The following is a 922746-nucleotide window of genomic DNA, read 5'->3' as shown; positions in this document are numbered from 1 at the left end:
GGCCGCGAGCCGGAAGTCCAGGGTCGGGACCACGAGTTCGAGGCCGGCCCGGCCACGCAGCGGAGCATTGCCGGACAGCAACCGTCCCATGAACGACAGCGCGGAGCCGCACAGCAGGAGACGCACCGGAGTGTTGGTGTGCTGGGCGGCAGGATCGAGGGCGCGCTGGATGATCGAGGGCAGCGAGGGAGATGCCTTGGCGAGGAAGGGGAACTCGTCGATGACCGCCACGGTGGGGCCGCCCGCGTCGGCGATGCGCATGAGCTCCGTGACCGCCTCGTCCCAGTGCGCGAAACGGAACGGAGTGGGCTGCCCGCGATAACGGGCGAGTGCCTCACCGAACTGCCGCAAGGCGTCGGCCTCGGTGGTCTCGGTGGCGGTGAACATGAAGCCGCCACTGGCACGAGTGACTGCGTCGAGCAGGAAGGTCTTGCCCTGTCGGCGGCGGCCGGAGACCACGCCCAGCGTGGCGCGCGGGCCCGGCAGGGTAGCGAACCGGGTCAGCTCGGCCCATTCGAAGACACGGTCGAACATCTCGGCGGGCTTGTCCACAGCACCAGCTCCCATATATAGATACAGTTATTATAGATGCATCTATTCACCACACGGGCTCCGGATCGCGCGAGGGATCGTGTCGGGTGGTGCCCGGTGGTGCTGCCCGGTGGTGCTGCCTGGTGCTGTTCTGCCTGATCAGAGCGGCTGCGGCGTCCTGATCGGTGATGCCTCGTGCCGCGCCGTCCAAAGGCGTCCGGCCACCGGCTGGCCACCGGGGGCGTCACTGAGCAGGGAAGCGAGGTGTTGGGGTCGAGTTGTAGGTGACCTCCAACAGGCGACTTGCCGGTCTTTCACCAGCCCCGCGCGTGCCGTCCTGAATCGCCGGCCCCACAACCGCGCCGCCATCAGTTCGAGGCGAAGACCTCGATGCCGCATTTCGCGGCACCGCTCCGTTCGATCCTCGCATCACTGGTGATCAGCGTTGCGGCGAGAGCCTCGGCCAAGGCAACGTACTGGGCATCGTAGGCGCTCAGGTTCCCGTGGAGAGCCTGAACCCGATCCCAGAGGATGAGCGTCTCGTGTCGGACGACTGGGAGCTGCCGGTAGGCATCAATAGCCTGGTCCACTTCACGCGCCGTGAGCTTGCCCCCTCTCCTCATACCGAGGAGCGCGGACTGGATCTCGTAGTCGATGAGCGTGGGCACGGCGACGGCATCGGCGGCACCCACCCGGGTGCGGACGGCAAGGCCGAGCGGGTCGCGGTTGGTGAGGAAGTGCACGAGAGCGGAACAGTCCATGACGACCGTCTCACTCACCTCCCGGTCCTGGCCTCGTCGATCGCGGCCAGCACGTCCTCCGTGCTGACACTGGCCGTGGTCTCCCGGTTCAGGCGCGCCACCATCTCCGCCATGGTGGGCTTGGACGTCTCGCGCGCGATGAGATCGAGGAAGTAAGCCTGGAGGGACTGGCCGGCCTGGGCGGCACGAACCTTCAAGGTCTGGATCTGGTCATCCGGGACGTCCCGAATCGTCAGAGCAGTCATGCTTGCAGTATAACGTCAATGCATGCAAAACGCAGATACCGGTGCCGGGCAGCGCAGCTTCCCGGCTCGCACGCTGGAGGAGTCGTTCCAGAGGGGCCGGGGATACGACAGCCGTAGGCAGCGCGTCGACGACACGGCGGACCACAGTGGCGGCCGGCCGCACCTTCACGGATCACCCGCACCATCTGCCTCGGCGCCGAGGCGAGCGTCGGTGCGGTCGGGGTGAACGTGGCCCGGAAGTCCTCACCGCGCAGGGCCAGAGACACCACACGGGGCACCCGCGGATAAACCGACCGTTGCCTACGGCCCGGTGTGAATGTGTGAGGCCCACTGAGTCGGCCTGTAGCCCTCGTTGGTGTCCCGGAGGTTTCGTACTGCGGCGTGGACGGCGCGAGCCGGTTCCGTTCCCTCGACCAGCATCTCCTTGTACACGTCGTCCGCGATCGTGGCAGCGGCCCTGTCGCCCACCGGCCAGAGGGTGGACACGACATGCGGGTATCCGATCATGTGGAACGCCGAGGACATGTGGATGACCTCGTCCGGCAGGTTCACACCGGGGCGACCGGTGCCGCAGGCCGACAGGTAGGCGAGGAACGCGTCCGGGGCCCGGATCGCCGTCAGGTCGGCGACGGACAACGGACCGTCGGCCAGGTGGAGTCGGCTGGCCGACGGCTGATCGAGGTTGCTGGTCGCATGGCATGCGAAGTGGACCCAGTCGCTCTGGGCGAGCATGGTCCGCACGTCGGCGCGGCGCGCGTCGCCCTCACGCAGTTCCCGCAGCCCGGTGAGCCGCGTCCGCAGGCTCGCCACCTCCCACTCCGCCGCCGGCAACTCGGGGGCGTCCGGCAGCCGGGGAACACAGACCGCCAGGGGTTTCACGGGAAATCTGATGGGAGGTCTGCCGGAGCCGGTTCCGATACGTCGACGGGAGTGGACCAGAGCGCGCACGGTGGTGGTGTACGACGGCACCGCGCGATCGAGGAGGGTACGGCGGTCCGCGGCGGTATGGTGGCCCGCGGCGTGCAAGGGCAGCACTCCCAGGGGCCCGGTCGGCATCAGCCACAGCCGGGGCAGCGTCTCTGCTCCGTGCGGTGCGTCGGCAAGGCCGAGGGCTGTCAGCACCGGCTCAGCCACGGTGTCCCACAGCCACCCGAGCGTGCGGTTGACGAAGCGGCCCGCAGCCTGGGCGTCCAGGGGATCGAAGCGGTCGCCGCCGGCCAGGATGTGCAGGGCCGTGAGAAAGGCCTCGGCCCGCTCCTCGACGGCGGTCGTCGTCAGGTCGGGCAGCGGCACCGTCGACACCCCGGCCGTGGTGACCAGCAGCGCGTGGCATCCGTACTCGCTCACGTTCACGGCCACCAGCGGTCCCGACTCCGCGACACGAGGAGGGGCGAGGTCGACGGACACGGGCTCGCGTGCCCCGGGTGAGGGAGAGCGCGCCGACGACGCCGGGCCTGTGCCGTCGTCCAGGGCGCGTGCCAGGAGCACTCCGCGGCCGGCTTCCAGCACTTCGAGCGCCGCGGCGGCGTCGCCGCTGTACCGCAGCTCACTGGCGGCGGCGTTGCTTGCGAAATGCCGATAGCTCCGCAGGTTGAACTCCTGGTCGCCGCGCTCCAGTTCGCTGTCACCGAGCGCCGCGTAGGCCTTGACGGCGGCGCCGTAGGCTTCGGCGGCGGACGCCCAGTCGGCCGCGTCCGCGGCCAGTCGTCCCCAGGACCGGCCCGCGATGGCCCGGATGTGGGCGCTCGCGGTGGAACTCCGGGTTGCCGTGGCGAGGGTCTGAACGGCCCGCGCGCGGTCGGCGGGATCCTTGGTGGCCTCGAAGAGCTCTGCCTGCGCTTGCCCGAGGCTGGTCAGCCGGACAGCCTGCTGGGCTCCGCCCGCAGGCGTGTCGGCCAGAGCCGAACGTGCCAGTCGTACCGCCTCGCGAAGTGGGCTCGGATCGCCGGAGCCGGACGGAAGCACGGGCGGGAGGGTGAAGGTGCCGGTGCGCGCGATCTCGTCGAGCATCTGTTCCCCGAGCCGCGTCGCCTGCCTCTCCTTGCCGGTGACCCGCTGCGACTGCCGCAGCAGCAGACTCAGACCGGTCACCGCCTCGGCCCTTCTCGGGGACTCGACGGGCACCGAGGTGACCACGCCATGCTGGAGTTCGAGGGCCTTGGGCAGATCGGTGCGCTTGCCGCGGCGGGTGCGGGACCGGCACTCCAGCGCCGTCGCCAGGGCGTTGGCCAAGGCGGGACGTACCGGGTGCTCATCGCCTGCGGTCGCCAGCCCGTCGCGCAGTGTCTCGATGCTCTCGTCGAGGGAGTCGAGGTCGCCGTACCGCTCGAAGTACTGGGTCAGCCCGACGCCGAGCGTGCACAGGTATCTGGCGCGGACGGGCTCTGTGCGCGGAGTGTCGCGAACCGCCGACCGCTGCAGCGCGAGCGACTCGCGCAGTTCCCTGCTGTCGTCCGTCAGGTCATACACACCGGCCACCGCCAGCGCCAGGCTGGCTCGTACGTCCGGGTCCGCCGGTGAGACCTCGACAGCCTTGCGAAGCAGCCCGATGGCCCGGCGGAGCGTGTCCTCCCGGACTTCCGCGACACCGCGCTGACGGAGTACGTCGCCGAGCAGCCTCAGCCGGTCGGCGTTGTCGCGGTCTACGGCCAGGGCCTGTTCGGCCAGCGGCTGGGCCCGGTCGAGGTCCTGGGAACGCCCGCACCGCTCGTAGCGCCACGAAAGATTGCGTGCCACCGCCGCCTGGTGTTCGGAGCAGCGCGCGGGCTCTGTGCGCCGGGCCAGTTCCAGGGCCCGTTCCGCGGTGTCGACCGCGTCGTCGATGTCCTGACCGCTGTCGGTCAGCTCTCCCCGCAGGGCAAGGGAGGAAGCGAGCAGCTCGAGCACCTCCAGACGGCCCATCGCCTCCGGGGCTCTCGTCGAGGCCCGCTGTTCCGTGGCGCGCAAGGCGGTGACAGCCCCGTCCAGGTCGGAGAGAGTGCCGTCGTCGCTCGCGTACCGCTGGAGCCAGGCTTGGGCCCGGTAGAAGCCGGTGAGGACCTGGATCTCGGGCCGTTCGTTCGGGATCCGTTCCAGGGCCTCGGTGAGATGGAGCAGGGCGTCCAGGGCCTCGGGTTCGCCGGAGGCCGTCGCCCGTTCGAACAGCCGGGTGAGGAACGGCAGAAGGACCCGGATCCGGAAGGAGTCCGGGGGCGTCACGTTTTCGACCGCTGCCACCAGCAACACGATCGTGTCGTTGAGTCGCCGGGGGCTCACCAGTGCGAGCGCCGCGCCCAGAGCGTTGACTGCCACGTTGTCCAGCGCGCGCGTCCGCCGCACTTCGGCTTCCCGGCGCAGCAGGCCTGCAACGGCGCGGTCGGCGGCCTTCCGATCGTGCCGGTGGACGGCCGCGCGGAGACTTTCGACGAGTGGCGGCCGAGTCATCGGGCCTTGCACCCTTCCCTTCCTTCCCATCCGGCAGTTCTTGTACGAGGTCGTTCCTTGTACGAGGTCGTTCCCTGTGCGTCAGCCCTCGCGGCACTCCAGCACCAGCCGTAGCGCCCGGGGCACCTGGGAGGGGAAGGTGAGCGGCGTGGCCCCGCCCGGTCTCCGGGCTGCCAGGTCCTGCAGCGGGCGGTAGCAGCGCAGCGCACTGGCCAGGTCGTCGGCAGCGGGTTCGCCGGCCATGGCCAGTGCGCCATGACGAAGCCAGTGCAGCGTTCCGCAGACCTGGGCGCCCAGCTCGTCGATCCCGCTGTTCGGTCCGGTCAGCGCCAGTGCCTCCAACAGTGCCTCCCGGTCCAGCACAACCGACAAATCACCGGTCTCCTGCAGCAGGTGGCAGCGTTCGACGATCGCCTTGACCAGGTGGAACCATGCCATGCCGGGCAGTTCGGGCACCTGAGGGGGTTTCTCCAGACGACGCAGCCAGCGCTGCTCGTCCCCGACGGCGCGTCCCCTGCGATAGCGGTTGAAGCGCCGCTGCAACGCGCGACGACTGAACGCACCCCGCGGCGCGGTGGCGCGGACCCGAAGGCCCAGGCCCGACAGCAACGTCTCCGGCGGCACATGGCCGACGGAGGGCTCAACGAACTTCGCCGCCTCGGCGACGGCCGCCGCCGCCCACGTCCACTCCGCGTGGAGCACCCGGGTGAAGGGACCCACGCCCGGCGGCCTCGCGGCGCCCCGGGCGGCAGCCGCATAGTCGAGAGCGAGTGCCATCCAGCAACCCGCGTCGAGGAGTTGCGAAGGCTCACGGCCACCGTAGAGGAATTCGTGGCCGCGTTCGGTGGGTTCACCGGCCGGCCGGCCGAAGACGAACAGACGGGAGTGGCCGCAGGACCCGCACACACCGTGCCACTCGCTGGCTCCGTGCCGTCCGACCGAAACGTCGTCGACACGCTCGGGGTCGAACTCATGGTGACCGCAGACACAGGCGTACAGCATGACGTAGGCCTCGGCCTCGTACCGGGTCCGGGCAATCGGCAGCGCCATGAGTCGACCTTAAGGGCCCGTTACCCCTTTGGTAGGCAATCGCTCATTCCTGACCCTGCCCGCAGGATAGGTTCACCCCATGGTGGAACCTCGCGACGCCGTAGGCGTCCTGTGTGCTCAACTCCCCGTACTGCGCAGGTGCGATCCCGAGAAGGCGGAGCAACTGGCGGCCGACGCACGTGCCGGGCGGGATTTCGGTAGCCAACTCTCCAGGCTGTTGCTGCAGATGGAACTGCCCGGGACCGCCGACACCGAGCGGAGCGGTCTCGGCGGTCCGGCGTTGGTCGGTGGGTTCGGCCGACACTCCGCGCACGAGGTGTTCCGCTGTCCCGGCGACCGGTGCGCCCGAGTACAGGCGCGCCGCCCGGCTGCTCCCGCGCCGGTCTGTCATCTGGAGGACGCCCCGCTGCGACTGACGCGGAGCTGACCATGGACGTGTTCCTGGCCTCGGTCGCCCGCGGTGTGGCAGAGAGGTGGCTGTCCCTGCTGACGCTGCCCGGCCTTCTCTTCCTGGCCACCGCAGCGGTCGGACACACGCTGAGCCACACCGGCTGGGCCGACACGGCCGCTGTCCGGGAGACCGCCCGGCAGCAGGTGTCCGACCTCACCCGCGAGGGCACGCCGACCGTGGTCCTGACCGCTGCCGCCCTTGTTCTGACGGCCACCGCCTGCGGGCTGGCCGCGACGGCCGTCGGTCATGCGGTACGCGCACTGTGGCTGGCCGAAGGCCGGTTCCCGCCCGGTGACTTTCTGACACAGCGACGCCGCGCGCGTTGGAACACCGCCCACGACAGGTATGCGGCGCGCAGGGAGACAGCCGATCTCCACCTCCCGTGCCAACTGCGGGAGGTGGACCGGCTGGCCGAACTACGCAACCGCATCTGCCTGGCCGAACCCTCCCGTCCGACGTGGATCGGAGATCGGCTGGCCGCCACGGATGCCCGCATTCACAGCGCCTACGGCTTGGACGTGGGCACCGCATGGCCCCGGCTGTGGCTGATCGTTTCGGAGGAGACCAGGACCGAGGTGCGGCTGGCCGCCACCGCCTTCGAAGCGGCTGCGGCCCTCGCGGGCTGGGGCGTGCTGTACGTGCTGCTCGGCATCACCTGGTGGCCCGCCGCGATCGCCGGGGCAGCGGTGTTGGTAACGGCGTGGCGGCGCGGGCGGGCCATCGTCGCCACCTACGCCGACCTGGTGGAATCCGTCGTGGACCTCCATGGCCGCTCTCTCGCACAGGCACTGGGCATCACGGACGAGCCCGGTCCGATGACCGAGGATCTGGGCGCGGCGGTCACCTCGTCGGTACGCAAGGGGGCGTGACACGGTCGGCTGCGTTGGCCGTCCGAAGACAATCGTCTCCGTGGGGGTCGATCACGAAGCGCTCGACCATGCGCGGCGAGGACATCACCGCGGAGACGGACGTACTGGACCTGGGCACCGGAAGCGACTTTCTGGCGCTGGAAGCGGCGCCCGTCTCGGCGGACGGTTCACCGCGTTCAACATCTCGTGGCGGACGGTCGCCGCCGCCCGGCTGAACGCCCCGCTGACCGGCCAGACCGTGAGGGTGCGCCACGGCGACCTGACGGCTGCCGTGCCGGGCCCGCCGGTTCGACCTGGTGATCGCGAACCCGAGTTGGTTACCGAGAGCAGGCCGCCGCCTCGGTTCTGCACGGCGACGATCCGGACGCACGTCGAGGCCCTGACCTCGTTCGTCGACGCGGGATTCGACACTGTGTACGTCAACCAGATCGGCAAGGAGCAGCAGGGCTTCTGCGACTTCTACCGCACGGAGATCCTGCCGCGGCTGCGCGCCTGAGCCTCCGCCCGATCACCCCTGGCCCTCTCAGGCGGTGTCACTCGTGGATCAGCCGGGCGAGGGACGACCGTGCGTGTGGTGGACGGGGAGTTCTTCCTTGGCGTGGTTCAGCCAGTGGAGCGCGTTGATCGTGGGATCGTCCGGATGGCACAACCCTGCGGCCCCAAGCACGCCTGTGACCGCACGGCAGATCGGGACCCATTTACACAATCACTGCACGCTTGGCCACCCCATGGCGACCACACCGAAGCCGACAGACCCGAGCCGACCGGCAGCACGGCACAAAAAGCCAGGTCACAGCCCTGGGAACCGAAGCGCCCACTGCCAGTCGATCCCAGACCTACGCATTGCGATGCGTAGACCACAGGTGCCCGATCAGCCCGGATTCCACGGTCACCCGGAACAAGAAACCCCAGGTCAGAGGAGTAACCTGGGGTTCACCACAGAGCCGCCTTCGGGATTCGAACCCTAGACCTACGCATTGCGAGACCGTGAGGGATCGTGTTGCCGGATACCACGTGATGCCGCCGAGTGATGTCGTGCCTGATCAGAGTACTTACGGCAGGTTGCCCCCTGCTACCCCATGCCGCCCCGTCCAAAGGCGTCCGGCCACCGAGCGGCCACCGGATCGGGCACTCCCGAAGCAACGGGTCCCGAATCGTTGAGTTGTCCGAGTCGGACAGGGCCCCCGATCTACTGGACATCCAGGCCACCGCCACCTGCCACTCCAGCCGGCAGGTGTCCGCCGCCCCTGGCGGTCACCCGACGCCACCTGTTGCGTCCGAACACGTACGTGCCCAGCTCACGCCCGCTGCGTCACAGCGCCCGCTCGTGCGGACAGTTCCCGCTGTCGTGTGCGCGCACGCCACGGAAGTCCACCCGTGGGACTGCTCTGTCCGCCTTATCATGACGGCACACGGGAAGGAGCACCGTCCATGAGTGTCGACGCGGTCACGCACACCGAGTTCCCCGCAGGATATGTGGTGTTCTTCGGCGTTGACGGAAAGATCATCATGACCCCGCAGAGCGAAGAGCACTCCAGCACGATCAAGTCGATGCAGTACGACACGATCCTGTCGCTCGGGCGGCACGCGAAGACACCTTCGGACGTCTACATCGACTTCCCTGCCGACGAGAACTCGGCCCCCGACCTCGCCATCCTCCGCGAGGACGCGCGTAAGGAGGGCAAGCGCTACAGCTTCGAGGACGTCCTGCTGATCTCCGAGGTCGTCTCGACCTCTTCCGCACGCGAGGACTACGACGACTGCACCGCCAAGTACGGGCGCTACGGCATCCCGGTCTACCTGATCGTGGATCCCTACGCCGGGGAAGTCGTTCTGCACACCCAGCCCACCGCGAACGGCTACAGCACCGCGCTCAAGCGCGTGTACGGCACGGGCAAACTTCCCGTCCCCCTGGCCGACGGCCGCACCTTCACCCTCGACCTCGACGAACTCCCCCGACCGGAGCCGGAAACCGGCACTCACTGAGAAGGCGCGCGCCCGGCAACCAGGATCCCGCGATTCCTCACGGCTGGTCCTGCCCTCGACGTCGGCAGCGGCTCCGCGGAGTCCTCGTCGGCGACGACCACCGGACGCCGGATCAGGTACGGGTGAGGTCGGACAGGAGCGCGGGCAGGATGCGCTCCTCCATGACCGTGCTGCCCGACGCCTCCATCGCGAGGGCCAGCCGGGGGTCCCAGGGGCTCACTGCGGGCGGTCCCGCGAGCGGTGTGGACTCGCCCTCACCGAGTGCGGCCGTGTAGTCGGCGGCCGTCATCCGCCAGGGGTGGGCGCCGTGGCGGGCCACGGCGTCCGCGGTGATGCGCAGGCCGGCCCAGTCGAAGTCGGCGCGCCAGTGCAGCCGGGCTCCCGCGCGTACGGCGTCGCCGAGCAGTTTGTGGCAGGCGGCGGACGGAACGCCCTCGGTGCACACGAGGGCGGCGCCGGTGTCCTTGAGTTCGCCGGCGGCGGCGCGCAGTACGGCCGGGTTCTCGCAGACGAAGATGGTGCGGGCGGCGGGGACGACGGGGTCGGCGGCGAGTTGGTGGAGGGTGAGCCGGAAGGGAATGCCGAAGCCGGCGGCGTCGCGCAGCCAGTCGCAGACGACGGTGTCGCCCCTGGCGCCGATGTTGAGGACGAGTACCTGGCTGGCGAGGTCGTCCGCGATGGCTCCGGCGCTCTCCCACAGGGCGCGCCTCCCCGCCCGGTCGCGCGGTACGACCGCCCCGTCGACGGTGCTGCCGACGCGCTGGGCGAGGGCGCGCAGGACGAGCTGTTCGAGCGGGGTGCCGGGAACCAGGGCCTTGGTGTCGCCGGTGGCCCATTCGGCGAGGACCGGAAGCGGCAGGACTACGGAAGACCGTTCCTGCGAGCCCGTGCGGCGGTCCCCGTCACCGCAGAGCCGTTCCAGGACACGTGCCGCCGCGTCGAGCAGCGGCGCGTCACCCCGGCGTACCAGACGGGTGAGGGTGCCGTCGGCGGCGATCCGCTCCAGCCAGGCGGCGAACCATCCCTGTCCGGCGAGCCTGCTGGAGCGGACGGATTTCAGGGCCTGGTCGCGGCGCGATTCCTCGTCGGCCCGTTCGGCGGGCCGGTCGCGCAGCGGGCCATGGAGACGGCCGAGAGTCTGGAGGAGACCGGTGCCGTAGCGGTCGTACAGGTACCCGTCCAGGTCGCGCAGAGGTACGGCGAGACGCTGGGCGGTCTCGGGTCGGTAGCGGCCGGTGATCCCGATGACGGTGCGGCGCTCGGCGTCGCTGGGCCTCGTGAGCCCGATGTCGCCGTCGAGCGCGCCGCCGGTGCGCTCCAGCCTGCGGCGGGCGGCGGCAAGCAACCGGGTCCATCCCTCGCCCCGCAACTCGTCGTACCCGTGGTCTTCACGCCGCTCAGTCGACAAGCGTGGCCTCCTCGGGCGTCGGGGCGCGCCGGGTGCCGGGCGAGCCGAGGGCGGTGGTGAGGTCGCCGGTGTCGTCGGCGAGGAGCCGGTGGCCGTCCCAGACGAGCAGCAGCGCGGAGACGGTGTGGTCGACGGCGGTGTGCGCGAGGTCGTAGTGGGCGGCGGCGGACACCGAGGCGTGGGCGGCCCACAGGTCGTAGCCGGTCATGAACAGGTCGAGGTCGAACTGCGCGGCCAGCGACATGAGTTCGCCGCGCCCGGTGTCGTCCACGCCCGCGAAGGCCTCGTCGAGGGCGAGCAGGCGCGGGGCGTGCGGGTGGGCGGAGTTGAGCATGGCGTGCGCGGCGGCGAACAGCGGCAGATGGAGCGACACCGACTGCTCACCGCCCGACAGACGGCTGTGCCGGGCGCGGGTGAGCCTCTCCTCGCTCCTGTCGGGGCGTACGAGCTGGAACGCGAACTGCCGCCAGTGCCGGTAGTCGAGGACCTCGGCGAGCAGTTCGCGGTAGGGCTGGTCGCGGTGGCGGGCGCGGGCGGTCTTGATCTGCGCTGCGAAGTGGACGCGCACCCGGGCCAGCCCGTCCGGGCCCAGACGGGCCGCGTCGGCGTCGAGGAGGGCGCAGACGGCGCGCTGTTCGTCGTCGAGGTGGTCGGCGAGCAGCCAGCTCACACCGACCGTCGTCCCTGACGACATCTGCCGCTTGCGCATGTCGGTGTTCATGCGCCGGATCAGGTCGCGGGCGTCGACGGTGCGGTCGTGGATCTGCTGGGCGAGCCGGGTGAGCAGGGCGTCCTCCAGGATGCGCTGCTCGGACTCGGAGAGCAGTTCGGCCTGGTCACGGCGGTGGGAGGAGATCTTCTGGGCGAAGGCGGCGACGGGCAGCGGACCCTCCTCGTCGGCCACGCGTACGACGATGATCCCGTCGGAGCCGTCCCACTCGGGCCGGTAGTCCTGCCCGGCGGCGGCGAGTTGCGCCTGCAGGTCGTCCAGGGCCTTGGTGAGACGGGTGACGGACTGCTTGAGGCTGGATTCGGTGGGGGTGAGGTCACGGGTCGCGGCGAGGATCGCCTCGTGCACGGCGACCACGGTCGGCGGGAGTGCCTCGCCGGCCCAGTCGGCCTCCTGGGCGGGCCAGGCGAGGCCGGGCGGGCAGCGCAGGATGTCGAGGAGTTCGCGGGCGGCGTACGGGCGCAGGCCGCGGGCGGTGTCCTTCTCCTCCGCCGCGGCGACCGCCCCGGCCTCGGCGGCGGCCGTACGGCGGGCCTCGGCCGAGGCGGTGCCCGCGATCGCGGCGTGCTGGGCCGTGCGGGCCGCCTCGGCCTCCCGGGCCAGGGCGTCGATCCCGTCCTCGGCCTCCTGCACCTGGCGCATCACCTCCTGGGCCTCGGCTCCGACGGCCTCCTGGAGGGCCTGAAGCCCCGCGGCCTCCTCGGTGTGCCGGCGGCGCGCCGCCCGCTCGGTGTCCGCCGCCGCCTCCTCGTCCTCGGCGGCGGCGGTGAGCCGGTCGGCGCCCGCCTGGGCGGCCTCGGTCTGGCGGGCGTGTTCACGACGGCGGGCGGCGAGTTCGCGGACCGCCGCCTCGAACGCGCGGGTGGCGGTCTCCACGGCGTCGACCTGTTCTGGGCGCCCGATCTCGATGCCGTGCTCGGCCGCGGTACGGCGCAGGGCGCGCTCGGCGACCGAAAAGGCGGCCACCGACTCGTCGTACGAGCCCTGGGCGGCCTCGGCGGCGTCGCGGGTGGCGCGCAGCCGCGCCGCGGCCCGGTCGAGTTCGCGCAGGGCCTGCGTGATGGCGGTGGTGCGGGGCAGCGCGGCGCGGGCGGCGGAGTACGCCTCCAGTGCGGCTTCCGTGCGTGCCTGTGTGCGCGCCAGCTCGTCGAGCTGTTCGCGGAGTTCGGACAGCAGCGTCTCGCAGGCGGCGATCCGGGCGGCGCGCCGACGGGCGCGGGCGGTCGCGCCGACGTATTCGGCGTGCTCCTTGGTGTGGGCACCGACCAGGACACCGGCCGCGTACCGGCCGTCTGGGCTGATCTGCGGTGTCCCGGCGGCGAGGTTCCCGGTGACGGCGACGGAGCGCAGTACGGCGGTGATGCGGGCGGCCGGGATCGCGGCGTCGCCGTCGGGGTCCTCGGGCGCCTCGGGCTTCAGGAGGTCCGCGAGGCTCGGTCCGTCCACCGGGGCACCGGCCCGGAGGTAACCCTCGCTGTGCCCGGCCGCCACGGGGGTGTCCTCGGCGGTGACCAGGGCGTCGAGGAGTCCGGATGCCTCCAACGCCGCTTCCAGATCCGCATGTTGACGGTCAGTCAGTTCATTGTCGAAAGCGACGAGTTGCCACAGGGGCACGCCGTCACCGGACGCCCTCTCTGCGGTTCGGCCACGGGCCGGGGGCGGGGCGTCGTCGTGCTCGGCGGCGATCCGGTCTCGTTCGGCCTCCGTCTCGGCGCGGCGGCGCTCGACGTCCGTGCGCTGGGCGCGCAGGGCGGCGAGGGTGTCGCGCAGTTCCTGTACGGCGGGAGCGGTGGCCTCGGTGAAGGCGTCGGCGAGCGTGACCGCGTCGGCCTCGCCGGTGAGTTCGAGGGCCTCGGCGAGTCGGCCGGCGCCCGCCTCCTCGGCCAGCAACGTGCCGTGTGCTTCCGTCCACCGGCCGAGCACGGTGCGGGCCTCTTCGCGGGCGGATTCGAGAGCCTCCTCGGCAACGGCTTCGGCGGCCTCGGCCGCGCCGACGGCCTCCTGCGCACGGTCGAGCGAGCCCCGGGCGAGGTCACGGGTCTGCTCGGCGCCGCGTGCCGCCTGCTGGGCGGCACGCACTGCCCGGACGCCCTCGTGGCGGGCGGCGGCGAGCGCGGCGGAGCGTTCGGCGAGCCGGGCGGGCTCGGCGTCGGCCGGGGTCCAGGGGAGTCCGGCGGTGTGGGCGTGGTCGGCGACGGTGGCGGCATCGCGGGAGACGGCGGCGTCGAGTTCGGCGGCGATCCGGGCGGCGTGTTCGGCCTCGGCGCGGGCGCGGCCGGTGGCTGCCGTACGGCGTTCACGCTCGGCGGTCGCCTGCCGGGCGGTCTGCTCACAGGTACGCACCAGGCGTTCCAGGTCGGCCAGTTGCTCGACGGCGTGGTAGGCGGCGGAGGAGCGCAGTTGGTCCAGGCGGGCGCGCTGGGCGGCGAGCGAGGCGTCGGCCGACTCGGCGCGTGTCTCGGCGGCGGCCTGCTGCTCGCGGGCCGCCGCCAGGTCCGCTGCGGCGGTGCGCAGGGCGGCGGCGCGCTCGGCGGTCTCGGCTCGGCGGGCGGTGAGCCGGTCCGCGGCGGAGCGGGCGTGGACCCGCAGATAGGTGGAGTAGCTCGCGAGGAAGGCGCGGGTGGCGTCGTCGGCGGCGGCCAGGCCCTCCAGGGTGCGCTGCACGGACTCCATGTCGTCGAAGGAACGGGCCGCCTCGGCGATCAGGTCGTCGTCGAGCGGGCGCAGGCCTGCGGTGAGGGTGTCGGAGAGCTTGGCGGGATCGAGGTTCTTGGCGAGCTGCGGGCGGCGCAACGTGAGGATCAGGGTGAGCAGTTGCTCGTACCGCTCCCGGCCGAGGCCGAACAGGCGCTGGTCGACGGCGGCACGGTAGTCGGCCGTGGAGGCGATCAGCTCGCGTCCGAGTTCGGCGGCGAGTTGCTTCCTCGTCATCGGCCGGTCGTCGTGGGTGAGGAGGGAGAAGTCCTCACCCACGCGGCCCTCGGCGACGAAGTGCCACCGGGTGGGTGTGTCGCGGTGCCGCTGGGCGTGCAGCCCGATGCCGCAGGTGACGGCCTCGCCGGTCTGGCGGTGGGTGAACTCGATCCAGACGTAGCCGAGCGCGCTGTCCTGCCCGCGGAAGAGCAGGTTGGACTTCATCGTGCGGTCCTCGGCGGCGAACGGGTTGAGCCGCTTGGGGTCGATGCGCCCGTCGAGGACGAACGGGAACAGCACCTCCAGCGCCTTGGTCTTGCCGGAACCGTTGGGACCGCGCAGCACCAGCCAGCCGCCCGCGAAGGAGAACTCCTCGTCCCGGTAGTCCCACAGGTTGATGATCCCGGCACGGGTGGGGACGTAGCGGGCTTCCGGTGGGGGAGCGGGAGTGCTCACGGAGTCGGGTCCTTGGCGGTTTCGTCGTCGAACAGGGCGGTCTGGGCGGGCGGTTGGGGAGCCGTACGGGTCTTCACCCGGGCGGTGACCCCTCGGTAACGGGCGAGCAGAGGCAGCGCGAGGGCCCCGCCGTCGACCCGGACGATCAGCGACATGGCGGCCAGCAGGCCGAGTGCCTGGTCGAGCAGCCGGTCCGGGTCGCCGCGCAGATCGGCGGCGAAGCCCGCGCCGTACTCGCCGATGATCTCCTTGAGCCTGCCCCGGAGCCAGGAGGCCGTGACGAAGGGGTACCGGGTCTCGCCCGGCTCGTGATCCGCGTCGCCGACCGTCTCGTACGCCGACTCCTCATCGGGCTCGGTGAGTTCGGTGACCGTCCCACGCGACGGCAGCGCGCCGTCGATCCGCCGGGCCCGGGCCGCGAGGCGTTCGGCGGCCGTGGGTGCGGGCAGCAGTTCGAGGGCGTGCCGCCCGGAACGCTGCACGGCAGCGCTGATCCGGGCGGCGAGCAACAGCGCGGCCTGCGCGACCGTACCGCCGCCGGGAAAACGGACGTCGGACAGCCTGCCCGAGGTGTCGACGAGCGCCACGCCCTCCGCCCGCCGCTCCACCGACAGCCCGGTCAGCCGCTCCAGGTCCTCGGCGAGGGCGGGAGCCCGCAGTTGGCCCAGGAGTTCGCTGTCGGCGTCGGCGTAGTACGCGACCGGGTTCTCCAGCACCAGGCGACGCGCGCGGCGGGCCTGGTCGCGGCGCTGGGCGGCACGGCCCGCGGACAGGCCCAGCGCGCCGGAGGAGTCCAGCAGCGCGGTGACCGAGGTCAGATGCTGGAGCACGCGGGTCGGGTGGTGGACGGCGAGGAGGATCTCCCGGTCGATGTCGTACAGCGCCTCGGCCCGCTCGGGATCGCCGGCCCAGGCGGTGGCGGAACCGTCGGCGAGGGTGAGCGCGCCGCGTTCGGTGAGCCAGGTGACGGCGTCGACGAAGGCGTCCCGGTCGGGTTTGCGGGCGGTGTCGAGGCCGAGCCCGTCGATGCGTACGGCGTCGGCGGCGACCGCGTCGGCCAGCTCGCCGAGCGCCACCTGCGCGCCATGGCGGCCCAGGGCCGCGAGGGCGAGGACGAGGTAGGCGTAGCGGCGGCGGTCGAAAGGGCGTCCCGCGCGCGTGAGGGCCGGGCGGGTGGCGTCCAGGCCGTCCTGGGCGCGCTGGAGCCGGACGGTGTCGGCGGTGGTGACGAGCCGGTACCCGAGCACCTCCATCAGGTCGGTGCGCAGCTGATCGGCCCAGCGGCGCACGGTCGCCAGCGCGGCCTTGTCCGGGTACCCGGGCGTGACCAGCGGGTGCCGCAGGACGAGCCGTACCGCCTTCTGGTAGTCGGCGAGTTCGAGCGGGGAGACGCCCTCGGCGGCACGGCTCATACGACGGCCTCGCTCACGACGGCCTCGCTCACGACGACCCGGCTCATACGGTGACCTCCAGGCGCAGCCCGTCGAGATGGAGACGCCCGCGCGCGGTGTCGACGGTGGTGGAGCCCTCGGCGGGGGTGAGGGTGAGCCGTACCCCGTGGGCGGAGCCGGAGGCGGCGGTGACCCGGCGGCTGGCGGGGACACGGGCGGCGAGCGCCACGTCCAGCAGGGCCAGCAGGGCGCGTGTCTCGGGCTCGTCGAGGGTCCGGCCGTACACGCCGTCCGAGGCGAGGGAGTTCGCGGCGTCCCGGCGCTCGGCCTGCTCCTTGAGCTGCTCGGCGCGCAGCAGCGCCCGCCGCTCGTCGTCGCGTTCGATGCGGCCGGGGCCGTGCAGGGCGGGGGTGCGGCCGGACTGGACCAGGGTGCGGGCCAGCTCGACCGGTTCGGCCTCCCACCAGGAGGTACGCCCGGGAATCTGCTCGGGGTCGGCGTACGGGACCGCGATATGGCGGGGCGCGCCGAGCCCGAAGACCGCCTGGAACAGGGCGTGCGCGTCCTCGTCGCTCTCGCAGGAGGTGAACCACTGGGCGAGATGGCGCAGTTGGCTCTCCCGGCTGACCCCGCCCCGGCGCGCCTCGGTGACCCGGCGCAGCAGGGCGAGGACGGAGCGGATCGCGGTGACGGTGGCGTCCTGCAGCCGCTCGGTCTCGCTGTGCTCGCGCTCCGCGAACCAGTGGACGATGCCCTCCCACCGGTGCCGCCAGTCCGCCAGCCTCTCGGCGGGGCTGCGGAAGAGCCGCTCGTCGGCCTCGGCCGCGAACTCGACCATCCGGTCCACACCGGTGGCCGCGGCCTTCTCGACGGCCTCCGCGAGCAGCGGGGCGTAACGCCCGAGCTCCGCGGTGAACTCCCGCATGTGCGCGAGGAGCGCGTCCTTGTGGGCGAGGAACACCTCGGGCCGGGTGTCGTTGGTGCGTGCCAGGTCGCCCAGCATGAGGTAGAAGCGGGCGGCGCGCTGGGCCATCTCGTTCAGCACGGAGTCGAGACGGCCGAGCTTGCGGTACACCTCCTCGCCGTCGCCCGCCGTGTTGGCCTCGGCCAGCGCGCGCAGGTCGCCGAGGATGTCGGGGAAGACGAGACGGGAGAGCTGGGCGTCCTCCAGGCTCGCGCCGAGCACGTCCTCCACCGCCCGGTACGCCCGGTACCCGGCCTGCGTGAACTGGTAGACGTAGTGCCGGTTGCGGTACTCGGCCAGGTTCGCGGCGCGCGTCCCGTCGTACGACCGGTCCAGCACCTGCCACTCCGCGAGCGCGTCGAGCAACGGCTGCACACCGGCCGCCCCTCCGACGACGCCCGCGCCGGGATGGTCGGCGGCGAGCCGCTCCAGCAGTCCCACGGCGTCCGAGGCGTGCAGCAGCACCTGGTAGTTGGCACGTCCGCGGTCGAAGGCCCGCAGCAGCCACAGGTACTCGTGACGCTTCTCGGCGGCGGCGAAGTGGAACAGCCGCAGCCGGTCGTCGAGGGAGAACGCGTCGATACCGAACGCGCCCTCGTCGACGGGGTCCGCGGCATCGGGCTCCGGGACGTCGAACTCGTCACTCACGGAACTGTGGGCTTCCCTTCTTCCCTGCTTCGGCTGCTGCACGTCCGGCCGAACGTGCAGCAGCGGATCCACACCAGTCTGCCGCACCCCGATCGGTGCGTGTGAGCCGCTCCTCGGCCCATGCCACTTGTGCTACCGTGCGCCTGTTTCACGCTCCCTGCCGGGCGGTGGCCCCCGTAGGGACCCGTCCTGCGGCCGGCTCAGCGGCGGATCGCCGAGTACGCCCCGAGCCACCCCGTCCCCAGCCGGTCACCGCCCCTGGTGAAGACGGCCGCGCCGCTGTTGCCGGGCGATTTTTCCGACGGGTCGTCGGGCGGCAGGAGCAATGTGGCCGCCTCGCCGTCGCCGCTGTGCAGGGTGGTCGTCGCCCCGTTCCACAGCCGGACCACCGCTCCCGACGGCGCCGCCACCCGGACCTCGCCGTCGTCCTCCCGAAGGTCCAGACGAACCCCGGTGGCACGCTCCGCGAGCAGCGCGCGGTAGCGGTCCGGGGGCAGGGCGCAGTCGCCCGGCGGTGTCGTCCCGCTCCAGTCGGGGGCGTCGACGTCGCGGGCGCGGGCCGCGCGCCACATCCGGGGAACGAGGTCGGGTGCGAGCGGGGCGGTGGCCATCCGTTCGCACATCCACAGCAGCCGTCCCGCCCCTCGGCCGGGCCCGAGCGTACGCCAACGGATGCGCTGGGCCAGGTCACCGGCGACGACGGCCACCCACGGGTGGACCGTGCCGATCGGGCCCTGCGCGCCGAGCCAGGCCAGGTAGCGCCGGGCCTCCTCCAGGATGCCGGTCATGGAGTCGACGGGGACGCCCAGCACGTAACCAGGACGACCGCGGAAGAGGCCGGGGCGGTCGGCGACTAGGTGGAGGACCGCGCGGGCGAGGTCTCCGGCCACCGGCTTCGGCTCGTCCTGCGCGGACTCCTCGGTCTCCTGCGGCTGCTCTTGCTCCTGCTCCTGCTCCTGCTCCTGCTCCGCCTCGCGCAGTACGCGGCGCAGTGCCGTACGGGCCCGGTCGGTGAACGGCGCCTGTTCCAGCACCGGGAGGCAGATGCTGAGCAGGGCCGCCAGCGACCGCTCGGCGGTGAAGGCGTCTTCAGGCACCGGGGCCTCTCGCACTGCGGTGGCCAGCTCGTCGGCGAGGGCGGCGTCCACCATGAAGCGGCTGGTCAGTCGGCCCAGCGGGCTCGTCTCCCAATGGTCCTCGCCAGCGGGGGCGCGTAGACAGCCCGCCGTCGTGAGGAACGCCGCCGCCTCACGCAGGGGTTCGGCACCGGCGTGTCCCTGGTGCGCGGCCAGCGTCCCCGACCACCACCGCTCCGCCTCCTCGACCGTGGACACCCGTTCCTGGACGACCTCGGCGAGGAGGTGGTCGGGCAGGTGGTCGCCCAGCCGTGACCGCACCGTGTATCCGGCGGCGAGCCGGGCCTGCCAGTGCGCCCGTTCCCCCGAGTCGGCGAGCAGGAACGCCCAGCCCTCGCGCTCCCCGGCGCCGATGCGGCCCGCCCGTCCGAACATCTGCTGGACCATGGACACCTCGGCGCGGTCCAGGCCGATGGTGGTGTCGGCGACGATCACGGCCCGGGCGGGAAGGTTGACGCCCGCGGCAACGGTGGAGGTGGCGACCAGGATGTCCGCCTCGCGGGCTCGGAAGGCCTGCTCGGCGTCCCGCTTGTAGGGCCAGTCCCGGTAGTGGAGCCGCACCCCGGCCTTGGTGCACAGCCGCTCGACGAGTTCGGCGTCGTCCGCGTCCACGCCGGCGGTCGACACGCCACGGTCGGCGGCCAGCGCCAGCGCGGTCGCCCGCACCCGTCGCTTGCTGCCGCAGAACACCAGTACGCTGCCGCCGCCCGCACCGACCCCGCGGGCGATCCGTACGGCGGCCTCGGTGCGGACGGCGGCCCGCGCCGCCCAGTCCGCCTCGTCCACCGTCGGCAGGACCGGCAGCTGCCAGGTCAGCCGGGTAGGCCGCCAGGCCGTGCGGACCAGGCGGGCGCCCAGCCACTCGGCCACCTCGTCCGCGTTGGCGACCGTCGCCGACAGCCCGACGATCCGCGCCCCCGCACCGTCCTCCCGCACCCGCGCGAGCAGCGCCTCCAGTACGGCACCACGCACCGGATCGCCGAGGAGATGGATCTCGTCGACAACCAGACAGCCCACCTCGGCGAGCGCGTCACGCAACGATCCCGCACGGCAGATCGCCTCGAACTTCTCCGTCGTCGCCACCCACACATCGGCCGCCCGGATCAGCCCGGAGTCCACGGCGGCCTCACCGGTCAGCCGTACCACGCGCAGACCTCGGCGCCGCCACAGCTGGAGCTCCCGGTCGAGTTCGTCGGTGAGCGAGCGCTGCGGCACCAGCCAGGCGGCCTTCTCACCCCGGGCGTGCGCGTCCAGCGCCGCGACCATGCCGATCGGGGTCTTGCCCGCACCGGTCGGCGCCACCACCACCAGATGCCCGGTGCCCTCCCGTACGACGGGAACGGCAGCCGCCTGGCCCGGGTTGAACGACGGATGCGGCAGCAGCGCGGCCCACTCGGCGGGCACCAGCCTCTCCACCGGCACATACGCGCTGCCGTCGCCCTCCGGCAACTCCTCCAGCGCGTCCCACTGCGCGGCGAAGGCGTCCCGGGCCGCCACCGCCCAGGGACCCGCGGCCGGGACAGCGCCACCCGCACCGACCGCGACCAGATCCGTATGGCCGCCCAACTCATCGACCGTGCCGACCTGTTCGGCCTCTTCCCAGTGGCGGCTGCCCCTGTGCGGGACGCCGCGCTCCGCGAGCCAGGTGCGCAGCGCGTCGTATCCCGGACCCTCGGGCAGGATCACCCGCACGTCCTCCGCGGCCGCGACCGCCTCCTCGGTGGGGCGCCAGTCCGGATCGGTCACCTTGCACCACAACAGGGCCTGCTTCTCGGTCTGCTCCGGCACGGCCAGGTCGTCCGGCCACGCCGGAGAGTGTCCCCCGCGCATTGCCCCGGGGAGCTGCCCGGGGACGCGGATCGCGGTCACGCCGACCCCGGGACCACTCGGGCAGGGCCCCAGCGGCACAGACACGGCCGCCGAAGACGCGGCCGTGAGCTGGTCGTACGTCTTCACCCCCAGGTCAGCGAGACTGAACGCGGTGGGGCAGCCAGGACAGACCAGCGCGGCATACCGGTACACCCGCCCCTGCGACTCGTACGGCCTGCGCAGCGCGTGCAACTCCCCCTCGCAGACGGGACAACGACGCTCCACCCGTTCCTCGTAGGCCCAGCCGGGCTCGAAGAACCGCGCCGGGAGCACCCCGCCCAGGGCGACACCCCACCGCCGCCGCACCACCTCGGTCACGGACCCCTCCGCGCCCGTCCCCGACCGTGCCGGGACACCCTCGTCCACCACTCCGTCCGCACCGCGCATACCGCGACTGTGGCATGCCGTGATCCACACCCGCAGGCGGTTCCCACGTCTTCCACCACTACGGGTTCGACCACCATGAGCGCGGCGCGCGCCCAACCGGCCAAGGGAGTCACGACCTCGCCAAGGCCGAGGACGCCGGAGCCTCCTCACAGCAGATCGTCGCGCCGGCCAACGACGCGATCCAGTTCGGTTCGCCCTGCTGGGACGGCCGATGGCGAAGCAGCGTGTCGTCGCCCACGCCCCAAGAAAACCCGGCCGGCCGCGCGATTGTCCGGATGGCACAACTCCCATGCGAAAACCGCGAGGCTGACCTAGGAGCCATCTGCACGACCTCCGCACGCCTGGCCACCACATGGCCACCAGCTCGAACCGGACTGGGCCGGGGAGATCGACAGCCATGAACAAATGCCGAGGTCACAGCCCCGCGATCCGCAACCGACACTGGCCGTCAACTCCAGACCTACGCATTGCAATGCCTAGACCGGACATGCCCGATTAGCCCGAATTGCAAGGTCAACCAAAACGAGAAACCCCAGGTCAAAGGCCCGACCTGGGGTTCACCATGGAGCCGCCTTCGGGATTCGAACCCGAGACCTACGCATTACGAGACCGTGAGCGATCGTGTTGCCTGATGCCTCGTCGTGCTGCGTGGTGACGTTTTTCCTGATCAGAGCACATGCGACAGGTTGACCTGGGCCACCCCGTGATGCACGGTCCAAAGGCGTCTGTCCACCGGCTGTCCACCGACGGGGGTTGTCACCGGCCCAGCAGCGAGACCGGAGCTGGGATCCCAACAACGCTGTCGATCAGGCGAAGAGGCGAAGAGGCGAACGGATGTCGCTGTAGGACATATACAAGCACCTCATCGCTGGCGTTCGATCACTGTGGCATTCAGTTCCGGTGCCGGAGACGCCGTGCCCGGCGAGGCCGTTCGCGCCTGCGGGTGCTCAGGGTCGACACAGCCGGCCGGGTCATTTCTCGTCAAGCCGTTCGTCAACGAACTCAGCAGCCCATGCGCGCAACCGTCGGCGCATATCCTCCACCTGGCCGCCGTCGACGCCGTACACCTCGTACTCCCGGTCCGGCCAACGGTCGACCGCCCGTAGCGCTTGGGCGAAGTAGCGCGGATCGAACCCGGCGTCGTGCTCCGACGCCAACTGCAGCAGGCGCCCACCGGAGTACCGCCCGGAGGCGAGCGCGGCATTCACACGTCGAGGTAATCCCGTGGCGCGGCCCGTCCGAAAAGCTGGCCACCTTGTTGGCCACCGCGTCATCGGGGTGCAGTACCGGACCGATCTCCAACACCGCAGGCGGCCGAGCCCGCCAGTCGCACCCGAGTTCCACCTTCGCCCTGTGCCCGCGTTCGTCGGCAACCGCGAACCGGGCGAACACCACGGCGGACTTCTCCACCTCGACGGTCAGGTCGGCCGCACGGTAGGCCGCAGCCACCGCCTCGACAGCCTCGGAGAATGCGACGGGGTCGGCGATGTTTGTGAAGAGGTCGACGTCGTCCGACAGCCGTTCCAGGAACCCGTGCGCCTGAACGGCGTACCCGCCGGCCAGAACGAAGCCGTATCTCGCGGCGGCTTCAAGACCGATACGGGCGAGTCGGGCATGAAACGGATCCATGCGGGTGAATACTACGCAGCCCTGCGGGCCAACTGCGGGAATCGCCCTTCCCACATCAACCGTGCGCGCGGCGGAAGCCACAGCCTCTGCCACACGGTCGAGAGGAGCACCGGGTCCAGGAACTGCCGTAGCTCCTCCACATGCATGGCCTCACGGAGGACCGTCTCATAGAGCATCCGCAGGTCGACGTCGTCCGACAGGTCGTAGACGCGCTTCGGCGTCCAGTCCAGTACGGTCGGCAGAACCACCACCCCCGCAACCGGACCAGCCAGCTCCTCCAAAGTCTCCGGAACCGTGTAGGGCCGGATCTCCGCATACCGCACCCGTGACTCCATGCACCCAGTATGCCCCTGCCCGAGCGTTGTCCGCCGGTCGCTGTGGTGTTCGTCAGCGACGCCTCGATCCGCGGCCAGGCACGGGCGGCCTCGCCGAGGGGGAGGCGAGGCCGCCGGTGCCTGTGGGTGCTCAGGGCCGACCGCAGGGCCACCGTCGTCCCGATCGTCGTGACCGCCCTGAACCGCGGGGCTCGATGGCGCGCCCCGCAGACCCGGGGCGCGTCCGCCCGGCAGTCGAGGCCAAGGCTGTCGGCAAGTGCGTCGTCTCGAAGACCTTCAGGCCCTTGAGACGGAGCTTGCTCATCCACACCGGCTTGTCCCAGTACGTTCGTTCCGGGCGCGATGCGCAACTACCAGGGCTGGTCCTGGGTCGCTTTCAGCAGGCGCTGCAGGTGCGTGCCGGCCTTGCGCAGGTCGGCCTCGGGGACCTGCCACAGCCGTGCGGCGTCGCCGTAGCCGCCTGCGCCGACGCCGCTCCAGTAGCAGGCGGACCGTTCGGCGGCGGCAGCGAGGACCGCTGCCGGGTAACGCTCCCGCAACGCCTGCGGATCGGTCAGCCGCCACCAGGAGGCCAGGGCCCGTGCGGCCAGGTGGGCCCCGTGCCGGGCAGGGGTGTGCTGCCACAGCAGGTGGGCGACCGGGTCCAGTTCGGCACCGGTGCGCGGGAGGCGGGTGGCCGGCTCAGTACCGCCCGAGCGGTAGCGCGCCATCATGGTGCTGGCATTCATCGCGAAGGGAGTCCGGTGAGGCAGGACCTCGACGATCAGCTGGTCGGGCCCGAGGGACCAGCGCAGCAGGTAGTCATGGCGTCCCCGATCGGTGTGGACCTCGCCTCCGGCACTGTCCCAGCCGCGTCTTCCCTCGGCGGGGAAGACCGCGACGCTGCAGGACTCCACCCGCTCCCGGGAGCCGACGCCGATCCCGTACAGCGGCCCGGCCGCGCCGTACAGCCGCAGCAGGGCGGCGGCGGGCGAGTCCGGGGCGCACAGCCGCTCCAGCTTGCGGCGGTCGCCCCCCGCGGCGTGCTCCCAGAAGGTGAAGGCCCGCTTCCGCAGGGTCTGGGGATCGGCTGATCGGCGCTGCGGCGGGGACTGGGCATGGCCGGGTGCGACAGACCGGGCAGAGGCGGCGCGCGCTGCGGACGCCTCAGCGATTCGCCCGGCCTTCGCCTCACCTCTGCTTCGCGGCCCAGCGCCGCCTGTGACCTCGGCGTTTCGTGCAGCCGACGGCCCCGCAGCAGGGGTGGCGCCCGCACGCACCGGCGCCGCCGCGCGTTCCGCGGATACGGCAGTGTGCGTGGCGGCGCCGTCGCGAGGCGGGGGTACGGATTCCGGGGCCGGCCGCGGGGTGGGGCGCTTGGGGGCCAGGCATCGGTCGCAGCCCAGGTGGGTCTTGGCCGCGACCAGCTGCGCACCACTTCGGGCGCAGGCCGGGCAGCGCAGTGGGGCGAACTCCCCGGCAGGCAGCAGCCAGTCCAGATCCAGCGGGTAGCGCCGCTCGCCCCTGCGGACGTCCAGCGCGAGGCGTAGCACCGGCACTCTCAGCAGGTGCAGCCGGTAGGGAGTGAGTGTGTGGCGGGCACGGTACTTTTCGGCGATCTCGGCCAGACGGCGGGCGCGCTCCTCGCGCGTGCTCTCGATACGGGCGCGCAGCAGTGCCGCGCGGTCCTCGGGCGCGGTGGCGGCGCGGCGCTGGAGGGAGTCCACGGCGGCGGCGTAGTACTCCTCGGCGCGGGCGCGCTCCTTGGCGTACGCGTCACCGATCTGTGCTGCCAGCCCGTCACGGCGCAGCACGGCGGCGGCCTCCAGCATCCGGTGGGCCTCGGCGAGGGCCGCCGCCAGGTCCGGCCGGCTCGTGGAGGCGTAGTCCAAGGCAGCGGCGAGCCCGGCGGGCAGCGCGCTCTCGGCACGGGGGTCATGGCCGGTGCGGGCGAGGCGCTCGCTCACACCCGCCGGCATCCGCAGGCGGCTGGGTACGTCGACGAACACCTCGGCCTGCTCCTGGAAGTGGTCCTCCGCGGAGAGCTCGTAGCCCACCAGGGCGCCCACGCGCAGCACCGGCCGCAGGGCCCGCTCGAGGGTGGCGTCGGCGCGCGGGTCCAGGCGGCCGTGGTCGACCGGCAGATGCTCTCGGGCCTTCGACAGCAACGTGGCCGCATCGGGCGGCACGGAGCGCGGCGCGGCCAGGGTGAGGGTGCCGGTGTCGCCCGCGGCCAGCACGCTCTCCGCGGCCTTGGCGACCATCGGGTGCCCCGTCACCAGCAGCAGCGCGCCGTCCTCGCGGGCGACATCGGGGTCGGCGGTGACCGCGGTCTCCTCAGGCAGCTCCAGCTCGCTCGCCAGGACAGCGGGCAGGAGTGCCAGGGCGGTGTCCCCGGCGTCCTCCCAAAGTCCGCCGCGGTGCTCGACCCAGTCCAGCCAGAAGGCCAGCCCGGCCTCCTTCCGGATCACCGGCCTGCCTCCCACTCGTCGCCGCCGACCAGTTGATCGACCGCGCCGCGGCTGTCCAGGTAGTCCGTGCGGGCACTGACCAGCCGCTCACCCAGGCGCTCCAGGCGTTCGGCGAACTCCGCGTCGTCCCCCGCGGTGGCGAAGGCGTCGAAAACGGAGGCCTCGAAGTCGAAGTCCTCGTCCACCCGGCCCAGGATCATGTCGAGCTCGCCGACGACCAGTTCGAACAGATTGATCTTGGATTCGAGGACGTGCAGGATCCGTTGTTCGATGGTGCCCTGGGCGACCAGATTGGTCAGCACCACGTCATGCTCCTGCCCCACCCGGTGCAGCCGACCCAGGCGCTGCTCGATCTGCATGGGGTTCCACGGCAGGTCCACATTGGCCATCACATGGCAGAACTGCAGATTGCGGCCCTCGCCGGCGGACTCCGTGGACAGCAGCACCGGCGCGGAATCGCGGAACGCCGCCACCGCCGCTTCCTTGTCCCGGCGCGAGAGGCTGCCGTGGTAGACCGCCGCAGGCACGCCCTCGCGTTCCAGCCGCGCGGCGAGCGTGTCCAGGGTCTGCCGGAAGGCGGTGAACACCAGCACCTTCTCCCCCTGCCCGTTGTGCCGGCGCAGCCGCTCCAGCAAGAGATCGGCCTTGGTGGATCCCTTGATCTCCCGGGCCAGTGCCGCCAGGTCCGGCCAGCCCGCCTTGGCCAGGGTCGGCGCGGCAGCCTGGGGGCTCGACCCGGCGAGCCGGGTCAGCCCGCGCAGGGTCAGCAGCCGCGCCGAGGACGCGCCCCTGGACTCCGCCCTGATCCTGGCCGCGATGCCCGCGTACAGCTCCGCCTCCTCCTGCGAGGGCGTCACCAGCACCGTCTCGGCCAGCCGTTGCGGCAGCAGCACCTCGACCTCGCTGCGCCGGTGACGCACCATCACCTCACGGGTACGGGCCCGCAACGCGTCCAGGTTGCGCGGCGCCGATGGATCCGTCCCGGCTCCGGCGTGCCGCTGGCGGAACTGCGCGGGGGTACCCAGCAACCCGGGCGCGACCAGGCTCACCAGCTCGTACAGATCCTGCAACCGGTTCTCCACCGGAGTCGCGGTGAGCAGCAGCAGATAGCGGGCACGCAAGGCCCGGGCGAGCTTCCCCGAGGCACTGCGCGGATTGCGCAACCGGTGCGCCTCGTCCGCCACCACCACATCCCACTGCCCCGCGGTCAGCCGGGACTTCAGCGGCTCACGGCGCGCGGCGGCGATCGAGGCGAGCACCACCGGCCGCTCCGCGTCCGCCTCCTCCCAGCCCTGACCCCGGGCGATCACCGTGGGCAGGCCGAACTTGCGCTCCAACTCCTCACGCCACTGCTCCACCAACCCGGCCGGGGTGAGCACCAGCGTCCGATCCGCCAACCCCCGCATCCGCAGCTCGGACAGAATCAGACCCGCCTCGATGGTCTTGCCCAGCCCCACCTCGTCCGCGAGGATCGCCCGGCCACGCATCCGCCGCAGCACCGTCTGAGCGGTCTGCATCTGGTACCCGAACGGCACGAAGGACAGCTGCGGCAGCGACAGGAAGGAGTCGAAACCGGGCCTGCGCCACACCTCCACCGCCGCGTCCACCAGCACCGAGGTGGCCGGATCCACCGGAGCCGCGCCCAAGTGGGCCAACAACACCGTGAACGTGTCAGGCAGTTCTTCGGGCCGCGGAGCCGAGCCCTCGTCTGTGGGAGGGCGAAGGGTGACGGTACTCAAGCGACCTCGCTCGGGGAGCAGCGGAACCGATGGAAACGGGCACGCTCCGTCACCCGCGTGGACCAGCCTACCGACAGCACCGCCGGGCCCGGGACCGTAACCGTGGACGGGCCCGAAGAAGCAATCACATCCAGGTCCTTTGAGATGAGCCGCAGCGCGTGTCGGTAGGCTGCATGGCCGTGAGCGAGTACCAGTACTACGAGTTCCAGGCCATCGACCGACCGTTGGCGAAGGACGAGCTCGAAGGGGTGCGAGCGCTGTCGAGCCGGGCTCGGATCAGCGCGACGCATTTCGTCAACGAGTACCACTACGGCAACTTCCGCGGCGATGAGCGCAAGCTGATGGAGCAGGTGTACGACGCCCATCTGCACTTCGCCAACTGGGGCTCGCGGCGCCTGATGCTGCGCCTGCCCACCGCCCTGCTGCCCGCCCGCGGCGCCGAACCGTACTGCGCGGAAGACGCCTTGAGCTGCTGGACCAGGAAAGGGCACCTGGTACTCGACTTCTCCTACGAGGCCGAGGACGGCGGCGAGTGGGACTTCGAGACCTCCTTCACCCTCGCCTCATTCACCCCCCTGCGTACCGAACTCGCCGCAGGCGACCTGCGCCCCCTCTATCTGGCCTGGCTGTCCGCGCTCACCCGCTGGGAGCTGGAGGAGGACGTCGACGAGGACGAGTACACCTCCATCCTCGAGCCGCCCGTACCCGCAGGCCTTGCCCAACTCACCGGCTCGCAACAGAGCTTGGCGGACTTCCTACACGTCAACCCGCATCTGCTCACCGCGGCTGCCCGCGCCAGTGATGCCGCCCCGTCCCAGGCGATCGACAAGGACGCACTGGCCACCTGGATCCGCGCCCTGCCACCACACGAGAAGGACACCCTGCTGCTGGACGCCGCCCTGGGCACCGCCCCGCAACCGGGCCCCGCGCTCCTGGCCCGCCACCGCGCCGCGTCCCGCGGTACAGCCGTGTCGTCCACTGCTGCCCGGCGCCGCTCAGCCGCAGAACTCCTCGACGCCGCCCACGAGGTGCGCACCGAGCACACCCGGCAGCAGGAACAGGCCCGCGCCCAAGCCCGCCGAGCCGAACAATCGGCCCGCGAGAGCCACCTGGAACGCCTCGCCGGGAACACGGAGCAAGCGTGGCAGGACATCGCCCACCTGATCGGGCAGAGACAGCCCGGCCCCTACGACACCGCCGTCACCCTCCTGAAGGATCTCCGTGAGGTCCACGACCGGGCCGACACCCCCGAGGAGTTCACCCGACGCCTTGACAACCTGCGCGAGCAGCACCGCGGCAAGCCCTCGCTGATGCGGCGCCTCACCGACGCGGGCCTGACAGCCCGCTGAGTCGCGCTCAGATGCGGTTGCGTGGCCCCTCGGCCAGGACGCGGAGCGCCTCGAGGGCGGCCGAGCGGCCTGTGGTGGACAGGGAGATCGGGGCGTCGACGGACCGGTCCCGCTCGTCGAGGTAGCCGAGTTCGCGGCCGGTGTGCCAGAACCTCCACAGCAGCCGCTCGGTGTCCTTCACCTCCACCGCGGTACCGCCATCGTAGGTGAAACCCGCAGCAAGGACCGGATGGACGGCATCGCGCAGGTCCTCGCGGAGCCGGGGCTCGGCCCACAGCGCGCCCAAGGCGCACTCGGCCACCTGCCGCTCCGCCGCGGTGGTGCCGAGCCAGGCCAGCGCGGCCGTATGCTGACGCAGCTGGTGATCCGCCAGCTGGGCGCGCCCGGCCGCCGAGAGCTTGAGCGTGCGATGGCGCTTGGTCACCAGCCGGTGGGTGCGGGCGAGTTCGTGCAGGTCGGCCAGCTGGAACAGGTCCGCCTCCGAGCGCGGTCCCTTGCCGACCGGGTACCAGTGCGAATAGCGGGCGAACGCGGCAGCCACCACCTCCCGTGGCAGGTATCCGGCCTGGGTCAGGGTGACACCGCCGCCGATCTGCTCCAGCAGCCACCGCAGCGGTTCCGCCGTGTCCACGGGTGCCGCGACCGGCTCCTCCAGGGCAGGCAAGACGGCGGCGAGCAGAGCACGGCGCTCGGTCGGGGGCGCCGCGGCCCACAACTCGCGCCGTTCACGCCGCACGGCCTCCAGCGGGGCGCGGCCCTCGAACCCGGGCTGCACGGCGGTGAGCCAGTGCTGGACGAACCGTCGGCGCGCGGCCGGCAACGTACGCACGTCCGGGTCGAGCTCGCCCTCGTCCAGAGCCTGCTCCAGTCGATGTTCGAGGTTGGCACGGGCCAGCGCTTCCTGGATGCCCATGGCCTGCCCCCAGCTCAGCTCGGGTACGTCGGGCGGGTTCGTGGGCGAGGCGGCCATGGCCTTGCGGTAGGCCGCGAAGCCCGCCTCCTCGGAGCACTGCCAGGCCGCCAGCACCTGGGCCGTGGTCGCGCTCGTGCACACCGCGGCGGCCCGAACGCGGCCGACTCGGGTCAGCAGGTCGGCCAGGACGGTGACAACCCGCCGCTGCTCAGGGGGTCCGCGTGCCACTTGCAGGGCAGCTCGTACCAGCAGAAGCGTTCGACCTCGGCCGCCGAGAGCGCGACGAGCGGGTCACCGTCGGGCAGCAGCCAAGCCAGCAGGCGCTGTGCCATCGCCTCGTCCGCCACCAACGCTGCCACCTCCGCGGCACTCCGGCCTACCTTCGGATCCTCCCACGGACGGGGGTCCCGTCCGTGGGCGACGCTGCGGCGGGAACCTCACCCGTGACATCGCCCCTCGGCAGCCAGGGTTCCCTCAGCCTGTCAGAACAGCACAAGCCCTACGCTGCCGCCCACCATTCCCAAGGCACCCGGAAACCCTCAGCTCCCCCAGGGACGGCGAGGCGCTTCTGGCGAGCCCTCACGCACGCTTGTCCACCGACTGTCACGGCAGCTGTAGTTCTTGATCACGGTTGGTCGTGACGGCGGTGTCGGTGATGGTGGCAGGCGGTCGCGACGGCTTGGTGATGGCGCCGCCAGGCGGTCCAGTGCGGGACGTGCTCGCGGTCGCGGACGGGTGGCGGCAGCACGAGGGCTCGCAGGAGCCGGACGAGCTCGGGGCAGCTCAGCGGGACGAGCGCGGGCTCGTCCTCGGCAGCGTCGTGGACGGCGGTGGCCGTGAGGGCAAGGACGGCGGCGGCGATCAGGGAGAACAGTGACCAGCGCATCCAGGAGTTCCAGCAGGTCACCTGGCCCTGGTCGAGTCCGGTGAAGCCCTTGGCGAGTTGGAAGGTTTCCTCGATCCGCCACCTGCGACAGATCACTTCCACCAGCGTGCCGAGCGAGACGTCGCCGGGTGCCCGGCAGCGGAAGTAGGACACCTCGCCGGTGTAGCGGTGCCGCCGCGCGACCAGCACACTCGTCCCGGCCTCCTTCTCGTTCCGGTGCTCGTCGGGAGCGTCGTCGGGGCGGACGTCGAGCCAGGCCCAGTCGTACTCGCGGGTGCCCTTGGTGCCGTGTCCGGTCTGCCGGCGCATCCACTGTCCGGGCCGCACCTTGTTGATCATTTTGCGGGCCTCCCACCGGCGTCCGGTCCCGTCGATGACCTGGTAGGTGGCGGCGATGCCAACGGTGTAGCCGAGCCCCAGCGCCCGTACGCCCCGGCGTAGTTCGCGCCCGCAGTACACCTCGTCGCCTGCGAACCAGCGGGCCTTCAGCCCGGCGGCCAACACGTCGGTGACCATGGCCAGCGCCTGCTGCGGCTTCGTCGCGAAGGCGATTTCCTCCGGCACTCCGGCGACCTCGCGGCGTTCCTCGTCCGCAGCCCAGTCCGCCGGGAGATACAGGGCCCGGTCAATGATCACCTTCGTCGTCGAGGTGACAGCCGCCAGGTGCACCGCCACCTGGCACAGTCCGACACCGCCGATTGCACCGGAGTATTGTCGGCCGGCGCCCACGCAGTCCGTGGACGACTTCGCATCCCCCGTCTCGTCCGCCACCAACACCACGCTCTGACCGGCGAGTTCATCGATCACGAGGCAGGCGATCTCCTGCCGGGCCCGCTCATGGTCGAACCGGGCGCGCGAAAGCAGGTGCTGCAGCCGGTGCGGACCCGGATGCCCCAGAACCTGCGCGAGCGTCCAGCAGTTCCGCGTGTCCACCTCCAGCAGCAGCCCCGCGACCAACTCCGCCGCCGTCGCCCGAGCTTCACGTCGCGCGAAGCAGCCCGCGACCGCCCGCATCGCCCTCCCGAACGCCTCACCCCACGCCCGCTCGGCTATCGTTGCTTCCACGGCCACCGCGTCTTGATACGTCGTCACAAACGTTCATGATCACGGTGGCCGTACTCATGCCCGCACCCGCCCCGGCAGCACGCTGACCAGCGCAGACGCTGGAACTACAGCTGCCGTGACAGTCCCGGAACGTCCGGCGTTTGGTGCGCGACTTCGAGCGGCGCACCAACAGCGCCGAGGGTAAACCCGCCCGGCTGCTACTCGTCCGACCGCAGGCGAGCAGGCGTTTCGCTTTCAACCGCAGTGCCTCCGCCCAGGCGGAAATCTCTCACTCTCCGTAGTGGCGGACGTCGGCCGTGTACTCCTGCGCCCGCTGACGTACGACCTCTGGCAGCGCACCCCGAGAGAGGTCGGCGAGCGTGGTGGTCTCCAGCACCTGGCGCAGGCTGGTGCGCACGGCCCGCCACACGTTCGGGAGCATGGCGGCCGGCCCCGGGTACTCCAGGCCGGTCAGGCTCAGGTCCCGCACCTTGGCCAGCGACCCGTCCACCGCGCGGATCACGTCCGCGAGGCTTATCCGGGCAGCCGTCGTGGCCAACAGGTATCCGCCCCGGGGGCCACGCACGCTATGCACCAGTCCGGCAAGTCTCAGCTCTCCCAGGATACCGAAGAGGAACCGCACCGGAATGTCCTGACGCTGCGACAACTGCTCCGCCGTCAAAGGTGTGTCGCCGGAAGCAGCCAGTTCCGCCATCGCCCGCACCGCGTAATCAGTCCTCGCCGTGATCCGCATCCGACCAATTTCTCACACCCGACGCGCGCCTGACCGAACCCTGCCGTCAGGCGCTCCCCGCGCATGCACGGAGCGTAGGAAAGCCACCCGCGGAATGACGACGAAGAAACGCGCGGTAGCCAACTCAACGTCTCTTGCGGGTAGTTAATCGAAATGGTGAACTACTACGCACTCTGGCAATGCGCACGGGACGGTTCCGGTACGTGTGAACCGCCTTGCAGCGCATCGCCGTAGACGTCCGTCGCATTCGGCGCGGGCGACCGGCGCCCCCGTTTGTGCCGACCCGACCAGGTCCTCTGGTCGAGAGGAGACATCGTATGACTCCAGCATTCCCTCGGAAATCCGTGGCCGTCGTAGGAGCGGGCGCGGCCGGCGCCCTGGTGGCCGTACAGCTCTGCGAAACCGCGGTCCGCCGCCGTGTTCCCCTGGACCTGTTGCTGATCGATCCGGCGCCGGAGGCCGGCCGGGGCACCGCCTACGCCAGTCGCGACCCGCGGCACCTGCTCAACGTGCCTGCCGGGAACATGAGTTGTGATCCGGACGACCCCGGCCACTTCGTTCGTTGGCTGTGCCGCCATGGTGAACCGAACATCACCGCCGCCGACTTCGTCTCTCGCTACCGTTACGGCGCCTATCTCGCCGACACGCTCGGCCGGGCCATCATCGCCGCCCACGGTGTCGTCTCCGTGCGCCGATTACGGGTCCGGGTCACTGACTGTCGCTGGACCCGCGACGTCGCCCGGCTCGAACTGTCCGACGGTACGGCCGTCGAGGCCGACGGCGTAGTGCTGGCCACCGGTCCGGCCCGCCGGTCCTCCGCGGGGCTGCCGGCCGCCCTGCGTGCCAGTGAGCGCTTCGTCGCCGCCCCCTGGGCACCGGGCGCCCTGGACGCCGCGGGCGACGAGCGATGTGGTGACGACGTCCTGCTGATCGGCACCGGGCTGACCGCCGTCGACGTGGCCCTACAACTGGACCGCCCGGGCCGCACAGTGCACGCGGTGTCCCGCAACGGCCGGCTGCCCCAAGCGCACGCCGTGTCTCCGCTGCCGGCCACGCCCTGTGCCGAGCAGTTGCTGGACCTGCCGCTTCCGCGGCTGCGCGCCGAGATCCGCCGGCACATCGGCCGAGTCCTGCGCACCCAGGGCGACTGGCGCCCGGGGCTGGACGGACTGCGCTCGATCACCTCCGAGTTGTGGGCCGCACTGTCCGTCGAGGAGCGCGCCGACTTCCTCGAACGGGACAGCTCGCTGTGGAACGTGCACCGCCACCGCATGCCCCCGGCCACCGCGGAGGCCGTGGCACGCATGCGCCGTACTCGGCGGCTGCGGACGGCCCGAGGAGGGATCACCGGCGCCCGGCAGCTCCCGGACGGCCTGCTCGCGGTCCGCCTCGGCGACGGCCGTGAGCTCCGGGTGGGCCAGGTGGTGGACTGCACGGGCCTAATGGGCCTGGTGCCTGCGGACACCGCCGATCCGCTGTGGCGCAACCTCCTCCGGCGCGGTGACGCCGTGTCGGGCCCGTTGGGCATCGGCGTGTCCACCGAGGATGGGCGGCTGCGCGACCGGGACGGCCGTACGGTCCGCGCGCTGTGGACGCTGGGCGCACCGCGCCAGGGCGAACTGTGGGAGACCACCGCGATTCCGGAGATCCGCGTCCAGGCCGCGGCGGTGGCCGAAGTGGTGCTTGCCCGCCCGGTGGGCCACTCGGCCGAGGCGACGGCCCGGCGCAGGGTACGGCGGCCCACCGACGGCGGCGGACTCGCCCTGAGCACCTACTCCGCCGCGGCTGCCGCCTACCGCTTGGGAGTGGACCGGCTGCTGAAGGTGCGATCCGGGGCACAGGAGGCGTTCCGCCGGGCCACGGCACTCGATCCGGGTTTCGCGTGCGCCCACGCCGCGCTCGCGTTGATCGGCCATGAGTGCGGAGCCGACGTGGACGTATCCCGCGCCTTGGCCGACGCTCGGCGCTGTGCACGCGAGCGGGCCGACGAGCGGGAGCGCTCCTTCGTCGACGTGGTCTCCCGGCGCGTCAGGGGCACGACCGCGGAGGGTGACACGGCTCTTGTCCGGCACCTGGACGCCTATCCGGGCGACCGGTTGGCGTTGGCCGCCGCAGTACCGACCATCGCCTTCTCCGGGCTTTACGACCTGGACGGCAGTGCCGCGCTCCGGCTCGTGGAACGGACCGCTCCGGCCCACCGTGGGCACTGGTTCCACACTTCGCTGCTGGCTTTCGTACGCCAAGAGGAGGGGCGTTACGACGAGGCCAGCGCGCTGGCCGAGCAGGCACTGGCGGCGGAGCCCGCCTCGGGACACGCCATGCATGCCTTGGCCCATGTGCACTACGAGTGCGGCGACCACGACAAGGGCCGCGCACGGCTCGACGCGTGGCTGAGTGGCCATGGCCGCGGCGGCACGCACGGAGCCCACTTCGCGTGGCATGCCGCCCTGCACGAACTGGCCGTCGAGGACGCCGCAGCAGTCCGCCGCAGGTGGGCGACCCATCTGGCGCCCGGGAAGGTCGACGGCATCCGGGCAGTGGTCGACTCCGGCTCCCTGCTGTGGCGGGCCCGGGTGGTCGACGCCTGGCAAGGCCGGCTGCCCATCGACGACGTGCTTCAGTCGGTCGCCGCGGACATCTTTGAGCGCCCGGCCACCGCCTTCATCGCCCTGCACGCTGCGGTCACCCTCACCGCCGCGGGTGACCTGCCGGGGCTACGGCGTTTGCAGGCCCATGCCCTGGACGCCGACCAGGTGCAGCGCGAGGTCGTCGCCCCGCTGTGCGAGGCGTTCTTGCACATCGTGGAAGAGAACTGGGCCGAGGCAGCACAGCGACTGGAACGTGTCCTGCCCTCGCTCCGCACGGTGGGCGGCAGCGCCGCGCAGCGCGAGGTCGTCGAGGAGACCCTGTTGTACGCGCTGGTCTCGGCAGGCCGCTGCGACGCGGCCAGAACGCGTCTACAGGAACGTCTCGACCGCCGTTCCTCCCCCCACGACCGACGCCGGCTCGCCGCCCTCCCGCGCTGAACGCGTCCCACGGGAATACCTCGTGCTTCATACTGCGCCTCCTTGGGCTGATCCGGTGGGTGTTCCAGCTGGTGCTGGTCGTGATCCCGGTGGCCGTCCGATCCTGGGCCGGGCGAGGTCGGGTGGCGGCGGGAAGTAGAAGTACTCGCCCTTGTCGTTGGCGACGCGGCCGGTCAGCAGGCCGTTGTTCCGCCAGATCTGGACGGTGTTCAGGCCGATGCCGAGCCGTCGGGCGATCTCGCGCAGGCTCAACATGCGCTGGTCCGCGAGCCGTTGGGGGTGACTGCGCAGTCCGTACCTGTTCCGGATGTGCCGGACGATCGTGGGCCGGAGGGCGTGTCCGGTGCCGCTGACGTGGCCGCGTTCGGTGAGGATGGCGGCGATCTGGCCGTCGGTGTGGTCGTCGAGGAGTTCGTCGATGGCGGCGACGACCTCGGGCGGGGTCTGCCTGATCTGCCAGGAGGCGAGAGGGACGGGGATGGTCAGAGTGTGTTCCTGGCCGCCGGTCAGCCGGACGTGGACGGTGATCTGGTCGGCCCGGACCAGGGTGACGTCGGCGACCAGTAGTCTGACCAGGCGCTTTCGTTCCCGCATCGGGGTGTCGGGGTCGTTCCAGAAGGTGGGGAAGTCTCCGGCCAGGGCGGTGATCCGGGCCCGCTGGGCGTCGTCGAGGACACCTCCGCCGTCGTTTCTGGCGCTCTCGTACGTTTCGCGGACCTGGGTGAGTTCGCGCAGGGCGGTGTTCCAGTCGGCTTCCAGACTGCCGGCCACGAGCCGGTTGTCGGGATCGACGGCGAGGTAGCGGCGGCGGGCCAAATCGACCTGATACTCGGCTCGTTCGACACCAGCGGCTCGTAGTGTCTCGGCCTCGTCGGCGCGGGCGGCGAGTTCGTCGGCGACCGCGAGGGCGGCGGTGAGCGCGTGCGGAGTCAGCGCCTCGATGAGGAGGCGGCCGACCGCGTTGTCGACGACGGCGCCGTGCACGCGCTGGCAGATCGGGTTTCCGTACTCGATGCCCTTGGCCTGGCAGACGTACTCCGGCTCCAGGCCGTGTTTGCGGTGGTGGTAGCGCACGGTCATCCGGCGTCCGCAGATCCCGCACAGGGTCATGCCCTGGAGCAGGGCCGGGCCCTCGCGGGTAGGTCCGTGGCGGCGGTCCTTGCCATAGGCGACGGCGTTCGAGGTCAACTTGGCCTCATTGGCCTCGTACTTGTCGAAGGAGATGTAGCCGGCGTGGGCGTTGGGGAACAGTGCGATCCACTGCTCGCGTGGCTGCAACGCCGGTGCGCTTTTCCCGCTCGCTGTGGGTTTGTGCTGGTGGCGGCCATAGACGAAGGCCCCGGCATAGCGCGGGTTGTGCAGGATCTGCAGCACCCTGGAGTGCGCGATCGGCCCCCAGACGACCTTGCCCTTGTCCGGGCCGGACTGGATTCGCCGCGGCAGAGTGAGGCGGACGTGGTTGAACGCCTTGACCACGCCGGTGGCCGAGCCGGTGGTGTCGAACAGCGTGAACACGGTGCGGATCGCCTGCTGGATCGCGGTGTCCGGGTCGAGGACGACCTTGCCGGCGCCGTCGTAGACCAGGCCGATCGGCAGCGGCTGGACCAGTTCCCCGCGCCGGGCCTTGGACAGCTGGCCGCCCCGAAGACGCGCTTTGAGCAGGTGCAGTTCCGCCTCGGACATGGTCCCTTTGAGTCCGAGCAGCAGGCGGTCGTTGAAGTCGCAGGGGTTGTAGAGGCCGTCTTCGTCCAGGATCAGTGTCCCGGACATCGCGCAGATCTCCAGCAGCCGGTGCCAGTCGGCGCTGTTGCGTGCCAGGCGGGAGACTTCCAGGCCGAGGACGATCCCGGCGTGTCCCATGCCGACCTCGGTGACCAGCCGCTGGAAGCCCTCACGGTCCGCGGCCGTGGCGCCGGACTGGCCCTGGTCGGTGTCGATGACGTGGACCCGGTCGGCCGGCCACCCCAGAGTGATCGCCCGTTCCTTCAGCCCGTACTGACGCACCGTCGACTCGGTGTTGTTGAGGACCTGTTTGAGCGAACTCTGCCGGATAGAGAGGTAGGCGTCTCTGGCGAGGTGGGCGGCCGTCACCTTGGCGGCCGGACCGAACAGCTGGTCATTCATCGACGTTGCCGTGCCTTCTCATGTCGCCGTGGATCAGGGGGAGTTGGCGTGGGCCCAGACCATCCGGGACCACACCCGGATGACCTCCGCGTCCAGCGTGGTGGCCACCGCACCGGCGGCCGACGGGCCCGGGCTCCCCGTCCTGGGCGCTGCCGCGGCGGCCAGTGAGGCGGCCACCTTCAGATACGCGGCCATGCCGCGGGCGACGAGCACACCCAGCCCGCCTCGGCGCCCGCCTCGGCCCGCGCTCTCGCGCAGCCGCTCGTACTCGGTGACGCCCGCCGTGACGTCACCGCCCGGGGCAGCAGCGGGATATGGGCTCGTCCTCACCGGCGGTTTCCGGCTCGCGCCGCCGGGACAGCGCGCGCTCGACGGACCGTGGGTGGACGGTGAAGCCGAACTCCCCAGCGACCTTCTCTGCGATCTCCTTCGAGGTCAGCGCGATGTCGGCGGCCAGCCAGGCGTCGATGTGGTCCATGACCGGTGCGGTCAGCTTGACCGGCCCCTTCGGGCCCGGCTTGCCGGAGACCAGGGCACCCGGACCGCCCAGGTCCAGGGCGGCGGCGATCTCATAGAACGCCTGACGGCAGTAGCCGAAGGCGCGGGCCGCCCGGGCCACGGGCACCTTGTCGACGCGGACGCGCCGCACCATCTCGTACTTGACCTGCACGACGTCGCGCGGATCGCAGAACGGCGAGGCCAGGAACACCTCGTCGGTCACCTTCTCCGGATGCGGGTTGAGTGATCTCGACGCGGCCAGCACGGCCACCTTCGGGTCCTTCGCCGTCACCGCCATCGCGTCCGCCTCCCCTGTCACCAGCCGTGTCACCAGGTTCGCGCCGACACCCGGTTCGGCCAAGACCACGAGGCAGGCGCGCGGAGGCAAACCAGCAGATCAGAAGTGCTCCGGCCAGCCACCTCCGCGCGCCCTCAATCACCCCGGCTGTCCGGCCGGGCGTGGATCAGGCGACGGTCCCGGCATCATCCTCCCGACGCCCGTACGCGGAGAGCGTCGATCAGTCCGGCGACGGCCAGGAGGTCCTCCACTCGGAACGGGCACCGGCCCGCGGCCATCGTGATGAACGGATCGACCGGGTCGATATCCGTCCAGGCCGCCGGCAGTGACGCCAGCTGCCCGTCCTCGTCCTGGAAGGCGACCCGGTCCTCTGGAAGGCGACCCGGTCCTCGTCCCAGGTCCGGCGCCGGTCAACGAAGGTGAACTCCCGCCCGGACCAGGGATGGAACGGGTGCGTCACCCTCACAACTCCGGGCTGACTGTTCTGATCGGGTGCAGTGGACGACTCGTGACAAGCCCCGTGGGGAAGGGGCCTTCGCGCGCTTTGGCCCGGTGATGGACCGCCACTCCGGGATCCTTTGGGCGTCCCCGTCCACAGCCGTCCCGCACGGCGACACCTTCACCTTCGGCCGGCTCGGCACGTCCCAGAGCATCGCCAGGGTGGTCGAGGTAAGGGCGTCGCCGGGCTCGTCCCGAGTCTTCGCGGCCCGGTCCGGCCACCTTTGACGGTCCCCGAGCCCTGGGTTGACGACCTGGTCGGTGCCGCCAACTCGATCCTCTTGCGGACCCGCTGCTACGACCGGAGCCGCCTCCTCGTCCTCACTTTCTCCGTTCGCTTGTCATTCATCCGAGATTCAGGGGCGGCGACGAGTCCCGAGGTTTCGTTTTCGAATGGTCAGAATGACCTGAAGCCGCACGCCCCCGACACGGTGACGGCCGTGCGCCGCCGTCCGCCAGCCCGGTCCAGGCAGGGCGTCGTTTGATGGCCGCCGTCCAACTCTTTTTCGCGTGCACGCAGTACGCGGCTGTCACGATGACCGCAGCGATTCGGGCGGGACTCTTCGGGCCGCGGTCGGAGCACCGGCGCAGCCTCGTTGTCAGCGATCCGGCCCCGGTGCCCGAGATCAGCACGCCACTCGATCGGATGCCTGGGTTTGCGGCGCTGCGACCGGAGTTTGACGAGGTGCGCTCCTGGAACGAGTTCATTCGGCCCTTCCACCCCGCGGACTGGTCCCCGAGGGAGCAGGACATGCTGCTGTGGCAGCGGGCACTGCGGCGGGCGTGGGACCTCGGCACTGAGAACGTTGACATCGCCTGCGAGTCGATTCACGGCCGCCCGTCCAACACCGTGGTGCGGATCTTCGGCGACAGCCCCGTCCATGTGTACGCCGACGGTCTGATGACGTACGGGCCGACGCCGGGCCCGTTGGATCCGCTGGTGGGAACGCGGATCGAGCGCCTGCTTCACGTGGATCTCGTGCCTGGGCTCCGGCCCCTTTTGCTCACGGAGTTCGGGGTCGAGTCGGAAGTCGTTCCCACCGAGGCGTTCACCGGGGTATTGCGTGAACTCTCCGACCTCGTGGGAGGTCTCCGGCAGACGGCAGCCTAGCCGCCCGCACTGTTGCTCGGCCAGTACCTGTCCGCGATCGATGTCCTGTCCGTCGAGGAGGAGCAGCGACTGCACCTAAGGATGCTCCGCGGCGTAGCGCGACTCGGCCACCGGCACGTCGTGTCAAGCCCACCCCTCGGCTCCGCCCGGCTGGTCCCGGGCCCTGGAGGACGAAGCGGGGCGCCTGAGCGTCGAGTTCCGGGTACTGGCCGATCCGGTCCTCGCGGAGGTGGTCTACCAGCGAATGCGGCCGGCCCTCGTGATCGGCTGCTTTTCCACGGCCCTGCTCACCGCATCACGTTTCTTCGGCCTCCCCGTGGCTCGTACGGGAACAGAGCTGCTGCTGGATCGGCTACAGCCCTACGCCGACAGCAACCAGGTTCCTGTGACGCTCGTGGACGCGCTCTTGCCGAACCTGGAGGACGCCTCCGCCGTGGCCTCATGGTCGCTCACCCGGAGCCAGGAGACGCACGGAGAGCTGGCCGATCTCATCTCGACCGTCGGGTACACGATGCAGCCGGACAGCCAGGCCCGATTGAGGCCTACGGCGGAGCGTTATCTTTCGCGACACCTGGACAGCCGCATTTCGCGCTACTTCAAGCCACGGCGGCTCACCCGGCTCGGACTCCCCGGCAGCGAGCCGACGAGGCTCGCTTTCATTCCCCGGACGCCGACCGTTCGGCGGCTCGCGCGAGGCGCCCGTTCCTTCAAGCGAGGTGTGTCCGGTTGAGGCTGAGATGCGACGCGCCTACAAGTCCCTTTCATCGTGGCCCGAGCCGAGGTCTCGATGCCCCGCGATCCACCCCCGGGCGAAACGGAGAGGTCAGGCGCACCATCGTGGTCGGCCACGTAGCCTGGTCACTCGTCGAGCACAGTCGCGGCCGCGTCGTCCAGGATCGACATGGCCCAGGTGTCCAGGTCCTGCTCCGCGCTCGACGCGGCCTGCGCCCAGTACTGCCTGCGGTCCTTGGGCACGCTCATCTGGATGCTCATCCTGGCGATGGTCTTGTCCTTCGCCTCCTCCCCCTGCCGTGCGCCTTTGAGCCGGTTGCGCAGGAAGTTCCTGGACCAGCCGAGCCTCTCCGCCCGTTCGAGCCAGTAATCCTGCTCCCGCTCCTGCAGGCTCGCCACTTCCGCGTGGTGCTGGAAACTCAGCGCGGCGCGTCGTCGGGCTGGGGAAAACCGGCGAGCGATCCAGGCGTAGTTACGCAGCGTCTGATAATCGAGAGATGTCTCCTCGATCGCGCGCCGGTAGCGGTCGGGGTAGGCGGACTGACCGTAAATGAGCCAGTCGCCCAGCCACCACGCGGACGAGTCCGCGACAACGAAGATCTGCTTTCCTATCCGCCGCCATTCGTCGAGTGGAATGGAAGGCGGAAGGTCAAGACTCGTCTGCCGCGTGGCTTTCGCCCCGATCGGCGAGCGGCGTCCCGCATCGTCCTGGCCGAAGGCATGACTGCTCAATTCTCCCATGTGGCTTCCCCCTGAGATTCTCATGGGCACTTCTCGCGGACTGCTCGAAGTTTACTTCGGCGCCGCGAGGGGTTGTCCACCGTATTCGCGCGCCCGGCGGGCCGTCAGCGTCCGTGCCCGCCGGGTGAACGGGCCCTTCAGGCGGTACGGAAAGGCGGCAGGCCCTCGGGGCCGAACAGGTCAGGCCGGGTCCAGCCGTCGATGTCGTACTCCGCCATGCACTGGTCGGCAAAGCCTTTGAGCGCGTTGGCCTGACCGTTCGCCTGGTAGGCCGCAAGCGTCTGCACCCGGACTCCCTCGTGATCCCCGCCGTAGTTCCGTTCGTAGAGTTCGTGTCGGCCTGCGAATTCGGTGCCCACCGCGTCCCACAGCAGTTTCAGCAGCTTGACCCGGTCAACGGCCTCTATTCCGTTCGAACCACGCAGATAGCGGTCGAGATATGGCCGAACGTCGGGATTCTTCCAATCTCCGGCGTGCGAGTTGAGATAGATCAGCCCGCTGCCGAGGGTCTGCTGAATGATCTCCCGGATCCGGGGGTACCCGACGCCCATGAACGTGCGGTACGCCAGACCGAAGTTCAGGTTCGGCTGCACTGCGCCACCGTGCCAGGCCGTCGGCGACTTGGCCATCGCGTCGGACAAACCCCAGAACATGTCACGCCAGTTGAGTACTTCGCCGATCTGCGCCTGCACGCCGCGGAAGCCCGAGGTGCCGGTCACCTCGACGGCCTTCAGCAGGCACCCGGCAATGAAGTCTAGCTTGACGGCCAACCGGGTGCAGCCGTGGAAGGTGAAGCGCTCGAGGAACCCCGACTTGCCCATGAACGTGTTGGCCATCCTCGCGTCGTACATGAACACGTTCTCCCACGGAACGAGCACGCGGTCGAACACCATGATGGAGTCGTTCTCGTCGAACCGGCTCGACAGCGGGTAGTCGAAGGGGCTTCCAAGAACCGATGCCTGCATCTCGTAGGAGGTGCGGCAGATGAGCTTCAGGCCCGGAGAGCTCATCGGAACGGTGAACACGACACCGAACCGCTTGTCTCGGAGCGGGAGCCCGAGGTGGGCGATGAGATTGGCGTTGGTGAGTGCCGAGTTGGTGGCGACGACCTTGGCACCGGAGACGACCAGGCCGGCGTCGGTCTCCTTTTCCACATGCACGCACACGTCGGCCGTGCGGTCGGCCGGCCGATCTCGGTCGACCGGCGGGTGGACGATCGCGTGGTTGAAGTACAGCACGCGCTCCTGCGCCCGCTTGTACCAGCTCAGCGCGTTGTCGCGGAAGGGGCCGTAGAAGTCCGCGTTGGCGCCCAGGGTGCCGAAGAACGCCGCCTTGTAGTCCGGCGTTCGACCCATCCAGCCGTACACCAACCGCTGCCAGGCGACGATCGCGTCGCGGGAGGTGACGAGATCCTCTGCGCTGCGGGCCGTCCGGAAGAACGGATGGGTGAAGCCGCCGTTCCCCGTATCCGTGGGCACGCTCAGCACACCCTCGGCCTCGGGTTCGTGCAGCGCGTCGTAGAGTCGTGCCACAGAGCGGGCGCTGTTGCGGAATGCGGGATGGGTGGTGACGTCCCGGACGCGTTCGCCGTGGAGGTAGACCTCCCGGCCGTCCCGCAGGGACTCGATGTATTCCTCTCCGCTCATGGGGCGAACATCGTTGAGTTCGCCTGTCTTCGTGTACGACGTGTCCATCGTCAACTCAGCCTTCTTTCGCAGAGGACGTTCGGCCTGATCACTCGCGTCACTTGCCGCGGAATGAAGGGCATGCGGAAGCCAGCTCATTGTGCGGAATCCACAGGCGACCTGGAACATGTCAGATCAGAAGAACGTGCCGTCTCGCCGGCGGGACACTCTCCTGCCATCGGCCTTCTTCTGGCCGGTGCGCGAGAGACGAAAGTATCGAGCGGCACAACCAAGGTACCGGCCGTCTCTTTCCGGCCTGGAGTGCGTATTTCCTGCCGGTAGAGTCGCCGTCGTGTCTGGAACCGAGACCGCACCCAAGTCCCGTCGCCGCCTGCGGGATTGGGCCGTGGACGTCGCATTATTCCTTTCCGCAGTGGCCTATGGTGTGGCGGCCGCGCATACCCGGCTGGAGGCCTCCTCGCACTCCTCGCCCGGCTGGTTCTTCGACGTGGACCAGGCCGTGGGAGCGATGGGCTGCGCCCTGCTGTGGATACGCCGCCGACGGCCCGTGGTGCTGGCCCTGGTGCTGGTCGCCCTGTCGGCGGCATTCGAATTCGTCTCCGGCGCGATGCTGGTCTCGCTCTTCACCGTCGCCGTGCACGAGCGACCCCGCAAGACCATTGAGGTCTTCCTGGCGAGCGTGGCCGCAGCCTTCGCCTTCACCCTGCTCCACCCCGAGCCAGGTCTGTCCAGCGTCCTGCTCTTCCTCTTCGGCGTCGTTATCCAGGGCAGTGCTGTCAGCTGGGGCATGTTGGTGCACCACCAGCGCCAACTGGTCCGCAACGCCGCAGCCGAGGCCAACCTCCTTGCCGAGCAGGCCCAGTTGCGGGCGCGGGAGGCGGTGGCGAGGGAGATGCACGACGTGCTCGGGCACCGCCTGTCGCTGCTCAGCGTGTATGCCGGAGCTCTGGAGTTCCGGCCCGACGCCGCACGCGAGGACATAGCCCGCATGGCCGCCGTGATCCGGGAGAGCGCTCACCAGGCGCTGCAGGACCTGCGCGAGGTGATCGGAGTGCTGCGCGCCCCCGAGGGTGAACTTCCACAGCCCACACTGGCCGACGTGCACCGGCTCGTCTCCGAGTCGTGCCGTGCGGGTATGCGGGTGGAACTGCTCGGGGAAACTCTGGACACGGCACCCGAATCGGCCGGGCGCTGCGCCTACCGCGTCGTTCAGGAGGCGCTCACCAACGTGCGCAAGCACGCCTTCGGGGCGGGGGTGTCGGTCCGCTTGAACGGCAAGGCCGGCCAAGGAATCACCGTCCTGGTGGTCAACTCGGCCCCCGGCGCCAGCGCCGTTGCCGTCCCCCCACCGGCTCCCGACGCGCCGCCCGGCCAGGGGCTGGTCGGCCTGGCCGAGCGGGTCGCGCTCTGCGGGGGCCAGCTGGAGTACGGGTCCACGGACGACGGCGGCTGGAAGGTCAAGGCATATCTCCCGTGGCCATAGGAGAGTCTTTCCGAGCGCGCATGCCCTGGCCTCAGAAATACCGTCTGATCAAGAAAATGAGTGATTTTTGATGTCGAAACAGCAGAATTCACGGACTGACGTGCCCGTGGTGGTCGCCGAGCCGGCCTGGGCGTTCGTCCTCATAGGCGGCGTCTTCGCGTTAGTCGGAGCAGGCATCGGCCTGGGGATCAAGTTTCTTGCGAAGTGGTTCGTGACCCTGCCCTGGGCCCCGATGCAGGGACCGGCCGAGCTCCTCACCTCGATTCCCGAGCCCGGCCTCAGCATCGGTCTTGCCGCCCTCGGCGCCGTGCTGGGCCTGGTGGCAGGTGCCCTGGCCCGACACGATGCGCTGTCTGTCAGCGTCTCACCCGCCCAGGTCGTACTCGAACGCAAGGGAAAGTCCCGCGAGTTCGAGCGCGAAACAGTGGCCCTGGTCTTCCGGGACGGCAAGCAGTTGATCCTACTCGGCCGACGTAGCGAGGAACTCGTCCGGGAGGGTTGCGACTTGAACGCGCAGGCACTCGCCGACGCGTTCACCTCGCGCGGCTACACCTGGGCGGACAGTGACCCGTATCAGAACGAGTACCGCCGCTGGGTCCCCGACACCCCAGGGCTGCCGGAGGGCGCCAACGCCGTGCTGAAGGCCCGCTCGCAGGCGCTTGCCAAGAAGGGCGGTTCCGAGGAGGCCCAGGAGTTGCGCGAGGAGCTGTCCCGGCTCGGCGTCGTCGTGCGGGACAACGACAAGCGGCAGTTCTGGCGTCTGGTTCAGCGGTAGCGGGCCGCCCAGGAGGTTACTGGCGGTGGTGTTCCTGCACCAGCTTCTCCAGGTCTGCGACGAAGGCGTTGGCATGCGGGACGGAGAGCATCTCCTCCCGCAGCCGGCGCGCCCGGTCCCTGAAGGTCTGCTCCTCCAGAAGCCGGAGCAGGTTCTCCCGGACGGTGCTCCCGGTGGCCTTCGTCGAGTGGGTCGTCAGGCCGGCCCCGTGGTCGGCCAGGCGACCCGACAGCACCGGCTGGTCGACGTCCCACGGCAGGGCCAGTTGGGGCACCCCGTACAGTGCCGCCGTGGTGAGCGTGCCCACGCCAGCGTGGTGGATGACCGCCGAGCATGTGGGCAGCAGTGCCTGGAGCGGCACGTACGGGACCAACCGGGCGTTGGCCGGGATCCGCTCGAGTGTCTGCCGGGCCTCGTCACTGATGGTCGCCACCAGCTCGATTTCCAGGTCCGCCACGGCGTCGAGGATCTCCTGGACGCCGATGGGGTAGCCGACGCCGTGGTCGGTCACCGTGAGCCCCAGCGTCAGGGCCACGCGGGGCCGGGTGGGCGGCTCCCACAGCCACTTGGGTACGACCGCGGGCCCGCCGTAGGGCGTGTACCGCAGCGAGTGGTAGTCGAGGCCCGGGGCATGGATCTGCAGGGACGGCGGCAGAACGTCCAGGGAAAACTGTCCGGTGACCATATCCTCGGAGAATGCGCCGCCGTACGCGCGGGCGTACGAGCCGAGCCAGTCCGCGAGCGGGTCCGTCCGGTGTTCCTCCGGCTGCTCTGCATTGAGCCGGACGTAGTGCTGACGGGTGACGCCGTAGACATCGGCACCGATCAGCAGTCGGGCGTGGGCTGCCCCGGTGGCCTTGGCCGCGATGCCGCCCGCAAAAGTCAGCGGTTCCCAGATGATCAGGTCCGGCTGCCAGCGCCGGGCGAACTCCACCAGGGGCGCCGTCAGCGGCACATTGGTCATCTTGTGCCAGCTCTCGATCTGGACCTCGTAGCCGGCGCGCAGTGACTCCAGCGTGATGTCCTCTGGCCGCCGCTCGATGGCGTCGTACGGCTCAGGCAGGCCGGGCACCAGCTTCGAGCCGGTCTTCTTGACCCGGCCGACGATCTGCCAGAGGTCCCGGTTGCTGCCGACGGGCACGGCGGTGAGCCCGGCCTGGGTGATGACGTCGGTGAACTTGGGCTGGGACGCGATGCGGACGTCATGGCCCGCGGTGCGCAGCGCCCATGCCATGGGCGCCATGAGCAGGAAGTGCGTCCGCTCGGGATAGCAAGTGAACAAAATTCGCATGGCCAGTTTCCTCAGTCGGCTTCCTCGGTCGGGTTTCGCGGTGTCACCTCAGGCGGTGGCAGGCGGTGAGCTCTTCCAGTCGGGGGACGAACTGGTTGGGCGTGGGAAGGGCGTCGATCTCGTCGCGGAGGTCGGATGCGCGGAGGGCGAAGGCGGGCTCTTCCAGTAACCGCACGACTTGGTCACGGACGGCTTGCCCGGTAGCCACGCCGGTGTGCAAGTCCAGCCCGGCACCGTGCTCGGTCAGCTTGCGGGCGAAGAGCGGCTGGTCGAAGTGGTAGTGCAGGGACAGGTGCGGCACGCCGTAGCGCGCGACGGTGGCCAACGTGCCCGGCCCGGCGTGGTGGATGACAGCCGAACAGGTGGGGGCGAGGGCGTGCAGGGGGACGAAGGGGAGCAGCCGGGCGTTGTCGGGGATGCGGTGCAGTTTCTCCTTCTCGCTGTCGGCGATGGTGGCAACGACCTCGATGTCGAGGTCGGCCAGTGAGTCGAGGACGTCCTGCGTGTTGATCGTGTAGCCGTCGAAAGCACGGGTGGCGCTGAAGCCCATGGTGAGGGCGACGCGGGGCCTGTCCGGTGTCTGCCAGAGCCACTTGGGGACGGTGGCGGACCCGTTGTAGGGGATGTACTGCATGCGTTCGTAATCGAGGCCGACTGCTTCGAGCTGCAGGCTGCGGGGGAACTGGTCGACGGTGAAGTGGCCGGTGACCATGTCCTCGGTGAACTCCCCGCCGTACTTGCGGGCGTAGGCACCGAGCCAGTCGGCTAGGGGGTCGGCCTGCCGGTCGGCGGGCTGCTGGGCCTTGAGGCGGAGGAAGTGTTCGCGTGCCACGCCGAAGACGTCGATTCCCCACATGATGCGGGCGTGGGCGGCGCCGCATGCCTTCGCGGCGATGGCACCGGCGCAGGAGAAGGGTTCCCAGATCACCAGGTCCGGCTCCCAGTGCCGGGCGAACTCCACCAGCCCTGCGACGATCGGAAAGTTCTCCTCCTGGAAGGTCGCCGTCGCCAGGCCGTAGCCCTCCAGCAGGTGGTCCCATGTCGCCTTCTCGGGGTCCTCGGCGGCGTCCCAGGGGGCAGGCATGCCTTGGCGTGCCTCAGCGATCAGGCTGGGGTCGGCCATCCGCAGCAGCCGGAAAGGGTCCCGGTCGCGCCCCAGCGGTACGGCGGTGAGGCCGGCCTGGGTGATGACGTCCGCGAATCCGGGCTGGCTCGCGACGCGCACCTCGTGGCCTGCGGTGCGCAGGGCCCATGCCAGCGGCACCATGTAGGGGAAGAAACTCTTCTCCGGGTTGATCGTGAAAAGTACGCGCATGATCCTGTCCTTGTGTTGTCAGACGCGGGTGCGGTGACGGGCGGTGAGTTCCTCAAGTCGGCCGACCAGCTGGTTCGGGGTGGGAAGGTCGTCGATCTCGTCGCGCAGAGCGGCTGCCCCGGCCCGGAACGCCGGGTCGTTCAGCAACCGCAGCACTGCCTCCCGAATAGCCCGTCCGGTGGGTTCCCCATGGGCCATGTCCAGCCCGGCACCGCGCTCGGCAAGTTTGCGAGCGAAGATGGGCTCGTCGAAGCTGTAGGGGATGGACACCTGTGGCACGCCGTAGCGCGCGACGGTGGCCAACGTGCCCGGCCCGGCGTGGTGGATGACAGCCGAACAGGTGGGGGCGAGGGCGTGCAGGGGGACGAAGGGGAGCAGCCGGGCGTTGTCGGGGATGCGGTGCAGTTTCTCCTTCTCGCTGTCGGCGATGGTGGCAACGACCTCGATGTCGAGGTCGGCCAGTGAGTCGAGGACGTCCTGCGTGTTGATCGTGTAGCCGTCGAAGATGTCGGTCGCCGTCAGCCCCATGGTGAGGGCGACGCGGGGCCTGTCCGGTGTCTGCCAGAGCCACTTGGGGACGGTGGCGGACCCGTTGTAGGGGATGTACTGCATGCGTTCGTAATCGAGGCCGACTGCTTCGAGCTGCAGGCTGCGGGGGAACTGGTCGACGGTGAAGTGGCCGGTGACCATGTCCTCGGTGAACTCCCCGCCGTACTTGCGGGCGTAGGCACCGAGCCAGTCGGCTAGGGGGTCGGCCTGCCGGTCGGCGGGCTGCTGGGCCTTGAGGCGGAGGAAGTGTTCGCGTGCCACGCCGAAGACGTCGATTCCCCACATGATGCGGGCGTGGGCGGCGCCGCATGCCTTCGCGGCGATGGCACCGGCGCAGGAGAAGGGTTCCCAGATCACCAGGTCCGGCTCCCAGTGCCGGGCGAACTCCACCAGCCCTGCGACGATCGGGAAGTTCTCCGGCTTCTCCACCTCCTCCACGGTGCGCGCGTACCCCTCCAGCAGGTGGTCCCAGGTGGCGTCCGCGGGGGCGTTGACGACGTCCCAGGGCGCGGGCAGGTCGGCCCTCGCCTCCTCGAACATGTCCTTGCCCGCCCACTCGAGGACCCGCGAGAGGTCGAAGTCCCGGCCGACGGGGGTGGCGGTGAGTCCGGCCTGGGTGATCTCGTCGGAGAACGCCGGCCGGCTGGCGAAGCGGACCTCGTGCCCGGCGGTGCGCAGGGCCCAGGCCAGCGGCACCATGGACAGGAAGATGCTCTTCCCCGGGTTGACGGTGAACAGAATGCGCATGATCGCTTCCTTCCGGGCCGAGGTCAGTCGGCGACGCGGTGCCGCAGGGAGAGAGCTTCGAGCCTCGGTACGAGTTCGTTGGGACTGGGCATCGCGTGGATCTCGTCGCGCAACGCGGCCGCCCGGCTCCGGAACTCCGGGTCGTCCAGCAACCGCAGCACGGCCTCCCGCACCACCGCACCGGCCGCCCGGTCGGCCTGGAGCACCAGGGAACCGCCCTGCTCGGCAGCGCGCCGGGCCAGCGTGGGACCGTCGAAGTCCCACGGCATGACGAGCTGGGGCACCGGTTCACGCGCCATGGTGAGGAAGGTGCCGTAGCCACCGTGGTGGATCACCAGGCTGCAGGTCGGTGCCAGCGCGTGCAGGGGAACGTAGGACACCAGGCGGGCGTTGGCGGGCACCCGGACGAGTTTGTCCTGTTCGGACTCCGCGATCGTGGCGACGACCTCGACGTCGAGGTCGGCCAGTGAGTCGAGGATCTCCTGCACGCCGACCTCGTATCCCGCGTCGTGGTCGGTCGCGCTGAGCCCCATGGTGAGCGCGACCCGGGGCCGCTCAGGCCGGGTCCACAGCCACTTCGGCACCACCGCCGGGCCCCCGTAGGGCACAAACCGCATCGGCAGCGTGGGCAGGGCACTCTCCAGCCGCACGGAGGCCGGCATCTGATCCACGGTGAACTGGCCGGTGACCATGTCCTCGGTGAACTCCCCGCCGTACATGCGCGCATAGCCGCCCAGCCACTCCCCCAGCGGATCGGTGCGTTCGCCGGGCGACTGCTGCGCCCGCAGCCGCAGGAAGTTCTCGCGGGTCACCCCGAAGACGTCGAGGCTCCACAGCAGGCGGCCATGCGCCGCGCCGCAGGCCTTGGCAGCGATCGGCCCCGCCATGGCCAGTGGCTCCCACAGCACGAGGTCGGGCTTCCAATGGCGGGCGAAGTCGGCAAGCGCCGCGATCATCGGGAAGCTCGCCGGCTTGTGCCACAGGTGCACGATGTCGGCGTATCCCTTGCTCAGGTACGCCCAGTCGGCGCGGTCCGGGTCGTGCGCGACGTCGTACGGTGTGGGCAGGCCGAACTCCGGCCGGTACGTCCAGCCCGGCATACTGCGGTGGAGCAGCTTCCACAGGTCGTAGTCCCTGCCGACCGGTACGGCGGTCAGGCCGGCCTGGGTGATCACATCGGCGAACCAGGGAGTGCCGGCGACACGCACCTCGTGACCCGCGGTGCGCAGCGCCCAGGCCAGTGGCAGCATCGCCAGGACGTGGGCCTTCTCCGGATTCGCGACGAACAGCACGCGCATGCCCGTCACCCCCTCTCCACGGACGGACGGGCCGAGCGGGCCCGGTGGTCGGCCACCAACTGTTCCAGCGTGGCAACCAGATCGTTGGGTGCGGGTGTGGCGAGCATCTCGGCGCGCAGCTTCTGCGCACCCGCACGGAACTCCGGTTCCGACAGCAGCCGGAGCACACCGTTGCGGATGTCGGCACCGGTCGTCTCCCTGGGGTTCAGCACCAGGGCGGCGCCGATCGCGGCGGCCCCGGCCGCCAGAGCCGGACCGTCGTTGTCCCAGGGCAGGATCAGCTGGGGCACCCCGCGCAGCGCCGTGGTGGCGAGCGTGCCGAACCCGCCGTGGTTGATGACCGCGCTGCACGTTGCGGCGAGCGCGTCCAGCGGCGCGTAGGACACCAGCCGGGTGTTCGTGGGGACGCGGGTGAGCTTGCGCTGCTCGGCCTCGGCGATCGTGGCGACCAGCTCGATGTCCAGGTACGCGAGGGCGTCGAGGAGCTTCTGGAGGCCGACGGCGTACTCACCGCCGTGGTCCATAGCGCTCAGCCCGAGGGTAAGGGCAACGCGTGGCTTGTCGGGCTTCTTCCACAGCCACTTGGGGACGCTCGCGGGCCCACCGTAGGGGACGTAGCGGAGAGGCAGATAGCGTCTTTCGGCCCTGCGCTGGAGGCTGGGCGGGACGACGTCGATGGTGACCTGCCCGGTGATCATGTCTTCGTCGAACTCGTGGCCGTGCGCTCGGGCGTAGCTGCCCAGCCACTCCGCCATGGGGTCGGACCGGTCCACGGGCGGCTGCTCCTCCTTCAGGCGCAGGAAATGGTCCCGGGTCTTCGCGTACATGTCGATGCCGAAGACGAATCGCGCGTGGGCGGCGCCAGTTGCCTTGGCGGCGATGCCGCCGGCGTAGGTGAGGGGCTCCCAGATGATCAGGTCGGGCTGCCACTGCCGGGCCAGCTCCACCAGGTCGGACACGAGCGGAACGTTGCTGACTTTGTGCCAGCGATTGACTCGGCCGGCATAGCCGTCCCTGAGGTACTCCCAGGTGATCTCGTCGGTCGGCCGGTCGGCCGCGTCGTACGGCATGGGCATGCCGCCGGACACGCTCTCGCCCAGCCAGCTGGGGTCTCTTGCGACGATCTGCCACAGGTCCCGGCCGCCGCCCACGGGGATGGCGGTGAGCCCGGCCTGGGTGATCTCGTCGGTGAACTGGGGCTGGCTAGCGAAGCGGACCTCGTGGCCCGCGGTGCGCAGGGCCCAGGCCAGCGGCGCCATGCTCAGAAAGTGCGTCCGCTCCGGGTAGGTGGTGAACAGGACACGCATGGTTTCTGCCTTCCGGCCTGCTTCAGGTGGTGGGGGTGCGGTGGTGGGCGGTGAGTTCTTCGAGTCGGGGGACGAGTTGGTTGGGGGTGGGCAGTGCGTGGATCTCGTCGCGGAGGTCGGCTGCCCGGTGGGTGAAGGCGGGTTCGTGCAGGAGTCGTTGGATGCTGTCGCGGACGGCCTGTCCGGTGGCCCGGCTGGTGTGGAGGTCGAGTCCGGCGCCGTGTTCGGTGAGTTTGCGGGCGAGGATGGGCTGGTCGTAGTGGTAGTGGAGGGAGAGGTGGGGGACGGGGTGGCGTGCGGCGGTGGCGAGGGTGGCGGCTCCGGCGTGGTGGACGATGACGGAGCAGGTGGGGGCGAGAGCGTGCAGGGGGACGTAGGGCACGAGGCGCGCGTTGTCGGGGATGGACCTGAGTTTCGCCTTCTCGTTGTCGGCGATGGTGGCGACGAGTTCGATGTCCAGGTCGGCGAGGGAGTCGAGGACTTCCTGGGTGTTGATGGTGTAGCCGGAGTACAGGTCCGTGGCGCTGAGGCCCATGGTGAGGGCGACCCGGGGCTTTCGGGGTTGTTCCCACAGCCATGGAGGAAGGACCGCGGGGCCTCCGTAGGGGATGTACTGCATGCGTTCGTAGTGCAGTGAGGGTGCTTGGGTCTGGAGGCTGCGGGGGAACTGGTCGATGGTGAAGTGGCCGGTGGCCATGTCCTCGGTGAACTCCCCGCCGTACTTGCGGGCGTAGGCACCGAGCCAGTCGGCGAGTGGATCGCTCTGTTCCCGGGCGGGCTGTTGCTCCTTGAGACGGAGGTAGAGATCGCGCACGCCGCCGAAGACGTCGATGCCGAACAGGAGTCGGGCATGGGCGGCGCCGGATGCCTTGGCGGCGATCGCGCCGGCGTAGGTCAGTGGGTCCCACACCACCAGGTCCGGCCGCCACTGCCGGGCGAACTCGACCAGATCGGCGATGACGGGGAAGTTCTGCATCCGGTGCCGGTCTTCCACAGCCGTGGCCATGCCGGGCGCGAGGTACTCCCAGGTCGCCTTCGCCGGATCGGTGAACGCGTCGTAGGGTGCCTCGATTCCGGCGCGTCCCGCGTCCCCGTTACCGGCGATCCGTGCGGCCCACAGCTTCTCGTGGTCCCGGCCGACGGGTACGGCGGTGAGCCCGGCCTGGGTGATGGTCTTCGCGAACGCCGGCTGGCTGGCGAAGCGGACCTCGTGGCCCGCGGTGCGCAGGGCCCAGGCCAGCGGCACCATGTACTGGAAGATGCTCTTGTGCGGGTTGGCCGCGAAGAGGACGCGCATGGTTCCTTCCCTGCCCGTGTCAGACGGTGGCGGTGCGGTACTTGGCGGTGAGTTCTTCGAGTCGCGGTACGAACTCGTTGGGTGTGGGCAGCGCAAGGAATTGGTCGCGCAGGCCCGTGGCGTTCCGCTTGAACTGCGGTTCGTTCAGGATCCGCAGCAGGCTCTCCCGGACGGCCGCGCCCGTGGCCAGGTCGGCAGGGATGGTGATCACGGAGCCCTGGGCAGCGGCCCGCCGCGCGAGCTCGGGCTCGTCGAAGTCCCAGGGCACGGCGACCTGGGGAATCGGATTGAGCGTCGTCGTGAGGAACGTGCCGGGGCCCGCGTGGTTGATCACCGCGCTGCAGGTCGACAGCAGGGGCTGCAGCGGCACATAGGACACGACCCTCGTGTTGGCGGGGACCCTGGTGAGTTTGTGCTGCTGGGACTCCGCGATGGTGGCGACGATCTCGATGTCGAGGTCCGCCAGCGACTCGAGGATGTCCCCGACATCGGCGATGTAACCGGCGAAGCGGTTGGTCGCGGCGATGCCCAGGGTGAGGGCGACCCGTGGTCGCCGGGGCTGCGTCCACAGCCATGTGGGGACGACGGCGGGCCCTCCGTAGGGGACGTATCTCATGGACTCGTAGTGCATGTCGCCCGCCATCCGGAGGGAGGCCGGGAACTGGTCGATGGTGAAGTGGCCGGTGGCCAGGTCCTCGCTGTACTCGCTCCCGAACTTGCGGGCGTAGCCGCTGAGCCAGTCGGCGAGCGGGTCGGCCTGCTGGTCGGCGGGCTGCTGGGCCTTCAGGCGGAGGAAGCGGCTCCGGGTCAATCCCAGTACGTCGATGCTCCACAACAGTCGGGCGTGGGCGGCGCCGGTGGCCTTGGCGGCGATGCCGCCGGCGTAGGTGAGGGGCTCCCAGATGATTAGGTCGGGCCGCCAGGACCGGGCGAAGGCGACGAGGTCCGCGATCATCGGAAAGTTGTCGATCTTGTGCCAGCGGGCGACAGCCTCTTCGTACCCGGCCCTCATCGACTCCCAGCTGGTCTCCGTCGGATCCTGCTCAGCGGCGTCGTACGGAGCGGGAAGACCCTTGCGCTGCTCCTCGGTCCGCTCCGGATCCAGCTGGGCGAGCCTCCAGATGGCACGCTCGTTCCCCACGGGGATGGCGGTGAGCCCGGCCTGGGTGATCATCTCGGTGGCGGAGGGCTGGCTGGCGATTCGCACCTCGTGGCCCGCGGTGCGCAGGGCCCAGGCCAGCGGCACCATCTGCTGGAAGAGGCTCTTTTCCGGAGTGGTGGTGAACAGGACACGCATGGTTTCTGCCTTCCGGCCTGCTTCAGGTGGTGGGGGTGCGGTGGTGGGCGGTGAGTTCTTCGAGTCGGGGGACGAGTTGGTTGGGGGTGGGCAGTGCGTGGATCTCGTCGCGGAGGTCGGCTGCCCGGTGGGTGAAGGCGGGTTCGTGCAGGAGTCGTTGGATGCTGTCGCGGACGGCCTGTCCGGTGGCCCGGCTGGTGTGGAGGTCGAGTCCGGCGCCGTGTTCGGTGAGTTTGCGGGCGAGGATGGGCTGGTCGTAGTGGTAGTGGAGGGAGAGGTGGGGGACGGGGTGGCGTGCGGCGGTGGCGAGGGTGGCGGCTCCGGCGTGGTGGACGATGACGGAGCAGGTGGGGGCGAGAGCGTGCAGGGGGACGTAGGGCACGAGGCGCGCGTTGTCGGGGATGGACCTGAGTTTCGCCTTCTCGTTTTCGGCGATGGTGGCGACGAGTTCGATGTCCAGGTCGGCGAGGGAGTCGAGGACTTCCTGGGTGTTGATGGTGTAGCCGGAGTACAGGTCCGTGGCGCTGAGGCCCATGGTGAGGGCGACCCGGGGCTTTCGGGGTTGTTCCCACAGCCATGGAGGAAGGACCGCGGGGCCTCCGTAGGGGATGTACTGCATGCGTTCGTAGTGCAGTGAGGGTGCTTGGGTCTGGAGGCTGCGGGGGAACTGGTCGATGGTGAAGTGGCCGGTGGCCATGTCCTCGGTGAACTCCCCGCCGTACTTGCGGGCGTAGGCACCGAGCCAGTCGGCGAGTGGATCGCTCTGTTCCCGGGCGGGCTGTTGCTCCTTGAGACGGAGGTAGAGATCGCGCACGCCGCCGAAGACGTCGATGCCGAACAGGAGTCGGGCATGGGCGGCGCCGGATGCCTTGGCGGCGATCGCGCCGGCGTAGGTCAGTGGGTCCCACACCACCAGGTCCGGCCGCCACTGCCGGGCGAACTCGACCAGATCGGCGATGACGGGGAAGCTGGTGAGGCGGTGCCGACCGCAGACTGCCGTGGCCATGCCGGGCGCGAGGTACTCCCAGGTCGCCTTCGCCGGATCGGTGAACGCGTCGTAGGGAGCCGCGATCCCGGCGCGCTGGGCGGCCAGGGCTTCCGGACGGTGTGCCGTCAGCCGCTGGTGGCTCCGGTCGTCGCCCAAGGAAACCGCGGTGAGCCCTGCCCCCGTGATCATGCCGGTGGCAGTGGGCGGGCCGCCGAACCGCACCTCGTGACCCGCGGTACGCAGCGCCCAGGCCAGCGGCACCATGTACTGCAGGATGGTCTTCGTCTCCGGGTTCGACACGAACAGAACGCGCACGTCTCCGCTCCCCGCTACCGCGAGACCTGTACGGCGACCGTCTCCCGCGCGACGGCGGCGGCGAGTCGGTCGACGCCTTCCCGCACCGGCACAAGTGGCCGCCATCCCGTCGCCTCGCGGAAGGCGGACGACTTGAGGACGAAGTCGAGCCGGTCGGTCGGCATCGAGTACTCCGCGGGCGGCGTCGACACCACAGGCACGGGCGGGCGGCCCGTGCGGGCCGCGACGGCCTCGGCGATCATCGCGAACAGGTCGGCGACGCTGGTCTGTTCGCCCGTGCCTATCTCCCAGTGGTGGCCCGCGACCGCGTCGATGGAGTCGAGGGCGGCGGTGAAAGCACGGGCTGTGTCGTCGACGCTGAGCAGATCGCGCTTGGCCGTTCCCTCGTGCCACATCGTCAGCGGCTGGCCAGCCACGGCGCGCCGCGTCATCGTCGCGACGACACCGCGGTCCAGGTCGGGGGCGTCCGTACCCAGGCTGTAGAGGGTTGCGAGGCGCAGGGTGCTGCCGCGTACCACCTCTTCGGCCGTGGCGGCCGCGATCGCCTGCTCGGCGGCCAGCTTCTGCCGGTCGTACGCGGTCGGCGGCTGGTCCGCCGCGCCGACGGTCCCGTCCGAGGGCACCCGGGCGGCCTGGGATATGGAGCCGGCGAACAGCAGGGCCGGTGGCCGGGCGCGGCGTTGGGCGCGGATCGCCTCGATGACGTCGTGCACGAGTCCCAGGTTGACCCGCTCCGCCAGCGTGTCGCCCGCCGCGACCCGCCAGGTGCCGGGGCCCGCGGTGTGCGCCACCAGGTGGATCACCGCGTCGGCGTCGGCCACCGCGTCGGCGACGGCGCCGGGCTCGGCGAGGTCGGTCGTGCGTACCTCGACGGACGCAGCCGGGTGTGCGGGAACAGCGGTGGGACGGCGCCCGACCAGTCGCAGGCGCATGGGCCGTGCCGCCAGCTCCCGGCTGACGGCAGTGCCCAGCAGGCCGGACGCTCCGAGCACGGTGATCAGCGGTCGCGTTCCCTGACCTGTCACTGGTTCTCCTTATGTTGGGGGGCGTTTGGTAATTCGATTCCGTCCCGGACCGGGGCCAGGGCGAGCGGGGCGGGAACGGTCAGGAACTCCCGGCCGGCCGGGCCGGTGCCGCGCGCCAGCTCTCGCCCGGTCCGAGGACGTCATCGAGGTCGGCGTCCACGAACTTCTCCCACTCCGACCGCTCGATCTCGAATCCGTACAGATCCCAGTGACGGCCGCGGAAGTACAGGAAATCCCGGAGAATTCCCTTTGCCTTACTGTTCTGCGGGTTGAGGCCGACGGATCCGAAAGTAGCCTCCGTGGTCTGGGCGAGCACCTTGTCGATATCGAACATCGCGAACGCGTAATTGATCGACAGGTAAATGGCCTCGGAGCCCACGCCCAGCCGGGCCCGCTCGGGATCCAGGTAGACGCCGGCCCGTATGTGCCCGGCAGGATCGAGTCCGTGAAGTGTACCGAATCCCAGTATGTCACCGCTGCTTCGATGCGTGACAAGAAATGCGGCATTGCGCTGATTCGGGGTGCCCGTCGGCGGGCGGACCGAGGGCCGGATGCTCTCGATTCCGGTCCGCAGAATGGCGCGCTGGAACTCCGTCTGGTCGGTGTTGGATGCGGGACTGAAGCGAAGCCGGCGCGAGATGGTGTGCGGAAACAGCACGGTGGATCGTCCAATCAGTGTCGCGGTGCGTGGGTGAGACGGTGCCGCAACGTCCTATGCGGGACCGCTCGAGACGGAGCGGGTGGCATCGTCGTGCGCGCTGTCGGCCCGGACGCCGTCCCAGTGCATCTCGCCCATCGCGTTCGGCAGACTGTCCAGGTCCCGCAGGTCCTCGTCGGAGAGCCGCAGACAGGCTGCCGCCACGTTCTCCTCGAGCCAGTGGAGGTGGCGGGTGCCCGGGATGGGCACGACCCCCGGCCCCTGTGCCAACGCCCAGGCGATGGCCACCTGGGACGGCGTGGCGCCGCTGTGCCGGGCGCAGACGGCACGCAGCCCTTCGACAATGGCCTCGTTGCTGCGCATGGCCTCCTCGGCGAAGCGCGGGTCCCTCATGCGGGAGTCGCCGCTCTGCAGGCTCTTGTGGGCCAGCCTGCCGGACAGGTAGCCGCGGCCGATCGGGGCGAAGGCGAGGAAGCCAACCTTGTTGCTCCGGCACCACGGCAGGATGTCCCGCCGGTTCTGCGGTGCCCAGACCGACAGCTCGTACTGCACCGTCGTGAGCGGGAAGACGGCGTGGATTTCCTTGAGTTCCTCCAGGGTGGCGTGCGATATGCCCAGGCCACGGACCTTGCCTTCGGTGACCAGTTCACCGAGGGCGCCCCAGGTCTCCGCGAGGGGAACTTCCGGATCGACGCGATGCAGCTGGTACAGGTCGATGACATCGGTCCGCAGCCGCCGCAGCGATCCCTCACACGCCTGCCGCAGGTACTCGGGACGGCCGTTGCGGCTGAACTTGCTGTCCGGCCGGACCACCAGCCCGCACTTCGTCGCGATTTTCACTTCGTGTCGGCGGCGTCCGAGTGCGCGGCCGAGCAGCTCTTCATTGACGTAGGGGCCATAGACGTCAGCCGTGTCAAAAAGAGTGACGCCGAGTTCGACGGCGCGCCGAATGACACGTATGGATTCATCGTTGTCCCGCTGTTCCGGCCCGTATCCATGAGACATGGAACTGCAGCCAAGGCCGAGCACGCTCACGGAAAACCCGTCGGCCAGTTCGGTCTCCCACATCTGCCTTTACTCCCAGTTGATTCGCGTCGGAGGCTCGAGGGCACGTCGAAACTGCCGGTGCACGTCGTTTCCGGCAGGAGGTGAAGTGTGCGACATCGTCACCCCGTCGGCTCGAGAAATTCACCGATCAGCTCGGGGGTGGCTTCATTGGCGAACGTCATAAACTGGTCCGCACTGAGATCGGGAGCATCGTAGAACCGCTCGCCCGCCGCCGTCGACACTCCCACGGTAAACAGACCCAGCCATTTCTGGACCAGGGACTGACGGACTTTCAGCCCCAGAACTGCCTCACGCCGCAGAGCCGTGGTCCGCAGACGTGACAGACCGCAGCGCATGACGATGTACCCCTTGACGACTGTGTGACCCAGCGCGCGGTACGCGATCACGGCCAGGACGGCCATCGCGGGGAACGCCCACAGGGGAACCACCCACAGCCCTCTGGGAACTGCGCCGGTCGCCCCGAGCCACTCCAGCAGACCGGCGAGAACGACCGCTGTGCACACCGCCCGTATGAGCCGGCGGTACAGCGCGGCACGCGGATGCGCCCTGAGCGGCGCCTCCAGCGGCCTCGCCCCGTCGGGCAGGACCCGGGCCGCCACGCGGCGGGCCTCGCCTACGGGACAGCGCGGCAGAATGCTGCTGGCGACCTCACCGCTGAGCGACCAGCTGGCGAGCCCGGTGGAGATCACAGTCGTCTCGGTGAGCCCCGCCCAGCGCCAGAACAGCGGCTGGCTGAGGTTGATCCCGCGCAGGCGACCGTCGTCGCGGTGGATCTCCCGGGTCGACAGCAGGCCCTGCCGGGTCACCAGCGAAGTCCCGTCGTCCCTGATCGTACGGATCAGCCGGAAATCCCAGTTGTCCTTGACGAATCCACTGGACAGGGCCACCAGGCCGAGCAGGAAGACCACGCCGGCCCACAGGGCCGAGGACCATACTGGGTCCGGTGCCAGGCGGTCGATGGCACGGTCGAGCGTGCCGATGAGGTCGACGTCGATCAGGTTGAGCATCGAATCCAAGCTCCACAACAGGAAGCCACCGACGAGCAAACCCCAAATGTTGACGACGTTGTAGAAGATCCACGACCAGCGAAGCCGCGCGATGACGGTTTCCCGGGCCTTCAGCGCATCCGACTCCTTCTCCGCCTCGCCTGCCGGCGAGTTGCGCATCAACTCTCGGCGCAGCTCCTCCGCCATCGTCTTGGTGACGGCATCGAGCCTGAGCGAGGGCCGGGACCTGCCCGAGCTGACGAAGACGACGCGCAGCCCCGCCAGCCGGTGTCGCAGTCTGGCCTTGACGTCGACGGCGCGGATCCGATCCCTGGGAATCTGCCGGTAGACGCGCTGGATCCGGCCTGTGCGAATCTCGACGAGCTCCTCGGTGATGCGGTAGCGGGTCCTGAGCCAGCGCACGATGTCGGCGATGCTGAGGAACACGCCCACCGTGGTCGCGATCACGGCCGGCCACAGGTCGAGGAGGCGGGTGCCCCCGCCGAAGAACAGGATCGACAGCCCGGTCGGCAGCAGAGAGAGCAGGAGCCTGACCGCGTTGACTAAGATCAGCCGGCCGTGCAGGCGCTGCCAGGGGGTGTTGTCCTCGGGCGGCCGTTGCAGAGACCCCTTCTCCAGGTGCCCGGGCTCGGTGGTTGTCACGTCGCGTCCCCCGGCGTGGCCTGAGTGATCTCGACGAGGTCTGCGGCGGCCTGCGCGGCGATCTCGGCGTCGAGACCGACGATCTTTATCTGACCCTCCGGCGATGCGGTGATCACCCGGAGGGTGGCCAGCCGGAACGCTTGCTGGAGCGGGCCCCGCACGACGTCGACGCTCTGGATGCGGGAGATCGGGACGATCCGCCACTCCCGCTCCAGCCAGCCCTTGAGTTCGTAGACCGCGAGATCGGTGCATTCCCATCGGTGGACGTGGTAGCGCCATGTCGGCATGACCGCCGCGGTCACGGCGTGGACGATCGTGAGGCCGACGAACACCGGCCCGACCCAGGTGCGGGACGCCTCCCACAGCCAGTACGTGATGGCGAGCCCACCGAGCACTGTGACCATGGACAGCAGAACCCGCGCGGTCCACCACCAGACCGCCCGCTTCTCGACCCGGTTGCGCGGTGGGCGGAGGCGAATGTTCTTTCCGATGGAGGGTGCTGCTGTATTCACTGTAGACATGCCGTCATGGTGCATCAAATTGACTAGCGGCACGGAGAATCAGTTCGCTTTGCAATCCGCTCGTCAGGGTGCGTCGAGCGCAGATGTCGCGGCTTTGTCGAGGGCAATTCTGATCCATTCCAGAAGGTCTTTGTCGGAACGCTGGGCCGCCTCTTGCCAGCGTCTTCTCTGGCTGTCATCCGGGGTCATCCTGAGGTGCACGACCCGTTCCCCGGACGTGATTTCGCGGCTGGCCCGGACCTGGCGGCGCAGCTCGTTCCGTGACCAGCCGTGTTCCACCGCCCTGGACAGCCAGGGGTCCCGCTCCTCCTCCGGAAGGCCGGCCACCTCGGCGTGGTGCTGGAAGCTGAGCGCGGCCCGGCGCCGAGAGGGGGCGAACCGCCGGGCCACCCAGGCGTAGTTGCGCAGCGTCTGATAGTCGAGCGAGGTCTGTGCGATCGCGTGCTTGTAGCGGTCGGGGTACTCCGCCTGCCCGTAGAGGAGCCAGTCGCCGAGCCACCACGCCGACGAGTTGGAGATGGCACAGATCTGCTGTCCCAGGTTCCGCCATGCCTCTATGGGTAACCCGCGCGAAATGCTCAGCGTGGTCCGCCTCGTCACCGCGTGGCCGCGTTCGGCGGCCGATGCGCCGGGTCGTCCGGACGCCCGCGTCGAGGTCGATACGGCCGCTTTCCTCTGACTGTGAGCCTGATCAAGCATTGCTTGCCGCCTTACCAAGTGACTTTTCGCTTCGAGGCCGGAGGCTGTCACGCGCAACTTGATGCAACCTACAAGGAATCCAAACAGGCAGGTGAAGAGCGTGGTGCCGGGGTGACCGGTGAGCCCTGCGCTGCCCCCTCCGTCCCTGTCCCGCTGGCGGGACAGGGACGGAGGGGGACGGGCACCGGCTCGGGCCGACGTACTACTGAGCACGAGGTGGCCGAGGACGGGTCGGCTGCAAGCTCGGACACCCCGCACGACGACACCAGTTGGCTGCCTGCCGAAATGACTTCAGAGTCAAGCCGTGAACGGGGCTATTCAAGACGGGCTCAACGCCGTGGAACTAGGCGCAGAAAGGCCATTTCGGTCAGGCTCGGCAGTTGCCAAGGCGGGCCATAGCGGACCTGCTAGGATCCTGAAAATCCTGTGTCACTGGATTCACGTCGCTGTCACGTGTCACACACAAGGGTCAGGACTGATGGCGCAGGCACACATCGTGTGTCACACCCTTTAAGTCCGAATAGGGTAAGTGTAGTGCCGAAACGGGGGCTTCAAATTGGCGCAATCCTCATTATCCACCATACTTCTCGGCCGCATCCGCGCTTGTCGTGACGGGCAGGAAATCCACCTCGGCCCCTCAATGCAGCGAACCGTCTTCGCCGTGCTCGCGGCGCATGGAAATCGCGTGGTGAGCCGGGACGAATTGGTCAGCTCCGTCTGGGGAACCGGTGCCCCGGCGACGGTCATGAACAGTGTCTACACCTACGTCGCACGGCTCAGGAACAGCCTGGAGCCGACTCGGTCGCGGCGCGGCCAGTCCGATGTGCTCATCTCGGACAGCCTGGGATACATGCTGCGCATACCGCCCGACAGTGTGGACAGCCAACGGTTCGAATCCGCGCTCTCCACCGCGCGGAAGCTACGCGCGAAGAACGACATACCGGGCGCGGTCGCCGAACTCGAAGGGGGGCTGACCTTATGGAGCGGCATACCCTATGAGGGGGCAGTCGGTCCCTTTGTCGAGGGGGAACGGCTTAGGCTGGACGAACTGCGACTGGTGGCGGTCGAGGAGTGTGTCGAAATGCTCCTCGGACTCCGCAATCCGGAGAGCATGCTGGGGGAGTTGGCTGAACTCGTCCGCCGCTACCCGCTGCGCGAGCGCCTGCGATACCTGCTGATGCGCAGTTATGCGGACCTCGGGCACCGTGCCGAGGCCATCATGGAATACCACTCCCTGCGCGCCATGCTCGCCGAAGCGCAAGGCATCGAGCCCGGCGAGCGGCTGCGTCGGCTCTACGAGGGCATCCTCTCCAGCGACCGGCCGCGCGTACGGCCCGCCAGGACGGAAGCGGTCTCGGTCGCGGCGAGTGGCGGGGTACGGGCCGCAACGGTGCGGCAACTCGCCCGCGATGTACCGGACTTCACTGGGCGAACGGCGGAACTGGATTGCCTGACCGAGCTCGTGGAGAGGTCCGGGGAAGCGGGAGAGTCTGGACTCCTGCTGGTCACCGGCGGCCCGGGCGTCGGCAAGACCGCACTCGCCATGCGCCTCGCGCATGCGCTCTCTCCTCGTTTCCCGGACGGTCAGTTGCACGTCGACCTCCGGGGTTTCTCCGGCGAGGCGGGACCCAGATCGTCGGCTGATGCGCTGCGGAACCTTGCCGCGGCAATGGGGCAGTCCATGCCCATGAGCACGAGTCTCGACACACAGGCCGCGTTCCGGAGTCTGGTCGCGGGCCAGCGGCTGCTTCTGGTCCTGGACAATGCGGCATCCGCCGAGCAGGTCAGGCCGATGCTGCCCGGCACGTCGTCCTGTCTGGTGATCGTCACGAGCCGGAACGGACTGGCCGGGCTGATCGCGCGGGACGGGGGACGGCGCATCGTACTGGACGGGATGCCCCACGAGGACGCCGTACGGCTGTTCGGCAGGATGGTCGGTGAGTCGTTCGTCGCACGGAACCGCGAGGCGGTGAACCGGCTCATCACCGCGTGCGACGGTCTTCCGCTGGCCATGCGCATCGCCGCGACGCGGATCAACGTCGCCATCAGCCCTGACCACGTCATGGCGCAGTTGGGCAGCGGCGATCCGACCGATGTGCTGCGGGTGCCGGGAGACGAGGCCTCCTCGCTGGACTCCGTGTTCGGCTGGTCCTATGCCGGGCTGCCGGCCGGTGTGGCGCACGTCTTCCGGGCGCTCGGTCGGCACGACGAGCCGGAGATGGGCCTGGCCACGGTGGCGAGGCTGAGCGGAGAGAGGCCGAGGGACTGTCGGCAAGCGATGGACACGCTGATCGACGCGAATCTCGTGCGGGAAGTGGCGCCCGACTGCTACCGGTTGAACCCTCTCATCCACTCCTATGCGCGGCGGCTCACAAGAACGTACGACAGGGCGTCTCATCAAGCAGGCCAGATCGATCAGTTCGAGGCCGGTATCCGGCCCGCCGCGACCACGATGATCGCGCCAAGCACCGACAATGACAGGTTGGAGATGACTTCGTAGCCATCGAGGAAGGAGACGTGCGGGATGACGTAGCGGTTGAAGGCGTTGAGGACCAGGCTCAAGATCGGCTGGTTGGCCAGATGATCAACCGTACCGCTGATGCCCCCGATGACCAGGTAGATACCGAGGAGCTGGAACATCTTCTGCATGATTCGACGCTAAGCCCACGGGCCCTCGCCGCGGATCGGACGACAGTATGCTCCTCTGCCGACCAACGTAGCCCCGACGGGCCGTCGCGGCCGACCAAAGTATCTGTCACCGCCTACTTCGGTATCGGGGCCCGGTTCACGTCTGTCGCCTGCCGCCCCATCCTTTACCCACCCGGAGACACCCATGCCCCCTGGCTCTTCCGACCCCCTCACCGCATCCGGGAACTCCGTGGTGGATGTGCTGATCGTCGACGACGACCCGCTGGTCCGCGCCGGATTGACGATGATGCTGGGCGGTGCGCCGACCATCCGGATCGTGGCCGTGGCCGGAGACGGGGCCGAAGCACTGGAGCTGGTTCGGAGCCGCCGGCCGGACGTGGTGCTGATGGACATTCGGATGCCGGGCCTGGACGGGCTGGCGGCGACGGAGGCCCTGCGTGCGGATCCCGGTGCGCCCGAGGTCATCGTGCTGACCACGTTCGACGCCGAGGAACACGTCCTGCGGGCCCTGCGCGCCGGAGCGGCGGGTTTCTTACTCAAGGACACCCCGCCGGCGGAGATCGTGGCCGCCATCAAACTCGTGGCGGAGGGCCGCCCGGTACTGTCGCCCACGGTCATGCGGCGGTTGATCGGCCGTGTCGTCGGGTCGGACACCGACGAACGGCGCACCAGGGCCGGCACCCAGCTGGCACTGCTGAACGACCGGGAGCGCGCGGTGGCCCTTGCCGTGGGGCAGGGCAAGTCCAACGCGGAGATCGGCGCCACGCTGTACCTCGGCGTCCCCACGGTCAAGACATATGTCTCCAACGTCCTCACCAAGCTGGGCCTGAACAACCGCGTCCAGATCGCACTGCTGGTTCACGACGCGGGTGTCCTCGAGTGACGTAGGTGTCCCCGGATGGTCCGGATGCCACCTGCGCCGGAAGCCCTCACCGCACCATGCACCACTCCAGAACCGCCATGGCGCTGTGGAGCTTGTTCCGCGCCTGCTCGAAGGCGATGCTCGCCGGTCCGTCCAACACCCCGGCCGTGACCTCCTCGCCACGGTGCGCCGGAAGGTCGTGCAGGAACCGCGCACCCGAGCACCTCTCCATCACCTCCTCGTTCACCTGGAACGGTGCGAAGACCCGCCGCCAGTCGGGGTCGGGCTTGGAGGTGCCGGTGGTCTGCCAGCGCGTCGTATAGACCACGTCGGCGTTCCGCGGCAGGTCCGCCATGTCGTGCCGCTCGACGACGGTGCTGCCTGAGCGCCTGGCCAGGTGTTTCGCCTGGGCGAGCGTCTCGTCCGGGACGCCGTACCCCGGCGGGGTGCGCAACTCCAGCGTCGTGTCCGCGAACCGGGCGAGGCCCAGGGCGAGCGCCGCCGCGGTGTTGTTCCCCTCGCCCACGTACAGGACCCTCAGACCCTTGATCCCGCCGAAGAGCGCGGCCAACGTCGTGAGGTCGGCGAGGGCCTGGGTGGGGTGCTCGTCGGCGCTCATGGCGTTCACGACGGGCATGCCCGGGGCGGCGAACGCTCGTATCTCCCGCGGGTCGCCCGCTATGCGGATCACCATGCCGTCCAACATCCCCGCCAGAACCCGGGCGGTGTCCTCCACCGTTTCGCCGGTGTTGAGCTGGAGATCGCCGGGCCCGTACGCGATGACCTCGGCGCCGAGACGCAGTGCGCCCACGGTGAACGCCGTACGAGTGCGGGTGGAGGTCTTGCTGAAGTACACCCCGAGGACCTTCCCTGCCAGCAAGGTGTCGGGGCGGTCGGTCGCGGCGGCGAATTCCGTGCCACGTCGCACGATCCAGTCGATGTCGGCGTTGCTCAAGTCCCGTAGCGAAATCAGGTGGCGGGGCTCGTTCCGGTTCAACTCTCTGCTCACTCCTCGGTGTTGTCGATGATGACGGCCAGTCTGGCGGCCAACTCCTCTACGTACGGCGGACGCAGCACGCTCCAGTGACCGCCGGCCACGCGGTGGGTGCCCAGCCCGCCGTCCGCAAGCCCGCGCCACCAGTCCACGTAGCCGTCCAGGCGCATGCCCTCGATCGCTTCGTGGTCACCGGCCACGAGGTCGTCGGTCATGACCAGCTCCACGCGTCCCGGATAGCGCGGGAACCGGTAGGCCAGGCGTGCCTCCAACAGTTCCCGCCAGGAGCGGAGCCGGTCGGGCCACTCGCCATCGAGGTCGAACTCCTTGAGCCGGGCCTCGCCGTTGTCGACCACCCGGCCCACCGAGGCCAGGAGCTCTTCGCGGATCTCCCGGGCCTCGGGCCGCTCGCGCAAGGCCCCCAGCTGCCGCTCGGCCCTGCGGAAGAACTCCAGCCGTCCGGTCAGATGCTCCGTGTCGTGCGCCGTTGCGTCGACGACGGGATCGAGGAGCACCAGCCGCGGCCGTTCCCCTTCCGTGTGCAGGCGCCGGGCCATCTCCCAGGCGATGCCGCTGGACGCGCACCAGCCGAGGATCGTGTAGGGGCCGCGCGGCCGCTCCGCACGCAACTGCGCGAGGTAGGTCGTCGCAGCCTGCGCCACGCTCCCCGCGGCCTCGTGGTCGCCGGACAGGCCGGGCCACTCGAAAGCCCCCAAGGGTCGCTCCGGAGCGAGTACGTCGGCGAGGTCCCGGTACCAATGCGCGCTGCCTCCGCCAGGGTGCACACAGAACAGCGGTTCCCGCGTGCCGGTACCGCTGAGCCACAGGGACGCCGCGGAGGCCGGGCCGGACGCGCCCTCGGTGACCGCCGCCAGTTCGCGTACCGTGCGGTGCCGCAGGAACTCCCTGACCGTCACGTCCAGGCCGTGCTCCCTCCGCAGCCGGGCCACGATCCGTGTCGTGAGCAGCGAGTGACCGCCGAGCCCGAAGAAGTCGTCGTCCCTGCCTACCCGTTCCCGGCCGAGTTCGGCCCCCCACACCCGTGCGATCGCCTGCTCCACGGGCCCCTGCGGGGTGGTGGAAGCCGTTCTCACCGCGGGGAGCGCCGGGTCGGGGGCGGGCAGCGCCGACCGGTCGACCTTGCCGTTCGCCAGGAGGGGGAAGGACTCCGTCACCACGAAGTGGGTCGGCACCATGTACGCCGGGAGGACGCGGCCGACGTGCTGGCGCAGGGCAGCGACGTCGGTCCTTTCGCCGAGCGGGATCACGTAGGCGGCGAGCTGCTTCTCGTGGTGCGGGCCCGGCACCGCCCGCACCACGGCGGCCCGTACCTCGGGGTGCGCGCTGAGCGTCTTCTCGATCTCGCCCAGTTCGATGCGGAAGCCGCGGATCTTCACCTGGAGGTCCTCGCGGCCGAGGACCTCCACCCGTCCGTGCCGGTCCCTCCTGCCGATGTCACCTGTCGCGTAGATCCGCCCTCCGGGGAATGGAGAGTGGGGATCGGGCAGGAACACCTCCGCGGTTCTCCCCGGCTGCCCGAGATAGCCGCGGGCCAGACCGTCACCGGCGACGAAGATCTGCCCCGGTACTCCGGCGGGAACCGGCTCGAGCCGGTCGTCGAGGAGGTGTATCCGGGTGTTGGCCGCCGGCGCCCAGGACTGCGGGCTGCCGTCGGCGGCGAGACGGGTGCCGAAGCAGAAGACCGTTGCCTCCGTCGGGCCGTACATGTCCCAGACCTGGGCCTCGGTGGCGCACAGCAGTCTCGTCAGCCCGGCGTCCATCGCCTCGCCGCCGCAGAGCACCCGGAAGCCCGGGGGCGGGGTCCACTCGGATTCGGTCAGCATCCGCCAGGTGGTGGGCGAAGCCTGGAGGAACGTGGCGCCGCGGTCTTCGAGCAGCTCGCCCAGCGACTGCGGGTCCCGCGCCAGGTCGCCGTCGGCGAGCACCAGCCGCCCGCCGTTGGCCAGTGCGGAGAAGACGGCCATCTGTGCCACGTCCGTGGTGAGCGGAAGCACGAGCATCACCACGTCCCGATCGGTCAGAGCGGTGTTGGTACCCATCGTGCGGACCCGGTCGGCGAAGGCGCCGTGCCGGGCCATGACTCCCTTGGGACGGCCCGTCGAGCCGGAGGTATGGACCACGTAGACCAGGCTCTCGTCCCGTGTGTCGGCGACCTCCTGCTCGCCCGGTTCATCCCTGACCTGCTGCGGTACGACGACGGGTGTGGTCCCGGCCGGCAGGCGTGCCGCCAGGCCGGGGTCGGCGATGACGACGGCGACGCCGGCGTCCTCCAGCAGGCCGGTGATGCGGTCGATCGGGTGCTCCGGGTCGACCGGGACGTACGCCGCGCCGACGGTCAGGACGCCGAGCATCGCGGCGACGGCGTCCGGTTCGCGCGGCAGGCAGAGGCCGACGAGGTCCTCGGCGCGCACGCCGGCGCCGCGCAGCAGCGCCGCCCACGCGTTCGCGCGCTGCAGCAGCTCGCCGTAGGTCAGCCGGCCGTTCGCCGACTCCACCGCCACCGCCTGCGGCGTCCGCTCCGCGTGGGCGGCGACGCTCTGCTGCACGTGCCGGTCGGGCTTCGGCGCCCACGTGTCGTTCCCCTCGGCCAGCAGCCGCTCGCGGTCCGCCGCGGGCAGCAGTGAGGCCGTCGTGTCGCCTTCGGGGTCGGCGGCCATCGCCTCCAGCGCGGCGCGGTACATACGGGCGAGCAGCTCGGCGTGCCGACGGCCGACCCAGGCGGACTTGGCCGTGATCGTCATCCTGCCGCGGTGGGTGAGCGCGCACAGCGGGAACTCGTTCGGGCTGACGTCGGTGCTGGCGGAGGTGTCCACCATCTCCCGGTCCAGCACGTGGAAGTCGAGGTAGTTGAAGGCCACCTCCAGCAGCCGTCCTCTTCCCGCGAACTCCCGCTGGATCTCCGGCAGCGGGTACCGGCGGTGCGGCCACAGCTCCACCTCCTCGGCAAACACGGCTGCGACCAGCTCGCGCCATGTCGCGGCCTGTGCGGGGGCGCGGAACGGCACCGGGTTGAGAAACATGCCGCGGACCAGGTCGCCGCCCGACACCTCGGTACGGCCGTTCGCCACCACGCCCGAGTAGAAGGGCTTGTCTCCCCCGACGATGCGCCAGACGCTGATGTGGGCGGCGAGCAGCACACTCTTGAGTGACGCTCCGGCCCGCTCGGCAAGGCGGCGCAGGCCGTCTTCGATGTCGTGGAACGGCACCTCGACGGCATAGGTCTCGGGCCCGTCCGGGTCTGCCCACGCTGCCGGGATCGCCAGCCGGTCGGCGCTGCCGAGTCGGTCCCGCCAGAACGCGCGGTCGGCAGTGCCCGCCAAGCTGCGCTGCTCCTGGGCGATGAAGTCGGCGTAGCGGACGGGACCGCTGCCGATGTCCGGCTGGGGCAGGCCGTCGCGGATCGCTCGGTAGCGGTCCAGCAGCTCCGTGACGATGGAGTTGTGGCTCCAGCCGTCCAGGATCGCGTGGTTCTCGGTGAGCGAGAGATACCAGCGGTTGTCCGCCACATGGTGGGCGTGAAGGCGGATCAGCGGCGCCCGGGAGATATCGAGGACCCGGGCCCGCTCCTCGTCGCGAAACCGCGCCAGCAGGGCGGCCTGCCGCTCGGCAGGCTCCCCGCGCAGGTCCTCGTGGCCGAAGGGGACGGTCACCTCGGCATGCACCAGCTGCATCGGCTCGGAGAAGCTGGCCAGATCGAACGATGTGCGCAGGATCTCGTGCGCCGCGACCAGCGCGTCGGCTGCCGCGGCCAGCGCCGACACGTCGAACGCTCCGGTGTCGCGGATCAGGTAGCTGGTGACGTTGTGATAGAGGTTTCGGCTCGTGTCGGCGAGCAGTTCGTAGGCCATGCCGGCCTGCACGCGTGCCATCGGGTAGGCGTCCACGACCCCGTCCGGCACCTTTGCCCGGTCCTCCGCGCCGACGAGTGCGAACGGGGCGATGCCGGCCTCCTCGGCCTCGGCCGGTCCGGCGGGGCCCCGCCGGAGCAGCTCGGCGACGGTCTGGTGCCGGAAGAGGTCCTGCACCGAGTACCTGTGGCCGCCCTCCAGCAGTGCGCCGACCAGCCGCACGGCGCGGATCGAGTCCCCGCCGACGGCGAAGAAGTTGTCGTGCAGGCCGATCCGCTCGGTGCCGAGAACCCCGGCCCAGATCGCTGCCACGGCCCGTTCCTCGTCGGTGCGAGGGGCGACGTACGCCTCCGTGTCGCCCTGAGCGGTGCCCTCGGGCGCGGGCAGCGCCCCATGATCGGTCTTGCCGCTCACCGTCAGCGGCAGCTGCTCCAGGAGCACGAAGAACGCCGGGACCATGTAGCCGGGCAGCCGCTCGGCGACGTACGCACGGAGCTCTGGCACGCCCACGGCGGCACCCTCGGCGGGCACGGCGTAGGCGACGAGGTGCCGTTCGCCCTCGGCGGTCTCGTGCACGGTGACGAGCGCGGAGGCCAGTCGGGGGTGGCCGGACAGGCAGGCGCGTACCTCGCCGAGCTCGATACGGAAGCCGCGGATCTTCACTTGCTCGTCGGCCCGGCCAACGAAGGCGAGTTCGCCGTCGGCCAGGACCCGGGCCTTGTCCCCGGAGCGGTAGAGCCGAGCGCCCGGCGGACCGAACGGATCGGGCACGAAGCGTTCCGCCGTGAGCCGGGGCCGGCCGAGGTAGCCGCGGGTGACCCCGGCGCCGCCGACGTGGAGTTCGCCGGGGACACCGACGGGCACAGGGGCCATCCGCTCGTCGAGGACGTACGTCGCGAGGTCGGGGATCGGCTGCCCGATCGGGCTGCGGTCGCCGGCCAGGTCGGCGGGGCCCACCGGCCGGTAGGTGACGTGGACGGTCGTCTCTGTGATCCCGTACATGTTGACCAGCTGTGGCCGGGTGCCACCGAACCGGTCCCACCACGGCGCCAGAGCGGCCACGTCGAGCGCTTCGCCGCCGAAGACGACCAGGCGCAGCCGAAGCCCGTCGAGCACGCTGTCGCCGCGGGCGGCCAGCTCGGTCAGCGACCGGAACGCCGACGGCGTCTGGTTGAGCACCGTCACGCCCTCGTCGGCGAGCAGCCGTGAGAGGTCCCACGGCGAGCGGGACACCTCGTAGGGGACGACGACGAGTCGGCCGCCGTACAGCAGTGCGCCCCACATCTCCCAGACGGAGAAGTCGAAGGCGTACGAGTGGAACAGCGCCCACACGTCGTCGGGCCCGAACCGGAAGTCCCGGTCGGTCGCGGTGAACAGCCGAACGACGTTGGCGTGGGTGACCTGGACGCCCTTGGGGGTGCCGGTCGACCCGGAGGTGTAGATGGCGTAGGCCAGATCGTCGGGGTGCGCATCGATCTTCGGTGCCTCGGCCGGCAGCGCGGCGAGCGCGGCGGCTTCGCCGGGGGCGTCGAGGACCAGCAGCCGGTCGGCCTCGCCCGCCCCGGCGACCCTGCCGGAGAACGCCGACCGAGTGATCACCACACGGGCGGAGGCGTCGCGGACCAGGAAGTCGATGCGCTCGGCCGGCTGGTCGGGGTCGAGCGGAAGGTAGGCGGCACCCGCTCTGAGCACCGCGAGCAGCGCGACCACCATGTCGGCGCTCCTGGGGAGGCAGATGCCGACCAGGTCGCCGCGGCCGACGCCGCGCGCGCGCAGCCGGTGGGCCAGCCGACTGGTCCGGGTGTCCAGTTCGGCGTAGGTCAGGTGCTCGCCCGCCCACGTCACCGCGACCGTGTCGGGCCGCTCCCGGGCCACGGCGGCGAACCGCTCGTGCAGGCAGACGTCGGCCGGGGCGGAGACGGCCGGCGGGCGCGCCAGCTGGGCCAGCTCCTCTCGGTCCAGCAGCGGGAGTTCGCCCACCCGTCGGCCGGGATCGGCCACAGCGCCACCGAGCAGGCGGACGTAGCGCGCGGTCATGCGGCGCACCGTCTCGGTGTCGAGCAGTGCGTGAGGGAAGGTGGCCTCGCCGGACACCGAGCCGTCCGGGTGCTCCTCCAGCGTCCAGCTGAGGTCGAACTTCGCCTGGTGGGCGGCGAGTCCGATCGGCTCGCCGATCACCGCTCCGGCCTCGAAACGCATCCGCTCGTTGTTCTGCAGGGTCAGGTTGACGCCGGCCAGGGGGTGCTTCGACAGGTCGCGGTCGACACCGAGCGCGTCGACGATCCGCTCGAAGGGCGTGTCCTGGTGGGTGTACGCGTCGAGCGAGGTGCTGCGGGCGCGCTCGAGCAGTTCCGCGAAGGTCGGGTCACCCGAGACGTCGGCGCGCAGCACCAGCAGGTTGACGAAGATGCCGAGCAGGTCGTGGGTCTCGGGGCGGGTGCGGCCCGCGATCGGGGTGGCGACGGGGAAGTCGGTCTGCCCCGTGTAACGGTGCAGCAGCGTCCACAGCGCCGCCAGGTAGACCATGAAAGGGGTCGCCTGGTGCCGCTTGGCCAGCAACGCGACCTGGGTGCCGACCGCGGCCGGGATGTCGAAGCGCACTGTCGTGCCCGCGGGCTGCCAGGTGGCCGGCCGCGGCCGGTCGAGGGGCAGCTCCAGCGTCGGCAGGTCGCGCAGCCGCTGGGTCCAGTGGGCGAGGTCCCCTGCCAGCCGTTCGCCGGAGAAGTGGTCGCGCTGCCACGTGGCGAAATCGGCGTACTGCAGGGCGGGGGCGGGCAGTTCCCGGCCTGTGCACAGCGCGGTGAGCTCGCGCAGCATCACGCTGCCGGACCAGCCATCGACCGCGATGTGGTGCACCAGGATCACCAGCATGTGCTCCTCGGGTGCCAGTCTGATCAGCCGTACGCGCAGCACCGGGCCGGCCGCCAGGTCGAGCGGGTGGGTGGTCTCCTTCTCCAGTAGAGAGTCCAGCTCGCCCGGGTCGGCGCCAACGAGGTCGGTGAAGGCGACGGCGACCTCGCACGCCGCGTCGACGACCTGGACGGGTTCGCCGTCGGGGTTGGTGACGTACCGGGTCCGCAGGATCTCGTGCCGACGCACGAGTTCTCCGACGGCACCCGGCAGGTCGACGGTGGAGAGGTCGCCGCGCAGCCGGAGCGTGAGCGGGACGAGGTAGTCGGTGCCGCCCGGACGGAGCTGGTCGAGCACCCACAGGCGTTGCTGCGCGAAGGAGAGCGGTAGTGAACGATCACGCGGGATCGGTGAGATGGCCTGCTCGCGCGACGGTGGCTGAGCGGCACGCTGCCGCAGGCGCTCGCGGAGCAGCCGTGCGCCCGTGCCCGGTACCTGCTTCGGCTCGTCAGTGTTCATCGTCATGTCCTTCTGGTCCGATCGGGGCGTTCGGGCCGGCGGCTGCGTCCTCCTCGGCCTCGGCCAGCCTTTCCAAGGCCAGCGCCTGTTCGCTGACGGTCCTGGCCTCGAACAGCAGGCGCAGCGGTACGTCGATGCCGAAGAGGTCGCGCAGCCTGGCCATCAGGCGGGTGGCCAGCAGCGAGTGGCCGCCCACCCGGAAGAAGTCGTACTGGGTGCCGACCGTCTCCAGGCCGAGGACGTCGGCCCACGCTCCGGCGATCGCCTCTTCCACCTCGTCCGCCGGAGCGACCGGCGCGTCGAGGGCCAGGCCGGAGTCGGGCTCCGGCACCGGCAGTGCCTTGCGGTTCACCTTCTGGCTCACGTTCACCGGCAGTTCGGCGAGCGTCATCCACAGGTCCGGCACCATGTACTCCGGGACCCGGTCGGCCACGAAGTCCCGCAGTTCCGTGGGTGACGGGGCCTGGCCGGTCCGGGGCACCACGTAGCCGACCAGCCGACGGTCGCCGGGAGCGACCTCCTGGACCGCCGCCGCGGCAGCGCGGAGCGCGGGGTGGGAGGCCAGCGCTGCCTCGACCTCGCCGAGCTCGATCCGGAAGCCGCGCAGCTTGACCTGGGTGTCGATGCGGCCGAGGAACTCGATCACGCCGTCGGACCGGAAGCGCGCCTGGTCGCCGGTGCGGTACAGACGCCCTCCGGCTTCGTCCCCGAAGGGGTCGGGTACGAACCGCTCCGCAGTCGTCCGGGGCTGCCGGAAGTAACCGCGGCTGACCCGGACACCACCGACGTAGAGCTCCCCGGCGACCCCGACGGGCACCGGCCGGAACGCCTCGTCGAGCACGTACGCCCGGGTGCCCGGCAGCGGACGGCCGATCGGCACGGCGGTCTCCGGTGGTGCCTCGGTCAGTTCGGCGTCGGACACCGTGTGCGTCAGACAGGCCACGGTGGTCTCGGTGGGGCCGTACACGCACAGCAGGTGCGCCGGCAGCCCGCTCTCCCGCCACATCCGGATGTCGTGGTGGGTGACCACCTCGCCGCCCACGGCCACCACGCGCAGCCCGGCGAGCCGGGGGTCGCGGTGCCCGACGGTCGCCATCATGTCGCGGAAGTACGAGGCGGGCAGCGCCGTGTGCGTCACGCCGGTTGCCGCGAGCAGGTCCGGCAGGTCCGGCGGTGCCACGACGCCGCCCGGCCCGGCCACCACCGTGGCGCCGACCAGCAGAGGCGCGGCCATCTGCGCGATGGACGGGTCGAAGGTGAGTGCGGCGAGCAGCAGCACACGGTCACCCGGGCGCATGTCGTGCCTCGCGCCGTGCACGCGGCTGTGATGCACGCACGCGTCGTGCGGGACCATGACGGCCTTGGGAACGCCGGTCGATCCCGAGGTGTAGATCATGTAGGCGAGGCGGGACGGCTCGCCGGGCACCGTCTCCACAGCGGGGTCCGCGGCGTCCGCGTCCGAGTCGTCCACCAGCACGACGGGCGTCGCCGCGTCGCTGAGCCCCGCTTCGAGCCAGCGTTCCGTCAGCACGGCGGCCGGCTGCAGGTCCTCGAGCATCAGCGTCAGGCGCTGCCGCGGTTGGGTGACGTCCAGCGGTACGTAGACCCCGCCCGCCCGGGCAACGGCGAGCAGTGCCACCACCGCGGACGGCGAGCGCTCCAGGCAGACCGCCACCGGCGTCTCGGGCCGCACGCCGACCGCGCGCAGCCGGGCCGCCAGGGTGGTGGCCCGCCCGGCCAGTTCCGCGTACGTGAGCCGTTCACCGGGCCCCTCCACGGCGGCTGCGTCGGGGGTCCGGGCGGCCTGGGCGGCAAAGGCCTCGTACAGGCTCTCCCGCTGCGCACCGGCCGGGACGTCGTTCCATTCCCGCAGCAGCTGGTGACGCTCTGCGTCGTCCAGCACCGCCAGCTCGCTGATCCGTCGGCCGGAGTCGCTCGCCGCGGAAGCGGCCAGGCGGCGGAAGTGGCCCGCCAGCCGTCGTATCGTCTCCTCGTCGAAGAGCGCGGTGTCGTACTCCAGCTCCAGCTCGTAGCCGCCGCCGGTCACGGCGGCGACACCCAGGATGAGGTCGAACTTGGCCGTCGACCGGTCGACGCCGACGCGCTCGACGCCGAGCCCCGCCAGCCGGGGCGCCACCGCGGGCGTCTCGCGCAGACCGAACATGATGTCGGTCAGCGGCGACCGGGACAGCTCGCGGTGCGGTGCCAGTTCCTCGACCAGCCGGTCGAACGGCAGCTCGTCGTGAGCGAAGGAGTCGAGGGTGCGGTCCCGCACGCGGTCGATCAGGGCGGCCACCGAGGGGTCGTCGCCGACGTCCACACGGAGCAAGACCGTGTTCACGAAGAATCCGGCCACGTCCTCCAGCTCCGGCCGGCCCCGGCCGGCGACGGCCGTGCCGATCGTCAGGTCGGTGGCGCCGGTGTAGCGGTGGAGCAGCGCGTAGAAGACGCTCAGGAACGTCATGTACGCGGTTGCCCCATGCCGTCGGCCCAGGGCGAGGAGCGGGCCGGTGATCTCGTCGCCGAGGGGGACGCGCAGGGTGGCGCCGAAGCCGGTTCGCACGCCCGGCCGGGGCCGGTCGGTACGCAGTTCCAGTGACTCGAACCCGGCGAGCCGCTCCCGCCAGTACGCAAGCTCCGCGTCCGCCGACCCGTCCGCGAGCGCCGCTCGCTGCCAGGCCGCGTAGTCGGCGTACTGCAGGGGCCGCGGCCCGGGCGTCGGCACCAGTCCGGCCAACCTGGCCTCGTAGCAGCCCGACAGCTCGCGAACGAGGATGCCCTCGGTCCAGGCGTCGGTGACCAGGTGGTGCATGACGAGCAGGAAGACATGGTCCTCGGCGCCCAGCCGGATCAGGTACGGACGGACGGGCACCTCCTCGGCCAGGGCGAACGGCCGTTCCGCGAACGAGCGCAGCAGCGCGGGCAGTTCGTTCTCGTCGGCGAGCTCGCCCAGCTCGGTGACCGGCAACCGCACCGGAAGGGCCGGATCCACGACCTGGACCGCCTCGCCGTGCTCCCCGGTCACGTAGCGGGTCCGCAGAATGTCATGACGGACCGTCAGGTCGCCGAGCGCTCCGGACAGAGAACCGATGTCCAGCGGGCCGGTGAGCCGCAGCGCGAGCGTGACGTGGTACTGGACGCTGCCGGGTGCCAGCTGGTCGAGGAACCACAGCCGCTGTTGCGCGAACGACAGCGGTGCCGGGCCGGTGCGGGTCACGGCCGTGGGCACGGTGGTCTCCTCCACCGCGTCCCCGGACGCCACACGCGCGGCCAGCGCGGCCACGGTGCGGTCCTCGAACACCGCCCGCACGCCGACGGCCACGCCGAAGGCGGCACGCACTCGCCCGGCGACCCGCACCGCGAGCAGTGAGTGGCCCCCCAGCTCGAAGAAGTCGTCGTCGATCCCGACGGCGTCGAGCCCGAGCACCTCGGCCACGATCTCGGCGACCACCTTCTCCTGTGGAGTGCGGGGTGGCGACAGGACGGCGTCCCGGGTGTCCGGCAGGTCCCCGTGGTCCGGCAGCGCGGCGCGATCCGCCTTGCCGCTGGTGGTGAGTGGCATCCGGTCGAGGGGGACGAAGACCGAGGGCACGTAGGACTCCGGCAGCCGCGCGGAGACGTGGGCGCGCAGCTCCCGGTGCGGGGGCAACTCCGTGCGCGGTACGGCGTAGGCCACGAGCCGGAGCAGTCCGTCCGGTCCGGGCCGCGCGGCCACGACGCAGTCGACGAGTTCGGGATGCGCGGCCAGTACGGCCTCGACCTCACCCGGCTCGACGCGCACGCCCCGGATCTTGACCTGGTGGTCGGTGCGGCCGAGGAACTCCAGCACGCCGTCCGCCCGGCGCCGCACCACGTCCCCGGTCCGGTAGGCGCGGGCGCCCGGCGGTCCGTAGGGGTCCGGTGCGAAGAGTTCGGCTGTCAGCCTGGGCCGGTGGAGATAGCCCCTGGCCAGTCCTTCGCCCGCGATGTACAACTCACCGGGGACGCCGACCGGGGCCATGCCGCCACCGGGCGCGCAGACCACCGTACGGGTGTTGTCGAGCGCGCGGCCGATCGGTACGACCCCAATGCCGTCCGGTGCGGGGGTCTCCGGCCGGAATGTCCATGCGGTGACGTCGATCGAGCTCTCCGTCGGCCCGTAGGTGTTCACCAGGACCGCGCCCAGCCTCGCGCAGAGTCGGCTCGCGAGGTCGTTCGGCAGCGGTTCGCCCGCGGAGAAGAGCAGCCGGAGCGAGGTGCAGCGTTCGAGACCGGTCTCGTCCGCGAGCGCGCGGTAGAACGACGGCACGCCCTGCAGCACGGTGACCCGGTGCCGCACCACTTCCTCGATCAGCGCCGCCGGGTCCCGCTCGACGCCTTCCGGGGGCAGCACGACCGTGCCGCCGGAGACCAGCGGGCCGAAGAACTCCCAGACCGAGGCGTCGAACGTGAGCGCCGTCTTCTGCAGCAGCCGGTCGTCGGCGCACAGCCCGTGGTGGTCGACCGCCCACAGCACGCGGTTGCGGATTCCGCGGTGCGGTACCGCCACGCCCTTGGGCCGGCCGGTGGAACCGGAGGTGTAGATGACGTACGCGGTCGCGTCCGGATCGCTGGCCACCGGAGCCCCGTCACCCGTCCGGGCTTCGATGACGGTGCCTTCCGCCACGAGGTCCAGCACGGGCGTGCCGAGCCCGGCCGCCGGGGACGACGCGTCCGCCACGATCACCAAGCGGGCCCGCGCGTCCTCGACCATCCAGGCCAGCCGCTCCTGCGGGTGGTTCCCATCGAGGGGGAGGTACGCCGCCCCGGCCCTGTGGACACCCAGCAGGGCTACGGCCAGTTCCGGCTGCCGAGGCAGGCACACGGCCACCACGTCGTCGCGGCCGATGCCGACGGCACGCAGGTGCCGGGCCAGCCGATTCGCCCGCTGGTCGAGTTCTCGATAGGTGAGCCGACCGGTTGCGCACACGACCGCCGTGGCCTCCGGCGTGCGTGCGGCCTGCTCGGCAACGAGTTCCGGGAGGCCTGCGTCCGGCCGGGGCCGCAACGCGCCCGCCGCCCCGTGCGTGAGTGCGTGCCGCTCGCCGGAGTCGAGCATCTCCAGTCGGCTCACCGGGGTGTCCGGCGCCGCCACCGCCTGCTCCAACAGGTTCACGTAGTGCCGGGCCAGCCGCGCGACGGTCGCCTCGTCGAACAGCGCGGTGGCGTACTCGATCTCTCCGGTGAAGCCTCCGCCGCCATCGCGAGTGAGTTCGAGGGTGAGGTCAAACTTGGCGGTGCGCGAGGGAACCGGCTCCGCGGCGACCTCCAGTCCTGGCAGCCGGAAATGGCGCGTGATGCCGTCCCGATAGGTGAACAGCACCTGGAAGAGCGGGTTGCGGGACAGGTCGCGCTGCGGCGCCAGTTCCTCGACCAGCCGCTCGAACGGCAGCTCGTCGTGCAGGAAGGCGTCCCCGACGGTCTCGCGGACCCGGGCCAGCAGTTCGCCGAAGGAGGGGTCGTCCGCCAAGTCGGCACGCAGCACCAGTGTGTTGGAGAAGAACCCGATGAGGTCCTCCAGCTGCTCTTCGCCGCGGCCGGAGACCGGGACGCCCACGGCGAGGTCCGTGCGACCGCTGTAGCGGGCGAGCAGCACCAAGAATGATGTGAGGCCGACCATGAACGGCGTGGCTCCGGCGCGGCCGGCCAGTTCACCGAGGGCCGCCGCCGTCGCCGACGGCACGGTGAAGCGGAGCACCGCGCCCTGCGGGTCGCGGACGGCGGGCCGGGGCCGGTCGGCGGGCAGCTCGGTCGGGTCCAGGCCCGCCAGTTGCCCGCGCCAGTACCGCAGGAGCTCGTCCATGGGCTCGTCCGACAGGCGCTCGTGCTGCCACACGGCGAAGTCGGCGTACTGCACGGTCGGTTCAGACGACGGCTCGCCGCGGTACCCGGCCTCCAGCTCGGCGGCCACGACGTCCATGGACCAGGCGTCGACGGCGATGTGGTGGATCACGAGCACCAGCACGTGTTCCTCGGCCGAGACCCGCACCAGACGGGCCCGCAGCACGGGCCCGGTCGCCAGGTCGACCGGTGTGTCCAGTTCCTCGCGCAGCACCGTGCCGGCGTCCGCGTGCTCCGCCGCGAGCCGGATCACCGGAGGCTCGTCGACGATCTGGACGGGGTCATGCCCGGCCTCGGCGACGTACCGCGTGCGCAGCACCTCATGCCGCCTCACCAGGGCGGTCAGCGCCGCGGACAGCGCGTCGGTGTCGATCCGGCCGCGCAGCCGCAGCACGGTCGCGACCAGGTACTCCGTACTGCCGGGACTCAGTTGGTCCAGAAGCCACAGGCGGCGCTGTGCGAAGGACAGCGGCACCGGCCGGGAGCGGTCGGCAAGGGGGATGGACGGCCCCAGGGGGATCACTGACGCCGGGGTGGTCACGGGGGTGACGGACTCCTCCTGCGGTGCGACGCCGAACACCTCGGTGACCTGGGCCAGCGCGCGCCGGGCGAGGAGCTCGGCGAGCCCGGCGACGGTCTGCGCGGAGAACACGTCGCGGACCGAGACCGGTACGGGAAGCCGATCCCGCAGCCGCGCCGCGACCCGGATCGCGAGCAGGGACTGCCCGCCGAGGTCGAGGAAGCGGTCGTCGCGGCCGACCCGCTCGACACCGAGCACGTCGGCCCACACCTCGGCGACCAGCCGCTCCGCCGGAGTGACCGGGGCGACGTGGGCCTCCCGCACGGCCGTCGGCGCGCTCAACGCGGGCAGCGCCCGGCGGTCGACCTTGCCGTTGCGCAACAGCGGCAGCTCATGGCGCAGTTCCCACAGATCCGGCACGAGGTGCGCGGCCAGCCTCTCGGTGAGGTGTGCCCGAAGGTCCGCCACCGTCACCTGTGACGGGTCGGCGACGACATGGGCGGCGAGCCGGGTGTTGCCCGAGTCCGTCAGGTCGGCCACCACCACGGCGGCCCGGACGGCCGGGTGTGTGCGCAGAACGCCCTCGACCTCGCCCGGCTCGACCCGGAAGCCCCGGATCTTCACCTGGTGGTCCCGCCGACCGAGGAAGAGCAGGGTGCCGTCAGGCAGTCGGCGGGCGAGGTCGCCCGTGCGGTACAGGCGTGCTCCCGGCTCGGTCGCGTAGGGATCCGGCACGAAGGAACGGGCGGTGAGGCCGGGGCGGTTCAGGTAGCCGAGGCCGACGCCCAGGCCGCCCACGTGGATCTCGCCGACCGCTCCGGCCGGCACTTCCCGCAGAACCTCGTCGAGCAGGCGCACGTACATGCCAGGGATCGGCCGGCCGATGGGCACGGGCCCCGGGGTGGCCTCACCCGCCTGGAGGACGTGCACGCAGCAGGCGACGGACGTCTCGCTCGGGCCGTAGCTGTTGACGACGCGGGTCGTCGGCGTGGTGGAGCTCCAGCCGGCGAGCTGCTCCCCGCGCAACTGCTCACCGGCTACGACGAGGCTGCGCGCGCTGCCCGCGAACACCTCGGCAGGCAGTACCTCGTGCAGCATCTCCAGGTGGGTCGGCGTCAGTTTGACCACGCCGTACGGGCTCGTGGAGCGTGCCCGGGCCAGCGCCGTGGCCAGCGGCTCGACTCCACCAGCGGAGGTGTCGAGCAACTCCACCGGGGCACCGGCGACCAGCGCGGGGTAGAGCGAGGTCAGAGCGAGGTCGTAGGCGAGCGAGGTGTGCACCGGCGAGCCGGCGTCCGCGTCGAGGGGCAGCTCTCCGGCCGCCCAGCGCAGGTAGTTGGCCAGGCCCCCGTGGGTGACCACGGCGGCCTTGGGGCGTCCGGTGGAGCCCGAGGTGTAGACCGCGTAGGCCGGGTCGCCCGGGTCCGGGCCGTCGTCGGGTGTCGTCGTCGGCAGGGCCGCGAGGCGGGCCTGCTCTGCCGGATCGTCCGGCGTGAGCAGCCTGGTGCCGGGCGGTGGCGCGGGCAGCGAGCCCGTGAGGGCGACGACGACGGGCGCGTTCGTGTCCGCCAGCGCGTCGGTCAGCCGCTGAACCGGGTGCCCGGGATCGAGCGGGATGTAGGCCGCGCCCGACTTGAGCACCGCGAGCAGCGCGACGACGAGGTCGACGGTCTGGGGCAGCCGGACGACCACGAACGAGCCCCGCCGGGCGCCGAGTTCGCGCAGCCGGTGGGCCAGCCGGTTGGCTGCGGCGTCCAGCTCGGCGAAGTCGAGGGTACGACCGTGCCCGGTGACGGTGGTGCCGGGTGCGGCCGCCGCACGGGAGGCGAACAGTTCGGGCAGTGTCGCGCGCTCTTCGCCGCTCGCCGGTACGGCGGGTGCCGCGGGAGCCTCGGGGGTGGTGAGCGCCGCGAGATCCGTCACCGCCACGTCTGGTTCGGCGGCCACCGCGACGAGCAGCCGCCGGAGGTGCTCGGCGAACCGAGTGACGGTGGAGCGGTCGAAGAGGGACGTCGCGTACTCGATCCTGCCGTCCAGCCCGCCGTCAGGGCGCGCGGTCAGGTGACAGCCGAGGTCGAACTTGGCGCCGGGTGGGTCCGGACACATCAGCCGGTCCGGACCGCCGTCCTCGTGCACTGCGAACAGGATGCCGACCAGCGGGTTCCGGGACAGGTCCCGCTCCGGTGCCACGTGCTCGACCACGAGTTCGAAGGGCACGTCGGCGTGGGCGTATGTCTCGACGGCGGCGTCCCGTACGGCGGCCACCATGTCCGTGAACGACCGTCGGCCCGCCAGATCGGTCCGCATGACCACGGTGTTGACGAACAGGCCGACGAGGTTCTCGGTCTCCGGCCGGTCGCGCTCGGCGACGGGCATGCCGATGGCGAGGTCCGACCGGCCGGTGTAGCGGCCCAGCGCCGCGAGGAAACCCGTGAGCAGCGTGATGAACGGAGTCGCGTGGCGCTGTCGGCCGGTCTCCTCCAGACTCCGGACGACCGATGCCGGAACGGCGAACCGAACGGTGCCGCCCCGGGATACGCGGACGGCGGGCCGCACCCGGTCGGTTTCGAGCTCGGTCGGCTCCAGCCCGGCGAGCCGACGGCGCCAGAACTCCAGTCCGCGCTCCAGCCGCGCGCCGGTCATCCGGCTGCGCTGCCAGAGGGCGTAGTCGGAGTAGCGCACCGGCAACGACGGCAGGGGCTGCTTCCCATAGACCGCCAGCAGGTCTGCGGTGAGCACCTCGTGGGACCGATCGTCGGTCACGATGTGGTGCGCGATGAGCAGCACGACGTGCGCCCCGTCAGGCGCACGCACGACCCGGACCCGGACGGGCGGGCCTGCGGACAGGTCGAACGGCCGCGTCAGTTCCTCGGCGAGGATCGCCTGGGGGTCGCCGTCCTCGACGACCGGCCGGATCGCCGCGGCCGGTTCCACCGTCTGGAGCGGCTCTCCGGAGTCGTCCGTCACGTACCGCGTGCGCAGGATCTCGTGCCGCTCGAACAGCGCGGTCAGCGCACGCTCCAGGCGGCCGGCGTCGAAGGGCTCCGGCAACCGGACCGCGAGCGGCTCGAGATAGGCGGTGTCGTCCGGGCCGAACTGGTGCAGCAGCCACATCTGGCGCTGCGCGAACGACAGCGTCCGCGGGCCTGTGCCCGTGGCGGGGATCAGCGGCGCCGCCTCGTCGTCGTCGGCGGCGGTCAGCCGAGCGGTGATGCCGGCGATGGTCCGGGCCTCGAACAGCCCGGAGACGCCAAGGCCGACCCCGAACAGGGCGCGCAGCCGGCCGACGGCGCGTGCGGCGAGCAGCGAGTCGCCGCCGAGGGCGAAGAAGTCGTCGTCCGGGTCCGTCAACGGGCGATCGAGCAGCTCCGCCAGTACGTCCGCGACGGCCTGCTCCCTGCGGCTCAGTGTGCTGCCACGCGGCGGAGCGGAGGCGGGCAGCGCGGAGGGGGCGGGCAGCGCGGCGCGGTCGATCTTGCCGTTGGGGGTCGTGGGGAAGGCGCTCAGCGGCACGAACCGCGACGGGATCATGTACGGCGGCAGCAGTGCCGCGCAGTGCCGCGCGAGCTCGTCGGCGGGGGGCGGTGCGCCGTCGTCGCCGACGACGTAACCCACCAGTCGGGCCTCGCCGTTCCGGTCGTCGACGGTGCGGACCACGGCGTCCCGTACGGCGGAATGGGCAGCCAGGACGCTCTCGACCTCGCCGGGTTCGACCCGAAAACCGTGGATCTTGATCTGGTGGTCGGTCCGGCCGAGGATCTCGATGCGGCCGTCGGCGTGGCGGCGAGCCACGTCGCCGGTGCGGTACAGCCTGGCGCCGGACCCGTCATAGGGGTTGGGCACGAACCGTTCGGCGGTCAGCGCGGGACGGCGCAGATAGCCCGCTGCCAGTCCGGCTCCGCCGATGTACAACTCGCCGCGGCCGCCGACGGGAACCGGCCGCAGCCGTTCGTCGAGGACGTGGAGGGTGGTGTTCGCCACTGCGGCGAAGTCACGCACCACGCCGTCCTCGATGGCGGCCACCGACGACCACACCGTGGTCTCGGTGGGGCCGTAGAGGTCCCACAGCCGTACGCCTCTCGCACACAGCCGCCGGGCGAGCCCCTCAGGCAGCTTCTCGCCGCCGCACAGGGCGGTGAAGTCCGCCGACGGCGTCCAACCCGAGTCGAGCAGCAGGCGCCAGGTCAGCGGTGTGGCCTGCATCACCCGCGCGTCTACGCGGTCGAGCAGGGTCGCGAGCCGCTCAGGGTCCCGCGCCTCGGCCTGCGAGGCGACGACCACGCGGCCACCCACCAGCAGCGGCAGGAAAAGCTCGAGGACGGCGATGTCGAAGGAGACGGTTGTGACTGCGGGGAAGACCGCGCCGGGCGCCAGACCCGGCCGCTCCCGCATCGACCACAGGAAGTTGACCAGAGCGCGGTGGGTCACCACCACGCCCTTGGGCCGGCCCGTCGAGCCGGAGGTGTAGATCACGTAAGCCGTGTCGTCCAAGTCCGCGGTGACATGGAGCTCCCGGTCGGGGCCGTCCACCTCGACGTCCTCGAACAGCACCGTGGTGGCCGATGTCGCGGGCAGCCCGTCGCGCACCGCGGCGGAGGTGACCAGGAAGCGGGCCCGGGAGTCGTCGAGCACGAAGGAAAGCCGGTCGGCGGGGTGCCCGGGGTCGAGCGGCACGTACGCCGCGCCGGCGCGCTGCACGCCGAGCAGTGCCGCGACGAGTTCCACTCCGCGCGGCAGTGCGATGCCCACCAGGTCGCCGGGACCGGCGCCGAGCGCGCACAGCCGGCGGGCCAGTGCATCGCTGAGCGCCATGAGCCCGGCGTAGGTCAATGAGCAGTCGGCGTCCTCCACCGCGACAGCGTCCGGCGTCGCCGCCGCCTGCGCCGCGATCAGCTCGTACGCCGGCGTCTGGGGCACCGGGACGGCAGTGGCCCGTGGCAAGGGCAGGGCGGCTGTTCTCCGGGCCGGCGGAAGGATCTCCAGATCACCGATGGCGCACAGCGGGTTCCGTACGGCGGAGCGGCACAGCTCCGCGAGCCCCTCGGCCAGTCGCTCGGCGGCTTCGACGCTGAACAAGGATGTGGGGTACTCGAGTTCACCGACGAGCTGACCGTCCGTGTCTCGCAGTAGTCGCACCACGAGGTCGTGGCGGGTGTTCACGGTGCGCGGCCGTACCGGGTCGGCAGTGTGTGTCCCGAGGGTGGCGGAAACTCCGTCGGCGATCTCGACGAGCACGCCGAACATCGGGTTGCGGGACAGATCGGTCCCGGACGAAAGGAGACCGGCGAGGAATCCCCCGTCGGCGCCGTGCGCCGCTGCGACCGTGTCGGAGGCCTCTCGCACTGCGTCGTCGAAGGGCGAGCCCGGCGGCAGGTTCAGGGGTACGGGGACGGTCCGGCCGTCCTCGCGCAGGCCGACGACACCGGTCCACTGGCCACTGTGGCGGGCCAGCAGCGTGTGGACCGCGACGAGGAGGACTGCGGAGAGTCGGCGACCGGTGGACGCGGGAAGGTCCGCCGGCAGGGCGACGGGCACTCTCGCGCCGGCCGGTCGCCGGACGTGGGCGCGTGGCCGATCGGCCGGAGCCTCGGCCGCGGGGGTGGACGTCAGCAGGTCGAGCCACGCCTCGTCCGGCCGGTCGGCCGGAGCGGGGGCTGCGTCCGCGGCGTGGCCACCGTCCGGTGCGGCCACGCCGTAGCGGGCGCCGATCTCGGTGATGAGCCCGGCGGCGTTGATCCCGCGGACCGTCTCGTGCAGGACCAGGAGCAGGACGTGGTCGTCGGGCCCGAGCGCGATCAGCGCCGCGGCGAACGAGCGCGGCTTGAGGGAGGCTGTCAGCGTGGGCAGGAACTCCTCACAGGCGCGCGCCGTCTCGGTCGTGTGGATGTCGGCGCGCGCCAGGTCGTCCTGCTCCGAGCGCGGGTTGGTGAGGAGCACGGGTACGCCGTCCCCGTCGGCCCACCGGGTGCTGATCTCCGGGTGATGTCGCAGCGTGTCGGCCACCGCGGTCGCGAGCACCGACTCGTCGAGCGTCCCGCGCAGCCGGGTGGCCGCAGAGGTGACGTGCGTGCCCGGGGCCGGGTCGAGCCGCTCCGGAGACCACTTCGGGCGCTGGAGGGCGTCCGGTGTGACGGAACCGGCACCGTCTGCTGCCGAGTCGGTCATGTTCGGTGTGGGACCGCTCATCGCCCACCTGACTCGGCAACGCGCTCGTCGGCCATGCGCCGGCGCAGGCTCAGGGGGCGCATGTCTGTCCAGACGCGCTCGATGTGGTCGAGGCAGGCCTCCCGGGTCCCCGAGGTGCCCTCGGCGCGCCAGCCGGCCGGCATCTCCCGGTCGGCTGCCCAGATGGAGTACTGCTCCTCGTGGTTCATCACGACCAGATACGTCTCGTCGGACGACATGTGCTCTCCTCCAGCTGACAGTGCGGATGTGCGGTGCGGCGGCCTCGGCGTCAGGCGCCGGTGCCGCTGCGGTCGGTTGTGAAGTCCCGCAGCTCGATGCCCATGCCGAGAGCCTCGGCCGTGTCGACCACGTGGGCGGCCAACGCGGCGTCGAGGGCCCCCAGGCCGAACGGTGAGAAGACGGTGACGCCGTCGGGGTCGTGCGGTGCCGTCGCCGCCCCGGCCAGCACGTCGCCGATCTCCGCGGCGATGAACTGTCGATCGCCGACCATCTGTTCGGCCAGGTCGAGCGAGGTGGAGGCGCGGCAGACATGGTCGGCGTCGTCGACGACGTTGGTGGCGGTGAGGAGGGATGCGGGAGTCAGGTCGCGCAACGACAGGTGCAGGACGACCGTGCCCGGACGGCAGGCGTCCGTTGTGATGTGCGGCGTGCTCGCGGTGGTGGCCAGGGAGACGATCCGGTGCGCGGCGAACGCGGCGTCGATGCTGTCGGCGGTCTCGACCGTCAGCCCGGGCCAGGTCGCCCGCACCGTGGCCCCGAAGGCCCGTGTCCGCTCCGCGTCGAGGTCGAAGAGCGTGACCCGGTTCAGCTCCGGCAACTGCACCCGGAGGAAGCTCAGCACCTCGTGGTTGATCACTCCGCAGCCGATGAGGGAGACACCTGTGCGGGCGGCTGATCCTGCCGCCTCGGTGAGCGTCGCGGCGGCCAGTGCGGCGCCGGCCGCCGTACGGCGGGCGGAGATGACCGAGCCCTCGACCAGGGCCACCGGCTGCCCGTCCGTCATCGAGTTGAGCAGGATGGCCGCGGAGGCACGCTCTGCCCCCCGTGCGACGTTGCCGGGGAACGACGCGATCCACTTGACGCCGGCGACCGGGCGCTCGCCGCCGACGTAGGCGGGCAGCGCGATGATCCGGTTCCGTGCGTCGTCGGGGAACCGCAGGAAGACCGACTGTGGCACCGACGTCTGCTTCCGTGCGTGGGCGACGTAGGCGTCCCGGACGGTTCGGATCACGTCCTCGTGCGATCGGTCCAAGATGGAGGTGACGTCGCTGCGGCGGAGAATCAGCACTCTGCCTGCTCCTTCCAGAGATATCGGATGTCACCGAAGTGCGCTTCGACCCACGCGTCGGAGTAGATGGTGTCCAGGTAGCGCTCGCCCCGGTCCGGCAGCACCAGCACGCAGTTGGCGCCGTCCGGTAGTTCATCGGCGAGCCGGGCGGCCGCGCTGACAAGCGCCCCGGACGAGCCCCCGGCCAGGATCGCCTCGACTCCCGCCAGTCGCCGGCAGCCGACCACACAGTCCTGGTCGGTCATACGCATGACGGAATGGGCGATTCCGTCGTAGTGCAGTCCCGGCCTGATCGCCGCGCCGTGGCCGGGGACGAGCCGGGAGCAGCCCGGCTGCCCGAAGATGGCACTGCCCTCGGCGTCCACCGCCACGACGCGGGTCGCTAGCCCGTGCTCGGTGATGTACTGCACGCAGCCATTGATCGTCCCGCAGCTGCCCGTCGCCACGAGGAGGTGGTCGACGGAGCCGTCCAGTTGCTCGGTGATCTCCTGCATGACCCGCGTCTGGGCCTTCGCGTTGAGCTCGTTCGCGTACTGGTCGGGCCAGAACGAGTGCGGGATGTCGTGCAGCAACTCGCGCACCCGTCGGATGCGCGCGGAGAGGAAGTCCCCCTGGGCGTTGTCCGGCGTGGTGACGACGTCGACCTCGGCGCCGTAGGCGCGGAGGATGCTGATGTTCTGTGCGGTCGTCTTCGGGTCGACCACACAAACGAACCGGATGCCATACAGTCTGCACACCTGTGCGAGTCCGATGCCGAGATTTCCCGAACTCGACTCGATCACCGTCGACTTGCCGGGTACGAGCCGGCCGATCTCCATGGCACCCACCACCATGCCGGTGGCCGCCCGGTCCTTGCCGCTGCCGCCGGGATTCAGTCCCTCCAGCTTGGCGTGGAAGCGGGCGGGAGAGTCCGGGAAGAGACGGCTCAGCCGTACCAGCGGAGTACCGCCGACGGCAGAAAGGATTCCCTCAGTGGTGCTCAAGTGCGGCATCCGCGCCCTTGTCGTCCCAGACGCGGTCCACGGACTTCGTGAAATCGGGCAGGATCTCCTTCCGGTCCGCGATGTCGACGATGTACTCGGATATCTCCCGGAAGGTCTTCCCTCGGAAGCCTTCGAGCTCCTCCAGGAGCTTCACGTCGAGCTCGTTCTCCAGGTCGAGCAGCACCTGCACCACAGAGAAGGAATCGAGATCGCTCAGATCCTGCGGCTCGGGGACATCAGGCTGCTCGGCACAGATGGCAATGGCCGTCTGGCGAATGACCTCCGTCATTCTGTCGACCAGTATCGGGTCGATGGCCGTAGCGGCTTCTTCATCCGACATGATTTCTCCCAAACGTTCCTGTTGATCGACCGGCCGGGCCTTCCCGGCAGAGTCGGTCATGAATTGCACCACTGAATTCTTCCACCGGGGCGGAAGGACCGTAACCACGGCTTCGGTTGCCGGTCAACAGAGTTGGGGGTCGTTCCGCACGGTGTCCCGCCGGCGAGACAGTCCACCTTTCCTGAACCGCGGATTTTCCGGGCGGCGCTTGACTGCCCGTTGTCCGCGTCACTAACTTCTGCCCGGATCTAATGATTTTGTCGACTCCATTCCCACCGCATCGGAATTACGGGCCGCTCCGCTGTGGCCGCCGTGCGACGAAAAACTCACAGCGAAACGAGGACGGTGTTCCATGCTGTTCCCCCATACCGGGTCCAGGCAGGTCGAGCTGCGCCCGGCAGGTGCGACGGACGCGACGCAGGCGTACGAGATCCTGTTCCGGCTCGGTGCCGCCGGGCTACCCGTGATCGACTCCTATGTGCGCTCATTCGGTGAAGGCCTGTCGGCATGCTTCCTGGTCCACCACAAGGGCACAGGCGAGGTCGTCGGGCTCAGCACTCTTTCCAGCCCGACGTCGGCCGGTCACCTGCGGATGGAGGTCCATCTGTCCACGGAGTCGGCCGAAGAGCTCACCCGTGACGTGCACGCGCTGACCGCCAACTTCGCCTTCGCGATGTGGCGCACGCGCAAGGTGTATCTTCACCGCAGCTCCCCGGACGTCGCCGCCATCGGCTTCGATGACGAGTTCGCGCCCCTCGTCCGCGCCGAGGCCGTGCTTCCCGATCACACCTATTTCCACGGCCGGCTGTGGGACGTCCATGTCTTCGCGATCCACCGCGAGGACTGGGACATCCAGGGTGTCGATCTCCTGAAGCAGATCGTCTGACCCGGTTGGGGCCGCCCATTCTTCATGGCCTACTTCATGATTCCTGACGGCGATTCAGTGGAGGTGACGTGCCGATATGACCCAGCACGTGTGGGGTTATCTGCCAGAGTACGAGAAGGAGCGCGCGGACATCATCGACGCCGTGGAAACGGTGTTCAGCTCCGGGCAGTTGGTGCTCGGTGAGAGTGTCCGCTCCTTCGAGCGGGAGTTCGCCGCCTATCACGGCGCCGCGCATTGCGTCGGTGTCGACAATGGCACGAATGCCATCGTGCTCGGCCTGCGTGCCCTGGGTATCGGCCCGGGCGACGAGGTGATCACGGTCTCGAACACGGCGGCGCCCACCGTCGTGGCGATCAACGCCGTCGGCGCGACGCCGGTGTTCGTCGATGTCGACCCGGCGACCTACCTCATGGAGGTCGACCAGGTGGCCGCCGCGATCACCCCGCGGACCCGCTGCCTGCTACCGGTCCACCTCTACGGCCAGTGCGTGGACATGGCGCCGCTGGAGGCCCTGGCGGCCAAGCACGACCTGGTCATTCTCGAGGACTGCGCCCAGGCGCACGGCGCTCGCCACCACGGCCGCATCGCCGGCTCGATGGGCAAGGCGGCGGCATTCTCGTTCTACCCGACCAAGGTACTGGGAGCCTTCGGTGACGCCGGTGCCACGGTGACCAGCGACGCCGGGATCGACGCGAACCTGCGCCGGCTGCGCTTCTACGGCATGGAGGAGCGGTACTTCGTCATCGAGACGCCGAGCTACAACAGCCGGCTCGACGAGGTGCAGGCCGAGATCCTCCGCCGCAAACTGACGCGGCTCGACGACTACGTCGGGCGACGGCGGGCCATCGCCGCACGGTACGCGGAGGCTTTCGCGGGTACCGACCTCGTCACGCCGGCCACGGCGCCCGGCAACGAGCACGTGTACTACGTCTACGTGGTGCGCCACCCCCGGCGGAACCAGATCATCGAAGCGCTCAAGGCCCACGACATCGTGCTGAACATCAGCTATCCGTGGCCGGTGCACACGCAGAAGGGCTTCGCGTACCTCGGCTATCCGGAGGGTTCCCTTCCGGTGACCAGCCGGGTGGCCGACGAGATCTTCTCCCTGCCCATGTACCCGTCACTGACGGACGGTGAGCAGGATCGTGTCATCGACAAGGTGCGCGACGTCCTGGCAAAACTTTGACGAAGGCGAGCCGTTCATGAAGCGAGTCGCGGAGCCCGATCCGCATGGAGGAGACCTCCGCGGATCGGTCGGCGGCCAGGGTCGCATGTCCACCGGCGAGTTCCACCGGTGGTGGGCCGACCGGCGCGAGGCCGGCGGGTTCTCGGTGAAGCGGATCCCCTTCGCGCGTCTGGACTCCTGGGCTTTCGAGCCGGGCACCGGCAACCTCGGGCACGCCAGCGGACGGTTCTTCACGATCGAGGGACTGCGGGTCCGCGAGAACGGTGCGGAGACCTGGTCACAGCCGGTCATCAACCAGCCGGAGATCGGGATCCTCGGCATCGTCGTCAAGGAGTTCGACGGCGTCCTGCACTGCCTCATGCAGGCGAAGATGGAACCCGGGAACGTCAACACCATCCAGCTGTCTCCGACGGTGCAGGCGACGCGCAGCAACTACACCCAGGTGCACCGCGGAGCCGGCACCCGGTACCTGGAGTACTTCGTCGGGCCGGGCCGCTGTCAGGTGCTCGTCGATGTGCTCCAGTCGGAGCAGGGCGCCTGGTTCTGGCGCAAACGCAACCGCAACATGGTCGTCCTGGCCACCGGCGACGTCCCTCTGCACGAGGACTTCTGCTGGCTGACCCTGGCCCAGATCCGCGAGCTGACCCATGAGGACAACATGGTCAACATGGACGCCCGCACGGTGCTGTCCTGCATGCCTTTCGCCCTGCCCGACGAGGCGGAGGCCGAGAGCGGTGATGCCTTCCGGGACGCCCTCGTCCGCTCGTACCAGTACCAGGACGCCGGTCGGCGCGCGCTGCACACGGCGAGCGAGATCCTGAGCTGGTTCACCGAGGCGAAGACCCGGTGCGAGTGGACCGCCCGGCTGGTGCCGATGACCGACGTACCCGGCTGGTCGCGGGACGAGTGGCAGATCACGGACGACGAGGAGCGGCACTTCCGCATCGTCGCGGTCGAGGTCGCCGCCGGGACCCGGGAGGTCACCCGCTGGACGCAGCCCCTGCTGTACCCGCGTGGTGAGGGCCGGGCGGTGTTCGTCGTCCGGCCCATCAACGGAGTGATCCACCTGCTGGTCCGGGCGCAGCCCGAGTACGGACTGATGGATCTCGTGGAGATGGCGCCCACCGTGCACCTGCACCCCGGCTCGGACATGTCCGACGTCCGGGAGTCCTTCCTGCGCGAGTCCCTGGCCCCCGGCGGCGGCGCGCGAATGCGGTACGACCACCTGTTGTCGGAGGAGGGCGGCCGCTTCCACCACGCGCTCACCCGGTACCAGATAGCCGAGGTGGGGGAGGACTTCCCTCTCGATGTGCCCCCCGGCTTCTGCTGGATGACGGTGCGTCAGCTGACTGACCTGCTCCGCCACGGTCACTACCTCAATGTCGAGGCCCGGTCCCTTCTGACATGCCTGCACAGCCTGTGCTGAGCGGCGGCGGTTCCCTCGGCCGGGCCAACCCAAGCCACAACCCTTCGGAGACTGGTCGGATATGTTTCGTGCGGCGGAAATCACCGAAATGTCGATCCGGGATGCGTACCGGATCGTGCCGGACAAGAAGCTGGACCGCCGTGGCCACTTCTTCGAAGCGTTCCGCGCCGAGGTCCTGACCGACGTCATCGGGTATCCGTTCGTCGTCGGCCAAGCCAACTACTCCGCCAGCTGCCGCGGCACAATGCGCGGCATCCACAGCACCGCGCTGCCGCCCGGACAGGCCAAGCTGGTCACGTGCGTGCGGGGTGCGGTGCTGGACGTCGCGGTGGATCTGCGGATCGGATCCCCCACGTTCGGAATGTTCGACACCACGCCCCAGGACGAGGAGTCCGGCACCGCGGTCTACCTGGCCGACGGCATCGGCCATGCGTTCCTCTCGCTCACCGACGACGCGTGCATGAACTACCTGTGCTCGGAGGCCTACGTCCCGGGAACGATGATCGAGGTCAATCCGCTGGACCCCGACATCGGCATCCCCTGGGGCCTCACCGAGCCACCCATCATGTCGGAGAAGGACGCCGCGGCGCCCACTCTGACCGAGGCGGTCGCCCGGGGGATGCTCCCCACCTACGAGCAATGCCTTGACCACTACGAGGTGCTGAGGAAGCGCCCGTCCTGGGGCTGACCCCACCGGGGCCGGCGCAGGTGACCGATCGCCTTCTCTCTCATCTCTTGCCGAGCGGAGTTTTCACATGTTCGATAATATGAACGGCCGGTTGCGCATGGGGGTCATGGGTTGCGCCGACATCGCCTGGCGGCGGACCCTCCCGGCGATGGCCGGGAACTCCGCCGTGGAGGTCGTCGCCATCGCCAGCCGGAGCCAGCAGAGCGCGGAAGCCTTCACCGAGCGGTTCGGCGGCGTCCCGCTCGAGGGGTACGACGCGCTGCTCGAGCTTGACGAGCTCGATGCCGTCTACATCCCGCTGCCCGGCCTGCTGCACGCCGAGTGGGTCGAGCGGGCCCTCGAGGCCGGCAAGCACGTGCTGGTCGAGAAGCCGATGACCAGCAGCTACCGCGAGACGAGCAGGCTGCTTGAGGCGGCCAGGTCGCGCGGGGTCGTGTTGCTGGAGAACTACATGTTCCTCTACCACTCCCAGCACGAGGCCGTGCGCAAGGTACTGGCCGAGGGCGCGATCGGTGAGCTGCGCGGCTTCGCCAGTGCCTTCACCATCCCGCCCAAGCCCGAAGGGGACATCCGCTACCGGCCTTCGGTCGGCGGTGGAGCGTTCCTCGACTTCGGCGGCTACCCGGTCCGGGTGGCCCAGTACTTCCTCGGCGGTGACCTCGAGGTTGTCGGAGCCGTGTTCCGGCACGACCGGCACCACGACGTGGTGATGTCGGGCAGCGTGCTGCTGTGCACGCCCGACGGCGTACCGGCCCAGCTGGCGTTCGGTATGGAGCACTCGTACCGCAACGACTACAGCCTCGCCGGCAGCACCGGACGCCTCATGCTGGACCGGGTCTTCACCCCGCCGGAGACGCACCGTCCCGTGGTGCGGATCGAGCGGCAGGACCACCTGGAGGAGCGGGTGTTGGCGACCGATCACCAGTTCGCGAACGTCATTGAAACATTCGTGGAAGCGGTCCTCGGCGGCCGTGACATCCGGCCCCAGCAGGACGGCACACTGCGGCAGGCGGCGCTGATCGAGAAGATCGGGCAGGCCGCGATCTCGCGGCCTGCCTGAGAGACTCCGGTACGGAAAGAACTGTGGCGGGGATGCCGACCGGCGTCCCCGCCACAGTGCTCGCCGGACGTCTCACCAGCCCGGCAGGTGCTCGGTGCAGGACCGGATCGCCTCCATCACCGGGTCCCGGTTGGAACGGAAATCGTCGAAGGTCGGCGGGACGTAAAGGTCCGGGGCGATTGCGGTGCGCGAGTCCATCGGGAACGAGCTCTGCCAGTACAGGTCCGAGATGTTGACCCGCAGCCGGCTGTGGGGCAGGAGGAAGGGTGCCGTCTCCCCTGTGAAGTTCGGGCGCGACCCGGTCGGCTCGCCCACCACCACGGCATCGGTGTACCGCTCGATCAGCGTCGCTGTGTTCTGGGCCGCTGAGAAGGTCCGCCGCCCGACGACCAGGAAGAGCGAGCCTCGGCGGCCGAGCTTGGCGCACGACAGCAGCCGACGCAGCAGGCCGGTCGCCAGGAACGTGTTGCCCCCGCCGTTCCAGCGCAGGTCGATGACGAGCCGGTCGACCGGGTACTCCTCGATGAAGGAGAAGAGCCGGTCGGTGAAGTCCGCCAACGGCTCGTCCGGATCGTTCATGATGTTGTTCAGCTGCAAGTACACCAGCCGGTCCGCCGGCAGGTACTCGAACCAATAGCAGCAGCCCGCGTTGCGCAGGGAGAGCGGCACCGGCTCGCTGAGCGTATCCGGCAAGAAGCGCCAGCCCGGCGGTGCCGGGAAGCCGTCCACCGCGCCCGCGGCCGCGGGCAGGGACACCTCCCTGCGCTCGCCGTCGGCGGCCGTCACCGTCAGAGTCGCCTTCGCGGAGTCGCCCGTCACCCCGAGCGCGTGCAGCACCGCCGTGCGCCGCAGCCAGGTGGGCAGGTTGTGCCTGGGCCCGTAGTCGTTGTCCCGCGTGATGACCGGCTCTACCACCGTCATGACCTCTTCGGTCGCCGTGCCGTCGAACGCGCGCACCTGCGCGCCGAGGAGCGCCTCGTACCCGGGGGCGGCAGCGGTGACGAACAGGCCCTCCTCGAAGAGATAGAACTGCACGGGCAGCAGGTGGTTGAGCTCGTGATCCGGATCAGGGACCAGCACGCGCGCGTGTCCGTCTTCGAGGGGCCGCAGCAGCCGCCACAGCTCGACGAACACCTGGGCGTCCGTGAGCTGCGGGATCCGCTCGCCCAGCAGGGCGACCTGCGCGTCGAACCGCTCCTCGGCCTCCCTCGTCCTCGCCGGCGGTCTACGGCGCTTCGCCTCGCGGGCGAGGAGGGCCAAGTCGCCGCGCCACCCCTCCTCGCGCCCATCACCCCCGGCCGCGGGGCCGCCGAGCAGTTCCGCCAGCCGGGGATCGCCGCGCAGCGCCGCGAGGTGCTCGTCGCCGCGGACGCGTTGGACGTCGCGGAAGCCGGCCGCCAGCGCGGCCCGTACCGCGTCCAGTGCGCCGTCCACGTCGCCGAGCCGGGCACGGCAGCGCGCGATCTGGTACGGGACGGCCCCGGGTCGTGAGGTCTCCCGGTCCGGGGACACACCGAGCGCCAGGACACGTTCGTACGCCGGCAGGGCAGCGCGGTACTCACCGAGTCCGAACCGCGCCTCGGCGAGCCGGTCCCAGTGCTCGCCATTGACCGGGTTCGCCGTGACCACCTCGTCCCACAGCGGCGCGGCCTCGGCCCAGGCCCGCCGCGCCGACCGGGCCCGGGCCCGGGCCAGCGTCCGCAGGCGGCCGGCGACGTCGTTCATGTGCGGTCCTTGTCGCATCCGTGCCTACTCGTACCCGTACTGCTCGAGCAGGTCGCCGAACACCTCGTTGAACTTGGCGAGGTTGCGCTCGGTGAACCGCTCCCGCCAGCCCCCGCTGCGTCCCTGGTGGAAGCTCCAGGAGTTGGGGTTGTAGATCTTGTCGGCGACCGCCTCGGGGTCCCGGTCGCTGCCGTAGTGCGCCAGCACCCGGCCCACGGTCTCGATCTGCTTCTCCCGGGTCCCGCCGCCCCGGGGGCCGACGAGGTCCTCGTAGCGGACCTTGCAGACCTTCGGGTGGTTGAGCAGCCACATCCCCCTGGTGAACTGGTTCCTGGCGAGGAACGAGGGGTCGCTCAGCGCGTAGTCGATCTTCTCTTCCCAGGTCGGCTTGCTCGCCAGGATGGCGCTGCAGATGTCCGCCTCATAGAAGTTGCCGTAGCCCTCGCGGGTACGACCTTCCAGAAAGTTGATCATCGAGACGATGGTGTCGCGTGGGTCGCGGTAGTTGTAGACCAGCGGTGGGCTGTCCGTCTCCACCCACTCGCTCAGGAAGCTGCCGTCCACGCGTTCGAGGTCGAGTTCGTGGAAGATCCAGCACAGGTCGGCGGGCGTGTCCGCGAACCAGGAGTACGGCAGGTGCGGATTCGTGATGATCTCGTCGGCGCGGTCGAGGCGGGTCTGCCCGTAGCGGTTGACCACGTGCTGGCCGAGACGGCGCTGCCAGTGCCAGACGAGCGCGGACCAGGTGTCCGCGGTGCGCTCCTCGAACAGCGCGGTACCGCGCAGCTGTTCCAGCTTCTCGTAGTCGGTCTTGGAAAGCACCAGCGCCGAGATGGCCAGGCGCTGCTCCTCGTCGAAGCGGGGCACGGTGTTCGGCCCTGGTCGGGGAACACCGACCATCTTGTAACCGAGTTCGAGCATCAGCTCCTGCATCAGGTGGGTGCCGGACTTCTGCAGCGAGATGACCATCGCACGGGGTACACGGTTCATGGGATCGGCTCCTCTAGTTATGCTTCGCGGCAACGGATCCGGCGGTACAGGACGCCGCTGCCCCAGATCGTGTCGATCTCGTTCTGGCGCATGGCGGACACCGCGTCGGGAAAGAGCCCGCTGTCGGGCTGGCCGGCGTCGGCACAGCAGAGCACCGGGACGCCGCTCCACTTCTGGTACTCACTCAGCATCGCGGTGAGCACCTGGTCGTCGTCGGCCTCCACCGTCTGCACGGCGACGCCGTGGTCCGCTGCGATCGCCGGGAGGCGCTCGGCCCACTCCGGGCGAACCCGGTGCTCGTAGGACCGGTACGGGTCAGGGATCCCCGGCTCGAAGACTTCAGCGACGTGTTCGGTGAGGCACAGGGCGGCCGGCACGTCCCGCGCGTCGTTGCCACGGGTGAGCTTGCCGAGCACGGCACGCGCCTCGACGTCGACGGCGGGCACGAGGACACTGCGGCTGCCCAACGAAGTCGGGCCCGTCTTCCTCCGCCCGTTGAGGAAGATCACCGGCTTGCCGGTGAGGTGCAACAGCCGGCCCAGTTCCTCCGGCCGACAGGGCGAGACGGACCAGCCCTCCGGCAGGTGAGGGTTGCGGCCCACCTCGGGGCCGGAGCGGACCCCCCAGTCGAGGGCGCGCAGGCCGGTCTCCCGGCCGAGGTGCAGTGCCGCGGCTCCGATCGCCGCTCCCGACGCGTCGGGAAACGGCGGCACCCACAGTTCGCGTACCGCCGGATGGGCGCGCAGAGAGGAATTCGCCTGGATGTCGAGCGCGTGGTCACCGCCGAAGCACAGGTTCACCGGCTCCTCGCCCCGCCAGTCGCGCACCGCCCGAGCGATCTGCTCCAGCGGGTCGCCATCGGCGGTCATCACCTCGCCGCCCGCCTCAATCCGGCCGTCGGCACCGACGTGGAAGAGGAGGGGAGCACGGTCGCCGTCCCACACCAGGACCACGGACGGCTCCGAGCGGCGGGCGAAGGGGCTCGTGCAGTACGCCCCTGCGGCAAGGCTGCCTGCGCGCGGGTAGGCGGTGTACGAAGCGGTGAGGCCGCCATCGAACTCGCCGGTGACCGCGGGGAAGACGGTGCTGGACGGTTGCCCGGCCTCCTCGTGCCCGCCGTCGACCGCCCAGGCGTCAATCTCGTCGACGTCGTACCCCTCGGCGGCAAGCAACTTCGGTATGGTTTCGAGTCCTTCCCACCGGCTGCGCCACGGATCGCTGTTCAGGTCCGCGATTCCGACGGCGAACTCGAGCCTGCCGTCACGGATCAGGGCGATTCCGCCGCCCTGGGACAGCCTGAGCCCGGCAATGATCATTGATTTCCCTCCTTGGGACGAGGCCGCGAGGGCTGCGACTACTCGCGGAGTCGCCGAATTTCCGGCAGGGTTGACATGCCGGTCGATATATGTGGGGAACCGGATTGACGCTAGCGACTGGACCGGTCACAGTCAATCGACGTCCGTTGCTCGCATCAATTCACGGATGCGCGGAAACTGGTTCTGCCGCTTGTCCCGCCAGCGAGACAGGAAAGCGAATAGACGGACTTCCGTCGGGACGCTCGGCGGAGCAGACTCATCGACACCCGCTTCGGACGTGGCTCAAGTGACCGTGCCGAGGTGTTCGGTATCTCAACAAACCGCAGTCGCTTTGGTTTCGCAGGAGCGTGTATGTCAAACAAGTCCCCATGCCGCGTATGCGGTGGCACGGTGCAGGAGTTTTTCAACTTCGGTCGCCAGCCGCTGTCCGATGCATTCCTTCCGCAGGATGCGGACTTCGAGCAGGAGTTCTTCTTCCGGCTCGCCGTCGGTCTCTGCGCGGACTGCACGATGGTGCAGCTGATGGAGGAGGTCCCGCGCGACCGCATGTTCCACGAGACGTACCCGTACTTCTCCTCGGGCTCGGCCTTCATGCGGGACCACTTCGAGGACCTGGCCAAGCGCCTGCTCGCCACCGAGCTCACCGCTGAGGACCCGTTCATCGTCGAACTGGGCTGCAACGATGGCGTGATGCTCAAGGCGCTGGCCGAGTCCGGCGTCCGCCACCTGGGTGTCGAGCCCTCGGGCAGCGTCGCGGACCTCGCGGCAGCCAAGGGGATCCGGGTCCGGAAGTCCTTCTTCGAGGACTCGACGGCCAAGGAGATCCTGGCCGTCGACGGTCCGGCCGACGTCATCTACGCGGCCAACACCCTCTGCCACATCCCCTATATGGAATCGGTCCTGGCCGGCGTCCGGGCTCTGCTGAAGCCGACAGGTGTCTTCGTCTTCGAGGACCCCTATCTCGGCGACATCGTCGAGCGCACCTCGTTCGATCAGATCTACGACGAGCATTTCTTCTTCTTCACCGCGCGTTCGGTCCAGGAGATGGCCGCGCGGAACGGACTGGAGCTGGTGGATGTCGAGCGCATCCCCGTGCACGGCGGCGAGGTCCGTTACACCCTCGCACCGGCCAGCCAGCGGAATCCGTCCGGTGCCGTGGCCGCCCTTCTCGCGGAGGAGAAGGAAAACAAGCTGGCCGAAATCGCCACATTGCACAGATTTGGCGAGAACGTACTGAAGATCCGTGACGACCTGACGTCATTGCTGCGGAAACTCCGCACCGATGGCAAAACGGTGGTCGGCTACGGCGCTACGGCCAAGAGCGCCACGGTGGCGAACCTCTGCGGTATTGGCCCCGACCTTGTTTCGTTCGTCTGCGACACCACTCCGGTGAAGCAGGGAAAGCTCACTCCGGGCACCCATATCCCGGTCAATCCGCCGTCCGCCTTTTCGGATTCCTACCCCGACTACGCCCTGCTGTTCGCGTGGAATCACGCCGAAGAGATCATGGCGAAGGAAGCGGCGTTCCGGGACGCCGGAGGCAAGTGGATCCTCTACGTACCCGAGGTGCGCGTCGTCTGAGCCCCGGCCCGCCCGTTACGCGCCCGGCACAGCCGGCGCGCGCCCCGTCGGGCCTCGCCGCCGGTAATCCCCCCGCCGGCGGTGACTGGGCCCGCCGCACCGGTCGGCTGCGGTCGTGCCTGACGTTCCATCAAAGCTACTGAGGAGTCTGGAAATGATCCGATCCGTAGTCGTCGTCGGTGGCGGCACGGCCGGCTGGATGACGGCGAGTTACTTGAAAGCGGCGTTCGCCGACCGGGTCGATGTCACGGTGGTGGAGTCCGCCCAGGTCTCGCGTATCGGCGTCGGCGAGGCGACCTTCAGCACCGTGCGGCACTTCTTCGACTACCTGGGCCTCGACGAGGCCGACTGGCTGCCCAAGTGCGCCGGCGGGTACAAGCTGGGCATCCGCTTCGAGGACTGGTCTGCGCCGGGGGAGTACTTCTACCACCCCTTCGAGCGCCTCAGCGTCGTCGACGGCTTCTCCATGGCCGACTGGTGGCTGCAACTCGGCGATCGCAGCGAGCCGTTCGACCGCTCCTGCTTCATCACCACGGCGCTGTGCGAGGCCAAACGCTCACCCCGGATGCTGGACGGGTCGCTCTTTGCTTCCGGTCTCGACAACGACCTCGGCAAGTCCACCCTGGACGAGCAGCGGGCTCAGTTCCCCTATGCGTACCACTTCGACGCCGACGCGGTCGCCGCCTACCTGGCGGAGTACGGCCGGCAGCGTGGCGTCAAGCACGTCATCGACGATGTCGTGGACGTCGCGCAGGACGAGCGGGGCTGGATCAGCCATGTCACGACCGCGTCCCGCGGCGACCTGGCCGGCGACCTGTTCATCGACTGCACGGGCTTCCGCGGACTGCTGATCAACCAGACGCTCGGCGAGAAGTTCGAGTCCTTCGAGGACGTGCTTCCCAACAACCGGGCGGTCGCGCTGCGGGTCCCGCGCGAGGAGTCGACGGACATGGCACCGTACACCACGGCGACGGCCATGAACGCCGGCTGGATGTGGACCATCCCGCTCTTCCGCCGCAACGGCAACGGCTACGTCTACTCGGACCGGTTCATCAGCCCCGAGGAGGCCGAGGCCGAGCTGCGTGCGAAGGTGGCACCCGAGCGGGACGATCTCCAGGCCAATCACATCCGCATGCGCATCGGCCGCAACCGTGACTCGTGGGTCAAGAACTGCGTGGCCATCGGTCTCTCCAGCGCCTTCGTGGAGCCGCTGGAGTCGACCGGCATCTTCTTCATCCAGCACGCCGTGGAACAACTCGTCAAGCACTTCCCGGACGAGCGGTTCGATCCCCGGATGACGGCCGCGTACAACACGCGCGTCGCCCGCGCCGTCGACGGGGTCAAGGAGTTCCTCGTTCTGCACTACAAGGCCGCCCGGCGCGAGGACACGCCGTACTGGAAGGAGGCCAAGCTCCGCCCGGCACCCGACGGACTGGTGGAGAAGCTCGACCTCGCCCGGGCGAAGCTGTTCTGCGAGGAGACGATCTACCCGTACTACCACGGGTTCGAGAGCTACTCCTGGAACGCCATGACTCTCGGCCTCGGCCACCTCCCCGATGCTCCGCACCCGGCGCTGCGGCACCTCGAACCGGCCAACGCCGTCGCGGAGTTCGCCCGGCTCAAGGCCGAGGGCGAGGCACTCGTGAGGGCGCTGCCCAGCTGCTACGAGTACCTGGCGAGCATCAACGACTGATCTCAGGTCCAGGTCCTCGGCTCCATATCCTCGCGTGACAGAAGGGATTCGTCTTGGAAACCAGCGCGCAGGGCATCCCAGATGCCTTTCGTTGCTTCATGAGCTCCTACTTCACCGGGGTCACCGTCGTCACCGCCATCGACGGGAACGGGCGCCCGCACGGGATGACGTGCAGCTCTCTGACGAGTGTGACGCTCACGCCCCCCACGCTCCAGGTCTGCCTCGACGTACGCAGTGGCACGCTCGCCGCACTGCGCGAGCAGGGCACGTTCGCCGTGAACCTGCTGCACGAGGGCAGCCGTGAGGCTGCCGAGACCTTCGCCTCGGCCCGGCCGGACCGCTTCGAGCTGGTGACCTGGCGCCCTTCGAAGCGGCATGGGCTGCCGTGGCTGTGCGACGACTCGTACGCGATGGCCGAGTGCCGCGTCGTCGACACGCTGACGGTCGGCGACCACGTGGCCGTCTTCGGACGGCCGGTGGGCGTCGAGAACGGTGTCGGCCGGCCCTTGCTGTACGGCAGGCGTGGCTTCACCGGCGTGCCGGCGGATGCGATCGCGTCGTGACGCCCGACTCGCTCCCCCGGTTCCTCGTCGCCGTGGCGGTGATCCTGCTCGTCAGCCACCTGTTCGGCGCGGTCCTGCGTCGGCTGGGGCAGCCTTCCGTGCTGGGAGAGATACTCGGCGGGCTGGTACTGGGCCCGTCCCTCCTGGGCCTGTGCTGGCCCACCGCCACCCACTGGCTCTTCCCCTCGGAGGTGCTGAACAGCCTCGACAAGGTGGCCCAGCTGGGGCTCATCCTGTTCATGTTCCTGATCGGCTGTGAGGTCCGCACCGGCCACGGTAAGCGCCAGGGCCCGCTGGGCGCCGTGTTGGTCGGGGGCATGGGGCTGCCCTTCGTCTGCGGCGTCGGCTTCGCGCTCGCGGCCGGCTCGACGCTGGCGGGGGCCGGTGTGCAGGCGACGGAGTACGCGCTGTTCATGGGGCTCGCCTTCGCCGTCACCGCGGTGCCGGTACTCGCCCGGATCCTCGTCGACCTCGGGCTCGACCGTACCCGCGCCGGTGGCCTGTCGATGACCTGCGCGGCAGTCGGGGACGGGCTGGCCTGGCTGGTACTGACGCTGATCCTGGCCAGTACACAGGCCGGGGGCCCGGGGCAGATCACGCGCACCGTGGTCCTCGTCGTCGCGCTGGTCGCCCTCACGTTCTTCGGGGTCCGGCAGCTGTTGGCGGTGCTGACGGCCCGTATGAGGTCCGAGGAGCTGCTGACCGCGGTCCTGGTCGTGGGCGCGATCGGCTACGCGGTGCTGACCGATCTGCTGCACCTGCACCCCGTCGTCGGCGCGTTCCTCTTCGGCACCGTCGTGCCCCGCGGCTCACCGGTCATCGAACGGATCGGCCGACGGCTGCAGAGCTTCACGCTGCTCATCCTGTTGCCTCTGTTCTTCGCCGGGGTCGGCCTCAAGACCTCGGTGGGCATGTTCGGCACCGCCCCGACCACCTGGCTCGTCTTCGTCGCGGCCCTGTTCATCACCCAGGCCACCAAGGTGGTGGGCGCTGGCGGCGCTGCCAAGCTGGCCGGGCTGCCCGGCCGCGAGGCGCTGCAGATCGGTGTCCTGATGAACTGCCGCGGTGTCACGGAGCTGGTCATCGCCACGATCGGCTTCCAGGCAGGACTCATCAACGAGCTGTGCTTCACGATGCTCGTGCTGATCGCGGTCATCACCACCGCCGTCACCGGTGTCGTCCTGCCCCGCCTGGCACCCGGGGACGGTCCCCGGGATTCCGGGCACGCGCCCCCGGGCGGCGCCGTGGTCGCCCGGTCCGACGGGTCTCACTCAAGCTGAGAGACATGTGCTGATGCCTGGAACAAGAGCATTCCGGTCGCGGAGTCGCCGTGGTCGGCGCGGGCGCCATCGCCGGGACGACCGCGATTCGCCTGCTGAAGAGGGACCGCGACCACGGCGGGCTGCTGAAGGTCGTACCGGTCCGCCCCGGTGGGGGGACATGGGCAGGAACGTCGCCTACGGCCGACGACCAGCACCGCTGAACGACGCAGGCGGACGCCCGTCGGGAGAATGGGGAGTTCGCGCCCTGCTCGTGCTTCGGCCGCTCGTGGCCGACCTCATGGCCGGGGACGCTGTGTCGCTCCCCTGCGGCGCGGCTGGCGCGCGTCCGTTTCCGTGTGGTCTCTCCCCGGCCGGTGACACCGGGGTCGTGCGCCTCGTCGACGGCTCCGCCGTGCAGGCCGGCGTGGCCGTCCCGGCGATCGGGCCCGTGCCTGAAGCCGCGTGAGCCCCCGCGCCCTGCGGGCGGTGCTGTGCGTCAGGCCGAGGTGGCGATGACCGAGGCCGTCGCCACGGACTCGCGCGCCCCGCTGCGGCAAGTGGAGGCGGCCGACCCGGACTCGGCATCGCCGGCGCGGTGACGGTCCGAGCCGAACCGGCGGCGGTTCGAAACATCGCTGAACCGAACCAGGTCTCGGGCGCCGGGCACGGACGGTCCCGCCCTCGTCCCGCCGGCGGGACCTGCTCACCACCAGATTCACCGGCTGATTTCGGCGGACTCGGACAGGAAGTCGGCCGCCAAAATGAGGGGCCACCATTCGGTGACCCGGAAACACTTGGCATGAGGTCCTGGGCCTGACTATCTTTTCGTTCGGCCCCGGATTGAATTCCAGCCCGGTCGCACGCATTTCGTCGGCCACAACAAATTGGGGGATAGATGAAGGGAATCGTTCTCGCCGGCGGCAGTGGCACCCGGATGCACCCTTCCACCCTGGCAACGTCCAAGCAGTTGCTCGCGGTCTACGACAAGCCCATGGTTTACCACCCGCTGTCGGTCCTGATGCTCACGGGAATCCGCGAGATTCTGATCATCTCGACGCCGAGTAGCCTTCCCGCGCTACGGACGCTGCTCGGCGACGGGTCGTCTCTGGGGCTTGAGATCAGCTACGCGGAGCAAGCGGAGCCCAAGGGTATTGCGGAAGCATTCATCATCGGCGCGGACTATATCGGCAACGAAAGTTCGGCCTTGATCCTCGGCGACAACGTCTTTCACGGCGCCGGATTCCCGAAGTTGCTGTGCACCGCTCGGGAGAACCTCGACGGCTGTACTCTCTTTGGCTATCCGGTTTCGGATCCGGAGCGTTACGGAATCGGTGAGACGGATGCCGATGGCCGTCTCGTCTCGATCGAGGAGAAGCCGCTGAAACCGCGTTCGGACAACGCGATCACAGGGCTTTATTTCTACGATCCCGATGTGGTGGAGATCGCCCGCCAGCTGACCCCGTCATTCCGTGGCGAGCTGGAGATCACCGATGTCAACCAGGCGTACCTCAAGCAGGGACGCGCCCAGCTCATCCGGCTGGGACGCGGCTACACCTGGCTGGACGCCGGCACGCACGACTCGCTGCTCGCGGCGAGCCAGTACGTCCAGGTCATCGAGAAGCGCCAGGGCGTCCGGGTGGCCTGCCTGGAGGAGATCGCCCTGCGCATGGGCTACATCGACGCCGAGCACTGCCACAACCTCGGGGCCGGGATGAAGAACTCCGAGTACGGCAGGTACCTCATGCAGGTCGCCCAGTCGGTGGCCTGACGGCCGCCCCGTCGCCGGGACATGGAAAAAAGGAGAGTACGCGTGGGGTATGAGCAGATGAGCGCTGCGACGCTTCTGTCGTTGGGGTTCGGCACACCGGAGGTCACCGGCACGGCATGGTGCGTTCGCTGGGACGACGTCACGGACGGGGAGGAACTGGTCCGCAAGGCCCTGCCGAATGTCCTCGACTTCCATACTTCCGGCAGCACCGGTCCCAGTCGCTGCTGGCGTCGCACTCGTGAGGACGCCTGGCTCGAGGCCGGGATGCTCGCGGACCTCGTCCGGCAGGACGCACCGGGCGCGGTCGTCGCCTTCGCCCCTCCGGTCCACGTCTACGGCGCCCTTGCTTCCCTGCTGATGCCGGCGAGACTGGGCCTCCCGGTGTGGTATCGCTCGACCTACGTCGGAGCGATGCCGGATGTGGAGCACGGCCGGATCGTCGTGGTGGCCACCCCGTGGATCTTCTCCCTGCTTCTCCAGCACATGGACTGGGTGCGCCGCTTCGAGCACATCACCGTCCTGTACAGCAGCGCGATGCTTCCGGCGGACGCAGGCGTGTTCCTCGAGAAGGCCGGCCGTGACCGGGCGGTGCTCGTCGAGCTCCTGGGTTCCACGGAGACCGGTGGCATCGCGACCCGCCGCTGGCGGGCCGACGAGCCGCCGGCATGGACCCTTTTCCCTGACGTCTCCTTCGCCGACCCCGGCACCGACACCGAAGCCGGCACCGAGCCCGACGCGGCGGTGCCACTGGTGATCCGCAGCCCCCGGATCGGCTTCAGGCCCGGCGAGCCCAGGCCTGAGGAGTGGCGCACCGGTGACCTCGTAGAACGGCTCGACGAGCGCACCTTCCGGCTGGCCGGCCGGATCGGCCGCCTGGTCAAGGTGAACGGGCGCCGGATCAACCTCGACGAGGCGGAGCACACGCTGCGCGCCGAAATCGACTGCGAGGACCTCGCCCTTGTCACGGTCGACGACCGCATGATCGGCGAGCACATCGACCTGTTCGTCGTGGCGCGGACCGGGACCGAAGAGGCCGGCACCGATCTCGCACCGGTGCTCACCCATCTTGGCGTGCGCCCCCGGAAGGTGCACGTGGTGCCCCGTATCGACCGGTCCGAGATGGGCAAACTGCGGCAGCTTCCGACCTCACCCTCACCGACCCAGAGGTAGCAACGTGACATCGACTTCCGAAACATTCGGCAACGCGACGACGGACTTGGGCGACCTGGCGGAGATCACCCGCGCCGCCTCCTGGACCGCGAAGCTGGGCCCGCTCACCGACGCGGACATCGCCAGGATGGCGACGAGCGCCCGGACCATCGACGACCACCTGGTGACCGGCAAGCCCATATACGGGCTCACGCAGGGATTCGGCCCGCTGGTCACCTTCGCCGCGAAGTCCGAGGCGGAGCAGGGCAACTCACTGATCTCGCACCTCGGCACCGGCCAGGGCCGCCCCCTCCCGCCCGAGGTGGCGCGGCTCGTCGTCTGGCTGCGACTGAACAGCATGCGCAAGGGCTTCTCAGCCGTCTCGCCCGACTTCTGGCAGCGCCTCGCCGACCTCTGGAACGAGGGCTTCACCCCGGCGATCCCCCGCGACGGCACGGTCAGCGCGAGCGGCGACCTCCAGCCGCTGGCCCACGCCGCCCTTGCCTTTGCCGGCTACGGCGAAGCGTGGGTCCGCGACAACGCCGGCGGGTGGACCCTCACTCCGGCGAAGGACGCGCTGGCCGCGCTCGGCGCCGAGCCGCTCGACTGGCCCGTCCGGGAGGCACTCGCCTTCGTCAACGGCACCGGGGTCGGCCTTGCGGTCGCGATCCTGAACCAGCAGTCGGCGGTCCGGCTCGTTCGTGCCGTGGCGGAGCTGACCGCGCGGCTGACCGTCCTGCTGGGCGGCAACACCGAGCACTACGACGAGGGCATCGGCCGCGCCCGCAACCAGGTCGGCCAGTTGCGTGTGGCGAACTGGATCAGGCAGTCGCTTCCCGAGAACCTCGAGCGGGACGAGGACAGGCCGCTGCAGGAGCCGTACAGCCTCCGGTGCGCGCCGCAGGCCCTAGGCGCGGTGCTCGACCAGCTCACCATGGCCGGCGAGGTTCTGCTCCGCGAGGCCAACGGCGTCACCGACAACCCCGTCACCTACGAAGGCCGGGTCCTGCACGGCGGCAACTTCCACGCCATGCCTGTTGGCTTCGCCTCGGAGCAGACCGGGCTGGCCATGCACATGGCCGCGTACATGGCCGAGCGGCAGCTCGGACTCGTGACCAACCCCACGACCAACGGCGGCCTGCCCCCGATGCTCACACCGCGGGCCGGCCGCGGCTGTGGCCTCGCCGGCGTACAGATCAGCGCAACATCCTTCGTCTCCCGCATCCGACAGCTGGTGACCCCGGCGTCGCTGACGACCCTGCCGACGAACGGCTGGAACCAGGACCACGTGCCGATGGCACTCAATGGCGCCAATGGAGTCGCCGAGGCACTGGAACTGGGCTGGCTGGTGGTCGGCTCGCTCGCGCTCGGCGCCGCCCAGCTCGCCGTGATGACCGGCAAGGACACCGGGACCACCGGCGTCTGGGCCGAACTGGCCCGGATCTCCCCGCCCCTGGAGGCCGACCGGCCGATGGCGGCAGAGGTGCGCGCAGCCGCAGACCTGTTCGTCCGGCAAGCGGAGGCCGTGCTGGCGGCGCAGGCCGAGGCCGAACGCCCCTGTCTGGACGTCAAGCGGTATGAATGACCGCGGACGGGGCGGTGTAGCACGGTCGATCACGGATGAGAGTCCGCAGGACGCTGACACGGTGGCGTGCGAGGGTGAGCGCCGCCTGTCTGTCTTGCTTTCCCTCCGCCCTCCAGCGGTCGTGAAGCCGCCGTGAGCCGTGGTCGGACCGAATGATCAGGAGTGCGGAGGTGCCGCGGACTCTCTGCCGACGCCGAGTGCCTGCACTGGCCATCGCGGCCAGTGTCTGACAGCTCGTCAGCGACGCCGGAGGCCCGTGATGCCGAAGCCGAGGCGCGTTCCGGAGCGGGAGACATGCTGTGGAGCAGCACATTCAGCAGGTTGGCGGTGCGGATGTGGTCCCCGACGAGGCCGACGCGGCAGCCGGTCGGGAAGCCGTGGCTCAATGGCAGCCTCGTCGCCGGGGCGGTCGGTTTCCCCAGACGGTCTCCGCCGTAGTGGGCCGCACTCCCCCACGTGGCCGCCGGCCCGTCCTGGGGAGCCCGGCCGGGCGTCGGAGCCACACCCGGCTCCTGTGAGTGCCCCGACCCCACGAACGGGAGGACCAACCCGCTCGAGAAGGCTGAACCGCCCGACGGCCTTCACACCTGCTGCCCCCGCGTCCGGTACGAACGGCCGCCGATCCGTTCCCGGAACCGCCGAGTGAGAACCGGAGACCATGCGATGACCCGCTGGGGAATCACCCTGCCGCTGCCCGGTGTCCCCCTGCCTGCGCACCGCGAGCTCGTCGAGCGGTTGCCCGAGCTCGGTTACACCGACGTGTGGACAGCCGAGACGTCGGGGACCGACGCGTTCTCGCCGCTGCTACTGGCCTCGCAGTGGTCGTCCCGCTTGCGACTGGGCACGGCCGTCGTGCCGGTCTTCACCCGCGGTCCTGGCCTGCTGGCGATGAGCACGGCGGCCCTCGCCGAATGCGCACCGGGCCTGGTCGCGCTCGGCATCGGTGCCTCGTCGCCCGTCGTCGTCGAGCAGTGGAACGCGACGGCCCACACACAGCCGTTCGGTCGCACCCGCGACACCCTGCGCTTCCTGCGCGAGGCCCTCGCCGGCAAGACGGTGAGCGCCACGTACCCGACATTCACAGTCGACCGGTTCCGGCTCGAACGCCCGCCCGCTGCGCCTGTGCCCATCCTGCTCGCAGCGCTGCGGCCGGGAATGCTGCGGCTCGCCGCCGCCGAGGCGGACGGTGCGATCACCAACTGGCTGGCACCCACCGACGTGCCAAGAATCCGGGCGCAGATCGGCGACGAACTCGAACTCGTCGCCCCGGTCTTCACCTGTGTCACGGAGGACGCCCGCGAGGCCCGGCGCATCGGCCGAATGCTCATCAGCAGCTACCTCACCGCACCCGCCTACCGAGGCTTCCACGACTGGCTCGGCCGTGGCGAGGCACTCGCCGCCATGCACAGGGCCTGGGACACCGACGACCACTGGCGGGCCATCGCCGCCGTTCCGGACGAGGTGGTCGACGAACTGATCGTGCATGGCGGTGCCGACGAGTGCCGGGCCAGGATCCGGCAGTACGTCGACAACGGACTGAGTACTCCCCTGATCGCGCTCCTGCCCACCGGCGGCGACCCCGTCGAGCAGGTCGAACTGCTCGCGCCGTGTCGGGACTAAGCGGAGAGGACACGGTGCTCTCGCGGATCGTCCCGGCCGGTATCGCGGTGGCGGAGTCCTTCGGGGACGACCCGGAAGCCGTCCTGCTCCCCGAGGAAGAGGAACACGCCACCGCGATGAGCGATGCGCGCCGGGACGAGTTCGCCACCGGGCGGCACCAGGCCCGTCGCGCGGCGCTCTGCCTCGGCATACCCCCCGCCCCTCTCTTGCCGGGGGCGAAGGGTGCCCCCGTGTGGCCGGACGGCGTCATCGGGAGCATCACGCACTGCCGCGGCTACCGTGCGGCCGCAGTCGGCCTGAGCCAACGGACGCGTGCACTCGGCATCGACGCCGAACCCGACCTGCCCATGACCGACGGAATGCTGGAGGCCATCGCCCTCCCCGAGGAGCGGGAACAGAACGGCGCGCTCAGGCGTCTGCACGCCGGTGTCTCCTGGGACCGTCTGCTGTTCTGTGCCAAGGAGGTGGTCTACAAGGTCTGGTCTCCACTGACCGGCACCTGGCTCGGCTTCGACGAAGCGGTGATCACCATCGCCCCCGGCGGGACCTTCCGGGCCCGCATCCTCAAAGCAGCGCCCGAGGGTGACGTGCCGACAACCCTCGATGGACGTTGGACCGCCGACCGAGGTCTGCTGCTCGCCGCGACGCACGTACCGCAGGACTGGCGCATGGCGCACAGATGACCCACTCCCCCGCAACCCCCAGCCCACCAGCCAGTGCCGGCTGATCACAACAAGGTGCAGATCTCTTCATGACGACCCGAATTCTCGTGACCGGCGGGGCCGGCTTCATCGGCTCCCACTACGTCCGCAAGCTGCTCGGCCCCGACGGACCCGGCGACATCTCCGTCACCGTGCTCGACAAGCTCACCTATGCGGGCAACCTGGCCAACCTGGACGAGGTTCGCGATCACCCGGGCCTCGCCTTCGTCCAGGGTGACATCTGCGATCCGGAAGTGGTCGGCAAGCTGATGGCCGAACACGACCAGGTGGTGCACTTCGCCGCCGAGTCGCACGTCGACCGCTCGATCGACGGCGGCGCGGAGTTCGTCCGTACCAACGTCGTCGGCACGCACACCCTGGTCGACGCCGCCCACCGGGCCGGCATCGCGAGGTTCGTACACATCTCCACCGACGAGGTCTACGGCTCCATCGACGAGGGATCCTGGCCGGAGACCCATCCGCCGCAGCCCAACTCGCCCTACTCCGCTACCAAGGCCGCCTCCGACCTCATAGCCCTGGCATACCACCGCACTCACGGCGTGGACGTGCGGGTGACCCGCTGCTCCAACAACTACGGGCACCACCACTTCCCGGAAAAGGTCATCCCCCTCTTCGTCACCAACCTCCTGGACAGCAGGAAGGTGCCGCTGTACGGCGACGGTGCCAACGTCCGCGACTGGCTGCACATCGACGACCACGTGCAGGGCATCGAATTGGTGCGCACCAGGGGCCGGGCGGGCGAGATCTACAACATCGGCGGCGGCACAGAGCTGTCCAACGCGGAACTCACCGAACTGCTGCTGCGGGAGTGCGGCGCCGACTGGCGGACCAGTGTCGAACACGTCACCGACCGCAAGGGCCACGACCGGCGCTACTCCGTCGACTGCACCAAGATGCGCGACGAGCTCGGCTACGCGCCTCGCGTCGGCTTCGAACAGGGGCTGGCCGAGACAGTCCAGTGGTACGCCGACAACCGTGCCTGGTGGGAGCCGTTGAAGAAGCGGGCCGCGCTGTGACGGCGACCGGTGCAGGTACGTGGCTCGTGACCGGAGCGGGCGGCATGCTGGCCCGGGACGTCCTCGGCCGGATGGCGGCGGAGGGCATCCCCACGGTGGCCACCCACCGCGCGGATCTCGACGTCACTGATCCCGCGTCCGTGCGCGCCGCCTTTGCCGTCCATCGTCCCGCCGTGGTGGTCAACTGCGCCGCGTGGACCGCGGTCGACGACGCGGAGGCCCATGAGCCGGAAGCCCTCGCGGTCAACGGCACCGGCCCGCGTCTCCTCGCCGAGGCGTGCCGGACGCTGGGGACCGTTCTGTTGCATGTGTCCACGGACTACGTCTTCGACGGCAGCGCCCGCACGCCGTACCCCGAGGACGCGCCGACCGGCCCCCGGAGCGCGTACGGCCGGACCAAGCTGGTCGGCGAGCAGGCCGTCCTGCGGATCCTTCCGGACACCGGCTATGTGGTGCGGACCGCCTGGCTCTATGGGGCGGGCGGCACCCATTTCGTCCGCACCATGAGCGAGCTGGAGGGCACGAGGGACACCGTGGAAGTGGTCGCCGACCAGCAGGGCCAGCCGACCTGGACAACGGACCTCGCCGACCGCCTGGTCCTGCTCGGGCGTGCCGCACTCGGCGGCACCGCCCCGGCAGGCGTCTACCACGGCACCAGCGGCGGTCACACCAGCTGGTTCGAACTCGCCCGCGAGGTGTTCCGCATGCTGGGCGCCGATCCCGGGCGAGTGCGCCCCACCACGAGCGACGCCTTCGTGCGCCCGGCGCCCCGACCTGCCCACAGTGTCCTCGGGCACGACCGCTGGCGGGTGGCGGGCATCGAACCCATCAGGGACTGGCGCGAGGCGTTGACCGAGGCTTTCCCCTCGGTTTCGCGCGGGAGATAGATGCCGCATGCGACCGCTGTCCATTGAGGGCGCCTGGATCCATGAGCCGAAGGTCTTTCCCGACGACCGGGGAGCCTTCCACGAGTGGTTTCAGGCGCCTGGTTTCGCCGTCGCCACGGGTGAGGAATTCACCCTGGCCCAGGCCAACTACTCCGTCTCCCGCCGGGGCGCACTGCGAGGGATTCACTTCGCGGACGTGCCGCCGGGCCAAGCGAAGTACATCAAGTGCGTGCGTGGTGCCGTCATGGATGTCGTCGTCGACGTACGGACCGGCTCCCCGACCTTCAGGCAGTGGGAAGCGATCCGCCTCGACGACGAGAGCCACCGCGCGGTGTACCTCTCCGAGGGCCTGGGACACGGTTTTCTCGCACTGAGCGATGACGCCACGGTCGTCTACTTGTGTTCCGAGGGATACGCCCCCGACCGGGAGCACGGGATCCACCCTCTTGACCCGGACCTCGCCATTGGCTGGCCCCGCGACATGGCTCTGCTGATGTCCCCCAAGGACGAACAGGCTCCCTCCCTGGCGGAGGCAGAGCGTCGGCGCCTGCTGCCCTCGTACGCCGATTGCACGACCTTCCGCCGTCGGCTGCGCCACGGGTGAAGTAGGCGACGTGGATGGTTCCTGCTCGCGCTCCGTCCGCGGCCCGCGCAATCAGCAGGACCAGGTCGCGGTCGCAAGAAGGCCGCCTCGACGGCCTCGAACCCGGAGAGGCTTCGAGTCGTGCCATGGCCGGTGCCGTGCAGGCGGTGGTGCCATGGCCGGTCGTCATCAGAACCGGGTCGGCGCACCGCCTCCCGGCTGAAGCCCCAAGAGCTCGCAGATCATCAACACGTGGACTTGGTGTTGTGCCTGGGGTCGTTGCGCAGGGAGCTGACCCGGCCTGGAGGTGTGCGAGGGCGGTGAGGGAGCGGTCGCCGGCGGCACGGTGATGCCGTGGGTCTCAAGCACGTCCTGACCTTCAAACGTATGCGGTACATGGCGGTGCGACTGCTGCCGAACAGCGCGGCGAGGAGATCCGCGGCCAGAGCGGCCCTCAGACGGAGCACGGTGGCCAGGACCTATGGTCCGACGGCACAGCCTCGTCCCACTCCGCCATGATCTTCGCTGACCTGGTGAGACCGGTGCGCCGGATCGTGCCCCTCCGGCACCGCCCCGTAGTCGTTCTCCTCACGCACAATCCCTTTGCCCATTCGCTGTCTCGGGCACCGGTCGTCACACCGGGGCGGAGGGGCCTTCATGAGTCGGATCTCGTTTTCTTCCGCCGGTTCCTTCTCCGGACACCCCGCTTCCGTCCGTGGAGCACATGCGTCCCGCCGGGACGAACGCGACGGGACGCATGGGGGGTGACATATTCGGTCGGGCTTCCGTACGGTGCCTCCGAGCGCCGTACCCCAGTTCAGTCGGCCTTGATGGCCATGAGCATGTTCATCCTGGCCGCCCGGCGGGCTGGCCAGAGCGCGGCGAGCATGCCGACCACCGCGGCCAGCAGCAGGAAGAGAGCCAGGCGCCCCCAGGGCAAAGCCAGTTCGTACGTGGGCATGCCGGTGCTGATCAGTTCACCTGCGGCCCAGCCGAAGAACACTCCGAGTGCGACACCGAGCAGTCCGCCGAAGAGCGAAATGATCATCGACTCCAGGCGGACCATCCGCTGGACGGACGAGCTGCCGAGCCCGATCGCGCGCAGCATACCGATCTCCCGCTGGCGTTCGGAGACGGACATCGCAAGGGTGTTGACGACACCGAGCACCGCGATGATCACCGCCATGGCGAGCAGTCCGTAAAGGATGTTCAGCATCAAGCCGATGAGCTTGGCGACCTCACGAGAGATGTCGGCCTTGCTCTGGATCTGGATGGCCGGGTTGTCACCGAGGGCCTTGCGCAGTCGCTCCTCGGTGGCCGCACTGCCACCGGAGGCGGTCTTCACCAGTACCTGCCGGTCGTTGACCTCGGTCAGATGGGGGGTGACGGTGGCGTTGTCCACCATGATCCCCTGGACCATCTGGGTGCCCTCGTAGACGCCCGAGACCGTCAGGCTGTCCCGCCGCCCGTCCTCGTACGTGACGGTGAAAGAGGAGTTGATCTTCCAGCCATGGCTCTTCGCGGTCTCCTCGTCGACGACGACCTTCTTTCCGGACAGCCCGGCGAACGAACCGTCCGTGAAGTCGGCCTTGACGAGTCGGCCGATGGTCGCGCCATCGACGCCGGTCAGTGACTCGCCCTTGTCACCGATGAAAACCGGGGCCGGCCGCATCGGGCTGGAGACGGTGACGTCTGCGGTGGCGGCGAGCTTCTCGGCAATGTCGGGAGAGAGATCGTGCATGCTCGCCATCACGACCACGTAGTCGGCCTTCAGAGAGTCCGCGGCCATCTTGTCGATGGCCTGCTGCACGCTGCTGGCGATCACGGTCAGACCGGTGATCAGGGTGAGGCCGATCATCAGCGCGGAGGCCGTGGCGGCGGTGCGACGCGGGTTGCGGACCGCGTTTTGCCGCGCGAGCTTGCCCGGCATCCCGAAGGCACTCAGGAGGGGGGCGACGGCGGCGATCACGGGTCGGGACAGCAGGGGGGTGAGCACGAAGACGCCGATGACCAGCAACATGGCGCCCAGGCCCATGACGCTCTCGTCCTTGGCGAGGACACTGGTCACAACACCGACGGCGGCGAGGATTCCACCGATGGCGTTACGGACCGCTAAGGAGCGTGCGGTCGCGACGGCGTGGACGCTGTTCATGGCGGCGATCGGCGGAATCTTCGCGGCGCGGCGACCGGGCAGCCAGGCGGCGAGCATGGTGACGACGGTGCCGACCACCAGCGAGGCGATGACGGCGGACGACGGAATGACGAGCGGGCCGTCGGGGATCTCCGTGCCGGAGCTGCCCATCACAGAGCGCAGCAGGGCACCCATACCGATGCCCACCAGCAGACCGGCTACTGCCGCTACCGTGCCCACGAGCAGCGCCTCGATGAGCACCGAGCGGGTGACCTGGCGGCGGGTGGCACCCACGGCGCGCAGCAGGGCGAGTTCCTTGGTGCGCTGGGCCACCAGCATGGTGAAGGTGTTGGCGATGATGAAGATGCTGACGAAAAGGGCGACGCCTGCGAAGACCAGCATGCCGGTCGTCATGCCGTCCATGGACTCGGCGATGTCCTTGGCCTGATCGTCGGCGAGCTTCCTGCCGGTGGTCGCCTCGGCGTCCTCGGGCAGGATTCTGCCCAGGTCGGCCTTCAGGGCGTTCTGGGAGGTGTTCTCGGCCGCCTTCACATCGATCTGGTCGAACTGTCCGGGCTCGGCGTAGAGCTTCTGCGCGGTTGCGGTGTCGAAGAGGGCAAGGCTGCCGCCGGCGGAGACGTTGCCGTCATCGGTGGTGAAGATGCCGGTGAGTTTCTGTTGGAGCACCGGGCCGTCGACGGAGATCCGGACGATGTCGCCGACCCTGTAGCCGGCCCGTTCGGCGGTCTTGGAGTCGAGGGCCAGATCGCCGGCGCGCGCGGGGGCCTGGCCCGACTTCATGGGGTAGCGGGCGTCCTTGCCGTCAGCACCGGGGTAGTAGTTGGCACCGCCGGAGGAGCCGCCCTTGCTGACGAGCCCGCCGTGCTTGTCCGCGACCGCTGCGAAGCCGCTCACGGAGCCGGTGACCGATGCGACGCCGGGCGCCGCGGCCACCTGGTCGAGCAGGCGCTGGGTGAGCCGGGGGGTCTCGCCGGGGTTGCTCCTGTCGTTGTCGCTCTTGTGGGGCTGGATGGCGACATCGACGTTGCCCAAGCCCTTCTGGGAGCTGTTCTTGTAGGCGTCAGTGACGGTCGAGGTGAAGACGAGGGTGCCGGAGACGAAGGCCACGCCGAGCGTCACGGCGAGGACGGTCATCAGCAGCCGGGCCTTGTGCGCGAGCACGCTGCGCAGAGCGGTACGGAACATGATGTGGATGTGTCAGTCCTGGAGATCGTGTCCGGCGATGGTCAGCTCGTGCGGCCCTTGGCGTCGAAACGCTTCATGCGGTCGAGGACGGCGTCGGCGGTGGGGCTGTGCATGTCGTCGACGATGTGACCGTCGGCGAGAAAGACGACACGATCGGAGTAGGAGGCGGCGACGGGGTCGTGGGTCACCATGACGACGGTCTGGCCGAGTTCTCGGACAGAGGTGCGGAGAAAGCCGAGGACTTCCGCGCCGGACCGGGAGTCGAGGTTTCCGGTGGGCTCGTCGGCGAACATGATCTCGGGGCGGCCGGCGAGGGCGCGGGCGACGGCGACACGTTGTTGCTGGCCCCCGGAGAGCTGGTTGGGGCGGTGCTTGAGGCGGCCGGCGAGGCCGACGGTGCTGACGACCGTGTCGAGCCACTGCTGGTCGGGTTTGCGGCCCGCGATGTCCATGGGGAGGGTGATGTTCTCCAGAGCGGTCAGCGTGGGGAGCAGGTTGAAGGCCTGGAAGATGAAGCCGACCTTGTCACGGCGCAGTCGGGTGAGCTTCTTGTCGTTGAGGGTCGTGACCTCGGTGTCGCCGATGCGGGCGGATCCGCTGGTAATCGTGTCGAGGCCCGCCATGCAGTGCATGAGGGTCGACTTGCCGGAGCCAGAGGGGCCCATGATGGCGGTGAATTCGGCAGGCTGGAATTCCACGTTGACGGCGTCAAGGGCGACCACTTGGGTCTCGTCCTGCCCATACACCTTGGTCAGCTCCGTGGCACGGGCGGCGGCAGCAGTGATGCGGTCGGTGGTCGGGGCGTCTAAGTGGGGGGTGGTCATGGTGGGGGCACTCCTCGGGACGATGGGATGGGCACTGCGGACCATCGTCCCAGGCGTTTTCCGCTCCAAGATCAGACTCAGCGCCCGTTCTCGGGACAGCCTCGGGACCGACGGACCGGGGCGCCACTCATCCTTGCGGAGGATGCCGACCCCTCGTCAAATCTCGCGAACCACTCATTCTGGATGTAACCAATCCGGATGGGCTCGCTCCGCTCCCGGTGCCGCAGCGGCCGCGCCGACGGACCTGCCCGCAGCAACGCCGACCCCGCCGCCCGGCCCAGGCACCTCCTCGCGCAGCGGAAGTCTGCCTCCCGGCGGCGATGATCTTCCGGCATCTCGGCAGGCATGTACGCATCGCACTTGGCCCGGCCACATCGCCAAAGCACTTGCAGCTCCATCAGCGTGGATCTCGGCCGGAGCCTTCCGCGGCGCCCGCCCCTCAGTCTCGGCTGAGTATCGCTCGGTTGAGAGACCGGGCTCGTCGCACGACGCGCCGTACACCTGAGTTGCGCGAAATGAATGCGAGCCGTGCGGGCGCCGAGCCGGGAAGCCCGAGACGGGTGAGTCGGGGACGGCTGAAATAGCGCCACGTGTGACCGTTCAAGTGGCGGGAGAGATAGCCCTCGGCCACAGGGCGCAAGCTGGGGTAGATACTCGGCTGCATTGAGAAGCCGACGGCTGAAACCAGATCCGTCAACGCTTCTTGCGTCTGACAGGCTTTGGAGAACGACCACGACTTGACGGCTGGCAAATCTTCCAGATCGGGCAGAAGCGCGTCTGCAATCGTTACTGGCACTCGGTTGCTGTTCTGGTAAGGGGCCAGCCGACCAAGCAGGACGTCGGTTCCGCACCGGGCCACCGGAAGTCCGTAGAGCGTGGAGGCAGTGAGTAACGCCGTGGAGAAGCAGCCGACGACAAGGGCCGGACGTAACCGCTGGTAGTGCACCTCAGCCAGGACAGGGCTGTCCAGTACACGGAAGTCGACGTCGAGTCGATCCGCTTCCACTTCCAACGCCCGGGACCAGCTGAGCGGAGCCGAGGGATGGGGCTTGAAGTTGATGTACCTGTGTCCGAGCCGGGCGGCGCCCTGGAGCATTCTTATGTGCAGCTGTTGTTCCTCGTCGGCAGTCAGAACGTCGATTGCGGACAGGTACTGCCCGAGCAAAAGCGCGGGGAAACCCTCCGAGGAATGCCCGGAGTCTTCAGCCGCGTCGGAGAGTTCGGCTAGGACCTGGGCGAACGTCGCGGTTGGTACAATCTCCGTATCGACGCCGAACTCGGTCAGCAGCAATGGCCGAAGCCCTGGCACAAGATCCAGATACAGCAGTCGTTCGATGCGAGTACCGAGCTGCGGGTCGATCTTGTTGCGTGTCGGCCCGTAACTCATCAGGCCATCGGCGTAAACGTGAACGGGGCTGTCTGTGAAGATCTTCACGACGGCCTTGGACGGATTGCCCTGAATGGACTCGCAGGCGATCTCGACCGGTCCGCGACCGAGATTCCACGCGCGCCTCAGCGCTCGCTCCCACAACAGCGTGTCCTGCTCCCGCGGGGACCAGTCCGCCGGATGAAAGGGCTGGATGAAGTCGTTCCACGAGCATATGTCGTCGAATTCCGGTCGCAGGGCCTCGAATCCGGGCATGCGGTCGAGGGGCGTGCCAATCTCCGGAAGGGTGGACCGGTCGGTGGCGACGAGAATGCGCCGGTGCTCGGAGCGCGGCCCGAAGAGCCCCGCCCGAATAGCCGCAGTGACCGTAGCGGCTGCGTACTGCGAGCAGGCGAAGAAGAGTTGTGTGGTACTCATCAGGCGGTGCTTCCCCCAGCTTGATCGAGAGGCGTGGACTGACCTTATGCCAGGGCGGTTGCAAGTTCCGGGATCGCGTAGATCGTCCGCGCCCAGCGGGAGTTGACGTGGCAACAGCACAGGCACAAGACCGGTGATCATCAGGGTGTCTACGCCAGATGATCACATCGAGGTCCCGTGCCTGCCGCTCCATCCTCCCCGGTCCCTGCCGTACTGGCGAAACTGGGTCCCCTCCACCAGCACGACACCGGCCGCCTGCGCGCCCACCTCCAGCGCGCACCCGACCCGCGTTCACGTCGCGGACGGCCCCTGGCCGGCTTGCTGCTGATCTGCGCCTGCGCAGTCGTCTCCGGCGCCCGGACCATCACCGAGATCACCGAGTGGGGACAGCGCGCCACCACCACGGTGCTGGAACTGCTCGGCATCCGCCGCCACCTGCTCGGACGTCGCCGCGCCCCGTCCCATGCCACCCTCACCCGGCTCCTGGCCGCCCTCGACGGCGATGCCCTGGACGCCGTGATCGGCGTCTACCTGGCCGAACGCGACCACACCGACGCCGGCACCACCGGCTTCGCGCCGCGGTCGGCGATCGCGGTGGACGGCAAGGCGCTGTCCGGCTCCGCGCACCGACAGCAGCGCCACCGGCACCTGCTGTCCGCCGTCACCCACACCCCCACCGTCACCCTGGCCCAGCGGGAGGTGGGGGCCAAGACCAACGAGACGGCCGCCTTCCGTTCGCTGCTGGAACCCCTCGATCTGACCGGCACTGTGGTCGCCTTCGACGACCTGCACAGCGTCAAGGACCAGGTGCGCTGGCTGGTGCAGGAGAAGAAGGCCCACTACATCGCGGTGATCAAGGGAAACCAGCCGACCGCGTCGGCCCAGATCAAGGCCATGCCGTGGGAGCAGGGGCCCGTAGCGCACACCGTCTCCGGACCGGGCACGGGCGACGGGAGTCCCGCTCGGTCAAGACCATGCCATCGCGGCGAACCTGGGCGGGATCGCCTTCCCGGAAGCCCGGCTGGCCCTGCGCATCCACCGGCGCCGCCAGGAGAGCGGCAAGCGGCAGACCAGGGAGACGGTCTACGCCGTCACCAGCCTCGATACCCACCAGGCCAGCCCCGCTGATCTGGGCGGATACGTGCGCGGGCACTTGGGAATCGAAAATTCCAGCCACCATGTCAGAGATGTGAGGTTCCCCCGCAGTACGGGAGTGGCTGACTAGCTCCGTACTTCGCGGGTCACTCGTTCAGGTCTCTGGCCAGCGGGGACGTGTGGGTTCCAGGCCGAGGAGGTCGAGCAGATGGAGTTGCACGCCCTGGCTGACGACGATGGTGGGCGGGTCGGTGGCGTTGCCAACCCGCAAACGGAGGCCGGAGAGGTGGTAGAGGATCATCCGTCCGGTCGGTCGGATGGCCTGGTTGCCCGGGTAGATGCCGCGCATCTTCTGCTCGGGGCCCAGGGACCGGCGGACCTGGCGCTCGATGAGGCAGAACAGCAGCAGTGCCAGGCAGATCACTGTGACCAGGGCGGCGAGACGCTTGTTGTCCTGCACGAAGACCGGCGTGACGGCCAGGGGGCCCTTGAAGTCGCTGTAGCGGCGCTCGACGGCGCCCTGGCCCTTGTAGCGTCGCAGGACTTCGGCGGGATCGGCCTGTTCGGGGGTGAGGGTGGTCAGCAACGCGTACCAGCCGTCGACGGCTTGCTCGGCCTGGAGTTCTTCCTCGTCGAAGTGCCAGGCCAGGGCGGGGCGGCCGGTGTCATCGACGGTGATCTCGGTGCGCAGGCAGGCGGTGACACGGCGGGTCTTGGTGATCACGCCGATGCGGGCGGCGACTTTCGCGGCGGTGTTGTAGTAGCGGCCGCCCGCCCCGCGCTGGAGCTTGTCCAGCTCCTCGCGGGCCTTGGCCAGGCGTTTCTCGCGGGCCCGGGCCTGTCCTCGGGCGTTGCCGGTGGAGTGCGCCAGGATCCGGCGCACCGTGAGTTGAGGGTCGCGCTTGCGCGGCCCGGACAGGACATGGACGTCCTCAAGGACCCGGTAGGTCTCGCGGTTGGGGGCCGGGGTGTTCTCGTCCCGGACCGGGACGTAGTCCACAACAGTGGCCTTGGCCAGGTCGAGTGCGGCGTGGACGGCATCGTCGACCTTGGAGGCGGGAGCCGGAGCGATGAAGCCGGTTCCCGCGGTGATCAGGGCGCTCACGTTGGCATAGGAGACGAGTTTGGAGTCGGCGACCAGCAGGAAGTCCTTCGCTCCGGCCATGGTGCGCAGGGAGTTCATGGTGGCGGTGATCTGCGAGATCTCCGCGGCGCCTCCGTCGATGACCCTCGACAGCAGGGGAATCCCGCCGTCACCGGCGACCGCGAGACCGGTCTGGATCTGTTTGAGATCGAACCTGCGGTCCTTGGGATGCCCGTGCTTGACCTGCGGATACTCCTCGTCCTGATCGTCGGCGGGGTAGGCGCCGTGCAAGGACATCGACGTCATGTCCCAGTGCATGGTCGCCACGTCGATACCGAACTCGCCGATCGCACGGGCACCGATGCTGTCGCTGATTTCCTGCAGGTGCGGGGCGATGGCATCCAGGGCCCGGCCAAGGCGGTCGTCGTTGAGCAACTCCGGCTCGATACCGAAGACGTCCTCCACGGCCCATTCCCGTGCCCAGTCATCCACCCGCCACAACGGTGCGGGCGCGGTCAGCCGGTTGGCCACCAGTACCTCGATGACCTGGCCGTGCGTTACGTGAGCGGTCTCCCGCCCCGGGCACAAACGGTCGATGATCCCGGCCACATCCAGCCGACGCGAGAAGTCGGCAGCGACGGGCAGAGCGCCCAGACGCTTCTCCACCACGGCACTGACCACGTATTCCATACGCGGCCGCTGCGTCCGTGGCCGCGGAGACCGGGAAGATTTCGTCACACCCGGTCAACGCGGCCACCCCCACTACGGACACCGGCCAGCACGCGAAACGACCTGAATCAACGACCCGCGAAGTACGGAACTAGCTGGTCAGAACGGGTTGACGTGGTTTCAGGTTCACTTGTTCGATTGCTGCCTGGTCGGTCACGGCAGCTGTAGTTCTTGATCACGGTTGGTCGTGACGGCGGTGTCGGTGATGGTGGCAGGCGGTCGCGACGGCTTGGTGATGGCGCCGCCAGGCGGTCCAGTGCGGGACGTGCTCGCGGTCGCGGACGGGTGGCGGCAGCACGAGGGCTCGCAGGAGCCGGACGAGCTCGGGGCAGCTCAGCGGGACGAGCGCGGGCTCGTCCTCGGCAGCGTCGTGGACGGCGGTGGCCGTGAGGGCAAGGACGGCGGCGGCGATCAGGGAGAACAGTGACCAGCGCATCCAGGAGTTCCAGCAGGTCACCTGGCCCTGGTCGAGTCCGGTGAAGCCCTTGGCGAGTTGGAAGGTTTCCTCGATCCGCCACCTGCGACAGATCACTTCCACCAGCGTGCCGAGCGAGACGTCGCCGGGTGCCCGGCAGCGGAAGTAGGACACCTCGCCGGTGTAGCGGTGCCGCCGCGCGACCAGCACACTCGTCCCGGCCTCCTTCTCGTTCCGGTGCTCGTCGGGAGCGTCGTCGGGGCGGACGTCGAGCCAGGCCCAGTCGTACTCGCGGGTGCCCTTGGTGCCGTGTCCGGTCTGCCGGCGCATCCACTGTCCGGGCCGCACCTTGTTGATCATTTTGCGGGCCTCCCACCGGCGTCCGGTCCCGTCGATGACCTGGTAGGTGGCGGCGATGCCAACGGTGTAGCCGAGCCCCAGCGCCCGTACGCCCCGGCGTAGTTCGCGCCCGCAGTACACCTCGTCGCCTGCGAACCAGCGGGCCTTCAGCCCGGCGGCCAACACGTCGGTGACCATGGCCAGCGCCTGCTGCGGCTTCGTCGCGAAGGCGATTTCCTCCGGCACTCCGGCGACCTCGCGGCGTTCCTCGTCCGCAGCCCAGTCCGCCGGGAGATACAGGGCCCGGTCAATGATCACCTTCGTCGTCGAGGTGACAGCCGCCAGGTGCACCGCCACCTGGCACAGTCCGACACCGCCGATTGCACCGGAGTATTGTCGGCCGGCGCCCACGCAGTCCGTGGACGACTTCGCATCCCCCGTCTCGTCCGCCACCAACACCACGCTCTGACCGGCGAGTTCATCGATCACGAGGCATGCGATCTCCTGCCGGGCCCGCTCATGGTCGAACCGGGCGCGCGAAAGCAGGTGCTGCAGCCGGTGCGGACCCGGATGCCCCAGAACCTGCGCGAGCGTCCAGCAGTTCCGCGTGTCCACCTCCAGCAGCAGCCCCGCGACCAACTCCGCCGCCGTCGCCCGAGCTTCACGTCGCGCGAAGCAGCCCGCGACCGCCCGCATCGCCCTCCCGAACGCCTCACCCCACGCCCGCTCGGCTATCGTTGCTTCCACGGCCACCGCGTCTTGATACGTCGTCACAAACGTTCATGATCACGGTGGCCGTACTCATGCCCGCACCCGCCCCGGCAGCACGCTGACCAGCGCAGACGCTGGAACTACAGCTGCCGTGTCGGTAGTGCTTCTCCTCGTACTCGATCGGGCTGAGGTAGCCGAGCCGTTTCTGGATGCGGCGGGGGTTATAGAAGCCGTCGATGTACTCGAAGAGCGCGAGGTTCGCTTCGGCCCTGGCGGCGAAGACGCGGCCACGGATGCATTCAGTCTTGATGATCATCCACAGGTTCTCCGCCAGGGCATTGTCGAACGAGTCGCCGACCGAGCCCATGGACGCCTGGATACCGGCCCTGACCAGGCGTGTTGTGAGCTTCACGGACGTGTATTGACAGCCGTGGTCGGCGTAGTGAATGAGCTCGCGGGGGGCGACTTCGCGGCTGGCCAGGGCATACTCCAGCGAGGTGAGGACCAGGTCCGCGTCCGCGCGGGCGGAGGTCTCCCAGGCCACGACGCGGCGGGAGAACGCGTCGCGGATCGCGGACAGCCACCGCGGCCCCTCCTCGGTGGGGATCATGGTCAGGTCGGTGACCCACAACCGGTTCGGCCCGTTCGCGGTAAAGTCACGTTGCACCAGGTCAGGGCCCAGATCGGCGTCCGGGTTACCGCGAGTGAAGCCTTTGCCCCGGCGGGGGCTGATCCCGGCCAGGCCGGCCTGGCGCATGAGCCGCTCGACGCGATTGCGGCCGACGTGGACACCCTCACGCTTGAGGACGGCGTGCACGCGGTGAGCCGTAGATCCCGCCGGACTCGTCGTGGACCTGCCGGATCCTGCCCGTCAGCTCGGCGTCCGCGGCGGATCACGGGCTTCGGCTCGGAAGCGCGGTACATCCGCACCACAAGCTCACGCAACTCCAGCGGGTACTTCCTCGGGGCAGGCATCGTCAGAGCTCCTCTCGTGAGCCCCATCTGATCTGCTGTCACCTCTCCCCCGCATCTGGGGGGAACCTCATGTCTTGTTCGCCGAGGATGCTTCCACCGTCCACACCGGCAGCGCACCGCGCGCGACGGCTGCCTTGCGGAACCTGGCCATCGGCAGGCTACGGCTGCTGGGAGCCGACAACATCGCCAAGACCACCCGAGCGATCCGGGACGCACCCGAACACGCTGTCTGCATCTGGGGCATCACCGACAGCCCGCTCCTACCGAGAACTTGAAGCCGCCCTGGCCAGCCAGGCCGGTCACCGTCCAAAGCAATGATGGGACGGCCGATAGTGCAACAGCGCGTCGCCGCCCACGCCCGAGAAGGACCCGGCCGACCGCGCGATTATCTGGATGGCACAAGTCTCATATGGAAACCGCGCGGCTGACCAGGGAGCCATCTGCACGACCTCTGCACGCCTGGCCACCAAATGGCCACCAGCTCGAACCGGACGGGGCCGGGGAGATCGGCAGCCATGAATAAACGCCGAGGTCACAGGCCCGCGATCCGCAGCGGCCACTGACCGTCAACTCCAGACCTACGCATTGCAATGCATAGGCCTTCAGTGTCCGATTAGCCCGAATCCCAAGGTCAACAAAACGAAGAAACCCCAGGTCAAATCCTTGACCTGGGGGCTTACCATGGAGCCGCCTTCGGGATTCGAACCCGAGACCTTACGCATTACGAGACCGTGAGCGTTCGTGTTACATCGTGCCTGGTGATGCTGCTCAGTGACGTTCTACCTGATCAGAGCCGACGCGGCTGGTTGGTCTGTGCTACCTCGTATTACGTCGTCCAAAGGCGTCCGGCCACCGGCTGGCCACCGAGACGGGTGCCGCGGGCAGCAAGGAACCGGATCACCCGGGTTGTCGGCCTCCCCCAGACCCTCCTGCCGGCGTCACCGAGACAGCCTCATCGTCGTGCGATGGTACTGATAGCCGCAAGGAGAACATCACGCCTCAAGCGGGGCGCCGATGTCAGCATGCGCTGGTGGCGCTGCTACGACGAGGACTTACATGACCCTGTCGCCGAGACGGTCAACACCCCTGCGTTCGAAGCCACCTGCTCCTTGATCTCGTCCGGCACGGGGGCCACACCGGCGGTGACGGACCACTCCCCCAGATTGAGGAAGGCGGCGAACGCAGGACTCATCTCCATCAGATCGCCATCAAGGTGGGTCTTCGAACTTGAGCGGTGTGCCCTTCGCGTGCGCTGACTGACAGTCACTGCACGTGATGGGGAGAACTGTTGGTGGGCCCTGGACGCAGGACGCCCGTGGTCCTGGGTGATCATTTCTGTTCTCTACGCAGAATGATCGTCTGGGAGCCACGGGCTTGGTCAACGATACGACGTTGCTGCTGGACCTCGACGGAGTGTCCGTCATGCGGGTCGAGCGGCTTCAGTGCGGTGGGCGCCGGGTTCACCTGGCCACGGCGGACGCCTCGGCCCGGGCCTGTCCGGCCTGCGGGGTCTTCGCAACCCGGGTGAAGGGCTGGGCGACCACCCGGCCTCGTGATCTGCCCTACGGGGAGAGCGGGCTGGAGTTCGTCTGGCACAAGCGGCGCTGGTGGTGCCGTGAGACGGCCTGTCCACGACGGTCGTTCACCGAGCAGATCGAGCAGATACCGGCCGGGGCCCGGATCACCGGGCGGCTGCGGGCCGCGTCCGGGCGGCGCGTGAGGGATGCCGGTTCCACGGTCATCCAGACGGCCCGCGATCTGCACCTGTCCTGGCCGACCGTGATGAACGCCTTCCGCACCGCCGCCCGCGAGGTCGTCGGGGCTCCGCTGCCCGAGGTCGAAGTGCTGGGCATCGATGAGACCCGGCGCGGACGGACCCGGTGGGAACAGGATCCGGACACCGGGAAGTGGAAGATGACCAGGGACCGCTGGCACACCGGGTTCGTCGACGCCCTCGGATCCGGCGGACTGCTCGGGCAGGTCGAGGGCCGCACCGTCGCCGACGTGCTGGCCTGGCTTTCCACCACGCCCCTGACCTGGAGGAAGGCCATCCGATACGTCGCCATCGACATGTCGGCCGTCTACCGCTCCGCGATCCGCACCGGCCTGCCCGAGGCCACCGTCGTGGTCGATCACTTTCATGTGGTGCAGCTCGCGAACAAGATGCTCTCCCTGGTCCGGCGCCGCACGACCGCCGAGATCCGCGGCCGGCGCGGACGCGCCGGTGACCCCGAGTGGAAAGCCCGACGCCGCCTGCTCCGCAACCGCGAAGACCTTGACCACGAGCAGTTCGAGCGCATGTGGAACCCGCTGCTGGACGAAGGGAAGATCGGACAGACGCTGCTGACGGCGTGGATCGCCAAAGAAAGCCTGCGCACCCTCCTCGCCCTGGCCCGCACCGACGCCGGCCGGAACCAAGTCGGCCATGCCCGCTGGAAGTTCCTCACCTGGTGCGCGGACGCCGACATCCCCGAAGTCCGCACCCTCGCGGCCACCGTCGACCGCTGGTGGCCCGAAATCCAGGCGTTCATCGACACCGGACACAGCAACGCCAAGAGCGAAGGGATCAACCGCGTGATCAAGCTCGTCGCCCGCCACGCGTTCGGCTTCCGCAACGCCGACAACCAGCGACTACGCACACGTTGCGTCACCACGCGGCGAGCCCGTGGGCACCTCCGCACCGCTTAACTTCGAAGACCCATCAAGGTGCCAACCCCGTTCCTCCAGAAGACGGACACCTCGCAGCAGTTCCTCTTTGCCCGGGATCTTTCGGCTGAGTGCCATGCCATTCACCACGCAGTCGCGCCCAAGAGGGTCCTTCGCGACAACAAAGCCTTCACCAACGTCTCCGAAGGCGTACCGAAGATCCCCCACCACCCGAGCCCGGGTCTTCTCTGTGGTCTCGGAGGTCGAGGAGTGCGACGCCTTCGCTCGCGTCGGCTCGGACGACGGAGCCGACGCCTCTTGACTTCCTCCGCAGCCAACCTCCAACAACCCCACCATGATCGCACCGGCAACCGCACAGCCGGCATTCCTACCCATTTGCCCCCACCTCGATCAGGGCTACCCATTGCAGCCCGCCCAGACTTGTCATCGACATTCTCAACAACGCCTTGGAGGCATTGATGAGTCACCGAGGCAAGTGCGCCACGTAGCCATCCGAGCATTGCACGAGGAGGCGAACGTCGTCGCAGGGGGACGAGCAGTCCGCATGAGCGCGAGACGGCACCGGGATTCCACGGCTACGCGCATATCCGGCGTCACGGAAGACGTCTACGCCCGTGTCCGACTCCACATCAAACGCCAAATCCTGGCCGCAGCCATCGTCCGCTGGCTTTGGCTTCAAATGTCCGGGGCCTCACCAGAATCCATTCCGGTGAGGCCCTCTGTAGTCGCGGAAACACCAAGGGCGGACTGTCGGTAGAACTCGCCAGCCCTTCTCGGCTATTCGGTCCTGGCCCGTATGAGAGCGTCGGCGGCCCTCCGGAGGGCTGTCTTCAGTCTCTCTCGCTCGTCGCGCACCTGGTCAATTTTCTTGCCGGACGCCTGGTAGGCCGTTTCGAACGCGCCCCACGCCTCGAAAGCCCCAAGTAGCGCCTCAGAAGAGGCCCGTCCTCTCTCATACTGTTCCCGAAATCCCAGGGGCGGCTCATGACTCCCCATCCACAGTTCGAGACGGGCATGTTCGGCCATGTATTGCGCGGCCAGCTCGACCACGTCGTTACCGACAATGTTGCTGCCGATCACCTGCACACCGAGGTTGAGTGCAGGCGATGCCGTCGGGGTGCGCAACTGCTCAGGCACCTCGCTGGACGGCTGCGGACCTTTCAACCAGTCCCAGTCTCCCGCCATCACAACTTCCTTCGTTCAAAGCTCGTTTCCAGGAGCCAGCTTGCGACTTCCATAGATCTCGAGACTGGCATTTCGTATCCCCCGGCCTTGAGGATTGTCGCACAGAACGTTACACAGTTGTTTGTGTCTCTGTCATGCGGCCCAAGGTTGCTGTCATCCAGGAAATACTCCTGCGCCTGCTGCGCTCGCCTTGCATTCGGTAGAGGCACTCGGATCACGTCGGTCCCGGGAGAATGTGAACCATTCCGCAATCCGACAACGGAGTCCTGTCCGACTTGAGAACCCGCCTCAGTGTGAATCGTTCTGCCGTTGTGCGTCACCGAGACCGATGCATGCCCCTGTTCCATATCCAGGTACACATCCGCATAGCCCGCATCACTACAGTTATGAACCAGCACCGGCGCCGACCCTGCCAGCACATAGTACGTATGGATCTCGGTGATCGTGAGGTCGTGTGTGCGCTGTCGGCGCTCGAAGTATCGGACGTCCTCGACCGTGGCTGTGGCGCCGGAGGCCGTGCGCAGGGTCATGCCCGGGTTGAGTTCGCCGGCCTGGAGCCAGCGGTTCTCCGAGACCACCCAGAAGGGGTGCGTGGTTGTCGCGGTCAATGACTTCGAGTTGATCGTCATGTCGACGAAGTGCTTGTCGTCCTCCGTGACAATCGTGCCCGCGACCTCGCGGACGACGGTGCGACCGGTCTTCGGGTCCGTGACCGTGACCTTGTCACCCGGTCTAAGGTCCTTGATTTTCTTGCGCTTACCATCGGCCAGAAGGACTTCGGTGTCGGGCAGGAAGCTGTGGCACTTGGGCTTCCCACCACCAACTGCGCTCTTGATCCTGTCGACGGCGACGAGGGCCTTCTCCCGCGCCTTGGCCAAGTTGGCCCGTGCCTGGTTGAGCCGCTCGGATGCCTTCGACATGTCCTTCAGGCCGCCGAAGAGATCCTTCAGCAAGCCGGTGACACGCTTGGCCAGTGCGATGCCCTTGTGCATGTTCCAGGGCATGCCGTACTTCGCCAGGAGCTTGCCGGCGATGCCCCCCGCGAAACTGCCTGCGATGGTCAGCATCGTCTCGCCGCAGGCGGCCAGATCCCCGCTGGAAAAGCAGTCCAGCGCGGCGCTGACGCCGAGGATGTCCATGACGATCTTGACGAGTTGCTTGCCCGCCGACTTGAACCGCTGCTGGGCCCGTGCCTGCTGGCCCTCCGCGGCGGCGACCTCGTTGGACGCCTTATCCACAGCACCGCCGTTGCAGGCGGGGACCACGAGGCTGGGGCAAGGGTTGACCTGCTGGTTGCCCTTCTTGTCACAGTTGAGGGCCACGCCGTTGTTGCAGTCGTACAGGCCCGTCGGGTCCGAGAGCGTCACTGGGGTGTTGCTCGCGTAGGCGTAGCCGTTCATCTGCTGGGGCCGAGTGAAATCGATGATCGGGTCGGGCGAGATGAACTTGCCCAGATCCGGGTCGTATTCGCGGGCGCCGATATGGACCAGGCCGGTCGAGGCATCGATCGTGCCTCCGACAAAGCCCTTCTCACCCGGCCAGGTGCCCGTCTCCGGTGACAGCTTGCCGCGGGCGGCGCCGTACGGGTCGGTACGCCGTTGGGTGACGGCGCCGCTGACCGCGTCGACGGCGAGGTCGCCGGTGCCGTGGTGGTCGGAGGCGAGGAAAGAGACCTTGTTGTCCGAGGTACGGATCGCGATCGTCTGACCGGCGTACGAGTAGTGGCGCGTCGCTGTGACGGCGGTGGAGCCCTTCTTCAGCTCCAGTTCCATGCCCGGCAGGTAGAGCGTGGTCGCATCGGCGGTGGTGCGTTTGATCCGCGCCCCGCCGGCGTCGTACAGGAACGAGGTCTCGGTGCCGTCGGCCTCAGTGGCCTTGGTCAGCTTGCCGGTCGCGTCCCAGTCGAGGCTCTGGGTGTCGCCGTCGATGGTTCGCTTGTGGGTGTTGCCCGAGAGGTCGTACTGGTACGTCTGCTGCCGGTCTCCGGTCGGGGTCGTCTCGGCGATCTTGGTCACCTGGTGCGGGCCGCCGTCGCCGGTCTCTCCCGGCGTGCCGTCCTGGTCGCCGTCCTGGTAGGTGAAGGTCCGGGTGGTGTTCTTGGCGGCGTTCAGGGACGGGTCGTGGCGGATCTCCTGGGTGCGGTTGCCGATGTCGTCGACCGACCAGCTCGTCCAGTAAGGGGACGGTCCGCCCAGCGGGTTGGTGCCCGGGGCGGCGTCACAGGTGGTGGGTTTCTTGCCGGCGTAGTCGGCGGTCCCGCCGATCGTGCCCTCGCCCTCGGCCGTGGTGGCGGTGGCCGCCGGGGTCCAGGCGTCGACGAGGCGGGCTTGGCCGTCGTAAGCGAAGCACTGCACATCGAGGGTCGAACTGCTCGCCGGGGCGGCGGTGTCGGTGATGGACAGGACGTTGCCGGCCTGGTCGTAGGAGTAGTGCTGGTCCTTGGCAACCGTGGCGGTGGAGCCGACCTTCATCGTGGCCCGGGTGAGGCGGTCGGTGCCCTTCTCGTAGTAGAAGTTCTTCTCCGTGCGAGGGCCGCCGGTGCTCAGGGAGAGCTGGAGCAGCTGGCTGGTGTTGGACCAGACCGTGCCGGTGACGTACGTCGATGTGGCGCTGGCCATGGTGAGCGGGCGCTGGAGTTCGTCGTACGTGTACTTCAGGCTCTCGGTGGGCAGTCCGCCAGCCGCAGGCACACCGGTGGAGGCGACCGTGCCGTCCCGGTTGTAGGCGGTGGTGAAGGGGTAGGTGCCCGCGAGCTTCCCCTCCGAGGCCGGGACCGTGTAGTTGGTCGTCAGCGGCCGGTAGAAGGTGTCGAAGGTGGCGACGACCGTGGAGTACGCCTCGCCGTTGGGCAGGTAGCGGTAGCTGGCGTGGGAGTAGCCGAGTGAGCCGGAGCGGTCGTACCTGGTCTCCGTCAGCTTGGTGCCTTCGTTCACCGCCCCTTCCCAAGTCGCCTTGGGCCGGCCCAGGCTGTCGTACTCGGTGGACAAGACTCGCTGCCGGGCATCCTTCGTGGACGTCAGGCGGTCATACTCGTCGTAGGTGAGGAGCGTCTCGCCGGCGTCCGGGTCGACCTTGCGAACCATGCGGCCGCGCTGGTCGTACTCCTGGCGCCAGACATTGCCCTTGGAGTCGGTGACTGTGGCCAGTTCACCGGCCGCGGTGTGGGTGTACTTGGTGACGGTGCGCTGGGAGGCCGGGCCGGTCGGGACGGGTGTGTGGCCGTCGTAGTGCCAGAGTTCCTTGACCTTGCCCTCGGCGTCGGTGACCGTCGTGGTCGCCACACCGCCGGGAGGCGGGTCGCTGTGCGTCATGTTGCCGTCGTACGAGGTGGTGCTTCGCCACTGTTCATATCCGGCGATGGTGAAGATCTCGGCGGTGGTACGGCCGAGGCCGTCGTACTCGTAGCGCGTCTGGTCGGCGACGTCTCCGTTGGCCACGGGGAACAGTTCGTCGGAGGCGGCACCGGCCGCGTAGTAGGTCTCGTTGGCCCGCTTCACCGCGCCCGTGGAGCCGTAGAACGAGTCAGCCACCATCCGGCCGCCGCTCGGGCCCTCGGTCTGCTTCTGACGCGGGCGCAGCAGACCGTCGTAGAGCTGCCACTCGGTGCCGTAGGTGCCGTCCTGTTCGATCTTCTCGGTCTTGACGGCGACCGGCTTGTTCTGGCGAACGAGGTACGAGTACTTGATGCTCGGCGTCTGGTTGCTGCGCCGGTCCGGGAGCCAGACGGAGGTGAGCCGACCGAGCGCGTCGCGGGCGAGGTCGGTGCGCTTGGTGTTGGGGTCGGTCTGGCCCGTGGACTGGCCGCGCAGCCGGTCGTAGGAGGTGGTGGTGATGTGGCCGAGGTCGTTGGTGACCTTGGTCGAGGAGATCAGGCCGTTGACATCCGTGTACGCGGTCGTCGTCAACGCCCCGGCCACGTCTTTTTGGCTGGTGGGGCGGCCGAAGCCGTCGTAGTCGGTGGTGCCGGTGGTCTGGTACGTGCCCTTGGTGCCGTCGTGCGAGACGAGGCGTTCGGTGGCGGTGGCCAGGCCCTTGGTGGGCGCGGCGCTGTAGGCACCCTTGTCGTACAGGGTGCGCTCGTCGGTGACGATGTCGCCGGGGGTCTTGCCGTCGGTCTTACGGTTCGGCGTGGCGTCACAGCCGACCGAGACGGTCTCGATCTGCTTGGGCAGGGAGTAGATGTGCTCGGCGGCGCTGTCGGCGTACGACGTACGCGTACAAGTGTTGTCGGAGGCCGTCGAGGTGTCACCGCGGTTGTCGATCTTCAGAACGCGGCCGTACTCGGAGTCGAACTCGGTCGTCGACAGCGTCTCCACCCAGCCGCCCGAGGACTTGGCGGAATACCCGCGCACCTCGGTCGTCTCGGTGATGGTGGCCTTGGTGGTGCCCCAGCTCCTGGTCTGGGTGGCCGTGTCGTGCTTCCACGGCTTACTGATCACCTTGGAGACGACCTTGCCCTTGTCGTAGGCGGCCTTCTCCACCGCGTAGCCGGTGAACTCCTTGTGCCCGGTGAAGTCGGAGCCGTCAGACGTGGTGATCTTCTCGGTACGGGTTCCGCCGCCGGGCGCCTTGTCGCCGTCCATGCCCTGGAGGTAGGTGTGGTCGACGCGGGTGCTGTGCTCACTGTCGCCGCTGGTGACGGAGACCTTGCCGTAGCCCTGCCACTGACTCCAGGTCAGGAACTTCTCGTCGGTGATGCCGTCCGGTTCGGCGTGCCGCCATGCCGCGTCGCCCTGGTAGTCGTAGCGGGTGACCATCACGTCGTTGACGTCGCCGCCGGTGCGGTCGCGTTGGCTGACGGTGTCGACGACGTACTTGTGGAACCAGTCGGTGATCGGCTCCAGTTGGCCCGAGGGCGCCCACATCACCGGGTAGCAGCGCTTGACCGACTCACCGGGCTTGGGCAGGGCGTCCGCCGAGCAGTCGGCTGCTTTGTAGGCGATGTCGAGCTGGGCGCCGCTCTCACTGACCACCGTGGCCAGCCGGAAGCGGTTCAGGGGCGCGATGTTGTCGCCGATCTTGTCGACGCGGTTCTCCAGCTTGGTGCCGATCAGCGTCACCGGCGGCAGTTCGATGTCCGCGCCGTCACCAGCCTTGCCGGTGTGGACGATCTCCGACAGCCACAGGGTGTTGGAGTCGTCACCGTTGTCGGTGAAGCGGTGCCTCAGCGACCAGGAGTCGACATCGGTGTACGGGGCGGCGCTGTCGCCGGTGTACGCCTGGGTGGTGATCGACGTCAGCCGTTTGCGGGTCCAGAACGACGGGGAGGCCTGGGTGGCTGTGCACTTGGTGTCCGCCTTGCAGTAGCGGTCCCAGGGGGTGTCCGGCCACTTGCCGGCGTTGGCCGAGGTCCACTTGTCGGTTGCGCAGTCGAACGTGTCGGTGGCGAGGCAGCGTTCGGCGGTGTCGAAGACCACTCGGGCCGGTGCGGACTGCGTGTACAGCGTGGACTCGCGCTGACCATACTCGATGCGCTTTAGGTAGCCGCCACGGACGTAGGAGGTGCCGTTGGTGTCGGTCTTGCCGTTCAGGGCGTAGTGGTTGGTCTCCTGTCCGTAGTGGTAGGTCATGACGTTGCCCTGGCTGTCCTTGACGTAGTCGAGGTTCCAGCGCCATGCCTGCTTGCACCATGCGTCGGCGAACGTCGCCTTGTAGCAGGGCTCCTTCTCGTCGTCGCCGAAGACGGGTGTGGTCCACGCGGAGTCGGTCTCCGTTTTGCCGCTGCTCCAGCCGGGAAGTCGGTTGAGGCCGAACCAGTACTCGGTCCCGTCGGTGGTGGTGACCTTCCAGTGCTCGCCGTCGTCGTCTCCGTTGGCGGCGTCGGTCAGCTTCTCGACCTTGGAGCCGTCCTCACCCGAGACATGCCACTCGCCGGACTCGTCGTCCTTGACCAGCTGTGCCGCCGAGCCGTTGAGCATCAGCGTCGCGTTGTCGAACGCCCAGCACTGTTCGCCGGAGGAGGAGTGTCCGTCGTCGGCGCAGGCCTTGTACGAGCGCTCGACGTAGCCGGGTTCGTAGGAGAAGCCTTCGCCCACCCAGGAGCCCTGGTTGTTGGTGGTCGCGGTACGGCCGTCCGCCGACTGGGAGGAGTACGACAGGCCCACCGACGGGGTCAGTCCGCCGGGGGTCGGCACGACCGAGATCGGATACGACCAGGAGAAGCCGCCCGAGGACGGCGCCACGTTCCACTCGGCCGAGGGAGACAGCGGAGTCGCCTTGTAGTCGCCCTGTGCGGAGGCCTCGGCGGCGGCGAGGGCCACCACGGTGCCCGCGGAGGTTGCCGACAGTGGCGCGGAGACGGTCTCGGCCTTCGCGTCGTTGACCGAGGCCAGCGGCTTCGGGCTGCCCTTGCACTGCTTGCCGCCGAGCTTCTCCTCCAACGCGCAGGCGGGCACCTCGTACAGAGCGAGGCGGGAGCCGTAACTACCTCCGTACGCCTCGGCGAAGCTGCCGTAGTCGACGCTGAGCCGTACCTTGGCCCGCCGGGTGTCCGGATTCTTCACCCGCAGCAGGACACCGGCACCCGCGGCGGCGGCGCGGGCGTGCGGAAGGACTTCGACGCTGACGTTCTCAGGGAGTGCGGGAGCTGTCTTCGCCCCCTTCGTCGCCCGCGTCGGTTCTGTCTGCTCGACCGCCGACACTCCGACCGGCAGCCCTCCGAGATTCTCCGGTGTGTCCCGGTCTTCTGACGCCGAGACCGGCACACTGCGACGGACCGCGTCGGGCCAAGTCGGCCTGTCGAGGCTGCGGATGGCCGCCTTGCGCGTCGGGTCTGCGGGGATCTTGCGCGGCGCCTTGGCGTCCTTGCCCTCGACCGGGTCACCGAGTGCCTGGACTGCGGGACCGGAGGTGTCCTCCCGCTCGGGGAACGCCACGGCCTGGATCGTGCCGATCGTCAGAGCGAGGGAGGTCACGGCGGCCACGACCGCGGCCCGGCCGCGGAGGCGGCGGCCGATGAGAAGGGATCTGGCAGCAGGCATACAGGAACTCCGCAGGGTGAGGAGCGAAGGCGAGGAGTACGTCACAGACGTGGAAGGGTTCGGAGAGGGCGGCCGTGGTTCCGGCCGGGCGCGTGTGCCCGGCCGGAACTGCACGTCACAGGTCCGGCTGTGCCAGCCTTTCGGCCATCCAGCCGACCGCGACCGCGTCGGCGGCCCCGGTGTAGATCCGGATGTCGTCGACCTCGCCGCTGAGGTGGTCGGCCCAACCGGTACCGGACTTGGCACGGCCGATCTGGAGCCCGCCGCCTGCCGCCCAGTAACCGATCTTGTGCTTGGAAGCGTTGTCGGCGTCGGCGAGCTGTCCGTCGACGTAGAGGCGAAGTCGCTTGGTGAGGCCGTCATAGACCACGGCGATGTGCTGGCCGCCGTCCAGCGTCGGGTCTCCCGCCTGGTCGTCGGGGATGGTCAGTGCCGTGGCCGCCGTGTTGTCGCTGCCTGGCACCACCAGTTCCCAGTGCCCGTACGGGTTGTCCGCGGTGTACTTCGTGTAGCGGACCAGGAAGCGGTTGGTCTTGGTTCCCGTGAGCGCGAACAGGGTCTGGTCGGTGGTGTCCGACTCCGCGGCCACCCGGACCCGGGCGGCGACGGTGAAACTGCCGTCCGCGCTGACAGGTGCCGATGACGTGGCCGCGTATCCGTTGTCGGCGAGCACCAGGTCGCCGCCCGGCACCGCGCCCTGCTCCCCCATGGAGGTGACCAGCGGATACGGTCCCTCGACCACCTCTTCCGGCTTCTGCTGGAAGAGCGTGGCGCCACCGCCCAGAGTCAGGGCACGGCCTCCCACGAGGTCCGGGCTTGTGCCGGAGGCGACCGTGTCGAGGGGCCAGTAGCCCTTGCGGGCCGGCTTCACCGTGAGCATCGACTTGATCTCGGCGGCCGGGGTGAGCCGGTCGTAGGCGCGGACCTCCGCGATGTCGCCGGTGAAGTTGCGGCTGTAGCCGTACTTGGCCACCGACCGGCCGATCTGCAGGGCTCCGCGTGCCGACCAAGTGGACTGGCGAGCGACCGTCTTCTTCAGCTCGCCGTTGACGTACAGCTGAAGCTGCCCGTTCGCCGGATCGTAAGTCCCGGTCAGGTGGACCCACTCGTTCGGGCAGACCGGCTTGGTGGTGCTGTCCTTGCAGGTGGCGCTCGTCGTCACAGTGGCCCGCCATTCGCCGAGGGACTCGACGTCGTTGGCCGGGACGCCGAACGACCAGTTCTTGGCCACGGCGTCATAGCCAAGAGTGAAGCCGGGTTCGCCGGCACCGTCCTGGCTGACCACCACTCCGTCCTTGTCGAGCGCGGTGGGCCGCACCCAGGCGCTGACCGAGAAGCCCTTCGCGGTGTCCACGACGGGAGAGTCCGTACTCAGGTAGGCGCCGGCTGTGCCGTCCAGGTGGGCCGCGCGGTCCGCCGTACCGCCAGGTCCGTCCTTGGTAGTGAAACTGACACCGGCACCCACGGTCGCGGCACGGCTGTTGTCACTCTCGTCCTTGACGTGCCGGCCCTCCGCCGAGGGCAGGGGGTCGTCGCCGAGATTCCACTGGCCGGCGACGCTCTTTCCCTCCTTGACCACGAAGGAGTAGACGGCCGGGGCACTGGGGTTGTTGGCCGCGTCGTACGACGTGACTTCCAGTACCACCGTGCCGATCGCGGGCGGTGTGAACTGCACCGAGACCGGGGCCGTCGGGGAGGACGGCGTGATGTTCTTCGGGGCGGCGGTGTCCTTGGTGAAGTCGTAGGAGTAGCGGCTCACATCGTTGTCGAACTTGTCGCCGAGGTTGGGCGAGAAGGTGAAGGTGCCCGTCTCACCGACGCCGAGTTCACCGGACTTGTCCTCGGGAAACTCCTTGGAGTCGACGTCCGGCTTGCCCGGCACGTTGCGGTCCATGACGAACTCGCAGCGCACGGCGGAGTCGCCCTCCCAGCTCCACGGCCCCCAGGTGGCCTTGTCGTAGACCGCGGCCGACCAGTAGACCTTGCCGTTCTCCGGGATCGCGGGCTTGCCCTTCGGCACCTTGATCTTGTGCTCGAACGTGGCGCCGGTCGGGGACGAGTAGGAAGTGTCCTTCTCGTACTGCTGCTCCTTGCCGTTCTTGTCGGTCCACTCCACCCGGAAGCGCACCTTGACGGGTTCAGCCTCGTCCCTGGAATGGTCGGGGTCGTGCGGGATGACCAGCAGCTTGGGCAGTTCGTCGACGTGCTGACTGCGGACCGCACCGGTGGAGGTGGCACACACACCGCCGGGACTGGTCCACATCTCCTTCATGGAGACCTTCGCGGGAGGCCGGTTGTAAGTGACCTCCAGGACGGCGTTTCCACACATCCGCTTCCACTCGTGCAGATCACCCTCGCCCGCGGCCCGCAGCCCGAACGTCATCTGCGTCCAGGACCCGGTGGCCGCGGCCTGCAGCTCCTGGGTAAGCGCGCCGCTCTTGCCGGACTCGAAACGCAGGTTGGGAGCACTGGAACAGGACACCGGCGAGACCGCCTTGTCCACGGTCATGATGTGGCTGTCCCACAGGGTGTCCGTGTTCCCCCAGTCCGTGGACGAGGAGATACCGAAGTTCTTACCGCCGACGCGGTACAGGCGTACGGGCTCGTCCTCCGGGGTCGCGTTGTAGATGTGGGCGACGCGCACCGCGAACGTGGCCTCCAGGATGTCCTTCCCCTTGTAGAAGGAGGTGGGCATCGTGTACATGAGTCGGCGCACGTCGACGCCGTTGCAGGCGATCGGCTGGTAGTCGATGGGGCACTTGCCCATGCCCGCCGAACCGCTGAACTTCCAGTCCTGCTCGTTCGGCATGCCCTTCATCACGACGTACGGCTGGTGGTCTTCTCGATCGGATCGATCACCACCGGAAAGCTGGTGCCGGGGTCGGTCAGCAGGTCCTGGGACGGGATCAGCGTCAACTTGTCCTGCGCGACCTCCATCTCGACCGGCGCGGTAGCGGCGTCCGGAGGCGGTTCGAGGCCACCGGCGGCACTCACGGACGCGGTACCGAAAGCCGCAGCCCGGGCGGTCGTCGTGGAGGGGTCGCCCCCGTCGCCCGCGTCCCACATGACAGGGGAACCAGCCTCCAGGACCACACCCTGGGAACTGCTGTCCAGCGCGCGCAGCGCACCGGAGGCCGTCTCCTGGAGGGTCAGCGCCTTGGTGTCCACGCCGATTTCGAAGCGGGCGAGATCCGGGTTCTGCGCGGCCTCAGGTGTGTTGACCACGACAAGGTGACCGAAGCCGTCCGGCTCTGCCTGGACGACCAGGTCCACATCGGGCAACACGTTCTCGTACGTCGCCGAGTCGCCGTCGATCACCGGCTTCGGCAAATCTCCGCCCGGCCAGGACAGGGCAAGTTCGCGCCCAGCGACACGTATCCGAGCGAACGGCCCTTCGCCACCGGCGGAGAAGGTGACATCGGCCGTGGTGGCCTTCGGCGCCCAGGCGCCGTCTGCGCGCCGGACGAGCGACTCGTCGATGTCCGCCCACTGGCCGCCCTGCCAGGTGCGTACCGGCTCGGCGAACTCCTTGGCAGTGAAAGTGCCGTCGCTGTTCGCCACGACGGTACGACGCTCCTGCCGGAGACCGGTCACCTCGACACTCTGACCCGACTTCTGGGCGGCTGCCCGCGCCTCCGTCTCGGTGGACACACCCTCGGCGACGGCCGCCTTCAGCGCGGCGGAGGTGGCGGCCACCGGCGCGACCTGGGACGGTGCGTCCCCGGAGTCCGTGGGCAGACCCGTCATTACGGTCGCTACGAGCCCGGCCGTCGCAAGCGCCAGAACCGTCGGCGTCCCAACTCGACGCCGCACCTTCTGCTTTCGGCTCCTCTCCCCGTTCATCATCATCGGATCACCGCTCCGAATGCCGTCACGTCGTCTGCGGGGATGCCGCCCTCGCCCGGCCGCCAGCTCTGCACCGTGCCCGCAGTGCCGCCGGGCGCGACGTTGCCCCAAGGCAGTGCGTACACGGCCCGGTCAGCGGCAGGGCCATAGGGGACGCCGAGATACAGCGAGGCGCTCGTCGCACCGAGGGCGGTGCCGAAGTACTCCTGCGGGCCGACATCCCCGCCCGTCCCGGCGGTTCCCTGCTCGATGAACAAGTCACCGTCGCCTGGCGCGCCGACCAACGGGAACGTCTGCACAGCGCCGGCGTCACGGTCATCGCCGAGGTCCTCGCCGGGGGCACCGACCGCGAGGAGCACGGTGGAGGCGGTGGAGGTAGCAGTCGGAGCGGTGTTGACGGCAGCGAGCCGCTCACCAAACAGGTCACCTGGTTCCGTGCTGCCCTCGATGTCGGCGACGTCCTGATGAATGCGCTGGCGCTCGCTGACAGCGCCCGCCGCGGTCACCTTGAAGACGTGCACCATGCCGCCGTCGGCATCGGCGGGGTGGTCCTCACCTGGCACCCCGACGACCAACAGTGACTCGGTGGGCGTGCCCGTGCCCGTGCCCGAGGTCCGGAAGGGCACCATCGCCATGGACTTGCCGAAACTGTCGCTGGACTCGGCCTCGCCGAAGACGTTGGTGCCATCGCTCAAAGCACCGTCCTGGTCCAGGCCGAGGAGCGCGGTGGGCACACCGTCGGTGAAGGTGTGATTGAACAGCGAGACACCGCCCGCAAAGGTGTCGGTTCCGATGGCCTCGCCCGGCGCCGAGACCGCGAAGTGGGTTGCGGTAGCGACGACCTGGGCTCCGAACCGGTCATCCTTCTCCACCACGCCGGGGACGCCGGCCGAGTCCTGGCTGAAGTCGGTGATCGCGCTGCCCCTTACATGGACCGCCACGCCCGCGTCCACCAGGGAGGGCGAGCCGATGTCCTCACCGGGAGCACCGATGAGCAGGAAGGGCGTACCGCCACTTGTACCGGCGGCGACGGAGTACCCGAACCAGTCACCTGTCTCGGCAACGCCGGGAACGGCTTCCAGACCCTGGTCGTAGCCCACGGACGCCGCGCCCTGGCCGAGACCGTCCGGCGAACCATAGAGCACGGCGACGCCTCCGGAGTCGGCTGCGGTGCCGATCGCCTCGTGTGGAATGCCGACCGCCAAGTCGTCACAGCCGTCCTCGTTCACGTCGAACGTCGCCAGGCTGAATCCGAACTGGTCACCCGCCTCCGCCACTCCAGGCACTTCGGCAAGATCCTGATCCAGCCGCTTGGTGCCCTTGCCGCCGCCGTACACGACATCGATGCGGCCGGCGCGGGCCTTGCCCGCCACCGTGGCATCGGGATCGGCTATCGCGATGTCGCGGATGCCGTCACCGTTGTAGTCCGGGTTGACCCCGCCGGTGCACACCGCCGCAACCGCGGTCGGCACCCCGGCGGATCCCGCTCCAGCCGGCCCCGCCACCGCGAGCCCCAGGGACACCATGCCCACGAGCACCGCCCTTACGGCAGCACCCTTCCCCCGTCGCACTTTCACTGCCCCCACCCCGACCACGCACAGAGATCACAAAAGTGGCCTGAGTTAACGGTGAGCGGACTTGAAGCGTCAAGAATTTATAAAGTCCACTCAGGGGCAGTTTGGCGTGATCACGCCCGTTCGAGAGGACGGTCGCCCTACAGTGCAGCGATCTCCCTGCACGGCCACACGGCGAGCATGTCCACGCCAGCGACTCACAGGCATCGCAAACCTGCACCCGGGAAGGAAGCCCTCACCTGCGCGCAAAGTTGGCCGTTTCCCACTCACGAGCAACATCAGCACTGACCGGTCAGGGCACCGCCCGATCGACTTGCCCGGGTCGCGTCCCCCGTGGTGGCGTAGCCGATCACGTTCTGTCGCCGCCGCTTCGGAGTCGTCCGATACCTGCCGCTGCGGGCCGTCGCGCGATCACCACTCATCCCGGCTCTGCGGTTCCCAACAGAGCCTCCAGCAAGGCAATTCAGGCCGCGACCTGCAGATTCCGCAGCCTGATCGACTACACGACGACAGGGGACGCCCCCGTGATTGTCGGGTGGGCACAACAACTGTTCCCTTCCCAACCTCCAGTTGCGCGGCCAAACAGGAGCCAATCTGCACGATGGCTGCACGCTTGGCCACCAAATGGCCACCACGTCATTCCGAACAGGCCGAGGCGGACCGACAGCAAGCGGCAAAAGGCCAGTTCACAGCCTTGCAGAGCAGAATCACCACCGAGCGTCAACCTGGGACCTACGCATTACGATGCATAGCCCTCGAGTGTCCGATCCGTCCGAATTCCAAGGTCAACAAAACGAAGAAACCCCAGGTCAAAAGCTTGACCTGGGGTTCACCACAGAGCCGCCTTCGGGATTCGAACCCGAGACCTACGCATTACGAGAACACTAGTGATCGTGATACGGGGTGCTGCCCTGTGCCGCCGGTTCCAGTTTTGGCTGATCAGAACACACGCTGCATTTTCGCCCATGCTGTCGCGTCCATCTGGTCCAAAGGCGTCCGGCCTCCCCCTGGCCTCCCATCGCCGTCACCTGCGCAATCAGCGACCGCCTGGTGGAGCCGGAGCGCAGTTCCCGGCCGAGCAAGGTCGAATTGTAGGCAGTCAACACAGCGTGACTCGGAACTTCAACTCCTACAGGCGCGGAGGGCTGAGGCAACGTTCCTCTACGTCGAACGTACTCCCCGGCGGCCTCTCCCGTACACCCGGGAGGTGAGCGTCTCCTGCAGTTGTGTCGGGCTGTGTCAGGAGGCGGAGACAGCGCGGGTCAGGGGCTCCACGTCTCCGTACAGTGCGGCGTGCAGCGCGGCGGCGAGCTCGCGAGCCCGGTCCTCGCTCTTCACGCCGTTCAGCGTGTAGTGCACCGGCCCCAGCCCGGAGCCGGGGCGAATCTCACCGCTGCGGGCCAGGCGGAGGGTGGCAGCCCGGATCGCGTCGTGCGTGGTGTCGTCAACAGCGTGCTGCGGGGCGGCGGTGAGCGCGTCGGCTTTCACGGTCCATAGTTGGCCGCGGCGCTCGATGCCGACGTACACAGCGCACGCTGTCTTGGCCGCCTGGTAGGCGGCGTTGAACGGCTTCAGGCCCGTGGCGTTGGGGATGAGGTCGGCAGGGCAGGGGGTGGGCAGGGGCTGCATGAAGAGCATCGTGCCAGGAAACCGGCCGTAGTCGGCCCCGGCGGGCGGTACTCCTGCCGAAATCCGGTGTTCAGCCCATGGGGTGGGGCCACAAGTCGTCACGTCAACGCGCTCCAGAAACAGGCGTGGGCACTGACGGAGCTGTGCGACGACCTGGTGGGCGAGGAGCGCAAGTAACCCCTCTACCCCATTCAACACAGGATGTGCCGACCGTAGCGGACCAGAGGCTCAGCGAGCGGGCGGTGGCAGACCTCGCAGACCGGCGTACCCGCAGGCACGGCCGCCGGCCGCGGGGGCGGCGGGGCGGGTTCGTACCTGTAACGGGGTTGCCTGGGTGCAGCCTCCCGCCGCCGCTCGGCCTGTTCGTGCTGGTGCCGGGCCTCGCTGGCGTCCCGTTGTACGCGGGCGGCCTGTTCGGCCAGGCGTTCGTTCATCGCGGGCGGGAAGGTCACACCGTCGGGGTCCAGGCCGAGCTCGGTGAGCGGGAAGCGTTCGCGGACAACCGGGTCGCCGGGGCACGGGGGATGGTGCAGCCCGAACAGGCGCAGGTCCTTCGTCCACCACTGCGGGCCCCGCGCGTGGGGCTCTCCGAGGCGGGCTTCGGCCTCGCCCTCACGGTGATAGAGCGTCCAGGCGGGGATGCCCTCAGCAAACAAGACATGCGGGACGCGGGTATCTGGGCGCATGAACCATACGTCCCGCACGCCAGCGGCGGCGTAGTCGCGGTGCCGGGCCTGCCACAACTCGTCGGTGATCAGCTCACGTTGGGCTTCCAGCGCCAGGCGGGCGCCGTCGTCGAGGACGACGTGGACGTCGGCACGTCGGTCGCGATCCTCGGTCCACTGCTCCATCCGGACCTGCATGACGTTGGGCCGGGTACGGGCCCAGCGGGCGAGCCGGTGCTTGGCGTTGATGTGCCAGACCGTCTCGCGACCGTGCCCGCCCGGCGGTGCGGTTCCGGCCGGGTGCGCGAAGTGCGGTCGCACCAAGCCACCGATCCTCCCGCGGGCCACCAATGGCACTTTCGTGCCCGCAGGCGCGTCGATACCGCGCCAGCAGTAGAAGCACACCACCGTCTCCCGCCGCCCGTAGCCGAGTGCCCGCCACTGCTCCAGAGGCCGGTCGCCGATGTGGACCTCGCTCTGCGTGTCCAGGTCGAACCCCACCACCAGCAGATCGTCAAGCACCCAATACTCCTCTCAGCTCACCCGAATCGTGCGCGCAGAGCATCGCAACGGGCACTGACAGTCGCCTCCCCTAAGTCCGCACAACAGAACCGCATTCGGGCAGATACTCGATCGCGGCTCGGCCGCAGCTGCCGCAGCAAATGCCACAAGATGCCCGAGCACCAACCAACCCTCCTTGGCCGAGGAGCAGATCACGGCCCGTTCATGCCAACCGCCGCCTATCATTGGGCAGATGCGAGGTACAGCTGGTTCGGGGGGAGCATGGATCCGCAGTTGACGGTGATGGCGCAGACCGCGAGCGCCACTGTCGTGGCCCTGATGGCGACCGATGTCTGGCAGCACACGCGCGACGGCGTCGTTGCACTGTGGCAACGGGTACGCCCTGGTCAGGCCGACGAGGTCGGCAATGAGCTGGACGTAACCCGAGCGGAGATCCTGGCCGCTCGGCAGGAGGGCGACACACTTGGCGAGCAGGCTCTCGCCGGCGAGTGGCAGGGACGGCTGCGCCGCCTGCTGATCGCCGATCCGGAGATTGCGCAGGAGTTGCTCCGTGTCCTGGAAGAGTCCCGTGCTCTGCTCCCCGCAGAGCAGGAGGTTCGGGCCCCCGTGGTCAACATGCGTGCCGAGGTCTCCGGCAGTGGCCGCGTCTATCAGGCCGGTCGTGACCAGCACATCACCGAGCGGTGACCGAGGGCGTGGAACCTCACCAGTCCGAGGTGTCGGCACCGCGCACCGCCGTGAGCGATCACGGCCGACTGTTCCGTGCGGAGCGTGACCAGCACATCACCGAGTACCACACCCACATTGCCGCGACCCTCGGCGCCCTGGGGGATCAGCAGTGGGCGGGGCCGGATTCGGTGCGCGTGCCTCTGGCCGCCCGGATGCACTCGCCGATTCGGGACCGGCGCGATCTGCGGCGCGCGCTCTTGGCCGCGGTCCTGGGCAACGAGCCGGAGCCGAAGGGCATCCACATCGTGCACGGCATGCCGGGCTGCGGAAAGACCGCGGTGGCACTGACCGTGTTCGATGAGGCGGTCGGCGGGCACGGTCTCACCGGGCTGTGGGTCAACGCATCCAGCGCCACCTCGTTCCGCGCCGGCATGCTCGCCGTGGCCACCGACCGGGGCGCTTCCCAGGACGAGGTCGACGCCGCCCGGGCGGGCAGGCGCCCGGCCGCAGACCTGGTCTGGCACTACCTCGGCCGCTCGGACGAACGCTGGCTCCTCGTTCTCGACAACGCCGACGAGCCCTCCATCTTTCAGGAGCCCGGGTGGCTGCGCCCAAGCCCGCGCGGGACCGTACTGGTCACCACCCGGCATGGCGCCGCCCCGCTGTGGCACGGTGCCGCATCGCACCCACTCGGCGTACTGGAGGTGTCGGACGCCGTAGATGTGCTGCTGGACTTCCAGGTCGGCGACGCAGACCTGGCCGTGCTGGAGCAACTGGCGCACAGCCTGGGCTGCCATCCGCTCGCCCTGATGCTGGCTGGCACCTATCTGGGCCAGCAGGTCCTGGAACCAGTGACCGTGCACGACTACCTCCAGCGCCTGCGGCACGATCCGAGCACCGTCCTGGACCTCGGCGCCGAGCCCGGTGAACGCGATCTGCGCCGATTGATCAGCAGCACCTGGCAGTTGTCCCTGGACGCCCTGCACCGGCAGGGTCTTCCTGAGGCGACCACAGTGCTGCGGATCCTGTCGTGCTACGCCCCCGATCCTCTGCCGGTCGGCCTGCTCGCCCCGCCCCGGCTGGATGCCACGGCCCTCGCGCAGGCTGATCCTCCCCTGACCGGTGGCCGGGCCAACAGCGCCGTCATGGGGCTGAAATCGCAGTCGCTCGTCTCCCTCCACCATGTCCCCGGAGACTCCGGCCGACCTGCCGTACGGACCGTGCAGGCCCATGCCCTTCTCCTGGACACCGTCGCGGCCCGGATCCCGCTCGACCAGCGCGACATCGTGCTAACCGCCGCGGCCGAACTCCTCTCGCAGCTCCTGGCCACGAACGACGGCCAGTACATCGACAGCCAGAGCCTTCGCCTGTTTGCTCCGCACGCGACGGCACTGCTGCGGCGCTGCGCCGACATGAGCGGCTCGGCCCTGGAGCCCGCGCTGTCCGTCGTCCGCGGGCTGCGCCTCCAGAGCTACGCACGTGGCGACTACGCGACCGCCCATTCCCTCGGTGAAGCGGCTGCCGCCGCCACACGGGGTCAGACGACCCCCGACGCGCTGACCGACCGGCACGAGCTCGCCCGAGCACTCACCGGAACCGGCCGGTTCGCCGAAGCCGCCGACCTCCACCAGGAAACCCTGGACGCCCGCGAAACCCTGCTTGGCGCCGACCATCCCGACACCCTGGCCAGCGCCCACGCGCTCGGTCTCGCGCTGTACGGGCTCGGCAGATTCACCGAGGACGAGCAGCACATGCGGCGTGCGGCAGACGGTCGCCACCGTGTCCTGGGGCCGGAGCACCCCGACACACTGGAGAGCCGGGCCTGTCTCTCGGACGCCATCGGCGAACAGGGGCGCTGGGCAGAAGCCGAGGCCCTCGCCCGGCCCAACCTCGCACTCAGCGAACGCGCCCTGGGCGTAGAGCATCCGCACACCCTGCAGAGCAGAATCGCCCTGGCCTGGGTGCTCTCCAGAAACGACCAGCTGGACGAGGCAGAGGCCCTCGCCCGGGCCACGGTCAGCGGCGGTGAACGCGTCCTGGGCCCAGAGCACCCGCGGACCCTGAACGCTCAGGATCTCCTGGCCGGCATCCTGCTCCGCCAGGGCAATTGGCCCGAAGCGGAGCACATCGCCAGGACCGTGGCGGAAGCCCGCGAGCGCGTCGTCGGGCCGGAACACCCCCACACCCTGGCCATCCAGACCCGGCTCGCCCGCATCCTCATCGGCGCTGGGAACCACCGGCAGGCGCGAGATCTCGTGGCGCACACCCTCGCGGCCAGCACACGCGTACTGGGCCCCGAACATCCCGGCACCCTCAACTGCCGCGAGGTGTATGAGTTGGCCACGACCGAAGAGAACGCATGAACGATTCCGTCACCCGGCAAGGACAGGCAGCCTTGAACGAAACGATCACCCGCGTCTGGCGCAAGAGCAGCTACAGCGGCAACGAGAACGCCTGCCTGGAAATACTTACCCCCCCCCCACCGGGCCAGGCCCCTGTCCGGGACTCCAAAGAGCCTGACGACTCAATGATCGTTTTCAAAGCGGAGGTATGGCTGAACTTCATAGCCGCAGTCCGGCGAGGAGAGTTTCCGATCTAGGTACCAGCCTGCTCGACGCAGGCCTACAGGTGTGAACCGATCGTGGCGTGCCGGTGGGCGGAACGCGCCACTCGTCCCTCGGCGGAGCACCGAGGGAGTTCGACGATCTTCGACGCCTGGGCTACTCCGACGGCTTCATCGATGACGTTCAGTCCCAGGCGAGTTGGCCGGTAGTCGCATTCCGTCGTGGTGCCGGCACGGTCGGCTGAACGGTGGTGATGCGGTGGGTCAGGGCGGTGTTGCGCCTGAGGGTGCGATTGTTGGCAATCGCTCGCTCCACTGCCTCGGCATGTCCGATAATCATGACTCCTTGGCGGGCACGAGTGACAGCGGTGTACAGCAGGTTCCGCTGGAGGAGCAGATCGCCGGTCTCTCTGAGGACCGGGACGATCACGTACGGGTACTCGCTGCCTTGTGAGCGGTGGACAGTCAGCGCGTAAGCGTGGATGAGTTCGTCGAGTTCCGCGAACGGGTAGGCGGCCTGTTCGGCATCGTGGAACGTGACGGTGAGCTGGTGGGCTTCCAGGTCGAGAGCGGTGACAGTGCCGCTGCTGCCGTTGAAGATGCCCGTCTCCCCGCGGTGGGGGTTGTTGCGGATCTGCTGGACGCGGTCGCCGAGACGGAACGCGATGCCGTCGTGGTAGTGCTGGGGTTTGTCGTCGGACGGCGGGTTGAGCCGGAGTTGTAGGCGCAGGTTGAGGTCGGTCATTCCGGCGATGTTCTTCTTGCCGGGGCACAGGACCTGGATGTCCGTGGGAAGCACGCCGAAGTGACGGGGCATGAGGTCGGCCACCAAGTCCACTACGCGCTGGGCGACTTCATCCGGGTCGGGAACGTGCCTGTTCCAGAAAGCCTTCCGGTCGTCCTCGGGCAGAGCGCCGCGGAGGATTCGGTGGGCGTTGTGGACGATCGCGGCGCTGTCATCGTGCTGGCGGAAGACTCGGGTCAGCCGCGTGCGAGGGACGTCCTCCACGTCGAGCAGGTCGCGCAGTACCCGCCCGGGGCCGACGCTGGGCAGTTGGTCGACATCGCCGACCAGCAGCAGGTGGCAGCCGTCGCGGATGGCGGCGGTGAGCTTGCGGGCGAGGGCGGTATCCAGCATGGATGCTTCGTCGATAACGATGAGATCGGCGGAGTCGAGAGGGCTGGAGTGGTCGAAGAGAGTGTGGCCGTCCGGGGGGCGGATGAGGCGGTGGACGGTCATCGCGTCCCGGCCGGTGGTTTCTTCCAGTCGCTTCGCGGCCTTTCCCGTGGGCGCCGCGAGCGCCACGAGCGCGTGGGCTTCGTCGGCGATCTCGACAAGGGTGCGCAGGGTGTGGGTCTTCCCGCAGCCTGGGCCACCAGTGAGGATTGAGACAGGGCTGGTGAGGGCGGTGAGGATCGCGTGGTGTTGTTCCTCAGTCAGCCCGGACGTCTCGGTGGTGGTCAACCCAGCCAACCGATCGTCCCAGGGGGCGACTTCGGCGAGCAGGGACCGGGCGCTGAGCAGGCGCCGTACGTGGTGAGCGAGCTGGGTCTCGTCGCGGTGCAGGCGTGGGAGTACAGCGATCTCCGTGTCCACCAGAGTGCCGCTGCCGTCCCTCGCGGGCAGCGGCAGGGTTTCGATGATCGCCTCGTTGTGGTCGCACAGTGCTTTCAAGGCGTGGCGCAACACCACGTCGTCAAGGATCTCGGCGGTCGCCGGGTCGTCGTCCTTCAGCAGCGTGCGGGTCCGGAAAAGCAGAACCCGTACGGGCAGGTGACAGTGTCCTGCCTGGCCGGCAGCGAGGTTGAGTTCGTGCGTGAGCGCGGCCTGCAGACGCTCGTCGCTGTGCTTCGGAACGCCCAAGGCAAGGGCGATCTTGTCGGCTTTGTCGAAGCCGATGCCCCGCACATCGCGGCACAGCCGGTAGGGAGTGTGCCGGACGATGTGCATGGGGTCGTCGTCGGTATCGGCGTATGCGGTGTAGATCTTTACCGCGAGCGCGGGAGTGAGATTCAGCCCCTGCAGGAACACCATGATCTCGGCGATGGACTTTTGTTCTTGCCACGCTGCGGTGATCCGCGCCAGCCGGATGTCGCCGATGTTGTGGACTTCCAGCAAGCGCTGCGCTTCGGCGTCAATGATCTTTAGCGTCTGGTCACGGAACCGGTCCACGATCGCTCCAGCGAGCGTCGGCCCGATACCCCGGATCATGCCCGAGGCGAGATACATCCGGATGGCCCGTTCGTCGGCGGGCATCCTGCGATCGCAGCGCTCGGCGATGAATTGACGGCCATAGCGGAGATGTTGTGTCCATCTGCCGCTCACGCGCACGCTCTCCCCTGGCCGCACGCCGAAGAGCGCCTTTCCGACCACAGTGATGCTCGGATCGTCGTCCGCCGTACTGGTCAACCGCAGCACCGTGCGCTCGTCGTAGCTGACATGCAATAGGTGCTCGACTACTCCCTCCACCGCATCGGAAAGGTTCGAGTCCAGTTCATCGGACACGGGTTCTGCCTCCGGAAGTGCGCGCGGTGAGTGTTACGGAACACTGTGCTTTTCAGGATGGATCAGCGCCGGGATCTTGATGCCAGATGTCCCCTGACTTGGCGATTCTCCTCAGCAGGCCGCCTCCCCAACCAGACATCTGCTTGCTGGTACGGCAGATCCGCTTCTCGTGCGTAGCTGGACCTCTCCAGCCGGAAGGTGGCTAGAACGGGATGCTGCCGCCCGTGATGTCTTGATCACCGACCGCCGACTCCTCTTCGGTGGAGAGCGCTTGGGCCTCTGATGCCCTGGCCTGCCACTTGGCATGGACGGCGCGTCGGCGTTTGGCTCGCCTCTCGCACTGCCAACACAGCCAGCTCTTTTCGACAGCGACAACCGTGCTGTTGTGGCAATCCTCCGTGGCGCAGCATTGCCGTTTCGCCGTGCCCGGGGAAAGTTCCCACCCTGGGACGGGCGAGGCCCGGTAACCTGCGGGGCGTTCGCTGATGAGAAAGTCGCCGTGCCTGTATGGGTCGAAGGTGACCAGTTCCATGGGTGACGCATCGGGATAGGACCCGTATTTCCCGTGGTCGTGGCAGCGTTGACGCAGCCATCGCAGTGCATGCTGGAAGTCGATGATGTCGATACTCCACACCCACGCCCGACCACGGAGGTCGAGCAAGGTCATCTGCCCCGCGCGGCCGGGCAAATGGGGAGCCTCGATCTGTTCCCAGTACCCCTCGCCCTCGTCGAGGACCAACCCCTCGCACCGGCCCTCGGCGGTCGCAGCCACGCAGGCCAGCTCGTCAAGAGGGCCGGGGCAGATGCGGAGGAAGCCACTGTATTTGATGACGTGACGAGTACCGCCACGCTCTTCCGCAGTGGCCGGATCGGGTTCCTGCACCTCGGCCTCTCCACGCGGCCCGACCGGCGCCGGCACGAACGAGCCCTCGGCGATCGCCTTCTGCATGCGGATGGCTAGGGCGCGCACGAAGGGCTGCATGGCGGGATCAAGGTCGTTGTGTTCGACGGCTGGACAGACCGAGGAGTGCTTGACGCGGCAGTAGCCATAATCTCGCGGGTTGGCTCCCAAGTAGGCGGTACCGTTCGACAGGTGCCAGCGGTACCGGGGAGGCACCGTCCGGATGGGAAACTCCCGCGGGATGATCGGGACACGAGTTCCCTCAAAAGTGTCATGCCACTCGACGGAGTTCCCACACCAAGTGCAATGCTCGACACAGTTCTTGACTGGCGTCTTGGACTGACTGCTGTGCCAGATCCGCATCCATGAACTCACGGCGGCTCCCGAAAGACAGGGCAAAGGCTGGACTTCACCAACGGCCACTTCATCCAACGCGAATTGATATCTCCGGTTTTAGGCTGTTCGGGTGATTTACGGTTCCAGATTGGCGCGCCGAAGACTTACCCTCTGCGCTCAAACGGATACTTTCAGGGAGACGTGGATGAGCGGCGAACCGCCCTCGGGGGAGCGAAAGACGCAGTCAGCCCGGCCCGACGACGACCAGATGGCGCTGTTCACACCAGCTTCCGAGATGCCGCCGGTCCAGGTCCGCTCCGCGGCGCTCCACCCTCAGACCGAACTGCGCCGTCTCGTCGGCGAACTGACGCGGCGCCTGGGCTTGCCTTACCCAGAGATCAACAACCGCATCAACCGCGAAATCGGCGTACGCAGCCGGGTGGGCGCCAATCTGGACGTCACCCAGCAGGCAGCAGCCTTCGCGCGTAGCTGGCTGGAGCAACTGCGGGCTACCACTGCGGGCGAGTCCGAACGCACGGCACCGCCGACCTCACCTGACTCGCAGAGGAGTCATCTCGATCGGCCGACCTCCGCTCCCATCCCGCCGTCCTCCGGCTTCGCGCCAAGTATTCAGAACAGGCCGGGCCGCGAACGACGTCTCCCGGTACCCCGCCATCGCCCTGCTCCGACAGGGGAGCAGGTACTACAGCCGTGACTCGTTCCCGTGTCCGGTCCGTGTGTGACGCGTTGTCCGGTTCGTGGATACGGAACGGGCGGTGCTGGTCTGGGCGGGCTGGTTCGATGACTTCTTCGCCTCTTTGGCGGGGGTCTTCGGGCGGGTCGAGCCGCGCCGGATGGCGATGTCGTATGTGAAGGCGTTGATCGCGCCGGTCGAGCGGAAAAACGGCTGGCAGATCGCTGAGCATGTCGGGCACGCGACGCCGGACCGGGTGCAGTGGTTCCTGGCGCGTTCGACCTGGTGCGCGGATCAACTCCGCGACGCTCTGCGGTTGTTCGTCGTGCAGTTCCTGGCCCGCCCGGACGGGGTGCTGGTGCTGGACGAGACAGCGTTCTTGAAGAAGGGCCGGATGTCGGCCGGGGTGGCCCCGCAGTACGCCGGGATCACCGGGCAGATCGAGAACTGCCAGGTCGCGGTGTTCTGTGCCTACGCCACCGACACCGGCAGGGCGTTGATCGACCGCGAGCTGTACCTACCGGCCGCATGGTGCGAGGACGCCGGTCGCTGCCAGCTCCAGCGCATCCCCCGCCCCCGCGCGAAGGCCGTGGTCACCAAGCCCGAACTGGGGCGGCGCATGGTCGAACGGTGCCGCCGGGCCAGGGTCCCGTTCGGATGGGTGGCCGCCGACAGTGCCTACGGCCAGGACCGCAAGCTCCGTGCCGCCCTCGAACGCCGCCGCATCCCCTACGTCATGGCCGTCCCGGTCGACGAGACCGTGCACACCCGCGGCACCGGAAACCTGCGCGTGGATGCGTTCGCCGCCGCCGTCCCGCTCCTGTTCGAGCGCCGCTCGTGCGGAGCCGGCGCCAAGGGGCCGCGCTCCTACGACTGGGCACTGGCCGAGGTCACCTGGCCCGGCGGCGCCGAGGGCGGCCCCCGCCGCGGCTACGTCCATCTCCTGCTGGTGCGGCGCTCGGTCACCGACCCCACCCGGATCGCCTACTTCGCCGTCCACGCCAGGGCCGGCACCCCGATCGGCGAGATCGTGCGCGTGATGGGCCTGCGCTGGAGTATCGAGGACTGCTTCGAGACCGCGAAGTCCGACTGCGGCCTGGACCACTACGAAGTCCGCACCTGGGACGCCTGGCACCGCCACATCACCCTGTCCATGGCCGCCCTCGCCTTCCTGACCATCACCGACACCCGCACCCGCCACCTCCCAGAACCCGACAGCACTGCCGACCTGCCCACGCCGACCGATCCGGCCAGGACCTCCGAAAAGGGGGAACACCGAGGGCTGTTGAAAAGCTGATCCGCTACACCGCCGAAGAGATCCGCCGCCTGCTCAACCGGCTCCTCTGGGCCACCGCACCCCCACCGCCGGCAACCGTGATCAAGCAGTCACGCTGGCGCCGCACCCACCAGACCCGCGCACAACGCTGCCACTACACCACCCGCGACAGACGAGATCACGAGTCACGGCTGTAGTACAGGAGGCAGCCCTCGCCGCATTCCGTTCAGGCCAGAACCTCGTACTGCAGGCTGGTGCTGGCACAGGAAAGACCACCACCCTCGTGATGCTGGCCCGAAGCAACCGCCGACGGGGCCGGTACATGGCGTACAACACGTCAATCGCCATGGACGCCCGCGGCAAGTTCCCGGCCAACGTGAATTGCAGGACCGCACATTCCCTTGCCTTCGCGGCTGTCGGCAGCCGCTACGTCGAGCGGCTCAACGCCCCTCGCTGGCCTAGTTGGAAGACGGGCGAGGCTCTAGGCATCGCCGTCAACATGTCCGTGCGGATCGGTGACCGCAAGGTGACCAACAAGGCGCTCTCATACACCGTGCTGCGCACCGTGAAGCGGTTCTGCTATTCGGTCGACACGGACTTCCGCCCTTACCACGTCCCTGTGCTCCGCGGCCTGGAGGATCAGCACTTTCACTTCCAGCTGGCTAACATCGTCCTCCCTTACGCCCGCCAGGCCTGGGAGGACCTGCAGAATCCCGACAAAGGCGTGGTCCGCTTCGAGCACGACCACTACCTGAAAATGTGGGCCCTGGCCAAGCCGAAGATCCATGCCGACTACCTGCTCCTGGACGAAGCGCAGGACACCAACCCGGTGATCGAGGAGGTCTTCACCAACCAGCGCATGCACGCCCAGCTGGTCATGGTCGGCGACTCCGCCCAGGCCATCTACGGCTGGCGGGGAGCACGCGACGTGATGACCGACTTCGACGGCGACCAGCTCTCCCTCTCGCAGTCCTTCCGGTTCGGCCCAGCCTTGGCGGAGGAAGCCAACCGCTGGCTGGCGATCGTGGAAGCACCGATCCGTTTGCAGGGCACCCCAGACATCGACACTCTCATCGGGCCGGTCGAGAACCCCGACGCGATCCTGTGCCGCACCAACGTCGGCGCCATGATGGAGATCCTCGATCTGCTCGACAACAACCGCCGGGTCGCTCTGGTAGGAGGCGGCGATGCCCTGGCGGCCCTGGCCAACGCTGCGGCTGATCTCAAAGCCGGGCGCCGCACAACCCACCCCGAACTTGTGCTCTTCCAAACCTGGGGCGAGTTGCAGGAGTACGCCACCTATGATCCGTCCGGACAGGACTTGCTGCCCCTCGTCGACGTAATCGACGAGCACGGCGTCGAAGTCATCCTGGACGCCGTACATCGCCTCAGCCCGGAAGCCCAGGCGGAAATCATCGTCTCCACCGCCCACAAGGCCAAAGGCCGCGAATGGCCATCCGTACGGATCGCGCCAGACTTCGAGCCTGCCCCCAGCAACGAGTTCGACGAAGAGGGCAACCCCCTGCCCAAGGAACTCAACCTGGAAGAGGCCCGCCTGGCTTACGTCGCTGTCACCCGAGCTCGCCGCCAACTCGACCCAGGCGGTCTCGGCTGGATCAACGATCACCCCGACGGCGGCCTGGGTAACGGTCCCGCCCCAAACGCGCCTTCTTCACCATGGGAAAAGCTCGGGCCCGTACCTCCAGCCGGAGCGGCCCGCTCCCCTCTATAACACTCGCGATCCGCGCCCATCACGCGACCGAGGGGACCTGACCGGATGAGCCCTGCGTCAAGGCCAGCCTCGGGAAATCGGGTTCGGGCCCAAGCAAGCGGGCAATTGCCCAGGTCAGAGGCCCGAATGAAGATCCTGCGCAGAGCTGGCCGAGTCCTTCTTGTCTTTCTGGGGACTGCGCATGGCATTCGCGATCGCTGCCGCTGTCTCCTCGACGAGGTCAGCGGGAAGGGACGCATGGAGACCGTCCTTGACGGCCTGCATGACCCGGTTCACCGTGTCACGTTTACCTCGGCCGCGAGCTTCGCCGACGGCAATGCGTGTCTCGTCGCTGATCCCAGCAGTCCACGCTGTCTCCATCACATGGCCAAGGCACTCCGCGAGTTTCAGGGCGTCGGCCGTCGCATGCATGAAAGTGGATTCAGCTGGGTGTCTGTCGTCCGCGCCTGGAGCCCTCAGCGAGAGCACACGCTCGACCTCTCCTGTCGCCGGGCGCTGGTCAAGAGGCGCGCCGCCACCGAGCAACGCCCGCCACGCCGCATTGATCAACCCGTATCGGATGGCGGAGGCGACATGTGCCAACTCAGCGATGTAGTCGAGAAGCTCCGCTCGGGTGGTGCAATCGCCACCAACACGAAGGAGCTCTTCGCCGGCCCGCCGGACAGCTTCGCTCTGCTCCATGCTTGGTTCGCTTCCGTTCTGGCCGGCGAGGGTCTCATTCATCTCTGGCTTCTCCTTGGTGGTGCTGCGTAGCAAGGCCACCAGGTAGAACGAGCCGGAGGACCGGAAAGCGACGTCACCCTTGTCAGGCGTCGTCTTCGTCGTCGGAGTCCGCCTCTGGGATGCCGAGGAGGAGGCCGCTGAGTCTGCCGAAGATCCACTCACCGTTGGTGAGCGAGCTGTCTTTGAGCGTCACCGGGTGGACGAGCATAGCCGTGGCGCCGAGCACAGCCAGGGCTGCCTGTCTCGTACCGATGGTGGGGGCGAGCCGTTCATAGAGGCGGTGCAGCTGTGCCGCTCCGCGGGCCAGGATCTTGCCCTCGAAGTGCCATTCCGGGGTCTCCTCCCGCTTCTCCTTGAGGATGCTGAGCGCAGCGGGGACATCCTCGGGATTCCAGCTGTTGGGGTAGGCATCGAGCCACTCAATCGTGATGGTCAGCTGATCGTCGTCCGACGGAGCGGAGGGCTTCTCTGCGGTCGACGGGATGGGAGGGGGTAGAGCTTCTTTGATCTGAGGGAGGCTAGTGTCGATCGGGCTGCTGTCGAGGACGTTGTAGAAGAGCGCCCGGGTCATAGCCGCCGGGCCGTGGCCTGGAATCTCGTTGAACGGCTTGATTTCCCAGTCTGGGTCTGCGACCGCGCGGTGGGCATGGGTTTCGAACTGGTTGGTGGCATGAGTGCTCATGTGGGGGCGCGGAGCCCGAGGGTTCTTCTGCGCGGCTTCGGCTGCTGCCCGGGTCGCCCGCCAGACAAGGTTGTACATCTCGCCGAGCGTTCGGTGCTCGGCGAGCTTGTAGGCCGCCTCGCTGAGACGGGCGGAGTGGTTCTCCGGGACAGCGGGGAGATGGATTTCTGCCAGCCGGTTCGAGAAGTAGCGCAGGGCTTCCTCAGCGATGAGCTCCTGGGCAACGGCCAAGAGGTCGTCGTGGTGCCCTGCGGTCATGCCGGCCGGGTCCAGAGCGGAGGCCAGGTGGGAGTCGAGTGTCTCCACGGCCTTCCCAGGGCTTGTGCCGTAGGGCGCGTAATACCGGGCCGTCAGCGGATAGAAGTTGCTGGTGAGCTCTGGCGTGGCAACCGCGCACAGATCACCTTCAGCCTCACTTAGGGCATCCTTGAATGTCTCCGGCACCCAGACGAAGGCTGTGACGGGGCTGGAGGGGTGAATCTTCAGCAGGCCCGCTCGCACCAGCGCCCCCAGGAGTGAGCCGATCTTGCTGGTGTCCGGGTGCAGCGGGTCCGGCCATGCGCTGATCTCGGAGATGGGCGACGTGGAGGGCGCGTAGCGCAGCAGCGCAAGGGCGCCGATCATGTCCCGAACTCCAACAACGGGCAGTGTGGTGTGCTCCGACGGGAAGACGGCCGCGTACTGCTTCGCGACGGTCTCCTGTTGGACCTGCTGCCACCTGGCGCGGGCCTCGTCGACGGCTTGCTGTGCCTGTGCCTTGGCCTTGGCCGCTTCCCGCTTGGCCTTGCGTGCAGGATCAAGGACGGCACGTACCGCGAGGAGGAGCGATTCGGTGCACTCCACGCAGGCGGGGTCGTTGCCGTCGCAGACCTGCTGGAAAGCGGTCCGGGAAGCGAGACTGAGCGGCCCTCCGCATTCGGGACACTTCCGTCCGGGGACAACGGCCCGTACGCCGGCCGCCGCGACGACGTAAATCTGGTGACCCCAACCGGCGGTGTCGATGTCCTTGGTCTTCTCGCACCACACGGGTGTGCCGTAATCCGGGGCGAAGCCGGCCAAGGCCCAATAGCGCTCACCGATGGTCACCAGTTCGGGATCGGCCTCGTCGTCTGGGATGACTGCCGGGATGAGGTTGGAGAGGTCATCGACGGTCGGCTGCGGTTCGGGAAGGTCGGTCACGTCACCCACTGTAAAAGCCCCCGCTGACATTGCTGATCGGTGCTTGCCTGGCCGCTCACCGGTGGAAAGGGGCCTCATACGAGGATCGCCGCTTGCCGTTGCGCGCACGGTGGCGCAGGGCCCTGTTGCTTACGAGGCTGGCTGAACCAGTGACGCCGTAACAGCGCGTGGAGGTGTGCCCGTGGCCGACGGGCACACCTTGATGTGGCGTCTCAGTTCGCAGAGGGCCCCAATGTGTCCCAGGGCGAGGGGGGTTCGGGGTCCTGACGTGGAGGTGTCCCGCCGGGGTTGCCGTCGGGGTGCTGGTTGATCCAGCCCAGACCGCCGATGTCGAGTCGGTGGCGGGCTCGGGTGACAGCGACGTAGGCGAGGCGGGCTTCGGCGTCGTCGATGTCGCCAGGCAGAGGGTCGCCGTTCTCGTCCGTCTCTTCCTGATCCATCGGCTCGGTGAAGTCCTCGCCGATGCGGACGGAAGCCCATTCGCGGCCCTTGGCCTTGTGGGCGGTGGAGACCACGATCTCAGCGCCCCGTTCGACGGAGAGTTTGTCCACCGCGTCGAGGATGACGTCGACGCCGTGTTCGTCGACGAGGTCGACCAACGGCAGCAGGTCACGGCCGGACGGGTCGTATTCGGCGTATTCCTGGAGCTCGCCCCAGGACTCGAAGAGGATCAGCTCGGGGTGGGTGCTGCGCTTGCCGGCTTTGAGGTCGCGGGCCGCTCTGGCAAGGGCGCGAAGAGCCTCGCCGCCGCCGACGAGGGCGACGCGACGGCCTTCCTCCAGCAGGCGCATGACTTCGAGCATCGCGCCGACGTTGGTCCGACACAGGATCGCGTCCGGTTCCTGGACGCGTTCCAGGCGGGTGTTGATCGCCGAGGTGCCGGTCAGCCGGATCGGGGATTCGACGATGTGCAGCCACCGGTTGGCCTCCTCGGCGAGCGCGGAGCCGAAGCGGAAGGACTGGGACAGGGCAAGCTGGGTGCCATCGAAGGCACTCATCACGTCCCGGGCACCGCGCCAGCCGTAGATCGCCTGGGCCGAGTCGCCGACCATCACCAGCTGGGTGTGGTTGCGCTGGGCATTGAAGATCTTTTCGACAACGGGGTTGGTGTCCTGGGCCTCGTCGAGCAGCAGGAAGTCCGCTTGGATCCTCGGTTCGGTCAGGGCCCAGATCTTCAGGTAGTGGTCGTGGTCGAAGCGGACGACGCCTTCCTGGGGGTTTTGGACGTCCTTCCACGCCTGGTTGGCGTACGGCAGCACGACGTCTACGAGCTGGGCGTGCAGGTGTTCGGCTTCGATGCCGCGCAGGCGCGGGACATGGTGGCGCTGGATGGCACTGTCCGCAGACTGACAGAAGCGGGTGACGGTCCGCAGGACGGTGTACGAGAGCGCCTTGTTGGTGACGTTCCGCTCGCCGATGCGGATACGCATGTTGACGGCGATGCCCAGGGAGGCGCCGGTCTTCCAGCCAGGCACCCTGGGCGCATCCATCCGGGACGCGTACTTGTGGCCCACGGCGCCGAAGGCGAGCGAGTGCGCGGTCTTGCACCGCACGTTGCTGGGGAACTTGCGGGCCGCGTCGCTCGCGATCGACTTGTTGAACGCGATGTACCGGCCGGATTTGGTCGTACTGGCCGCAAGCATCGCCAGCGTCGTCGTCTTCCCGGTTCCAGCGCCGGCCTGCAGGACCAGGTGGTCCCCGCGCCGGAAGGTATCGACGGCCGTGCTCTGTTCGTGGGTGGGTGTGGGCATCGTGCTCCTCAAAGGGTGGGTGCGGCTTCACAGCGCAATCGCACGGTGACACACAGAGATGGTTCGCGTCCGGCGATCACAGAATCCGCTGCCCCTTCGAATGACGGCCCGCGCCCGGCTGGGTCAGCACAGGTGCATTTGTTCGTAGTCGGGCAAGTCGAAGTGGACGACATTGGCAGCGTCCACGCCCTGCTCGATGACGAGCTCCGCTTCACGCGCGTTCCGGACGAAGACGCGTGTCGATCGGTGAAAGGACCATCGGGGCACGGAGGCGGGATAAGGGCGCACGACACCGTAAAGCCTGCCGGCCGCGTACAACGGAACACCGTAGGCGTATTCCACGACAGTCTGGTTGTCGCGAGGCGCCGCTCTGGCAGACTTCTCCTTGAGCGACAGCGCGGCCACTGCGTCGACCAGTTCCCGCCATTGCTCGACGGACAGCTCCGCCCACCACCGCGCAGCGGCCTCTCGTTCCTGACGTTCTCTCTCCAGCCGTTCCTGCTCGGCCTGCCGGGCCTGCTCTTCTTTCTCCCGCCGCTCAGCTTCCCGACGCTTGCGCTCGGCTTCCAGCTCAATCATCAACAGCCGATGCCGCTCGCGCGCCTCGGCCTGGGCGGCTTCCTGCTCAATCTTGCGACGGCGTTCTTCTTCCTGCCGCCGGGCTTCCTCCTCCTGCCGTTTGCGCTCTTCCGCTTCCTCCTCCCGCTGCTGCTGTTCCCGCTTCCATGCTTCTTGCCGCTGCCGCTTCTTCTCGTGCCGGGCCTCGGCGGCGGTGGAGCGTGCCGTCGTCCAGATCATCCCGCGACGGGCCATGGCGCCGCCGCGTGTGAGGTAGATACGGCGATACCGCGCCAGGATTGGGTGAGGCGATAGCTGCTCGTTGAGCACCCAGCGGGTGAAGACGCCAAGTTCGGTCCCATCCACCCGGATCCAGGCCCCGCGGTCTTCGTCGAACTGCGCGATGCCGTCGGCTACCGTCCACGCAGCGACGCCCTGCGGGGGTGGGGTGACACGCACGGCCGGCACCGCGCCCAGCCATGGCACGCCCTCGTCGCGCGGTGAAACCCAGCACACCCCGATGCCCGCGTCGGTGTACCGGCCGGTCCGCTCCCGCAGGTCGTCAAGGGTGATCGGGGAGAGCTGGGCTTCCCAAGCCATGCGGCGGCCTCCGTCGGGTGCGGAGGCCATGACGTCGGCCCGCCAAGAACCGTCGGGGGCGCGCACTTCGAGCTCCGCATGCCAGCCGGAGGCTCGTACCACCGTGGCCAGTTCCAGCTTCAGCAGGTGGTGCTCGACGGACTCGTTCGACAGCTGGCAGTCCGGTGGCCTGCCGGGGTTGTGGGCGAAGTATCGTGCCCGGCGCGGAGAGCGCTTGGCGTGGACGTCCCAGCCGCACTCGGGGCATGTCAGTGAGACGCGGGGCCGGACACGGTAGACCTGCGACCAGTCCAGCCCGCAGCCCAGATCGCTGCGGGTCGCATCAAGCCGTCCGTGCTCTGGATGGATGGCGGTGAACGCCATACGTCTCCCTTCGGCAAGGGTCTTGTGTGCGGCCTCCGGTGTGCTGCACCCGGACGGGCTCCTCACGCTCAGGCTGTGGGTTCGCTCGCTGGCCATCGGGGTCGGCTCCGCGCCGGCAGGCGCAGGGTCCGTTGCAGGGAGGCCCCGTCCTCGGCCCATTGACGCAGGCGGTCCCGGTCGATCCAGTAGACGCGGTGGCGGTCTCCCCAGGCGCGTGCGTCGCGGGTGAACGTCCCGTTGGTGACCACGACGGCGATGTCAGCTCCGTGGGCGGGGCCAGCCGTACCGTTCACCTCATACATCACGCGGGAGGTGACCCGGCCGCCGCTGGTGGTGTGTTTGCACTGGGCGACGAACGTGCGCCCTATGGTGTCCTTGCCGATCACGTCGGCAGCCTGGTCACCCTGCTGCCCAACGTGCCGGGCGGCGATGCCGTCGCGGGCCATCAAGTCGCGCACCGCGAGTTCGAAATCGGTCGGATCCAGCGCGTCGAGTTCTTCAAGCGTCAACCGCAGGCTCGCCAGCCGGACGGCACGGGCCCGCTCAGTTGCCGCCCGCCGCTGCCACCGCACCACGAGCGTCACACCAACGCCGACGGCCATCGGGGGCAGCACGTACCAGGCGCGCAGGAGGGCCCCGGCGATCGGAGAGCCGAACTGCACGAGAGCGAGGACCACCACGGCCAGGATCACCCCGGCCGCGATCCACTCGGCGCGGTCCCGTGGCATGCGCGGACGGGGAACGCCAGGCCAGGGAATCAGGCGGCTCACCGGTTCACAGACGAGGAGGCGGCAGGCTTGGGCGAGGAGTCGTCCTTGGAGTCCCCGTTGATGCAACCGTTCAGCCACCCGTACAGCAGGACCACGACCACGGCCGCTGCGATCCACGCACCGCTCTTCTTCTTCGGCGTCGGGTTCTTCACCCAGCCCCCGCGCCGGTAGTGCATCCCCGGCCTGCCCTTGGACGCCATACGGACCCCCTCCACACCAGCGGACTGCCTTCGTACAGCCCGTCCTTTACTGATGTAGCAGGCACCACTGACAGGAGATGACGGATCATCAAGTCAACCTCATACAGAGCCCATTGCCGCTGTCCGGATCCGATCGCGCAGGTGTCCGATCCCCTAGCGCGACTCCCGTCGGGGCCGGGACAGCGGTGGCCAGCCCCCTACTTCCACAGTGTCCGGAATACGCGCCTGCCCGGAATCGATTGTTCCGTGCGAGGCCATCGAGGCGGACGGGGGAAGCCAGTGAACGATCTGAAGCTGTTCCGCATACGGGACGGCCAGGCGGCCGAGATCCCGGGAGCGGCGGTGGCGCTGGAGCGGCACCTGCAGACGCTGATCGAGCGGAACATGGAAGCGATGCTCGGCATACGGTTCCTGGCATCCGAGTACGGCACGGGTGCGCGGCACCGGGGGCGGATCGACTCACTGGGACTGGACGAGTGCGGTAACCCGGTGATCATTGAGTACAAGCGTTCGAATGGCAAGGCGGTGATCACTCAGGCGCTGTCGTACCTGTCGTGGCTGAGGGATCACCGACACGAGTTCGAGAGCCTGGTGAAGGAGCGGCTGGGCGACGAGGCGGCTGGCTCGGTCGACTGGAGCAACCCGCGCCTGGTGTGCATCGCCGGAGACTTCACGTCGCACGACACGAACGCGCTGGAGGAGATCGGCCGCCGGATCGACCTCGTGAGCTACCGGGACTTCGGCGGGGGCCTGCTGGCTCTGCAACTGGTCACCTCCGTGACGGGCTCCGCAACACCGTCCCGGACTCCGGGCACGCCCACGAACACGAGTGCATCCTCGGCGAGTCCTGGGGGTGCCGGCTCCACGGTCAAGTCGGTCCGGCAGTTCTACGACGAGTCGCCTCAGTCGCTGCGGGACCTGTACGCCGACCTCGACGCGATGCTGATCTCCCATGTCGATGTGCAGAAGGAGTTCCAGCTGCATTACATCGCCTACCGACGGATCAAGAACGTCGCGACCGTCCGCTTCCAGCCACGCAGCCACACCCTCGTGGTCCGGCTTGCGGTCGATCCCGACACGGTCGAACTGGTCGAGGGCTTCGCCCGCGACGTACGCAAGATCGGTTGTCTGGGGACTGGCCCTCTGGAGCTGCGGATCCGGTCACACGAGGACCTGTCGAGAGCCGGCGACCTCGTCCGGCGAAGCATCGAAGGCCGCTGACCCAGATCGCGGGGGCCGGTGTGCATCGGAGTTCCGATGCACACCGGCCCCGTCTTGCATGCCTTCAGGGGCGGCGGTCTGGCGTGGTCCGGTCTCATTCTTCGGGGCCTGCCAGTTCGAAGTCGTCCTGGGTCAGCGCGCGCAACAGTCGCTGTTCGGCGATGTCTGCATAGTGGTCGGACAGTTCGATCCCGACGAACTGCCGCCCCTCCCTCAGCGCGGCGACCCCCGTGGAGCCGGATCCGGTGAAGGGGTCCAGGACGGTCCCGCCTGGCGGGCAGATCTTTACCAGCTCCTGCATCACCTCGACCGGCTTCTGGGTGATGTGCACCCGGTCCTTCCTCGGCTGGCTCGCGGTGTAGAGGCCCGGCAGGTAGACGGGGTTTCGGTCGGCGTCGACCGGGCCCTTGGTGCCCCACACGATGTACTCGCAGGACTGCTTCAGACGGCCCCGCTGCGGGCGGGAGACTGGCTTATGCCAGGAGGCGATGCCGCGCCAGGTCCAGCCGGCAGCCTGAAGGGCGTCCGTCGTCGTCGGCAGCTGCCGCCAGTCAGTGAAGACAAGCGCGGCGCCGGATTCGATGGTGGCCCGGTACGCCTCGGTGAGCAGCAGGCTCAGCCAGAAGCCGTACGAGCGCTGGTCGCGGTTCTCGCCGGGGAAGTTCGCCAGCTGATGCTCGGCGTCGGCGGAGGTGTACTTCGAGCGCGCCGTGCGGCTGGTGCGCTCAGAGCTGGTGCGTCCGCCGCTGTTGTACGGCGGGTCGGTGATCACGGCATCGACGCTGTCGTCGCCGAGGCCGGCGAGTACGGTCAGTGCGTCGCCTCGGTGGAGGGTGTACGGCATCCGGGAGTTCTCGCTTTCCGGGGATTCAGTCGTGGGGCGCGCTTTCCTTCGGGAGTCGCGCAATGGTGGCTCCGGGCGGCACAAGAGCAGCCATTCGGGGCGGTTGATGGGCCGGAGGTTAGCGGCTAATTCCGGCCGCACCCAACGAGGCCAGAGCCCGTCAATCGCACGTAGAACGGGCCGGATCGAGAGGTCGTTTGGTGCGGCCGGAAATCGTGTCTACTGTCTCGCCGTGTTCGCAGGAAGGAGCCCGCCTCCACTCCTACTGACCTGTGTTGTTCTGTGCTGTCCCGTCCAACGCGGCAGTCCCCGCATCACAGTTGAGGCGTGTTATCGACGAGCGAGGGGACACATTTCCGATGTGCTGCCTGAGATTACGAGCGCGGCTGGCTGCCGCGCCCCAATGACATCACCCGCTTCCGGGAGTTAGCAGCCCTGGATACCTGATTCCTCACGCCCCTTCGGGGGTTCGGATTCACACCGGCGCGGCGCCGGTGACCTTTTCCACGAGAGATCGGCGCCGCGCCACCACAGTAAGGAGCTGTAAATGCAGCATGCTCAGAGCCTCGTATTGCGGCGGTGGCCGTGAAGACGACCGGCGCTATGGTGGGCCTGGTCGCCACCGGTCCCCTGCTACTGGCCGCCCCGCTCGTTGTCGTAGCCGCCAAGGATGCGGCGGCATGTACGGCCAGCAGTACACAGGCTGTGGACAGCGCGGCCGTAGCGCGGCAGGTGGAGTCGATTCTGAACGGCGGTAGGGGCGATTCGGTCTCGATCGTGGGCCTGAGCAATCCGGCCGAGCAGATACCGAACGCGAAGACCATCGTCGCCACGGGCGTCGCGCTCAAGGTGCCAACGCGCGGGCAGGTGGCCGCCCTGGCGACCGCACTGCAGGAGTCCGGTCTGCGGAACTTGTCGTACGGGGACCGAGATTCACTCGGGTTGTTCCAGCAGCGTCCATCGCAGGGCTGGGGCACCGCCGAGCAAATCCAGGATCCCGTGTACGCGGCAACGCAGTTCTATACACATCTGTTGAAGGTCGACGGGTGGCAGCAGCTGACCATCGCGCAGGCCGCGCAGGAGGTCCAGCGCTCCGGCTACCCGGACGCGTACGCCAAGTGGGAAGACCTCGCCACCGCCCTGCAGTCGGCGATCGCGAAGGCCCTGGGCTCCGCGGATGACTCTGGTGAATCGACCGACACGGCGACTGCCGCCACCGGTTCCTCTGGTTGCGCGGCCGAGGGTGGGGAGGACGGCGCCAGCTTCGGCACGATTCCCGCCGGGGCGCTGCCGGACGGTTACGAGATTCCCGCCCACGCGCCTGCCAAGGTACGGACCGCGATCCGTTGGACGCTCGGCCAGCTCGGCACCCCGTACCAGTGGGGTGGCTCGTGCACGGACTCGCACGGCCTGAACCCGATGGCGCGCTGTGACTGCTCGTCGCTGATGCAGCGCTCGTACGCCGCCGCCAGCGTGACGCTCTCCCGTACGACCTACACCCAGGTCAAGGAGGGCAAAGCCGTCTCCCTGGGGGCGGTGAAGCCGGGAGATCTGCTGTTCACCGAGGGCACCGCCGCAGACCCCGATCACGTGGGGATGTACATCGGCTCCGGGCTGATCGTGCACGCGCCGCGCACCGGTGACGTCGTCCGGATCACGACACTCGCGGCCTGGAAGTCCCAGGTACTGGCCGTGCGTCGCATCGTCGCCTGAGCGCACGGCCCCCGGCCGCCCCTTTCTTGTCCCCTAGCGCTCCGCCGTGACTCCGGGGCTGTAGCCCCCGGTTCCGAGGCCGTCGCCTCGCCTTCCCCCTCCCTCCGCTCCGCCCTGCCAGGGCATCTCCGCATACCCATTTTCGAACTGGAGTTCACATGAACTTTGCCGACCACGTCCGTTATTTGGCTTACGACCCGGGTGTGACGCCGAAGGAAGGCGGCTTGCCTGGCCTGTCTGTCCTGAAGGACGTCATCTCCTCGATCAACCTGTTCGGCATCATCGCCGTCGTCGGCGCCCTGGCAGTCTCCGCCGTGGTGTGGGCCTGGGGCCACCACTCCGGCTCGCACCAGGCCGAGGCCAACGGCAAGAAGGGCGCCACGGTCGCCGCCGGCTGCGCGCTGCTGCTCGGCGCCGCGAACGGGATCGTCACGTTCTTCTCAGCTCTCGGCTCGCAGGTCCACTGATGCCAGCGAATCGATCCGCCACGCACGCACGCCCGAGCAGCGCATCAGGAGTACGCGGCCGGGTACTGGCCGGGCTCGCGGTCCTGGCCGTCCTCACGGCGGTCGCCGGGCTGATCGCATACCTCGCCCGCGATGGCCGCACGACGGCCCGGCCCTCCGCCCCGAGCGCGACCGGCTCAGCGGCAGCAACGACCAGCGCTGCTCCGTCCCCGTCAGCCTCCGTGCCCGTCGGCAAGGGCTCGGTGGCCGAGCCGCCGAAGACAACCGACCCGGTGGTCTTCGGCAAGGCGTTCGCCAAGGCCCTGTGGTCCTACGACACCCGCACACTGTCACAGCCGCAGCAGCTGGCCGGGCTGAAGGCGTGGATGACCAGTAAAAAGAAGTACGCCGACTGGTCCTCAGTCACCGTCCAGTTGCCCACGAAGGATCTGTGGAAGCAGCTGCGGACGAACGGCCAGTACGCCACCGCCCGCATCAGTGAGGGTCACATCCCGACCGCGTTCACGGCCGCGCTCAACGAGAACCCGGGAGCGATCACGACCGCGTACGTCTACGCGGTCACCGTCACCGGCACCCAGTCCATCGCCTGGGACGGCGGCGGAGCTGGTGCCGAATCCCGCTCGATCACGCTTGCCGTTCAGTGCCGTCCCGACGAGCGCTGCGCGCTGTCCGGCATCGCTCCGGGCGTCAGCCCCTGACCCTGCACGAGAAAGAAGGGAGGCATCTGCCATGGCCGTGAACGTCTGTGTACTGCCGCTGATGTCCAGCGTCTGCGACAGCGTCACCAGCGGGGTCGGCGACGCCATCACCGATGGCATCGGCGCCTGGATCGCCAAGTCGACCGGTGAGCTCGCTGCTTCGGCGGCCGACCTCGCCGCCGAGGGCATCAACGCCACCACCACGGTGAATCTGAACGCGTCCTGGTTCCGCGACAACTACGAGCTGCTGCTGCCGATCGGGCTGATCCTCACCATCGGCACTTTCTGCCTGGCCCTGATCCGGGCCGCCTGGCGCCGCGACAGCGAGTCGCTGTTCGACGCGCTGAAGGGCACGATCGTGGGCGTCTTCTTCGCCTTCACCGCGATCGCCTTCACCACCGTCGCTCTGACCGTCGTCGATGCCCTGTCGGACGGCCTGTTCACCCTCGCCAAGAGCAGCATCTCCGACGCGGTCCGTCGCGTGGTCTTTGTCAGCCAGTTCGGGCAACTGGGAGGACTGGGCTGGCTGGTCCAGGCAACGGTCGCCCTCGGCGCCGCCATCGGCGCGTTCATGTACTGGGGAGTGATGGTCTTCCGCAAGGTCGGCATCCTGATCCTGGTCACCTTGGCGGTCTTCGCCGGGGCCGGAGGCGGCTGGGAGGTGGCGAAGCGCTGGCGGCGCGGCTGGATCGAGGCCACCGCCACGCTCGTCGTTTCGAAGCTGCTGATGACGATCGTGTTCCTGACCGGCGTCTCGGCCATGGGCAAGGCGGATGCGAAGGACGGGCTGTCCGCCCTGTCGGACGCGATGGCCGGCATCGTCGTACTCGCCCTGGTGATGCTCACCCCGTACGCCACATACAAGTTCGTGCACTGGGCCGCCGACGGCGCAGGCGGTGAGGACCTGCACCGCTCCGGGGCTTCCGGCGTCGTCACCGCCGCCCGCGGGGCCAAGACCGCCGGGCAGCTCGCGGTCCAAGCCGGCACCGGCACTCCCGCTCCGCAGGGTCCGGCGAGTGTGCCGGGCATGGGCTCGGGCGGGGTCGCCTCCGGAATCGACCCCACCGGCGGCAACAGCAGCACCGGTACGCCGAAGCAGGTCCGGTTCCGCTACGGCGAGGACCCCAACGCCACCGGCGACAAGGGCACTCCGCTCATCAAGCGCCCGCCGACCGACGGAGACCGGGGCCAGCCGCTGATCCAGCGCCCCGGCCAGCAGACCGTGGCGAACGCCCCGGCGGCGTCGGGCTCCGCGGCAGCCGAGGCCACCACGGGCCCGCAACCCCAGGGTTCTCCGACTCCGCTACGGCCTCCGGCCGCATCTGGAGGAGCGGCCTCGTCCGGCACCGGTCCCTCTCCGCAGGGCTCGGCGACACCGCAGCAATGGGTCTACCCCAACCCGCCGGGCGGATCGCGCTCCTAGCCCTTGGGCTCACACGGGGTGGGCCGCCTCGATGGCGGCGGCCCGCCCCCTTCCTTCTGTCTCTGCATCTCGCTTCAAGGACGGCTTCGCCATGCTTTCCGACACTTCACCGGCCGAGGCCCCGGCCACGGTCAAGTTCCCGCACCGCTCCCGGCGCGGCGTGCTGCTCGGCCTGACCGCCGCCCAGCTCGTCGTCGTGGCCGCCACCGGTCTACTGCTTCTCGCGGTGCTGCTCACCGCCGGCGTCACCGGGGCCCTCAAGCTGCTACCGGTGTGGGCGGTGATCGCGGTCGCGGTCTTCGCCCGGCACCACGGCCGCTCACTCGCCGACTGGTCCCCCATCGTGCTCCGGTACGCCCTGCGCCGTGCCCGCGGCCAGCTGCTCTGGCTCGCCCGGCCCTCCACCCGGCCGCGCCGCGAGGGCCTGCTGCACCTGCCCGGCACCGCCGCCTCCCTGCGCGTGGTCGCATCCCCCGACCGCCGCGTCGGCGCCGTCCACGACCCGCATCAGCAGACCCTGACCGCCGTCGTGAAGATCTCCAGCCGGGCCTTCGCCCTCCTCGACCCGGCCACCCAGAACGCCAACGTCGCCGGATGGGGCCGAGCCCTCGCCGCCCTGGCCCGCACCGGGCACATCGCCCGAATCCAGGTTCTGGAGCGCACCGTCCCGGACTCCGGCGACGCGCTCAACCGCTACTGGGAGGACCACGGCCGCCCCGACACCCACCTCGCCGGCCCCGTCTACGCCGATCTGCTGGCCGCCGCCGGTCCCGCCGCCGCGCCGCACGAGGCGTACGTCGCCCTGGCCCTGGACCTCAAGGCAGCGCGACGGCTGATCAACCAGGCCGGAGGAGGACTCACCGGTGCCTTCGCGGTCCTGTCCCAACTGACGGCAACCTTCGACCAGGCGGCCCGCAACGCCGGACTCACCCCCGCCGGCTGGCTCACCGGCAACGAGATCGCCGCCGTGGTGCGCACCGCGTACGACCCCGAGGCGTCCGCCGCGCTCGACCGCTGGTCGGCCTCCGGGCGCCCGCAGGCCGACCCTGCCGCCGCCGGACCCGTGGTCCTGGTGGAGAAGGCCGACCAGATCCAGACCGACACCGCGCACCACGCGGTGTTCTGGATCGAGAACTGGCCCCGGATCGAGACCAGCCCCGGGTTCCTGCACCAGCTGCTGTTCGCGTCCGGCGTGCGCCGCTCCCTTTCACTGACCTACGCGCCGAAGGGCCTCGATGCCGCGTTGAAGGACGTCCAGCGCAAGAAGGCCACCGTGATCGCGGACGCCGCCGAGCGGCAGCGCAAGGGCCAGGTCGACTCCGAGGAGGACTCGGTCGAGTACGCGGACATCAAGGCGCGCGAGCGGCAGCTGATCGCAGGCCACGCCGATGTCGCCCTGACCGGTCTGCTCACGGTCTCCGCCGAGAGCGACGAACAGCTCAACGCCGCCTGCGCCGCCGTCGAGACCGCCGCCGTCGCCGCGCTGGTCGATCTGCGTCGCTTGACCTGGCAGCAGGCCGAAGCCTTCACCAACGCGGCCCTGCCTCTGGCCCGTCCGTAGCGCTCCGTCCTCTCACCCGCACCTTGCCGAAGGGCATCGCCATGCTGACCCCGCAGCCGCCGCTGCCCGACCTCGCCCCGGATTTCGTACCGTTCGCCACCGCCGCGCTCGACTTCCACCGCAGCATCAACATCCCCGCCGCAACGGTCGCGGCCAGCCGCACCGAGCTGGACTCCCTGCACGCCCATCTGATCTCCCTGCACGGCCTGTTCGACGCCCACACCACGCGCACGGCTGTCGTCGCCGAGGCCGAGGGCGACCACCTGCGCGCCGTACGGACCCGGCTGTGGCAGGCCGCCGAGCACCTCCACGCTGCGTACCACGCTGCACCCCACCCCGACTCCGGCCAACCGCGCAGCCCGGAGGCGTGTCGCGCCGGTCTTCCCGAGGGTGCTCCGGAGCTGTCGATCTGTCAGCGGCATCTCGCCACCGCCGCCCGGGTCCGTCGCCAGACAACCCCGGCCGAGCTGCACGACCCGTTCACCGGCCTCATCCGCCACTGACCACCGCCCGAGGAGTTCTCGCCCATGGCGATCCGTACGCGCGCCAGCGCCAGCCCCCTGTTCACCCCGCGCAAGGCCAGCCGCGCCACCGCCCGCGCCGCGCGGGAGGAGTTCGCCGCCGCCCGCCACACCGCCCGCCACGCGGCCCGGCCCGAGACCCGCCCCACCGCTCCCGGTGCCGATCCGGACCTGCGGGCCACCTACGCCACCTCGGGAAGGCCCGGCCCCGCCTCCGCCCGAGGCGGACTCCTCAAACTGCCCGCACACCGGATGACGACCGCCACCGCCAGCGGCGCGTACCCCTTCCTCGCCGAGGGCGGACTCGGCGCACAGGGCATCTACATCGGCCGCGATGTCCACGCCGAAGCCGCGTTCACCTACGACCCGTTCGCGTTGTACGGGCGTCTGGAGGGCTTCACCAATCCGAACATCCTGCTGGCCGGGATCATCGGCATGGGCAAGTCCGCCCTCGCCAAGTCCCTCGCGGTACGCGCCGTCGCCTTCGGCTACCGCATCTACGTCCCCTGCGATCCCAAGGGCGAGTGGACAGCCATCGCCCAAGCCATCGGCGGCAGCACCATCGCCCTCGGCCCCGGCCTCCCGGGACGGCTCAACCCGCTCGACGCCCCTGCTAAGCCATACGGCATCAGCGAACAGGACTGGAAGAGCGAGGTCCGCAAGCGACGCCTGCTGCTGCTCGGCTCCCTCGCCCGGACCGTCCTGCGCCGCGACTTGCACCCGATGGAGCACACCGCGCTCGACATCGCCCTCGACCAGGTCGTCGCTGCCGCCGAGGCCACCGGCGCTACCCCGCTGCTCGGCGACATTGCCCACGTTCTGGGCACACCGGCGCGGCTCGACGCGGCCACCGGCGAGCTGTCCGGGCGGTTGGGCCAGGCCGCTGAAGACCTCGCGCACGCCCTGCGCCGTCTCGTCCACGGTGACCTGGCGGGGATGTTCGACGCCCCCTCCACAGTCACCTTCGACCCGGCCGCGCCAATGCTGTCCATCGACCTGTCCCGGCTCGGCGGCGCCGGCGACGACACCGCCCTCGTCCTCGCCATGACCTGCGCCTCAGCGTGGATGGAGGCCGCCCTCGCCGATCCCACCGGCGGTAGGCGCTGGGTGATCTACGACGAAGCCTGGCGCGTCATGCGGCACGTCGCCCTGCTGGAGCGCATGCAGTCGCAGTGGAAGCTGTCCCGAGGACTCGGCATCGCCAACCTGATGGTGATCCACCGACTCTCCGACCTGCTGACCGCGGGCGACGCCGGATCACGGGGCCGTGCACTCGCCGAGGGCCTGCTGACCGACTGCTCCACACGGATCATCTATCGCCAGGAAGCAGACCAACTCGCCACCGCCGCTACCCTCCTGGGCCTGACCGGCGTCGAGACCCAAGCCGTCTCCGCCCTCACCAAGGGACGCGGCCTGTGGAAGGTCGCGGGTCGATCTTTCATCACGCAGCACCTCCTCCATCCGCGCGAACTCGAACTCTTCGACACGGACGCCCGGATGCATGCAAAAAGCGCCGAGTTCACTGCAGCTGAAGGTTTCTCAGCCACGTCCGCGCCCCGCGCCCGCTGAGCGCCGCTCTACCGCATTTTCCCGGCTTCGCCAAACGCCTACACGGCCGGATCCTCGGCCACACCCCTTCACGCCACGCATCTGCGCCGAACCGCCCGCCACGCCACAGAAGGCCAACACATGCCCGAGCCCACCCCCACCATCCATATCGCCCGCCATCCCACCAGCGGCGTCACCGCAGAAGGCAGTGACGCATTCGCCGCCACGCTCCTGGAACGGGCCGGATTCATCCCCCAGTCCTCGATCCGCCAGTCCTGGTACCGGCTCCCCTACGACATGGGCGAGGACTACGAGAACGAAAAGGCCACCTTCGCCTACGAGATGCTCACCGCCGCCCGCTACCCGGTGGTCATCGACCCATCACTGCGCCTGCGCAATCCCGGCACCGCCACGCCGCCCCTCGTGGTCACGCACGACGCCTACAACCAGACCCTGAGCGCGTTGATCGACGAGATCGTCCACGCCGACGAAGCCGTCGAGGTCGCTGTCCTCCTCTACGGCCTCGCCGACGAGAAGATCGGCATGTTGCCAGCACTCCGCGAAGTGGTGGAGAAGGCTGGCTTCTGGGTCGACGGACTCGGCGCCCCGCCACTGGCGGAGCGGCTACGCGCGGCCAATCGCGCGCTGCTCGACGCCACCGTCGGCATCCATCACACCGCCGACGCGCTGCTCGCCCTCCCCGACGACCGCCAGCGTCGTCCCGTACCCCAGTGGCTCCTGCGCATTCAGGCCGCCCAGGCGCGGACGTCCACGGGCCCTGCCCCATCCAGCCCCGGCTCCGATGAGGCCGAGCCCTCGCCTCCGGCAGCCCCGCAGGCACCGCGCCGTGTGCGCTGAAATGCCGCCCCTCCCTGACCGAACGGCCTACCTGCAACACGTAGCCGAGCCATCCACCACCGTCCTGGCGGTCTCCGCCCCGCCGGCAGCCGCACCGACCCAGCCGCGCCGCCGCTGACCTTCCCGATGCCAGAAGAGACACCCTCATGGACGACCCGCACATAGTCATCGGCCACCACCCGGACCTGGGGATCGTGGCCTCCAACCGGCACAACACCCCAGTCATCGACCACGTCCTGCGGCGCGTCGGCTTCGAGCCCGTTCCCGGACGCCGCCAGCTGTACGCACTGACCGAGCCCGAACGGGACGGGATCCGCCGCACCCGCCAGGCCGTACAGAGCCTGCGCATCGTGCGCTACCAAGTGGCCGTCGACGCTGCTTTCGAGCCCGCCCCGCAGCCACCCCGTCCCACCCAGAACCACCACCGCGATCCCGCCAAGTCTCTGTCCGGGCCGTACGCACACGCTCGCGCCCTCGCCTCCGACATCGCCTCCAGCCGCCTGGTCCTCCTCGACCAACTGCGAGATCCGGAAGGCACCTTGCGCGCCGTAGGCACCTACCCGGCGACGGGCGAGGGCGTCCTCCTCTACGGCGAGGGCGACCTGCGGTACGTGGAGAGTCGGCACGCGGATACCGACCGTGCACTCGCGACCTTCGCCTACGTCCGCAGCAATGGCCGCCCGGTGCCGCCAACGGAGCCGCGAGCACGGGCAGCCACCGCTGTCTCTCCCGCGCGCTCAGTCCTGCACCACCCGGTCTGCACGGCGGCCGACACCCCGGGCAGCCGCCCTCTGGCCGCGCCACCGGCTGCCGGACTACGGGCTCCAGGGCACCGCTCCCGCTGATCAGCATCCCCGTTCCCAGAACCCCAGGAGCACACTGCGATGGCAAACGAGCCTGACGTCGCCTTCGGTCTTCACCCCACCCTCGGAACCGTGGCGGCCGTCTCCGACGGACTGCCGCAAGCCGAAGCCGCGCTGCACGCCGCAGGATTCGACCACCACAAGGAGCTGGACATCTTCGTCCTCCCTCAAGGTGCCGACCGCCGCGCGATAGTTCAGCTCATCCGCGACCTGCAAGCCATCGGGTACAGCGTCGCCGCCGACCCCCATCTGCAGGAGCCGCTGCCCGTCTCCAGCATCCGTGCGCTGACGTCCCGGATCGTTCAGGCGCAGCATCCGACAGACATCGCCGATGTCTTCGACGACCTCCTGGACGATCGGGTCGGCGCCCTCCCGGAGTTGCACCAGCTGCTGGAGAGCACCGCCGAGTGGTGCGAACGGCGCCTCGGCGACGAGGGCGCAGACCTCGCCCGCGTCTGCCGGCACCTTGGTCACAAAATCACCGAGCTGAGCGTAGATCTCGGCTTCACCGGCGCCGACTTCCTCGACCTCGACAGCCCGCTGCCACCGCGGTCGACGGCCACGGCGCCCTCTCCGCAGAACAGCCGGGCTCGCGCCGCCGCCACCGCCTCTCCCGCGCGCTCCGCCACTTCCAAGCCTGCGACAACCAACAGTCCCGCGCCGTACCGCTCGCCCCAGTCTCCCTGTGCCTCGCCCACCCTCAGCCGATAACAGCCCGACATATATAAGGAGCGCGTTTCGTGCACCTCGAACCCCACATTTCCTTCGGCCCTCATCCCGACCTCGGTGTCGTCGCCGAAGTCGCCGTCGGCAACCCTCATACCGAGCAGGTCCTGCGCAAGTATCACTTCCGCCAGCACCCGGAATCGGGGCTGTACTTCCTGCCAAGGGACGCCCCGTACAACCGGGTCCTGCGTGCGGCGACCGGTGCCGCACGCGTTCTGCAGGACGCGGGTCTGTCGGTGGCAACCGACCCGCGCCTCATGGTGCCCCCGCCCGTTCCGCAGTCTCCCGGCACGCCCGCGCGGCACGCTGTCCCTGCGCAGTCTCTGACCGCGCTGACCGCCGAGCTGCACGCGGTCGACCGTGCGATGGATGCTGCCGAGATCCTGCAAGAACTGCTGGACGAAGACTTCGGTGCCATGGGCGAGCTGGAGCAGCTCATCAGCGCCACGGCCACGTGGTGCGAGCGCCTGGACACCGACGCCGGGCGCGAACTCGGCTCCCGGCTGCACACCATCGCCAACCATGTGGCCTTCCTCGGCTACCGGATCGCCGACGTCGAAGGCGACCTGGCGGTCATGCCGGAGGTGATCCCCGCCGACGCCCCACCGCTGGCCGCGACTCCCGCCCGACCGTACGAAGACTTCCTGCCCAGGTACGGGGCTCGTGCCCAGGCGGCCGTGGCCGCCTCCCCGCACCGACCGGGCCACTCACCTATCCCGCCGTCCCCGGTAGCTGCCCCACCGCCACCCGGTCCCGCTCGTACGCGCTGACCGACCCCCGCCCGTTCACCACCTCGCGAAGGAGTACATCCCCATGGCCGTCAAGACGAAGTGGACCATCGAGCACGCGTGCGGTCACACCAAGATCGTCGATCTGTCTGACCGTCCAGCCGACCGCCGCGCCGGCTACGCCCGTTGGCTGGCCGGCCGCGCGTGCTCCGACTGCTGGATGGCCAGTCGCGACAACGACGCCGAGGAGAAGGCCACGTGGCTGAAGAACAAGCGTGCCGAGGAGCAGGCCGCGGCCGACGCCTGGGCCGAGCAGTACCGCATGCCACCACTCGACGGAACCGACCGCGCAGTGGCTTGGGCCAGCCGATGCCGTCACCAGCTGATGTCCGCCGCCTACACCGCTCTCGTGCTGGAAGGCGACGCGACGGAGCCCGAGTGGGAGGCCGTCGAAGACGCTGCCCGCACCGTAACAAGGGCTGGGTGGTGGATCGATCAGACGGAGGCCGAGCCCGCTGACCTGCCCGAACTTCTGCAGGCCGCCACCAACGACGACCGGCCCACCGAGAACCCGTACGCGTAGCGCCCGGCGCCGGGCTCACTACCACCCCGATCCGGCCGGGCCAAGCACCCGTTTCCCCGGATCCTCCACTCTCTGGCCGCGTTACGCCCTTCGACCGAAAGCAGCTGTCATGCCCGAACCCCTGATCACCATCGCCATCGAGCCCAGCGGCCGGGTCAGCGCCCGCGGCGCCGACACCCTGGCCGCCACCCTGCTGCGCCGGGCCGGATTCACCGAGATCAACGACTGGCACGGCCTGCGCCACCGGATGCCGTTGGCCAGCTCGACCGACGAACGAAAGGCCGTCGCCGGGTACGCGGCGCAGATGCTTCGGGCGGCCCGCTACCGAGTCGACGTCGACCCACAGCTGGACCCGGATCCGCCGCAGGGGCCCACCCCCACCGATCCCCTCGGGCGCTACACCGTCGGCCGTGCGGTGCTCGACCTGACCGACCAGCTCAACGCTGCCACCACCGCCGGACAGGCGGCCGACGCCCTGGACCAGGTCCTCGATCCTGCCGACGGCGTCCTGATCCGCCTTCAGGAGGCCATGGAAGCGGCAGCCGAGAAGTGCAACGACTTCGACGAAGAGGGCAACAGCTTCGAACTGAGCGACCGTTTCACCGCCGCATCCGAGCAACTCACTCAGATTGGCCACGATCTCGACAGCGCCGCCTTCGACTTCCGCGCCCTGGAACCGACCTCATCGACCCAGCAACCCCAGGAGCGGAACTGGCAGGCCCAGGTCGCCGCTTACAGCGGAACAGCTGTCGCCAGCGCCGCCCGCGCCATCTCACCTGCCACCCGCGACACTCCCGCTGGCGGTGGGCAAGGTGCTGTCGCAGGCAGCACCGCTGCGCAGCCCGGGTCCCAGCCCACCCGTCGCGCCCGCTGACTTCCCCGGCCCCTTTCGTGCAGCCCCGATGCTGCCCCTTCCACCCCAGCCGCCGACCGCGCCCCGATCCGCCGAGGAGCCCTCGATGACTGCCAGAAGAACTCACCTCCTGCCATCTTCCCTCCGTTGTCATCGTCCCCGGAGTCTCTTGTGCCATCCGCGCCTTCACGCACGCCCTCGACCACCACCGGAACAGAGGCCCTCCTCTATCTCCTGCTCGTCATCGCCGGACTCGGCTTCGTCGGCGGTTCACTGGCCTGGCTGTCCGGCAATCTCGCCGCTGTCGTCACGAGTTCGGGCCGATGGTCCGTCTACGAACCCGCGACCGCGCTTTTCCATCCCGAGCAACTCTGGCCCCGCCTTCCCCACCCGACAGTCGTCACCGCTTGTTACGTGCTGCCCGCCCTGGTGCTCCTGCTCACCGCCACCGGCGGCGCAAAGCTCTGGTTGCGGCTGCGCGGCAACCCCAAGGGTCTGGCGGACCAACGTGATCTCTCCGGGCTGCTGCCCAAAGAGATCAGCGCGAAAGCCAAGGACCTCCGGCCCAGCCTGAAAGACACGAACGCCAAGCAGATCGCACCCGACGACCGGGGCATCCTGCTCGGCACCCTGAATCCCGGCAACAAGGAGATACGTTCCTCCTGGGAGGACGTCCTCCTGGCGATCATGGCGCCTCGCTCCGGCAAGACCTCCGGACTCGCGATCCCGGCCATCCTCCGCGCCCCCGGCCCGGTCCTATTGACCTCGAACAAGGCCGCCCGCGACGCCTATACCGCCACCCTCGACGCCCGCGCCGAAGTCGGCACCGTGTGGACGCTGGACCCGCAGCAGATCGCGCACGCCCCGCGCGAAGTGTGGTGGGACATCCTCGCCGACGCCCATGACCTCGCCGGCGCCCGGCGTCTGGCCGGACACTTCGTCACCGCGAGCGTGGACGAGTCCTCCCAGGGGGACTTCTGGTCGACGGCCGCCGCCAACACCCTGACGGCGCTGTTCCTGGCCTCCGCCCGCGACCGGCGGCCCATCACCGATGTTCTCGCCTGGCTCGCATCTCCAGCCGACCGCACGCCCATCGACATCCTGGTCGACGCTGGGCTCGACGCGGTCGCCGCGCAACTGCAGGGCACCGTCGCCGGCGCGGTCGAGACCCGCGACGGCATCTTCGAAACGGCCCGCCAGTACGCCGCCTGTCTCCTCGACCCCGCCATCGCCGCCTGGGTCACCCCCGCACCGGACTTGCCCGAGTTCAAGCCGGAGGCGTTCGCCACCAGTCGCGACACGCTGTTCCTGCTGTCCAAGGACGGTGGCGGTTCCGCCTCGGCGATCATCGCCGCAGCCGCCGACGCCGTGATGCGCGCCGCCGTCATCCAGGCCGAGCGCGACGGTGGACGCCTCGACCCGCCCCTGCTGGCGATCCTCGACGAGGCCGCCAACGTCTGCAAGATCCAGGACCTGCCCGACCTGTACTCCCACCTCGGCTCCCGTGGCGTCATCCCCGTCACCATCCTGCAGTCCTATCGCCAGGGCGTACGGGTGTGGGGCGAGGCCGGGATGGATGCCCTGTGGTCGGCGGCGACCGTCAAGCTCATCGGCTCGGGCATCGACGACGCCGACTTCGCGGACAAGCTCTCGCGCTTGGTGGGCGACCACGATGTGCAGACCGTCTCCGTCTCGCACAGCGAGTCCGGTAAGTCCAGGTCGGTTTCGATGCGGCAGGAGCGGATCCTTCCGGCCGACGCGATCCGGGCCCTGCCCAAGGGCACCGCACTGCTCCTGGCTACCGGCATCCGACCGGCGCTGCTGAATCTCAAGCCCTGGTACAAGGAGCCGAACGCCGGTCCCCTGGGCGCTGCCTCTGCCCGCGCCACCAAGGCGATAACCGAACGCGCCCTGTCGAAGTCCCTGGGTCGTGACGACTTCGGGACCGTGGCATGAGCGTCTGGAGCAAGCCCGCCGCCGAGCGTGTGGCCTCCCTGCGCGAGCAGTACGCCTCCGCCGACGTGCCGGTCGCCGATCTGTCGGACCTGGAACTGCTCAACGCTGCGTACGAGTCGGTGCTGCGCGAGCAGATCGACACCCGCGACCGCTACATGGGCCTGCTCACGGAGTTGCGCAAGCATGACGACGCCGTTCGGAAGGCGGCAACCCGGGCCCTCAGCGACCACGCCGAGCGCTACGCCCACCGCGCGGTGAACGAGTACATGCGCCCGTTCAACGCGGTCCTCTACCGCATCGAGAACCTTCCCGACCGGCCCGGACCGCGGCAGGTGGAAGGACTGCGCCAGGCCGCCGACCGCGTCCAGTTCCAGCTGCGTAACGCCCCGAACCATCCCGCGGAACTCAACGATCCCGAAAGTGCCCGGCAGACGCTGCGCGCCATCCACCGCGTTGTCGGCGTCCTGGACGGCCGGCAGGGACTGAACGGCGACGACGTGCTCCGGCTGGTCAAGAACGCGCTCAACGACGAAGCCCCGACCGACCTGTTCGCGGTGGCCGACCGGGGCACCCCCAAGCCGACTCCGCCGACACCGAACCCGCCGTTTGCCGGACCGGGCTGGGCCGACCTCGGGGGCTTCTGGGCCTACCAGCCCGGCAGTTCGGGCGCCCATGTGAAGGCGTACCCGGTCGGCGAGGACTGGTACCTGGACCTGTGGTCGGACGGCGGACAGCTGCTCGCTTTCGGCTCCGTTCCCGAGACGGAGGTCGGCGCCCTCGCCCCGGCCCTCGTCGCCCGCGCCGACGACTGGGCCCGCGACCGATCCGAGTATGCCTGGCGCCGCTTCGCTGACACCGCCCAAGCCGCCCGCACCACCGGCCCCGGGACAGGCATCGAACTCGCGCCGGCACCCGGTCGGGCACAGGCGCCCAGCAACTCCCGGCTCCATGCGGCCACCGCGACATCTCCCGCCCGGCCGCCCAGCGCCACCGCGGCCAGCCCTGCGCGGGCGTCAACCGGGGCTCGCCCTGCGTCGGCCGCCGCGCCCCGCCGCAGCCGGTAACCCTCCGCCGCCGCTTTCTCTCCCATCCCTCCCTGCTCCCTCCATCCCTCCCTGCGCTCAGAAGGACTTCCGCATGCCTCCTTCCATCCCGGACACCGCTCAACGCCACAATCCCGCCAAGCGCTCAAGGGGCACCGCTTCCGAGCCCAACAGCGGCTCCAGGCCGAGCCGTTCCGGCACCACCGGCTCGCCGACGCTGAGGGTGCTCTCGCTCGGCGCCGGGGTCCAATCGAGCAGCCTGTTGATCCTGGCCGCCGAGGGCCGCCTGCCGAAGCTCGACTTCGCGGTCTTCGCCGACACGGGCTGGGAGCCGCGCGCCGTCTACGAACATCTCGACCGGATCGAGCGGGAGATCGCGCGCCCCGCCGGGATCCCGATACTTCGGGTGTCCTCCGGCAACATCAGGAACGACGCGCTCGACCCGAACCACCGGTTCGCCAGCATGCCCCTGCACATCCTCAACCCGGACGGCGGGGCCGGGATGTCACGTAGGCAGTGCACGGGGGAGTACAAGGTCAAGCCGATCAAGAAACAGATCCGCGCGCTACTCGGCTACCCCTACCCCAAGCGGATACCCAAGGGCGTCTTCGTCGAGCAGTGGATCGGCATCAGTGTCGATGAGTTCCACCGGGCGAAGGACGCCGACGTCGCGTACATGCGCAACGTCTTCCCACTGCTCGATCTCGGCCTGACCAGGGCGGATTGCATGCGACTGCTGCGCGCCCGGGGTTTTGGATCAACGCCGAAGTCGAGTTGTCTGGGGTGCCCGTACCACGGCAACGCGCAGTGGCGAGCCCTGCGCGACGGCTCGCCGGAGGAGTGGCGGGACGTGGTGGAGTTCGATGCTGCGATCCGGGCTGGCAACGCCCGCGCGAATGCCGACGGAAAGCGACTCCTCGGCCAGGCATTCCTTCACCGTTCCCGGATGCCGCTGAACGAGGCCCCGATCGATCACGTCACCGCCCGCGAATGGGCCGAGCGCCAAGCCGACCTCGACGAAGCGACGACCGACGTGGCGTTCGCGCTCGAACAAGGCTCGCCGGAGGGCTGCTCGCCGTGGTCCTGCCGCTCCGGCGCCCCAGTGGCCGACGACTTCGACGTCGCCGCATAGCCCACCGCCTCTTCCTCTGCTCTTCCTCCCCTCCTTCGTCAGGGAGCGTTATGTCTCCGCGTACCCCCGCGCTTTCCTCCTTCCGTACCACCGAGCGCCTGGCCGGTACCCCGGCCGTGCGGCGCGGCGGTCACTGGTGGCTGGTTGCCTCTACCGGCTCGCTGCTCGCCAGTGACCCGGCCTTCACCGGCGAACTGGACCGGCTCGCCGCCGATTTGGCCGCAGCCGACCAGGCGGTCGCCGCGGTCGTCGCCTCACGCACAGCCCAGCACGGGGCTCGGCGATGAGGCCGCTGCTCCAGGCCGAGCAGGCGGTCCTCGGCGCCGTGCTGCTCGATCCCGGCCAGCTGCCCCGCCTCTCGGGGTGGCTGCGGCCCGATCACTTCTACCGCCCGCACCATGCCGCGCTGTACGCCGCGCTGCTGAAACTCCACTCCGACGGACACCCCGGTGCCGTCCCACAGCCCATCGTGCCTGCCACGGAGAACCGCAAGGGAGGCGCGTGGCCCACCGCTCCTACGGCGGGCAGTGACGAGCGGCTGGCATGGATGGATGACGCCATCGCCGAGGCGAAGTCCAAGGTACGGGGTCTGACCGCGGTCTATCTGCACACGCTGATCGCGGCCTGCCCGCGCCCGGCGCACGCCCCGGTCTACGGGCGGATGGTGTTGGAGGGCGCCATCCACCGCACCGTCGCCAAACACGCCACCCGTCTGCACCAGATGGCCCGCGCCGACACTGTACGCGGCAGCGCCGAGGACACTTTGCACTACGCCCGAGTCCTCACCGACGTCCTGAGCGATCTCGCCCGGCGCTGGGGCACCGACCCCCGCCCCATGGCCCCGTCCACGCCGCTGCCCCAGCCTGCCGCCGCGAACCAGCCGACGGTCTCCGAGGAGCTGCTCGCCGACGAGGAGTACCTGCTGGCCGTACTCACCGCGCACCCGGACGCGCTCGGCGAACTGGTGGGCTGGCTACGGCCGGAGGACTTCGCCGACCCGGGACACGGCCGGATCTACCGCTGTCTGGGCGCTCTGCACCACCGGGGCGAGCCGGTCGACGAGGTCACCGTCTTGTGGGAGGCCCAGCGGCGCGGTGCCCTCGGAGACGGCACGCTCACCGCCGAGGACGTCCTGCGCCTGTGCGACTCCCGCTCTCCGGGCGGCATCGCCGACCATCTCGGCGAGCAGGTCGTCCGGGCCGCCCTCGTCCGTACCGCCGCCGACGCGGCCCGGCAGGTGCGGGCGCTCGCCGACGACGAGTCCCTCGCTCCGGGCCGCCTCATCGGCTACGCCCTCCACGCTCTAAGCCCGCTGGAGGACATCCGCCGCCGCTGGCGGGCCGCCTCCGGTGCACCCGAAGCAGCTTCCGCCCCGCCCCCTTCGCCGCAGCCGACGGGCCGCGTTCCCTCATCCCGTACCGATGCCGCCCTCGCCCGCAGTCGGCCACACCCACCCCCGTCACCCAACACCCGCACCAGTGCTCCCACTCCTGCTTCCCCCGCCCGTTCGTCCCGCCGGAGCCCCTCGTGACCCCGATCGTCCCGACCCCGCCCATCCCGACCGCGGCTGACGCCCGCACGATGTCCGCCCTGGCCAAGGAGTTCACCGCCGCCCGTCGGCGCCTCGACCAGTCACGGCAGACAAGTGACGGCCTGCCCAGTCTCACGGCCACCGCCAACCAGCTTCAGTCTCTCGGCCTCCTCATCAACTACCTCACCGACGAGGTGTTGTTCCGTATCGCCGAACCGGGCCCCCGCAATCCTCAGCAGCGACGGGCTGTCGGCATTCTGGCGACCGTCACTACCCCGGCCGCGCGGGCTGTGGAGTATCTCGCCGAGGCACACGGCCAGTTGGGGTTCCTCCATCAGTACGCGGAAGGACCGGCCACGCCCATCCGGATCGAACTGCGGAACTCGGCAGTCGATGTGATCCACGATCGCCTCGACGAGGCCAGGGCCGCGCTTCAAGACGCCTCCGACGCGCTGAACTCTGAGGCCGACCGATCCGGCGCTCTGATGTCCCGGGCGGCTGCCGCCCGTGGCCGGACCACCGTGCACAACGCTCCCACCGCCAGCTCCGTGCTATCCCCGGAAGCTGCACCACCCCCGCCGAGTGCCGGGCCTGCGCACGTGAACGGGCGCTGAGGTGCCCGTTCCCACAACTCCACTGATCGGCAGCCTGTGTTCCGGCTACGGCGGCCTGGACCTCGGTGTCCAGGCCGCCCTCGGCGGCACCCTCGCCTGGCACGCCGAGATCAACCCCGATGCCGCCCGCGTCCTAGCCCGGCACTGGCCCGGCGTGCCGAACCTCGGCGACATCACCGCCGTCGACTGGGGCACCGTGCCCCGGGTGTGCGTGCTGACGGCGGGCTTCCCCTGTCAAAGACGTCTCGGTCGCCGGCCGCCGCGCCGGACTCGCCGAAGGCACCCGCTCCGGGCTGTGGCACCACATCGCCCGCGCCATCTCCGTCCTCAACCCATGCCTGGTGGTGATCGAAAACGTCCGCGGACTCCTCTCCGCCTCCGCCGGTCCCCCTGGCGACCTGGAACCCTGCCCGTGGTGTCTGGGAAACACCCCAGGTCAGCCTGTTGTGCGGGCACTCGGTGCCGTACTCGGATCCCTGGCCGACCTCGGGTTCGATGCGCGCTGGCGCGTGCTGCGTGCCTCCGATGTCGGTGCACCTCACCGCCGCGAAAGGGTCTTCCTCACCGCCTGGCCCGCCCGGCGAACGCCCCCTGCTGAAGACCCCGACGAGCAATCTGGGCTCGAACGGCGGCTCCCAGCACCCGGACAAGCGCAAACAGGGCGGGCACGGCCCGAACCTGGCCGACGAGGTGGAGCATCTGCTCCTGCCGACTCCGAAGGCGTCGGACGGGATCAAGGGATCGCCGAACCAGCGGCACGGCAACGGCGATCTCACTCTCCCCTCGGCGGCGGCCTCGTTGCTGCCGGCTCGGAGGCCGAACCGCACCGGTATGTCCAGCCGGGGCGTACGGAGTTCCTCGTCAGCGGAAGTTCTGCCGCTGTGGAGCGAACAGGAGGCGCAGCCGCCGACGTCTGGTGGGGACCGTACGCCGCCGCCATCGCCCGCTGGGAGACGCTCACCCGCCCGGCGCCCCGTCCCACCGATGACCTGGGCCGCTTGAACCCGGCGTTCGTCGAGTGGATGCAAGGGCTCCGTGCTGGCTGGGTCACCGCCACCCCCGGCCTGGGACGTCCCGCCCAGCTCACCGCACTCGGCAACGGCGTCGTCCCTCAACAGGCGGCCTGGGCCCTGGAGTTGCTCGCACCGCCGTTTCCTCGCTGCGCGCGCTGCCGCAGGCGGTGATGCGCTCTACCGCACTTTCTCGGCCGCGCCGAATCCACGTTCGTGCGGATTCTCAACCCCAGCAACCACACCACATCCGAAAAGGAGCCGCATGCCACCCCGCAGACCTGCCGCCTTCCCGCGCCACGGGTCCGGCCCTCCGCCGGCCTCCCCCACCGCCCTCCCCTCCACATCCGACCCACCGCCGAAGGGACGCCCTCCATGAGCGACCTCGCAGCCGACAACGCCGACGAGCCCATACGCATACCCGACCACGATCTCGACGACCTCGCCGCATCCCTCGAACGGCTACTCAAGAAAACGGAAGCCCAGGGCCGGATGCTGGAGCGGCTCAAGAGTGAGAGCTCCGATACCCACCCCGCTCCCGCTGATACGGAAGACGGCAGTCCTGAGCAGGGGGACGACGAACTCCAGAGCGAGCCGGACTCGCCGCAGGAGGCGTCAGGCGACGTGGGGAAACCCGCCTCGGTGTTCATCATGGCGCTGGGCAACGACGCGTACGGCATCGAACTCGACGCCCTGGCCGGCTGGGTCAACCACCTGCTGCTGCCCGTCTACGGGCGGGAGATCACCACTAGCCGCCCGTGGTGCCACCAGTGGCACGGCCACCCCGAAGCCGTCGCCCGGCTCCACGCCCTATGGCTCGCCTGGCAGCAGTTCACCGACGCCGAGGCCGGACTCGCCGGCCCCTCCATCTGGCACCGCGACCACCTCGATCCCGCCTGGCTGCAACTGCGCGCTCCGGACGGGCCGTTCGCCGCCTGCACCACCAACCCCAACCGGCCCCACCACCGGCTCCTCCCCACCCCCGCGCCCGAATCGGCCGAACTGGAACTGGCGGCATGAGCACGTCCCACACCCCCAACTTCCTTCTCGACGGCCTCACTCCGGCCGACGAGCCCTCTGCCAAGGCCGAAAGCGATATCGCGCTGTGGGACGACCTCTTCAGCTCATTGACTGAGCACCACACGCCCGACGGGAAGCAGAGCTTCCTCGTCATCCACGACGGCTCAGCCACCTGGGGCATCCCCGGTGCACCCCAGCTCATAGCCCTGCACATCACCCGCGACCTCACCGCCCGCACCTTCCGGATCGAGCAAGCCGACCACCCCACCATGCCGTTCGCCCAGCTGTGGCTGGTAAGCCGCGGCTGCCCGCCGGACGCCATCCAGCTCCCGGAAGACCAACACATCGAGCCCGCCGATGCCCTCACCATCCGCATCGAGGACCAGATCCGCCACTCGGGCACCCGGTACGAGATCAAAGACCACTACACCCACGACTCCGTCCCATACGAGACATGGGTCATGGTCCGCGACAGCGACCCCAGCGCCGCCGACCTGCCGGTGAGGATCTTCCTGGAAGAGACGGACTTCGACGCCTTCACGTACACCGTGCGCGAGGGCGCCTTCCGCGACGGCACCAGCGCCAACCAGTGGCTGTTCGACCGCGACACCCCGCTGCCCGAGCCACCCGAGCACCTGGTCTCGGCCGACCGACGCACTCGGGCTGCGCTTGCCCGCTCCACCACAGGCCAGTCGGCGACCGCGGCCTCCGTGCACGCGCCTGCTGCTGGTTCGGCACCGTCGCCCGGTGCTCCGTCGCACCGTCGAGGGGGCCGCTCGTGAGCCGGGCCAGGTTCGGATTCGCTGCGCATCCCGAAGCCCTCGCCGACCTGCGCGAAGTACCGGACCACATCCGCGACCTGGCGCTGTTGGAACTCCAACACCTCGTCCACGGCAACGAGCGCGGTGCACCTCTGGTCGGCCGCCTCGCCGGGTGCCACAAGGTCTACATCGATCCGAAGGCCGAATGGCGCCTGGTGATCCAGTTCCGCGACGCCCCTGCGGGCAGCCGCCACAACCGGGAGATCTACCTCATCGCGGCCGGGGAGCGCGAGGCGGGAGCCGTCTACCGGGCCGCCGCTCAGCGCCTGAACCGAAGTGCCGAGACCACGCCCGAAGCCGCTCCGCTCCGCCGCCAGGCCGAGGCCGCCCGCGCCCGTTCCCCGCATCTGCGCAGCGTTCCCGCCACCAGCACCTCGGCGTCCCTGAGCGACGCTCCTCGCCCGCGCACCACCGCGGAATCCCCCGCCGTACGAAAGGCCCACGCATGACCGCCACCCGCGATGCCCTGGCCGATCTGCTCACCGAGGCCGCGCAGCAGGTGGGCTCCGTGCTCACCGCGCAGGGGCCCGCCGTCGGCACGTCCGCCCGCCCCTACCTGGCTCCGTTCCTCGGCCCGCTGGCCACGGCCACTCCCGTCCTTCACTCCCTATCCGAGCAGCTCGACGCCTACTTCAGCGACCCGCTGCCCAAGACTCCGGCCGGGCTGTTCACTCTCGCCTGCCTGGCAGCCGCCAATGGCCAGCTCAATGAAGCGACGGCGGAGTTCATCACCGCCATCGAGGCGGTGTGCGACCGCGCCGGCATCAGCCCCGATCCCGGCGCACAGCGTCTCGCGACCACGAACACGGACAGCGCCGTGGACGCGGAGATCGCGTTCACCGCAACCGAGTGGGACGCCATCCAGAAGGCCGCCCGCATCGCCGACCTGGACCCGAGCGAGTTCGTCGCGGTGTCCGCCTCAGCGGTAGCCGCCTCGCTGCTGTTCACGGACCTGTGCCGCGAGATCTTCGAAGGGCTGCTCGCCGATGCCGAGTACGTCCGCACCGGCCCTGACACCGACGCCGCGCTCGGTACCAATGCCGAGAGCCTGCCCACGATCGTCCAGCATCTGCTCGATACCCCCGGCGCTGCCGCATGACCAGCCATCCCACCAGCGCCGAAGCCACCCTGGGTACCCGCATACTTGTCGATGCACTCGGCATCGGCAATCCCGTTGCCCTGATCGACCGGCACCCGGAAGACACCATCCCGGGCGTCCTCGCTCCCCTGGTGGCTCATGCCGCCCTGTTGGTCGACCAGCTTGACCAGCGACTGGCGGAAGCCGCCGCGACCACCATCGAAGACCTGCGCCACATCGTGGACGGCCAGGAGCGTCACGGCACCGTCGGCAACGGGGTCCTCAGCGCCACCGGCCCAGCGCTCGATGTCCTCGCCGCGAGGCGCCGACAGGAAATCGGTCATCTGGAGCGACTTCTCAACGTCTACCAATGTCACCTGAGCAGTTCCGACGGACATACCCCCGCGCCCAAGCACGCCGACGCGCTGACATCCCAGCAGACGACCCGCCCGGCCTCCGGAGCGATCCGCGTGTCGCCCGCCCAGGTCAAGGCGTTGGAGGCAGTCGCCCGAGGCGGCGTCATGCTCCGTGAAAGCAGCCTGGCCCGCGGGATGTTCGTCACCGCTCCGAACGGTGCCCGGATCTCCCGCGCCACCGTGGACGCGCTGCTCGCCAAGAAGCTGGCGGACCGGGACTCCAGCACATCCCTGTACCAGGGGCAGCGGCTGAGCCTGACCGCTCAGGGCGAAACGTTTCTGGCCGAATGGCACCGCCGAGTCTCCCCGCGCGCCGAGGCCGCCCGCGCCCGCACCACCGTGCCGGCCACGCCCACCGCTGTCGCCGATTCGGAACCGGCAGCCCAGCCCACCGCCGCACCCGCGCACCGCCGCACCCGCTGATCGCCCGATTCCTGTCCCGCTCGAAAGGCCCCGTGCAATGACGGACCCCACCACCCTGGACTCTTCACGCCGCCTCATCGAGCGGCAGTACGGACGGCCGCTCCACCAGTTGACGTACGACACCATCCCCCGGCCCGGTCGGGACCACGACCCCGTGCTCTCCGCCGCCCTGAACCTCTACGACGGATTGCGTGAGACATCGGCCCGGCTCACCGAAGCCCGGCAAAAGGTGCGTCAGCTGCTCGACGAAGGCCACGACAGCACCGTCGACGGCACCACCCGCCTGCTCAATCTCGCGCAGGACATCCACGCCCTCACCACCCGGCACGTCACCGAAACACGGGCCCTTGGTGACCTCCTCGGCGCCCACCGGCCATCGCTGCCGCTGCCCTGCGCGGCGCCGACCAGCCTCTATGCGGCTGACGACCTCGAAACACTCCTGCCGCTCGCCCGGCGGATCGCCGCCGGCTCCCCGCACCTGTCACGCGCCATGCTCGGCCCCGCTCTGCGCGCCCACGGCATCCGCGTCAGCAACCAGCGCCTCGGCGCGCTCCTGAATCGCCTGCGCACCGAGACCTTCCTCGGCGCCGCTGCCTAGTCCCCCGCCCTGATCACGGAGTCACGACATGACGTTCTGGCCGACCGACGCCGACCCCGGCCACCTGGAGCAGACCCTCGCCCGTCTTTCCCCGCGCTGGACCACCTGGACGTTGCTCACTCTCCAGCGCCACGATCACCTGCGCCTGTCCGAGCTGGGACGCGCTCTCCCATGGATATCGGGCACGGCACTGAGTCAGCAGATGCCCCGCCTGCAGCATCACGGCCTCGTCGACCGGACCGGGCGCGGCCAGTACCAGGTCACCGACACCGCCCGGCAGTTGGCGCCGGTCTACCAAGCCCTCAGCGCCTGGGAGAGCACCCGCTTCCCCACGGACCAGCCGACCGCCAAGGCCGAGCGGATCGAGACCGCCCTCGCCCGGCTCCGTCCACGGGACACCACCACCGTGCTGCACTTCCTGGCCCAGCACCCGAGGACATCGTTCACCGAGTTGCAGCAACGCATTGGCCGCCCCGGGTCGGCCTACGCCCGCCTCCAGCGGATGCAGACCGACGCACTCCTGACCCGCACGGGGCACGGCCAGTACGAGCTGACCGAGACCGGTGCCGCTCTCGGACCCGTTTACGAGGCACTGAACACCTGGTCTGCCAACCGCACCACCGCCGCGGCTCCGGTGCACATCACCGCCCCGATCGTTCAGGAGACGGTCAGCGCCCGTGCCACAGCAGCCCTTCGCCGTACGACGACTGCTGCCCAGGGGCTGTTCTCTCACGCTCCGACACCCGAATCGGCCGTCCCCGCTGCGTGGACCAGCGCCTCCCGCCCCCTGCGCACCCGGTGAACCGCTCTATGCCGCCGCACAGAGTCCCGTCGGTTCCGCCCATCCACAGCCCTCGCGCCCCTGTCCTGGCAGGGGCGCCTCCTCGCCCGCCTCCGAAGGACGCTCGCCCATGACCTCCACGCCTCACCAGCTGCCCGCCGAAGACGACGACCTCCTCGTCGGCCCCGTCTACCTCGCCGGCCCCGGGAACCCGGCCCTGGTCACCGGCCACCTGCGGGCCGCGCCTGGGTGGGCCGAGAGCCAAACCCCCTACGGCCGGGTGTTCTCCAGCCCCTGCCTTCGCGCGCAGATCGCCGAGCTGCCTTCGTCCCGTTACGGCGGCTGGAAGATCTCCTGGTCACGCGAGCCTCTCGCCGTCCCGGCATGGATCGCGACCTTCACGCGCAACACTCCTGCCGAAATCGTCTCCGCTTTCACCACGACCCTCATGCGCGGAGTGGACGACGACCACAAGGATTTCCTCCCCGGCGGCCCTCACTACACCCCCATCGCACCCGGCGACGTCCTTATCGCCCGCGGTTGGAAGGACGAGGCCAACGCCCTCTACCAGTACCAGTACTCACCAGACCGCCACGCCTACCTCAGCCTCCGCAAGTACGACACCGACTTCCACGACGAGTTGGAAGGCTGCGTCTCCGCCGAACGATCCATGTACGCCTGCGTCAACGCCGCCAATGGGCCTCGCTGGTATGCGGACTTCACCTCTGACACCCCGCTGCACTTGATCACCGCCGCAGCCGACGCCCTCTCCAGCCCGGCACCGGTCGCCCGCAACCGACGCGAACTGCCCGAGCGCAACCTCCCGTACCTCACCAGCCGGCCCGCCGCGTCCTCACGCGTCACTGCCGCACGTGCCCGCACGACTGCTCGTCTCCTGGTCGCAGGCTCATCGGCGGCACCAGCCGCAGCGGCAGCGACACATCCGGGTGTCGCCAATCCTCGGCGCTCTCGCCGCTGATCTCGCCAGCCCTCGCATTCACGGAGCCACCCATGCTGACCCCCGAGGACGACGCCTACTGGCGGGAGTACCACGTCACGCCCCGGTACCTCGCCGGATCGCTCGGCGTCGACGAAGATCCCAGCCTGCGGCCGTTCGTCAACCTGAACTGGTCGCACCACCAGGTCGACGACGACCTGGGCAAGACCGTCTTCGTCTCCCCTGACGGGCGTCTGCGGATCGGGTTCTTCGGCGACGACTACATCCTGTGGAACGTCGCCGCCTACGAAGATCCCTTCGGCCCGCGTCGCTGGGCCGCGACCTTCAACCAGAACACGCCGCCGGAGATCGTCGCTGCCTTCACCACGGCCCTGGCCCACGACTACGAAGAAGGCAATGACCACTTCCTGGCACGCCCCGCGGTGCGCTGGGACGAGCAGACGCAGCCCCTGACCGAGGCGGGCTGGGCCCGAGATCCGAGCGCTAAGACCGGCACCGTAGAGATCATCGCCCCGGACAAGCTGGCCGGCATCTTCCTCGACATCCGCTGTCAGGACCCCGAGGACGAGCAATGCCTGCTGTGGTCCGGCCCTCCAGGCTGGGGAACCCGCGCGGAGGCCACCTTCACCACCCACACCCCGGCCCACCTCATCGCCGCCACCGCCGCCGCCATGGCCGATCCCGCGCCCCTGGTCCGCTACGAGCGCAGCATCCCTCAAGAGCTCCGCGACCTCGTCCAACTCACCCCGGTCGAACCACCGCCTCCCCCAAAACCCACACCACTCGACGTACGCCGCACCGCCGTCTCGTTGGCCGTCGAACGCGCCTTCCGCAGTTCGCCAACCGACCCTCGGGCCGTGGCCGCCCTGGCCCGCACGACGTTGCCGAGCCCAACGCGTTCGGCTGGCTCTCCAGCGCCACAAGCCTCACCGCCTGGCGCTCACCTCAGCCCAACTCGACCTGGCCCGCGCCGGTAGCCCGCCTCCCTGCGCCGAACGCTCCAAATCACCCAGCCACGTGGGCTCCGCAACCACATACAAAGCGGCCATCGCATCACGTACGGCCGCCACGGTGCCGCAGTTGAACCCGGTCCACATCCCGTCGGACCAGACCAGCCGAACCGCTCCTCGCGCGAGCCGCTGACGCCGTTCGACCTTGCCCTTCCCCATCTCCCCCGCCTCGTCCAGGAGCCCTTCCATGCCCCGCCCCACCACCACGTCCGGACTGCCCTCGGGCTGGCTGACCCGCTGCTACCTGCTTCGGGCCGCCGACGGCGTGGCCGGCACCACCGTCATGTACGCCGTGCCCCTGATCATCCTCACCACCACCGGCTCGGTGGCCCTGACGGGTCTGGCGTTCTTGCTGGAATGGCTGCCCCGGTTGCTGACCATGGTCGGCGCCGGACCGCTCGTCGACCGGCACCGCCCGGAACGGGTATTCGCGTACGTCTGCGCCCTGCGCACCTTGGCGGCCGTGGCCACCGGCATCGCCCTGCTCCTGGGGGACGGCAACGCGGCGAGCCCAGTCGTGATGGGGTTCGGCGTACTGTCCGGCATGCTGACCGAGGTCTCGTTCCTCACCATGGAGTCGCTCGGCGCGCATGCCAGCCGACACGCCGCCGCCCGCGCACATGGGGTTCAGACAGTGCTGGTCGGCATCGACCAGTCCGCTCTGCTGGCCGGACCCCTCCTCGGCGGTGTCCTGTTGCTCGCCGGCCCCACGGTCCTGCTCACTGTGCTCGCCGCGCTGTCCCTGCTCGCCGCCGTCGGCGCCCGTGGCCTGCCAGCCACTCTGCGGGCGGCAGGCAGCCTGCCGAAGCGGTCGTCCACACCCTGGGCCGGACTGGCTACTGGCTGCCGAGTGATCGCTGCCCGGCCCGCCCTGGCCTGGCTGGTGGCATCCATGACCACCTGCGGCTTGATCTCCGGCGTGCTGCACGTCAGCGCTCCGATCACGCTCACCACCCGCTTCGAGGTCTCCACAGCGACTGCGGGCACCGTGTGGAGCACCGCCACCGTCCCGTCGCTGCTCGCGATCGCCGCGGCCCACAAGGCCATCGACCGATACGGCCTGTGGGCCACCGGCCTTGCCGGTGCCGCTTCTCTATCGGTCGCGGCGCTCACCGCCGCCCTGGCCCCTTCCGCGCTGCTCTACGGCGTCGCGCTGGCGGTACTGCTGTGTGGCGAGGGTGTGCTGAGCGTGGTGCTGCGCACCGCCCGCGCTCGGCTCATCCCGCCTGCTGTGTTCGCCTCCACCTTGGCCGTCACCCTGCTGGCGATCCTCGCCCCGTTCCCGCTCGCCGGAGCCATCATCGCGGTCCTGCCACCGGACCAGATCCCGAGGTTGGTGCTGACCTGCGTTCTGCTGCAGGTCGCGGTGACCGCCCTCGGATTCCGCGGACTGTGGCACCACCGCTCCGCCTACGCTGATGCCAACACCTTTCCGAGCCCTACCCGGTCCGCGGAGACGCCGCTCCGCGACGCAGCCTGAACGGCCCCAGCGCAGCCGCCCTCCCGGCACACATGTAGCGATGCGGGCCGGGCGCTCGGGCCCGCGACCCCAACCGTGACCGGGCTACTCCGTCGGTCTGATCCCCGGCTCAGGCGCCACCAGTTCGCCCACGGCAGACGCGAACCACGCGCAACCCGCTTGAGACCACGACGCGGTCCAAGGGAACGTACGACGGCTCGGAAAAGCCCCAGGTCAACGAAGGGATCCACGCCGTGCTCCACGCCCCGACCGCGCACGCACCCACCAGCCTCAACCCTGCCGAATGGCCGCTGTACCGCGTCGCCCCGCGCTACCTCGCCGGTCCCGGCGAAGACAGCGCGGGCACCATCATCCAGACCCTGACCGACGCCGGTTGGACCGACGCAACGTGGATGGACAACACCCGCGTGTTCGATCCGAGCCAGCGCCTGGCCCTCGAATTCCTCCCCGAGGCGCAGCCCGTACCGCGCCTCGAAGGCCAGCGCGTGCTCTGGCGGCTGTGGGCCCGCCGCGACGCCGCCAGCCCTCTGGCCTGGACCGCACTGTTCACCGACGAAACGCCCGAGGAGGTCCTCCTGCCGGTGATCGGCGCACTGGCTGCCGCCCCGGACACGGCCCTTGAGCAGTCGCTGCGATGCCCCGCTCGGACCGAAGCCGATGACGCGGCGGTCGTCGCCCCTCTCGCCGCTGCCGGATGGTCTCCTGAACCGACCGAGCAGCCCCGTACCTATCACGCGCCGCGACTTCAGGCCCGCTTCACCCACCAAGTACCTGGCTACGACGGTCACTCGGACCACGCGCCCGCCCGCTGGCTGGCCACCGCCCGTCTCGACGACGACGCCCCGGCGCAGTGGGCGGCCTCCTTCGACGACACCACACCGACCGGCATCCTCGCCGCCTTCACCACCGCGCTCGCCGACCCGAACCCGGTCGACCGCTACGAACTGCCCCGAGGCGCCGAGGCGTATCTCATCCTCACCCCCGCCTGATCCACACCACGTCATCTGGTAGGCCCGGACGCCTCTGGGCCGACCGCTTCATCCCCCATGCCCTCTCCACAAGGAGAAGCTGTCTTGGCCCACCACCGCGCACCCCTGATCTCCCATCACAAGGACGGCTCGGAGTGCCCGCCGTCCCACAAGCACACGACGTCCGGCAAGCCCCTCCACCCCGATTGTCCCGGCCGCCACCACTTCGAGTCGGTCTGCACGTGCGGTGCCTGGAAGCTCTCCGGGGGCGTCAAGACCCACGTCAACGACGAGCGCAAGCGACACCTCGCCACCCACCGCGCCACCGAGCTCGCCGAGGGCCCTGTCATGCTGCGCGGGCTCCTGCGCCTCGACGCCAGTTGAGCCTCACGCCGTTCTCTCCCGCCCGCCCGTTTCCTGTAGGAGGTCTTCCATGTCCCGGCTGCCGACCGTCGGCCAGCTCATCCACCAGCTCCAGACTCTCGACCCCGACCGCCCGGCACTCCTCGCGATCAATCCCGATTGGCCATTCGCCCATGTCATCGGCCGAATCGTCGAAGGCGAGGGCGACAGTGGCCCGACCGTGTACATCGCCGAGAACGGACAGCACGGCTACCTCCCGCGATCCGTCGGCGACACCTTGGGGTGGCACGAGGAAAACTGGGACCCCGGCCTCCATCCCGCCGCCGGTGGTGACGACCAGGAGCCGTGGTACCTCGACGGGCAGGACGCCGCGTACGTCGTGACCGAGCTCCTCCACCACCGCCCAGGCTGGACCGCGTACGACACTGATGTCGAGGGCGTATACACCGCCCCCGGCAACCATCTGACGGTCCGCTGCGCCGACAGCGGCTGGTCCTTCGAAGCCCGCCGTACCCCCGGCGGCGAGGAGGTCTGGCACGCCGACTTCGACGCCGCCGTCCCGGCCACCGCCATCAAGGCGTTCGCCACGGCGCTCCTCGGCCCGGATCCCACTGTCTGATGTCATCTCATCCCTCGTTCCGGGCGGGCTTCTCAGTCCGCCCGGAACGGGGTCGCCTTCCGGGTCAATCTGCTGCTGGAGGAACCCATTTCCACGTACGTTTCCGCCCGATCGCCCCTCACCGCTCTGTCGTCCCTGACCACTCGCCCGATGCCCGACGGCGTACGCGGCGCCCTCGTCCACCACGTATCCGCCACCCCCGACGGCCCTTTCCAGACCTGCTGGATGGCCGCTGATCACCCCAGCCGCGTACCGCCGGGCAGGATCCTGCTGAGCTGGAACCCCGCGCCCGACAGCGGCATGCACGTCACGGCCCACCTCGGCCTGCCCGGCGCCGAGGTCCTGCTGGCCACCTGGCCCCAGCTGGCCGGCGACTGGAGCCGCACAGTCCATCCCACCGTCGTCGAGGTCATGGGCCTGCACTCCGCTCTCACCCTCGCCACCACCGTCCTGGAACTCTTCACAGACCACGGCTAGCCCAATGAAGTGGGTCGGCTCTGATCACTTGAAGTCTGATTCTGCGGCTAGGTCAGGCGACGATTCGGCGGCGGGAGAGTCTCCGGTTGGATGTAGACAGCGGTTCAGGACCATCCGCCCGTCGCCCTCCTCCGCATCGATGAACCCCAACTCGTCGCATTGTCCGCACTGGGCGATCCGGCGGCGATCCCGGACTCGGGCGACGATGGCGTGCAGGTCACGGCCTGGCGCGAGAGCAGGCAGTGGCAGGTGCCAAGGGCGGTTGTCGTACTCCGGTACGGGCTGTCGGCGCTCGATCGCGTCGAAGATCTTCCCTTCCAAGATGGTGACGGCAGCGGAGGACGCCTCGCCCGGACCGAGGCCCTTGCGCTCCTTCCAGGAAGACGCGGAGTCGGCAGCACGCCAAGCGAGGCAGACCATCTGGCCGGCCGTGAAGCCTTGCTCGAAACCCCGTTCGACGAACGTCGCGAGGTCGTGTATGCGCGCTGGGGGAACCTCCGGGTAGCGATACTCCGCCACCAACTGCTCGTTGAAATAGGCCACCATGTCGGCCACCTCCATGCGCCTGACCAGCGCGCCCAGGGCCCGCCGGGCCGTTGCAGCAACCTCGCCGGGCGCCAGTTGCAGGTACTCCCTGGCCTTATCGACGAAGTCCTGTGCGTGCGTGGTCCCGCCCACCAGCCGCCAGCTCGCCAGCCACACCGCGTAATAAACGCCACCGTCCCGATCCCGTCTGGCACCGCCGGCCGGGGCGCTGGGGTGTACGGCGAGGAGACCACGGGCGTACAGCTCTGTGACGGCAGTCAGGTCCTCCTCAGGGAAGCCCGTCCAAGTACCTGGGCTAAGTTGCTCGAAACTGGGAATCGGTCCCATGGGGTTGGCATAGGCGTGCTGGAGCATCGCGGTGAGCACGACAACAGCTGCAGCGCCGATGTCCTTCACCTGCGGGTCGGGGTCGGGCTCCCGTTCGTCCTCCTCTCGCCGAAAGTCGGCAATCTGCTGTGCCAGTAGCCGCTGCTCGTGCTCTGCTTGCTGCTGGGCTTCCTCTTGCTCGATACGGAGAGCCTCGTTTTGTCGCTTTAGTTCCTCGGCCTGGACTTTCCGGCACGGCGGGCAGCGGAAGCCAGCCGGATTGCGGTCGAGTTGCGGCCCCGCGAGGAGGCGCGCCTCCCGCCGCGTAGTTACCTGGGTAGGCTCCCCGCACACCGAGCAGACGTGGGCGAGCAGAAGGACGTGCGAGACCTTAGCGACTGCGGTCTCGACCCGGGTGGCGTCACCGAGTTCGCCGATATGGTGCGCCCAGCGCCCATCCTCGTTCAGTGCCCAGTACCGCTGGCACAGCTCACGGACCTTCGCCGACGACGCTTGCTTCAGCGCGAGACGCAACCGGGGGCGGGAGCTGTCGGGGAGGTCTGCGAAAACAAGTTGCGGCGCCTTCACGCGTTTCCCGCCAGCTGCTTCTCGCTCCCGGCGGCGCCCGCGTTTGCCCATGGTGGTGATCTCCAGACTTGAGACTCGGCTGGCCCCGATAGTGCGCCGAGGCAAGCGCCGGACGATCTGCGCCATATGGACAGAAAGGGCGGGAATAGTTGAGCAGAAAGGAATCTTCATCCTCCTCCGATCGGATGATTCTGCGGCAGGGCCCGGGTTTGACGCGTTGACTTGGCCGCCGGTTTTCTCCGGCGGACAGCCCTGAGTGGAGGCGGAGGTCCAGCCAGCAGGTGCCGGATTGGTGGGTTGCGCGCCGGAACAGTGGGGATTGCAGGCATTTGCAGGGCATGGGATGACTTCACGCGCACGGTCAGCCGCTCATAGGCACCGGGCGCAGGCCGTGGAGCGGTGATCCGGCCGCCGTCATCGAGGGGGAGGAGCCTCGAACTTCTCGGAAGTGCCGATCCAGATACCAGCCCCGCTTGATGATGCGTTCGCCATGCCTTGTTGACCTGCGGTAGTTCCGCGCAGGACCTGCTCAGAATGCCGCTGAAGGACGTTGGCTCCCCGCAGCGGCGGGGGCTGGTGGTTGCCGCGGGCACGTTGGCCCAGTGCACTCTTTCCGGTGATCTTCGCGAGCGGCCGGAACCGTTCCCCCGGGAGCACGCAGGACCGAACGCCGCTGGCTGCGCGATACCGCCCCGTCGCTGTCGATCTCCAGACGAGCACCAGCCATCGTTACACAGGCGCGCGGAGCACCACCCCATGCGTCATGGTTGCCGGGTGGATGCGGAACAAGACTCTTCGTATCGGATTCCCCCGCGTCGTCCCCCGCTGATGGCCGAGCTGCACCGGAAACTGCCCAGCGTGGACGACCGGATCAACTGGCTTTCCGTGCCTGCGGACCCGACCGAGTACGAACAGGTCGCTGACAGCCTGCACTCCTTGTTCGTCACGGCGCGGAACCTGGCTCCCGACCGCAACGTCACGGGATGCACGCGTCACCCCAATGGTCCGGTGGACACCGAGGCCCCCGAGGGCTGGGGACGCTGCCTGTTGTGCAACAGCAACCGACGCATCGGTCACCCCGGCGTCAAGGCCGCTCCGGAGATCCAGCGAGGCATGTGGGCTATCCCCGAACCCCCTTACAGTCACCGTGCGTTGACAGAAACCATGAAGAAGCTCAACGAGGCCGTGATGGAGCTTGGTCTCCAGTCTCCCGACCGGGACTTCGAGCACGTTGCCGATCTCGCTCACTCCGCTTTTTTCATCGCCCGTGAGCTCTCCCGGCCGCGCAGCCGCTCCGGCTGTCCGCGGCATCCGGGCGCCCCCATCGACAGCGACGCGCCCGGAGGGCCTCAGTGCCTGTTCTGCCTCGGTCGGCAGCGGCTTGCTCTCCAGGGCGAACCGAAAGTGAACATCCGCCCCAGCCGTCCGGCTCCCTCCATCCGGCGGCCACGCAACTGGCCCGCCCGTCCCGCAGACGACGCCTGATCGAGCGCCCGCCGCTCAGCCCCATCCGGCGACACAGCGGCGTTCCAGGGGATCGTGCCCGCTGAAGGCGCGGCTCGAGAAAGGTCCAGCCCCATGTCCGACACATAACCTGGGCTCGGTAAGGAGTGCATCGAGGGGAGTCCGAGGTCACCGCCACAGGGACGGCCCCCCTTCGGCTGTAGGCCAAGAGAGCCTCCGGCTCGCCGGAGAATGGACACGGCATCCCCGCTACGCCCGCCAGTTCGCAGCCCGCCGGCGCGAGCGCCCTGCCTGCCGGAGTCCGCGCCGTCCGCTGGGTTTGAGTCGACTGCGGCTCGTCAGCCTGGCGACTCAGGCTCGCGATCCTTCTCGTCGAGCAGGGCTCCGTGTTTCCTGGCGCGGCTTTCGCGAGTGCGCGAAAGCATCAGGCTCGAGTGATCGTTTGGGTGCGCCGGGGGGTATCCAGTGATCAGGTATGAGTACCCGTGAGCCAGAAGCGAGGTCACGCAGGTCCGGCGGCACGTTATCGTCTGGCGAGGTCACGCAGGGGATAGTGGGGAGGAAACGTGCGCGGTGCAGGGCGGCTGCCGTTGCCGATAGCGGCGGGCAGCGGGCGCTGGGTGAGTGTGGCGGCGGAGCGGACCGTTCTCGGGGTGGTCCACAACATCACATCCGCGACACGGCTACTCGACCTGCTCACCGTGTTCGAGGGCGACCGACGTGTCCAGACGGTGTTCACCTGTACTGAATCGTCGGCTTTGGACGAGGGGACCATTGAATTCTTCACTTCCCGGGGAATGCTACACATACCATGGGAAGAAGCAACTGTTCGCAAATTCGACCTGGCGATTGCTACGAGCCGTGGTGGCGACCTTCACAATTTGCGGACTCCATTGATCGGCGCACCGCATGGCGCCGGTTATAGTAAGCTATTGAAGCGGGAAGCGGGAAGCGGGAAGCGGGAAGCGGGAAGCGGGAAGCGGGAAGCGGGAAGCGGGAAGCGGGAAGCGGGAAGCGGGAAGCGGGAAGCGGGAAGCGGGAAGCGGGAAGCCTTTGGCTTGTCGCCGGAATGGTTGACGCATGAAGGGCGGGTTGTTCCGTCGGCGATCATTCTCTCTCATGATGAGCAACGTGAGCGGCTCGCTGTTAGTTGCCCCGAAGCTGTTCCCGTGAGCGTGGTGGCGGGAGACCCTTGCTTCGATCAGCTACAGGTGAGCGCTCCATTCCGAGAGAACTACCGGCAGGCTCTAGGTATCCGTCCGGACCAGAAGCTCATTGTGGTCTCGTCGACGTGGGGGCGCGGGTCAATTCTGGCATCGGACGAAACTGATACGGATTTACTTCGCCGTGTCCTGGCGGAGCTACCAGCCGATGAATACCGCGTTCTGGCGGCCGTCCATTGTAATGCCTGGTACGGCCATGGCGCCTGGCAGCTGCAGAACTGGTTGGCACCGCTTACGGAACATGGGCTACTACTTCCGGTGCCGGACACGGAAACCTGGAAAGCCGCACTTCTGGCAGCGGATGGAATTCTTGGCGACCATGGCTCTTTGACGATGTACGGAATCGCATTGGGAATCCCCGTCATTTTGGGCTCTTTCGCGGAATCAAAGGTGGCCCCTCAATCCCCCATGGCTCGCCTCGGCAAGATACTTCCCCGGTTTTCTGCTCACCGGCCTTTCCTGCCGCAGATCGAGGAAGCAGCCGCAGTCCAGCGGGACAGCGCCGAACTGCACCAGCTGCGTGCGACTGTAACGTCACAGCCCGGGGAATCGGCCGTCCTGCTGCGGCGCCTGTTCTATCAATGGCTTGAACTTCCCGAGCCCGTGACACCCGCCAGGTCGCGATTGGTGCCGGTTCCCTCCACCGTGCCAGTGGGGTACTTCTCCCCCGTCCAGCGGCCGGTGTACGTGTCCGTCGCCTCCGAAGAGGGATGGGCTACGATACGACGCTATCCCGCGCCCCTGCAGCGCCGCACCATGGAACGGCATCTGTCGGGAGCCCATCTGGTGGCCGACATCGACGATCCGGACGCCGGCTGGCCCCGCTCCGCGGACGTACTGATTCTGCCGCTCGGCCGACCGCGTTACGTCGTCGGGATGGTGAGCTGGGAGGACATCGCCGCCCTCTACCCGGGGTGCGCCCTGCTCGCCCTCGAAGAACCCGAGGGCGGCTGCCTGGCATTGCCGCGGGACGGCGTGCGCCTGCGCGCCCGCTGGGATGGCAGGCGCCCCTCGTGGGCGTCGGCCGCCATCGCGGCCTCGGTGATCCACGACCACGCGATGTCCACCGTGGGCAGCCACGGCCCCTCGTGCGTTCAGGTGGCGATCGGGGCATCGGCCGAGACCGGCCTACTCGTCGTCGACGCCCTGTGAGCCGTCCTCGTCACCTGCCCCCGAGGCATCCGCGAGGCGCTGGTCCGCCTCCTGTGCCCGAAGGCTGTTCGCCTTGCGGAACAGATCGCCCGCTGTGACCCAGTCCAGCGTCGCCCGTGCGTGGTCGCCCTGCTCACTCAGCAGATCGCCCCTGAGCAGGAGGATGCCGGCCCGCTGGTAGGGCGGGCCGTTCACGGTCATGATCTCGATCGCGTCGTCGAGCGCCCGCACAGCTTCGCCCGGCTGCTCGGCAGCGCGCCGGTCCTCTGCGTATCGGGTCAGGGCACGAGCCTCGTTGTAGGGGTCGGGCACCGGCAGGTTCGCGAACTGTTCGCGGGCGGAGCGCAGTTCCCGGGCCGCTTCGTCATGACGTCGCAGATCGGTGCAGGCCACTCCCCGGTGGAGGGCGAACAGGGCTCGGCCACGCTTGTGGTCGATGCCGTTCAGTGCGTCCAGCCCCAAGGCGTAGTACTCCAGGGCAACGGCAGGATTGCCCAGCTTGCGTTCCAGCAGGCCGAGGCCCTCCAGCGCGCTGGACTCCGTTCGCCGCTGACCTTCGGTGGCGTTGCCGTCGGCCGGGCGTACGAGTTCAAGCGCGCGCTCGAAGTGCTCGCGGGCGGTCTGCGGGTCACCCTGGCGTGTGCTCCACCGCTCAAGATGAGCGAAGCCGAGTTCGAAGTGCATGCGGGCGATGGCCATCTGGTCACGGCATTCGTGGGCCGATTTGAGTGCCAGTTCGTGCGTGGTGATCCAGGGACTGTGCAGGCCGCATTTGAGGTAGAACGTGTGCAGCCCCTGGGTCAGCCGCCAGGTCTGGTCATGCCGGCCTTTCTCGTGAGCCCGGCGTACCACGTTCTCCAGGCTCTCCCGGCGTCGCTCCAGACTCGCGATCACCCCTGGTGCGTCAACGCTCCCCGTGGGTACGTACGCCGCGTATGTGCCCGCCGGGTCATGCCGGTAGCGGGAGGACAGAGCCGCCTCCGCGCGTTCGACGAACTCCAGGTAGTGCGCGACGATCCGGTCCAGCACCGCTTCACGGGCGTCGGCCGGTTCGTCGGCGAGAGCGCACGCGAGCGCGTGGTCGTGGATGAGGTGGTGACGCACCCGGTAGCAGCCGTCCTCGGCCGGCTCTATCAGGTTCGCGGCGGTGAGCTGTCGAAGGGCCTTGTTCCGGGCGGCGGTGTCCATGTCCGGGAGCATGGCCCGTACGACGTCCGCCTCGAAGGTTCCTGCGGGGTGGAGGCCGATACAACGGTAGAGACGCGCGGCCTCCGGGGCGAGACCGCGATAACCAGGGTCCAGAGCGGCGGAGATCTCGTCATCCACGTTGAGCGCTTCCAGTCTGGTCGTGCGGTCGGACAGTTCTGCCGCCAGCTCACGCACCCTGCCAGCATGGCCGAGTGCCAGCTGCGCTCCGGCGATACACAGAGCGAGGGGAAGATCGCCACACCCATCGGCGATCAGATCCAGTTCCTTCTCGTACGCCGTCGCGTCGCCTCTGATCCTGCCGACGTTGACGAGCAGCTTCCGGCTGTGCACCCGGCCCAGCGGCTTCATCTCGAAGGGCTCCGCGCCGACTCTGCGGACCAGTTGGGGCAGGCGGGAGTGGCTGGTAATGAGAGCCACGCTGCCCGGAGTGCCTGGCAACAGCGGTTCGACCTGAGAAGCGACCGCGACATCCTCGAGCAGCACGACGATCGGACCACGCGCAGCAATCCTGCGGAAGTACTGCGACCGTTCTCCGGGGTCAGCAGGCACGTCTCCCGCCGGGATCCCCAGCTCACGGAACCAGCGCTCCAGGATCGCCGAGGGCTCCGGCAGGTTTCCCCAGGGATCTCTGCCCAGCGACCCTTCGAGTTGAGGTCCCGTCAGTTCGTCCCGGTGTATGCGCAGCCACTCACGCGCAACGGCAGACGTCCCACTACCCGGCACGCCCTGCATATACATCGTGGCGGCAACCCCGGTGGCCTGGCCTGTTGCCCACACGGCGTCCATTCGCCGTAGCAGGCTGGCATTGTTCTCGTAGTGGTCCATCGGCCACAGAGCGATTCGGGGCAACGGCGCCGACGTGCTGGGAAGGGCCTGTCGTGGGGCCGCCGGGCTCCCGTCGTAGTAGTGGTTGTACACATTCGACACGTGCGTATGACCGCCCACCACCAAGGTGCCGTTGGTGACAACGTTCCTCACCTCGGTGTGCAGGTCCCTCAACTCGCCCGCCAGAGACGGCTGCTCCTCCAGCAGCTGGCGCAGTTCGCTGCGCAGCAGCTCCTCGATCTCCGGCACCAGTTCCGCCACGCGGGCCTCGTCGCCCCTGTCACGCGCCAGGGTCAGATCGTTACGCCGCTCCTCCAGTTCGCTGAGGAAGGAGTCCTCCCGTTCCTGCCGACTCCGCCTGAAGAGTGCCCCCATCCGAGCCTTGAAGGCGGTATATGCATCGGTACCGATCGTCCCTGCCACTGTCGTCGCAACGGACGCGGCCAGCCGCACCAACTCCGCTTCCACTCAGCCCCCTTGAACGGCCCGAATCCGGCTCGCTCTACACTATCGGCTTCCGATCAGCGTGCAGCAGAGGTTGCCCGGTCAACCGCACACCGCTTCAGCGAACGAGCAGCCCGAGGACCTGCGCCGACTACCCACGGCACAATCGCTCAAGGCGTTCACGGCACGGTTCAGACCCAGTAGGCGCCGCGCAGCTCCCCTCCGAACCCCGCAGCCTGAATGGCTGTCTGCGGGCTGTCGTACACCTCGCCGCCGGGGCCGGCCATCGCCTCGAAGTCGGCTCGGCCCAACTCGCGCTCGACCCACTGGTGGGCGCAGCGGCAGCGGATACTGACCTGGTTACGGTCGCAGATGAGCAGCCAGTCGCGGCGGGCTCCGCAGGCCGGGCACATCTGGATGATGCCGGTGATCGTCAGCTCTCCGGGGTGGGTGGTGCACTGCACCCGGAATTCGCCGTCGTGCGGTTGCGTCTCCTGCTGGAGCCGCAGGATCGGGTCGTCGGCGGGTGCCGGCGTCGGCGTCAGCGCGTTGGTTCTCGTACGTACAGCGTCGTCGTGCAGCACCGGCATCAGCTCCCTCATCATCCTCTCCAGCCATAACAGCGCAGCCTGCCCGTGTCCAGCGTGTTGAGGTGCGGCTCAGCGCCTCGGCCTGCGCGAGCGAGGGTCCGCCGACGCAACGTGACCAGGGCTCGTGTCGGTCGGCGCAGGGGTGGTACGTGCCCCGGTGAGGCTGGCCGTGCTGGTCTTGGTGTCCTTGGCGGTGCTCGTAGAGCGTCGGCGCGGGGCGTCAGCGGTGGCGGACAGTTTGCCCAGACGGCGAATTCGCCAGACGAGTACGTCGGTGACGCTGTCGGCGGTGTCCAACTCCCGCCACTCGACGGCCTCCTTCAACAGCGCGGCCGGATCGTGTCCGGCGCGTTCAGCCTGATCGAGGGTGGCAGCCAGTGCGTCCCAGCCGGGCTCGCCGCCGAGTTGGTGGTTGGGCAGGACGGCGTTGATGGTGTCGGCATGGCGCTGGCGGACCGGCTGCGGGAGACGGCGGCCCTGCTCGCGCATCGCGCGTATCGGGGTGCCGGCGGCTGCGCGGTAGGCGACGCGCAGGTGGTGGGCGGCCTCGGCGGAGGCGGCAGCCTGTTGGGCATGGCCTCGGGCGGAGTGCCAGCGGGCAGCGGCGATGGCGAGCAGGACGAGGGTGGACAGAACCATGGCGGTGGCTCCGCCGTCTTCGCCTCGGCCGAGGGCGTCTCCGGCGCGGATGATGCCTCGGGCTGCGGCACGTACGACGCGGTTGTCGGCGCGTTCGGCTCGGATGTGGGAACGCGTGGCGCGTTCGAAGGCGCGGGCCGCCTCGCGGAGTTCACTGCGGGTGGCGGCGGGTGATGTCTGGGCGAGGGCGTCGAGGAGTTCGCCGGCGCCGACGAGCTGGGCGGCAGCTTCTTCGTCGTCGTCCTGTCCGAGGGCGGTGGTGGCGCGTTCGGCAACAAGTGCGGCTCGGCGACGGGCCTGTGAGGGCTGCAACAGGCTGAAGGACGGCGTTTCCAGGTGGGCGGAGCGCGGTTCGCCGTCGGGCTCGCGGTCTTGGTCGACGGGTCCGGCGGCAAGACGCTTGCGGATCTTGGGGAGGGAGAGGTCCGGAGCGAGCTTGGAGCCGGGGAACCAGATGGGTTGGCCGTCGCGGTTGCGGTCGCCGGGCAGGGCGACGGTGTAGCCGAGGGTGTCGCCGGACGGGGCGAAGCGCTTGTCGACGCGTAGTCCGGCTTCGGTCAGGCGGGTGAAGAACTCCGCCTCGTCGGCGGCTCCGGCAACCGCCTGACGGACCGTCTCGCGCAGGATCTCGCGCGGGGTGCGGTCGTGGCCGGTGCGCTCAGCCTTGAAGCGTTCTGCGCTGGTGGGGTTCGGGGCGGCAGTGCCGTCTCCGGCCTTGAGTTCGCGCAGGCCCCATTCCTTCTCTATGCGGCGGCACTCGGCTTGGGAACGCTTCTGGTCGTACGCGTTGCGAGGCTGGCGCAGGTCGCCCCGCACGATGGTGGCGAGGATGTGGATGTGGTCGTCGGCATGGCGTACGGCCACCCACCGGCATCCGTCCGGATCTCCCTCCTCCGCGATGCCGGTGGCGTGGACGACCCGGCGGGCGACCTCGCCCCATTCGGCGTCGGTGAGGTAACGGTCACCTGGGTCGGTGCGTACTGAGCAGTGCCATACGTGTTGCTTGGGACCACGGTCGCCGAGTTGATTAACCCGCAGGTCCAGGACGCGGGTCAGGTCGGTGAGGGTGGCGTCGGGGTCGCGGCCCGGGTCGGGGGCGAAGCCGTCGAAGGAGGCGACCTGGTGCGGGTCGATGTGCTCGTCGCGTTTGCCGGGGCCGTAGAGATAGGCGAGCAGCCCGTACGTGCGTGCGCCCCGGCTGATGTCCGGGACCATCTACACGCGCTTCCGTACGAGTTCGTGCGCGGCGGTGTCGACTACGGCGAGGGTGCGGACCAATGTCTTGAGGGCGTGGTCGAGTTGGCCGGGGCGGGGTTGGCCACCGCTGTTGTAGATGTAGGCGATCTGGTTGATGTTGTTGCCGACGCGGGAGATCTGGGCGCGGAGGGTGGCTAGCTCGTCGATGGCGGCGTCGAGTTGCTCGTTGGAGTCGAGCGGGGCGGCGGAACCGCGGGCAGCGGTCAGCCCGGCGGTGCCGAGGAAGCCGGAGGGGTAGACACGCCTGCGGGCTGCGGCAGCGATGATCTCGGCTTTCTCTTCGGCGGTGAAGCGGACGGCGATCACGTCTTCGCGGTGCGTGGGCTGGTACGCGCGGCGGCGTGGACGGCGCTCGGGGAGCGCGGCATCGCTTGTGCTTGGGACAGCGTCAGCGGCGTGCTCTTCGGCTTCCCCTTCTTCCTGCGGCGCCCCCTGGTGCCGCAGGTCCGGTTGGTTCCCGTGCGCCCCCGCTCGGGAACCAACCGGATCTCCCTCGCCCTCCTGGGCGAGGGCATGCGCCGTGGATATCCCTTTGGGATATCCACGGCAACAGCTTGCTCGGCCGGTGGCCGTCGGAGCCTCCGGCTCCACTGAGGAGGTGGTGCCCGCCGAGTCGGCGGTCGTCATCGGCTCGACTCCGAGCTGTGGCGGCGGACATCGCGCAGGATGTCGGCGACGTAGTCCATCGCCAGGACTGGATGGTGCAGGGTCCACGGTCGCGAATCGGGCGTACGGTGCACGATCCAGTCCCCGTCGGGCCTGCCTTCGACGCGGTGCAGGTGCCCTCGGCGGTGCAGAACGGTCAGCCAAGCGTCGGCTTCGGCAGCGGTGACGGGCGTGGTGCGCATGAGCGGCTTCTCCGGGTGCGGAAGGAAGTCTGGGTGTGGGCGCGGGGCGGGTGATCTGGCCGAGGAGCCGGTCAGACCGCCCACCCCGCGCAGAGGGCCAGTCAGGCGGCGCGGTCGTCGGCAGGCTGTCCGGGGTCGTCCCGGAGAGTGCGCATCAGCTCGGTCAGCCGGTCGTTGGACAGCGGGAGACCCTGTCCCCGGATGGCCTCGGCGACCACCGCGCGGGTGGTCCGGCCGGTCTCGGTGACCGCCTTCCGAGCGATGGGGAGCAGCTGGTCGGTAACTGGATCGGTCACCCGGTCGCCTCCGGCCAGAGGCTTCGGACGACTAACCGGGTTGGTGCCCGTGGTCGCGGACACCGGCCGGTCACCATGCGAGCGGGCATCCCCGGCCGCTCTGGCACCGAGGTGTCCGCCCTGGTCACCGGTCCGGAGAGGTGTCCGGGTGACCCGGGCAGGTGCGCCGGTCACCGGCTCGTTGACAAGGTCGATCGCATCTCCGATCAGCTGACCAGAGGTGCCCTGACCGGCTGTTGTCCGGGCGTCCTGACCGGGCGTGTGCGAGGTGACCGCCTCGCGGTCGTTGTCCTGCCCGGGTGTCCCGGTCAGGGCGGCGGGCTGGTGACCGGGGGTGACCTGACCGGCGCTTGCGGCCTTGGGCTGTCCGGTGGCCGCCGGTCGCTCACCCTCAATCGGGTCAGCCGAGTGACCGGCGGATGCCGGGTGTCCGAGGCGAGCGGGGACAGTCTCCTCGGTGACCCGGCGGGCGATGAGGATGTACAGGTGGACGGCTCCGGCAAGGGCGAGTGGGGCGAGGGTGGACAGGACACCGACCGTGGTATCGCCGAGCCGGAGCCTTCCGGTGGTCGTGTGCTGCGCGTTGAGGCGGACGGCGTGCAGGGCGTTGGCCCAGATGCTGGCAGCGGTCGCGGTGCCGAAGAGCGTCCATACGTACGCGCGGGCACCGATCGGTGCGGCGCGCAGCACTACCAAGGCACGTACTCCGTAAGCGATGAAACCGTCTATCACCAGCGGGAAGAGGTATGTGAGAGGACCGCGGACGTGGATGGCGACGGCCATCTGCTGGAGGGCGTCGTACGACAGCGCGCTGCCTGCCGCGCCCAGGGCCACGATGGCGGCGCGGTCCCAGCCGGTCATGCGGGCTCGCATTGGTGCGGCGGTGGTCATGCCGCCGCCCGGAGGTCGTCGCGGGACACCGTGGTCTTCTTCTTCGGCCGCCCGCGCTTCTTGGGCTTCGCCGTGGCGGTGTTGCGGTTTTCGAGTCGGCGGCGGGTGCGTCGATAGAGCTTGCCGGCGTGTTCCTCGGTGATTTTCAGCAACCAGGCGAGGCGGCTGGCGGGGATGCCGTCGCGGAAGGCGGCCAGGGCGGCGGCCTCGCGTTCCCGGGTGGTGAGGTGGATGTCTTGTCCGGCGAGTACGGCGTTGACACGGGCGTAGTCGAGGCGATGCGGCAGCTTCTTGTGCAGGGGCTCGCGTTCCTCCTCGGTGAGGCCGCCCCGGATGCCCTCGCGGTCCCGGTTCTCCAGGGCTACGTCCAGGCAGGTGCGGCGGACCGGGCACTGGGCGCACAGTGCCTTGGCAGCGGCGATCTTGTCGAGGTCGTCCGGCTCGGGGAAGAACAGCTCGGGGTCGACTGGGTGGTGCTCGGTGGAGCGGCAGGCGGCGCGGTTCTGCCAGGTGTGGTCGCCCAGCGTCCGGAAGTGGGCAGGGGTCATCGAGGTCTTGGGCATGCGCGGGGTGTCTCCGATCGCCCTCCGCGCGCCCGGCGGGGCGTCGGCGGAGGATGGTGCGTGGTCGGGGAGTGATGGGGAGCGAGGAGCCGGTGGGATGGCCTCGTGGCGGTCAGGTGGCGGGGCCTCGTCTGCGGTCGGTGCCGGTCAGCACGATGCGCTCGGTCATCTCCGCCAGCCGGGAGGCGACCCGGTCGCCGACGGCCTGGCGCAGGTCACGGATGGCGAGGTTGGTGGTGATCAGCGTCGGCAGCATCTGGTTGTAGCGGTGGTTGACCAGCCGATACGTGATCTCCTCGGTCCACTCCGAGGTCTTGGACGCGCCGAGGTCGTCCAGGAGCAGCAGCGGGCAGCGGAACAGCGCGAGCAGCTCCCGCTCCGTGTCGACACCTGCCCGGGGGCGCAGGCTCGCGTACATGTCGGCGGCGGTGGTGGCGTGCCAGCGCACGCCGATCTCGGCACCCACGAGGCTGCGGATGGCGCCGTACGCCAGGTGCGTCTTGCCGGTGCCGGTGGTGCCGACGAGCAGGAGCGACGGGCCGGTGCGCACTTGTCGGCGGGCGCCCTTGCTGGGAGCGACGGCCTCCGAGGCGACGTTGCGGACCCACGCCTCGATCTGCGGGTGGTCGCCGATCGCGCTGCGGTAGCGCAGCGGGATCCGAGCCTCGGCCGCCTCCAGCGCGGCGATCGGCTCGGGGGTGTCGTGCACCACGGCGGTGGCGGGGTCGACGCCCCGGGCCGCCAGGATCCGGGCGATGCGGGCCATGGTGCCCTCGCCGCCGAGCCGCTGAGGTTCGCGGTTGTGGTCGCGCATCACAGCTCCTCGGCGTAGGCGGCGGCAGCGTCGACCGGGTTGGTCCACGCCGTGTGACCGGGCACGGTAGGCCGGTTTTCCGGCCGCACCAAACGACCGCCTCCGGCGTTCATCGCCTCGTTCACCAGGCTCGGCAGCGTCGAGGGGTGCATCGGCTTGGCCCGGAAGCGCTCCAGCCCCGCCCGGACGTGCTGCGGGTCGATGCCCTCGTCGAGCAGTTCGCGGACCTTCCGCCCGAGGTGTCCGAGCACGTCGTTCGGCGGACGTTCGGCACAGGCGGCGGCGTACTCGCCGATCAGGGCTCGCGCCGATGGTGATGGTGCGGGCGCTGTGCGCCCCGAAGGGTTAGAAGATCCAGGATCCAAGATCCTAGATCCAGGCGCCGAAGGCTCCCGGAGGGTTCGGGGAAGGTTCGGGGAAGCCTCAGAGAATGCCGTCTGACCTGCCGTTTCACCATTTCCGTGAGCAGTGGTGGCGCTGGCTTCGTCCGGGGTGCCCCGCTGGCCGTTGCCGTACTTGACACCGTGGTCAGGCCGCGCTGGAGCGGACGGCGCGGAGGCGGGGGCGGGCCCATCGAGGGTTCGGGGAGTATTCGGCGAGGCTTCGGGACTCGGCGAGACCTCGCCGGGCTTGGCCGAGCCACCGGTGCAGACGGCCTTGCAGGCCCCGCACCGATCGGCGGCATGATGAACCGGGCAAGAGGGCAGCCGGGACTGCGACGCCTTGTCGATCTTCTGGTGCTCGCTCCACGTGACCGCGTGCAGGTACCGGCGACCGTCGCATCCGGTGTACCGGCAGATCAGCCCGGCGTCGGCGAGCTGCTGGAGGTCGTCCTCGGCGTGGACGGCGGTGTGCTCGGCGCGCAGCGGCCACAGCAGACCGTTGATGATTGCCGGGTTGTCGCGGAAGCGACCCTGGTCGTCGGCCTGGGTAAGCAGGCCGAAGAAGGTCCGCTCGGCGTTCACGCTCACCTCGGCGAGCGACTCGGAGAAGAACGCCTCCGGCTTGATGGTGCGGATCCGCGCCATGCTCAGCGACTCCGTCCTGCCGTGACCACGACGGCGCGGCGGAGGCGGGCGGTGGTGAGGTCGAAGTCGTACACATCGCCCCAGGTGGCTTCCGGGTACATCCGGATGATCCAGCGGGCGGCGGTGATCGCCTGGGTGCGATTCAGGGTGATCGGCTTCCCCGCCGTGTTGTAGGCGCGGGCGTGGGGGTGCGGCCACGCCTGGGTCGGGTCGTGCAGCGTCACCCGGAAGGTGGCGGCTCCGGGGATCATGTCGGCCAGTAGGTCGGCCAGGCGACGGTGCCGGTCGTCAGGCTCCGTGACGCTCCGGCTTCCGCTCCGGTGCTCGGGCATGCGAGTATCCTTCGCTGGTAGTGAGCGACCCGGCTGTCTCTCGTGGAAAAGGTCCAGCCGAGTCGTTTGGTAGTGAATCCGGGCCCCTCTTGGGGGGCCGGCCTCGGCGCCTGGGAGTTCCCGCTCCTGGGCGCCGGTGCAGTTTTCCGGGCTTACCCGGCCCGGTCGGTCTGCCCGTCTCGTATACGTGCCTCCTTCTTGCCGTCCCTCCCCAGGCGGGCTGCCCGGCGAGCGACGACGAACATATGCACAGGTCGCGCCAAGATCCAGACCTATCTCGGTGAGGCTGTGGCCGGACCCTTGTCCGCAGCCGGAGACATGCGACATTCCTCTCGGGTGACTGCTTCGCCAGCGCCGCGCCAAGGGCACCGAGGAGCCGTTCAGATGATCTCTGCACCCGCCGTCGAAGCGGGCGATGCGCTGTCCGGCGCCCGAGGGGTGCGAATCCTCGGGCGCCGATTGCTTCGGGATCGCTCCGCACCTGAGACAGCGCAGGCTCCCCCGCGGCCTCTCTCCGATCCCGGAGGCATCACAGAGAGGCCGAAGGCGAAGATCGAGTAAGCGTGCGAAGCTCCCCGCCTTTCGCTAGGCTGAAGCTATTCCGACTCAACGAAAAAGTCAACGCGCCGATATTCCTTCGGTTTGACGAAAAATGAGGGTGAGATGTCTGCTCGTCACTTCGACCGACACCGTGTGCGCACGGTGCGGCGAGCTGCCGAGATCTCGCAGGCCGAGGTGGCCGCGGCCGTCGGCGTGGCCGACTCGACGATCGCCGGCTGGGAATCGGGAGACACGGTCCCTGACGCGGAGAAACTGCCCGCGCTGGCCCGCGCCCTCAAGCGAGGGCTGGACGACCTGTTCCCGCGTACCGGGCTGCCCGATCTGACGGACCTGCGGTGCGATGCCGGCTACTACCAGTACGAGACGGCAGCGCTGATCGGAACCAAGAGCGCCGGACCAGTGGCGGGAGCCGAGCGCGGGGAGCGGCGGCTCAAGGACAAGTACGTCCCGGACCTGGCGGCGGCGTACCGGGTGAGTGAGGAAGAGCTGCGGCGGGCCGAGGACCGTTCGATCGCCAAGGCCCAGGAGACACAAGGAGGCCAATCCGCCGAGGATGCGGGGATCGTCCCGGCCTCCTCTGGGCCGCCCGGCACGCTGGGCGAGAAGATCACTCTGATCCTGGAGCGCTCGTACCCCGGGCAGCAAGGGCCGCCGACTGACGTGGAGATCGCCGACGCCGTCAATGCTCATGCCGGGGCGAAGGTCATCACCTGGGAGGGTGTCCGGGATCTCCGGACCGGTGTCGCGGAAACGGCTTCGCCCGTCGTTCTTGAGGGCCTGGCCGCCTTCTTCGGTGTGTCCCCGATGTACTTCCAGCCGGACGATGCCGTGGCCCGTCAGGTCTACGAGGGCCTCCGGCTCCTGTCAGCGTCAAGGAGCGGGGCCGTGGGCCGGGTCAGGGGTCGGGGGATGGGCTCTCAGGGTTTGCCGGCGAACGTCATGGAGTTCGTCAACGACCTGGTCACGGAGATGGAGCAGAGAGAACCGGAGGCGAACGAGTAGCGCTCTGTCCGGGACTCTGAACAGCCCCGGACATGCTGGCCTCTACTGCTGTGCGGTCGTCTCGCGCGGCTCGTGCCGCCGGCCTGCGGCCACCACCGTCCGGACCGCCTTCAACGCGGTGAGGTCCTCAAGGGGGTCTCCGTCGATCACCAGCAGGTCCGCCCGGAACTCGGGAGCGATTCGCCCCGTCGTTTCGCCCAGCCCCAGCGCGCCGGCCGCGTCGGTGGTCGCCATATCGAGGATCTTGCTGTTCGGCAGGCCCAGGTGCGCGTAGAACGACAGGGCGGGCACCAGGCCGTCGAACCCCGCCCGCTGGACCCCGGCGTCGGTTCCGGCGATGAGCTTGGCGCCGGCCTCGGCCATCTGTCGCACGAGATCGAACATGACCGCGGCCCGTTCCTCGCCGAAGAACCGGGGGAGCATCTGCCAGTGGGGGCTGACGGCCGGGCAGACGGCGACGCCCTGGTCGATGATCCGCTTCAGGACGTCCTGCCGGAGGTCGAAGCCGTCGCTGGTCATCCACGTGCAGTGCTCGATCGTGTCCACGCCCGCTTCCACGGCCGCGGTGATGCCCTCCGTACCGTGGGCGTGGGCGGCCACTGGTACGCCGGCCTGGTGGGCTTCGTCTACCAGGGAAGTGAGTTCCTCCGGGGTGAACTGGCTCTGCCAGCTCTTGGGCCCATCCTTGGTCAGACCGCCTCCGGTCACCATCGCCTTGATCACGGTGGCACCGGCCGTGATGTTGCGCCGCACGAGGTCGCGGACCTCCTCCACGCCGGAGACTTCACCGCCGAGGAAGTGGCAGTGGCCTCCGGGCGGGGTCGCGGGGGTGCCCGCGGACACGATCCGAGGGCCTGCCGCGCTGCCGTCGGCGATCTCCGCGTCCAGGCGGAGGGCGAGGCCACTGCGGTCGCCCAGGTCGCGCACGGTCGTCACGCCACTGTGGAGGAGTTGCTCTGCACGGCGGCGCATGTCCTGAAGGAGGGTCTCGTCGCTTGATTCGTGGAGCGTGGCCACGGGGTCCGCGCCACCGTCGAAAGCAAGATGGACGTGGGCGTCGATGAGGCCAGGCACGACCGTGCCCTCGGGGAACGCCAGGTGCATCACGTCCGAACCGGCCCGCTCCGCGATCTGCGCGCGTGGCCCCACCGCGGTGATCGAGTCGCCCTCGATAAGGACCGCGCCGTCGTCCAGGTATGTCCCGGAGCCGACCAGGACTCGGCCAGCGGTGATCAGCATTTCGTCTCCTTGGTCTTCGGTGTTTACGCGGACAGCCGCAGTGCGTCCGACACCGCGATCAGCTGGCGGACATCGGCTTCCCGGTCGTCTTCCTGGGGAATGGCCAGCGGGACCGCCTGACGTGGCGAGAGGGCACCCTTTCCGATCGTGGTTACTGCCCGGCGGAGGCGCTCGGCCAGTTCGGCAGGGGCGAGGTCGAGGACTTCGGTGTCCTCGGCCGTGTAGCCGAGGTAAGGGCTGATGTCGACCAGTCCGTCTCGACATTCCACTATCCGTCGGTGATAGCGCCGGTGCACGCCGCGGGCCCGCCACCGGTCTCGGAGTGTCGGAGAAGTGGGCCGCAGCACGTTCTCGGGGTATGCCTCCGCGAGCAGCAGCCACAGCGGGGTGAGTCGACGATGATCACGTCGGTGGCGGGGCCAGAGCATCAGGGACGTGATCCTGGCGCGGGCCCCGGGGTAGGTGACGCCCACGACGAAGAGCAGGATGGACACCACCAGCAGGAACGCCACACCGGTCATGAGCGGCTGCGGTACGGTCCCGCCGCTCCACCGGATGGCGACGATGACCGCGCGGACGGCGCAGGCCACGGCCATCGCGGTGAGACCGATCGCGGCCATCCACAGGCCCGTGGCGTGCGGGCGCCGTGACATCCGGGCGTACCGGCGAGTCCACCGACCGGCGGCGCCCAGGGCGTACATGAGGTACAGGCCGGCGCCGCCGTAGAAGAAGGCGATCTGCGGAATCGTCATGTCCGCCGTGCTGAATGAGCCGGCGAAGACCTCGTGCGGAACGGATTCGGCGGCCACGGTGATCGATACCGCTACGAGCGCGACGACGGCGGCTTCCCGCCTGGCCCTGCGGCGGGCGGCCTGCCCGTCCGCCGAGTACAGGTAGAAGCACATCAGGAAGTAGACCGTCAGCAGGAGCAGCACGTTCTGAATCAGCTTCGCGGTGCCGTGCCCGGCCACAGTGTCGACGCCCGAGGCACCGCCGGGCATGGCCACGGGGTAGGAGAGCGCGGCGCTCAGCAGACACAACGTGACGGAACGCAGAGGAGCGTCATGGGGGGCGCGCGACCACTGGTACAGCTTCCAGATCACGGCAGCCGCGATGCCCACAAGGAGTAGCTCGGTCATGGGTTACAGCCACCCTCGCCGGTCACCGAGGGCAGACTGGACCCGCCGAAGCGCAGGGTCGTCGGACAGCGGGGTGGCACGGTCGAGCACCGACGACCACTCCAGGATGATCGTGGCCGCGAGCTCGACCTCACATTCCTCGCCGTCGTCGTACGAGCAGCGCCGGGCCACCCGGCGGACCAGATCGGGATCCAGCACCGGAATCAGGGTCGCCCAGCCCTCGACGAAATCGTCCGGAGTCTCCTGCTCCTCGTCGGCCTGCTCGTCCTCGGACACGAGGATGTGGCCCACTTCGTGCAGGATGATGTGCTCTTGGTGCAGGCGCGTCGTCTCCTGCTGGTAGAGGATCACGTCCATCTGAGGCATATCGACCCACAGCCCTGACGGTCCGGGCTTCTCCAGAGGGAACGGTCGAAGGACGATCGGGCGCCCGCGCCTGTCGCCCAGCGCCCGGCACAGCTCCTCCACATCCAGCGGAGGCTTTATGCCGAGGTCCTGAAGTTCTCGCCGGAGCCAGCGGTGCAGGTCCCTCCCGGCCGTCCGTTTCTCAGTGGTACGCCACCGTCCCAACCACCGGCGGCTCACCTTGCCCTGCCCAGGCCCCTCGGATTCTGCCGCGCCGCCGGCACGTCTTCCCGACCACATGAGAAATCCCCTTCGTACGGACCGTTGACGGCTCTCACGGGAGCCGGGCGACAGCCGCGCCCGAGCCAATAGCGTTCAGTTCCCGGACGGCACAGCGACGAAAACGATCACCGGCGAAGGACAACGCCTCGGTGGATACCGCTGAACAGCGGCAAGTGAGCCGCACACACATGCGCCCACACCTCCCCAATACGCCATGATCACGTAAGCAAATCAGCAACCGCAATGCGGTCGAGCGACCCCGACGGAGCCTTCGGGAACCCCATGGACATTACGTGAAACCTGAAGGGGCGAATGGCCTGAATTCGACACTCGCAAGCCGTCGCTAGATGCGCGCCAAATCGTGGCAAATTAGCCGCACCGGCAGTGGATCATGTCCCTGAGCTGGCACTTCAAAATCTGACGCGCGCGCGTCAATCGCCCCACTCTGGCATATGTCGAAGTTATCAATCTGAGACCTTTAGGTCGCAGACAACTGGGACATGTGCTTAATAATCTGGCGAATCAACTCCCGCCGTCGCGCGCGAAGACGAGTGTGGCCGTGGTCACTTCGGGGCAGTTCGGGCATCGCTCACTATTACGCTTCCAGCCATGTCAACCGAGATACGCAACCAAGGCGATGGCTACGTGGAGTTCTGGCGGGAGTACCACTTGTGCACGCTGACCACGGTGCGCCCCGATGGCAGCCCTCACGTTGTGCCCGTCGGAGTCACCGTTGACGCCGACGCCGGCATCGCTCGGGTTATCACCCGCAAATCCAGCAAGAAAGTCGCCAACATCCTTGCCGCGCAACCCGGTCCGGCCCGCGTAGCCGTCTGCCAAGTCGACGGAGGGCGCTGGGCCACCCTGGAGGGCACAGCCGAAGTCCGCACGCACCCGGAAGTCGTGAACGATGCCGTAGCGCGCTATGGCAACCGATACGGTCGGACGCCGGCTCCGGACCCCGAGCGGGTGGTCATCGAGATCACGATCGAGCGAGCCATGGGGCAGGTAGACACACCCAAGCCAAGAGCCGTGAACGTCGCTGAATAGGCGTTCTGCCCACGGAGGTTGATGACAGCGCGCGTACAGTCGTTCTCATCGCAGGGGCGGACGTTGCTCCGCCCAGCCGCGACACAAGGGATGACGGCCTGCCCGGACGGCTTGGCGCTGCCGGTTGACCCACTGCTCCAGGTCGTCGGCGGACTTCTCAGGGCCACGGTTAGTGGTGTTGATGAGATGGATCTGCCAGCGGGGGTCCTCGGCGGTCCAGGACGTCCAGCGGTGCCACGCCATCATGGGTGCGCTGCTGGCGGTGATGACGTCCGGACGATGCCGGGGGTCGGCGGCGTGACCGCGGTGCCAAGCCGCCCAGTTGTTGAAACGGTCTACGTCGGACTCCGACCAGCGGCCTGGGTCGCGCTGGCGGAGCCGGCGGCCACGGTCCTCGTCGTCGACGTCGATGAGGCAGAGTGCGATGCCGTCCAGCAGAGACGCCGAGGGGGCGGCCAGAACCTCGCCGAGCGGTGCCTGGCCTGTCAACAGGAGGTCGATACCGTGAGCTTGGTAGTCAAGCGCGCGGCGAATCCACTCCTCCGTGTTGTGATTCCGCCAGTGCGAGGGTGGGTTGCGCGGAACTCCGCTCTCGTCGGTGTCATGGACGGCGATGTGATCAATCCGGTCGGCAACAGCGAATGCGAGGGTGGACTTCCCGGAGCAGCTCGATCCGGTCAGTATCAGCAGCATACGGGGAGAGTGGCAGACACCCCGGCGAGCATCACCAACAATTTCGTGTCCGTCTCAATCACTCGTGGCTGCTGAGCCGACCGGAGCTTGGCCTCCCCGAACACCGATGGCGCGTGTGGTGCACGTCGCACTCAATGCCGACACCTCGCACGCCATCAAGGACGGAGTCGACGTACCAGAACGACGCTCCGCTGCGCAGTCGGGAGATACGCTCCCTGCCATGGCTGTTGTCGTCGGGTAGGCATGCGAACTTGCGGAGTCCTTACTCTCTGAGCCCCTGCCGTGTCGTTGCAGGTTCCGCGCAATCATGCGCACTAAATCCTACAGAAACGGCGGTATACGGCCCCATATGGCCTTAACGCCCTGCGCTGGCCCGTTTCCGGCTTGAGTTGGTTCCATCGTGCGGGGCGTACGGGAGCGTTCGAGGGTTGCCCCTGCCAGAACCCAAGTCGCCTTGGTGGGGCCGCTGAACGCCGCCCTAGCCACCTGCCTGCCGACCACCGTCCCTGCCGCCCTCGAACGCTGGAACCCAACTGCTGAACAACTCCAGGAAAGACGCGCCATGACCGGATCCGCACCACAACCTGACCGAACCTGCCTCCGACGCCACGATCGACACGGCCTGCCGGATCCTGCGACTGCCGACGATGCGGGCTCAGTTCCCCGACCTGGTCTCCCGCGAAACGAGAGCACCTGTCCTACCGGGGCTTTCTCGCCGAACTGCTCATGGCGGAGCACGAAGACCGCGACCAGCGGCTCGGAACGGCGCATCCCAGCCGCCGGCTTTCCCCCCAGAAGTGGCTGTCGGATTTCGACTACAGCTCCAACACGAACGAACCGCGCAATCTCTGCCGATCATCGCACTCGACAACCGACCACGACCTGCGCGAGCGCCCACCGCCTCACTCACACCAGTCCCATGACCAACAACGTCAGAGCAAAGCGGGCTCCTCGGGCCGACGCACGTCAGGTGCGTCGGCCCGAGGAGCCGACTTCGACGGCGCTATTGCTGCTCTCTGTTCCGTCGGTCCAGTAGTTCAGCCACAGCGTCTCCGAGTTCGAGCTCGGCATAAGTGTCGAGCCATGCGTTCAACTCGTCTGCGATGGTCTTGTCGGTGATCTTTCCCTGGAACCAGCGGGCAGTTGGCAGCAGAGCGGTTATTGCTACGAGTTCCGATGCCCCATCCACACAGACGGCGCGAAGGAATTCTTCCTCCTCCAGGCCTGCGGTGAGCGCATCCAAGTATCGGCTGCGCCGCGTCTCGGCCACGTCCACGGCCTGCTGGCGTGTGAAGGTGAACCGCTGCAGCATGCTCGCTACCACGGCATCGGCGTGCAGCGAGGGAGGAACCTGGAGGGCGCCGTCTTCGATCGCTTTACGTGCCACCTTCATATACGCGCGGCTGATGACGATCGGATCGGGAAGATCCAGTTCCTGCTCGACGAACTCCAGCAGCCTCGAGGCAAACAGGAGGCGGGCCTCGAGACCGATACCGGGCTCCTGGTTGACGGGGTAGTAGTCCGTACAGGAAATGTCGAGGAGTGCGAGTATCCACTGCCCGGGAGCCTTCGGCGGGGCCTTCTCCTTGAGAGCTTGCGTGAGCTCGTTTGACTCGGCCCTGATGAGAACGCGATAGGCGACCATCGGATTACTCATGAATGATCACCAGCCGAATGGTTTGATTGCTTCATCGGGCACGTGTATTCCCGCATTCCGGAAGGCGTCAACACCCACCTTGAGGAATGATTCCACGTTGTCCTCGAGCCAGGGGTAGTAGTGGCCGCTCTGGTCGTCGATGAACGTGACTGCCCCATTGCTGATCTGCACGCTTCCTGCTCCCTGTACGGGCTCCCCGTTAAACAGTACTGCGTGTTTAATCTTGCCGGACACGTTGGGGATGATGCGGAGCTGGCCGTTGGCTCCGACGGCCCACAGGTATTCGCCTCCCTTTGTCACGGCCTCGTCGAAGGCTTGGGTGCCTGCAGGGATGGGGGCGACACCGGCTGCGGATGCGTCGGCCAATTCCCGGGCGAGGACGGCGGGGTCGTCGTAGTGGTTGGGGAAGGTGCGCGGTCCGCCGTTGGTGTGTGCGGAGACCGTGATGCGTGGCATGAAGAGCCGGTTCTTGAGCCAGCTGAAGGCTGGTCCGAGAAGGCTGCTGCTGCCACCGCCAGCTGCCCCGGCGATCAGGTCCCAGGGACCTGTGGGGCGGCAGTGGACTTCGTTGACGCCCCAGGAGAAGGCCGCTCCTACGCCTGCGTTGACGACCGTTGAGGTGGCGAGGGCGCGTCCGCCGGCGAAGCCCAGGCCGCGGGCGACTGCGTTGCCGGCGCCGGGCATGAGGGCTCCCGCGACGGCACCAGTGAGGGCTCCCTTACCGGTTGCTTTGGCGAGGCCACCCCAGGTGAAGCCGTCGTTGCGGTGTTGCCAGGTGTAGATGCCACCTTCGAGTACGGCCCCGAAGGCTGCGCCGATCCCTGCGCTGATGCACAGCGGGCAGAGACCCGAGGCGTCGGCCAGGTTGGCGGGGTCGTTGTTGGCGTAGGCGTACGGGGAAAGGTTGGCGCTGCGGACGTCGGCGGGTACGGGGTCGGTGGTACTGAAGCGGGCAGTCGTGGGGTCGTAGCTGCGGGCCCTCAGGGCGAGGCGGCCGGTGAGGTAAGGGTCCTTGTATTGGCCGGTGTAGCCGAAGGCACTGGTTTGTCCGTTGGTGGTGCTGGCCTTGCCGGTGGTTTCGCCCCAGGGCGTGTAGGTGTAGGTGTAGGTCTCTTTGCCGGTGGAGTCGTGGACAGCGCGCACGGATTCCTGGCGGTCGTGCAGGAGGTAGAAGACGCCCGTGGTTTGGTTGACGGCCTGGGGGATGCCGGCGGGATTGTAGTTGTAGTCGGCAATGAGGCCGCCGGTGGCGTTGGTTTCAGTGGCTATCTGGGGCAGCGGGTTGTTGACGTCCCAGCGTGTGGTGCGGTCGAGTTTGCCGTTCTTGTTGGCGGTGGTGCGGTTGCCGTCGGCGTCATAGCCGAAGGTGAAAGAGTCGGCTCCGATGGTGGCGGACTTGACGCGGCCGGTGGAGTCGTAGGTGTAGGTGCCGACGGCGTCCTTGGTGAGGTTGCCGTCGGTGTCGTAGCCGAAGTTCGTGGTGGCCGTGCCGGCTACGCGTTTGATCAGTTGGTCGGCAGCGTCGTAGTCGTTGGTGACGACGGTGGTGCCGGTCTTGGAGGTGGTGAGGTTGCCGACCTTGTCGTAGCTGTACGTTGTGCCGTTGGGGCCGTCGAGGCATGGGTCGGCTGCTGAGGTGTCGGTGCATGTCCGGGTCAGGCGGCCGACGCCGTCGTAGGCGTAGCGGCTGGCGAGCCCGGTGGTGGCGGAGTCCTTGAACTGATCTGTGATGACGCGTCCGTCGGCGTCGCGGGTGAGGTGCCGGGCGCCGGTTCCTTGGGAGATGGAGGCGAGACGACCAGCCCGGTCGTAGGTTCGGGTCTCGGCCAGGGCCGTAGTGGTGGGCAGTTGGGTGGAGAGGAGGTTGCCGGCCTCGTCCCATCCGTAGGTGATGGTCTTGCCTGCTGTGGTCTGTGACTTGATGCGGCCGTCGGTGTCGTAGGCGTAGCTGATGGCGTAGCCGTCGGGGTAGGTGCGGCTCTTGATGGTGCCGTCGTTGTTGTAGGTGTACTTGAACGGGTTGGTGGCACCGGGCGATGTGATGGTCAACGGCCGGTTCTCGGCGTCATAGGTCAGGCTCCGGGTACCGGTTCCGTCGGTGACCGTTGCGATCCGTCCGGCATTGTCGTAGGTGTAGCTGACGGACGGGGTGGCGTCCGAGTAGGTGATCGAGGTCAGCTGGTTGCGGGCGTTGTAGGCGCTGGTCTGCTTCTGCCCGCGGGCGTTGGTGATGAGGGTCCGGTTGCCATCGGCGTCGTAGCCGAAAGAGGTGGCTCTCTTCAGGGGGTCGGTGATCTTGGTGAGGCGGCCGGTCTTGTCGTACTCGTAGGCGGTGACGTGTTGGTTGGCGTCGGTGCGGGTCTTGAGGTTGCCCAGCTCGTCGTAGGAGAGAGCTGTTCTGCCCTGGTCTGGAGCCTGAACCCTGGTGAGGCGGTTGGCCTTGTCGTACTCGTATTCGGTGGCATTCTTACGGCCGTCGCCGCTGCGGATGAGGTTGTTGACGCTGTCGTAGGTGCGGCTGGTCGCGTTGCCGAGCGGATCGGTGGTGCCGGTGATGTTGCCCGCCGCGTCGTAGGAAGTGTGCCAGGTGTACTGGGCTGGATCGGCCCCGGCGATGTTGCCGCGGGGCTCCACGGTGTCGGTGAGCCGACCGTCGGCGTTGTAGGCGTAGGTGGTCTTGTTGCCCAGTGGCGAGGTCTCGGTCTTGAGGCGGCCAGCCTCGTCGTAGGTGTAGGCGGTGGTGTTGCCGGCGCGGTCCCTGACCGTGGCGAGCTGGTTGTAGTCGTTGTAGGTGTTGATGGTCGTCCGGCTCAGGGCGTCCGTGCTGCGCAGGATGTTGCCCATGTCGTCGTACGTGTACTTCTGGGTGTTGCCCAGCGGATCGGTGACGGTGGCAGGGCGGTAGTCGGCCGTGTAGGCGGTGGCGGTGGTGTTGCCGAGGGGGTCGGTGACGGTCAGCTGGTTGCCAGCCCTGTCGTAGCCGTACCTCCAGGTGTAGTCGGCTGGATCGGCTCCGGTGACGTTGCCGCGCGGCGTGGTCATGGTCTCCACCCGGCCGGCCTTGTCGTACGTGTAGGTCGTCCGCGCGCCGGTGGCATCCGTGCTGGAGATGACCCTGCCCGTGGAGTCGTAGTCCAGCGCGGCAACACGGATGGTGCCGCGCATGGTGTCCTTGAGGCGGTTGGCCGCGTCGTAGGTGTAGGTGGTCGTACCGCCCTCGGCGTCCTTTAGCTGGGTCAGATTCCCGGCCGCGTCGTAGTCTCGGTCGGTCGTGTTGCCCCTGGCGTCGGTCGTTGTGTCGAGGCGTCCGGCCGCGTCGTAGGTGTAGGTGGTGGTGAACTTCTGCGGGTCGGCGTCGGCGGCGTTGCCGCGCGGGTCGGTGGTGCTGGTCACCTGGCCTGACGCGTCGTAGGCATAGGTGGTGGTGGCTCCGCTGGGTGCCCTGACAGATGTGACGTTGCCGGCGGCGTCGTAGCCGTAGCTGGTGGTGTTCTTCAGCGGGTCGGTCTGTGAGGCGAGCTGTCCGGTGGCGGTATAGGTGAAGGTCGTGATATTTCCGGCGGCGTCCTTGGCAGTGTCGAGAAGGCCGTCCGACCGGTAGGTGTACGTGGTCGGGTTCGCTTCGGCGTCCGTGACTTTGGTCAGGTTTCCGTTGGTGTAGGCAAAGCGCCAGACTGCGCCGACAGCCGAAGTCTCGGATGTGGCAAATCCGTTGGCTCCATAGCTGTAGCGGGTGGCGTTGCCCAGCGCATCGGTGACTCTGGTGACGTTCGCCGTGTTGTCGTAGTTGTAGAACGTCCGGTTACCGAAGGGGTCGTACTGGACGAGAAGGTAGTTGTGGGCGTAGACGTCGGTCCACACCCCGCCGTCCGGGGCGGTGGTGTCGGTCTCCCCGTTCCGGTAGGTGTAGGTCGTTTCCTTCCCGAGGGCGTCTTTCTGAGTGATCACGCGCCCTTGTGCGTCATAGGTGTTGCGAACGGGGTAGTGCTTGGCTGCGTCCTGGATCGACTCGAGCCGACCGCCGCCGTCGTAGCCGTACGTGACCTGCTTACCGTCGGTTCCGGTGACGCTCGTCAGCTGGCCTCCGGTGTAGCCGTAGTCAACGCTCAGCCCGTCGGCCAGTTGCATGCTTGTCAGCGCGCCGCCGGAATAGGTGGCCGTCGACACCCGGCCCGCAGCGTCGGTCACGGTGTCGAGGTGACCGCCCGTATAGCGGTAGGTCACGCCCTGACCGGAGCGGTTCTTGTCGGACGTGAGGCGCCCGTCGGCGTCAAAGGTCAGCTTTCGCTTGTCGGGGGTGGCCAGGGTGTAGGTGCCATCGGCCAAAGATTTCAAGGCCGATCTGCTGGTCACGGGAGACGCGTATGTGCCGTCGGACTTCTTGGTGTACGGGTGCTTGGCCCCGCTCTCCGAGGTGTAGGTGACGTTCCCGCCTGCATCCTTGACCAGCTTGGCGTCCCAGGGGAGGGTCCATCCCTTGCCCAGGGAACCATTGCCTGTGTTGTCGGAGGAGTAGCGGCGGGTGAGGTCGAGGCCGCCTCCGACGGATGGTTGCTGGGCGTCCGTGAAGACGCCTGAGAACGCGCCGGTGGCCGTGTTCACCGATGCGCCGCGCTGGGCTTGAGGCTGTGGGAAGGCAGTACTCAGAGACGCGCATTCTGTCGCGCATCCGTAGGTCTGTTCATCAGGTATCCCCGGTGTTACCGACATGCCGGTGACAACGGCGCCAGTGCGGCCTGTCGCGACGTCCACAACGGTGGCGAGCGCCATGACAGAGAAGTTCCCTTGGTTGGGGACAACGTCGGCGCACTGCTCGGGATCGACTGGCGTCTCAAGAGTCACGACCGGGCCACTGAGAGAGTGAACCAGCGAGTAGGCATGGGAATGGGCCGTTACGACCTGACCCAAGTCGTACTCGACGGTATTGGGGCCGCATGAGACTTCCCAGGTCACCTTGACCTGGTGGAGGACGTCAATGAGCTTGTTGTCCCCGTCGTGGGCGTAGTCGGAGTGGATGATCTCCGCGCTCGCGAGGAGGGTCTCGCCCTCGAAGACCTGCCCTACGAGTGGGTCGGTGCCACCGGGACTCGCACCCACCAGTGACCGGTAAGAGCCCTCCGGGCCAACCACGGCGATGTAGGTCGGGCCCCCGGCGGGGTTCTCAACTTCGCCTTCTGCTGCGCTAATCCCTCTTGCCGCGCCCTCAGACGCCGCGAGGGACTGAGCCCGAGCAGCGGATCTCTCTGCTTCGGCTATGGCCTCTGCTTCAGTCTTCTGCTTGGGTTTTTCTTTTACAATCGGTGCCTTGAACCGGCCGTTCTGCACCTGTCTTTGACGCTGCTTCAGCGTCATTGGTCTCTGAGCCTTCGCCGTCTTCGGCGGGTGCGCCTCGGCCGCACGCGACGACGCTGATTGAGGTTGCTCCGCTGGCAAAGCGACCGTCGCGCTAGACATAAGCATGGCCCAAACGGCTGTGGCACTCACAACTGCTCGCGCGTAAAAGGAACTCGCCATTTTCACAGCCCTCCCCCTCCCTGCGCGCCTCGACGCCAGGGCTACTCGCTGTGTTCGCAAAGTGACAGAAGGGGAGAGTAATGTTCTAGGTCATGAACATGACCGATCCAGGAAGGTGTATGGCTGAGAGTCGTGGCTCATTGTCTGGAAGACAGAGCTACTTCGGTGCGGAGTCACTACGCGGATGAGTGCTTGCACGGTGGGGAGCTTGAGGTCGGGGAGGGGCCGGAAGGTGAGTTGCCCAGCCTGTGAAAGCAGGGCTGTGCGGTGGCCGCGTACGGTCACTCCCGCGCCGGTGGCGATGTGGTCGCAGAACTCGGCGGTCGGGGAGAGGCGGTCCCAGCCCCACCCGGCCTGGTGTCCGAACTCGACCGCTCGCAGCTTTCCTTAGACGAGCCCCTCTGCCGTTGTGATGATCACGGGCGGGGCCGCCCACGACGGCGAGCAAGATGGAGCCTGGGTGTTGCCCTGTTGGAGGGGTGGCTGAAGCCGTCCGTAAGGGGAACGGTGAAGACGCTGATCACGGTGTGCGTGTCGCGGTCCCAGGCTGTCTCGTCGACGCAGAGTCCCGTGGTCTGGCGGAGCGTTGTCTGTGCTGCTTCGATCGCACGTTCATCCGGCTGAACGCGGCGGCCGGGCAATGTCCACAGCCCTTGCGTTTCGGCAGAGCGCACGGCGATTGCAGGCAGGGCATGGGGTAGGCCGGGGAGCCTTTCCCGTACGGCCTCGTCTTCGCTCATCTTCGGGCTTTCGTGCTGGTGGTGCGGGTTTTCAGAACAACGCGGGCTGGTCTGCTGGGACGGCCTCGCTGGAGGTGGCGGGGGCGGGGATGGGGCCAGTGCGGGTGTTCTGCAGGTCCCACAGTTCGCGGAACAAGCCGGTGCTGTCGGCGAGGAGTTCGGTGAACGTGCCGTCCTGGATGACGCGCCCCTTGTTCAGGACGACGATGCGGTCGGCGATCGCGACGTTGGTGAGCCGGTGGGTGACCAGGACGACGGCGCGGTCGGCGGCGAGTTGACGCAGGCCGGTGAAAATGCGGTGTTCGGCGCGCGGGTCGAGGGCGGCGGTCGGCTCGTCCAGGACGAGGAGGCCTGCGGGGCGGTGGAAGGCGCGGGCGATGGCGACGCGCTGCCACTGTCCGCCGGACAGTTCCTGGCCTCCCCACCATTCTTTGGCGAGCAGGGTGTTCAGGCCGTTGCGCAGTTGGTCGATAACCTCGTCGGCTCCGGCTGCCTGTGCTGCGGCGGCTACGGCGGCGTCTCCGTGTTCGGTGGGTTGGCCGAGGTTGATGTTCTCCCGTGCTGACAGGGGCCAGTTCGCGTAGGACTGGGGTACGACGGCGGTTTGGGCCCAGACGGCGTGCGCGTCCATGTGCCGTGTGTCGGAGCCGTCCCAGGTGATCGCTCCGTGGTCGGGCAGATAGAGCGCGGAGAGGAGCTTGGACAGGGTGGTCTTGCCGGAGCCGTTCTCGCCGACCAGGGCGACGACTTCGCCCCGGCGTACTTCCAGACAGACGTCGCTGAGGGCGGGACGGTCGGCGCTGGGGTACGAGAAGGTGATGTTCTCGGCCCGTACGACGGTGGGCCCGGCTGGTTTCTCGGAGCCTCGGGCGATGCGGTGGCCGCCGGCCTCGTCGATGAAGTCGGCCCAGTCATCGAGGTACATGCCAGTGCGGAAGAGCCGGGCGCCGTTGCCGACGATGCCGTCCAGTCCGGCGCTGACGCGGCCCAGGGCCAGGAAGGCGGTGCCAAGGGCGGCAACGGAGATCTGCCCGGCGGAAACCAGCAGTGCCAGGGCGACCCACACCGCGGCATGGGCGAGACCTCCCGCAGCTCCCCCGACCAGGGAGATCCGGGCGGCACGCCAGGTGGCCTGGTCGGTGGTCTTGTCGATGCGGGTGCCGGCCGCGCGGTATTTGCCGAGCAGGAACGTGGCCATGGTGCCGGAGCGGACCTGGTCTGCGATCTGTTTGTCGATCATGTACCAGCGGAGCATCCCCAGCAGCCGGCGGTCCTTAGACGTCGCGAGCGAGGCGATGTAGTTGAGGCGGGCCGCGCGCACGCCGGCCAGGCCCTTCGGCAGCGCCGCGAGGATGAGGAGCGGCAGGAGTACCGGGTGCACCGTGGTCAGGACGAATGCCGAGGCGATCAGCGAGGCCGAGGAGGCCAGGATGTACTGGGCCTCGGTCAGCAGATCCCGGGAGACCTCCGCTCCTCGGTCAGCCGCGTGTCGGGTAGGTGCGGCGCATTGCTGCGCCGCACCCCCCTCAGAACCGGACGTGCGGCTTGTCACCGCATCCGGCTCAAGCAGGCCCTGAAGGCTCACGAGGCCCCCGGAGTCGCCGGGCCCCTGCCGCCGCGTCGACGGTGACAATGGGTGTGGATCATTTGGAATGCGACGTGATCGTCGGACTGGTCTCCGTCCGGGGTGACGGTGAGTGCATTGCTCCGCACCGCCATCCGGGTCACCCGCAGCCACTGCTCCCATTCCTGGGGGCTTTGCGGCTGCCGGTCGGCGTGCAGAAGGAGGTCCCCGCAGAGGGAACACCGTCCGTGCTGCGCCTGGAGCAGGCGTAGTCCGTACGGACTCAGCGGCGGTTTGTTCCTGTGGCGCCGGGAGGCCCAGTAGTCGGCCAGCGCGGGATCGTCCACAGACGCGCCCTTGGCGACCAGCTGATGTCTGACGATCTTCGTCCAGGAGAACTTGGTGAGATAGCGGCCGGAGGCCCGGTCGCCGAAGACCCACCGGTCCTGCCTGGAGCGGTTGAACCGGCCGAAGTACTGAGCGGCGACCCAGCCCCTCGACTTGTTCGGGTGGGTGTGCCTGGCCCACTTGTAGACCAGTTTCCACACGTGGTTGTCCAGCGCGGTGAAGATCTCGCTGGACACCACGCCCCGGTAGTAGGCAGCCCAGCCCCGGATGATGGGGTTGAGCTTGGCGATCACCGCCGTCGCGTTCTGGCCCCGAAGAGCCCGCACTTCGGCGGTGAGCCGTGCCCGGATCCGTCGCACGGCCGCCTTGCTCGGCTTGATCAGCAGCACGCCGTGGTAACGGCGGATGGTGAATCCCAGGAAGTCACAGCCCTCGTCGAGGTGCACGATGCGTGTCTTGTCCTCGTTGAAGGCAAGGCCCCTGGGCGCCAGCCACCCGGCAAGCCGTTCCTTGACCTGCTCGGCCTCGCCACGGCTGTGGCAGAGCGTCACAAGATCATCGGCGTACCTGACCAGACTCGGCGAGCCCTCTTTCAGCTCCCCGGCACCAACACCGGTGAGCTGGTAGCGGACTCCGGCGGCCGCTTCCATTCCGTGCAGGGCCACGTTCATCAGCACAGGAGAAATGATCCCGCCTTGCGGGACCCCTTCCTCGGTCGGGGACAGCCGCCCGCGATCGAGCACACCCGCCTTCATCCACTGCTTGACCAGTCCCCGGGCGGGGAAGTGGCCGAGAGCGGCCAGGAGGCGGTCATGGTCGATGCGGTCGAATGCCGCCGCCAGATCCGCGTCAAGGATCCACTGCCGTCTCGGGTTCTTGCCCTTGACGACGAGGAAGATCACTCCGATCGCGTCATGGCAGCCACGGCCGGGCCGAAATCCATAGGACCTCGGCTCGAACCGTGCCTCCCACTCGGGCTCCAGCGCGTTCACCGCCACGGCTTGAAGACACCGGTCAATGATCACGGGGATCCCGAGTCCGCGCTGACGGCCGCCTGCCTTCGGCACGAACACCCGCTTGACGGGCCGGGGCTTCCAGAGTGTCGCCCGATGCTGCATCCAGTCGGCCAGCTCGGCCTTGCCCTGGGGCAGCAGGACGACCCTCCCGTCGACCCCGGCCGTCTTGCGGCCAGCGTTGATCTCCGTCACCCGCCGCACGCTCAGCAGCGTGTTGGAGCGGGAACGGAGCATCAGTTTCTGGAGATTGCGGACCTTCTTGAGGTCCCCTGCCTGTGATGCCGTGAAGATCCTCTGCCTCAGCCGCCGTACTTCCTCCTCCGCCTTGTGCCAGTCGATCGACTGCCAGTCGGTGGGGCCGCCCTCCGGTCCGTTCACCGCGCCGCTGTCGCCCAGGACGGCATGCGCCCGGGAGGTTCCAGTCGTCATGGCGTCCAACTTGTCCTTCGGTTCCGGTGCTGATGATCATCGGTTCTCCACAGGCCCACCTGACCCACGTCAGCACCCTTTCGGGTCCGGGCAGAGCGCCCGTATCCGGCCGGTTATCCAGGGCGACCAACGGAGGCGCTGGCCATGTGCTCCGGTTTCCCGCTGCCTTTCGGCCACCGGCATTGGCTTCTTGGGTCATCCTGTTCCCGCTGGGGAGTTGAGCCTTCCTTACGGTCGGCTGACCGGCGTCTTCCGGCGCCGGACCCCAACGGGGTTTCCACGTTCCACACGAGTGAGATACGACCGGGGTGGGTGCCCCCTAAACTCCGGGACGGCGGTGCTCTCCCGGCTGACGATGGGTGTTCAGCCGGCGCCTGCCGCTTCTCAGCGGCCAGTCCTGCACCCCGCTGGACCATCCCATCGGCGGGGCCCAACGATCACGAAGCATCATCAGGGGTTCACTCGCGTTCACCCGTCCGGTCTTCCCCTTGCCGGTAACTCCCGGATGGAACGGGAGTCCTTGGGCGTCTCCTCCGGGCTTCACACCCCGCCGTTACCAGCGGCGCATGCCGGAGTGGGGACGGGCCCTGAGCACTGGCCCGGAACTATCCTGTCGACAACAACTGCCGCCCTCCTTCAGGTAGTTCACTCATACTCGTGCGACTTCGTGTCGCACCCCACCGGTCGTTGTACCCAGGGTTGTCGTAGGCGGCCAGCTCCGCCTGGGTCGCGGCGTCGAGCAGCTTGAGCTCCGCCTCCCGGGAGATGCGGGGAGAAAGCCGCGCCGACAGCGCGGTGGAGGCGATGCCCAGCAGTGCGCGTGCGCCGATGGCCCCGGTCAGGAGAGCCAACGACGGGGCGGCGGCGAGGATTTCTTCTCTGCTGATGTGCTCGGAGGCGATCAGCGGTTTGATCGCTCCCGTGGTGGCCATCAGCCCGAACGCCTCCAGCACGCCCGACAGGACCTGGACCGCCATCAGCGCGATCACCGCGGTGCGGTCGACCTGCCAGCCCAAGGCGAGGGCCCGGCGGATCAGCTGTGGCAGGCGGCGGGCCATGGCGCGGCTGGTGATGGCGTTGGCCGCCGCGATCCGGCGGTCACCAGGGATGCTGAACTTCAGTTCCTCGTCCGCGCCCGCTTCCTGCGCTTCGGCGGACGGGCTGGTCAGGGAATCGGTTTTCGGTGTGGTCGTCACCGGCGCTTCCATCCCCTTGTCGTCCGGTTTGCCGTGTTGTGTTCGGCGTCGGCCAGCACGGAGTACGGTCCTCCTCCCTTGGGTGGCAAGTTCGGTCCGTTCATGGAGAGATCCCCCTTTGGTCGGTCTGACAGGTGCGGCCGGTCCGGACCGCTCCTCGGCACGATGTGCAGGTGTTGTCGGTCAGAAGCCGCGTGCGGGTCCTGCGTCTGGAAGGAGGTCGGCGAAGGCGTCCTCAATATCCGGGAGACTGTTCAGCAGGCGGCGGATGGTCGTCTGCTTCTCGCTCCAGTACCGCTTCAGGTCCGTCTCTGCTTCGGGGTGCAGGTCGTACTCGCTGGTCGTGGCGCCGTAGAAGCTGAAGAGCGTGTACAGCAGCGCGGCCCGCGCGCAGGCGCGCACATCCGCAGACGGAAGACTTGGGTTTTCGGCGTGGTAGGCGCTCACCATCGCCAACGCGCAGGCGTCCCATTGCGGGCTCGTGGCTACGGTGCGCGGGTCGAATGCGGCCCGGCCCAGCTCCCAGGCCGGCATGCCGCTCGCGCCCCGGAAGTCGATAACACCCGTGACGGCGTCGGCGAGGACGACCAGGTTGGTGCGGGTGAAATCCGCATGTAGTGCCTGTTCCACCAGCTCGCTGGGCAGGTGGTCGCGCAGCCGGTGGACATGCTCGTGCAGGTCCTCCCGACGCTGGTCGAGGTCGGCACGGAGACGCTCGGGATTCTCGTGCCCCTGCCACAGGGCCTTGGTCAGGACCCGGTCGGCCTGGGCGAGAGCATCGTCCACCGTGCCGGTACGCCAGCGGGACTGCTGCACCCTTCTCGGCATCGGGTAGGCGGCGAGCACTCGGTGCATGCGTCCCATCACCGTGCCGATGTGCTCGGCGAGTTCCACCGTCATCGCCGACGTGGTCACGCGTCCGGGCGCCTCGTCGACCACCGCCCAGGCACTGCCCTCCGCGATCGTGATGAGGTTGCCGTTCAGGTCGGGCCAGATCCTTGGAACGGGGAGCCGGGCTGCCCGGCAGTACTCGGACATGTCCCACGCGGTGCGGGCCGCTTCCACGTCCGCATCCGAGTGGTACTCCTTGACGAAGAGCCGGGCTCCGTCCTCGGTCAGGACTCGTCGATTGATCGTGTCGGTGCCCATGTGCACGGGCTCGACCACCTGTACGACGATTCCGTACCGCTCCCCCAGCACGTCTGCCGTCAATGCTTCGTCCTCGTCGGCTTCGCTCATGCCGGCCACCGGGACGCCGAGGAGAGCCGACGGGCGACGAGGACGCGTGAGCCGAAAAAGTCAGTCCTGGGCATGGTGTTCATGAAACTCGCCCGCCCCACAGGCGCGTTGCCTTCTCCCGGCGCAGGTTGTCCAGCGTCAGGTGCGCCTCGTCGACGAGCCCGAAGTCGTGGTGCTTGATCCCCCAGCACAGGGCGTCCAGCGCATCCACGGCCGCGTACGACCGGCACGTGGCGAATTCCTCCTCTGCGGGCCGACTGGCGGCGGGCCGAAGCTCGGCCCTTTGGGAGTCGATGACCCGCAGCCGCTGCTAGCTCTCGTCCCACATCCAGTTCTTGGGCATGTAGTCGCCGTGTTGGGATACCTGGGGCAGGCTCGGAGGAGCTTCCTCGGCGAGCGTGCGCACCATCGCGAGGTCGTGCTCCGGCGCCTATGCCGCCGTACGGTCCAGCAGTTGGGCGACCGCCTCGTCCCACGCCTCCTCCGTCGCTGCTGGCATCAGCTCGTCGGCCTGCTCGTAGGCAGCCCGTTCCTGCTCGGCCGGCAGGCGCAGCATGTCGAGACCGCGTCCCGGGCACGGCGGTGATCAGGACAGTGCTCGTCTGCGTGTCTGCGGCAACCAGCTCGGGTGCACGGCTGGCGCCCACGGCCACGGTCCACTTCTGGTACGCGGTCACCTCGCGGGGGTGGAACTTCGGGCCCACGTGGAGCTTCCCGAACCACCTCTCGCAGTCAGGCCCGTTGATTTCCCAGACGGAAGGCCGGATGTCGCCGGGCCTAGGGTGCTCGGCAACCACCGTGTACGTATCGGTCACCGACTCCACCAGGTGGTGGAGTGCGCTGGGCATGTCGGTCACAGTGCGCCCTTCCGCTCGCCGAGCCCTCCAACCACACCACGATGGGTGACGGTTCGGATGCATTCGGTGTCCTGTCGTGGGTGGGTAGTCTGCCGGGGGCCACTGACAATGTCCCCTGAACTGGTCATACGGAGGCGGCAGCACGTAGGACCGTGCCGGAGGCCATCTCGACGAGAGACTCGTCGAGGACGCCGTATGTCCAGCCGAGCGTCACGAGGTGCGGGTCGTTGTCCGCCCTGACGCGCTCGCGCAGCGCTTTGATCCGCCGCAAGGCTTCGGCGCGGCTGATGCGGGCGCGATCGGCGTAGCTCTGCGGGGTTGCGCCTACGGCGACGGCCCGCCAGGTCTCGATCTCCTCCGGTGAGAATGCGCCGGGCGAGGAGGTTTTCTCGGGGCGTGTGAGTTTCCCCGTCACGTAGCAGGCGTGGACGACGGCGGGCCGACCGCTGACTCCGAGCTTCTGACCGCAGTGCCTCACCTGTATACGGATCGTGCCTTGGGTGATGGCCAAGTCGGAGGCGATCGCTTCGGTGGACTTGCCCTCCGCGATCTTCTTGGCGATCCGCACCTGGGCGGGCGCCAGATCGAGAAGTGTCGTCGACGGGCGTGCCGATCGTGCACTCACGGGGTTGTACGTCCCTTCTTTTCTCGGTGAAGTAGTTGTCGTGATCAGGCGCGGGTCAGCCATCGCCGCCGCTCGGCATCGGTGACCGTCCGCTGGTCGTGGTCGAGTTCCAGGCGGGCGAGCCGGGCGCGATGCTCTATGACGTCATCGCCGAACGCCGTGCGCGCGAAGGCACTGTTCTCGAAGGACGACAGGGCATCGGTGAGGGTGGTGGGCAGAGGGGCGCCGCCTGCGCGGTAGGCGTTGCCCATCTCTTCGGCTTCGAGGGGCAGCCGGTGTTCGATGCCGTGATCCATGGCCGCCAGGACCGCGGCCAGGGCCAGGTACGGGTTGGCGTCGGCGCCCGGTACCCGGATCTCCAGATGGAGTCCTTCACCACGGCCGACGACGCGGACGGCACACGTACGGTTGTCCCGTCCCCAGCTGACAGTGGTCGGGGCGAACGAGCCAGGTGTGAACCGCTTGTAGGAGTTGACGTTCGGCGCGTAGAACGGGCCCAGCTCCGGCAGGCCGGCGAGCAGGCCGGCAATCGCGTACCTTCCGGTCGGGGAAGGCTCGAACTCATCCTCGGGGGCGTGGAGTTGGCTGAGGTTTTTCGACCACAGCGACACATGCAGATGCATGCCGTTGGCCCGGCCGGTCTCCGGGGCTGCCATGAACGTCGGTGTCAGTCCGGCCCGTTGGCCCAGGGTTCGTACGGCGTGCTTGAACAGCAGGTGCTGGTCGCAGGCGGCCAGTGCGGGCCCGTAGGGGAAGGTCACCTCGACCTGGCCGGGGCCCGCCTCGGTTTTGATCGCCTCGACGGGCATGCCGGCCCCGGCGAGCGCACGGTGCAGGCGGCGGAAGAACCGGTCGGAGACTGGATCGTGGTCGAGGGAGTAGTCCAAATTCTCCGTCGACAGGGGCTGCAGGGCCCGGTATCCGGCCTGCTCAGCATCCGTGTAGGTCCCCTTGTAGAGGACGAACTCGGTCTCGATCCCCGTCTTGGCGTGCAGGCCGTGCCGGGCCAACCGAGCCAGCTGATGCTGCAGGATCTGGCGGGGCGCGATCCCGATGGGGGTGCCGCACTCGTGTACGGCGTGGCCGAGCACGACGACGGTACGCGGCATCCACGGCACGATACGCAGGGTCGCCAGGTCCGGCCGCACCGTCAGGTCCTGATAGCCGGTCTCCCACGAGGTCAGTTCAAAGCCGTCCGCCGTGCTCATGTCGACGTCGGTAGCCAGGATGTAGGCACACACCTCCGCGCCGTGATGCGCGACGCGCTGGAGGAAGTGACCGGCGTCGTACCGCTTGCCCTTCAGCCTTCCCTGCAGATCGGGAAGGGCCAGCAGCACCGTGTCGACCGTGCCCGCCTTAACGAGACTGCGCAGGTCGGACAGCGAGAACCCATTCTCTGAGCGGCTGCCCTCGGCCGAGACCGCTGCAACACGGTGCGCCCCCAGGCCGTCTGTGAGGGTCCCCGTCATCACACGACATCCTTTTCGTATGCAGCCGCCGAGCCATCGAAGTTCTGAACCGGGACCTCGTAAGAGTCACCCTGCTTCCGCCACCACCCCCAGGCGAGGGCCAGGACAACGAGCAGAGCGATCGGCGCATAGTTGAAGGTCTCCACGGACACCAGGCCGCCGCCGGCGGGCCGTGTCTGCGGCAGACAGAACAGCACCGTCACGAACACAACCCAGACAACGGCGATTGTGCCGACAGCCACGCCCCAGTTGCCGAGGTTCCAAGGGCCGGGCCGGAAGCGGTCCCGGTTCTTGATACGCAGGTAGATCGGGATCGCGTACGCCGGGGTGATGCCGACCACGTTGATACTGGTGATCGCCGCGTACGCGACCGGGCTGTACAGGCTCGGCAGGGCCAGCACGGCGGCGCACACGACCGCCAGCAGCACGGCCAGGCGCGGAGTACCAGTGCGACGGTCGACCTGCCGCCAGAGATGCGAGCCCGGCAGCGCCCCGTCACGAGAGAACGCGAACACCATCCGGCTGGCCGCGGCGGTCTCGGCGCTGCCACAGCACAACTGCGCGATGATCACCACCAGGAGCAGCGCCTTCGCCCCCGCCACGCCCAGGGCATCCAGGAAGATCTGCGCCGGCGGCACCCCCGTCGCCGTGCCCACGGTGCCCGCGTAGTCCTGGATCGCGAACGTGAGCCCGGCCAGCAGGACGAACCCGGCCAGCCACGACCAACCGATCGCGTGGACAATCCCGCGGGATGCGGACATCTGGGCGTCGGTCGTCTCCTCCGACAGGTGCGCGGAGGCGTCGTAACCGCAGAACGTGTACTGGGCCAACAGCAGACCGAGCACCGCCACGTACAAGGGGCTGGACCAGCCGGTGTTGTTGACGAACTCACCGAACACAAAGTCGGTGGACTGGTGGTGGGACGGCACGATCGCCAGTGCTCCGACGATCACCGTGACACCGCCGAGGTGCCACCAGACACTGATGCTGTTGAGGATGCTCACCAGCCGGACCCCGAACAAGTTCAGGGCGAGGTGCAGGGCGAGGATGCACAGGAAGATCACCATGATCTTGCCGGGTGTCGGCTCGAAGCCCCACTGCAGGTTGAGGAAGGCGCCCGTGAACAGCGCGGCCCCGTAATCGATGCCGGCGATCGCGCCGAGCAGACCCAGCAGGTTCAGCCAGCCTGTGTACCAGCCCCATTTTCGCCCGCCGAGTTGCTCTGCCTGGTAGTACAGGGCCCCGGAGGTCGGATAGGCGGAGGTCACCTCGGCGAGTGCGGCGCCGATGAACATCACCATAGCGCCGACGACCAGCCAGCCCCACAGCATCACCGAGGGCCCGCCGGTGTTCAGGCCGAAGCCATACAGGGTCATGCAGCCGGACAGGACGCTGATGACGCTGAAGGAGATCGCGAAGTTCCCGAATGGCCCCATGCGCCGGGCCAGCACGGGTTCGTAGCCCAGCTCCCGCAGGTACGCGTCGTCGGACTTCCGGGACATGGCACGGTGGTTTGGACTTAAGCGAGACACGGGTCAGCCTCCAAAACTCAGGGATATGGACAGGTTCATGCCAATAGGCTTTGTTGGGAGCGGATGCCGATCAGGGGTGCGGCCCGGCGCGCGGCCTACGGGTACGGGCGTATGAGAGGGACTCGGCACGCGCTCGCAGGAGCAGCGCCTCGCCGGGGTCAGGCCCTGCAGCCCCGTCGTGCACCGACGCCCACGGCTCGCGGGCGGCATACGGGCCCGTCGCCTCGAACACCTCGGCGGCCTCCAGGTACTGGTGGCCTGCCCACAACGCATAAGCAAGGAGGTTCAGATCGGCAACCGAGAGCTGCACGGCGGGCGCCTTGCGGAACCAGTCGTGAAAGGCGATCAGTGTGTAGTCGAGCGTCGACTCCTGCGCCCACTGCCGCCGCCACAGCGGATCGGCCCGCGACTGCCGACGCTGCTCGATCTGCGCGTACGCAGGCAGAAGCAGCAACGGCGATCCGACGGGCCGCTGTGAGGCCACGGATCGGGCGAAGTCGAAGACCGCGGCCAAGGAAGCGCCCCGCGGCCCCTCAAGGGCGAGCATGAACTGCAGCACGCGGTGGTAAGCCTCGCGGTTGTACGGATCACGCCGGTTGACCTCGTACAGCAACCCCCACGGACCACTGGGCAGCATGGGCTCCTCGGGCCTCACTCGGTGTTCCTGACGCAGCTGGCGCGTGTCGATCTGTGCCAGCGCCACGAGACACACCCATGGCACGGGATCATGTGGCGCACGACGAGCTGCCAGCAGCACCGCACGTCGCGCCCTCGCCTCGAACTCCAAGGTCCGAGGGTGTTGTTGACGGTGACCGCGCAGCGCCCTTTCGACGGCGACACGAACACCCATCAGCTGCGCGTCGTAGCTGCCCGGCTCCTCGGCGAGCCAGACATCGACCACGTCCGATCTGGCGGCTGCCACGGCCATCAACTGGGTGCGTGATGTTCGCAGTGCCCAGTGTGTGCTCGTCTTCCGCAGCAGATCCCGCGCCGGCTTCCAACGCCCCGCCTGCAGTTCGACGAGGGCCACGCGCAGGTCGTCGTCATGGCCGGCCGGGTGATAGACGAGACCCATCAGAGCCCCTCGGCGCGGACGAGGCGCCGCTGAAGAGCGGGATCGGATCCGTTCGTCCGATGCGTGCGGACTGTGCGAGGTGACGTGCGTTCCGAGCTGGACGTGAATGTCATCGGGGGGCCTCAGGCAGATTGGGGGGAAGGGGCCGCGAAGTGATTGGGGCGGACCGTCGGCCGAGCAGGAAAAGGGAACTCGGAAGCCGAGTCAGGTTCCCTAGAAGCGAATCTTGCCGATCATGTCGGCGACACCGGTCATGGCCCGGTTGATGCTCGGGGCCATGGACGTGCTCGACAGGAAGAACCCGAAGAGCACGCAGACGATCGCGGGTCCGGGCTTCACGGTTTTGCTGCGTATGAGAACGACCACGACGATGCCGAGCAACAACACGAAGGAGATACTCAGAGCCATCAGGAGGCCGCTTCCTCCGCAGGCCCTCGCCGCTCCCGGCGAGCCTGGCTCAGCGCGCGGCGCAGAGCATCGGGCCGCGTCAGCGATCGCGGGCCTTGAGGGAAGACGTGCCAGTACATCCCCGGAGGCGTCGTGCTCTCCGCGGACGGCACGACGACGTGACATTTCTGTCCCAGCGCGACGGTCCCCGGCTCCTCCCAGCGGGCCGCGGTACCCACGGGAACCAGGAAGTAGAGGCGGGGTTCCGGCCCTCCGTGATCGAGAATCACGGGGCCGACCGGTTCGTCCCCCTCGTCGAGGATCTCGATCGCGCGCCGGCCCACGGCCTCCACGGCGCGGACGGCGTCCCACCACTCCCCCGCCGAGCACAGCTCGGGCTCCTCGCCGATGGGCATCCAGCGCGGCGGGATCGCGCGAGCTGCGGGATTGTCGTCGGACATGGAAATGGCCTCCTCACCACTGTGTGTGAAGAGACCATTCCATTCAGCAAGGTGTCCTGCGCGGACAGTCTGTCCGTGGGCTCCGCTCACCAAAGCCCTTGACACAACCTCAGGTTGTGCTAATGCCTGTCCAACTACCAAAGGCCGAGAGCTCGTTGGACGGGTGCGCGTCCATCCTGAGCAGCGCAGCGGTGGTCTCGCGAACGGACGGATGAAACCGCGTGTGGTTGGGCGCGACCTTCCGAGCACGCTTGAGATCCGCGAAGGCACCGTCCCGGTCACCCGAGGCGAGCTTCGCGGAGGCTACGTCGATGAAGTGGTGGCTTGACCGCTCGCCGACGGTCGTACTGGGCGGCGACCACTCGCCACCGGAGACCGGCGACCATTCGGTGAGGCGGGCGAGGGCCTGCTCGGTGTCGCCCATATCGATCATCGCGTGCACCTCATGGATGCGGATGTTTGTCGGCCCGAACGACATCTCGTACGCCAGGGAGTCCCGGTTTCCCGCCATGCGCGCGACCTGCTCCGCCTCCCGCAGGTACGCGTCGGCACGGTCGGAGCTGTTCTCACGTGCTTCGAGGACGGCCAGCTTCAGCAGCAGCGCACCGTCGACCGCCAGCGCGTCCTCCGTGAAGGAGCGTTCCGGCTGGAGCCGCTCCAGCTCGGTCCGCAGCGCGAGGAGCTTGCGACGGGCCGGCGAGTACGCGCCCTGGCGGAGCATCGCTCCCGCGACGAGGTAGCCGGCCGTGAACTGCATCAGGGGGTCGCCGGAGTGGTCGGCCGCCCAGCGGACGCGCTCCAGCGCCGTGTTCGAGAGGTCATGGTGACCCATCTTGTGGGCCAAGGAGTTCACGGCACGGTAGGCGCGCGCCAGATGCCAGAACGCCTTACTACGGTCACCGTTGCCGCCGCCGAGGGCCACATGCGTCAGCTCGGTGATGATCGGCGGCAGCAGGGGGCCCATCGGCGCGTACCGGGCGTCGCGGCGCAGGGCGGCCACCTGGTCGACCTCCGACGCGAGTACCGGAAGCGCACGGGGAGCGATGTCGAGGTCGTCGGGGCTGTCGTAGCAAAGCAGGAGGCGACGCAGCTCGGGGATGACAGCGTGCACACCGTCCTCGGCCTCCGGCTCGCCGTAGTACGGCTGGCCGGTCAGGACCTCAGGACCGAAGCGCAGTGCCTTCGCGAGCGCCAGGACCAGCGAGGGTGAGGCCTTGCGCGCGCCCGACTCCAGCTTCTGCACGTAACTCGGGGAGACCGCCACCTTCTGTGCCAGTTGGGCGGCAGACAGCTTCCGTGTCCTGCGAGCTATACGGAGACGGTCTCCCAGCGTCAGGTTTTCACTCATCGGTGGATCATCCCTTCGCGATGGAGCACTCGGATCAGGGTACGGAAAAGGCCTTGGACCGCGACCGCAGTCGCCAAGTGTTAACAGAGCCGGAAGCGCCGCGATCAGCGGGCGAAGCCTGCTGGTACGACATCCAGGACCTCGGCAAAGCCTCCTGGTCCGGAGCGAATGCGGGCAATACGCGATAATCCGGCCAGAATCTGGATCCCATTGAAACTCTGCCGTCAAGAGCTCACAAAGAAGAACCTATGGACAAACTGTCCGCGCCGCTTCCCGCCCGCGATGACATCTCGGGCCACCAGGCGGGTTGCTCGCCACTCTCCCATGCACCTGCGCCCTCCAAGGCCACACCCACGGATACACCTCTTCCTGAGCGACGAACCAGCAGCAGTAAGCGCCGAGTCAATACCACAACTCAGCTTTGGATAAGCGGAGTTCACCAAAAATTCCTGCGGACAACCTGTCCGCGCAGCGCCAGCACGGAGCTGGAAGTCTCTCCTCATAGCCACCGCCCCGAGCGGTCCGGTTCGCGCCACAACTCCCGTACGTCGCACGCGAGTTCGACTGGTTCGGGAGCGCCGTGACGTCCAGTCACAAGATCTAGACTCAGGGTCCGCGCACGAGGCACCGAGTGACCGCTGTACGGCGGTCACACGCCCGTGTGCCATGACCTCGGGCGCTGCGAGTTCACGCCCGGTTCCAACGAGTTGAAGAGGGTGTTCCCATGCCTGAGAAGGTCACCAAGGACAAGGTTCTCTGCTACGTCGTACGCGACGGCAAGCTGTTGGTGTTCCGTCACACGGACTACAGCTACGAGGAAGTCGGCATCCAGGTTCCGGCCGGCAGCATCCGTGAGGGCGAGACGCCGGAAGCGGCGGCCCTGCGCGAGGCCCGCGAGGAGACCGGCCTGAAGGACTTCAAGATCGTACGGAAGCTCGGCGAGACCGAGTACGACATCAGTCCGTACCGGTTCGAGATCCAGCGCCGCCACGTCTTCCACCTGGAGCTGACCGAGCCGACGCCGGAACGGTGGGCCAGCCAGGAGGACCACGACGGCGAACAGGAGCCCACGCACTTCGAGTGCTTCTGGGTCCCGCTCGAGGCCGCCCACATCCTCCAGTCGGGCCAGGGGGCCCTGCTGGGACGCCTGTCCGACTGATCCCTTCCGGTCTCGGCCACCCAGGAGGCAGCCGATGCGCCACACCACCGAACAGCACGACCCGATCGCCCAGCTGTACCGAGGACTCGACACCGAGGACACCGCCAGCGCCGTATCGGTGATCCTGAAGTTACGCGGTGACACCTGCGACATCGACTGTCTGTACTGCTACGAGAAACGCAAGGAAGCCCCTGGAGGAGCCCGGATCGACGCCGATCAGGTGCACCGGCTCGCCATGCTCTTCCGGGGGCGCCCCCTCGCAGTCGAACTGCACGGCGGGGAGCCATTGACCGCCGGCCGCGACCACATCGCCAACGTCCTCCGTGAACTGGCCGCACAGCCCAACGTCGTCCGCGTCTCGCTACAGACCAACGGCGTGCTGCTGGACGAGAAGTGGCTGGACCTCTTCGACTCGCTCTACCCGCGCCTGCAGATCGGCATCTCCCTGGACGGCGACGCCCGGGGCAACGCCTGGCGGGTCGGCTACGACGGCAAGCCCGTCTACCCGCGCGTCACCGACGCCCTGCGACTGCTGGGAAGTCGCGGGCGGAAGGTGGGGGTGATCGCGGCGGTAACTCCCGCCGTACTCGGCCGCGCTGAGGCCGTCCTCGACCACCTCGTTGGCTTCGAGGCGGTGAACGCGGTCAGTTTCGTTCCCTGCTTCGACACCACGGTCCGGCGCCCGACAGCCGTCACGGGCCGCCGCGTACCGGCGAGCCGTCTGCTCCAGCAGGCTGCCGTGGCCAACGCTGATGGTCCTGGCTGGGCCATCAGGCCGCACGACTACGCGGAGTTCGTACTCGCCGTGACAGCCCACTGGATCAGCGCCGGTCACTTCGGCCGTGTGAAGCTGGAACCGGCAGTCTCGACCATCCGGCGGCTGCGCGGGCTGGGCACCGGCTTCTGCCACTTCTCCGACATGAAGTGCGACCACGTCTTCACTCTGTATCCCGACGGCCGGCTCGGCAGTTGCGACGAACTTCCGTGGCCGCAGGCCCGACTCACCCTTCTCGACGAGAACTCGGTGGAATCCGACGTCGTCAAGGCCCAGCAGGGCTCGAACTTGCTGAACCAGGGCAAGGCCCTGATGGAGAAGTGCGTCACCTGCGACTACCGGTCAACGTGCGGGGGCGGCTGTGTCGCCACGCGGTGGCGCTACGACCTGTCCGGGGATCAGGACGCCTACTGCGACTACCGAATGCGGATGATCGACGGCATCGCAGCACTCCTCGCCCAACCCGCTCATCCGGCAGGTGCCTGGTGCCGCACAGCGCGCTGGCGCCCTCGGACGCCGAACAGCATGTGCGACGTCAGCGCCTTCCTCACCAGCTGGAACCAGGCCGACTCGTTCAGGCCCCCGGTACGCGTCCACACAAGCGCACACGGCAACATCAACACCGTCGGTCTGCCGGGAATCCACGAGGCTGACGACTTGGACCCAGCCCATCCCCAGTGGCACGAGGCGATCGAGCCCGGGGTCCGGCCCCTGGTCGATGCCATCACCCGGGACTGGCAGCTGGTCACGTACGACAGCTGCCAGGGGCACTCATACACCGGCCTAGAACTGCGGCCCGCCGAGCGCCGGGTCGGCGTTCTCCCCCGCACCCCGGCCGAGTACGCCGCGACCGCCGCCGCTCTGTGCCGGGCGGTCACCGTGGTTGCCGCTGTTCTACCGCCGTCGGTGCGCGTGGTCATCGGGCGCGCCGAACTGGAGTGCGAGACCACGGGCCGGACGACCCCCGTGTTGGACCTGGCGCTGCTGCCAACTCCCGGCCACGGCTGGTCGGCGTACTTCGACACCGTGGACGCGGCCACCGCGGTCGTCGCGGAGGCATTGCGCGGCGAGCGGCCCACAGCACAGGGCGGATGCTCCTGCCCGGTACCGCAAGCCGACGCAGACGCTGTCGAGGAGGTGTTGGCGTGATCAGCGCCGCGGACACGCAGACCGTTCACCAGTTACTGGGGCGGATCGTGTACTTCCACGCCCTGTTCATCGAGCCCGCACTCCAGCCGGGTCCGCCGCCGGAGCCAGGGCCGGCGTGCTGCAACCACGGCGTCGCGGCGCTCAGGCTCCGCCACACCGTCGACGAGCTGATGCCCGACTCGGCCTGGGCCGCCCTCGGTGACGTCGCCGCCACGCTCCCGGATCACCACCGGCCTTGTCCCGGCGCTACCGGGACATGCTGCGCCACCTGCTACATCGCCTCGGCGTCCGCGGCCGTGGCAGCCGGATGGGCTCAGAGCGAGTGGCATGGATACCGGCAAACAGACGCCGCTGAAACGCTCCCACGCGTCTGTGGGGACGCGGCGGCCATCAGACTCGGGCGGGTCTTCGCCGCTCAGCACGACGCCCCGTGCCCCGCGCTGGATGGGCTCGCCGAGGTCCTGGTCATGCGGGAGGCGTTGCCTGGTCCGGAGCAGCTGCCGCTGACAGGCGAGCTCCTGGCCCTATGGGCCGACCCGACCGTGACCACCCACCAGCCCGTGGTCAGTTGGCTCAACCACTGCACCGGCCTGGACGACGTCCGCCGTGTGCTCGACACGAGGAGGAGCGGCACGTGATCCACATAGCCGAGACTGTCACGGTCGGCAGCGTCGAGGGGTTCCTCGACGCCGACGAGCGAGCCCGACTCGCCACCGTGATGAGCGGCTTCCTCGCAGACAAGGGGCCGGCCCACTTCGACACAGGGCGGACGACCTCCATCCACGAGATCCCCGGCCACTCCACGGAGCAGGCGATGGCCGTGTACGAGCCGGCCGGACGGGTGGAGGTCCGCCAGATACCCGGCGAGGCCGAGGAGCTGCTGCAGCACGCCTTCGACCGCGCTCGCCCGGCGTTGTCGCGTGTCATGCCGTCGATCACCACCTGCCGTCCTTGGACGTACGTCGAGTACGGTCCCGGCCAGCACATCACCGGCCACCTCGACGGCATCGCCCCCGACCCGCTTGCCTGGCCACGGCAGATCGCCGGGATCAGTGTCGTGATCAGCGAGGCGGAGGCCGGCGGAGCGTTCTACGTCGAGAGCTGCTCCAGCGACCGCCTCTGGAGCGCACGCCTGGAGGGCGGGAAAGACGGCTACGCGGACGGCATGTGGCTGGCCCACGACGGAGCGGACCACTCCGCCGACTGGTTCACGGCGATGCCTCGCACCCGGTGGAACGTGAGCCCCGCGCCGGGTGCTGCGCTGCTCTACGGCTCCCAGCTCACGCACGGAACCGAGCCGGTGACCGGAGGCCGGGTCTCGAAGTTCATCAGCTGGCTGATCGCTGAGAAGCCCGAGGAGTGAGCCTCGTGTTACTCGCCCTGGAAGGCATCGCCGGAGCGGGGAAGAGCACGTTGCGTGACCGGCTCCTGGCCTCGGCCGCGGCCGAGGGCATCCAGGTCGGCCATATCGGCCAGTTCTCGTGGCTGTCGCTGGAGTCGACCCGGACCATCATCGGGCTGCGCGCCGGTCGCCCGGCGCAGGACAGCGACCGTGCGGTGGCCGCCGTCCGCCGCGATCTGGAGCTCCATGCGCGCCACAATCTCGTCCCGGCCAGGTCCGTCGGGCCGCTGATCGCCGACAGACTCACCTTGTCGACGGCGTGCCTGCTCGCTGTCCTGCACGATCGGCCTGTCGCCGACTGCGTACGGGAGCTGGCCGAAGTGAGGGCGGCCCGGGCCGAGCTAACCGTGCTGCTGACCACCCCACCTGAGCTCTGCCGTGCCCGGCTGTCACGCCGGTCCACGCCGCGCCGGTTCGGCGAGGACCGGCCGACCGCGGCCCGGCTCGCCGAGCTGTACGAGGTGGCCGCCACCTCGTGGTCCGAAGCGACAGGTCTGCCCGTGCTGCGGCATTCGTGTGCCACCGAGTCCGACCTCGACCTACTGGCCGCCGCCTGCATGGACCGGCTGCGTGCAGCCGTCCCGCAAGCGACCCGAACGTGAGGAGCCGTCCCATGCGACTTCATCCGCTGCATCCCGCTTCCTGGGTTCTCGACCAGGTCCGTTCCGACGGGTGGGAGGTGCACGACCTGCTCTCGTTCACCCGAGCCAGCACCTTGGTGCTCGTCAGCCACGGCAGTGCGGCTCCGATGGTCCTCAAGGCCGGCTTCGGCGGCAATCACGTCTTGGCCGAACTCGACGAGGACGACCGCAGAGCTGCCTATGGGTTCTACTGGTACGCGGCAATGACCGAGGCCGAACGGGCTCTGACCCGGGAGGACTTCCGCCACGAGATCGACACCGCCCGGGCCGCCACGAATGCCGACCACGTCGTGCCAATGCTGGAGGAGGGCAGCACCGACCGGTTCGACTGGTACACGATGCCCTACTGCGCCGACGGCAACTTCCAGCCCAGACTCGCAGCCGCCACCGCTGGCCACGGCGAGAACGTGGCCGTCGGCCTGGGCATCCTGGCCGACGTCGCCGAAGGACTGCGGACCCTTCACGAACGCGGGATCGTGCACCGCGACGTCTACCAGGAGAACGTACTCGTACACGACGGCCAAGGACTGATCACCGATCTCGGAGCCTCCCGTCGCGTCGACACTCCGCGCGGGCCGGCCAGGCGCGGCCCGGAGGTCCACTGGCCGCCGGAGTACTCGGCCTCCTACGACCACGCCACCCCCGCCGCCGACGTCTTCAGCCTCGGGGTCCTGGTCTACCGCTTTGTGTGTGCTGACATCCCTCGGCACGGCCACTCCCAGCTCGACACCGCCCCCACCACCCTCCAACCAGTGATCGCCGCGGCGCTCGCCCACGCACCGGAGGACCGGCCGACGATGAGCGAGCTGCGCGACGCCCTCCGGCGGACGGCCATCCCAGCCATCGCGCTGGCCCAGCGCGGTCACTGACCCACTCCGCTCGAAGGAGACCGCGGTGCCCACCGCCCGTTCGCCGCCGCACCACACGGTGCCACCCAATGCACGGCCCCAACATCTCCGTCTGGAAAGGACGAGCACTCTCATGGAGAACGACCGGATCAGCTCCTTCCTCGCCGCCGTGGACGACCTGCGCGGTGAGGACAAGACCGTCCGCACCACCGCTCACACCTCCAGCGTCTCCGCCGAGGGATGGCCGACCACCGAGGCCACCACGGGCTCCGACGCGGCCTGAGCTCCACGCACCACACCGGCAGCAGAGCACCGGTGAGCACTGCCTGGGGCCGGACCACCACTTGGTCCGGCCCCAGGCCCAACCCCGTCGGAAGGACCCGCCTCGTGGACGCGCCCACCATCGACTTCTCGTTCGCGCCGATCCGGACCCTGCACCGCGACCGAGCCCGCCAGATCCGCACCCTCATGCAGTCCGCCACTCAGCATCCGACCGAGACGGAGGTGCCGTCGGCGGTGGCCGTCGACTACTGCCTGGCCCACCACGTCCTCGAAGGTGCCGAAGCCGCCGCCCGAGCCCGCGACGCCGCTGTCTTCGACTGGTATGGCACACACCCGGACGCGGGCACCCCGGCACTGTCCACACACACCCTCGTCGGCCCGCGCGTCGTGGTCGCCCCCGACTTGGAACACCTGCCTCGCTCGGGGATCTCGGAGACCCCCTACTACGTGCTGGGCCCCGACACCACCGCCGCCCCGCCAGCCCTACGAGAACTGGTCGCCACCGCGTGCGCCACCGGCGCCCGGAGCGGATTCGCCTCCCTGCTGGCAGACCACGCCGCCGTCGTCTGTCTGCTGCGCCGCAAGAGGCTCGGCGACACCCTCGACAGTTGGACCATCACTCGTCTGCCCGGCACCATCTTCTGCGACCACGTCGGCAACCCCGTCGTCCTCGCCCGCGATCTCATCCACGAGGCGGGCCACAACTGGCTCAACGACGCCCTGTCCGCGACCGCCTGCAAGATCAGCGACGAGACGCGCTTCCACTCCCCATGGAAGAAGACAATGCGCCCGGCCTTCGGCTTCCTGCACGCCTGCTGGGCCTTCCCCCTGACCATGATCTACACCGCCCGTCTCCTGGAGGAGACCACCGGAGACCTTCACCGCTTCCTGGCCGCCTACCTGGACCAGCAACGCGGACTCCTTTCCACGACCGCCGACGACCACGCCGACGCGCTCTCCCTCATCTCCGACCCCGGCCTGCGGCAACGTCTGCACGCCGTCCACCAAGAGGCCCTCAGCCTGTGAACAACTCCCCCTCCCTGACAGCCTCCGCAGCCATCGAGCCCGCAGACGGAACACCGGAACCTGGTCTCATCCTGCGCATCCACCCAGCCGACGAACCGGCGATGCAGGCGCACGCCGGAGCAGCCAGTCTCGAACTGGACACACTCATCACGGAGAAAACCGCCTTCAACGCCGGCTCCGTCGCCAAGCAGATCACCGCGTACCTCTGTGTGCGCGCCGCCCGTGACGGGCTCCTCCAGCTCGACCGCGCCGTGGACAGCTTCCTGCCCCGCTTCCGAGTCCCCGGCGTGACCGTCGCCGAACTCATCCAGCACCACGGCGGCATCCGCGACGCCGAGTCTCTGCTCTCCCTCGCCGGCTTCCGTGACCTCGACCACTACACAGCCGACGACCTGCTGCAACTGGCCTACCGCCAGCACGACCGAGCCGTGGAACCGAGCCGGTTCCTCTACAGCAACACCGGTTATCTCCTCCTGGCGGAAATCCTCACGCACGTCCACGACGCTCCGCTACAGGAGATCGCCGAGCAACAGGTCTTCACCCCGCTCGGTATGTCCTCCGCACGCTTCAAGAGCGATCCGCGCGAGGTCATCACCGGCGCGGCGTCCAGCTACCAGCCCACCGCCACCGGCTGGTCCCACCAGCAACGCCCCGTCACCCTGCCCGGCCCAGGCTCGCTGTGGTGCACCGTCACTGATCTGGACCGCTGGCTCGGCCACCTTTGGCACGAATGGCAGACGGCGCCTGGCAACCAGCTCCCGTTGGAGCAACACCTCAGCTATCGGCCCAGCGACCACCCCCCATTCACGTACGGAGCTGGGCTGTACGCCGATCCACGCCCGGGCCGCACCGCCGTCTTTCACTACGGCCACGAACAGGGCTTCTCCGCTGCCACCGTTCTCACCAGCACCGGGCTCCGGATCGTCTGCCTGTCCAACCACTCCGACATCGCCGCCGACCACGTCGCCGCATCGGTCATGGCCGACCTCGCCCGCGACTCTGGCACCAACCCCGGTCAGCTCCTGTCCCGTGCCCTTCGCGCTCAGCCCTCGTCGAGGGCTATGGCGGCGGACGACCGAAGCAGCGACGAGGAGATGCCACATGCGCCGATCGGTACCTACGCCTGCGGAGAGGTACCAGGCACGGTACGCCTCACCCGCAGTGGGGACTCCCTCTACCTGTGGCGGCGTGGCACCCGAGACCTTCTCACAGCCACCGGCCCCACGACGTACACGGCGGACGGCTACACGCTGACGCTGCCGACGAAGCCGACGGGCCGCATCGAGGCGCATTTCGAGGGTTTCGTCCTCGACCTCGATCGCGCCCCGGGGCTGCACTACCACAGGTGCCCAGACTGACTCCCTCATCCAGGGAAGGCACGTCAACTGTGGGAAGACAGCTCGCCTCACCGCACGAAAGCCGCTCGGTGGCGGCGAGGCGCGCCCAGCTGTGGCGTTGTCCGAGCGGGCCGCGGGGGTCGGCCACTTCGGCAAACGGCCTCAAGCGGCTTGGTGCTGCTTCCCCATCACCGGCGGACCGAAGGACGACCGCGAGTCGGTGGACGAGGCCATGCGGGCCTGGCCTTCGGTACGCCGCACAACGGGCCCACAAGCGGGAGGGGAGGGCGGCGCACCCGCGGAGTCGCTGCCCCTGCCCTCGGTCGACGGCTCCGACGCGATCTCGAACCACGTCGTCTTGCCCGTCGGTTCCGGTTGTGTCCCCCAGGCATCCGCCAAGGCGTTCACGAGCAGGAGGCCCCGACCGCTCTCGTCGTCCGGTCCGGCCTCAACAGTGCTCGGCAACGATGCGTCTGTGTCCGTGACTTCGACACGAAGACATTCACCGGACCGTGTCACAGAGACGTCGCACGGAGCATCCGTGTACAGGACAGCGTTGGCGATCACCTCGCTGGCCAGCAACTCGACGGTCTCCAGTGTCTGCTCCGATATCGGAAGGCCCAGATCCTGGGCCAGCGAGACAACTTGGCGGCGTGCGGCCGGGACAGCGTCGACGACAGGCGCAACCGTGAATCCGTACGTCGGACGTTCGGAACTGTGACGCGCCATGACGACAACCTCACCTTGGTAGTGGCCTCAGTGAAAAGGAAGCCTTCCACCCGACAAGGTCTGTGTGAGGACAGTCTGTCTGTAGGCACACCCGGCAAGACGCATTGCCACTGCGGCGGGTTGTGGTACGGGTCTGCTTCCGTTGAGGCGCGGATACACCGGGAGGCACACGCCGAATAGACCGTACCCCTCCGCACCTCACATCAGACCTCCCCGCTGGCGGCGGGACTGGTGGTGTGTGCCTTACGGACATGGCATGCCGCTTGGATCTCGTGGTTCAGGACGCCCAGTGTCCCAGCTCCGCGCAGCTCCGAGTCGGCTGCGGCAATGACGGCCGCGTACAGGTTGGCAGGGCCGTCAGGGCCCGCCATGGTGGAGTCGCGCATGGCACCGGTGAAGACGACCGGCTGGTCGTGACCATGGTGGAGGCCGAGGATGATTCACCCCGCTCCAGGAGCGGCCTTGAGGTGGGTGGTGAGGTGTTGGAGCGCGGTCCATGCGTCGGCGTCGGTTCCGTCACCCAGGATGTAGTGCAGGGCAGGGTGCGCGGGCGTGCCGAGTTGTCGCGGGCGCAGGGCGACGGGTGGTCGTCGGGCGTGGGTGAGGCCGATGGCGTTGACGTCTCGGGTGCCGAGGGTGAAGGACACCGGGATGGGCGGGGCCTCCAGACGCGGGGTCAGCGTCAGGTCTGCGCGAGCTGCTCGGAGCGTGGTGAGCATCGTCACCAGGCCATGCTCATCGACCAGCGCGGCGGCGAGGGATTCGACGGCGTCCAGGGGGACATTCACAGCGGACGTGTAGCCGAGTGTGAGCGTGATGTCCTGAGCGACGCCGGCCTTCGTACGCGCTGTGCGGAGTGTCGCGATGGACGGATGGTCCGGAGCGCCGATCGCGACCAGGTGGGTCGGCGCTGGTGACCGGTCGCGGGCCAGGTCCGTCAGCTGGCGTGGTGACCAGGGCAGGTTGACCGGCTCCGACGTGCTCCAGCCCACCGGCGCCGCGCCCGTCAGGTGGCGCCAGGCGGTCTCCAGACCGCGGCCGAGGACCAGGTCGGCGGTGGGAGCGTGGATCGTGCGGAACGTGACGGTCAGCTGGCGTTCCGGAGTGGGCCCGGTCTGCGGGGTGAAAGCGTCGGCGACCGTGGTGCTGGTCGGGATGAACGTGCCCTGCTGCCAGGCGAGGGGGACCCCGGACAGGCCGTCGTAGTAACCGCCGACCGGGTCCTGGACCACCCACCGATTGGGGGCACCTCGCAGCGCCATGCGCAGGGGGAGCGTGAGCCGGGCATGGGGTGGCGTGACCAGGTGCAGGGCGCGGTTGGTGGCGCTCGCGGTGCGCAGGACGTCGGAGAGCCAGATGGTGAAGGCAAGGATGGGACGGTCGGAGATGACGACGGCGGTGGACTCGGTCAGGACATCGACCGAGGGAACGTCGGGAGCGGACGGAGCGACGACGTCCTGTGCGTCACCGGCCGGCTGCTCCTGAGGGATGGCCACCACGCCTGTCGTACCCGCGGCGCGCGGCCACACCGTCCCGCCGAGCAGCGTGGTCAGGCGCCCACACACCGAGCCCGCGAGGGGTTCTGCCTCGGGTACGGCGGTCGAGGCGCGGGCCTCTGTCCACCAGTAGGGCGGCGAGGGTGCGGACACATCACCGCCGAGGAGGCGTTCCGCTTCGCCGGGTATGTGGATCAGGAGCGGTGCCTCGACGGAGACCAGGGGACGGCCGACGCGGGTGCACAGTTGGAGGACGCCGCCGTCCCCGGTGGAGGTCAGCCCCAGGTCGGGGCCGCCGGCGAAGAGGCCGGCGAGCAGGGTGCGGGTGTCCGGCAACTTCGGGGTGAGAGCGATGACGTCTTTGGTCATGTTTCGAACTCGCCGACCCAAGAGCGCTCCAGGAGCTCCTTGGGGAGGTACTCGGACTCGACTTCGATCGGGAATCCGGCGTCGTAGGCGAGACAGGCGATGGCAAGCGGGCCGAGAGCAATGACCCCGTTGAGGTCGGCGACCCGTTCCGCGGTGGCGGTCCAGTACGTCTTATGGAGTTCCAATGCCTCGACCAGCGCGGCGTTGAAACCTTCGTGATCTTTACGCAGGAAGTGAGAGAAGAGATTGATGGGTTGATACAGGACGTTCTGAAGAAGATCTCGTGGCGCGATGGTGGCAATCTCGGGGTAGGAGGCAGTGATCGCCGCCTGCATTTTCTCGACCAGTCCGGGATGTTCAAGCCAGTACGTTTGAAGCGCGTCAACCCAGTGATAGACGTACTCGTCGCCGTGTGCTCCAGACGCCCTGAGCAACTCGACAGGGACTTGGCACATGGCATCCATGCGCTCCTGGTCCCGGCAGATGATGACAAACCAAAGAGTCGCCAGCCAGTTACCCGCATTCGCATAGAACTGCGGCCCTGTCGCCGCAATGGTGCGAACTTCATCCATGATCCGGCACTCAACGACACCATCCGTTGCCTGTGCCGCCATGAAAGCAGCTGTTCCGACCTGCATTGCGGAAACGGCTGCTTCCCACGTTTCCAGCTCCGCCGCATCCGGATCGAGCACAGCACGGGCCTGAAATAGGGTCAGCGTCTCATCCATGGCCAGACCGAAGCCGGAGGGCGACTGGCCGAGGTCGTCGACACTGCCTTCCAGGTCCTCCGCCAGGTCCTTCAGGGCAGCCTTGTCCAGTGCCCTCGGCCTGGCGTGTCGCGCTACACGCGCCGTCACGTAGTGCTCCCGTCAGCTGATATCGAATGTCCACTTCGCGTAGCCAGCATACTCGCCGGAGGCAGTCGACTTTGCCTTGACCAGGACATATTCAACATTGCCCTGCCTGAGGGATTTCCTCAGTTCGCGGTAGAGGAGCATCTCGTTGGTGTCACCGTCAAGCCCTCGCTCGCGCATTTTCCTCAGGATATCCTGGAAGTACTCTTTCGAACCCTGGCGGGCATCGAATCCGTTGGGGAGTTCTCGTTTTCCGAGATCCAGGCCGCTGCTCCCCTTGGCCTCAATGACAACGAACTTCTTGACCCCATTCGTGTCAGTGTGACTCCACAGCTGATCAAACTGATCATTCCCATTCTTCGGACCTGAGAGCTTTTCCCATTGATAACCCTGATAATGTTCGGGGATCACATGATGCCGGGCAACAGCCTCACCGAACGCCTCACTGTCCACACTCATCTTTTCATGGAACGGGGCATGTCCTGCCTTCACCTCCTCGTAAGCGCGAAGGTTATCGGGGGTCGGCGCGGCTTCATATGTCCCCTTTGCCGCGCGCACCGGTTCATGCCACGCGTTATCCGCCTGGACTGATATGTGCCGCTGGTGAGCAGCGTCCTTGATGGTGTCGAGCCCCCTGTCGGTGGGCACGGTATCCGGCGCCCGGGCAACCTTTGAGCCGGGAACATACTTCTCGGGAAACGGGGGCGGCTTGTCGGTCGCCGCGATCCATGAACCGGGATGGTTCGGATCCTTCTTCAGATGAGGCGGCGGATAACCACTCTCATCTGCAACGGCCACGCGAAGCCTGCGCCCATTCTCGCGATAGTATTTCTCAAAATATCCTGGCTCATGGTTCGCGCGGTAGACCTGCACATCCTTGATCTGATGAGGCTCGAGCTGGTCGTACCAATCCTTGCCCACCGGATGAGGTTCATCACCGGCACCCGCCTGCCATCCGTCCGAACCCGGCCCATGATCTCCACGAGGGCCGGGCACATTGCCGCCTCCACCCGCATATGCATCGGAATACCCGGATTCGTTGCCGCCACGGGCGTGCTCAGCTCGGGCACCGACTTCGGCCAAGTCGCGTGGGCGGTCCGCATGGGCGGGTCTGTTCAGCTCCGTGTGGTCGTTCGCGGAGAGTTCGTGCGGGGCCTCGTCCGCGTACTGGCGGATGCTGCCGTCGGCGTTGAGGACGTCGCCCGTCTTGGTGTCGAGGTAGACGCGTTTGCCCGCCTGGTCGACGTACTCGGCGGCGTGCTCAGGGATGGCGGCGGCACGTTCGGCGAGTGGGGTCGACTGGTCGGGCAGGGTGTATCTGCCGCCGTTGCCTGCCATGTCCAGGTAGGCGCCGGGTTTCAGGTTCTTCAGCGCGGTGAAGGCGTCGCCGACCTTGACGTAGGCGAACTTGCCCGCCTTGCCGACGTACGTGAACGGGTCGACGGCCCGGCCCACCTTGCCCACCACCGACACCGCGCGGGCCGCCGCCCCGGTCCGGCCGGCGCTTGTCGCTGCCGCGCCCGCGCCCTCGGTGCCCAGGAGACCGAGCACGTTGAAGCTGACGGTGCCGGCCGCACGGGCTGGGTTGGTCTGCCAGGTGTCCCAGGCGACGAACCCCTTGACGGTCTGCTTGTACGTGGTGCGCGAATCACGCAGCCAGGAGGGGAGTTTGTCGTCCGGGACGAGCCACCAGGTGCCCAGGGTGGCGCTGGTCAGGAACGAGGCGGTGCCGAGCTTGGCCAGGCCCTTCCACGCCTCGCCCGCCGCGTCCGAGCCGTCCGCGCCGAACAGGGTGCCCACGCCGTGGACGGTGCCCATCACCCCGTCGGTCCAGAAGCCGTCCCAGACCTGCCCGGCCGTGTGCGTGAACCAGTCCCAGCCCTCGTACTCCTGCTCAACCGCCGCACCCCACGGGGTCTCCCCGGCGTGATCGAGGTCTTCGGCGCGGTAGCCGTACATGTTCTCGCCGTGCGAACCGTCATCGACCGAGAGCTTCGTACCGCCGACCAGAGCGGTGATCTTGTTGTGGCAGGCGCGTTCGGCGGCCTGGAAGGCGGCGACCGTCTTGTTGACGTCGTGCCATAAGCCGTTGTTGGTCTCGACCTTGTCCTTGTCCTTGCGCCAGTCGTCGTCCCCAGCAACCGAGTCCACGAACACCTGAGCGTCGGTCTTGAGGGTCGCCAACTTCTCGACCAGCGGCCTGACTTCAACGCCGTACTCGTCCAGCGCAGCGGCGACCTTCTCCAGATCGTCCGCGAACGCGTCCGTCTTCGTCTTCACCGGCTGGGTGGACGAAACCAGGTCGTGGGCCTCCGGGGCCTGGTAGACGGCGGACAGACCTTGGAAGGCGGTGTGTAGATCAGCGCCCGACGCCCGGAACTGGCCCGCGTTGGCGTACAGCAGCATCACGTCGATGCCCAGCGTGGACAGATCGCCGAGGAACTGCGGTATCCCGGACGGATCGATCAGATTCGCTTCGTCCGCCATCACTGCCCCTGTCCGGGCAGGTCGACCTTCGGCTCCTTCGCCGCCTCACGCTGGGCGTTCGCCGCCAGGGTCAGGTCGCCCTCGACGTAGTGCCCGGTGGCCTCGGCGGCCCCGCTCAGCGACTTGGACGTGCGCTTGGCGACATAGAGCAGGTCATGGCTCCACTGCTGCAGGAACTCCCCCAGCGCCGCGCCGACCACCCCGACCGTGCTGGTGTAGGGACCGTACTGGCTGGTGATCATCCCAGCCGCCGAGGCGGCCTCCTCCAGATTCCCCTGCGCCGCCGAACCAGCCCCCGACAGGTTCTCCGCATGCGCACCCGACGTCTCCAGAACACCGCGCACCCCGGCCGGGTCTATGTCCCACCCCGTCACAACGCTCCCCTAACCCCCGTATGTACTGCTCGACGCGCATGGAGGGTGGATTCCGCTGCCGTCCGCCGCTGGATGCCCGACGGCACGTACACCCTGTCGATCACCGAACATGATCTCGCGTTGGCCTTGCGGGCACAACGGCTCACCTCGGCAAGGTGGCTGGATGCAGTCGCCATCGCGGTAGTGGGCTGGTGGCATGCCGAATGCATCCAGGACGCTGCCAGTTGGCCGTCTACGGGGAGAAGTGAAACGTTCTGTTCCCTTCAAGAAGTGGATCAGAACCGTTGCTGGCGGCCAGTAACGCCCGCCGCCGTCGACACTGCCTTCCTGCTCCGGAGCATTAACGGCTCGGGCCCTCCGCGCTTCGGGAATCCCCCTGCGGAGGGCCAGCCCGCCGTCCCATGTGGCATCGGCTTGGTGTCCTTACTCGGCCTTGGGAGGCTCCAGGAACTGGCTGGGCCGCCCCGACCAAGTGATCGACAGCTGCTCACGGGCGCGCGTTGCGGAGACGAAGAGCAGTGACTGCTCGCGGCGCAGGTCGGCGGCGTACTGCAGGCGGTCTTCGGCCTCCGGCGTGAGGGCGGTGGGCAACGGCATGTGCTGGGCGCCGGCTCCAACGATGGCAACGGCGCGGTATTCGAGTCCCTTGATGCGGTGCATGGTCATGACCTGCACGCCTTCGTCGGGATCAGGGACACGGGAGTCCTCGACCTTCACAGCGTCGAGTTTGGCGTCACGCAGACCCTCGACAGCCGCGTTGGCCAGCGAGTGGGTCCGGGCCACCACTGCAATCTCGTGTGGCTTAACGCCTTCCTTCTGCCACCCTTCGACCCGCTGCGCTAGCGCAGTCATCTCTTCAGCGGCCGTGCGGTAACCCTGCGTCTCGGGGCTGGCTCCGGATAGGACGGAGCGGTATCCGTATCCGCGCAGTCGCTCCGGGTTCCCGTCGAGGTCGTCGAACTCGACCTTCCCAAGCAGGTTCAGGGAGGCCACGAGGATTTGCCGGGTGGTCCGGTAGTTGAGGGTCAGTCGCTTGGAACGACCGCGGATGTTGATGCCGTGGGCGCTGAGGGATGTCCGGTTGTCGTAGATCCTCTGGTGCGCGTCGCCGACAATGAACAGGTCGTCGTCGCCTTCGGGGACGAGGGCGCGCAGCAGCTTCCAGTGAGCGGCATGCAGATCTTGTGCCTCGTCCACGACGATGTGCCGGTAAGGCCGCTCCTCGTCGGACCAGCCGGAGGCGATCCGGGCTGCCTGGGCGGCGAGCTGGATGACGCTCGCAGCCTTCTCGCGGTCGAGACGGCGCTCAAACTCCTCGATGAGGGACCAGACTTGAGCGCGTTCAGGGCGGTTGAGCCGTCGGCCACGACCTGCGCGCTTGGCGACGAAGTACTCGTCGCGGCTGCGGATGTCCTGGGCGAGGACGACCTGCTTCCACTCGGTGTCGAGGAAGCGGCCGTCGAAGTGGTGTCCGGGCTGTTCCTGAGCGAGTTCGATCCAGCGGTTGAGGATTTCGCTGTCCTTGAGCCTGCTCGGTGCCTCGGGCCCGAAGCTCTCCTTCACCGTGCCATAGGCGACCTTGTCGATGTTGCGGACGTCGACCTTGGCCAGCAGCTGAGCCCCGCCGAGGTCCTTGAGGTGGGACTTGAGCAGATTGGCGAGGTTGGTGGTGAAGGTGGTCAGCAATATGGCCTGGCCAGGCGGCAGGCGATCGGCGAGGGCCTTGACGCGGTGGAGTGCCACCACGGTCTTGCCGGTGCCAGGGCCTCCGGTGACGCGTGCGGGGCCTCTGTACGGGGTCTTCCGTTCGGCCAGGGCCCGCTGAGCGGGGTGGAGGAAGATCCGCCAGGCGGAGAGCGGTTCGGTCAGGATGCGTCCGAACTCGGCGATGTCGCCGGTGACCACGAAGGCTTCCTTGGTGGCTGGGCGCTCGATGGCAGCCTCGTAGTCCTCGGTGTCGATCTCGTCTTCGGTGGCCGCGACGGAGCTGACCTGCTCCCAGACCTGCTCGACGGACATGCCGTCAGCGAGGCACAGGATGACGTCGCGGGCCAGTTTCGGAAGTGTCTCGACGATCCCCAGGACGGCGTCCTCGCTGTGGATCTCGCGGAGCGCCGGGACGATGGAGGAATGGACGCCGAGGCGTTCGAAGTCGGCGTCGGAGACGCCAGCGAACAGTGATGGCTTCTTCGTGTTCGCGGTGCCGTCCGCGCTCTTCGACTGCCCGCTCAGGGTTCCGTACAGGCTGCCAAGGTTGATCAGCTCGATGCCGCCGGTGACCTTATTGATGTCGAAGAGGATGTTGGCGGCGAAATCGTAGGCGTCGTCGTGCGGCAGGACGGCGACCAGGTAGTAGATGCGGTCGGCGTAGTGCATGAGCACGGCACGGTAGTTGTCGGTGACGCGTGCGGTGCGGACTCTCTTGTCTTTGGCGCCCTTCGGGGGCTTGAGATTGAGGCCGTTGGAGTCCGGGTCGCGCTGCATCTTCATGATGAACTGCAGCACCAGCGGTTGGACGGAGCCGTCCAGCGCGTCATAGGACTTTCCGAAGACGTCCGCCATGATCACCTTGGCGCCGGACATCAGTTCCCCTCCAACTTCTTGATGAGTTCAGACACGTTCACGACGTCAGCCTGTGCCACGTACCAGCCCTCACGCTCGAAAGCGGCGTCTCGTTCCTCGTCCGCGTCGATGAAAATCGCCACCTTCTCGTCTTCCCAGGCCAGTTCAGCCAGCAGCGCCTGGTCTCCGTACTCGAAGCCGACCTCGGGCACGTCGATGCGGCCCCCGCGGGCTTCCTCGACGAGCGCGAGCAGGACATCCTCGACCTTGCTCGAAGCCCATTCGACAGCCTCGGCCCACCTGGGCGGTAGAGGCGGCGGGGCCCCTCCTTCCGTGGGCAGCGCGCTGGTCAGCAAGGCCACCGCGTGCGGGTCCACCTGATCGCTGGTGGATACCGCGACCTGGTGGAAGGAACAGGGCAGTTCGTCGCTGGCGGTGGACTGGAGGAACTGCAGGAGGTTGGACCAGCGCAACCAGTCCGCCCAACGGTTCCTGTGATCCTCGTCCACGACAGCGTCCGGCCGGTCGTCGAGTACGGCCAGAGCTGACCAGGCCCGCATGGCTGGCTGCCCGGTTCGCGGTTCGGGTCGGCGGTCCAGGAGGCCGGTGATCCGCGCCTGACCGGGGGTTCGGGAGTCGAAGGCGACCGCCTCGGTGGCCTGGGGCACGGTGGGCAGGGCTGCGCCGCGCAGAATGTCGGGGAGGGCTCGTCCGATCTCCTCGCGATCCACCGGCTGCGGGCGTGCCACTGCCCCGAAGCCGCCAAGCAGTCCGGCTGCTCGCCGCGCCCATTTGGCCCGTTGGGGGTCGGCGAGGAACTCCAGCAGGGTCTCCACCGGATTACGCAGGGCCGGGTCGAGAGTGTCATCGGGCCGAGCCTCGCCGACCAGGCTCTGGTGTATCTGCCGGGCGAGCCCTAGCGCCCCCTCCGTGTGCAGGGGTGACACAGACGTGCGAACCTTCTGCCCCTGAACCGCGCCACTGACGGCCGCCGCCCATCTCGTGACGTCGTCCCAGGTCAGCTGCCAGACCAGGGTGCCTTCGGCTCTAAGGGCGGCCCGCTTGGCCGCGTCGTCGGCGATGCGATTGACGCGTTCGCTGGCATGGAAAGCGAAACCGTCGAGGAAGACAGCGACGCGCTCGGTGGGGCCGTCGGTGCGTTCCAGGAGGAAGTCGGGCTCAGAGGGCACGGCGGTGTTCATCCGCACGTGGTCCTGCATACGCCAGCGTGTGGTGGTCTCACCGCAGGTGAAGCGCAGTTCATGCTCGATGCCGCGCTGGCCGGCCTTGGCGGTGACCGATCCGTCCTCCTCTTCGCGGCGGCCCCAGGTGACCAGCGTGCGGACGAACCGATCCTCCAGCTCGCTCTCGACAAGCTGGTCAATGCGGACCCCGGAGAGCGTGTCGACCTTCTCGACGTCCCAGTCCTTGAGGATCTCGTCCAGGAGCTCCTTCGCGATGCGCAGCGAGACGTGCGGAAGCTCGCTGCTGGTGACGTGAGGCAACAGACAGCGGTGGCAGGGGGTGCGCTGATCCTCCTTCTGGCATGGACACTCCCGAAGCGCCGTCTGGGCGAGACTCAGGACGCGGTGCAGCACCTGGGCGTCCGCGAGGTGTTCGAGGTAGCCGGTACCGCCGGGCATGGAGTCATGCAGGACGAGGAAGCGCCTGCGTAGCTCCGGGCTGTCGCCAGGCATGCTGTCGGTGACCACGCGGATGTGGTCGGGGGCTCCGCCGAAGTGCTTGGTGATGCCCAGGAGCAGGGCCGCTTTGAATGAGACCAAGCGCTCGGCGAGGTCCATCGTGGAGACGGGCAGCAGGATGCGCAGGGCCTGCGTGGTCAGCTCATGAGCCAGGAGCAGCTTCTCCGCCGGCTCATGGTTCACGCCGTCGTCGCGATGCGTGCACCAGTACGCATGGCGGGTGCCGACACGCTGAGCCGAAGGGTCCCATGCCTGCGGGTGCACGCCACGGACCGAGCCGCACTCCAGGCAGGTCTCGAAGCCAGGGACCTGCATCTCGTCGCCGCGGATCACATGAGTCGAGCCCGGGGCGGCCGACGGCCCCAGGTTGATGGTGCGAATCGTGGCCACTCGGGCAAACTCGACCCCGAAAGGCGGAACCTTCTCCTCCTTCTTCTTGCTGATGCGGCGCCAGGCCCTCAGCCCCTGGGGCTGGTCCTTGTCGATGTCGACCAGAGCGATCGCATCGAACTGCCTGCGCTCCCGCTCATCCCTCTCGTCGGTAAGGCGTGCGTCCTCGCGCCGCTCACGTGCCACCACCCGCTCGGGCACCAGCACCTTGTGGACGGCTCCCGGGTCGGCGATCTGCGGGGCTTTGCAGCGTGGGCAGGCAGTGATGTCGAGGCCAGTCTCCTCCGTGGCCACGAATCCGCACTCGGGGCAGAACCTCCACAGGGCGTACGGGTCCTCGCCGCCGCCGACGCCGGTGCCAAGGTCCACGCCGTTGACGATGAACTTATAGCCGTCGGTGTGGAAGATGTTGCCGGGCGCCAGTTCGGTCAGCGCGAGGCGTGAGCCACGCCCGTAGTCGGTAGCGCTCTCGTCGAACTCGCCGTCGCTGTTCCGCCACCACAAGGTGGCATCCAGCACGGTCGCGTCATCGTGGAGGGTGTAGTTGGGCAGGAGGCCCAACCGCACCAGAGCATTGATCGAGTTCTCCGAGACGAGGTCGTCCCGGCGTTTGCGTACGGTGCGTTGCTCGGCGAAGAGCTGACGCCGCTCCTTGTCACGTTCTGGGTCTCCGGAGACGGACGCCAGGGCGTCGAAGGCTCGGCCGATCTGCCGCATCCTCGCGCGTAGCGCCGCCACTCGCTTGTTCCAAGCGCTCGCGGCGGCCCCGACGGTCTCCTCCAGCTCCTGTTCCGCGAAAGCCTGTACGCCCTGACGGGCCTCCTCGCTCATCGCGGGGAAGAGTTTGATGAACGCGGCAGACAGCTGGACATGGCGGGCGGTCGCGACGTCGAGGAAACGGCGGAACCACCCGTCTTCGGCCAGCCCCGGCCCGAAGAGCTCACCAATACGCGGTGGCATGGGGCGCTCGGGGATCGCCGTGCCTTCCCACAGGGTGCGGTCGGCGGCGCGGTCGAAGAGGAAGGCCAGGTACTGGCGGCGCAGGATCTCGGAGGCCTCCAGGTAGCAGTCCGGCGGGATGATCCGGCCGGCCAGCATGTGCTCGGGGGTGTGCAGGTAGTAGTGGTTGCGGTTGCCTCGCGGGACGAAGGTCACTGCCAGGGAGTTGCCAGTGCTGCGTCCCGCTCGGCCGATCCGCTGGGCGTAGTTGGCGGGTCCAGGCGGCATGGAGGCCAGCAACACGGCCGACAAGTCGCCGATGTCGATGCCGAGTTCGAGAGTGGGTGTGCAGGTGAGTACGTTCGGGTCGAACGCCGAGGCCCGATTCTTGAACGCGGCCTCGACCTGCTCACGCCGCTCCCGGCTCAGCGCACCCGTATGTTCGGCGGTCAGCACATCGCCCGGCCGGTCGACGGTGTACAGACGCCGGTAGTAGTCGGCCGTGTAGTCGCGGTCGTCCTCGACGAAGTGGCCCGAGCATCGGAACCGCAGGCACGCGGTGCCCAGCCACTGCTCACGCCGTCCCGGCGGAACAGTCTGCCGCCACGTGCATGTGTTGCAGCGCACGCCACACCCATTGACACCGTTCTCGTCAGGTGAGGCAGCGTCGTCGATGCGGTAGACGAGGACGTTGCGAGGCTTGAGGCCGTAAACAAGCGCACCGCCCTCGGCGTGGTAGGTGGCCAATAGATCGTGCTGAGCAAGCAGCTTCATGGCCAGCTCGGTCACCGCGCGCGCCTCGCGCCGATCGCAGCCCAGTGTGCGGTGACCCCAGTCCGCGAACCAGGTGTTGTCCCGGGTGAGAGAGTCGAAGCCGGTTGTACGGATGCCACCGGACACCGGGAACGCGGGCGCGGCGAGGCCGCGCGGGAAGGCCGGCATGCCAGTGGGACGGCCACCCCAGATCGGCCAGCGCCGCGCGCCGGCCTGGCGGATGTACTCCAGCAGCCACGGGTGGAACAACGCTCCGCGCAACCGCAGCCGTTCGACCAGGCCCCGCAGGAAGACCTCGTACGCCATGTCATCGGTCGGCAAGGAGATCTGCCCGGGGAGACGCTGATGCCGATCCCTCAACTCCGCACACAGCTGAGGCAGTTCCTTGAGATCGACCTCGACAGCCGCCGTACGGGTCAGCTCCAACGTGCGACCCAGGCGCGAGCGCAGGCCGAACTCCAGCAGGGTCTGGAACACCAGGCGGCTGTGGAGCATTTCCGCGCCGGCGTCGCTGAAGCCGTTCGACTCATCCAACAAGGTCTGGATGTCGGGGTTCTCTCGCAGGTCTGGGGGAACGATCGAGGCGAGTTCCTCGCGCTTTCCGCCACCGGCGGCCATAACAACGGCCTCGGCGGCATCGGCCGCGAGATGGTGCACCGCGATCGGCTGTCCAGGAGGGAGGTGCTTGGCGAGGAGACCTCGAAGCGTGAAGCCGAAGCTGCGGTTGGCGATAAACGCAGCCCGATGGGTCGCGTCCTGCACCGCGTCGGTGAACACCAACAGCTTCCGCTCGCTCTTCGCCAGTCCCCGCTCCGAGAACATCTGCGTGGTGGCCACCGATGCGAGGGTCGCCGTGCCGGCGCCGAGGAAGCGCATGCCATCGCCCAGCCCGCATGAGGGGCACTCGTCATCGTTGTCGGCGGGCAGCGGCCCCTGCGGGGTGACGACCGCGACGGTGTCCTGCGCCGGGTTGGTCGACAACCGTTCGTTCTCCGCGTGCAGGTGCAGCACCGGGTACTCGTCCGGCCTGGCCCGCAGCATCCAACGCACGGGCCGCCTCTTCTGCGCGGCAGCCTTGTAGATCTCCAGCGTATTCGTCTTCAGCTGCTGCCACTCCAGTTCAGTGGACAGCGCGGCCCAGCCCGACCGCCCGCAGTGACGGCAGTAGACCGCCGGAAGGTGACGCCGGTACGGCGGCCCCACGGGGCGACGCGACGCGTCCTCCCGATCGCCGATCTCGCCGACGCTGTCGACCTCCGTCGGCTGGTAGATGGCGAGGTTGGCCGGGTTCGGGCGTGAGTCACCCGTCGGACCGTCATCGTCGTACCAGCGGAAGTGCGGCTCGGCGGTCGCCGCCCGAATGACGCGCCGGACCTCTCGCACCCACAGCTGCGCCTCAACACGCAGGAACGGAACGGGCTTTCCCGTGACGGGATGCGGACTGCGAGCATGCGAAATCAGCGCGAGGATCCGCGCAAAGGCGAGTTCCAGCACACCCGGGTCGCTTCGGGCCGCTTCGTCCCAAGCCGGACCGCCACCGCGCTGCGCGAACTCCCTAGCGATCTCCGGGACGGTCACCGGTGTACTGCCAGCGACGTCAAGGATCGCCTTGACCAGGATGTGCTGCTTCAGCTTGGCCCCGACCTGCAACGGATCGGTGATCGGCTGGCCGAGCATGAGCCGCGCCAACTCCACAAGGGCTGACTCATCGTCCAGCGGATCAGGCAACGCGGCCAAGGCAGCGGGAGCCGGGCTGGGAAGCAGGAAGTCCGGTTCATCCACCACTTCCTTGGGCAGCAGCCGGTCCTCACCGACGAGCGCGACATCCGGGAACGGTGTGCCGAAGACCTTCTCCGCGAACTCCAGCAGCAGTTCACGGTCCGACCGCTCGGGCCCCTCCACGACCGGCCCCTCGGGCACGCTCCCACCCAGTGTCGCCGACGTCGCCACCGGCGTGATGTCACCGAGCGGACACCCCTCACGTGCCGCCCCCGTCGCCGCCCCGAGGCGGCGCAGCAGCATGGCCACGTCAGTGCCCTGGGCGCCGTCGTAAGTGTGGAACTCATCGAGGACCACGTACGCCAAAGAATCGGACTGCCACAGCGGAGCATCCGGAATCCGCTGCAGCAGCAGATCGAGCATCTTGTAGTTCGTGAGCAGGATGTCCGGTGGGTCGGCTCGGATCGCCTCCCGGTCGGTGATCAGCTTCTTGACCGTCGGGTCGCCGGCGAGGGACGTCGATCCGGTGTCACGGCCGTACGAGCCGGGCTCGTTCTCATCCTCGTCCGAGGCTAGTCGGGGCCCGGATGCACCGCCGATGTAGATGCCGGCCGTGACATCCCTCAGCGCTTCCTCGGTAGCGAGGAAGTCATCAATGCGACGCGCCTGGTCGTCGGCCAGGGCGTTCATCGGGTACAGCAGCAGGGCCTTCACACCCCGCTGCCCTGCGGCCCGAGCCCTCGCGCAGTGATCCAGGATCGGCACCAGGAACGACTCGGTCTTACCCGACCCGGTACCCGTCGTGACGATGGTGGGCTCCGGCTGCCGCCCTCCCTTCGACGACAGCCGTTGCCAGGCTACGGCCTGGTGGGTGTACGGCGTGAGCTCGTCTGGGTGCCAGTCGAGTGCCGCCTCCCATCCCTTCTTGGCTTCGCGGAAGGGCGTCCGGACACGTAGGTACGGCCCACGGAACAGTCGGCTCTCCGGGCGCTCCAGGAATGCGTCAAGTTCCTCGCGCACGTCATCGTCGGCGAGCGCGAAGCTCGTCGTCAGGTAGGTGGCCAGGGCTCGACGCAGGTCCTCGGCAACCAAAGAGGGCAGCATGACGACGACTTACCTGCTTTCTACCGGAACGCGGGAAGGAGCCTGCTCGGTATCGGCCCCGCCGAGGAGGTTTCCGTGATCCCCCTGCTCGGCGGCATACGCGGCGTAGTCCCCGTACTCGCCAGCGAGCAGCCGGGCCGTGAAGTCCGCATGGGCCCGGGTCATCTCAGCCTCGCGGTCGGGCTTCACCCAGCCCTCGGGCATCTCGGGGGTCGGATCACCGGCTCGGGCGGCCTTCGCCCACGCCTTGACGAAGGCAGTCTCCTCGGGGGTCTGCCGGATACCCACGTTGTGGGTCGCCGCACCAATCTTGTGTCCGTCCGCGGCGAAGAACATCTCCCACTCGTACTTGCGCAGCACCGCGAACTGAGAGCGGTACATGGCACAGAGCTGCTCGGCAGACAGGCCAAGCATCACGGCGACGATCGCGTCGATCTCGACGAGTGCCATCCGGCGGTCGTACTCCGCGCGCAGCGGCGTCGTCATGGACCAGGTCGGCTCGACGTCCTGGAGGTTGGGGCGGGGTGACTCGGGGTCTGTCCAGCGGTCCGAGAGCCAGGCGGGCTTGAACAGCTCCTCCCACAAAGGTGCGTAATCCCGGGTCAAGCAGTTTAGAGAGAGTGTCCTAAGGAGGAGCGGGGTGGTGAGGGGATGCTCAAAGGGCGCAGGGAAACTACGGGCAAGCTCGATGTTGACCTTGGAAGCGCCGGACACCTTGACCAGGTAATCCAATGGCAGAGAGGCCCACAGTCCTGCAACCGTAGCCGTTTCCTGATTCGTTTCGAGCGCCAAAGTGTGCACCGCGTCGACGTGCGTCGGCCCCGGCGGAAGCAAGGCCGCCTGAAGCGATCGTTCAGTGTTGGAGGTGATCATACGCCGCCAAGCAACCCGAAAGAATTCCACAGCGCGCCTATCACCCCATTTCCGCTGCGCATCCAAAAATTCCTGTTCCGAGCACGACCGGCGATAGTTGACCCTCGGTACAACAACTTCAGGAAGGACCTCGATATCCCAATTCGAATAGTCCTTGTTGGAACGGCATCCAGGGTTGGGCTGTTTCGCGAACGGCGTCGCCACCGAAAAGTGCGGCCCTTGAAGGATCGCCTCATCCCAATGCTCAGGAATGCTGGTACGCCTTTCGATCACTCCCTGTTCTCTGGCAGTCGTCTCATTGAGTGCCGACGACCACCAGAAGTGAGCCCCACTCAGCCTCTCAGGGAATCCCGAGAGGGTAACAAGGGCGGCATTATCGGCAGCAGTGATGGGCCTCAGAGAACGAGCCTCTGCCGATGGTGTCCCCGGAGAGTCCACCAGGGCAGCCCAACTCGTCAGCACAGCCTCATTCACGGTTGTGATGCGCCCAAGGTGCGGACGCAGATCCCATCCACCTTCCGGGAACTGGATCCCCGGCAAATCCCCACGACCGTCATGCTCAAAGGAACCATCCACAACGGAAGGATGGACAACGCGAGCGATTTGAGAGAATTCAATCTCCTTCGGCGCCCCGTAAACACTAATCCCGAAGTTCTTATTGTTGTCAACATCTTCAAACAGGAGAATGTTGTTGCCGAACTGGAAGTGTCGGCGGAGGCGCGAGTATGTCGCACTCCGGAACCGCCCTCCCGATGGGGCAGAGAAGTGATTCTCTTCATGAATGAGAGCAGAGATACCGCACGACTTCAAGCCCATCCAGGTTCGCTCGATGAAACTCATATAGAGGTTCGTTCGCATTCCTGACAGGATCGGATGAAGGATCTCCGCGCCGAGGCTTGCGTTGATGCCGGTCCAAGATCCGAGGTCGACTAGGTACCCCTGCCGTCGATTCAGATCCGACAAGACAGCAGCTCGCCTACTGCGCCGCTCCTCCTCCGTTGCCGATGCCGTCAGCCCAAACCATGCATCAAACTCTGCCAATGCAAGGTCATCATCCCATTCGAAGTTGACCCACGGAGGATTCCCCACCTGCAGGTCAAACCCGCCCCGCTCGAAGACATGAGCGAACTCCAGCTCCCAGTGGAAGAACCCTTCCCGTCGAGCGATCGCGTCCACTTCGCTGAGCCACGGGAAGCGCAGCGTCACCACCGGCATGGCTGCGCACCGGCTCATAGTGCGGTCCAGTTCGTCATCGATAGCGAGCTGCTCGAAGGCCCCGGTGTCGCCGAATAGCCCAAGACGGTCATCGAGGCCTGCCCTATTGGCACCACGCTTCAAGTCCTCGGCCTTCACCCGGGCCGGAGGCACGCCGAGTACGGCCTCGCAGAAGTCCAGCCACTCGTCGAATGTAGGCGGTTCCGGGGTGTTCGGCTGCCCCAGGGGCCAGAACCAGAGCGCGCACCACGCGTCCATCACCAGCTTCAGGCGTGCGCGCGGGGCGTCCGGCTGCTGAAGTGCATGCTCGACCTGCTCACGCGAGACGGCGCCCGAGGACCTTGGCAGAGGCCGCTTCTCATCGACTTCCCAGACGTCGATATCCCGACGGACCTCAGCCTCCGATACAACGAGGCGCCGCTTGGTCAGCTCCCACAGTCTCTCGACGCGAGTCGCGAGCGCCAGCAGCCGCTTTGTCTGGGCCGCAGACGGAGTGGCCGCGGCCTTCTTGCGCCACTCCGCGAGTCGATCACGCTCCTCCCGTACAAGTTCCTTGGCCTGCTTGGCATCCGCGCCCGCGCCCCAGCCCTTTGCCGGTAGCAGAAAGTGGTGGATTTCCTTGTCGGCACAGAAGGCACCGTCTTCGGCGTCCATCCAAAGAGGCCGGTCGGTTGGCACCTTGGTTAGCCATGCCTTGCGCTTCAGCGCCTCTTTCTCGTACACCGCTCGCCGGGCGCCGATGAGGGAATTGCCACGTCGCAGGTGCAGGCCGAACCACGGGGCCTTCAGGCCCTCGTGCATGGCGTTGAGCCACAGCGACACCTCAGCCAGCTCGACGGCGGTCTGGTTGAGGTCCACGCCGTAGGAGTTGTGGAGGGCGAGATAGGCCTTGACCTTCTGCAACTCTGCCTCGTACTGGTCCGGCGGCAGCTGCACCTCCTGGCCGCGCTCGGCGGACAGCTCGGCCATGCGGCGCTTGAGGTACTCGGCTGCGAGCTGGTTGATGGCTTCGTTGAGGAAGGCGCCCGAACCGAGGGCCGGCTCGCACACGGTCAGGTCGAGGATGTCCCTGGCTGCGGTGGTCTCACCGTCCTGGTCGAGGAGTTCGGCCAGGGCGTGCTTGACCGTGCTGCGGGTGAGCACCTCGGGGGTGTAGTACGAGGCGGAGCGCTGGCGCTCGCGACCCGAGAGGCGATAGACGAACGAGCCCTTCTTGTGCTCGACGCGCCGCCACGCGCCCGTGATGTGGTTGCGGCGTTTAACAAAGACCTCGTCGTCGTAGTTGTCGGCTTCGCTCTGGGGGACGACCCAGGTTCCGGCCAGTGCGTCCGCGTCGGGTTTGGCTACCTCGTATAGGTCCTCGGCCGCGAAGAAACCGGTGTACGACATGAGCCCCTCATATACCGCGCCCAGCTGGTTGATGCCGAGCTGGGCGTAGGAGATGAAGCCCTTGCCGTTCTTGCCGCGGCTGAGCATGAGCAGGTTCAGCACCTGCCAGAGCACCTTGTTGCGCAGCCGGGTGTCGATCTTTTCCCCGTCGATGCGCACCGTGCCGATCAGCGGGGTGGCGTCGGCCTTGAACAGGTCGCTGCGCAGCGACTCGAAGCGGATGCCGTCCGCATCGAGCTTTTCGCGGTCGCCCCTCTCACGGTCCTCCAGAGTGCGGTGACCTTGGTCGACGAGGCGGAAGAGCAGGTCCAGTGACTCGTAGAAGTGGAACCCGTCCTGGGATTCCTCGGGGAGGTCGTAGGAGACCAACTCACCAAGCCGGGCGAGGCCGTAGCCCTCCTGATATGCCTCGTCCTTGGTGGGCAAAATGCCAAGTTCCGGACGGGCTTCGGCGTACAGGAGGAACAGGATCCGATAGAGGTAGCGTAGCGACTCGCGAGTGAGGCGGGTGGCCAGTTCGGTGCTGTCGCCGAGTTCGGCTGGATCGGCGGGGTGGGCGTGGATCCGATTTAGGATCTCCTTGGCGATCAGCTCGACGGACTCGCGCAGCCCCTCGCGCAGTTCCTTGGACACGCCGACCGCGTGCTTGCGGCCCTTGTCGACCAGGTCGTCGAGATACCCGGCAGCACCGCCCTGTGTCAGTAGGGACTCGGCGCCGAACAGGGCGGACACGGCTTCGAGTTCGCCACCATCGCCGGCCAGGTTGCGGTCGAGCGCGGCGTCGATGCTGACGCCGAGGAACCGGCCCTCGTGCCATGCGGTGCGGTCGGCGAGCAGCACGGCACCGCCGGCGAGGAGCAGTACGAACCGCGGCGTGTAGGCGTCGTCACAGCCGAAGAGGAAGGTGACGGCGTCCGCCGCGCTGGTGATCCGGTGTTTGCCGTCCAGCGCGATAGGGGTGAGGAGTTCGGATCCGTCGTCCTCTACATCGGAGACGACAAGGTCGGCATTGGTGTTCCAGGTGACGTCCAGGGCAACGAGTTCAACGCCACTGGGCCCTTTCACGGCGAGGGCAACCGGCACTTCGCGGACCTTGTCGGCGTGCATGACCTCGAAGACGCCGCGCTGGATCCTGGTATGGGTGTCGTCGTCGCGCTGTGACTGCTCACCGTCGGGGCGGGTGTAAGCGAGCGCAGCGAGCAGGGCGTCGTTGAGCCTGCGCAGGTCGGAACCGTCGAAGTCGCCCTTCTCGGTGATGCGAACCTTGGCCTTGAAGTAGTCGCGGCCCAGATTCCTCATGCCCGCGCGTGAGGTGGGCTGTCCTGACCGGTCAACCGCCGTCCAGCGCTTGCGCAGGTCGACGAGGTCCTTGGAGAAGACCTCGGCAAGGTAGTGGGCGGAGATGTACTCATTGCGGTTGACGATCGCTTCGAATGCCACGACAGTCACGCGCCCTTCTTCTCGCCGATGCCGGTGGACGGGACGAGGACCCCGATCACCCGGACCATGGCCTCGCCCTGCGTGGCCAGGTCCATGAGCAGTTGCTCCACCTCTATGGCGGTGTTCTCCACACGCTGTTCTGCGTCCTCGCGCCGGACGCCCAGGGTGAGCTGTTCAAAGGCCGTTTCGCTCGCCTTGCGCCAGGCCTGCAGGCGCTTTTCGTACTCCACCAGCCTCTCGATGAGGGGTTCTTCCTGGATGGCGCGCAGCTTGTCCAGGTGCCGGCGGGTGGCCTCGACCGCGTCCGGCACCAAAGCACGCAGAGCATCGAGGTCCCCGGTAAAGGGGCGGTTGAGCATGCCCGGCTCCACTCCGGCACGGTTCAGCACCTTGACCAGGTCGTCATCGAATATGGGGGCTCCGTGCTCCAGCCCGCTCACGCACGACCAGGCAAGGACCGTCGGGTGGCCCTTGGCATTGGAGTACATGCCCTGCGTCAGGAATTTGGGCCCGTCGACATCGGCGGTGATGACCGGTGCGGTGTTCCGGGTGAGCCGGACTAGGACCTTGTCCGTGAGCCACTCCACCAGCGGATGCTGGTCGGTCACGTAGCTGACATCAGGCCACCCAGATGTCTCATGCCGCGTCTGCTTGTTGATGGCGCCCTTGGGGCGTTCACCACTCCGTTCCCGGGCACGGTCCAGACGCTGCTGGGCGAACGCCGGGTCGAACGTGACCCGCAACTCATCGAGCACCCCGCGTTCGTCCAGGTAGGTCTGTGGGAGGGCGAGGAGCCTCCGCTGCAACTCACGATCGGGGGCGAACGAGAGCATCTCGGGATGGTCCTCGCCCCACTGCTTGCCGATCTTCGCCTGGGGATTGTTGTCGTATACCTCGTCCAGTGCCTCCTCCACGAAGGCACGCGTCGAGGCGAACAGTTGGGGGACGCGGTAGTGCTCCCCCGATCCGTCGACCGTGTGGTGGGCCATGAAGAGGTTGAAGGGGTCGACGGGCTGCGCTGGGACGATCGCGTCGAACGCCTTCCCGTCCGCGAGCCCGGTCTTGATCGCGGTCTCCTCCGCGTCTTCATCACGCAGGCCGAGGATGGAGGCGGCCTCGCCCAGAGTGCGGTGGACCTCGTCCTCGCGCTCCAGCAGACGGCGGGAAACCAGCCGGTCAGCAGAAGGGACATCCGGGTCTTCGTCCTGGCGGACCAGCAGCAGGGCACGGATCTCCGGGGGCGTCTGCTGACCGTAGCGGTCAATACGACCGTTACGCTGCTCGATCGTGATCAGCGACCAGGGCAGGTCGTAGTGAATCATCTGGTGGCACTGGCGGTGCAGGTTGACACCCTCGGAGGCGATGTCACCCGTGAGCAGGACCCGCAGCTCGCTGTCGGCCAGGCTGAACTCCTTGACGATGCGCTGCTGTTCGTCATCAGGCAGACCGCCGTGAAGCTGCCGGATCGCGCCGTACCGGTTGTCCGTGTTTACCTCAAAACCGAGCGCACCGGGCAGGGCCTCGTGGAGCATCTTCAAGGTTTTCCGGCGCTCGGAGAAGATGACGACGCGTTTGTCGGCCCCCGGGCCGACCCCGATGGCTTTCAGCTCGTCGACCAGGCGGCGGAACTTGGCAGCCTCCTGGACGGTAGCCTCGGCAGCTAGTTCGCCGAGCCGTACGAGTGCCGCCCGCTCAGGGGCACGTCGTTCCTTGCTCTCCGGGTGTTCCTCGGCGTCCTTGTCGATGGCCTTGATCCGGTTGGCCACTGTCTCGGCCAACGCCTCGTGCGAGGAGAGGAACGCCTTCAGAAGCGTGTACGGGAACAGACGGGCTCCCTTGCCGCTCACCGGAGCCGACCGTCCCTCCCCAGGGCTGATCCAGACGTCGTACAGCTCCTCGAAGATCCTTTGCTCGGCAGCGCTCGCGGGGCAGTCGAAGGCCACGGGCTTCTTGCGGGTGGCCCACTTGTGGCCGATCTCCGCGGACACGTCGGGGGACATCTTGTGCCGCCGGACGTACAAGTGATCGAGCTGAGTCTCGTCGTAGTCGCTGGTGTCGGGGATGGCTGTCGGGTCCAGCAGGCTCAGCAGCTCGCCGAACGACTCCCGTTCACCGTTGTGCGGTGTGGCACTGGCCAGAATCAGAGCGTCGGTCCGAGGGGCGAGAAGTCCTGCGAGCCGGTTGTTCTTCGTGCCCTTGTTGATCAGTTTGTGGGACTCGTCGATGACGACGGCATCCCAGTTGACCTGCATGAGGTGGCTGCGCCAGCGGTCGGAGCGCAGGGTGTCGATAGAGATGATCGCGCGCTTGTAGTACGAGAAGGGGTTCCGGCCGGCCGGGATGTTCCGTCGGATGCGCTCGATTCCGCTTGAGTCGAGACGTACGAGAGGGATGGCGAACCGTGTCCACAGCTCGTGCTGGAACTGTTCCAGGATGGCCTTGGGCGTCACCACGAGGATGCGTTCGCCCCGGCCCCGCCGGATGAGCTCCGAAAGCAGCAAGCCGACTTCCAGCGTCTTACCCAGGCCGACCGCGTCGGCGATGAGCAACCTCGGCTGCAGGCCGCGCAGTGCTGCCCGGGCCGGCTCCCTCTGATAGGCGAGGTCATCGACGAGATGAGTGCCGACGGTGGCGAGCCTCTGTTCAGACAGCGGCAGAGGGGTTTTGCGGATCAGGGCGTCGATGAACAGACGAGAGCGCCGGCACTCCGGAGAGGTGTCGACAACGAGGTCGGTGTCCTCGGGGCGCAGAGGCGTGACCTTGTCCAGCGACGGGTGAGCGAAGAAGACGGCCCGCTGGTCGCGCACGAGCGGAGAAATCCCGCGGACATCCAGTCGCGTACCGTCCTGCGCCGTCTCGGACGCCTCGACGACCAGCCAGTCCTCGTCCCGCGCGCGGACCTGCATGCCCGCGGCGAACTTGGCGGTGCCTGAGTCACTGGTCACCAGGCTCTCTCCTTCACTCACTACTGAACTGCCTCATCGTGCTCACGTGCGGGTCGACGGCGTCACCCACCGAAGTCGGACCGGCGGTCTCGGATCTTCCCGCGCCAGCGGTCAGCCCACGGCTCGCCGCCACCGCTGGACGCCCCTGCAACAGCCGGCTCTGGAGGCGGTACCGGAGCTTCCGGCTCCTCCACAACCGCCTCGGGAACCTGCTCCACCACCGGTGGCGGCGGCGCGGGAGGCGCCCCATTAGCCACCTGCAGCACATCTGTGAGGAACGCGCCGGGCAGCGGCGGATACATGCCCCCATTCACCGGTACTGCCTGCTCCAGGAGCCGGTCCATGGCCGCCTCCAGCACGGTGTGGGCCGTGGGCCGGTCTTCAGGAGAGTAGGCCAGGCCACTGACAACGAGATCCCGCAGACTCTCGGGTAAGCCCGAAAGGTCCGGTTGGACATTCTGCAGTGTCCGCTGAGCCGGCAGGTGGGCATAAAAGGGAGGGTGCCCCGTCGCCGCATGCACCAGAGTCGCGGCCAGACTGAACACGTCCGCAGCCTCGCTCGCCTTCCGAGAGTCCATGGCCTGCTCCGGAGCCATGTACGCAAGCGTGCCGAGCGGCGAGTCGCCGGAAGTGAGGCCAGTCGCGCCGCCGACATGGCTGACCCCGAAATCGATCACCCGCGTGCCCTGCGTGGTGACCAGCACATTGCTCGGTTTGAGATCACGGTGCAGCAGCCGGACTGAGTGAATGTGGATGAGGGCCTCGGACAGGCTCGCGGCCAGCCACCATGCGCCGAGCTCACTCACCGGCCCGTGCTGATTCAGCAGCGCATCGAGTGACGGCGCATGGATGTACTCGGTCGCGATCCACGGCCGCTCGGCACCTGGGTCAGCGGCCACAAGCGCGGCGGTGTGAAATCCCCCGACACGCCGGATCGCTTCCAGCTCCTGAGCGAAGCGTTGACGGAAGTACGGATCGTCGGCCAACGCCGGCTTCACGACCTTGATTGCCACCGGCCGGGGACTGCGGTAGCCGAGGTAGACGACGCCCATGGCCCCCTGACCGAGCCGCCCCGCCAAGCGGAAGCCAGCGATCTCATGGGGGTCACTGTCCTTCAGCGGCTCGAACACCCTCGCCCCCGTTCCGCGTCCGAGCGTGCTGAGACGAGACGCACGGGACGCGAAGTACCCACGTCAACAAAGGTGAGGTTATCAGCGGTGCGGGCTGGTGTTCGTGCCCCATCGGGATCTCTGCCGAGGGTCCTCGGCAGAGATCCCGCGTGGTATCGCGTCGAACCTCTGAGCGGCACACTCAAGAAGATCCACATCGACCTGGCGGTTCCCCCTCAGAGACCCCGCCACGCTACTGGTCCCTGGGCGTGCCCACTCAACCAGGGCGCCGGCGTCTAGGTCAGCAGGGCCGACTGATCATGGCCTCGACCGCCCTCACGGCTCGGCAACTACGCGCAGAGCTCACTGCGTTCGGTCACCTCAGCCGGGTTTACGCCGAGGAGCTGATGCAGTTCCGCGGTGACCACACGGTAGGCGTTGCCCAGACGGAGGACTCGGCACGGGTACTGACCGCGTTTGGCCAAGGCATATCCGGTACTGCGCCCTATGGACAGGGCCCGGTTAGCAGTGTCGAGGTCGACCGCTACGGGCAGCGCCAGCAGCTCTGCCCGAGTCAAGCCCTGCACCCCACGGGCACTCTCAGATGTCGCCACGACGTACTCCGATCCTGCAGGGGTCCTCCGACAGCAGAATGTGTACCACGGATGTTGCAGCAGCATTTTCCTGTGCCGTAAGTTGCAACCATGACAACAGACGGCTGGGGTGCCCAGCTCACCACCCGCGTGGCGGAGCAGATCCGCCGCCATCGCAAGGCTGCCGGCCTCACCGTGGCGGAAACGGCAGACGCCTGCACGGCCCGCGGCCTCCCCGTGCCAAAGACGACGATCACCAACCTGGAGACCGGACGCCGCAGCTCTGTCGACCTCGCCGAGTTCCTCGTCCTGGCCGACGTCTTTGGAGTGCCGCCGATCACCTTGCTCTTTCCCCTCGATACCGCGCCCACGGTGGATGTGCTCCCGGGGCAGCCGGTCTCGACCTGGAACGGCCTCGCATGGTTCACCGGCGAGACTGCCTCCACAGAGGCCGCTCCCAAAGGCAGTCCGCGCGAGCTGCTGGACCTCTTCCGCGCTCACGGCGACGCGGTGGCCGCCGCTCGGGCCTCAACGTCCCTGGCCAAAGAACGACGCCGGATGGCCAACACCACACTCGACCCTGCTCGCCGGACCGAGCTGCTGGACGCCGCCACCGGTTACGAGCAGTTCGCCTTCGACGACTGCAGAGCGCTCGGAGCGTTCCGCGACTCGATGCGCGAGCGCGGGCTCGTTCCCCCCGAGCTGCCCGCCGATCTCGCCTTCGTGGACCAGTCCAAAGCCAGTACCAAGGACACTGAGTGAACGGAACAATCACCCGGCGCTGCTCGTGCCGCGACCCGCAGACGGGCAAGAACTACGGGAAGTCATGCCCGAAATTCTCTAACAAACGCCACGGTACGTGGGTCGTTGTGCAGGAGCTGCTCCCCCGGCAGGACGGCACCCGCCGCCGGTTCCGTCGGTACGGGCTGGAGAGCGCCACCAAGGCCACGGAGGAGCTGAACAAAGCCCGCGCGCTGCTGGCGCTGCCCGATGAGGATGATCCGATCGGCCAGATGGCCATCAGTGACCTCCTGGAAGCCTGCGCGAAGAACAAGGAGCCACTTCCCGACTACGACGAGACTCGCCGCCGATTCGCGACCGGCCAGAGCCTCAACTCCAAGATGACCGTCGGTGAATGGCTCGACCTCTGGCTCGCCGGACGCAAGCGGCTGCGCGTCACCGGCCTCAAGCGCTACGAGTGCGACATCCGCGTTCATCTCAAGCCACACCTGGGCGACGTCCGTCTCGACAAGCTGCGTGTTCATCATCTGGACAAGATGTTCGACGCGATCAACGAGGCCAACATCGAGATCGTTGAGCAGAATGCCCAGCGGCGAGCCGCGCTCGATCTGCTCAAGACGATCCCGTGGAAGGGCGCGGAGAACCGAGACCGCCGTAAGGCGGTGCAGGAGTCGATCGACGCCATGCCGCCGTTCCGACGCGTTACTGGCGCCAGCACTCAGCAGCACATCAAGGCAACCTTGCGCGCGGCGCTGAACGTCGCGATCGCTCAGCAGGTCATGTCCAACTTCAACCCGGCGGAGCATGTCGAGTTGGAGCCCGGGGTGAAGCCCAAGGCGCTTGTGTGGACTGACGAGCGGGTAGCCCACTGGGAAGCCACCGGTGAGAAGCCGTCTCCGGTGATGGTCTGGACGCCGGAGCAGACTGGGCGCTTCCTGGACTTCATCGCCGAGGACCGGCTGTACGGCCTGTGGCATCTGATCGCGTTCCGGGGACTGCGGCGCGGTGAAGCCTGCGGCCTGCGGTGGATGGACCTCGACCTCGCAGGCGAATCACTCGCCGTCGCCACCCAGCTCGTCCAGGACGGCTGGGAGATCATCGAGGGCGCTCCGAAGACCGACAGCGGCATCCGGCTCATCGCTCTGGACGGCGAGTCTGTCGAGTATCTACGCGACCACAAGCGCCAGCAGGACAAGGAGCGGAGGGAGTGGGGAACCGCCTGGAAACTGACCGGGCGGATCTTCACTCAAGAAGACGGTTCCTGGCTCCACCCCGGCAAGGTGAGCGATCTCTTCGAGCGGCTGGTCACGGCCGCCGGCCTGCCACCCGTCCGACTGCACGATCTCCGTCACGGCGCGGCCACGCTCATGCTGGCGGCCGGGATCGACATCAAGGTGGTGTCCGACACGCTCGGACACAGCGATACCCGGATCACGCGAGACATCTATCAGGCAGTCCTCGACGATCTCGCACGCGCTGCGGCAGAGGCGGTCGTCAAGCTGGTGCCTCGCGCCCGACGCCGCCGAAGCAAGGGCGCCTCCGACGAGCGCACGGCATAGCGCCGCCTCATTTCGAGTCCCCCGGTCAGCGGGTATCTGACCGGGGCCCGTCCCTGCTTCGGAAAATGTCCTGTACTTGGTTGCTCGGCAATCGCGGTTGATCACAACCTACGGCTGGAGCGCATGCCACCAGTGGTCTGACGGGGCGAAGTGATCTTGATGTCAGTGGGCCCGGCCACTCCAGGCCGTGGCATTACTCGGCAAAGGAAAGTGCGCGGCGATGCAGCCGACGTAATCGCCGCGCTCGGCCTGCTGGTCGGCCTTCATCGCCCTGTTCACCCAGACCGATACTGAGACCGATCGCGATGTCAGCTCGCGGCGAGGTCGAGTACGGCGAGGCAGAGCGGACCCTCATGGTTGGTGAAGGGGTTGTGCACGACGGTGTCCGGTGACACGGATTCGAGGACGCGGGTGGCCTTTTCCCCCTCTGGCTGCGGCAGGGCACCCGCTTGTCGCAGTACCACGGCGAAAAGGTACAGACGTTGCAACGGTTGCACATCCGTGTATTCGTCGGCAATCGGGTCCCACGTGTCCGCCAGTATTGGGCTGTCCTCACGAATATCCATTGGATCGCTTAGGGCGGCCTTGAACACCTCGATGGCGTCTGCGTCCACTCGTAGCCGCCGCATCAGCGGCTTAGTAAACATGGGCAGATACAAGTCCGACATCCCCATACGGATTCGGGTGTGAGCGCGGGTCGCAATGGCTGGAAGATCTTGCGGTATGGCTGCACCGAATGCGATGGCCAGCGTATCCTTCCAGTCACGGCGCCTGCGACTTGCGGAGTCATTTTTGAACCACGTTTCGAGATCTCGGAAGGTAGCGTTGGACAAGCTGTCCGACGGAAACAGTTGCGTGTAGGCAGCTAGATTCTCTCTCGCGTAAATGCGACCTGACCGGGTACCTGTAGCGTCTTCGGTGAGGATGGCCTTGAACACGTCATCGGGCACATTCCAGCTGTCTCGGTCCAGAATCGAGTCAAGAATCTGGTCCTGCCGACGGTCCTCCATATCACCGAGCTTTGCCACGACCGCACGAAGGGCTCCTTCGTCGCCCTTGTTCTCTTCTTTGGCCCACAAGAGGAAGTGTCGATCTTGGCGGAGCCTGGCGTCCCTGTCGCCCTCATAGCGGAGCATCTCGGCGATGGTGGGGTACCGGGAAGCGACTGTTGCGAGCGCGGACATAACGTGGTGACGTTGCTCGCTAGCCGTTCGACGGTGGCTGCCGAACTTCCCGTTCAACCGCTCGAAGATGTCGACACCGAAATGAGTGCACAACCCTTCCCAGTTCTCGGCTACGAGGTCTACAAGAATCTGATCGACGTCACCGCCGTAGAGGACATCGAGTTTGACGCCGGGCGCACCTGGGTCGCCGATGGTTTCCTCGATACCGTCAATCAGCGCGAAGTCACCGAGCATGAGCATGCCGATCCATGCGAGTTGCCGACGCTCTTCGAAGTCAGGGCCGTAGGCGCACAGGTCATCTTTGATCTCACCGCGTAGCCATTCCATCTCGGACGTAAGTGTGTCGGAGCCCAGTAGGTCGTTGTGGGTCTGCTGGTGGCGCTTGATTGCCTGGATAATCCCGATGAAGGCGTTCCGCCGAATCTCGGTGTCCGGTTCGTTCTTCCATTCTCCCATGACGTCGATGAGGTCGCCTGCGGGAAGTGAGATGTTCGCGAGTTCGAATGCCAGGACTTCGCGCAGCTCTGGTTCGATATGCTTGAGCAAGTTGAGAGTCTTGCCTAGGATCCGGACGGAGGGTTCGTCAGTCCTGCCGCAGTAGGCCCTGAGGATAGCGGCTGGAATGGTGTCCGGAATTCCTGATGTGATGGGTCTAGGGTCGTGGACAAGCGTGTCGGCCAACTCCTGGATGGCTGGCTGCCCCGGCCATGCGTTGATGACCCCTGGGACGTGCCACATCAAGGGGTGAGGGCTCACCGCCGCGCACAGAGATGCCAGTTCGGCTGGGTCATAGCTGGCCAGCACCTCCCGCGCGGCTTCTGCTTCAACATCTGCTTCCCGGACTGCGTCCTCGAACCGCTTCCAGCCAGCGGCTACAGCCTCGGCAACGACAACGTGCCCCTCGCTCCGACCGTGTGCGGCGGGCTGGCGCAGAAGAGACACCAGGACGGCGAAGCCCTCCTGCGGACCGAGCACGTCGATGGCTACGCCGGCCATCGGCGCGGCTTGGGCGAAGTCGCCGTGAAGCCGACTGGCAAGGACAGTACGCACGTGCTCGTCGTCTGCGTACTGCTCAACCAGCGTGCGGGCCGCAATGTACGGCCGGTGCGCGTCCAAGCCGCGCAACAGCACAGCCTGGGCGTCGGCGGGTGTCAGCGCAGTAGCGAGACCGGCTACGCGGTAGGGCAGCACATTCCGCAATCCGGCGTCCACATAGGGGTGGAGAGCCTGAGCGAATGCCGGATCGTCACGCCACTGCTGGGGAATCATGCTGACGTCGTACAAGATCAGGCCGCGTTCCTCCGGCTCTGCGAGCTCTGCGGCCACCCATGCCTTGAAGCGGCTGTCGCCGGCGAAGGCGTTGCAGGCCAGGACCCATGCAAGACTGCGGTCGCCGCCATTGCGTCCGTTCGTCTTCAAGGTCTCCAGTGCGAACTCGGCCGCTTGTGTATCCCCGGTGGCGGCGATGTTGACGAGGTCTGCAGCAGGCCATGGCCCAGAGAAGTGGTCCTCTCGACGTAGCAAGGACAGCAGCCAGTCACGTTCCTCCAGCCGGTACAGTGCGGCATCTCCTGACGTAGTGCCGCGCTGCAGTATGTGCAGGCCAACCAGCCGGAGCGGGCTGGATGGCTGACGTCGCGCCCAGTCGACCAGCCGTCTGGTTTCGGGTGCGTCAGGCCAGCCGTTGCCGAGGGCGAGAATGGCAGCGGCCTGGGTTGCTGAGGACGGCCCAGTCTCGGTGAACGCCATCAGCCGGCCGAGCAGGTGCGACTTGCCACCGAATCGGCGTGCGATGGCCATTGCTGAGTTGACCTTCACGTTGTCCTCTGGGTGCCGAATGCCCCAGAGCAGGTACTCGGCCGCGACGTCGTCGGGAATGTCGAGATCGCGCAGCGCCCACATGGTCGGCGAAGGATCGGGGCGAGGCGCCGTGAGCCACCGTTTCATGATCGGCAGCAATTGGGTGCGCGCAGCATGGCCCGCGAGCGCGCCTGTGAGCGCGGTGATGAGGTTCGCCCGATGACGTAGCGATGGATGGGTCTCCACCCGTTCGACGAGCCGGTTGATGTAATTGGTCTGCGATCTCGGGGTGAGCTTTACACCGGCGGCGAGCGCCTCGGCGAGCAGCTCGTATCCGTCGATGTCTGCCCATCGTTGGCTGCCCGTGTCGAAAGCCGCGGTAAGCAGCGGCGTGGTTGCGTGAGAGCTGACCTGCGCGGTCAGTAGAGCCAGGAGCACATCGTGCCAGGCCGGATCATGCACGAACCGCTGTACTGCCACGATCTGATCTTCGGTGGGCAGCGTGGCGAGATACTGGCCAGCCAGGTGGTCGAGTACCACGCGGTGCAGGAAGCCGAAGGAACCTGCGCCATGCGACACGATCAGTCCAAACTCGTCTTCTGCCATGGTGAGGACCGAATCGGCGATTCTGCGGGCATCGGCTTGCTGATAGCCGAGGACTTCGTCGTCGGTCATCGACTCAACGATGAGCGTGCGCATCTCCGGCTTGGTGACGGTGCCGGCGGGGTCCTTGACACGGAGGCGGTAGGCCACGGCGGCAAACAGGGCGGTTACCTCGGCAGGTGTTAGCAGTGCCCCTCGCGCGTGTGAGGCGCGCTGCCGCATCTGGGGATGCTTTTCGACGAGCAGTTCAACGAGCCGAGCGTAGATCTTGAACCGTTGACGTGGCAGGGGCTCGCCTTGCCATGTTGCGGCGAGCAGCGTCAGAAAGAGCGGGGACCTGGAGAGCTCGGCAAGTTCCGGGGTGGCCTCAAGTTGGTCGAGAAACGAATCGACGCCGAGGCTCCACGCCAATGGAAAGGCCGTTGCAGCGTCCGGCTGCGTGGCTGGTTGGAGGATCCCGGTTGCGATCGTCCGGCGCTGCTGGTTGGTCAGCGGCGTGATCTCGGCTTGCACCCACGGGCGCCTCCAATTGAGCCGGTCGACCGCGTATGGGCGCGTGGAGAGGATTGCTGACGCCTTGGTACGGCCAAGGAACGCCTCCAGGGTCCCGAGGGCCCGTTCGGCTGCTCCGACATCGCTCCACTCGTCGACGCCGTCAACGAGCAGCAACAAGCGGTCATCCCTCAGTGCGCACTGGACCAGCGGCCAGAGATGAGTGGCGCTCTGCGACTTCAACCAGGCTTCGACGGCCGAGACGAGCGAGTTCTCCGTCGATGCTTCAAGGTGGCGGCACAGGAACCCGAACGGCAGCCAGATCGGCAAGTCGGTGGCGTGTTCCCGCTGCAGCGTGATCGACTGCGGTTGGGACGATAGTAGGTCCGTTGCCATGAACCGCAGGAGACTGGACTTTCCCGCTCCCGGACGGCCGATGAGCAGCCGGTACTTACCGCCGGCCAGCCACTCGTCGGCCGCAACGGTGCCGACGGCGGCCAGCGCGGCCTGACTTCTGCGTCTGAGTAGGTGACGGGCAGATCTGAACGACTGCCGACGGGCGCCCAGCCGCGAGGCGATGTAGGTATGCCCGTCGACCGAGACTTCCGCAGGGCGTTCGTCGAAGGCCGGCTCGGGCTGTTCGGCGTCGTTGCTGTCGGCCCGGTCACGGTTGGGATCCACGTCAAGGATGACGAACTCGCTATTGAGCTCTGCGCTCTCGACCGGGTGAACTCCGCCTTGTGCGGAGAAGACGGCGTGGTAGAGATCGCGCAACCCTGCGCGCAGGTCTCTGCTGTCCTGGTGGAGCAGGTTGTTCGCGAGGGCCTGTGCTGCGTCCGGGCCGCAGAAGCGCTCTACCCAGGTTCGGCCGAAGAAGTCATCGACGATGAGGGGATGGTCTTTCAGCAGGCGGGAGACCTCCTGTACACCCCACGGAACGAAGGTGATCTCAAATTTGGCCAGCCGTGCGGTCTGCTGACGGATCGCAAGGTCCAGCTTGGTGTCCTGCAGATCGAACGAGGTGGCGAAGTGGAACGATGCCGTCTTGTCCGCCCATTCGCCCTTCAGCAGGTCGTCGACGGCCTTCTTGATCTTGGCTGCAGTCAGCGTTTTGACCCGTCGAGATTGCAGCGTGATGTAGTCCCGGCCTCCGGAGTCGCCGCCCATCAGATCGAGCGGCAGCCGAGCGTAGGCGTCGATCCCAGCTTGGGCTTGGCCTGGAACACCGAAGAGCTTGGCGTATTGAACCGGCCGGACAGTGTGCAGCAGCCTGAGGAACAGGCGCTCGGCGTCGGACCATTCCAGTTCGCCGATGGGCAGCACCTGCGCCCTAGTGTCGATCGGCGGTCCCGGCAGCCGCCCCGTGGGGGCTGACCACAGAAACGCTTCGGTGCGGTCTCGGCCACCCGCCTCGTCCGTGAGCGCCATCATCGTCATTTCGCTGCTTCCCGCCTCGGCTTCGGCTGCCAAACTAAGACCAGTGTCCTATGCGGGAAGGCGGATGAGCCGCTTTCTACTGCAGGGGACTGCGGCGAGACCGAGGAGGGCCAGGCAGTTGCGAGGACTACGCTCATAGCCGGGACAGAGCCGTTGGTAGCCGGGCAACTGTGCCCGCTTGCGAGAGACCCTCATGGTGTCGCGTGCCCCTACTAGATCCCGAGGGGTCCTCACCACTGGGGCGGTGCATTCGTCCCGTGACCGCCTGCCCGCGCCTGGGCAGCTTGGTGGCGTGTTCCGGGTGAGCGGCGGTGATGTAGCGCATGGCGGCGCCGTCGCTAGCCCGAGCCGGACAGCGGTAGGCGCCGGATAATGGCCCGGGCAGGCGTGGAGGGCGACTAGAGCGATGAAGGACCACTCCTACGGGCCGCAGACGGAAACTCGTCGTCGTGTGGACGGCAACTGCACCCCCACCTGGCTCCACCCACGATCGCTCGGGCAGAACACGATGGCGACAATGCCCGCCGCGCCGATGAACCCGTACCCCGGCACCGATATCCCTCCGCTGATATCAGCGAGATCAGCTTCCCAAGGCTACTGGTCTGCCTTGGCCTGCAGTTCTCGGGCGATCGCGGCATCCTGGCTCATGGCAACCACGACGCGGCGGTCCACTTCATCCTGCTGGTGTGGCTCTCCGCACGGACAGATGCTCCACTCACCAGCATCGACGCGGCCGACCACACGCTCGACAAGGTCAGCAAGTTCGTCAAGCACTCCCCCCGGCACTTCGACGAGTTCGCCGCCCCTCGCCGACACGGTGGCGAAACCGAGTTCGGTCACCAGGTCCATCGCGTGAGCGGCCACCCGGCCGTCGCGGTTGGCCGCCGCGTACTTTCCGGCCTGCGCCCCGGCCATCACCAGGCGCCCCAGGGCCATGGTGGGCACGTCCACAGTGCGCGTGTCCAGACGGACCGGGCGCACGGCGTGGACAGCGGAGGCGTCCTCGTTGGAGTTGTCCACCGCAGTCGCGATCGCGTCCGCGACCATCTCCGGCGAGACCAGATGGACTGCTTCCTCGGGGTCCAGCCTGACCTTCTCTGCGGCCGTGTTGACCACGTAGGCCACCACATCTCGAACCGCTACCGGTTCGACCTCAAGGCCGCGCGTCAGCAGCACTGCCGTGGTCTGCGCCACCAGGGCCTTGAACCCCGTGCCACTCTTGATGTCCGCCATGAGGACCAGCGTAGAGGGGCGCTTTGTTGGATTGCGACAAAGCCGTCCAAGCAAGGGCAGTAACCATCGCGCTCCGTGCGCCGTCCCGCGAAGCTGTCATCAAACCGTCGGCCGATCACCGCTGCACCGTCGTTGCGCCAATGGCCTCCCCTTGGCCTCCCCTCGCCGTAACCGGACGAAAGCAGCTCTCACAGCCTCCGACCCACAAGGTCAAGGACAAGCAAAAGGCCCAGGTCAGCGGGTATCCGCCCTGGGCCTTTCAAAGAGCCGCCTTCGGGATTCGAACCCGAGACCTACGCATTACGAGGGCCTGAAGGTTCATGATGGAGGGTGCTGGGCGGTGCCTTCGGATCCTATTTTCCCTGGTCAGAGACGTGCGACTGGGCGGCACGTGACGCCCCGGTCCAGCTTGTGCTACCCCGTCCGCTCACGCAGCGCTCACGCATTCGGCAACGTGCACCACTGCGCATCCACGCCCGAGCCGCAGGCCACACCCATGATCGTAGGCCCCAGAACGGCGTCTCACAGGCGGGCACTTGCGGCTGAGCCCTACGCGAAGAAAGCAACTGTTCATACTTTTTGCCAGCTTCGCCGCGACTAGGCATATTCGCCCACGGCAGACACCAAAACATCCACCTGGACTGGAACCGCCGCGCCAACCATGGCAACGTACTGGTCTTGGTAAAAGGCCAGGTGGGGGGCATGGTCGCAGTGATGCTCGACAACCTCTCACCAGGCGCCCTCGGAGAAAGGTGTGGGAGCTGAGATCCGCGAGCGGTCCTGTGAAATCCTCGCAAGGCAAGACACGCGCTGTGCGCCAGCGGAAGCACGGCAAGATGGGAAAGGGGCCCTCGGTGCTCGAAGCCGGAGTGGTGACAGTCGCCAGGGCGAATCGCGCGCAGCGCGGCTTCTTGGCAGCCCGCGACACGGCTGACCTTTCGGCGAAGGCACTGGCCGTGCTCGCGGCTGTTCCGCACTGGTGGCGACGTCGCGCCGCTGAGGCAGAGGTGACCTCCTCCCAGACGCTGGGGTTTGAGGATGAGATGGCGCTTCCGCCAGGGTTCGATTGGCAGGGACTGGGCTCCGTTTCCCCCCGCGAGGATCTCTTCGACGCCTCTGCGGAGCAGTTCGCCGATGCTTACGTTGTCGCACTCGACGGAGCAGTTCGGTCGGCAGAGGGTCGCCACTACACGCCAGCCCTGCTGGCTGAGGCGCTCTACGCGCACGCAACGGAGGCCCTTGGCCGCCGGGTCAACGGACTTGTCTGGGATCCGGCCTGCGGTGCGGGCATGTTGCTGTTGCCGGCCCTGCGATCATGGGTGGCAGAGCAGGCAGATACCCAGCCTGAAGTGGCGTTGGCTGCAGTTCGATCGGCCATTGGCGGTCGTGACCTCGACGCAGCTGCAGTACAGCTGGGGAACGTCCTCCTGGCGGCCGAGCTCCTGCCGATCTGGGCCAGGGTGCCCCTGTCCAGGCGTCGTCCTCTCCCCGCTCTTCTGGAGGTGGGAGACGGTCTGACGCCGCCTCCCTCTCCTCCTGCGATTGCCGTCCTGAATCCGCCGTACGGCCGGGTCCGGCTCTCGGAAGCTGAACGTGAGCGCTGGCAGCACGTGGTGTTCGGGCACGCGAACCGCTACGGACTCTTCATGGCCTCTGTCGCAGAACACCTCGCCGATGGCGGAGTTGCGGCTGCCTTGGTACCAGCCGGATGGCTCGGGGGCTCTTACTTTCAGCGGCTCCGCTCCTACCTGGCAGATGCGACCCCGTTGACGCGGCTTGCGCATGTGACTGACCGTTCTGGGGTGTTCTCCACGGGAGTCCTTCAGGAAACGGTGCTCGCCACCTTCCGCAAGGGCCGTGCCCCACAGGCCGTGGCGTGTGAGCGTCTGACCATAAATGGCCAGCTAACCCGCGAGGAGACTGGCAAGGGCCGCCTGCCGGCGTCACCGGATCGCCCATGGCTCCTCCCCCGCCAGCCGGAAGATCTCCCCTTGGTCAGGGCTTCGCGGAAGATGCCGAAGCGTCTCGCCGACTACGGCTGGTCCGTTTCGACCGGTCCGTTGGTGTGGAACCGACGCAAGGAGCAGCTGTCTGCCAAACCCTCACACGTGTCGGTAAAGATCATTTGGGCTGGTGACCTGGATGGCGGGCAATTGCATCAGGACCCCAATCGGGACAAGCTCCGCTACCTGCACCTTTCTGAGGGCGATGAGCGCGTTCTCGTGCTGGCCCGGCCTGCCGTCCTCGTGCAGCGAACCACTGCACCGGAGCAGCCTCGACGCCTTCTGGCTGCGGCGCTGGATTCGCCGACGCTGGCGCGCTGGGGCGGTCGGGTGTCTGTTGAGAATCACGTCAACGTCCTGACCAACCCCGAGTCGGACGGGCTCCTCACCCCTCGGCTCCTGACGGCCTTGCTGGACTCGGATGCTCTTGATCGCCTGTACCGCTGCCTCACCGGCTCCGTTGCAGTCTCGGCGTACGAACTTGCGGCCCTGCCCCTTCCAGGCCCCAAGACGCTTCGGTCCTGGGCAAGTCTGGCGGATGACGAACTTCCAGCGGCGATCAACGCCGTATATGGTCTGGAGGCGTGACGCAAACAGACTCAAACGATTCGCCACATCTGCCCACCCTCCTGGCAGATCGCGATGAGTACCAAGCGCGGCTGGCAGTCATTTTGCCTCCCGCCGTTACAGGGACCACAGATTCAGCCAATCCCGGAGCTGGCGCGCTGGCCTTCACCATGATGTACGTCGGCGCAATTGGTGACGTAAATCCGATTCGGCCGTCCACCGCTTACTGGATGGGCGAATCGCTCGCCACGCACCGAGAGGACTCCGTCAGAGCTGGATACTATTCCGCCGCATTGCGTAGCGAAAAAGCGGTCTTGAAATTCTGCCAGAGTATGGGATTTGAACGCGGCGAAACCTGGTACGCACAGCATACGCGAGAGCCTCTCCGTGACCAGACGCTGCGATCCTGGAGTGATCACGGCGTGCTCCGCGTCGACGAAAGCGTGAAAACCACTTCTCCGAGACCCCGCTACACCTTGGATCCGGAGTTCGCGAAACTCCTCGACCCCGCACTGGTAGGCGAGGAGCTGAGCGAGGCCATCAAGGCGTGGCAAGACAAGGCTTTTGATCCGGTAGCACTCTCCCGAGTCGATGAGGTGCGCAGAAAGGCCAAGGGCGAGGTAGGGGTATCAGTCCACCTTCCGGACGGAACGGAAAGGCAGCTTTCGACAGGCGAGAGCAGTTGGATACTGAAGGGCGTAATTGAGAAATTTTGCCCCCGCGTAATGCTGGAACCAAGGGTTCTCTTCATCTCTCAGTCCGAAGAAAAGGCACGGCCCGAGGACATCGCTTTCCTGAAGAAGATCAAGATGCCGCTTGATGCAGCTAAATTGCTTCCCGATTGTCTCATCGTGGATCTGGCCGAAGAGCGCGGACATTTCTGGTTCGTTGAGGCTGTGGCGACTGACGGCCCTATCACAGAATCGCGCAAGAAAGAATTTGTCGAATGGGCGTCGAAGGGTGGCCTCTCGGCCGAGAAGTGCCGATTTCTCACGGCGTTCGAGGGCAGAGGGTACGGGCCTGCAAAGGTAGCGCTGCCGAAGCTCGCCAGCCACTCCTATTCGTGGTATCTCGATGAGCCCGACATGGTGCTGACCTGGGACGGTTTGCCTGATGGTCCCGGGCCGGCCTCTGGGTGAGCTCACCGGCGCGCATTAGGGTGCGGGATGTGCAGCCGCCTCTGGTTCTCTTCGACCTCGACAACACCCTCGTGGACCGGCGGGGAACGCTCGCCGGCTGGGCCGCAGAGTTCACCGCCCAGCACGGCCTTGAGGACGAAGATCAGACGAACGTCCTAGGCATGGTGGCCGAGCGGGCCTATCCATCCACTTTTGAGGCGATCCGCACCCGGTACCGACTGCCCGTGTCGACTGCGGAGTTGTGGCGCGCGTACTGCACCGACATCGCGGCCTTGGTGTCGTGCCAGGCCGGGGTCCTCAAGGGCTTGGAGGAGCTGCGTGCGGCCGGCTGGCGGGTGGGGGTGGCGACCAACGGTGCGGCGGATATCCAGCGCGCCAAGCTGCGGGCCACCGGTATCTCCGAGTGCGTGGACGGCGTCTTCGTCTCCGAGGAGGCTGACGCGCGCAAGCCGCAGACCCGGCACTTCGCCCTGGCGGCGGCCCGCTGCGGCACCGTGCTGCGCGACGGTGGCTGGATGGTCGGGGACAACCCGGTCAACGACATCGGCGGCGGACGCTCCGCAGGACTGCGCACCATCTGGATCGGCGACGGCCGTTCCTGGCCGCCGGACGATCCCGGGCCGGACCACGTGGTGCCGCATGCACGCGCCGCCATCGACCTGCTGCTTTTGCACTCCGTCGATCACACAAGGACTGCGGCATGACGAGCACCATTGGGCTGTTGCACCCCGGCAGTATGGGCTCCGCCTTCGGCGCCCAGCTGCGCGCGAGAGGCCACATCGTGCTGTGGTGCCCCGACGGACGCAGCGACACAACCCGCCGCCGGGCCGAGCGCGCGGGCCTCGAAGCCGCGGCGCTGCCTGAGCTTGTCTCCCGCTCCGATGTACTGCTCTCCCTATGCCCGCCCGCCGCAGCGGAGGAGACCGCCGGCCAGGTAGCCGAGCTCGGCGTGTCCGAAGCGGGCACGATCTATGTCGACGCGAACGCCGTCTCGCCGTCGCGCGTGGTGAATATCGCCGACCGCCTGGCCCCGACGCCGGTCATCGATGCAGCGGTGGTCGGGTCCCCTCCGGTGGGCGGCAAGTCCCCGACGCTCTACCTTTCCGGCGCCGTCGAGCAGGCCGACCGGATCGCCGAACTTTTCGCCGGCACCGATGTGCGGACCCACATCCTGGGCGACAGCATCGGCAAAGCCTCCGCACTCAAGCTCGCGTACTCCAGCTACCAGAAGGTGTCCCGGGTGCTGGCTGCCGTGGCCTACGGGGCGGCGGACACGTACGGTGTCGCGGACGAACTGCTGGTGATCGCGGCCAAGCGCACCCGCAGCTACCTCGTGGAGACCGACTACATCCCCAAGACCGCTGCCCGCGCCTGGCGTTGGGGCCCAGAGCTTGAGGACGCGGCGGCCCTTCTCGCCGACGCCGGGCTGCCGGACTCCCTTATGCACGCGGTTGCCGCGACGCTTGCCCGGTGGGACGGGAACAGAGACGATCAGCTCGATATCGCTGAGGCCCTGGAAGCTCTGCGCCTTGAGCGGGACCCGGACAACCCGAGTTGAGCAGGTCGCATCCGCTGGGGCGCTGACGTCCTGGCGTCATGAGCGAGGTGGCGTGGTGCGGACGATGTCGTCGATCCTCTGTGCGGTTTCATGGGGTGCCGTGGCGTCCGTGTCCACGCGCAGTTCCCACTGGGCCCGTGGATGAGCCGCAAGATCGGCCTGAGTGGCGTCCCAGGCGGCCAGCCGGGCCGCCGTGTCGGTGTCACCGCGCTGTGGTGAGCGGCGAGCGGTGGTCTCCTTGGAGCACCACAGAAGAACGCGCACCCAGCGCGCCGGGTAGAGGGCGGTCACCTGCTCCATCCCCGCCATCTGGCCGAGGTGGACGACGGGGGTCTTGCCGCCCTCCATGGCATGGTCGAGGCCGGGGCGGTCGACGACGTAGCTGTTGCCGTACCGGTCGTTGCGGTAGATGACATCGCCGCGTGCCTCTAGGGCGGTCAGCTGCTCTGGCGTACCCATCCGGTAGCCCTTGGTCTTCCCGGCCCCGATCTTCAGCCGGGTGAACAGTACGTACCGCTCGTCGAGTTCGGTGAGCGCCGCCGTGATCGTGTCCTTGCCCGCCGCCGGCGGCCCGTACAGCAGGATGCCCTGCCTCACTGGAACACCGTCCCGAAGACCTGGCGCACCTGGTCTGTGAGCGATATCGCGGAGCCGAGCCGGTTATCGACAACCAAGTGTGGCACGACGGGCCGCAGCTCAAGATCGATCCCGGCGGCGTACGTGTCCCAGTTCTGGAGTTTCCAGCTGTCCCGGGCTGCGGACCGGAAGCTGATGTACTCGTGCATCGTGTCGAGGTCGCACTGAATCCAGACGACAGCGACGGTGACGCCACGGGCTTCGCAGCGGTTGATCAGGCGCCGCATCCACCGAGGGTCTGTGGTCTCGGCGATGAAGGGCGCGGAGAGGACGGTGCTGATCGCGCAGTCGACGTTCGCGTACGCGGTCTCCAGCAGGCACTGGTACTCCAGCGGGCGGACCTTCTCCCGGTAGAGGTCGGTGTGCCGGTCGTTGGGCTCGCTGCCCATTTCCACAAGGAGGCGCTCGACGAGCGGGCGCGTGATCGGGTCCTTGTCGAGGACGGGCCATCCAGTGAGTTGCGATACGAAGCGGGCGAACTCCGACTTCCCGCTGCCCGCGTAGCCTCCGACCATCATCAGCGTCGGCCGGTTCGGATCACCGCCGGTGTGACGCCGCTTCCAAGCGTCGAGGATTCGCTGCTGGACGCCCAAGCCGTCGGCGTCCTCCGCGCTCGGCGCCAGCTGGTGCAACGCCCGTTCCACGGCCAGGACGTGGGCGCCGTTCTGCGGTTCGCTCGACGCGGTGAACTTGAGCTTCGTGGCCTCGTCGGGCAGAGCGTTACGGAAGCCGAGCTCGGGCTCGGTCGCGCGGTACAGAAGGCAGTACGCGCGACGGTAGTGCGGTCCGGGATAGACCTCTCCCTGCTCGTGCTGCCACAGCGTCTGAAAGTTGGCCGCCGGCACCGTGAGCCCCGCGGCCCGGGCCACCTCGCGCAGCTGCTCGCCCGCGCCTTCGAGCGTCAGGCCGTGAGCTTCGCGTTGTTGTCTCAACTTGTCCGGGCGCCACCCCGGGCGACTCTTACCCACCGCGCCTACCGCCTGCCCATCCCTGGTCATGATCCGGAGCCTAAGTCTGCCTGTCATGAACCCGTGTGTAAGCGGATGTTGAAAAGTCAGGTCGGCCAGCCATGAGCTGCTGATGAGCAGCTTCAGGAACGGCTTGTGATACTCCGCACAGCTCCGAGCCGCTGTCATGGTCACACCGACGCGGTCGTCCCAGTACCCGCCTCGGTCTCCACTATTCGTCCGAGATCGAAGGGGGCTCCGCGGTGGCTGTCGATGTTGCTGTCCTGCTGCTCCTCGGCATCGTGATCGTCTTCTTGTGCCGCGGAGGTGGGCTCAAGGCGGGTCACGCCGTTGTGTGCTCGGTTTTCGGTCTGTATCTCGCCGGGACCCACACCGTCGGCCCGTTCGTGAAGGACGTCACGGCGTCGGTCGCCGGCTTGCTGTCAGGGCTACGGCTGTGAGCGCGCCGACGGCATCGCCGGGCCCTGGCGACCCAGCGTGGCCTCGACCTGGTGGCAGTCAAGTCCTCCTTCCTCGTCTGTCGGACGCCCGAGAAGGCGTCATCTGGCCGCAGCCCAGCCAGCCGGAGAGTTCGGTTCTGCACGAGATCACCGATCTACCGATGGAGCCTCACCATGCGCTATCCGCCGACGGGCACCTCCATGTCGACGAGCCTGTCCGCGCCCGCCACACATCCAGTGGGTGACGTACTGCTTGGCCCTTCACCGCAGCGGAGTTCTGCTGCTCCGGCTCCACACCCGACCGCAGTGATACTCGATCTATTCGGCACGCTCGTCGCAGCCCCGAGTGTGGTCGAGCGGAGGGCTGCCGCTGCCCAGTTCGCCGCGATACTGCGCGTGTCCCCGGCGGTCGCCGAGTCGGTGCTGTCCGACAGTTGGCAGGCGAGGCACGACGGGCAGATGGCGTCCACCACCGAGGTGGCGGTTCACCTCGTCGCCCGCTGCGACGCCTCTGCGGCCTGTGTGAATGAGCTGGAAGTGCTCCTGACCCGGCTCGCCCATGTCCGTCTCCAGGCCGATGCCTCTCTCCTGCGGGCGCTGGAGCAGCTTCGGCGCGGTGGCACCAGGCTGGCCGTCCTCAGCGACGCCTCCCCGGACATCGCCGAAGCGTGGAGCGCAAGCGACCTCGCGCCGCACTTCGACGCTGTCGTGTTCAGCTGCCGGGCGGGTGCGGTGAAGCCCGACCGTCTGCTCTTCCGCGCGGTCCTCCGAGACCTCGGTGTCGCCCCGCAGCAGGCCCTCTACTGCGGCGATGGCGGCGGTGACGAGCTTGCCGGCGCAGAGCGGGCCGGCATGCGTGCCGTGCGCGTGGAGCGTCGGGGCGGGCCGAGTGGCCTCGCGTTCGGCGAGACCGCCTGGTCCGGCGGGGCGATACCCAATGTGGAAGCTCTCCCCACCTTGCTGGACAGATGGGGGCAGCGATGACCGGCCCGTACGCGTGGGCAGTTGAGAACGGAGTCCTCAGCCGACTCCCCGCTCCGGTCGCCATGTCCTCGGCACCCGACACGACGCTCATCGAGACACGCTTCACGGGATTGTGCGGAAGCGACGTCGCGAAGCTCAATCACCCTTGGCAAGGACAGTTGCCGGAACCGTGGTACCTCGGGCACGAGATCGTCGGTGTCGACACGGAGACAGGTGACTGGGTCGCAATCGACCCGCTGGTCTCCTGCCGCTCGTGCCACTACTGCGACCGCGGCCATGTCCACCTCTGCCCACGACTCCAGCGCATCGGGTGGGATCTTCCCGGAGGTCTCGCCGCCTGCGTACGGGCGCCCCGCGACAGCATCGTCCCGCTTCGCCACCTGCACGATCCCGCGCACGGAGTCCTCGCCGATCCGATGGCGGTGGCCCTGCACGGAGTCCGCTGCGGGCTACGTGTGCCCGTGGGGCGGCTCGGCATCATCGGGGGCGGCGTCCTTGCGGTGTGTACGGCCATCTGCGCGGCGGAGGCGGGGTGGGACGTGCACATGCTGGTCAGGGAACCCTCGCGATCGCATCAACTGCGCTACGTCCTCGACCGGCACATCACTCTCCACTCTGCCGAGCTGCCGGCGTGCGACGCCGTCGTGGACGCCGCGTCCGGTCACAGCGACGCCCCCATACGCCAAGCGCTGAAGGCTGTTCGTGACGGGGGAACGGTTCTCGTCCAGAACGCCTACGCGCCCCGCGTCGTTCTCTCGGTCCCCCTGCGGGATGTCTTCCGTCGCTCGATCACCCTGCGCGGCTCCTTCTCGTACTGCCGCGCGGACGGCCATGACGACTTCCGAGACGCCATCGACGTCATCGCCAAGGGCGGCGACTGGGCCGCCCTCATGACCCGAGACCGATTTCCCCTCGGCGAACTGCCGCAGGGACTGGCGGCCCTGAACAACGAAGCCCGCCATCGCCCCTTCAAGGTCCTGCTCACATCCGACACGTGACGGAAGGAGCCCACGCCATGGCGGTCACAACGCCATTGCTGGCCCACAAGATCAACTCACCTGCCGACATTCCACCCCAGGACGTCCACGACGGGATCACGCGCATCCTCGCCTTACCGGAGGGCCACACGCGCGACGTGATGCTGGGAAGCGTCCTGACGGGACTGCTCCTGCGGGGGCCACGGTTGGAGGAGGTCGAGGCCGCTGTCCAGGCCGCGACATCCCTGGACCGAAGCAACTGGGACTTCCACCAGCCGCCGGAGGGCATGCGGTTCGTCGGCTACACGGGCAGCGGGAAGAAGACCTTCAAGACGATCAACCTCAGTACCGCCGCCGCGCTGGTGGCGGCCACCGGGGGAGCACACGTCGCCAAGCTCGGATCGCGCAGTGCGTCGTCGAAGACCGGGTCCCGCGACTTCATCGACCTCGTGGGCGCGACGAGCGACATGGTGCCGCACCAGGAGATGGTCGACATCACGGCGGAGACCGGCTTCGGGTTCTTCTCCATCGAGAACCGCGTGCCCGAGTTCGACCGTCGCTACGGCGGCAGGTTCCAGGCCGTGCACGCCCTCAGCCTGGCGTTCCCCGCCCTCCTCAGCCCGGTCACCTGTTCCGCCTACGTGTACGGCCTTTCGCACCCTGCGGTCGGCGCTTCCGCCCGGCTGCTCTCCAGACTCGGCCTGCCCGACGTGACGGTCATCAACTCCAGCCTTGGCAAGGCGGTCCAGGTCGACGAACTGATCCCCGGAAGCACCGTGCGAGCCTGCCGCATCAACGCCGGTGACGAGGACCTGACCTTCAACGACGAAGTACGCAAGGGCGCGTCCTCGATGCCGCAGGACCTGATGTCCGTCACCCAGCACGAGGACCCTCGGGAGAACGTCGCCGCCGCGATACGCGTACTGGCAGGCCATGACACCAGTCAGGCGCGGAACGCGGTCGCCCTCAACGCGGCTTTGCTCATGGTGATGTCCGAGGCGGTGCCCACCGTCCAATCCGGCATCGACACGGCACTCACGATCATCGACGCCGGCGCGGGTCTGGACACGCTGCAGCAGTTCGTACGCCTCACCGGCGGTGCCCCGGACAAGCTCCGCTCGCTCCTTCGGCACGTCACCCCGACAGCCCTCCTGGTCAGCCCTGGCAACAAGGAGAAGGCCCCATGCTGACGCACGACGAACTCGCGATCGTTCACCTGGTCCTCAACACCGACTGCAACGCCTGGGACCTGGCACCGACCAGCGCCTCACCGGGTGTGTGCCGGTTCTGCTACCGGGAGCGCAACCGGGTCAAGACGGACCCGGACACCGTCCGGAGGGTCATCGACCAGGTCCGCACCGAGTCCGAAGCCCACCGGGTCGTGTTCACCGGCGGCGACCCCGTGATGCCCTACGACAACCACCTGGAGGTCGCCCTCCGGCACGCACGGGAAGCCGGATTCGAAACCAATCTCCACACCAACGGGCTGCTCCTGAGCGACCGTTACGCGGGGGTGCGCGACCACGTGACCCTCTACTCCCTGGCCATCGACGGTCCGGAGGCGGACTCGGCCGACTGGTTCCGCGGGCAGGGCTACTTCGAACGGTTCCGGTCCAACGTCGAGTTCCTCGTCGCCGACCGGCGCCGACTCGCTTTCAACACGTTCACCACGGCCGCGTCCGTGCGGGAGCTGCCGCGGCTCGCGGAGTTCGTCACCGGCATCGCTGACCGCACGGAGGTCGAGTACTGGCTGATCTCCCAGTACAGGCCCATCGGCCGTGCCAGCGCGGGCAAGGCGGAGCTCTACGGCTTCGAGCGTGATGACTTCGTCCGGGCCGTGGACGGGGTGCGCGACGCCGTCGCCCCGGTGGAGATCTTCGCCCAGCCCACACGGGCGCCCGAGGACCCGTACCCGTTCCGCGTCTGGGTCCTCGCCGACGGAACGGTCACCGCGGACCTCGGCAGCGTCGCCGCACCTCGCAACGCCGTGATCGGGGACCTGCTGGCCGACGGCTTCGAGCCGCTGGTCCGCCGGGCCTTCGCCCTACGAGAGCAGCCTCAGTTGGAGGGGATCGCATGAAGTTCGACACCGCGTACTACGAGAGCGTCATCGACCAGCACCAGTACGAGCACCTTGGCCTCGGCACCATCGACTTCGCCCTCGCGGGGATGAGCCCCGGCGACCTGCACACAAAGTGGGTGTGCCACACCGGTGCGCGGGAGTTCGCGGACGCCGTCTCTGGGGGTCAGCCGGCGATCGTGACCACTGGCGTCGGACTCGGTGGCCCGCCGCACGCCGGCACCCTCTTCCAACTACTGCGCGCGGTCAAGCTCCAGCAGTGCGGACTCGACGTGCAGATCGTGCTCGGCGACCTCGACTCCTACAACGCGCGTCGCACGCCGCTGGACGCGGTGCGCCGCCTGGCCGACCAGTACGAGGAGTTCGCGCTTGGGCTCGGCTTCGACCCGGGGCGCGGTGTACTGCGTCGGCAGGAGGGCGAGACCGATGTCATGGCCACCGCGTTCCTGCTCTCGCGCCATCTGGACGACGACGACTTCCAGTGGGCTGAGGAGGACCTCGCCGGGCTCTACCGCAACCACGGCGTCTTCGACCACCTCAACTACGGCATGAAGCAGGCCACGTTGTTGATGGCCGCTGACTTCGTGCACTTGCTGCGCGAAGGACGGCACGTGCTGGTGTCCCTGGGCGTCGACGAGCACAAGTACGTCGCCCTCGCCCGGCGCGGGGCGGAGCGCTGGGGTCTGCCCGCAGACCGGCTGGCCGGCATCTACACCAAGATGATCCCGGGCCTCGGGGGCCTGCCGAAGATGAGTAAGAGCATCCCCGGCTCCGGAATCGACGGCTCCATGCCCGCCGAGGACATCAGGGCCCTGCTGGCGGCGGACACCGACTCGGCACCCTCCGACGACGGGTCGGCCCTGCTCCAGATGTACGCGTGTCTGCCCGAGGTCGGCCAGGCGGAGTACGACCTTGCCTCCGCCGCGCGACGCGCCGGAGACCGGGAGTGGCGTGTGATCCGCGAGGAGCTCGTCGAGCGGCTGATCACGCTGTTCTCCCGCTGGCCGAAGTAGCAGGCCCCCCTCCGAGGGAGCGCCGAACCCGCGGCCGTAGCAGGCCGTGTGCCCTCTGCCGCACCACACACCCGAGCAAGCAAGGAGTCTGACTGTGCACGCGGACACCACGACCACATCACAGCCCCTGACCGGCCCCGATGCCCCGCTGCCCCCGGCCCTCTCCGAGTCCTCGCAGCCGATAGGCGGCCCCGAGTCCTTCTTCATTCGCTGCGGCTATCGCAGCCGGAGCGAGGTCGAGTACTTCCTTGACGAGACGGACGACACCGTCACCTGGCAGCCCGACGTGTACCCCTACGCCGCCGAACGGGCCAAGGAGCTCGGCCGTGACGTCGTGATCGACATCGGCTGCGGGCAGGCTGGCAAGTTGGCCTCGCTCGCCGCCGAGCACCCCGACTGGACTTTCGTCGGCGTGGACTTCGGGGACAACCTGCGCTGGTGCCACGACAACCACCCCTTCGGACAGTGGGTGGAGGCGGACCTCGAATCGGCAGAGCGGCTGCCGCTCGACCCGGACCTCGTCCGCCGGTCGGTGGTGATCTGCTCCGACGTGATCGAGCACCTGGTGGACCCGGCCCCGGCTCTGTCCCTCATCCTGGGCCTGCTGCGGGAGGGCAGCGCCGCTGCCGTCCTGTCCACACCGGCCCGTGAGTGCCGCAGCGGCTACGACACCCCTGGACCGCCGCGCAACCCCAGCCATGTGCGGGAGTGGGCAAGCGACGAGTTCCAGGCGCTGCTGCGGGCCTCCGGATTCGAGATCCACGACGCGGGCCTCACCCGAAGCGACGACGCCTCCAACGGTCTGTCCACCCAGCTGCTCCTCGTCGGCGTGGGAGGGACGGAGGTGGGAGAACAGTGACGGCGGTTCCCCGGCCCAGGGGCCTGCGTGTCGTTCACCTGCCGGCGCGTACCCCATACGCGTGGAAGCTCCAGAGCCCTGACTTCCACATCCTGAACGGGACAGAGATTCCCACGGGCGAGACTGTGCCAGAGGCGGTCAGCGCCGCATGGCTCCTCGAACACGGCCCTCTCACGTGGCTCGACGTCCTGCACCTGCACCACATCGACTTCGAGGACATCTCCACCCTGGAGCGCCTGCTCGACGCCTGCCTGGGCTACGGGGTCAACGTGGTCTTCACCGCCCATGACACCCGGCCCATGGTCGGCAACGCCCAAGGCTTCGTGGAGCGGCTGCGGCTGCTCCGGTCTGCCGAGGTCAGCTGGGTCTGTCTCACTGAGGGATCCGTCACGAAGCTGACGGAGGTCCTCGGGGAGCGTGTCACTGCAACGGCGGTCATCCCCCACGGATACGTCGCTGCCCCGGAGTCGCTGGCCGACCTGGAGCGCGAGGCGAGGGGCCCGGGGGCCAGGTACCTCATGTTCGGTGCCTCCCGGGCCAGCCGGGACCAGTTGTCCACCATGGCCAACTGGAGCCTGGGGATCACGGATCCCCACAGCACGCTTCACGTCCTCCTGCGCGCGTTCAGCCCTGCGGACTTCGCTGACGCCGGCCGTGCCCCGCTGCTTCTGGAGACGGCACGGCACGATCCCCGTATCCGCCTCACCATGCGCCCGTATCCCACGGACGACGAAGTGGTCAGAGCCGGGCTGGCTTCGGACTCCCTGCTGCTGCCGTACCTCTGGGGGAGCCACTCCGGGCAGCTGGAACTGGCCTTCGACCTGAACCTGCTTCCGGTCTGCTCCCTCACGGGGCACTTGCCCGAGCAGTACGAGCGGCACAAGGGATTTGTCGAGGAACCCGAATGGTTCGATTGGTCGCAGGGGCATCCCAACCTCTTCGGAGAGAAGTTCCTGACCGCGCTGGAGAAAGCGGCAGCACGGCTCGGCTCCAAGCCCCGCCGCCTCGACCGCGAGTTCCTCGACTACAGGGCCCAGGAACACAGGACGATCCTGGACGACTACGCCCGCGTGTACGGGGGTGACCGGTGAGCGCCCCTCCGCGTATTTCGTGCGTGATCCTGTGCCACAACTACGGCCGATATCTCGACCAGGCCATAACAAGCTGTCTGGAACAGGAGCCCGGAAACTTCGTCCTTCACGAAATCATCGTCATCGACGACGGATCCAACGACGAAACTGAGGAGGTATGCCGTCGCCACGAAAAGAACGTCAAGGTCATCCGGAGGAGCCAGCAGGGTTTCGGCCAAACCTTGACCGACGCTTTTCTCCTCAGCACAGGCGACTGGGTGGCTCCGCTCGACGCCGATGACTGGTTCCACCCATCGAAGCTCCGTACGTGCGCCGAGGCGATGACGGGTGAAACGCTGTTCCTCGAGCACTGGGAAAACGTCGTCGACTCAAACGGAAACCCCAAGCTGAAAGATCCGCACCCGGGCGGAAACACAAGCACGTTGGTGGTCCATCGCGAGGCTGCCCTCAGCCTCCTGCCGGTGACCAACGAGATCTTCTTCCACGCGCTGCGCGAGGCCGGCCGCGGTGCCGCCTTCACGGACCCGTTGACCTACTATCGGGTCCACTCGCACAGCATGACCGACCGAAGTACGCCCGGCCTGTCGCAGGATTATCGGGCCGAGGTGTGTCTGGGGCTCTCGGATCGGCTCCGCATGATGTACGGGAACCCTCCCACCTGGGCGACCTCTCGCCAGCTCAGGGTGATCTCCCAGCATTTCCGCGTACTCGCTTCCGGGCACAGAGTGGAATCCGCCCTGCAGCGAAAGAAGCACCTCCCCGCCATGATCTTCCTTCCGGGGATGCTCATCGCCACGCTCCGAGCCCGAGACCCAATAGCCCCGTGGCTCCGCTCCCTCTCCAGTACGATCGTGGGCCGGCCGCTGGTACAGCTCTCGACGACCCAGGGAGAGCGGGCTGAACCGTGATCATTTCGGTGATGCGACGGGGGTGGCGATGATAAAATCGCCGCTTCCAATCCCTACTGGTCAGGCCAGTTGTCCGACCCAGGAGCGTATAAGCGCCATGAGCCGTTTGAGCGAGTCTGTCACCCGTGTCATGCACATCCTCGATGGGGCGGACCTGGGCGCGGACTATACGGCCGCGCAGCTGCTCAGCGAGACAACAGCACGGCGCTCCCTGGACCTCTCCGACCTCTCCCCCGAGGAGCAGGCCGCACTGGTCGAGGGGCGTGCGAACCACCTGATCCCCTCGGCCGCGGTGCTCGCCGAGAAGATCGAAGCCGCGCGGGCCGCCGGACGCCCGTTCGTCGTCAAGTACGGCATCGACCCGACCTCGCCCGACGTCCACCTCGGCCACGCGGTACCGATCATCATTGCCAGCCGGTTCCAGCGGATGGGCCACCACGTCGTCTTCATCATCGGTGACGTCACGGCCAAGATCGGTGACCCGTCGGGACGGTCCTCGGACCGACCGCCGCTCACCGACGAGGACATCGCCCGCAACCTGAGCGGTTACCAGCAGCAGGTCACGCCGTTCATCGACTTCGAGCGTGCCGACCTGCGCTTCAACGGCGAGTGGCTGAACAAGGTCACCCTGCCGGAGCTCGTCGGGGTTCTTGCCCGGGTGCCGGTCTCCATGTCGCTCCAGCGCGAGGACTTCCGCACCCGGCTCGCCGATGGCCATGGGCTGTCCGTCGCCGAGTTCGTCTACTCCGTCGTCATGGCCTGGGACTCCGTGGCCATCGACGCCGATGTCGAACTCGGCGGTGTGGACCAGCTGCTGAACCTCCAGATGTGCCGCAAGGTCATGGAGATCTCGGAGCAGGACCCCGAGGTCGTCATCACCACCCCGCTCATCGAAGGCACCGACGGCACGGGCACCAAGATGAGCAAGAGCAAGGGCAACTACGTGGGCCTGACGGCGTCGCCCGATGACGTCTACGGCCGCCTGATGTCCATCCCCGACCACCTGACCGAGCCGTACCTCCAGCTGCTCACCGAGTGGACGGACGACGAGATCCGCGTGATCACCAAGCGCCTGGAGGAGGGAACCGCGCACCCGATGGCGATCAAGCGCATCCTCGCCGGCGAGGTGGTGGCCGCCCTCCACGGCCTGGACGCTGCTGCCGCCGCTCGCGCGGAGTTCACGGCGCGCTTCTCCAAGCGCTCTTTCGCGGACACCCAGAACCTCCCCGTCATCTCCCTGAAGGACCACGCCGAGGACACGCTCGGGGCGCTGATCAGCCGCACGCTGGACTTCGCTCCCAGCATCTCCGCGGTGCGCCGCGTGGCTCAGCAGAAGGGCCTCCGTCTGATCCTTGAGGCGGACGGAGAGCAGGCACCTACGCCGCTCACCGCGGCGTCCGTGCAGCAGACGCTCGGTGAGGTCGTGAGCGAGGTTGGGGCACTCGAAGGTGCCGAGCTGTACCTCAAGGTCGGCCGTAAGGTCGCCCGCATCGACGTCTGAGATCAGGCGCGGCGCCGACTCACCATCGTGAGTCGGCGCCGTTCTGCTTGCGCTCGATGCGACCCGCCAGCCGCGCGATCAGGCCACGGGGCAGGGGTTCTGACTCACCTTCTGCTTCTGTGCTTCGCGGCGCCAGCAATAAGAACGGGTTCGCCGCAGGACAAGGGCCGTGGTTGTCAGTGGCAAATAGTAGGTTCCCGGGCGGGTAGGACTACGGGCCAGGAGAGGCGCTGATGGCGGGCGATGCCGTGGAGGAGTGTTGCTTTCTAGGGTGTGGGCGGCCAGGCCACGCCCGGAGAGACGGTGTGCTGTTATGCAAGACGCACTATGAGCAGGCACGTACAGGCCGCCCGCTGAAGCCGATCAAGGCGAAGGCGAAGGCGGGCCAATATACGGGGTGCCGGTTCGACGATCCGCAGTGCGACCGCCCGCATTCCTCTGATGGGTACTGCTCCACCCACTACCAGCAGAAGAACGATGGTAAGCCGCTCACCCGGATTCGTGGCTGGAGGTCTCAGGCAGAGTGGGGGCCACTATGCCGGTATGAGGCTTGCAGGAGCGACCCCTATTCGCGGGGGTTGTGCATCGTGCACTATGGGCGAGGGATATCGCAGTTCGCCCGAGATGCGATCCTCTCGCTGCAGAACGGGCGCTGCCTGTGCGGGGTGGTCGATCCGGGGCCGGAAGGCTGGGAACTCGACCATGCCCATGACTGCTCGGCAGGCCACCGGCCAACGAACTACTGCGTGGCCTGTGTACGCGGCCTGCTGTGTGCGCCGTGCAACCGGCGGGCGATCGCCTGGTACGAGGGCTCATGGATGAGGCAGGAAGGCAACGAGCCGATCCCGGTTCTTGAGGAGTGGGTCACGCGACGAATCCGCTTCCACGGCGAGCCGGACTCGGCGGATGTGAAGGTGAGCTACATGCCGCCAGCACCAGTCCGGGAGCGAACCCCAGAGCTGGCTCTGTACACGGCCGAGAACGGATAGCACCCTCATCGTCGGCCCCGAGCGAGATCATCGATGCCATGCCTGGACCGCTCGAACGGATCACGAAGCCCAACCGTGGCTCAGGGGAAGCTGGCCGGCCTGGTGCGCGTCGCGCTGCTCGGTGATCCACTGCGCGACCAGGTCTACGGATTCCGTCACTGGCTGGTCGGTGGTGTCGAGCAACTGAGTGCGCCATCGGGGGTCATCGGCGTGCCAGTTGGTCCAGCGGTTCCAGGCCATCTCGGGCCAGCTGTTGTCGATGATGACGTCGGGCCGGTGGCGGAGGTCGAGGGCGTGCTGTCGGTGCCATGCGGCCCAGCCGAGGAAGGCGTCGACCGCCGGAGAATCCCATCTGCCGGGGTCGCGCTCGGCGAGTCGAGTGCACCGGACCTCGTCGGCGACATCAACCAGGCACACGGCGATGCCGTCCAGTAGCGGCGCGGAGGGCACAGCGAGGACTTCACCCAAGGGCGACTGCCCGCTGAGCAGAAGGTCAATGCCGCGATCCTGGTACTCCAGCGCGCGTTGCACCCACATCTCGGTCATCCGATGTCGCCAGTGCAGATCTGCGCCCTCCGGCACCCCGAGCTCATCGGAGTCGTGCACGACGATCTGCCGGAGGCTGCCGGCCGCGGCGTTGGCGAGCGTCGTCTTGCCCGAGCAACTGGACCCGGTGAGCTTGAACAACATCGCTCCAGAGTGCCAGCGCCTCAGCACCTCTCTCGACCCGTTTCTTCGCGCTACCCGCCTCCGCCGATTGCTGAGTGAGGCATTGACTGCGCCGACTAACTTCGTTGGCAGAGCGCCCCGTAGCGCCGGGCGCGCCAGCGCCGTCTCAGATGCCTGATTGGAGTTGCTTCTTCTTTCGGTCGCGGGCAAATCCGATGAAGCTGACGATCAGGAATTTAACACCAAGCGAAGGAATGATAATTCCGGCCACGATCCAAGTTGTTCCCCACCAACCGCGATCCCCGTCGGGATCCATTATCGGTAGCCAGAGGAAGTTGCTCGCAATTAGAGACAGCCACGACCCTGTTTCTCTGGGGACTCGCCCGGCCCTGAACTCGAAAAATATGGTCAGGGCCATGAGAAGCATGAAGGAGTAGAGGCTCATCACCCATGGGACCGGATTGATGTCCATAGACCCCTCAACGAAGCGGATTTGACGGGGCCACTCCCACAGCATGATTAAGACCAAAATTTGCACAGGGATGGACCGTCGCACGTCTCTTAAGATGACATGGAGGCGCTCCTCATGCTTAAGCGTGAAGTCCGCTATGCTCTCGAACAAGGGGTTGGGTGCTGTCTCAGGGTCGAGTCCGTTTCTGGCGCGTACGGCTTCAGCCAGTGCCTCTTCTTGACTCCCCGCACGAATACGCATCCTGGCATCGCCGGCGTAGGCCGAAACTTCGGCGCAAAACTCGTGAACCGTTTCCACGTTGAGTCGTGAGACGTTTGCTACCTGCACCCAGCCAGGGCTCTCGTCCACGGATCGTAACTGTTCGGTGAGGTTCACCCAGAACAGTTCCTTCTTTTTCATGTCGTAGACGACGCCAACAATGGGGATGCGACTCTGCCGCCAATCCTCGAAGTGGTCCTCTACCGGAATTGCATACCCGTTGGCCCGCTTATACTTCTTACCGCTTTTTACCTGAATGGCAATCCAGTAGCCCGTTCGCTTACCGCCACGAGTGAAGTTAACGATCATGTCCTCGCCGTGATCGTTCCCTCCGTCGATCTCCTGAACGATGTGATCGTGTTCCTCAAGGAGTGCACGCAGGGCGTTGACGCCCGCCCTCTCAATCCGGCGGCTAGAACGAACAGTTGACACTGTCCCCCCTCGAAATCAGTGGCCGCCAGGATACTGGCAGGCACTGAGCCCTTTCCAACCTCCGGCGTCAGCTGGGCAGTTGGCCTGACAGACGGGTGAAGCCCCTGGTAGATGGGTTTTCGACCAAGAGAACCGTCTCCACCAGAGGCTTCGCATGCTTGTCTACTCGTCCGGCGTCGACGTGTCCAGCTCTGCCCTCCGCTTCCTCGCCGCCCGCCTGAGGGAACGTCGGCGCACTCTTGGCACCCGATGGCGGCGCCTGAGTGCGGGCCGGCAGGCCCTGCTCACGCTCGCCCACCTGCGCAACGGCCAGCCCTATGCCCAGCTCGCGGCCGGTTTCGGGGTCGGCACCACAACCGTCTACCGGTACGTCAACGAGGCCGTCGAGCTCCTGGCCGCCCTCGCCCCCACGCTCGCCGAAGCAGTACGGGCCGCGTCGATGAAGGCGTTTGTGATCCTGGACGGGACGCTTCTGCCGATCGACCGGATCGCCGCCGACCGTCCCTTCTACTCGGGCAAACACAAGAAGCACGGCATGAATGTGCAGGTCATAGCGGACCCGAAGGGTCGTCTCCTGTGGGCTTCACCGGCCCTGGCCGGTGCCGTCCATGACGTTCGGGCCGCCCGCGAGCACGGCATCATCGACGCCCTCGCCGAGGCCGGCATCAACTGCTGGGCGGACAAGGGGTACCAGGGTGCAGGCGGCACGGTCCGTCTCCCTTACCGCGGCCAGTGGGACAGCCTTTCCGCTGGTCAGCAGGCCGTCAATCGGTCCCATGCGAAGGTCCGGGCACTGGTCGAGCAAGCCATCGCTACCCTCAAGTCCTGGCGGCTCCTCCGTAAGCTCCGCTGCTCGACGACCCGGATCACGAGCCTCGTCCAGGCCGTCCTCACCCTCCATCTGGCCAGCTCAGACTGAGGATGGAAAAGGCTCACTGACAATCCACGCTGGTCCTGGCGAGGGGCCGCCCCCATGGCATGTCTGATGGGCCAGGGATCCAGGGGGCGACATGGAACCGATGCGGCGATGCAGTCCGGTGCCGACAGAGGCGCGCTGAACAGCGGGTCAGCTGGTTCCTGCCGCCTCCGCCGTGAGGCGGGCCCGCTTCTCGGCGCGCGGTTCGGCTTTCCAGCCGGGCAGGAACGCCGACAGAACTGGGTCGCTTTCGATCTTCTGCTGGGTAGACCGCATGCCTTCGTCGATCAGCGCGTCCCACTTCTCCGTAGCGAACTCGACGCGGCAGGGCAAGTCCTTGATGATCTTCTCGTCCAGGGTCAGGTAGTTCGACGCACGCCCCCTGGCACCACGGGCCGTAGGCACGTACGCGTCGGCCCCGGCCTGGTCGGGAAGCAGGGAGATGAGGACCGCGTCTCCGTCCTCGGCGATCCTTCGGGCCGCCTTGTTGGCTGCCGAGATCTCTGCCTTGGAGGGATCCCTTTCCAGCATCTCGATCAGGGTGCTGCGGATGCTCACCGTCTTCCGGCTGGCCAGCGCAGTCTGCAGGGCCTGGCGGAAGGTCTGCATCATCGATGTCATAGCGGCGATTGTTGCGAATGGCTGTCCCGAGGCCGCGCGCTTGAGGGCGGCGCTCGGTGTGTTTTCCCCCGTACGGCAGATACACACGGGGCATGGCCCCAGCGTGCTCACCCCTCACAATTAGGTTCGCTGTCACAAAAGCAGAAACGGCTGGGTTCGCTGTCAGACGCGTCGATTGAATGGCACTGTAGGATTTCTCGGCCAGTTGCAGAGGCCATCGCGGTGACCCGATCCGGCGATCGATCAGTCTCGGTCACGCACGGCACCACCTATCCGTGTCATGCCCAAACCTTGTGCTCATCAGTGAAGTACGGCCATGGCTGCCAGCCTGCAACGCCTCTCTGAAGGAGACGATCTATTCCTCGTGCCCACGTGCCAAGGTCGGTGAGTTCCAGCAGTAGACGCTCGATTTCCGCACGGGCCATCACAACGCGGCGGCCATGTCCGTAGATCGCCACGACGGGCTGGAGGGGCGCCATGTCGGCTCCTTCGGCCAGGACCCACTCGGCATTCAGGCCGGCTTTATACAGCTCCTCGATGAAGTTGTCGGAAGACATCGTCACCGTGAACACCAGAACGTCGGCGATCAGGCCGGCGCACTCCGCGGGCTGCAAGGGATAGATGCCCCATGGCGGGGCCAACGTGTTGCGGGCGGTGTTATCACCGCTGCCGAAGGCGATTTGCTGTCCGGTCAGCCGGGTGCGGCGCAGCAATGCCGCGTACGCGGTGTGGAACTGCCGCGTGGCTTCCTGTAGGCCCCAACGGTTGCCGGCCGCCGGGATGTCGAGCGCGAGCAGTGCGCGTTGCCCAGGCACGCGCATCGTCTTCAGTCCCTCTCGGTGGGCATAGGTGAAAGCGTCGCGGAGTGCCGACAGGTGGCTGGCGTACGGTATGCCGGTATCGATGAGACGGGCTTTGTCGGGGCCCGGCAGCGGCCCGTTCACGTCCAGTGCCTCGGCCGCCATGCGGGTCCGCGTGAGCTGGGCGCCCTCCCGCCGTTTCGGGTTTGTCTTGAGCTCATGCAGGTAGATGGCCTGCAGGTTGTTCTCGTCGGGGGTGTCGAAGACCGTCGCGTCGCCGATACGCAGACAGTTCGTCAGGTCATGCAACATCGCGAAGCGCCGGTGCTCGCTCCACTGCTCCTGCATGAACTGAACCTCGTGGACGGTGCCTTCCTTAGCGAGGGTCATCGGACCGGGCGCTTCGTTCCGTCGCAGGGTGAGGATGTAGCGGCGGTCGTAGCCAAAGGCCCGCCACGCCATGGCATCCCCTACGGACCGCAGTTGTCGGCCTATGCGCTCAAGGACATCCGACTCCAGCCGCCAGTCGTCCACGTCGTAGCGGTTACCCGCTACCAGTTCGGGCGCGTCTGCGGGGAGTTTCTCTCTTTTCTTGAGCCGCTTGATCACTCGACTCCGCGCGGCACGGGCATGGCTCGCTTCGAGCGTGGCCTTCAGAAGGTCATGCTGAAAGGCCACGAAGTCCTCAGGACCGTGACACTCCCGCAGATCGCGTATGAACCCGATCAGCCGCTCGGCGTTCTCCCGGTGGAAGGGATGCTTGATCAGCGCATCCAGCCGGTCAGGCGGCATATCGGTCAACTTTGCAGGCACCGGACTATTATCCCGGTTAAGGTCCTTATCCCACCAGCGGTTTTGGTCGACTCTGCCCACCCGAATCAAGGTGCTTGCCCAGCCGTCTTCGAGCCGGTCCCCGCGAGTCCGAACCCCTACGACTATGGCCAATCGGACAGGTCCAAGTGCCGACCCGGGTGGAGGCCACTCTCCGCCAAGTGCAGCCGTCGGATGAGCTCTTCTACCGCGCGCCTGAGTGATTCTTTGTCTTGCGCGGACAGTGTCTGTGAGGCCGCGGAAACCTTCCGCTCGTCGCTTCTTGCACCCGACTGACTGACCTTGTTGAAGTAGCTCGAGGACACGTTGAGTCGCTCGGGTGCAGTCTGATCCCCATCGGTCGCCCACTTCTTCAGGTGGGTTGAGAGCCAGTACGCGGCGTCAGCAATTGGTCGGGTCCCGTTCCGGAGGGGGCGCAGGCACATCGTCCGCGCCGCCTTGGTTACTTCTGTGTCCCGCCACGACCAGTCCGGCTGCGGAGGGGCATCGCGCTGAATGACGACGGTCGCGTCGAACGCCTCGGCCGACGCAGTCGCAAAGTCCGCGCTGGCGACTGTTCCCTTCGTGTCAGTGGCACCCGGCTCCACGTCTGCGCCGAGATAGTAGAGCATCACGACAAGGCGCTGATCGACTTCAAGTTCGGCCGACCATGTGTCCAGTAGCGGCATGACGGCCGAGCGGGCCTTGTCCTCGGTCATCGGCGCGGCCGGTGCGGCGGCGAGCTTCGTTTCGGTGAGTGTCAGCTTCCAGCCTTCCACTTCGTATGAGGCGGGGAAGGCCCCTTCGAGCCAGGTCACAGGGTGTTGATCAACCCATTCGACCGCAAAGCGCAGTGTGCGAACCTGTCCGCTTTCCACGGCGTCAGTATCTCGCTGCCGCAGTGGCTGTTCCACTGGGCCTGGGCCATCCGCTCTCTCCTGGCATATACGGCACGTCTCAGCAGCAAGTGGACTGGGTTGACCATCCAGTCTCAGATCCGTGGCCGATCGGCTACCGCTTGGCCATCCGCTGTGAGTTTCGACCACTAAATTTGGGCCCCTCCAGGCACGGGGAGAGCAAGTTCGCCGGGGGCAGACAGGAAAGATCCCGCAAGCGCTGGTGTGCTGCTGCAAACCATGCCAACGTACAACGCCCCGACGAAATCCTTCCCCCCGATCCCACGGAGGCGCCCCTGCACCCGCACCACCCCAGCGAACCCTCCCATCCCGACTCGCCAGACCCCGTGTACTGGGTCACCCCGCGCCATCTGGCGGGTGACGACGGGGCCCTCGCCGAACGGATCGGCGACATCCTGGCTGGCCTCGGCTGGCGCATGTGGCCTACCTCCCGCCACACCCTGCTGTACGTCAGCCCAGATGAGCTGCGCGGTGCCGAATGGACCCTCGCGGCCTACCCGTTCGAACTGGGCAGCCTCCCGGTTGCCTGGCAGCTGAGCGCCCGCCCGGATGCCACCTCCGTGGTGCCTGCGTGGAACGCGTACTTCACGGCCGGCGTCCCGTACGAAGCGCTCGCCGATCTCCTCGTGGCGATCGACACCCGCGAGGCGCCCGACGTCGGCTCCGAGGCGCCGGGAACGGTCCTCAACGCACTGAGTGCCCAAGGCTGGATCCGCGACGTGGACCGCCCCCGCACCACCGCCACGGACCCCGGATTCTCCTGCAGCGTCTCGTTGGAGATGCTGCCGCCACTCATCCAGGACGCCGACCCGCGCCCTGACCTGGTGGGCTGGCAGGCATGGGCGGAACCCGTCGTCAGCGCCCCCTATTTGTGGTGTGCCAGCTTCAGCACCAGCGTCCCCCATGAGCTGGTGGCGGCATTCGCCTCCTCGCTCGCCTCACCGGTCCCGGTGCCCCGCCGAACCGTCCCTGCGAGCGCCGAAGGGCGGCTCACCGTCCTCCGCCGCAACTGACGGCTGCCGCCCAGAGGAGCCGCTGTCGTAAACGGCTCGTCGCCGATCTCCCGAGTGGCAACAAGTCAGACGAGGCGCGTCACCGCGCCCGCCAGATGACAGAGAAGGAGTGTGCCTTGTTCTTGTTCCGACGCGCTCGCGAGGACCGCACGTTCCGTGAAGCCCAGCGTGCGGGCCACGCGCTGCTCCTGCGGCTGCAGGCCACGCAGCCGTGGCCCAACTTCCCCGAGCCGACCTCACAAGCCCCCACCGCAGAAGAAGGGGTTGTGCCCGACTTCCTGCCGCCGGAGCTGCGGGTACCGTCGCGCCAGGACGTGGCCGGGGTGATGATGCGCTGGCTGCAGCCGCTCGTCGTCGACGGCGAGGTCCGTACGTGCCCCGAGTGCGGCGCGTACCGGGACTGGATCGTCTTCTGCATGCGGGACGACTCGATATGGCTGCGCTGCCGGGCGGGCCACGAGACGAAGGAGCCCGGCCTGGATGCGGTCTGGTTCAACCGCCACTCCGGTCCCGTCGACCAGTTCCACCCCACTCTCGAAGAGGGCCTGCGCCACCTCGGCCATTGACCTCCCGAAACCCCCACTCCCCTTCGCACCGCCGGCGCCCGGAGGGCCGGCCTGGTCAGACCGTCCGCTACGCAGGCCGCAACAGGCCAAAAAGGGTTTCCGATGCGCCTTCACGCCACGACCGTCCTCAGCCTCAGCGCCCTCGCTATCTTGGCCCTGGCGGGCTGTTCCGATGGCAGCGCCGCCGCCTCCGGTCCGATGTCCTCCCCGACCGTCCCGGTGCACCCGGACGGCGAGAGTGCCCCGGCGCTCGCCTCGCTGTCCTCGACCGCGCTGGCCAAACTCCTCTTGGACGAGAGCGACCTCGGCGGGGGCTACACCCGCACGCCACAGCGCCCCGCGGCGCACGACGATGTGGCTGTGGTGGGCTGCCCGGCCATGGAGAAACTCGGCGGCGACACCGCGACCGGCACAAGCCTCGCCTTCCCCCGCAAGGCGAAGGCGTCCTTCACCTATGCCGGCGGCAGCAACTCCGAGCTGGCCGAGGAGCTGTACAGCGACACCGCGGCGAAGCTGTCCAAGGGCATTGGGGAGATCTTCGATGCGATGGTCTCCTGCCCCACGTACCAGGTGGTGTCGGGCAACACCGTCGTCACGGTGGGCACGCAGGTGACGCCCGCCCCCGACCTGGGCAACGAGCAGTGGAGCCAGCTGCTCACCTACTCGACCGGTGGGCAGCGCAGCGTCGTCAAGCAGACGGCGATCCGAATCGGCAACGTCCTTGTGCTCGTCTCGGGCGCGCCAGGACTTGTGGACGCCAACCTGGAGAAGGCGCTCGACAAGGCGCAGGCAGCCTTGTGACCTCCCTGTCGGCGTCGTTCGGCGCCGGCGCGCATGACTTTGTCGCCGTGTTCGGCGACTCCCCCAGTTCCAGTGCACCGGTGCTGCGCCGGGTGCTGTCGGAGGGCACATTCGACCAACTCCTGGACGCTCCAGCAGTTCCAGGGCCTCCCACGCGGTGAAGCCGGGCCTCCCAGTTGGGGGAGCCCGGCTTCGTGCTGCGGTGCCTTGTTCTGGCGTCTCCCAGCGCGTCACCGCACGCAGCTGAGATCGAGATCAGCGCCGTCGTGCTTGTGACGGCTGCGGGGCCGGGGCGGCTGCTGCCGTGTGCTCTGGAGCGTCGGGGCGCCGTGCTGCGCTGTCGGCCCAGGCTGGGCTGTGGGCTTGTGCTGAACGGGCTTGTGCGCTGAGTGCCGGCCTTTCACTGAGGCGTTGGATGCGCCAGGCCAGAACTCGTGCGGGGCGCCGGGCGTCGTTCAGGGCACGCTCGTTTGCGACCTGCTGGAGGAGCCGTTCCGGGTCGTGCCCGGCTGCTTCTGCCTCGGCGAGGGCGGCGGTGAGAGCCGCGAAAGCGGGGTCTTCGATGATCTGCTCCGCGTGCTCGGGCACGGCCTGGCGTAGGCGGCGGATCTGCCGTTCCACGGCCTGCTGGGGTGGCTGGCGCTGCGCGAGGGCGGCCAGGGGTGCGGCGGCTGCTTGGTCGTAGGCGGCCTGGAGGTGGAGCAGGGTCTGGTGGGCGGCGGCGACCTGCTGGTCGTGGTGGCGGAGCTGGTGCCAGCGGGCAGCGGCAACGACCACGAGGATCGCCGCGTCCAGGAACATCGCCAGGACGGCGCCGTCCTTGGGGGCGGGCTCGCGGAGCATGGCGCGTACGGCGCCGCGCAGCGCGCGGGCGTGGTGGTGTTCGGCCCGGATGCGGGAGCGGGTGGCACGCTCGAACGCGGTCGCCGCCTCTCGGAGTTGGGGGCGCAGGGTCTGAGGTGCGAGGAGGGGGAGGGCGTCGAGGGCCTCGCCGAAGGCGGCGACGTGGGCCTGGGAGGCTTCGTCGTCCGTCTGGTCGAGGTGGTGTGGGATGCGTTCGGCGGCGTCGGTGGCCTGGTGCCAGGGGCTGGGCCTGCGCCGGCCTGGCTTCTCAGCGGACTGTGGGTCGATGCTCTCCAGGCGCTTTTGGATCTTGGGGAAGGAGAGGTCCGGGGCGAGTTCGGAGCCGGAGAACCAGACGGGCTCGTTGTCGGCGGTGGTGGTGTCTTCGCTGGCGACCTTGTAGCCGCGCACGTCACCCGAGGGGAAGTGGACGACCTCGACGAGCACGCCGTCGAGGTGGTTGAGCAGGTGGACGAACTCCTCCACGCTGGTGGCGGCGGCTACGGCGGTGCGCACGGTGGCGCGCAGCCGTTCGCGGGCGGGCTTCTCCTGGCCGGCGCGGCGGGCCTTCTCCTGCTCGGCACGGGTGGTCCGCTTCGCAGCGGTGCGGTCTCCGCGGACCACTTGGAACAGGCCGTATTCCTTCTCGATGGCGGCGAGTTCACGGTCGGCGGTGAGGTAGTCGTTCCAGTGGCGGGCGGTGCGCAGATCCGCCCGGACCTTGGTGGCGGCGATGTGGATGTGGTCGGGGGCATGGCGGACGGCGGCCCAGCGGCATCCGTCCGAATCGCCTTCCGGTGCTATGCCAGTGGCCGCCACAACGCGGCGGGCGATGTCGGCCCACTCCTCGTCGCTGAGGACGCGGTCACTCTCGGCGGCGCGGATCGAGCAGTGCCACACGTGCTTCTCGGGAGCGCGGCCCAGCCTCCGAGCCTGCTTGACGTGCAGGTCCAGGTCGGCCACGAGGAGCTTCCTGGTGGCGTCGAAGTCGTCGGCGCGGCCGGGGTCGGGGGCGAAGCCGTCCCAGGAGGCGACCAGATGGGGGTCGATGTGGTCCTTGGCCTTCTTCGTGTCGAACAGGTACCGGATCAATCCGGCGGTTTCCTTGCCGCTGCGGATCTTCGCGATCACCGGGCCGCCTTCTTGGCGACGGCCTGGTTCGCGGCTGTGGCGATGTGGCGGACGGTGGCGCCGACCGCGGTCAGGGTGCGTTCGCCCTGGGCCAGGACGGCGGTATCCCCAGGCTGTGGACGGCCGCCGGAGTTCAGCTTCTTGGCGATCTGGTTGATGTTGTGGCCGATCTTGGCGACCTCGCCACGCAGGGCGGTCAGTTCGTCGATGTAGTCGTCGAGCGGGGTGCGCTGGCCGGGCAGGGCGAGGTCGCCCTGGACGTGGGCCATGACGACGGCGCCGACGTAGTGGGCGCCGGCGATGTTCAGCGACCGCGCCATGGCGAGGATCTCGGTTTTCTCGTCGACGCTGTAGCGGGCATCGACACGCTGCTTACGCTGGCCGTTCGGGTCGGGCTTGCGACGTCGGGCGACACGGTGCAGCGCGGCAGCTTCGGCGGCGCGCGGCAGCTGGGCGGCGACGGTGTCGGCGATCTGTTCCTCCTCGGGTGCCCCCTGGCGCCCGAGGTCCTCCGCCACCCCCGGGGCGGAGACTTCCCCGTTGCGGCCGTCCTTGGACGGTCCAGCGGGATACCTTGCTGGCGTTGTGGCTGGGGTGGTGGTCATCTCCTGCTGGTGCGATGTGGGTTCGTGGTGCTGGTTGCGCATGAGGTGGTTCTCCATAAGGTGTTGATGGTCAGTCAGTGACCGGTCGACCTCGTCCCATACCTGTCAGGGCAAGGACGGATGGAGCGGCGGTGTCGGGTTGACTCGTTGCTGCGGTCGCTCGTCCCCGCGGACCTGCGCGGGGACGAGCGATGCGAGTTGCGCCGGAGCGATGGGAGCGCGGGGCTCAGGGAGCGCCAGCGGGGGTCATGCCGAGGTCGTCCCGCCGCTGAGAGGTGGCCTCATCGAGTTCGGCTTGCAGGACGTCCTTGAGCTTTTCCGCGTCGGCCCTGCCGATCGGGAGGCCCTTGCCGCGGATCGTCGCTTCGATGTGGCGGCGCGAGGCACGGTCTCCGCGTCCCAGTGGCGCGGTACGGGCGATCGCAAGGTAGTCGTCGGACACAGCGCTGGGCTTCTGGTCTTCCGGTTCGGCGGAAGACTGCGGGGTTTCCGTCATAGTGGCGGCGCCCTGCGCCACCTCGGCAGCACCCCGAGCCACGTCGGCCTGACCGTCCGCCACGTCGAGACCGGCTGGCTGCGGGAGACCGTTGTGGCGTTCGGTGGCGTCGGGTGGGTCGGCGACGAGCTGGTGGATCTGCCGCATCAGGACGCCGAAGGCCAGCAGCGCGGCTGTCGGGGGAACCGCGGCGACCACGTAGTCGAGGAGCGGCACGGCGCTGGTGTTGCCCGTGCCGTTGACCCCGGCCACGTTGAGGGCGATGGAACCGATCGATCCGGTGGCGGTGAGGACGATGGCCCAGCCGTCGGCGACGCGGCGCAGACCCGCGCGGAGCATGAGGAGTTCACCCGCGACGATGAAGGCGTCCAGGGTCGCGGGCCAGGCCCACTGGCGGACTGGGGAGTTCTTGAGGCCGTGCTGTCCGGCGACCTCTGCGAGGTGCGCGTACGACAGCCAGAATCCGCCGGCGGTGAGCGCCACGATGACAACGCCCGCCGCGACGAGCGCGTACCGCTCAGCAGCCTGCTTGCTCGTCATCGGCCGTCCTACGCCGGGGCGATGGTCCCGGTGGGTGGGTGTGGAGAGGGTGGTCAAGCGGGGTTCTCCTGGGGTGGTGGCGTGGTCCGTCTTTGCCGTCCCGGCCGTTGCAAGCGCAGGTCAGGGCCGGTACGGCAGGGGGGCCGGTGTTCCGTCTTGGCGGCGCTGGCGCGTCCTGTGGGCACGCACGGGCGGCGGGTGCTGCGGTTCGGTGGCCGTGGATGGATCGCATCCGTCTTGCCGTCCCGGCCGCATGTGCTGTGACCTGCGGTGATACGGCGGGGACGTCCGGGACGGCACAAGACGGATGTGGGCGGCGTCCCGGCGGGCAGCAACCTCGGTCATGATCGTGTTGCCGTCCTGGCCCCGGTTGCCGTCTTGCCTGCATGCCGTTTGACCTGCGGGATTACGGCAGGGACGGCAAGGACGGCAACCGGGGACCGGGGGGTCTCAGCCCTCGCTGCGCGCGGGGCCTGTGCCGACCGGGTGGACGGTCGGGCAGTAGCGCCGCCATGCGTCGAGGAACTTGTTGCGCGTGTAGCCCTTGCGCTGGGTTCCGTCGGCGAGGCGGACGTTGCCGGGCCTGATGTCGAAGGCGCGCAGCAGCGAGCCGAGCTCACGCGGGTCCAGCCCCTTGCGACCCCACTCCGCCCACGGGCCTTCCAGGTCCTGGCGCAGGTGGTGCAGGAGTTCGTCCGTGGAGAGGCTGTCGACCTCCCGCTGGGCTACGAAGACCCGGCGGATGTCGGCCAGGATCCGCGCTGAGCTGGGGTGGTCCTCCTCGGCCTCCGCTTCGGCCGTCACCATCTGCGCGCACGCCGCGCGGGCGAGGCGTGGCCAGGGCCCGGCGGCCAGGTCGGCGACGATCACCAGGGGTTCCCAGGTATCGGCGGCTCGGTCCTCCACCGGCATTACCGGTTCCATGTCGGCGGCCTCGTCCAGCAGCGGCCGGGCCCAGGCGGCGAGGCGGTCGCGCAGGTCGTGCAGGGCCGGGGTGTCGCGGCGGGAGCGGAAGGGCTTGACGCTCTCGCCCTCGGCCCGGCGGCGCATACGAATCACCACCGACCGGTCCATGATCGTGTCGGGCAGGTCGCCGATGCCCGCGAGCGCGGCCATGGCGAAGGTGGCGAACCGGTGCGGGGTGTGGTCGTTGCCTACGACGCGGGTGACGTACCGGTTGCGCTGGTGGCCGGCGTTGAGCAGACCACGCATCTCCTCATTCTTCTCCGCCTGCTTCGGCGTGCCGAAGATTGTGTCCGCCTCGTCCACCAGCAGGGTGGGCGGCTCGTCGGTGATGGACCGGAAGATGGCCGCGGGCGTGGTGTTGATGGTGAGCATCGGCTCGTGGACCGTCTCGGTCAGCACGTCCAGGAGCCGTGACTTGCCGCACCGCTTCGCCGGCCCGACCACCGCCAGGCGCGGTGCGTGCTGCCACGCGGGCTGCAGGTGCGTCGCCGCCACCCACAGCGTGACGGCGTGTAGCGCCTGCTGGGAGGGCAGGATCACGAACTGGGCTATCTGGGAACGCAGTTCACTCAGCAGCTCGGAGCCGTACGTCGGCTCGGGCTCCGGCACCGCCTCCTCGGCGGGCTGATCCACCGGAACCGTATCCGGTGCCCCGCCATCGGCCGCCGGGGCGGCTTCGGGCGCGTGGCCGGGCCGGCCAGGCACGGCGACCGTCGGCCATACCGCTTTGCCGGGTGCGGAATAGGGCTCGGGTGTCGTAGGTTGCACAGGGCAGCTCCTTTTCCGGTGACGTCGGGCATGCAGGCCCGACTCACGCAGGTCGTTCGTTGGTATGCGGGCAGTGGAGTGTGCGGAGCCTCCGGCGTTGGCGCGCCGGGGGCTTTCTCGCTTCCCTGACCGGGGCGAGGGAACACGGACAGTACGTCCACGCCCCGACACAGTCCAGCGTTTCTGTGTCAGCTCAGCGCAGAAGCGTCTGCTATGGGCTCGGGCGGTCATGCGGCCAGGCCGAGCAGGCTCAACAGGTCGGCTGTCACGACGCGGTACGCCTTGCCCAGCCGCAGGACCTTGCAGGGGTACTGACCCCGCTTGGCCAACTCGTAGCCCTTGCTCCGCCCCAGACCCAGCGCCCGGTTACCGGTGTCCAGGTCAACGGCGGCAGGCAGGGCCAACAACTCCGCCCGCGTCATACCCTTGGGCCGCTCCGCGATCTCGTTTTCGCGCATACATGCTCCGTCCATGAGTGAGCCCTCGGCGAACGCGGCATCACGTCCGGCTCCAGGCGATCACTAACCATCATCGGGAAGCTAATGTGTCTCCATGACACAACGCGGTTTTGATCCTAGAGATGACGAGGACGACGTCCCCGAGTGGGTGGATCAGGTGATGGCCACGGTGGCCGCCGAGGTCCGCAGACGAAGGAAGGAGTTGCGCATGAGCGCCCAGGACCTGGCCGACCGCTGCGCGGAGATCGGCCATCCGATCCCGCGCAACGTGATCGCCAACATGGAATCCGGCCGCCGCGCCAACCTGCCCATGGTCGACGTCCTCGTCCTCGCCGAAGCCTTGCGGACCTACCCGATCTGCCTGCTCTACCCCGTCGGCTACGTCGACCGAGTCCAGCGCCTTCCCCTGCAGCACTCCGACCCGACATGGGACGCCATGCGCTGGTTCACCGGCGACATCGAGGACTTCGGCATGGAAGACGACATGCTCCGCTCCTTCCGCGCCCACATCCGCCACCAGCGCGCCGCCCTGGCCGCCCTGAAAGGCGAGAAGCACGAGCGCTGGAAGGCCGAGACAGCGCCCAACCAGGCCGAACGCGAGGAAGCGGTACTCGCCCAAGCCGACTACGCCGAAAGGGTGTTGGAAGCCAAGTACCGGCTCCGCAGCGCCCGCGCCTTCATCCGCGAAGACGGCGGCACACCACCGCACCTGCCACCAGAACTCGCCGACGTCGACCCACCCGTCGGCAACACCGATGAGGAGAATGATCTTTGAAGGGTTCCACCCACCGCCGCTGCTACTGCCGCGACGCCCAAACCGGGAAGCCGCTCGGCAAGCAGTGCCCGAAGCTCTCCAGCCGCAAGCACGGCTCGTACTCCATACGCCAGGAACTCCCGCCCCGCGAAGACGGCACCCGCCGCTCCTTCAGCCGCGCCGGCTACGACTCCCTCAAGGCCGCCCAGGCCGACCTCGACCACATACGCGCCCTGCTCGGCCTCGCCGACACCGACGACCCCGAGGGCATGGCGCTGATCGCCGCCATGCTGGAGGAGGTCGGCGACGAGAAGTCGCCACTGCCGGATGTCGAGGAGACCCGCCGGCGCCTGAAGTCCGGTCAGGACCTGATCGGTCGCCTGACCGTCGGCGAGTGGCTCGATCGGTGGCTCGACGGCAAGCGCATCCGCAAGTCGGGACTCAGCCGCTACGAGACCGATATCCGCTTCCACTTGAAGCCTCGGATCGGCCACCACCGCCTCGACCGCCTGCGCGTGAGCCATCTCAGCGACATGTTCACGGCCATATCCGACGGCAATGCCGAGATCCTGGAGCAGAACGCCCAGCGCCGGGCCGCGGTCGAGGAGTTGGCCACCGTGCCGTGGAAGGGCCTGGACAACCGCGCCCGCCGCAAGGTGATGAAGACGGCGATCGATGCCATGCCGCCGTTCCGGCGTGTGACCGGCCCGGCCACCCGGCTGCGTATCAAGGCCACGCTGCGGTCTGCGTTGAACGACGCGATCGGCCAGCAGATCCTCACCTTCAACCCGGCGGCCCACGTCGAGCTCGACCCCGTACGCAAGCCGAAGGCCCTGGTGTGGACGGACGCGCGGGTCGCCAGGTGGGAGCAGACGGGCGAGAAGCCCTCCCCCGTCATGGTCTGGACGCCCGAACAGACCGGCGCGTTCCTCGACTTCCTCGCGGAGGACCGGCTGTACGCGATGTGGCACCTGATCGCCTTCCGCGGCCTGCGGCGGGGCGAGGCATGCGCGCAGCCCTGGTCGGAGACCAACCTCGATGACCACTCCCTGACCGTCTCCGCCCAACTCGTCCAGGACGGGTGGGAGGTCGAGACCTCGGAGCCCAAGACGGACAGCGGCTTCCGCGTGGTCGCCCTCGACGACGACACCGTCAACGTCCTGAAGCGGCACCGCGAACAGCAGGACGCGGACCGCGAGGAGTGGGCAACGGCCTGGGTCGAGACCGGCATGGTCTTCACCCAGGAAGACGGCTCCTGGCTCCACCCCGGGAAGGTGACCGACCTCTTCGAGCGCCTCGTCGCCGCCTCCGGGCTACCGCCGATCCGGCTGCACGACCTCCGGCACGGGGCGGCCACGCTCATGCTCGCCGCCGGCATCGACGTGAAGATCGTGTCGGACACGCTCGGGCACAGCGACACCCGCATTACGCGGGACATATACCAGAGCGTCCTGCCGCAGGTCGGCAAGAACGCGGCCGAGGCCACCGCCAAGCTGGTCCCGCTTCAGCGGAAGACCGAGGCGGAGGAGGCCGCCCGTAAGGCCGCCAAGAAGGCGGCGGCCAAGGCGAAAGCCGAGGCCAGGGCCAAGAGGAAGGGCAAGCGGAAGAAGCCCAAGAAGTAGGGCATCGGACCGCTCCGCTCACGCATCGCTCACGCAAGCCATCTCGCGGCACCCCGACCGCCTGACGCGCCATGCCCCGAGCAGCAGAAAACCCCAGGTCAGCGACTATCTGTCCTGGGGTTTTGCGGAGCCGCCTTCGGGATTCGAACCCGAGACCTACGCATTACGAGTGCGTTGCTCTGGCCATCTGAGCTAAGGCGGCGCGCTGTCTGCACTATGGTGCGATCAGCAACGTCGGTAAGTCTACACAGTTTCCGGGGTGCTCCGAACCAGTGGTCGGGGCACCCCGGCGCCGGGCCGGACCCGGTCGGGCGGCACCCGGCGATCAAGACGCTGAGCAGCGTTTTCCGTCGGTCGGGGGTGTGCCGCGCAGGAGGTAGGCGTTGATCGCGGAGTCGACGCACGCGCTGCCGCGGCCGTACGCGGTGTGGCCGTCGCCGTCGTACGTGAGGAGGCGGGCGGAGGAGAGCTGGGAGGCGAGGGCCTGGGCCCAGCGGTACGGGGTGGCGGGATCGCGGGTGGTGCCGACGACGACGATCGGGGCGGCGCCCTTCGCCTCGATCCGGTGCGGCCCACCCGTCGGCCGCACCGGCCAGTACGCGCAGTTCAGCGAGGCCCACGCGAGGGCCCGGCCGAAGACCGGGGACGCCTTCTCGAACGCGGGGAGGGCCCGTTCGACCTCCTCGGGGGTGTCGTAGGCGGCCGGGAGATCGAGGCAGTTCACGGCGGCGTTGGCGTACATCAGGTTGGAGTACGTGCCGTCGGGGGCGCGTTCGAAGTAGCTGTCGGAGAGGGCGAGCAGCCCGGCGCCGTCGTCCTTCTCCACCGCCTCGGTGAGCGCCTGGCGCAGCCGCGGCCAGGCCCCCTCGTCGTACATCGCCGCGATCACCCCCGTCGTGGCCAGGGACTCCCCCAGCCGCCGGCCGTCGGCGTCACCGGTCGGGAGCGAGCGCGCGTCCAGCCGCTCGAACAGCCCGCGCATGTTCTCGGCGACCTGCGCGGGCGTACGCCCCAGCGCACAGTCCTTCCGCCCCACACAGTCCTTCGCGAAGGCCCGGAAGGCCGTCTCGAAGCCCGCCGTCTGCTCCTGGTTCAGCCGGTGGGCGGGCAGCGACGGGTCCATCGCGCCGTCGAGCACCAGCCGGCCGACGCGCTCGGGGAACAGCCCCGCGTACGTCGCCCCGAGGAACGTGCCGTACGAGGCCCCGACGTACGTCAGCTTCCGGTCGCCCAGCACGGCCCGCAGGATGTCCATGTCCCGGGCCGCCTCAACCGTGGAGACATGGCGCAGCACCTTCGGCGCCCGCTCCCCACACCCTTCCGCGAACCGCTTGTACGCGGCGACCAGCCCGGTGGTCTCCTCCGTGTCGTCCGGGGTGAGGTCGGTCTGCGTGTACGTGTCCATCTGGCGCCCGGTGAGACATTCGATCGGCTCGCTGCCGGCCACGCCCCGCGGGTCGACGGCGACCATGTCGTACCGCGCCCGCACCTCGGCCGGGTAGCCGATGCCCGCGTACCCCTGCACGTATCCGACCGCCGATCCGCCCGGTCCACCCGGATTGACCAGCAGCGAGCCGAGCCGCTCGCCGGGCCCGGTCGCCTTCCTCCGCGAGACGGCCAGCCTGATGTCCCCTTCGCCGGGCTTCGCGTAGTCGAGGGGCGCCTTCATCGTGGCGCACTGGAATCCGGGGATCTCGCAGTCGCGCCAGCGCAGCTTCTGCCCGTAGTACGGGGCCAGCACCGAGGGGGTCGCACGGGGCAGCGCGCCGAGGGCGGGCCCTCCGTCCACCGCCGTGGCCGCCGTGGCCGCCCTGGTGGAACCGCCGGAGGAGCAGCCCGCGACGAGCAGCGCGGCGGCAGCGAGCAACGCGCCGCCGGCCCGCAGGGGCCGATGCGGCCGGGAAGTACGCCTGGTGTGCATCTCGCGAGCGTAACCAGAACCACTCAATTCATCACGAACAGCGACGAACGCTCCTCGTACGAGTGAAACGGTCAATCAAACGCGCCACACTCACCCGACCTCGCCCGACCCTCACCCCACCCTCACCCGGCACGCAAGGCCATCGTCATCGCCTCCACGGCCAGCAGGGGCGCCACATTTCTCTCCAACGCCTCCCGGCAGGCCGCGATCGCGTCGATCCGCCGCAGGGTCGCCTCCGGTGTGCCGCCCCGGGCCATCCGCTCCAGGCTGTCCCGCACCTCGACATTGGCGAGCGCGACCCGCGACCCCAGCTGCAGCGCCAGAACATCCCGGTAGAACCCGGTGAGTTCGGTCAGCGCGAGATCCAGGCTGTCCCGCTGCGCCCGCGTACGCCGCCGCTTCTGCTTGTCCTCCAGGTCCTTCATCACCCCGGCCGTACCGCGCGGCATCCGCCCGCCCTGCACCGCGCCCAGCGCCGCCTTCAGCTCCTCGGTCTCCTTGGTGTCGACCTCTTCGGCCAGTTGCTTCGACTCCTCCGAAGCGGCGTCCACCAGCTCCTGCGCGGCCTTGAGACACCCCCCGATGTCCTCCACCCGCAGCGGCAGCTTCAGCACGGCGGCCCGCCGCTCCCGGGCCCGCGGGTCGGTGGCCAGCCGCCGGGCCCGCTCGATGTGCCCCTGGGTCGCCCGCGCGGCCACGGCCGCCGCCTCCGGCTCGATGCCCTCCCGCCGTACGAGCATGTCCGCGACCGCGTCCACCGACGGCGTGAGCAGCCCGACGTGCCGGCACCGCGACCGGATCGTCGGCAGCACGTCCTCCAGCGAGGGCGCGCACAGCAGCCAGACCGTCCGGGGGGCGGGCTCCTCCACGGCCTTCAGCACGGCGTTCGCCGATTTCTCGTTCAGCCGCTCCGCGTCCTCGACGAGGATCACCTGCCATCGCCCGTTGGCCGGCGACGTGAACGACTTCCGCACCGTGTCCCGCATGTCGTCCGCGAGGATCTGCGTGCCCACCGCCGCCACGGTGCTGACGTCCGCGTGCGTCCCCACCAGCGCCGTATGGCATCCGTCGCAGAACCCGCATCCCGGGCTCCCGCCGAGCGCCCGGTCCGGACTCACGCACTGCAACGCCGCCGCGAACGCCCGCGCCGCCGTCGCCCGCCCCGACCCCGGCGGCCCCGTGAACAGCCACGCGTGCGTCATCTTCGACGCCTCCGGAGGCGCGGTCCCCGTCACCGCCGCCGTGACGATCGCGTCCGCGTCCCGGGCAGCCGCGCCGAGTTGCCCGCTCAACCGCTCCTGCCCCACCAGGTCGTCCCACACAGCCATGCGCCACCGCCCTCCGTCCCACACGAACCCACTCCGCGCCCCATTGTGCGCGACCCCACTGACAACGCCGCCGACACAACTCCCGAACGACGGACAGCCGCAGGACGCCCGGACAGCCACCCCGAACGGCGGGTGGGCCGCAAAGTGACGCGAGGGGCCGTGCCGGTGCGTAGCAGCCCGTCGCTCACAGCGGCCCGGAGAACGGCTCCCTACTCACCCCGAGCAGTAGGGCAACCCGCGACGGGCTCTACGCACCGGCACGGCCCCGTCCCACCCACCGCTCGCCCGCCCGCCCGCGCCCAAGGCGACCGGACAGGCGGCAGACAGGCGCACCACTCACCACTCACCACTCACCACTCACCACTCACCACTCACCACTCACCACTCACCACTCACCACTGACTCAGCGACGCCGCCCCCAACGCCCCCGCCCCTCGTCCGAGTCGTCCTCGCCATCCCGCAGCCCCAACAACTCGTCCGCCAACGTAGGCAGATCGTCCAACGGCGTCTCCTCGGCCCAGTCCGACCGAGGCCGCCGCCGAGGCACCCCTTCCTCGTCGACCTGCGGAAGCTCCCGCGTCCGCCCCTCCGCCCCATCGGGCGCGGGCCGCTCGTCGCGGAAGTACCCCGGCGGCACCCGGTCCTCCCGCACCGGCGGCAGCACGGCCGTCTCATCGGCCGCCCCCGAAGGCACCTGCGGCAGCACCGCGGTCTCGTCCTCCGCCGCCCCCGAGGACGGCACCGGCGGCTTCGGCAACTTCGCCGTCGTCTCGGAATCCGCCCCACCGGAACCCGACGAGCGCGTCGGCTTCACCACCGGCGAAGGCACGGTGATCGCGTCGTCACCCCCGGAACCCCCAGCAGAACCCCCACGCCCAACCGCAGCCCCCCGCTCAGCCGCATCCGAACCCGAAGCGGCACCCGCACCCGCACCCACGTCCGAAGCAGCCCCCGCGGCCGACCCCGAAGCCACATCCGCGGCAGCCGCCCGCTCAGCAGCCACCCGCTCGGCCTCAGCCCTCTCCGCCTCGGCCCGCTCAGCCGCAGCCCGCTCCGCCGCGCCCCTCTCCGCCGCGACCCGAGCCGCCCGCTCGGCCTCCGCCGCCGCGGCCACCCTCCGTGCCTCCTCGGCCCGCAGCAGCGCCTCCTCGGCCTTCCGCTGCTTCTCCAGGCGGAGCGCCTCCGCCTCGGCCCGCAGCCGCTGCTCCTCCGCGGCCTGCTTGCGCCGCCGTTCCTCCTCGACCCGCCGCCGCTCTTCCTCCTCGGCGCGGGCCTTCTCCTCCGCGAGGAGCCGTGCCTGCTCCTCCTCGGCGCGGCGGCGCGCCTCCTCGGCCCGCTGCCGGGCCTCCTCCGCCTGCCGTTCCGCCTCGCGCCGCTGAGCCTCCTCCAGCTCGCGCCGCTCGCGCTCCTCCTCCTCGGCCCGCAGTCGCGCCAGTTCCTCCTGGCGCTCCCGCTCCAGCCGCTCCTCCTCGGCCTTCCGCGCGGCCTCTTCCTCGGCCTTGCGCCGCGCCTCCTCCTCGGCCTTGCGGCGGGCCTCCTCCTGCGCCTTCACCTCGGCCTCGGAGAGCGGCAGCATCACATCGAGCCGATGCCGGACGACCGTCGTGACGGCCTCGGGATCCTGCGCGGCGTCGACCACGAGATAGCGCCCGGCGTCCGCGGCGGCCAGCGTCAGGAACCCGGCCCGCACCCGCTCGTGGAACTCGGCCGGCTCCGACTCCAGCCGGTCCGGCGCCTCGGTGAACCGCTCCCTCGCCGCCTCCGGCGACACATCCAGCAGCACGGTCAGATGCGGCACGAGCCCATCGGTCGCCCACCGCGAGATCCGCGCGATCTCCGTCGGCGAGAGATCCCTCCCGGCCCCCTGGTACGCCACGGACGAATCGATGTACCGGTCCGAGACAACGATCGCCCCCCGCTCCAACGCGGGCCGCACCACGGTGTCCACATGCTCGGCACGATCCGCCGCGTAGAGCAGCGCCTCGGCCCGATGCGACAGCCCGGCGCTCGACACGTCCAGCAGGATCGACCGCAGCCGCTTCCCCACCGGAGTCGCCCCCGGCTCGCGCGTGACCACGACCTCGTGCCCCTTGGCCCGGATCCACTCGGCGAGCGCCTCGACCTGGGTGGACTTCCCGGCGCCGTCCCCACCCTCCAGGGCGATGAAGAACCCTGAGGCGGCGGGCGCCTGAACCGGATCGTCGCCCTTCAGCAGCGCGTCCCGCAGGTCCTGCCGGAGCGGCACTCCGGACCGGTCGTCGACCTTGGCCAGCACCAGCGCGGCCACCGGCAGCAGCAACGCCCCCACCAGCATCAGCGTGAACGCCGCACCGCCGTGCGCGAACACGAACTTGCCGCTCTCCAGCCGGTGCGGCCCGATGACGGCGGCGACCAGCGGTGCGACGAGCGCCGCCAACGCCACGAACACCCGTACGACGGCGTGCAGATGCTCGGTGGTCCGTGGCCGCCGGAAGTCCTCGGCCTCCTGGTCGAGCAGGGTGTGCCCGGTGTTCGCGGCGATGCCCGCGCCGACACCGGCCAGTCCCAGGATCAGCACCACACTCGTGACGTCCGGGGTCAGCCCGGCGGCGAGCAGCGCGACACCGGTGAAGGCGACCGCGAGGGCCAGCAGCCGACGCCGGGAGAGCGAGGGCAGCACGGCGGACGCGCGACGGATCCCGATGACCACACCACCGGTCAGCGCGCCGACGAACAGCCCGTACATCACCGGCCCGCCACCCAGGTCCTTGGCGTGCAGCACGGCGACGGCGACCACGGCGGCGATCGCACCGGCCACCGCGCCGCAGGCGGGCACCAGCAGCGGGATCGCGCCCGTGCGCCCCTTGTCGACCCCGGTGCCGGTCCTGGGCCGACGCAGCCCCTCCAGCGGCGACCGCGCGCGCGGAGTGCGGGTCTTGGGCAGTTCGAGGAAGGTCACCAGCGACAGCGAGGCGGCGAACAGCCCGGCGGCGACGTACGAGGCGAGCGCGGCCTGGTGCTGTCCGAACCAGTCGATGCCCGCGCCCAGCAGATTGTTGAGCAGCGAGGCGACGACGAGGACGGCGGCGGCGAGGGGCACGGCGACGAATCCCGTACGCAGGGCCAGGCGCCGCAGCGCGTCCATGTGGTCCGGCAGCGGCCGTACGGTCGCGCCCTCCGGCGGCGGCGCGGGCAGCAGCGCGGGGGCCGCGCTCTCCCGGCAGACCGTCCAGAACCGCTCGGCGACACCGACCACGAACACGGTGACCAGCAGCACCGCGAGCGCGTTGTCCGGCGTCCAGTCGATCCACAGGGGCGCGACGATCAGCAGCAGGACCCGTACGCCGTCGGCGCCGACCATGGTCCAGCGGCGGTCGAGCGGCCCCTCCTGCGCGGTCAGCGAGGTGAGCGGTCCGAGGAGTACGGCCCCGAAGAGCAGCGTCGCGAGCACGCGCGTACCGAACACGGCCGCCACGGTGAGCGCGACGCCCCGGTACCCGCCCCCGAAGGAGCCCTCGGCGATCGCCGTCTGGAAGGCGAGGAGCACCAGGACGAACAGTGCGAGCAGATCGCCCACACCGCCCACGAGTTGGGCCCCCCACAACCGTTTCAGCTGGGGCCGACGCAGCAGCGCCCGTACGGCGCGCTCCCTGGAGTCGGCCGCCAGGGCGTCGTCGGAGGCCGGTTCGTGGGCCGTCGGCTGCTCGGCTCGCATCATGCTTTCAGCCTATCGGCACCCACCGACACCCAGAAGCAGCGCCCGAACGCACACACGCCGCATCACCAAGCCGCACGAAACGCACACATTCGACAAAACGCAGACGGAACCTTCCAGCCACCGCCCGACACGAACGCGCACTCAGGGGCGCGGGGCTGTGACATATGCGGCTCCGCCGCGTGGGCGCGACCAGCCACAACCAACCCGCAGCCGCACAAACACCCGCACCCCCGAGCTACTAGGCGCCGTCCCCACTCGCCGTCGCCTTCTTCGCAGCCACCTTCTTGGCAGGCGCGGCCTTCTTCGCGGCGGCAGTCTTCGAAGTCGCCGTCTTCTTCGCGGCGGTCTTCTTCGCCGGCGCCGCCTTCTTCGCGGCGGTCTTGGTCGCCGTCTTCTTCGCGGGCGCCTTCTTGGCCGTCTTCTTGGCGGGAGCCTTCGCCCGCTTCTCCGCGAGCAGCTCGAACCCGCGCTCGGGCGTGATGGTCTCCACGCTGTCCCCGGACCGCAGCGTCGCGTTGGTCTCGCCGTCGGTGACGTACGGCCCGAAGCGGCCGTCCTTCACCACGACCGGCTTCGCGCTGACCGGGTCCTCGCCCAGCTCCTTCAGCGGCGGCTTGGCGGCGGCCCGCCCGCGCTGCTTGGGCTGGGCGTAGATCGCCAGCGCCTCTTCGAGGGTGATCGTGAAGAGCTGGTCCTCGGTCTGCAGCGACCGCGAGTCCGTGCCCTTCTTCAGGTAGGGCCCGTACCGCCCGTTCTGCGCGGTGATCTCCTGGCCCTCGGCGTCCGCGCCGACGACGCGCGGCAGCGACATCAGCTTCAGCGCGTCGGCCAGCGTCACCGTGTCCAGCGACATCGACTTGAACAGCGAGGCCGTACGGGGCTTGACCGCGTTCTTGCCGGTCTTCGGGGTGCCCTCGGGGAGCACCTCGGTGACGTACGGGCCGTAGCGGCCGTCCCGGGCGATGATCTGGTGGCCCGAGTCCGGGTCGGCGCCGAGTTCGAAGTCGCCGCTCGGCTTGGCGAGCAGTTCCTCGGCGAGTTCGACGCTCAGCTCGTCCGGCGCCAGGTCCTCGGGCACGTCCGCCCGCTGGTGCCCCTCGGCGTCCTTCTCGCCCCGCTCGATGTACGGGCCGTAGCGCCCGACGCGCAGCACGATGTCGTTGCCGACGGGGAAGGAGGAGACCTCGCGGGCGTCGATCGCGCCCAGGTCGGTCACCAACTCCTTCAGGCCACCGAGGTGGTCGCCGTCGCCGTTGCCGGCCTCGGCCGCCGCCGTGCCGTTCGCGCCCGCGCCCTCGCCGAAGTAGAACCGCTTCAGCCACGGCACCGCCTGGGCCTCACCGGTCGCGATGCGGTCGAGGTCGTCCTCCATCTTGGCGGTGAAGTCGTAGTCGACGAGCCGCCCGAAGTGCTTCTCCAGCAGGTTGACCACGGCGAAGGACAGGAAGGACGGCACCAGGGCCGTGCCCTTCTTGAACACATAGCCCCGGTCGAGGATCGTGCCGATGATCGACGCGTACGTCGACGGGCGGCCGATCTCGCGCTCTTCCAGCTCCTTGACCAGCGACGCCTCGGTGTAGCGGGCCGGGGGCTTGGTGGCGTGCCCGTCGACCGTGATCTCCTCGGCGGAGAGCGGGTCGCCCTCGTTGACCTGCGGCAGCCTGCGCTCGCGGTCGTCCAGCTCGGCGTTCGGGTCGTCGGCGCCCTCGACATAGGCCTTGAGGAAGCCGTGGAAGGTGATCGTCTTGCCGGAGGCGCTGAACTCGGCGTCCCGGCCGTCGGAGGCGGTGCCGCCGATCTTCACCGTGACGCTGTTGCCCGTCGCGTCCTTCATCTGGGAGGCGACGGTCCGCTTCCAGATCAGCTCGTACAGCTTGAACTGGTCGCCGGTCAGTCCGGTCTCGGCGGGCGTGCGGAAACGATCACCCGAGGGTCGGATCGCCTCGTGCGCCTCCTGCGCGTTCTTGACCTTCCCGGCGTACGTCCGCGGCTGCGCCGGCAGGTAGTCGGCGCCGTACAGCTGCGTGACCTGGGCGCGGGCGGCGGACACGGCGGTGTCGCTGAGCGTCGTGGAGTCCGTACGCATGTAGGTGATGAAGCCGTTCTCGTACAGCTTCTGCGCCACCTGCATCGTCGCCTTGGCCCCGAAGCCGAGCTTGCGCGAGGCCTCCTGCTGGAGCGTCGTCGTCCGGAAGGGGGCGTACGGCGAGCGGCGGTACGGCTTGGATTCGACGGAGCGGACCGAGAACCGGGTGTTCTCCAGGGCGGCGGCCAGCGCACGGGCGTTCGCCTCGTCCAGGTGCAGGACGTTCGCGCCCTTGAGCTGCCCGACCGAGTCGAAGTCGCGGCCCTGGGCGACGCGGCGGCCGTCCACCGACTGGAGCCGTGCGACCAGCGCCGACGGGTCGGAGGCGTCACCGGCGCGGCCGGTGGCGAAGGTGCCGGTCAGGTCCCAGTACTCGGCCGAGCGGAACGCGATGCGCTCCCGCTCCCGCTCCACGACGAGCCGGGTCGCGACGGACTGGACGCGGCCCGCCGACAGACGCGGCATGACCTTCTTCCACAGGACCGGCGAGACCTCGTAGCCGTAGAGGCGGTCGAGGATGCGGCGGGTCTCCTGGGCGTCGACCAGCTTCTGGTTCAGCTCGCGGGGGTTGGCGACGGCGGCCTGGATCGCGGCCTTGGTGATCTCGTGGAAGACCATCCGCTTGACCGGGACCTTGGGCTTCAGCACCTCCTGGAGGTGCCAGGCGATGGCCTCGCCCTCGCGGTCCTCATCGGTGGCGAGGAAGAGTTCGTCGGACTCCTTCAGCAGGTCCTTGAGCTTCCTGACCTGCGCCTTCTTGTCCGCGTTGACGACATAGATGGGCGCGAAGTCGTGCTCGACGTCCACGCCGAGCCGGCGCACCTCGCCGGTGTACTGCTCGGGCACCTCCGCGGCGCCGTTGGGAAGGTCGCGGATGTGCCCCACGCTCGCCTCGACGATGTAGCCGGGGCCGAGATAGCCCTTGATCGTCTTCGCCTTGGCAGGCGACTCGACGATGACGAGTCGGCGGCCGCCCTTCGCGGTCTCGCTGGTCGGGGACAACTTCGCTCTTCTCTCCGGTCGACGCTGGGTCTCCCCAGGCTTGCGTCCCGGGGCGGGCGCCCCCTGCGGCCGGTGCCTGGCACGGGGCTCGGCGGTCGGCCCGGGGGTCGGGTCATGCTGACGCTGCGGAGTGTGACGGTACATCCCGCCCCCGTGTCAAACGGGAAAAGCCCGCAACGGCCACTCGAACGGTAACCCGACTACCGCCATTCCTGCCGCCCGGCGTGTTCAGCGATCCGCCCGGGGCCTATGCGGAGGGTCACATCCCGGTTACCCCGGCCGCCCATCGGCCCCGGCTTCCCGGGCGCTCTCAGAGGCGGGTGAGGCACCACGCGCCGAGCGCGAGGGCGGTGACCGCCGTGACGCTCGCGAGCGTCGCCGACATCACCGGACGCACCCCCTGGGCGACCGGCTCGCCCAGGCGCAGCCGCCTCGCGGTCCACAGCAGCAGCCCGCCCCCGAACAGGGCGAACACCACTCCCACGAAGATCGCCGGTCCGCTCTCCATGTCCCGTCCTCCCGCCCCTCGACCGCCCCGGGACGGGAGGCTGGCACGGACGGGAAGCGGGCGCGCGAACCCGAGGTGAACGCGAGGCGTCCCCGGCTCTCGGACCGCGCTCAGACCGAGCCGGGCGTGGGTATCTTCCCGGTCGTCTTCGACGCGTCGGCGTTGCGCACCGTGCACACCACCTTGTTGAAGCCCTTCTCCCATTCCTTCTCTTCGGACACCCATCCCGACACGATCAGGTCGGCGCCGGGCGCCCAACTCGACTCGAACCTGTTGGTGCACAGCTTCCCGCCCTCGGCGAGGGCGCCGTCGAAGGTCATGTTGGAGGGTGCCTGGACCGATCCGACGACCTGGTCGGTGTGCGGTTCGGCACAGTCGGTCAGCGGGGCGTCGTACCCCTCGTCCTCCCGGGTGGTGTAGTCCCAGCAGTCGCCGACGGCCATCTGCGTGGGCCACAGGTTCATGCCCACGTCACGGAGTCGGCCGACCTCGCCGCCTATCGCGACGTGCTTGCCGAGTACGAGACATGCCGTACCGCCCTTGGCCGCGGTGAAGCCCGCCTTCGTCGGGACGAGCGCGTAGACGTCCGCGTCGGGCAGGGCCTCGGCCATCGGGTCGGCCTGGCTGGCGCAGCGCTGGGCGCCGCTGGCCGCGGCGTCCGTGTGGTCGGAGGCCGTCTCTATCGCCACGACCTGGCCGTCGGGCCAGTCCTCGTCGCAGTCGACCACGCCGAGGTCGGGCACCGAGGCGAACGCCGTCCCCGTCCAGACCGCCTTCACGCAGTCGCCCACCTCCAGCGCCTTCTTGAGCGCGGCCTGCTTGCCGTACGGGTACTCCGACCCCGGTGGCGACGCCAGCGCCTCCGGGCTGTCGGAGGGCTTGGGTTCCGGGTCGCTCGCGAAGTTGACCGCGGCCCAGGTCCCGCCGCCCGCCACCAGCAGCACGGCGACCACGATCGCGACAATCGCCGCCGCGGGTGTCTTCCGCTTCGGCCCGCCGGGCGGCGGCGGACCCCCGGCCGTGATGGTCGGATACCCGGCGTTCCCCGGCGGCCGGACCCCGCCTCCCCCGTACGGCGTCGACGGGTTGGCCGCGTACGGCAGCGACTGATTGCCCACGGTGCCGCCGTAGCCCGGCGCCTGACCGCCGGCTCCGGCGCCGTACGGGGTGCCGGGGGTGCCCCCGTACGGCGTGGCCCCGCCGCCCGCCGGGCTCCCGTAGGGCGTGGCCCGGCCGCCCCCGTAGGGGTTGTAGCCGTCGTAGGGGCTCCGCGGCTGCTGTCCCTGCTGCGGCTGCTGCCACGGGTCGTACGGCGAGGGGCCGCCCGGCGCTCCGCCCGGTGTGTGCGGACCGCCGGCCGGGGTGTTCGGGGTGTTCGGCCCCGCAGGTCCGCCGGGTGTGTGCGGGGCCCCTGGGGTCTGTGGTGTGTACGGCGTGTGGGGTGCGCCCGGGGTGTTCGGGGTGCCGCCGAGGCCGTGCTGCCCGGCGGCGACATAGCCGGGCGGCGCGCTCGCCACGTACCCCGGGGGCGCACCGGTGGTCGGGTGGCCGCCGGGCGTGCCCGGTGTGGCGGGCGTGCCCGGTGTGGCGGGCGTGCCCGGTGCCGGTCCGAAGGCGCCGGGCGCCGACGCGGGGGTGGCTCCCCAGCCCGGCGGGGTCGAGGCGCCGCCCGCGCCGGTCACCCGCTCCAGGCCCCGGGCCACCGCCTCCGGCGACAGCCGGCGCACCGGGTCCTTGATGAGCAACCCGTGCAGGACGGGGGCCAGTTCACCGGCGAGGACGGGCGGTGTCGGCTCCTCGCCGAGCAGGGCCGTGAGGGTGGCGTACTCACCGTGCCGGTCGAAGGGGCCGCGGCCCTCGACCGCGGCGTACAGCGTGGCGCCGAGCGAGAACAGGTCGGCGGCCGGTGTGGGCGGCTCGCCCCGCGCGCGCTCCGGCGCCAGATAGCCGGGGGTGCCGAGGATGCCGGCGGTGGCGGTGAGCCGGGGTTCGCGGGACTCCGGCTGGAGCGCGATGCCGTAGTCGGTGAGCAGCACCCGCGCGTAGGGGTCGCCGGAGGCGTCGGCCGCGAGCAGGATGTTGGCCGGTTTCACATCCCGGTGGAGTATGCCGATCCGGTGCCCCGCCGTGAGCGCGTCGAGGACGGCGAGCCCGATCCGGGCGACCTGCTCGGGCGCGAGCGGCCCCCGCTGCCGTACGACCGCCTGGAGATCGATCGCGTCCGGCACGTACTCCATGACGATCCACGGCAGGCCCTCGTGGAGCACCACGTCGTGGACGGTCGCCACATGCGGATGGCCGCGCAGCCGCGCGGCGTGCCTGGCCTCGCTGCGGGCTCGGGCGATGCGCTGGGCGCGCTCGGTCGCGTCCCTCGGGACATCGGGCAGGGAGATCTCCTTCATGGAGACCTCGCAGGCCAACTCCTCGTCGTACGCGAGCCAGACCCGCCCCATGCCGCCCGCGCCCAGGGTGCGCAGCAGGCGGTACCGGTCGTTGATGATCCTGTCCCGGCCGTCCGCCGGCATCGCCCCCGCCATCGCGACCCCCCGATCCCCCAGAGACAGCGCGTGCCTCCCCCGAGGACACGTCGCATCCGTCTCTTGAAAATAGCTTCGCACGCACCACTGACAGGAGCCCTTTTACGGACCAATCCAGACAGAGGAGGCACATGTGTCCCAGGGGTGCCAACCCGCCCCGTACGTCACGGGATCGGGCGCCGCGCGGGGTACCGGTACCGTCATCGGACAGTACGGAAATCGTCACCGGGCACGAGGGGCGACCGGACAGGGCCGGGCGGGGTCCCGGTGGCTCACGGCGCCGGTTCGAGGAACCCCTGCTCCACAAGCAGCCGGATCTGGACGGGAGTACGGTCGCGCAGCGCCACGGGGTCCTCGCCGACCAGCTGGGCGATGGCGTCCAGAATCCGCCCCGCGCTGAGCGTGCCGTCGCACACACCGGCGAATCCCGCGCCGACCGTGTCCACCTTCGCGGCCCGGCGCATGCCCCGGTTCTGACGCAGCACCACATGCTCGGGGTCCTCGGCGCCGGGCGGCCCGACCTGTTCCTGGACGACCTCGGTGGTGAGCCGGAAGTGCGCGGCGAGGAGCGCCGCGTCGTCGTTCGCCCGCAGGTAGTCGACGCGCGCGAAGTGCTGCCGCACGGTCTCGCCGAGCGGTTGTTCGACCGGATGCGGCCATTCCTCGACGGTGATCGAGGGCGCGGAGTCCGCGGCGGCCGACTTCCGCAGCGTGATCCAGCCGAACCCGACGCCCTTCACCTTCCGCGCCTCGAACTCGTCGAGCCACGCGTCGTAGCGCGCCTGGTACTCGGCCACGTCACCGCGGTGGTCGCCCGCGTCCCGCAGCCACAACTCGGCGTACTGCGTGACGTCCTGGACCTCCCGCTGCACGATCCACGCGTCGCAGCCGCGCGGCACCCAGGACCGGAGCCGCTCCTGCCAGTCCTCCCCCTCCACGTGCTGCCAGTTGGCGAGGAACTGCGCGAACCCGCCCTCGTTCAGCCGCTCCCCCGCCTGTTGAACAAGCGTTTGGCAGAGTTCGTCCCCGCCCATCCCGCCGTCGCGGTACGTCAGCCGGGCGCCGGGCGAGATCACGAACGGCGGGTTCGACACGATGAGGTCGTACGTCTCGTCCGCCCCGACCGGCTCGAACAGCGAGCCCTCCCGCAGATCGGCCGCCGGGGCGCCGGAGAGCGCCAGCGTGAGCGCCGTGATGTGCAGCGCTCGCGGGTTGAGATCGGTCGCGGTCACGCGCGTGGCGTGCTGGACGGCGTGCAGCGCCTGGATCCCGGAGCCGGTGCCGAGGTCGAGGGCGGTGGCGACGGGCGTGCGCACGGTGATCCCGGCCAGGGTCGTGGAGGCCCCGCCGACGCCCAGCACGACACCCTCGTCCCGGCTCCCGATCCCCCCGGCCCCGCCGACCGCGCATCCCAGGTCGGACACGATGAACCAGTCCTCGCCTGCGGGCCCGCCGTACGGCCGCACATCGACGGCGGCGGTGATCTCGTCCCCGTCCTCGCCGACGCGGACGAGCCAGCCGCTCTCGACGCACTCGTCGACGGGCAGCACGGCGTCCACGCGCGCGCGTACGACCGGTTTCTGCAACAGGAACAGCCGCACGAGCGCCTCCAGCGCCGTGTCGCCCCGGGTCGCTCTCAGCGCCGGTACGACCTCGCTGCGGGCCAGCGCCGCGTACGCGGACGCCCCGAGCAGTTCGAGCAGCCCGTCGGCGGTGAAGTCGGCACCGAGCAACGCCTCCCGAAGCCGCACAGCGACATCGGACCGGTCGGCAGAGGGCAACGAAGACAGCCTGAAGTCACTCACACGACCCAGCGTAGCCGCGCACCCCGACCCCGGCCCCAGCCACAGCCGCGCGTGCGCTCCTCAGCCACCCCGACCGCGGCCAATCGTGCCGCTGGGGCGGCGCGGCCCGGCTCACCCCACGGCCGGAGACAACCCCGCTCAGCTCACGAAGCGGAAGCCGGCGCCGAAACCCCTCCGGAGGACGTCGCCGACTTGCAGCTCTCCTGCTCGGCCATCGCCTGCCCGACCTCCCCCTTCTCCAGCTCCTTCAGCGCGTCGCTCCCGGTCTTGCTCAGCTTCTCCAGCTCGGTCGCGACCCCTTCGAGCCCGTCCGCGAACTTCGCCTGGTCCTTCGTGTTGAGCGCGTCCGACTTCTTCTTCAGCTCCCCGTACGCCGTGGACAGCTGGTTCAGCTCGGCGACCGCCGCCTTCTGCTTCTTCGCGCCGTCCTCGACATCCGGCGCCCCGGCCCGCTGAATGGCCGTCGCCATCGCCTTGTAGGCGTCGGAGATGTCCTGGAAGCCCTGGGAGTCGGCCTTCTGCACGTCCGCCGGTGCGCTGTCGTCCGAGGTCTCCTTCTGGATCGAGGCGTTGGCCGCCGCGATCTTCTTGATCTGCGGCTGTACGGAGTCGCAGACCTCCTTGGCCCAGGAGTTCAGCTTGTCGTTCGTCTCGTCGTCGCCGCCGCAGCCGGACAGCGCCAGTACCAGTACCGCACCGCCGGACAGTGCGGCCGCGAGCTTCTTGTTCACCGGATCGGTCCCTTCCATGGCTCTCGGCCCCGGAACATACACGCCGAATGGGAGCCACCTGTGTGCTGAGCACCCCCGGTGCGCCCTTTTGTAACCGTTTGAACCAAGAGAGAGAAGGCTCACGGAGAGCGCCGGCACAGACAAGGGCGGGCGGCCGACGCGTCAACACGCGCCGCCCGCCCGCCCCTTGAGCAGGACCCTCGTAGGCCCGGCCGGAGGACCGTCTACGAAACCACCGCTGGATCCGCCGACTTGGCCACCCGCTCGGAGTTGCCTTCGTCACCCACGGCGATACCGCGCCGCTTGGACACGTACACCGCCCCGACGATCACGGCGATCGAGGCCACCGCGATGGTGACCCGCAGCGCGACGCTCTTGTCCTCGCCGTAGCTGAACTGGACGACCGCGGGCGCGATGAGCAGCGCGACGAGGTTCATCACCTTCAGCAGCGGGTTGATGGCCGGTCCCGCCGTGTCCTTGAACGGGTCGCCCACAGTGTCGCCGATGACGGTCGCGGCATGGGCCTCGCTGCCCTTGCCACCGTGATGACCGTCCTCGACGAGCTTCTTCGCGTTGTCCCACGCGCCACCGGAGTTGGCGAGGAACACCGCCATCAGCGTGCCGGTCCCGATGGCACCTGCGAGATAGGCGCCGAGCGCGCCGACCCCGAGCGAGAACCCGATCGCGATCGGCGCCATGACGGCGAGCAGACCGGGCGTGGCCAACTCCCGCAGGGCGTCCTTGGTGCAGATGTCGACGACCCGGCCGTACTCCGGCTGCTCGGTGTAGTCCATGATCCCGGGCCGCTCGCGGAACTGCCGCCGCACCTCGTAGACCACCGAACCGGCCGACCGCGCGACCGCGTTGATCGCCAGCCCCGAGAAGAGGAAGACGACCGCGGCGCCCGCGATGAGCCCGACCAGGTTGTTGGGCTGCGAGATGTCCATCATCAGGTTCATGGGCGCGCCCTCGCCGGAGACCCTCTCCCCGACGTCGTTCGCGGCCGTGAGGATCGCGTCGCGGTACGAGCCGAAGAGCGCGGCGGCGGCGAGCACGGCCGTGGCGATGGCGATGCCCTTGGTGATGGCCTTGGTGGTGTTGCCGACGGCGTCCAGGTCGGTGAGCACCTGCGCGCCCGCGCCCTCGACGTCACCGGACATCTCGGCGATGCCCTGCGCGTTGTCGGAGACCGGCCCGAAGGTGTCCATGGCGACGATGACACCGACCGTGGTGAGCAGACCGGTACCGGCCAGCGCCACCGCGAACAGCGCGAGCATGATCGACGTACCGCCGAGCAGGAACGCCCCGTACACGCCGAGACCGATCAACAGGGCGGTGTAGACGGCCGATTCGAGTCCGATGGAGATTCCGGCGAGGACGACGGTGGCCGCGCCGGTCAGCGAACTCTTGCCGATGTCCTTCACGGGACGCCGGGTGGTCTCGGTGAAGTAGCCGGTCAGTTGCTGGATCAGCGCCGCCAGCAGGATGCCGATGGCCACCGCGACGACCGCGAGGACCCGCGGATCGCCGGCGTGGCCCTGGATCGCCGTGTCCGTGACGCCTTCGAGGTCGGCGTACGACGACGGCAGGTAGGCGTAGACGGCGATGGCGACGAGCACCAGCGAGATCACCGCGGAGATGAAGAAGCCGCGGTTGATGGCGGACATACCGCTGCGGTCGGTGCGGCGGGGGGCCACCGCGAAGATGCCGATCATCGCGGTGAGTACGCCGATCGCGGGCACGATGAGCGGGAACGCGAGCCCGGCGTCGCCGAACGCCGCCTTGCCGAGGATCAGCGCGGCGACGAGCGTCACGGCGTACGACTCGAAGAGGTCGGCCGCCATGCCGGCGCAGTCGCCGACGTTGTCGCCCACATTGTCGGCGATGGTCGCGGCATTGCGCGGGTCGTCCTCCGGAATGCCCTGCTCGACCTTGCCGACCAGGTCCGCGCCGACGTCGGCGGCCTTGGTGAAGATGCCGCCGCCGACCCGCATGAACATGGCGATGAGCGCGGCCCCGAGGCCGAAGCCCTCCAGCACCTTCGGCGCGTCGGCCGCGTACACGAGGACCACACAGGACGCGCCGAGGAGGCCGAGCCCCACCGTGAACATGCCGACGACGCCGCCGGTGCGAAATGCGATCTTCATCGCCTTGTGCGAGACGGCGGTGAGATCCTTTTCCGGCTCGCCCTCCGCCGGTGTCGCTTCCCGGGCCGCCGCGGCGACGCGCACATTGCTGCGTACGGCGAGCCACATACCGATATAACCGGTGGCCGCCGAGAACGCCGCGCCGATCAAGAAGAACACCGATCGACCGGCGCGCTGATTCCAGTCGTCGGCCGGAAGCAGCATGAGCAGGAAGAACACGACGACGGCGAATACGCCGAGCGTGCGCAACTGCCGTGCCAGATAGGCGTTCGCGCCTTCCTGGATCGCCGTCGCGATCTTCTTCATGCTGTCGGTGCCCTCGCCCGCCGCGAGCACCTGGCGCACCAGGACCCCGGCGACGGCGAGCGCGGCCAGGGCCACGACGCCGATCAACATGACGATGATCCGGTTTTCGTCGGTCAGTACCGCGGCTGCGAAGTTCGCGGTGTGGTCAAACCTTTGAGGGGTAGAAAGCCCCGCCATTCGTCCTCCTTGACGCTGGGGCTGAGCTCAAGATGTGGACGGATTGTAGGGAGGTGCACCTGACCAAAACAGTGCGCGGGAAACGGAATTGGCCTTCACATGCCCTTCAGCAAATGATCCGCACCCGCCCACGCTACTCGAAAGAAGTAACGCCTCAAAGGCATTGACACTTGATCAATTATCACGTGAATGATCGTGAATTACTTCACGAATTCCGGTGTTCCGATGAACGGTGATCGGAATAACTGCCGGGAAAACGTGAAGGGCCCTGCTCAGCAGGGCCCTCTCGGTACTACGTGAACTCGGTACTACGTGAAGGGGAGAAGATCAGGGCAGGACCGCGATCGACGGTGTCGTCGGCCAGGTCATACGGATCAACCCGCCGTTCTCCCCGGCCGAGACCTCGACGTCGTCGACGAGGCCGCTGATGACCGCGAGGCCCATGTCGTCCTCCTCGATCTCGGCGTCCCCGTCGCCGGCGCCCGATGACCGGTCACCGGGGACGGCGTGCGGCGCCTCGTCGCCGACCTCGATGGAGAACTGCTTCTCCTCCTCGATCAGCAACACCCGCACCGGCGCCGAGATACCGCTGCTCTGATGCAGTCCGACGGCACGGGTGCACGCCTCGCCGACGGCCAACCTGACCTCGTCGAGGACGGCCTCGTCCACTCCGGACCTGCGCGCCACCGCTGCCGCCACCAGTCGGGCGGTCCGGACGTGCTCGGGCAGCGCGCTGAAGCGGAGTTCAACGGTGGCCATGCATCCCCCTCGGAACTACGGGCGTGCTGTCGAAGGGCCGGGCCCTCGGGCCCGGTCCCCCCTCACTTGTCTCTTGCCGTACCGGGCGCTGGGCCCGGGTGGGCACGATCAGTCGGTGGCAGCCACCGCTTCGTCGACCGAGGTGTGAATCGGGAACACCTTGGTCAGACCGGTGATGCGGAAGATCTTCAAAATCCGCTCCTGGTTGCACACCAGACGCAGCGAGCCCTCATGGGCCCGTACGCGCTTCAGGCCGCCCACCAACACGCCGAGCCCGGTGGAGTCGAGGAAGTCGACGCCCTCCATGTCGACGACGAGGTGGAAACTCCCGTCGTTGACCAGCTCGACCAGCTGCTCACGCAGCTTGGGCGCGGTATATACGTCGATTTCGCCACCGACCTCGACGACCGTACGATCGCCGACGGTACGGGTCGACAGGGACAGGTCCACGGATCCTCCAGCACCTTGCTATCGAGCGTTCGCCCCTCGGGACACCTCGGCTTGAAAGCCCCCGGGACGGTTCGCCAGCCGCGATGGCATTCAATCACTTACCGGCAGGCGTGCACGACGCCTTGGCTCCATTGTCCGTCACGCCGGTGACACACTCGATGCCGATGGCCAAGAATCACCGACCCGATCGATCCCCGACGGACACCGCCTCCAGCCCCTCGCCGGGCACGGTCCTGGACCGGCTCGCCTCGGGCCCGAGCCGGGCTTCGCGCATCACTCATACGGAGCATGTGCCCCCGCGCGCGGGTCGCCATGCCGTCTGGCCCGACCGGATCCGAGCGGAGGTCATCGCCGCCGTACAGGCCGCCGGAATCGAACATCCCTGGGCCCACCAGGCACTCGTCGCCGAGCACGCGCTGGACGGCGACTCGGTCGTCGTCGCCACGGGCACCGCCTCCGGCAAGTCGCTGGCCTACCTCGTCCCGGTCCTCTCCCGCCTCCTGGACGGCTCCGAGGCCCCCAACGGCCGTGGCGCGACCACCCTCTACCTGGCCCCCACCAAGGCCCTGGCGGCGGATCAGCGCCGATCGGTGAAGGAACTTTCACAACCGCTGGGAAACGCCGTGCGCCCGGCCGTGTACGACGGCGACACCCCCGTCGAGGAACGCGAATGGGTCCGCCAGTACGCCAACTACGTCCTCACCAACCCCGACATGCTCCACCGCGGGATCCTCCCCTCCCACCCTCGCTGGTCCTCCTTCCTGCGCGCCCTCAAGTACGTCGTCATCGACGAGTGCCACACCTATCGCGGCGTCTTCGGCTCCCACGTGGCCCAGGTGCTGCGCCGCCTGCGCCGCCTCTGCGCCCGCTACGGCGCCGACCCCGTCTTCCTCCTCGCCTCCGCCACCTCCGCCGAGCCCTCGGTCGCCGCCCGCCGCCTCACCGGCGTCCCGGTCATCGAGGTCGCGGACGACGCCTCACCCCGTGGTGAACTGGTGTTCGCCCTCTGGGAACCCCCGCTCACCGAGCTGCACGGCGAGAAGGGCGCGCCCGTACGGCGTACGGCCATCGCCGAGACGGCCGACCTGCTCACCGACCTGACCGTCCAGGGCGTCCGCTCGGTCGCCTTCGTACGCTCCCGGCGCGGCGCCGAACTGATCTCCGTGATCGCCCAGGAGCGCCTGGCCGAGGTCGACCGCTCCCTCGCCCGCCGCGTCGCCGCCTACCGCGGCGGCTACCTCCCCGAGGAACGCCGGGCCCTCGAACGCGCCCTCCACTCCGGCGAACTCCTCGGCCTCGCCGCCACCACCGCCCTCGAACTCGGCATCGACATCTCCGGCCTGGACGCCGTCCTCATCGCCGGCTACCCGGGCACCCGCGCCTCCCTCTGGCAGCAGGCCGGACGCGCCGGACGCGCCGGGCAGGGCGCGCTCGCCGTCCTCGTCGCCCGCGACGACCCGCTGGACACCTTCCTGGTCCACCACCCGGAGGCCCTGTTCGACCGACCGGTGGAATCGACCGTCCTCGACCCCGACAACCCGTACGTCCTCGCCCCCCACCTCTGCGCCGCCGCCGCGGAACTCCCCCTGACGGACGAGGACCTCGCCCTGTTCGGCCCCGCCTGCGAGGACCTGCTCCCGCAGCTGGAGGCCGCGAAACTGCTCCGCCGCCGCGCCAAGGCCTGGCACTGGACCCGCCGCGAACGCGCCGCCGACCTCGCCGACATCCGGGGCCAGGGCGGTCGCCCCGTCCAGGTCGTCGAGACCGGCACGGGCCGCCTCCTCGGCACGGTCGACGCCGGCGCCGCCCACACCACCGTCCACGAGGGCGCGGTCCATCTGCACCAGGGCCGTACGTACCTGGTGCGCGATCTGGACCTGGAGGACTCCGTCGCCCTCGTCGAACAGGCCGACCCGCCCTATTCGACGGTCGCCCGCGACACCACCGCCATCTCCGTCCTGGAGACCGACACCGAAGTCCCCTGGGGCGACGGCCGCTTGTGCTACGGCTCCGTCGAAGTCACCAACCAGGTCGTCTCCTTCCTCCGTCGCCGCCTCATCACCGGCGAGGTCCTCGGCGAGTCCAAACTCGACCTCCCTCCGCGTACGCTGCGCACCCGTGCCGTCTGGTGGACCGTCACCGAGGACCAACTCGACGCGGCCCGGATCAATCCCGAGATCCTCGGCGGCGCCCTGCACGCCGCCGAGCACGCCTCGATCGGCATGCTGCCCCTCTTCGCGACCTGCGACCGCTGGGACATCGGCGGCGTCTCGGTCCCGCTCCACCCGGACACCCTGCTCCCGACGGTCTTCGTCTACGACGGCCACCCCGGCGGCGCGGGCTTCGCCGAGCGCGCCTTCCACACGGCCCGCGCCTGGCTCACCGCCACCCGCGAGGCCATCTCATCCTGCGAGTGCGACGCCGGCTGCCCGTCCTGCATCCAGTCCCCCAAGTGCGGCAACGGCAACGACCCGTTGCACAAGCGGGGGGCCGTGCGGCTGCTGACCGAACTCCTCCGGTCGGCACCCGACGCTCCAGCGGAGGACCGGGGACCCTGAGGCCCGGGAGCGCGCCCCTCATCCCCCCTTCCCCTGCCCCTGCCGGGGCCACCGGTCCCGGTGGTCCGGCCCGTGCCCTGACCTCGGCGGTGAACGGGCCCGTCCCCGAGGCCGCCGTGACGTCCGAGATCTCTCCCTCGACCTCGCAGCGCACTAGTCGGGCGCCCTGGGCCCCTGCCACCCGTGCCGCCGTCGCACAGGCTCCCTCGGCGCCCTTCATCCAGTGGTCGGAGGCGGCGAGGGCCGCGAGATCTGCCGCCGCCTCCGCCTGATGCCGGATCACCACGGCCTGCCCCAGGGCGATCACCGCACCGAACACGGCACACAGCACGGTGATCGCACCGACGGCCCACACGGTCGCGGAACCTCTGTCCGACCGCCTCCATCGGAACGGCCGGAACAGCCGGAACAGCCGGGCCGACCGGGGCGACCGGAGCGACCGGACCGCGCAGGCCACCCGCAGCCGCCCGCACAACCTGGACCAAGACCACGACCACCCGCTCACCCGGCCCCCACCCCCTCCCCCGCAGCCGCCCCGACCGTCTCCTCCGCCAGCGCCACGGCCGCGTGGCTGAGATCGACGCCCAGATCGCCCGGCCCCGGTGCCGGGGCCGAGACCACGACCCGTACGAAGTCGCCCTCCCGGCCCACGCTCACCTCGGCCCCGTCCGGCGCCAGCTCCCGGGCCACCGCCACGACCTCGGCAGACGGGTCCTGCCGGGCCGCCGCCCGAGCCCCGGCCCGAGCGGCGTCCACGACCTGGATCTGCGCGCAGGCGGCGAACAGGCCCCACACGAGTGCCGTCGCGATGAGCACCATCGCGGGCAGGGCCAGGGCCGCCTCGGCCGTCACGAACCCCTGATCGCCTCCCAGGGCCCTGCGGCGCCGACGCGGCTCACCCGCCGCCATTGAGGGCCCGCCCTACGATCTGCTGCAGCTCCGCCTGGACCTGCCCGCTGGTCACCACCTTGTAGAGCACCGCGGCGAAGGCCACCGCCGCGATGATCCCCACCGCGTACTCGGAGGTCACCATCCCCGCGTCCCTCCGCGCCGCCCGCACCCGGCACAGCACGGCACCCGCCACCCGAACCCGCACCGCTTCCCGCACGGCCCGCACCGCCGTCGCCGCCTTCGTCACCGCCGCTGCCGTCCTTGCCTTCACGACCTTCACGGCCTCTGCTGCCTTTGCTGCCTTTGCTGCCTGGTACATCCCAACCCCCGTGAGGCTCAGTTCCCTTGACCGTTGCTGACTGCTCTCGACTCCTGCCGACCATTGCCGACCACTGATCACAGGTCGCCGCCCGTCATCACCCACCCCCTCCCAACAACCCGTCCGCCAGCCCGATCACGACCGGCAGCACACCCATCGCGATGAAGGCGGGCAGGAAGCACAGCCCCACCGGGGCGGTGACCAGCACGGCGGCCCGGCGCGCCCGCTCCGTCGCCGAACGACCCCACTCCGCGCGGGCGTCGGCGGCGAGGCGGGCGACGGGGGAGGCGGCCGGTACGCCGGACTCGTCGGCGCGTTCCAGCAGCCGTGCCAGCGCCCCGGCGCCGGGGAGGGCGGCCAACGAGCGCCAGGCCTCGGCCGGTTCGCCCCCGAGCCGCGCCTGTGCCGCGCCTCTGGCCAGCCGCTCGCCCACCGGGCCTCCCAGGGCCTCTCCCACGGCCTGGGCGGCCGTCACGGGGCTCGCTCCCGCCGTGATGCAGGCGGCCAGCAGATCGGCGGCCAGAGGCAGCTGACGGGCGGCTTCCGCGGCGCCGTACGCCTCCACGGGATCGCCGCCCGCGCGCCGGGCCCGCCGCAGCCACAGCCAGGCCCCGGCTCCGGCGGCCGGCCCCACCAGCAGCCCCGGCAGGCCGCCGACCAGTACCCACCCGGCGCAGACCGCCCCGGCGACCGGCAGCCATCGCCGGACCGCACCCCGTGACACGAGGCTCCGCCCGGACGGCTCGGCCGCGACGGCGAGCACCGCGACCAGCCGGGCACGCAGCCTGCGTTCGCGGCGCGCGGTGACGAGCGACCGGGCCGGCCACCACAGTCCCGCGAGCACGCACACCGTCACCCCCAGCCTGTGGACAACTTCGCCGCTCACGCCGCCTCGGCTCCCCGCACGATCCGCAGCGCCCACCACAGGCCCGCGCCTTCCAGCACCCCGCCGACGAGCAGACAGCCCAGCCCGGCCGTGGTGTGCAGCACCACGTGCAGGGGGTCGGCGCCGAGCGCGGTGCCGAGCAGGAGGCCGAGGACCGGGAGCCCGGCGAGCATCACCGCCGTGGACCGGGCACCGGCCAACTGGGCGCGCAGGTCGGCTCGCTGGTCCCGCTCGGCGCGCAGGGCGCCCTCCAGCCGGTCGAGCCCGGCGGCGAGGCCCGCGCCCCGGTCGACGGCCACCCGCCAGCACGCGGCGAGCCCCAGCAGCCCCTCGGCGCCCGGCTGCCGTGCCGCGTCCGCCAGGGCACCCGGCACGTCCCCGCCGAACCGCGCCGCCGCCAGCACCACGGCCTCGGCCTCCCCGAGCCCTCCGGAGTCCCGGGCGGCCCGCGACAGCGCCTCACCCGGCTGCCGCCCGGCCCGCACCTCCCCGGCGAGCGCCGAGCACAGCGCGACCACGACACCGCTCCGCCGCTCCCGGACCCGGCGTTCCTCGGCCGCCCGCCGCACCCGCCTCAGCAGCGGCACCGCCGCCGCCCCCGCGAGCACCGGCAGCACCGAGGCCCCCAGCACCCCGATCACCACCCCGGCCACCGCCGCCCACCACTCGGCCCCCAGCGCCCGCACCCGGCCCGTCACCCGTTCGAGGAGCGGCGGCCCCACGGCCCCGCCTCCCGGCAGCAACGACCGCGCCCGCCGCAACCCGGCGCCCCGGCCCTCGTCCGACATCCAGGCCGCCGCCCCGGCGCACATCACGGCCACCATCCCCGAGATCTCCCCGACCCCCGTCATCACCACCCACTCCCTTCCGGCGGGCCCTCGGCCCGCGCTCGTGCCCCGTCCGGGAACCCGCCGTCCCGGCCGTGCGGCCCGCCCCGCAGCAGCTCCCTCAACCGCTCCCACCCCCGCTCGTACACGAACGCCTCCTCGCCCCAGCGGAGCGCCGGCACGGTCCTCACCAGCCCCGAGCCGTCCCGCTCCAGCACATGCGCCTCGGCGATCCGCCGTCGCCCGTCCCGGTCCCGTACGAGGTGCAGGACCACGGACAGCGCGGCCGACAGCTGGCTGTGCAGCGCGGCCCGGTCGAGCCCGGCGGCCGTGCCGAGGGCCTCCAGCCGGGCCGGCACCTGTCCCGCCGCGTTGGCGTGGAGAGTCCCGCAGCCGCCCTCATGGCCCGTGTTGAGGGCGGCCAGCAGGGAGACGACCTCGGGTCCGCGTACCTCGCCGACCACCAGCCGGTCCGGGCGCATCCGCAGCGCCTGCCGCACGAGGTCCTGAAGCTCGACGAGGCCGACGCCCTCCTGGTTGGCCGGTCTGCCCTCCAGCCGCACCACATGCGGATGGTCGGGCCGCAGCTCCGCCGAGTCCTCGGCCAGCACGATCCGCTCGCCGGGGTCGACCAGGCCGAGCAGCGCGCTCAGGAGCGTGGTCTTGCCGGTCCCGGTCCCGCCGCTGATGACGTACGACAGCCGGGAGCGGATCAGCGCCCGCAGGACGCGGTCGCCGCCGGGCGGAACCGTGCCCGCCGCGACCAGTTCGGCGAGGGTGAAGGCGCGGGGCCGGACGACCCGCAGGGACAGACAGGTGGAGCCGACGGCCACCGGTGGCAGCACCGCGTGGAGCCGGGTGCCGTCCGGGAGCCGGGCGTCCACCCAGGGCCGGGCGTCGTCCAGCCGGCGTCCGGCGACGGCCGCCAGGCGCTGCGCGAGCCGTCGTACGGCCGCCGCGTCCGGGAAGGAGACCCCGGTCAGTTCCAGGCCGCCGCCCCGGTCCACCCACACCCGGTCCGGCGCCGACACCAGCACGTCGGTGACGGACGGGTCGGCGAGCAGCGGCTCCAGGGGCCCGCTCCCCACCAGCTCGGACCGCAGGCGCTCGGCCGCCCCGAGCACCTCGGCGTCCCCGAGCACCCTGCCCCGCTCCCGCAGCGCCTGCGCCACCCGCGCGGGCGTCGGTTCGGCCCCGCTCTCGACGAGCCACTGCCGAACACCGTCCAGCAGGCCGTCGTCGGGCATCCGGTTCACGTCGCCTCACCCCTGACCGCCACCCGCTCCCAGAAGCCCTCGCAGAACCGTGCGAGCGGTCCGCGTGGGACGCCTCCCGGTGGTTTCCCGCCGTCCGGTGGCGCGGCCTCGGTGGGCACTTCGCCCGCCAGGGGCAGCCCCAGCAGTCGGGCCACCTCCTGGTCGTCCAGGCCGGGGGCGTACGGCCCGCGGACCGCGACGCGGAGGTCGCGCAGGACCATGCCGAAGGCGGAGGCGACACGAGAGGCGGCGGCGACCGCGCGCAGCTCGGCGGGGACGACCAGGAGTCCGAGGTCGAGCTGGGCGAGGGCCTCGGCGACGCCTTCGTCGATGCGGCGTGGCAGGTCGACGACAACTGCCCCGCCTCGCCGCCGGCCCGCGGCGAGGACCGCCCGTACGGCCTGGGGCGGGACGGCGACGGCGTCGCCGCGGTCCCAGCTGAGGACGCGCAGGGAGTGCAGCTCGGGCAGCGACTCCTCCAGGGCGCCGCCGCCGACCCGGCCCCGCGAGGCGGCGAAGGCCGGCCAGCGCAGACCGTCGGCGCTCTCACCGCCGAGGAGGACGTCCAGGCCGCCGCCCAGCGGATCGGCGTCCACGAGGAGGGTGCGGGTGCCCTGCCGCGCGGAGGTGACGGCGAGCGCGCAGGCCAGTGTGGAGGCGCCGGCGCCGCCCCGGCCACCGATCACGCCGACGGTGAGCGCGGGCCTGCCGACGCCCTCCGCCACGTCGGCGATGCGGTCGACGAGCCACTGTTCGCCGTCCGGCAGCATCAGGACGTGGTCGGCGCCGATCTCGACGGCCCGCTGCCAGACCCCGGAGTCGTCCTGGTTTTTGCCGACGAGGACCACTCCTCGTCTGCGCGCGGCCCCGCGCAGCCGCCGTGCCGCGTCGTCCCCGACGAGCACGAGCGGCGCCGCCTCCCACCGGCCCCGGCCCTGCGGCACTCCGTGGTGGACCTCCGGCCGGGCGCCCGCCGCAGCGCACAGGCGCAGCAGGTCGTCCAGCAGCTCCACGTCCTCGGTGACGATCAACGGCCTGCCCTGCCGCCCCTCGGCGGCGGACGGACGGTCATGGGTGATGGCTCCCGCCACGATTCCCAGCCCCCTTCGCTCGCGGCCACGCGGCGCCCGGTGTTCCGGGCGCCCGTGTCCAAGTCCTGTGTGAGGACCGGCGATCGGCCGCCATACGGGCGGCCGGCCGAATCCGGCCCCGCGCATCCGGGAAACGGAACCGGCCATGAACTCGCCGCCGTCGGGACGCGCTGGAATCACGGTGCGACGAACCCGGAAATCGTGTGGATCTTGGTCGAAAACTGTGGACAACGCGGCGCTTGTGAATATCGCCATCACCCGAACAGGCGACTCCCGCACAGCTTCCCCAGCGCATCCCGACGGATACGCACGGTGACGAATCCTGTGCGGGAGCAGAAGAAAGCCCACGAGGGCTGGAAGGCGCCTCGCGGGCTGGAGGAAGAGGGGAAAACGCACCCGGACATGCGACGACCCCCACCGGGGGGGAGAGTGGGGGTCGTCTCCACGGCCGACTCGGGGGGGAGGAGCCGGGCCGCGTTAGCACGGTCGCGAACGATCCGTGACTTCCATGGTGTACCCGAGAGGCCTCTCAGGCAAACCCACGCGCCCCACACTAGCCCGAATGGCGGGCGCATATGCTCGGCCTCGTGGAAAACCACTCCTTGCCCCGCACAGCCGCCTTCTTTGACCTGGACAAGACGGTCATTGCGAAGTCGAGCACGCTCACGTTCAGCAAGTCGTTCTACCAAGGCGGCCTGATCAACCGCAGGGCCGCGCTGCGGACGGCGTACACCCAGTTCGTGTTCCTCGCGGGCGGCGCCGACCACGATCAGATGGAGCGGATGCGGAAGTATCTGTCCGCGCTGTGCCGGGGCTGGAACGTCCAGCAGGTGAAGGACATCGTCGCCGAGACCCTGCACGATCTGATCGACCCGATCATCTACGACGAGGCCGCCTCCCTCATCGAGGAGCACCACATCGCCGGCCGGGACGTCGTCATCGTCTCCACGTCCGGCGCCGAGGTGGTCGAGCCGATCGGTGAACTCCTCGGCGCGGACCGGGTGGTGGCGACCCGGATGGTCGTCGGCGACGACGGCTGCTTCACCGGCGAGGTGGAGTACTACGCCTACGGTCCGACCAAGGCGGAGGCGATCCGGGAACTGGCCGAGTCCGAGGAGTACGACCTCGCGCACTGCTACGCGTACAGCGACTCGGCGACCGACCTGCCGATGCTGGAGGCCGTGGGGCACCCGCACGCGGTGAACCCGGACCGGACACTGCGCAAGGAGGCCCTCGCGCGCGGGTGGCCCATTCTCGACTTCCACCGCCCGGTGCGCCTCAAGCAGCGCCTGGCCGTACCGCCGCGGCCCGCCCTGCTCGCGGCCGCCGCCATAGGCGCCGCGGCGGCCACCGCGGGGCTCGTCTGGTACGCGAGCCGGCGCCGGGTGGCGACCGCCTGAGCCGCGACCGACCCTTCGGCTGCCGAATCACCCTCTTTGAACCCAAAAGTAAAGAAGCACAGCCAGGGGTTCCGCTTACCCCGGTCCTGGAGTAGAAAGGATTCAAGGCCCGCGAGACCAAAGGACATCCGAGAGGATCACCTTTAATACTCATTTTGGCCCCACGGACCTAGCATGAACACTGGGCACCCACGCGACGTCGACCCGTCGATTACGGGCCAGCCGCACCAGGTCACGGGCCATAGTTCCCGGCCTGATGGGCATATTTCGAGGACGCTTGGTAACCGGGTGGACATGCCAGCGGCGGTACGAATTCTCGTACCGCCGCAACCCTTTTCCGGGGTTCCCCGCCGCCCGCCTCGGCGACTTCAGTGACTTCCCAGGCCTTTACGCCGCCCCGCGCTGCAGCGCCTCGCACACGGCGGTCGACTCCCGCGCGCCCAGTTCGATCGCCCTGCCGCAGTGGGTGATCCAGGCGGCCATGCCCTCCGGGGTGCCGGAGACATAGCCGTCGAGGGCGGCCAGATAGGCGGCGCGGCCGAGTTCCGCGTGGCCGACCTCCGCCGGGCAGACCGACTTGGGGTCGAGTCCGCTGCCGATCAGGACGATCCGTTCGGCCGCGCGCGCGACGAGGCCGTTGTGGAAGCCGAAGGGCCGCAGAGCGAGCAGTTCGCCGTGGACGACGGCGGCGGTCACCAGGGCGGGGGCCGAACTGCCCTTGATGATCAGCTCGGAGAGGCCGTCGAGCCGGCCGGCGACCTCGGCGGCGCCGGGCAGCGGCAGCTCGACGAGGGGCTCGTCGACGGGCTCGCCGTCCTGCCGCGGACGGCCCACGCGCGCGTCGTCGCTGCCGGCCGCCACCAGATGCAGCCGGGCCAGCACCCGCAGGGGCGACTGCCGCCAGATGGACAGCAGCTGGCCCGCCTCGGCGGTCAGCCGCAGTGCGGCTCCCATGGCGCGGGCCTCGGCGTCGCCGTCCTGGCCGCTGAAGTCGCTGCGACGGCGTACCTCTTCGAGGGCCCAGTCGGCACCGGCGAGCGCCGCCGAGCCGCGCGCGCCGCGCAGGGCCGCCTCGGAGGTGACCGCGTTGCTGCGGCGCCGCATGACGCGGTGGCCGTAGACCCGGTCCACGGACTTGCGCACGGACTCCACGGACTCGGCCACGCCCGGAAGCTCTCCCAGGGCCGCGAGCGGATCGGCGGCCGCACCTGTCGTACTCATGAGTACGACCCTACGCGCACCGGTCCCGTCCCCCTCGAAGGAGTGGTCTTCCGTCGCCGCGAGGCCGCCTCCGGCACTCGCCCCACTACCGTTACTGAACATGAAAATTGCTTTCGTCGGGAAGGGCGGGAGTGGCAAGACCACGCTGTCCTCCCTGTTCATCCGCCATCTCGCCGTCTCCGGAGCGCCGGTAGTCGCCATCGACGCCGACATCAACCAGCATCTGGGGGCCGCTCTCGGCCTCGACGAGACGGAGGCCGCCGAACTGCCCGCGATGGGCGACCGGCTGGCGCTGATCAAGAACCATCTGCGCGGTTCCAACCCGCGGATCGCCTCCGCAGAGACGATGATCAAGACCACCCCGCCCGGTGAGGGTTCACGCCTGGTGCGGGTCCGCGAGCCCAACGCGATCTACGACGCCTGCGCCCGCCCGGTGGAACTCGACGGCGGGGCCGTCCGTTTGATGGTCACCGGCCCCTTCACCGACGCCGACCTGGGGGTCGCCTGCTACCACTCCAAGACGGGAGCGGTGGAGCTGTTCCTGAACCACCTGGTGGACGGCCGCGACGAGTACGTGGTGGTCGACATGACGGCCGGTTCGGACTCCTTCGCCTCCGGCATGTTCACCCGCTTCGACATGACGTTCCTCGTCGCCGAGCCGACCCGGAGGGGGGTCTCCGTCTACCGCCAGTACAAGGAGTACGCCGCCGACTACGGCGTCGCCCTGAAGGTCGTCGGCAACAAGGTGCACGGCCCGGAGGATCTCGACTTCCTCCACTCCGAGGTCGGGGACGATCTGCTGGTCGCCTTCGGCCAGTCGGACTGGGTGCGCGCCCTGGAGAAGGGCCGCCCGCCCCGCTTCGAGCATCTGGAGGAGAGCAACCACCGGTCCCTGCGCACCCTTCACGACGCCGCCGACGCGATGTACGAGCTGCGTGACTGGGAGCGCTACACCCGTCAGACGGAGCACTTCCACCTGAAGAACGCGGCCAGTTGGGGCAACGAGAGGACCGGGGTCGATCTGGCCGCCCAGATCGACCCCGAGTTCGTGCTCGGCGAAGAGGTCGCCGCCGCCGTGTGAGCGCGGTCGCTCCATGAGGGCGGTCGCGCTGTGAGGGCGGCTAACGCTTGGCCGCCGGAGCCCCGGGAACCCCCTTCGGGGCCGGCGCCGGTCCGGCGGACAGGAAGTTCTTCCACCCCTTCTTCGGGGACTGGCCGACCCCAAGCGTGCGCAGCCTGTCCAGGACCTTCGGGTCCTGGGCGTCGAGCCAGTCGGCGAGTTGCCGGAAGGAGACGCAGCGCACCTCGGCCTTGCCGCAGACGGCCTCGATGGTCTCCTCGACGGCGCGCATGTAGACGCCGCCGTTCCAGGACTCGAAGTGGTTGCCGATGATCAGGGGCGCGCGGTTGCCCTCGTAGGCGCGCTCGAAGCCCGCGAGCAGACCGTCACGGAACTGGTCGCCCCAGTGCTCCCGTCTGCCCTCGGCCCCCGCACGGGCGCCGGACTGGTTGACGTAGAAGTTGTAGTCCATGGTCAGCGTCTCGAAGTCCCGCCCCGGGACGGGGACCAGCTGCATCGACAGGTCCCACAGTCCGTCGTCCTTCTCGGGCCAGACCTGGTCCTTGACTCCGCTGGTGTCATAGCGGAAACCCAGTTCACGGGCGGCCTGCTTGAAGTTCGTCTGCCCTTCCAGGCAGGGGGTGCGGGCGCCGATCAGCTCCTTGTCGTAGTCGAAGGGCAGCGGCTCGGCCCGCCCCGAACCGGTGTTGGTCTTCCATGCCTTGACGAACGACTTGGCCTGGGCGATCTCGCTCTTCCACTCCTTGACCGACCACTCGCCGACCCCGCCGCCGGGGCCGCAGAAGTGGCCGTTGAAGTGCGTGCCGATCTCGTTGCCCTCCAGCCAGGCGCCGCGCAGCTGGTCCACGGTGTCCTTGATTCCACGGACGTCGTTGAAGCCGATGTCCGAACGGCCCGGTGAGTGCTGGGGCGGGCGGTAGAGGTCCCGCTTCTCCTCCGGCAGCATGTACACACCGCTGAGGAAGTACGTCATGGTGGCGTCGTTGTCCCGGGCCACCTTGCGGAAGTGCGAGAAGAGCCGCTGGCCGTCCTCGCCCGCGCCGTCCCAGGAGAACACCACGAACTGCGGGGGCTTCTGACCGGGCTTCAGCCGCTCGGCCCTGGGCAGGTGCGGCTGCGCGCCCGTGTACGCGGTGGAGCCGTCGCCGATCAGCCGGACCGCGGCCTTCGGCGGCGCGGGGACGCCCTCCTTCTCCGCTTTCTTCGCGCCGGGTGGGCCGACGGTGCCCGTCGGTTCACCGATCCCGCATCCGGCGAGCGCCGCGGCACATGTCGCGGCGAGCGTGACACCGACGGCGATCCTCTGGGTGACGGCCATCATCCGCCCACCTTCTTCCTTCGCTCGGAGGCAGAGCGGCCAAGGTCACACAGAGTTCCGATCAGCATTAATACGACAAGCCGATGAAATACCTGATTCACCCCTGAGGGTGATCTAATAACCCATTTGAGGCTAATGTTCTTGCGCAGCCTTTACTCTGCATTACGATTCGTTTACTGAGTGTTGAGAAAATCCCGCCGCTGAACGGAGACGGGAGAACATGTCCGCCTGTGTCCCCACCCACGCCACCGACCCGGACCCGAGCCGGACGGAGCGTGATCACCAACCGCACAGCCCCCCACAAGGACCACGTCGCCGGTTCCGTGTCTCGGCCGCCGACCTGTCCGCCTCCATCGCGGTCTTCCTGATCGCCCTTCCCCTGTCCCTGGGCATCGCCCTCGCCACCGACGCCCCGCTCCAGGCCGGCCTGGTCGCCGCCGCCGTCGGCGGTCTCGTCGCCGGACGCCTGGGCGGCTCCCCCCTCCAGGTCAGCGGCCCCGCGGCCGGTCTCACCGTCGTCACCGCCGACCTCATCCACCAGTACGGCTGGCGCACCACCTGCGCCATCACCGTTTTCGCCGGCCTCTCCCAACTGGGCCTGGCCCACCTGCGCGTGGCCCGCTCGGCGCTCGCCGTCAGCCCCGCGATCGTGCACGGCATGCTCGCCGGCATCGGCGTCACCATCGCCGTCGCCCAGCTCCACATCGTCCTCGGCGGCACCCCGCAGAGTTCGGTCAGCGCCAACATCGGCGCCCTGCCCGCCCAGTTGGCCCATCTGCACCCCGCCGCGGTCTCCGTGAGCGCCCTCACCCTCGTCCTGCTGCTCGCCTGGCCCCGGCTCCCCGGCCGCCTCGGCCGCCAGTTGCGCACGATCCCGGCCGCCCTGGTCGCCGTGGCGGGCGCCACGGCGACGGCCGCGCTCGCCGCCCTGAGCCTGCCCAAGGTCGACCTGCCGTCCTGGCGGAGCCACGCCCTGGCCGGGGTACCCGACGGACCGGTGCTCGGCCTCGCCGCCGCCGTCCTCACCACCACCCTGGTGTGCAGCGTGCAGTCGCTCCTCGGCGCCGTCGCCATGGACAAGCTGGCGGCGGGGCGGACCGACGTACGGCGCTCGGACCTCGACCGCGAGCTGCGCGGCCAGGGCGCGGCCAACGTCGTCTCCGGCGTCCTCGGCGGCCTACCCATCGCCGGTGTCGCCGTCCGCAGCACGGCCAATGTCCGCGCCGGCGCCACCAGCCGGCACTCCACGATGCTGCACGGCGTCTGGGTGGTGGCGGCAGCGCTGCTCCTCGTCCCCTGCCTGGAGCTGATCCCCCTCGCCTCGCTCGCCGCCCTGGTGATGGCCGTCGGGGTGCAGATGGTCTCCCTGCACCACATCCGTACGGTCACCCGCCACCGCGAGGTGCTGGTCTACGCCGTCACCACCCTCGGTGTCGTCGTCTTCGGCGTCCTGGAGGGTGTCGCGCTCGGCATCGCCGTGGCCGTCGGCGTCGCCCTGCACCGCCTCACCCGCACCCGTATCACCCACGACGAGCGGGAAGGGGTCCATCACGTCCATGTACGCGGCCAGTTGACGTTCCTCGCCGTGCCCCGCCTCAGCCGCGCCCTGCACCAGGTGCCCCAGGGGGCCACCGTCGTCGTGGAGTTGGACGGGTCGTTCATGGACCACGCGGCGTACGAGTCGCTGCAGGACTGGCAGCACGCGCACCACGCGCGCGGCGGCTCCGTGGAGATCACCGGCCGCACCGGCACCCGTATCGCCGAACCCGCGGGTGCCTCGGCGGCCGGCTGCCGCTGCCGGCCCTGGACGCCCTGGCGCAACCACCAGTGCGAGGCCCCGGCCACCCCGACCGCCGGCACACCCGAGGAGGAGGCCGCCGAGGGGCCGAACGGCCATCAGCTGGCGCGCGGCCTCAGCGCCTTCCAGCGCAACACCGCCCCGCTGGTGCGCGGTGAGCTGGCCCGCCTCGCGCGCGAGGGACAGCAGCCCTCGCAGCTCTTCCTGACCTGCGCCGACTCCCGGCTCGTCACCTCGATGATCACATCGAGCGGCCCCGGCGACCTCTTCGTCGTCCGCAATGTCGGCAACCTCGTCCCGCGGCCCGGTGAGGAGAGCGGCGACGACTCGGTGGCGGCGGCGATCGAGTACGCGGTGGAGGTGCTGAACGTACGGTCCATCACGGTCTGCGGGCACTCCGGCTGCGGTGCGATGCAGGCCCTGCTCAAGGCCGATCCGCACGGCGCGCAGACCCCTCTCAAGCGCTGGCTGCGGCACGGCCGTCCGAGTCTGGACCGGGCGACCGACAAGAACCGCCCCTGGGCACGCCTCGCCGGCCGCGAACCGGCCGACGCCGTCGAACAGCTCTGCCTGACCAACGTCATCCAGCAGCTGGAGCATCTGAGAGCCCACGAGTCCGTCACCCGGGCCCTGCGCGCGGGAGCGCTCGAACTGCACGGGATGTACTTCCATGTGGGCGAGGCCCAGGCGTATCTGCTCACAGAAGGGACACCCGAAAGCGGAGTCTTCGACCGGGTCTCCGGGGCGACCAGGGCAGCCGGGACGAGCGTGACGACGGGTCCGGCCGATCCGACCGGGACGGTCCTGCACGGCACGCGCGCGTGAACCGATTTCCCTCCCGGTCCGTGGGAACGGGTGGCGTCCTGGCCACAGGCCACCCGTCCACAGGTCTAAACCAATCTAGACGAAGCCCCTTGTCATCGGGGGTCGCGGTCTGATGAGCTGTGGCCTGGGACACAACAGTCGCCCCGGCAAAGCACCGCAAGGGAGATGTCGTGAGCAACGAAAGCCTGGCCAACCTCTTGAAGGAGGAGCGACGCTTCGCGCCGCCCGCTGACCTGGCCGAGAACGCCAACGTCACGGCCGAGGCGTACGAGCGGGCCAGGGCTGACAGGCTCGGCTTCTGGGCGGCTCAGGCCCGGCGGCTGACCTGGGCCAAGGAGCCGACCGAGACGCTGGACTGGTCGAACCCGCCGTTCGCCAAGTGGTTCGCCGACGGCGAGCTGAACGTCGCGTACAACTGCGTGGACCGGCATGTCGAGGCCGGGAACGGCGACCGGGTCGCCATCCACTTCGAGGGCGAGCCCGGGGACGATCGGACCGTCACCTACGCCGAACTCAAGGACGAGGTGAGCAAGGCCGCCAACGCCCTGCTGGAGCTGGGTGTCCAGGCGGGCGACCGGGTCGCGGTCTATATGCCGATGATCCCGGAGACGGCCGTGGCGATGCTCGCCTGCGCCCGGATCGGCGCCGCGCACTCCGTCGTGTTCGGCGGCTTCTCCGCGGACGCGCTCGCGACCCGTATCCAGGACGCCGACGCCAAGGTGGTCATCACCTCCGACGGCGGCTACCGGCGCGGCAAGCCGTCCGCGCTCAAGCCGGCCGTGGACGAGGCGGTCGCCAAGGCGGGCAATGTCGAGCATGTCCTCGTCGTCCGCCGCACCGGCCAGGACGTCGCGTGGGACGACTCCCGTGACGTGTGGTGGCACGAGATCGTCGACCGGCAGAGCAGCGAACACACCCCGCAGCCGTTCGGGGCCGAGCACCCGCTGTTCATCCTGTACACGTCCGGCACCACGGGGAAGCCCAAGGGCATCCTGCACACCTCCGGCGGCTACCTCACACAGACGTCGTACACCCACCACTCCGTCTTCGACCTGAAGCCGGAGACGGACGTGTACTGGTGCACGGCCGACGTCGGCTGGGTCACCGGCCACTCGTACATCGTCTACGGGCCGCTGGCGAACGGCGCGACACAGGTCATGTACGAGGGCACGCCCGACACCCCGCACCAGGGGCGGTTCTGGGAGATCGTGCAGAAGTACGGGGTGACGATCCTCTACACGGCGCCCACGGCCATCCGTACGTTCATGAAGTGGGGCGACGACATCCCCGCGAAGTTCGACCTGTCCTCCCTGCGTGTCCTCGGGTCCGTCGGTGAGCCGATCAACCCCGAGGCGTGGATCTGGTACCGCAAGCACATCGGCGGCGACGCGACCCCGATCGTGGACACCTGGTGGCAGACCGAGACCGGCGCGATGATGATCTCGCCGCTGCCGGGGGTGACCTCCACCAAGCCGGGTTCGGCGCAGACACCGCTGCCGGGCATCTCCGCCACGGTCGTCGACGACGAGGCCAACGAGGTGCCCCACGGCGGCGGTGGCTATCTCGTCCTCACCGAGCCGTGGCCGTCGATGCTGCGCACCATCTGGGGCGACGACCAGCGGTTCCTCGACACCTACTGGTCGCGGTTCGAGGGCAAGTACTTCGCCGGTGACGGGGCGAAGAAGGACGAGGACGGGGACATCTGGCTCCTCGGGCGGGTCGACGACGTGATGCTCGTGTCGGGCCACAACATCTCGACCACCGAGGTGGAGTCCGCGCTCGTCTCGCACCCGTCCGTGGCCGAGGCGGCCGTGGTCGGCGCTGCGGACGAGACCACCGGCCAGGCGATCGTGGCGTTCGTGATCCTGCGCGGCACGGCGAACGCCGAGGACGAGGGCCTCGTCGCCGACCTCCGCAACCACGTCGGCGCCACCCTCGGCCCGATCGCCAAGCCGAAGCGGATCCTGCCGGTGCAGGAGCTGCCGAAGACCCGCTCCGGGAAGATCATGCGGCGACTGCTGCGGGACGTGGCGGAGAACCGGCAGCTCGGTGACGTCACGACGCTCACCGACTCCACGGTGATGGACCTGATCCAGGCAAAGCTGCCGGCGGCGCCCAGCGAGGACTGACCCACCACGAACGACCCCCAAGGGGCACCCGGCGTCGAGCACACCGGGTGCCCCTTGGCTAAAGTGACAAAAGGTGCGCCGGGAAGTCTGGTCGGCAAGCGATCCATGCTGTCCACCGACCGGAGGTCCCCACCGTGACCGCGTCCCGCTCCACCCCCACCCGCAAGGTCCTCAACCGGCTCTCGCTGCCCGAGCGGACCTTCGTGGCGGACGCGCTGCGCACGGAGACCCTCGGCGGTGTACTGCTGCTCCTGGCCGCGATCACCGCACTGGTCTGGGTCAACGTCCCCGCGCTGCACGACAGCTACGAGAGCGTCAGCGACTTCCACTTCGGCCCGGAAACGCTCGGCCTGAACCTGTCCGTGGCGCACTGGGCTGCCGACGGGCTCCTCGCGGTCTTCTTCTTCGTCGCCGGCATCGAACTCAAGCGCGAACTGGTCGCCGGTGACCTCAAGGACCGCAGGACGGCCGCGCTGCCCGTGGTCGCCGCGCTGTGCGGCATGGCCGTACCGGCGCTCGTCTACACGCTCACCAACCTCACCGGTGGCGGCGATCTGACCGGCTGGGCAGTGCCCACGGCGACCGACATCGCCTTCGCGCTGGCCGTGCTCGCCGTCATCGGCACCTCCCTGCCGAACGCGCTGCGGGCCTTTCTGCTCACCCTCGCCGTCGTCGACGACCTGTGCGCGATCCTGATCATCGCGGTGTTCTTCACCGACGATCTCGACTTCGCCGCGCTCGGCGGCGCGTTCGCCGCGCTCGCCGTCTTCTGGCTCCTGCTCAGGAAGGGCGTGCGCGGGTGGTACGTGTACCTTCCGCTCGCGCTCGTCGTCTGGGCGCTGATGTACAACAGCGGGGTGCACGCCACCGTCGCCGGTGTCGCGATGGGGCTCATGCTGCGCTGCACCCGGCGCGAAGGCGAGGAGCGCTCCCCCGGTGAGCACATCGAGCACCTCGTGCGCCCCCTGTCGGCCGGTCTCGCCGTGCCGCTGTTCGCCCTGTTCAGCGCGGGGGTCGCGGTGTCGGGCAGTGCGCTGGGGAGGGTGTTCACCGAGCCGGAGACGCTCGGGGTGGTGCTCGGGCTGGTCGTGGGCAAGGCGATCGGAATCTTCGGCGGGACCTGGCTGACCGCCCGCTTCACCCGGGCCACGCTCTCCGAGGACCTGGTCTGGCCGGACGTCTTCGCGGTCGCCTCGCTCGCCGGTATCGGCTTCACCGTGTCGCTGCTCATCGGTGAACTGGCCTTCGAGGGCGACCCGGTGCTCACCGACGGCGTCAAGGCGGCCGTCCTCACCGGTTCGCTCGTCGCGGCGGTCCTGGCTACCGTCCTGTTGAAGCTGCGCAACGCCAAGTACCAGGCCCTGTGGGCCGCCGAGGAGCGCGACGACGACCTCGACGGCATCCCCGACATCTACGAACAGGACGACCCGGCTTATCACCTGCGCATGGCCGAGATCTACGAACGCAAGGCCGCCGAGCATCGCAGGCTTGCCGAAGTGGCGGGCGGGGCAGGCGACGGCGACGACAGTCCGGCATGATCTGACAGGACCGTAGACAGGACCGTACAAACGCATATGAGGGAGACCCCGATGAGCGCACCCGACGGCAGCCCGGTCGGAGCCGAACGCAGTGTCGGCCAGTTGTTCGCCTCGGCGACGGCCGAGATGTCCGCGCTGGTGCACGACGAGATCGCGCTGGCCAAGGCCCAGCTGCGGCAGGACGTCAAGCGAGGCGTGATCGGCGGCGGGGCGTTCACCGCGGCCGTCGCGGTGCTGATCTTCTCCCTGCCGATGCTGAGCTTCGCCCTGGCGTACGGCATCCGCACCTGGAGCGACTGGAACCTGGCGATCTGCTTCCTGCTGTCGTTCGCGGCGAACGTCCTGGTCGCCCTCGTGCTGACGCTCATCGGCGTGGTCTTCTCGAAGAAGGCCAAGAAGGGGCAGGGCCCGCAGAAGGTCGCCGCGTCCATGAAGGAGACGGCGGGCGTGCTGCAGAACGCCAAGCCGCACCCCCGTCGGCCCGCCCCGGCCGACGACGCCGTCGAGGCTGTGGCACGCTCGACGTCATGACCGACCCCGTGACCGCCCCGGCCGCCCCCTCGAATCAGCCCGCGTCTCCCGTACGGCTCGACGTGCCCGGCGCCAAGGAGCTGATCCACCGGGACGTGGCCGCCAACGGCGCGCGCTTCCACATCGCCGAGGTCGGCGACGGACCGCTGGTGCTGCTGCTGCACGGCTTCCCGCAGTTCTGGTGGACCTGGCGGCACCAGTTGGTCGCCCTCGCCGACGCGGGCTTCCGGGCCGTGGCCATGGACCTGCGCGGGGTCGGCGGCAGCGACCGCACCCCCCGGGGCTACGACCCGGCGAACCTCGCCCTCGACATCACCGGGGTCGTACGCTCCCTCGGCGAGCCCGACGCCGCGCTGGTCGGCCATGACCTGGGCGGCTATCTGGCGTGGACGGCGGCCGTGATGCGCCCCAAGCTCGTACGGCGGCTCGTGGTCTCCTCGATGCCGCACCCGAGGCGCTGGCGCTCGGCGATGCTCTCCGACGTCAAGCAGACCTCGGCGGGCTCCTACATCTGGGGATTCCAGCGGCCCTGGATCCCCGAGCGGCAACTCACCGCCGACGACGGCGCCCTGGTCGGCCGGCTCGTCCGGGACTGGTCGGGGCCGAAGCTGCCCGACGACGAGGCAGTGGAGGCGTACCAGCGGGCCATGTGCATCCCGTCGACGGCGCACTGCTCGATCGAGCCGTACCGGTGGATGGTCCGGTCGATGGCCCGCCCGGACGGCATCCAGTTCAACCGCCGGATGAAGCGGCCGGTGCGGGTGCCCACCCTCCATCTGCACGGTTCGCTCGACCCGGTGATGCGCACCCGGAGCGCGGCCGGGTCCGGGGAGTACGTCGAAGCGCCGTACCGTTGGCGGCTGTTCGACGGTCTGGGACACTTCCCGCACGAGGAGGACCCGGTGGCGTTCTCGGCCGAACTCATCAACTGGCTGAAGGACCCCGAGCCCGACCGGTGAGCCCGGTCGTCGAGGCCGACCGGTGAGTCCGGCCGGGTCGCCCGCTATCCGGACGTGAACGCCTGTTCCTCGAACAGCCACTTGCCCGGCGCATAGGCCAATTGGGGGGCGTGGGGGCGGTTATCGACCTTGGGGCGGGGGCACACGTCGGGGTATGGGCTGGACGCACGACTACAGTGACGCAGCACGCAACCGCCGCTCGGCCGCGGGCCCGAGCTCCCATCAGCGGGGCGCCCCGCAGCTGCAGGGCACGGATCCCCGGCTGGGCATTCCGCGCATCCTGCGCCGCCGGGCCCGCTGGGTCTCGGCCCGGCTGCGCCATCCCCGCCCCTGACCTGCCCGGGGCAGCCTCCCCAGAACCTCACCGCACCGGCCCCGCCCGGCCTCAGAGCGCGCAGCTGTCGCTGTCCACCTGCTGGTTGGCCGTACGGCCCTTGACGATGTCCTCCTCGACCTCGTCCGCGGTGAGGGCGTACCCCGTGTCCGGGTCGTCGAGGGACTTCGCGAAGACCACGCCGTAGACCTTGCCCTCGGGTGTGAGCAGCGGGCCGCCGGAGTTGCCCTGGCGGACGGTCGCGTAGAGCGAGTAGACGTCGCGGTGGACGGTGCCGCGCTTGTAGATGTCGGCGCCGTTGGCCGTGATGCGCCCGCGCACGCGCGCGGGGCGGACGTCGTACGCGCCGTTCTCCGGGAAGCCCGCGACGATCGCGTCGTCGCTGCCGGCGGCGTCCTTGGTGGTGAACTCCAGCACGGGTGCCTTCAGGCCCGGCACGTCCAGGACGGCGATGTCGCGCTCCCAGTCGTAGAGGACGACCTTGGCGTCGTACTTGCGGCCCTCGCCGCCGATCTGGACGGTGGGTTCGTCGACTCCGCCGACCACGTGCGCGTTGGTCATGACCCGGCGCTCGCCGAAGACGAAGCCGGTGCCTTCGAGGACCTTGCCGCAACTCTGGGCGGTGCCCATGACCTTGACGATGGATCGCTTGGCGCGCTGGGCGACCGGGCTGCTCGCCAGCGCCGGGTCGGGGGGCTGGACCTCGGTGATCGGCTCGTTCGAGAACGGGCTGAAGACCTGGGGGAAGCCGTTCTGGGTGAGGACCGAGGAGAAGTCCGCGAACCAGGTGTCCGCCTGGTTGGGCAGGGCCGTCGCCACGCCCTGGAGCACCCGGGAGTTGCGGACCTCCTTGCCGAGCGTCGGCAGAGTCGTTCCGGCGAGTGCGGAACCGATCAGCCAGGCGACCAGGAGCATCGCGACGACATTGACGAGGGCGCCGCCGGTGGCGTCCAGGGCACGGGCCGGGGACCAGGTGATGTACCGGCGCAGTTTGTTGCCGAGGTGGGTGGTCAGGGCCTGGCCGACCGATGCGCAGACGATCACGATGACCACCGCGACGACGGCGGCGGCCGTGCTGACCTCGGAGTTGTCGGTCATCCAGTCCCAGATGACGGGCAGGACGTAGACCGCGACGAGTCCGCCGCCGAGGAAGCCGATCACCGAGAGGATGCCGACGACGAAGCCCTGTCGGTAGCCCACGATCGCGAACCAGACGGCGGCTACCAGCAACAGGATGTCCAGCACGTTCACCGCTTCAAGCCTCGCCTCGTCACTTCGCGATCACTACAGGCCGGCCCGGGGGTCCGGTCCGCCGCGCGGCGGCGGGAGACACAACAAGCCCCAAAAGACGCAGCACGGCAGACACCCTGTCATGAGCGCCAGTCGAGCGGGACCTGCTTCTCACGGTCCCAGGGGCGCTCCCAGCCCGCGTAGTGCAGCAGACGGTCGATCACTCCGGCCGTGAAGCCCCACACCAGGGCCGATTCGACCAGAAATGCCGGTCCTGCGTAGCCCCGGGGGTGAATGGCGGTGGCTCTGTTGGCCGGATCCGTGAGATCCGCCACGGGGACGGTGAAGACGCGGGCCGTCTCGTTCGGATCCACCACCCGGACCGGCGTCGGCCGCCGCCACCAGCCGAGGACGGGGGTCACGACGAAGCCGCTGACCGGGATGTACAGCTTGGGCAGCACGCTGAAGAGCTGGACTCCGGCGGGGTCGAGGCCGGTCTCCTCCTCGGCCTCGCGCAGGGCGGCGCGCAGCGGGCCGTCGGTCCCCGGGTCGCCGTCCTCGGGGTCGAGGGCGCCGCCGGGGAACGACGGCTGCCCCGCGTGCGATCGGAGCGAGCCGGCGCGCTCCATGAGCAGCAGCTCGGGCCCGTCCGTGCCGTCGCCGAACAGGATCAGGACCGCCGACTGCCGTCCCGAGCCGTTCTCCGGCGGCAGGAAGCGGCTCAGTTGCAGCGGCTCGATCGTCTCGGCGGCGCGCACCACCGGGTCCAGCCAGGTGGGCAGGCCCGCCTTGTCCAGGACCACCTGCCCGCCTCGTGCGCGGTGCCCGCTGTCGGTGTCCGTGTCGCCGTCCGTCCGGCTCGCGCCTGTCATAGCCACCCCCGTCGTTCTCTCGGTCCCAACGCCCGGGGGACCGCTGATCGTTCCGCTCGGGCCGCGCGTCCCTCGTGCGGGTGGCGGGAACCGGGGTGGAGCGGGTGCGCGCGGGAGCGGGCGCGCGCGGTGGCGTACGTGCCGGGTCGGTTCGCGCGGTCCGTCATCCGGCGGCCCCCAGGGGCCGGGCCGGAATGCCGCCCGCGTCGAGGTAGGACTGCGGGGGGTTGAGGCGCTGGCCGGGGAAGCCGCCCTTCTCGTACTTCAGGAGCTTCGCGGCCTTCTCCGGATCGGTCTCGCCCTCGCCGAACGCCGGGCAGAGCGGGGCGATGGGGCAGGCGCCGCAGGCCGGTTTCCGGGCGTGGCAGATACGGCGGCCGTGGAAGATCACGTGGTGCGACAGCATCGTCCACTCGCTCTTCGGGAAAAGCGCGCCGACGGCCGTCTCGATCTTGTCGGGGTCGGTCGCCTCGGTCCACTTCCAGCGTCGTACGAGCCGCTGGAAGTGGGTGTCCACGGTGATGCCGGGCCGACCGAAGGCGTTGCCGAGCACGACGAAGGCGGTCTTGCGACCGACGCCGGGCAGCTTGACGAGGTCTTCGAGACGGCCGGGGACCTCACCGCCGTGGTTCTCCACCAGGGCCTTCGACAGCCCTATCACCGACTTCGTCTTGGCCCGGAAGAATCCGCAGGGCCGCAGGATCTCCTCGACCACCTCGGGGTCGGCCCCGGCCAGGTCCTCGGGGGTGGGGTACTTCGCGAAGAGCGTCGGTGTCGTCTGGTTGACCCGCAGGTCCGTCGTCTGCGCGGACAGGACCGTCGCCACGATCAGCTGGAAGGAGTTCTCGAAGTCCAACTCCGGGTGCGCGTACGGGTACACCTCGGCGAGTTCGCGGTTGATACGGCGGGCTCGACGGACCAGGGCGGTGTGGGACTCGGTCGCGGGAGCGGGCGCGGTCGTGGCGACCGGCTTCCGCGCGGAGGTCGGCTTCCGCGCGGAGGCCGTCTTCTTCGCCGCCGTCTTCCGGGCCGGGGAGGCCTTTCTCACCGATGCGGCCTTCTTCGCCGGGTTCGTGGTCTTCTGGGCGGGTTTCTCCGCCGCTGCTGGATCGGACACCTTCGTCGCCTTTGCCGTTTTGTTCGCTCCCGTGGGGCGCTGTTCGCCCACAGCGGAATCACGCCGTACCGCCACGCGCCCAGCCCCCTCGGCCTGTGCTCTCACCGGCGATTTGGACACCCGGCCAGCCTAGAGCCCGGCACCGACATCCGCCCCGGGCCCAGAAGATCGGCCCCCAATTGGACCCCTGACGCTTACCCCGGGACATGTGTGCGGCATCCTTGTGACAGATCACACTGTTTGGACCGTCCGGCAAGATGGGGAACACGGTCCCCTGGTAGTACGGGGAGCAAGATCCCCTGAGCAGGTCGACAAGGAGAGAACTCGTGGACGACGTTCTGCGGCGCGCCCCGCTCTTCGCGGCGCTCGATGACGAGCAGGCCGCGGAGCTCCGCGCCTCCATGAGTGAGGTGACTCTCGCGCGCGGTGACGCTCTCTTCCACGAGGGCGACCCAGGTGACCGCCTCTATGTGGTGACCGAAGGCAAGGTCAAGCTGCACCGCGCGTCGCCCGACGGCCGCGAGAACATGCTGGCCGTGCTCGGCCCCGGTGAGCTGATCGGCGAACTGTCGCTGTTCGACCCGGGTCCGCGGACGGCGACCGCCACCGCGCTGACCGAGGTCAAGCTGCTCGGCCTCGGCCACGGCGACCTCCAGCCCTGGCTGAACGCGCGCCCCGAGGTGGCCGCGGCGCTGCTGCGCGCGGTCGCGCGGCGGCTGCGGAAGACCAACGACCAGATGTCCGACCTCGTGTTCTCAGACGTTCCCGGGCGGGTCGCCCGTGCGCTGCTGGACCTCTCGCGGCGATTCGGTGTGCAGTCGGAGGAAGGCATCCACGTGGTGCACGACCTCACGCAGGAGGAGCTGGCCCAGCTGGTCGGGGCGTCGCGGGAGACCGTGAACAAGGCCCTGGCGGACTTCGCGCAGCGGGGATGGCTGCGGCTGGAGGCCCGTGCGGTGATTCTGCTGGACGTGGAGCGGCTGGCGAAGCGGTCGCGCTGACGCGGGGACGGTCGTACGGCGGTTGAGCCCGTACGCCGGTTCGGGCCCTGGTTCTGGTGGCCCTTCGCAGTGGTACGTCAGTACGCCGATGGGGTTCGTCCCGGTCTCGGGGCGGGCCCCTTCGGGTTTTCGCCTCGCCTGCGTGCGGTGTGTGCGCCGCGCCCTCACGGGGCTTCGCCCCGGACCCAGCCAAGCGGCTCATGGGCCCGAAATTAATCACGTGCCCCCGCTCCGCCCTCCCGGCACAGTGATCGCATGGTGGGAAGCGGGCGTTCAAGAGGGCTGGACCGGCAGGGGTTCATCGAGAGGGAAGGCGCGCTCGGGCGGGTCAGTGAGGGCTTTCGGCCGGTGGTCGCGGCGGCTCGGGAGCGGGTTTTGAACGTGTTCGGGCCGCAATTGCACAGTGCGTACCTCTATGGATCGATCCCCCGGGGTACGGCTCGTCCCGGGCGGAGCGATCTCGATCTTCTGGTGGCGTTGCGCGGGGAGCCCACGGAGGCGGACCGGGCGGCGGCGCGGGCGCTGGACGAGGCCTTGGACAAGGAGTTCCCCCAGATCGACGGGGGCGGGACGCTGCTGGTCGGCCGGGCTCAGGTGCTCAGCGACCTGGAGCGGTACGACCTGGGCTGGTTCGTGGCCTGTCTGTGCACTCCCCTGCTGGGCGAGGACCTGGCGGAGGAGCTGCCCCGCTACCGGCCGACGTCCCTCCTCGCGCGCGAGACCAACGGCGACCTCGCGCTGGCCCTGCCGCGCTGGCGGCAGCGGGTCGCGGAGGCCACCGACGACAATGCCCTGCGGACGCTCGTGCGCGGCTGCTCCCGGCGACTCGTCCGCACCGGGTTCACCCTGGTCATGCCCCGCTGGAACGGCTGGACGAGCGATCTGCACGAGATGGCGGAGGTATTCGGCGAGTACTACCCCGAGCGCGCCGCGCAGCTGCGCGATGCCGCCGTGGCCGGGTACGAGCCGGGTCCCCGTGCCGACTTGCTGCGGTCCTACCTGGACGACCTCGCCCCCTGGCTGGCCGAGGAGTACGCGCGCGTGCACGGCGTCAAAGCGCCACGTCCGGGAGAACAGTGAGGGAAACGGCCTCTGGAAATCCCCTGGAGGGGGTTCTCTGAGGGTTGGGAGGCCTCTGAGGCCCGGGAGACCGTTCGGACTGCCGTGACCCCGGAGGCGGCCGTCCAGAGGGTCTCGGCCGGCGATCGACGGGTGACCGGCAGAGACCCGGGTCGGATCGGGTCGTCAGATCAGGCCGTGCTCGGTCAGGTACTCCAACTGCGCGCGTACCGAGAGTTCCGCGGCGGGCCACAGGGAGCGGTCGACGTCCGCGTAGACGTGGGCGACGACCTGGTCGGGGGCGCGGTGGCCGTTCTCGACCGCCGTCTCCACCTGGGCGAGCCGGTGGGCGCGGTGGGCGAGGTAGAACTCGACGGCGCCCTGGGCGTCGTCCAGGACGGGGCCGTGACCGGGGAGGACGGTGTGGACGCCGTCGTCGACCGTGAGGGACCTGAGGCGGCGCAGGGAGTCGAGATAGTCGCCGAGGCGGCCGTCGGGGTGGGCCACGACCGTCGTACCGCGTCCGAGGACGGTGTCGCCCGTCAGGACGGCCCGGTCGGCCGGGAGGTGGAAGCAGAGCGAGTCGGCGGTGTGGCCGGGGGTGGGGACGACGCGGAGTTCCAGGCCGCCGAGCGCGATGACGTCTCCGGCGCCCAGTCCTTCGTCGCCGAGCCGCAGCGCAGGGTCGAGGGCCCGTACGTTCGTCCCGGTCAGCTCGGCGAAGCGGGCGGCGCCCTCCGCGTGGTCCGGGTGTCCGTGCGTGAGCAGGGTCAGGGCGACCCGCTTGCCGGCCTCCTCCGCCGTGGCGACGACGTCGCGCAGGTGGACGTCGTCCAGCGGGCCGGGGTCGATCACGACCGCGAGGTCGGAGTCCGGCTCGGACACGATCCAGGTGTTGGTCCCGTCCAGCGTCATCACGGAGGCGTTCGGCGCGAGCACGTTGACCGCGCGCGCGGTGGCGGGCCCCGACAGGACGCCGCCCCTGGGCTGGCCGGGGAGGGCTGCTGCGTCGGTCATGCGGGGGTGCCTTCCAGCGGGTCGGGCGGGGTGTCGGAGGGGCGCGGGGCGGCGCGGAGGGCCCGTGACGGGGTGCGGGGCGCACGACAGGGTGGGGCCCCGGTCCTCCGGCACCCCACGGGGCCCGTCACGGGGTGCCCCCGGCGGCCGATATGCGCTTGGTGAACTCCTCGTGGCCGGGCCAGGAGAGGACCACGTCGTCGCCCTCCAGGCGGGCCTCGGCGAGGACGGGGGTCAGGTCGCGGGCGGGTGCGGCGGCCAGCGCGTCGGCGGCCGTGCCGTACTCCGCGAGGCGGCGCAGCGTCGCGATGGTGGGCGGCATCATCAGCAGTTCGCCCTTGTCGTAGCCGTCCGCCGCCTCCCCGGGGCGGATCCACACCGTGCGGTCGGCCTCCGTGGAGGCGTTGCGGGTGCGCTGGCCCTGCGGGAGGGCGGCCACGAAGAACCAGGTGTCGTAGCGGCGGGACTCGAACTCGGGGGTGATCCAGCGGGCCCAGGCGCCCAGCAGGTCCGATCGCAGGACCAGGCCTCTGCGGTCCAGGAACTCCGCGAAGGACAGCTCCCGGGCGGCCACCGCCGCGCGGTCCGCCTCCCAGTCGTCGCCCGTGGTGTCGCCGACCACCGTGTCGGCGCCGGGCCCGGCGAGCAGGACACCGGCCTCCTCGTACGTCTCCCGCACGGCCGCGCAGACGATCGCCTGGGCGTCGGTCTCGTCGACGCCGAGCCGGGACGCCCACCACGCGCGCGTGGGGCCCGCCCAGCGGATCTGCCGGTCGTCGTCGCGCGGGTCCACGCCGCCGCCCGGATAGGCGTACGCGCCCCCGGCGAAAGCCATGGAGGCGCGTCTGCGCAGCATGTGCACGACCGGGGTGTCGGCCGTGTCCTTGAGCAGCATGACGGTGGCGGCCCGCCTGGGGGTCACCGGTGTCAGCGTGCCGGCCGCGAGTGCGCGGATGCGGTCCGGCCACTCGGCTGGGTACCACTGCCCGTTTGCCATGGGCGGAGGCTAACTCGTCACGGGCGGATGTTCGAGTGAGCCTCCGCGATCTTGGCGGGCCTACGCGGTGGTCAGCTCCACCTGGAGCTCCACCTCTACGGGCGCGTCCAGCGGCAGGACCGCCACGCCGACCGCGCTGCGCGCGTGGACGCCCTTGTCGCCGAAGACGGCGCCCAGGAGTTCGCTCGCGCCGTTCAGCACGGCGGGCTGGCCCGTGAAGTCGGAGGCGGAGGCGACGAAGCCGACGACCTTCACCACGCGCGCGACGCGGTCCAGGTCGCCCGCCACGGACTTGACGGCCGCGAGGGCGTTCAGCGCGCAGGTGCGGGCGAGTTCCCTGGCCTCCTCGGGGGTGACCTCGGCGCCCACCTTGCCGGTGACGGGCAGCTTGCCGTCCACCATGGGCAGCTGCCCGGCGGTGTACACGTACACACCGCTCTGGACGGCGGGCTGGTACGCGGCGAGCGGCGGGACCACCTCGGGCAGCCTCAGTCCGAGTTCCGCGAGCTTCGCCTCGACGGCGCTCACGGCTTGGGCCGCTTCAGGTAGGCCACCAGCTGCTCGGGGTTGTTCGGCCCGGGAACGACCTGGACGAGCTCCCAGCCGTCCTCGCCCCAGGTGTCCAGAATCTGCTTCGTGGCGTGGACGAGCAGCGGCACGGTTGAGTATTCCCACTTGGTCATGCGGCCGACTTTATCCGCTGCCCGGCCGCCGCCGTCCGGCACGGTTCCGCACAAGTTGTCCACAGCCTCCCGCGTATGCCGCGCGCGGACTGGTTAGGCTCGAATACGTGAGCAGGCTCCAGGTCGTCAGCGGCAAGGGCGGGACCGGAAAGACCACGGTCGCCGCCGCACTCGCGCTCGCCCTCGCGACCGAGGGGAAGCGCACCCTCCTGGTCGAGGTCGAGGGCAGACAAGGCATCGCACAGCTCTTCGAGGCGGAGGCACTGCCGTACGAGGAGCGGAAGATCGCGGTGGCTCCCGGGGGCGGGGAGGTGTACGCGCTGGCCATCGACCCCGAACTGGCCCTGTTGGACTACCTCCAGATGTTCTACAAGCTCGGCAGCGCGGGCCGGGCCCTGAAGAAGCTCGGCGCCATCGACTTCGCGACCACCATCGCGCCGGGTCTGCGGGACGTGCTGCTGACCGGCAAGGCCTGCGAGGCGGTGCGCCGCAAGGAGAAGAGCGGGCGGTTCACGTACGACTACGTGGTGATGGACGCGCCGCCCACCGGGCGCATCACCCGCTTCCTGAACGTCAACGACGAGGTGGCGGGCCTCGCCAAGATCGGCCCGATACACAATCAGGCCCAGGCCGTCATGCGGGTCCTGAAGTCCCCGGAGACGGCCGTGCATCTGGTGACGCTGCTGGAGGAGATGCCCGTCCAGGAGACAGCGGACGGCATCGCCGAGCTGCGGGCCGCGAAGCTGCCGGTGGGACGGATCATCGTCAACATGGTGCGGCCCGAGCTGCTGGACGCCGACGAGCTGGAGTTCGCGCGCGCGGTGCCGCGTACGGCCGTCGCCAAGTCCCTGTCCGCGGCGGGTCTGGGCGGCGCGCGGCGCGGCGGCACCGCCGAGCGCCTGGTGGATCCGCTCCTCGCGCAGGCCGAGGAGTACGCCGAGCGGTACACGCTGGAGCACGAACAGCGGGGCGTGCTGGGCGAGCAGGGCCTGCCGTTGCACGAACTGCCGCTGCTCGCCGAGGGAATGGACCTGGCGGGCCTGTACGAACTGGCCAAGGAACTGCGTCAGCAAGGGATCTCATGACTCCGGACCCGGCCGCCACGCACGATTCGGCCTCCTCCCCCGACGGACACCGCGCGATGAGCGCGCCCGGACTGCTCGCGGTGGATCCGCTGCTCGACGACCCGGGCACGCGCATCGTGGTGTGCTGCGGTGCCGGCGGTGTGGGCAAGACGACCACGGCGGCGGCGCTCGGGGTGCGGGCCGCCGAGCGCGGTCGCAAGGTGGTCGTGCTCACCATCGACCCGGCCCGGCGGCTCGCCCAGTCCATGGGCATCGACTCGCTGGACAACACCCCGCGCCGGGTGAAGGGCATCGACGGGGACGGCGAACTGCACGCCATGATGCTCGACATGAAGCGCACGTTCGACGAGATCGTCGAGGCGCACGCGGACCCCGAACGGGCCTCCGCGATCCTGGGCAACCCCTTCTACCAGTCGCTCTCGGCGGGCTTCGCGGGCACGCAGGAGTACATGGCGATGGAGAAGCTGGGCCAGCTGCGGGCCCGGGACGAGTGGGACCTGATCATCGTCGACACCCCGCCGTCCCGCTCGGCGCTGGACTTCCTGGACGCCCCGAAGCGGCTCGGTTCGTTCCTCGACGGCAAGCTGATCCGGGTGCTGCTGGCTCCGGCGAAGGTCGGCGGGCGGGCCGGTATGAAGTTCCTGAACGTCGGCATGTCGATGATGACGGGCGCCCTGGGGAAGCTGCTCGGCGGTCAACTGCTGAAGGACGTGCAGACGTTCGTGGCCGCCATGGACTCCATGTTCGGCGGCTTCCGTACGCGCGCGGACGCCACGTACAAGCTGCTCCAGGCGCCCGGTACGGCCTTCCTGGTGGTGGCCGCGCCGGAGCGGGACGCGCTGCGTGAGGCGGCGTACTTCGTGGAGCGGCTGGCGGCCGAGGACATGCCGCTGGCCGGGCTGGTGCTGAACCGCGTCCATGGCAGCGGCGCGGCCCAGCTGTCCGCCGAGCGCGCGCTCGCCGCCGCGGAAAATCTTGACGAGCCCCGCATTGTGGATCAGGGGGACGGGAAAGCAGTTCGTAACTCTCCCGACACGTACGGCAGTTCAGACAGCCAAGGCAGTCCAGACAGTCAAGGAAGTCCAGGCAGTCCAGACGGCCCAGAATCTCCCGCAACGACCGGTACCCAGGACGGCTCCCCTGCCCCGGACCGGACGGTGGAACAGCTGACGGCAGGCCTGCTCCGGCTGCACGCCGAGCGGATGCGGCTGCTCTCCCGCGAGCAGCGCACGCGTGACCGCTTCACCGCGCTGCATCCCGAGGTGGCCGTGGCCGAAGTGGCCGCGCTGCCCGGCGATGTCCACGACCTGGCGGGTCTGCGGGACATCGGGGAACGACTCGCGGCCATAAGGCCGGAACTGCCCACCTCCGACAACGACTGACGGACGACTGAAACGACTGGCATACGACTGAACCGGCAGACGACTGGCATACGACCGACCACCGCTACCGATCCACGCCTCGGGGCACCCGAGAGCCGGCACACCTGCCCGACGCGCCGACACCTCAAGGGCGCCCTCGACCGACGTGACCCGGAAGGGGCCTCGCCTCAGCTCACCGCCGCGTAGTTCTCGTACATCTCGTCATCGTCGAGCGGCAGAATGCCCGCGCCACGCTCGTACTCCGTGCGCGCGGTCTCCAGCAGCCTGCGCCACGACGTGACGGTCGGTCGCCTGCGCAGCAGTGCGCGGCGCTCGCGCTCCGTCATTCCTCCCCACACGCCGAACTCGACGCGGTTGTCCAACGCGTCCGCCAGGCACTCCGTGCGTACCGGGCATCCGGTGCACACCGCCTTGGCCCTGTTCTGCGCTGCTCCTTGAACGAACAGTTCATCCGGATCGGTAGTGCGGCAGGCAGCCTGCGCACTCCAGTCGGTTACCCAGCCCATACCGGCGCCGTCCTCTCCCGAATCGAGGCTCCCCCACGGCGGCAGCGGCATATTCACCGCCGCCAGTTGAGGACGTTACGGAAGGTGGGCACAGCGCAACACCCCCTTCGGGCCCAATCTTGAATGGCCCGAACGGACTATGCGTAAGCGGCAGATCACCCGCGGGAGTGACCTGAGGACATACGTGACTATCCCGTCAGAACGGGACAGTTGACATGCGTCACAACGGACACCGAATGACACACAAGGCGTATTCGGGCACGGCACCGGAAAAAAATCGGAAGAACGTCAGAACGATTCGGGCTCGCTGGACGTACTTGATACAAGGGCCTACGGCTGTGACAGTTGAGAGCAGCTTAGGCCAACGCCTGTGCGCGTGTCCGGCGAATGGGAACGTAGACAACCGTTCATGTTCGTTCATGTCTCCGCGCCGTCCACCTCCTGGACCAGCCCATGGGCGAGCGAGGACACGATCACGGATGTCACGATCCGGCACCCGTACCCCTCTGGACCCACCCGCTCCTTCGGAACGGTCAGGACTACGGATTAGGCTGCCCTCATGCCAAACAAGCGCTCGGGTGGTGGTCTGTCCCCCACACAGCAGGCCGCCAAGTTCCTAGGTGTCAGCGTCCTCGCCGGTGCCGTCATGGCGGGCATCGCGCTGCCCGCGGTCGGCGCCCTGGGGCTGGCGGCCAAGGGGTCGGTCGAGGGGTTCGACGAACTCCCCGCCAACCTCAAGCAGCCACCGCTGAGCCAGCGCACCACGATCCTGGACAGCAAGGGCGACTCGATCGCCACGGTGTACAGCCGTGACCGTACGGTGGTCGATCTCAAGGAGATCTCGCCGTACATGCAGCAGGCGATCATCGCCATCGAGGACGCCCGTTTCTACCAGCACGGCGCGGTCGACCTGAAGGGCGTACTGCGCGCGGTCAACCGGAACGCGCAGGAGGGCGGCGTCGCCCAGGGCGCGTCCACGCTGACGCAGCAGCTGGTGAAGAACGTCGCGGTGGAGGAGGCCGGGGACGACCCGACCAAGGTCCAGCAGGCCACCCAGCAGACCCTCGGCCGGAAGATCCGCGAGCTGAAGTACGCGATCCAGCTCGAAGAGGAACTGGGCAAGAAGAAGATCCTCGAGAACTACCTGAACATCACGTTCTTCGGTCAGCAGGCCTACGGCGTCGAGGCCGCCTCCCAGCGCTACTTCTCCAAGTCCGCCAAGGACCTGGACGTCGAGGAGGCCGCCCTCCTCGCAGGCATCGTGCAGTCGCCCAGCCGGTACGACCCGCTGAACGACCCGCAGGAGGCCACCAAGCGGCGCAACATCGTGCTGCAGCGCATGGCCGAGGTCGGTGACATCTCGCAGGCGGAGGCCGACAAGGCCAAGGACAAGCCCCTCGGCCTGGACATCAGCAAGCCGAAGAACGGCTGCATCACGGCCGTCAAGAACGCGGGCTTCTTCTGCGACTACGTCCGCGAGGTCTTCCTGAACGACCCGATCTTCGGCAAGACCAAGGAGGACCGGGCCAAGATCTGGAACCAGGGCGGTCTGACGATCCGGACGACGATGGACCCGAAGGCCCAGAAGTCGGTCCAGGCCTCCATCAAGGACCACGTCAACCAGAAGGACGAGGTCGCCACCGCCGCCACCATCGTGGAGCCCGGCACCGGCAAGATCCTCGCCATGGGCCAGTCGCGGCCCTACGGTCTCGACATAAAGAAGAACGAGACGACGATCAACCTGTCGGTCGACGAGTCCATGGGCGGCGGCGCGGGCTACCAGCCCGGTTCGACGTTCAAGCCGATCGTCGCCGCAGCCGCCCTGGAAGACGGCATGGCCCCGACGAAGTCGTACTCGGCGCCGTACAAGATGGAGTACCCGAGCCCGATCTCGGTCTGCGGCGGCAAGAACTGGGTGAACACCGACGGCACGACGCTCACCAACGAGAACGAGGCCGAGGTCGGCCCGTACTCGATGAAGAAGGCGACCGCGCTCTCGGTCAACACCTACTTCGTGCAGATGATCGCGGACATCGGTATCTGCCCGGTGACCGAGATGGCCGAGAAGATGGGTGTCGAGCGGGCCGACGGCGCCAAGATGGGCCAGAACCCGTCGATCGCCCTGGGCACCCAGGAGATGTCACCGCTGACCATGGCGAACGCGTACGCGACCTTCGCCTCGCGCGGGATGTACTGCACGCCGGTCGCCATCGAGTCCATCACCCAGCGGGTCGGCGAGACGTCGAAGTCGCTGGAGGTCCCGAAGTCGACCTGCTCGCGCGCCATGTCCGAGAACACCGCTGACACCATCAACGCCCTGCTCAGGGGTGTGGTCGAGGACGGTACGGGCACGGAGGCCGGCCTCGGCAGCGGCCGTCCCAGCGCCGGTAAGACCGGTACGACGGACTTCCGTTACGCGGCCTGGTTCGTGGGCTACACCCCGAACATGGCCGGTGCCGTGTGGGTCGGCGACCCGGCGCACAAGCGCCGCATGGTCAACATCACCATCGGCGGGGTGCCGTACGCCAAGGTCTTCGGCGGCAAGGTCCCCGGCCCGATCTGGCGCGACATGATGTCCGGCGCGCTGGAGGGCAAGCCCAACCCCGACTTCAACCGCGTCTACATCCCCGAGGACCGGCCGGACCGCGGCCGAGGGGACGACGACAACGACAACGGGAACGGGAACGGCAACGGGGGTGGGAACGACGACAACGGCAATGGTGACGACGGCGACAACGACGACGGCTTCATCGGCGGCGCCGACGGCGACACCACCTTCCCCACGCCGGAGTTCAGCATCCCGGAGAACTGGATCCAGGGTCAGACGAACGGCGGGAACAACGGGAACGGCAATGGGGGCGGCTTCGGGTGAGCCGACCCCGGGTGGGCTGCCCCTGGGTGGGCTGACCGAGCCGGCTCCGATGAGTCGCTGATCCGCGTGGATACGGCGGTGGGGGCGTCCCTGGAAAGGGGCGCCCCCACCGCCGTTCTGCTGTGACGCGCGTCAGTCGGTCGCGCGGTCCGGTCAGCTGCCCGTCAGCTGCCGCTTGACGAGGGCGGCGACCCGGCCTCCCTCGGCGAGGCCGGCCACCTTCGGATTGACGATCTTCATGACCTGGCCCATCGCGCGCGGGCCCTCGGCACCGGCGGCCTTGGCCTCCTCGACGGCCTGCACGACGATCTGGTTCAGCTCCTCGTCGGACAGCTGCTTGGGCAGGTACTCGGCGAGCAGTTCGCCCTCCGCCTTCTCCCGCTCGGCCGACTCCGTACGACCGCCCTGGGCGAAGGCGTCCGCGGCCTCGCGGCGCTTCTTCGCCTCCTTGGTGATCACCTTGAGCACCTCGTCGTCGGAGAGCTCGCGCTTCTCCTTGCCCGCGACCTCTTCCTTGGTGATCGCGGTGAGGGTCAGCCGGAGCGTCGAGGAGCGGAGCTCGTCGCGCTCCTTGATGGCGGCGTTGAGGTCTGCCTGCAGCTTCGACTTGAGCGTGGTCATGGGGTCGATTGTCGCAGGTGTGGTGCGGGCGGCGCGCCCTGATTTCGCTGGCGTGTGCGGATGTGGGGACAAAGGCGGAGTGGGTTGTCCACAGGGGGAGTTGGCGAGCGGTGACGTTCGGCGGTGGTGGTCGGCGGTTATCCACAGGCCGACGTTCGGATCCGGCGGGGTCTGACACGATGGACACATGCGAGCGCGATACGGAGTACCTCTGGGGATCGCGGCGGTCGGTGCCGCCGGTGTGGTGTACGCGGCGGGTTTCGAGGCCCGCTCCTTCCGACTGCGGCGGGTGACGGTACCGGTGCTGCCACCGGGCATGCGGCCACTGCGGATACTTCAGGTCTCCGACATCCACATGGTGAGCGGGCAGCGCAAGAAGCAGCGCTGGCTGCGTTCCCTGGCCGGGCTGCGCCCCGATTTCGTGCTCAACACCGGGGACAACCTCTCCGACCCCGAGGGCGTCCCCGAGGTGCTGGACGCGCTGGGCCCGCTGATGGAGTTCCCGGGCGCGTACGTCTTCGGCTCGAACGACTACTACGGCCCCAAGCTGCGCAACCCCGCCCGTTACCTCCTGGAAAAGGCCCAGGGCCGCCACGGTCTGAACGGCAACAAGCCGGTGGTCGGCGCCATCCACAACCCGTGGGAGGACCTGCGCGACGGCTTCGACGGGGCGGGCTGGCTCAACCTCACCAACACCCGCGGCACGCTGAAGGTCGAGGGCATGTCGGTCGAGCTGACCGGTCTCGACGACCCGCACATCAAGCGGGACCGCTACGCCCGGGTGGCCGGCGGCCCGTCCGACTACGCCGATCTCTCCCTGGGCGTGGTCCACGCCCCGTACCTCCGCACCCTCGACGCCTTCACCGCCGACGGCTACCCCCTGATCCTGGCCGGCCACACACACGGCGGGCAGCTCTGCATCCCCTTCTACGGCGCCCTCGTCACCAACTGCGACCTCGACACGGAGCGAGTGAAGGGCCTCTCCACGCACACGGCCGACGGCCGCACCGCGTACATGCACGTCTCGGCCGGCTGCGGCACGAACCGCTACACCCCGGTGCGGTTCGCCTGCCCGCCGGAGGCTTCGTTGCTGACGTTGGTCGGGCGGGAGGACTCGGCTGGGTGAGGCGCGGGCCGGGCGGGAGGGGGCGGCGGGGAGGTCGCCTCCACGGAGGGGGCATGCACGGACGGGGCATGCACGGAGGGGCATGCACGGAGGGCCTTCGGGGGCTGCCGGGGAAGGGGGGCGGTGGCGAGAGTGCCGCCAATGGCGCCGCCCTCACCGGCCGCACCCGGCACCCGGCACCCGGCACCCGGCACCCGGCACCCGGCACCCGGCACCCGGGAATGTTGACCCGTACGGATCGCCCCGAATAGCCCGTTTCATCGGGGCGTCCTAGCGTGAGCCGCATGACCGCACCGATACCGAGGGACATCCCCGACCTGCCCGCGATCTCGGGCATTCCCGCACCGGTGACATCCGTCGTGCCCGCGACGGCGGTGGTGGCACCGGCCCGACGCCCACTGGCGGCGGTGTGCCGCGCCCTGGTCGCGCTGGCGGCGGCCGGGGCCGTGGTGACCGAGATGGTGCTGGGCAGCCCGCTGCGCGCCTTCAGCCATTTCTCGGTCCAGAGCACGGCCCTGGTGGCGCTGGTCTTCGCCGTCTCGGCCCGCCGCGCGTGGTCGGCCAGCCGCCCCCTGCCGTCCTGGGTGACCGGCGGCACGGTTCTCTACGCCGTGATCGCGGCGCTGGTGTACCACCTGATCCTGATGCGGGACCCGGCGACGTTCTCCATGACGACGACGCCGACGGGCGCCCCGGTCGACCCCACCGGCTGGCTCGCGGTGACGAACGCGGCCTTCCACACGGCGATCCCCCTCGCGGTGGTGGCGGACTGGCTGCTGCTGACCCGCCCGTCGCCGCCACGCCTGAGCCATGCGGCGGCGTGGCTGATCTACCCGCTGGCGTACCTGGTGTTCACACTCGGCCGGGCCGCGCTGGTGACCCCCGACTGGCCGGCCCCGTACCTCTACCCGTTCCTGGACGTCGACCAGCACGGCTACAAGAGCACCCTCGGCAACGCCCTCCTCCTGGGCCTCGCCTCCTACGCCCTCGCGCTCCTCCTCATCGTCGTCGACCACCTCCGCCCCGACCTCGTACACCCCCGCCGGGGGCGCCCCAGCCGCCACGACCGACGCCCCGAAAACCGGATTTCGTCTCCGGCCAACGGTGGGCTAAAGTAAACGACGTCGCCGCGACGAGCAGCGACAATCGGGGTGTAGCGCAGCTTGGCAGCGCGCTTCGTTCGGGACGAAGAGGTCGTGGGTTCAAATCCCGCCACCCCGACAGCTGAAATACCAGGTCAGGGGCCTGATCCGCTTAGCGGGTCGGGCCCCTGAGTCGTTCCTGGAGATGGCTTGGGAGAAATCTGGGAGAAGATCTTGGTCCGGGTCTCCCAGCGAGCAGCAGCCGCACCCACCTGACCACCACATCCCTACACCCCTCTCATGTGCGCGTTCGTGAACTGGGCGCCATGCGCTCGGGAGTCGTGCTTCTGATTCGTCTCGGCAATCCGGCTGAACACCAGACGACCTCCCTGGACAACCGCCCGCCGCCTCGCGACGTCTTGACCGGGCGCATCCAACGCCTCAGTGCCAGTCCGGCATCGGCGCATATTGCGCGGATACGCGCCTCCATGCGCCCTCGCATGCACCCTCCTTGCGCCCCGCGCTCCCCTCCTACGGTCATGGAACAGCGAGGGCCGGAATGAAGTCCGACCCCGACGGGAGCAAGGTGCGGCAGATAGCCGCACCGACCTGACGTCGGCCGGATCTGCCCGCCTTGGGGGATGGGGCGGTATGAGTGCCCGACGCAGGATCCATGACAGCTTCGAACAGGCAGTCCAGGCCGCTGTGTCCGCGTTTGGAGCGGAGGTCACGCCGAAGCTGAGAGGCAGCGGGTGGCAGGAGGACCAGCTCCGGGGACCGCTGGAGAACATGATCCGGTCTGTATGCCGTGGCCTCGGTCTGGGCGTCACCCTCATCGGCGAGGTACCGCTCGTCGACATGGGAGCCCGCCCTGACTATGCGGTTGAGGTCGGCGGCGCTCTCGTCGGTTACATCGAGCTCAAGAAGCCGGGCACCCAGGCCGACCCGTCCGTCTACACAGGCCGCAACGCCGGGCAGTGGGCGAAACTACGGCTGCTCAACAACGTACTGCTCTGTGACGGCAACGAGTTTTCTGTCCACCAGCAGGGCCAACAGGTTGGAGAAGTGGCCTACCTGCGCGGCTCGGTCCTCACCTCCGGCGCCCGGCTTGCTCCCGCCGACGGGGCGCTTGCGCGGGTGTTGTACGACTTCCTGACCTGGGAGCCGCAGACGCCCCGCACCACGAGCCAGCTCATCCGAGCAGTCGCAGGACTGTGCCAACTGCTGTCGGAAGAGGTCGGTGAGGCGATCGCGCAGGAAAAGAGCCGACGCCGTCTGCCAGCCTTTACAAAGCTGGCCAAGGACTGGCGACACTTGCTGTTCCCGGAGGCGACCGACGCCGAATTCATCGAACAGTACGGTCAAGCCGTCGTGTTCGCGCTTCTGCTCGCTCGGGTGGAGGAGATCACCTTCGAGGGCGAGACCATGCACAGTATCGCCACGAAGCTGGGCAAGAAGCACTCACTTATGGGCCAGGCGCTGGATGTCCTCGCCGGAGACTCGGTCGCGGGACTCTCCACCACGCTCAACACACTGCTCCGTGTCATCGGGGCGGTCAGATGGGACGTGCTGGACGACGGAACAGGCGATGCCTACTTCCTGCTCTACGAACACTTCCTTCAGATTTACGACCCTGAGCTGCGGATACGTACAGGCTCGTACTACACACCACATGGCGTCGTCTCGGCCATGGCCCGGCTGGTCGAGGACGTCCTGAGGCGGGAGGGCTTCCATATTCCTTCCGGCTTCGCCTCCCCTGATGTGGTCCTTGTCGATCCGGCCATGGGCACCGGCACCTTCCTGCTGTCGGCACTGGAGCTCGCTGCCGAGACCATCGCTGAAGAAGAGGGACCAGGCGCGGTGGGCCCTCGCCTGCGAGAGATGGTGGGGCGTCGACTGGTCGGTTTCGAGATGCAGGTCGGCCCGTTCGCCGTCGCAGAACTGCGCATGCACGCCATGCTCAAGAAGTACGGGTCCGCGGCCCCCGCCCAGGGACTCAGGCTGTTGGTGGCCGATGCCCTGGACAGCCCGACAGCTGAGTTCAACTGGATCCCCCACACCTACCGAGCACTCGCAGAATCCCGCCGCCAGGCCAACCAGGTAAAGAGAGACGAGCGTGTCATGGTCGTCATGGGCAACCCGCCCCACGACGCCGTGAAACGGGGTGCGGGCAAGTGGGTGGAGCGAGGGGAACCCGAGGCGGACATCCCTGCCCCGCTGGGGGCCTTCCGGCAACCCGGTAACGGCAGGTACGAGTCGAAGATCGCCAACCTCTACGTCTACTTCTGGCGCTGGGCCACCTGGAAGGTCTTCGACGCACACGACGACGTACCTTTCGGCGTGGTCGCGCTGATCACTCCTAAGGCATGGCTCAAAGGGCGGGCGTTCGCCGGAATGCGGCGCTATCTGCGTGAAACCGCCGACGAGGGCTGGATCATCGACCTGTCGCCGGAGGGCCACCGAGCTGATGTCGCGACCCGCATATTCCCCGAGGTCGCGCAGGAGCTGTGCATCGCGATCTTCGTACGATGGCGGAACAGCCCCAGGCCGCGGACAGCGCAGCAGACCGCAAAAGTAAGGCACCTCAAGGTCGCCGGGCGCCGCGACGAGAAGATCGAACGTCTGGCGGCCCTCAGGCTCGACGACTCCGAATGGCGCGAGTGCGCCACGGGCAAGACGGATGCTTTCCTGCCGCCCGGCAGCGACCTGTGGGAGTCCTGCCCGCAGCTGAGAGATCTGATGCCGTGGTCGTCACGTGGCGTCACTCCGGGGCGCATGTGGGTCTATGCGCCGGACGAGGACACGCTCCATGAACGGTGGCGGCGCTTCGTCGCTGCGGACACCGAGAGGCGCGCCAAGATGCTCGGAGACTCGGGAGAGCGAACGCCCGATGACAGTGTCCCGCCCCTGCCTGGGGTGGAATCGCATGGACGGACAACGCTCGCCACCGAGCACAGGACAAACACTCAAACGGTGCGCATAGGATTCCGGTCGTTCGACCGGCAGTACGTCCTGCCGGACAGCCGATTGATGGAACGCGGCAGAGCAGACCTCTGGCGAGTCCGGAGCGACCGACAGGTCTACACCATCGAGCAGAATGCCCACCCGCTGGTCAACGGGCCGGCGCTGGTCTTCAGTGCCCTCATTCCCGACATGCACTACTTCAACAACCGCAGCGGTTGCGCCCGTCCTCTCTACCGCAACGCCGCCGGCACGCTGCCCAACGTCACGCCCGGTCTACTCCCCCTGCTCGCCAGGCGGTTCGGAGTACCGGTCGTCGCTGAAGACCTCCTGGCCTACATTGCCGCACTCGCGTCCCATCCGGAGTACACGGCCCGATTCCAGGAAGACCTCGAAGTCCCTGGCCCGCGCATACCCCTCACCGCTGACCTCTGTCTGTGGGAGCAGGCGGTTGCCATCGGCCAGCGGGTCCTGTGGCTGCACACCTACGGCGAGCGGTATGCCGACGAGACAGCCGGGAGGCCGTACGGCAGGGTATTGCTGCCACGCGACCGCCCCCGATGCGTCGCGGAGATTCCGGACGATACGGAAGCCATGCCGGAGAAGTTGGCGTACGACCCCGTGACACAGGACCTGTGGGTCGGCAGTGGACGGATCAGTCCGGTGCCTCTCGCGGTCCGGGAATACGAAGTGTCCGGGATGAACGTTCTCGACAAGTGGTTTGGCTACCGCCGAAGGAACCCCGCCGGCAAGCGACGCCTCGAACTGGACCATGAGTTCGCTCGGCGCTGGCTTCCCTCATGGACCACGGAACTGCTGGAGCTGCTGAACGTCCTCGGCCTGCTCGTGCAGGGGGGGCCGGCACAGGCCGACCTCTTCAATGAGGTGTGCGCGGGCCAACTGATCACGGTGGCAGATCTGACCACGGCGGGCGTCCTTCCCGTGCCCACAGAGGCGACCAAGGCACTGAAGGCGACATCGGACGCGGGCGACGCACTATTCGACCTGTGAGCGAAACAGCAGCTCGTTTCTACTGTCGGGCCCGTCGCTCCGGCAGAACCAGCCTGCGTAAGGAGCCTCAGGAAGCGGGACAACTCACTGCGCCGCCCCCTCTGGCTCATCAGCCGCGGACGGATGGACGTACCTTCCCTCGTTGAACGGAGTGAACCACGCCTTGAACGCCATCGGCGCGACACCAAGAGCCGCTCCGACGGCGCTCTCGTCGATGCCGTCCATGGAGTCGTCATAGAGCCACTCGTGGTCCATGTCCTCGTAGACGTTGTCGGCGAACGAGTCGAGCGCGGCCGAGACACCGTCGTCGAGCAGCCCGAAAGTCTCCAGGCTCACGTTCGTCTCGTTCAACAACAGCTTCAGCGCGAGCTCCTCGGCGACGCAGCTCAGCTGCTGGAAGCTGCCATCCGTGAAGCGGGTGGTCATGGCGATCACCGTCACAAGGAAGCGGCGGGCGAAACGGGCGTCGTACTGGAGGGCGTACCGCTCGGGAAGGTCCTCGAAGTGCCACAGGGGACCGTCGCATTCCGCAGCGGTGGTGTCCTCCTCCGTCAGAGTCTGCACGTCTTGGAACAGCTCGTCCACCAGGATGTCCGTCGCGTACACCAAGGCACCGGCAGCGAGTTTGGCGTCCTCCGGCGAGACAGCGAACTCGGTGTCGCCGTCTTCCTCCTCGTCGTCTTCGTCGTCCAGGACGCCGAATATCACGGGCGAGAAGGAACGTAGTTCATCTGCCAGTGCCAGCATCTGGCCGCGTACCGCCTCAGCTTTCGCCTCGGCGTCGTAGCCCTCGCTGTCGTCCTCGGCCGTGAGGCGCTCGGTATGCCGAGCCTTACGGTCTGCCACATCATCGGGCGGGGCATCGGGACCGTCGGCGGCGGCGAGACTCTCCTGGGCGAGCTCCGGGTGCAGTTCGACCTCACATCGCTCGATCTGCCAGTCAGCCAACAGCTCGGACCGTTCCAGCAGTTCACCCACGACCGAGCGCACGGCCTCCTCGGCGAACTCCAGAGCCGGAGCATCCACGAAAACCTTCAGAAGCGCTCCGCCCGGGTAGACGGCCACGATGCTGTCGAGGAGATCGACTTCCATGCCGTCGGGTCCCTCGATAGCCCCGACCGAGTCGAATCCGTCCTCGATGAGCGCCACGGCGCCAGTGCGCTGAAGTGGGTCCATCTCCGGAGTGCCCTCCGGGATGTGGGCGTCCACAGTCACTACGTATGTCACGCGTCCGATCCTGGCAGGGATATGCCGCACGACGGGGAGGAATCCGCTCAATCACGAGTACTACGCATTGAGCCAGGCAGTCGGCCCGGCTGATGTCGGCAACGAAGCCGACGTACAGGCCGTACTCCGGCTTCGCCTCCCGCGACGATCGAAAACACAGATCACCGCTTACACCGTCCGCTACAAACGAACGGCCCGCGCCTACCGGTGGCGCTATGACGCCGACGCCGAACACGCCCGCTACCTCGAACGCCACACTCAACACCCGTGCCGCCCCGACGCCTTCGACCGAGCCGTATGACTCTCACCCACCGTCACAGGCAACCGCCGAAGAACCTGCGACGCGCTGCGCCAGCCCCTGCGACTCAGGCGGTCCCAGAAGCTGAGCGTGTCGCCGTTGCCGTCAATGTCGCCATAGTGCGGACACCACACACTAAGTGACGCTATGTTGCACACGCGCAAGCACCATCAGCGACGAAAGGTCCACTGCCATGTCTCGCCTCAACCTCGACCACCTGGCCCTCGCTGCCGCCCGGATCCACGCCGCCGACGAAGTCCGTCGTGACCCGGCCGTTGTCAAGGCGGCCAAGCGGTTCGCGGAGGACAGCGCCCAGGCTCTTCGCTCCGGTGGTGCGCTAGCACGTGAGGCTCAGTCCTCCTGGCGTCGCCACAGCCCGCTGGCCAAAGGGACCGGAACCGATGAATGACTTCAGCGCAGAGGCGATGGGTCTCGTGATCCGCGAGCACCGCCAGGCCCAGAGTCCCTCTATGACCCAGGAAGAGTTGGCTGAGCGGGCCGATTACGGGAAGGGTGGCGCGGTCTCGATCTCCCGGATCGAGCGTGGGCTCGTAAGCCCCGGGGAGCACCGTCTGGCCGCCATCGCCCTCGCGTTCCAACTGACACCCGAGCAACTCAAGCAGGAGGCGGAGGACCGAACCAGGTCTCTCGCTCGGCAGCGGGGCCAGCGGCCGGTGAAGTTGCGCGACCAAGTCGCAGAGACGAAAAGACGTCACGCCGAGATCAACGAGAAGGCGGCCCAGCGGTCGAAGATCACCCAAGAACACGGGGAAGCCTTCAACCATGTCCATGATGTTGCCCGTGACGAGTTTTTCCTCAGGTTTGTGGAGCTGGCCGAAAGCATCGGCGGGGCGCCCGAGCCAGAGAGGCCGAGTGAGGAGGAGATCGAGCGCACGGGCGAGATGCCTACCGCGATACGCATCGAGGCCATGTCCGTCGGGATCGCCAACGCGATCCGCGGTGCCGCCGCTGGAGGTGCGGCCGGGGTAGCAGCCGGCGGCGCCGCGGCCTACGGTGCGTTCACTGCCGCCGCGTTGTTCGGGACCGCCTCCACTGGAGCAGCTATTTCGACGCTGTCCGGGGTCGCCGCGACCAACGCGACTCTGGCCCTCCTGGGAGGAGGCACGCTGGCTGCAGGCGGTGCGGGCATGGCTGGTGGAACTCTGCTGCTCACAGGCATGGTCGCCGCCCCGGCGGCAGCCCTGGCGGCCGCTGGCTTCTACGTCTTGAGGCAACGCCGGAACAAGAAGGAGGAGGAGCGTCTCCGAACTGAGGTAGAGGCTGCGGAGGCGGCTCTGGATCAGTCACAGCAAGGCTTCGACGCGATGATCGACGTACTTGATCGTGCCCCGGCCATCATGGAGTACGTCAGCGTCCACGGCACCCACGCCCTTGAGAAATGGAGGGTAAGTCTGCCGCCGGAGCCCCGGGACTGGGAATCGCTCGGGCATGAGGGGCAGGAACGGTACAAGGAGTTCCTGACCGTGGCGGGATGTCTCCTCGCCGTGAGCAGCATCAACGTCAGCGCTCTCCTCACTGCAGAGCCCGACGCTTTGCCCGAGATGGACAAGGCCATCGACGAGACGCTGCGGTACGCGGACAAAACCATCAAGTCGCTCGTCTGAGTCCCGAAGTCATTGCCACGCGCAGACCTGGCGCTACAGCGCGCCGCAAGTCCCTTCCAGCTGGCGGTGACGGTGGGTGAGGGGCATGCGGCCTGGTCGAACCATTGGGGCTCCTCCACGTCTTGGCCACCGCCGCCCTCATCCACCTCGCCGACTACACCAGGTGGCTGAATCACACGATCCCGACCAGCAGTTAACCTGCGACGCGCTGCACTAGCCCCTGGATAGAAGCCGCTGCCCCGGTCCGGGGGTACACCGTCCCTGACCAGGGCTGCTACCTCGGCAGCGGGAATCCGGGTTCCTTCGATGACCGGCTCACCGCCACGCACCATTCGAGGTAACCGGATGCCGTCTCCCGACCATCAGGCCATCGTCGTGGCGCGAGCGCGCAGCAGCCGATCGAGTACGGCGACCGGTGAGCGCGGATGCAGGCCCCGCCGGGCATCGAGCGCTGCCTCCCACTGCTCAGTCAGGCCGACCTTGAGACGCTCGCGCATGCCGGGGGTCACGTGGGCGTAGCGGGCCGAGACCGAGCCGTCGATGTGGCCCATACGCTCGTCCATCAGCACCTTCTCGGTGCCGAGATCCTCCATGTGCGTGCGGTGGGAGTGGCGCAGGCCGTGCGGGGTGAGCCCTCTGGCAACCGGCAGCCAGCAGGCGTCGGCCCGGCCTTGGGCGTTGCGGCCGCGGACCGGGACACCGGGCCACGGCTCGCCGAGCACCGGGACCGGGCGGGCCTCCTGAGGTGCCTTCTTCGGGTACCACCCGGAGGTGGCCGGCGCGAACAGCCAGGTGGCGAAGCCGTTGCGGCGCCAGTGGGCGGCGTTCTCCGTCGGGACGCCGCCTCGGACGAACTTCAGCTCGGCTATGGCGCGTTCAACACGTACGCGGGTGTCCTCCCGTACCCGCTCGGGGTGGTTGAGGAAATTGGACACGGTACCGCTGGAAACTTCCGCGCGGCGAGCGACGTCCACGAGCTTTGCGCCCGCGTGCCCACCGGTGCGAGCGGTGCCCTGGCCACGGAACACGTACCTCTTGCCGTGGCAGGCGCACGGCGTCGGCTTCGTACGGGCGATGTGGTGGGCGACCAGGGCCGACAGCCAGTCCGTCGCGTCGATGGTGCGGTAGCTGTCGTCCTTGGGCGGGCAGCGGATCAGCTCGCCCGAGTCCAGTTCGTACAGCTGATACTCCACCCGTACGGCGTACGGTCGCGCGAACTCTGTTTCCAGGCCGACGATTTCGCCCCACCGCATGCCCGTGTATCCCTTGAGGATCACGGCGACGAACTCGTCGTCGCGCCCAGACAGCAGGGCCGCGCGTTCGGCGATGAGCAGCAGACCGAGCGGATCGGTGATCACCTTCTCAGGTCCCCGGTCACGGGAACGGCCGGCGCGCTTACCGCGTCCGCGTCGTTTGGTGGCCGGGTTGGCGGCGATTAGGCCCTCGTCCACGGCGTCGGCCAGGATGAGGTGGAGCGTCGAGCGCCAGGTCTTGACGCTGGATGCGGCGTAGACGGACTTCTCCCGCTTCTCCCAGGTGTCCACGTCTGTGCGGAGGATGCCAGCGAGGGCCTTGTCCTGGAACTCGGGGAGCAGGTGCTCCTCGATGTGGCGCCGGTAGTTCTGCATGGTGGATGCGGCCAGGTCCTGGGCGTCGTACCAGCGGCTGGCGTACTCGCCGAAGGTCTCCTGTCCGGCGGCAGGGTCGCGCCAGGTGCCGCGCCGGACCCTGGCCTCTTCCTCGTCTGCGGCCTGCTTCGCCTCGCGCTTCGTGGCGAACTTGACCACCACACCCGTCGGGTCGGCGACGGTGCCGTACTTGCCTTCGCTGACCTTGTACCTGCCGCGCCAGTAACTGCCGCGTTTCTCGGCGAATCCCATGCCTCGTGCTCCCTCCTTCCTGTGGTCTGCTGTGTCGTGCTAGGCCGCAGTGCCGTACTGGGACCTGCGGGGCGGTCGGGCCTGGAGGCGTTGCGCGGAGGGCATCGGGGGCTGGGGCAGTCGCCCCGTACGCGATGACGTAGTTGTCGGCGCAGGCTGAGGTGTCCGGGGATGGGTGCGCTGCGCGGACCACGTGGCCGGCTCTTCGTGGATGCGGATGATCTCGGCGAGGTGTCCGGCGGTGAAGCGGTATGCGCGACCGACCCGCGTGTGCGGTATCAGGCGCCTGCGCGCCCGGTCCTTGACCCACCAGACAGAGCAGCCGAGCGTCTCGGCGATCTCCTCGGGGCGGTAGAGGCGGGGCAAGGCTGCTTTGCCCTCGGTGCGGGGAAGCGGGCGTGTGAGAGCAGGGGGTGTTGCGGTGTGGCGCAAGAGGGGTGGGTTCCTAACTCTGTGGTGGGCGTACTCGGTCAGCGGCGCTGAACGAAACTCGTCACGGGGCCCTCGGCCTCCTGCAGCAGCACGAGGGGCGAGACAAGGAGGGCTTGGGCGAGGGCGACGAGGTCGTCGATGTCGCAGCGGCGTTGGGCGCGTTCGATGCGGGACAGCATCGTGTTGGTCATCGGACGGCCGAGGGCGCTGACGCGGGCGGCGAGCTCGCGCTGGGCGAGGCCGCGTTCGGTGCGGAGGATTTCGATAGTGCGGGCGGTCCGTATTCCGGCCGGTCCGATTTCCAGGGATCGTGCTGCCATGACTCCATTTGTAGCTTCCATTCGCCGGTTTGGTTAACCGGCGATCGTCGGCTATGTTGCGCCCGGCGAACGGCTGGGGCTTACCTCTCGGCTGGGTTCCGAGTGTCCGGTCGGCCGTGTCTTCGCCAGCTCGAAGGCATGCTCTGACGTGGGGTGTTGTGTTGTAGCTTGCGCTCGCAGCGGAGTCAATGGGTTCTCGACGTGATGCTTCTGGCTTCATCTAACGGTGCACTATTTCCGCAACGGCCGATTCGGGTTTATGGTTTTGGTGATGCCGCGCAGCATCCGTTCGCCGTCGGCTGTCTGATTTCCTGACGGAATGCTGGACTTGTGCGGCATGGATGTGGCTGTCTTGGCTATACGACGCCACCACCCCTCCCCCGTGCATCGCCCGACAAGGGCTCACTGCACCTCCACGCCCTGACCTAGGAGCCGCCGCCCGATGAGCTACGACGCCCGTGAATGGGTGTGGGACCACAGCCACAGCAAGGGCACCGCCCGCATGGTCCTCGCCCTGATCGCCGACCGGTGCCGCGACCGGCACTGCGTCGCGTATGCGTCCGTGCCCACCCTGATGAAACGCGCCAACGCCTCCCGCACCGCCGTGCGCGACGCCCTGGCGAAACTGATCGCCGACGGTGAACTGGTGCAGTTCCCCGACCGCAAGGGACCACGCGGAGAGACCTACTACTGCCTCCCGATCGCCGCCCTCTACCTTGCCGAACAAGCCAGGGAGGGGGATCGGAATCCGCCCCTCCCAGGGGATCAGATTTCGACCCCCTGGGGGCCAGAATCCGACCCTGCTAACCCCTTTGAAGAGGGGCCGGATTCCGGCCCCGGGGAACGGCATCCGGCCCTCAGGGAGTACGGATTCCGACCCGAAGGGGGTGCAGATTCCGACCCCCAGAACAGAAGAGAACCGAAGGTGAACGGTAAGAGCAGCAGCTCTGCCCCACTCATCTCCGCCATCGAGTGGCAGATCGACGACAACGCCCGTGCCTGGCTGCAGCAGCACGGCCACCTCGACCGACTCGGCGAAAACGCCCTGCACACCGCCGACGAGAAGTGGCGCACCTACCGGAGCTCGTGGGCGCCCCGCACCGCCGACGCGTGGGCCGCCGACTGGCGCGCGTGGATCGCCCGGGAACACACCCCCGCCCCTGGTCGCCCGAACCTCTACGCCCTGCCCGGCGGTACCCCCGCCCCGACCACCGGCATGACGCGATCCGAGGCGCACATGGCCGCCCTGCTCGCCGCCCTCGACGAGCCGACTGGAACGGAGTAACCCGTCTTTGGACCGACGCGAAGTCGCCGCCGTCCTCGCCTACATCGGGCACCTCGACCCCCGCACCGTCCGCACCGGCACGGGCGACGCACGTGACCAGATCGCCCAGTGGCAGGATCTGCTCGCTGACGTGCCCTTCGCCACCGACCACGGCTGGGACGTCCGCCAGGCGATACGGTCGCACGTCCTCGACTCCCCGTACCCGATCCTGCCCGTGGACGTCGCCCGCAGATGGCGTGCCCACCGACGCGACCGCCTCGACCGGCACACCGACCCCACCCCGGCCGCCGACCCCGACGATCCGACTGCCTGGCGTGCCGAGCTGCTCCGGTCCCGGAACGCGGTCGCCGCCGGCATTGCCGCCCCTTCGACACACCACCAGATCACCAGCGGTGGCCAGCCTCGCGACGTCGAGGAGCGGCTGCGCGAGATCGGGTCGTGCATCCCGCCGGCCGTACGCACCGAGCTGGCCCGCTACCGCCCGACCCGCGCCGCGCGCGAGGCAGCCGTAGCCGACGGTGTCCCCGATACGCTCGGTGTCCGCTGCGACTGGTGCCACGCGCCTGTGGGCTCCCCGTGCCGTCAGCGGAGGGCGAGCCCTGACGGAGCTGCCCGGGGCAATGTCGTACGTGCGACTCCCCACCCGTCGCGCGTCGACCTCGCCGCTGCCCGGATGGACCGACACCGAGTTGCGTGACACAGCTCGGCGTCACTCCTCGCGGCAGCTGCGTGGGGCTACGACCGTCGGTCCCGAACCGGTCATACAACGGTCCCGATGAGCACCTCGGGGACCGCGTCCCGGGGACCGTGCCGACGATTTCCGGGGACCGGTCCCCTTTGAAACCGCAGCTCAGAGGGCCTTTCATGCCGGTCCCCAGAACGGCCACAGCAACGGGGACCGTCCCCACAGCAGCCAGTTCGGTCCCCTTGGGGACAGGACCATGCAGTGAAAGGGGGACGGTCCCCGTGACGGCGTGTCAGGGGGACCGTCCCCGATGAGCCTCGTGTCCCGGTCCCCAAGCGTCTGGGGACCGTGCACCGCAGCGCTTTGGGGACCGGTCCCCCTTGCTCTCCTCGCAACGACAGCCCCGCCCTGACTGCGGCTACCGCAACTCCCACGACCGTCGAATCGCCCCGACCGCTGGCCTCATCTGCCATCGCTCGGCGCCTCATCCCCCTACCGACCACACCCCCGGAGAGCCGCACGTGCACGACCGACACCACGAACACACCAACTGGCAGGAGACACCCATCGCCCCAGACAACCGCACAGCAAGTTGGAGGTTCGGACACTCCCCCGCAGGGGGAGCGCCCGAGCCCGACCCCGCCCCGGGGGTGGCGGGGTCCGTCCGGCGCCAGGGGGCGCCGGACGGGAAGGCTGCGACCGAGGGCGGATCGCAGCCAGGGAAGGCCGGCCGCAAGCGCCGGACCAAGATCAGAGGGAAGGCGCGTCCGCGCGACAAGAAGCAGCGTCCCGCCCAGAGTGTCCGCCTCAGCGATCGAGAGCACGCCATCATCCAGGCCGGCGCCGATGCCGTCGGCATGAGTCTGGCCGGCTTCCTCGCCCACTCCGCGCTGGCTGCCGCCCGTGACCAGTCCCGCACCGCCGCCACCATTGCCACCGAACGCGATGTGCTCACCGAGCTGTTCGCCATGCGCCGTCAGCTCGGCTGGGCCGGCAGTAACCTCAACCAGGTGGCCAAGACCCTCAACTCCGGCAGCGATGTACCCCACCTCAAGGAGGTACTCGCCGACATCCACCGCGCGGCCAACGCCGTCAAGAAGGCCGCCGACCGTGTCACCCACCGCCAGGAGCAAGAAGGTGAGGCGGCTTGATCCCCAGCATCCACAAACAGGGCAGCCGCACCCTCGGCCTGCTCCGCTACCTCTACGGCAAGGGCACGCACGAGGAGCACATCGACCCCCACCTGGTCGCCTCCTTCGACCACATGGCGCCCGACCCCGGCCGCGACCCCTCGGCCACGATGGAGGACCTCAAGCAGCTCCTCGACCAGCCCCTCCATCTGCTCGACGCCGACCAGCGACCCGAGAAGCACGTGTGGCACTGTTCGGTGCGCGCCGCTCCCGACGACCCGATCCTGACCGACGAACAGTGGGCCGACATCGCCCGCCGCATCGTCGCGGCCACCGGCATCGACCCCGGCGACGGTGCGGGCTGCCGCTGGGCTGCCGTCCGCCACGCGGACGACCACATCCACATCGTCGCCACCCTCGTACGCGAAGACGGCCGCCGCCCCGACCATCACCGTTCCGGCAAACGCGCCCAGGCCGAAGCGCGCCTCATCGAAGCCGACTACGGCCTCCACCGCGTCGCCCCCGGCGACGGCACTGCCGCCAAGTGCACCACCAGCGCCGAGCGGCACAAGGCCGAACGTCTGGGCAAGGAGCGTGCCTCCCGCGAGGAACTGCGTGAGACCGTCCGCCGCGCGGTGGCCGGTGCCGCTTCCACGGATGAGTTCCTCGGCCGCCTCAAGGACGCCGGGCTTCTCGTCCGCGTCAAGGTCATGCCCTCCGGTGACCTGAAGGGCTACAAGGTCGCCTTGCCCGACGACCGTAACGAGGACAAGGAGCCGATCTACTACGCCGGATCCACCCTCGCCCCCGACCTGTCGCTGCCCCGTATCCAGAAACGCTTCACCACCGACTCCGTCCCAGCGGAGGCCGCCGACAGCGAGCGGCCGGAACGCCCTACCGCGCCCTCGGCACCCGCTGCGGCTCGGCGCACCACCGCCCACGCGGCCTGGGCGGCACTGCTCGTCCTCGACCACAGTGGCGACGACGGCGCGGCTGCCGCCCAGATCGCCGCCACCGGCGAGGTCCTCGACGCCCTCGCCAAGACCTCCGCCCTCCACACCCGCAACGAACTGCGCCAAGCGGCCTGGGAGTTCGAGCGGGCCTCCCGCTCCCACACCCGAGCCGAGTTCCGCCACGCGCAGGACCTGCGTCGCGCGGCACGCGACCTTGTCTACGGCGGGCCCGCGTTCGGCCGGGGCGAGGACGGGGCCGGCACCGCGATGGTCCTGGACACGCTGATCTTCCTCGCCATCGCCGCCTCCCACTGGCACGCCCAGCGTCAGCACGCCCAGCAGGCCGAGGCCGCCCGCCGGGCCGCCGAGCACCTGCGGGCCGCCTACCAGCAGGCAGCCGCCGAACCCCTCACGGTGCTGCGCGAACGTGGCCGCCGTATCGCCCCGTCCCTGCGCCACCACCACGCCACCACCGTGCGCGCCGCCCTGCCCGAGCTCGCCGAGACCGTCCTGGCCGAGCCCGGCTGGGACGCCCTGGCTGCCACCCTCGCCGACGCCACAAAGGCAGGCCACAACCCGCAGGCCCTACTCGCCGAGGCCGCCGCCCGCAGGGAACTGGGCACCGCCGATTCCATCAGCGACGTCCTGGTCTGGCGCCTGCGTCACCTGGCTGGCCTTCCCGCCTACGCGCCGTCGACCCCGGAACCCACCCAGGCCAGCCGCCTCCCGGCCGGCCAGGCCGCGACTCCGCACATCGCAGCGCCTTCGGCACCACGCGCACCGCGCCGCTGATCCCGGCACGGGTCCGTAGCCGACCACGCCGCTGACGACACCGGCTGCGCGTTGCACGACGGGCCCGACCGGTTCTCCCGGTCGGGCCCGTCGTCATGCACCTACACCAGCGTCGACCGCTCAGGCACGCATATGCCTTGCAACACCCCCCGAGTCCCAGCCCCGCTCTCGGCGGCAGCGACATCCATCACTCGGCGCGTGACCGACGTCACATCGAAATCTCGGCAGCATCGCGAGCCTACTCTCGCCGCCTTGTCTGCTCGCGCTCAAATGCTGTGTGCCCATCTGACGGCCTCTCTGATGCCCAGAGGCCAAAAACGACCCCTGGATGCCGAGAGGTTCCCGGTTAGTACGCGCATAAGTACTGCCGATATTGCGCGACGGGCCAAGCAGCGCCCAAGTCACCGCACGGGGTAGCCAGTTAGGGAGCTAAGCTCATGGCGCTGCTCATCTCCCTCCGCGATGTCCCGGCCGACAGCCGGGTCGGTCGGAGCTCCCCAACATGGGGTGCCCTGGGAAGAGAGGGGCAGCAATGAGGGATCGATCGTTCAGGAAGGCCGGGAAGCGCTGGCCTGGCCCGGACCGCTGGCAGGTAATCCTGTCGGCACTCAGCCTTCTCGTGGCGGTCGTTGCTCTCGTGGAGCAAGTAACGCGGTGAGTCCGGCCGTGAACTAGACGGCCGGACTCGACCGCCGCTCCGCGGGCAATGGTCCGGTCTGGGTACGACCAGGCCGGACCGTGTCCGGGAGCCGTCTTCGCGAGATGCGCCGCTCGGATCACAGATTCAAGTTGAACTACAAGTTGGCCTACAACTTGTGGCACACCCAAGCTACACGGGGTTAGGTGCAGCGCACGTCACCGCTGGTAGTTCGCGGCATTCCGTGAAACGGGTACCAAGGCGACAGCGTCACAGTGGGCGGGCGTTCAGCGGCCGAAGTGACGCAGGCTCTCTTCGAGGGTGGAGTGGAACCGGTCGACCGGACCGGAGTTGCGGGTGTATCAGGCGGCGTCCAGGCCGGGGTCCTTCGTCTCGTGGCCGCACCGGCAGCGCAGCCACACCGAGTCGTCGCGCAGGCCGAGACGATCCAGTCCCGGTGCCCACCGCTGCATGGACGCGTACGAACTTCGCCGTCGACGACGAGCGGCTGCTGCCAGCGCATCATGAACCCCGCCGCCTGGCGCGACGGTATCCGCAACTCCGGTGGCAGGAAGGTGTGCGCTACCCCATCCGGCACCGGCGGAGCCGGATGGTCGGAGTGGGAGCATCTGGCCACGGCTGCGTGGCCCGCAGCTTCTGGAGCAACTCGTTGCCCGCGCGCTGGACTTCACGAATGCACGTTTCTCGCCAACGCTTCGGAACAAGAACAAGACCTTCTCCCTCTCTTGCTATTGATGGGCGCGAGGAGCGCTCCTCAGGTATCCGGCCCGCTGCCGCTCGGGGAGAACGGCGGCAAGCCGCTCCACAGAGGCTCCTCGGGAGAAGTCGTCAGCCACGGCGGATGACGGTCACCCGACCCTCGGCGCTCTCGGGCACCGTGCGGCGGGATACCGGAACCGGTGAGGCGAGCGATGTGGCGAACGCCGCGACCAGATCATGAGGAAAACTGGCGCTGAAGCTGGCGCACCACAGGTACGCGGCGCCAGGGAGGGGTTCCGCCCACGCTTGCCAGCCCAGTAGGTCAGGGCGAGGATCGGCGTCCTGGATGAGCGGCGGCAGCATCTCCAGGGACACGCTGGCGGAGAACCCGGGATCCATGGCGGTGGTCCAAGGCCGGTCCACGTCGCGCACCCAGCCTTGGGCGCTGAGCCCGTCGACGACCCTCTCCGGCCCGTCCAGGCCGACGTCGGGCGTCTCACGTGCGTCGATCGCCAGGAGGAGGTCGGCGAGCACCTCGTAGGGGACGCCGGTGGTGAAGTACGCGTTCCACTCCGTCATCGCGGACGTGGCATGCGGGCGGGCACTCAGCTGCCAGGCAACGGGCAGTCCGCCCAGCTCGAACGGGTAGGCCGCGAGGATCCACTCGGCGCCGCGCAGCCCGTCCGGGCTCACGTACAGCAGGGTGTGGCGGGCCGTGGGCCACATGCGCCAGCCGAGGCCGGCCAGGATGTCGCCGATCCGCTCGGCGAGAGCGCCGTCGTCACCGGCGAGGTGACGCGGGGTGACCCAGTACACCGGGTCCGTCGGGGAGGGGAGGGAAGGGTCGGTGGGGTGGTGCGGGTGCAGGGGCGCCTCCATGGGCTCAGGGCAGATCTTCCAGCGGAGCGTTGTACGTTGACATGCCGTGGCGCGGTATGACAGTCATCGCGGGATGTTTCCTGTCTGCCCTCGGCGAACCAATGCGGTGGCCCCCTGGCGACAGGGCAGGCGACAGGAACAGAGCACCTGGGCGCCATCGATGGCGCGGGCGCAAAACCCCGTGCGCGGTGCGCACAAGGTGCCGATAGTTGAGGCATGGACGCGATTGACTCCGCATGCGCCGTTGTCGAGGAACACCATCCTGACGCCCGGGCGGCGTTCCTGGGAGGCAGCGTCGTGACGGGCCGCCGCACAGCGATGTCCGACCTCGACATCGTCGTGCTGCTCAATGGAGCCCCAGCCCCGTACCGGGCGAGCATCCGGCACGGCGACTGGCCGGTGGAGCTGTTCGTGCACACCGAGACGACCTGGCACGCGTATGTCGAGCGGGAAGTACGCAAGCGCCGGTCACCGCTGCTCTGGATGTGCGCCGACGGGCTGCTGCTCTTCGACACCGACGGAGTCGGTGCGCGTGTCGCCGCCGAAGCCCGGAAGCTGACCGCCGCGGGACCACCCAGTGTGTCAGCCGAGGAAATCGATGACCGTCGCTACGCGATCACCGACCTCCTCGATGATCTTTCGGGAAGCACCGACCAGGGCGAGCGGCTGTTCATCGCCACTGAACTGGCGCGGAGAACGGGCGAGTTGGCACTGGCCATCGGCGGGTCCTGGAACGGAGGCGGGAAGTGGCTGGCACGCCGCCTCGATACCACGGCACCAGGGCTCAGCATGCGCCTGCACCAGGCGGTCCGTGAGGTGCTGGAGGGCCAGGTCGAGCCCCTCATCGGTGTGGTGGACGAGGTACTCGGGCAAGCCGGCGGCCGGTTGTGGGTTGGCTACACGCGCGGGGGCAGAATGCCATGAGCAGGCCCGGCAACCGGAGCCGATCAGCAAGCGTGACCGCGACCGGGCTGGAGATGCCTGGAGCAGGCGGCAGCTCCGGTGCACAGGCTCACATCGCCCTCCATACAGTCGGATCTGGATGTGGCTGACGGCTACCGCCCGTGCCTCGGCGCCGGGCACCTCCCGCCGCACCACTGCTACGGTCGCCTCCATGGCTCTCTCCGTCTCCATGGGTCAGGCTGTTGATCTACGGGTGCAGCAGGTTGACGAGGTTCTTGATCGTGTCGAGCGGTCTCTGCAGGTGCGCTTGCTCCCGGACACCGTGGTGCGCAAACGCCGATCTGTGGGAGCCAGGACGATCCGCGACACCTGGGTGCGGATCGAGCGGCGCTCGCTCGAAAAGATCCCCGATCAGGGATGGAACGGCACCGAAAGTGCCGCGCGCCTGGAGGGCATCGCCCAGCCTGAGTGGCGCGGATGTGTGGTCTGGCGGGACACAGACGAGCCGGTGATGTGGCGGGCCGACGAAACCGGGCTCCTGCCGGGGGCTCCCGTCGGAAGCGCCATCTTGAGTGAGGCCCCGGAGATGACGGACGCCTGGTGGGAGGCGTTGAACGCCTCATTGGACGCTCTGGCGGCACAGGACACCGGGCGGATCGCCACACCGGACACCGTCACCATCACCCAGGCCCTCGTCACCGAGTCCATCCGCGGTGTCTTCTCGGGTGACTTCGATACGACCGTGGAGCGGTGGGTGCCGGCCCACGCGGACCTGAACTGGGCGAACATGACGGCTCCGACGTTCAGCCTCTTCGACTGGGAGGACTGGGGTAGCGCGCCGCTGGGGCTGGATTCGTCCTCCCTGTGGGCGAGTTCCATTGCGGTCCCGGCTCTGGCCGATCGCGTAAGGCTCGAGCGCCGGTCGGACTTCGAGAGCCGGGACGGCAAGTTGATGACGTTGTTCGCCTGTTCGAAGATCCTCGGACCGTACGCGCACCCGGAGGACCCTCGGCTGGAACCCGCCCGGCGCATGGCTGAGCGGGTCATCGAGCAGCTTCAAGCGGGCTGAGCGCGCGAGCGGTCTCGGAGGAGACTCCGATATTCCTGGACGGTCCGCTCGTCGACCCCGCCCGCCAGGGTTCCGACGAGTTCGCCGAGATGGGCGGGCTCATCGGTGCCCACGGCGACGGTGCCGACCCGCGGGAGGTGATAGGCGACTCTGAACGCCGCCTGTACGCAGGAGAGTTGGCTGCCGTCCCGGAGGAAGACGCGTGGATCGATCCTGTCCCACACAGGAGTGCTGGTACTGCCCCCGAAAGGGCTCATCCCCCACACCTTGGCGCCCTCCAGACCCCACGCCTTGGTGATGGCATCCGCGGCATCCAGCGTTCTGGCTCCGACCAGCAAACCGGCGCGGACCATGAGGACCGTCGGCTTCGGTACGGTCATGTCGATGAGGCTCAGCAGCGGTAACGGGTCCCAGGACGCGACGCCCCAGGCGGCGCAGAGTCCCTTCGCTACGGCCGCGTCGAGAGTGGCGCACGCCTGTATCAGCGCGTCCTGGTTGTGAGGGGCGGCTTCACGGAGCGAATGCTCCGGGTTGTGCAGGAACACCAGGTCCGGCTCCCGCCCGAGGTCCTGGGCGGCCTGTTCCACGGCCGCGTGCAGACGTACGGGGTCCAGGGAATGCTCCGCCCCGTCCGGCCCCGGGAAATAGCCGACCTTGGTGGAGACCGTGAACTTCGGCAGCAGGTCACCTGCTGTCCGCGCCAGGACCTCATGCGAGCGGAAGCCGAGATAGTTGCTGCTGGTGTCGAGTGCGGTGACACCGAGGTCCAACGCACCGGTCAGGAGACGGCGTTCGTGACGAGATCGGTGTAGCCCAAGGACAACTCGGGGGTGAGCACCGCGCACAGTTCCTCCTCCACCAGGATCTCGGCGACCTCAGTCACTTCGGCTCCGACGACGGCCGCGGATCGCTCCAGCGCGACCGGCTGGCCGCTGAGCAGCAGACGCAGTGCGGGTAGGGCCTTGGCCGTGAGGGTGAGCTTCTTCCCGGAGGCCACGACGTGGACGGTCTCCCCGCTTTCCTCGATGCGGGGCGGGAAGTGGGTGGTGCACACCACGGCGGCGAGCGGCCCGAATATGTCGAGGAAGGGCACGTGCCGAGGCAGCGTCGTCTCTTGCTCGTACGCGGCGAGGAAGTCGGCCGGGGAGCGTTCACCGACAAGCTGGGCGGCAGCCGCGCTCAGTGCCTCGCCGCCGGTTCCGTGCCAGCGGTCGAGGTCGTGGCGGAAGATCTCATGCTCGCGGCACCAGTCGGCCAGCCATGCGAGCCAGCTTGCTCCCGTGCGCTTGGTGATGCCGAAGGTGACGTGCAGGCTCTTGCCGGAGCCGCTGCCGGTCCGTGTCGCCTGGTGCCAGTGGCCCCGGGGGATGTGCATGACGTCACCGGTCCGCATGGTGCCGGACCAGATGATCTCGTCGCTCGGGGTGTTGTTGGGGTCGGCGTCCCGGTACATGGGGACTGCGCGGGAGGTCGCGCGGACCTCCCACTCCTTCTCGCCGGCGAGTTGGACGATGACGACATCGTGGTCGTCCCAGTGCAAGGGGAAGCCGGAGGCGTCGTTCGTCGTCAGGTACGCGTTGACCTGGACTCGCTCGTGGGACCACCACTGCAGGGCCCGGCAGGCGACCTCCATCGTCGGATCGAAGACGTTGGCCTGGTCCATGATCACCGTCGCGCCTTGTCCCAGGATCTTGCCCAGGCTGCGCATGTTGGCCATGGGGATGCTCTGGCCCCGAGGGCTGACGCTGTCGGTGTAGTAGATGGCCGGATGGACCTCCTCGCCCTTCTGGAAGCACCGGAACTGCGGGCGGTTCAGGCTCCTGCGCATCGCGATGTCGAGCAGACGGTTCGGGGTCATGATGCGGGAGACGAGTGCGGGGTCGTCCATGCTCCCGCATACGAAGTCCTTGCCCAGCTCCTCCGCCCCGTTCCATCCGAGCGCAGTCTCGATGGCGCTGATCAACCGATGTTCCATCGTTACGTCCTCCATGGGGTCGACCACGTGATTCGGACGCGGTGGGGGCCGACACGGCCGAGCGCGCCGGCCCCCACCGCTTGGTGCCTACTCGCTGTCGTGCAGGTTGCCGTCGCCACCCGGCCACGGCGCGTCGCCGGAACTTCCCTGGTTGTCCGACCGGAGGCTGTCGTACCGGTCGTGGACGGCGGTCAGCTCTTGCACCGCCACCAGGAGGCCGCTACGGGCCGGAGGCGGTGTCGTGGGCTCTGCCACCTCGTACTCCTTCCTCTTCGGTTCTCCCGCCAGGGCTCCGGCGGGAGGTCGGTGGCCGCCCCACAGCATTGAGAGAAGGGGTTGCCGTGGAGCGGCGGTCATTGAGGGTCGCGAAGAGCCGCGGTCCTACACCAGCGACCGGGCAGGTCCGCGATTCATCGGCAGCACGCCTACGTCCTGGCGCATGCTGGTCTCCAGAACGCGCTGGTCCAGCTCATACAGACACGCACGGCAGGCGTAGAGGGCCGCGTGTATGCCGCTCGACCGGACGGGTCCGATCCACGTCACCTCGACGTCGTCACGTCCACACCACAGCCAGCACTCGCCGCGCGCCTGCCATTCGTGGCGATCCCACAGCGCGTACTCAGTGGGCTCCCTGGTGACGGGGTCGATATCGCGGCGAGTAGGACGGAAGACGACATCAGGGTCAGGAAGCGGAGTCGTACGCAGTGCGTGCCGTCCCATCACGCGACCGTCAGGGTGAGGGACTCAGGCTCAACTACGCTCCCGAGCTTCGGCCGTAGTGCGAATAATCTGCGCAGAACAGCGGCTCGGATGGCGGGCGCCACCGTGGGAAGCGCGACCTCCGCCCATACGCGCTTCCCACGACCGGCGGGTTCCCAGGCACACCGCGAAGCGAGGAACTCGACCATTGCCAGGCCGCGCCCGCTCTCGTCGTCGGCCTGGGCACAACTCATCTGTGGAGCTGCGGGATTGTCGTCGAGGACGTCGATCACGAGGCGGCCGGGCCGGTGGTACAGCGTGACGGTGACGGGCCCCTCCCCATGAACCACGGCGTTGCTGATGAGCTCGGAGGCGACAAGACGGATGGCGTCAGCCGTGTCGTCGTCCAACGGCACGCCCCACGAACGCACCTTGTCGACGACCGTGCGCCGGGCGAGGGAAACTTCCCTTTCCTCACCCGCGAGGACGAACCGTTGGACGAGCATGGGCATGACTGACGCCTCCGAAGGGTTGGAGAGCGGCTCCGTCCCCGAGGGGGAAACAAGGGCGGAGCCGCCGATCTGAGGAACCGTTCCGGGAGCGGTCGCCCTGCGCGGGCTCCGTGGATGGCTGATACTCAGTCAACGGCCCGAGCGAGCAAGGCGGAACGTTTCTAGGGGGTTCCTCATGGGGACGCCCTCCCCGTACGCGGCCACGCGAAGTAACCTCCCCACTACGCCTTGAGGGGATGACGGGAGTGATGACATGCCTGGTGAGCCGTTGGCGGTCCACCCGCTGAGCTTCCTCCGCCAGACACACGGCTGGGGGAAGGCCGAGTTCGCCCGGCTCATGCAGGCGCACGGGCGGTCGCTCGGAATCCCGCTCGCGACCAACCGGACCACCGTATGGAAGTGGGAGCAGGGGCAGGAGCCGGACGCGGACGCCCAGCGCGTACTCGCCGACCTGCTGCGCGTCCCGTACGAGCAGGCCCGGAGGGAAGGTTGGCCCCGGTGGCTGCCGGTCTGGGAGGTCACGGGACTCACCGCCCCGTGGACCGAGGCCGGTACCGTTGAGGCGTTGTCCGAACTCGTGGGGAGTGGCCGCATGGATCGCCGGGGCTTTCTCACCATCACCGGCGCCGCCTTGACGGGCCTCGCGGCGAGCTGGGTGGACGCGCCGTCCGCCTTCGCCTCGGCTCTGGGCGGGGATCAGGTCACGGACACGATGGTCTCGACGATCGAGCAGCGCATCAGCACGCTCCGTACCCTCGACGACCAACTCGGCGGCGCCACACTCCTGGAGCAGGCACGCGGCGATCTCGCCCTCGTTACCGGACTCCTCAGCACCGGCAGGTACACGGAGAGCATCCGAACCCGCCTCTACGCCCTGGCCGCCCGGGTGTCGCACCTGACCGGCTGGATGGCCTACGACGCCGGTCTGCGGTCCGTCGGCCAGCGCTACTACGTCGGCGCCCTGCGCAGCGCCCGTACCGCCGGAGACGACGCGTTCGGCGCCTTCATCCTCGCGGAGATGGGCGTTCACGTCTCCGAGGCCGGACGGACCGCCGAGCGCGTCGCTCTCATCTCCACTGCCATCGACAACGCCCCTCGAACGCTGTCGCCTTACACCCAGTCCTTCCTCTACCTGCACAAGGCCGAGGCGCTGTCCCGCGACGGCGACCATGCGAATGCCGGTACAGCGCTCAACCGCGCATTGTCCCACTGGGAGCACCACACGACGGAGGAAAACCCGGACTGGCTCAACTGGTTCGGCGAGGCGCAGCTGAAGTCAACCGAGGGCAAGGTCCTGCTGCGGTCCGGGCAGGTGGAGCGCGCGACCGGTTCCCTGGAGACTTCGGTGAAGAGCGCGGCTCCTCGGGATAAGGCCGTACGCTCCAGCCGCTTGGCCGAAGCCCGGCTCGCCGGCGGCGACCTGGACGGGGCGCTTGACGCCGCGAACTACGGCACCGAACTCCTGGAGAGCAGTGTCAGCTCCGTAAGGGCTCTGGACCGCCTGAAGGAGTTCTCCGCACACCTCGAACCGCGCAAGTCCGTCCCCGCTGTCCGTGAGTTCCGCGAGCGGCTTCAGGCCGTGCCCGTCGCGGCGTGACCGTCACCTCTCGGGTTGAGAGGCCGAGCCCGCACCCTCAGAGCAGGCTGTCGTAATGCCAGGATGGACGGCATGACGACGATCTACGGTGAGGTCGCGGCTGGGTTCGAACCGGTGCGTGAGGCGTTCGCGGCGAACTTCGCCCAGCACGGGGACATCGGCGCGGCGGTGTGCGTCTACCAGTACGGCCGACCGGTAGTGGACCTGTGGGGCGGTGTCGCCGACCCCGAGACCGATCGTTCGTGGACACGAGACACGCTGCAACTCGTCTACTCGGCGACCAAGGGGGCGACCGCGACCGCGGCACACATGCTGGCCGAGCGCGGTGCGCTGGGCCTGGACGCGCCGGTGGCAAAGTACTGGCCAGAGTTCGCCGCGAACGGCAAGGCGGACATCCCGGTGCGCTGGCTGCTGTCCCACCAGGCTGGCCTGATCACACTGGACCAACCCGTCCCGCTGAACGAGGCGTTGGCCTGGCACCCGATGGCAGCCGCGCTTGCCGCTCAGCGTCCCCAGTGGACTCCGGGCACGGCGCACGGCTACCACGGCCGGACCTGGGGCTGGCTCGTCGGCGAAGTGATCCGCCGGGTATCCGGCCGGACACCGGGCCGCTTCTTCGCCGACGAGATCGCCGCCCCCCTCGGGCTCGACTTCTTCATCGGACTCCCAGCGGATCAACGCGACCGGGTCAGCCGCATGGTGTACCAGCGACCGGCCATCGACCTCACCACCGTGCCCGCCGAGTCGGTTCCCGAAGAACTCCGCGAACAGGTCGCCGCCTGGCGGGATCCGGAGTCACTCAGCAACCGGGCGTACGCGGTCACCGACCCCGCCGCGATCGACTTCGACTCGCCCGAGGTGCAGGCCGCGGAACTCCCGGCCTCCAACGGCATCGGCACCGCACACGCACTGGCGCGCATGTACGCCGCGCTGATCGGCGAGGTGGACGGCGTGCGCCTGCTGACCTCGGAGACCCTGGCCTCGGCGGCCAAGGAGCAGGCCAGTGGGAAGGACCAGGTGATGCTGATCCCGAGCCGGTTCAGCTCCGGGTACATGCTGCCTACCGAGACCAACCCCATGATCGGGCCGAACTCTTTCGGTCACACAGGCAGAGGCGGCTCACTTGGTTTCGCCGACCCGGAGCAGGGCATCGCCTTCGGCTATGCGATGAACAACATCATCGGGGGCCTCGACGACCTGCGTGCGACGTCACTGGTCGACGCGGTGCGAAAGTCGCTGGCGTAACAGCTGGCATCGCTGTGGCCCCGAGATCCGGAACGGCTCGCCAGCCACGTCGGTGTACGTCGTTACGGTGCGCGGCGGCTACGCCGCCAACCGCCGAGTCCCAGTCGAGGTGGTGGCGGACGGAGTGGAGGCGATGCCGATGACCTCGACCTGGACGCCCCATGTTTCGAGCGTCCTCGCCGTCTGCACCAAAGTGACCTGCGAGAACGGGAACAGGGTGTCCGCGGTGAGGTCGGTGCCATCCTTCAGCAGGATCGCGAAGACGACCTTCGAAGGCCGGAAGTCTTCCGGCAGACCGTGCCCTTGCCGGGCCGCCGCCACCTTCTCGGCGAACCGTTCCCTGCCCTCCGGGGAGTTCCGTAGCGTCTGTACGGCGACGAGCGCCTGACTGAAGAGATGGCTCAGGGCGTCGGAGCCCTTGGCTCGCTTCACCATGACCAGGACATCGTCCGGGCTCAGCAGGTCGCAGATCTCCACGCCGTTCCCGCGGTGCATCGAGGTCTGTACGTTGTCGCGGTCGAAGCAGACGTACCCGGGCCGCTGGTCCGGCACGGACGCGTTGTAGGTGCGTTCCTTTTCCCCGAGGACCCATGGAGGCAAGTCGAGGGACGGGGTGTCGGTGATCAGCCGCTCGGCGTGCGAGCGGATCGCCTTCAGATACTCCTGGTCGATCTCGTACCAGTGCTCGTCCATCAGGAAGAACCGGCGGGAGTCGAGAAACACCTCCGCCTCGATCCACCGGAGCGCGCTGGACGTCCAGATTTCGTCGGCCCGGTCGGCGCGGCCATGCCGATAGAGGGTGACGGTTCCCTCCCGGAGCGCGGCCACGCGGCGGCCCGCACGCTGGATGCGCGCTCGGCAGAGGACGTACTCAAGGTCGAAGTCGTCGGTCGACCGGCCGGCCACGTCGCTGTTGATCCTGGCCCTGAACGCTCTGGCGGCCATGTAGTCGTCCCAACGGTCGGCGGGGACAGCGACGCTGATTCTCCCGTCGGGCTCCTGTCCCAGAAGGTCGTCGAGGACGGCCTCCAGACGGGCGACAAGGCTGAGATCGTCGACGGGCACGACGTGTTCGACGAACTCCAGCTCCGGACTCGGCTTCTCTTCGCGCAACACGCGGGCGATCGCACGGATGTCGGCGATCAGGTCGACGCCCTCCACGCCGAGCCGCATACGCAGGCCGGTGCCGCCCTCGGCACTGGAGATCTTTCCCGGGTTGTCCCGGGAGATGGTGAGCGGGATGTTGTCCAGGTGGCCGCCGAGGCGGCGTACGATCTGCGCGTGCTCGACGATGCCCAGGCTCCACACCGAGGCCCCGCTCGGGATCAGGGTGATGTCGGTGCGCCCTCCGCCCGGGGTGTGCGACACCAGGTCCCGGATCTTCGCGGGGTCCACCCGGCGGGACGCGAAACTCAGCCCGAAGCGATGGTCCTTCAGACGGTCGGGCACCAGGCGGAAGCCCTGGTCGTAGCCGATCGCGTACACCTCACCGTCGACGGCCAGCATCAGCAGGCCGGCCGAGCGGTTGACGGGACGTGACACCTCGATACCCGTCGTACGGAAGATCTCGTCGCACCAGCTCGCCACGGGCTGCTCGAAACTGCCGGTGACCAGGACCGCCGGTACACCGAGGTTCTCGGGGACGTCGAAGTCCGCGTGGACCCTTTCCAACTGGTCCGCGTCCAGGGCGTCGAACATCGCGTCGGCAGTGGGAGGCACACCCCTGAGTCGGTACAGGGTTCGCTTGGACGTACGGGCCGTCATGGTGCTGTTCCTCGTTCCGCTCTTTGTGGACGGCGGCGATAACCGCCCTCGTGGTTTCGTTCTCATGCGTGTCTCCTCCCGGCAGTGCCTCTCCTGGGGCCAATGCGGATCAGTGGGCCAACAGGGCGACGAGCGCCGCGACTTCGGTGTGCCACGCGCGGACCTGGTCCTCCGTGGGACCGATCTCGTACTGGTGGTAGTGGCATCCCAGGCAGAGCTGGCTCCACACGGCCTTCGCGCGGCGGGCCGCTCCTGCTTCGGCGCAACCGCGGAGCCAGAGGAACGCGGCCCGCTGGGTGCCCTCCCGGATCGCGCGAGGCGCCCGGTGGGCGGTGAGGCGGTCGGCGACCGCGCTCTCCAGCGCGACCCGGAGGGCGAAGGCTGCACCTCGACACCGGCTCGCCGTGGCGGCAGTGGACGTGGCGGGCTCGTCGGTGTCCGTGAGCAGCAGGTCAGCGGTGTCGAGCAGCTGGCGAATCGTCTGGTTCACGGCCCCTCCTCGGGCTTGCGTACCGTCAGGGCGACGGCCTTGACGTCGTCCACGAACCGCTGGGGGTCCGGCATCGAGGTGCCCGACGGGTGGGCGCCCTCCTGGCACTGCCGGACAACGTCCACCGCCTTGGAGCCGCACCGCCTGCGCAGCTCGCAGTAGACGTCACTGGCCCTCTTCGTCGGGTCTCCGAAGAGCCCCAGGGCGGCGATGTCCATCAGCGTGACGGCCCCCGCGACGGCCTTCTCCGCCTCGTGTTCGGCCACCCCCGCCCGGTGCAGCCGCAGCCACGCGGCCTCGGAGAAGGCCCGTTCCAGGACGGCGCGGCAGAGGCTGGGCAGCACATGGGTCATCGCGACCGGCGGGAGGTTTCGCGTGCGGATGAGAGCGCGTGCGTCGGCCAGTGCCTGACCGACCGGATCGGTCACCCGGTTCACGGACACCACGGACCTGCCCGCCCGCTCCACCTCCAGTACGGTCACCGGGAGTTCCTGGTTGGTGAAGGCCCGCTGGAGTCGCGTGTCGTGAGTGAAGACCACGACCTGCCGGGTCTCCCCGAGGTCGTGCAGCACCTTCGCGAGGCCGTGGACCTTGGCGGGATCCATGGACTGCACCGGGTCGTCGATGACGACGAACCCGAAGGGACTGTCCGGCGCGGCGGCACGCGGCAGGAAGAGCGAGAGCGCGAGGGAGTGCAGTTCGCCCTGGCTCATCACGCCGAGGGCCGCCGCCTCGGTGCCGTCGACGGACACGTCCATCACCAGCTTGCGCACGGTGGCCTTCTCACTGCCGGTCAGGCGCACGGAACGCAGGTCCACGTAGCTCTGCTGGCGCAGCTCCTCCCAGATCCGCTGCGAGTGGTCCTCGAACGGCCGCAGCCGCTCCTCGCGCAGCTCGGCACGCGCCTCCTTCAGCCACTTACGGGCCGCCCTGACCTGGCACAGCCGGGGCCTGCCGGCGTACGCGGGCCGGGCCCGGTCGAGCCAGCCAGCGAGGCGGGTGACACAGGAACGCCACTCCTCATCGAGCTTCTCCAGCTCCCGCAGCGCCTCCTCGCGCAGCGCGGCGCAGGCGTCGGCGAGGACGAGCGCGGCAGTCTCGGCGCGGGCGGCGAGCCGCTCGGCGTCGTCGATCGCCCGGCACGCCTGCCACTCCTCCCACGGGTCCACAAGCGGGGCGGGCAGCCACGCAGGGACCGGCGTGACGAGGTAGCGGACAGCGTCCACCGCGTCCCGCAGCCCGGTGCGGGCCTCCCGCGCGGTCGCGGCCTCCCGTCGCAGGGTCGCCACCTGCTCGGCTGCCCGCTCGGCCCACGCCTCGTCGAGCGCCCGGTCGGACCCGCACACCGGGCAGGTGTCCTCGCCCTCGTACCGACGGCTGTGCTCCAGGGCCTTGGCCAGCAGTTCCGCGCGCTGGTGGGCGTCCTCGGCGCCCGAGGCGCGTACGTCGTCGAGTACGGCGACGGCCTCGCGCAGCCGGTCCACGGCCGCGCCGACCACGCCGAGGTCCGGTCCGGCCAGGGCGGCGGTCGTCCGCAGTTCCCGGAGACGACCCTCGTCCGCGTCGGGCAGCGAGGTCACGAGGGCATCGAGCTCGACGAAGTCGGGGTCGCCCGCCTTGCCGACGACCGCGAGCGCGCGTACCGCCCGCGGGTCGTCCAGCACGGACAACGCCTCGGCGAGTACGGGCCGTTCAGCCTCGGCCTGCTTCAGCGCGGAGTCGAGCGCCTTCTCGATGCCCTGGAGCCGCTCGTCCGCGTCGGTCAGTTCGCGGAGTCCGAGGATGGCGGCGACCGAGTCGTACTGTTCGCTGGGCCTGCCGTTGAGGACCTTGTCGAGATCCGCGTACGACAGAAAGGGGCTGTAGTCGTTCAGAGCCCGCTCCCAACCGACGCCGACGAAGGGCCGACGGCCATGGCCCGGCCGTCTGAACTCGACCTCGGGGGCGGTGACATCGTCGCCGGGCCAGGTGCACGTCAGAGTGGACAGCCGGGGGTCACCCGCGATGGCGAGGCGGACCTCGACCTTCGGGTCGGCACCGTCGTGCAGGTTGCGCCAGTGCCGGCGCCACACCTCGCCCCGCTGCTTGTCCAGGCGGGCGGTCCGGCCCGTGAGCGCCGTCTCGGCGCCCTCGGCGAAGCTGGACTTCCCCGAGCCGTTACGTCCCACGACGAGGGTGACGCCGGGCTTCGCGGTCAGCGGCAGACGCGCCTTGCGGCCGATGCCGCGAAAGCCGTTGACGCTGATGGAGTCGAGGAACACCCGCTGGTCCGGGTGCGGAGCGGCGGGGGTGCCGGAGGACTCCGTCGCGGTGGCGCTCAGTGCCTCTCGCAGGAGTTCCCGGGGTGCCTCGGCGAGCGCCGAGCTTTCGAGGCGGGCGGTCAGGCGGGAGAGCGTCGAGGAGGAGCCTCGGCGGTGATCGACCTGATGATCGGATGCGTTCGGCTCGTTCTGTGCGGGGTGTTCCGTCATGGTGCTCTCCGCCCTCCGTGGTCGGTTCCGGGGCCGGGCTCGTGCGGTGGGCGAGAGGAGTGAGTCTCTCGCTTTGCGCGAGCCCGGTGTGACAGAACCGACGGTAGAGGCGGAGAAGTTATTGAATCCAAGATTTCAGTGATAACCCTGGTTATCGAGAATTCCGCTCAAAAATGAGCCACGCGCTGCCGGGACTGCCAAGCCAAAGACCGACTCACTGCGGCTGACTGAGCTGATGACTGGGTGTGCGGTCCACCTGCAGGTGGGAGGCTTGATGTGGCACGATGCGAAATCCGGTGCCAAGAGGAGGTGGGGCATGGTCGACAGGTTCAACGACGGGCTGCTGACGCCCGCAGAGACCGCCTCCTACCTTGAGATTCCGCAGTCGACCATGACCTCGTGGCTGAAGGGAAAGGCCGCCGGAGCGCCACTGGTCCACCAGGTCGAGCCGGTACGGAGGGGGCAGCCTTCGGTGCCGTTCATCGCGGTGGCCGAGGCACACGTCCTTCGTTCTCTGCGTTCCCTTGGGCTTCGCATGAGCGAGATCAGGGAGGCCGCCGCCGCCGTACGGGACGCCTTCGACACCCCCTATGGCCTCGTGTCGAAGCGGATCGCCACGGACGGCGTGGACATCTTCATCGAGCACGGTTGGGGAGACCTCCGCAGAGCCCGCGACGGCCAGGTCCCCATCCACGAAGTGGTCTCCGACTATCTCCGATACCTCACCTGGGAGCCGGGCGACGACTTCCCCTCCAGCCTGCGGCTGAGGCAGTACCCGGACTCCGTCCCCGTCGTGATCGATCCGAGGTTCGGCCACGGTCTCCCCGTGGTGGCCGCCAACCGCGTCACGGTCCAGGCCATCACCGACCTGTGGGAGGCCGGGGAGACCGTCGAGGACATCGCGTACGACTACGACATGACGCCTGCACAGGTGGACGCGCTCTGCCGGGCCGTGGTGCACCTTGCCGCCTGAGTTCTTCCTCGACCGGAACCTCGGTCGCCGTGTCGCGGAAGGACTGAGAGCCTGCGGGTGGACGGTTCACCGCATCGGGGACGTCTTTCCTGACGACGGGCAGGACGTTCCGGACGAGGAGTGGATCACTTACGGTCTCGACCGGTCCTGGGTCCCGCTGTCGAAGGACGGGCGGATCAAGACCCGGGATCTTGAGATCCAGCCCGTCCTGGAGCGCGAGGCGGTGCTGTTCTACCTGGACAACCAGCAGCTTCGAAGCCCTGAGATGGTCGAGCGTCTCGTCGCACGTCGTGACGCCATCCACCGGGCCGTCGAGAAGGGCGGCCCGGCGGCCTACGCCGTGCGGCACGACCGGGTTGAGCGCACGTGGCCGTGACCGGGCAGGCGCCCCTGGTGGCGCCCTCCCGCATGCGTTGCTACTTCGCAGCGGGCGCCCACAGGGCGGCCACGATCTCCATCTGCTTGAGGACCAGGTCGATCGCCTCGCGCTCCTCTTCCGGCGGATAGTCGAACATCGCCAGCACGCGGCGGATGCGGGTACGGAGCTTCGCACGGACGGGCTCACGGGAGAGCCAGTCGACGGAGAGGTTCTTCTGGATGTCCTTGACTAGGGCACGGGCGATCTTGGCGAGGGTGTCATCGCCGCCTTCCACCACCTCGGCCATGTCACGGTGCGCTACGGCGTCGTAGAAAGCCAGCTCGGCGTGGGTCAGCGGCGGGTCGAACCGCTCGCCGCGGCGGGCCTCCGCCGACACCTCCCGCGCCAGGGCGGCGAGTTCGGCGATGACCTGGGCGCTGGTGAGCTGCTGGAGCATGTACCGCTTCATCAGGTCGTTCAGGCGCTCGGTGAAGCTCTCGTTGCGGACGACGTTGTGCTTGGTCACCTCGCGCATCTTCTGCTGGATCATGCGGCGCAGGGCCTCGGTGACCAGGTGCGGGGTCTCCGAGTTCTCCAGATTGCGCAGTTGCGCCTCGTTGAGGCGGGTGATGTCCAGCCGGCCGATTCCGGCCTCCGCATACAGGTCGGTGATCTCGTCGGCGTCGACGACCGAGGCCGCGAGGGCCTGCAGGTAACGCTGGACCTCGGCGCTGAGCGGCTCCCCGCTCGCCTCGCGCTGGGCGGCGTCGAGCTTGATCATCCAGGCCCGGACCTCGCTGAAGAACGAGATGTCCCGACGCCAGTCGTCCAGGTCCTCGCAGCGCTCGGCGATCTCCTTGCTCATCGCACAGACACGGTAGAAACGGTCCAGCCGGGCCGCGCTGTCCTTGAAGCGGACGGAGAGTGGCTTGGCGGGGGGCTCGACCTTGTTGCCCGGGTTCTTCGGGTCGCGCAGGAAGTCGGCGGTCAGGCGCAGCGCGCGCTTGCGGGTGTCGGGCCGGCTCGTGTCGGCAAGCCATTCCTTCCAACGGCTCCCGGCCAGCAGCCCCTTGATGGTGGCCAGCTCGTTCTTGACCTCGGTGACGGCCCGTTCGATGTCCGCGCCGAGGGTCTGGTCCTCGCGGTCCTGGTCTGAGTACTCGCGCAGGGCCTTGGTGAGGTTGTCGGTGAGCGGCGCGTAGCCGACGAGCAGGCCGTCCTGCTTGCCGCGGAAACGGCGGTTGACGCGGGCGAGCGCCTGCATCAGGTTGGCACCCTGCATCGGGCGGTCCATGTACAGGGTGTGGATGGGCGGGGCGTCGTAGCCGGTGAGCAGCATGGAATGGACGATGAGCAGTTCCAGCTCGTCGTCGGGGTCCTTGGCGCGCTTCTGGACGACCTTCTGCTGGGACTTGCGCAGCGAGTGCTTGCGCATGTGCTCGGGGTCGGAGCGGTCGCCGTGGAAGACGATCTTCATGACGCCCTTGTCGACCTCGTCGCTGACCCAGCCGGGCCGCCGCTCGGCCAGCGCGTCGAAGACCCGTACGCAGATCTCGCGGGTCGCGCACACGATCATCGCCTTGCCGGGGGCGCCGATGTCGGGCTTGACCAGCTCGCGGCGCTGCTCCCAGTGGGCGATCAGGTCGTCGGCGAGCTTCGCTATGCGGTCCTCGGAGCCGTAGATGGTGTTCATCGTCGTGGCGTACTGGATGGCGCGGCGGCGTTCGGCGTCGTCCATGCCCTCGGTGAGCGTGTTGGCCTGCTCGTCGAGAGTGTTCGGGTCGACACCCTTGGGCAGGTCGACCTTGATGACACGCGGCTCGTGGAAGACGCGGACCGTGGCCCCGTCGTCTACGGCGCGCTTCAGGTCGTAGATGTCGATGTACTCGCCGAAGACGGCACGGGTGTCAGCCTCGGCCTTCGAGATCGGCGTACCGGTGAAGGCGAGCAGGGTGGCGTACGGCAGGGCGTCGCGCAGGTGACGGGCGTAGCCGTCGAGGCTGTCGTAGTGCGAGCGGTGGGCCTCGTCGACGATCACCAGGATGTTGCGGCGCTCGGAGAGGAGGGGGTGGGACTTGCCGGCGTCCTTCTCCTCCTTGCTCAGGCCGAACTTCTGGAGGGTGGTGAAGACGATCCCGCCGACGTTGCGCCGCGTCAGCTCGGTGCGCAGCTCTTCCCGCGTGTCGATCTGGTGAGCCTTCTGCCCGAGCAGGGTCTCGCTGTCGAGGAAGGTGTCGTAGAGCTGGTCGTCGAGGTCGTTGCGGTCGGTGATGACGACGATGGTGGGGTTGTTGAGGGCCGGGTGGCGGGCGACGAGCGCCGCCGTCTCCACCATCTCCTCCGACTTTCCCGCGCCTTGCGTGTGCCAGACGACGCCGGCTTGGCCGTTCGTCCGCGACGCCTCGACCACAGCGTCCACCGCCTTGTTCACCGCGAAGTACTGGTGCGGCTTCGCGATGCGCTTGCCGGAGAGGGGCTCGCCCGGCTTGGGCGGGGGGAAGTTGACGAAGTTGCGGGTGAGAGAGAGAAACCGGTCCTGCGTGAACAGGCCGTGCAGGGCCAGGTTCAGTGCGTCGAGGCCGTCGTAGCCGGGCTCGTTGGTGTCGACGCGCTCGCCCTCGTGGTCGACGTTCCAGGGGGCGAAGTGCTCGTACGGCGTGAACGCTGTGCCGTACTTGGCGGTTATGCCGTCCGAGACCAGACAGAGGACGTTGTAGCGGAACGCGATCGGGAACTCCGAGACGTACGTCTGGAGTTGGGCGTGAGCCGACTTGAGGGTCGCGTTCTCGTCGGAGGCGCTCTTCAGCTCGATGACGGCGAGGGGCAGGCCGTTGACGTACAGGACGATGTCGAAGCGGCGGTGACTGCCGTCGGTGTCCCTGACGGTGACCTGGTTGACGGTGAGGTAGCTGTTCGCGTCGGGGTCCGTGAAGTCGACGAGGCGGACGGTGGGGGTCTGCTCAGCGCCGAACTCGTCGGTGTAGGTGAGGCGAATGCCGGTGGTCAGGAACTCGTGGGCCTGCTTGTTCTCCGGGTACGCCTCGCGGGAGGCAGGGTCGGTGGCGATTCGGAGGGCTTCGTGGACGGCGGTTGAGGTCAGCTCCGGGTTCAGCTTCTCGATGGCTGCCTGGAGCTCGTCATGGAGGATCAGGTCGTCCCAGTCTCGGCGGTGGCCGGTGCCGGGGGCCAGGTCCTTGCCAGGCTTGGTTTCCCAGGCGAGTTGGGCGAGTTCGTCGAGGGCGAGGTGCTCCCAGGTGGACTCGGTCATTTTGGCGTCGAGGTGGGCGGGGATGTGAGTTGACTCGCTGCCGCTTTCCGTGGTCATACGGCGTCCTCCACGATCTTCTCGGCGTCGCGAACTCGGAGCTTGCCGGACATCAGTTGGGGGAGGAGGGTGTCGCGGAGGGTGGCCAGGGTGCGCGATTCGGCCGCGGCTTGAGCAGCCCTGCGATGCAGCGGTGAAACAGCCCGCGCAAACTCGGCAATGTTCTGATCACTCGCCAGGCGGATCGGCATGGCCTTAAAATTCTTGCGACTCAGCTCAAGGAAGGTCGACCCGTTAGCCAGGCTGATCATTTCTTCCACGCGCGAGCGCATTTCATGAAACAGCCACCATCGCAGCTCCTCGGTTGGCGGCAGCACAACGATGAATCCCTGGTTTACCGCAGCAGGCATCTGCGGCAGAGCAAAAGCCCCAATGGTTGCCCGAGAAGTCATGAGGATGGACTGCGCTGGATAAAGCTGTGATGCACAGTTCTCCAGCCCCTTGGCCGTGATGGTCCTGCCGGTTTCAAAGAGATACGGCGCAGTCAGAGCGGTTACGTCTGTTGGAGTGCTCCAAGCGATCTCCCCACCCCAGTAACCCTCTACCTTCGTACTGGGCGTCCCTCCGCCGGCAACGGTCGCTGTCGAAGCGAACGTCTCGGGCCCGAAATCCAACTCTCGGACGGCACGAGCATAATGAGCGTCTGCAAGCTCAATAGCCACAGTCGCGATGCGCTCATTGCCCACGATCTTGTCATCTAGCGCCCCGAGCGCTTCAGCGATGGCCTTCTGTTCGTAGAGTGGCGGACAGGAAATTACCACCTGGCGAAGTTGAGTCAGGTTGAACCCTGGCACCGAGCTACCAATAGCCACTCCCTGCACTTGAGCCACAGCCTCTGGAGACGATAGGGCATAGTACAGAAAAAGCGAATCAGTGTGTTTTGGATCCGGAGTAAGCTTCATCTGTTTGTTAGAGACGATGTAGCGGTCGAACCGGGCACGGCTGTCCACCAGCCCAATTTGGCCAACAGTGCCCCAGCATGTAAATACCAGATCTCCTTGGCGGGCCACGCTACGCGAGAATTCGTCAGCCTTGGATTCATCCACGAAGACGATCTCATCGTCAAGCAGTCGGTCTCCCACCTTGAGACTCAGATTGCTCCCTCGAATGACAGGAACACCCTCTTCTCGGAAGAATCGGGAACCAATCGCTGATCCAAAGGGACCTGTAGCCAGAGAGTTCTTACCAGGGGCAGCGAGATCCTCGATCTTGACGCTACGCCAGTCAGCCACCGATCCTCCCCAACTGCTCCCGCACTACCGCGTCCAACCCGGCCGACTCATCCAATTGCTCGAACAGTTCTTTGGTCAGCCGAGCGATCCTCTCCTCCATCGGCTCAGCGTCCGGGTCCTCCTCGACCTCCGCAGCCCCCACATACCGCCCCGGAGTCAGCACGTAACCGTGCTTCTCGATCTCCTCGATCGTCGCGCTGTAGCAGTAGCCCGGAACGTCGTCGTATGTAAGGCCCTTGTCCCTCGCCGATCTCGTGCCCCGCCATGCGTGATACGTGTCAGAGATCTTCTCCAGGTCGTCCTCCGTGAGGACGCGCTCCGTGCGATCGATCATCGTGCCCATCGAGCGCGCGTCGATGAACAGGACCCGGCTCCGCCGGTCCTCTAGCGCCTTCGCGCCCTGCGGAGACTTGTCCTTCGTCAGGAACCACAGGCACGCCGGGATCGCCGTCGTGCGGAACAGATTGCCCGGAAGCGCGATCATGCAGGACACCAGGTCCGCCTCGACCATCGCTGCGCGGATCTCTCCCTCGCCCGACTGCTTCGACGACATCGACCCGTTGGCCAGGACGATACCCGCGCTGCCCCTGTCCCCCAGCTTGGAGACAATGTGCTGGAGCCACGCGTAGTTGGCGTTCGACTGAGGCGGAGTGCCGTACCGCCACCGCCGGTCATCCGACTTCCTCGCCCAGTCCGACATGTTGAAGGGCGGGTTGGCCATCACGAAGTCAGCCTTCAAATCAGGCAACTTGTCGTCCGCGAACGTGTCCGCCCAGCGATCGCCGACGCCCTTCGGGTCCATGCCGTGGATGGCGAGGTTCATCTTGGCAAGGCGCCACGTGCGCTCGTTGGCCTCCTGGCCGTACACGGCGATGTCGTGCGTGTGGTCCTTGCCGCGCCGCCGCGCCACGAACTTGCCGCTCTGCACGAACATGCCGCCCGAGCCGCACGCCGGGTCGTACACCCGCCCCTCGTACGGCTCCAGCACCTCGACGATCAGGCGGACCACGCTCGCCGGCGTGTAAAACTCGCCTGCCCGCTTGCCCTCGGCACGGGCGAACTTCTCCAGGAAGTACTCGTACGTCTCGCCCAGGACGTCCTGCGCGGGACGGTCGCCATGCCCCGTGAAACGTGCGTCGCTGATGAGGTCGACGAGTTCCTTCAGACGCTTTTGGTCTACGTTGTCGCGGTTGAAGATCTTCGGAAGGACGCCGGTGAGGGTCTTGTTGGCCTTCATCACCTCGTCCATGGCCTCGTCGAGGAGCTTGCCGACGCCGCCCTCCGCGCTGGCCGCGTTCTCGGAGATGTGGTCCCAGCGCGCCGTCGGGGGCACCCAGAAGACGTTCTTCTCCGTGTACTCGTCCTTCTCCTCAAGGAAGGCCGCCCGCCGGTGCTCGGGGATCTGAGCCAGCTCGGGATCGGCGGCCAACTCCTCGCGGCGTTCGGTGAAGGCGTCGGAGACGTACTTCAGGAAGACCAGGCCGAGTACGAACTCCTTGTACTGGGCGGCGTCCATGGAGCCGCGGAGCTTGTCCGCGGCCTTCCACAGGATGTCCTGGATCTCCTTGGTGCTGGAGACACTGAGCAGTTCGCCCTGTCCGGCGGCTGCCGCGGCTCGCTTGCGGGGAGGCATCGTTCCTTCTTCCGACTTGTCGGTGGGTGGGTCACATACGGTGGATTCGGCTACGTACGGTTGTTGGTTCGGGCTTCACCGAGGGTGAGGGTGCCGTCGGCCAGGCCCGCGATCGTAAGGCGGCGGGCCTCGGCGAGGGCGTCGCCCTGGGCTCGCAGCAGGCGTTCCCTGCGTTCGGTCTCGGCCAGCAGGGCGTCGAAGCGTAGGACCTCGTCCGGGTCGAGGTCGGGGAGCTGGTAGTCCTCGATACGGCGGGAAGGGCGTACCGCGCTGGGGCTGCGGGCGGTGCCACGGGCCGCGCCGAGCAGGGCCGCGAGGACCCGGGGGGTGAGCGGCCGGGTGGCGTCGGCGTTGACGCGGAGCACGCGGGCCGGGAACGCGACGACCGAGAAGCCGTCGTGGTCGACGTACACGCCGAGACGGGGCGCGAGGGTGTAGACGACGTCACCGGGCTCGGTGAGCGCCGCCCGTTCGTACGCTGTCGCCAGCAGCAGGCGGTCGATGCGGCGATCGCCCGCAGGTCGTTCGCCGGTGATTTCCTCGGGGCCCAGGACGGTGTGGTGGCCCTCCAGGGTGAGGTGCTTCTCGTCGATACGGTGGCCGGGGAGCCGTGTCACCCTGCGTGCGGTGATCAGCTTGCCGAGGGTGGTGCGCTTGGGCAGGCGACCGACCCTGCGCATTACGGCCCCTCGGTAAGGGCCTCGCTCGTCCTCGTACATGCGGGTGTCCGCCGTCGCGCGCTCCAGGCGGGCCTCGGCCTCGGCGATCAGGGCGGGGCGTTCGGTGACCTTGTCGGACCAGATGGCGGAGGCGGGCGGCGCGGGCGGGGTTAGGGGACCGCCGAAGGCCCGGTCTAGGTCGGCGATGGGGACCACACGGCCGTAGCGCGGGTCGTGACCGTCGAGTCCTCGGAAGCCTTCCGCCCGCCAGAGGAGGACGTCCTCGGCGAGCCGCATGCGCACACCCGGCGTGAGCTGTTCCGAGCTGATGTCGGCCAGTAAGACCAAGCCCTCCGCCTCCCGGACGGGACCGCGTTTGAGCGTCCACAGCGCGGGACGGTAGCCGGGGCGGAAGGGAAGGACCCCGCCGGGAAGCGCGATGACCGACTCGACGAAGTTCTCGCGGAGGAGGGCCGAGCGGAGCTGGGCGGCCTCGGTGCTCTTCAGTTCATCGACGAGCGCGTCGGCCGGTCCGAGGACGAGTGCCGTGCAGCCGGGGCGGAGGAGGTAGGCGACGCGTTCGAGCTCCGTCAGGGCGGCGAGTACCGAGCGGTCCTCGCCCGGGCGGTATGGGAGCTGGGTGACGACGATGTCCGGGTCCGCGAAGCGTTCCTCCAGGTCGGAGCCGGTTTGCACGTCCAGGTCGAGTTCGCTTACGCCCGCCAGCAGGAAGCGGCGGCGGGTGATGCGGGTGAGCCGGTCGTCGAGGTCGGCGGCGAGGACGGTGACGCGATCGCGGTCCTCCGTGTCGTCGAGGAGCGCGGCGAGCAGGTCGCCGGCGCGGGCGTGCGGGTCGGCGAGGGTGAGGGACTCGCCTCGCTCAAGACGGACACGGAGGTCGGTGAGCTGGGTGAGCAGACTCCGCAGCTCCGGGGCGACCGCGTCGGCAGCGAGGGAGTCCAGTCCGAGCCGGGAGCGGGCGGCGAGCAGCCACTCGTACGCGCCGCGCTCGTCGTAGGCGGATTCGACCAGGTCCTCGGCGAGGCGGGCGAGCGGGGCCGCCGTGGCGTCGATCGAGCGAAGCTCGCGGAGTACGAAATCGTCCTCGGCGTCGATCCGTTCGGCTCGGCGCAGCAGCGCGGACCAGAGGGCCTCGTCCGCTTCGGCGTCGGGCGGGGAGATTGGGGAGGCGTTCGCGCCGTCGTCGGCCAGTGGCCGGCCGCCGAGCCGGCGTAGGCACAGGAGGCTGCCCAGCGTCTCGACCAGCTGCCACGGCGTGAAGCGGTCCCGCAGCGCGATGATGCCGAAAAGGGCCAGCTCGGATCGGAGCTCCTGCGGGGCGGCGTTGCCCAGGCCGGAGGCGATCAGCCAGCCCGTCACCTGTGCGCCGTCGAACAGGGGGCGTCCCGAGTTCTCGGACACCGCTGCTGGGAAGTCCGGGTGGCGTCGGCGCCAGGTGGACACGACAGGGCGCTTCACTCGGGCGAACGTCGCGATATCGGACATCGATACCAGGAGAGGTAGCGGCCTGGGGGAGCGGAGTGCCGGGTCCGGCAGACCAGTGATCACGGTGCGCATCCCTCCCCCGCTCATCTATCGTCACATCAGCTGCTTCGGCCCTCAGGCCGGGCCTTGTCTTGCGTCACGGTTCCGCTTGCAGCGGATTCTCGCCGACGCCACAAGACGATACGCCGACCCCGGTCACGCGAGTGCGCCTTCATTTGATAATGATGGTTATCAGACATGGATGCATATTCACCCCATCGGGCTGTCTCATCCGGCTAGGCGATTCACATCCGAAGTACCGCTGCCTCCCGAGAGATGCGCCAGAATGACGGATCAGTTTCCCGGCTGGGTAGCGCTAAGGGGGTGGCAGCGGGAGATGGCCGAGGGCATGGTCACCGTCAGCGGCAAGGGGCAGACACCGGACCTCGTGGACGGACCCGGCTGGAGCCGCCCCGGACTGGACGTCGCCGCGGGCCGTTATCCACTCTCGGTGGAGCGGCATGTGGGGCGCATGGTCGATCACCTGGCGCCAGGGGTGACCACGTTGACCCCGCACGCGCGTTACTACGCTCTGCACGGGCTGGTCGCGGCGCAAGCCGATGCGGAAGACCTGACGGTCCCGGCCGCCCAGACTCTGCTGCGCCGCGCGGAAGTGGCGTTGGCCGCCGTGTCGTTCGCGCACCATCCGCAGGCTCTGGAGTGGCTGCCGCGTGCTCATGGGGTCGATGCCCTTGCCCGGCGGCTGCACTCCGGGACGGTCACCATGTCCGAAGCCGAGGCCCCGGGCAAGAACGGGTACGTGGGCAACTCGTGGGGGTTCTGGGCACCGTACGCCGGATCCGAGGTCGCGCTCGGCATCCTCGGTGCAGGGCCCATGCCGGTTCCCGGACCGCGGCTTGAGACCGCAGCACTACGAGCCGGACTGGGCGGGTTGCTCGATCTGGCTGCCGAGGACACGCTGAACGTGGATGATCTCGCCCCTTTCGGGGACCGGCTCTGCGTGTGCGTGGGCGGGGAGCATCCTGACGGGGCGTGGCTGGCGAACCTCATGTGCGAGCCCGGTGCACCGGCCGAAGCAGGCTCCCGCTCGGCAACACGGCGACAGACGATTCAGCTTCTGACTCGTGTGGTCGCCACACATCCCGTCCGATATTTCACCCGCGACATCGGCCATGTGCTCGCTTTCGGTGACTTCCTGACCACCGATCCCGTGACCAGCGGCATCGACGCGGCCGGGGCCTGGCGCGGAGTGGTGCTGCGGAACTACTCCGTCGGAGCGTGGCGCCGCCTGTGGTCCTGGCTCGTGGAGCAGGTCGACGGGCTGGTGCCGATCGAGGAAGTGGCCGACCGCTTCGCCGCGGAGCTTCCCGACATGACGGTGGACGCCTTCCTGTCCTCCCTTCCCGCGACGCAGAGCACGACCGGAGCGCCGTTGCCCGCCGAGCACGACCTGCGGTCGGCGGGTGATCCCTTGCCTGTCGCCGAGTTGCGAGTGCTCGCCGCCAGTGCCCGTCGGGTGGACGAACTCACCGGTCGGGCCCGGGACGCGTTCCTCGGCCAACGCGGTGTCGAACTCGGCCCGGAATGGGTCCAGCGGCGGCTTGACGAAGCCCGGCCCATGAAACTGCGCGATGTCGCCCGCCGACTCACCTATGACCTGGTAGCGCGGTCGCAGAGGATCGCGCTGGCCAAGGCCCGCCGACGTGCTGACGGCACGCTGTGGTTACCAACCCGGCTGCACGAACGGGGCGGGCTGCTGTACCGGACGAGCCAGGAGGGGCGCGGTGATGTCGGGCTACGGCTGGACCAGCTCGGGACCGTCCTGGCCACCTGTGGGGTACTGCGCTACCACGACCAGCACTGGTCGGTGACCAGTAGCGGGAGGGCTCTCGTTGACTGAGACCGCACCGGCATCGGGAGTGGTGGAGCCACCGACCGCGTTCGCCTCGCCTCTGACTCTCATCCTCGACGAGGAGCGCACGGGCGGGCGGGGTCTGGAAGAAGCGCTCTTCCTCAGCTTCACCGCCGATCTCGGCTTCTTCGAGGAGGTCGCCCTCGGCGTCACTCAGGCCACCGGCGCACGCGTCACGATGGCGGGAGACGTCTCCATGACCCGCAACGATCCCCGATCCGTCCGGCGGGCTGGCCGCAGCTACCTCGCCGGTCTGGCCTACGCCCAGGGTGCAGCGTTCCATCCCAAGCTGATGGTCCTCGCCGGACCGGAGCACGCCACCATCGCCCTCGGCTCCGGCAACACCACGCTGGCCGGCTGGCAGGCCAACGCCGAACTGTGGACGGTTCTGCGGGTGGACGGCGAGCAGAGTCCCACCGCAGTTTCGGAGCTGTCGGCATGGCTGCGCGGCCTCCCGGAAAAGGTGAGGTTCTCCGCCGGAGTGCCACAGGCGCTGGGTCGGGTCGCAGCACTGCTGGACCGGCTCCACCGCGACAGGACGCCCACGGCGCCACGGGTCCGCGTCGTCAGCAGTCTGCGTTCCCCGATCATCGATCAGCTGCCGCAGGGGCCTGTCGACGAACTGGCCGTGTCCGCGCCCTTCTACGACCGGCGCTCGATGGCACTGCGGCGGCTGCTCGAACGCTTCCGTCCGAGCCAGTTCACCCTCGCCTACCAGCCCGGACTCAGCGATCTCGACGGTCCGTCGGTCGCCGCCCTGGTGAAGGAGTACGACGGACGCGTCATCAGCGACAACGACCAGCGGTACCGCCACGGGAAACTCGTCGAGTGGGCCTCCGAGGGGCAGCGGTGGGCCCTGACCGGCAGCCCGAACCTCTCCGCTGCGGCCCTGCTGCTTTCCCAGAGCGACGGCGGCAACTGCGAACTCGGCATCATCGCCCCCATCACGGCCACCCTCCTTCCGGACGGCACCGACGAGCCCGCCGCCCGGCTGCACACAGTGCCGCCCCTTCCCCGCCCCATCGCTGGCAGTGGGCCGCTGCTGCTCGGGGCCCTACGCGTACCGGACGGCCTGGAGATCAGCGTGGCCCGGCCTCTCACCGACACCGCTCACCTGGAGTTGTCTCAGGCCGCAGCGCCGCCGGAGGCGTGGGAGCGCATCGCCGACATCCCGCCCGGACAGGCCACGCTGACGGTGACGGCTCCGGCCGATGCGGGCAGCCGTGTGCGCCTGGTCGTAGTCGACAGCGACGGCGTACCGAGCTTCGGCAACATCGTGTTCGTCGTCGACCCTGACCGTGCCCTGCGCCGAATGACCCCGGCCCAGTCCCAGGCCCCCACGACACGGCCTCCCGACCTGTTCGCGGATCCCCGGCTCGCCGAACGATTCCTGGGCGACCTGGAAACCCTCCGTACGGGACTGACCCCCACCCCAGCGGGCGTATCCGCAAGCAGCAGCACTGGCGGTGCGGTCACGACGGCCCCGCTGGACGGCGACGAGGACGGCTGGGAGCGCTATCTGGACGAATGCGCCGGACGCGTCGGACATCCGCTCACGCGCTTCGCGCTGGGGCTCCCCCTGCCCACCGACATCAGCACGCCCTTTCAGGACCTGCTGCCCGTTTCCTGGGACGAGCGGTTCATCGATGACATCGAAGCCGCCCTCGACGATGACGATGCCGAGGCCGTGGCAGCAGAGCACGACCCCGAGGCAGCCGGTGCCGAAGCGAGCGGCACCGCCACCCTGCCCGACCTCCGGCAGGCCGACCAGGAAGTCCGCCGTAGATACCGGCGCTGGGTGGAGCGCCTCGTCGCCCTCGCTCCCCACCTGGGTCCTCCCGAGCGCATGCTCGTCGTCCGGCTGACCCTGTGGACCGTCGCGGCTGGCGCTTGGCCTCCGGCACACACCGACTGGCTCCCGCTGCTCTCCCGGGCCGTCCGCGCACTGAACCGAAACGATCTTCCCGAGCGGATCGAGCCCCAGGTCGGTAGCCTCGCCGCAGTCGCCCTCGCCGTGCTCCGCAGCCACGCTCCGCGCTACGAGATCACACCGGAGACCATCGCCTTCAACGAAGCCTCCCAGGCAGTCGGCCACCTGCTTCCCGCAGTGGACTCTGCGTACGTCGCGGAGTACACGGCGCTGCTCGACACAGCCTTCGGCCCGGCCGTCGACCAAGCCGCCGTGCTCGATGTCGCGTCGGACGTCGTCCAGGACGATCCCCTCGCCGATGCCGTATGGTCCCTCGCCGAGAAAGGGCGCGACGTACATCGCAACGGACGACTCCTGCTCCATGTCACCGGCCGCTTCAGCAACCCCGCGCTGGTGGCACTCGAAGCAGTCGGCGCCGCCGAGGATGCGCCCCTCGTCGGGGCCTGGGCCGACTCGGGCTCCGGCAGAGGAGCCTGGGCGCTGGTCGTCTGGCGTCGGCCCGACCTCATCGTGGTCGATGCCCGCCGGCCGATTCCCCTCTGGCGGCATTACCGGCTCACCGGACTGGTAGGCCCCAGAGCCCTCGCCGCACAGCGCGGCTTCGAATCCGCCACCTCCGTACCCCACGGCCCCCGCAACCAGCCCTTTGAACTGGCTCACCAAGTCCTGTCGGATCTCGGCCTGGTCGGACCCCGTCCACCACAATGTGAGCCATAGGCTGGGGAGTTTCTACATGTCCATCGCGGAAGATCCGCGTCACGGACACCCGATCACCGCGCACTCACGATCAGTCGAGACCAAGGTGCAAGCGGCATCGACAGCAGTATGCATGTCGGTGCCGCGTCTCAGCGGCGACACCGCCCGCGTTCAGATCCCGGCGTGCAGGTGGGCCGCCCAGAGGTAGGGGGCCTTGGGATAGCGATCACGGACCTTGCGCACAGTGTGGTGCAAAGCACGGGCCGCCACGTCCGTGTCGAGGCCACCATGCTGGTCGGTGACCCCGCCGAGCTCAGCATAGAAGTCAGCTGCCATGTGCGAGGCAACCTCGTCGTTTATCTCCCAGAGGGTGCCGATGACGTGGGGAAAACCCGCGAGCTGAAAGGCAGATGTGAGATGGATGGCCTCGTCGATCAGCTCCACGGATTCCATGAACGCTGTTCGGCACGCTGACAGGTAGGCCAGTTGGGCCGAGTCCATCTTCATTCCTGCAAGGCTCGCCACCGTGAGCGGATCACGTTCGTGGTCGTGCAGAAGCAACAGGCTCTGGGACGGGTCGTCGGGGTCGTGGGCACCGTGGCACGCGAAATGAACGATCCCGGAATCGGAGAGGGCCTTCAGGACCCGAGCCTTGGTCGGTCGTGTCTCCGGCCCGGGGACGGTCATGCCGTCAGCTTCTGCCCCCGGCGCCATGAGGAGCGTCGGCTCGGGCAGCAGGCCGCACAGCAGTGCGGCTTCTTCCGAGACGTGGTCCAGGCGACCTTGAACGCCCGGAGTTGTGGGCATGGCCACGATCAGTGACCGGCTCACGGACGGCGCGGAGGTGTGACGACGGCGCGCGTGGTGCAGTGCGCGGATCGTGGTGGTGTACGAGGAGACGACACGGTCCATGACTGTCGGCGGTTCCCCGTCTCTCAAGTCCGCCCGGAGCGACTCGGAGTGATGGCCGGCAGCGTGCAGAGGTAGCAGCGAGAGGAGCCCGCCAGGCGCCCACCAGACGCGGGGCCACGACTGTCCGGGAGAGGGCTCACCAGTGAAACCAAGGCTGCGCAAGACCGGTTCGGCCGCCGCGTCCCACAGCCACTCCAAGACAGCGTGAAGCGTCGCTTGCGCCTCCTTTCGCGTGAGGGGCGACATGCGCGGATCCGCAACGGTTTCCAGGGCCCTATGGAAGGTCTGTATCTGCTCGATGACGAGGTCGTACGTGAGGTCGGGCAGGTTCAGGGACTCGATGCCATCGGACGTCAACAGCAGTGCGTCGCTGCGGTAGCGGCTGACGTTGAAGCTCACCACCGGGCCGGAGGTGGCTTGTGCCAGGAGCTCACTGACGGCGGGGGGACGAGCGAAGCTGGCGAATCCGTCCTGCGCTCGGATATTGCCCAGCGTGGCCTGAAGTTGGTCGGCGCGGCTGCGTCGTTGCTCCTCGGCATCGACCGCACGTACGGCGGCGCTGACTTGTCCGTCGGGTTCCGTGAGGGAAGCCAATTCCATCGGCCGGTCCAGCTCGTCACGAAGTACCTCGAAGCGATGGGCCAGGTCGGGATGGCGCTCGCGAAGCTCTGCGAGGTCGCTCCGCATGTCCAGCGCCTGGCTGTGGAGGACGCCGCGGCCCACCTCGATCAGCTGCAGTGCTCGCGCTGCTCGATCAGCGGGTGTGCCTTCGCGAGAAGCAAGAGCCAGTGCCGCCGCATCTCCGGCCAGCCCGGACCACTTGCCCATGGCGTGCTGCTGGTCACCACGGCTCAGGCGGCGGTCTGCCACTTCGGGCAGCAAGTGTACGGCGCTGGCCAAGAGATCGGCTGCGAGATCAGGATCCGACCGTCCGGTCATTGAGGCCGCTGCCTGAGCGGCCCGAATACGAATCGAGGGCCTGGCCCCGTCGGCTCGCGCGCCTTCCATATGGGCGGCCAGTGCGCGATCAAAGTCGTGCCGCGTGTGAGTCCGCTGATACCGGCGATACAGGGCTGCCCCGAGCTGGAACAGGTAGTCGGCGCGCTCCGGATGTTCCGCGGACGAGATGTCGAGCGCGGCCTGGCACGCAACCACCGCGTCATCCAGATCCGCTATGGACCCGGTCCTCTCGAACCTGACGGTCAGCACACCTCCCAGCAAGGACAAGTACCTGGGGCGCTCAGGGTGGTGGGACGGAACGGTGGCGGTCGCGTCATGTCCCGCTGCGACCGCGCCGTCCAGGTCCTCAAAGCCTCCAGTGCACTGGAAACGGGTGTGCAGGGCGGTGCACAGATTCGCGAGAAAGCGAGGACGGTCAGGACTGCTTGCATCCGTAATGTCGAGAACCTCGCGGTTTCTTCGGACCACCTCGTCGATGTCTTGAGGGTCCCCGTTCCGCTCGTAACGTTGCAACAACACTGTGCCGAGATTGGACAGCATCGCCGCCAAGGCGGAGTGTTCACGGGGTGCCGTCTTCACGGCTCCGTGCGCGAACTCGATCGCGGCGTTCAAGTCCGACAACGCCCCGGTGTGCTTGAACCGAGTCCACAGCATCAGACCGACGTTGGACAGACGGGTCGGCCGGTCGACGTGACCGTCCGCGGTGGTCTGAGCGGAAGCACGACTGGCACTGATCGCCTCGTCCAGGTCGTCCATGTCACCAGTGCATTCGAAACGCTGCCCGAGGGAGATGGCCAGGTTGTTGAGAACCGCGTTGAACTCGGTCTGATGCGGGGTAATTTCCCGGGAGGCAGCGCGGTTCATCTCGATCGCCGTATCGAGATCGGACCTGTCGCCGCCGATGCGGTATCGCGCCAGGAGAGCCTGCCCCAGGCCGGAGAGACGAAGCCCACGAGCCCGGTGCCCCGACGGGAGTATCTCCAGAGCTTCCCGGAACGCAATAACGGATCGGCCCAAATAGGCTGTTTCACCAGTGCGTTGGAATCGAGTCAGCGTGACGGTGCCGAGCCCAGACAGGAACATGGAGCGCGCAGGATGTTCCTCGGGAGCCGCCTCGACTGCGGCCTGGCAGAACTCGATCGCGTTGTCGAGATCCGCCAGCGCGCCGGTGCTTTCATATCGGCCGTGCCAGGCGGTCCCCAGATTGTGAAGAACTCCCGCCTTCTCGTGGTCCTCGGTACAGAGGGCTGAGGCTTCCTGGAAGGCTTCGATCGCCGCGTCCACGTCCGACAGGATGCCGCTCTCGGTGAACCTGGTCTTCAGCGCGGTACCCAGGTTGTTGAGCCCGCCAGCACTGCCGACAGCGGAGCCCACAGAAGCTTGGACTGCCAATCGGCCGGTCTCGATCGCACCGTCCAGGTCCGCCGCGGCACCTGTATGAGTGAAGCGCGACATCAGCACACCTGACAAGTTGGACAGCATGCCCGGCTGTTTCGGATGCCCTGTTGCCGTGCTTTCCACTGCGCCCAGGGCCGCGTCGATAGCCGCGTCCAGATCCGCCAGTTCGCCACCCGCGTCAAAGTGGGAACTCAGGATGACGGAAAGATTGGACAGCGTTTCCGCGTACTCGCTTTTTCCACGGGGGATAGCGGCCGCGATACGGCGCAGGAGATCGGTCACTCTTGCGCGCAAAGCCGGGCTCGGCGAAGCACTCATCCCTTGCTGGATCCTCCAGACGAAGCCGAGCGCGCGCTGGGCCACATCTGGAAGGAGTTCGTCCGGCAGATCCTCCTCATCTGCGCCGAACACGAAGCAGGGCGTGAACTTCGCGACGGCTTCCTCTCTGTCCCGCTGCCCAGCCCCTTCGGGAAGTGCCTTGTACCTGGAGACATGCAACCAACCGAGGAGGTAGTAACCTTCCAGGTCGGACTCGTCATCGTGGAGTATCGAGGCAAGCTGACGGGCTTCGACCAGTGCTTCCGGCTCCAGCACCACCCGAGGATCTTGTTCGCGGGCGAGCCGGGCCAGCCGTAACTCCACTACGCCAATGCGCTTCTCCACTTCGCTTTTCCTTGCGAAATCCTGCTCACGCTCCTGCATAAACCGTCCTGTCACTTCCCCATCTCCGTCTCCGGTAGATCTGATTGCCGCACCGCCCAGGACTGCCGAGGCGAGCCTCTGAATTCGACGGAGCTCACGAAGCCGGTTCCGCCGCAGGCACCGGGCTGCTCAGCCGTCGCATGACCGCGCCACCGAGCAGAGGACCCATCGGCTGTTCCTCGATGCGCAGCTTGTCGGCCAGGTCCGCCAGGTGAAGGCGCACAGATGCCTCCAGCAATGTGGCGTAGGTGTCCGACGCAGCACGGAGGCGACGTGCCGAGACGACCACCATCGTGGCGGCCAGCGGCGCTGCAGGCCACCACCACCAGGCCAGAGGCAGATAGAGCAGGGCCCATCCACCGAGGACGGCAGCTCGCGCCAACGCGGCGCGGGACCTGCTGATCTCGCCACGTATCTCTTCCGGCAGCACTAGCCAAAGGTGTGGCCAGAGGATGAGGAGATTGATATGTGCATCTCGGTCCAGCCGAACCGCCGTGGCGTGGATCCGGTCACCACTCCAAGTCGGCCGTTCAGGCCGCTCCACGGAGATACGTTCATACCTGCGGGCAGCGCGGTGACGCTCCCGGGGCCTGGGACGGTCAGCCGGTCGCGGAGCGCGTTCCAGAAGCCTTAGAGCTTCGTACTCCGCCCGTGCCGCGTCCCAGCAACGCTGCCGGCGTGCCACGTACCGCTCAGCCAACTCACCGAACAACCACGGCCATGCACCCCAGCCGGCAGCCAGGGTCACACGCTCGACAACGGAGCCGAGGGACTGGGCAGCAAGACCAGCGGCGGCCGCACCGGCCAAGATGGCAGCAAGCAGCACGACCTGGCCGCCTACCGCAGTCGCCACGGGAGCCCGGGCAGCGTCCGAGATCGCGTGAGTAAGCCGCCCCACGTCGAGCGCAGCGCTCTGCCCGAGAGTGTGTCCGGCTGCGGCGACCGCCAAATAGAGCGCGCCTGGGAGTACGAGGAGAGTCAGCCACCGCTCGGCGAGCTTCTTGCTGAGTTCACTGAGCAGCCCTCCCACTACGGGAGCCTCTCCCGGATCAGTGCCGTCGCGCCGGGGGCGAACTGGCAGCGTGGCACGTCGCCGTCCACTTCCTGACCGGATCGACCGATACACAGCTGCAAGGGACACCGGTACACGACGTCCAAACCAGCAACACCGGCCGACATCACGCTGCGGCCCATTCCCCCATACACCCCCGATGGATCGCCTGCGCATCGAACTGCTGCGTGCAAGGCGTCCAGAAGGGTAGTGAGCGAGACGTCTGCGGGCGGCCTGCCGACTGCGGCTTCGACAGCACGCAAGGCGGCGTCGTCCTCGTCAAGCAGCGCGGCGAGTTCGTCCCGATGCCCACACACGTACGACAGCGCCTTGGCGATCCTCAGGCCGCCTACTTCCACCTGGCTCGTCATACAGAACTTCGCCCCCTGCGCCTTGTTGATCTACCAGGCCGCCATTCTTGCTCCAAACGTGCAGGTGCACCCGCGGGTTCGGCCAACTCCCTCAGCCAGAGCAGAGAGACGTCGAGGTACTTGAAAGGACGGTTCAACCGATCCTCTGCGCGAGCAATGCATAGACGGTGGCACGCCATGCGCCGTGCTGCAGCTGACGGCGTACCGCAGCATGCAAATTCGCCTTCGTAACGCGACATCCTGAAGCAACTGTCACGCTGTCACCCCACCGCTTGGGAGAAATCTGGGAGAAGATCTTCTCCCAGAGCCCTCGCGACACCACCCGAGACCAACGGCCACCAACAGCCTGACCTGGGCATACATCCTTCGCAGCTGGTGGGCAACATGATCGGACCTAATTCGGGACGAAGAGGTCGTGGGTTCAAATCCCGCCACCCCGACAGCTGTATCACCAGGTCAGGGGCCTGATCCGCTTAGCGGGTCGGGTCCCTGAGTGGTTTTCTGGTCTTCTTGGGGGCCGGGTTCGGGAGTCGGCTGCCAACGCATCCCTCTCACCGAAAGCAGCGGGTCCATCGCGCTGAGGCGGTCGATCACACGCGGGGCTGTTGGTGCGGTACAGCGCGAGGCGGCTGCTCAATCGAAGGCCCCGTACAGGCGCCCTTGCGTCTCCTGCCACCGTCCTCGGGTGCAACCTGTAGGCCCTGAGGCTCACGAGGCGTCGCGGAGGGCGCGCGGCACAGGCGACGGACGCGCGCATTCGGCCATGCCGCGGGCGTCGAGGGCGCGCTTGGTCCTCTTGCCGGTGGACGGCGGACCGGCCCACGATCGCCCGGGAGAACGCGTCACGGCGAAAGCGCCGCCGGTGTGCCTTCGTGTCGCGCACCGATCGCGCTGGGCGTGCGGTTCATGGCGGCGTAGCAGGTGCGTGGCTGACAAAGCATCACCGGCGACTCGTCGCGCCTGTCTCCCGTGCGTGAGGAGTTCGCCTACTCGGCGATCCGCACCAGCAGGGCGGTCGGACCGTCTATACGACGCGTATCCCGCTCGCCGACCCCTCGGTCGTCCTCACCATCCCTGACCCGGCGAAGCCGGACCCGGACAACCGCAAGGTGGACATCAACCACGCCAAGGGATTCGGCCAGTACCTCACCTCGGCCGCGAACGAGGACTTCGAGCCGAACGCCTCCGCCCCCATCATGCGTCAGCAGAACGTTGTGCACCTGACCAAGGTCATCACGGAGTGGTACAAGAAGGCTCCGGATGCCAGGCCTCCGCGATCTCCGGGTACGGCGCCGCACCGTTACGGGTCGCCCTGGAACCAGCGGCGGGAGAACGCGTCGGTACGATCACGGGCCATGGATTGGCTGGAGCGCGCCACGAGTCTGAGGCAGTGGAGCCGGGACGGGGTACGGGCACCGCACAAACCGCTGCTGCTGTTGTACGCGCTGGGTCGTTTCCAGGCCGACGCCGAGGACGAGTTGCGCTACAGCTCGGTGGAGGCCGATCTGAAGCGGCTGCTGGCGGAGTACGGCCCCGCTCGCGTGACCACCCCCGCCTATCCTTTCCACCACCTGGCCAACGACGAGGTGTGGGAGGTACGCACCGACCGCGGCCCCGGTAGCCCCGGCACGGCCGTCACGACACTGCGGGCCAGCGGCGCCACGGGACGTCTGGCCCCCGATCTGCGCGCGGCACTGCGCCGCGAACCCTCCCTCCTCGGCCGCATGGCAAGGGTCCTGCTGGACCTGCATTTCCCGCCCTCGCTCCACCCGGACCTGTGCGAGGCGGTCGGCCTGGAACTGGAACTGGCGGAGACCGGCGCCCATCCCGTCCCCGAACGACGTCTACGTGACCGTCGTATGCGGGAGTTGGTACTGACGGCCTACGAGTATCAGTGCGCGTTCTGCGGCTACGACGGCATGATCGGCACCACGCCTGTCGCGCTGGAGGCCGCACACGTGCGCTGGTGGGCCTACGACGGCCCGGACGACGTCGACAACGGGCTGTGCCTGTGCTCCTTGCACCACAAGCTTTTCGACAAGGGCGTCCTCGGCATGGGCGACGGCCACGTCGTCATGGTCTCCCAGCTCTTCATCGGCCGCAGCCCCGCCGCCCGCGACCACGTCACCGCACTCGCCGGCCGCCGCGTCATCGGTCCTCAGCCCGGTATCCGCCCCGTCGCGGCGACCCACCGCACCTGGCACACCAGCCAGGTCTTCAAGGGCTCCCCACGTCCCGGCGCCGCGTGACGTCGTTGTGCCCGCCCGTCGGCAAGCTGATCCCGTCGTACGGCTTCGGCCGCCAGTCCCTGAAGCAGCGCCAGAGCCCGTCGGCGAAGAGCGGGCGGCGTCACCAACCGTCCCTCGTCATCCCTCGTCGTCCCTCGTCGTCCCTCGTCGTCCCTCGTCGTCCCTCGTCGTCCCTCGTTGTCCCTTTCAACGCTGTCACGACCGGAGGCGGAGGAGGCGTGCTGCCCCGGGCATCTGTCCGGTCAGAGGGTGAGGGGTAGGGAGGTGAGGCCGCGTAACAGGCGGGTGTGGCGCCAGGGGAGGGGTTCGGTCGGGGCCGCCAGGCGGGCGTCGGGGTAGCGGGTGATCAGGGCGTGGAGGGCGAGTTCGGCTTCGGCTCGGGCCAGGGGGGCTCCCAGGCAGCGGTGGATGCCGTGGCCGAAGGCCAGATGCCCGGATGCGTTGCGGGTGAGGTCGAGGCGGTCGGGATCGGGGAACCGCTCGGGGTCGCGGTTGGCGGCGCCGGGTGCGATCAGGACCGGGACGCCCTCGGGGATCTCGGTGCCGCCGAGCGTCAACGCCTCGGTGCTGTAGCGGAACGTGGCGATCCCGACCGGTGAGTCGAAGCGCAGCAACTCGTCCAGCGCGCCGCCGAGCAGCCGAGGCTCGGCCCGCAGCCGCGCGAGCGACTCCGGGTGCCGCAGCAGGGCCAGGGCCGCGTTGCCGATGAGGTTGGTGGTGGTCTCGTGGCCGGCCACGAGCAGGAGGACGGCGAGCGAGACGAGTTCGTCCTCGGTCAGACGGTCCTGGCCGTCCCGTACGGCGATGAGGTCGTCCAGCAGGCTGTCGCCGGGCGCGGCGCGCTTGGCGGCGACGAGGTCGGTCATGTACTCGCCGACGGCGTGCGAGGCGGCGTCGATCCGCCGGGGGTCCCCGGCATCGAACAGGTCGCTCGACCAGGTGCGTACGGCTCCGCGGTCGGACTCGGGCACCCCGAGCATCTCGCAGATGACGGTGACGGGCAGCGGGATCGCGAGGTCCGCGACGAGGTCGACCGTGCCGTGGTCCGGCCAGGCGTCGAGCAACTCGTCGACCAGGGTGGAGATGTAGGGGCGCAGCCGCGCGACGGCCCCGGTGGTGAACGCCCTGGTCGCCAGGGCCCGTAGCCGTGCGTGCTGCGGGGGGTCGGTGGCGAGCATGTTCCGGGAGACGGCCGGATGGAGATCGCGCCGCGAGGGCCGGCCGGCGAAGAACCGCGTGGTGTCCTTCGAGAGCCGGGGGTCGGCGAACGCCTCCCGGGCCTCCGCGTAGCCCGTGACCAGGTAGCTGGGGCGGGCTCCTGAACCGGCGGGCACCTCGCGTACCGGTGCCGCGTCCCGCAGCCGGGCGTATGTGGGGTAGGGGTCCGCGAAGAATTTCGGGTCCCGCAGCGGGTCGGCCGACGCGGCAGAGGTGGCGGAAGTAGGCGGGGCGGCAGAGGTGGTCGGGGCCGCCGGGGTGGTCGGGTGGGGCGTGGCGGTCGGGGTGGTCGGGTGGGGCGTGGCGGTCGGGTCGGGTGTGGCGGTCGGGTGGGGCGTGGCTGTCGGGTCGGTCACGCGTGCGGGTCCGTTCCGGAGGGTGTCAGTTCGTCGAGGGCTGGTTCGTCGGGGGCCGAGGGGATGGGGGCCGAGGGGATGGGGTCGGTCGGCGCGTGGGCGATCCCGTTCTGCGCGTAGGCCTCGGCGACGAGGAGCAGCCACTCGGTCTCGGCCCGGAGGTCACCCGCTCGGGAGGCTGTCCTGGAGGCCGGTGGTGCGGCCTGCGTCCTCGGTTCGCTCCCGCTCATCTTCGCGTGGACGGCCGCTCGCAGGATCGCGGCCTCCACGATCGCGTCGCCTTCCGGGGTCCCTGCCAGGCCGCGTGCGGCAACGGCCCGCGCGGCGCTGCCCTGGACGCGCGCGGAACGGTGGGGGCGAAGCGCGAGCACGCCGTCGTTGATCTCGATCACCCGGCGGTGGAGAACGAAGTCGGAGTCCTCAGCGGGTTGTTCCTCGGAGTACGCGGCGGAGCCGTGCGGTCCCGGTGAGGTCAGGACGACTTCCGGGGTCGCGTCGGTGATGTCCTTCCACAGGATGGCGAGCGCGGTGAACGACCGCGCCTCCCATCTGCGGCGCAGGAACTGGCTGAACGGCCAGACGACCGCCGGCAGCGTGAGCCCCAGGGTGATGAGGAGGACCGCCAGCGCCGGTGCCGTCACGCTGAACACGCAGCGGACGGGACTGACCGGCGTCGAGCAACGGACGCCGTGCGGCAGGAGGTTCAGTTCGAGCCCGATGGAGATCAGGCCGAACACCTTGTACGCGGCGTACAGCAGGGCGAAGGCGCAGCCGACGGCGGTGACGCGCAGTCCGACGCGCTGGCTTCTGCGCCGTGAGTGGCCGGCCTGTTTCCAGGTCTGTCTGCCGAAGTCCTTCGCCGTGACACCGAGATAGGTGATGTAGATCAGTACATAGAGCGCGTACAGCTGCGGTGAGTCGTCGTTGAGCCGACTGGCCGTGAAGAGAACCGTCATGGCGGCGACGGAGACACCGAGGAAGAGCACGCGGCGGCGGATGCGCCGGGCGGCCTCGGCCGGTTCCAGATCGAGCTGGAGCATGAACGCCAGCACGGAGGTCGCGGCGGCCAGCGTGAACGAATTGCTGAGCAGGCGCCCGACCTCGGGGACGACGCTCTCGACGGCGTTCTCCACGACGGAGACGTACGAGCCGAAGGCGAGAGCGAACGACACGAGCAGCCCGGCCATGGCCCAGGTGCCGGTGGGCCGGTGGCCGCCGCGTCCGCGGACCCAGTATCCGGCGGCCAGGAGCAGCACGACGGCCACGCCCGCGAACAAGAGGTCGATCATCGGCGCCGACGGCCCTTCCTGATGGGTTTGGCGAACAGGGCCTCCCAGCGCTCGGCGCCCTTCTCGGGCTCACGGGGAGGCAGTTCACGTCCTCGGTAGATGTGCTGGCGGATGACGGTGGCCATCATCTCGGCCTCGCGCTCGTCGTCCGTGGAATAGCTCGTACGTCCGTTCATCCGCTGGACCAGCGTGGGGTTGAAGCCGAGGGCGTGGAAGGCGTCGGCGTCCAGCTCCAGGGTGCCGGGATGGTCGCAGATGATGTGGCTGACCTCGTGCGCCAGGATGTGGTTCTGGTGCAGGGCCGATGTCCCCTCCTCGTAGAAGAGGAGGTCGGCGTCGGGGGTCTCCAGGCGGATTCCGCAGGGTGCGTCGATCGCGCCGAGTGTGCTCAGAGGTCTGAGGACGATGGGACGGCCGCGCATCTGCGCCACGGCGTCGCAGAGGTCACGGGTGTTGAAGCGGTGGGGGAGCCGAAGGGCGTCCACGCGTGCCTCGCACGCGCGGCGTAACCGCTCAAGGTCCATGCCCGGTCCTGACGTTGCTCGGGTCTGACCGCCGAAGGCTTGGCGTGACCCCGTAAGGCCGGAGTGCGATCCGGAATCCCCGGCACCGAATCGCTCGAAAGCTTAGGCGAATCCCCAGGCCGGTCCAAGAGAATCTCTGTCCTCTGGCCGAATGGCCGAATATCGAGAGTTGCCGATCATCGGTCGGCGGTCGGCGATCTGCGGTCGGCGATCATCGGTCGGCGATCTGCGATCGGCGCGGCAGCCGGACCTCCTGTCGTCAGACGTCAGACGTCAGTCGTCAGTCGTCAGTCGTCAGACGTCAGTCGTCCAGGTTGAGGTCGTGGGACGGGGGCTCGCCGGGGAGGCCCTCCAGGATGCGGGCCTGTTCGATCACCGCTGTCACCATCTGGAGGGTCTCCGCGCTCAGGCCGTTGGCGCGCAGGGCGACGGTACGGACGTTCTGGTCCCGCATCGCGGCGAGTACGGCGATCTCCGCCCGGGTGCGCCGGGCGGCCTCCTCGTCGACGAAGTAGCCGGCGGGCACGCCGAAGAAATCGGCGAGAGCCTTGATGGTGTGCCTCGTGGGGTTCTTCTTGGCGCCCGTACGCAGTTGCTGGATGGCGCTCGCGGTGAGCCCCTTGCCCTCGTCCCCCGAGGCGGCTCGGATGCCCTCGGCGACCTCGGCGTACGTGTAGGGCCCGCGACCTGCCGGGTGGACCTCTTGGAAGAGGTGGTCCAGCAACTGCGCGAAGGTGCGCGGCTCGTCGTCTGTCACGGTCGGTACGTCCTTGTCATGATCGCCGCTGCGTCCACTCTGGTGCGTGAGAGCACGGAAATCGGTGGCTTACGCACAACTCTAGTTGACGGTCGCCCACAACTACGGTGTACGTTCTGCGGAGGGTTCCGCACACCAGAGTGTTCCACGACTCTGACCGGCCGCCTTCGACACCCGGGGCCACGACGGACAACCCGATCGGATGGGTGGCCGGGTTCCACGGGGGTGGGCCCGGCCACGCCACTACGCGGCCACGCGAGCCGACAGGCGTGCGGGCGTGCGGGCGTGCGGGCGAATCGATCACGAATTCCTGACCACGGCGGGCGCGGATCCACGCCCGCCGACCACGTACCGGACCCCGCTTCGTCCGGCACCGGTCCCTCCCCACGTGGGGACCGGTGCCGAACGTCGCGGGGGTGTCGATCCGTGTCAGGGGGACAGGGATCGAGGTCTGTGTGGAGGTGCGTGGGGGTGGGGGCGTCGCGGGGGCCCGCCGGGGGTGTGCGGCATGATGGGGCGGATTTGCGGGCGCTACGCCGGTGGCCTGTGCACCGGTGTGGGGCGGCCTGGGCCCGATCCTGCCAGTCGGGGGGTGACGGGAAGGAGGGTCCGGTCGCCCGGTGACGGCGTTTCCGCAGGTCAGGCATATAAGGTGAGTTTTCCGGTCCGGATGTCCAGGTAGCGGGGGAAGGTAAGGGGTGGATGCCTTGAGTCACGGCTCAGGGGCACGCACGGCCTTCGCGGAACGTCTCGCGTTGCTGTACAAGGAAGCGGGCAATCCACCTCTCAAGAGTGTTTCCGAGTCGGTCGTCCGGCTCCAGCGGACCGATGAACGCGGGCGGCCCGTGCGGGTGTCCGCCCAGCGGATCAGTGACTGGCGGCGGGCCAGGAACGTGCCCGCGCAGTTCGCCGCCCTCGCCGCCGTACTGCATGTGCTGATCCCCGAGGCCCGGCGGGCGCGGCCCGTGCCGGTGTCCAAGGGGCTGTACGACATGGCCCAGTGGCAGCGGCTGTGGGAGCGGGCCCTCGCCGATCCCGTCGGGGAGCGCCCGGCGGACACGGATTCCGCTTCCGGCACGGCCACGGGCGCGGCCACCGGCGCCGAGTCCCAGGGCGGCGAGCAGCCTCCCGGCGAGGGCTCGCCCCTGCCCGGCGGGGTCTGCCCCTATCGGGGGCTGGCCTCGTACCGGCAGCAGGACGCCCGCTGGTTCTTCGGGCGGGAGCGGAGCACCGGCGCGCTCGTCGAGCTGTTGCGCGCGGCGGGGCGCACGGGCGGGCTCGTGATGCTGGTGGGCGCCTCGGGCGCCGGGAAGTCCTCCCTTTTGCACGCGGGCCTGGTGCCGGCGGTGCGCGGCGGCGCACTGGACGGCGACGACGACAGCCCCCCGGGGACAGGGCCCGCAGGCCCGGGGCACGTGGGTACGGGGCACGCAGGCCCGGGACTCGTGGGTACGGGGCCCGCGGGCGGGCGGCGGGCCGGGCAGGTGCTGCGACTCGTACCGGGTGCCGATCCGGTCGGGGAGCTGACCCGGCGGATACCGGAGTTGGGGCGGGTCGTGTCCGCCGCCGATGAGCCCGGAACGCCGATGTTCGCCGAGGCGGTACGGGAGGCCGTGGCGGCATGGGCGCGGCGGTGCGAGAGCGCCGACGACGACGGCGACGCCACCTCCGCCACCCCCAAGGGCACGCCCTCATCCAAGGGCGCCCCCTCCCCCGACAGCCCCGGCGCATCCGGCGTGCCCGGCGCCAGCACCCCCCACACCCCCACCCGCCCCGTCCTGATCGTCGACCAGTTCGAAGAAGCGTTCACCCTCTCCTCCGACGAAGCCGACCGGCGGACCTTCGTGCAGTTGCTCAGTGCGGCGTGCACCCCCGGGGCGGAGGGCGGGGCGGCGCCCGTGGTCGTGGTGCTCGGGGTGCGGGCGGACTTCTACGAACAGTGCCTCGGGCATCCGGAGCTGGCGGACGCGTTGCAGCACCGGCACATGGTGCTGGGCCCGTTGACGACGGCGGAGCTGCGGGAGGCGGTGACCGGTCCCGCCAAGGCCGTGGGCCTGGAGCTGGAACCGGGGCTCGCGGAGCTGATCGTGCGGGAGGTGAGCGCGGACGGTCCGCGCGGGGCGCACGACGCGGGCGTGCTCCCCCTGCTGTCGCACGCCCTGCTGGTGACCTGGCAGCGGCGCAAGGCGGGGCGGCTGACGGTGGCCGGCTATCGGGCGGCGGGCGGTATCCAGGGCGCGGTGGCGGCGACCGCCGAGCGGGCCTGGTCGGGGCTGGACCCGGCGGCCCGTACCGCCGCGCGCCTGGTGCTGCTGCGGCTGGTCCGGCTGAACGAGGACACCCAGGCCACCCGGCGCCGGGGCACCCGCCGGCAGCTCGCGGACGGGTCGGCGGACCCGGTGAAGACCGAGGAGTCGCTGGAGGCGATGGCCCGCGCCCGGCTGCTGACGCTCGACGCGGAGACCGTGGAGATCACCCATGAGGCGCTGCTGCACGCCTGGCCCCGGCTGCGGGGATGGATCGACGAGGGCCGCAACGACCACCTCCTCCGCCAGCGCCTGGAGGAGGACGGCCGCGCCTGGGAGGACTCCGAACGCGACTCCTCGCTCCTCTACCGGGGCTCGCGGCTCGAACAGGCACACGGCTGGGCGAAGGCCACCAAGGACGCCGGGGACACCTTCCTGACCCGGAGCGCGGTGGAGTTCCTGGCCGCCTCGGTGCGCCTGCGCCGGCGTACGGTCCGGATCAGGCGGAGCGCGGTGGCGGCGCTGGTGGCGTTCGCGCTGGTGGCCGTGGGTTCGGCGGTGGTGGCCTGGCAGCAGCGCAACGACGCGGTCTTCGAACAGGTGGTCGCGCAGGCGGATCGCGTGCAGTACTCGGATCCCTCGCTCTCCGCCCAACTCGACCTGGTGGCGCACGATCTGCGGCCCGACGACGAGGGCACCGACAACCGGCTCGTCTCGATCGTCAACGCGCCCCTGGCCACCCCGGCGCTCGGCCACGGCGGCGCCGTCTACCTCACCTCGTTCAGCCCCGACGGGAAGTATCTGGCCACCGCCAGCTACGACCGGACCGTACGGCTGTGGGACGTGGCGGACCCGTCCCGGCCCGAGGTCCTGGGCAAACCCCTCACCGGGCACGGCAGTTGGGTGAGCAGCGCGGTCTTCGCACCGGACGGCCGCACGCTCGCCAGCGCCGGCGACGACGGCACGATCCGGCTGTGGGACGTCCGCGATCCGCGCGCGCCCCGGAAGCTGGGCACGCCGCTGACCGGGCACGACGGGACCATCTTCCTGATCGCCTTCAGCCCCGACGGGAAGACGCTGGTGTCCGTGGGCGAGGACCGGACCGTACGGCTGTGGGACATGAGCGAACCGGCGCACGCGACGGCGCTCGGCGCTCCGCTCACCGGGCACAGCGCCCCCGTGCGCGCCGTCGCGTTCAGCCCGGACGGGAGGACGCTGGCCACCGGGGGCGACGACAACACCATCAGGCTGTGGGACGTTGCCGATCCACGCGATCCCGCACCCCTCGGCACCGTGCTCAAGGGCCATACGAGCCTGGTCCACTCGCTGGCCTTCAGCCCGGACGGGAGGACGCTGGCCAGCGGCAGTTCGGACAACACGGTCCGGCTCTGGGACGTGGCCGAGCCACGGCGGGCGAGCGCGCTGGGGGCGCCGCTCACCGGGCACACCGGCCCCATCTGGTCCGTGGCGTTCAGCCCCGACGGGAAGCTGCTCGCCGCCGCCAGCGCGGACAGCACGGCGAGTCTGTGGAACGTCGACGACCCGGCGTATCCGTCGCAGGTCGGTGAGCCTCTCTCCGGGGCCAGCGGGGAGATGTTCGCCCTGGGTTTCAGCCCGGACGGCCGGAACCTCGCCACCGGGAGCGGGGACAGCAAGGTCCGGCTGTGGTCGGTGCCGACCTCGGACATGGTCGGCAGGAACGGCGTGTTCCGGCCGGACGGGCGGGTGCTGGCCACGGCCGGGCGCGACGGCCGGATCCGGCTGTGGAACGTGGCGGAGCCCGGCCGTCCGGTGCTGCTGGGCAAGGCGTTCACGCTCATGGACGGCGGCAATCGCTCCCTGTCGTTCTCACCCGACGGCCGCACGCTCTCGATCGTGGCCGGAAACCGGGCGCTGTACATGTGGGACGTCAGCGACCCGGCCCGCCCGGTCCTGCGGGGATCGCCCCTGGCGCTGCGGATCCGATACACCGACGCGCAGGCCTACAGCCCCGACGGGCGGGTCCTCGCCACCTCCTACGGCGACCACGACGTCCAGCTGTGGGACGTCCGCGACCCGTCCCGCGTCGTCCCGCTCGGCAAGCGCCTCACCGGCCACAAGGGCTACATCCTCGCCCTGGCGTTCGGTCCCGACGGCCGTACGCTCGCCAGCGGCAGCGCGGACGGCACGATCCGGCTGTGGAACGTGGCCGACCCGGCCCGGTCCACCCGGCTCGGCAAGCCCCTCACCGCGCACCGGGGCGCGGTCAGCGACCTCGTCTACAGCCCCGACGGCGAGACCCTGGCCAGCGGGGGCGGCGACGACACCGTACGGCTCTGGGACGTCTCCGACCCCGGCGCGGCGACCCGGCTGGGCTCCCCGCTCGTCGGCCACACCGAGGCGGTCGTGTCGCTGACCTTCAGCCCGGACGGCCGGACCCTGGCCAGCGGCGGCAACGACAGCACCGTCCACCTCTGGGACGTCGCCCGCCCCGCCGACGCCTCCCCCATCGGCCAGGCGATGAGCCCCAACGCCAAGACCGGCCAGTTCCTGTCCTTCAGCCCCGACAGCCACATGCTCGGGGTGTCCAGCGGCGCCGACACCGTACGGCTGTGGAATCTGGACGTGGACGACGCCGTACGGCGGATCTGCTCGACGACACGCGGGGTTCTCACCCGGGACAAGTGGGAGGAGTACCTGCCTCGGCTGTCGTACGAGCCGCCGTGCGCGGGGGGCTGACCTGACAAACGTTTGGGCGGCGCCTAACAAACGTTTGGGTCGCCTAACTAACGTTTGGGCTGCCTAACTAACGTTTGGGCTGCCTGACAAACGTTTGGGCGGCGCCTGACAAACGTTTGGACGTGACCTAACAAACGTTTGGACGCCATCTAACAAACGTTTGGGCGATCGCCCACCCCACGTGATCCCGATCACAACTCGTCAACGCAGTCGAGCAGTCGGCTCCCGTCCTGCCAGCAGCCTTGTTAGCCTTGGCCATAGCCCGGTCGCTGGTGCATCCCCCGTCGCCAGCGACCGGGCCCTTTCATGCCTGCGACGCCCCCGCCCGGTCACCGCCCGCCACCGTGAGCCAGTGGGCGATCCTGCGGACCGCCGTCTCGTCGAGTCCGTCCACGACGGCCTGGACGGCGGCGAGATCGTCCGGCGCCAGGTCGTAGAGCCCCGCCTTGCCCAGGCCGGCCATCAGCACCTGTTGTCGGCGGTCGGTCAGCCGCTCCTCGAACCTGCTGGGTGCACCGCCGGGCGCCCCGGCCTCCCCGGCCGGTGGAGGCGGCGGGGTCGGCGGGGCGGCGGCCGGCGGATCGTGGCGCTCCCACTCCCCGCCCTTGGGACCCCACAGTGTGACGACCGGATCGGCGTCGCGGGCCCGCAGGGTCTGGGTCATCTCCCCCATCGCGTAGGCCACGGGGAAGCGGTACGGCGACTCCGCGCCCACCCGCCAGGAGGCCGAGGCGGGTTCGTAGAACATCGCGACCCAGCGCGGGACGCCGGGCGGCTGCGGGCTCTCGGGACGTGTCTGCACGGGGCTCATCGCTCATCCCTTCGGACCTCGGGGCTTTCGGACTCCGGACCTTCGGACTCCGGACCTTCGAACTCCGGACCTTCGGGCCTCGGACCCCGGATACGGCTGTGCGGCGACCATAACTGACGGACCGTCAGCTATCCAGGGCGGATGCGTGCTCAGCCGTTCCAGGCCTCGTCGTACGGATCCTGGGGGGCCTTGACCGGCCTGGTGGTGGTGACGTGGAGGTAGGGGACGGCGGTGCCGTTGAGGGGGTCCTTCGTCCGCTTGGGGGTGTAGGTGCCGGTGACCTCGATCCAGGTGTCGGGCTGGAGGACGGCCGGGAGTTCGCCGGTGAGGGCGATCTTCACGGGCTGGGCGTCGGCGGCACAGCAGTTGAGGGCCATGCGGACGAGGTACGGGGTGCCGGAGCCGTCGAACGCGAGGAACCCGGTGACCTTGAGTTGGCGTCCGGCGAGGGCGCGGCCCTTGTCGTAGACCGCGCGGCCGGCGTAGTCGGCGACGCTCAGCCGGAGCGGGCCGTCGGCGGGGAGGGTCGGGTAGCCCCAGGGCTGTTCCTGGAGTGCCGTGCCGGTGCGCATCGCGGTGTAGGAACCGGCGGCGGGCGGGGCGACCAGGACGAGGGCGAGGAGGGGGAGGACGAGGAGCCAGGAGACCCGAGGTTCGTGATGGGTCTGCGGCTCGTCGTCCCGGGGCTCTTGGCGTCGTGCCCGGCGTTCGTACCAGAGTGTGGCGACGGCGGCGGCTATGAGGACGAGGCCCGCGCCGATGAGGAGGGGGCGCAGGCCCGCCTTGACGTAGCGGAGGTAGAGGTCGGTGAAGCCCGCGTGCAGGAGGGCGCCGCCGGTGAGGAAGAGGATGACGGTCTGGGCCTGGCGGTTCACAGGAGCACCGCCCCGACCAGGGCCGACACCAGGATCGCCAGGGCGAAGGTGGTGGGGGCGAAGCGGAGGGCGAAGGCGCGGCCGAAGGTGGCGGTCTGCATGGCGAAGAGTTTCAGGTCGATCATCGGGCCGACGACCAGGAAGGCCAGCCGGGAGGTCAGGGAGAACTGGGTGAGCGAGGCGGCCACGAACGCGTCCGCCTCCGAGCAGATCGACAGGAGCACGGCCAGGACGGCGAGGGCGAGGACGGCGATGACGGGGTTGTCGGCGGCGGCGTTCAGCCAGGTGGCCGGGACGACCGCCTTGAGCGTGGCCGCCGCCATCGCGCCGACGACCAGGAAGCCGCCCGCGTGCATCACGTCGTGCCGCACCGAGCCCCAGAAGGCGGCGCCCTTGCCCTGACCCTCGTAGGAGGGGCGCTCGGGAGGGCGCATCCACTCGCCGCGCCCCAGTCCCTGCCAGAGCCAGCCCATCGCGCAGGCCACGAGCAGGCTGGCCACGAGGCGGGCCAGCACCATTTCGGGGTTTCCGGGGAAGGCCACGGCGGTCGCCGTCAGGACGATCGGGTTGATCGCGGGGGCGGAGAGCAGGAAGGCGAGCGCCGCCGCGGGGTTCACGCCCCGGCGTACGAGGGCGCCCGCGACCGGCACCGAGGCGCACTCGCAGCCCGGCAGCACCACCCCGGCCATGCCCGCCGCCGGTACCGCCAGCGCGGGCCGCTTCGGCAGGGCGCGGGCGAACAACGACGCCGGCACGAACACCGCGATCGCCGCCGACAGCAGCACCCCGATGACCAGGAAGGGCAGGGCCTGGACGACCACGGCCACGAACACCGTCATCCAGCTCTGCGTCACGGGCGCGGACAGCAGACCGCGCAGAGGCGCCTGTGCCACGACCGCCAGGACGAGCAGCATGGTGAGGATGAGGGGCGGGTCGAGGTGCCGACCGCGCTGCTGGGGCGCTTCTTCCTTGGTTGTGGCCACGGGGGACGGTACCTCCGTCGGAAACGGCTGTGCTGAGCGGGCCCGTTCGACCCTTTCCTCCCATACGGCGCGCGTGGCGGGGTTGCTCACGGCCACCGAGAAGCTCTTTTAGTAATGGGATCCATTTTCATGTAGCGTCCGGTCCATCAGTCCGGTCCCGCACCCGTGGACCGGTGGAGGAGGACCCCATGGCCGTACCCAAGCGGAAGATGTCCCGCAGCAACACCCGTCACCGTCGCGCCCAGTGGAAGGCGAGCACGCCGCAGCTGGTGCCGTTCACGGTGGACGGCACCATGTATCTCGTACCGCAGCGGCTGCTCAAGGCGTACGAGCGCGGGCTGCTCCACCCCGAGGGCTGAGGCGTGACCACGGCGTACGAACGGCTGCCCGTCACCGTCCTGTCCGGGTTCCTCGGCGCGGGCAAGACCACCCTGCTCAACCATGTCCTCGCGGGCCGCGAGGGGTTGCGGGTGGCGGTGATCGTCAACGACATGAGCGAGATCAACATCGACGCCGCGCTCGTGCGGGGCGGTGAGGCGGCGCTGTCGCGCACCGAGGAACGGCTCGTCGAGATGACCAACGGGTGCATCTGCTGCACCCTGCGCGACGATCTGCTGGAGGAGGTGGACCGGCTGGCGAGGGAGGGCCGTTTCGACTATCTGCTGATCGAGAGCTCCGGGATCTCCGAACCCATGCCGGTCGCCGCGACCTTCGCGTTCGCGCGGGACGACGGGGCCACGCTCGGGGATCTCGCGCGGCTCGACACCATGGTGACGGTGGTCGACGCGGTGAACTTCCTGCCGGAGCTGGCGGGCGGGGACGAGCTGGCGGCGCGGGGCCTCGACCAGTACGAGGACGACGAGCGCACGGTCAGCGATCTGCTGATGGACCAGGTGGAGTTCGCCGATGTGATCGTGCTGAACAAGCTCGACCTGGTGGACACGGCGACCGCCGAGCGACTCGCGGCGGCGCTGGCGCGGCTCAATCCGGCGGCGCGGATCGTGCCGGTGAGCCATGGGCGGGTGCCGGTGGCCGAGGTGCTCGGCACGGGGGCGTTCGATCTCGAACGGGCCCAGGGGGCGCCGGGGTGGGTGCGGGAGCTGAACGGGGAGCATGTGCCGGAGACCGAGGAGTACGGCATCTCGTCGACGGTCTTCCGGGCGGAACTGCCTTTCCATCCCGAGCGGTTGTGGACCTTTGTGACCGAGGCGCTCGACAGCGGCGCCTTCGGGCAGGTGCTGCGGTCCAAGGGGTTCTTCACGCTCGCCGGCCGGCCGGGGGTCGTGGGGCTGTGGTCGCAGGCGGGGGCGGTCGCGCGGTTCGAGCCGGCCGGGGTGGGTGCGGAAGAGGGGGCGTACGCGCAGGAGTTGGTGTTCATCGGGACGGGGTTGCGGGGGGACGCGTTGCGGGCGGCGCTGGTGGGGTGTCTGGTGAGGGAGGGGGAGGTTGACTCTCCGGCGGCCCTTGAGGATCGGGATCCGTTTCCGGCGTGGGACGCGCACGGGGTCGTCTGCGGGTGAGTGGGGCTGGCCGGGCCGTGGTCTTTCAGGGGCGCGGGGAACTGCGCGAGAAGCCCCACGCGCCCGCACCCGCGCCCGCACCCGCACCCGCACCCGCACCCGCACCCGAGCGACGGCCCGAAACCTACGCCCCCACCCGCCGCCCCAACAGCTCCGCCAGCCCCCGCCTCGTCGCGGCCAGCACCACACGGTCCTCGGCGCGGAGCACATACGTCGGCGGGAGGTCCCAGACGAGGCCGGACGGCGGGCCCGGCTCCCCGGGGACGGCCGTGTCGAGGGCCAGCACCCGCCAGGCCCCGGGACGGAAGGCCTCGGCGAGCGTGCGCCCCTCCAGACGGGGGTGGCCGCGCACCTCGACGGCGGCGAAGAGCAGAACGCGGCGTTCGACGGGGATCGCGCCCAGGATCTGGCGGCCCATCATCGCTCCGGCGAACGCGGGCGCGGCGAGATGGGTGACGCTGCGGCTGCGGGTCAGCGCACCGGGGTGCGCGGCGCGCAGGGTGCGGTAGACGGCGGTGGCGAAGTCGTCGTCGTACAGGCGGAAGACGACGCGCAGGTCGGGGTGTACGGAACGGGCGTACAGGCCGGCTTCGAGGTTGGTCGTGTCGGAGCTGGTGACGGCGAGGAGGGCGTGGGCGCGGTGGATCTTGGCGGCCTCCAGGACGCCCTCCTGGGTCACGTCGCCGAGGATGACCGGCACCCGCAGCCGACGGGCCTCGGCGAGTCCGCGCGCCTCGGGGTCCTCCTCGACGCAGACGACGGGGATGTGGAGTTCGCGCAGCCGGGCCAGCACCCGGGTCCCGATCTTGCCGAGGCCGAGGAGGACGACGTGCCCGGACAGGCCGCGCGGCGGCCTGCGCAGGGCGGTGCCGCCGCGGAACGTGCCGAGGGCCTCCAGCACGGCGGCCAGGAGCACCGGCAGCAGGAGTAAGCCCATGAGACCCGACAGGAGTTGGAGGATCTGGCGGGAGTCGCTCTGGTCGGTGGCCGGGTCGGCGATCCCGAAGAGGTCCAGGAGGGTCGCGTACGTCGCCTGGAGCGGGTGCTCCCCGGTGATCACCATCTGGGCGACGGCGAGGGCGAACACGCATCCGATCATCCCCGCGAGGGACCATCGCAGCCGCCGTGACAGCAGCGACCCGTACGCCCCGAAGGCGCCGAGCGATCCGCCGCCCGTCCGGCCGGGCGGCAGCGCGGGTCCGGCGTAGCGCACGGTGTCGAGGACGACGGTGCCGCGTCCGGTGGCCTCGGCCACCGCCCGTTCGTCGGGCAGGAGTTGGGGGCCGCGCTCCCCGCTGCCCTCGGAACCCTCGGTCCCGGCGGGGTCGTTGGTGGTGGCCGACAGGAGCGCGAGCGTGCACAGGCCGCCACCCGGGCTCTGGCCGCCCTGGTTCTGGCCGCCGCGACCCGGCGGGCGTTCCACGGCCCGCAGCATCAGCCCGTCGGTCTGCACGACCTTGGTGGTGCCGGCGACGGCGGTCGCGGCCAGCGCGGGCGCGGCCGTGTCGGCGTCGGACAGGACGGTCGTGGAGGCGCCGAACCCGTCGACCCCGTCGGTGGCGGTGCCGCCCGTCGCCAACGCCGAGGCCTGGTCGAGCAGTTCCTCGATGTGCTGGCCCAACCGGCGGTTGTAGAGCCGCAGGACGAGCCGCAGGCGGGGGTTGAGGCGGCGGGCGGTGAGGGCCGCGCGGATGTTGGTCTCGTCGTCGTCGTAGACGAGTGCCAGCGCGGCGGCGCGTTCCACGCCGGCCTCGGCGAGTACGGCCTCGGTGGCCTCGCCCGCCTCCAGGACCCGTTCGCCGCGTTCACCCCCGTCGCGGGTGTTCGGCTCGCCGGTCGTGGGGTCGCCGTTGCCCGCGGCCCGGTTGACCACCGCCGTCACCCGGTCGAGGAGCGCGGCGGCGGTCCGGGCCCGTCCGACGACCGGCCGTTGCGCGATCCGTGCCGTGGGCGGCACGACGAGGGTCACCCGCTCCCGGTACACGGTCCGCAGTTCGGCGGCGAGCCGGTGCGCCAGCCCGTCGTCCCCGCAGACGACCATGTGCGCGCCGGAGTCGGCGTCCGGTCTGCTCCGCCCGGCCGGGGCGGGCTGCCGGGCGGCGGACGGGCCGGACGGGTCGGGCGGACCCGCCTGTCGGCCCGGTCCGATACGGCTGTTGTGCTGCGACGGGGTCCCCACAAAGCAGAAGACTGCCCCATCGACGGGACCGGTTCCTTCGTGATCCGGATCACAGTCGGCGGTGTGAGTGCGACGCCGGGTGGAAATCCGTACTCAAAGGGGACGGGGTGACGGCGGTGTCCGGATGCGAGGATGGGGCGCCATGACCACAGGGTGGGGTTCGCGCACGACACGCGCCGCGATGTTCGCGGCCGTCTGTGTGCTGCTCGCCGCCCTGGGCCACGTGATGATGTCCGGTCGGCATGTCCCCTGGTGGGCGATGGCCGCCGGGGGTGTCGCGGTCGGCGCGGTCGGCTGGTGCCTGGCCGGGCGTGAGCGCGGCGTCCCGCTGATCACATCCGTCGTGGTGGCCGCCCAGACCGCCCTGCACTCGGGCTTCGAACTGGCACAGTCGACGACCCACACGGCCCACAACAGCCTTATGGGCGCCATGAGTTCGCCGGACTCGGCGGACTCGGCGGGACTCATGGACATGGGTTCCGCCCACATGGTTCACACGGTCCCCACGGCTGGGGCCGGTCCCATGGACCATGTGGACCACACCGGGTACCTCCTGGACGGCTCGTCCGCGTCCTCCTCGTCGCTCCTGTCCTCGCTCGCGTCGATGTACGCGTCCTCGTCGGGCATGTTCGCCGCGCATCTGCTGGCCGCGCTGCTGTGCGGTCTGTGGCTGGCGTACGGCGAGCGCGCCGCCTTCGGGCTGTTGCGGGCCGTGGCCGGCTGGCTGGCCGCACCGCTGCGGCTGTCGCTCGCGCTGCCCGTCGCGGCGGAGCGGCCCCGCCCCCGGGTGCGCCGCGGCCGTTCGGACCGTTCGCCGCGCCGGCTCCTTCTCGTCCATGCGATCACCTCTCGGGGTCCCCCCGCCGGGACCGCTGTCATCTGACGACAGCCGGTGACCCGGGGCAGCCACCACCGCTCGCGCCCCGGGCTCGGCCGTACGCCGCCCCCGCGCGTGCCGTACGGCCGGCCTCCCTTCCTCACCGGACCGCCGTACGCGTCCCCGCGTACGGACGCCCGCGCACACCCACCTCCCCGTACGACCGGTACGGCGGTGCCGTGGCACTGTGTGCGTCCGTCGCCCGGGGGCCCGTGTCGGTGCTCCGGATCCCGGATGACCCGAGAAGGACACCAAGTGATCACTCCTCCTCCCCTGCCCGCGTCGATCCCGCAGACCCGGTCCATGACCGACGAGTCCATAACCGCCTGGGCGCTCGCCGCCCGCGGTGGGGACCCCGAGGCCGTCGAACGGTTCGTCGGCGCGCTGCACCGTGACGTCCAGCGGTTCGTCGCCCACCTCGGCGCGGATCCACAGACGGTGGACGACCTCGCCCAGGACACGTTCCTGCGGGCGCTGGGCAGCCTGCACCGGTTCGAGGGGCGCTGCTCGGCCCGTACGTGGCTGCTGTCCATCGCCCGGCGGGCGGTGACCGACAGCTTCCGGTACGCGGCGGCCCGGCCCCGGCTGTCCGACGTACCGGACTGGCGGCTGGCCGTCGAGCACGCGCAGCCGCGCGGGCTGCCCGGCTTCGACGACGGTGTCGCGCTCGCCGATCTGCTGGGCGCGCTGCCCGGGGAACGGCGTGAGGCGTTCGTGCTCACGCAGCTGCGCGGGCTGTCCTACGAGGACGTGGCGGAACTGACGGGGTGCCCCGTCGGAACCGTGCGGTCGCGTGTGGCTCGGGCTCGGGGCACGCTCGTGCGGTTGCTGGCCGCGGCGGAGGAGGGGGTTCGGGAGGGTGAGGTGTTGGCTGCCGCGTGAGGGGGTGGCTTTTCTCGCCCCCGCCGCCCCTACCCGTCCCATCCCCCAGGGGCTCCGCCCCTTCGACCCCCTTTCGCGCTCCGCGCGGGGGTGGATGGGCATGCGCGGGTTCGGTGGGGGCTGGGCGCGCAGTTCCCCGCGCCCCTTGGGAGGCCTGCGGCCTTCCCGGAGAAGGTTCCCCGCGCCCCTGTTCCAGGGGCGCGGGGTGTCATGTCAGGTCGTCGGTCGGCTCAGGTGGCGCTCCGCGAAGTCCAGTTCCAGGCGGAGTTGTTTGATGCGTTCGTCGACGACCAGGGAGCCGTGGCCGGCGTCGTAGCGGTAGACCTCGTGGACGGCGGAGCGGGTGGCGAGGCGGTCGACGTAGTTGTCGATCTGGCGGATGGGGCAGCGGGGGTCGTTGACGCCCGCGGAGATGTAGACGGGGGCCTTCACCGCGTCGACGTAGGTCAGCGGCGACGAGGCCTCGAAGCGCTCGGGGACCTCCTCGGGCGTGCCGCCGAGGAGGGTGCGGTCCATCGCCTTCAGCGCCTCCATCTCGTCGTGGTACGCGGTGACGTAGTCGGCGACGGGCACCGCGGCGATACCGAGCGTCCACGCGTCCGGATCGGTGCCGAGGCCGAGGAGGGTGAGGTACCCGCCCCAGGAGCCGCCGGTCAGGATCAGCCGCCCGGGGTCGGCGAAACCGGAGGTCACGGCCCACTCCCGGACCGCCGCGATGTCCTCCAGCTCGATCAGACCGACCCGGTGCTTGAGCGCGTCGGTCCAGGCGCGGCCGTACCCGGTGGAGCCCCGGTAGTTGATGCGGATCACCGCGTACCCGTGGTCCAGCCAGGCGGCCGGGCCCGCCGCGAAGGCGTCGCTGTCGTGCCAGGTCGGGCCGCCGTGGATGTCGAAGACGGTGGGGTACGGCCCGCTGACGCCCGCCGGGCGCTGGACGAGGGCGTGGACGCGGCCACCGGGGGTGTCCACCCAGACGTCCTCCACCGGCACCGAGCCGGGCGACTTCAGACCCGGCGGGTCGAGGACCACCTCGCCCGTGGTGGAGCGGACGACCGGCGGCTCGGCGGCGGAGGACCACAGGTACTCGATGCTGCCGTCGGGGCGGGCCGTGGCCCCGGAGACGGTGCCCCGCGGGGTGTCGACGCGCTCCAGGCCGCGGGTCGCCAGGTCGTAGCGGAACAGCTCGCTGCGGGCCTCGAAGCTGTGGGCGACGAGCAGCGCCGAGCCGTCCGGATACCACTCGGCGCTCAGATCGCCCTCCAGCCGCCCGGCGAGCCCGAGGTCGGTCTCCTCGCCGGAGGCCACGTCCCAGACGAGCGGCTCCCAACGGCCGCCCCGCTGGTGGCCGATGAGCAGCCGGGTGTCGCCGTCGACGGGCGCGAAGCCCAGCACCTCCAGGCCCAGCTCGATCGTGCCGCCCTTGGTGTCGTCCAGCTCGGCGACCGTCGTGCCGTCCGGCCGGACCACGCGCAGCGCCGAGTGCATCGCGTCGCCGTGCTCGGTGTGCTCGATCGCGATCAGCGAGCCGTCGTGCGCGAGATCGCCGACGCCGGCCGACTCACGATGGCGGTAGATCTCGACGGGGGCCTCGCCCTGCCGGGACAGATGGATGGTCGAGCCGTCCTCGTCGGTGGAACGGCCCACGATCGCCGTACGGCCGTCACGGCCGATGGCCAGGCCCGCCGGGTACGACGGGTCGAGGCCCGGGGCCGCCTCCGTGTCCGGGCCGCCGTGGAACGACTGGCGGCGCCAGACGCCGAACTCGTCGCCGTCCTTGTCGTCGAACCACCAGATCCACTCGCCGTCGGGCGAGAGCACACCGTCCGTGGTGCCGTTGGCCCGGTTCGTGGCCTGGCGCTGCTCGCCGGTGGCACGGTCCCACGCGTACAACTCGTAGGTGCCCGTGGCGTTGGAGACGAACAGCGAGCGGTGCGGCGCGTCCTCCGCCCAGTCCGGCAGGGACACCCTCGGCGCCCGGAACCTCTTCTCCCAGTCGGGCATGGACCCGCTCTGCTCCTGCGGGGTGGACCCGTTGCTCTCAGTCATGGCCCCATACTGCCCCGCCCGCACGACAATGTGCCGCCGAGGTCCCCAGCCTGTGGACAACTTCGCCCGCGGCGGGTTCCGTCCGGGCCGTTGTCAGTGGTCGGGTGCAGACTCGCTCCATGACCTCAACGACCTCTGGGACCGATCTGCGCAAGACCGTCGAGAGTTTGCGCAAGACCGTCGAGAGCTTCTGGGCCGCCGCCGAGGGCCGGGACTGGGCCGCGTTCGCCGAGACCCTCGCGGCGGACGTCGTGTACGAGTTGCCGCAGACCCGGGAGCGGATCCGCGGCCGGGAGCGGTATGTGGAGTTCAACCGGGAGTATCCGGGCGACTGGCACGCCCGGATCGAGCGGATCGTCGCCGAGCCGGGGCAGGGAGGGGAGTCCGGGCAGCCGGGGCAGGTGGTCACCTGGACACACGTCACCGTGGGGCTGGAGGAGATGTACGCGATCTCCTTCTTCACAGGGGACGGGGACGGCCGGATAGCCGGGGTCGTGGACTTCTGGCCGGAGCCGTACGAGCCGCCGGCCGGGCGGGAGCACCTCGTCGAGCGGTACTGAACCGAGCGGTGCCGAGCGGTGCCGACCGGTGGCGGGCGGTGCCCGGCGGTGGGCCGGCGGGGCCGTGGGGACCGACCCCGCGACCGGGCGCCCGGCGCGGGCACCGTACGGTGGACGGCGTGTACCGGTTTCTGCTGACGCCCCGATGGTGGGGGATCAACGTCTTCGTGCTGCTCGCCATCCCCTTCTGTGTGTTCATGGGGTCCTGGCAGCTGAGCCGGTTCGAGGACCGGATGCAGGACCATCGCGCGGCGACCGAGCGGATCGACCCGGCGGACCGGTCCCCGGCGCGCCCGCTGGCCGAGCTGCTGCCGGTGGACAAGGAGACCTCGGGCGAACCGGCCACGGCGACCGGACGGTACGGCGAGCAACTCCTCGTGCCCAACCGCGAGGTGGACGGCAGGAACGGCTTCTACGTACTGACGCTGCTGCGCACCGACGGGGGCAAGTCCCTGCCGGTCGTACGGGGCTGGGTGCCCGGCGCGGCGGACGCCGACCGTGCCCCGGCGGCGCCCTCCGGCGAGGTCACCGTGACCGGTTCGCTCCAGGCGTCCGAGACCCCGGGGTCGAACGGCGTGCCCGTCCAGGGCGGGCTGCCGGCCGGGCAGACCTCGGCGATCAGTGCGGCGGCGCTGGTGAATCTGGTGCCGGACGATCTGTACGACGCCTGGATCACGCTCGACAAGGCCGACTCGGGCATGAAGGCCGTGCCCGCGACCACCCCGCAGGACACCGGGCTCGACCTCAAGGCCTTCCAGAACCTCGGCTACACCGGCGAGTGGTTCGTCTTCGCCGGCTTCGTCGTCTTCATGTGGTTCCGGCTCGTCCGCCGCGAGGTGGAGTTCATCCGCGACACGGAGCTGGGCATCGTCCCGGACGAGAACCTCCCGGACAGGAGTCTTCCGGCCGAGGACCACCCGGCGGATCACTCCGCCGAGCCCCACTCCCGGGAAGCCGAGCCGGCCCAGTAGGACCGGCGGTGCCCCCCGGTTGGTTGGGTGGGTGCAGGACCGGCGGTGCTCCCCGGTCGGTGGTCGGTCGGTCAGGCGCCCGCCATCAGGCCCGTGCGGTAGACGACACCCGCGCAGGCGTTGCTGACGGCCGTCGTGAAGGTGGCGACGCCGCCCTCGGTGGTGTGGGAGACGAGGACACCGCCGTCGACGACGCCGTCCTCGGTGAAGAGCTGGGTGGAGACGGAGTTGGAGCCGTCGGTGGTGGTGCCGGGGGTCGCCTCCCCCGTCGGCGTCGGGTCCGGTGACGGGTCCGTGCCACCGGTGCCGCCGTCGGTCGTACCGCCGCTGGTGGTGGGGCAGGGCTCCGACGGCACCCAGGCGAACTGCACCTCGTACGCCGCCCCCGGCACCAGCATCAGCTGGGTCAGGGACAGCGACGGATCGGGCAGCCCGGCCGCCACGTCGCCCGCGACATGGTTCACCACGCTGATCTTCGACCCGTCCGCGGCACCCTGCGGGGTGATGCTGACCCCGCCCGCGCCGGTGACCGTACAGCTCGTGCCGGAGATGTTGGAGACGCGGAACGTGCCGTAGACGGCGCCGCTGGAGTCCGGTGCGCCCACACTGCCGCCGCCGCCGAGCTGGGACGCCGTGCACAGGGCGGAGGCCGCGGTCGTGGGCGTCGCCTGGGCGCCGCCCGTGGAGCCGTTGCTCTCGCCCTTGCCCTTGTCGTCCTTGTCCTTGCCGGTGTCCTTGCCGGACTCCTTGGAGCCGCCGGTGGAGCCGCCCGAGGAACCGTCCCCGCCGGTCTGCCCCTTGGACTCGCCGGCGGACCCCTGCGTGTGGGAGCCGTTGCCCATGATGGAGGGGTTGACGTCGGAGCCGGTGGAGTTGGAGACGTGGACGAGGGCCGGGATCGCCGTGCCGATGAAGAGCGCGGCGGCGGCCATACCGACGACGGCCTGCCGCTTGCGGGCCCGCCGTGCCGGTACCGCCCGCCGCAGATGCTCCAGCGTGCCGTCCCTGGGCTCGATGTCCGAGACCGCCTGTTGCAGCAGATTGCGCAGCACCAGCTCGTCCGACCCGAAGCCGCCGATGCCGTCCGCCCCGGAACCACCGGCGCCGGGCCCCGAGCCGTTCGAACCCGAGCCGTTCGGTCGCGATCCGTTCGAACCCGAGCCGTTCGAGCGCGACCCGTTCGAACCCGAGCCGTTCGAGCGCGACCCGTTGAGACCTGCCGACGTCAGCGCGCCGAGACGCGGGCCCTCGCCGACCGGCTCGGCCGCACTCGCGGGGCCCTCACCGGCGTCGTCCGCCCCGGCATCGTCCACACCGGCGTCATCCGAACCGGTGTCGTCCGTACCCGGGTCAGCCGAATTCAGGTCGGCGGATCGCGCGTCGTCGCCGTCCGCATCCGAGGCGTCCGGTCGGGAGTCGTCCGGGGCGCGGCCTTCGAGATCCTGGCCCTGGGGGTGGGGGCCTTGTTCTTCGGGGCCGTGATTCACAGTTCCGTTCCCAGCGTGCGATGGCGTTTCTTCGTGCTCTTCGGGCCCGCGCCCCCCGGCGTTCCCGTCCTGCCCATGCTGTTCTTGCTGTTCTTGCTGTTCCTGCTGTTCCTGCTGTTCTTGCTGTTCCTGCTGTTCCTGCTGTTTCTGCTGTTTCTGCTGTTCCTGCTGTTCCTGCTGCTCGTCGTCGTCCCGGCGTCCCCAGGAGGCACGCCTCCGGGCGCCGAGTCCGTCCCTGTCGTGCCTGCTCATGCCGGCGCCTCCATGGCGACCCGCAGTGCCGCGATGCCCCGGGAGCCGTACGCCTTCACCGAACCCAGCGATATCCCGAGCGTCTCGGCGACCTGGGCCTCGGTCATGTCGGCGAAGTAGCGCAGCACGAGGACCTCGCGCTGGCGGCGCTGGAGCCCCTTCATCGCCTTGATGAGGGAGTCGCGTTCCAGCTGGTCGTAGGCGCCCTCCTCCGCGCTCGCCATGTCGGGCATCGGCTTCGAGAGCAGCTTCAGACCGAGGATGCGGCGGCGCAGGGCCGAGCGCGAGAGATTCACGACCGTCTGGCGCAGATAGGCGAGCGTCTTCTCCGGGTCCCGGACGCGCTTGCGTGCCGAGTGCACGCGGATGAACGCCTCCTGGACGACGTCCTCGCAGGAGGCGGTGTCGTCGAGGAGGAGTGCCGCGAGGCCTAGCAGCGAGCGGTAGTGGGCGCGGTAGGTCTCGGTGAGATGGTCGACCGTCGTACCGGAGGCCGGCACCGTCGACGTGTCGTCCGCGCCGTCGCGCTGGTTGGGTATGCGGGTCGGCCGCGCCGCGGGCATCGGCGCGATCACCGGCATGCCGCCGGCCGAACCGGGCAAGCGGGGACGGCGGGGTGGACGAAGGGCGGTGCCCCTCGTCTGTACCGCGGTGAAATCGAGTACCTCTGCCACGCCTGTTGGACCCGCGTCCCCCCGTCGGGGTTGTACGCGACAGGCAACTGTTTTGCGTCAGATCGCACGCGTGTCCGGATGACACATCCGCCGGCCGGTGCGGCAGCCGCGCCCGACGGCACGCTGCGTACAGCTGTCGGTACGGCCCGCCGAACACCGGACAGCGCGTCGAACGCCCTCATGCGTACCAGCTCTTCCCCTATGCCCCAAGTGTTGGCGCCCAGCCCCGCCGAAGGGCGCCCGTGAAAGACGCTCCCCGTCCGCGCGCGGTTGCGGTGGACGGGGAGGAAAAATCCTCGATCACCGGGAGGCCTGAATCAACCCGGGGATCCGGCGGCGGCACGGACGGAAATCCTCCGTCCGCCGAACCGCCGACTCGAAGAACTTACACGCCGACGCCGACAGGGGCCCACGCATGGGAGCTCGGGGGTGCCTGCGCGTCGGCGGGTACGGCCCGGTGGGGGCTTCTCGCGCGGTTCCCCGCGCGCCTGAAAAGCAGGGGCGCGGGGAACCGCGCGAGCGGCCACGACGGACCCGCACCCGCCGACGAACCAGAACCCCAGGCGATCAGGCGCCCGCCACCACCAGTTCCGCGATCTGCGCCGCATTCAACGCGGCCCCCTTGCGAAGGTTGTCCCCGCACACGAACAGCTCCAGCGCCGTCGGATCGTCCAGCGCCCGCCGCACCCGCCCCACCCAGGTCGGATCGGTACCCACCACGTCCGCGGGCGTGGGGAACTCCCCCGCACCCGGGTCGTCGAAGAGCACGACACCCGGCGCGGTCGCGATGATCTCGCGCGCCTTGGCGACCGTGACCTCGCCCTCGAAGCGGGCGTGCAGCGTGAGGGAGTGCGCGGTGACCACCGGCACCCGTACGCAGGTCACGGCGACCGGCAGCTTCGGCAGCCCGAGGATCTTGCGGGTCTCGTCGCGGACCTTCATCTCCTCCGAGGACCAGCCGTCCGCGCGGAGCGACCCGGCCCACGGCACCACGTTCAGCGCCACCGGCTCCGGGAACGGCCCGGTGTTGTCGCCCACGGCCCGCCGTACGTCACCGGGGGTGGTCCCCAGCTCCGTACCGGCGACCAGCGCGATCTGCTGCCGCAGGGTCTCCACGCCGGCCCGTCCCGCGCCGCTGACCGCCTGGTACGAGGAGGCCACCAGCTCGCGCAGCCCGAACTCGGCGTGCAGCGCGCCGAGCGCGACGATCATGGAGAGGGTCGTGCAGTTGGGGTTGGCGACGATCCCGCGCGGCCGGTTCCGGGCGGCGTGCGGATTGACCTCGGGGACGACGAGGGGCACCTCCGGGTCCATCCGGAAGGCGCCCGAGTTGTCCACCACGACCGCGCCCTTGGCCGCGGCGACCGGTGCCCAGCGCTCCGCGACCTCGTCCGGTACGTCGAACATGGCGACGTCGACCCCGTCGAAGGATTCCTCCGACAGGGCCGTGACCTCGACCTGTTCCCCGCGCACGGCCAGCTTGCGGCCGGCCGAGCGCGGGGAGGCGAGCAGACGGATCTCGCCCCAGATGTCCGCCCGGTGGGACAGGATCTGGAGCATGACCGTGCCGACGGCACCGGTGGCGCCCACGACCGCGAGCGTCGGCCTGCCGGTGCGCCCGGCGTCGACGGCCATCAGCGGCCGTCGCCTTCGTGCCTGACGGCCATGTGCCCGACGGCCACGGCCATGTGCCTGACGGCCATCAGCGACCGTCACCTCCGTCGTCGTACGGACCGTACGAGCGGAGGATCATCGACCGGTACCCCCGTAGACGACGGCCTCGTCGCTGTCGGAGTCGAGTCCGAAGGCGGAGTGCACGGCACGCACGGCCTCGGGGACGTCGTCGGCGCGGGTGACGACCGAGATTCGGATCTCGGAGGTCGAGATCAGCTCGATGTTCACGCCCGCGTCGGACAGGGCCTCGAAGAAGGAGGCGGTGACGCCCGGGTTGGTCTTCATCCCCGCGCCGACCAGGGAGATCTTGCCGATCTGGTCGTCGTAGCGCAGGGAGTCGAAGCCGATGCCGGCCTTGTTCTTCTCCAGGGCGTCGATGGCCTTGCGGCCCTCGGTCTTGGGGAGGGTGAAGGAGATGTCCGTCAGCCCGGTCGTCACGGCGGAGACGTTCTGCACCACCATGTCGATGTTGACCTCGGCGTCCGCGATGGCGCGGAAGATCGCGGCGGCCTCGCCCGGCTTGTCCGGGACGCCGACGACCGTGACCTTGGCCTCGGAGACGTCGTGGGCGACTCCGGAGATGATGGCGTGCTCCACCTTGTGGTCCCCTTGCGACTCGGGCTTCTCGTTGCTGACCCAGGTGCCCGGCAGTCCGGAGAAGGACGAGCGGACGTGGATCGGGATGTCGTAGCGGCGGGCGTACTCCACACAGCGGTGGAGCAGCACCTTCGAACCGGACGCGGCCAGTTCGAGCATGTCCTCGGAGGAGATCCAGTCGATCTTCCGGGCCTTCTTCACGACCCGCGGGTCGGCGGTGAAGACTCCGTCGACGTCGGTGTAGATCTCACAGACCTCGGCCTCCAGCGCGGCGGCCAGCGCGACGGCGGTCGTGTCCGACCCGCCGCGCCCGAGGGTGGTGATGTCCTTCTTGTCCGCGCTGACACCCTGGAAACCGGCGACGATGGCGATGTTGCCCTCGTCCAGCGCGGTCCGGATGCGGCCGGGTGTGACGTCGATGATCCGGGCTTTGTTGTGGACCGAGTCGGTGATGACGCCTGCCTGGCTGCCGGTGAACGACTGGGCCTCGTGGCCCAGGTTCTTGATCGCCATGGCCAGCAGCGCCATGGAGATCCGCTCTCCGGCGGTCAGCAGCATGTCGAACTCACGCCCGGCAGGCATCGGTGACACCTGCTCGGCGAGATCGATCAGCTCGTCCGTCGTGTCGCCCATCGCGGAAACGACGACGACCACTTGGTGGCCGTTCTTCTTCGCTTCCACGATCCGCTTGGCGACGCGCTTGATGCCCTCGGCATCGGCTACGGAGGAGCCTCCGTACTTCTGCACGACAAGGCCCACGTGCGCTCCTCGCTCCGTTTCAGTCCCTTATCCGCTCATACACACACACTCGGGCGTGCCGCGGCGGTCGGCTCAGTCTAACGAGCGGCCGAATATCCCTTCCCTGGTATCGCATGGTGAGATGTCCCGCTCACCCTTTGATCGCCTGGGTTTTCTGCGGACGTACCACCGGTTTCACCCGGCTTCTCGCCCGGACCTTCGACCGCTCCGGGAACGTCTCTGCCCAGGCCGTCGCCGAACAGTCGGCGAGCACCCGGAAAAGTGCCCGGCGTCACACCTGGGCCCCCCAGGACGCCCCGCGGCGGCGGAACGCCAACTTTCAAGCACTAGGGTCATGGCGTGCGCGTACTTCTGGTGGAAGACGACGAGCCGGTCGCCGAGTCCCTGCGACGAGGACTCCTGCGATACGGCTTCGAGGTGGAGTGGGTCAACACGGGCGGGGCGGCACTGTCGTACGACGGCCCGTACGATGTCGTCCTCCTCGATCTGGGCCTGCCCGACACCGACGGTCTCGACGTGTGCAAGGCGCTGAGGGGCCGCAGCCAGGTGCCGATCATCGTGATCAGCGCCCGCAGCGACGAGACGGACCGCGTGGTCGGGCTGGAGCTGGGCGCGGACGACTACGTCTCCAAGCCGTTCGGTGTGCGTGAGGTCATCGCCCGGATAAGGGCGGTGATGCGCCGCGTGCAGCCGCCCGCCGCCGACGCGCCACCGGCCGGCCCCGACCGCTACGGCCCCCGCCTCACCGTCGACCGCAAGGCCGCGCGCGTGCGGCTGGACGGCGTGGAGGTGGCCCTCGCGCCGAAGGAGTACGACCTGCTCGCCTTCCTCACCGAGGAGCCGGGCGCGCTGATGTCGCGCGAACAGATCATGGAGGCGGTCTGGGACGCGAACTGGTTCGGCCCGACGAAGACGCTCGACGTCCATGTGGCGGCCCTGCGGCGCAAACTCGCCGGGGCGATCACCATCGAGGCGGTGCGGGGGGTCGGGTTCCGGCTGATGGTGAACGAGGGCGAGGCCACCGAGGGCAGTGAAGGCTCCGGCACCTCATGATCCGCCAACTGCTCCGCAGTTACGTCCTGCTCGTCGCCGTCGCGATCGCCTTGTTCACCGTGCCGGTGGCCTTCACCCTCACCGCGCAGTTGCGGGGCGACACCATCGGCTCCGTCGAGCGCGAGGCCCAGACCATGGCACGGCTCCTGGGCAACGGCGACAACGCCTCCTGCGAGGCGCTGCAACGGCTGGCGAAGGCGTACGAGCCCACCGAGGTCAGGGTCCAGGTGGCCTCCACCAACGGGTGCCTGCCGAAGGGCCTGGCCGCGCCCACCCGCGACACCGCGCTGACCAGCGCGTTGCGGCACGGCAGGACCACCGAGGACTGGGGTTCGGACTTCATCTGGGGCAAGAACCTGGTGGTCACCGCCCCCGCGCGCGACGCCGGCACGGACGAGGTCGTCGGCGCCGTACGCATCGTGTTCTCCACCGACCACCTCACGTCCCGCCTCTGGCAGATCTGGGGATTCCGGGCGGGGCTGGCCGTGCTGGTCCTGGTGGCCGCGGCGATCATCGGTGTCTTCGTGGCCCGCCGGCTGACCCGGCCCCTGCTCCAGCTCAACGAGATGGCGAGCAAGCTCAGCGACGGCGATCTGACCGCGCGCTCCCCCGTCACCGGCCCGCAGGAGACCCAGACCCTGGCGCGCACGCTGAACCAGGCGGGCGAACGCCTGGACACGCTGATCGCCTCGCAGCGGATCTTCGTCGCCGACGCCTCCCACCAACTCCGCACGCCCCTCACGGCGTTGCGGCTGTCCCTGGACAACATCGCGGACGGCACGGACGACGAGTTCGTACGGGAGGACGTGGAGCAGGCCACCGCCGAGGTGGTCCGGATGAGCCGCCTGGTCAACGGCCTGCTGGTGCTGGCGCGGGCCGAGGCGAAGGTGACGGCGGCGGAACCGCTGTCCCTGCGGGAGGTCATCGGGGAACGTCTCGACGTGTGGAGACCGGCCGCCGACGAGCGCGGAGTCACCATCACGCTCAGGGGGAGTGCCGACGGCCGGCCGCTTGTGCTGGCCAGTCCCGGTCATCTGGAACAGGTCCTGGACAACGTGCTGTCGAACGCCCTGGAGGTCTCACCGGACGGTGCGACGATCACGGTCTCGATGGAGACCCGGGGCGACGAGGTGGTGCTGTCGGTGCTGGACGAGGGGCCCGGGATGTCGGACGCCGAGAAGTCCCGCGCCTTCGACCGCTTCTGGCGCGGTCAGGGCCTCACCGGGAGGTCCGGTTCGGGCCTCGGTCTCGCCGTCGTCAAGCAACTCGTCACCGACGACAACGGGACCGTGGCCCTCAAGGACGCGCCCGGGGGCGGGTTGTGCGTCGCGCTCACGTTGCGTGCGGCGCGACAGGGGGGTGGCTGAGCCGGGGGGTGTGGCTCAGCCACGATCTGGGGGTTCAGCCCTCGGGCATCGCCGACGAGTGGTGGTTCACGATCTTCCACACGCCGTTCCGCTTCTCGTACTCGTAGGTGTAGCGGGCGTCGACCCGCTTCTTCTCGCCGGTCTTCGGGTCGGTGAGGATGAAGTAGTACGAGCCGGCGTCGATGGCGGAGTTGCTGTCCAGGACGTTGATGATCGTCTTGGTCTTCTTGCCGACCGGCTTGTTCTCCAGGAAGTGGCCGAAGTAGTCGACGATGCCGGCGCGGTCGGTGCGGATCTTGTTGGAGACGGTCGGCAGGAGCACCGCGTCCTTCGCGTAGCGGTCCGCCACCTTCTTCGAACTGCCGGTCTGCAGCGTCTTGTTCCAGCCGTCGAAGAGGGCCGCGATCTCCTTCTTGGAGGGCTTCTTCGGCGCGGCCTCGGCCCCGGCCGTGCTGACACCGGCGGTGACCGTACCTGCGGTGACGACTGCGGCGGCCGTGACGATGGCGGCGCGTATGCGGTTCTTCCTGGTCATCGCGATCTCCCGTGCGGCGTGGGGGTGTCACTCCCTCCGCGTCCTGTGCGGTGGAAGTGACTCAAGATTCGCGTGACGCCGGTTAGGGGCTGTGCAGGGGACGTACAGCGGGGAGGCAGGGGTCGTACAAATACGCTGAGCAAGGGCTCGATCACGCTGGGAAGCCGGATATCAGGTCCACCAACTCGTCGAACATGAGGGTGATTCGACCGAGCAGGCCACGATCGTCCGGTTCCTGAACGAAATGCCCTTTGAAGTCGGCAACGATCTGAGGTAGCAGCTCACGGGCACGGGCGATGTCGCCCGTCTGCGCCACCAGGCTGAGATGTATCACCCGGAAGGACAGTGTCCGCAGATCGGCGGCTCCGAGGACCGCTCCGCAACGCCGAGCGGCCATCTCCGCCAGCGCTGCCGCTCGGCCCGGTTCTCCCGCACCGGCCAACGCGACGACAAGTTCGTACCGCAGCTCTGTGCTCACAATGTGGTCCGCACCGAACAGCCGGGTCGCCCTCTTGAGCAGGGTCTCAAGGGCGGGCACATCCAATCGTTGCTCGGTGATGTCTCGAAGAGTCGACTCGGCCTTGAACGTGAGCAGGTGATCCGGCCCCAGGGCGCCGGTCGCGGTCTCGACCGCCTGCTCGGCCACGCTCCGAGCGCGTTCGGAGCCGGCGTACCGCACGACCTTCGCGAGCGAGATGAGCGCCTCGATCGTCTTCGGGTGCCCCTCACCCAGCGTCGCCTTCCTCAAGCCCAGCTGGTACTCGGCCAGAGGGACCGCTCGGCTCGGTTCACCATTGAGGGTGTAGACGGGGAGCAGAGTACGGCGCACCAGGTCCCCGGCCTCCCATTCCGGATGGCTCGCGACGGCTCGCCCGAACCGGTCGGCCAGCGCGACGCTCCTCCGGGAGTATCCGTGCGCGAGAAGCGCTGCCGCCTGGGCGAAGAGCGACGTGAGGGCTTCGGTGTCGGACTCCTCTTCTACACACTCGCCGAGGGCTTCGACATGGATCGCCCACAGCCGTCCCTCGTCGATGTCGACGAGGGCATCCGGTTGGTGTCGGACCAGCATCGCCACGGCATGGTCCCGGCGGGCGATCACCTCCTGAGGCTCCCCCGCCCGGCTCACGGCCTGCACCAGCCGATGCACCGACAGCAGCTCCCCGCGCACCGTGATCATGCTGTGCGCCGCCAGCCGCCGTACGGCCTCGGTCACCTCCAACTCGCCGCCGATCCCCGTCAGATACGCCCTGGGGATGTCGTCCGGGGACGTGCGGTGGGGTGTGGTCGGGGAACCCGGCCGGGAGCCGGTCGTCCTGCTGCACGGCACGCCCTTCTCGTCGTACGTCTGGCGGGGCGTGGCGCGCGGGCTGGCCGGGACCGGCCGGTACCGGGTGTTCGTGTGGGACATGCCCGGGTACGGGGCGTCGGAGAAGGCAGCCGGGCAGGACGTGTCCCTGGCCGCGCAGGGGCGGGTCTTCACCGAGCTGCTGGCGCACTGGGGGCTGGACGAGCCGCTGGTGGTGGCCCATGACTTCGGTGGAGCCGTGTCGCTGCGGGCGCGTCTGCTGCACGGGGCCCGCTACCGCGCCCTCGCCCTCGTCGACCCCGTGGCACTCGCCCCCTGGGGCTCCCCTTCCTTCCGGCTGCTCGGCCGCCACGCCGAGGTCTTCGAACAGCTGCCGCCCGCGCTGCACCGGGCCCTGGCGAGGGAGTACGTGAGTTCCGCGAGTGGTCCCGGTCTGCACCCGGCCGTTCTCGACCGGCTCGTGGAGCCATGGCTCGGCGAGGACGGTCAGCCCGCCTTCTACCGGCAGATCGCCCAGGCGGACCAGGCCCACACGGACGAGATCCAGGAACGCTACGGGGAGATCGGCATTCCGGTGCTGGTGTGCTGGGGCGAGGCGGACGGCTGGATCCCGATCGCCAAGGGGCGGGAGCTGGCCGACCGGATTCCGGGGGCGCGGTTCGTCCCGATCGCCGGGGCGGGACACCTCGTCCAGGAGGACGCGCCCGCCGAACTGACGGGCGCCCTGCTGGAGTTCCTCGGCGGCGTCGCCTAGAGCGTCCCCAGCGCCGGGGCGAACGCGATCAGCAGCGGGAGGAGGGCCAGGAGCGCGGCGGCGGTCGTGGTGGCCGCGCGGTGGGTGCGGTCCAGGCGGGGCGGCGGTTCCAGCAGCCGTTCCACCCGGTCGCCCAGCAGACGGCGGGTGTTGGAGCAGCTCAGCACGCCCCGGTGCTGATTGAGCTCGATGAGGGCGAGCGCCGTGGTGAGGTGGCCGCAGCGGCGCGAGGCCGTGTCGTCGGCGGCGAGTTCGACCAGGCGGTGGGTCTGGTCGGCGAAGTGGGCGAAGAGGGGGATGCGCGGGAAACCCGTGGCGAGGGCGGTGGAGAGGTGGAGCAGCCAGTCGTGGCGGGCACGGGCGTGGCCAAGTTCATGGGCGAGCACGGCATCCAGCTGACGGTCACTCAGCTTGCCCAACGCGCCCGTGGTGACGACCAGTCGGGGCGGAGCGCCCGGCATCAGCCACGCGTCGGGGTACTCGTCCTCCAGCACCAGCAGCGGCCCCTTCGCCTGCGGCAGGCCCGCCGGGAGGTCGGGGGCGCGCTCCCGCAGATGCGCACGGCGCAGCTGCCGCCGGCGCCGCGCCTCGACCAGTTCCCGGGCCAGCATCGCCCCGCTCCACGCCGCCCCCAGGGCCAGCGCCAGCGTCAGTACGGCCGTCCAGGGCGGCGCGGCCGTGAGGTCGTACGCGGCGGTCACGGCCGGGGGCGCGGGCGCGAAGGCGTGCGTACGCACCGTCTCGAACACCGCCGCCGCGCCCAGCACCAGCGCCGCGAGACAGCTCAGCAGCGCCGCCGCCACCAGGCACTGCCACACCCACAGCGCGACCACGGGTTCCCGCTCGGGCCACACCGCCTTCAGCAGCGCACGGGGGCCCAGCACCGCGGCGGTCAGCGCCACGGCGACGAGAAGGAGCAGGAGAACGGTCACGTCACTGGGTCCGGTTCCTGGTCGGGGGCGGGGGCGGGGGCGGGCAGAGCGTTGCGTGTGACTGACGTGCGTATGTGTTTGCGGCCGCGTCCGAGCAGCCGCGAGGACACGCTACCCGGGAACAGGGCGGATGCCAGCAGCGAAGGCGATCCGTGAGGGAGGCATCACTGATCCGGTGTGCGGAGCAGCTCACTCAATCAGTCGTCGGCGAACATCTGGTTCATGCGCAGGGCTTGCCGGAGATCCCCGGTGAGGAGATGGAGCCCCACCAAGTGCAAGGCCAGGAGCTGAGCGGGGCTGTACTCGTAGGATTCACCGCCTTTCCCGCTTCTCGGGGTCTCGTTCGGCGACGACATCTTGTCGTTGGCTCGGGCGCTCAGCACCGCCGCCGCGCTTTCGCGGCGCCAGCGCTTCGGGTCGCCTGTGCGGATCCGCCGGATCCGCTGTTCTCGCCACCGCCTGCACCAGTCGGTGCACCGAGATCTCGTCCCCGCGCAGCGTGATCATGCTGTACGCGGCCAGTCGGCGTATCGCCTCGGTCACTTCCGGTGGGCTGCCGAGCGGCTCCAGGTACGACCGGTGGATTCCGTCGGACGCCCACCAGGCGATCACGCGGAAGATCTCCCCCGCGAGCGGTGTGCCGGCCAGCCGGTCCAGGGTCACCCGCCACACCTTCGCGAGGGCGCGTCCGCCCTCCGACGCCTGGGTCGGATACTGCGCGGGGTGGGAGGCGAGTTGCTCCCGATACCGCCCTGGAGTGATGCCCGCCTCCCGGCAGTACGCCGCCGCCTGGCGCACGGCCGGCGGAAGACATCCCAGTTCGCGGCAGAGTGCGTCGGTCTCGGCCGCCGATCCGCTGTCGGCGGGGTCGCCATGGACGCTCTCGAAGATCTCCACCGCTTCCGGGAGGTCCGGCACGTCCAGCGGGACCGTCTCCCCGGCTTCCTCCCATCCGGCTGCCTGGCGGGTCGTGATCAGGAACCGGCCGCCCGGGACGCGGCCGAGAAGCGCCTTCACGGGAGCCGGGTCGGAGACGTTGTCCAGGACGAGGAGCCAGCGCTCGTGCGTGGACAACCACCGTACGGCCAGGTCACGCAGCGCCTTCCGGGACAGCAGGTCGCCCAGCGCGGGCTGGAGCGCGACCGTCAGGTCGGCCAGGCCCGTGTCCAGGTCCGCTTCGGTCTCCGCCGTGATCCACCAGACGGGGTTGTACGCGTCCGCCCGCTCCGCGGCCCAGTGGGCGGCCAGGGCCGACCAACCGACGGCACCCAAGCCGTGCACCGTCCGGACGACCGCTCCTTCGCCGTTCGTGAACGTGGCGTCCAGAGCGGCGAGTTCACGCTCTCTGCCCACGAACGGCCGTACCCTCTCCGGGAGGTTGACCGTCCGGGCCGGGCGCTCGGGCAGCTCGTACGCCTCCGCGGGCAGCGGGGGCGTGACCCGGACGGCGAACCTCGGAGCCGCGTGGTCCCCGGTGAAGGCCATGCCGGTCGACCCGCCCGCCGCGATCGACCTCTCACCCGACGCCCTTGCCCCGTCTCCCCCTCCGGCTCGGCCTCCATCAGACATCAGATTCCCGTGGACGCCGAGCCGATGTCACCGCCCGCCGCGATGGAGCCGGGTCCGGAGGCGCTCACGTTCGCGTTCGGGCCGGGGGCGACGGGCGGGGTGGTGGCGGGCGGGGTCGGCGAGGGCGCGGGCGCGGGCGGTGGTGTCGTACCCCCGGTCGAGGCCGAGCCGATGTTGCCGCCGGCCGCGATCGCGCCGGTGCCGGACGCGTCGACATTCGGGGGCGTGGCCGGGGCCGGGGTCGGGGCCGACGCCGGGGTCGGGGCCGGAGGGGCCGGAGGGGCGGACGATCCGCCGAACTGCGCGATCGCGGCAAGAACAAGCCCGATGACCCCTGCGGATCCGCCCACCACACTGGCCATCTGATCCGCCGAGCCCAGATCGACGAAGGCGAACCCGACCAACGTGGCCGTGCCCACCCCGGCGGTCGCGAGACCGGCCCACGCCCATGGCTTCAGTGTCATGAGGACATTGTGGCGGTCGCGCAGGCTCACGTGGAGAGTTTCGTCCGATAAGAGCCGATCACTGACGTACGGTCAACTCTCTTCCGATGTACGGGTGTCGGCGGTCCCGTCCGTCTCATCCGCCCCGCCCGTCGCCGTACCGGCCGTGTCCGTCGCCGTACCGGCCCCGCCCGCCACTCTCAGCATGCCGACCGCCGCTTCGGCGAAGCTGACGACGTCCCACTTGCCGGAGGCGAGGCTCTCGCGCACCGAACCGTACAGATCGCCCAGCCGGGCCAGGGTCTCGGGGTCCCGCCCGCGCTCGGCCCCGGAGCCCTGGTGAAGCTCCTCGCGCTCCGCTCCTCCGGCGCCCGGATCGTCGGCCTCGCCGCTGTCCACCAGGCCCTCGGACAGGACCGCGTCGACGATGCTTCTGATGGCGTTCACACCGGTGACGAAGACGTCGTCCCCGCCGAACACCTGGGTGGCGTCCGACACCAGTTGCTCCAGAACCGCGGAGACCCGGCCGACGTCCCTGGTGGAGGCGTACGCCTGGACCAGGGACATCCTCGCGGTCAGGGTCTTCGGATGGTCGCTGCCGTACACCCGCTCGTGGGTGGCGACGTACTCCTTGGCGGCCCGCACGTCCCCCTCCGATCCCAGCGCCGTCTTGAGCCCCTGAAGTCCGGTGGACCGGGTCACCGAGTCGAATCGGCTCATCAGATCGGCGAAGTCGAGGCCGGGGTCGGTCAGCGAGGCGGACACCAGCGCCTCGCCCAGCGGCCCTTCCAGCATGCGCGATCCCGGCGACATCACCAGGAGGTCGCCCTGGATCGACAGCGTGACCGGATGTTCCGCGCCCAGGTACTCGACGCAGTCGTCGTACACCTGTTGCAGCCTCGGGCGGACCGACACGAGGTCGCCGTGGTCCCGGAACTCCATGGCGAGAAAGCCCCGTGCCTCCAGGGTCCGGGGATGCCGGTCTCCGAATTCCGATCTCCGGCCCGCGACCACCTCCTCCAGGAGTTCCTTGGCACGCCCGGAGTCCCCCCTGAAACCGACCGACTTGGCCAGCCGCATGAGCGCCGTCAGCGTCACGGGGTGTCGCTCGCCCAACACCCGCACGCAGTCGGCCAGCACCGCCTCCGCGCGAGGAACGGACTGTTCGAGGTCGCCGGACCGTTTCCGGGCATGGACGAGGTCGATCCGTGTCTCCAGCGTCCGAGAAGCCTCGGCACCGGCACTTCGCGTGTGTATCTCCTCCGCCCGCTCCAGCAACACGACTGCCCGCGCCGCCGCACGGGTGCCGGAGAACGCCAGCTGACGGGCGGTGTCGACGTACAGATCGGCCTCCGCACCGGTCCCGGCCGTCTCCGTACCGCTCCCGGCCGTCCCCGCACCGGCTCCCGGCAGCCCGTGCCCGGCCAGGGCCTCGACGTGCGGCAGCACCGCCCGTACGGCCCGCCAGGCCTCCGGAGCATCGGCGTCCTGGGGGATCAGCCCCGCCAGTGCCGCGATCGCGTCCCCCCGCGCCGCCGTGATCGCGTCGGCATGACGGTGACGATCGTCCTGCCCCGGCGTACGCGAGACGGCCTGCACCAGCCGGTGCACGGAAACGGTGTCGTCGTGCAGCGTGATCATGCTGTGTGCCGCGAGGCGGCGCAGGGCCCGGCGTACGGCCGGGGGTGTCCCGAGCGCGGCGAGCAGGGAGCGGGGAATCCCCTCGGACGCGTACCAGGCGAGCATCAACAGGATCCGTACCGCGAGCGGGTCGTCCGCGAGGCGGTCCAGGGTGATGTGCCAGACACGGGCCACGGCGCGCTGATGGTCACCGCCCTCGTCCGTGGCCTCGTACATCTCGGCCGGATAGGCGGCGAGGTCGTCCAGGTACTCGCGTACGGCGCAGCCGGTTTCCACGCAGTAAGCCGCCGCCTGGGCGACCGCCAGCGGGAGATGTCCCAGTTCCTCGCAGAGTGCGGCCGTGTCCGGATCCATGCCCCTGATCCGGGTGAAGAGGTCGACCGCCTCCTCTTCGGACAGCACATCGAGCGGCACCTCCCGCGCCATGCTCCGCCAGCCGGTCGACCGTCGGCTCGTGATCAGGAACCGGCCCGAGGTCGCACGGGCGAGGAGGTGCTCGACATCGGCCGGATCGGAGACGTTGTCGAGGACGATCAGCCAGCCGGTGTGGGAAGCCAGCCACTGCCGGGCCCACTCGCCGAGTTGTTCCTGCGGGAGCAGTGTGACCAGCGTGGGCTGGAGCGCCGCGGCCAGGGCCGCCAGGCCCGCGTCGAGCGCGGCACGGCTGTCCGCGGTGATCCACCAGACCGGCGCGTACTCCGCCCCGCGAAGGGTCGCCCAGCGGGCGGCGAGCATCGACTTGCCGATACCGCCGAGGCCGTGCACCGCATGCACCACCGCCTCCCCGGGATTGACCAACGCCTGGTCCAGGAGGCCGAGTTCGTGGTCCCTGCCGACGAAGAGAGGCGCGCGGGACGGAAGGTTGCCGAGACCCTGCGGGCAGTGGACGGAAGCCGCGGCGGGAAAGCTCTCCGCCGACAGCAGCGTGGCGTTGTCGATGTGCACACCGAACGACCCCGCCCCGGTCTGCGCGAGGCCGACGTCCCCGCGCGCCGCGACGGACCCCGCTCCGGAGGCCGTGACGGACGGGTCGTCGACTGGGCGGCGGTCGAACGTATCGCTCATACGTCACATGATGACCGCCCGTGGCGGAAATCGTCATGCGTACGGCGGGAGTTGGGCACCGTACTCATGTCGGGCCCGGCTCCCGCCGCGGGACCTGCTCCCTCGCCGGAGGGTGGCCGGCTACTTGACCTTCCTGCCGAGCCCCAGCGGGCCCGCGATCTCCTCCGCCATGACCTGGCCCGCCTCGAACTCCAGGGTTTCGTCGCCCATGAGTTCCTGGTCGGTGTCGAGGCCGTCCAGTTCGGCGAGGGGCTGGTTGAGGCGGACGTGCGCGACCAGGGACTGGAGGGCGCGGAGGGTGGCGGAGGCCGTGGAGCCCCAGTTGGAGAAGTAGGAGAACTGCCACCACCACAGGGCCTCGGTGGTGCGGCCCGCGCGGTAGTGGGCCATGCCGTGGCGGAGGTCGGCGATGACGTCGGCGAGGTCGTCGGAGATCCGGGCCGGGACCGGCGCCTTGCGGGGCTCGTAGGGGTCGAAGACCTCGGAGTAGACGTCGACCGGTTCGAGCATCAGGGCCAGGCGTTCGCGCAGCTCGTCGACGTCCGGCTCGGGGCCGGGGTCGGGCTCGTAGCGCTCGTCCGGCACGATGTCCTCGTGCGCGCCGAGGCGCCCGCCGGCCAGGAGCAGCTGGGACACCTCCAGGAGGAGGAAGGGCACGGCCGAGTCCGGCTCGTCGCCCTTGGCCACCTCGGTGACGGCGACCAGGAAGCTCTCGATCTGATCCGCGATCTGGACCGCGAAGTCGTCCGGGTTCAGGTCCGTCGCGTGCAGTGTGGCGTCAGACATCCAGCAATCGTCTCCCCTCGAAGGCGCGCCCGAGGGTCACCTCGTCCGCGTATTCCAGGTCGCCACCCACCGGGAGGCCGCTGGCCAGGCGGGTGACCTTGAGGCCCATGGGTTTGATCATGCGGGCGAGGTACGTGGCCGTGGCCTCGCCTTCCAGATTGGGGTCCGTGGCGAGGATCAGCTCGGTGACCGTGCCGTCGGCCAGGCGGGTCAGCAGTTCCCGTATGCGCAGGTCGTCCGGGCCGACGCCCTCGATCGGGCTGATCGCGCCGCCGAGCACGTGGTACTTGCCCCGGAATTCGCGCGTGCGTTCGATCGCGACGACGTCCTTCGGCTCCTCCACCACACAGATGACCGTGGGGTCGCGGCGCGGGTCACGGCAGATACCGCACAGCTCCTCCTGCGCGACATTGCCGCAGGTGGCGCAGAAACGGACCTTCGCCTTCACTTCGAGGAGGGCGTGCGCGAGGCGCCGTACGTCCGTCGGCTCCGCCTGCAGGATGTGGAAGGCGATCCGCTGCGCGCTCTTGGGACCGACGCCGGGCAGCCGCCCCAACTCGTCGATGAGGTCCTGGACCACGCCTTCGTACACGGACTGCCGTCCTTCCTGGTGTCTTTCCGTACGTACCGTAGTCGGCCGCCGCCGCTCCGAGGAAGGCGGTACGGGGCACGGATGGGGTCGAAAGAGGGGTCGCCCGGTCGCTCAGAAGGGCAGACCGGGAATGCCCGCGCCGCCACCGAGACCCTGGGCGAGGGGGCCCAGCTTCTGCTGCTGGAGTGCCTGGGCGTTCTCGTTGGCCGCCTGGACGGCCGCGACGATCAGGTCGGCGAGGGTCTCGGTGTCCTCCGGGTCCACCGCCTTGGGGTCGATCTTCAGGCCGCGCAGTTCGCCGGAGCCGTTGACGGTGGCCTTCACCAGACCGCCGCCCGCCTGACCGTCGACCTCCGTCCGCGCGAGCTCCTCCTGCGCCCTGGCCAGGTCCTGCTGCATCTTCTGGGCCTGCTGGAGCAGCTGCTGCATGTTGGGCTGGCCACCACCGGGGATCACGTTCAGCTCCCTCTCACGAGTACGTCACGAGTACGTGCGGACGCCCGTGGGGACGGTTCTGTGGACGCCCCCTGGACGTTTTGCGGTCGCCACGAGCCTACGTGGTCGGCCCCGCCTGTGCCGGGCCACTCTTTCGAGTGAGTCGGCCGGGGATTCGTATACCTGATCAAGGGCATCTTCCAGGGGAAAAGCGGTGAAAACACCATCTTCGCCACCCATTGGGCGGTAGGAAGGGTCCGGCCGCGTCAGGGTGGTGCGTGAGCGCCGTACGTACGTAGGGAGTGCCGGGTGAGCCAGCCGGAGATGCAGCCCGAGGGGGGACCCCAGGACGGGCGGGGTGAGGGGTCCGGGCTGTGGGCGGAGCCCTGGTCGTCGAGGACCGGGCCTTGGGTGGGGGATCCGGCCGGGCGGCCGTTTCCGCAGGGGGACTGGGGGGCGCCGGCCGAACGGCTGGAGGAGCTGTACCACTGGGTCGAGCGGGCGGCCCTGGAGACCGCCGCGTGGTATCTCGCGGACCGGGTGTGGAAACGGACGGTGGCGCGGGTGCTGCGGATCGGGGCGGCGGCGGGGGCGATCGCCGGGGCGGCGCTGCCGTTGCTCGATCTCACCGGGGCGGTGGGCGATGTGGCGCCCTGGGGGTATCTGGCGCTGCTGTCCTGTGTGGCGTGCGTCGCGGTGGATCGGTTCTTCGGGATCACGTCCGGGTGGATGCGGGACGTGGCCACGGCGCAGGCGGTGCAGCGGCGGCTTCAGGTGCTGCGGTTCGACTGGGCGTCCGAGAGCGCGCGGGAGGTGTTGGGGCCGGCGGAGGGGACGGCCGGGGAGGCGGCCGAGCGGTGTCTCGGGGTGCTGCGGAGGTTCTCCGAGGACGTGACGGAGCTGGTGCGGGCGGAGACGGCCGACTGGATGGTGGAGTTCCGGACGGGGGCCGCGCCGGTGGGGCTGCATGCGGGGGGTGGGGGCGCTCGGCCCGAGGTGGGGGCGAACGGGCGGATGGCACTCCCTCCGGGGGCTCGGCCGAACATGCCCCGACAGCGACCGCCGGAGGCTCGGTAGGCGGGGGGCCGTGGGGGTGGGTGCGGGTTCGTGAGGGTGGGTGCGGGTTCGGTGGGGGCTGGTCGCGCAGTTCCCCGCGCCCCTGAAAAGCCAAGGCCGTGAAGTTAGGGCTTTGGGAGCGTTGGCAAGTGCGCTCTGGTTCTATGGCTTCTTGGAACGTGGGAAGCGGAGCCCCGGTAGAACTGGCAGTCGACCAAGACAGCCGTTCACAGGACCGGAGGCTCCGCTGTCCGATCAGTGTGTCATCACGCGGGAAATCACGGTAGCCAAGGGCGTGTTCGCCCCGGGGCATCTGGGGGAACTCACCCGGATCATCCCGTTCGAGATGGTCGATGCGGTCCTTGCCGAGACCGGTGCTGTCCAGCAACGGCTGCGGAAGATTCCCGCCCGGGTGGTGGTCTACCTGCTGCTGGCCGCGGCCCTGTTCGAGGACTGCGGCTACCTGGCCGTCTGGCGCAGGCTCACCGCCGCGCTGGAGACGATACCGGTCGTGAAGATCACCGGCGCGGGGCTCTGGGACGCCCGCAGGCGTCTGGGCGTGCGGCCCATGCGGGCCCTGTTCGATCTGCTGCGCGGGCCGGCCACGGTGATCCGCACCCGCGGCGCCCGCTTCAAGGGCCTGCTGGCCGTTGCGATCGACGGCACCTACCTCGACGTTCCCGACAGCCCGCCGCACCGGGCCCGTCTGGGCAAGGGGTCCAACCGGTTCGGAACTGCCGGCTACCCGCAGATCTGCCTGACCGCGCTGGTGGCCTGTGGCACCCGGGCGATCCTGGATGCCGCCTTCGGACCGCGCTCCCAGGGAGAGACCGGACACGGCAGGCGGCTCATGCGCTCCCTGCACGCCGGAATGATCGTCCTGCTGGACCGGGGCTTTTCGGGCAACGCGTTCCTGACAGCCGTCGCCGCCACCGAAGCCTCCTTCCTCGCACGCATCACTGCCACCCGCAAACCTCCCGTCCTGGCCCGCTTCGGCGACGGCTCCCACCTCTCCCGCTTCGGCGCCCTCGAGGTCCGCATCATCGAATGCGAGATCACCGTCACCACCAGCCAGGGCCGCCGCACCGGGCTCTACCGGCTGGCCACCAACCTCCTGGACCACCACCGCTACCCGGCATCCGACCTGGTCAGTCTGTATCACGAGCGGTGGGAAGTGGAGTCCGCCTACTTCGCGATCAAGAAAACGATGCTGGGCCGGCGGGTCCTGCGCTCCACCACTCCGCCCGGCATCGCCCAGGAGGTCTACGCCCTGCTGAGCGCCTACCAGGCCCTGCGGATCGCTATCGCCGACGCCACCGGGGCCACACCCGGAACAGACCCGGACCGGGCCAGCTTCAGCGTTGCCCTGCGATGCGCCCGCGACCAGATCGTCCAGGCCGCGGGCATCATCGCCGGCACCACGATCGACCTCGTCGGGACGATCGGCCGAACCGTCCTGGAACACCTCATGCCCGCCCGCCGCCTCCGCATCAGCCCCCGCGCAGTGAAACGACCCCTGTCCCGATACGCCTACAAAAGCCTCAATATCGACCGACGCACCTACACAGCCACCCTCAGCATCAACATCTTGACGCCGACGATCAGCCCATAACTTCACGGCCTTGCCTGAAAAGCAGGGGCCGCGCCCCATGTTTTTCAGGCCCGCAGGGGCCTGAATCCTTTAGGGGCGCTTTCAGAATGCTGGGTGTTTGCGGGCGAGGGTCACGTCATGATCACACCCCACAAAACACGGGATCACGTACACATCCACCGTGCCACAACACGATCTTTCTGCAAGGACCCCTTAAGGGCGCGGGAGGCGCCCCCAGCGCCTCGGCACCCGGCGCTCGTACCAGACCATCACCGCCGACGCCACGACACCGGCCACGGCGGTCGCCACCGCCACCACGTTCTCCGCGCTCAGCCACTCCTGCATCCGAGCCACTCCCCCGAGCCTCACGCTCCGCAGTCAAGCGGGACACGGTACGGCGCGGGCGGCGGGCGACGCGTGGACATTCCGGGTGCGGCGCCGGAAGTTCAACGGAAGTTCGCCGCGCGGCTCGGCGCCCCGGCTCGGCGCCCCGGCTCGGCGGTCGGCCCGGTGATCGGCTCAGCCGGACTTCGAGTACGTCACCGACTTCCCCGCCGTGTCGACGCGCCTCAGTTGTCCGTCGGGCAGGAGGGTGACGGTGGTGGCGGCACCCGGGGAACAGGACGTCGCGGGCTCGCCTGTGGTGACGGTCGAGGGGCCGATCTCCAGAGGGCCGCCGTCGGCCGGTCCCTCCGCCAACTCCGCCTCGAACACACAGTGGTACGTGCCGCCGCCTTCGAGCGGGCCGTCCGCCGTGAGGGAGAGCACGGTGTCGCCCACCTCGCCCTGCTGGATGACGAGTTGACGGGTGTCCGAGCCGCTCGAGCCGTCCAGGGTGGCGTTCCAGGTGCCCAGGAAGTCCGCCGGGATCGTACCGGCGTCGGGCGACTCGGTGGTGGGGTCCGGCGAGGTGGCCGGGTCCGTCGGCTCCCCGGTCGTCGGCTCCAGGGTCCGCGGCGCGCTCGTCGACGTCCCGCCCTTCGCGTCGTCCTCGTCACCCCCGTCGTCCCCCTTCTTCATCAACGCGTACACCGAGCCGCCCGCGCCGAGCGCGACCACCAGCGCGACGACGACGAGCAGCACGGAGGACCGCCGGTTCCCACGCGCGGGTTCGGGGCCCGCCCCGGGGCCGGGTCCGTAGTGGGGATCGGTTCCGTAGTGGGGATCGGTTCCGTACACGGGTTCGGGCCCGTACGGCGGCGTCGCGCCCTGCCCGTACGCCCCCTGCGCCCCGTACGACGGCTGCGGTGCGCTCTGCGGGTAGCCGTAGCCGGGGGCGGTGCCGCCGGAGTACGACGGGTAGGGGGTGGGAGCGGTGCCGGGCTGCTGCCCGTACCCACCGGCGGGCTGCTGGGTGCGCGGCTGGGGGAAGCCGTACCCGGCGGGCGGGGGTCCCGGTGGGGCGGTCGGCGGAGGCGGCTGGGCCCCCTCCGCACCCATGATCCGCGTCGGCGTCCGGTCCGGCGACTCGCCCCCGGGTGCCCCCTCGGGCGTGGCGGCCGGGTGCTCGGGCGGCGACGCGGGCCCACCGGCAGAGGCAGCCGCCCCAGCCGGTTGAGGAGACCCGGGAGCACCGGCCGGAGCCCCCGAACCACCGTACGGAGAGTGCGGATCCCCCAACGGATACACGGGCGGAGCCGACGGTGGTGGTGGTGGTGGTGGTGACGGCGGTGGTGACGACGGTGGTGACGACGGTGGTGACACTGACGACGGGGTGCCGGGGGCGGATCCGGCGGGGTTCCCGGGGACCGAAGGCGCGGCGGACGGTGCCGCCGGGGCGGCCGGTGCCGTCGCGGGCGTCTGCCCGCCGAGACCCGAAGCCACCGCCCCACCAAGACCACCGGCGGCCCCCGACCCACCCGCGGCCCCCACCCCCGGCCCTCCCGGCCGCCCCGACTCCCCGGACTCCCCGGACTCCGCAACCTCCTCCGGATCCTCCCTCTCCAGCAACTGCACGGCGTGCCGCCCCAGTTGGGCCACCAGGGCGCTCGGCAGCCAGGGGTCCCGCGACCGGCCCGCGAAGACCGTGTCCTCGGCGCCGGTGCGCTGGAGGATCTGGGCGAGCGTGGGACGCGCGGCGGGGTCCTTGCGCAGACAGTCGCGGACGATGTCGTACAGCCCCTCCGGCAGCCCCTCCAGATCCGGTTCCTCCTCGGCGATGCGGAACATCAGGGCGTGGACACCGGAGTTGGCGGCGCCGAAGGGGAGGTTGCCGGTGGCGGCGTAGGAGAGGACCGAGCCGAGGCAGAAGACGTCGCAGGCGGGGGTGATCCGGTCGCCGCGCACCTGCTCGGGGGCCATGAAGCCCGGCGAACCGACGAGCGCGCCGGTGCGGGTGAGCCCGCCGTCCGTGACGGTCTCCAGCGCCCGCGCGATCCCGAAGTCGATGACGCGCGGCCCGTCGAGGGTCACCAGCACATTGGACGGCTTGAGGTCCCGGTGGATGAGTCCGGCCGCGTGGATGTCCTCCAGCGCGTGCGCGAGGCCCGCCGCGAGGATCCGTACGGACCGCTCGGGCAGCGCCCCGTGGTCCCGGCCGACGACGGCCTGGAGGGAGGGTCCTGCGACATACCCGGTGGCGACCCAGGGGATCACCGCCCCGGTGTCCGCGTCCAGCACCGGCGCGGTCCAGTACCCGCCCACCTGCCGCGCGGCCCGCACCTCCTGCCGGAACCGGGCCCGGAACTCCTCCTTCTCCGCCAGCTCCTGCCGGACCAGCTTCACGGCGACGGTACGGCCGCGCTCGGAGCGGGCCAGATACACGTTCCCCATCCCGCCGGCCCCCAGCCGTGCGAGCAGCCGGTACGCCCCGATCCTCTGCGGATCCCCGGCCCCGAGTTTCTCCATGGCCACCGCCCCCGTCTTCCCCCGTGCCGTCCCCTGCGAATGCGCACGCCCACATACGCCTACATACGACCGCCCACGTCATACGTACGGGTACGTCGCGTACGTGCGCAACGGACCGATCGTAGTGCGGCCCCCGGGGGAGTCGGATGGACCGGTGTCTACGGTTCCGTAACAGCGGCGGCCTCCTCGTCGGCCCCCGACGCCGCCGCGAGGCCGTCCAGGGCCTCCGACAGCCGTTCGAGCACCCGTACGGTCTCGGCGAACCCCTCCTCCCCCAGCGCCTCCGCGAGACCGGCGGCCAGAGTGGCGTGACCGGGCTCGATCCGCGCGATCGCGGCGCGGCCGGCGGAGGTCGGGGCGAGAAGCTTGGCCCGGCGGTGGGCCGGGTTCGGCACATACTCGGCGAGCCCCTTGCCGACGAGGAGATCCGCGACCCGCTGGACGCTCTGCCGGGTGATGCCCATGACCCGGGCGACCCCGGCGACGGGCAGCGGCTCGGGCAGCACCGCGCCCAGCACCTGCCACCAGGCGGCGGTCAGTCCCGCCGGACGCGCCAACTCGTCGGCCACGGACAGGAACTGCCCGTTCAGCCGGAACACCCCGAGCGCGGCACGGCTGAGGAGATCCTGCCGCTCTGTCTGCTCCATCTGCCCCATCTGCTCTGTCCGCTCCGCCCGCTCCGCCCGCTCCCGGCTCACCGTCCCGCCGCCTCCAGTACGGCGTACGCCTCCGCGTCCGAGTCGTGGAAGAGCCGGTACCAGGCGTCGAGGACCTCCCCCTCGTACACACCGAGCAGCCGGAAGACCTCCCGGGCGAAGGCGACGGGTTCGGTGGGTCCGGCGGTGACGAGCAGCCCGGAGCCGTCGGTGACGGCGTCCGCGTCCATGTACCGCTCACCGCCCGCGTATCCGATGGCCGCGAGAGAGAAGGGGGCGGCGCCGGTGTGCTCCCGGTCGTCCAGCAGCCCTTCCCTGGCGAGCCCGGCGGTCGCCCCGCAGATCGCGGCGACGGGCACGCCGGCGTCGAGGAACTCCCGTGCCTTCCGGGCGAACGGCGCGAGGTCGTCACCGGTGTCCCACAGGTCCGCCCCGGTGAGGACGAGCAGGGAGCTGTCCTCCGGTCGCAGCGCCTCCAGGTCCTCGTCCGGCTGGATCCGCACCCCGGCGACGGTCCGTACGGTCCCCGGTCCGGCCCCGACCGTGCGGATCTCGTAGCCGCCCCTGGCCAGCCACGCGGTGGTGTGGCCCGTCTCCCAGTCGGCGTAGGTGTCGTACACGGCGAGATGCACAGGCTTGTGATCGCTCATGACAGCAGACTGTCATTTAGGCAGCTTGCTGTCAATAGGGGGCCCATGCCTTCGGGGGCGACACACTGTCGCGCCCGAGCAGCCGCACACTTACAAACCGCCGATGTCCACCCCCCGCCCCCCACCCCTAACCTCACCCCATGACCCCTCCCGCGCCCCCGCACTCCAGCCCCCTCCCCGGCCCCACCGTGAAGGCGACCGACCGCGCCCACGTCTTCCACTCCTGGTCCGCGCAGGACCTCATCGACCCCCTCCCCGTCGCCGGCGCGGAGGGTTCCTACTTCTGGGACTACGACGGCAACCGCTACCTCGACTTCACCAGCGGCCTCGTCTACACGAACATCGGCTACCAGCACCCGAAGGTCGTCGCCGCCATCCAGCAGCAGGCCGCCACGCTGACGACGTTCGCCCCGGCGTTCGCGATCGAGGCCCGCTCGGAAGCCGCCCGCCTCATCGCCGAACGCACCCCCGGCGACCTGGACAAGATCTTCTTCACCAACGGCGGCGCCGACGCCGTCGAGCACGCCACCCGCATGGCCCGCCTGCACACCGGCCGCCCCAAGGTCCTCGCCGCGTACCGCTCGTACCACGGCGGCACCCAGCAGGCCGTGAACCTCACGGGCGACCCGCGCCGCTGGGCCTCCGACACCGGCACGGCGGGGGTCGTGCACTTCTGGGCGCCGTTCCTCTACCGCACCCGCTTCCACGCGGAGACGGAGGAGCAGGAGTGCGCCCGCGCGCTGGAGCACCTGGAGACGACGATCGTCTTCGAGGGTCCGTCGACGATCGCCGCGATCATCCTGGAGACCGTCCCGGGCACCGCCGGGATCATGGTCCCGCCGCCGGGCTATCTGGCCGGGGTCCGGGAGCTGTGCGACAAGTACGGGATCGTGTTCGTCCTGGACGAGGTGATGGCGGGCTTCGGCCGGACGGGCACCTGGTTCGCCGCCGACCTCTTCGACGTCGTACCGGACCTGATGACCTTCGCCAAGGGCGTGAACTCCGGCTATGTCCCCCTCGGCGGCGTCGCCATCTCCGCCGCGATCGCGGAGACCTTCGCCCGCCGCCCCTACCCCGGCGGTCTCACCTACTCCGGCCACCCCCTGGCCTGCGCCGCCGCCGTCGCGACGATCGACGTGATGGCGGAGGAGGGGGTCGTCACCAACGCCGCCACGCTCGGCGCCACCCTGATCGGCCCGGCGCTGCGCGAACTCGCCGACCGCCACCCCTCGGTGGGCGAGGTGCGCGGCACCGGCATGTTCTGGGCGCTGGAGCTGGTGCGGAACAAGGAGACCCGCGAACCCCTCGTCCCCTACAACGCGACCGGCGAGGCCAACGCCCCCATGCTCGCCTTCGGCGCCGCCGCCAAGGCGGGCGGTCTGTGGCCCTTCATCAACATGAACCGCACCCATGTCGTCCCGCCGTGCAACATCACCGAGGCCGAGGCCAAGGAGGGCCTCGCCGCCCTGGACGCGGCCCTGTCCGTGGCGGACGAACACACCGACGCGCACACGGTGTGACGCGCTCCTTCGCCCCGCTCCGCGAGACCTGATTCGCGAGGAGGGCGAAAACTCCTCCCCGGAACCCGAACGCGTAAGGTGACGTGCTCGTAAGAGAACTCAGAGAGCACGCACAGGATGCGTACGCGTTACGCGGATGGGGGACCCAGACCACGATGCCCGGCACCGGCGGCGGCAATGGCGCCGTGACCCGTAGCACCCTGCGGCAGCAGCTCGCGGACGCGCTCCGTGACGAGGTGCTGGCCGGCCGGCTGAAGCCGGGGCAGGAGTTCACGGTCAAGGAGATCGCCGAGCAGTACGGCGTCTCGGCGACACCCGTGCGCGAGGCCCTGGTGGACCTGTCCGCGCAGGGGCTGCTGGACGCCGTGCAGCACCGGGGTTTCGAGGTCCACGCGTACTCGGTGGCCGACTACCGGAACATGGTCGAGGCCCGCATCCTGGTCACCGACGGCATGTTCCGGCGGCTCGGCGACCGCAAGGTCGATCCGCGTACGGCCGCCGCGCTCGCCGGGGTGCGGCGGCGCGGCGAGGAGGCGCGGCGGGCCGCGACCGCCGGGGACCTGGACATCCTGATCGGCTACGACCTGCGGTTCTGGCGCGAGCTGAGCGCCCTGTTCGGCAATCCGTATCTCACCGACTTCCTGCACCGGCTGCGCGTCCAGGCCTGGGTGTGCGCGGTGCAGCATCTGCGGCAGGGCGAGGACTGGACGGCCGGGGCGACCGCGACGACGGGGGCGGACGATCTCAAGGGACGGCTGTGGGCCGACCACACCGACCTCGTCGACGCGCTCACCCGCCGGGACGCGCAGACCGCGCAGGAGATCATCGCCGGGTACGACGAGCAGTCCCTGACCCTGGTGGAACGCCTGGCGGACGGATGAGCACGACCGCGACCACGGTCCCCAAGGCGGCCGGCGGGCACCTGAGCGTCGATCTCTCCGTCGTGGTGCCCGCGTACAACGAGGAGGCCCGCCTCGCCCCCTCGCTGGACGCGATCATCGCCCACCTCACGGCGACCGAGGCCGCCGCCCGCTGGGAGATCATCGTCGTCGACGACGGGTCGACGGACGGCACGGCCGAGGTCGTGGCCGCCGTCACCGCCCGCGACGCCCGCGTCCAGCTCGTCTCCGGCGGGCCCCGCAACCGGGGCAAGGGCCACGCCCTGCGGCTCGGTGTCCTCGCCTCGCACGGCCGCCGGGTGCTGCTCACGGACGCCGATCTCTCCGCGCCCATCGACGAGTTGGAGCGTCTCGACAAGGCGCTCTCCGACGGGCACACGGCCGCGATCGGCTCCCGCGAGGCGCCCGGCGCGAGCATCGAACGCCATCAGCACCGGCTGCGCGAGACGCTGGGCCGGGTCGGGAACCTGCTGATACGCGGGGTCGCGGTGCCCGGCATCCGCGACACCCAGTGCGGTTTCAAGCTGTTCGACGGCGACCGCGCCCGTGAGGCCTTCGCCGCCTCCCGGCTCGACGGGTTCGGTATCGACGTGGAGATCCTGCGGTTCTTCCGCCGCAGCGGCTGGCCCGTCGTCGAGGTCCCCGTCCGCTGGTCCCACCAGCCCGGTTCGAAGATCCGGCCCCGCGACTACGCCCGGGTCCTCGGTGAACTCGCCGTCCTGCGGGCCCGTTCGGTCCGCCGCGCCGACGTCCTCGCGGTCCTGGGCTTCCTCCTGATGGCGGTGACCCTGTACATCGGCCGCTGGCTCGATCCGAACGGCCGCTATCTCCCGGACTCGCTCCAGGACCAGAACCAGTGGGAGTGGTTCTTCGCGGTCACGGCCGACAACCTCGTCCACTTCCGCAACCCGCTCTTCACCACCTTCCAGGGCTTTCCCGACGGCGTGAACCTGATGGCCAACACGGTCATGCTGGGCCTGTCCGTCCCCTTCGCCCCGGTCACGCTCCTCCTGGGCCCGGCCGTCACCCTCGCCCTGGTGATGACCCTCGGCCTCGCCGCCACGGCCGCCGCCTGGTACTGGCTGATCGTCAAACACGTCGTACGGCACCGGGGCGCGGCCTTCGCCGGAGCGGCCCTCGCCGCCTTCGCGCCACCGATGGTCAGCCACGCCAACGCGCACCCGAACTTCGTCGTCCTGTTCATGATCCCGCCGATCGTGGACCGTGCGCTGCGCCTGTGCACGGGCGCCCGCACCCGCCGGGACGGCATCGTCCTCGGCCTGATGGCGACCTACCAGATCTTCCTCGGCGAGGAACCCCTCCTCCTCGCCGCGATGGGCATGCTGCTGTTCGCCGCCGCGTACGGCGTCGTCCGCCCGGACGTGGCCCGCGAGACCTGGCGCCCGCTCCTCAAAGGCCTCGGCATCGCGGTCCTCGTCGTCCTCCCTCTCGTCACCTTCCCCCTCACCTGGCAGTTCTTCGGCCCGCAGAGCTACGGCAACATCGCGCACGGCTCCAACTCCGGCAACAGCCCGCTCGCCCTGCTCTCCTTCGCCGAACGCTCCCTCCTCGCGGGCGACCGCGCCCGCGCGGACGCCCTCTCCCTCAACATCACCGAACAGAACGCCTTCTACGGCTGGCCCCTGGTCCTCCTGGCCCTCGGCATCGTCGTACGCCTGTGGGAACACGCCCTGGTGAAGGCGCTGGCCTTCACGGCCGTCGCGGCGGCCGTCCTCTCCCTCGGCCCCGAGTTCCGCCTCCCGCGGACGGACCTCGTGCTGCCCGGCCCGTGGGCGCTGCTCGCCGAGAAACCGCTGTTCGAGTCCGTCATCGAGGGCCGGGTGGCGATGATCTGCGCCCCGGTCCTCGGCATGCTGCTGGCGATCGCCTGCGCCCGCCTCGCGGCGGCCCCCGGCCTCGGCACCCGCTACCTCGGCTTCATGGCGATCACCCTCGCCCTCCTCCCCGTCGTCCCGGCCCCGCTGAGGTCCGTGGAGCGCGCGGAGGTCCCGGCGTTCATCGCGGACGGCACCTGGAAGTCGTACGTCGACACCGGGGCCGGCGAGACCCTGGTGCCGGTGCCGCTGCCGGACCCGGGCAACGCGGAGGCCCTGCGCTGGCAGTCCACGGCGGACTTCGGGTTCAGGATGCCCGGCGGCTATTTCAACGGCCCGTTCGGCGAGGACCGCGTCGGCATCTACGGCGCCGTCCCCCGCCACACCTCCAACCTGCTGCGTGACGTCCGCTACACCGGCAAGGTCCCCGTGATCGGCGTGAACTGGCAGACGCAGGCGCAGAAGGACTTCGCGTACTGGCACGCGGGCGCCCTGGTCCTGCGCCCGCAGCCGTACGAGGAGCAGCTGCGGGAGGCCGTGGAGAAGCTGGTCGGGCGACCCGGTAAATGGGTGGGCGGTGTGTGGGTATGGGATCTGCACGAAGGGGGCTGAAGGCGCGTTCAGCGACTACGCTTCCCTGACCACTGTGTGCCGTACGCGAACGTAACCCTACCGTCCGTGTGCGTGCCGGATGACCGAGGAGTTCTCCTTTGGCCTGTGACCTCTGGCTGGTCCCGCTCGTCGACGTGCTGTGCCACACGCCCGACAACCCCTTCGCCGACGAACTCGCGCTCTACAACAAGCTGCTGGGTGAGGCCGGACTGCCACCGGTCCCGGTGTACCAGTACATGCCGGGTCTGACCGGCGAGGTCGCCCCGGTCGCGGGCTTCGACTACGACGCGCTGCACTTCCTGCGCCGGGCCTATCTGCTCCAGGTCTGCGGCCTCGCGGTGACCCCCGTGGACGCGCTCGGCGGGGACTACGAGCAGCTGCTGGAGATGTTCGAGGGCACGGCCCAGCAGTCGCATCTGGTCTGGCACTACGACCACGCGGGCGCCTATGTCCCCGTCGACTTCCCGCAGCCGCTGTCCAGCGACGAACTCCTCGCCGGGGGCGGCCCGCTGGGCTCCTCCCAGGGCCTGCTGAGGGAACTGGAGTTCGTGGCGGCGGCCATCGGCATCGATCCGGCGAACCCTCCGTCGCCTCCCGAAGCGCCGCTCGCGCCCACGGAGTTGGAGGAGCCGGCCGTCCCGCCGCCCTACGACCCCAGCCCGTTCGCCCGCGAACGGCACGTCTGGCTGGGCCTGCACGCGGCGGCGACCCGCAGCCTGGCCCAGGGATCGATGATCGTCTTCAGCTGAGACCGGGACACCGGACAGCGCCCGATACTCAGCGCCCCAGTGCGGCGAGGCCCTTCTGCATGTCCTCCGGGTTCATGACCGGGGTGTACGTGACATCCGCGCCCAGTTCGAGGAAGAACGGCTCGGCGATCGCCGGCATCTGGGAGCTGTCCTGCATGTCGAAGACCATGAAGCAGGTGCGGTGTCCCTCGTCGGCGGTGAAGTAGGCCGCCTCCGGCTTGACCTGCTCCATGGAGGCCTGCATCAGCTTCCCCAGCGTGCCGTTGCGAATGGCCTCGTTCGACTTCTCCGTGTCGAGACGCGCCCTGAGCATCACACGCATCGCACTCACTTCCTCCGGTCGCCCGATATGCGCAAGTTCGCGCACTTTCCAGCATAGGCCCGGCCGGACACGCCTGCGCGTGCCCGGCCGGTGTGAGGAGGCGGGGTGAAGCCGGACGAGGTCCTAGATGAACGAGTTGATCTCGATCGTCTCATCGCGGCCGGGGCCACGACGATGGATTCCAGGGGCCTGTGAAGGCGGAAGGGACAGGAGGTCAGACACCCGGATCGGGATCGAGTGTGATCTGCCAGATGGAGACGAGTTCCGAGCGTGGCGTGATCATGTAGACGAAGAAGCCTCCGTTCACGAACGCGTGCTTCGCCCCCTCGTCCGTGTCCTGGTACCCGGCCCCGTGCAGATACAGGGCTTCGGCGGCCCTGACGAGTTCGTCGGCCTTCTTCTCGACCTCCGCAAGGAACATGGGTGGCGCACCGGCCGCCACCGTGTCCTCGTCCGGGACGTACTCCCACTGCCAGCTCACGCGCCGCGCACCGCCTCGGCCGCATCACGGTAGATACCGCTCGCGGTAGCGAGATGGTTGCGCGCCTCGCCCGGCGTGGTAGCGATCCGGGCGAGGTACTCCGCGCGACGGTATGCCTTCGCGGTTTCGGGATACCGCTCGATCTCGATCAGGGCAGCCCAATGCGCGAGGTAGGCGTGGACAGGCTTCACCGAGTCGTGCTCCAGCGCTACGGCGAGGGCCTGGTCCTTGGCCTGGTCGTAGGCGGGGAGGAGGTGAGAGGCGACAATGGCGCACGCCGCACGCAAGGCCGCCGGAGTACGCTCCGGGCGCGGAATCACGGGGGCGTCGCCAGATTCGGCGTACTGGGCACTCACACTGCCATCTCCTTGTGTCCGGCGGCTCGGATGACCTCGGTGGTGAGAGGTCGGCAAGGCGTAAGTGGACTGTAACGCGCGCAAGCCTCTGCCTTCTGTTCGGTTCCGACTGTTCACCCAGGAACGGCATCGACCCCCTGGACATGTCACACCTCATACCTGTGCTGCCCCGGGAGCCGATGCCAGCGCACCTCAGGCGCACATCAGCGGCGTCGTTTCGTCCGGGCACTCTTCCGGCAGTCGGGAAGGCTGGATTCCGGGACGATCACGGCGACGGCCTCGTCGTCGAGCGCGTAGCAGAGCTGGGCGTGCAGCACTTCGGCCTCGGCAGCTGTGAGACGCAGCGCCACGTCGGAGTCGAAGGCCCCGTCACGGCGCAACCAGAGGTCGATGGAGATGGCCCCGTCGTCCTCCTTCCGCACGGGCTTGCCGGGTACTCGGCTGACCTGGACCCGGGCGTTCGGCTGGGCGCTTCGTGCCGTGCTCATCAGACAGCCACCCCCGCCAGGGCGCCCACCGGGGTGCCGATGTGGTGGCCGTGGATCACCCAGGGCCCTACGTCGATGCCGTCGAGCGCGAGCACGAGCGCGGCCCGGCGTTCCTGCTGCCGCTGATGCTGTTCATGGACGATGAGGTAGGGGCGTACGAGGGGGCTGGTGTCGTCGAGGAGAGGGTGGGAGCCGGCCCGGGGCCTGGAGGCAGTAAGGAGTTCGGGCGGGGCAGCACGCCGGATGAGCAGCCTCAGGCCGGAGAAAGTGCGCGGGGACACAGGGGCGACTCTCGGAAGACCGCGCCGACGACGGCTGCCGCTGGCCGGAATGAGGAGGGAGAGGATGAGGACAAGCGTTCGTTGCAGTGCAAGCCGGATAGGCTTGAGCATGCTGGCGCTCCTTTGCAGCGTTGGCCATGCCCCGGGGTGGTCGCACACCGCCGGGGTTTCTGATGTCTCTGCAACCGTCGAGTCACGGTGCGTAGCTGAGACTCTAGCTACAAAATACGCGACATCTCAATATTGAGGCTTCCTCAATGCGAAACTTGGCATATGCCGAACAACGGCAGGCCCCACCAGAGCCAGGTGGGGCCTGCCGACCGAGAAGCGCCTACACCAAGCGGTCCGCCGCGCCCGCCTTGATGTCGGCCAGGAACACGCGGAGCCCGTCCGAGGCTGTCGTCACGACCGTGCCCGGCTCGTCGCTCTCACGTATCAGCACGCCATCGCCACTCAGGCCAACTTCAATGCAGTTGCCATCGGAGTCCTCGGAGAACGAGGACTTACGCCACTGGACGCCCACTCTTCTCACGCCTTCAGAGTTGCTGTGCGACTTCACGGATGAACTCCCGCGAACGGTCGACGTTTAGGGACCGCTCCTCCATACGGTCCAAAACCATGCGGTAGTTCGAGAGGTGCGTCTCAGCATGGAGGAACCTTGAACCCTGACGCGTATCCGACTGCACCGTATCGAGTTGTGCGACAGGGCCGTAGGTGTACATGGTCGAGCTTCCAGCGCTGGGGAATCCACCAGCCGCGAACGGGAGGATCCGCACAGTCACGTTCTCCCGGTCGGCCTGCTCCAGCAGGTACGCCAGTTGGCGCTTGGCCACCCGCGCTCCACCGAACAACATGCGCAACGCGGCCTCGTGAATGAGGAACGTGCACAAAGGCGGCTCCTCCAGGTCAAATACAGCGCTTCGCCTGATACGGAACTCGACCTTACGGTCAAAGTCCTCAGGAGCGAGCTCAGGGACAGCCTCTCCGATGACTGCACGTACGTAGTCCTCGTGCTGGAGGAGCCCCGGCATGTGTGTGAGCTGCGCGGTGCGGAGCGCGACCGCATGGCGCTCCAACTCTGCCAGATCCAGAAGAACCGCCGGAACCAGGCCACGGTACGCGTCCCACCAGTTCGCACCGCGCTCCCGGGCCATCTCGGCGAGCGCGTCGACATACTTGTGATCCGGGCAGGAGTAGTTGGCAGCCCATACCCGTACGCGGTCCGAACTCACGCCATACCGGGCAGACTCCGTGTTGCTGAGCGTGGCCTTGTCGACACGATGCAGTTCAGCGGCCTCGGTCAGTGACAGCCCGACGTGCTCACGCATCTTGCGCAGCTCCGCGCCCAACCGCTGCTGCCGCTCAGTCGGAGGCTTCCTGGCCGCCATCAGGCTTCCCCTCTCCGCCGTTCACTCTTGGACCGTTCCCTCCGAGACACTGTTCAATGACGCGGTCAGCCGGTGAGGACATCTCTCAACGCCCTCCTGATCAGCCGTAGCTTCGCGACCTGGCGGTGCCGTACGGCCACCTTTTCCTGCAGTTCCGCCAATCCGCGACCGAGTTCCTCCTGCTCCGTGAGCCCCGGCAGCTCCATCTCCACATCGAGCAGACGACCGGCGTTGAGGACCGTGACGCCGCGCAGCAACGACCGGCCCACGTCGTACAGCCGGCCCTGGGCGTGAGGCAATCGCAACCATGCGGTCAGATAGTGGGGGGACAACAGATTCGCGCGGGGCCGAAGGCAGATGACAAGTGACCCGAACATGGCGCGCGCCAGTTGCCCCTGCCACACCGCGGCGCGAAAGACCTTGTCCGCAGCCGGCGCGGAGAGCAGGACGTCTCCTTCTTCCAGCAGTGCACCGACGCTCGCCCCGGCGTCGCGGCGCTGGATCCGGGACGGGTCGAGATCGAGCCCCGCCACCGTCAGATTGGCCGGACGAATCACCGGGATTCCGTCGGCGCTCCCGCCGGCACGTGGCGGCAGCCCCGTTCGCGCCGATACCAGGACGTCACGCAGAGGCAGCCGTTTCACTCGGCCTTCTCCCGCCGCTCCAGGTCCCAGCAACGCCAGCGTTGCGGCCAGTCCGTCGAACTCCAGCTTGGCCAGTTCCGCTTCCGCCTTCTTCTCGGCGTCGATCAGCTCGTGGACGGCGGTGACGAGCTGCTGCTGGCCGGAGGCGGTCCGCAGACTGTCCGCCGTGAAGTCCCAAGCCCGCCCCTGGGACCAGGGGTTGTTCCGCGCCATGCCCGCAGACGTGCCGTAGAGCTGCTGCTCTATCTCGCGGAAGGAGAGCCGGTACTTCTCCTCCCACCGCTCGTACACCTGGACCAGTTCGCGCCGTCTTCCGACGACCAGGCGCTCCAGTCCGGTCGCCAGTTCGTTCCGCAGAACGTCGAGCACGAGAACCCGCTCCCCCGCTGCCTCGGCAAGGGCGCCACGCGCCCGTTCCAGCCGAGCCGGGAAGCCCTGGTCCAGGAGCTTGATCGTTCTCTGGAGCGTGGTCCGTCGCCGCTTGAGCGAACGCAGCTCGTCCTCGGCGGCGTCCACTGCGGCCTGTGGGGAATCCGACCGGCCGGATGCGGCGCCCTGCTCTGCGGCTTCCGCCGCCGCTTCGGCGTCCGCTTGCGCCTGTGCCAGTGCCGCGCGGGCCTTCCGCGACTCCGCTTCCAGTTCGGCGGCCGAGTCCGTCGCGGACGTCAGCTCGTCCAGGAAGTCCGGGAGCATGGCCGCGACAGCCTTGTGTCCATAGGCGGACGCCCGCCGCTCCGCCGTCGGTCCCTGTGCCCCGCGCGCCGACAGGGCGGGGTCCGGGGCGAGCCCCGCGCCGACGTCCGTCACCCAGCCGTCCACGACCCCGCCGAAACCGAGGATCGACAGAGGCTGGAGGTCGCTCGCCGCCTCATGCCACCAGTGGGACACGGCGCCGGCCAGCGCGTGCCGGGGCAGCAGGCCGACAGTGAGCAGCCGGTCAAGGAACGAGTCGGTCAGATCAGCACGACAGCGGGCGAGTCGGACCCTGCGTTCACGCTCCGTGCCGCCGCCACTCGCACGCGGTTCCAGTTCCACGATCCGGTCCGCCTGGGATGCCCACCAGTCCTCGAAGACGGCCCACAGCTCCGCCTCCTGCCCGTCCATACGCTCAGTGAGTCCGGCTCCGCCCGCCCGTTCGCTCCGCGGCGGGAAGTCGACGTAGGCGTGGTCGTCGGTCCTTACGGCGAAGAGGTCACCCACTTCGAGGGCGTACGCGCCCAGCAGGGAACCGGCCGCCTCGATCTCCGCAACCGGCACACCACCCTGCAGATAGGCCCGGATGTCCTGCGGCTCGGGCGAGGGTGTGTTGTCCACATAATTACGGATGTTGAGGTTGTGGCCGTTCGCCTCCAACTCCTCGTGGCTCACGACGCGCGAGAAGGACTCGATCTCGGAGAAGTCGTGGAAGACCGAAACGATCTTCTCGATGTGTTCCGGCAACAGCACGTTCTGCGCACGCTCGGGGTGGAACTCACGGTCCGCGTTGATGAAGAGAACCCTGCCGCACCGTGCCGGCTCCTTTCTGCCCGGTGCGCGAAGCACCAGCACACATGCCGGGATTCCGGTGCCGTGGAAGAGGTTCGGCGGCAGGCCGATCACCGCTTCCAGCAGGTCGGCCTCGATCAGCCGGGCCCGGATCCTGCCCTCCTCACCTCCTCGGAACAGCACACCGTGCGGCATGACGGTGAAGACCGAACCGCCCTGTCGTGCCGCCATGTACAGCATGTGCTGGAGGAACATGAGGTCGGCCTTGCCCCTCTCGGGCGTCCGGCCGTACGGCATACGCGCTTCGAGGTCCCTGATGTCCGCGGCCCTGTAGTCCATCGAGAACGGCGGGTTGCTCAGCACCAGGTCGTACGACTTGTCCAGGTGAAGCGGCGTCGTGAGCGTGTCGCCGATCTCCAGGTCGAACGCGTCGACGCCGTGGAACAGCATGTTGGTCGTGGCCATGACCCACGAGCCGTGGTTGGCGTCCTGACCGGACAGGGTGAGGCTCTCGGCGTTGCCGCCGTGCTCCTCGACGTACCTCTTGGCGTGGATCAGCATTCCGCCGGTGCCCACGCACGGGTCGTACACGCTCTGCCCCTCCTGAGGGCGTGCGAGCTCCACCATCATGCGCGCCACCGTGCGCGGTGTGTAGAACTCGCCGCCCTTGGCACCCGCCGAGTCGGCGAACGCCTTCGCGAGGTACTCGTACGCGGCACCGACGGCGTCGGGGAATTCGAGGTCCTCGGCGCTCAGTTCCAGACTGCCGAAGTGGTCGATGAGCGCGGAGAGCCGCTTGTCGGCCGCCTTGCCAGCCAAGGGGCCGTGACCACCGACCCGGCCGAAGTCGATGTGCTCGAACAGGCCGCGCAGCCGCTCGTTCCCCTCCTGGGTCTCCACAGCGCGCAGCGCGGACCGCAGACGGTCACCCGCCACAGCGTCGACAGCTCCGGCCAACCGCTCCCAGCGAGCCGCCTCGGGCACGTACACGACCCCGCGGTCGAGGTATCGGGCGGGCGCGTCGGCCTCCTTCTCGGCTTCCCCACGTGTGGCGCCGGACGCGAGCCGCTCGTCGAGGATCCGCTCACGCGTCGCCTCGAACTCGTCGTTCGCCCACTTCAGGAAGAGCAGCGCCGACAGGAGGTCGCGGTACTCGGCGACGTCCATGGCGCCGCGCAGGATGTCCGCCGCGGCGAAGAGGTGGCGCTCCAGTTGGGCGAGCGTGAGTCTGGCCACGGAAGAACTCCTCGGTGGGTGATCCGATGCTGACGACTGGGGCGGGAGGGACCGCGCGCGCTAGTAGCCGCCGAGGAGCAGTCCCTGCTCCACGAGGCACCAGACATTCGTGTAGGGGTCCCAGGCGTTGGGGTTGCGCGAGGAGTGATACTCGTTGATCTTCTTCGCGTATTTCCTGGCCGACTCGTAGCGGTGGCCGTCCTCGCTCAGCACCTGGTCCTCACGCAGATGCTTGGACTCCTGCTCCGAGACACGTTGGACACCCGGCCCGTACGTCGCCGCGAAGCCGGGACGCGATCGCAGGCGGCTGTTGGCATCGCCGCAGACCCCGCCGAACGTACTGGTGTAGTTGGTGTAGTGCAGGAGCCGCCACAGCTCGAAGCAGGGGTGGGAGTAGGCGACGTGGATCCCCTCGTCGTCTGCGAGGCTCATCGCCTCGGGGATGCTCAGGTGATCGTCCCGGTCGAAGACCACCCATACCTGCGGCCAGTTCCAGTCCCCCTCCTCGGTCCCGTCCGGAAGAACCTCGTACGGCCTCAGGCCCGCGCTCCTGGCCTCTCGTTCGGCCTTGATCCGCGTACGGACCGCTTCCTGCACCATCCGGTACGGCTTGCGGTACTTGCTTTCCGCGTTCTCGTTCGAGATGTGGTGCTGGACCTTGCGATCGGGCCTCCCCCAGACGCCCTTCCTGACGATGATGTCGATGTACTCGGGCTCGGTGACCTCGCCCTCGGTGTAGATGTACACCTGGCGGTCCCGAGTGGCTCGGCCCCTCGCACCGCCCTTCTTGGGGGTGATTCTGTCCCCGCCCCTCGACCTGGCCATCAGGCCCCCTCCGCCCCCGTCCGCTCCGCCTGTGCCGTCCTGTCCGCGCGCAGCAGCCGTCGTCCGACCTGTCCCTCGGAGACCTTGGGCACCGCGCCGAAGGACCCCGCCAGATAAGCGGCCATGAGGTCCTCTTCCGCCGTCGGTTCCCATTCGGCGACGGACGACAGTTCGGTGGCGCCCCGCTCGTCCTTCTCCGTGAGCCAGATCTGCCCCGGGTGCAGCAGCCTGCCGCCACTCGGTGTCTGCAGCAGGGAGGGATCGTGCCCGGTGAACACCAGCTGCGCACCCTTCGGATTCACCCAGGGGGCCTGGAAGAGGCGTACGACCTCCGCCGCGAACCGGGAGTGCAGGCTGGCGTCGAGTTCGTCGATCAGCAGGACCGCCCCGGTGTCCAGGGCCAGCAGGAGCGGGCCGATCAGCGCGAACCACGAGCGGGTTCCCCACGACTCCGAAGCCCACTCCAGGGTCGATCGCTCACCGCTGCCCATGTGCACGAGACGTACCGTCGGCCGCCCGGACGACGACTGCTCGACCTCGACCCCGGTGATGCCGAGATCGGCGACACGCAGCAGTTCCTCGGTCCGCCGTCGGAAGTCCTCGCTCTCCAGCAGCCGCGTCGCCGTGTAGTCCTCGCGCTGGGCACGTTCGGTCTCGGGGGTCACGTCCCAGAGATTGCTCTTGAACCAGTCGAAGACAGGGGTGAGCTGTTCATGTCCGTCATTGGCGGCACGGGTGAGCAGCAGGGCGTCCCGTCGGGTGGTGCGGGCCAGGTGCGCACGGTCCTGCAATCGGTCGGCCGGGAACTCGAATTCCTTCTCCCGTGTGGCGTCACGCTCGAACCACACCTGGCGTCGGCCCTTGGGATAGCCGTAGAGCCACTCCGCCTCGACCTGTTGAGGTCCCAGCTCGAAACCGTAGGTCCAACGGACGTTGCGGTCGAGCAGAAAGTCCGCCTCGTACAGCGTGGTCTCGGCCGCCGCCTTCGGGTCCAGGGCGAACTGGTCACGGGGGATGCCGTCGTGGGCGATCCACTCGGCGTAGGAACGCAGTACCGCGTCGCGCATGTTCTTCAACGCGGTGATGACATTGGATTTGCCGGACGCGTTGGCGCCGAAGACGCCGAGGACGGTATGGACCGGCAGGTGCCGGCCGTCGGAGAGCGTCACCTCACGTGCCGCTGCGTGGTCCCCTTCGGATCCCTCCGGTGCGACGAAGGACAGTTCCTGCTCGTCACGTAGGGATCTGACATTCGCCACCCTGAATCTCAGCAGCATCCCGTCTCCTTCATGGCGGACAGACTAGTCAGACCATCCGGCCGCCGTCCCGGGTACGCGGCGACGGCCGACACCGTCACCGGGTCGGCCGCCTCGCGCGGGGGCGCGGACTAGATGAACGAGTTGATCTCGATCGTCTCGTCGCGGCCGGGGCCCACGCCGATCGCGGAGATCGGGGCGCCGGACATCTCCTCCAGCGCCTTGACGTACGCCTGGGCGTTCTTCGGCAGGTCGGAGAAGGACTTCGCCGAGGTGATGTCCTCGGACCAGCCCGGCAGGGTCTCGTAGACCGGCTTCGCGTGGTGGAAGTCGGACTGCGAGTACGGGAGTTCCTCGACGCGCCTGCCGTCGATCTCGTACGCCACGCAGACGGGGATCTGCTCCCAGCCGGTGAGGACGTCGAGCTTGGTGAGGAAGAAGTCCGTCAGGCCGTTGACGCGGGTCGCGTACCGGGCGATGACCGCGTCGAACCAGCCGCAGCGGCGGTCACGGCCGGTGGTGACACCCCGCTCGCCGCCGATGCGGCGCAGCGCCTCGCCGTCCTCGTCGAACAGCTCCGTCGGGAACGGACCGGCGCCGACACGTGTCGTGTAGGCCTTGAGGATGCCGATGACCCGGCTGATCTTCGTCGGCCCGACGCCCGCGCCCGTGCAGGCACCGCCCGCGGTGGGGTTGGAGGAGGTGACGAAGGGATAGGTGCCGTGGTCGATGTCGAGGAGCGTGCCCTGACCGCCCTCGAAGAGGACCACCTTGCCGTCGTCGAGGGCCTGGTTGAGGACCAGGATCGTGTCGGTGACATAGGGCGCGAGCTTGTCGGCGTAGACGAGGAGTTCCTCGACGACCTGGTCGACGGCGATCGCGCGGCGGTTGTAGAGCTTGGTGAGGAGCTGGTTCTTGACGTCGAGGGCGGCCTCGACCTTCTGCGTCAGGATCGACTCGTCGTACAGGTCCTGGACACGGATGCCCACACGGTTGATCTTGTCCGCGTAGGTCGGGCCGATGCCCCGCCCCGTCGTCCCGATCTTCCGCTTGCCGAGGAAACGTTCCGTGACCTTGTCCACGGTGACGTTGTACGGCGTGATGATGTGAGCGTTTCCGCTGATCAGGAGCTTGGACGTGTCGACGCCGCGCTCGTTCAGACCGCTCAGCTCGGAGAGCAGGACCGACGGGTCGACGACGACACCGTTACCGATGACCGGAGTGCACTCCGGAGTGAGGATCCCGGAAGGGAGAAGGTGGAGGGCGTACTTCTGATCACCCACGACTACCGTGTGGCCGGCGTTGTTGCCGCCCTGGTAGCGCACCACATAGTCGACGGAACCGCCCAGCAGGTCCGTCGCCTTTCCCTTGCCTTCGTCACCCCACTGAGCACCGAGCAGCACAAGTGCGGGCACGCGCGTACACCCCTTCCGGGCGGGGCATGTCCAAGGTCGGGGGCGTACGCGGTGGCTCATTACCGCCGCGTGCACCGCGACCGCCGTTGGTCGCACCTGAAGGACCCGGATGCCCCGGAATAGACGAAGCCCCTGGCGCAATAGCGCAAGGGGCTCTTGCACAAAGATGCTACCCGAGGAAGCGAGGCAGGACCGAGGTGGCGACTGACGACCAGCTCCTCGTGGTCATCGACCCCCTCGCCCGTCGCACGGACGGCGAGGCCGTACGGATCGCGAAAGACGTGCTCAGCGCGGGTGCGGCGAGCACGAAGGTGTGTCTTCCGGAGGGGCCCGAGGAATTCGCGCGGGCACTCGCACGACGTGGTTCTCGGCGCCCGGTGGTGGTCGGCGACGACCGCGCGCTGCTGCGGACGGTGGCTCTTCTGCATCGGCGGCGGGAGCTGGAGGCGTGCGCCCTCTCCCTGGTCCCCGTGGGCGCCGCCCTGGGCCTCGCCCACTCCCTCGGCGTGCCCACGGGCGCGGTCGCGGCGGCCCGCGCCGCCCTCGACGGCGTCGAGCGCCGGCTCGATCTGCTCGTCGACGACAGCGACGGGGTGGTGCTGGGCACCCTCCGCATCCCGGTCCTGCCGGGCACACCCCCACCGGACGGCTCGGGCAGGGGAGCGGGCCCGGGGACGGCCCACGGCACGGGTCCGGGACGGGCCGGGGGCCCCTCGGACGGCCACGGCCCGCCGCCCGGCCACCACTCCTGGCTGCGCGCCTGGCCGCAGTCCCTCGCCCGTACGCTGTCGACGCGGCCGGTGCGGCCCGCCCGGATGTCCCGTCCGCTGCGACCCTCGCGCATACGGGTCTCCGCCGGGGGCGGTGCCGGGCCCGCGCGGCTGCGGGTGGAGGTGGACGGGGTGACGCTCGTCGACCTCGACCAGCCCGTGGAGGCGGTGTCGATCGCGCCCGGTGCCGACGGTGGCGCCGACGTCGAGATCCGGCCGGTGTCGATGGGCACCGAGACGGCCTCGCTGCGCGCCACCGGCCACCGGGTCACCGTCTCCGGCGCGGATTTCCGCTACCGGGCGGACTCCCTGGTCGCCGGACCCGTACGCACCCGGACGTGGACGGTACGGGAGAGCGCCTGGGGACTGACGCTGCCGGTGTGAGGGCTGAAAAAAATGCCGAGGAATATAGCCGCGGGGGAACCCGGGAAGCGCGCGACACGCCGCCGCCGATCACTCGTCGGCACGGAATTCACACCACGGCACGCATTCTTCATTCATCGCGCCCTGAGGCTTCTTGAGGAGTCGTCAGGTGCGCGCTTCGCGGGGCGACCTGACGGACTCTCAGAGCCGGGGTCGCTCGCGGCACGTCCAACAGGGTGACGACGCGTCAGCGAGTTCCGAACAGACGCTCTCCGCACATCAAAATACCAGCTCACTGCCATATTTTGAGGAGGCGTCAGGCGCGCCGATCGTCACTCTCCGGGGCGACGGATCATGCGACCGTTCAGCCCAGTTTTCACACTTCTCCGGCCCTTCTCGAAATGACAGCGGAAACGGCCGTCATTACGTTCGTTCTCGTCGGCAGGTCCTGTCGACGAGAACGAAGAGAAGGGGAAGTGCATTGCGCACTCGTAAAGTCACAGTGATCGCCGCCTCCGTCGGCGTGGCAGTCGCGGCCGCCACCGGTGTCACCTACGCCAGCTCCGCCCTGGAGTCCGCTCCCCGGTCCACCTCGATCGTCCAGGACGCCGCCCCCGCCCCGGCTCCGCGCGGCGGCAACGGCACCGGCACCGAGGCCGGCTCGAACGCCGCGTCCGACTCCGGGGGGAAGGAGAACTGGAACGGCAAGCGCGGCGAGGGCCGTGGCGACCGGGGTGACAACCGGGACGAGGGCCGGATCTACATCAACGAGCGGTCGTACTCCGCCGACCCGGGTTCCTGCATCGCCGTGGTCAACCTGAACAGCGTCATCGACCAGTTCGACACCACCAGCTTCAACATCCGGAACGAGAGCGAGCGGACCGTCGAGTTCTACAACGGGCTCACCTGTGACAACGGCGCTCCCGTCGCCACGGTCGGCCCGCGCAGCTCCAGCCACGCGGTCGCCGGCGACCAGGAGCTCGAAGACCTGGTTGTCGTGGGCAGCTTCCGTGTGATCAACAACGGACACCACTGATCCGACCACCGAGGCCTGAAGGCCTCGTCGCACCATCGGAAACCCCGGCTCGCCGTAATCGAGCCGGGGTTCCGGCACGAAGGTATCCCTTCGGGATGCCCCGAGCTCGCCATTCCCCCACCCGTGCCGCCGACCGAGACAGGCCCTACGCGTCGGAGGTGCCGTCCACGACGGCCGGGGCACGGGCGGCGAGCGCCTTGAGGGGCTCGCCACTGAGGCGGCACACCCTCCATTCGTCGAGGAACTCGACGTCCAGCGACCGGTAGAAGTCGATCGTCGGCTCGTTCCAGGCCAGCACCCACCATTCGAAGCGCTCGTAGCCACTCCGTGCACAGAGCGCGGCGAGGGCCGCGAGCAGGGCCTTGCCGTGTCCCCCGCCCCGGGCGTCCGGACGTACGTAGAGGTCCTCCAGGTGCATCCCGCGCGTACCGGTCCAGGTCGAGAAGAGCGGGAACCACAGGGCGTAGCCCACGGGTTCACCCGTGTCGTCGTCCTGCGCGATCAGCGCGTACGCCGCCGGGTGCTCACCGAACAGCGCCTCGCGGAGCTGCTCCTCGGTGGCTCGGGCCTGCTCGACCGCCCTTTCGTAGGCGGCCAGTTCGCGGATCATCGCGATGATCTCCGCGACGTCGTGCACGGTGGCGGTACGGATCATGCGGGGATCATCGGCCACCACGTCGAGCCGTGTCCACCGACCAAGTCCACGCGCCGTAAGTCCGTTGAGACTTCGGGGAGGGTCGGGGAGGCTGCGGGGCATGGAGTTCTTCTGCTTCCACCGTGACCGGGCCGGCACTCTCGACCTCCGCGAGGAGCTGGTGGAGGCGCACTGGTCGTACATGGACGGGTACGCGAAGGAGCTGATCGCCCGGGGTCCGACCTTCGCGGAGGACGGGGAGACGCCCTCCGGGAGTGTGCACATCGTCGACCTGCCGGACGCCGCGGCGGCACGGGCGTTCGCCTTCGACGAGCCCGACCAGCAGGCCGGTGTGTTCCGGGACGTGCTGCTGCGCCGCTGGCGGAATCTGCTGGGCCGCACGATGTGGGAGTTCCCGGGCGGGCGCGGCGGCGGCCGTCGCCACCTGGTGCTCGGCCTCGGACCGGACCTCGGCTCCGGCGCGGGCTCCGGCCCGGGGGACGCCGTCGAACTCGCCGTTCCGGCCGCGTGGCGGGACGAGTTGATCGCGTACGGGCCGCTGCTGTCGGACGACGGCACGGCCTGGCTGGGGACGGCGGCGCTGGTCCGCGCCCCGGACGGGGACGCGGCGCGCGCCGTACTGGACGGGGAACGGTACGCCGAGGCCGAGGTGCGGGAGTGGGAGTTCGGCGGACGCCGGTGAGAGGGACCGTCCGGGAGAAGCCGCCGGCTGGGCATGACCCGCTGGAAATAGTTCGCTGGAAATAGTTCGTTGACAACAAAGTGTTTGCGCCTCACGATGGGCGCATGACTTCGTCCAGCGAGCCGCCCTCCGATCCGCCCACCGATCCCTTCACGCCCCCGAGCGCGGACGAGGCGCGCGCCCAGCGTGTGTACAAGTCCTTGTTCCGTATCGCCGAGCGGCACGCGGACACGGCCGAGCGGCGGAATCGCCAGGTCCACCCGCATGTCCTCGGTCCGCACGAGGCGATCCGGCTGGTCTCGTACCTGCTCAGCGGCGCCGCCCTCCTCGACGACGGCGAGGCGGAGATCGACCGCGCCGACATCACCGCCGCCCTGACCCTGATCCCCCTCGCCCGTGGCGAGATGGACGAACTGGAGGTCGGCCTCCTCGACATGGCCCGGGGCCGTGGCATGACCTGGCCGGAGATCGCGTTCGGCCTCGGCCTCCAGACCCCCCAGGCGGCACGACAGCGCCACGAACGCCTGACGAACCGCACGGAGAAGACGGACACTTAGCCCCCGCCGGCGAGTACCGACCGTCCGCCAGTCCCGGCCGTCTGCCTGGTTCCGGCCGTCTGTCCGGTCCCGGCCGTCTGTCCAGTCCCGGCCGTCTGCCTGGTTCCGGCCGTCTGTCCAGTCCCGGCCGCCTGCCTAGTCCCGGCCGAACATCTCGTCGCGGCGTACGCGCCAGCGGCCCATCATCTCCTCGACCTCGGTCTCGACGAACTCGAAGAAGGCGAGGGTCTCGGAGAGCCGGCGGCCCGCCGGGCTGTCGGCGCCCAGGCTGGTGACGCCCTCGCGCAGCGCCTCCTCCCAGCGCTTGATGATGGCCTCGCGGTTGGTGAGGGCCTCGTACCACTGGTCGCTGTGGACGCGGTAGCGCTCGCGTCGCGAACCCGGTTCGCGCTCGCGTGACACCAGGTGCACCTGGGCGAGATAGCGGACCGCGCCGGAGACGGCGGCGGGGCTGATCTTCAGCTGCTCGCCCTGGTCGGCCCGGTCTTCGACGACTCCCTCGGCGCCCTGGCCGCCTGGCGCGTCGGCGTCTACGCCGGTCTCCTCGCCGCCGTCATGAGCCTCCTCGTCGTCATCCGCCACACCCGCGACGAGGAGGAGAGCGGACGCCAGGAACTGATCGCCTCGGGCATGGTCGGGCGCCGGGCGCCCCTGACCGCCGCCCTGCTCGCGGCGGCCGTCGCCAACGGCGGGCTGGCGCTCCTCGTCACTCTCGGGCTGGCCGGGCAGGGCGCGGCGGGCGCGCTGGCCTTCGGGCTGGGGATCGCGGGCGTCGGGATGGTGTTCGCGACGATGGCGGCGGTGGTGGCGCAGCTGACGGAGAGCGCACGGCTGGCGCGGGGGCTGACGGCGGGGGTGCTGGGCGCGGCGTTCGCGCTGCGAGCGGCCGGCGACGCTTCCGAGAACGAAGGTTCGTCTTTCTTCACGTGGGTGTCGCCGCTGGGGTGGCTCGAAAACGAGCGTTCGTTCGCGGATGAGCGCTGGTGGGTGCTGCTGCTGTTCGTGGCCGCGACGGCGATCCAGGGCGCGGTGGCGTACGCGCTCGCCGGGCGCCGGGACGTCGGCATGAGCTTCCTGCCGACCCGGCCGGGACCGGCCGCCGGACGGCTGGGTACGGCCGGCGCGCTGGCCTGGCGGCTCCAGCGCGGCAATGTCCTCGGCTGGAGCATCGGCTTCTTCCTCACCGGCGTCGTCTACGGCGGGCTGACCGAGGGCACGGCCGACTTCGTCGGCGACAACGAGGGCGCCCGCGAGATCTTCGAACGCATGGGCGGCCAGTCCGGTCTGACCAACGCCTTCCTCGCCGCGACGATCGGCATGCTCGGTCTGATCGCCGCGCTCTACATCGTCGGCTCCGTGCTGCGTCCGCACGGCGAGGAGACCTCGGGGCGCGCCGAACCGCTGCTCGCGGGCGCGGTGGGCCGGCTGCGCTGGGCCGCCGGGCATCTGTCCGTCGCCTTCGGCGGCACCGTGTGGATCATGTTCCTCGCCGGTCTCGGCTTCGTCCTCGGCTACGGCAAGGAGGCCGGCCCGATCCTGGGCGCCTGCCTCGTCCAGGTCGCCGGGGTCTGGGTGGTCGGCGGCGCGGCCGTGCTGCTGCACGGGCTCACTCCCCGCGCGGCACCGGCGGCCTGGGGCATCGCCGGAGCTGTCCTCCTCATCGGCTGGATCGGCCCCGTGCTCGACGCCCCTCAGTTCGTCCTCGACCTCTCCCCCTTCGGCCACCTTCCGAAGCTGCCGGGCGGCGAGACGCACTGGACCCCGGTCCTGACACTGACCGCGCTCGCGGCGGCGCTGGTGGCGGGGGGCTAGTACTGCAACCGCATCTGGCGTGACGGATGGTCGGCGGTCTCGTTGGTATGACTGTGTGCTGATGCGCTGACGGTTGAGCAGGTCGAGTCGTGGTCCGAGGGGGTGGCCGGGCTCCATGCCCGGTTCGCCCACCGTTTCGGCAGGTCGGAGCCCCGCGAGCGGGCGCTGGACTACCTGAACGGACTCGTCGCGCCGCTGGAGAAGAAGAACGGGTGGACGCTGTCCGAGCAGGTCGGGCAGCTCCGCCCGGACGGCGTCCAGCGCCTGCTCAACCACTCCGACTGGGACGAGAACGCGGTCCGCGACGATGTGCGCGACTTCGTCGTGGAGACCATCGGAGCCAAGAACGCGGTCCTGATCTGCGACGACACCGGTTTCCTGAAGAAGGGCACCAAGTCCGCCGGAGTCCAGCGGCAGTACACAGGTACCGCCGGCCGCACGGAGAACTGCCAGATCGGGACCTTCCTGGCCTACGCCTCCGCCAGGGGGCGGGCATTGATCGACCGTGAGCTCTACATCCCCGTTTCCTGGACGGATGACCGTGAGCGCTGCCGCGCAGCCGGGATCGACGACGAGATCCCCTTCGCGACCAAGAATGAGCACTGCAAGTGGATGCTGCAACGTGCCGTCGACGCAGGCATCCCGTTCGCGTGGGTCACCGCTGACGAGGCATACGGGCAGGTCAAGCACCTGCGGGTATGGCTGGAGGAACGCAGGATCGCGCACGTACTGGCCACCAAGGTCAACGACACCGTGACCACGGCGGACGGCGGCGACGCCAGGGTGGACCAGTTGGTCGCCGCCCTGCCCAGGCAAGCGTGGAAGCGGGTTTCCGGGGGCCAGGGCGCGCACGGCGAACGGATCTACGACTGGGCCCGCGTCGCCATCCGCCCGTACTGGGAGAACGGCTTCGGGCACTGGGTTCTGGCCCGCCGCAGCATCAGCGACCCCACCGAGATCGCCTACTACGTCTGCTACGGATCGGTGGCCTCCCGGCTGAAAGACCTGGTCAAGGTAGCCGCCGCGAGGTGGGCGGTGGAGGAGTGCTTCCAGACCGCCAAGGGCGAGTGCGGCCTGGACCACTACCAGGTGAGGCTCTACCGGGCCTGGTACCGCCACATCACCCTGGCCATGGCCGCCCTCGCCTACCTGACCGCCGTCCGCGCCGCAGAAGCCGCAAAAGGGGCGGAGCGGACGACGAGCAAGACCTCATACCCCTCAGCGTCCCGGAGATCCGCCGACTGATCGGCCACATCATCGTCACGCCCCGCCACCACAGCAACGACCATCATCTGCACTGGTCACGCTTCCGACGACGCAGCCAGGCCCGTGCCCGCCGCTCCCACTACAAACGCCGAGGCCACAACCCGCAGATGCGGTTGCAGTACTAGGCCGGGCTGCGACGGCGGGATCTGAGCAGCTGAGGACGAGTGCGCCGAGGCCGGGTGCCGAGGCCGGGGCCCGAAAGAACCGCCGCCCGGCACCACGCGTCCCTCCGGTCATGGACCGACGAGGCGCAGACGACCGGGACAGGGACCGGGACCGGGACTTGGCGAGCTTAGGGGCGGAGGGCCGAGGGGGAGAGGGTCAGGGGTCAGAAGGCCGGGGGGCAGAGGGTCGGGGGGCAGAGGGTCGGCGGCCGGAGCGGCAGAGTGTGTGGGGGTGTGGTGGGTGCGCGCTGTCGGCGGTGGGGGCGTTGACCGCGACGCTCGCCTGGAGTACCTCGGACCGCACACGACGCCATCTCCGGGGCGGCTTCGAGGGCGAGGACATGGACTACACCGTCCTCGCCACGGAGCTTCCGTTCGTCGTCCTCGCCGGGGCCGCCCTCCCGGCCGCCGTCTGCCTGGCGATCGCGCTGGTACTGGCCCGGCGAAGGGGGCGGGGAGCGGGCGGTGGGGGCTCCTCAGACCTCGACGGATAGGCCGTCCAGGCCCCGGATCACGAAGTTCGGCTTGCGGGTCGGGTCCGTGGCGAGCGCGAGGGTCGGGGCCTTCTCCAGGAGGGCCGTCATCGAGGCCGCCAGTTCGATCCGGGCGAGCGGGGCGCCGATGCAGTAGTGGATGCCCGCGCTGAACGAGATGTGCGGGTTCTCCTTGCGGGTGAGGTCCAGCTTCCCGGGCTCGGCGAACACCGCCGGGTCATGGTTGGCCGAGCCGAACAGCATCGCGATCTCCGCGCCCCGGGGCACCGTCGTCCCGTCGATCTCGATGTCGTCCAGCACCCACCGCTCGAACAGCTGGAGCGGGGTGTCGTACCGCATCAGCTCCTCCACCGCCGCCGGCACCAGCGAGTGGTCCGCGCGCAGGGCCGCCAACTGCTCCGGGTTACGGAACAGCGCCCACCAGCCGTTCACCGTCGCGTTCACCGTCGCCTCGTGGCCCGCGTTCAGCAGCAGCACACAGGTCGAGATCATCTCCTGCTCGGTGAGCCGCTCGCCCTCGTCGTACGCGGCGATCAGCCCCGAGACCAGGTCCTCGCCGGGCTCCGCCCGCCGGTGCGCGATCAGCTCCCGGAGATACTCCGAGAACTCCACCGACGCCCGCACCGCCCGCTTCGCCGTCTCCTCCGAGGGGCTCAGCTCGTACATCCCGCAGATGTCCGCCGACCAGGGCCGCAGCTGCGCCCGGTCCGACTCCGGGATCCCGAGCATCTCCGCGATCACCGCCACCGGCAGCGGCTCCGCCACATCCGTCAGCAGGTCGCCCCCGCCGGCCGCCACCAGCCCGGCCACCAGCTCACCGGCCAGCTCCTCCACATACGGCTTCAGCCGCTCCACCGTGCGCGGGGTGAACGCCTTCGACACCAGCCGCCTGATCCGCGTGTGGTCCGGCGGCTCCAGGTCGAGCATCCCGTGGTCGTTCAGCGTGTGGAACGGCTCGTGCTCCGCCGGCGGCGCCGTCCGCCCGAAGTCCTCGTGCGTGAACCGGTGCTGATACGTCCGCCCGAGCCGCCGGTCCCGCAGCAGTGCCGAGACATCGGCGTGATGCGGGACGAGCCACTGGTTCGTGGGCTCGAAGTACCGCACCCTGCCCCTTGCCCGCAGCTCCGCGTACGCCGGGTACGGGTCGGCCACGAAGTCGGGGTCCCACGGGTCGAAAGCGAGGTCGGAAGCAGCTGCCATGCGGCGACGCTAGCCCGGTTCCCCCTTTCTGACCAGGGGTGTCCGGCCGGCCTGGGGTCCCTCAGGCGGGCGTGACCAGTCTCGCCTCGTACGCGAACACCGCCGCCTGGGTGCGGTCCCGCAGGCCCAGCTTGACCAGGATCCGGCTCACATGGGTCTTGATCGTGGACTCGGCGACCACCAGCCGCTCGGCTATCTCCGAGTTGGACAGTCCCTGGGCGATCAGCACCAGGACCTCGGTCTCACGGTCGGTGAGTTCGCCGTACGCCAGCTGGGTGGCCGCCGACGGGCGGGGGGCCTGCGCCAGCTTGGAGAACTCCGTGATCAGACGCTTGGTGACGGACGGCGCGAGCAGTGCCTCACCGGCGGCCACCACCCGTACCCCGTCGGCCAGTTGCCGCGCGGAGGCGTCCTTCAGGAGAAAGCCGGACGCTCCCGCGCGCAGCGCCTGGTACACGTACTCGTCCAGGTCGAACGTGGTCAGCACCAGCACCTTCGCCCCGCCGCCCGACGCCACGATCTCCCGGGTGGCCTCGATGCCGTTCAGCTCGGGCATCCGGATGTCCATCAGGACGACATCCGGCGACAGCTCCCGGACCCGGTCGACCGCGTCCCGGCCGTTCACCGCCTCGCCGACCACCTCGATGTCCGGCATCGCGCCGAGCAGCACGGAGAAGCCCTCGCGGACCATCATCTGGTCGTCGGCGATCAGTACACGGATCGTCATGCGTCGCCCTCGCTCGCGCCGACCACCGGCAGGAACACCGTCACCTCATAGCCTCCGTCCTCCGTGTCGCCCGTCGTCATCTCGCCGTTCAGCATGGTGACCCGCTCGCGCATCCCGGTGAGGCCGTGGCCCGTGCCATGGGTGGACTTCACCAGCCTCACCTCCGGCGACGGGTCGTTGACTATGCGCAGGCCCAGCCCGCCCAGGACGTAGCCGATCTCCACACGGGCCGTCGCGCCGGGTGCGTGCCGCAGGGTGTTGCTGAGGGCCTCCTGCACTATCCGGTACGCCGACAGCTCCACGCCCTGCGGGAGTTCACGGACGGCGCCGGTGACCACCTTGTCGACCGTGAGGCCGGCCTCGCGCACATTGGCGAGCAGGCCGTCGAGGTCGGCGAGGGTGGGCTGCGGGGCGTCCGGGGCCTCGTAGTCCTCGGCGCGGACCACCCCGAGGACGCGGCGCAGCTCGGTGAGCGCGGCCACCGCGTTCTCCCGGATCGTGGCGAAGGCCTGCTCCAGCTCCGGCGGCGGGTTCTCCACGCGGTAGGGCGCGGCCTCGGCCTGGATGGCGACCACCGACATGTGGTGGGCGACCACGTCGTGCAGCTCGCGGGCGATCGTGGTGCGCTCCTCCAGCAGGGTCCGCTTGGAACGCTCGTGCTCGGTCACCGTCTGCTGAGCGGTCACCTCGCGCTGCGCGGTGCGGCGTATGGTCAGCGCGGAGGCGGCCAGCAGGGACATCGCGGAGACGACCAGCAGCGGGCCCGTGTTCGACGCGTAGTGCCCGGCGCCGAGGATGCCCTCGACGACGATGCCGTAGGCCGCGGTCAGTGCCCACATCCAGGCGGCTATGCGCGGCCGGGTCCGCAGCGCGACGACCGTCATCACCACGAGCTGGGCCGCGAAGCTGCCGGGCGCCCACGGCCAGTCGCTCCACATGTCACTGAACGCGGCGGTGAACGGGGTCGCCGCCATGGAGACCCAGAAGGCCCCCACGGGCCGGATCAGCGTCAGCAGGATCGGGCAGAGGGCGAGGAGGGCCACCAGCAGCCCACCCAGGTCACCGGCGCCCTCGCTGGACGAGGCCGCGATGGCCGCCGCGAACAGGCCGGCCGCGACGACGGTCGCGTGCGGGGTCCAGGCGACGTACTCGCGGAGGCGGCCGGAGAGGCGGCCGGTGAACATGCCGTCCATCCTCAAGGGCGGCAGCGGTCGGTAGGCGAACGCGTCGTGGAACAGGTCCTGCCGCAGCCTGCGCCACGCGTCCATCGCCACTTGGAACTCCGGGCTGCTCGGCCTGCCCCCGCCGCGCGAGGGCATCGTCTGCGTCTGGGTCGTCTCGGTCACAGGGAAAACGGTAGGCGGCGGGCCGGGTCGGCGTCGTCACCAGTGAGGAGGGTCTGTCCGGGTCCGTCTCAGGTACTACGGGTACGGGAAGGGAAGCGGACACGGGTGCGCGGACGGCCCTTCATCAGTAGCCCGTGGGGCGGACCAGGCCCGACTCGTAGGCGAAGACGGCCGCCTGGGTGCGGTCGCGCAGGCCCAGTTTGACCAGGATGCGGCCCACATGGGTCTTCACGGTCTGCTCGGCGACGACGAGGCGCTGGGCGATCTCGGCGTTGGACAGGCCCTGCGCGATCAGGCTGAGCACCTCCGTCTCCCGCTCGGTCAGATCGCCGACGCGGGCCTTGAGAGGGGCGCGGGGTGTGGTGCCGAGGCGGGAGAACTCGGCGATGAGGCGGCGGGTGATCCCGGGTGCGAGCAGGGCGTCGCCCGCCGCGACGACCCGTACCGCCTCGGCGAGCTGGTCGGCGGAGGCGTCCTTCAGGAGGAAACCGGACGCTCCCGCGCGCAGCGCCTCGTAGACGTACTCGTCGAGGTCGAAGGTGGTGAGGACGAGGACTCTGATGTGGGGGTGCTCGGTGGTGATCCGCCGGGTGGCCTCGATGCCGCCCAGTTCGGGCATGCGGATGTCCATCAGGACGACGTCCGGGGCGAGTGCGCCGACCTTGTCGATCGCGTCGAGGCCGTGCACCGCCTGGCCGACGACGTCGATGTCGGGCTGGGTGTTGAGCAGCACCGAGAAGCCCTGCCGGACCATCTGCTGGTCGTCGGCGATCAGTACGCGGATGGCGCTGCTGGTCATGGACTCGTTTCTCCTGTCGTGTCCGGTGCGGGCCCCGAGGGGTCGTCGCCGGGGTCGCCGTCGCGGGGGAGGAAGGCCACGACGGCGAAGCCGCCGTGGGAGGTCTCGGTCGCCATGAGGGTGCCACCGAGCATCGCGGCCCGCTCACGCATCCCGAGGAGCCCGTGGCCGGTGCCGGGCGAGGGCGGGGCCCTGCGGGCGGGACGGGAGTTGATCACCCGTACCTGCAGACCGCGTGGGAAGTGGGTCAGCTCCACCCGGACGGTGGCCCCGGGCGCATGCCGCAGCGCGTTGCTCAGCGCCTCCTGCACTATCCGGTACGCCGACAGCTCCACACCCGGCGACAGCGGGCTCACCTCCCCGTGGATCTCGGCGACGACCTCCAGACCGGCCGCGCGGGTGTTGTCGATGAGCGCGTCGAGCCGGTCCAGGGTGGGCTGCGGGGCGTGCGGGGCGGTGCCCTCGGCGGCGGGCGCCATGCCGTGCCGGTCGTCGGGGCCGGCGTCCGACGGGTTCTCGGAGCGCAGTACGCCAAGGACACGGCGGAGTTCGGTGAGGGCGTCCAGCGCGTTCTGCCGGATGCCGTGCAGGTTCTCCCGCAGTTCCTCGGAGGGGTTCTCCACCAGGTGCGGGGCGACCTGGGCCTGGATCGAGATCACCGACATGTGGTGCGCGACCACGTCGTGCAGCTCGCGCGCGATACGGCTGCGCTCCTCCAGCAGGGTGCGGCGGGCGCGCTCCTCGGCGGTGATGCTCGCCTGCGCGACGAGCTGGGTACGGGCCTCCCGACGGCCGCGCATGGCACTGCCGAGAAGGACGGCACCGACGAACAGGGCCAGGGCCAGCGGGCTCGTCGACGCGTACTCGTGGGAGCCGGCGAGGCTCTGGAGGGCGAACGTGCCCAGCGTGGTCAGCACCAGCACCTCGATCACCACGCGGTTGGGCAGGCGCAGCGCGAGGAGGAACAGGATGATCGCGTGGGCCACCAGCCCCATCGGGCTCCATGGCCACGGCACGTCGTTGTCGATCGTGCCGTGCGGCAGCGGGCTGCCGAGGCCCGCGGTGACGCCGGTGCCGTCCGGGCCCTGGGGGCGGGAGCCGGTGTCGGTCTGCTCGGTGAAGAGCCGGGCCCGGACGCCGAGGGCCACCACGGTGGTGACGACCATGGAGGCCCACCACGCCGGTACCGGCCACCAGAGGGCGAGCGCCACGGCCGCCGCCTGCGCCAGCGAGCACAACAGCGTGTACTCCCCGCCCAGTTGATAGCGGTCGTCCATCTGGTCGATGTTGCCGAGCATCGTGATGAACGCGAGGACGACGACCAGGCCGTGCGGAAGTCTGCGCAGCCGTGCGGAGGGTGGCAGCGGGTGGGCCTTGGCGCTCCACAGGTCCTCGCGCAGCAGCCGTAGCCTTCTGGTCAGCCGCTCCTCCACCGCACTCATTCGCAACACCCTAGGCATGGCGCACCGCTTGGGCCGACGAGTTGGGCGGTTGGGGGGAGGTTCGGGGCCGTGGCTCCCGGGAGGCTCCGCGCGGACGGCGGTTCTCGTAGCCGTGGAACGCGGACCGGCAGAGCAGGAGCGCGAGGGTGAAGACCGGCAGCCAGCCGACGCGGGCCGCCACCCAGGCCGGACTGTCGGGGAGGGTGTGCAGACCGGGGAGGCGGCCCGCCGCCAGGCCGGTGGCGGTCGTCGCCATCATCGCCGTCTGGTGCCACAGGAAGACGGTCATCGCCGACAGGTTGACCAACGCCACCGCCGCCCAGGCCATCGGCCGGCGGCGCAGCGCACGGCGGAGGGGGCCCCGCAGGAGGAGGGCAAGGCCGCACTGGGCCAGGCCGAAGGTGACGGCGGCCAGGGTGGGTGGGTTCAGGTTGGAGATCCGCGCGCCGGGGACGCCGACCATCGACGCCGGGTAGCCGACCCAGAGAATCAGGGCCGCCGTCGCCACCGTGCCCGACACCAGCAGGGTCCAGCCCGCGCGGAGGCGTTCCAGCTCGCCTCGGGTCCAGGCCGCGCCCAGGGTGTACGGGACCAGCCAGCCCGCGGCCACGTTGATCCAGCCGAGGGCCTGGGGGCCGCCCAGGCCGAAGCGGATGAGGTCCAGATGGAGGACGACGGCCAGGGGCCAGAGCGGGTTGAGGCGGGTCAGGAGAGGGGTTGCCGCGGTCAGCGCCGCGAAGACCAGGAGGAACCACAGCGGGGACAGGGCCAGCTTCAGAAGGGTGTGGACCGTCTCCATGCGGGTGCCCGTGGCCAGGAGGGTGAGCGTGATCGCCGTCCACAGGGTCAGGAGGGCGGCGACCGGGAGGAACAGGCGGGTCAGGCGGGTGCGGAGCCAGTGGGTGTACGGGGTGCCCTGGGCCTGGGCCGAGGTGTGGCTCTTCGTGGCCACGTGGCCGCCGACCAGGAAGAACACGGCGAGGGTCTGGAACAGCCAGGAGATGGGGGCGAGTCGGGGCAGGTGCTGGAGGGGGCTGGTGGTGTGGAGGGTGGTGCCGTCGGCGACCAGGGCGGTGACCAGCCAGTGGCCCAGGATTATGCCGAGTATCGCGAGGGCGCGGAGGGCGTCCACGGCGCGGTCTCGGTGGGGTGGGGTGGCGGTGTTGATGTGGTGGACGGCTCGGTGGACGGCTCGGCGGATGGGTGTGAGGGGGGATCGGGGGCGGGGCGGTTGTGGGGTCGGTGCGGGTGCGTCGGGGTACGTCCGGTCTTCGGCCGGATTCGTTTTCCCACCCGCACCACCCGTGCGGGAAGCGTTGTCGGGTGCGAGTGGCCCCCGTGGGGGTCGACCGCCGTCGGCGACCGCGGCTCCGTCGCCCGTCGGGGCGTGGTGGTCAGGCATCGGAGGGCTCCGGAGGGGTGCCTCGGGCTATGCGGGCGAGGTTCTTGAGGGCGGTCGAGTCGGGGGTGAAGTAGTCGCTGTGGCCGGCGGGGCCCGCGGGGAAGACATGGGCGCCGAAGGAGGGGGACGTGGGGTCGGGGCCGAAGCCGACGGTGGTGCCGAAGAGGTCGGCTCGGGTGTGGGGGACCATGCCGATCCAGTCCTCCGTGCCCCGGGCCGCCCAGACGCGGGCGGAGGTGTGCAGGGCCGCCGCGCTGTCCGCGCCCGTGCCGGGGCTGCCGATCAGGACCAGGTCGTCGATGTCGTCGAGACCGGTGGCCGCGCGGGCGCAGACGACCGAGCCGTAGGAGTGGCAGAGGAGGGTGACGCCGGTCGAGTCGCCCACCAGGCCCCGTAGTTCACGGACGAACGCGCGCAGATGGGGCGCCGCCCCGTCCGCTCGGGTGGGCGTGAGGACCGTCGTGCTGATGGTGCCGGGCGTTTCGTAGCCGAGCCAGGCGATCACCACCGTGTCCGGGCCCGTCCGGTCGTGCAGGGCAGCCGCGGCCTCGTGGAAACGGTCGTAGGTGTCCAGGCTGGTGTCCGAGCCCGGGACCAGGATCGCTATGTGGTCGGCCGTCAGCAGATCGCCCAGGACCTCCACGGTGCGGCCGGGGCCCCGGCCGTCGAACGTCAGGAGCTGTCGGGCGGGTGCCGCCAGCCACCGGTCCGTCGCGGCTCGGCTCCGGTCCCCGTGGGCGTCGGCCATACGGGACGCCTCCGCGGCGTTCGCGCGGTTGGCCTCGTACGTCGACCGGAGTGTCGTCGGGGTCGGCGGGGCGAGCGATGCCGGGGGCGGGGCCGGGATCCGGGGGCGGGCCGCGGCGGAGACCGGGACGATCACGGCCGTCGCCACGAGGAGCGCGAGGAACGTGCGGCGCAGGCGGGCCGACCAGGAGGTTCGGAACGAAGGAGTGAGGAATGGAGGAGTGAGGAGCGGAGGAGTGAGGAACGGCGGGGTGAAGAACGGAAGGGTGAGGAGCGGAGGGGTGAAGAACGGCGGGGTGAGAAACAGACCGGTTCGAGGTGGTGCCGAAGGGCTCGGTTCCCTGGGTGGGTGGAGGTTCGCCTCCGGGCATGTCGCGGCCCCCATGTCATCCGCCCCTTCCCGTCCCCGCCGCCCGTCCGTCGGGCCGCTCTGGGAAGGAAGTTATGGATCAGGAGGCATCGTCTGCGTCCCGCCAGGGAGCTCACCTGGGAGGTAGCTCTCAGGTACTACGGGTATCGGTGGGGAGGAGCGGGACGAGGGTGGGGTTAGGCGCGGGGACGCGGGTGGGGGCAGGCGCGAGGAGCGCCGTTCACCAGGCCAGTTGCGCGATTTCCTCCAGCACCACCGCGCACGCGTCCGCCGCCGGGTCGATGAGGGGGAAGTGGCCCACGTCCTCCAGCAGGGTCAGGCCCACGACCTCGCCCGCCTTGGCCGCGGCGTCGGCGTACGCCTCGGCGACGGCCTGGGGGACGACGATGTCGGAGCGGCCCTGTACGAGGGTGGTGGCGATGCCGGTCGGGAGGAGCAGCGCCGGGTCGGCGTAGGGGCGGCGGTCGGTGAACTTGTCCTGGCCGCCCAGGAGTTGGACGGCCGCACCGTCGCAGACGCCCAGCTTCCCGGCCATGGCGAAGTCGGCGATGGGGGCCAGGGCGACGACGCCTCGGAGGGGCGCGGGGCCGGAGGTGCGCCACGGGGAGTCGGGCGGGAGGACGTGGCGGGCCGCGGCCCACAGGGCGAGGTGGCCGCCCGCGGAGTGGCCGGTGAGGACCGTACGGCGGGGGTCCGCCTGGGGCAGTGCCCGGCGTACGAGGTCCGGCAGGGCGTCGAGGGCGGCGGCGATGTCGTCGAACGTCTCCGGCCAGCGGCCCGCGAGCGGGGCGGGGGTGCCGGCGGGGCCGGGCTGGGCGGGGAGGGAACTGCCGCGCCGGTACTCGATGTTGGCCACCGCGAAACCGTGGCGGGCGAGGAAGTCGGCGAAGGGGGTGATGTGGTGGCGGTCGTAGGAGGCGCGCCAGGCTCCGCCGTGCACGATCGCGACGACGGGGGCGGTGCCTGTTGCCGTGTCCCCGGCCGTGTCGGGGGTGCGCGGGGCGTAGAAGTCGATCACCTGGTCGGGGTGATCGCCGTAGGTGACCGTGGTGTCGGGGGTGACCGGTGGGTGGGAGAAGGCGGATGCCTCTTCGGCGGCATCGCGGAGTGCGGCGTCGTCGTCGGGCATGCGCCAACCTCTCGGGTGAAACGGATTTGGAAGGGTTTGGGTGGGCGGGTGCCGGGGAAAGGGGCGCCTGCCGTTGGCGGGGACGGTATCAGGCCCGTGACGTGCGCTGACACCGGGATGTGACGGCGGGTCAGGGAGGGTGGTGGGGTTGGTGGCGGGGAGCGGGGTCGGGGTGGGCCGGGGTGGGAGCGACGCCCTCCGCCCGGGTTGGGCGGAGGGCGGTTTCGCTCACCGGCGCTTGCCGGGTGCCGCTGCGCCCACCCGTGCCGCCCCTGGCGGCACGATTGCCCGCGGTCAAAGCGGACCGGGCGGGCAGCCATGACGGACCGGCCGCCCGCAGTGGAAGCGGACCAGGACGGCCGTTGAGGCGGACCAGGACGGCAGTTGAGGCGGACCGGGGCGGGCCGGGGCCGCTACCCCATCGACTTCAGTGTCTCGCCCAGTACCCGGGCCGCTCGTTCCGCGTCCGTGAAGGTGACGTAGAGCGGGGTGAAGCCGAAGCGGAGGACGTCGGGGTGGCGGAAGTCGCCGATGACGCCCTGGTGGATGAGGGCCTTCATGACGTCGCCGGCGTCGTCGCAGCGGAGCGCGACCTGGCTGCCGCGTTCCGCGTGGGCGGTCGGGGTCAGGGACTCGACCCGGCCCTCGGGGACGTACGCCGCCACACAGCGCAGGAAGAAGTCCGTCAGGGCGAGGGACTTGGCGCGTACCGACTCGATCGTCACCGCGGTCCCGTCGGCGGAGCCGCCCCCGGGCCCCCCGGGCCCCCCAGGACCCCCGGGACCGCCGTCCCGGCCCCCGTACCAGACGTCGAGTGCCGCCTCCAGGGCCAGCATCGAAAGGATGTCCGGCGTGCCGACCCGGCCCCGCGCCGCGCCCGGTGCGGGGGCGTACGCCGGGGCCATGGCGAACGGGTCGGTGTGGGAGGTCCAGCCCGGGAGGGGCGAGTCGAAACGGGGCTGGAGGTCGCGGCGGACGTAGAGGTACGCCGGGGAACCGGGGCCGCCGTTGAGGTACTTGTAGGTGCAGCCGACCGCCAGGTCGACCCCGTGGGCGTCGAGGCCGACGGGGAGCGCGCCCGCGCTGTGGCAGAGGTCCCAGACGGCGTACGCCCCCGCCTCGTGGATCGCCGCCGTCAGTCCGGGGAGGTCGTGGAGGCGGCCCGTGCGGTAGTCGACGTGGTTGAGGAGGACGGCGGCCGTACGGTCGCTCAGGGCGGCCGGGACCTCGGACGGGGTCACGGGGCGCAGGGTGCGGCCGGTCATGCGGGCCGCGGACTCGGCGATGTAGCCGTCCGTCGGGAACGTCGTCGCGTCGACCAGGATCTCGTCACGGCGGCCCTCGCCCCGCTCCTGCCCCTCCTGCCCCTCCTCCGCCATCCGGACCGCCGCCACGACCGCCTTGAAGACGTTGACGCTCGTGGAGTCGCCGACCACGATCTGGCCGGGTGCCGCGCCCACCAGCGGGGCGATACGGTCGCCGATCCGCTCGGGCGCCGTCCACCAGCCGCTCTCGTCCCAGGAACGGATGCGCAGTTCGCCCCACTCGCGGTACACGACGTCGGTGAGCCGTCCGGGGACGGACACCGGCAGGGCGCCGAGCGAGTTGCCGTCGAGGTACACGGCGTCGTCGAGGACGAAGCGGGCGCGCAGGCCGGACAGTTCGTCGGCCGCGTCCAACTCCCTTGCCAGGGAGGCCAGTGCGGTGCCCATCAAGGTGGGGTTCGAGGTGAGGTTCGAGGTGAGGTTCGAGGTGAGGTTCGAGGTGAGGTTCGAGGTGGGATCAGACATGGGAGCGCGCCGTCCACAGCTCGGGGAAGACGTTCTTCCGGGCCCGCTTCTCCAGCCAGGCGACACCGGCGGAGCCGCCCGTGCCGGCCTTGGCGCCCATCGCGCGGCGGGTGGCGACCAGATGGTCGTTGCGCCAGCGCCAGACGAGTTCGGCGACATCGGTCAACGCCTCGCCGAGACGGGCGAGTTCATGGTCCGGGTCGCCGGAGTACAGCTCGGTCCACGCCTCCTCGACCTCGGGGGACGGCTCGTAGCGCTGGGAGACGTCACGGCGTACGACGGAGTCGGGGATCGCGTGGCCGCGGCGGGCCAGGAGCCGCAGGACCTCGTCGTAGAGGCTCGGCTCGTGCAGCGCCTTCTCCAGTTCGGCGTGGACGCGCGGGGCGCCCCGGTGCGGGACGAGCATGGAGGCGGACTTCTCGCCTAGCAGGAACTCCATCCGGCGGTACATCGCGGACTGGAAGCCGGAGCCCTCGCCGAGGGCGGCACGGTAGGCGTTGAACTGGCCGGGGGTGAGCTGGCCGAGGGGCTTCCAGGAGGCGTTCAGGGCCTCCAGCTCGCGGACGGAACGCTTCAGCGCGTCCTTCGCCCTCGCCACGTCGTCATTGCGGATCGCGGTGGTCGCGGTCTCCCACTCGTGGACGATGACGGTGAACCACAGCTCCATGACCTGGGTCGTCACCAGGAAGACCATCTCTCCGGGGTCGTCGGAGAGGGGGTGCTGGAGGTGGGTGAGGACGTCCGCCTGGACGTAGTCCTCGTACGGGGTCGTTCCCTGGAAGTCGAGATGCGGGGTCTCGGGCTCCGAAGCCTCGTGGGGCTGAGCCGGAAGGGACATCGCTGTCTCCTGTTGTGTACTCCGGGTAGCGGTCCGCCCCTGCCGAATTCCGACACGGGGGCCCCGGTCCCCACACGCATGTTCGGTCATACCCCCCGGTACCGCAAGGTCCGCCTGGTCACACCAGGCGGACCCGCACGAACATCCCTCCGGTCAGCCGAGCGTCTGCGCCGCCGTCGGGGAGGAGTCCTTCAGGAACTGGGAGCAGCGCGCGTACTCCTCCTGCTCGCCGATGTCACCGGCGGCACGGGCGAGGGCGTGCAGGGCGCGCAGGAAGCCGCGGTTCGGCTCGTGCTCCCAGGGGACGGGGCCGTGGCCCTTCCAGCCGTTGCGGCGCAGCGAGTCGAGGCCGCGGTGGTAGCCCGTACGGGCGTAGGCGTACGACTCCACGACGCTGCCCCGCTCGTACGCCTCGTCGGCGAGCTGGGCCCAGGCGAGGGAGGAGGTGGGGTACTTGGCGGCGACGTCGGCGGGGGCGGTGCCGTTCGCGAGGAGTTCGCGGGGTTCCGGGTCGTCGGGGAGGTGCGTCGGGGGCGGGCCCCCGAGGAGGTTCTCGTGAATCGTCATGGGTTCCAGTCTGGCGCATGGGCGGGGGCCGGGGGTGCGTGGGCAGGCGCGGGCCCGGTGAGGCTCCTCGCGCGGTTCCCCGCGCCCCTGGAAAGCACGGGGTGAGCCCGGGTCCAAGGGGCGCGGGGAACCGCGCGACCAGCCCCCACACACCCGCACCCGACTACGCACCCCACCTACGCCACCCCACCTACGCCACCCCACTACGCCACCCGCCTACGCACCACGCCTACGCACCCCGAGGCCGCTCCCCCTCCAGCGGCGGAGCCGTCACGCAGCCGTGGGTGCGGCATTCGGGGTGGCTGCAGTCGGGCGCGGGGCGGCGGACGGTGGCGTAGGCGAGGGCGGAGGCGGTGAGGAGGGCGATCGCGCAGGCCACCATGGCCGTGTCGAAGGCGCTGTCGAACTGGGTGGGCGAGCGGTACGTCTCCGGGCCCATGCCCGCGATCAGCGGCAGCGCGGCCACCGCCAGGAGGCCCGCCGCTCGGGCGGCGGCGTTGTTGATGCCGCTGGCGAGACCCGCGTGGTCGGTGGTGACCGAGGCGAGGACCGTGGCGGTCAGCGGCGCCACGAGGGAGACCATGCCGAGGCCCATCACCAGGAGGGCGGGCAGGACGTCCCGCACGTACGAGGCGTCGGGGCCCACCCGCAGCATCAGCAGGACGCCCGCCGTGCACAGCAGCGGGCCGATCGTGAGGGGGATACGGGGGCCGACGCGTTCGCCGAGGGCGCCCGCGCGGGCGGAGAGCAGCAGCATCAGGACGGTGATGGGGAGCAGGGCCGTACCGGCGCCGAGGGCCGAGTAGCCGGAGACCACCTGGAGCTGGAGCGCGGCGAGGAAGAAGAAGCCGCCGAAGGCCGCGTACACGAACAGGGTGACGATGTTGACCGCCGTGAACTGGCGGGACGCGAAGATCTCCGGCGGCATCATGGGGTCGGGGCGGCGGCGCTCGACCTGGACGAACGCCACCGCCGTCGCCACTCCGGCGAGCGCGGTGACCGCGACCGCGAGGGTGCCCGCTCTGGCCTCGATCAGCGCGTACGTGATGAACGCGAGAGACGCGGCGCCGAGTACGGCGCCCAGGATGTCGAAACCCCTGTCGTGGCTACGACCTCCCCCAGCCGACTCCGGTACGTGGCGGAGGGCGACGGGGACGCAGAGGAGGGCCAGGGGGACGTTCAGGAGGAAGACCCAGCGCCAGCCGGGGCCGTCCACCAGCCAGCCGCCCAGGAACGGACCGACGGCCGCGCCTATGCCGCCGAAGCCGGACCACAGGCCCACCGCCTTCGCCCGGTCGTCGGGGTGGAAGGACGCCTGGATGAGGGCGAGGGAGCCGGGGGTGAGGAGGGCGCCGCCGACGCCCTGCAGGGCTCGGGCGGCGATCAGTACGCCGCCGCCCGGGGCGATGCCGCAGAGGAGGGAGGCGGCGGCGAACCAGACCACGCCCACGACGAACACCTTGCGGCGGCCGAAGCGGTCGCCGAGGGCGCCGCCGAGGAGGATGAGGCCGGCGAGGGTGAGTGTGTAGGCGTTGACGATCCACTGGAGGCTGGCGAGGTCGGCGTCCAGGTCGAGGCCGATGCGAGGGAGGGCGACGTTGACGACCGTCGAGTCCAGCATGGCCATGCTGGAGCCGAGCACGGTGGTCAGGAGGATCCACCTGCCCTGGGGGGAGGCGAGGCGTATGTCGGCGGCCATGGACGGATCATCCCGCGTGGGGGGCCGTCGGGCCAGGTGTGCGGGTGGGTGTGCCCCGGGGCCGAGCGGTGTGTGCCCCGGGCTGTGGGGCTGAGCGGGGCGGATGCCGGCCGGGCGGGGGCGCGCCCCGGCGCTCACGGGGTGCCGCCTGCGCCCACCTCCACCCTCGGCTTCGCTCGATCGAGCGGGAGGTGCCCCCATCGCCCCCAGCGGCACGGCTGCCCGCAGTGGGGGGGGGACGGCAGCCGGGGCGGCCTCCCCGAACACGGCTGCCCGCCGCTGACCGGTAAAGGGCAGCGGCGGGCAGTCGCGGTGGAGACGGCCGGCCGGGCGGCCGGGGCGGCCGGGGCGGTTACTTGATCTTCGTGCCCGCCGAGCGCAGGTTGCCGCAGGCCTCGACGACTCGGGCGGCCATGGAGGCCTCCGCGAGCTTGCCCCAGGTGCGGGGGTCGTAGGTCTTCTTGTTGCCGACCTCGCCGTCGACCTTGAGCACGCCGTCGTAGTTCTGGAACATGTGGGCCGCGACGGGGCGCGTGAAGGCGTACTGGGTGTCGGTGTCGATGTTCATCTTGACGACGCCGTTCTCCAGGGCCGTACGGATCTCGTCCTCCGTCGAGCCGGAGCCGCCGTGGAAGACGAAGTCGAACGGGGACTCCTTGCCGAAGCGGGAGGCCACGCCGTCGTTGAGCTGCTTGAGGAGGTCGGGGCGCAGGACGACGTTGCCCGGCTTGTAGACGCCGTGGACGTTGCCGAAGGACGCGGCGAGCAGGTAGCGGCCCTTCTCGCCCAGGCCCAGCGCCTCGGCCGTACGGATCGCGTCGTCGACCGTCGTGTAGAGGGAGTCGTTGATCTCGTGCGAGACGCCGTCCTCCTCGCCACCGGTCGGGGTGATCTCGACCTCAAGGATGATCTTCGCGGCGGCGGCGCGGGCGAGCAGTTCCTGCGCGATGGAGAGGTTGTCGGCGAGGGTCTCGGCCGAGCCGTCCCACATGTGGGACTGGAACAGCGGGTTGCGGCCGGCCTTGACCCGCTCCTCCGACACCGCGATCAGCGGACGTACGTAGCCGTCCAGCTTGTCCTTCGGGCAGTGGTCGGTGTGCAGCGCGACCGTGACGGGGTACTTCTCGGCCACGATGTGCGCGAACTCGGCCAGGGCGACGGAGCCCGTCACCATGTCCTTGCTGTACTGACCGCCCAGGAACTCGGCACCGCCGGTCGAGATCTGGACGATGCCGTCGCTCTCCGCCTCCGCGAAGCCCCGCAGCGCGGCGTGCAGCGTCTGGGTCGAGGTCACGTTGATGGCCGGGTAGGCGAACTTGCCTGCCTTCGCCCGGTCGAGCATCTCGTTGTAGACCTCGGGGGTTGCGATGGGCATGGTCCGCTCCTTGTATGTGCGGGTGGCGTTGTGCTTACGAGCCCTGACCTAGGGTTGCGACATCATCGTCGGCCCCATCCTTCCAGACGGGACCGGATGCTCCGGCCAGGGTGTCCAGAACTGTTCGGTAACCCCTGACCTTGGTGTTTCCGTCCGGCGAGCCGACCTCAGTCGAGGCCCAGTTCGTCCTTCGAGAACGCGAACCGGTACGGGACCCCGGCGCCCTGCTCGATCTTCTCGGCGGCGCCGGTCGCGCGGTCGACGATGGTGGCGACGGCGACGACCTCGGCCCCGGCCGCGCGCACGGCCTCGACGGCGGTCAGCGGGGAGCCGCCGGTGGTGGAGGTGTCCTCGACGACGACGACCCGGCGGCCGGCGATGTCCGGTCCCTCCACCTGACGCTGCATACCGTGCGCCTTGGCCGCCTTACGGACGACGAACGCGTCCAGCCGCTTGCCCCGCGCGGCAGCCGCGTGCAGCATCGAGGCGGCGACCGGGTCGGCGCCCATCGTGAGACCGCCGACCGCGTCGAAGTCGAGGTCGGCGGTCAGGTCGAGCAGCACCTGCCCGACCAGCGGGGCGGCCTCCCCGTCGAGGGTGACGCGGCGCAGGTCGACGTAGTAGTCCGCCTCCAGACCCGACGACAGGGTCACCTTGCCGTGCACCACGGCCTTGTCCTTGATCTGCCGCAGCAGAGATCCACGTACGTCCACGTCAGTCATGGCAGCCAGCTTAAAGGGCCCCTATAAGCCCCCATACCCGGCCTACAGGCGGCGCCAGCTCCAGGTCGTGGTCGCCTCCAGCGGGTCGATGGGGGTGACGAGGCGGGGGTGCGTGTTCAGGCCGTTGGGCGGCCCGGTCTGCGGCTCGACGCAGACGGCCTCCGCCTGCTCGTCGTAGACGACGACCCACTCCTCCCGGGAGGCGACCTTCAACTCCAGGCGTTCCGGCCAGGTGAGGGTGACGTCGACGCCGTCGGGCATGCCGAAGCAGTCGTCCCAGGGGCCGGGCTCGGGGTCGACGCGGTTGCCGGTGGGCAGGTGGTCGGCGCCGCGCTCCTCCTGCCAGGCGGGCGTGAAGTCGATCCTCACGTCCGCGTCCGCGTCGGCGTCCGCGCCGCCGCCGTCCAGATTGCGGTTGAACCAGGGGTGCCAGCCGATCTGGGCCGGGAAGGACGAGTCGTACGCCTCCACGGACATGGTGAGGGTGAGGCTGTCCGGGGTGAGGGTGAACGCCTGGGTGACACGGCCGGGGTAGGGCCAGGGGTCGACCAGGTCGTAGGTGAGGACGGCCTCGGTGGCGCCGTGGCTCGCGACGCGCCAGGCGGCCTCGCGGGTGGTGCCGTGGATGGCGTGGGGCGGGGCGTTGAGGGGCATCTGCCGGACGCTGCCGCCGTCGCGGAACCGGCCGTCCCGGACGCGTCCGCACCACGGCACCATCGGGAAGCAGCCGAACCGCTCGCCCTGGCGCAGCAGTTCGACGCCGCCGACCCGGAGCCCCGCCACCCGGCCGCCGTTCCCCGGCGCCAGCCCCACCTCCGCGTCACCCGCGGCCAACATGATCAGTTCGCTACTCACCCCTCGACCCTACTGGCCCACCCCAGGGGGGAGTTGCCGAAACCACGCCGCCTGTGGCCGGCCGATGGTGGTGGGCGGCGTTGGGGCGGCGGCGGACGGCCACGGGCTGCGATCAGCGGACGGCGGTGGTCGGCCACGGGCGTCGGTCAGCGAGCGGCGGCGGTCAGAGGACGGCGGCGGGCGGCAGCGGTTAGCAGCCAGCGGTTAGCGGCCAGCGGCAGACGGCGGCAGTCAGCGGACGGCCACGGGGTGCGGTCAGCGGCGGTCAGCCGTCAGCGGATGGCGGCGGGCGGCAGACGGCGGCAGTCAGCGGACGGCCACGGGGTGCGGTCAGCGGCGGTCAGCCGTCAGCGGACGGCCACGGGGTGCGGTCAGCGGCGGTCAGCCGTCAGCGGACGGCGGCGGGCGGCAGTCGGCGGCGGTTGCCTCAACGGCCTCCTCAGCGACCTCCTCGACGGCTTGCTCAACGACTTCCTCAGCGGCGCTTGCGCAAGGCTCGGGTCACGATGATGGCTGAGGCGACGGCTAGGGCGGCGGCGGGGGCCGCCCAGCGGAGGGTGGCGGTCGCGGAGCCGGTCTCGGGGGCCGGGACCGGGGCGTACCGGCCGCGCGGCGGGGCGTGGTCGACCTCCTCCGCGCTGCGGCCGATCATCGTCCGCCGTGCGTGCGCGGCCTCCGCGGGCGGCTCGCTCCCGGCGACGAAGTCCCCGTCGGCGTAGGGGTCCAGCGCCGACGGCGGAACGTCGGCCTCGAAGAGGGAGCCCGAGGACTCGTCCCCCGCGCTCTCCTCGGCCGCCTGCCCCGCCTCCGCCGACTCGTCAACGGCTCCACCGCTCTCCACCTCACCCTCGCTCTCCCGCTCGGCCTCGGCCTGAGGCGTCCGCTCCGGCTCCGGTGGTGTCGCCAGATTCTCCGCGAACCTTCCCAGCAGTCGGGTCAGGGCCGAGGCGACCGAGTCGGAGGGGAGTTCGGTGATACGGCCGTCGGCGGTGGCGGTGCCGGTGTACGTGAGGGTGGTGCCCTCGGGCGCCGGAGCGAGGCGGAGGGTGAGGGCGAGTTTCACGGTGCCGGTGCCCCGGACCTCGGCGGCGTCGCCCTCCACGGCGTACGAACCGTCGTCCTGGTCGGTGACGCGGAGGGCGCCGCGATAGGTGATGGTGTGGCCCGCGACCCGTACCTTCAGGCGCCCGGCGACGGGTGGGGTGCCCGCCTCCTGCTGGAGCCCGGGGACCGCTCGGGCCACCCGCTCGGGGTCGGACAGCGCCTCCCGGAGGCGGCCGACGGGAACCGGAACGAACACCTCATGCTCCATGGGAGCCGAGCCTACCCAGGTGGCACCGCCCCGCACCCGTACATACGCGTACTCGCGCATTCCCGCTCTTATTTCCGCTACGGCCCCGCACGGCCCCGCACGGCCCCGGGGCCCCCACGGCTCAGTCGGCGTACCTCGGGTGGACGAGGGTCGACGGGGGCAGGTCGCGTACGCCGTCGGTGGCGGTGAGGCGCGCGGCGCCGGAGCCGAGGTCCGGCGCGGCGGGGTGGCCCGCCCCGGGCCGGGTCGCCAGGACGAAGCCCCAGTCGTGGGGCGCGCGGGAGGTGTGGGCCGTACGGTCGGGGCCGGTGACGAAGCCGGGGTCGGCGGAGACGACCCGGTACGGCGTGGTGCGCAGCCCCGTGGCCCGGACGGTGGCGTCGACCGTCCAGAACACCTGCCGCCGGGACGACACGGGCCCCGCGTGCACGACCATGCGACCGTCCGGGGCCAGCACCTCACGGGCCAGGCCGTAGAACTCCTGCGAGTAGAGCTTCGTGCTCGCCGTGATCCCGGGGTCGGGCAGATCGGAGATCACGACGTCGTACGGCAGCGTCGGGCGGGCGACGCGCAGCCAGGCGAAGGAGTCCTCCGTGTGGACGCGGACCCGGTCGTCGTCGTAGGCGTGGCCGTTGAGCGCGGAGAGCGCGGGGTCGGTGCGGGCCAGTCGCACCACGCCCGGGTCGATCTCGACGACGTCCACCCGGCGTACGCCGTCGTGGCGGAGCACCTCGCGGGCGGCGAGGCCGTCACCGCCGCCGAGGACGAGGACGCGGGCGTGCGGGCCGGCGTCGACGGCGGGGTGGACGAGGGCCCGGTGGTAGCGGTGTTCGTCGCGTCCGCTGATGCGCAGCCGCCCGTCGAGGAAGAGGGAGAGCGGGCGCCCGTCCCGGCCGCCGGTGAGGACGACCTCCTGGTGGCCGGTCTGCAGCGCGACCCGGACGTCCTTGCCGTACACCGCGCGCCGGGCGGCGCGTTCGAAGTCGTCGACGTGTACGGCGGCGGTGGCGAGGAGGCCGAGGACGGCGAGGTTGGTGGTCAGCAGCAGCCAGCGGTCGCGGCGGCTGAGGTCGTGGCGGAACAGTCCGAGGACGAGGGCGCCGCCGACGAGGGCGTTGACCGTGCCGGTGAGCAGGGCGCCGGTCAGCTGGCCGAGCCAGGGCAGGAGGAGGAAGGGGAAGGCGAGGCCGCCGACGAGGGCGCCCACATAGTCGGCGGCGAACAGGTCGGCGACCGCGCCGCCCGCGTCCTGGCGGCGGATGCGCTGGATCAGCTCCATCAGCAGGGGGACCTCGGCGCCGATGAGCAGCCCGATGGCCAGGGAGAACGCGACCAGGAGATAGCGGGAGCCGCTGGCCCACATGCCGCCCCAGTCGCCGGTCCAGGCGAACGCCGCGTACAGCGCGAGGGCGCTGCAGCCGCCGACCAGGGCGAGGGCGGCCTCGATGGCGCCGAAGCCGAGGGCCGCGCGGGGGCGGAGGCGTTTGGCGAGGAGGGAGCCGATGCCCATGGCGAAGACCATGACGGAGAGGACGACCGAGGCCTGGGTGACGGAGTCGCCGATCAAGTACGAGGCGAGGGCGACGAGTTCGAGTTCGTACACGAGTCCGCAGGCGGCGCAGACGAAGACGCCGGCGAGGACGAGGAAGCGGCCGATTCCGGGGCGGACGGGCAGCCACGCCTGGGTACCCGGGCCGCCGTGGCCCCGCCAGGGGGGAGGGGCGCCGGGGGGTGCGGGGGCGTGCGGCTCGATCACTCCTCGCACGCTACCGTCACGGTCACGCTCCGTTGGGTCACCCACACGGGTGGTCTGCGACGCTGCGCCGGGAGCGGGGTGCCTAATAGCTCGGGGGTTCGGGTGCGTCGGCGGGTGCGGGTCCGGTGGGGGCTGGCCGCGCAGTTCCCCGCGCCCCTGAAAGACCAGGCCCCCTCGGCCCTGAGAGGCGGTCTGCGGCGGGTTGAAAAGCAAGGGGCGCAGCCCCTGCTTTTCAGGGGCGCGGGGAACCGCGCGAGAAACCCCCACTCACCCGCACCCGCCGACGCACCCGAACCCCCGAGCTACTAGGCACCCCTCACAACGTCACCGCCACCCTCACCCCCACCCTCGTTCTCGTGGCGACCAGTTGTCCGTCCTGGGGGTACGCGTGCCAGGTGCGCCAGTGCACCTGCCCCTCGTGCCGCTGCGCGAGCATCGCCGTGAAGGCGTGCGGGCTGCCGGGGAAGACGCCGGCCAGACCATGGGGGTGGTCGGAGACGAGGGCCAGCAGTTCCTGGGCGCGGCCGGCGAAGGACCCGGGGGACAGGACCTCGACGCGAGCGGCGAATTCGTACTCCCAGTCGCCCACGCGTTTGGCGACGCCGAGCGGCAGGGGCGTGCTGGACCCGGGGATGCAGGCGACCGTCTCCGAACAGTGGCTGCCCTGCTCCTCCTCCAGGAGTACCTGGTGGGACGCGCCGAGCAGTCTCAACTGCAGCTTCGCACCCGTGAGTTCGAGGTCGAGCGTGGCGAGCGCGGGCAGCGGTTCACGCCCCAGGGCCCAGGCGAGGTCTGCCGCGCGCGTGTCGGTGTAGGCGGTGTTCAGGGTCGTGAGCATGGGTCGGCTCCGCAGCGACGCAAAGAGAAGAGGAGTGGGTCCGGCGCACCCCGGTCGGCACCGGGAGATGGGGCCCGGTCAGCCAGGTCGGGTGAGGACGACGTCCCAGTCGGTCCGGTCAGCCGTGTCAGGCCTGCCGGGAGGGACGTCCGGGGGCTGCGTTGGCGATTTATAGGGAATCATGAACTGTGGCGCCACCACAGCGTTTTTACCCAACTTGACGTGCTTTCCATCCCCCCGAGGGCAGCCCAGCTCAACTGTTCAACCGGGCGTACGCCCCGTCGGGCGACACACTCCCCACGCGCCCGTCGAACCAGGCGCGCGGACTCCGGGGAGCGCTCACCGGACAACCGGGCCTACCCGGCGTACTCAGGCGTGAACAGAAGCCACACCTGTGCGCCTGCCCGATCCGAGGAGCAGTACACACGCGAGCGCCCGCCGGGAAGTCGGGCTTCCCGGCGGGCGCTCGTGTCGTGAAGCTCAGCTGCCCCGTGTCAGCTGCCTCCACCGCATCCGCCCCCGCCGCCTCCGCAGGAGGACCCGCCCCCGCAGGACGAACCACTGCTGCTGCCGCACGACGAGGAGCCGCCGCTGCCGCAGGACGAGCCGCCGCCCCCGGACGACGGACCCCGGTCGTCGTTCGACGAGGAGGACGAGCCGCTGTCCCCGATCCCGGCCGTCGCCCCGAGCGCCCACCAGCTGCTTTCGGAACCGCTGTTGTCGGAGGCGCTGCTGCCCCGGTTGCTCCGGTGCGCGCTGCCGCCGCTGCCGCGGCCTCCCGACGAGCGGCGGCGTGCGGCCGTCCGCACCGCGTTCCTCCTGTGGTTGCTGATGACACCGACCACCGTCGTGAGACCGACGACCGCCACCAGGATGATGCCGATCAACACGGGTACGTTCATGGCGCCACCCTCCCCTCTTTCTCCGAGTCCCCCGAAGCGACCCCCCGTGGGCGCCTCGCTCACCTACGTGTCGCGGGGATGCCCCCGCCGCGGACCGCTCAAAGCCGATTCGAGCAAGTCCGGAACCTGCCTGTCGCGCATGCGCTCGCCGATGCGGAGTGCCCTGCCACCGGTGCGCGGAGCGCCACGGCGGACGGTCAGCTCCCGCCGCCGCAGCCACCACCACCACAGGAGGATCCGCCGCCGCACGACGACCCGCTCCCGCACGATCCGCCGGCCCCGGACGAACCTCCGCCGCCCGCCCACCAGCTGCCCCGCCGTCCCCGACGCCGGGAGTTCCTGACGACCGCGGCGACGATGACCAGTCCGACAACGACGAGCACCCCGATGACGACGATCTCTGTCATGGCCCGCCTCCCCTCTTCTCTTCCGCGCCTGTGTCCCCCGAAGCGCCCCCCGTGGGTGCCTCGCTCACTGCGTGTCGCGGGGATGCCCCCGCCGCGGACCGCTCAAAGCAGAATTGAGCAAGTCCAGAGCCTGCGTCTCGCGCGGTCAGCTTCCGCCGCCGCACCCGCCCCCGCCGCCGCCCCCGCCGCCGCCTCCGCCGCCTCCTCCGCAGGAGGAACCGCCGCCACAGGACGAGCCCCCGCCGCAGGACCACCATCCGCCGCTCCGGTGCGACGACCCGCTCTCCGCCCACCAGCTGTGCGAGCGCCTGCGGCCCCGCCGCGAGCCGCGGCCGAGCCCCCAGACGATGCTGATCAGGGCGACCGCACCCATCAGGATGAAGAAGAACTCCATGGCGGCACCTGCCTCTCGTTCCCCCGTGCAGACCCCCCGTGGGCCGTGCGTGACGTGGTGATCCCCTGCCGTCTCACCGCTCAAAGCGGAGTTGAGGAAGTCCAGAGGTTCGGCGCAGGATGACGGCCATGACCTCCAGCGCAAGCCCCGCCCAGCCCCCTCGGACCCCGCGTCCTCCGCTCAACCGGCGGCTCGCCGAGTTCGGGACGACGATCTTCGCCGAGATGTCGGCGCTCGCCCTGAAGACCGGATCGATCAACCTGGGCCAGGGCTTCCCCGACACCGACGGCCCCGAGGAGATCCGCGAGGCCGCCGTACGGGCGCTGCGGGACGGCCGGGGCAACCAGTACCCGCCGGGTCCTGGCGTCCCCGAGCTGCGCGCCGCGATCGTCGAGCACCAGCGACGGCGGTACGGGCTGACGTTCGACCCGGACACGGAGGTACTGGTCACGGCGGGCGCCACGGAGGCCATCGCGGCGGCCCTGCTCGGTCTGCTGGAGCCCGGCGACGAGGTGGTCGCCCTGGAGCCGTACTACGACTCGTACGCGGCCTGCATCGCCATGGCGGGCGGGACGCGCGTACCGGTGACGCTGCGGCCGTCCGAGGAGACCGGCGAGGGAGTCACGGACCGGCGTTTCCGGCTGGACCTCGACGAGCTGCGGGACGCGGTCACCGACCGGACGCGGCTGCTGCTGATCAACACCCCGCACAACCCCACCGGCACGGTCCTCACCCGTGCGGAGCTGACGGCGATCGCCGAGCTGGCGGTGGAGCGGGATCTGCTGGTGGTGACGGACGAGGTGTACGAGCACCTGGTCTTCGACGACGCCGAGCATCTGCCGCTGGCGGCCTTCCCCGGGATGCGGGAGCGGACCGTGACCATCGGGTCGGCGGGCAAGACGTTCTCGTTCACCGGGTGGAAGGTGGGCTGGGTTACCGGAACCGCGGAACTGGTGACCGCCGTCCGTTCCGCCAAGCAGTTCCTGACGTACGTGTCATCGGGGCCGTTCCAGTACGCCGTCGCCGAGGCGCTCGCGCTGCCGGACACGTACTTCGAGGAGTTCCGCGCGGGTATGCGGGCGAAGCGGGATCTGCTCGCCACCGGGCTCACGGAGGCGGGCTTCGAGGTGTTCCGGTCGGCGGGCACGTACTTCATCACCACCGATATCCGCCCCCTCGGAGAGAGCGACGGCTTCGCCTTCTGCCGTTCGCTGCCCGAGCGCGCGGGCGTCGTCGCCATCCCGAACGCGGTCTTCTACGACCACCGCGAGGCCGGCGCCCCGTTCGTGCGGTTCGCGTTCTGCAAGCGCACCGAGGTGCTGACAGACGCGGCGGAACGGCTCCGCAAGGCATTCGCGCACTGACCGCCCCCCCTGCGGGACTTGTCGACGCGACGGCCGCGCCTCGCCCGGTCGGCGCTTTCGCGCCGCGGGCCGTCATTTCGGCGCTTGCCGCACCGACAGGGACGGACGTACAATTTTCTGTACGTGAAAGGAGGGTCGACTGTGAAGACCATGACGTATTCGGAGTCGCGTGCGCGGTACGCCGAGGTGCTCAACTCCGTCACCGACGACCGCGAAGAGGTCGTCATCACCCGGGCCGGACATGAGCCGGTCGTCATCGTCTCCCTTGAGGACTACGAGTCCCTGAAGGAGACGGCGTATCTGCTGCGCAGTCCGGCCAACGCCCGGCGCCTGCTCGCGTCCATCGACGAGCTGGAAAGCGGCGGCGGCACCGTGCGTGAGCTGGCGACCGACGAATAGGTGCCGCGAGTTGAAGATCACCTTCTCTTCCCGCGCCTGGGAGGACTACCTGTGGTGGCAGCTTCAGGACCGGAAGATCCTTAAGCGCATCAACACGCTCATCGCGGACATCACGCGGAACGGCAACGAGGGCATCGGCAAACCGGAACCGCTCAAGCACGGCTTCCAGGGCTACTGGTCGCGCCGCATCAACGACGAGCACCGGCTGATCTACAAGGCAACCGAGGACGGCGTCCTGATCGCACAGTGCCGCTACCACTACGAAAGCTGACGGGCCTCGGGGGTCGGGCACAGCACCCTTCTCGCAACCTGACCCGCGCAGCACACGAACAGGTGCGTGAACACGGAGTGGCCTGGGTTACAGCGGCCCCGAAGCTGGTGGCCACCGTCCGCTCGGCCAAGCAGTTCCTGACGTATGTCGCCTCCGGGCCCTTCCAGTACGCCGTGGCCGAGGCCCTGCGTTTGCCCGACTCGTACTTCGACGAGTTCCGAGCCGACATGCGCGCCAAGCGCGACCTGCTGGCGGCGGCCCTCGCGGACGCGGGCTTCGAGGTCTTCCGCCCCGCCGGCACGTACTTCATCACCACCGATATCCGCCCCCTCGGAGAGAGCGACGGCTTCGCCTTCTGCCGCGCCCTGCCCGAGCGCGCGGGCGTGGTGGCCATCCCGAACGCGGTCTTCTACGACCACCGCGAGGCGGGCGCGCCGTTCGTACGGTTCGCGTTCTGCAAGCGCGCGGAGGTGCTGGAGGAGGCGGCGAAGCGCCTGAAGTCGGCGTTCTGACACCGCTCGGCGTGGCCACCGGGGGCGGATGACCGCCGGTGGCCACGGAGGCGGTGCGAGGGTGCCGGGGGGGTACGGGGGCGGCTACTCGTCGCCCTTGGCACCCGTACCCGTGGTGCCTTCGTCGCCCTCGTCGCCCTTGTCGTCCTTGGGCTTCTCGGCCTCGTCGACGTCCTCGGCCAGGCCGAGCTGCTCGACGAGCCACTTGTCGAACTCGATGGCGGCGCGCACCCAGCTGACCGTCGACGAGACGAAGTGCTCCAGGCTGACGCCGGTGCCGATCAGCAGCTGGGCCTCACCGATGAGACGGACCGTGCCGTCGTCGTGGGTGTGGCTGTAGACCTTGGGCCACAGGGTGCGGCGGTTCCAGTCGTCGATGGTCTCCAGCAGGGCCGACTTCTCGTCGATCTGGTGCGGACGGTCGTAGAACGTGCGCACCGAGAAGACCTGCTGGTCACCCTCGCCACGGAACATGAAGTACGTACGGAATTCCTCCCACGGCGCCGCGAGGTCACCCTCGTCGTCGACGACGTACTTCAGCTCCATCTGGTCCAGGAGCTGCTTCACGAGGTCCTGATCCGGGACGACGGGGCCCGCCGGCCCTTGGGGCTGCGGCTCGGGCTGGCCCCCGAAGTTCGGAATCGAGGACGGGTCGATGCTCACCGTGATTTTCCCTTCGTACGGATTCCGCCATCCTCCCCCATGCGGGGCGGGGGGTGGCAACCCCGGCCCCGCGCGGTTCGTCGCCCTTGGCCGGATCCTCCGGGGGATTCAGCTACGAGCGTGGGCGGGAACCTTTCGGGTACCCCCGATCCCGGCGTACATCGGTGACCGCGGGAGAATTCGGGGCCCCCTGAAAGTGCCGCAGGCCCTGCTTCTCAGGGGCGCGGGGAACGGCGCGAGAAGCCCCACCGGACCCCCGCGGCCGACATCAGAGCGTCTTGCCGGAGGCCCGCGGTACCGGCCCCACGATCAACCCCTCCCCCTCCCCGAACGCGTCCACGCGGACCGTGTCGCCGTCCTTGACCTCGCCGGAGAGGATCTCCTTGGCGAGGCGGTCGCCGATGGCGGTCTGGACGAGGCGGCGCAGGGGGCGGGCGCCGTAGGCCGGATCGTTGCCCTCGTCGGCGAGCCAGGTGAGGGCCTCGGGGGTGATCTCCAGCGTGAGGCGGCGCTCGGCGAGCCGCTTGGCGAGCCGGTCGATCTGGAGCCCCGCGATCCGCCGCAGCTCCGCCTTGTCCAGGGCGGAGAAGACCACCAGGTCGTCCAGGCGGTTCACGAACTCCGGCTTGAAGGAGGCCCGCACCACGTCCAGGACCTGCCGCTTCTTCTCCTCCGCGCTCGTGACCGGGTCGACCAGATACTGGCTGCCCAGGTTCGAGGTGAGGATCAGGATCGTGTTGCGGAAGTCGACCGTACGGCCCTGTCCGTCCGTGAGCCGGCCGTCGTCGAGGACCTGGAGGAGGATGTCGAAGACCTCGGGGTGCGCCTTCTCCACCTCGTCCAGCAGCACGACGGAGTAGGGACGGCGCCGGACGGACTCCGTCAGCTGGCCGCCCTCCTCGTAGCCGATGTAGCCGGGGGGCGCGCCGACCAGTCGGGCCACGCTGTGCTTCTCGCTGTACTCCGACATGTCGATGCGGATCATGGCCCGCTCGTCGTCGAAGAGGAAGTCGGCCAGGGCCTTCGCCAGCTCCGTCTTGCCGACGCCCGTGGGGCCCAGGAAGAGGAAGGAACCGGTGGGGCGGTCCGGGTCGGCGATACCCGCGCGGGACCGTCGTACGGCGTCCGACACGGCGCGTACGGCCTCGGACTGGCCGATCAGGCGGCGGCCCAGCTCGTCCTCCATGCGGAGCAGCTTCTGGGTCTCGCCCTCCAGGAGGCGGCCCGCGGGGATGCCGGTCCAGGAGGCGACGACATCGGCGATGTCGTCGGCGCCGACCTCGTCCTTGACCATGGTGTTCTTGGAGTGCTTGGACGCGGCGGCCTCCTCCTCGGCCTCGGATGCCTCCTCCAACGCCCTTTCCAGGGTGGGGATCTCGCCATAGAGGAGCTTGGAGGCGGTGTCGAAGTCGCCGTCGCGCTGGGCGCGTTCGGCCTGGCCGCGCAACTCGTCGAGTTTTTCCTTCAGTTCACCGACGGCGTTGAGGGACTGCTTCTCCTTCTCCCAGCGGGCGGTGAGGTTGCGCAGGTCCTCCTCCTTGTTGGCGAGGTCGCGGCGCAGCCTCTCCAGACGCTCGCGGGAGGCGGCGTCGGTCTCCTTGTCGAGGGCCATCTCCTCCATGCGGAGCCGGTCCACGGACCGCTGGAGCTCGTCGATCTCGACGGGCGAGGAGTCGATCTCCATACGGAGCCGGGAGGCCGACTCGTCGACGAGGTCGATGGCCTTGTCGGGCAGGAAGCGGGAGGTGATGTACCGGTCGGAGAGGGTGGCGGCGGCGACCAGCGCCGCGTCCGCGATCACCACCTTGTGGTGGGCCTCGTACCGGCCCTTGAGCCCGCGCAGGATCGCGATGGTGTCCTCGACGGTCGGTTCCGCCACCAGGACCTGCTGGAAGCGGCGCTCCAGCGCCGGGTCCTTCTCGATCCGCTCCCGGTACTCGTCGAGCGTCGTGGCGCCGACCATGCGCAGCTCGCCGCGGGCCAGCATCGGCTTCAGCATGTTGCCGGCGTCCATCGCGGAGTCCCCGCCCGCGCCCGCGCCGACGACCGTGTGCAGCTCGTCGATGAAGGTGATGATCCGGCCGTCGGAGTCCTTGATCTCGGCGAGGACCGTCTTCAGCCGCTCCTCGAACTCGCCCCGGTACTTCGCCCCGGCGACCATCGCGCCGAGGTCGAGCGAGACGAGCCGCTTGTTCTTCAGCGACTCGGGCACATCGCCCTTCACGATCCGCTGGGCGAGCCCCTCGACGACGGCGGTCTTGCCGACGCCGGGCTCACCGATGAGGACGGGGTTGTTCTTGGTCCGGCGGCTGAGCACCTGCACCACGCGCCGGATCTCCTGGTCCCGGCCGATGACGGGATCGAGCTTCCCCTCCCGCGCGGCGGCGGTGAAGTCGGTCCCGAACTTCTCCAGGGCCTTGTACTGCCCCTCCGGATCGGCTGTGGTCACCCGGCGTCCTCCCCTTGCCTGCTGGAACGCCTCCTGCAACTTCCTGGCGTTCGCCCCCTGCCGGGAGAGTACGTCCCCGGCCTGGCCGCCCTTCTCGGCGATACCGATCAGGAGGTGCTCGGTGGAGACGTACTCGTCGCCCAGTTCCTTCGCCTTGGCCTGGGCGGCGGCGACCACGCTCAGCAGTTCGCGGTTGGGCTGCGGCGGCGACACGGTGGCGCCGGTCACGCTGGGCAGGCCGGACAGGACCTTCTCCGCGCCGGCGCGTACGGCCGCCTGGTCGGCGTCGACGGCCACGAGCAGATCGGTGATGTTCTCCGGTGTCTGTTGGCCTCGGCCCTGCAGCAGAGCCAGCAGCAGGTGGGCGGGGGTGAAGTCGGCGTGCCCCTCGGACACGGCACGGTTGCTGGCCGCGTTGATCGCGTCCCGGCTCCTGTTGGTCAGCTCGGCGTCCACGTTCGCGTTTCCCTCCTTGCGTCAGCCGTCGCCTCGGCCGTCGGTAACAGTGACTTGGGCAACGTGCACAAAGTTGAGTCTATTCCACTCAAGGTGGAGCGGGGAGCGTTCCCGCTAGATTCCAGGACCGTGAGCATCTATCGAGTGGACCCCGGTGAGCCCGACGACGCGTATCTCGCCTTCTGGCGGGAGCGCCACCTCTGCACCCTGACCACCCTCCGCGCGGACGGCAGCCCGCATGTCGTACCCGTCGGTGTCACATACGATCCCGAAGCCCGGCTCGCTCGGGTGATCACCCGCACAGGGAGCGCGAAGGCCCGCCATGTGCGCCTCGCGGGCGACGCGGGCGCCCGGGTCGCGGTCTGCCAGGTGGCGGGCGGGCGCTGGGCCACGCTGGAGGGGCTCGCCCGGGTCCACGAGGACCGGGAACGGGTCGCGGACGCGGAGCGGCGGTACGCGGAACGGTACGGCAGACAACCGCAGCCCAACCCGCTCCGCGTCGTGATCGAGATCGAGCTGACGGGGGCGCTGGGGCGCGGCTGACGGAGGTGACGGGGGTGACGACGGGGGTGACGGTGGGGCAGTCGCGGTGGCGGTGGCGGCGCGGGGCGGCCGACGACCGCCGACGGTGACGGTGACGGTGAGCGCCGACGGTGACCGTCCGCTTCCGGTTGGCTATTTTTCAGACAGATGTCGTACAGACGAGCGAGCCCGGGGGCCGGTTCCGATACCGGCGGACATCGTGAAATGTCCCCACAAGCCTGCAGCGGCGTCACCGTGTTCAGGTCACGGTGACGCCGCTGCTGGGGGGAAGCGCCTGAGCGATTTGAAACGACGGGGGAATCGCTTCAGGCACTGCGGGGGGTGGCTGAGACGGCCGCGGAGGCCGGGGTCTCCGGCTCGGCGAGCCGGTGGTCGCGCTGGTCGAGATTGACGAAGACCATCCCGTACCGAACGGCACACCGCACTGGCTGCGGCGCGCCGCGCGGACGCCGCAGACACCGGTACGCCCGGATGTCCTCGTCCTCGTCCCGGGTCACCACCACCGGTTCGCCGAACACGGTCACCATCAACGAGTCACCGCTGTGGGGGATGGCGGTGGCCAGGTCGATGAAGTGCCAACCGGAGCGGTAGGCGGTGGCCATTTCACGGCGGAAGGAACGGTCGTCGGGAGGAGTCGTCATATCAGGCCCACACGCTGTCTGCCGGCGTGACGGTCGTGGTCGTCAGGGCATCACCCGCGACCGTTCCCGTCTCGGTCTCCGGCTGCACGATCGGCCACACGCTGTCCGCCTTGACGACACCCTTCGCATCGGAGAGGCCACTCAGTGCTCCGAAGGCCACAACGGCGGAGAAGGCGGCAGCAAGTACCGAGCGAAGCATTCTCTTACCCATAGTCGGCTTCGTCCTCACTTGAAGGTCCCCTCTTCCCCCGTCGGATACGACGATGGCTCATTCGGGCACGTCATGGCCACACAATCGGTGCATCATGTTCCTGCATGTTCAGGACCCTGGGGGGTGGAGATTTGGTGATGGATCGGGCTAAAGCGACACATCCCCATGCGGTGACCGAGATGTGTGAGGAGGGTGCACGCCTGTACGCGAATGCTCTCCGTACGGGACGCATCGCCCGCGCCGAGGTGGACCCCGCGCCCTGTCTGATGGAGTTCGCCCTCCTGCATCCGGATCCGGACGATGCGGGCTGGCTACGTCCGGTACCGCCGTCGATCGCCCTTTCCCAGCGACTCAACCCGCTGGAGCGCGAGATCACCGAGCGCAGACGTTTCTCCATCGAACTGGCCGAAGCTTTCGAGCCATTCATGACCCTCAGCGCCCTGACGACACCGACCACGCACTCGATCACGGTGCTGGAGGGCAGCGCCCGGATCAACGCGGCCCTCGACCTTGCCACCAGCCAATGCCAGACGGAGATGCTCACGGTCCAGCCGAGCGGCCCCAGGCCCGAGCGCAGCCTCCATCAGGGGCTGGAACGAGACAGACCGCTCATCGACCGCGGTGTCCGGATACGGACCCTCTACCAGCACACCGCCCGCTACAGCCCGGAGAAGCTGGCCTATGTCTCCCACTTCACCGACGGCAAGGTGGAGTACCGCACCATCGACGAGTTGGTCGAGCGGCTGATCATCTGCGACGAGACCGTCGCCTTCATCCCCACCCGGGACGACCGGCAGGTCGCCCTGGAGCTGCGCCACGCCGGGGTCGTCCGCTATCTGATCAAGGTCTTCGAGTTCATGTGGGACCGCGCGGTCCCGCTGAGCACCGGCGCCCCCTACGAGACGGCCCCCGACGGCATCACCCGCATCCAGCACTCCATCGCCAAGCTCCTCGTCGAAGGCCACGTCGACGAGGCCATCGCCCGCCGCCTCGGCATGAACGTCCGTACCTGCCGAGCCCACATCGCGAAGCTCGCCACGGCGCTGGGCAGCGGCAGCAGGGCCCAACTCGGCTATCTCATAGCCCAGTCGGGGATGCTGGAGCAGGAAGCCGAGTGATGCGGGAAGCGAGCCACGTGTGACCGCCGAGGCCCACCGGCACCCGGCCGACGAGCTGTGCGAGGCCGGCGCCGATCTCTACGCACGGGCGCTGCGGGAAGGTGGTGTGGGCACCGAGGAGGCAGCCGCCGCGCCATGTCTGATCGACGTCGGTCTGCTGCACCCGGTCGTCGGGGCCCCGCACCGGCTGGCGCCCGCCTCCCCCGCGTCCGCCCTGCACCGGCTGCTGCGCGGCATCGAGGACCGGGTCGCCGAGGAGCGGCGCCGGGAGGAACGGCTGGCGGTGGCCTTCGAGCCGTTGCTGCGGATCGCGGAGGGGCGTGCGGTGAGGGACGACACCGGTACCCCTGCGGTCACCCTGCTCAGCGGCGTCGACCAGATCAATGTCGCCATCGCCGAGGCCATGGCCAAGGCGACCCGGGAACTTCTCTGCATCCAGCCGCACACCCACCAACACGGCCAGCGCGGGCAGAGAGGCCAGGCCGCCGCCCTCGGCCGCGACCAAGCCGTGCTGACCCGGGGCGCCCGCATCCGTACGCTCTACCCGCACACCCTTCGGCACTCCCCCCTCATCGTGGCCCGCTACGAGCAACTGCGCGGCGACGCCGAGGCACGCACCCTGGACGAGGTCACCGACCGCCTCATCCTCGTCGACCGCACGGTGGCCTTCATCCCGGCGGACACCGAGCGGACCATGGCCCTGGAGATCCGCCATCCCACGCTGATCTCCTACTTCGCCACGACCTTCGACCGTCTCTGGCGCCTGGCGACGCCCATGTATCCCCAGGCGGTCCAGCTCCCCGTGGTCAACGGCGTCACCCCTCGTCAACACGCCATCGCCCGCCTTCTGGTGGAAGGCCATACCGACGCCGCCATCGCCGACCGCCTAGGCCTCAACATCCGCACCGCCCGCGTCCACATCGCCAAACTCGCCGCGCTGCTCGGCAGTGAGAGCAGGGCTCAGCTCGGGTTTCTCATCGGGCGGTCGGGGATTCTGGAGCGGGAAGCGGGAGGGTAGGGGAGGGCAGGGCGGGGAGGTCGTCCGGTGGGGTGGTGCGGGGCGGTCCTTCGAGGCCGGCCTCGGCGATGCGGACGCCGAGTTGCGTACGGCTGGCCGCGCCGAGCCGTTCGGAGAGGCGGGCGATATGGGCCCGGCAGGTGCGGACGCTGATCCCGAGGCGTTCGGCGACGACCGCGTCCTGATGCCCCTCCGCGAGCAGCGCCGCGATGGACCGCTCCCGGTGGGTGATGCCCGCGACCCCGGTCGAGGGGAGCGACGCGGCCAGGGGGACGGCGAGGCGCCAGAGGCGTTCGAAGACCGTGACCAGGTACTCCACCAGCGCCGGATGGCGGATCTCCAGGGCCATCGTGCGGTCGGTGTTCGCCGGGATGAAGGCGACCGTGCGGTCGAAGACGATGAGGCGTTCCACGACCTCGTCCAGGGTGCGGGCCTCCGCCGACTCCCCCATCAGCTCCATGTAGTTGTGCAGGCCCTGCCCGTGCCGGGCCACATGTGTGTACAGGTCCCGCATCCGCACGCCCCGGCGGCACATCGCCAGCGCCCGGTGCAGCCCCTCGCGCAGCTCGTCCTCGCGCCGGATGCCGCCCGGCTGCACGGTCAGCACCTCGGTCGTACAGCGGTCCGTGGCCTCGTCGATCGCCGCGCGGATCCGGGCCAGCCCGTCGAGCACCCGGATCGCCGTGCTCTCCCCCGGCTGCCGGGCCCGGGAGCTGCCGAGGCCCGCGTACCACTCGACGGCGTCCACCGCCGCGCCCATCCGGGCCTGGCTCGCGCTGACCTCCGCGTGGACGCCGCGCAGCAGCCGGGTCATGACCTCCTGCGGGGAGGTGGGCACCAGCCAGCCCATGTCGTCGGGGTCGGGGTGCAGCAGGGCGAGTTCCAGCAGGCAGGGCACGGCGTCGGCGTCCGCGCGCGGGACGCGGCCCCGCCGTACCGCTCTGGAGTACACGCGGTCCCCGGCCGCGCAGAGCCGGTCGGCACCGTGCGGATGCTCCTCGGACGCGTGCCCGGCCATCACCCAACTCACCCCCGGTTCCAGCCTCTTCGCAGCGCAACTATGCGCGGCCCGCACCGGCACCGCAACACGACGAAGGGAAGGTTTCATCCCTTTATCGGGCATGGTGCACCTGTTTCTCTACCCCTCAGGCAGTGCGCTCTGCAACAAGCTGAAGATGGCGATGAGATGCCCCTGCCGTGCAAGGTGAGTGAGCCCGCAGAGCCGTCGCGGGTCCTACGGGGGAGGGCCCGCGACGGCCATGGGGCCGCCGGAAGACCGACCGGACGACGCCGTTTCCGTCCGCGTGGCGCGTGCCGTGCGGCCCCTGTGCCGACACGCCGCCCGGCCGGGCGCGGAACCCTCGGCTCCCCCGCCCGGCCGTACTTCAAACCCTCCGTTTCCGCAGGTCGCGATCGCCCCCGCAAGGTGTCGGAAACGCGTCGGTGATCGGGGTGTTACGGAGCGCACTTACCGTCGGGCCATGGCGGACATATTTGACGCGTACGCGCCTGCCGACGCGTGGGACGAGATGTTTGAGCGGCCGGGTGAGGTCAGGACCGCCTATGAGCCGGTGCTGGCCGCGCTGCAGCCCGTCGAGCCGGCCGAACTGCGGTTCAGGGCGGACCAGATGGCCCGCGCGTTCACCGACCGGGGCGTGACGTACGCCTTCGCGGGCGAGGAGAGACCCTGGCCGCTGGACCTGGTGCCGCGCATCCTGGACGCCCTGGAGTGGGATCTCATCCAGCGTGGAGTGGCGCAGCGCGTACGGGCGTTGGAGGCGTATCTCGCGGACGCGTACGGGCCGTGCCGGGCCTTCGAGGACGGGGTCGTGCCCTGGCGGCTGCTCCTCAACTCGCCCCACTTCCACCGGGCCGCGCACGGTGTGGAGCCGCCGGGCGGGGTCCGTATCCATGTCGCCGGGATCGATCTCGTACGGGACGAGGCGGGCGACTTCCGGGTGCTGGAGGACAACGTCCGGGTGCCGTCCGGGGTGTCGTACGTCATCGAGAACCGGCGCGCGATGACCCGGGTCTTCCCGTCCCTCTTCGCCGAGCAGCACGTCGTACCGGTGGACGGCTACGCGCAGAGGCTGCTGGCCGCGCTCCGGGCCGCCGCGCCCGGCGGCATCGGCGACCCCCGCGTGGTCGTCCTCACCCCCGGCCCCAACAACGCCGCCTACTTCGAACACGCCCTGCTGGCCCGGCTGATGGGAGTGCAGCTGGTCGAGGGGCACGATCTCGTCTGCCGGGGCAACCGGGTGTGGATGCGGACGACACGCGGGGAGATGCCCGTCCATGTCGTATACCGGCGGCTCGACGACGACTTCCTCGACCCGCTCCACTTCCGGCCCGACTCGGTGATCGGCTGCCCGGGGATCATGGGCGCGGCGATGGCGGGGAACGTGACGCTCGCCAACGCGGTGGGCAATGGCGTGGCGGACGACAAGCTCCTGTACACCTACGTCCCGGACCTCATCCGCTACTACCTCTCCGAGGAACCGATTCTGCCGAATGTCGAGTCCTTCCGGCCCGACGAACCGGGGCAGTTGGAGGCGGTCCTCGACCAGATCGACCAGCTGGTGATCAAGCCGGTCGACGGGGCGGGCGGGCAGGGCATCGTCATCGGGCCGAAGGCGGACCGGGAGACGCTGGAGCGCACCCGCCAGGCCGTCGCCGCCGATCCGCGCGGCTGGATCGCGCAGCGGCCGGTTGCGCTGTCCACCTCCCCCACGCTGGCCGGCGAACGCATGGCGCCACGCCACATCGACCTGCGGCCGTTCGCCGTGAACGACGGCAGCGAGGTGTGGGTGCTGCCCGGCGGACTGACCCGGGTCGCCCTCCAGGAGGGCAACCTGATCGTCAACTCCAGCCAGGGCGGCGGCTCCAAGGACACCTGGGTGCTCGCCGAGGGACCCGCCGAGCGGCCGTACGAGGAGGCCGGCGGCCCGCTGCCGGAGAAGGCGCCGCGTCAGCTCGGCCCCGACGGCACCCGCGCGGTCGTACAGGAAGGGGCGCAGCAGTGAACGACGTGATCCTCTCCCGGATAGCCGAGGCCCTGACCTGGACGGGACGGTACGTGGAGCGGGCCGACGCGACGGGCCGCATCCTCGACGCCTACCTCCACCGGCTCCTCGAAGACCCCTGGCGCGACGAGGACACGGCCTGCCGCTCGCTGTACGCGATCCTCGGCGTCGACGCGCCCGGCCGGCAGCACCACTGCGACATGCAGCAGGTACTGGACCAGCTGGCCTTCGACGCCCGCTCCACGGGGTCCATCGAGGGCGCGCTCGGGGCGGCCCGGCTGAACGCCCGCAGCGCCCGGGAGGCGGTGTCGTCGGAGATGTGGGAGTGCCTCAACTCCACCTGGCACGCGCTCGCCGACCAGCGCACGGCCGCGCGCCGCACGGGCGGCCCGTACGCCTATCTGGAACTCGTACGCCGGCGCGCGGCGCTCTTCTTCGGGCTCGCGGACTCCACGATGAGCCGGGACGACAGCTGGCGCTTCGTGGTGCTGGGCCGCAGCCTGGAGCGGGTGGACATGACCGTACGGCTGCTGTCGGTACGGGTGCTGGACGCGGCGCACGCGCCGGACTGGCCGACCCTGCTGAGCGCGAGCGGCGCGGACGAGGCGTACGCGCGGGTGCACGGCGGCTTCGGCGAGGGCCCCAAGGTCGCCGAGTTCCTGCTCCTGGACCGGGACTTCCCGCGCTCGGCGCTGCACGCGCTGACCACGGCGGAGGAGTGCCTGGCCGCGCTCGGCCGCCCCCGCCAGGACCCGGCGCGCCGCCCGATCGGCGCGCTGCGCACTCATCTCGAATACCTCGACTCCGAGTCCCTGGAAGCCGGACTGCCCACGCTGCTGCGGGACTTGCAGCAGGCGTGCATGGCGTCGGCGGAGGCGGTGGCCGAGAAGTTCTTCCCGTACCAGGGGCCCGTCGAGTGGGCCCAGGAAGGCGCGTGAGCGCGATGAACCTGCCTGTGGCGAGCCCGGTTCCGAGGGCGACCCGGCGGCTGCGTATCCGGCACACCACCCGTGTCGCGTACGCGCAGCCCGCGGCCTCCTCCCACAACGAGGTCCGGATGACCCCGCTGACGCTCCCGGGCCAGACCACCCTGGACGCCCGGGTCCTGGTCAACCCCTCCACGCCCACCTGGTCGTACTGGGACTACTGGGGCACCCAGGTCACCGGCTTCGACCTGATCGAGCCGCACTCCGACCTGACGATCACCGCGACCAGCCTGGTGGAGACGGCTCCGCCGGAGCCGCCGCCGGCCGCGCCGGAGTGGGCGGAGGTCCACCGCGCGACCGCCGGCTCCCGCCTCCTCGAATACCTGACGGCGACCGGCCGTACGACACTGCCCGCCGCGCTGCTGGACCGGGCCCGGGAGGCGGCGGACGGTCTCGATGTGCACGGGACGGCGGTCGCGGTGTCGTCGATGGTCGCCGACCACGTGTCGTACGTGCCGGGCGCGACCGGGGTGCACACCAGCGCGGCCGAGGCGTGGGAGCAGGGGGCCGGGGTCTGCCAGGACATCGCCCACCTCACCCTCGGCATGCTCCGCGCCCTCGGCCTGCCCGCCCGCTATGTCTCCGGCTACCTGCACCCCGAACGCGAGGCCGAACTCCACCGCCCCGTCGCCGGCCAGAGCCACGCCTGGATCGAGTACTGGTCCGGCGACTGGACCGGCTACGACCCCACCAACCGCGTCCCCGCAGACGAGTCCCACGTCGTCGTCGGCCGAGGCCGCGACTACGACGACGTGACCCCCCACAAGGGCGTCTACCGGGGCGTGGCCGGGGGGCCGCCGGAGGTGACGATCGAGTTCACTCGGGTGGGTTGAGGGGCGCGGCGACGAACCGCGTGGGGCGGGACCTGGTCCCCGGCGCGCCGCGCGCCGGGGACGGTCCCGGGCAGAAGGACGCGGGGTCAGTCCAGGTCGGCCGCGGAGCAGGCGGACTTGAAGTCCGAGGTGCAGATCTGCTTGACGGTGTAGATGCCGTCGGCGACGACCGTGTCCTTGATGTTGGACTTGGTCAGCGCGACCGGGGGCACCAGCTGGGCCGGGATCTTCTTGGTGGTCGGGGAGTCGACGCTGTCCTTGGCGAGGGCGTCGAACTCGATCGAGCGGCCCTGCACCTTGGCGACGGCCATCTCGGCGGCGGCGCTCGCCTGCGTCGGGAAGGACTTGTAGACGGTCATGTACTGGTCGCCCGTGAGGATGCGCTGCACGGCGTCCAGGTCGGCGTCCTGCCCGGTGACCGGCGGCACCTTGGAGACACCGGCGGTCTTCAGCACGTCGATGACGGCCCCGGCGATCCCGTCGTTCGCGGCGTAGACGGCGTCGATGTTGTCGACGCCCAGCTTGGCGACGGCCTTCTCCATGTTCGCCTTGGCGACGACCGGGTCCCAGTCCTGGGTGTCGAACGTCTCGGAGATCGTCACCTTGTCCTGGAGCTCGGAGAGCGCGCCCTCCTTGAACATCGCGGCGTTCGGGTCGGCGGGCGACCCGTTCATCATGACGATCTTGTTGGCGGCGCTGTCGCCCAGGTCCTCCACCAGCGAGCGGCCCTGTACCTGGCCGACCAGCTCGTTGTCGAAGGAGACATAGCCGTCGATCGGGCCCTCGGCCAGCCGGTCGTAGGCGATGACGGGGACGCCCGCGTCGTCGGCCGTCCGCACGGCGGACGCGATCTTCTTGGAGTCCACGGCATCGACGATGATGATGTCGACCCTGTCGGCCACCATCTGTTCCAGCTGGGTGTTCTGGGTCTCCGGGTCCTTCTCCGCGTTGGCGTACTTGGTGACGCCCTTGTTGTCCGTGAGCTCGGCGATCTTCTTCTTGATGTTCGGGTAGTCGAACTGCTCGTACCGCTTGGTCTCCTTGTCGGGGAACAGCACGCCCACCGTGATGTCGTCGCCCTTCGTGGGGCTCGCCTCCGCGCTGCCGCCGACGTCCACGACCCCGCAGGAGGCGAGGGAGACGGCCGCGGCCGAGGCGGCGAGGGCGGTGGCGGTGCGACGCAGAGCGGTGGTACGACGACGTATACGAGTGCTGGGGGTGGTGCGGGTGGTACGGGCGTTCACATCAAGGGCCTTCCGGGCGTGGGTGCAGCAACTGCGACCCAGGTGGCTGAAAGCCAACGCGGTGATCACCTCAGCGTCAAGGACTAATCACTTAACGAGATGACAACAGCCTTGTGTGGTCTCGGTGTGAAGAGGGTAAAGCAAAGGGCCCCCGCTGTCGCCGCGCGGCCTTCACCTGACACGAGCCAACGACTGCCGCCGGCTCCGCCCTTTCGCCAAGGGCCGCCGTACGGGCGGGAGTTGGGGGAGAAAGGGGTGCGGGGCATGACCAGGGCGAGGACCGGGCTCGACGGCCCCCGGGATCAGCACCGTCCCCGCCGTGTCGGTCCGCTTCTCCGCCCGACGGGACGCACGGCGCCGGGTGGCGGACCTCACGTGGGAGGGGCATGGGCCTCACGTGGGAGGGGTGGACCTCACGTGGGCGCCCGGTCTTCGACGCGCGAGTCGTTCGGGTGAGGCCCGCCACGACCTCGCGGGCGAGCCCGGCGTACCGGTCGCGGGCCTCGGCGATCCGCTCCCGGTCGGCCGAGCGCAGCCGCTCACGCTTCCTGCCCAGCCGCCCCTGCGCGGCACGCGCCGCCTCGTACGCCGCGGTCTCCTCGTGCGACCGGTCGGGCGGCCGGTCGGGCGCATGGTCGGGCGGCCGGTCGGGCGCATGGTCGGGCGGCTCCGGGTCGTGGGTCACCGGGTCGCGGGTCACCGGGTCGTGGGTCACCGGGACACCGCCGTTGTGTGCCGCGCCGACCGCGGCTCCCCGTGGAGCGCGCGCATCGCGGAGGGGCGCGCCACGGCTCACCGGCGGCTCAGCCCTCGGCCGCCCACGTCCGCAGCAGGGCCTCCCGCCGCTCACGTCGTGGGGTGCCCTCGGCGGCGTGGGCACGGCCCCAGCGCGCGAGGGTGTCGACGTCCGCCGCACCGGACACGATGCGGTCCAGCAGGGCGAGGGAGAGGTCGTACTCGGACCGGACGTAGCCGCCGAGGGCCGCGGCCGACATCGTGTTCAGCTCGACGGTGCTCTCGGCGGTCACCAGGTGTACCTCGAACGCGGCAGCGGCCTCACCGCCGCCCGCGACCAGGTCGACGGCCGTGGAGGCGAGCAGCCTGGCGCCGGAACGGACCCGTACGTACCGCACGGCGACCGACCGGATCTCCGACCAGCCCCACACCGCGCTCTGTCCGGTCCCGAGCCCCTCCACCCAGTCCCGCGTCAGCCGCACCCCGCACCCGTACCCCTCCGGCCGCGCCCCGAGGTACACCTGACCGTCCTCGGCGATCCAGAACAGCCCGACCATGGCCATGAGTGCCTCCCCGGCGGCGACTTACGCGTTTCCCCTGGTGAGACGTTATCCCGGGCCCCTTGGTTCAGCGGCCGGGAGCCGTGCGCAAGGTCACGCCGCACTCCCGAACGCGGACCCCTCGGAGGCGGTTCGTTCCCCCGGCCGTCGCTCCGCCACGGCACGTCCACCCACCCGCCGGTCCGGCCTCAGCGCACCGGGCGCAGAACGACGTTCCAGGAGATGGCGTTGGGGTGGTTGATACCGGTGACCTCCCATGTCTCATCCCCCAGCGGGAACGACTCGCCCATGGTCAGCTTCTCCAGCCGCCTGTCACCACCGGTGGGTGTGACGGACAAATGCACCACGGCCGCCCGCTCGGCGGTCCGCGGCAGGCTTCCGGTTCCGCCGATCCTTCCCGCACCCACATGAGCGACGGTGCCGCCCAAGAGCGTCAATTCCTCGGGTGCCATGGGCACCCCGCATATCCCCTCTCACGCACCGACGGAAGCCGAAGCCGCCGGCACCGCCACGACCACCCACTGGCCGGCGCCCAGATACCGGACGTCCGCGAGGCGCCGGATCGCGCCGTCCACCGCGACGGTGTCGTTCAGCCGGAGTTCCTCGTCCCACTCGGTGCCGTCCGCGTCGAGAATGGTCAACAACGCCTCGGCACGGGCCGCCTGTGGCATGGAGGCTCGCCTGCCGGGCCGGCCTGCCATTCCAGTGGCCCGGCACCGACCGCCGAACCTCGGCAAGCCATGACCACGTCACGCGTCCGGGACCTCCGGAGAAGTGGCGTCCTCGGGCACGGTGTTCGAGACGGCGTCTGCGGGAACCGCCACGGCCGTCCACCTGCCGCTGGCGGAGTGCGTGACGTCCACCAGGCGCCAGGTCTCCGAGCCCACGCGGAAGGTGTCGTTCAGCTCCAGGCGTTCCTTGCGTTCCGTGCCGTCCGCGTCGACGACGGCCAGCTTCACGCGCGCCGGTCTCGACTCGGTGGCCGACGTGCTGCTCACACCGCCGACCTTTCCCTCCACGGTCCTCGTGAGCTGCCCGGAGCGGATCACCAGCTTGTCCCGCGTCATACGAATCTCCTCTCCACATACCCCGAGTGGGAATGATTTCTCGGTTGTTCGAATGCCCTAGGCGAGCGTGCCGTAGAGCCCCCACCCTTGGTCACTGAAGTTCTTGATGAACTCCTCGGTCGACATCTTCTCCGGATCGTCGACGCCCCAAGGATTGCGCAGATGGACCATGCCGTCCTGCGCCCCGACCACCTCGTACACATGGTTCGGCACCAGCTCGTAGGGCAGTTCCTCTTCGTCGGCGTCCTCGTTGAGCATGCGCGTCGCGGCCAGGACCGGTTTGCTCTCGGCGAGTTGCTGCCGCAGGTGCCCCTCCAGCGCGGGGCCGGCACCCTCGCCCTGCGGGAATGGAAGGACGATACTGTCGCTGCCCGTGAGCTGGGTGAGCATTTCGGTCTGTTCCCACACGGTGGAGCCCTGGTTGAGCCGTTCGTAGCCGACCGGCGTGGGACCGTCGGGGGCGTCCGCGTCCGCCTTCCACTCCGCGTCCCAGTCGTTCGTGCGCTTGTCCTCCCACGTCTGGTCCACTGCGGCCATCGCCTTCTCCAGCACCGCGGGCCAGGCCGCCCCTTCCATCTGCGCGAAGACCGGCATGCCGGGATCGTCCTCGACAACGGGAAGGCCCGGCTCGACGACGAACTCGATCCGTGGGCCGGTGGCCCTGCAGACGTCGTCCGCACCGCGTTCCGTGTCGTAGAAGGTCACCGTGTAGGTGCCGTCGGAGTTCTCCTGGACGGCGTTCTCGATGGCCTCGGGGCGATGCCCCGCGACAGCTGCGAGCGACGCGATGACACCGCAGTCGTTGAGACTGCCCTGTGCGATCTGCTCCCGCGTGGGCGACCCGTCGAAGAGCGGCACCTTGCCCTCCGGGCCCTCGTTGATCGGGTCGCCGTAGGTCAGCCCTTCGATCTCCTCCCCGTCATCGAAGTACATGTTCTCGATGGACGGACGATCGACCGTCTTCTGGATCTTGTCGCCCGCGTCGCTGGGCTCGCCCGTTTCGGTGTCCGGCTCCTCGGCCTCCACAGGGTGCGCAGACGCCTCCGGCTCGACCGGCTCCGTCGGCCCCTCGGGCTCCTCCGCCGTCTGAGGAGGGCTGTCCGTGTCGCCCACCGCGCTCCAGTACGACGGCTCCTCGGGTTCGCCCTCGCTCCACACCCCGGCCGAGTCCACCGACCCCTCCGGCTCCAACGGCTCGGCGGGTTCCGTCGGTTCCACGGGCTCGCTCGGCTCCAGAAACCCCTCGCCGGACCAGCTGTCCTTCACCGCGGTGGAGGAATCGGCGGCTCCCGGCTCCACGGGGGCACCGGTCTCCCCCGATTCCCACGGTCCGGAGACTTCGAGTTCCGGCGCGGGGGGACGATCGGTCCCCTGAAGCTCGCTCACGTACGGTCCTTCTCAGCCATCATGGCGCCGCTGTTCCTCCTGTCGATCCCCGCTCGTCCTTCGCCCTCCGAGGTACCCGGTCAAAGCTCGCGAGAGCCTGGGCGAACTGGCCGGACCAGCGCTCCGACGGATCCGCGCACCCGACGATCCGCTCCAGCACGGACGGCGAGGACCGCCCGTGGTAGTACTCCCGCGTCCTCGTTCCCGGCCGGGCCTTCCACCGCGGCTCCGCCGCCGGACACGGATCCCGTCCGTCGAGTTGGGCGCGCATCATCGCGGCCACGTGCTCGGCCAGTGCCTCCGGCGCCGCGGGCGCGCCGACGCGGCTGTGTACGGCGCGGTCGACGGCCTGGCCGATCGCGCAGTCCAGGAGACGCCCCCGGTGCGGCTCCAGGTCCCGCCGCATCGCCTCGCCCGGCAGCGGCGTGGTCCAGCCCAGCAGATGCGCCGCGACCGCCATCTCCGCCCACAACGCGATCCGGAGTTCGGGCTGGTCCATCAGCCGCTGCGCCCTGCGCAGGTCGCGGAGGGTGCACGGCTCCGGTGTGCGGCAGGGGCCGCAGGCGCGGCTGCGCTCACCTGTCAGCGCGACCGCCGACGCCGGCCGGATCGCCCCCGCGTCCTCGCGGTCCGTCCCGTCCCGCATCCGGACCAGGAGGGGATAGTCCATGCCGTCCGTGAAGACGGCCGCCTCGCCCGGCCGCAGGGTGACCAGGTACTCGGACTGGGCCGCCGTGATGTTCATGGTCGCGCCGACCGCCTCGCGGTCGTCCTGGGCGGGGAGGCGGTGGACCACCTTCGCCGCCGTGTTCTTGATGACGTCCGGGAGGAGCTTGGAGGGAATCTGGTCGGCGATGACCAGGCCCTCGCCGTACGCGCGGATCTCGGCCAGCAGACCGGCGAACATCTCCACCGCGTGGGCGCTCGCGCCGCCCTCCTCCGCGCGGCGCAGCAGCCGGTGCGCCTCCTCGAAGACGCTCAAGTGCCGCAAGGGGAAGGACAGTCGGCGGGTCACGCGCTGTTCCATGCGCAGGTACTCGACGAGCCGGACGAGGATCGTGCCCATCAGGAACGCCTTGTCCTTGTCGTCGCCGACGTCCTCGATCTCGAAGACGACGTTGCGGCGCAGGAGTTCACCGAAGTCGAGGGGACGGCCGCCCTCCAGGAAACGGCCCGTGGTGCCGAGCCGCAGACTGGCCAGGCGGATCTTGATGAAGCCCTGGACGTTGTCGGCGACCTCCTTGCCGTAGCCGATGTCCGTCACGACCTTGAGGGCCGTGTGCTCCAGGTCCTCCAGGGTGGGGTAGCGGGGCTCGGTGCCGGGGACGAGCGGTTCGCCGAGGGTGAGGTCCCAGCCCAGGTCCTCGTAGCAGCGGGTGAGCGCGGCACTCAGGACCTGGGGGAACGGCTCCTGCGGGTCGAAGGAGGCCAGGAACAGGGCCCGCACCATGTCGAGATGCGTCTGGAGCGGGAAGCGCTCGCCGTTCGCGTACGCGGAGGGCTCCAGGGGGTTCAGGCCGGCCGGGAGCGCGTCGGGGTCGCCGGGTTTGATGACGACGACCTCGCTGGTGTCGCCGAGCCGCGCCGACATGAACCGGTACTCGGCCTTCGCCGGTTCCACCACCAGCCACGGGATGCCCTCATGCGTCGCCGCCTCCAACAGACCGCGCACGGTCTGGGACTTGCCGCCGCCGGTCGCCCCGCACACGAAGGTGTGCCGGTTGAGGGTGGAGCGGGTCAGCTCCAGGTCGCCCACGGGGCTGCGGTTGCGGTCGAGCACCGAGCCGAGCCGGACCGGCGCCGGGGCGTCGGGGGCAGCCGGTCGCCCGGTGGTCTCGGGGGTGACGTCGAACTCCGGCCGCAGCGCGAACCGTACGCCGGGTATCTCCTGGGCGGGCGGCCGGGCCAGTGTCGCGAGCAGGTCGGAACCGGCGTGGAAGGGGTACCGCTCGGGGGCGGGGAGGACTCCGCCGAGGGCCGAGGCCAGGTCCGCGACCCGTCCGGTCGGCCGGAGCGCGTACGGCAGCCCCTCCGTGTCCGCCGACGCGCAGACCAGCGCGGCGACCCGGGTCGCCTCCTCAGCCGTACGTCCTCCCGCCAGCAGCCGGATGCTCCACAGTCCGGTGGTCGATGCCTTGGCCAACTCCTGGTGTCGCCGTTCCAACCGGGCCGCCGCGATGGCGTACTCGGGCGAACCGTCCGCCTTGGACTGGGCCCTGCGCTGTTCGTCGGCGACGTCACCGGTGAGTTCATGGAGTTCGGCGGCGGCCACCGGTTCGGCGAACACCAGCCAGGCGAAGGGTTCCTGCCACACCGCGAGGAGACAGTCCTCCAGGGTGGGCCGCAGCCGGGCGGCGCCCGGTCCCGCGGCGTTGGCCGCGTCGTCGACGAGAAGCCCGTCGGTCACACCCTCGACAGCGCTCCAGTGAGGGAACTCCGCGAGCAGGGAGGCCGCCGTTCCCGTCGGCTGGACGAGTCCGCGCGCTCCGGCGGGGAGTCTCAGGAGAGTCGTACCGCCGCCGTCCGCGTCCGCTCGGCCGCCGAGCAGCGCGGTCCCCCCGATCAGGACGTCGATCGGCCGGTCCGCCGCCCGACGTGCCCAACCGACGAACACCGCGCCGCCCGACGGGTCGTACGACCGTCGTGCGTGATGGGCGGAGATCAGCGCGGCGAGCCTCTGAGCGTGCAGGTCGTCGCCGGGGCCGGGGGCCCGGTCCTCGGTGGACCGCCCGCGAGGGACCTCGCGCAACAGACAGGTCTCCATGCCGGCGAAACGCTGCCACGTACCGCCGGAAGCCGTGTCGTCCATGGGATCAGACCGCTCCCGCCTGCTGTCCGGCGCTCGCAGGGCGTCGCGTCTCAGGCACCACGTCCGACGGCGCGAGGTACAGCACCTCGCCTGCCGCGGCGGCCGGTTCCATCGCCGGGTCGGTGTCGATGCGCCGGATGTGCGCCAACCCCTCCACCCAGCCGCCCGATTCGCTCCGGTAAACAGGCAAACCATCCCAGATGCCGGAGATGTCCGGCAGGGTGCGGAATATTATGGCATCCGTGAGTTGGGCATACTCGTGCGCGAGCAGCGTTGTTGGCAACTTCTCCCCCGTTGTCGATCTCGCGCCTACACCATAGAGTCGGGCGCGCCGAGGGCCAAGCCTTGCAACTGTGACGTCGCTCCGGATACCTCTCGCTGGACTGTGAACGTGGTTTCGTGCAGCATGTCTCGGCTGTGGATCATCAGCTGACTCTCCGCTTCGGCGGCACGGAGGCGAGTTCAATCGACAGAGGCGCATCTTCACCCGTGCCGGCGCGGCTCTTCATGAGCGTCCCGAAGTCCGTGTCCCGCACCGCCCTCTTCCTCGCCCGAGAACTCTCTCTCCCGGTCACGGCGTTCCCGCCCGCGATCGCTCTCCGCGAGGGTGTCCTGGCCGGGCCCCTGTCCACCCATCCGCTGTTCCACCGGCGCGTACGCGCCATCGAGACCTTTGTCGCCTGACCGGCCGGGAGCCCCGTCATGACTGTCGTAAGCACCGAGGCCGGGCAACTCGGCCGTTATGAGCGACTCTTCGATCCCGGCCAGCGCCTCGGCTGGATCCACCGCGACCCCGAGTCGTTGCGTCAGCCCTTCGTCGAGCCCGAGCCCGAGCGTGTCGAGTTGCCGGCCGAGTACGACAACCGGGTGGAGGCCGCTCGGCGCAGTCGCAAGGACCGCCTGCGCACCGCGCTCGGTTTCGGTGTCATCGCCGCGGTGGTGTGCTATCTGCTGAGCCTCCTCCTCGGCCCCCTCGTGAACGCGATCAGCGCGACGGTGATCGCGTTCGGGATCGCACACCTGGCTCACGCCTCATGGCGGTTCCGCTCCGCCACTCGCGCCCGCGCGGCCCAGAAGATCACGCTGGAACAGCGATTCGAGCACGAATGGCAGTCCTGGCACCAGCGTCGGCAGTTCCACGAGAGCCATCAGCGGCAGTGGATCGGCGGCCTGGACGCCTGGGGCGCGCTCCCCTACGGCACCGACACCCGGCGGCTGGACATCTTCGGCGGCAGCCAGCGCGGTCGAGAGGGCTTCCTCACGGTCTTCGGCGCCTCGACGCTGCGGGAGCGGCCGTTGATCGTGCTGGACCTGACACAGGCCCTGATCTGCCGTGAGCTGTCCGTGCTCGCCGAAGCCATCCATCTCCCCGTGGATGTGCAGCTGGTACCCAGCCGTATGGCGGAGAGCGGCATCGTCAGCGCTCTCGCACCGCACGAGTTGGTGCAGGCCCTTGTCGAGGCCATGAACGGTGACAACGCCGAGTCCAGCCGGGCCGAGCGGGCCGTCCACACCCGGATCCTCACACAGGTGTGCGGCGCGCTGGGCACCGACGTGTCCCTGGCACGGCTGGGCGCCGGACTGCGTGTGCTGGTCGGAGAGAGCGACGACACCAGGTTGCTGAGCAGGGACGAGCGCAACTTCATCTCGGACGACCTGTTCAGCGACAAGAACAAGGACCAGATACGGGACAGCCTGTTCCGGCTGATGTCCTTCGTGGATCCGCTGGTGGAACTGGGCACGGCCCGCGGGGATCGCGGTCCGGGTTATCTGACGTGCGTCGCTCTCGACCTCGGGGCAGGTTCGGCGAGCACGGAACTGCTGGCCGACCTGGCCGTGCAGAGCGTGATGCGGCGACTGTCCTCCCTGCAGGAGAACGCCCCGTCCGTCGTCGTGGCTCTCGGTGAGCAGGGCCTGCAACGGCGCCATCTCGAACAGCTGGCCCAGGTCTGCGAACGGCGCGGCGCTCAACTCACGTTTGTGCACGCACACCTGAGGGAGGCGGGCGAGGACCTGATCGGCGGCGGCACGGTCGGTTTCATGAGGCTCGGAAACCATCAGGAGGCCATGGTCGCCGCCGACTTCATGGGTCGTCACCACTCCTTCGTCCTGCACACCCTGACGGACACGGAAGGCCGGACCGTCAACACGTCGATCGCCGAGACGATCGGCTCCTCCATGAGCAGGGGCACGACCCACAGCGGTTCCACCACCCGGGGCCGGAACAGCTCCACCACCTATCAGGGGGCCTTCAACCCGCTCTCGACAGCCCAGTCCACCAACTCCGGCCGCAGTCACAGCGAGACGACCGGCGTCTCCACCAGCGTCACGCACGGCACCAACGAGTCCACGACCCGCACGACAGGTGAGAGCGACAGCACCAGCCTGGCCTCGGGGCGACAACGCGTCTACGAGTACGCCCTCGAACCCACGCAGCTCCAGGCACTCGCCGAGTTCAGTCTGCTGGTGGTGGAGCGACAGCCCGGCGGGGCCGTGCGGGTGCACGCCGGAGACTGCAACCCGAACGTCGTTCTGCTCGACCGGGTCAGCACCCAGCCACTGCCCGGTTTCGACACGCCTCCACAGCAGCACAGTCCCGCCCCCGCCCTCACCGAACGGGCCCCCGCCCCGCAGCAACAGGCCCACGCGCCCATCCAGCCCGCCGGAACGCCTCAGCAGCCGTACGCGCCCGCGCCCCACCAGCCCGCGTGGCCGTCCCAGCCACAGCAGCCGCAGCCCCCGGCCGGCTGGACCCCGGGCACTCCGCCGAACCAGCCCGGACAACAGCAGGGCGGCTTCCGGTGACGGACATCGAGCGCAAACCCGACGAAACGATTTTCCGTACAACCTGACCCCCACCTCGGCGTGGACCCACGCGGCCGGAGACTTCCCAGGACGCGGGCCGCTCACCGCGGCCGTCACGTCCGCGTCCGCTGGTCCGTGACCCGCGACTTCGGCTCCGGCGCTGCGTGCCCTCGACCGTGCCGGGAACGAGTCGAAGGGCACCGCCGAGCAGCCCGTCACCACCGTCGACCGGGTCGCGCCCGGCGTTCCCCAGGGGGTGGGCGTCACCGACGCCTCCGAGGACGGCGGGATCCGTGCCGGCTGGCCGGACCGGCTCTCGTACCGGGACGCCTCCGCCGAGCAGGGCGTCACCCATCACTACCGGGTGAGCGCCGTCGACGCGGCGGGCTGGCGAGTCCGCGCGGTCCGCCGCGGTCGACGGCCGGCGCCGGGACGACACACCGCCCTCCGCGGTCACCGGGCTGACCCCCACCCGACCGACCACGGCTTCGCACTGAACCGGGACCCGAACCCGACGCCCGATCCGAGAGCCGAGCGGGACGGTCAGGGGCCCGGAGGTTCGTCCGAACCTCCGGGCCCCTGGCCGTACTTGACGAACCGTCGGCCGACGACGTCAGTCCGCGGACGCCTGGCGTCCCTTCGGCCGCCACACCACCAACGCGCTGCTCTGCTGCACTTCCTGATACGGCACCAGGTCGCGCCGGTAGGAGGCGTGGACCGCGGCCTCGCGCTGGCGCATGGCCGCGGCGGCGCCGTCGAGCGCGGCCTCCATCTCGGCGACCCTCGACTGGAGGGCGGCGACCTGGTTCTCCAGCTCGATGATGCGCTTGATGCCGGCCAGGTTGATGCCCTCGTCCTGCGACAACTGCTGGACCGTACGCAGCAGTTCGATGTCACGGGCCGAGTAGCGACGGCCGCGCCCGGCGGTGCGGTCCGGGGAGACCAGCCCCAGCCGGTCGTACTGACGCAGGGTCTGCGGGTGCAGACCGGAGAGCTGGGCGGCCACCGAGATGACGTACACCGGTGTCTCTTCCGTCAGCTCGTAAGGGTTTCGTCGGCGGCCGTCCATCACATTCATGCTCCCTTCGCGGCCTGGAACAGCTCCGCTCGCGGGTCCTCGCCCGCGGTCGCCTCGCGATACGCCTCCAGCGCGTCACGAGCCTTCCCCGACAGGTCGTTCGGAACACTCACCTCGACCGTGATCAGCAGGTCCCCGCGGGTGCCGTCCTTGCGGAAGGCGCCCTTGCCCCGGGCCCGCATCGTACGGCCGTTGGGGGTGCCCGGAGGCAGTTTCAGGGTGACCGGCGGTCCGCCCAGGGTCGGGACCCGGACCTCGCCACCGAGGGCCGCCTCGGTGAACGTCACCGGGACGGTCACCGTGAGGTTGTCCTCCTTGCGACCGAACACCGGGTGCGGATCGACATGCACGACGACGTACAGGTCGCCCGCCGGGCCGCCCCGTTCACCGGGCGCTCCCTTGCCGCGCAACCGGATCCGCTGGCCGTCGGAGACGCCCGCCGGGATCCTGACCTGCATGGTCCGGGACGACTTGGCGCGGCCCGAACCCTTGCAGATGTCGCAGGGGTCCTCGGCGATCAGGCCCCGGCCCTTGCAGTCCGGGCAGGGGTCGGTCAGCGAGAAACCGCCGCCGGAGCCCCGCGCGACCTGGCCGGTACCGACGCACGTCGGGCACACCCGGGGGGTGCCGTTGGCGTCGCCGGTGCCCGAACAGGCCTTGCAGGGCGACTGCGAGGACATCCGCAGCGGTACGGTCGCGCCCTCGATGGCCTCGGTGAAGCTCAGCGTGACCTCGGACTCGATGTCCTGGCCGCGCCGGGGCTGCACCCGGGTGGTGCCGGAGCTGCCGCGGTTGAACAGTCCGCCGAAGACATCGCCGATGCCCCCGCCGAAGCCGCCCGCGCCCTGGCCGCCGCCGCCCTGGGCGCCGCCTCCGAAGAGGTCGCCCAGGTCGAAGTTGAACGAGCCGCCGCCGGCGCCGGGTCCGGGGCGGAAGCCGCCGTTGCCGAAGAGGGCGCGGGCCTCGTCGTACTCCTTGCGTTTCTTGGGGTCACCGAGGATGTCGTTGGCCTCGGAGATCTCCTTGAAGCGCTCCTCGGCCTTGGTGTTCCCCTTGTTGGCGTCCGGGTGGAACTCACGGGCGAGCTTGCGGTACGCCTTCTTGATCTCGGCCTCGGTGGCGTCCCTGGGGACGCCGAGGACCTTGTAGTAGTCCTTCTCGATGAAGTCCTTGGTACTCATCCGCGACGTCCCTCCTTCCACTCACCCTGCACACCGTCCCGGCCCCTGGCGTCAGCCCTCGTCCGGGCCACCGCTCTCCTTGTCGTCGGCACCGGAGGCACCGGCCGCCTGCTCGTCGGAGCCCTCGGCCTTGACGGCCTGCGCCCCCGGCTGGGGCTCGGCCACGGCCACCCGCGCGGGGCGGATGGTGCGTTCGCCGATGCGATACCCCGGCTGGAGAATCGCCACGCACGTCGTCTCGGTGACGTCGGGCGCGTAGCTGTGCATCAGGGCCTCGTGGATCGTCGGGTCGAAGGGCTCGCCCTCCTTGCCGAACTGCTGCAGGCCCATCTTCGCCGCGACGGTCTCCAGCGACTCCGCGACGGACTTGAAGCCGCCGACGAGTTCGCTGTGCTCCCGCGCGCGGCCGATGTCGTCGAGCACCGGCAGGAGTTCGGTCAGGAGGTTCGCGATGGCGATCTCCTTGACCGTGATCCGGTCGCGCTCGACCCGGCGACGGTAGTTCTGGTACTCGGCCTGGAGCCGCTGGAGGTCCGTGGTGCGCTCACCGAGCGCCGTACGCACCTGGTCCAGCTCTGCCGTCAGACCGGCCACCCGGTCCGCCGCTGCCGCGTCCCCGGCCGGGGCCGCCCCCTCCTGGGGGGCGGCCTTCGGCTCGGCGTCGTTCGAGCCGGAGGGGACGTCGGGCTGTTGCGGCTGACCTTGCGGCTGCTGCTCGTCGAAGCCCGGGGTCTCCTCCGTCACGCGGCACCGTCCTTGCGCTCACGGTCCTCGTCGACGATCTCGGCGTCCACGACGTCGTCGTCGGCCTTGGTGTCACCGGCGGCGGGGCCGGCCTCGCCGCCCGCGGCCTGCGCGGCCTGGGCGTCCGCGTACAGCGCCTGGCCGAGCTTCTGCGAGACGGCCGCGACCTTCTCGGTGGCCGTGCGGATCTCGGCGGTGTCCTCGCCCTTCAGCGTGGCCTTCAGCTCCTCGACCGCGGCCTCGACCTCGGTCTTGATGTCACCGGGGACCTTGTCCTCGTTGTCCTTGAGGAACTTCTCGGTCTGGTAGACGAGCTGCTCGCCCTGGTTACGGCTCTCGGCGGCCTCGCGGCGGGCGTGGTCCTCCTCCGCGTACTTCTCGGCCTCCTGGCGCATCCGGTCGACCTCGTCCTTCGGCAGCGAGGAGCCGCCGGTGACGGTCATCTTCTGCTCCTTGCCCGTGCCCAGGTCCTTCGCGGTCACGTGCATGATGCCGTTGGCGTCGATGTCGAAGGCGACCTCGATCTGCGGGACACCGCGCGGGGCGGGCGGCAGACCGGTCAGCTCGAACATCCCGAGCTTCTTGTTGTACGCCGCGATCTCGCGCTCGCCCTGGTAGACCTGGATCTGCACGGACGGCTGGTTGTCCTCGGCGGTGGTGAAGATCTCGGACCGCTTGGTCGGGATCGTCGTGTTCCGCTCGATGAGCTTGGTCATGATGCCGCCCTTGGTCTCGATACCGAGGGACAGCGGGGTGACGTCGAGGAGCAGGACGTCCTTGACCTCGCCCTTGAGGACACCGGCCTGGAGGGCGGCGCCGATGGCGACGACCTCGTCCGGGTTCACACCCTTGTTGGCCTCGTTGCCGCCGGTCAGCTCCTTGACCAGCTCGGCGACGGCCGGCATACGGGTGGAGCCGCCGACGAGAACGACGTGGTCGATCTCGCTCAGGGCGATCCCGGCGTCCTTGATGACGTTGTGGAACGGCGTCTTGCAGCGCTCCAGCAGGTCGGCCGTCAGCTGCTGGAACTGGGCCCGGGTGAGCTTCTCGTCCAGGTGCAGCGGGCCCTCGGCGGAGGCCGTGATGTAGGGGAGGTTGATCGAGGTCTCGGTGGACGAGGACAGCTCGATCTTCGCCTTCTCGGCGGCCTCGCGCAGACGCTGCAGCGCCATCTTGTCCTTGGCGAGGTCCACACCGTGGCCGGCGCGGAACTGCTGCACCAGGTAGTCGACGACACGCTGGTCCCAGTCGTCACCACCGAGGTGGTTGTCGCCGTTGGTGGCCTTCACCTCGACGACGCCGTCACCGATCTCCAGGAGCGACACGTCGAAGGTGCCGCCACCGAGGTCGAAGACGAGGATCGTCTGGTCGTCCTTGTCCAGGCCGTACGCGAGGGCGGCGGCGGTGGGCTCGTTGACGATGCGCAGGACGTTGAGGCCCGCGATCTCACCGGCCTCCTTGGTGGCCTGCCGCTCCGAGTCGTTGAAGTACGCCGGGACGGTGATGACCGCGTCCGCGACCTTCTCGCCCAGGTACGCCTCGGCGTCGCGCTTCAGCTTCTGCAGGATGAACGCGCTCATCTGCTGCGGGTTGAAGTGCTTCCCGTCGAGCTCGATCTTCCAGTCCGTACCCATGTGACGCTTGACGGACCGGATGGTCCGGTCCACGTTCGTGACCGCCTGGCGCTTGGCGACCTCGCCGACGAGCACCTCGCCGTTCTTGGCGAAGGCGACGACGGACGGCGTGGTCCTGGCGCCCTCTGCGTTGGTGATGACGGTGGGCTCGCCGCCTTCAAGAACGCTGACGACGGAGTTAGTCGTGCCCAGGTCGATGCCGACCGCACGTGCCATTTCAATTCCTCCAGCAATGACTTGAGTGGAACGGACTCAAGTGTGCATGACGGCCCCCGATGGGTCAACAGAGCTGAGTCGAGGAGGCTCAACTCTTATGTTTTGCTTACAGGCAAGTGCGGCCTGAACTGGGGAAATACGGGCACGAGGGAGGGCATCGCCCTACCTCGCCCTACCCCGCCCACCCCCGCCGCCCCAGCTCCGCGGCCTCCTGCTCACGCAGTCGCCGGGGTCGGGACGGCGGCCCGGGGGCACGTCCGCCCGGGATGGGCCGGGGGCGGTGGACCCCCGTGGGGACGGGCCGCGCGGCGGCGGGCGCGGGCCGGGGCGGACCCACCGGCACGAAGACCATCGCCAGGACCACCACCGCGGTCGCCCCCGCCACCCACCACGCGAAGCGCGGTTCCGTCCACAGCATGTGGACGGCCAGGCCGACCCCCGTGGAGCCCGCCGCGCAGACCCCCAGCACGACCACCACCCCCGGCGGTGTGAGCCCGATCCGCCGCAGCCGGTGCGCGAGATGGTCGGGCCCGCCCCGCCACAGCTCCCGCCCCGCGCGCCTGCGCGAGACCAGGGCGAGGACGACATCGGCGGTCGCCACGGCGGTGAGGGCGAAGGGCGCCCCGACCCCGGCGCCGTACCCGACGGCGTACACATGGAGCACACCGCCCGCGAGCACGAACCCCACGAACAGCGCCCCGCAGGTGCCGAGCACGATCCGCGCGGGCGGCCAGTTGTGCATCAGGAACCCGGTGAGCGCGGCGGCCAGCACGCTGAACAGCGTGGCCAGGCCGTCCATGACCTCGGCCGCCGCACACCCGCTCAGCGCGAACGCGGTGACCGCACCGACCACCCCGAGCACCCCGTCCGAACGGGCCATCCCCTTGAACCCGTGCACCACGAGGGCGATCCAGAAGACGCCCGCCACCCCGCCCAGGACACCCAGATCGCGGTACGGCACGACCAGCGCGGCGGCAACCACCACCCCCGCGGCCCCCACGACCGCCGGCAGCCGCCACACATCACCGACCAGCCCGAGCACCCCGAGCCCGGCCCCCACGACGATCAGCCGTCCGGCCTCCTCCCCCAGCGGGGCGACACCGCTCCACTCCCCCACCCAGGCCACGGCACCCACCCCGGCCAGCACCGCGACTCCGCCGAGCGACGGCACCCGTCGCCCCCGGCGCCGCTCGGCGATCCCCAGCCGCAGCGCGGGCACACGGACGGTCGCCGAGAGCACGGCGGTCAGCAACAGGGCGGAGGCGGCGGCGAGGATTCCGTACAGCACGGATCCAAGTTAGGCGCGAATGTCACAATTTCTGATGAATAACACGATCGTTTTGAAACAGCACCTTCACCCCGCCCCGACACGGTCGCGGTCAGGCAACCCTCAGCGACGCAGATCACCGACGCCCTGGCTACAGTGCGGCAACAGATGCGGGTACGCTCAAAGAACGGCATAAGTTACCGATTAGTAATTTGATCAGACCCCTCGCAGGCCCGAGGAGCCCCGAAATGCAACTCGCCGCGATCATCGTGTCGCTGGTCCTGACCGTGGTCGGCGTAGCGCTGATCTCGCGGGCCGTGGCGCAGATCTACCGGTTCGTGAAGCTCGGTCAGCCGGTGCCGGCGGGCAGCCGCACCGACGATCCGAAGGCGCGCACGATCACCCTGGTCAAGGAGTTCCTCGGCCACACCCGGATGAACCGGTGGGGGATCGTCGGTTTCGCACACTGGTTCGTCGCGATCGGCTTCCTGACGCTGCCGCCGACGCTCGCCCAGGCGTACGGCCAGCTGTTCCAGGCGGACTGGACGCTGCCGGTGATCGGCGGCTTCCTGCCGTTCGAGATGTACATCGAGTTCATCGGCGTGATGACGATCCTCGGCATCCTCGTGCTGATCGCCATCCGGCTGCTCAACCTTCCCTCCCGGGCGGGCCGCAAGTCGCGTTTCGCGGGCTCCAAGGCCTGGCAGGCGTACTTCGTCGAGTACGTCATCCTCACCATCGGCCTCGCGATCTACACGCTGCGCGGTCTTGAGGGCGCGATCCACCACGTGGACCACTACGAGGCCGGGTACTTCGCCTCGTACCCGCTGGTCGTGGCCTTCCGGGACCTGGACCCGAGCACCCTGCAGACGCTGGTGTACTTCACCGCGATGATCAAGATCGGTGTGTCGCTGATCTGGATGATCACGGTGTCCCTGAACACCAACATGGGTGTCGCCTGGCACCGTTTCCTCGGCTTCCCGAACATCTGGTTCAAGCGGAACGCGGACGGCGCCACCGCGCTGGGCGGCCTCCAGCCCATGACGTCCGGCGGGAAGGCGATCGACTTCACCGACCCCGGTGACGACGACGTCTTCGGTGTCTCCCAGGTCGAGCAGTTCTCCTGGAAGGGCATCCTCGACTTCTCCACCTGCACCGAGTGCGGTCGCTGCCAGTCGCAGTGCCCGGCCTGGAACACCGGCAAGCCGCTCTCCCCGAAGCTGCTGATCATGTCGCTGCGCGACCACGCGCACGCCAAGGCCCCCTACCTGCTGGCGGGCGGCGGCAAGTCGATGGAGGGCGAGGAGAAGGCCTCCGAGGAGCAGCTCGCCTCAGTGCCCGCTTCCGCCCTCGCCGAGGCCGAGCGCCCGCTGATCGGGACGGTCGAGGAGAACGGCGTCATCGACCCGGACGTCCTGTGGTCCTGCACCACCTGCGGCGCCTGTGTCGAGCAGTGCCCGGTCGACATCGAGCACGTCGACCACATCGTCGACATGCGCCGCTACCAGGTGATGATCGAGTCCGCGTTCCCGTCCGAGGCGGGCACGATGCTCAAGAACCTGGAGAAGAAGGGCAACCCCTGGGGCCTGGCGAAGAAGCAGCGCCTGGAGTGGCTCAAGGAGGTCGAGTTCGAGGTCCCGGTCGTCGGCAAGGACATCGAGGACCTCACCGAGGTCGAGTACCTGTACTGGGTCGGCTGCGCCGGCGCCCTGGAGGACCGCGCCAAGAAGACCACCAAGGCCTTCGCGGAGCTGCTCCACATGGCGGGCGTCACGTTCGCCATCATGGGCGGCGACGAGAAGTGCACCGGTGACTCCGCCCGCCGCCTCGGCAACGAGCCCCTGTTCCAGGAGCTCGGCATGGAGAACGTCGCCGCGCTGAACATGGCGTTCGGCGAGGACGACGAGGACGAGAGCACCAAGAAGCCGAAGTCGGCCAAGAAGATCGTCGCCACCTGCCCGCACTGCCTCAACACCCTCGGCAACGAGTACCCGCAGCTCGGCGGCGACTACGAGGTCATCCACCACACCCAGCTGCTCCAGCACCTCATCGACGAGGGCAAGCTGATCCCGGTGACCCCCGTCGAGGGCCTCATCACCTACCACGACCCCTGCTACCTGGGCCGCCACAACAAGATCTACACGCCCCCGCGCGAGATCATGTCCGCCGTCCCGGGCCTGCGCCAGCAGGAGATGCACCGCCACAAGGAACGCGGCTTCTGCTGCGGCGCCGGCGGCGCGCGGATGTGGATGGAGGAGCGCATCGGCAAGCGCATCAACAACGAGCGCGTCGACGAGGCGCTCTCGCTGAACCCGGACATCGTCTCCACCGCCTGCCCGTTCTGCCTGGTCATGCTCACGGACTCCGTGAACGGCAAGAAGAACGACGGCAAGGCCAAGGAGTCCATCACGGTCGTCGACGTCGCCCAGCTGCTGCTGGAGTCCGTCAAGACGCCCGTGCCGGACGAGGGGGAGCCCCCGGCCGGCACGGCGGAGGCGGAGAGCGAGCCGGAGACCCAGCCGGTGAAGTGACCCCGGCCCGGCACAACGGCCGTTCGACGCCCCTGGTCCCCTCCGGACCGGGGGCGTCGCCGTGTCAGCGCTCCCCGGCCGGGATCAGCTTCTCGACCTCCGGCGGCAGGTCGCCGTCCATGCGCACCATGAAGAACGGCTCCTCGTCGGCGTAGAGACGGATCGCGATGGCGTCGGCCGGGTCCAGCCCCTTGACCGCGTACGCCGGGAAGGTGGCCGGCTCAGCCGTCGCGTCGGCCTCGCCGGGCCAGGGCGCTCCGTGCACGGGTACCGCTCATCGTCGTGTCTCCTCGAACTCGTCCATCGATGTCTCGCACCGCAGACGCACGGCCCCCGGAGAACGTTCGAACAGTCGCTGTCCGACGAGCGAACCCCGCCCCACCCGTCTCACCCGCCTCACCCGCCTCACCCGCCCCAGAAATTCTTCGAACTCACGTACAACCCTCCCGCCACCTCGTCGGTCTCCTGTTAGCCAACGCCGCCCCACGCCCTGGAGAACTCCGGGCGAACGGGGCGGGACGGGCACCCCATCGACGCGGACGTCTGCCAGGCGTCCCGCATGCAGCAGGAGATTCCCGCATGCACAAGCACCTGCGACTCGCCCTCGCGACGGCCTCCGCGGTCGCGCTGACCGGCGGTCTGCTCACCTTCTCGGCCGTGACGGCGACGGCGGCCGACTCGGTCCACCAGCCGGTGGCCGACTTCAACGGCGACGGCTTCGGCGACGTCGCGTACTCGGCGGGCAACGCCACCGTGGGCGGCAAGAGCGGCGCCGGTCAGATCGTCGCCCTGTACGGCTCGGCGAGCGGAGTGACCTCGTCGAAGCGCACCACCATCAGCCAGAACACCACCGGCGTACCCGGCAGCGCGGAGAAGAACGACGCCTTCGGCTGGGTCAGCGCGTACGGCGACTACAACGACGACGGCTTCGACGACCTGGCCGTGTCCGCGCAGGCCGAGGACGTCGACGGCGACACCGACGGCGGCACGGTCCTCATCGTCTGGGGCTCGGCGAAGGGCCTGTCCGGCGCCACCACCGTCAAGGACCCGGCGGTCTCCTCGCACGACTACTGGGGCACCGCGCTGGCCTCCGGCGACTTCGACGGCGACGGCAAGGAGGACCTCGCGGTCGGCTCCTCGTCGAACCGGGTGTACGTCTTCGAGGGCGGCATCGGCAAGTCGGGTACGGCCGCGGGCCGCTACAGCTTCACCACCGACATCCTCTCCGGCAACGGCACCGGCACGCTGGTGCTCTCCGCGGGCGACGTCAACGGCGACACCCGCACCGACATCGTCGTCAACGGCTACGAGACCGACGGCAGTTACCACTACAACACCAACTGGTACGTGCCCGGCACCGCCTCCGGTCTGAGCGCGTCCGGGGCCCAGGAGCTGAAGCGCGGCATCATCACCGGCATCGGCGACATCAACGGCGACGGCTTCGGCGACATCGTCACCGGCCAGGACTGGGACCCGTCGAAGGACGGCAGCCAGCCCTCCGTGCCCGAGTCGTCCACCGGCGGCAAGGTGCACGTCGTCCACGGCACCGCCGACGGGCCGGGCAGCACGGTCGCGGTGACGCAGAACAGCGGCAACGTGCCGGGTTCCTCCGAGCGCGGCGACTGGTTCGGCAGCGAGCTGTCCCTCGGCGACATCAACGGCGACGGAATGACCGACCTGGTGGCCGGCGCCCCCGGCGAGAACCTCGGCGGTGTCGTCAACGCGGGCGCCCTGACCATCCTGTACGGCACCGAGTCGGGCCTGAACACCACTTCCGGCTACCAGTACTTCGCGCAGTCCACGGCCGGTGTCCCCGGCTCGGACGAGAAGGACGACCTCTTCGGCAGCGACGTCAAGCTCACCGACGTCACCGGCGACGGCAAGGCCGACCTGACGGCCGGGGCGTACGGCGAGAACGACTTCAACGGCTCCGTGGTCTATCTGCCCTCCAACGGCACGAAGATCACCACGACCGGCTCGCGCTCCCTCGCCCCGTCCGCGGTCGGCGTCTCCACGTCCGGCCAGCCGGTGTTCGGCGCGAACGCGGCCAACTGAGCACGGACCGACGTACTCCACAGCCTGTGGAGGGGGCCCGCAGCCGACAAGCTGCGGGCCCCGTCCGCGCGCCACGCGCCCCCTCCTCCCTCTCCTCGTTTCTGGAGTCCGCCTTGCGCACTCGCTCCCTCCTCCTGACCGCCGCCCTCACCACCGGCCTGCTCACCGCGCTCCCGGCCACCGCCGTGGCGGCGCCCTCCGGTCTCTCCGGCGACTTCAACGGCGACGGCCACCGCGATCTCGCGATCGCCGCTCCCATCGCCAAGGTCTCCGGCAAGAAGGGGGCCGGTTATGTCGCGGTCGTCTACGGCACCGCGAAGGGCCTCGGCACGGCCAAGCGCCAGATCATCAGCCAGGCCACGGCCGGTGTGCCCGGCTCCCCGCAGTCGTCCGGCTACTTCGGCGACCGGCTGACCACGGGCGACCTCGACGGCGACGGCTACACGGACCTGATCGTGGGCGCGCACGGCCGCAGCCTCGGCTCGTCCGGCGATTCGGGCGCCCTGACCGTCCTGTGGGGCGGCGCGAGCGGTATCAAGACGGCGACCGACATCACCTCGCCCCTCCCCGAGAACCGCAACGAGCTGGGCTGGTCCGTGGCCACCGGTGACTTCGACGGCGACGGCGACACCGACCTGGCCGCCGCCAACCTCGCGTTCCCCGGGCTGAACATCTTCAAGGGCCCGATCTCCCGCACCGGCAAGGCGACGGGACTCGTCGGCATCGACACGTACGAGCAGACCGGCATCAACACCGACAAGATCGTCGCGGGCGACGTCACCGGCGACGGTACGACGGATCTGCTGGTCATGGGCCAGCAGGAGATCAAGAACGGCTACCGCACGCGCAGCGTCCTCTACAAGGGCTCCGCCTCCGGCCTCAAGGCGGGCCCCAAGGTCGCCGGCGGCTACGACGCCGTCATCGCCGATGTGAACAAGGACGGCCGGGGCGACATCGTCACCGGCAACTTCATGGAGAAGTCGACCGACGAGCCGAACGGCGGCCTCGGCGGCGCGATCACGGTCACCTACGGCAGCGCCACCGGCATCAGCTCCCGCACCCCGGTCCGGATCGGCCAGAACACCGCGGGCGTGCCCGGCACCGCGACGCGGAACGACAGGTTCGGCTGGAGCCTGTCCGCGGGAGACGTCAACCGCGACGGGTACACCGACATCGCGGTCGGCGTCCCCCAGAAGACCGTCGGCGGGAAGCAGCACGCCGGTGCCGTCGTCGTCCTGCGCGGTGCGAAGTCCGGCCTCACCGGCAGCGGCGCCAAGTCCTACTCGCAGAACACCTCGGGCGTCCCCGGCGCGGCGGAGTCGTACGACTACTTCGGCGCGGCCGTCCGCCTCACCGACAGCAACGGCGACGGCTACGCGGAACTGGTCGCGGGCGCCTACGCCGAGAACTCCGCCGACGGTGCCGTCTGGACCCTGAAGTCCGGCAGGTCCGGTGTCACGGGCACCGGCGCGAAGTCCTTCAACGGCACGACCGTGGGCGGCCCTTCGGGCGACGCGTACTTCGGGGACGTACTCGCGGGCTGACACGCCGACGTACGCCTCCTCCCCCTCACCCCCTCCCTGGAGCCGCTTTGCGCACTCGCCCCCTCCTCCTGGCCGCAGGCCTCCTCGCCTCCGGCCTGACCCCGCTCGCCCTGGCCACGCCCGCCGCCGCCGCGCCCGCCAAGTACGCGGACGACTTCAACGGCGACGGTCACCGCGACTACGCGGTCTACTCCTACGGCCCGGAGGACGCCAGCAAGGGCGGCGGCATCCTGGTCACCTTCGGCACGGCGAACGGCCCTGGTACGAAGACGCAGTTCATCGACCAGGCGAGCGCGGGCGTCCCCGGCGCCGACGAGGCGAACGACTTCTTCGGTGAGGTGCGCACGGCCGCGGACTTCGACAAGGACGGGTACGGCGACCTCGCCGTCTCCGCCAACGGCGAGAACGTCGGCACATACAAGGACAAGGGCACGGTCACCGTCCTCTGGGGCTCGGCGAAGGGCCTGTCGGGCGGCACGACCGTCCCGTTCAAGGGCCCGAAGGGCGTCTCCGGCCGCGCCGCCGACCTCGCCACCGGCGACTTCAACGGCGACGGCCACCAGGACCTGGCCCTCGTCCGCGACAGCAAGGCGTACGTCTACCGAGGCGCGATCACGAAGTCGGGGGTGAAGGGCTCGGTCACCGTCCTGGACAAGGAGAACGCGTCCTTCTGGGCCACCGCCCTGATCGCCGGCAAGGTCGACAAGGACGGCAAGACCGACCTCGTGGTCATCGCCGACGTCGTCAGCGACACGTACATCGCCTCCGACGCCTGGTTCGTCAAGGGCGGCAAGGCCAAGCTGTACCCGGGCAAGACGCTGCGCCTGGAGCGCCAGAACGGCAACGGCGGCCAGGCCGTACGCGGCGGCGACGGCGTCATCGCCGACTTCGACAAGGACGGCTACGGCGACATCGCCATCGGCACCGAGATCCACGACCGGGGCAAGGGCCGCGTGTCGGTGTGGTACGGCGGCTCGTCCGGCCCGTCGACGAGCGCCCGCTTCACCCAGAACTCCGCCGGGGTCGCGGGCGGCGCGGAGCGGGACGACTGGTTCGGCGCGTCGGTCTCCGCCGGTGACGTGAACGGCGACGGCTACCGCGACCTTGCGGTCGGCGCGTACGGCGAGAAGATCGGCACGCAGGAGTACGCCGGCGGCGTCCACGTCCTCTACGGCACCAAGTCGGGCCTCACGGGCAAGGGTTCCCAGTGGTTCGCCCGCAACAGCCCCGGCGTCCCCGGCCCCTTGGCCGACGAATCCCTCGGCCACACGGTCCGCCTCCGCGACACCGACCGCGACGGCCACGCGGACCTGTACGTCGCGGGGTACAACGGCTCGCTGCTGCTGCGGGGTTCGTCGAAGGGCGCGACGACGACGGGCACGGAGTCGGTGAACGGGGACATCATCGGGGGGATGCTTCAGTAACGCGGCGTGCGTGTCTCACGTATCGCACGTATGAGGGCGGCGAGCCCGGCGGGGGTGGAGCGCACCACCCGGCCGGGCTCTTCGCTTTCGCGGAGGTGGAGGACTTCGCGATGGGCGGCGATCTCAAGGCAGTTGGCCGCATCACCGCCGCTGGAGAACGAGGACTTCCGCCACACCATGCCGTCCGCCATGCCCTGACCCCTCAGCATTCTCGTACGAGTCGGTGGATCAACTCCCGGGACTCTACGACCTCCAACGCCGCCGCCTCCACCTTGCGCAGCACCTCCCGGTATCGCACGAGCTGAGCCTCCGCGTCCAGGAAAGCACTGCCGTGCTGGCTGTCCACCATGGCGGTGTCGAGCAGCGGAACCGGACCGCCCGCGTACACCACCGGATCGACCACCCCGGCGAAGCCGTCCACGTCGAACGGCACGACACGCACCACGACTTCGCTCTCCAACAGATACGACAGCTGCTCCCTGGCCACCTTCCGGTCGGCCACCCTGATCCGCAGCGCCGCCTCATGCACCAACGCCAGGTACCGGACACCCTCCAGAGCCCGCTGCCGACGCAACCTGAACTCCACCCGAGTCTCCAGCCCCTCCTCCGAAAGCCTCGGCACCGAGCCCTCGAAGATCGCCCGCACCTGCCCCTCGGTCTGGAGCAGCCCGGGAATGTGCACGCACTCGAAGTTGGTCAGGTGAGCGGCGTGGTGTTCCAGCTCCGCCAGATCGAGATACCCCGACGGCACACGCCCCCGGTACTCCTCCCACCAGCCCCGCCCGCGCTCGGTCGCCATGGCCACCAAGGCCTCGACGAGGGCGGCGTCGTCACAGGCGTACTGCCCGGCCAGGTACCGCACGCGCTCGGCACTCACTCCGACATTGCCCGACTCCATCATGGAGATCTTGCTCTGCGCGATCCCCATGGCATCCGACGCCTCCCGGATCGACTGGCCCCTCCGTTCCCGCAGCTTGCGCAGCTCGGCGCCCAGCCGCGCCTGGCGTGCGGTGACGATGCTCCTGGCCGGCATGTGGCCCTTCCCTCCCGACAGTTGGAGGCACCAGTATCCCAGTCCCGCTTGACCGGGGTGAGTATTCACCCCTACATTCAGTGACGCGACGCACACGCTGCGGAACTCCGGGACCCCGGAAGCGCACCGCCCCGCCCTGCCACGGCGGCGGCGACAGAGCCACCGCCCGCCACCCCAGCGCCCCCACCCCTCCGTACGCCTCACCGGGAGCCCCCCATGCCCGACGCCTGGGAGTACACCCTCTACATCCCCCACGACCCCCGAGCCGTGGCCATCAGCCGCCGCACGCTCCGCGACATCCTCACCACCCACACCCTCCCCGCCCTCCTCGAACCGGCGGAGCTGCTGGCCTCCGAACTCCTCACCAACGCCCTCCTCCACACCACCGGCCCGGCGGCCCTGAAGCTCCGCCAGTCCGGCCACTCCTTCCGCCTCGGCGCCTGGGACACGGACCCGACACCCCCGAAGGCCACCACCCCCACCGAGACGGGCACCTCCGGCCGAGGCCTCCACCTCGTCGAGGCCTACGCGGACGACTGGGGGTGGTTCACGGTGAACGGGACGGACGGCAAGTACATCTGGTGTGAACTGGGTACGGAGACGAAACCGGACTGACGACCGAGCAACACGGGGGTGGGGATGACGGGAGTACGCAAGGTGCTCCGAATCCTGGGCGGCGCAGGGCTGTTGCTCTCGTTCGGCGTGGCGACGAACCAGGTGCTGAACGACGGCAGACTCAGCTGGACCTGGATGTACGCCGCCTTCGGCTTCGGCGTCCTGAGCCTGCTGCTCTCGGAGGCGGCCCTCCCCGCCGCCACGGGCGACGCCACCCCACACGGCGGTCGCCGGGTCTACCTCCGCCAACTCCACGCCAGCGTCCGGGACATGGAGACGGTCGGCATCGCGACGCAGAGCGAGTTCGTGTTCCGGATGCGCCAGGTGTACGTGGACGTCAGCGTCGCACCCCAGCCCCTGCACAACGCCACGCGGGAGCCGTATCTGGGTTCGGTGTCCGGCGGGGAACGCCGAAGCCTGGAGTCGGTGCTCCGGGACGCCGAACGCGATGCGGCGTCCCGGGTGCTGGCGGTGATCGGCGGCCCGGGCTCCGGCAAGACGACGCTGGCCCGCAACACGGCCCTTGGGCTGTGCGAACACCGCTGGCGGCCGCGGAGGCGCCGACTGCCGGTGCTGCTGTACCTCCGCGACCACGCCGCCACTCTGCTGGCCGACGAGCCTCCCACGCTCGGCACGGTGGCGGTCTCGGCCGGCTGGATCGAGGGCAAGGTCTCGGCACGCTGGCTGGACCGACGACTCGACCGCGGCGGCTGTGTCGTACTCCTGGACGGACTGGACGAGGTCGCCGACCGGGCGGACCGCGACCGGGTCGTGGCCTGGGTCGCCCGCCAGATCCAGCGCCATCCCGACAACGTCTACGTGGTGACGTCCCGCCCGCACGGCTACGAGACGAATCCGCTGCCGGGAGCGGAGGTGCTCCAGGTACGGCGCTTCACCTGGCGGCAGATCGAACTCTTCCTGCGGCAGTGGTCGTTCGCGACGGAGAGCCGGGCCCGGCAGGGCACGGAACGGGAGATACGCGCCATCGCGGACAGGAACGCCGCCGACCTGCTGACCCGGCTGCGCGGTCAACCGGCGCTGTACGACCTGGCGGCCAACCCGCTGTTGCTGACCATGACCGCGAACGTCCATCGCTACCGTGGCCAACTACCGGGCAGTCGAGCCGAGTTGTACGCGGAGATGTGCGACGTACTGCTCCACCGCCGCGCCGAGGCCCGCGGCCTGACCGACGCCACCGGCCTCGGCGGCACCCACAAGCAGCATGTCGCGCAGCACCTGGCGCTGGCCATGATGAGGGCCCGGGTCCGGGACTGGCCGGTGCGTGACGCGGCCACGGCGATCCGCCGACCGCTGCGCCAGGTCCCCGGCACGGTGACCGCGGAGGTGTTCCTGACCGAGGCACGCAAGAGCGGCCTGCTCGTCGAACGCGAACACGGCGTGTACGGCTTCGCCCACCTGACCCTGCAGGAGTACCTGGCGGCGGCCCAGCTCAGCGGCTCGCGGACCGACGCCACCGCACTGACGACCCATGTCGACGACCCCTGGTGGCGCGAGACCATCCTCCTCTGGTCTGCCTCCAACGACGCCACCGCTGTCATCACCGCCTGCCTGGACCGCAACACCGTTCCCGCCCTGGCGCTGGCCTTCGACTGCGTCGACCAGGCCAGGACTGTCGACCCGGACGTCCGAGAACGCGTCGACGAGATCGCGACCGCGCAGGCGGACGACCCCACAGACCCCACGGACGCCGCCCGGCGGCGCCTTCTCGTCGGAGTTCTGGCCACCAGAAGCCTGAGAGAGACGATCCGGATCAACGACACCACGGCCCTGTGCGCACGGCCCGTTCCCCAAGGTGTGTACCGGCAGTTTGTCCGGGAGGAGAGGGCGGACGGACGCCACCATGACAACCGCATTGCCACAGACGCGCTCCAGGCCGACAACCGGTCCGTGGTGGGCATGCAGGCGGGCGACGCCGAACGCTTCGTCGCCTGGCTCAACACCGTCACCGGGGACACCGGCTACCGGCTGCCCACACCGGAAGAACTACACGGCCCCGCCACGGCCACGTCCGTCGCCCTGGCCCGCCACACCTTCTGGGCCCGGCACGCCGAGCGCACCGTCCTCCACCAGCCTGACAGAGCCCCTTGGCCCTACCGTGCCAGCCCTGAGTCACCTCGCTTGCTCCCGGTCGCCGACCGCCAGAGCCTCATGCCCTTCATCCGGCTCCTGGCGATCCCGGCCGGGCAGCGCACCCACATCGAAACCTGGACCAGGGTCCTCCTCACCGGGATCACCCATGCCGAGGACATCCCCGGCTCCCCCGACCTGGCACCGCTGGAGCTTCCTCTCCTGCTCACCCTCGCCCTGGCCCTGGACCACGCCCGAGCCCACCTGAGCGTCCGGGGCGACTCCCTCCCGGCTCTCCGCGGGCCCAGCCCTCTGGACATCCACAAAGCACTCGCCCAGGCTCTCAATCTGATCCACGCCGTCGAACCCGCCTTCGCCGTCGCTCCAGACCTCGCCAACGCGGTGGCCCGGGGGGTCAGCTCCGGCCCCACCATCCACGCCCAGAGGGGCGCGCTCACCATCGCCCTCGCCCAGGCCTACGACGACGCCCTGGCTCGCGCCCTGGAACTCGACCCGGGCCTCAGCCGCGGCCCCAACGGCACCTTCGTACCGCACCTCGACCTCCCCCTGGCGGTCGAGGCCGCGTTCCCCCTCGCCGTCAATCTCGACGGCGCCCTCGATCTCGGGCTGAACAACATCCCGCCCCTCCACCGCGTCTTCTCCGACGTCGACGATCCCTTCAGCCTCTCCTCCACCCTCGACCTGACGTTCAGCCTCGACGACGACCCCGCCACCGGGGAGCTGAGCCTCGCATCCATCGCGTTCTCCGCTCTGGCCGACGCCTGGTGGTACCGCCGCTCCGAACAGGATCGCGTCCCCGGACGGGATCGCGTCCCCGGACGGGACTGGGGCCTCGCGAGTCTCGACGACTTCCTCACAGCCATGGCGACCGATGCCCCCGCGATGCCGTCGCCGAATCCACCGGAGGATCCGGCCACCTACCTCCGCGCACTCGGCTTGCGCCTGCGGGCGACTCAGTACAGCAGCGACCGGCCCGCTTCGGCGCTGGTCATTCTGGACAGGGCGGTCGCACTTCTCACCTCGATGCGTGACCGGAGGTCTCCCTCAGGCCGTCGGACGCTGGCCTGCGTCCGCTCAGCCCTGCTCGCCACCATCGCCTTCCTGCGAGCACGCCGCACCGACGAGGAAGCCGTGCAAGCCCTGCGGCTCGCATGGCAGAGCCTGGCCGCGCTCGACCCCCACGCCGTGGGCCAACCGACCTCCAACCAGCTCCTCCTCCTGGCCCGCACCCAGCCCTGACCTCGCCCTGGCCAGCCTGCGAAGCACCCCAACCGGGACGATAATCGAACAAAAGGAAGATTACTTACAGAACCCGGAAAGGCCGGCGATCCCCATGACCGAACACCCGAACGCAGCGCTCGTCCGCAAGGGCTACGAAGCCTTCTCCCGGGGCGACATGGACACCCTCCGCGGCCTGATGGCCTCGGACTGCACCCACCACGTCCCCGGCAGCCACCTCCTGTCCGGCGACTACAAGGGCCAGGACTCGATCATCGGCCTCTACCAGCGGCTCTTCGAGGAGACCGGCGGAACCTTCAGCGTCGACCTCAGCCACATCTGCGTGGACGGCCGGGGCCACGCGGTCTCCGTGCACCGGTACACCGCCGAGCGGGGCGGCAGGCGGATCGAGCAGAACGGCTGCCTCGTCTTCCGGATCGTCGGCGACAGGATGACGGACATCGACGAGTGCCAGGAGGACCTGGACAAGGAGAGCGAGTTCTGGTCGTAGCCCTCGGCTCTCGGTCCCGACCCCGGTCCCGGTCCCCGACCCCGCCCGCACAACCCCACGAGGCCTCCAGGTGTCACACAGGTGAACCAGCCAGCACCCACCCCGATATCCGGCCATCACCTGGAGCCCCCCGTGCACAGACGGACGTACGCCCTGGCCGCCACCACCGCGGCCACGGCAGCACTCGCGCTGGCCCTCGTCCCGCACCCGGCGACCGCCCGGCCCGCCGCCGACACCACCCCCCTGACCAGCGACTTCAACGGCGACGGCTACGCGGACCTGGCCGTCGGCGTCCCCGACGGGACCGTGAGCGGCAAGGCGAAGGCCGGCTATGTGAACCTCGTCTGGGGCGGGGCCAAGGGCCTCGGCCGGTACGGGAGCATCCGCGTCAGCCAGGCCACCGCCGAGGTCCCCGGCAGCCCGGAGGCGGGCGACCGCTTCGGCGCGTCCGTCCTGCTGCGGGACCTGAGCGGCGACGGACTCGCGGAGCTGATCGTCGGCGCGCCCGGCGAGGACGTCGACGGCCGCGGCGCGGACGCGGGCGCGGTGGTCGTCGTAGGCGGCGCGAAGCACGGCACCGGCCCGGGATCCAACGCCCTGCTCGGCCCCTCGGCGAGGTCGGCGTACGGCTGGTCGGTCGCGGCGGCCGACCTGACCGGCGACGGCGGCCGGGACCTCGTGATCGGCGGCCGGGACAAGGTCGTCATGCGCGCGGCCGTGGACAACGGCGAGAACCTCGTCGTCACCACCGTCCTCGCCACCCCGATGGGCGGCCGGGCCCCGCTCCTGGCCACCGGCGACTTCACCGCCGACGGCACGGACGACCTCGCCCTCGCCTACCACACGATCAACGCCCCCTCCACCCAGTCGCACGTACGGCTGTGGACGTGGGACGAGGCCGAACGCCGGATGGCCAACACCTGGAACTCCGACAACGGCGCCGCCTCCGCGCTCGCCGTCGGCGACTTCGACGGCGACGGCCTGGACGACCTGGCCCTCGGTGAGTGCCGGGAGATCGCCGACGAGAACATCGACGACCCGTGCGGCCCGGAGTCGTACGCCAAGGGCGGCGGCATCCACATCGAGTACGGCGACGCGAAGGGCTCCTTCGGTCTGCGCTCCCAGACCCTCAACCAGGACACGGTCGGCGTGTACGGCGTCGCCGAGGACGGCGACCGCTTCGGCGCCTCCCTCGCCGTACTGGACTGGAACCGCGACGGCCGTGACGACCTGGTCGCGGGCGCCCCCGGCGAGGCCATCGGCACCCGCAGGGCGGCGGGCGCGGCCACGTTGCTGCTGGGACACGCCGGCGGCCTCGTCGACAAGTACGGCGAGGCGACCTCCGTCCCCTACCACCAGGACCGCCCCCGCGTCCCCGGTGTCGCGGAGACGAACGACGCCTTCGGCACGGCCGTCGCCACCGGCGACTACGACAAGGACGGCACCCCGGACACGGCCGTCGGCGCCCCGGGCGAGAACGCGAAGTCGGGCGGCGTCTGGGTCTTCCCGAAGACCTCCGTCACCGGCTCCGTCGCCCTCACCCCGAAGAAGCTGGGCCTGCCGTCCCCGTCGTCGGCACTGTCGTACGGCAGGTACCTGAGCAGTCACTGAGCAGCCGCCGAGCAGCCACTGAGCAGCCACTGAGCAGCCACTGAGCAGCCACTGTGCCTCACGCCGAGACCCGTGCGGGCCTGCGGGAACGCGTCCCCCGGTGGACCCCTCGGCCGCCCCTCACCCGCCCCTGACGATCCCTTAGGGGATGTCACAGCTCGGCCGCAAAGCCGGGCCGGTTGCCCCCGGCCCGGCACGCGGTCGCCCGGGACCAGGTACGTTCGATGACGTGGCTGGATTCAGGATCGGACGCGGCCGGGACAACGGCGCTCCTCAAGCGCGACCGCACAACCCTCCGTACGGACAGCAGGCCCCGCAGGCCGGCGGCCCGTCGTACGGCTACCCCCAGACGCCCCCCGGGCCGCCGTACGGCGGTGCCCGGGGCGGCGGTCAGGGCGGCTGGCCGCAGACGCACGGCGGCGGGCACCGCGGCGGTTACGGGGGCCAGGGCGACCACGGCGAGCCGGAGTACTTCGGCGACGACGGCGGGCAACCGCACGGCGGCGTGGACCCGTACGCGGCCAACAACCCGGGGCACACGCAGATGTTCGCCGTCGGCGAGGACCCGTACCAGCAGGGCGACACCTACCGCGCGGGCAACGCCCCGGCGGCCCCGATCGGCCCGCGGCTGCCCTGGAAGGCGCTCCTCAAGGGCATCGTCACCAGCCCGAACCAGACGTTCCTGGTGATGCGCGACCACTCGGTGTGGGGCCCGGCCCTGATCGTGTCGTTCCTGTACGGCCTGCTGGCCGTCTTCGGGTTCGACGGCGCCCGCGAGGACGCGATCAACGCGACGCTCTCGAACGCCGTGCCGATCGTCCTGGTCACGGCCGTGACGATGGTGGTGAGCACCTTCGTCCTCGGCGTGGTCACCCACACCCTGGCCCGCCAGCTCGGCGGCGACGGCGCCTGGCAGCCCACGGTCGGCCTCTCCATGCTGATCATGGCCCTGACGGACGCGCCGCGCCTGGTGGTCGCGATGTTCGCGGGCGGCGACGCCTCGTTCGTCCAGATCCTCGGCTGGATCACCTGGGTCGCCGCGGGCGCCCTGCTGACCCTGATGGTCTCCAAGTCCCACGACCTCCCCTGGCCGAAGGCGCTGGGCGCCTCGGCGATCCAGCTGGTGGCGATCCTTTCGCTGATCAAGCTGGGCACGTTCTAGGGGAGCCTCTCGTAGGGCAGGGCCCCGGCGCAGTCGCTGCGCCGGGGCCCTGCCGTATGCCCGCAAATGAACTAAATACACGATTTCGCAATGAATCATCATCATTTATTCACATACCGTCAGATAACGTGACCGAGTCCTGAACCCTGAACACCTCCACAAGGAGTGCGTGTGAAAGCTCGCTTTGGCATCCGCCGGGGAACGGTGCTCCTGGCCACACTGCTCGTCGCCCTGTCCACCGCGATCCTCCCCGGCAGCGCGTCGGCCGACGGCCACGGGGACGAGAACGGCCAACAGTCCCGCCCCTCGGACCACTGGGGTGTGATCACCCGCAACACGATCGGCTCGCCCGTGGCCGAGTTGCGCAACGGCCCGTTCGGCTCGTTCGACGCGCCGAGCGCGGCGCAGCGCCCGCCGTACGGCCGGGGCAGCCTGGGTATCGCGGTGGCGGACAAGTCCACCACCCTGGCCACCCCCAGCGAGAAGGTCGACTTCGGCAACGAGATCGACTTCTACGGCAAGTCGGTGGCGGGCCTGCAAGAGGTCGGCTTCCACGTGTTCCAGACGGGCGAGAACGTCGGCTACGGCGGGGGCCAGCCGAACATGCCGAACATCAGGTTCGAGATCGACCCGAACCTGGCCGCCCCGAACGACGGCATCAACTACTCCACGCTGGTGTGGGTGCCGCCTGCCTCCCCGGTGACGAACCGCTGGAGCCCGTACCTCGACGCCGCCACGAGCGGCTACTGGTACCTCACGAACGCGGCGGCGGCCACCGCGACCGGCTGCACCCAGGCAGCTCAGTGCACCTTCGCCGCGGTGAAGACAGCACTGCAGGACGGCGGCGCCCCGGCGACCCTCTACAGCGCCGCCGTCGGCAAGGGCCGGGACTTCATGTGGATCGGTGCCATCGACGGCTTCCGTGTCAACGAGACCATCTACGACTTCGAGCGGTGGGGCGTCCGGGCCCTCCCGGCCGACTGACCACTGCTCACGTGCCGGCCACGGTCCACGGACCGCCCATGGAGCCGATTCCGGCTGTGTGATGATGCACAGACAAATGACCGGCCCCCGGGGAGGGGCCGGTCGCACGAGAGGGGCGGGGGCCGGTCGTGGGCAACGGCAAGGGTGGGGAGTCCATACCGGACGAGGAATGGGAGCGCTTCCTTCGCGAATCCGAAGCGGGGACCACGAACGCACCCGAGGAACCGTCGGCGCGGGCCCGCATGGTGGCGGGGCGGCTACGGGAGGAGACCGCGCGACCGGAGCCGTGGCGCGGCTCCCCGCCACCGGCCCGGCGGCGGGGAGGCAAGGGCTGGTACGCGATCGGTCTGCTGGTCGCGGTCGCCCTGCTGGTCGTGGCGGTGGCGCCGGGGCGGGTGGTCGGCTGGTTCGGCGGCGGGGACGGCGGGGGCGCGCCGCTCGCCGTGGAGTCGGAACGTCCTGATCAGCCGCCGGCGGCGGACGGGGCGGCCCAACTCCCGACCGTGGACGAGCCGTTCAGGGGGTCGCCCGCGGTGCGGTGGGGTGACGGGACGGCGGGCATCGGACTGCCCGAGGCACGGGCGACCGGCTGGATGAGCAAGGCGCAGGTCGCGCGGGCGCTCCAGGAGAGCCGGGACTTCCTCACCGCGTCCAGTCTGGATCCCGGGGTGCTGCGCGGGGAGCGCCCGAGAAGGGCGATCGCGTCGATCAATCCTCATCAGCAGGACGTCCAGGATTTCCTGGCGACGGCGTTCCGTGCGCCCAGCCGTGACAACGATCCGCTGCTGCTGTTCAGCCGCTTCGAGAACACGGAGGTCCGGCTCGTCGGGGACGTGGTCAAGACCCGGGGGCGGATCACGTACCGGGAGGGTGAGCGCGGCGCGGTCGAGGTGACCACCGATGTCACGTACGTCTATCCGGTGGTGCGGGCGGCGGAGGGAAGCGACGAGGTCGCGCGCACCATCGTGCGCCGCGAGGTCGTGATGAGCTGGGACGACCCGGCGAAGATCATCATCGAGCCGGGCACGTTCTCCCTCGTCTCCTACAAGGTCGACACCACCAACGGCGGCTGCGACACCTTCACCGGCTACCTCACCCCCGGCTTCAGCGCGGACCGCGCCACGTCGGACCCGGCGGAGGGCCCGGAGGTCGACCCGTACGACCGGAGCACATCGATGGACGCCCGCCTGCGGGAGACCGACGACGCCGCCTGCGGCACGGCCTCACGGACGTGATCAGAGGGCTTCCCTGTTCGCCTTGGACGCCTCCCCCGACCGGTGCACGGGAGGCAGCACACTCCACGGGAAGTTGATCCACTCGTCGGTCCGCTTCCACACGTACTCGCACTTCACGAGGGAGTGGGACTTCTCATAGATCACGGCGGACCGGACCTCGGCCACGGCGTCGAGGCAAAAGTCGTGGACGAGCTTGAGCGTCTTGCCCGTGTCGGCGACATCGTCCGTGATCAGGACCTTCTTGTCGGAGAAGTCGATCGCGTTCGGGACGGGGGCGAGCATGACGGGCATGTCGAGGGTCGTGCCGACGCCGGTGTAGAACTCGACGTTCACGAGGTGGATGTTCTTGCAGTCCAGGGCGTAGGCGAGCCCGCCGGCCACGAAGACGCCGCCGCGGGCGATGGAGAGCACGATGTCGGGCTCGTACCCGTCGTCGGCGATGGTCTGGGCGAGTTCGCGTACGGCGGTGCCGAAGGCCTCGTAGCTGAGGTTCTCGCGGACGACCTGGGACATGCTCACACCTGCGTCCGGTGGAAGTTGAGGAAGGACCGGGAGGCGGTGGGCCCGCGCTGCCCCTGGTAGCGGGAGCCGTACCGCTCGCTGCCGTACGGGAACTCGGCCGGCGAGCTGAGCCGGAACAGACACAGCTGCCCGATCTTCATGCCCGGCCAGAGCTTGATGGGGAGCGTGGCGAGATTCGACAGCTCAAGGGTCACGTGCCCGGAGAACCCGGGGTCGATGAACCCGGCGGTGGAGTGGGTGACGAGCCCGAGACGGCCCAGCGAACTCTTGCCCTCCAGCCGCGAGGCGAGATCGTCGGGGAGCGTGATGACCTCGTACGTACTCGCGAGCACGAACTCACCGGGGTGCAGGATGAAGGGCTCGTCCCCCTCGGGTTCGACGAGCCGCGTGAGATCGGACTGCTCCACGGAGGGGTCGATGTGCGGGTAGCGGTGGTTCTCGAACACCCGGAAGAAGCGGTCGAGACGCACGTCGACACTCGACGGCTGCACCATGGATTCGTCGTACGGATCGATCCGCACCCGTCCGGCGTCGATCTCGGCCCGGATGTCCTTGTCTGAGAGAAGCACGCCCCGAGGATACGCAAGACGCGCGGACCGTCCCTAACCAGCCGGACGAACCGCGCGCCTGAGTCGCTACGACTGCTGCTGCCGCTCCTGCCGTTACCGCTTCTGCCGTTACCGCTTTTCCAGAGCCACGGGTACGACACTGCGCAACCGGGCGCAGCGTGGGCAGCGCATGAGCCGACCGGGGCCGAGGCGTTCGGCCTGCTGCATCGGGAACGAAGCGGTGCTGAACACGTGCCCATCGGCACAACGGACGACGGTGCGCTCCATCAAGTCCAAGAGTCCCTTCCCCAAGAGCCGCGTCTGACGGTCGACCTTCGCCGACCTGACGAGGAACCGCCACATTACGGGATGATTGGGACGGCCCTCCAGGCGGCACTCCGATCCCGCCGAAGGCCCACCCGGGCCCTCTTCCGCACCTCCACGGTACGCCCCAACTCCCGCGCCCCGCAGCCCCGTCCCCACCCCGGAAACACCACCGGGCCCCATGCGTTCAGCACGCGGGGCCCGACATGAGGTAAAGTAACGACGCGTTCCGACACCGGCACGAACCGGCGTCTTACGCGGGTGTAGTTTAATGGTAGAACATCAGCTTCCCAAGCTGAGAGCGCGAGTTCGATTCTCGTCACCCGCTCCATGATGAAACCCCAGGTCAGCGGCCTGGGGTTTGTTTGTTGTCTAGACCATTTTTAGGGGTGCGTGCCCTCCGCGTGCCCTAAGTGGCCCAAGTGGGCCACCGAGATGGGCATCGAAGGTGAATCCTGACGGCCCATCAGCCAATGATCTCGAATACTGAGACGCATTTCATGTGACCTGCGCCACTTATCAGCGCCGGGGTGGGGAAGTCGCATACGCAAAGCTCCAGTTCGCGCTGGTGTACGGAGTGACACCCTGCTGCATCGTTGAGGCCCGCCGGGCCAGGCCCGTGATGCGGCTACGGGAGAGAGGAGCTGGCAGTCGGCGAGGCCGTGGAAGACTCTCGCCAGTGCCTCGCCGTGAACGGAGAGCGCACACCGGAGCAGAGGGCTGGTGGCTGCGTGCCGTCAGTCAGGGTCCGGTGGGTGTGTCCTGCGCACGCCCGTCGACGCGCAGACTGATCGGAATGAGCCGGACGGGTCGACCATCGCCAGCGGCACACTCCCGCCCCACAGCGGCCCGGCTGTTCACTCAGGAAACGGGAGCGGCGTTCACTCAGTGAACGGAGTTCTGTTCACTGAGTGAACGCACCTGACTGCTTGTTCAGAGACTGAACGGAGGACCCGCTCAGAGACTGAGCAGAGGCCCGCTCAGAGCTTGAACGGTATCGCGATGTTTGGGCAGCAAGCAGGGGCGCCCGGCGGTCGCTGCGCCGTACGGCGGTGATGGCATGGGCGAAGAAGCTCAGCGACGAGGACTGGCGCGGTATGACCGCGCTGTTCTGGTCCAACGTCAACCCGTACGGCACCTTCCTGGACATGGACGCCCGGATCGACCTGGGGCCGGTTGCCCTCGCGCTCCGCCCTATGCGTCTGCTGGCGCCGCCGACCGATCACAAGCGCAGACCCGAGGGCTGCCGGGCTTCATCGACCGAGCCTCGCTCGTCTCACTCAAGCCTGGCGGCAGCACGAACCGGACGCGCTGCTCATCACCCAGTGGTGACCCCACGCTGCCCCCGGCCGTGCCGTCAGGCGTCGGCCAGTTCGGCGGCGCCGAAGGAGACGTCGAAGCGGTCGCACCAGATGCTGACACTGCTGTAGTGGGACAGGTCGACGTTCTCGGGCACGGCGTAATTCTGGCTGCCTTTGTTGCCCTTGAGCTTGCCGAGGCTGACGTATGCGCCGTCGTCGAAGACGTGCCAGCCGGCCCGCCCCTCCTTCACCGGTGCGTCAGTCAGCCACACGCGCAGATCGGGGCCGTTGCTGGTGTCGAGGTTCTCCAGTCGGACCACATGCGCGCCGTCGGCCAGCCGTACGAGCTTCACGCTGCCCGAGGTCGTGTGCTCGTGGCTGATCAGATCACCACTCGCCAGCGTCACGGGTCCGGAGACCGGTGTCGAGGGGGAGGGTGACGACGCCGTGTCGGCGGCCGCGTCCGGTGTTCCGGTGGGCTCCGCGACGGCGGGCAGGGACTCCGTCACTGTCTCGTCCTGCCAGAGCTTCCACGGCTGGAACCAGTACAGGCCCACGCCCACCCCCGCGACCACAGCCACCAACACCCCTACGACCAAAGGCCCCAACCGCCCGCGCCCCATCTCATCCCTCTTCCCGTTCCGTGAGCCTGCGTCGTCCCCGTCCATTCAACGCAAAGGGCGGCCCTTCGGGTGGGGACGGCCGATGACGAAATCCTTACGTCCGGCTCGGTCTCGCACACTCTTACGGAAGCGTGACGTGCCGGGCGTGGGCGCGGGATGCCGGTCCGGTGCGCCCTAGCGTGGCCGTATGCGTGTACTGGTCACCGGCGGTGCCGGATTCATCGGGTCCCATGTCGTGGATGTGCTGTCGGAGGGCGGGCACGAGCCCGTCGTGTTCGACGTGGCCGTGGACGCGGGCTCGGACGTACGGGACCGGCGGGCGGTCGATGCGGCGTTGGACGGGGTGGACGCCGTGTGCCATCAGGCCGCGATGGTGGGCCTGGGGACCGGCTTCGCGGACGCGCCAGAGTACGTCTCCCGCAACGACCTGGGTACGGCGGTGCTGCTGGCCGCCATGGCCGACGCGGGGGTGCGGCGGCTGGTGCTGGCGGGGTCGATGGTCGTGTACGGGGAGGGACGATACGAGTGCGGGCGGCACGGTGTGGTGCGGCCCGGGCCCCGCTCGCTCGACGATCTCGCGGCGGGCCGCTTCGAACCGCTGTGCCCGGTGTGCGCAGACCCGTTGGCACCGGGGCTGGTGGGGGAGGACGCGCCGGTCGACCCGCGCAACGTGTACGCCACGACCAAGCTCGCCCAGGAGCATCTCGCGGCGGCGTGGGCGCGGACGACGGGCGGTACGGCGGTGTCGTTGCGCTACCACAACGTCTACGGGCCCCGGATGCCCCGCGACACCCCCTACGCCGGGGTGGCCTCCTTCTTCCGCTCGGCCCTGGCGCACGGCCGGGCTCCCCGGGTGTTCGAGGACGGTCGGCAACGGCGGGACTTCGTGCACGTCCGGGACGTCGCCGGCGCCAACGTCATGGCTCTGAAGGCCGATGTGCGGGCCGGGGCGCTCACGGCGTACAACACCGGCAGCGGTGAGCCGCGCACGGTCGGGGAGATGGCGGCGGCGCTGGCCGACGCGTACGGCGGTCCGGAGCCCGTCGTGACCGGGGAGTACCGGCTCGGGGACGTACGGCACATCACCGCGGACTCGTCGCGGCTGCGCTCGGAGCTGGGGTGGAAGCCGGAGGTCGGGTTCACGGAGGGCATGCGGGAGTTCGCTCAGGCCGGAATGCGGGACGCGTAGGCCGGGGTGTTGGGGCGCGTGGGCCGGCGCTGACAGCGCGTCCGCGCGCCCTCAGGTACCGGTGGTGCTGTCCGTGTTCAAGAAGCGGCCGCGGGCAGCACCACCTCGAATCGGCAGCCGCCGGGGATGTTGCGGACCGTGGTGCGACCCTGGTGGGCCTCGACGATCCCGCGCACGATGGCGAGGCCGAGCCCCGCGCCCGCCGGGGGCGTACGGGCGTGGGTGCCGCGCCAGCCGGTGTCGAAGACGCGGGGCAGGTCCTCCTCGGGGATGCCTCCGCAGCCGTCCGACACGGACACCACCACGCCGTCGGGAGACCGCTCGGCGGCCACCATGACGGTGCCGTCGGCGGGGGTCCGGCGGATCGCGTTGACCAGGAGGTTGCCGAGAACCCTGCTCATCTCCCTGCCGTCCACCTCCACGGGCAGGGGCTCGACGCGCTCGCCGACGAGACGCACCCCGTGCTCGTGAGCCAGCGGGTACACCCCGGCGAGGGCGTCGCCGACCAGGTCGTAGACGGACATCCGGGACGGGGTGAGGGCGAGGGCTCCGGCGTGGATGCGGGAGAGTTCGAAGAGGTCGCCGACCATGCCGTTGAGGCGTTCGACCTCCGTGCGGATCTGGGTGAGATAGCGGGCGGGATCGGCGGCGACGCCGTCCTCCAGAGCCTCGGCCATCGCGCGCAACCCGGCGAGCGGGGTGCGCAGGTCGTGGGAGATCCAGGCGACGAGTTCGCGCCGCGAGGATTCCAGGGCGCGCTCCCGCTGTCGGGACTCGGCGAGCTTCGCGCTCGTCGCCGCCAACTCGGCGCTCAAGGAGGCGAGTTCCGCGGTGGCAGGGCCGGCGGGCGCGGTGAAGGAGCCGCCGTCGCCGAAGGAGCGGGCGGCGAGCTGGAGGGCGCGGCTGCGGGCGACGACCCAGCGGCCGAGCAGCAGCGCGGTGGCCAGCGAGACGACCGCCGCCATCGCGACGACCGTGGTGACGACCCACAGGTCATGCGAGGAGAGGAACATCGCCCACGCCACCGCCAGGGTGCCGGCGAGCATCGCGGTCACCGCGACGGCGGCCACCACGGTGAGAGACGCGATGAGCGAGCGGCGTCGCAGCAGCCACAGCGCCACCGCGCCCAACAGACCGGCCGCAACGGCGCCGACCAACGCGAACAGGGCGATGAGCAAGGTGTCACGCATACTCACGCCTCCCCGTTCCGGCGGTGGGCGGGCGGTTCGTCCCCGACGACCGGGGTTGGGGTGAGGCCGCCGTCGGCCTGGATGCCGGTGCGGCCGCCGTCGGTCGAGGTGGCTCGGGCGTCGAAGCGGTAGCCGACTCCCCAGACCGTCTGGATCAGGCAAGGCTGCGCCGGGTCGTCCTCGACCTTGCCGCGCAGTCGGCGCACGTGAACGGTGACCGTGGACAGGTCGCCGAAGTCCCAGCCCCACACCTCGCGCATCAGGTCCTCGCGGCTGTGGGCACGGCCGGGGTTGCGCAGGAAGAAAGCGAGAAGGTCGAACTCGCGCAGGGTCAGGGCGAGTTCGACTCCGTCCTTGGTGGCGCGGCGAGCGGCCGGGTCCACGGTCAGGCCCGCAGAGCGCAGCGGGGCCAGAGGGGCCGCTCCGGACGCGGGCCGAGCGCGGCGTAGTACGGACTCGACGCGCAGGACCAGTTCGCGGGGGCTGAAGGGCTTGGTCACGTAGTCGTCGGCGCCCACTTCCAGGCCGAGGATGCGGTCGTCCTCGTCACCGCGCGCGGTGAGCATGATGACCGGTACGGGGGCGTGGGCCCGCATGCGGCGGCACACCTCCAGGCCGTCCATGCCGGGCAGCATCAGGTCCAGCACGACCAGGTCCGGCCAGTGCTCGGCGGCGTGGGCCAGTGCGGTCGGTCCGTCCCCCGCACGGTCGACGGTGTGTCCGGCGCGGTCGAGGTATCCGGCGACGACCTCGGCGACCGTGGGGTCGTCGTCGACCACCAGGACGCGTGCCGCCGTCCGTCGCCCCGGCTCGTGTGGCTGCTGTTCCATGCGGCCCAGCGTCGCACCCAGCCCGGCCCCCGCGCCGCCCAGCGGACACCCCCTGCTCCTGACGTCCACGTTCCGTAAGGACACTCTGACCGATTCGCGAACTTCATCCTCGTAGGGTGAAAGCCGTGACGACCTCTCCTCCACCATTGGACATCGATGCGGTGCGTCCCCGCCCCTCCGTCGACGTCGTGCTCCCCTGCCTGAACGAGGCCGACGCCCTGCCCTGGGTTCTGGCGCGTATCCCGGCCGACTGGCGTGCCCTGGTCGTGGACAACGGTTCCACCGACGGCTCGGCCGGCATCGCCCGCGCACTGGGCGCGACCGTGGTCCACGAACAGCGCCGCGGCTTCGGCGCCGCCTGCCACGCGGGACTGACAGCCGCCACGGCCGACGTCGTGTGCTTCTGCGACTGCGACGCCTCACTCGATCCCTCGCTCCTCGTCCCCTTCGTCGGCGAAGTGACGGACGGGCGAGCCGATCTGGTGCTCGGCAGGCGCCGCCCGCAGGGGCGGGGCGCGTGGCCCGCGCACGCCAGGGCCGGCAATCTCGCGCTGGCCCGCATGCTGCGCCGCCGCACGGGCCTGAGCCTGCACGACCTCGGCCCGCTGCGGGCGGCCCGCCGTGAGTCGCTGCTCGCCCTCGGGCTGACCGACCGACGCAGCGGCTATCCGTTGCAGATGGTGGTGCGCGCGGCCGACGCGGGCTGGCGCATCACGGAGCACGACGTGCCGTATCTGCCGCGCACCGGCGCCTCCAAGGTCACCGGCACCTGGCGGGGCACCTGGCAGGCGGTGCGGGACATGAGCCGCGTCCTGCACGAACCAGCGGCACGGCAGGACGACACGGCGGGAGGGGTACGTCGATGACCACGCTCCTCGTCATCGCCAAGGAGCCGAGGCCGGGCCGGGTGAAGACCCGGCTCACCCCGCCCTTCACCCCGGCGGGGGCGGCGGCGCTCGCCGAAGCGGCTCTCGCGGACACCCTGCGGACGGTGGCCGCGACGCCTGCCCTCCGGCGCGTCCTCGTGCTGGACGGCCGGCCCGGCCCCTGGCTGCCGCCCGGCTTCGATGTCGTACCGCAGGTTGCGGGCGGCCTCGACGAGCGGCTGGCCGCCGCCTTCGCCGGATGCGACGGGCCGACCCTGCTCATCGGCATGGACACCCCGCAGGTGACCCCCGAGCTGCTGACCGTGGACCTCACGGAGTGGGACGCGTGCTTCGGTCCGGCCGAGGACGGCGGCTTCTGGGCCCTCGGACTCGCCGAGCCGGACCCGGCGCTGCTGCGCGGAGTGCCGATGTCGACGCCCGTCACCGGAGCCGTCCAGCGCGCCCGGTTGGTGGCCGCCGGACTGCGGGTCCGCGACCTGCCCCGTCTGAGGGACGTCGACACCGCCGCCGACGCCGAGGCCGTCGCCGCGCTCGCGCCCCAGACCCGGTTCGCGGCGGAACTGGCACGGCTGCGAGCGGTCAGTGGCCGATGAGCGGAACGGGAGAGAGGACCGCGCCGGTGAGGTACGCACGGGGAAAGGGGCCTGCCGATGGACGGTCCAGTACAGGAAGCCGGCCGATGAACGGGCCTGTGGCAGAGGACCGGCCGACGAGCGGCACGCTGCACAGCCCCGTGCGGCGAACCTGGTCCGGTGATCCGTACGCCGACGCCCTGCGTACTGGGCGCGGTCCGCTCTATCTGCGCCGCGACGACGGCTGGTTGCTGCCGCTGGAGGTGGAGCGCTGGTGTGCCAGCGCCGACGCCGTCGATCTGGAGGCCCTGGGGAGGTGCGAGGGCGCCGTCCTCGACGTGGGGTGCGGGCCGGGGCGGCTGGTCGCGGAACTCGCCGCCCGGGGGCGGCCGGTGCTCGGTGTCGACGTCAGCCGGGCCGCCGTCTCCCACACCCTGCGGCTCGGCGGCCAGGCGCTGCGGCGGTCCGTGTTCGAACCGCTGCCCGGCGAGGGCCGCTGGAACAGCGTCCTGCTCCTCGACGGCAACCTCGGCATCGGCGGCGCCCCACACGCCCTCCTCGCCCGAGTCGGCGAACTGCTGTGTCCCGGCGGCCTCCTGATCGCCGAGACCGTCCCCGTGGACGTGGACGAGCGTGTCGAGGTCCGCCTCGTGTGCGGCGCCGAGGCCGGAGGCGGGGACGAGGGCGTGTTCCCTTGGGCCCGGCTCGGTACTCCGGCGCTGTTGCGGCACGCCCGCCGGCTCGGCTGGCGTGCCGTCGATCAGTGGACGGCGGGCGGGCGCTCTTTCGTCGCGTTGCGCAGCCGCGCCCGCCGCCGCACCCGCAGCGCCAGCAACAGCGCCGAACCGCCGAACAGCACGGCTGTGATCAGCCACCAGCGGGCGGCGAAGCCGTCCGCCGAGAGCCCGGTGGCGGACTCGTAACGGTCCGCCACCCGGCCGCTGATCAGCGGGAACCACACCAACAGCAGCAGCCCGGACAGGACGGCGGGCACGCGGACGTACGCCACCGCCTCACGGTGACCGACCCTGCCCGACGTCCGGACGAACGCCCGGTCGGCGGTCGCGTACAGCGGCAGCAGCACGAGGTCGTGCACCACCGCCGCGCCCACGAACCACAGCGCGACCGCGAACCAGTCGTCGGAGAGCAGCCGCACACCCGCGTATCCGGCCAGCGCGAACGAGCAGGCCAGGAGCAGCAGTGGGAACGGACTGCCGACCCGCGCTCGAAGCCTTGTCGTCCCAGGTGCTCTCATCACAGGTCTCCGAACGTCATCCGGGCCACCCACTTGGTATTGAGCACACCGGGCGCGGCGGGCACGATGATCCGCGCCGGGTGGCCGTGGTCGGGGGTCAGTGGCTCGCCGTTGACGTCCAGGGCGAGCAGGGAACGCTCGTCGCGTACCTGGTTCTCGCGCAGCGCGGCCCGGCGGAACGCGCCGCGCCGCTGCAGGGATTCCACCAGGACGTCGGGCGCCGAGGTCGGCTCGTACCCGACGAGCGCGGCGAGGTCGCGCAGCCGTACGCCCCGCCACCACTGGTCGGAGGTCGACCAGCCCTCGACACACGCGATCGGCAGCGCCGCGCTGTGCAGCGGCAGTTCCAGCAGCTGGGCCCGGCTCAGCCGGACGGTCCCTGACGGCCCGGTGACGGTCAGCCGCCACGCGTCCTCGCTCGTCTCCGCCGGGTCGATCCCCCGGGACGCGGCGGTCTTGTTGATCTGGAAGCCGCCCGGGCCGCTGCCCGGTTCGGCACCGCCGTGCGGGGCCAGCAGGGCGGTGCGCCGCAGCGGCCCGTCGAAGTTCTGCCCCGCGCTCGTGGCGAGGAGCAGCAGCGAGCCGCCCCCGACCAGCCATACGGCACCGCGCCGCGACACGGTGGGCTCGGCGGGGTCGGGCGCGACGAGCGAGGGTTCCGCTGCGGACACCGGTGGCGGAACGGCTTCCGTGGCCGCCGGCCGCGAGCCCGCTTCCGCGTCCTCGCCCCGCTCCCCCTCCCCGCTCCCCCGCATCCGGCGCAGGTTGCGGACGGCCGTAGGCGCCCGCAGCACCACATGGACCCCGAACGCCGCGAAGAACACCCACGCCCCATAGAAGTGCAGCGGGTAGAAGGAGCCGGGGAAGACGTAGTCGAGCTGGATGTTCAGCAGACCCGTCACGAACTCGAACAGCACACCGCCGACCAGCAGGAGCAGCGAGATCCGCTCCAGGGCGTGGGTAAGCGAGCGCGCCGGGGGCAGCTGGAACAACCTCGGCACCACCGACCACAGCTTGGCCAGCACCACGGGGACCAGGGCGATCCCGAGCGTGACGTGGACGCCCTGGGTGAGCCGGTACAGCCAGTGCGGATGTGTCGGCCAGGCGAAGAGGTAGAAGCCGAGGATCCCCTTGTCCCCGGTCTTGTCGTTCACCGGTGACAGGTTCGGGTTGTAGGCGGCGTACGACAGCAGCCCCGTCACGAAGAGCACCGTGATCCCGGCGAGCAGCGCCACGCCGAGGAGGGAGGTGAACCAGGGGCCGCGCAGCGGGCTGCGCCAGAAGGCGGGAGAGGAGGGAGACCGTGCCATGCCCCGACGCTAGGCCCGGAGCACCCGGGCTGAGGGTGCGCGACTCATGACGAAAGGCTGACGTCCGCGCCTGTCGGGAGTCCACGGGCCACCGCCCGGCCTAACGTCTCCGAGCGTGAACCGTGATCTTCGCCGCGACCTCTACGCCGTCACGGCCGCCGCACTGCTCGTGGTGGTGACCGCGTTGGTCGGGGTCGCCATCAAGCGCGCCGACGACGTCCTGCACGTCGGCTGGCCGCCCCTGTACGCCAACTGGCTGCCCCACGTCGGCCCCGGCACGCCCGCCGCGATCAGCGTCGCCGTCACCGTCGTGGCATACGGCCCCCCGCTGGCCGCCAGGCTGCCCTGGCGTTTGCTGCTGTGGAGCGCGTGGGCCACCGCCCTGGCATGGACCTTCTCCCTCGCACTCGTCGACGGCTGGCACCGCGGCATCGCCCGCCGACTGACGACCAGGTACGAGTACCTCCAGGTCATCGACCGCTTCGACGACATCCCCGCCGCCCTGCGGAGCTTCACCGACCACATCCTGCTGGGCTCCCCCGACCACTGGCCCCCGCACGTCGCCGGTCACCCGCCGGGCGCCACCCTCACCTTCGTCCTTCTCGACCGGATCGGCCTGGGGGGCGGGGGGTGGGCTGGTGTCTTCGTCATCGCGGTGGGGGCGAGCGCCGCGGTCGCGGTCCTCGTCACCATACGGACGCTGGCGAGCGATGCCCTGGCCCGCCGCGCGGCCCCTTTCCTGGTCCTCGCCCCTGCGGCTGTCTGGATGGGCACATCGGCGGACGGGTACTTCGCGGCGGTCGCCGCGTGGGCCACGGCCCTCCTCGCGCTCGCGGTGACGGGCCACCGCCCGACGGCCGCCGCGCTCGCCGCCGGACTCCTCTTCGGCCTCACCGTCTACCTGTCGTACGGCCTCACGCTCTTCGCCGCGATGGCCACCACGGTGTTGCTGCTCGGCTCCCGACGGCTGCAGGTCCTCCCCTACGCGGTCGCCGGACTCCTCGTCGTCCCGGTGGCCTTCACCATGGCAGGCTTCAACTGGTGGGAGGCGTACCACCTCCTCGTCGAGCGCTACCACCAGGGCGCCGGCGGCTTCCGCCCGTACGGCTACTGGCTGTTCGCCAACCTCGCCTGCACGGTCCTCGTCGTGGGACCGGCCACGGTGGCGGGGCTGCGCAGGGCCGGCGCCCGCCTCGCCCGGTGGCACGCGACGCCCGTCGCCGAGCGCAGACTGGGGCTCCTGGTCTGCGCAGCCCTGACAATGCTGCTCGCCGCCGACCTGTCCGGGATGAGCAAGGCGGAAACGGAACGGATCTGGCTGCCGTTCGCGCTCTGGCTGCTCACCGCCGGCGCGTTCCTGGACCGTCCCCGCGCCTGGCTGACCTTCCAGGCGGTCCTAGCCCTCCTCCTCAACCACCTGTTGCTGACCGGCTGGTGACCCGGCGGCCGAGACGAACGTGTGGGGTGACTGCTGTGGGCTGAGTACGGTTCACCGATGTTGAGTCAGCCCTCCGCTTGGGGGGGCGTGTCGTGCCTGCGGATGAGACCGGCTCGCCCCCGGACCGTCTCTTGCCGAGCCGGGCGTGAGACAGGTCCCCACGGGCCATGCCACCCGACTGGGAAGCCGTCGGCCAAGTCCCCCTGTCACGCCTCCGTGGTCCGCCCAGGTACCGCATCCGGCTTGCGTAGCTGCTGCCGCACCTCAAGGTCGATGCGCTGCGCCAACTTTCGCTGATGCTTCGCCGTCGAGTGCTGGTAGATCAGCTGGGCCCGCTCCGAGGACTGGCCGGCGCGGACCATGAGGTCCTTCAGCTTGGCGCCGGTGTCGGCTGCCAGGGTGTTGCCGGTGTGGCGCAGGTCGTAGAATCGGAAGTTCTCCGGCATGCCGACCTTGGTCCTCGCCTTGCGCCACTTGCGACCGAAGGTCGAGCGACGGAAGGGTGCGCCCTTCTCTCCGACGAAGAGGAGGCCGTCGGGCCCCTTCTCCGCGAACCACTGCAGGTGGCGGCGCAGCTCGGGGAGCAGGAAGTCGGGGAGGTAGACGGTGCGCTTGCCCGCCCTGGTCTTGGGATCGCCGGTGACGCGCCTGCCGTTGGTCAGCTCGGGGGAGGCGAGCGTGACGCGCAGGGAGCATTCGTCCAGGTCGACACTGTGACGGCGTAGTTCCGCCAGTTCCTCCGGACGGAGGGAGGCGAACGCGCCGAGCAGGACCATCAGGCGCCAGCGCGGGCCCATGGCGTCGGCGAGGTCGAAGACCTGCTCGATCGTCGCGGTGGGGCGTTCGTCGGCCTCCTCCCTGCCGGCGCCCTTGATGCGGCACGGGTTGTTGCGGAGGAGCTCATCGTCGACCGCCGTCTGCAGGATCGCCTTCAGCAGGCGGTACGACTTGGCGACCGTGGTGGCGCCGGTCGCCTTGAGACGCTCGGCCCGCCATGTGCGGACGGAGGGCGGGGTGATCGCGTCCAGGTTCCTGCCGCCAAAGGTGGGCAGGATGTGGAGGCGGAGCAGTCCGTCGTAGCGGTCGACGGTGGTGGGAGCCAGGCCGCGTTCCTCCACCCAACGGAGTGCGTGCTTCTCGAAGTTGACCGCGCCGGCGTCCGGGGCGCGCCATACGTCGCGCTCGATGTCGGCGCGAACGAGGTTGAGCCAGTCCTGGGCGTCGGACTTGGTCTCGAACGTTTCCGGTGCGGTGTGCCGCTGCCCGTCCGGGCCGATGTAGCGGGCCTGCCACCGCCCGGAAGGGAGCTTGCGAGTCGTGCCGAACTCGCGCCGCCGTTGCGGCTTGCGCCCCGCCATCAGGCGGCCCGCCCGAAGCGGGCACGGCCACGACGGACTGGCTCGACGGTGCGTGCCTCGACGTACTCGGTGATCGCGCTCTCGGGGATGCGGACCGGGCGGCCGAGCTTCACGTAGCGGATGCGGCGCTCGGCGATCAGGCGGCGGACGAAGCGCTCGCCCGTGCCGAGCATGTCGCCGGCCTCGGCCACGGTCAGGAGGCGATCAGCCATTCGCGGTCACCTCCTGCGCGGTGTGGGCGGTGCGCTGGGAGCGGGGAAGGGCAGGGGGTATTGCGGGTCGGCGCAAGGGTGTTGGGTCCTTTGCTCGGGGGTGGTTCGGCGTGGCAGGCCGTTCGGTGGGCGTCGCCTGGGACTACGCGGCGCGGATCCCGTGGAGGAGGGCCAGGGGCGGGACCCGGAGAGCTTGGGCGAGGGCGACGAGGTCGTCGATGTCGCAGCGGCGTTGGGCGCGTTCGATGCGGGACAGCATCGTGTTGGTCATCGGTCGGCCGAGGGCGGTGACGCGGGCGGCGAGTTCGCGCTGGGCGAGGCCGCGTTCGGTGCGGAGAATTTCGATGGTGCGAGCGGTCCGTATTCCGGCCGGTCCGATTTCCAGGGATCGTGCTGCCATGGCTCCATTTGTAGCTTCCATTCGCCGGTTTGGTTAACCGGCGATCGTCGGCTATGTTGCGCCCGGCGAACGGGCGGGGCTTACCTCTGGGCTGGGTTCCGAGTATCCGATTGGCGGTGTCTTCGCCAGCCCGAGGGCATGCTCTGACGTGGGGTGTTGTGTTGTAGCTTGCACTCTCAGCGGGAGTCAACGGGTTCCCGATGTGATGCTTCTGGCTTCACCTGACGGTGCATTATTTCGGCAACCGGCGATTTGGGTTTATGGTTTTGTTCCTGCCTCGCAGCACACGTTCGCCGTCAGCTGTCTGATTTCCCGGCGGAATGCTGGACTTGTGCGGCAGGGGTGTGGCTGTCTTGGCTATACGACGCCACCAGCCCCCCTTCGGGCCGGGGCTGTGTGCAACCCCCTCCCTATGCACCGCCCGACGAGGGCCGATCGCACCTCTCCGTCCTGACCTAGGAGCCGCCGCCCGATGAGCTACGACGCCCGCGAGTGGGTGTGGGACCACAGCCGCAGCAAGGGCACCGCCCGCATGGTCCTGGCCCTGATCGCCGACCGGTGCCGTGACCGGCACTGCGTCGCATACGCGTCCGTGCCCACCCTCATGAAGCGCGCCAACGCCTCCCGCACCGCCGTGCGCGACGCCCTGGCGAAACTGATCGCCAGCGGCGAGCTGGTGCAGCTCCCCGACCGCAAAGGGCCACGGGGAGAGACGTACTACCTCCTCCCGGTCGCCGCCCGGTTCCTCGCGGACCAGCCCCGGGAAGGGGACCGGAATCCGGTCCCCCCATCGGGGCGGAATCCGACCCTCGGGGGACCGGAATCCGACCCTGCCGAGCACTTCGAGAGGGAGTCAGAATCCGACCCCGGGGAACGGAATCCGGCCCCCGGGGGGTACGGATTCCGACCCGATGGGGGTGCAGATTCCGGCCCCCAGAACAGAAGAGAACCGAAGGTGAACGGTAAGAGCAGCAGCTCTGCCCCGCTCATCTCCGCCACCGAGTGGCAGATCGACGACGACACCCGTGCCTGGCTGCAGCACCACGGCCACCTCGACCGACTCGGCGAGCACACCCTGCGCGCCGCCGACGAGAAGTGGCGCACCTACCGGGCTCCATGGGCGCCCCGCACTGCCGACGCGTGGGCCGCCGACTGGCGCGCGTGGATCGCTCGGGAGCACACCCCCACCCCTGGCCGCCCCAACCTCTACGCCTTGCCCGGCGGCACCCCCACCGCAGCCACTGGCATGACGCGCTCCGAGGCGCACATGGCCGCCTTGCTCGCCGCCCTCGACGAACCGACCGGAACGGAGTAACCCGCCTTTGGACCGACGCGAAGTCGCCGCCGTCCTCGCCTACATCGGGCGCCTCGACCCCCGCACCATCCGCACCGGCACGGGCGAGGCCCGTGACCAGATCGCCCACTGGCAGGAGCTGCTCGACGACGTGCCCTTCGCCACCGACCACGGCTGGGACGTCCGCGAAGCGATACGGTCCCACATCCTCGACTCGCCGTACCCGATCCTGCCCGTGGACGTCGCCCGCAGATGGCGTGCCCACCGACGCGACCGCCTCGACCGGCACACCGACCCCACTCCAACTGCCGACCCCGACGATCCGGCCGCCTGGCGTGCCGAGCTGCTCCGTGCCCGGAACGCTGTCGCCGCCGGCATGGCGGCCCCGTCGACGCATCGGCAGATCACCAGCGATGGCCTGCCTCGGGACGTCGAGGAGCGCCTGCGCGAGATCGGGTCGTGCATCCCGCCGACCGTTCGTGCCGAGCTGGCCCGCTACCGTCCGACCCGCGCCGCGCGCGAAGCCGCCGTCGCCGAGGGCGTCCCCGATGCGCTCGGTGCCCGGTGCGACTGGTGCCACGCACCCGTGGGCTCCCCATGCCGTCAACGCAGGGCGAGCCCTGACGGAGCCGCCCGGGGCAATGCCGTGCGTGCAACTCCCCACCCGTCGCGCGTCGACCTCGCCGCTGCCCGGATGGACCGACACCGAGCTGCGTGACACGGTCCGGCTTCGCTCCTCACGCAGCTTCGTGGGGCTACGAACGTCGGTCCCGAACCGGTCGTACACGGTCCCCTCGGGGACCGCGTCCCGGGGACCGTACCGACGGCTGCCGGGGACCGGTCCCCTCTGAAACCGCAGCTCAAAGGGACTTTCATTGCGGTCCCCGGAGCGTCCCCAGCAACGGGGACCGTCCCCGGAACAGCCCCTTCGGTCCCTGCCGGGACCGGGACCGTGCAGTGAAATGGGGACGGTCCCCGTGACGACGTGTCAGGGGGACCGTCCCCGATGAGCGTCGCGTCCCCGTCCCCAATTGTCTGGGGACCGTGCACCGCAGCGCTTTGGGGACCGGTCCCCGTTGCGCTCCTCGCAACTACAGCCCTGCCCCTGACGGCACCTACCGCAGCTCCCACGACCGTCGAATCGCTCCGGCCACTGGCCTCATCTGCCATCGCTCGGCGCTTCGGCGGCTCAGCTCCTCTACCGACCACACCCCCGGAGAACCACACGTGCACGACCGACACCACGACGACACCAACCGGCAGGAGACGCCCATCACCCCGGACAACCGCGCAGCAAGTTGTCCGGTAAGGAGTCCTTACCCGGCCCCCGCCCCGGGGGAGGCGGAGGCAGCCGGCGCAGGGGCGCCGGAGTCGGTCGGCCCGGGGGAGCCGACCGGGACAGGGGGTAGCGAGTCGTCGTCGAACGTGCCGCAGCACTCCGCGCCGCGTCGCCGCCTGCGTGACAAGCAACTGCGCAAGCGCCGCGTCCATCCCCGCTACAACGATGCCGAGATCGCCCTCGTGAAGTACGCCGCCGCTCTCAGCCGCATGAACCCCGGCGGTTACGTGGCCGAATGCGCGCTCGCCGCTGCCCGCGCCGACGATCCCACCGCAGCCGTCGCCGACTACCGCGCTCTGGTGAAGGCGCTGATGGCCGCCAACGGGCAGCTCGGCATGGTCGGCAACAATCTCAACCAGCTCACCCGGCACCTCAACATGGACGGCGCCCTGCCCCACCCCGACACCGTCCAACGGCTCCTTGACCGCGTCGAGGCGTCCATCGCCGAGTTGGACACCGCCGTCGCCCGCATCACAGACGGGCGGTGAATCGTTGATCCCGAAGATCATTCTCGGCAAGGGGCCACAGGCCACGCGCCGCACGATCGGCTACCTCTTCGGCAAGGGCCGGGCCAACGAGCACATCGACCCGCACCTGGTGGCCTCCTGGAACGACTTCGCCCCCGACCCCGGCCGCAGCCCGCACCGCGAACCCAAGGAGGTGGAGGCACAGCTCGCCGCACAGCTCGACCAGCCCGTGAAGATGCTGGGCGACAAGGCACCCAAGCACACGGTGTGGCACTGCCCTGTCCGTGCCGCGCCCGAGGACCCGATCCTCACCGACGCCCAGTGGGCGGACATCGCCCGCCGGATCGTGGCCGCCGCTGGCATCGCCCCCACCGGAGACACGGAAGCCTGCCGCTGGGTAGCCGTGCGCCACGCCGACGACCACATCCACATCGCCGCCACCCTCGTCCGCCAGGACGGTCGCCGCCCCCGGCGGGACCACGACATCCGCGCCGTGCAGAGGGAAGCCCGCCAGATCGAAGTCGACTACGGGCTCAGGCGGTTGAAGCCGGGCGACGGCACCGCAGCCAAGCACCCCACCAGCAAGGAAGTCTTCAAGGCCAAGCGCCTGGGCCAGGACGCCACCTCCCGCGAGATCCTGCGCCTGCGGGTCCGCCGCGCGATGGGCGCCGCCTCTACCGAGGCCGAGTTCTTCGCCCTGCTGGAGGCGACCGGGGTGACCGTGCGCCTCAAACTCGGCCCGTCCGGCGACGCGCTCGGCTGCACCTTCGCTCTCCCCGGTGACACCAACGACAAGGGCGAGCCCGTGTTCTATGCAGGGTCCACCCTCGCCGGCGACCTCTCCCTGCCCAAGATCCGCCAACGCCTCGCCACCACCGGCCCCGAACCGGTGGCCGTCCGGCCGGGCAACCCTTGGCACCAGGCCACCGACGCCACCGAACGCATCCCCCACCACCTGGCCCTCAGCGACGACGCGGTGGCCCAGGGCCAGCTGGCCGCGCTCGGCGGAGCACTCGACCTGCTCCCGCTCACCGCCCCCGCCGCAGCGCGGGCAGAACTCGAACGCGCCGCCGTCGCCTTCGAACGCGCCACCCGCTCCCGCGTCGCCGCCGACCACGCGAGCGCCCGTGTCCTGCGCCGCAGCGTCCAAGCGATCTGGAAGGACCCCGCACCGCATGGCGACGGTGCCGGGCTGGCGATGCTGCTGGACGTCGCGCTCACCGCCGTCGTCTACGCGATGCACTGGCACCGCACCCGCCAGCACGCCCAACAACAGGCGGCAGCCGAGCAGACCCTCATCCACCTGCAGACCGCGTACGCGCAGGTCACCGGACCGGTCCTGGCCGGCCTCGCCAGCCGGGCACCCAGCACGCAGACCAAACGCCGCTACGCCCACCACCTCCGAGAAGCGGTCCCCCAGCACGCCGAACGCATCCTGGCCGACCCGGCCTGGGATGCCCTGGCCACCGTGCTCGCCGAGGCGGAAGCCGCCGGACACAACCCGACCGCGCTCCTCGACCGGGCCCTCAACCAGCGCCGCACGCTCGACGACGCCCACAGCCCCGCACGCGCACTGACCTGGCGCATCCGCCGCCTCGGCGAACGCCACGCGCCCGGCCCCCGCGCCCAGGCAGCCAACACCGGCCACGCCGCAGCACACCCCACCGCTCCGCGCCCGCAGGAACCCCAGACACGGCGGCGCTGAACACCCCTACTCCCGGCTGCCGCCATCACCGGCGCCGACCGCCACAACAACACCACACAAGGAACCGCCCATGCCCCAGCCCTCTGTCCGCGCCGACATCGTCGTCCTCCTCACCGAAGTGGACAGCACCAGCGGCGACGACCCGTCGCTCCTGTATCGCCGCAACGGGACCGCGTTCACCACGGCCGAGCACGACCTGATCTGCACCGCCACCCCGGCAGAGATGACCGCCGCGAAGTCGCAGCGGCGGCTTGAGAGCGAGTGGGTGCGTGAAACCCAAGAGATGCAGAAGGCCCTCGTCGACCTGTACACGAAGTACGTCGACCAGCTCCCCGACGGCTCCCTGTGCAGCAACATCTACGCCACCATGACGGACGAGGACTACGCGGAATACGAGCGTCTGGCCAAGATCGTCGCCGCACGAACCGGCCTCGAATTCCGCACCGAGCACGAAGGCAACTGACCTGACGCACACCAACGGCGGCCCACCCGGTGGGCCGCCGTTTCGGCAGGACTGACGTGGCTACCGATTCATCCCGCGGCGAAGGTCAGTCACCCAGCGGGCACGGGTGTGTGCCTCCGCTCGGACAGCAGCCGTCAGCTTCAGTGGACAAGGGCGAGACGGCCCTCGGCGCTCTCGGGCATGGTGCGGCGGGGCACCGGAACCGGCCAGGCGAGCGAGGAGGCGCGCACGGCAACCAGGCCGTGGGGAACGCTGGCGCTGAAGCTGGCGCACCACAGATACCGTGCGCCAAGAACGGGCTCCGCCCACGCCTGCCAGCCCACCAGGTCAGGACGCGGGTCGGCGTCCTCGATGAGGGCCGGCACCACATCGGTCAGGGCTTGTACTCGGGGTGCGGGATCGCGGCGGACCACAGCAGGTCCCGTAGGCGTACGCACTCGGCCACGGTGTCCGGGTCCTCGATCAGTTCCGACCCGAGTACTCTGCCGTCGGGGTCGAAGTGGCCCACGGCGAGGAGACAATCGTCGTACAGCCACCAGTCGTTGCCGCCGACGGGGAAGTCCGTGCCTTCCGGCAGACGGTGCCGCGGGAGCCATCGGATGTCCTCGCCGGCCTCCTGGTTGAGGTGCGTCAACGAGTGCTCCCAGCCGACGTACTGGGAGTGGGGCTCGGTGATCACACGGACGCGCCTGACGGTCTTCCCCTCGCCGGAGACGCGCTTCATCAGCGTCATCCAGGAGTCGAGCCACGTGTAGTCGTCGGGCTCGCCCCGCTGCCAGCGCGCGTAGGGCGTGTCCTCGATAGGAGACCCGTAGTCGTCCCTCAGTTCCAGGTGGAAGGCGTCGCTTTCGAAGCTGTTGAACAGTTTGTCACGCTGGGCCGGGGTGATCAGGTCCATGGTTCTCCTCCAGCGGGGCCGTGAACGAGGACGTGGAGACCTCAATACAGATGAGAAGTCAGATCGGCACCGATCCCCTGATCTTCTGCACTGCCAACCAGCTGCCTGCCTTGCAGGGGGTCTTGGGAACGGTGCGCCTCTCGTTCGGATGCAAGATGGATCGCCAGGGCCGTCGGTCCGATCGCGCTCAACGCCCAGAGGCTGCTGGCCCGCCGAGAGCTATGCCAGAGGCGCTCGTCGGAGTTCGCGGGCGGGTGGAATGGCACAACGGGGATGCTGTGGGCCACGAACGGCCGAAGGTCGAGGTAGCGCAGGCCGCCGGTACCGCACAGGTAGTGAGTGCTGCTCGTGGTCGCTGCAAGGTCTACCAGACGCTCGGAGCGACCTTGGCGGGTCTGGATGGTGCTGCTGTCCAGCACTTCACCACTCCAGCCGATTGCGGTCAGCAGGGCGATCGTCGATGTTCGCGCGATGTCCGCGACGCGGTCCGTGGCCTCGAACCGGTCGAGGACCACGTCCAACACCTCGCTCACTACCGGCCAGTGACGGCTGCGGCCGTAGAACTGGCGGATGAGCAGGCTGACTGTACGCCGGGAGCGGCGAGGTTCGGCCAGGAGCGCCTGGTTGATCAGGGTCGGGCGCCCGTGAGGCAGGTGGGTGGGGAGAGTGAGCCACTGCTGCCGTCCGGGGTCGTCCAGCGCGGCCAGCCGGGCACGGTGCTGGTAGTCGCGCCGTGCGAACTGGACGTCGTCGAGGACGATCCACCGGTCGGCGGCATACAGCTTGGCCAGCGTTGACAAGCGCGGGAAGAAGTTCGGCTGATGGATCGCGCACACACCACCTCCCGGCCCACCGTGTGTCGTGTCAGCTGCCGATGAGGCGGCTGTCGAAGCCGGCGCCCAGGAGGCGCTCGTAGGCGTCATGTACATCCCCCGGTACGTCCTGCTCGACGGCGAAGCCGAGTCTCGGGTACTCGATCACGCGCTGCAGGTCGCCGACGAGCATGTCGACGACGAGTCGCTCGTCGCCGATGGATTTGATGTAGTCGTCCAGTTCCAGCGGCTCGGAGGCGCACACGACCTCCGCCTCGGGCCACAGCTTGCGGCACGTTGCGTACGAGCGGCGCTCCATGTACGGCTTGGAGATCAGCAGCAGCGACTCCACCTCCACACCGGCCTCGGCCAGCAGTTCCCGGGAGAGGGTGATGTTGTGGCCTGTGTTGGCCGCCTTCGGCTCGACGAGGATCGCCTCGTCCGGGACGCCCAGGCTCAGGGCGTGCTCGCGGTAGTGGACGGCCTCGCCGCGCGGGAAGCGGGCGCGGGTGGTGGGGCTGTTGCCGCCGCTGAACACCACGACGGGGAAGAGGTCGGCACGGTAGAGGTCGGCCGCCGTCGTGGCGACCCCGAGGTCGTGGCTGCCCAGGCCGATCGCCGCCGAGCAGGGGCGCACCTGGTGTCCCATCTGGTGGTAGTCCCAGATCAGCGTCGCGTCGTGGAACTGCTCGTCGGTGATCTGGCGCTGCTGGTGCTCCGGCACTGGCACTCCCTGCCTCATCGCTGCTGGCCCTTTCGGATGCCCTCGATGCTGCGCAGCTGGTGACTGAGGCCGTACTGCCGAGCCATCTGTGCCGCCTGATCGAGGACGGACAGCCCATCATTCCGGGTCGCCGCATCCGACAGAAGAATGTGCCCGTAGGCGGTGTCCAGCCTCACCCGCTGCATCGGGGAGTCGACCGTGCCGGTGGTGCGCGCGATGCCGATGTTGTGCAGGGCCTCCTTCAGGTCGCCGGCACCCCGGTGGGCAAGGGCCAGCTTCTGGTGGGCGACCGACCAGTCCTCCGGCTCGCCCAGTTCTTCGAAGGCGTGGGTGGCGGCCTTCATCGCATGGGTGGCGTGTGCGTTGTTGCCCTCCTTGCTCAGCGCCGTGCCCACCCAGAGACGGGCCCTGGCACGGTCGCGGGGACTCAGGCGCTCGTCCGCAGAGAGCAGTTCGTACTGGCGGGCGGAAGCTTCGAGCCGACCCGACATCTCCTGCACGACCGCGAGGGACAGGTCGATCTGCGCGACCCGGCGCGGGATGCCGAGTTCGGTGAACATGCCGTGGGCGGTCCGGTACGAGTGAACGGCTGACAGCGGGCCGAGGATCGCCCCCTGGTCACGCTGGAGGTCACCGAGGAGAACGAGGGAGCGGCCATACAGGTAGAGGCCCTTGTCGTCCAGGTCGTGCGGGTCGTGGGTGCCGAGCCAGCGGTTCAGCAGGGTCGAGGCGAAGGGGAAGTCCTGGCGGCTGACACAGACGATTGCGCGCTCGATGTCCTCGGTCCAGGTTTCGTAGTCCGCCGGCCGCGTGGTGGTCCGCTCCGGGAAGAGCAGCTTCTCGAACCGGGCCTGTGCGGCGGAGTCGGCACGGGCGAGCGCGGTGTCGAGGATGGCCTGGGTATCGGGCCGGGGTTGGGTTTCGGTACCGAGGCTCTCCCACTTGGCCACCGTGCGCAGGGCCACGCCGAGGTGTTCGGCGAAGGCGCGCATGCTCATCCGAAGGGCAGCGCGCAGAGCGCTCGCCTCCCGGCCCGTCCACTGCTGCACGCTGACCACGAACAACCTCCTTCCGTCCCGTATGGAAGCACTCGCGGTGACGAGGCGGGTGTGAAGTGCAACGGAAGTACAACATGAGGTCATTTCAAGGCCGTTCGCAACAGCCGAGGCTGTGGCCATGGACGACGCACTCATCACGGAACGCCGCCCGGTCACCGGCCCCCAGGTCTTCGGCTACGTACGCCACGTCACCGGTGGCCTCGCCCGCCACGCGGCACTCATCGACTGCCTCGCCGACTACTGCCGTCGGCACGAACTGACCCTGTGCGGCGTCTTCACCGACCGCGACGCGACCCTCGCCGTCCGCTCCCCCGCCTTCGTCGGCCTTCTCGACGCCCTCGAACTCCCCGACACTTACGGCGCCGTGATCCCCGCACTCGGCCATCTCGGCCCCAAACGGATTGCCGCGAAGAGGAAGCGCCAGATAGCCGCGACCAACACCCGCTTGGTCGTCATCCGCTCCCCCAGACCCGCAACAGGCCGCGCCCATTCCCTCAGCGCCGGCCACGACCTCCAGCAACTGGGAGGCACGTAATGTCCGTTCGTGACGCGCTGCGCAGCGCCCCGATGGCCACCGATGTACCCGGACTGCGCCTGCTTCAAGTCGGCGACCACTGGGACTTCGTCCGGACCCCTGCGGACCTCGGGTTTCTAGCCTTGGCCCACCTCCGCACGACCGGCGTGCCGATCGGCCCCGTGTTGTACGACGGGCCCAACGAGCGTCTCTACTACGCGATCAGGACCGGCACCACCGGCCACTGGAACGACCGGTCTGTACGGCTTATCTCCAACAACTCATGGCTGGTGGCCCCTGGTCTGGAGTTGATGGATGACTGGTTCGGCGGCTGGTGCGAACTGCCCGACGACGAAACCCTCACGGACACCGACGCCCTCCTGGATGCGCTGCAACACCCGTACATCGCGGTCAGCCGGCCATCGTCCTCCGTCCTCTTCCGCTAGAGCAGAGAGACATCCGTGAAGATCCAACTCGCCACGCCGAATCCCGCTTCAGGTGATACGGCCGCCCCGACTACACGCCCCCGCGCCGTGGTCTGCCACAAGGAGTGGACCCTCCAGCCGGACCGGGAGCCGGACGCCGAGCCCATCACCTACGCCATGCAGTGCGCGGTCTGCAACGAGACATCACCGGCCAGCACCGACTTCACCGAACCGCAGAACTGGGTGCTCGCGCACGGCGGCCACAACCCCTCCCACCACACGTACCGGGAGATCATCACGCGGCCGTGGCGGGCTTGGTGGAAACCGTGACGAGCCGTACGACGCCCTCTAGAACTCCCGCTTCGGGCGGATCCATCGCCCTTACCCCTAGGACAGGTCGAGCGCCGTCCGGAGCGGGTCACCCCAGAAGTCCCCAACCTCAAGGAGGAGCAGTGACCATGTCGAACCCCGCCAACACGGCGGACGAGACGACCATCACGACGTCCGGGCTGGTGAAGGCCCGCCGTCGGATCCAGGCCGCCCGCGAGCGGGGCGTCACCCCGTCCGACGGCGGCAGCACCGGCCGCACCGACGGCAACGACTGATCCGGGAGGAGACGCGTTGTCGCCGCTGAACCTGGCGGCCCACCTGGGCCAGGACGAGTTCCTGGCCCAGGTGCTCCACCGCCGCTACCGCCACATCCCCTCCACCGTCCCGAACCCGGCCGACCTGGTCACCTGGGACGACATCAACACCATCCTCGCCACACACCGCCTGGAACCGCCCCGCCTACGCCTCTCCATAGACGGCGAGATGCTGCCCGCCCACCGCTACACCGCCCCGGTCACCACCCGCCGGCACACCGTCTGGCAGCGCCTGCACCCCACCGAACTCCACGCCCGGCTCGCCGAGGGCGCCTCCCTGGTCATCGACGCCGTCGACGAACTCCACCCACCGATCGGCGACGCAGCCATGGAACTGGAGCAGTGGCTGCGCACCGGCGTCCAGACCAACCTGTACGCCTCCTTCACCCCTCGCGAGGGCTTCGGCGTGCACTGGGACGACCACGACGTCGTCGTCATCCAGATCGACGGCGCGAAACGGTGGAAGCTGTACGGCCCCACCCGCACCGCCCCCATGTACAAGGACACCGACGAGCCCGAACCGCCGCCCGAGAAACCGGTCGCGGAACTGGTCCTGCACCCAGGCGACATGCTGTATCTCCCGCGTGGTTTGTGGCACTCGGTGGCTGCATCCGAGGGCGAGCACTCCCTCCACCTCACCTTCGGCATCCAAACCACCACCGGAGCCCAACTCCTGTCCTGGCTCGCAGACGATCTGCGCCGCCACGACGTTCTGCGCGAAGACCTGCCCGTACACGCAACGCCTGCGCAGCAGGCCACGTACCTGGAGCGGCTGCGCAAGGAAGTCACCGCCGCCCTGAAAGACCCCGGGTTGCTCGACCAGTACACGGCGATGCGCGACGGCACCGACCTCTCCCGCCTACGCCCGAGCCTCCCCCACATCACCGGACTCCCCGCAGAACCGGACCTCCGCATCCGACTGACCACCACCCGCGCGCACATAAGCCCTGCTCCCGACGGGGTCGGGGTACTCCTCCGAGCCTGCGACAACGAATGGGAGCTGGCCAAGGAGGCGCTACCGCTGCTTCAGCGCCTGATGGCCGCCGCTCCCGGCTCCGTCTCGCTCGGCGAACTGGTCGCCGCAACCGGTATTCCCATCGCGGACGTTGCGGCGGTCGCCTCCGATCTGTTGAACGGCCAAGCGGTCACCGTCCTCGAAGGAGGCCGGCAATGACGAGCGCGTCTCTCGGGTTGGGCACCTACCGCATCCACCCGTCGGCACTGTCCGACGCCGTCCTCTGTGCTGCCGCAGACCCGACCAGCACCTGGATCGACACGGCCCCCAACTACCTGAACGGGCAAGCCCAGTCGCTACTCGCCCCGGCTCTCGCTCAGCACCGCATCCCGGTCTCCACCAAGATCGGCTTCGTCACAGGCCGAGCCGCCAGGCACGCCGTCGCAGACGGAGCCCTCACCAACGGTGCCGCCGAACACGGACACAGTCTGAGCGCCCCATACGTCCACTGGCAATGCGCTCGCAACCGCACCGAACTCGGCCGCGACCGCCTCGACCTCGTCTTCGCCCACAACCCCGAACAGACCGACGGGGACCCGTACGAAGCTCTGCGCGATGCCTTCACCGCTCTCGAAGCAGAAGCGGCAGCCGGCACCCTGAGCGCTTATGGCGTCGCCACCTGGGACGGCTTCGACAACGGCACCCTGAGCATCCCCGCCCTGCACCAACTGGCCGCCGAAGCCGTCGGCACGGAGCACCACCACCTGCGGGCCATCCAACTGCCCGTGTCCCTCGTCACCGCCACCGCGTTCACCCAGGCCCTGGACGGAGGAGGCCCAATCGCTCAGGCAGCCGAACTCGGATGGCATGTATACGCCTCAGCGCCCCTGTTCGGCGGCCAACTCCCCCACCTGGCCACCCCCGAACTCGCCACACTCATCAGCCCCGACCTCACCATCCCCCAGGCATGCCTCCTCGCCGCGGCCTCATGCCCAGGAGTGACACGGATTCTGCTCTCCGCCTCCACCCCGGCACACTGGGCCGAGGCTCAACGGGCCCTGCGCTGCCCCGCCATCCCCGTCCCCACGCTGCGAAAGGTGCTGGATGTACTCGCCGCCGGCTAAGCCCACCGACCGACAGCGCATGCACCGGGCCTTCGCACAGGCGGCTCAGAAACTGAACACCACCGTCGCCGGTCCGGAGGTCTGGGGCTGGCGCGGCCGCACCCTCAGTTGCCGCGCCCACCACCCCGACCACGGCGACTGCTGGCTGAGACTGCTCTCCGCGCCCGAGGACAAGGCGGCCGGAAAAATCTGGGACGGAAACGGCCAGGCCGCCGCCCTGTTCGACGGACACGTCCGCAAACCACCTCTGTACGACACCTCGACCGCCGTTGGCGACGGCCACGCCTACCGCGCCGAAGTCCACCAGTACGTCAACGAACCCGCCGTCTCCCCCAGCCCAGTCCTGCACTCAGACCCCGAACCGGCAGCCACATGGTGGGATGCCCTGCGCACCGACCTGGACTACCTGAGCGGTGTCCCCACGGACCGCGTGGCCGTGCGCCAGGAATGGGCAGACCGCGCTGTCCCCCGCTTCCTCGGCATCCCGGCCCCCCACATCACGGACTGGACGACAGCACACGGGGACCTCCACACCGCCAACCTCACCAGCACCACCCCCTACCTGCTCGACTGGGAAGGTTTCGGCCGGGCACCCGCCGGCTACGACGCCGCCATGCTCCTGGCCTACTCGCTGCTCGTACCCGCATTCGCCCAGCGCGTCCGGCACGCCTTCCCTGTACTCAAGACAGAACCCGGGCGCATCGCACAGATCATCGTCATCACCGAACTGCTGCAGTCAGCCTCACGCGGAGACCACCCCGAACTCGTCCCGGCGCTCCGGTACCTGGCCACAGACCTGGCCTGATCAGGGAGAAGGTGACCAAAAGAGTCTCCCTGACCCCGGTTGTCCCCGACGATCAACTCGGGAAAAGCATGAGCACCTCAGGAGCGGCTGGCTTTGTGCCTTCCTCGGATGCGTCCAGGGAAAGGCGCGGCCTCGTCATCGTCGCCGTGGCGTAGACCTCGTTCGCAAGCTCGAAGGGCAGGCCCGAGCGGGCGACAAGGTCGTCGAACGACACACCCGTCTCTTCACAAAGGCGGACCGCCTTTTCGAGCAGGAGGGGTGCTTCGCGGGGGCCGAGGTCGCAAGGCTCAGGGTCGCCGTGCTGAGAGAGCATCATCATGGCGCGCTTGTACGTCGTCTCCCGGAAGGCGCCGAGGGCGTGGGCACGGTAGACGAGGGCCTTGAGCGATGCGCCCCAGCGTCGCTTCAGTGCGTAAAGCGCCTCCCAGTCCAGCCTCTTCGGAAGCTCCGCAAGGATCTCGGCGCTCGGCATCAGAAATTCAGCCGCGAAGTCGTGCGCCTGGTTCTCGACGATCCTGCTGCCGGGCTCAGCGTCGAGGTGCATGACCAGGTGCCCGGCCTCGTGCGCGGCGTCGAAGCGAGATCGAGCCTTGTCGTTCTTGGCGGGGTTCCGGAAGACCAGCGGCCTGCTCCCGTACCAATGCGAGAAGGCGTCTACCCGCTTGGACATCGCAGGAAGCTCCAGGACCACGGCGCCATGGGCTTCGAGCAGTCGTGTCACATGCGGGATCGGGCCGCTGGGTACCCCCATGGCCTCGCGAGCATCGCGGGCCACAGCCGCGATGTCCGCCCTGCTCGGCTCAGCCGGCAGAGCCAGGCGCGGCAGTGCCGCAGGGGGGAGTTCCACGTAGTGCTCGACCGTCGTCACCAGCCGCCAGACGATCTTGCCGAACGCGACCGCCTGATCCCGTTGAAGTTGCGTCGTCGCCCGGAGGCTTCGGAAGTGGGCGGCGCTGGGCACCGTTGGATGCGGGTGCCCTGTGGCGAAGAAGGTGGCGGGCACTCCCAGCGCCATGGCCAACTGCGCAACCACTGTGCTTGAAGGCCGACTCTGGCCCAGCTCGTACTGACTGACCGCTGCCGGCGTGAGCCCGACCTGCTTGGCAAGCTCGTTCTTGCGGAGCCCTCGAAGCTGACGAGCCGTGGTCAGAGCTTCGGGTTCGAAGGAACGGGAGGCGAGCTCAGCGCCTCTCGATCCTCGCGGCGGTGTCGGCATTGATTTCTCAGTCTGTGTTCTCGCGCTCTTCGCGCGTGTCTTCGGTGCGCCGGCGAAGCGGCAGATCGTTCTCCTTGAGGTCAGTGTGATCAGGCGCCTTGGGGGCCTCCTCTTCAACGGTACGGTCCTCGTCGGAATCCGTTTCAGACGCCGGGTGGTCTTGATCTGCGAGGCTCTCGTCGGGCAGCTCGCCGTGCACGACAAGTTCGTCCACGGTCGATCGCGGAGCCGGAAGGCCCGGCTGGAGATCATTGTGGATCTCGACCGTCCCATCAAGCCAGGGCGAACCGCCCTCTCGGTTGTCCCGCGGAAGACCCACCTCAATGACGCAGTTACCCGTCTCCGGATCACCCGTGTGCACGATCCGAACATGCCCCTGACGAACAGCTTCCGCGAAGCTGTCGGCCCAGTCGGGGTCCTGGTCGAACGCCATCTGGTCCTGAGCCACGCTGTTCTGCACTGCTCCCCGAAGTCGAGCGGCGCTGCCGTCCCAGCTCAGCTGTTCGAGCTTGTCCCGCACCTTTTCAGGGGCGGTGAGCGGGAATTTGTAGACCCTCACGACCCACGGCTGGGAGATGACCTCGATCGCCCCGCCCGCGACCTTTCGGACCGGAATCCCTGCCTGGTGAAGCTTCTGGAAGGAGAGGTTGGCGATGTTCCGCCAGACCAACTGAGCAAAAGTGCCGTTGTCGTCCCCGTGAGACGGGTCATGACGGTCGGCGTTGGTCGCGTACACATCGCGCGCGACGTCCCGGATGATCTCCAGCACCCGCCGGAGATCACTCACAGCCTGCTGCAGAGTGATTTCCACGCCGCGACGATACCAGAAGGCTCCAAATACTGCGCGAGAATAAAGTAAATGGACGCGTTGGCGGCGCGCACCTCAAGTGCCTAAGGGGGCCCATGCTGCAGGCGCCCACGAGACGGCAGACGGCCGGGGCGCGTTGGTTCACTGCTCGGCAACGCCTTCCGCCTACCGGGGCCCGGCGTATCGACGACGTGTACGGGATCGGTGTCTCGAACGGCTCCACGAGTGGGACGTGACCGCATCGGCGTAGCGAAATCGGAACGGAGGCCGGGGCCACAAGCGCGCTCCTCGTCGGCCCGCAGCCGGTGGCCACGTTGCCGACTGTCGTGCTGGTGCCGGGCACCACCACCAACAGTGCCGTCTGCCGCCACCTGGCAGGAGCATTCGCGACCCGTCGGCCGACCGTCGTGCTCGACGTGCCTGGACAGCCCGGTCTGAGCGCTGACGGCCGCCCGCGTCCGGGTCGGTTCGCGTGGTGCGGGCGATGGCTGACCGAGGCACCGGAGCAGGCGGTGCCTCTGACCGGCCCTGCTCATCGGGCACTCGTCCGGCGAACATCTTGACGCACTCTTAGCGGGAACCGGCATGGAGGACCGAGTGAAGATTGCCGGAAGCCAGCAATGCGCGTCAAGTGTTCCCCAGGCAGGATTGGTCGGGAGGGAAGCGCACGGATCGGCCTCGGTGCCGGGCACCGGCAGGTGACCGGCACCAGGGCCTGGAGTGTGCGCTGAGGCCGTCACAGACGGGGACGATCGGGGGGATCGGGATGCGGACGTTCTTCGAGGCCGCCACTACTTACCCGGTTTTCCCCTTCACCGTCGCCCTGATCGTGGTCGTGTGCTTCTGGCTGCTGGTCGCGGTGGGCGCTGCCCACTCCGGCAGCTTCGACAACGACGCGGACGCCGAAGTCTGGGGACTGGGCGGGGTGCCGGTATCCGTCGGGTTCTCGCTGGTGACGGGTGCGGCCTGGCTCGGCAGCCTCTGCGCGACCGTTCTCCTGGATCCGCTTGTCCTCTCGGGTCCGGTGCGCGCGCTGACCGGGATCGCCGTGCTGATCGCCGCACCGCTGTTCGCCTGGCGGGTGGCACGCGTGCTCGTACGGCCGTTGCACCGCCTCTTCCCCGATGAACCCGGGCCGTCCGTGCCGGGCGACGCGATCGGACTGCGAGACGCCGACAGCCAAGACCCGCGCCGGCGGACGTCACACGACATCGCGCTTCATCCGCGGGACCGCGCCGCCTGACCCGCAACACCACCTGACCCGCAACGCCGCCGGATCTCGCCCCGGCTCTTCTTCTTCACGCTGCAACTCCCTTACGCCTCAAGGACGTATGCCATGGTCACCATGATCGTGGGCATCGGCGCGCTCGTCGCCGTCTGCCTGCTCGCCGTACTCGTCGTCGCCCGCCTGTTCCGCAAGGTGGAGCAGGGCAAGGCACTGATCGTCTCCAAGATGCGCAAGGTCGATGTGACCTTCACCGGGCAGGTCGTGCTGCCCGTGCTGCACAAGGCCGAGGTGATGGACATCTCGGTGAAGACCATCGAGATCACGCGGGCCGGCCGTGAGGGACTGATCTGCCGGGACAACATCCGGGCGGACATCCGGATCTCGTTCTTCGTGAAGGTCAACAAGACCGTCGAGGACGTCATCAAGGTGGCCCAGGCCGTCGGGACGGCGCGGGCGAGTGACCGGGACACGTTGCAGGAGCTGTTCCACGCGAAGTTCTCCGAGGCGCTGAAGACCGTCGGCAAGCAGCTGGACTTCACCGACCTCTACACCAAGCGCGAGGAACTGCGGTACCGGATCATCGAGGTCATCGGTGTCGACCTCAACGGCTACCACCTGGAGGACGCGGCGATCGACTACCTGGAGCAGACGCCGCTGACCCAGCTCGACCCGGCCAACGTCCTCGACTCGCAGGGCATCCGGAAGATCACCGAGCTGACGGCCGTGGAGCACGTACGCACCAACGAGGCGCAGCGCCATGAGGAGAAGGAGATCACCCGGCAGAACGTCGACGCCCGCGAGGCGATCCTGGAGCTGGAGCGTCGCCAGGCGGACGCGGAGATCAAGCAGCGCAGGGAGATCGAGACGGTACGGGCCCGTGAGGAGGCCGAGACGGCGCGGGTGATGGAGGAGGAGCGGCTCCGGTCGCAGGGCGCGTTCCTGCGGACCGAGGAGCAGTTGGGTGTGCAGCGGGAGAACCAAGCCCGTGAGGTCGCGGTCGCCGCGAAGAACCGTGAGCGGGTCATCGCCATCGAGACCGAGCGGATCGAGAAGGACCGTCTCCTCGAAGTCATCGCGCGGGAGCGGGAGACGGAGCTGACGCGGATCGCCGCGTCGAAGGAGGTCGAGGCGGAGAAGCGAGAGATCGCCGAGGTCATCCGCGAGCGCGTCGCCGTGGACCGTACGGTCGCCGAGCAGGAGGAGTCCATCAAGAAGCTGCGGGCCGTGGAGGAGGCGGAGCGGGAGCGGGAGACCGTGATCATCGCCGCCGAGGCTCAGGCGCAGGAGAAGCTGGTCAAGGACATCAAGGCCGCCGAGGCCGCCGAGCAGGCCGCCACGCACCGGGCCGCCGAGGAACTGACCCTGGCCGAGGCCCGGTTGCAGACTGCCGACCTCGACGCGCGGGCCAAGCTGCGCCTCGCCGAGGGAGTCCAGGCCGAATCCGCCGCCGAGGGCCTCGCGGCCGTCCAGGTCCGCGACAAGGAGGCGGAGGTCATCGAGAAGGCCGGCCGCGCGGAGGCCGAGGCGACCCAGGCCCGGCTGCGCGCCGAGGCCGACGGTGCGCGGGCCAAGGCGCTGGCCGAGGCCGAGGGCATCAGCGGGAAGCTGAAGGCCGAGGCCGCCGGTCTCACCGACAAGGCCGCCGCCATGGCCGCCCTGGACGACGCCTCCCGCGGCCACGAGGAGTACCGGCTGCGGCTGGAGGCGGAGAAGGACATCCGGCTGGCCGGGCTGGACGTGCAGCGGCAGGTCGCCGAGGCGCAGGCCACGGTGCTGGCCACCGGGCTGGAGAACGCCGACATCAACATCGTCGGCGGGGAGTCGGTCTTCCTCGACCGGCTGGTGTCCTCGATCGCGCTCGGCAAGGGCGTCGACGGCTTCGTCCAGCACTCCGAGACCGCCCAGGCGCTGGCGAAGCCCTGGCTGGACGGCACCTCCAGCTTCACCGACGACCTCGGCCGCGTCCTCGGCTCCGTATCGACGGCTGATGTGCGGGAACTGACCGTCTCCGCGCTGCTGATGAAGCTCATGAAGACGGGCGGGGCCGACTCGGCCGCGCTGCGGCAGCTGCTCGACAAGGCCGGCGAGCTGGGACTCGCGGACGCCTCGCTCACCGCCCTGAACGGCAGCGTCGCCAAGGTCTGACCGGCGGCCCATGATTTGCGGTCCGGAGCTGCCGCACAGGGGACGGCGGCTCCGGACCGTGCTCCACCGACTTCCTGAGAGGGATTCCATGACCACCGGCCCGGACACCGGTAGGCAGGACGCGCCGGCCACCGCCTTCGACGCGGGCACGTACGAGGTGCTGCGCGACCGGCTGGCCGCCCAGGCCGCCGAACTCGCCCGGCGCGCCGAGGCACTCGACGTCCGCCGCACCGAGGAGTTCGGCTCCACCCGGCTGGAGCTGAGCGGCACCGAGCGGCTGCGCACCGAGCACACCTGCGTGCCCCGCGACATCGTCACCGTCGGTGACGTGCTGCTGTTCGGCCACAACGTCTTCCTCGATCTGAAACCGGAGACGACCGTCGGCGACGTCTTCGCCCTGCACGACAGGGGCCTGAACCGGCTACCCGACCACGCCGTGCCGGGCCTGCTCGACGACCCCGCCTTCGTACGGGAGTTCGCGGCTCTGCACCGCTACTACCGCCAGGCGCACCTCCTCCGGCTCCGCCGCGTCGACGGCAAGGTGCTCGCCGTCTTCCAGACCGGTGAGAAGGCCGGCGACATCCGCGTCCTGCGCTGGGCGGTGACCGACGACGGCCGGGCGGCCTTCCTGGACGCACGCGGCGAACGCGACCACGTCTTCCCGCCCTCCCACGACTTCGCGTGGACGGAGTCGACCCGCGAGGACCACGTCCTGGGCCGTCACCCGCACGTCTCCATCGAGGGCGAGGTCTTCGTCGAGACGGTCGGCGGGACGCTGACGGTCAAGGTCGAGGACGACACCGAGACGGGCGAGGGCATTCACAGCGAGCCCGTCGCCGAGCCTCTGCAGTCCCTCGCCGACGCCGACATCGCGTACGCGCGCGTAGGCGCCCTCATCCTGCTGGACGTGCTCCCTTACAAGGAGGACGTCCACCGCTACCTGGTCTTCAACACGCTCACCAGGACCGTCGTCCGCCTCGACGGCATCGGGCAGGCGTGCCGCCGTCTGCCCGAGGACCAGGGGATCGTCTTCCCCGGCGGGTACTGCCTGGCGACGGGGGCGTACAAGACGTTCGACGGCGTCGACACCGGCGGGCTGGAATTCGAGCGGGCGGTCCGCTCGCCCAACGGCGAGGACGTCCTCTTCGCGTTCCACGCGCGCGTGGAGGGCCGCAGCCTGCTGCTGCCGTACAACGTGATCCGCAAGGAGGTCGCGACCCCGCTGTCCTGTCACGGCTGGGCCCTGTTCGACGACGGCACGCTGATGGTGCTGCGCGCGGACGCTGCGGGAACCGACGCCGAGCCGCAACGCGTTCACCCGCTCCAGCTCTGGAACTCCCCGTACGTCTCCGACGACCACGACGCCGCCCGGCCCGTCGGCACCGGCCCGCTGGCCCGCGTGGGCAACGCCGATCTCGTCCGCGGCATCTCCGACTGCCTGTCCATCGCGGGCGCCGTCGCCGAGACGACCCCGACGAGCGCGGTGTACGAGGGCCTGGCCGGGGCCTGCGTCCGTGCCGCCGACTCCTACCACTGGTTGCGCGATCCCGAACTCGGCGATCTGCACGAGCCGCTCACACAGGTGCGGGCCACCGCTCAGCAGGTACTGGCCGAGTTCGAGACCCTCCAGGCACTCACGCGACAGGCCGCCGACGCGCTCGACGAGGCGGCGGCCCGCATCGCCACGGTGGTACGCCGTCTGCGCGGCGAGGTCCCCCAGGGCGCCGCCGCCTGGGTGGCGGGCCTGACCGAACTCCGGCAGGCGCAAGGTCACCTGCTCACGCTCAAGGACATGCGGTACGCCGATGCCGCGCGCATCGACGAACTCGCCTCCGCCGCTCAGGCCGACCTCGTCGCCTTCGGGCAGCGGGCCGTCGCCCACCTCGCCCGCGAGGACGCCTTCGCCGACCACCGGGCCGATATCGAGCGACTCGCCACTGCTACGGAGGCCATCGCCACCGTCGCCGAGGCCGCACCCCTCGCCGCCCGCCTTGAGGTCCTCACCGACCAACTGCGCACGGTGACCGAGGTCGTCACCGGCCTCGACATCGGCGACGCCACCGTCCGTACGTCCGTCCTGGCGCGGATCGCGGAGGTGCTGGGCGGCGTCAACCGCGCCCGCGCCCGCCTCGACGGCCGCCGCCGCGAACTCCAGGAGCACGAGGGGCGAGCCGAGTTCGCGGCCGAGTCCGCGTTGCTCGGGCAGGCCGTCAACGGTGCCTTCGCCGCCGCCGACAGCCCCGAGGCGTGCGACGAGCAGCTGGCCCGCCTGCTCGTGCAGGTGGAGAACCTGGAGGCGCGGTTCTCGGAGTTTGCCGAGTTCGACGACTTCCTCGGCGAACTGGCGGACAGACGTGACGAGATCCACGAGACGTTCTCCGCCCGCAAGCAGACCCTCGCCGACACCCGGGCCCGCCGCGCCGAACGCCTCACCGACTCGGCGCACCGCGTTCTGAAGACGATCACCCGCCGCGCCGCCACGCTCGCCGACGCGGACGCCGTCGCCACGTACTTCACCTCCGACCCGATGCCCGCCAAGGTCCGCCGCATCGCCGCCGAACTGCGCGGCCTCGGCGACCAGGGCAGGGCGGAGGAGCTGGGCGGCCGCCTGAATTCCGCCCGCCAGGAGGCGCTGCGAGCCCTGCGCGACCGCACCGACCTCTACGCCGACGACGGCCGAACCCTCCGCCTGGGCACCCACCGCTTCGCCGTCAACACCCAACCCCTCGACCTCACCCTCGTCCCGCACGGCGAGGGCCTGGCCTTCGCGCTGACCGGCACCGACTACCGCTCCCCGGTCACGGACCCCGACTTCGCGGCCACCCGTCCGTTCTGGGACCGCCCGCTGCCCTCGGAGTCACCCGAGGTCTACCGGGCCGAACACCTGGCCGCCCGTCTCCTCGACGAACACGGCCCGGCCGCCCTCGCGGAGGCCGACGACCTGCCCGCGCTGGTCCGGCAGACGGCCGAGGTGGCCTACGACGAGGGCTACGAGCGCGGTGTCCACGACCACGACGCGGCCCTGATCCTCACCGCACTCCTGCGCCTGCACGAGAGCGCCGGACTCCTGCGTCACGAGCCGGCCGCCCGCGCCGCCGCACACCTCTTCTGGGCGCACGACACGACGGCCGACGAGCGCGACAACTGGACCCGGCGTGCGGTGTCCCTGGCCCGCGCCCGTGACACGTTCGGTCTCGCGCCCGCCATCGACGACCTCGTGGCCGAACTCGCGCGGGAGATCGGCACACGAGCGGCGGCCGCCTACCTCTTCGAGGAGCTGACGACCGGCCCCGACGGCTTCGTCATCAGCGCCGACAGCCGCACCCTGCTCGACAAGTTCCGCCGCACGGTGGGCACGTCGGCCTACGACGACGACCTCGCCGCCCTCGCCGACCCGGCCGCCCGCCGGCAACTCGTCGAGGCATGGCTGACGTCGTACACCACCGCCACCGGAACGGACACCGCCCCCGGCGATCTGGCCGAGGCGGTGGCCGCGGAGCTCTGCCCGGACCTGCCGCGCTACGAGTCCGACGCACCCGTGACCGAGACCGTCGAGGGCCTGCTCGGCACCCACCCGCGTATCACCGGACGCACGCTCACCCTCCACGTCGACGAATTCCTGGCCCGCACCAGTGACTTCCGCGCCCATGAAGTGCCCGCGCACCGCGCGTACCAGCGCCTGCGTACGGCGCTGGTGGCCGCCGAGCGCACCCGCCTCCGCCTCGACGAGTACCGCCCGCGGATCATGTCCGTGTTCGTCCGCAACCGGCTCATCGACGAGGTCTACCTCCCGCTCATCGGCGACAGCCTCGCCAAGCAACTCGGCACCACCGGCGAGTCCAAGCGCACCGACACAGGCGGCCTGCTGCTGCTCATCTCCCCGCCCGGCTACGGCAAGACGACCCTCATGGAGTACGTCGCCGACCGGCTCGGGATGATCCTCGTCAAGGTCAACGGCCCCGCCCTCGGCCACGCCGTGACGTCTCTCGACCCGGCCGAGGCCCCGAACGCCACCGCCCGCCAGGAAGTCGAGAAGATCAACTTCGCACTGGAGGCGGGCACCAACACCCTCCTGTACCTGGACGACATCCAGCACACCTCGCCCGAACTGCTGCAGAAGTTCATTCCGCTCTGCGATACCACCCGCCGCATCGAGGGCGTGAAGGACGGCGAACCGCGCACCTACGACCTGCGCGGCAAGCGCTTCGCGGTCTGCATGGCAGGCAACCCCTACACCGAGTCCGGCAGCCGCTTCCGCATCCCCGACATGCTCACCAACCGCGCCGACGTCTGGAACCTCGGCGACGTCCTGACCGGCAAGGAGGACACCTTCGCACTCAGCTTCATCGAGAACGCCCTCACCGCCAACCCGGTCCTCGCCCCGCTCGCCGCACGCGACCGCGCCGACCTCGACCTGCTCGTCCGCCTCGCCCAGGGCGACTCAACGGCCCACGCCGACCGCCTCACCCACACGTACCAACCCGCCGAACTGGAGCGCGTCCTGGCCGTCCTGCGCCACCTGCTCACGGCTCGCGCGACGGTCCTCGCGGTGAACGCCGCGTACATCGCCTCCGCCGCGCAGGCCGACGCCACCCGCGTCGAGCCGCCCTTCCAACTCCAGGGCTCCTACCGCAACATGAACAAGATCGCCCAGCGCGTCCAGCCCGTCATGAACCACACCGAACTGGCGGCGCTGATCGACGACCACTACACCGCCGAGGCCCAGACCCTCACCACCGGCGCCGAGGCCAACCTGCTCCGACTCGCCGAACTGCGCGGCACACTCACGCCCGAACAGGACGCCCGCTGGACCGAGTTGCAGACCGCCTACGTCCGTACGCAGGCGCTCAGTGGCCCTGATGACGACCATCCCCCAGCCTTCAGCCGACGGGACCCCCATCTCGCTACGCTCGCCCGCGCGGTCGGCGCCCTGGGCCTGGTCGCCGACCGGATCGCCGCCGTCGAGTCGGCGATCAACCGAGCCGCCGACCCACGCCACCTCATCGCCAACCCCACTGCCCGCCACGCGGCCCGCCCGGTCCCGGAGAAGGAGTGAGCTGACGCGTACTGTCCGGTCGATCCGCGCCGGCGCGCGGGAGCGGTTACTTCGAGTTGCCCACCGCTGTCGGCGTCGGACCCACCCCTCTCTCGTGGACTTGGCCATCGTGTTTCTATCTGAGGTGGCTATAATGCGCCACAGGTGAGCCGGGAAGCCTGGTCGGCATTGACTGCCCCCTTCCCTGGAGCCGCCACATGTCCAGACCCTTCACGGGGCGCGCCCTCGTAGGTGTGCTCACGGTCGTCGGCGCGTTGCTCACTCTCTGCGGTGCGGTGATGTGGGTGCTGCCGGGGCCCGGACTTCCGGTTCTGCTGTTCGGCATCCTGAGCCTGGCGGCGGCTGGGATCGCGCTGCTGACCGGCCGGTGGAATCGAGGCGGTCCGTGACACATCCTGCGGCGATGCCCGCGGAAGTCGCTGTTTACCTCAGCCGCGAAGTATGGGCTCCCCTCACGATTCCGCCGTCTTCTCCCTACCAAAACGGCTAGGAGAGCGCTTGTGACTGACCCTTCGGTCGAGATGACCACCTCGGGTCGCTGCCTGGTAGCGAGGGTCAGCGGCGACATGGACTATGGGACCGACTTGGTGTTCCGCGCACAGTTCAGGGAGCTGTTGGGGCGGGGCGATCGCTTCATCGTCCTGGACCTGTCGGACGTCTCGTTCTGCGACTCGGCCGGACTGAGTGTGCTGCTTGGAGCGTGGCGGCAGGCGGCGGCGAGCGGCGCCGTGCTCGTACTGGCGAGTGTCCCCGATTCCCTGCAGCGGGTCCTTCAGATGACGGGGGCTGATCAGGTCCTTCGGGTACATGACACCGTCGTCGATGCGGAAACCGGTTTCGGTGTCTGAGCTGCCGCGTCTTTGCGGTCGGCTTTTCGGTAGGGGTTGCCGTTACCGGGGCTCAACGGCGGCTCGGGCTGATGCGCCGCAGGCGTCGGTGTGCGAAGCCGCGCAGCCGTTCGGGCCGAGACAGCGGTCCGCCGCACCACCCGCTGCGCGGAGGCAGAGCCGTCATGCGGAACTGGCGATCCACTCTCCGCCTCGCAGCCCCCACCTGCGGCATCTGTTCCGTAGGCATGGAAGCAGCTGCCGAACTGCGGCAAAGTGATCTTCCATGTCTTCCCTCCCGCGCCAGATGCCTCCCCGCAGCGGGCACATGATCGTCTGTGGTGATGACGGGCTGGCTCACCGGCTGTCCGACGAACTGCGCGACGTCTACCGCGAGCAGGTCACGCTCGTCGCTCCCGCCCAGGGCGGTGTCACGCCGGGCACGTCGCCCACCGGCCGGGACCGGGCGACGGCACTCTTCGGACGGGTGTCCTCGGTGATGACGAGGGCCGCGGGCAGCGCACCGGACGCCGCCGACAACGGGCATGTGCTGGAGGCGTCGGAGCTCACCGACGAGGTGTTGGCCGCGGCCGGTGTGGCTCGGGCCACGGCGGTCGCCCTGGTGCATGAGGACGACGAGGTGAACATCCGCGCCGCGTTGATCGCCCGGCGCCTCAACCCGCAGGTGCGGCTGGTGATCCGGCTGTACAACCGCAAGCTCGGCCAGCAGTTGGAGGAGTTGCTGGACCAAGCCGCCGTAGTCGCCTCACCGGGGCTGGACCCGGTGGCTCTGGACACCTCCACGACCGTCCTGTCCGACGCGGACACCGCCGCTCCGGCGCTGGCCGCCACGGCCGTCGCGGGCACCAGCAAGGTGGTTCAGGCGGATGGGCTGCTGCTGCGAGCGGTCGAACGCACCCCGCCGCGTCGCGGTGAAGCTTTCGACCCTGGCCTGTGCACGCTGGCACTGCTGTCGGCGACGGCGAACGATCCTGCGGGGCCGAGGGTTCGGACCGCAGCGGGGCGGAGGCGCCCCGACTCCTGCCCAGCGAGGAGGCGGTGACCGCTGCGACCGGACACGGCACGGTGGTACTGGAGGCCGTCTCGTACAGCGGGCCGCTCCTGCCCAGTGGGCGGCTGGCCAACCGAGGCTCGCTCGGGCAATTGTTCTCGCGTCGGCTGCGCTGGTCGTTGTTCGGCCTGCTCGCGCGTCTTCGGCCTCGCCGTCGCCTCCTGGCTGACCACCGACGACAGCCTGGTGCACGCCACGTACCTCACTCTGCTCGACCTGTTCGCCATCGACGACCCGGCGCTCGGCGAGCCGCTGAGCCGTCAGATCATGCAACTCCTCTCCGGGCTGGCCGGGTTGCTGCTGCTGCCGGTGATGACGGCGGCCGTGCTGGAGGGCCTGGGCACATTCCGCAGCGCTTCCGCCCTGCGCCGTCCTCCGCGCGGCCTGTCCGGGCATGTCGTCCTCCTCGGCCTCGGCAAGATCGGGACCCGCGTGCTGGCCCGGCTGAAGGAGCTCGACATCCCCGTGGTCTGTGTGGAGTCGGACCCCGGGGCGCGAGGCATCCCTCTGGCCCGTCGTCTGCGCATCCCCACCGTCATCGGGGACGTCACCGAGGAGGGCGTCCTGGAGTCCGCCAAGATCCACCGCGCGCACGCCCTGCTCGCCCTGACCAGCTCCGACACCACCAACCTCGAAGCCGCCCTGTACGCACGCTCCGTCAAGCCCGACCTGCGTGTCGCGCTGCGGCTGTACGACGACGACTTCGCCACCGCCGTCTACCGCACCCTGCGAGCCGCCCACCCGCAGGCCCTCACCCGCAGCCGCAGCGTCTCCAGCCTTGCGGCCCCCGCGTTCGCCGGCGCGATGATGGGCCGCCAGATCCTCGGTGCGATCCCCGTCGAACGCAAGGTCCTCCTCGTCGCGGCCCTCGTCGTCGCAGGTCACCCGCAACTGGAGGGCCGCACGGTCGCCGAAGCCTTCCGCCCCGGGTCCTGGCGCGTTCTGGCCCTGGACGCCGCCGCGCCAGCCGACCGGCGCCCCGATCTCGCCGCGGCCCATCCGGCCGATGGCGACGACCGGCCCCCCGGGCTGCTCTGGGAACTGCACCCCGGATACGTCCTGCGCCCCGAGGACCGGGTCGTGCTGGCGACGACCCGGCAGGGACTCGCCGAACTCCTCGGCCGCCATCCCAGGCCGGCCGACCCCGCCATGCCGTAGACCTGGCTCCGTGGCGCTTCCCGACCCGATCGGCGCGGCTCTCGGCTGCTCGGCTGAACAGGGGCGGTAGTACGCGAGCAACTGGTCTGGACACGGCTGTCCTTCGGAACTGCCGTCGGCCAGGTTCCCACCGCACTCCGGCCAGGCTGCGGGGAGGACGCCATCAAGAGAGCGTAAAGATTGCCGGAACCAGGCAGTGTTTTCGGCGGGATCTACGTGTGAGTATGGCGGTCACCAGCGGGGTGACTGTGGGAGAGGGGCGGTGAACGCGGATGACCTGGTTTCTGGGTCTCGGCATCGCAGGAGTCGTACTCCTCGCTCTGTCCCTCGTCTTCGACGGTGTCCTTGAGGGCCTCTTCGGCGGCGTCGACGCGCTCGACGGCCTTTTCGACGGGTGGCTGTCGCTTCCGGTCATCGCCGGGTTCGTGTCCATGCTCGGCTTCTCCGGAGCGATCGTCCTGGGCACCACCGGGCTCGGCGCGGTGGGCGCCACCGCGGTCGGCGTGCCCGCAGGAGCTGCCACGGGCTGGCTCGCCTACCACCTCAGCCGGGCCCTGTTGAACGACCGGTCAAGCGCTGCCCCGCGCGGCGACGATCTGATCGGCGCCGCGGGTTCCGTGGTGACGGCCATTCCGGTCGGCGGCTACGGCGAGGTGCTGGTCCACCTGGCCGGACAACCGGTCAAGCTCGCGGCGAAGAGTCCGAGCCCGGTGCCGCGAGGCGCCGAGATCTGGGTGGAGGAGGCGCTGTCGCAGACAGCGGTCTCCGTACGCCCGGTGGAACGCTGACCCGCGGCCCCGTTCTTCACATCGGGCGCCGTTGCACCGGCCCCGCCCTTTCATCCACTTGAACCGTATCGATCTGCCGTCCCCTGGGAGGGCTGAGGGGAAAGACATCATGAGTCCAGTCGTCTTCGCCGTGATAGGAGTCGTCGTACTCCTTGTCCTGCTCGGCCTCGTCGTGGTCACCCGCTACAAGGTGGCGGGTCCGAGTGAGGCGTTCATCGTCACCGGCCGGCGCGGCAAGCAGGCCACCGACCCGGAGACCGGGCGGGTGTTCACCGACAACAGCGGGCAGAAGGTCGTGGTCGGCGGCGGGGTGTTCGTCGTGCCGTTCGTGCAGCAGAAGTTCACCCTGGACCTGTCCTCGCGGCACATCCCCATCGCGGTACGCGGCGCGGTCACCTTGCGCGGTGTCAAGGCGAACCTCGAAGGCGTCGCCATCGTCAAGGTCGGCGGCACCGAGGACTCGATCCGCGCTGCGGCCCAGCGGTTCCTGATGCAGCAGGACGGCATCGTCGGCTTCACCCAGGAAGTTCTCTCCGGCGCACTGCGCGCGATCGTCGGCCGGATGTCCGTGGAGGACATCATTCGTGACCGGGCCGCCTTCGCCAGTCAGGTCGCCGAGGAGGCCGAGGCCAGCCTCTCCGGGCAGGGCCTGGTGCTGGACGCCTTCCAGATCCAGGACATCACCACCGAGGGCTCCTACCTGGAGGACCTCGGCCGCCCCGAGGCCGCCCGCGCCAAGCAGGAGGCCGACATCGCCGAGGCCGTCGCCCGGCGCGCCGCCGAGCAGGCCCGGCTGAAGGCCGAGGAGGAAATCGCCATCGCCCAGCGGACCTTCGCGCTGAAGCAGGCCGAGATCAAGGCCGAGACCGACGAGGCCGCAGCCCGCGCCGCCGCGGCCGGACCGCTCGCCGAGGCAGCCCGGCAGCAGGAAGTGCTCAGCGAGCAGGAGAAGGTCGCCGAACGCCAGGCCGCGCTGACCGACCGGGAGCTGGACACCAAGGTCCGCAAGCCCGCCGACGCCGCCCGCTACCAGGCCGAGCAGGAGGCCGAGGCCCGCCGTATCGCGCTGGTCAAGGAGGCCGAGGCAACCGCCGAGCGGGCGAGGCTGACCGGTGAGGGTGAGAAGGCGCAGCGCGCCGCGCTCGCCGACGCCGTCCGCCTCGAGGGTGAGGCGGAGGCCGCCGCCATCGGCGCCAAGGGCGCCGCCGAGGCTGACGCCATGCAGAAGAAGGCCGACGCCTTCGCCCAGTACGGCGACGCAGCTGTCCTGCAGATGCTGGTGGAGGTGCTGCCGCAGGTCGTCGCCAAGGCGTCCGAGCCGCTCAGCGCGATCGACAAGATGACGGTCATCTCCACCGACGGCGCCAGTCAGCTCTCGCGCACGGTCGCCGACAACGTCGCACAGGGCCTGGAACTGCTCGGTTCCACCACCGGAGTCGACCTCGCCGAGCTGCTGAAGGGCATCACCGGCCGGGTCGGCGGCGCGCAGCCCGCGACGACAGCACCCGCCGGGGCCAACGGGAAGGTCGAGATCACCGGCTGACGCCGGCATCGACCGGAGAAGCGAGCCCGGGCGGTCCTGGAACCGCCCGGGCTCGTACGCGAGGAGGTACGAGGGGTGTTGCTGTGGTTCTGGCTGGTCGGCTGGTCGGCCTTCGCGCTGCCCGTGGCCATCGCCTCGCTGCGAGGGTGGGCGCCGAAACGCACCCGCAGCCGTACGACCCCGTGGGCCATCCGCGTCCGGGGCGTCGCCCTGCTGGTGATCTGGCTCGGCGGGCTGACCGGCCCGCTCCTGCGGTGGAGCGATCTGGACACCGAGGACGCCAGTTTTTTCGCTTCCGTGGTGCAGGGTGGGCTGCTGATGTTCGCTGGAGGGCTCGTGGCCGGATCGCAGCTGGGCGAGCGGTTCTACCGGCGAGCAATGCGAGCACAGACTGTCGATCAGGCACAGGGCATCAGCGGTCGGCCGTGATGGGGCCCTGGCCCTTGATCCTTTCCGACCGGATGGGAGTCGGCCTTCGTCGCCCCTGGGTCTCGCTGATCAACTGGCCCGGTCAGCCGGCCTTCCTCCCCCACCGCGTGTCGATCCGCTCCCACTCCACGGCCCACTGCTCCAAACGCCGCTGGCTCAGGTACATGCGTATAACGGAGACCGCGGCCAGGGCGATGCCGCCCGCACCTGCCGCGACCAGCAACCCTGCGGCAGCCGCATGGGATCGTGCCTGCCCTTCGGTCAGGGGCTCCGCAGTGAGGTGACCGTCCTTGTCGATCCAGATCGTGACCCGGTTGCCGACGGGGCTCGTGGCCGACACCCGGGCCTCGCCGGTGCGTGTCGAACCGTCCGGCGCGGTCCAGCGGACCGTCGCCCACACCCGCGGATCGCCCGCTGCCCTGGCGGGCACCTTGCCCTTGGCGTCCTCGACGAGTACAGCCGACACCGTGCGGCGCTCCACCCGCTGCCGGTCCGCGGACCGCTCGACCGCGTCTGCCGCCGCCAGCCCCACGAACAGACCGCCCACCAGGGCCAGCACCCATCCAGCGAGGATGACCCAGGCTTCGATGACGTCGCTGCGCCGCAGCAGCGGATTATGCCGCCACCGCCACCACCACACCCTGGCACACCGCGCCGTCGCCATCGGCCGACACCCCTTCGTGAGCACCGGCAACTTGCTTCCAGCCTGCTGGGGCAAGAAGGGCCCGCTGCCCAGCCCATCTCCCCATCCTTCATGGTGCACGCACAGCCATACCGGTTGCACTGCCAGGTTCCGGCAGTGTTCACTACGGTCCGCCTGCCGGTTGCTGTCAGGAATTGGCCGACGTCTCGGCCACGAGACGTGATGACGTGCCCCCGGCTGCGCTGAGACGCCCTTTCAGTAGGCGTGCAGCAGGCGGCGCCAGGTACGCCGGAGCCATCCCATGAGGTGGGGACAGAGCGGGCCGCCGTGGGGCAGGCTCAGTGTGGTTTCCCGTGTCATCGCCGCGAAGAAGGCCCGCCCCGGGCGGCTCTGCAGGGTGGTGTTCCACCGGTAGCCGCGACGGTGGGCGAACAGGGAACGCACGAGTCCGCGCCCCAGTCCCTGCCGTTGCCACATATCGCAGACCCAGAGGTCCAGGATGCGCCCAGTACGGCACTCATGGCAGGCACGGAAACGAAGTCGGCCGATGACACGGCCGCACGGATCGCGCAGGATGAACTCGGCCGTACCACCCGGAGCAGCGGTGGAGACGTAGGTCAGTCGTACCGGCTGACCGTCAGGGGCGTCGGCGTTCCAGAATCCGGTCATCGAGAGTGGACCTCCTGCTGTCTCCGCCGGGTGAGCAGGTCTGGTCAGGCTCCGGCGTCACACCCGTGACGCCTCCGTGCCGGGTCTCCCGGCTCCTTCAGCGCCGGTCCGCGCCCCAACTCCCGGTACGGCGGCTCCACGAGTGGCCGACACGACCGCGTTCACGCGCGCGCATCTGCGGTGGTCTCCTTGGACGGCGTGTCGGCGTCCTTGCGTCCGGCCGGGATTCCGGCGAGGTCGTCAACGTGGAAGAGACGGGCGATCGGCACGTCGGTGGAGCTGTGCGCGACGATCGAGAAGGCGATGCACAGGGCGATGAGGGTGAACGCCTCCTCGCCCTGCGGGATACCGGCCTGCAGTACGAGCAGCCCGTACACCACGGACGCGAAGCCCTTCGGCCCGAACCAGGCCGCGACCAGCTTCTCCTGGCGGGTGAAACGGGTACCGAGCAGGGAGAGCAGCAGGGAGGCCGGCCGGATCAGCACGATGGCGAGGACCACGGCGACGTACCCGCCGAAGGACAGGTCACCGAAGAGCGACGGCGTCAGCAGTGCGCCGAACACCAGCAGGGCCGCGAACTTGGCCAGCTCCGCCAGCGCCTCCCCGAGCGGCTCGAACGCCTCCTTCGCCTCCAGCGACCGGGCGGTGAGCACGGCACCCGCGGCGAACGCGGCGAGATAGGGGTTGGCGTGCGTGAGGTGGCAGAGCGCGTACAGGATCACGCCGATCGCCAGCGGGAGCAGCGGCTGAAGCTTCGGCTCGGCGCCCAGCAGCCGGAAGCGTACGAGCTCGATCACCACGAACGGCAGGACGACACCGAAGACCAGTCCCAGGACAAGCTCCAGCGCGATCGTCCCCAAGGACGCTTCAGCCTGCCCGGAGGTCGGTCCGGCCGCGGCGATCAGGATGAGCACGACGGGCAGGGCGAGGCCGTCGTTGATGCCGCTCTCGACGTTCAGCAACTGCCGCAGCTTGGAGGGGACTTCCTTGCGGCCGACGATCGCGGAGGCGAACACCGGGTCCGTGGGCGCCAGCACGGCACCGACGAGGAAGGACGTCGTCCAGTCCAGGCCCACCAGGTAGTGCGTGATCAGCGCCATGCCGACGAACGCCAGGGGCATGCCGAGGCCGAGAGCGCGGGCCGGGTTGCGCCAGTTCTCGCGCAGCTTGGGGAAGGAGACGTGCATGCCGTCGGTGAACAGCACCGCGAACAGCGCCAGATCGGCCGTCACGGACACGATCTCGCTGTCCGGAGTGATGTGGATCCAGCCCAGGAAACCGTCGCTGACGAGCGCGCCGCCGACCAGGAAGAGAAGCGAGGTCGACAGCACGGTCCGGGCCGCGAGACCTGACAGCAGCACCGCGATGAGCAGGGCCACCCCGAAGACCACGACGAGCAGCATGACCACGACCCCCGATCGGCGAAGAGAGTTCTCCCACAACCGCCGACCAGACTTCCCGGCACACCGCGGGGAACCCTACACGTTCCTTACGTCGTGCTGACAGGCTCTTTCCGCGCACTGACGGCCGTCCGACCTTGCCGCGATCCGGCATGGTGCGCTGCACGGGACACGCTTCAGCGGGTTCCCGTTTCCCAGTGCGTCAGGACGTAGGTCAGGCCGATCTGCCGCATGGCTGTCCGCGCCTGGTCGCTGGGATGCGTGATGATCAGCCGTGTGCCGCGTGCCCGCGCGGCTCGGACGGCGGCAAAGAACGCCGCGCAGCCGGCCGGGCTGAGGTGGTGCAACTCGGTGAGGTCCACCTCCAGGACATCCGGTCCTGTTTCGATCACCCGCAGGAGGCGCCGGCCCGTCCGCGCAGCACTGCGGGCGTCGAGGTCGCCGCGCAGTCGGACCACCTCAAGGCCCGATGGTGGGACCGAAGCGGGGCGGCGGCGGTGGCGGAAGAGGGGCATCAGAGCCTCCGGGCAGACGGATGTGTCCGCCGACCAGACTTCCCGGCACACCTAGGAGCAGCGTACGGGGGATGACCATCGCCCGCCCGTTACGTTGCTCCATGCGCTGACCAGACGGCGTCCCTGCCCCTCCGTACGGCAGTGACACCTTGCCCGTAGTCGGCATGTCCCCACCTGCAAAAAGTGCCGGAGACAGGCAATGACCTGACTCGTACCGGGTGATGTTCGCGGCCATGCGCTAGAAAGACGTCAACAACGCATCAAACGTCGGGGGGACCCACATGGCGGGGCGGGACGTGTCCGAGGACTACGAGGAGTACCTGGAGGGGTACGCCCGCATCCTCGCGGACGCCTCGGCGACCGGTCGCCGTCTGACCCGGGACGAACTCGAGTCCCGCCGTGCGCTGGGCGAGCAGGCAGCAGAGGCCGGCATCGGACTGCGCGCCCTGGTCGGCGCCCACATGGCAGCCACCCGGGCGCACTGGCCGACCGGCGAGAGCATGTCCGTGGACGACGCGCTGGGGGCTGCGGCGCAGGCCGTGGACGCGTTCGCCGAAGGCTATGAGAGGGCGCAGCGGCTCGCCGTACGCCAGGAGGAAGCCGCTCGTCGCGAGTTCATCGACGACCTGCTGTACGGCCGCAGCGACCTGGGCCGACTGGCCCAGCGCGCCGAACGCTACGGGCTGCGGCTGTCGTACGAGCACGCGGTCGCGGTGGCACGCGGCACGGGCGCGTACGAAGAGGGAGACACCGTGCTCCGGGAGGTGGAGCACGCACTGATCGGCCGGTTCGGCGACCGAAGCATCCTGCTCACCACCAAGGACGGCCGGCTGGTGTGCATCGCCCCGGGTGACCAGAGCGAGGTACTCGCCCACTTCGCCAAGCAGGCGTTCGCCGCCACCGGCGGCGGCCAGGTGGGAATCGGCCGCCCGCAGCCGGGCGCGGCCGGCGTCGTCCAGTCCTACGAGGAGGCCCTCAACGCCCTCGACCTGGGCGAGCGCCTCGAACTCGACGAACCCGTGCTGCACGCCGCCGACCTTCTTGTCTACCCCGTCCTCACCCGCGACCGGCAGGCCATGGCCGACCTGGTCGAAAGTGCGCTCGGCCCGCTGCGCGGAGCCCGGGGCGGCCCTCAGCCGCTCCTCGACACCCTCACCGCCTACTTCGACTCCGGCTGTGTGTCCGCGGAGGCGGCCCGGCGGCTGTCACTGAGTGTGCGCGCCTTCACCTACCGCCTGGAACGCATCCACAAGCTCACCGGTGCCGACCCGTCCGAACCGGTGCACCGCTACACGCTCCAGACCGCCGTGATCGGCGCCCGCTTGTTGGACTGGCCGTCGAAGCCGTCTCAGGTTCGCAAATAGGCCATGGCTCTGCTCGCCGCACGCTGCGGGGCAGCGATCTCCGTTCCGCTGCCGTGACGACCATCACAGCAGGTCTCTGTAGGCCGTCGCGCCCAGGGCGCATACACGTGGCGGCCCCGGTTAGTGTGTAAAGAACGCGTCAATCGACGCGCGGTGTGCCGGGAAGTCTGGTCGGCGTCGCAGGGCGCGTGTGCCCACACTCCGATGCTGTGGAGGTTCTCCCGGATGCGTGACGGCCGGCGTGAGCGTTCTGTGTTTCTCGGCTTGCTGCCCTGGCCGGAGCGGGTGCGGGTGGCTCGCGCCCTGCGCACGGAGACGGTCGGCGGGCTGGTGCTGCTGGCGGCGGCCGTGGTGGCGCTGGTCTGGGCGAACACCCCGTGGAGCGGCACGTATGAGCACGTACGCGACTTCCATTTCGGGATACCCGCGCTCGGCCTGGACCTGTCCGTCGGGCACTGGACGGCGGACGGGCTGCTGACCATCTTCTTCCTGGTCGCCGGAATCGAGCTGAAACGCGAACTGGTCGTCGGCGAGCTGCGGACCCCTGCCACGGCAGCCCTGCCCGTGGTCGCCGCCCTGTGCGGCATGGCGGTCCCCGCCGCCGTCTACCTGGCCACCGTCGGACTCGGCGGTGGCAGCGCACAGGGGTGGGCGGTACCCATGGCCACCGACATCGCCTTCGCGCTCGCCGTCCTCGCGGTCCTCTCCACGCACCTGCCCTCCGCGCTGCGGGCCTTCCTGCTGACCCTGGCGGTGGTCGACGACCTCGGCGCGATCCTGGTGATCGCCGTCTTCTTCACCAGCGACCTGAACCCCGCCGCCCTCGCCGGAGCCGTGGCCGGACTGGTCGTGTTCTACCTGTTGCAGCGGTTCCGGGTGCGCGGCTGGTGGTGGTACGTGCCGCTGGGGGTGGTGATCTGGGCGCTGATGTACAACGGCGGCGTGCACGCCACGGTCGCCGGTGTGGCGATGGGCCTGATCCTGCGGACCGTGCGCGACGAGGGCGAGGACACCTCCCCGGGGGAGCGGACCGAGCATCTGCTCAGGCCGGTGTCGGCCGGTGTGGCGGTGCCCCTGTTCGCGCTGTTCGCCGCCGGGGTGAGCGTGTCGGTCGGAGGGCTGGGAGAGGTGTTCACGCGCCCGGAGCCCCTGGGAGTGGTGCTGGGTCTGGTCGTGGGCAAGACGGTGGGAATCTTCGCAGGCACCTATCTGGCGGCCCGCTTCACCCGGGCCCGCCTCAACCCGGACCTGGCGTGGGCGGACGTGTTCGCTCTGGCGGTCCTGGCCGGGATCGGCTTCACCGTCGCCCTGCTGATCGGTGAACTCGCCTTCACCGACCCGGCCGACGTCGAGCACATCAAGGCCGCCGTCCTGCTCGGCTCGCTGCTCGCCGCAGCCGTCGCGGCACTGCTGATCAAACGCCGCAACGGCATCTACCGCCGCCTGTGGGAGGCCGAAACCCGGGACGAGGACGCCGACGGTATCCCCGACATCTACCAGCGCACCGCCTCCGGCCGCGACGGTGTCGAGGGCCCGAGTTGAACGGTGCCTACCTCTCACTCGCCGACACCACCGAGCCATCCCATCGCGCTGTCGACCGCACCGCCCCGACCGGATCACGCGTGTCCGACGGCATCTTGATCGCTGATGGTCTCGTGCGCGCTCGCTGTCAGTGGTGTGGTGTCGTCGGGTTTCGCGGCGAGCTGTGCGCGGCGATGCCTGAGCAGGCGTGTGGCCAGTGGTTCGGTGTAGCGGGCGGTGAGGGGTCCGAGGAGGACGAGGATCAGGACGTAGGCCGTGGCCAGCGGGCCGAGAGAGGGTTCGACGCCGGCTGCGACGGCGAGTCCGGCGATCACGATGGAGAACTCGCCGCGCGCGACGAGGGCGCCGCCGGCTCGCCAGCGGCCCTTGGCGGCGATGCCGGCCCGCTTGGCAGCCCAGTAGCCGGTGGCGATCTTCGTGCAGGCGGTGACGGCGGCCAGGGCGAGGGCGGACAGGAGGACGGGAGGGATGCTGGCGGGGTCGGTGTTCAGGCCGAAGAAGACGAAGAACACGGCGGCGAACAGGTCCCGCAACGGGGCAAGAAGGCTGTGCGCGCCGTCGGCGACCTCGCCGGACAGCGCGATACCGACGAGGAAGGCACCCACGGCGGCGGACACATGCAGCTGCTGGGCGAGCCCGGCGATCAGCAGGGTCAGGCCCAGGACCACGAGGAGGAGTTTCTCGGGGTCGTCGCTGGAGACGAAGCGGGAGATGTGGCGGCCGTAGCGGACCGCGAGGACCAGGACGAGGGCGGCTGCGCCGAGGGCGATGGCGAGGGTGACGCTGCCTGACGCCAGGCCGGTCCCGGCCAGCAGGGCCGTGAGGATCGGCAGGTAGACCGCCATGGAGAGGTCTTCGAGGACGAGGATGCTCAGGACGGTCGGGGTTTCGCGGTTGCCCAGGCGGCCCAGGTCGCCGAGGACCTTGGCGATGACACCGGAGGAGGAGACCCAGGTGACGCCGGCCAGGACGACGGCGGCGACCGGGCCCCACCCCAGCAGCAGCGCGAGTGCCGCGCCGGGCAGGGCGTTGAGCAGGGCGTCGACGAGACCGGCGGGGTAGTGGGTCTTGAGGTTGGTGACCAGGTCGCTGGCGGTGTACTCCAGGCCCAGCATGAGCAGCAGCAGGATGACGCCGATCTCGGCGCCTATGGCCACGAACTCCTCGCTGGAACCCAGCGGCAGCAGCCCACCGTTGCCGAAGGCGAGTCCGGCCAGCAGGTACAGCGGAATCGGGGAGAACCGGAAGCGCCCGGCGAACCGGCCGAGCAGCCCGAGAACCAGGATGATGCAGCCGAACTCGATCAGGAAGACTGCGGAGGAGTGCATGACGGGTTACTCCCGCCCGAGTATCGCGGCGGCGGTCTCCACGCCCTCGCGGGTGCCGATGACGATGAGGGTGTCACCGCCGGCGAGCCGGAAGTCGGGGGTGGGGGAGGGAATGGCCTCGGCTCGGCGCAGCACGGCCACGATCGAGGCGCCGGTCTCCGTGCGCATCCGGGTCTCGCCCAGCAGGCGCCCGTTCCAGCGCGATGCGGCGGTCAGTTCGATGCGTTCGGCCACGAGCCCCAGGCCGGTGGTGGACAGCAGGTTGGGGTTGTGGTGGGCGGGCATCAACGCGTCGATGAGGGTGGCCGCCTCCTCGGCGGTCAGCCGTACGGACATGGCGCACGCGTCGGGGTCGTCCTCCCGGTACGCACTGATCGTGCGCGGCCCGTCCCGATGGGCGATCACGGAGAGACGGCGGTGCTCCCGTGTTGTCAGGTCGTAGCGGACACCGATTCCCGGCAACGGTGTGCTGCTCAGGCGGGGCGCGCCCATGGCTGTCCCCCTCCTCTGTCGGCGTGAGCGTTGGCTGCTGTGGCTCTCGTGCGGGGGCCGCCCTGACGAGCGCTCAGATCAGATCAGATCCGGATTGTGAGGCTCATCTTATGATCCGCAGACGGACGGCGCCCCGGAGCGGCTGGAGCTGCCGCAGCTGCTGAGCCATCAGCGATGGCCGCAGCGGACCTGGCTCCTTTGCCGTTCCGTGTGTTCTCACGTTCAGCGAGACCGTGCGCTGAACGTGGCGGATCCGGTGGCGGCCCGGCTGCCCAGTCCTCAGCCACGGGTCTGGGCACCGGTGTCCGGGTGGGCCGACGGTCCGCCGAACGGCCATCTCCATCCTGTGAGCCAAGCTCGTCCAGCTTCTCGACCACGTTCCGTGGGGGCGGGCCGACGAACTGATGACAAGGATGGCGAGTGGTGGGGGTGATAGCCGAGCCCTGCTCGTTCCGATCGGTTACGGGGTCCGAACCGGCGCGGCGGTCCGCGGGAGGCGCCGGCGCAGTGTGGCCGCGAACTCCTCCGCCCGGGCCAGCTGGGTGCGCAGATCGGCCACGCGCTGTTGCGCGGCCTCTTCGAAGCCCCGCAGCCGGTCCAGGAGCTCTTCGCGCTCTTTGGGCGGCAGTTCCTTGACGGAGTCGAGGCGGTCGGTGGCCTCCAGCAAGGCACGCATCTCGTCGAGGGTGAAGCCGAGGGGCTTCATGCGGCGGATGACCATCAGGCGGGCGACGTCGGCCTCGGTGTAGAGACGGAAGCCGCCCTGGGAGCGGGCCGAGGGGGCGACGAGGCCGGTCTCCTCGTAGTGCCGGATGGTGCGCAGGGACAGCTCGGTTCGCGCGGCGACCTCACCGATCTGCATGTGCTTGCCGTCCACGTCCCCGACCTGGCCTTTCTCGTTGTCGACAGCGCTGCGTCCCATCCAGCCGCCGATCTCTACTCTAACGTTAGGGTAGAGTCTCGTCGGAGGGTCGGCCTGAGCGCCGTCACTTCCTCGTCTGCGGTGTGGGTTCCCAGCCCGGCCGTCTCCGTGTCGGGGCCGATGCCGCCCCCGGCGAAGAATCCGAGTCTTGCAGGAGAGACGCGTGCGCGAGTCCGTGGTGCCTGGCGCCGCCGCCTGTCCGCCGTGACCCTTCGCCCCTGACCAGAGCCTGACGCACACGCGATCGCGCCGTCGGCTCTCCCCGACTTCCGGCCCGAAAGCGGGCCGCCGCGGAATGCCGGCCCCGGCCTTCCTCGCCGTCTTCTGCGCGCCCCTTCCTGCCCCAGGGGTGTGCCCGAGCACGACAGGTAGCTGCTTCGTTGTCTTCTCCCGTACTGTCTCCCGCCGCGCGGCTGAGCGCTCTCAAACCGGACTGGCTGCGTGATCCGAAGGTCTGGCGTACCGAGGTACTGGCCGGCCTGGTGGTCGCGCTCGCGCTGATCCCCGAGGCGATCTCCTTTTCCATCATCGCCGGTGTCGACCCGGCCATCGGCCTGTTCGCCTCCTTCACCATGGCCGTCACCATCGCCGTCGTCGGCGGGCGCCGGGCCATGATCTCCGCCGCCACCGGCGCCGTCGCCCTCGTGATCGCACCTCTGAACCGCGAGCACGGCCTGGGCTACCTCGTCGCCGCGGTCATCCTCGCCGGGGTCTTCCAGGTGATCCTCGGGGCACTCGGGGTGGCCAAACTGATGCGGTTCATCCCCCGCAGCGTGATGGTCGGGTTCGTCAACTCCCTCGCCATCCTGATCTTCATGGCCCAGGTCCCGGAGATGACGAGCGTGCCGTGGCCGGTCTACCCGCTGATCGCGGCCGGCCTGGCACTGATGGTGTTCTTTCCGAAGGTCACCACGGTCATCCCGGCACCACTGGTCTCCATCGTCATCCTGACCGTGATCACCGTCGGCGCGGCCATCGCGGTGCCGACCGTCGGCGACAAGGGCGCCCTGCCGTCCTCCCTGCCGGTCCCTGGCCTGCCCGACGTGCCCTTCACCCTGGACACGCTGACCACCATCGCCCCGTACGCCTTCGCGATGGCGCTGGTCGGCCTGATGGAGTCGCTGATGACGGCCAAACTGGTCGACGACATCACCGACACCCACTCCAGCAAGACGCGCGAGTCGATCGGCCAGGGCATCGCCAACATCGTCACCGGCTTCTTCGGTGGTATGGGCGGCTGCGCGATGATCGGCCAGACGATGATCAACGTGAAGGTGTCCGGCGCCCGCACCCGCCTGTCCACGTTCCTGGCCGGGGCGTTCCTGATGGTGCTGTGCGTCGTCTTCGGCCCGGTCGTCTCGGACATCCCCATGGCCGCCCTGGTCGCGGTCATGGTCATGGTGTCGTTCGCAACGTTCGACTGGCACTCCATCGCCCCGAAGACGCTTCGCCGGATGCCGGCCGGGGAGATCACCGTCATGGTGATCACCGTCGCGTGCGTGGTCGCCACCCACAACCTCGCCATCGGCGTCGTGGTCGGCTCGGTCACCGCCATGGTCGTCTTCGCCAAGCGCGTCGCGCATCTCGCCGAGGTCACCTCCGTCATCGACCCGGACGGCAGCGCGGTCGTCTACCGGGTCACCGGCGAGCTGTTCTTCGCCTCCTCCAACGACCTCGTCGGCCAGTTCAACTACGCCACAGACCCGAAGAGGGTCGTCATCGACCTGTCCTCGGCCCACGTCTGGGACGCCTCCTCGGTCGCCGCCCTGGACGCCATCGAGGCCAAGTACGCCCAGCGCGGCAAGCAGGTCGAGATCACCGGCCTGAACGAACCCAGCGCCCACCTGCACGGCAAGCTCAGCGGCGAGCTGTCAGCCAGCCATTGACGCACTCGTCGGCACAGCCGCTCCATGGCGTGCTTCGGCCGGAGTCGGCCGTATCGACCCAGCTGGAGCGCGGCCGGGGGTCGGCAAGCGGAGCATCAGACGCGTACCGGGCCGACCGCTGTGCAGTCCGCTGCCGCGCCGCCGACACGCAACCGGTGTACCTCTCGCCTCGTGGAGGAGGGAGTCATGGCCGCAGAAGCGTCTGGGCGGGAGGGAGTCGCCGCGGGTAGCGGCTTTTGCCGCGATCGCCACTGCGTCGGCGGGCGTCGCGCATGATCGCCAGGCGGACCAGGCCGGGGGTGAGCGGGTATGCGGGGCCACGGCCCACACCGTTCCGTGCAGGGCTGTTTGGGAGCGCCGGCAGCAGATAGAGTGCAAAGTACACGTCAAGGGACGTGGGGTGTGCCGGGAAGTCTGGTCGGCGTGCAGGGGCCTTGTGCCCGTCGCCACTGCCCGGAGGTATGCCGCCATGGCCGCAGGCCCACGATTCCGCTCGCCATTCACCAGGGTGTTCCCTCTCCTGCGTGGCAGGCCGTCGCTCACGCTCCGCGGGCAGAAGCGGTCGACGGCCCGGTGGGTGCCGTGATGACGGGCCGACCTGACGGGGCGTCCAGCTGATGGCCGCGGACGCCTCGCTGCTGGCCCCAGCAATCCTCCTCGCCGCTTTGATGGTCAGAACGGCACTCGGTGAGTTCCGGCAGCAAGGAACCGCCCGTGAGCAGTGGGCGTTTGCCACCGACCGTCGCGCTGTAGCCGCCGGAGTGACAACAGCAGGGGCGACCATTCTGCTGGGCTGGCCCCAGGCAGGGCCCGCAGCTGTGGCCTGGGCCCTGCTCATCGGTGCGCTCACCGCCCACCTCGTCCACCGGGGCGAGGACCGGCCGTGATCGGTCGTCATCAGGCACATCCGGATCGACCTGGCGGCCACGCGCTCCGTCGGCCTACGCCTGTCGGGCCCGCTCCACCCGTGCCCAACGCACCCAGGCGGAAGCAGCCGACCGCCGAGCCGACGCGGCGGCAGTAGCCCAGTGCCTCCGTCGGGCCCGTCTCTCACCACCCAGGAGTCCTCGCACGCATGATCTGGCACTGGATCGGCCTCGTCTTCTTCTCCCTCACCCTGCTCCCAGCCGGGCTGGCCCTGGTCAGCGGCCGGATACCGCGCCGACTGAGGCACCGGCTCGCGCCCATGCGCCCCGGGGCCTGGCCCTGCTCGCTCTCTACGCCGTCGCGCCCCTCAACACGGTGCCGCGCCTGGCCGAGGCGCCGCCCGTGATCACCCTGGCGGCTACGGCCACCGCGGTCATCGTGGCCGCAGTGGGCTGCGTGTACGCCGCCCTTGCGCCACGCAGAGTCAGAAAGGCCACCCCGTGACCAGTCGACGGCACGTACGGCGCCTCGCGGTTTCCCTCACCGTCTGGTGGGCGCTGATCGCTCTCGTGCTCTGGCTGGTGGGCAAGGCGCTCGGCCAGCCCGCCACGCTCGCCCAGTGCATCGCCTCGGCCGCGTTCCTCGCCGCGATCGGGGAAACCGGCGACTGGCTGCGGCGACGCCGAAGGGCCGACCGGCTCACCAAGCGGCGCAAGCCGGCACCGGCACGACACCAACCGCCCGGCGGCCAGCTGCCGGACACCTGCCGGTGCCCGGCATCCAGACCTCCCTCGAGTCCTCCTCCACCTTGACTCCTTTGTTGCCTGCGTCCGTGTCGCACCGCCCTGCCGGATCGGGCAGCCTTCACCAGCTCGCCCATGCCTGTGTCCGGGCCAGGAGGGACGTCAGGAGAGCGTCAGCGGCGTCAGGCCGCTCAAAATCTCGAGCCGCTCCTGCTCGACGTAGCGGACGCGGCGGCGCGAACCGACTCGCACAACCACTCGGGAAAGGGGCTCGGGAGGCGGTGCTCGTCGAGAAGTGGACTCAGTCGTCGGACGTCCGCGTGCGGCGCGGCATCTGAGGCGACTTGGCGGCCTCGGCCTCCGCCTTGGCGTCGCTCACCGCTGCGGCGGCCTGCTTTCCTGCCTCGTCCGCAGCCGCGGCGGCGTCGAGGGAAACCGTCGAGCCCGCCTCCAGCTGCGGAACCCGGCTTCCGTCCGACGTGTCGTGATCGTCGGCAGTGGCTGCTTCCTCGGGTTGTCCGGGCGTGGGAGGGCTCTCCGACGCCTGATCACCGAAGGCTCGGGTGACGGTCCGGACTGCCTCGGTCAGCTCTCCCGGGATCACCCAGAAGGTGTTGTTGCCGCTGCTCGCCAGGTGCGGGAGCGTCTCCAGGTACTTGTAGGCGAGGACCTTCGGGTCGGCGTTGTTGCGATGGACGGCCTGGAAGACGAGCTCGACCGCCTTGGCCTCACCGTCCGCCCGCAGGATCATGGCCTGTTGCGCACCCTGTGCCTCCAGGATGTCCTTCTGCTTCGTGCCCTCGGCGGTGAGGATCTTGGCCTGCCGCTCCCCCTCGGCGTGCAGGATGGCCGCCCGCTTGTCACGCTCGGCCCGCATCTGCTTCTCCATCGCCTCCTTGATGGTGGCCGGCGGATCGATGGCCTTGATCTCGACGCGGTTGACCCGGATGCCCCACTTGCCGGTGGCGTCGTCGAGGACGGCGCGGAGCCGGGAGTTGATCTCCTCGCGCGAGGTGAGCGTCTCCTCCAGGTCCATGCTGCCGATGACGTTGCGGAGCGTGGTCACGGTGAGCTGGTCGATCGCCTGGAGGTAGTCGGCGACCTCGTAGGCCGCCGCCCGCGGATCGGTGATCTGGTAGTAGAGCACGGTGTCGATGTTCACCACGAGGTTGTCCTCGGTGATCACCGGCCTGGGGTCGGACGAATAGACCTGCTCGCGCACGTCGAGCTTGGTGTTGATGCGGTCCGCCACCGGCACGACCAGGTTCAGTCCGGGTTGGAGCGTCCGCCGGTACCGGCCGAACCGCTCGACGTTGTAGCGGCGCGCCTGCGGGACGATCCGCACGGTGGAGGCCACGAGGAAGACGACGACGATGGCCGCGACGAGGAGGGGGATGACGACGGGATCCACAGTGCCTCCGTTGCTGTGTGTTCAGCCGTACACGGAAGGAGTTCGCGGGGATTCGACTCAGGGAAGGAGTTCGCGGGGGTAGACGATGGCCGTGGCGCCTTCGATCTCCATGACGTCCACCCACGCACCCACCGGGATCACGAGACCCTCGTCGAGGGCGCGGGCCGACCATTCCTCGCCGGAGAGCTTGATCAGGCCGCGGGTCGCGGTGACCTCCTGCATGACCTCGGCACGCTTGCCGATCAGGGCGTCACTGCCGTCTCGGGTCAGTGGCTGCTGTTCCATGTGCCGCAGCGCGACGGGCCGGACAAGGACGACGCCCGCTGCCGCCGCCAGCGCAAAGGCCACGAGCTGGCCGAGAAGGCCGATGCCCACGCCGGCGACCACGGCGGCCACCAACGCGGCGCCCGCCAACAATCCGAATACAAGTGTCAGAGCGAAGAACTCCGCGGCACCCAGCGCCGCGGCAGCGAGCAGCCACAAGAACCACGGCATGGCATCGCCCTCCTTCAGGGGGCCTTCACCCCCAAGCTACCTCCCGGAACACCGGGCAGACAGACGCGGCGACTGTGGCTCTCGCGGTTCCGGTAGCCATCGAGGCGGGCCAGGGCGGTAGCCGCCGCGCTGCTGATCTCCCGACTTCCGAGAGGGGGCAATGCAACGCCAGGCGGACACCCCGTCGCCCCCTCGCGCCTCACCCGTACGCGCACGGACCGGATGCCCCACCGCACGACATGGCGTGGTCATCACCGCCCTCGATGCCCCGGGAGGCGATCCGGCCCGTGGCCTGCCGACCCGGTTCTCGCTGGCTCATTCTTGGCGCGGGGCAGGGGGCGAGCGGGAGCGTCCGTGACGCACATCACACCATCCAATGCAATTTTTACCCTGCGCAATGATTCTTCGACGGCTGCCCTCCGTACCCCCTGGCGACCGATGTCCGCTCCCCTGCGGATCCCGCGTGCTCGCGCCAGCCGGGGCCCCGCATCCGCACGCCAGGAGGAACCATGCGCATCCCCCGTACCGCAGGAGCCATCTTCATGAGCGGCGGCCTGCTGATGACCGTCGCCGCACTCGCCTATCCCGCCATGCTGGGCATCGAGAACACGGCCTCGTCGCCGGAGCGCATCATCGCCAACACGCAGTTCGGTCCGCTGACGGAGGCCGACCGGGACTTCGTGATCAAGGTGCGCTCGGCGGGACTGTGGGAGTACCCGCTGGGCGAGATGGCCATGGAACGCGGTACGACCCCGGAGATGAAGGAGGCAGGCGAGCATCTGGTCGTCGGGCACGCCGGTCTCGACGATTTGTGCCGCAAGATCGCCCCGGAGCTGGGCATCACGCTCAACAACCAGGCGAGTCCGCAACAGCAGCAGTTCGTGGCCACCGTGGACGCGGCCAAGGGCAAGGAGTTCGACTCGACCGCGGTGCAGATCATGCGCGTCACGCACGGCCAGATCTTCCCGGCCATCGCCAAGATCCGCGCCAGCACCCGGAACACCTTGGTGCGTCAGCTGGCCGACCTCGCCAACGACACCGTGCTCGACCACATCACCGTGCTGGAGAAGACCGGCCTGGTCAACCACGAGAACGTCAACTACCAGCAGACCAACCCCCCGAAACTACCCAAGGACCAGGCCACCCCGCCCGTGCCCCAGCCCGGCGCCCCCATGGTCGTCCTGACCCCGCGACCGGACCTGGACGTCAACACCGCCGCGCCGACGGCTCCTCCGAGTCCCTCACCGTCGGCTTCCGCCGACGCGGAATGACACCGGAGCCCACCGTGCCGGGTCGCCTCGGCCCCGCGCCCGGCACCGAACAGGCGGGCGACCGGGGCCGAGCGACACCCAGCCAGGAGGCTCGCGTTCGACGAAGGGCCCCTCAAGCCTCAGGAGCCTCAAGAAGGCGGATCAAGTCGGTAGGACCGTATGACGGCAAGCGCGCACCCGGCGACGAGCGCGAGCGCCACCGCCGCCACCCCCAGCAGCGGGCCACGGTCGGTACCCGGTGCCACACCTCGTGGCGGCACCGCCCCCCTCGGGTCGAACACGACTGTCAGGGCATCCCCCGGCCTGGTCGAGCCTTCACATCCTCGCCAGATCCGTGTCGAGAGGGGCGCCCCGGCCCGGCCGGCCACGGAGCACAGGTACCGTCCCCCCTCGATGCCGGTTCCGGGCCCGCCCTCGACAAGGGTCACCACCGCGGGCCGCACCTCACCCCGCTGGGTCAGCACCACCCAGCCGGCCACCTGGGGCATGAGCAGCGCCAGGCACAGCCCGAGCACGGCGGCCGTGCCGACAAGCGCGCGGCCCGCGCCGGTGATCAGAAGGTAGAGGGTGAGCGCGGCGGCGATCACCAGTCCGCCCTCTCCTGCCGCCAACGCCGGATGGCCGGTCCAGACCCCCGCGATCCCGACTCCGATGATGGCGGTCGCCGACAGGACCCCGACGAGGATCCCTTCGGCGAACAGCCACCTCGGCGGCAGACCGACGAACTCCGCGGGTCCCCACACAAAGGCCGTCGCATGGGCCACCAAACCCGTACGGCTGTCCGCCCGCGGTCGAGGTGGTCGACGCACCCGCCGCTCCTCCCCGGTCGTCGCCCGATGTCCGGAGCCGCACCGCCGGTGTGACGATCCAGGCCGTCACGGCACCCCCACAGCTCGCTTGCATTATGCAAAAGAATCAGGGGGAAGAACAGGCCGATCACGCCGCCCGAGGGTCGGAACCGACCGAACGCCCCGAGCCGTGGCCGTGGGTGCGGTCAGGCACCCCTGGGCACAACGGAGTCCACCCAACCCAGGGGAAACGGCTCCGTGTCGCCCCCCGCAGCCGGGGCGAGCGGCTCACCGCCGGCCTCGTTGAAGGCGGTGAGCGCGTCCACGAGGGCGGACCGCTGGCCCGGTGACAGGCGCTCGACGATCCCGGCGATCTCCGTCCTGCGGCGGCCGGTGACGTCCTCGACGGTGCGTCGCCCCTCCTCCGTGAGCTGGAGCACGGTCTCCCGGCGGTTGCCGGGATTGGTCTGCCGGTCCGCGAGCCCGGCGGCGATGAGCCGGTCGACCATGCGCATGGCGGTGGACGGCGCGACCTGAAGGAGGTCGGCGAGGGTGACCAGCTTGGTGGCCCCGTGCGTGGAGAGCACCACGAGCATGCGGAACTGGGGCAGCGTCACCCGCTCCTCCACCTCGGCGAGCGACCGGGCGGAGACGGCGACCAAGAGTCTCGACGCGGTGAGCACCGCACGGGTCACCACGTCGACATCGTCCATGCCCCCGGTCGGGGCCTCACTTTGCACCATGCGACCTTTCTACCGTGCCGCACCCACCGCCCGCTCAGCCCATAGGAACAGATTTTCCCTTCCCATGACCCTTACATGGTTCGCCTAAAGTACCCGCGTTCCCGGGACGCTCCCATGACCGTGATAGCGGAGCAGCAGCATGGCGGCGTCGTCGTGGGGCGGTCCCGCGGAGTGGTCTTGTACATCGCGACGCAGCGCGTCGAGCGCGGCATGCGCGTCGGAGTCCTTGAGCAGAGCAGCTCGTTCGGCAAGCGGATAGAAGTGCCCGTCCCCGTCCCGCGCCTCGGTGACACCGTCGGTGTACAGCAGTAGCTGCTCGCCCGGGGCGAACCCCACGCGGTAGGGCCGCGGCCCGGCATGGCCGTGCGCACCCAGTCCCAGGGGCAGCGCGGAGGAGGGTGGCTCAGGGAAGTCCGCGGTGCCGTCGTCCCGTATCAGCATCGGGGCCGGATGGCCGTAATTGAGCAGGACCGCCTCGTGGTCGGAGCCGATCTCGGCGAGGATCGCGGTGACGAACTTCTCACCCTCCAACTCCCGTTCCACGCTCCGCTCCAGCCGTTCCCCCAGCCCCACCAGGTCCGGCTCGTCGTGCGCCGCCTCACGGAACGCGCCGAGCACCACCGCGGCCGTCTCCACGGCGGCGAGCCCCTTGCCCTGCACGTCCCCCACGATCACCCGGATCCCGTGCGGCGAGGCGACCACCTCGTACAGATCGCCCCCGATCCGTGCCTCCGCCACGGCAGAGGTGTACGACACCGCCGCCTGCAGCGGTCCGGCCGTCAGCGGCACCGGCCGCAGCAGCACGCGCTGCGCCACCTCCGCGATCGAGCGCACACCGGCCAGTTCCGCTTCCCGCCGGGAGCGCATCACGGCCGCCGCGATCCCCGCGCCGGTGACACCCACGACCGACCCCAGCGCGGCGAATCCCCGGCGTTCCTCGAACAGCCCGTCGTAGATTCCGAGCCCGACGCACAGTACGAGCGCCGCCACACCCGTCAGCGCGGTGCGGCGCCAGCCGCCGACCAGTCCGGCGAAAGCGGGCCCCAGCGACACCAACGGCAACAGTCCGACCCCCGGTCCGACCACGACGTCCACGACGGTCACCACCGCCATGACCCCGCCCGGCATCCACGACAGCAACGTGGCGCTCTGTGGCGGCTTCTTCCCGGTCATGGCGTACTCCAGCGGTGTGGCGAACCCCGGAGAGCCGCTCGATCCGGCACCCCCTAATCTTTAGATTATGCAAGGGTCTGGTCGTGGACCGGCCCTCACCACGAGCCTTTACCCAATCGAGGCCCGGACCCGACACCGGAACCGACCGGGACCGACGGAGAACGCCGATGACGACACACCAAGGCTCCGCCCCGCGCCGCCCCCGCCGGCCTGCAGGATGGCGGCGGGTGCCGCTGCGCCTGCCCGTCCTTCTCTTCAAGGCGGGGCTCGCTCCCCTCTTCGGCAAGCGGCTGCTCCTGCTGCACCACACCGGCCGGGTCAGCGGGCTCGACCGCCGCACGGTCCTGGAGGTGGTGGCATACGACAGCGAATGCGGCAGCTGGACCGTCGCGGCCGGGTTCGGCCCCGCGTCGGACTGGTACCAGAACCTCCGCCGACGGCCGCACACCGTCGTCCAGTTCGGCAACCGCCACCACACCGTCACCGCGCACTTCCTCCCGGCGGAGACCGGGGCGGAGATCATGGCGGACTACTCCCGCCGGCATCCACGGACGGCCCGCCGGCTGTGCGCGTTCATGGGCCTGCCCTCCGACGGAAGCGAGACCGCCTTCCTGACGGCCGGCAGCACCATCCCGTTCGTACGTCTCGATGCCTCGGACGGCTACCGCCAAGTTCCTGTCCCCTGAGGCGAGAAGCCACCGCACGCCGGTGACGGCGGGGCGGACCGGCCGTCGACCACCGCGCGGTCCGGCCGGCCGGCGCCCCCGGAGCCGTTCCGGGAGCGCCGCCCACCGCGGTGGCCGCTTTCCCTACACCGCGGTGATGCCCTCCATGCCGGACTCGGCGAAGGCGGGCAGTCCGGTGGCGGTGGTGACCTTGGTGAGTGAGCCGTTCCGGCCGATACGGAAGCCGTCGACCGTGCCGGAGACGGCGTTCTGGACGTACAGGAACCTCTCGTCCTCGGTCACCGCCAGATCGATCACCCCCTGGGACCTGGGCGAGGGCGGCGTGGCGATGCCGACGTCATTGGTGAGGGCGAGACGGCCCTGGCGGTCCATGCGGTAGCCGGTGACGGTGGAGTTGCCGGTGTTGCCCCCGTAGAAGAAGTCGCCCGCGCGCTCCAGCCAGCACAACGTGTCCTGGCCGTTCGGCAGCGGCTTCTGCACCAGTTCGAGGCGGCCGTCGGAGCGCACCTTGTACGCGCTGACCGTCGACTTCGCGGCCTCGGCCACCAGCATCCGCCCGGCCCTGTCGAAGGTGACTGCGAACGGCACCTCCCCGGCAGACCGGTTGACGACAGCCCGCTCGGCCGGGCGCCCGTCACGCCGCATCGGGAACACCTCGATGGTGTTCGCGGACTTGGTGGTGACGACGAGTTCACGGCCGCCGGGAGTGAACGCGACCTGCCCCGGCGAGCTGCTGAACAACGGCACCGTGTCGTTGTCCAGCCCCAGCGAACGCTGCGAGCCGCGCAGGGGCTTGAGTCCCCCGGCGGTGATCCGGAAGCCCTGGACGCTGCCCTCACCGCCGGCGTTCATGACGTAGGCCACCGATCCGTGCACCGCGATGGAGGCCGGGAAGTCGCCGCCCGAGTCGACCACGCGGCGGTCCGTCAGCTTCTGCCCCCGGACGCGGAACGAGGTCACCGTGCCGCTGCCCGCGTTGACCGCCAGCAGCAGCCCGGAGGCGTCGTCATAGACGAGGGAGCCCTGGGAGGCGAGGGAGTCGGTGGGCGCGTCGACCTGGTCGCCGCCCTTGCCGCCGGTGGCGTAACGGCCGGCCGCGGTCAGCTTGCCGTCGCCGCCGCGCTTGAAGGCGTGAATGGTGTTGCCGGCGAGTTCGTTGCCCTGAACGAACACCGCGTGGTCTGCCCCGGCCGACGCCGGTGAACCCGTGTACCGGCGCCCGGTCTCCCCCGCCGCCGCGACGGTCACGGTGGCCACGGCCGCGACGGTGGCGAGGACACCGGCTCCGGCGACCGTCAGTCGAACCTGTAACGAGGACCTGCGCCTGGTGTGCCTGCTCATCTCTGTGCTCCTCCTGCCCATCCGCCACCCCGGAACGGTGGCGGGCGAAGCCAGAGTTACCGACGGGACAGGGGGGGCTGAAGGGGTTCGGCTTCCACGTCAGGGTCTTGTAAGAACCACCGGTGGCGATCTCATTTTGTACTATGCAATGATCGAGCGGGGGCCGTCCGGCAGCCGGCTGCCACCCGGCACCAGGAGTGACGACGGCAGAAACCCGGTGGGGGGTCAGCGCGTCGGCAGCCGGACGCCCCCGCCAGCGGATCCGCCGTCGGGCCGGCACAGCCGAAGAACGGGAAGTGGGACAGTGGCCGCTCAACCGCCTTGCGGCGGCGGGACACCGGACGGGGAAGACCGCACGCCGCCCGTTCCCGACGAGGTGTGGCAGCGGTTCCTCACCGACAGCGAACCCGCGATACGGCGGACCGCGCCCAGGGAGCTCTCCGCGCGGGAGCGCACGGCTCCAGCGCGGCCCCGGCACTTCCTCGACCCGCGCGAGTGGCCGGGGCACAAGGCGGAACCATCCCCCGTCCACGGCGCATCGATCTCGTCGTACGAGGCCGATGCAGTGGGGGAACTCTGGCAGGCGGCAGACCCGTGGCCCGGCCCGCCCTGGCGCGACCTCGACGGCCGGGCGAGGCGCCACCGTGCGGGTCGCGTGCTCGGCACGGCCGCCGCGATCACCGTGGTCCTCGGCCTCTTCGCCCTCCTGACGGCCCCAGGCAGCTCGTACGACGAGCAGGGCGACTCCATCTCCCAGCAGTCCGAGCAGGCCCCCACCGGGTGGCCCACCACTGCCGCGACTCCCAACGCCACGATCACGCCTCCCGGATGACACCTCGACTCTCCGCCGCCCGGTCCGGCCTCGGGGTGAACAGGAGGGCCCCACAGCGCCGTACTGGTCACATACGGCCCAGGCCGATCGCCGGGGAAGGAGGCATGGGTGTGGCAGGCGAGGCCGTGCCGCCGCCCGGCGAGCATCGCCCTTCTCCGTATCGGGCGGATCGGATGGATCTGACGGATCGGGCGGATCGGGCGGGTACCTGCGTGCGAGCCGCGGTGTTCGCCGTGGTCGGCAGCGTGCTGGCGGTGTCGGGTCACTACGCCGTGGCCGACGGAGTCACTCCATGGCGGCCGACCGCACTGCTCGTCCTCGCGCAGTTCGCCGTCGCCTGGCCCGCCGCCCGGCGCCGTTTCGCCCCTGTGGCGACGCTCGGCTGCACGCTCGGGGTCCAGGCGCTGCTGCATGTGTCCCCGGCGCCGGCGGACAGCCCGGCCGGACCGGGTCATCTCGCTCAGGGCGCCCATCGGCACGCCGTGGTCACCCCGGAGAGCGCATCCGGCTGGCATCAGGTGTCCGCCACCATGACGGCCGCCCATGTGCTCGCCGCGCTGTCGGTGGCCTGGTTGCTGCACCGGGCCGACGCCACTCTCGCGATCGCCGTACGGTTCGCGCGAGCTGTGCGTGGCGTCGCGGGCTCCCTCGGCTCCCGGCTGTCGGCCGGCCTGGCCGGCATCGGGCCGCGCCCTCTCCCCCACCTCGAACCGATCGAGCACCTCGCCCTTGTCGAGGCTCCACGGACACGGACTCTGGAACACCCGCTGGTGCGCAGAGGACCGCCGGGACACACGGCTGTCCCGGTTCGTCCCTCTCCCGGGCCGAGGCTTCGGCCTGCCCGGCCCCACCCGCAAGGAGCCTCCCCTGTCCCCGCACCGACCCGTCCGTACGGCACACCGCCCCGCCCTGGCCGTTGCCGCCGCGCTGACCACCGCCCTCATATCGCCCACTCCCGCGTCCGCCCACGCGGAGGTCGAGTCGGAACCCGCTCGGGCCCTGGCCGAGAACGTCACCCTTTCCTTCACCTCCGAGGCCGAGTCCGACACCTCGGGTTTCGCCCACCTGCGTGTCGTCCTCCCGGCCGGCATCGCACCCGGTGACATCACGCTCGCCGACGCGCCCGAGGGGTGGAAGCTCAAGCGCGTCGCTGACGGCTACACCGTCGCGGGGCCCGCCCTGGACACCGGCGTCGACGCCGAACACAGCGTCAGCGTCCGTCGGCTGCCCGATGCCGAACAGCTCGTGTTCAAGACCGTCGAGACCTACGACGACGGCAGGATCTCCCGCTGGGTCGAACTCCCGGGCGGCGACGTGGAGCCGGAACAACCCGCCCCCGTACTGGACTTGCGGCCGGCCTCCTCGGACACGTCATCCTCCGCCTCCGGCCCGTCCGCCGGCGCCGTGCCCGAGCTTACGTCCACGGCCTCGGCAGGCGCCGCGTCCGCCGGGACGGAGGGGACGGCCGCTGAACAGGAAGACTTGCGGCCCGTCGGCCTCATCGTCGGCTCCGCTGTCGCCGTCCTGCTCGCCCTGGGTGGTGGCGCATGGTGGTTGGTCACACGCCGGAGGCCCTGCGACGCGGGCCGAGCCGGCCAGGAGGCGTGACGTGGAACGACGACTGCCGGAACGACGGCTGACGCAGGGCGGGCGTGGGGGCAGGGCGCTGCTGCTGGTGGTCGCCGTACTCGCCGGTGTCCTGCTGGTCAGCGCCGCGCCCGCCTCGGCGCACGCGGTGCTGACCGACAGCGATCCGCGCGAGGGCGCGGTGCTGAAGACGGCGCCCGAACAGGTCACGGTCTCCGTCAACGAATCCGTCGCCCTCACAGAGGACTCCGTCCGCGTCCTCGACCCCGACAGCCGCCCGGTGACCGCGGGTGATCCCGAGCACGCGGACGGCGGGGCGAACACCGCGCGTGTGGCGCTGACCGACGGGCTGGAGGAGGGCACGTACACGGTCTCCTGGCGGGTGCTCTCCGAGGACGGCCACGCCATCTCCGGTGCCTTCACCTTCGCCGTCGGCGCACCCTCGCAGACACGCGCCGAGACCTCTGCGGAGACGGCTGTCGACCCGTCCGTCGAGGTGCTGTACGGCATCGGCCGGTACGTCGCCTATAGCGGCCTGGCCCTGCTGATCGGCACCGCCGTGTTCGTCCTCGTCTGCCGGCCCGGAGCCACGGCCGCGCGGGTCGTGCGTGGGCCGTTTCTGGCCGGATGGTGGGCGCTGGCGCTGTCGACGGCCGCGCTGCTGGTCCTGCGCGGACCGTACGGGAGCGGGGACGGACCGGCCGCTGTGTTCGACCCCCGGCTGCTGTGGAGCACTGCGGGCAGCCGCCCCGGCGTCGCGCTGCTGGTCCGCCTGGCCTTGCTGCTCCTGGTGGCCCTGCTCCTGACACGCGGCCGGTCCGAGTGGCGGGCCGACCGCCGTACGGCCGTCGTGGGCACCACCCTCTCCGTCGCTCTGGCCGCGACCTGGGCGGCGGCGGAGCACGCCTCCACGGGGATCCAGGTGCCGGTGGCGATGACCTCCTCCGTGCTGCACCTGCTCGCCATGAGCGTATGGCTCGGCGGGCTGGCCGCGCTGCTGCTCACTCTCTACCGCACGCCCGCCCGCGACTCGCTCCCGTCCGCCGCCGTAGGCCGGTTCTCGCGGCTCGCACTCGGTGCGGTGGCCGTGCTGGCGGCCACCGGCGTCTACCAGTCCTGGCGCGGGCTCGGCTCGTGGGAGGCGTTCACCACGCCCTACGGCAGGACGCTCGCCCTGAAGACCGGCGCCGTGATCCTCATGGTGCTGGCGGCGTCGTACTCCCGGAGCTGGACCGAGCGGCTGACGCGGCTGCCCCGGCGGGAACCGGTGCCGGTCGCGGTGGGTGGCGACGACCGGGCCCCGCTGTCGGTGCCGGCGACCGGGGTGGACCCCGGACCCGGCGTCGGTCCCGGACCGGACGACGCCACCGGAACCGACGAGACCGGCGCCGACCCTGAGTCCCGGCGGCGCGGCCTCCGCAGGTCCGTGCTCGCGGAGGTGGTGATCGGCGTCGTCGTACTCGCTCTCACGACCGTGCTGACGGGCAGCCGGCCGGGGCGGGCCGCCACCGAGGCCGCCGCTGCCTCCGGGCAGCCAGTGGTGAACCTGAGCGTGGTCCCGTTCGACACCGGGGCTCCCGCCGGACGCGGCCGGGTGCAGATCACCCTGGAGCCGGGCCGGGTCGGCCGGAACGTCGTCGAGGCCGTGGTCTTCGGTGCCGACGGCGGTCTGATCGCCATCCCCGAACTGCGCCTCACCTTCACCCAGTCCGCGCGGCACGTCGGCCCGCTCGACGCCGAACTCGTCGACCAGAGCGGCTACTGGGGCAGCGACACCCTCGCGCTCCCGTTCCCCGGGACCTGGACGATGCGAGCCACCGTCCGTGTCTCCGACATCGACCAGGTCACCGTCGAGAAGAAGGTGACCATCGCCCCGTGAGACCGGGCGGGGGCCACCGGACCGGAGCGCGGTCCCCGAAACGCACCCCCACCTGAACGCTCGCGTCCGGCGGCCCGTAAGAGACGGGAAGCCAGCCAGCACCAAGGAGTTGCCCGATGTCCCGGATGCACCACCTCGGCGGTGGAGCGGGTCGGGAGTGCCGCGTGACGCGCGGCGTCGAAGGAAGCGTCGGCGTCCTGCGCCCGGTAAAGGCAGCCGTGTTCGCGGCCGTGTGCGTCGTGGCCACCGCACTCGGGCATGCGCTGATCTCCGGCGACACTCTGCCCTGGTGGGCGATGGGTGTCGCGTTCACCGGAACCGCCTCGGGCGCGTGGTGGCTGACCGGCCGGGAACGCGGTGCCACGACGGTCGTGGGCGCCACGGTCGTGGCGCAGGGCCTGCTGCACCTGCTGTTCAGCCTGTCCCCCAAGCTCACACCGACGTCGAACGCGGCGGTGGGTGGACCGGGAAAGGTGGGCGTCCGCTCCGGCACGAGCCACGGAGTGGACCTCTCCCACTCCGGCATGGCCATGCACCACGCCGGAGCGCATTCCGAGGCGATGGGGACGCCCGCGGACGAGTCGCTGTGGTCCGCCGCGACGCATGGCGGCTCCCTCGGGATGCTGCTGGCGCATCTGGTGGCCGCCGTCGCGTGCGGAGTATGGCTGTGGCGGGGTGAGGCCGCCGTCCATCGGATCGCCCGGGCTCTGGCCGCCGTCGTGTTCGCGCCGCTGCGCCGGATCTGCCGGGTGCTCCTCCGTACGGCGGCCCGGCACGAGGTTCCGTCTCGCGGGGCCCTCGTCGGCGACGAGGAGAGCCGTCGGCCCGTCACCGCCGCGCTGAGACACGCCGTCGTCCGCAGGGGACCACCGCGGGAACGCATGCCATTGAGCCGCCCGTCTCCCGCCCCACCACTCGCCGCAGGGCCCTGAAACGCCCGATCCGGTGACATTCGGTCGTGGCCGGAGACAGGCGAGCGGTCGGCGTGCCCCTACGCGCGTCGGCCCGTCCTGTCCACGCACCGCAACCGGGAGTTCACCCCATGAGCCACCGCACAACGCCCTCAGCCGCTACACGCCGCCGTCCACGCACCCGTCTCGCCGTCGCCTGCCTCACCGTCACCTCCACTGCCGCCCTGCTGTCGGGTTGCGGCGGCGAATCCTCCGAGAAGACAACGAACACCGCAGCCGGCGCGACGACGTCCGCGTCCCCGTCCAAGAGCACGGACGAGATGTCCGGCATGGATGGCATGAAGGACATGGCGATGGGTGACCCGTCGGCCACCCCCGCCGACAAGATCCCCGACGCCGACGTGGTGAAGGGCGCCTTCGAACTGCTCGACACCCGCCCGCCGGGCATGGACGACGTCAAGGGCTCCGCGTGGCTGGCGCAGGGCCCGAAGGGCACCACGGTCACGGTGTCCCTGAGCGGTCTGAAGCCGGGGGGCACCTACATGTCGCACCTGCACGCCCAGTCGTGCTCGGCGAAGAACGGCGGCGACCACTTCCAGTTCGAGAAGGGCGGTGCGACGACGCCACCGAACGAGGTGCACCTGATGTTCACCGCCGACAAGTCGGGCATGGGAATGACGACGGTGAACAACGACAGGAAGACGGGCGAGGACGCCAAGGCGATCGTCGTCCACCCCTCCGAGGCACAGGACAACCGGATCGCATGCGCGGACTTCGAGTTCTGAGGGCGACGACGGTCCTGTCGGGCTGCCTGGGCGTGCTGCTGTTCCTCGGCGGCACGCCCGCCCGCGCCCACACCGCGCTGGAGGAGGCGTCACCTGGGCCGGGGGACACGGTCGGCCCTGGTGCCGAGGTCGTCTCGCTGACCTTCGGCCGGCTGAAGTCCGGCACCACACCGAAGATCGGACTGGTCGGCCCCGACGGCACCACCGTGCCCGTCGGCAAGCCGGTCGTGGCCGACGGCTCCGTCACCTGCGCAGCGGTCACGGGCCTGCCCACCGGCGTCAACACCCTCACGTACACCATCACCTCCGCCGACGGAGACACCCAGAGCAGCGCCTTCCAGTTCGAGGTCGCGAAGGGCGCCGCGACAGCCAAGGCCGCGACAGCCTGCCAACAGCTGAGCCTTCAGCCACCCGACACGGGTTCGGACACGGGCACGGGTACGGACACCGTCGAGGACGACGCGTTCCTCGGACTCGGCCGCACCACGGCCCTGGCCCTCCTCGCGGGGGCGGTCGTCGTGATCGCGGGCGCGGGCTTCCTGGCCGTGCGCACACGGCGCGGAACGTGAACCACAACCACCGGACAGGGCCAGGACAGACGTAGGGACCGGACCGAATGCGAGGCGTGCCGCAGACTGTCGCGGCACGTCTCGCCCGCCATCCAAGCCCCTACCCGAGCATCGATCCGAGCATCGATCCGAGCGGGAACGACGTCGCGCCCCAGCCAACTCCCACCAGGACCGCGAAGATCCCCACCAGCCGGAAGGTCCCGACAGTGGCGCGTCCAGGACTCATGAGATCGGCGAAGAAGGCATGGAGGCGACCGGCAGCACGCCCGAAGTCCCCGATGAGGCATACACCGAGGACGATCAAAAGGCTTCCGAAGATCAGCCCGAGCAGCTCCGTACCTCCCTCGATGTCACCGGTCAACCCATGCGCCACTCCACTCCACGCCCTGCTCACGTCGGCCCAGCCGAAGGTCATCCGAACCGCCTCGACTCCCGTGGGCGGCAACCCGACCAGGCATGGCCGTCAGGTCGGCATCACATCTAACGTCGCTTTCTCGTGCGCGTGCGCACCCTGCATCCTCAGGATGCCGATTTCGGGCGGACCTCTGAGTTCGGACGGTTGAAGAGGATGACGCAGCCCGCGGTGACGAGGAATCCCACCGCCGTCCCGAATGAAAGAAAAGTGAAGGTTTCCATGAAGAAACCGGCGACCGCAGGATTGCACCATGCGCGGCACCGCTAGGACGCCAGACCGCTCACGAATGACCAAGTCGAAACGACACCTATGAGTGCCCCGACGACCCTGATGACGAGCGGGCTGAAGCCTGGACCGGGGGCGAAGGGCCCGCGATTGGTGAAGAAATCGTAGATTCTATAGGCGGCGTCGCGAATGTTGAGGGCGAGACAGAAGCCGAGAACGCCCAGAATTCCCTTCCACGCCAAATAAAGGAAGCCCAAAGCCCCCTCGGGGCCAGCTGCGAATATCATGCTTCCCGGCATTGCCTCTCCAGCGGTGCGAAGTGAGTAAATGTGCTGAGACTGCCGCGCCGCAGTCTACAACAGCGGCGCGGCAGCGAGTTCTTACCAGAACTTCAGGAAATCCCCCACTTCCCCGAATACCGTTCCCGCGCTGGCGATCCTCGTGTTTCCGGCACCGAAATTGCCGCCGAGGCCACCGAAAGCGCCGGCGGATGTCGTCACACTGTGGACGATGTCACCGCGACTGTTCCTGGTTCCGAAAGTTCCGCGGTGGCTCAGCGAGAAGGGGCCGGCGCTTCCGCCGATACCTGCCGACTCACCTCTGACCTGATCGATCGAGTCCGCATTGCTCCAGACCAGACCGGCGGTGACACCGATGGAGGCTTCCCCACCCGACTGGTCCTCCTCCACCCAGGCGAAAGCGTATTCGTCACCCACCCGCATGAAGCACCCGGAGTATTCCACGCCCGCGCCGAACATCGCGCTGCCGCTCACGCACAGGCCGGATGTACTGCTGTACGACATGACGTAGTCGTAGCCGTCCTTGACGTCCTCCCAGGAGGGCAGCCAGCCGGTTGCCTTCTCGAACCAGTTCTTGTTGGCCTCGGCCTTCGGCTTGGGGCCGGGGTTGGGCGGAGGTACGACCTTGAGCCAGCCCGTGGGAGGCGGTGTCGACGGCAGGGTGATGTTGCGGCGGCCCGGGATGCCGCCGAGTCCGGTGGGCTTCATGCCCTTGACGAGTGTGGGCCGTCCTCCGCAGCGGCAGGCCCGGACGGGGCCCTCACCACCGCTGCCGGTGGTCTTCTTCTTGCCGCTACTGACCGGAATGCCGCCCCGGCACGTGATGCCGTACTTCTGCGGCTCCCTGCACTCGGGCACGCCGAGACCGGACGGGTCGGCGAGGGTCGACGGATTCTGGACGGCGTAGCTGTAGCCGTTGAGGGTCTGCCCCACACCGGTCTGCAGAAGCGGGTCGACGCTGATGAACTGGCCGAGCTCGGGGTCGTACTGGCGGGCGTCGACATGGGTGAGACCGGTGCCGGTATCGGTGGTCTTGCCGAGGAACCCCTTGTCGTCGGGCCAGGCGGCCCCGGTGGTGTCGCCTCTCGGTGCGCCGAAGGGGGTCGTGTAGCGCCGGGAGAACTCCTGGTTCGTGGCGTCGATGGCGAGGGTGGCCGTGCCGTGCTGGTCGGTGACGAGGTAGCTGAGTTCGTCGGCGCCGCTCTCGTTGGAGCGGACGGCGACGGTCAGGCTGCCCGAGCCGTAGTGGCGCTGGGCCCACGTGCTGCCGTCCGCTCGCAGGTGCAGTTCGGTGGCCCCCACGTACAGGACGCGCTCGCCGCCCTCCGTGGAACGGATCAGGAGCGTGCCGTCGGCCCCGTACAGGTAGTCGGTCGTCTTGCCGCTCTCGGTCAGGGTCGCCAGCCTGCCCTCGTCGGACCAGTCGAGGTCCTGGGTGGCGGTGCCGTCCGGCCGGCTGGTGGTGTTGCCGGTGCTGTCGAACTCGTAGGACCGGTCGGGGGCGGTGCAGTCGGCCTTCGTGCTGGTGCCGGTCAGGGCGTGGGGCTGGTCCGCCTTCTCGTAGCAGTAGGTCGTGGTGGTGTCGCCGGTGGAGGTGTGTTCGGTCTCCTTGGTGCGCTGACCGGCGTCGTTGTAGCCGTAGCTGGTCCAGTACGCGGACCGGCCGCCCAGGCTGCTCGCGCTGCGGGCGTCGGAGCACTTCTGCGAGGCGGGTGTCCATGCCTCGGTCAGGCGCCGGTGCCCGTCGTGGGCGAAGCACTGGGTCTCCGCCGGTGCGGTGCCGCCCAGCGTGCTGGTGTCGGCGACGGAGGTGACGTTGCCCGCCTGATCGTAGGTGTAGGCGAGGTTCTGCAGCTTGTACGGGTGGGTCTGGTCCGTGACATGGCTGCCCAGGAGCCGCCCGGTCCCCTCCTCCCAGGTGTTGGTGACGTACGCCTTCTTGTGTTCCTCGGTGTTCGCGGTGCCGATCACGAGCTGCCGGGCCTGTCCGAGGGCGGAGTAGTCGGCGTGCAGGAGGTAGCCGGTGCTGCCTCCTATGGAGCTGACCTGGCCGGTGCCGGTGTAGCCGTAGTCGACGATCTCGGAGGGCAGTCCGCCGAGCGCGGGCTCCTTGCTGTTCTGCAGCGTGCCGTCGATGTTGTAGTTGTTCTCGAATTCGAGGGTGGCCGGTGCGCCCGCCGCGACGAGCGGGTCGGAGCCCGGCAGGGACAGCTCGGTGGCGGTGGGCCGGGACAGGCTGTCGTAGGCGGTGACGGTCCTCGTGTACGCCTTGCCGGTCTTGCCGCCGACGTAGCGGGTGCTCGCGTCGGGCAGGCCCTTGAGCAAGGAGTCGTAAGTAAGGGCGGTCAGTTGGTTCGCGTCGGTCTTCGAACCGGTCCAGGTGCCGGTGACCCGGCCGATCGCGTCGTATCCGGAGAGGACGGCGCGGCCGAAGGAGTCGGTGGTGCTGATGAGCCGGTCGAGACTGTCGTACTCCAGCTCGGTCAGACCCTTGTCCGGGTCGTCGGCGCTGGTCTTGCGGCCGAACAGGTCGTAGCCGTACGACCATGTGGCGCCGTCGGGGCCGGTGACCTGGGACTGTTGGTCGTCGAGTGTGTACTGGAACGTGGTGGAGGTGTACGAGGCGGTGCCCGAGCCGCCGCCGAACTGCGGGTCGGCCGGGCTGGCGCCCGCGTACTCGCGGGTCTCGACGGTCCGTTCGCGGGCGTCGACGATGGTGCGGGTCGCCGAGCCGCCCTGGACGGCGGTGGTGGCGGTGGAGTCACCGGTGTAACTGGTGGTGGTCGACCGCTTCTTCACCCCGTACGAGTGGAGGGTGCTGGTCGTGATCCGCTCCGCGCCGTCGTAGGCCGTCTCGATCTGCCGGGGTGCCTCGCCGTACTCCTCGCGCGTGTAGGTGCCGTCGGGGGTCGTGGTGCTGTCGAAGATGTCCTCGTACGTCTCATGGGCCAGGCCGCGGGTGTCGTAGCGGGTGTCGGTGAGCACCCGGCCGCCGAGCGGGGTGGGGGTCTGGGTCTGCAGCGGGCGCATCATCGAGTCGTACAGCTCGTAGCCCGTGTTGTACGTCTCGCCGTCCTTCTTCAGCTTCGAAGTGGACACCCAGGACGGTTCACTGCTGCTGATCCGGTACTTGAACGTGGTGTTCGCGCTGTAGCCGGCGGCCTTGTTGCGATTGGGTTCCCAGACCGCCGTCAGTCGGCCGAGGGCGTCGTAGGTGGTCTCGGTCTTCTTCAGGTTTGCGTCGTACACCCGCAGAGGCTGGCCGTGCCGGTGGTCCAGGAAGCTGGTGACCTTGTGGGTCATGGGATTGGTGACGATCGTCTTCGTCAGAGGGCCCGCGGAGACCGGGGTGTAGGCGGTGTTGGTGGTCTCGCCGGCGGCGTCGGTGACGCCGACGGGGCGGCCGAGAGTGTCGTACGTGGTGGCCGTGATCCTCTGCCAGCCCGAGGCCGCGCGCAGCCCGTCCGTACTCGCCGTGGTTCCGTATCCCGTGGCGCGGCCGGTCCAGGTCGCCGCCCCCTTGGTGGGAGTCTGGGTGGCAGACCATGCGGTGGCCGAGGGGTTGTCGTAGACGGTGGCGGTGTCGGACAGCACGTCGCCGCGTGTCTTGGAGTTCGCCGGCAGGTTCAGGCTCGTGTCCGCCACCGAGCAGGACTGGCCGATGGTACGGCTGCGGGAGACCAGCTCGCTGATGCCGGCTTCGGCGTTGCGGGCGTACCAGGTGCGGGTGCAGGTCTGGTCGCCGCCCTTGCCGACCTCACCGGAGTCGTCGACGGTCACCGGCATGCCGTGGTCGTCGTAGGTGGTGGTGAGCGCGCGGGCGCGCCAGGTCTTCGTCGCGGTCAGATACGCGTGGGTGGTGGACTTCTCCGTACGGACGAAGCGGGCCACGTGGTCGGCGGCGTCGGAGGGGGCGCTCTGGCGCGCGGTCTCCTTCGACCAGGGGTCGTTGACCTCGACGGTTATGGGGGTCGAGCCGTCGTAGGTGACGTGTTCGCGCCGCATGCCGGAGTACTGGTCGCTGTCGGTGACGCTCGCCACCCCGATCGACGGGGAGGACAGCGGGGCGAGGGAGACGGAGCGGGTGGTGCCGTCCTTCTTCTTGTCGCCGTGCATGCCCTGGAAGTAGAGCGAGACCGTCTTGGAGCGGGTCGTCTCCACGGCGCCTGTGTGGACGGTGACCTGGCGGTAGCCGCGCCAGCCGGACCAGGTGCGCTCTGCCTTGGGGGTGAAGGGGTCGTCGGTGTGGTGCCAGGCGGCACCGCTGTAGTCGTAGGCGTACTCGACGGCGTCGTTGTGGCCCGCCGGGTCCGATACGACGACGGCCTCGACCCGGTACTTGTGGAACCAGTCCACCGACGGCTCACTGGCGCCGTTGATGTTCCAGTACTTCGGGTAGCAGGAGCGGGTGTTGGTGTCCTCAGCCGCGCCCAGGACCTCACTGCGCACGCACTCCGGTGAGGACAGCGTGACGGTGGTGATCGAGCCGGTCTCCGAGGTGACGGTGGAGATCCGGGGCCGGGTCAGGGGCAGGATGTCGTCGGTGCCGTCGACCCGGTTCTCCCGCCACTGGTAGGTGAACGAGATCGGGTTGAGGGCGATGGCCGTGTCGCCGGCCTTGCCGGTCCGCTTGATGGACTTCAGGGTCAGGACGTGGTCGGAGGTGTCGCCGATGTCGCCGCCGTCGAGGTACTCCTGCGTGAAGTCCCAGGAGTCCACCGGGTCGTAGGCGCTGGTCGCGGCGTTCCACGAGAAGGTGTCGACGCCGGTGAGACGCTTGCGAGAGAAGAACGAGGGCCCGTTGGCCAGACAGTCGTCGTCGCCGTCGGTGCAGAGGGCGTCGAAGGGGACGTCGGGCCAGTTCTTGGCGGTGTCCTTGGTCAGCGAGGAGCAGTCCGAGGCGGTGCACCGCTCGGCGTGGGAGAAGGTGACCTTGGCGTCGGCGTCGTCGGTGAACAGCGCGCCCTTGCGCAGGCCGTACTTGATCTCCTTGAGGTAACCGCCGCGCGTGTAGGAGGCGTTGGCGGTGGTGGCCTTGTTCTTCTTGTAGTGGTTGGTCTCCTTGGCATACCAGTACGTGGAGGCGTTGCCGTGGGTGTCCTCAACGTAGTCCAGGTTCCAGCGCCACGCCTGGGTGACGGCGCGGTCGGCGAAGGCGTCGCCGTTGCCGTAGCCGGGGTCGCCGGAGTCGTCGCCGAAGACGGGCACGGTCCAAGTGGAGTTGGTGCGCTGATCGGCGGCGCCGACGAGCTTGTTCATGCCGAAGACGTACTTGGTGCCGTCGCCGGTGATGACGGTCCAGTGCTCGCCGTTGTCGTCGCCGTTGTCCGCGTCGATGGACCGGGTCACGATCGAGGCGTCGTCGTTCTCCAGGCGCCAGGTGCTCTCCCAGGTGCCGGACACCTTCACCAGCCGTGTGGACCTGCCGTTGAGGACCAGTTGGGCGTTGTCGTACTTCCAGCAGTGGTCGACGACGTCCTCGTGGCCGTCGTCGTCGCAGGAGCCGTAGCCGCGCTCGATGTAGGACTCGCTCAGACCGAAGCCCTCACCTACCGCGCTGCCCTGGTTGTTGGTGGTGGCGATACGGCCGTCGACGCTGCCCGAGTCGTACGACAGGGACAGCTCCGGCTCCGGGCCGACCGCCGCGGACGGCACGTTGAAGTCGTAATTCCAGCTGAAAGAACCGGAGTTGTCGCCCGCCGTCCAGGAGGAGGACTCCGAGAGTTCCGTGGCCGAGTAGTCACCGGCGCCCGAGGGGGACTCGCCCGCACCAGGGTCGGCCGCGGTCAACGCGAACACCGTGGCGTCGGCGGCCGTCGCGGCAGTGGCCAGTTGCGTCGAGAGGCCCTCGTCGGTGGCGGTCAGCGGGACAGAGGCGGTGACGGTGCGGTCCGCGACGTCGTTGTCGGACGCGAGGGGGGTGGCGGTGCGGCACGCCGCCTTCTCGGGTGTGTCGAGCACACAGGCGGGCAGGCGTACGAGGCGCAGTCTGGAGGACCAGCCGCCGCCGACGGCCGAGGCGAAGCCGCTGTAGTCGACGGCGATCTCGGCCCGTCCGACGTGGTCGGCCTCGGCGGTCAGCAGGACGCCGGTGATCCCTGCCTGCTGGGCTGCCTTCTGGCCGAGCACGGTGATCCGGGCCGTGGTCCCGTCCTCGACGCCCTGCTTGCCGTCCGCCAGTGCGACGGTGACGGGGAGGCCGCCCGGCTTCGCCTGTGCGCTCTTGCCGGTGTCCAGGTCGAGGACCGCGTCACCCTGCCGCGGCCAGGCGGACTGCTGTTCCGTGCGGGCCTGCCGGGCGCGTTCGGCGTCGGCCTTCTTCTCCTTGGCGACCTTCGCGCGGGCCTTCCTGGCGCCGGGCCCGTCGACCTGCCTGACCTTGCTCACCCGTTGCTCGGGGACATCCGGCCGGCCGAGTCCCTTGCCGGCGGCCTGCGCCACCGGGGTGAGGCCGGTCGGAACGACGAGCGAGAGGGCCAGGGTCGCGACGATCGCTCCGACGCGACGTCTCGGCCCGCCCCGCGCTCCTTCTGATGTGCCTATGCCAAAAGCCATGGTTGTTGGACCACCCCGTTGTTCCGAGCCGTGATAGCTGACAAGTGACATGCCGGTGACCGGTGCCGCACCGGTGACAGGTCATGTGCTGGCCGGGTGGTGCGACGCCGTTGTTGCGGCGCCGCACCACTCCTTGCGCGCGGATCGGTCCGCACGTATCGGTCGGTCCGCATGGATCGGTTCACACGGACCGGATCACGCGGATCAGATCAGTCGCCCACGCGGACTTCGACCTGCTCCGGGCTCGCCATCGCCCCCGCCCACAGGCGGACTTCGGAGACGCGAGCGGGTAGGTAGTGCTTCCAGGCTCCGCCTGTGAAACCCTTGCCGATGGCGAAGTCCCCGCTGCCCAGCTGGACGGTGAACGCCTTCGCGTCACCGTTCTGCCCATAGCCCAGATAGAGGCTGATCGTGCCGTACACCGAGTCGTAGATGCCGGTCAGCCGTACCGGACTGTCCAGGGCGGCCACTTCGTCGGAGACCACGGAGGAGAAGGTGCCGTCCGCGTTCAGGCGACCGAAGTGCCAGACGCCGACCGGCTTCGTGACCTCCTCCAGTGTCTCCTCGTCGAGCACGGTGTCCTTGCCGGTCAGCTCGTACCAGAGGCCCCACGCCGAGCCGTCCGCCGTCCGCTGGCCCAGGACCTGGCCGGTGTATCCGACGTCCTTGCTCACCAGTTTCGCGGAGTCCAGCTCGACGAGCGTGGACACGGTGAAGGGGGCGTGGTCGTACACCAGCGGACCCGGAGCGGTGGCCGCGTCGTCCACTCCGTCCAGGACGATGGCCTCATCGCTGATGGCGGCGCCGCCGGCCAAGGTCAGGCTCCTGCCGTAGCCGGACGTGGTGTCCGCCACGGTCGTTCCGCTCCCCCTCGCCGCGTTCCAGTCGGCCACCAACTCGACGCCGGCGAAGTTCTCCGAGATCAACAGCTTCGTCTCGTCCGCGACCTCCTCGTGGGTCAGGACCCGCTGCCAGACGGCGACTTCGTCGATCGAGCCGGGGAAATGGTAGGTGGAGTTGCCGCTGGGGAACTTGTAACGGCCGAACTGCAGCCCTCCGGTGGACTCCCAGGAACCCGCGCCGGTCGCCAGGGGCTGACTCTGCCGACGGCCGTCGACGTAGAAGATCAGCTCCTCCGTGGCCGGGTCGTAGCTGCCGGCCAGATGGGTCCACACGCCCGTCTGGGCGGCGTAGACGGAGTACTTCCCGCGAAGGGTGGAGCCGTCCTGGTCGAGCACACCGAAGAACCACTGCTTCACATCAGCGAGGTACCACAGGACGAACGTGTTGCCCTGTCCCCCCGGCTGTGCGAGCACGGAGGCGTTCTTGCCGCCCTCGTCCAGTCGCGCCCAGGCCGAGACCGTGTAGGCAGAGCGGGTCTCCAGCACCGGCGCGCTGGTCTCGGCGTAGGCGGTGGTCCCGTTCAGCGACAGTCCCTTGTCCGTGACGGCCTCCTCCAGCGGCTGCCCCTCGCTGTCGTGCGTGACCAGCCCGCGCCGACCGCGGTCGTCACGCACCGCGCCTCCGGCCAGCGTCGCGTTGTCGGCGCCGTCGGCGGTGGCGGAGTCCACCGCGGTGCCGTCCGGCTCGTCGAAGTGCCAGCGGCCCACCGGCCCTTCACCGGCGGCGACGAGGAAGTCCACCACGTACTGCGCGCCCCAGCGGCCCACGCTGTCCTTCGCTCGCACATACACGCTGTACGTGCCGGAGCTGTTGGGCGTGATGTCCTTCGACACCGTCGATCCGTTGACGGGCGTCGACCAGGCGTCCGCGGTGGACAGCTTGTACTGGTAGGCGACGTTGGAGTCACCGGTGGCCGGACCGAAGGTGAAGGTGGCCTTCTGGCCGGGACCACCACCGGCCGGGCATGCCGTGTCGGTGCAGACGGAATAGGGGCTGCCGACAGTGATCTTCGGGGCCTTGGGCGCCGTCGGGTCGACCTTGAAGTAGCACCAGCCGCTCGTCGAGGCGTTCGACGGCCCCGCGAGATAGCTGCCACCGCTGTTGTAGTACGAGCGCACCCAGGCCCGGTACCGGTAGAGCTTCCCCTCGCTCAACGTGGACCAGGACTTGGTCAGTTTCACACCGTCGCCGACGTACCCGCTCGACGGGGCGAGGTCGCCGTTGCCCGCCGTGGTGTCCGACCAGGTGCCGTCGCTGTTCTTGTGATCCATGTCGAGGGCGACACGCAACTGGGCGTCCTTCTCACCGCCGGACGCGGTCTGCGCCGTCGCCGTCAGGGCCGGGGTGGGATCGGAGACGACCGCCGGGTCCGACTCGGCCGTCTCGCACACCGTGCCCGATCCGGTCACCAGACCGATGCCGGTGGGCTTGGCGGGCAGACCGACGAAGTCGACCGCCAGCACGGCGTCGTTCTTGAACCGCTTCCAGGCCGCCGTGTCCGTCTCGTCCTTGGCCTTGAGCATCAGCGTGAGCCGCGAGAACTTGCCCGCCGCGAAGCTCCGTACCGTCGAGGTGAGGTTCTCGTCCGTCTCCTCGGGGTTGTCGTTGAACTCGATCGGCGCGTCCGGCGAGTCCGGGTCGCACAGCGATCCCCGGCCGGCCGACACGTGCCGGTCGCCCATCAGGTCCAGGTGCTTGGGCCGCGAGGACCAGGTGGTCGACGAGGAGATGTTGTTCGTGCGGACCAGGTCCACCCAGCGCGGGTCGCACTGGAACGCCCACGGCTCGGTCACCCGGAACGTGGCGTCCAGGACGTGCTTGCCCTTCAGACTCGCCGGCGAGAACTCGAAGTACAACCGCTGCACATATCCCGGGCCGCAGTAGTACCCGCCCCACGTCCCGCACTCGCCGACACCTTTGCCGAGACCGTCGTCACCGTTGCCCCAGCCGTACGACTCGTAACCGTCGCTGCGCAGCAGCGTGCGCTCCGACTCGCCCCAGGTCACCGTGGGGTCGATGAACAGCGGGAAGGCCGAATCCTTGGTGCCGGTGAGCATGCCGCTGTCCGGGATCACCGACAGCGTGTCGTCGGTGAGCTTCACATCCATCGTGGCGACCTTGTCGCCGGCCCGGGGTTCGGAGTCTTCGGTGGGCGAGGCACCGGGCTCGGCCTGATCCGATTCCTGCGATGTCTCGGAGCCCGCGATGTCCGTGGAGCGCGCGGCCTTGTCGCTCTCCTCGGTGTCCAGGGCCACCGTCCGCACGGACATCGGCCGACTTCCCGATACGGCGTCGGCGGAATCCGCCCCGGCCGAGTCCCACATCTGCGCGCGTGGCGCGCGGAACACCCGGTTGCCGTCGTCGTCGACCGCGGTGAGGTTGCCGGTCTTGCCCTTCACGACGTCCAGACCGGTCGTCTTCAGCGCGTAGTCGATCCGCTTGAGGTCATCCGAAGTGGCGGCCTCGGGCGACTTGACCACCAGGACGTGCCGGAAGCCCTCCGTAGTCGCGGTGACTCGCAAGTCGACGCCCGGCAGCACCTCCGGGTACAGCGCGTCGGCACCGTCCAACTCGGGTTCGGGAAGCTTGCCAGGCCAGCTGAGCCCCAGAGACCGGCCTCGGTCAGAGATCTTCACCAGTGGGTCGGAGGTCCCGCCTCCGGAGAACTCCATTTCTACCGCGGCTGCTTTCGGCGCCACAGTCCCGTCGCCGCGGACCTCCAGCGTGGCGTCGGGCGTGATCCAACCCCCACCAGGCGCGGACACCCGCACCGGAACCGCGGACTCCTCCAACGTGAAGCTGAAACCATCGGGGTTGGCGTAGACGGTCGTACGTTCCGTCCGCTCGCCGACGACCTCGACACGCTCGCCCGACTCCTTGGCCTCGGCGAGGGCCTTCTGTCCCTCCGACAAGGCGGGTTCCGCCGCCGCATCGGCCGCCGCCGTTCCCGGCAACGGACCCATCGTTGCGAGCAGCGCGAGCATCACCGCCCCGGTCACACCCGGAGCCAGCCCCCGTGTCCGTCTTCCCCGTCTTCCAGGCACGCCTCTGACATGTATCCCCCGTCTCACAGCCACATCCCGCCCCGGCTTCCGCCGCTCGAAGTTGACTATTCGATGGATCAACCTTTGCCTAGTGCCACGCTTCGGAAACTCCCGTGATGAAGATGTGACTTACGGTGTGCCAGTGGCATGTGGAGCGCTCAGCGTGCCGGAGCACGCAGGACGACGACAGGCGGGTTGTACGGCAGGGGGAAGGGCAGCGGAGCGGCTGCCGGCCGTGGCCGTGCTGTCACACATGCCTGGCACACTGCGGGCACCATGACCTCACGTGATCGATTTCGCACCACGGCCCCCCGAACCCTGCGCCACCCCGACGCACTGAGTGCCCGGCTGCTCGCCGTCAGGACGGAGCCCGCGGTACGCCCCTTGAACGACTGGGTGGAGAGACTGCGCGGGCGGCTCGGCGACGGCGAGTCCGTGCCGTGGTTCGACCCCGCTTCCGGCGGCACCGAGGCCCGGAGCCTCTTTCTCCTTGAGGCACCGGGCCAGAAGTCCATGGGAGCCGAAGCGACCCTGAGACGCACCGGCAGCGGCATCATCTCCGTCGACAACGACGACCCGACGGCGCAGAACTGCTGGACGCTACGCACCGAGGCGGGTCTGCCGTACCAGGAGTCCCTGCACTGGAACATCGTGCCCTGGTATCTGGGCACCGCGGACCGCATCGCCGCCCCCGGACGGACGGAGATACAACGCGCGGCACCCTTCCTGCACGAGGTGATCTCCATGCTGCCCAAGCTGGAGGTGGTCGTGCCGATGGGCCGCAAGGCGCAGGCCGGCTGGGCGGCTTACCAGGAGCGATACGCGCCGACGGTCCACACTCTGACGACCTGGCACCCGAGCCCCCGGGTGTTCGCTTCCCGTCCCGCGGCCCGCCAGGAGATCCTGGACGTCCTACGCCGAGCGGCAGACCTGCTCGACATCGACGGCCGACCCACCGACGGCGGCTGACGGCTGTCCTGCCCCGGTGCCGGCACAACGACTCCGACGCGGACGGTGGCGGATCTCCCGTCACTGCCCGGATCTTCCTGCCGTCGGTGACAAGGTGCGCTCGACGGTCTATACGGGCCATCCGATTCCGAGGGGGGATTGTGCGGCGTAAAGCAGCACTTCAGCAATGGGCGGAGAAGAATCCCAAACGAGCCTTGGCGCTGTGGGCATCGGTGGTCACCATCGCCGTGCTCGGCTCCATCGGTTACGCCTCCGACGAAACCGGTTCCGACACTCCGACGGACCGCGAGGAGTGCGAGCAGGCGTACAGCCAGGTCGGTGACGGAACCGTCGACTGGAGTGGCGTCTGCGCCTACGAGCACCCATGAACCGCTGCTCCACGGCGCGGATGCAGCAGCCCTCGCGCGACAGAGCCATGTGAGATGCCGGGTTTGCTGGAGGACTGGTCGACGACCTGGAGGGAAGTACGGCATGAGGGGAAGCCGACGCGCGTTACGCCTGCTGGAAGCAGTGTGCGCGGTCGTCGCGGTGCTCTACGCGACGCTCTTGGTGGTGGCCACCAACCACGACGCCTTGCTGATCACCTACAAGAACGGCGACCTCACCCCGACGATCGCGGTCTTCACTGCGGCGTGCGCCGTTTGGTGGGGGCTACACCTGGTGCGCTCCCCGCGACGGCTGCCCGCACTGCTCGTCGGCGGTGCCTGCGCCGTCGGTCTGGTGGCCGTACTGTGGTCGACAAACCACCCCACAGCGGATGAAAAGCATGTCACACCTGTTCCGAGCACCGGAGGCGCGACGTCGCAGCCCTCCGCCGACGCTCCGGGCACGGCTCCCCTCCCAGCATCGCCGACCGCTGGGCCGTGACCATCCCGCTCTGAAGCCCGCGACCGCCGCACCAGTGGCCGAGGGCTTCGCCATGACGATCGTGACGACGGCGGGCTCGTCCCGCACAGCCTTGTCGACACCCGCACACCGCTGTCGCGCCAAGATGTGTCCGCGTCTCGGCGGAAGGCGTGCACGGCGTCGCGGCGAGGGCTGGACACCGTAGCCGACGGTCGGCGAGGTTTCCCGGCAGAGGTTGAAGGCGCGGACCAGGAGCGCGGGGCAGGCCCACGGCGGCGCGCGCGTCGCTGTTGCCCGCCGACTGAAGTCGAACGGCACGCCGGACAGGACTCGACGAGACAGAGCGGGCCACCGTCGGGCAGGGCGGGCGGCGATCACCGGGCGGAGACGCCTCTGAGCGACGGACCGGATCCGGGAGCGGCCCTCCCGGCCCGCCGTGGCAGTCGCGCGGGCCAGACCGGAGCGACAAACACCCTCAGGTGACCCACACTCGAAAGTGGTCTTCCGGTCGATCGCGCAGAGGGGGCGGATCCGTGCATGACGTGCCGTTCTGGCTATGGATCGTGTTCGCCGTCACCGTGCTGGTGTCGTTGGCGGTGGACCTGCTCGCGCACCGGGAGGCGCACGTCATCGGCTTCCGTGAGGCCACCGCGTGGAGCGGGGTCTGGGTGGGCCTGGCGATCCTGTTCGGCGCTGTCGTCTTCCTCGTGGTCGGCACGACCGCCGGTGTCGAGTACACGACCGCGTGGCTGCTGGAGAAGAGCCTGTCGGTCGACAACCTCTTCGTCTTCGCGCTGATCTTCGGCTACTTCAAAGTGCCGCGCGCCTACCAGCACCGAGTGCTGTTCCTCGGAGTGCTCGGCGCGCTGGTCTTCCGGGGGATCTTTCTCGCGGCCGGTGTCGCTGTGGTCAGCCGCTTCACCGCCGTTCTGTTCGTGTTCGCCGCCGTCCTCTTCTACAGCACGTACAAAATCCTCAGAGAGGAGGAGGACAGCTTCGACCCCGGCCGAAGCCTCGCCGTCCGTCTCCTGCGCAAGGTCGTCCCCGTCCGGGACGACTACGCGGGCAACCGGTTCTTCGTCAGGGAGGCAGGACGACGAGTAGCCACCCCGCTGCTCGCCGTCGTCGCCGCGATCGAGGCGGCCGACCTCGTCTTCGCCGTCGACAGCGTCCCCGCCGTGCTGGCCGTCAGCAGCGACGTCTTCATCGTCTACACCAGCAACGCCTTCGCCATCCTCGGTCTGCGTGCCCTCTACTTCATGCTCGCGGGCCTGCTCGACCGGTTCCACTACCTCAGCAAGGGCCTCGCGCTCATCCTCGCGTTCATCGGCGTCAAGCTGGTCCTCCAGGCGTCCCACGAGACGATCAGCACCGCCGTCCCCGAGGTCCCCTCCTTGCTCAGTCTGGCCGTGATCGCCACCGTCCTGGCCACTTCCGTGGCGCTCAGTGTGCTGCGGCCTCCGTCGACACCCTCCGCGAAGCCCGAACACCAAGAAAATCCCAAAGAGAACTAAATGTGTCGTAAAATATTACTATGGGAAGCGAAAGGCAGCGTGAATCCACGCCAGCACCCGGACCACCGAAGCGGCTCTGCCCCGCGTGCGAACACCCCGTGCACTCCGAGGTGAAGCGACACAAGACCATGGGCATCTACGTCCCCGTATGGGCGGAGGGCCCGTGTCGCAACCCGCTCTGCGAGCGATACGTACGCCCGCCGGCCGGAACAGCGCACCGAGCCACCGACGACACCGGCCCCTGAGCGGCTCCTGGGCCCGGGTTCGACCGCGCGCATGCTGATCCGCGCGGCAGAGCGCGCCGAACCGCCGCCGCAGCGGGGATGCGGACGGTTCGCGCCGTGATGCGCGACTGTCAGGTCTCCGACGCGGAGGGCGGGCTCTCCGCGCCGTAGCAGATACCGCACACCAGCCTGCGCGCCGAGGGCTCATGGGTGGCCTTCCCCACGCCGACCAACTGCCGGATCTCCCTGTGCTCCGCGCGCACATGCTCCCTGCACAGGGCAGCACCGCAGGAAGCGCACACCGCCACCGCGGTCGTCACCTGATCGTCAGCGAGGCAGTCGTAGCACTGCATGATCACTCCCTGGTTATGCCGCCCCCCGTCGAGGGACGGGTCCCCCACCGAACTGTTGGTGAACCCACGCCGTCGCCGGGGGGTGACGCTCACGTCACACGCACTCTGCGGCCGGTGCACCTGTTCCCGGACGTCAGGGGCCCGCCGCCCGGAGAACCAGAGCGGTGGTGGATTCCGGCGCGATGCAGGGGAAACCGTGGGGTCCTGGCACCGTCACCGAGCGGCCGTCCGGTGCCTGTCGTGCCGCTTCCTCGATCCAGCCGGGCGCGCGGGCCGACTGCCGGGCGCGGTATGGCCGGCGGTGACCGCTGTGGCGTTCCGGCCCTGGCCGTACGAGCGCCTGCCAGGCCGCCCGCTGCCGCGGGCCACTGCGGGCGGCGCCGTTGAGCGTTCCCTCGTTCCTCTTGCCCTGCCGGTGCTCGGTTCGGCCCGGGAGCAGCGGCCGGCGCCCGAACGGCACGCCCAGCTTCTGCCGCGTCCGCCGGTGGCCGGGGCCGAGCTGCTGGCCGTCCGGCTGCCGGTCGCCGGGACACTCCACGGGTCGGGGCACTGGTGGAGGGTGCCGGATCCGGGCTCGCCGATCACCACGGTGGCAGAGCGGTGCCGCTGACGTCGGCGTCCTTCCCCCAGGCGTGCATCCATCTCTGCTCTCCGTCATCTCCGCATGTGAGACAAAGCCGTCAAGTTGACACACCCGCGCTTCCGTAGGTGGCGTGAGGTTCGCCTTCGGGGCTGCCTTTGAAGGCCAGGCCCAGGCCAGCCACCTTCGCCTTGACCTCGTCGATGGACTTCGCACCGAAGTTGCGGATGTCGTGGAGGTCGGCCTCGGACAGGGCGACGAGCTCTTCCACGAGGTGGATGCCCTCGCGCTTGAGACAGTTGTACGACCGAACGGTGAGCCCCAGCTCCTCGATCGGCAGCACCGGGTCGGCGTCGAGGGCGGCGTCCGTGGGGGACGGACCCATGTCGATGCCCTCGGCGTCGATGTTCAGCTCACGGGCCAGACCGAACAGCTCGACCAGGGTCTTGCCTGCGGAGGCCATGGCGTCACGGGGACGCATCGCCTGCTTGGTCTCGACGTCGACGATCAGCTTGTCGAAGTCGGTGCGCCGCTCGACACGCGTGGCCTCGACCTTGTATGTGACCTTCAGAACCGGCGAGTAGATCGAATCGACCGGGATACGGCCGATCTCCTGGCCCACCTGCTTGTTCTGCACGGCGGAGACGTAACCGCGACCGCGCTCGACCGTCAGCTCCATCTCCAGCTTGCCCTTGCCGTTGAGCGTGGCGAGGACCAGGTCGGGGTTGTGCACCTCGACGCTGCCCCGCAGGGCGATGTCGGCGGCGGTGACCAGACCCGGACCCTGCTTGCGCAGGTACATCACGACCGGCTCGTCGTCCTCCGAGGAGAAGACCAGCTGCTTGATGTTGAGGGTCAGGTCGGTGACGTCCTCCCTGACGCCGGGCACGGTGGTGAACTCATGCAGAACGCCGTCGATGCGGATGGACGTGACCGCCGCACCCGGAACGGACGACAAGAGGGTACGGCGGAGGGAATTGCCGAGGGCGTGACCGAAGCCCGGTTCCAGCGGCTCGATCACGAACCGGGAGCGGAACTCCTCGACGACCTCTTCGGTCAACGAGGGACGCTGGGCAATCAGCATGAGGTGAAGCCTCCGGCTATTCGGTGCCCACTGGCGGGCGTCATGGACATCAGAGCGTCGACAATCTCTGGGTCTCCCTGAGGCTCATCGAGACCCCCGGTTGAAACGCGACCCGTGTCATACGCGCGACCCGAGCCGAGGCCGGATGCGGGCACCGTCCGGACACTCACGCCGAGAGAAGCGATGATCCCGCCGCCGTTGTCGGCGAGTAGACGGCCGGCAGCCGGCCCAGCTCTCTCGGAGAGGGAGGAGGAAACGGGCATTTCGAGAGGGAGGGGCTGGCGGGGGCTTGGAGTCGATGCTCGATCCCGCCACCCATTCAGGGACTGGCGAACCGTATGCATGGTCGGCCCCCTTTGGCTCCCGGCACCCCTACTCCCTCTCACGTCAAGAGCTTTGCATGATGCAAAATAGCATGGCGGCGGCAAGCGCCACCTGGGCGCGCAGATGCGGCGGGAGCCCTGTGAACGCTGCGGTGCAGATCCGGTCGGGCCGGGGCACACGGGAAAGGCGGCAGCCCGTCCAGCGAGCCGTTCCGGAAGGCGCGTGACGTGGAGGGCAATGATCGGCGCCGTCGGCGTCCGTCTCCCACGAGGCCATCGCGCTCCCCAGGACGACGCCGGTCAGCGGCTCGACCCGTCTGCGGGACGGTGACGAGGAGCTGCCGACGGGCGGGGACACCGAGCACCGCGGCGGCCAGTTCACCACCGGGTGACCGCGGCTCCGGCCGAGGACGCGAGGCGGGCCGAGCACTCCAGCAGTGGGACGTGCACGAGCGCCTGCGGGAGGTTCCCACACAGCTGGGGCGCTGTGTGACGTCGCGCCCCTCGGCGAACAGACCGGCCGGGCCGCACGCCGAGCACGTCCTCTCGAACCAGCGCACCGCCCTGGCCTCCTGGCCTCCACCTGGGTGGCCAAGGCCATCGACGGACAGACGTCCGCTGCGGGAAGAGCGTCCCGCCCGCGGGCAGTCGACGGACCGTTCGCGTTGGTCTCGACCAGCGCATCGAGCTTCCCTCGCGAGCCGACCGGATGGCCCCTGGTTTCCGCTCCGAAACGAGTCACACGATCGAACGGGGCGACCGATCCACGCGCCGCCGCGACGTTGAGTGATCATTTGATCGCACTCCCCCATGGGCCTTTCCGCAGGGCTCGGTCACATGGGTACCGATCATCCACCGATCGCCAGACCGGCACTTGGTGGAAGTCTGAGGCTTCTCTGAGGAGGGTTACTGACTTCGGCTCGTCAGGGTGACACTGGTTCGTCGAGGGCCAGGCCGGTGCCCGCCATGAAGCGCACACCGCCACCGCGGTCGTCGCGTGATCGCCAACGAGGCAGTCGTAGCACTGCGTGATCACTCCCCGACTCCGCCGTCCACCTCTCGGGACACGGGTCCCCCACCGACCGATCGGTGAACCGTCGATCGGACCCCTTGCGACAGGCGACCGGCCTTCCTCTCGCCACGAGCACGGCCTTCTTCCTCTCGGCCCCCGACAGCTCTCACGCCATTGCCAGGCCGACGACGTCGACCAGAGCGGTGGTGGCATTCGGTGCGGCACGGGAGAAGAACCGTGGACTCCTGGCGGGTCGCCAAGCGGCCGTCCGGCACCTATAGGCCACCTGTTCGATACGGTCGGGCGGACAGCTCCCTCCCCACCACCGTGCCGAAGCCGCCATGGACGAGGTGACCGGCGTCGACGTGCCGGCCACGACGCGTCCGATCCGTCAGATGCATCCGATCCGTCAGACGCAGTCGCGCACGGTGGAGGCCGGCTCACGGCACATGGTGCTCATCGCCTCCGGCGCGCGGTCCGTCACACCCGGGCGAGCTCCGCGGCGCCGAACGAGACGTCGAACCGGTCGCACCAGATGCTGACGCTGCTGAACCGGGCCGGGTCGACATCCGCAGGAAGGGGGTAGTTCTGACTGCCTTTGTTGCCCTTCAGCCTGCCGAGGCTGACGTACTCCCCGTCGTCGAAGACATGCCACCCCGCACGGCCCTCCTTCACCGGCGCGTCGGTCAGCCAGACACGGAGGTCCGGCCCGTTGCTGGTGTCGAGGTTCTCCAGCCGTACGACATGAGAGCCGTCGGCGAGCCGCACGAGTTTCACCGCGCCGGAAGTGGTGTGCTCATGGCTGATCAGCTCACCACCGGCCAACGTCTCCGGCCCGGCGGGCGCCGACGCGGACGGTGTCGGTGAACCCGTCGGCGAGGTCGCTCCGGGCCCACCCTTCTCAGGCGCCGCAGAGGGTTCCACGGCACCCGGCAGAGCCTCCGTGACCGTCCGGTCCTGCCACAGCTTCCACGGCTGGAACCAGTACGACCCCAAGCCGACGGCCACGACCGCTACCACCAAGACCCCGACCGCCCATGGCCTGGCCAACACGGCCCGTACCCGCCCCATCGCGTTCCTCCTTCGGAGAGTCTCTCGCCCCACCACGCCATTCAACGCAACGGCCGACGGTCTCGGGCCCTTGTGCAGATGACAGAACGCTTACGGTTCGCGTCTGCCAGGGTGTTCCCGATCCGGCCTCCTGCCGGCGCGCCGCATGCCACCGCCGCCACGACGACACACCCGGGGTTCGCTCATATGTACGCCGACACAGGGGAGTTGTACGCTGCAAAGGTGCAGGGGGACAAGCATCGCTTCGGGGAATACGAGCTGGACACAGCTCGGCACCAGCTCCACCGGGCCGGTGAACCGGTCCATGTCGAACCTCGGGCCCTGGATCTGCTGTGTCACCTCGTCGTCCACCGGGACCGTGTGGTCCCGAAGACCGAGCTGCTCGACGAGGTGTGGGGTGACCGCTTCGTCAGCGAGGCCGCCCTCACCACGGCGCTACGGACCGCTCGGCTGGCCGTGGAGGACACGGGCAGCCGACAACAGGTGATCCGCACGGTGCACCGGCGGGGCTACCAGTTCGTGGCCGCGACAACGGTCGTCGACGGCGGCCCGTCCAGGGGCTCCGGCCAGGAGGCCGACGCACGGCCGGCACCGGCCGACGGACCGAGCGGCGCCGACCGCCAGACCATCCGGTTCTGCCGGGCCGGTGACGGCACCCGCATCGCCTATGCCGCCGTCGGCTCGGGCCCGCCCCTGCTCAAGGCGGCCAACTGGATGTCCCATCTCGATCTGGAGTGGACGACCCCGGTGTGGTCGCACTGGCTGAAGGGGCTCGCCCGCCACCACCGGCTGATCCGCTACGACGAGCGCGGGTGCGGCCTCTCCGACTGGGTGGTGCCGGGCTTCACGTTCGAGGACTGGGTCGACGACCTGGAGACCGTGGTCGAGGCCGCGGGGCTCGACAGGTTCCCGCTGCTCGGGGTGTCGCAGGGCGGTGCGGTGGCGGTCGCCTATGCCGTACGGCATCCGGAGCGGGTCAGCCAGCTGATCCTCGCCGGGGCCTACGCCCGAGGACGGCAGGTCCGGTCCCGAAGCGAGACCGAGAACGCCGAGGCGGCCCTCGACCTGGATGTCGCCCGGGTGGGATGGATCCACCAGGACCCCAGATTCTGCGGGTCTTCGCCTCCCAGTTCCTGCCCGACGGCACACCGGAGGACTGGGACGAGTTCACCGCCTTCCAGCGGCGGACGACCTCGCCCGCCAACGGGGTCCGTTTCCTTGAGGAGTTCGCCAGGATCGACGTGTCCGACATCGCCCACCAAGTGGCCTGTCCGACGCTGATCCTCCACTCCCGCGACGACGAGCGCGTGCCGGTGTCCCAGGCCAATGAGCTGGCCGCTCTCATTCCCGACAGTCGGCTGGTCCTGCTCAAGAGCCGCAGCCACCTGCTCACCGCGTTCGAACCGGCCTGGGACGAGTTCCTGTCGCACATCGACGCCTTCCTGGCCGAGTGAGCCGCGTGGCCTGAGCATCCGGCGGCCGTGGAGTCGCCAGGCTGGGCACGCGCTCCTTCCGCGGGCCGATGGGGCGACGGACAGCCGCCAGGACCCCGACGCCAGAGACCGCGTCATCAGAGACTCGGGCCGACGCGGTCCGTCTGGCGGCCTGGCGCACCGGGGCGCGGAAGTCGCAGAAGTCAGCGGCCGCGATCTTCCCTGGTGACGATGGCATCCGAGTCTCCCCGCGCCGTGCCCGGGCTGCCGGAGGTCACTCAGCCTCGGCAGCCGGGCAGGCCCACGCCGACCTGCGGACGGGCTCGACGCCAAGCGTCGACCCGCCCGTGCAGCAGGTGCTGTGAGCTGTGACGGGCTGGTCGACGGTGAGGGTGAGTGATCAACTCGCGCCGTGGGCAGATTGCGGCGATCTCCGGTTGTCTGCTCGCCGGGGTTCGGTGTCGCGGCCCGCAGCGCGCACAGGGGACATTTCCCGTGGCCTCGCACACTCCGTTCGCCTCCAATTCGCCGGACCTGGTGCTCACGCACGCCTCATCAACCCGGCTCGCCGACTGAGGGAAACGCCCTCAGCCCGTCCTCAGACATGCCCTCAGACGAGCCTCAGACCTCCACCAAGCCTTGGCCCGCCGACGGGCCGGATGCTTGAGCGGTGCCGGGCCGAGGAGCGGTCGTGAGGACATCTCCCCCAGCCCGGCACGCACTTCCGACACGGGGCACACACGAGAGAGAAGGACAGAAGATGCGACTCGACACCACCAGGACGTCCGGCAAGGCCCGGAGTCACCGGGGGCTGGCGCTGCTGATCGCGACGGGTGCCGGGCTGGGCTCCCTGCTGCTGGGAACGGTTCCCGCGCACGCCAACGCCACCACCAAGCACGTCGCCGCGGACGGCATGTCGGTCCAGTTCAAGACGAGCGACAGCAGCAAGGACGTGCGGGGCGACATCACGTTCACCGTGAACGCGGACGGCAACTGGAGGATCGACGCCGACGCGACCAACCCGCGGCCCGCGGGCCGCAACGTCCACTGGGTCTGTGACCTGTCGTGGGACGCGGCCGACGTCCGGCACTCGACCGGCACGAAGTGGGTGCCCCGCAAGTCGACGCGCTCCCTGACCGCGGCGGCGTACGACCCCTTCATCCAGGCGGACTTCGCCACCATCGCCGCCCGCGGGACGGCCGACTGCGACATCGTCATCGGCTAGTCGCACACCGTTCGCGCAGGCCGGCCCGACAAGCACACCGGCGTCCGTGAAGTCGTCCGCGACTTCACGGACGCCATGTCAGAGGCGCCATGGGGAACCCAACGTAACCCGTGACGAGCGCGCTCACCATGGTTGCGGCGATCGCAGTGATCAGTTCGCCGTCTGTGGATGGGGAGGGCCGGCCGCCCGCGGGGAGTCGCAGGTGTGCCGCCGACCGAGACGCGGCTGCGGGTCCGGCGGGTGGTGGTCTCAGGGAGGAACGGAGCTCTACAAGCGAGTAGCGCGAGCTCGCGACAGAGGGGTGGGCGGCTCTGCTGTCGGCAGAAAGTCCCGAGCTCGCAGAGAGCTACACGCCAGCTTGCCGTAGCGGTACGAGAACAGGGCTGGGACTGTCAGTTGCCCCTGGCACGATGGCTGGCATGAGCCCGACACCAGAGCTGACGCAGAGAACCCTGTCCGTACGCGGCTTCTGCGGCTTCGTGCCGTTCCGGGAGCTGCCCAGCAGCAACGTTCCCACCGGGCACGGAATCTACGTGGTGATCCGCACGGACACCTCACCCCCGTCGTTTCTACCCGCGAGCCCTGCCGGACATCTCAAAGGCCGCGACCCATCCGTGACGGCTGACAAGCTCGGCGATGCCTGGGTGGACGGAGCAACGGTCGTGTACATCGGCAAGGCCGCAGGCCAGGACGGACTGAATCAGAGGCTTGCCGACTACCGCCGCCACGGCACCGGCCTGCTGGCCGGCCACTGGGGCGGACGCTACATCTGGCAGCTGGCCGACTCGGACGCACTGCTCGTTGCCTGGCGGCCGATGACTGAGGACGACGCGGGTGAGGCCGAGCAGGATCTGATCGACGAGTTCAAAGAGCTCCACGGAGGAGCTCTGCCCTTCGCCAACCTCCGGAACAACGCGCGAAGGACGCCGGAGGCGGACACCACCATCGACTGAGTCCGGTCACCCTGTACCGCCCAGGGGCCACGCGTCGATGCCGGCCGCGGCTCCTGGACGTTCAGGAAGACGAGCGCGACCCCCATCGAGCTGCCCTGCTGGTTCATCAAGATCATCTCGTGGCGGCTTTGGGGCCCCTTGGCCGACATACCCGAGAGCCTCGGGTGCTTGCCCTGGACGGCGACGGCGTGAGCGACCGCCACGCTTACCGGAGTGCGGACCGACATCCGCACTCAGTCGCCGAAACAGCCGATACAACCGAGCACCGCGCCCTGCGGGGCCCTCCCGTCGTCGTGAGCGTCCCATGAGCCGGACTACTCGGAGAGGAAGTTGTAGAGATGGGTGAGGAAGGTCAGCCAGACCGGGTCGTCCGCGGTGAACAGGTGGTTACGGCTGTCGAGCAGGACCAGTCGGCTGTCGGGGATGAGCGTGGCCAGTTCCAGGGCCTGTGCGACAGGAACGCGCGGGTCGTCACGTGAGTGGATGATCAGCGTCGGGCAGGTCACGTCGTGAGCGATGCCGGAGACGTCGATGCGGGTGAACTCCTCCAGGAAGCGCAGGCCGTTGGCGACCGAAGTCGTCTGCCGCTGGTAGGCGGCGAACGCGTCCCACTCCGCGGGAGTGGCGTCGGCGAGGAACTGGGAGGCGAAGTAGCGCAGGAAGCTGCTGCTGTCCTGCGAACGCCATCCGGCGCGGGCGATGTCGAGGTCGACCTCGGCAGCGTCGCGCTCGGCGGCACTGCCCGCACGGATCTGCTGCCCACGGGCATAGGCGGAGGTGAGGATCAGGTGGCTGACCCGCTCGGGGCGAAGCGCGGCGTAGGCGACCGCCACCGCGCCGCCCTGGGACACCCCGAGCAGGGGGAAGCGGTCGAGGCCGGCGGCATCGGCCACGGAGTCGAGGTCGGCGACCAGGTCGTCGAGCGTGAAGCTGCCCATGTCCCATGAGGAGAGGCCGCAACCCCGCTCGTCGTAGCGGACGAGTTGCCGACCGCGGGTGAGGCCGTCGAACCAGTGCGCCCACATCGGATTGGTCCGGTCGAGGTCGAGGTGGGTCAGCCAGTTGGCGGTCTTCACCAGCGGCGGCCCCTCCCCGGTGAGCGCGTAGGCGATACGGGTGCCGTCGGCGGACCGGCAGAACCGGATGACCTCGTGATCCGCCTCGACCACCGCCGGAACGCCGGGGGCCGAGGACGTGGCGGCCGGAGCGGCGGAAGCCACCGTCGTCCGCGCGACGAACCGATGGCCGCGCGGGAGCATGGTGCGGATCAACTGCTGTCGTGTGTCGCTGTCACCGATCGCGAGACGGGCCGAGCGCAGCGATGCGGCGAGTGCGGCGCCGCTGACCTCGCCGGCCTTCTGTCCGCGCCCCATCCTGTCGCGCAGTTCCTCTTCCGGCACGACGCGGCCACGGTGCTCGACCAAGTAGCACAGGAGTTCCAGGGCTTGGGGCTCGACCTCGACCCGTCGTCCGTCATGGCTGAGTCGACGGCGGCCCGCGTCCAGCGCGTACTGCCCGAATCGGTAAACCGCGCTGTCCACACGGAAACTTTACAACGTCTTTTCATCTCATGGGAGTTGGGTGCGCGCCCCAAGTCCGACCCGAGCGCCGGGCCCGCGTGCAGGGGCTCCGTTCAGGAACCCGCCGGCTCCCGTTCCCGCAGTCGGCGCCGCAGGATCTTCCCCGAGGCCGCCTTCGGTACGGCCTCGATGAACTCGACCCGGCGGATCCTCTTGTACGGGGCGACCTGGCCCTCGACGTGGGCCATCACCTCGGCGGCGGATATCGGCACCCCGGTCATGGGCACCACGAACGCCTTCGGTATCTCGTTGCCCTCCTCGTCGTCGACTCCGATCACGGCCGCGTCGGCGATACCGGGATGCTGCACCAGGATGGCTTCGAGCTCGGCCGGCGCCACCTGGTACCCCTTGTACTTGATGAGTTCCTTGACCCGGTCGACGATGAACCAGTTCCCGTCCTCGTCGACCCGGCCGATGTCACCGGTGTGCAGCCAGCCGTCGGCGTCGACGGTCGCGTCGGTGTCCTCCGGGCGCCCGAAGTAGCCCTTCATGACCTGCGGCCCGCGGATCCATACCTCACCCGGCTCGCCCTCCGCCGCGTCCTGACCGGTGTCGGGATCGACCAGACGTGCCTGCGTCGACGGGAGCAGATGCCCCACGCACGCGACGGGCTCGTCCTGGTTGCCGTCGGCGTGGATGTGCGAGGCGGGGGACAGCTCGGTCATGCCGTACGCCTGCCCGACCTCCACCCCCAGCCGGTCGGCCACCGCAGCCTGCACACCGGCGTCGAGCGGCGCCGCCGCGCAGATGACGCGCCGCAGGTGCGACAGGTCCAGTTTCCCGACCGCGGGGTGCTTGGCCAGCGCGAGCATCACCGGCGGGGCGACGTAGGCGTGGGTGATGCGGTCGCGCTCCAGGCTGGTCAGGAACGCGTCGAGATCGAACCGGGCGTGGACGTACACGGTCGCGCCACGGCGCAGCGCGTTGTTGACCAGCGCGGTCAGACCGAAGATGTGGAAGAAGGGCAGAATCGCGATGACACGGTCGTTCTCGTCGACCCGATGCAGCCCGTTCAACTGTTCGAGATTGGTGCACAGGTTGCGGTGGGTCAGCATCACGCCCTTGGGTACGCCCGTGGTTCCACTCGAATAGGGCAGCACGGCGACGTCCACGGCCGGATCGGTCGAGAACGCGGGCACGACGCCGTCGTTCAGCAACCCGAGCACCGATCGATACCCGTCCGCCTTGTCACAGACCAGGATCTCCATGTCCCGGCCCGTCTGCCGCCGGACCAGCTCGACCGCGGTCCGCGCCGTCTCGACCAGCGGCGACACGCTCACCATCAGCCGCGCTTCGGCATCGATCAGCTGCTTGGCGATCTCGGCGGGCGTGGCCAGCGGCGACAGTGTGGTCACCGTCCCGCCCGCGGCGGTGACCGCGTAGAGGACCACGGGGAACAGGACGGTGTTCGGCGAGTGCAGAGCGACCACGTCACCCTTGCCGATGCCCTCGGCGGCGAGGCCCGCCGCGAGCCCACGGACCAGCGCGGCCAGTTCGGCGTACGTCACCGTTCGTCCACTGGACACGTCCACCAAGGCCGGCCGGGTTCCACGCCCCGAGGCTTCACCGAGCACCCACTCGTGGAGGGGGCGATCGGTGACGGCGACATCCGGGTACTTGCTCCTGAAGATCATGACGACTCCGTATCTCCGTATCTCGGTGTCTCTGTTTGCTACGCCGATCGGAACAGCCGGTGGCACTGAGCGGAGCGACAACGCTCTGATGTCGGCACCGGACCTGCCGACGCGTGTCGCTCCAACTCGGCCCCAGGGGCCGGACGGACCGGGACCGCTCGATCGTCGCGCCCGCCTCCGCATCGCGGCTTGGTGGAACTCTGAGGCTTTTCTGAGGAGAAGCCGAGGGCGGACTCAACAGCCCCGCGGTCACCGCGGTGAACATCGGTCACCTCGCCTGCAGTCCCTCCAAGTGAGGCGGGCCGCAACCGGCTTGAAGGGTCCGTGTTACACAGTCCGGGCCGGAGTCCGCGCCGTCTGACCGGGTGTCTTGTCGGTGGAGGCTTGGCATGATGCGCGGTCATGGGAACGAGAGACGACAGTGACGAGGCGTATGTGGTCGGCCTGTGCGAGCGGATCCTCGGTGAGCCGGCACTGACCCAGCACCGGTTCGACTGGCTGTTGGGGGACCCCGGCGCGAGCGGGCGGCGAGCCAGACTGCCGGTCGACGCGTACTGCCCCGGACACCGGCTCGTCGTCGAATACCGGGAACTGCAGCACGACCAGCCGATGCCTCACTTCGACAAGCCGGACAAGCTCACCGTCAGCGGCGTACATCGGGGCGAACAACGGGCGCTGTACGACACGCGCCGTGACACCGAGATCCCCGCACAGGGTCTTCGGCTGGTCGTGATCCGCAAGGCCACGCCGGCCAACGGTCTGAACCCCTCCTCCGCAGCCGTGTGCACTCGCAATGAGACTGCTTGAGCGGTAGCGGACCGCTCCACACCAGAGGCGACTACCAGCTTGCTGCCGCGATATCCCGCTGCTCCACGATGTCGTGCCCATAGCGTGCCCGTACGGGCGGGCAATCACGGTCAACAGCGGTGCGATCCGACCAGAACTGCCACTGCGGAAAAGGGCATCTCAGCAGGTCAGAGCCACATGCGCCACCCAAGCGCCGTCGCTTCCCAAGCTGAGAGCGCGAGTTCGATTCTCGTCACCCGCTCCATGATGAAACCCCAGGTCGGCGACCTGGGGTTTGTTTGTTGTTCAGTTCGATTCGGGGGTGGCGTGCCCTTCGCGAAGGGGCAGTTGGGCCCAGCGTGGTTCGCGTCAGCCGACGGCGACTGTCCGCCGGCGGTTCGGGGCCGTGGCGCGGGCGAGGGGCAGGCCGCGGAATCGGTGGCGCGAAGGACCAAGAACTTCCCGTGTTCCCCCTCCGCGATCCGGCGGTCGACATCGCGCCGTGTCGGGTCGCTGACGCGGTCGCGCGGTCGGGGCGATGTTCTTGTTGAAGCGGATGAGGTTGTCCGGGTCCCAGGTGGCCTTGACCGCCTGCAGCCGCCGGTACTTGGCCTCGCTGCCGTGGACTCCGCGGCGCCATGCCTTGCCCAGGTCGTCGGTGAGGTTGGTGTAGCCGGCGGCGAGCGAGTGGGGCCGCATCGCTTCCGTGATGTGTTTCGCCGACTCCTCGTACCGCGGGTCGTGCTCAGCGGCGTCCCACATGCTCACGGCCTCCCAAAGCCATGCGGCTCCCTCGCGGGAGAAGCAGGCGGCTCCCTCGCGGGAGAAGGCGGTGGCTTCCTCTGCGACGTCCTCGGAGATCGCGCCGCCCATGCACCACAGGTTGACGACGTTGGCCGCGCCAGGGTTCTGCGGTGCGGTGGCGGCGTGGCGCAGCAGGGTGTCGACGGCTTCGGCGGACAAGGCCGGGAGGTACCCGCCGCGCAGGTTCATGCGCTTGCCGTACGGCGCTACGGCGTCGAGCATGCTGTTCGCCCGCAGCCACGGTGTCTGCGTGACCAGGTCGGCGACCGGCCGGCCGAGGGCGGCGAGCGGTTCGATGACCTCGTCGGCGGTCGCGGGATCCCCGGTGAGGACGGGGAGGAGGACGAGCACCGGCCTGCCGTGCGCCTCCGGCGGCAGCATCGGCGGGGCGGGGGCGGGCGCGATCGCGGCCAGCGGGCCCAGCTCGCGGGGCGCGGCGGCCATGTGTGCGGGGAGCCTGGCCAGCACGTCGGCGGCCTGGTCGAACGGGAAGATCAGCTGTCCGGCGACGACGTCGGGGCCGAGCGGGTGCGCGCGGTATCTACCTGATCCACCGCGTCTACGTCGGCGGTCCCTCGCTCCCCCTCGACGAACAGGTGCGCATCGTCTGGCGAATCCCCGAACCCGAACTCACGCCTACCCAGGAGACCTTGCACGGTGAGGTCCCGGCCAACCCATGAGAGTCACGTCCCCACCGTTCGGATTCACACATCTGCGCACAGAGCGCCACCGCGCCGTCCTGACCGCCAGACGAACAGCGCTTTGCGTTCGATTCGTGTCACCCGCTCCATGCGGAACCCCCAGGCCAGTGGCCTGGGGGTTCTTTGTTGTCCGGACCGGAGCCTCGTACGGTGCGGGTGGTCCGCTAGGGGGCGTCGCGTACCGTGCCGGTGAACTGCGGGCCCTCGACCGCCTCCCCGTCTGGGGCGTAGGTCCAGAGGCGGAGTCGTAGGGACTCCGGGGCCTCGGGTCGTTGGTCGGTGACGGTGGGTACGGGCAGGTCGATGCTCAGGGCGCCCGCGGGTACTTCGGACATGAGCAGTGTGCCGTCCGGGAGGACCGCGGACAGGGGGCGTTCGGGGTCCGGTGAGGCGCCGAAGTGCTCGTCCAGCCAGGTCGCGGGGACGTCCGTGGTGGAGAGTTCGGGGCCGGTGCCGGTGGGTACGGGGAGCACCTCCAGGTCCGTCCATGTGGCCACGTCGGCGGCGGCGGAGAGGGCGATCCGCCAGACCAGCGGTTGCCCCTCGGTGACCTGGTCCGCGACCGGTGTCATGGTCACCGTGGGCTGGGGGTCGTCGTTCTGCGCGGTGACGCCGCCCAGGTAGGAGCCGACCACCGCGCCGCGTACCGCCTTGACGGCCACCCGGTGGTCCGCGTCGGCGCCGTAGCGGGTGTTGCCCTCGACCGTCACCGGTACGTCGACGCGCGTGCCCGCTCGCACCTTCACCGTGCGTACGACGGGGAAGTCACCGCCCGGCTCGTCCACGAACAGCCGGACCTCGCCGCTGCCCGACCCCGACACCCGTACCGGCACCTGGTAGGTGCGCGAGCCGGAGTCGCCCTCCTCGACGGTCAGACGGCCGACGTCCACGCGTGCCGGCTTCGCGGGCTCGACGGCGGGGGTGCCGGGGCGCCAGCCGTAGGCGTCCATCAGCCATGCCGTGCCGGAGTCGGTGCGCGGGGTGAGGTGGAGGGTTTTGACGTGGGCCAGGTCGATGCGCTCCCGGGTGGCGTCGGACAGGGGTACGCGGACCTCGCGTGCCCAGTAGGAGGAGGTGCGGGAGGTGCCCGGCACGCCGTCGACGCGGACCCGGCCGAGGTCCGCCCGCTTGCCGGAGGTGTCGGTGAGGGCGACGTCCAGCTCGGTGCCGGTGGTGTTCGGCGGCACGATCACGCGCAGGCTCAGCGAGGTCGCGCCGGGCAGGGAGACCGGGCGGGCGGGGCTCAGATCCGTGGCGGTGCCGGGGCGGCTCCAGGTCATGGCCAGCGCGTACCGGTCCGGTTCCTTGCCGGGGACCGCCCTCCGCCACTGGGTGAAGTGCGGGGAGGCGGTGGTGAGGGAGGGGTCCAGGCAGGAGACGTTCGGGTCCGGGTCCACCTGGGCGCACAGCCTGCCGCCGGTGATCGTGGCGGAGGAGGTGGGCAGGAACGCGCCCGCGCGGGCGGCGCCGACGGCGTGGGTGAGGACGCGGGCCGGGCCTGCGGAGGCGGCGCGTACCGGGGAGCCGTCGAGCAGCGGGCGGGTCCGGTCGTCGCCGGCGACGAACAGCCGGGCCGCGGCGGCTATGTACGTCGAGCCCGCCTTCTGCTGCTGCTCGGCCGTGAGCCGGGTGGCGGTGTCGGGTGAGCAGAGGGGGTCGTGCTCGTCGCCGCCGTACAGGAAGTCGTCGTTGGCCGGTGCCGTGGCCTGACCGGGGGTCCACTCGCTGTTGAAGTAGTTGTGGTTGGCGCCCGTCATGTAGACCGCGCTGTGCAGGGCCTTGCCGCGGCTGACGCCACGGGTGCCGTCGACGTAGTACTCGCCCTGGAGGTCGATGACGTCTCCGTCGCAGCCCGGCAGGATGGTCACCGACGGCACGTCGGGGGCGGGGTTCTGGCCGAAGATCGTGGGGCCTATGAGGACGGTCCCGCGTATCGTCCAGCGGGTCTTGCCGTGGTAGCCGTCCTGGTCGGCGGGCGGCGGGGTGAGGCTGTCCAGCGCGGCCCTGTCGGCGCCCTCGCCGCCACGGGAGTGGCCCACCAGCAGCACCCGGCCGAGGTCGGCGCGGGGTGCCCGGCGTACGACATCGGGGGCCGTGGACGGGTCGGCGGCCCAGTCCGCCCAGTGGGCCAGGTGCAGCCGTATCAACGAGGAGCGGGCCTGGGCGCCGGCGTCGTCGGCCTGCCAGTCCTGGGCGTTGACGGAGTTGGCCGATATCGAGACCGTCACATAGCCCTGGGAGGCCAGGAGTTGCTGGTCGTGCAGGTATCCGCGGTAGCTCGGCACCGGCTCGTAGCCGGCCGGGCAGGGCCATTCGAGGGTCACGTCGTCGCCCTGGAAGCAGGTGACGTGGCGCCCGTGGAGGAACAGCGCCAGTGGCCGGTCGCCCTTGGCGCCCTCCGGTGCGACCACCACGGCCTTCATCTCCACCTCGGTGTCGTAGCCGGGCAGTTGGACCGGAGGCAGGGAGTACTCACCGCTGGTCGTACGGAACGAGCCGGCCGCACCGGGGTCGACCTTGGCCACGGTCGTGGCCCGGGGCAGGCGCGACGGACTCGACGGGCTCGATGAGTCGTCGAGTCGGCGGCGCTCACGGGCCGCGGCGTTCGCTCCGGCCGCGTCCAGACGGCGCCCCGCGGCCTCGACCCGCAGATCGTCCGTCCTTCCGAGGCGTACCCCGTCGAGCGGCAGCCGGAAGGTGTGCCCGTCGGCGGCGGGTCTGGGAATGCCCAACAGGCGTTCCCCGCTGCGGAATTCGACCTGGGCATCGCCCACCGGCACCTGCTCGGGCGAGCGCCACACCAGCTCTGCCGACTTCCCGGACCCGGTGGTCCGCCAGCCCTCGGGAAGCCGCGTGGACGCGGGAGCGGATGCCGGAGCGGATGCCGGAGCGGACAGCGGCCCGGGGTCCGGTTCCGGTGCCGACCGGGCCGCCCCCGGCGACGCCAGCGCCAGCGCGAGGGCCGCTGCCAGAGCGGCCGTCACGCGCGAGACACGGATCACTTCTGTTCCTCCTCATGGTCAGTGCCCCGGGAACCCCACGGGTCCCGGGCTCCCCCGACACACCAGATGCAACACATCCGGTCACCCTGTCACCTCCTCGCACAGCATTCGCACAACTTCGGCCCCTTTCGCACAACAAAACCCGTGAGAGCAGGGGCAGTTGGCCCGTCTGCGAGCCAACGCCCTCGCACAGGGAGGGGGTTCGCCGACCCATCCGGGCTGATCGGCCGCCCGTTAGTGGCGTTTCGTCCCAGACGGAACGTCTCTCGTCACATCTCTCGTCACATCTCTCGCCACATCTCTCGCCACATCTCTCGTCCCGGAACGCGCCCCGCCTTCCCGGTGGGCGACGGGGCCAGCAGCGCCGCGGAGACCAGCGTCGATGAAGAAAGCAGGCCCACGAGCGCGAAGCGTTCACCCGAGCCGAACATGCTCAGGTGCTGCACGTGGTAGAGCGAATGGAAGACGCAGAAGACGAGCCAACCCGCACCGACCGTGATGACGTACCGGTCGCTGTCGGCAAAGCGCCAGGCCGCGGCTGTCACGGCCAAAAGGGCCATGTACAACGCGGACATGTCCTTGACCAGGTGCTCGTTGTACGGACCGAGGCGAGGCTGCCAGGGCCGGCCGATGTGAGGAGAAGTCTCGTACCAGAGTTCGGGCGCGAAATACGCCCACACATGACCCAGGCATGCGAGAACCAGAACACCGAGAAGTACCCGTCGGGTCACGATCTTTCCCATGGCCATGGGACCGTGACCTGCCATCACATGTGACACGCGATCAGGTATGACCGTCGCCACACTACTGCGTACGCCTCAGGAACACGGCGAAGGGCGTTGCCGTGGCCGCGCGGCCCTCGGCGATTCCCTGTCCATGGCCGACCGACGACGGCGGGTCCGCTGGTCGCGGGCGAAGTCGGTGGCCAGGCCAGCGCCGCTACGAGGGCACGGTCAAGCCCGGCCGGCCCCGCTCGTGCGCGGGTGCGGGTGCGGGTGCGTGTGCGTGTGTGCGGAAGAATGTGCCCATGGCTGAGAGTGGGGATTTTCGGGACGGCCTCGCGGATCGTTCGGCGGTCTTCGATCGGGTGTCGGTTGCGGAAGCCGCACGCCGGGCCGAGGAGGAGCGGCTCCGGGTGGTGAGGGAATTCCCGCTGGAGAGCTGGGCCGAACTGGCCCTGGAGCGATACGCCTTGGGGCCGGCGGCCCATCGGAGCCCGGCGTACTCCTTCTGCCGTCTGCTGGAGTACGGCACCGACACCATAGGCAGCATCCGCGGTGGCAGCGCGGCGAAGCACATCGTGTACCAGCACCGGACGGGCGAGTGGCGGGTGGTGCCCAGCGCGCTGCGGGGACTCCGGGTGCACGAGGCGTGGACGAGAGTGCGCGCCGAGTTCGTGGCTGCCTTCCACGCGGCGGCCGACGGCGAGTACGACCGTATCGACGAGCTGGAGTTGCTGTCGTACGGCCAGGCGCTGACCACGAAGGCGCTGGCGGTCTATTTCCCCGGCGTCTTTCTGCCGATCTTCTCCGCGGCGCACGTCCGGCACTTCACGGCGCTGCTGGGTGGCCGACCGCACCAGCTCTCCTCGGGCACACGAACCTGGCGGGCCAACCGTGAACTGCTCGCGCTCGTCCGGAAGGTGCCGGAGTTCGACGGGTGGCTTCCGCATGAAGTGATGGAGTTCCTGTACACCTTCCATGATCCACGGCCCAAGGACCGGGTGATCTGGAAGATCGCGCCGGGCGAGCGTGCCAGTCTCTGGGACGACTGTCTCGCGAACCGTCGCATCCGGATCGGCTGGGACGAGGTCGGCAGCCTCGGCCAGTTCGAGAGCGACCAGGAACTCAAGGAAGCACTGAACAAGTACTGGCCCGGCAGCGCGGGTGGGAACCTGCGGCTCGCCCGCCAGATGCTCGCTTTCCGCGACCTCGAACCCGGCGATGTGATCGTCGCCAATCGGGGCAAGTCCGAGGTGCTGGCCGTGGGCCGGATCGCCGAGGGCTACTCCTACGACTCGGGCGCGGAGAAGCACCGGCACACCGCGGGAGTGGACTGGGACACGTCATACGCCCAGCTCTTCGACTCGCCGCGGCACGCCTGGCAGCAAACCCTCGCCAAGGTTCCCGCGGCACTGTGGAGGGAGATCCGGAACGGGCGTGGCGCGGCGCCGGCCGAGTCCGTACGGCCGGAGGTCGCACCGGACACCGAACTTCCCGACGCCGTACGCAGGGTCCGGGACCTGCTCGACCACAAGGGACAGGTCGTCCTCCAGGGCCCGCCGGGCACCGGCAAGACACGGCTCGCTCTCAGCGTGGCCCTCGCGCTGGCGGGCCGCGGTGATCTGATCGACGCGCCTTCGCGGGAACGGGCGTCGGCACTGGCCGAGTTGTCGCATGTGCCCGAGGAGAAGGAACCGAAGTCGCCGGATGGGCCCGGGGGCAAGGAATCGAAGGCCGCGCGCCTCACCATGGTGACCTTCCATCCGTCCTACGGGTACGAGGACTTCGTCGAGGGGTTCAAGCCGGACCTGGCGAAGGCCGGGGCAGGGCTCAACCTGACGCTGACGGACGGGTTGTTCCGCCGGGTCTGCGCGGCGGCCGAGAAGGCGCCCGACGAGACGTTCCTGATCGTCGTGGACGAGATCAACCGAGGTGATCTGCCCCGCATCCTCGGCGAGTTGATCACCCTGCTGGAACTCGACAAGCGAGGTTCCGTCTCCATCACCCTGCCCACCAGCGGCCGGCAACAGACCGTGCCGCGGAACGTCCGCATCATCGGCACCATGAACTCCGCCGACCGCAGTGTGGGACACATCGACGCGGCGATCCGCCGCAGGTTCGCCTTCGTCGACGTACCGCCGGATCTCGATGTGCTGGACGGCGAAGTGGAGGGACTCGGTCTCGCCGACCTCCTGGAGGGCCTGAACACCAAGCTCGATGCCTGCTTCGGGCCGGATCACCTGCTCGGGCAGGCGTATCTGCTGGCCGACGACCGGCCGCTGGCCACCGCCGAACAACTCTCCCATGCCTTCCACCACGAGATCGTGCCCCTCGTGGCGGACTACTGCCTGGGCCAGCCCGACCTCCTGAGGGAGGTGCTCGGCAAGCTGGTGGACGAGCGCACGGGTCGGGTCGCGCAGAGCAACCCACAGGACCTGCCGGGCATGCTGGCCGACGAGTTCGCGGGGACCGGGTCCGCGGGCGAGGGACCTCCGGACGACGTCGAGGCCACCGGCTGGGACGGAGAGTAGCGGGGTGGCCCGGACGACCGCCCGGCACGAGGTGATCCTCAGCGAGCACGAGTCCGTCACCGTTCCCCGCTCCCGGCTCTACGGAGACGACCTCGACAGACTCCGTTCGGTCAAGGCCGTCGGAGTCGTCGAGGTCGGCAACGGCTACGTACTCAAGGCGCGGGCGACGACGGGAGTGCTCCAGCTCGAACGGATACGGCTCGTCCTGCGCCCCAAGTTCCCGATCCCCGGCAAACAGCTGATCAACTGGCTCTGCTACGCCAACGGCCGACGCGAACCCGACGAGACCCTGCGCAACTGGCCCCTCGGTAAGGACGGATACGCCGGGCTGGTGCCCGCCGCCCTGCTGCACGAGTGCCGTCTGCTGTTGCGCCGCGGCCTGCGCAGGGACTACGTACGCCGCCCGCGGGTCGCCACGGTCCTGCGGGGCCGGCTCGATGTCGAGGCGCAGGCGACCCGGTGCTACGGCGCGGTCGATCGGCTGCATCTTCAGACCTTCGAGTACGAGGACGGGGGCTGGGAGAACCTGGTGTGCGGCGCCGCACTCACGGTCGCCGCCCAGCGGTCCACCGACCCGGTACAGACCCGGTGGCTGCTCGACACCGCGGCCCGGTTCCCTTCCCCGCGCCGGCCCCTGGACGCGACGGCCATGCTGACGCAAGGGCAGTACACGCGCCTGAACACGCACTACAGAGCCGCTCACGCCTGGGCACGGCTGGTTCTCGGCGGGGGTGGTGTGACGGATCTGCTGGATCCCTACGGCTTCGGAGCGAAGAGTCTGCTGCTGAATCTGAACGTCCTGTGGGAGAACGTCGTCCGCCGGATGGCGGTCGACGCGGCCACGGCTCTGGGTGGGCGGGGCGCGCGACCGGGAGAAGGGGTCATCCGCACCCACGGAGGGCTGAAGGACAACACCCCGCCGTTCAACCCCGATGTGCTGCTGGTCTTCCCCCCTCGGGGCGAGGGGTCGGCCGATTCCCGCTTCCTCGCCGTGGACGCGAAGTACAAGAGCTATGTGACGAAGAACGTCTCCTCCGCCGACCGGCACCAACTCCTCACCTATATCGCCGGGTACACGGACCCGGCGGACGCGCTCGCGCTCGTGGTCCATCCCGCTCCCGGCGGTTCACCCACCCAGCGCGACCTGCGGGTCGAGGGACCGCGAGGCCGACTCGGCATCATCAGGGTGCTGGGCCTCGACACCCTCGGCACGCCGGCGAACGCCGCCGGCCCCCTACGGAAGGCGATCGCCGACTTCGCCACCGCACCGGAGGGGTCAGGTCCGTCCCTGCCGTAGGGGGCGGGAGGCCGCGAGGCAGGAGGACAGCCGTGTCGCTTCCTCGCGGTTGACGACCAGGTCGGCAACAGTGATCATCGCGTCCGTCGGGCAGTCGGGCCGTCGGGCCGTCGGGCCGGTTTTCTCGCCGCGCCGCTGGGCGAACACGGGTTCCTCTCCATACCTGTTCATGAAGTATCCGACGTAGTCCTTGGCGGTGATCCCACGGGAGGGGCGTGCGAGGATGACCGGCGTGAGTGGATCGTCGTTCCCGCCTGATTCCGCGCCCGAATCCGCGCCTGATTCCGCGCCTGATTCCGCGCCCGATTCCGTGCCTGAATCCGCACCGGACTCCGCATCTGCATCCGCATCTGCATCCGCATCTGCATCCGCATCCGCATCCGCGAGCGAGTCGCGGGTGCGCGGGCTGGGGGCTCGGGGTGCTGGTGTGTTGGTGTTCGGGGCGTCGGCCGCGGTGTTGGTGGTCGAGATTGTGGCTCTGCGGCTGTTGGCTCCGTATTTGGGGCTCACGCTGGAGACCAGCACGATGGTGATCGGGATCGCGCTCACGGCGATCGCCGTGGGGTCGTGGCTCGGTGGTCGGGTCGCCGACCAGGTCGATCCTCGGCGGCTTCTGGGCCCCTCGCTCGGGGTGTCGGGGGCGGTGGTGGCGCTCACCCCCGCCGTGCTGCGCACCAGCGCGGAGTGGGCGCCGGCGTTGCTGCTGCTGATCGCGTCGCTGACCATTCTCGTGCCGGGCGCGCTGCTCTCCGCGGTGACGCCGATCGTGACGAAGCTACGGCTCACCAGCCTCGCCGAGACCGGGACGGTGGTCGGCCGGCTGTCCGGTGTCGGCACCGCCGGCGCCATCGTCGGCACCGTCCTCACCGGCTTCGTCCTGGTGTCGCGACTGCCGGTCAGCGGCATCCTGATCGGCCTCGGCGCACTGCTGGTGGCCGGCTCGGCGCTGGTCGAGTGGCGCACCCGGGGCTGGCGCGGCACCCCCGCCCTGGCCCTGGTCGTCGTCGCCGGGGGCCTCGGCACCGTGGTCGCGCCCGGCGCCTGTGACGCGGAGACCAGGTACCACTGCGCACGGATCGTCACCGACCCCGACCGGAAGAGCGGCCGTACGCTCGTCCTGGACGGCCTGTGGCACTCCTACGTCGACCTCGACGACCCGACGTTCCTGGAGTTCACGTACATACGCGCCATCGCCTCGGTGGTCGACACCGCCTTCCCCGAAGGCGAATCCCTCGACGCCCACCATGTGGGCGGCGGCGGACTCACCCTCCCCCGCTATCTCGCCGCCACCCGGCCCGGGACACGGAGCCTCGTGTCCGAGATCGACGGCGGGGTCGTACGCATCGACCGTGAGCGGCTCGGTCTGACCTCGGAGGCCGGGATCGACGTACGCGTCGAGGACGGCAGGCTCGGACTGCGGCGGCTGGACGACGACAGCCGGGACCTCGTCGTCGGCGACGCCTTCGGGGGCGTCAGCGTGCCATGGCACCTCACCACCGCGGAGGCGATGACGGACGTACGGCGGGTGCTCGACGAGGACGGGGTGTACGTCGCCAACCTCATCGACCACGGTGGGCTGGACTTCGCCCGTGCCGAAGTGGCCACCCTCGGCGAGACGTTCGAGCATGTCGCCCTCGTCGGCGCGCCCGTCGACCTCGGCCTCGGCCCCGATCCGGACGCCACCCCGGTGGGCGGCAATCTGGTGGTGATCGCCTCCGACCGGGCCGTCGACCCGCGCGCTGCGCAGGAGGCGCTGGACGCCCGGCACACCGGCTGGCGGATTGCCACCGGTGACGACCTGACCTCGTGGATCGGTGACGCGCGACCGCTCACCGACGACTACGCGCCCGTCGACCAGCTCCTCCAGCCGTCCACCACGCGACGGTGACCGGGCGGCGCCGTCGGACGCGCGGGGCCCGGTAGCCCGTCGCGATCAGGATGAACTGGGCGTAGGAGTCGGCGTTCATCAGGGCGCGCCGTCCCATGGCGTACCAGTCCGGCTGACGGTTGGAGCCGTCGTTCGCGCCGCTGTACGTGGCGGGGTCCCGCAGGGCGCGCTTGCCGAGCATGGTCGCCTCGCGCTCCGCCGCCCCCTCGGGCACCAGGGCGTCCGTCGCGGCGTTGCCGTCCTCCTCCTGCAACTCCATGTCGCGCGCGCTGTACGGGTAGTCCAGCGTGCCCGCGAAGCGGTGGGTCGCCTCGTGGATGATGTACCAGGCGTTCTGGCCCTCGTCGGTGAGATTGATCGGTCCGCTCCGGCCCGCGTCCATGGTCGGAAGGCCCCTGCTCTTCCGCTGGTTGGGGTGGAAGACGCGGTTGTACAGGTCGCTCGCGCTGGGGGCGACCCAGCCGGCGACCCCGGGGTCGGCACCGCCGTCGCCCACCAGGGTGATCTCGGCGCCCTCGGCGCCCTCGGCGTTCAGGCCGGACTGGACGCGCCGTACGACCTCGATGATCCGCGGCAGGAACGTGGCGATCTGCGCGGGCGTCGCGGCCCGGAACGCGGGGAAGCCCGACTGGAAACCGGTCAGCAGTTGGCCGCCGGGGGCGTTGCCCGCCGGGGGCGTTGTCCGCCGCCGCCAGCTGGGTGAGCAGCGTCGCGAGGGCCTGCTTGGCCTCGACCAGGGCCTTGCGGGTCTGGTTCTCGCGCTGCGGGTACCTGTGGTCCGGGATGGAACCCTTCAGAGGGGAGGGGCCGCGAGATGCCGGGAGGGAGGGCCGGGAGGAGGCCGAGGGGAGGCCGAGGGGAGAGCGCGCGGCTGGAGGTGACAGCGCGTGACCTGGGGGCGCGTGCTGCTTGGGGGCGTGCGCCCCGGCGCACTGCTATGGCTCTTCCCATTCGGGTGATTTATGTCAAGTAAGTCACTTCATGGGACCTACCATCCCCTCTCGTGACAGACAGTCAGAGCAGGAGGGCAACCGATGTCGTCGTTCTCGGTGCCGGACCGGCGGGGCTCGTGCTCGGCAATCTTCTTCAGAACAGGGGGGTCGACTGCGTCGTCCTGGAGCGCGCCGAGCGCGCGCACATCCAGACGCGGGCGCGCGCCGGGTTCCTGGCGGCCAACACCGTACGGATCCTGGAGCGGCACGGGCTGGCCGAGGGGCTGCGGCGGCACGGACAGGCGCACAGCACCTGCGAGTTCCGCAGCGCGGACGGCCGGTTCCGGCTCGACTACGGCGGGCTCGGGCGGGGTGAGCGGCACACCGTCTACCCCCAACAGCTGCTGGTCACCGACCTGTTGACACGTTTCCTGGCCGTCGGCGGCCGGGTCGAGTTCGGCACCGAGGCGGTCGCCGTCCTCGACGCCGACACCGACCGTCCCTCGGTGACCGTGCGCGAGGCGGACGGTCGGCCCGGCCGTTGGGGCGCGCGGTACGTCGCCGGGTGCGACGGGCGGCACGGCGCCGCCCGGCGTTCGCTGCCGACCGGGACGGTGCGCCGGCACCACTGCGACCACGGCGTGACCTGGCTCGGGCTGCTCGCCGAGGCGCCGCCCAGTATGGACGCCGTCGGATACGCGGTGCACGAACGGGGATTCGCCGGGCACATGGCGCGTACGAGCGAGATCACCCGCTACTACGTGCAGTGCGCGCGCGGTACGGCGGCCGACTCCTGGTCCGAGCAACGGATCTGGGACGAGCTGGACCTGCGGATGCGGGGAGCGGAGTACGGCCCCCTGCACCGGGGGCGTGTCGTGCAACGCGCCGTCGTCGACCTGGAGTCCGACGTCCTCGAACCCCTGCGCCACGGCTCGCTGTTCCTCGCCGGGGACGCCGCCGGCCTCGTCAGCCCCTCCGCCGCCAAGGGCGCCAATCTCGCGGTCCTGGAGGCGGAGATCCTCGCCGACGCCCTGGCCGACGACCTCGTCCACCGCGACTCCAAGGGGCTCGACGCCTACTCCGCGCGGTGTCTGCCGTACATCTGGCGCGCGCAGGAGTTCTCGCACTGGATGATCCGGTTGCTGCACGGCGGGCCTGGCGGGCACGGCGGGCACGGCTCGTCGGAGGGCTGGTCGGACGGCTCGGCCGGCGGCGCCTCTCCGTTCCATGACTCCCTGCGGCGTTCCCGCATCGACTCGCTGCGGACTTCGCGCAGCCACCAGGACTGGTTCGCCGAGCACTACGTCGGTGTCTAAGTCCCCTTCCACCCCGCACTTCCGCCTGTACCGAATGAGGGTTCCCGTAATGATCACGACGCCGTCGGGCGACACGTCCCGTCTGCTCGCGACGGTCGACTTCGTCAAGCAGCAGGACACCGCCGCCCTGTTGCCGCTCCTGTTCCCCGGGCTCGACGGTCCGGAGCTGCGGACTCTCGTGGAGCACTGTCGTTTCTCACATGCCGCGCTGCTCGTCTTCCCCTCGGACGAGGCGGAGTTGCGCGCCATGCTCGGCGACTGCGGGCTCGACGCGGCCCTGCCGCCGCGGCCGAGTGTCGTCGTACGCGAGCGACTGGCCGTACGGCATCGACGGCCGGCCGCCGAGCTGGACGTCGGCATCCTGCGCCCGGCGGTGGCCGGCGTGGACGGGGCGCACCGTACGGTCGAGGTGTTCGCGCTGACCGTGCCGCCGGGGTCGGGGCTGGACGAGATCGCCGCGCACGAGCGTAAACAGGCGCACGAGACGCATGTCGCCTTCGATGTCGCGTCGCCGAATCCGCTGGTGCTGCGTGGCCTGTGCGCGACCTTCGCGCGCTACGGAGCCACCCCGGACGGCGGTGGCTACAACCCGCACGAGAACGGCACGGTCTTCTACTTCGGGGCGCCCGCCGAGGCGAAGGTCGGTTGTCGGCGTGTGGAGTTGTACGTCCCCGGCGACCACCGTGACGTGCTCGCCGCCCACCTCGCCGAGCATCGCGCCCGACAGCCTGCCGAAACGCTCCTGCGCCTGCTGACCGGGGCCTGGACGACACAGGCGCTGGCCGTGTTCGCCCAACTCCGGGTGCCCGACGCCATGGACGGCGAACGCGGGGTGGGTGTGGAGGAGCTGGCGCGGGAGGTCGGTGCGGAGCCGCGGAACCTGGCGACGCTGCTGCGCTATGTCGCGATGCTGGGCGCGGTGACGGAGGGCCGCGACGGCTTCCGGCTCACGGAGACGGGCGCGCTGCTGCGGGACGGTGCGCCGGGGTCGATGCGGGCGCTGGCGCTGATGTACGGCGGGCCGTTCTACGAGTCCTTCGGCGGGCTCGGGCACACCGTGCGCACGGGGCAGGTCGCCTTCGAGCATCTCTTCGGCGAGAACCACTTCGACCACTTCGCCCGCGACCCCGAACTCGCCGAACTCTTCGACCGGTCGATGGCCGCCGGGGCCGCCATGTTCGACCCGGTGCCCACGCATCCGGTGCTGACCGCCGCGGCCGGGGCGCCCGCCGGGGCCACGGTGGTCGATGTCGCGGGCGGCAACGGGGAGTTGCTCGGCCGGATCCTCGCCGCGCACCCGGGGCTGAACGGGGTGCTGCTGGAGCGGGCGCACGCCGTCGAGGCCGCCCGGCTGCGGCTGGAGCAGGCCGGCCTCGGCGCGCGCTGCGCCTTTGTGACCGGTGACTTCGCGGACGTACCCACGGGTGGTGACGTCTACGTCCTGTCCCGTGTCCTGCACGACTGGGACGACGAGCGCTGCCGCGAGATCCTGCGCCACTGCGCCCGCGCGATGCCCGAGCACGCGGATCTGCTCGTCGTCGAACGCGTGCTCCCCTCCGACGGCTCGGTCTCGCTGGCGACCGCCTGGGATCTCCACATGATGTGCAACGTCGGCGGACGCGAGCGGCGGGCCGGCCACTACGGGCGCCTCTTCGCGGACGCGGGCCTGACCCTGGTGGGCCGGTCACCGCTGCCGCTGGACGGGCATGTGCTGCATGTCAGGAAGGCGGGGGCCGCGTTCACGGGGTGAACGGGGTGTCCACCAACCGCCGTTCCCAGCAGCCGCGTTGTGTCACCGCTCTGCAACAGCGGTGTCCTGAAGGGGGGACGGGCGTGACCAACGGGCTCCGCGCCCCCTCCTACCCGGTGTCCTGCTCGACGCAGGACCGGGAAGCCGACGGAACCGCCGCCGGATCTCCCCCCGCCCCGCCCCCGGAAGGAACCACCCCCGTGATCAACCGCCACCTCCGCAAGGCCGTCGTCGTCACCGCCGCGATCACCGCCGGACTGCTGATGACCGCATGCCAGAACGGCGCCGACGCCGACTCGTCCGGTTCGTCCGGCGCGGGCGGATCGGACAAGGCCTCGGTCGCGGAGAAGGCGTCGAACGCCAAGGGTGCCAAGGGCGTCAGCGGCTCGTTCGACAACGGCCAGGTCAGCTATCTGGCCCCGGGCAAGTACATCGTGTCCGTGTCCGGCAAGGACGACCAGCTGTTCTGGGTCGCCGACGACACCGAGGTCTACGGCACCGGCACCATCTGCGGGGAGGCGGGGTCCAAGGTGGACGCGCCGTGCACGCTGGACCAGTTGGAGGCCGCCACCAAGAAGGCCGCCGTGAACGCCGACGTGAAGATGAAGGACGGCGTCGCGACCCTGGTGACGGAGCGGCGCGCGGCCCAGCAGGGCTCCGGCAGTGGCAGTGGCAGCGGCAGCGGTTCCGGTGGTGGTTCCGGTTCCGGTTCCGGGTCCGACTCCGGCTCTGACTCCGACTCCCGTGACACCGCCGTCGAAGGCATCGACAAGGGCGAGGGCGTCAGCGGCACCTGGTTCGGGAACGTCTCCTACCTCGCGCCCGGCAAGTACACGGTCTCCGACTCCAAGGGCACCGAGCAGCAGTTCTTCGTCTCCGAGGACACCGAGATCATCGGCTACGACGACATCTGCGACGCCGTGAACACCGGCCCCGGCGGCGAGGGCGGCAAGGAGTGCACCGAGGCCGAGCTGGAGGCCGCCGCCAAGAAGGGTTTCTCCGCGGAGGTCGTGATCAGCAACGGCATCGCGACCAGCATCCGCGACGACAACTGACCCGTACCCTCGCCCCGGCGGCGTCGTTACCATCGGTCCATGACGTCGGAGCAGGTGGATGCCGCGTAGGGCGCCGCGCACGGTGCGGGCCTCCGGGGCCGCCGGGCAGGGCGAGGGCGCGGTGAGCACCTTGCTCGTCGGCGCGTGTCCTGGGCCTCCGGTGTGCACCGGCGTCCACACCTACCTCTTCGTCGACGGCCTCGACATGATCACGCGCGGCGACAGCGGCATGGTCGGCCTCGGTCCGGAGCGGCTGCTCCGGCCGGGCGGGCCGCTCTGTCCGACGGACATGCCGCGCACGGTGGAGGTGGCGACCCGGGCACGGCCGGAGCCGGGGCCCACGCCCGAGTCGGACACGCTGACCGTCCGCATCCGGCTGCGCGGCGGGACGGTCATCTGGTCCGGCCTGGCGTACCCGGGCCCCGACGGCGGGCCCGTCGAGGAGGCCCGCTTCGATCTGGCGCAGTACCTGGGCGAGATCGGGCGGGCGTACGCGGCGCTGGTGGGCCGGCCGTGATCGCCGGGCGTGGGCGGGCAGGGCCTGGTCACGTCACACGGCCGCGGCCGTCGTCGGCCTCCCGGTGCATACCCACGCAGAGCGCCCAGACGATGAAGAGGTTGACGGCCACCAACGACAGGGCCCACAGCGGGTAGTACGGCACCCACAGGAAGTTGGCGAGCGCGCCGAGCCCGGCCACGGCCACGCCGAAGAAGCGCGCCCACAGGGCTCCGCCGAGCACGGCGCACCCCGCGAGGACGAGGACGGTTCCCAGGACGAGGTGGACCCAGCCCCAGCCCGTCAGGCTGAACTCGAAAACGTAGTCGCGTGTGGCGAGGAACAGGTCGTCCTCGGCGATCGCCGTGATCCCCTCGAAGATCGCCATCGCCCCGCCGAAGATCATCAGCACTGCCGCGAGGACGGTGGTACCGGATGTGGGCCCGTGCCATGGGCGTGGGTCGACGTCGGCCGATCCGGTTCGGGTGGCGCCACTGGCCATGTCGGCCTCCTCGGGTCGGAGAGCCGTCCGGTCGGACACCCCGGACCGACTCGTTCCCTCGTCCCAGCGTGACACCACGCCACCCCCTCGGCATTCCGAAGCCGGGGGGCGGCAGGTGCCGGGGGCCGGGCGGGCGGCACAGCTCCCCCGCTCCGCACTCCCCCCTCACCACGAGCCGTGCTCGCCTTGCCCTGTCGCCCGGAGCGGTCGGGTCGGGAAGTCAACAGCCCCCGGATGTACGGTAGTTGGCGTACCGGTGTGGCCGGGGCGACGAATGAGGCCGGAGTGGGTGGAGGGGTCTCCCGGGGCCTCGCGCGTGCGTTGCGGGTGCCGGTCGAGGCGACCCTCGGCGTACGGACTGGCGGGCGCGGGACTGCTCAACGCCGACCAGTTCCGGCTGAACCGGCTGATGGGCAACGCGGGCGGCGCGGGCGGTTCGGCCGACGCGGCGGCGAACGCCTCCGGCACGACGCCGCCGCACAAACCCGAACCGGAGTCCGTCCTCGTCCAGTTCACCCTGGACGTACGGGTGGTCGCCCAGGTCACCAACCGGGTGCGCGCCTCCCGTACCGGAACCGCCGCGCGGGAACTGACCCTGCGCCGCCCGGTGGTGATCCGCGTGCCCGCCCCGGCCGTCCGCCGCATGCTGGCGACCCAGGGCACCCGGCTCCAGGACCCGGACGACCACCTCGGCCTGAGAGCGACGACGAGGGCGGTACCGCCGCCCAGCTTCTGAGCGGCGGGGTGGGGCGTGAACCCGGGGGCCATGGCCTGCGGGGGGCCGTGGCCCCCGGGTGCGGCCCCGCTGTGGCTGGGACAGACTGGACGGAGGCATGACCTCGTCAGGGGCACGTGAGGAGGGTCCGGCGTGGGCTACGACCGGCTGCCGCTCAAGTGGCTCTTCACGGGCGCCGAGGACACGCTGCTGTCCGCCGTCGCGGACGCGCCCGGCGAGGTGGTGGAACAGGCCCACGAGTACGGGATCCTGCGCCGCCTCCTGGACGGTACGCCCGCCGCGGTGGCGGTCCTGGACCACCGGCTGCGCTACCGCTACGTCAACGCCGCGATGGCCCGGATGAGCGGGGTGCCCCCTTCGGCCTTCCGCAGCCGGACCATGGCCGAGGTACTGCCGGGCGTCCACCGCTCGGAGGAGATCCTGCGCATGGTCCTCGAAGACGGCCGCCCCCGCGAGCTGTCCGTCACGGGCAGGACGCACGCCAGCTCGCCGTTTCCGAACCGCCAGTGGAGCGCGGTCTACCACCGGTTGGAGGAGAACGGACGGGTCACCGGACTGTGCGGCATCGCGATCGAGGTCAGCGGGCTGCGACAGTCCATGGACGACCTGGAGCGGACGCAGCAACGCCTCGCCCTGCTCGACACCGCCACCACCCGCATCGGTACGACGCTCGGTGTGCGGGAGACCTGCGCCGAGCTGGCCGACTTCGTGGTGCCGATCCTGGCCGACCGGGCGAGCGTCAGCACGCTGGAGGAGGAGTCCTGTGACGCCCCGCCCCCGGCTCCCGGTGTCGTACGGCTGCGCGTCGTCGCCGTCGCCGGAGGCCCGGACGGCGTCAGCAGCCTGGGAGCGATCAGGAACATCGGGGAGTACCTCGACGCCCGCCGTGGCTCACAGCCCAGGATGTGCCTGGACACCGGCCGACCCTGGGTGGGAAACCTCGTCACGGACGACGTACTGCTCGACATGCATGTGCCGCCGTCCAAGTTGAGGTCGATGCGCGCGGCGGAGATCCACTCCCTCCTGTGCGTACCCCTGCCGACCAAGGGACATCCGGTCGGCCTCCTCGCCCTGTTCAGGGGCGGCGACTCCGCCCCCTTCACCGACGAGGACGTCATCGTCGCGCAGGATCTCGCCGGTCGGGCCGCCGTCGCCATCGACAACGCGCGGCAGTACTCCTTCGAGCACGACATGGCCCTGGAGTTGCAGCGCGCGCTGCTGTCGGAGCCCGGTGTCCCGCACCCGGACGTCGAGGTCGCCTCCCGCTATCTGCCGGCGGGGCGGCACGCGCTGGTCGGCGGGGACTGGTGCGACTCGATCGCGCTGCCCTCGGGGCAGACCCTCCAGGTCGTGGGGGATGTGATGGGCCACGGGTTCACCGCGGCCGTCGCCATGAGCCACTACCGCTCGCTGCTGCGCACCCTCGCCGTGTCCGGCGCCCCGGTCGAACGCGTCCTGGACGAGGCCGACCACCGGGTCGCGAGCATCGGCGTCGACCGGGTCGCCACCTGTCTGCTGGCACTCGTCGACCCCGGCTCCGGCACCTGCGCGATCTCCAGCGCGGGCCATCCCCCGCCGGTGCTGCTGCGCCGCCAGGGCCGTACGGATCTGGTGCCGGTCCCGGCGGGGCCGCCCCTCGGGACCGACCTCGGCGGGCACGAGGCGTCGACCGTGCCGCTGCCGCCCGGGGACGTGCTCCTGCTGTACACCGACGGGCTGATCGAACAGCGCCGTGTGGACATCGACGCCTCACTGCGCCGTCTGACGGGGCTCGGTCTCCGTGTGGACGGCCCGCTGGAGGGGGTCCTCGACACCCTGCTCGCGCGCCTGGTCCACGGGCCCGCCGAGGACGACGTCACCCTGCTCGCCGCCCGCCGGAAAGCCGCCTGAGACAGGCGGGCGCCGTCGGCCGTCCAGCCACAGCACCGCCGCCGCGTAGAGCGCGACGAGGGGCACGTCGACGGCGAGCATCGTCCAGTCCATGTCGGCGGCCGTCTGCTCGATGCCGAGGCCGTCGACGGTGGCCGACAGGACGCCCAGGGGGAGCAGGTTGTTGAGGACGTGCAGGGCGATCGCCGCTTCGAGACCGCCCGTACGGATGGTCAGCAGGCCCGTGACCAGGCCGAACACCACCAGGTCGGCGAAGCCCCAGGGCGTTCCCCAGCCGTGCGCGGCGGCGAAGAGCACGGCCTGCGGTACGACCGCGATCCACGGCGAGCGGCACCAGGCCCCGACCGCCTGCGTCAGCCAGCCACGGAACACGTACTCCTCGGCCGCCGCCTGGAACGGCACGAGCAGACAGACCATGGCGAGGCCGAGCAGGAACGGGGTCAGGCCGGCCCATGTCCAGTCCGGCCCGCCACCGCCGCCGCCACCGCCGCCGCCGTCGGCTCCGGGGAGGAGCAGGGAGAGGCCGAGGGTCGCGGCGGCCACGGGCAGGGCCACCGCGAGGCACCGTCCGAGGCGGCGCCACCGCAGTCCGCCCGCGACCGACGCGACGGTGCCGGCCGGGCGGCGCTGCGTCCAGCGCGCGGCCAGCAGCACCACCGGGATGCACAGGCCGAGGGAGAGCAGCATCAGGGCGGTCTCGGCGATCGTGCCCCAGACGATGTCGCCGTCGGCGTCACGGGGGCGGTCGAGGATCGCGCCGGCGATCTCACCGCCCACGAGCACCAGCAGCGTGACGACCACCGCGCCGAGCACCACCACCCCGGTCCCCACCAGCGGCCTCCACCACCGGTGCCGCCCGGTCACGAGAGCGAGCCGGTGGTACGGGAGGGGTGGGAGCGTCGGAAGGGGTGGTGGGGGCGGCAGCGGCGGGGGCGGCGGGGCGGCGGTGTGCGGCGTCGTCATGGGCATCAGCTTCCCGGTGTACGGACGGTCGTGGCGTCGGCCGTACGTACGACCGGTGTCTCCAACCGGGGATAGGGACGGCCGCCGCAGCGGGCCGAAAGTATGATCGGCGCCATCATGGAGCGCATACGGAACTGGCTGCTGCCCGCGCTGTTGGCGGTCGTTCAGCTGTCCGTCTGGCCGGGGTACGCGCTGCTGCGCGGCGAGACGGTGGAGGCGCCCCGGCTCGTCGTGGGCCTGGCCGTGACCGTGGCGGCCACCGCCGTGCTGGGGACGCGCCGGCGTTTCCCGGTCGCCTCGGCGCTCGTCATCGATGCCCTGACGCTGACCGGCCAGTTCGTCGTACCGGACGAGGGACTGGGGGCCGCCGCCGTGGCGGGCGTGGTCGCGCTGTACTCGGTGGCGGTCCTGCGGCCGGGCCGGACGGCGGTCCTCGTCGCGGCCGTGATGATCGGCTCGGCGGTGCTCGGGTCCCTGACGGCGTACGACTCGGCCGTCGACATCGGCGGGGAGGCGCTGGCGAGCCTCACCGTGTTCGCGGGCACCGTGGGCGCGGGCCGCAGCCGCCGCCAGTGGCTCGCCGGACGGCGGGCCGCCGAACGGGAACTGGCGCGCGCCGAGGCCGTACGGGGCCGCGCGGCCACCACGGAACGGGACCGTCTCGCGCGGGAGTTGCACGATGTCAGCGCGCACCACCTCACCTCCGTCGTGGTCACCGCCGAGGCCGCCCGGCGGCTCGGTGACCGCAGGCCCGAACTGACCGCCGACGCGCTGCGGTCGGCGGCGGAGGGCGGGCGCGCGACCGTGGAGGCGCTGCACCGGCTCGTGACGGTGATGCGGACCTCGGCGGCCGACGAGGAGAGCCCCCTGGAGGAGCGCGTCACCGAACTCGCCGCCGGATTCGTCCGCCTGGGCCAGCGCGTGAGCCTCGACATCGCCCCCGGCCCGGCCGCCCTGACGGGCCCGGTGGCCGAGGCGGCCTTCGCCCTCGTCCGCGAGTCCCTCACCAACGCCCTGCGCTACGCCCCCGGTACCGCCGTACACGTCGTGCTCCGGGACGGCGGCGAAGCCCTGGACCTCGTGGTGCGGGACGACGGAACGCCCGGTCCGCCACCGGACGCGGCGACGGCTTCCGTAGGCGCGGCACCCGCCCCGGCCGTGTCTGCCGTCCCGGCCGTGCGGCAGGGGCTCGGGGCCGGGCGGGGGACCTCGGGGATGCGGGAGCGGGCGGTCGGGCTCGGCGGGAGCTTCGCGGCGGGGCCCCGACCGGACGGGCCCGGCTGGGTCGTACGGGCCCGGCTGCCGTACCCCTCGGCGGCGGGGCGCCGCAACTCGGCGCTCCCGCGCGTGAGTTCGGCGGACACGGCGACCGTGCTCGCGGTCGCCGCGCTGCCCGTCGTCGCCGTACTGATCGAGCGGCCCGCCGCCACCGCGACGGCCTGTCTGCCCGCCGTACTGCACGCCCTGCCGCTGCTGTGGCGGCGCCAGGCCCCCTGGACCGCGCTCCTGCTGGTGCTGGCGACCGCCTGGATCCCCCCGGTGGCCCTGGCCCACGGGCTGCTGCCCTCGGACGTGGCCTGGGCGCTGACCCTGACGGGGGCGTGCGCGGAGTGCGTGGCCCTGCGCGCGGTGGCGGCCTACGCCGGGCCTCCCGGCCGCACCTGGCCGGCGATCCTCCTGGTGGCGGGCGGTCTCGCGGCGGCGACGGTCACCCTGGACGTGCTGAGCGGCGGCCCTCTCACGCCCGACGGCGGGGACGGGGGTCTCGGCACGGTCGGTTTCCTCGGTTTCCTCGGTGTCCTCGGCTTCGTCGCCGTGATCGTCGCCGGGTTCCTGGCCTTCCTGATGGCCGGGGTCTGGGGCCTGGGCGTCTTCGTCCGCCGGCGCCGCGAGCGGGTCACCCGGCGTGAGGACAGCGCGCTTTCGGCGGCGGTGTGGTCCGCGGTCGTCGAGGCGTACGAGGAACGGCAGCGCATCGCCGCCGAGTTGCGCCAGGCGGTGCTGCGGCACGCCGACGAGGTGGTGGCCCACGCCGAACGCGCCGACCTCGACGGCGCCGCCGACCAGGCCAGGGCCGCCCTCACCGCCATGCGCGGACTGCTGGCCGTGCTGAGACAGGGCGCGGCGACCGACACCGGGACAGAGCACGAGGAGATGCCCCCATCGAAACCCCAGCCCCCGTCCCAGCCCCGGGACAAGACCCAGCCTCAACCTCAGTCTCATTCTCAGCCTCAGCCTCAGCCGAAGACCCTTCGGACCTCGTCCGGGTGATGGTGGTGGACGACCAGGCCGTGGTCCGGGCCGGGTTCGCCGCCATCGTCGACGCGGAGCCCGATCTCACCGTCGTCGCGGAGGCCGGCGACGGCGCCCACGCCGTCGAACTGGCGCGCCGGACCGCCCCCGACGTCGTCCTGATGGACATCCGGATGCCCGGCATGGACGGGCTGACCGCCACCCGGCTGCTCACCGCGTGGGACGACGCCCCGCGCGTCCTCGTCCTGACCACCTTCGACCAGGACACGTACGTCCACGACGCGCTGCGCGCCGGAGCCTCCGGGTTCCTCCTCAAGGACGCCCGGCCCGAGGAACTCCTCGGCGGCATCCGGGCCGTGGCCTCCGGCGACGGCATCCTCGCCCCGGCCGTCACCCGCCGGCTGATCGAGGCCTTCGCGCACTCCGCGCCCGCGCCCGACCCCGCTCCCCTGGCCACCCTCACCCCGCGTGAGCGCGAGATCCTGACACTGGTGGCGGCGGGACTCGCCAACGCCGAGATCGCCGACACCCTCGGCGTCACCACGGGCACCGTGAAGTCCCATGTCAACGCGCTGCTGCGCAAGTTGGGCCTGCGCGACCGGGTCCAGGCCACGATCTTCGCGTACGACACCGGACTGACCCGGCCGCGCGGGGCGTGAGGCACCGCCCAAACGCGCGACCCGGGGCCGGTGGTGGCTACGGCTGCTTGAGGTCCTCGGGGGTGTAGAGGTCGCTCACGGCAAGCACGGACTCGTAGTTCTTCTTGTCGACGCTGATCGGCTGCAACAGATAGGCGGGGACGGCCTTGACGCCGTTCTTGTAGGACCGCCGGTTGTTCAGCTCCGGCGTCTCGCCGTTGAGGATGTCGTCGGCCATGTTCGAGGCCATCTCGGCGAGTTGGCGGAGATCCTTGAACACGGTCTGCGACTGCTCGCCCGCGATGATCGACTTCACCGAGGCCAGTTCGGCGTCCTGGCCGGTGACGATCGGGAGGGGCTTGCCCGCGGCGCCGTAGCCGTCCGCCTTCACCGCGTTCAGGACGCCGATGGAGATCCCGTCGTACGGCGAAAGGACCGCGTCGAGCCGCTCGTTGCCGTACGACTCGGCGAGGACCCGCTTCATCCGCTTCTCCGCGGTGGGCCCGTCCCAGCGCAGGGTGGTGATCTGGTCCATCTCGGTCTCGCCGGACGGGACGACCAGCTGCTTGTTGTCCAGGTACGGCTGCAGCAGGTGCATCGCGCCGTCGTAGAAGAACTTGGTGTTGTTGTCGTCGGGGGAGCCGGCGAACAGTTCGATGGTGAACGGGCCCTTGCCGTCCTCCAGTCCGAGCTTCTCGATGATGTGGCGGGCCTGGAGGCGGCCGACCTGCTCGTTGTCGAAGGAGACGTAGTAGTCGACGTTCTTGGTGCCGAGGATGAGCCGGTCGTAGGAGATCACCGGGATGTCCGCGGCGGCGGCCTTCCGGAGCGCGCCGTTCAGGGACTTGTTGTCGATGGCCGCGATGATCAGCGCGTCCACACCCTGTGCGATCAGCTTCTCTATCTGGGCGACCTGGGCCTTCGGATCGTCGTCGCCGTACACCAGCCTGGTCTTGTACCCCTTGCCCTCCAGGTCCTCGACGACGCTCTTGCCGTCGGTGAGCCAGCGCTCGGAGGCCCGGGTGGGCATGGCTACGCCGATGGTGCCGCGCTCGGTGCTGCCCCCGGTGGTCTCGCCGCCGCAGGCGGAGACGGTGAGGGCGAGACAGGCCACTCCGGCGAAGGTGCCGAGTGCGGTTCTTCGGTTGGGCATGCTGATCGATCCGGTGCGCACTTGAACCCCGTTGTTCGAAATCTCGTCGCTTGGTCGCAAGGTGGGCGAGACATTAGGAGGGGACGTGTCGGAGTGTCAACGGAACGAACACAAACGGTTCCAGAAAGCATTCACGCTCGCTCACGGTCGCTCAAGGCCGCCGGAGGTAGCGCGCGGGTGAGGGGGCAGGTGGGGGCGCGCGCGAGGGCGGGGGCCGGGCGGGCACGGCGGGAGGGCCGGGCGGGGGCGGGCGGGAGGGCCGGGCGGGAGCGGGCGGGAGGGCCGGGCGGGAGCGGGCGGGAGCGGGCGGGAGCGGGCGAAGGCCGAGGGGCGAGGGCGGGAGCGGACGGGCACGGAGCGGACGGGCACGGAGCGGACGAGGGCGGGGGCAGGCGACGGCTCGGGCAGGCGACGACAGGGGCAGGCGACGGCAGGGGCAGGCGACGGCTCGGGCGGGGCTGACTCGGGGCGGCGAGGATGATGGGTCGTATGCGCATCCGCATCGACGCCGTCGACCTGCCCGGCCTCACCCGCCCCGACTCCGCCGCCTCCGCCGCCTCCTCCTCCGCCGACTCCGCCACCGCCTCCGCCGCCGCCGACGGTGGTGGTGGCACCGAGGTGCCCGCGTCCGGGGTTCTCCATGTCGCCGTCCAGCGCCGTGACCGGCCGGCCGAGCTTCTGGAGCCGCGGCCGGGCGACGCTTCGTCCGCGACCTGGACCTTGGAGTGCACCGCGAGCACCTCGTCGGCCGGTACCGACATCAAGGGCCCCTATGTGCAGGACCGGCTGGGCAGGCGGTTCGTCTATCTGTCGTGGGGCACGGTCGACGAGTCGGGGACCTTCACGATGTTCCGCCGCGCCAAGCTGATGTTGGACGTCGTCCCCGCCGACGTACTCGCCGCCGCCGCGCGCGACGGCCTGCTGGTCGGCCGTCTCGGTCTCACCGACGCGCGGGGCGGCCCGCTGTGCGGACGGGTCGAGCCCCCGCACATCACCTGGACCGCGCCGCCACCGATGTGAGATGTGACGTTCGTCGCCGTCACGGGACTCCGGGGCCTTCACCACCACCCCGCGCACCCGCGTCGCGAGCGTCCGCGAGGCCCATCGAAGGAGGTCACGGCGCCACGGCCGGCGACACCCGGCCGGAACACCACATCCACGCGAACCAATATCTGTATTCGCGAGAGGAGAAATAGGTCGGGGGCGCCACGAGTATTCCTCGATCTCCCCTCGTTCTCCCCTCGATCTTCCGACGGATCAAAAACATCGATCACCCAGGGGCGATGGCATCATGCTAATGTCGATGCCAGTTGCAGGTGTGGTTACCAGAAGGTTCATTTTTCCGACGGGTTAATCAGCACGGCGACAAAACGGAATCCGCACAGGGTGAATTCCGTAAATCGTCTCCGAAGGAGAAATGACATGGCCACCGGTACCGTGAAGTGGTTCAACGCGGAAAAGGGCTTCGGCTTCATCGAGCAGGACGGCGGCGGCCCCGACGTCTTCGCCCACTACTCGAACATCGCCACCCAGGGCTTCCGCGAGCTGCAGGAGGGCCAGAAGGTGTCCTTCGACATCGCGCAGGGCCAGAAGGGCCCGACGGCCGAGAACATCGTTCCCGCCTGACGCCTGCGGCAACGCATTCTTCGCAGCTGGGGCCCGCACCTTGGGGTGCGGGCCCCAGCTCGCCGCGTTTCTGGACGCGCGCCCCCAGTCCCCGGCTCGTTCTCGCGATTCTCTGCGCCGTTCCTTCCTGCTGCGGAAATTCCTTGTTACGTGCCCACGTGTCACATAGAGGAAGGTTCCGCTTGAACCGCGTACGCACCGCACGCACCGCACGCACCGCAAGGACCGAACGCACGACCCGCTCCACCCGCTCCACCCGCTCCTTCGACCGCTCGCGGTCGTCCGACGCCAAGCGCTCGGACGCCCCTCGGCGCCACAAGGGCTCCGACCGCCGGCGCACCACCCTCCAGGGCGAGTTCGCGCCGCCGGAGACGGTCACACCCGCGCTGCCCGCCGTCGAGGCGTTCGCCGACCTCGCCCTGCCCGCGCCGCTGCTGGCCGCGCTCGGCCAGGAGGGCGTGACGGTGCCGTTCCCCATCCAGGGCGCGACCCTGCCGAACTCCCTCGCCGGACGTGACGTCCTCGGCCGCGGTCGCACCGGATCGGGCAAGACCCTCGCCTTCGGCCTCGCGCTGCTGGCCCGTACGGCGGGCCGGCGCGCGGAGTCACGCCAGCCGCTCGCCCTCGTCCTCGTCCCCACCCGCGAACTCGCGCAGCAGGTGACCGACGCGCTCACCCCGTACGCCCGCTCCGTGCGGCTGCGGCTGGCGACCGTGGTCGGCGGGATGTCGATCGGCAGGCAGTCGGGGGCGCTGCGGACCGGCGCGGAGGTCGTCGTCGCGACGCCGGGCCGCCTCAAGGACCTCATCGACCGCGGCGACTGCCGGCTGGACCAGGTCGACATCACCGTCCTCGACGAGGCCGACCAGATGGCCGACATGGGCTTCATGCCGCAGGTCACCGCCCTGCTCGACCAGGTGCGGCCCGGCGGACAGCGGATGCTGTTCTCGGCCACCCTGGACCGCAACGTCGACCTGCTCGTCCGCCGCTATCTGAGCGACCCGGTGGTCCACTCCGTCGACCCCTCGGCGGGCGCGGTCACCACCATGGAGCATCACGTGCTCCATGTCCCCGAGGCGGACAAGCACCGGACGACCACCGAGATCGCGGCCCGCGACGGCCGGGTGATCATGTTCCTGGACACCAAGCACGCCGTGGACCGGCTGACCACGCATCTGCTGAAGAGCGGCGTCCGCGCCGCGGCGCTGCACGGCGGCAAGTCGCAGCCCCAGCGCACCCGGACCCTCGCCCAGTTCAAGACCGGCCATGTGACGGTGCTGGTGGCGACCAACGTCGCGGCCCGCGGCATCCATGTGGACAACCTCGACCTGGTCGTCAACGTGGATCCGCCGAGCGACCACAAGGACTACCTCCACCGGGGCGGCCGTACCGCGCGCGCCGGCGAGTCCGGCACCGTCGTCACCCTGGTGACCCCCGGCCAGCGGCGCGGCATGAGCCGGCTGATGAGCGCGGCGGGCATCGCCCCGCGGATCACCTCCGTACGGTCCGGGGAGGAGGAGCTGAGCCGAATCACCGGCGCCCGCCCCCCGTCCGGGGTGCCGGTCGTCATCACCGCACCGGCCCCGGCCCGCCCCGCACGCCGTGCCGCGTCGTCCACGCCCCGCTCGTCCCGGGGCCGCCGCGACGGCACCGGACAGAGCCGTACGTCCGGTCAGAGCCGTACGTCCGCTCAGAGCCGTACGTCCGGTCAGAGCCGTACGTCCGGTCAGAGCCGTACGTCCGCTCAGAACCGTACGACCGGTCAGGCGGCCCGGCGGCGCGGCCCGCGACGGCCCGCCGTGGACCAGGCGGCCTAGCCGAGCGACCCGGCCAGACCGCCCGGCGAGACCGCCGGCGAGGCGGAGAACCGCAGTGATCCCGGAAGGGCCCTGCCGACACACGTCGGCGGGGCCCTTCCGTCGTCCCACCCGGCCGCGATCCCCGCACCCCGACAGATGGTGTTGAATTTCCCCGGGGCCCCGGCGCCATACGGCGCCGGGGCCCCTCTACGCGTTGCACAACGAGGTGACATGACAGCAGACAACCCGCTCAGTGATCGTCTGGACGACGACGACTACCCCGCCTACACGATGGGGCGGGCCGCCGAGATGCTCGGCACCACCCCCGCGTTCCTGCGAGCCATCGGCGAGGCCCGGCTGATCACTCCGCTGCGCTCGGAGGGCGGACACCGCCGGTACTCCCGCTACCAGCTGAGGATCGCCGCGCGCGCCCGCGAGCTGGTCGACCGGGGCACCCCGATCGACGCCGCCTGCCGCATCGTCATCCTTGAGGACCAGCTGGAGGAGGCCCAGCGCATCAACGCCGAGTACCGCCGCCGCGCCGGACACGACACCCCCGACAACACCGATCCCGGCTCCGGCTCCGGCTCCGGCTCCGGCTCCGGCTCCGGCTGATCAGGAGTCCCGCGCCCCTTGCCTTCTTCCTCCTCCTTCCTCCTCCTTCCTTGCTTCTTCCTTGCTTCTTCCTTCCTTCTTCTCTCCCGGTCACGGCCGGTACGCGGCACGGTTGTGGTACGTCACCTTCCCGCTCGGCAGCTTCGTCGGGGCGAAGAGCTGGTCGACGGTCACGAAGTGGAAGCCGCGCGCCTTGAGGGCCTTGATGATGCCCGGCACCGCGTCGACCGTCGTCTTGTGGATGTCGTGCATGAGGACGATGTCCCCGGGCCTGGTCTGCGCGTTGACGTACTTCACGAGCCGGGCGGTGTCGCGGTACTTCCAGTCGAGGGTGTCGACGCTCCAGTGCACCAGCGGCCGTCCGGCGGCCGAGCGGACGGCCGCGTTGTGGGCGCCGTAGGGGGCGCGGACGGTGGTGGGCTTCTTGCCCGTCGCCTGCTGGATCACGGTGTCCGTGCGGGAGAACTGCGACTTGATCTTCGCGGCGCTGAGCTTGGTCAGATCGGCGTGGTCCCAGCTGTGGTTGCCTATCTGGTGCCCGGCCGTCGCCGCGGCCTTCACCGTCGCCGGGTTCTTCTGCACGTTCGTGCCGACGGCGTAGAACGTCGCTCTGGTGTCGCCGCCGGCCTTCAGGAGGTTCAGCAGCCGCTGCGTGTCCTTGACCGGCCCGTCGTCGAAGGTGAGCGCCACGCACTTCACCTTGCGGCAGTCGACGGCCTTGGGGGCGGCGGAGGCGGACGAGGCGGTACCGACGAGGGTGCCGGCGCAGAGCGCGGCGATGGTGGTGGCCGAAATGACGAGGCGTCGTTGCATCAGGTCCTCCGGAGACGGTGAACTTCCCTTACGAGCAGCGGACTTGCCTGTAAGACGCACACGACACGGCCTTGGATGTACGCGATGGGCGGAGCATTTCGCTCCAGTTGGGATTGTTCTGTCCGCGCTCAGCGCAGCGGCCGGCAGTACAGCGCGTCGGGGGTGCGCGACGAGCCCACGCGGCCCGTCCAGGCGATCCCGGCGGCGTACTCGCCGTCCGCGCACTGGCCCTTGTAGTGGCCCTGGGCGAAGTCGCCGCCCTTGGGCGCGGGGCCCCGGTCGTCGCCGCGGTCGAACCAGACGGTGCGTCCGCCCGTGCCGGTGAGCGAGCCGGGCGGGGCGGGCACGCACAGCGCGGCGGAGACGGCGGCCCCGCGCACGCCGTAGCCGGTCAGGAAGTGGCCCTCGGGGCACTGGAGTTTGGTGTAGCCGCTCGCCCAGTCCCGGCCCGGCACGACATACCGCTCGTCGACGACCACCTCCGTGGCGGCCTCGGTGGCCCCGGCGGGCTCCCGCGCGAGCACGCCCGAGACCACGCCCGAGACCGCGTCCGAGACCGCGACCGCCGGGGCGGGTGCCAGCGGTGGCAGCAGGAACACGGCGGCCAGCGCGGCCCTGACGAGGGTTCCTCGCACGATTCCCCTCCACCACCCTCCATGAGATCCACCCACCACCAATGTCATGGCGGCGTCATCATCGCGGGCGGTGCGTGATTGGTCCAGACCGACAACTCCCCTTGTTTACAGGGATGTTGGCAGGGGATGAAAGCCCCGGGGCTGGCAGGGGCAGGGGCAGGGGCAGGGGCAGGGGCAGGGGCAGGGGCAGGGGCAGGGGCAGGGGCAGGGGCAGGGGCAGGGGCAGGGGCAGGGGCAGGGGCAGGGGCAGGGGCAGGGGCAGGGGCAGGGGCAGGGGCAGGGGCAGGGGCAGGGGCAGGGGGAGGGGCAGGGGGAGGGCGTATGAAGTGGCGTCGGCGGCCCAGGTCGGGCGCGACGGGTGGGGACGACGGCGCCGATCTCAAGCGGCGGGTCGGCGAGTTGTTCACCGAGGCGCAGGTGCTGATGCTCGGCGGGCGGCCCGCCGAGGGCGTGGCCTTGCAGCAGGAGGCCCGGGGGATGATGGACGTCCTGATCGAGCGGGACCCGGCCGACCGCGCGGCCAGGGAGATGCTCGGCAACCTGCTGTACGGCCTGGGCTCCACGCTGACCAGCGCGGGCGAACCGGGCCGGGCCGTCGACGCGCTCACGGAGTGCGCGGCCGTCTACCAGGAACTCGCGGGACCCGGCGGGGAGGCCGCGTCCGCCATGGTGCCGCTCCTCGCGGACGTCCACGCCCGCAAGGCGCAGGCGCTGAGCGCCCTGGGACACGGGGTGTCCGCCCTCGTCGAGTCGGACGAGGCCGTCATCGGCCATCTGGAACTCGACGCCGGTGACGCCGCCAGCCCCTATCTTCTCGACTTCGCCCGGGTGCTGAGCATGAACGCGGGTGTGCTCTACGACTACGGCGACCGGGACCTCGCCGTCTGCTCGGCGGACTGGGCCGTCCGCTACTACCTGTCCAAGGGCGAGGAGATCAACAGCGGTCCCCTCGCCGTGTCCGTCATGCACGGCCGGTATCTGCGGCAGGCCGCCGGCATCGCGGCCCGGGTCCACACCGAGCAGGGCAGGTCCGAGATCGCCCTCGCCGCCGGCGGGACCGAGCTGCACACCGCGCGGGTCATGGCCCGGTCGGACAGCCCCGGCGACCTCGCCGACCTGGTCTCCACGCTCACCCGGCACGGGCTGAACCTGCGCGTCGCGGGCCGTACGACCGAGGGCAACGACCTCGTCCGGGAGGCCCGAGGCATCGATCCGGCGGCCGAGGCCGACGCCACTCGGGAATGGCAGTCCCTCACCGGGCGCGGCCCGCAGGGCGGCGGCGGGCGCCCGGTCGTGTCCTACTCGGCCGCGATCACCGCCGCGACCCGCGCGCTCGGCGACGACAAGGTGCCGTCGGTCCTGCGTGACCTCGTCTTCGACCCGTCGGACGGGGCCACGGCCGTGACCCCGTCCCTGCGCTGCGAACCGGAGACCGCGCCCGCCCTGGCGACCCTGCTCGCCGAGGTCGCCGTCGGCCTGCTGCGCCACCCCGGCCCGGACCATCTCACCGCGGCCGGTGTCCTGGGAATCCAGGCGCACTGCCTGTTCGCCTCGGCCTCCCGGGCCCAGGTGACGGCCATGCGGTTCCGGTTCCACGAGTTCGGGGGCACCTGGGCGCGGCTGCTCCTCGCCCTGATCGCCGCGTCCGGGAGCGGCCCGGCGGACGGGGCGATCGGCGAGGATCTCACGGGCCGGCTGAGCGACGTCGCCACCCGGCTCCAGCCGTTCAGCACGCTCGACGGCGCGACCCGCCACCTGGTCGAGGAGTGCGAGGCCGTCATCGCCCGCCGACACCCCTGACCGCCCGCCCCGCACATACGTGCAGGACACACCCTTGCCGCAACACTTAGGCAAGCCTTACTATGTCCAATCGCACCACCACACCGCACCACCACACCGCACCACACCGCACCACCACACCGCACCACTCAGGGCCCCACGTCCCACCGGACACGGGTCGCCCGCGGCGAGCGCTCCAGCGACGCAGCCTGGCCGTTCCTCCCACAGGCCCCAGGGCCTGGGAGGCACCCCCCAGCCGGAACCCGCTGCCTCAGGACCCGCCACGTGACTCACACCCCCCAAGGTCTCTACGACCCCGCCCTCGACCACAGCGACTGCGGCGTCGGCTTCCTCACCCGCCTCGACGGGACGCCGAGCCATGACGTGATCCGCAAGGGCGACGAGGCGCTCCGCGCGATCCCGCACCGCGGCGGCAAGTCCGCCGAGGGGGTCGGCGACGGCGCGGGCGTGAGCATCGACCTGTCCGTGGAGTTCTTCGGCGCGCTCACCGGCGAGCGGCTGCGCGCCGGGCACTTCGGTGTCGCGAACTGCTTCGTGCCGACCGACGCCGGCCGCCGCGACGGCGCCATGGACCTCGTGGCCCGCAGCATCGCCGAGCAGGGCTTCGAACTGCTCCTCGTCCGTGATGTGCCCGTCGACCATACCGTCGCCCCGCCCGCCGCCGAGCAGTACCAACTGCCCATCGTGCAGTGGGTGTTCCGGGCACCGGAGGACTGGGAGCGCACGGAGGTCGACTCGGCCGCCAACCGTGCCCTGCTCGCCGTCGAGGCCGTCGCCTACGCCGACACCGACACGTACGCCGGTCTGTACCCGCTCTCCCTCAGCGCGCGCACCCAGGTGCTGAAGGGCCGGCTCAACTCCGGTGAGATCGTCGGGTACTTCCTCGACCTGACCGACCCCCGGCACTCGGTCCGCTCGCTCTACTTCCACACCCGGTTCTCCACGAACACCGAGCCGCATCCGACCATGGCCCAGCCGTTCCGGCTCATGGCGCACAACGGCGAGCTGAACACGGACCGGAAGAACCGGCTGAGCGACGAGGCGCTGGCGCGTGCCCGGACCCGGAGCATCGTGCGCCCGCCGGGCCAGTCCGACTCCAGCCGCCTCGACCAGACCCTCCAGAGCCGGGTGTTCGACGACGGTCTCGACCTCGTCGAGGCGGTCGTGTCGCTGATGCCGCCCGCCTGGGAGAACGACCGCACCCTGCCCGACGACGTCCGCGACATGCTGGAGTACTTCTCCCTCTACGAGGAGAAGAACGACGGCCCCGCCGCGCTCATCTTCAGCGACGGCGACGTGGTCGGCGCCCGTCTCGACCGGCTGGGGCTGCGCCCGCTGCGGACCGTCGAGACCGCCGAGTACCTGATGGTGGCCTCGGAGGCCGGGCAGGTCACGTTCCCCGACGACGAGGTCGTGCACCGGGGCCGTATCGAGGCCGGCGGCATGCTCGTCGTCGACCACCGCACCGGAAGCGTGATGCGCACCCGGGACGTCCTCGACTCCCTCGCCGCGCGCCGCCCGTACAGCGAGCTGCTCGACGCGGCCCGGGTGCACCTCGACGACCTGCCCGCCCCCGACTACTACCGGGGCACGACGACCCTCGGCTACGACGGCGACCTCACCCTCGCCGGCCGGTACGTGGCGTACGCGCTGAACCAGGAGAGCTTCCGGTTCATGCTCGACCCGATGCTCGCCACCGGCTCGGAGCGGATCTCCGCGATGGGCTACGGCAACGCCATCAACGCGCTCAGCGACACCGAGGGCGGTATGGCGAAGTACTTCTCGCAGCGCTTCGCCCAGGTCACCAACCCGCCGCTGGACAGCATCCGCGAGGCCGACGGCATGAGCATGCGGGTCGCCCTCGGCCAGAAGCCCGACGGGACCGGCAGCACCAACGCCCGCCAGCTCGTCGTCTCCTCGCCCGTGCTCGGGCATCTCGACATGGTCCGGCTGCGGGACCAGCGGATCGTGCCGCTGGAGCGGTTCGCCATGCTCTACGACCCGGTGGCCGGGGACGAGACCGCGAACGCCGACGCGCTGCGGACGGCCCTGCACCGGCTCTGCGACGACGTCGAGCGGTTCGCCGCCGAGCAGGGCGGCATCGCGATGCTCACCGACCGGAACGTGTCCTCCACCCACGCGCCGCTGCCGGTGATCCTCGCCGTCGCGGCCGTCAACCAGCGGCTCATCGAGACCGGGCTGCGGCTGCGCGTCTCGCTCGTCGCCGAGAGCGGCCAGCTGGCGTCCTCCCACCATGTCGCGACCGCGCTCGGCTTCGGCGCCTCCGCCGTCTACAGCCTGAGCGCCCGGCTGCGCGCCGAGGAGAAGTTCCCGAGCGCGCCCGCCCCCGCCGGGGAGATCACCGAGACGGACCGGGCGCTCGCCAAGTTCCGCAAGGCCGCCGAGAAGTCCCTCGCCAAGACCATGGGCCGGGTCGGACTGTGCACCGCCGAGAGCTACATCGGCGGCGAGTTCTTCGAGCCGAACTACCTCGACACCCGCGACGACGTGTTCGCGCGGACCTTCCCGCACATGGAGGCCCCGGTCGGCGGTGTCGGCTTCGCCCGTATCGCGCAGGCCGCCACGGACTGGCACGAGCGGGCCCGGACCGTGGAGACCGAGGGGCAGGTCCCGCTGCTCGGCCTGTTCAAGGAGCGCTCGGACGGCGCCGGGCACTCGTTCGGTGTCACGGCCGTACGCGGCTTCGGCGACATGGTCGAGGAGCGGGCCGGGTTCGGCCGCCCCGAGGACCCGGACGCGCTCCGCCTGCTCACCCTCGGCCAGCTCGACGACGCGTTCGGCATCACCGACGCCGCGTACCGGAACACCGGGTACGACGCGCTCAGCGAGGCCGAGATCGACGCGTTCCGGATCACCCCGGGCTACCGCGCCTTCCTGCGGACCACGCACGAGGAGCGCTCACGCCGCCCGGCCGCGCTGCGGGACGTGCTCGCGCTGCCCGCCGATGTGACGGGGCTGCGTACGGCCGGGGACTTCGCCCGTGAGCTGGGCCGGTTCTCGACCGACGGCAACGCGAGCGTCACCGTGCGCGGGGTGGCCGTCACGGTCACGGAGGAAGGCGTACGGCTGCGGCTCACCGCCCCCGGCCCCGACGCGGCCGAGCGCCACGCGGCCCTCGCCGAAGGACTCGCGCTCATCCACCCCGGCGACGTCGAAACCCTCCGGGCGGACGCCGAAGGGACCGTCGTCTCCGCCACCGGCCCCGCCGCCCGTCTCCTCGCCCTCCTCGACACCGCCCCCGACAGCGTCCCGCTCGACGAGGTGCAGCCCGCGCACGAGATCACCCGCTCGCTGGCCTCCGGCGCGATGAGTCACGGCGCGCTCGTGGCGACCGCGCACGAGGCCGTCGCGCACGGCACCAACATGGTCGGCGCGATGTCGAACAGCGGCGAGGGCGGCGAGCACCACACCCGGTACGGCACCATCCGGGGCTCCCGGATCAAGCAGTTCGCGTCCGGCCGGTTCGGGATCTGGGCCGGCTATCTCGCCGACCCGATGCTGGAGGAGCTGGAGATCAAGATCGGGCAGGGCGCGAAGCCGGGTGAGGGCGGCCAGCTGCCCGCGCCGAAGGTGACGGTGGACATCGCCGCCGCCCGTGGCGGCACCCCCGGCATCGAGCTGATCTCGCCCCCGCCCCACCACGACACGTACTCCATCGAGGACCTCGCCCAGCTCATCCACGACTGCAAGGCCGCCCGGGTCCGCGTCATCGTCAAGCTGGTGTCCTCCGAGGGCATCGGCACCATCGCGGTCGGGGTCGCCAAGGCCGGCGCGGACGTCATCAACGTCGCCGGGAACACCGGCGGCACGGGCGCGGCGGCCGTCACCAGCCTCAAGTACGCCGGACGCTCGGCGGAGATCGGCGTCGCCGAGGTCCATCAGGCGCTCGTCGCCAACGGCCTGCGCCAGAAGGTCGTCCTGCGCTGCTCCGGCGCCCACCAGACCGGCGGCGACGTCGTCACCTCGGCCCTCCTCGGCGGCGACAGCTTCGAGTTCGGCACGACCGCGCTGATGATGCTCGGCTGTGTCATGGCGAAGAACTGCAACGTGAAGTGTCCGGCCGGGCTCACCACCAACCCGGAGGTCTTCGAGGGCGACCCGCGCGCCCTCGCCCAGTACCTCCTCAACATCGCGCACGACGTCCGCCAGATCCTCGCCCGCCTCGGCCTGCGCTCGCTGCGCGAGGCCCGGGGCCGCACCGACCTGCTCCAGCTGCTCGACCACCCGGCGAGCGTCGGCCGCCTCGACGTCCGCCGCCTCCTCGCACGCGTGCCCGAGAAGATCGTCGAGGACCCGGAGTACCTGGAGAAGGACTTCACCACCGACGACGCCCTCATCGAGCGTGTCCGCGCGGCCCTGATCGACCGCCGCGAGCCGTCCCTGCTGGTCGAGGGCGTCCGCCTCGGCAACAGCGACAAGTCGGTGGGCGGCCAGCTCGGCATCGACGTGGAGCGGCTCCTCAACCACGAGTTCGACGGTGGGGTCCCGGCCGTCCCCTCCATCACCACCGACGACCGTGGCCGCCGCCGTCTGGTCGACGACGCCGTGACCGTCCGCACCACCGGGTCGGCCGGACAGTCGTACGGCGTCTTCTGCAACGACGGCGTCACCCTCGAACACACCGGCACCGCCAACGACGGCGTCGGCAAGAGCCAGAGCGGCGGCCGGATCGTCGTGCGCGCCCCCGGCGGCGGCAGCACCGAACGCGGCGGCAACGTCCTCGTCGGCAACTTCGCGCTGTTCGGCGCGACCGGCGGCCGTACCTTCGTGCAGGGCGAGGCGGGCGACCGGTTCGCCGTACGGAACTCCGGCGCGACGGCGGTCGTCGAGGGCGTCGGCGACTTCGGCTGCGAGTACATGACCGGCGGTACGGTCCTCAACCTCGGCGGGTTCGGCAAGGGCCTCGGCAACGGCATGAGCGGCGGCTTCCTCTACCAGTACGACCCCTCGGGCGAGCTGGCGGGCCGGGTGAGCGCCGACTCGCTGCTCGTCTTCCCGGTGACGGACACCGCGCACGGCGCCTTCCACGAGGAGGCCGTACGGCTGCTGCTGACCTGGCACGTGGAGGCCACGGGGTCGCCGTTCGCGGCCCGCCTCCTGGAGAACTGGTCCGCCGAACGCGACCACGTGTACTGCGGGATGCCCCGCGCGCTGCTCCTCTACCAGGACGCGGGGGAGATCCTCGCCGCGGCCACCCGCTCCGAACTCCTTGACGAGCTGGCGACCTCCGTCGCGACGGACAAGCTCCGGGCGTTCAAGGTCGACTACCGCGACCGCCGTACCGTCCTCGGCGGCCGGGCCCCGGCCTTCGGCGACCAGGGCAGCGACGACATGTTCTCGCTGCTGTCGTCGTACACGGTCCTCGGTGTCGCGCAGGATCTCGCGCTCCAGCGGGTGCCGGGCGCGACCGGCCCGGACGACCCGAAGGTCACGGCGGCCGTCCGCAACCTGATCCTCACCGAGGACTTCTTCGTGAAGCAGCGGGTCGTGAAGTATCTGCGCGGCACGCTGGACCGCTTCGACGACGGCGAACTCGCCACCCTCATCGCGATCAAGCGCCTCGACGACTACAAGCGCGCCCTGAAGCAGCGCAACAACCTGAGCGTGGACGCCCCCGGCACCTACGGCTGGATCGTCCACCAGACCATCAAGAACGCCGGCCGCGTCCGCGCCGCCCGGTTCGACGAACTGCTCGCGAACGCGGCACTCGACGACATCGCCGCACGCCTCGCCCCGCAGGCCCCGACCGAGACGGTGACCGCATGACCTTCCCTCCCACCACCTCGGCCATGCCCTCGCACCTGCCCCCGACCGGGACCCTGATCCCGGCCGACGCGCCCTTCTCCGCCCAGCAGGAGTCCTGGCTCGCCGGGTTCCTCGCCGGTGTCGCCGCCGCCGGACGCCGGGAGGGCGCAGGCTCCGACGCGCCCGCCGCGACGATCGACGTCCTCATCGGCACCCAGACCGGCAACGCCGAGCTGGTGGCCGAGGACATCGTCGCCGGTGCCCGCGCCCGCGGCCTCGGCGGCCGGACCGCCGCGCTCGACGACGTCACCCCGGACGCGCTCGCCGCGATGTCCCACGTCATCGTCGTCACTTCGACGTACGGCGAGGGCGAGATGCCCGACAACGCCGGGCTCTTCTGGGAGGCCCTGCAGTCCGACACGGCCCCCCGCCTGGAGGGCGTGCGCTACTCGGTCCTCGGGCTCGGCGACCGGGGCTACGACGACTTCTGCCAGGCGGCGAAGCTCATCGACACCCGGCTGGAGCAGCTGGGGGCGACCCGGGTGCACGACCGCGTCGACTGCGACGTGGACTACGAGGAACCGGCGACCGAGTGGACGGCGGCGGTCCTGGACCTGGTCGCCGCGGAGACGGGCGCGACGGCCACCGCCGCGCCCGCGCCCAAGGCGCCCGCGCGCCCCCGTTCCGCCTGGAACAAGCGCACCCCGTACCCCTCCCGGCTGACCACGAACCGGCTGCTCTCCTCCCCCCACAGCGCGAAGGAGATCCGCCACTACGAGTTCGACCTCGCCGACAGCGGCATCACCTACGAGGCGGGCGACGCGCTGGCCGTCGTACCGCTGAACGACGAGCAGCTGGTGACCGACCTCCTGACGCATCTCGGCGAGAGCGGCGACCAGCCGGAGCTGACCCAACTCCTGCGCACGGAACGGGAGATCCGCACCCCGTCCAAGGAACTGATCGCGGACCTGGTCGAGCGGGCCCCGGAGAGCGAGCTGGCCTCGGTCGTCGCGCACGGCGACCGCTCGGACCTGGACTCCTGGCTCTGGGGCAGGGACGTACTGGACCTGCTGCGGGACGCGGGCCCCAAGGCCCCCGCCCTCCCCGAACTCCTGCCCCTCCTCCGCCCGTTGCAGGCCCGCCAGTACTCGATCTCGTCGAGCCCGCTGGCCCACCCGGGCAGCGTCCACCTCACGGTCGCGTCCGTGCGGTACGACCGGTACGAGGGCGTGGCATCGACCTACCTGGCGGACCGGGTCGGTGCGGACTCGACCGTGGGCATCTACCTCCAGCCGAACGCCTCCTTCAGCGTCCCGGCGGACGACTCCTCTCCCATGATCATGATCGGCCCCGGCACGGGCATCGCCCCCTTCCGCGGCTTCCTGCACGAGCGGGCCGCGCGGGGCGCCTCCGGCCGCAACTGGCTGTTCTTCGGCGACCGCCACCGCGAGACGGACTTCGTCTACGAGGACGAACTGACCCTGCTGCGGGACCAGGGCGTCCTCACCGAGCTCGACCTCGCCTTCTCCCGCGACCAGGCCGAGAAGATCTACGTCCAGACCCGGATGCGGGAGCGGTCGCGCGAGCTGTACGCGTGGCTGGAGGACGGCGCGCACGTCTACGTCTGCGGCGACGCCTCCCGCATGGCGAAGGACGTCGAGACGGCCCTGCTGGGCGTCATCGCCGAGCAGCGCGGACGCGGGGACGACGACGCGGCGGAGTACCTGGCCACGCTCCGCCGGGCCAAGCGCTACGTACGGGACGTGTACTGACCATGACCGACCACCACGGCTGCGGCTTCGAGGCATGCTGCGGCCGAGGCCGAGACGGAGGCCGGCGCAACGGCACGGCACGCCTGATCGACCCCCGTATGCCGGAGCTGGCGCGCAGCCTGACGCTCTTCCGGTACGTCCACGCCGTCACCGGCGGTCCGGTGGCCCGCCTGGACCAGGCCGGCAGCTACGCGGTGCCGACCCTGCGCGGCGAGGCGTTCACCGTCCACCCGGGCTCGATCACCCTGCGCCTGGACGCGGACGGGGTGGACACGGCGGTGGTCGCCCGGGACACGGAGGACGCGGTCGTCGTCCGCCTCCTCTCCCCGTCCGGCCGAACCGTGCACGAGGGCCGGCTCCTGTCGGAGGGGGACCGCCTGCTGGCGGGCCTGACGGGGACGGTCGAGGCGGGAGTGGGGGCCGCCGGAGTACGCGAACGCCCCGAGGCCCCCTCCTGGGAGAACGGCGACCAACTCGCCCAACTCGACGCGATCCTGGCGGACGGCGGGGCGGCCCGCCGCGCGGCGCTCACCCGCCACGGCGCCGCACACCGTGCCGTGGACGTGGCCGTCCTCCCCTCCCTCCTCGACCACGTCTGCTCGGTGGGCCTGCCCATCGGGGTGGCGGTCTTCGCCCCGTCGACGATGCAGGCCTGCGCGGGCCCGGTCCACGTCACCGACCGCACGGTCGGAGGACGCGTCTACGCGGCGATCGCGAACGCCTCCCTGGAGCTGGACCTCCCCGCCGTCCACTCCTGCCACCTGACCCGCTCCCCCGCCGCCCACGGCCCCACGTCCTCCCTGGAACTCGACGACGAGAACGGCGACTGCGTCGCGCTCATCACCCAGTTCGGCATCGTGGGCGAGCAGGTGCACGGGGCGTGGGAGCACCTGACGGCATCACTGCCGGACGCGTAGGAGTCCGGCACGGGGCCGCCCTTCCGCACCCCCTGGCGGAAGGACGGCCCCGGCGTTGTCCGGTTCCGATGGCAGCCCGGTCAGTACGACTTGCCGATACGACTTGCCCGTACGACTTGTCAGTACAGCTTGTTGACGGCCGTGGTGGTGGTCTTCTTGAAGGCGGCCACGGGAGCGCCGGTGAAGTCGCCCATCTGCTGCCACTGCACGACGGTGACGGTGTTGCCGTCCCGTCCCACCGACATCAGGGCGACATCGGTGGAGCCCCCCGACGTCTCGGTGTTCACGCCACGGACGTGGGCGCCCTCCTCGACCGGCAGGGTGCCGTAGTCCCGGCCCTCGGCGTCGATGTCGGGCGAGCCGGCCTCCAGGCGGTCGGCGCAGGTGCGGAACAGGTCGTCGTAGTGCTTCGCCAGACCCTTGGCCAGAGCGGGCGTGGTCGCCACGACGGTCAGCTGCACGGCGCCGGTGTCCAGGTCGGTCCGGAACTCCCGGTGCCGGTACTCGTAGTCGATCACGTTCTCCGTGTGGAAGCAGAGGTCGAGCGACGCCGGAACCCCCTCGGCGACCGGCCCGGCCGTCCAGGACGACGTCGGGTGCGGCGGCAGCTGCGACGCCGACAGGAACTTGGGCGCGGCGGCCTTCGACGCGGCGCCGGCGGCGGGTGCCGCCACGACCGAGCCCGCCGCGAGGGCGGCGACGGCGAGTGCGGTGAGAGCGCTCATTCGCATGCGCATGGACATGGGTGTTCCCCCGTATGGATGAGTGGTTGGACATCGAATGCCCCGACGAGCCCGGCTGGTCGGCCCGGACCTGCTCGGTGCGACACCAAAAGCATCACCGCCCCCACCGACCAACCGCAACAGCCCACGCCGGACCAGACACGCTGGAACCATCCCACCCCTGCTGACCTGCGCATACGCGGGTGCCTGGGATACGGTCCCGGGCCGGGTGTCGTCGTACGAGGACGTGGCGAGGACAGGGCTCTCTCCGGTGGGGAAATATCAGCCCCTGCCGCGAACGCGATGCGAGGCCCACGCCTTCGCCGCCGTGTGCACGCGGTGTGTCCAGGCGTCGGGGCTCTGCTCGGCGATCGCGGACCAGACGCTCTCGTTGGCGGCGGCGAAGGCGGTCAACGCGTCCTCGGGAGCATCACGGAACGCGGGAACCCGGGAAGCCCACGCCTCCGCGCCGACCGGAAGGTGCCCGCCCTCGGCGATGAGCCACACGACCCAGTACGCGGCGTCGAGCCATGCCGCTCCCCGGGTGGCCCATGCCCAGTCGACGAGCCACGCCCGCCCCTGCCCCACCATCACGTTGCCCGGGTTCGGATCGGTGTGACAGAGGGCGTCCCCGGAGAAGAGCGCGAGCGCGGCGGCGGGAGCATGGTCACGCAACCGGTGCCCGGCCCCCTTCAGCTCGACCCCGTCCGGCGCGCGCAGCACCGACAGCCGTTCCCACGTCACGGCGACGAGGGGGAGATCCGCGGATCCCGGCGCGTAGTCGGCGTGCCGGCCGTCGAGGACATCGAAGGCGACCAAGTCCCACCCACCGACCCGAAGATGCCACCGGACACGCGGAGAGATCCCACGCACGTACGCTCCCACCACCGCCTCCCGGGCCTGCGTCCACACACGGGGGTGCTCGACCGGCAGACCCTTGACGTACGTCTCCCCGTGCTCGGTGGTGAGGCGCACGGCGACCGCCGAGTTGAGGCCACTCGCCACGGTCTCGGCCTTCACGAGGGGCCCGATACGGGTGAGCACGGCGACCTTGACGTCATCGGGCAGCTCGCTGAAGTCGATGCGCTCGGTGGGCATGGCGGCACCTTTCCAGAAAGGAGGACGGCGTCCACGGTCAGCTCCTCGACGGGCTCGGCCCTCCTGGACCGGGCGGTGATCTCGACAGTGACAGTGGTCATGCCGGTACTGCTGTGTTCGACGAAACCCAGTCGCAGCAGGGGTCACCATGCGGGACTCCGCCTCGCGCTGCACCTCTCAACCGACCAGCGCAAGTCCTGGGAGAAAACCACACGACCCGGCACCGCGCTCAGCCCGACCCGCGCCCGGCGAGACCCTCACCGAGTGCATGACGCTCCTGAAGAGCGAGGAGGGTTTACGCGGCTGCTCGCCTCAGAAAGCTGGCCGAACACGGTCGCCACTATCCCTGCTTGGCGTACTCCACGAATGCCGTCCAGGGGGTTCGCTGGACGGCTATGAGCCCCCGGTCGCGGGCCTTCGTGTCCCGAACCATCACGTGCTGCGCGTCGTTGTCGGCCACTTCAACGCAGTTCTCCGTCCCGGTGTAGGAGCTGGTACGCCAGTTCGGGGCCACGGGCTGCATGGTGTCTCCTAGTCGCTCGGCATCTGATCGAAGTGGTGGATCGCAGTGAGGATCAGGTCTCGGACTGCGGCACCGTAGACCGCTGACTGCTGCAAGAGGGCGAACGCCTTGGTGTACAGCTCGATTTCACGGGGCTGGGTGACGGAGAACTCCGCCGAGTAGGTCTCGACGAGGACGAGTTTGTCGTCGAACATCGAGAAGGAGTTGCCGGGCCAGATGCCCAGGGGCGCGGATCGGGGGATGATGCCCAGGCTCAGCCGGGGGAGCCGCATCACCGCAAGCAGGCGGTCGAGCTGCCCCTTCATCACCTCGGGGCCACCGAAGTTGGTGTAGAGCGCCTGCTCGCCGAGGACCACGTTGAAGATCCGGTTGCCCCGGTACAGGTACTGCTGCCGTTCGAGTCGCTTGGCGGTGGCCGCTTCCGCGTCGTCGGGGATCTCGTAGTAGTCGACGACCTGTCTGAACGTCTCGGCCGCGTAGTCCGCCGTCTGGATCGTTCCCCACACCAGCGTCGGGTGCCAGATGCGGAAGACCCTGGTCTTGGCGTAGACCGGCAGGGCCTTGCGCTGGCGTCGTTCCGCCCCAGTCTGCAGCTGCCGACGCCACTCGAGCCACAGCTCGTCGATGTGGCGCACCGTGGCTATCAGGTCATCAACGAGCTCTTGCCTGTTGGTCTTGACGCACCAGACCCGGATGTCGTCTTCGCTGGGGTTCTGCTTGCCGTTCTCCAGCCGGGACACCTTGGACTCGGCCCACCCCGTGGCCACGGCGAATGCCCGGCCGCTCGCGAATCCGGCGTCCTTCCGGAATCCGCGCAGCCGGGCACCCAGTGCCTCTCGTGCTTCTTGAGCTTGGTTATTCACGGATGGGTCAGGGCTTGTACTCGGCGTGCGGGATGGCGGCGGCCCAGAGGAGGTCACGCACGCGGACGCACTCGGCCACGGTGTCCGGGTCCTCGATGATTTCCGACCCCAGCACTCGGCCTTCGGGGTCGAAGTGGCCGACGGCGAGGAGACGGTCGTCGTACAGCCACCAGTCGTTGCCGCCGACGGGCAAGTCGATGCCTTCCGGCAGACGGTGCCGCGGAAGCCATCGGATGTCCTCGCCGGCCTCCTGGTTGAGGTGGGTCAACGAGTGCTCCCAGCCGACGTACTGGGAGTGCGGCTCGGTGATGACCCGGACGCGTCTGACGGTCTTGCCTTCGCCCGTGACGCGCTTCATCAGCGTCATCCAGGGGGTGAGCCACGCGTAGTCGTCGGGCTCACCCCTCTGCCAGCGTGCGTAGGGCGTGTCCTCGATGGGAGACCCGTAGTCGTCCCTCAGCTCCAGGTGGAAGGCATCGCGTTCGAAGCTGTTGAACAGCTCGTCACGCTGGGCCGAGGTGATCAGGTCCACTGTTCTCCTCCAGTAGGGCCGTGATCGAGGACTTGGGGACCTCGATGCAGGTCTCATAGTCGGGCATCCGCATCTGACTCAACGCCTCGGGATCGGTCATCTCCGGGCCTTGCAGGATGCACGTGTCCTGTTCCGTGACGAGCATGATCGGGGCGGTGAAGCTCTTGATCTCGCCGGTCGTGTGTCCGTCCTTCGTCAGGTGCTCGAACAGCTCCGGCGGAACCTCGATCACCGTCTGACCTTCGGGCACGTCGAGCCGCATGAGCAAGTCGTTCGCGAACACCTTCCAGCCTTGGATGACGTAGCTGTCCTGGTCACTGGCGTACAGGGTGGGGCTGTCTCCGGGGGTGGAGTTCTTACCAAGGAACCGTAGCTTCACGGCTGCTCTCCCGTCCGCTGTCTTGCGCTGGTTTGCGCGACATGGCGATGGTCCGCGAGGTACTCAGCCCAGTCAATCGACTTGCTGCAAACTCGCGCAATCTTCTTGGGGGTTGAGAGACGGCCGTCCTACGGTCGTCTCCAAACCCGAGCAACCAAGGGAAGTCGGCGGACGCGCCTGAGGTGTGGCGCCGAGAGCAACCTTCCTGCCCGTGACGTGCGGAGGACAGCGATGGCTCTTGCCTTGCAGAGTGCGACCGCTCCCGAGGCGACGCGCGGCAGATTACGGAACGCTTCCGGCGGCATAGCCAGTGCTGTTCCGCCGCAGGGAAGGGTTCCGCAGGTACACGGTCCGGGGAGAGACATGGACCAGCCAGTTCGCTTCGTCGTCTCCTGCACCCGCACCCCGCAGCGAGTAGGCAATTGCGCCGGATCAGTGCCGCTCACCTTCGGCTGTGGGGGATCGGCTCCTGCATCGACACAGCCAACCTGCTGATCAGCGAGTTGGTCACCAACGCCGTCCGGTACGGCGAGACGGAGGACGTCAGCGTCTCCGTCTCGTACTGGCGGGGCGAGGTCCGCATCGAGGTGGCTGACGGAACTCCGGGCTGGCCTCAGGTGAAGAGACCGGCCGCCGACGAGGAGAGCGGTCGCGGCATGCTGATCGTCGAAGCCCTCGCCGAGGACTGGGGGACGAGCGCGGACGGCACCCTTACGTGGTGCACCATCGCCGTACCGGAACCGGTGGTGCCCAAGTCGGGGTTCTGGTGCGAGTGGCGCCAGGAGGACGGCAGGCAGCTCGCGCTCGCGGCCGTTCCCACGCCGGACCGTGCGATTCGCTGGGCTCGCATCCAGATGCGCGTCATCGCCTCGGCTGTCGACGCGTCGGTGGTCGGCTACGTCTGGGACTGGCTGTCCGACGGATGGCGCGAACCCGCCGAAGCGCTGAAGAACGGCGAGGAGTTCACGCTCCCCCTCTCGGCCGGACGCTACAGGTTCATCTGGCATGCCCGTCCGGTGCGCTTCGTGCCCGTGGTCGGCGGAACCCCTCTGCCCCACCTCGCGGAGGAGGAACCGGAATGGGACTGAGGCCCGCCGAGCTGTGGAGCCGGTTCGACTGGCAAGGCGGGACCTGCTTCAAGTGCGAGCGGACCGGACTTCCCGTGACGGGGATCGGCGATATCACCGTGGCAGGCGAGACCTTCGCCCTCCAAGCCTGCCAGTGGTGCGTGTTCAGGCTCGAACAGCTCCACTACACGATGAGCGAGCGAGCCGTACGTCGGCAGCGCCCCCGGACAGCCGCGCCCGCACCGCCTCGCCCCATCACCCAGTGGCCCACCAGCGCGCCACTCGACAGACCGCCCGCCCATGTCGCGTAGCTGGGCAGCCGCGCCACGGGCGGGCTTTCGCCCCCGCTCCCGCCGTTCGAACTGGAGGGCTCCCCCGAGACCTCAGAAGGACAGGTCTCGGCAGGGAGCAGGGCCAAACCGCCGATTCTGTGGCTCCTAGCGCGCCCGAACGCGGTGTCCGCGCAGCCAGCTGCACGCAAGCCCGTGGCAGCCGGGTGCGGGGGTCCCGCACTCCCCCGTCCACGCTTCCCGTGGACGGCCAACACTCCTTCGGAGGTACTGGAATGGCAACCGCGACGACCGAGACGGCACCCATCACGGGCGACGACTGGCAGCTCACCATCGCGATCACGGACGCGCCGGTGCCGGTGGCCGAGGACTGCGACACCAGCGACGGGTGCGAGTCCACCTGCGCCTCCTCCTGCACGAGCTGACCAACACACCGAACCAGTGCGGGCCGGACCCACTCCGGCCCGCACCGGCCCAGCCGAACGGGAACCCGATGACGCAGACCAGACAGCTCCAACGCGGTGACGCGCTCCTGCTGCGGGCCGCCGTGCTCCCGCTCACGGCCCAGCACACCCAGTGGCCCGACCCCGACGATCCGGCCGACTGCTGCCGCTGGCTCGCTGACGCATGGGCCCTCCCACCCTTCGCTGCCGCAGTGCGAGTGGCATCCCCACAACTCGCCCGTGCGGTCGACCACATCCTTGAAGAGGGCAGTGTCCAGCCGAAGCAGATGCGGAAGGCAACGACTGCGATCGCCCGGTACCTCCTACGCGCGGCCGGACGTCCCACGCCGTTCGGCCTGTTCGCCGGTGTGGCCACCGCGGAATGCGGTCCGGCCGAAGGCCGAGTGGGCACCAGCCACCGCGTCATCGCCCGCCCGGACACGCTCTGGCTCGACCACGTCCGTCGTGACCTCCAGCGGCGGTCGGACGTCCTGTCCCACCTGACCGTTCAGGTCAACGACCTGGCGGCGCAGTACGGCGACGTACTGGTGCGCCCTCTCGCGGGTGGACGCACCGCGAGCGCCACGATCACCCGGCCTCTCGCTACGATCCTCGCGCTGGCCGCACGCCCTGTTCCGTGCCAGGAGATCATCGATCGGCTGACGGCGCTGGGCGGCACGGCCGAGCAGGTCCAGCGGCTCCTCTCGGACACGTTGGAGGCGGGCTTCCTGACCAGTGACGTGTTGGCACCCCTGACGGAACCCGACCCCCTGGGCCACATGCTGAGAGTCCTGCGTCCCCTCGCAGACCGCCTGAAGCCCGAAACGGTCAGTCTGCTCGGCGACTTGGAAGACGTATGTCGTCTGCTCACCGAGCATGACGTGGCAGGCGATCCGGCCTCCGCGCAGGCACTGCGCGGTACGGCCGAGAAGAGCATGAGCAGCGTCAGCGACCGCGGCCGAGTGCGGCTCAGCATCGACCTGCGACTCGACGCAACGGTCCGTTTCCCGACACCGGTGCTGGAGGAGGCCGAGGGCGCTGCGAACGCGTTGCTCCGGCGGGCTCTGCCGTCCCTCCGTTCCCGCTTCGCCACCCATGTGGCCAAGCACCCGCTACCCGATAACGCCGGGCTCCTGACCGGTGCCGACGGGATTCTCCTCGCGCTCCACACCCTCAACCCCACCCGCCCCGTTGCCACGGGGTGGGAGACCTGCCTCCTCCTCAACTGAAAGAGCCATGGTGAACAGCACCCCCACCCTCGACGACCTGCGCAACCGACTCGTGGACGAGATCGCTGCCAAGCACCCGCTGCCCGCACGGATCGAGCAGGCCATGCGCACCGTCCGCCGTGACCTCCACCTGCCGGGTCTCGACCCGGCCGACGCCTACACCAACCGGGCCGTCACCATCAAGGACAACCCCAACGGCCCGCTCGCCCTGTCCTGCGCCTCCGTGCCGTCCACCGTCGCGATGATGCTCGCCCAACTCGACCCGCAGCCCGGCGACCACATCCTGGAGATCGGCGCCGGCACCGGCTACAACGCCGCCCTCCTCGCCGAACTCGTCGGCCCCGACGGCCAGATCACCACCATCGACATCGACCCCGGCGTCGCCCTGCACGCCCGCGAGGCCCTCAACCGCACCGGCTACGACCACGTCAGGGTCATGGAACGCGACGGCCTGAAGGGAGCACCCGAGCACGCCCCCTACACCCGAATGATCGCCACCGTCGGCCTCTGGGACGTCCCCGCCACCTGGTGGGAGCAACTCGCCGACGGCGGCCGACTCGTCCTCCCGCTCCGCTGGCGCGGCCAGACCCGCTCCGTCGCCCTCACCCGCCACGGCGACACCCTCGTCTCCGACGACATGGAACTGTGCGGCTTCGTCCCCATCATCGGCCAGCACGGCGAACGCACCACCGGGCTGGCCAACGGCACCGTCCGCCTCCACCACGACCAGGACCAGCCCGTCGGCCCCGACCAACTCGCCGAGGTCTTCTCCACCCCGCTCACCGAGCTGTGGTCACGAGCCCGGGTCGGCAACGAGGAAACCTTCGATGGCATCTGGCTGCGCGCCACCGCCTCCGACGACACGGTCTGCCGCGTCGAAGTCACCAAGCAGGCCCTGGAGAACGGTGTACGACGTCCCGCAATCCCCGGCCGCAGCCCCGCCCTCGTATCGGATAGCTCCGTCGCCTACCTGATCGCCGAACGCGACAACACAGATCTCGAACGACCGTCACGACTTGGCGCCGCCGGCTACGGACCCGACGCAATCGCATTGGCCAGGGACCTCGTCGTTCACATCACCGACTGGAGCACCGACCGCGCAGCTGTACCAGGCATGACCATCCATCCGGCCGGCGCTCCCGACAATGCCCTCCCGAAGGGGCACGTCGTCGACAAGGGGGACAGCCGCACCGTGTTGTTCTTCACCGGGACCAACGCGTAGCGGCGTGTGCTGTTCGCCGCCCGAGAGCGCGGCTGAATGCTCCCGTGCGCTCGGGCGGTCAGAACCACGTCCGGTACACCGTCGTCACAGTTCTTCAGTCGGTGGCCGTGTCCTCACCAGAGGCATCGAGTGACGACTGCTCGGCACGGACGAACGTCCCCTTGATGGGGACCGTGATGACAAGGCCCTGATCACGAAGGTCCCGAACAGCCCGTCGGACGGTGTTGACCGCCACGCCGTACTGCTCGGCGAGATCGCGCTCAGCAGGGAGCCGCGCGCCCACGGGCAGACGCCCCGTTCGAATCTGCTCGGCAATGTGGTGCACAACCTGGAGATACACGTAGACGTGGCTCGCCGGGTCAGGCCTCCAGTCGTGGTCATCAGCCATGGGTGCACGCTAAGGCGCCTCGTAGCGACTCACCACATGAGGGAACATCAGCATGCAACCTTATGCTTCCTATTGCTACCTAACGCATCCAGATGCAACACTGTCGCGGAACGCCCAAAAACCCCGGCGAGGTGGCTAGACCTCCCGGGGCGCGGCCGATCTGAACCGACTTGACCTGGAGCAGACCGACATGACGAAGCTTATCCGCCGTGCCGCCCACCGACTGAGCCTCCTGTTCGCCCCCGGTACCGGCACCCGCCGGGCCGGCGCCCGGCAACCCTCGACACCCCGCCCCACCGCCGTACGACAACCCCCCACTCGCTGCACGCGCCCCACCCTCCCCCCGCACCGCTCCCCCTACTGCCGCCACCTCCCCCTCGACGGCACCGAGAACCGGCTCGTCCGCCCCTACCTCACCGCCCATGAGCACGCCCCCTCGCACAATCACGCGCACGAGCATGACCGGCAGGCGCACCGCCGTCTCGCCCTCGTGCTCGCCGCCGACTTCGGGATCGACCTCGACCAGCACCTCGTCGGCGCGGGCAAGGCGGCTGTCTGATGGAGCCCCAGCCCCCGACCTCCACCACTCTCCGCCTACTGCCCTGGCTGTCGCCCGAAGGCAAACCGTGCTTTCTCTCCGCGAGCGGCCGGGACGGATACATGTCACGACTGGCGGATACGACGGAGACCCGGCAACTGACCGAGGGCGCCGACGTACTCACCCGCGCCCGCCGCCTCCTGGCCGATCCGGTGTCACCGAACGCCGAGGTGCGCTACACCGCGATCCGCCTCACCGAATGCCTGGCCGACGCCTTGCGCGTGGCCGAGTCGCGCGGCATGCGACTGCCCGAGCCGGACAGGGATACGGACCCGCCCTCGGCAAGGTAGGAGCACGCCCCACCGCCGAGACCAGCGCCCCCTGACCGCCGTCAGCGCGTAGTACGAACCGGTTCCGGGCCGATGGCCTCGGCGGTCACAGACTCCGCCGCGTCCGCGATGTTCCGCGCCATCCCCCCGAAGACAGCGGCATGGAAGGGAGCCACGCCCCACCCATACGCATGCCCGGCCGGCCCCGGCAGCCGCATCTCCGCGCGGAGCCGGAGCAACCGGCAGCGCCCGATCTCCGCCTGTGGAGCGGACGAGCCCGTGGAGAGGGCCTTCGTCAGGTGCCCTGACTGGGCTATTCGGTGTCCTTCGGGTGTCGCGGAGAGGCGTACACCAGGATCACGGTCGAGGTGTCCGGGCTGACCAGGTAGCGGACCCGGCCGCCGCTGGTGATCTCGTACTCCCACTGTTCCAGTTCGGCACCCTTCCATTCCCTGGTGGCGTGCCTGCCGCGGAGCTGATGCTGACGGTTCCAGTTGGCGCGCGACAGCGGGTCGGTGCGAAGGACCTCCAGGCAGCGATGCGCGTTCGGCAGTGCCACCCGGCAAAGCTCCTCCCAACCGGTGGCAGCTTCCGTGGTCCCGTGGATGACATTCCAGCCGTTCAGCGGGGGAACACTGACCCGGTCACCCTTCTTCGGGCTCACTCGTGCACCTCGACCGGGCCGAGGTCGACGCCGCTCAGTGGACGGACCGCTTCCCTGAGTTGGTCAGGGTCGGCGTTGACGCGGGCGGTTGCGCGCCACGAGACGATCGCTCGGTGCACCGCCTCCCTGGCCCCGAGTTCAGCGGCGTCGGACAGCGCTTCCAAGAGCTCGACCGTGAATTCCCGGACTTCTTCTTCGTTCAGGTGTCGCACCCACGGAAAGACCTCGGGGAGCGCAAGCAGAAGTGACTTGGCGCCGTCGTCTCGCTTCATCAGGGCAAGGAACAGCCGAGAGGCGGTGGTCAGGTTCTCTTCGGTGCGCTCCGCGTGTATGGCTGTGGTCAGCACCATGTCAGGCGCGTCCCGGTGCGTGACGCGCAGGCACCCCAGGGCGGCAGCCCTGGCGGCGACAGCCTTCGGATTCCGGGACAGATCGGTGAACGAGACAGATTCCGATTCGGATGCCATGTGCGCGATTCCCATACTCAGACCGTACTCTGATTGCACTCTGATTTCTATTGGCGAGCGAGCTGCACACCTCACGCCCGAGCCCATCGCCCCTGACCGCCCGTCAGCGCGTGGTACTACGAACCGGTTCCGGGCCGATGGCCTCGGCGGTCACAGACTCCGCCGCGTCCGCGATGTTCCGTGCCATCCCCCCGAAGACAGCGGCATGGAAGGGAGCCACGCCCCACCAGTACGCATGCCCGGCGAGGCCGTGGGGGTGGAAGAGGGCGCGCTGACGGTAGACCGTGCGGCCCTCCCCGTCCCGGCCCACGGTCATCTCCAGCCAGGCCAGCCCCGGCAGCCGCATCTCCGCGCGGAGGCGGAGGAGCCGGCCGGGCTCGATCTCCTCCACCCGCCAGAAGTCGAGGCTGTCGCCGATCCGCAGCCGGGTGGCGTCGCGGCGGCCCCGGCGCAGCCCGACGCCGCCGACCAGCCGGTCGAGCCAGCCGCGCAGGGACCAGGCCAGGGGCGCGGAGTACCAGCCGTTCTCGCCGCCGATCGCCTCCACCACCCGCCACAGCGCGCGCGGCGACGCCGCGACCGTGCGTTCGCGGTGGTCGGAGTAGAGGCTGCCGCCCGCCCAGTCGGGGTCGGTGGGCAGCGGGTCGCTGGGGGCGCGCGGCGTGGAGGCCGAGGACCAGCGGGTGGCGACGTCCGCGTCCCGCACCCGCCGCAGGGCCAGCGCGATCGCCCGGTCGAGCCCGACGGGCCCCTCCGGCGGGTCCGGCACGTACCGGACGATGTCCCGCTCGCCGCACACCACCTCGTGCTTCAGCGACTCGACGAGCGGACGGGCGAGGGCTCCCGGCACCGGCGTGACCAGCCCGACCCACAGGCTCGACAACCGGGGCGTGAGCGGCGGCACCGGCACGATCACCCGTTTCGGCAGCTCCGCGACGGCCGCGTACCGCCGCATCATCTCCTCGTACGTGACGACGTCGGGCCCGCCGATGTCGAACGTACGGTTCACCTCGTCCGGCAGCCCCGCGCAGCCCACGAGGAGGCGGAGCACATCGCGGACGGCGATCGGCTGGATACGGGTGCGCACCCAGCTCGGGGTCACCATCACGGGCAGCCGCTCGGTCAGATGGCGCAGCATCTCGAACGACGCCGAGCCCGAACCGATGATCACAGCGGCCCGGAGTACGGCGGTGGGGACGCCCGAGGCCAGCAGCACCCGGCCCACCTCGGCGCGGGACCGCAGATGCGGCGAGAGCTCGTGTTCGGGCACCCCGGCCGGGGTCAGTCCGCCGAGGTAGACGATCCGCCGTACGCCCGCCGCACGCGCCCGCTCCCCGAAGATCCGGGCCGCGCGCCGGTCGGTCTCCTCGAACCCGCGCCCGGTACCCAGCGCGTGCACCAGGTAGTACGCGACGTCCACACCCTCCATGGCCGCGCCCACGGACTCCGCGTCGGTCACATCCCCACCCACCACCTCCACCCGCCCGACCCACGGATGATCCCGCAACTTCCCCGGCGACCGCGCCAGACACCGCACCCCGTACCCGGCCTCCAGCAACTCCGGCACCAGCCGCCCACCGAGATAACCGGTGGCACCGGTCACCAGACAGCGGAGGGGGCGGTCGTCGTCGGTCCTTTTGGTGGCACTCGTCGCACGGTTCGCATTCATACCGACACCGGCCTCCGTCGCGGCTCCCCCGGCCCATGCTCAGCGCCTCGCCCGGCCCCCGCAACCCGCGACCTCGCCCGGACCGCCCCCGACCGGCCCCCGTCAGCGCGCGTGGTTCAGCACATTGCCGTTCGCGCAGTGGTTCGTCGTGTTGCCGGTCCACTCGCCGCCGACCGGGACGACGGCGAGTTCCTGGAAGCAGACGGCCGCGGCGCTGAAGTTCCAGTTGTTCGCGGCGTTCACGCCGGGGCCGAAGTTGCTGTCGTGGTCGGCGGAGGCGTCGGCCTGGGCGGGGGAGGCGAGGGCGAGGGCGGCGGCGGGCAGAAGGGCCAGCGTCATGATCTTCTTCATGCCCGCCCCAACGAACCCCCGCCCCTCGGGGACACGGAACGCCCTCCGGCGACACGGAACGCCCTGTCGCGAGCCCGCTCCTTTCCCTCCTCTCCCTCCTCTTGACTACGCTGGAGGAGAGGCGTCCATAACGGTGCAAGAGTGAGTAAGATCGGGCAATTTTTCTAAGGAACCGACCATGGGTCTCGGCGTCGGCCACGCGGCCGTGAAACGTAGGTCCCTCAGCCGGGCGGGCGCGGCGTTCGCGGTCGCCGCCGGTCTGGTCCTGACCGGTGCATGTGGCGGGGGCGGGGGCGGGAGCGAGGGCGGGGGCAGCGGAAGCGGGGGCGAAAGCCTCACCGTGGGCGTACTGCTCCCGGGCGGCGGAGCCTCCCGCTTCGGACAGTTCGACAGACCCCTGATCGAGAAGCGGCTCAAGGAGCTGTGCCCGGACTGCCCGGCGGCCACCGTCGCCGCCACCGCCGAACCCGCGGTCCAGCGCCAGCAGCTCGACGCCATGATCACCCGGGGCGTGGACGTCCTGATCGTCGCCGCCATCGACCCCAAGGCACTGCGCTCCTCGGTCGAGGCCGCCGAACGGGCCGGCATCCCGGTCGTCGCCTACGACCGGCTCGCCCAGGGCCCCATCTCCGGTTACGTCACCTTCGACGGCGAGATCGTCGGCAGACTCCAGGCCGAGGCGCTCCTGAAGGCCATGGGCGACAAGGCGGACGGCGGCCAGATCGTCATGATGAACGGCGCCACGACCGACCCCAACGCCGGCTGGTACAAACGCGGCGCGCTCTCCGTCCTGGAGGGCAAGGTGCGGATCGGCAAGTCGTACGACACCGTCGGCTGGCGCCCCGAGAACGGCTACGTGAACATGAGCGGCGCCATCTCCGCCCTCGGCGCGAACAACATCGACGGTGTCCTCGCCGCCAACGACAGCCTCGCCGGCGCCGTGGTCTCCGCCCTCAACGCCAGCGCCGTACGGCCGCTGCCGCCGGTCACCGGGCAGGACGCCGACCTCGCCGCCGTTCAGCGCATCGTGCGGGGCAGCCAGTACATGACCATCTACAAGCCGTTCGAGCCCGCCGCCGACGCGGCCGTCGAGATGGCGGTCGCGCTCGGCCGGGACGAGCCGGTCGACTCCATCGCCACCGGCACCGTCGACAGCCCCACCGACAAGGACATCCCGGCCGTCCTCCTCCCGTCGGTCTCGGTGACCGTCGACAACATCAAGGACACTCTGGTGAAGGACGGTATGTACACCATCGACCAGATATGCACCCCGAAGCTCCGGCCCGCCTGCGACAGAGCGGGACTCACCCCATGACCCCCATCCAGGAGGTGGCCCGGTGGTTCAGCCCTTGCTGGCGTTGCGCGGCGTCTCCAAGCGCTTCGCCGCCGTCCAGGCGCTGGTGGACGTCGAGCTGGAGATCAGGGCCGGTGAGGTGGTCGCGCTGGTCGGCGACAACGCCGCCGGGAAGTCCACCCTGGTCAAGGTGATCTCGGGGGTCGGCCCCGCCGACAAGGGCGTGATCGAGTGGGAGGGCCGGGCCGTCCAGATCCGACGCCCCCAGGACGCCCAGCTCCTCGGCATCGCGGCCGTCTACCAGGACCTCGCCATGTGCGGGAACCTCGACGTCGTGGGCAACCTCTTCCTCGGCCGGGAGATCCACCGGTTCGGCGTCCTCGACGAGGTGGAGATGGAGCGCCGGACCCGTGAGCTGCTGCGCACGCTCTCCATCCGCATCCCCGACGTACGCGTCCCGCTCGCCACGCTCTCCGGCGGGCAGCGGCAGGTCGTCGCGATCACCCGCTCCTTCGTCACCGCGCCCCGGCTGCTCCTGCTGGACGAGCCCACGGCCTCCCTCGGCCTCGAACAGACCAATCAGCTCCTCGACCTCATCGAGGAACTGCGCGACCGGGGCACCGGAGTGCTCCTCATCAGCCACAACATGGGGGACATCAAGGCCGTCGCCGACCGGATCGCCGTACTGCGCCTCGGCCGCAACAACGGCGTGTTCGACGTCAGCACGACCTCCCAGGAACAGATCATCTCCTCCATCACCGGCGCGGTGGACAACACCGCGGGCCACCGCCCGACCGACCCGGAGGAGACATGGCCGTGAGGGGGAGCGGAGCGGAGGGCCCTCGGGACCACGGGGGCCCGCAGGACCACGCGCACCCATCGCACGACAGGCACCGGTGGTACGGCGAGCGCCCCCGCGCGTACGCCCACGCCGTGCGCCGCCGGGTGCGCGAGGGCGAGCTGGGCCCGGCGCCCGCCCTGCTCGCGCTCGCCGTGACCTGGATCGTCTTCCAGAGCCTCAACGAGAACTTCCTCTCCCCGCGCAATCTGTCCGTCCTCAGCGTGGAGATCGTGGGCACCGGCATGGTCGCCGTCGGCGTCGTCTTCGTCCTGCTGATCGGCGAGATCGATCTCTCGGTGGGCTCGCTGGCGGGCCTCTCCGGCGCCATGTTCGCGGCGCTGAACGTCAACCAGGGCATGCCGGAGGGCCTCGCCGTGCTCGTCGCGGTGTCCTGCGGCGCGGCGGCCGGGGCGCTCCACGGGTTCGTGTTCACCAAGATCGGCGTACCCGCGTTCGTCGTCACCCTCGCGGGCCTGCTGGCCTGGAACGGCCTGATGCTCTATCTCCTCGGCCCGGAGAGCTCCATCAGCTTCAGCGACGACGGCATGGTGGCGGACCTGACCAGTCTCTCCTTCAGCTCCCCCGCCGTCACCTACGGCCTGGCCGCGCTCGGCCCGGTCGTCTACCTCCTCCTCTGCCACCGCGACCGCGCCCGCCGCGCCGCCGCCGGGATGCCGTGCCGGGCACGGGGCGAGATCTGGGTGCGCGCGGCGCTGCTCGCGCTGGTGTCGTTCGCCACGGTCGCCGTGCTGGGCCGGTTCGAAGGCCTGCCGCTGGCGCTGCTGATCTTCCTCGTGGTCATCGTCGCCTCCGACCTCTTCCTGCGCCGTACGGTCCACGGCCGCCGGGTCCTCGCGCTGGGCAGCGGGGTGGAGGCGGCCCAGCGGTCCGGCGTGGACGTGTCGCGCGTACGGATCTGGGTGTTCGTCGTGTCGGGGACGCTGGCGGCGGTCGGCGGACTGTTCGTCGCCTCGCGGCTCACCTCGGCGACGCAGGTCCCGGGCTCCGGGATGCTGCTGATCAACGCCATCGCCGCCGCCGTCATCGGCGGCACCAGCCTCTTCGGCGGCCGGGGCTCGACCTGGTCCGCGCTGCTGGGCGTCCTCATCATCCAGTCGATCGCCTCGGGCATGGCGCTGCTCGGGGTCCAGCCCGCCGTCCAGTTCATGATCACGGGTGGCGTGCTGCTCGTCGCGGTGGTCTTCGACTCCCTGGCCCGCCGCGCGGCGGAGTCACGGGGGCGGGCGTGAGCCACCCGGCCCATCGATCACCAGGCCACCCGGCCCCGGCTAGTCGGTCGCCCGGTCGTCCATCCGCAGGACCAGCCGCAGCGTCTCCGTCAGTACGGCGGTGGGCACGCCCGGGTCGGCGACGCGCTGGACGCCCAGCCCTATCCCCAGGCTGAGCAGGGTCATCGCGGCCCGGTCGGCGGGCATGGCCGGGGTGACACCCAGCTCCAGGGCGAGCGCGTCGAGCAGCTGGGCCAGGGCCTCACGGATCACCGCGACCCGTACGGCGATCTCGGCCCGCAGCTCCTCGTCGTGCCGCGCGCTGGTGAGGAACTCGACCTCCAGCGTGGTCCACGCCTCGTCGCCGATGTGCGCCTCGGCCCACGCGGCGAACGCCGTCAGCCGGTCCTCGATCCCGGCCTCGCCCATGACGGCGTCCGTGAGCAGCCCCAGCTGCTCGGCCCGGATGTCGTCCAGCGCGGCCAGGCACAGATGGTCCTTGCTGCGGAAGTTGGAGTAGACGGCGCCCTTGGAGTAGCCGGCCGTCTCCGCGACATCGCTGAGCGAGGTGGCGGCGTAGCCATGGGCGAGGAACAGCTGCCGCGCGGTGGCGACGAGCCGCTCGCGCGTACGTCCCTGACTCTCGACGCGGCTGAGACGGGCCATGTCGCGCTTCCTCTCCTTCTTTCCCCCTCCGGCTTCCTCTCCGGCGGCTCTCGAAAAGGCTCCCGGATCCTATCTCCGGCCCCGTCTCCCCCAGGGGCTGTCCAGGGCTGTCCAGGGGCTGGGTCCAGGGGCTGTCCATGCATTTCGGATACCACTAGTATCCGGATCTCATTGGTATCTGGATCTCCTGAGTACCTGGATGTGGACGCGGTGAACGCTTCGAGCACGCGCACAACCCCCTCTCACCCCTCTCACCCCTCCCGAGGCCTCGTCCTCGGCTGCGGCGGCACGCTCGGCGCGGCCTGGACGATCGCCGCCCTGCACTCGCTGCAACAAGCCACGGGCTGGGACCCGCGCGAGGCGGAGGTCCTGGTGGGCACCTCCGCCGGGGCCGAGGTGGCGGCCCTGCTGGGCGCGGGCGTCGGCGTCGACGACCTGCTGGCTGCGCAGCTGGGCCGCCGGGACGCCCGCCCCGAGCTTCTCCGGCACTTCGCCTCCGCCCCCCGGGCGCTGCCGCCCCGGCCCGCCGCCTTCCTCGGCTCCCCCGGGCTGGCCCGCCGCGCCCTGCGCCGTACCGCCCCCACCCTGGCCGGACTCTCCGGCCTCCTCCCCCAGGGCCGCGGAGACGCCCGGTGGCTGGCGGCCCTCGCGGACTCCCTCGCCCCCGCCGGGCAGTGGGTCCCGCATCCGGCGACCTGGCTGGTGGCGACCGACTTCGACACGGGCCGCCGTACCGTCTTCGGCCATCCCGACACCCGCCCGACGGCCCTGCGGGACGCGCTCCGGGCGTCCTGGGCGGTGCCGGGCTGGTTCCCGCCCGTACGCGTCGCGGGCCGCCGTTACGCCGACGGCGGCATCCTCTCCACCGCCTCCGCCGACCTCCTGGTCCCGAGCGGGCTCGACGAGGTGTACGTGATCGCGCCGATGAGCTCCCGTTCCCCCGGACCGCGCCGGGGCCTCGGCCGGGCGGAGGCGCTGCTGCGCCGCGTCATGACCCGCGCCCTCGACGCGGAGTGCGCCGCGCTGCGGGCGACGGGCACCCGCGTCGTCCGCGTCGAGCCCACCGCCGCCGACCTGGCCGTGATGGGCGGCAACTTCATGGACCCCCGCCGCCGCCTCACCGTCCTGGAAACCGCCCTACGCACCACCCGCACCCACGTCCGCGAGGCCGTACGCGAAGCCGCCCCCGACGCCGGCCGCGAGGCCGCCTCAACCGCCGACGCCCGAACAGGAGCCTGAACGATGCCGCAGCCCGAAAACCCCGAGGGCCAGGAGCACCCCGACCCACCCGACCTACCGGACCTCCCCCGCGCCACCGGCGGCCCCCACCACCCACCCGCGACCATCACCCACGAAACCCACCACACCGACGCCCTGATCATCGGCAGCGGCCTCTCCGGCATAGGCGCGGCGATCAAGCTGCGCGAGGCGGGGGTGGACGATCTGGTGGTCGTCGAGAAGGCGGCCGACCTGGGCGGCACCTGGCGGGACAACACGTACCCGGGCTGTGCCTGTGACGTGCCCTCCGCCCTGTACTCGTACTCGTTCGCGCCCAACCCGGAGTGGACGCGGGCCTTCGCCGGCCAGCCGGAGATCCGGTCGTACCTCCGGAACACGGCCGCCGCGTACGGCATCACGCCCCTCATCCGCTACGGCACCGAGGTCACCCGGGCGCAGTGGAAGCCGGCCGACGCCCGCTGGCACGTCGAGACGAGCCGCGGCACCTACTCCGCCCGCTTCCTGATCTCGGCGGCCGGCCCCTGGCACGAGCCGCTGCTCCCCGACATCCCGGGCCTCGCCGACTTCCCCGGCGAGGTCTTCCACTCCTCGCGCTGGCGCCACGACCACGACCTCACCGGCGCCCGGGTGGCCGTCGTCGGCAGCGGCGCCTCGGCGGTGCAGTTCGTGCCCGCGATCCAGCCGCGCGTGGGCCGGCTGCATCTGTTCCAGCGCACCGCGCAGTGGGTGCTGCCCAAGCCCGACCACCCGGTGCCGCACGCCGAACGCCGGCTGCTGCGGACCGTCCCCGGCGCCCAACGGGCCCTGCGCGCGGCGGAGTACGCGGCCCTGGAGGCCCTCGGCGTCGGCTTCCGCCACCCGGCGCTGCTGCGGGCCGTGCAGAAGATCGGCACGCTGCACCTCCGGGCCACCGTCAAGGACCGGGCCCTGCGGCGGGCGCTCACCCCCGACTACACCCTGGGCTGCAAGCGGCTCCTGCTCTCCAACACCTACTATCCGGCCCTGACCAGGCCCAACGTCACCGTCCACGCGACGGCGGTGAAGGCCGTCGAGGGCGGCCGGATCATCGGCGCCGACGGCAGCCGCGCCGACGTCGACACGATCGTCCTGGGCACCGGCTTCCACATCCTCGACATGCCCATCGGCGGCCGGGTGTTCGACGCCGACGGCACCAGCCTGGACGACCACTGGAAGGGCAGCCCGGACGCCTACCTCGGCACCACCGTCAGCGGCTTCCCGAACGCGTTCGTCCTCCTCGGCCCGCATCTCGGCACCGGCCACTCCTCCGCGTACGCCGTCCTCGAAGCCCAACTGGCCTACGTGGCGGGCGCGATACGCCACTTCCGCAGCGCGGGCTGGACCAGCATGGACGTACGCCCCGAAGTCCAGGCCGCGTTCCACGCGGAGGTCCAGCAGGCACTCCCCTCCACCGTCTACAACGCGGGCGGCTGCTCCAGCTACTACCTCGACGTCAACGGCGTCAACAGCTTCAGCTGGCCCTGGTCGACGGGCCGTATGCGCCGCCGCCTGGCCCGCTTCGACCCGGAGGCCTACGACGCCCGCTGAACTCCTACGACGCCGGTGGTCACGCCAGGCAAGCTCGACGACTTAGAGCGTCACAGACGACGGATGCCTCCCAGAGGCGTTCTCCGACGACGCCGTAGAGCGATCCTTCCCTCCCTCCGCCACAGCGGCGACCTCGGACCACGCGTACTCCAGCTGAACAGGAAGAGGAACCATGCACCTAGGAGAAAGAAGCAGGCCGCGCTCGCGACGGCTACGAGGTCGACGGATCCTCTGCCCATCCCCTCCTCGGCGAACAGCCAGAAGGAGTATCCGATCCATCCCCATCCGGCGACCCTGAACACGCTCAGCCCATAGAAGCGGCCAAACCTCCTGTCTCCCAGGAGCGACCAGAGGAGGAGCCCGAGTCCCGCCCAGGCGAGGCCGATTCTCCAGGCGAAATCCACGCCCATGGGCGCCAATTCAAACACTTCTTCCCCGACAGCGATCTCGATCACGCGACCGTGCCAAGTCTTGAGAGCCGCCGCGCTGCCCTCCTGGGCCGCGCTGTAGACCTCGCCGTCGACCTCGAATGCCTCAAAGCTCCCCGAGGCTCGCTCGACCACCAACTTGTAGACGGTCTTCTTCTGGTCCTTGCTGCCCTCTTCGTAGGCATCCTTCTGCGCGACTCTCCCGGTCTCCTGACTGATGCAGTCCGCGGTCGTCGCATCCTCGACGGTTGTCACGCACGGCTGTGCTCGCTGGTATGCGCGAAGATCCTGGTACGGCGCCAGGGACAGGTACAGGCCCGCCACCAGGGCAGTCGCGGCAAGCAGGAAACCGATCAGCCTCCATACGGTGAAGTAAGGGGGCTTCCTATATAAAGTGCCCGTAGTCCCCGTGGAGGGTGAGTACGTTCGTCCCCCAGAACCACGGCCGTCACGCTGTCCCGCGCCTGCGCCCCTGTCTCCGTTTCCCTCGGCCCGGCCGGCCATGACAGCCGTCAGCGCGGGTTCACGCTCATGCCTCGCGGGCTCGGCCTCCTCGATGAGGCGTGCCACCTGGCCCTGGAGCACCCTGATCTCGGCCTCCAGGTGACCGGTGGTGCGGGCCATCTCCTCACGCTGCTGTTCACTTCCCCGCAGCCGGTGTTCGAGGTCGCGCACAAACGCGGAGGCCGCTTCCAACTGCCGCTGCTGCCACTCGTTCCGCCGGCGCAGGTCCTGCGTCCCGGCCTCCCGGGCGGTCTCCAGTTGCCGGTGGAGACCGGCCACAGTGGTGTCGAGTTCGACCTGCTGTCTGCGCGCGTCTGCCAGTTCGGTCTCCAGGACCTGCTGTCTGTCCCTGGCCACCTCCAACTTCCGCTCCAGGTCGTAGCGGGTCCATCGCTGTTGGTACGGCTTCTTGCCTGCGGGCCGCCTCGCGGCCTCATCCTCAAACTCCTTCAGCGCGTCCATGTAGAGGCCGAAGGCGTACGCCTTCCTCGACGGCTCGACCGGCACTCCTGCCTCACGCTCACGGGCTTCGTGGAGTCCCGTCAGCCACTCCTTCGGCGGCATGAACTTACCTGCCAGAATCCGGGACAGTTCGGACTTCTCCGTGGCCAGCGCCCGTGCCGCGTCCTGACGCGACGGCCACGACTCCCCAACCGCGTCGCGCGCGTACGTCGCCCAGAGCCGTACGGCCGGGCCGAGATCGGGATCGAGTTCCTTCAGCGGACGCCCTCGGCGTCGCCCCGGCGCGCTCCCTTGCGGAGCCGATGTCATGGACAGTCCCTCAAAATTCCTGCTCACAACAGTAGTTGCAGCTTTCGCACAAATTCTCGGCGTGCTCATGCTGTCAGTTGTCCGCACCCGGACGCGGCCGAACCACGAAACCCCACCTGTGCCCAGGGCCACGGTGGTCCGCGCACCTCAAGGAGCAGAGCAATGAGCAAGACCCCCCGCTGCGAGCGCCGCCGCACGCCGAGACTGTCCCGGACCGCGCTCAACGGGCTGATCGCCGGCGCCACCACGGCCCTCGGTGCCTCCGCCTGCGGCTGGCTCCTGTCCTGGCTCCATGACCGCTTCTGACTCCGCGTCACGAGAGACAGCAGAGCGCAGGGCGGACAGGCGCGAACCGCACACAGCGCGGCGCCCCCAACATGGCCTCGGAGCTCGGCCAGTTGGGGGCGAGAGATCGATCCGGACAGCTATCGGGTGCGGCGTGAGCGCTTACCCTGGTGCCCGGGTGCTCTGCGCGTCCTTCTCTCTGTACGGGTTGCCCTCTGCCGGAGTCACGGCCCAGAACGTCTCTGCTCTGGCCGTGAATCGCCGGTGATCAGGGTTGAGTCCTGTGTGCTTGAGAGCCCAGACCTCGACGGGCAGCCGGTCGTTGTCCTCGGCCGCCGATGCCGCACCGCAGGACAGACACACCACGGAATGGACGACTTCCGGGATGTCATCTCCAGCGTCCGATCCCAGTGTCCATTCAGCCGCCGTAATGAGCGAGCGAGTCACCACGTCTCCTCGTCGGTCCTATGCACGTGGACAGGCTCGGCCTCACCTTCATCGCGGCAGTCCGGCGCGGACGGAGGCGCCGGGTGTCCGTCGAGGGCGCGACACAGGGCGGCGTGCAGGTGCTCGGCGTCGGTCAGGGAGAGCAGAAGTTCGGTGTCCGTCGCATGCTGTCCGCTGCGGGACAGTCGTAGGGGAACGACCACTCGGCCATCGTCAATACGGTGCACACGACTACCCGGAGTCCGTTCAATGTCCCAGCTCATGGCGTCCTCCCGATGCGCACCAGACGGTACGCCCCCCACAGTTCCCGTCCGGTCTCGCAGCCGTCCTGCGCCTTGGGCCTGCCCTTGCAGTCGGCGCACCTCTTCGTGTGCTCGAACCACAGGCGGTAGGCGCGGAGCATGGGCAGTTCGGTGTTCCGCGCGCGGGACTCGCCCGTTCGACCGGTCATCGGCTCACCCCCGTGAGTTCATCTACGCGCAAGATATTTTGGCGTTTTTCAGGCGGGAGGACGCATGTCCGCGCTAGGGGGTGTCCGACGTCCAGTGAGGCGGGGCCACCTCCAGCCCGACACGAGCATGTAAACGCGGGGACCGGGGCGCATCTGCCCGGCGATGGCTGCACCGCATACACGCGCGCCTTGGCGGGATGGTCGTGGCGGGAGTGCGGGCCTGATTTCCGAGGCTCGAACAGTAGGGCTCTCACCCGTTCGAATGCCTGTGATACGAATCGCATGTTGGCGCTCCTTCGCAGCGTCGGCCACGCCCCGGGACCGTCGTCAGCGGTCGCCGGGGTCTTCGTGGTCTTCGACCCTAGGCGCGGTGAGAAGGAAGTAGGGGCACAGATTGTGCCCCTACCATCAGGCAGCCAAGAGCCCGATCTTCACAGCGAGTTGAGACGCGCGGCGGCGACGTGCCTGATCTTTGGATTCGGCTTCTTCGAGGACGATGCGCTTCGCGTATCCGTTGTACTTGATCGTCTCCGGTGCCGCCTCGTGTGCCTTCTCCAGCGCGGCGAGAGCGACATCGGGTTGGGCGTCGAGCTGGTAGCCGCGAGCTTCCTCGATGCGGTGCCGGGCCCGTCGCGGCCTCGATCTGATCGTGACCGCGTCCGCAGCCGCGGCCTGCCGTACGGATTCGCCACCCTGGCGTAGTTCCACAGCGACGGTGACCGCGTGCGCCCCCATGATGGCGCGGGAGAACGACGTCACGGGGTGGTAGTAGTCCTCCGGAAGCGTCTTCGCCATCGCGCGCGCACGGTCCCAGTATCGCCAGGCAGTACCGGTCTCCGCCCGTCGGGCCGCCGTGTAGCCGGCCTCGAAGGTGAGGGCGCCCGTGATGGCGAGGACATCGTCCGAGGCATCGGGAAGGAGAGGTTCGAGGTAGGCCAGGGTCGCCAGATTGACCGCGTCGGCAGTGTCGAAGTGCGCTGGTCCCGAGTCTCGGTGCGCCTGCGCCGCCAGCCAGGCGGCCACCCCGATGGTGTGCGGGTCCTCAGACTCCTGCGCGGCGACGAGTCCCCGGTCGACGACGCGCCACAGCAGGGCGGCGTCCGGCTGAAAGGCCACGAAGAACTGGCACAGCGAGTAGACCTCGGCCAACACGGACTGCGCCGCCCTGCGATCCGGCGCGATCTCGGCCTGTCGCACGGCGAGTTGGGCGTCCCGGATCAGGTCCGGCAGCAACGCGCCGATCACCTCACGGTGGTTGGGCGCCTCGTGCCGGGCCTTCCAGGCGCGGGCGAGCCGCGCCCGAAGGTGCACGGCCGGGGGCGCCTCCCGCTGTGTCGTGAGAGGGAAGGCATCGACCGCTGCCTTGACCGCGGCGAGTCGGGGGTGACCGGGGCCAGCGAACAGGGCGACGCGTACGGACTGATCGCCGGTGAGGTCCGACAGATCACGGACGCGCAGCAACTCGGCGATACGGAGGACTATCTCCAGCTTGGGCGTCTTCAGACGCCCGGTCTCGATGCCCTTGACCCAGGACCCGGTCTTGCCGAGCAGCCCGCCCAGCTGGTCGCGTGTCATCCCCCGGCGGGTACGCAGGATCTGCAGGCGTTGGCCGAAGACCAGCGGATCGGCATACGGATCCGGAGTAGCAGCTTCAGACGACACAGCCTCGCCCCTCTCTGAACGCCCCGACCTTGTCAGGGTATGGGGCAGGACCGCTCTCGTGTGAGGATCCCGCTGCACACCCCACGCCCTCTCCGGACGCGCACCTCTGCACGAGGTCCAACCGGCGCCGCCACCCGTCGGCCTACAACGCGAGCCGCCTGGTGAGCCGAGGCCCCATCGCCGCGATCAGGAACGAGACCCCCGTGGTCGCCGCGACGCTCCCCAGCATCACCATCGTGACGCCGATGACGAACAGGCCGCTGGCGTCGTCCGACCAGTCGTAGAAGGAGGCGGCGGTCAGGCCGATCGTGGTGCCGGCGACCGCGCCGAGGATGTGCCGCCGGGAAGCGGCCCAGTACAGCGGCAGCAGCAGCGTCAGCACCAGACCGACGACCTGCCACGCTTCGTACGGGCCGGTCGACGAACCGTCAGGACGCAGATCACGCCGCTGGTCCCAGCCCAGCCAGACGGCCCAGAGGGTGAGCGAGGCCACGGCCGTCACCAGGGCCGGGAGCAGCCGGGAGACGGTTTTCGGAAGTCGTCGGTTCATGAACCCAGCTTCCCGGCCCGCCGCTTCCCCACCCAGAGCGCAGGTACTCAGCCGCACCCGAGTACCTGAGCGGTCGGCCCCGTGAATCCGCCCCGTGAGTCGGCCCCTAAGCGGGTGAAGCCCGGTCCCGGAATCCCGGTGCGGGGCATGGATGAAGCCCCCGGCCCTACCCGACCGAGTCGGCGGACACGACGCGCTGGAGTTGAGCGATGAACGCGAGGAAACCGATGCAGCAGAACCCTGATCGGACCGACCCCACCGGCACCCCCACCCACCACGTCCCGGTCCTCATCGTCGGCGGGTCCCTCGTCGGCCTGTCGACCTCGGTGTTCCTGGGCCGGCTGGGCGTGCCGCACACCCTGGTCGAGCGGCACACCGGCACCTCCATCCATCCACGCGGCCGGGGCAACAACGTCCGCACGATGGAGCTGTTCCGTACGGCGGGAGTCGAGCCCGGTATCCGCGAGGCCGCCGCCACCCTCGCCGACAACCACGGCATCCTGCAGACGCCCACCCTGGTCGGCGACGCGGGCGAGTGGCTCTTCAAGCAGATCGACGCGGGCGGCGGCCTCGCCCGGTTCAGCCCCAGCTCCTGGTGCCTGTGCAGCCAGAACGACCTGGAGCCGGTGCTGCTGGAGCACGCCGAGCGGCTCGGCGGCGATCTGCGCTACGGCACCGAACTGCTGTCGTTCGAGAGCGACCCCACCGGTGTCACGGCGATCGTCAAGAGCCGGGAGACGGGCGAGCACACCACGATCCGCGCCGACCACCTCGTCGCCGCCGACGGCCCCCGCTCCCCGATCCGCGAACAGCTCGGCATCGGCCAGAGCGGCCCCGGCGACCTGTTCCACAACGTCAGCGTCACCTTCCGCTCCCGCGCCCTCGCCGGTGTCGTGGGCGACCGCCGGTTCATCGTCTGCTATCTGACGAACCCGGACGCCGACGGGGCGCTGCTGCCCGTGGACAACGAGGAGAACTGGGTCTTCCACGCCCCCTGGCACCCCGAACAGGGCGAAACCCTGGAGGAGTTCACCGAGGAGCGGTGCGTCGCGCACATCCGCCGCGCGGTCGGCGTGGACGACCTCGACGTCGAGATCACCGGCAAGGCCCCGTGGCACGCGGCCCAGCGGGTCGCCCGCGGCTACCGGTCGGGGCGGGTCTTCCTGGCCGGCGACTCGGCCCACGAGATGTCCCCGACCGGCGCGTTCGGCTCCAACACCGGTATCCAGGACGCCCACAACCTCGCCTGGAAGCTGGCGGCCGTGCTCGGCGGCTGGGCGGGTGAGGGCCTGCTCGACTCGTACGACGCCGAGCGCCGCCCGGTGGCGGAGGCGACCAGCGCCCGTGCCGCCGCCCGCTCGGTCGAGCACAGCCACCCCGGGTTCGCCCCGGCCCCCGGTGTCGGCGGGGGCGGCGGCCCGCAGCGCGGCATCCTCGACGTGGCCCTCGGCTACCGCTACCCGCGCGGCGCCGTCCTCGGCACCGACCCGGCCACCCCGGTCGTCCCCGAACGCCTCGACCTCTCCGGCGAACCCGGCAGCAGGGCACCCCACCTGGCGGTACGTCACCGAGGGGAGTCCGTGTCCACGCTGGACCTCTACGAGCGCTCGCTCGTGCTGCTCAGCGACGCGGCCGGAGACCCGGACGCGTCCGGCGGCTGGCACGCCGCCGCCCGCCGTCTCGCGGAGGCGATGTCCGTGCCGCTGGTCTCGTACCGCTTCGGCGCGGGCCCCGACGCCGAGCTGACGCCCGAGGGCGACGCCGACTGGGCGGCCGTCCACGGGACGACGGCCGGCGGTGCCGTGCTCGTGCGGCCCGACGGGTTCGTGGCCTGGCGCTCGCCCGGCCCGGTCCCGGACGCCGAGGCGGCCCTGCGCGAGGTCCTGACCACGCTGCTGGCGAGGGGCTGACCCCGTCCCGTCGAGGACGCGCCCGCCGCGCACGTCGTGAACTCGCCTGCCGGGGCGGGCGGGTTCACCCGAGTGATCGTCTTGAGTGGTGACGGGGAGTCGGCTGGCTGACGGTGGATCACGTCGGGGGCGGGACACCCCAGCTGACGAGACGTCGGCAGCCCGCCCGTCGACGGAAGGATCGTCAGATGCGCTCTGCCCGCACGCTCATGGCCACCGCGGCGGCCTCGGCCGTCCTCGTACTCGGCGCACCCGGCGCGTACGCGTCCGGCGGCTGGGACGAGGCCGACTCCTCCTACAGCAAGGAGCAGGACAAGGGGCCGGACAACGGCACCGACGGCCCCGCCCGGCAGGACGACAGCGCCGGCGCCGTGAAGCAGGACCCGGCCGCCGGCACCGCGAAGCAGGAGGAGAACTCCTGGAGCGGCAAGCAGGACACCGGCTCCGGGACCGCCAAGCAGGAGGAGACCTCCGGGACCGCCAAGCAGGACGCGGGCTCCTGGAGCGAGAAGCAGGACAAGGGGTCCTGGGGCGGCGGGCACGAGAAGCCCAGCGGTGGCGTGCACACCGGGGGCGGCGGGCTCGCCGCGCCGGCCGTGACCGCGGGCGGCCTGGCCGTCCTCGCCGTCGCCGGCACCGGGCTGTACGCGGCGCGCCGCAAGAAGGCCGCCGGAAGCGTGGCCTGACCCGTGCCGGGCGCGATAGCCGCCGTGACCGGCCGGGCCGCGTGCCGGCCCGGCCGGTCACCCCACGCGGCCCGGCCGGTCACCCGCGCGGTGCACCGGTCACCCGCGCAGTGCATACGAGTCGCGCGCCGGAGGGGGCGGGCTCAGGATCGAGGCACGCCGACGTGATGTCGCGCCGCCCCGGCCGACGTCCCGTCCGTCTCTGCCCCCCACCGAGGAGATGTGCGCAGGATGACCACCACGTCCGAACGGCTTTCCCAGACACTGAAGCGACAGGTCTCGCAGCGTGTCTCCCAGTCCGTCTTCGACGGCTCCCGGCTCCGGGTCGTCCTCCTCGTGGACGTCTACGACGGGGCCCAGCAGCAGTTCCTGGAGGCGTACGAGCAGCTGTGCAACCAGGTCGCGTCCGTCCCCGGGCATGTCAGCGACCAGCTGTGCCAGTCGATCGAGAACCCCTCCCAATGGCTGATCACCAGCGAGTGGGAGAGCGCCCCGCCGTTCCTCACCTGGGTGAACAGCGAGGAGCACGTGCAGATGGTGCGCCCGCTGCACGACTGCGTCCGGGACACCCGTTCGCTGCGCTTCCACATCGTCCGCGAGACCGGCGGCCCGGCCGTCCGGGCGGACGCGGGCGAGCGCCGGCTGCAGACCTCGCCCCGGATCGGCGACGGTCTGATCCGGCACGCGCTCACCTTCACCGTGAAGCCGGGCAGCGAGGAGAAGGTCGCGAGGATCCTCGCCGACTACGCCTCGCCGGAGGCGAGGGTCGACGACACCACCCGGCTGTGCCGCACCTCCCTGTTCATGCACGGCAACCGGGTGGTCCGGGCCGTCGAGGTGCGGGGCGACCTGCTCGCCGCGCTGCGGCACGTGGCCCGGCAGCCCGAGGTACGGGCCGTCGAGGAGGCCCTCAACCCCTATCTGGAGCAGGACCGGGACCTCGACGACCCCGACTCGGCCCGGGTCTTCTTCACCCGTGCGGCGCTGCCCGCCGTACACCATGTGACGGCCGGCCAGGAGAGCCCGGACGCCGTACGGCACGCGCTGTACTACCCGGCCCGTGAGGGCTGCGGGCTGCGGCTGGCCGAGCTGCTGGCCCGGCAGGACGAGGCGGCGGCGGACGACCCGCAGGGCCCGGTGCTGCGCAGCACGATCTTCCAGCGCGACGACATCGTGGTGCGGCTGGTCGACGTACGCGGCGGCATCGACAACGACCCCGGCCCCGTCCTCGGTCTCACCGACCGGGCCCGCGCGGCCGAGCTGACCGATCTCCTCGACGGCGGCGCCCTCGGCGCGAACGGCTCGCCGAAGGACGGCGCCCCCGCCCGGCTGCTCACGGTCGCCCGCATGGAACTCGTCACCGACCGCCGGGCGCCCGACGCCTGACCTTGGCCCAGCGCCCCTCCCCGTACATGTCCGAAGCAGCTCACGTTCGGAGGAACGTCGTGATCAAACGCCATCCCGGAGTCGTGGATGTCAGCGAGGTCGAGCCCAACACCCGGCGCGGCGGCGATCTGCGCGCCATGCTCACCCCCACCACCGTCGGCTCCACCAGCGGTTTCATGGGCGTGGCCATCGTGGCGCCCGGCGACCGCATCGCCGAGCACTACCACCCGTACTCCGAGGAGTTCATCTACGTCATCTGCGGGCAGCTGGAGGTGGACCTCGACGGCGAGGCCCATGAACTCCGGCCCGAGCAGGGGCTGTTGATCCCCGCCCATATGCGGCACCGGTTCCGCAACGTCGGCAACGTGGAGGCCCGGATGGTCTTCCACCTCGGCCCGCTGGCCCCGAGCCCACCGCTCGGCCATGTCGACACCGAGGACGCGAACGGCGTACCGATCCCGGTGGAGGCGGCACCCGCCGGACGGACGGCCGAGCGACCTCAGGTCCGCTCATGACCAGGCGCGTGGCGGTCACCGGCATAGGCATCGTCGCCCCGGGCGGCATCGGTGTCCCGGCGTTCTGGGACCTCCTGGCCGACGGTCGTACGGCGACACGTGGCATCACCTTCTTCGACCCGTCCGGGCTGCGTTCGCGGATCGCCGCCGAGTGCGACTTCGACCCGGCGGCCCACGGACTGGACGCGGAACAGGTCGCGCGCTGCGACCGGTACATCCAGTTCGCCCTGGTGGCCGGCGAGGAGGCGATCGCGGACTCCGGTCTCGACCTCGCCGCGGAGAACCCCTGGCGGGTCGGCGTCTCCCTGGGCACCGCGGTCGGCGGCACCACCCGGCTGGAGAACGACTACGTCCTGGTCAGCCATGGCGGGCAGCGCTGGGACGTGGACCACCGGGAGGCCGGGCGGCATCTGCACCGGGCGTTCGCGCCCAGCACCCTCGCCTCCACGGTCGCGGAACGCTTCGAGGCGCGCGGGCCGGTGCAGACCGTCTCCACCGGCTGCACCTCGGGCCTGGACGCCGTCGGGTACGCCTTCCACACGATCGAGGAGGGCCGGGCCGACATCTGCATAGCCGGAGCGTCGGACTCGCCGATCTCCCCGATCACCATGGCCTGCTTCGACGCCATCAAGGCCACCTCCCCCGACAACGACGACCCGGCGCACGCCTCCCGGCCCTTCGACGCCGACCGCAACGGGTTCGTCATGGGCGAGGGCGGCGCCGTACTCGTCCTGGAGGAGCTGGAGCACGCACGGGCCCGCGGCGCGCATGTGTACTGCGAGGTCAGCGGGTACGCCACCTTCGGCAACGCCTACCACATGACCGGGCTGACCACCGAGGGCCTGGAGATGGCGCGGGCCATCGAGGACGCCCTCGACCACGCCCGGCTCGACCGGACGGCCGTCGACTACGTCAACGCGCACGGCTCGGGCACCAAGCAGAACGACCGGCACGAGACGGCCGCCGTGAAGCGGACGCTCGGCGCGCACGCCTACGACACGCCCATGAGTTCCATCAAGTCGATGGTGGGTCACTCGCTGGGCGCGATCGGCGCCATCGAGGTCGTCGCCTGCGCGCTGGCCCTGGCCCACCAGGTCGTCCCGCCCACCGCGAACTACGAGACCCCGGACCCCGAGTGCGACCTGGACTACGTGCCGCGCGTCGCCCGGGAGCGGCGGCTGAACACCGTGCTCTCGGTGGGCAGCGGGTTCGGCGGGTTCCAGTCCGCGGTGGTCCTGAACCTGCCGAGGGAGAGGACACGATGACCGCTACGACGAGGAGGGGGCGCGGCGAACGGCGTCCCCGGCGCGCGGCCGTCACCGGCATCGGCGTGGTCGCGCCCAACGGGACCAGCACCGAGACGTTCTGGAAGTCCACCCGGGAGGGCATCAGCGTCCTGGACCGGGTCACCCGCGAGGGCTGCGAGCAGCTGCCGCTCAAGGTGGCCGGCGAGGTCCGGAACTTCGACCCGCCGTCGGCGGTCGAGGAGCGCTATCTCGTCCAGACGGACCGGTTCACGCACTTCGCGATGGCCGCCGCCGACCAGGCGCTCGACGACGCCCGGCTCGACCGGCCCGAGACCGACGCGGCCCCGTTCTCGGTGGGCGTGGTCACCGCGGCCGGCTCCGGCGGCGGCGAGTTCGGCCAGCGGGAACTGCAGCGGCTGTGGTCCAAGGGCAGCCGCTTCGTGGGCCCGTACCAGTCGATCGCCTGGTTCTACGCGGCGAGCACCGGCCAGATCTCCATCCGCCGGGGCTTCAAGGGCCCCTGCGGGGTGATCGCCTCCGACGAGGCCGGCGGTCTGGACGCGCTGGCGCACGCGGCGCGGGCCGTGCGGCGCGGTACGGACGTGATGGTGGCCGGCGCGACCGAGGCACCGCTCGCGCCCTACTCGGTGGTCTGCCAGCTCGGCTACGAGGAGTTGAGCACGGTCGACGACCCGGACCGCGCGTACCGCCCGTTCACCACCGCGGCCTGCGGTTTCGTGCCCGCCGAGGGCGGCGCGATGCTGGTCGTGGAGGCCGAGGAGACGGCCGCGCGCCGGGGCGCCCCCGTCCGGGCCGTCCTCGCGGGCCACGCGGCGACCTTCACCGGCGCCTCCCGCTGGGAGGAGTCCCGCGCCGGGCTGGCCGAGGCGATCCGGGTCGCCCTGGCCGAGGCGGGCTGCGCCCCGGAGGAGATCGACGTGGTCTTCGCCGACGCCCTCGGCACCCCGGCGGCGGACCGCGCCGAGGCCCTGGCGATCGTGGACGCCCTCGGCGCGCACGGCACCCGGGTCCCGGTCACGGCGCCGAAGACCGCCGTCGGCCGGGGCAACGGCGCGGCGGCCGTCCTGGACGTCGCCGCGGCCGTGCTCGCGATGGAGCACGGCGTCATCCCGCCCACCCCGAACGTCTACGACGTCTGCCACGACCTCGACCTCGTCACCACCGCCGCCCGCGCCGCCGAGCCGCGCACGGCGCTGGTCCTCAGCCGAGGGCTCATGGGGTCGAACTCGGCGCTGGTGCTGCGGCTCGGCACCGGCGACGACACCACCTGACCACCCCCGCACCACCCCGCACCACCCCTCACCCTCCGCACCGAACCGCACACCAAGGAGAGAAAGCGCATGAGCGACCGCATCACCGTGGAAGAGCTGTCCGAACTGATGAAGAAGGCCGCCGGGGTCACCGTCACCCCGGCGGAACTACAGGAGCGGTTCGAGTCCGGCTTCGACGTCATCGGCATCGACTCGCTCGGGCTGCTCGGCATCGTGGGCGAGCTGGAGAACCGGTACGGCACCCCGATGCCGCCGGACGCGGAGAAGAGCCGCAGCCCCCGGGAGTTCCTCGACCAGGTCAACAGCGCGCTTCTGGCGGGTGCCTGAGATGGCCGGGCACACGCAGAACGAGATCACCATCGCCGCGCCGGTCGACCTGGTCTGGGACATGACCAACGACGTCGCCAACTGGCCCCGGCTGTTCAGCGAGTACGCCTCCGCCGAGATCCTCTCCCAGGAGGGCGACCGGGTGACGTTCCGGCTGACCATGCACCCGGACGAGAACGGCAAGGTGTGGAGCTGGGTCTCGGAGCGCGAGGCGGACCGGGAGACGCTCAGCGTGGAGGCCCGCCGCGTCGAGACCGGGCCCTTCGCCTACATGAACATCCTCTGGGAGTACGAGAAGGTCCCGGGCGGCACTCGGATGATGTGGACCCAGGACTTCTCGATGAAGCCGGACGCGCCGGTCGACGACGACTGGATGACCGACAACATCAACCGGAACTCCAAGGTCCAGATGGCCCTGATCCGGGACCGCATCGAGAAGGCCGCCGCCGAACAGGGCGCCGCGCCGGGCCTGACCGACTGAGACGGCCCAGATGACGGTCGAACCGACCCCGCATTCGGACGGAGAACGACACCCATGCACCAATCCCTGATCGTCGCCCGGATGGCCCCGGGCGCCGCACCGGACATCGCCAAGATCTTCGAGGAGTCCGACCGGGGCGAGCTGCCCCACCTCATCGGGGTCTCCCGGCGCTCCCTCTTCCAGTTCGACGACGTGTACATGCACCTCGTCGAGTCCGAGCGGGACCCCACACCCGCCATCACCAAGCTCGCCGGGCACCCCGAGTTCCGGGGCATCAGCGAGCGGCTGTCGGCGTACGTCAGCGCGTACGACCCGGCGACCTGGCGTTCGCCGAAGGACGCGATGGCGAACTGCTTCTACCGGTGGGAGCGGGACGGCAGCCGCTCCTGACCGCACCCCGACAGGCCGCAGGACCCGCCGCGTGGCGGGTCCTGCGGCCTGTGCGATCACCGTCGTGTCAACCGGGCACGTGGCAGTCGAACGCGTGGAGGTACGCGTTGACCGGCCGTACGTCGTCGATGACCAGGCCCGCCGCGGTCAGCCGGGCGGTCATGCTCTCCGTGGTGTGCTTGGCACCGCCGACGTTGAGGAGCAGCAGCAGGTCCATGGCCGTGCTGAACCGCATCGACGGCGAGTCGTCGACGAGGTTCTCGATGACCACGACCCGGGTGCCGGGGCCGCCCGCCCCGATGACGTTGCGCAGCAGCCGGGCGGTGCTGTCGTCGTCCCACTCCAGGATGTTCTTGATGACGTAGGTGTCGGCCCGGACCGGGACGGCCTCGCGGCAGTCGCCGGGGACGACGGTCGTCCGGTCCGCGAGCGCGCCGCCCGGCCGCAGCCGCGGGTCCGCGTTCGCCACCACGCGCGGCAGGTCGAGCAGGGTGCCGTGCAGCGCCGGGTGCTTCTCCAGCAGGCTCGCCACCACATGGCCCTGACCACCGCCGATGTCGGCGACGGACGCGCTCCCCGACAGGTCGAGGAACTCGGCGACGTCCCGCGCGGACTGCGTGCTGGAGGTCGTCATCGCCCGGTTGAAGACGTCGGCCGACTCCGGGGCGTCCTCGTTGAGGTAGACGAAGAACTCCTTGCCGTACAGATCCTCGACGACGTTGCGGCCGGAGCGCACCGCCTCGTCCAGCAGCGGCCAGGCGTCCCAGGTCCACGGTTCGGTGCACCACAGGGCGATGGCGCGCAGGCTGTGCGGGTCGTCCTCGCGCAGCAGCCGGGACATGTCGGTGTGCGCGAACGTCCCGTCCGGCCGTTCGGTGAACACACCGTGGCAGGACAGGGCCCGCAACAGCCGCCGCAGCGGCTTCGGTTCGGCCTTCACCGCCGCCGCGAGCTCCTCCGCGGCCAGCGGGGTGTCGCCGAGGGCGTCGGCGACCCCCAGCCGGGCGGCGGCGCGGAGGGCGGCGGCCACGGCCGCCCCGAACACGAGTTCCCTGAACCGCATGGGGGGCGGCGGGGAGGCCGGGGCTTCCCCGTCCGTCCGTACGGGTGGGGTCTGTGTGGTCGTCATGCGACGCCTTGCCTTTCCCTCTTCGAGTTCATGAGCGACTTCCGCCGGTGGGCTCGGCCGGTCAGCACAGTCCCGCGGGCCTGGACGCCCGGCAGGTGTTGCCCGTGAAGGTGTTGCCCTTGCCGACGGTGTCCGTGTTGATCAGGTCCGCCGGGGCGTTGTCCTCCAGCACGTTGCCGGTGATCCGGTTCCGCTCGCTGGTGGTGCCCACGAAGCTCTTCCAGACGACGATGCCGCCCGACAGCGGGGAGGCGCCGGCGTTCCCGGTGATCCGGTTCCGGGTCACCAGGGTGTCCTCGGCGCCGGTCAGCACGATGCCGGTGCCCTGGAGCGCGTCCAGCCGCGCGGTCTTCGGGCAGGACTTGTTGTTGCGGTCGATGAGGTTGTCGCGCACGGTCAGCGCGCCGGCCCTCGGCATGTTCTCGTCGCCGACGACGAAGATCCCGGCGCAGTTGCCGGTGAGGTGGTTGTCCGCGACGGTGAGGTTGCGCAGCCGCCGGACGGTCAGACCGATCCGGTTGCCCTCCAGCCGGTTGTGCGCGACCACCGCGCCGCCGGTGTCCGTGGCGCCCTGCTCGGCCTTGATGGTGTTGGCGAGGAACAGGCCGGCGTCGCCGTTGTCGCGAGCGGTGTTCTTGCGGAACACCCCGCGCACCGAACGCTCCTGGGCGATGCCCCACACCCCGTTCTTCACGGCGGTCACATGGCGCACGGTCAGCCGGTCGGTGTCCAGGGCGTACACCCCGGACCCGGTGAAGCCGGTCACGGTCAGGTTGGCGACGGTGACGTCCTCGACCTTGCGGTCCTTCGTCCCGATCACACAGACACCGTTGCCGGCGCCGCCGCAGTCGTCGGCGGCCTTCGTCACGGCCGGATCGACGACCGCCGCTCCGGCCGCCGCCGCTCCGGCCGCCGCTCCGGCCGCCGCGGGTTCGGCGGCCACCGCTTCGGCAGCCGCCGGTTCGACGACGGTACGGGGGCCCATGCCCCGCAGGGTGATGCCGGGGGTGCTGATCCTGACGCTCTCGCGGTACGTGCCGGAGGCCACCAGCACGGTGGACCCCGGCTGAGCGGCGTCCACCGCCTGCTGGATCGACTCCCCAGGAAAGACCACATGGGTCGGATGGGTCGGATGGGTCGGATGGGCCGAACGGGTCTGCTGGGCCGGACGGTCGGCGACGGCCTGCGGGGCGGCCCCGAGCCCCACCCCGACGACCGCCGCGATACACGCCACATGGGCAATATGCCATTTCGTCATATTCCGCACGTTATGACCAGATGCTCTACGAACGGGCGGATAGACCATCCGGTGGCGTGTCCCCCGCCCGACCCCGTGCCGGCCCGCTAGCGCGGGGGCGCCGGACGGTCGTAGACGTTCTCCGGGGTGACGATCTCCGTGATGGCGCGGGCGAACAGCGTGGACGGCTCCTGGCCCTCGTGGGTGATGTCGGTGTTGAGCATCAGCACCAGCGTGGCCTCGCGCGACGGCAGATACACCGTGACGCTCTGGTAGCCCGGGATGGAGCCGTTGTGCCCGATCCAGCCGCCGGAGTCGAAGATGCCGAGGCCGTAGCTGGTACCGGGGAAGCCGGTCGGCAGCATCGTCAGCCGCTCCTCCTGCGTCTCCGGGCCGAGCAGGGTGCCGGTGGCGACGATCCTGGCCCAGCGGCGCAGATCGCGCAGGTCCGAGATCATCGCCCCGGCCGCCCAGGCCCAGCTGGGGTTCCAGTCCGTGGAGTCCTCGACCTCGCCGCTCAGCGTCTGGTCGGTGTAGCCGCGCGCGTGCGGCCCGGGGAACTCACGGCCCTTGGGGAACAGAGTGTGGCGCAGCCGGGCGGGCCGGAGCACCCGCTCGTGGACGAAGTCGGCGAGCGGCTTCCCGGAGATCTTCTCGACGACCAGACCGAGCAGGACGAGATTGGTGTTGGAGTACTGGAACTCCGTGCCCGGGTCGAAGGTGTTCGCGTGCCGGAAGCCGTACGCGAGCAGCTGGCGCGGCGTGAACGAGCGGGTCGGGTCGCTCAGCAGGGTCCGCGCGAAGTCCTGGTCGGCGCTGTACGGGAACAGTCCGCTGCGCATCTCGGCGAGATGACGCAACGTGATCAGGCGGCCGTTCGGTACGCCGCGTACGTAACGGGAGATCGGGTCGTCCAGCCGGATCCGGCCGTCGTCGACGAGTTCGAGCAGCGCGGTGACCGTGAAGGTCTTGGTCTCGCTGCCGATCCGCATGTACTGGCCGGTGGTCATCGGCCTGCGGGTGACGGTGTCGGCGAGCCCGGTCGCCCGGACGTAGCAGCCCCGGCCCGGCATCCACAGTCCGACGACGACACCGGGGACACCGGTCTCCCGGCGGACGCCCGCGACGGCCGCGTCCAGCCGCTCGGTCACCTCCGCCCCGAAGCCGCCCGAGGAGCACTTGCCCTCGCCGTGCGGGCCCTTGTCGTACGGGCCCTTGTCGTGCCGGGCGGTGGCCGTGGTGGGAGTCGCGTGGGTGGCGGCGGCGGGTGCCGGCGTCATCGGGGCCAGGACCGACGCCACCAGCAGCGCGGCGGCGAGGAGTCGGCGGGAGGGGGGTCGTCGCATACGGGGGCGCCTCTTCCGGATCGGGGGCAGAGGGGCCCACGTCACCATCCGGGCGCCGGGCCGGGTCACTCGTCCGGGACGCGTCGGGGCACGGTCCACCCGTTCGGAGCCGGGCGGGCCGGGCACACCGTCACAATTTCATCAGCCATCCACTGCGGTTCGCTCCTCGCGGAAATCCCTGCGGATCGCTATTCTCCCGAATGCCCAAAATCAGGGATCGGCCCCCCTCACGCCGGTCGGAAAAGCGGATCCCGAATGGACAGGATTCAGAATGCGAACCGATTATGATTCGGTAGACCAATACCCTGACGGGTTTCAGCCGTTCGAGACGCAGCCGATCTGGCTCCCTGGTCCGAGAGCCTCGTCGGGCGTGTGGGATCCGAACGACGAGCTGATCCACATGCCCCACATGCCCTACACGGCACACAGCGTGGACCCCGTCCCGCCACTGCCGGAGGTGCGCGAGACCCCGCGCCGCCCGGTCAACCGGCGGCGGCCACGCCCCGGGGCCCACATCTTTTCCGGAAACCCGAGAATCGTCCCCGTCGTCTTCTTAATTACGACAATCGCCGTGTGCGCGCTGACGATGCTCTATTGGTCGGTCTCCTATTCATACGGTCAACTGCGCGGTATCGCGCTGCTGGTCGTCTCGGAGCATTTGGCGCGCTGGTGGCCGCTGACCGTGTACGGGCCGTGGCTGCTGGCGGGGCTGTCGATTCTGCGGGCGTCCGTGCAGCAGCGCACCGCCCGGCGGTCCTGGGCGGTGATGCTGATCTGCTCCGGCACGGCGGTGGCCCTGTGCATCGGCCAGTCACCGGGTTCGCTGCTGGCCATGGTGATCGTCGGGATTCCGCCGATCACCGCGCTGGTCTGCTTCCGTGAACTCGTCGGCCAGTTCTCCTCCGGACCCGGCCCCCGGCACGCGGCCGACTCCCTCAACGGCCCCAAGCAGCCGGGCAGGCCCTAGGGCCGGTCACGTCACGTCGGATCAGGTCAGGTCAGGTCAGGTCAGGTCAGGTCATCCGAGGGTCTGTTCCGTCCAGATCGTCTTGCCCGTGGGGGTGGGGCGGGTGCCCCAGCGCTGGGTCAGCTGGGCGACCAGGAGCAGGCCCCGGCCGCCCTCGTCGAAGGAGCGGGCGCGACGCATATGGGGTGCCGTGCTGCTGGCGTCCGAGACCTCGCAGATCAGGCTCCGGTCGTGGATCAGCCGCAGCCGGACGGGCGGTTCGGCGTGCCGGATGGCGTTGGTGACCAGTTCGCTGACCACCAGTTCGGTGACGAAGGCCGCGTCGTTCAGGCCCCAACTCTCCAGTCGGCACAGGGCGTTCTTACGGGCCTCGGCGACGGCGGAGGGGTCGGGGGCCACATCCCAGGTGGCGACCCGCTCGGGGTCGAGCGCGCGCGGGCGGGCGACGAGCAGGGCGACGTCGTCGGTGGGCCGCTCGGGCAGGACGGCACCCAGCACCCCGTCGCACAGCGCGTCCAGGGAGGCGGCGGGAACGGCGAGGGCCCGCCGGAGCCGGGTGATGCCGTCGTCGAGGTCACCGGCGCCGAGGTCACCGACGGCGTCCGCACCCGCACCCACGCCCGCACCCGCGCCGGTACGCGTACCCGCACCCGCACCCGCACCCGTGCCGGTGCCGGTGCCGGTGCCCGTGCCCGTGCCGGTGTTCTCGCCGTTCCGTGACTCGATCAGGCCGTCGGTGTAGAGAGCGAGCAGGCCGCCTTCCGGCAGTTCGGTCTCCAGGGACTCGAAGGGCAGTCCGCCCAGGCCCAGCGGGGGTCCCGCCGGGAGGTCGAGCAGTTCGGCCGTGCCGTCCGGGCCCACCACGACCGGCAGCGGATGCCCCGCCCGGCAGAGCGTGCACCGGCGCGAGACGGGGTCGTACACGGCGTAGAGACAGGTCGCTCCGACGACTCCCGCGATGCCCGCGACGCCCTCCGCCTCCGTGGCGAGACGGGCCACCAGGTCGTCGAGGTGGGTGAGGAGTTCGTCGGGCGGCAGATCGATGTCGGCGAGGGTGCGGACGGCGGTGCGCAGCCGGCCCATGGTCGCGGAGGCGTGGATGCCGTGGCCCACGACATCGCCCACGACCAGTGCCACGCGGGCCCCGGAGAGCGGGATCACGTCGAACCAGTCGCCGCCCACCCCGGCGCGGGCCCCGGCCGGGAGGTAGCGGGAGGCGACCTCGACCGCGGTCTGCTCGGGCATGCTCTGCGGCAGCAGACTGCGCTGGAGGGTGACGGCGGTGCCGCGTTCGCGGGTATAGCGCAGGGCGTTGTCGATGCTGACCGCCGCGCGGGCCGCCAGTTCCTCGGCCAGGACCAGATCGTCCTGCTGGAAGGGGTCGGGGTGCCGGTGGCGGGCGAAGACGGCGACGCCCAGGGTCGTGCCGCGCGCGGAGAGGGGCACGGTCATCGCCGAGTGGAACCCGAAGTCCCGGATGCGGGAGGTCCGTACGGGGTCCTGGGCCACCCAGTCGGCGATCGCGGGCTCACTCACCCGGTACAGCACGGAACGCCCCGTGCGCAGGCTCTCCACCGGGGGCGAGCCGTCCGGGTAGTCGTCCACCTCGCCCGGTGCGACGACCGCCTCGGGGGTCCCCGGAAGCACCGACTGGTGGGCGACGCGGCGCAGCGCGAGGGGGCGGCCGGCGGCCGGGGCCCGAGGGAGCGGTCCGTACTCCCCCGCCGCCCCGAGGACGTCGGCGGTGCCCCCGTCGTCGAGGGAGGCCAGCAGGTCGACGCTGATGAAGTCGGCGAGGTCCGGGACGGCGATGTCCGCCAGCTCCTGTGCCGTCCGGGTCACGTCGAGGGTGCTGCCGATGCGCCGCCCGGCCTCGGCGATCAGCTGGAGGCGTTTGCGGGCCCAGTACTGCTCCGTCGTGTCGTGGCCGGTGGTGGCCACGCCGAGGACACGGCCGTGGTGGTCCTCCAGCCGGTAGATGTGGACCGACCAGGCGTGTTCCCGGGTCGCGCCGGGCGCGTGCGCGTGGTTCTCCACGTACTGCGGCTCGCCGGTCTCCAGGGCCCGCCGCATCAGCCGCTCGACCTCGCCGACGGAGGGGTCGTCGACCGCCTCCGTCATCCGCAGCCCGCGCAGATCGTCGTCGCTCAGGCCCAGCACGCCGCGCGAGCCCCGGTTGGACCGGCGGAAGCGCAGGTCCCTGTCGTGCACGGAGGTCGCGCAGAACGGGGAGTCGAGGAAGCCGTGCAGCGCGAGCGCGTCGTCACCGGGGCGGGGCCGGGTGCCCGTCGGCGCCGAGACCAGGAACCAGTCGCGGGTGCCGCAGTACGACGTACGGTGATGCGCCAGGACCTTGACCTCCAGGCGGCGGCCGTCGCGGTGCCGCAGCACGAGGGTGCCGTGCCATCTGGGGAGGTCGGCGAAGGCCGGGAGGGTGTCCGCCGGGGGCGGCTCGGCGAGCAGGGAGGCGGCCGGGCGGCCCAGGATCCGGGTGGGGGTGTACCCGAGGAGGCGTTCGGCGCCGGCGCTCCAGCCGGTCACGGTGCCGTGCTCGTCGACGGTGGCGCGTGCGGTGAGGGCCTCACCGGCCGCGTCCGGGCCCGGGGCCGCTCCCGGTCCGTCGCCGACATGCCGCTCCATGGCCTCTCATCTCGCTCTCACCGTTACCTTCGATATGTCCCGCCACATCCTTTTCACACTATTTCGCGACCGCCGACTGGGCATCACGGTCCCCACTCGGCCGCACTCGGCCGCCACACACGGACTGTCGTAAGCACCCAAACGATCTGTCGCCCCACACGCGTCACTCCGCTGCCAGGCAGACGTGTCGGGGCAAGCGCGGGGCAGATCGTTTGAGCCGAAACCAAAACCCTTCCCTTCCGCCCGCCAGGTGAACCATGTCCACAAGTGCGTCCAGAACGCGCCACGCGGCCGGTGACGGCTACGCGTCCACCGGCTCCCTCAAACAGAACGCGCTCGGCGTCCTGGGCATCCTCTTCTTCGTGCTCTCCGCGCAGGCACCGCTGACCGGGGTCGCCGGGGCGGCACCGGTGGCGATCGCCATCGGCAACGGCCCCGGAGTCCCGGCAATGTATGTCGTGGCCGGTGCGGTGGTCCTGCTCTTCTCCGTCGGCTACGTCGCGATGGGCCGCCATGTGGTCGACGCGGGCGCCTTCTACTCGTACGTCGGCAAGGGCCTCGGCGGTACGGCCGCCGCGGGCAGCGCGGGCGTGGCGCTACTCGCGTACCACGGCATCCAGGCCGCGGTGTACGGCCTGTTCGGGGCCGTGATGAACGGGCTGGCGCTGCAGTACCTGAAGACGGACGTGCCTGGTGGCTGATCGCGCTCGGCACGATGGTGATCGTCCAGCTGCTCGGCGCGCTGGGCGTCGACCTGGGCGCCAAGGTGCTGGCGGTGTTCGTGCTGGCCGAGATCAGCCTGCTGCTGGTCTTCGGCGTGGTGATGCTCCTCAAGGGCGGCGGCCCCGAGGGGCTGGCCCCGCGTTACAGGCCCGCAGGCCCGTGCTGTTTCAGGCCCGCAGGGCCGTGGTGTTTCAGGGCCGCAGGGCCGTGGTGTTTCAGGGCCGTGGTGTTTCAGGGCCGCAGGCTCCGTGGTGTTTGCGGCTGCGGGGCCTGCGATCTTTTGGGGGCGCGGGGAACTGCGCGAGGAGCCCCACCGGGCCCGCGGTCGACAACGCGCCCAACCCCCGGAGGGAACCGCGCCGGTCAGGTGGCCGCGCGCTGCTGCCAGCCCGTGAAGGTCTGGAGGGGGTCGCCGTTCTCCAGGGCCCAGGGGTACCCCGTGACCGCGCCACCGATCGCCCGGAACACCTCGCCCGCCTCACTCGCCCGCTTCGCCTGCACCAGCGCGTACGCCAGCAGGTTGAGGTCGGCGACGGCCGCCGCGTGGGTCAGATACCCGGGCCGGGGCCAGTCGGCCAGCGCCCGGTTGAGCGCCGCCACCGCGCCTGGCCGGCTCCACAGACGGACCGCGGTGAGCGCTTCGAGCCCGCCCTGGTCGAGGGTGCCCTGGTAGAGGTCGATGAGGGCGGCGATCTCCAGTCCCGCCGTCGGGGCCGTGGGCGCCGCCCCCGCGCGTACCCGGTCCAGGAAGTCGACGGTCTGCGCGTGCGAGCCGCACTCCCACGGCGACAGATAGCCCAGCATCTGGAAATGGGCCTCGCGATGCCAGGGGTCGCGGCGGACGATCTCGTCCCAGAGCGGGAAGACCTCCGCGGCCGGCCGCCGCCACAGCCGCAGCAGTCCGAGCCGCACCACCCAGGGCGTCGGGTCCTCGGGCCGCAGCGCGGCGGCGTGTTCGCAGGCGTCGAGCGCCTCCCGGGTCTCCCCCGGCACCGGCTGCTCCTCGTACCGCGCGCGCAGCAGGACACCCCAGGCGAACAGCAGCTGGGCGTCCGGCTCCTGGGACTGTTCCTCGGCCCAGGAACGCTGGAGCGCCGGTGACGCCGACTCCGCGAGGACACCGATCCGGTGGGCCCGGCGGTCCCAGTCCCGGCCGGTGTCGCGCAGCAACTGCTCGATCATGGCCACCGCGAGACTGCGGCCACCGGAACCACCCCTCTCCACAAGACGCTTGCGCACCTTCCCGAGGTCGGTGTCGTCGAGTTCGGGGGCGAGTCTGGTGCTGCTGCGCCGGCGACCGAGGAGAGCCATGGCCGGAGAGTAACGATTTTTGGTCGCACAGTGATGGTTTGAGATGGACGTATGTCGATCCGATATCCCGACCGGCGTACGAAGCGGAGCTGCGGTGATCGTGGGCGGTGACATTTTCGCGCGGCGTGTCCGGTGTCTCACACCGCTCGCCCCGAGGCTGTGCTACCTTGCCATGAAGTGGCAGTTTTGGTTACCAGAGGCTTCTGAGTGCTCTTCGACCTTCCGTCGACGAGCACTCTTTGTTGTTTCCGGGGCTTTCCGGGACTTTTCAGATCTTCCCGTCGGGTCGAACCGTGCTGCGACACCGGGTCCGCAAAGTGTGGGCTCCGGGCACTGCATCAAGGGAGTTTCAGCATGGCATCCGGCACCGTGAAGTGGTTCAACTCGGAAAAGGGCTTCGGCTTCATCGAGCAGGAGGGTGGCGGCCCCGACGTCTTCGCCCACTACTCGAACATCGCCACCTCCGGCTTCCGTGAGCTTCAGGAAGGCCAGAAGGTGACCTTCGACGTCACGCAGGGCCAGAAGGGCCCCCAGGCCGAGAACATCGTTCCCGCCTGACGCTGACGCGTACGCATGAGCCGGGGCCCGCGCCCGAGAAGGGTGCGGGCCCCGGCTCGTGTGCGACAGGCGCCGCCGCATCGAGGAAGGTCCCCATGAACCGCACGGCTCGTACGAACAACAGCAACTCCTCCCGCTCCCGCACGGAGCAGGGCTCGGCCGCGCGCACGGACAAGGGCTCCACCGGTGCGGGCGCGGCCCGGGGCAACCGCGTCCGCTCCCAGGGGACGAGCGCGGGGACCGGCACGGGCGCGGGCAATCAGGGTGCTCCTTCGCGTGCGGCGAGGAACGGCACGGCGAAGACCGGGGCCGCCAAGAACGGGACGCCCAAGGCCGGCGCCGCGAAGAACGGCTCGCCCAAGAACGGGCGGAGCCGCCGCGGCGGACGGACCACCGTGGCCGTCACCGGGGGCGAGTTCGCCCTCCCCGTCACCGTCACTCCCGCGCTGCCCGCGGTCGAGGCGTTCGGTGACCTGGAACTGCCCGCACGGCTGCTGGAGACACTCCACGCCGAAGGGGTGACCGAGCCGTTCCCCATCCAGGCGGCCACACTGCCGAACTCCCTGGCCGGACGTGACGTCCTCGGCCGCGGGCGCACCGGATCGGGCAAGACGCTCGCCTTCGGTCTCGCCCTGCTGGCCCGTACGTCCGGACAGCGCGCCGAACCCCGCCAGCCGCTGGCCCTCGTCCTCGTGCCCACCCGGGAACTGGCCCAGCAGGTCACCGACGCCCTCACCCCGTACGCCCGCGCGCTGCGGCTGCGGCTCGCGACGGTGGTCGGCGGGATGTCCATCGGACGGCAGGCCAGCGCGCTGCGCGGCGGTGCCGAGGTGGTCGTCGCGACACCCGGACGGCTCAAGGACCTCATAGACCGCGACGACTGCCGGCTCGACCAGGTCGCCATCACCGTCCTCGACGAGGCCGACCAGATGGCCGACATGGGCTTCATGCCGCAGGTCACCGCGCTCCTCGACCAGGTGCGGCCCGACGGTCAGCGGCTGCTGTTCTCGGCCACCCTGGACCGCAACGTCGACCGGCTGGTCCGCGACTACCTGCACGACCCCGTCGTCCACTCCGTCGACCCGTCCGCGGGCGCGGTCACCACGATGGACCACCACGTGCTGCACATCGAGGACGACGACAAGCACGCCACCACGACCGAGATCGCCGCCCGCGACGGCCGGGTGATCATGTTCCTGGACAGCAAGCACGCGACGGACCGGCTGGTCAAGAAGCTGCTGGCGGTCGGGGTACGGGCCGCCGCGCTGCACGGCGGGAAGTCCCAGTCGCAGCGCAACCGGGCCCTGAGCCAGTTCAAGGACGGTGATGTGACGGCCCTGGTCGCCACGAACGTCGCCGCGCGCGGCATCCATGTCGACGACCTCGACCTCGTCGTCAACGTCGACCCGCCGGGCGACCACAAGGACTACCTCCACCGGGGCGGCCGTACGGCCCGCGCCGGTGAGTCCGGCACCGTCGTCACGCTCGTCCTGCCGCACCAGCGCCGGGACGTCACCCGGCTGATGGCCGTCGCCGGGATCACCCCGACGACCACCCGGGTGCGCTCCGGCGGCGCCGACCTCAACCGCATCACCGGCGCCCAGGCCCCCTCGGGCGTCCCGGTCGTCCTCGCCCCGCCGGTCACCGAGCAGCCGCCCGCCCGCCCCTCGGCGTCGCGGGGCCGCCGGAGCCGCCCCGGCCAGAGCCGCCGGCGCGCTCCCGCGAAGGGCAACGGCCGCTGAGACCGGTTCCGGGCTTCCCCGGCGGACGGCACCGGACGACTCCTGGGTGCGCCATGGAACTCCGAAGGGGGTGACGGGCGTTCACAGGAAGACGTGCGGAACGCACGCGGACGACCGGAACGACCGGCACGACACGGGCTGAAGCCGAGGTGGCACGCATGGCGATGTGGGATCGGATCAAGGACCAGGCCAAGGGTCTGCAACAGCAGGCGCAGGGAGCGCGGGGCGGCAGCGGCAGCAGCAGCGGCAGCAGCACCGGACACGGGCGGCCGGGTGCGGGGCCTCTGGGGGCCATGGGCTCCGGCGGGTCCTCGGGGTCCGGGCGGTCCGGCGGTGGGTCGAAGGCCCAGCTGGTGAGCGCGCTCAAGTCCCAGCTCACCTCCCTCAAGACGGAGCTGAAGAGCGGCGCCTACCGGGACGCCAGCATGGCCATCTGTGCCCTGGTCGCCGCCGCCGACGGGCATGTGGACCCGGCCGAGCAGCAGCATGTGGAGTCGCTGATCCTGAACAACGACGTCCTGCAGAACTTCCCCGCCGACCAGCTCCGGCAGCGCTTCCACAAGCACGTCGAGCAGCTGTCCCGCAACTTCCAGCAGGGCAAGGCCGAGGCCATGCAGGAGATCGCCAAGGCCGCGAAGAAGCCGACGGAGGCGCGGGCGGTCATCCAGACCGGCTTCGTGGTGGCGGGCGCGGACGGGTACATCGCCCAGACCGAGGAGCAGGTGCTGCGCGAGGCGTGCGCGGTCCTCAATCTGTCGCCGCAGGAGTTCGGCCTCTGACAGCAGGGGGCCGCCGGTTCCGGTTCGGCGTGCCCCGCCCGAAGAACCAGGACATCGAGGACCTCGCCGCCGAGACCAGCGCCGAGAACATCGACCAGGCCGACGCCGACACCGGCCCCGCACCGCGCATCAGCGCCGTGCCCGAGCCGTGAGCGGCAGGTCGCCGGCATCGGCGGTGGTACGTGGACGGGCCGGGCCTCCTCACGAGACCCGGCCCGTCGGGCGTCGCCCCACACGACGCCGTCCTTGGCGCGCCAGGGCCTGTCTCAGGCGCGCAGCCGCTTCAGCAACGCCTCGGCGGCGGTGAGGAGTTCGTCCGTCGTGTCGGTGGTCTGCTGGAGGTCGACGAGGACCTCGTCGGCGCCCGCGTCGGCCGTGCTGAGCAGATAGTCGGCGACCTGGCCGACCGTGCCGACGTGCGGGACGAGGTCCAACGGGGCTTCCTCTCCGGTGAGTCGGAGATTGACGCGGACGACCATGCGCAGCGCCTGCGAGTCCCGCCCGGCCGCGTCCGCCGCCAGCCGGATCGCGCCCCACATCGCGGAGAGCGCGGGCAGCGGCAGCCCCGCCGACAGCCAGCCGTCGCCGCGCCGGCCGATGCGTTCCAGGGCGCCGTGCGAGAAGCCGCCGAAGAGGATCGGCGGGCGCGGGGACTGCACGGGCTTGGGCTGGATGCCGGAGGCCGGGATCGTCCACCGTTCACCGTCGTGCCGTACGGTCTCGCGCGTCCACACGGCCTCGGCGACGTCCAGCCACTCCTCCAGCCGGGCCCCGCGCCCCTCCCAGGGCACCCCGACCGCCGTGTACTCGTCCCGCAGCCAGCCGAGGCCGAGCCCGACGTCGAGCCGGCCGCGGCTGAGCACGTCGAGGGAGGTGAGGGTACGGGCGAGCAGGACGGGCGGGTGCCACAGAGCGTTCAGCGTGCTCGTCCCGAGCCGGACCCGCCCGGTCACGGACCCGGCCAGCGTCAGTACGGTGAGCGGGTCGAGGAAGGTCCGGAACTGCTCCGGCATCGTCCCGTCGCCGCCGGGGTAGGGGTCGCTCGGCTCGCGCGGGGTGAGGATGCGGTCCGCCGCCCACAGACTGTCGTAGCCCATCTCCTCGGCGGCGCGCGCGACTTCGACGATCGCTTCGGGCGTGGCGAACGCGCCGTACTGGGGCACGGCGAGACCGATGCGCATGTGCGGAGACTCCTTCGCGTGACGGGGGCCGACGGGCCCGGTCACCGGACCCGCGAGACCCTGACCGGCCCTCGGGCGGCTCACGCCAGGCGGCACTTGTGCACGATATGTGGGCGGCGCGGGAGCGGACGTACACCGTCACGTGGGCGTCGCCGTGCCCACGGACGCCGGCCGTCCCCACTGCCGGCGTCCGTGAGTTCTGGGGGTGCGGCGCGCTACACCCAGCAGCCGTTGACGGTGGCGGCCAGGCCGTCGAGGGCGTCCTTGATGTCGGACGGGCCGGCGGTGGAGTCGTTCTCGATGAAGGAGAAGACCTTCCAGCGGCCGTCCTGCGCCTTGGTCAGACCGCTCAGGGCGACGGCGCCGGTGAGGGTGCCGGTCTTGGCCTTGACCTGGCCGACCGCGCAGCTGGAGTCGGCGGTGTCGAAGCGCCCGAACTCCGGGCCCAGCGTGGCGCCGGCCTCGCCGGAGACGGGCAGCCCGTCGATGATGTACTTCAGCGTCTGCGCGTGCCGGGGGTCGGCGGCCAGGTCGACGATGTCGGCGATGGTCCTCGCCGGGATCCGGGTCGTGCGGGACAGCCCGCTGCCGTCGTACATCGCGAAGTCGTCGAGCGAGATGCCGTACCGGGTGAGGACGTCGCGGACGACGGCGGTGCCGTCCTCGAAGGTGGCGGAGCGGCCGGCGCCGAGCGCGGTGAGGCGCAGCAGGGACTCGGCGATGTCGTTGTCGCTGACCTTGAGCATCTGCTTGACGATCGTGGACAGCTTGTCGGAGGTGTGCGTGGCGACGGGCACGTCGCCCTTGCCGACGACCCCGCGCGTGACGGTCCCGTCGACCGTGACCCCGCGCTCGGCGAGCAGCTTCGCGAAGACGTCGCCCGCGTCGAGGGAGGTGTCGTCGACGTTGTGGGAGTCGACGACGAGCGCGCGTACGGGGGCGACGGAGTCGGGGTAGTAGCCGGTGTTCCAGCCGGTGGCGAGACTCGGCTCGGGGAAGAGGCTGTCGTCGATGCGGACCTTCACCGAGGTGAGCCCGGCGTTCTTCAGCCCGGCGACGGCGGTCTTGGCGAGCGCGTCGAGGTCGTCGGTGGTCAGGGTGCGGTCGCCGCCGCCGACGAGGGTGAGCGTGCCGTCGCCGTAGACGACCTTCGTGGTGAGCCGGTGGTCCGGGCCGAGCACGGTCAGCGCGGCGGTGGAGGTGGCGAGCTTGGTGTTGGAGGCGGCCATCAGCGCGGTGTCCGCGTCGTGTCCCCACACCACCTTGTCGGACTTGGCGTCGATGACGACCCCGCTGAGGGTGCTGCCGAGACGGGTGTCCTGGCTGCGGGTGTTCAGGTTGTCCGCGATCTTCTGCTCGGCGGCGTCGAGTTCGGTGACACCGGCCTTCGTCGTGGTCCCGCCGGTCGCCTTGTCGGTCGTCTTGTCGGCGGCGAAGGCGGAGGTGCCGGTCAGGATCGTCCCGGCGACGGGGGCGACGACGGCGAGCACGGCGGCGCGTCGCAGTGCGGGGTTGGGGGCCTTGGCCTTGCGGTGCCGGCCGCTCGCGCGGAGGGAGGAGGTGGGGCTGGGCATGAGAGGGCCTCGGTGGGGGTGAGGAAATCTTGAAAGCGAAAGTAACAGCCCCGATTCCCCTTACCGATGGGTACTTTGTGAAGACTTGACGCACTGTCTTCCTTTTGTGACGGAGGCCACTCCCTCTCCGGCGGGCGCCGGGCCGGTCAGTGGAAGAGGGCCGTGAGGAGGTCGTCGCCGAGGCGGCGTACGCGCTCCAGGTGGAGCTGGTAGTAGGCGCGGCGGCCGTCGCGCTCGACCGTGACGAGGCCGGCCTCGCGCAGCCGGGCGAGGTGCCGGGAGACCTGGGGCAGGGACATTCCGCTCCGCGTGGCCAGCTCGGACGGGGTGAGCGGTTCACGGGCGATGGCACGGGCGATGCGCTGCCGCCCGGGGTCCCGCAGCACCTCCAGCCGCCGGTGCACGGTCGCGTAGCCGGGCTGGTCGTCGTTCTCCGGCAGCAGCGTTTACTGCACGACCGCCGCGAACCCCGGCTCGTGCCTGCTCACGGTCCGCCCGAAGCTGGCCTCGCAGATAGCGAACACGGACCTGGAGCCGACGAAGATCTGACCACCCCCGAGGCTCCCCGGCCACCGCGCTCCCGGCATGCCGTTGTCAGTGCCGGGGGCTAGTCTCCGGACAACCGACCGTATTCCCGTTTGTCCGTTTTCAGGGAGGCTCTCGTGACCGCGCGGCTCAACCCCTACCTCAACTTCGACGGCGACGCCCGGCAGGCGATGGAGTTCTACCGGGAGGTCTTCGGCGGCGACCTGACGCTGAACACCTTCGGTGAGTTCGGCCAGGCCGACACCCCGCAGTCCGACAAGATCATGCACGCCGCACTGGAGACCCCGAGCGGCTTCATGCTCATGGGCGCCGACACCCCGCCCGGCATGCCCTACACCCCCGGCAGCAATTTCTCCGTCTGTCTCAACGGCGACGACGAGGCCGCGCTGCGCGGCTACTGGGAGAAGCTCTCCGCCGGCGCCTCGGTCGCCGTCCCCCTCGACAAGCAGATGTGGGGCGATGTCTTCGGCATGTGCACGGACCGCTTCGGCGTCCCGTGGATGGTGAACATCGGCGAGACGCAGGGCTGATCACCGAGGGTCGCCTGGCCGAGCCGGGCCCGGCGCGCGCACAACCCACGGGTGCGACGCCTCGTTGAGGTCCATGGCACCACCGGACGGTGGCGGCCACCGACCCCGGCGGACGAGGAGACCCACCATGCCCTGGGCCAAGGCGAACGGCGTCGAGCTGTTCTACAAGACGGCCGGGCCCAGCTCCGGTGACCCGCTGGTCCTGGTGCACGGCTCCTGGGGCGACCACCACAACTGGATCCAGGTCCTCCCCGCCCTCACCGAACGCTTCCGCGTCCTGGTCTACGACCGTCGCGGCCACAGCCGCAGCGAACGCCCACCGGGACAGGGCACCCGCCGTGAGGACGAGGAGGACCTCGCCGCGCTGATGGAGACCCTCGGCTTCGCCCCGGCATACGTCGCGGGCAACTCCTTCGGCGCCTCCACCACGCTGGGCCTCGCGACCCACCGCCCCGATCTGTTCCTGGGCCTGGTCGCCCACGATCCCCCGCTGACGGGCATCGTGGGCGACGGGCCGGCGGCCACGGGCGCCGGGGTCGACGTCTCCGCCGCCCCCGACCCACACGCGGATGCGGATGCCCGTCCGCATCCACTCCTGACGGACATCGCCGAGAAGTTCGACTCCGTCCTCGCCCACCTCCGCGCGGACGACTTCCCGGCGGCGGCCCGCCAGTTCACGGACGAGATCGCCCTCGGCCCCGGCACCTGGGACCGGCTGCCGCCCCCGGTCCAGCAGACCTTCCTGGCCAACGCCCCCACGTTCCTCGACGAACACGACGACCCGCACTGGGCCGACCTGGACCTCCCCCGCCTCGCCGCCTACACGGGCCCGGCCCTCCTCACCAACGGCACGGCCGGGCTCCCGTGGTTCGCCCCGATCACCCACCGCCTCGTCGAGGCCCTCCCCCAGGCGGCGACCCATTCCTTCGAGGGCGCGGGCCACATCCCGCACGTGACCCACCCGGAGGCGTACGCACGGGTCGTGACGGCCTTTGTCGAGGAGACCGGGGGGACCGGCACGGCACGCGGGCGCGTCAGCCGAAGCTGACGTTCAGCTTGCCGTCACTGGCGAAGGACCAGTTCAGACCGCCGGAGTACGCGGAGCAGCGGGACCCGTTCGTCCCGGACCAGAACTGGTTGGAGCTGTCGGAGCTGCCGATGATCCGGTCGTTCGTACCGCTGCCGCCACGGCATGACGTGTTGTCGCGGAACACCGACGTACCGCCGTCGAAGTTGAAGTTCCGCTCGGTGTTGTCGATGCTCACATTGCCCGAGACGGCCATCGTGCCCGGGTTGCTGTTCCACGTGAAACCATGCTTGCCGTTGTCGTAGGCGATGCTGCGCCGCACGATGTGGTTGACGGCGATGTCGTCGCCGCCGAGCTTGTAGCCGTTGCGGTCGCCGTTGCCGGCCTGGGAGCCGTCGCTGAGGGTGCCGTTCTCGTAGGAGAGCGAGTCCTCGATGGTCACGGGTCCGATGGGACCGGTGTCCGGCTTGGTGTAGAGGTCCCAGCCGTCGTCGATGTTGTTGTGGGCCACGGCGTACCGGAAGACGTTGCCGGTCCCGGTGGTGAGCTTCGCCGCGAAGCCGTCGGCGTCCTCCCCGTCGGAGTCGGCGTTGTCGTGCGACTCGGCGCTGAGGATCAGGTTGTTGGCGGGCCACTCGCTGCTGGGCGAGGTGGAGGAGATCCGGCCGAGTTGGAGCCCCGTGTCACGGTTGAAGCGGGTGACGGTGCGCTCGATGACGTTGTTGCTGCCGCCCACATAGATGCCGTTGTCCCCGGCCCGCTCGACGACGAGGCCCTTGACATGCCAGTACGAGGCGTTGAGCTGGAGCCCGCGGTTCGACGAACTCTCGCTCTGTGCCGAGAAGTTGAGGGCCGGGGTCTCGCCCGGGTAGGCGGTCAGGGTGGTCCGGGCGGCGGCGGTGGCGGAGCTGCCGACCGGGACGGTGACGGTGGAGGCGTGGGCGTAGGTCCCGCCGCGCAGATAGATCGTCCCGCCGGCGGTGATCCGGCTGATGGCCGAGGTGAGGGTGGTGGGGGCGGAGATCGTGCCGGCCGCGGAGTCGGTCCCGGTCGGGGAGACGTACAGCGCGGAACTCGACGGCGGCGGTGTGGTGGAGCCGTCGGGGACGTTCGCGTCGAGATAGTCGATGTTGGGCAGCCCGGTGGCGACCGTGGGGTTGATCCGGATGACGTTGCTGCCGGCGGTGACGGGGACCGTCAGCGTCTTCGTCGTCCACGCCGTCCAGGTGCCGGTGGTCTCGAAGGACGTGGTCGCGGCGGTCGTCCCGTTCACGGTGACGGTGGCGGCGCGTGCGGCGGTCGTGCCGTTGGCGAAGCGGACGGACAGGGTCGCCGTGCCCGATGCGGGTGCGGTCACGGTGAACTGGACGTACGCGCCTGCGGCGTTGGTGCCGTTGCAGAATCCGCTGCCCGAGTAGCCGGTCCAGTCGGAGTCGATCGTGCCGGTGCAGACGGCGGGCGCCGCCTCGGCCTCGTAGCGGGTGGTAGCGGCCTGCGCGGCCGTTCCCGTCCACGCGACCAGCAGGCCCGCGAGCAGCGCCGCGCCGGCCGCGGCGATGGTGGGTCTCGATCTCACATGGGTCGATTGCACATGGGTCGATTGCATCGTCGGTCTCCAGGGATGGGGGTCCAGTCGAGAACGATCCGTTGGAGAAAGCGCTTTCCCTGTGGGCGAGTGTCGGGGGGTGACTTGCGCACGTCAATAGACCGAGCACAGATTTTGTTCACGTGGGTGAACGGCAGGCGAGGGAGCTTGAGGCGGCCAGGGTGCAATCACCCCGTTTGGAACAGTGATCGAAGGAGCGCCGGAGGGGCGAGAAGCGAACGTGTCTTCGATCTTGATCTGCCAGATAAAGATCATCCATGGATGTGAACATTCGAGCTCGACCGGCGAACCCGGCCACGGCCGCTTCCCACACCTTGCGGTCGTTGCGGTTGCCGGGCAGCGGGCGGCCGACGGTGACGACGAAACGGGTGTCGACGTCGATGACAGCCTGGTGATCGGTCGAGCAGCGGTAGTTCGCGGTATTTGGCGCTAGTTCTTCGACTACCGCGATGCGGGGATCGACGTGCCGAACTGCCGCGTACTCAGCCGAGTGAATGGGGCCGGCCACGACGACTCCGACGCCGTAATCACAGCAGCCACGGCAAGGATGATCCCCGCGAAGATCTCTGGTGACGGAGATCAGTCGATCACTAGCCCGTCGAGGCGGTGGACGGAACGTGGCGTAGCCATCTCGTCGGCCATGGCCACCAGGTTCGCACGGTATTGGCGGGTGATGGGCAGAGCGTCCTCGTAGATCCACGAGCACATGGTGTCGAACGCCAAAGCCTCCTCACCATGTGTCAGAAGATGGCGCACATCCGTGATGACCGCCTCCGAGGTCGGTGGCGAATCCTCAAGCAGTGCCGCCACTCGCGCTCGATACGACACATTCAAGAACTGCCCCCATGCCATGGACGAAGGGATCGACCACCCGACATCCCGCGCTGCGCGGCGGATGACTGTCGACTCTCCTGATCAGACGCGCGCCTCGACCGGCCATGCCTGCATGCGCCCCCTGCGCGCTGATGTCATATGCCGTGCGCTGAGTCAGCATATGGCCGCGCGGCATGGGCTTCGTGATCCTGGAACGTCGCACCCACCCCTCTCCTCACGAGCCGGGCCGAGCCACTGCACAGCACCGACCTGGGCCACGCTCTTCCAAGGGGGACGGCATGTCGACAGAAGAGAACGATCCAAGCCAAGGCGCCCTGGCGGAATACGCGTCTCTGAGAGGAGAAATAGCGACGAGAATAAATCTGCAACACCAGGTGATCGCATTGCACATGACGGCCGTAAGCGTGGTCTTCTCTGTGACGCTCACCTCCCAGGACCGCTGGCCGATGCTTCTGGTCATTCCTTTCATCTCCTATGTTTCAAGCGAAAGCATGGCAACCCTGTTCCGTACAGTGGACGCCATCGCGACATACATAAACGACGAGCTGAGCCCGAAAGTGAACGGGGGGCTCGGATGGGAATCCTGGCTGAAACAGAATCGGCCGGACAGCGAAGCGAAGAAGCTTACGCACCCCTACTACTTACTCTTCCCTGGAACCTCGATCGTTGCCTTGGTCGCAACAGCATCGCTCGCAGCGGCGAGCATCGAAGGAGTCAAGGACATCGACGCATCGTCCTGGGTGGTCGCGGCTTCTTGGCCGTTGGCCGCCACGGCGACTTGGCTTTCGTACAAGGCAATTCGAGAACTACGGGCGCCTTTTTGAGGTTTGTCCCGCAACACCGACACGATCCCTGTCGAAGGGACGCGCCCGCCGCCTCCGTGCCAGGCAGACCAGCAGAGCGGTCCGGCCGCCTCTCCACTTGGTGAGGAAGCCGTCGGTCCTCTCCGTCGGTCCTCGCCATCGGTCCTCTCCGTCGGTCCTCGCCGGCCGTCCGGGGCAAACGAATGGCAAGGAGGTAGACCTCTCCTTGCCTGTCTCAACGTATAGCGCACCCGGGGGCTTGCGGCAAGGCCCCCGTCGTGGCGCAGAATCCTCGGCCTGAGCCTGAATCGGCTCTGATTCGGCTTGCATCGATGGAGACCGGGGGCGCTGGATGCGTGTGCTGTTGGCGAACTACGACTCGCGCGGGGGCGTCGAGCCGCTGGTCGGACTCGCGGTCCGGCTGCGTGGACTCGGCGCGGAGGTGCGGGTGTGCGCGCCGCCGGACGAGGAGTTCGCGCGGCGGCTGGCCGATGTGGACGTACCGCTGGTGCCGTTCGGCCGGCCGGTGCGCGCGCTGATGACCGGGGCGACACCGCCGGGTCCGAGCGGTGTGCCCCGGCGCGCGGCCGAACTGCTCGCCGAGTTCGACACGGTCGCGGAGGCGGCGGAGGGCTGCGACGTGCTGGTGGCGACCGGCCTGCTCCCGGCCGCGGCCTGCGTGCGGTCCGTGGCGGAGAAGCTGGACATCCCGTATGTGTACGCGAGCTTCCAGTCCGTGTCCCTGCCGTCGCCGCGCCATCCGCCGATGCCACGGCCGGGGCGGCCGTTGCCGGCGGACGTGACCGACAACCGCGCGCTGTGGGAGTTCGACGCGTGGAGCGCGGACGATCTGTTCGGCGAGGTGTACGCCGAGCACCGCGCGAGGGTCGGGCTGCCGCCGGTGGCCCGTCTGCGCGATCACGTGTTCACCCAGCGGCCGTGGTTGGCCACGGATCCGGTGCTGGATCCGTGGTGGGGGTTGTTGTCGGATCGGGGACCCTCCGATTCCGATTCCGATTCCGATTCCGACTCCGGGTCCGGGTCCGGGTCCGGGTCCGGGTCCGACATCGGCATCGGCATCGGCATCGGCATCGGCATCGGCATCGGCATCGACGTCGTACAGACCGGTACGTGGATCGTGCCGGACGAGCGCCCGCTGCCCGCCGGGCTGACGGCGTTCCTGGACGCCGGGGCGCCGCCCGTGTACGTCGGCTTCGGCAGCATCGCGATCGGCGGCTCGGCGGACGTCGCGCGGGCGTGCGTCGAGGCCATCCGCGCGCAGGGCCGCCGGGCGGTCGTCTCCCGGGGCTGGGCCGAGCTGGGGGTGGCCGACGACCGCGACGACTGCTTCGTCGTCGGCGAGGCCAACCATCACGCCCTGTTCCGCCGGGTCGCCGCCGTCGTCCACCACGGCGGCGCCGGTACGACGACCACGGCGACCTGGGCGGGCGCGCCCCAGGTGGTGGTGCCCCAGGGCGCGGACCAGCCGTACTTCGCGAACCGGGTCGCCGAACTCGGCATCGGTGTGGCCCACGACGGCCCGACCCCGACGTTCGAGTCCCTGTCGGCGGCGCTGAAGGTGGCGTTGGCCCCGGGCACGCGGGAGCGGGCGGCGGAGGTGGCGGGGCTCGTCCTGCCGGACGGGGCACTGAGGGCGGCGCGACGGCTGTTCGACGAGTACGGCGGGAAGGGCGGGAAGGGTGGGAAGGGTGGGGCGGGGCGGGCGCGGTCGGCGTGAGGGTGACCGTTGCGAGGCCGTGCCCGGCGCACCCCACAGCAACCGGAAGTATGCGGACCTACAGAAAACGACGTTCGGAGCCCCCGACATGAACCCCCCGGCCACCGACCCCACCCACCCCACCCACCCCAATCACCCCAATCACCCCAATCACCCCGCCACGGCCTTCGCCCTCCCCGACCGCCTCACCGCCAAGGCCTCCCCGGCCCTGATCGCCGCCGACGAGCGGTACTTCGCGGATCTCGCGCGGTGTCTCGAAGAGTCGATCGCCGAGGTGTCCGCCCAACTGGACGCCGCTCGCAGGGCCCCCGGCGGTCTGGGCCGGCACGCGATGGACCGGGACACGGAGATCCACCGTCTGACCGCCCGTCTGCGCACCCTGCGCCGCTTCGGCCTGGACCTCTGCCTCGGCCGCATGGTCACCACGGACGACCCGGAACACCCCGTCCACATCGGCCGCCTCGGCCTCACCGACGGCACGACGGGCCGCCGTCTCCTCGTCGACTGGCGCTCCCCGGCCGCCGAACCCTTCTTCGGCGCGACCCACGCCAACCCCATGGGCCTCACCAGCCGCCGCCGCTACCGCTGGACCAACGGCCGTATCAGCGACTACTGGGACGAGGTCTTCTCCCGCGACGATCTGGACGACCTCACCGACCACCACCACACCGCCGCGCTCGACGACCAGTCCGCGTTCATCGCCAGCCTGGGAACCAACAGGTCGGAGCGGATGCGGGACGTCCTCGGCACCATCCAGGCCGACCAGGACGCGATCATCCGGGCGAGTTCCCGGGGCGCCCTGGTCGTGGACGGCGGCCCCGGCACCGGCAAGACGGTCGTGGCCCTGCACCGTTCCGCCTATCTCCTGCACGCCGACCCCCGCCTGGGCCACCGCCGGGGCGGCGTCCTCTTCGTCGGCCCGCACCGCCCGTACCTCTCCTACGTCGCCGATGTCCTCCCCAGCCTCGGCGAGGACGGCGTACAGACGTGCATCCTGCGCGACCTGGTCGAGGAGGGCGCGGCGGCCGGTACGGAGTCCGACCCGGAGGTGGCGCGCCTGAAGTCGTCGGCGGCGCTGGTGGCCGGGATCGAGAAGGCCGTCCGCTTCTACGAGGAGCCGCCGGCCAAGGGCATGAGGGTCACCACCCCGTGGACCGACATCCCGCTGAGCCCCGTCGACTGGATCGCGGCCTTCGAGGCGGCGGAACCCGGCACCCCCCACAACGAGGCCCGCCACCAGGTCTGGGAGGAACTCCTCACGATCCTGACGGACAGGCACGAGCACCTGCACGAGGCGGGCGGCGCCGCCGACTCCGACTCCGGCGCGGACCCCGACGCCGATACGGCCGTACCCCCGGCCCTGCTCCGCAAGGCCCTCCTCCAGAACAGGGACCTGGTCGCGACGTTCAACCGGGCGTGGCCCCTCCTGGAGGCGGCGGACCTGGTCGGGGACCTGTGGACGGTACCGGCGTATCTGCGGCTGTGCGCCCCCTGGCTGACCCGGGACGAGGTCCGGCTCCTCCAGCGCGACGAGCCGCAGGCCTGGACGACGTCCGATCTGCCCCTCCTCGACGCGGCCCGCCAGCGCCTCGGGGACCCGGAGACGGCCCGCCGCAAACGCCGTCACGCGGCCACCCTCGCCGCGCAGCGCGAGCGTATGACCCACGTCGTGGACAACCTGATCGAGGCGGTCTCCAACTCGGGCGCCGACGCGGACGACGGCGAGGGCCTGGTGACGATGCTCCGCGGCGAGGACGCCCAGGTCAGCCTGGTGGACAACTCCGAACTGCCCGTCCTTCCCCCGGACCTCCTGGCCGGCCCCTTCGCGCACATCGTCGTCGACGAGGCACAGGAACTGACGGACGCGGAATGGCAGATGCTCCTGCTCCGCTGCCCGTCCCGCAGCTTCACGATCGTCGGCGACCGGGCCCAGGCGAGGCACGGCTTCACGGAGTCCTGGCAGGACCGTCTGAAGCGGGTGGGTCTGGACCGCGTGACCCTGTCCTCCCTCACCATCAACTACCGCACCCCGGAGGAGATCATGACGGAGGCGGAGCCGGTGATCCGGGCCGCCCTCCCGGACGCGAACGTCCCGACGTCGATCCGCAGCAACGGCGTCCCGGTCACCTACGGCCCGGTGTCGGACCTGAAGGGGACCCTGGACACGTGGCGGTCCGCCAACCCCGACGGAATCGCCTGCGTGATCGCCGCCCCGGGCTCCGCGCCCCGCCTCCCCACGACCCCCCGCGTCCGCACCCTCACCCCCGAACTCTCCAAGGGCCTCGAATTCGACCTCGTCGTCCTCATCGACCCGGAGACGTACGGCGAGGGCGTCGAGGGGGCGGTGGACCACTATGTGGCGATGACGAGGGCGACACAGCGGCTGGTCATCCTGGGGGCGACTTCCTGACGGCCGATGTCGGCGGGGGGCGGCCATGGGCTGTCGGCCTTCCCCCTGGTCAGCCGCGGCGAGCCGCCCCGTCCGGCCACACCACGTCCACGGGGACACCGGCCGCGCGCGCTTCGAGGACGGCGTCGGCGGTGCCGCCTCCCCTGCCGGTGGGCGGTGCGCCGTCCCATACGGCGACGAGCCGGTCGGCCCGCTCGACCAGTACGGCGTTGGCGGCCTCGTACGCCTGCCGGTCGGACGTCTCGTGGGGAAGCAGGACGACCTCCTCGGCGGCCTCGACGAGGAGGTCGTACGAGGCACGCTGCTCGGGCCCGACCACGTTCCGCCGATAGTCCCTCGCGGGTACGACGACGACCAGCCGCCCGCCGGCAGCGAGCACGGCCTCGGCGAAGAGCGTGTCGGCGCCCTCGGCGATACAGGACACCCCGACGAGCGGGCCGCCGTCGCCGGCGTACGGCCTGAGCAGGTCGTTCAACGCCGTACGCACCAGCGCCACGCTCCCCTCGGTCAGGTCCAGATGCCCGGTCACCGCGATGGTCGTCATGACGTGGCGTTCCTCCCCCGTTGCGGGCTGCTCAGAGTCTCAGCCGCTCAGCTGGTCAGCCGCTCAGCTGGTCAGCTGGTCAGCCGCTCAGCTGGTCAGCTGGTCTCGGTCTCGGATCGGCTTTTGGCTTCGGATCGGCTTTTGGCTAGTAGCTGTCGAGCGGGACCCAGGCCCGCTCGCCCGCGTCGTTCGTGCCGTACCAGTAGTGCGGCAGGCCCTTGATGCTGGTGGTGTGGAACGGGCGGCCGTCGTCGTCGACGCGGATCGTGCCGGTGCGGCCCTGGGAGGACCATTCCAGTTCGAGGTACCAGCGGGCGTCGTACGTCTGTGTCGTCGCGTCGACCAGCAGCACTTCCGGGTCCTCGGCGGAGACGCGGTACGGGAACCGCACGGCCGGGAGGGTGCGTTGGCCGTCGGCGCCGTCCTTCGGGCGGGCGACGGGGCGGTCCACATCGAGGTTCACCGCGAAGCGGCGGGGCGTGAGATCGCTGCCGCAGCCCTGGCCCATGGCGTACGCGTTCCCGACGCCCGGAGTGCCGCGGCTGACGACACGGACGCGGAGCGCCTTCAGGACCACGGCCGTGGAGGACCGCCCCTGCACGGAGATCTGCACCTTCGTCTGCCGCCCGTGCACCGCGCCCTGCGTCGCCGCCCACACCCCGCCGTCCTGCTCGAAGGGCGGTGGCGGCACCTGCGTGGGTGGCTTGCCGATGACGTAGTCGTGGTCGCACCCCTTGTCCCAGACCAGGGAGTCGACGCTCCAGGTGAGCGGCGGGGCGGTGGTCGGCTTCGTACTCGTGTCCGACGGTTCCGCCGAGCGGCCGGGCGCGCCGGCGGCGGTTGTCCGGGGGCTCGTGGGGTGCGAGGCGTCCGCCTCGGAGGAACGGTCGTCCGACAGGAGGGTGGATGTGCTGCCTACGGTGGCGAGCAGGACGCAGCCGATGGCAGTGGCGACGGTAGCGGATACGGCTACGGCTACGGCAGTTGCTCGTCGGATGCGGTACCGGGGGCGGGGAGGAGTGGGGGTGGGGGTGGGGGTGGGGGTGGGGGTGGGGGTGGGGGTGGGGGTGGGGGTGGGGAGGGAAGTTGAGGGGGAGCGCTCGTTCGGGGCGGGTGCCGGGGGCGTCTTCGCCGGTGAATCGGTCGTACGCACCCGCTGTCGCGCCGCCACCGCGGACAGCCACAGCCGGTGCAGTTCGAGCCGCTCCTGCGCTGTCGCGCCGCAGAACGTCGCGAGCCGCTCGACGGGCGCGAAGTCCTGCGGGACCGCCTCGCCCGCGCAGTACCGGTGCAGCGTGGAGGTGTTCATGTGGACGCGACGGGCCAGGGAACCGTAGCTCCGGTCGGTGCGGTCCTTGAGCCGACGCAGCAACGCCGCGAACTCCTCGGCATCGTCCGAAATCGGCATCGCTCCCCTGTCGTTCGTGCGCCTTCGTGCGCCTTCGTCCGTCTTCGTGCGTCTTCGTGCGTCTTCGTGCGTCTTCGTGCGTCTTCGTGCGTCTTCGTGCGTCGATCGTCCGTCGCTCGTGCGTCGCTCGTGCGTCGCTCGTGCGTCGCTCGTGCGTCGTTCCCCCGTCGCCGGCCGCGGTTCCGCATCCCAGGCTCTGCTATCACTGCACGTCGGATGGGCGGGGATGGTTCCACCGGGGCCGCCGGACAGGCTTCTTCGCCGACGCCGACGCCGACGCCGACGCCGATGTCCGATACGCGCGCCCCCACGATTGCGTTCACGGCCGCCGTGCCCTCGGCCGTGCCGCTGCTGTGCCGAACGGGCCGGTGCCCAGCCCCGGCTGGCCCCGCCTCGTCCGGACGAGGCGGGGCGAGGCGGGGCCAGCAGGGGCCAGCAGGGCGTGCTCGGCCGTCAGCCGGCGGTCGTGGTCTGGATCTCGGATATCCGGTTGTACCGCTCCACCAGCACGAACAGCTTGACCTTCTGCGTCGTCTCCCCGCTGCCGTAGGTCAGGGTGACGATGACCTCGCGGCCCATCCCCACGGCGCCGTTGTCGGTCACCGTCCACCGCGCCGGAACGTTCTGGGCGCGCAGGACGCCGTCCGCCCCGTTCTTCTTCTCCCAGGCCGCGAGCCGCTTGGCGAAGTCGGGCGTCAGGTAGTGCTTGCGGAGGGCCTTGGCCAGCGTGACGTCCGGGTCCGTGTAGTCGCCCTTGGCGTCGATGTACGCGCCGTAGAAGTCGGCGACCCGGGTCACGGCCTGCCCGGGAGTACCGGTGACCGACTTGGCCGTAGCAGCGGTAACCGACTTGGACGCGGCGGTGAGCGCCTTCGTGGGTGCCTGGATGGACGCCTGCGCCGGCACCTGCGCCACCACCCCGAGTCCGACAGCGAGCACGAGTCCGGCAGCGGCGGCACGAAGACCCGGCCGACGGCGTACGAGGGACTTCCTGTTGCGGTGCGTGTTCATTTCCGTGTTCATGTCCGTGTTCATGTCCGTGTTCATGTGCGCGTTCATGAGCGTGTTCCTTCTCTGGGCTCAGGGCTGTCCCGGTACACGAGTGCCGGGCGGGAGTCGTCACTCCACCTCTGCCGGGGCGGTTCGTGGCTCCCCGGCCGGGGCGACACCCAGAGCTTCGAGGACGCCGGGGATCACCCACAACGGCCACCGGCCCATCCCCGACGCCGGAACGAACCCATCCCTGTTGACCTGCGGAGACGGGGGTTGCTGGGATGCGTTGGGACGCCGCGTGGAGCACGGCGGAGCACGGCGGAGCACGGCGGAGCACGGCGGACTCCAGACGGCTCCAGACGGCTCCAGACGGCTCGGGGGCTCAGCCCGTCGTCGAGGGGTTCCCCGAGCGGGTCCGCGTGATGGCGTAACCGAAGGCCGTCGCCAGGACGTACATGAGGACCGAGTAGACGGCGCTGGGAATGGCCACCTCGGTGCTGTCGAGGATGCTCAGCGCGATGGTGAGGGCCACGGTGGTGTTGTGGATCCCGACCTCCATGGCGCTGGCGACGGCCTGCGGCTCGCTGAGGCGAAGGAGTCGGGCACCGCCGTAGCCGATGCTGAGGCTCGCGAGGCAGAAGAGGCCGGTGACCAGGCCGACTTGGCGAAGGTAGTCGGCGAGGTTCTCCCGCTCGCCGAGCAGCGCCGCCAGGGACACGGCGACGAGTACGGCGATGGAGAACACACGGACCGGGCGGTCCGCTCGGGCGGCGAATTCCGCGGAGCGTTTGCGGACGAGCATGCCGATCCCGACCGGGATGAGCACGATGGCGATCACCTGCAACACCTTGCCGAATTGCAGTCCCAGATCACCCTCGGCGTCGAAGTAACCGATGGCCAGATTGGTGATGAGGGGAATGGTGACGGCCGCCAGCACCGAATTGATCGCGGTGAGCGTGATGTTGAACGCCACGTCCCCGCGGAACAGATGACTGAACAGATTGGCGGTGGTCCCGCCCGGGGACGCGGCCAGCAGCATCACACCCACCGCGAGGAGCGGGTCCATGTCGAAGACCGTGACCAGTCCGAAGGCGACCAGCGGCAGCACCACGATCTGCACGGTCAGCGCGAACGCGACCGCCTTCGGCGAACGGGCCACCCGCCTGAAGTCGTCGGTGGTGAGCGAGAGCCCGAGACCGAACATGATCACGGCAAGCGCGACAGGCAAACCGATCGTGATCAGCGCTGAATCCTTCATGCCTCACGCTTCCTCGATGACCGCATGACAGCAGCGGAGCTGCGAGACCGCCGCACGGCCCGTAGGTCGCCACAGTGAAGCAGCAGCCGGGGACTGTTACAAGGTTTTTGCTGGTCAGCGTGATGGAAGTTCTGAAGTCCTTATGTTCTGTGGGGCGTTGTGCGGCGTTGTGCGGCGCGTATTGCATGACATTTGGTGCTTCAAGGCACGGCAAGAGCCATTACGCCGGTCGGTCACGTGCCCTTCTTGTTGAACCATCCGGAACTATGGGCGACAAGCGCGCCGAGACCGATGATGCTGGTAGGAAGGAACTTGTACCAGGTGGGATCGGCATCCATGGCCAGGAGCAGGAGGACGGTGCCGATGGCCAGGGCCGCGAGCAGGAGCATGCCCAGAACGACACGAGTCTTGGAAACCAACGGAGCACTCTCCAATGTTCGGTTGGGCCCTATCAACCGGACAGCGCACACTGCCCGTTGAACCGCCGGCGGCGGTCACCCAGTAGGAAGACAGCAAGCTCCCCGGCGCGACACCACGCCTCCGCCAGGAAGCCCATGCGGCGAGTCTCGCAACGCCGCCTTCCCATGGCGCCAGTAGGACTACGTAATCCCATACGTAGCTTCACGGGCCAGCGCTGGGCGGGCAGGGCAGGCTGGGCGGGCAGGGCGGGGCGGGCCCGGGGACGGGGACTACGCCGCCGAAGCCGTCCCTCAAGCTGCGCGCCCTCGTCAGCCTCATCAGCGCAGGGCGAGGACCATGACGTCGTACAACGGCGAGTCGGGAAACGGCAGCTTCTCCCCCACCTGCTCATACCCCCACCCCTCATACATGGCCCGCAACCCCGGCCGCTCCCGCCGCACAAGCAACTCAGCCCGTGCCTCCGTCCGCCGCCCCACCAACTCACCATGCATGACCTGCGAAATCCCCCGCTTACGCCACTTCTCGCGCAGCATGTTCTCGCACAACTTGAACGTCATCGCGTCATCCCGAGCCGTGAACCCATAGGTGAACCCGCCCACTTCACCCCCGACCTCGGCGACGACACACCCCCACCCACCGGCCGCGACATGCCCCTCCAACCGCTCCTCGAACCGCTCGATCGAGAAGAACGGATCGTCAGGGCGCGGGTCGCTCGATCGGAAACTCGTAGGCGATCTCCCAACGCACGTCGGGCACGGTGATGTCCGCCGTCTCGACAGGACGACCGTCACTGTCGTGGTACGTGCGCTCGATACGGGTCAGCAGCTCCCCGACGCTGATACCCAGCAGATTGGCCTCGTCCTGGGTGGCCCGACCCGGACGCGGAACCTCCACGGCCGTCTCGATGACGACCCCGATGGAACGCATCCGCTCCACGACCCCCATGCCGGCCAGCGGCCCCATCTCGGGGAGGACGATGGGCGTGCCATCGGTGATGGCCATCGGCTCCCATGACTCCGACAGCTGAACGGACTGGCCGTCGGCGAGGAACTCGTACCGGGTGACGACGCAGGGGTCACCCGGATCGACGGCCAGACGCTCGGCGACGCGCTCCGGCGCGGGAACCCGGGCCTGGCTGTGCGACTCCCAAGTACCGCGCCGCCCCTGCTCCTTCATATCGGCACGGAACGGCGAGCCACCCCGATGCTCACGATGCCGGGACCGGATCATCCGCAACCGCTCACGGGGCGCGCGAACGTACGTCCCGGAACCGGCCCGCCCCTCAAGAATGCCTTCGATGATCAGGCGCTCCATCGCACGTTGCGTGACATTGCGCCCCACCCCGTACTCCTCGGCGAGCTGCGCTCGCGACGGCAGGCGCTCGCCGACGGCCCACTCGCCCGCCCTTACCCGGCGGCGCAGGTCGTCCGCGACTTCGAGGTACGGGGCCTCACGCGGCATACGGCTCTCCGTGCTGCCCTGAACGCACAGGGCTGGTGGTGCGGTTGACGACGACATTGACAAGCTACTGCATCAGGTAGAAGCTACTGAAGTAGAAGTGCTCCATGTAATCGCATGCTTACTTGGGAGATCCGTGCGTCCGAAGGCCGAAAGCATTGCCGCACGACTGGCCGACGCCACTGGGGCCAAGGTGCGCAGCGAAGAGGACCCCATCGGCGTCCGGCTGGAAGTGGACCTGCCGCGGGAGCTGAGCGAGACCGCACGCAGAGCCGTCCTGGTCGCCATCGCCGACGCCGACTCGTACGGGCATCGACGCACCGGCGAGGGCGACTGCCTCTGGGCGCTCGTCATCAACAAGGCCGAGCAAAACCCCGGCGACCGCTGACACGGCCCCGGGGCATGGCCGACCCAACCAGGAGATCGACAATGCACCTTGTATCACGGGCACTTGCCTGGGTCAGGGCAGTGCTCTTCGGCCTGCCCGAACCCGAAGTCCATAGCCGGCCATCACGCACCTGCCTCGGCCCGACTCCGATGCCAAGCCCTCCCCCGCGCTCCCCCTCACCTGAGATGTGGGCCGCGTTCCTCGCGAGCGCCCGTCGCCGCAGAACCCCCCACCCGCAACCTCGCGCGGAACTGCCGACCATCACCCCCGACGACATCAACAGCACTCTCGTAGGCGCCTACCTCCTCACCCCCGAGGTACGCCAACAAATCCGCCACGCCCGCCGACTCGCGGAGGTGAGCTGATGCCCAACAACCAGAACTCAATCGCCGTGCCTCGCCCCGAGATCCCCATGCTCCGCGCCTACCGCCTCTGTTTCGAGCACACCCGCACATGCGCCACCGGCTGCAAGGGCACCCCCAAGGCCCAGGACGGCTGCGAGGACGGCCGCCAGCTCTGGGGCACCTACCGCCTCGCCCGCATCGGAAAGACGACGACGCCATGACCTGGACCATCGAACGCCCACCAGACCGCCCCGTACACCGCACCGACGACAACCAACTCGCCGTACCCCTACGCCTGTCCCTCACCGACGGCCACGCGACAGACACCGAACTGACCCTCACCCTGGCCGAAGCCGAGCATCTGCACGCCGCACTGTGCCGCGCACTCGACGGCGAGCCCGTACCGCCGACCGCGCCAGACTGTCGGCAGTCGGTTCAGACTTCACCCGGTATGGCACACGTCGTGGGGCGAGCGTAAGACTCGGCGGCACGGCCAAGCCCAACGCCCCTGGCGGTCCTCCTCAAAGGCCCTGCCAGGGGCGCGGCACAGAAAGAGGGGAGTCCATTCAGGCTGGTGGTGTGGTGGAGTTGTTCGGCTCGGCGGTCGGCAGGCCAGGCCACGTGGTTGTGGCTGTGGCCGGGGTCGTGGTCCGAGCGTCGGCACGGTCGGTGGGGTAGGAGGCTTCGGGCCCTTGGCGGCCCGGTCCTGGGCTACGCGTACAGCTGGATCACGTCGGCTCGGTTGTCGGATTCGCCCAGTTGGGACTCGTAGTAGGCGCCCGGCCCGCCGAAGATCCACTGCAGTTGGCTGCCGCTACCCGTGCTGACCCAGTCCTTGCCGACCATCCAGGCGCCTCCGGTCTGGTTGTTGAAGAAGGAGCTGACCTTGTCCCGCCAGCTGGAGCCGTCGGACACGGTGTAGTTGCCCAGGTCGTAGGTGCCGTAGTAGTAGAAGTCCAGGCGGTAGCCGGTGAAGCCGCTGTACTGCCACACACAGGCGTAACCGGCCCGGCAGTCGCTCATGCCGGCCGCCGCGCGTGTGGAGGACGGCAGGACGGTCATCTCCACGCCCGGCTCCAGCCGTACCCGGTCCTTGGCCACCCGCTCGGCGCCCTCGTTGTGTCGCAGCAGGCCCTCGATCTGCTGCTCCATCCGGGCATCCGCTGCCCGCGCGGACGAGGTGGTGTGCGCCGGCGCGGCGATCGACGGCGAGGCCAGGGCCGTCGTGAACACGGACGCGGCCACCAGTCCGAGTGCGAGTGAGGCACAGCGCATACTCAACGGCTTCAACGGCTTCAGCGGGTTCAGTGGACTCATCCGTCTCTCCCTTGGTGTGGTCGCAACCGTCGTTCCTGCGACTCCCTCATGTCCCTCATGGTCAGTGGCACCTCTCGACCCGCACCAGGCGTTTCGAGCACGGTCGAATACCGCTGGTCACTGAGGTTCCGGGGCGATGGCGCCCAGTTCCCGGCCGTCCTCGGCCGTCAGCGTGAGGTTGTCGGGGCCTACTTCGTACGCGAGCTTCTTCTGGAGCAGTTCCTTCAGGGCTCGTTCCGTCTTCATCACCTCGCCGGAGCACGTCCGTCGGGTGGAGCCGAGGCGGGTGAGGGTGAGGTGCCCGTCCCCCACCGTCGCGCGCGCGGTGACGCGGTTGCAGCCGAGGGTGCCGGTGAAGCTGCTGGTCCGCTTGTCGATCGTGAACCACACCTTGCCCAGGGTGCCGGACGGCAGCGACGTGGCCGTGTTGTCGTCGACGAGGGCATCCACCGTCCAGGTGACGCCGAGCAGTTGCGCTTGCTTCGCCTTGCCGAGCCTCACCGTGTCGCCGCCCTCGGTGGTCAGGGTCAGCTCGCCGCCGTCCACCCGGGGTTTCAGCCGGCCCTCGGTGAGGGTGTCACGCAGTGAGTCCTCGAAGGCCATGACGTCCTTCGCGCAGGCCATCTCGGTCAGGCCCCAGTCGGTGAACTCCAGCGTGCCCGGGGTCATTTCCGCGGTGGCGTGGAAGTCGTTGCAGCCCAGGGTGCCGTTGACCTCGCCGTCCTCAGCGATCTCCAGGAGCGCTTCGTCGGGCGCCACCGAGTGCTCGCCGGCGACGGTGAGACTGTCGACGGACCAGCGGACACCGGTGACGGAGGCCGCGAGGACCGTAGGGGCCTCGGAGGCCTTCGAGGCGCTCGGGCCGGCGGATCCGCTGGTCGTCCCGCTGCCGCACGCCGCCACCAGCGGAAGCAGGAGCAGGAGCAGGGAGACGAGAGTCATTCGCTGTGGGCGCATGCCACGGGGACGGCCGAGGCGGGTGGAACGTTCACCGGATACGCGGGTACCCGGATACGAGGAAGCCCCGGGCCGGGGCGAATTCCCGGGGCCCGGGGCTTCCTTCTGGGACGGAAGCTTCCGTTACGACGACGTCGTCGTCGGCGTCACATCCGTCAGCTTCCAGCGCTGGTTGTAGCCCGAGTTCGGGGTCCAGACCCCGACGCCCGCGCCGTCGTTCGTGGACTGGCCGTAGACGTCGGGGAGTTGGCCGGTGGCGGCGTTGACCAGGGTCCAGGTGGTGTCGCCGGTGGTGGAGAGGATCCACTGGGCGGCGGTGTCGCGGGTGCCCGTGTCGGGCTCGGCCACCAGGGAGCCGTTGCGGATGGCGAGGCGCTTGCCGGAGACCTTCTCCGTCAGGGCGTAGCGGGCGCGGTTGTCGGGCTCGGAGTTGCCGATGCGGTCCACCGTCCACCGCTGGCCCGAACCGGTCGTCGTGCTCGGCGTCTTGATGTTGATGCTCTTGCCGTCCGCCGCGATGGCCAGGTTCTTGCTGCTCTGGACGCCGGTGAGGGTGTAGGCGTGGTCGTCCTGGAGTTCGGCCTTGGACGCCTCGACGCCGTCCACGCCCTTGATCAGGAACGAGGTCACCGACTGGGCGGGGACCGTGATCGTGGCCCGCTTGTCGGCGACCTTCACGGCCTGCCCGCGGATCAGCTTGCCGGCGGCGTCCGTGACGACCGGGGTCACCGTCGCGTGCTTGGAGACGTCACCGAACTTGGAGAGGTCGACCGTCACGGCGCGGTCGGCCGTGGTCTCGTTGACGTGGACGATCGTCGCCCTGTTGCCGTGCTTGGAGACGGCGGCCGTGCTGTTCTCGTCGTTGGTCTTGACCAGGTAGTCGCCCGGCTTGATGTAGTGCGTGAAGTTACGGGCGGTGTCGAACTTGGTGTTCGTGTAGATGGGGCACGTTTCGAGCGTGTCCGACTGGGTGCAGGCGAACGAGAGCTGGATGGAGCCCCAGTTGCCGCCCTTCGCGGACTCGCCGCCCGGCTTCATGTTGTCGTAGTCCTCGACCGGCTGCCAGAACACCCAGGCCTCGGGCTCCAGTTCGCGCAGGTCGTCGACCATGCGCTTGGCCAGGCCCAGGCCGGGGCGCATGTCGGTGAAGCTCTGGCCGTCGCCCCAGTCGCCCTCGACCTCGCTCATCCACAGCGGCTTGTCGGCGCCCTTGGCGAGGTCGCGGACCGTGGTGCGCTGGCTGGTGCCGTAGGTGTGGACGTTCATCTGGGCGACGCGGTCGCGGACGTCCTGGGGGTAGGAGTTCCAGTTCGTGGCGAAGGTGCCGGGGTTCGTCTCGTCCATCGCGGAGATCTCCGCGCGGGTGCGGGAGTCGTCCAGGACCGGGCCGAGCGCCTTGATGACCTTCTGCTGCAGCTGGGGGCCTATGTGGGCGCCCTCCTGGCGGCCTCCCGTCGGCTTGCCGTCCGCGCCGAGCTTGGTGCCCCAGTAGTTGGTGTTGGGCTCGTTGAAGGGGTCGAGGGTGTCGACCTTGATGCCGTGCGCCTTCTCCAGGCGCTCGGTGGCGCCGACCAGGTACTTGGCGAAGTCCTCGACCGACTCCTCCTTCAGCTGGTCCTTGGAGGCGTCGAAGCCGCCGGAGACGTAGCCGCTCTCCGTCATGAACCACGGCGGGGAGTTGCTGAAGGTCTCCCAGTGGGTGATGTCCTTCTTGATGCGGTCGACCCACCAGCGCTGGGTGGCGTCGGCGTCCTTGTTCCAGTCGGCCTCGTCGTCCGCGCTCCACCAGTCGACGTCCTCGCGGGTGGTGCCCGCCGGGGCCTTCCACCAGCCCTCGACCGCGCCGCCGGCGCGCAGGTAGTCCTGGACGTCGGGGGCGTTGCCGCCGCCGATGTTGTAGCGGGCGATGTTGAGGTTGAGGCCGTCCTCGCCGAAGAGGAGGTTCGCGAGCTTCTCGCGGATCGGCTGCGGGTAGTCGCCGGTGGCGTTGGCGAACCAGACCAGGCTGGTGCCCCAGCCCTCGAACGCCTCGCCCTGGTAGGAGGGGTCGGGGCTGACCGTCACCGCGCTCGCCGCCGCGGCCGTCGTGTCGGCGTGTGCCATCGGCAGGGAGGTCGTGGCCATGGCCGTGCCGGTGGCCAGGGCCGTGATGCCGATGGCCCCGAGGAGCCGTCTCGTACGACTGCGGTGCGTACGGGGGCGGTGTGCCATGCGAGTACTCCAACTCTTCCGTGTGCCGCGTCCCGGCGGACGTACACGGAGATCGGGGCCGATCGGGGCCGACGTTCAGCGCGGTGCGGTGGGCGCCGTATTAGCCGTATTACTGGGGTTCGTTGCGCTCTCGTATGGTTTGACTCAGTGAATGTTTACGTAAACATTCACTGAGCCGGATGTCTACACTGTCCGAATCGCGGCGGTCAAGGACTCGTCGGAGATCGGCGAAGAGTCAGCCAAGCGATCAGCGAAGAGTCAGCGGAGCGATCAGCGAAGAGAGCGGCACGCTGTTCCGGGCTAGGCGGAAGAGTCGGGGGAACCCAGGTGGACGTGACCGGCGGGCGTACGGCGAGGCGGCGTGGCGCCCGGCCCCGGCAAGGGCCCTCCATGGGGGACGTCGCGCGGCTCGCCGGGGTCTCGGCGCAGACCGTCTCCCGCGTCTCCAACGGGTTCGCCGGGGTCAACGAGGACACCCGGCAGCAGGTCCTCGACGCGATGCGGGAGCTGGGCTACCGGCCCAACAGCGCGGCGCGGGCGCTGCGGCGCGGGGAGTTCCGGACGCTCGGCGTGATCACCTTCTCCCTCTCCACCCTCGGGAACATCCGTACGCTCGACGCGATCGCCACGTCCGCCGCGCGGGAGGGGTACGCCGTCACGCTGCTGCCCGTCGCCGTGCCGACGCAGGACGAGGTGAACGGGGCGTTCTCGCGGCTCGGGGAGCTGGCCGTGGACGCGGTGATCGTGATCATGGAGGTCCATCTGCTGGACGCGGCGACCGTGTCCGTGCCGCCCGGGGTGCAGGTCGTGGTCGCCGACTCCGACGCCGGGGACCGGTACACCGTCGTCGACACCGACCAGGCCGGGGGCGCGCGGGACGCCGTACGGCATCTGCTGGAGCTGGGGCACGAGACGGTGTGGCATCTGGCCGGGCCGGAGGACTCGTTCGCGGCGCAGCGGCGGGCGAACGCGTGGCGGGACACGCTCGCCGAGGCGGGTGTCCCGCAGGCGCCGCCCCTCGTGCGCGGGGACTGGTCGGCTGCGTCCGGGTACCGGGCCGGGCTGCGGATCGCCGAGGAGGCGGACTGTACGGCCGTGTTCGTCGCGAACGACCAGATGGCGCTGGGGCTGTTGCGGGCCCTGAACGAGCGGGGGCGCCGCGTCCCCGAGGACGTCAGTGTCGTCGGCTTCGACGACATCCCCGAGGCCGCGTCCTTCCTGCCGCCCCTCACCACCGTCCACCAGGACTTCGCGGAGGTGGGGCGGCTGTGTGTGGAGGGGGTGCTTCGCAAGATGCGGGAAGGGGAGGGGGAGGGGGAGGGAGTGGATGCCGGGACGAGTGCGGGTGCGGTCGGCGTCGAAGGTGCGGATGGGGGGTCGGCGGGGCCGGAACCGGAGGGGCGTGGGACGACGCTCGTGCCCACGCGGCTCGTACGGCGGTTGAGCACGGCCGCGCCGCCGACGGCTACCGACGTGCGCTGAGCGGTGCGGGGCGGGCGTCCGTCGGCGTCCCGCTGGTCAGCGTACGGAGTCGCTCCGGGCCGACTCCAGGGCGTTGTGGAGGCGGCGGAGTTCCCACAGGAGGTAGGCGCTGGCTCCGGCGAACGGGAGCCAGGTGCCCAGGTGGAAGACCAGGACCGGCATGTACAGCAGGCCTACCACCACGATGAACTTGAGCAGGACGGCTGTGTACGGCTCGTTCCTCATGGCTGCCCCCTCGGTCTCGGCCCCTGGACCGCCATCATGCCCCCGGGCCGACGGCTCCGCGAGGGTCGGCGAGCGCTGCGCCCCGATTCTTCACAAACGCTCAGTTCTTGCTCTTCGGGGCCGTCTGGCGGAGCTGTGCCATGTGGGTGTGGCGGCGGCCTGCGTAGCGGGCTACGGCCTGGTCCAGGGCTTCCGGGGTGGTGTCGATCCGGAAGTCCTGGAGGGTGAGCAGGCGCAGGCCGCCGTGACGCTTCTGGGTGGGGAGCCACAACGCCCGGGGAATAACGGCGCCATGGCGAGGCCATAGGACCAGGGCGTGTTCCTCAGGTTCGGGGCGGACGACGATACCGATGCGGTCGACGTCGCCCCAGGGGATGTGGAGCCGACGGCTGCCGAAGGCCCGGAGGGTCAGACCGGCGGGGCCCACATGGACATGGACGTGATGGCGGCCGGTGAGGAAGTACCCGGCGAGGCCGAAGACGAAGAGAGGGAGCAGCAGCAGCCCGTCCAGGACGGGTACCCAGGCCGGGGCATGCTCCCATTCGGCCACCCGCCCGTTGACCACCAAGGGGGCGAGCAGTGCCGAGCCCACGACTGCGGAGACCTGCGCGGGCTGACGGCCCCGGAAGGTGACACCGGCCCCGGCCGGCGCGGGTCTCCCGGGGGACGTCCGCAGCCAGGCCTCGCCCTGCACGGCGAGTTGTCCTTCGTCAGCGAATCGCGCGAGCGCGGCCTCCAGAAGCCTCCGGTCATGGGTGACTTCCAGGAGCGGACACAGGGTCAGGGCACCCGGCACCAGTTTGGGCAGGAGCATGTTCGTACGGTCGATGCCGCCCGTGACGCTCTCGGTCGGCCGAACCACCAACAGCCCGAAGTAGCGGGCTCCGCGTGGCCAGTTGACGATGCCGATGCGCTCGATCTCCGACCAGGCGTACGCGATCTCCAGTTGTCCCCGGGTCAGGGTCAGTCCCGCGGCACCGACCACCAGCCGTGCGGGTCGGACGAAGCGCGACGCGGCGAACCAAGCCGCGCCCAGGAACAGCGTGCAGTTGATCAGCGGCATGAGCGCGGACAAGATCTCCATGGGGCGGACGAGCACGTCGAGCGGAACGGCGTCCACTCCCAGGACCGCGCACACCACCGCCACGACCGCGAGAACGCGGCGGTCGGCGGTGAAGACCCGCTCCCCACCGGCGGCCGGGGCCCGTTCGGCGGCGATGCCGGGGCTCGGGGTCCATGCCGCGCCGCCGTACAGGGCGAGCGCTGCCTCGACGGCCTCCGGGGTCGTCCGCAGCCTGTGCAGGTCCGCGAAGCGGAGGGTGCCCCCGGTGTCGTCCTGGCGGGGGCCCGGCGCACCACGGCTCGCCGTGTGCGAGAAGACGCCGGGCATCGGGCGGACCATGAGGTCGTAGCGCGGGCCGCGCAGTCGACTCGGTGGTCGCTGCCGTACCCAGGCCCGGCTGATCCTGTGCCACGGGTAGGAGAAGTGCTCGGAATCCCCGTACTGCACCTCGACGCCGTCGGAGCTCACCACCAGCGAATAGCCGCCCGGGTTTCGTTTCCCGAGGGCCGCGATGACGAACAGGATGCCCACGAGCGCGACGATCGCCGCCGAGTGGCGCCAGTTGGCCGGATCGATGTCCTTGCCCTCTTCCGGCAGCAACGGGCCGGCCACGAGCAGCAGGCCCACGGACAGCGGCAGCCCGATGCCCCAGTTTCGAATCCGATGGAAGACGAGGCTAGGTGCGAACCGGACCTCTCCGTTCGGGGGACGGTCGTCAGCCGTCACCTCCCTCTTCTCCGCGGCCTCCACCCCTGCCGGCACCGCCCCCCGATTCCGCACCAACCCCAACCGCGCGTGCCCGTCCGAGCTCTGCTGGCGTGGGGACGGGTAGCCGCGGTGGATCAGGGCGTCGGCGAGGGGGGTGTAGAGGGTGCTGAGGGGGAGGATGTCGGGGCCGTTCGGGAGGCCGTCGCGGAGGAGGCGGATGAACTCGCCGGTGAAGGCGGTGTAGCGCTCGCCGACGGGGGCGTAGGAGGGGGCGTTCGCGGAGGACGTGAGGATGTGGGTGCCGCGGACGGTGAGGGCCTCGGCCGGGACCGGGCCGTCGCCCATGAGCGTGTCCAGGACCCGGCCGCTGTTGCAGCAGTCCAGGATCAGGATCTTGTTGGGGCAGGGTGACGCTTCGAGGATCTCCCGGATCGCCTCGAACGGGATCGACGTCCACCGCAGATCGCTCTCGTCCGTGCCCGTCAGCGCCAGATGGAGCTTCAGGTCGTCGTTGAGGACGCCGTGCCCGGAGAAGTAGACCAGCAGGGTGTCGGTGGCGGTCATGGCCGCCTCCCGGATCGTCGCGCAGACCGCGCGCGGGTCCGGCACGTCCTGGACCACCTCACAGCGCTCGCGCGGGAAGCCGCCGAACGCGTCGGACGTCAGCAACTCCTGAAGGACCTCCAGGTTGTTGCGCACGGCGAGGAGGTCGGGCAGGTCGCTGTCGTAGCGGGAGGTGCCGACGAGGACCGCGCGGGAACCCCGGGGGTCCGGCAGTCTCGGTGTCACGGCTGCCGGTGGTCGCGCAGCGCCGCGTCGAGGAGGGTGTGGGCGTCGTCGGCGGAGTCGGCGGTGACCTTCACCGTGCGGCCGTCGGGCAGCGTCAGCTCCACCGTGGCCGCCGCCCGCCGGGCCTTGAGCAGCGCGGGGAGCGAGCGGACGAGGGCGGTGACGGCGCCGCTGCCGCCGATGGCTATCGCCAGCAGTTCGATGCCGGACCCCATCTGCCCTTCCTCCGGCGCCCCGGTCACCAGGCGGACCCGGCCGCGCAGTTCGGGTTCGGCGACGAGGCCCCGGCGGAGTACGGACAGGTCGTCCTCCTGGATCGCGGTGACGGTGATGCCGTCGGCGGCGGCATCGGCGGCGGCATCGGCGGCGAGCAGCCTCAGCGTTATGTCCAGCGTGCCGTTCGTTCCGTTTGAGTCGTTTATGACGCCCGTGACTGTCATGTCGTCCCCCGCCCGTTGTGCCTCGATCTCGTGCAGGACAGTGTGCAGTACGGGGTGGGGTACGGCCCAGACCCGTGTGCGAGGTGATGGCGACTCAGGGGCGATTCCCTGGAGGGGAGTTGGGGCAGTCAGGCCGTTACGGTGGCTGCTCGTGAAGGGCATACGGGGAGTTCGGGGAGTACGGGGAGTACAGGGAGTCCGCGGGGCGCGGGGGCTTGCCGACGGGTATCCGTGGGTGGTGGATGTCGGGGTCGCTCTGTTGGTGCAGGGGGCCATGACGATGCCGTTCGTGGTGCCTCGGGCGGCCGGGCTGGCGCCGGCGACCTGGGCGGCGTACGGGCTGACGACGCTCACCGTGGTGCCGCTGGTGTGGCGGCGGCGGGCGCCGTTCGCCGTGCTGCTGGCGGTCCTGGTGACCAGCATGGTGTACAAGCTGGCGCTGGACGGGCCGGGGCAGCCGTTGCCGTACAACGGGCTCGTCGTCGTCTACACGATCGCCGTGCTGTCGCCGCCTCGGACGCGGCTCGTCAGCGGCTTGCTGGTGAGTGTCGCGGTGCCCGTCGGGGTGTGGCTCAACACCCGGTCGGTGCGTGAACTCACCTTCTCCGCCTTCGTGTTCGCCGCCGCCTATGTCTTCGGGCGGCACACCGACGCCCGTCAGCGCGCCCACCGCGTCGAGGCCGAGCGGGCCGCCGCGCGTGAACGGGCCCGGATCGCTCGGGAGATGCACGACATCCTCTCCCACGCCGTCAGCCTGATGATCGTGCAGGCGGAGGCCGGGCCCGTCGCCGTGCGCACGGCTCCGGAGCGCGCCGAGGCCGCCTTCGACGCGATCTCCGAGACCGGGCGGGACGCCATGCTCCAGCTGCGCCGGATGCTCGGCGTTCTGCGGGAGGACGGGGAGCAGAGGGAGGAGAGGGAGGGGGAGGAGGGGTATGGGGCCGGGTTCTCGCCTCTTGAACCTCTGGCGGGGGTGCGGGAGTTGCCCTCGCTGCTCGATCGGGTGCGGGGCAGTGGGCTTGAGGTCGGGTACGAAGTGGAGGGGTCCGAGCGGGAGTTGCCGGGCGGGGTCGGGGCGACCGTGTTCCGGATCGTCCAGGAGGCGCTGACGAACACCGTCAGGCATGCGGGTGCCCGTACGGTCTCCGTACAACTCATTTATGAGGAGAAGGACTTGGTGGTGCGGGTGGTCGACGACGGGCGGGGGCCCCGGGCCGGGTACGGCGGTGGGCCCGGATGGCACGGGCACGGGCACGGGCCTCGACATGGGCATGGGCTCGTCGGGGTGCGGGAGCGGGCCGCCGCGCACGGGGGTACGGCCGAGATGGGGGCGGGGCCGGGCGGGCGCGGGTTCGAGGTGCGGGTGCGGATACCCGTACCGGTACCCAGGGCGGCCGTGGGGCCCGCGGCGGAGGTCGGGCGGTGATCCGGGTGGTCGTGGCCGATGACCAGGAGCTGGTGCGCAGTGGGTTCGCGCTGATTCTCGACGTCCAGCCGGACATCGAGGTCGTCGCGGAGGTGGGGGACGGCGCCGAGGCCGTGGCGGCGGTGCGGGAGCATCGCGCGGATGTGGCGCTGCTCGACATCCGGATGCCCCGGATGGACGGGATAGCCGCCTGCCGGGCCATCGGGGCGGACGGCACCGGCGATGCAAGCCGTGCGGGACATGCGAGCGGTGTGGGCGGTGCGGGACGTGCGGGACATGCGAGCGGTGTGGGCGGTGCGGGACGTGCGGGCGGTGCGGGACGTGCGGGACGTGCGGGCGGCGGGTGCCGGGTCGTGATGCTCACGACCTTCGACTCCGACGAGTACGTGTACGAGGCGCTGCACGCGGGGGCCAGCGGGTTCCTGCTCAAGGATGTGCGGCGGGACGATCTCGTGCACGCCGTACGGGTGGTCGCGCGGGGCGACTCGCTGCTGGCGCCCTCCGTGGCCCGGCGGCTGGTGGAGCAGTACACGCGGCCCGCGCCCGCCCCGGCCCGGCTGCCCGACCCACGGCTCGACGTACTGACCGGGCGCGAGCGGGAGACCCTGCTGTTGCTCGCGCGCGGGCTGTCGAACGCCGAGATCGCCGCCGAACTGGTCGTCAGCGACCACACGGTGAAGACCCATGTCGGCAACGTGCTCGCCAAACTCGGGCTGCGGGACCGTATCCAGGCGGTGATCTGCGCGTACGAGACGGGGCTGATCGCGGCGGGGGACCCGTCCCCAGAGGTCGCGGGTCCCCCGGTCGGCCCCACGCCTCCCCCGTCCGGGGGAGCCCTCCGGCCCTGGTCCTCCCCCGCGCGGGCGAGGGGCTGACCTCCGCCGGCCTCCCCGACACCGCCTGTGCGGGCGATCCGTGCGAAGCCGCCGGTCAGAAGGATGGAGCCGACCACAACACCGGCTCTCATCAACGGAGTTGACCGTGCCGCCGACCATGAAGAGCACCACGCGTACGCTGCTCGCCGCCGCCCTCGTCCTCGGGGTGGCCGCGGGGTCCACGACCCTGCCGGCCACCGCCTCCGCCTCGCCCCGTACGGTCGCCTCGGCCTCGCCCCACTCGGTCTCCGGGGCGGCGGTCCGGTCGGGGATCGACCCCGACGTGGCCGCCGCCCTGGAGACCGCCTTCGCCGGGCTGCCGTCCGCCGACGCGACCGCCGCGCTCGTCCGGGTCGGGGGGAGCGAGGGGGTGTGGCGGGGCAGCGCGGGGGTGCGTGACCTCGCGAGCGGGCGCGCTGCCGATCCGAAGGGCCGCTTCCGCGCCGGGTCCGTGACCAAGGTGTTCACGGCGGCCGTGGTGCTGCTGCTGGCCGCCGAGGGGAAGGTCGACCTCGACCGCAGCGCCCGTTCGTATCTGCCGGAGCTGATTCCGGCGTCGTACGGCGGTGTCACCGTCCGGCAGTTGCTCGATCACACGCACGGCATCCCGGCGCCGGACTTCCCGTGGTCGACCGTCGAGGGGGCGTACGCGAACCGCTTCCGGATCCATGACCCGGCGGAGATGGTGCGCTCGGCGACGGCGAAGGAGCCGGAGTTCGCACCGGGCGAGGCGCAGCACTACCTCAACATCGGGTACACGGTCGCCGGGCTGCTGATCGAGCGGGTGACCGGGGAGTCGTACGAACAGCAGGTCACCCGGCGGGTGTTGAGGCCGCTCGGGCTGCGGGACACGTATCTGCCGGGGACCGACGCGCGGATCGTCGGACCGCACAACCACGGCTACCAGCGGATGACGCTCGACGACGGGACGACCGGGCTGCGGGACGTCACCGTGTGGGGTGTGACGGACGGGTGGGCGGCCGGGGATCTCATCTCGACCACGGCCGATCTGGAACGGTTCACGAAGGCGCTGTTCGGGGGGCGGGTCGTGCCGCGCGGGCCGCTGCTGGAGGAGATGTTCACGGTGCCGGAGGTGGCCGACCATCTCACCGGCAAGCCCGCCGAGTACGCCGTCGGCCTCGCCAGGAAGGTGCTCGGCGGGCGGGAGGTCTGGGGCAAGACGGGCGGGCGCTGGGGCTACAACGCGGCCATCGCCTCCACCCGCGACGGCACCCGCACCCTCGTCTACGGCGTCAACTCCACCGACGCCAAGGGGAAGGACATGAACAAGGTGGCGACGGGGGTGATGGTGGCGGCTTTCGGGATGCCGTCGTAGCGGCGGCCACTCGACCGACCGCGAGGACCCCACTCGACCGACCGCGGCAGCGACGACGGCAGAGGCAGACGCGGCTCTCAACTTTCTTACTGTTCAGACATGTTGAGGCCGGTGGATCACAACCACCGTTAGCATCGGCCCATGCGAATACGTCGGCGGCGTCATGACAGCAGCCTGGTCCGTGATCCGCGCGCCGACGAGTACCCGATGCCGAGCGTGCCCCACGGGTGGTACGCGGTGCTGCGGAGCCGGGAGTTGCGGGCGGGGAAGGTCGTCGCCCTGCACTACTTCGGGCGGGCGCTGATCGCCTTTCGCGGGGCGGACGGGCGGGCTGCCGTGCGGGACGCGCACTGTCCGCACTACGGCGCCCATCTGGGCGTCGGCGGGAAGGTCGTGGACGGGACGGTGGAGTGCCCGTTCCACGGCTGGCGGTTCGGGACGGACGGGCGCTGTGTGGAGGCGCCGTTCGCCGTCCGGACGCCCAAGGTGTCGATCGGCGGGTTCCCGGTGCGCGAGCACAGCGGGCTGGTGTTCGTGTACGCCGGACCGGGCGAACCCGCGTGGGAGGTGCCGGAGATCGAGGAGACGGGGTCACGGCGGTTCTCCTCCCCCGTCGACGACACGTGCCGGGCGCGGATCCACATCCAGGAGATGCGCGAGAACATCGTCGACGAGTCCCACTTCCACTACATCCACGGCCAGAGCGAACCGCCGGTCCAGGAGTGGCGGGAGGACGGGCCGTTCGCCGAGGCGCGCGGGACGATCAGCCGGCGCGTCCTCGGGTGGGACATCCACAACACGTTCGACGCGTTCATGTACGGGCCGGGGGTGATGGTCGTCCGGGCCCACGGGCCGGTGCTGTCGGTGACCGCCGTCGCGCTCAGCACCCCCGTCGACGACCGCACCAGCGAGCTGCGGATGCTGTACTACCTGCGCAAGCCCGCCCGACTGCCCTTCCTCACCCCCCTGTTGAAGCTCGTCTTCCGGGCCGAGGCGCTGGGGGAGGTGCGCGAGGAGGTACGGATCTGGGACCACAAGATCCATCAGGCCCGGCCGGTACTGCTTCCGCACGAGAAGGGGATCCGGGCGTTGCGGCGGTGGTACGCGCAGTTCTATCCGGGGGCGGAGAGCGGGGGCGGAGCGGGGGCGGGCGCGGCGGCTCCGCTGGAGGAAGTGGGCCGGGGCTCCTGAGAACGGTGAAGACGGTCGGCCAGGCGTGGGCACCCTGACTTTCGGCAGTGTGCGGCGGCTTCCGGTCCTCGTAGGGTCGCGGGTGTGAGGCGACGAGAGCGGCCGGCAGGGGCAGGGGTTCGTGGTGCGGGGGTGCCGTTGCTCGTGGCCGTGGCGGGGGTCGCGGGGCTGAGCGTGGTGAGTCCGTGGTGGGTCGTGGCCACCGGGGTGCTCGCCTGTGCGGCGGGGCGGCGGCCGGGGTCCGCCCGCGCGGCGGCGACCGTGCTGGCGGTCGTGGTGGGGGCCGGTGTGATCGCGGTGGCGGTGGTTCCGGCGTGGATCACGTTCGGGGACCGTTTCGTGACGGTGTTGGTCGGGGCTGCCGTACTGCCGTGGTTCGGGGGCCGGTTCTGGCGTCAGTACCGTGCCTTGGAGCGGGCAGGGTGGGAGCACGCGGAGCAACTGTCGCGCGAGCGGGGCCTCGTCGCCGAGCAGGCCCGGCTTCGCGAACGTGCCCGTATCGCCCAGGACACGCACGACCTCCTCGGCCACGACCTCAGCCTGATCGCCCTCTCCGCGGGCGCCCTGAAGCTCTCCCCCGGCCTCTCCGAAGCGCACCGGGAAGCGGCGGGGGACATCCGCGCGCGGGCCGCCACGGCGGTGGACCGGCTCGGCGAGATCATCGGGGTGCTGGGCGAACGGGGAGACCGGGCGCGGCGGCAGGGGCGTCCGGGGGACGGCGGAGGCGACGCGGTCGTGGCGCCGTCCCGGGTCGGGGATCTGGTGGAGGGCGCGTCCGGTGCCGGGCTCTCCGTCACCTTGGACACCGAGGGCGAACCGGACGCGCTGTCACCGATCGCCGAACTCGCCGTACGGCGGGTCGTCCAGGAGTCCCTGACCAACGCGGTCAGACACGCGCCCGGCGCGACGGTGACGGTACGGATCCGGTACATGGCCGACGCGAACGACGGGGTCTGCGTACGGGTGGTGAACGGGCCCGGGGCCGGAGTCGGAGTCGGGGTCGGGGCCGGGGTCGGGGCCGGGGCCGGAGTCGGGGCCGGGGCCGGAGTCGGGGCCGGAGTCGGAGCCGGGGCCGGAGTCGGGGCCGGAGTCGGAGCCGGGGCCGGAGTCGGGGCCGGAGTCGGAGTCGGGGCCGGAGTCGGGGCCGGAGTCGGGGCCGGAGTCGGGGCCGGGGCCGGAGTCGGAGTCGGGGCCGGAGTCGGGGCCGGAGTCGGGGCCGGAGTCGGGGCCGGAGTCGGAGTCGGGGCCGGGGCCGGAGTCGGAGTCGGGGCCGGAGTCGGAGTCGGGGCCGGAGTCGGGGCCGGGGCCGGGGCCGGAGTCGGGGCCGGAGTCGGGGCCGGAGTCGGGGCCGGGGCCGGGGCCGGAGTCGGGGCCGGGGCCGGTGGGGGGCGTGGGCTGATCGGGCTGGACGAGCGTGTCCGGCTCACCGGGGGCTCTCTGGCGTACGGCCCGTGCAAGGGCGGATTCGCGGTGGTCGCGTGGATTCCCCGCGAACCCGGCGCCTCGGCGACCGCACCGACCGCCGCGAGGGGCAGGGCGAGGGCCGCGAGGCGCGGACGCAGCAGCGACAGGCCCACGGCGAGCCCCGTGGCGAGCGTGGCGTGGTTACTCGGGAACGACCAGTCCCCCGCTTCCGGGCACGCGCCGATCACCTCCGCCCCCGGCACCGCGCGGCAGGGCCGCTCCTCGTCCACCACCAGCTTCAACGCCTCACTGACCCCGTAGGCAACCACCGTGCCGACGAGGACCAGGGCCACTCCGGCGACCGTACGGGCGTCACGTCGGCGCACGCCCGAACGCAGCAGCAGAAGCAGCAGCGGAAGCAGTCCGAGGACGATCAGCAGTCCCTCGGCCGCCGCGCTCGCCCACGCCCCCGCACCCGAAGGCCCGTCCGCCATCAGCCCGTTCACCCTCCGGAACAGCGACGCGGATACGCCGTCGGTCACCCGCACCGGCCCCGCGTCCCCCAACCCACCCGGAAACAGCAGGCCGACCGCCACCGCACCCGCGCCCAACACCACCGAACTCCCGAGCAACCGACGCCCGAAGCCACCGCCGCCACGCGCACCGGCCCCGCCGTCTCCACCACGATCTCCACCGCCATCGCCGTAAGACTTCGTTCTCATACGGCTTGACGCTAGGAACCGCGGCTCCCGAACACCCGCCCCGAACGGCCCTGTCCGACCCCCGACGATCGTCATGCTCGACAGCGCGGGCGAGGCGGCCGGGGCGGGAAGCCTAAGCTCCCTCCATGGAGCGAGCCGAGATCATGCAGCGAGTCGTCGGGATTCTGACCGAGGCGGTCGAGGTGCGGCGGCAGGCGCGTGAGAACCCCGGTGTCGAGGTGGCGTTGACGGGGGCGGTCTCGGCGCTGCTCGTGGAGACCCTGCCCAAGATCGAGCTGCCCGCCGACGCCTCCGCCCAGGAGACCACGCATCTCATCACGGAGGCCCTGGCACCGGCGATCGTCACCCTGGCCAACTGCTTCGCCTACGCCTTCGTGCACCTCGCCGAGGTGCACGACGAGGGGCGGAGCGACACGACCACGGCCGAAGTCCTGCGCTCCCTCTCCCTCCAGTTCGCGCGGAGGGACGGGGCGTAGGACCTTCGACCACCTGACCGGAACCGCCCAGCCCAGCATGCCCACCTGGTAGTCGCCGGCCGACTGCCGCACGATCACGTTCAGCCGGTTGAAGGTGTTGATGAGGGCGAGGAGTGCCACCAGGGCGAGGAGCTGGTCCTCGTCGTAGTGCTTGGCCGCGTTCTTCCAGACCGCGTCCGGGACGCCGCCGGCCGCGTCGGCGATGCGGGTGCCCTGTTCGGTCGGTCCAGGGCGGCGCCCTCGGCCCCGGTGAAGACCTTGGCCTCCCACAGATCCGGACTCGCTGACACCACTGCCCCTTTTGCGACGCTTCATGAACGGAGCGAGGCAAGGGCAGCGGTGACGGCGGCGGCGAGGGTGAGCACGGCGCCGAAGGTGATGACGGCCTGCCTGACGGCGGCGGGATAGTCGGCACCCTCCCACCGGGCCGGCTTGGCCGCTCCCGCGGCGGCCAGCGGCGCGAACATGACGACCAGGCCGATGGTGAGCAGAACGACAACGACGTGCGGCACGGCGGGCTCCTTGCGTGGGTTCCGGAAATCGACTTGGTCGAAGGTCGCGAAACGAGAGCGCGCCAGGGTGCGGCCGGACAAAGATGAACACCGGCGTACACACCGGGTGTCGGGGGCGAAGAGGTGCGGGACGAACAGCAGGTGGCGCTCCACGAGTTGCGTCGCAGACTGAATGACGGGCTGGCCGTGTCACAGCTGGACAAGACACAACTCGCGGGCGGACGCGGCTGAGCCGTACGACCGTGCAGCTGGCCTTCCAGGAAGACGCACCCGCCCCGTCCGCGAAGACGGTGTCGGCGCTGGCCGGTGGGCTGAGTCTGCCGGAGGAGGAGTTGCTGCGGCTGCGGCGGTCCGCAGCCGCAGAGGACAGCCCCTCGGGAGGGACCGAGGCCGGGCCGGGCAGGCCGATCGAACAGTGGGACCCTCATGACCTCGAGGTCCACCCCGCCGCATCAGCCCCGGGCGGACGGAACTCGAGCGCGATGGAGGAGCGGAGACTGCCTGGCTATGTCCTCCGGGCACACGACCACGTGCTCGCGGAATCGGTGCGCGCCGCCGCCGAGGGCAGCAGCCGGACGGTCGTCCTCGTCGGTACGTCGTCGACCGGAAAGACCCGCGCCTGCTGGGAGGCCGTCCTGCCGCTCGGCGAGCGGGGATGGCGGCTCTGGCATCCCTTCGACCCGAGCAGGGCCCAGGCCGCTCTCGAAGACCTGCACCGGGTTCAGCCGCACACCGTGGTCTGGATGAACGAGGCACACCACTACCTCGGCGTTCCCGGGGTCGGCGAACAGATCGCGGCCGTCCTCCACGGCTTGCTCATCCGCCCCGACCGTCAACCCGTACTGGTGCTGGGCACCCTCTGGCCGGAGTTCGCCGACGAGTACACCTCGCTGCCCGCCCCGGCAGTCCGGACCCGCACAGCCGGGTCAACCCCAAGCGGGTCTCCTTCACCGACCGCACCGGCGCCGAGGCCACCACCCCCACCACGGCCACCACCGTCGTGAAGTCCCGCAAGGGTGTCCGGCTCAGCCACTCCCCCGGCCGGATCGACCCCACCAGCGACGCCTGGGGCAGCAGCCGCAAGCCACTGGTCGGCGAGTTCGAGTTCCGCGGTGAGCAGGTCTTCGTCATCGCCAACCACTTCGGCTCCAAGGGCGGCGACCAGCCCCTGCACGTGCGGATCGATGTGGGCAGGTGCCGCCGGAACTGATCCTCCTCCCCCGCCGCTCCAGCATGGCGAACCCCCAATCCCTGTACGGGACTTGGGGGTTCGTCGTCGTCGCGGGTCCGGTCAGCCGAGCATGCCCACCTGGTAGTCGCCCGCCGGCTGCTGCACGATCACGTTCAGCCGGTTGAAGGTGTTGATGAGGGCGATGAGGGCCACCAGGGCGAGGAGCTGGTCCTCGTCGTAGTGCTTGGCCGCGTTCTCCCAGACCGCGTCCGGGACACCGCCGGCCGCGTCGGCGATACGGGTGCCCTGCTCGGTCAGTTCCAGGGCGGCGCGCTCGGCCTCGGTGAAGACCTTGGCCTCCCGCCAGGTGGCGACCAGGTGCAGCCGCTGGGCGGTCTCCCCGGCGTGTTCGGCCTCCTTGGTGTGCATGTCGAGGCAGTAGCCGCAGCCGTTGATCTGGCTGGCCCGGATGCGCACCAACTCCTGGGTGGTGAGCGGCAGTCCCGCCTCCCCGACCACCTTGCTGGCGCCGACGAGGTGCTTGACGAGCTTGCCGGTGAGGGGGTTGGCGAGCAGGTTCAGACGGGCTTCCATGACGGGCTCCTTGTGTCGTCGTATGTGCCGGTCATCGTGATGTGCCGGTCATCGTGATGTGCCGGTCTTCGTGATGTGCCGGTCTTCGTGATGTGCCGGTCTTCGTACGCGGTGACAACACAGGGACGGATGCCGCCGGGTCGGATGTGACATGGGTGGATGTGACCCCCGTCACTCTCTCCGGCGGTGCCGGTCACGGCAGTTCGGGGCTCTTGATCGTGCGGGTCGTGCCGTCGGTGAGGGTGAGGGTGACCGTGCCGGTGAGGAGGCCGTAGCGGTCGCCGCGGGGCCACCAGGCGGTCCAGCGGCCGTTCTCGACGGTCGCCCGCACGGTGTGGCCGCTGTCGCGGACGGTGACCTTCTCGACGTCCGAACCGACCGACCCGACCGCGTAGTTGAGGAGGCCGTCGTCCTCGCCCCGGGAGCCGTAGGTGTCCAGTTCGATGCCGTCGGCGGGGAGGTCGAGCACCGGGGAGATGCCCATCGTGGTCCCGCCGCCGTCCGCACCGGCCAGGCAGTACACCGCGTCGCCGCCCCGGCTGACCACCATCGAGGCCACGTTACCCCGGATGTCCGCGTTGCTGACGACGGCGGGTCCCGAGCCGTAGTCCTCCGTCGCGTCCAGGCACTCCTTCTCGGCGGCCGAGCCCTCGGCGCCGGCCGAGTCCAGGCTGCTGGGCGTGCCGGTCCAGCTCGCCAACTCGGCTGAGGACAGGGGGCCTTGGGAGCCCATACCAGGGAGGCCGGAGAGGCCGCCGGTGGCGGTCAGTACGGCGAGTCCCGCCGCGAGGGCGCCCGCCAGGGTGAAGGAGACACGGCGGACGAGGGGCGCGCGGGTGGCGGGGCGGACCGAGGTGCGGGCAGGCTCGGTGTCGGCGAGGATCGTACGCAGCAGGGTCTCCTCGCGGTCGATCTCGGTGGCGGTCGGCTCGGTGCGGGGCGCGGCGTCGAGGGGGGCGAGGCGGGACAGCAGGGGGTCGGGGGTGGCCTGGTCGCCGTGCCGGGCGGTGTTCGTGTTCATGTCTCGGGGCTCCTGTTCGGCGGGGTCAGAACGTCGTGGCGAGGGCGGGCGCGGTGGCGGCGGCCCGGTCGATCCGGGCGGCGAGGCGGCGCTTGGCGCGGGTCAGGCGCATGGCGTACGCGGCGCGGGTGCAGCCGAGGACCTTCGCGGCGTCCTTGGCGGAGAGCTGCTCCCACACATGCAGGGCCAGGACCTCCTGGTCGGCCGGGGCGAGTGCCTGCCAGGCGGCGGCGAGGTCCGTCCGGCCGTCCACCAGCGCGGCCGGGTCGGCGGCCAGGGTGCGACCGCCGGTCTCGGCGGCCTGCTGGACACGGACGGCGAGCGCGGTGTGCCGGCGCATGCCCCGGCTGTCGTTGAGCATCACCTTGCGGGCGGTGCCGAACAGCCAGGGCCGGGGGTCGTCGGGGAGTTCACGGCGCCTGCGCCACGCCGCGAGGAACGTCTCGCCGACGATGTCGTCGACGTTCATGGGATGGGCGCGACGGCGTACGAACCTCAGCACGTCCTCGTAGTGGGCCCGGTACACGTCCGTGAACTCGGCCTCGGTGTCGATGGGCATGGCTTCCTTCCGTAGCTTCTGCCCCTACGTGTCCACGACGGCCACAGGTGCAACAGGAGAGTTTTCCCAGAGGATGTTGCCCCTCGGTCGTCGGACGGTCGCCCCGGACGCGCACACGAAGAGCCGGGCCCCGCTGCGGAGCGGAATTCCCTCGGCCGCAGAGCGGTATGGTCCGGGCGATGCTGCTTCTGGAGGACGCGGGTCAGGAAGCCGAACCGTCGAGGTCGAGGCGGATCACGGCGAGCGCCTCGGCGATCTCGACGGTCATCTCGTCCTCCGGGCCGAACACCATGCACATGTCCTGGTGGAGCGGTTCGAGGATGTGCCGGGCTTCGGCGGCCCGGCCCTGGGCGAGCAGCAGCATCCCGATGTTGTGCCGCAGCTCCACGGCTTCCTCGCTCACGTCGCTGTCGACGGCCCGCACGACGTTCAGCACGCCCTGGAGCGCGGCCAGCGCGTCGGTGACCTGGCCGAGTTCGGCGCGGCAGCGGGCCGCCTGGGCGCGGCAGGCGCGGGCCTGCTCGCCGGTGGGCCCGGCGATACGGGCGTAGGCGTCGGCGAGGGCGTCGAACTCGGGCAGGGCGGTCCGGTAGTCGCCGCCGAGGAGGCGGATCGCCGCTCGCTGGCGGCGCAGCGCCAGGACCTGCTTGCTCTCGGAACCGAGGGCGAGGGCCGCGGGTGCGATGACCTCGCCGAGCACCTCGGCGGCCTGCGCGAACCGCTCCTCCTCCAGCAGGGCGTCGGAGTGGGCGTACGCCTCCTTGATGTCCTCGCGCAACTGGGCTGGGACGGGCAGCGGTTGGGCCGCCGGGAGGACGGTCGTGGGCGGCAGACCACCGGGTGCGGGCGCCTGGGCACGGGCGCGGGGCGCGAAGGGGTGACGAAACACGCCCGTCGGGTCGGGCGCGCCGGTCGGCCCGGCATCGGCCGTGCCGGGCTCCTGGCCCGGCGGCGGCAGGAACGGCAGCAGCCGCGCGTACACCTCCTGCGTGTCGGCGGGCCGCGCCTCGGGCGCCTTGCGCAGCAGATGCAGGACCAGCTCCTCCAGCGCCTCGGGGACGTCGGGCCGCAGCTGTCGCAACGGGGTGGGGGCGGCGTTGACGTGCTGGTACATCAGCAGGTACTCGCTCTCCGCCTCGAACACGAGGCGGCCACTGAGGAGTTCGTGCAGCACACAGCCGAGCGCGTACAGATCGGTCTGCGGGGTGATGCGTCCGCCGCGGACCTGCTCGGGCGACATGTACTGGTGGGTGCCGATGGGGCTGCCGGTGGCGGTCAGCTTGGTGACGTCGGTCCGCAGGATCGCCGCGATACCGAAGTCGAGGACCTTCACGGTGCCGTCGCGGGCGACGAGGATGTTGCCCGGCTTGAGGTCCCGGTGGATCACCGGCACGTCGTGCGCGTACGACAGCACGGTCGCGACCTGCGCGGCGACGGCCGCCGCCCAGCTGACCGGCAGCGGCTGGCCGGGATCCAGGTAGGCCGACAGCGGTACGCCGTCGACAAGCTCCATCACCAGGAACAGCCGCTCGTACGACGCGTCGAGCACCGCGTCGTACACCTGCGGCACACCGGGGTGCTGGATACGCGCGGTGATGCGGGCCTCGCGACGGAAGCGCTTGGCGAACTCCTCGGCCAGCTGCGGAGAGGTGACCGACGCCTGCCGGATGAGCTTCACGGCGACGGGCCGGTCGAGCACGGCGTCGTAGCCGCGCCACACGTCGCCCATGCCGCCGTGGCTCAGCTCCTCCAGGAGTTCGTAACGGTCGGAGATCGCCTCCTGCGGCACCTTGCCCCCGGTGTGCGTGATGAACGGTCACGGTCAGGGGTCAAGTGTGACCGCTGCGTCAGGATGCCGTCCAGCGGTCGCGGTGCGACAGGGCTCCGGTGCGGTGGTGGACGACGGGCGGGAGGGGGCGGCGGCCGGTCGGCATCCCGCCGACCGGACCGTCTGAGCCGTATCTTCACCACCGCCGTTGGGCCGGAGTCGCGCGGGCGGCTGGGCCCTCACGTCTTTCACGGTCAGCCGCGACAGAAAAACGCCCCCGCTCCGAAGAGCCGGGGGCCACCTGCCGGGGTCAGATCCAGGTGACCTGGAGGACGTAGCCGCACTCGAACCGGGGGACGATCAGGAAGACGAACATGCCTCCGGGGACATCCACGGTTTCGCTCTTCGGCCCCATGCCTTCGTACCTCGTGCCGTCGAGGTAGAGCTTCAGCGGCGCGGATCAACTCGTCGGCTTTCTTCTCGACCTCGGCGATGAAGGCCGGCGGAGCTCCGCCCGCCACGTACTCCTCGCCAGGGTCGTACTCCCATCTCCAGGTCACTCGGACACCGCCTTGTACGCGGCGCGGATGATGTCGCCGGAGATCCTTACGTAGCGGCGGCTTTCTTCAAGAGTCTCGGCGGCGTTGGCCATGTACTCGGCGCGGCGCAGCTCACGCACCGCCTCGGGAAACCGCTCGATCTCGATGTTGGCGGCCCACGCGATCATGAAGAGCTGGAGGGGCTTGATGCTGCTCTGCTCGATGGCGGCGGCGACGGCCTTGCGCTGATCGGCGTCCATTTCCGGCAGCCGCTCCGGCGCGATGGCGGCAAGGGCGGCCCGGAGGGCCTCGGGGGTCCGCGCGGGGCGCGGGATCAGCTCTGTGCCGTGGTCGCGCTGTGTGCTCACGATGTCCTCCAAGGGATGCCCCGGCCAGCATATCCAGCCGGGGCACACGCATCAGATGTCGTAGGCCAGCCCCTCCTCGCGGCGGATCATCCGCCAGGTCGCCGTGGGGGACGATCTGCGCGAGGAAGCCGTACTTCCTGACCTAGTCGTTGAGGTCGGCGCGGAAGCCCTCCGCCGTCTCCTGGTCTCCGCCGGGTCGGAGGGCTCACCCGCGACGGGGAGCCCCCACGAACACCTCGACAAGGCCCGGCAGGCGCACGAGCATTCGCTGGGCATCGGCTTCAACGTGAGCGCAACGTCCGTCGTACCGCACTGATGAGGTGTTGCGCGTCGGCGCCGTATACGGCGGACTCCCGGAGCGTCTTCCAGGTGCGCAGATACGTGTCCACGCTCGCTACGTCGTCGATCCACAACTCGGCGTGCCAGTTCTCCACGATCACCTGGCGGTCGTCGTAGACCCAGAAGGCGGTGGCCGGGGGGATCTTGAGAGAGGCGGACAGCGGGATGATCCCCAGCTCTACCGTGTCGAGGCCGACGGCTCCTGCGAGTCGGTCGAGCTGGGCTGCGAGTACCGAAGGCGGACAGACCGAGGCGTGAAGGGCGGCCTCCCACAGGAGGAGGTGGAAACGCTTCGAGGAGTCGTACAGAGCCTCTTGACGCTTCATGCGGGACCGAACTGCCTCCTCCGTGTCGCGCGGCGATCGCTGTAGCTCCGCGTACCTCGTGAAGATCGACCGGGCATAGTCCGGCGTCTGGAGAATCCCGAAGATCATGGAGGACTCCCAACCACGGAACACGGAGGCGTCGGCATGAGCGCTCAGGTGCGTGTCCTGGACTGCCTTGTGTCCCGAGGCCAGCTGCCGCCGCCATGACCGGATGTGCGACTCGAAGCCCCGGAGGCGGGCCAGCAACTCGTCGTACGCCTCGGGCTGACCGGTCGCCTCGGCCCACTTGCGCAGGTCGTCGGGTGTTGGAGTCTGCCTGCCGTTCTCCAGCCTGCTGACCTTGGACTTGTTCCACCCGTGCTGCTCGGCGAGTTTCGTACCGGTGAGCGGGCGTCCAGGGGCGGAGAGCCGGAGTTCGCGCAGTCGTACCCCGAGAGCTGCTCGTGCCTGCTGATAGTCCGTGCTCACCGGTCCGCACCTGCTTTCAGTCCTCCTTCGCGGTCAGTCGTGCCGCGAACTTCTCGGACGGGATGGCGTGGTGCATCGCCGCATCACGCGTCATGGCGTACCGCAGGACCGCCACGGGCTCTGTGACCAGGTCGACGTCGACCAGGTTGTCCGCGTCGTCGAAATTGAGCAGTGCGACCAGTCGGGAGTCGCCATCACAATGCCTGGCGTGCCTTGGTAATTACCTGCTGGGCGTCGGCACCGTACACGGCGGACTCTCGGAGCGTGTTCCAGACCCGCGTGTAGAGGGCGATGTTGTCCGCGTCGTCCAGCCATATTTCTGCGTGCCAGTCCTCCGCGACGACGAGGCGGTCGTCGAGGACCCAGAAACCGTTGGCGGGCACGATCTTGACCGGGGTCGCGAATGGCACGATCCCCAACTCGACCGTGTCCATCCCGATCAAACCTCCCAGCCGGTCCAGCTGCGCGGCATGTGCGGAAGGAGGGCAGATCAGTGAACGGAGCGCGGCTTCCCACATCAGGACGTGCAGCTTGCGGCCGGGCTGATACAGCCATTCCTGACGCTTCATTCTGGCCAGGACTGCTTCTTCGATGTCGCTGGCCGGGGCCAGTAGCTCGGAGTACCGCTTGATGACATGGCGTGCGTATTCGGGTGTCTGCACCATTCCGGGGATCACCGACTCTTCCCATATCCACAGTTCCCTGGTGCGTTCGATCTCTCCGCTCAGGCTTTCGTGGACGGGCTTGAATCCGTTTGCCAGGGCTCGACGCCATGACCTGATGTGGGACTCGAATCCCGCGAGGCGGGAGGCGAGTTCGGGATAGACATCGGGCCGGCCGACGGCCTCGGCCCATGCCTGCAGGTCCTCGGGAGTGGCCGTCTGCCTGCCGTTCTCCAACTTGCTGACCTTGGAGCCTGGCCAGCCGAGCTGCTGTGCCAACTGCTGGCCGGTGAGGCGACCATCAGGGCATGAGAAGCGCAGTTCGCGAAGACGCGCGCCCAGAGCTTCCCGCGCTTGCTGATAGTCAGTGCTCACCGGTCTCTGGCGCTACTCGACCGTGGCCGCCTGCGCGGCGAACTGCTCGTATGGGACGGCGTGGTGCATGGCCGCGTCACGCATCGTGGAGTACCGCACGATGAGGGCGGGCTCAGTGATCAGTTCGATGCCGAGCAGGGTGTCGGCATCGTCGAAGTGAAGCAGGGCGACGATCCGCGAGTCGAAGATCCAGAAGTCCTCTGCGGGCAGGCCGATCCGTTCGGCGTCCTTCCGCCAGAGGTAGCGCATGTCCTCGCCGACGTACGCGTTGTGCCTGGCGTAGTCGAGCAGGAACAACTGCTCCTGCGTGGGCGGGTCGTCGGTAACGCGGACCCGGCCGATCCTCTTGCCGACGGCCGTCTGGTTGCGGACGTTCACGAACCACGGTTCGCTGAAGTCGCACGGCGCACTGCCCGTCTCCAGAAAGGCCCGGTAGTCGGGGTCTTCCCGGTCGGACGCGTACCCACGCCGCGTCTCCAGCCGCCAAGCGGTGTACTCGAAGGTCTCGAAGAGGCGACGGAAGGTATCCCGGTCGACCAGCTCCGGTTCCCGTTCCATCTCCTTCGGCCCCCAGTTCACCAGCAGTTCGCGCGGTACGACGACAGCGGCTTCCCCCGCACCGAAGTGCCGCAACTGGGCAAGGTCATCGGGGTCGGTGAGCGGCGTGCCCTGCACGACCACTTCGCCGCTCTCGATGTCGGTATGCAGGGCGGGGCAGCCGTCGACCTTGCTGTCTGTGCCGGTGAAGCGTAGCTGACGGGCCATGGCGGTCTCCTTCTCACAGGGGGCAATCCCTCTGATCAGCATTGCCCGGCCGTCTGCCACCGAACTACACCACGCCGCCACCTTCGTGAGAAAACTCCAGCAAGGTACTCAACTACGCGAGAAAAACCTAGAAAACCGCATGGCGCCCCCAACGCTCCTTCCTTAGCGTCCTGTTCGTCCACCACCGGCAAGTCGACAGCACCAGGCGACAGCGTCTACGCGTACGACGTGAGCGACCGTCGCCGATGCCGTCACCCGACGGCGTAGAACTCCCCTCCCGCTCGGATGACCGGACAGCCCAGGCGGGCAGGACGCACCACGCACGTTTCGACGCAACGCCGAATCAAGGAGGCGAAGACCGTGACCGTAGTACAGGAACGATCCGCGACCGACGCGCGGACGCTGATCGGCGATGACCTCAGGAAAACCCTCGCGGCCAATATCCGGGCCAGGTTTCCGGACATGACCGAGGGCCAGGCGCAGCGGGGCATCGGACAGATGCTCGCCTTCCTCGTCGCCGGTGCCCGCAGCGACGCGCCGCTCAGCCCTTCGCCCCTGGTCGATGACTTCTGGCATGCCTTCTTGCTGCACACCAAGGCGTACCAGGAGTTCTGTGCCGGGACGCTCGGGAAGTTCGTCCACCACCAGCCAGGCTTCCTCGACAAGGAGGAACACGGCGGCGGCAAGGCCCTGCGCGCCCGTACCGTCGACGCCATCACTGCGGCCGGGTACCTCGTCGACATGGAGTTCTGGCCCGAACTGGACATCGCCGACTGCTCGCAGTGCCACGCCAACTGCCACAACAGCCCCAGGCACGCCTGACACACCCCTGCGGCCGGTCCCCGTCCTGTGCCACCCTGTGGTCGAGCCGGGGACCGGCTGCCGTCGCGTACGAGGAGGGCGCGGGTGGATCGCACCGCATGGCAGGAACTCCCTTCCGCGGCCCGGGAGGCCGTGGAGAAACACACCGGGCCCGTAGGCCACGCGGAGACAGCCGATACCGGTGTGATGTCCCGCCTCGCCTGCACGCTGCACACCGCGTCCGGACGCGTCTTCGTCAAGGGCACCCGTCTCGACGATGACGCGGCATGGACGTACGACTACGAGGCACGGGTCACTCGGTGCGCGCCGTGTGCGCCCGGCGTGCTCTGGGAGGTGGAGGCGGGCGGGTGGCTGCTCATCGGGTACGAGTTCATCGTCGGCCACCACCCCGGCCTGGCCCCCGGCTCGGCCGATCTCGCTCCGCTGGCCGACACGCTCACCGCCATGTCGGCCACCCCGTGGCCCGGGGTGGTCCGCAAGAAGCCACTGCACGTGCGGTGGAGTGGCTTATTCCCCACCGACCGTACGTCCGACCTCGAAGGTACGGCGCTCGTCCACACGGACGTGTCCCCGCTGAACATGCTCGTGACCGCCGACGGCATCCGTCTGCTGGACTGGGCCCTGGCCTGCCCCGGCCCGGACTGGGCCGACACCGCGTTCGCGGTCGTGCGACTCGTCCACGCCGGCCACACCCCCGGGCAGGCGGAAGAGATCGCCCGGACGGTCCCGGCCTACCGCGCCGCTCCCACCACGGTCGTCACGACCTTCGCCGACGCCCTCTGCGCGGTCTGGGAGAACCGGCAGAAGACGGACCCACTTCCGCACCGTGCCCCCTTGATCGCCGCCGCGCGGTCGTGGGCCGCGCATCGTGGTCTCATCCGGGAGTGAGACGGGTGACCGGACCTGCGGCGCAGCGGTGGAGGCGGGCCAGCGGCACCCGGGACGAACCCCGGCACCGCTGATCCACCGGTCCCACGACGGAATGCCCTACGCCGTCACTCCCTGTCCCTGTCGGCCGCCATGATGCCGACGCATTCTTCGAGGGCGGCGTGCAACGGCTTTACGAAGGCGGCGAGTTCGGCGTCCGACGCCTTCCCCGCCTCCAGTACGGCGCCGACGACCATCACCAGGACGGCGGCGGCCTTCAGGGCGTGCACGTCGGCCAACTTCTCAAGACGGCCGCCGGGGCGCGTGACCGCCAGGGCCTCCTTGCCGGTGGCCGGGTCGAGGCCGAGGCTGCGCAGACGCGGCGTACTCGTGCTCATACGGCGACCTCCCACGGAACCGGAACGTAGTCCTGCCCCAGCGTCGCCAGGACCGCCGCCCGACGCCGCTCGCGCTGAAGGCGGCGCCGGTCATGGTCGTCCCGCTCACGTTCCCATTCGACGACGTACGGACGGACCAGGGGCATGGCGTCGACGGTGATGGCGTCCGCCGGGTGCGAGCACGTGATCACGGGCGAGGGCACCGGAGCGGGCGGACAGGAGGCGAGGGGTGGTGGTGGGGGTGCTGCGGCGCGGTGGGTTCCGCGGGCGGGCAGGAAGAGGCTCAGAATCGCGGCCAGTAGGCTGCGCATAGGTCGACTCCCAATCAGTCGGCTCAGCCCCGGCATGGAAGCTCTGAACCTTCCTGCCGGGGCGTCTTTGTTCCCTCCGAACCCTACTCTCATGAGAGTAGTGGTGGGTAGTGGTTGGTAGTAGTACTAGGTAATGCGTAGTGGAGAGTGGCGCTCTACGGTCAAAACGTGGACACGATCAGCCCTGACTCGCCGCAGTACGTGTACGAGCAACTGGCCGCGATCATTGAACGGAAGATCCGTTCCGGTGAGTACGCGCCCGGCACCCGACTGCCGGGAGAACTGACGATGACGCACGACTACAAAGTCGGTCCGGGTACCGTCCGCCGTGCTCTGGACATTCTTCGGGACCGAGGGCTGGTGGTGACTGTGCGCGCCCGGGGTTCGTTCGTGGCCGACCCGCTGCCGCCCTTCCCCGAAACCCCCGAGCCCTCCGCGTAGCTGAAGCCGCGGTCCCCTTACAGGCCGCCGTGCCGTACGCGGACGAGTACCTCGGCCGCCTGACCGGAGGGCTCACCCGCTACAGGACGCCCCCACGAACTGAGTCGGCGGGGGCGGATCCGCTTCAGCGTTGCTACTTCACATCTTTTGCCAGGACGGCGACGGCGACCTTGCCCACCACCGTCGTCAGGACGTAGTTCGTCGAGCTGCTGAAAGCGACACCTACACCGGCTGGGATCGCCTTGGCCGCCGCCTTCTGGGTGAAGGTGATGGACGCCCGCTTGAACAACTGCTTGATCGTGACCAAGGCGGGCCCTCTGAGGTACTGGTAGACCAGCTTCTCGGCGATCTTCTGTACCGCCGCCTTGCCGCCCTTGGTCGCCATCTGTTCAGCCGAACCCGCCAACGCGATCGTGAAGGCGAGGTGCTTCTTGTCCTCCGCGCTCATCTCGGTCTCGTACACCTCGACCAGGCACATGCACATGTCGATCTGGAGCTTGAGTGCCGCGGCGATATCGGTGACACCGCCGCCCAGGACTGCGACCGCCGTACCGACGCCCGGAATCACGCTCGGGACCGCGGTGACCGCCCCAGCGGCTGCCGAAAGTTTGGAGTACCGGCCAACGATCTTGTTGGCGACCCGGCGCTTGTCCTCCAGGCTCTCAGGCTCCCGCTTGAACTTGGCCTCAAAAGTCGCACGGTAACCGCCCACGAGTTTGGCGGCCGCCTCCGGCGTGATGGCGATCCCCTCGACGACCTTCTGGAGCCGAGACGCCTCGGGCTCGTCCGTCGCGTGATCCATTGTTTCCCCTCCCGATTCGTTGCCCCTCATGAAGAGGGCAACTTGCACTGCGCACTGACTTGATGCACTTCAAGGCGCCCCGGCCGGCACATCCCGCCGGGGCGTACGCATCAGACGTCGTCGTCCAGCCCCTCCTCGCGGCGGATCATCCGCCAGGCCGCCTTGCGGGCGCTGCGGTCCAGGCTGGACTTGAAGCCCTTGTCAGGGCCGAAGTACTGGCGGCCCATGCCCGCGATGGTGTCGATGTGGTCGGCCATCTTGTCCGCGAAGACGTTGTCGAAGACGAGGCCGAAGTTCTCCTCGTCGTTGACGACTGCCGCCGCCCGCACCTTCGGGTCGGCCTTGGCCTCCTCGAACGGGCGGATGACGTCCTGCTCGGTGAACTCGGTGCCGAAGCGTTCGTTGAACTTCTCGATCAACTCGGAGAGCAGCGACTTCTCCGCTTCCTTCGCGCCGCCCGAGCCGTCGCCGAAGCCCTGCATCATCGTCGGTCCCTCGGTGGTGAGGGAGACGTCGTACTCGCCGGTCTTCTCCACCCGCATATGGCTGAGGTCGACCTCGCCTATGTCCACGCCGCCGTCCGCGCGGCGCGGTAGGCGGTTGAGGAGGTAGCGGCCGTAGAGGTGCAGCCGCTCCAGCTCGGCGTCCTGGTAGGGGACGATCTGCGCGAGGAAGCCGTACTTCCTGACGTAGTCGTTGAGGTCGGCGCGGAAGCCCTCCGCCGTCTCCTGATCGTCCTCGTCCTCGCTCTCCAGTAGGGGCGTGAAGCGGGCGACCGCGGGAGACAGCAGCCGGTACAACTCGGCATGCAGCTTCTCCCACTTGGACTGTGAGCCCGCCGCCCTCTCCTTGGCGGCGAAGTACGCGGCGGCGAACTCGTCCATCTCCTGCCCGGACAGGATCGGCGCCTGCATGACCCGGCTCTGCGCGGTGTAGAGGAGGTTGGGGTCGGAGGGGAGGGTCATCGCCTCCTCGAAGTACGGGCGGAAGGAGTCCTGTATGTCGTTGGCGTCGTTGACGAAGTCCAGGACCGCCAGGTCGGCCTGGGTCTTGCGCTCGGCGGTCCGGTTCAGCCGGGACAGGGTCTGGACGGCGGAGATGCCGGTCAGCGTCTTGTTGACGTACATCGTCGTGAGGAGCGGCTGGTCGAAGCCGGTCTGGTACTTCTCCGCCACGACCAGGATCTTGTACTCGCGCTGGCCCGGACCACCGGCTCGGGCGGCCTTGTCGTCGGCACGCGTGTACGCGAACGCCTTCGGCAGCGCGCTCTCCGACAGCCCGCCGTTCTCCTTCGGCTCGGTGGTCTCCTCTCCGTCCATCGTGAGCGAGCCGGAGAAGGCGACGAGGACACCCAGGTCGGGGTACTTGGTGTCGTAGTCCCGGTCCTTGATGTAGCTCTTGATGGCGCGCGCCATCTGTACGGCGGACTGCCGGGAGGCGGTCACCACCATCGACTTGGCCCGCCCGCCGAGACGGCCCCGGCTGTGCGCCACGAAGTGCTCCACGATCACCTGGGCGTGCTGGGCGACCGTCGAGTCATGGGTCAGCGCGTACCGGGCGAGCAGGCCGTTCGCCTTGGAGGGGTCGACCTCCCGCTCGTCCGGGTTCTGGTTCACCAGCTTCCAGTACGTGTTGTACGTGACGTAGTTGCGCAGCGGGTCGAGGATGAAGCCCTCCTCGATCGCCTGCCGCATGGAGTACGTGTGGAAGGGACGGTAGGTCGCCTTGCCGTCGATGTCCTGGAGCGTGCCGAAGAGTTCGAGGGTCTTGGCCTTCGGCGTGGCGGTGAACGCGAAGTAGGAGAGGTTCGCGGCGCGGGAACGCTGCTCGGCCCGGTTCTTGAGCTGCTCGTCCAGGGTGTCGCCCTCAGCCTTGACCGTGGTCGCGCCCGCGTCGTCCGAGTCGGAGTCCAGGCCGAGGTCGCGCAGAGCTGCCCGTACGTCCTTGGCGGCGTCGCCGGACTGCGAGGAGTGCGCCTCGTCCACGATGATCGCGAAGTGACTGCCACGTATCTCGGTGGGGTTGCGCTCGATGTACGAGATCAGCGCCGGGAACGAGTGCAGGGTGACGGTGACGATCTTGCCGGTGTCGCGGGAGAGGGCCTTGGCGAGCTGCTCGCCCTTCGCCCCGTGCTTCTCGTCGATCTTCACGACGAGGCCTGCGGTCTGCTCGAAGTTGCCGACGGTTTCCCGGAGTTGGGCGTCCAGGTTGCGGCGGTCGGTGATGACGATGACCTTGTCGAAGACCGGCACACCCGGCTTGAGGCCCTTGGCAACGGCCTCGGGGCCGAGTTCGTGGGGGTCGGTGGGGGTGTGCAGGTCGCTGAGGCGGTGCGCGAGCCAGCCGATGGTGTTCGACTTGCCCGAGCCGGCGGAGGCCATGACCAGGTAGTCGTGGCCCGCGCCGTGCGTCGCGGCGTGCGCGGTGAGCTTCTTGACCGCGTCCCACTGCTGGAAACGGGGGAAGACCATCGTCTTCGCCGTGCCGCCGCCGGGCGTCTTGCTCTTGTGCAGGTGCACGAACCTCTGGAGCAGGTCCAGCCAGTTGTCCGGCAGCCAGACCTGCTCCCAGAGGTAGGAGGTTGCGTACGCGCCGTACGTGGTCGGGGCCGGATTGCCTGCGCCGCCCGGCTGACCGGGACCGTTGGAACCGGTGTTGAACGGGAGGAAGCGGGTGTTCTTGCCCTTGAGCTGGGTGGCGACGAAGACCAGGTCCGGGTCGACGGCGAAGTTCGCGACGACCCGCCGCGTGAAGATCAGCTCGGTCGGGTCGCGGTCGGTTCGGTACTGCTCCTTGGCCTGCTCCACACCTTGCTTGGTCAGCGGGTTCTTCAACTCGGCTGTGGCGACAGGGATTCCGTTGAGGAAGAGGGTGAGATCGAGCCGGTTGCCCCAGTCGGCCTGCTTCGTCGCGTATTCGAGTTCGCGGACGACGGTGAGGCGGTTGGCGCGGTAGCCGTCCAGCACGGAGTCGTGGGCGACGAGGTTGGGCTTGAAGTAGGCGACGCGGAGGAGGACGCCCCGGTCCTTGACGCCGTTGCGGAGGACATCGAGGAGCCCGTTGGTGGCGATGGCCTGGTCGAGGCGGCTGGCGAACCCGCGCTGCGCTTCGTTCGGGTCATTGCCGTAGACGGTGAGCAGTTCGTTCCATTCGTCTGGCTGGGTCGCGCCGATGAAAGTGAACAGCTCGTTGGTGTCCAGGCCGAGATCGGCCTGGTAGTCCTGCGGGCACGCCTCGCGCCAGCCGCGCTCGACCATGGCGGCGACGATGGCTTCACCGAAGGCGGACTCCGTGTGGATGGGGCTCATGGCTACGCGGTGACTCCGTCCGTTACGTTGCGGCCGCTGGCGGTGGAGATGTCGAACTGGCCGGTTACGGCGGCGGTGATGAGGGCTTGGCGGCGTTCAGAAAGAAGGTCGAGCTGTGTCGTGAGTCTCTCCTTCGCGCGTCGGACGCAGTCCAGCTTCGTATTCATCTCTTTGACCAGAGCTTGTTGCTTGGCGACAGACGGGAGCGGAACAGGGAAACTCAAGATCTTGCTGCTGTTGGTTGATGCCAAGTTTGTCGTGCGGCTGCCCGTGCTCTCGAAGTAGCAACGCCCGTGCACAGTTTGTGTCATCAGCGCCAGGTAGTGTCCGTCCAGGCGGGACTCGTCGACGCGGAGCGCGAAAACGTGGTTCTGGTGGAGGCAATTCGGAAGCTCGCCGTTCCACACCGTCCCGCGGCCGAGTTTGTCCAGGTCGCCGCCTTCGGTCATAAGGACGTCACCGGGACGGAGAGTACTGCGACTGGCAACTGCTCGGGGGACAGTGATTTCGGTGACCGAGTCGAGATTGACATATCCGGCTTGGACGTTGGCTACGCGAAGATACGGGCGCGTCAGCACTTCTCCGGTCACATCGCGCTTGCCATCTACAGTGAGGCCATTCTGAATGCGGCAAATGTAGCCGAGGCGCACCAGAGGGTTAGCCGAGGAGACGGCCGGGAGCCACGGCCACGAGCCTCGCCCGAGTGGGTGGGTCAGGATGCCCGGGATCAGAGTCTCGGAGACATGCGCATAGGCCCGCTCGTCAAGTAGCGATTGCTGTGCTTGACGCTTCTGTGCCAACAGGTCGATGCGGGCGATCTCGGCGTCGAGGAAGTCGGCGATGCGGCGCTGCTCCTCCAGCGAGGGTACAGGCATCGGGAGGTTTTGGAAGGCCTCGATGTCAATTGCCTGACCTTGCCGGATCCCCTGGGTGATGTTCGCCAGATGGGAGATTAGCAGGCTGGATCGAAAATAGTGCTTGAAGAATCTCGGTTCCAAGTTGCCTGCTGACCGCAGAACCGTGTATGCCGGGCTCACGATGCCCCGCACGGCGGAGTGTGAAATGCCGTGTTGGAAGGACCGCAGGCCGATGACGAAGTCGTCTGGCTCAACGAGTTTGTAGTTACTGATGTTGGAGTCCGGGTTCCAAACTGAGAATTCAAGGTCGCTTCGCAGACTGACGCCGTCTTTGGTTGCGGAGGCCAAGGGGGCATCAGCGCCTCGTACGTCGCGACGTGTGAAGGAGAAGCGAGCTCGACGAGTCTGCCAGTTGACGGGAAAAGTCATTCCGTCACCTCACCCAACAACGCCTGAATCTCTGCCTCCAGCGACTTCAACTCCGCGTCGATCTCCGCCAGCGGCCTCGGCGGCTGGTAAACGTAGAAGTGCCGGGTGAACGGGATCTCGTAGCCGATCTTCGTCTTCGTATGGTCGATCCACGCGTCCGGAACGTGCGGCAGCACCTCGCGCTTGAGGTACTCCTCGACGTCCTCGCCCAGCGGAACGTTCTCGTAGTCCCGCAGGTCCGTGTCGGGCTCCGCAGCACCCTTGACCTTCTGGACCTCGCCCTCCGGGTGCCGGGCGCCGATCGCTTCCCGTACCGCCTTCGCGAACGGCGCTCCCGACGGCCACATCAGGCCGACCGCGACCACCGCATCCTTGAGCGCGATAAACGCCTTCGACCTCTCCATCCACGACGAGCCGAGCAACGTGCGCACCGCTGCCACGAACTCCTCGCTCCGCTCCAGCCTCGCCACCGGCTTGGCCTCCGCCAGCGTCGCCAACGTCTCCTCAGTCACCTCGAAGCGCAGCTTCAGCGGGCGCTCGACCGTGATGCGCTGGTAGCCGAAGTCCTCGTTCGCGAAGAGCTTCACCTTGCCGTGCAGCGGGTGTTCGGGGTCCTTCGCGACCTGGACGGCCTCCGCGTACAGCCGAGTGATATCCCCGATGTGGTCGGGGCGGCCGTTCGTCCCGTCGCCGAGCTCCTTGCGCTTGTCGCCCAGCGACTTGCGCATCTTCACCCACTGGTCACGCGCGTCGAGCAGGGCGACCTTGCCCCTGTGATCCTTGTCCTTACGGTTCGTCAGGATCCAGAAGTAAGTCGAGATACCGGTGTTGTAGAAGAGCTGGTCCGGGAGGGCGACGATCGCCTCCAGCCAGTCGTTCTCCAGGATCCAGCGGCGGATGTTGGACTCGCCGGACTCGGCCGCGCCCGTGAACAGCGGGGAGCCGTTGAAGACGATGGCGATGCGGGAGCCGCCTCCGCCGTTGACGTCCACCGGCTTCATCTTCGAGATCATGTGCTGGAGGAAGAGCAGCGAACCGTCGTTGATGCGCGGCAGGCCCGCGCCGAAGCGGCCGGCGTCGCCGAGCGACCTGTGCTCGTACTCGACCTCCTCCTTGACCTTCTTCCACTCCACGCCGAACGGCGGGTTGGCGAGGATGTAGTCGAACTTGCGGCGGGCGTGGCCGTCGTCGGAGAAGGAGTTGCCGAAGCGGATGTTCTCCGGATCCTGGCCCTTGATCATGAGGTCGGACCGGCAGATCGCCCAGGACTCGGGGTTGAGCTCCTGCCCGTACACCTCGACCGTCGCGTCCTTGTTGAACGCCTTGATGTGGTCGTCGGCGGCGCTGAGCATGCCGCCCGTGCCGCAGGCCGGGTCCATGACCGTGCGGACGACACCCGGCACGGTGAGGGCGTCCGCGTCGGGCGCCACCAGCAGGTTGACCATCAGCTTGATGACCTCGCGCGGGGTGAAGTGCTCACCCGCGGTCTCGTTCGACTGCTCGGCGAAGCGGCGGATCAACTCCTCGAAGATGTAACCCATGTTGTGGTTGGGCACGACGTCGGGGTGCAGGTCGAGGTCGGTGAACCTGCCGATGACCTGGTAGAGCAGGTTCGCGCCGTCGAGCTTCCTGACCTGCTGGTTGAACTCGTACTTGTCGAGGACCTCGCGGGCGTTCTCGGAGAACGCGCCGACGTAGATCTGCAGGTTCTTCGCCGCGTTCTGCGGGTCGGCCGCGATCTTCCGCAGTGTGAGGTCGCTCTTGTTGTAGAAGGAGTGGCCGGAGGCGCGGCGGAGGAAGTGGCCGGGGTCCATCTCCTGGCCCGCGAACCTGGTGACGGTCTCGACGACCTTCTCGCGCGTCGGCTCCAGGACGCACTCCAGGCGGCGCAGCACGGTGAACGGCAGGATGACCTTGCCGTAGTCGGACTGCTTGTAGTCGCCGCGCAGGAGATCGGCGACGGACCAGGCGTGGTTCGCCAGCTCCGTGTGCTTACTGCTGTTCAAGAGGTCCCGGCTTCCTTCCGAAGAGCGCCGTCCTGGCGGGGGACGGCAGGTATCCAGTGTGGTCGTGTGCGGTGGGACGTGTGGGGCCTTTCAGGCGGAACGGCTGTCCGGCCCATCCCGTTCGTCCCGTTCGTCCCGTTCGTCCGGAGTATTCGGTGAATCCGGTGGTAGGAGTACACCGACGGTGAGTCCGGTGGTCAGGGCGGCCGCCGTGTCAGCGGCGAGGTCGGCGGTTCGGCGGACGGCCGCGCGCAGCTCGTACACGCGGCGGAACTCCTCCCCGTAGCGCCGCTGTTCCTCCAGGGGCAGCAGCGGTACGCGCAGGCGGCCCGGTGTGACGTGCACGAGGCTGCTGCCGGTGGAGGCGGAGGCGATGTTGTCCTCGGCGCCGAGGAACCCGGCCAGGAACCACGGGTCGAGGCGGGCCGGGTCGGGGCGTAGGAGGTGGATGTGCTGGCCGAGCAGGGCTCCGGCGTCCCGGTCGTCCGCGACCCGGGTCATCGCGGACCCGTCGCCTCCACCCGCGAGGGCGCGTACGAGCACGTCCCCGGCGGCGATGGGTTGCGCCGCTTCGGCGTGGAGGTCGACAGCCGTGCCGGACGGGGGGTTTCCGGCAGAGATGTCCCGGGCGGTGAGGACCGGCCGGTCCACCGTCGGGGCTGCGGGGCCCTTGGAGCCACGGGTGCCGGGTGTCGCCGCCCGCAACACGGTCAGGGCGCCGCCGCGTGCCAGGTCGGAGACGGTCGCCGTACGCCACTCTCGGGCCGAGGCCCCGGACGGTCGCCCCCCGCCGAAAGCTGAGGCGGCTGCCAAAGCGGCTACTTGCTTGGCCAACTGCCCGTGCAGGTCGTGGACGCGCCGGGCCAGGGCGGCCGGGTCGATGTCGGCCGCGGTCGCCCGGACATGGCGGGCCGGGGTGACGTCGACGACGTCGTCGAGGAGGTCGACGAGCGGCACCGCGCGGGCGACGCCGGGCTCGTCGACGTAGGTGTCGGGGGCGGTGGTGAACGCCGCCCACTGGCCGAGGACCCGGTCGGTCAGCCCCGCCCACTCGAAGGAGGAGGCAGAGGCGGAAGACGCGGGGCCAGACGAAGCGGCGGAAGTCTGGGAACCTGCTGGGCGAGGGCGTGAGCCGCCACGGGTACCCGCGCCGGCCGCGCCCGTGGCCGTGTCTGTGGCGAACGACGTGCCCACGGCACCGTCCCGCCACTCGCCCTCCCCGTCGACGAACAGCACCGTCGCACGGTCGGTGCCGCCCGGCTCTGGGCGTTGGAACACCCAGATCTGCAGGCCGATGTGGAGTGGATACGCGGCACGCACCGGAAGTGAGACGACGGCGCGCAGGGCCCCGCCGCGGATGAGTTCCGCGCGGACACGGCGGCCGGAGGAGCGGAAGGCCAGCGCGGGCGGCAGCAGCATGACCGCGTGACCGCCGGGCTCCAGGTGTGCGAGCGCGTGCTGCACCCAGGCCAGTTCGGATTCGAGGCGAGGCGGGAGCCCGTACGCCCACCTCGGGTCGTAGGCCAGCTCGTCGTGACCCCAGTCGCGGTCGGCGAACGGCGGGTTGCACAGGACTGCGTCCACGGTGACGTCGGGGAAGGCGTCGGCGCGCAGGCTGTCGTCGACGCGGATCGTCGTCTCGGCCTCGGGTGCGGCGATCAGCAGCCGGACGGCGGTGCGTTGGCCCTGGACGGGAAGCGAGTCCTGCCCGAACAGCTCCCGCGCGCCCTGCCGGGCGGCGGCGGCCAGGAGCGTTCCGCTGCCGCAGGCGGGGTCGAGGACGCGGAACACGTCGGCGGGCAGGAGCCGTGCCATGAGCCGGGCCAGACCCTCCGGGGTCTGGTAGACGCCGCTGGCGGCACCCTCGTCCAGTTCGCGTTCGGCGAGGACGTCGAGGGCGGCCTGGGCCCCCGCCTCACGGACGCAGTCCAGCAGCGCGCGAACCACGCCCGCGTCGTCCGGACCGTAGCGGACCGGCTCGGCCTCGGGCACGGTGGCCGGGAGCTCACCCGCGGCCTTCTCCGCCCGGGCGAGCAGCTGGTCGTCGGGCACGGCGGCGAGTTCGGCCAGTTCCTCTGGCGTACGGCGGGACGCGGCAGCCACCAGGGGGAACAGCCGCGCGGCCACTCCCGAGCCTGGGCCCAGCAGCCGTAGCGCCGTCCGCAGTTCCTCGGTCGGCGAGGCGGTGGAGGTGTGCCCGCGTCCCCGCAGCCATGCCTGGACGGCCGGCAGGTCGTAGAGCGGGCTGGTTTCCGTGCCTGCGCTGGGTGCCGGGAAGTCGTCGTGGCGGCGGCGCCAGTTGCTGACGGTGGCGCGCGTGACCCCTGCGATGCGGGAGATCTCGGCGGCTGTCACGTGTGCGGAGGGCGCCGGTCGGGCTGGTGGCTGCTGGGGCATGGCGTGGAGTTCCGCACCTCTCGGGCCAGTCGAATGGGGACGGTTAACACGTTACAACAACCGTCAAGTTCGTCAAGCTGTTTGACGGCGCTTTCATCGCTGTGCTTATCTGTTAACGCTTCCGAATGGAAGCCATGCACCGTGACTCCGCACCAGCCGCACCGTGACCCCGCAACCGCACCGCACCCACGGGAGGAACCCACATGACCGTGACGGAGCAGCCCCGGCAGAACGCACACCACCCCACCGACCCCGCCCGTCCGGCCCCGGCCGACCAGCCCGTGCCCGTGGCCGGTCTGGTGGAGGCCCGACTGGCGGAGGAGGCGCTCACCGAGCCCGTGAAGGTGCTCCTGAAGGAGGCCCTGGGCGACGGCGAGCCCCGAGGGACCTCCCCTGTCGGCCGGATCTACCTCGAGTCCGTCGCCGTCGCGCGTTTCCGCGGCATCGGACCGCGCGCCTGGCTCAAGCTCAGCCCCAGGCCCGGCGTGAACCTGGTCGTGGGTCGCAACGGCTCCGGCAAGTCCAGCATCGCCGAGGGCATCGAGACAGCCTTCACCGGCGTGAACATGCGCTGGCAGGGGCAGCACGCGATGCGCAGCAGCAACTGGCGCAACCTCCACGACACCGACGGCAGGCCGGAGATCGAGGTCAGGCTCGCCATCGAGGGCGACACCGGCCGCAGCACCCTCACCCGCACCTGGGACGGCGACGACTTCGACGCCTCCCAGGCCGAGCTCAAGCGCCCCGGACACGGCCGCGCCCCCCTCGACCAGGCGGACTGGACGCAGGCCCTGCGGGACTTCCGGCCCTTCCTGTCGTACGTCGATCTCGACCGCATGATCAGTGGCAAGCCCTCCGAGATGTACGACGCCATCGCCACGATCCTCGGCCTGGGGCAGCTCAGCGCCGCCGACGGCCGGCTTCGCCAGGAGGCCAAGGCGCTCGAAGACGCGGAGAAGGTGGCGAAGGCGGAGCTGCCGGGCCTCAAGGAGGCGCTGTACGAGCTGGAGGACGACGACCGCGCGGTCCAGGCACTCGTCGCCGTGGACACGGCGGGAACCCCCGACCTCGCGACCGTCGAAGCCCTGGTCGCCGGTCTGCCCACCGACGGGGACGACGGCCTGCTCGCGCGGCTGCGCGCCGAGGCAGAGGTGCAGGGACCCGAAATGGCGCAGGTCCACGCGGCCCTGGACCGCCTGCGCAATGCTCTCGCCGACGCCGAGGACCTGCGCGGCACCGGCGCCGAGGACGCCCTGCGGCGTGCGGAACTCCTCGAACGGGCTGTGGCGCACCACGACCGTCACCCTGAAGTCGCCGCCTGCCCCGTGTGCGGGACCGACGGGACGCTGGACGCGGCATGGGCCGCGGACGCCATCGCCCAGATCGCCGCACTGCGGCAGGAGGCGGAGGCTGCAGCGGGCGCGCGCAGCGAACTCCGGTCGGCCGCGCGGGCCGTGCAGGACCTCGTTCACACACCCCCGCGGATCCCCGTCGCCCTCGCCGACCCGTGGCGCGCCTGGACCGCCTGCCGGACGATCAGTGATCCCGGCGAGCTCGCCCAGCGCGCCCACGAGGCCGCCGCGCCCCTGGCCGACGCCTGCGCCGCGGTCAAGGAGCACGCCGTCAGGGAACTGGAGAAGCGGGACGAACGCTGGCGCGGGCTCGTCACCCGCCTGGCGGGCTGGGCCGAGAGGGCCCGTGCCGTGGAGGCGAACAAGCCCCGGCTGCGGGACATCAGGAGGGCGAGCACCTGGATCAAGACGCTGGCCGCCGAGTTGCGGGAACAGCGCATGGAAGGCTTCGCCGACCAGTCGCAGCGCATCTGGGAGCGGCTCCGCCAGGAGAGCAACATCGATCTCAAGGCCGTGAGTCTGAAGGGCAGCGAGAAGGCCACGGTCCGCAAGCTCGTCATGGATGTCACCGTCGACGGCCAGGAGGCCTCGGCTCTCGGCGTCATGAGCCAGGGCGAGCAGCACTCCCTCGCGCTGTCCCTGTTCCTGCCTCGGGCCGTCACCGCCGACAGCCCGTTCGGCTTCCTCGTCATCGACGACCCCGTGCAGTCCATGGACCCCGCCAAGGTCAACGGACTCGCCCAGGTCCTGCACGAGCTCGGCGAGCACCGGCAGGTCGTGGTGTTCACCCACGACACCCGGCTCCAGCGGGCGTTCACCAGCCAGGATCTGCCCGTGACGGTGTTCGAGGTCGAGCGGGCCAAGTCGTCCAAGGTGAAGGTGAAGCCGGTGACCGACCCGGTACGGCAGGCACTCGACGACGCGCGGGCCCTCGCCAGTACCGGTGACCTGCCGTCGGCGGCACGGACCCACGTGCTGCCCAGCCTGTGCCGTATCGCCCTGGAGAACGCCTTCCTCGAAGCCGCCTGGATCCGGCATCACCGCTCCGGCGCGCCCGAGGACGAGCTGCAGGCCGCCGTCGGCAGCGCCGACAAGCTCATGAAGGTCGCGGCGCTGGCCCTGTTCGGCGACGCCGACCGGGCCGGCGAGGTCTACCGGGAGCTGCGTACCCTCTGCGGACCGCGTGCGGTGGACCTCCTCAAGCAGTGCCAGAACGGCGCCCACGCAACGGGAGCGCAGATCACCGACCCCCACCGCTTCGTGGACGACATCGAGATCATGGCGCAGAAGGTGCGCAAGTCGGGGGTGACCGCGTGATGAGCACTCCCACCACCTCGGTCGAGGAGCTCCTGCTGACGGCCGATCAGCTGCTTGCCGCCCGTACCGGCGCCACGGCCGCCGGCCGGCACCGCGGAGCCTCCCTCGCTCTGCGGACCGCCCTGGAGCTCTCCATCGACCGTGTGCTCGACGCCGCGGTGCCAGGGCTCGCCGACACCACGATGCGGGCCAAGATGCTGTGCCTCCCCTGCTACATCGCGGCGGAGACCGCTCGCCGCACCCACGCCGTCTGGTCGCACCTCTGCCTGGGATGCCACTACCACCAGTACGAGATCGGCCCCACGCACGACCAGGTTCACGCCTGGCGGACCGAGGTCGGTGAGCTGGTCGGGTCGTTGACCGCCTGACTGGTTGTTACCAGCACGTCTCTGATAGTTATTCCGACGGGGCCGGGCGTCATGCCCGTCGCAGCGTCCTCCGGGGTGCTGCAAGGGGAGGGGATGTACATGGGCACCACCACGCGCAACGAGATCATCGCCATGGAGCAGAAGGCGGTGGACCGCGCCTACGACTGCTATGCCGCGCGACTGGCCGAACTGACCGGGGGCTCGGTCGCCTCGGCCTCCGCGAGCGGCAAGGACAGCGTGGCCAACCGTCTCGCGGCCGAGGAGCGAGCCGCGGCCTATGGAGGTCTCGGCAACGCTTCGCTGGTCATCAGCCGCGTGGACGTGCAGGACAGCCCAGGTGGGGAGCCCGAGACCTGGTACGTCGGCCGGCGTGCCGTTTCCGACGTGCGGACCCGCGACACCGTCGTCGTGGAGTGGACCAACGCGCTTGCGAAGCAGTGGCTCGACGCGCTGCCGGACGCTCCGGGGGAGGTGCTCCTGCGGCGGCGGCTGCACTGCGCGCAGCGCGTCGTCGAAGGCTATGCCGATGACATCTCCGTCACGGTTCCCGCCCCGCGGCCGACCGCGGACGACGCCGATCCACAGTCCGCGGCGGCAGACTCCACCACCGACACACAGCAGCCCGACAAGGCGCGGCGGCCCGTCCTCACCCCCGCCGACCTTGCCCGCCTCCAGCGCCAAAAGCCGCCGCAACCCGACGACTTCCTCCTCCGCGAGCTTCAGCGCTCTCGCCGCGGCAGCATGCGGGACATCGTCGAGACCATCCGCCGTGACCAGATGGCTCTGGTCACCGGTTCGCCCTCGGACATCCTCGTCGTGCAGGGCGGCCCGGGTACCGGCAAGTCGGCGGTCGGCCTGCACCGCGTGACCTGGCTCGTCAACAACGGGCACTTCAAAGCCCAGGACGTCCTCGTCGTCGGCCCCCATCAGCGGTTCCTGGAGTACGTGAGCCAGGTGCTGCCCACGCTCGGCACCCGGAACGTCAACGCCGTGCAGGTGACGCGCCTGTGGGACGGCGAGATCCTCGGCACCGACACCCCCGCAGCGCGGATGGTGAAGTCCGATGAACGCATGGCGGCCGTCCTGCGGCGGCGCGTCGAGATCGAGTGCCGTCCCGAGGCCGTCGACGAGTTCACCACCACTGCCTCCTACGAGGGGGCCAAGCCTGAGCTCACCGTCACCGTCGGCAGCACGACCCTGCGCATCCCGCGCTCCGAGATGCTTTCGCTCCTCGAAGACGTGCGCCAAGGCGACGGCTCCTACCGTGAGCGCCGCGACCGCTTCCGCGGGTTGCTCGTCGACCGCCTGCTACGGGAACTCGTCGCCGTCGCCCCTCGCCGCAGCCGCGACGACACGATCCGCCGCGACCTGGAACGCAACCGTCAGGTCGAGCGCCTCATCGAACGTGTCTGGCCTTCGCCCGGCGCCAGGGAAGCCCTCCGCACCCTCTACGACTCGGAAGACCTCCTGCGTGCCTGCGCCGAGGGCATTCTCGACGCCGCGGAACAGGCCGCTGTGCGCCGCCCTCGGGCCGACACGGCCGACGCCGATCCCTGGACGCTCGACGACCGGGTCTGCCTCGAAGAACTGCGGTATCTCATCACCGGGGAGACCCCACGGCGGTACGGGCACATCGTGGTCGACGAGGCGCAGGACCTGACACCCATGCAGGCCCGCTCCCTGCGCCGGCGCTCCGCGGCGCAGGGCTCCATGACCATCCTCGGCGACCTGGCCCAGGCCACGGGCCCTCACACCCACACCGACTGGGACCGCCTCGGCACCCTCCTGTCCGACCACGGCGACTGGCGCGTGGCCGAGCTGAACACCAGCTACCGCGTGCCCGCCGAGATCATGGAGTTCGTCGCCCCCCTTGCCCATACCGTCGCCCCCACGCTGCCGTACCCGCAGGCCGTGCGTACGGCGGGAGATGATGCCGTACGGACGGTCGCGACCGAGCCGTGGAAACTCCTCGGCGACACCGTGGCCCAAGCCACCCGCCTCATCGGCACCAGCGACGGACACACCCTGCGCTCCGTGGCGGTCATCGTCCCCGACGACTCCGGCTGGCTCGACGAGATCAGCCGCCAGCTGGACCTGGCCGAGGGCATCACCGAGCAGGGACGCGAGGCGGTGTCCGTGCTGGCTGCCGCCCAGGCCAAGGGCATGGAGTACGACCACGTCCTCGTCGTCGAACCCGCAACCATCGCCGACCGGGGCCCGGCCGGCCTGCGCCAGCTGTACGTCGCGCTCACCCGCAGCACCCAGAGCCTGACCGTCCTGCACACGTCCCCGCTCCCGGAGGCCCTCACGAACCCCGACGGCAGCGCTACCGATCCAGCACCCACCGAAGGCGAACCAGGCATGGCAGACGGTGACGTCCCCGACATCGGTACGGACGTCCGAGTCCGCGTGACCGGCCGGGCACCCGGCGGCCGGTACAGGGTCAAGGCCCTGTCTCCCGCGATCGACGTCCCTCTGGTCCTGACCGTCCGCCACGGCTCGGTGCCCCCGCGTCCCGGCGCGGTACTGGACTGCTGGGTGTTCGCCCACGAGACGAACCACTGCCTGCTCACCGCGGACCAGCGTGGCCGCCAGCCCATCTCCCCCACCATGGCGGAACGCTATGTGGCGGCGCTCGGCGTCTTCGACGACCTGACCAACGGTGACGGAACCATTCCGGAGAACGCCCGTGACCGGCTGTCCGAGCTCAAGGGCATGGCCAACCGCGTCCTCCGCCGTGACCAGGCGGACTGGGTGGACGTGCGTCGTGTGCTCGGATCCCCGGACAAACACCGCCTCAGCCTCCTGCGCGACCTGGCGGCGCACACCAACCGCATGCTCAAGGACAACGACCTGGACCTGAACCGACTCCAGGCGGACCTGGCACGCGCCGACTGGGCCCAGGCCCTGAACGCGGCCCGGGAGGCGCTCCAGCACCGCCGGGCCGCCCTGGGCGAACCGCAAACCGAGAGTGCGCCCGCCTCCGTCGAACAGCCGTCCGAGCAGAAGGAAGCAGAGCCCGTGACCTCCGAAGGCATGCCCGACACGCCAGCGCCCGCCACGCCCGCCACGCCCGCCACGCCCGCCAAGAAGCTTCTGCACTCGCTGGAGACCGCGGCGGCCGCCGACCGCACGTGCAAGAAGCACGAGGCGGTGCGCCATGCTCTCAAGGCGGCTCTGCTCTGGGCGGACCTGCAGCCGGCCGACTCCCCGGTCATCGATGTCAGCCGCACCGCGGAGGACGGCCACTTCCTCTACGAGGTCCTCGGTGCCGGCCGCTCCACCTACGCCGACCTCCGCTCGGGAGCCACCCGCCTCCTGGAGATCAACCACACCCTGCCCGCTCCTGCCGACCGCCTTTATCTGGTGCTCTCCGAACCGCCCGCCGAGGAATGGTCGGCCGACACCTTGCACGGCGTCTTCGGGGTTCACGTCCTGTGGCGCACCCCCGACAGTTGGGGTGGCCAGGACGCGGAAACCGCCCTGGGCTCCGGAGAGGCGTAACCACTTTCGGCAGAAGCCCGATTCTTCCGTGCGCGCTCGCGCTTCTTGGGTGCCTTAAGCGAAGCCAGGGCCCGATAGCCCGGAGAAGACCGGTCCGGAGTCGTGCAGGATGACGCTTATCCGCTGGAGAGATTTCGGAGATCAACTCTCCGTCCGCTCACGAACGGCCCCGGACGAGGAGTCCGAGGCCGATCAGGAGCCCTACATGAGGGATAGACCCTAGGTCAGAGCGGTAACGCGCTGTGCCTCAGGCAGGATTCGAACCTGCGACACCCGCTTTGGAAGAGCAGGGCCCGGCCCTTGTCGATGGGCGGTACGGCCCGCGGTCAGTAGAGGGCGATCCTCGGGTGGACGGTGCCCTCGGCCGTCGGGTCGGTGACGGTGACGCGGTAGACCTCGGTGAGGGTGGCACCCGTCGGCAGGGTGCGCCGGGCGGTGGTCAGGTCGGTGAAGAGGGTGCCGGTCTGGCTGCCGAGGCCGACGGCCTCCCAGCAGCCGCCGGTGGTGCGGCGCTCGACCCGGACGGTGGCCGGGTCGAGGAACGGGCCGGCGTCCGGCGACTCCACGAGGAGCTGCGGGGCTACGGTCCGGTCGGCACCGGAGTCGTTGCGGTAGGTGACGGTGACCTCGTGGCTCTCGCCGTCGGCGGTGAGCGGGGTGGTGGCGAGGTCGACGAAGTCGACGGGTATGGCGGACGCCTGCGGCGCCGTGGACACGGTGGTGGCGGTCTGCGGCGTGGCCGCGGCGGCGGGTCCGGCGAGGGCGAGCCCGGCGGCGGCGACGGCCGCGGCGAGGACGGCGGTCCGGAGACGGCGGCTGTTCTTGGAAGACACGTGCGCGGATCCTTCGTGATCGTGGGGGGTTGGGCGTCTCCAAGATTACGAAGGAACCGTCGACCACGGTAACTGACGACGGTAACTACCGTCAGGTAGTGGAGAGATTGCATGGAATCCCGGCCACGGTGGCACCGCTCTGGCCTTTTTCCCCTCTCTTCCGTTAGACATTTCCTGACCCCACCTTGACCAGTGGGTTCTTGGGGATTCGACCGCCCAGGGGGGACCACACCCATGACCACGCATCAGGACACACCGAGACGTATCCCACGTCTCAGACTCGCCGGTGCCGCGGTGACCGCGCTCGTGCTCGCGGCGACGGGGACCGCGACGGCGACGCAGGCGATGGCCTCGACCCCGCCGCCGCCCGTGCCGACGCTCGCCTGGACCGACTGCCAGGGCGGCTACGAGTGCGCGAACGCGGACGTGCCGCTGGACTACCGCGAGCCGCAGGGCACCAAGATCACCCTCGCCGTGGTCCGCAAGAAGGCCGCCGACCCGGCCAAGCGCAAGGGCACCCTCTTCATGCAGCCCGGCGGACCGGGCAACTCGGGCGTGGACTTCGTCCGCAACAACTACGACGACCTCCCGGCCGCCCTGCGCGACTCGTTCGACGTCTTCGGCTACGACGTCCGCGGTGTCGGCCGCAGTTCGGCGCTCACCTGCTTCGACGACGCCCGCTACACCAAGGCCGTCACCGACGCCAAGGGCGTCCCCGGCCCGGACGCCTTCGGCCCGGCGCTGCGCGAGGCCGCCGAGTTCAACCAGGCCTGTCTGGACAACTCGGGCGGCCTGCTGCCGTACGTCGGCACGGAGTACGTCGCCCGGGACATCGACCTGCTGCGCCAGGCCCTCGGCGAGGAGCGACTGACGTACTACGGGCGGTCGTTCGGCTCGTACATCGGCACCGTCTACGCGGCGATGTTCCCCGAGCGGGTGCGGGCGCTGACCCTCGACGGGGCGTACGACCCGTACAAGTACGCCTACCGCCCCTACGAGTACGACCGGGCGCAGTACCTGGCGCTGGACGGCTCCATGGGCCGCTTCCTCGACTGGTGCGCCGCCGACCCGGCGGTCTGCGGCTTCGGCGACGGGGACCCGCGCGGGGCGTTCGAGCAGCTGAAGAAGGACCTCGACGCCAACCCCGTGACCACCGCGAACGGCGGGAAGGCCAACGGCTACACCCTGGTCTACCGGCTGATGTTCAACATCAACGAGGGCAAGGTCATCTGGCCCTCGCTCGGCGCGGCGCTGAAGAAGGCGCAGGCCCGGGACAACACCTCGTTCCTGCTGCGTCCGCCGTCCCCGGCGAGCTTCGACTTCCTCGGCCCGAACGTGGTCGTCGAGTGCGTCGACAAGGAGTACCCGAAGAGCCTGCGCAAGCTGGAGCGGAACGTGCGGGCGAACGCGAAGGACGCGCCGCTGCTCGGCCCCGCCATGGCGTTCGGCCCGCCGACCTACGACCACCAGCACGCCACCGCGTGCGTCCAGTGGCCCGCCGAGAAGACCAGCCGCTACGACGGCTCCTTCCGGGCCAAGGGCTCGGCGCCCATCCTGGTCCTCGGCACCACCGGTGACCCGGACACCCCGTACCAGGACGCGGTCGCGCTGTCCCGGCAGCTGGACAACGCCTCGCTGGTGACGTTCGACGCCGAGGGCCACACCGCGTTCGGCCGCAGCGCCTGTGCGACGGACAAGGTCGTGGACTACCTCGTCGACCTCAAGGTCCCGTCCTCCGGCACCACCTGTGCGGACGAGACCCAGCCGCGGTCCTCCACCCCGAAGACGGCCCCGCCCGGCACGACCCTGGGCGAACTCCGCAACGGCGTCAACGAGCGCGTCGAGCGCATCGGCGACGTCGGCTGACCGACCGACCGGCTGACCGACCGACCGACTGACCGACCGACCGGCTCGACGGACCGACCGGCTCAACGGGCTGACCGGCTCAACGGGCTGACCGGCTCGACGGGTTAATCGGCTCAACGGACCGACCGGCTCAACGGACCGACCGGCTCAACGGACCGACCGGCTCAACGGACCGACCGGCTCAACGGACCGACCGGCTCAACGGGTTGACCGGCCGGCACGAACCCCGGGGCGCCCGCCCCTCCACGGCGAGCGTCCCGGGGTTCCGCACGTCTGGCCACGCGGACCTGGGGGGAGCGGAGCGGTGGGGCTGCGGATCCATTTCACGTACGACGATCTGGCCCGGGTGGTGCTGGCGGAGGAGCCCGACCCGTTGTGGGAGGGGCTGCTCAGTCTGCATCTGCTGCAGAACAGGGACGGCACCCTGGTGTTCGGCCGCTGGCGGCGGGCGACCCGTGGGCTGTTCGACCCGGAGCTGCCGAGGCTGCGTCATCTCGCGCCGCCACGCGGCTACTCGGCGGACTTCCTGACCCCGGCCGGCGCCTCCGGCGGCTTCGACGCGGGCGTGGACGCGCTGCTCGCCACGGACCGCGCCCGGCTGCGGACCGATCTGACGGAGCTGTCCCTCGCCCGCCCGCTGCCCGGCTGGGCGCGCCCGCTCGCCGACGGCGACACCCAGGCGCTGCGCGGGCTCGCCGGTCTGGTCAGGCGGCATCACGAGCGGTTCGTCGCCCCGTACTGGACGCATGTCCGGGCCCGCTTCGACGAGGCGCGGTCGGTCGCCGCCAGGGCGCTGCTGCGGTCCGGGTTCGCGGGGCTGGCGGAGGGACTGCATCCCAGCGTGCGCTGGTCGGCGCCGGTGCTGCACATCGCCGGCTCGCATCTGCGGGGCGATCTGCGGCTGGACGGCCGGGGGCTGCGGATCATCCCCTCCTTCTTCTGCTGGCCCGGTCCGATCGTGCTGAAGGACGGTTCGCTGCCGCCGGTGCTGGTGCACCCGGTGACCCACGACCCGCGCTGGCTGGCGCCCCCGCCGTCGGTCGCCCCCGGCACCCGGCAGGCCCTCGCCGCGCTGCTCGGCCGGGCCCGCGCCGCCGTCCTGGAGGAGGTCGCCGAGGGCCGCACCACGAGCGAACTGGCGGCCCGCGTCGGCCTCAGCCCGGCCACCGTCAGCCACCATGTGGCCGTACTCCGTGAGTCGGGCCTCCTCACCAGCCGGCGCATCGGCGGCGCCGTCCTCCACACCCCCACCACCCTCGGCCTCGACCTCCTCGAAGGAGGCCCGCCCTGCGGACTCCGCCCGCAGCCGAAGGCCGTGGCCCGGGGCGGACGAAGCCGCTGACATACCGCCACCCGGCACCCCCCGACGCGCTCTGACCTGCGGGATTCGACCCTGTTCGAAAGCTGTGGTGGGGGGCGGGTGGGGGCCGTGAGCATGGGTGGGCGGCCGGTGGCCGCTCGACACCCACAGGGGGAACCCGAACCCATGCGTCCCACGACCAAGCGCTCGCTGCTCGGCGCGGCCGGCACCCTGGCCCTGGTGCTGTCCTCCGTCCTGACCTCCGGCCCGGCGCAGGCGGCGTCCTCCGCCGCCTCCCCGACCACCTCACCGGCCGTCCGCTCGGAGCTGCTCAGCCCCGGCTCCGGCATCGTCTGCGGCTCGGGCAACTTCTGCGCCTCGGTCTGGGACCCGGCGGCCAACCGGTTCCGCGTCTTCTACTTCTACAACTGCGCCCGCTACTCCCTCTCCAACTGGAACGAGTGGGGCGAGGCCAAGAACAGCCAGACCGGCAGCGCGGTCGCCCGCATCCACGGATCGAGCGGCAACCAACTGGCCTCCTACAACGCCGACAACGCCGTGTACGCCGTCAACTGGGCGCCCGTCTACTCCCTCCGCAACTGCTGACCGGACGACAGGTCGAGGAAAGAGCCACAACCATGCGTATCGCGCGCCGAATCGGCACCCTGCTCGCCACCACCGCGCTCGCCACCGGCGCCGGCCTGCTCACCGCGCCCACGGCGTCCGCCGCGAACCCCTGCTGGCAGAGCGGCGGCAACTGGTGGTGCGACAACGTGCCCGGGGCGGCCGTCTACAAGAACCCGTACACGTTCGAAGTCGTGGGCCACATGTACAGCAACCCCAGCTGGTTCAAGTGCCGTTACGACTTCGGCGGCAACGTCGGCGGCCCGCACCCCAACCGCTGGATCTGGACCCAGGCCGACAACGGCGCCTGGGGCTGGATGAAGGACACCGACATCTACAGCGAGACCGACCCGCTGCCGGCGGCGTCCCCGTCCTGCCCCTGAGGGTCCCCGAAGGACGGCGCGTCCAGGTCCCCGAAGGGCAGTGAGTCCAGATCGCCGTCGAAGTCGTCGGGGACCAGGAGCGCGTGGGCCGACGGGTCGGCGGGCGGCTCCCGGTCCGGGCCGGGACCGGCGAGGGACTGCTCGGTCCAGATGCACTTGCCGGTGGTGGTGTAGCGGGTGCCCCAACGCTGGGAGAGGGCGGTGATGAGCTGCAGGCCCCGGCCGCCCTCGTCGGTGTCACCGGCCCGGCGGATACGGGGCATGGTGAGGCTGCCGTCGAAGACCTCGCAGACCAGCGCGGCCCCGTGCAGCAACCGCAGCCGCACGGGGCCCTTGGCATGCCGTACGACGTTGCCGACGAGTTCGCTGGCGAGGAGTTCGGTGGTGGGTGCCAGCTCGTCCAGGCCCCACACGGCGAGCTGCTCGCGGACATGGCGGCGGGCCTGCCCGGCGGCCCTGGGGTCGTCGCGCAGCGTCCAGGAGGCCATCCGGTCGTCGGTGAGGGCGTGCGGGCGGGCGACGAGGAAGGCCGCGTCGTCCGCCGCCGCGTGGCCCGGCGGCAGCAGCCCGTGCGTGAGGGTGTCGCAGAGACGTTCCAGGTCGGCGGCGGTGCCGTCCTGGTGGGCGGTGCGCAGCAGCCGGGCCAGATCGGCGAGACCCTCGTCCATGCCGCGTTTCGCCGACTCAACCAGGCCGTCGGTGTAGAGCACGAGCAGACTGCCCTCGGGCACGCTCAGCTCGACCGTCTCGAACGGCGGCTCGGCCGCGCCGAGCGGCGGGTCGGCGGTCCACTCCGGGAAGCGCACGGTCCCGTCGGGGCGGACCAGGGCCGGTGGCGGATGCCCGGCGCGGGCGATCGAACAGACCTGGGTGGTGGAGTCGTAGAGGGCGTACAGGCAGGTGACGTACGAGTCCTCGCCCAGGGAGCCGACGATGTCGTTGAGGTGGCTCATGATCTCGTCGGGCGGCAGTTCGAGGTCGGCGAGGGTGTGCACGGCGGTCCGCAGCCGGCCCATCGTGGCGGCCTCGGACAGGCCGTGGCCCATCACATCGCCGACGACCAGGGCGACCTGTCCGCTGGAGAGCGGGATGACGTCGTACCAGTCGCCGCCGACGTCCATGCCCTGCCCCGCCGGGAGATAGCGGGCGGCGGACTCGCAGGCGGCGAGGACGGGCAGGTCCTGCGGGAGCAGGGCGCGCTGGAGTTCGCGGGACCGGGTGTGTTCGAGGTCGTAGAGCCGGGCGCGTTCCAGGGACTGGGCGAGGAGCGCGCTGATCGCGGTGAGGAGGGTGCGTTCCTCGTCGGTGAGGCGGCGCGGCCGGTCGAAGGAGACGACACACACGCCGAAGGTGTGGTCGGACGCGGTCAGCGGCAGGAACGCCCAGGACTGCTTCCCGGCCCGCACGGGCAGGTCGGCGTGGCGGGGCACATAGGCGGCGTACTCCTGCGGTGAGGAGATGAAGACCGGGGTGCCGGAGTCGATGGCGTCCCAGGCCGGGCCGTACGGCGTCTTCGGACGGTGGTTGACGAGGTCGATGAACTCGGGCGAGTAGCCGACCGCGCCGACGTTGTGCAGCCGGCCGTGCTCGACGGCCTGGACGAGCAGGCCGCTGGCACCGAACGGCGGCAGCACCCGCAGGGCGACCGCGTCGACGACGTCCTCGGAGGTGGTGGCCTTGGCGAGCGCGGCGGTCAGCGCGGCGATCCGGTGGGCCCGCTCGGCGGCGGCCCGCTCGGCCTCACGGCGCTCCTCCTCGTGCCGCCGCCGCTCGGTGACATCGGTGAAGTAGAGAGTGCGGCCGTCCGGACCGGGCACCAGCCGCAGGTGGTAGACACGGTCGCCGTCCGGCGCGCGACCGTCGTCGGACCGGCGACCGTCGTCGGGCGGACGGGCGTCCCCGCCGAAGTGGACGTCCCCGGCGAAGTGGACGTCCCCGGCGAAGTGGGCGTCCCCGGCGAAGTGGGCGTCCCTTGGGAGGTGGGCGTCTCTTGGGAGGTGGGCGTCCCCGGGCAGACGGACGTCGAACCCGGCGGGCTTCTCCTCGGCGGCGGCCTCCCGGCAGCGGCGCTCCAGGCCGGGGGTGTCGCGGACGGCCGGCAGGTCCCACAGCAGCCGCCCGTACAGCTCCTCCTCGGAGAGACCGAGGGTACGTTCCGCCTCCAGGTTGGCGAAGGTGATCCGCCAGTCGTCGTCGACCGAGAGGAAGCCGTCGCTCATGTGCCGCAGGGCCCGGCCGAGCGCGTCCCGCGCGGACCGCGACTCGTTGCTCTCCCAGCCGACGCCGACCATCCGCTGAGGGTCGCCGTGCTCGTCGTAGGTGGCCCGGCCGCGCGCCCGGGTCCAACCCCAGCTGCCGTCGAGGCACCGCACGCGGTACTCCGCCTCGTACACGGTGTGGTCCCGGATGGCCCGCTCGGCGGCGGCCAGGGTGGGCGGCAGATCGTCGGGGTGGACGATCCGCATCCAGTTCTCGATCTCGCCGGTGAACTCGGCCGGTCTGGTGCCGTACAGCTCCATGGCGGCCTCGTCCCAGATCAGGTCGCCGGTACGGATGTCCCAGTCCCAGGAGCCGACGCTGACCTCCTTCAGCGCCTGCCGCAGCCGCTCCCCGCCCGGCTCGGGCTGCGCGGGGCCGGACGGCGGCGGTGCCTGCGCCATGCGGTCCTCGGTCCAGTCGACGACCGCCCGCAGGAAGTCCCACTGCAGGCCGGTGGGTTCGCCCCGGTCGCCGGTGAGGACGGTGAGCGCGCCGACCGTACGGTCACGGCTGGAGACGGGGAGGGCGGCGAGACCGGTGCCGGGCCAGGCGAGGGCCATGGAACCCAGTGGCGACCACACGCCGCTGCCCTGGTGCAGGGCGCGGGCCGGGGGCAGCGGGCCCTCCTGGTCGATGATCTCCCAGGGGCGGGTGAGGGAGGGCGGCAGACCGGTGACCGACACCAGACGCAGGGCCGACATGGGCCCCCTGAGGTGGATCATCCCGCCGAGGGCACCGAGTTCGCCGACCGCGTGCTGCAGCGCCAGCCGGAAGACCTCGCTCTCCGCGACACCCGGATCCACCGTGCCGAGCAGGGCCAGCCGTGCGTTCATACGGCAGACCCTAATGCTCTACTCACACGTAAGGCAGTCCGCCACAGGAATTCCGCAAGCCTTGCCTACAACGTCAATTGACGCTTCGTCATGGGTCGGAGGCGGGTCGGAGGCGGGTCGGAGGCGGGTCGGCGAGGGCTCGGGACGGGGCCTGACCCCGTGACCAAGATCTGATGAACGTCGTTGGGCCGCTGCAACCCCAGGATGTCCGGCCCAACCCCAGCAGGCGCCCCATGTTCAAGTCGTTGTTCAGGACGTTCGTCGAGCAGTACACGAAGAACCAGCAGCTCAAACGGGAGCTGAGGGCGCAGCGAGGTGAGCAGGAGCGGCGCTGGCGGGAGGAGGACCGCGCGGTTCTGCGGGCCGCCCTCGCCGCCAACCAGGTCACCCTCGACCAGCACAACGGCACGCTCCGGTGCGCGGCCGGCGTCTCGTACCTCACCCTGCGCTGCCACGAGGACACCTGGACCTTCCTGGCCCGGACCGCGTTCGGCGTCTGGGAGCCCGGCTGGACCCAGAGCACCCGTGACCCGTACGACCGGGTCGGCCCGACCGCCACCAGGGTCGCCCACTTCACCGCGAACCCCAATCTGCCGCCGGGCCGCATCACCAAGGCGGACGGCGGCATGCAGGACGTACAGCTCTCCGGCCACAACCTGGTCCACCTCCTCGACGCCCTCCGCGAGGCCGCGGCCTCGGAACTGGCCGCCACCGGGGCACGGGCCCGCACCCTCTACGACCGGCTGGCGTCCTTCACCGCCAAGCTCGACGCGACGGCCCCCACGGGCCGCACCACGGGCATCCTCTGGCGGATCGACGACAGCCTGCACAGCCGGTACGTGAGCCGGCCTCCCGGCAACGGCCCCGGGAGGACCGCCGCCGCGCCCCTCCTCCACAAGGTCGCCTCCCCCACCCCGACGGCCCGCCGCCGCCACCCCGACCGCAACGGTTCACCGACCCCCGTGGCCCAGAAGTAGGCGACTTCCGTTCCGGAGTACAACCTTCCGCCATAACAGGTCGTCTCCTCCGATACCAGCGCTACCTCAGCGTTGTGGACCAAGGGGGACGACATGCGACGAATCGGAGCGACGGTGCTGGCACTCGCGCTCGCGGGGACCGCGATCGGGACGGGGGCGGCCACCGCGAGCGCCGCGCCCGGCGGTGCCGCGCGGGCGGCGGCCTGCCCGACGGGCTGGGGCAGCGGCGTCAAGGGCACCCCCGACAGCGGCACGGTGCCGCTGACGGACATCAGGACCGGCCGGCACGACTGCTTCGACCGCATCGTGTTCGACGTCCCCGGCGGCGGCGACGGCCTCGGCCACTGGGTCCAGTACGTCGACCGGCTGCACCAGTCCGCCTCCGGCGACCTCATCCCGGTGACCGGCGGGGCCATCCTGGAGATCCGGATCGCCGCGCCGAGCTACCACCCCGAGACGGGTGGCGTCGTGTACCCGGGCAAGGTCGGCAAGAACCTGCCCGGCGTGAACCTCTCCGGCTACCGCACCTTCCGCGACACCCGCTTCGCCGGCAGCTTCGAGGGCGAGACCCAGATCGGTGTCGGCATCCGCGCCCGGCTGCCGTTCCGGGTGCTCCAGCTCCCGGACCGCCTGGTGGTGGACGTGGCGCACAGCTGGACGTAGGCGGGGAAGGGGAGCGGAGGGGAGCGGAGGGCTACCTCTCCCGTACCGCCTCCACGGCCTCCCGTACCTCCGGATGCGGATCGCGGGCGAGGCGGTCCAGCAGGTCGCCGACCCCGGGGGTGGACCAGCGGGCGACCGCCCACACCAGGTCCTCCCGTACGCCGGGGTCGGGATGGTCGGCGAGAGGGGCCAGTCGGGCGAGCGGGCCCCGGCGACGCCGGTCGTGGGCCGGCTCGGGGACATGTTCGGGAAGCGGCGGATGCTGCTGCTCGGCATCGTGCTGCTGGTGTCCGGCTCGGTGGTCTGCGCCCTGGCCGACTCGCTCGTCCCGATGATCATCGGCCGGGGTCTGCAGGGCCTGGCCGCCGCCGTCATCCCGCTCGGCATCAGCATCATGCGGGACGTCCTGCCCGCCGAGCGTCTCGCCGGGTCGACCGCGCTGATGAGCGCCTCGCTGGGGGTGGGCGGCGCGCTCGGCCTCCCGGCCGCCGCCTTCATCGCCGACAACTGGGACTGGCACCTCCTCTTCTGGACCTCCGCCGCGCTCGGCGCCCTCGCCGGCGTCATCCTCGCCCAGATGACCACCGACTTCGGCGGCTACGCCCTCCCCTCCGAGAACGGCTTCAAGGTCGTCATGGCCATCGGCGCGGGTGCCGCGCTCCTCGCCTTCGTCCTCGCCTCCTTCATCCCCGCCCGCCACGCGGCCGTCCCGGCGCTGGCGACCGGAGCGGGCCCGGCCGGGGAGGGTCCGGCGGGAGAAGACCCGGCCGGGGAGCGGGCAGAGGTCACCGGGGCGGCCAAGGCCTGAGCCCCGCAACCCCTCACCACGAACCCCCGCACCCCGCACCCCGCACCCCGCACCCCGCACCACGAAGAACCCCTCACCCACGAACCCCCGGGCCCTGAGGCCCGGGGGTTCGTCGCCGTCTCACGCGCGGGCGGTGTGCGCGGCGTACGCGGCGTACGCGGCGTACGCGGCGTACGTCACTTCGCGTTGATCAGGTGGTGCGGCGGGACCTTGACCGTGCGGGCGCCCTCCTTGCCGCCGAGGATCACCTTGCGCAGGGCGATGTTGTTCTTGTGGTTGGCCTCCTGGAGACGGTTCTCCGGGTTGGCGATGACCTGGATGTAGTACGTGCCGTTCGGCAGGTCGGTGATGTCGAAGGACTGGCCGGGACGGTACTGGGTGTACGTGTCGCCGGAGCCGACGTCGAGGACCTCACGGACGTTGATGGCGTCCTCGGAACCGCACGCGGTGGACAGGTCGGTGTTCTCCGGGTGCCAGTTGGCGTTCTTCACCGTGTAGTCGATGGCATCGGTGTTGGCCAGGCAGAACGCCTCCTTGCCGGAGCGCACCTCCTTGGTCTGGTCCGCGCTGAGCAGCCGGTAGCTGGCGAAGTCCGTGAAGTGCCAGTGCTCGTGGCCCTCGCGCGGGTCCCACTCCATGGTGCCGGCGGGGGCGTAGCCGACCTGCTTGCCCTTCGCGTCGTAGAAGTACTGGTACGAGTCCATCAGGTCGGCGCCGGGCTTGCGGAAGCCGTCGACGACGAGGGGCGCGGGGCCCGCGTTCCAGACGTTCGCGCTGAAGGCGAGGTAGTCCTTGCCGGGGACGTCGCCGTCCTCGCCGTCGGTGATGGCGATGTCCCAGGCGGGCAGCGAACGCAGGTCCGGCTTCGGGACGTTCGCCGGGGCGCCCGCCTTGCCGGTGGGCCGCTTGGGGGCGGCCTGCAGCGCCGGGGCGATCCGGGAGCCGTCGGTGTGGCCGGAGCCGTCGCCCAGGTGCTTGGCGAGGCCCCGGTCGACGAGGGCGTAGGGCAGCTCGGGCGGGGTCGGGGCGTCGGCGCCGCGCGGGCCGTAGTGGTGGGTGTCGGGGGCCGGCCGCTGCCCGGTCGGGGCGGACTGCGGGGCATGGTCGCCGCCGTGACCGCCGCCGTGACCTTCACCGTGGTGGGACGAGGCGGACGAGGAGGACGAGGCGGACGAGGAGGACTTGGACGCCGTAAGGCCCTCGCCCCCCTCGGTGTCCTCGCGGACCGTCACCTTGATGGTGGGCCGGTCATTGGGGAGACCGAAGAGGTCGCGGTACTTCTTCGCCACCCCCACCTGGGCGGTGTACTGGCCGGCCGGCAGGTCCACCGTCTTGTCGTAGTTCCAGCTGGTGGTGTTGGTGGCCCAGCCCTTCTCGACGCCCCACACCGAGCCGAGCGTCCACGGGTTGGTGGAGCAGCTCTGCGGATAGTGGTTGGTCGCGGGGGCGTCCGGGCGGATCCGGCCCGAGGCGTTGTTCGGACAGAAGTTTCCGTCCGTCTTCACGACCTGCTTCCCGGCCGCGTCCTTGACCGAGATCTCCAGGAAGCCCTTCAGCCCGGAGAAGTCGTCGACGGTCCCCGCGGGGAGCGTCTTCGTCTTGGTGGTCTTGCCGTCGCGCAGGATCTGCTTGGCGACGATCGGATCCTTGTACGACTTCCGCGTCACCTTGAACTCCAGGGGCGCGTTGTCGACCGAGAGATACGTCCCGAGCTGAAGGCTGACGCCGTTGGACCACTCGTACCGGGTGAGCGTCACGGATTTGGACGCGGCGATCAGCTTGAGCTGCGGCTTCCCGGGGGTCGCGGCGGGCGCGGCACCGGCACCGGGGGCGGCACCGGCGACGGCGGCCACCACGGTGAGCGAGGCCAGGGCGGCGAGCCCCGGGCGGGTCAGGCGCCGGCGGCGGTCCTGGCCGTCGGTCAGGGTGGTTGAGCTGGTCATCTGGCTGGTCATCGGTTCCTCGTCTGCGAGTGCCCTGGTCAGGGGCATCGGACTGGGCAGCCCACGGACGACGACCGACGGGCCCGGCCGGCCGTACGGATGCGCCCCAACGCACCCCGGAGCCGGCCGGCCGGACCCGGCCCGTTCACCCTGTGAGCAACTTGAGAGATTGGTAAAAGGAGGGTGTGGGTTGCCTGTTGATGCGGAATTCGACGAAACGTGTGGCGGGCGGGCAGGCGGGCGCGGCCGGGAATGAGTGGGCGGGCGTGGACAGGAATCGGTGGGCGGGCGTGGCGGGCACGGCTCGCACACATGCCCGCGCGTCCCTGCGGAACGGCCTCCAAGTCCCCGGGGAATCCGCGCAGGAGCGTCACACAGCCTGCACACAGCTCTGAGAATGGCTCGTTAGCGTTGCTGACCGCTCGATCCGCTCGATCCCACGTGCGAACGTGATGTGACCGGGCCGCGGCCCGGCGGGTCGACGGCATGCCCACACAGGAAGACCTCCATAGCTCCATGGACTACTGCACCTCGTGCCGTCGACATCTCAACGGCGCCCTCGTGTGCCCCGGCTGCGGCGCCTACGCGCCCGACATAGCCCCGGCCACGATCGACAGCCGCGTCCCGTCGGGGCCGACCGGGCCGACCGCGACCGGGCCGATGACGACCCCGATGCCGCCGACGACACCGGCGGCACCGATGGTGCCGACGCTGCCGACGGCGGCCTGGGGGTACGGGGCGGTGGACGCGGGCTGGCACGAGGGGCCGGTGTCCGACGGGTTCGCGGGGAACCGGCCGGTGTCCGGCATCAAGGACATCGACGCGGACATGTACGCGCGATCTGACGCGGGCCCGGCTCTCGACGGCGACCCTGACGCGGACGCGGACGTGGACGTGGACGTCGAAGGTGTCCCTGTGGCGCCCCAGGGGCGGGCCGCGCGGCGGCGGCAGTTGGCGCGGTGGAAGAAGAACCAGCGCCGGGCCGTGGTCGCCACCGCCGTCGCGCTGGTCGGCGGCGGGCTGACCGTCATGGGCATGGACCGGCAGTCCACCGACCGCACCCAGGCGGCCACCGCCCCGGACGCCGAGAGCCTGGGCACCGTGGAGGAACAGGGCTCGCAGGGCGGCCGTACGTCGTCGGCGACGGAGACCGACGACACCCGGCGCACCCCGGACGCCCCCACCTGGACGCCGTCCGGCGACACCTCGCGCGACCGCTCCACCGCGAACCGGTCGAGCTCCCGCGCGCACCCCAACTCCCCCCGTACGGACTCGGCCACGCCGTCCGCCGAGGAGGCGCGGACCGGCTCCTCCGCCACCGCCGACCGGACGCCCACGGACGGCCTCACCACCACCCCGACGGACGGGACGAACACGCCCCCGGCCACCGACGACGCCGGCTCCTCGGCGGACACGGGTTCGGACTCCGGTACGGAATCGGGGACCGGCACCGACGACGGCGGCAGCGGCTCGGACTCGGGGGCGTCGGACGGTTCGAGTTCCGACACGGCGACGACGTCACCCTCGGGGCTGTGCCTGCTCGGGCTCGTCTGCGTGAGCTGAGCCGAGCCGAGCCGAGGCAACTCGGGCACAGGGACGGTCGTACGGCCGACCCCGTACGACCGACCGCGCGCCGAGGGGCCGACCGTCCGACGACGGCCGGCCCCTACACGTACCGCCCCGCCCCATCCCTCAGTGCTCGTCGGCCCCGCCGACGAGTTGCGCAAGGTCGAGGGCCTCCTGGTCGGCGGCCTGCGCGAGTCCCGGTCCGCTGGTGACGACGGAAGGACGAAAGGACCCGCCCCCTCATGACGAACCTGAAACTCCACATCGACGAGACCAAATGCCGCGGCGCCGGCCAATGCGTCCTCATCGCCCCCGAGGTCTTCGACCAACGCGACGAGGACGGCATCGCCGTCCTCCTCGCCCCCACCCCACCTCCCTCCCACCACCCGACGGTCCACGAGGCGGCGGCGGTCTGCCCGGCGGGGGCGATCGGGGTGGACGACGAGGAGGGCTGAGCGCCCGACACCCTGGTCGTCAGGCCGGGTGGGCGGGGCCACCCCCGCCCACCCGGCCTGACGACCGCACCCCCGCACCCCCGCCCCCGACCCAGGCCAGTCCCCACGACGCGTGAACGACGACGGCCGCGCCGCCCCGCCCGCTTCCCACCCTCTTCCTGCCCTCTTCCTGCCTCTTCCCGCCCCTACCCCCTCGCCGCCCGATGCGGCCCCAACTCCGCCAGGACCTCCTCCAGTTGGCCGGCGGTGAGCGCGGGGCCGGGCAGGGGTGGGGGCGGGGTTGTCGTGGGGCCCGGGGGGCGGAGGCTGTCCAGGAGGAGGGAGAGGGGGCGGCGCCAGGCGTCCGGGGCGGTGGCGGAGGTGAGCGCGGGGACGGCGCGGCCGAGGGCGGCGAGGGCGAAGAGGACGTCCTCGGTGGTGACGTCGGCCCGGACCGTGCCCTCGTCACGGCCGCGCCCCAGCAGGAAGTCCACGGTCCGCCGGTTGTGCTCGTGCACGTCCTCCAGGACGTCGACCCCGCGCACATGTGTGGTCATGAGGTCGTTCGTGCCCCGGTCGACCGCGAGCGTGCCGAAGACCGCCCCGAGGTACTCGTTCAGACCGGTCCAGGCGTCCGGCGCGCTCCGGACCCGGTCCCCCACGGCCATCGTGCCCGTGAGCTGATCGTGGAAGACGGCGTCGATGAGGGTGGCCCGGCTCGGGAAGTGCCGGTAGAGCGTCGCGTTCCCCACCCCCGCCCGGCGGGCGATCACATCCAGCGGCGCTTCGAGCCCCTGTTCGGTGAACACCTCGTGGGCCGCCGCGACCAGCAGCTCCCGATTCCGCCGCGCGTCGCGCCGCCGTGGCGACGGTGTCGCGGGGTCCGCACCGACGGTCATCCTGATCCTCCGCTTGAAACGGGAACTGCACCCCGCACCGATGCCCCCGACAGCACCGATGCTATCGTTGAGACATTAAACGGGGACCACTCCCCACATAGGACAGAGGTCACTCAGGGCCCACCCACCCGCGAACCGAAAGACGGCGACCAGTCATGCGAGCACCCACGCTGGACGAACTGGCCCCCGACGGGCACGACTTCGCGGCCGACCCGCACCCGGTCTACGCGGCGCTGCGCGCGCGGGGCCCCGTGCACCGGGTGCACATCCCGCAGACGGGTGACTGCTGGCTGGTGGTGGGCCGGGACGCCGCGCGGGCCGCGCTGACGGACCCCCGGCTGAGCAACGACATCCGGCACTCCGCCTGGGACACGGACGGCGGTCACGCGATCGGCGTCAACATGCTGCAGAGCGACCCGCCGCAGCACACCCGGCTGCGCCGGTCGGTCGCCGCGCACTTCACCCCGGCCCGGACGGCCGCCTTACGCCCCCGGATCGAGGAGATCGCGACGGCCCTGCTGGCGGAGCTGCCCGCCGAGGGGACGACGGACCTGGTGAGCCGGTACGCGCTGCCGCTCCCCGTGGCGGTGATCCGCGAGGTCCTGGGCGTCCCCGACACGGACCGGGACGTCTTCCACGACTGGTCGACGGAACTGGTGATGCCGACGTCCCCGGAGGCGACGGCAGGCGCCGCCGCCTCTCTCACGGACTACCTCACCGACCTGACGGCCCGAAAGCGCGCCACCCCCGACGACACCCTGCTCAGCGAACTCGCGGCACGGTCCCCCGAGTCCCTCCCCTCCGAGTCCCTCACCTCCGAAGCCCTCACCTCCGAGGAACTCCTCGGCATGGCCTTCCTGATCCTGGTCGCCGGCCATGAGACGACGGTCAACCTCATCTCGGCGACCGTCCACAGCCTGCTCACGCACCCGGACCAACTCGCCGCGCTGCGGGCCGACTTCACCCTGACGGGCGCGGCGGTCGAGGAATCCCTCCGCTACAACTCCCCGGTCCACGGCACGGCGTTACGCTTCGCCGCCGAACCCCTGATCCTCGCGGACGCCCCGGTCTCCCCCGGCGACGCCGTCCAGATCTCCCTGGCCGCCGCCTCCCGGGACCCGGCCCATTTCCCGGACCCCGACCGCTTCGACCTCACCCGCCGCCCGCACTCCCACCTCGCCTTCGGTCACGGCCTCCACCACTGCCTGGGCGCCCCCCTGGCCCGCACCGAGGCCACCATCGCCCTGCGCCTCCTCCTCCGGCACCACCCCCACCTCACCCTCGCCCCCACCCCGACCCCCCTCACCTGGCGCACCAGCGCCCTCCTCCGAGGCCTACCGGAACTACCGGTCCACCTGGGGCGACCGCCCGAGCCGTGGCGCCGATCAGCCGTCAACTGATCGGCGGGTCAGCGGGTCAGCGGGTCAGCAGGTCAGCGGGTCAGCCGGTGGCGACCGCCCGTTCCGCGGACGCGGCCCGGCGCGGAGCCGGGCTGTCGAGGTGGACCACGACAGAGGCGTAGAACCGCTGTACGGCGTCGTCGACGCTGCGGATGAAACCGGACTCGGCGTTGCCGCGCGTACTGCCCATGCCCTTGAAGAGGGACAGCCGGAAGCCGGTGATCTGCGCGCCGTTCGCGGGGAGCAGGTCCGCCGGTTCGGGGCGGAGCCGTTCCAGGGTGCCCCGGGGGCCGCCGGTCCCGCCCTCGACGAGGGTCTCCACATGGAGGTCCGCCGGCGCCTCGGACAGCCGCTTGACCAGGCGTTTGGCCCAGTTCAGCGGGTAGCCCTGCTCGGGTGCGGGGATCTCGATGGACGTACGCAGCTTGCCCGTACGCAGATCGGCGCTGAGCGCGAGGACACCCGGTGTGCCCTCGATGCGCACCTCCGACCGCAACTTCCCCTGCTGACACAGCTCGTCGGCCATGCGCGCGCGCCGCTCCCCGGGGTCGGTACCGCGTCTGGCGCGGCGGACCGGGAGCACCTTCTGGCCGAGTTCACCGCCGAGGCCCAGACAGACCTGGCGGATGAGCCGCTCCCAGCTCTCGACGACCTCCAGGGTGCGCGGGTCGCCCTGGCAGAGCGTCTCGTCGTCGATGCCGTTGCGGACGGGGACCCAGGCCGCGCCCATGTTCTGGAAGCCGTGGCAGCCGGAGTTGTCGTGCTGGAGGTAGTGCAGGAGTTCCTGGAGCAGCCAGGCGTGCGCGCTGTTGCCGACGCCCTCGTGCCGGAGCAGCATCTGCGCCTGGTGGGCGACCTCGGCCCAGGACAGATGCCAGAGTGCCACCTTGTGCTTGCGCCGGCCGTCGATCTTGACGTCGACGAGTGGACTGCCCTCCAGCGCGACATCGCTGGACAGCGTGATCACGGCCTCGTAGCCGCGGCGCGCGGCGATGTCCATGTACGCCTGCACCTGCTCGGCCCTGAGGGCGTTGCCGTTGGTCTTGGTCTCCACCAGCGCCGTCCACAGCTTGCCGGCGCGCTCGACCCGGATCACCCCGTCCGGGCGCCTCGGTGTCTCGCCGTGCGGCAGGGAGACCTCGGTGAACGTCTCCGTGCGGCCCGCCGGCGCCCCGAACGCGGCGGTGAGCCGCCTGCCGAACTCCGGCACCTGCGCCATCACCGACAGCAGCACCGAGGTGGCCCGCGTCTCCCGGTCGCGGTCGCTCTTCAGCGCCGACACCGGGAAGAGCCGGGCCTCCTTCCAGGACTCGTTCTCCGCGAGGGACTTCTTCACCGCCTTGGGCAGCGTGACCTTCTTCTTGGCGGTCCGGGGGCGCGCGGACACCTTCTTGGGCGCCGTCTCCGACTCCGATACGCCCGCCGTCGCGCCCTGCGTCTCCGCCGTCTCCGCCGTCTCCGCCGTCGTTTTCGGCTCCGTGTCCTCGCCGGGCTGCCGTGGCGCGGGGAGGGCGGGGAGAGCCGCTGCCACTGCCGCCGCAGACTCCTGCTCCTGCCCGGCGGCCGTGACCGCGACCGGGACCGGGACCGGGACCGCAGGTGCTGTACCGGCCGCGTCGGCCGACTCCGCCCGCTCGCCCACTCCCTCGGCCGACTCGTCCTCGACGCCCTCCTCGCCACCCTCTTCGACGCTCTCCTCGACGTCGTCGTCGACATCGACGCCGAAGTCCGTGGCGAGGCCCGCGAGGCCTGTGTCGTAGCCCTGGCCGACGGCCCGGAACTTCCACTCGCCCGCACGCCGATACAGCTCGCCGAAGATGAACGCGCTCACCGATCCGGCGTCGTCGATCGCGAACCGGAGCAGCCCCTCACCGGAGCTGTCGGCCAACGTCACGCACAGGTCGTCGAGTTCACCGAAGCGCGCGTCCTCGTACCGGCTCGCGGCGACGACGATGCGCTCGACGTCGTCCGGGATCGCCGTCAGGTCGAAGACGATCTGGTCCTCGCTGCCCTCCCCGGCCGGCTTCTTGCCCAGGAGCTGCACGCTGCCGTCGGCGGCCACCGGGTTGTTGTAGAAGTAGAAGTCGCCGTCGCCGCGCACCTTCCCGTGCTCGCCCAGCAGCATGACCGACACGTCCGCGTCGCCCTCACCGGTCGAACTGGCCCATCCCAGCGTCACGCTCACCGAGTCGACGTTGTCGCTCAGCCCCGCCAACCCCACGTTGGCGCCCTTGACCATCTCGTGCATCAAACCCCCAATCCCCGCACACGGGCATGCCGGGCCCCCTGCGCCCGTCACGTACTCCCCGTGTGACATGCCACACATTCAGCGCGGACAAAACTCTAGTGCGCCACACGCCGACATACACCGATCCGTCGGAAACCGTCCGCCCGAGGCCCCGGTGACGGCCCCTCGGGAACGCCGGGAGAAGCTTGGGCGAGTGTCGTTACCCCCAACTTCCAAGGAGACGACCGGAGATGACGAAGTGGCCGGCGCGTAGAGCGGTGTTGTGCGGTGGGCTGGGCGGAGGGCTTGCCCTGGCCGGGATCGGGGGCGGGGGCGGGAGTGCTTGGGCCTCGTCCGCTCGGTCCGGGAGCGGTGGGGGCGCGGGGCGTGCCGGGAGTTCCGGGGGTGCCGGGGAGGTGTATGTGCCTGTCGCGGTCGGGGCCGGGGGTGGGCCCGTCGGGAGTGATCGGGTGCATGTGCTGAAGGTGGGGGCGCCGGACGCGGGGACCGTGGTGGTGCTGGTCCCGGGGATGTTCGGGGCCGCCAACGACTTCCGGCTGACGGCCCGGGACCTGGTGGCCTCGGTGCCCGGGATCCAGGTGTGGGCCGTCGACCGGCGGGAGGAGAACCTCGCCGACCGGAGCGGGTTCGGAAGCGGGTTCGGGAGTGCGTCCGAAAGCGCGTCCGAAAGCGCCGGGGCCGACCCCGTGGGGTACTACCTCGACGGGCGGTATCGGACCGTCGAGCCCGCCTCCGCCGGGTACTTCGGGCGGTGGGGGCTGGAGCGGACCCTCGACGATCTGCGGTGTGTCGTCCTCGCCGCCCGCGCGGGCGGACGGCGGCGGGTCGTGCTCGGCGGGCACTCCTGGGGTTCGACCACCGCGCTGGCGTACGCGGCCTGGGACTTCGACGGGCGGGCCGGATACCGGGATCTCGCAGGGCTCGCGGTCCTCGACGGGGGCGTGCGCGGCGCGTTCGAGGGGACCGGGGCGCCCGTGCGGGACTCGCCGGAGGAGGTACGGGAGCGGCTCGCGGCCATCGCCGGCGGCCAGGTGTTCGACATGACGCTCAGCGGTGTCGGCCTCGGCGACCGGGCCGAGAGCACCCAGATCTGGTACCAGCTCGCCGGGTGGTACGCCCACCACGACCCCGCCGGCCGGTCCGTGCTCCAGGACCGGGTGCCCGCCGCGCTGCGGGTGCCGTTCCCGGTGACCAACGCCGCGCTGCTCGGCAGCTTCGTCGACGCCGGCTTCGGCTGGCCCAACGACATCAGCGTCCACTCCGGGCGCCTCGCCGCCGAAGCGGACGGCGACGGCGTACGCGGGTGGGTCGACGACGGCATCACCCCGATCGGGCGGGTCGCGGAGGCGTACGCCGGGCCCGTGCCCGGGGTGTGGGAGTGGTACTGGCCCGCCCGGCTCTCCGTGGACCTGGACGTGAGCGACGTCTACGCCGACACCGACCTCGCCCGCTCCCTCGGGCTGCGCCTGCGGCACGCCCCCGGCCTCGACATACCCCTCTACGCCTTCCAGACCAGCTACTCCCGGGGCACCGTCGTGGAGAGCGCCCGCCGTGTCGTCGCCGAGTCCCGTATCCCGTACGGCGTCTACGAGACCGACGAGGGCATGAACCACCTCGACCCGCTCTTCGCCGCCACGGAACACAACACGGCCACGCGCACGCTGGCGGAGTTCCTGCGGAGGGTGGTGGGGGCAGGGCACCGGTGACACCCGGGGCGTGCGCGCCACAGCGCGCACGCCCCACCCGCGCCCCCGTACACCCCTGCGCCACTACCGCTCCGGCTCCCCTCAGAGGTTGCGTGCCAGCAGATCCAGCAGCGCGGCCCCGTGGCGTTCGGTCGCCTCGGGGCCGCGCGAGTTGCTGAGGACGACGTCCAGGCCCGCGGCGACGGCCAGCCGGGCCAGCGCCCCGCCGATCATGCCGCTGCCGATGAGTCCGAGGGTCTTGGTCATGACACCGGTTCTCCGGTCTTCCGTGGGAGTGGATACCAAAGGTGAAACCGCGTGTCACGCTGGCCACTGAGGCGCACACCTGCAAGCGAGGGTCGTCCGGGCGGTAGCATCGCGGGGTGAGCGGGGTGAGCGGGGTGAACGGAACGAGCGGTGCGGGCGGTGCGGGCGGCGCGGCACCCACGAGCCCTGGGAAGTCCGCGCGGGCGAACACCAGGGACATCGCACGGGCCGCCGTACGGGCCGAACTGGCCCAGGTGGCCTTCGAGTTGTTCCTGCGCGACGGCTTCGACAAGGTGACACTCGACGATCTGGCGTCGGCCGCGGGGGTGTCCCGGAGCACGTTCCTGCGCTACTTCGGCACCAAGGAGGACGCCGTGCTCGGCGCCTTCGACGCGCACGGCGGCTGGGTCGCCGACGCGCTGCGCGCCCGCCCCGCCGACGAGGACGACTGGACGGCGCTGCGGCGGGCGCTGGACACGGTCATCCAGCGGTATCACCAGGACCCGGCCGGTTCCCTCGCCACCGCCCAGCTCGTCCGGGACACCCCCGCGCTCTGCGCCCGCCAACTGGAGAAACAGCACGGCTGGCGGCCCACGCTCGCCCGCGCGCTCGCCGAACGGCACGGCACCTCGGGGCCTCCGGGCCTCGCCGAGACCGTACGGGCCGCCGCCGCCCTCGACTGCCTCGACGTCGCCCTCGACCACTGGACCGCCTCGGACGGCGACCTCGACCTGGTCGCCCTCCTGGACGAGGCGTTCGCGACACTGGCGTAACGGCCGAGGGCGGGGACGGGAGGCCCGAGAGGGCAGATACGACGCAGATACGACAGAGACGGCAGAGACGGCAGAGACGGCGTACTCGTCCGTCAGGTGTAGACGATCGGGCAGCCGCGGCGGAGCGAGTGCTGCGCGGCGCGCAGATAGAGGGCGACGTAGAAGGCCGTGTCGAGGTCGTCGGCCCATGGGCCGGGGCGGACCGCCTCGGCCCATGGGCCGGGGCGGACCGCAGCCAGTCTCTTCGCGTCTCCGTCCAGGAACCATGTGGTCAGGTCGAGGTTGTCGCACATCTCCGGGGTCTCGGGCGGCAGTCGGACGGCCGCCGCGAGCCGCTCCGCGAGCGCCAGGACCTGAGGAGCGCCGGCGACCGTGGTCACGTCCGTGTAGCCCGACTCGACGTCGAGTCGGATCTCCTCCTCCAGGGAGAACGGCACCAGCAGCGACCAGCCGCACAGGAGTCCCGTCTCCTCGCGGGTGAGGTGGGCGTCGCACAGCCCGACGAAGCCGTCCATCGGCGGGACCAGCTTCTCCTCGAAGGCGAGTCCGGAGCCACGGACGAAGGCCGTCTCCCCGGGCACCGAGTCGTACGGCGGCAGCCCTCGCCGTCGCAGCTCCTCGTTCAGCGCCGAGGCGAGACGGCCCCGCCCCGGTTCGTCCCCGTGCTCGTCCTGGTCCTCAGAGAACCATTCCTCCGCGTCGACGCTCACCAGATAGATGCCCATGGCCGGAACGTACTGCCCGCCACTGACATTGACCGGACCTGGGGTGTACCGGGGGTGTAGCCCGCTACACCCCCGGTCCGGGAGAGCACTCCCTCGTGGCGAGGACCGCCGCACGGGATCGTGGAAGCACGAGGTCAAGCGGACCTCACCGGCACTTCTCCACTTCCTTGCTTCCCTCGACAGGCGATTCCCATGAAGGCCCTGCTCGGCTCGAAGCCCGTCCTGTGGTTCCTGTTCCTGTTCAACCTCGCCGTCGCCGCGGTCGCGCCCTTCGTCGTCGACGGCGCGCAGGGCATAGCCACCGCCGTCGGCATAGCCACCGCCGTCGGCATAGCCACCGCCGTCGGCATGGGCGTCGTCTCGCTCGGCGCGGGTGTCAGCCTGCTGCGCGGCCGGGGACAGCGACAGCACGCGTGAACAAGCGGTACCGCCGCGGTACCGGGTCCGTCACGGGAACGTCCAGATCCAGAACGTCCGGATGAGTTCGGTCCCTGCCTGGCTAAGGTCGGTATCTGTCACTCCTCGGCCCGCCAGAGAGCGAGAATGACCGTGCTGATACTCATTCTGTCCATCGTCATCCTTCTCGCGCTCGGCGGCTGCGCCTGCGTCTACTGGACGGCCCGAGGCGACGCCCCCCGCTGGGCACGCGGCGTGGCCCGGACGACGGAGGCCGCGAGCAAGGTGCTCCTCCGCGCGAACACCGCGTCCAACGACCGGAACACCGGCGACAACGGCTAGAAGGTCGCAACAACTGGGCGACAACGGACGACCGGCCGAACCAGTCGTCGGCGAAACGGGTCGCTCCCGTGCGCGTCGGCGCCCACCCGACTCCCCGCGCTTCGGCCGGCACCCGCACAACTCCCGGGCCGGGACAGGAGTCGTTCTCCCTGAGGGATATGAGCGGGATATGAGCGCGATCTGCGGGGGGAGCGCATGGGTGGGGTCCGGGGTGGTGGGGCGGGCGGGGCGGCGCACCAGGTCGCCTTTTTCTCACGGGAGTTGTCGGCGGGGGAGGCCGAGCGGCGGGCCGCCGCCGTCAAAGGGCTCGGGCGGGTGGGATGTTGGGCCGCCGCCGAGCACGGTGAGGTCGTCGCCGGGGTGGGCGCGGCCGTCGTACGGACGGCCGGGGACCCCGATGCCTCGGTACGGGCCGCCGCGGCGGACGCGCTCGGACGGCTGGGCCCGCTCGGCGGGGACGAGGCGGGCCCGGTGGTCGTCGGACTGATGGGGGACCCCGACCCGCGCGTACGGCGTCGGGCCTCGCTCGCCGCCGAACGGCTGGCGCTGACCGGGCCGGCCGTCACGGAGGCGTTCCGGCGGCTGCTGGCGGACACCGACTGGCATCTGCGGCTCAACGGGCCGCTCGGGCTGGGCAGTCGGGGTGGGACGGCCGAACCGGCCGTCCTCGTAAGGCTGTTGGGCGACGCCGAGCCGTATGTGTGGGGGCTCGCGCGGATCGCCCTCCACGCCTGCGCCTCCCGGGACGAGAACCTCGTACGGGACGAGCTGATCCGGACCGCCCGGCACGGTCACGGGCGCTCCCGCGCGCGGGCGCTGGAGATGCTGACCGCGCGGCATCCGCGCGCTCTGCGCGACACGTTCCTCGACGGTCTGCGCGACGAGTGCCCCGAGGTGCGGCGGGTGATGGCGGGACTCCTCGCCGACGACCTGCGGCACGGCCCCGCCGACGCGCCGCTGTCATCGCTGAGGCTGTCCGGAGCGGTCGACGGCCTGTTCTCCGCGCTGCGCCGGGCGGGAGCACCCGAGTCGCTGCTGCCGCTGCCGCGGCCCTCGGAAACGGCCGACGCGCCGCTGTCATCGCTGGGGCTGTCCGGAGCGGTCGACGGCCTGTTCTCCGCGCTGCGCCGGGCGGGAGCACCCGAGTCACTGCTGCCGCTGCCGCGGCCCTCGGAAACGGCCGACGCGCCGCTGTCATCGCTGAGGCTGTCCGGAGCGGTCGACGGCCTGTTCTCCGCGCTGCGCCGGGCGGGAGCACCCGAGTCACTGCTGCCGCTGCCGCGGCCCTCGGAAACGGCCGACGCGCCGCTCGCCGCGCTGGAGGCCGAGACCGACGCCGACACCGCCGCCCGGCTCCTGTACGCCCTCGGTGATCGGGGAGACGTACGGGCCGTGCCCGCCGCCGTACGGTGGCTGGACCGTCCGGGCGCGGGCGCCAGTGCGGTACGGGCACTGGCCGGGATCGGTACGCCGACGGCGGTCCGGTGGATCGCCTCGACGGCCGCCGCCGGCCCCGGGCCCGACCCGGGCCCCGGTCTCGGCCACCCCTACACCCGGGCGACCGCCGCCGCGGTCCTCGGCGAACTCGCGGCGCCCGGGGCCGCGGAGACGCTGCTGCCGCTCCTGGACGACCCGGACGCGGAGGTACGGGCCGGGGCGCTGAAAGGACTGGGGCGGCTGGGCCACCACGGGCTGCCGCGCCCGCGACGGCACACGGTGGCCGAGGCCCTGCTCGCCCACCTCACCGCCGACGAGCCGAACCTCTGGTACACCGGCAAGGCGCTCGCCGCGTACCCGGAGACCCTCCCCGCCGTACGGCGGCTGATCGACCACCCGTCCGAGGAGGTCAGGGCGACCGTGCTCGGTCTGTTGGACGAGGACGACGAGGGGGATCTCACCGTCCTCCTCGCCCACCTCGACGACCCTTCCGAGCCCGTCCGGCACGAGGCCCTGCGGGGGATCGGCCGCTACGTCGACGAGCACGGCGAACTGCCCGAGGCACCGCCCGCCACGCCCGCCACACACACCACGCCCACGAGATCCGCCGCGCACACCGCGCACACCGCGCACACCGCGCACACCGCACCCGCCGCACCCACCGGACCCTCGGGTGTCGATCTGCTCGGTGTGATCACCGCGCTCTCGGAGCCGGCGTCGTCCCGGCAGATCCGCTACACGGCCCGGCTGATCCTCGACAAGCTGAAGAAGACCTAGGCCGGGCCCGAGCGGCGGCGGCGATCAGTCCGTGCCGAACTCCATCGCCGCGCGGTCCAGCAGCTCGTCGTCGTCGGAGCCGGTGGTCTCGCCGCGGGAGGCGATGGCCTCGGCGCCACCCTCGGGGAGCTGCCCGATGAGGCCGGTCGCGGCGGCCTGGGCCGCGCCGATCGCGGGGCTGCCGGTGCCGAGGAGGCCGAGCACCGAGTACTGCTCCAGCTTGGCGCGGGAGTCGGCGATGTCGAGGTTGCGCATGGTCAGCTGGCCGATGCGGTCGACGGGGCCGAACGCGGCGTCCTCGGTGCGCTCCATGGAGAGCTTGTCCGGGTGGTAGCTGAAGTGCGGGCCGGTGGTGTCGAGGATCGAGTAGTCCTCGCCGCGCCGCAGCCGCAGGGTGACCTCGCCGGTGACCGCGGAGCCGACCCAGCGCTGCAGGGACTCCCGGATCATCAGGGCCTGCGGGTCCAGCCAGCGGCCCTCGTACATCAGCCGGCCGAGGCGACGGCCCTCGGCGTGGTACTGCGCGAGGGTGTCCTCGTTGTGGACGGCGTTGACGAGGCGCTCGTACGCGGCGTGCAGCAGGGCCATGCCGGGGGCCTCGTAGATGCCGCGGCTCTTGGCCTCGATGATGCGGTTCTCGATCTGGTCGGACATGCCGAGGCCGTGCCGGCCGCCGATGGCGTTGGCCTCCATGACGAGGTCGACGGCGGAGGCGAACTCCTTGCCGTTGATCGTCACCGGGCGGCCCTGGTCGAAGCCGATCGTCACGTCCTCGGTGGCGATCTCGACCTCGGGGTCCCAGAACCGGACGCCCATGATCGGCTCGACGGTCTCCAGGCCGGTGTCCAGGTGCTCCAGGGTCTTCGCCTCGTGCGTGGCGCCCCAGATGTTGGCGTCCGTGGAGTACGCCTTCTCCGTCGAGTCCCGGTACGGCAGCTTGTGCGCGACCAGCCACTCGGACATCTCCTTGCGGCCACCCAGCTCGGTGACGAAGTCGGCGTCCAGCCAGGGCTTGTAGATGCGCAGATGCGGGTTGGCGAGCAGGCCGTAGCGGTAGAACCGCTCGATGTCGTTGCCCTTGAAGGTCGAACCGTCGCCCCAGATCTGGACGTCGTCCTCCAGCATCGCCCGCACCAGCAGCGTGCCGGTGACGGCACGGCCGAGGGGGGTGGTGTTGAAGTAGGCCCGCCCGCCCGAGCGGATGTGGAACGCGCCGCAGGTCAGCGCGGCGAGGCCCTCCTCGACCAGCGCGGCCCGGCAGTCGACCAGGCGCGCGATCTCGGCACCGTAGGTCTTCGCGCGGCCGGGCACCGAGGCGATGTCGGGCTCGTCGTACTGGCCGATGTCAGCCGTGTAGGTGCACGGGACAGCACCCTTGTCGCGCATCCACGCGACGGCGACCGAGGTGTCGAGCCCGCCCGAGAAGGCGATGCCGACGCGCTCGCCGGCCGGAAGAGAGGTGAGGACCTTGGACATGGAAATATTATGCATGCCAATGCATGATCATGCAAAGCTGGATCCGGAGATCCGGAGGTGATTCAGCTCCCATCGCCCCCATCACCCCCGTCGGTCCCGTCGGTCCCGTCGCCCCCGTCGGTCCCGTCGCCCCCGTCGCCGAGTTCGGTGAACAGGGTCAGCTGGAGGTCGCCGGGGCCTTCGAGGCGGGCGTTGAGGGAGTTCCAGGGGGTGCGGGTCGGCTCGGCGATCACCTCGGCACCGGCCGCGGCCAGCTTCGCCGTGGTCGCGGTCGAGTCGTCCACCTCGAAGGCGACCCGGATGTGACCGGCCACGCGGCGGCCGACCTCCACCTCGTCGATGAACGCCGCGTGGTTCGGGTCGGTGATCTCCAGCGTCGCCCGCCCCGCCTCCAGGATCGACACCCGCCCCCCGTCCGACGAGAACGCCGCCCGCTCGGGCAGCCCCAGCACATCCCGGTAGAAGTGCAACGCGGCGTCGTAGTCGGCGGCGGTGACGACCAGCCGGAGTTCACGGACGGCGGGAACGGCAGACACGGCGGGCACGGGTGCTTCGGACACAACAGCTCCTGGATTACTGGGCGTTGGACGGTCGAATGGTGATTGTAAAGTCGCGCACATGGCCGAGGAGTGGCGAAACGACCGGATCGGCAACGCGCTGCGGGGCACGAACCCGACCGTGCTGCGCGGACTGGCGGCCGGGTTCGCGGTGATCGGGGACACCCAGTTCCTGCCGGGGTACTGCGTGCTCCTCGTCGACGACCCGACGGTGGGACGGCTGTCGGAGCTGCCGGCAGCGCGGCGGACGGCGTTCCTCTCGGACATGGACCGGCTGGGCGAGGCCGTCGAGCGGGCCTGCGGGCGCCTGGACCCGGCGTTCCGGCGGGTCAATCTGGAGATCCTCGGGAACACGGACCCGTTTCTGCACGCGCATGTGTGGCCGAGATACGCGTGGGAGCCGGCGGAACGGGTCGGCGGGCCGGTGTGGTTGTACCCCCGGGAGCGGTGGGGCGACGAGCGGTACGCGCTCGGGCCCCGCCACGACGGGCTGCGCGAGGCGATCGGCGAGGAGCTGGACCGCCTCGCGAGGTGACCGGAGGTGACCAGGTGACCGGAGGTGACTACAGGAGCGCCTCCGGGAGGGAGACCCCCTCTCCCGACAGGTGCCGCAGGGCCGCCGCGATGGAGTGGCAGTCGAAGAGGGCGGAGTGTTCGTCGCCCGGGGCGGGCCGGGGCAGGCCCAGGGCCTGCCAGAGGCGGCCCGAGTTGACGGTCGCCGTGGCCGGGGCGACCGCGTTCAGCCAGGGGCGGATGTTGAGGAAGCCGGGGGTGAGGGCGTGGTGCTTGATCTCCTCGCCCCTGGCCCGCGCCCAGCCGATGTTCTCGCCGAGGACGAGCATGTCGTTGCCGTAGGAGAGGACGGACTGCCCCTGGCAGAAGGCGAGGAAGTCGCCGAGCGCCTGGGCCGGGGCGAGGCCGTCCCGGTCGACGGAGCCCTGCTCGACACCGGTGAGGGTGGTGAAGAACGGCGACAGCACCGGATTCACCACCGGCCGGACCAGCGCCTCGTACTCCTCCACGACGCGGTACGCCCCGTACGCCCCGCGCTCCCCGTGTCCCCCGCGCTCCCTTCTCACCCGCAACGCGCCGATCTGCACGATCTCCCGCAGCTGGCCGGGGGCCGACCAGTCCTGTTCCATGGCCCCCGGCCAGGTCGTGAACTCCAGGTCGAAGATGACGAAAGTGGGCAAAGCGCTACGCTCCCTGACTCTCCCTGGACCGCGAGGACGGTCACGGGAACGTTCTACCCACCGACGGCGCCGACCTCGAACCCCGCGTCGGCCCCGGGACGTGTGTCAGCCACCGAGCCCGTTCGGGGCCATCGGCCGGTCCCCGGTGGATACGTCCACCCCCGCGAAGCCGTCCGGAAGGACCCGCCCCGCGTCCCCCGCCGCCAGTCCGGACTTCAGCTCCTCGCCCGCGCCGTCCGGGCACAGGCCCTCGGCGAGGTGGACGTCGAGCGCCTCGTCGATCGGGCTCGGCTCCAGCGCCGTACCGTCCTCGTTCAGGCGCTGGTACTTCATCAGGTTCCAGCCCATGGAGAACTGGCGGTCGCCGTCCTCGCGGGTCAGGCTGATCGTGCCGGCGCCGAAGACCCCGCCGTCGTGGCCCCAGAAGCGTCCGCAGCCGGGCAGGTCGAGGGTGTAGATGCCGAGGCCGTAGTCGATCGCGGCGCCCGGGGCGATCTCCACCGGGACCGTGCGCCGCATCTCCGCGAGGGACGCCCGGCTGACGAGACCGCCGGTGAGGAGCTTGCGGTAGAAGCGGTTGAGGTCGTCGGTCGTGGAGACGATCGCGCCCGCGGTGGAGGCCCAGGACATGTCGTAGACGCTGTAGTCGCGGGGCGGGTCGATCAGCCCGTAGAACGACTCGTACATCTTGGGGTGCGGGCCCTTGATGTACGGGGTGCGCGGGAACGAGGTGTCGTCCAGCCCGGCGCGGTCGATGACATGGCGGGTGAGATACGTCGACGCCTTCTGGCCGGTGACCCGCTCCAGGATCAGGCCCGCGACGACGTAGTTGGTGTTGGAGTACGAGCCGGGCAGTACGCCGGGGCTGCCGGTGGCGTCGGCGGCGAGGCCCAGCCGGACCAGTTCCCCGGGGGCGATCGAGCGGAAGCGGTGCTCGTCGAGGCTGCTGGTGGAGTTCCGCAGCAGGGAGGGGAAGGCGCCGACGACGTAGTCGCCGAGGTGGCTGGTGTGGTTGAGGAGCATACGGACGGTGATGGCGTCGCCGCGTTCCCGGTCGGCGTCGCTCCCGTCGAACAGTTCGGGGACGTAGTCGGTGACCGGGGCGTCGAGGCTGATCCGGCCCCGCTCCACCTGCTGCATGATCGCCACCGAGGTGAACGTCTTGCTGATACTGCCGACGCGGTGCCGCATGTTCGGGGTGACCTTCCGCCCCGTGTCCACGTCGGCCAGTCCGGACGCGCCGGTCCAGCGCTGCCGGCCGTCGCGCACCGACGAGTACGCGCCGTACATCCCGGCCTCGTGGAGCGCGTCGAGCGTGTCGCGCAGTCCGGCACGGTCCAGTCCGGTGGACGCCGGGGCGGCGCCCGTGGCCCCGGGTGCCGCCGCGACGAGCAGAAGTGTCGTACCCAGAGCGGTTCCGACGAGATGTTTGATGCGCACGGTTGGTTCCCTCGTTTCCGGCGTCGCCGACGATCCCAATGGGCCCGGGACGGTCAACTCCCGTGCCCTGTAAGGCGATTGTCATGAACTACCGGTGTGCTCCACATCCTTCCCGCGGACGACCGCCTTCACAGGGGGGCCATGACATCCGTCATGGCCCCCCGCGAACGCGTCAGAGACCGTAGCGGGACTTCATGTGGCGCCAGAAGTCCCGGAACATCCACTTGTCGAACTCGGTGATCTGCGCCGCGCTGCCCGCCTTCATCAGGAAGCAGCACTGGCCGGTCGGGGACCAGTCGTAGAAGTCGTCGAGGCCGAAGGTGTGGCCGACCTCGTGCAGATAGATGTGGATGTTCTCCTGCCCCAGGGCGCCGGTGAAGTAGGAGCGGCCCATGCGCTGCCCCCAGTCACCGCCGGCGCCGCCGCCGAAGCCCTCGGTGAGCCAGAGGGACTGGTCGTAGTGGCGGGCGGCGCCGCCGGGACAGCGGGAGTAGTTGCCGTCCTGGTGGAAGAAGCGTCCGCAGTCGGGGTTGCACTGCGGGGCTCCGGCGCCGTCGAGCATGTTGGTGTAGATGTCGACGGAGTTGTCGCTCCACTGGAGGGTGGAGCGGTTCTTGACCGCCCAGCCGACGATGTTGACGGGGACGTTGGTGTACGGCCAGGCGTTGTGACCGGCGCCGTTGTCGAGCATGGCGGCCATCCACTTGCCGAACTGCTTCTTCAGCGCGGCGTGGATCTGGTCGCGCAGGGCGGCGCTGACGGGCTGGTCGGACTCCCAGCGGACGCAGTAGTTGACGCTTCCGCGGTTGGCCATGATCTGGTCCCAGCCGTAGTTGCGGAAGCCGTAGAGGTTGCCGTAGGTGGATTCGACGTGGTTCCAGACCTCGTTGAGGGGCTGGACCAGGTTGGCGGGCGGGTTCCAGGCCGCCGCCGCGGCCACCGCCCGATCGGCCTCGGCCGCCCGGTCGTTCGCCGCCTGCGCGACGGACGGGGTGCTCAGACCGGGGGCGAGCAGGACGGCCAGGACGGCGGCGAGGACGGTGAGCAGTCTCGCGATACGAGTGCGGCGGGTGCGGCGAGTGCGCTTGGTGTGCATGGTGAACTCCCTTTGTGGATGCGGGATTTCACGTGCCTTCACTTCACCTCTCCGTCGCCGCCGACCCCCCGGAAGGTTGCCTTGACGGACTATTCGGCTTCCCCGAACCGCGCCAGCGCCACCCCGCCCCCCACACAGCCCGCGAACCCGAGCACCGCCAGCCACGCGTAGCCGTCGCGGGTCGAGTCGCCGAGCCAGGCCACGCCGAAGACGCCCGGCCAGACGGTCTCGCAGATCACCATCGCCGCCGTGGCCGCCGTCACCGAGCCGGACTGGAGGGCCTGGACGAGCAGGAGATAGCCGCCGAGGCCGGAGACGACGACGGCGTACGCGGCCGGCTGGGCCGGCACGCCGAGCACGGTCACGTCCTCGGGCAGCAGCCGTACGGCGATCGCGGTGAGACCGAAGCTCAGGCCCGCCGCCGCGCCCAGCACCACGGCCCGGCCCCGCCGCAGCCGCCCGCCCACGGCCCACCCGCCCGCCACCACCAGCACGGACGCGACCAGCACCGCCACCCGCAGCCCGGTGCCGCCGTGCCCGTCGCCCTCGCGCCCGGCGGCCACCGCGAGCGTCGCCAGCCCCAGACAGACGACGGCCACCGCACCCCACTCGGCCCACCGCAGCCGCAGCCCCAGCACGGCCGTGCCGACCACCGCCGTGACCGCCAGGGACGAGGCCACCGCCGCCTCCACCAGGAACAGCGGCACCAGCCGCAGCGCCACCACCTGGGCGCCGAACCCGAGCGTGTCCAGCCCCGCCCCGGCGAGGAAGGGCCAGCCCCGCAGCACCTCCACCACTGTCCGCCCCCGGCCGCGCGCGGCCCCGGCACCCTCGGCGCCCGTAGCGCCTGCGGCTCCCCCGACTCCCTCGGCGGCAGCCGTCCGCCGCGCGCCCAGCGCCTGGAGCACGGTCGCCGTCCCCATGCACACCGCCGCGCACAACGCCCACGCCACACCCGCCACCATGGGGGCACCGTAGGGTGCCCGGCGGGTGAGGTCACGCTCCCACCCTCACGACCGCACAAAGTCCGACAGAGTTATTGATCCGCTTCTGTTCGAAGTCCTAGGGTGGGCCCGGTTTTCAACAACATCGGACAAAAAAATCGGACAGCATCCGACGCTCCTCAGTGCATGAACCCCCATGTCGTCACGAGGAAGGCCCCGGCAATGCACCACCCGCACCCGCACGCCCACCCCGTAAGCCGCCGCCGTCTGCTGGAGGGCGGCGCCGCCCTCCTCGGCACCCTGGCCCTCACCGGCGGCGACGCCTACGCGGCCCCCCGAAGCGCGACGCGGGCCGCCGCCGACCCCGAGTGGTCCGGCAACATGGCGCTCTTCCAGGTCGGCGCGGAACCGCCGCACACCACCCTCATGCCGTACGCGGACGTCAGACAGGCGCTCGCCGCCGACCGCACCCGCTCCCCGTACCGGCTGAGCCTCGACGGCCGATGGAAGTTCGCGTACGTGGACCGGCCGGGCGACCGGGACGAGGACTTCTACCGGACGGACGTCGACGACAGGGACTGGGACACCGTCCCGGTGCCGTCCAACTGGCAGCTGCACGGCTACGACTTCCCCATCTACATCAACATCACCTACCCGTGGTGGGGCCCCAACGGTCTCGGCGAGGAGGCCCAGCCGCCGACCGCGCCGACCCGCTACAACCCCGTCGGCCAGTACCGGCGCAGCTTCCACCTCCCGAAGGACTGGACGGCCGGCGACCGCCGTACCTTCCTGCACTTCGAGGGCGTCAAGTCGGCCCACTACGTGTGGATCAACGGCACGCTCGTCGGCTACCACGAGGACTCGTACGACCCGGCCGAGTACGACATCACCGAGCACCTCGGGCCGGGCACCAACCAGATCGCCGTCGAGGTCTACCGCTACTCGGACGGCGACTGGCTGGAGGACCAGGACATGATCCGGCTGAGCGGCATCTTCCGCTCGGTCTACCTCTACTCCACCCCCGCCGTGCACCTGCGCGACTTCAAGCTGGACACCCCGCTCGGCGACGGCTACACCACCGCCGAGCTGTCGGTCACCGCGAGCGTGCGGGCGTACGCCGCCGGGCACGAGGGGTCGTACTCCGTCGAGACGCAGCTCTACGACGCCAAGGGCCACGCCGTCTGGTCGCGCCCCTTGGTCCAGTCGGTCGCCGTCGCCGCCTCCTCCGTCGGCGAGGACGTGACCGTGCAGGCCGCCAGGTCCGTCCCCTCGCCCGAGCTGTGGTCGGCCGAACACCCCACCCTCTACACGGCCGTGCTCCTGCTGCGCGACCCGCGCGGCAAGATCGTCGAGACGCTCTCCCACCGCGTCGGCCTGCGCGAGTTCGCGCTCAGGGACGGGCTGATGCGGATCAACGGGCAGCCGGTCTCCTTCCGGGGCACCAACCGGCACGAGATGCACCCCGACCGGGGCATGGCGCTCACCCGCGCCGACCTGGTCGAGGACCTGCGGATCATCAAGCGCCTCAACATCAACTCCGTCCGCACCTCGCACTACCCGAACAACCCGCTCTGGTACGAGCTGGCGGACGAGTACGGCCTCTACCTCGTCGACGAGACGAACCTCGAAACGCACGGCATCCGCGACCGCTACCCCGGAAACGACGCCGACTGGACGACCGCCTGCGTGGCCCGCGCCCAGGCCATGGTCCACCGCGACAAGAACCACGCCTCGGTCGTCCTGTGGTCCCTCGGCAACGAGGCGGGCGGCGGCTCCACCTTCGTCGCCATGCGCGACTGGATCGAGTCGTACGACAAGACCCGCGTCATCCAGTACGAGGGCGACGACCGGCCCACGATCAGCCAGATCCGCTCGGAGATGTACGACAGCCCGCAGCGGGTCGAGCAGCGGGCGAAGGACACCTCGGACACCCGGCCGTACGTGATGATCGAGTACTCGCACTCGATGGGGAACTCGACGGGCAACCTCAAGAAGTACTGGGATCTCATCCGGCGCCATCCCGTCCTCCAGGGCGGCTGGATCTGGGACTTCGTCGACCAGTCGCTGACCTGGCCGGTGCCGGACCTGAAGGTGTTCACCGACTCCGGGCCGAGCGGCCTGCAGGGCCAACTCCTCACCGCGGCGGGGACGTTCAGCCGCGACAAGGGCCTCTCCGGCGCCACCGGCTTCACCCGCGACCCGGCCCTCGACCTCACCGGCTCCCTGACGCTGGAGGCCTGGGTCACTCCGCACGTCACCGGCGGCCACCAGCCGCTCGTCGCCAAGGGCGACACCCAGTACGCGCTGAAGCAGACCAACCGGAGCGTCGAGTTCTTCATCTACGGCGGCGGCCAGTGGGTCAGCGTCAGCTGGGGCGTCCCGGCCGACGGCTGGACCGGCCGTGAACACCATGTCGCCGGTGTCTTCGACGCGACGGCCGGCTCGCTCACCCTCTATGTCGACGGCGAGGCGAAGGCGACCCGCACCACGACCCGGCGCCCCTCCGTCAACACCGCGCCCCTCTCCCTCGGCACCGACACGGACAACCCGACCCGGGAGTTCAGCGGCACCATCCGGCGGGCCGGGGTGTACGCGCGCGCCCTGAGCGGCACCGAGCTGGCCTCCGGGGGGCGTGGGCCCGGGGACGACGGGGTGCGGTTCTGGTTCGACGCGGCGACGGTGGAGGTGGCGGAGCGGAAGAAGAAGGCGGATGACTTCGGGACCTTCGGGAAGGAACGTTCGTTTTTCGCGTACGGCGGTGACTGGGGCGACAACCCGAACGACGGGGCCTTCGTCGCGGACGGCATCGTCAAGGCCGACCGGGGCCACACCGGCAAGGCGGCCGAGGTCAAGCGCGTCTACCAGGCGATCCACGCGAAACCGGCCACCGGGAACACCCTGACCTCCGGGACGGTCACCCTCACCAACGAGTACCTCTTCACCAACCTCCGCGAACTCGACGGCAGTTGGACCCTGGTGGCCGACGGCAAGAAGATCCAGGACGGCCGCCTCACCCGCGACCAGCTGGACGTCGAACCCCTCTCCACCAAGGACGTCACCGTCCCCTTCGTCCTCCCCTCCTCCCCCGCCCCCGGCACCGAGTACTTCCTCGAACTCTCCTTCACCACCAAGGACTCCACCCCCTGGGCGAAGTCCGGCTTCGAGGTGGCCCGGCAGCAGCTGTCCGTGGACGCGGGCAGCCCGGCGGTGAAACCCGTACCGCTGGCCGACGTCCCGGTCCTCAAGTACGAGGAGAGCGACGAGGCCGTCACGGTCACCGGCAAGGGCTACCCGGGCCGCTTCTCCGTCACCGTCGACAAGGCGAGCGGCACGATCACGGCGTACAAGGCGGGCGGCACCCGGCTGATCGCCTCCGGTCCCGTGCCCAACTTCTGGCGGGCCCCCACCGACAACGACCACGGCAACGGCCAGCACACCCGCAACCAGACCTGGCGGGACGCGGGCACGAACCGCAGGGTGACTGCCGTGACGGTCCGCCCCCTGGGCGACGGCAGGGCCGTGGAGATCAAGGTCACCGGCACGCTCCCCACCACCACGGAGTCCACCTACTCCACCACCTACACGGTGTTCGGCAACGGCGAGATCAAGGTCGACAACACCCTGCACCCGGGCGCGGCCTCCCTCCCCTACCTCCCCGAGGTCGGCAATCTGCTCCTCCTCAACCGCCGCCTCGACCGCCTGCACTACTACGGCCGCGGCCCCGAGGAGAACCACTGGGACCGCAACAACGGCACCGACGTCGGCCTCTACTCCGGCACGGTCGCCGAGCAGTGGTCCGGCTACATCCGCCCCCAGGAGAACGGCAACAAGACCGACGTCCGCTGGGCCGCCGTCACCGACCGCGACGGGGTCGGCCTGCTGGTCTCGGGCGACTCCCTGATCGAGGTCAACGCCTCGTACCTCACCCCGGAGGACCTGTCGACGGGCCTCCGCCACGACTACCACCTCACCCCCCGCGACACGGTCGTCCTCCGCGTCAACCACCGCCAGATGGGCGTCGGCGGCGACAACAGCTGGGGCGCCCACACCCACGACGAGTACAAACTCTTCGCGGACCGCGACTACTCGTACACGTACCGGCTGCGCCCCCTGACGGACGTGAACGACGCGACGAGCGCCTCACGGCGTCCGACGGCGACGGAGTAACGACCGCCCCAAGACGACGGCCCCGCCTCAGCTCCTGGCGGGGCCGTCGATCTCGACACACTGCCCACTCCCGTCGTGGCCGCGCGCTTCCGGCCCAGGGGCCCGACGCAGCCGCGTGATGCCCGATTTGTTGCCATGCGGAGCGTCTTGTCGGCTCGGCTCCTGTCACCGGGCCGGACGTCAACTCCGCCGCTCCAGCCGGTGCGCCTGGTCTGCTTCAGCGTCCCCGCCTCGTACAGAAAGCGCGCCACCGCCGACAGGTCTTCAGCCACCGCCCGGCTCCTCTCACGCGGCGAGGCGGATCGCGTATCGGATGCCCTCCAACTCCCGGCGACCTCGCACCGACAGCTCCCTGCTATCCCACATCACGGGCAGCCGGTCGCGCGGCACCCGCCCGGCCGCACCGGATCGCAGGAGGTGGGGGCGGACCTGGAGCAGGGACCACACGGAGTGGATGTTGAGGTCGACGTAGCCGTGCTGCGGGGCGAAGCCCTGAGCAAGGTGCGTGAGCAGCTTGTCGCCCGGCCATGGCCCTGGGGTGAGAGTGGCGATGAAGTCGTCGGTCAACTCGACATGGGGGTCTCGCCGATCCAGTACGCCCAGTAGTTCAGGTTGGCCGCCTCACCCGCGTCCGGGTGGGTTGCTGAGGGCTCGCCGCTGAGTCGGGTGGCCGTCGTCGGCCGGGACCCCGTTCCTCCGGGGTCCCGGCCGACGCCCGCGTCAGGGCCGTACGGCCCCGGCCCGCAGGTGGCGCCGCTCGGCGATCTCCTCCGCGCTGAGGACGGTGAGCAGCGGGGTGCCGGGCGGCGCGAACATGGTCACCACCAGCTGGGACTGGGCGTCCGCGAGGTTGTTGGCGCCCTGGTAGTGGACGACATCACCCCCGGGCTCGAACACGGCGTCACCGGCCTTGAGCACCCTCGGCAACTGCCCCTCCAGCTCGAACAGGATCTCGCCCTCGGTGACGTACCCGAAGAGCGGCCCGGGGTGCCGGTGCGGCGGCGCTCCGGGGTCACCGGGCGGCAGCGTGACCCGCACGCTCCTGGCCTCGGAGCCGTCCGGTATCAGCCCCGCCGCCTCCGGCAGGGTCGTGATCACTTCGATGCCCGGCGGCAGGTGTGCGTGCTGAGCGCTCATGCGTTTCTCCCACTTCTCCGACTTCCCCGAACGAGGTCCATCCGCAGGGAAGACAGGACCGCGTCCGCTTCTGTGACAGCCGAACGCTCTCTGCGACACCCGAACCCTTTGGCGCCCTCCCACGTCCCAGTACCGATCGCGGTCCGCCGACGCCGACGCCGACGACTACCGGAGGAACACATGAGCACGCGTACGTGGGGAAGGCCCCGCAGGGCCCCGGCCCCGGCCCCGGCCCCGGCCCCGGCCATGGTGGCTGCGGCTACGGCTGCGGTCCTGGCACTCGGCTGCCTCCAGGGCTCGACGGCCGACGCGCAGGCGGTCGGGGAGGTCTCGGCCCCGTCCGAGACCTGCCACGGCACCCGGCCGAAGGGCGGCCCCGCCGGGCACGACAGCCCCGCGGAGACTCCGTTGGAGCGCACGGTCCTGTACGTGGACAAGCTGGCGACCGGCCGTCACGCCGCCATCTACACGGGCCTGGTCCTGGACGAGGACGCGGTCTCCGTCGACATCTACCGCATCCCCTCCGCCCCGTTCGACAAGGCAGTCTGCGAGGCCGCCGAGAAGGGCGTGACCGTACGCCTCCACGACCCCGACATCAACGAGCGGGGCCTCAACGCCCTCCTCGACCTCATCAGCGAGGACATGAACCGCTGGGACGGCACCTTCACCCTGCGCGAGGCCGGCCTCGACGGCACCGGCTTCATCGAGATCGGCGTCGACGACCCCGACAAGGCCGAACCCGTCCTCCGCGAGGCCCTGGGCCCCCGAAACGCCAAGTACCTCCGCGTCCAGTACGCCCCCCAGGCCCACTTGCTCTGAGCCGGGATGCAACACCCCCGAAGACCAGCTATAGTTGATCACGAGCCGCTCACCGGAGATTCAAACCCCCGGAAGCCCTCAATGCGTTGGTGGTCCAAGGAAAGACGCCCCGCTTCCTGCGGGGAAATGCAGGTGCAAGGCCTGCCCGGCGCTCCAGCAACACAAGCCCCGCTTCGCTCGATCCGAAGCGGGGCTTGTGCGTTGCATGCCTTGCACGCGTTGCAGAGGCTGACGCCCTGTGCCGGAGCCAGGACCTGTCTGACCCTAGGCCGTGTGCCGCTGCCGGGACAGCAGCAGGGCTCCTCCGGCCACCACCCCCACCACTCCCACTCCCACCGCTCCCGCGGCCAGGAAGCCGCCGTTGGAGCGCCATGACAGCACCGACCAGCGGGACTGTGCGGAGAACAGGGAGCCCGTACTCAGCCAGGACCCGGTCGAGATCAGGGACAGGGACGACCCGATCGAGCCGACGGACAGGGCACTCCCGATCGACCCGATCGACAGGGCCGACCCGACGGACCCCACGGACAACACCGACCCGACGGACCCGATCGACAGCACGGAGTCCTGCGACCACAACGACAGCACCGAACCGGAGGAACTCGCGTTCGCGTTCGCCTTCGCCTTCGCCATCGCCTTCGTCTTCGCATTCGCCTTCGTCATGAGGCCATCCTGCCCGCACGCACCCTGCCGTGCCCCCCGAACGTTCCCGGCCCGCCCGGCGTCTCAGGTGTGACCGTCCTGGAAGGGGGCCACCACCATGCCGAAAACCGCGACCACGACCGTACGACTCCGTCCCCGTCCCCGCCCCCGTCCCCGTCATCGCGCCCTGTACGCCGCCGCGATCGCCGGGACGTTCATGCTGACGGGGGCGCTCTCCGGATGCGGGGAGGAGCCGGCGGCGACGGCCACGAAGCCGGCCCCCTCCTGGCAGGAGCCCTCCGCCTACACCTACACCCTCACCTCCAGCGAGGGCGAGCGCTCCCTGATCGGCACCTTCGAGGTGACGGTGCGGGGCGGAAAGGTCGTGAAGACCACCGGGCTCGACGAGAGCGCACGCCTGGTGGTGGAGCGGGGCTCGACCGAAGTCCCCACGATCGCGCAGCTGTTGGAGAAGATGAGCACGGCCCGGGAGGAGGGCGCGGACGTGGTGGATGCCGAGTACGCGGACGACGGCCGCCCGACCCACATCTCCATCGACTGGGAGAAGAACGCGATCGACGACGAGGAGGCGTACGCCCTCAGCGACTACGAGGCACTCGGCTGACTCAGATCGCGGATCGTCCCGCCCACCTTGGCCTTCAGCTTCTTCAGCACGTCCGGCTTGGCGGAGACGGCCCAGCGCGGCCCGACCAGGTACTTGCCGCCGTACATGGAGGCGGACTCCAGCCAGACTTCCTTCAACTCGTCCTTGGGGAAGGTGGTGATGAGGTAGTCCCCGTCCCCGGTCTGACACACGCCCTCGCGCAGTTCCTCCGCCTCGGTCCGGATCTTCACCTCGCACCCCGTCAGCTCGGCGATCACCTCGACCTTGGCCGGCGCGACGACCGCGGCGACGGGACTGGACTCGCCGCTAGCCTTCCCCGAGCCCTCGCCGTCACCCTCACCACCGCTGCACGCCGCCACCAGGGGCAGGACAGCCAGAGCCACAGCCAGCGCAACCCCACGCGACAGCTTCCTCACCATGCCCTGATCTCCGTCCACGTTCTCCGTACCGAGTGCACTCACCGAGAGATACGCACAACGACGACGGAACACTCAATCCTGGCGCCCTCTTCCAGGGCGGTCTGAGATCCTGGAGTCCGATCGAGAGGGGCCGAAGGCATGGAGTGGAAGACCCATGGTGAGCGGCAGGTCTACACGAACAAGTGGGTGAACCTGTGTCTGGTCGACGTCCAACAGCCTGATGGGCGCAGGTGGGAGTACCACGTTGTTCGTCTGCGGCACCTGGCCGTGGCCGCAGTGGTCAACGATCGGCACGAGGTGCTGATGATGTGGCGGCATCGCTTCATCACGGACTCGTGGGCCTGGGAGCTCCCCATGGGCCTGGTCGAAGAGGGCGAGTCGCCCGAAGAGGCGGCGGCTCGCGAAGTGTTGGAAGAGACCGGTTGGCGGCCCGGCCCCATCAAGCCCTTGATCTACGCCGAGCCGGCCAACGGCATCACCGACTCTCAGCACCACGTATTCCGCGCGGACGGCGCAACCCACGTGGGACCGCCCACCGAGAAGAACGAGTCGGACCGCATCGAGTGGATCCCGCTCAGCGAGGTGCGCGGGATGATCGACCGTCGCGAGATCGTGAGCAGTGGGACCCTTGTTGGTCTGCTCTACCTGCTCATGGACGAAGCGATCCGCTGACCGGCGGGAGGACTGCCCGTAGCCGTGCCTCGAAGGCCAGGGCTACGGGCTCCTGCCTGTGGGGGGCCAACTGGTCGTAGAACTCCCTGAGATGGCCCGACACCCGCTCGGACGCTACCGCTGACGCGGACTCCAGAGCCTGCGTGGCAGTGCTGCACGCCTGGTCGACCTTCCCTTGGTCCAGTTGCGTACGGGCCAGCCAGAAGGCGTGGAACGCCCGGCCGCGCTGATTGGTGCGGGCCTCCCGGCGCAACGCGTCCGCGATCAGTGGCTCAGCCGTCGCCGCCTCGCCCAGTCGGCCGTGGGCAATGCCCGTGTCCACTATGAGCTTCAGTTCGTCGAAGTAGGTCACCCACGAGGGGTCCGGGTCGCTCGCCTGGATCTGCTCGAACTGGCGGTGGGCTTCCCCAAGGGCCCGGTGAGTCGCCGTATGGCTGCCGAGCGTGGCATGGGCGAATGCCTCCCGCATGGAGAGCATCGACAGGACTCGCGGTGTCGTGCTGAAAGCTGAGCGCGCCTGGTCCTGGGCGGCGGTCACCAGTGCCAGAGAGTCCGCGGGCTTGTCCTGGTAGGTCGCCTGCAAGCTCATGCAGGCCAGCACGTTGGCCATGAACTGGCGGTCGTCGATCTCCTTGGCCAGTTGCAGGGCTTCGGTGAAGTACGCGCGGGCCTGGTTGTACTGGCGGGCGTCGAAGTAGGTCCAGCCGGTGAGGCGGGCCAGTTCGGCTGCGATCCCGTACAGGCCGTGCTGGATGGATGGTGGGCGGCTCTCCTTCAGCAGTCCGACCACGTAGCGGAGCTGGCCGACGACGGCCGGCCGCAGTGCCTCGCCGCCGTGCTGGTCGTCCCGTCGCCAGTAGTCCTCGATGGAGGAGCGGAACGCTTCGAGGGTGGCCGCGCTGAGATTGGTCCGCGTGGCCAAAGCCAAGATGCTGTCGACGTCCGGGCCCGGCAGGGACACGGGTGAACGCTCCTCGGGCTCTGCCCCTTGAGGCGCCTCGCGCTCGGTGACGGTGAGGGCCTGCGGCGTCTCCCAGGAACGGCGGGCAAGCCCGAGCATGCCCCCTGGGATGCGCAAGCCGTCCGAGATGCGCTCGATCACGTCCATGTGGAGCAACTGGCGGCGCCCTGCGATCACTTCGCCGACCCGGCTCGGGGTCAGGTCGCAGCGCCTCGCGATCATCGACGGATAGACACCCGCTCGGGCCTGCACCAGCCGGAAGACTCTGGCGAAGTCCCGCACCAGGCACGCATGGATCATCTCGGGGTCGGTCAGCAGCCGGGCAGGTAATTCCTGCGGCCGGTCGGCGTCGGGCATCGGGCCAGCTCCCCCACTGCGAGGGCTACGCAACGTCGTGAACTCTCTACTGGCTGCGATGTTACCCAAGTTGGGTAATCAGCCTGGCCTTTTGGCAGATGCCCTCTGCTCGCGATGCTCCTCTCCATGGCGAGCAATCAGCAGACCAGACCAGGTATCGGCGGGCTGGCGAAGGACCGTGCCACCGGGCGTATCGGCGTCGTGATGGGTGAGGTCGGCGACCGTGTGCAGATGCGGCCGGTCCGTGGTGGCAGGGGATGGGATGCCATACGGGACCACGTGGAGTCACTCAGCGCGCGGGAAGAGCTGAGCGTTCGGTTGGCCGCGAGAAACGGCAACAGTCGGGTCGGGCTGTAATGCGCGCCGTCGGCCGGTGCGCCAGGGTCCTGTTCACCGTCCGCATCAGCGGTTCGTGCGGATTGGTGATCGAAGTGGCCCTTGGCACCGGCCAGTAGACCGGCCGCCCCGAACGGGTGCCGTTACGGCTCCCCCGTCCCCGTTCGGGGCGGCCTCCAAGCCCGCTCGCGATCGTGTTCGAGCCACGCTCGGTGATCGCGACGGCAGGTAAATGCCCTGCACCACCCCACATCAGGAGACTGCACATGACGGCAACAGCGAACGATCAGAAGACCGGTCGCGCGGTGGCGGGTGAGGAACTGTTCCAGAGCCTCGCCCACTTCGTGATCACCCACAACGGGCAGTCGCCCGAGCGTGCCGAGCGGATCGCGGACCAGGCGGTCGCGTTCGCCGTCACGGCGGCCACCGCCACCGTCCCTATGGTCCCTTCGGATGACGTGGACCTCGGCCTCCACGCGCTCATCCTGCACACGAAGGAGTACGCCGGGCTGTGCGAGCAGTACGCGGGGCGGTTCCTCCACCACAACCCGAAGCCGGGCGGAGGAGCACGCGACCCTGAGAGGGTCGCTGCCTCGGCTCACGCCATGAAGGCTGCCGGTTTCATGGTCTTCGACGACCTGTGGACCGTGGACGGCACGAACCTCGCGCAGTGCGACTCGGACTGCGGCCGACCCTACGGTCAGGACTGACCCACCCCACAGCGACGCGACCGGCCACGACTCGTGGTCGGTCGCGTACGCCCGGAAGGAGAAGAGACGTTGTCCGGCTCAACCCCTGAACTGCCGATCGTGGTGATCGACGCACTCAGGCCCACGGCTCACCACCTGGTCATCAACCGCCGGGGCTCCACGGTCTGGGAGGTGGAGAGCCCTCGGGGCCGCTACGCCGTGAAGCTCGGCCACCCGATCGAGGCCACTGCCGACTGGGCCGCCCAGCCCTGGACCGCGCTCGCGCCGGCGCGCGAGGGCGCCGTACTGCATCGTCTCGGCCTCGACGACATCGCCTACGGCGAGTGGGAACGCGGTACCTGGAACTTCCAGCCATGGCGCGAAGGGCCGGACCTGTACCGGCTGTGGGAGCCCTGCCGTCGACCGGGATCGTCCATCGCGCCCCACACGGATGTTGCCCTGGGGTGCGTCGAAGCACTGGCCGAGCTGCACGCGAAGGGCTGGGCGCACGGAGACGTGCAACCGGCCCACTTCATCATCGGGCCCGAGCGGACGCACCTGATCGACCTCGCCCTCGCCCGCGGCGGAAGCGTGCCCGAGGGGTACGACTTCCCGTTCCGCGGCTGCCTCGTCCACTACGAGGCACCGGAGATCGCCCGCAGCGTACTCGCCACCGGCGAAGCCGAGCCGACACCCGAAGCCGACGTCTACGCCCTCGGCGCGTCCCTGCTCATCTCCGCCACCGGCTGGCGGGCGGTCGAGTACCCGGACGACGCGCCTCGCCCCGTGCAGAGGCAGGCTGTGGCGGAAGGCAGGCGGCGGCCGGTGAGGGCTCGCGGTGAGTTGGGACGGCTGATCGACGCGATGCTCAGCCACGCTCCCGAGGACCGACCGACGATCGATGAGGTGGGCAAGGCACTCGGCTGACAGGTCAGCCTGTGGGGGCGTCGCTCCCGGCGGAAGGCCTTTCGGCGACGAAGGAGCCCATGCCCGGGGTCGTGGTGATGAGGCCGTCTGCTCGAAGGGCCGCCGTCACCTTGCGCACAGTTGTTCGCGCCACGCCGAACTCCTGCTCCAGGCGCACCTCGGAGATCATCCTTCGGGGCGGATACTCACCGCTCGCGATCCTCGCTCGGAGCACGTCAGCGATCTGGATCCACTTGGGCCTCGTGGGGTCAAACTCCATCACAGCAGGACCGTACACAGCGACCGAGATTCGAACATAGACGACTGCCGGTGCACCTAGGTGTAGACAGGTGCACCGAGCGCCGCTATGTTCAGGAGCGATGGAGAACCCCGGCGAGGTGGACTAGACCTCCCGGGGCGTGGCCAACGCTGACTCTAGGAGCGCCGACAGTGCTCGACCCTATCCGCCGCATCACCCTGCGGCTGCGGCTTCTGTTCACTCCCGGTACGGGTAGGCGGCGGGCCGGAGTCCGCCCCGACCTCGTGCCGACGCCCCACAGCTGGACGGAGGCGCCCCCGACCCCTCTCCCCACCCACCGATCCCCCTACGGCCTCGACGAAGTATTCGACGGCGCCCAGACCGTCGCCGTACGCCCCTACCTCGCCGCCCACGAACAACGGCTGCGGCGGCGGGAGTTGGCGATGGCGGGGATGGGGTTGGACATGCCGGGGCCGTACTGGATTCATGGGGTCGAGGTCGCGTGATGGGGGCGGAGGGGGCTGGTGAGGTGCGGTTGTTGCCGTGGGTCGGAGATGGGGGGAAGCCCTGTTATCTGGTCTCCGACAGTGCGGGTGGGCCCGTTTCGCGGATGGCCGATGACACGGAGGCCATCCAGTTGGAGATGGGGAACGAGTTGCTCTCCCATGCCCGCGCGATGCTGTTGCCGGACGCTTCGGGCCGTGAACTTCACTTCCTCGCCTCGCGGTTGAGTGAAGCCCTCGCGGACGCGCTGCGCGTTGCCGAGAGTCGGGGGCGGAGGCTGCGGCGGCAGGTGGACTGAGCGGCGCCCCCGGATCAGTACGCACGCCCCCCAATCCAATCCAAGCGGGGGCCCACCCCCTTGACCACGGCCGACGGTGGCCGCGGGCAGACTGCTCGCATGCAGCTCCCCGTACCGGCCGTCGCCGGCACCGCGTTGATCGAGGTCGTGAGGATCTCCGGGCTGCCGGGCAGGAGGGGTGGCCCGTATCCCGGGGAGGTGGTCGCCCACTGGGCGGGGGACGAGGTCGGCGGCGTACTCGCTCTGGTCGGGGCGCTGCCCGGGAGCGTGCGGCATCGTTGTGGGTTCTCGCCCGGGTGGGGGATCAGGGCGTACGGCGATGATCTCGACCTGGTGTTGTTCGAGGTGGCGTTCTGCTTCTCGTGCGACGAGGTGCGGATGCAGGGGGATGCCGTGCCGGCCGCGCTGTCCACGCAGTTCTTCAACGCCGGTGCCGAGGAGGCGCGGGCGCTGCTGGAGCGTTTTCGGGGGGCGGCGGGCGGGAGGACGTAACGGAGTACGTAAGCGATTCCGTAGTCTCACCGATCTCTTTCGGGGGCGGGGGCTGGAAAGGTGGGGCGGGTTCGTGTGACCGACGATCCATGTGGAGGTAGTCGCGTGCGTATGCGTTCCCTGGCCGCCGTGTCGAGCGGTGCCCTCGCTCTCTCGGTGTTCGCCGTTCCGGCCGTTCACGCGGACGACGGCCCGGTCATCACCGATGTCGTCGTGAACGGTGGGGCCGCGCTCGCGCTGGGGCCCACCGCCGCCAAGACCTTCAAGGTGAGCGTCACGGCCCGGCACAGCTCCGGGATCGACAAGATGACCATTCACGTGTCGCTGGCGTCCTTCTTCGACCGGCAGTCCGACCGCGGTCTCACCTGTGCGGCCGTCAGCGCCACGACCTCGACCTGCACCGGTTCCTGGACCGTCGACACGGGCGGCGTCTACGACAATGGCGCGGCCGACGACCCCTGGTACGTCCGGACCTCGGTGTGGGCCGACGACGCGAGCTTCATGAACACGAACACGGCCGCCACCTTCACCGTACGGCGGCTCGCCACGCTGAGCGTCAACGCGGCCCCGGAGCCCGTGAGGAAGAACGCCAAGCTCACGGTGACCGGCAAGCTGGCCCGCGCCGACTGGAAGACCCGCAAGAACGCGGGGTACTCGGGGCGGTCGGTGAAGCTGCAGTTCCGTAAGAAGGGGACGGACACCTACAGCACGGTGAAGACCGTCAGCAGCGGGAGCGGTGGCGCGCTCAAGACCACCGTCAAGGCCACCACCGACGGGTACTGGCGCTGGACCTTCGGCGGCAACGGCACCACCTCGGCCGCCAAGGCCACCGGGGACTACGTCGACGTGCGCTGAGACACGGGAGCCGAGGCACGAGAGCCGAGGCACGAGAGCCGAGGCACGAGCAGGGCATGCCGACGCGGCGCCCGACCTCGGAAACAGAGGTCGGGCGCCGCGTACGTCTACACGAGTTGGCGGTCCGTCACTGGGCCGTGCGGTTCGCGCCCTTGCGGCGGGTGACGACGAAGATGACGCCGCCCGCGGCCACCAGGCCCGCCGCGCCGATCGCGATCGGGATGGCGTTGCCGCCGCCGGTCTCGGCGAGGTCGCCGGGCTCACCGCCGTTGGGGTTGGGCGCGGCCGGGGTGGAGTCCGAGGGGGACGGGGAGGGCGAGGACTCGGTCTTCGGGGTGTCGCCGGCCGGCGGGGTCGCGTCCGCCGGAGGGGTGTCGTCGGCGGGCGGCTGCTCGTCCGCCGGCGGGTTCTCCTCGGCGGGCGGCTGGTCGTCGGCCGGGGGCTGCTCCTCGGCGGGCGGGTTCTCCTCGGCCGGGGGCTGCTCCTCCGACGTGCAGTCCTTCGTGCCGCCGTTCCAGGCCGCGATCAGCTTGTCCTTGATGACCGGGCGGTCCGGGCCCTTGGGGACGTCGCCGTGCTCGAAGCCGTCCTTCGCGTCGAGCTTGCCGTCGAACTTCACGGCGCCCCGGTAGAGGTCGATCTGCGCGTAGCAGCCCGCGTCGGGGACGGAGATGTCGAGGGAGTCCGTCGCGCCCTTCTTGACCGTGACCGTGTCGAAGTCGACGAAGACCTGCTCGCCGGAGGTGGCGAAGGTCGGGCCGTGGGCGAGGTAGGACGCGAGGGAGACCGTGCAGGTCGTGGCGTCGGCGGCGGCGCGGACCTTGATGTGGACCTTGCCGTCGTCGGTGGGCTTGAGGTTCTGGTCGTCGAGCTTGACCCAGTCGGCGAACTTCACGCCGTCCAGCGAGAACTCGCAGCGGTCGGTCTCGGTGGGCGTGCCCGCGCCCTGGCCGGGGGCGTAGCTCTTCTTGCCCCAGCCGTCGCCGCCGCCGGGGGTGTCGTGGGCGAAGGCCGGGCCGGAGACCGCCGCGCTCAGCGCAAGAGCGGCGATGCCCGTCCCCACCAGGCGGCTCACGATGACACGTCTCGCTATGGACATGCAGATCCCATTCTCGAACTCGGAACGTCGGAACGTACGAGAACCCCGGGCGCGGCGGCAGCACGGCAGCACGAGGCGGCCGGAGGCCGCGCCGGGGCTGTGGGTGGTCGAAGAAAACACCGGGCTCAGGGGTCACTTGAGCCACAGGGTGTGCACATCGTTTACCAAGGGGTAGGGGCTGTCAACCTCGGGAAACGCCGGTCGGGGCCGGGCCCGTGACAGCCCCTCGGGCACATCCGCGCCACACCCGAGGCATATATCGGGCACAAAGGGAATCAGTGCCTCCGGGGGCCCATGGGGGGCTCACGGGCGTCCCAACGCCGGGTCGACGAACCGCAAAGGGTTCGCCAACTCGCCACCCGGCGAAGGGGAGTTGCCAGGGAAGTCGATATGGGGCGGATTTGACAATCCCGTCCCCCGCTCCCGACCCTACGTTCATGACATCCATTTTCATTATCGGCGTCGAGGGTGCCGCCGAGAACGAACACGAGAGCGAGCGGGGTGACGGTCCGTGCGTGTGGCGTTCGTAGGCAAGGGCGGCAGCGGCAAGACGACGCTCTCGGCGCTCTTCGCCCGGCACCTCGCCCGCTCGGGCGCGCCGCTCGTGGCGATCGACGGGGACATCAACCAGCATCTGGCGCACGCGCTCGGCCTCGACGAGGGGGACGAGTTCGGCGCGCCGCCGCTGAGTGCGCGGACCGGTGAGATCAAGGACCACCTCCGGGGCACCAACCCGCGGATCGTCTCGCGTGCGGCCATGGTCAAGACGACCCCGCCGGGCCGGGGTTCGCGGCTGCTGCGGCTCCTCGGCGACGACGAGATCCACGCCCGGCACGTCGAGCGCGTGGACGGGGTGCCGCTCATGGTCACCGGCGCGTTCGACGAGAGCGACCTCGGGGTGGCCTGCTACCACTCCAAGCTCGGCGCGGTGGAGCTGTATCTCAACCATCTCGTCGACGGGCCCGGCGAGTACGTCGTCGTCGACATGACCGCCGGCGCGGACGCCTTCGCCTCCGGGCTGTTCACCCGGTTCGACATGACCTTCCTGGTCGTCGAGCCGACACGGAAGAGCGTGTCGGTGTACCGGCAGTACCAGGAGCACGCCGCCGAGTTCGGCGTCCCGGTCGCCGTCGTCGGCAACAAGGTCACCGGCGAGGACGACCTGCTCTTCCTCAAGGAGCACGTCGGGGACGACCTGTTGGCGTACTGCGTGCAGTCGTCGTACGTCCGCGCGCAGGAACAGGGCCGGGAGCGCGGGGAGTTGGAGGCGCACAACCTGCATGCGCTGACCCTGCTGAAGGACGCGGTCGACGCCCGTACGAAGGACTGGGCCGCCTTCCAGCGCCATGCCGTCGAGTTCCATCTCCGCAACGCCGCCGCCTGGGCCAATGACGCCACCGGGCACGATCTGGCCGCCCAGGTGGACCCCGGGTTCCGCCACGGTCCGCAGGCGCTGGCCGCCGACGGGTCCGACAGCGGGTCCGCCGGGTCCGACAACGGGTCCGCCGAGCCCTCCGCCCCCGCCACGCCCGCCATCCCCTCCATAGTCTCCTTCTGATCAGAACAGGAACATCCATGTCGCTCGACGTCTCCCCGCAGCTGCTCGCCGATGCCGAGAAGGGCGAGGTGCGGGAGGAGGAGTTCGTGAAAACGGTGCGTACGTCGCTGCCGTACGCGTACGACCTGATCGCCTCCCTCGTCGGTGAACTGCGCGCGGGCACCGCCGAGTTCGCGGACAACCGGACGCCGCCGCCGTCGGAGCGGGAGCGTGGGCAGCTGCTGCGGGCGCTGTCCAGCGACGCGATCCGGGGGAGCCTGGAGCGGCACTTCGGGGTGGCGCTCGCCTTCCAGAACTGCCACCGGGTGGCGGTCTTCCCGGCCGAGGCGCGCGGCGGGGCGACGTATGCCCGGTTCACCTCGCTGCGGTCGCAGATCCTCAACCAGTCGCCGGAGTTCCGCGACTGCTGACGCCCCCGGCCCGGCCGGCCCCCGTGACAGGCCGGAATCGGCCATCGACCGCCCCCTCCGCACCCCTCCCGCGGAGGGGGCGGTCGATTCGACACGCCGGAGCTTGGGGGGCGTACGGGGGCGCATTACCGGCGTACGGCGGCATGGGCGGGCGGAGGCGGGGGCGTCCGTGTGTGCGGCTTCGGGCTGTTCGTGCGGGCGGCTTCGTCCCGATCACGCCTGATCGCGCCCGATCGCGCCCGGTGGTGTCGGGCTCGTGCGCGGCGGTCGGGTGCCTGGTGGGGGGCCGGATGCGTGCCGGTCCGTGCGCCACGGCGTGCGGCCGTGTGATTTGCGCCGTCACAAGTTGGCCTGCCTGCGATCACACAAGGTGAATAATGGTGTCCGAGGGCGTCTCAGCGACAGAGAGGGTCGCCGTGGGGACCGACAGGGACAGTGCCGTTTCCCGTCAGCGCTTCGACGTGGCCGACGCCGCGCCGTTGCTGATCGACGCGGACGGGTTCGTGACGAGCTGGACCCGGGACGCCGAGCGGCTCTTCGGCTATCCGGCGGCCGAGATCCTGGGCCGCAGCGTCCGTACGCTCCTGGTGGACGAGGACGGCGAGCACATCGGCCGCCTGGCCGAAACCCATCGCGCCCTCGGCGGCTGGTCCGGCATCCTCACGGCCCGCCACCGCGACGGCCACCGCCTCAGGGTGATGGTCAGGGTCGTCCCCACCCGGGAGGCACCCACGCCACCACCGACGGCGACCGCGCCTCCGGCCGGGCCGGTGCCTGCTTCGGCGCCGGGAACCCCACGGCCCTCCGCCGCCCCGGCCCGGGAGCCTGGAGCCCGCCCCTCCCCCGCGCAGCACCCCGGCCGACCGTCGGTCCGGCGGACCACCCCTGCCCCCGCACCCCAATCTCCGCCCGCACCCCATTCCCCGTCCGCGCGCCCCTCCCCATCCGGGCGCCCCTCCCCGCCCGCGCACCCGATTCCATCCGCGCACCCGACCCCATCCGCCCGTCTGCCCTTCTCCCCCGCCCCCGGCTCCCACCCGCGCCCCTCCTCCTCGCCACCCCCGGCCTCACCGGCCCCGGCCGCGCCGGCCCCCGCTTCCGAGGCCCAGGAAACCCCCCACGCCCCCACCGCCCACTGGGTCGCTCTCGTTTCCGATGCGACGCAGGCGCCCGGGTGGGACATGAGTCGCAATGTGCTGGAGCGGATGACGGCGTGGTCGCCCGTGGGGATCGCGATAGTGGATACGGAGCTGCGGTTCGTGTGGTCGAACGCGGCGTTGGAGCGGTTCGGCGGCGGGCAGGCGCACGAGCGGGTGGGGCTGCGGCTCGCGGAGGTACAGCCGGGGCTGGACGCCGAACGCATCGAGGCGCAGATGCGCAAGGTGCTGGAGACCGGCGTACCCGTGCTGGACTACGAACACGTGGGCCGGGTGCGGTCGGCGCCGTACCGCGAGACCGCGCACGCGATGTCGTTCACCCGGCTCGAAGACGACCTCGGGCGCCCCATCGGCGTGTACTACACGGTGATCGACGTGTCCGAGCGGCACCGCGCCCGCACCCGCCTCGCCCTGCTGGACCGGGCCGGTGAGCACATCGGCCGGACCCTCGACGTACGGCGGACCGCGCAGGAGCTGGCCGACGTCGTCGTCCCCGCGCTCGCCGACTTCGTCACCGTCGACCTGCTGGACTCCGTGCTGAGCGGCGCCGAGCCGGGCCCCCTCGGCGACGGTTCCGTCCCGCTGCGGCGGATCGCGCAGCAGTCCGTGCACGCCGGCGTCCCCGAGGCCGTCCTGGAGATCGGCGCGCTCGCCGCGTACACCGCCGGCTCGCCCCCGGTACGGGCGCTGGTCGACGGCCGGTCCTGGTCGGAGCCCCGGCTCGACCCGCTGTCGGCGGAGTGGGCCTCGGCGGTCCCGGGCGGCCGGGCGGTGCCCGTGGAGGCACTCGGACTGCACAGTGTGATGATCGTTCCGGTGCGGGCGCGGGGCATCACGCTCGGCATCACCACGTTCTTCCGCCGCGACCGCCTGGACCCCTTCGACGCCGTCGACCTGGGCCTCGCCGAGGAGCTGGTGAGCCGGGCCGCCGTCTGCGTCGACAACGCGCGCCGGTACACGCGCGAGCGCGACGCCGCCCTCGTCCTGCAGCGCAGCCTGCTGCCGCGCCGGCTGCCCGAGCAGGACGCGGCCGAGGTCGCCGCCCGCTACCGGCCCGCCGACGAGCTGACCGGTCTCGGCGGCGACTGGTACGACGTCATCCCGCTCTCCGGCGCCCGCGTCGCCCTCGTCGTCGGCGAGGTCGCGGGCCACGGCATCGACGGCGCCGCCGCCATGGGCCGCCTCCGTACGGCCGTCCGTACCCTCGCCGACCTCGATCTGCCGCCGGACGAGGTGCTCGCCCACCTCGACGACATGGTCGCCAAGTCGGCGCGGCAGGAGGGCGCCGAGCCGGGCGGCGGCAGCGGCGAGACGGTCGGGGCGCGCTGTCTGTACGTCGTCCACGACCCGGTGTCGGGCAGATGCGCCATGGCCGCCGCCGGGCCGTTCGCCCCGGCCCTGGTCGCCCCGGACGGCACGGTCACCTTCCCCAGGCTGCCCGAGGGACCGGCGCTCGGTGTCGACCAGCAGCCCTTCGAGGCGATGGAGGTCGAGCTGCCCGAGGGCACGGTGATCGCCCTGCACACCGACGGGCTGCTCGCCGGGTCCTCCCGGGAGGCGCTGTGCCGTGCCCTGGCCCGGCCCGAGCCCTCCCTCGAACGGCACGCCCAGCGCGTCCTCGACTCCCTCGCCCCGGCCCGCCCCACCGACGACGTCGCCCTCCTCCTGGCCCGCACCCGGCGGCTGCCCGCCCACCGGGTCGCCTCCTGGGAGCTGCCGGCCGACCCGGCGCTGGTCGCGGAGGCCCGCAAGACCACCACACGGCAGCTTGGGGTGTGGGGGCTGGACGAGCTGGCGTTCACCACCGAACTGGTCGTCAGCGAGCTGGTCACCAACGCGATCCGGCACGCCGCCGGGCCCATCCGGCTGCGGCTCGTCCTCGAACGCACCCTGATCTGCGAGGTGTTCGACGGCGGCGCCACCGCGCCCCATCTCCGCCACCCGCGCACCACCGACGAGGGCGGCCGGGGTCTCTTCCTCATCTCCCAGTTCACCCAGCGCTGGGGCACCCGTTTCCTGCCCGAGGGCAAGGTGATCTGGGCGGAACAGTCCCTGGCGGACCCGGACCCGTCCTTCTGATCCTTCTGACGACGGCCCGCCGCGGAGCCGGGGCCCGTCCCACCGTCGCCCGGGGCCTACCGTGATTCGGCGCGGTACGCCATGCGAGGACGGCCTGCTTGGGCCACGCGGGTGAACTCGCCGACCGTCAGGCGCACTCTCCCGCCCGTCTCGTCCAGCCCCACATCCGCCCCCTCACCTCTCCCGAATCTCCACATTTCCGACATCTTGGCCCGCCCTCCGGCCCTCCCGTGCCCCGTTCGGCCTGATTAGTGGCGGTTGGCACTTCATATGAATGCAGGGGTCGGCTTCGGGCATCGGGCTCCGTCGCCTCGGCAGACATCACGAGAAGAGGGACGTGGCGTGAAGCGAAGAACTCCGGGGGGTGTGGGTCTGGCCCTGGCCGTCTCGGCGGCGCTGGTGGTCGGACTGGCCGGCGAGGCGGTCCCCGCCGCCCCCGGCGCCAGGAGCACGGTGGACGGCAGGGCACCCGGCGACGGCAACGTGACCGTACGCGTCGTCAACGACGTGGACACCGACGGGACGTACGACCACGGTCTGGAGAAGGGCCGGGAGGGTGTGCGGGTCACGCTGACCGACGACCACGGGACCGTGGTGACCCGGACGACCAACGCGTACGGCATCGCCTGGTTCCAGCCGTCGGCCACCCCGCTGCGCGGCGCCAAGTACCGCGTCCAGGCCTACAACCCCGACCCGCGCACCCTGCAGCCCGCGCTCGCGGGGCTCGGCGACGGCCCCTACGTGATGCGCAGCGGCGTCGGCGTCGTGGATGTCGCCGGGGGCCGGAGCACGACGTACACGACCGGCTTCTGGGAGCCCGGGGTCTACTGCCAGGAGAACCCGGACCTGGTGACCTGCAACCTCACCAAGGGCGACGCGCCCGACACCCACAAGGGTCTGACGCGGTTCCCGGGGAACTTCTCCGGCGCCCACCCCGGCGGCACGGTCGAGACGCTGACCAACAACACCCAGCAGGGGGCCGTGTTCGGGATCGGCAACGACCGGACCGGCAACACGTACATGGGCACGCTGGTCAAGCGGCACGCGGCGTACGGTCCGGCGGGCGCGACCAACACGATCTACCGCCGCAACAGCGCCTCCGGGGTGACCACCTTCGTCACCCTGCCGGGCCTGCTGACCGAGCACGACGAGGCCGACCACTGGCTGCGCGACAACCCGGTCTACAGCAGGGTCGGCCGGGAGGGCATCGGCGACGTCGACGTCTCCGGTGACGGCAGGACCCTGTACGCGGTCAGCCTCAACGACTCCCGGCTGTACGCGGTGCCGATCCACGGCAACGGCGACGGGGTCTACCCGGGCCGCTACCGGTCGCACGTCATCCCCCGGCCGGAGGAGTGCGCCGGCTCGTGGCACCCGTACGGCATCGGGGTGCGCGGTGGGCGGGTGCTCGTCGGCGGGGTGTGCGGCGCGGAGAACACGGTCACCAGGAAGGTGCCGTGGGGCGACCCGTCGCAAGTCACCTCGCACGTCTACGAGTTCACCAAGGGGTCGTTCAGTCCCCTGTTCCACACGGCGATGAACTACCCGCGCGGCTGCGCCTACCGGGTCGACGGGGCCCACTCCGGTTCACAGCCGGGGTCGCACACCGGCCCGCACACCGGCCCGCACACCGGCTCGCACACGGGTTCACACACGGGGTCGGACACCGGGTCGCACACGGCCCCCGCCCCCAACGCGAGCACCGCGCCGCACACGAGCACCGCACCGCAGACGGTCCCCGCACCCCGTACGGGTCCCGCCTCCGGCGGCCACGGCTGTTTCAAGCCCTCCACCGTCGGCCAGCCGCTGAGTGCCATGTGGGAGGCCTGGAACCAGCGGGTCCCCGAGCCCGGCCCCCTCTCCTTCGTCTCCGCGCCGCAGCCGATCCTGGCCAACATCGAGATCGCCGACAACGGCGACCTGATCCTCGGCTTCCGGGACCGCTTCGCCGATATGCAGGGCACGGCGACGTACCCCTTCAACGCCCGCAAGAACACCCTGGTCAGGGCCATCGCCGCCGGTGACGTCCTGCGGGTGTGCACGTCCCGGACGACGTACACGCTGGAGAACAACGCCCGCTGCGACGCGCTCTACGGCGCGCTGCCGAACAACGACGAGGGGCCGGGCCACGGCGAGTTCTACGCCGACTCGACCCGGCTCGACGGCGCCCACGAGGACCAGGTCACCCAGGGCGGCACGGCCCTCCAGCCGTACCGGAACAGGCTGTGGAGCACGGTCTACGACCCGTTCGACCCGCACCCCTGGGAGCAGGGCGTCCGCCGCTGGAACGCGGACAAGGGCAAGACGGAGGGCAACCTCACGGTCCAGCGGACCTGGAGCGACAAGGCCGCGGGCCGCGCCCTGCTCTTCGGCAAGGGCAACGGCCTCGCCGACCTGGAGCTGGTCTGCGACCGGGCGCCCGTCCAGATCGGCAACCGGGTCTGGTACGACGTCAACGGCAACGGCGTCCAGGACCCGTCCGAACCGCCGGTCAAGGGCGTGAGGGTGAAGCTCGACACGACGTCGTCGCTGTCGGACCGCGGTCTGACCGCGGTCACCGACGCGGGCGGCGAGTACTACATCGGCAGCGCCCAGGGCCTGAAGCCGAACACCACCTACCGGGTCTCCTTCGACTACGGCGGCGTCGACACCAGCACGCTGCCGGGCAAGCCGAGCCGGGCCTCCCTCAAGTGGACGGTGAAGGACGCCGGTTCGAACCGCGCGATCGACTCCGACGTCGACGCGTACGGCCGGACCACGGTCCGGGTCGGCGACCCCGGCCATGTGAACCACACGGTCGACGCCGGCCTCACCAAGTCGGTGCGGCTGACGCTGGTGAAGCTGGACAAGAAGAGCGACAAGCCGCTGCCGGGCGCGGTGTTCGAGCTGTGGCAGGACACCAACGGGGTGCGCGGCCTCCAGCGGTACGGCCTGAGGAAGGACCGGTTCGTCAACGACTGCGCCAGCTCGCGCACCGGCCGCTGCTCGTTCGGCTCGCTCCTGCCCGGCACGTACCACCTGGTGGAGACCGATGTCCCCGAGGGCTATCTCAAGCCGAAGCAGCCGGTCACCGGGCCGTACGTCCTCACCCCGAGGAACGCCTCCGCCGGCGACGGGCTGACCGTGAAGCTCTTCAACGTGCGCGGCGAGCCGTGCAAGGGCAAGAAGTGCTGACGCTCTGACGCGCTGACGGACTGCTGGGCCGACGTGCCCGTTCGGCCCAGCACGACGTCTCCGGGGCGCTCGCGATGCCGTATCTCTGAGAAGGGGTTCGGCGAGTGAGTGTGCGAGCGAGTACCGGAGGCCGCGTTGACGACCCGACGAAGGACACGGAAGACCCGGATACGGGTGAAGGTGGTCGCGGTGCTGTCGTCCGCCCTGCTGGGCTGGACGACGGCACCCGCCATCGCGTCGGCGCCCCTCGCGTCGGCGCCCGCGCCGGAGTGCACCGCGCGGACCGGCCCCTACCAGTGGGACCTGGAACGCCACCTCAAGCTGGTGGCGGACGGCCGGCAGTCCACCGCCGACTGTGTGGCGATCCGCGCGTTCCAGCAGCGCGCGGGCGTGAAACCGGCCGACGGGTACGCGGGGCTCGCCACCTACCGCACGATGCTGGTGGTGCAGGCCCGCGCCAACCCGAACGCGGCGGGGAAGTGCCCGGTGCGGACCTACCAGGTGACCTGTGTGGACCTCGACCGGCAGCTGGTGTGGGTACAGCAGGGCGACCGCGTGATCTACCGGCCGGTGCCCGCGCGCACCGGCCGGGACGGGCAGGAGACCCGCACCGGCTGGCACACGGTCTACTGGAAGAACCGTGACCACCACTCCGACCTGTACGACAACGCGCCCATGCCGTTCGCCCAGTTCTTCAACGACGGCCAGGCCTTCCACGGCGTCCTCGACGACCTCTTCCGAGGCGGCTCCCACGGCTGCGTGAACCTCCGCTACGCCGACGCGGAGCGGTTGTGGCGGATCATGCACGAGGGCGACGAGGTGTATGTGTGGGGTGTGAAGCCGGGCACGGAACGGTCGGCCGCACGGGGCTGAGCGGCGCGGCGAGGTCGAACCACACGGCCTTGCCGTCGGGGCAGGGCGGGCCCTGGGGTACGGGTACGGGTACGGGTACGGCCGGGGCGGTGCCCCAGCGCCCCTCGGTGAGCGAGTGGACGAGCCACAACCCCCGGCGGACCGAAGGTCGCCCGCGCGCAGTTGGAACACCTCCTGAGGGCCTCCGAGAGGGAGAACGTGACGATCCGCGTGGTCCCCTCCGCGGCGGACGGCTTCGCGGGCACCGGCTACCACATGCGTCACGCCGCCGAGGGCGGAGGGGGCTTCGGCTTCTTCTTGCCCTTCTTCTCCTGCTGTTCCTTCTTCAGGAGGTCCTGGAGGCGTTGGGTGCCGGCCTGGGCCGCTTCTCGGGTGGCGGTGTCGTCGATGCCGTAGAGGCCGCCGTGGGTGAGGAGGGCGGCCGTGTCGCCGACGCGCACGGTGGCGAGGTCGAGGGTGAGGGCGCTGTCCTCGCCCTCCACCGCCCCGCTGACGATCAGCCGCAGGCCCTGCCGGGCGTCGCCCAGGTCGCCGGGGAGTTCGACGGGGACGACCTCGGCGCCGTACTCCTGTCCCTGGATCCCGGTGATGGTGAACTCCCCGCACTTGTCGACGATCCGGCGGAGCCGGCCGAGGCGGGCGTCGACGTCGGCCCTGTCGTACTCGCCCACCTGGTAGCGGAGTTGGGCGCCGTACTCGTAGTCGTCGAAGCCGGTGACGGCCGTGCCGCCCCTGGGCTTGCCGAGGACGTCCTCGGCGTACACCGCGTCCAGGAGTTCCTGGCACTCGGGGCGGTCGGTGCGGCCCTTGAGGAGACCGTCCCGCCAGGTCGCCGCGCCCTGGGTGCCGGCCCAGGCCTCGCCCAGGTCGTCCTGGCGGAGCAGCGCGCTGCGGGCGCGCGCGTCGGTCAGGGTGGGCTTCGGCCGGGCCGACGGCGAGGCGGTGGCCGGGTCGTCGACGACGGCCGCCTCCGGGAAGCCGCGCGGATGCCCGGGGTCCTTCGCGACGCAGGCCGTCGCCCCCGCGAGCATCCCGAGGACCACGACCCGGGCGAGAACACGGTACGCACGACGCATGGCGGAGCCTCCCGGGAGCACGACGTTTCCGCTCCTACGCCAGCACCGCTCGGGCCCGCCCACCAGCGCACGAGGGCGTACGGGTGAGCGACTCCCTCGTACGGCTCCCCCGGCGGCTACCCCAGGCCGGGGGTCGGCACGGGGTCCGTGGCGGGGGCGGTCGGCGCCGTGCCCCGGATCTCCACCAGCGCGCCCTCCGACAGCCGCCGGTAGAGCCACTGCGCGTCGGTGCTCCGCAGGCCGATCCAGCCGGAGGTGGTGTCGTGGGCGCCGGGGGCCTTCTCGTTGTAGGTGAGGGCCGCGATCCAGATCGCGTTCGCGGCGGGGCCGAGGCTGGGAGTGGGGCTGGGGCTGGGGCTGAGGCTGGTGTCCTCGGTCGGACCGGTCCCGTCAGTTCCATCGGTCGCTTCCGGCGCCTCCGCCGTCTCCGCCGCCACCTCCGTCGGCGCCTCCGCCGTCGCCTCCGCCGGCGCCTCCGCCGCTTCTGCCCCGGCCCTTCCGGTGGTCTTGTCGATCGGGGTCAGTTCCAGGACCCACGACAGCTTCAGGTCGTACTCGTCGCCGAGGCCGAGGCCGACGGTCGTGGCGGGGACGACCTTGGAGCCGCGTTTGAGCGTGACGGTCATCAGGCCGGTCGGTGTCGGTGTCCGGGCCGTGCCGGTGGAGACCGGCAGCTCGCGGCCGGCGACGGTGAGGACGCGGCGGGAGAGGTCCACCGTGGCGTCGGGAACCGCTCGCGTGGCGCTCTGTGTGGTGCGCGACGCCGTCGGCGGGTGCTGTTCGCTGCCGTGGGAGGCGACGTTCAGGGTGAGGACGGCGGCCATGCCCGCCGCCACGCAGCCGCCCGCGACGGCGGCGGTCGTACGGCGGCGACGCCGACGGCGGCCGGCGGTGGCGCGGATCTCGGCGCCGGACCCGGGCGGCGGGGCCTCGACGGACTCCGCCAACTCGCGCAGCCGGACGGTCAGTTCATCGGACACGGCCGTCCTCCTTCGCACCCGCGCCGGGGGCCAGTTCGCGCGCCAGCGCCGCCCGGCCACGGGACAGCCGGGCCTTGACCGTGCCCACGGGGGCGCCGGTCTCGGAGGCTACCTGCTCCACACTCAAGTCGCACAGATGGTGCAGAACCACCGCCATCCGCTGTGCCTCCGGAATCCTGCGCAACGCCTCGACCAGCACCGCCCGTTCGGGATCGGGTCCCGGCGTGTGATCCGGGGGCGGATCGCGGCGCACCAGCTCCAGCCAGCGGCGCGCCCGGCGCCACCGGCTCACCGCGAGCCGCATCGCCACGGTACGGATCCACGCCTCGGGCGCCCCCTCCGCGAGGAAGTCCCGCCGCCGGTCCCAGGCCCGGACGAAGGCCTCCTGCACGACGTCCTGCGCCTCGCCGTGGTCCCCGGTGAAGGCGTAGAGCTGGCCGGTCAGCCGGGGGAACGCGGTGGCGTAGAACGCGTCGAACTCTTCCTCGGTCATGCCCCCGCCGTTGTCCGAAGTCCCTTGGATCGCCGTGCAACCCGGTCGCCCCCGTCGTGCGTACAGGTCCCGTACGTACGCCGCCGTACGCCGCTCATCGAAACACATCACGGGAAAGACATCTGGGGGAGACCATGACCATGGGGAGAAGAGCCACCGGGACCCTGCGGGCCCGGCGCCTCGCGCACCTGTTCGCCGCGACGGCCGCGTGCGCGGTCGCGCTCGCGCTCACGGGCTGTGCGGGGAGCGGGGAAGGCGTACGGGTCGAGGGGCCGAGCGCGATACCGGAGACCCACGCCCGCGCGGACGCGGAGACGGACGCGGAGACGGACGCGGAGACGGGGGCGGGCGCGGGGACCGGGGGCGGGGGCGGCACCGAGGCCGTGGACGTGAGGCCGAGCCCGAGCCCGAGCGCGGCGGAGGCGTTCGACGGCGCGCGTGTGAACATCGCGGAAGGGCAGACCGTGGGTGTCGGCATGCCGATATCCGTCACCTTCGACCGTCCGGTCCCGGAGGCCGAACGGGCAGATGTGGAACGGCGGTTGAAGGTCACGACCGACCCCGGCACCGAGGGCTCCTGGAGCTGGGTGAAGGACCGCGACCTCGCCGACGGACAGCGCGTCGACTTCCGTCCCCGCGCCTACTGGAAGCCCGGTACGAAGGTCACCGTCCAGGTCGGCGAGGGCCTCACCCGGCACTTCGGCGTCGGCCGGTCGCTGATCGCCACGGTCGATGTGCGCCGCCACACCATGACCGTGGAGAAGGACGGTTCGACCGAGCGCGTCCCGGTCACCGCGGGCGCGCCCGGCATGGAGACCTGGAACGGCACGATGGTCGTCTCCGACAAGCAGCCCAAGGTCTTCATGGACTCGCGCACGGTCGGCTACGGCGACTCGTACGCCGACTGGTACTCCTACGCCGTCCATCTCACCGCCTCCGGCACCTACCTCCACGAGAACCCGAAGGCGAATACGTACGCGGGCCGGCGGAACGTCACCCACGGGTGTGTGGGCCTCGCGGCCGACGGCACGGCGAAACGGTTCTACGACCAGGTCGTCCCCGGTGACGTGGTGAAGGTGACCGGCTCCGCGGAGACCGTGGCCGTCGGGAACGGGTACGGCGACTGGAACCTGAGCTGGGAGCGGTGGAAGGACGGCAGCGCGCTGAACTGAGAAGGCGGCGAAAAAAGTCGTACGCCGGTGTCATCCGTCCCGGGCACCTCAGGAGTTTCCAGGAGTGTCAGACCAACACACCGACCATGCACACCAGGGGGGTGTCCGTTCATGACCATGAAGCGGATGCACACATACGTCGCCGTCGCCGCGCTGACCACGCTGCTGGCGGGGGCGCCGACGATGTCGTACGCCGTCTCGCGGGGGGAGACGGCGCACGGCACCGGCGCGGCGGCGGCAGCCGCGGTGGCGGCGAAGGCCGCCAAGGCCACGAAGGCGCCGACCGCGCGGATCGTCGCGCCGGGGGAGCATGTCGTCGCCGCGCCCGGGTTCGAGCTGTGGCTGACGGCCGAGGGCAAGCACTGGACGGACCCGGACATGCCCGACTTCCCGCAGTTCCGCAGCATCGTCGACGGCAACGTCGACCCGAGCGTGCCCGGAGTGACCCTCCAGGGAAGCGGCTTCGAAGGGCACTACTACCTCTCCGGCCTCTACTACGGCGGCAAGGGCACGGCCTCCCGTGTGGAGATCGCGACCAGCACGGGCAAGGTCCACGGCAAGCTGATCGAGCTGGCCGGGAAGCCGGGCTGGGGCGTCTGGTACGCCATCGCGGACCTGCCCTCGGACGGCGGCTCGGAGGACTTCCTCCGCAAGGTCACCGTCCTCGACACCAAGGGCCGCGTCTACGCCCAGCTGCCGCTGACCTGACCCGACCGATTCCGTCCGACCCGATCTGACCTGACCTGACCTGACCTGACGCTCGAAGTGACCGTGGGGGCGGGGGACTTGACCACTCCCCCGTCCGCACGGCACGCTCCCCCACTCCCGACTTCGAGGACCGTCGTCCGTGCCGCACGAGAACTCCGGACCGCACGAGAACCCCGGACCACCCGAGGGCGGTGACTTCGCCGCGTACACCACCGCGGCCTGGCCGCGCCTGGTGCGTACCGCGCACATGCTGACCGGCGACTTCCACGAGGCCGAGGACCTCGTGCAGACCACGCTGGCGAAGGTGTACGCCCGCTGGCGGCGCATCCCGCGCGACGACGTCGACTTCTATGTGCGGCGCTCGCTGGTCAACAACAACATCAGCCGCGTACGGAAGAGACGCGTGGCCCATCTGCTGACACCGTTCCTGCCGGAACGGGTGCACGAGCGGCACGCGGGACACGCCGACTCCATCGCCCAACGGGCCGCCGTCACCCAGGCGTTGGCCGAACTGTCCGCCCGGCAGCGGTCCGTGCTGGTGCTCCGGTTCTGGGAGGACCTCAGCGAGAACGAGATCGCCCAGCTGCTCGGCTGCTCGCTCGGCACGGTCAAGACCCATGTACGACGCGGCCTTCAGGCCCTGCGCGCGCACCCCTCGTTCGCCGCCGCCCCCCACGGGGACGGCGCCCGGGACACCCACACCTCCGCTCCCTCTCCCCCGTTCGCCCAGGCGCCCCCCTCGCCCGTCCCCGGAGCCCGCCCATGAACCACCCGACCTCCGGGACCGGCCCGACCGGGACCGGGACCGGCACAGACTCAGAGACAGAGAGCGAGACCGAGACCGGCGCGGGCGTGGCCGGCGAACACGGTGCCGACACCGGGCAGTTGCTGCGGGAGGCGTTCGCCGAGGCCGCGTACGGGTTCACGCCGCCGCCGGTGCCGTTGGAGGCGATCGAGCGGGACGGCCGCAGGCGCCGGCGGCGACGCCGGACCGCCGCGGTGGGCGCGGGCTGCGGACTGCTGCTGATCCCGCTCGTCGTGGCGCTGACCCTCCGCCCCGACGATCCCTCCTCCACGGTCCAGCCGATGGCCCCACCGCAGGCGAGCGCCGACCGTTCCCCCTCGCCGACACCGACACCGACATCCACACCCACGCCCACCAGGTCCTCGGAATCCACCGGCGGCTCCGGGTCCACCGGCGCCACCGGGGTCTTCACGCCGGGCGCCGGGCAGGTGCGGATCGTCGCGGTCGACGAGCGGGTGACCACCGAGCAGGGTACGGAACTGTGGCTGACGGAGGACGGCAAGCACTGGCGGGATCCGGACCCGGACACGGGGGCGTTCGGCCCGGACGAGTTCCGCAGCCTGGTCGACGGCAACCTCGACACCACCGAACCCGGCCTCACCATGCAGGGCTCGGGCTCCGCCACCAGCGGCTACACCGTCCACGGCCTCTTCTACGGCGTCCGGACCGCTGCCGCCGGGGTGCGGATCACCGCCTACGACGGCACGGTCGTCGACGGCACCGTCCTGCGCCTGAGGGGCGACACCGGCTGGGGCGTCTACTACGGCCATGTGAAGGTCCCGGAGGAACTCGCGCGCTCCCTCGACTTCCAGGACCCCGTGCACGAGGTCGCGGTCTACGACGCGAACGGCAAGGTGATCGCCGAGATGGACTTCGGCCCCTGAGCCCCCTCCCCCGCCCCTGACCGCCCCGGAGTCAGCGCTTCTCGTACGGGTTGTCCGGCTCGGCGACCCGTCGTACCGACCCGGCGTCCAGGACCGGCGGCCAGGACTTCTCGGAGCCCGGCTCCCCCTTGGGGTGCCAGACGCCGGTGACGGTGACCCAGGCGTCGGCGGTGGGGGCGCCGGCGTCCCGGATCTCGACCTTGTAGGGGCTGGCGTCGGCGGCGCAGCAGGAGACCAGGAGGCGGGTGAGTTACCAGGAGGAAGGCCAGGGCGGCGGCGGGCGCGACCCCGCGTCGCATCAGGCTTCCGGCCACCGGGACGGAGGCGCACTCGCAGCCCGGCAGGACGACACCGGCCGCGCCCGCGACGGGCACGGCGAGCGCGGGGTTGCGGGGGAGCAGCCGGGTGAAGACCCGCTCGGGCACGAAGGCGGCGATCGCCGCCGAGACGAGGGTGCCGAGGAGGAGGAAGGGCACGCCCTGGACGACGATCGCCGTGAAGACGGTCCACCAGGCGGCCATCGCGGGCGTGGCCAGGTCGAGCGCGACCACCGGGCCGAGGACGGAGGCGGCGGTCGCGATGGCGAGGAGGGCGAGGCCGCCGGGTACGGCGTGGAGCAGGGCGCGGACGGCGGGTCGTACGCCCGCGAGGACGCCTCCGCGCTCCCCTGTGCTCCGGTGCTGCTCCGCGGTCTCCACATGAGGAAACTATGGAGCGGGGCTGTGCGGTGGCCCGGAATCGTCAAAGAGGGGGCTGTGCGGGGGCCGGGCCGAGGGTGGTGGTGCCGGGGGCGGTGCGGTGGCCGAGACCGGTGCGGTAGGCGTCGAGGGCGGCCTCGACGCGGCCGGTGCGGCGGTACAGGTCGCCGAGGAGGCGGCACAGGTCGGCCAGGTCACCGGCGGCGCCCGCGCGTTCCAGCAGGCTCAGCGCGCGGACGTAGTGCTCCTCGGCGGTGTCCGCGTTCCGGGCGTCCTCGGCGATGATGCCGAGGAGGCGGTGGGCGGCGGCGGAGTGCAGGGCGCCGCGCTCGGAGCTGAGGTCGCTGAGGACCTCGCGGAGCAGTTCGGCGGCCTCTTCGGACTTGCCGCGGCGGTGCAGGACGTCGGCGAGTTCGACGGCGACCTGGCTGGTGTAGAGCGCGGCGCGCTTGGCGGAGAGCATGCGGCGGGCCTCGCGCAGCTCCTCCTCGGCGCGGGCGTAGTCGCCGTTCTGGGCGTGCAGATAGCCGCGCATCCAGTGGCAGTTGGCGAGTTCGGTGCGGATCTGGAGCTGGCGGTACAGCTCGGAGGCCTTGGCGAGGGAGGCGTCGGCCTCGGCGACACGGCCCTCGGCGATCATCGTCCGGGCGACCGAGCGGTGCATCCGGGCGACCAGGGCGGGGTCGCCGGACCGCGGGGCGAGGGCGAGGGCCAGTTCGGCGGCCTGGGCGGCGCGGGCGTGGGCGCCCATGTCCATGTAGGGGGCGATGACGCCGGTGTAGAGGAGCAGTAACGCGTCGGGGTCGTGCAGGCCGTTGCGGTTCAGCTCGTCGAGGGTGGACTCGTAGAGGTAGCAGGAGTAGCGGAGTTCACCGGCGAGGTAGTGGGCGGTGGCGCGGCCCCGGAGGGCGGGGACGCGGGCCGGGAGCGGGGCGTCGCCGAGGCGCTGCTCGACCTGTTCGAACCGCAGTTGGGCGGTCTCCAGGTCGCCGGTCTCCAGGGCGCATTCGCCGAGGCCGAGCAGGGCGTCGGCCTGTTCGGGGACGAGGCCGTACTCCTCCGCCTCCGCGAGGACGACCGTGAACCCCTCGGCGGCGGCCTCGGTGGCGCCGCTGGCGAGGGTGCGCTGGGCGCCGGTCAGGCGCAGCCGCAGCTCGGTGGCGAAGCCGGCGGGGCGGCCGGTGGCCAGTTCCTCGTAGCCGACGCCGAGGCGTTCGGCGATGTGCCGCAGGGCGGGTTCGGAGGCGCGGACCCGGCCGGCCTCCAGGGTCGAGATGTACGCCGGGGTGTACGCCGGTTCCGCCAACTGACGCTGTGTGAGGCCCCGTTCCGTCCGCAGTTGCTGCACTCTGCGCCCGATGACCTCGGGATCGTCACGCTCGGCCGTACCTGCCATGGCGTAAGCATGCCAGTAACCCCGGTTACACCGGCCGCTTTACCCCAACTCCCCTCCGTACTCTTGCCGTTGAGAGACCGGAGTCTTACGTTGAGCGACGCGTCAAGTACGCTCAAGTCGCCTGCTCAACCACTCAGATCGCCACCGGCTCAGAACTCGGCGGTGTCCAGCTCGAAGCCGAGGGGGGCGGGCAGGGGGACGACGAGGCCCATCTTGTGCTGCGCGCCCTTGGTGTACTCGTCGCCGGACGGCTCCGAGTACACGATCACCTGGCCCTCCTCGCGGTCGATGAGGAGGTAGACGGGGATGTTCGCCCGGGCGTAGCCATGGATCTTCCTGTCCCGGTCCTTGACGGCCGTGCTGTCCGAGGTGACCTCCGCGACGAGGAGAGCGGCGGACGGGTCGTGCCACTCCCCCTGGTCGCCGAAGCTCCCCTTGGGAGCGATGACCAGGTCGGGGATGACATGACCTGTCTCGGAGGCGCCGGGAACATCCAGGCCGATGCCGGTGTAGTTGCGCAAGGAAGCGTCGCCGGCTTTCCGGCCCACCTGGTGGTTGACCTCCGACACAATCTCCTCGTGCTCCCCGTTGGCCGGAGGTGTCACACAGATCTCCCCTTCGATCAGCTCCACGCGCCAACCCTCGGGGGCCGCCGCGCTGAACAAGGCGAAGGCCTGCTGCACACTCGCGCCGCCCATGGGCAAGCGCCCCTCGTCGTCACCATCGGGATCGTCGGGATCGTCGTAGGGACCGGAAACGTACTCGCCCTGGTATCCCGGCATGATGATCGGCTCCGCCGTCGTCATGACAGACCTCCGTTCGCTCAGCACGACGTCTCAGCTTAGGCCGGAAGCTCGCGGAGGGAATCCGGAGCCGTTCACTCGAACGACTGTGCCGTTACGTTTCTGTGCCGAGCGGTGTCCGACTCCGAACGCACCCCTCAGTCGCACACCCTCCGGTACGGCGCGTCCGGGACGTACGTGGACCACTCGGCCCGGGTCAGGTTCTCGTTCCCGGCGCGGGCGCAGATGTGGGTGAGGGTGCGGGTGGGGACGATGGTGTGGCGGTGGAGGGGGACGTGGGTGCCGGCGGCGTAGAGGGTGGCGCTGTCGGGGCTGAAGGCGAGGGAGGCGATGGGTTCGCCGGGGGAGGGCAGCGGGCCGCCGAGGGGCTGTTGGGTGGTGGTGTCCCAGAGCTGGACCGTGCCGGCGTCGCCGCCGACGGCGAGGGTGTGGCCGTCGGGGCTCAGGGCGAGCGCGGTGACCGCCTCCGCGGTCCGGCCGAGCGGGGCCGGGAAGACGTTGCGCAGGACACCGGCCCGGCGGCGCAGTTCCCCGTCCCACAGGGCTACCCGGCCGGTACGGTCGCCCGCCGCCAGCCGACTCCCGTCGGGGCTGAACGCCAGCGCGCTGATGTGGTCGCCCTGGACCAGGTCCAGGGCGGCGCCGCGCTCGGTGACGCGACGGGATACGCGGTTGTCGCCGACGACGAGTTCGGCGCGGGGGCTGAGCGCGAGACGTGAGCTGGCCAGGTCCGGTCCGGTGAGGGAGGCGGCCCGGCGGCGGGTCACGGTGTTCCACCGCTCGTTGCTCTGTTCGCCGGCGGCCGGGGTCCGGGTGGTGAAGAGGGTGCTGCCGTCGCGGTTCAGGGCCAGGGCCGTCACCGCCGTGCCGGACTGGGTCCGCCCCAGGTCCAGCGCGCTCTGCCAGCGGTCCCGGTCCAGGTTCCAGACGGTGAACCGCTGCGGTGCGGACCGTCTGCCGGGCGCGGTGACCCCGTACACGAACCGGCTGCCGTCGGGGCTGAACGCCATCCGCGGGACGACGTCCCCCGGGGCGAGCGGCGGGGGCGACACATGGTCCACCGGGGCGGGCCGGGGCGGCGTGGGCAGGGTGCGGACGAGACGGCCGTCGCCGGTGGCGCGGAGTGCGAAGGCGAGGCCGGTGCCGGTGCGTTCGGCGGTGGCGTAGACCCGGCCGTCGGGGCTGATCAGGACGCCGGCCAGGGGCCGGTCGCGCCAGGCGGCGGTGACGGTGGCCGTCAGGTCGAGGGTGTGGGCGGTGCTGCCCTCCGTGTAGCGCAGGAGGGGGGCGCCCGGGTCCCAGGCGAGGCGGCCGTGCACGTTCTGGTTGTTGAGGGGATGGCGCAGGACGGGGGCGTCCGGGGCGGAGAGCCGCCACACCCTGATCTCGTCGGCGGAGCCGAAGGTCGCGAGGAACCGTCCGTCCTCGCTGAACGACCCGCGCAGCACACCCGGGTCGCGCACCTCGGCGACCCGGTCACCGGTACGGACGTCCCACACCCGCGCCCGGCCCTCGCCGACGAGGGCGAACCGGCCGTCGGCGCCGAACTCCAGCATCGAGCCGGCGCCGCAGACCCCGTGGGCCCGCTCCCACGCCCCGTGCACCACCCGCCGCCCGGCGACCTCCCGGACCTCCGGCGCCTCCCCCGCCGGACACACGGCGACCAGCCGGTCGTCCCCGCTCACCGCCACATTCGCCGTCGTGACCCCCCGCTCCTCGAACAGCACCCGCCCGTCCCCGACGGACCGCACCCGTACGACACCGGCGTCCGAGCCGGTTCTATAGGCGGGGACGGAGGCAGGGGCGGAGGCGGAGGCAGGGGGAGAAGCGGAGGCAGCACCGGAACCGGAGACCGCACCGGAGCCGGAAGCCACATCGGCACCTGTGCCGGCACCGGCAGCCGAACCCGCCGGGCCGTCCGCACCGGCACCGGCAGCCGAACCCGCACCGCCGTCCGCACGCGCACCGGGCTCGGCCAGCACGAAGCTGTCCCCGCTAGCCCCGAAAGCGATCCCGTCCCGCCCCGCCACCGGCAGTGGACCACCGGTCCAGTCGGCGGCTCGCAGGTCCCACAGGCCTATCCGGCCGTCCCCCGTCTCGACGGCCAGGACGCGGGCGTCGGGGCCGGCGGCCAGGACCTCGCCCTCGGGGAGGACGCCGGAGGCGGTGGTGCGGCGGGTGCCGAGGTTCCAGGTCTGCCAGGTGCGGTCGTCGACGCTGAGGAGGACCCGGCCCGAGTCGGCGAGGAACCGCCGGGAGCGGAAGCCGGACGCGGGGTCGGAGAATGCCTCCACCTCCGGCTGGGCGAGGGAGCCGAGGAGGGCGCGGCGGGTCTCCGGGAGCGGGGCCATGCGCCAGGCGGCGACCCCGAGGAGGAGCGCGGAGCGGGGGTCGGTGGTGCGCAGGCCGTCCGCGACGGCGGCCACCCGGCGCGCGGTGTTCTGCGTCCGCTGGAGCAGGTTGTCGTCGTGCTGCCGCCAGGCCGCGAGCCCCGCGACGAGCGCCACCGCGAGGACCGCCGAGAGCGCGCCCACCAGGGTCCGGGCGCGCCGCGTGGAGCGGGCGGCGGCCCGGCGCTCCGCCGCGCGGGCGTCGAACGCGGCGGTGAGAAAGGCCCGTTCCCCCTCCGTGAGCCCCGGGTCCCGGGCGTGGTCGGGGAACACCTCCTCCGTACGGGCCAGCCGGGTGCCCCGGTAGAGGGTGCCGGGGTCGCGGTCGTGCTCCAGCCAGGCGCGGGCGGCCTCGGTGAGCTGCCGGAGGTGCCGCAGCCGTTCGCGGTCCCGGTCGATCCAGCGGTGCAGCCGGGGCCAGCAGCCGATCAGCGACTCGTGGGCGAGCCGTACGCCCTCCGCGTCGACGGTCAGCAGCCGGGCGCGGGCGAGCCGTTCCACCACCACCGGCACATCGGGATGGACGCACTCCAGCAGTTCCTCCCGGGTGAGCGGGCGCCCGGTGTCGACGGTGCCCCGGCCCGGTTCCACCAGGCGCAGCAGCAACTGCCGGGCGGCGACGGCCTGGGGCGCGGACAGCTGCCCGTACACCGTCTCGGCGCTCGCCGCGATCGCGCCGTCGATGCCGCCGGCCGCCTCGTACGCGGCCGTCGTCAGCATGCGGCCCCTGCGGCGGCGCCAGGTCTCCAACAGGGCGTGCGACAGCATGGGCAGCGCGCCGGGCCGGTCGTGGACCTCCTCGACGACGGTCGCGGCGAGGGAGCGTTCGACCAGGAGTCCGGCCGCCTGCGCGGGCCGTACCACCGCCTCGCGCAGTTCGTCCGCGGTCATCGGGCCGACCGCGAGACGGGCGTCGCGCAGCGCGTCCGCGAGGCCCGGGTGTTCGGCGCAGCGGGCGTCGAAGTCGGCGCGGACGGCGATGAGGACCCGCAGCCGGGAGTCCGGGTCGCGGGCGGTCAGCAGCAGGTCGAGGAAGCGGGCCCGTTCCGTCTCGTCCCGGCAGAGGGTGAACACCTCCTCGAACTGGTCCACCACGACCCAGCTGTCCGGTTCGCCCTCGGCGACGGTCAGCAGATGCCCGTACGTCTCCGCCGGCCGGACGCCCGGGGTGAACACCCGCAGCACCGCCTCGCACTCCCGCCCGGCGATCTGCTCGCGGAGCCGGGGGAGGAACCCGGCGCGCAGCAGTGAGGACTTGCCGCTGCCGGAGGCGCCGGACACGGCCGCGAAGCGGTGCGCGTCGACCAGGTCGCACAGCTCCTCCACCAGCCGGTCGCGGCCGAAGAACAGCGCATGGTCGCCGGGTTCGAAGCGGGCGAGACCCCGGTACGGCGCCGGGGCGTCCCCGCCGCCGTCCACGGCCGCCGCGCCGGCCTCCTTCCAGCGCGCCTCCCACTCGCCGGGGTCGCCGCCGCAGGCCCGTACGTATCCGAGGACGACGGCGAGGGAGGGCAGTCGTTCGCCGCCCGCCGCCTGGGAGAGGGTCGTCGCGGAGAAACCGGCGTCCTCGGCCATCGCCCGGTAGGACGGGCCGCCGGCGGCCCGGCGCAGCTCCCGCAGTTCGTGGGCCAAGCGCTGCACGGGCCCGGTCGCCGGGTCCAGCGGTCTTTCAGGACGTCCCACGGTTGCACCCACTTCGCGCTTGGGAGGCGTCAACATACGTAGCCCTGTACACGGGCGTAACCCTGAGCACACGAAATGTGGTGTTGATGACAGCGGTCGGACGCCCCGCCGAACAATCCGGAACTACGGCTCCGAATTGATTGCCCCGGTGGAAGTAGGTGCCGATCAATTCTCCGCTTGCCAGCCTCTGTGTCGCAGAACGGATCACTGGTGTCCCCCGCCTCAGAGCAAGTGGAGAACCGCTGATGTCCAAAGCACCGAAGAAGTCGACACGGAAGTCCCTGGCCTCGCGCTTCGGGCGACTCGGTCGGGTGGCCCTCGTCGGGTCCACCGCCGCCGCGCTGACCGTCGCGCTGAGCGGCAGTGCCCACGCCGCCGTGCTGACACCCCTGGCCGAGAGCACGACTTCCTTCCAGAAGACGTTCCAACCGTACTTCGACTACGACAGCGACGGCTGCCTGCCCGTCGCGGCGATCGACAAGAACGGCACCCTCAACGGCGGCCTCGACGACAGTGGGTCGGTCACCGGCCAGTGCCGCACGAACCATCTCGGCAAGGCCAACACCTACTCACGGGTGAAGTGCAACAACGGCTGGTGCGCCATCATCTACACGCTCTACTTCGAGAAGGACATGAGCTGCGACGACTGCACCCCCACCTCGCACCGCCACGACTGGGAGGCCGCCGTCCTCTGGGTGCGGCAGGGTGCGGCGACACCGTCGTACGCGTCCGTCTCCGCCCATGGCGAGTACACGACCAAGGCGTGGAGTTCCGTCCAGAAGGACGGCGTCCGCGTCAAGGTCGTCTACCACAAGGGGGGCAACCTGTGGGACACCCACTCGTTCCGCTTCGCCGACCCGGGTGAGGGAGCGGAGGCCTGGAGCGACGGCGGCTGGGACTTCCCGCGTCTGATCAGCTGGAACAGCTTCCCGGGCGGCGACAACAGGTGGACGGCGAGCCTCCAGAGCCGTTTGAACGGCGCCAGCTGGGGCGACGCCAACTTCCCGCTGAAGGACGGCCGCTTCCCCACGGAACTGACCCGTGCGAAGCCCGACGGGATCGCCTTCGACCCGAACGGCGCCGGCTGATCCCGACGCGACGCGGCCCGGCCGCGCACACCTTCCGTGTGCGCGGCCGGGCCGCATCCCGTTCGGGCCGTTCGGACGGGCCGGTGTCACACGTCCGCGGACCGCCGCGGGCTGCCCGGCCCCGTGACCGTGCCCGCGCCCTGCCCGACCTCCGCGTCGCCGCGCAGGGCCTCCTCGCGGTCCGCCCGGTACGCGGCCACACTGCCCCGGGCCTGCGCGGTCTCGCGCTCCACTGTCGTCAGCATCCGCTCCCACCGCTGCCGCATCGGGCCGATGAGACCCCCGCCGACGCCGACGACGAGGATCCCGGCGACCGTGGCGAGCGCCGCGTACAGCACCGGCCGGGTGACGTCCTGGGCGATACCGGCCTGGCCGAGCGCCGCGATGGCGCCGAGGCCGACGACGCACGCCCAGACGGCGGTGGCGAGGGCCCGGCCGTAGGAGACGGAGGCGAGCGCGCCCCCGACGATCCCGCGCACCGCGTTCGCCACGGCCATCGCGACGACCACGAGGACGACGGCGACGATCGCGCGCGGCAGCCAGGCCACGATGTCGTTGATCAGCGCGCTGACGGGGTTGGCGCCGAAGACCCCCAGCGCGAACTGGAGGGTCATCAGCATCAGCGCGTAGTACACGATCCCGCGGAGGATGCCGGTCAGGTCGTACGCGGAGTCCCGGAGCAGGCGAGACGTTCCGGCACGTTCCGAGAGACGCTCGGAGCCGATTCTGCGCAGCACGCGGTCGAGGACGCGGGCGACCAGTTTCGCGACGAACCAGCCGACGACCAGGACGACGAGGAAGGCGGCGAGTTTCGGCGCGAACTGCGCGACCTTGGACCAGGCGTCGTTCAGGCCCTGGGTGAAGTCGACGGACACGTCGACGGACAGGCTGACCATGGGTGGTTCTTCCCTTCACGGGTACGTCGGGTACGTCCTCTCGGCACGTCCCCTCCCCTTGTGGATAGCAGGGGGCCGACCGGGTGACGGCGCGGCTCAGGGCCGTTCGGGTGACCGCGCGCGAGGTGCGCGGACGGCGCGTGCGCCCGCGTGGACGTACGGGACGTAAATACGTTGAGTTCTCCACCACCCCCTGTGACCCTCTTGTCGGAGCCATGACTTAGTCTTCGCTCACGCGTCACACGTGTCACAGGTGTCACACACGCGGCACAGGTCGAACACACCGGCCCCGCGCGACGGCACGCCATGACGCACCCATTTCTTTCGTTCCGGGGGGTTCGAAACCGTGCGTATGCGCACTCTTCCGGCTGCCACAGCCCTGGCGGTCCTCTTCAGCTCGGCCGCGCTCGCGGTCGGCACGGTCGCACCGGCCGCCGCCGACAGCAGCAGGTCCATCGCCGTCTCCGATCCGTCCGACACGGTGGTGGACGCCGGGCACCAGCGGCTGTTCATCAGCGACCCGGGCAACAGCAAGATCGTCGTCACCACGTACGCCGGTGTGGTCGTCACCCAGCTCACCGGTCTGCCGCAGGTCAGGGACCTCGAACTGAGCCCGGACGGCACCACTTTGTACGCGGCCGTGTCCGGCGCCGACAAGATCGTCGCCATCGACACGGAGACCCGGACGCAGACCGCCGAGTACCCGACCGGCGCGAACACCGATCCGTCGCGGCTGGCCCTCGCCGGCGGCAAGCTGTGGTTCGCCTACGGCGACCAGTGGGACTCCGGTCTCGGCGCGGTCGACCTGACCGCCGAGACCCCCACGGTCACGCTGGACCTCTCCGGGGGCCACGACTACGCCAGCCCGCCCCGGCTGTACGCCGACCCGGACAACCCGGGCACCCTCGTCGCGCTCGACGCGGGCATCAGCTCCGGCCCGGTCATCGTCTACGACGTCTCCTCCGGTACGCCGGTGATCCGGGTCTCCGCGGACAAGGGCGGCTTCCCCAACGACGCCGCGCTCACCCCGGACGGCACCCACCTGGTGGTGGCGGGCAACAACAGCCGCGCGCTCACCGAGTACCGCCTCTCCGACCTGGAGCAGACGCGCACGTTCCCGGTGGCGGACGAGCCGATGGGCGTCGACATCGCCCCGGACGGCACGGTCGCGGCGACGATCTTCGACTTCGACGACGCGGGCGACACCTACGTCTTCACCAAGGGCGCCGACCAGCCCGCGAGCGTCCGCGATCTGCACCCCTCGGTGCTGTGGAACGACAACGGCGTGGTGTGGGCCCCCGACGGCCAGAAGCTGTTCGCGCTGACCTCGTCGTCCGGCGCGACCACGTTCCATGTCGTCGACGAGCCCCGCAAGTACACCAACAGGATCACCGTGAGCGCCCCGGCCACGGCCACCCGCGCCAAGGCGCTCACGGTCAAGGGCACGCTCACCTCGAACCTGGCCCTGCCCGCCGGCACCCCGCTCACGGTCACCCGCACCGACATGGAGTCCCCGAAGGGCAAGTCGCTCGGCACCAAGTCGCTGGGCGCGGACGGCAAGTTCTCCTTCCAGGACACCCCGCCGTCCGGCGGCAAGGTCACCTACAAGGTCACGTACGCGGGCGACGCCGAGCACACCGCCGCGTCCGCCTCCACCAAGGTCGAGGTCTCCCGCGCCGGCGCCGCGCTCTCGCTGGACAAGAACCGCAAGACCTACGCGTACGGCGCGGACGTGAAGTTCACCGCGCACCTCGGCAAGACGTACAAGAACCGCAAGGTCGAGATCTGGGCCGACCCGTACGGCCCGGACAGGCCGAACAAGCTGGTGAAGTCGGGGACGGTCAACTCCAAGGGCGATCTGTCGGCCACCGTCGACCTCAAGCGCGACACCAAGATCTCGGTGAAGTTCGCGGGCGACTCGCGCTACAGGGCGAGGACGGTCACCAACACCGTCTACACCAAGGTCGCCATCTCGTCGTCGATCTCGGGCCACTACAAGACGCGGACGGTCTGGGGCCAGAAGTACCACTACGTCCGCAAGTCCAAGGACCCCGTCCTGAAGACCTCGATGACGTACTACAAGGACCGCAAGCAGCGCCTGCAGCTGCAGTTCCACTACGACGGCGCCTGGCACGACGCGGGTTCCGAGTACTTCCCCCTCGGCACCTCCGGCAAGTCGCACGTGACCCTCACGGGCACCCCGACCACGGACATCCGATTCCGGTTCCGGTCGGAGTACCACGACACGACCTCCGGCGACAACGTGAACACCACGACGTACGGCGCCTGGAAGTACTTCATCTTCACCAAGTAGGACGCGCGCAGGCGTGGTCAGCCGAAGTGAACGCGTCATTCCGAATGTAGGGGAAACCGTTCTCCCTTACCTGCCGGTACGTGTGACGATACGGCCCTGTTCGAAACGTGAGACCTCGCCTCCGAGGTCACGGTCGCAAAGGAACAGGACATGACCACGCCTGTGCCCTCCGCCTTCCCCACCTCCCCACCAGCGACTTCGCCCGCCCCGGCCACCTCCTCCACGTCGGCCGGGCGATTGCTCGTCGTGGACGACGAGGAGGGCATCCGCTCCATGCTGACCATGGCGCTGGAATTCCTCGGCTACCGGGTGACCGCCGCCGCCACCGGCCGTCAGGCCCTGGAGGCCGTCACCCGGTACGGCCCCGATCTGATCCTCCTCGACGTCAACCTCCCCGATCTGGGCGGCTTCGAGGTCTGCCGGACCCTGCGCGACCGGGGCAACGCCGTCCCCGTGCTCTTCCTCACCGGGCTCGGCGGTGTCGACGACCGGGTACGCGGGCTCGACATGGGCGGCGACGACTTCGTCACCAAGCCGTTCGAGCTGAAGGAGGTCGCCGCGCGGGTACGGGCCCTGCTGCGCCGGGCGGGCGGCGGCCATCCCGTGCCCGACCGCAACCGGCTGCGCGCGGGTGCGGTCCAACTGGACGCCGACGCCCACCAGGTGTGGGCCGCCGGCCGCCCCGTCGATCTCACCACCACCGAGTTCGCCCTGCTGCGCTACCTCATGGAGAACCCGGGCCGTGTGCTGTCCCGGGGCCAGATCCAGGAGCGCGTCTGGAACCACCGCGACGAGGGCTCCGGGGTGGTCGACACCTACATCTACTACCTGCGCCGCAAACTGGGGGAGCCGGGCCGGTCCCTGATCCGGACGGTCCGGGGAGTCGGGTACCAGCTCTGGGCCAACTGACCTACAGGTAGAGGGACTTGGGGAACGGGCGGGCAGGGGTCGCGGGTCCGGACGACGGGCGTGCGGGGCGACGGAGGACGGGCCGAGTGGACGGGCTGGGCGGATGAGTGGGTTCACCGGGCTGGGCGAGACGATCAGGGCGGCGGGGCCGCTCGCGCCGAGTGACACGTGCAGCCGCCCCCACCCCGGGCGCCCGGTGCCTCCCGTAGAGCAGCCGATCCGCCCGCACCGCACCGGCCAGCGCACCGTCGGCTTCTGGCTGATCGCCACCCTCGCCACGCTGGGCGCGGTCGCCGCCCTCTCCGCGCACACGCTCGCCCAGCACCTGGACGCCCGCACCGACCAGGAGATAGCGATGCTCAGCGCGGGCGCGACCGAGCGCGTCCCCGCCCGCACTCCCGCTCCCGCCCTCGCGGAGACCTCGACCCTCGACAAGAGGATCCTCGACAAGAACCTCCTGATCCTCGTCCTCGACGACCGGGGCGAGGTCGTGGAGCGCCACCCGGGCTCCGACGGCCTCCCCGCGTTCCCGGCGCTGACGCCGGCCCGGCTGAAGGCGTACGCGGCACGGGCGAACCCGGCGGCGTTCGGGGAGAGTTACCGGGCGAAGGTGGTCCGCACGAACGCGGTGCGGGCGCCGGGGACGGGCCGGGACCAGGAGGGCGGCGTGGGCGGCGAGGGCGACAAGGCCGGCGAGGGCGAGGGTGGGGGCGGGTACATCGTCACGGCGCGGTCCGTGGCCGACGACCGGCGGGCGGTCGCCCGCCTCCTGCAGTTCGAGACGGCCGCCGCGCTCCCCCTCCTCGCCAGCGTCCTGATCGGCGCCCGCCGCCTCGGCCGCCGGGAGGTCAGGGAGCGGCGGGACGGCGAGCGACGGCTGCGCGAGTTCATGGCCGCCGCCGGGCACGAACTGCGCAACCCGCTGACCACGATCTCCGGTTACGCCGAACTCGCCCGGGCCGGCGACCCCACGCACGAGCCCATGCGGCAGGAGGCGCTCGGCCGGATCGCCACCGAGGTCGGCCGGATGAGCACCCTCATCGACGAACTCGTGCTGCTGACCCGCCTCGACCTCGGCCAGCCGCTCCAGCTCACCCGTGTGGACCTGGCCCAGCTGTGCCGCGACGCGGCCTCCGCCGCCCGTGACTGCCACCCCGGCCACCCCGTACGGCTGCTGCTCGCGCCCGGGGACCACACGGTCACCGGGGATCCGCTGCGGCTGCACCAGCTGGTCGCCAACCTGCTGGTCAACGCCCGGGTCCACACACCGCCGGGGACGACGACCACGCTCGGGCTCGGTACGGAGGACGGCCACCGGGTCATCGAGGTGCTGGACGACGGCCCCGGGATACCCGGCGAACTCCGTGCCCGGCTCTTCGACCCCTTCGTCCGCGGCGAGGAGACCCGGGCCGCCGGCAGCGGGCTCGGCCTCAGCATCGTCGCGTCGATCGCGACGGCCCACGGCGGCACGGTCACCCTGGAGCCGTCCCATCCGTCGCACCGGGGTGCCTGGTTCCGGGTGCGGATCCCGGCGTCGGCATCGGTGTCGGTGTCGGTGTCGGTGTCGGCATCCGCATGACACACCGGGGTTGTGACGGGAGGTGGACTTTGCCGACGGATGGGGAGTTTCTGATCATTCTCTGATCAAACTCCGATCAGTTCCGGAAGTGCGCCCGCTTAAGTGATCAACGTGCGATGTCCGTCGCGTATACCCCGTGTACCCATGGGGCGTACACGGGGTGACCTCGCACAATCTCCCCTCCGAGGTCGGCCCGGTACTCGCCCTGATCGACGGCTCATCGATCTACGACGAACGGACGACGGCTCATCGACCGGCTCGGCTAACCGGGTACGTGCTGGGCCGACCTCAACTCCGCTTCCCGCCGCCGCAGTTCGGCCAGACGCTGCCGGGCGTGCTCCAGGGCCCCGGCCCGCCGCCCCGGGACCAGACCGCGCAACTCCACGAACTCGACGCCGAGTTCCTGGGCGCGTGCCGGGTCCGTGACCAGCCCCCACTGATGGTGCGCCCGGTCGACGGCCGCCTCGACGGCAGGGTCCCGCGCCGACCGCCCCGCCGCGAGGCGATCGCGGGCGACCCCCATCCACACCGCGCAGCTCCCCGCCGCGTCCCCCGCGAACATCGCGAGATCGGCCCGCACCTCCCGCCAGTGCAACACCTCCTCCGACCCGTCCCCGAACTCCCGCAAGGCCCCCTCCTCCCACCGAGCCGCCAACACATCGGCCTCCCGATGCCGCCCGGCCTCGACGGCGAGGGTGATCGCCTCATGGGGATCGACGGGCTCTTCGGCCCGTCCGGCGTTCGAGGACGAGCCCGCGGGGCGATGGTGGGGGAGGGTAGGGGCGGCGGGGGCGAAACCACTCACGGGAACCCGGGGCACGGCACCCACACCCACACCCCCCGCGTCGTACGCCAGGATCAGATCCCCATGCAGCCCCGTCCGCGCGAGCACCTGCTCGTGCAGCACCGCCGCCCCCGGCCGCTGCCCACTCCGCAGTATCGTCGCCAAGGCCTTCATGTACCCCGGCACCCCCACCCCCCGCCGTATCCCGCCCACCGGCCCCGCGACCCGCCCGTACACACTCACCCCGGGCCCCACGACCAGCGGCTGCCCCGCCAACTGCCGCCACACCTCCGCATCCGCGTGCAGATCGACGAACAGCGTCGTCGACCCCGGCGCCCGCAACCGCAGCTCCTCCACGATCCAGTGCCAGGGAAAGGCCGTGTAGCGCACGGTCGCCGGCGTCGTACGCGCCAGCGCGAGATGCACGAGCCGCTGCTTGCGGTCGAGTTGGAGCTGCCCCACGAGATACACGGTGAGCGGCCCCGGCGCGGTCGCCGCGGCCCGCAACCGGGTCAGCACCGCCTGCGGCTCCAGCGGATCGACCAGCTCGACGATGTTCGCCGTACCCGTGCCGGACAGCACCTCGGGCGTGACGGCCGCCAGCACGGGAAGCACGGAGGCCGCATCCACCAGGCACCCCTTGCCCATGGGTGAGGCCGCCAGCAGCAGCACTGTTCCGGGCATCGTTCCCTCCCCTCGCTTCCCGTCGGCTCCCGCCGACCCCCCGTCGATCACGTACCCCAGCCAGCACGGTAACCGCTGCGCGTGCAAACGGGGAAAGGGGCAGGAAGGAGCACGGACGCGAGCGCGCGTGAAAGAGGCCGGGCGCTCACTCCGGCGCACCCGGCCCACGCCGCATCGGCTCCGTCGCCCGCCGTACCGCGAAGATCGTGGTGTCGTCGTCGAGGCCGCCCCCGGTGTGCGCGAGGACACCGTCGCGGACGAGCCGGACCAGGGACTCGGGGTCGAGGGCGGGCGTCCCGGCCGCGAGGGCGCGGGAGAGGTACTCGCGGAGCGGGAAGAAGGCGCCCCGCCCGTCGCGCGCCTCCGTCACCCCGTCCGTGACCAGCAGCAACGTCTCGTCGGCGGCGAGCCGCACCCTGGCCGTCACGGGCGTCCGGGGCACCAACTCGCCGAGCCCCAGCGGCAGTCCCTCCCGCATCGGCAGGGCGCGCACGCCGTCGGGGCGGACCAGGAGCGGGGGTTCGTGGCCGAAGTTGACGACGTCCACGGTGACCGCGCCGAGCCCGGTGAGGTCCGGGCCCCAGTCGGTCCGGGCGCTGCGCAGCTCGGGGAAGTCGAGCAGTACGGCGGTGGCGAAGCGTTCGGCGTCGTCGCGGCCGACGTGCGCGCAGTACCGTACGTGCCGCACCATCCGGGTCTCCAGCCGTTCGGCGACGGTGACCGGGTCGGACTCGTAGTAGGCGGCCTCACGGAACGTGCCGAGCAGCACGGACGCCGCCTCCACCGCGGCGAGCCCCTTGCCCTGGACGTCGCCGATGACGACGCGGGTGCCGTGCGGGCTGGGCTGGATGTCGTAGAAGTCGCCGCCGACCCGGGCCTGGCTGTCGGCGGCGAGGTAGATCTCCGCGTGGTCGAGGCCGCCGACGTCCGGCGGGAGCTGGCGCAGCAGGATGCGGCGGGTGGTGTCGACGACGGCCCGCATGTGCAGCAGCCGCTCCTGTCCACGCAGCCGGACCGCGCAGGCCAGCACGGAGAGGATGCCGCCGAGGGCGACGAGGATGAAGTCGGGGAGTCCGGTGCGTACCTGGTGGGGCCAGGAGTTGTCGCCGGCGACGTACATGATCATCGCGAGGGCCGCGAACAGCGCCGTCGTGCGCACCCCGCAGACGGCGGCGGCCGTGCCCGGGACGAGCACCAGCCAGGAGATGACCCGGAAGTCGCCGCCGGTGAACCAGTCGAGCACGGGTACGGCGAGCAGCACCACCAGCGGCGGAAGCCAGGCGATGTCGCGCCCGCGGACCCGCAGCAGCAGCTGCCGCTCGGCGGGGTCCGGCTCCCGGCGCACACGCGGCACCGGCATCCGCATCCGCATGCCCCACAGCGAAACACGCCCCCGGTCGCACCGCATCCCGGCCCCGCCGCGCCCCCCACGTCCCGCCCCTGTGTCACGAACCTCTGTGTCACGACCTCTGCGTCCCGACTTGCCCGCGGCCCTCCCCAGGTGTGCTCTGGTAGACGGGGGAGGGAAGAGAGGAGTGCTCCGATGGCTCAAGCGGCACCCACTCCGGGCCGGCCGGTGATTCCGGGCAGGACGGCCGGGACGGCCACGCACAGCGCCACGCACGGCGCCACACCCGATGTCTTCGGCGAGCGCGCGCACGCGCTCGCGAACCTGCTCGTGCCGGTGGCCCTCGGCCTGGTCTACGGCTACTGGGCGGCGGCCATGAACCGCGACGCGGGTCCCATCACCGGCTGGAACCTCCTCTTCGGATTCGTGACGGCGTTCGTGTTCGCGGCGGTCCACATCGCCGTCCTGACGTTCGCGCCCCGTCTGCGTCGCGAGCTCCACGCCCTCCTCTGGGCCGTCTTCGCGGGCTGCGCCTTCGGCTTCCTCTACAGCCAGGCGTCCCAGCACAGCGTCCTGCGCTCCGCGGCGATGTCCCTCGCCATCGCGGCGGCGGTCTTCTCGATCAACTTCTACCGCTACTACACCCACGAGGACGCCACGGGCCACCGGCCGGCCTGACCCTCCGAGGACCCACGAGGCGGCCGGCGACGCGCGGACGACGCGCCGTCGACCGGTGGGGTGGCGCGGTACGGCCCCCGGTCTCCCCGTACGGCTTGTCCTGCGGGGCCATTCGCAGTCACGCACCGCGCGAGCGCTCGCGCGGTGGTGGGCGGGGGTCTTGCCTGGAGGGGTGCCCCCTCGTGCCCGCGGCGCCCTGTCGGCCGTGCTCACCGTCCTCGCCTGCCTGCTCGCGCCGCTGGGCGCGCTGGCCGCGTGGGCGACGTACGAGCTGGCGGACCGGACCCGGTACGAGGCGGTCATGGCACCCCTGGCCGCCGACCCGGCCGTACGGGAGGCGCTCGCCAACGCGGTCGCCGCCGGGATTCTGCGCGAGGTCCGGGTGGGGCCACGGCTGCGGCGGCCGGTGCGGGACTTCACGTACGACGCGGCGCGCTCCTTCACCCGGACCGAGGCGTTCCGCACGGCCTGGCACACGGCGAACCGCGCGGCGCACGACGCGGTGCTGACGGCGGTGCGTGAGGACGGCGCGTACGGCGCGGACGGCGACGGGCACGGCGCCGGGGCCGCCACCGGCGAGGTACGGGCGGTGACGCTCGACCTCGCGCCCGTCGGCGAACGCGTCAAGCGTCAACTCGTGCGCGACCACGTGCCGTTCGCCCATCGCATCCCGGTCGCGCACACCGAGGTCGAGGTGCTGTCGGCCGCGGAACTCGTTCAGCTTCGGAAGGGATATCGCGTGCTCGAAATCGCCGCGTTCTGGCTCCCGGTCGGCGCGCTCGCCCTGGCCGCCGGTGGCATTCTCGTCGCGACACGACGCCGGCGGGCCATCTGTGCGACGGGCGTGGGCACCGCGCTCGGCGGCGCGCTGCTGGGCGTCGCCGTCGCCCTCGGCCGCCATCTCACCCTCGCGGACCTGCCGCCGGACGTCTCCCCGGCCGCCGCGGGTGCCGTCTACGACGCCCTCACCGCCACGCTGCGCACCGTGACCTGGGGCCTGCTGCTCCTCGGCACGACCGTCGCCGCGATCGCCTGGCTCACGGGCCACCTCGCGCGACTTCACCGAGCGTCCGCAACGCCCCCGCCAACACCGGCGGAGAAACCGACGCGAGCCCAAGTCTGACGCAATCGACAGCCCCCGCCCCGGCCCCGCCGAAGCCCAGCCCAGGGACGCTGAACGCCACCCCCGGAGTCACCGCCACCCCCCGCTCCGCCGCCGCCGCGCGGAACGTGTCCGCGCGCCACCCCTCCGGCAACTCCCACCACACGTAGTACGCCCGCGCGTCCCCCCGCACGGAGAACCCCGCGAGCCACTCGCCCACCAGCCCCTGCCGCACCGCCGCGTCCGCCCGCTTCGCCGCGACCAGCCGTCCGACCGTCCCGTCCCCGATCCACCGCACCCCCGCCTCCAGCGCGAACCGCCCCGCCGCCCAGCCCCCCGACCGCAACGCGTCCGCCACCCCCTCGACCCGCCCCTCGGGCACCACCAGGAACCCGACCGTCAGCCCGGGTGCCACCCGCTTGGACAGCCCGTCCACGACGAACACCCGCTCGGGCGCGTACGCGGCCAACGGCGGCGGCACCCCCGCCCCCACCCCCACCCCCACCCTCGAATCTCCGTCCCCGTCCCTCTCCTCCCTGTCGGCCAGGAACGACCAGATCCGGTCCTCGATCACCGGCAGATCCAACTCCCGCACCACACCCGCGAGTTCGGCCCGCCGCCCCGCCCCCATCGTCACGGACGTCGGGTTGTGCAGGGTCGGCTGCACATACACCGCCGACAGCGGCGCCGCCCGATGCGCGGCGGCCACGGCCTCCGGCCGCACCCCCTGCCCGTCCGTGGCGAGCGGCACCAGCGTCACCTTCAGCCGCCCGGCGATCTCCTTGACCAGCGGATACGTGAGCGACTCCACCCCGACCCGGCCCCCCGGCCGTACGAGATGGGCGAGGGCCGCGGCGATGGCCTGACGGGCGTTCCCGGCGAAGAGGAACCGTTCCGGGTCCGGTCGCCAGCCGGCCGTGGCGAGCAGCCCGGCCGCCGCCTCCCGCGCGGCGGCCGTACCGGTCGCGGGGGCCGTACGCAGCGCGTCCGTCAGCACATCCGGCCGCAGCAGCGGCGCGATCCCGGCGGCCACCAGCTCCGACTGACCGGGCACGGAAGGGTAGTTGAGCTCCAGGTTCACGGGCGCGGACCCGGCCGGTTCGGCCAGCGCCCGCCCCGCCGACCCCGCAGGCGCCGCCCGGACGAACGTCCCGCGCCCGACCTCCCCCACCACCAGCCCGCGCCGCACCAGTTCCGTGTACACCCGCCCGGCGGTCGACCCGGCGATCCCGCGCCGCCGCGCGAACACCCGCTGCGGCGGCAGCCGGTCACCGGGCTTCAGCCGCCCGGCCGCGATGTCGTCCGCGATGCGATCGGCGATCCGCCGGTAGTCGGCCACGGCCGTCCCCCTCCACTCCCACCGTCCCCTGCCCCGGCCTCCACCACATTGCACCGAGGGCAAAGATCTTATTGCACCGAGGAGTTGGGGAACCCTAGGGTCGTTCCCATGACCACCTTCCTCGCATACGAGGACAAAGGGGCCCCCTCCCCTCTGTCACCTCTCCCCCTCCCTCTCCCCCTCCCTCTCGTCCTCATCCACGGCCACCCCTTCGACCGCACGATGTGGCACCCCCAGATCACCGAGTTCGCCGCGACCCGCCGTGTCATCGCCCCGGACCTGCGCGGCTACGGCCGCTCCCCGGTCGTCCCGGGCGTCACCCCGCTCTCGACGTTCGCCGAGGACATCGCGACGCTCCTCGACGACCTCGGGGTGTCCGAGTTCGTCCTCGGAGGCCTCTCCATGGGTGGCCAGATCGCGATGGAATGCGTACGCCTCCACCCGCACCGCGTCCGCGGCCTCCTCCTCGCCGACACCTTCCCGGCCGCCGAGACGCAGGAGGGCAGACGCGCCCGGAACGCGACGGCCGACCGACTGCTGCGCGAGGGCATGACGGGATACGCGGACGAGGTGCTGTACAAGATGGTCGCGCCGTACGCGGACGCCGAGGTCGCGGCCCATGTGCGCCGCATGATGACGGCCACCGACCCCGAGGGCGCCGCGGCGGCCCTGCGCGGCCGGGCCGAGCGCCCCGACTACCGCGACCTGCTCACCCGTGTCACCGTCCCGGCCCTGGTCGTCGTCGGCGCCGACGACGAGTACACCCCCGTCCCCGACGCGGAGGCCATGCACGCCGCGCTCCCCGACTCCACCCTGCACATCGTCGAGGGCGCCGCCCACCTCCCGAACCTGGAACGCCCGCACGACTTCAACAAGGCCCTGACGACCTTCCTGGCCCGCGTGGACTGAGCCGCCCCCAGAGACCGGCCCTCCATTCCCCCCACCCACCAAATTATCCCACTTACCCCCATTTTCACCCATTCGGCCTACAGCACATGCGCCCCTCCCCCACCCGCGTGACCATGCGGATGAGCTGTCCATACGCTCTCCATCCGTCGGAGGAGGCCCTCATGGCCCAGCACAGCACGACACCACGTCCGAACCCCGCCTCGCAGGAGACACGGACACCCCACGGCGACACCAGCGCGGAGTGGGCCCTCGGCGGGATGGTCTTCGCCGGTGTCCTGATGATGGTCATCGGCGTCATGGGCATCCTCAACGGCATCGCCGGGATCGCCACGGACGACGTGTACACGAACATCGGCAGCTACGTCTTCGAGTTCAGCCTCACCACCTGGGGCTGGATCCACCTGGCGTTCGGCGTCGCCGTCCTGATCACCGGCTGGGGCGTCATCCAGGGCCGCGACTGGGCCCGCGCGGTCGGTATCGCCCTGACCTCGCTCTTCGCCATCGAGTACTTCATGTTCCTCCCGTACGCCCCCGTCTGGTCCGTCATCTGCATCGGCATCGCGGTCTTCGTGATCTGGTCCCTGGCAACGTCCCCGGACCCGACGCCGTAGTCCGAACGCCGGCCGCGCGGTTCCCCGCGCCCCTGCTTTCTCAGGGGCGCGGGGAACCGCGAGAGCAACCACGACGCACCCCACCCACCCACCCACCCACCCACCCACCCACGCAACCTTCCCCCCACCCCAGCCGTCCTCAAGAGGACCCGCCAACAAAAACCGAAAGGCACCGGCCGTGGAGAGCACGACCATCGAACGGCCGGACCCCATGCCCGAACCGCCCCCGACCCCGCCCGCGGCGACACGACGGAGGTCGCACCGCGGCAAGGCCTTCCTCGCCGGTCTGCTCCTCCTCGGCGTCACTCTCGTCGTCGCCTCCCGGGCAGTCGACATCGACGCGTTCACCCCGATCCCCCAACTGCTCGCGTTCCTGCCCTGGCTGCTCGTCCCCACCGGCCTGGCGATGCTCTTCGCGCTGCTGGCCCGCTGGTGGATCGGGCTGACCTGGGGCGTGGTCGTACTGGGCGCGCTGGCCTGGTACATCGAGCCGTACGGGAAGGCGAGCGAGCCCGGTGGGGAGGTGGTCGCCGAGGTGCGGGTGATGACGTCGAACGTGCAGTTCGGGCAGGGCACCGACGCCCTGGTCAAGGCCCTGGAGCGCGACCGCCCGGACATCGTCTTCGTCGAGGAGTGCGAGGTCACCTGCTCGGCCACCCTCCGGGACACCGTCGGCGACCTGAGCGTGGCGGACGAGAACGCCGAGAACGCCGAGAACGGCAAGAACGGCAAGAACAATGAACAGGGCGGGAAGGGCGAGCAGGACAGGAAGGACGCGGCCTATCCGTATCGGCAGGCCGTCGAGGGCTACGGCTCCACCGGCTCCGTCATCCTCAGCCGCTACCCCCTGAAGCCCGCCGACCCGATCCCCGGCTCGATGGGCATGCCCGGTGCGATCGCCGACGTCGAGGGCCGCCCCGTACGGCTCCAGCTGGCGCATCCCATGCCACCGCTGCCGGGGCAACTGGACACCTGGCGGCGGGAGCTGGGCGCGCTGCGGGCCTACGCGGCGAAGGACACCCGGACACCGACCATCCTGGCCGGGGACTTCAACGCCTCCCAGGACCACGCGGCCTTCCGCGCGATCCTCGACACGGGTCTGAACGACGCCGCCCGGCTGACCGGACAGGACCGCAGGGCGACCTGGCCGTCCCGGACGGTCCCGAGGTTCGGCACCCAGATCGACCACGTCCTGGTCTCCGCCGAGGACTTCTCCGCCCGCGAGGTCCGCTTCCGGGAGCTGTCCGGCACCGACCACAACGCCGTCACCGTGGATCTCGCCCTGCACCGACGCGGATGACCCTCCAAAGCCCCCTCCGAAGCCCCCTCCGAAAACCCCTGTAAGCACCCCCGGGAACCCGGATCGCACGCGGCCATAATGGGCCCATGGCCCGCCCGTTCCCCAGCCGTCTCGCCCCGCCCGACTGGCTGGTGCGGAACCTCCAGCCGCAGCCCGCCCCGGTCAACCGGCCGGCCGTCGCCCGCGCGGCGATCGCGCTGACCCTGCCGCTCGTCCTCGGTCTCGCCGCCGGCCGGCCCGAGTACGGCGCCCTCGCCTCCATGGGCGCCCTCTCCGGCGTCATCAGCGACACGGCGGCGGCGTACCGGATGCGCCTGCTCAACATCGCCGTCCCGCAGCTGTTCGCCGCCGTGGGCATCACGCTCGGCTCGCTGGTGTACGGGCAGGGCTGGGTGACCGTCGGGGTCCTCACCGGGGTCGCTCTGGTCTCCGGGATGATCTCGTCGATCGGCGCCGTGGCCTCCGTGTCGGGGCTGCTCCTGCTGCTCAACTCGGTGATCGGCGCGGGCCTGCCCATGCCCGGACAGTGGTGGCTGGCCCCGCTGCTGATGACCGGCGGCGGCTTCCTCGTCCTCGCCCTGGCCCTGCTCGCCTGGCCCCTCCGCGCGGGCGTACCGGAACGGGCCGCCGTCGCCGACACCTACCGCAAGGTCGCCGACCTCCTCGCGACGATGTCCACGGAGACGGAGACGGCCACGGCCACGGCCACGGCCACGGCCACGGCGGACACCTACGACGACGCCCGCCACAGCGTCACCCAGTCCCTCAACCAGTCCTACGACCTCGTCCTCGCCCGCCGCGCCCGCCACCACGGCCGCAGCCCCGAACTGGTGCGGCTGCTGGCCCAGTTGAACGCGATCACCCCGCTGGTGGAGGCCGCCCCGGCGGTCCGGCTGTCCGGGCGCCCGCTGCCCGCCGAGATCCCGGTGGCCGTACGGCATCTCGCGGAGGCCGTGGAGACGGGGTACTCGGGGCCGCTGGGGCTGCGGCTGCCGGAGCCCCGGAGCGCGATCGGCAAGGCGGTCGACCAGGCGCTGCGGCACGCCGCCGACGTGGCCGGCGAGAAGTCGCCGGACGCGCTGAAGAAAGCCGGCGACCGGGCCGGGCGCCCCGCCCCGCTGGGAGTGCGCGCCGCCCGGGTCGCGCGGAACGTCGCCCTCTCCGGCACCTCCTGGCGCTACGGCCTGCGCCTCGCGCTCTGCATCGGCATCGCCCAGGCCCTCGTCTCGCTCGTCGCGGTGCCGCGCTCGTACTGGGTGGCGCTGACCATCACGTTCGTCCTGAAGCCGGACTTCGGTTCGGTGTTCTCCCGGGCGCTGCTGCGGGCGCTCGGCACGGTCGTGGGGCTGGTGGTCGCGGCCGGGATCCTCACACAGGTGCCGCGCGGCTGGGGGGACGTGCCGGTGATGCTGCTGCTCGCGCCGCTCATCCCGGTGTTCACCCCCCGTGGCTACGGCTACCAGACGGCCGCCATCACCCCGGTGATCCTGCTTCTCTCCGACATCCTCAACCACCAGGGCACCGGCCTGCTCGTGCCACGGCTCGTCGACTCCCTCATCGGCTGCGGCATCGCCCTCGTCGCGGGCTATCTGCTCTGGCCGGAGAGCTGGCACGCACGGGTCGGCGCCCGCCTCGCCGACGCCGTCGCCGACACGGCCGCGTACGTGGAACGCGCCTTCGGGAAGAATCCGACCCCGGCCGACATCTCCGAACGAATCCGGATGCGCCGCCGTCTCTACCGCGATCTGTCCGCCATCCGTACGGAGTTCCAGCGGGCCCTGACCGAACCGCCGCCCGTCGGACGGCGGGCCGCCGCCTGGTGGCCGCTGGTCGTGGCGGTCGAGCGGATCGTCGACGCGACGACGGCCGCACGGGTCCGCGTCAAACAGGGCGCCGAACCGCCCTCCCTCGGCGAGATCGAGCAGGTCACCCTGCAATTGCGGGAGTTGGCGGAGGGACTGCGGAGGACGGAGACCCTCTACGAGGTGCGCTCCGACCTCAGCGGGCCGCCGGGGAGCGTGCTGGAGCCGCTGCGCCAGGAGGTGGCGGCGGCCCGGACGATCACTTCACCGTCCCGTTGAGGCCGAGGCCCCGGCTCCTCCCCGGCTCCTCCCCAGGTCAACCCGGCGCAGGGCGCTGAATCGTTACGTCATCCCCGCACGAGTGACGCGGGGCGAATTCGCAGCCGAAAAGCAGCCATGATCAATCCAGTTCAACCGCCCTACCTATAAGACCAATAAGGGGATTTTTCATGCGTCGCACCGCGACCGTCCTGCTCGGAACCCTCGCCCTGGCCGGCACCCTCGCCCCGGCCGCCCACGCGATCCCGGACCCGGTTGCCACCGTCACCTGTGTCGCCGAGACCCCGGCCGGCGTGACGGAGCTCGTCGACCCGGCCGCGCTCCTCGACCCGGCCGCTCTCGTCGACCCGGCGGGCCTCCCGGGCGTCAGCTGCCTGGCCCCCTGAGCCTCGCCCCGGCGCGAAAACGTGCGGGCCGCCCTCTCCGACAGGAGGGCGGCCCGCATCTGTATCTGTACCTATATCTGTATCTATATCTGCTATCTGCGTCTGTACCTATGTGACTCAGACGCCGATGTCGCTGCCGTCCGCGCGCCACACCGCGACGACCGCCGGGCGGACGTACTTGCCCGGTCCGTCGGGCCAGGCGCTCTTCGGGTTCTCGACGGTGGCGCCGTCGAGCTCGCCCGGGTGCTGGACGGCGACCAGGACACGGCGGTCCTGGATGATCGGGCCGCAGGTCTCGGCACCGCTCGGCACCGTCAGGAACTGCTTCAGCTCACCGCGCCGCTGACCACGGGTCGCGACACCGAACAGACCGTCGTGCGAGCCGAGCTGGGCGCCGTCGGTGGAGATCCACAGGTTGCCGTACGGGTCGAAGGCGACGTTGTCCGGGCAGGAGATCGGGGAGACGTCGTCCTTCGGGAAGCCGGCGAAGTAGGTCGCCGGGTCGTCCGGGTCGCCGGCGACGAGGAACAGCAGCCAGCCGAACTTGGTGCTCTCCGGGCGGTTGCGGTGCTCGGTGAGTTCGAGGATCTGGCCGTGCTTGTTGGAGTTGCGCGGGTTGGCCTCGTCCGCCTTGGCGTTGGAGCCGACACCGCGGTTGGTGTTGTTGGTGAGGGCGACGTAGACCTTGCCGGTGACCGGGTTGGGCTCGATGTCCTCGGGGCGGTCCATCTTCGTCGCGCCGACCTTGTCACCGGCGAGCCGGGTGAAGACGAAGACCTCGTCGGCGGTCATGCCGTCGACGTGCGAGACGGCGCCCTTGGCGGTCGCGGTGGCCAGCGGAATCCACTCGCCGGCACCGTCGAACTCACCGTCGCTCGGCAGCTTGCCGGTGCCGTCGATCTCGATCGCCGGGGAGTCGCCGGTGAGCTTGGCGACGTAGAGCGTGCCCTCGTCGAGCAGCGAGAGGTTGTGCTCGCGGACGGAGCGGCCCGACCCCTTCTTCATCCGCTTGCTGCTGACGAACTTGTAGAAGTAGTCGAAGCGCTCGTCGTCACCGGAGTAGACGACCGGACGCCCGTCCGAGGTCAGCCGGATGGTCGCGGCCTCGTGCTTGAACCGTCCGAGCGCGGTGTGCTTACGGGGCGTGGAGGACGGGTCGTACGGGTCGAGCTCCACCACATACCCGAAGCGGTGCACCTCGTTCGGCTCCTGGGCGACGTCGAACCGCTTGTCGAAACGCTCCCACTTGCGGTCGGTGGCGCCGGTGCCGATGCCGTAGCGCTTGTCGGTCGCGCGGCTGCTGTTGGCGAAGTACTGGTTGAAGTTCTCCTCGCCGTGCAGCGTGGTGCCCCAGGGGGTGGTGCCGCCGGAGCAGTTGTTGAGGGTGCCGAAGACCTTGGTACCGGTCGGGTCGACGGAGGTCTTGAGGAGGTCGGAGCCGGCTGCGGGGCCGGTCAGCCGGAACTCGGTGGTGGCGGTGACGCGCCGGTTGAGGTGGTGGCGGGGCACGGCGGTGAGCTTGCCGGTGCGCTTGTCCTCCTCCACGACCACGGCGGCCAGGCCGTGCGCGGCCCAGGCGACCTCGACCTGGTTCCGGGTCGGGTTGGCGGCGTCGTAGCCGCGGAACATCAGGATCTCGTCGGTGTACTCGTGGTTCGCGACGAGAAGCTGGCGGCCTCGCTCACCGGGGACCGGGAGCAGGGCGAGGAAGTCGCAGTTGTAGCCGAACTGGCCGGCCTGGGCCTTGGCCGTCTGGTTCTCCGGGTCGAAGGCGGGGGCGCCGCGCAGGATCGGCTCGCCCCAGCGGATGACGACGTTCTGCTTGTACCCGTCGGGGATGGTCACGGTGTCGGCGGTGTTGGGCTCGACGGAGGTGAACCGCAGACCACGGGCGCCCTTGGGCCGGAACTTCGACTTGGCGTCCGCCGCGGCCTTCGCGGCCTCGGCGGCGTCCGACGGGGTGGCCGCGGCGGCGGGCAGGGCGGTGCCGAGCGATACGGCCGTACCGGCGGCGCCGGCCACGGAGACCACGGCGGCGGCGCGCATCACCGAGCGGCGGCTCAGCGCGCTCGCGATGACATCGCCGACGTATTCGTTGGTGCTGGTGTTGGGCACCTCGTGGAAGCAGGCGTCACCACAGCGGAACCGACAGGTCATGGCGGAACGGCCGCCGGGATGCGAGCCGATCATGGGCAGCAGCTTGCGCACAGCGCGCTCCTCGATGCTTTTTTGTGCATTTTTGGTGTGAGCGCGACGCTAGGGGGGTGTGTGTTCGAGAACGGGGACGGAAGGTGAACAGGGGGTGAACCTGCGGCAGTTGAGGCGGTGTTGACAGGTCAGGGTGGCGGGGATAGTGAAAGGCGCCCGCCCCACCCCAAGATCGCCACGCCCGGCCGCTAACCTTACGTGTCCGTCCTGGCCAGGGATTGACGGGCTTCAACTCACCCGAAGGGTTGCGCACATGGGCATTCTCTCTCTCCTGCGGAATGCGTTCAGCCGCTCACGCAAGGGGCGCGACACGGTTCCTTCGCAGGAGGCGGAGCGGGTTTCCTCGACGGAGGACGCCTCCGCTTCCCAGGGGGAGGCCGCCGAGCCGAGGGTTCCGGCCCCGGCGACCGATCCGACCCCGCCCACTCCTGCGACCCCCACATCGCCGTCCTCCTCGACTACCCCCGCCCCCGCCCCCGTCTCCGTCGCCGACGAACTCGTCTCGGCGGCTTTCGACAATGTGACGGTGCCGAAGCCGCGGGATGGGGAGGCGTCGGGGGCAGGCTCGGTGTCGGATTCGGGGTCGGATTCGGGGTCGGCTGAGGCTTCGACGTCGGATTCGGGGTCGGATTCGGGGTCGGATTCGGGGTCGGATTCGGGGTCGGATTCGGGGTCGGCTGAGGCTTCGACGTCGGATTCGGGGTCGGATTCGGGGTCGGCTGAGGCTTCGACGTCGGATTCGGGTTCGGTGGAGGCCTCGGCTGAGGTCGAGGTGGAGTCGGCTGCGGAGGCTGAGGTCAAGCCCGCTGCGGAGGCCGCGCCCGCGCCGGTCGCCGAGGCGGAGACCGTGGTGTCGGCCGAGCCTGAGGCAACGGTTCCGGACGAGGCAACGGTTCCGGACGAGGTGGAGACTCCGGCCGAGGTGGAGACTCCGGCCGAGGTGGAGACTCCGGCCGAGGTGGAGACTCCGGCCGAGGTGGAGACTCCGGCCGAGGTGAAGGCGGCTGCTTCGGTGGCGGAGCCTGAGCCGGTGGCTGAGCCTGAACCCGAGGTGTCGGCTGAGGCCAAGGTGTCGGCTGAGGCCGAGGGAGAGGCTGCGGCGCCGGTCGCCGAGGGCGAGGGCGAGGGCGAGCCGAAGGCGGACGCCGAGAACGAGGCACCGGCCGCCGCCGAAGCCGGGTCGGTTGTGGTGGCGGAGCCTGAGGTCGTCGCGGAAGCCGGCGCGGAGTCTGTCGCGGCGGACGCCGAGGCCGAGCCTGCGGCTGCTGCTACCGCTGCCGCCGCGAAGAGCGAGGCGGAGGCGGAAACGGAGGCTGTGGCTGAGCCGGTGGCACCGGTTGCCGATGCCGAGCCGGAAGCGGACGCCGAGGCCACGGCCCCGGCTGCCGAGACCGAGGCGAAGGCGGACGCCGAGAACGAGGCACCGGTCGCCGAGGCCGAGTCGGCTGTCGTGGCGGAGCCTGAGGTCGTCGCGGAAGCCGAGCCGGAGCCGGTCGCCGAGGCCGAGCCTGCCGACGTGGAGACGCCGGAGCCCGCCGCCGCGTCCGGCGCCGAGCCTGTGACCGAAGCCGAGCCGAAGGACGAGCCGGAGACGGAGTCGACGGAGGAGTCGGCCGCCGTCGAGGCCCCCGAGGCCGCTTCCGAGCCCGCAGCCGAGGCGAAGCCAATCGCTGAGACGACGCCCGAAGCGGAAGCAGTGACGGAAGCGGACTCCGCCTCCGAAGCCACCCCCGAGCCCGTGGCTGTCTCCGAGGACGACGCCACGCCGGAGCCCGAGACCGCGCCGGAGCCGGAAGCCGTAGCGACCGCCCCCGAGGCGGAGCCGGAGACCACGGTCGAGCGCGAAGCCGCCGCTGCCGCCGAAGACTCTCCTGAGCCGACCACCGTTCCCGAGCCGGTGACTGCCGCCGCCCCGGAAGCGACCGTCGTTCTCGAAGCGGCAGCCACTCCGGAACCGGCCGAAGCATCTGAGCCGGAAGTCGGCCCCGAACCCGAAGTCGCCCCAGAGCCGACCGTCGCCCCCGAACCCGTGGCAGTGGCAGTGGCAGTGGCCGCAGCCACGACCGCGACCGCCCCCACCCCCTCTGAATCCCCCACCCCCGAACCCGCGGTCGCCGACGGCGAGAGCGCCCCGCTGGTCGTACCCGCAGGTGACGACGCGAGCCGCACGGGTGGTGCGAGTGGGACAACCGGTGAGGGCGAAGGCGCAGCCGAGGCGGCCGGGCTCGGCACCGCCTACCGCGCCGCCCAGGACGCCCTCGCGAAGCACACCCTCACCGACGCCCGCGCCAAGGTGTACCTCGTGCTGGACCGCTCCGCGTCGATGCGGGCGTACTACAAGGACGGCTCCGCCCAGGCCCTCGGCGAGCAGACCCTCGCCCTCGCCGCCCACCTGGACCCCGAGACGCCCCCCACCGTCCCCGTCGTCTTCTTCTCCACGGAACTGGACGGCACCGGCGAGCTGACCCTCGACGCGTTCGAGAACAAGGTCGACGACCTGCACGCCGGCCTCGGCCGCATGGGCCGCACCAGCTACCACGTGGCCGTGGAGGAGGTGCTCGCCCAGCACCAGAAGTCGGCCCCCGGCACCCCCGCCCTGGTCGTCTTCCAGACCGACGGCGCCCCGGACGCCAAGACCCCGGCCAACCAGGCGCTCGCGGACGCGGCCAAGAACCACCCGGCCGTCCACTTCGCGTTCGTCGCGTTCGGCGACCCGGAGAACAAGGCCTTCGACTACCTCCGCAAGCTGAAGTCGGACAACACATCCCACTTCCTGGCCGGCGAGACCCCCCGCGAACTCACCGACGCCGAGGTCTACGAAGGCATCCTGGCCACCTGGCGCCCGTAGCCACACAGGTCGGACGGGCCCAGGCGAAGGCCGGGGCCCGTCCGCCACCCGAAACGCGTGTGAGTCGATCTTCACTCGGCCAGCAGGATTTCGGCATGGCGGCCACTGGAACCGAGAAGCAGGGTGGCAAGGCGTTCTACGTCTCCACCCCCATTTACTACTGCACCGCCAGCGCGGCGAGAAGGTGTGGTACCTCACCGGCACGGACGAGCACGGTCAGAAGATCATGCGCACCGCCGACGCCAACGGAGTGACTCCGCAGGAGTGGTGCGACAAGCTCGTCGAGGAGGCGTGGAAGCCCCTCTGGGAGCACCTGGAGATCGCGAACGACGACTTCATCCGCACCACGCAGAAGCGGCACACCGACCGCGTCCAGGAGTTCGTGCAGGACCTGTACGACAAGGGCGAGATCTACAAGGGCGGCTACGAGGGCCCGTACTGCGTCGGCTGCGAGGAGTACAAGCTTCCGGGCGAACTGCTCGACGGCGAAGGCGACTTCGCGGGTCAGAAGCTCTGCCCGATCCACAAGAAGCCGGTGGAGATCCTCAGCGAGGAGAACTACTTCTTCAAGCTGAGCGAGTACGGCGACAAGCTCCTCGCCCACTACGAGGCGAACCCCGGCTTCATCCAGCCCGAGTCCGCGCGCAACGAGGTGGTGAACTTCGTCCGCCAGGGCCTTCAGGACCTGTCGGTCTCCCGCTCGACCTTCGACTGGGGCATCCCGATCCCGTGGGACCAGAAGCACGTGATCTACGTGTGGGTCGACGCGCTGCTCAACTACGCCACGGCGGTCGGCTACAACGAGAACCTGGAGAAGTTCGAGGCCACCTTCCCGGCGGACGTCCACCTCGTCGGCAAGGACATCCTCCGCTTCCACGCGGTGATCTGGCCGGCGATGCTGATGGCGCAGGGCCTGCCCCTCCCCGGGAAGATCGCGGCGAACGGCTGGCTGATGGTCGGCGGCGAGAAGATGTCGAAGTCGAACCTGACCGGCATCAAGCCGCAGGACCTGACCTCGCACTTCGGTGTCGACGCCTACCGCTGGTACTTCCTGCGCGCGATCGCCTTCGGCCAGGACGGCTCGTTCTCCTGGGAGGACTTCTCCGCCCGCTACACGAGCGAGCTGGCGAACGACTACGGCAACCTCGCCTCCCGCGTCGCGGCCATGGTCGGCAAGTACTTCGAGGGCACCCTGCCGGAGGCCACGGCCGACGGCGAGGCCGAGAAGGCGCTGCACGACGGCCTGGCCAAGGCGGTCGCCGAGGCCGACCGGAAGATCGGCGACGAGCTGGACTTCCAGGGCGGCATCCTCGCCGTCTTCGACTTCGTCAAGCAGGTCAACGGCTACATCACGGAGCAGGAGCCGTGGAAGAGATCGTGGCCCACACCGGCGAGCCCGATGTCGAGGACGAGGCCGAAGGCATCATGCGCCGCCCCGATGTGATGGTGATCGCGATGGCGGACATGGACGTCCCCGGCTCCTTCGACCCGCGCGCCCTCGTGGCCGCCATCGAGGTCGTCTCCCGCTCCAACCCGGACAACGACCGGGTCACCAAGATGCGCGACTACCCGCTGATGGGCATCGCCGTCTACGCGATCTTCGACCCCCGCGCGGGAGACGGCGCCGTCCTCACCGACATCCACTCCACCCCGGACGGCCCCCGCTACGCGACCCGCAAGGACTTCGTCTACGGCGAGGACGTCACCATCGGGGACTGGACCATCTCGACCGAGAACCTGCCGCGCTACGCGAGCAAGGCCGAGGACGGCGCGAGCGAATAGCGCGGCTTGGGCGGAAAGCAACCCGTACGCCCGGCCGCGCGTCTCCCCGTGCATGGCACTGTTCGGAAACGCGCACACCGTCAGTCCCGGCAAGGCGCAGCAGGACTACGGACGGCTTCTGGGGCACGGGGAGCAGGTTCAGGCCTCGTTCCTGTTGATCCGGGACACGATCCTGTTCACCGACCGGCGGCTGATCCTGGTCGACAAGCAGGGGCTGACCGGGAAGAAGGTGGAGTACCACTCGGTCCCGTACCGGAGCATCACGCACTTCTCGGTGGAGACGGCCGGTCACTTCGACCTCGACGCCGAGCTGAAGATCTGGCTGTCGGGCACGCACGAACCGATCCAGAAGACGTTCACCAAGGGTGTGGACATCTACGAGGTGCAGGCGATCCTCACGCAGTTCGTGGCCCGATGACGGGTTGACGGGTTGACGGGTTGACAAGTTGACCTGATGGCCGCCGCCTCCCCTCATCCCTCCTCGTCGTCCGGCACGCAGAGAACGGGAAGGCGGGAGAGGTGGAGGAGCTTGTGCGGGGTCGAGCCGAGCAGCGCGCCGCGCATCGGGCTCTCGCCCCAGGTGCCGACGACGATGAGCCGCCCGCCGTGGCGCGCGGCGGCGTCGAGCAGGGCCTGGGCCGGTTTCTCGTCGACGAGTTCGACGGTGGTCGGTACGCCGGCCTCGTCGGCCGCCGCCACCGCGTGGTCGAGTGCGACCCGTCCGGCCTGGTGAAGGGCCTCGCGGTGGGTCCGGTACTCCTCACCCTTGCCGCCGGGGGCAGCCGCCCCGTAGACGAGCACCAGGGGTTCGCCGTACACGGCCGCCACCTCGATCGCGACCCGCAGCGCCCGCAGCGCGCCCGGCGACTCGTCGTATCCGAGAACGATCGCCATATCCGTCAGGACTCCTTGCCGTGCGTGTCATGGACGAGTGCGGGGTCGGCCACGCTCGGGCGTTCCGACCAGAAGGCGGGTGTCACGAACCGCAGGACGAGCATGATCACCACGCCCATGAGCGCGATGCCGATACCGATGACCAGCGGTGGGCCCAGCCCGAACCAGGAGACGCCGCTGTAGGAGTTGGCGGGGTCGGACATGTCGGAGACCGATTCGACGAGCAGCCAGGCCAACAGTCCGGCGCCGACCAGCGGGCCGAGGCCGATGAGCAGGAAGTGGTGCGGGCTCTCGGTGAGATGGCGGCGGTAGTAGAGCGCGCAGGCGAGGCCGGTGAGCGCGTAGTAGAAGGAGATCAGCAGGGAGAGCGCGGTGAGCGAGTCGAAGAGGGCGTTCTCGCTGATCTCGTTGACGACGACGTACCAGGTGATGGCGATGCCGGCGACCCACCAGGTGCTCACGTCGGGTGTGCGGAACCGGTGGCTGATGTGTGCGAAGTGCCGGGGCAGCGCGTGCCGTCGGGCCATGGACAGCGCGGTGCGGGAGGCCGGGATGATCGTCGTCTGGGTGGAGGCCAGCGCGGACGTGGAGACGGCCAGCAGGACGACCCAGTCCCAGCCGCCCATCACCTCACCGGCGAGCAGCGCGAAGATGTACTCCTCGTCGTCGGCGTTCTCGGTGAGGTATTCGGTGCCGGCGTAGGCGACGACCGCGTAGCCGACCGACACGTACGTCACCAGCAGGATGACCGTGGACCACAGGCCCGCCTTGCCGGGGGCGGTCGCCGAGTCCTCGACCTCCTCGGTGAGGTTGACCGCCGACTCCCAGCCCCAGTAGATGAACACGCCCAGCAGCAGGGCGCTGGTGAGGGACGCGCCGCCGGGTCCGAAGGGGTCCAGCCAGGTGATCGACGGGTCGATGGAGTCGAGGGTGCCGGTGTCGGCGTAGACGCGGTAGAGCGCGACGACCGCGAAGGCGAGCAGACAGACGACCTGGGCGAGGATGAGGACGTTCTGCACCTTGGCGGAGACCTCGGTGCCGATGACGCAGACGGCCGTCATCACGAGGATGAGCAGCACGGTGAGCGTCTGGCGTACGGCGTCGTTGTCGACCCAGCTGTCGAGGCCGAAGGCGAGCAGGGCGAAGCTCACGGCGACGTCCGCGAGCGAGCCGACGACCAGGACGCCGGTCATCGCGATGGCCCAGCCGCCGAGCCAGCCGGTCCACGGTCCCATCGCCCGGGTGACCCAGGAGAAGGTCGTGCCGCAGTCCTGGTCGACCTTGTTGAGGTAGTAGAACGCGGACGCGATCAGCAGCATCGGCACGAAGGAGGCAACCATCACGCCGGGGGCGTAGATGCCGACGAGCGCCACGACCGGGCCGATCACCGCCGCCAACGAGTACGCCGGGGAGGTGGAGTTGAGCCCGATGACGAGCGCGTCGACGAAGCCGATCGCGTTCGGCTTCAGGCCTTCGCCGTCGGGCGGGCGGGCTTCGGCGGTGTCGTTGGCCATGGTCCCTCTCTCCGGTTGTGCGTGAATCCAGACAACAGGGGGCTAAGGGACTTTCTACGCTATTCAGTCGGTCTTGTGAGCTCCTCGCGCATGCCCCACGGCGAGCCGTACTCCGTCAGCAGATCGAGGAAGGGGCGGGGCGGCAGCGCCTCGGGGCCGAGGACGCCGGTTCCCCGCCAGGCTCCGGAGGCGATGAGTTCGAGGGCGATGACGGGGTTGATCGCGGTCTGCCAGACGACGGCCTGGGAGCCGTACTCCCGCATCGACCACTGGTTGTCGACCACGTGGTACAGGTACACCTCGCGGGGCCGCTCGTCCTTGACGCCCTTGACCCAGGTGCCCGCGCACGTCCGGCCGCGCATCCGGTCGCCGAGGCCGGCCGGATCGGGCAGACACGCGGCGACGACGTCCCGCGGGGAGACGGCGGCCGGGCCCGCGCCGGAGGCGACGGTGACCGGGTCCGTCCGGTCGAGCCCCAGCTTGTGCAGGGTCTTGAGCACGCCGATGAACTCGTCCCCGAGGCCGTACTTGAAGGTGACCCGCTTGGCCTTCAACCACCGGGGCACCAGCAGGACTTCCTCGTGCTCGACGTTGACGCACTCGACCGGCCCGATGCCCTCGGGGAAGTCGAAGACCTCCGGCTCGCTGAAGGGCGGGGTGGTGAACCAGCCCCGGCCCTGCTCGTAAACGACCGGCGGGTTGAGGCACTCCTCGATGGTCGTCCAGATACTGAAGGAGGGGGCGAAGTCGTAGCCGTCGACGACGAGATCGGCGCCGTCGCGGATGCCGATCTCGTCGATGCCGTCCTCGTCGAAGAGCTCGTCGGCGGCGTAGCGGGCGAAGACGTCCGACAGCCCCGGCTCGACGCCCATGCCGACCAGCGCGAGCCGCCCGGCCGCCTCCCACTCGTCGGCCCGTGCGAACTGGGCGTCGCCCAGCTTGACCCCGCACTCCTCGTAGGGGCGGGTCGGATGCGGCCGGGACAGGGACATCGCCATGTCCAGGTAGTGGGCGCCGTGCGCGAGCGCGGCTTCGAACAGCGGCAGCACGAACCGGGGATCGGTGGCGTTGAGCAGCACGTCGCAGCGGTGCGCGGCCAGGGCGGCGCGTACGGCGCCGGTGTCCGAGGCGTCCAGCCGCACCGCCGTGAACCGCCGCCCGTCCGCGCCGAGCGCCTCGACCGCCGCCTCCGCCCGCGTCACGTCGTAGTCGGCGACCACCATGTGCGCGAAGAACGACCGCCGCGCCGCGATCCGCGCGACGGCACCACCCACTCCACCCGCACCCACCATGAGAACTCGCACAGCGCAGCACCCCTTTCGCCCGACCCGACCGACTCGACCGACCCGATGCGACCGACCCGACCGACTCGATGGACCCGACCGACTCGATGGACTCGATGGACTCGCAGCGGCGGGGCGGACAATATCAGTCAAAACAGGTCAAGGGCAGACCTCGGGCCGCCGTGACGGCGCTGCGCACGGCGTTGGGGTGAATCGGCGGGCGCCAGGGCGACAGGGTGACGCCGTCCGGCCACCGGAGAAGGGTGGCCGGACGGCGTCACGTACTGGGGGGGGAGGAAGCGGGGGCGGTGTCAGGAGAGGGCGCCGGCGCCCGTCGTGCCGGACAGGTCGGTGCGGAGGGCGGTGACCGCGGTCTGGAGGCCGGCGGTGAGGGGCGGGGTCCAATTGACCGTCTTCTTCAGCTTCTTCGAGTTCGCGGCGTTGTACGCGGCGACGAGATCGGTGGCCTTGCCGTTGACCAGGTTGCCGGTGCCGGCGACCGAGCCGGTGCCGTCGCCGCTCAGCAGCTTGGCGACCTTCGCGTCGGCGGGGGTCTTCCAGACGTTGCGCTCGGCGACGACCTGGGCCTTGGCGCGGGAGTCGAGGCTGTACTTGGGGGCGTAGCCGTTGACCGTGGTGATGTCGTAGACGTTGTTGTAGAGGTGGATCTGGCCGATGCGGGCCAGCGGCGCCCGCTGCACGATGCCCTTCCACAGGTTGTGGTGGATCGTCACGCGCAGCTTGCCGGTGGAGTCGGTGTCGCTGGAGCCGATCAGCATCGTCTTGTCGTGGTTGAGGAACCGGTTGCGCTCGACGGTCACCAGGTCGGAGCCGTTGGTGATGTCCAGCGCGCCGTCGTGGACCTGGTACTTGCGGCCGTAGTACGTCGCCTCGGTCTTGTCGAAGGTCGGCGCGTCGGTGAACGTGTTGTGGTCCGCCCAGACGTTGGTCGCGCCGCGCAGCGTGACGGAGTCGTAGTTGGAGTTCCACTCGCCCGAGGAGCCGTCGGTGGGGTCCCACTGCGGGAAGCAGTCCCGGGTGTCCGCGAAGGTCAGGTTGCGGACGATGACGTTCTTGACGTTCTGCACCTGGAGGCTGCCGCCGAGGATGCCCGCCTTGGTGCCGGGGACGCCCACGACGGTGGTGTTGGCGGGCACCTTGAAGACGATGTTCTTCTTCTGCTTGGTCTCGGCGGCCTCGCGGGCGGTCTCCTGGGTGCCCTTGGGCGCCTTCTTGCCGTACGTCGACGGGGCGAACGCCTTGAGGTAGGCGGAGAGCGAGTAGCCGGTGCCTGAGGCGTAGTCCGCGCAGGTCAGCTTCTTGCCGGAGTCATTGGTGTTGGCGTCGATCGTGCCCTTGACCTTGATGATCCGGGGTGTGGTGTCGGTCGCGGAGCCCAGCGCCTTCACCAGCTGCGCCCGGGTCGACACCGTGAAGGTGTGCGCCGCGTCGGCCTTCGTCCCGCCGGTCGTACCGGAACCGGACGCCGCCCAGCCGTCCTTGGCGGGCAGCACCTGGTGGTACAGGTCCACGGTCGCGGTCGCGCTGGCGTTCATCACGACGGCGCCGACGCCGACGGCCGCGGCCACGGCGGCGGCGGAGACCACGAGGGTCCGACGCTTGCGGAGGGACCGGCGGTGGGAGGGGCGCGAGGAGGCAGAGGCCACGGATGAGTCCTTACGTAACGTGGTTCATGTGAGGCTCCCGCGAAGGGAGTTACGGCTCTGTGTGGTCGCGGATCGGGGATTGGTTGCCGCCGAACCGAACTTCTTGGGCGGCCGTTCCACACCCACCCCTTGCACACCTCTCACTTGCGTGACATGTGTCACGACCGAAATGCGCACGATGGAATCGATCGACCCGCTTTACCAAAGCGGCAATTGATGACTTCCACGCCCCAATAGGGGCACTTGGCGCCAAGGTCGCCAACCGGACCGAGAATCCGGGCCGGCGACACCTTCGCCCACCGTCCCGACGAAACGGCTTTCCACCTGGTCCCGGCGGCACATGGGGGTCCGGGCGGATGCGGCGACGGCCGCGGTCGTACGTCCTCCCGGCCCCGGCGGGGGCTCTCGACGCCGCCCCGACGGTCGCACGGGCGTTCGTTGCCCCGGTCGCCGGACGGTCCCCATAATGACCGGGCTCGTCAGGGCCGAGGCCAGCCAGGGGGTCATTCAGGCCGAAGTCGTACCGAAGCCGGACCGAAGCCGGACCACTCAGTGAGGCCACTCATGTCACGTTCGAACAGCCATCGCCGGAAGACGAAGGGCTCGGAGACGACCCGTTCGGAGACGACCCGTTCGGGGGCCCGGCGCCCGGGGACGGCACGCGCGAGGACGAGGCGCCGCAAGACTGCCGTCGCCGGCGCGGTGCTGCTGATGGTGGGCGCGGTCGGGATACCCACGGTCGCGCTGGCCGGTGGCGTCGGGCTGGGCGACCTGAGCGGTGTGGCGTCCTCGTGGTGGGGAGGGGACAAGGCGGACACGGTCGCCGCCCGGGAGCCCTCGCGCACCCCCACCCCGACCGCGACGGAGGCCTCCGCGAGCGCCTCCCCCACCCCCTCGCGCAAGAAGCGCCCGTCGCGCTCCGCGAGCCCGAGCGCGTCCCCCTCGAAGTCCGGCAGCCCGGCGGCGAAGTCCACGCCCGAGGCCGCCGACACCCCGGACCGGACCACCTCGACGCCGGTCGCGCCCAAGGCGACGAAGGCCGCGCGGTCCGACACCACCGCGCCCGCCGCCTCCGACGACGACACGGATTCCGGTCCCACGGCACGGGTGCTGACCCTCGTCAACGCCGAGCGTGAGAAGGCGGGTTGCTCGCCGGTGACCGTGGACACCAAGCTCACCAAGGCCGCGCGGGACCACAGCCAGGACATGGCCGACCACCAGAACATGTCCCACACCGGCTCCGACGGCTCCTCCATGACCGACCGGCTCGCGCGCGTCGGCTACAGGTTCAGCACCGCGGGCGAGAACGTCGCCGCCGGGTACGGCACCGCCGACAGCGTCATGGACGGCTGGATGAACAGCCCCGGCCACAAGGCAAACATCCTCAACTGCGCCTTCAAGGAAATAGGCATCGGCCTGGCGGGCCCCGGCAACTACTGGACCCAGAACTTCGGCTCACCGGCGTAACCACCGGGCGCCGCGCTTGGCGACGGCGGTGGGGCGGCTGCGGGGGAGCGGGTGCCTGCGGGAGCGGGGGCGCGTCCTCCCACTCCTTCGCCGGAGCGCAGTCACCCGCGCTGATGTGAACGTTTCTTCCTCGCTCGAATGAGTGACCACGCCCCAAGTGGGCTCATTTCGGGGTGAGATGGGCCGTAGGTTCCGCCTCATGGTCACTTCAGCCCATGAGGGTCTGCACCGCATCTTCCAGGAGAAGCCCGAGATCCTCGCACCCGTCTTCGGAGTCCTGGGCCTCCCCTTTCCGGAGAAGGCGACCGTGGACGCGCTCACCACCGACGTGACGGAGACCAAACCGCTGGAGCGGCGCGTCGACACCGTGCTGCGCATCGGCCCGTCCGACGGGGAGGACTTCATGCTCGCCGTCGAAGTACAGGGCGAGCGAAAGCCGGACAAGGGGAGGAGTTGGCCGTACTACGTCTCGTACCTCCAGTCCAAGTACCGTCTGCCCGTACTGCTGCTCGTCGTCTGCCAGGACCGGCGCACCGCGAAGTGGGCGTCAGGCCCCTTCGACTGCGGCACGCGCGGCTGGATCACCCAGCGCACCCACCCCATGGTCGTCGGACCGGACAACATTCCGGCGATCACCGACGCGCGGACCGCGGCGAACAGCCTCGCAATGGCCGCCTTCTCCGCTCTCGCACACGCCCGTAGCGCTCAGATCGAGGACATACTGGACGCGATGGGCCGCGCTCTTCAGGAGACGGACGGGAAGGCAGCCGACTACTTCTACGAGTTCCTGGAAGTCAATCTGCGGGGCACTCCCGCCGGAGAAAAGTGGAGGGACATCATGAGCTTCGTCAGCTACTTCCCCGGTCGGGGGACAGTCCGCGAGACGGCTTACCTGGAGGGGGAGGCCAAGGGGGAGGCAAAGGGGGAGGCAAAGGGGGAGGCCAAGGGGGTTCTGCGCGTCCTGGAGGTGCGTGGCATTCCCGTCACCGACGATATCCGCGAACGCATCACCACATGCTCCGATCCCACCCGCGTCAGCACCTGGCTCGACCTGGCCGGCACGGTCGCGCACGCGGAGGAGCTCTTCGCGGAGGACCCGGAGGACCCGGAGGGCGTGGAGGGCGTGGAGGGCGTGGGGAACGCGGAGGACCCGGCGGGCTCAGAGGTGAGCGGCTGAGTTCCGGCGCGGGTGGCGGCACCGCCGTCGCCGCCGGGTCGGCAAGGCCCGGCGGCGACGGCGGTCTCCGGCTTCCTTCCTCGGCTCAGCCCCTCACCCCCGGTCTCCGCCCCCACCCCCCGGCCCGCCCCGAAGCCGCCGCCCTGCGGAGCCTCGCCCGCGGTGACCGTGGTGAGCTTCTTCGCCGAGCCGAGTCTGCCGGAGGCGGCGAGGCCGCCCGTGTCGGTGCCGGAGGTGGTGCCGCCGGAGTAGACCGTGTACTCCTCGCCGGACTTGATCGCGGCACCCGAGTAGACGACGTTCTGGATGGTCTTCGAGGTGACGTACGACGCCACCACCTTCCCGTCCGCGTCCACGGCGTCCCCGCCGGCCGTCACGGAGACGGTGCCACCCGCGACGGCGATGTACCCCGTGTCCTCCTCGTCCGCGTTGTCGGACTTCAGGCCGTCGCCCTTCGCCGTCACGGCGACCGTGCCGCCGTTCACGACCAGGTAGTCCTTGCCCCGGATGCCGTCGTCGGCGGCCTCGACGGTGATGTTCCCGCCCTCGACGACCAGCCCGTCCTTCCCGGCGATCGCGTCGTTGCCGTTCCCCTTCACGGTCAGCGAGCCGCTGCCGCCGATCGTCAGGTCGCCCGCGCTGTACAGGGCCGCGTTCGCCTCCAGGACCTGCATGTCCTCATCCATCCCACCCACCACGAGGGGAAGATCGATGAGCGGCAGCATGTACTTGCGGTCCAGACGGGTCAGCAGCTCGGCACGGTCGACGAGTTCGTCGAGGCCGATGGGGCGCAGCGCCCCGACCACGGGGGCGACGGAGTCCAGGGCCGTCATGCCCGGACCCCCGGCCCCTGCTCGACCCGGTGCCCGGCGGCCTCCCGGGGCGCCCGCGCGCCCTCGTCGCCGGTGACGACGTACCGGACGTCGACCAGGGTCATGTCGTTGACCAGGTCCACGCTCTGCACGGACAGGTTCACCACCCGGCCGCCCAGCAGCACTTCGAGGTGTGCGCGCAGGGCGTCCTCGTCGGTGTAGGCGGCGTCGAGGCGCAGGCTGCGCTGCCGGTAGCGGCCGAGGAGCCTCGGGTGGTCGCCGACGTACACCGTGGCGACGATCAGCGCCATGAGGAGGGTCGACAGGACGTTGACCTCCTCCGGCAGTCCGGCCAGCAGGCCGAGGGCGAGCGCGGAGAAGTAGTACGCGATCTCGTGCTGGGCGATCTCGTTGGACCTCAGCCGGATGATCGACAGCACGCCGAACAGCCCCATCCCGAGGCCGATACCGACCGACGAGGAGCTGAGCGTCATCGCGACCGCGAGGACACCGACGTTGACGCCGAGGAAGGCGGCGATGAGGTCCCGGCGGTGGGTGGCGCGGGAAGTAGACCGCGAAGGTCAGCACGGAGATGGCGGCCAGATCGGCGACCACGAGAAGGGTCTGGTCCATGTCAAAAGACAATCGAGGGTCGACCTTTGAGCTTGCCTTGCCTTGCCTTCCCTTAACTGAACTTGAGAAGTTCTCGGAGCCAACGACGGGTGAACCACGCCGACTTCGACGGGGGATCTGGTTCAACGGCTCGCCACCCGCCTCACCGGCCGACGGGCCACCGAGCCGGCCGGCACGCCCACGGTCACCTCGGCCGAACGGACCGTCTCGGCGGGCGGCCGGCCGTCGGTCGTGGTGGAGTGGCCGCAGGCGACACGCGGCGAACGGTACGTCGGCGTCGTCGAGTCGGGCGGATCACTCCGGCGCGAAACCTGGAACCGCCCCGATTCCCCCGATGGGGTGGCAGGTGCTCCCGCCGCCCCCGGCCCACCCCCTTCCTGGCCTACAAGTAGCAGCGCCAGTAAGGAAGTTGGAGCAGAAGGAGGAACGAGTGGTGCGACGGGACAGGGCGCGGACGATGGCCGCGGCGACCGCGGCGGCGACGTTGGCGCTCGCTCCGGGGGCGGCGCAGGCGGTCGGTCCCCGGCCCACGGTCGTGGAGGCGGTCACGGCGACGGCGGCCGGGGTGACCGGCGCCGTACCGACCGCGCCGGTCATGCGGCCCGTGCGGAAGCCGGAGATCAGCGGCTTCCTGACGGTCGTCAACAAGGCACGGGCCGACGTCGGCGTCCCCCCGCTGGTCTGGGACGAGTCCGTCGCCGAGCACGCCCGGTCCTGGGCGAGGGTACGGGTCGCCGACTGCGAACTCGTTCACTCGAACAGCCGGTACGGCGAGAACCTGGCCAAGGGGTCGAACCCCCGCTACTCCCTGGCGGACGCGGCCCGTCTGTGGCTCGACGAGAAGCCCGACTACGACCGCCCCGCCAACGCCTGTGTCAACGGCCGGGAGTGCCTGCACTACACCCAGCTGGTCTGGCGCTCCTCGACCCGCGTCGGCGCGGCCAAGGCCAGGTGCGGGGACGGCTGGACGTACGTGGTCGCCAACTTCGATCCCCCGGGGAACTGGCTGGGGCGACGCCCGTACTGACGGGCCGGTGCGCCCACGGCCGTACGGCCCGGGAAAGGCGGGGGAACCACCTCCGGGGCCGTGATAATCCGTCCATGAGCGACCTCCCCGACCGGCACCGTCCGCTCCTCCCGGACCAGCACCTCCCCGACCGGCTCCTCCCGGACCAGCTCCGTCATCTCCTCGCCGACGTGCTGGCCGTCGGCGCCCCCTACGGTCTCGCCCTCACCGGCGACCTCGCGGCGCAGGCGCACGGACTGGTCGAGGCGAGCCCGCCGGGCCGGGACCTGGAGGTGGCGACGGAGCACGCCGCCCCGATGGAGCGGATCGCCGCCGCGGTCCGGGCCGGTCTGACGGAGCGCGGCTGGCTGGTGCGCCCGGCGGAGACGGCCCCGCTCTCCGCCCGTCTCCTCGTCGCCGACCCCACGACGGCCGAGGAACGCACCCTCGACCTGCTGAAGGAGACCCTCTGGCACCCGCCGGTGGAGACCGCGCTCGGTCCCACGCTCTCCCTGGAGGACGTGGTCGGCACCAAGGTGCGGGCGGTGGCCGACCGGGGCGAGGCCCGCGACCTGATCGCCGTGCACGCGGCCGGCGCCCACCGGACCGTCGCCGAACTGGAGGAACTGGCCCGCCGCCACACCTCCGCCACGTCCGGCACCTTCGACCTCACCGACCTCCAGTCCCGTCTGGAGGGCACCGAGTGGCTCGACGACCGGGAGTTCACCCGCCACGGCCTGGACGCCGAGGCCGTCCTCGGGCTCCGCCGCTGGGCCCAGACCTGGGCCGACGACATCGCCGAACGCCTCCTGGAGGAGGAGGCGTTGGCGTCCCCGCCGGAGGAGGACACCGAGTGAGCGGACGCCGACCCCGGCACCGGCACCGGCACCGGCACCGGCACCGGCACCGGCACCGATACGAGCTCAGGCGCAGGCGTGGCGTTCAGGTCACCGCCGTGATGATGACCACCGTCGTCACCATCGACGCCGCCGTCAGGGCCGCCGCCGTGGCCGCCGCGGTCTCGGCCATCCGGCGCAGCGCGGGGTCGGCCCAGTGGCGCTCGGCGATCTCGGCCATCCGCCGCCTCGCCGGGGAGTCGTCGGAGTCGGCGTCCGGGAAGGCGAGGGTGTGCAGGTCGCCGTGGTGGAGGAGGGAGATCAGGGCGGCGGTGCGGGGGTCCGGTTCGACGCCCTTCAGCACCACCTCCGCCAGCCGCCCACGCAACGCGGACTCCACGGTGCCGTCGGCCTCCGGGTAGCGGGTCGTGCGGAAGACCAGCAGGACACGGCGCTTCTCCGCACGGATCAGGCCCTTGTCCAGCACGCCCCGCAGCGCGGTCTCGTACTCCCGGGTGCTGTGCGCGTGGATCCACTTCCCGGCGTCCTCCGGGAGGACCGCGTCGGCGGAGCCGTCGGCGTCGCCGGAGCCGTCGGCGTCGCCGGACAGCGACCGCTCCAGCAGGGCCGCCGCCGCGATCGCGTAGGGCGTCCGCAGCGGGAGCCGGGCCTCACCCGTGGTGTCGTCGAGGGAGAGAAGGAGGATCTCCTCGCCGAGCGTCGCGGGTGCGGGAACGGGGGCGGGGGCGGGGGCGGGAACGGGTGCGGGAACGGGGGCGGGGGCGGGCGTGGCACCGGGCGACATGGTCATGATCAATACGACGTGGGCCGGAAGCCACCGGTTCCGAACAATCCGGTTGAGGCCGCCGCCCCCGCGCTCCCAGAATCCCCCCCATGGACGACTTTCCCAGGCTCAGTCAACTCCCCACCTCCCTCACCGAGTTGCAGCAGGAGGCCCGCGCCGCCGGGTTCACCATGTCGTGCGAACCCCGCACCGGCAGTCTGCTCGCCACGCTCGCCGCCGGCCGCCCCGGAGGCCGGATCCTCGAACTCGGTACCGGTGTCGGCGAGGGCACCGCCTGGCTCCTCGACGGGATGGACGAGACGGCGACCCTGGTCACCGTCGAGCTGGACGACTCCGTCCAGGCCGTCGCCCGCAAGCGGTTCGGCGACGACGAACGGGTCGCCTTCGTCACCGGGGACGGCGGACGCTGGCTGGAGGAGTACGACGGCGCCCCCTTCGACCTGGTCTTCGCGGACACCTGGCCCGGCAAGTTCACCCATCTCGCCGCCGCCCTGGACCTGGTGGCAGCCGGCGGCACATACCTCGTCGACGACCTGACACCCGCCCCCGGCCGGCCTGAGGGTCACGAGGCGGCGGTGACCGATCTGCTCGCCGTTCTGGAGGGCCGCTCGGACTTCCGGACGACCCGGCTGACCTGGTCGAGCGGGCTGCTGATCGCCGTACGGACCGGCGGCACCACCACCGGCACCGCGAGCTGACCGTCCCCGCCCGGCCTCCCCGGACCCGTGCCCGGCTCCATGCCCAGCGCCGTACGGGCCGCGTGCACATGGCGCAGCCCCTCGACCGCCGTCCGCGTGACCCGCGCGTACTCGTCGGGTGTGCGGGCCCGGTTCAGCTGGGCGCGGGCGGTGCGGAGGCGTTCGGTGGCGTCGGTCAGGGACTCGGCGGCGCTGCCGCCCGCCCCGGCCTGCGCCCGTACGTCGATACCGGCCAGGCTGCCGCCCAGCCGCACCACCCAGCGGTTGGCGTCGGCCTCCGCGTCCAGGTCGGACGACGGACCGGGCTCGGCCACGGACCGCCGCTGCGCGACGATCGCGACCACCGCCCCGACGATCAGCAGCACTGCCACCAGCACGGCCAGCTTCATGGCCTCCTCCAGCGTTCCCTTACGACCACGACAACCCTTACGCCCCGTACAACCCCTAAGACCCGTACGGGTTTCTCACCCTGTACGTCCCATCACACCGCCTCCCGCTGTGATCGTCCGACGAGAAACCTGTGCGTCCGCTGATGACTTCCCCAGCGGGTACCCGGCGCGGCGCCCGGCGCACACCAAAAGGCCCGGAACCCAAGAGGGAGGGGTTCCGGGCCTCGTGGCGGACCGTGCGCGACCGTCCGTCAGCTCGCCGAGGCCGAAGTGCTCGGCTGGGCCGCGTCGTCCGTGCCGGTGTTCGTGGCGTCCGGGTCGACGCCGACCGTGAGGGAGCCGACGACGCCCTTGGCGATGTCGTTCTTCTTGTACTTCAGCTTGAGCAGCCCGCCCTGGGCGCCGCTCTGGTCGTAGATCGTGTCCTCGTCGAGGGTGGTGCGCTCGGTCGTGGACGTCGAGTACGGCTCGACCTCTGCGGACGCGAGGACGGACTCCTCGTCGAAGAAGAACTGGCCGGTGTGGCAGGTGGTGCCGCCCTCGTAACCGGCGTCCGTCCACTCACCGTTGACGTGCACCTTCACATGGATGTGCGCACAGCGGCCCTGGTACCAGCCCGGGAAGATCGTCTTGAAGGTGACGAAGCCCTGCCGGTCGGTCTTCCAGGTGCCGCGCAGATAGCGGGTGTCGCTGGTCGGCTCCTCGTGCCCGCCGCCACCGCCGCCACCGGCCGGGGGCTCGCCGGTCGGCACGTCGGTGGGGGTGCCCGAGGGGGCGTCGGTGGGGGGAGTGCCGCCGCCACCGCCGCCGGAGAAGCTCTCGTAGCCCGAGTACAGACCCAGCGCGTCGCAGTGCCAGACGTCGACGGCGGCGTCGCGGACCGGCTTGCAGGTCTCGTTGTCGATCACCTTGAGGCGCAGGGTGAGGGGGATGCCCTCCTTGTCCTCGGTGATGTCCTGGCGGAGCTTGTCCGCGTCGATGTAGTACGGGCCCTCGGTGGTCTCCGAGGTGAGCTTGTAGCACTCCTCACCGGCGCTGGTGGAGGCGAGCGGCTCGGCCCCGCTCTTCTTGGTCGTGTCCGCGCTCGCGGTCGCCACGACCGCTCCGCCCACACCGACCACGGCCACGGCGCCCGCGCCCGCCACGACGACCTTGCGGCGCGTCAGGTCCCGCTTGTGCTTCGGCCCCTGGGCCTTCACGTTCTCGTTTCCGGTCTGGTTTCCCGTCATGAGCAGGAAATTAGGGAGGCAGACTGTCAAAGCCGTAAGAAAGCACTGTGGTTTGCCCCGCATTCCCGTGGAGATTCCCATGCGCAGGGAAAAGGGGCCCGAAATCGCCGTCTATTTCAGGCCCCTATTCGGTAAAACTCTGGATAGCCTTACCTGACTTACGCCGCGGCCCGGGGCCGGTCGTCCTAGCTCGCGGAGGCCGACGGCGAGGCCGAGGCGCTCGGCTGCGGCGGCGTCCCCGTCCCGTCGTTGGTCGCCTCCGGGTCGACGCCGACCGTGAGCGAGGCCCGGACGCCCTTGGCGATGTCCCGCTTGTCGTAACGGAGCTTCAGCAGCCCGCCCTGGGTGCCGCTGCCGTCGTAGATGGTGTCCTCGTCGAGCGTCGTACGGTCGTCCGTGTTGGACACGTACGGCTCCACGACCGCGGAGGCGAGGACGGACTCCTCGTCGAAGAAGAACTGGCCGGTGTGGCAGGTGGTGCCGCCCTCGTAACCGGCGTCCGTCCACTCACCGTTGACGTGCACCTTCACATGGATGTGCACACAGCGGCCCAGGTACCAGCCCGGGAAGACGGTCTTGAACGTGACGAAGCCCTGCCGGTCGGTGCGCCATGTGCCGCGCAGATAGCGGGTGTCGTCGGTCGGCTCCTGGTGGCCGCCGCCCGGGGGCGGGCCGGAGAGGTCGCCGCCCGGGGGCGGGCCGGTCGGGGCGGGGCCGCCACCGCCTCCGCCGTTGCCCATGTCCTCGTAGCCGGAGTAGACGCCGACCGCGTCGCAGTGCCAGATGTCGACGGCGGCGTCGCGGACGGGCCGGCAGGTCTCGTTGTCGATCACCTTGAGCCGGAGCAGGAGCGGGATGCCCTCCCGGTCCTCGGTGACGTCCCGGCGGAGCTTGTCCGCGTCGATGTAGTACGGGCCCTCGGTGGTCTCCGAAGTCAGCAGATAGCACTCCTCCGGGACAGGAGCGGGACCACCCCGTTTTCTCCCCTGTTCACCCGCGAAGGCGTTCGCCGCCATCGCGCCGCCCAGACCCACCGCCGCGGCAGCACCCGCACCGACCACGACGACCTTGCGCCGCGTCACATCTCGACCCTGTTGATTGGCTGTCATGCGCCGGGAAGTTAGATATGAAGCCTGTCAACGAGCTGAGAAAAGGTCCTCTTTTCCCCGCACACACGAAAGGGACCTGAAATCGACGGACGATTTCAGGTCCCTTTCCGGGAAAGCGCTTGTTCAGGCTTGCCTTACTTCGGCTGCGGCTTCCGCACCGACAGGTGCAGCTCGCGCAGCCGCGCCTCCTCCAGCTCCGTCGGCGCGCCCATCATCAGGTCCTGGGCGTTGCCGTTGAGCGGGAAGGCGATGGTCTCGCGGATGTTGGGCTCGTCGGCGAGCAGCATGACGATGCGGTCGACGCCGGGGGCGATACCGCCGTGCGGCGGAGCGCCGAAGCGGAACGCGCGCAGCATGCCCGCGAACTGCTCCTCGACGGTGTCCCGCTCATAGCCCGCGATCTCGAAGGCCTTGAGCATGATCTCGGGCTCGTGGTTCCGGATCGCGCCGGAGGACAGCTCGACGCCGTTGCAGACGATGTCGTACTGCCAGCCGAGGATGTCCAGCGGGTCCTGGGTCTCCAGGGCCTCCAGACCGCCCTGCGGCATGGAGAACGGGTTGTGCGAGAAGTCGAGCTTCCCGGTCTCCTCGTCCTTCTCGTACATCGGGAAGTCGACGATCCAGCAGAACCGGAAGACGCCCTCCTCGAAGTGCCCGGCGCGCTTGGCGGCCTCGACCCGCACCGCGCCCATGATCTTCGAGACATCCTCGAACTCGCCCGCGCCGAAGAAGACGGCGTGACCGGCGGCAAGGGAGAGCCGCTTGGTCAGCTCGGCGACGTTCTCCTCGGTGAGGAACTTGGCGATCGGGCCGGACAGCGAACCGTCCTCGGCGACACGCACCCAGGCCAGACCCTTGGCGCCCTGCTCGATCGCGTACTCGCCGAGCTGGTCGAAGAACTTGCGCGGCTGGGCGGAGACGTCCGGCACGGCGAGCGCGCGGACGTGCTTGCCGGCGAACGCCTTGAACTCCGAGCCCTCGAAGACATCGGTGATGTCCACCAGCTCCAGCTGGGCCCGCAGATCCGGCTTGTCCGAGCCGTACTTGAGCATCGCCTCGCGGAACGGGATGCGCGGGAAGGGCGAGGTGACGTGACGACCGCCCCCGAACTCCTCGAACAGCTCGGTCATGAGCTTCTCGATGGGCTGGAAGACGTCCTCCTGCTCCACGAAGCTCATCTCGACGTCGAGCTGGTAGAACTCGCCCGGCGAGCGGTCCGCGCGCGCGTCCTCGTCGCGGAAGCAGGGCGCGATCTGGAAGTACCGGTCGAAGCCCGAGATCATCAGCAGCTGCTTGAACTGCTGCGGGGCCTGGGGGAGGGCGTAGAACTTGCCCGGGTTGAGGCGCGAGGGCACGACGAAGTCGCGGGCGCCCTCGGGGGAGGTGGCGGACAGGATCGGGGTCGCCATCTCGTTGAAGCCGAGCGCCGTCATCTTGTGACGGATGGCGCTGATCACGGCCGTACGCAGCATGATGTTGCGGTGCATGCGCTCACGGCGCAGGTCGAGGAAGCGGTACTCCAGGCGCCGCTCCTCGTTGACGCCGTCCTCGGCGTTGATCGTGAAGGGCAGCGGGGCGGCGGCGCCGAGCAGCTCGACCTCGCCGACCTCGACCTCGACCTCGCCGGAGGGCAGGTCCGGGTTGATGTTCTCGGCGCCGCGCGAGACGACCTTGCCGTCGACGCGGACGGTCGACTCCTTGGAGATCTTGTCCAGCGCCTCGTACGCCGGGGTGCCCGGACGGGCCACCAGCTGCGTGATGCCGTGGTGATCGCGGAGATCGATGAAGAGGATGCCGCCCAGGTCGCGCCGATTGTGCAGCCAGCCGCTCAGCCGGACGTCGGTGCCGACGTCAGAGGCGCGGAGCTCGCCGCAGGTGTGGGACCTGTACCGATGCATCGTCGTTCATCCAGCCTTCGCTGATCGGGGATGTGGGGTAGGGAATCTGGCCGATGTTTCACGTGAAACAACGCCAAGGGTACCGGGCACCCCGAGATCACCACCCCACCATTTACCACTGTCGGACCGGCCCTCTCCCCAGCGGCGAACGCAACCCTGACCGGATACGCACGGTCATAGCCATGGGCAGGACCGTAAGCGGTTACTGTCGCTAGCGTCGATTGTCGTCACCTCCGTTGCCGCCGCCGGTCGTGGTTGTTCGTCATGGCCTCCGGCCCCGCTCGGTGTCCGGTACGGCTTCGGTGGCACGGTCCGATCAGCTGTTCTTAGAGTGGGTCAATGCGCACTGGTGAGCCCCCGCCCACTGTGGGGGACGTCCTGTCCGCCCTAGCGACGGGACTGTGGACCTGGGACAGCGCTGCCGGAACCGTCACCCTGGACGCCGAGGCCGCCCGGCTCCTGGGTCTGCCCACGGAACCGACGACGCTCACCCAGGCCGGGGCACGGGCCCGGCTGCACCCCGTCGACTGGAACGAGATCGTCTCGGTCGTGCAGCTCGCCGTCGCCGAGGACACCCTGGCCGAGGTACGGATCCGGGTCATGGACGACCGGGGCCGGGTGCTCCGCACGGTCCGTAGCCGTTCCAAGCCGACCTTCGACCCGGTGCACAAGTCCTTCGAGCTGATCGGCACCATCCAGGAGGTCGCCGAGCCCTCACCGGCGACCGCCGCCCGCGCCCCGTCCGTCACCGGCGACTGGCGGCGCTCGCGCGAGGCGTTCCTGCTGGACGCGGGCCGGGCGCTGGCCGAGGCACGGTCCACGGCGGAGGTGCTGCGGGTCGCGGCGGGCCTGGCGATGCCCGGCTTCTCACCGGACGGACTCGCGGTCTTCGGGGTGGAGGCCGACCGCCTCACCGTCATCGGACACCACGGGCACAACCAGGGCGCCGAGGGCCCCTTCACCCATATGCCGCTGGAGACGGACTACCCGGCCGCCGAGGTGGTCCGCACCGGCCGGGCCGTCTATCTCTCCTCCCCCGAGGGCTACAAGGCGCGCTACCCCACGGCCTGGCCGCTCGCGGAACAGTTCAACCGCCAGTCCTGGGCGTTCCTGCCGCTGACCGTCGCCGGCCGCACGATGGGCGCGTGGATGGCGGGCTTCACCCATCCCGTCACCTTCACCCCCGACGAGCGCTCGGTCCTGACCACCGTCGCCCGCATGCTCGCCCAGGCCCTCTCCCGGGCGGGCGCCGCCGAGACCGAACGCGAGCTGACGGACGGCCTCCAGCGCACGATGCTGCCCACGCTGGGCCCGGAGATACCCGGGATGAGCGTCGCCGCGCGGTACGTCCCCACCGGGGGCGGACTCCAGGTCGGCGGCGACTGGTACGACATGATCGCCCTGCCCAGCGGGCGCTTCGCCCTGGTCATCGGCGACGTCCAGGGGCACGACGTACGCGCCGCCGGCCTGATGGGCCAGCTCCGGATAGCCCTGCGCGCCTACGCCTCCG

755 protein-coding genes, 3 tRNA genes and 26 pseudogenes (2 of these 784 only partly in view) are annotated in these 922746 nt (G+C 69.9%); 371 read left to right on the top strand and 413 right to left on the bottom strand.

What is annotated here, in order from left to right; genetic code table 11:
- The 5 genes from F9278_RS28495 to F9278_RS28475 form a co-directional block, all read right to left on the bottom strand.
- Positions 1 to 567, bottom strand: partial view of an AAA family ATPase gene (locus F9278_RS28495; protein WP_226966991.1) — the start only. 918 nt of this gene lie to the left of the window's left edge; only the first 567 of its 1485 coding nucleotides appear in the window; its start codon is at positions 565 to 567; its stop codon lies off the left edge, out of view.
- 332 nt (positions 568 to 899) lie between these two features.
- Positions 900 to 1310: a type II toxin-antitoxin system VapC family toxin gene (locus F9278_RS28490; protein ID WP_152170866.1), complete on the bottom strand. Its 411-nt coding sequence runs from the start codon at positions 1308 to 1310 to the stop codon at positions 900 to 902.
- Positions 1307 to 1537, bottom strand: coding sequence for a FitA-like ribbon-helix-helix domain-containing protein (locus F9278_RS28485; protein ID WP_009342206.1), 231 nt, complete (start codon positions 1535 to 1537; stop codon positions 1307 to 1309). The genes F9278_RS28490 and F9278_RS28485 overlap by 4 nt, the downstream gene beginning before the upstream one ends.
- Before the next feature lie 300 nt (positions 1538 to 1837).
- Positions 1838 to 4960: a CHAT domain-containing protein gene (locus F9278_RS28480; protein ID WP_152170865.1), complete on the bottom strand. Its 3123-nt coding sequence runs from the start codon at positions 4958 to 4960 to the stop codon at positions 1838 to 1840.
- Between the two features lie 81 nt (positions 4961 to 5041).
- Positions 5042 to 6010, bottom strand: coding sequence for a hypothetical protein (locus F9278_RS28475; RefSeq protein WP_152170864.1), 969 nt, complete (start codon positions 6008 to 6010; stop codon positions 5042 to 5044).
- A 79-nt stretch (positions 6011 to 6089) separates the two neighbouring features.
- Between F9278_RS28475 and F9278_RS28470 the strand changes: the two genes are divergently transcribed.
- The 5 genes from F9278_RS28470 (at position 6090) to F9278_RS28455 (ending at position 9316) form a co-directional block, all read left to right on the top strand.
- Positions 6090 to 6437, top strand: a complete 348-nt coding sequence (locus F9278_RS28470) for a hypothetical protein (RefSeq protein WP_152170863.1) — start codon at positions 6090 to 6092, stop codon at positions 6435 to 6437.
- A gap of 2 nt (positions 6438 to 6439) precedes the next feature.
- Positions 6440 to 7330 carry a hypothetical protein gene (locus F9278_RS28465; RefSeq protein WP_152170862.1) on the top strand — a complete coding sequence of 297 codons (891 nt, stop codon included), beginning with the start codon at positions 6440 to 6442 and terminating at the stop codon, positions 7328 to 7330.
- Between the two features lie 68 nt (positions 7331 to 7398).
- On the top strand, positions 7399 to 7545 hold the full coding sequence (locus F9278_RS46380) for a hypothetical protein (protein WP_193241678.1): 147 nt from the start codon (positions 7399 to 7401) through the stop codon (positions 7543 to 7545).
- Positions 7546 to 7643: 98 nt separating this feature from the next.
- Positions 7644 to 7826: a hypothetical protein gene (locus F9278_RS28460; protein WP_404818951.1), complete on the top strand. Its 183-nt coding sequence runs from the start codon at positions 7644 to 7646 to the stop codon at positions 7824 to 7826.
- A 935-nt stretch (positions 7827 to 8761) separates the two neighbouring features.
- Positions 8762 to 9316 (top strand): Uma2 family endonuclease, encoded by a 555-nt coding sequence (locus F9278_RS28455; RefSeq protein ID WP_152170861.1) that lies wholly within the window; start codon positions 8762 to 8764, stop codon positions 9314 to 9316.
- Between the two features lie 112 nt (positions 9317 to 9428).
- Here F9278_RS28455 and F9278_RS28450 read toward each other — a convergent pair whose 3' ends face one another.
- The 10 genes and pseudogenes from F9278_RS28450 to F9278_RS28410 form a co-directional block, all read right to left on the bottom strand.
- The gene (locus F9278_RS28450) at positions 9429 to 10724 is read right to left on the bottom strand and encodes a TIGR02679 family protein (RefSeq protein WP_152170860.1); all 1296 of its coding nucleotides are present in this window, start codon (positions 10722 to 10724) and stop codon (positions 9429 to 9431) included.
- Positions 10714 to 14823 (bottom strand): TIGR02680 family protein, encoded by a 4110-nt coding sequence (locus F9278_RS28445; RefSeq protein WP_152170859.1) that lies wholly within the window; start codon positions 14821 to 14823, stop codon positions 10714 to 10716. Before F9278_RS28445 ends, F9278_RS28450 begins: the two co-directional genes overlap by 11 nt.
- On the bottom strand, positions 14820 to 16235 hold the full coding sequence (locus tag F9278_RS28440; RefSeq protein WP_152170858.1) for a TIGR02678 family protein: 1416 nt from the start codon (positions 16233 to 16235) through the stop codon (positions 14820 to 14822). Before F9278_RS28440 ends, F9278_RS28445 begins: the two co-directional genes overlap by 4 nt.
- 43 nt (positions 16236 to 16278) lie before the next feature.
- Positions 16279 to 17826 carry a TIGR02677 family protein gene (locus tag F9278_RS28435; RefSeq protein WP_152170857.1) on the bottom strand — a complete coding sequence of 516 codons (1548 nt, stop codon included), beginning with the start codon at positions 17824 to 17826 and terminating at the stop codon, positions 16279 to 16281.
- A gap of 200 nt (positions 17827 to 18026) precedes the next feature.
- Positions 18027 to 21218, bottom strand: a complete 3192-nt coding sequence (locus tag F9278_RS28430; protein ID WP_226966990.1) for a DEAD/DEAH box helicase — start codon at positions 21216 to 21218, stop codon at positions 18027 to 18029.
- 971 nt (positions 21219 to 22189) lie between these two features.
- Positions 22190 to 22426 (bottom strand): hypothetical protein, encoded by a 237-nt coding sequence (locus tag F9278_RS47475; RefSeq protein ID WP_226967406.1) that lies wholly within the window; start codon positions 22424 to 22426, stop codon positions 22190 to 22192.
- Positions 22427 to 22487: 61 nt separating this feature from the next.
- A pseudogene (locus F9278_RS48830) lies at positions 22488 to 22847 on the bottom strand (nucleotidyl transferase AbiEii/AbiGii toxin family protein); the annotation flags it as partial.
- 11 nt (positions 22848 to 22858) lie between these two features.
- On the bottom strand, positions 22859 to 23182 hold the full coding sequence (locus F9278_RS28420; RefSeq protein WP_152170856.1) for a hypothetical protein: 324 nt from the start codon (positions 23180 to 23182) through the stop codon (positions 22859 to 22861).
- Positions 23183 to 23532: 350 nt separating this feature from the next.
- On the bottom strand, positions 23533 to 25632 hold the full coding sequence (locus tag F9278_RS28415; RefSeq protein WP_152170855.1) for a hypothetical protein: 2100 nt from the start codon (positions 25630 to 25632) through the stop codon (positions 23533 to 23535).
- Positions 25629 to 27290: a DEAD/DEAH box helicase gene (locus F9278_RS28410; protein WP_152170854.1), complete on the bottom strand. Its 1662-nt coding sequence runs from the start codon at positions 27288 to 27290 to the stop codon at positions 25629 to 25631. Before F9278_RS28410 ends, F9278_RS28415 begins: the two co-directional genes overlap by 4 nt.
- Positions 27291 to 27550: 260 nt before the next feature.
- Here F9278_RS28410 and F9278_RS28405 point away from each other — a divergent pair, with 260 nt between their 5' ends.
- On the top strand, positions 27551 to 28720 hold the full coding sequence (locus F9278_RS28405; RefSeq protein ID WP_152170853.1) for a hypothetical protein: 1170 nt from the start codon (positions 27551 to 27553) through the stop codon (positions 28718 to 28720).
- A 7-nt stretch (positions 28721 to 28727) separates the two neighbouring features.
- Here the strand turns inward: F9278_RS28405 and F9278_RS28400 are convergent, their stop codons facing one another.
- The 4 genes from F9278_RS28400 to F9278_RS28385 all read right to left on the bottom strand — a co-directional run bounded on the left by F9278_RS28400 (position 28728) and on the right by F9278_RS28385 (position 32317).
- Positions 28728 to 29861, bottom strand: coding sequence for a hypothetical protein (locus F9278_RS28400; RefSeq protein WP_152170852.1), 1134 nt, complete (start codon positions 29859 to 29861; stop codon positions 28728 to 28730).
- Positions 29804 to 29992: a hypothetical protein gene (locus tag F9278_RS28395; protein ID WP_152170851.1), complete on the bottom strand. Its 189-nt coding sequence runs from the start codon at positions 29990 to 29992 to the stop codon at positions 29804 to 29806. The genes F9278_RS28400 and F9278_RS28395 overlap by 58 nt, the downstream gene beginning before the upstream one ends.
- Positions 29993 to 30258: 266 nt before the next feature.
- Positions 30259 to 31611: an IS701 family transposase gene (locus F9278_RS28390; RefSeq protein ID WP_152170797.1), complete on the bottom strand. Its 1353-nt coding sequence runs from the start codon at positions 31609 to 31611 to the stop codon at positions 30259 to 30261.
- Between the two features lie 241 nt (positions 31612 to 31852).
- Positions 31853 to 32317 (bottom strand): RrF2 family transcriptional regulator, encoded by a 465-nt coding sequence (locus F9278_RS28385; RefSeq protein WP_152170850.1) that lies wholly within the window; start codon positions 32315 to 32317, stop codon positions 31853 to 31855.
- 317 nt (positions 32318 to 32634) lie between these two features.
- On the opposite strand from F9278_RS28385, the gene F9278_RS28380 reads away from it, so the two are divergent.
- On the top strand, positions 32635 to 35343 hold the full coding sequence (locus tag F9278_RS28380) for an FAD/NAD(P)-binding protein (RefSeq protein ID WP_193241677.1): 2709 nt from the start codon (positions 32635 to 32637) through the stop codon (positions 35341 to 35343).
- Positions 35344 to 35370: 27 nt separating this feature from the next.
- Here the strand turns inward: F9278_RS28380 and F9278_RS28375 are convergent, their stop codons facing one another.
- The 4 genes from F9278_RS28375 to F9278_RS48825 all read right to left on the bottom strand — a co-directional run bounded on the left by F9278_RS28375 (position 35371) and on the right by F9278_RS48825 (position 38589).
- The gene (locus F9278_RS28375) at positions 35371 to 37467 is read right to left on the bottom strand and encodes a recombinase family protein (RefSeq protein WP_152170849.1); all 2097 of its coding nucleotides are present in this window, start codon (positions 37465 to 37467) and stop codon (positions 35371 to 35373) included.
- Positions 37468 to 37500: 33 nt separating this feature from the next.
- Positions 37501 to 37797, bottom strand: a complete 297-nt coding sequence (locus F9278_RS28370; RefSeq protein WP_152170848.1) for a hypothetical protein — start codon at positions 37795 to 37797, stop codon at positions 37501 to 37503.
- Positions 37757 to 38326: a COG3415 family protein gene (locus tag F9278_RS28365; protein WP_226966989.1), complete on the bottom strand. Its 570-nt coding sequence runs from the start codon at positions 38324 to 38326 to the stop codon at positions 37757 to 37759. The genes F9278_RS28370 and F9278_RS28365 overlap by 41 nt, the downstream gene beginning before the upstream one ends.
- Before the next feature lie 122 nt (positions 38327 to 38448).
- Positions 38449 to 38589, bottom strand: a complete 141-nt coding sequence (locus F9278_RS48825; RefSeq protein ID WP_404819027.1) for a DUF5372 family protein — start codon at positions 38587 to 38589, stop codon at positions 38449 to 38451.
- A gap of 656 nt (positions 38590 to 39245) precedes the next feature.
- Between F9278_RS48825 and F9278_RS28355 the strand changes: the two are divergent.
- Positions 39246 to 40602, top strand: a pseudogene (locus F9278_RS28355) (polysialyltransferase family glycosyltransferase).
- A 128-nt stretch (positions 40603 to 40730) separates the two neighbouring features.
- Here the strand turns inward: F9278_RS28355 and F9278_RS28350 are convergent.
- On the bottom strand, positions 40731 to 41345 hold the full coding sequence (locus F9278_RS28350) for an LmbU family transcriptional regulator (protein ID WP_193241676.1): 615 nt from the start codon (positions 41343 to 41345) through the stop codon (positions 40731 to 40733).
- Between the two features lie 137 nt (positions 41346 to 41482).
- Entirely contained in the window at positions 41483 to 43039 is a 1557-nt protein-coding gene (locus F9278_RS28345; RefSeq protein WP_152174180.1) for a 4-hydroxyphenylacetate 3-hydroxylase N-terminal domain-containing protein, read from the bottom strand.
- 364 nt (positions 43040 to 43403) lie between these two features.
- On the opposite strand from F9278_RS28345, the gene F9278_RS28340 reads away from it, so the two are divergent.
- Together F9278_RS28340 and F9278_RS28335 are read left to right on the top strand one after the other, a co-directional pair.
- Positions 43404 to 44474, top strand: a complete 1071-nt coding sequence (locus F9278_RS28340) for a sensor histidine kinase (RefSeq protein WP_226966988.1) — start codon at positions 43404 to 43406, stop codon at positions 44472 to 44474.
- Positions 44475 to 44544: 70 nt separating this feature from the next.
- Positions 44545 to 45249: a YqeB family protein gene (locus tag F9278_RS28335; RefSeq protein ID WP_152170846.1), complete on the top strand. Its 705-nt coding sequence runs from the start codon at positions 44545 to 44547 to the stop codon at positions 45247 to 45249.
- A 16-nt stretch (positions 45250 to 45265) separates the two neighbouring features.
- Here F9278_RS28335 and F9278_RS28330 read toward each other — a convergent pair whose 3' ends face one another.
- The 14 genes from F9278_RS28330 to F9278_RS28265 all read right to left on the bottom strand — a co-directional run bounded on the left by F9278_RS28330 (position 45266) and on the right by F9278_RS28265 (position 61273).
- Positions 45266 to 46540 carry an activator-dependent family glycosyltransferase gene (locus F9278_RS28330; protein ID WP_152170845.1) on the bottom strand — a complete coding sequence of 425 codons (1275 nt, stop codon included), beginning with the start codon at positions 46538 to 46540 and terminating at the stop codon, positions 45266 to 45268.
- Positions 46541 to 46583: 43 nt separating this feature from the next.
- Entirely contained in the window at positions 46584 to 47855 is a 1272-nt protein-coding gene (locus F9278_RS28325) for an activator-dependent family glycosyltransferase (RefSeq protein ID WP_152170844.1), read from the bottom strand.
- An 18-nt stretch (positions 47856 to 47873) separates the two neighbouring features.
- Positions 47874 to 49151: an activator-dependent family glycosyltransferase gene (locus F9278_RS28320; RefSeq protein WP_152170843.1), complete on the bottom strand. Its 1278-nt coding sequence runs from the start codon at positions 49149 to 49151 to the stop codon at positions 47874 to 47876.
- Positions 49152 to 49174: 23 nt separating this feature from the next.
- Positions 49175 to 50449 (bottom strand): activator-dependent family glycosyltransferase, encoded by a 1275-nt coding sequence (locus F9278_RS28315; RefSeq protein ID WP_152170842.1) that lies wholly within the window; start codon positions 50447 to 50449, stop codon positions 49175 to 49177.
- A gap of 5 nt (positions 50450 to 50454) precedes the next feature.
- Positions 50455 to 51756 carry an activator-dependent family glycosyltransferase gene (locus F9278_RS28310; RefSeq protein ID WP_152170841.1) on the bottom strand — a complete coding sequence of 434 codons (1302 nt, stop codon included), beginning with the start codon at positions 51754 to 51756 and terminating at the stop codon, positions 50455 to 50457.
- A gap of 22 nt (positions 51757 to 51778) precedes the next feature.
- Positions 51779 to 53053, bottom strand: a complete 1275-nt coding sequence (locus F9278_RS28305; RefSeq protein WP_152170840.1) for an activator-dependent family glycosyltransferase — start codon at positions 53051 to 53053, stop codon at positions 51779 to 51781.
- A gap of 19 nt (positions 53054 to 53072) precedes the next feature.
- Positions 53073 to 54350 carry an activator-dependent family glycosyltransferase gene (locus F9278_RS28300; RefSeq protein ID WP_152170839.1) on the bottom strand — a complete coding sequence of 426 codons (1278 nt, stop codon included), beginning with the start codon at positions 54348 to 54350 and terminating at the stop codon, positions 53073 to 53075.
- A 22-nt stretch (positions 54351 to 54372) separates the two neighbouring features.
- Complete coding sequence (locus F9278_RS28295) at positions 54373 to 55653, bottom strand: activator-dependent family glycosyltransferase (protein ID WP_152170838.1); 1281 nt, start codon at positions 55651 to 55653, stop codon at positions 54373 to 54375.
- 14 nt (positions 55654 to 55667) lie between these two features.
- The gene (locus F9278_RS28290) at positions 55668 to 56678 is read right to left on the bottom strand and encodes an NAD-dependent epimerase/dehydratase family protein (protein ID WP_226966987.1); all 1011 of its coding nucleotides are present in this window, start codon (positions 56676 to 56678) and stop codon (positions 55668 to 55670) included.
- A 79-nt stretch (positions 56679 to 56757) separates the two neighbouring features.
- Positions 56758 to 57336, bottom strand: a complete 579-nt coding sequence (locus F9278_RS28285; RefSeq protein ID WP_152170837.1) for a GNAT family N-acetyltransferase — start codon at positions 57334 to 57336, stop codon at positions 56758 to 56760.
- A gap of 54 nt (positions 57337 to 57390) precedes the next feature.
- Positions 57391 to 58404, bottom strand: coding sequence for an aldo/keto reductase (locus F9278_RS28280; RefSeq protein ID WP_152170836.1), 1014 nt, complete (start codon positions 58402 to 58404; stop codon positions 57391 to 57393).
- 98 nt (positions 58405 to 58502) lie between these two features.
- Positions 58503 to 60053: a PH domain-containing protein gene (locus tag F9278_RS28275; protein ID WP_193241675.1), complete on the bottom strand. Its 1551-nt coding sequence runs from the start codon at positions 60051 to 60053 to the stop codon at positions 58503 to 58505.
- Positions 60050 to 60574, bottom strand: a complete 525-nt coding sequence (locus F9278_RS28270) for a PH domain-containing protein (RefSeq protein WP_152170834.1) — start codon at positions 60572 to 60574, stop codon at positions 60050 to 60052. Before F9278_RS28270 ends, F9278_RS28275 begins: the two co-directional genes overlap by 4 nt.
- A 63-nt stretch (positions 60575 to 60637) precedes the next feature.
- Positions 60638 to 61273: an LmbU family transcriptional regulator gene (locus F9278_RS28265; protein WP_193241674.1), complete on the bottom strand. Its 636-nt coding sequence runs from the start codon at positions 61271 to 61273 to the stop codon at positions 60638 to 60640.
- A gap of 556 nt (positions 61274 to 61829) precedes the next feature.
- On the opposite strand from F9278_RS28265, the gene F9278_RS28260 reads away from it, so the two are divergent.
- The gene (locus F9278_RS28260) at positions 61830 to 63773 is read left to right on the top strand and encodes an AfsR/SARP family transcriptional regulator (RefSeq protein WP_226966986.1); all 1944 of its coding nucleotides are present in this window, start codon (positions 61830 to 61832) and stop codon (positions 63771 to 63773) included.
- Here the strand turns inward: F9278_RS28260 and F9278_RS28255 are convergent.
- Entirely contained in the window at positions 63689 to 63922 is a 234-nt protein-coding gene (locus F9278_RS28255) for a hypothetical protein (protein WP_152170832.1), read from the bottom strand. The two genes, F9278_RS28260 and F9278_RS28255, sit on opposite strands and share 85 nt — an antisense overlap.
- A 184-nt stretch (positions 63923 to 64106) precedes the next feature.
- Here F9278_RS28255 and F9278_RS28250 point away from each other — a divergent pair, with 184 nt between their 5' ends.
- Positions 64107 to 64805: a response regulator gene (locus F9278_RS28250; protein WP_152170830.1), complete on the top strand. Its 699-nt coding sequence runs from the start codon at positions 64107 to 64109 to the stop codon at positions 64803 to 64805.
- Positions 64806 to 64851: 46 nt separating this feature from the next.
- Here the strand turns inward: F9278_RS28250 and F9278_RS28245 are convergent, their stop codons facing one another.
- Genes F9278_RS28245 through F9278_RS28215 form a run of 7 tightly spaced genes read right to left on the bottom strand, consistent with a single transcriptional unit; the run spans position 64852 to position 88252 of the window.
- Entirely contained in the window at positions 64852 to 65781 is a 930-nt protein-coding gene (locus F9278_RS28245) for an ornithine carbamoyltransferase (RefSeq protein WP_152170829.1), read from the bottom strand.
- A gap of 8 nt (positions 65782 to 65789) precedes the next feature.
- Complete coding sequence (locus F9278_RS28240; RefSeq protein ID WP_152170827.1) at positions 65790 to 73016, bottom strand: non-ribosomal peptide synthetase; 7227 nt, start codon at positions 73014 to 73016, stop codon at positions 65790 to 65792.
- The gene (locus F9278_RS28235) at positions 73006 to 85581 is read right to left on the bottom strand and encodes a non-ribosomal peptide synthetase (protein ID WP_152170825.1); all 12576 of its coding nucleotides are present in this window, start codon (positions 85579 to 85581) and stop codon (positions 73006 to 73008) included. Before F9278_RS28235 ends, F9278_RS28240 begins: the two co-directional genes overlap by 11 nt.
- Positions 85578 to 85799: an MbtH family protein gene (locus F9278_RS28230; protein WP_152170824.1), complete on the bottom strand. Its 222-nt coding sequence runs from the start codon at positions 85797 to 85799 to the stop codon at positions 85578 to 85580. Before F9278_RS28230 ends, F9278_RS28235 begins: the two co-directional genes overlap by 4 nt.
- Positions 85800 to 85849: 50 nt before the next feature.
- On the bottom strand, positions 85850 to 86869 hold the full coding sequence (gene sbnB / locus F9278_RS28225; protein WP_152170823.1) for a 2,3-diaminopropionate biosynthesis protein SbnB: 1020 nt from the start codon (positions 86867 to 86869) through the stop codon (positions 85850 to 85852).
- On the bottom strand, positions 86863 to 87861 hold the full coding sequence (gene sbnA, locus F9278_RS28220; RefSeq protein WP_152170822.1) for a 2,3-diaminopropionate biosynthesis protein SbnA: 999 nt from the start codon (positions 87859 to 87861) through the stop codon (positions 86863 to 86865). Before sbnA ends, sbnB begins: the two co-directional genes overlap by 7 nt.
- Positions 87839 to 88252, bottom strand: coding sequence for a hypothetical protein (locus tag F9278_RS28215; RefSeq protein WP_152170821.1), 414 nt, complete (start codon positions 88250 to 88252; stop codon positions 87839 to 87841). The genes sbnA and F9278_RS28215 overlap by 23 nt, the downstream gene beginning before the upstream one ends.
- Positions 88253 to 88544: 292 nt before the next feature.
- Between F9278_RS28215 and F9278_RS28210 the strand changes: the two genes are divergently transcribed.
- The 5 genes from F9278_RS28210 (at position 88545) to F9278_RS28190 (ending at position 93438) form a co-directional block, all read left to right on the top strand.
- A complete protein-coding gene (locus F9278_RS28210) occupies positions 88545 to 89078 on the top strand; it encodes a GNAT family N-acetyltransferase (RefSeq protein WP_152170820.1) in 534 nt (177 codons plus the stop codon).
- Between the two features lie 76 nt (positions 89079 to 89154).
- Entirely contained in the window at positions 89155 to 90264 is a 1110-nt protein-coding gene (locus tag F9278_RS28205) for a DegT/DnrJ/EryC1/StrS family aminotransferase (protein WP_152170819.1), read from the top strand.
- A gap of 16 nt (positions 90265 to 90280) precedes the next feature.
- A complete protein-coding gene (locus tag F9278_RS28200) occupies positions 90281 to 91690 on the top strand; it encodes an NDP-hexose 2,3-dehydratase family protein (protein WP_152170818.1) in 1410 nt (469 codons plus the stop codon).
- A gap of 88 nt (positions 91691 to 91778) precedes the next feature.
- Complete coding sequence (locus F9278_RS28195; protein ID WP_152170817.1) at positions 91779 to 92378, top strand: dTDP-4-dehydrorhamnose 3,5-epimerase family protein; 600 nt, start codon at positions 91779 to 91781, stop codon at positions 92376 to 92378.
- Positions 92379 to 92445: 67 nt separating this feature from the next.
- Entirely contained in the window at positions 92446 to 93438 is a 993-nt protein-coding gene (locus F9278_RS28190; RefSeq protein ID WP_226966985.1) for a Gfo/Idh/MocA family protein, read from the top strand.
- A 72-nt stretch (positions 93439 to 93510) separates the two neighbouring features.
- Here F9278_RS28190 and F9278_RS28185 read toward each other — a convergent pair whose 3' ends face one another.
- Genes F9278_RS28185 through F9278_RS28175 form a run of 3 tightly spaced genes read right to left on the bottom strand, consistent with a single transcriptional unit; the run spans position 93511 to position 97469 of the window.
- The gene (locus F9278_RS28185; RefSeq protein WP_152170816.1) at positions 93511 to 95163 is read right to left on the bottom strand and encodes a TPR end-of-group domain-containing protein; all 1653 of its coding nucleotides are present in this window, start codon (positions 95161 to 95163) and stop codon (positions 93511 to 93513) included.
- A 24-nt stretch (positions 95164 to 95187) separates the two neighbouring features.
- Positions 95188 to 96153 carry a hypothetical protein gene (locus F9278_RS28180; protein WP_152170815.1) on the bottom strand — a complete coding sequence of 322 codons (966 nt, stop codon included), beginning with the start codon at positions 96151 to 96153 and terminating at the stop codon, positions 95188 to 95190.
- A gap of 17 nt (positions 96154 to 96170) precedes the next feature.
- Positions 96171 to 97469, bottom strand: a complete 1299-nt coding sequence (locus F9278_RS28175) for a carbamoyltransferase N-terminal domain-containing protein (RefSeq protein ID WP_152170814.1) — start codon at positions 97467 to 97469, stop codon at positions 96171 to 96173.
- Between the two features lie 351 nt (positions 97470 to 97820).
- Here F9278_RS28175 and F9278_RS28170 point away from each other — a divergent pair, with 351 nt between their 5' ends.
- From F9278_RS28170 to rfbC, 13 genes are all read left to right on the top strand, one after another.
- Complete coding sequence (locus F9278_RS28170; RefSeq protein ID WP_152170813.1) at positions 97821 to 99050, top strand: class I SAM-dependent methyltransferase; 1230 nt, start codon at positions 97821 to 97823, stop codon at positions 99048 to 99050.
- Between the two features lie 154 nt (positions 99051 to 99204).
- A complete protein-coding gene (locus F9278_RS28165) occupies positions 99205 to 100743 on the top strand; it encodes a tryptophan halogenase family protein (RefSeq protein ID WP_152170812.1) in 1539 nt (512 codons plus the stop codon).
- A 98-nt stretch (positions 100744 to 100841) separates the two neighbouring features.
- The gene (locus F9278_RS28160) at positions 100842 to 101306 is read left to right on the top strand and encodes a flavin reductase family protein (protein WP_152170811.1); all 465 of its coding nucleotides are present in this window, start codon (positions 100842 to 100844) and stop codon (positions 101304 to 101306) included.
- Positions 101303 to 102586, top strand: coding sequence for a cation:proton antiporter domain-containing protein (locus tag F9278_RS28155; RefSeq protein WP_152170810.1), 1284 nt, complete (start codon positions 101303 to 101305; stop codon positions 102584 to 102586). The genes F9278_RS28160 and F9278_RS28155 overlap by 4 nt, the downstream gene beginning before the upstream one ends.
- Before the next feature lie 50 nt (positions 102587 to 102636).
- Positions 102637 to 102789, top strand: a complete 153-nt coding sequence (locus tag F9278_RS46375) for a hypothetical protein (RefSeq protein ID WP_193241673.1) — start codon at positions 102637 to 102639, stop codon at positions 102787 to 102789.
- A gap of 674 nt (positions 102790 to 103463) precedes the next feature.
- A complete protein-coding gene (rfbA, locus tag F9278_RS28150) occupies positions 103464 to 104336 on the top strand; it encodes a glucose-1-phosphate thymidylyltransferase RfbA (RefSeq protein ID WP_152170809.1) in 873 nt (290 codons plus the stop codon).
- Positions 104337 to 104378: 42 nt separating this feature from the next.
- Positions 104379 to 105506: an AMP-binding protein gene (locus F9278_RS28145; protein WP_152170808.1), complete on the top strand. Its 1128-nt coding sequence runs from the start codon at positions 104379 to 104381 to the stop codon at positions 105504 to 105506.
- Between the two features lie 4 nt (positions 105507 to 105510).
- Positions 105511 to 107070, top strand: coding sequence for an HAL/PAL/TAL family ammonia-lyase (locus F9278_RS28140; RefSeq protein WP_152170807.1), 1560 nt, complete (start codon positions 105511 to 105513; stop codon positions 107068 to 107070).
- A gap of 663 nt (positions 107071 to 107733) precedes the next feature.
- Positions 107734 to 108690, top strand: a complete 957-nt coding sequence (locus F9278_RS28135; protein ID WP_152170806.1) for an LLM class F420-dependent oxidoreductase — start codon at positions 107734 to 107736, stop codon at positions 108688 to 108690.
- Between the two features lie 14 nt (positions 108691 to 108704).
- On the top strand, positions 108705 to 109373 hold the full coding sequence (locus F9278_RS28130) for a 4'-phosphopantetheinyl transferase family protein (protein WP_152170805.1): 669 nt from the start codon (positions 108705 to 108707) through the stop codon (positions 109371 to 109373).
- A 68-nt stretch (positions 109374 to 109441) separates the two neighbouring features.
- On the top strand, positions 109442 to 110428 hold the full coding sequence (rfbB, locus tag F9278_RS28125; RefSeq protein WP_152170804.1) for a dTDP-glucose 4,6-dehydratase: 987 nt from the start codon (positions 109442 to 109444) through the stop codon (positions 110426 to 110428).
- A 26-nt stretch (positions 110429 to 110454) separates the two neighbouring features.
- A complete protein-coding gene (rfbD, locus tag F9278_RS28120) occupies positions 110455 to 111315 on the top strand; it encodes a dTDP-4-dehydrorhamnose reductase (protein ID WP_264300184.1) in 861 nt (286 codons plus the stop codon).
- Positions 111316 to 111322: 7 nt separating this feature from the next.
- Positions 111323 to 111919 (top strand): dTDP-4-dehydrorhamnose 3,5-epimerase, encoded by a 597-nt coding sequence (gene rfbC, locus F9278_RS28115; protein WP_152170803.1) that lies wholly within the window; start codon positions 111323 to 111325, stop codon positions 111917 to 111919.
- 277 nt (positions 111920 to 112196) lie between these two features.
- Here rfbC and F9278_RS48820 read toward each other — a convergent pair.
- The 4 genes and pseudogenes from F9278_RS48820 to F9278_RS28100 all read right to left on the bottom strand — a co-directional run.
- Positions 112197 to 112377 (bottom strand): annotated as a pseudogene (locus tag F9278_RS48820) (ISAzo13 family transposase); the annotation flags it as partial.
- 338 nt (positions 112378 to 112715) lie between these two features.
- Positions 112716 to 115235, bottom strand: coding sequence for an ABC transporter permease (locus F9278_RS28110; RefSeq protein WP_152170802.1), 2520 nt, complete (start codon positions 115233 to 115235; stop codon positions 112716 to 112718).
- A 41-nt stretch (positions 115236 to 115276) separates the two neighbouring features.
- A complete protein-coding gene (locus F9278_RS28105) occupies positions 115277 to 116059 on the bottom strand; it encodes an ABC transporter ATP-binding protein (protein ID WP_152170801.1) in 783 nt (260 codons plus the stop codon).
- Positions 116060 to 116498: 439 nt separating this feature from the next.
- Positions 116499 to 117863 (bottom strand): polysialyltransferase family glycosyltransferase, encoded by a 1365-nt coding sequence (locus F9278_RS28100; RefSeq protein ID WP_152170800.1) that lies wholly within the window; start codon positions 117861 to 117863, stop codon positions 116499 to 116501.
- A gap of 177 nt (positions 117864 to 118040) precedes the next feature.
- Here F9278_RS28100 and F9278_RS28095 point away from each other — a divergent pair, with 177 nt between their 5' ends.
- Positions 118041 to 118991, top strand: coding sequence for an ISAs1 family transposase (locus F9278_RS28095; RefSeq protein WP_152170799.1), 951 nt, complete (start codon positions 118041 to 118043; stop codon positions 118989 to 118991).
- 121 nt (positions 118992 to 119112) lie between these two features.
- On the opposite strand, the gene F9278_RS28090 is transcribed toward F9278_RS28095, so the two are convergent.
- The 3 genes from F9278_RS28090 to F9278_RS28080 all read right to left on the bottom strand — a co-directional run bounded on the left by F9278_RS28090 (position 119113) and on the right by F9278_RS28080 (position 123053).
- Complete coding sequence (locus F9278_RS28090) at positions 119113 to 120732, bottom strand: IS1634 family transposase (protein ID WP_152170798.1); 1620 nt, start codon at positions 120730 to 120732, stop codon at positions 119113 to 119115.
- 214 nt (positions 120733 to 120946) lie between these two features.
- Positions 120947 to 122299 (bottom strand): IS701 family transposase, encoded by a 1353-nt coding sequence (locus F9278_RS28085; protein WP_152170797.1) that lies wholly within the window; start codon positions 122297 to 122299, stop codon positions 120947 to 120949.
- Positions 122238 to 123053, bottom strand: a complete 816-nt coding sequence (locus F9278_RS28080; RefSeq protein WP_152170796.1) for an IS3 family transposase — start codon at positions 123051 to 123053, stop codon at positions 122238 to 122240. The genes F9278_RS28085 and F9278_RS28080 overlap by 62 nt, the downstream gene beginning before the upstream one ends.
- A 232-nt stretch (positions 123054 to 123285) precedes the next feature.
- Between F9278_RS28080 and F9278_RS28075 the strand changes: the two genes are divergently transcribed.
- Positions 123286 to 123486 carry a hypothetical protein gene (locus F9278_RS28075; RefSeq protein ID WP_404818950.1) on the top strand — a complete coding sequence of 67 codons (201 nt, stop codon included), beginning with the start codon at positions 123286 to 123288 and terminating at the stop codon, positions 123484 to 123486.
- A 764-nt stretch (positions 123487 to 124250) separates the two neighbouring features.
- On the opposite strand, the gene F9278_RS46370 is transcribed toward F9278_RS28075, so the two are convergent.
- Positions 124251 to 124409 carry a hypothetical protein gene (locus F9278_RS46370; protein ID WP_193241672.1) on the bottom strand — a complete coding sequence of 53 codons (159 nt, stop codon included), beginning with the start codon at positions 124407 to 124409 and terminating at the stop codon, positions 124251 to 124253.
- 176 nt (positions 124410 to 124585) lie between these two features.
- Between F9278_RS46370 and F9278_RS28070 the strand changes: the two genes are divergently transcribed.
- Positions 124586 to 125899 (top strand): ISL3 family transposase, encoded by a 1314-nt coding sequence (locus F9278_RS28070; RefSeq protein ID WP_152166457.1) that lies wholly within the window; start codon positions 124586 to 124588, stop codon positions 125897 to 125899.
- Positions 125900 to 126655: 756 nt separating this feature from the next.
- Here the strand turns inward: F9278_RS28070 and F9278_RS28065 are convergent.
- The 7 genes from F9278_RS28065 to F9278_RS28035 form a co-directional block, all read right to left on the bottom strand.
- Positions 126656 to 127063, bottom strand: coding sequence for a hypothetical protein (locus F9278_RS28065; RefSeq protein WP_152170795.1), 408 nt, complete (start codon positions 127061 to 127063; stop codon positions 126656 to 126658).
- Complete coding sequence (locus tag F9278_RS28060) at positions 127063 to 134043, bottom strand: RHS repeat-associated core domain-containing protein (RefSeq protein WP_152170794.1); 6981 nt, start codon at positions 134041 to 134043, stop codon at positions 127063 to 127065. Before F9278_RS28060 ends, F9278_RS28065 begins: the two co-directional genes overlap by 1 nt.
- A 115-nt stretch (positions 134044 to 134158) precedes the next feature.
- Entirely contained in the window at positions 134159 to 136852 is a 2694-nt protein-coding gene (locus F9278_RS28055; RefSeq protein WP_193241671.1) for a LamG domain-containing protein, read from the bottom strand.
- An 8-nt stretch (positions 136853 to 136860) separates the two neighbouring features.
- Complete coding sequence (locus F9278_RS28050; RefSeq protein ID WP_193241670.1) at positions 136861 to 137739, bottom strand: hypothetical protein; 879 nt, start codon at positions 137737 to 137739, stop codon at positions 136861 to 136863.
- 149 nt (positions 137740 to 137888) lie between these two features.
- Positions 137889 to 139415 carry an integrin alpha gene (locus F9278_RS28045; RefSeq protein WP_226967336.1) on the bottom strand — a complete coding sequence of 509 codons (1527 nt, stop codon included), beginning with the start codon at positions 139413 to 139415 and terminating at the stop codon, positions 137889 to 137891.
- Positions 139416 to 140702: 1287 nt separating this feature from the next.
- Positions 140703 to 141092, bottom strand: a complete 390-nt coding sequence (locus F9278_RS28040) for a hypothetical protein (protein WP_152170790.1) — start codon at positions 141090 to 141092, stop codon at positions 140703 to 140705.
- A gap of 191 nt (positions 141093 to 141283) precedes the next feature.
- Positions 141284 to 142279 carry a competence protein CoiA family protein gene (locus F9278_RS28035; protein ID WP_152170789.1) on the bottom strand — a complete coding sequence of 332 codons (996 nt, stop codon included), beginning with the start codon at positions 142277 to 142279 and terminating at the stop codon, positions 141284 to 141286.
- 261 nt (positions 142280 to 142540) lie between these two features.
- On the opposite strand from F9278_RS28035, the gene F9278_RS28030 reads away from it, so the two are divergent.
- From F9278_RS28030 to F9278_RS28020, 3 genes are read left to right on the top strand one after another with little or no spacing between them, the layout of a single operon-like run.
- Positions 142541 to 142966, top strand: coding sequence for a hypothetical protein (locus F9278_RS28030; protein WP_152170788.1), 426 nt, complete (start codon positions 142541 to 142543; stop codon positions 142964 to 142966).
- Complete coding sequence (locus F9278_RS28025; protein ID WP_152170787.1) at positions 142963 to 145311, top strand: tetratricopeptide repeat protein; 2349 nt, start codon at positions 142963 to 142965, stop codon at positions 145309 to 145311. The genes F9278_RS28030 and F9278_RS28025 overlap by 4 nt, the downstream gene beginning before the upstream one ends.
- Positions 145308 to 145547, top strand: a complete 240-nt coding sequence (locus F9278_RS28020) for a DUF397 domain-containing protein (protein ID WP_152170786.1) — start codon at positions 145308 to 145310, stop codon at positions 145545 to 145547. Before F9278_RS28025 ends, F9278_RS28020 begins: the two co-directional genes overlap by 4 nt.
- A 148-nt stretch (positions 145548 to 145695) precedes the next feature.
- On the opposite strand, the gene recD2 is transcribed toward F9278_RS28020, so the two are convergent.
- Together recD2 and F9278_RS28010 are read right to left on the bottom strand one after the other, a co-directional pair.
- Entirely contained in the window at positions 145696 to 148017 is a 2322-nt protein-coding gene (gene recD2 / locus F9278_RS28015) for an SF1B family DNA helicase RecD2 (protein ID WP_152170785.1), read from the bottom strand.
- A 202-nt stretch (positions 148018 to 148219) separates the two neighbouring features.
- Positions 148220 to 149281: a DUF6083 domain-containing protein gene (locus F9278_RS28010; RefSeq protein ID WP_226967335.1), complete on the bottom strand. Its 1062-nt coding sequence runs from the start codon at positions 149279 to 149281 to the stop codon at positions 148220 to 148222.
- A 178-nt stretch (positions 149282 to 149459) separates the two neighbouring features.
- Here F9278_RS28010 and F9278_RS28005 point away from each other — a divergent pair, with 178 nt between their 5' ends.
- The 3 genes from F9278_RS28005 to F9278_RS27995 all read left to right on the top strand — a co-directional run bounded on the left by F9278_RS28005 (position 149460) and on the right by F9278_RS27995 (position 152956).
- Positions 149460 to 149969 carry a hypothetical protein gene (locus tag F9278_RS28005; RefSeq protein ID WP_152170783.1) on the top strand — a complete coding sequence of 170 codons (510 nt, stop codon included), beginning with the start codon at positions 149460 to 149462 and terminating at the stop codon, positions 149967 to 149969.
- A gap of 43 nt (positions 149970 to 150012) precedes the next feature.
- Positions 150013 to 151245: an IS701 family transposase gene (locus F9278_RS28000; RefSeq protein ID WP_450372093.1), complete on the top strand. Its 1233-nt coding sequence runs from the start codon at positions 150013 to 150015 to the stop codon at positions 151243 to 151245.
- A gap of 127 nt (positions 151246 to 151372) precedes the next feature.
- The gene (locus F9278_RS27995; RefSeq protein WP_152170782.1) at positions 151373 to 152956 is read left to right on the top strand and encodes a UvrD-helicase domain-containing protein; all 1584 of its coding nucleotides are present in this window, start codon (positions 151373 to 151375) and stop codon (positions 152954 to 152956) included.
- Positions 152957 to 153070: 114 nt separating this feature from the next.
- On the opposite strand, the gene F9278_RS27990 is transcribed toward F9278_RS27995, so the two are convergent.
- From F9278_RS27990 to F9278_RS27965, 6 genes are all read right to left on the bottom strand, one after another.
- A complete protein-coding gene (locus F9278_RS27990) occupies positions 153071 to 153679 on the bottom strand; it encodes a hypothetical protein (RefSeq protein ID WP_152170781.1) in 609 nt (202 codons plus the stop codon).
- An 82-nt stretch (positions 153680 to 153761) separates the two neighbouring features.
- Complete coding sequence (locus tag F9278_RS27985; protein WP_152170780.1) at positions 153762 to 155540, bottom strand: hypothetical protein; 1779 nt, start codon at positions 155538 to 155540, stop codon at positions 153762 to 153764.
- Positions 155541 to 155752: 212 nt separating this feature from the next.
- Entirely contained in the window at positions 155753 to 157291 is a 1539-nt protein-coding gene (locus tag F9278_RS27980; protein WP_152170779.1) for a UvrD-helicase domain-containing protein, read from the bottom strand.
- A gap of 123 nt (positions 157292 to 157414) precedes the next feature.
- Positions 157415 to 158812: a competence protein CoiA gene (locus tag F9278_RS27975; RefSeq protein ID WP_193241669.1), complete on the bottom strand. Its 1398-nt coding sequence runs from the start codon at positions 158810 to 158812 to the stop codon at positions 157415 to 157417.
- Between the two features lie 68 nt (positions 158813 to 158880).
- Positions 158881 to 159540 carry a restriction endonuclease gene (locus tag F9278_RS27970; RefSeq protein ID WP_152170777.1) on the bottom strand — a complete coding sequence of 220 codons (660 nt, stop codon included), beginning with the start codon at positions 159538 to 159540 and terminating at the stop codon, positions 158881 to 158883.
- A gap of 38 nt (positions 159541 to 159578) precedes the next feature.
- A complete protein-coding gene (locus F9278_RS27965; RefSeq protein ID WP_152170776.1) occupies positions 159579 to 159782 on the bottom strand; it encodes a hypothetical protein in 204 nt (67 codons plus the stop codon).
- Between the two features lie 279 nt (positions 159783 to 160061).
- Here F9278_RS27965 and F9278_RS27960 point away from each other — a divergent pair, with 279 nt between their 5' ends.
- Positions 160062 to 161003, top strand: coding sequence for a DUF5655 domain-containing protein (locus F9278_RS27960; RefSeq protein ID WP_152170775.1), 942 nt, complete (start codon positions 160062 to 160064; stop codon positions 161001 to 161003).
- A 94-nt stretch (positions 161004 to 161097) separates the two neighbouring features.
- On the opposite strand, the gene F9278_RS27955 is transcribed toward F9278_RS27960, so the two are convergent.
- Entirely contained in the window at positions 161098 to 161847 is a 750-nt protein-coding gene (locus F9278_RS27955; protein ID WP_152170774.1) for a DNA-methyltransferase, read from the bottom strand.
- A 585-nt stretch (positions 161848 to 162432) separates the two neighbouring features.
- Here F9278_RS27955 and F9278_RS27950 point away from each other — a divergent pair.
- From F9278_RS27950 to F9278_RS27785, 36 genes and pseudogenes are all read left to right on the top strand, one after another.
- Complete coding sequence (locus F9278_RS27950; RefSeq protein WP_404819026.1) at positions 162433 to 163560, top strand: C40 family peptidase; 1128 nt, start codon at positions 162433 to 162435, stop codon at positions 163558 to 163560.
- A gap of 158 nt (positions 163561 to 163718) precedes the next feature.
- Entirely contained in the window at positions 163719 to 164027 is a 309-nt protein-coding gene (locus F9278_RS27945; RefSeq protein ID WP_152170773.1) for a DUF6112 family protein, read from the top strand.
- Positions 164027 to 164725, top strand: a complete 699-nt coding sequence (locus tag F9278_RS27940; RefSeq protein ID WP_152170772.1) for a hypothetical protein — start codon at positions 164027 to 164029, stop codon at positions 164723 to 164725. The genes F9278_RS27945 and F9278_RS27940 overlap by 1 nt, the downstream gene beginning before the upstream one ends.
- A gap of 37 nt (positions 164726 to 164762) precedes the next feature.
- Positions 164763 to 166148, top strand: coding sequence for an SCO6881 family protein (locus F9278_RS27935; protein WP_226967334.1), 1386 nt, complete (start codon positions 164763 to 164765; stop codon positions 166146 to 166148).
- A 91-nt stretch (positions 166149 to 166239) separates the two neighbouring features.
- Positions 166240 to 167709 (top strand): SCO6880 family protein, encoded by a 1470-nt coding sequence (locus F9278_RS27930; RefSeq protein ID WP_152170771.1) that lies wholly within the window; start codon positions 166240 to 166242, stop codon positions 167707 to 167709.
- A gap of 41 nt (positions 167710 to 167750) precedes the next feature.
- Positions 167751 to 168212, top strand: a complete 462-nt coding sequence (locus tag F9278_RS27925; RefSeq protein WP_152170770.1) for a DUF6238 family protein — start codon at positions 167751 to 167753, stop codon at positions 168210 to 168212.
- Positions 168213 to 168236: 24 nt separating this feature from the next.
- Positions 168237 to 169799 carry an ATP-binding protein gene (locus F9278_RS27920; RefSeq protein WP_152170769.1) on the top strand — a complete coding sequence of 521 codons (1563 nt, stop codon included), beginning with the start codon at positions 168237 to 168239 and terminating at the stop codon, positions 169797 to 169799.
- Positions 169800 to 169919: 120 nt separating this feature from the next.
- The gene (locus F9278_RS27915) at positions 169920 to 170636 is read left to right on the top strand and encodes a hypothetical protein (protein ID WP_152170768.1); all 717 of its coding nucleotides are present in this window, start codon (positions 169920 to 169922) and stop codon (positions 170634 to 170636) included.
- 146 nt (positions 170637 to 170782) lie between these two features.
- Entirely contained in the window at positions 170783 to 171481 is a 699-nt protein-coding gene (locus F9278_RS27910; protein WP_152170767.1) for a hypothetical protein, read from the top strand.
- A 39-nt stretch (positions 171482 to 171520) separates the two neighbouring features.
- Positions 171521 to 172210: a hypothetical protein gene (locus F9278_RS27905; protein ID WP_152170766.1), complete on the top strand. Its 690-nt coding sequence runs from the start codon at positions 171521 to 171523 to the stop codon at positions 172208 to 172210.
- Positions 172211 to 172239: 29 nt separating this feature from the next.
- Positions 172240 to 172995, top strand: a complete 756-nt coding sequence (locus tag F9278_RS27900) for a hypothetical protein (RefSeq protein ID WP_152170765.1) — start codon at positions 172240 to 172242, stop codon at positions 172993 to 172995.
- Between the two features lie 43 nt (positions 172996 to 173038).
- Positions 173039 to 173536: a hypothetical protein gene (locus tag F9278_RS27895; protein WP_152170764.1), complete on the top strand. Its 498-nt coding sequence runs from the start codon at positions 173039 to 173041 to the stop codon at positions 173534 to 173536.
- A 109-nt stretch (positions 173537 to 173645) separates the two neighbouring features.
- Entirely contained in the window at positions 173646 to 174410 is a 765-nt protein-coding gene (locus F9278_RS27890; protein WP_152170763.1) for a hypothetical protein, read from the top strand.
- Positions 174411 to 174623: 213 nt separating this feature from the next.
- Entirely contained in the window at positions 174624 to 176345 is a 1722-nt protein-coding gene (locus F9278_RS27885; protein WP_404819025.1) for a type IV secretory system conjugative DNA transfer family protein, read from the top strand.
- Complete coding sequence (locus F9278_RS27880; protein ID WP_152170761.1) at positions 176342 to 177409, top strand: hypothetical protein; 1068 nt, start codon at positions 176342 to 176344, stop codon at positions 177407 to 177409. The genes F9278_RS27885 and F9278_RS27880 overlap by 4 nt, the downstream gene beginning before the upstream one ends.
- A 238-nt stretch (positions 177410 to 177647) precedes the next feature.
- Positions 177648 to 178520: an adenine nucleotide alpha hydrolase family protein gene (locus F9278_RS27875; RefSeq protein WP_152174173.1), complete on the top strand. Its 873-nt coding sequence runs from the start codon at positions 177648 to 177650 to the stop codon at positions 178518 to 178520.
- 50 nt (positions 178521 to 178570) lie between these two features.
- On the top strand, positions 178571 to 178807 hold the full coding sequence (locus F9278_RS27870; RefSeq protein WP_152170760.1) for a hypothetical protein: 237 nt from the start codon (positions 178571 to 178573) through the stop codon (positions 178805 to 178807).
- Positions 178804 to 180051, top strand: a complete 1248-nt coding sequence (locus F9278_RS27865) for a DnaB-like helicase N-terminal domain-containing protein (RefSeq protein ID WP_152170759.1) — start codon at positions 178804 to 178806, stop codon at positions 180049 to 180051. Before F9278_RS27870 ends, F9278_RS27865 begins: the two co-directional genes overlap by 4 nt.
- Positions 180048 to 180665, top strand: coding sequence for a hypothetical protein (locus F9278_RS27860; RefSeq protein ID WP_152170758.1), 618 nt, complete (start codon positions 180048 to 180050; stop codon positions 180663 to 180665). The genes F9278_RS27865 and F9278_RS27860 overlap by 4 nt, the downstream gene beginning before the upstream one ends.
- A gap of 1 nt (position 180666) precedes the next feature.
- Positions 180667 to 180843, top strand: a pseudogene (locus tag F9278_RS48255) (DNA cytosine methyltransferase); the annotation flags it as partial.
- Positions 180844 to 180958: 115 nt separating this feature from the next.
- A pseudogene (locus F9278_RS48250) lies at positions 180959 to 181177 on the top strand (DNA cytosine methyltransferase); the annotation flags it as partial.
- A 369-nt stretch (positions 181178 to 181546) separates the two neighbouring features.
- Positions 181547 to 181849 carry a hypothetical protein gene (locus tag F9278_RS47455; RefSeq protein ID WP_226967405.1) on the top strand — a complete coding sequence of 101 codons (303 nt, stop codon included), beginning with the start codon at positions 181547 to 181549 and terminating at the stop codon, positions 181847 to 181849.
- 201 nt (positions 181850 to 182050) lie between these two features.
- Positions 182051 to 182695: a DUF4913 domain-containing protein gene (locus F9278_RS27850; RefSeq protein WP_152170757.1), complete on the top strand. Its 645-nt coding sequence runs from the start codon at positions 182051 to 182053 to the stop codon at positions 182693 to 182695.
- The gene (locus F9278_RS27845) at positions 182692 to 183477 is read left to right on the top strand and encodes a glycosyl hydrolase (protein WP_152170756.1); all 786 of its coding nucleotides are present in this window, start codon (positions 182692 to 182694) and stop codon (positions 183475 to 183477) included. The genes F9278_RS27850 and F9278_RS27845 overlap by 4 nt, the downstream gene beginning before the upstream one ends.
- The gene (locus F9278_RS27840; protein WP_152170755.1) at positions 183474 to 183965 is read left to right on the top strand and encodes a hypothetical protein; all 492 of its coding nucleotides are present in this window, start codon (positions 183474 to 183476) and stop codon (positions 183963 to 183965) included. Before F9278_RS27845 ends, F9278_RS27840 begins: the two co-directional genes overlap by 4 nt.
- Positions 183962 to 184615 (top strand): hypothetical protein, encoded by a 654-nt coding sequence (locus F9278_RS27835; RefSeq protein ID WP_152170754.1) that lies wholly within the window; start codon positions 183962 to 183964, stop codon positions 184613 to 184615. Before F9278_RS27840 ends, F9278_RS27835 begins: the two co-directional genes overlap by 4 nt.
- The gene (locus tag F9278_RS27830; protein WP_152170753.1) at positions 184612 to 185433 is read left to right on the top strand and encodes a hypothetical protein; all 822 of its coding nucleotides are present in this window, start codon (positions 184612 to 184614) and stop codon (positions 185431 to 185433) included. Before F9278_RS27835 ends, F9278_RS27830 begins: the two co-directional genes overlap by 4 nt.
- A gap of 37 nt (positions 185434 to 185470) precedes the next feature.
- Entirely contained in the window at positions 185471 to 186031 is a 561-nt protein-coding gene (locus F9278_RS27825; protein ID WP_152170752.1) for a hypothetical protein, read from the top strand.
- Between the two features lie 28 nt (positions 186032 to 186059).
- A complete protein-coding gene (locus F9278_RS27820; protein ID WP_152170751.1) occupies positions 186060 to 186833 on the top strand; it encodes a winged helix-turn-helix transcriptional regulator in 774 nt (257 codons plus the stop codon).
- Between the two features lie 109 nt (positions 186834 to 186942).
- Positions 186943 to 187791, top strand: coding sequence for a DUF317 domain-containing protein (locus F9278_RS27815; protein ID WP_152170750.1), 849 nt, complete (start codon positions 186943 to 186945; stop codon positions 187789 to 187791).
- A 32-nt stretch (positions 187792 to 187823) separates the two neighbouring features.
- Positions 187824 to 188747, top strand: a complete 924-nt coding sequence (locus F9278_RS27810) for a DUF317 domain-containing protein (RefSeq protein ID WP_152170749.1) — start codon at positions 187824 to 187826, stop codon at positions 188745 to 188747.
- A gap of 220 nt (positions 188748 to 188967) precedes the next feature.
- Positions 188968 to 190260 (top strand): MFS transporter, encoded by a 1293-nt coding sequence (locus tag F9278_RS27805; protein ID WP_152170748.1) that lies wholly within the window; start codon positions 188968 to 188970, stop codon positions 190258 to 190260.
- Positions 190261 to 190493: 233 nt separating this feature from the next.
- Complete coding sequence (locus tag F9278_RS27800) at positions 190494 to 191249, top strand: DUF317 domain-containing protein (protein ID WP_152170747.1); 756 nt, start codon at positions 190494 to 190496, stop codon at positions 191247 to 191249.
- Positions 191250 to 191333: 84 nt separating this feature from the next.
- Positions 191334 to 191612, top strand: coding sequence for a hypothetical protein (locus tag F9278_RS27795; RefSeq protein ID WP_226966983.1), 279 nt, complete (start codon positions 191334 to 191336; stop codon positions 191610 to 191612).
- A 49-nt stretch (positions 191613 to 191661) separates the two neighbouring features.
- Positions 191662 to 192210 (top strand): DUF317 domain-containing protein, encoded by a 549-nt coding sequence (locus tag F9278_RS27790; RefSeq protein WP_152170745.1) that lies wholly within the window; start codon positions 191662 to 191664, stop codon positions 192208 to 192210.
- Positions 192211 to 192360: 150 nt separating this feature from the next.
- Complete coding sequence (locus tag F9278_RS27785; RefSeq protein WP_152170744.1) at positions 192361 to 192687, top strand: hypothetical protein; 327 nt, start codon at positions 192361 to 192363, stop codon at positions 192685 to 192687.
- A gap of 24 nt (positions 192688 to 192711) precedes the next feature.
- Here the strand turns inward: F9278_RS27785 and F9278_RS27780 are convergent, their stop codons facing one another.
- A complete protein-coding gene (locus F9278_RS27780; RefSeq protein WP_152170743.1) occupies positions 192712 to 194298 on the bottom strand; it encodes a hypothetical protein in 1587 nt (528 codons plus the stop codon).
- A gap of 657 nt (positions 194299 to 194955) precedes the next feature.
- Between F9278_RS27780 and F9278_RS27775 the strand changes: the two genes are divergently transcribed.
- Both F9278_RS27775 and F9278_RS27770 read left to right on the top strand, forming a co-directional pair.
- Positions 194956 to 195612, top strand: coding sequence for a hypothetical protein (locus F9278_RS27775; RefSeq protein WP_152170742.1), 657 nt, complete (start codon positions 194956 to 194958; stop codon positions 195610 to 195612).
- Between the two features lie 545 nt (positions 195613 to 196157).
- Positions 196158 to 197966, top strand: coding sequence for a hypothetical protein (locus tag F9278_RS27770; RefSeq protein ID WP_152170741.1), 1809 nt, complete (start codon positions 196158 to 196160; stop codon positions 197964 to 197966).
- On the opposite strand, the gene F9278_RS27765 is transcribed toward F9278_RS27770, so the two are convergent.
- The 10 genes from F9278_RS27765 to F9278_RS27720 form a co-directional block, all read right to left on the bottom strand.
- A complete protein-coding gene (locus tag F9278_RS27765) occupies positions 197943 to 200375 on the bottom strand; it encodes a tetratricopeptide repeat protein (protein ID WP_152170740.1) in 2433 nt (810 codons plus the stop codon). The two genes, F9278_RS27770 and F9278_RS27765, sit on opposite strands and share 24 nt — an antisense overlap.
- Before the next feature lie 260 nt (positions 200376 to 200635).
- Positions 200636 to 201049, bottom strand: coding sequence for a hypothetical protein (locus F9278_RS27760; RefSeq protein ID WP_193241668.1), 414 nt, complete (start codon positions 201047 to 201049; stop codon positions 200636 to 200638).
- A 54-nt stretch (positions 201050 to 201103) separates the two neighbouring features.
- Positions 201104 to 202888: a relaxase/mobilization nuclease domain-containing protein gene (locus F9278_RS27755; RefSeq protein ID WP_152170738.1), complete on the bottom strand. Its 1785-nt coding sequence runs from the start codon at positions 202886 to 202888 to the stop codon at positions 201104 to 201106.
- Positions 202889 to 203236, bottom strand: a complete 348-nt coding sequence (locus F9278_RS47450; RefSeq protein WP_226966982.1) for a plasmid mobilization protein — start codon at positions 203234 to 203236, stop codon at positions 202889 to 202891.
- 317 nt (positions 203237 to 203553) lie between these two features.
- Positions 203554 to 203778, bottom strand: coding sequence for a hypothetical protein (locus F9278_RS27745; protein ID WP_152170736.1), 225 nt, complete (start codon positions 203776 to 203778; stop codon positions 203554 to 203556).
- A gap of 101 nt (positions 203779 to 203879) precedes the next feature.
- Positions 203880 to 204947 (bottom strand): DUF2637 domain-containing protein, encoded by a 1068-nt coding sequence (locus F9278_RS27740; RefSeq protein WP_319023116.1) that lies wholly within the window; start codon positions 204945 to 204947, stop codon positions 203880 to 203882.
- A gap of 14 nt (positions 204948 to 204961) precedes the next feature.
- Complete coding sequence (locus tag F9278_RS27735; protein WP_152170734.1) at positions 204962 to 205528, bottom strand: WhiB family transcriptional regulator; 567 nt, start codon at positions 205526 to 205528, stop codon at positions 204962 to 204964.
- A gap of 112 nt (positions 205529 to 205640) precedes the next feature.
- Entirely contained in the window at positions 205641 to 206342 is a 702-nt protein-coding gene (locus tag F9278_RS27730; RefSeq protein ID WP_152170733.1) for an ATP-binding protein, read from the bottom strand.
- Positions 206342 to 207370 carry a hypothetical protein gene (locus tag F9278_RS27725; RefSeq protein ID WP_152170732.1) on the bottom strand — a complete coding sequence of 343 codons (1029 nt, stop codon included), beginning with the start codon at positions 207368 to 207370 and terminating at the stop codon, positions 206342 to 206344. Before F9278_RS27725 ends, F9278_RS27730 begins: the two co-directional genes overlap by 1 nt.
- Positions 207371 to 207372: 2 nt before the next feature.
- Positions 207373 to 207702: a transcriptional regulator gene (locus F9278_RS27720; RefSeq protein WP_152170731.1), complete on the bottom strand. Its 330-nt coding sequence runs from the start codon at positions 207700 to 207702 to the stop codon at positions 207373 to 207375.
- 663 nt (positions 207703 to 208365) lie between these two features.
- Here F9278_RS27720 and F9278_RS27715 point away from each other — a divergent pair.
- Positions 208366 to 209265: a helix-turn-helix domain-containing protein gene (locus F9278_RS27715; RefSeq protein ID WP_152170730.1), complete on the top strand. Its 900-nt coding sequence runs from the start codon at positions 208366 to 208368 to the stop codon at positions 209263 to 209265.
- A 42-nt stretch (positions 209266 to 209307) separates the two neighbouring features.
- Here F9278_RS27715 and F9278_RS27710 read toward each other — a convergent pair whose 3' ends face one another.
- The 3 genes from F9278_RS27710 to F9278_RS27700 are packed head-to-tail and all read right to left on the bottom strand — an operon-like array spanning position 209308 to position 212009.
- Positions 209308 to 210504 carry an amidohydrolase family protein gene (locus tag F9278_RS27710; RefSeq protein ID WP_152170729.1) on the bottom strand — a complete coding sequence of 399 codons (1197 nt, stop codon included), beginning with the start codon at positions 210502 to 210504 and terminating at the stop codon, positions 209308 to 209310.
- A gap of 23 nt (positions 210505 to 210527) precedes the next feature.
- Positions 210528 to 211643 (bottom strand): MAB_1171c family putative transporter, encoded by a 1116-nt coding sequence (locus tag F9278_RS27705; RefSeq protein ID WP_152170728.1) that lies wholly within the window; start codon positions 211641 to 211643, stop codon positions 210528 to 210530.
- 3 nt (positions 211644 to 211646) lie between these two features.
- Complete coding sequence (locus F9278_RS27700) at positions 211647 to 212009, bottom strand: hypothetical protein (protein ID WP_226966981.1); 363 nt, start codon at positions 212007 to 212009, stop codon at positions 211647 to 211649.
- Positions 212010 to 212879: 870 nt separating this feature from the next.
- On the opposite strand from F9278_RS27700, the gene F9278_RS27695 reads away from it, so the two are divergent.
- Positions 212880 to 213320, top strand: a complete 441-nt coding sequence (locus F9278_RS27695; RefSeq protein ID WP_152170727.1) for a pyridoxamine 5'-phosphate oxidase family protein — start codon at positions 212880 to 212882, stop codon at positions 213318 to 213320.
- Between the two features lie 45 nt (positions 213321 to 213365).
- Here F9278_RS27695 and F9278_RS27690 read toward each other — a convergent pair whose 3' ends face one another.
- Positions 213366 to 214013: an ATP-binding protein gene (locus F9278_RS27690; protein ID WP_152170726.1), complete on the bottom strand. Its 648-nt coding sequence runs from the start codon at positions 214011 to 214013 to the stop codon at positions 213366 to 213368.
- A gap of 584 nt (positions 214014 to 214597) precedes the next feature.
- On the opposite strand from F9278_RS27690, the pseudogene F9278_RS49055 reads away from it, so the two are divergent.
- Positions 214598 to 214847, top strand: a pseudogene (locus F9278_RS49055) (ATP-binding protein); the annotation flags it as partial.
- 169 nt (positions 214848 to 215016) lie between these two features.
- On the opposite strand, the gene F9278_RS27680 reads toward F9278_RS49055, so the two are convergent.
- The 16 genes from F9278_RS27680 to F9278_RS27615 form a co-directional block, all read right to left on the bottom strand.
- The gene (locus tag F9278_RS27680; protein ID WP_152170725.1) at positions 215017 to 215670 is read right to left on the bottom strand and encodes a hypothetical protein; all 654 of its coding nucleotides are present in this window, start codon (positions 215668 to 215670) and stop codon (positions 215017 to 215019) included.
- 6 nt (positions 215671 to 215676) lie between these two features.
- Positions 215677 to 221022 (bottom strand): RHS repeat-associated core domain-containing protein, encoded by a 5346-nt coding sequence (locus tag F9278_RS27675; RefSeq protein WP_193241667.1) that lies wholly within the window; start codon positions 221020 to 221022, stop codon positions 215677 to 215679.
- Between the two features lie 933 nt (positions 221023 to 221955).
- Positions 221956 to 223476, bottom strand: a complete 1521-nt coding sequence (locus F9278_RS27670) for an ATP-binding cassette domain-containing protein (protein ID WP_226966980.1) — start codon at positions 223474 to 223476, stop codon at positions 221956 to 221958.
- A gap of 29 nt (positions 223477 to 223505) precedes the next feature.
- Complete coding sequence (gene ltrA / locus F9278_RS27665; protein WP_152169128.1) at positions 223506 to 225281, bottom strand: group II intron reverse transcriptase/maturase; 1776 nt, start codon at positions 225279 to 225281, stop codon at positions 223506 to 223508.
- A gap of 605 nt (positions 225282 to 225886) precedes the next feature.
- Positions 225887 to 226489, bottom strand: a complete 603-nt coding sequence (locus tag F9278_RS27660; RefSeq protein WP_226966979.1) for a hypothetical protein — start codon at positions 226487 to 226489, stop codon at positions 225887 to 225889.
- Between the two features lie 171 nt (positions 226490 to 226660).
- Positions 226661 to 227716 carry a phosphotransferase enzyme family protein gene (locus tag F9278_RS27655; RefSeq protein ID WP_226966978.1) on the bottom strand — a complete coding sequence of 352 codons (1056 nt, stop codon included), beginning with the start codon at positions 227714 to 227716 and terminating at the stop codon, positions 226661 to 226663.
- Positions 227717 to 227795: 79 nt separating this feature from the next.
- Positions 227796 to 227927 (bottom strand): hypothetical protein, encoded by a 132-nt coding sequence (locus F9278_RS48245; protein ID WP_264300183.1) that lies wholly within the window; start codon positions 227925 to 227927, stop codon positions 227796 to 227798.
- 99 nt (positions 227928 to 228026) lie between these two features.
- The gene (locus F9278_RS48815; RefSeq protein WP_404818949.1) at positions 228027 to 228125 is read right to left on the bottom strand and encodes a phosphotransferase; all 99 of its coding nucleotides are present in this window, start codon (positions 228123 to 228125) and stop codon (positions 228027 to 228029) included.
- Positions 228126 to 228146: 21 nt separating this feature from the next.
- Positions 228147 to 228272, bottom strand: coding sequence for a hypothetical protein (locus tag F9278_RS48240; protein ID WP_264300182.1), 126 nt, complete (start codon positions 228270 to 228272; stop codon positions 228147 to 228149).
- A gap of 425 nt (positions 228273 to 228697) precedes the next feature.
- A complete protein-coding gene (locus F9278_RS27645; protein ID WP_181811079.1) occupies positions 228698 to 229198 on the bottom strand; it encodes a LuxR C-terminal-related transcriptional regulator in 501 nt (166 codons plus the stop codon).
- Positions 229199 to 229242: 44 nt separating this feature from the next.
- Entirely contained in the window at positions 229243 to 230667 is a 1425-nt protein-coding gene (locus F9278_RS27640; protein WP_152170721.1) for a glutamine synthetase family protein, read from the bottom strand.
- Positions 230667 to 232169, bottom strand: coding sequence for an amino acid permease (locus tag F9278_RS27635; protein ID WP_152170720.1), 1503 nt, complete (start codon positions 232167 to 232169; stop codon positions 230667 to 230669). Before F9278_RS27635 ends, F9278_RS27640 begins: the two co-directional genes overlap by 1 nt.
- 100 nt (positions 232170 to 232269) lie before the next feature.
- Positions 232270 to 233274 carry a hypothetical protein gene (locus F9278_RS27630; protein ID WP_152170719.1) on the bottom strand — a complete coding sequence of 335 codons (1005 nt, stop codon included), beginning with the start codon at positions 233272 to 233274 and terminating at the stop codon, positions 232270 to 232272.
- Between the two features lie 213 nt (positions 233275 to 233487).
- Positions 233488 to 233682, bottom strand: a complete 195-nt coding sequence (locus F9278_RS27625; RefSeq protein ID WP_152170718.1) for a hypothetical protein — start codon at positions 233680 to 233682, stop codon at positions 233488 to 233490.
- Positions 233682 to 234122 (bottom strand): hypothetical protein, encoded by a 441-nt coding sequence (locus F9278_RS27620; RefSeq protein ID WP_152170717.1) that lies wholly within the window; start codon positions 234120 to 234122, stop codon positions 233682 to 233684. Before F9278_RS27620 ends, F9278_RS27625 begins: the two co-directional genes overlap by 1 nt.
- Positions 234123 to 234231: 109 nt before the next feature.
- Positions 234232 to 235470, bottom strand: a complete 1239-nt coding sequence (locus F9278_RS27615) for a helix-turn-helix domain-containing protein (protein WP_152170716.1) — start codon at positions 235468 to 235470, stop codon at positions 234232 to 234234.
- Between the two features lie 724 nt (positions 235471 to 236194).
- Here F9278_RS27615 and F9278_RS27610 point away from each other — a divergent pair.
- The 9 genes from F9278_RS27610 to F9278_RS27575 all read left to right on the top strand — a co-directional run bounded on the left by F9278_RS27610 (position 236195) and on the right by F9278_RS27575 (position 244110).
- On the top strand, positions 236195 to 236629 hold the full coding sequence (locus tag F9278_RS27610) for an NUDIX hydrolase (RefSeq protein ID WP_141583828.1): 435 nt from the start codon (positions 236195 to 236197) through the stop codon (positions 236627 to 236629).
- Positions 236630 to 236663: 34 nt separating this feature from the next.
- Complete coding sequence (locus F9278_RS27605) at positions 236664 to 238553, top strand: radical SAM/SPASM domain-containing protein (RefSeq protein WP_152170715.1); 1890 nt, start codon at positions 236664 to 236666, stop codon at positions 238551 to 238553.
- Complete coding sequence (locus tag F9278_RS27600; RefSeq protein ID WP_152170714.1) at positions 238550 to 239191, top strand: hypothetical protein; 642 nt, start codon at positions 238550 to 238552, stop codon at positions 239189 to 239191. The genes F9278_RS27605 and F9278_RS27600 overlap by 4 nt, the downstream gene beginning before the upstream one ends.
- Positions 239188 to 239916 (top strand): hypothetical protein, encoded by a 729-nt coding sequence (locus tag F9278_RS27595; RefSeq protein WP_152170713.1) that lies wholly within the window; start codon positions 239188 to 239190, stop codon positions 239914 to 239916. The genes F9278_RS27600 and F9278_RS27595 overlap by 4 nt, the downstream gene beginning before the upstream one ends.
- Complete coding sequence (locus tag F9278_RS27590) at positions 239913 to 240557, top strand: nucleoside/nucleotide kinase family protein (RefSeq protein ID WP_152170712.1); 645 nt, start codon at positions 239913 to 239915, stop codon at positions 240555 to 240557. The genes F9278_RS27595 and F9278_RS27590 overlap by 4 nt, the downstream gene beginning before the upstream one ends.
- Before the next feature lie 11 nt (positions 240558 to 240568).
- Positions 240569 to 241465, top strand: coding sequence for a protein kinase domain-containing protein (locus F9278_RS27585; protein WP_152170711.1), 897 nt, complete (start codon positions 240569 to 240571; stop codon positions 241463 to 241465).
- 112 nt (positions 241466 to 241577) lie between these two features.
- Positions 241578 to 241727, top strand: coding sequence for a hypothetical protein (locus tag F9278_RS46365; RefSeq protein ID WP_193241666.1), 150 nt, complete (start codon positions 241578 to 241580; stop codon positions 241725 to 241727).
- Positions 241728 to 241831: 104 nt separating this feature from the next.
- A complete protein-coding gene (locus tag F9278_RS27580; protein WP_193241665.1) occupies positions 241832 to 242752 on the top strand; it encodes an aKG-HExxH-type peptide beta-hydroxylase in 921 nt (306 codons plus the stop codon).
- Complete coding sequence (locus tag F9278_RS27575) at positions 242749 to 244110, top strand: serine hydrolase domain-containing protein (protein WP_193241664.1); 1362 nt, start codon at positions 242749 to 242751, stop codon at positions 244108 to 244110. Before F9278_RS27580 ends, F9278_RS27575 begins: the two co-directional genes overlap by 4 nt.
- Positions 244111 to 244251: 141 nt before the next feature.
- Here F9278_RS27575 and F9278_RS48810 read toward each other — a convergent pair whose 3' ends face one another.
- From F9278_RS48810 to F9278_RS47440, 12 genes are all read right to left on the bottom strand, one after another.
- On the bottom strand, positions 244252 to 244818 hold the full coding sequence (locus F9278_RS48810) for an ATP-binding protein (RefSeq protein ID WP_152170708.1): 567 nt from the start codon (positions 244816 to 244818) through the stop codon (positions 244252 to 244254).
- 203 nt (positions 244819 to 245021) lie between these two features.
- Positions 245022 to 245255, bottom strand: coding sequence for an asparaginase domain-containing protein (locus F9278_RS27565; protein ID WP_226967333.1), 234 nt, complete (start codon positions 245253 to 245255; stop codon positions 245022 to 245024).
- Positions 245256 to 245258: 3 nt separating this feature from the next.
- Positions 245259 to 246683: a DUF6177 family protein gene (locus F9278_RS27560; protein ID WP_152170706.1), complete on the bottom strand. Its 1425-nt coding sequence runs from the start codon at positions 246681 to 246683 to the stop codon at positions 245259 to 245261.
- Entirely contained in the window at positions 246680 to 247540 is an 861-nt protein-coding gene (locus tag F9278_RS27555) for an immunity 49 family protein (protein ID WP_226966977.1), read from the bottom strand. Before F9278_RS27555 ends, F9278_RS27560 begins: the two co-directional genes overlap by 4 nt.
- Before the next feature lie 12 nt (positions 247541 to 247552).
- Positions 247553 to 250024 (bottom strand): hypothetical protein, encoded by a 2472-nt coding sequence (locus F9278_RS27550; protein WP_152170705.1) that lies wholly within the window; start codon positions 250022 to 250024, stop codon positions 247553 to 247555.
- A complete protein-coding gene (locus F9278_RS27545; protein WP_152170704.1) occupies positions 250024 to 250398 on the bottom strand; it encodes a DUF6507 family protein in 375 nt (124 codons plus the stop codon). Before F9278_RS27545 ends, F9278_RS27550 begins: the two co-directional genes overlap by 1 nt.
- Before the next feature lie 423 nt (positions 250399 to 250821).
- The gene (locus F9278_RS27540; RefSeq protein WP_152170703.1) at positions 250822 to 252981 is read right to left on the bottom strand and encodes a UvrD-helicase domain-containing protein; all 2160 of its coding nucleotides are present in this window, start codon (positions 252979 to 252981) and stop codon (positions 250822 to 250824) included.
- Entirely contained in the window at positions 252981 to 259589 is a 6609-nt protein-coding gene (locus F9278_RS27535; protein WP_152170702.1) for a DEAD/DEAH box helicase, read from the bottom strand. Before F9278_RS27535 ends, F9278_RS27540 begins: the two co-directional genes overlap by 1 nt.
- 9 nt (positions 259590 to 259598) lie before the next feature.
- On the bottom strand, positions 259599 to 264515 hold the full coding sequence (locus F9278_RS27530) for an Eco57I restriction-modification methylase domain-containing protein (protein WP_226966976.1): 4917 nt from the start codon (positions 264513 to 264515) through the stop codon (positions 259599 to 259601).
- Positions 264512 to 267451: a DEAD/DEAH box helicase gene (locus F9278_RS27525; RefSeq protein WP_152170701.1), complete on the bottom strand. Its 2940-nt coding sequence runs from the start codon at positions 267449 to 267451 to the stop codon at positions 264512 to 264514. Before F9278_RS27525 ends, F9278_RS27530 begins: the two co-directional genes overlap by 4 nt.
- 62 nt (positions 267452 to 267513) lie before the next feature.
- Positions 267514 to 268581 carry a serine/threonine-protein kinase gene (locus F9278_RS27520; RefSeq protein WP_152170700.1) on the bottom strand — a complete coding sequence of 356 codons (1068 nt, stop codon included), beginning with the start codon at positions 268579 to 268581 and terminating at the stop codon, positions 267514 to 267516.
- A 329-nt stretch (positions 268582 to 268910) separates the two neighbouring features.
- Entirely contained in the window at positions 268911 to 269174 is a 264-nt protein-coding gene (locus F9278_RS47440; protein ID WP_152170699.1) for an integrase, read from the bottom strand.
- Positions 269175 to 269264: 90 nt separating this feature from the next.
- On the opposite strand from F9278_RS47440, the gene F9278_RS27510 reads away from it, so the two are divergent.
- Positions 269265 to 269915: a helix-turn-helix domain-containing protein gene (locus F9278_RS27510; protein WP_152170698.1), complete on the top strand. Its 651-nt coding sequence runs from the start codon at positions 269265 to 269267 to the stop codon at positions 269913 to 269915.
- Positions 269912 to 271453, top strand: coding sequence for a tyrosine-type recombinase/integrase (locus tag F9278_RS27505; RefSeq protein ID WP_152170697.1), 1542 nt, complete (start codon positions 269912 to 269914; stop codon positions 271451 to 271453). Before F9278_RS27510 ends, F9278_RS27505 begins: the two co-directional genes overlap by 4 nt.
- Positions 271454 to 271761: 308 nt before the next feature.
- Here F9278_RS27505 and F9278_RS27500 read toward each other — a convergent pair whose 3' ends face one another.
- Both F9278_RS27500 and F9278_RS27495 read right to left on the bottom strand, forming a co-directional pair.
- The gene (locus F9278_RS27500) at positions 271762 to 277002 is read right to left on the bottom strand and encodes an NACHT domain-containing protein (protein ID WP_152170696.1); all 5241 of its coding nucleotides are present in this window, start codon (positions 277000 to 277002) and stop codon (positions 271762 to 271764) included.
- Positions 277003 to 277563: 561 nt separating this feature from the next.
- Complete coding sequence (locus F9278_RS27495; RefSeq protein ID WP_152170695.1) at positions 277564 to 278202, bottom strand: hypothetical protein; 639 nt, start codon at positions 278200 to 278202, stop codon at positions 277564 to 277566.
- 854 nt (positions 278203 to 279056) lie between these two features.
- Here F9278_RS27495 and F9278_RS27490 point away from each other — a divergent pair.
- From F9278_RS27490 to F9278_RS27475, 4 genes are read left to right on the top strand one after another with little or no spacing between them, the layout of a single operon-like run.
- A complete protein-coding gene (locus F9278_RS27490; RefSeq protein ID WP_152170694.1) occupies positions 279057 to 280793 on the top strand; it encodes a DNA methyltransferase family protein in 1737 nt (578 codons plus the stop codon).
- On the top strand, positions 280790 to 281911 hold the full coding sequence (locus F9278_RS27485; protein ID WP_152170693.1) for a BsuBI/PstI family type II restriction endonuclease: 1122 nt from the start codon (positions 280790 to 280792) through the stop codon (positions 281909 to 281911). The genes F9278_RS27490 and F9278_RS27485 overlap by 4 nt, the downstream gene beginning before the upstream one ends.
- A 29-nt stretch (positions 281912 to 281940) precedes the next feature.
- Complete coding sequence (locus F9278_RS27480; protein ID WP_152170692.1) at positions 281941 to 282615, top strand: HAD family hydrolase; 675 nt, start codon at positions 281941 to 281943, stop codon at positions 282613 to 282615.
- On the top strand, positions 282612 to 283469 hold the full coding sequence (locus tag F9278_RS27475) for an NAD(P)-dependent oxidoreductase (RefSeq protein ID WP_152170691.1): 858 nt from the start codon (positions 282612 to 282614) through the stop codon (positions 283467 to 283469). Before F9278_RS27480 ends, F9278_RS27475 begins: the two co-directional genes overlap by 4 nt.
- Before the next feature lie 36 nt (positions 283470 to 283505).
- Here F9278_RS27475 and F9278_RS27470 read toward each other — a convergent pair whose 3' ends face one another.
- Together F9278_RS27470 and F9278_RS27465 are read right to left on the bottom strand one after the other, a co-directional pair.
- Positions 283506 to 284066 carry a phosphotransferase-like protein gene (locus F9278_RS27470; protein WP_152170690.1) on the bottom strand — a complete coding sequence of 187 codons (561 nt, stop codon included), beginning with the start codon at positions 284064 to 284066 and terminating at the stop codon, positions 283506 to 283508.
- Positions 284063 to 285103 (bottom strand): AAA family ATPase, encoded by a 1041-nt coding sequence (locus tag F9278_RS27465; RefSeq protein WP_031037661.1) that lies wholly within the window; start codon positions 285101 to 285103, stop codon positions 284063 to 284065. The genes F9278_RS27470 and F9278_RS27465 overlap by 4 nt, the downstream gene beginning before the upstream one ends.
- A gap of 212 nt (positions 285104 to 285315) precedes the next feature.
- On the opposite strand from F9278_RS27465, the gene F9278_RS27460 reads away from it, so the two are divergent.
- The 11 genes from F9278_RS27460 to F9278_RS27410 all read left to right on the top strand — a co-directional run bounded on the left by F9278_RS27460 (position 285316) and on the right by F9278_RS27410 (position 295915).
- Entirely contained in the window at positions 285316 to 285513 is a 198-nt protein-coding gene (locus F9278_RS27460; protein ID WP_109916195.1) for a hypothetical protein, read from the top strand.
- Positions 285514 to 285819: 306 nt separating this feature from the next.
- Positions 285820 to 286497 (top strand): HAD family hydrolase, encoded by a 678-nt coding sequence (locus F9278_RS27455; protein ID WP_193241663.1) that lies wholly within the window; start codon positions 285820 to 285822, stop codon positions 286495 to 286497.
- Entirely contained in the window at positions 286482 to 287495 is a 1014-nt protein-coding gene (locus F9278_RS27450; RefSeq protein ID WP_152170688.1) for a zinc-dependent alcohol dehydrogenase, read from the top strand. The genes F9278_RS27455 and F9278_RS27450 overlap by 16 nt, the downstream gene beginning before the upstream one ends.
- A 17-nt stretch (positions 287496 to 287512) precedes the next feature.
- Positions 287513 to 288664, top strand: a complete 1152-nt coding sequence (locus F9278_RS27445) for a hypothetical protein (RefSeq protein WP_152170687.1) — start codon at positions 287513 to 287515, stop codon at positions 288662 to 288664.
- Positions 288658 to 289554 (top strand): radical SAM protein, encoded by an 897-nt coding sequence (locus F9278_RS27440; RefSeq protein ID WP_152170686.1) that lies wholly within the window; start codon positions 288658 to 288660, stop codon positions 289552 to 289554. The genes F9278_RS27445 and F9278_RS27440 overlap by 7 nt, the downstream gene beginning before the upstream one ends.
- Positions 289551 to 290567 carry a nucleotidyl transferase family protein gene (locus F9278_RS27435; protein WP_152170685.1) on the top strand — a complete coding sequence of 339 codons (1017 nt, stop codon included), beginning with the start codon at positions 289551 to 289553 and terminating at the stop codon, positions 290565 to 290567. Before F9278_RS27440 ends, F9278_RS27435 begins: the two co-directional genes overlap by 4 nt.
- Before the next feature lie 94 nt (positions 290568 to 290661).
- Positions 290662 to 291426, top strand: a complete 765-nt coding sequence (locus F9278_RS27430; RefSeq protein ID WP_226966975.1) for a class I SAM-dependent methyltransferase — start codon at positions 290662 to 290664, stop codon at positions 291424 to 291426.
- Positions 291427 to 291551: 125 nt separating this feature from the next.
- Positions 291552 to 292517, top strand: coding sequence for a hypothetical protein (locus tag F9278_RS27425; RefSeq protein WP_226966974.1), 966 nt, complete (start codon positions 291552 to 291554; stop codon positions 292515 to 292517).
- Positions 292514 to 293425, top strand: coding sequence for a glycosyltransferase family 2 protein (locus F9278_RS27420; protein ID WP_152170684.1), 912 nt, complete (start codon positions 292514 to 292516; stop codon positions 293423 to 293425). Before F9278_RS27425 ends, F9278_RS27420 begins: the two co-directional genes overlap by 4 nt.
- Before the next feature lie 97 nt (positions 293426 to 293522).
- Positions 293523 to 294926: a tyrosine--tRNA ligase gene (gene tyrS / locus F9278_RS27415; RefSeq protein ID WP_152170683.1), complete on the top strand. Its 1404-nt coding sequence runs from the start codon at positions 293523 to 293525 to the stop codon at positions 294924 to 294926.
- Between the two features lie 305 nt (positions 294927 to 295231).
- Complete coding sequence (locus F9278_RS27410) at positions 295232 to 295915, top strand: endonuclease domain-containing protein (RefSeq protein ID WP_193241660.1); 684 nt, start codon at positions 295232 to 295234, stop codon at positions 295913 to 295915.
- A gap of 60 nt (positions 295916 to 295975) precedes the next feature.
- Here F9278_RS27410 and F9278_RS27405 read toward each other — a convergent pair whose 3' ends face one another.
- Entirely contained in the window at positions 295976 to 296605 is a 630-nt protein-coding gene (locus tag F9278_RS27405; RefSeq protein WP_152170681.1) for a P-loop NTPase family protein, read from the bottom strand.
- A 145-nt stretch (positions 296606 to 296750) separates the two neighbouring features.
- The gene (locus F9278_RS27400; protein WP_152170680.1) at positions 296751 to 297746 is read right to left on the bottom strand and encodes a DUF4365 domain-containing protein; all 996 of its coding nucleotides are present in this window, start codon (positions 297744 to 297746) and stop codon (positions 296751 to 296753) included.
- A 154-nt stretch (positions 297747 to 297900) separates the two neighbouring features.
- Here F9278_RS27400 and F9278_RS27395 point away from each other — a divergent pair, with 154 nt between their 5' ends.
- Positions 297901 to 298665 (top strand): IS5 family transposase, encoded by a 765-nt coding sequence (locus F9278_RS27395; protein ID WP_152170679.1) that lies wholly within the window; start codon positions 297901 to 297903, stop codon positions 298663 to 298665.
- A 147-nt stretch (positions 298666 to 298812) separates the two neighbouring features.
- Here F9278_RS27395 and F9278_RS27390 read toward each other — a convergent pair whose 3' ends face one another.
- From F9278_RS27390 to F9278_RS27380, 3 genes are all read right to left on the bottom strand, one after another.
- A complete protein-coding gene (locus F9278_RS27390; protein ID WP_193241659.1) occupies positions 298813 to 299283 on the bottom strand; it encodes a hypothetical protein in 471 nt (156 codons plus the stop codon).
- A gap of 278 nt (positions 299284 to 299561) precedes the next feature.
- A complete protein-coding gene (locus F9278_RS27385) occupies positions 299562 to 300896 on the bottom strand; it encodes a hypothetical protein (protein ID WP_152170677.1) in 1335 nt (444 codons plus the stop codon).
- Between the two features lie 122 nt (positions 300897 to 301018).
- A complete protein-coding gene (locus tag F9278_RS27380) occupies positions 301019 to 301771 on the bottom strand; it encodes a hypothetical protein (RefSeq protein ID WP_152170676.1) in 753 nt (250 codons plus the stop codon).
- 365 nt (positions 301772 to 302136) lie between these two features.
- Here F9278_RS27380 and F9278_RS27375 point away from each other — a divergent pair, with 365 nt between their 5' ends.
- The 3 genes from F9278_RS27375 to F9278_RS27365 all read left to right on the top strand — a co-directional run bounded on the left by F9278_RS27375 (position 302137) and on the right by F9278_RS27365 (position 304190).
- The gene (locus tag F9278_RS27375) at positions 302137 to 302823 is read left to right on the top strand and encodes a DUF317 domain-containing protein (RefSeq protein WP_152170675.1); all 687 of its coding nucleotides are present in this window, start codon (positions 302137 to 302139) and stop codon (positions 302821 to 302823) included.
- 122 nt (positions 302824 to 302945) lie between these two features.
- The gene (locus F9278_RS27370) at positions 302946 to 303389 is read left to right on the top strand and encodes a hypothetical protein (protein WP_226966973.1); all 444 of its coding nucleotides are present in this window, start codon (positions 302946 to 302948) and stop codon (positions 303387 to 303389) included.
- 102 nt (positions 303390 to 303491) lie between these two features.
- A complete protein-coding gene (locus F9278_RS27365) occupies positions 303492 to 304190 on the top strand; it encodes a hypothetical protein (protein WP_152170674.1) in 699 nt (232 codons plus the stop codon).
- A gap of 255 nt (positions 304191 to 304445) precedes the next feature.
- Here F9278_RS27365 and F9278_RS27360 read toward each other — a convergent pair whose 3' ends face one another.
- The 5 genes from F9278_RS27360 to F9278_RS27340 all read right to left on the bottom strand — a co-directional run bounded on the left by F9278_RS27360 (position 304446) and on the right by F9278_RS27340 (position 309997).
- Entirely contained in the window at positions 304446 to 306164 is a 1719-nt protein-coding gene (locus F9278_RS27360; protein ID WP_152170673.1) for a relaxase/mobilization nuclease domain-containing protein, read from the bottom strand.
- Positions 306161 to 306811, bottom strand: coding sequence for a plasmid mobilization relaxosome protein MobC (gene mobC / locus F9278_RS27355; protein WP_152174166.1), 651 nt, complete (start codon positions 306809 to 306811; stop codon positions 306161 to 306163). Before mobC (F9278_RS27355) ends, F9278_RS27360 begins: the two co-directional genes overlap by 4 nt.
- A 184-nt stretch (positions 306812 to 306995) precedes the next feature.
- Positions 306996 to 307805 (bottom strand): DUF2637 domain-containing protein, encoded by an 810-nt coding sequence (locus tag F9278_RS27350; protein WP_226966972.1) that lies wholly within the window; start codon positions 307803 to 307805, stop codon positions 306996 to 306998.
- 450 nt (positions 307806 to 308255) lie between these two features.
- Positions 308256 to 309539, bottom strand: a complete 1284-nt coding sequence (locus F9278_RS27345; protein WP_152170671.1) for a DUF3631 domain-containing protein — start codon at positions 309537 to 309539, stop codon at positions 308256 to 308258.
- 227 nt (positions 309540 to 309766) lie between these two features.
- Positions 309767 to 309997, bottom strand: a complete 231-nt coding sequence (locus F9278_RS27340; RefSeq protein ID WP_152170670.1) for a hypothetical protein — start codon at positions 309995 to 309997, stop codon at positions 309767 to 309769.
- 94 nt (positions 309998 to 310091) lie between these two features.
- Here F9278_RS27340 and F9278_RS27335 point away from each other — a divergent pair, with 94 nt between their 5' ends.
- Together F9278_RS27335 and F9278_RS27330 are read left to right on the top strand one after the other, a co-directional pair.
- Positions 310092 to 310772 carry a helix-turn-helix domain-containing protein gene (locus tag F9278_RS27335; RefSeq protein WP_152170669.1) on the top strand — a complete coding sequence of 227 codons (681 nt, stop codon included), beginning with the start codon at positions 310092 to 310094 and terminating at the stop codon, positions 310770 to 310772.
- Positions 310769 to 312373: a tyrosine-type recombinase/integrase gene (locus F9278_RS27330; protein ID WP_152170668.1), complete on the top strand. Its 1605-nt coding sequence runs from the start codon at positions 310769 to 310771 to the stop codon at positions 312371 to 312373. Before F9278_RS27335 ends, F9278_RS27330 begins: the two co-directional genes overlap by 4 nt.
- A gap of 128 nt (positions 312374 to 312501) precedes the next feature.
- Here the strand turns inward: F9278_RS27330 and F9278_RS27325 are convergent.
- The 12 genes from F9278_RS27325 to bldG all read right to left on the bottom strand — a co-directional run bounded on the left by F9278_RS27325 (position 312502) and on the right by bldG (position 331827).
- Positions 312502 to 312575 (bottom strand) — tRNA-Thr (locus tag F9278_RS27325).
- Positions 312576 to 312698: 123 nt separating this feature from the next.
- A complete protein-coding gene (locus F9278_RS27320; RefSeq protein WP_193241658.1) occupies positions 312699 to 314294 on the bottom strand; it encodes an alpha/beta hydrolase in 1596 nt (531 codons plus the stop codon).
- 122 nt (positions 314295 to 314416) lie between these two features.
- Positions 314417 to 315622, bottom strand: a complete 1206-nt coding sequence (locus F9278_RS27315) for a DNA polymerase III subunit delta' (protein ID WP_152170667.1) — start codon at positions 315620 to 315622, stop codon at positions 314417 to 314419.
- A 403-nt stretch (positions 315623 to 316025) separates the two neighbouring features.
- A complete protein-coding gene (gene tmk, locus F9278_RS27310; protein WP_152170666.1) occupies positions 316026 to 319319 on the bottom strand; it encodes a dTMP kinase in 3294 nt (1097 codons plus the stop codon).
- 238 nt (positions 319320 to 319557) lie between these two features.
- Positions 319558 to 322407 carry a type I DNA topoisomerase gene (gene topA, locus F9278_RS27305; RefSeq protein ID WP_152170665.1) on the bottom strand — a complete coding sequence of 950 codons (2850 nt, stop codon included), beginning with the start codon at positions 322405 to 322407 and terminating at the stop codon, positions 319558 to 319560.
- 310 nt (positions 322408 to 322717) lie between these two features.
- Positions 322718 to 322915 carry a hypothetical protein gene (locus F9278_RS27300; protein WP_152170664.1) on the bottom strand — a complete coding sequence of 66 codons (198 nt, stop codon included), beginning with the start codon at positions 322913 to 322915 and terminating at the stop codon, positions 322718 to 322720.
- A 110-nt stretch (positions 322916 to 323025) separates the two neighbouring features.
- The gene (locus tag F9278_RS27295; RefSeq protein WP_152170663.1) at positions 323026 to 325452 is read right to left on the bottom strand and encodes a serine/threonine-protein kinase; all 2427 of its coding nucleotides are present in this window, start codon (positions 325450 to 325452) and stop codon (positions 323026 to 323028) included.
- A 272-nt stretch (positions 325453 to 325724) separates the two neighbouring features.
- Complete coding sequence (locus F9278_RS27290; RefSeq protein ID WP_152170662.1) at positions 325725 to 327257, bottom strand: DUF7059 domain-containing protein; 1533 nt, start codon at positions 327255 to 327257, stop codon at positions 325725 to 325727.
- A 143-nt stretch (positions 327258 to 327400) separates the two neighbouring features.
- Complete coding sequence (locus F9278_RS27285; RefSeq protein WP_152170661.1) at positions 327401 to 328006, bottom strand: small secreted protein; 606 nt, start codon at positions 328004 to 328006, stop codon at positions 327401 to 327403.
- A gap of 206 nt (positions 328007 to 328212) precedes the next feature.
- A complete protein-coding gene (locus F9278_RS27280; RefSeq protein WP_152170660.1) occupies positions 328213 to 330618 on the bottom strand; it encodes a sodium-translocating pyrophosphatase in 2406 nt (801 codons plus the stop codon).
- Positions 330619 to 330945: 327 nt separating this feature from the next.
- On the bottom strand, positions 330946 to 331377 hold the full coding sequence (locus F9278_RS27275) for an ATP-binding protein (RefSeq protein ID WP_152170659.1): 432 nt from the start codon (positions 331375 to 331377) through the stop codon (positions 330946 to 330948).
- A 108-nt stretch (positions 331378 to 331485) separates the two neighbouring features.
- Positions 331486 to 331827, bottom strand: a complete 342-nt coding sequence (gene bldG / locus F9278_RS27270) for an anti-sigma factor antagonist BldG (RefSeq protein WP_005475923.1) — start codon at positions 331825 to 331827, stop codon at positions 331486 to 331488.
- An 83-nt stretch (positions 331828 to 331910) separates the two neighbouring features.
- Here bldG and F9278_RS27265 point away from each other — a divergent pair, with 83 nt between their 5' ends.
- Positions 331911 to 334385: a DEAD/DEAH box helicase gene (locus tag F9278_RS27265; protein WP_193241657.1), complete on the top strand. Its 2475-nt coding sequence runs from the start codon at positions 331911 to 331913 to the stop codon at positions 334383 to 334385.
- A gap of 31 nt (positions 334386 to 334416) precedes the next feature.
- Here F9278_RS27265 and F9278_RS27260 read toward each other — a convergent pair.
- The 7 genes and pseudogenes from F9278_RS27260 to ssd form a co-directional block, all read right to left on the bottom strand.
- Positions 334417 to 334797 (bottom strand): annotated as a pseudogene (locus tag F9278_RS27260) (Rv3654c family TadE-like protein); the annotation flags it as partial.
- Between the two features lie 89 nt (positions 334798 to 334886).
- A complete protein-coding gene (locus tag F9278_RS27255; RefSeq protein WP_152170657.1) occupies positions 334887 to 335294 on the bottom strand; it encodes a TadE family type IV pilus minor pilin in 408 nt (135 codons plus the stop codon).
- On the bottom strand, positions 335281 to 335493 hold the full coding sequence (locus F9278_RS27250; protein WP_193242042.1) for a DUF4244 domain-containing protein: 213 nt from the start codon (positions 335491 to 335493) through the stop codon (positions 335281 to 335283). Before F9278_RS27250 ends, F9278_RS27255 begins: the two co-directional genes overlap by 14 nt.
- A gap of 199 nt (positions 335494 to 335692) precedes the next feature.
- The gene (locus F9278_RS27245) at positions 335693 to 336481 is read right to left on the bottom strand and encodes a type II secretion system F family protein (protein ID WP_152170656.1); all 789 of its coding nucleotides are present in this window, start codon (positions 336479 to 336481) and stop codon (positions 335693 to 335695) included.
- Positions 336478 to 337332, bottom strand: a complete 855-nt coding sequence (locus F9278_RS27240) for a type II secretion system F family protein (protein WP_193241656.1) — start codon at positions 337330 to 337332, stop codon at positions 336478 to 336480. The genes F9278_RS27245 and F9278_RS27240 overlap by 4 nt, the downstream gene beginning before the upstream one ends.
- Positions 337332 to 338555 carry a TadA family conjugal transfer-associated ATPase gene (locus F9278_RS27235; RefSeq protein ID WP_152174162.1) on the bottom strand — a complete coding sequence of 408 codons (1224 nt, stop codon included), beginning with the start codon at positions 338553 to 338555 and terminating at the stop codon, positions 337332 to 337334. Before F9278_RS27235 ends, F9278_RS27240 begins: the two co-directional genes overlap by 1 nt.
- Positions 338556 to 338560: 5 nt before the next feature.
- A complete protein-coding gene (gene ssd, locus F9278_RS27230) occupies positions 338561 to 339655 on the bottom strand; it encodes a septum site-determining protein Ssd (protein WP_152170655.1) in 1095 nt (364 codons plus the stop codon).
- A 575-nt stretch (positions 339656 to 340230) separates the two neighbouring features.
- Here ssd and F9278_RS27225 point away from each other — a divergent pair.
- The gene (locus tag F9278_RS27225) at positions 340231 to 341055 is read left to right on the top strand and encodes an HAD family hydrolase (RefSeq protein WP_152170654.1); all 825 of its coding nucleotides are present in this window, start codon (positions 340231 to 340233) and stop codon (positions 341053 to 341055) included.
- Positions 341056 to 341442: 387 nt separating this feature from the next.
- Here F9278_RS27225 and F9278_RS27220 read toward each other — a convergent pair whose 3' ends face one another.
- Entirely contained in the window at positions 341443 to 342276 is an 834-nt protein-coding gene (locus F9278_RS27220) for a Fic family protein (protein ID WP_152170653.1), read from the bottom strand.
- Positions 342277 to 342376: 100 nt separating this feature from the next.
- Here F9278_RS27220 and F9278_RS27215 point away from each other — a divergent pair, with 100 nt between their 5' ends.
- A complete protein-coding gene (locus F9278_RS27215; protein ID WP_152170652.1) occupies positions 342377 to 343357 on the top strand; it encodes an ATP-binding protein in 981 nt (326 codons plus the stop codon).
- Between the two features lie 40 nt (positions 343358 to 343397).
- On the opposite strand, the gene F9278_RS27210 is transcribed toward F9278_RS27215, so the two are convergent.
- The gene (locus tag F9278_RS27210; protein WP_152174161.1) at positions 343398 to 344675 is read right to left on the bottom strand and encodes a polysaccharide deacetylase family protein; all 1278 of its coding nucleotides are present in this window, start codon (positions 344673 to 344675) and stop codon (positions 343398 to 343400) included.
- Between the two features lie 220 nt (positions 344676 to 344895).
- On the opposite strand from F9278_RS27210, the gene F9278_RS27205 reads away from it, so the two are divergent.
- From F9278_RS27205 to F9278_RS47430, 6 genes are all read left to right on the top strand, one after another.
- Positions 344896 to 347298, top strand: a complete 2403-nt coding sequence (locus tag F9278_RS27205) for a SulP family inorganic anion transporter (protein ID WP_152170651.1) — start codon at positions 344896 to 344898, stop codon at positions 347296 to 347298.
- A gap of 170 nt (positions 347299 to 347468) precedes the next feature.
- A complete protein-coding gene (gene acs, locus F9278_RS27200; protein WP_152170650.1) occupies positions 347469 to 349427 on the top strand; it encodes an acetate--CoA ligase in 1959 nt (652 codons plus the stop codon).
- 134 nt (positions 349428 to 349561) lie between these two features.
- Positions 349562 to 350965 (top strand): Na+/H+ antiporter NhaA, encoded by a 1404-nt coding sequence (gene nhaA, locus F9278_RS27195; RefSeq protein WP_152170649.1) that lies wholly within the window; start codon positions 349562 to 349564, stop codon positions 350963 to 350965.
- A 51-nt stretch (positions 350966 to 351016) separates the two neighbouring features.
- Positions 351017 to 351496, top strand: coding sequence for a phage holin family protein (locus F9278_RS27190; RefSeq protein ID WP_152170648.1), 480 nt, complete (start codon positions 351017 to 351019; stop codon positions 351494 to 351496).
- Positions 351493 to 352455 carry an alpha/beta fold hydrolase gene (locus F9278_RS27185; RefSeq protein WP_152170647.1) on the top strand — a complete coding sequence of 321 codons (963 nt, stop codon included), beginning with the start codon at positions 351493 to 351495 and terminating at the stop codon, positions 352453 to 352455. Before F9278_RS27190 ends, F9278_RS27185 begins: the two co-directional genes overlap by 4 nt.
- Before the next feature lie 154 nt (positions 352456 to 352609).
- Positions 352610 to 352789, top strand: a complete 180-nt coding sequence (locus F9278_RS47430) for a hypothetical protein (RefSeq protein ID WP_152170646.1) — start codon at positions 352610 to 352612, stop codon at positions 352787 to 352789.
- A gap of 51 nt (positions 352790 to 352840) precedes the next feature.
- On the opposite strand, the gene F9278_RS27175 is transcribed toward F9278_RS47430, so the two are convergent.
- From F9278_RS27175 to nth, 3 genes are all read right to left on the bottom strand, one after another.
- Positions 352841 to 354040 (bottom strand): MarP family serine protease, encoded by a 1200-nt coding sequence (locus tag F9278_RS27175; protein ID WP_152170645.1) that lies wholly within the window; start codon positions 354038 to 354040, stop codon positions 352841 to 352843.
- 119 nt (positions 354041 to 354159) lie between these two features.
- Positions 354160 to 354891 (bottom strand): NUDIX hydrolase, encoded by a 732-nt coding sequence (locus F9278_RS27170; protein ID WP_152170644.1) that lies wholly within the window; start codon positions 354889 to 354891, stop codon positions 354160 to 354162.
- A 163-nt stretch (positions 354892 to 355054) separates the two neighbouring features.
- Positions 355055 to 356008: an endonuclease III gene (gene nth, locus F9278_RS27165; protein ID WP_226966971.1), complete on the bottom strand. Its 954-nt coding sequence runs from the start codon at positions 356006 to 356008 to the stop codon at positions 355055 to 355057.
- 326 nt (positions 356009 to 356334) lie between these two features.
- On the opposite strand from nth, the gene F9278_RS27160 reads away from it, so the two are divergent.
- Both F9278_RS27160 and F9278_RS27155 read left to right on the top strand, forming a co-directional pair.
- Positions 356335 to 357009, top strand: coding sequence for a Crp/Fnr family transcriptional regulator (locus F9278_RS27160; RefSeq protein WP_005476003.1), 675 nt, complete (start codon positions 356335 to 356337; stop codon positions 357007 to 357009).
- A 255-nt stretch (positions 357010 to 357264) separates the two neighbouring features.
- Complete coding sequence (locus F9278_RS27155; RefSeq protein WP_193241655.1) at positions 357265 to 358089, top strand: nucleotidyltransferase domain-containing protein; 825 nt, start codon at positions 357265 to 357267, stop codon at positions 358087 to 358089.
- Positions 358090 to 358254: 165 nt separating this feature from the next.
- On the opposite strand, the gene F9278_RS27150 is transcribed toward F9278_RS27155, so the two are convergent.
- The 4 genes from F9278_RS27150 to F9278_RS27135 all read right to left on the bottom strand — a co-directional run bounded on the left by F9278_RS27150 (position 358255) and on the right by F9278_RS27135 (position 360765).
- Positions 358255 to 359085, bottom strand: a complete 831-nt coding sequence (locus F9278_RS27150; protein WP_152170642.1) for an MBL fold metallo-hydrolase — start codon at positions 359083 to 359085, stop codon at positions 358255 to 358257.
- 127 nt (positions 359086 to 359212) lie between these two features.
- Positions 359213 to 360082, bottom strand: coding sequence for an NUDIX hydrolase (locus tag F9278_RS27145; protein ID WP_152170641.1), 870 nt, complete (start codon positions 360080 to 360082; stop codon positions 359213 to 359215).
- Between the two features lie 60 nt (positions 360083 to 360142).
- The gene (locus tag F9278_RS27140) at positions 360143 to 360610 is read right to left on the bottom strand and encodes a RidA family protein (RefSeq protein WP_152170640.1); all 468 of its coding nucleotides are present in this window, start codon (positions 360608 to 360610) and stop codon (positions 360143 to 360145) included.
- Entirely contained in the window at positions 360607 to 360765 is a 159-nt protein-coding gene (locus F9278_RS27135; RefSeq protein WP_005476015.1) for a DUF4177 domain-containing protein, read from the bottom strand. Before F9278_RS27135 ends, F9278_RS27140 begins: the two co-directional genes overlap by 4 nt.
- A 107-nt stretch (positions 360766 to 360872) precedes the next feature.
- Here F9278_RS27135 and F9278_RS27130 point away from each other — a divergent pair, with 107 nt between their 5' ends.
- Positions 360873 to 361850 (top strand): ArsA family ATPase, encoded by a 978-nt coding sequence (locus F9278_RS27130; RefSeq protein ID WP_152170639.1) that lies wholly within the window; start codon positions 360873 to 360875, stop codon positions 361848 to 361850.
- Positions 361847 to 363232, top strand: a complete 1386-nt coding sequence (locus F9278_RS27125) for an ArsA family ATPase (protein WP_152170638.1) — start codon at positions 361847 to 361849, stop codon at positions 363230 to 363232. The genes F9278_RS27130 and F9278_RS27125 overlap by 4 nt, the downstream gene beginning before the upstream one ends.
- A gap of 167 nt (positions 363233 to 363399) precedes the next feature.
- On the opposite strand, the gene wblA is transcribed toward F9278_RS27125, so the two are convergent.
- Positions 363400 to 363738, bottom strand: a complete 339-nt coding sequence (wblA, locus tag F9278_RS27120) for a transcriptional regulator WblA (protein WP_033524587.1) — start codon at positions 363736 to 363738, stop codon at positions 363400 to 363402.
- Positions 363739 to 364297: 559 nt separating this feature from the next.
- Between wblA and F9278_RS27110 the strand changes: the two genes are divergently transcribed.
- Positions 364298 to 366610, top strand: coding sequence for a transglycosylase domain-containing protein (locus F9278_RS27110; protein ID WP_193241654.1), 2313 nt, complete (start codon positions 364298 to 364300; stop codon positions 366608 to 366610).
- Between the two features lie 153 nt (positions 366611 to 366763).
- Here F9278_RS27110 and F9278_RS27105 read toward each other — a convergent pair whose 3' ends face one another.
- Positions 366764 to 367231 (bottom strand): GatB/YqeY domain-containing protein, encoded by a 468-nt coding sequence (locus F9278_RS27105; protein ID WP_152170637.1) that lies wholly within the window; start codon positions 367229 to 367231, stop codon positions 366764 to 366766.
- A 187-nt stretch (positions 367232 to 367418) separates the two neighbouring features.
- Between F9278_RS27105 and F9278_RS27100 the strand changes: the two genes are divergently transcribed.
- The 4 genes from F9278_RS27100 (at position 367419) to F9278_RS27085 (ending at position 373411) form a co-directional block, all read left to right on the top strand.
- Positions 367419 to 368357 (top strand): metallophosphoesterase, encoded by a 939-nt coding sequence (locus F9278_RS27100; protein WP_152170636.1) that lies wholly within the window; start codon positions 367419 to 367421, stop codon positions 368355 to 368357.
- A gap of 284 nt (positions 368358 to 368641) precedes the next feature.
- The gene (locus F9278_RS27095; RefSeq protein WP_152170635.1) at positions 368642 to 369475 is read left to right on the top strand and encodes a Pr6Pr family membrane protein; all 834 of its coding nucleotides are present in this window, start codon (positions 368642 to 368644) and stop codon (positions 369473 to 369475) included.
- A gap of 29 nt (positions 369476 to 369504) precedes the next feature.
- Positions 369505 to 369578: transfer RNA gene (locus tag F9278_RS27090), tRNA-Pro, on the top strand.
- Between the two features lie 512 nt (positions 369579 to 370090).
- Positions 370091 to 373411: a type ISP restriction/modification enzyme gene (locus F9278_RS27085; protein WP_152170634.1), complete on the top strand. Its 3321-nt coding sequence runs from the start codon at positions 370091 to 370093 to the stop codon at positions 373409 to 373411.
- An 84-nt stretch (positions 373412 to 373495) separates the two neighbouring features.
- Here the strand turns inward: F9278_RS27085 and F9278_RS27080 are convergent, their stop codons facing one another.
- Complete coding sequence (locus tag F9278_RS27080; RefSeq protein ID WP_152170633.1) at positions 373496 to 374638, bottom strand: hypothetical protein; 1143 nt, start codon at positions 374636 to 374638, stop codon at positions 373496 to 373498.
- A gap of 699 nt (positions 374639 to 375337) precedes the next feature.
- Between F9278_RS27080 and F9278_RS27070 the strand changes: the two genes are divergently transcribed.
- Positions 375338 to 376561 (top strand): helix-turn-helix domain-containing protein, encoded by a 1224-nt coding sequence (locus tag F9278_RS27070; RefSeq protein ID WP_193241653.1) that lies wholly within the window; start codon positions 375338 to 375340, stop codon positions 376559 to 376561.
- A gap of 236 nt (positions 376562 to 376797) precedes the next feature.
- Here the strand turns inward: F9278_RS27070 and F9278_RS27065 are convergent.
- From F9278_RS27065 to F9278_RS27050, 4 genes and pseudogenes are all read right to left on the bottom strand, one after another.
- Positions 376798 to 376893 (bottom strand): annotated as a pseudogene (locus F9278_RS27065) (DUF433 domain-containing protein); the annotation flags it as partial.
- Between the two features lie 30 nt (positions 376894 to 376923).
- Entirely contained in the window at positions 376924 to 378441 is a 1518-nt protein-coding gene (locus tag F9278_RS27060; protein ID WP_152170632.1) for a LacI family DNA-binding transcriptional regulator, read from the bottom strand.
- A gap of 39 nt (positions 378442 to 378480) precedes the next feature.
- Complete coding sequence (locus F9278_RS47425) at positions 378481 to 378807, bottom strand: helix-turn-helix domain-containing protein (protein ID WP_079103748.1); 327 nt, start codon at positions 378805 to 378807, stop codon at positions 378481 to 378483.
- Between the two features lie 104 nt (positions 378808 to 378911).
- The gene (locus F9278_RS27050; protein WP_152170631.1) at positions 378912 to 379193 is read right to left on the bottom strand and encodes a helix-turn-helix domain-containing protein; all 282 of its coding nucleotides are present in this window, start codon (positions 379191 to 379193) and stop codon (positions 378912 to 378914) included.
- 442 nt (positions 379194 to 379635) lie between these two features.
- Between F9278_RS27050 and F9278_RS27045 the strand changes: the two genes are divergently transcribed.
- The 4 genes from F9278_RS27045 (at position 379636) to F9278_RS27030 (ending at position 384038) form a co-directional block, all read left to right on the top strand.
- A complete protein-coding gene (locus F9278_RS27045) occupies positions 379636 to 380478 on the top strand; it encodes a helix-turn-helix domain-containing protein (protein ID WP_152170630.1) in 843 nt (280 codons plus the stop codon).
- A gap of 7 nt (positions 380479 to 380485) precedes the next feature.
- On the top strand, positions 380486 to 381175 hold the full coding sequence (locus tag F9278_RS27040; protein WP_152170629.1) for a zinc finger domain-containing protein: 690 nt from the start codon (positions 380486 to 380488) through the stop codon (positions 381173 to 381175).
- A gap of 509 nt (positions 381176 to 381684) precedes the next feature.
- Positions 381685 to 382314 carry a plasmid mobilization protein gene (locus F9278_RS48805; RefSeq protein WP_404818948.1) on the top strand — a complete coding sequence of 210 codons (630 nt, stop codon included), beginning with the start codon at positions 381685 to 381687 and terminating at the stop codon, positions 382312 to 382314.
- The gene (locus F9278_RS27030) at positions 382311 to 384038 is read left to right on the top strand and encodes a relaxase/mobilization nuclease domain-containing protein (protein WP_152170627.1); all 1728 of its coding nucleotides are present in this window, start codon (positions 382311 to 382313) and stop codon (positions 384036 to 384038) included. Before F9278_RS48805 ends, F9278_RS27030 begins: the two co-directional genes overlap by 4 nt.
- 1486 nt (positions 384039 to 385524) lie before the next feature.
- Here the strand turns inward: F9278_RS27030 and F9278_RS27020 are convergent.
- Positions 385525 to 386274 carry a DUF317 domain-containing protein gene (locus tag F9278_RS27020; RefSeq protein WP_152170626.1) on the bottom strand — a complete coding sequence of 250 codons (750 nt, stop codon included), beginning with the start codon at positions 386272 to 386274 and terminating at the stop codon, positions 385525 to 385527.
- Between the two features lie 216 nt (positions 386275 to 386490).
- Here F9278_RS27020 and F9278_RS27015 point away from each other — a divergent pair, with 216 nt between their 5' ends.
- Together F9278_RS27015 and F9278_RS27010 are read left to right on the top strand one after the other, a co-directional pair.
- Positions 386491 to 387198 carry a nucleotidyltransferase domain-containing protein gene (locus F9278_RS27015; RefSeq protein WP_152170625.1) on the top strand — a complete coding sequence of 236 codons (708 nt, stop codon included), beginning with the start codon at positions 386491 to 386493 and terminating at the stop codon, positions 387196 to 387198.
- Positions 387199 to 387388: 190 nt separating this feature from the next.
- Positions 387389 to 388246, top strand: coding sequence for a hypothetical protein (locus tag F9278_RS27010; RefSeq protein ID WP_152170624.1), 858 nt, complete (start codon positions 387389 to 387391; stop codon positions 388244 to 388246).
- Here the strand turns inward: F9278_RS27010 and F9278_RS27005 are convergent.
- The 4 genes from F9278_RS27005 to F9278_RS47415 form a co-directional block, all read right to left on the bottom strand.
- Positions 388234 to 389091 carry an aldo/keto reductase gene (locus F9278_RS27005; RefSeq protein ID WP_152170623.1) on the bottom strand — a complete coding sequence of 286 codons (858 nt, stop codon included), beginning with the start codon at positions 389089 to 389091 and terminating at the stop codon, positions 388234 to 388236. The genes F9278_RS27010 and F9278_RS27005 overlap by 13 nt on opposite strands.
- Positions 389025 to 390221: a JmjC domain-containing protein gene (locus F9278_RS27000; RefSeq protein ID WP_152170622.1), complete on the bottom strand. Its 1197-nt coding sequence runs from the start codon at positions 390219 to 390221 to the stop codon at positions 389025 to 389027. The genes F9278_RS27005 and F9278_RS27000 overlap by 67 nt, the downstream gene beginning before the upstream one ends.
- Positions 390222 to 390308: 87 nt before the next feature.
- The gene (locus F9278_RS46360) at positions 390309 to 390476 is read right to left on the bottom strand and encodes a hypothetical protein (RefSeq protein WP_167307964.1); all 168 of its coding nucleotides are present in this window, start codon (positions 390474 to 390476) and stop codon (positions 390309 to 390311) included.
- 464 nt (positions 390477 to 390940) lie between these two features.
- Complete coding sequence (locus F9278_RS47415; RefSeq protein WP_152170620.1) at positions 390941 to 391432, bottom strand: ATP-binding protein; 492 nt, start codon at positions 391430 to 391432, stop codon at positions 390941 to 390943.
- A gap of 253 nt (positions 391433 to 391685) precedes the next feature.
- Between F9278_RS47415 and F9278_RS26985 the strand changes: the two genes are divergently transcribed.
- Positions 391686 to 393029: a helix-turn-helix domain-containing protein gene (locus F9278_RS26985; RefSeq protein WP_152170619.1), complete on the top strand. Its 1344-nt coding sequence runs from the start codon at positions 391686 to 391688 to the stop codon at positions 393027 to 393029.
- Between the two features lie 72 nt (positions 393030 to 393101).
- Positions 393102 to 394274: a serine hydrolase domain-containing protein gene (locus F9278_RS26980; protein ID WP_152170618.1), complete on the top strand. Its 1173-nt coding sequence runs from the start codon at positions 393102 to 393104 to the stop codon at positions 394272 to 394274.
- Positions 394275 to 394352: 78 nt separating this feature from the next.
- On the opposite strand, the gene F9278_RS26975 is transcribed toward F9278_RS26980, so the two are convergent.
- The 3 genes from F9278_RS26975 to F9278_RS26965 form a co-directional block, all read right to left on the bottom strand.
- Positions 394353 to 396038: a TIGR04141 family sporadically distributed protein gene (locus F9278_RS26975; protein ID WP_226966969.1), complete on the bottom strand. Its 1686-nt coding sequence runs from the start codon at positions 396036 to 396038 to the stop codon at positions 394353 to 394355.
- Positions 396039 to 396147: 109 nt separating this feature from the next.
- Positions 396148 to 396528: a hypothetical protein gene (locus F9278_RS26970; RefSeq protein WP_152170616.1), complete on the bottom strand. Its 381-nt coding sequence runs from the start codon at positions 396526 to 396528 to the stop codon at positions 396148 to 396150.
- Complete coding sequence (locus tag F9278_RS26965) at positions 396525 to 398999, bottom strand: AAA family ATPase (protein WP_152170615.1); 2475 nt, start codon at positions 398997 to 398999, stop codon at positions 396525 to 396527. The genes F9278_RS26970 and F9278_RS26965 overlap by 4 nt, the downstream gene beginning before the upstream one ends.
- A 316-nt stretch (positions 399000 to 399315) precedes the next feature.
- Here F9278_RS26965 and F9278_RS26960 point away from each other — a divergent pair, with 316 nt between their 5' ends.
- Together F9278_RS26960 and F9278_RS26955 are read left to right on the top strand one after the other, a co-directional pair.
- On the top strand, positions 399316 to 399972 hold the full coding sequence (locus F9278_RS26960) for a DUF433 domain-containing protein (protein ID WP_152170614.1): 657 nt from the start codon (positions 399316 to 399318) through the stop codon (positions 399970 to 399972).
- A complete protein-coding gene (locus F9278_RS26955; protein ID WP_152170613.1) occupies positions 399962 to 400348 on the top strand; it encodes a PIN-like domain-containing protein in 387 nt (128 codons plus the stop codon). The genes F9278_RS26960 and F9278_RS26955 overlap by 11 nt, the downstream gene beginning before the upstream one ends.
- A 40-nt stretch (positions 400349 to 400388) precedes the next feature.
- Here F9278_RS26955 and F9278_RS26950 read toward each other — a convergent pair whose 3' ends face one another.
- Genes F9278_RS26950 through F9278_RS26935 form a run of 4 tightly spaced genes read right to left on the bottom strand, consistent with a single transcriptional unit; the run spans position 400389 to position 408658 of the window.
- Positions 400389 to 403655: a type I restriction endonuclease subunit R gene (locus tag F9278_RS26950; RefSeq protein WP_152170612.1), complete on the bottom strand. Its 3267-nt coding sequence runs from the start codon at positions 403653 to 403655 to the stop codon at positions 400389 to 400391.
- Positions 403652 to 404887, bottom strand: coding sequence for a restriction endonuclease subunit S (locus tag F9278_RS26945; protein ID WP_152170611.1), 1236 nt, complete (start codon positions 404885 to 404887; stop codon positions 403652 to 403654). Before F9278_RS26945 ends, F9278_RS26950 begins: the two co-directional genes overlap by 4 nt.
- Entirely contained in the window at positions 404880 to 406520 is a 1641-nt protein-coding gene (locus F9278_RS26940) for a class I SAM-dependent DNA methyltransferase (RefSeq protein ID WP_152170610.1), read from the bottom strand. Before F9278_RS26940 ends, F9278_RS26945 begins: the two co-directional genes overlap by 8 nt.
- A gap of 50 nt (positions 406521 to 406570) precedes the next feature.
- Positions 406571 to 408658 (bottom strand): hypothetical protein, encoded by a 2088-nt coding sequence (locus F9278_RS26935; protein WP_226966968.1) that lies wholly within the window; start codon positions 408656 to 408658, stop codon positions 406571 to 406573.
- 403 nt (positions 408659 to 409061) lie between these two features.
- On the opposite strand from F9278_RS26935, the gene F9278_RS26930 reads away from it, so the two are divergent.
- Together F9278_RS26930 and F9278_RS26925 are read left to right on the top strand one after the other, a co-directional pair.
- A complete protein-coding gene (locus tag F9278_RS26930; protein ID WP_152170608.1) occupies positions 409062 to 410585 on the top strand; it encodes a hypothetical protein in 1524 nt (507 codons plus the stop codon).
- Positions 410578 to 413244 (top strand): hypothetical protein, encoded by a 2667-nt coding sequence (locus tag F9278_RS26925; protein ID WP_152170607.1) that lies wholly within the window; start codon positions 410578 to 410580, stop codon positions 413242 to 413244. Before F9278_RS26930 ends, F9278_RS26925 begins: the two co-directional genes overlap by 8 nt.
- Before the next feature lie 150 nt (positions 413245 to 413394).
- Here F9278_RS26925 and F9278_RS26920 read toward each other — a convergent pair whose 3' ends face one another.
- Complete coding sequence (locus F9278_RS26920) at positions 413395 to 417195, bottom strand: CHAT domain-containing protein (protein WP_152170606.1); 3801 nt, start codon at positions 417193 to 417195, stop codon at positions 413395 to 413397.
- Between the two features lie 94 nt (positions 417196 to 417289).
- A complete protein-coding gene (locus F9278_RS26915; RefSeq protein WP_141760883.1) occupies positions 417290 to 417625 on the bottom strand; it encodes a hypothetical protein in 336 nt (111 codons plus the stop codon).
- Between the two features lie 450 nt (positions 417626 to 418075).
- On the opposite strand from F9278_RS26915, the gene F9278_RS26910 reads away from it, so the two are divergent.
- Together F9278_RS26910 and F9278_RS26905 are read left to right on the top strand one after the other, a co-directional pair.
- The gene (locus F9278_RS26910) at positions 418076 to 418303 is read left to right on the top strand and encodes a hypothetical protein (protein WP_152170605.1); all 228 of its coding nucleotides are present in this window, start codon (positions 418076 to 418078) and stop codon (positions 418301 to 418303) included.
- Positions 418304 to 419972: 1669 nt separating this feature from the next.
- Positions 419973 to 420866 (top strand): phosphorothioated DNA-binding restriction endonuclease, encoded by an 894-nt coding sequence (locus F9278_RS26905; protein WP_152174157.1) that lies wholly within the window; start codon positions 419973 to 419975, stop codon positions 420864 to 420866.
- Positions 420867 to 421108: 242 nt separating this feature from the next.
- Here F9278_RS26905 and F9278_RS26900 read toward each other — a convergent pair whose 3' ends face one another.
- The 4 genes from F9278_RS26900 to F9278_RS26880 all read right to left on the bottom strand — a co-directional run bounded on the left by F9278_RS26900 (position 421109) and on the right by F9278_RS26880 (position 425010).
- Entirely contained in the window at positions 421109 to 422275 is a 1167-nt protein-coding gene (locus F9278_RS26900; protein WP_152174156.1) for a cytochrome P450 family protein, read from the bottom strand.
- Positions 422276 to 422436: 161 nt separating this feature from the next.
- On the bottom strand, positions 422437 to 423729 hold the full coding sequence (locus tag F9278_RS26895) for an MAB_1171c family putative transporter (protein ID WP_193241652.1): 1293 nt from the start codon (positions 423727 to 423729) through the stop codon (positions 422437 to 422439).
- Positions 423726 to 424253 (bottom strand): regulator component, encoded by a 528-nt coding sequence (locus tag F9278_RS26890; protein WP_152170604.1) that lies wholly within the window; start codon positions 424251 to 424253, stop codon positions 423726 to 423728. Before F9278_RS26890 ends, F9278_RS26895 begins: the two co-directional genes overlap by 4 nt.
- Positions 424254 to 424554: 301 nt before the next feature.
- Positions 424555 to 425010: a helix-turn-helix domain-containing protein gene (locus F9278_RS26880; protein WP_152170602.1), complete on the bottom strand. Its 456-nt coding sequence runs from the start codon at positions 425008 to 425010 to the stop codon at positions 424555 to 424557.
- 698 nt (positions 425011 to 425708) lie between these two features.
- Here F9278_RS26880 and F9278_RS26875 point away from each other — a divergent pair.
- A complete protein-coding gene (locus F9278_RS26875; RefSeq protein WP_152170601.1) occupies positions 425709 to 429974 on the top strand; it encodes a WD40 repeat domain-containing protein in 4266 nt (1421 codons plus the stop codon).
- Positions 429975 to 430278: 304 nt separating this feature from the next.
- Here the strand turns inward: F9278_RS26875 and F9278_RS46350 are convergent, their stop codons facing one another.
- The 3 genes from F9278_RS46350 to F9278_RS26860 form a co-directional block, all read right to left on the bottom strand.
- Positions 430279 to 430785, bottom strand: coding sequence for a hypothetical protein (locus tag F9278_RS46350; protein ID WP_193241651.1), 507 nt, complete (start codon positions 430783 to 430785; stop codon positions 430279 to 430281).
- A 149-nt stretch (positions 430786 to 430934) separates the two neighbouring features.
- The gene (locus tag F9278_RS26865) at positions 430935 to 431660 is read right to left on the bottom strand and encodes a TIGR03943 family putative permease subunit (protein ID WP_152170600.1); all 726 of its coding nucleotides are present in this window, start codon (positions 431658 to 431660) and stop codon (positions 430935 to 430937) included.
- The gene (locus tag F9278_RS26860) at positions 431657 to 432643 is read right to left on the bottom strand and encodes a permease (protein ID WP_152170599.1); all 987 of its coding nucleotides are present in this window, start codon (positions 432641 to 432643) and stop codon (positions 431657 to 431659) included. The genes F9278_RS26865 and F9278_RS26860 overlap by 4 nt, the downstream gene beginning before the upstream one ends.
- A gap of 188 nt (positions 432644 to 432831) precedes the next feature.
- Here F9278_RS26860 and rpmF point away from each other — a divergent pair, with 188 nt between their 5' ends.
- On the top strand, positions 432832 to 433002 hold the full coding sequence (rpmF, locus tag F9278_RS26855) for a 50S ribosomal protein L32 (protein WP_152170598.1): 171 nt from the start codon (positions 432832 to 432834) through the stop codon (positions 433000 to 433002).
- 3 nt (positions 433003 to 433005) lie between these two features.
- Entirely contained in the window at positions 433006 to 434163 is a 1158-nt protein-coding gene (locus F9278_RS26850; RefSeq protein WP_152170597.1) for a GTP-binding protein, read from the top strand.
- 124 nt (positions 434164 to 434287) lie between these two features.
- Here the strand turns inward: F9278_RS26850 and F9278_RS26845 are convergent, their stop codons facing one another.
- Positions 434288 to 436204: an NAD(P)-binding protein gene (locus tag F9278_RS26845; RefSeq protein WP_152174154.1), complete on the bottom strand. Its 1917-nt coding sequence runs from the start codon at positions 436202 to 436204 to the stop codon at positions 434288 to 434290.
- A 280-nt stretch (positions 436205 to 436484) separates the two neighbouring features.
- Between F9278_RS26845 and F9278_RS26840 the strand changes: the two genes are divergently transcribed.
- Together F9278_RS26840 and F9278_RS26835 are read left to right on the top strand one after the other, a co-directional pair.
- Positions 436485 to 437225 (top strand): hypothetical protein, encoded by a 741-nt coding sequence (locus F9278_RS26840; RefSeq protein ID WP_193241650.1) that lies wholly within the window; start codon positions 436485 to 436487, stop codon positions 437223 to 437225.
- A gap of 297 nt (positions 437226 to 437522) precedes the next feature.
- Complete coding sequence (locus F9278_RS26835) at positions 437523 to 438101, top strand: sigma-70 family RNA polymerase sigma factor (RefSeq protein ID WP_404819024.1); 579 nt, start codon at positions 437523 to 437525, stop codon at positions 438099 to 438101.
- A gap of 213 nt (positions 438102 to 438314) precedes the next feature.
- On the opposite strand, the gene F9278_RS26830 is transcribed toward F9278_RS26835, so the two are convergent.
- Positions 438315 to 440147 carry a S9 family peptidase gene (locus tag F9278_RS26830; RefSeq protein WP_193241649.1) on the bottom strand — a complete coding sequence of 611 codons (1833 nt, stop codon included), beginning with the start codon at positions 440145 to 440147 and terminating at the stop codon, positions 438315 to 438317.
- Positions 440148 to 440266: 119 nt separating this feature from the next.
- Between F9278_RS26830 and F9278_RS26825 the strand changes: the two genes are divergently transcribed.
- Complete coding sequence (locus tag F9278_RS26825; protein WP_152170595.1) at positions 440267 to 440707, top strand: nuclear transport factor 2 family protein; 441 nt, start codon at positions 440267 to 440269, stop codon at positions 440705 to 440707.
- Between the two features lie 119 nt (positions 440708 to 440826).
- Positions 440827 to 441678 carry an SURF1 family protein gene (locus F9278_RS26820; RefSeq protein ID WP_152170594.1) on the top strand — a complete coding sequence of 284 codons (852 nt, stop codon included), beginning with the start codon at positions 440827 to 440829 and terminating at the stop codon, positions 441676 to 441678.
- Between the two features lie 71 nt (positions 441679 to 441749).
- Here F9278_RS26820 and F9278_RS47410 read toward each other — a convergent pair whose 3' ends face one another.
- The 4 genes from F9278_RS47410 to F9278_RS26800 form a co-directional block, all read right to left on the bottom strand.
- Entirely contained in the window at positions 441750 to 443417 is a 1668-nt protein-coding gene (locus F9278_RS47410) for a hypothetical protein (RefSeq protein WP_226966967.1), read from the bottom strand.
- On the bottom strand, positions 443414 to 444091 hold the full coding sequence (locus tag F9278_RS26810) for a SigE family RNA polymerase sigma factor (RefSeq protein WP_086753769.1): 678 nt from the start codon (positions 444089 to 444091) through the stop codon (positions 443414 to 443416). The genes F9278_RS47410 and F9278_RS26810 overlap by 4 nt, the downstream gene beginning before the upstream one ends.
- A gap of 567 nt (positions 444092 to 444658) precedes the next feature.
- Positions 444659 to 445726 carry an aspartate-semialdehyde dehydrogenase gene (locus tag F9278_RS26805; RefSeq protein WP_152170593.1) on the bottom strand — a complete coding sequence of 356 codons (1068 nt, stop codon included), beginning with the start codon at positions 445724 to 445726 and terminating at the stop codon, positions 444659 to 444661.
- 114 nt (positions 445727 to 445840) lie between these two features.
- A complete protein-coding gene (locus tag F9278_RS26800) occupies positions 445841 to 447121 on the bottom strand; it encodes an aspartate kinase (RefSeq protein WP_152170592.1) in 1281 nt (426 codons plus the stop codon).
- A 339-nt stretch (positions 447122 to 447460) separates the two neighbouring features.
- Between F9278_RS26800 and F9278_RS26795 the strand changes: the two genes are divergently transcribed.
- Together F9278_RS26795 and F9278_RS26790 are read left to right on the top strand one after the other, a co-directional pair.
- Entirely contained in the window at positions 447461 to 448174 is a 714-nt protein-coding gene (locus F9278_RS26795) for a response regulator transcription factor (RefSeq protein ID WP_152170591.1), read from the top strand.
- Positions 448171 to 449541, top strand: a complete 1371-nt coding sequence (locus F9278_RS26790; protein WP_152170590.1) for a HAMP domain-containing sensor histidine kinase — start codon at positions 448171 to 448173, stop codon at positions 449539 to 449541. The genes F9278_RS26795 and F9278_RS26790 overlap by 4 nt, the downstream gene beginning before the upstream one ends.
- 34 nt (positions 449542 to 449575) lie before the next feature.
- Here the strand turns inward: F9278_RS26790 and F9278_RS26785 are convergent, their stop codons facing one another.
- Both F9278_RS26785 and F9278_RS26780 read right to left on the bottom strand, forming a co-directional pair.
- Positions 449576 to 450076 carry an SgcJ/EcaC family oxidoreductase gene (locus F9278_RS26785; RefSeq protein ID WP_152170589.1) on the bottom strand — a complete coding sequence of 167 codons (501 nt, stop codon included), beginning with the start codon at positions 450074 to 450076 and terminating at the stop codon, positions 449576 to 449578.
- 151 nt (positions 450077 to 450227) lie between these two features.
- Positions 450228 to 451289 (bottom strand): hypothetical protein, encoded by a 1062-nt coding sequence (locus F9278_RS26780; RefSeq protein WP_152170588.1) that lies wholly within the window; start codon positions 451287 to 451289, stop codon positions 450228 to 450230.
- A 40-nt stretch (positions 451290 to 451329) separates the two neighbouring features.
- On the opposite strand from F9278_RS26780, the gene F9278_RS26775 reads away from it, so the two are divergent.
- Positions 451330 to 452136 carry an alpha/beta fold hydrolase gene (locus F9278_RS26775; protein ID WP_193241648.1) on the top strand — a complete coding sequence of 269 codons (807 nt, stop codon included), beginning with the start codon at positions 451330 to 451332 and terminating at the stop codon, positions 452134 to 452136.
- Here F9278_RS26775 and F9278_RS26770 read toward each other — a convergent pair.
- The 7 genes from F9278_RS26770 to F9278_RS26745 all read right to left on the bottom strand — a co-directional run bounded on the left by F9278_RS26770 (position 452133) and on the right by F9278_RS26745 (position 459620).
- Positions 452133 to 453068 carry a M56 family metallopeptidase gene (locus tag F9278_RS26770; RefSeq protein WP_152170586.1) on the bottom strand — a complete coding sequence of 312 codons (936 nt, stop codon included), beginning with the start codon at positions 453066 to 453068 and terminating at the stop codon, positions 452133 to 452135. The two genes, F9278_RS26775 and F9278_RS26770, sit on opposite strands and share 4 nt — an antisense overlap.
- Positions 453069 to 453380: 312 nt before the next feature.
- Positions 453381 to 454553: a hypothetical protein gene (locus F9278_RS26765; protein ID WP_152170585.1), complete on the bottom strand. Its 1173-nt coding sequence runs from the start codon at positions 454551 to 454553 to the stop codon at positions 453381 to 453383.
- Positions 454554 to 454636: 83 nt separating this feature from the next.
- Complete coding sequence (locus F9278_RS46345) at positions 454637 to 455101, bottom strand: hypothetical protein (protein ID WP_193241647.1); 465 nt, start codon at positions 455099 to 455101, stop codon at positions 454637 to 454639.
- A gap of 72 nt (positions 455102 to 455173) precedes the next feature.
- Positions 455174 to 457786, bottom strand: coding sequence for a tetratricopeptide repeat protein (locus tag F9278_RS26760; RefSeq protein ID WP_152170584.1), 2613 nt, complete (start codon positions 457784 to 457786; stop codon positions 455174 to 455176).
- Between the two features lie 120 nt (positions 457787 to 457906).
- Positions 457907 to 458572 carry a DUF5063 domain-containing protein gene (locus tag F9278_RS26755; RefSeq protein ID WP_152170583.1) on the bottom strand — a complete coding sequence of 222 codons (666 nt, stop codon included), beginning with the start codon at positions 458570 to 458572 and terminating at the stop codon, positions 457907 to 457909.
- A complete protein-coding gene (recR, locus tag F9278_RS26750; protein WP_152170582.1) occupies positions 458565 to 459164 on the bottom strand; it encodes a recombination mediator RecR in 600 nt (199 codons plus the stop codon). The genes F9278_RS26755 and recR overlap by 8 nt, the downstream gene beginning before the upstream one ends.
- A gap of 111 nt (positions 459165 to 459275) precedes the next feature.
- Entirely contained in the window at positions 459276 to 459620 is a 345-nt protein-coding gene (locus F9278_RS26745; RefSeq protein ID WP_152170581.1) for a YbaB/EbfC family nucleoid-associated protein, read from the bottom strand.
- Positions 459621 to 459908: 288 nt separating this feature from the next.
- Between F9278_RS26745 and F9278_RS26740 the strand changes: the two genes are divergently transcribed.
- Both F9278_RS26740 and F9278_RS26735 read left to right on the top strand, forming a co-directional pair.
- Positions 459909 to 460676 carry an SLATT domain-containing protein gene (locus F9278_RS26740; RefSeq protein ID WP_152170580.1) on the top strand — a complete coding sequence of 256 codons (768 nt, stop codon included), beginning with the start codon at positions 459909 to 459911 and terminating at the stop codon, positions 460674 to 460676.
- Positions 460677 to 460950: 274 nt separating this feature from the next.
- Positions 460951 to 462267, top strand: a complete 1317-nt coding sequence (locus tag F9278_RS26735; RefSeq protein WP_193241414.1) for an IS4 family transposase — start codon at positions 460951 to 460953, stop codon at positions 462265 to 462267.
- 192 nt (positions 462268 to 462459) lie between these two features.
- Here the strand turns inward: F9278_RS26735 and F9278_RS48235 are convergent, their stop codons facing one another.
- From F9278_RS48235 to F9278_RS26720, 4 genes are all read right to left on the bottom strand, one after another.
- Entirely contained in the window at positions 462460 to 462591 is a 132-nt protein-coding gene (locus F9278_RS48235) for a hypothetical protein (RefSeq protein ID WP_264300231.1), read from the bottom strand.
- 174 nt (positions 462592 to 462765) lie between these two features.
- Positions 462766 to 465093, bottom strand: coding sequence for a serine/threonine-protein kinase (locus tag F9278_RS26730; RefSeq protein ID WP_152170579.1), 2328 nt, complete (start codon positions 465091 to 465093; stop codon positions 462766 to 462768).
- Positions 465094 to 465251: 158 nt separating this feature from the next.
- Complete coding sequence (locus tag F9278_RS26725; RefSeq protein ID WP_152174150.1) at positions 465252 to 465740, bottom strand: MarR family winged helix-turn-helix transcriptional regulator; 489 nt, start codon at positions 465738 to 465740, stop codon at positions 465252 to 465254.
- A 47-nt stretch (positions 465741 to 465787) separates the two neighbouring features.
- Entirely contained in the window at positions 465788 to 466399 is a 612-nt protein-coding gene (locus tag F9278_RS26720) for a DJ-1/PfpI family protein (protein WP_152170578.1), read from the bottom strand.
- Between the two features lie 140 nt (positions 466400 to 466539).
- On the opposite strand from F9278_RS26720, the gene F9278_RS26715 reads away from it, so the two are divergent.
- From F9278_RS26715 to F9278_RS26700, 4 genes are all read left to right on the top strand, one after another.
- Positions 466540 to 467919 carry an aspartate aminotransferase family protein gene (locus tag F9278_RS26715; protein WP_152170577.1) on the top strand — a complete coding sequence of 460 codons (1380 nt, stop codon included), beginning with the start codon at positions 466540 to 466542 and terminating at the stop codon, positions 467917 to 467919.
- 155 nt (positions 467920 to 468074) lie between these two features.
- Positions 468075 to 468800 carry a GntR family transcriptional regulator gene (locus F9278_RS26710; RefSeq protein WP_152170576.1) on the top strand — a complete coding sequence of 242 codons (726 nt, stop codon included), beginning with the start codon at positions 468075 to 468077 and terminating at the stop codon, positions 468798 to 468800.
- Positions 468797 to 471265: a dolichyl-phosphate beta-glucosyltransferase gene (locus F9278_RS26705; protein WP_152170575.1), complete on the top strand. Its 2469-nt coding sequence runs from the start codon at positions 468797 to 468799 to the stop codon at positions 471263 to 471265. Before F9278_RS26710 ends, F9278_RS26705 begins: the two co-directional genes overlap by 4 nt.
- A gap of 98 nt (positions 471266 to 471363) precedes the next feature.
- Positions 471364 to 472014 carry a hypothetical protein gene (locus F9278_RS26700; protein WP_152170574.1) on the top strand — a complete coding sequence of 217 codons (651 nt, stop codon included), beginning with the start codon at positions 471364 to 471366 and terminating at the stop codon, positions 472012 to 472014.
- Between the two features lie 28 nt (positions 472015 to 472042).
- Here the strand turns inward: F9278_RS26700 and F9278_RS26695 are convergent, their stop codons facing one another.
- The 11 genes from F9278_RS26695 to F9278_RS26645 all read right to left on the bottom strand — a co-directional run bounded on the left by F9278_RS26695 (position 472043) and on the right by F9278_RS26645 (position 482191).
- Complete coding sequence (locus F9278_RS26695; protein WP_152170573.1) at positions 472043 to 472336, bottom strand: DUF3303 family protein; 294 nt, start codon at positions 472334 to 472336, stop codon at positions 472043 to 472045.
- Positions 472337 to 472550: 214 nt separating this feature from the next.
- Positions 472551 to 472817: a hypothetical protein gene (locus F9278_RS26690; protein WP_152170572.1), complete on the bottom strand. Its 267-nt coding sequence runs from the start codon at positions 472815 to 472817 to the stop codon at positions 472551 to 472553.
- Positions 472814 to 473173 carry a hypothetical protein gene (locus F9278_RS26685; protein WP_152170571.1) on the bottom strand — a complete coding sequence of 120 codons (360 nt, stop codon included), beginning with the start codon at positions 473171 to 473173 and terminating at the stop codon, positions 472814 to 472816. The genes F9278_RS26690 and F9278_RS26685 overlap by 4 nt, the downstream gene beginning before the upstream one ends.
- Positions 473174 to 473376: 203 nt before the next feature.
- The gene (locus F9278_RS26680) at positions 473377 to 473661 is read right to left on the bottom strand and encodes a hypothetical protein (protein WP_152170570.1); all 285 of its coding nucleotides are present in this window, start codon (positions 473659 to 473661) and stop codon (positions 473377 to 473379) included.
- Positions 473661 to 473942, bottom strand: a complete 282-nt coding sequence (locus F9278_RS26675) for a hypothetical protein (RefSeq protein ID WP_152170569.1) — start codon at positions 473940 to 473942, stop codon at positions 473661 to 473663. Before F9278_RS26675 ends, F9278_RS26680 begins: the two co-directional genes overlap by 1 nt.
- Positions 473943 to 474273: 331 nt before the next feature.
- Positions 474274 to 474465, bottom strand: coding sequence for a DUF397 domain-containing protein (locus F9278_RS26670; protein WP_226967331.1), 192 nt, complete (start codon positions 474463 to 474465; stop codon positions 474274 to 474276).
- Between the two features lie 13 nt (positions 474466 to 474478).
- Complete coding sequence (locus F9278_RS26665) at positions 474479 to 475330, bottom strand: helix-turn-helix domain-containing protein (protein WP_152170568.1); 852 nt, start codon at positions 475328 to 475330, stop codon at positions 474479 to 474481.
- Positions 475331 to 475395: 65 nt separating this feature from the next.
- Positions 475396 to 478695: an N-6 DNA methylase gene (locus F9278_RS26660; RefSeq protein ID WP_152170567.1), complete on the bottom strand. Its 3300-nt coding sequence runs from the start codon at positions 478693 to 478695 to the stop codon at positions 475396 to 475398.
- A gap of 60 nt (positions 478696 to 478755) precedes the next feature.
- Positions 478756 to 479520 (bottom strand): RloB family protein, encoded by a 765-nt coding sequence (locus tag F9278_RS26655; RefSeq protein WP_152170566.1) that lies wholly within the window; start codon positions 479518 to 479520, stop codon positions 478756 to 478758.
- Positions 479520 to 480797: an AAA family ATPase gene (locus F9278_RS26650; RefSeq protein WP_152170565.1), complete on the bottom strand. Its 1278-nt coding sequence runs from the start codon at positions 480795 to 480797 to the stop codon at positions 479520 to 479522. The genes F9278_RS26655 and F9278_RS26650 overlap by 1 nt, the downstream gene beginning before the upstream one ends.
- Positions 480798 to 480907: 110 nt before the next feature.
- Positions 480908 to 482191 (bottom strand): adenylosuccinate synthase, encoded by a 1284-nt coding sequence (locus F9278_RS26645; protein ID WP_152170564.1) that lies wholly within the window; start codon positions 482189 to 482191, stop codon positions 480908 to 480910.
- A gap of 197 nt (positions 482192 to 482388) precedes the next feature.
- On the opposite strand from F9278_RS26645, the gene F9278_RS26640 reads away from it, so the two are divergent.
- Both F9278_RS26640 and F9278_RS26635 read left to right on the top strand, forming a co-directional pair.
- Positions 482389 to 483345, top strand: a complete 957-nt coding sequence (locus tag F9278_RS26640; RefSeq protein WP_152170563.1) for a diacylglycerol kinase family protein — start codon at positions 482389 to 482391, stop codon at positions 483343 to 483345.
- 460 nt (positions 483346 to 483805) lie between these two features.
- On the top strand, positions 483806 to 484360 hold the full coding sequence (locus F9278_RS26635) for a hypothetical protein (RefSeq protein ID WP_226966966.1): 555 nt from the start codon (positions 483806 to 483808) through the stop codon (positions 484358 to 484360).
- A gap of 145 nt (positions 484361 to 484505) precedes the next feature.
- Here the strand turns inward: F9278_RS26635 and F9278_RS26630 are convergent, their stop codons facing one another.
- Complete coding sequence (locus tag F9278_RS26630) at positions 484506 to 485015, bottom strand: GNAT family N-acetyltransferase (RefSeq protein ID WP_152170562.1); 510 nt, start codon at positions 485013 to 485015, stop codon at positions 484506 to 484508.
- Positions 485016 to 485115: 100 nt separating this feature from the next.
- Between F9278_RS26630 and F9278_RS26625 the strand changes: the two genes are divergently transcribed.
- Together F9278_RS26625 and F9278_RS26620 are read left to right on the top strand one after the other, a co-directional pair.
- Positions 485116 to 485697, top strand: a complete 582-nt coding sequence (locus F9278_RS26625) for a YciI family protein (protein ID WP_152170561.1) — start codon at positions 485116 to 485118, stop codon at positions 485695 to 485697.
- Between the two features lie 104 nt (positions 485698 to 485801).
- Positions 485802 to 486254 carry a DNA-binding protein gene (locus tag F9278_RS26620; protein WP_152170560.1) on the top strand — a complete coding sequence of 151 codons (453 nt, stop codon included), beginning with the start codon at positions 485802 to 485804 and terminating at the stop codon, positions 486252 to 486254.
- Between the two features lie 135 nt (positions 486255 to 486389).
- On the opposite strand, the gene F9278_RS26610 is transcribed toward F9278_RS26620, so the two are convergent.
- Positions 486390 to 486836 carry a GbsR/MarR family transcriptional regulator gene (locus tag F9278_RS26610; RefSeq protein ID WP_152170559.1) on the bottom strand — a complete coding sequence of 149 codons (447 nt, stop codon included), beginning with the start codon at positions 486834 to 486836 and terminating at the stop codon, positions 486390 to 486392.
- Between F9278_RS26610 and F9278_RS26605 the strand changes: the two genes are divergently transcribed.
- The 3 genes from F9278_RS26605 to F9278_RS47405 all read left to right on the top strand — a co-directional run bounded on the left by F9278_RS26605 (position 486810) and on the right by F9278_RS47405 (position 489990).
- Complete coding sequence (locus tag F9278_RS26605) at positions 486810 to 488066, top strand: ABC transporter permease (RefSeq protein ID WP_404818947.1); 1257 nt, start codon at positions 486810 to 486812, stop codon at positions 488064 to 488066. The two genes, F9278_RS26610 and F9278_RS26605, sit on opposite strands and share 27 nt — an antisense overlap.
- Positions 488067 to 488132: 66 nt before the next feature.
- A complete protein-coding gene (locus F9278_RS26600; protein WP_152166950.1) occupies positions 488133 to 489311 on the top strand; it encodes an IS701 family transposase in 1179 nt (392 codons plus the stop codon).
- Positions 489312 to 489762: 451 nt separating this feature from the next.
- Positions 489763 to 489990, top strand: a complete 228-nt coding sequence (locus tag F9278_RS47405; RefSeq protein WP_226966965.1) for a hypothetical protein — start codon at positions 489763 to 489765, stop codon at positions 489988 to 489990.
- Here the strand turns inward: F9278_RS47405 and F9278_RS26590 are convergent.
- From F9278_RS26590 to F9278_RS26495, 20 genes are all read right to left on the bottom strand, one after another.
- Positions 489973 to 491190, bottom strand: coding sequence for a cytochrome P450 (locus F9278_RS26590; RefSeq protein ID WP_152170558.1), 1218 nt, complete (start codon positions 491188 to 491190; stop codon positions 489973 to 489975). The genes F9278_RS47405 and F9278_RS26590 overlap by 18 nt on opposite strands.
- A 61-nt stretch (positions 491191 to 491251) precedes the next feature.
- A complete protein-coding gene (locus F9278_RS26585) occupies positions 491252 to 491917 on the bottom strand; it encodes a response regulator (protein WP_152170557.1) in 666 nt (221 codons plus the stop codon).
- Complete coding sequence (locus F9278_RS26580) at positions 491914 to 493263, bottom strand: sensor histidine kinase (protein WP_193241646.1); 1350 nt, start codon at positions 493261 to 493263, stop codon at positions 491914 to 491916. Before F9278_RS26580 ends, F9278_RS26585 begins: the two co-directional genes overlap by 4 nt.
- Before the next feature lie 124 nt (positions 493264 to 493387).
- A complete protein-coding gene (locus tag F9278_RS26575) occupies positions 493388 to 494062 on the bottom strand; it encodes a response regulator (RefSeq protein WP_152170556.1) in 675 nt (224 codons plus the stop codon).
- Complete coding sequence (locus F9278_RS26570) at positions 494059 to 495504, bottom strand: sensor histidine kinase (RefSeq protein WP_226966964.1); 1446 nt, start codon at positions 495502 to 495504, stop codon at positions 494059 to 494061. The genes F9278_RS26575 and F9278_RS26570 overlap by 4 nt, the downstream gene beginning before the upstream one ends.
- 10 nt (positions 495505 to 495514) lie before the next feature.
- Positions 495515 to 496705 carry an acyltransferase family protein gene (locus tag F9278_RS26565; RefSeq protein WP_152174146.1) on the bottom strand — a complete coding sequence of 397 codons (1191 nt, stop codon included), beginning with the start codon at positions 496703 to 496705 and terminating at the stop codon, positions 495515 to 495517.
- A 193-nt stretch (positions 496706 to 496898) separates the two neighbouring features.
- The gene (locus F9278_RS26560) at positions 496899 to 498038 is read right to left on the bottom strand and encodes an alpha/beta hydrolase (RefSeq protein WP_226966963.1); all 1140 of its coding nucleotides are present in this window, start codon (positions 498036 to 498038) and stop codon (positions 496899 to 496901) included.
- Between the two features lie 205 nt (positions 498039 to 498243).
- Entirely contained in the window at positions 498244 to 499152 is a 909-nt protein-coding gene (locus F9278_RS26555; RefSeq protein ID WP_152170554.1) for an alpha/beta hydrolase, read from the bottom strand.
- 413 nt (positions 499153 to 499565) lie between these two features.
- On the bottom strand, positions 499566 to 500864 hold the full coding sequence (locus tag F9278_RS26550) for a kynureninase (protein ID WP_152174144.1): 1299 nt from the start codon (positions 500862 to 500864) through the stop codon (positions 499566 to 499568).
- A gap of 70 nt (positions 500865 to 500934) precedes the next feature.
- On the bottom strand, positions 500935 to 501780 hold the full coding sequence (locus tag F9278_RS26545) for a tryptophan 2,3-dioxygenase family protein (protein WP_152170553.1): 846 nt from the start codon (positions 501778 to 501780) through the stop codon (positions 500935 to 500937).
- Between the two features lie 153 nt (positions 501781 to 501933).
- Positions 501934 to 502347, bottom strand: a complete 414-nt coding sequence (locus F9278_RS26540; protein WP_152170552.1) for a DUF3151 domain-containing protein — start codon at positions 502345 to 502347, stop codon at positions 501934 to 501936.
- Between the two features lie 229 nt (positions 502348 to 502576).
- On the bottom strand, positions 502577 to 504046 hold the full coding sequence (locus tag F9278_RS26535; protein WP_152170551.1) for an MFS transporter: 1470 nt from the start codon (positions 504044 to 504046) through the stop codon (positions 502577 to 502579).
- A gap of 352 nt (positions 504047 to 504398) precedes the next feature.
- The gene (fbaA, locus tag F9278_RS26530) at positions 504399 to 505421 is read right to left on the bottom strand and encodes a class II fructose-bisphosphate aldolase (protein WP_152170550.1); all 1023 of its coding nucleotides are present in this window, start codon (positions 505419 to 505421) and stop codon (positions 504399 to 504401) included.
- A 167-nt stretch (positions 505422 to 505588) separates the two neighbouring features.
- Positions 505589 to 506143: an orotate phosphoribosyltransferase gene (pyrE, locus tag F9278_RS26525; protein WP_152170549.1), complete on the bottom strand. Its 555-nt coding sequence runs from the start codon at positions 506141 to 506143 to the stop codon at positions 505589 to 505591.
- Between the two features lie 42 nt (positions 506144 to 506185).
- A complete protein-coding gene (locus tag F9278_RS26520; protein WP_152170548.1) occupies positions 506186 to 506998 on the bottom strand; it encodes an aldose epimerase family protein in 813 nt (270 codons plus the stop codon).
- A 475-nt stretch (positions 506999 to 507473) separates the two neighbouring features.
- Positions 507474 to 508310 (bottom strand): SRPBCC family protein, encoded by an 837-nt coding sequence (locus F9278_RS26515; RefSeq protein WP_193241644.1) that lies wholly within the window; start codon positions 508308 to 508310, stop codon positions 507474 to 507476.
- A gap of 121 nt (positions 508311 to 508431) precedes the next feature.
- Positions 508432 to 510066, bottom strand: coding sequence for a polyamine aminopropyltransferase (locus tag F9278_RS26510; RefSeq protein ID WP_152170546.1), 1635 nt, complete (start codon positions 510064 to 510066; stop codon positions 508432 to 508434).
- A gap of 316 nt (positions 510067 to 510382) precedes the next feature.
- Positions 510383 to 510904, bottom strand: coding sequence for a DUF2617 family protein (locus tag F9278_RS26505; RefSeq protein WP_152170545.1), 522 nt, complete (start codon positions 510902 to 510904; stop codon positions 510383 to 510385).
- 494 nt (positions 510905 to 511398) lie between these two features.
- Positions 511399 to 511806, bottom strand: a complete 408-nt coding sequence (locus tag F9278_RS26500; protein ID WP_152170544.1) for a hypothetical protein — start codon at positions 511804 to 511806, stop codon at positions 511399 to 511401.
- Between the two features lie 197 nt (positions 511807 to 512003).
- Positions 512004 to 512213: a hypothetical protein gene (locus tag F9278_RS26495; RefSeq protein ID WP_152170543.1), complete on the bottom strand. Its 210-nt coding sequence runs from the start codon at positions 512211 to 512213 to the stop codon at positions 512004 to 512006.
- Positions 512214 to 512726: 513 nt separating this feature from the next.
- On the opposite strand from F9278_RS26495, the gene F9278_RS26485 reads away from it, so the two are divergent.
- The 4 genes and pseudogenes from F9278_RS26485 to F9278_RS26470 all read left to right on the top strand — a co-directional run.
- A complete protein-coding gene (locus F9278_RS26485; protein ID WP_152170541.1) occupies positions 512727 to 513971 on the top strand; it encodes a pyridoxal phosphate-dependent aminotransferase in 1245 nt (414 codons plus the stop codon).
- A gap of 141 nt (positions 513972 to 514112) precedes the next feature.
- Positions 514113 to 514370, top strand: coding sequence for a type II toxin-antitoxin system Phd/YefM family antitoxin (locus F9278_RS26480; protein WP_103544659.1), 258 nt, complete (start codon positions 514113 to 514115; stop codon positions 514368 to 514370).
- A 10-nt stretch (positions 514371 to 514380) separates the two neighbouring features.
- Positions 514381 to 514641, top strand: a complete 261-nt coding sequence (locus tag F9278_RS26475) for a Txe/YoeB family addiction module toxin (protein WP_103544660.1) — start codon at positions 514381 to 514383, stop codon at positions 514639 to 514641.
- A gap of 77 nt (positions 514642 to 514718) precedes the next feature.
- Positions 514719 to 515153 (top strand): annotated as a pseudogene (locus F9278_RS26470) (aminotransferase class I/II-fold pyridoxal phosphate-dependent enzyme); the annotation flags it as partial.
- A gap of 84 nt (positions 515154 to 515237) precedes the next feature.
- Here F9278_RS26470 and F9278_RS26465 read toward each other — a convergent pair.
- Together F9278_RS26465 and clpB are read right to left on the bottom strand one after the other, a co-directional pair.
- A complete protein-coding gene (locus F9278_RS26465) occupies positions 515238 to 515816 on the bottom strand; it encodes a YbjN domain-containing protein (protein WP_152170540.1) in 579 nt (192 codons plus the stop codon).
- A gap of 268 nt (positions 515817 to 516084) precedes the next feature.
- The gene (gene clpB, locus F9278_RS26460) at positions 516085 to 518721 is read right to left on the bottom strand and encodes an ATP-dependent chaperone ClpB (protein ID WP_152170539.1); all 2637 of its coding nucleotides are present in this window, start codon (positions 518719 to 518721) and stop codon (positions 516085 to 516087) included.
- A gap of 129 nt (positions 518722 to 518850) precedes the next feature.
- Here clpB and F9278_RS46340 point away from each other — a divergent pair, with 129 nt between their 5' ends.
- Entirely contained in the window at positions 518851 to 519264 is a 414-nt protein-coding gene (locus F9278_RS46340; protein ID WP_193241643.1) for a pyridoxamine 5'-phosphate oxidase family protein, read from the top strand.
- Between the two features lie 305 nt (positions 519265 to 519569).
- Here the strand turns inward: F9278_RS46340 and F9278_RS26450 are convergent, their stop codons facing one another.
- Both F9278_RS26450 and F9278_RS26445 read right to left on the bottom strand, forming a co-directional pair.
- The gene (locus F9278_RS26450) at positions 519570 to 519905 is read right to left on the bottom strand and encodes a Rieske (2Fe-2S) protein (protein ID WP_152170537.1); all 336 of its coding nucleotides are present in this window, start codon (positions 519903 to 519905) and stop codon (positions 519570 to 519572) included.
- 1 nt (position 519906) lies between these two features.
- Positions 519907 to 520104 (bottom strand): hypothetical protein, encoded by a 198-nt coding sequence (locus F9278_RS26445; RefSeq protein WP_226967330.1) that lies wholly within the window; start codon positions 520102 to 520104, stop codon positions 519907 to 519909.
- A gap of 116 nt (positions 520105 to 520220) precedes the next feature.
- On the opposite strand from F9278_RS26445, the gene F9278_RS26440 reads away from it, so the two are divergent.
- Positions 520221 to 521234: a helix-turn-helix domain-containing protein gene (locus F9278_RS26440; protein WP_193241642.1), complete on the top strand. Its 1014-nt coding sequence runs from the start codon at positions 520221 to 520223 to the stop codon at positions 521232 to 521234.
- Between the two features lie 19 nt (positions 521235 to 521253).
- A complete protein-coding gene (locus F9278_RS26435) occupies positions 521254 to 522252 on the top strand; it encodes a helix-turn-helix transcriptional regulator (protein ID WP_152170534.1) in 999 nt (332 codons plus the stop codon).
- On the opposite strand, the gene F9278_RS26430 is transcribed toward F9278_RS26435, so the two are convergent.
- A complete protein-coding gene (locus tag F9278_RS26430) occupies positions 522209 to 523270 on the bottom strand; it encodes a helix-turn-helix transcriptional regulator (RefSeq protein WP_193241641.1) in 1062 nt (353 codons plus the stop codon). The genes F9278_RS26435 and F9278_RS26430 overlap by 44 nt on opposite strands.
- Before the next feature lie 463 nt (positions 523271 to 523733).
- Between F9278_RS26430 and F9278_RS26425 the strand changes: the two genes are divergently transcribed.
- The 3 genes from F9278_RS26425 to F9278_RS26415 are packed head-to-tail and all read left to right on the top strand — an operon-like array spanning position 523734 to position 527094.
- On the top strand, positions 523734 to 525275 hold the full coding sequence (locus tag F9278_RS26425) for a circularly permuted type 2 ATP-grasp protein (RefSeq protein WP_152170532.1): 1542 nt from the start codon (positions 523734 to 523736) through the stop codon (positions 525273 to 525275).
- Positions 525272 to 526213: an alpha-E domain-containing protein gene (locus F9278_RS26420; RefSeq protein WP_152170531.1), complete on the top strand. Its 942-nt coding sequence runs from the start codon at positions 525272 to 525274 to the stop codon at positions 526211 to 526213. The genes F9278_RS26425 and F9278_RS26420 overlap by 4 nt, the downstream gene beginning before the upstream one ends.
- Positions 526214 to 526218: 5 nt before the next feature.
- Positions 526219 to 527094, top strand: coding sequence for a transglutaminase family protein (locus F9278_RS26415; protein WP_152174143.1), 876 nt, complete (start codon positions 526219 to 526221; stop codon positions 527092 to 527094).
- A gap of 86 nt (positions 527095 to 527180) precedes the next feature.
- Here F9278_RS26415 and F9278_RS26410 read toward each other — a convergent pair whose 3' ends face one another.
- From F9278_RS26410 to F9278_RS26370, 8 genes are all read right to left on the bottom strand, one after another.
- On the bottom strand, positions 527181 to 528338 hold the full coding sequence (locus F9278_RS26410; protein WP_152170530.1) for a sugar ABC transporter substrate-binding protein: 1158 nt from the start codon (positions 528336 to 528338) through the stop codon (positions 527181 to 527183).
- Positions 528339 to 529141: 803 nt separating this feature from the next.
- Entirely contained in the window at positions 529142 to 529636 is a 495-nt protein-coding gene (locus F9278_RS26400; RefSeq protein WP_152170528.1) for a hypothetical protein, read from the bottom strand.
- A 185-nt stretch (positions 529637 to 529821) separates the two neighbouring features.
- Positions 529822 to 530085: a DUF6406 domain-containing protein gene (locus F9278_RS26395; protein WP_152170527.1), complete on the bottom strand. Its 264-nt coding sequence runs from the start codon at positions 530083 to 530085 to the stop codon at positions 529822 to 529824.
- Between the two features lie 21 nt (positions 530086 to 530106).
- Positions 530107 to 530304, bottom strand: a complete 198-nt coding sequence (locus F9278_RS26390) for a hypothetical protein (RefSeq protein WP_152170526.1) — start codon at positions 530302 to 530304, stop codon at positions 530107 to 530109.
- A 78-nt stretch (positions 530305 to 530382) separates the two neighbouring features.
- Positions 530383 to 530700, bottom strand: coding sequence for a DUF6406 domain-containing protein (locus F9278_RS26385; protein ID WP_152170525.1), 318 nt, complete (start codon positions 530698 to 530700; stop codon positions 530383 to 530385).
- Positions 530701 to 530757: 57 nt separating this feature from the next.
- The gene (locus F9278_RS26380) at positions 530758 to 532086 is read right to left on the bottom strand and encodes a C2 family cysteine protease (protein WP_152170524.1); all 1329 of its coding nucleotides are present in this window, start codon (positions 532084 to 532086) and stop codon (positions 530758 to 530760) included.
- A gap of 19 nt (positions 532087 to 532105) precedes the next feature.
- Positions 532106 to 534895 (bottom strand): ATP-binding protein, encoded by a 2790-nt coding sequence (locus F9278_RS26375; protein ID WP_152170523.1) that lies wholly within the window; start codon positions 534893 to 534895, stop codon positions 532106 to 532108.
- A 4-nt stretch (positions 534896 to 534899) separates the two neighbouring features.
- Entirely contained in the window at positions 534900 to 535178 is a 279-nt protein-coding gene (locus tag F9278_RS26370; protein ID WP_152170522.1) for a hypothetical protein, read from the bottom strand.
- Positions 535179 to 535402: 224 nt separating this feature from the next.
- Here F9278_RS26370 and F9278_RS46335 point away from each other — a divergent pair, with 224 nt between their 5' ends.
- Together F9278_RS46335 and F9278_RS26365 are read left to right on the top strand one after the other, a co-directional pair.
- Positions 535403 to 535579 (top strand): hypothetical protein, encoded by a 177-nt coding sequence (locus tag F9278_RS46335; RefSeq protein WP_193241640.1) that lies wholly within the window; start codon positions 535403 to 535405, stop codon positions 535577 to 535579.
- Positions 535580 to 535597: 18 nt separating this feature from the next.
- Positions 535598 to 537700: a hypothetical protein gene (locus tag F9278_RS26365; protein ID WP_152170521.1), complete on the top strand. Its 2103-nt coding sequence runs from the start codon at positions 535598 to 535600 to the stop codon at positions 537698 to 537700.
- Between the two features lie 613 nt (positions 537701 to 538313).
- Here F9278_RS26365 and F9278_RS26355 read toward each other — a convergent pair.
- From F9278_RS26355 to F9278_RS26335, 5 genes are all read right to left on the bottom strand, one after another.
- Positions 538314 to 538769, bottom strand: coding sequence for a heat shock protein transcriptional repressor HspR (locus tag F9278_RS26355; RefSeq protein WP_152174142.1), 456 nt, complete (start codon positions 538767 to 538769; stop codon positions 538314 to 538316).
- Between the two features lie 5 nt (positions 538770 to 538774).
- Positions 538775 to 539959 (bottom strand): molecular chaperone DnaJ, encoded by a 1185-nt coding sequence (dnaJ, locus tag F9278_RS26350; protein ID WP_152170520.1) that lies wholly within the window; start codon positions 539957 to 539959, stop codon positions 538775 to 538777.
- Between the two features lie 51 nt (positions 539960 to 540010).
- Complete coding sequence (gene grpE / locus F9278_RS26345) at positions 540011 to 540703, bottom strand: nucleotide exchange factor GrpE (RefSeq protein WP_152170519.1); 693 nt, start codon at positions 540701 to 540703, stop codon at positions 540011 to 540013.
- Entirely contained in the window at positions 540700 to 542553 is a 1854-nt protein-coding gene (gene dnaK, locus F9278_RS26340) for a molecular chaperone DnaK (RefSeq protein ID WP_152170518.1), read from the bottom strand. Before dnaK ends, grpE begins: the two co-directional genes overlap by 4 nt.
- Positions 542554 to 542725: 172 nt before the next feature.
- On the bottom strand, positions 542726 to 543841 hold the full coding sequence (locus tag F9278_RS26335; protein ID WP_152170517.1) for an MraY family glycosyltransferase: 1116 nt from the start codon (positions 543839 to 543841) through the stop codon (positions 542726 to 542728).
- A gap of 227 nt (positions 543842 to 544068) precedes the next feature.
- On the opposite strand from F9278_RS26335, the gene F9278_RS26330 reads away from it, so the two are divergent.
- Positions 544069 to 546351: a (Fe-S)-binding protein gene (locus tag F9278_RS26330; RefSeq protein WP_152170516.1), complete on the top strand. Its 2283-nt coding sequence runs from the start codon at positions 544069 to 544071 to the stop codon at positions 546349 to 546351.
- 64 nt (positions 546352 to 546415) lie between these two features.
- Here the strand turns inward: F9278_RS26330 and F9278_RS26325 are convergent, their stop codons facing one another.
- Complete coding sequence (locus tag F9278_RS26325; RefSeq protein ID WP_152170515.1) at positions 546416 to 546616, bottom strand: DUF6281 family protein; 201 nt, start codon at positions 546614 to 546616, stop codon at positions 546416 to 546418.
- Between the two features lie 314 nt (positions 546617 to 546930).
- Here F9278_RS26325 and F9278_RS26320 point away from each other — a divergent pair, with 314 nt between their 5' ends.
- From F9278_RS26320 to F9278_RS26305, 3 genes are all read left to right on the top strand, one after another.
- On the top strand, positions 546931 to 548406 hold the full coding sequence (locus F9278_RS26320; protein ID WP_152170514.1) for a VCBS repeat-containing protein: 1476 nt from the start codon (positions 546931 to 546933) through the stop codon (positions 548404 to 548406).
- Positions 548407 to 548519: 113 nt separating this feature from the next.
- On the top strand, positions 548520 to 549950 hold the full coding sequence (locus F9278_RS46330) for an FG-GAP and VCBS repeat-containing protein (RefSeq protein WP_193241639.1): 1431 nt from the start codon (positions 548520 to 548522) through the stop codon (positions 549948 to 549950).
- A 47-nt stretch (positions 549951 to 549997) separates the two neighbouring features.
- Positions 549998 to 551374: an FG-GAP and VCBS repeat-containing protein gene (locus F9278_RS26305; RefSeq protein WP_152170513.1), complete on the top strand. Its 1377-nt coding sequence runs from the start codon at positions 549998 to 550000 to the stop codon at positions 551372 to 551374.
- Here the strand turns inward: F9278_RS26305 and F9278_RS26300 are convergent.
- The gene (locus F9278_RS26300) at positions 551368 to 551565 is read right to left on the bottom strand and encodes a DUF397 domain-containing protein (RefSeq protein ID WP_152170512.1); all 198 of its coding nucleotides are present in this window, start codon (positions 551563 to 551565) and stop codon (positions 551368 to 551370) included. The two genes, F9278_RS26305 and F9278_RS26300, sit on opposite strands and share 7 nt — an antisense overlap.
- 11 nt (positions 551566 to 551576) lie before the next feature.
- The gene (locus F9278_RS26295; RefSeq protein WP_152170511.1) at positions 551577 to 552407 is read right to left on the bottom strand and encodes a helix-turn-helix domain-containing protein; all 831 of its coding nucleotides are present in this window, start codon (positions 552405 to 552407) and stop codon (positions 551577 to 551579) included.
- Positions 552408 to 552623: 216 nt separating this feature from the next.
- On the opposite strand from F9278_RS26295, the gene F9278_RS26290 reads away from it, so the two are divergent.
- The 7 genes from F9278_RS26290 to F9278_RS26260 all read left to right on the top strand — a co-directional run bounded on the left by F9278_RS26290 (position 552624) and on the right by F9278_RS26260 (position 561852).
- Positions 552624 to 553022, top strand: coding sequence for an ATP-binding protein (locus F9278_RS26290; protein ID WP_152170510.1), 399 nt, complete (start codon positions 552624 to 552626; stop codon positions 553020 to 553022).
- A 24-nt stretch (positions 553023 to 553046) separates the two neighbouring features.
- The gene (locus F9278_RS26285) at positions 553047 to 556370 is read left to right on the top strand and encodes an NACHT domain-containing protein (RefSeq protein ID WP_152170509.1); all 3324 of its coding nucleotides are present in this window, start codon (positions 553047 to 553049) and stop codon (positions 556368 to 556370) included.
- 94 nt (positions 556371 to 556464) lie between these two features.
- Entirely contained in the window at positions 556465 to 556860 is a 396-nt protein-coding gene (locus F9278_RS26280; protein ID WP_152170508.1) for a nuclear transport factor 2 family protein, read from the top strand.
- 132 nt (positions 556861 to 556992) lie between these two features.
- The gene (locus F9278_RS26275) at positions 556993 to 558471 is read left to right on the top strand and encodes an FG-GAP-like repeat-containing protein (RefSeq protein ID WP_226966962.1); all 1479 of its coding nucleotides are present in this window, start codon (positions 556993 to 556995) and stop codon (positions 558469 to 558471) included.
- A gap of 148 nt (positions 558472 to 558619) precedes the next feature.
- Complete coding sequence (locus tag F9278_RS26270) at positions 558620 to 559633, top strand: Yip1 family protein (protein ID WP_152170507.1); 1014 nt, start codon at positions 558620 to 558622, stop codon at positions 559631 to 559633.
- Between the two features lie 171 nt (positions 559634 to 559804).
- On the top strand, positions 559805 to 560617 hold the full coding sequence (locus tag F9278_RS26265; RefSeq protein WP_226966961.1) for a hypothetical protein: 813 nt from the start codon (positions 559805 to 559807) through the stop codon (positions 560615 to 560617).
- A gap of 128 nt (positions 560618 to 560745) precedes the next feature.
- Complete coding sequence (locus tag F9278_RS26260) at positions 560746 to 561852, top strand: hypothetical protein (protein WP_152170506.1); 1107 nt, start codon at positions 560746 to 560748, stop codon at positions 561850 to 561852.
- On the opposite strand, the gene F9278_RS26255 is transcribed toward F9278_RS26260, so the two are convergent.
- The gene (locus F9278_RS26255) at positions 561853 to 562365 is read right to left on the bottom strand and encodes a phosphoribosyltransferase (RefSeq protein ID WP_152170505.1); all 513 of its coding nucleotides are present in this window, start codon (positions 562363 to 562365) and stop codon (positions 561853 to 561855) included.
- A gap of 2 nt (positions 562366 to 562367) precedes the next feature.
- Entirely contained in the window at positions 562368 to 562943 is a 576-nt protein-coding gene (gene dcd / locus F9278_RS26250) for a dCTP deaminase (protein WP_050398817.1), read from the bottom strand.
- A 560-nt stretch (positions 562944 to 563503) separates the two neighbouring features.
- Here dcd and F9278_RS26245 point away from each other — a divergent pair.
- A tRNA-Gly gene (locus F9278_RS26245) sits at positions 563504 to 563577 on the top strand.
- Between the two features lie 1026 nt (positions 563578 to 564603).
- Here the strand turns inward: F9278_RS26245 and F9278_RS26240 are convergent.
- Positions 564604 to 565170 carry a DM13 domain-containing protein gene (locus tag F9278_RS26240; protein WP_152170504.1) on the bottom strand — a complete coding sequence of 189 codons (567 nt, stop codon included), beginning with the start codon at positions 565168 to 565170 and terminating at the stop codon, positions 564604 to 564606.
- 187 nt (positions 565171 to 565357) lie between these two features.
- On the opposite strand from F9278_RS26240, the gene F9278_RS26235 reads away from it, so the two are divergent.
- On the top strand, positions 565358 to 566359 hold the full coding sequence (locus F9278_RS26235) for an NAD-dependent epimerase/dehydratase family protein (protein ID WP_152170503.1): 1002 nt from the start codon (positions 565358 to 565360) through the stop codon (positions 566357 to 566359).
- Between the two features lie 77 nt (positions 566360 to 566436).
- Here the strand turns inward: F9278_RS26235 and F9278_RS26230 are convergent, their stop codons facing one another.
- Positions 566437 to 567549, bottom strand: a complete 1113-nt coding sequence (locus tag F9278_RS26230; protein ID WP_152170502.1) for a sensor histidine kinase — start codon at positions 567547 to 567549, stop codon at positions 566437 to 566439.
- 2 nt (positions 567550 to 567551) lie between these two features.
- Positions 567552 to 568379 carry a response regulator transcription factor gene (locus F9278_RS26225; RefSeq protein WP_152170501.1) on the bottom strand — a complete coding sequence of 276 codons (828 nt, stop codon included), beginning with the start codon at positions 568377 to 568379 and terminating at the stop codon, positions 567552 to 567554.
- Between the two features lie 116 nt (positions 568380 to 568495).
- Between F9278_RS26225 and F9278_RS26220 the strand changes: the two genes are divergently transcribed.
- The 3 genes from F9278_RS26220 (at position 568496) to F9278_RS47395 (ending at position 570761) form a co-directional block, all read left to right on the top strand.
- Positions 568496 to 569245, top strand: a complete 750-nt coding sequence (locus F9278_RS26220) for a glycosyltransferase family 2 protein (protein ID WP_404818946.1) — start codon at positions 568496 to 568498, stop codon at positions 569243 to 569245.
- The gene (locus F9278_RS47400; protein WP_226966959.1) at positions 569242 to 569859 is read left to right on the top strand and encodes a TIGR04282 family arsenosugar biosynthesis glycosyltransferase; all 618 of its coding nucleotides are present in this window, start codon (positions 569242 to 569244) and stop codon (positions 569857 to 569859) included. Before F9278_RS26220 ends, F9278_RS47400 begins: the two co-directional genes overlap by 4 nt.
- Positions 569860 to 569945: 86 nt before the next feature.
- Positions 569946 to 570761 (top strand): class I SAM-dependent methyltransferase, encoded by an 816-nt coding sequence (locus F9278_RS47395; protein ID WP_226966958.1) that lies wholly within the window; start codon positions 569946 to 569948, stop codon positions 570759 to 570761.
- A 331-nt stretch (positions 570762 to 571092) separates the two neighbouring features.
- Here the strand turns inward: F9278_RS47395 and F9278_RS26205 are convergent, their stop codons facing one another.
- Positions 571093 to 572403 (bottom strand): molybdopterin-dependent oxidoreductase, encoded by a 1311-nt coding sequence (locus F9278_RS26205; RefSeq protein WP_152170500.1) that lies wholly within the window; start codon positions 572401 to 572403, stop codon positions 571093 to 571095.
- A gap of 115 nt (positions 572404 to 572518) precedes the next feature.
- Here F9278_RS26205 and F9278_RS26200 point away from each other — a divergent pair, with 115 nt between their 5' ends.
- The gene (locus tag F9278_RS26200) at positions 572519 to 573841 is read left to right on the top strand and encodes a hypothetical protein (RefSeq protein WP_193241638.1); all 1323 of its coding nucleotides are present in this window, start codon (positions 572519 to 572521) and stop codon (positions 573839 to 573841) included.
- Between the two features lie 206 nt (positions 573842 to 574047).
- Here the strand turns inward: F9278_RS26200 and F9278_RS26195 are convergent, their stop codons facing one another.
- The 3 genes from F9278_RS26195 to F9278_RS26185 all read right to left on the bottom strand — a co-directional run bounded on the left by F9278_RS26195 (position 574048) and on the right by F9278_RS26185 (position 575811).
- Positions 574048 to 575199 carry a tyrosine-type recombinase/integrase gene (locus F9278_RS26195; protein ID WP_152170498.1) on the bottom strand — a complete coding sequence of 384 codons (1152 nt, stop codon included), beginning with the start codon at positions 575197 to 575199 and terminating at the stop codon, positions 574048 to 574050.
- On the bottom strand, positions 575199 to 575411 hold the full coding sequence (locus F9278_RS26190; RefSeq protein ID WP_152170497.1) for a helix-turn-helix domain-containing protein: 213 nt from the start codon (positions 575409 to 575411) through the stop codon (positions 575199 to 575201). Before F9278_RS26190 ends, F9278_RS26195 begins: the two co-directional genes overlap by 1 nt.
- Positions 575412 to 575553: 142 nt before the next feature.
- Positions 575554 to 575811 carry a helix-turn-helix domain-containing protein gene (locus F9278_RS26185; RefSeq protein WP_152170496.1) on the bottom strand — a complete coding sequence of 86 codons (258 nt, stop codon included), beginning with the start codon at positions 575809 to 575811 and terminating at the stop codon, positions 575554 to 575556.
- 472 nt (positions 575812 to 576283) lie between these two features.
- Between F9278_RS26185 and F9278_RS26180 the strand changes: the two genes are divergently transcribed.
- The 5 genes from F9278_RS26180 (at position 576284) to F9278_RS26160 (ending at position 581079) form a co-directional block, all read left to right on the top strand.
- Positions 576284 to 577126, top strand: a complete 843-nt coding sequence (locus F9278_RS26180) for a helix-turn-helix domain-containing protein (protein WP_152170495.1) — start codon at positions 576284 to 576286, stop codon at positions 577124 to 577126.
- A 7-nt stretch (positions 577127 to 577133) separates the two neighbouring features.
- Positions 577134 to 577823, top strand: a complete 690-nt coding sequence (locus F9278_RS26175) for a zinc finger domain-containing protein (protein WP_152170494.1) — start codon at positions 577134 to 577136, stop codon at positions 577821 to 577823.
- 707 nt (positions 577824 to 578530) lie between these two features.
- Entirely contained in the window at positions 578531 to 578932 is a 402-nt protein-coding gene (gene mobC / locus F9278_RS26170; protein WP_193241637.1) for a plasmid mobilization relaxosome protein MobC, read from the top strand.
- Positions 578933 to 578936: 4 nt separating this feature from the next.
- Positions 578937 to 580616, top strand: a complete 1680-nt coding sequence (locus F9278_RS26165; RefSeq protein WP_152170493.1) for a relaxase/mobilization nuclease domain-containing protein — start codon at positions 578937 to 578939, stop codon at positions 580614 to 580616.
- A gap of 70 nt (positions 580617 to 580686) precedes the next feature.
- Positions 580687 to 581079 carry a hypothetical protein gene (locus F9278_RS26160; RefSeq protein ID WP_152170492.1) on the top strand — a complete coding sequence of 131 codons (393 nt, stop codon included), beginning with the start codon at positions 580687 to 580689 and terminating at the stop codon, positions 581077 to 581079.
- Between the two features lie 140 nt (positions 581080 to 581219).
- Here F9278_RS26160 and F9278_RS26155 read toward each other — a convergent pair whose 3' ends face one another.
- The 5 genes from F9278_RS26155 to F9278_RS26135 are packed head-to-tail and all read right to left on the bottom strand — an operon-like array spanning position 581220 to position 584571.
- Positions 581220 to 581447: a DUF317 domain-containing protein gene (locus F9278_RS26155; RefSeq protein ID WP_404818945.1), complete on the bottom strand. Its 228-nt coding sequence runs from the start codon at positions 581445 to 581447 to the stop codon at positions 581220 to 581222.
- Between the two features lie 5 nt (positions 581448 to 581452).
- Positions 581453 to 581977, bottom strand: a complete 525-nt coding sequence (locus tag F9278_RS26150) for a DUF6879 family protein (RefSeq protein ID WP_152170491.1) — start codon at positions 581975 to 581977, stop codon at positions 581453 to 581455.
- A gap of 41 nt (positions 581978 to 582018) precedes the next feature.
- Entirely contained in the window at positions 582019 to 582813 is a 795-nt protein-coding gene (locus F9278_RS26145) for a WbqC family protein (RefSeq protein WP_152170490.1), read from the bottom strand.
- 28 nt (positions 582814 to 582841) lie between these two features.
- A complete protein-coding gene (locus F9278_RS26140; protein WP_152170489.1) occupies positions 582842 to 583531 on the bottom strand; it encodes a YdcF family protein in 690 nt (229 codons plus the stop codon).
- Positions 583528 to 584571, bottom strand: coding sequence for a helix-turn-helix domain-containing protein (locus tag F9278_RS26135; protein ID WP_152170488.1), 1044 nt, complete (start codon positions 584569 to 584571; stop codon positions 583528 to 583530). Before F9278_RS26135 ends, F9278_RS26140 begins: the two co-directional genes overlap by 4 nt.
- 118 nt (positions 584572 to 584689) lie before the next feature.
- On the opposite strand from F9278_RS26135, the gene F9278_RS26130 reads away from it, so the two are divergent.
- The 7 genes from F9278_RS26130 to F9278_RS26105 all read left to right on the top strand — a co-directional run bounded on the left by F9278_RS26130 (position 584690) and on the right by F9278_RS26105 (position 589038).
- Positions 584690 to 585106: a hypothetical protein gene (locus tag F9278_RS26130; RefSeq protein ID WP_226966957.1), complete on the top strand. Its 417-nt coding sequence runs from the start codon at positions 584690 to 584692 to the stop codon at positions 585104 to 585106.
- Entirely contained in the window at positions 585106 to 585531 is a 426-nt protein-coding gene (locus F9278_RS26125; RefSeq protein ID WP_152170486.1) for a hypothetical protein, read from the top strand. Before F9278_RS26130 ends, F9278_RS26125 begins: the two co-directional genes overlap by 1 nt.
- Positions 585532 to 585552: 21 nt before the next feature.
- Entirely contained in the window at positions 585553 to 585840 is a 288-nt protein-coding gene (locus tag F9278_RS26120) for a DUF7848 domain-containing protein (protein WP_152174135.1), read from the top strand.
- A gap of 128 nt (positions 585841 to 585968) precedes the next feature.
- Complete coding sequence (locus F9278_RS46325) at positions 585969 to 586115, top strand: hypothetical protein (protein ID WP_193241636.1); 147 nt, start codon at positions 585969 to 585971, stop codon at positions 586113 to 586115.
- Positions 586116 to 586131: 16 nt separating this feature from the next.
- Positions 586132 to 587328, top strand: a complete 1197-nt coding sequence (locus tag F9278_RS26115; RefSeq protein ID WP_152170485.1) for a cupin domain-containing protein — start codon at positions 586132 to 586134, stop codon at positions 587326 to 587328.
- Complete coding sequence (locus F9278_RS26110) at positions 587325 to 588233, top strand: aldo/keto reductase (RefSeq protein ID WP_152170484.1); 909 nt, start codon at positions 587325 to 587327, stop codon at positions 588231 to 588233. The genes F9278_RS26115 and F9278_RS26110 overlap by 4 nt, the downstream gene beginning before the upstream one ends.
- Before the next feature lie 19 nt (positions 588234 to 588252).
- Positions 588253 to 589038, top strand: a complete 786-nt coding sequence (locus F9278_RS26105; RefSeq protein ID WP_226966956.1) for a phosphotransferase — start codon at positions 588253 to 588255, stop codon at positions 589036 to 589038.
- Positions 589039 to 589090: 52 nt separating this feature from the next.
- Here F9278_RS26105 and F9278_RS26100 read toward each other — a convergent pair whose 3' ends face one another.
- Together F9278_RS26100 and F9278_RS46320 are read right to left on the bottom strand one after the other, a co-directional pair.
- Positions 589091 to 590254, bottom strand: coding sequence for a helix-turn-helix domain-containing protein (locus tag F9278_RS26100; RefSeq protein ID WP_193241635.1), 1164 nt, complete (start codon positions 590252 to 590254; stop codon positions 589091 to 589093).
- 7 nt (positions 590255 to 590261) lie between these two features.
- The gene (locus F9278_RS46320) at positions 590262 to 591065 is read right to left on the bottom strand and encodes a hypothetical protein (protein ID WP_193241634.1); all 804 of its coding nucleotides are present in this window, start codon (positions 591063 to 591065) and stop codon (positions 590262 to 590264) included.
- Between the two features lie 763 nt (positions 591066 to 591828).
- Here F9278_RS46320 and F9278_RS26090 point away from each other — a divergent pair.
- The 9 genes and pseudogenes from F9278_RS26090 to F9278_RS26050 all read left to right on the top strand — a co-directional run bounded on the left by F9278_RS26090 (position 591829) and on the right by F9278_RS26050 (position 605308).
- Positions 591829 to 592305 carry a hypothetical protein gene (locus F9278_RS26090; RefSeq protein ID WP_193241633.1) on the top strand — a complete coding sequence of 159 codons (477 nt, stop codon included), beginning with the start codon at positions 591829 to 591831 and terminating at the stop codon, positions 592303 to 592305.
- A gap of 93 nt (positions 592306 to 592398) precedes the next feature.
- Positions 592399 to 594435 carry a flotillin family protein gene (locus F9278_RS26085; protein ID WP_193241632.1) on the top strand — a complete coding sequence of 679 codons (2037 nt, stop codon included), beginning with the start codon at positions 592399 to 592401 and terminating at the stop codon, positions 594433 to 594435.
- 88 nt (positions 594436 to 594523) lie between these two features.
- On the top strand, positions 594524 to 599491 hold the full coding sequence (locus F9278_RS26080) for a DNA repair ATPase (RefSeq protein ID WP_152170480.1): 4968 nt from the start codon (positions 594524 to 594526) through the stop codon (positions 599489 to 599491).
- Positions 599492 to 599688: 197 nt separating this feature from the next.
- Positions 599689 to 599880 (top strand): hypothetical protein, encoded by a 192-nt coding sequence (locus tag F9278_RS26075; protein WP_152170479.1) that lies wholly within the window; start codon positions 599689 to 599691, stop codon positions 599878 to 599880.
- A gap of 111 nt (positions 599881 to 599991) precedes the next feature.
- Positions 599992 to 600339, top strand: a complete 348-nt coding sequence (locus tag F9278_RS26070) for an STAS domain-containing protein (RefSeq protein WP_152170478.1) — start codon at positions 599992 to 599994, stop codon at positions 600337 to 600339.
- A gap of 307 nt (positions 600340 to 600646) precedes the next feature.
- Positions 600647 to 602548 (top strand): annotated as a pseudogene (locus F9278_RS26065) (potassium channel family protein).
- A gap of 272 nt (positions 602549 to 602820) precedes the next feature.
- Positions 602821 to 603336, top strand: coding sequence for a hypothetical protein (locus F9278_RS26060; protein WP_152170477.1), 516 nt, complete (start codon positions 602821 to 602823; stop codon positions 603334 to 603336).
- Positions 603337 to 603445: 109 nt separating this feature from the next.
- Positions 603446 to 604879, top strand: coding sequence for a flotillin family protein (locus F9278_RS26055; RefSeq protein ID WP_152170476.1), 1434 nt, complete (start codon positions 603446 to 603448; stop codon positions 604877 to 604879).
- Positions 604880 to 604954: 75 nt separating this feature from the next.
- Positions 604955 to 605308 (top strand): hypothetical protein, encoded by a 354-nt coding sequence (locus F9278_RS26050; protein ID WP_152170475.1) that lies wholly within the window; start codon positions 604955 to 604957, stop codon positions 605306 to 605308.
- An 82-nt stretch (positions 605309 to 605390) separates the two neighbouring features.
- On the opposite strand, the gene F9278_RS26045 is transcribed toward F9278_RS26050, so the two are convergent.
- The 4 genes from F9278_RS26045 to F9278_RS26030 all read right to left on the bottom strand — a co-directional run bounded on the left by F9278_RS26045 (position 605391) and on the right by F9278_RS26030 (position 608535).
- A complete protein-coding gene (locus F9278_RS26045) occupies positions 605391 to 605972 on the bottom strand; it encodes an Rv1733c family protein (RefSeq protein ID WP_152170474.1) in 582 nt (193 codons plus the stop codon).
- Positions 605973 to 606206: 234 nt separating this feature from the next.
- Positions 606207 to 606620: a GNAT family N-acetyltransferase gene (locus F9278_RS26040; protein ID WP_152170473.1), complete on the bottom strand. Its 414-nt coding sequence runs from the start codon at positions 606618 to 606620 to the stop codon at positions 606207 to 606209.
- Between the two features lie 161 nt (positions 606621 to 606781).
- A complete protein-coding gene (locus F9278_RS26035; protein ID WP_152170472.1) occupies positions 606782 to 608023 on the bottom strand; it encodes a cation:proton antiporter in 1242 nt (413 codons plus the stop codon).
- A gap of 173 nt (positions 608024 to 608196) precedes the next feature.
- Positions 608197 to 608535, bottom strand: a complete 339-nt coding sequence (locus F9278_RS26030; RefSeq protein WP_152170471.1) for an STAS domain-containing protein — start codon at positions 608533 to 608535, stop codon at positions 608197 to 608199.
- A 281-nt stretch (positions 608536 to 608816) separates the two neighbouring features.
- On the opposite strand from F9278_RS26030, the gene F9278_RS26025 reads away from it, so the two are divergent.
- Both F9278_RS26025 and nhaA (F9278_RS26020) read left to right on the top strand, forming a co-directional pair.
- On the top strand, positions 608817 to 609899 hold the full coding sequence (locus F9278_RS26025; protein ID WP_152170470.1) for a PucR family transcriptional regulator: 1083 nt from the start codon (positions 608817 to 608819) through the stop codon (positions 609897 to 609899).
- 225 nt (positions 609900 to 610124) lie between these two features.
- On the top strand, positions 610125 to 611441 hold the full coding sequence (nhaA, locus tag F9278_RS26020; protein WP_152170469.1) for a Na+/H+ antiporter NhaA: 1317 nt from the start codon (positions 610125 to 610127) through the stop codon (positions 611439 to 611441).
- Between the two features lie 74 nt (positions 611442 to 611515).
- On the opposite strand, the gene F9278_RS26015 is transcribed toward nhaA (F9278_RS26020), so the two are convergent.
- The 3 genes from F9278_RS26015 to F9278_RS26005 form a co-directional block, all read right to left on the bottom strand.
- Entirely contained in the window at positions 611516 to 612769 is a 1254-nt protein-coding gene (locus F9278_RS26015; protein WP_152170468.1) for a cation:proton antiporter, read from the bottom strand.
- Between the two features lie 6 nt (positions 612770 to 612775).
- Positions 612776 to 613261 carry a cation:proton antiporter regulatory subunit gene (locus tag F9278_RS26010; protein WP_193241631.1) on the bottom strand — a complete coding sequence of 162 codons (486 nt, stop codon included), beginning with the start codon at positions 613259 to 613261 and terminating at the stop codon, positions 612776 to 612778.
- A gap of 460 nt (positions 613262 to 613721) precedes the next feature.
- Positions 613722 to 614123, bottom strand: coding sequence for a MerR family transcriptional regulator (locus tag F9278_RS26005; protein WP_193242038.1), 402 nt, complete (start codon positions 614121 to 614123; stop codon positions 613722 to 613724).
- A 455-nt stretch (positions 614124 to 614578) separates the two neighbouring features.
- Between F9278_RS26005 and F9278_RS26000 the strand changes: the two genes are divergently transcribed.
- From F9278_RS26000 to F9278_RS47390, 3 genes are all read left to right on the top strand, one after another.
- A complete protein-coding gene (locus F9278_RS26000) occupies positions 614579 to 616069 on the top strand; it encodes a SulP family inorganic anion transporter (protein ID WP_152174131.1) in 1491 nt (496 codons plus the stop codon).
- 617 nt (positions 616070 to 616686) lie between these two features.
- Positions 616687 to 616956, top strand: coding sequence for a hypothetical protein (locus F9278_RS25995; RefSeq protein WP_152170467.1), 270 nt, complete (start codon positions 616687 to 616689; stop codon positions 616954 to 616956).
- Between the two features lie 480 nt (positions 616957 to 617436).
- Positions 617437 to 617748: a hypothetical protein gene (locus tag F9278_RS47390; RefSeq protein ID WP_226966955.1), complete on the top strand. Its 312-nt coding sequence runs from the start codon at positions 617437 to 617439 to the stop codon at positions 617746 to 617748.
- A 232-nt stretch (positions 617749 to 617980) separates the two neighbouring features.
- Here the strand turns inward: F9278_RS47390 and F9278_RS25980 are convergent, their stop codons facing one another.
- Both F9278_RS25980 and F9278_RS25975 read right to left on the bottom strand, forming a co-directional pair.
- Positions 617981 to 619090 carry an SPFH domain-containing protein gene (locus F9278_RS25980; protein WP_152170466.1) on the bottom strand — a complete coding sequence of 370 codons (1110 nt, stop codon included), beginning with the start codon at positions 619088 to 619090 and terminating at the stop codon, positions 617981 to 617983.
- Positions 619091 to 619147: 57 nt separating this feature from the next.
- Entirely contained in the window at positions 619148 to 619585 is a 438-nt protein-coding gene (locus F9278_RS25975) for an NfeD family protein (protein WP_152170465.1), read from the bottom strand.
- A gap of 509 nt (positions 619586 to 620094) precedes the next feature.
- On the opposite strand from F9278_RS25975, the gene F9278_RS25970 reads away from it, so the two are divergent.
- Positions 620095 to 620856, top strand: a complete 762-nt coding sequence (locus tag F9278_RS25970; protein WP_152170464.1) for a DUF4142 domain-containing protein — start codon at positions 620095 to 620097, stop codon at positions 620854 to 620856.
- Between the two features lie 128 nt (positions 620857 to 620984).
- Here the strand turns inward: F9278_RS25970 and F9278_RS25965 are convergent, their stop codons facing one another.
- The 3 genes from F9278_RS25965 to F9278_RS25955 all read right to left on the bottom strand — a co-directional run bounded on the left by F9278_RS25965 (position 620985) and on the right by F9278_RS25955 (position 623560).
- Positions 620985 to 621599 carry a hypothetical protein gene (locus F9278_RS25965; protein ID WP_226966954.1) on the bottom strand — a complete coding sequence of 205 codons (615 nt, stop codon included), beginning with the start codon at positions 621597 to 621599 and terminating at the stop codon, positions 620985 to 620987.
- A 251-nt stretch (positions 621600 to 621850) separates the two neighbouring features.
- On the bottom strand, positions 621851 to 622357 hold the full coding sequence (locus F9278_RS25960) for a MarR family winged helix-turn-helix transcriptional regulator (protein ID WP_152174129.1): 507 nt from the start codon (positions 622355 to 622357) through the stop codon (positions 621851 to 621853).
- A 114-nt stretch (positions 622358 to 622471) separates the two neighbouring features.
- Positions 622472 to 623560: a PP2C family protein-serine/threonine phosphatase gene (locus tag F9278_RS25955; protein ID WP_152170463.1), complete on the bottom strand. Its 1089-nt coding sequence runs from the start codon at positions 623558 to 623560 to the stop codon at positions 622472 to 622474.
- Between the two features lie 167 nt (positions 623561 to 623727).
- Between F9278_RS25955 and F9278_RS25950 the strand changes: the two genes are divergently transcribed.
- Complete coding sequence (locus F9278_RS25950) at positions 623728 to 624246, top strand: nitroreductase family deazaflavin-dependent oxidoreductase (protein ID WP_152170462.1); 519 nt, start codon at positions 623728 to 623730, stop codon at positions 624244 to 624246.
- A 123-nt stretch (positions 624247 to 624369) separates the two neighbouring features.
- On the opposite strand, the gene F9278_RS25945 is transcribed toward F9278_RS25950, so the two are convergent.
- Positions 624370 to 625587 carry a lactonase family protein gene (locus F9278_RS25945; protein WP_152170461.1) on the bottom strand — a complete coding sequence of 406 codons (1218 nt, stop codon included), beginning with the start codon at positions 625585 to 625587 and terminating at the stop codon, positions 624370 to 624372.
- A gap of 304 nt (positions 625588 to 625891) precedes the next feature.
- Here F9278_RS25945 and F9278_RS25940 point away from each other — a divergent pair, with 304 nt between their 5' ends.
- The 6 genes from F9278_RS25940 (at position 625892) to F9278_RS25915 (ending at position 632150) form a co-directional block, all read left to right on the top strand.
- On the top strand, positions 625892 to 626419 hold the full coding sequence (locus F9278_RS25940) for a hypothetical protein (RefSeq protein ID WP_152170460.1): 528 nt from the start codon (positions 625892 to 625894) through the stop codon (positions 626417 to 626419).
- 729 nt (positions 626420 to 627148) lie between these two features.
- A complete protein-coding gene (locus F9278_RS25935; protein WP_226966952.1) occupies positions 627149 to 628027 on the top strand; it encodes a DUF1775 domain-containing protein in 879 nt (292 codons plus the stop codon).
- A 1-nt stretch (position 628028) separates the two neighbouring features.
- Positions 628029 to 629885 (top strand): copper resistance CopC/CopD family protein, encoded by a 1857-nt coding sequence (locus F9278_RS25930; protein ID WP_226966951.1) that lies wholly within the window; start codon positions 628029 to 628031, stop codon positions 629883 to 629885.
- A gap of 116 nt (positions 629886 to 630001) precedes the next feature.
- Entirely contained in the window at positions 630002 to 630817 is an 816-nt protein-coding gene (locus F9278_RS25925; RefSeq protein ID WP_226966950.1) for a hypothetical protein, read from the top strand.
- A 110-nt stretch (positions 630818 to 630927) separates the two neighbouring features.
- Entirely contained in the window at positions 630928 to 631581 is a 654-nt protein-coding gene (locus tag F9278_RS25920; protein WP_152170458.1) for a superoxide dismutase family protein, read from the top strand.
- Complete coding sequence (locus tag F9278_RS25915; RefSeq protein WP_152170457.1) at positions 631560 to 632150, top strand: copper resistance CopC family protein; 591 nt, start codon at positions 631560 to 631562, stop codon at positions 632148 to 632150. The genes F9278_RS25920 and F9278_RS25915 overlap by 22 nt, the downstream gene beginning before the upstream one ends.
- 100 nt (positions 632151 to 632250) lie before the next feature.
- Here F9278_RS25915 and F9278_RS25910 read toward each other — a convergent pair whose 3' ends face one another.
- From F9278_RS25910 to F9278_RS25900, 3 genes are all read right to left on the bottom strand, one after another.
- Complete coding sequence (locus tag F9278_RS25910; protein WP_152170456.1) at positions 632251 to 632565, bottom strand: hypothetical protein; 315 nt, start codon at positions 632563 to 632565, stop codon at positions 632251 to 632253.
- Between the two features lie 605 nt (positions 632566 to 633170).
- Entirely contained in the window at positions 633171 to 639644 is a 6474-nt protein-coding gene (locus tag F9278_RS25905) for an RHS repeat-associated core domain-containing protein (RefSeq protein WP_152170455.1), read from the bottom strand.
- Positions 639645 to 639853: 209 nt separating this feature from the next.
- On the bottom strand, positions 639854 to 643531 hold the full coding sequence (locus F9278_RS25900; RefSeq protein WP_193242036.1) for a LamG-like jellyroll fold domain-containing protein: 3678 nt from the start codon (positions 643529 to 643531) through the stop codon (positions 639854 to 639856).
- Positions 643532 to 643867: 336 nt separating this feature from the next.
- Between F9278_RS25900 and F9278_RS25895 the strand changes: the two genes are divergently transcribed.
- From F9278_RS25895 to F9278_RS25885, 4 genes are all read left to right on the top strand, one after another.
- Complete coding sequence (locus F9278_RS25895) at positions 643868 to 644560, top strand: uracil-DNA glycosylase (protein WP_193241630.1); 693 nt, start codon at positions 643868 to 643870, stop codon at positions 644558 to 644560.
- Positions 644561 to 644754: 194 nt separating this feature from the next.
- The gene (locus tag F9278_RS46315; protein WP_159062686.1) at positions 644755 to 644928 is read left to right on the top strand and encodes a hypothetical protein; all 174 of its coding nucleotides are present in this window, start codon (positions 644755 to 644757) and stop codon (positions 644926 to 644928) included.
- A 103-nt stretch (positions 644929 to 645031) separates the two neighbouring features.
- Positions 645032 to 645427 carry a hypothetical protein gene (locus tag F9278_RS25890; protein ID WP_152170452.1) on the top strand — a complete coding sequence of 132 codons (396 nt, stop codon included), beginning with the start codon at positions 645032 to 645034 and terminating at the stop codon, positions 645425 to 645427.
- A 512-nt stretch (positions 645428 to 645939) separates the two neighbouring features.
- Entirely contained in the window at positions 645940 to 646920 is a 981-nt protein-coding gene (locus tag F9278_RS25885) for a TerC family protein (protein WP_152170451.1), read from the top strand.
- Between the two features lie 355 nt (positions 646921 to 647275).
- On the opposite strand, the gene F9278_RS25875 is transcribed toward F9278_RS25885, so the two are convergent.
- From F9278_RS25875 to F9278_RS25855, 5 genes and pseudogenes are all read right to left on the bottom strand, one after another.
- The gene (locus F9278_RS25875; protein WP_152170449.1) at positions 647276 to 647497 is read right to left on the bottom strand and encodes a DUF2180 family protein; all 222 of its coding nucleotides are present in this window, start codon (positions 647495 to 647497) and stop codon (positions 647276 to 647278) included.
- Positions 647498 to 647630: 133 nt separating this feature from the next.
- Entirely contained in the window at positions 647631 to 648047 is a 417-nt protein-coding gene (locus F9278_RS25870; RefSeq protein ID WP_152170448.1) for a hypothetical protein, read from the bottom strand.
- A 130-nt stretch (positions 648048 to 648177) separates the two neighbouring features.
- Entirely contained in the window at positions 648178 to 649161 is a 984-nt protein-coding gene (locus tag F9278_RS25865) for a DNA-directed RNA polymerase subunit alpha (RefSeq protein WP_152170447.1), read from the bottom strand.
- A 701-nt stretch (positions 649162 to 649862) separates the two neighbouring features.
- A pseudogene (locus F9278_RS47380) lies at positions 649863 to 650047 on the bottom strand (hypothetical protein); the annotation flags it as partial.
- Positions 650048 to 650976: 929 nt separating this feature from the next.
- The gene (locus F9278_RS25855; RefSeq protein ID WP_152170446.1) at positions 650977 to 651567 is read right to left on the bottom strand and encodes a DM13 domain-containing protein; all 591 of its coding nucleotides are present in this window, start codon (positions 651565 to 651567) and stop codon (positions 650977 to 650979) included.
- Between the two features lie 222 nt (positions 651568 to 651789).
- On the opposite strand from F9278_RS25855, the gene F9278_RS25850 reads away from it, so the two are divergent.
- The 4 genes from F9278_RS25850 (at position 651790) to F9278_RS25840 (ending at position 655178) form a co-directional block, all read left to right on the top strand.
- A complete protein-coding gene (locus F9278_RS25850) occupies positions 651790 to 652848 on the top strand; it encodes an alpha/beta fold hydrolase (RefSeq protein ID WP_226966949.1) in 1059 nt (352 codons plus the stop codon).
- Positions 652809 to 653021 (top strand): alpha/beta fold hydrolase, encoded by a 213-nt coding sequence (locus F9278_RS47375; RefSeq protein ID WP_226966948.1) that lies wholly within the window; start codon positions 652809 to 652811, stop codon positions 653019 to 653021. Before F9278_RS25850 ends, F9278_RS47375 begins: the two co-directional genes overlap by 40 nt.
- A 739-nt stretch (positions 653022 to 653760) precedes the next feature.
- Positions 653761 to 654225 carry a hypothetical protein gene (locus F9278_RS25845; RefSeq protein WP_152170445.1) on the top strand — a complete coding sequence of 155 codons (465 nt, stop codon included), beginning with the start codon at positions 653761 to 653763 and terminating at the stop codon, positions 654223 to 654225.
- A 419-nt stretch (positions 654226 to 654644) separates the two neighbouring features.
- On the top strand, positions 654645 to 655178 hold the full coding sequence (locus tag F9278_RS25840) for a hypothetical protein (RefSeq protein WP_226966947.1): 534 nt from the start codon (positions 654645 to 654647) through the stop codon (positions 655176 to 655178).
- A gap of 314 nt (positions 655179 to 655492) precedes the next feature.
- Here the strand turns inward: F9278_RS25840 and F9278_RS25835 are convergent, their stop codons facing one another.
- Entirely contained in the window at positions 655493 to 656719 is a 1227-nt protein-coding gene (locus F9278_RS25835; RefSeq protein ID WP_152170443.1) for an alpha/beta fold hydrolase, read from the bottom strand.
- A gap of 92 nt (positions 656720 to 656811) precedes the next feature.
- Positions 656812 to 658392 (bottom strand): AMP-binding protein, encoded by a 1581-nt coding sequence (locus tag F9278_RS25830; RefSeq protein ID WP_152170442.1) that lies wholly within the window; start codon positions 658390 to 658392, stop codon positions 656812 to 656814.
- Positions 658393 to 658794: 402 nt separating this feature from the next.
- On the opposite strand from F9278_RS25830, the gene F9278_RS25825 reads away from it, so the two are divergent.
- Entirely contained in the window at positions 658795 to 659199 is a 405-nt protein-coding gene (locus tag F9278_RS25825; protein ID WP_226966946.1) for an endonuclease domain-containing protein, read from the top strand.
- 348 nt (positions 659200 to 659547) lie between these two features.
- Here the strand turns inward: F9278_RS25825 and F9278_RS25820 are convergent, their stop codons facing one another.
- The 3 genes from F9278_RS25820 to F9278_RS25805 all read right to left on the bottom strand — a co-directional run bounded on the left by F9278_RS25820 (position 659548) and on the right by F9278_RS25805 (position 664428).
- Positions 659548 to 660426, bottom strand: coding sequence for a BBE domain-containing protein (locus F9278_RS25820; protein ID WP_226966945.1), 879 nt, complete (start codon positions 660424 to 660426; stop codon positions 659548 to 659550).
- A 421-nt stretch (positions 660427 to 660847) separates the two neighbouring features.
- A complete protein-coding gene (locus F9278_RS25810; protein ID WP_152170439.1) occupies positions 660848 to 663685 on the bottom strand; it encodes a hypothetical protein in 2838 nt (945 codons plus the stop codon).
- Positions 663686 to 663966: 281 nt separating this feature from the next.
- The gene (locus F9278_RS25805; protein ID WP_152170438.1) at positions 663967 to 664428 is read right to left on the bottom strand and encodes a hypothetical protein; all 462 of its coding nucleotides are present in this window, start codon (positions 664426 to 664428) and stop codon (positions 663967 to 663969) included.
- A gap of 284 nt (positions 664429 to 664712) precedes the next feature.
- On the opposite strand from F9278_RS25805, the gene F9278_RS25800 reads away from it, so the two are divergent.
- Together F9278_RS25800 and F9278_RS25795 are read left to right on the top strand one after the other, a co-directional pair.
- Positions 664713 to 666938 (top strand): McrB family protein, encoded by a 2226-nt coding sequence (locus tag F9278_RS25800; protein ID WP_226966944.1) that lies wholly within the window; start codon positions 664713 to 664715, stop codon positions 666936 to 666938.
- Between the two features lie 4 nt (positions 666939 to 666942).
- Complete coding sequence (locus F9278_RS25795; protein WP_152170436.1) at positions 666943 to 668235, top strand: 5-methylcytosine restriction system specificity protein McrC; 1293 nt, start codon at positions 666943 to 666945, stop codon at positions 668233 to 668235.
- On the opposite strand, the gene F9278_RS25790 is transcribed toward F9278_RS25795, so the two are convergent.
- The gene (locus tag F9278_RS25790) at positions 668215 to 668406 is read right to left on the bottom strand and encodes a hypothetical protein (RefSeq protein WP_226966943.1); all 192 of its coding nucleotides are present in this window, start codon (positions 668404 to 668406) and stop codon (positions 668215 to 668217) included. The genes F9278_RS25795 and F9278_RS25790 overlap by 21 nt on opposite strands.
- Positions 668407 to 668662: 256 nt before the next feature.
- On the opposite strand from F9278_RS25790, the gene F9278_RS25785 reads away from it, so the two are divergent.
- Positions 668663 to 670123, top strand: a complete 1461-nt coding sequence (locus F9278_RS25785) for a fused MFS/spermidine synthase (protein ID WP_226966942.1) — start codon at positions 668663 to 668665, stop codon at positions 670121 to 670123.
- Here the strand turns inward: F9278_RS25785 and F9278_RS25780 are convergent.
- The gene (locus tag F9278_RS25780) at positions 670065 to 670619 is read right to left on the bottom strand and encodes a hypothetical protein (RefSeq protein WP_152170435.1); all 555 of its coding nucleotides are present in this window, start codon (positions 670617 to 670619) and stop codon (positions 670065 to 670067) included. The two genes, F9278_RS25785 and F9278_RS25780, sit on opposite strands and share 59 nt — an antisense overlap.
- 507 nt (positions 670620 to 671126) lie before the next feature.
- Here F9278_RS25780 and F9278_RS25775 point away from each other — a divergent pair.
- From F9278_RS25775 to F9278_RS25760, 4 genes are all read left to right on the top strand, one after another.
- Positions 671127 to 672371, top strand: a complete 1245-nt coding sequence (locus tag F9278_RS25775; protein WP_152170434.1) for a 4-hydroxybenzoate 3-monooxygenase — start codon at positions 671127 to 671129, stop codon at positions 672369 to 672371.
- A 49-nt stretch (positions 672372 to 672420) separates the two neighbouring features.
- Positions 672421 to 674121 (top strand): methyltransferase, encoded by a 1701-nt coding sequence (locus tag F9278_RS25770; protein ID WP_152170433.1) that lies wholly within the window; start codon positions 672421 to 672423, stop codon positions 674119 to 674121.
- A gap of 83 nt (positions 674122 to 674204) precedes the next feature.
- The gene (locus F9278_RS25765; protein ID WP_152170432.1) at positions 674205 to 675176 is read left to right on the top strand and encodes a hypothetical protein; all 972 of its coding nucleotides are present in this window, start codon (positions 674205 to 674207) and stop codon (positions 675174 to 675176) included.
- A 58-nt stretch (positions 675177 to 675234) separates the two neighbouring features.
- Positions 675235 to 675693: a hypothetical protein gene (locus tag F9278_RS25760; protein ID WP_226966941.1), complete on the top strand. Its 459-nt coding sequence runs from the start codon at positions 675235 to 675237 to the stop codon at positions 675691 to 675693.
- Between the two features lie 28 nt (positions 675694 to 675721).
- Here F9278_RS25760 and F9278_RS25755 read toward each other — a convergent pair whose 3' ends face one another.
- The gene (locus F9278_RS25755; protein ID WP_152170431.1) at positions 675722 to 676174 is read right to left on the bottom strand and encodes a DUF7144 family membrane protein; all 453 of its coding nucleotides are present in this window, start codon (positions 676172 to 676174) and stop codon (positions 675722 to 675724) included.
- A 289-nt stretch (positions 676175 to 676463) separates the two neighbouring features.
- On the opposite strand from F9278_RS25755, the gene F9278_RS25750 reads away from it, so the two are divergent.
- Together F9278_RS25750 and F9278_RS25745 are read left to right on the top strand one after the other, a co-directional pair.
- The gene (locus F9278_RS25750) at positions 676464 to 676910 is read left to right on the top strand and encodes a hypothetical protein (RefSeq protein ID WP_193241628.1); all 447 of its coding nucleotides are present in this window, start codon (positions 676464 to 676466) and stop codon (positions 676908 to 676910) included.
- Positions 676911 to 677042: 132 nt separating this feature from the next.
- Positions 677043 to 678731, top strand: a pseudogene (locus tag F9278_RS25745) (SpoIIE family protein phosphatase); the annotation flags it as partial.
- Here the strand turns inward: F9278_RS25745 and F9278_RS48800 are convergent.
- Entirely contained in the window at positions 678660 to 679763 is a 1104-nt protein-coding gene (locus F9278_RS48800; RefSeq protein WP_404818944.1) for a CPBP family intramembrane glutamic endopeptidase, read from the bottom strand. The pseudogene F9278_RS25745 and the gene F9278_RS48800 sit on opposite strands and share 72 nt — an antisense overlap.
- A 117-nt stretch (positions 679764 to 679880) precedes the next feature.
- On the opposite strand from F9278_RS48800, the gene F9278_RS25735 reads away from it, so the two are divergent.
- Both F9278_RS25735 and F9278_RS25730 read left to right on the top strand, forming a co-directional pair.
- Complete coding sequence (locus F9278_RS25735; RefSeq protein ID WP_152170430.1) at positions 679881 to 682034, top strand: sensor histidine kinase; 2154 nt, start codon at positions 679881 to 679883, stop codon at positions 682032 to 682034.
- Positions 682034 to 682675 carry a response regulator gene (locus F9278_RS25730; RefSeq protein ID WP_152170429.1) on the top strand — a complete coding sequence of 214 codons (642 nt, stop codon included), beginning with the start codon at positions 682034 to 682036 and terminating at the stop codon, positions 682673 to 682675. The genes F9278_RS25735 and F9278_RS25730 overlap by 1 nt, the downstream gene beginning before the upstream one ends.
- Before the next feature lie 37 nt (positions 682676 to 682712).
- Here the strand turns inward: F9278_RS25730 and chvE are convergent, their stop codons facing one another.
- Entirely contained in the window at positions 682713 to 683807 is a 1095-nt protein-coding gene (gene chvE, locus F9278_RS25725; protein WP_152170428.1) for a multiple monosaccharide ABC transporter substrate-binding protein, read from the bottom strand.
- Between the two features lie 489 nt (positions 683808 to 684296).
- Here chvE and F9278_RS25720 point away from each other — a divergent pair, with 489 nt between their 5' ends.
- The 4 genes from F9278_RS25720 (at position 684297) to F9278_RS25705 (ending at position 687847) form a co-directional block, all read left to right on the top strand.
- A complete protein-coding gene (locus tag F9278_RS25720; RefSeq protein WP_226966939.1) occupies positions 684297 to 684827 on the top strand; it encodes a DUF5990 family protein in 531 nt (176 codons plus the stop codon).
- Positions 684828 to 685229: 402 nt separating this feature from the next.
- A complete protein-coding gene (locus tag F9278_RS25715; protein WP_030600152.1) occupies positions 685230 to 685433 on the top strand; it encodes a cold-shock protein in 204 nt (67 codons plus the stop codon).
- A gap of 182 nt (positions 685434 to 685615) precedes the next feature.
- The gene (locus F9278_RS25710) at positions 685616 to 687250 is read left to right on the top strand and encodes a DEAD/DEAH box helicase (protein ID WP_152170426.1); all 1635 of its coding nucleotides are present in this window, start codon (positions 685616 to 685618) and stop codon (positions 687248 to 687250) included.
- A gap of 213 nt (positions 687251 to 687463) precedes the next feature.
- Positions 687464 to 687847: a MerR family transcriptional regulator gene (locus F9278_RS25705; RefSeq protein WP_152170425.1), complete on the top strand. Its 384-nt coding sequence runs from the start codon at positions 687464 to 687466 to the stop codon at positions 687845 to 687847.
- A gap of 90 nt (positions 687848 to 687937) precedes the next feature.
- Here the strand turns inward: F9278_RS25705 and F9278_RS25700 are convergent, their stop codons facing one another.
- On the bottom strand, positions 687938 to 688660 hold the full coding sequence (locus F9278_RS25700; protein WP_152170424.1) for a polysaccharide deacetylase family protein: 723 nt from the start codon (positions 688658 to 688660) through the stop codon (positions 687938 to 687940).
- Positions 688661 to 688788: 128 nt separating this feature from the next.
- A pseudogene (locus tag F9278_RS25695) lies at positions 688789 to 689145 on the bottom strand (glycoside hydrolase); the annotation flags it as partial.
- Positions 689146 to 689616: 471 nt separating this feature from the next.
- On the opposite strand from F9278_RS25695, the gene F9278_RS25685 reads away from it, so the two are divergent.
- The 4 genes from F9278_RS25685 (at position 689617) to F9278_RS25670 (ending at position 699550) form a co-directional block, all read left to right on the top strand.
- Entirely contained in the window at positions 689617 to 691095 is a 1479-nt protein-coding gene (locus tag F9278_RS25685) for a hypothetical protein (protein WP_193241627.1), read from the top strand.
- A gap of 264 nt (positions 691096 to 691359) precedes the next feature.
- On the top strand, positions 691360 to 696882 hold the full coding sequence (locus F9278_RS25680; RefSeq protein WP_152170421.1) for a glutamate synthase-related protein: 5523 nt from the start codon (positions 691360 to 691362) through the stop codon (positions 696880 to 696882).
- On the top strand, positions 696879 to 698633 hold the full coding sequence (locus F9278_RS25675) for a diflavin oxidoreductase (protein WP_226966938.1): 1755 nt from the start codon (positions 696879 to 696881) through the stop codon (positions 698631 to 698633). The genes F9278_RS25680 and F9278_RS25675 overlap by 4 nt, the downstream gene beginning before the upstream one ends.
- Before the next feature lie 2 nt (positions 698634 to 698635).
- Positions 698636 to 699550: a hypothetical protein gene (locus tag F9278_RS25670; RefSeq protein WP_152170420.1), complete on the top strand. Its 915-nt coding sequence runs from the start codon at positions 698636 to 698638 to the stop codon at positions 699548 to 699550.
- 119 nt (positions 699551 to 699669) lie between these two features.
- Here F9278_RS25670 and F9278_RS25665 read toward each other — a convergent pair whose 3' ends face one another.
- From F9278_RS25665 to F9278_RS25640, 6 genes are all read right to left on the bottom strand, one after another.
- Positions 699670 to 700293 carry a hypothetical protein gene (locus tag F9278_RS25665; protein ID WP_152170419.1) on the bottom strand — a complete coding sequence of 208 codons (624 nt, stop codon included), beginning with the start codon at positions 700291 to 700293 and terminating at the stop codon, positions 699670 to 699672.
- Between the two features lie 261 nt (positions 700294 to 700554).
- The gene (locus F9278_RS25660; RefSeq protein WP_152170418.1) at positions 700555 to 701370 is read right to left on the bottom strand and encodes a phosphotransferase family protein; all 816 of its coding nucleotides are present in this window, start codon (positions 701368 to 701370) and stop codon (positions 700555 to 700557) included.
- 340 nt (positions 701371 to 701710) lie between these two features.
- On the bottom strand, positions 701711 to 701893 hold the full coding sequence (locus F9278_RS25655; RefSeq protein ID WP_152170417.1) for a DUF397 domain-containing protein: 183 nt from the start codon (positions 701891 to 701893) through the stop codon (positions 701711 to 701713).
- An 8-nt stretch (positions 701894 to 701901) separates the two neighbouring features.
- Entirely contained in the window at positions 701902 to 702756 is an 855-nt protein-coding gene (locus F9278_RS25650) for a helix-turn-helix domain-containing protein (RefSeq protein ID WP_193241626.1), read from the bottom strand.
- Positions 702757 to 702763: 7 nt separating this feature from the next.
- Positions 702764 to 703288, bottom strand: coding sequence for a DUF6879 family protein (locus tag F9278_RS25645; protein WP_152170416.1), 525 nt, complete (start codon positions 703286 to 703288; stop codon positions 702764 to 702766).
- The gene (locus F9278_RS25640; RefSeq protein ID WP_152170415.1) at positions 703260 to 703667 is read right to left on the bottom strand and encodes a hypothetical protein; all 408 of its coding nucleotides are present in this window, start codon (positions 703665 to 703667) and stop codon (positions 703260 to 703262) included. The genes F9278_RS25645 and F9278_RS25640 overlap by 29 nt, the downstream gene beginning before the upstream one ends.
- A 422-nt stretch (positions 703668 to 704089) precedes the next feature.
- Here F9278_RS25640 and F9278_RS25635 point away from each other — a divergent pair, with 422 nt between their 5' ends.
- From F9278_RS25635 to fxlM, 5 genes are all read left to right on the top strand, one after another.
- Positions 704090 to 704755, top strand: coding sequence for an ATP-binding protein (locus F9278_RS25635; RefSeq protein ID WP_264300181.1), 666 nt, complete (start codon positions 704090 to 704092; stop codon positions 704753 to 704755).
- Positions 704746 to 705045 carry a hypothetical protein gene (locus F9278_RS25630; RefSeq protein ID WP_152170414.1) on the top strand — a complete coding sequence of 100 codons (300 nt, stop codon included), beginning with the start codon at positions 704746 to 704748 and terminating at the stop codon, positions 705043 to 705045. The genes F9278_RS25635 and F9278_RS25630 overlap by 10 nt, the downstream gene beginning before the upstream one ends.
- A 254-nt stretch (positions 705046 to 705299) precedes the next feature.
- Entirely contained in the window at positions 705300 to 705449 is a 150-nt protein-coding gene (gene fxlA / locus F9278_RS25625) for an FxLD family lanthipeptide (RefSeq protein ID WP_152170413.1), read from the top strand.
- A 68-nt stretch (positions 705450 to 705517) separates the two neighbouring features.
- The gene (locus F9278_RS25620; protein ID WP_152170412.1) at positions 705518 to 706696 is read left to right on the top strand and encodes a lantibiotic dehydratase; all 1179 of its coding nucleotides are present in this window, start codon (positions 705518 to 705520) and stop codon (positions 706694 to 706696) included.
- A gap of 7 nt (positions 706697 to 706703) precedes the next feature.
- The gene (gene fxlM, locus F9278_RS25615; protein ID WP_152170411.1) at positions 706704 to 707918 is read left to right on the top strand and encodes a methyltransferase, FxLD system; all 1215 of its coding nucleotides are present in this window, start codon (positions 706704 to 706706) and stop codon (positions 707916 to 707918) included.
- Positions 707919 to 708012: 94 nt separating this feature from the next.
- Here the strand turns inward: fxlM and F9278_RS25610 are convergent, their stop codons facing one another.
- A complete protein-coding gene (locus tag F9278_RS25610; protein ID WP_193241625.1) occupies positions 708013 to 708306 on the bottom strand; it encodes a GntR family transcriptional regulator in 294 nt (97 codons plus the stop codon).
- A gap of 190 nt (positions 708307 to 708496) precedes the next feature.
- Between F9278_RS25610 and F9278_RS25605 the strand changes: the two genes are divergently transcribed.
- Both F9278_RS25605 and F9278_RS25600 read left to right on the top strand, forming a co-directional pair.
- Complete coding sequence (locus tag F9278_RS25605; RefSeq protein WP_152170410.1) at positions 708497 to 708865, top strand: hypothetical protein; 369 nt, start codon at positions 708497 to 708499, stop codon at positions 708863 to 708865.
- On the top strand, positions 708865 to 709194 hold the full coding sequence (locus F9278_RS25600) for a hypothetical protein (RefSeq protein WP_152170409.1): 330 nt from the start codon (positions 708865 to 708867) through the stop codon (positions 709192 to 709194). The genes F9278_RS25605 and F9278_RS25600 overlap by 1 nt, the downstream gene beginning before the upstream one ends.
- A 41-nt stretch (positions 709195 to 709235) precedes the next feature.
- Here F9278_RS25600 and F9278_RS47365 read toward each other — a convergent pair.
- The 5 genes and pseudogenes from F9278_RS47365 to F9278_RS46310 all read right to left on the bottom strand — a co-directional run.
- Positions 709236 to 709430 (bottom strand): annotated as a pseudogene (locus tag F9278_RS47365) (DUF2867 domain-containing protein); the annotation flags it as partial.
- A gap of 56 nt (positions 709431 to 709486) precedes the next feature.
- Positions 709487 to 709732 carry a hypothetical protein gene (locus F9278_RS25590; RefSeq protein ID WP_226966937.1) on the bottom strand — a complete coding sequence of 82 codons (246 nt, stop codon included), beginning with the start codon at positions 709730 to 709732 and terminating at the stop codon, positions 709487 to 709489.
- A gap of 101 nt (positions 709733 to 709833) precedes the next feature.
- A complete protein-coding gene (locus tag F9278_RS25585; protein WP_152170407.1) occupies positions 709834 to 710319 on the bottom strand; it encodes a prevent-host-death family protein in 486 nt (161 codons plus the stop codon).
- An 88-nt stretch (positions 710320 to 710407) separates the two neighbouring features.
- Positions 710408 to 711973 carry an SDR family oxidoreductase gene (locus F9278_RS25580; protein WP_152170406.1) on the bottom strand — a complete coding sequence of 522 codons (1566 nt, stop codon included), beginning with the start codon at positions 711971 to 711973 and terminating at the stop codon, positions 710408 to 710410.
- Positions 711974 to 712075: 102 nt separating this feature from the next.
- Positions 712076 to 712324: a hypothetical protein gene (locus tag F9278_RS46310; RefSeq protein ID WP_193242117.1), complete on the bottom strand. Its 249-nt coding sequence runs from the start codon at positions 712322 to 712324 to the stop codon at positions 712076 to 712078.
- A gap of 178 nt (positions 712325 to 712502) precedes the next feature.
- On the opposite strand from F9278_RS46310, the gene F9278_RS25570 reads away from it, so the two are divergent.
- Genes F9278_RS25570 through F9278_RS25560 form a run of 3 tightly spaced genes read left to right on the top strand, consistent with a single transcriptional unit; the run spans position 712503 to position 715709 of the window.
- Positions 712503 to 713639, top strand: coding sequence for a sugar ABC transporter substrate-binding protein (locus F9278_RS25570; protein WP_152170405.1), 1137 nt, complete (start codon positions 712503 to 712505; stop codon positions 713637 to 713639).
- Between the two features lie 22 nt (positions 713640 to 713661).
- On the top strand, positions 713662 to 714438 hold the full coding sequence (locus tag F9278_RS25565; RefSeq protein ID WP_226966936.1) for an ATP-binding cassette domain-containing protein: 777 nt from the start codon (positions 713662 to 713664) through the stop codon (positions 714436 to 714438).
- Positions 714429 to 715709 carry a sugar ABC transporter permease gene (locus F9278_RS25560; protein ID WP_404818943.1) on the top strand — a complete coding sequence of 427 codons (1281 nt, stop codon included), beginning with the start codon at positions 714429 to 714431 and terminating at the stop codon, positions 715707 to 715709. Before F9278_RS25565 ends, F9278_RS25560 begins: the two co-directional genes overlap by 10 nt.
- Before the next feature lie 39 nt (positions 715710 to 715748).
- Here the strand turns inward: F9278_RS25560 and F9278_RS25555 are convergent, their stop codons facing one another.
- On the bottom strand, positions 715749 to 716354 hold the full coding sequence (locus tag F9278_RS25555; RefSeq protein ID WP_152170404.1) for a TetR/AcrR family transcriptional regulator: 606 nt from the start codon (positions 716352 to 716354) through the stop codon (positions 715749 to 715751).
- A 210-nt stretch (positions 716355 to 716564) separates the two neighbouring features.
- Between F9278_RS25555 and F9278_RS25550 the strand changes: the two genes are divergently transcribed.
- Both F9278_RS25550 and F9278_RS25545 read left to right on the top strand, forming a co-directional pair.
- Positions 716565 to 717593: a patatin-like phospholipase family protein gene (locus F9278_RS25550; protein ID WP_152170403.1), complete on the top strand. Its 1029-nt coding sequence runs from the start codon at positions 716565 to 716567 to the stop codon at positions 717591 to 717593.
- A gap of 3 nt (positions 717594 to 717596) precedes the next feature.
- Positions 717597 to 719159, top strand: a complete 1563-nt coding sequence (locus tag F9278_RS25545; RefSeq protein ID WP_152170402.1) for a flavin-containing monooxygenase — start codon at positions 717597 to 717599, stop codon at positions 719157 to 719159.
- Positions 719160 to 719209: 50 nt separating this feature from the next.
- On the opposite strand, the gene F9278_RS25540 is transcribed toward F9278_RS25545, so the two are convergent.
- On the bottom strand, positions 719210 to 720655 hold the full coding sequence (locus tag F9278_RS25540; protein WP_152170401.1) for a hypothetical protein: 1446 nt from the start codon (positions 720653 to 720655) through the stop codon (positions 719210 to 719212).
- Positions 720656 to 721024: 369 nt separating this feature from the next.
- Between F9278_RS25540 and F9278_RS46305 the strand changes: the two genes are divergently transcribed.
- Positions 721025 to 721168 carry a hypothetical protein gene (locus F9278_RS46305; RefSeq protein ID WP_193241624.1) on the top strand — a complete coding sequence of 48 codons (144 nt, stop codon included), beginning with the start codon at positions 721025 to 721027 and terminating at the stop codon, positions 721166 to 721168.
- Between the two features lie 141 nt (positions 721169 to 721309).
- Here F9278_RS46305 and F9278_RS49050 read toward each other — a convergent pair whose 3' ends face one another.
- A complete protein-coding gene (locus tag F9278_RS49050) occupies positions 721310 to 721594 on the bottom strand; it encodes a DUF7848 domain-containing protein (protein ID WP_450372499.1) in 285 nt (94 codons plus the stop codon).
- Positions 721595 to 721614: 20 nt separating this feature from the next.
- Between F9278_RS49050 and F9278_RS46300 the strand changes: the two genes are divergently transcribed.
- Complete coding sequence (locus F9278_RS46300) at positions 721615 to 721785, top strand: hypothetical protein (RefSeq protein WP_193241623.1); 171 nt, start codon at positions 721615 to 721617, stop codon at positions 721783 to 721785.
- A 68-nt stretch (positions 721786 to 721853) separates the two neighbouring features.
- Here the strand turns inward: F9278_RS46300 and F9278_RS25530 are convergent, their stop codons facing one another.
- The 3 genes from F9278_RS25530 to F9278_RS25520 form a co-directional block, all read right to left on the bottom strand.
- On the bottom strand, positions 721854 to 722045 hold the full coding sequence (locus tag F9278_RS25530; protein WP_152170399.1) for a hypothetical protein: 192 nt from the start codon (positions 722043 to 722045) through the stop codon (positions 721854 to 721856).
- Between the two features lie 408 nt (positions 722046 to 722453).
- Positions 722454 to 723665 (bottom strand): helix-turn-helix domain-containing protein, encoded by a 1212-nt coding sequence (locus F9278_RS25525; protein ID WP_226967326.1) that lies wholly within the window; start codon positions 723663 to 723665, stop codon positions 722454 to 722456.
- A gap of 184 nt (positions 723666 to 723849) precedes the next feature.
- Positions 723850 to 724257, bottom strand: a complete 408-nt coding sequence (locus F9278_RS25520) for a hypothetical protein (protein WP_152170397.1) — start codon at positions 724255 to 724257, stop codon at positions 723850 to 723852.
- A gap of 227 nt (positions 724258 to 724484) precedes the next feature.
- On the opposite strand from F9278_RS25520, the gene F9278_RS25515 reads away from it, so the two are divergent.
- The 9 genes from F9278_RS25515 to F9278_RS25475 all read left to right on the top strand — a co-directional run bounded on the left by F9278_RS25515 (position 724485) and on the right by F9278_RS25475 (position 732491).
- Positions 724485 to 726167, top strand: coding sequence for an FAD-dependent oxidoreductase (locus F9278_RS25515; RefSeq protein WP_226966935.1), 1683 nt, complete (start codon positions 724485 to 724487; stop codon positions 726165 to 726167).
- 188 nt (positions 726168 to 726355) lie between these two features.
- Entirely contained in the window at positions 726356 to 726853 is a 498-nt protein-coding gene (locus F9278_RS25510) for a hypothetical protein (protein ID WP_152170395.1), read from the top strand.
- A 231-nt stretch (positions 726854 to 727084) separates the two neighbouring features.
- The gene (locus F9278_RS25505; protein ID WP_152170394.1) at positions 727085 to 728239 is read left to right on the top strand and encodes a SchA/CurD-like domain-containing protein; all 1155 of its coding nucleotides are present in this window, start codon (positions 727085 to 727087) and stop codon (positions 728237 to 728239) included.
- Between the two features lie 59 nt (positions 728240 to 728298).
- Positions 728299 to 728754: a cupin domain-containing protein gene (locus F9278_RS25500; protein ID WP_152170393.1), complete on the top strand. Its 456-nt coding sequence runs from the start codon at positions 728299 to 728301 to the stop codon at positions 728752 to 728754.
- The gene (locus F9278_RS25495; RefSeq protein WP_152170392.1) at positions 728751 to 730019 is read left to right on the top strand and encodes a beta-ketoacyl-[acyl-carrier-protein] synthase family protein; all 1269 of its coding nucleotides are present in this window, start codon (positions 728751 to 728753) and stop codon (positions 730017 to 730019) included. Before F9278_RS25500 ends, F9278_RS25495 begins: the two co-directional genes overlap by 4 nt.
- On the top strand, positions 730016 to 731293 hold the full coding sequence (locus tag F9278_RS25490; protein WP_152170391.1) for a beta-ketoacyl synthase N-terminal-like domain-containing protein: 1278 nt from the start codon (positions 730016 to 730018) through the stop codon (positions 731291 to 731293). Before F9278_RS25495 ends, F9278_RS25490 begins: the two co-directional genes overlap by 4 nt.
- 69 nt (positions 731294 to 731362) lie before the next feature.
- Positions 731363 to 731620 carry an acyl carrier protein gene (locus tag F9278_RS25485; protein ID WP_152170390.1) on the top strand — a complete coding sequence of 86 codons (258 nt, stop codon included), beginning with the start codon at positions 731363 to 731365 and terminating at the stop codon, positions 731618 to 731620.
- A 1-nt stretch (position 731621) separates the two neighbouring features.
- Positions 731622 to 732101, top strand: coding sequence for an SRPBCC family protein (locus tag F9278_RS25480; protein WP_152170389.1), 480 nt, complete (start codon positions 731622 to 731624; stop codon positions 732099 to 732101).
- 54 nt (positions 732102 to 732155) lie between these two features.
- The gene (locus tag F9278_RS25475; protein ID WP_152170388.1) at positions 732156 to 732491 is read left to right on the top strand and encodes a TcmI family type II polyketide cyclase; all 336 of its coding nucleotides are present in this window, start codon (positions 732156 to 732158) and stop codon (positions 732489 to 732491) included.
- Positions 732492 to 732558: 67 nt separating this feature from the next.
- Here F9278_RS25475 and F9278_RS25470 read toward each other — a convergent pair whose 3' ends face one another.
- The 3 genes from F9278_RS25470 to F9278_RS25460 form a co-directional block, all read right to left on the bottom strand.
- On the bottom strand, positions 732559 to 733620 hold the full coding sequence (locus F9278_RS25470; RefSeq protein WP_152170387.1) for a methyltransferase: 1062 nt from the start codon (positions 733618 to 733620) through the stop codon (positions 732559 to 732561).
- Between the two features lie 61 nt (positions 733621 to 733681).
- Positions 733682 to 734878 (bottom strand): right-handed parallel beta-helix repeat-containing protein, encoded by a 1197-nt coding sequence (locus F9278_RS25465; RefSeq protein ID WP_193241622.1) that lies wholly within the window; start codon positions 734876 to 734878, stop codon positions 733682 to 733684.
- A gap of 86 nt (positions 734879 to 734964) precedes the next feature.
- Positions 734965 to 736203 (bottom strand): serine hydrolase domain-containing protein, encoded by a 1239-nt coding sequence (locus F9278_RS25460; protein ID WP_152170386.1) that lies wholly within the window; start codon positions 736201 to 736203, stop codon positions 734965 to 734967.
- 370 nt (positions 736204 to 736573) lie between these two features.
- On the opposite strand from F9278_RS25460, the gene F9278_RS25455 reads away from it, so the two are divergent.
- Positions 736574 to 737170 (top strand): DUF2637 domain-containing protein, encoded by a 597-nt coding sequence (locus F9278_RS25455; RefSeq protein ID WP_226966934.1) that lies wholly within the window; start codon positions 736574 to 736576, stop codon positions 737168 to 737170.
- 51 nt (positions 737171 to 737221) lie between these two features.
- Here F9278_RS25455 and F9278_RS25450 read toward each other — a convergent pair whose 3' ends face one another.
- Positions 737222 to 739810 carry a SpoIIE family protein phosphatase gene (locus F9278_RS25450; protein WP_152170384.1) on the bottom strand — a complete coding sequence of 863 codons (2589 nt, stop codon included), beginning with the start codon at positions 739808 to 739810 and terminating at the stop codon, positions 737222 to 737224.
- Between the two features lie 257 nt (positions 739811 to 740067).
- On the opposite strand from F9278_RS25450, the gene F9278_RS25445 reads away from it, so the two are divergent.
- Complete coding sequence (locus F9278_RS25445; RefSeq protein WP_404818942.1) at positions 740068 to 740511, top strand: APC family permease; 444 nt, start codon at positions 740068 to 740070, stop codon at positions 740509 to 740511.
- A 385-nt stretch (positions 740512 to 740896) separates the two neighbouring features.
- Here F9278_RS25445 and F9278_RS25440 read toward each other — a convergent pair whose 3' ends face one another.
- Entirely contained in the window at positions 740897 to 741844 is a 948-nt protein-coding gene (locus tag F9278_RS25440; RefSeq protein ID WP_152170383.1) for a hypothetical protein, read from the bottom strand.
- Between the two features lie 354 nt (positions 741845 to 742198).
- Here F9278_RS25440 and F9278_RS25435 point away from each other — a divergent pair, with 354 nt between their 5' ends.
- The 4 genes from F9278_RS25435 to F9278_RS48230 all read left to right on the top strand — a co-directional run bounded on the left by F9278_RS25435 (position 742199) and on the right by F9278_RS48230 (position 745075).
- On the top strand, positions 742199 to 742402 hold the full coding sequence (locus F9278_RS25435) for a cold-shock protein (RefSeq protein WP_005483357.1): 204 nt from the start codon (positions 742199 to 742201) through the stop codon (positions 742400 to 742402).
- 95 nt (positions 742403 to 742497) lie between these two features.
- Positions 742498 to 744144: a DEAD/DEAH box helicase gene (locus tag F9278_RS25430; protein WP_152170382.1), complete on the top strand. Its 1647-nt coding sequence runs from the start codon at positions 742498 to 742500 to the stop codon at positions 744142 to 744144.
- 158 nt (positions 744145 to 744302) lie between these two features.
- A complete protein-coding gene (locus F9278_RS25425) occupies positions 744303 to 744923 on the top strand; it encodes a tellurite resistance TerB family protein (protein ID WP_152170381.1) in 621 nt (206 codons plus the stop codon).
- A 29-nt stretch (positions 744924 to 744952) separates the two neighbouring features.
- Positions 744953 to 745075 (top strand): hypothetical protein, encoded by a 123-nt coding sequence (locus F9278_RS48230; RefSeq protein WP_264300230.1) that lies wholly within the window; start codon positions 744953 to 744955, stop codon positions 745073 to 745075.
- A gap of 114 nt (positions 745076 to 745189) precedes the next feature.
- Here the strand turns inward: F9278_RS48230 and F9278_RS25415 are convergent, their stop codons facing one another.
- The 3 genes from F9278_RS25415 to F9278_RS25405 form a co-directional block, all read right to left on the bottom strand.
- The gene (locus F9278_RS25415; RefSeq protein WP_152170379.1) at positions 745190 to 746104 is read right to left on the bottom strand and encodes a TIGR03619 family F420-dependent LLM class oxidoreductase; all 915 of its coding nucleotides are present in this window, start codon (positions 746102 to 746104) and stop codon (positions 745190 to 745192) included.
- A gap of 215 nt (positions 746105 to 746319) precedes the next feature.
- On the bottom strand, positions 746320 to 747678 hold the full coding sequence (gene dacB, locus F9278_RS25410; protein WP_152170378.1) for a D-alanyl-D-alanine carboxypeptidase/D-alanyl-D-alanine endopeptidase: 1359 nt from the start codon (positions 747676 to 747678) through the stop codon (positions 746320 to 746322).
- A 146-nt stretch (positions 747679 to 747824) separates the two neighbouring features.
- Positions 747825 to 748082: an ArsR/SmtB family transcription factor gene (locus F9278_RS25405; protein ID WP_226966933.1), complete on the bottom strand. Its 258-nt coding sequence runs from the start codon at positions 748080 to 748082 to the stop codon at positions 747825 to 747827.
- A 258-nt stretch (positions 748083 to 748340) separates the two neighbouring features.
- On the opposite strand from F9278_RS25405, the gene F9278_RS25400 reads away from it, so the two are divergent.
- Together F9278_RS25400 and F9278_RS25395 are read left to right on the top strand one after the other, a co-directional pair.
- A complete protein-coding gene (locus tag F9278_RS25400) occupies positions 748341 to 748754 on the top strand; it encodes a VOC family protein (RefSeq protein WP_152170377.1) in 414 nt (137 codons plus the stop codon).
- Between the two features lie 127 nt (positions 748755 to 748881).
- A complete protein-coding gene (locus tag F9278_RS25395) occupies positions 748882 to 749802 on the top strand; it encodes an alpha/beta fold hydrolase (RefSeq protein ID WP_152170376.1) in 921 nt (306 codons plus the stop codon).
- Here F9278_RS25395 and F9278_RS25390 read toward each other — a convergent pair.
- From F9278_RS25390 to F9278_RS25380, 3 genes and pseudogenes are all read right to left on the bottom strand, one after another.
- A complete protein-coding gene (locus tag F9278_RS25390) occupies positions 749789 to 751387 on the bottom strand; it encodes a carbohydrate-binding protein (protein ID WP_152170375.1) in 1599 nt (532 codons plus the stop codon). The genes F9278_RS25395 and F9278_RS25390 overlap by 14 nt on opposite strands.
- A gap of 292 nt (positions 751388 to 751679) precedes the next feature.
- Positions 751680 to 751808, bottom strand: a pseudogene (locus tag F9278_RS47360) (IS5/IS1182 family transposase); the annotation flags it as partial.
- A gap of 158 nt (positions 751809 to 751966) precedes the next feature.
- Complete coding sequence (locus tag F9278_RS25380; protein ID WP_226966932.1) at positions 751967 to 752197, bottom strand: MafI family immunity protein; 231 nt, start codon at positions 752195 to 752197, stop codon at positions 751967 to 751969.
- A 302-nt stretch (positions 752198 to 752499) separates the two neighbouring features.
- Here F9278_RS25380 and F9278_RS25375 point away from each other — a divergent pair, with 302 nt between their 5' ends.
- The 3 genes from F9278_RS25375 (at position 752500) to helR (ending at position 757172) form a co-directional block, all read left to right on the top strand.
- Complete coding sequence (locus tag F9278_RS25375) at positions 752500 to 753045, top strand: hypothetical protein (protein ID WP_152170372.1); 546 nt, start codon at positions 752500 to 752502, stop codon at positions 753043 to 753045.
- Positions 753046 to 753376: 331 nt separating this feature from the next.
- Positions 753377 to 754762: a glycosyltransferase gene (locus F9278_RS47355; protein ID WP_226966931.1), complete on the top strand. Its 1386-nt coding sequence runs from the start codon at positions 753377 to 753379 to the stop codon at positions 754760 to 754762.
- An 88-nt stretch (positions 754763 to 754850) separates the two neighbouring features.
- Positions 754851 to 757172, top strand: a complete 2322-nt coding sequence (helR, locus tag F9278_RS25365) for an RNA polymerase recycling motor ATPase HelR (RefSeq protein ID WP_226966930.1) — start codon at positions 754851 to 754853, stop codon at positions 757170 to 757172.
- A 49-nt stretch (positions 757173 to 757221) separates the two neighbouring features.
- Here the strand turns inward: helR and F9278_RS25360 are convergent, their stop codons facing one another.
- The 7 genes from F9278_RS25360 to F9278_RS25330 all read right to left on the bottom strand — a co-directional run bounded on the left by F9278_RS25360 (position 757222) and on the right by F9278_RS25330 (position 763256).
- Entirely contained in the window at positions 757222 to 757716 is a 495-nt protein-coding gene (locus tag F9278_RS25360) for a hypothetical protein (protein ID WP_152170371.1), read from the bottom strand.
- Positions 757717 to 757861: 145 nt separating this feature from the next.
- The gene (locus F9278_RS25355; protein ID WP_152170370.1) at positions 757862 to 759124 is read right to left on the bottom strand and encodes a helix-turn-helix domain-containing protein; all 1263 of its coding nucleotides are present in this window, start codon (positions 759122 to 759124) and stop codon (positions 757862 to 757864) included.
- A 453-nt stretch (positions 759125 to 759577) separates the two neighbouring features.
- Positions 759578 to 760183, bottom strand: a complete 606-nt coding sequence (locus F9278_RS25350; protein ID WP_226966929.1) for a hypothetical protein — start codon at positions 760181 to 760183, stop codon at positions 759578 to 759580.
- 316 nt (positions 760184 to 760499) lie between these two features.
- Complete coding sequence (locus F9278_RS25345; RefSeq protein ID WP_152170369.1) at positions 760500 to 761375, bottom strand: bile acid:sodium symporter family protein; 876 nt, start codon at positions 761373 to 761375, stop codon at positions 760500 to 760502.
- A gap of 233 nt (positions 761376 to 761608) precedes the next feature.
- Positions 761609 to 761794 carry a hypothetical protein gene (locus tag F9278_RS25340; RefSeq protein ID WP_152170368.1) on the bottom strand — a complete coding sequence of 62 codons (186 nt, stop codon included), beginning with the start codon at positions 761792 to 761794 and terminating at the stop codon, positions 761609 to 761611.
- Between the two features lie 318 nt (positions 761795 to 762112).
- On the bottom strand, positions 762113 to 762352 hold the full coding sequence (locus F9278_RS25335; RefSeq protein WP_152170367.1) for a hypothetical protein: 240 nt from the start codon (positions 762350 to 762352) through the stop codon (positions 762113 to 762115).
- A 139-nt stretch (positions 762353 to 762491) separates the two neighbouring features.
- Positions 762492 to 763256 carry a GntR family transcriptional regulator gene (locus tag F9278_RS25330; RefSeq protein WP_152170366.1) on the bottom strand — a complete coding sequence of 255 codons (765 nt, stop codon included), beginning with the start codon at positions 763254 to 763256 and terminating at the stop codon, positions 762492 to 762494.
- Between the two features lie 190 nt (positions 763257 to 763446).
- On the opposite strand from F9278_RS25330, the gene F9278_RS25325 reads away from it, so the two are divergent.
- The 4 genes from F9278_RS25325 (at position 763447) to F9278_RS25310 (ending at position 764463) form a co-directional block, all read left to right on the top strand.
- A complete protein-coding gene (locus tag F9278_RS25325; protein ID WP_152170365.1) occupies positions 763447 to 763641 on the top strand; it encodes a hypothetical protein in 195 nt (64 codons plus the stop codon).
- 185 nt (positions 763642 to 763826) lie between these two features.
- Positions 763827 to 764006 carry a hypothetical protein gene (locus F9278_RS25320; RefSeq protein ID WP_152170364.1) on the top strand — a complete coding sequence of 60 codons (180 nt, stop codon included), beginning with the start codon at positions 763827 to 763829 and terminating at the stop codon, positions 764004 to 764006.
- Positions 764006 to 764206, top strand: a complete 201-nt coding sequence (locus F9278_RS25315; protein ID WP_152170363.1) for a hypothetical protein — start codon at positions 764006 to 764008, stop codon at positions 764204 to 764206. Before F9278_RS25320 ends, F9278_RS25315 begins: the two co-directional genes overlap by 1 nt.
- Positions 764203 to 764463, top strand: a complete 261-nt coding sequence (locus F9278_RS25310; protein ID WP_152170362.1) for a hypothetical protein — start codon at positions 764203 to 764205, stop codon at positions 764461 to 764463. The genes F9278_RS25315 and F9278_RS25310 overlap by 4 nt, the downstream gene beginning before the upstream one ends.
- 233 nt (positions 764464 to 764696) lie before the next feature.
- Here the strand turns inward: F9278_RS25310 and F9278_RS25305 are convergent, their stop codons facing one another.
- From F9278_RS25305 to F9278_RS25295, 3 genes are all read right to left on the bottom strand, one after another.
- Positions 764697 to 765302, bottom strand: a complete 606-nt coding sequence (locus F9278_RS25305) for a peptidase inhibitor family I36 protein (protein WP_226966928.1) — start codon at positions 765300 to 765302, stop codon at positions 764697 to 764699.
- Between the two features lie 117 nt (positions 765303 to 765419).
- Positions 765420 to 766244, bottom strand: a complete 825-nt coding sequence (locus F9278_RS25300; RefSeq protein WP_193241621.1) for an META domain-containing protein — start codon at positions 766242 to 766244, stop codon at positions 765420 to 765422.
- A 138-nt stretch (positions 766245 to 766382) separates the two neighbouring features.
- Entirely contained in the window at positions 766383 to 768470 is a 2088-nt protein-coding gene (locus F9278_RS25295; RefSeq protein ID WP_152170360.1) for an RICIN domain-containing protein, read from the bottom strand.
- 390 nt (positions 768471 to 768860) lie between these two features.
- On the opposite strand from F9278_RS25295, the gene F9278_RS25290 reads away from it, so the two are divergent.
- Positions 768861 to 769952, top strand: a complete 1092-nt coding sequence (locus tag F9278_RS25290; RefSeq protein ID WP_152170359.1) for a LacI family DNA-binding transcriptional regulator — start codon at positions 768861 to 768863, stop codon at positions 769950 to 769952.
- A gap of 36 nt (positions 769953 to 769988) precedes the next feature.
- Here the strand turns inward: F9278_RS25290 and F9278_RS25285 are convergent, their stop codons facing one another.
- The 3 genes from F9278_RS25285 to F9278_RS25275 form a co-directional block, all read right to left on the bottom strand.
- The gene (locus tag F9278_RS25285) at positions 769989 to 770177 is read right to left on the bottom strand and encodes a hypothetical protein (protein WP_152170358.1); all 189 of its coding nucleotides are present in this window, start codon (positions 770175 to 770177) and stop codon (positions 769989 to 769991) included.
- A 100-nt stretch (positions 770178 to 770277) separates the two neighbouring features.
- Entirely contained in the window at positions 770278 to 772737 is a 2460-nt protein-coding gene (locus F9278_RS25280; protein WP_152170357.1) for a caspase, EACC1-associated type, read from the bottom strand.
- A complete protein-coding gene (locus tag F9278_RS25275; protein WP_152170356.1) occupies positions 772734 to 773177 on the bottom strand; it encodes an effector-associated constant component EACC1 in 444 nt (147 codons plus the stop codon). The genes F9278_RS25280 and F9278_RS25275 overlap by 4 nt, the downstream gene beginning before the upstream one ends.
- Positions 773178 to 773337: 160 nt before the next feature.
- Here F9278_RS25275 and F9278_RS25270 point away from each other — a divergent pair, with 160 nt between their 5' ends.
- The 5 genes and pseudogenes from F9278_RS25270 to F9278_RS48795 all read left to right on the top strand — a co-directional run.
- Complete coding sequence (locus F9278_RS25270; RefSeq protein WP_450373553.1) at positions 773338 to 774603, top strand: sensor histidine kinase; 1266 nt, start codon at positions 773338 to 773340, stop codon at positions 774601 to 774603.
- Positions 774604 to 774614: 11 nt separating this feature from the next.
- On the top strand, positions 774615 to 775478 hold the full coding sequence (locus tag F9278_RS25265; RefSeq protein ID WP_264300180.1) for a response regulator: 864 nt from the start codon (positions 774615 to 774617) through the stop codon (positions 775476 to 775478).
- Between the two features lie 118 nt (positions 775479 to 775596).
- Positions 775597 to 776814: a serine hydrolase domain-containing protein gene (locus F9278_RS25260; RefSeq protein ID WP_152170353.1), complete on the top strand. Its 1218-nt coding sequence runs from the start codon at positions 775597 to 775599 to the stop codon at positions 776812 to 776814.
- A 141-nt stretch (positions 776815 to 776955) separates the two neighbouring features.
- Complete coding sequence (locus F9278_RS25255; RefSeq protein WP_226966926.1) at positions 776956 to 778005, top strand: Rieske 2Fe-2S domain-containing protein; 1050 nt, start codon at positions 776956 to 776958, stop codon at positions 778003 to 778005.
- 84 nt (positions 778006 to 778089) lie between these two features.
- Positions 778090 to 778671: pseudogene (locus tag F9278_RS48795) on the top strand (histidine kinase); the annotation flags it as partial.
- Between the two features lie 923 nt (positions 778672 to 779594).
- Here F9278_RS48795 and F9278_RS48790 read toward each other — a convergent pair.
- A pseudogene (locus F9278_RS48790) lies at positions 779595 to 779903 on the bottom strand (phosphatase PAP2 family protein); the annotation flags it as partial.
- Positions 779904 to 780256: 353 nt separating this feature from the next.
- Between F9278_RS48790 and F9278_RS25235 the strand changes: the two are divergent.
- Positions 780257 to 780607: a hypothetical protein gene (locus F9278_RS25235; RefSeq protein WP_152170352.1), complete on the top strand. Its 351-nt coding sequence runs from the start codon at positions 780257 to 780259 to the stop codon at positions 780605 to 780607.
- Between the two features lie 30 nt (positions 780608 to 780637).
- Here the strand turns inward: F9278_RS25235 and F9278_RS47345 are convergent.
- Positions 780638 to 780873, bottom strand: a pseudogene (locus F9278_RS47345) (carboxymuconolactone decarboxylase family protein); the annotation flags it as partial.
- Between the two features lie 45 nt (positions 780874 to 780918).
- Entirely contained in the window at positions 780919 to 781119 is a 201-nt protein-coding gene (locus F9278_RS25225) for a hypothetical protein (RefSeq protein WP_152170351.1), read from the bottom strand.
- Positions 781120 to 781361: 242 nt separating this feature from the next.
- On the opposite strand from F9278_RS25225, the gene F9278_RS46295 reads away from it, so the two are divergent.
- Together F9278_RS46295 and F9278_RS25220 are read left to right on the top strand one after the other, a co-directional pair.
- Positions 781362 to 782123 (top strand): hypothetical protein, encoded by a 762-nt coding sequence (locus F9278_RS46295; protein WP_193242116.1) that lies wholly within the window; start codon positions 781362 to 781364, stop codon positions 782121 to 782123.
- Positions 782048 to 782299, top strand: a pseudogene (locus tag F9278_RS25220) (hypothetical protein); the annotation flags it as partial. The gene F9278_RS46295 and the pseudogene F9278_RS25220, both read left to right, overlap by 76 nt.
- Before the next feature lie 111 nt (positions 782300 to 782410).
- Here F9278_RS25220 and F9278_RS25215 read toward each other — a convergent pair.
- The 5 genes from F9278_RS25215 to F9278_RS25190 form a co-directional block, all read right to left on the bottom strand.
- The gene (locus tag F9278_RS25215) at positions 782411 to 782884 is read right to left on the bottom strand and encodes a carboxymuconolactone decarboxylase family protein (protein WP_152170350.1); all 474 of its coding nucleotides are present in this window, start codon (positions 782882 to 782884) and stop codon (positions 782411 to 782413) included.
- A 193-nt stretch (positions 782885 to 783077) separates the two neighbouring features.
- Positions 783078 to 783905 carry a hypothetical protein gene (locus F9278_RS25210; protein ID WP_152170349.1) on the bottom strand — a complete coding sequence of 276 codons (828 nt, stop codon included), beginning with the start codon at positions 783903 to 783905 and terminating at the stop codon, positions 783078 to 783080.
- A gap of 25 nt (positions 783906 to 783930) precedes the next feature.
- The gene (locus tag F9278_RS25205; protein WP_152170348.1) at positions 783931 to 784464 is read right to left on the bottom strand and encodes an RNA polymerase sigma factor; all 534 of its coding nucleotides are present in this window, start codon (positions 784462 to 784464) and stop codon (positions 783931 to 783933) included.
- 202 nt (positions 784465 to 784666) lie between these two features.
- The gene (locus F9278_RS25200; RefSeq protein ID WP_152170347.1) at positions 784667 to 786253 is read right to left on the bottom strand and encodes a serine/threonine-protein kinase; all 1587 of its coding nucleotides are present in this window, start codon (positions 786251 to 786253) and stop codon (positions 784667 to 784669) included.
- A gap of 535 nt (positions 786254 to 786788) precedes the next feature.
- A complete protein-coding gene (locus F9278_RS25190) occupies positions 786789 to 787139 on the bottom strand; it encodes a hypothetical protein (RefSeq protein ID WP_152170346.1) in 351 nt (116 codons plus the stop codon).
- A gap of 103 nt (positions 787140 to 787242) precedes the next feature.
- Here F9278_RS25190 and F9278_RS46290 point away from each other — a divergent pair, with 103 nt between their 5' ends.
- Positions 787243 to 787455 (top strand): hypothetical protein, encoded by a 213-nt coding sequence (locus F9278_RS46290; protein WP_193241620.1) that lies wholly within the window; start codon positions 787243 to 787245, stop codon positions 787453 to 787455.
- On the opposite strand, the gene F9278_RS25185 is transcribed toward F9278_RS46290, so the two are convergent.
- The 4 genes and pseudogenes from F9278_RS25185 to F9278_RS25175 all read right to left on the bottom strand — a co-directional run bounded on the left by F9278_RS25185 (position 787421) and on the right by F9278_RS25175 (position 790074).
- A complete protein-coding gene (locus tag F9278_RS25185) occupies positions 787421 to 788272 on the bottom strand; it encodes a helix-turn-helix domain-containing protein (protein ID WP_152170345.1) in 852 nt (283 codons plus the stop codon). The genes F9278_RS46290 and F9278_RS25185 overlap by 35 nt on opposite strands.
- A gap of 16 nt (positions 788273 to 788288) precedes the next feature.
- Positions 788289 to 788462, bottom strand: a pseudogene (locus tag F9278_RS48785) (DUF6879 family protein); the annotation flags it as partial.
- A gap of 4 nt (positions 788463 to 788466) precedes the next feature.
- Positions 788467 to 789309 (bottom strand): helix-turn-helix domain-containing protein, encoded by an 843-nt coding sequence (locus F9278_RS25180; RefSeq protein ID WP_152170344.1) that lies wholly within the window; start codon positions 789307 to 789309, stop codon positions 788467 to 788469.
- A gap of 12 nt (positions 789310 to 789321) precedes the next feature.
- A complete protein-coding gene (locus F9278_RS25175) occupies positions 789322 to 790074 on the bottom strand; it encodes a DUF6879 family protein (RefSeq protein WP_152170343.1) in 753 nt (250 codons plus the stop codon).
- Between the two features lie 360 nt (positions 790075 to 790434).
- Between F9278_RS25175 and F9278_RS25170 the strand changes: the two genes are divergently transcribed.
- Positions 790435 to 790896: a glycine-rich domain-containing protein gene (locus tag F9278_RS25170; protein WP_152170342.1), complete on the top strand. Its 462-nt coding sequence runs from the start codon at positions 790435 to 790437 to the stop codon at positions 790894 to 790896.
- Between the two features lie 84 nt (positions 790897 to 790980).
- On the top strand, positions 790981 to 791784 hold the full coding sequence (locus F9278_RS25165) for a phosphotransferase (protein ID WP_152170341.1): 804 nt from the start codon (positions 790981 to 790983) through the stop codon (positions 791782 to 791784).
- Between the two features lie 107 nt (positions 791785 to 791891).
- Here F9278_RS25165 and F9278_RS25160 read toward each other — a convergent pair whose 3' ends face one another.
- Positions 791892 to 792161 (bottom strand): hypothetical protein, encoded by a 270-nt coding sequence (locus F9278_RS25160; protein WP_152170340.1) that lies wholly within the window; start codon positions 792159 to 792161, stop codon positions 791892 to 791894.
- Positions 792158 to 792472, bottom strand: a complete 315-nt coding sequence (locus tag F9278_RS47340) for a hypothetical protein (protein ID WP_226966924.1) — start codon at positions 792470 to 792472, stop codon at positions 792158 to 792160. The genes F9278_RS25160 and F9278_RS47340 overlap by 4 nt, the downstream gene beginning before the upstream one ends.
- Positions 792473 to 792640: 168 nt before the next feature.
- Here F9278_RS47340 and F9278_RS25150 point away from each other — a divergent pair, with 168 nt between their 5' ends.
- Positions 792641 to 792913 (top strand): GntR family transcriptional regulator, encoded by a 273-nt coding sequence (locus tag F9278_RS25150; protein ID WP_152170339.1) that lies wholly within the window; start codon positions 792641 to 792643, stop codon positions 792911 to 792913.
- Positions 792914 to 793046: 133 nt separating this feature from the next.
- On the opposite strand, the gene F9278_RS25145 is transcribed toward F9278_RS25150, so the two are convergent.
- From F9278_RS25145 to F9278_RS25125, 5 genes are all read right to left on the bottom strand, one after another.
- On the bottom strand, positions 793047 to 793745 hold the full coding sequence (locus F9278_RS25145; protein ID WP_226966923.1) for an EcsC family protein: 699 nt from the start codon (positions 793743 to 793745) through the stop codon (positions 793047 to 793049).
- 80 nt (positions 793746 to 793825) lie between these two features.
- The gene (locus F9278_RS25140; RefSeq protein WP_152170338.1) at positions 793826 to 797023 is read right to left on the bottom strand and encodes a type I restriction endonuclease subunit R; all 3198 of its coding nucleotides are present in this window, start codon (positions 797021 to 797023) and stop codon (positions 793826 to 793828) included.
- Between the two features lie 2 nt (positions 797024 to 797025).
- Entirely contained in the window at positions 797026 to 798309 is a 1284-nt protein-coding gene (locus F9278_RS25135; RefSeq protein ID WP_152170337.1) for a restriction endonuclease subunit S, read from the bottom strand.
- Complete coding sequence (locus F9278_RS25130) at positions 798306 to 800315, bottom strand: type I restriction-modification system subunit M (protein WP_152170336.1); 2010 nt, start codon at positions 800313 to 800315, stop codon at positions 798306 to 798308. The genes F9278_RS25135 and F9278_RS25130 overlap by 4 nt, the downstream gene beginning before the upstream one ends.
- A 90-nt stretch (positions 800316 to 800405) precedes the next feature.
- Positions 800406 to 802670: an N-6 DNA methylase gene (locus F9278_RS25125; RefSeq protein WP_152170335.1), complete on the bottom strand. Its 2265-nt coding sequence runs from the start codon at positions 802668 to 802670 to the stop codon at positions 800406 to 800408.
- A 245-nt stretch (positions 802671 to 802915) separates the two neighbouring features.
- Here F9278_RS25125 and F9278_RS25120 point away from each other — a divergent pair, with 245 nt between their 5' ends.
- The 3 genes from F9278_RS25120 (at position 802916) to F9278_RS25110 (ending at position 809253) form a co-directional block, all read left to right on the top strand.
- Positions 802916 to 805381 (top strand): AAA family ATPase, encoded by a 2466-nt coding sequence (locus tag F9278_RS25120; protein ID WP_152170334.1) that lies wholly within the window; start codon positions 802916 to 802918, stop codon positions 805379 to 805381.
- Positions 805381 to 805749 carry a hypothetical protein gene (locus F9278_RS25115; RefSeq protein ID WP_152170333.1) on the top strand — a complete coding sequence of 123 codons (369 nt, stop codon included), beginning with the start codon at positions 805381 to 805383 and terminating at the stop codon, positions 805747 to 805749. Before F9278_RS25120 ends, F9278_RS25115 begins: the two co-directional genes overlap by 1 nt.
- A 99-nt stretch (positions 805750 to 805848) precedes the next feature.
- A complete protein-coding gene (locus F9278_RS25110) occupies positions 805849 to 809253 on the top strand; it encodes a HelD family protein (protein WP_193241619.1) in 3405 nt (1134 codons plus the stop codon).
- Positions 809254 to 809579: 326 nt separating this feature from the next.
- On the opposite strand, the gene F9278_RS25105 is transcribed toward F9278_RS25110, so the two are convergent.
- Entirely contained in the window at positions 809580 to 810086 is a 507-nt protein-coding gene (locus F9278_RS25105; RefSeq protein ID WP_152170332.1) for a hypothetical protein, read from the bottom strand.
- Positions 810087 to 810320: 234 nt separating this feature from the next.
- Between F9278_RS25105 and F9278_RS25100 the strand changes: the two genes are divergently transcribed.
- The 4 genes from F9278_RS25100 (at position 810321) to F9278_RS25085 (ending at position 814259) form a co-directional block, all read left to right on the top strand.
- A complete protein-coding gene (locus F9278_RS25100; protein WP_152170331.1) occupies positions 810321 to 811952 on the top strand; it encodes an alpha/beta hydrolase in 1632 nt (543 codons plus the stop codon).
- Between the two features lie 304 nt (positions 811953 to 812256).
- Positions 812257 to 813294 (top strand): ArsR/SmtB family transcription factor, encoded by a 1038-nt coding sequence (locus F9278_RS25095; RefSeq protein ID WP_152170330.1) that lies wholly within the window; start codon positions 812257 to 812259, stop codon positions 813292 to 813294.
- A gap of 144 nt (positions 813295 to 813438) precedes the next feature.
- On the top strand, positions 813439 to 813858 hold the full coding sequence (locus F9278_RS25090; protein ID WP_152170329.1) for a hypothetical protein: 420 nt from the start codon (positions 813439 to 813441) through the stop codon (positions 813856 to 813858).
- A 32-nt stretch (positions 813859 to 813890) separates the two neighbouring features.
- Positions 813891 to 814259 carry a hypothetical protein gene (locus F9278_RS25085; protein ID WP_152170328.1) on the top strand — a complete coding sequence of 123 codons (369 nt, stop codon included), beginning with the start codon at positions 813891 to 813893 and terminating at the stop codon, positions 814257 to 814259.
- Here F9278_RS25085 and F9278_RS47335 read toward each other — a convergent pair.
- Positions 814211 to 817351, bottom strand: coding sequence for a SpoIIE family protein phosphatase (locus F9278_RS47335; protein WP_226966922.1), 3141 nt, complete (start codon positions 817349 to 817351; stop codon positions 814211 to 814213). The two genes, F9278_RS25085 and F9278_RS47335, sit on opposite strands and share 49 nt — an antisense overlap.
- A gap of 173 nt (positions 817352 to 817524) precedes the next feature.
- Here F9278_RS47335 and F9278_RS25070 point away from each other — a divergent pair, with 173 nt between their 5' ends.
- The 3 genes and pseudogenes from F9278_RS25070 to F9278_RS25055 form a co-directional block, all read left to right on the top strand.
- A complete protein-coding gene (locus F9278_RS25070) occupies positions 817525 to 818328 on the top strand; it encodes a hypothetical protein (RefSeq protein ID WP_226966921.1) in 804 nt (267 codons plus the stop codon).
- Positions 818329 to 818421: 93 nt separating this feature from the next.
- Positions 818422 to 818991, top strand: a complete 570-nt coding sequence (locus F9278_RS25065; protein WP_152170327.1) for an AMIN-like domain-containing (lipo)protein — start codon at positions 818422 to 818424, stop codon at positions 818989 to 818991.
- A gap of 205 nt (positions 818992 to 819196) precedes the next feature.
- Positions 819197 to 819562 (top strand): annotated as a pseudogene (locus tag F9278_RS25055) (MFS transporter); the annotation flags it as partial.
- Positions 819563 to 819975: 413 nt separating this feature from the next.
- Here F9278_RS25055 and F9278_RS25050 read toward each other — a convergent pair.
- On the bottom strand, positions 819976 to 821742 hold the full coding sequence (locus F9278_RS25050; protein ID WP_226966920.1) for a lysyl oxidase family protein: 1767 nt from the start codon (positions 821740 to 821742) through the stop codon (positions 819976 to 819978).
- A gap of 486 nt (positions 821743 to 822228) precedes the next feature.
- Between F9278_RS25050 and F9278_RS25045 the strand changes: the two genes are divergently transcribed.
- Complete coding sequence (locus tag F9278_RS25045) at positions 822229 to 823305, top strand: SCO2400 family protein (RefSeq protein ID WP_226966919.1); 1077 nt, start codon at positions 822229 to 822231, stop codon at positions 823303 to 823305.
- A gap of 254 nt (positions 823306 to 823559) precedes the next feature.
- Entirely contained in the window at positions 823560 to 823763 is a 204-nt protein-coding gene (locus tag F9278_RS25040) for a ferredoxin (protein WP_152174108.1), read from the top strand.
- A 185-nt stretch (positions 823764 to 823948) separates the two neighbouring features.
- Here the strand turns inward: F9278_RS25040 and F9278_RS25035 are convergent, their stop codons facing one another.
- On the bottom strand, positions 823949 to 824641 hold the full coding sequence (locus F9278_RS25035; RefSeq protein ID WP_152170325.1) for a TetR/AcrR family transcriptional regulator: 693 nt from the start codon (positions 824639 to 824641) through the stop codon (positions 823949 to 823951).
- Positions 824642 to 824796: 155 nt separating this feature from the next.
- Between F9278_RS25035 and F9278_RS25030 the strand changes: the two genes are divergently transcribed.
- The gene (locus F9278_RS25030) at positions 824797 to 826041 is read left to right on the top strand and encodes a cytochrome P450 family protein (protein ID WP_152170324.1); all 1245 of its coding nucleotides are present in this window, start codon (positions 824797 to 824799) and stop codon (positions 826039 to 826041) included.
- 40 nt (positions 826042 to 826081) lie between these two features.
- Here F9278_RS25030 and F9278_RS25025 read toward each other — a convergent pair whose 3' ends face one another.
- The gene (locus F9278_RS25025; protein WP_152170323.1) at positions 826082 to 828289 is read right to left on the bottom strand and encodes a TerD family protein; all 2208 of its coding nucleotides are present in this window, start codon (positions 828287 to 828289) and stop codon (positions 826082 to 826084) included.
- A 401-nt stretch (positions 828290 to 828690) separates the two neighbouring features.
- Here F9278_RS25025 and F9278_RS48225 point away from each other — a divergent pair, with 401 nt between their 5' ends.
- Positions 828691 to 829995 (top strand): alpha/beta hydrolase, encoded by a 1305-nt coding sequence (locus F9278_RS48225; RefSeq protein WP_264300179.1) that lies wholly within the window; start codon positions 828691 to 828693, stop codon positions 829993 to 829995.
- Between the two features lie 81 nt (positions 829996 to 830076).
- Here the strand turns inward: F9278_RS48225 and F9278_RS48220 are convergent, their stop codons facing one another.
- The gene (locus F9278_RS48220) at positions 830077 to 830280 is read right to left on the bottom strand and encodes an NAD(P)-dependent oxidoreductase (protein ID WP_264300178.1); all 204 of its coding nucleotides are present in this window, start codon (positions 830278 to 830280) and stop codon (positions 830077 to 830079) included.
- 77 nt (positions 830281 to 830357) lie between these two features.
- Between F9278_RS48220 and F9278_RS25010 the strand changes: the two genes are divergently transcribed.
- Positions 830358 to 831014 (top strand): TetR family transcriptional regulator, encoded by a 657-nt coding sequence (locus tag F9278_RS25010; protein WP_404818941.1) that lies wholly within the window; start codon positions 830358 to 830360, stop codon positions 831012 to 831014.
- A gap of 92 nt (positions 831015 to 831106) precedes the next feature.
- Here the strand turns inward: F9278_RS25010 and F9278_RS25005 are convergent, their stop codons facing one another.
- Positions 831107 to 831739, bottom strand: a complete 633-nt coding sequence (locus F9278_RS25005) for a hypothetical protein (protein ID WP_152170321.1) — start codon at positions 831737 to 831739, stop codon at positions 831107 to 831109.
- 192 nt (positions 831740 to 831931) lie between these two features.
- On the opposite strand from F9278_RS25005, the gene F9278_RS25000 reads away from it, so the two are divergent.
- The 3 genes from F9278_RS25000 (at position 831932) to F9278_RS24990 (ending at position 834691) form a co-directional block, all read left to right on the top strand.
- Positions 831932 to 832156 carry a hypothetical protein gene (locus tag F9278_RS25000; RefSeq protein ID WP_152170320.1) on the top strand — a complete coding sequence of 75 codons (225 nt, stop codon included), beginning with the start codon at positions 831932 to 831934 and terminating at the stop codon, positions 832154 to 832156.
- A 126-nt stretch (positions 832157 to 832282) separates the two neighbouring features.
- Complete coding sequence (locus F9278_RS24995) at positions 832283 to 832477, top strand: hypothetical protein (protein WP_193241618.1); 195 nt, start codon at positions 832283 to 832285, stop codon at positions 832475 to 832477.
- Positions 832478 to 832672: 195 nt separating this feature from the next.
- On the top strand, positions 832673 to 834691 hold the full coding sequence (locus F9278_RS24990; RefSeq protein WP_152170319.1) for a HEAT repeat domain-containing protein: 2019 nt from the start codon (positions 832673 to 832675) through the stop codon (positions 834689 to 834691).
- Between the two features lie 24 nt (positions 834692 to 834715).
- On the opposite strand, the gene argG is transcribed toward F9278_RS24990, so the two are convergent.
- The gene (gene argG, locus F9278_RS24985; RefSeq protein WP_152170318.1) at positions 834716 to 836167 is read right to left on the bottom strand and encodes an argininosuccinate synthase; all 1452 of its coding nucleotides are present in this window, start codon (positions 836165 to 836167) and stop codon (positions 834716 to 834718) included.
- 62 nt (positions 836168 to 836229) lie between these two features.
- Positions 836230 to 836703, bottom strand: coding sequence for a VOC family protein (locus F9278_RS24980; protein ID WP_152174105.1), 474 nt, complete (start codon positions 836701 to 836703; stop codon positions 836230 to 836232).
- A gap of 82 nt (positions 836704 to 836785) precedes the next feature.
- On the opposite strand from F9278_RS24980, the gene F9278_RS24975 reads away from it, so the two are divergent.
- Positions 836786 to 837259, top strand: a complete 474-nt coding sequence (locus tag F9278_RS24975) for an HIT family protein (RefSeq protein ID WP_152170317.1) — start codon at positions 836786 to 836788, stop codon at positions 837257 to 837259.
- 28 nt (positions 837260 to 837287) lie between these two features.
- On the opposite strand, the gene F9278_RS24970 is transcribed toward F9278_RS24975, so the two are convergent.
- The 4 genes from F9278_RS24970 to F9278_RS24955 form a co-directional block, all read right to left on the bottom strand.
- On the bottom strand, positions 837288 to 837917 hold the full coding sequence (locus tag F9278_RS24970) for a 3'-5' exonuclease (RefSeq protein WP_152170316.1): 630 nt from the start codon (positions 837915 to 837917) through the stop codon (positions 837288 to 837290).
- Positions 837918 to 838022: 105 nt separating this feature from the next.
- Complete coding sequence (locus F9278_RS24965) at positions 838023 to 839357, bottom strand: serine hydrolase domain-containing protein (protein WP_152170315.1); 1335 nt, start codon at positions 839355 to 839357, stop codon at positions 838023 to 838025.
- Between the two features lie 172 nt (positions 839358 to 839529).
- Positions 839530 to 840453 (bottom strand): hypothetical protein, encoded by a 924-nt coding sequence (locus F9278_RS24960; RefSeq protein ID WP_152170314.1) that lies wholly within the window; start codon positions 840451 to 840453, stop codon positions 839530 to 839532.
- A gap of 89 nt (positions 840454 to 840542) precedes the next feature.
- Positions 840543 to 841418 (bottom strand): DMT family protein, encoded by an 876-nt coding sequence (locus tag F9278_RS24955; RefSeq protein WP_152170313.1) that lies wholly within the window; start codon positions 841416 to 841418, stop codon positions 840543 to 840545.
- A gap of 201 nt (positions 841419 to 841619) precedes the next feature.
- Here F9278_RS24955 and F9278_RS24950 point away from each other — a divergent pair, with 201 nt between their 5' ends.
- Entirely contained in the window at positions 841620 to 845564 is a 3945-nt protein-coding gene (locus F9278_RS24950) for a glycoside hydrolase family 2 TIM barrel-domain containing protein (RefSeq protein ID WP_152170312.1), read from the top strand.
- A 194-nt stretch (positions 845565 to 845758) separates the two neighbouring features.
- Here F9278_RS24950 and F9278_RS48780 read toward each other — a convergent pair.
- The 3 genes and pseudogenes from F9278_RS48780 to F9278_RS24935 form a co-directional block, all read right to left on the bottom strand.
- Positions 845759 to 845836, bottom strand: a pseudogene (locus tag F9278_RS48780) (HD domain-containing protein); the annotation flags it as partial.
- A 13-nt stretch (positions 845837 to 845849) separates the two neighbouring features.
- A complete protein-coding gene (locus F9278_RS24940) occupies positions 845850 to 846131 on the bottom strand; it encodes a hypothetical protein (protein ID WP_404818940.1) in 282 nt (93 codons plus the stop codon).
- 153 nt (positions 846132 to 846284) lie between these two features.
- Positions 846285 to 846701 carry a cupin domain-containing protein gene (locus tag F9278_RS24935; protein ID WP_152170310.1) on the bottom strand — a complete coding sequence of 139 codons (417 nt, stop codon included), beginning with the start codon at positions 846699 to 846701 and terminating at the stop codon, positions 846285 to 846287.
- Positions 846702 to 846881: 180 nt separating this feature from the next.
- Between F9278_RS24935 and F9278_RS24930 the strand changes: the two genes are divergently transcribed.
- The gene (locus F9278_RS24930) at positions 846882 to 847520 is read left to right on the top strand and encodes a hypothetical protein (protein ID WP_226966918.1); all 639 of its coding nucleotides are present in this window, start codon (positions 846882 to 846884) and stop codon (positions 847518 to 847520) included.
- A 264-nt stretch (positions 847521 to 847784) separates the two neighbouring features.
- On the opposite strand, the gene F9278_RS24925 is transcribed toward F9278_RS24930, so the two are convergent.
- The gene (locus tag F9278_RS24925; protein ID WP_152174103.1) at positions 847785 to 848153 is read right to left on the bottom strand and encodes a hypothetical protein; all 369 of its coding nucleotides are present in this window, start codon (positions 848151 to 848153) and stop codon (positions 847785 to 847787) included.
- Between the two features lie 127 nt (positions 848154 to 848280).
- Here F9278_RS24925 and F9278_RS24920 point away from each other — a divergent pair, with 127 nt between their 5' ends.
- A complete protein-coding gene (locus tag F9278_RS24920; RefSeq protein ID WP_152170309.1) occupies positions 848281 to 848787 on the top strand; it encodes a DUF6174 domain-containing protein in 507 nt (168 codons plus the stop codon).
- Here the strand turns inward: F9278_RS24920 and F9278_RS24915 are convergent.
- On the bottom strand, positions 848769 to 849206 hold the full coding sequence (locus tag F9278_RS24915) for a hypothetical protein (RefSeq protein ID WP_152170308.1): 438 nt from the start codon (positions 849204 to 849206) through the stop codon (positions 848769 to 848771). The genes F9278_RS24920 and F9278_RS24915 overlap by 19 nt on opposite strands.
- 138 nt (positions 849207 to 849344) lie before the next feature.
- Between F9278_RS24915 and F9278_RS24910 the strand changes: the two genes are divergently transcribed.
- Complete coding sequence (locus F9278_RS24910) at positions 849345 to 849878, top strand: NUDIX hydrolase (protein WP_152170307.1); 534 nt, start codon at positions 849345 to 849347, stop codon at positions 849876 to 849878.
- On the opposite strand, the gene F9278_RS24905 is transcribed toward F9278_RS24910, so the two are convergent.
- The gene (locus tag F9278_RS24905) at positions 849856 to 851196 is read right to left on the bottom strand and encodes a hypothetical protein (protein ID WP_152170306.1); all 1341 of its coding nucleotides are present in this window, start codon (positions 851194 to 851196) and stop codon (positions 849856 to 849858) included. The two genes, F9278_RS24910 and F9278_RS24905, sit on opposite strands and share 23 nt — an antisense overlap.
- 114 nt (positions 851197 to 851310) lie before the next feature.
- On the opposite strand from F9278_RS24905, the gene F9278_RS47325 reads away from it, so the two are divergent.
- The 3 genes from F9278_RS47325 to F9278_RS24890 all read left to right on the top strand — a co-directional run bounded on the left by F9278_RS47325 (position 851311) and on the right by F9278_RS24890 (position 853148).
- The gene (locus F9278_RS47325; RefSeq protein WP_152170305.1) at positions 851311 to 851553 is read left to right on the top strand and encodes a hypothetical protein; all 243 of its coding nucleotides are present in this window, start codon (positions 851311 to 851313) and stop codon (positions 851551 to 851553) included.
- A 245-nt stretch (positions 851554 to 851798) separates the two neighbouring features.
- Positions 851799 to 852242 carry a glycine-rich domain-containing protein gene (locus F9278_RS24895; RefSeq protein WP_152170304.1) on the top strand — a complete coding sequence of 148 codons (444 nt, stop codon included), beginning with the start codon at positions 851799 to 851801 and terminating at the stop codon, positions 852240 to 852242.
- A gap of 69 nt (positions 852243 to 852311) precedes the next feature.
- Entirely contained in the window at positions 852312 to 853148 is an 837-nt protein-coding gene (locus F9278_RS24890) for a protein kinase family protein (RefSeq protein WP_152170303.1), read from the top strand.
- A gap of 4 nt (positions 853149 to 853152) precedes the next feature.
- Here the strand turns inward: F9278_RS24890 and F9278_RS24885 are convergent, their stop codons facing one another.
- A complete protein-coding gene (locus F9278_RS24885) occupies positions 853153 to 853410 on the bottom strand; it encodes a GntR family transcriptional regulator (protein WP_152170302.1) in 258 nt (85 codons plus the stop codon).
- A gap of 167 nt (positions 853411 to 853577) precedes the next feature.
- Here F9278_RS24885 and F9278_RS24880 point away from each other — a divergent pair, with 167 nt between their 5' ends.
- The 4 genes from F9278_RS24880 (at position 853578) to F9278_RS24865 (ending at position 855535) form a co-directional block, all read left to right on the top strand.
- Entirely contained in the window at positions 853578 to 853892 is a 315-nt protein-coding gene (locus tag F9278_RS24880; RefSeq protein ID WP_152170301.1) for a hypothetical protein, read from the top strand.
- 104 nt (positions 853893 to 853996) lie between these two features.
- A complete protein-coding gene (locus F9278_RS48775; protein ID WP_404818939.1) occupies positions 853997 to 854188 on the top strand; it encodes a hypothetical protein in 192 nt (63 codons plus the stop codon).
- Positions 854189 to 854287: 99 nt separating this feature from the next.
- The gene (locus F9278_RS24870) at positions 854288 to 854680 is read left to right on the top strand and encodes a hypothetical protein (RefSeq protein WP_152170299.1); all 393 of its coding nucleotides are present in this window, start codon (positions 854288 to 854290) and stop codon (positions 854678 to 854680) included.
- A gap of 111 nt (positions 854681 to 854791) precedes the next feature.
- Entirely contained in the window at positions 854792 to 855535 is a 744-nt protein-coding gene (locus F9278_RS24865) for a calcium-binding protein (protein WP_226967325.1), read from the top strand.
- 127 nt (positions 855536 to 855662) lie between these two features.
- On the opposite strand, the gene F9278_RS24860 is transcribed toward F9278_RS24865, so the two are convergent.
- On the bottom strand, positions 855663 to 856634 hold the full coding sequence (locus F9278_RS24860) for a dihydrolipoyllysine-residue succinyltransferase component of 2-oxoglutarate dehydrogenase complex (protein ID WP_152170297.1): 972 nt from the start codon (positions 856632 to 856634) through the stop codon (positions 855663 to 855665).
- A 511-nt stretch (positions 856635 to 857145) separates the two neighbouring features.
- Here F9278_RS24860 and F9278_RS24855 point away from each other — a divergent pair.
- The 5 genes from F9278_RS24855 (at position 857146) to F9278_RS24825 (ending at position 865885) form a co-directional block, all read left to right on the top strand.
- Positions 857146 to 858192: an ATP-binding protein gene (locus F9278_RS24855; protein WP_226966917.1), complete on the top strand. Its 1047-nt coding sequence runs from the start codon at positions 857146 to 857148 to the stop codon at positions 858190 to 858192.
- Positions 858193 to 858209: 17 nt separating this feature from the next.
- On the top strand, positions 858210 to 858602 hold the full coding sequence (locus tag F9278_RS24850; protein WP_152170296.1) for an SCO5389 family protein: 393 nt from the start codon (positions 858210 to 858212) through the stop codon (positions 858600 to 858602).
- Positions 858603 to 859018: 416 nt separating this feature from the next.
- Positions 859019 to 861838, top strand: a complete 2820-nt coding sequence (locus F9278_RS24845) for a SpoIIE family protein phosphatase (protein ID WP_152170295.1) — start codon at positions 859019 to 859021, stop codon at positions 861836 to 861838.
- Positions 861839 to 862180: 342 nt separating this feature from the next.
- On the top strand, positions 862181 to 865012 hold the full coding sequence (locus tag F9278_RS47320; protein ID WP_226966916.1) for an SdrD B-like domain-containing protein: 2832 nt from the start codon (positions 862181 to 862183) through the stop codon (positions 865010 to 865012).
- 135 nt (positions 865013 to 865147) lie between these two features.
- On the top strand, positions 865148 to 865885 hold the full coding sequence (locus tag F9278_RS24825; protein WP_226966915.1) for a L,D-transpeptidase family protein: 738 nt from the start codon (positions 865148 to 865150) through the stop codon (positions 865883 to 865885).
- Positions 865886 to 866145: 260 nt separating this feature from the next.
- Here F9278_RS24825 and F9278_RS24810 read toward each other — a convergent pair whose 3' ends face one another.
- The 3 genes from F9278_RS24810 to F9278_RS24800 form a co-directional block, all read right to left on the bottom strand.
- Complete coding sequence (locus tag F9278_RS24810; RefSeq protein ID WP_226966914.1) at positions 866146 to 866961, bottom strand: hypothetical protein; 816 nt, start codon at positions 866959 to 866961, stop codon at positions 866146 to 866148.
- Between the two features lie 116 nt (positions 866962 to 867077).
- The gene (locus F9278_RS24805; RefSeq protein WP_152170294.1) at positions 867078 to 867941 is read right to left on the bottom strand and encodes a L,D-transpeptidase; all 864 of its coding nucleotides are present in this window, start codon (positions 867939 to 867941) and stop codon (positions 867078 to 867080) included.
- A complete protein-coding gene (locus F9278_RS24800) occupies positions 867931 to 868434 on the bottom strand; it encodes a SigE family RNA polymerase sigma factor (protein ID WP_152170293.1) in 504 nt (167 codons plus the stop codon). The genes F9278_RS24805 and F9278_RS24800 overlap by 11 nt, the downstream gene beginning before the upstream one ends.
- A 140-nt stretch (positions 868435 to 868574) precedes the next feature.
- Between F9278_RS24800 and F9278_RS24795 the strand changes: the two genes are divergently transcribed.
- From F9278_RS24795 to F9278_RS24780, 4 genes are all read left to right on the top strand, one after another.
- Complete coding sequence (locus F9278_RS24795; RefSeq protein ID WP_226966913.1) at positions 868575 to 869606, top strand: L,D-transpeptidase; 1032 nt, start codon at positions 868575 to 868577, stop codon at positions 869604 to 869606.
- A gap of 111 nt (positions 869607 to 869717) precedes the next feature.
- Positions 869718 to 870314: a hypothetical protein gene (locus F9278_RS24790; protein ID WP_226966912.1), complete on the top strand. Its 597-nt coding sequence runs from the start codon at positions 869718 to 869720 to the stop codon at positions 870312 to 870314.
- 139 nt (positions 870315 to 870453) lie between these two features.
- The gene (locus tag F9278_RS24785) at positions 870454 to 871080 is read left to right on the top strand and encodes a SigE family RNA polymerase sigma factor (protein WP_152170291.1); all 627 of its coding nucleotides are present in this window, start codon (positions 870454 to 870456) and stop codon (positions 871078 to 871080) included.
- On the top strand, positions 871077 to 872003 hold the full coding sequence (locus F9278_RS24780) for a hypothetical protein (RefSeq protein WP_152170290.1): 927 nt from the start codon (positions 871077 to 871079) through the stop codon (positions 872001 to 872003). The genes F9278_RS24785 and F9278_RS24780 overlap by 4 nt, the downstream gene beginning before the upstream one ends.
- A gap of 254 nt (positions 872004 to 872257) precedes the next feature.
- Here F9278_RS24780 and F9278_RS24775 read toward each other — a convergent pair.
- The 4 genes and pseudogenes from F9278_RS24775 to F9278_RS24760 form a co-directional block, all read right to left on the bottom strand.
- Positions 872258 to 872623: pseudogene (locus tag F9278_RS24775) on the bottom strand (permease); the annotation flags it as partial.
- Between the two features lie 121 nt (positions 872624 to 872744).
- Positions 872745 to 874097, bottom strand: a complete 1353-nt coding sequence (locus F9278_RS24770; RefSeq protein WP_152170289.1) for a tetratricopeptide repeat protein — start codon at positions 874095 to 874097, stop codon at positions 872745 to 872747.
- Between the two features lie 149 nt (positions 874098 to 874246).
- Positions 874247 to 874795: a Uma2 family endonuclease gene (locus F9278_RS24765; RefSeq protein ID WP_226967324.1), complete on the bottom strand. Its 549-nt coding sequence runs from the start codon at positions 874793 to 874795 to the stop codon at positions 874247 to 874249.
- A 242-nt stretch (positions 874796 to 875037) separates the two neighbouring features.
- Positions 875038 to 878973 (bottom strand): nSTAND1 domain-containing NTPase, encoded by a 3936-nt coding sequence (locus tag F9278_RS24760; RefSeq protein ID WP_226966911.1) that lies wholly within the window; start codon positions 878971 to 878973, stop codon positions 875038 to 875040.
- Positions 878974 to 879218: 245 nt separating this feature from the next.
- Here F9278_RS24760 and F9278_RS24755 point away from each other — a divergent pair, with 245 nt between their 5' ends.
- The gene (locus tag F9278_RS24755) at positions 879219 to 880061 is read left to right on the top strand and encodes an NPP1 family protein (protein WP_152170286.1); all 843 of its coding nucleotides are present in this window, start codon (positions 879219 to 879221) and stop codon (positions 880059 to 880061) included.
- 86 nt (positions 880062 to 880147) lie between these two features.
- On the opposite strand, the gene F9278_RS24750 is transcribed toward F9278_RS24755, so the two are convergent.
- On the bottom strand, positions 880148 to 880957 hold the full coding sequence (locus F9278_RS24750; RefSeq protein WP_152170285.1) for a mechanosensitive ion channel family protein: 810 nt from the start codon (positions 880955 to 880957) through the stop codon (positions 880148 to 880150).
- 352 nt (positions 880958 to 881309) lie between these two features.
- On the opposite strand from F9278_RS24750, the gene F9278_RS24745 reads away from it, so the two are divergent.
- From F9278_RS24745 to F9278_RS24735, 3 genes are all read left to right on the top strand, one after another.
- Positions 881310 to 883271, top strand: coding sequence for a YncE family protein (locus F9278_RS24745; RefSeq protein ID WP_152170284.1), 1962 nt, complete (start codon positions 881310 to 881312; stop codon positions 883269 to 883271).
- Positions 883272 to 883517: 246 nt separating this feature from the next.
- Complete coding sequence (locus F9278_RS24740) at positions 883518 to 884180, top strand: response regulator transcription factor (protein WP_152174100.1); 663 nt, start codon at positions 883518 to 883520, stop codon at positions 884178 to 884180.
- Positions 884181 to 884283: 103 nt separating this feature from the next.
- Positions 884284 to 885759 (top strand): sensor histidine kinase, encoded by a 1476-nt coding sequence (locus F9278_RS24735; protein WP_152170283.1) that lies wholly within the window; start codon positions 884284 to 884286, stop codon positions 885757 to 885759.
- Between the two features lie 262 nt (positions 885760 to 886021).
- Here F9278_RS24735 and F9278_RS24730 read toward each other — a convergent pair whose 3' ends face one another.
- Both F9278_RS24730 and F9278_RS24725 read right to left on the bottom strand, forming a co-directional pair.
- Positions 886022 to 887227, bottom strand: coding sequence for a hypothetical protein (locus F9278_RS24730; protein WP_152170282.1), 1206 nt, complete (start codon positions 887225 to 887227; stop codon positions 886022 to 886024).
- 145 nt (positions 887228 to 887372) lie between these two features.
- Positions 887373 to 888599 (bottom strand): PP2C family protein-serine/threonine phosphatase, encoded by a 1227-nt coding sequence (locus tag F9278_RS24725; RefSeq protein WP_152170281.1) that lies wholly within the window; start codon positions 888597 to 888599, stop codon positions 887373 to 887375.
- 171 nt (positions 888600 to 888770) lie between these two features.
- Between F9278_RS24725 and F9278_RS24720 the strand changes: the two genes are divergently transcribed.
- Together F9278_RS24720 and F9278_RS24715 are read left to right on the top strand one after the other, a co-directional pair.
- Positions 888771 to 889253, top strand: a complete 483-nt coding sequence (locus F9278_RS24720) for a hypothetical protein (RefSeq protein ID WP_152170280.1) — start codon at positions 888771 to 888773, stop codon at positions 889251 to 889253.
- 172 nt (positions 889254 to 889425) lie between these two features.
- Entirely contained in the window at positions 889426 to 890376 is a 951-nt protein-coding gene (locus F9278_RS24715; RefSeq protein ID WP_152170279.1) for a hypothetical protein, read from the top strand.
- Here the strand turns inward: F9278_RS24715 and F9278_RS24710 are convergent.
- On the bottom strand, positions 890291 to 891694 hold the full coding sequence (locus F9278_RS24710; protein WP_152170278.1) for an aminotransferase-like domain-containing protein: 1404 nt from the start codon (positions 891692 to 891694) through the stop codon (positions 890291 to 890293). The two genes, F9278_RS24715 and F9278_RS24710, sit on opposite strands and share 86 nt — an antisense overlap.
- A 108-nt stretch (positions 891695 to 891802) precedes the next feature.
- Here F9278_RS24710 and F9278_RS24705 point away from each other — a divergent pair, with 108 nt between their 5' ends.
- The 5 genes from F9278_RS24705 to F9278_RS24685 all read left to right on the top strand — a co-directional run bounded on the left by F9278_RS24705 (position 891803) and on the right by F9278_RS24685 (position 896981).
- Positions 891803 to 892603, top strand: a complete 801-nt coding sequence (locus F9278_RS24705; RefSeq protein ID WP_152170277.1) for an alpha/beta fold hydrolase — start codon at positions 891803 to 891805, stop codon at positions 892601 to 892603.
- Between the two features lie 161 nt (positions 892604 to 892764).
- Positions 892765 to 893214 (top strand): DUF7144 family membrane protein, encoded by a 450-nt coding sequence (locus F9278_RS24700; RefSeq protein ID WP_152170276.1) that lies wholly within the window; start codon positions 892765 to 892767, stop codon positions 893212 to 893214.
- A 178-nt stretch (positions 893215 to 893392) separates the two neighbouring features.
- The gene (locus tag F9278_RS24695) at positions 893393 to 894514 is read left to right on the top strand and encodes an endonuclease/exonuclease/phosphatase family protein (RefSeq protein ID WP_152170275.1); all 1122 of its coding nucleotides are present in this window, start codon (positions 893393 to 893395) and stop codon (positions 894512 to 894514) included.
- Between the two features lie 86 nt (positions 894515 to 894600).
- Complete coding sequence (locus F9278_RS24690; RefSeq protein WP_152170274.1) at positions 894601 to 896595, top strand: FUSC family protein; 1995 nt, start codon at positions 894601 to 894603, stop codon at positions 896593 to 896595.
- A gap of 170 nt (positions 896596 to 896765) precedes the next feature.
- The gene (locus F9278_RS24685) at positions 896766 to 896981 is read left to right on the top strand and encodes a hypothetical protein (protein ID WP_152170273.1); all 216 of its coding nucleotides are present in this window, start codon (positions 896766 to 896768) and stop codon (positions 896979 to 896981) included.
- A gap of 117 nt (positions 896982 to 897098) precedes the next feature.
- On the opposite strand, the gene F9278_RS24680 is transcribed toward F9278_RS24685, so the two are convergent.
- A complete protein-coding gene (locus tag F9278_RS24680) occupies positions 897099 to 899189 on the bottom strand; it encodes a PhoX family protein (RefSeq protein ID WP_152170272.1) in 2091 nt (696 codons plus the stop codon).
- A 748-nt stretch (positions 899190 to 899937) separates the two neighbouring features.
- On the opposite strand from F9278_RS24680, the gene F9278_RS24675 reads away from it, so the two are divergent.
- The 4 genes and pseudogenes from F9278_RS24675 (at position 899938) to F9278_RS24660 (ending at position 904237) form a co-directional block, all read left to right on the top strand.
- The gene (locus F9278_RS24675; protein ID WP_226966910.1) at positions 899938 to 902037 is read left to right on the top strand and encodes a VWA domain-containing protein; all 2100 of its coding nucleotides are present in this window, start codon (positions 899938 to 899940) and stop codon (positions 902035 to 902037) included.
- Between the two features lie 95 nt (positions 902038 to 902132).
- Positions 902133 to 903409 (top strand): annotated as a pseudogene (gene metG / locus F9278_RS24670) (methionine--tRNA ligase); the annotation flags it as partial.
- Positions 903406 to 903819, top strand: a pseudogene (locus tag F9278_RS24665) (Uma2 family endonuclease); the annotation flags it as partial. The pseudogenes metG and F9278_RS24665, both read left to right, overlap by 4 nt.
- Before the next feature lie 52 nt (positions 903820 to 903871).
- Positions 903872 to 904237: a PH domain-containing protein gene (locus F9278_RS24660; RefSeq protein ID WP_152170268.1), complete on the top strand. Its 366-nt coding sequence runs from the start codon at positions 903872 to 903874 to the stop codon at positions 904235 to 904237.
- Positions 904238 to 904290: 53 nt separating this feature from the next.
- On the opposite strand, the gene F9278_RS24655 is transcribed toward F9278_RS24660, so the two are convergent.
- The 4 genes from F9278_RS24655 to F9278_RS24640 all read right to left on the bottom strand — a co-directional run bounded on the left by F9278_RS24655 (position 904291) and on the right by F9278_RS24640 (position 909177).
- A complete protein-coding gene (locus tag F9278_RS24655) occupies positions 904291 to 904713 on the bottom strand; it encodes a universal stress protein (RefSeq protein ID WP_152170267.1) in 423 nt (140 codons plus the stop codon).
- Between the two features lie 5 nt (positions 904714 to 904718).
- Positions 904719 to 906227: an APC family permease gene (locus F9278_RS24650; protein WP_152170266.1), complete on the bottom strand. Its 1509-nt coding sequence runs from the start codon at positions 906225 to 906227 to the stop codon at positions 904719 to 904721.
- A gap of 59 nt (positions 906228 to 906286) precedes the next feature.
- Positions 906287 to 907531: a saccharopine dehydrogenase family protein gene (locus F9278_RS24645; protein ID WP_152170265.1), complete on the bottom strand. Its 1245-nt coding sequence runs from the start codon at positions 907529 to 907531 to the stop codon at positions 906287 to 906289.
- 290 nt (positions 907532 to 907821) lie between these two features.
- Positions 907822 to 909177: a pectate lyase family protein gene (locus F9278_RS24640; RefSeq protein ID WP_152170264.1), complete on the bottom strand. Its 1356-nt coding sequence runs from the start codon at positions 909175 to 909177 to the stop codon at positions 907822 to 907824.
- A 564-nt stretch (positions 909178 to 909741) separates the two neighbouring features.
- Here F9278_RS24640 and F9278_RS24635 point away from each other — a divergent pair.
- Together F9278_RS24635 and F9278_RS24630 are read left to right on the top strand one after the other, a co-directional pair.
- Positions 909742 to 910644, top strand: a complete 903-nt coding sequence (locus F9278_RS24635) for a CAP domain-containing protein (RefSeq protein ID WP_152170263.1) — start codon at positions 909742 to 909744, stop codon at positions 910642 to 910644.
- A 199-nt stretch (positions 910645 to 910843) separates the two neighbouring features.
- A complete protein-coding gene (locus F9278_RS24630; RefSeq protein WP_152170262.1) occupies positions 910844 to 911821 on the top strand; it encodes a hypothetical protein in 978 nt (325 codons plus the stop codon).
- Between the two features lie 293 nt (positions 911822 to 912114).
- On the opposite strand, the pseudogene F9278_RS24625 reads toward F9278_RS24630, so the two are convergent.
- A pseudogene (locus tag F9278_RS24625) lies at positions 912115 to 912495 on the bottom strand (carbohydrate-binding domain-containing protein); the annotation flags it as partial.
- A 155-nt stretch (positions 912496 to 912650) separates the two neighbouring features.
- Entirely contained in the window at positions 912651 to 913172 is a 522-nt protein-coding gene (locus F9278_RS24620; protein WP_226967323.1) for a DUF4956 domain-containing protein, read from the bottom strand.
- A gap of 527 nt (positions 913173 to 913699) precedes the next feature.
- Between F9278_RS24620 and F9278_RS24615 the strand changes: the two genes are divergently transcribed.
- Both F9278_RS24615 and F9278_RS24610 read left to right on the top strand, forming a co-directional pair.
- Positions 913700 to 914293: a pathogenesis-related family 1 protein gene (locus F9278_RS24615; RefSeq protein ID WP_226966909.1), complete on the top strand. Its 594-nt coding sequence runs from the start codon at positions 913700 to 913702 to the stop codon at positions 914291 to 914293.
- 74 nt (positions 914294 to 914367) lie between these two features.
- Positions 914368 to 915129, top strand: coding sequence for a hypothetical protein (locus F9278_RS24610; RefSeq protein WP_226966908.1), 762 nt, complete (start codon positions 914368 to 914370; stop codon positions 915127 to 915129).
- Between the two features lie 85 nt (positions 915130 to 915214).
- Here F9278_RS24610 and F9278_RS24605 read toward each other — a convergent pair whose 3' ends face one another.
- A complete protein-coding gene (locus F9278_RS24605; protein WP_226966906.1) occupies positions 915215 to 915919 on the bottom strand; it encodes a GOLPH3/VPS74 family protein in 705 nt (234 codons plus the stop codon).
- A gap of 83 nt (positions 915920 to 916002) precedes the next feature.
- On the opposite strand from F9278_RS24605, the gene F9278_RS24600 reads away from it, so the two are divergent.
- A complete protein-coding gene (locus F9278_RS24600; RefSeq protein WP_152170260.1) occupies positions 916003 to 916611 on the top strand; it encodes an O-methyltransferase in 609 nt (202 codons plus the stop codon).
- Between the two features lie 640 nt (positions 916612 to 917251).
- On the opposite strand, the gene F9278_RS24590 is transcribed toward F9278_RS24600, so the two are convergent.
- From F9278_RS24590 to aspS, 3 genes are all read right to left on the bottom strand, one after another.
- Entirely contained in the window at positions 917252 to 918229 is a 978-nt protein-coding gene (locus F9278_RS24590) for an intradiol ring-cleavage dioxygenase (RefSeq protein ID WP_152170259.1), read from the bottom strand.
- A gap of 185 nt (positions 918230 to 918414) precedes the next feature.
- Positions 918415 to 919338: an intradiol ring-cleavage dioxygenase gene (locus F9278_RS24585; protein WP_152170258.1), complete on the bottom strand. Its 924-nt coding sequence runs from the start codon at positions 919336 to 919338 to the stop codon at positions 918415 to 918417.
- Positions 919339 to 919472: 134 nt separating this feature from the next.
- Complete coding sequence (gene aspS, locus F9278_RS24580) at positions 919473 to 921236, bottom strand: aspartate--tRNA ligase (RefSeq protein WP_152170257.1); 1764 nt, start codon at positions 921234 to 921236, stop codon at positions 919473 to 919475.
- Between the two features lie 339 nt (positions 921237 to 921575).
- On the opposite strand from aspS, the gene F9278_RS24575 reads away from it, so the two are divergent.
- Positions 921576 to 922746: the start of a SpoIIE family protein phosphatase gene (locus F9278_RS24575; protein WP_226966905.1), read on the top strand. The gene runs 1481 nt beyond the window's last position; the window shows 1171 of its 2652 coding nt (coding positions 1–1171); its start codon is at positions 921576 to 921578; the stop codon falls past the right edge of the window.

This window comes from Streptomyces phaeolivaceus, assembly GCF_009184865.1.
GTDB lineage: Bacteria > Actinomycetota > Actinomycetes > Streptomycetales > Streptomycetaceae > Streptomyces > Streptomyces phaeolivaceus.
The sequence above is the reverse complement of the archived record's forward strand: the minus strand, read 5'-3'. Positions and strand labels throughout refer to the sequence as shown.

Excerpts from the sequence above, each read along its gene's own strand:
- F9278_RS25315 (WP_152170363.1), top strand. The coding sequence starts at position 764,006 with ATGCCCAACAACCAGAACTCAATCGCCGTGCCTCGCCCCGAGATCCCC.
- F9278_RS24950 (WP_152170312.1), top strand. The coding sequence starts at position 841,620 with ATGCACCACCCGCACCCGCACGCCCACCCCGTAAGCCGCCGCCGTCTG.
- F9278_RS27630 (WP_152170719.1), bottom strand. The coding sequence starts at position 233,274 with ATGGGTCTCGTCTATCACCCGGCCGGCCATGACGACGACCTGCGCGTG.
- F9278_RS26085 (WP_193241632.1), top strand. The coding sequence starts at position 592,399 with ATGGTCACCATGATCGTGGGCATCGGCGCGCTCGTCGCCGTCTGCCTG.
- F9278_RS25135 (WP_152170337.1), bottom strand. The coding sequence starts at position 798,309 with ATGACTTTTCCCGTCAACTGGCAGACTCGTCGAGCTCGCTTCTCCTTC.
- F9278_RS24905 (WP_152170306.1), bottom strand. The coding sequence starts at position 851,196 with ATGCCCGACGCCGACCGGCCGCAGGAATTACCTGCCCGGCTGCTGACC.
- F9278_RS25295 (WP_152170360.1), bottom strand. The coding sequence starts at position 768,470 with ATGGCACACCGCCCCCGTACGCACCGCAGTCGTACGAGACGGCTCCTC.
- F9278_RS27945 (WP_152170773.1), top strand. The coding sequence starts at position 163,719 with ATGAACTTTGCCGACCACGTCCGTTATTTGGCTTACGACCCGGGTGTG.
- F9278_RS27395 (WP_152170679.1), top strand. The coding sequence starts at position 297,901 with ATGCTTGTCTACTCGTCCGGCGTCGACGTGTCCAGCTCTGCCCTCCGC.
- rfbC (WP_152170803.1), top strand. The coding sequence starts at position 111,323 with ATGCGACCGCTGTCCATTGAGGGCGCCTGGATCCATGAGCCGAAGGTC.
- F9278_RS25715 (WP_030600152.1), top strand. The coding sequence starts at position 685,230 with ATGGCCACCGGTACCGTGAAGTGGTTCAACGCGGAAAAGGGCTTCGGC.
- F9278_RS24910 (WP_152170307.1), top strand. The coding sequence starts at position 849,345 with ATGGAGTGGAAGACCCATGGTGAGCGGCAGGTCTACACGAACAAGTGG.
- F9278_RS26235 (WP_152170503.1), top strand. The coding sequence starts at position 565,358 with ATGCGTGTACTGGTCACCGGCGGTGCCGGATTCATCGGGTCCCATGTC.
- tyrS (WP_152170683.1), top strand. The coding sequence starts at position 293,523 with ATGAGCCGTTTGAGCGAGTCTGTCACCCGTGTCATGCACATCCTCGAT.
- F9278_RS26950 (WP_152170612.1), bottom strand. The coding sequence starts at position 403,655 with ATGACCACGGAAAGCGGCAGCGAGTCAACTCACATCCCCGCCCACCTC.
- F9278_RS26840 (WP_193241650.1), top strand. The coding sequence starts at position 436,485 with ATGACCACAGGGTGGGGTTCGCGCACGACACGCGCCGCGATGTTCGCG.
- F9278_RS27220 (WP_152170653.1), bottom strand. The coding sequence starts at position 342,276 with ATGAGTACGACAGGTGCGGCCGCCGATCCGCTCGCGGCCCTGGGAGAG.
- F9278_RS24660 (WP_152170268.1), top strand. The coding sequence starts at position 903,872 with ATGGCACTGTTCGGAAACGCGCACACCGTCAGTCCCGGCAAGGCGCAG.
- F9278_RS27340 (WP_152170670.1), bottom strand. The coding sequence starts at position 309,997 with ATGCGCGAAAACGAGATCGCGGAGCGGCCCAAGGGTATGACGCGGGCG.
- F9278_RS25630 (WP_152170414.1), top strand. The coding sequence starts at position 704,746 with ATGGGACTGAGGCCCGCCGAGCTGTGGAGCCGGTTCGACTGGCAAGGC.
- F9278_RS26680 (WP_152170570.1), bottom strand. The coding sequence starts at position 473,661 with ATGAGCACGGCACGAAGCGCCCAGCCGAACGCCCGGGTCCAGGTCAGC.
- F9278_RS26330 (WP_152170516.1), top strand. The coding sequence starts at position 544,069 with ATGCAACTCGCCGCGATCATCGTGTCGCTGGTCCTGACCGTGGTCGGC.
- F9278_RS28205 (WP_152170819.1), top strand. The coding sequence starts at position 89,155 with ATGACCCAGCACGTGTGGGGTTATCTGCCAGAGTACGAGAAGGAGCGC.
- F9278_RS25925 (WP_226966950.1), top strand. The coding sequence starts at position 630,002 with ATGTCCCGGATGCACCACCTCGGCGGTGGAGCGGGTCGGGAGTGCCGC.
- F9278_RS27440 (WP_152170686.1), top strand. The coding sequence starts at position 288,658 with ATGCTGACGCACGACGAACTCGCGATCGTTCACCTGGTCCTCAACACC.
- F9278_RS28485 (WP_009342206.1), bottom strand. The coding sequence starts at position 1,537 with ATGACTGCTCTGACGATTCGGGACGTCCCGGATGACCAGATCCAGACC.
- F9278_RS27830 (WP_152170753.1), top strand. The coding sequence starts at position 184,612 with ATGACCAGCCATCCCACCAGCGCCGAAGCCACCCTGGGTACCCGCATA.
- F9278_RS28160 (WP_152170811.1), top strand. The coding sequence starts at position 100,842 with ATGAGCTCCTACTTCACCGGGGTCACCGTCGTCACCGCCATCGACGGG.
- F9278_RS47340 (WP_226966924.1), bottom strand. The coding sequence starts at position 792,472 with ATGCGCAGCCTACTGGCCGCGATTCTGAGCCTCTTCCTGCCCGCCCGC.
- F9278_RS24925 (WP_152174103.1), bottom strand. The coding sequence starts at position 848,153 with ATGGCGAAGGCGAAGGCGAACGCGAACGCGAGTTCCTCCGGTTCGGTG.
- F9278_RS27755 (WP_152170738.1), bottom strand. The coding sequence starts at position 202,888 with ATGGTCCCGGACATCAGCCGGGGCGCACGCACGTACGGGCTGCTCGCC.
- F9278_RS46305 (WP_193241624.1), top strand. The coding sequence starts at position 721,025 with ATGAGCAAGACCCCCCGCTGCGAGCGCCGCCGCACGCCGAGACTGTCC.
- F9278_RS48810 (WP_152170708.1), bottom strand. The coding sequence starts at position 244,818 with ATGGCGCGTCACAGTTCCGAACGTCCGACGTACGGATTCACGGTTGCG.
- F9278_RS27690 (WP_152170726.1), bottom strand. The coding sequence starts at position 214,013 with ATGCTGCTGATACTGACCGGATCGAGCTGCTCCGGGAAGTCCACCCTC.
- F9278_RS27710 (WP_152170729.1), bottom strand. The coding sequence starts at position 210,504 with ATGCTGATCACCGCTGGCCGAGTCCTGGTCGGCTCCGGGACATACCTG.
- F9278_RS25035 (WP_152170325.1), bottom strand. The coding sequence starts at position 824,641 with ATGACCGTCGGTGCGGACCCCGCGACACCGTCGCCACGGCGGCGCGAC.
- F9278_RS24745 (WP_152170284.1), top strand. The coding sequence starts at position 881,310 with ATGCGCACTCTTCCGGCTGCCACAGCCCTGGCGGTCCTCTTCAGCTCG.
- F9278_RS26430 (WP_193241641.1), bottom strand. The coding sequence starts at position 523,270 with ATGGCCGGGCACGCGTCCGAGGAGCATCCGCACGGTGCCGACCGGCTC.
- F9278_RS26100 (WP_193241635.1), bottom strand. The coding sequence starts at position 590,254 with ATGCCGACACCGCCGCGAGGATCGAGAGGCGCTGAGCTCGCCTCCCGT.
- F9278_RS27905 (WP_152170766.1), top strand. The coding sequence starts at position 171,521 with ATGGCAAACGAGCCTGACGTCGCCTTCGGTCTTCACCCCACCCTCGGA.
- F9278_RS28105 (WP_152170801.1), bottom strand. The coding sequence starts at position 116,059 with ATGACCACCCCCCACTTAGACGCCCCGACCACCGACCGCATCACTGCT.
- F9278_RS27185 (WP_152170647.1), top strand. The coding sequence starts at position 351,493 with ATGACCGACCCCGTGACCGCCCCGGCCGCCCCCTCGAATCAGCCCGCG.
- F9278_RS25110 (WP_193241619.1), top strand. The coding sequence starts at position 805,849 with ATGGGCACCACCACGCGCAACGAGATCATCGCCATGGAGCAGAAGGCG.
- F9278_RS26320 (WP_152170514.1), top strand. The coding sequence starts at position 546,931 with ATGCACAAGCACCTGCGACTCGCCCTCGCGACGGCCTCCGCGGTCGCG.
- F9278_RS25755 (WP_152170431.1), bottom strand. The coding sequence starts at position 676,174 with ATGGCCAGTGGCGCCACCCGAACCGGATCGGCCGACGTCGACCCACGC.
- F9278_RS25585 (WP_152170407.1), bottom strand. The coding sequence starts at position 710,319 with ATGGGAATCGCGCACATGGCATCCGAATCGGAATCTGTCTCGTTCACC.
- F9278_RS27125 (WP_152170638.1), top strand. The coding sequence starts at position 361,847 with ATGACTCCGGACCCGGCCGCCACGCACGATTCGGCCTCCTCCCCCGAC.
- F9278_RS27675 (WP_193241667.1), bottom strand. The coding sequence starts at position 221,022 with ATGACGCTGAAGCAGCGTCAAAGACAGGTGCAGAACGGCCGGTTCAAG.
- F9278_RS26545 (WP_152170553.1), bottom strand. The coding sequence starts at position 501,780 with ATGTCCCTTCCGGCTCAGCCCCACGAGGCTTCGGAGCCCGAGACCCCG.
- F9278_RS24730 (WP_152170282.1), bottom strand. The coding sequence starts at position 887,227 with ATGCCCGGAACAGTGCTGCTGCTGGCGGCCTCACCCATGGGCAAGGGG.
- F9278_RS24755 (WP_152170286.1), top strand. The coding sequence starts at position 879,219 with ATGTCCAAAGCACCGAAGAAGTCGACACGGAAGTCCCTGGCCTCGCGC.
- dacB (WP_152170378.1), bottom strand. The coding sequence starts at position 747,678 with ATGCCCAGCCCCACCTCCTCCCTCCGCGCGAGCGGCCGGCACCGCAAG.
- F9278_RS28325 (WP_152170844.1), bottom strand. The coding sequence starts at position 47,855 with ATGCGCGTACTTTTCACGATCAACCCGGAGAAGAGTTTCTTCCCCTAC.
- F9278_RS26540 (WP_152170552.1), bottom strand. The coding sequence starts at position 502,347 with ATGACGATTCACGAGAACCTCCTCGGGGGCCCGCCCCCGACGCACCTC.
- F9278_RS24650 (WP_152170266.1), bottom strand. The coding sequence starts at position 906,227 with ATGGCCAACGACACCGCCGAAGCCCGCCCGCCCGACGGCGAAGGCCTG.
- F9278_RS26550 (WP_152174144.1), bottom strand. The coding sequence starts at position 500,864 with ATGGGCACCGCACTGGCCTCCCTGGCAAGGGAGTTGGACGCGGCCGAC.
- F9278_RS27335 (WP_152170669.1), top strand. The coding sequence starts at position 310,092 with ATGACACAACGCGGTTTTGATCCTAGAGATGACGAGGACGACGTCCCC.
- F9278_RS25580 (WP_152170406.1), bottom strand. The coding sequence starts at position 711,973 with ATGAATGCGAACCGTGCGACGAGTGCCACCAAAAGGACCGACGACGAC.
- F9278_RS46325 (WP_193241636.1), top strand. The coding sequence starts at position 585,969 with ATGTCGAACCCCGCCAACACGGCGGACGAGACGACCATCACGACGTCC.
- F9278_RS27815 (WP_152170750.1), top strand. The coding sequence starts at position 186,943 with ATGACCTCCACGCCTCACCAGCTGCCCGCCGAAGACGACGACCTCCTC.
- F9278_RS27465 (WP_031037661.1), bottom strand. The coding sequence starts at position 285,103 with ATGACCAGGGATGGGCAGGCGGTAGGCGCGGTGGGTAAGAGTCGCCCG.
- F9278_RS27825 (WP_152170752.1), top strand. The coding sequence starts at position 185,471 with ATGACGGACCCCACCACCCTGGACTCTTCACGCCGCCTCATCGAGCGG.
- F9278_RS27715 (WP_152170730.1), top strand. The coding sequence starts at position 208,366 with ATGTCTGCTCGTCACTTCGACCGACACCGTGTGCGCACGGTGCGGCGA.
- F9278_RS25285 (WP_152170358.1), bottom strand. The coding sequence starts at position 770,177 with ATGAGGAACGAGCCGTACACAGCCGTCCTGCTCAAGTTCATCGTGGTG.
- F9278_RS28240 (WP_152170827.1), bottom strand. The coding sequence starts at position 73,016 with ATGAACACTGACGAGCCGAAGCAGGTACCGGGCACGGGCGCACGGCTG.
- F9278_RS28195 (WP_152170817.1), top strand. The coding sequence starts at position 91,779 with ATGTCGATCCGGGATGCGTACCGGATCGTGCCGGACAAGAAGCTGGAC.
- F9278_RS26395 (WP_152170527.1), bottom strand. The coding sequence starts at position 530,085 with ATGGCACCCGAGGAATTGACGCTCTTGGGCGGCACCGTCGCTCATGTG.
- F9278_RS26125 (WP_152170486.1), top strand. The coding sequence starts at position 585,106 with ATGTCCGTTCGTGACGCGCTGCGCAGCGCCCCGATGGCCACCGATGTA.
- F9278_RS28440 (WP_152170858.1), bottom strand. The coding sequence starts at position 16,235 with ATGAGCCGTGCCGCCGAGGGCGTCTCCCCGCTCGAACTCGCCGACTAC.
- F9278_RS25460 (WP_152170386.1), bottom strand. The coding sequence starts at position 736,203 with ATGCGACGACCCCCCTCCCGCCGACTCCTCGCCGCCGCGCTGCTGGTG.
- F9278_RS28040 (WP_152170790.1), bottom strand. The coding sequence starts at position 141,092 with ATGCAGCCCCTGCCCACCCCCTGCCCTGCCGACCTCATCCCCAACGCC.
- F9278_RS27450 (WP_152170688.1), top strand. The coding sequence starts at position 286,482 with ATGGGGGCAGCGATGACCGGCCCGTACGCGTGGGCAGTTGAGAACGGA.
- F9278_RS26825 (WP_152170595.1), top strand. The coding sequence starts at position 440,267 with ATGACCTCAACGACCTCTGGGACCGATCTGCGCAAGACCGTCGAGAGT.
- F9278_RS27605 (WP_152170715.1), top strand. The coding sequence starts at position 236,664 with ATGCGCCACACCACCGAACAGCACGACCCGATCGCCCAGCTGTACCGA.
- F9278_RS28210 (WP_152170820.1), top strand. The coding sequence starts at position 88,545 with ATGCTGTTCCCCCATACCGGGTCCAGGCAGGTCGAGCTGCGCCCGGCA.
- F9278_RS28030 (WP_152170788.1), top strand. The coding sequence starts at position 142,541 with ATGGATCCGCAGTTGACGGTGATGGCGCAGACCGCGAGCGCCACTGTC.
- F9278_RS26130 (WP_226966957.1), top strand. The coding sequence starts at position 584,690 with ATGGACGACGCACTCATCACGGAACGCCGCCCGGTCACCGGCCCCCAG.
- tmk (WP_152170666.1), bottom strand. The coding sequence starts at position 319,319 with ATGATGCGAGCCGAGCAGCCGACGGCCCACGAACCGGCCTCCGACGAC.
- F9278_RS24590 (WP_152170259.1), bottom strand. The coding sequence starts at position 918,229 with ATGACGGGAAACCAGACCGGAAACGAGAACGTGAAGGCCCAGGGGCCG.
- F9278_RS25085 (WP_152170328.1), top strand. The coding sequence starts at position 813,891 with ATGCGTATCGCGCGCCGAATCGGCACCCTGCTCGCCACCACCGCGCTC.
- F9278_RS27625 (WP_152170718.1), bottom strand. The coding sequence starts at position 233,682 with ATGGCTCTGAGTATCTCCTTCGTGTTGTTGCTCGGCATCGTCGTGGTC.
- F9278_RS28045 (WP_226967336.1), bottom strand. The coding sequence starts at position 139,415 with ATGGTGTCCCTGGGGCTCGCGGTGGCGGGGCCGGCTGGAGCGGGATCC.
- F9278_RS25610 (WP_193241625.1), bottom strand. The coding sequence starts at position 708,306 with ATGGCTGATGACCACGACTGGAGGCCTGACCCGGCGAGCCACGTCTAC.
- F9278_RS28020 (WP_152170786.1), top strand. The coding sequence starts at position 145,308 with ATGAACGATTCCGTCACCCGGCAAGGACAGGCAGCCTTGAACGAAACG.
- F9278_RS47430 (WP_152170646.1), top strand. The coding sequence starts at position 352,610 with ATGGGCTGGACGCACGACTACAGTGACGCAGCACGCAACCGCCGCTCG.
- F9278_RS28335 (WP_152170846.1), top strand. The coding sequence starts at position 44,545 with ATGTCGAAACAGCAGAATTCACGGACTGACGTGCCCGTGGTGGTCGCC.
- F9278_RS24630 (WP_152170262.1), top strand. The coding sequence starts at position 910,844 with ATGGTCACTTCAGCCCATGAGGGTCTGCACCGCATCTTCCAGGAGAAG.
- F9278_RS27135 (WP_005476015.1), bottom strand. The coding sequence starts at position 360,765 with ATGACCAAGTGGGAATACTCAACCGTGCCGCTGCTCGTCCACGCCACG.
- F9278_RS27060 (WP_152170632.1), bottom strand. The coding sequence starts at position 378,441 with ATGGGATTCGCCGAGAAACGCGGCAGTTACTGGCGCGGCAGGTACAAG.
- F9278_RS27105 (WP_152170637.1), bottom strand. The coding sequence starts at position 367,231 with ATGACCACGCTCAAGTCGAAGCTGCAGGCAGACCTCAACGCCGCCATC.
- F9278_RS27015 (WP_152170625.1), top strand. The coding sequence starts at position 386,491 with ATGGACGCGATTGACTCCGCATGCGCCGTTGTCGAGGAACACCATCCT.
- F9278_RS26960 (WP_152170614.1), top strand. The coding sequence starts at position 399,316 with ATGGTCGACAGGTTCAACGACGGGCTGCTGACGCCCGCAGAGACCGCC.
- F9278_RS24975 (WP_152170317.1), top strand. The coding sequence starts at position 836,786 with ATGGCCGAGGAGTGGCGAAACGACCGGATCGGCAACGCGCTGCGGGGC.
- F9278_RS28300 (WP_152170839.1), bottom strand. The coding sequence starts at position 54,350 with ATGCGTGTCCTGTTCACCACCACTCCGGAAAAGAGCCTCTTCCAGCAG.
- F9278_RS25700 (WP_152170424.1), bottom strand. The coding sequence starts at position 688,660 with ATGCAACGACGCCTCGTCATTTCGGCCACCACCATCGCCGCGCTCTGC.
- F9278_RS28005 (WP_152170783.1), top strand. The coding sequence starts at position 149,460 with ATGAGCGGCGAACCGCCCTCGGGGGAGCGAAAGACGCAGTCAGCCCGG.
- F9278_RS28200 (WP_152170818.1), top strand. The coding sequence starts at position 90,281 with ATGAAGCGAGTCGCGGAGCCCGATCCGCATGGAGGAGACCTCCGCGGA.
- F9278_RS28110 (WP_152170802.1), bottom strand. The coding sequence starts at position 115,235 with ATGTTCCGTACCGCTCTGCGCAGCGTGCTCGCGCACAAGGCCCGGCTG.
- F9278_RS25160 (WP_152170340.1), bottom strand. The coding sequence starts at position 792,161 with ATGAGCACGAGTACGCCGCGTCTGCGCAGCCTCGGCCTCGACCCGGCC.
- F9278_RS25210 (WP_152170349.1), bottom strand. The coding sequence starts at position 783,905 with ATGAACACGAACACCGCCCGGCACGGCGACCAGGCCACCCCCGACCCC.
- F9278_RS25910 (WP_152170456.1), bottom strand. The coding sequence starts at position 632,565 with ATGACCTTCGGCTGGGCCGACGTGAGCAGGGCGTGGAGTGGAGTGGCG.
- F9278_RS28280 (WP_152170836.1), bottom strand. The coding sequence starts at position 58,404 with ATGTGGGAGACCGAACTGGCCGACGGGTTTTCCGTGAGCGTGCTCGGC.
- F9278_RS25560 (WP_404818943.1), top strand. The coding sequence starts at position 714,429 with ATGGCCGTGAGGGGGAGCGGAGCGGAGGGCCCTCGGGACCACGGGGGC.
- F9278_RS26270 (WP_152170507.1), top strand. The coding sequence starts at position 558,620 with ATGTCACAGCTCGGCCGCAAAGCCGGGCCGGTTGCCCCCGGCCCGGCA.
- F9278_RS47400 (WP_226966959.1), top strand. The coding sequence starts at position 569,242 with ATGACCACGCTCCTCGTCATCGCCAAGGAGCCGAGGCCGGGCCGGGTG.
- F9278_RS25345 (WP_152170369.1), bottom strand. The coding sequence starts at position 761,375 with ATGAAGGATTCAGCGCTGATCACGATCGGTTTGCCTGTCGCGCTTGCC.
- F9278_RS24780 (WP_152170290.1), top strand. The coding sequence starts at position 871,077 with ATGAACCACCCGACCTCCGGGACCGGCCCGACCGGGACCGGGACCGGC.
- F9278_RS27890 (WP_152170763.1), top strand. The coding sequence starts at position 173,646 with ATGCCCGAACCCCTGATCACCATCGCCATCGAGCCCAGCGGCCGGGTC.
- F9278_RS27850 (WP_152170757.1), top strand. The coding sequence starts at position 182,051 with ATGAGCGACCTCGCAGCCGACAACGCCGACGAGCCCATACGCATACCC.
- F9278_RS25140 (WP_152170338.1), bottom strand. The coding sequence starts at position 797,023 with ATGAGCCCCATCCACACGGAGTCCGCCTTCGGTGAAGCCATCGTCGCC.
- F9278_RS26590 (WP_152170558.1), bottom strand. The coding sequence starts at position 491,190 with ATGGCAGCTGCTTCCGACCTCGCTTTCGACCCGTGGGACCCCGACTTC.
- F9278_RS47395 (WP_226966958.1), top strand. The coding sequence starts at position 569,946 with ATGAACGGGCCTGTGGCAGAGGACCGGCCGACGAGCGGCACGCTGCAC.
- F9278_RS25875 (WP_152170449.1), bottom strand. The coding sequence starts at position 647,497 with ATGCAGTGCTACGACTGCCTCGCTGACGATCAGGTGACGACCGCGGTG.
- F9278_RS26720 (WP_152170578.1), bottom strand. The coding sequence starts at position 466,399 with ATGAGCGATCACAAGCCTGTGCATCTCGCCGTGTACGACACCTACGCC.
- F9278_RS26280 (WP_152170508.1), top strand. The coding sequence starts at position 556,465 with ATGACCGAACACCCGAACGCAGCGCTCGTCCGCAAGGGCTACGAAGCC.
- F9278_RS27920 (WP_152170769.1), top strand. The coding sequence starts at position 168,237 with ATGGCGATCCGTACGCGCGCCAGCGCCAGCCCCCTGTTCACCCCGCGC.
- F9278_RS27280 (WP_152170660.1), bottom strand. The coding sequence starts at position 330,618 with ATGGCGGGGCTTTCTACCCCTCAAAGGTTTGACCACACCGCGAACTTC.
- F9278_RS27210 (WP_152174161.1), bottom strand. The coding sequence starts at position 344,675 with ATGGCCGTCACCCAGAGGATCGCCGTCGGTGTCACGCTCGCCGCGACA.
- F9278_RS27730 (WP_152170733.1), bottom strand. The coding sequence starts at position 206,342 with ATGCGCGACCACAACCGCGAACCTCAGCGGCTCGGCGGCGAGGGCACC.
- F9278_RS27540 (WP_152170703.1), bottom strand. The coding sequence starts at position 252,981 with ATGTCCGGCGCCAAGGTGATCATGGCGGACGTCTTCGGAAAGTCCTAT.
- F9278_RS28475 (WP_152170864.1), bottom strand. The coding sequence starts at position 6,010 with ATGGCGCTGCCGATTGCCCGGACCCGGTACGAGGCCGAGGCCTACGTC.
- F9278_RS26225 (WP_152170501.1), bottom strand. The coding sequence starts at position 568,379 with ATGGAACAGCAGCCACACGAGCCGGGGCGACGGACGGCGGCACGCGTC.
- F9278_RS28265 (WP_193241674.1), bottom strand. The coding sequence starts at position 61,273 with ATGCTTGATCAGGCTCACAGTCAGAGGAAAGCGGCCGTATCGACCTCG.
- F9278_RS27705 (WP_152170728.1), bottom strand. The coding sequence starts at position 211,643 with ATGACCGAGCTACTCCTTGTGGGCATCGCGGCTGCCGTGATCTGGAAG.
- F9278_RS24750 (WP_152170285.1), bottom strand. The coding sequence starts at position 880,957 with ATGGTCAGCCTGTCCGTCGACGTGTCCGTCGACTTCACCCAGGGCCTG.
- F9278_RS27235 (WP_152174162.1), bottom strand. The coding sequence starts at position 338,555 with ATGCCCGACGACGGCCTGCTGGACGGTGTTCGGCAGTGGCTCGTCGAG.
- F9278_RS25045 (WP_226966919.1), top strand. The coding sequence starts at position 822,229 with ATGCCCACACAGGAAGACCTCCATAGCTCCATGGACTACTGCACCTCG.
- F9278_RS25350 (WP_226966929.1), bottom strand. The coding sequence starts at position 760,183 with ATGAACGCGCACATGAACACGGACATGAACACGGACATGAACACGGAA.
- F9278_RS25465 (WP_193241622.1), bottom strand. The coding sequence starts at position 734,878 with ATGACGAAATGGCATATTGCCCATGTGGCGTGTATCGCGGCGGTCGTC.
- F9278_RS27295 (WP_152170663.1), bottom strand. The coding sequence starts at position 325,452 with ATGGCGGGGGCGATGCCGGCGGACGGCCGGGACAGGATCATCAACGAC.
- F9278_RS24720 (WP_152170280.1), top strand. The coding sequence starts at position 888,771 with ATGGCTCAAGCGGCACCCACTCCGGGCCGGCCGGTGATTCCGGGCAGG.
- F9278_RS47355 (WP_226966931.1), top strand. The coding sequence starts at position 753,377 with ATGCGTGTGCTGTTGGCGAACTACGACTCGCGCGGGGGCGTCGAGCCG.
- F9278_RS27870 (WP_152170760.1), top strand. The coding sequence starts at position 178,571 with ATGTCTCCGCGTACCCCCGCGCTTTCCTCCTTCCGTACCACCGAGCGC.
- F9278_RS28315 (WP_152170842.1), bottom strand. The coding sequence starts at position 50,449 with ATGCGCGTGCTGTTCGTCGCGAATCCGGAGAAGGCCCACGTCCTGGCG.
- F9278_RS28215 (WP_152170821.1), bottom strand. The coding sequence starts at position 88,252 with ATGACCGACTCTGCCGGGAAGGCCCGGCCGGTCGATCAACAGGAACGT.
- F9278_RS27915 (WP_152170768.1), top strand. The coding sequence starts at position 169,920 with ATGCCCGAGCCCACCCCCACCATCCATATCGCCCGCCATCCCACCAGC.
- F9278_RS46300 (WP_193241623.1), top strand. The coding sequence starts at position 721,615 with ATGCACGTGGACAGGCTCGGCCTCACCTTCATCGCGGCAGTCCGGCGC.
- F9278_RS24930 (WP_226966918.1), top strand. The coding sequence starts at position 846,882 with ATGAGCACGCGTACGTGGGGAAGGCCCCGCAGGGCCCCGGCCCCGGCC.
- F9278_RS26365 (WP_152170521.1), top strand. The coding sequence starts at position 535,598 with ATGACTGTCGTAAGCACCGAGGCCGGGCAACTCGGCCGTTATGAGCGA.
- F9278_RS26650 (WP_152170565.1), bottom strand. The coding sequence starts at position 480,797 with ATGCTGCTGAGATTCAGGGTGGCGAATGTCAGATCCCTACGTGACGAG.
- F9278_RS26500 (WP_152170544.1), bottom strand. The coding sequence starts at position 511,806 with ATGAACGTACCCGTGTTGATCGGCATCATCCTGGTGGCGGTCGTCGGT.
- F9278_RS25305 (WP_226966928.1), bottom strand. The coding sequence starts at position 765,302 with ATGAGTCCACTGAACCCGCTGAAGCCGTTGAAGCCGTTGAGTATGCGC.
- F9278_RS28345 (WP_152174180.1), bottom strand. The coding sequence starts at position 43,039 with ATGGACACGTCGTACACGAAGACAGGCGAACTCAACGATGTTCGCCCC.
- F9278_RS26605 (WP_404818947.1), top strand. The coding sequence starts at position 486,810 with ATGAGCCTCCTCGTCGTCATCCGCCACACCCGCGACGAGGAGGAGAGC.
- F9278_RS26040 (WP_152170473.1), bottom strand. The coding sequence starts at position 606,620 with ATGACCGGATTCTGGAACGCCGACGCCCCTGACGGTCAGCCGGTACGA.
- F9278_RS27835 (WP_152170754.1), top strand. The coding sequence starts at position 183,962 with ATGACCGCCACCCGCGATGCCCTGGCCGATCTGCTCACCGAGGCCGCG.
- F9278_RS26450 (WP_152170537.1), bottom strand. The coding sequence starts at position 519,905 with ATGACGACTCCTCCCGACGACCGTTCCTTCCGCCGTGAAATGGCCACC.
- ltrA (WP_152169128.1), bottom strand. The coding sequence starts at position 225,281 with ATGACGACTGGAACCTCCCGGGCGCATGCCGTCCTGGGCGACAGCGGC.
- F9278_RS47335 (WP_226966922.1), bottom strand. The coding sequence starts at position 817,351 with ATGAACGCACGGCTGGCCCTGCTCGGCACGGTGGATCCGGGTGTCGCG.
- F9278_RS24605 (WP_226966906.1), bottom strand. The coding sequence starts at position 915,919 with ATGACCATGTCGCCCGGTGCCACGCCCGCCCCCGCCCCCGTTCCCGCA.
- F9278_RS27215 (WP_152170652.1), top strand. The coding sequence starts at position 342,377 with ATGAAAATTGCTTTCGTCGGGAAGGGCGGGAGTGGCAAGACCACGCTG.
- F9278_RS25090 (WP_152170329.1), top strand. The coding sequence starts at position 813,439 with ATGCGTCCCACGACCAAGCGCTCGCTGCTCGGCGCGGCCGGCACCCTG.
- F9278_RS27550 (WP_152170705.1), bottom strand. The coding sequence starts at position 250,024 with ATGGCGGACGAAGCGAATCTGATCGATCCGTCCGGGATACCGCAGTTC.
- F9278_RS25790 (WP_226966943.1), bottom strand. The coding sequence starts at position 668,406 with ATGAACAGGTATGGAGAGGAACCCGTGTTCGCCCAGCGGCGCGGCGAG.
- F9278_RS26485 (WP_152170541.1), top strand. The coding sequence starts at position 512,727 with ATGACGGCCATGACCTCCAGCGCAAGCCCCGCCCAGCCCCCTCGGACC.
- F9278_RS47325 (WP_152170305.1), top strand. The coding sequence starts at position 851,311 with ATGCTCCTCTCCATGGCGAGCAATCAGCAGACCAGACCAGGTATCGGC.
- F9278_RS27265 (WP_193241657.1), top strand. The coding sequence starts at position 331,911 with ATGGCATTCAATCACTTACCGGCAGGCGTGCACGACGCCTTGGCTCCA.
- F9278_RS25445 (WP_404818942.1), top strand. The coding sequence starts at position 740,068 with ATGTCCACAAGTGCGTCCAGAACGCGCCACGCGGCCGGTGACGGCTAC.
- F9278_RS25955 (WP_152170463.1), bottom strand. The coding sequence starts at position 623,560 with ATGACCGGGAAGAAGCCGCCACAGAGCGCCACGTTGCTGTCGTGGATG.
- F9278_RS27240 (WP_193241656.1), bottom strand. The coding sequence starts at position 337,332 with ATGACGGGGGTCGGGGAGATCTCGGGGATGGTGGCCGTGATGTGCGCC.
- F9278_RS27045 (WP_152170630.1), top strand. The coding sequence starts at position 379,636 with ATGAGCTACGACGCCCGTGAATGGGTGTGGGACCACAGCCACAGCAAG.
- argG (WP_152170318.1), bottom strand. The coding sequence starts at position 836,167 with ATGTCCAAGGTCCTCACCTCTCTTCCGGCCGGCGAGCGCGTCGGCATC.
- F9278_RS27000 (WP_152170622.1), bottom strand. The coding sequence starts at position 390,221 with ATGGAACATCGGTTGATCAGCGCCATCGAGACTGCGCTCGGATGGAAC.
- F9278_RS26715 (WP_152170577.1), top strand. The coding sequence starts at position 466,540 with ATGACCCCTCCCGCGCCCCCGCACTCCAGCCCCCTCCCCGGCCCCACC.
- F9278_RS24850 (WP_152170296.1), top strand. The coding sequence starts at position 858,210 with ATGTCGCTCGACGTCTCCCCGCAGCTGCTCGCCGATGCCGAGAAGGGC.
- F9278_RS24700 (WP_152170276.1), top strand. The coding sequence starts at position 892,765 with ATGGCCCAGCACAGCACGACACCACGTCCGAACCCCGCCTCGCAGGAG.
- F9278_RS28055 (WP_193241671.1), bottom strand. The coding sequence starts at position 136,852 with ATGCCGAACGAGCAGGACTGGAAGTTCAGCGGTTCGGCGGGCATGGGC.
- F9278_RS25855 (WP_152170446.1), bottom strand. The coding sequence starts at position 651,567 with ATGGGGCGGGTACGGGCCGTGTTGGCCAGGCCATGGGCGGTCGGGGTC.
- F9278_RS25065 (WP_152170327.1), top strand. The coding sequence starts at position 818,422 with ATGCGACGAATCGGAGCGACGGTGCTGGCACTCGCGCTCGCGGGGACC.
- F9278_RS24990 (WP_152170319.1), top strand. The coding sequence starts at position 832,673 with ATGGGTGGGGTCCGGGGTGGTGGGGCGGGCGGGGCGGCGCACCAGGTC.
- F9278_RS25960 (WP_152174129.1), bottom strand. The coding sequence starts at position 622,357 with ATGGACGATGTCGACGTGGTGACCCGTGCGGTGCTCACCGCGTCGAGA.
- F9278_RS27095 (WP_152170635.1), top strand. The coding sequence starts at position 368,642 with ATGACCGCACCGATACCGAGGGACATCCCCGACCTGCCCGCGATCTCG.
- F9278_RS25505 (WP_152170394.1), top strand. The coding sequence starts at position 727,085 with ATGACCACCACGTCCGAACGGCTTTCCCAGACACTGAAGCGACAGGTC.
- F9278_RS28375 (WP_152170849.1), bottom strand. The coding sequence starts at position 37,467 with ATGAATGACCAGCTGTTCGGTCCGGCCGCCAAGGTGACGGCCGCCCAC.
- F9278_RS25995 (WP_152170467.1), top strand. The coding sequence starts at position 616,687 with ATGGCCGCGGACGCCTCGCTGCTGGCCCCAGCAATCCTCCTCGCCGCT.
- F9278_RS28065 (WP_152170795.1), bottom strand. The coding sequence starts at position 127,063 with ATGGCGGGAGACTGGGACTGGTTGAAAGGTCCGCAGCCGTCCAGCGAG.
- F9278_RS27155 (WP_193241655.1), top strand. The coding sequence starts at position 357,265 with ATGGTGGGAAGCGGGCGTTCAAGAGGGCTGGACCGGCAGGGGTTCATC.
- F9278_RS26445 (WP_226967330.1), bottom strand. The coding sequence starts at position 520,104 with ATGCTTCGCTCGGTACTTGCTGCCGCCTTCTCCGCCGTTGTGGCCTTC.
- F9278_RS26845 (WP_152174154.1), bottom strand. The coding sequence starts at position 436,204 with ATGGTCGTCTGCGGGGACGACGGGCTGGCGCACCGGCTCGCCGCCGAA.
- F9278_RS25415 (WP_152170379.1), bottom strand. The coding sequence starts at position 746,104 with ATGCGCATCGGTCTCGCCGTGCCCCAGTACGGCGCGTTCGCCACGCCC.
- F9278_RS26385 (WP_152170525.1), bottom strand. The coding sequence starts at position 530,700 with ATGACGCGGGACAAGCTGGTGATCCGCTCCGGGCAGCTCACGAGGACC.
- F9278_RS24790 (WP_226966912.1), top strand. The coding sequence starts at position 869,718 with ATGACCATGAAGCGGATGCACACATACGTCGCCGTCGCCGCGCTGACC.
- F9278_RS26835 (WP_404819024.1), top strand. The coding sequence starts at position 437,523 with ATGACCGACGAGTCCATAACCGCCTGGGCGCTCGCCGCCCGCGGTGGG.
- F9278_RS27615 (WP_152170716.1), bottom strand. The coding sequence starts at position 235,470 with ATGAGTGAAAACCTGACGCTGGGAGACCGTCTCCGTATAGCTCGCAGG.
- F9278_RS27315 (WP_152170667.1), bottom strand. The coding sequence starts at position 315,622 with ATGGCTGTGTGGGACGACCTGGTGGGGCAGGAGCGGTTGAGCGGGCAA.
- F9278_RS26390 (WP_152170526.1), bottom strand. The coding sequence starts at position 530,304 with ATGCCACAGGCGGCCCGTGCCGAGGCGTTGTTGACCATTCTCGACGCG.
- F9278_RS25515 (WP_226966935.1), top strand. The coding sequence starts at position 724,485 with ATGCAGCAGAACCCTGATCGGACCGACCCCACCGGCACCCCCACCCAC.
- F9278_RS27475 (WP_152170691.1), top strand. The coding sequence starts at position 282,612 with ATGACGAGCACCATTGGGCTGTTGCACCCCGGCAGTATGGGCTCCGCC.
- F9278_RS26535 (WP_152170551.1), bottom strand. The coding sequence starts at position 504,046 with ATGGCCGCCGACATACGCCTCGCCTCCCCCCAGGGCAGGTGGATCCTC.
- F9278_RS26055 (WP_152170476.1), top strand. The coding sequence starts at position 603,446 with ATGAGTCCAGTCGTCTTCGCCGTGATAGGAGTCGTCGTACTCCTTGTC.
- F9278_RS24770 (WP_152170289.1), bottom strand. The coding sequence starts at position 874,097 with ATGGCAGGTACGGCCGAGCGTGACGATCCCGAGGTCATCGGGCGCAGA.
- F9278_RS25720 (WP_226966939.1), top strand. The coding sequence starts at position 684,297 with ATGCGCATCCGCATCGACGCCGTCGACCTGCCCGGCCTCACCCGCCCC.
- F9278_RS24765 (WP_226967324.1), bottom strand. The coding sequence starts at position 874,795 with ATGGGCGGCGCGAGTGTGCAGCAGGCCTTCGCCTTGTTCAGCGCGGCG.
- F9278_RS24735 (WP_152170283.1), top strand. The coding sequence starts at position 884,284 with ATGAGTGGGTTCACCGGGCTGGGCGAGACGATCAGGGCGGCGGGGCCG.
- F9278_RS25600 (WP_152170409.1), top strand. The coding sequence starts at position 708,865 with ATGGAGCCCCAGCCCCCGACCTCCACCACTCTCCGCCTACTGCCCTGG.
- F9278_RS28135 (WP_152170806.1), top strand. The coding sequence starts at position 107,734 with ATGACCCGCTGGGGAATCACCCTGCCGCTGCCCGGTGTCCCCCTGCCT.
- F9278_RS26030 (WP_152170471.1), bottom strand. The coding sequence starts at position 608,535 with ATGCCCCTCTTCCGCCACCGCCGCCGCCCCGCTTCGGTCCCACCATCG.
- F9278_RS26140 (WP_152170489.1), bottom strand. The coding sequence starts at position 583,531 with ATGAGGCAGGGAGTGCCAGTGCCGGAGCACCAGCAGCGCCAGATCACC.
- F9278_RS27285 (WP_152170661.1), bottom strand. The coding sequence starts at position 328,006 with ATGGAAGGGACCGATCCGGTGAACAAGAAGCTCGCGGCCGCACTGTCC.
- F9278_RS27660 (WP_226966979.1), bottom strand. The coding sequence starts at position 226,489 with ATGGAAGCGCCGGTGACGACCACACCGAAAACCGATTCCCTGACCAGC.
- F9278_RS26205 (WP_152170500.1), bottom strand. The coding sequence starts at position 572,403 with ATGGCACGGTCTCCCTCCTCTCCCGCCTTCTGGCGCAGCCCGCTGCGC.
- F9278_RS28175 (WP_152170814.1), bottom strand. The coding sequence starts at position 97,469 with ATGATCATTGCCGGGCTCAGGCTGTCCCAGGGCGGCGGAATCGCCCTG.
- F9278_RS27720 (WP_152170731.1), bottom strand. The coding sequence starts at position 207,702 with ATGCCCGAGCACCGGAGCGGAAGCCGGAGCGTCACGGAGCCTGACGAC.
- aspS (WP_152170257.1), bottom strand. The coding sequence starts at position 921,236 with ATGCATCGGTACAGGTCCCACACCTGCGGCGAGCTCCGCGCCTCTGAC.
- F9278_RS26920 (WP_152170606.1), bottom strand. The coding sequence starts at position 417,195 with ATGCAGGAGCGTGAGCAGGATTTCGCAAGGAAAAGCGAAGTGGAGAAG.
- F9278_RS26295 (WP_152170511.1), bottom strand. The coding sequence starts at position 552,407 with ATGCCGGCCAGGAGCATCGTCACCGCACGCCAGGCGCGGCTGGGCGCC.
- F9278_RS26695 (WP_152170573.1), bottom strand. The coding sequence starts at position 472,336 with ATGCGTGTGATGCTCAGGGCGCGTCTCGACACGGAGAAGTCGAACGAG.
- F9278_RS25805 (WP_152170438.1), bottom strand. The coding sequence starts at position 664,428 with ATGGGAAAGATCGTGACCCGACGGGTACTTCTCGGTGTTCTGGTTCTC.
- F9278_RS25905 (WP_152170455.1), bottom strand. The coding sequence starts at position 639,644 with ATGGCTTTTGGCATAGGCACATCAGAAGGAGCGCGGGGCGGGCCGAGA.
- F9278_RS28010 (WP_226967335.1), bottom strand. The coding sequence starts at position 149,281 with ATGCGGATCTGGCACAGCAGTCAGTCCAAGACGCCAGTCAAGAACTGT.
- F9278_RS26005 (WP_193242038.1), bottom strand. The coding sequence starts at position 614,123 with ATGCAGATCGGTGAGGTCGCCGCGCGAACCGAGCTGTCCCTGCGCACC.
- F9278_RS25510 (WP_152170395.1), top strand. The coding sequence starts at position 726,356 with ATGCGCTCTGCCCGCACGCTCATGGCCACCGCGGCGGCCTCGGCCGTC.
- F9278_RS25685 (WP_193241627.1), top strand. The coding sequence starts at position 689,617 with ATGAAGTGGCGTCGGCGGCCCAGGTCGGGCGCGACGGGTGGGGACGAC.
- F9278_RS26625 (WP_152170561.1), top strand. The coding sequence starts at position 485,116 with ATGGAGTTCTTCTGCTTCCACCGTGACCGGGCCGGCACTCTCGACCTC.
- F9278_RS48815 (WP_404818949.1), bottom strand. The coding sequence starts at position 228,125 with ATGGTGCGCACGCTCGCCGAGGAAGCTCCTCCGAGCCTGCCCCAGGTA.
- F9278_RS25260 (WP_152170353.1), top strand. The coding sequence starts at position 775,597 with ATGAAGAGCACCACGCGTACGCTGCTCGCCGCCGCCCTCGTCCTCGGG.
- F9278_RS25320 (WP_152170364.1), top strand. The coding sequence starts at position 763,827 with ATGTGGGCCGCGTTCCTCGCGAGCGCCCGTCGCCGCAGAACCCCCCAC.
- F9278_RS24690 (WP_152170274.1), top strand. The coding sequence starts at position 894,601 with ATGGCCCGCCCGTTCCCCAGCCGTCTCGCCCCGCCCGACTGGCTGGTG.
- F9278_RS27620 (WP_152170717.1), bottom strand. The coding sequence starts at position 234,122 with ATGTCCGACGACAATCCCGCAGCTCGCGCGATCCCGCCGCGCTGGATG.
- F9278_RS25950 (WP_152170462.1), top strand. The coding sequence starts at position 623,728 with ATGACGACACACCAAGGCTCCGCCCCGCGCCGCCCCCGCCGGCCTGCA.
- F9278_RS25485 (WP_152170390.1), top strand. The coding sequence starts at position 731,363 with ATGAGCGACCGCATCACCGTGGAAGAGCTGTCCGAACTGATGAAGAAG.
- F9278_RS26805 (WP_152170593.1), bottom strand. The coding sequence starts at position 445,726 with ATGGCCGTCGACGCCGGGCGCACCGGCAGGCCGACGCTCGCGGTCGTG.
- F9278_RS48800 (WP_404818944.1), bottom strand. The coding sequence starts at position 679,763 with ATGACGACGCCGCACACCGCCGCCCCGCCGCCCCCGCCGCTGCCGCCC.
- F9278_RS25005 (WP_152170321.1), bottom strand. The coding sequence starts at position 831,739 with ATGGGCATCTATCTGGTGAGCGTCGACGCGGAGGAATGGTTCTCTGAG.
- F9278_RS27190 (WP_152170648.1), top strand. The coding sequence starts at position 351,017 with ATGAGCGCACCCGACGGCAGCCCGGTCGGAGCCGAACGCAGTGTCGGC.
- F9278_RS25435 (WP_005483357.1), top strand. The coding sequence starts at position 742,199 with ATGGCATCCGGCACCGTGAAGTGGTTCAACTCGGAAAAGGGCTTCGGC.
- F9278_RS24935 (WP_152170310.1), bottom strand. The coding sequence starts at position 846,701 with ATGAGCGCTCAGCACGCACACCTGCCGCCGGGCATCGAAGTGATCACG.
- chvE (WP_152170428.1), bottom strand. The coding sequence starts at position 683,807 with ATGCCCAACCGAAGAACCGCACTCGGCACCTTCGCCGGAGTGGCCTGT.
- sbnA (WP_152170822.1), bottom strand. The coding sequence starts at position 87,861 with ATGCCGCACTTGAGCACCACTGAGGGAATCCTTTCTGCCGTCGGCGGT.
- F9278_RS25425 (WP_152170381.1), top strand. The coding sequence starts at position 744,303 with ATGGCGATGTGGGATCGGATCAAGGACCAGGCCAAGGGTCTGCAACAG.
- F9278_RS25430 (WP_152170382.1), top strand. The coding sequence starts at position 742,498 with ATGAACCGCACGGCTCGTACGAACAACAGCAACTCCTCCCGCTCCCGC.
- F9278_RS26505 (WP_152170545.1), bottom strand. The coding sequence starts at position 510,904 with ATGCTCACGACCCTGAACACCGCCTACACCGACACGCGCGCGGCAGAC.
- F9278_RS27020 (WP_152170626.1), bottom strand. The coding sequence starts at position 386,274 with ATGGAGGCGCCCCTGCACCCGCACCACCCCACCGACCCTTCCCTCCCC.
- F9278_RS28420 (WP_152170856.1), bottom strand. The coding sequence starts at position 23,182 with ATGGAGTCACGGGTGCGGTATGCGGAGATCCGGCCCTACACGGTTCCG.
- F9278_RS26010 (WP_193241631.1), bottom strand. The coding sequence starts at position 613,261 with ATGGGCGCGCCCCGCCTGAGCAGCACACCGTTGCCGGGAATCGGTGTC.
- F9278_RS26575 (WP_152170556.1), bottom strand. The coding sequence starts at position 494,062 with ATGACCAGCAGCGCCATCCGCGTACTGATCGCCGACGACCAGCAGATG.
- F9278_RS25490 (WP_152170391.1), top strand. The coding sequence starts at position 730,016 with ATGACCGCTACGACGAGGAGGGGGCGCGGCGAACGGCGTCCCCGGCGC.
- rfbA (WP_152170809.1), top strand. The coding sequence starts at position 103,464 with ATGAAGGGAATCGTTCTCGCCGGCGGCAGTGGCACCCGGATGCACCCT.
- F9278_RS25770 (WP_152170433.1), top strand. The coding sequence starts at position 672,421 with ATGATCACGACGCCGTCGGGCGACACGTCCCGTCTGCTCGCGACGGTC.
- F9278_RS26160 (WP_152170492.1), top strand. The coding sequence starts at position 580,687 with ATGCCCCAGCCCTCTGTCCGCGCCGACATCGTCGTCCTCCTCACCGAA.
- F9278_RS26930 (WP_152170608.1), top strand. The coding sequence starts at position 409,062 with ATGGCCGAGGGCATGGTCACCGTCAGCGGCAAGGGGCAGACACCGGAC.
- F9278_RS25360 (WP_152170371.1), bottom strand. The coding sequence starts at position 757,716 with ATGACGACCATCGCGGTGACCGGGCATCTGGACCTGACCGAGGGGAGC.
- F9278_RS28060 (WP_152170794.1), bottom strand. The coding sequence starts at position 134,043 with ATGCCTGCTGCCAGATCCCTTCTCATCGGCCGCCGCCTCCGCGGCCGG.
- F9278_RS28170 (WP_152170813.1), top strand. The coding sequence starts at position 97,821 with ATGTCAAACAAGTCCCCATGCCGCGTATGCGGTGGCACGGTGCAGGAG.
- F9278_RS27255 (WP_152170657.1), bottom strand. The coding sequence starts at position 335,294 with ATGGCGGCGGGTGAGCCGCGTCGGCGCCGCAGGGCCCTGGGAGGCGAT.
- F9278_RS25480 (WP_152170389.1), top strand. The coding sequence starts at position 731,622 with ATGGCCGGGCACACGCAGAACGAGATCACCATCGCCGCGCCGGTCGAC.
- F9278_RS26890 (WP_152170604.1), bottom strand. The coding sequence starts at position 424,253 with ATGGACCTTGAGCGGTTACGCCGCGCGTGCGAGGCACGCGTGGACGCC.
- F9278_RS27785 (WP_152170744.1), top strand. The coding sequence starts at position 192,361 with ATGCCCGACGGCGTACGCGGCGCCCTCGTCCACCACGTATCCGCCACC.
- F9278_RS25300 (WP_193241621.1), bottom strand. The coding sequence starts at position 766,244 with ATGACTCTCGTCTCCCTGCTCCTGCTCCTGCTTCCGCTGGTGGCGGCG.
- F9278_RS27635 (WP_152170720.1), bottom strand. The coding sequence starts at position 232,169 with ATGTCCCGGAAGTCCGACGACGCGTACCTGCGGGAGCTGGGCTACGAA.
- F9278_RS46345 (WP_193241647.1), bottom strand. The coding sequence starts at position 455,101 with ATGACACTGAAGCCATGGGCGTGGGCCGGTCTCGCGACCGCCGGGGTG.
- F9278_RS26725 (WP_152174150.1), bottom strand. The coding sequence starts at position 465,740 with ATGGAGCAGACAGAGCGGCAGGATCTCCTCAGCCGTGCCGCGCTCGGG.
- F9278_RS25450 (WP_152170384.1), bottom strand. The coding sequence starts at position 739,810 with ATGGAGCGGCATGTCGGCGACGGACCGGGAGCGGCCCCGGGCCCGGAC.
- F9278_RS25730 (WP_152170429.1), top strand. The coding sequence starts at position 682,034 with ATGGTGGTGGACGACCAGGCCGTGGTCCGGGCCGGGTTCGCCGCCATC.
- F9278_RS25665 (WP_152170419.1), bottom strand. The coding sequence starts at position 700,293 with ATGTCCATGCGCATGCGAATGAGCGCTCTCACCGCACTCGCCGTCGCC.
- F9278_RS24870 (WP_152170299.1), top strand. The coding sequence starts at position 854,288 with ATGCAGCTCCCCGTACCGGCCGTCGCCGGCACCGCGTTGATCGAGGTC.
- F9278_RS26975 (WP_226966969.1), bottom strand. The coding sequence starts at position 396,038 with ATGACGGCCCGTACGTCCAAGCGAACCCTGTACCGACTCAGGGGTGTG.
- F9278_RS25520 (WP_152170397.1), bottom strand. The coding sequence starts at position 724,257 with ATGAACCGACGACTTCCGAAAACCGTCTCCCGGCTGCTCCCGGCCCTG.
- F9278_RS25660 (WP_152170418.1), bottom strand. The coding sequence starts at position 701,370 with ATGCCCACCGAGCGCATCGACTTCAGCGAGCTGCCCGATGACGTCAAG.
- F9278_RS26355 (WP_152174142.1), bottom strand. The coding sequence starts at position 538,769 with ATGGACGGCCGCCGACGAAACCCTTACGAGCTGACGGAAGAGACACCG.
- F9278_RS25845 (WP_152170445.1), top strand. The coding sequence starts at position 653,761 with ATGCGACTCGACACCACCAGGACGTCCGGCAAGGCCCGGAGTCACCGG.
- F9278_RS25070 (WP_226966921.1), top strand. The coding sequence starts at position 817,525 with ATGAACGTCGTTGGGCCGCTGCAACCCCAGGATGTCCGGCCCAACCCC.
- F9278_RS25820 (WP_226966945.1), bottom strand. The coding sequence starts at position 660,426 with ATGGCCGCCGCGCCCCGCGAGCTGGGCCCGCTGGCCGCGATCGCGCCC.
- F9278_RS25215 (WP_152170350.1), bottom strand. The coding sequence starts at position 782,884 with ATGGAAGCCCGTCTGAACCTGCTCGCCAACCCCCTCACCGGCAAGCTC.
- F9278_RS28235 (WP_152170825.1), bottom strand. The coding sequence starts at position 85,581 with ATGAGCGGTCCCACACCGAACATGACCGACTCGGCAGCAGACGGTGCC.
- F9278_RS25545 (WP_152170402.1), top strand. The coding sequence starts at position 717,597 with ATGCCGCAGCCCGAAAACCCCGAGGGCCAGGAGCACCCCGACCCACCC.
- F9278_RS26765 (WP_152170585.1), bottom strand. The coding sequence starts at position 454,553 with ATGGCCTTCACCGGGGACCACGCGGCTCCGAGGTTCGCCGTCCGGGTC.
- F9278_RS26495 (WP_152170543.1), bottom strand. The coding sequence starts at position 512,213 with ATGACAGAGATCGTCGTCATCGGGGTGCTCGTCGTTGTCGGACTGGTC.
- F9278_RS27435 (WP_152170685.1), top strand. The coding sequence starts at position 289,551 with ATGAAGTTCGACACCGCGTACTACGAGAGCGTCATCGACCAGCACCAG.
- F9278_RS25735 (WP_152170430.1), top strand. The coding sequence starts at position 679,881 with ATGGAGCGCATACGGAACTGGCTGCTGCCCGCGCTGTTGGCGGTCGTT.
- F9278_RS27965 (WP_152170776.1), bottom strand. The coding sequence starts at position 159,782 with ATGGCGTCCAAGGGCAGGCCGGGGATGCACTACCGGCGCGGGGGCTGG.
- F9278_RS27495 (WP_152170695.1), bottom strand. The coding sequence starts at position 278,202 with ATGGCGGACATCAAGAGTGGCACGGGGTTCAAGGCCCTGGTGGCGCAG.
- F9278_RS25120 (WP_152170334.1), top strand. The coding sequence starts at position 802,916 with ATGACCGTGACGGAGCAGCCCCGGCAGAACGCACACCACCCCACCGAC.
- F9278_RS24585 (WP_152170258.1), bottom strand. The coding sequence starts at position 919,338 with ATGACAGCCAATCAACAGGGTCGAGATGTGACGCGGCGCAAGGTCGTC.
- F9278_RS27225 (WP_152170654.1), top strand. The coding sequence starts at position 340,231 with ATGCTCGGCCTCGTGGAAAACCACTCCTTGCCCCGCACAGCCGCCTTC.
- pyrE (WP_152170549.1), bottom strand. The coding sequence starts at position 506,143 with ATGACTGACGTGGACGTACGTGGATCTCTGCTGCGGCAGATCAAGGAC.
- F9278_RS25620 (WP_152170412.1), top strand. The coding sequence starts at position 705,518 with ATGACGCAGACCAGACAGCTCCAACGCGGTGACGCGCTCCTGCTGCGG.
- F9278_RS27880 (WP_152170761.1), top strand. The coding sequence starts at position 176,342 with ATGAGCGTCTGGAGCAAGCCCGCCGCCGAGCGTGTGGCCTCCCTGCGC.
- F9278_RS26375 (WP_152170523.1), bottom strand. The coding sequence starts at position 534,895 with ATGGACGACACGGCTTCCGGCGGTACGTGGCAGCGTTTCGCCGGCATG.
- F9278_RS25945 (WP_152170461.1), bottom strand. The coding sequence starts at position 625,587 with ATGAGCAGGCACACCAGGCGCAGGTCCTCGTTACAGGTTCGACTGACG.
- F9278_RS25390 (WP_152170375.1), bottom strand. The coding sequence starts at position 751,387 with ATGCAATCGACCCATGTGCAATCGACCCATGTGAGATCGAGACCCACC.
- F9278_RS27910 (WP_152170767.1), top strand. The coding sequence starts at position 170,783 with ATGGACGACCCGCACATAGTCATCGGCCACCACCCGGACCTGGGGATC.
- F9278_RS27350 (WP_226966972.1), bottom strand. The coding sequence starts at position 307,805 with ATGACGAGCAAGCAGGCTGCTGAGCGGTACGCGCTCGTCGCGGCGGGC.
- F9278_RS28350 (WP_193241676.1), bottom strand. The coding sequence starts at position 41,345 with ATGGGAGAATTGAGCAGTCATGCCTTCGGCCAGGACGATGCGGGACGC.
- F9278_RS24655 (WP_152170267.1), bottom strand. The coding sequence starts at position 904,713 with ATGGCGATCGTTCTCGGATACGACGAGTCGCCGGGCGCGCTGCGGGCG.
- F9278_RS26730 (WP_152170579.1), bottom strand. The coding sequence starts at position 465,093 with ATGGAGAAACTCGGGGCCGGGGATCCGCAGAGGATCGGGGCGTACCGG.
- F9278_RS25900 (WP_193242036.1), bottom strand. The coding sequence starts at position 643,531 with ATGCTCGCGCTGCTCGCAACGATGGGTCCGTTGCCGGGAACGGCGGCG.
- F9278_RS25920 (WP_152170458.1), top strand. The coding sequence starts at position 630,928 with ATGAGCCACCGCACAACGCCCTCAGCCGCTACACGCCGCCGTCCACGC.
- F9278_RS27865 (WP_152170759.1), top strand. The coding sequence starts at position 178,804 with ATGAGGCCGCTGCTCCAGGCCGAGCAGGCGGTCCTCGGCGCCGTGCTG.
- F9278_RS25355 (WP_152170370.1), bottom strand. The coding sequence starts at position 759,124 with ATGCCGATTTCGGACGATGCCGAGGAGTTCGCGGCGTTGCTGCGTCGG.
- F9278_RS26515 (WP_193241644.1), bottom strand. The coding sequence starts at position 508,310 with ATGGAGCATGAGGTGTTCGTTCCGGTTCCCGTCGGCCGCCTCCGGGAG.
- F9278_RS28310 (WP_152170841.1), bottom strand. The coding sequence starts at position 51,756 with ATGCGTGTCCTGTTCACCACCTACCCGGAGCGGACGCACTTTCTGAGC.
- F9278_RS27275 (WP_152170659.1), bottom strand. The coding sequence starts at position 331,377 with ATGGCCACCGTTGAACTCCGCTTCAGCGCGCTGCCCGAGCACGTCCGG.
- wblA (WP_033524587.1), bottom strand. The coding sequence starts at position 363,738 with ATGGGCTGGGTAACCGACTGGAGTGCGCAGGCTGCCTGCCGCACTACC.
- F9278_RS25605 (WP_152170410.1), top strand. The coding sequence starts at position 708,497 with ATGACGAAGCTTATCCGCCGTGCCGCCCACCGACTGAGCCTCCTGTTC.
- F9278_RS28330 (WP_152170845.1), bottom strand. The coding sequence starts at position 46,540 with ATGCGAATTTTGTTCACTTGCTATCCCGAGCGGACGCACTTCCTGCTC.
- F9278_RS26285 (WP_152170509.1), top strand. The coding sequence starts at position 553,047 with ATGACGGGAGTACGCAAGGTGCTCCGAATCCTGGGCGGCGCAGGGCTG.
- F9278_RS28465 (WP_152170862.1), top strand. The coding sequence starts at position 6,440 with ATGGACGTGTTCCTGGCCTCGGTCGCCCGCGGTGTGGCAGAGAGGTGG.
- F9278_RS26190 (WP_152170497.1), bottom strand. The coding sequence starts at position 575,411 with ATGGCTGATCGCCTCCTGACCGTGGCCGAGGCCGGCGACATGCTCGGC.
- F9278_RS25115 (WP_152170333.1), top strand. The coding sequence starts at position 805,381 with ATGAGCACTCCCACCACCTCGGTCGAGGAGCTCCTGCTGACGGCCGAT.
- rpmF (WP_152170598.1), top strand. The coding sequence starts at position 432,832 with ATGGCCGTACCCAAGCGGAAGATGTCCCGCAGCAACACCCGTCACCGT.
- F9278_RS26555 (WP_152170554.1), bottom strand. The coding sequence starts at position 499,152 with ATGCCCGACGACGACGCCGCACTCCGCGATGCCGCCGAAGAGGCATCC.
- F9278_RS26150 (WP_152170491.1), bottom strand. The coding sequence starts at position 581,977 with ATGGACCTGATCACCCCGGCCCAGCGTGACAAACTGTTCAACAGCTTC.
- F9278_RS27585 (WP_152170711.1), top strand. The coding sequence starts at position 240,569 with ATGCGACTTCATCCGCTGCATCCCGCTTCCTGGGTTCTCGACCAGGTC.
- F9278_RS27050 (WP_152170631.1), bottom strand. The coding sequence starts at position 379,193 with ATGGCAGCACGATCCCTGGAAATCGGACCGGCCGGAATACGGACCGCC.
- F9278_RS25395 (WP_152170376.1), top strand. The coding sequence starts at position 748,882 with ATGCCCTGGGCCAAGGCGAACGGCGTCGAGCTGTTCTACAAGACGGCC.
- F9278_RS24865 (WP_226967325.1), top strand. The coding sequence starts at position 854,792 with ATGCGTTCCCTGGCCGCCGTGTCGAGCGGTGCCCTCGCTCTCTCGGTG.
- F9278_RS24610 (WP_226966908.1), top strand. The coding sequence starts at position 914,368 with ATGAGCGACCTCCCCGACCGGCACCGTCCGCTCCTCCCGGACCAGCAC.
- F9278_RS25235 (WP_152170352.1), top strand. The coding sequence starts at position 780,257 with ATGGAGCGAGCCGAGATCATGCAGCGAGTCGTCGGGATTCTGACCGAG.
- F9278_RS27085 (WP_152170634.1), top strand. The coding sequence starts at position 370,091 with ATGAGTGCCCGACGCAGGATCCATGACAGCTTCGAACAGGCAGTCCAG.
- F9278_RS27820 (WP_152170751.1), top strand. The coding sequence starts at position 186,060 with ATGACGTTCTGGCCGACCGACGCCGACCCCGGCCACCTGGAGCAGACC.
- F9278_RS27980 (WP_152170779.1), bottom strand. The coding sequence starts at position 157,291 with ATGCCCACACCCACCCACGAACAGAGCACGGCCGTCGATACCTTCCGG.
- fbaA (WP_152170550.1), bottom strand. The coding sequence starts at position 505,421 with ATGCCCATCGCAACCCCCGAGGTCTACAACGAGATGCTCGACCGGGCG.
- F9278_RS27775 (WP_152170742.1), top strand. The coding sequence starts at position 194,956 with ATGGCCGAGCTGCACCGGAAACTGCCCAGCGTGGACGACCGGATCAAC.
- F9278_RS26760 (WP_152170584.1), bottom strand. The coding sequence starts at position 457,786 with ATGAGCGATACGTTCGACCGCCGCCCAGTCGACGACCCGTCCGTCACG.
- F9278_RS25705 (WP_152170425.1), top strand. The coding sequence starts at position 687,464 with ATGACAGCAGACAACCCGCTCAGTGATCGTCTGGACGACGACGACTAC.
- F9278_RS25025 (WP_152170323.1), bottom strand. The coding sequence starts at position 828,289 with ATGCACGAGATGGTCAAGGGCGCCAACGTGGGGTTGGCGGGGCTGAGC.
- F9278_RS26895 (WP_193241652.1), bottom strand. The coding sequence starts at position 423,729 with ATGATCGACCTCTTGTTCGCGGGCGTGGCCGTCGTGCTGCTCCTGGCC.
- F9278_RS27010 (WP_152170624.1), top strand. The coding sequence starts at position 387,389 with ATGGCTCTCTCCGTCTCCATGGGTCAGGCTGTTGATCTACGGGTGCAG.
- F9278_RS27680 (WP_152170725.1), bottom strand. The coding sequence starts at position 215,670 with ATGAGTAATCCGATGGTCGCCTATCGCGTTCTCATCAGGGCCGAGTCA.
- F9278_RS26290 (WP_152170510.1), top strand. The coding sequence starts at position 552,624 with ATGCCCGACGCCTGGGAGTACACCCTCTACATCCCCCACGACCCCCGA.
- F9278_RS24795 (WP_226966913.1), top strand. The coding sequence starts at position 868,575 with ATGGGGAGAAGAGCCACCGGGACCCTGCGGGCCCGGCGCCTCGCGCAC.
- F9278_RS26185 (WP_152170496.1), bottom strand. The coding sequence starts at position 575,811 with ATGGCAGCACGATCCCTGGAAATCGGACCGGCCGGAATACGGACCGCT.
- F9278_RS26060 (WP_152170477.1), top strand. The coding sequence starts at position 602,821 with ATGACCTGGTTTCTGGGTCTCGGCATCGCAGGAGTCGTACTCCTCGCT.
- F9278_RS26025 (WP_152170470.1), top strand. The coding sequence starts at position 608,817 with ATGGCGGGGCGGGACGTGTCCGAGGACTACGAGGAGTACCTGGAGGGG.
- F9278_RS48775 (WP_404818939.1), top strand. The coding sequence starts at position 853,997 with ATGGCCGATGACACGGAGGCCATCCAGTTGGAGATGGGGAACGAGTTG.
- F9278_RS27955 (WP_152170774.1), bottom strand. The coding sequence starts at position 161,847 with ATGCCGTACACCCTCCACCGAGGCGACGCACTGACCGTACTCGCCGGC.
- F9278_RS27535 (WP_152170702.1), bottom strand. The coding sequence starts at position 259,589 with ATGCTGCCCTCTTTGGTTGCCGAGGACCTGCGTCGAGCCCTGGCCACC.
- F9278_RS28320 (WP_152170843.1), bottom strand. The coding sequence starts at position 49,151 with ATGCGCATTCTGTTCACCGTCAACCCGGGGAAGAGCATCTTCCTGTCC.
- F9278_RS25970 (WP_152170464.1), top strand. The coding sequence starts at position 620,095 with ATGCGCATCCCCCGTACCGCAGGAGCCATCTTCATGAGCGGCGGCCTG.
- F9278_RS27745 (WP_152170736.1), bottom strand. The coding sequence starts at position 203,778 with ATGCGCACCACGCCCGTCACCGCTGCCGAAGCCGACGCTTGGCTGACC.
- F9278_RS26655 (WP_152170566.1), bottom strand. The coding sequence starts at position 479,520 with ATGGCCAGGTCGAGGGGCGGGGACAGAATCACCCCCAAGAAGGGCGGT.
- F9278_RS27765 (WP_152170740.1), bottom strand. The coding sequence starts at position 200,375 with ATGGGGGCACTCTTCAGGCGGAGTCGGCAGGAACGGGAGGACTCCTTC.
- dnaJ (WP_152170520.1), bottom strand. The coding sequence starts at position 539,959 with ATGAGTACCAAGGACTTCATCGAGAAGGACTACTACAAGGTCCTCGGC.
- F9278_RS25540 (WP_152170401.1), bottom strand. The coding sequence starts at position 720,655 with ATGCCGCCGAAGGAGTGGCTGACGGGACTCCACGAAGCCCGTGAGCGT.
- F9278_RS48235 (WP_264300231.1), bottom strand. The coding sequence starts at position 462,591 with ATGCAGGAGTGGCTGAGCGCGGAGAACGTGGTGGCGGTGGCGACCGCC.
- F9278_RS26240 (WP_152170504.1), bottom strand. The coding sequence starts at position 565,170 with ATGGGGCGCGGGCGGTTGGGGCCTTTGGTCGTAGGGGTGTTGGTGGCT.
- F9278_RS48240 (WP_264300182.1), bottom strand. The coding sequence starts at position 228,272 with ATGCTGCGCCTGCCGGCCGAGCAGGAACGGGCTGCCTACGAGCAGGCC.
- F9278_RS24685 (WP_152170273.1), top strand. The coding sequence starts at position 896,766 with ATGCGTCGCACCGCGACCGTCCTGCTCGGAACCCTCGCCCTGGCCGGC.
- F9278_RS25655 (WP_152170417.1), bottom strand. The coding sequence starts at position 701,893 with ATGCAGCCCGTGGCCCCGAACTGGCGTACCAGCTCCTACACCGGGACG.
- F9278_RS27445 (WP_152170687.1), top strand. The coding sequence starts at position 287,513 with ATGGCGGTCACAACGCCATTGCTGGCCCACAAGATCAACTCACCTGCC.
- F9278_RS26440 (WP_193241642.1), top strand. The coding sequence starts at position 520,221 with ATGTTCAGGACCCTGGGGGGTGGAGATTTGGTGATGGATCGGGCTAAA.
- F9278_RS28190 (WP_226966985.1), top strand. The coding sequence starts at position 92,446 with ATGTTCGATAATATGAACGGCCGGTTGCGCATGGGGGTCATGGGTTGC.
- F9278_RS24895 (WP_152170304.1), top strand. The coding sequence starts at position 851,799 with ATGACGGCAACAGCGAACGATCAGAAGACCGGTCGCGCGGTGGCGGGT.
- F9278_RS46365 (WP_193241666.1), top strand. The coding sequence starts at position 241,578 with ATGGAGAACGACCGGATCAGCTCCTTCCTCGCCGCCGTGGACGACCTG.
- F9278_RS26710 (WP_152170576.1), top strand. The coding sequence starts at position 468,075 with ATGCCCGGCACCGGCGGCGGCAATGGCGCCGTGACCCGTAGCACCCTG.
- F9278_RS26775 (WP_193241648.1), top strand. The coding sequence starts at position 451,330 with ATGTCGTCCGGGGACGTGCGGTGGGGTGTGGTCGGGGAACCCGGCCGG.
- F9278_RS27925 (WP_152170770.1), top strand. The coding sequence starts at position 167,751 with ATGCTGACCCCGCAGCCGCCGCTGCCCGACCTCGCCCCGGATTTCGTA.
- fxlM (WP_152170411.1), top strand. The coding sequence starts at position 706,704 with ATGGTGAACAGCACCCCCACCCTCGACGACCTGCGCAACCGACTCGTG.
- F9278_RS26300 (WP_152170512.1), bottom strand. The coding sequence starts at position 551,565 with ATGGCGGACGGCATGGTGTGGCGGAAGTCCTCGTTCTCCAGCGGCGGT.
- F9278_RS28100 (WP_152170800.1), bottom strand. The coding sequence starts at position 117,863 with ATGAGTACCACACAACTCTTCTTCGCCTGCTCGCAGTACGCAGCCGCT.
- F9278_RS27895 (WP_152170764.1), top strand. The coding sequence starts at position 173,039 with ATGGCCGTCAAGACGAAGTGGACCATCGAGCACGCGTGCGGTCACACC.
- F9278_RS25000 (WP_152170320.1), top strand. The coding sequence starts at position 831,932 with ATGAAGGCCCTGCTCGGCTCGAAGCCCGTCCTGTGGTTCCTGTTCCTG.
- F9278_RS25470 (WP_152170387.1), bottom strand. The coding sequence starts at position 733,620 with ATGACGACCACACAGACCCCACCCGTACGGACGGACGGGGAAGCCCCG.
- F9278_RS25895 (WP_193241630.1), top strand. The coding sequence starts at position 643,868 with ATGACCTCACGTGATCGATTTCGCACCACGGCCCCCCGAACCCTGCGC.
- F9278_RS26665 (WP_152170568.1), bottom strand. The coding sequence starts at position 475,330 with ATGGCGGCCAGGAAGCCTCCGACTGAGCGGCAGCAGCGGTTGGGCGCG.
- F9278_RS24810 (WP_226966914.1), bottom strand. The coding sequence starts at position 866,961 with ATGCGTCGTGCGTACCGTGTTCTCGCCCGGGTCGTGGTCCTCGGGATG.
- F9278_RS27725 (WP_152170732.1), bottom strand. The coding sequence starts at position 207,370 with ATGGCGCGGATCCGCACCATCAAGCCGGAGGCGTTCTTCTCCGAGTCG.
- F9278_RS25310 (WP_152170362.1), top strand. The coding sequence starts at position 764,203 with ATGACCTGGACCATCGAACGCCCACCAGACCGCCCCGTACACCGCACC.
- F9278_RS27150 (WP_152170642.1), bottom strand. The coding sequence starts at position 359,085 with ATGACCGACGCAGCAGCCCTCCCCGGCCAGCCCAGGGGCGGCGTCCTG.
- F9278_RS25830 (WP_152170442.1), bottom strand. The coding sequence starts at position 658,392 with ATGATCTTCAGGAGCAAGTACCCGGATGTCGCCGTCACCGATCGCCCC.
- F9278_RS27805 (WP_152170748.1), top strand. The coding sequence starts at position 188,968 with ATGCCCCGCCCCACCACCACGTCCGGACTGCCCTCGGGCTGGCTGACC.
- F9278_RS28470 (WP_152170863.1), top strand. The coding sequence starts at position 6,090 with ATGGTGGAACCTCGCGACGCCGTAGGCGTCCTGTGTGCTCAACTCCCC.
- F9278_RS28385 (WP_152170850.1), bottom strand. The coding sequence starts at position 32,317 with ATGCGGATCACGGCGAGGACTGATTACGCGGTGCGGGCGATGGCGGAA.
- F9278_RS27365 (WP_152170674.1), top strand. The coding sequence starts at position 303,492 with ATGCGCCTTCACGCCACGACCGTCCTCAGCCTCAGCGCCCTCGCTATC.
- F9278_RS46370 (WP_193241672.1), bottom strand. The coding sequence starts at position 124,409 with ATGGAGATGAGTCCTGCGTTCGCCGCCTTCCTCAATCTGGGGGAGTGG.
- F9278_RS26705 (WP_152170575.1), top strand. The coding sequence starts at position 468,797 with ATGAGCACGACCGCGACCACGGTCCCCAAGGCGGCCGGCGGGCACCTG.
- F9278_RS26400 (WP_152170528.1), bottom strand. The coding sequence starts at position 529,636 with ATGGCCATGGTCGGGCTGTTCTGGATCGCCGAGGACGGTCAGGTGTAC.
- F9278_RS27735 (WP_152170734.1), bottom strand. The coding sequence starts at position 205,528 with ATGCCCAAGACCTCGATGACCCCTGCCCACTTCCGGACGCTGGGCGAC.
- F9278_RS26015 (WP_152170468.1), bottom strand. The coding sequence starts at position 612,769 with ATGCACTCCTCCGCAGTCTTCCTGATCGAGTTCGGCTGCATCATCCTG.
- F9278_RS24635 (WP_152170263.1), top strand. The coding sequence starts at position 909,742 with ATGTCACGTTCGAACAGCCATCGCCGGAAGACGAAGGGCTCGGAGACG.
- F9278_RS27970 (WP_152170777.1), bottom strand. The coding sequence starts at position 159,540 with ATGCCACGGGACCGCGCCGAGTGGATCGCGGCCGGGGTGATCCTGGCC.
- F9278_RS25330 (WP_152170366.1), bottom strand. The coding sequence starts at position 763,256 with ATGCCGCGTGAGGCCCCGTACCTCGAAGTCGCGGACGACCTGCGCCGC.
- F9278_RS25255 (WP_226966926.1), top strand. The coding sequence starts at position 776,956 with ATGCGAATACGTCGGCGGCGTCATGACAGCAGCCTGGTCCGTGATCCG.
- rfbB (WP_152170804.1), top strand. The coding sequence starts at position 109,442 with ATGACGACCCGAATTCTCGTGACCGGCGGGGCCGGCTTCATCGGCTCC.
- F9278_RS26255 (WP_152170505.1), bottom strand. The coding sequence starts at position 562,365 with ATGTCCCAGGTCGTCCGCGAGAACCTCAGCTACGAGGCCTTCGGCACC.
- F9278_RS26075 (WP_152170479.1), top strand. The coding sequence starts at position 599,689 with ATGTCCAGACCCTTCACGGGGCGCGCCCTCGTAGGTGTGCTCACGGTC.
- F9278_RS25275 (WP_152170356.1), bottom strand. The coding sequence starts at position 773,177 with ATGACAGTCACGGGCGTCATAAACGACTCAAACGGAACGAACGGCACG.
- F9278_RS27930 (WP_152170771.1), top strand. The coding sequence starts at position 166,240 with ATGCTTTCCGACACTTCACCGGCCGAGGCCCCGGCCACGGTCAAGTTC.
- F9278_RS24800 (WP_152170293.1), bottom strand. The coding sequence starts at position 868,434 with ATGACCGAGGAAGAGTTCGACGCGTTCTACGCCACCGCGTTCCCCCGG.
- F9278_RS28380 (WP_193241677.1), top strand. The coding sequence starts at position 32,635 with ATGACTCCAGCATTCCCTCGGAAATCCGTGGCCGTCGTAGGAGCGGGC.
- F9278_RS28270 (WP_152170834.1), bottom strand. The coding sequence starts at position 60,574 with ATGTCTACAGTGAATACAGCAGCACCCTCCATCGGAAAGAACATTCGC.
- F9278_RS24920 (WP_152170309.1), top strand. The coding sequence starts at position 848,281 with ATGCCGAAAACCGCGACCACGACCGTACGACTCCGTCCCCGTCCCCGC.
- F9278_RS25915 (WP_152170457.1), top strand. The coding sequence starts at position 631,560 with ATGCGCGGACTTCGAGTTCTGAGGGCGACGACGGTCCTGTCGGGCTGC.
- F9278_RS26980 (WP_152170618.1), top strand. The coding sequence starts at position 393,102 with ATGACGACGATCTACGGTGAGGTCGCGGCTGGGTTCGAACCGGTGCGT.
- F9278_RS27700 (WP_226966981.1), bottom strand. The coding sequence starts at position 212,009 with ATGCCTCAGATGGACGTGATCCTCTACCAGCAGGAGACGACGCGCCTG.
- F9278_RS28230 (WP_152170824.1), bottom strand. The coding sequence starts at position 85,799 with ATGTCGTCCGACGAGACGTATCTGGTCGTGATGAACCACGAGGAGCAG.
- F9278_RS27300 (WP_152170664.1), bottom strand. The coding sequence starts at position 322,915 with ATGGAGAGCGGACCGGCGATCTTCGTGGGAGTGGTGTTCGCCCTGTTC.
- F9278_RS46310 (WP_193242117.1), bottom strand. The coding sequence starts at position 712,324 with ATGAAGAAGATCATGACGCTGGCCCTTCTGCCCGCCGCCGCCCTCGCC.
- F9278_RS28305 (WP_152170840.1), bottom strand. The coding sequence starts at position 53,053 with ATGCGCGTCCTCTTCGCGGCCAACCCGCACAAGAGCATCTTCCAGTAC.
- F9278_RS47410 (WP_226966967.1), bottom strand. The coding sequence starts at position 443,417 with ATGAGCAGGCACGACAGGGACGGACTCGGCGCCCGGAGGCGTGCCTCC.
- F9278_RS27845 (WP_152170756.1), top strand. The coding sequence starts at position 182,692 with ATGAGCACGTCCCACACCCCCAACTTCCTTCTCGACGGCCTCACTCCG.
- F9278_RS26105 (WP_226966956.1), top strand. The coding sequence starts at position 588,253 with ATGCACCGGGCCTTCGCACAGGCGGCTCAGAAACTGAACACCACCGTC.
- F9278_RS27790 (WP_152170745.1), top strand. The coding sequence starts at position 191,662 with ATGTCCCGGCTGCCGACCGTCGGCCAGCTCATCCACCAGCTCCAGACT.
- F9278_RS25175 (WP_152170343.1), bottom strand. The coding sequence starts at position 790,074 with ATGGCCCGTCAGCTACGCTTCACCGGCACAGACAGCAAGGTCGACGGC.
- F9278_RS27510 (WP_152170698.1), top strand. The coding sequence starts at position 269,265 with ATGACAACAGACGGCTGGGGTGCCCAGCTCACCACCCGCGTGGCGGAG.
- F9278_RS26180 (WP_152170495.1), top strand. The coding sequence starts at position 576,284 with ATGAGCTACGACGCCCGCGAGTGGGTGTGGGACCACAGCCGCAGCAAG.
- F9278_RS46350 (WP_193241651.1), bottom strand. The coding sequence starts at position 430,785 with ATGAGCCCCGTGCAGACACGTCCCGAGAGCCCGCAGCCGCCCGGCGTC.
- F9278_RS24860 (WP_152170297.1), bottom strand. The coding sequence starts at position 856,634 with ATGTCCATAGCGAGACGTGTCATCGTGAGCCGCCTGGTGGGGACGGGC.
- F9278_RS25495 (WP_152170392.1), top strand. The coding sequence starts at position 728,751 with ATGACCAGGCGCGTGGCGGTCACCGGCATAGGCATCGTCGCCCCGGGC.
- F9278_RS24725 (WP_152170281.1), bottom strand. The coding sequence starts at position 888,599 with ATGCGGATGCGGATGCCGGTGCCGCGTGTGCGCCGGGAGCCGGACCCC.
- F9278_RS28165 (WP_152170812.1), top strand. The coding sequence starts at position 99,205 with ATGATCCGATCCGTAGTCGTCGTCGGTGGCGGCACGGCCGGCTGGATG.
- F9278_RS26195 (WP_152170498.1), bottom strand. The coding sequence starts at position 575,199 with ATGGCGGGGCGCAAGCCGCAACGGCGGCGCGAGTTCGGCACGACTCGC.
- F9278_RS25975 (WP_152170465.1), bottom strand. The coding sequence starts at position 619,585 with ATGCCGTGGTTCTTGTGGCTGCTCGCTGCCGCGGCGCTGGGTGCCGCG.
- F9278_RS26620 (WP_152170560.1), top strand. The coding sequence starts at position 485,802 with ATGACTTCGTCCAGCGAGCCGCCCTCCGATCCGCCCACCGATCCCTTC.
- F9278_RS26965 (WP_152170615.1), bottom strand. The coding sequence starts at position 398,999 with ATGACGGAACACCCCGCACAGAACGAGCCGAACGCATCCGATCATCAG.
- F9278_RS27170 (WP_152170644.1), bottom strand. The coding sequence starts at position 354,891 with ATGACAGGCGCGAGCCGGACGGACGGCGACACGGACACCGACAGCGGG.
- F9278_RS28250 (WP_152170830.1), top strand. The coding sequence starts at position 64,107 with ATGCCCCCTGGCTCTTCCGACCCCCTCACCGCATCCGGGAACTCCGTG.
- F9278_RS26035 (WP_152170472.1), bottom strand. The coding sequence starts at position 608,023 with ATGCTGCTCGTCGTGGTCTTCGGGGTGGCCCTGCTCATCGCGGTGCTG.
- F9278_RS25675 (WP_226966938.1), top strand. The coding sequence starts at position 696,879 with ATGACCTTCCCTCCCACCACCTCGGCCATGCCCTCGCACCTGCCCCCG.
- F9278_RS25440 (WP_152170383.1), bottom strand. The coding sequence starts at position 741,844 with ATGGCTCTCCTCGGTCGCCGGCGCAGCAGCACCAGACTCGCCCCCGAA.
- F9278_RS28255 (WP_152170832.1), bottom strand. The coding sequence starts at position 63,922 with ATGCAGAAGATGTTCCAGCTCCTCGGTATCTACCTGGTCATCGGGGGC.
- F9278_RS24915 (WP_152170308.1), bottom strand. The coding sequence starts at position 849,206 with ATGGTGAGGAAGCTGTCGCGTGGGGTTGCGCTGGCTGTGGCTCTGGCT.
- F9278_RS27695 (WP_152170727.1), top strand. The coding sequence starts at position 212,880 with ATGTCAACCGAGATACGCAACCAAGGCGATGGCTACGTGGAGTTCTGG.
- F9278_RS25555 (WP_152170404.1), bottom strand. The coding sequence starts at position 716,354 with ATGGCCCGTCTCAGCCGCGTCGAGAGTCAGGGACGTACGCGCGAGCGG.
- F9278_RS26830 (WP_193241649.1), bottom strand. The coding sequence starts at position 440,147 with ATGACTGAGAGCAACGGGTCCACCCCGCAGGAGCAGAGCGGGTCCATG.
- F9278_RS25475 (WP_152170388.1), top strand. The coding sequence starts at position 732,156 with ATGCACCAATCCCTGATCGTCGCCCGGATGGCCCCGGGCGCCGCACCG.
- F9278_RS47415 (WP_152170620.1), bottom strand. The coding sequence starts at position 391,432 with ATGCCCATGCTCGTCCAACGGTTCGTCCTCGCGGGTGAGGAAAGGGAA.
- F9278_RS28090 (WP_152170798.1), bottom strand. The coding sequence starts at position 120,732 with ATGGAATACGTGGTCAGTGCCGTGGTGGAGAAGCGTCTGGGCGCTCTG.
- F9278_RS24995 (WP_193241618.1), top strand. The coding sequence starts at position 832,283 with ATGACCGTGCTGATACTCATTCTGTCCATCGTCATCCTTCTCGCGCTC.
- F9278_RS25030 (WP_152170324.1), top strand. The coding sequence starts at position 824,797 with ATGCGAGCACCCACGCTGGACGAACTGGCCCCCGACGGGCACGACTTC.
- F9278_RS28430 (WP_226966990.1), bottom strand. The coding sequence starts at position 21,218 with ATGCGCGGTGCGGACGGAGTGGTGGACGAGGGTGTCCCGGCACGGTCG.
- F9278_RS26570 (WP_226966964.1), bottom strand. The coding sequence starts at position 495,504 with ATGAGTGCGGTGGAGGAGCGGCTGACCAGAAGGCTACGGCTGCTGCGC.
- fxlA (WP_152170413.1), top strand. The coding sequence starts at position 705,300 with ATGGCAACCGCGACGACCGAGACGGCACCCATCACGGGCGACGACTGG.
- F9278_RS27990 (WP_152170781.1), bottom strand. The coding sequence starts at position 153,679 with ATGAATGAGACCCTCGCCGGCCAGAACGGAAGCGAACCAAGCATGGAG.
- F9278_RS25145 (WP_226966923.1), bottom strand. The coding sequence starts at position 793,745 with ATGAGGGGCAACGAATCGGGAGGGGAAACAATGGATCACGCGACGGAC.
- F9278_RS27740 (WP_319023116.1), bottom strand. The coding sequence starts at position 204,947 with ATGCGAGCCCGCATGACCGGCTGGGACCGCGCCGCCATCGTGGCCCTG.
- F9278_RS26110 (WP_152170484.1), top strand. The coding sequence starts at position 587,325 with ATGACGAGCGCGTCTCTCGGGTTGGGCACCTACCGCATCCACCCGTCG.
- F9278_RS28180 (WP_152170815.1), bottom strand. The coding sequence starts at position 96,153 with ATGAACCGTGTACCCCGTGCGATGGTCATCTCGCTGCAGAAGTCCGGC.
- F9278_RS26790 (WP_152170590.1), top strand. The coding sequence starts at position 448,171 with ATGATCCGCCAACTGCTCCGCAGTTACGTCCTGCTCGTCGCCGTCGCG.
- F9278_RS25825 (WP_226966946.1), top strand. The coding sequence starts at position 658,795 with ATGGGAACGAGAGACGACAGTGACGAGGCGTATGTGGTCGGCCTGTGC.
- F9278_RS24960 (WP_152170314.1), bottom strand. The coding sequence starts at position 840,453 with ATGCACACCAAGCGCACTCGCCGCACCCGCCGCACTCGTATCGCGAGA.
- F9278_RS26905 (WP_152174157.1), top strand. The coding sequence starts at position 419,973 with ATGGATTGGCTGGAGCGCGCCACGAGTCTGAGGCAGTGGAGCCGGGAC.
- F9278_RS27320 (WP_193241658.1), bottom strand. The coding sequence starts at position 314,294 with ATGCACACCAGGCGTACTTCCCGGCCGCATCGGCCCCTGCGGGCCGGC.
- mobC (WP_152174166.1), bottom strand. The coding sequence starts at position 306,811 with ATGCGCAACCAGCACCACGAACCCACATCGCACCAGCAGGAGATGACC.
- F9278_RS26755 (WP_152170583.1), bottom strand. The coding sequence starts at position 458,572 with ATGTCTGACGCCACACTGCACGCGACGGACCTGAACCCGGACGACTTC.
- F9278_RS27070 (WP_193241653.1), top strand. The coding sequence starts at position 375,338 with ATGAATGACTTCAGCGCAGAGGCGATGGGTCTCGTGATCCGCGAGCAC.
- F9278_RS24955 (WP_152170313.1), bottom strand. The coding sequence starts at position 841,418 with ATGGTGGCGGGTGTGGCGTGGGCGTTGTGCGCGGCGGTGTGCATGGGG.
- F9278_RS27205 (WP_152170651.1), top strand. The coding sequence starts at position 344,896 with ATGTCCGCCTGTGTCCCCACCCACGCCACCGACCCGGACCCGAGCCGG.
- F9278_RS25890 (WP_152170452.1), top strand. The coding sequence starts at position 645,032 with ATGAGGGGAAGCCGACGCGCGTTACGCCTGCTGGAAGCAGTGTGCGCG.
- F9278_RS24600 (WP_152170260.1), top strand. The coding sequence starts at position 916,003 with ATGGACGACTTTCCCAGGCTCAGTCAACTCCCCACCTCCCTCACCGAG.
- F9278_RS26585 (WP_152170557.1), bottom strand. The coding sequence starts at position 491,917 with ATGACGATCCGTGTACTGATCGCCGACGACCAGATGATGGTCCGCGAG.
- F9278_RS26090 (WP_193241633.1), top strand. The coding sequence starts at position 591,829 with ATGCGGACGTTCTTCGAGGCCGCCACTACTTACCCGGTTTTCCCCTTC.
- F9278_RS26045 (WP_152170474.1), bottom strand. The coding sequence starts at position 605,972 with ATGGCGACGGCGCGGTGTGCCAGGGTGTGGTGGTGGCGGTGGCGGCAT.
- F9278_RS25205 (WP_152170348.1), bottom strand. The coding sequence starts at position 784,464 with ATGCCCATCGACACCGAGGCCGAGTTCACGGACGTGTACCGGGCCCAC.
- F9278_RS27640 (WP_152170721.1), bottom strand. The coding sequence starts at position 230,667 with ATGACGGGGACCCTCACAGACGGCCTGGGGGCGCACCGTGTTGCAGCG.
- F9278_RS26785 (WP_152170589.1), bottom strand. The coding sequence starts at position 450,076 with ATGACCAGGAAGAACCGCATACGCGCCGCCATCGTCACGGCCGCCGCA.
- F9278_RS26940 (WP_152170610.1), bottom strand. The coding sequence starts at position 406,520 with ATGCCTCCCCGCAAGCGAGCCGCGGCAGCCGCCGGACAGGGCGAACTG.
- F9278_RS27390 (WP_193241659.1), bottom strand. The coding sequence starts at position 299,283 with ATGACATCGATGATGCAGACCTTCCGCCAGGCCCTGCAGACTGCGCTG.
- F9278_RS25100 (WP_152170331.1), top strand. The coding sequence starts at position 810,321 with ATGACCACGCATCAGGACACACCGAGACGTATCCCACGTCTCAGACTC.
- F9278_RS27560 (WP_152170706.1), bottom strand. The coding sequence starts at position 246,683 with ATGACCAAAGACGTCATCGCTCTCACCCCGAAGTTGCCGGACACCCGC.
- F9278_RS27760 (WP_193241668.1), bottom strand. The coding sequence starts at position 201,049 with ATGATGAGGGAGCTGATGCCGGTGCTGCACGACGACGCTGTACGTACG.
- F9278_RS27405 (WP_152170681.1), bottom strand. The coding sequence starts at position 296,605 with ATGTTGTTCAAGCTCACCGGGTCCAGTTGCTCGGGCAAGACGACGCTC.
- F9278_RS26985 (WP_152170619.1), top strand. The coding sequence starts at position 391,686 with ATGCCTGGTGAGCCGTTGGCGGTCCACCCGCTGAGCTTCCTCCGCCAG.
- dnaK (WP_152170518.1), bottom strand. The coding sequence starts at position 542,553 with ATGGCACGTGCGGTCGGCATCGACCTGGGCACGACTAACTCCGTCGTC.
- F9278_RS25760 (WP_226966941.1), top strand. The coding sequence starts at position 675,235 with ATGCCGCGTAGGGCGCCGCGCACGGTGCGGGCCTCCGGGGCCGCCGGG.
- F9278_RS46335 (WP_193241640.1), top strand. The coding sequence starts at position 535,403 with ATGAGCGTCCCGAAGTCCGTGTCCCGCACCGCCCTCTTCCTCGCCCGA.
- F9278_RS25840 (WP_226966947.1), top strand. The coding sequence starts at position 654,645 with ATGAGCCCGACACCAGAGCTGACGCAGAGAACCCTGTCCGTACGCGGC.
- F9278_RS25530 (WP_152170399.1), bottom strand. The coding sequence starts at position 722,045 with ATGACCGGTCGAACGGGCGAGTCCCGCGCGCGGAACACCGAACTGCCC.
- F9278_RS25335 (WP_152170367.1), bottom strand. The coding sequence starts at position 762,352 with ATGACGTTCAAGTTGTGCGAGAACATGCTGCGCGAGAAGTGGCGTAAG.
- F9278_RS27780 (WP_152170743.1), bottom strand. The coding sequence starts at position 194,298 with ATGAAGATTCCTTTCTGCTCAACTATTCCCGCCCTTTCTGTCCATATG.
- F9278_RS25375 (WP_152170372.1), top strand. The coding sequence starts at position 752,500 with ATGTCGACAGAAGAGAACGATCCAAGCCAAGGCGCCCTGGCGGAATAC.
- F9278_RS25050 (WP_226966920.1), bottom strand. The coding sequence starts at position 821,742 with ATGACCAGCTCAACCACCCTGACCGACGGCCAGGACCGCCGCCGGCGC.
- F9278_RS25865 (WP_152170447.1), bottom strand. The coding sequence starts at position 649,161 with ATGCTGATTGCCCAGCGTCCCTCGTTGACCGAAGAGGTCGTCGAGGAG.
- F9278_RS27810 (WP_152170749.1), top strand. The coding sequence starts at position 187,824 with ATGCTGACCCCCGAGGACGACGCCTACTGGCGGGAGTACCACGTCACG.
- F9278_RS26415 (WP_152174143.1), top strand. The coding sequence starts at position 526,219 with ATGAACCTGCCTGTGGCGAGCCCGGTTCCGAGGGCGACCCGGCGGCTG.
- F9278_RS27610 (WP_141583828.1), top strand. The coding sequence starts at position 236,195 with ATGCCTGAGAAGGTCACCAAGGACAAGGTTCTCTGCTACGTCGTACGC.
- F9278_RS26560 (WP_226966963.1), bottom strand. The coding sequence starts at position 498,038 with ATGGGGGCCGCGACATGCCCGGAGGCGAACCTCCACCCACCCAGGGAA.
- F9278_RS28185 (WP_152170816.1), bottom strand. The coding sequence starts at position 95,163 with ATGAACGACGTCGCCGGCCGCCTGCGGACGCTGGCCCGGGCCCGGGCC.
- F9278_RS27145 (WP_152170641.1), bottom strand. The coding sequence starts at position 360,082 with ATGGCAAACGGGCAGTGGTACCCAGCCGAGTGGCCGGACCGCATCCGC.
- F9278_RS25570 (WP_152170405.1), top strand. The coding sequence starts at position 712,503 with ATGGGTCTCGGCGTCGGCCACGCGGCCGTGAAACGTAGGTCCCTCAGC.
- F9278_RS24705 (WP_152170277.1), top strand. The coding sequence starts at position 891,803 with ATGACCACCTTCCTCGCATACGAGGACAAAGGGGCCCCCTCCCCTCTG.
- F9278_RS28480 (WP_152170865.1), bottom strand. The coding sequence starts at position 4,960 with ATGACTCGGCCGCCACTCGTCGAAAGTCTCCGCGCGGCCGTCCACCGG.
- helR (WP_226966930.1), top strand. The coding sequence starts at position 754,851 with ATGAACCCCCCGGCCACCGACCCCACCCACCCCACCCACCCCAATCAC.
- F9278_RS25670 (WP_152170420.1), top strand. The coding sequence starts at position 698,636 with ATGACCGACCACCACGGCTGCGGCTTCGAGGCATGCTGCGGCCGAGGC.
- F9278_RS27100 (WP_152170636.1), top strand. The coding sequence starts at position 367,419 with ATGCGAGCGCGATACGGAGTACCTCTGGGGATCGCGGCGGTCGGTGCC.
- F9278_RS46380 (WP_193241678.1), top strand. The coding sequence starts at position 7,399 with ATGCGCGGCGAGGACATCACCGCGGAGACGGACGTACTGGACCTGGGC.
- F9278_RS26425 (WP_152170532.1), top strand. The coding sequence starts at position 523,734 with ATGGCGGACATATTTGACGCGTACGCGCCTGCCGACGCGTGGGACGAG.
- nhaA (WP_152170469.1), top strand. The coding sequence starts at position 610,125 with ATGCGTGACGGCCGGCGTGAGCGTTCTGTGTTTCTCGGCTTGCTGCCC.
- F9278_RS28455 (WP_152170861.1), top strand. The coding sequence starts at position 8,762 with ATGAGTGTCGACGCGGTCACGCACACCGAGTTCCCCGCAGGATATGTG.
- F9278_RS27110 (WP_193241654.1), top strand. The coding sequence starts at position 364,298 with ATGCCAAACAAGCGCTCGGGTGGTGGTCTGTCCCCCACACAGCAGGCC.
- F9278_RS26080 (WP_152170480.1), top strand. The coding sequence starts at position 594,524 with ATGACCACCGGCCCGGACACCGGTAGGCAGGACGCGCCGGCCACCGCC.
- F9278_RS27940 (WP_152170772.1), top strand. The coding sequence starts at position 164,027 with ATGCCAGCGAATCGATCCGCCACGCACGCACGCCCGAGCAGCGCATCA.
- F9278_RS27655 (WP_226966978.1), bottom strand. The coding sequence starts at position 227,716 with ATGAGCGAAGCCGACGAGGACGAAGCATTGACGGCAGACGTGCTGGGG.
- F9278_RS25800 (WP_226966944.1), top strand. The coding sequence starts at position 664,713 with ATGGCTGAGAGTGGGGATTTTCGGGACGGCCTCGCGGATCGTTCGGCG.
- F9278_RS26230 (WP_152170502.1), bottom strand. The coding sequence starts at position 567,549 with ATGCGTGACACCTTGCTCATCGCCCTGTTCGCGTTGGTCGGCGCCGTT.
- F9278_RS25290 (WP_152170359.1), top strand. The coding sequence starts at position 768,861 with ATGGGGGACGTCGCGCGGCTCGCCGGGGTCTCGGCGCAGACCGTCTCC.
- F9278_RS27975 (WP_193241669.1), bottom strand. The coding sequence starts at position 158,812 with ATGGCGTTCACCGCCATCCATCCAGAGCACGGACGGCTTGATGCGACC.
- F9278_RS26630 (WP_152170562.1), bottom strand. The coding sequence starts at position 485,015 with ATGATCCGTACCGCCACCGTGCACGACGTCGCGGAGATCATCGCGATG.